The 913,926-nt window shown below is 55.7% G+C and carries 827 protein-coding genes, 13 tRNA genes, 13 rRNA genes, 1 other RNA gene, 22 pseudogenes, 2 riboswitches and 1 other annotated feature (2 of these 879 running past the window's edge); of the genes and pseudogenes, 455 read left to right on the forward strand and 421 right to left on the reverse strand.

Annotated elements, in window-relative coordinates:
• The 8 genes and pseudogenes from RHN82_RS09315 to RHN82_RS09350 all read right to left on the reverse strand — a co-directional run.
• A protein-coding gene (locus RHN82_RS09315) for an MFS transporter (protein WP_047050653.1) crosses the window boundary here: on the reverse strand, nucleotides 1-301 show its beginning. It extends 1,010 nt beyond the left edge of the window; only the first 301 of its 1,311 coding nucleotides appear in the window; its start codon is at nucleotides 299-301; its stop codon lies off the left edge, out of view.
• Nucleotides 294-1,799 (reverse strand): signal transduction histidine-protein kinase/phosphatase UhpB, encoded by a 1,506-nt coding sequence (gene uhpB, locus RHN82_RS09320; RefSeq protein WP_047050651.1) that lies wholly within the window; start codon nucleotides 1,797-1,799, stop codon nucleotides 294-296. The genes RHN82_RS09315 and uhpB overlap by 8 nt, the downstream gene beginning before the upstream one ends.
• Nucleotides 1,796-2,389, reverse strand: coding sequence for a transcriptional regulator UhpA (gene uhpA, locus RHN82_RS09325; protein WP_003861054.1), 594 nt, complete (start codon nucleotides 2,387-2,389; stop codon nucleotides 1,796-1,798). Before uhpA ends, uhpB begins: the two co-directional genes overlap by 4 nt.
• A gap of 125 nt (nucleotides 2,390-2,514) precedes the next feature.
• Nucleotides 2,515-2,802 carry an acetolactate synthase small subunit gene (gene ilvN / locus RHN82_RS09330; RefSeq protein ID WP_015570113.1) on the reverse strand — a complete coding sequence of 96 codons (288 nt, stop codon included), beginning with the start codon at nucleotides 2,800-2,802 and terminating at the stop codon, nucleotides 2,515-2,517.
• A gap of 3 nt (nucleotides 2,803-2,805) precedes the next feature.
• Nucleotides 2,806-4,494 (reverse strand): acetolactate synthase large subunit, encoded by a 1,689-nt coding sequence (gene ilvB / locus RHN82_RS09335; protein ID WP_047050649.1) that lies wholly within the window; start codon nucleotides 4,492-4,494, stop codon nucleotides 2,806-2,808.
• Nucleotides 4,495-4,600: 106 nt separating this feature from the next.
• Nucleotides 4,601-4,699: an ilvB operon leader peptide IvbL gene (gene ivbL, locus RHN82_RS09340; RefSeq protein ID WP_057979964.1), complete on the reverse strand. Its 99-nt coding sequence runs from the start codon at nucleotides 4,697-4,699 to the stop codon at nucleotides 4,601-4,603.
• Nucleotides 4,700-4,799: 100 nt separating this feature from the next.
• Complete coding sequence (locus RHN82_RS09345) at nucleotides 4,800-5,243, reverse strand: type II toxin-antitoxin system HigA family antitoxin (RefSeq protein WP_127353341.1); 444 nt, start codon at nucleotides 5,241-5,243, stop codon at nucleotides 4,800-4,802.
• Nucleotides 5,240-5,552 (reverse strand): annotated as a pseudogene (locus tag RHN82_RS09350) (type II toxin-antitoxin system HigB family toxin). The gene RHN82_RS09345 and the pseudogene RHN82_RS09350 overlap by 4 nt, the downstream one beginning before the upstream one ends.
• 486 nt (nucleotides 5,553-6,038) lie before the next feature.
• Here RHN82_RS09350 and tisB point away from each other — a divergent pair.
• The 4 genes from tisB to emrD all read left to right on the forward strand — a co-directional run bounded on the left by tisB (nucleotide 6,039) and on the right by emrD (nucleotide 8,895).
• Complete coding sequence (gene tisB, locus RHN82_RS09355) at nucleotides 6,039-6,128, forward strand: type I toxin-antitoxin system toxin TisB (protein ID WP_017383683.1); 90 nt, start codon at nucleotides 6,039-6,041, stop codon at nucleotides 6,126-6,128.
• A 64-nt stretch (nucleotides 6,129-6,192) separates the two neighbouring features.
• Nucleotides 6,193-6,639: a GNAT family N-acetyltransferase gene (locus RHN82_RS09360; RefSeq protein ID WP_003861064.1), complete on the forward strand. Its 447-nt coding sequence runs from the start codon at nucleotides 6,193-6,195 to the stop codon at nucleotides 6,637-6,639.
• Between the two features lie 62 nt (nucleotides 6,640-6,701).
• On the forward strand, nucleotides 6,702-7,535 hold the full coding sequence (locus RHN82_RS09365; protein ID WP_047050646.1) for a DMT family transporter: 834 nt from the start codon (nucleotides 6,702-6,704) through the stop codon (nucleotides 7,533-7,535).
• Nucleotides 7,536-7,710: 175 nt separating this feature from the next.
• A complete protein-coding gene (emrD, locus tag RHN82_RS09370; RefSeq protein ID WP_023298963.1) occupies nucleotides 7,711-8,895 on the forward strand; it encodes a multidrug efflux MFS transporter EmrD in 1,185 nt (394 codons plus the stop codon).
• Here the strand turns inward: emrD and RHN82_RS09375 are convergent.
• Nucleotides 8,801-9,886 (reverse strand): annotated as a pseudogene (locus tag RHN82_RS09375) (cellulase family glycosylhydrolase); the annotation flags it as partial. The gene emrD and the pseudogene RHN82_RS09375 sit on opposite strands and share 95 nt — an antisense overlap.
• A gap of 97 nt (nucleotides 9,887-9,983) precedes the next feature.
• On the opposite strand from RHN82_RS09375, the gene dsdA reads away from it, so the two are divergent.
• Complete coding sequence (dsdA, locus tag RHN82_RS09380) at nucleotides 9,984-11,270, forward strand: D-serine ammonia-lyase (protein ID WP_047050645.1); 1,287 nt, start codon at nucleotides 9,984-9,986, stop codon at nucleotides 11,268-11,270.
• Between the two features lie 32 nt (nucleotides 11,271-11,302).
• On the opposite strand, the gene RHN82_RS09385 is transcribed toward dsdA, so the two are convergent.
• The 4 genes from RHN82_RS09385 to RHN82_RS09400 form a co-directional block, all read right to left on the reverse strand.
• On the reverse strand, nucleotides 11,303-11,650 hold the full coding sequence (locus tag RHN82_RS09385; RefSeq protein WP_022650092.1) for a DUF202 domain-containing protein: 348 nt from the start codon (nucleotides 11,648-11,650) through the stop codon (nucleotides 11,303-11,305).
• Entirely contained in the window at nucleotides 11,640-11,987 is a 348-nt protein-coding gene (locus RHN82_RS09390) for a YidH family protein (RefSeq protein WP_003861080.1), read from the reverse strand. Before RHN82_RS09390 ends, RHN82_RS09385 begins: the two co-directional genes overlap by 11 nt.
• A 92-nt stretch (nucleotides 11,988-12,079) precedes the next feature.
• Entirely contained in the window at nucleotides 12,080-13,402 is a 1,323-nt protein-coding gene (locus tag RHN82_RS09395) for a 6-phospho-alpha-glucosidase (RefSeq protein WP_006808790.1), read from the reverse strand.
• On the reverse strand, nucleotides 13,399-15,021 hold the full coding sequence (locus RHN82_RS09400) for an alpha-glucoside-specific PTS transporter subunit IIBC (RefSeq protein WP_047050642.1): 1,623 nt from the start codon (nucleotides 15,019-15,021) through the stop codon (nucleotides 13,399-13,401). Before RHN82_RS09400 ends, RHN82_RS09395 begins: the two co-directional genes overlap by 4 nt.
• A gap of 222 nt (nucleotides 15,022-15,243) precedes the next feature.
• On the opposite strand from RHN82_RS09400, the gene RHN82_RS09405 reads away from it, so the two are divergent.
• A complete protein-coding gene (locus tag RHN82_RS09405; protein WP_047050641.1) occupies nucleotides 15,244-15,990 on the forward strand; it encodes a GntR family transcriptional regulator in 747 nt (248 codons plus the stop codon).
• Here RHN82_RS09405 and RHN82_RS09410 read toward each other — a convergent pair.
• The 3 genes from RHN82_RS09410 to ibpA form a co-directional block, all read right to left on the reverse strand.
• A complete protein-coding gene (locus tag RHN82_RS09410) occupies nucleotides 15,958-17,619 on the reverse strand; it encodes a putative transporter (protein ID WP_047050640.1) in 1,662 nt (553 codons plus the stop codon). The two genes, RHN82_RS09405 and RHN82_RS09410, sit on opposite strands and share 33 nt — an antisense overlap.
• Before the next feature lie 191 nt (nucleotides 17,620-17,810).
• Complete coding sequence (gene ibpB, locus RHN82_RS09415) at nucleotides 17,811-18,239, reverse strand: small heat shock chaperone IbpB (RefSeq protein ID WP_006808781.1); 429 nt, start codon at nucleotides 18,237-18,239, stop codon at nucleotides 17,811-17,813.
• Between the two features lie 136 nt (nucleotides 18,240-18,375).
• A complete protein-coding gene (gene ibpA / locus RHN82_RS09420) occupies nucleotides 18,376-18,786 on the reverse strand; it encodes a small heat shock chaperone IbpA (protein ID WP_047050639.1) in 411 nt (136 codons plus the stop codon).
• Nucleotides 18,780-18,854, reverse strand: a sequence feature (ROSE (Repression Of Heat Shock gene Expression) occurs in the 5'-region of heat shock genes and acts as an RNA thermometer to modulate expression.). Its footprint overlaps the gene before it by 7 nt.
• A 247-nt stretch (nucleotides 18,855-19,101) precedes the next feature.
• Between ibpA and RHN82_RS09425 the strand changes: the two genes are divergently transcribed.
• The gene (locus RHN82_RS09425; protein ID WP_047050637.1) at nucleotides 19,102-19,434 is read left to right on the forward strand and encodes a YceK/YidQ family lipoprotein; all 333 of its coding nucleotides are present in this window, start codon (nucleotides 19,102-19,104) and stop codon (nucleotides 19,432-19,434) included.
• Here RHN82_RS09425 and RHN82_RS09430 read toward each other — a convergent pair.
• From RHN82_RS09430 to RHN82_RS09465, 8 genes are all read right to left on the reverse strand, one after another.
• On the reverse strand, nucleotides 19,431-20,660 hold the full coding sequence (locus RHN82_RS09430; protein WP_072189909.1) for a DUF3748 domain-containing protein: 1,230 nt from the start codon (nucleotides 20,658-20,660) through the stop codon (nucleotides 19,431-19,433). The two genes, RHN82_RS09425 and RHN82_RS09430, sit on opposite strands and share 4 nt — an antisense overlap.
• Before the next feature lie 51 nt (nucleotides 20,661-20,711).
• Complete coding sequence (locus RHN82_RS09435) at nucleotides 20,712-22,049, reverse strand: MFS transporter (protein ID WP_161956913.1); 1,338 nt, start codon at nucleotides 22,047-22,049, stop codon at nucleotides 20,712-20,714.
• A gap of 117 nt (nucleotides 22,050-22,166) precedes the next feature.
• The gene (dgoD, locus tag RHN82_RS09440; RefSeq protein ID WP_047050632.1) at nucleotides 22,167-23,315 is read right to left on the reverse strand and encodes a galactonate dehydratase; all 1,149 of its coding nucleotides are present in this window, start codon (nucleotides 23,313-23,315) and stop codon (nucleotides 22,167-22,169) included.
• Nucleotides 23,312-23,929 carry a 2-dehydro-3-deoxy-6-phosphogalactonate aldolase gene (locus tag RHN82_RS09445; RefSeq protein ID WP_047050631.1) on the reverse strand — a complete coding sequence of 206 codons (618 nt, stop codon included), beginning with the start codon at nucleotides 23,927-23,929 and terminating at the stop codon, nucleotides 23,312-23,314. Before RHN82_RS09445 ends, dgoD begins: the two co-directional genes overlap by 4 nt.
• The gene (locus tag RHN82_RS09450) at nucleotides 23,913-24,791 is read right to left on the reverse strand and encodes a 2-dehydro-3-deoxygalactonokinase (RefSeq protein ID WP_047050629.1); all 879 of its coding nucleotides are present in this window, start codon (nucleotides 24,789-24,791) and stop codon (nucleotides 23,913-23,915) included. Before RHN82_RS09450 ends, RHN82_RS09445 begins: the two co-directional genes overlap by 17 nt.
• Nucleotides 24,788-25,477 (reverse strand): D-galactonate utilization transcriptional regulator DgoR, encoded by a 690-nt coding sequence (gene dgoR, locus RHN82_RS09455; protein WP_003861109.1) that lies wholly within the window; start codon nucleotides 25,475-25,477, stop codon nucleotides 24,788-24,790. Before dgoR ends, RHN82_RS09450 begins: the two co-directional genes overlap by 4 nt.
• 226 nt (nucleotides 25,478-25,703) lie before the next feature.
• Nucleotides 25,704-26,516 (reverse strand): sugar-phosphatase, encoded by an 813-nt coding sequence (gene yidA, locus RHN82_RS09460; RefSeq protein ID WP_017383697.1) that lies wholly within the window; start codon nucleotides 26,514-26,516, stop codon nucleotides 25,704-25,706.
• 113 nt (nucleotides 26,517-26,629) lie between these two features.
• On the reverse strand, nucleotides 26,630-27,655 hold the full coding sequence (locus RHN82_RS09465) for an NAD(P)-dependent alcohol dehydrogenase (RefSeq protein ID WP_047050628.1): 1,026 nt from the start codon (nucleotides 27,653-27,655) through the stop codon (nucleotides 26,630-26,632).
• Nucleotides 27,656-27,768: 113 nt separating this feature from the next.
• On the opposite strand from RHN82_RS09465, the gene RHN82_RS09470 reads away from it, so the two are divergent.
• Nucleotides 27,769-28,704: a LysR family transcriptional regulator gene (locus tag RHN82_RS09470; protein WP_047050627.1), complete on the forward strand. Its 936-nt coding sequence runs from the start codon at nucleotides 27,769-27,771 to the stop codon at nucleotides 28,702-28,704.
• 29 nt (nucleotides 28,705-28,733) lie between these two features.
• Here the strand turns inward: RHN82_RS09470 and gyrB are convergent, their stop codons facing one another.
• From gyrB to dnaA, 4 genes are read right to left on the reverse strand one after another with little or no spacing between them, the layout of a single operon-like run.
• Nucleotides 28,734-31,145: a DNA topoisomerase (ATP-hydrolyzing) subunit B gene (gene gyrB / locus RHN82_RS09475; protein WP_047050625.1), complete on the reverse strand. Its 2,412-nt coding sequence runs from the start codon at nucleotides 31,143-31,145 to the stop codon at nucleotides 28,734-28,736.
• A 28-nt stretch (nucleotides 31,146-31,173) separates the two neighbouring features.
• A complete protein-coding gene (gene recF, locus RHN82_RS09480; protein ID WP_045141783.1) occupies nucleotides 31,174-32,247 on the reverse strand; it encodes a DNA replication/repair protein RecF in 1,074 nt (357 codons plus the stop codon).
• Nucleotides 32,247-33,347, reverse strand: a complete 1,101-nt coding sequence (gene dnaN / locus RHN82_RS09485) for a DNA polymerase III subunit beta (RefSeq protein WP_003861122.1) — start codon at nucleotides 33,345-33,347, stop codon at nucleotides 32,247-32,249. Before dnaN ends, recF begins: the two co-directional genes overlap by 1 nt.
• A 4-nt stretch (nucleotides 33,348-33,351) precedes the next feature.
• Nucleotides 33,352-34,746 carry a chromosomal replication initiator protein DnaA gene (gene dnaA, locus RHN82_RS09490; protein ID WP_003861124.1) on the reverse strand — a complete coding sequence of 465 codons (1,395 nt, stop codon included), beginning with the start codon at nucleotides 34,744-34,746 and terminating at the stop codon, nucleotides 33,352-33,354.
• A gap of 600 nt (nucleotides 34,747-35,346) precedes the next feature.
• Here dnaA and rpmH point away from each other — a divergent pair.
• The 10 genes from rpmH to RHN82_RS09540 all read left to right on the forward strand — a co-directional run bounded on the left by rpmH (nucleotide 35,347) and on the right by RHN82_RS09540 (nucleotide 43,504).
• Nucleotides 35,347-35,487, forward strand: coding sequence for a 50S ribosomal protein L34 (gene rpmH, locus RHN82_RS09495; protein WP_000831330.1), 141 nt, complete (start codon nucleotides 35,347-35,349; stop codon nucleotides 35,485-35,487).
• 16 nt (nucleotides 35,488-35,503) lie between these two features.
• Entirely contained in the window at nucleotides 35,504-35,863 is a 360-nt protein-coding gene (gene rnpA / locus RHN82_RS09500; protein WP_003861126.1) for a ribonuclease P protein component, read from the forward strand.
• Nucleotides 35,827-36,084, forward strand: a complete 258-nt coding sequence (gene yidD / locus RHN82_RS09505; protein WP_001307474.1) for a membrane protein insertion efficiency factor YidD — start codon at nucleotides 35,827-35,829, stop codon at nucleotides 36,082-36,084. Before rnpA ends, yidD begins: the two co-directional genes overlap by 37 nt.
• Nucleotides 36,085-36,086: 2 nt before the next feature.
• A complete protein-coding gene (yidC, locus tag RHN82_RS09510; RefSeq protein WP_003861138.1) occupies nucleotides 36,087-37,730 on the forward strand; it encodes a membrane protein insertase YidC in 1,644 nt (547 codons plus the stop codon).
• 72 nt (nucleotides 37,731-37,802) lie between these two features.
• A complete protein-coding gene (mnmE, locus tag RHN82_RS09515; RefSeq protein ID WP_047050623.1) occupies nucleotides 37,803-39,167 on the forward strand; it encodes a tRNA uridine-5-carboxymethylaminomethyl(34) synthesis GTPase MnmE in 1,365 nt (454 codons plus the stop codon).
• A gap of 159 nt (nucleotides 39,168-39,326) precedes the next feature.
• Nucleotides 39,327-39,734, forward strand: coding sequence for a GNAT family N-acetyltransferase (locus RHN82_RS09520; RefSeq protein WP_045343935.1), 408 nt, complete (start codon nucleotides 39,327-39,329; stop codon nucleotides 39,732-39,734).
• A gap of 182 nt (nucleotides 39,735-39,916) precedes the next feature.
• Nucleotides 39,917-41,092 carry an MFS transporter gene (locus RHN82_RS09525; RefSeq protein ID WP_047050621.1) on the forward strand — a complete coding sequence of 392 codons (1,176 nt, stop codon included), beginning with the start codon at nucleotides 39,917-39,919 and terminating at the stop codon, nucleotides 41,090-41,092.
• Nucleotides 41,061-42,032 carry an HTH-type transcriptional regulator YidZ gene (gene yidZ / locus RHN82_RS09530; protein ID WP_047050619.1) on the forward strand — a complete coding sequence of 324 codons (972 nt, stop codon included), beginning with the start codon at nucleotides 41,061-41,063 and terminating at the stop codon, nucleotides 42,030-42,032. Before RHN82_RS09525 ends, yidZ begins: the two co-directional genes overlap by 32 nt.
• Before the next feature lie 122 nt (nucleotides 42,033-42,154).
• Nucleotides 42,155-42,901, forward strand: a complete 747-nt coding sequence (locus RHN82_RS09535; protein WP_047050618.1) for a 4'-phosphopantetheinyl transferase superfamily protein — start codon at nucleotides 42,155-42,157, stop codon at nucleotides 42,899-42,901.
• A 36-nt stretch (nucleotides 42,902-42,937) separates the two neighbouring features.
• On the forward strand, nucleotides 42,938-43,504 hold the full coding sequence (locus tag RHN82_RS09540; RefSeq protein ID WP_047050616.1) for an NADPH-dependent FMN reductase: 567 nt from the start codon (nucleotides 42,938-42,940) through the stop codon (nucleotides 43,502-43,504).
• Between the two features lie 88 nt (nucleotides 43,505-43,592).
• Here the strand turns inward: RHN82_RS09540 and adeP are convergent, their stop codons facing one another.
• Nucleotides 43,593-44,930 carry an adenine permease AdeP gene (gene adeP / locus RHN82_RS09545; protein WP_017383704.1) on the reverse strand — a complete coding sequence of 446 codons (1,338 nt, stop codon included), beginning with the start codon at nucleotides 44,928-44,930 and terminating at the stop codon, nucleotides 43,593-43,595.
• A 165-nt stretch (nucleotides 44,931-45,095) separates the two neighbouring features.
• On the opposite strand from adeP, the gene yieH reads away from it, so the two are divergent.
• Entirely contained in the window at nucleotides 45,096-45,761 is a 666-nt protein-coding gene (gene yieH / locus RHN82_RS09550) for a 6-phosphogluconate phosphatase (protein WP_047050613.1), read from the forward strand.
• Between the two features lie 44 nt (nucleotides 45,762-45,805).
• On the opposite strand, the gene phoU is transcribed toward yieH, so the two are convergent.
• The 24 genes from phoU to asnC all read right to left on the reverse strand — a co-directional run bounded on the left by phoU (nucleotide 45,806) and on the right by asnC (nucleotide 70,902).
• Nucleotides 45,806-46,531, reverse strand: a complete 726-nt coding sequence (gene phoU / locus RHN82_RS09555; RefSeq protein ID WP_003861153.1) for a phosphate signaling complex protein PhoU — start codon at nucleotides 46,529-46,531, stop codon at nucleotides 45,806-45,808.
• 26 nt (nucleotides 46,532-46,557) lie between these two features.
• Entirely contained in the window at nucleotides 46,558-47,331 is a 774-nt protein-coding gene (pstB, locus tag RHN82_RS09560; RefSeq protein ID WP_003861154.1) for a phosphate ABC transporter ATP-binding protein PstB, read from the reverse strand.
• A gap of 47 nt (nucleotides 47,332-47,378) precedes the next feature.
• Nucleotides 47,379-48,269, reverse strand: coding sequence for a phosphate ABC transporter permease PstA (pstA, locus tag RHN82_RS09565; RefSeq protein ID WP_003861156.1), 891 nt, complete (start codon nucleotides 48,267-48,269; stop codon nucleotides 47,379-47,381).
• Entirely contained in the window at nucleotides 48,269-49,228 is a 960-nt protein-coding gene (gene pstC, locus RHN82_RS09570; protein ID WP_015570141.1) for a phosphate ABC transporter permease PstC, read from the reverse strand. Before pstC ends, pstA begins: the two co-directional genes overlap by 1 nt.
• Before the next feature lie 128 nt (nucleotides 49,229-49,356).
• A complete protein-coding gene (pstS, locus tag RHN82_RS09575; RefSeq protein WP_017383706.1) occupies nucleotides 49,357-50,397 on the reverse strand; it encodes a phosphate ABC transporter substrate-binding protein PstS in 1,041 nt (346 codons plus the stop codon).
• 246 nt (nucleotides 50,398-50,643) lie between these two features.
• A complete protein-coding gene (locus RHN82_RS09580) occupies nucleotides 50,644-51,696 on the reverse strand; it encodes a fimbrial protein (RefSeq protein WP_047050610.1) in 1,053 nt (350 codons plus the stop codon).
• A gap of 9 nt (nucleotides 51,697-51,705) precedes the next feature.
• Entirely contained in the window at nucleotides 51,706-54,171 is a 2,466-nt protein-coding gene (locus tag RHN82_RS09585; RefSeq protein ID WP_047050608.1) for a fimbria/pilus outer membrane usher protein, read from the reverse strand.
• Nucleotides 54,172-54,209: 38 nt separating this feature from the next.
• Nucleotides 54,210-54,893, reverse strand: coding sequence for a fimbrial chaperone (locus RHN82_RS09590; protein ID WP_047050606.1), 684 nt, complete (start codon nucleotides 54,891-54,893; stop codon nucleotides 54,210-54,212).
• Nucleotides 54,894-54,988: 95 nt separating this feature from the next.
• Nucleotides 54,989-55,513, reverse strand: a complete 525-nt coding sequence (locus RHN82_RS09595; RefSeq protein WP_047050605.1) for a fimbrial protein — start codon at nucleotides 55,511-55,513, stop codon at nucleotides 54,989-54,991.
• A 331-nt stretch (nucleotides 55,514-55,844) separates the two neighbouring features.
• Nucleotides 55,845-57,674: a glutamine--fructose-6-phosphate transaminase (isomerizing) gene (gene glmS / locus RHN82_RS09600; RefSeq protein ID WP_047050604.1), complete on the reverse strand. Its 1,830-nt coding sequence runs from the start codon at nucleotides 57,672-57,674 to the stop codon at nucleotides 55,845-55,847.
• Between the two features lie 225 nt (nucleotides 57,675-57,899).
• On the reverse strand, nucleotides 57,900-59,270 hold the full coding sequence (glmU, locus tag RHN82_RS09605) for a bifunctional UDP-N-acetylglucosamine diphosphorylase/glucosamine-1-phosphate N-acetyltransferase GlmU (RefSeq protein ID WP_047050602.1): 1,371 nt from the start codon (nucleotides 59,268-59,270) through the stop codon (nucleotides 57,900-57,902).
• A gap of 138 nt (nucleotides 59,271-59,408) precedes the next feature.
• On the reverse strand, nucleotides 59,409-59,828 hold the full coding sequence (locus RHN82_RS09610; RefSeq protein ID WP_003862360.1) for a F0F1 ATP synthase subunit epsilon: 420 nt from the start codon (nucleotides 59,826-59,828) through the stop codon (nucleotides 59,409-59,411).
• A 20-nt stretch (nucleotides 59,829-59,848) separates the two neighbouring features.
• Entirely contained in the window at nucleotides 59,849-61,231 is a 1,383-nt protein-coding gene (gene atpD, locus RHN82_RS09615) for a F0F1 ATP synthase subunit beta (protein ID WP_003862362.1), read from the reverse strand.
• A 31-nt stretch (nucleotides 61,232-61,262) separates the two neighbouring features.
• Nucleotides 61,263-62,126: a F0F1 ATP synthase subunit gamma gene (gene atpG / locus RHN82_RS09620; protein WP_003862364.1), complete on the reverse strand. Its 864-nt coding sequence runs from the start codon at nucleotides 62,124-62,126 to the stop codon at nucleotides 61,263-61,265.
• Between the two features lie 51 nt (nucleotides 62,127-62,177).
• Nucleotides 62,178-63,719 (reverse strand): F0F1 ATP synthase subunit alpha, encoded by a 1,542-nt coding sequence (atpA, locus tag RHN82_RS09625; RefSeq protein ID WP_003862367.1) that lies wholly within the window; start codon nucleotides 63,717-63,719, stop codon nucleotides 62,178-62,180.
• 12 nt (nucleotides 63,720-63,731) lie between these two features.
• On the reverse strand, nucleotides 63,732-64,265 hold the full coding sequence (gene atpH, locus RHN82_RS09630) for a F0F1 ATP synthase subunit delta (RefSeq protein WP_003862369.1): 534 nt from the start codon (nucleotides 64,263-64,265) through the stop codon (nucleotides 63,732-63,734).
• Between the two features lie 14 nt (nucleotides 64,266-64,279).
• Nucleotides 64,280-64,750 (reverse strand): F0F1 ATP synthase subunit B, encoded by a 471-nt coding sequence (atpF, locus tag RHN82_RS09635; protein ID WP_003862370.1) that lies wholly within the window; start codon nucleotides 64,748-64,750, stop codon nucleotides 64,280-64,282.
• Between the two features lie 48 nt (nucleotides 64,751-64,798).
• Entirely contained in the window at nucleotides 64,799-65,038 is a 240-nt protein-coding gene (gene atpE / locus RHN82_RS09640; protein ID WP_000429386.1) for a F0F1 ATP synthase subunit C, read from the reverse strand.
• A gap of 49 nt (nucleotides 65,039-65,087) precedes the next feature.
• Entirely contained in the window at nucleotides 65,088-65,903 is an 816-nt protein-coding gene (gene atpB / locus RHN82_RS09645) for a F0F1 ATP synthase subunit A (RefSeq protein ID WP_003862373.1), read from the reverse strand.
• A gap of 8 nt (nucleotides 65,904-65,911) precedes the next feature.
• Nucleotides 65,912-66,292, reverse strand: coding sequence for a F0F1 ATP synthase subunit I (gene atpI, locus RHN82_RS09650; RefSeq protein WP_008500194.1), 381 nt, complete (start codon nucleotides 66,290-66,292; stop codon nucleotides 65,912-65,914).
• 616 nt (nucleotides 66,293-66,908) lie between these two features.
• Nucleotides 66,909-67,532: a 16S rRNA (guanine(527)-N(7))-methyltransferase RsmG gene (rsmG, locus tag RHN82_RS09655; RefSeq protein ID WP_047050599.1), complete on the reverse strand. Its 624-nt coding sequence runs from the start codon at nucleotides 67,530-67,532 to the stop codon at nucleotides 66,909-66,911.
• A 107-nt stretch (nucleotides 67,533-67,639) separates the two neighbouring features.
• Nucleotides 67,640-69,529 (reverse strand): tRNA uridine-5-carboxymethylaminomethyl(34) synthesis enzyme MnmG, encoded by a 1,890-nt coding sequence (mnmG, locus tag RHN82_RS09660; protein ID WP_047050598.1) that lies wholly within the window; start codon nucleotides 69,527-69,529, stop codon nucleotides 67,640-67,642.
• 374 nt (nucleotides 69,530-69,903) lie between these two features.
• Nucleotides 69,904-70,353 carry an FMN-binding protein MioC gene (mioC, locus tag RHN82_RS09665; RefSeq protein WP_003862381.1) on the reverse strand — a complete coding sequence of 150 codons (450 nt, stop codon included), beginning with the start codon at nucleotides 70,351-70,353 and terminating at the stop codon, nucleotides 69,904-69,906.
• 90 nt (nucleotides 70,354-70,443) lie between these two features.
• The gene (gene asnC, locus RHN82_RS09670) at nucleotides 70,444-70,902 is read right to left on the reverse strand and encodes a transcriptional regulator AsnC (RefSeq protein ID WP_003862383.1); all 459 of its coding nucleotides are present in this window, start codon (nucleotides 70,900-70,902) and stop codon (nucleotides 70,444-70,446) included.
• Between the two features lie 151 nt (nucleotides 70,903-71,053).
• On the opposite strand from asnC, the gene asnA reads away from it, so the two are divergent.
• Nucleotides 71,054-72,046: an aspartate--ammonia ligase gene (gene asnA, locus RHN82_RS09675; protein WP_003862385.1), complete on the forward strand. Its 993-nt coding sequence runs from the start codon at nucleotides 71,054-71,056 to the stop codon at nucleotides 72,044-72,046.
• Here the strand turns inward: asnA and viaA are convergent, their stop codons facing one another.
• A complete protein-coding gene (gene viaA, locus RHN82_RS09680; RefSeq protein ID WP_015570153.1) occupies nucleotides 72,047-73,498 on the reverse strand; it encodes an ATPase RavA stimulator ViaA in 1,452 nt (483 codons plus the stop codon).
• A complete protein-coding gene (ravA, locus tag RHN82_RS09685) occupies nucleotides 73,492-74,988 on the reverse strand; it encodes an ATPase RavA (protein WP_003862389.1) in 1,497 nt (498 codons plus the stop codon). Before ravA ends, viaA begins: the two co-directional genes overlap by 7 nt.
• Before the next feature lie 222 nt (nucleotides 74,989-75,210).
• On the opposite strand from ravA, the gene kup reads away from it, so the two are divergent.
• The 7 genes from kup to rbsR all read left to right on the forward strand — a co-directional run bounded on the left by kup (nucleotide 75,211) and on the right by rbsR (nucleotide 83,131).
• Nucleotides 75,211-77,079 carry a low affinity potassium transporter Kup gene (kup, locus tag RHN82_RS09690; RefSeq protein ID WP_006808744.1) on the forward strand — a complete coding sequence of 623 codons (1,869 nt, stop codon included), beginning with the start codon at nucleotides 75,211-75,213 and terminating at the stop codon, nucleotides 77,077-77,079.
• 197 nt (nucleotides 77,080-77,276) lie between these two features.
• On the forward strand, nucleotides 77,277-77,696 hold the full coding sequence (rbsD, locus tag RHN82_RS09695; protein WP_003862392.1) for a D-ribose pyranase: 420 nt from the start codon (nucleotides 77,277-77,279) through the stop codon (nucleotides 77,694-77,696).
• Nucleotides 77,697-77,703: 7 nt separating this feature from the next.
• Nucleotides 77,704-79,209 (forward strand): ribose ABC transporter ATP-binding protein RbsA, encoded by a 1,506-nt coding sequence (gene rbsA / locus RHN82_RS09700; protein ID WP_040118256.1) that lies wholly within the window; start codon nucleotides 77,704-77,706, stop codon nucleotides 79,207-79,209.
• A 4-nt stretch (nucleotides 79,210-79,213) separates the two neighbouring features.
• Nucleotides 79,214-80,179, forward strand: coding sequence for a ribose ABC transporter permease (rbsC, locus tag RHN82_RS09705; RefSeq protein ID WP_003862395.1), 966 nt, complete (start codon nucleotides 79,214-79,216; stop codon nucleotides 80,177-80,179).
• Nucleotides 80,180-80,206: 27 nt separating this feature from the next.
• Nucleotides 80,207-81,097, forward strand: coding sequence for a ribose ABC transporter substrate-binding protein RbsB (rbsB, locus tag RHN82_RS09710; RefSeq protein ID WP_003862397.1), 891 nt, complete (start codon nucleotides 80,207-80,209; stop codon nucleotides 81,095-81,097).
• A 108-nt stretch (nucleotides 81,098-81,205) separates the two neighbouring features.
• Nucleotides 81,206-82,135, forward strand: a complete 930-nt coding sequence (gene rbsK, locus RHN82_RS09715) for a ribokinase (protein WP_003862399.1) — start codon at nucleotides 81,206-81,208, stop codon at nucleotides 82,133-82,135.
• 3 nt (nucleotides 82,136-82,138) lie between these two features.
• Nucleotides 82,139-83,131: a ribose operon transcriptional repressor RbsR gene (rbsR, locus tag RHN82_RS09720; protein ID WP_072190029.1), complete on the forward strand. Its 993-nt coding sequence runs from the start codon at nucleotides 82,139-82,141 to the stop codon at nucleotides 83,129-83,131.
• Here the strand turns inward: rbsR and mdtD are convergent.
• Complete coding sequence (gene mdtD, locus RHN82_RS09725; protein ID WP_015570156.1) at nucleotides 83,097-84,530, reverse strand: multidrug transporter subunit MdtD; 1,434 nt, start codon at nucleotides 84,528-84,530, stop codon at nucleotides 83,097-83,099. The two genes, rbsR and mdtD, sit on opposite strands and share 35 nt — an antisense overlap.
• Complete coding sequence (locus tag RHN82_RS09730) at nucleotides 84,527-85,234, reverse strand: FadR/GntR family transcriptional regulator (protein ID WP_003862405.1); 708 nt, start codon at nucleotides 85,232-85,234, stop codon at nucleotides 84,527-84,529. The genes mdtD and RHN82_RS09730 overlap by 4 nt, the downstream gene beginning before the upstream one ends.
• 450 nt (nucleotides 85,235-85,684) lie before the next feature.
• Between RHN82_RS09730 and RHN82_RS09735 the strand changes: the two genes are divergently transcribed.
• The 4 genes from RHN82_RS09735 to rrf (RHN82_RS09750) all read left to right on the forward strand — a co-directional run bounded on the left by RHN82_RS09735 (nucleotide 85,685) and on the right by rrf (RHN82_RS09750) (nucleotide 90,658).
• Nucleotides 85,685-87,226 (forward strand): 16S ribosomal RNA (locus RHN82_RS09735).
• 84 nt (nucleotides 87,227-87,310) lie between these two features.
• A tRNA-Glu gene (locus tag RHN82_RS09740) sits at nucleotides 87,311-87,386 on the forward strand.
• Between the two features lie 183 nt (nucleotides 87,387-87,569).
• Nucleotides 87,570-90,474, forward strand: a 23S ribosomal RNA gene (locus RHN82_RS09745).
• 68 nt (nucleotides 90,475-90,542) lie between these two features.
• A 5S ribosomal RNA gene (gene rrf / locus RHN82_RS09750) occupies nucleotides 90,543-90,658 on the forward strand.
• The 16S, 23S and 5S rRNA genes sit together here with 1 tRNA gene alongside, the layout of an rRNA operon.
• Nucleotides 90,659-90,757: 99 nt before the next feature.
• On the opposite strand, the gene mobB is transcribed toward rrf (RHN82_RS09750), so the two are convergent.
• Both mobB and mobA read right to left on the reverse strand, forming a co-directional pair.
• Entirely contained in the window at nucleotides 90,758-91,261 is a 504-nt protein-coding gene (gene mobB / locus RHN82_RS09755; protein WP_047052496.1) for a molybdopterin-guanine dinucleotide biosynthesis protein MobB, read from the reverse strand.
• Nucleotides 91,258-91,842 (reverse strand): molybdenum cofactor guanylyltransferase MobA, encoded by a 585-nt coding sequence (gene mobA / locus RHN82_RS09760; protein WP_047052497.1) that lies wholly within the window; start codon nucleotides 91,840-91,842, stop codon nucleotides 91,258-91,260. Before mobA ends, mobB begins: the two co-directional genes overlap by 4 nt.
• A gap of 68 nt (nucleotides 91,843-91,910) precedes the next feature.
• Here mobA and RHN82_RS09765 point away from each other — a divergent pair, with 68 nt between their 5' ends.
• The 3 genes from RHN82_RS09765 to dsbA all read left to right on the forward strand — a co-directional run bounded on the left by RHN82_RS09765 (nucleotide 91,911) and on the right by dsbA (nucleotide 93,893).
• Nucleotides 91,911-92,180, forward strand: coding sequence for a YihD family protein (locus RHN82_RS09765; RefSeq protein WP_003861904.1), 270 nt, complete (start codon nucleotides 91,911-91,913; stop codon nucleotides 92,178-92,180).
• A 75-nt stretch (nucleotides 92,181-92,255) separates the two neighbouring features.
• A complete protein-coding gene (locus tag RHN82_RS09770; protein WP_047052498.1) occupies nucleotides 92,256-93,242 on the forward strand; it encodes a serine/threonine protein kinase in 987 nt (328 codons plus the stop codon).
• 27 nt (nucleotides 93,243-93,269) lie between these two features.
• On the forward strand, nucleotides 93,270-93,893 hold the full coding sequence (dsbA, locus tag RHN82_RS09775; RefSeq protein ID WP_047052499.1) for a thiol:disulfide interchange protein DsbA: 624 nt from the start codon (nucleotides 93,270-93,272) through the stop codon (nucleotides 93,891-93,893).
• Between the two features lie 22 nt (nucleotides 93,894-93,915).
• Here the strand turns inward: dsbA and RHN82_RS09780 are convergent, their stop codons facing one another.
• Nucleotides 93,916-94,824: an acyltransferase gene (locus tag RHN82_RS09780; protein ID WP_047052504.1), complete on the reverse strand. Its 909-nt coding sequence runs from the start codon at nucleotides 94,822-94,824 to the stop codon at nucleotides 93,916-93,918.
• 439 nt (nucleotides 94,825-95,263) lie between these two features.
• Here RHN82_RS09780 and polA point away from each other — a divergent pair, with 439 nt between their 5' ends.
• A complete protein-coding gene (gene polA / locus RHN82_RS09785) occupies nucleotides 95,264-98,056 on the forward strand; it encodes a DNA polymerase I (protein WP_047052500.1) in 2,793 nt (930 codons plus the stop codon).
• Nucleotides 98,057-98,367: 311 nt separating this feature from the next.
• On the opposite strand, the gene yihA is transcribed toward polA, so the two are convergent.
• Nucleotides 98,368-98,997, reverse strand: a complete 630-nt coding sequence (gene yihA, locus RHN82_RS09790; RefSeq protein WP_003861913.1) for a ribosome biogenesis GTP-binding protein YihA/YsxC — start codon at nucleotides 98,995-98,997, stop codon at nucleotides 98,368-98,370.
• Between the two features lie 579 nt (nucleotides 98,998-99,576).
• On the opposite strand from yihA, the gene yihI reads away from it, so the two are divergent.
• Nucleotides 99,577-100,092 carry a Der GTPase-activating protein YihI gene (gene yihI / locus RHN82_RS09795; protein ID WP_047052501.1) on the forward strand — a complete coding sequence of 172 codons (516 nt, stop codon included), beginning with the start codon at nucleotides 99,577-99,579 and terminating at the stop codon, nucleotides 100,090-100,092.
• A 188-nt stretch (nucleotides 100,093-100,280) separates the two neighbouring features.
• Complete coding sequence (hemN, locus tag RHN82_RS09800; RefSeq protein ID WP_047052502.1) at nucleotides 100,281-101,654, forward strand: oxygen-independent coproporphyrinogen III oxidase; 1,374 nt, start codon at nucleotides 100,281-100,283, stop codon at nucleotides 101,652-101,654.
• Between the two features lie 100 nt (nucleotides 101,655-101,754).
• On the opposite strand, the gene RHN82_RS09805 is transcribed toward hemN, so the two are convergent.
• The 4 genes from RHN82_RS09805 to glnA all read right to left on the reverse strand — a co-directional run bounded on the left by RHN82_RS09805 (nucleotide 101,755) and on the right by glnA (nucleotide 106,026).
• The gene (locus tag RHN82_RS09805; protein WP_017382667.1) at nucleotides 101,755-101,865 is read right to left on the reverse strand and encodes a YshB family small membrane protein; all 111 of its coding nucleotides are present in this window, start codon (nucleotides 101,863-101,865) and stop codon (nucleotides 101,755-101,757) included.
• A gap of 110 nt (nucleotides 101,866-101,975) precedes the next feature.
• On the reverse strand, nucleotides 101,976-103,388 hold the full coding sequence (gene glnG, locus RHN82_RS09810; RefSeq protein WP_047052503.1) for a nitrogen regulation protein NR(I): 1,413 nt from the start codon (nucleotides 103,386-103,388) through the stop codon (nucleotides 101,976-101,978).
• Nucleotides 103,389-103,399: 11 nt separating this feature from the next.
• Nucleotides 103,400-104,449, reverse strand: a complete 1,050-nt coding sequence (gene glnL, locus RHN82_RS09815; protein WP_003861923.1) for a nitrogen regulation protein NR(II) — start codon at nucleotides 104,447-104,449, stop codon at nucleotides 103,400-103,402.
• A 167-nt stretch (nucleotides 104,450-104,616) separates the two neighbouring features.
• Entirely contained in the window at nucleotides 104,617-106,026 is a 1,410-nt protein-coding gene (glnA, locus tag RHN82_RS09820; RefSeq protein WP_003861925.1) for a glutamate--ammonia ligase, read from the reverse strand.
• 377 nt (nucleotides 106,027-106,403) lie between these two features.
• Here glnA and typA point away from each other — a divergent pair, with 377 nt between their 5' ends.
• On the forward strand, nucleotides 106,404-108,227 hold the full coding sequence (typA, locus tag RHN82_RS09825; protein WP_003861927.1) for a ribosome-dependent GTPase TypA: 1,824 nt from the start codon (nucleotides 106,404-106,406) through the stop codon (nucleotides 108,225-108,227).
• 80 nt (nucleotides 108,228-108,307) lie between these two features.
• Here typA and ompL read toward each other — a convergent pair whose 3' ends face one another.
• On the reverse strand, nucleotides 108,308-108,994 hold the full coding sequence (gene ompL / locus RHN82_RS09830) for a porin OmpL (RefSeq protein ID WP_003861929.1): 687 nt from the start codon (nucleotides 108,992-108,994) through the stop codon (nucleotides 108,308-108,310).
• 205 nt (nucleotides 108,995-109,199) lie between these two features.
• On the opposite strand from ompL, the gene RHN82_RS09835 reads away from it, so the two are divergent.
• On the forward strand, nucleotides 109,200-110,204 hold the full coding sequence (locus RHN82_RS09835; RefSeq protein WP_000427623.1) for an IS110-like element IS4321 family transposase: 1,005 nt from the start codon (nucleotides 109,200-109,202) through the stop codon (nucleotides 110,202-110,204).
• A 218-nt stretch (nucleotides 110,205-110,422) separates the two neighbouring features.
• On the opposite strand, the gene RHN82_RS09840 is transcribed toward RHN82_RS09835, so the two are convergent.
• Genes RHN82_RS09840 through yihU form a run of 6 tightly spaced genes read right to left on the reverse strand, consistent with a single transcriptional unit; the run spans nucleotide 110,423 to nucleotide 118,372 of the window.
• Complete coding sequence (locus RHN82_RS09840; protein ID WP_045341574.1) at nucleotides 110,423-111,820, reverse strand: MFS transporter; 1,398 nt, start codon at nucleotides 111,818-111,820, stop codon at nucleotides 110,423-110,425.
• Between the two features lie 43 nt (nucleotides 111,821-111,863).
• A complete protein-coding gene (locus RHN82_RS09845; RefSeq protein WP_006808723.1) occupies nucleotides 111,864-113,246 on the reverse strand; it encodes an MFS transporter in 1,383 nt (460 codons plus the stop codon).
• Nucleotides 113,247-113,291: 45 nt separating this feature from the next.
• Nucleotides 113,292-115,316 carry an alpha-glucosidase gene (locus tag RHN82_RS09850; protein ID WP_047051642.1) on the reverse strand — a complete coding sequence of 675 codons (2,025 nt, stop codon included), beginning with the start codon at nucleotides 115,314-115,316 and terminating at the stop codon, nucleotides 113,292-113,294.
• 16 nt (nucleotides 115,317-115,332) lie between these two features.
• The gene (gene yihS / locus RHN82_RS09855; RefSeq protein ID WP_045615328.1) at nucleotides 115,333-116,574 is read right to left on the reverse strand and encodes a sulfoquinovose isomerase; all 1,242 of its coding nucleotides are present in this window, start codon (nucleotides 116,572-116,574) and stop codon (nucleotides 115,333-115,335) included.
• A 14-nt stretch (nucleotides 116,575-116,588) separates the two neighbouring features.
• On the reverse strand, nucleotides 116,589-117,464 hold the full coding sequence (gene yihT / locus RHN82_RS09860; RefSeq protein ID WP_015569905.1) for a sulfofructosephosphate aldolase: 876 nt from the start codon (nucleotides 117,462-117,464) through the stop codon (nucleotides 116,589-116,591).
• Nucleotides 117,465-117,481: 17 nt separating this feature from the next.
• The gene (yihU, locus tag RHN82_RS09865) at nucleotides 117,482-118,372 is read right to left on the reverse strand and encodes a sulfolactaldehyde 3-reductase (protein WP_023323900.1); all 891 of its coding nucleotides are present in this window, start codon (nucleotides 118,370-118,372) and stop codon (nucleotides 117,482-117,484) included.
• Nucleotides 118,373-118,527: 155 nt separating this feature from the next.
• Between yihU and RHN82_RS09870 the strand changes: the two genes are divergently transcribed.
• The 6 genes from RHN82_RS09870 to fabY all read left to right on the forward strand — a co-directional run bounded on the left by RHN82_RS09870 (nucleotide 118,528) and on the right by fabY (nucleotide 123,272).
• Nucleotides 118,528-119,424 carry a sugar kinase gene (locus RHN82_RS09870; protein WP_047051643.1) on the forward strand — a complete coding sequence of 299 codons (897 nt, stop codon included), beginning with the start codon at nucleotides 118,528-118,530 and terminating at the stop codon, nucleotides 119,422-119,424.
• Nucleotides 119,425-119,458: 34 nt separating this feature from the next.
• Complete coding sequence (locus RHN82_RS09875; RefSeq protein WP_003861944.1) at nucleotides 119,459-120,259, forward strand: DeoR/GlpR family DNA-binding transcription regulator; 801 nt, start codon at nucleotides 119,459-119,461, stop codon at nucleotides 120,257-120,259.
• 118 nt (nucleotides 120,260-120,377) lie between these two features.
• Nucleotides 120,378-120,977 carry a glucose-1-phosphatase gene (gene yihX, locus RHN82_RS09880; protein ID WP_032649898.1) on the forward strand — a complete coding sequence of 200 codons (600 nt, stop codon included), beginning with the start codon at nucleotides 120,378-120,380 and terminating at the stop codon, nucleotides 120,975-120,977.
• Nucleotides 120,971-121,852: a virulence factor BrkB family protein gene (locus tag RHN82_RS09885; RefSeq protein ID WP_003861949.1), complete on the forward strand. Its 882-nt coding sequence runs from the start codon at nucleotides 120,971-120,973 to the stop codon at nucleotides 121,850-121,852. The genes yihX and RHN82_RS09885 overlap by 7 nt, the downstream gene beginning before the upstream one ends.
• A complete protein-coding gene (gene dtd, locus RHN82_RS09890; protein WP_015569909.1) occupies nucleotides 121,849-122,286 on the forward strand; it encodes a D-aminoacyl-tRNA deacylase in 438 nt (145 codons plus the stop codon). The genes RHN82_RS09885 and dtd overlap by 4 nt, the downstream gene beginning before the upstream one ends.
• Before the next feature lie 44 nt (nucleotides 122,287-122,330).
• Nucleotides 122,331-123,272, forward strand: a complete 942-nt coding sequence (gene fabY, locus RHN82_RS09895) for a fatty acid biosynthesis protein FabY (protein WP_015569910.1) — start codon at nucleotides 122,331-122,333, stop codon at nucleotides 123,270-123,272.
• Between the two features lie 8 nt (nucleotides 123,273-123,280).
• On the opposite strand, the pseudogene RHN82_RS09900 reads toward fabY, so the two are convergent.
• Nucleotides 123,281-124,202: pseudogene (locus RHN82_RS09900) on the reverse strand (alpha/beta hydrolase).
• Nucleotides 124,203-124,400: 198 nt separating this feature from the next.
• Here RHN82_RS09900 and RHN82_RS09905 point away from each other — a divergent pair.
• Nucleotides 124,401-124,643, forward strand: a complete 243-nt coding sequence (locus RHN82_RS09905; RefSeq protein WP_015569912.1) for a ribbon-helix-helix domain-containing protein — start codon at nucleotides 124,401-124,403, stop codon at nucleotides 124,641-124,643.
• Nucleotides 124,644-124,645: 2 nt separating this feature from the next.
• The gene (locus RHN82_RS09910) at nucleotides 124,646-125,017 is read left to right on the forward strand and encodes a type II toxin-antitoxin system VapC family toxin (protein WP_077266491.1); all 372 of its coding nucleotides are present in this window, start codon (nucleotides 124,646-124,648) and stop codon (nucleotides 125,015-125,017) included.
• Between the two features lie 39 nt (nucleotides 125,018-125,056).
• On the opposite strand, the gene fdhE is transcribed toward RHN82_RS09910, so the two are convergent.
• From fdhE to fdnG, 4 genes are read right to left on the reverse strand one after another with little or no spacing between them, the layout of a single operon-like run.
• Entirely contained in the window at nucleotides 125,057-125,986 is a 930-nt protein-coding gene (fdhE, locus tag RHN82_RS09915) for a formate dehydrogenase accessory protein FdhE (protein ID WP_022652077.1), read from the reverse strand.
• The gene (gene fdoI, locus RHN82_RS09920) at nucleotides 125,983-126,618 is read right to left on the reverse strand and encodes a formate dehydrogenase cytochrome b556 subunit (protein WP_003861958.1); all 636 of its coding nucleotides are present in this window, start codon (nucleotides 126,616-126,618) and stop codon (nucleotides 125,983-125,985) included. The genes fdhE and fdoI overlap by 4 nt, the downstream gene beginning before the upstream one ends.
• Nucleotides 126,615-127,517 carry a formate dehydrogenase subunit beta gene (fdxH, locus tag RHN82_RS09925; RefSeq protein WP_014072386.1) on the reverse strand — a complete coding sequence of 301 codons (903 nt, stop codon included), beginning with the start codon at nucleotides 127,515-127,517 and terminating at the stop codon, nucleotides 126,615-126,617. The genes fdoI and fdxH overlap by 4 nt, the downstream gene beginning before the upstream one ends.
• A 12-nt stretch (nucleotides 127,518-127,529) precedes the next feature.
• The gene (fdnG, locus tag RHN82_RS09930) at nucleotides 127,530-130,580 is read right to left on the reverse strand and encodes a formate dehydrogenase-N subunit alpha (RefSeq protein ID WP_111976126.1); all 3,051 of its coding nucleotides are present in this window, start codon (nucleotides 130,578-130,580) and stop codon (nucleotides 127,530-127,532) included.
• Between the two features lie 371 nt (nucleotides 130,581-130,951).
• On the opposite strand from fdnG, the gene fdhD reads away from it, so the two are divergent.
• From fdhD to RHN82_RS09960, 6 genes are all read left to right on the forward strand, one after another.
• On the forward strand, nucleotides 130,952-131,788 hold the full coding sequence (gene fdhD / locus RHN82_RS09935) for a formate dehydrogenase accessory sulfurtransferase FdhD (protein WP_047051646.1): 837 nt from the start codon (nucleotides 130,952-130,954) through the stop codon (nucleotides 131,786-131,788).
• Nucleotides 131,789-131,902: 114 nt separating this feature from the next.
• Nucleotides 131,903-132,115: a DUF1471 domain-containing protein gene (locus RHN82_RS09940; RefSeq protein WP_003861966.1), complete on the forward strand. Its 213-nt coding sequence runs from the start codon at nucleotides 131,903-131,905 to the stop codon at nucleotides 132,113-132,115.
• Between the two features lie 449 nt (nucleotides 132,116-132,564).
• A complete protein-coding gene (locus RHN82_RS09945) occupies nucleotides 132,565-133,272 on the forward strand; it encodes a DUF1120 domain-containing protein (protein WP_047051647.1) in 708 nt (235 codons plus the stop codon).
• Between the two features lie 77 nt (nucleotides 133,273-133,349).
• Nucleotides 133,350-134,033, forward strand: a complete 684-nt coding sequence (locus RHN82_RS09950; RefSeq protein ID WP_047051648.1) for a fimbria/pilus chaperone family protein — start codon at nucleotides 133,350-133,352, stop codon at nucleotides 134,031-134,033.
• A gap of 30 nt (nucleotides 134,034-134,063) precedes the next feature.
• Nucleotides 134,064-136,487 carry a fimbrial biogenesis usher protein gene (locus tag RHN82_RS09955; protein ID WP_047051649.1) on the forward strand — a complete coding sequence of 808 codons (2,424 nt, stop codon included), beginning with the start codon at nucleotides 134,064-134,066 and terminating at the stop codon, nucleotides 136,485-136,487.
• A complete protein-coding gene (locus RHN82_RS09960; RefSeq protein WP_047051650.1) occupies nucleotides 136,478-137,077 on the forward strand; it encodes a hypothetical protein in 600 nt (199 codons plus the stop codon). Before RHN82_RS09955 ends, RHN82_RS09960 begins: the two co-directional genes overlap by 10 nt.
• A 42-nt stretch (nucleotides 137,078-137,119) precedes the next feature.
• On the opposite strand, the gene RHN82_RS09965 is transcribed toward RHN82_RS09960, so the two are convergent.
• The gene (locus RHN82_RS09965) at nucleotides 137,120-137,443 is read right to left on the reverse strand and encodes an AzlD domain-containing protein (RefSeq protein ID WP_047051651.1); all 324 of its coding nucleotides are present in this window, start codon (nucleotides 137,441-137,443) and stop codon (nucleotides 137,120-137,122) included.
• Nucleotides 137,443-138,102, reverse strand: a complete 660-nt coding sequence (locus RHN82_RS09970; RefSeq protein WP_003861971.1) for an AzlC family ABC transporter permease — start codon at nucleotides 138,100-138,102, stop codon at nucleotides 137,443-137,445. The genes RHN82_RS09965 and RHN82_RS09970 overlap by 1 nt, the downstream gene beginning before the upstream one ends.
• Nucleotides 138,103-138,205: 103 nt before the next feature.
• Here RHN82_RS09970 and RHN82_RS09975 point away from each other — a divergent pair, with 103 nt between their 5' ends.
• The 4 genes from RHN82_RS09975 to RHN82_RS09990 all read left to right on the forward strand — a co-directional run bounded on the left by RHN82_RS09975 (nucleotide 138,206) and on the right by RHN82_RS09990 (nucleotide 143,318).
• On the forward strand, nucleotides 138,206-138,754 hold the full coding sequence (locus tag RHN82_RS09975) for a helix-turn-helix domain-containing protein (RefSeq protein WP_047051652.1): 549 nt from the start codon (nucleotides 138,206-138,208) through the stop codon (nucleotides 138,752-138,754).
• Between the two features lie 17 nt (nucleotides 138,755-138,771).
• Nucleotides 138,772-139,767 (forward strand): substrate-binding domain-containing protein, encoded by a 996-nt coding sequence (locus tag RHN82_RS09980; RefSeq protein WP_047051653.1) that lies wholly within the window; start codon nucleotides 138,772-138,774, stop codon nucleotides 139,765-139,767.
• A gap of 105 nt (nucleotides 139,768-139,872) precedes the next feature.
• Nucleotides 139,873-141,996, forward strand: coding sequence for an alpha-galactosidase (locus tag RHN82_RS09985; protein ID WP_047051654.1), 2,124 nt, complete (start codon nucleotides 139,873-139,875; stop codon nucleotides 141,994-141,996).
• Nucleotides 141,997-142,040: 44 nt separating this feature from the next.
• On the forward strand, nucleotides 142,041-143,318 hold the full coding sequence (locus tag RHN82_RS09990) for an MFS transporter (protein ID WP_047051655.1): 1,278 nt from the start codon (nucleotides 142,041-142,043) through the stop codon (nucleotides 143,316-143,318).
• Here the strand turns inward: RHN82_RS09990 and rhaM are convergent.
• From rhaM to rhaB, 9 genes are all read right to left on the reverse strand, one after another.
• The gene (gene rhaM, locus RHN82_RS09995; protein ID WP_047051656.1) at nucleotides 143,306-143,620 is read right to left on the reverse strand and encodes an L-rhamnose mutarotase; all 315 of its coding nucleotides are present in this window, start codon (nucleotides 143,618-143,620) and stop codon (nucleotides 143,306-143,308) included. The two genes, RHN82_RS09990 and rhaM, sit on opposite strands and share 13 nt — an antisense overlap.
• Complete coding sequence (gene fucO, locus RHN82_RS10000) at nucleotides 143,617-144,765, reverse strand: lactaldehyde reductase (RefSeq protein ID WP_047051657.1); 1,149 nt, start codon at nucleotides 144,763-144,765, stop codon at nucleotides 143,617-143,619. The genes rhaM and fucO overlap by 4 nt, the downstream gene beginning before the upstream one ends.
• A 97-nt stretch (nucleotides 144,766-144,862) precedes the next feature.
• Nucleotides 144,863-145,867, reverse strand: a complete 1,005-nt coding sequence (locus RHN82_RS10005) for an ABC transporter permease (protein ID WP_047051658.1) — start codon at nucleotides 145,865-145,867, stop codon at nucleotides 144,863-144,865.
• A complete protein-coding gene (locus tag RHN82_RS10010; protein WP_047051659.1) occupies nucleotides 145,864-146,868 on the reverse strand; it encodes an ABC transporter permease in 1,005 nt (334 codons plus the stop codon). The genes RHN82_RS10005 and RHN82_RS10010 overlap by 4 nt, the downstream gene beginning before the upstream one ends.
• Entirely contained in the window at nucleotides 146,868-148,370 is a 1,503-nt protein-coding gene (locus RHN82_RS10015; RefSeq protein ID WP_048983081.1) for a sugar ABC transporter ATP-binding protein, read from the reverse strand. Before RHN82_RS10015 ends, RHN82_RS10010 begins: the two co-directional genes overlap by 1 nt.
• A 106-nt stretch (nucleotides 148,371-148,476) precedes the next feature.
• Nucleotides 148,477-149,463: a rhamnose ABC transporter substrate-binding protein gene (gene rhaS / locus RHN82_RS10020; RefSeq protein ID WP_047051661.1), complete on the reverse strand. Its 987-nt coding sequence runs from the start codon at nucleotides 149,461-149,463 to the stop codon at nucleotides 148,477-148,479.
• A gap of 82 nt (nucleotides 149,464-149,545) precedes the next feature.
• The gene (rhaD, locus tag RHN82_RS10025; RefSeq protein ID WP_015569930.1) at nucleotides 149,546-150,376 is read right to left on the reverse strand and encodes a rhamnulose-1-phosphate aldolase; all 831 of its coding nucleotides are present in this window, start codon (nucleotides 150,374-150,376) and stop codon (nucleotides 149,546-149,548) included.
• A 96-nt stretch (nucleotides 150,377-150,472) separates the two neighbouring features.
• Complete coding sequence (rhaA, locus tag RHN82_RS10030) at nucleotides 150,473-151,732, reverse strand: L-rhamnose isomerase (RefSeq protein ID WP_017382693.1); 1,260 nt, start codon at nucleotides 151,730-151,732, stop codon at nucleotides 150,473-150,475.
• On the reverse strand, nucleotides 151,729-153,198 hold the full coding sequence (rhaB, locus tag RHN82_RS10035) for a rhamnulokinase (protein ID WP_047051662.1): 1,470 nt from the start codon (nucleotides 153,196-153,198) through the stop codon (nucleotides 151,729-151,731). The genes rhaA and rhaB overlap by 4 nt, the downstream gene beginning before the upstream one ends.
• 301 nt (nucleotides 153,199-153,499) lie before the next feature.
• Here rhaB and rhaS (RHN82_RS10045) point away from each other — a divergent pair, with 301 nt between their 5' ends.
• Together rhaS (RHN82_RS10045) and rhaR are read left to right on the forward strand one after the other, a co-directional pair.
• On the forward strand, nucleotides 153,500-154,336 hold the full coding sequence (gene rhaS, locus RHN82_RS10045; RefSeq protein ID WP_015569934.1) for an HTH-type transcriptional activator RhaS: 837 nt from the start codon (nucleotides 153,500-153,502) through the stop codon (nucleotides 154,334-154,336).
• Between the two features lie 73 nt (nucleotides 154,337-154,409).
• Nucleotides 154,410-155,258: an HTH-type transcriptional activator RhaR gene (gene rhaR, locus RHN82_RS10050; protein WP_017382695.1), complete on the forward strand. Its 849-nt coding sequence runs from the start codon at nucleotides 154,410-154,412 to the stop codon at nucleotides 155,256-155,258.
• On the opposite strand, the gene rhaT is transcribed toward rhaR, so the two are convergent.
• A complete protein-coding gene (gene rhaT, locus RHN82_RS10055; RefSeq protein ID WP_047051663.1) occupies nucleotides 155,259-156,293 on the reverse strand; it encodes an L-rhamnose/proton symporter RhaT in 1,035 nt (344 codons plus the stop codon).
• A 288-nt stretch (nucleotides 156,294-156,581) separates the two neighbouring features.
• On the opposite strand from rhaT, the gene sodA reads away from it, so the two are divergent.
• Together sodA and yiiM are read left to right on the forward strand one after the other, a co-directional pair.
• On the forward strand, nucleotides 156,582-157,202 hold the full coding sequence (gene sodA / locus RHN82_RS10060; RefSeq protein ID WP_047051664.1) for a superoxide dismutase [Mn]: 621 nt from the start codon (nucleotides 156,582-156,584) through the stop codon (nucleotides 157,200-157,202).
• Nucleotides 157,203-157,268: 66 nt separating this feature from the next.
• A complete protein-coding gene (gene yiiM / locus RHN82_RS10065) occupies nucleotides 157,269-157,943 on the forward strand; it encodes a 6-hydroxyaminopurine reductase (protein WP_047051665.1) in 675 nt (224 codons plus the stop codon).
• 53 nt (nucleotides 157,944-157,996) lie between these two features.
• Here yiiM and cpxA read toward each other — a convergent pair whose 3' ends face one another.
• Both cpxA and cpxR read right to left on the reverse strand, forming a co-directional pair.
• Nucleotides 157,997-159,370 (reverse strand): envelope stress sensor histidine kinase CpxA, encoded by a 1,374-nt coding sequence (cpxA, locus tag RHN82_RS10070; RefSeq protein ID WP_015569937.1) that lies wholly within the window; start codon nucleotides 159,368-159,370, stop codon nucleotides 157,997-157,999.
• A complete protein-coding gene (cpxR, locus tag RHN82_RS10075; protein ID WP_003862004.1) occupies nucleotides 159,367-160,065 on the reverse strand; it encodes an envelope stress response regulator transcription factor CpxR in 699 nt (232 codons plus the stop codon). Before cpxR ends, cpxA begins: the two co-directional genes overlap by 4 nt.
• Before the next feature lie 150 nt (nucleotides 160,066-160,215).
• On the opposite strand from cpxR, the gene cpxP reads away from it, so the two are divergent.
• The 6 genes from cpxP to RHN82_RS10105 all read left to right on the forward strand — a co-directional run bounded on the left by cpxP (nucleotide 160,216) and on the right by RHN82_RS10105 (nucleotide 166,347).
• Nucleotides 160,216-160,722, forward strand: coding sequence for a cell-envelope stress modulator CpxP (gene cpxP / locus RHN82_RS10080; protein ID WP_003862006.1), 507 nt, complete (start codon nucleotides 160,216-160,218; stop codon nucleotides 160,720-160,722).
• Nucleotides 160,723-160,875: 153 nt separating this feature from the next.
• Nucleotides 160,876-161,760, forward strand: coding sequence for a CDF family cation-efflux transporter FieF (gene fieF, locus RHN82_RS10085; protein ID WP_047051666.1), 885 nt, complete (start codon nucleotides 160,876-160,878; stop codon nucleotides 161,758-161,760).
• Nucleotides 161,761-161,944: 184 nt separating this feature from the next.
• The gene (gene pfkA, locus RHN82_RS10090; RefSeq protein ID WP_003862009.1) at nucleotides 161,945-162,907 is read left to right on the forward strand and encodes a 6-phosphofructokinase; all 963 of its coding nucleotides are present in this window, start codon (nucleotides 161,945-161,947) and stop codon (nucleotides 162,905-162,907) included.
• A 217-nt stretch (nucleotides 162,908-163,124) separates the two neighbouring features.
• Nucleotides 163,125-164,114, forward strand: coding sequence for a sulfate ABC transporter substrate-binding protein (locus RHN82_RS10095; protein ID WP_003862012.1), 990 nt, complete (start codon nucleotides 163,125-163,127; stop codon nucleotides 164,112-164,114).
• A gap of 111 nt (nucleotides 164,115-164,225) precedes the next feature.
• Nucleotides 164,226-164,969, forward strand: coding sequence for a CDP-diacylglycerol diphosphatase (locus RHN82_RS10100; RefSeq protein ID WP_003862014.1), 744 nt, complete (start codon nucleotides 164,226-164,228; stop codon nucleotides 164,967-164,969).
• A 73-nt stretch (nucleotides 164,970-165,042) separates the two neighbouring features.
• Complete coding sequence (locus RHN82_RS10105; protein ID WP_047051667.1) at nucleotides 165,043-166,347, forward strand: SLC13 family permease; 1,305 nt, start codon at nucleotides 165,043-165,045, stop codon at nucleotides 166,345-166,347.
• An 81-nt stretch (nucleotides 166,348-166,428) separates the two neighbouring features.
• Here RHN82_RS10105 and tpiA read toward each other — a convergent pair whose 3' ends face one another.
• Together tpiA and RHN82_RS10115 are read right to left on the reverse strand one after the other, a co-directional pair.
• A complete protein-coding gene (tpiA, locus tag RHN82_RS10110; RefSeq protein ID WP_047051668.1) occupies nucleotides 166,429-167,196 on the reverse strand; it encodes a triose-phosphate isomerase in 768 nt (255 codons plus the stop codon).
• 111 nt (nucleotides 167,197-167,307) lie between these two features.
• Nucleotides 167,308-167,904 (reverse strand): DUF1454 family protein, encoded by a 597-nt coding sequence (locus tag RHN82_RS10115; RefSeq protein ID WP_017383094.1) that lies wholly within the window; start codon nucleotides 167,902-167,904, stop codon nucleotides 167,308-167,310.
• 112 nt (nucleotides 167,905-168,016) lie between these two features.
• Here RHN82_RS10115 and RHN82_RS10120 point away from each other — a divergent pair, with 112 nt between their 5' ends.
• Nucleotides 168,017-168,436: a DUF805 domain-containing protein gene (locus tag RHN82_RS10120; RefSeq protein WP_006808672.1), complete on the forward strand. Its 420-nt coding sequence runs from the start codon at nucleotides 168,017-168,019 to the stop codon at nucleotides 168,434-168,436.
• Here RHN82_RS10120 and fpr read toward each other — a convergent pair whose 3' ends face one another.
• The 4 genes from fpr to RHN82_RS10140 form a co-directional block, all read right to left on the reverse strand.
• Nucleotides 168,437-169,183 (reverse strand): ferredoxin--NADP(+) reductase, encoded by a 747-nt coding sequence (gene fpr / locus RHN82_RS10125; RefSeq protein WP_003862024.1) that lies wholly within the window; start codon nucleotides 169,181-169,183, stop codon nucleotides 168,437-168,439.
• A gap of 96 nt (nucleotides 169,184-169,279) precedes the next feature.
• A complete protein-coding gene (gene glpX, locus RHN82_RS10130; protein WP_047051669.1) occupies nucleotides 169,280-170,290 on the reverse strand; it encodes a class II fructose-bisphosphatase in 1,011 nt (336 codons plus the stop codon).
• 121 nt (nucleotides 170,291-170,411) lie between these two features.
• A complete protein-coding gene (gene glpK, locus RHN82_RS10135; RefSeq protein ID WP_047051670.1) occupies nucleotides 170,412-171,920 on the reverse strand; it encodes a glycerol kinase GlpK in 1,509 nt (502 codons plus the stop codon).
• 21 nt (nucleotides 171,921-171,941) lie between these two features.
• Complete coding sequence (locus RHN82_RS10140; protein ID WP_003862030.1) at nucleotides 171,942-172,787, reverse strand: MIP/aquaporin family protein; 846 nt, start codon at nucleotides 172,785-172,787, stop codon at nucleotides 171,942-171,944.
• A gap of 399 nt (nucleotides 172,788-173,186) precedes the next feature.
• On the opposite strand from RHN82_RS10140, the gene zapB reads away from it, so the two are divergent.
• Nucleotides 173,187-173,426 (forward strand): septal ring assembly protein ZapB, encoded by a 240-nt coding sequence (zapB, locus tag RHN82_RS10145; protein WP_003862031.1) that lies wholly within the window; start codon nucleotides 173,187-173,189, stop codon nucleotides 173,424-173,426.
• A gap of 586 nt (nucleotides 173,427-174,012) precedes the next feature.
• On the opposite strand, the gene rraA is transcribed toward zapB, so the two are convergent.
• From rraA to priA, 7 genes are all read right to left on the reverse strand, one after another.
• Nucleotides 174,013-174,498, reverse strand: a complete 486-nt coding sequence (gene rraA, locus RHN82_RS10150) for a ribonuclease E activity regulator RraA (RefSeq protein ID WP_003862032.1) — start codon at nucleotides 174,496-174,498, stop codon at nucleotides 174,013-174,015.
• 92 nt (nucleotides 174,499-174,590) lie between these two features.
• The gene (gene menA, locus RHN82_RS10155) at nucleotides 174,591-175,517 is read right to left on the reverse strand and encodes a 1,4-dihydroxy-2-naphthoate polyprenyltransferase (RefSeq protein WP_104999933.1); all 927 of its coding nucleotides are present in this window, start codon (nucleotides 175,515-175,517) and stop codon (nucleotides 174,591-174,593) included.
• Between the two features lie 62 nt (nucleotides 175,518-175,579).
• Nucleotides 175,580-176,911 (reverse strand): HslU--HslV peptidase ATPase subunit, encoded by a 1,332-nt coding sequence (gene hslU / locus RHN82_RS10160; RefSeq protein WP_003862035.1) that lies wholly within the window; start codon nucleotides 176,909-176,911, stop codon nucleotides 175,580-175,582.
• A gap of 9 nt (nucleotides 176,912-176,920) precedes the next feature.
• Nucleotides 176,921-177,451 carry an ATP-dependent protease subunit HslV gene (gene hslV, locus RHN82_RS10165; RefSeq protein WP_003862036.1) on the reverse strand — a complete coding sequence of 177 codons (531 nt, stop codon included), beginning with the start codon at nucleotides 177,449-177,451 and terminating at the stop codon, nucleotides 176,921-176,923.
• 94 nt (nucleotides 177,452-177,545) lie between these two features.
• Nucleotides 177,546-178,514 carry a cell division protein FtsN gene (ftsN, locus tag RHN82_RS10170; RefSeq protein ID WP_017383099.1) on the reverse strand — a complete coding sequence of 323 codons (969 nt, stop codon included), beginning with the start codon at nucleotides 178,512-178,514 and terminating at the stop codon, nucleotides 177,546-177,548.
• A gap of 92 nt (nucleotides 178,515-178,606) precedes the next feature.
• A complete protein-coding gene (cytR, locus tag RHN82_RS10175; protein WP_003862038.1) occupies nucleotides 178,607-179,632 on the reverse strand; it encodes a DNA-binding transcriptional regulator CytR in 1,026 nt (341 codons plus the stop codon).
• Between the two features lie 112 nt (nucleotides 179,633-179,744).
• Nucleotides 179,745-181,940 carry a primosomal protein N' gene (priA, locus tag RHN82_RS10180; RefSeq protein WP_047051673.1) on the reverse strand — a complete coding sequence of 732 codons (2,196 nt, stop codon included), beginning with the start codon at nucleotides 181,938-181,940 and terminating at the stop codon, nucleotides 179,745-179,747.
• A gap of 200 nt (nucleotides 181,941-182,140) precedes the next feature.
• Here priA and rpmE point away from each other — a divergent pair, with 200 nt between their 5' ends.
• Nucleotides 182,141-182,353, forward strand: a complete 213-nt coding sequence (rpmE, locus tag RHN82_RS10185) for a 50S ribosomal protein L31 (RefSeq protein ID WP_003862040.1) — start codon at nucleotides 182,141-182,143, stop codon at nucleotides 182,351-182,353.
• Nucleotides 182,354-182,674: 321 nt separating this feature from the next.
• Entirely contained in the window at nucleotides 182,675-183,355 is a 681-nt protein-coding gene (locus tag RHN82_RS10190) for an oligogalacturonate-specific porin KdgM family protein (protein WP_047051674.1), read from the forward strand.
• Nucleotides 183,356-183,397: 42 nt separating this feature from the next.
• Here RHN82_RS10190 and metJ read toward each other — a convergent pair whose 3' ends face one another.
• The gene (gene metJ / locus RHN82_RS10195; protein WP_003862042.1) at nucleotides 183,398-183,715 is read right to left on the reverse strand and encodes a met regulon transcriptional regulator MetJ; all 318 of its coding nucleotides are present in this window, start codon (nucleotides 183,713-183,715) and stop codon (nucleotides 183,398-183,400) included.
• A 275-nt stretch (nucleotides 183,716-183,990) separates the two neighbouring features.
• Between metJ and metB the strand changes: the two genes are divergently transcribed.
• The 4 genes from metB to katG all read left to right on the forward strand — a co-directional run bounded on the left by metB (nucleotide 183,991) and on the right by katG (nucleotide 191,028).
• On the forward strand, nucleotides 183,991-185,151 hold the full coding sequence (metB, locus tag RHN82_RS10200) for a cystathionine gamma-synthase (RefSeq protein WP_017383102.1): 1,161 nt from the start codon (nucleotides 183,991-183,993) through the stop codon (nucleotides 185,149-185,151).
• A 2-nt stretch (nucleotides 185,152-185,153) separates the two neighbouring features.
• Nucleotides 185,154-187,586, forward strand: coding sequence for a bifunctional aspartate kinase/homoserine dehydrogenase II (locus tag RHN82_RS10205; protein WP_047051675.1), 2,433 nt, complete (start codon nucleotides 185,154-185,156; stop codon nucleotides 187,584-187,586).
• Nucleotides 187,587-187,812: 226 nt separating this feature from the next.
• Nucleotides 187,813-188,703, forward strand: coding sequence for a methylenetetrahydrofolate reductase (gene metF / locus RHN82_RS10210; protein ID WP_032104303.1), 891 nt, complete (start codon nucleotides 187,813-187,815; stop codon nucleotides 188,701-188,703).
• Nucleotides 188,704-188,847: 144 nt separating this feature from the next.
• Nucleotides 188,848-191,028, forward strand: coding sequence for a catalase/peroxidase HPI (gene katG / locus RHN82_RS10215; protein WP_047051676.1), 2,181 nt, complete (start codon nucleotides 188,848-188,850; stop codon nucleotides 191,026-191,028).
• Between the two features lie 91 nt (nucleotides 191,029-191,119).
• On the opposite strand, the gene RHN82_RS10220 is transcribed toward katG, so the two are convergent.
• The 3 genes from RHN82_RS10220 to argE form a co-directional block, all read right to left on the reverse strand.
• Nucleotides 191,120-192,223, reverse strand: a complete 1,104-nt coding sequence (locus RHN82_RS10220; RefSeq protein WP_045347197.1) for a glycerol dehydrogenase — start codon at nucleotides 192,221-192,223, stop codon at nucleotides 191,120-191,122.
• 206 nt (nucleotides 192,224-192,429) lie between these two features.
• Nucleotides 192,430-195,081 (reverse strand): phosphoenolpyruvate carboxylase, encoded by a 2,652-nt coding sequence (ppc, locus tag RHN82_RS10225; RefSeq protein WP_017383108.1) that lies wholly within the window; start codon nucleotides 195,079-195,081, stop codon nucleotides 192,430-192,432.
• A gap of 271 nt (nucleotides 195,082-195,352) precedes the next feature.
• On the reverse strand, nucleotides 195,353-196,504 hold the full coding sequence (gene argE, locus RHN82_RS10230; protein ID WP_047051678.1) for an acetylornithine deacetylase: 1,152 nt from the start codon (nucleotides 196,502-196,504) through the stop codon (nucleotides 195,353-195,355).
• An 88-nt stretch (nucleotides 196,505-196,592) separates the two neighbouring features.
• Here argE and argC point away from each other — a divergent pair, with 88 nt between their 5' ends.
• The 4 genes from argC (at nucleotide 196,593) to oxyR (ending at nucleotide 201,092) form a co-directional block, all read left to right on the forward strand.
• The gene (gene argC, locus RHN82_RS10235) at nucleotides 196,593-197,597 is read left to right on the forward strand and encodes an N-acetyl-gamma-glutamyl-phosphate reductase (protein WP_047051679.1); all 1,005 of its coding nucleotides are present in this window, start codon (nucleotides 196,593-196,595) and stop codon (nucleotides 197,595-197,597) included.
• 6 nt (nucleotides 197,598-197,603) lie between these two features.
• Nucleotides 197,604-198,380, forward strand: a complete 777-nt coding sequence (gene argB / locus RHN82_RS10240) for an acetylglutamate kinase (RefSeq protein WP_006808651.1) — start codon at nucleotides 197,604-197,606, stop codon at nucleotides 198,378-198,380.
• Nucleotides 198,381-198,485: 105 nt separating this feature from the next.
• The gene (gene argH, locus RHN82_RS10245) at nucleotides 198,486-199,859 is read left to right on the forward strand and encodes an argininosuccinate lyase (protein WP_047051680.1); all 1,374 of its coding nucleotides are present in this window, start codon (nucleotides 198,486-198,488) and stop codon (nucleotides 199,857-199,859) included.
• 315 nt (nucleotides 199,860-200,174) lie between these two features.
• Complete coding sequence (gene oxyR / locus RHN82_RS10250; RefSeq protein ID WP_003862055.1) at nucleotides 200,175-201,092, forward strand: DNA-binding transcriptional regulator OxyR; 918 nt, start codon at nucleotides 200,175-200,177, stop codon at nucleotides 201,090-201,092.
• Here oxyR and sthA read toward each other — a convergent pair.
• Complete coding sequence (gene sthA, locus RHN82_RS10255) at nucleotides 201,075-202,475, reverse strand: Si-specific NAD(P)(+) transhydrogenase (RefSeq protein WP_003862057.1); 1,401 nt, start codon at nucleotides 202,473-202,475, stop codon at nucleotides 201,075-201,077. The genes oxyR and sthA overlap by 18 nt on opposite strands.
• A gap of 196 nt (nucleotides 202,476-202,671) precedes the next feature.
• Here sthA and fabR point away from each other — a divergent pair, with 196 nt between their 5' ends.
• Complete coding sequence (gene fabR, locus RHN82_RS10260) at nucleotides 202,672-203,310, forward strand: HTH-type transcriptional repressor FabR (RefSeq protein ID WP_047051681.1); 639 nt, start codon at nucleotides 202,672-202,674, stop codon at nucleotides 203,308-203,310.
• A 9-nt stretch (nucleotides 203,311-203,319) separates the two neighbouring features.
• Nucleotides 203,320-203,679, forward strand: a complete 360-nt coding sequence (locus tag RHN82_RS10265) for a YijD family membrane protein (RefSeq protein ID WP_015569961.1) — start codon at nucleotides 203,320-203,322, stop codon at nucleotides 203,677-203,679.
• Between the two features lie 80 nt (nucleotides 203,680-203,759).
• On the opposite strand, the gene trmA is transcribed toward RHN82_RS10265, so the two are convergent.
• A complete protein-coding gene (gene trmA / locus RHN82_RS10270; RefSeq protein ID WP_047051682.1) occupies nucleotides 203,760-204,860 on the reverse strand; it encodes a tRNA (uridine(54)-C5)-methyltransferase TrmA in 1,101 nt (366 codons plus the stop codon).
• A 104-nt stretch (nucleotides 204,861-204,964) separates the two neighbouring features.
• Nucleotides 204,965-205,141: riboswitch (cobalamin riboswitch) on the forward strand.
• A gap of 65 nt (nucleotides 205,142-205,206) precedes the next feature.
• Here trmA and btuB point away from each other — a divergent pair.
• The 9 genes from btuB (at nucleotide 205,207) to RHN82_RS10315 (ending at nucleotide 213,745) form a co-directional block, all read left to right on the forward strand.
• Complete coding sequence (gene btuB / locus RHN82_RS10275; RefSeq protein WP_047051683.1) at nucleotides 205,207-207,054, forward strand: TonB-dependent vitamin B12 receptor BtuB; 1,848 nt, start codon at nucleotides 205,207-205,209, stop codon at nucleotides 207,052-207,054.
• On the forward strand, nucleotides 206,999-207,850 hold the full coding sequence (murI, locus tag RHN82_RS10280) for a glutamate racemase (RefSeq protein ID WP_003862067.1): 852 nt from the start codon (nucleotides 206,999-207,001) through the stop codon (nucleotides 207,848-207,850). The genes btuB and murI overlap by 56 nt, the downstream gene beginning before the upstream one ends.
• A 385-nt stretch (nucleotides 207,851-208,235) precedes the next feature.
• A 16S ribosomal RNA gene (locus tag RHN82_RS10285) occupies nucleotides 208,236-209,777 on the forward strand.
• Between the two features lie 70 nt (nucleotides 209,778-209,847).
• A tRNA-Ile gene (locus RHN82_RS10290) sits at nucleotides 209,848-209,924 on the forward strand.
• A 105-nt stretch (nucleotides 209,925-210,029) separates the two neighbouring features.
• Nucleotides 210,030-210,105 (forward strand) — tRNA-Ala (locus RHN82_RS10295).
• A gap of 171 nt (nucleotides 210,106-210,276) precedes the next feature.
• Nucleotides 210,277-213,181, forward strand: a 23S ribosomal RNA gene (locus tag RHN82_RS10300).
• A gap of 188 nt (nucleotides 213,182-213,369) precedes the next feature.
• Nucleotides 213,370-213,485, forward strand: a 5S ribosomal RNA gene (rrf, locus tag RHN82_RS10305).
• A gap of 55 nt (nucleotides 213,486-213,540) precedes the next feature.
• A tRNA-Asp gene (locus RHN82_RS10310) sits at nucleotides 213,541-213,617 on the forward strand.
• Nucleotides 213,618-213,669: 52 nt separating this feature from the next.
• Nucleotides 213,670-213,745, forward strand: a tRNA-Trp gene (locus RHN82_RS10315).
• 99 nt (nucleotides 213,746-213,844) lie between these two features.
• On the opposite strand, the gene hdfR is transcribed toward RHN82_RS10315, so the two are convergent.
• Nucleotides 213,845-214,666: an HTH-type transcriptional regulator HdfR gene (gene hdfR, locus RHN82_RS10320; RefSeq protein WP_047052189.1), complete on the reverse strand. Its 822-nt coding sequence runs from the start codon at nucleotides 214,664-214,666 to the stop codon at nucleotides 213,845-213,847.
• A 118-nt stretch (nucleotides 214,667-214,784) separates the two neighbouring features.
• Here hdfR and RHN82_RS10325 point away from each other — a divergent pair, with 118 nt between their 5' ends.
• On the forward strand, nucleotides 214,785-215,123 hold the full coding sequence (locus tag RHN82_RS10325; protein ID WP_006808641.1) for a DUF413 domain-containing protein: 339 nt from the start codon (nucleotides 214,785-214,787) through the stop codon (nucleotides 215,121-215,123).
• A 27-nt stretch (nucleotides 215,124-215,150) separates the two neighbouring features.
• Here the strand turns inward: RHN82_RS10325 and RHN82_RS10330 are convergent, their stop codons facing one another.
• The gene (locus RHN82_RS10330) at nucleotides 215,151-216,671 is read right to left on the reverse strand and encodes a YifB family Mg chelatase-like AAA ATPase (RefSeq protein ID WP_047052187.1); all 1,521 of its coding nucleotides are present in this window, start codon (nucleotides 216,669-216,671) and stop codon (nucleotides 215,151-215,153) included.
• 340 nt (nucleotides 216,672-217,011) lie between these two features.
• On the opposite strand from RHN82_RS10330, the gene ilvL reads away from it, so the two are divergent.
• From ilvL to ilvA, 7 genes are all read left to right on the forward strand, one after another.
• Complete coding sequence (gene ilvL / locus RHN82_RS10335) at nucleotides 217,012-217,110, forward strand: ilv operon leader peptide (RefSeq protein WP_001311244.1); 99 nt, start codon at nucleotides 217,012-217,014, stop codon at nucleotides 217,108-217,110.
• Between the two features lie 86 nt (nucleotides 217,111-217,196).
• Entirely contained in the window at nucleotides 217,197-217,247 is a 51-nt protein-coding gene (gene ilvX, locus RHN82_RS10340; protein WP_166792073.1) for a peptide IlvX, read from the forward strand.
• Nucleotides 217,248-217,249: 2 nt separating this feature from the next.
• Nucleotides 217,250-218,896 (forward strand): acetolactate synthase 2 catalytic subunit, encoded by a 1,647-nt coding sequence (gene ilvG, locus RHN82_RS10345; protein ID WP_023304625.1) that lies wholly within the window; start codon nucleotides 217,250-217,252, stop codon nucleotides 218,894-218,896.
• The gene (ilvM, locus tag RHN82_RS10350; RefSeq protein ID WP_003860184.1) at nucleotides 218,893-219,156 is read left to right on the forward strand and encodes an acetolactate synthase 2 small subunit; all 264 of its coding nucleotides are present in this window, start codon (nucleotides 218,893-218,895) and stop codon (nucleotides 219,154-219,156) included. Before ilvG ends, ilvM begins: the two co-directional genes overlap by 4 nt.
• Nucleotides 219,157-219,174: 18 nt before the next feature.
• On the forward strand, nucleotides 219,175-220,104 hold the full coding sequence (gene ilvE, locus RHN82_RS10355) for a branched-chain-amino-acid transaminase (RefSeq protein ID WP_003860182.1): 930 nt from the start codon (nucleotides 219,175-219,177) through the stop codon (nucleotides 220,102-220,104).
• Between the two features lie 60 nt (nucleotides 220,105-220,164).
• Nucleotides 220,165-222,015, forward strand: a complete 1,851-nt coding sequence (gene ilvD / locus RHN82_RS10360) for a dihydroxy-acid dehydratase (RefSeq protein ID WP_008501574.1) — start codon at nucleotides 220,165-220,167, stop codon at nucleotides 222,013-222,015.
• Between the two features lie 2 nt (nucleotides 222,016-222,017).
• Entirely contained in the window at nucleotides 222,018-223,562 is a 1,545-nt protein-coding gene (gene ilvA / locus RHN82_RS10365) for a threonine ammonia-lyase, biosynthetic (protein ID WP_100245298.1), read from the forward strand.
• A gap of 45 nt (nucleotides 223,563-223,607) precedes the next feature.
• Here ilvA and ilvY read toward each other — a convergent pair whose 3' ends face one another.
• Nucleotides 223,608-224,498 carry an HTH-type transcriptional activator IlvY gene (ilvY, locus tag RHN82_RS10370; protein ID WP_017382574.1) on the reverse strand — a complete coding sequence of 297 codons (891 nt, stop codon included), beginning with the start codon at nucleotides 224,496-224,498 and terminating at the stop codon, nucleotides 223,608-223,610.
• 152 nt (nucleotides 224,499-224,650) lie between these two features.
• Here ilvY and ilvC point away from each other — a divergent pair, with 152 nt between their 5' ends.
• A complete protein-coding gene (ilvC, locus tag RHN82_RS10375; RefSeq protein WP_006808634.1) occupies nucleotides 224,651-226,126 on the forward strand; it encodes a ketol-acid reductoisomerase in 1,476 nt (491 codons plus the stop codon).
• Between the two features lie 38 nt (nucleotides 226,127-226,164).
• Here the strand turns inward: ilvC and trmL are convergent, their stop codons facing one another.
• The 5 genes from trmL to lldP form a co-directional block, all read right to left on the reverse strand.
• The gene (gene trmL / locus RHN82_RS10380) at nucleotides 226,165-226,638 is read right to left on the reverse strand and encodes a tRNA (uridine(34)/cytosine(34)/5-carboxymethylaminomethyluridine(34)-2'-O)-methyltransferase TrmL (protein WP_003860178.1); all 474 of its coding nucleotides are present in this window, start codon (nucleotides 226,636-226,638) and stop codon (nucleotides 226,165-226,167) included.
• 45 nt (nucleotides 226,639-226,683) lie between these two features.
• Nucleotides 226,684-228,024: an aromatic acid/H+ symport family MFS transporter gene (locus RHN82_RS10385; protein ID WP_047052181.1), complete on the reverse strand. Its 1,341-nt coding sequence runs from the start codon at nucleotides 228,022-228,024 to the stop codon at nucleotides 226,684-226,686.
• A gap of 180 nt (nucleotides 228,025-228,204) precedes the next feature.
• Nucleotides 228,205-229,392 (reverse strand): FMN-dependent L-lactate dehydrogenase LldD, encoded by a 1,188-nt coding sequence (gene lldD, locus RHN82_RS10390; protein WP_047052180.1) that lies wholly within the window; start codon nucleotides 229,390-229,392, stop codon nucleotides 228,205-228,207.
• Nucleotides 229,389-230,162 carry a transcriptional regulator LldR gene (lldR, locus tag RHN82_RS10395; RefSeq protein WP_047052178.1) on the reverse strand — a complete coding sequence of 258 codons (774 nt, stop codon included), beginning with the start codon at nucleotides 230,160-230,162 and terminating at the stop codon, nucleotides 229,389-229,391. Before lldR ends, lldD begins: the two co-directional genes overlap by 4 nt.
• Nucleotides 230,159-231,814 (reverse strand): L-lactate permease, encoded by a 1,656-nt coding sequence (gene lldP, locus RHN82_RS10400; RefSeq protein WP_003860175.1) that lies wholly within the window; start codon nucleotides 231,812-231,814, stop codon nucleotides 230,159-230,161. Before lldP ends, lldR begins: the two co-directional genes overlap by 4 nt.
• A gap of 1,099 nt (nucleotides 231,815-232,913) precedes the next feature.
• Here lldP and RHN82_RS10405 point away from each other — a divergent pair.
• From RHN82_RS10405 to RHN82_RS10420, 4 genes are read left to right on the forward strand one after another with little or no spacing between them, the layout of a single operon-like run.
• Nucleotides 232,914-233,495, forward strand: a complete 582-nt coding sequence (locus RHN82_RS10405; RefSeq protein WP_003860173.1) for a fimbrial protein — start codon at nucleotides 232,914-232,916, stop codon at nucleotides 233,493-233,495.
• 30 nt (nucleotides 233,496-233,525) lie between these two features.
• A complete protein-coding gene (locus tag RHN82_RS10410; RefSeq protein WP_045911847.1) occupies nucleotides 233,526-234,200 on the forward strand; it encodes a molecular chaperone in 675 nt (224 codons plus the stop codon).
• Between the two features lie 4 nt (nucleotides 234,201-234,204).
• A complete protein-coding gene (locus RHN82_RS10415; RefSeq protein ID WP_052768117.1) occupies nucleotides 234,205-236,685 on the forward strand; it encodes a fimbria/pilus outer membrane usher protein in 2,481 nt (826 codons plus the stop codon).
• A gap of 9 nt (nucleotides 236,686-236,694) precedes the next feature.
• Nucleotides 236,695-237,789 carry a fimbrial protein gene (locus RHN82_RS10420; protein WP_047052173.1) on the forward strand — a complete coding sequence of 365 codons (1,095 nt, stop codon included), beginning with the start codon at nucleotides 236,695-236,697 and terminating at the stop codon, nucleotides 237,787-237,789.
• A 32-nt stretch (nucleotides 237,790-237,821) separates the two neighbouring features.
• On the opposite strand, the gene RHN82_RS10425 is transcribed toward RHN82_RS10420, so the two are convergent.
• From RHN82_RS10425 to RHN82_RS10440, 4 genes are all read right to left on the reverse strand, one after another.
• Nucleotides 237,822-238,184, reverse strand: a complete 363-nt coding sequence (locus RHN82_RS10425) for a YibL family ribosome-associated protein (protein WP_015572767.1) — start codon at nucleotides 238,182-238,184, stop codon at nucleotides 237,822-237,824.
• A gap of 58 nt (nucleotides 238,185-238,242) precedes the next feature.
• Nucleotides 238,243-238,833, reverse strand: a complete 591-nt coding sequence (gene mtlR, locus RHN82_RS10430; protein ID WP_015572766.1) for a mannitol operon repressor MtlR — start codon at nucleotides 238,831-238,833, stop codon at nucleotides 238,243-238,245.
• Entirely contained in the window at nucleotides 238,830-239,978 is a 1,149-nt protein-coding gene (mtlD, locus tag RHN82_RS10435; RefSeq protein WP_047052171.1) for a mannitol-1-phosphate 5-dehydrogenase, read from the reverse strand. Before mtlD ends, mtlR begins: the two co-directional genes overlap by 4 nt.
• 101 nt (nucleotides 239,979-240,079) lie before the next feature.
• On the reverse strand, nucleotides 240,080-241,987 hold the full coding sequence (locus tag RHN82_RS10440; RefSeq protein ID WP_015572764.1) for a PTS mannitol transporter subunit IICBA: 1,908 nt from the start codon (nucleotides 241,985-241,987) through the stop codon (nucleotides 240,080-240,082).
• A 436-nt stretch (nucleotides 241,988-242,423) separates the two neighbouring features.
• Here RHN82_RS10440 and RHN82_RS10445 point away from each other — a divergent pair, with 436 nt between their 5' ends.
• The 3 genes from RHN82_RS10445 to selB all read left to right on the forward strand — a co-directional run bounded on the left by RHN82_RS10445 (nucleotide 242,424) and on the right by selB (nucleotide 246,356).
• Nucleotides 242,424-243,032, forward strand: coding sequence for a glutathione S-transferase (locus RHN82_RS10445; protein WP_015572763.1), 609 nt, complete (start codon nucleotides 242,424-242,426; stop codon nucleotides 243,030-243,032).
• Between the two features lie 103 nt (nucleotides 243,033-243,135).
• Nucleotides 243,136-244,521 (forward strand): L-seryl-tRNA(Sec) selenium transferase, encoded by a 1,386-nt coding sequence (gene selA / locus RHN82_RS10450; RefSeq protein ID WP_047052168.1) that lies wholly within the window; start codon nucleotides 243,136-243,138, stop codon nucleotides 244,519-244,521.
• The gene (selB, locus tag RHN82_RS10455) at nucleotides 244,518-246,356 is read left to right on the forward strand and encodes a selenocysteine-specific translation elongation factor (RefSeq protein WP_047052166.1); all 1,839 of its coding nucleotides are present in this window, start codon (nucleotides 244,518-244,520) and stop codon (nucleotides 246,354-246,356) included. The genes selA and selB overlap by 4 nt, the downstream gene beginning before the upstream one ends.
• 3 nt (nucleotides 246,357-246,359) lie before the next feature.
• Here selB and RHN82_RS10460 read toward each other — a convergent pair whose 3' ends face one another.
• Nucleotides 246,360-247,244: an ROK family protein gene (locus RHN82_RS10460; protein ID WP_045334684.1), complete on the reverse strand. Its 885-nt coding sequence runs from the start codon at nucleotides 247,242-247,244 to the stop codon at nucleotides 246,360-246,362.
• A 166-nt stretch (nucleotides 247,245-247,410) separates the two neighbouring features.
• On the opposite strand from RHN82_RS10460, the gene aldB reads away from it, so the two are divergent.
• Complete coding sequence (gene aldB / locus RHN82_RS10465) at nucleotides 247,411-248,949, forward strand: aldehyde dehydrogenase AldB (RefSeq protein WP_047052162.1); 1,539 nt, start codon at nucleotides 247,411-247,413, stop codon at nucleotides 248,947-248,949.
• 137 nt (nucleotides 248,950-249,086) lie between these two features.
• On the opposite strand, the gene RHN82_RS10470 is transcribed toward aldB, so the two are convergent.
• Nucleotides 249,087-251,036, reverse strand: a complete 1,950-nt coding sequence (locus tag RHN82_RS10470; protein WP_047052160.1) for a glycoside hydrolase family 127 protein — start codon at nucleotides 251,034-251,036, stop codon at nucleotides 249,087-249,089.
• Between the two features lie 10 nt (nucleotides 251,037-251,046).
• Nucleotides 251,047-252,447, reverse strand: coding sequence for an MFS transporter (locus RHN82_RS10475; RefSeq protein WP_047052158.1), 1,401 nt, complete (start codon nucleotides 252,445-252,447; stop codon nucleotides 251,047-251,049).
• A gap of 226 nt (nucleotides 252,448-252,673) precedes the next feature.
• Between RHN82_RS10475 and RHN82_RS10480 the strand changes: the two genes are divergently transcribed.
• The gene (locus RHN82_RS10480; protein WP_045616099.1) at nucleotides 252,674-253,492 is read left to right on the forward strand and encodes a helix-turn-helix domain-containing protein; all 819 of its coding nucleotides are present in this window, start codon (nucleotides 252,674-252,676) and stop codon (nucleotides 253,490-253,492) included.
• Here the strand turns inward: RHN82_RS10480 and araD are convergent, their stop codons facing one another.
• The 8 genes from araD to yiaK all read right to left on the reverse strand — a co-directional run bounded on the left by araD (nucleotide 253,493) and on the right by yiaK (nucleotide 261,071).
• On the reverse strand, nucleotides 253,493-254,188 hold the full coding sequence (gene araD / locus RHN82_RS10485) for an L-ribulose-5-phosphate 4-epimerase (protein WP_017382588.1): 696 nt from the start codon (nucleotides 254,186-254,188) through the stop codon (nucleotides 253,493-253,495).
• The gene (locus RHN82_RS10490; protein ID WP_047052154.1) at nucleotides 254,182-255,042 is read right to left on the reverse strand and encodes an L-ribulose-5-phosphate 3-epimerase; all 861 of its coding nucleotides are present in this window, start codon (nucleotides 255,040-255,042) and stop codon (nucleotides 254,182-254,184) included. Before RHN82_RS10490 ends, araD begins: the two co-directional genes overlap by 7 nt.
• Before the next feature lie 2 nt (nucleotides 255,043-255,044).
• The gene (gene ulaD, locus RHN82_RS10495; protein ID WP_047052152.1) at nucleotides 255,045-255,698 is read right to left on the reverse strand and encodes a 3-keto-L-gulonate-6-phosphate decarboxylase UlaD; all 654 of its coding nucleotides are present in this window, start codon (nucleotides 255,696-255,698) and stop codon (nucleotides 255,045-255,047) included.
• On the reverse strand, nucleotides 255,695-257,200 hold the full coding sequence (locus tag RHN82_RS10500) for an FGGY-family carbohydrate kinase (protein WP_047052150.1): 1,506 nt from the start codon (nucleotides 257,198-257,200) through the stop codon (nucleotides 255,695-255,697). Before RHN82_RS10500 ends, ulaD begins: the two co-directional genes overlap by 4 nt.
• Nucleotides 257,201-257,276: 76 nt before the next feature.
• Complete coding sequence (locus RHN82_RS10505) at nucleotides 257,277-258,596, reverse strand: MFS transporter (RefSeq protein ID WP_017382592.1); 1,320 nt, start codon at nucleotides 258,594-258,596, stop codon at nucleotides 257,277-257,279.
• A gap of 45 nt (nucleotides 258,597-258,641) precedes the next feature.
• Nucleotides 258,642-259,568 (reverse strand): DUF4862 family protein, encoded by a 927-nt coding sequence (locus RHN82_RS10510; protein WP_047052148.1) that lies wholly within the window; start codon nucleotides 259,566-259,568, stop codon nucleotides 258,642-258,644.
• 26 nt (nucleotides 259,569-259,594) lie between these two features.
• On the reverse strand, nucleotides 259,595-260,062 hold the full coding sequence (locus tag RHN82_RS10515) for a YhcH/YjgK/YiaL family protein (protein ID WP_015572753.1): 468 nt from the start codon (nucleotides 260,060-260,062) through the stop codon (nucleotides 259,595-259,597).
• 10 nt (nucleotides 260,063-260,072) lie between these two features.
• On the reverse strand, nucleotides 260,073-261,071 hold the full coding sequence (gene yiaK / locus RHN82_RS10520) for a 3-dehydro-L-gulonate 2-dehydrogenase (protein ID WP_047052146.1): 999 nt from the start codon (nucleotides 261,069-261,071) through the stop codon (nucleotides 260,073-260,075).
• Nucleotides 261,072-261,295: 224 nt separating this feature from the next.
• Between yiaK and yiaJ the strand changes: the two genes are divergently transcribed.
• A complete protein-coding gene (yiaJ, locus tag RHN82_RS10525; RefSeq protein ID WP_047052145.1) occupies nucleotides 261,296-262,114 on the forward strand; it encodes an IclR family transcriptional regulator YiaJ in 819 nt (272 codons plus the stop codon).
• A 3-nt stretch (nucleotides 262,115-262,117) separates the two neighbouring features.
• Entirely contained in the window at nucleotides 262,118-262,573 is a 456-nt protein-coding gene (locus RHN82_RS10530) for a 4Fe-4S dicluster domain-containing protein (protein ID WP_047052143.1), read from the forward strand.
• 7 nt (nucleotides 262,574-262,580) lie between these two features.
• Here the strand turns inward: RHN82_RS10530 and avtA are convergent, their stop codons facing one another.
• Nucleotides 262,581-263,834: a valine--pyruvate transaminase gene (avtA, locus tag RHN82_RS10535; protein ID WP_015572749.1), complete on the reverse strand. Its 1,254-nt coding sequence runs from the start codon at nucleotides 263,832-263,834 to the stop codon at nucleotides 262,581-262,583.
• 624 nt (nucleotides 263,835-264,458) lie between these two features.
• The gene (locus RHN82_RS10540) at nucleotides 264,459-266,489 is read right to left on the reverse strand and encodes an alpha-amylase (protein ID WP_047052467.1); all 2,031 of its coding nucleotides are present in this window, start codon (nucleotides 266,487-266,489) and stop codon (nucleotides 264,459-264,461) included.
• Nucleotides 266,490-266,803: 314 nt separating this feature from the next.
• Here RHN82_RS10540 and RHN82_RS10545 point away from each other — a divergent pair, with 314 nt between their 5' ends.
• Nucleotides 266,804-267,628, forward strand: a complete 825-nt coding sequence (locus RHN82_RS10545; protein ID WP_071886800.1) for a protein bax — start codon at nucleotides 266,804-266,806, stop codon at nucleotides 267,626-267,628.
• A 35-nt stretch (nucleotides 267,629-267,663) separates the two neighbouring features.
• Here the strand turns inward: RHN82_RS10545 and xylR are convergent, their stop codons facing one another.
• From xylR to xylF, 4 genes are all read right to left on the reverse strand, one after another.
• Nucleotides 267,664-268,842, reverse strand: coding sequence for a D-xylose utilization transcriptional activator XylR (gene xylR, locus RHN82_RS10550; protein ID WP_003860152.1), 1,179 nt, complete (start codon nucleotides 268,840-268,842; stop codon nucleotides 267,664-267,666).
• Between the two features lie 33 nt (nucleotides 268,843-268,875).
• A complete protein-coding gene (gene xylH / locus RHN82_RS10555) occupies nucleotides 268,876-270,057 on the reverse strand; it encodes a xylose ABC transporter permease XylH (RefSeq protein WP_003860151.1) in 1,182 nt (393 codons plus the stop codon).
• The gene (locus RHN82_RS10560) at nucleotides 270,035-271,576 is read right to left on the reverse strand and encodes a xylose ABC transporter ATP-binding protein (RefSeq protein WP_047052465.1); all 1,542 of its coding nucleotides are present in this window, start codon (nucleotides 271,574-271,576) and stop codon (nucleotides 270,035-270,037) included. The genes xylH and RHN82_RS10560 overlap by 23 nt, the downstream gene beginning before the upstream one ends.
• Nucleotides 271,577-271,648: 72 nt before the next feature.
• Entirely contained in the window at nucleotides 271,649-272,641 is a 993-nt protein-coding gene (gene xylF / locus RHN82_RS10565; RefSeq protein ID WP_006808602.1) for a D-xylose ABC transporter substrate-binding protein, read from the reverse strand.
• Nucleotides 272,642-273,012: 371 nt separating this feature from the next.
• Between xylF and xylA the strand changes: the two genes are divergently transcribed.
• Nucleotides 273,013-274,335: a xylose isomerase gene (xylA, locus tag RHN82_RS10570; protein ID WP_100245296.1), complete on the forward strand. Its 1,323-nt coding sequence runs from the start codon at nucleotides 273,013-273,015 to the stop codon at nucleotides 274,333-274,335.
• 59 nt (nucleotides 274,336-274,394) lie between these two features.
• A complete protein-coding gene (xylB, locus tag RHN82_RS10575; protein ID WP_047052463.1) occupies nucleotides 274,395-275,849 on the forward strand; it encodes a xylulokinase in 1,455 nt (484 codons plus the stop codon).
• A 52-nt stretch (nucleotides 275,850-275,901) separates the two neighbouring features.
• Here the strand turns inward: xylB and RHN82_RS10580 are convergent, their stop codons facing one another.
• Nucleotides 275,902-276,897, reverse strand: a complete 996-nt coding sequence (locus tag RHN82_RS10580) for an acyltransferase (protein WP_047052462.1) — start codon at nucleotides 276,895-276,897, stop codon at nucleotides 275,902-275,904.
• Between the two features lie 184 nt (nucleotides 276,898-277,081).
• Here RHN82_RS10580 and RHN82_RS10585 point away from each other — a divergent pair, with 184 nt between their 5' ends.
• The 3 genes from RHN82_RS10585 (at nucleotide 277,082) to glyS (ending at nucleotide 280,538) form a co-directional block, all read left to right on the forward strand.
• The gene (locus RHN82_RS10585) at nucleotides 277,082-277,387 is read left to right on the forward strand and encodes a YsaB family lipoprotein (RefSeq protein ID WP_017693801.1); all 306 of its coding nucleotides are present in this window, start codon (nucleotides 277,082-277,084) and stop codon (nucleotides 277,385-277,387) included.
• Between the two features lie 160 nt (nucleotides 277,388-277,547).
• On the forward strand, nucleotides 277,548-278,459 hold the full coding sequence (gene glyQ / locus RHN82_RS10590; protein WP_003860141.1) for a glycine--tRNA ligase subunit alpha: 912 nt from the start codon (nucleotides 277,548-277,550) through the stop codon (nucleotides 278,457-278,459).
• Nucleotides 278,460-278,468: 9 nt separating this feature from the next.
• Nucleotides 278,469-280,538, forward strand: a complete 2,070-nt coding sequence (glyS, locus tag RHN82_RS10595; RefSeq protein ID WP_015572740.1) for a glycine--tRNA ligase subunit beta — start codon at nucleotides 278,469-278,471, stop codon at nucleotides 280,536-280,538.
• Between the two features lie 145 nt (nucleotides 280,539-280,683).
• Here the strand turns inward: glyS and fadA are convergent, their stop codons facing one another.
• Together fadA and fadB are read right to left on the reverse strand one after the other, a co-directional pair.
• On the reverse strand, nucleotides 280,684-281,847 hold the full coding sequence (fadA, locus tag RHN82_RS10600; protein ID WP_000416981.1) for an acetyl-CoA C-acyltransferase FadA: 1,164 nt from the start codon (nucleotides 281,845-281,847) through the stop codon (nucleotides 280,684-280,686).
• 9 nt (nucleotides 281,848-281,856) lie between these two features.
• Nucleotides 281,857-284,046 carry a fatty acid oxidation complex subunit alpha FadB gene (gene fadB / locus RHN82_RS10605; RefSeq protein WP_047052461.1) on the reverse strand — a complete coding sequence of 730 codons (2,190 nt, stop codon included), beginning with the start codon at nucleotides 284,044-284,046 and terminating at the stop codon, nucleotides 281,857-281,859.
• Between the two features lie 190 nt (nucleotides 284,047-284,236).
• Here fadB and pepQ point away from each other — a divergent pair, with 190 nt between their 5' ends.
• From pepQ to birA, 11 genes are all read left to right on the forward strand, one after another.
• Nucleotides 284,237-285,568, forward strand: a complete 1,332-nt coding sequence (pepQ, locus tag RHN82_RS10610; protein ID WP_017382602.1) for a Xaa-Pro dipeptidase — start codon at nucleotides 284,237-284,239, stop codon at nucleotides 285,566-285,568.
• Nucleotides 285,568-286,182: an IMPACT family protein gene (locus RHN82_RS10615; RefSeq protein WP_047052460.1), complete on the forward strand. Its 615-nt coding sequence runs from the start codon at nucleotides 285,568-285,570 to the stop codon at nucleotides 286,180-286,182. The genes pepQ and RHN82_RS10615 overlap by 1 nt, the downstream gene beginning before the upstream one ends.
• Nucleotides 286,183-286,223: 41 nt before the next feature.
• Nucleotides 286,224-287,675 (forward strand): Trk system potassium transporter TrkH, encoded by a 1,452-nt coding sequence (gene trkH, locus RHN82_RS10620; RefSeq protein ID WP_006808591.1) that lies wholly within the window; start codon nucleotides 286,224-286,226, stop codon nucleotides 287,673-287,675.
• 10 nt (nucleotides 287,676-287,685) lie between these two features.
• Nucleotides 287,686-288,231, forward strand: coding sequence for a menaquinone-dependent protoporphyrinogen IX dehydrogenase (gene hemG, locus RHN82_RS10625; protein ID WP_047052459.1), 546 nt, complete (start codon nucleotides 287,686-287,688; stop codon nucleotides 288,229-288,231).
• A gap of 355 nt (nucleotides 288,232-288,586) precedes the next feature.
• Nucleotides 288,587-290,128: ribosomal RNA gene (locus tag RHN82_RS10630) — 16S ribosomal RNA — on the forward strand.
• Between the two features lie 70 nt (nucleotides 290,129-290,198).
• Nucleotides 290,199-290,275, forward strand: a tRNA-Ile gene (locus RHN82_RS10635).
• Nucleotides 290,276-290,380: 105 nt separating this feature from the next.
• Nucleotides 290,381-290,456 (forward strand) — tRNA-Ala (locus RHN82_RS10640).
• 171 nt (nucleotides 290,457-290,627) lie between these two features.
• Nucleotides 290,628-293,533, forward strand: a 23S ribosomal RNA gene (locus RHN82_RS10645).
• Between the two features lie 73 nt (nucleotides 293,534-293,606).
• Nucleotides 293,607-293,722 (forward strand): 5S ribosomal RNA (gene rrf, locus RHN82_RS10650).
• Between the two features lie 134 nt (nucleotides 293,723-293,856).
• Nucleotides 293,857-294,885, forward strand: coding sequence for a UDP-N-acetylmuramate dehydrogenase (gene murB, locus RHN82_RS10655; protein WP_047052458.1), 1,029 nt, complete (start codon nucleotides 293,857-293,859; stop codon nucleotides 294,883-294,885).
• The gene (gene birA, locus RHN82_RS10660) at nucleotides 294,882-295,844 is read left to right on the forward strand and encodes a bifunctional biotin--[acetyl-CoA-carboxylase] ligase/biotin operon repressor BirA (protein WP_003861169.1); all 963 of its coding nucleotides are present in this window, start codon (nucleotides 294,882-294,884) and stop codon (nucleotides 295,842-295,844) included. The genes murB and birA overlap by 4 nt, the downstream gene beginning before the upstream one ends.
• A 32-nt stretch (nucleotides 295,845-295,876) precedes the next feature.
• On the opposite strand, the gene bcsG is transcribed toward birA, so the two are convergent.
• From bcsG to bcsE, 3 genes are read right to left on the reverse strand one after another with little or no spacing between them, the layout of a single operon-like run.
• Nucleotides 295,877-297,556 carry a cellulose biosynthesis protein BcsG gene (gene bcsG, locus RHN82_RS10665; protein ID WP_017693804.1) on the reverse strand — a complete coding sequence of 560 codons (1,680 nt, stop codon included), beginning with the start codon at nucleotides 297,554-297,556 and terminating at the stop codon, nucleotides 295,877-295,879.
• Nucleotides 297,549-297,743, reverse strand: coding sequence for a cellulose biosynthesis protein BcsF (gene bcsF / locus RHN82_RS10670; protein WP_006808586.1), 195 nt, complete (start codon nucleotides 297,741-297,743; stop codon nucleotides 297,549-297,551). The genes bcsG and bcsF overlap by 8 nt, the downstream gene beginning before the upstream one ends.
• Nucleotides 297,740-299,302 carry a cellulose biosynthesis c-di-GMP-binding protein BcsE gene (gene bcsE / locus RHN82_RS10675; protein ID WP_047052457.1) on the reverse strand — a complete coding sequence of 521 codons (1,563 nt, stop codon included), beginning with the start codon at nucleotides 299,300-299,302 and terminating at the stop codon, nucleotides 297,740-297,742. Before bcsE ends, bcsF begins: the two co-directional genes overlap by 4 nt.
• A gap of 174 nt (nucleotides 299,303-299,476) precedes the next feature.
• Between bcsE and bcsR the strand changes: the two genes are divergently transcribed.
• The 9 genes from bcsR to RHN82_RS10720 all read left to right on the forward strand — a co-directional run bounded on the left by bcsR (nucleotide 299,477) and on the right by RHN82_RS10720 (nucleotide 315,338).
• The gene (bcsR, locus tag RHN82_RS10680; protein WP_003861175.1) at nucleotides 299,477-299,665 is read left to right on the forward strand and encodes a cellulose biosynthesis protein BcsR; all 189 of its coding nucleotides are present in this window, start codon (nucleotides 299,477-299,479) and stop codon (nucleotides 299,663-299,665) included.
• An 11-nt stretch (nucleotides 299,666-299,676) separates the two neighbouring features.
• The gene (gene bcsQ, locus RHN82_RS10685) at nucleotides 299,677-300,429 is read left to right on the forward strand and encodes a cellulose biosynthesis protein BcsQ (RefSeq protein ID WP_003861177.1); all 753 of its coding nucleotides are present in this window, start codon (nucleotides 299,677-299,679) and stop codon (nucleotides 300,427-300,429) included.
• Entirely contained in the window at nucleotides 300,426-303,041 is a 2,616-nt protein-coding gene (gene bcsA / locus RHN82_RS10690) for a UDP-forming cellulose synthase catalytic subunit (RefSeq protein WP_047052456.1), read from the forward strand. Before bcsQ ends, bcsA begins: the two co-directional genes overlap by 4 nt.
• Nucleotides 303,042-303,051: 10 nt before the next feature.
• The gene (bcsB, locus tag RHN82_RS10695) at nucleotides 303,052-305,475 is read left to right on the forward strand and encodes a cellulose biosynthesis cyclic di-GMP-binding regulatory protein BcsB (RefSeq protein ID WP_071886799.1); all 2,424 of its coding nucleotides are present in this window, start codon (nucleotides 303,052-303,054) and stop codon (nucleotides 305,473-305,475) included.
• A gap of 6 nt (nucleotides 305,476-305,481) precedes the next feature.
• Nucleotides 305,482-306,588, forward strand: coding sequence for a cellulose synthase complex periplasmic endoglucanase BcsZ (gene bcsZ / locus RHN82_RS10700; protein WP_032649803.1), 1,107 nt, complete (start codon nucleotides 305,482-305,484; stop codon nucleotides 306,586-306,588).
• On the forward strand, nucleotides 306,570-310,052 hold the full coding sequence (gene bcsC, locus RHN82_RS10705) for a cellulose synthase complex outer membrane protein BcsC (RefSeq protein ID WP_047052454.1): 3,483 nt from the start codon (nucleotides 306,570-306,572) through the stop codon (nucleotides 310,050-310,052). The genes bcsZ and bcsC overlap by 19 nt, the downstream gene beginning before the upstream one ends.
• 120 nt (nucleotides 310,053-310,172) lie before the next feature.
• Nucleotides 310,173-312,179 (forward strand): biofilm formation regulator HmsP, encoded by a 2,007-nt coding sequence (gene hmsP / locus RHN82_RS10710; protein ID WP_047052453.1) that lies wholly within the window; start codon nucleotides 310,173-310,175, stop codon nucleotides 312,177-312,179.
• Between the two features lie 159 nt (nucleotides 312,180-312,338).
• Nucleotides 312,339-313,625, forward strand: coding sequence for a C4-dicarboxylate transporter DctC (gene dctA / locus RHN82_RS10715; RefSeq protein WP_015571524.1), 1,287 nt, complete (start codon nucleotides 312,339-312,341; stop codon nucleotides 313,623-313,625).
• Nucleotides 313,626-313,847: 222 nt separating this feature from the next.
• A complete protein-coding gene (locus RHN82_RS10720) occupies nucleotides 313,848-315,338 on the forward strand; it encodes a pitrilysin family protein (protein ID WP_047052452.1) in 1,491 nt (496 codons plus the stop codon).
• Nucleotides 315,339-315,388: 50 nt separating this feature from the next.
• Here RHN82_RS10720 and RHN82_RS10725 read toward each other — a convergent pair whose 3' ends face one another.
• Entirely contained in the window at nucleotides 315,389-316,318 is a 930-nt protein-coding gene (locus RHN82_RS10725; protein WP_047052451.1) for a sugar kinase, read from the reverse strand.
• Nucleotides 316,319-316,548: 230 nt separating this feature from the next.
• Between RHN82_RS10725 and pdeH the strand changes: the two genes are divergently transcribed.
• Nucleotides 316,549-317,322, forward strand: a complete 774-nt coding sequence (pdeH, locus tag RHN82_RS10730; protein WP_003861193.1) for a cyclic-guanylate-specific phosphodiesterase — start codon at nucleotides 316,549-316,551, stop codon at nucleotides 317,320-317,322.
• A 65-nt stretch (nucleotides 317,323-317,387) separates the two neighbouring features.
• Nucleotides 317,388-319,430, forward strand: a complete 2,043-nt coding sequence (locus RHN82_RS10735; RefSeq protein WP_045357941.1) for an AsmA family protein — start codon at nucleotides 317,388-317,390, stop codon at nucleotides 319,428-319,430.
• A 510-nt stretch (nucleotides 319,431-319,940) separates the two neighbouring features.
• Here RHN82_RS10735 and RHN82_RS10740 read toward each other — a convergent pair.
• The 3 genes from RHN82_RS10740 to RHN82_RS10750 all read right to left on the reverse strand — a co-directional run bounded on the left by RHN82_RS10740 (nucleotide 319,941) and on the right by RHN82_RS10750 (nucleotide 323,499).
• Nucleotides 319,941-321,263 carry an MFS transporter gene (locus RHN82_RS10740; protein WP_015571519.1) on the reverse strand — a complete coding sequence of 441 codons (1,323 nt, stop codon included), beginning with the start codon at nucleotides 321,261-321,263 and terminating at the stop codon, nucleotides 319,941-319,943.
• A 260-nt stretch (nucleotides 321,264-321,523) separates the two neighbouring features.
• Complete coding sequence (yhjD, locus tag RHN82_RS10745) at nucleotides 321,524-322,549, reverse strand: inner membrane protein YhjD (RefSeq protein WP_047052711.1); 1,026 nt, start codon at nucleotides 322,547-322,549, stop codon at nucleotides 321,524-321,526.
• 50 nt (nucleotides 322,550-322,599) lie between these two features.
• Nucleotides 322,600-323,499: a LysR family transcriptional regulator gene (locus tag RHN82_RS10750; protein ID WP_017384184.1), complete on the reverse strand. Its 900-nt coding sequence runs from the start codon at nucleotides 323,497-323,499 to the stop codon at nucleotides 322,600-322,602.
• Nucleotides 323,500-323,618: 119 nt separating this feature from the next.
• On the opposite strand from RHN82_RS10750, the gene RHN82_RS10755 reads away from it, so the two are divergent.
• Both RHN82_RS10755 and RHN82_RS10760 read left to right on the forward strand, forming a co-directional pair.
• Nucleotides 323,619-324,377 (forward strand): SDR family NAD(P)-dependent oxidoreductase, encoded by a 759-nt coding sequence (locus RHN82_RS10755; RefSeq protein ID WP_047052705.1) that lies wholly within the window; start codon nucleotides 323,619-323,621, stop codon nucleotides 324,375-324,377.
• A gap of 174 nt (nucleotides 324,378-324,551) precedes the next feature.
• A complete protein-coding gene (locus RHN82_RS10760; protein WP_047052707.1) occupies nucleotides 324,552-325,154 on the forward strand; it encodes a response regulator transcription factor in 603 nt (200 codons plus the stop codon).
• On the opposite strand, the gene RHN82_RS10765 is transcribed toward RHN82_RS10760, so the two are convergent.
• Both RHN82_RS10765 and RHN82_RS10770 read right to left on the reverse strand, forming a co-directional pair.
• Nucleotides 325,133-325,471, reverse strand: a complete 339-nt coding sequence (locus RHN82_RS10765) for a lysozyme (protein ID WP_047052708.1) — start codon at nucleotides 325,469-325,471, stop codon at nucleotides 325,133-325,135. The genes RHN82_RS10760 and RHN82_RS10765 overlap by 22 nt on opposite strands.
• A gap of 77 nt (nucleotides 325,472-325,548) precedes the next feature.
• Nucleotides 325,549-326,082, reverse strand: coding sequence for a GNAT family N-acetyltransferase (locus RHN82_RS10770; RefSeq protein WP_047052710.1), 534 nt, complete (start codon nucleotides 326,080-326,082; stop codon nucleotides 325,549-325,551).
• 146 nt (nucleotides 326,083-326,228) lie between these two features.
• Here RHN82_RS10770 and RHN82_RS10775 point away from each other — a divergent pair, with 146 nt between their 5' ends.
• Nucleotides 326,229-327,815, forward strand: a complete 1,587-nt coding sequence (locus tag RHN82_RS10775; RefSeq protein WP_048982588.1) for an STY4199 family HEPN domain-containing protein — start codon at nucleotides 326,229-326,231, stop codon at nucleotides 327,813-327,815.
• Between the two features lie 99 nt (nucleotides 327,816-327,914).
• Here the strand turns inward: RHN82_RS10775 and RHN82_RS10780 are convergent, their stop codons facing one another.
• The 4 genes from RHN82_RS10780 to RHN82_RS10795 all read right to left on the reverse strand — a co-directional run bounded on the left by RHN82_RS10780 (nucleotide 327,915) and on the right by RHN82_RS10795 (nucleotide 332,530).
• A complete protein-coding gene (locus RHN82_RS10780) occupies nucleotides 327,915-329,564 on the reverse strand; it encodes an alpha,alpha-trehalase (protein ID WP_047052691.1) in 1,650 nt (549 codons plus the stop codon).
• A gap of 241 nt (nucleotides 329,565-329,805) precedes the next feature.
• On the reverse strand, nucleotides 329,806-330,093 hold the full coding sequence (locus tag RHN82_RS10785; RefSeq protein WP_015571509.1) for a hypothetical protein: 288 nt from the start codon (nucleotides 330,091-330,093) through the stop codon (nucleotides 329,806-329,808).
• Between the two features lie 171 nt (nucleotides 330,094-330,264).
• Nucleotides 330,265-331,617, reverse strand: a complete 1,353-nt coding sequence (gorA, locus tag RHN82_RS10790; protein ID WP_017384179.1) for a glutathione-disulfide reductase — start codon at nucleotides 331,615-331,617, stop codon at nucleotides 330,265-330,267.
• A gap of 70 nt (nucleotides 331,618-331,687) precedes the next feature.
• Nucleotides 331,688-332,530 (reverse strand): 23S rRNA (adenine(2030)-N(6))-methyltransferase RlmJ, encoded by an 843-nt coding sequence (locus tag RHN82_RS10795; RefSeq protein WP_006808562.1) that lies wholly within the window; start codon nucleotides 332,528-332,530, stop codon nucleotides 331,688-331,690.
• Nucleotides 332,531-332,707: 177 nt separating this feature from the next.
• Here RHN82_RS10795 and prlC point away from each other — a divergent pair, with 177 nt between their 5' ends.
• Together prlC and rsmJ are read left to right on the forward strand one after the other, a co-directional pair.
• Entirely contained in the window at nucleotides 332,708-334,750 is a 2,043-nt protein-coding gene (prlC, locus tag RHN82_RS10800) for an oligopeptidase A (protein ID WP_047052692.1), read from the forward strand.
• 7 nt (nucleotides 334,751-334,757) lie between these two features.
• Nucleotides 334,758-335,510 (forward strand): 16S rRNA (guanine(1516)-N(2))-methyltransferase RsmJ, encoded by a 753-nt coding sequence (gene rsmJ / locus RHN82_RS10805; protein WP_032644932.1) that lies wholly within the window; start codon nucleotides 334,758-334,760, stop codon nucleotides 335,508-335,510.
• A 92-nt stretch (nucleotides 335,511-335,602) separates the two neighbouring features.
• Here rsmJ and uspA read toward each other — a convergent pair whose 3' ends face one another.
• Nucleotides 335,603-336,040, reverse strand: coding sequence for a universal stress protein UspA (gene uspA / locus RHN82_RS10810; protein ID WP_003861223.1), 438 nt, complete (start codon nucleotides 336,038-336,040; stop codon nucleotides 335,603-335,605).
• Nucleotides 336,041-336,323: 283 nt separating this feature from the next.
• On the opposite strand from uspA, the gene uspB reads away from it, so the two are divergent.
• Nucleotides 336,324-336,659, forward strand: coding sequence for a universal stress protein UspB (gene uspB, locus RHN82_RS10815; protein WP_003861224.1), 336 nt, complete (start codon nucleotides 336,324-336,326; stop codon nucleotides 336,657-336,659).
• Nucleotides 336,660-336,713: 54 nt separating this feature from the next.
• Here the strand turns inward: uspB and pitA are convergent, their stop codons facing one another.
• A complete protein-coding gene (gene pitA / locus RHN82_RS10820) occupies nucleotides 336,714-338,213 on the reverse strand; it encodes an inorganic phosphate transporter PitA (protein WP_003861225.1) in 1,500 nt (499 codons plus the stop codon).
• Nucleotides 338,214-338,441: 228 nt separating this feature from the next.
• Here pitA and RHN82_RS10825 point away from each other — a divergent pair, with 228 nt between their 5' ends.
• The 5 genes and pseudogenes from RHN82_RS10825 to RHN82_RS10845 all read left to right on the forward strand — a co-directional run.
• On the forward strand, nucleotides 338,442-339,644 hold the full coding sequence (locus RHN82_RS10825; protein WP_047052693.1) for an NAD(P)/FAD-dependent oxidoreductase: 1,203 nt from the start codon (nucleotides 338,442-338,444) through the stop codon (nucleotides 339,642-339,644).
• Between the two features lie 142 nt (nucleotides 339,645-339,786).
• Nucleotides 339,787-340,629: a TnsA endonuclease N-terminal domain-containing protein gene (locus RHN82_RS10830; protein ID WP_000090708.1), complete on the forward strand. Its 843-nt coding sequence runs from the start codon at nucleotides 339,787-339,789 to the stop codon at nucleotides 340,627-340,629.
• Nucleotides 340,616-342,739: a transposase gene (locus tag RHN82_RS10835; RefSeq protein WP_000351437.1), complete on the forward strand. Its 2,124-nt coding sequence runs from the start codon at nucleotides 340,616-340,618 to the stop codon at nucleotides 342,737-342,739. The genes RHN82_RS10830 and RHN82_RS10835 overlap by 14 nt, the downstream gene beginning before the upstream one ends.
• Nucleotides 342,739-344,187 (forward strand): ATP-binding protein, encoded by a 1,449-nt coding sequence (locus RHN82_RS10840; RefSeq protein WP_001049180.1) that lies wholly within the window; start codon nucleotides 342,739-342,741, stop codon nucleotides 344,185-344,187. Before RHN82_RS10835 ends, RHN82_RS10840 begins: the two co-directional genes overlap by 1 nt.
• 40 nt (nucleotides 344,188-344,227) lie before the next feature.
• Nucleotides 344,228-344,524 (forward strand): annotated as a pseudogene (locus RHN82_RS10845) (TniQ family protein); the annotation flags it as partial.
• Between the two features lie 21 nt (nucleotides 344,525-344,545).
• Here the strand turns inward: RHN82_RS10845 and RHN82_RS10850 are convergent.
• A protein-coding gene (locus RHN82_RS10850; protein ID WP_085950818.1) for an IS3-like element ISSen4 family transposase occupies nucleotides 344,546-345,666 on the reverse strand; the annotation gives its coding sequence in 2 pieces (ribosomal slippage) (nucleotides 344,546-345,408 and nucleotides 345,408-345,666; 1,122 coding nt in all).
• A 71-nt stretch (nucleotides 345,667-345,737) separates the two neighbouring features.
• On the opposite strand from RHN82_RS10850, the pseudogene pcoD reads away from it, so the two are divergent.
• The 4 genes and pseudogenes from pcoD to pcoE all read left to right on the forward strand — a co-directional run.
• Nucleotides 345,738-346,457: pseudogene (gene pcoD, locus RHN82_RS10855) on the forward strand (copper resistance inner membrane protein PcoD); the annotation flags it as partial.
• 54 nt (nucleotides 346,458-346,511) lie between these two features.
• On the forward strand, nucleotides 346,512-347,192 hold the full coding sequence (pcoR, locus tag RHN82_RS10860; protein WP_001188930.1) for a copper response regulator transcription factor PcoR: 681 nt from the start codon (nucleotides 346,512-346,514) through the stop codon (nucleotides 347,190-347,192).
• A complete protein-coding gene (gene pcoS, locus RHN82_RS10865; protein ID WP_040119791.1) occupies nucleotides 347,189-348,589 on the forward strand; it encodes a copper resistance membrane spanning protein PcoS in 1,401 nt (466 codons plus the stop codon). Before pcoR ends, pcoS begins: the two co-directional genes overlap by 4 nt.
• Nucleotides 348,590-348,806: 217 nt before the next feature.
• A complete protein-coding gene (gene pcoE / locus RHN82_RS10870) occupies nucleotides 348,807-349,241 on the forward strand; it encodes a copper resistance system metallochaperone PcoE (protein ID WP_000723069.1) in 435 nt (144 codons plus the stop codon).
• Between the two features lie 369 nt (nucleotides 349,242-349,610).
• Here pcoE and RHN82_RS10875 read toward each other — a convergent pair whose 3' ends face one another.
• On the reverse strand, nucleotides 349,611-350,555 hold the full coding sequence (locus tag RHN82_RS10875; RefSeq protein WP_047050578.1) for a hydroxyacid dehydrogenase: 945 nt from the start codon (nucleotides 350,553-350,555) through the stop codon (nucleotides 349,611-349,613).
• Complete coding sequence (locus RHN82_RS10880; protein ID WP_047050576.1) at nucleotides 350,555-351,247, reverse strand: RraA family protein; 693 nt, start codon at nucleotides 351,245-351,247, stop codon at nucleotides 350,555-350,557. Before RHN82_RS10880 ends, RHN82_RS10875 begins: the two co-directional genes overlap by 1 nt.
• 169 nt (nucleotides 351,248-351,416) lie before the next feature.
• Here RHN82_RS10880 and RHN82_RS10885 point away from each other — a divergent pair, with 169 nt between their 5' ends.
• Nucleotides 351,417-352,154 (forward strand): IclR family transcriptional regulator, encoded by a 738-nt coding sequence (locus RHN82_RS10885; RefSeq protein WP_047050575.1) that lies wholly within the window; start codon nucleotides 351,417-351,419, stop codon nucleotides 352,152-352,154.
• Between the two features lie 36 nt (nucleotides 352,155-352,190).
• Here RHN82_RS10885 and RHN82_RS10890 read toward each other — a convergent pair whose 3' ends face one another.
• On the reverse strand, nucleotides 352,191-353,525 hold the full coding sequence (locus tag RHN82_RS10890) for an MFS transporter (RefSeq protein WP_047050573.1): 1,335 nt from the start codon (nucleotides 353,523-353,525) through the stop codon (nucleotides 352,191-352,193).
• A gap of 328 nt (nucleotides 353,526-353,853) precedes the next feature.
• On the opposite strand from RHN82_RS10890, the gene RHN82_RS10895 reads away from it, so the two are divergent.
• The gene (locus RHN82_RS10895; RefSeq protein WP_047050571.1) at nucleotides 353,854-354,879 is read left to right on the forward strand and encodes a TerC/Alx family metal homeostasis membrane protein; all 1,026 of its coding nucleotides are present in this window, start codon (nucleotides 353,854-353,856) and stop codon (nucleotides 354,877-354,879) included.
• Nucleotides 354,880-354,939: 60 nt separating this feature from the next.
• On the opposite strand, the gene RHN82_RS10900 is transcribed toward RHN82_RS10895, so the two are convergent.
• The 3 genes from RHN82_RS10900 to RHN82_RS10910 all read right to left on the reverse strand — a co-directional run bounded on the left by RHN82_RS10900 (nucleotide 354,940) and on the right by RHN82_RS10910 (nucleotide 357,417).
• Nucleotides 354,940-355,602, reverse strand: coding sequence for an HAD family hydrolase (locus tag RHN82_RS10900; RefSeq protein ID WP_003861228.1), 663 nt, complete (start codon nucleotides 355,600-355,602; stop codon nucleotides 354,940-354,942).
• 106 nt (nucleotides 355,603-355,708) lie between these two features.
• Nucleotides 355,709-356,503, reverse strand: coding sequence for an SDR family NAD(P)-dependent oxidoreductase (locus RHN82_RS10905; RefSeq protein ID WP_032649780.1), 795 nt, complete (start codon nucleotides 356,501-356,503; stop codon nucleotides 355,709-355,711).
• Between the two features lie 32 nt (nucleotides 356,504-356,535).
• Entirely contained in the window at nucleotides 356,536-357,417 is an 882-nt protein-coding gene (locus RHN82_RS10910; RefSeq protein ID WP_032649778.1) for a LysR family transcriptional regulator, read from the reverse strand.
• A 99-nt stretch (nucleotides 357,418-357,516) separates the two neighbouring features.
• Between RHN82_RS10910 and RHN82_RS10915 the strand changes: the two genes are divergently transcribed.
• Nucleotides 357,517-358,023 carry a phenolic acid decarboxylase gene (locus RHN82_RS10915; protein ID WP_032649776.1) on the forward strand — a complete coding sequence of 169 codons (507 nt, stop codon included), beginning with the start codon at nucleotides 357,517-357,519 and terminating at the stop codon, nucleotides 358,021-358,023.
• Between the two features lie 58 nt (nucleotides 358,024-358,081).
• Here the strand turns inward: RHN82_RS10915 and acpT are convergent, their stop codons facing one another.
• From acpT to RHN82_RS11015, 20 genes and pseudogenes are all read right to left on the reverse strand, one after another.
• Entirely contained in the window at nucleotides 358,082-358,675 is a 594-nt protein-coding gene (gene acpT, locus RHN82_RS10920; protein ID WP_032649774.1) for a 4'-phosphopantetheinyl transferase AcpT, read from the reverse strand.
• Nucleotides 358,676-358,677: 2 nt separating this feature from the next.
• Nucleotides 358,678-359,907: a beta-ketoacyl-ACP synthase gene (locus RHN82_RS10925; protein WP_047050568.1), complete on the reverse strand. Its 1,230-nt coding sequence runs from the start codon at nucleotides 359,905-359,907 to the stop codon at nucleotides 358,678-358,680.
• Entirely contained in the window at nucleotides 359,904-360,635 is a 732-nt protein-coding gene (locus RHN82_RS10930) for a 3-ketoacyl-ACP reductase FabG2 (protein ID WP_026094333.1), read from the reverse strand. Before RHN82_RS10930 ends, RHN82_RS10925 begins: the two co-directional genes overlap by 4 nt.
• Nucleotides 360,629-361,105, reverse strand: a complete 477-nt coding sequence (locus RHN82_RS10935) for a 3-hydroxy-fatty acyl-ACP dehydratase (RefSeq protein ID WP_100245290.1) — start codon at nucleotides 361,103-361,105, stop codon at nucleotides 360,629-360,631. The genes RHN82_RS10930 and RHN82_RS10935 overlap by 7 nt, the downstream gene beginning before the upstream one ends.
• Nucleotides 361,102-362,268 carry a beta-ketoacyl-[acyl-carrier-protein] synthase family protein gene (locus RHN82_RS10940; protein ID WP_047050566.1) on the reverse strand — a complete coding sequence of 389 codons (1,167 nt, stop codon included), beginning with the start codon at nucleotides 362,266-362,268 and terminating at the stop codon, nucleotides 361,102-361,104. The genes RHN82_RS10935 and RHN82_RS10940 overlap by 4 nt, the downstream gene beginning before the upstream one ends.
• Before the next feature lies 1 nt (nucleotide 362,269).
• Complete coding sequence (locus RHN82_RS10945) at nucleotides 362,270-362,848, reverse strand: DUF3261 domain-containing protein (RefSeq protein ID WP_045328555.1); 579 nt, start codon at nucleotides 362,846-362,848, stop codon at nucleotides 362,270-362,272.
• The gene (locus tag RHN82_RS10950; RefSeq protein ID WP_047050563.1) at nucleotides 362,845-365,166 is read right to left on the reverse strand and encodes an MMPL family transporter; all 2,322 of its coding nucleotides are present in this window, start codon (nucleotides 365,164-365,166) and stop codon (nucleotides 362,845-362,847) included. Before RHN82_RS10950 ends, RHN82_RS10945 begins: the two co-directional genes overlap by 4 nt.
• On the reverse strand, nucleotides 365,135-365,740 hold the full coding sequence (locus RHN82_RS10955; RefSeq protein WP_047050561.1) for an outer membrane lipoprotein carrier protein LolA: 606 nt from the start codon (nucleotides 365,738-365,740) through the stop codon (nucleotides 365,135-365,137). Before RHN82_RS10955 ends, RHN82_RS10950 begins: the two co-directional genes overlap by 32 nt.
• Nucleotides 365,737-366,159 (reverse strand): thioesterase family protein, encoded by a 423-nt coding sequence (locus RHN82_RS10960; RefSeq protein ID WP_003861252.1) that lies wholly within the window; start codon nucleotides 366,157-366,159, stop codon nucleotides 365,737-365,739. The genes RHN82_RS10955 and RHN82_RS10960 overlap by 4 nt, the downstream gene beginning before the upstream one ends.
• Before the next feature lie 3 nt (nucleotides 366,160-366,162).
• Nucleotides 366,163-367,854, reverse strand: coding sequence for a glycosyltransferase (locus tag RHN82_RS10965; protein ID WP_047050559.1), 1,692 nt, complete (start codon nucleotides 367,852-367,854; stop codon nucleotides 366,163-366,165).
• Nucleotides 367,845-368,195: a hydroxymyristoyl-ACP dehydratase gene (locus tag RHN82_RS10970; RefSeq protein ID WP_017693835.1), complete on the reverse strand. Its 351-nt coding sequence runs from the start codon at nucleotides 368,193-368,195 to the stop codon at nucleotides 367,845-367,847. The genes RHN82_RS10965 and RHN82_RS10970 overlap by 10 nt, the downstream gene beginning before the upstream one ends.
• Nucleotides 368,182-369,528, reverse strand: a complete 1,347-nt coding sequence (locus RHN82_RS10975; RefSeq protein WP_047050557.1) for an AMP-binding protein — start codon at nucleotides 369,526-369,528, stop codon at nucleotides 368,182-368,184. The genes RHN82_RS10970 and RHN82_RS10975 overlap by 14 nt, the downstream gene beginning before the upstream one ends.
• Nucleotides 369,521-370,120, reverse strand: a complete 600-nt coding sequence (locus tag RHN82_RS10980) for a hypothetical protein (RefSeq protein WP_047050555.1) — start codon at nucleotides 370,118-370,120, stop codon at nucleotides 369,521-369,523. The genes RHN82_RS10975 and RHN82_RS10980 overlap by 8 nt, the downstream gene beginning before the upstream one ends.
• Nucleotides 370,092-370,343, reverse strand: coding sequence for an acyl carrier protein (locus tag RHN82_RS10985; protein WP_003861262.1), 252 nt, complete (start codon nucleotides 370,341-370,343; stop codon nucleotides 370,092-370,094). The genes RHN82_RS10980 and RHN82_RS10985 overlap by 29 nt, the downstream gene beginning before the upstream one ends.
• Nucleotides 370,344-370,354: 11 nt before the next feature.
• Nucleotides 370,355-370,612 (reverse strand): phosphopantetheine-binding protein, encoded by a 258-nt coding sequence (locus RHN82_RS10990; protein WP_003861263.1) that lies wholly within the window; start codon nucleotides 370,610-370,612, stop codon nucleotides 370,355-370,357.
• Nucleotides 370,593-371,408 carry a 1-acyl-sn-glycerol-3-phosphate acyltransferase gene (locus tag RHN82_RS10995; RefSeq protein WP_047050554.1) on the reverse strand — a complete coding sequence of 272 codons (816 nt, stop codon included), beginning with the start codon at nucleotides 371,406-371,408 and terminating at the stop codon, nucleotides 370,593-370,595. The genes RHN82_RS10990 and RHN82_RS10995 overlap by 20 nt, the downstream gene beginning before the upstream one ends.
• A complete protein-coding gene (locus tag RHN82_RS11000; protein ID WP_015571484.1) occupies nucleotides 371,405-372,127 on the reverse strand; it encodes a beta-ketoacyl synthase chain length factor in 723 nt (240 codons plus the stop codon). Before RHN82_RS11000 ends, RHN82_RS10995 begins: the two co-directional genes overlap by 4 nt.
• A 125-nt stretch (nucleotides 372,128-372,252) precedes the next feature.
• A pseudogene (locus tag RHN82_RS11005) lies at nucleotides 372,253-373,303 on the reverse strand (AI-2E family transporter).
• A gap of 135 nt (nucleotides 373,304-373,438) precedes the next feature.
• Nucleotides 373,439-373,996, reverse strand: coding sequence for a DcrB family lipoprotein (locus tag RHN82_RS11010; protein ID WP_003861272.1), 558 nt, complete (start codon nucleotides 373,994-373,996; stop codon nucleotides 373,439-373,441).
• A 72-nt stretch (nucleotides 373,997-374,068) separates the two neighbouring features.
• Nucleotides 374,069-374,734: a 7-cyano-7-deazaguanine/7-aminomethyl-7-deazaguanine transporter gene (locus tag RHN82_RS11015; RefSeq protein WP_006812293.1), complete on the reverse strand. Its 666-nt coding sequence runs from the start codon at nucleotides 374,732-374,734 to the stop codon at nucleotides 374,069-374,071.
• A gap of 169 nt (nucleotides 374,735-374,903) precedes the next feature.
• Between RHN82_RS11015 and tusA the strand changes: the two genes are divergently transcribed.
• From tusA to RHN82_RS11035, 4 genes are all read left to right on the forward strand, one after another.
• Entirely contained in the window at nucleotides 374,904-375,146 is a 243-nt protein-coding gene (gene tusA, locus RHN82_RS11020) for a sulfurtransferase TusA (RefSeq protein ID WP_000130627.1), read from the forward strand.
• 234 nt (nucleotides 375,147-375,380) lie between these two features.
• A complete protein-coding gene (locus tag RHN82_RS11025; protein WP_047050550.1) occupies nucleotides 375,381-376,352 on the forward strand; it encodes a TRAP transporter substrate-binding protein in 972 nt (323 codons plus the stop codon).
• Between the two features lie 12 nt (nucleotides 376,353-376,364).
• Nucleotides 376,365-376,874, forward strand: coding sequence for a TRAP transporter small permease (locus RHN82_RS11030; RefSeq protein WP_003861278.1), 510 nt, complete (start codon nucleotides 376,365-376,367; stop codon nucleotides 376,872-376,874).
• Nucleotides 376,875-376,884: 10 nt separating this feature from the next.
• Nucleotides 376,885-378,171: a TRAP transporter large permease gene (locus tag RHN82_RS11035; protein WP_045328570.1), complete on the forward strand. Its 1,287-nt coding sequence runs from the start codon at nucleotides 376,885-376,887 to the stop codon at nucleotides 378,169-378,171.
• 93 nt (nucleotides 378,172-378,264) lie between these two features.
• Here RHN82_RS11035 and zntA read toward each other — a convergent pair whose 3' ends face one another.
• Together zntA and RHN82_RS11045 are read right to left on the reverse strand one after the other, a co-directional pair.
• Nucleotides 378,265-380,436, reverse strand: a complete 2,172-nt coding sequence (zntA, locus tag RHN82_RS11040) for a Zn(II)/Cd(II)/Pb(II) translocating P-type ATPase ZntA (RefSeq protein ID WP_059356052.1) — start codon at nucleotides 380,434-380,436, stop codon at nucleotides 378,265-378,267.
• A gap of 76 nt (nucleotides 380,437-380,512) precedes the next feature.
• Nucleotides 380,513-381,139, reverse strand: coding sequence for a lysoplasmalogenase (locus RHN82_RS11045; protein ID WP_047050545.1), 627 nt, complete (start codon nucleotides 381,137-381,139; stop codon nucleotides 380,513-380,515).
• Between the two features lie 129 nt (nucleotides 381,140-381,268).
• Here RHN82_RS11045 and RHN82_RS11050 point away from each other — a divergent pair, with 129 nt between their 5' ends.
• Nucleotides 381,269-381,628 (forward strand): DUF2500 domain-containing protein, encoded by a 360-nt coding sequence (locus RHN82_RS11050; protein ID WP_047050544.1) that lies wholly within the window; start codon nucleotides 381,269-381,271, stop codon nucleotides 381,626-381,628.
• An 83-nt stretch (nucleotides 381,629-381,711) separates the two neighbouring features.
• On the opposite strand, the gene RHN82_RS11055 is transcribed toward RHN82_RS11050, so the two are convergent.
• Both RHN82_RS11055 and rsmD read right to left on the reverse strand, forming a co-directional pair.
• Entirely contained in the window at nucleotides 381,712-381,993 is a 282-nt protein-coding gene (locus RHN82_RS11055) for a DUF1145 family protein (protein ID WP_015571478.1), read from the reverse strand.
• Nucleotides 381,977-382,579 (reverse strand): 16S rRNA (guanine(966)-N(2))-methyltransferase, encoded by a 603-nt coding sequence (gene rsmD / locus RHN82_RS11060; protein WP_015571477.1) that lies wholly within the window; start codon nucleotides 382,577-382,579, stop codon nucleotides 381,977-381,979. Before rsmD ends, RHN82_RS11055 begins: the two co-directional genes overlap by 17 nt.
• Nucleotides 382,580-382,705: 126 nt before the next feature.
• On the opposite strand from rsmD, the gene ftsY reads away from it, so the two are divergent.
• The 6 genes from ftsY (at nucleotide 382,706) to livJ (ending at nucleotide 389,690) form a co-directional block, all read left to right on the forward strand.
• Nucleotides 382,706-384,166, forward strand: a complete 1,461-nt coding sequence (gene ftsY / locus RHN82_RS11065; RefSeq protein ID WP_047050543.1) for a signal recognition particle-docking protein FtsY — start codon at nucleotides 382,706-382,708, stop codon at nucleotides 384,164-384,166.
• A gap of 2 nt (nucleotides 384,167-384,168) precedes the next feature.
• Nucleotides 384,169-384,834 (forward strand): cell division ATP-binding protein FtsE, encoded by a 666-nt coding sequence (gene ftsE / locus RHN82_RS11070; protein ID WP_006812284.1) that lies wholly within the window; start codon nucleotides 384,169-384,171, stop codon nucleotides 384,832-384,834.
• A complete protein-coding gene (gene ftsX, locus RHN82_RS11075) occupies nucleotides 384,827-385,882 on the forward strand; it encodes a permease-like cell division protein FtsX (RefSeq protein WP_045333887.1) in 1,056 nt (351 codons plus the stop codon). Before ftsE ends, ftsX begins: the two co-directional genes overlap by 8 nt.
• Nucleotides 385,883-386,132: 250 nt before the next feature.
• The gene (rpoH, locus tag RHN82_RS11080; RefSeq protein ID WP_000159624.1) at nucleotides 386,133-386,990 is read left to right on the forward strand and encodes an RNA polymerase sigma factor RpoH; all 858 of its coding nucleotides are present in this window, start codon (nucleotides 386,133-386,135) and stop codon (nucleotides 386,988-386,990) included.
• A gap of 136 nt (nucleotides 386,991-387,126) precedes the next feature.
• The gene (locus tag RHN82_RS11085) at nucleotides 387,127-388,392 is read left to right on the forward strand and encodes a 4-aminobutyrate--2-oxoglutarate transaminase (RefSeq protein ID WP_047050539.1); all 1,266 of its coding nucleotides are present in this window, start codon (nucleotides 387,127-387,129) and stop codon (nucleotides 388,390-388,392) included.
• A gap of 197 nt (nucleotides 388,393-388,589) precedes the next feature.
• Nucleotides 388,590-389,690 carry a branched chain amino acid ABC transporter substrate-binding protein LivJ gene (gene livJ, locus RHN82_RS11090; RefSeq protein WP_072252196.1) on the forward strand — a complete coding sequence of 367 codons (1,101 nt, stop codon included), beginning with the start codon at nucleotides 388,590-388,592 and terminating at the stop codon, nucleotides 389,688-389,690.
• Nucleotides 389,691-389,780: 90 nt separating this feature from the next.
• Here the strand turns inward: livJ and panM are convergent, their stop codons facing one another.
• Nucleotides 389,781-390,170 (reverse strand): aspartate 1-decarboxylase autocleavage activator PanM, encoded by a 390-nt coding sequence (gene panM, locus RHN82_RS11095; protein WP_047050535.1) that lies wholly within the window; start codon nucleotides 390,168-390,170, stop codon nucleotides 389,781-389,783.
• 424 nt (nucleotides 390,171-390,594) lie between these two features.
• Here panM and livK point away from each other — a divergent pair, with 424 nt between their 5' ends.
• The 10 genes from livK (at nucleotide 390,595) to ugpQ (ending at nucleotide 400,688) form a co-directional block, all read left to right on the forward strand.
• Nucleotides 390,595-391,704, forward strand: coding sequence for a high-affinity branched-chain amino acid ABC transporter substrate-binding protein LivK (gene livK / locus RHN82_RS11100; RefSeq protein ID WP_023295547.1), 1,110 nt, complete (start codon nucleotides 390,595-390,597; stop codon nucleotides 391,702-391,704).
• A gap of 46 nt (nucleotides 391,705-391,750) precedes the next feature.
• A complete protein-coding gene (gene livH, locus RHN82_RS11105) occupies nucleotides 391,751-392,677 on the forward strand; it encodes a high-affinity branched-chain amino acid ABC transporter permease LivH (RefSeq protein WP_003861540.1) in 927 nt (308 codons plus the stop codon).
• Complete coding sequence (locus tag RHN82_RS11110; RefSeq protein ID WP_003861542.1) at nucleotides 392,674-393,951, forward strand: high-affinity branched-chain amino acid ABC transporter permease LivM; 1,278 nt, start codon at nucleotides 392,674-392,676, stop codon at nucleotides 393,949-393,951. The genes livH and RHN82_RS11110 overlap by 4 nt, the downstream gene beginning before the upstream one ends.
• Nucleotides 393,948-394,712: a high-affinity branched-chain amino acid ABC transporter ATP-binding protein LivG gene (gene livG, locus RHN82_RS11115; protein WP_047050534.1), complete on the forward strand. Its 765-nt coding sequence runs from the start codon at nucleotides 393,948-393,950 to the stop codon at nucleotides 394,710-394,712. Before RHN82_RS11110 ends, livG begins: the two co-directional genes overlap by 4 nt.
• A gap of 1 nt (nucleotide 394,713) precedes the next feature.
• The gene (gene livF / locus RHN82_RS11120) at nucleotides 394,714-395,427 is read left to right on the forward strand and encodes a high-affinity branched-chain amino acid ABC transporter ATP-binding protein LivF (RefSeq protein ID WP_023298801.1); all 714 of its coding nucleotides are present in this window, start codon (nucleotides 394,714-394,716) and stop codon (nucleotides 395,425-395,427) included.
• 248 nt (nucleotides 395,428-395,675) lie between these two features.
• The gene (ugpB, locus tag RHN82_RS11125) at nucleotides 395,676-396,992 is read left to right on the forward strand and encodes a sn-glycerol-3-phosphate ABC transporter substrate-binding protein UgpB (protein ID WP_047050532.1); all 1,317 of its coding nucleotides are present in this window, start codon (nucleotides 395,676-395,678) and stop codon (nucleotides 396,990-396,992) included.
• 157 nt (nucleotides 396,993-397,149) lie between these two features.
• Nucleotides 397,150-398,037, forward strand: coding sequence for a sn-glycerol-3-phosphate ABC transporter permease UgpA (ugpA, locus tag RHN82_RS11130; RefSeq protein WP_047050530.1), 888 nt, complete (start codon nucleotides 397,150-397,152; stop codon nucleotides 398,035-398,037).
• Nucleotides 398,034-398,879, forward strand: coding sequence for a sn-glycerol-3-phosphate ABC transporter permease UgpE (gene ugpE / locus RHN82_RS11135; RefSeq protein WP_015571468.1), 846 nt, complete (start codon nucleotides 398,034-398,036; stop codon nucleotides 398,877-398,879). The genes ugpA and ugpE overlap by 4 nt, the downstream gene beginning before the upstream one ends.
• 1 nt (nucleotide 398,880) lies before the next feature.
• A complete protein-coding gene (locus RHN82_RS11140) occupies nucleotides 398,881-399,951 on the forward strand; it encodes a sn-glycerol-3-phosphate import ATP-binding protein UgpC (RefSeq protein ID WP_017384129.1) in 1,071 nt (356 codons plus the stop codon).
• The gene (ugpQ, locus tag RHN82_RS11145; RefSeq protein ID WP_047050529.1) at nucleotides 399,948-400,688 is read left to right on the forward strand and encodes a glycerophosphodiester phosphodiesterase; all 741 of its coding nucleotides are present in this window, start codon (nucleotides 399,948-399,950) and stop codon (nucleotides 400,686-400,688) included. Before RHN82_RS11140 ends, ugpQ begins: the two co-directional genes overlap by 4 nt.
• Here ugpQ and RHN82_RS11150 read toward each other — a convergent pair.
• Nucleotides 400,678-401,049 carry a DUF2756 family protein gene (locus RHN82_RS11150; RefSeq protein WP_015571465.1) on the reverse strand — a complete coding sequence of 124 codons (372 nt, stop codon included), beginning with the start codon at nucleotides 401,047-401,049 and terminating at the stop codon, nucleotides 400,678-400,680. The two genes, ugpQ and RHN82_RS11150, sit on opposite strands and share 11 nt — an antisense overlap.
• Nucleotides 401,050-401,171: 122 nt before the next feature.
• Here RHN82_RS11150 and ggt point away from each other — a divergent pair, with 122 nt between their 5' ends.
• Nucleotides 401,172-402,917, forward strand: coding sequence for a gamma-glutamyltransferase (ggt, locus tag RHN82_RS11155; RefSeq protein WP_072203500.1), 1,746 nt, complete (start codon nucleotides 401,172-401,174; stop codon nucleotides 402,915-402,917).
• Nucleotides 402,918-403,004: 87 nt separating this feature from the next.
• Here ggt and yhhY read toward each other — a convergent pair whose 3' ends face one another.
• On the reverse strand, nucleotides 403,005-403,493 hold the full coding sequence (yhhY, locus tag RHN82_RS11160; RefSeq protein ID WP_047050528.1) for an N-acetyltransferase: 489 nt from the start codon (nucleotides 403,491-403,493) through the stop codon (nucleotides 403,005-403,007).
• Between the two features lie 310 nt (nucleotides 403,494-403,803).
• Here yhhY and RHN82_RS11165 point away from each other — a divergent pair, with 310 nt between their 5' ends.
• The 5 genes from RHN82_RS11165 to gntU all read left to right on the forward strand — a co-directional run bounded on the left by RHN82_RS11165 (nucleotide 403,804) and on the right by gntU (nucleotide 408,745).
• Nucleotides 403,804-404,841: an oxidoreductase gene (locus tag RHN82_RS11165; RefSeq protein WP_047050526.1), complete on the forward strand. Its 1,038-nt coding sequence runs from the start codon at nucleotides 403,804-403,806 to the stop codon at nucleotides 404,839-404,841.
• Nucleotides 404,842-404,964: 123 nt separating this feature from the next.
• On the forward strand, nucleotides 404,965-405,660 hold the full coding sequence (locus RHN82_RS11170) for a pirin family protein (protein WP_000639796.1): 696 nt from the start codon (nucleotides 404,965-404,967) through the stop codon (nucleotides 405,658-405,660).
• Nucleotides 405,661-405,751: 91 nt separating this feature from the next.
• Nucleotides 405,752-406,747, forward strand: a complete 996-nt coding sequence (gntR, locus tag RHN82_RS11175; protein ID WP_003861567.1) for a gluconate operon transcriptional repressor GntR — start codon at nucleotides 405,752-405,754, stop codon at nucleotides 406,745-406,747.
• Nucleotides 406,748-406,873: 126 nt separating this feature from the next.
• The gene (gene gntK, locus RHN82_RS11180) at nucleotides 406,874-407,401 is read left to right on the forward strand and encodes a gluconokinase (protein ID WP_003861569.1); all 528 of its coding nucleotides are present in this window, start codon (nucleotides 406,874-406,876) and stop codon (nucleotides 407,399-407,401) included.
• 3 nt (nucleotides 407,402-407,404) lie between these two features.
• Complete coding sequence (gene gntU, locus RHN82_RS11185; RefSeq protein ID WP_014833577.1) at nucleotides 407,405-408,745, forward strand: gluconate transporter; 1,341 nt, start codon at nucleotides 407,405-407,407, stop codon at nucleotides 408,743-408,745.
• 153 nt (nucleotides 408,746-408,898) lie between these two features.
• On the opposite strand, the gene RHN82_RS11190 is transcribed toward gntU, so the two are convergent.
• Together RHN82_RS11190 and yhgN are read right to left on the reverse strand one after the other, a co-directional pair.
• A complete protein-coding gene (locus RHN82_RS11190) occupies nucleotides 408,899-409,345 on the reverse strand; it encodes a hypothetical protein (RefSeq protein ID WP_047050525.1) in 447 nt (148 codons plus the stop codon).
• A 394-nt stretch (nucleotides 409,346-409,739) separates the two neighbouring features.
• A complete protein-coding gene (yhgN, locus tag RHN82_RS11195; RefSeq protein WP_003861574.1) occupies nucleotides 409,740-410,333 on the reverse strand; it encodes an NAAT family transporter YhgN in 594 nt (197 codons plus the stop codon).
• A gap of 178 nt (nucleotides 410,334-410,511) precedes the next feature.
• Between yhgN and asd the strand changes: the two genes are divergently transcribed.
• From asd to glgP, 6 genes are all read left to right on the forward strand, one after another.
• Complete coding sequence (gene asd / locus RHN82_RS11200) at nucleotides 410,512-411,615, forward strand: aspartate-semialdehyde dehydrogenase (protein ID WP_047050522.1); 1,104 nt, start codon at nucleotides 410,512-410,514, stop codon at nucleotides 411,613-411,615.
• Nucleotides 411,616-411,854: 239 nt separating this feature from the next.
• A complete protein-coding gene (gene glgB / locus RHN82_RS11205) occupies nucleotides 411,855-414,041 on the forward strand; it encodes a 1,4-alpha-glucan branching enzyme (protein WP_047050520.1) in 2,187 nt (728 codons plus the stop codon).
• Nucleotides 414,038-416,011 carry a glycogen debranching protein GlgX gene (glgX, locus tag RHN82_RS11210; protein ID WP_047050518.1) on the forward strand — a complete coding sequence of 658 codons (1,974 nt, stop codon included), beginning with the start codon at nucleotides 414,038-414,040 and terminating at the stop codon, nucleotides 416,009-416,011. Before glgB ends, glgX begins: the two co-directional genes overlap by 4 nt.
• A 17-nt stretch (nucleotides 416,012-416,028) precedes the next feature.
• On the forward strand, nucleotides 416,029-417,324 hold the full coding sequence (gene glgC / locus RHN82_RS11215; protein ID WP_003861582.1) for a glucose-1-phosphate adenylyltransferase: 1,296 nt from the start codon (nucleotides 416,029-416,031) through the stop codon (nucleotides 417,322-417,324).
• Nucleotides 417,324-418,757 carry a glycogen synthase GlgA gene (gene glgA, locus RHN82_RS11220; protein WP_022649646.1) on the forward strand — a complete coding sequence of 478 codons (1,434 nt, stop codon included), beginning with the start codon at nucleotides 417,324-417,326 and terminating at the stop codon, nucleotides 418,755-418,757. Before glgC ends, glgA begins: the two co-directional genes overlap by 1 nt.
• 18 nt (nucleotides 418,758-418,775) lie before the next feature.
• Nucleotides 418,776-421,223, forward strand: a complete 2,448-nt coding sequence (gene glgP, locus RHN82_RS11225) for a glycogen phosphorylase (protein ID WP_047050514.1) — start codon at nucleotides 418,776-418,778, stop codon at nucleotides 421,221-421,223.
• A gap of 90 nt (nucleotides 421,224-421,313) precedes the next feature.
• On the opposite strand, the gene glpD is transcribed toward glgP, so the two are convergent.
• A complete protein-coding gene (glpD, locus tag RHN82_RS11230; RefSeq protein ID WP_047050513.1) occupies nucleotides 421,314-422,822 on the reverse strand; it encodes a glycerol-3-phosphate dehydrogenase in 1,509 nt (502 codons plus the stop codon).
• Nucleotides 422,823-423,107: 285 nt separating this feature from the next.
• Between glpD and glpE the strand changes: the two genes are divergently transcribed.
• From glpE to RHN82_RS11245, 3 genes are read left to right on the forward strand one after another with little or no spacing between them, the layout of a single operon-like run.
• The gene (gene glpE, locus RHN82_RS11235; RefSeq protein ID WP_008503062.1) at nucleotides 423,108-423,440 is read left to right on the forward strand and encodes a thiosulfate sulfurtransferase GlpE; all 333 of its coding nucleotides are present in this window, start codon (nucleotides 423,108-423,110) and stop codon (nucleotides 423,438-423,440) included.
• 47 nt (nucleotides 423,441-423,487) lie between these two features.
• Nucleotides 423,488-424,318: a rhomboid family intramembrane serine protease GlpG gene (gene glpG / locus RHN82_RS11240; RefSeq protein ID WP_047050509.1), complete on the forward strand. Its 831-nt coding sequence runs from the start codon at nucleotides 423,488-423,490 to the stop codon at nucleotides 424,316-424,318.
• Between the two features lie 16 nt (nucleotides 424,319-424,334).
• A complete protein-coding gene (locus RHN82_RS11245; RefSeq protein WP_032655365.1) occupies nucleotides 424,335-425,093 on the forward strand; it encodes a DeoR/GlpR family transcriptional regulator in 759 nt (252 codons plus the stop codon).
• A gap of 62 nt (nucleotides 425,094-425,155) precedes the next feature.
• Here RHN82_RS11245 and malT read toward each other — a convergent pair whose 3' ends face one another.
• Entirely contained in the window at nucleotides 425,156-427,861 is a 2,706-nt protein-coding gene (malT, locus tag RHN82_RS11250) for an HTH-type transcriptional regulator MalT (protein ID WP_003861595.1), read from the reverse strand.
• A gap of 571 nt (nucleotides 427,862-428,432) precedes the next feature.
• On the opposite strand from malT, the gene malP reads away from it, so the two are divergent.
• Both malP and malQ read left to right on the forward strand, forming a co-directional pair.
• A complete protein-coding gene (malP, locus tag RHN82_RS11255) occupies nucleotides 428,433-430,826 on the forward strand; it encodes a maltodextrin phosphorylase (protein WP_047050506.1) in 2,394 nt (797 codons plus the stop codon).
• A 9-nt stretch (nucleotides 430,827-430,835) separates the two neighbouring features.
• A complete protein-coding gene (malQ, locus tag RHN82_RS11260; RefSeq protein ID WP_047050504.1) occupies nucleotides 430,836-432,917 on the forward strand; it encodes a 4-alpha-glucanotransferase in 2,082 nt (693 codons plus the stop codon).
• An 86-nt stretch (nucleotides 432,918-433,003) separates the two neighbouring features.
• Here the strand turns inward: malQ and gntT are convergent, their stop codons facing one another.
• The 3 genes from gntT to gntX form a co-directional block, all read right to left on the reverse strand.
• Complete coding sequence (gntT, locus tag RHN82_RS11265) at nucleotides 433,004-434,320, reverse strand: gluconate transporter (RefSeq protein WP_047050503.1); 1,317 nt, start codon at nucleotides 434,318-434,320, stop codon at nucleotides 433,004-433,006.
• Nucleotides 434,321-434,625: 305 nt separating this feature from the next.
• The gene (gene nfuA / locus RHN82_RS11270; protein ID WP_003861601.1) at nucleotides 434,626-435,201 is read right to left on the reverse strand and encodes a Fe-S biogenesis protein NfuA; all 576 of its coding nucleotides are present in this window, start codon (nucleotides 435,199-435,201) and stop codon (nucleotides 434,626-434,628) included.
• A gap of 61 nt (nucleotides 435,202-435,262) precedes the next feature.
• Nucleotides 435,263-435,943 carry a DNA utilization protein GntX gene (gene gntX, locus RHN82_RS11275; RefSeq protein WP_047050500.1) on the reverse strand — a complete coding sequence of 227 codons (681 nt, stop codon included), beginning with the start codon at nucleotides 435,941-435,943 and terminating at the stop codon, nucleotides 435,263-435,265.
• Between the two features lie 36 nt (nucleotides 435,944-435,979).
• Between gntX and bioH the strand changes: the two genes are divergently transcribed.
• Nucleotides 435,980-436,762, forward strand: a complete 783-nt coding sequence (gene bioH / locus RHN82_RS11280) for a pimeloyl-ACP methyl ester esterase BioH (protein ID WP_047050498.1) — start codon at nucleotides 435,980-435,982, stop codon at nucleotides 436,760-436,762.
• Here the strand turns inward: bioH and feoC are convergent.
• The 5 genes from feoC to greB all read right to left on the reverse strand — a co-directional run bounded on the left by feoC (nucleotide 436,737) and on the right by greB (nucleotide 442,772).
• On the reverse strand, nucleotides 436,737-436,973 hold the full coding sequence (feoC, locus tag RHN82_RS11285) for a [Fe-S]-dependent transcriptional repressor FeoC (RefSeq protein ID WP_047050497.1): 237 nt from the start codon (nucleotides 436,971-436,973) through the stop codon (nucleotides 436,737-436,739). The genes bioH and feoC overlap by 26 nt on opposite strands.
• 11 nt (nucleotides 436,974-436,984) lie before the next feature.
• Nucleotides 436,985-439,303: a Fe(2+) transporter permease subunit FeoB gene (gene feoB, locus RHN82_RS11290; protein ID WP_047050495.1), complete on the reverse strand. Its 2,319-nt coding sequence runs from the start codon at nucleotides 439,301-439,303 to the stop codon at nucleotides 436,985-436,987.
• Nucleotides 439,304-439,333: 30 nt separating this feature from the next.
• Nucleotides 439,334-439,561: a ferrous iron transporter A gene (gene feoA, locus RHN82_RS11295; protein WP_003861611.1), complete on the reverse strand. Its 228-nt coding sequence runs from the start codon at nucleotides 439,559-439,561 to the stop codon at nucleotides 439,334-439,336.
• A 319-nt stretch (nucleotides 439,562-439,880) separates the two neighbouring features.
• Nucleotides 439,881-442,211, reverse strand: a complete 2,331-nt coding sequence (locus RHN82_RS11300) for a Tex family protein (protein ID WP_047050493.1) — start codon at nucleotides 442,209-442,211, stop codon at nucleotides 439,881-439,883.
• An 87-nt stretch (nucleotides 442,212-442,298) separates the two neighbouring features.
• Nucleotides 442,299-442,772: a transcription elongation factor GreB gene (gene greB, locus RHN82_RS11305; RefSeq protein WP_017384149.1), complete on the reverse strand. Its 474-nt coding sequence runs from the start codon at nucleotides 442,770-442,772 to the stop codon at nucleotides 442,299-442,301.
• A 228-nt stretch (nucleotides 442,773-443,000) separates the two neighbouring features.
• On the opposite strand from greB, the gene ompR reads away from it, so the two are divergent.
• A complete protein-coding gene (gene ompR / locus RHN82_RS11310) occupies nucleotides 443,001-443,720 on the forward strand; it encodes a two-component system response regulator OmpR (protein WP_001157751.1) in 720 nt (239 codons plus the stop codon).
• Entirely contained in the window at nucleotides 443,717-445,063 is a 1,347-nt protein-coding gene (envZ, locus tag RHN82_RS11315; protein WP_154060536.1) for a two-component system sensor histidine kinase EnvZ, read from the forward strand. The genes ompR and envZ overlap by 4 nt, the downstream gene beginning before the upstream one ends.
• Before the next feature lie 91 nt (nucleotides 445,064-445,154).
• On the opposite strand, the gene pckA is transcribed toward envZ, so the two are convergent.
• Nucleotides 445,155-446,771 (reverse strand): phosphoenolpyruvate carboxykinase (ATP), encoded by a 1,617-nt coding sequence (gene pckA, locus RHN82_RS11320; RefSeq protein ID WP_015571439.1) that lies wholly within the window; start codon nucleotides 446,769-446,771, stop codon nucleotides 445,155-445,157.
• 376 nt (nucleotides 446,772-447,147) lie between these two features.
• Here pckA and RHN82_RS11325 point away from each other — a divergent pair, with 376 nt between their 5' ends.
• The gene (locus RHN82_RS11325; RefSeq protein ID WP_047050491.1) at nucleotides 447,148-448,905 is read left to right on the forward strand and encodes a DUF4153 domain-containing protein; all 1,758 of its coding nucleotides are present in this window, start codon (nucleotides 447,148-447,150) and stop codon (nucleotides 448,903-448,905) included.
• A 122-nt stretch (nucleotides 448,906-449,027) separates the two neighbouring features.
• Here the strand turns inward: RHN82_RS11325 and hslO are convergent, their stop codons facing one another.
• From hslO to RHN82_RS11345, 4 genes are all read right to left on the reverse strand, one after another.
• Nucleotides 449,028-449,912 carry an Hsp33 family molecular chaperone HslO gene (hslO, locus tag RHN82_RS11330; protein WP_006812239.1) on the reverse strand — a complete coding sequence of 295 codons (885 nt, stop codon included), beginning with the start codon at nucleotides 449,910-449,912 and terminating at the stop codon, nucleotides 449,028-449,030.
• An 18-nt stretch (nucleotides 449,913-449,930) separates the two neighbouring features.
• On the reverse strand, nucleotides 449,931-450,332 hold the full coding sequence (gene hslR / locus RHN82_RS11335; RefSeq protein WP_003861618.1) for a ribosome-associated heat shock protein Hsp15: 402 nt from the start codon (nucleotides 450,330-450,332) through the stop codon (nucleotides 449,931-449,933).
• The gene (yrfG, locus tag RHN82_RS11340; protein ID WP_047050488.1) at nucleotides 450,329-451,012 is read right to left on the reverse strand and encodes a GMP/IMP nucleotidase; all 684 of its coding nucleotides are present in this window, start codon (nucleotides 451,010-451,012) and stop codon (nucleotides 450,329-450,331) included. Before yrfG ends, hslR begins: the two co-directional genes overlap by 4 nt.
• Before the next feature lie 64 nt (nucleotides 451,013-451,076).
• Nucleotides 451,077-453,215 (reverse strand): intracellular growth attenuator family protein, encoded by a 2,139-nt coding sequence (locus tag RHN82_RS11345; protein ID WP_047050486.1) that lies wholly within the window; start codon nucleotides 453,213-453,215, stop codon nucleotides 451,077-451,079.
• A gap of 327 nt (nucleotides 453,216-453,542) precedes the next feature.
• Between RHN82_RS11345 and nudE the strand changes: the two genes are divergently transcribed.
• Nucleotides 453,543-454,103, forward strand: coding sequence for an ADP compounds hydrolase NudE (gene nudE, locus RHN82_RS11350; protein WP_003861622.1), 561 nt, complete (start codon nucleotides 453,543-453,545; stop codon nucleotides 454,101-454,103).
• Between the two features lie 94 nt (nucleotides 454,104-454,197).
• On the opposite strand, the gene mrcA is transcribed toward nudE, so the two are convergent.
• Nucleotides 454,198-456,750: a peptidoglycan glycosyltransferase/peptidoglycan DD-transpeptidase MrcA gene (gene mrcA / locus RHN82_RS11355; RefSeq protein WP_017384152.1), complete on the reverse strand. Its 2,553-nt coding sequence runs from the start codon at nucleotides 456,748-456,750 to the stop codon at nucleotides 454,198-454,200.
• 120 nt (nucleotides 456,751-456,870) lie between these two features.
• On the opposite strand from mrcA, the gene RHN82_RS11360 reads away from it, so the two are divergent.
• From RHN82_RS11360 to trpS, 12 genes are all read left to right on the forward strand, one after another.
• Nucleotides 456,871-457,644: a pilus assembly protein PilM gene (locus RHN82_RS11360; RefSeq protein WP_047050483.1), complete on the forward strand. Its 774-nt coding sequence runs from the start codon at nucleotides 456,871-456,873 to the stop codon at nucleotides 457,642-457,644.
• Nucleotides 457,644-458,135 (forward strand): PilN domain-containing protein, encoded by a 492-nt coding sequence (locus tag RHN82_RS11365; protein ID WP_047050481.1) that lies wholly within the window; start codon nucleotides 457,644-457,646, stop codon nucleotides 458,133-458,135. The genes RHN82_RS11360 and RHN82_RS11365 overlap by 1 nt, the downstream gene beginning before the upstream one ends.
• 87 nt (nucleotides 458,136-458,222) lie before the next feature.
• Nucleotides 458,223-458,591, forward strand: coding sequence for a DNA utilization protein HofO (locus tag RHN82_RS11370; protein WP_224213918.1), 369 nt, complete (start codon nucleotides 458,223-458,225; stop codon nucleotides 458,589-458,591).
• Entirely contained in the window at nucleotides 458,581-458,985 is a 405-nt protein-coding gene (locus RHN82_RS11375; RefSeq protein ID WP_047050478.1) for a HofP DNA utilization family protein, read from the forward strand. Before RHN82_RS11370 ends, RHN82_RS11375 begins: the two co-directional genes overlap by 11 nt.
• Complete coding sequence (gene hofQ, locus RHN82_RS11380) at nucleotides 458,897-460,135, forward strand: DNA uptake porin HofQ (RefSeq protein WP_023295533.1); 1,239 nt, start codon at nucleotides 458,897-458,899, stop codon at nucleotides 460,133-460,135. Before RHN82_RS11375 ends, hofQ begins: the two co-directional genes overlap by 89 nt.
• 286 nt (nucleotides 460,136-460,421) lie before the next feature.
• Entirely contained in the window at nucleotides 460,422-460,943 is a 522-nt protein-coding gene (gene aroK, locus RHN82_RS11385; protein ID WP_003861630.1) for a shikimate kinase AroK, read from the forward strand.
• A gap of 57 nt (nucleotides 460,944-461,000) precedes the next feature.
• Nucleotides 461,001-462,089 carry a 3-dehydroquinate synthase gene (gene aroB, locus RHN82_RS11390; RefSeq protein WP_003861631.1) on the forward strand — a complete coding sequence of 363 codons (1,089 nt, stop codon included), beginning with the start codon at nucleotides 461,001-461,003 and terminating at the stop codon, nucleotides 462,087-462,089.
• Nucleotides 462,090-462,181: 92 nt separating this feature from the next.
• Nucleotides 462,182-463,486 carry a cell division protein DamX gene (gene damX, locus RHN82_RS11395; protein ID WP_047050474.1) on the forward strand — a complete coding sequence of 435 codons (1,305 nt, stop codon included), beginning with the start codon at nucleotides 462,182-462,184 and terminating at the stop codon, nucleotides 463,484-463,486.
• A gap of 67 nt (nucleotides 463,487-463,553) precedes the next feature.
• Nucleotides 463,554-464,366, forward strand: a complete 813-nt coding sequence (gene dam / locus RHN82_RS11400) for an adenine-specific DNA-methyltransferase (protein ID WP_003861633.1) — start codon at nucleotides 463,554-463,556, stop codon at nucleotides 464,364-464,366.
• A gap of 39 nt (nucleotides 464,367-464,405) precedes the next feature.
• Nucleotides 464,406-465,083 carry a ribulose-phosphate 3-epimerase gene (gene rpe, locus RHN82_RS11405; RefSeq protein ID WP_003861634.1) on the forward strand — a complete coding sequence of 226 codons (678 nt, stop codon included), beginning with the start codon at nucleotides 464,406-464,408 and terminating at the stop codon, nucleotides 465,081-465,083.
• A complete protein-coding gene (gph, locus tag RHN82_RS11410) occupies nucleotides 465,076-465,837 on the forward strand; it encodes a phosphoglycolate phosphatase (RefSeq protein WP_047050473.1) in 762 nt (253 codons plus the stop codon). The genes rpe and gph overlap by 8 nt, the downstream gene beginning before the upstream one ends.
• Nucleotides 465,830-466,834 carry a tryptophan--tRNA ligase gene (gene trpS / locus RHN82_RS11415; RefSeq protein WP_015571430.1) on the forward strand — a complete coding sequence of 335 codons (1,005 nt, stop codon included), beginning with the start codon at nucleotides 465,830-465,832 and terminating at the stop codon, nucleotides 466,832-466,834. Before gph ends, trpS begins: the two co-directional genes overlap by 8 nt.
• Before the next feature lie 131 nt (nucleotides 466,835-466,965).
• Here trpS and RHN82_RS11420 read toward each other — a convergent pair whose 3' ends face one another.
• The 5 genes from RHN82_RS11420 to tsgA form a co-directional block, all read right to left on the reverse strand.
• A complete protein-coding gene (locus RHN82_RS11420) occupies nucleotides 466,966-467,136 on the reverse strand; it encodes a YhfL family protein (protein ID WP_003861638.1) in 171 nt (56 codons plus the stop codon).
• Between the two features lie 142 nt (nucleotides 467,137-467,278).
• Nucleotides 467,279-468,652, reverse strand: a complete 1,374-nt coding sequence (gene cysG / locus RHN82_RS11425; protein ID WP_023298772.1) for a siroheme synthase CysG — start codon at nucleotides 468,650-468,652, stop codon at nucleotides 467,279-467,281.
• Between the two features lie 134 nt (nucleotides 468,653-468,786).
• Nucleotides 468,787-469,113, reverse strand: coding sequence for a nitrite reductase small subunit NirD (gene nirD / locus RHN82_RS11430; protein ID WP_015571429.1), 327 nt, complete (start codon nucleotides 469,111-469,113; stop codon nucleotides 468,787-468,789).
• Nucleotides 469,110-471,653, reverse strand: coding sequence for a nitrite reductase large subunit NirB (gene nirB, locus RHN82_RS11435; protein ID WP_047050469.1), 2,544 nt, complete (start codon nucleotides 471,651-471,653; stop codon nucleotides 469,110-469,112). The genes nirD and nirB overlap by 4 nt, the downstream gene beginning before the upstream one ends.
• Nucleotides 471,654-471,911: 258 nt before the next feature.
• Entirely contained in the window at nucleotides 471,912-473,096 is a 1,185-nt protein-coding gene (tsgA, locus tag RHN82_RS11440) for an MFS transporter TsgA (protein ID WP_003861648.1), read from the reverse strand.
• Between the two features lie 278 nt (nucleotides 473,097-473,374).
• Between tsgA and ppiA the strand changes: the two genes are divergently transcribed.
• The 4 genes from ppiA to RHN82_RS11460 all read left to right on the forward strand — a co-directional run bounded on the left by ppiA (nucleotide 473,375) and on the right by RHN82_RS11460 (nucleotide 476,539).
• Complete coding sequence (gene ppiA, locus RHN82_RS11445) at nucleotides 473,375-473,947, forward strand: peptidylprolyl isomerase A (protein ID WP_003861649.1); 573 nt, start codon at nucleotides 473,375-473,377, stop codon at nucleotides 473,945-473,947.
• Between the two features lie 105 nt (nucleotides 473,948-474,052).
• The gene (locus tag RHN82_RS11450; protein WP_047050467.1) at nucleotides 474,053-474,637 is read left to right on the forward strand and encodes a putative adenosine monophosphate-protein transferase Fic; all 585 of its coding nucleotides are present in this window, start codon (nucleotides 474,053-474,055) and stop codon (nucleotides 474,635-474,637) included.
• Nucleotides 474,638-474,667: 30 nt separating this feature from the next.
• Nucleotides 474,668-475,231, forward strand: a complete 564-nt coding sequence (gene pabA, locus RHN82_RS11455; protein ID WP_017693873.1) for an aminodeoxychorismate synthase component 2 — start codon at nucleotides 474,668-474,670, stop codon at nucleotides 475,229-475,231.
• Nucleotides 475,232-475,318: 87 nt separating this feature from the next.
• The gene (locus tag RHN82_RS11460; protein ID WP_162270690.1) at nucleotides 475,319-476,539 is read left to right on the forward strand and encodes an aspartate aminotransferase family protein; all 1,221 of its coding nucleotides are present in this window, start codon (nucleotides 475,319-475,321) and stop codon (nucleotides 476,537-476,539) included.
• Here the strand turns inward: RHN82_RS11460 and RHN82_RS11465 are convergent.
• A complete protein-coding gene (locus tag RHN82_RS11465; RefSeq protein WP_047050466.1) occupies nucleotides 476,536-478,623 on the reverse strand; it encodes a YccS/YhfK family putative transporter in 2,088 nt (695 codons plus the stop codon). The genes RHN82_RS11460 and RHN82_RS11465 overlap by 4 nt on opposite strands.
• A 57-nt stretch (nucleotides 478,624-478,680) precedes the next feature.
• On the reverse strand, nucleotides 478,681-479,313 hold the full coding sequence (crp, locus tag RHN82_RS11470) for a cAMP-activated global transcriptional regulator CRP (RefSeq protein WP_000242758.1): 633 nt from the start codon (nucleotides 479,311-479,313) through the stop codon (nucleotides 478,681-478,683).
• 310 nt (nucleotides 479,314-479,623) lie between these two features.
• Between crp and RHN82_RS11475 the strand changes: the two genes are divergently transcribed.
• Nucleotides 479,624-480,028: an OsmC family protein gene (locus tag RHN82_RS11475; RefSeq protein WP_015571423.1), complete on the forward strand. Its 405-nt coding sequence runs from the start codon at nucleotides 479,624-479,626 to the stop codon at nucleotides 480,026-480,028.
• 95 nt (nucleotides 480,029-480,123) lie between these two features.
• Here the strand turns inward: RHN82_RS11475 and RHN82_RS11480 are convergent, their stop codons facing one another.
• The 3 genes from RHN82_RS11480 to RHN82_RS11490 are packed head-to-tail and all read right to left on the reverse strand — an operon-like array spanning nucleotide 480,124 to nucleotide 482,261.
• Entirely contained in the window at nucleotides 480,124-480,993 is an 870-nt protein-coding gene (locus RHN82_RS11480; protein WP_003861663.1) for a phosphoribulokinase, read from the reverse strand.
• Nucleotides 480,994-481,023: 30 nt separating this feature from the next.
• On the reverse strand, nucleotides 481,024-481,242 hold the full coding sequence (locus RHN82_RS11485; protein WP_014171926.1) for a YheU family protein: 219 nt from the start codon (nucleotides 481,240-481,242) through the stop codon (nucleotides 481,024-481,026).
• Nucleotides 481,239-482,261 (reverse strand): hydrolase, encoded by a 1,023-nt coding sequence (locus tag RHN82_RS11490; RefSeq protein ID WP_047050464.1) that lies wholly within the window; start codon nucleotides 482,259-482,261, stop codon nucleotides 481,239-481,241. Before RHN82_RS11490 ends, RHN82_RS11485 begins: the two co-directional genes overlap by 4 nt.
• A gap of 228 nt (nucleotides 482,262-482,489) precedes the next feature.
• Here RHN82_RS11490 and mdcA point away from each other — a divergent pair, with 228 nt between their 5' ends.
• From mdcA to mdcH, 8 genes are all read left to right on the forward strand, one after another.
• The gene (gene mdcA / locus RHN82_RS11495; RefSeq protein WP_003861669.1) at nucleotides 482,490-484,145 is read left to right on the forward strand and encodes a malonate decarboxylase subunit alpha; all 1,656 of its coding nucleotides are present in this window, start codon (nucleotides 482,490-482,492) and stop codon (nucleotides 484,143-484,145) included.
• Nucleotides 484,145-485,002, forward strand: a complete 858-nt coding sequence (locus tag RHN82_RS11500) for a triphosphoribosyl-dephospho-CoA synthase (RefSeq protein ID WP_015571420.1) — start codon at nucleotides 484,145-484,147, stop codon at nucleotides 485,000-485,002. The genes mdcA and RHN82_RS11500 overlap by 1 nt, the downstream gene beginning before the upstream one ends.
• 9 nt (nucleotides 485,003-485,011) lie before the next feature.
• Nucleotides 485,012-485,311 (forward strand): malonate decarboxylase acyl carrier protein, encoded by a 300-nt coding sequence (gene mdcC, locus RHN82_RS11505; RefSeq protein ID WP_047050461.1) that lies wholly within the window; start codon nucleotides 485,012-485,014, stop codon nucleotides 485,309-485,311.
• On the forward strand, nucleotides 485,304-486,137 hold the full coding sequence (locus RHN82_RS11510) for a biotin-independent malonate decarboxylase subunit beta (RefSeq protein ID WP_003861672.1): 834 nt from the start codon (nucleotides 485,304-485,306) through the stop codon (nucleotides 486,135-486,137). Before mdcC ends, RHN82_RS11510 begins: the two co-directional genes overlap by 8 nt.
• Complete coding sequence (gene mdcE / locus RHN82_RS11515) at nucleotides 486,137-486,937, forward strand: biotin-independent malonate decarboxylase subunit gamma (RefSeq protein ID WP_003861675.1); 801 nt, start codon at nucleotides 486,137-486,139, stop codon at nucleotides 486,935-486,937. Before RHN82_RS11510 ends, mdcE begins: the two co-directional genes overlap by 1 nt.
• A gap of 123 nt (nucleotides 486,938-487,060) precedes the next feature.
• Nucleotides 487,061-488,020 (forward strand): AEC family transporter, encoded by a 960-nt coding sequence (locus RHN82_RS11520; RefSeq protein ID WP_000222846.1) that lies wholly within the window; start codon nucleotides 487,061-487,063, stop codon nucleotides 488,018-488,020.
• A 2-nt stretch (nucleotides 488,021-488,022) separates the two neighbouring features.
• The gene (locus RHN82_RS11525) at nucleotides 488,023-488,640 is read left to right on the forward strand and encodes a malonate decarboxylase holo-ACP synthase (protein WP_047050459.1); all 618 of its coding nucleotides are present in this window, start codon (nucleotides 488,023-488,025) and stop codon (nucleotides 488,638-488,640) included.
• Nucleotides 488,640-489,536, forward strand: a complete 897-nt coding sequence (mdcH, locus tag RHN82_RS11530; RefSeq protein ID WP_047050457.1) for a malonate decarboxylase subunit epsilon — start codon at nucleotides 488,640-488,642, stop codon at nucleotides 489,534-489,536. Before RHN82_RS11525 ends, mdcH begins: the two co-directional genes overlap by 1 nt.
• Nucleotides 489,537-489,631: 95 nt before the next feature.
• Here the strand turns inward: mdcH and RHN82_RS11535 are convergent, their stop codons facing one another.
• Both RHN82_RS11535 and RHN82_RS11540 read right to left on the reverse strand, forming a co-directional pair.
• Nucleotides 489,632-490,564 carry a LysR substrate-binding domain-containing protein gene (locus RHN82_RS11535; RefSeq protein ID WP_045328528.1) on the reverse strand — a complete coding sequence of 311 codons (933 nt, stop codon included), beginning with the start codon at nucleotides 490,562-490,564 and terminating at the stop codon, nucleotides 489,632-489,634.
• 15 nt (nucleotides 490,565-490,579) lie between these two features.
• On the reverse strand, nucleotides 490,580-492,484 hold the full coding sequence (locus RHN82_RS11540; protein ID WP_015571414.1) for an ABC transporter ATP-binding protein: 1,905 nt from the start codon (nucleotides 492,482-492,484) through the stop codon (nucleotides 490,580-490,582).
• A gap of 132 nt (nucleotides 492,485-492,616) precedes the next feature.
• Between RHN82_RS11540 and kefG the strand changes: the two genes are divergently transcribed.
• The 4 genes from kefG (at nucleotide 492,617) to slyD (ending at nucleotide 495,872) form a co-directional block, all read left to right on the forward strand.
• The gene (kefG, locus tag RHN82_RS11545; RefSeq protein WP_003861686.1) at nucleotides 492,617-493,168 is read left to right on the forward strand and encodes a glutathione-regulated potassium-efflux system ancillary protein KefG; all 552 of its coding nucleotides are present in this window, start codon (nucleotides 492,617-492,619) and stop codon (nucleotides 493,166-493,168) included.
• Nucleotides 493,168-494,973 (forward strand): glutathione-regulated potassium-efflux system protein KefB, encoded by a 1,806-nt coding sequence (gene kefB / locus RHN82_RS11550; RefSeq protein WP_003861688.1) that lies wholly within the window; start codon nucleotides 493,168-493,170, stop codon nucleotides 494,971-494,973. The genes kefG and kefB overlap by 1 nt, the downstream gene beginning before the upstream one ends.
• Nucleotides 494,974-494,986: 13 nt before the next feature.
• Entirely contained in the window at nucleotides 494,987-495,187 is a 201-nt protein-coding gene (locus RHN82_RS11555) for a YheV family putative zinc ribbon protein (protein WP_003861689.1), read from the forward strand.
• A gap of 94 nt (nucleotides 495,188-495,281) precedes the next feature.
• Nucleotides 495,282-495,872 (forward strand): peptidylprolyl isomerase, encoded by a 591-nt coding sequence (gene slyD, locus RHN82_RS11560; RefSeq protein WP_003861691.1) that lies wholly within the window; start codon nucleotides 495,282-495,284, stop codon nucleotides 495,870-495,872.
• Nucleotides 495,873-495,923: 51 nt separating this feature from the next.
• Here slyD and RHN82_RS11565 read toward each other — a convergent pair whose 3' ends face one another.
• Entirely contained in the window at nucleotides 495,924-496,142 is a 219-nt protein-coding gene (locus RHN82_RS11565) for a protein SlyX (protein WP_003861693.1), read from the reverse strand.
• A gap of 238 nt (nucleotides 496,143-496,380) precedes the next feature.
• Here RHN82_RS11565 and fkpA point away from each other — a divergent pair, with 238 nt between their 5' ends.
• The 11 genes from fkpA (at nucleotide 496,381) to bfr (ending at nucleotide 504,582) form a co-directional block, all read left to right on the forward strand.
• The gene (fkpA, locus tag RHN82_RS11570; protein ID WP_003861695.1) at nucleotides 496,381-497,199 is read left to right on the forward strand and encodes an FKBP-type peptidyl-prolyl cis-trans isomerase; all 819 of its coding nucleotides are present in this window, start codon (nucleotides 496,381-496,383) and stop codon (nucleotides 497,197-497,199) included.
• Nucleotides 497,200-497,366: 167 nt separating this feature from the next.
• Nucleotides 497,367-498,089 (forward strand): transcriptional regulator, encoded by a 723-nt coding sequence (locus RHN82_RS11575; protein WP_003861697.1) that lies wholly within the window; start codon nucleotides 497,367-497,369, stop codon nucleotides 498,087-498,089.
• Nucleotides 498,089-498,475 (forward strand): sulfurtransferase complex subunit TusD, encoded by a 387-nt coding sequence (gene tusD, locus RHN82_RS11580; protein WP_003861699.1) that lies wholly within the window; start codon nucleotides 498,089-498,091, stop codon nucleotides 498,473-498,475. Before RHN82_RS11575 ends, tusD begins: the two co-directional genes overlap by 1 nt.
• Complete coding sequence (tusC, locus tag RHN82_RS11585) at nucleotides 498,475-498,834, forward strand: sulfurtransferase complex subunit TusC (RefSeq protein WP_003861700.1); 360 nt, start codon at nucleotides 498,475-498,477, stop codon at nucleotides 498,832-498,834. The genes tusD and tusC overlap by 1 nt, the downstream gene beginning before the upstream one ends.
• A gap of 7 nt (nucleotides 498,835-498,841) precedes the next feature.
• The gene (gene tusB, locus RHN82_RS11590; RefSeq protein ID WP_015571409.1) at nucleotides 498,842-499,129 is read left to right on the forward strand and encodes a sulfurtransferase complex subunit TusB; all 288 of its coding nucleotides are present in this window, start codon (nucleotides 498,842-498,844) and stop codon (nucleotides 499,127-499,129) included.
• A gap of 124 nt (nucleotides 499,130-499,253) precedes the next feature.
• Entirely contained in the window at nucleotides 499,254-499,628 is a 375-nt protein-coding gene (gene rpsL / locus RHN82_RS11595; protein WP_000246815.1) for a 30S ribosomal protein S12, read from the forward strand.
• Nucleotides 499,629-499,724: 96 nt separating this feature from the next.
• Nucleotides 499,725-500,195, forward strand: coding sequence for a 30S ribosomal protein S7 (gene rpsG, locus RHN82_RS11600; protein WP_003861706.1), 471 nt, complete (start codon nucleotides 499,725-499,727; stop codon nucleotides 500,193-500,195).
• 96 nt (nucleotides 500,196-500,291) lie between these two features.
• Nucleotides 500,292-502,406: an elongation factor G gene (gene fusA, locus RHN82_RS11605; protein WP_022651946.1), complete on the forward strand. Its 2,115-nt coding sequence runs from the start codon at nucleotides 500,292-500,294 to the stop codon at nucleotides 502,404-502,406.
• 69 nt (nucleotides 502,407-502,475) lie between these two features.
• Nucleotides 502,476-503,660, forward strand: coding sequence for an elongation factor Tu (tuf, locus tag RHN82_RS11610; protein ID WP_014171903.1), 1,185 nt, complete (start codon nucleotides 502,476-502,478; stop codon nucleotides 503,658-503,660).
• 178 nt (nucleotides 503,661-503,838) lie between these two features.
• Nucleotides 503,839-504,033, forward strand: a complete 195-nt coding sequence (gene bfd / locus RHN82_RS11615) for a bacterioferritin-associated ferredoxin (RefSeq protein ID WP_003863268.1) — start codon at nucleotides 503,839-503,841, stop codon at nucleotides 504,031-504,033.
• Nucleotides 504,034-504,105: 72 nt separating this feature from the next.
• On the forward strand, nucleotides 504,106-504,582 hold the full coding sequence (bfr, locus tag RHN82_RS11620; protein ID WP_028014636.1) for a bacterioferritin: 477 nt from the start codon (nucleotides 504,106-504,108) through the stop codon (nucleotides 504,580-504,582).
• On the opposite strand, the gene RHN82_RS11625 is transcribed toward bfr, so the two are convergent.
• Nucleotides 504,566-505,039, reverse strand: a complete 474-nt coding sequence (locus tag RHN82_RS11625) for an A24 family peptidase (RefSeq protein ID WP_003863271.1) — start codon at nucleotides 505,037-505,039, stop codon at nucleotides 504,566-504,568. The two genes, bfr and RHN82_RS11625, sit on opposite strands and share 17 nt — an antisense overlap.
• A 380-nt stretch (nucleotides 505,040-505,419) precedes the next feature.
• On the opposite strand from RHN82_RS11625, the gene rpsJ reads away from it, so the two are divergent.
• The 31 genes from rpsJ to RHN82_RS11780 all read left to right on the forward strand — a co-directional run bounded on the left by rpsJ (nucleotide 505,420) and on the right by RHN82_RS11780 (nucleotide 520,249).
• Nucleotides 505,420-505,731, forward strand: a complete 312-nt coding sequence (rpsJ, locus tag RHN82_RS11630) for a 30S ribosomal protein S10 (protein ID WP_001181005.1) — start codon at nucleotides 505,420-505,422, stop codon at nucleotides 505,729-505,731.
• A 32-nt stretch (nucleotides 505,732-505,763) separates the two neighbouring features.
• Nucleotides 505,764-506,393 carry a 50S ribosomal protein L3 gene (gene rplC / locus RHN82_RS11635; protein ID WP_003863274.1) on the forward strand — a complete coding sequence of 210 codons (630 nt, stop codon included), beginning with the start codon at nucleotides 505,764-505,766 and terminating at the stop codon, nucleotides 506,391-506,393.
• Nucleotides 506,394-506,403: 10 nt separating this feature from the next.
• A complete protein-coding gene (gene rplD / locus RHN82_RS11640; protein ID WP_000424395.1) occupies nucleotides 506,404-507,009 on the forward strand; it encodes a 50S ribosomal protein L4 in 606 nt (201 codons plus the stop codon).
• A complete protein-coding gene (rplW, locus tag RHN82_RS11645; protein ID WP_000617546.1) occupies nucleotides 507,006-507,308 on the forward strand; it encodes a 50S ribosomal protein L23 in 303 nt (100 codons plus the stop codon). The genes rplD and rplW overlap by 4 nt, the downstream gene beginning before the upstream one ends.
• 17 nt (nucleotides 507,309-507,325) lie before the next feature.
• A complete protein-coding gene (gene rplB, locus RHN82_RS11650) occupies nucleotides 507,326-508,147 on the forward strand; it encodes a 50S ribosomal protein L2 (protein WP_000301859.1) in 822 nt (273 codons plus the stop codon).
• 16 nt (nucleotides 508,148-508,163) lie between these two features.
• Entirely contained in the window at nucleotides 508,164-508,442 is a 279-nt protein-coding gene (rpsS, locus tag RHN82_RS11655; protein ID WP_001138117.1) for a 30S ribosomal protein S19, read from the forward strand.
• Between the two features lie 14 nt (nucleotides 508,443-508,456).
• Nucleotides 508,457-508,789: a 50S ribosomal protein L22 gene (rplV, locus tag RHN82_RS11660; RefSeq protein ID WP_002919773.1), complete on the forward strand. Its 333-nt coding sequence runs from the start codon at nucleotides 508,457-508,459 to the stop codon at nucleotides 508,787-508,789.
• Nucleotides 508,790-508,806: 17 nt separating this feature from the next.
• Complete coding sequence (rpsC, locus tag RHN82_RS11665) at nucleotides 508,807-509,508, forward strand: 30S ribosomal protein S3 (protein ID WP_000529945.1); 702 nt, start codon at nucleotides 508,807-508,809, stop codon at nucleotides 509,506-509,508.
• 12 nt (nucleotides 509,509-509,520) lie between these two features.
• Nucleotides 509,521-509,931 (forward strand): 50S ribosomal protein L16, encoded by a 411-nt coding sequence (gene rplP / locus RHN82_RS11670; protein WP_002919759.1) that lies wholly within the window; start codon nucleotides 509,521-509,523, stop codon nucleotides 509,929-509,931.
• Entirely contained in the window at nucleotides 509,931-510,122 is a 192-nt protein-coding gene (gene rpmC, locus RHN82_RS11675) for a 50S ribosomal protein L29 (protein ID WP_003863282.1), read from the forward strand. Before rplP ends, rpmC begins: the two co-directional genes overlap by 1 nt.
• Nucleotides 510,122-510,376 (forward strand): 30S ribosomal protein S17, encoded by a 255-nt coding sequence (gene rpsQ, locus RHN82_RS11680; protein ID WP_002438707.1) that lies wholly within the window; start codon nucleotides 510,122-510,124, stop codon nucleotides 510,374-510,376. The genes rpmC and rpsQ overlap by 1 nt, the downstream gene beginning before the upstream one ends.
• Nucleotides 510,377-510,542: 166 nt before the next feature.
• Nucleotides 510,543-510,914 (forward strand): 50S ribosomal protein L14, encoded by a 372-nt coding sequence (rplN, locus tag RHN82_RS11685; RefSeq protein WP_002919748.1) that lies wholly within the window; start codon nucleotides 510,543-510,545, stop codon nucleotides 510,912-510,914.
• Nucleotides 510,915-510,924: 10 nt separating this feature from the next.
• Complete coding sequence (gene rplX, locus RHN82_RS11690; protein ID WP_003863287.1) at nucleotides 510,925-511,239, forward strand: 50S ribosomal protein L24; 315 nt, start codon at nucleotides 510,925-510,927, stop codon at nucleotides 511,237-511,239.
• 14 nt (nucleotides 511,240-511,253) lie between these two features.
• Nucleotides 511,254-511,793, forward strand: coding sequence for a 50S ribosomal protein L5 (gene rplE / locus RHN82_RS11695; RefSeq protein WP_003863290.1), 540 nt, complete (start codon nucleotides 511,254-511,256; stop codon nucleotides 511,791-511,793).
• Between the two features lie 14 nt (nucleotides 511,794-511,807).
• Nucleotides 511,808-512,113 carry a 30S ribosomal protein S14 gene (gene rpsN / locus RHN82_RS11700; protein ID WP_003863291.1) on the forward strand — a complete coding sequence of 102 codons (306 nt, stop codon included), beginning with the start codon at nucleotides 511,808-511,810 and terminating at the stop codon, nucleotides 512,111-512,113.
• 30 nt (nucleotides 512,114-512,143) lie between these two features.
• Nucleotides 512,144-512,536: a 30S ribosomal protein S8 gene (gene rpsH / locus RHN82_RS11705; protein WP_006178918.1), complete on the forward strand. Its 393-nt coding sequence runs from the start codon at nucleotides 512,144-512,146 to the stop codon at nucleotides 512,534-512,536.
• Nucleotides 512,537-512,548: 12 nt separating this feature from the next.
• Nucleotides 512,549-513,082 carry a 50S ribosomal protein L6 gene (gene rplF / locus RHN82_RS11710; protein ID WP_006178917.1) on the forward strand — a complete coding sequence of 178 codons (534 nt, stop codon included), beginning with the start codon at nucleotides 512,549-512,551 and terminating at the stop codon, nucleotides 513,080-513,082.
• A gap of 9 nt (nucleotides 513,083-513,091) precedes the next feature.
• The gene (gene rplR / locus RHN82_RS11715) at nucleotides 513,092-513,445 is read left to right on the forward strand and encodes a 50S ribosomal protein L18 (RefSeq protein ID WP_003863297.1); all 354 of its coding nucleotides are present in this window, start codon (nucleotides 513,092-513,094) and stop codon (nucleotides 513,443-513,445) included.
• Between the two features lie 14 nt (nucleotides 513,446-513,459).
• Complete coding sequence (gene rpsE, locus RHN82_RS11720) at nucleotides 513,460-513,960, forward strand: 30S ribosomal protein S5 (protein ID WP_003863299.1); 501 nt, start codon at nucleotides 513,460-513,462, stop codon at nucleotides 513,958-513,960.
• 6 nt (nucleotides 513,961-513,966) lie between these two features.
• Nucleotides 513,967-514,146 carry a 50S ribosomal protein L30 gene (gene rpmD, locus RHN82_RS11725; RefSeq protein WP_003863301.1) on the forward strand — a complete coding sequence of 60 codons (180 nt, stop codon included), beginning with the start codon at nucleotides 513,967-513,969 and terminating at the stop codon, nucleotides 514,144-514,146.
• Between the two features lie 3 nt (nucleotides 514,147-514,149).
• Nucleotides 514,150-514,584, forward strand: coding sequence for a 50S ribosomal protein L15 (gene rplO, locus RHN82_RS11730; protein ID WP_003863304.1), 435 nt, complete (start codon nucleotides 514,150-514,152; stop codon nucleotides 514,582-514,584).
• A gap of 7 nt (nucleotides 514,585-514,591) precedes the next feature.
• Nucleotides 514,592-515,923 carry a preprotein translocase subunit SecY gene (gene secY / locus RHN82_RS11735; RefSeq protein ID WP_003863305.1) on the forward strand — a complete coding sequence of 444 codons (1,332 nt, stop codon included), beginning with the start codon at nucleotides 514,592-514,594 and terminating at the stop codon, nucleotides 515,921-515,923.
• Nucleotides 515,924-515,954: 31 nt separating this feature from the next.
• On the forward strand, nucleotides 515,955-516,071 hold the full coding sequence (gene rpmJ / locus RHN82_RS11740; RefSeq protein ID WP_000868187.1) for a 50S ribosomal protein L36: 117 nt from the start codon (nucleotides 515,955-515,957) through the stop codon (nucleotides 516,069-516,071).
• Nucleotides 516,072-516,217: 146 nt separating this feature from the next.
• The gene (gene rpsM, locus RHN82_RS11745) at nucleotides 516,218-516,574 is read left to right on the forward strand and encodes a 30S ribosomal protein S13 (RefSeq protein WP_003863308.1); all 357 of its coding nucleotides are present in this window, start codon (nucleotides 516,218-516,220) and stop codon (nucleotides 516,572-516,574) included.
• Nucleotides 516,575-516,590: 16 nt separating this feature from the next.
• Nucleotides 516,591-516,980: a 30S ribosomal protein S11 gene (gene rpsK / locus RHN82_RS11750; protein WP_003863312.1), complete on the forward strand. Its 390-nt coding sequence runs from the start codon at nucleotides 516,591-516,593 to the stop codon at nucleotides 516,978-516,980.
• Nucleotides 516,981-517,012: 32 nt separating this feature from the next.
• Nucleotides 517,013-517,633 carry a 30S ribosomal protein S4 gene (gene rpsD, locus RHN82_RS11755; protein WP_003863314.1) on the forward strand — a complete coding sequence of 207 codons (621 nt, stop codon included), beginning with the start codon at nucleotides 517,013-517,015 and terminating at the stop codon, nucleotides 517,631-517,633.
• Between the two features lie 25 nt (nucleotides 517,634-517,658).
• Complete coding sequence (locus RHN82_RS11760; protein WP_002919219.1) at nucleotides 517,659-518,648, forward strand: DNA-directed RNA polymerase subunit alpha; 990 nt, start codon at nucleotides 517,659-517,661, stop codon at nucleotides 518,646-518,648.
• A 40-nt stretch (nucleotides 518,649-518,688) separates the two neighbouring features.
• A complete protein-coding gene (gene rplQ / locus RHN82_RS11765; protein ID WP_001216368.1) occupies nucleotides 518,689-519,072 on the forward strand; it encodes a 50S ribosomal protein L17 in 384 nt (127 codons plus the stop codon).
• A 107-nt stretch (nucleotides 519,073-519,179) separates the two neighbouring features.
• Nucleotides 519,180-519,548, forward strand: coding sequence for a DUF1992 domain-containing protein (locus RHN82_RS11770; RefSeq protein WP_047052304.1), 369 nt, complete (start codon nucleotides 519,180-519,182; stop codon nucleotides 519,546-519,548).
• Nucleotides 519,549-519,550: 2 nt separating this feature from the next.
• Nucleotides 519,551-519,976 carry a Zn(2+)-responsive transcriptional regulator gene (gene zntR / locus RHN82_RS11775; protein WP_003863328.1) on the forward strand — a complete coding sequence of 142 codons (426 nt, stop codon included), beginning with the start codon at nucleotides 519,551-519,553 and terminating at the stop codon, nucleotides 519,974-519,976.
• Nucleotides 519,977-520,033: 57 nt separating this feature from the next.
• The gene (locus tag RHN82_RS11780; protein ID WP_017383729.1) at nucleotides 520,034-520,249 is read left to right on the forward strand and encodes an alternative ribosome-rescue factor A; all 216 of its coding nucleotides are present in this window, start codon (nucleotides 520,034-520,036) and stop codon (nucleotides 520,247-520,249) included.
• Here RHN82_RS11780 and mscL read toward each other — a convergent pair whose 3' ends face one another.
• The 5 genes from mscL to def all read right to left on the reverse strand — a co-directional run bounded on the left by mscL (nucleotide 520,250) and on the right by def (nucleotide 525,029).
• Complete coding sequence (gene mscL / locus RHN82_RS11785) at nucleotides 520,250-520,663, reverse strand: large-conductance mechanosensitive channel protein MscL (protein ID WP_003863335.1); 414 nt, start codon at nucleotides 520,661-520,663, stop codon at nucleotides 520,250-520,252. It lies immediately after the preceding gene.
• 146 nt (nucleotides 520,664-520,809) lie between these two features.
• Nucleotides 520,810-522,186 carry a Trk system potassium transporter TrkA gene (trkA, locus tag RHN82_RS11790; RefSeq protein WP_003863337.1) on the reverse strand — a complete coding sequence of 459 codons (1,377 nt, stop codon included), beginning with the start codon at nucleotides 522,184-522,186 and terminating at the stop codon, nucleotides 520,810-520,812.
• Between the two features lie 22 nt (nucleotides 522,187-522,208).
• Entirely contained in the window at nucleotides 522,209-523,495 is a 1,287-nt protein-coding gene (gene rsmB / locus RHN82_RS11795) for a 16S rRNA (cytosine(967)-C(5))-methyltransferase RsmB (RefSeq protein ID WP_047052307.1), read from the reverse strand.
• A 52-nt stretch (nucleotides 523,496-523,547) separates the two neighbouring features.
• Nucleotides 523,548-524,495: a methionyl-tRNA formyltransferase gene (gene fmt / locus RHN82_RS11800; protein WP_047052308.1), complete on the reverse strand. Its 948-nt coding sequence runs from the start codon at nucleotides 524,493-524,495 to the stop codon at nucleotides 523,548-523,550.
• A gap of 24 nt (nucleotides 524,496-524,519) precedes the next feature.
• On the reverse strand, nucleotides 524,520-525,029 hold the full coding sequence (gene def / locus RHN82_RS11805) for a peptide deformylase (protein WP_006812188.1): 510 nt from the start codon (nucleotides 525,027-525,029) through the stop codon (nucleotides 524,520-524,522).
• Between the two features lie 127 nt (nucleotides 525,030-525,156).
• Here def and dprA point away from each other — a divergent pair, with 127 nt between their 5' ends.
• From dprA to RHN82_RS11835, 6 genes are read left to right on the forward strand one after another with little or no spacing between them, the layout of a single operon-like run.
• The gene (gene dprA, locus RHN82_RS11810; protein ID WP_047052310.1) at nucleotides 525,157-526,281 is read left to right on the forward strand and encodes a DNA-protecting protein DprA; all 1,125 of its coding nucleotides are present in this window, start codon (nucleotides 525,157-525,159) and stop codon (nucleotides 526,279-526,281) included.
• Nucleotides 526,253-526,726: a DUF494 family protein Smg gene (smg, locus tag RHN82_RS11815; protein ID WP_000460665.1), complete on the forward strand. Its 474-nt coding sequence runs from the start codon at nucleotides 526,253-526,255 to the stop codon at nucleotides 526,724-526,726. The genes dprA and smg overlap by 29 nt, the downstream gene beginning before the upstream one ends.
• A 26-nt stretch (nucleotides 526,727-526,752) precedes the next feature.
• Nucleotides 526,753-527,307, forward strand: coding sequence for a type I DNA topoisomerase (locus RHN82_RS11820; protein WP_047052313.1), 555 nt, complete (start codon nucleotides 526,753-526,755; stop codon nucleotides 527,305-527,307).
• Nucleotides 527,300-527,872 (forward strand): L-threonylcarbamoyladenylate synthase type 1 TsaC, encoded by a 573-nt coding sequence (gene tsaC / locus RHN82_RS11825; protein WP_047052314.1) that lies wholly within the window; start codon nucleotides 527,300-527,302, stop codon nucleotides 527,870-527,872. The genes RHN82_RS11820 and tsaC overlap by 8 nt, the downstream gene beginning before the upstream one ends.
• Before the next feature lie 4 nt (nucleotides 527,873-527,876).
• Nucleotides 527,877-528,695: a shikimate dehydrogenase gene (gene aroE, locus RHN82_RS11830; RefSeq protein ID WP_047052316.1), complete on the forward strand. Its 819-nt coding sequence runs from the start codon at nucleotides 527,877-527,879 to the stop codon at nucleotides 528,693-528,695.
• Nucleotides 528,692-528,940: a DUF1488 domain-containing protein gene (locus tag RHN82_RS11835; RefSeq protein ID WP_047052317.1), complete on the forward strand. Its 249-nt coding sequence runs from the start codon at nucleotides 528,692-528,694 to the stop codon at nucleotides 528,938-528,940. Before aroE ends, RHN82_RS11835 begins: the two co-directional genes overlap by 4 nt.
• Here the strand turns inward: RHN82_RS11835 and RHN82_RS11840 are convergent.
• A complete protein-coding gene (locus RHN82_RS11840) occupies nucleotides 528,916-529,470 on the reverse strand; it encodes a gamma carbonic anhydrase family protein (protein ID WP_003863357.1) in 555 nt (184 codons plus the stop codon). The two genes, RHN82_RS11835 and RHN82_RS11840, sit on opposite strands and share 25 nt — an antisense overlap.
• Before the next feature lie 477 nt (nucleotides 529,471-529,947).
• On the opposite strand from RHN82_RS11840, the gene RHN82_RS11845 reads away from it, so the two are divergent.
• The 6 genes from RHN82_RS11845 (at nucleotide 529,948) to rrf (RHN82_RS11870) (ending at nucleotide 535,169) form a co-directional block, all read left to right on the forward strand.
• A 16S ribosomal RNA gene (locus RHN82_RS11845) occupies nucleotides 529,948-531,489 on the forward strand.
• Nucleotides 531,490-531,573: 84 nt separating this feature from the next.
• Nucleotides 531,574-531,649 (forward strand) — tRNA-Glu (locus RHN82_RS11850).
• A gap of 182 nt (nucleotides 531,650-531,831) precedes the next feature.
• A 23S ribosomal RNA gene (locus RHN82_RS11855) occupies nucleotides 531,832-534,736 on the forward strand.
• A gap of 68 nt (nucleotides 534,737-534,804) precedes the next feature.
• Nucleotides 534,805-534,920 (forward strand): 5S ribosomal RNA (rrf, locus tag RHN82_RS11860).
• A gap of 14 nt (nucleotides 534,921-534,934) precedes the next feature.
• A tRNA-Thr gene (locus RHN82_RS11865) sits at nucleotides 534,935-535,010 on the forward strand.
• A 43-nt stretch (nucleotides 535,011-535,053) separates the two neighbouring features.
• Nucleotides 535,054-535,169 (forward strand): 5S ribosomal RNA (gene rrf, locus RHN82_RS11870).
• A 340-nt stretch (nucleotides 535,170-535,509) separates the two neighbouring features.
• Here the strand turns inward: rrf (RHN82_RS11870) and RHN82_RS11875 are convergent.
• From RHN82_RS11875 to RHN82_RS11885, 3 genes are all read right to left on the reverse strand, one after another.
• Nucleotides 535,510-535,731 carry a lipoprotein gene (locus RHN82_RS11875; RefSeq protein ID WP_003860364.1) on the reverse strand — a complete coding sequence of 74 codons (222 nt, stop codon included), beginning with the start codon at nucleotides 535,729-535,731 and terminating at the stop codon, nucleotides 535,510-535,512.
• A gap of 248 nt (nucleotides 535,732-535,979) precedes the next feature.
• Complete coding sequence (locus tag RHN82_RS11880; RefSeq protein WP_047051268.1) at nucleotides 535,980-539,093, reverse strand: efflux RND transporter permease subunit; 3,114 nt, start codon at nucleotides 539,091-539,093, stop codon at nucleotides 535,980-535,982.
• 11 nt (nucleotides 539,094-539,104) lie between these two features.
• The gene (locus RHN82_RS11885; RefSeq protein WP_047051267.1) at nucleotides 539,105-540,244 is read right to left on the reverse strand and encodes an efflux RND transporter periplasmic adaptor subunit; all 1,140 of its coding nucleotides are present in this window, start codon (nucleotides 540,242-540,244) and stop codon (nucleotides 539,105-539,107) included.
• Between the two features lie 399 nt (nucleotides 540,245-540,643).
• Here RHN82_RS11885 and envR point away from each other — a divergent pair, with 399 nt between their 5' ends.
• A complete protein-coding gene (envR, locus tag RHN82_RS11890; protein WP_047051266.1) occupies nucleotides 540,644-541,291 on the forward strand; it encodes an acrEF/envCD operon transcriptional regulator in 648 nt (215 codons plus the stop codon).
• Here the strand turns inward: envR and RHN82_RS11895 are convergent.
• From RHN82_RS11895 to RHN82_RS11960, 14 genes are all read right to left on the reverse strand, one after another.
• Nucleotides 541,286-543,370: a bifunctional diguanylate cyclase/phosphodiesterase gene (locus RHN82_RS11895; RefSeq protein WP_047051265.1), complete on the reverse strand. Its 2,085-nt coding sequence runs from the start codon at nucleotides 543,368-543,370 to the stop codon at nucleotides 541,286-541,288. The genes envR and RHN82_RS11895 overlap by 6 nt on opposite strands.
• Nucleotides 543,371-543,510: 140 nt before the next feature.
• Entirely contained in the window at nucleotides 543,511-543,675 is a 165-nt protein-coding gene (locus RHN82_RS11900) for a DUF2556 family protein (protein ID WP_003860373.1), read from the reverse strand.
• Between the two features lie 178 nt (nucleotides 543,676-543,853).
• Nucleotides 543,854-544,150 carry a DNA-binding transcriptional regulator Fis gene (gene fis / locus RHN82_RS11905; RefSeq protein ID WP_000462905.1) on the reverse strand — a complete coding sequence of 99 codons (297 nt, stop codon included), beginning with the start codon at nucleotides 544,148-544,150 and terminating at the stop codon, nucleotides 543,854-543,856.
• 23 nt (nucleotides 544,151-544,173) lie between these two features.
• Complete coding sequence (gene dusB / locus RHN82_RS11910) at nucleotides 544,174-545,139, reverse strand: tRNA dihydrouridine synthase DusB (protein WP_006812176.1); 966 nt, start codon at nucleotides 545,137-545,139, stop codon at nucleotides 544,174-544,176.
• A gap of 329 nt (nucleotides 545,140-545,468) precedes the next feature.
• Nucleotides 545,469-546,209, reverse strand: a complete 741-nt coding sequence (locus RHN82_RS11915) for a carbonic anhydrase (protein ID WP_047051264.1) — start codon at nucleotides 546,207-546,209, stop codon at nucleotides 545,469-545,471.
• Between the two features lie 137 nt (nucleotides 546,210-546,346).
• Nucleotides 546,347-547,228, reverse strand: coding sequence for a 50S ribosomal protein L11 methyltransferase (prmA, locus tag RHN82_RS11920; protein ID WP_017382703.1), 882 nt, complete (start codon nucleotides 547,226-547,228; stop codon nucleotides 546,347-546,349).
• 11 nt (nucleotides 547,229-547,239) lie between these two features.
• The gene (gene panF, locus RHN82_RS11925) at nucleotides 547,240-548,691 is read right to left on the reverse strand and encodes a sodium/pantothenate symporter (RefSeq protein WP_023323805.1); all 1,452 of its coding nucleotides are present in this window, start codon (nucleotides 548,689-548,691) and stop codon (nucleotides 547,240-547,242) included.
• The gene (locus RHN82_RS11930) at nucleotides 548,681-548,923 is read right to left on the reverse strand and encodes a YhdT family protein (protein WP_003860385.1); all 243 of its coding nucleotides are present in this window, start codon (nucleotides 548,921-548,923) and stop codon (nucleotides 548,681-548,683) included. The genes panF and RHN82_RS11930 overlap by 11 nt, the downstream gene beginning before the upstream one ends.
• 108 nt (nucleotides 548,924-549,031) lie before the next feature.
• Complete coding sequence (gene accC, locus RHN82_RS11935; RefSeq protein WP_003860388.1) at nucleotides 549,032-550,381, reverse strand: acetyl-CoA carboxylase biotin carboxylase subunit; 1,350 nt, start codon at nucleotides 550,379-550,381, stop codon at nucleotides 549,032-549,034.
• 10 nt (nucleotides 550,382-550,391) lie between these two features.
• Nucleotides 550,392-550,856 carry an acetyl-CoA carboxylase biotin carboxyl carrier protein gene (accB, locus tag RHN82_RS11940; RefSeq protein ID WP_003860389.1) on the reverse strand — a complete coding sequence of 155 codons (465 nt, stop codon included), beginning with the start codon at nucleotides 550,854-550,856 and terminating at the stop codon, nucleotides 550,392-550,394.
• 21 nt (nucleotides 550,857-550,877) lie between these two features.
• On the reverse strand, nucleotides 550,878-551,330 hold the full coding sequence (gene aroQ, locus RHN82_RS11945; protein ID WP_003860391.1) for a type II 3-dehydroquinate dehydratase: 453 nt from the start codon (nucleotides 551,328-551,330) through the stop codon (nucleotides 550,878-550,880).
• Nucleotides 551,331-551,564: 234 nt separating this feature from the next.
• Nucleotides 551,565-552,164, reverse strand: coding sequence for a protein-methionine-sulfoxide reductase heme-binding subunit MsrQ (gene msrQ, locus RHN82_RS11950; RefSeq protein ID WP_047051263.1), 600 nt, complete (start codon nucleotides 552,162-552,164; stop codon nucleotides 551,565-551,567).
• Nucleotides 552,165-553,166 (reverse strand): protein-methionine-sulfoxide reductase catalytic subunit MsrP, encoded by a 1,002-nt coding sequence (msrP, locus tag RHN82_RS11955; protein ID WP_032626457.1) that lies wholly within the window; start codon nucleotides 553,164-553,166, stop codon nucleotides 552,165-552,167.
• Nucleotides 553,167-553,243: 77 nt separating this feature from the next.
• A complete protein-coding gene (locus tag RHN82_RS11960; RefSeq protein ID WP_047051262.1) occupies nucleotides 553,244-554,218 on the reverse strand; it encodes an MDR family oxidoreductase in 975 nt (324 codons plus the stop codon).
• Nucleotides 554,219-554,402: 184 nt separating this feature from the next.
• Between RHN82_RS11960 and csrD the strand changes: the two genes are divergently transcribed.
• The 8 genes from csrD to tldD all read left to right on the forward strand — a co-directional run bounded on the left by csrD (nucleotide 554,403) and on the right by tldD (nucleotide 566,677).
• On the forward strand, nucleotides 554,403-556,343 hold the full coding sequence (gene csrD / locus RHN82_RS11965; protein WP_047051261.1) for an RNase E specificity factor CsrD: 1,941 nt from the start codon (nucleotides 554,403-554,405) through the stop codon (nucleotides 556,341-556,343).
• 282 nt (nucleotides 556,344-556,625) lie between these two features.
• Nucleotides 556,626-557,669, forward strand: a complete 1,044-nt coding sequence (gene mreB, locus RHN82_RS11970; RefSeq protein ID WP_000913396.1) for a rod shape-determining protein MreB — start codon at nucleotides 556,626-556,628, stop codon at nucleotides 557,667-557,669.
• Nucleotides 557,670-557,731: 62 nt separating this feature from the next.
• The gene (gene mreC / locus RHN82_RS11975; RefSeq protein ID WP_003860400.1) at nucleotides 557,732-558,748 is read left to right on the forward strand and encodes a rod shape-determining protein MreC; all 1,017 of its coding nucleotides are present in this window, start codon (nucleotides 557,732-557,734) and stop codon (nucleotides 558,746-558,748) included.
• Nucleotides 558,748-559,236, forward strand: a complete 489-nt coding sequence (gene mreD, locus RHN82_RS11980) for a rod shape-determining protein MreD (RefSeq protein WP_003860402.1) — start codon at nucleotides 558,748-558,750, stop codon at nucleotides 559,234-559,236. The genes mreC and mreD overlap by 1 nt, the downstream gene beginning before the upstream one ends.
• A 9-nt stretch (nucleotides 559,237-559,245) precedes the next feature.
• Nucleotides 559,246-559,839: a nucleoside triphosphate pyrophosphatase gene (locus RHN82_RS11985; RefSeq protein WP_040118162.1), complete on the forward strand. Its 594-nt coding sequence runs from the start codon at nucleotides 559,246-559,248 to the stop codon at nucleotides 559,837-559,839.
• On the forward strand, nucleotides 559,829-561,298 hold the full coding sequence (gene rng / locus RHN82_RS11990) for a ribonuclease G (protein WP_003860405.1): 1,470 nt from the start codon (nucleotides 559,829-559,831) through the stop codon (nucleotides 561,296-561,298). The genes RHN82_RS11985 and rng overlap by 11 nt, the downstream gene beginning before the upstream one ends.
• Before the next feature lie 42 nt (nucleotides 561,299-561,340).
• Complete coding sequence (yhdP, locus tag RHN82_RS11995; protein WP_047051260.1) at nucleotides 561,341-565,147, forward strand: AsmA2 domain-containing protein YhdP; 3,807 nt, start codon at nucleotides 561,341-561,343, stop codon at nucleotides 565,145-565,147.
• An 84-nt stretch (nucleotides 565,148-565,231) separates the two neighbouring features.
• Nucleotides 565,232-566,677: a metalloprotease TldD gene (gene tldD / locus RHN82_RS12000; RefSeq protein WP_045340029.1), complete on the forward strand. Its 1,446-nt coding sequence runs from the start codon at nucleotides 565,232-565,234 to the stop codon at nucleotides 566,675-566,677.
• 45 nt (nucleotides 566,678-566,722) lie between these two features.
• Here tldD and RHN82_RS12005 read toward each other — a convergent pair whose 3' ends face one another.
• Together RHN82_RS12005 and aaeR are read right to left on the reverse strand one after the other, a co-directional pair.
• Nucleotides 566,723-567,337, reverse strand: coding sequence for a YagU family protein (locus RHN82_RS12005; protein WP_047051259.1), 615 nt, complete (start codon nucleotides 567,335-567,337; stop codon nucleotides 566,723-566,725).
• A 219-nt stretch (nucleotides 567,338-567,556) separates the two neighbouring features.
• Complete coding sequence (gene aaeR / locus RHN82_RS12010) at nucleotides 567,557-568,483, reverse strand: HTH-type transcriptional activator AaeR (protein WP_003860415.1); 927 nt, start codon at nucleotides 568,481-568,483, stop codon at nucleotides 567,557-567,559.
• 179 nt (nucleotides 568,484-568,662) lie between these two features.
• Between aaeR and aaeX the strand changes: the two genes are divergently transcribed.
• The 5 genes from aaeX (at nucleotide 568,663) to RHN82_RS12035 (ending at nucleotide 573,638) form a co-directional block, all read left to right on the forward strand.
• Nucleotides 568,663-568,866: a p-hydroxybenzoic acid efflux pump operon protein AaeX gene (gene aaeX / locus RHN82_RS12015; protein WP_003860416.1), complete on the forward strand. Its 204-nt coding sequence runs from the start codon at nucleotides 568,663-568,665 to the stop codon at nucleotides 568,864-568,866.
• Between the two features lie 7 nt (nucleotides 568,867-568,873).
• Nucleotides 568,874-569,806, forward strand: coding sequence for a p-hydroxybenzoic acid efflux pump subunit AaeA (aaeA, locus tag RHN82_RS12020; RefSeq protein ID WP_003860417.1), 933 nt, complete (start codon nucleotides 568,874-568,876; stop codon nucleotides 569,804-569,806).
• A 5-nt stretch (nucleotides 569,807-569,811) separates the two neighbouring features.
• Complete coding sequence (gene aaeB / locus RHN82_RS12025; protein WP_047051258.1) at nucleotides 569,812-571,779, forward strand: p-hydroxybenzoic acid efflux pump subunit AaeB; 1,968 nt, start codon at nucleotides 569,812-569,814, stop codon at nucleotides 571,777-571,779.
• Between the two features lie 86 nt (nucleotides 571,780-571,865).
• Nucleotides 571,866-573,320 carry an NAD-dependent succinate-semialdehyde dehydrogenase gene (locus RHN82_RS12030; protein ID WP_047051257.1) on the forward strand — a complete coding sequence of 485 codons (1,455 nt, stop codon included), beginning with the start codon at nucleotides 571,866-571,868 and terminating at the stop codon, nucleotides 573,318-573,320.
• A gap of 45 nt (nucleotides 573,321-573,365) precedes the next feature.
• Nucleotides 573,366-573,638, forward strand: a complete 273-nt coding sequence (locus RHN82_RS12035; protein ID WP_047051256.1) for a barstar family protein — start codon at nucleotides 573,366-573,368, stop codon at nucleotides 573,636-573,638.
• A gap of 59 nt (nucleotides 573,639-573,697) precedes the next feature.
• Here the strand turns inward: RHN82_RS12035 and yhcN are convergent, their stop codons facing one another.
• Nucleotides 573,698-573,961, reverse strand: coding sequence for a peroxide/acid stress response protein YhcN (gene yhcN / locus RHN82_RS12040; protein ID WP_006812160.1), 264 nt, complete (start codon nucleotides 573,959-573,961; stop codon nucleotides 573,698-573,700).
• A 378-nt stretch (nucleotides 573,962-574,339) separates the two neighbouring features.
• Complete coding sequence (gene argR / locus RHN82_RS12045) at nucleotides 574,340-574,810, reverse strand: transcriptional regulator ArgR (RefSeq protein WP_003860428.1); 471 nt, start codon at nucleotides 574,808-574,810, stop codon at nucleotides 574,340-574,342.
• Between the two features lie 397 nt (nucleotides 574,811-575,207).
• Between argR and mdh the strand changes: the two genes are divergently transcribed.
• Nucleotides 575,208-576,146 (forward strand): malate dehydrogenase, encoded by a 939-nt coding sequence (gene mdh / locus RHN82_RS12050; protein WP_047051255.1) that lies wholly within the window; start codon nucleotides 575,208-575,210, stop codon nucleotides 576,144-576,146.
• A gap of 51 nt (nucleotides 576,147-576,197) precedes the next feature.
• On the opposite strand, the gene degS is transcribed toward mdh, so the two are convergent.
• The 3 genes from degS to zapG form a co-directional block, all read right to left on the reverse strand.
• Complete coding sequence (degS, locus tag RHN82_RS12055) at nucleotides 576,198-577,265, reverse strand: outer membrane-stress sensor serine endopeptidase DegS (protein WP_003860430.1); 1,068 nt, start codon at nucleotides 577,263-577,265, stop codon at nucleotides 576,198-576,200.
• Between the two features lie 92 nt (nucleotides 577,266-577,357).
• A complete protein-coding gene (gene degQ / locus RHN82_RS12060) occupies nucleotides 577,358-578,725 on the reverse strand; it encodes a serine endoprotease DegQ (RefSeq protein WP_047051254.1) in 1,368 nt (455 codons plus the stop codon).
• 170 nt (nucleotides 578,726-578,895) lie between these two features.
• Entirely contained in the window at nucleotides 578,896-579,294 is a 399-nt protein-coding gene (gene zapG, locus RHN82_RS12065) for a Z-ring associated protein ZapG (RefSeq protein WP_003860432.1), read from the reverse strand.
• 189 nt (nucleotides 579,295-579,483) lie between these two features.
• Between zapG and zapE the strand changes: the two genes are divergently transcribed.
• The 12 genes and pseudogenes from zapE to RHN82_RS12125 all read left to right on the forward strand — a co-directional run bounded on the left by zapE (nucleotide 579,484) and on the right by RHN82_RS12125 (nucleotide 589,004).
• Complete coding sequence (gene zapE / locus RHN82_RS12070) at nucleotides 579,484-580,608, forward strand: cell division protein ZapE (protein ID WP_047051253.1); 1,125 nt, start codon at nucleotides 579,484-579,486, stop codon at nucleotides 580,606-580,608.
• Nucleotides 580,609-580,957: 349 nt separating this feature from the next.
• Nucleotides 580,958-581,386: a 50S ribosomal protein L13 gene (rplM, locus tag RHN82_RS12075; RefSeq protein WP_003860434.1), complete on the forward strand. Its 429-nt coding sequence runs from the start codon at nucleotides 580,958-580,960 to the stop codon at nucleotides 581,384-581,386.
• Nucleotides 581,387-581,401: 15 nt separating this feature from the next.
• Nucleotides 581,402-581,794 (forward strand): 30S ribosomal protein S9, encoded by a 393-nt coding sequence (gene rpsI, locus RHN82_RS12080; RefSeq protein ID WP_003860436.1) that lies wholly within the window; start codon nucleotides 581,402-581,404, stop codon nucleotides 581,792-581,794.
• 307 nt (nucleotides 581,795-582,101) lie between these two features.
• Nucleotides 582,102-582,740, forward strand: coding sequence for a stringent starvation protein SspA (gene sspA, locus RHN82_RS12085; protein ID WP_003860438.1), 639 nt, complete (start codon nucleotides 582,102-582,104; stop codon nucleotides 582,738-582,740).
• A gap of 5 nt (nucleotides 582,741-582,745) precedes the next feature.
• Nucleotides 582,746-583,243: a ClpXP protease specificity-enhancing factor gene (gene sspB / locus RHN82_RS12090; RefSeq protein ID WP_047051271.1), complete on the forward strand. Its 498-nt coding sequence runs from the start codon at nucleotides 582,746-582,748 to the stop codon at nucleotides 583,241-583,243.
• A 371-nt stretch (nucleotides 583,244-583,614) separates the two neighbouring features.
• On the forward strand, nucleotides 583,615-584,295 hold the full coding sequence (locus RHN82_RS12095; protein ID WP_047051252.1) for a DUF1120 domain-containing protein: 681 nt from the start codon (nucleotides 583,615-583,617) through the stop codon (nucleotides 584,293-584,295).
• Nucleotides 584,296-584,406: 111 nt separating this feature from the next.
• Nucleotides 584,407-585,111 (forward strand): fimbria/pilus chaperone family protein, encoded by a 705-nt coding sequence (locus RHN82_RS12100; protein WP_047051251.1) that lies wholly within the window; start codon nucleotides 584,407-584,409, stop codon nucleotides 585,109-585,111.
• 14 nt (nucleotides 585,112-585,125) lie between these two features.
• Nucleotides 585,126-587,543: a fimbrial biogenesis outer membrane usher protein gene (locus RHN82_RS12105; protein ID WP_047051250.1), complete on the forward strand. Its 2,418-nt coding sequence runs from the start codon at nucleotides 585,126-585,128 to the stop codon at nucleotides 587,541-587,543.
• Nucleotides 587,540-588,106: a hypothetical protein gene (locus tag RHN82_RS12110; protein ID WP_047051249.1), complete on the forward strand. Its 567-nt coding sequence runs from the start codon at nucleotides 587,540-587,542 to the stop codon at nucleotides 588,104-588,106. Before RHN82_RS12105 ends, RHN82_RS12110 begins: the two co-directional genes overlap by 4 nt.
• Nucleotides 588,107-588,331: 225 nt before the next feature.
• On the forward strand, nucleotides 588,332-588,583 hold the full coding sequence (locus RHN82_RS12115; protein WP_310398321.1) for a DUF1120 domain-containing protein: 252 nt from the start codon (nucleotides 588,332-588,334) through the stop codon (nucleotides 588,581-588,583).
• Nucleotides 588,564-588,659: pseudogene (locus RHN82_RS12120) on the forward strand (hypothetical protein); the annotation flags it as partial. The gene RHN82_RS12115 and the pseudogene RHN82_RS12120, both read left to right, overlap by 20 nt.
• Nucleotides 588,660-588,671: 12 nt before the next feature.
• Nucleotides 588,672-589,004: a hypothetical protein gene (locus RHN82_RS12125; RefSeq protein WP_310398322.1), complete on the forward strand. Its 333-nt coding sequence runs from the start codon at nucleotides 588,672-588,674 to the stop codon at nucleotides 589,002-589,004.
• Between the two features lie 56 nt (nucleotides 589,005-589,060).
• On the opposite strand, the gene gltD is transcribed toward RHN82_RS12125, so the two are convergent.
• Together gltD and gltB are read right to left on the reverse strand one after the other, a co-directional pair.
• On the reverse strand, nucleotides 589,061-590,479 hold the full coding sequence (gltD, locus tag RHN82_RS12130) for a glutamate synthase subunit GltD (RefSeq protein WP_017382721.1): 1,419 nt from the start codon (nucleotides 590,477-590,479) through the stop codon (nucleotides 589,061-589,063).
• Between the two features lie 9 nt (nucleotides 590,480-590,488).
• Nucleotides 590,489-594,949, reverse strand: coding sequence for a glutamate synthase large subunit (gene gltB / locus RHN82_RS12135; RefSeq protein ID WP_047051247.1), 4,461 nt, complete (start codon nucleotides 594,947-594,949; stop codon nucleotides 590,489-590,491).
• Nucleotides 594,950-595,636: 687 nt separating this feature from the next.
• Between gltB and RHN82_RS12140 the strand changes: the two genes are divergently transcribed.
• On the forward strand, nucleotides 595,637-596,578 hold the full coding sequence (locus RHN82_RS12140) for a TIGR01212 family radical SAM protein (RefSeq protein WP_100245277.1): 942 nt from the start codon (nucleotides 595,637-595,639) through the stop codon (nucleotides 596,576-596,578).
• On the opposite strand, the gene RHN82_RS12145 is transcribed toward RHN82_RS12140, so the two are convergent.
• Entirely contained in the window at nucleotides 596,558-598,060 is a 1,503-nt protein-coding gene (locus RHN82_RS12145) for a helicase HerA-like C-terminal domain-containing protein (RefSeq protein ID WP_032618933.1), read from the reverse strand. The two genes, RHN82_RS12140 and RHN82_RS12145, sit on opposite strands and share 21 nt — an antisense overlap.
• A gap of 137 nt (nucleotides 598,061-598,197) precedes the next feature.
• Here RHN82_RS12145 and RHN82_RS12150 point away from each other — a divergent pair, with 137 nt between their 5' ends.
• Nucleotides 598,198-599,844 (forward strand): dihydroxyacetone kinase subunit DhaK, encoded by a 1,647-nt coding sequence (locus RHN82_RS12150; RefSeq protein ID WP_047051245.1) that lies wholly within the window; start codon nucleotides 598,198-598,200, stop codon nucleotides 599,842-599,844.
• Nucleotides 599,845-599,936: 92 nt separating this feature from the next.
• On the opposite strand, the gene RHN82_RS12155 is transcribed toward RHN82_RS12150, so the two are convergent.
• From RHN82_RS12155 to pepA, 5 genes are all read right to left on the reverse strand, one after another.
• Complete coding sequence (locus RHN82_RS12155; protein ID WP_047051244.1) at nucleotides 599,937-600,956, reverse strand: NAD(P)-dependent alcohol dehydrogenase; 1,020 nt, start codon at nucleotides 600,954-600,956, stop codon at nucleotides 599,937-599,939.
• Between the two features lie 83 nt (nucleotides 600,957-601,039).
• Entirely contained in the window at nucleotides 601,040-601,543 is a 504-nt protein-coding gene (locus tag RHN82_RS12160; RefSeq protein ID WP_047051243.1) for a GNAT family N-acetyltransferase, read from the reverse strand.
• A 123-nt stretch (nucleotides 601,544-601,666) separates the two neighbouring features.
• Nucleotides 601,667-604,522: a valine--tRNA ligase gene (locus tag RHN82_RS12165; protein WP_017382726.1), complete on the reverse strand. Its 2,856-nt coding sequence runs from the start codon at nucleotides 604,520-604,522 to the stop codon at nucleotides 601,667-601,669.
• The gene (gene holC, locus RHN82_RS12170) at nucleotides 604,522-604,965 is read right to left on the reverse strand and encodes a DNA polymerase III subunit chi (RefSeq protein ID WP_003861884.1); all 444 of its coding nucleotides are present in this window, start codon (nucleotides 604,963-604,965) and stop codon (nucleotides 604,522-604,524) included. Before holC ends, RHN82_RS12165 begins: the two co-directional genes overlap by 1 nt.
• Nucleotides 604,966-605,082: 117 nt before the next feature.
• Nucleotides 605,083-606,594, reverse strand: coding sequence for a leucyl aminopeptidase (gene pepA / locus RHN82_RS12175; RefSeq protein WP_003861882.1), 1,512 nt, complete (start codon nucleotides 606,592-606,594; stop codon nucleotides 605,083-605,085).
• 265 nt (nucleotides 606,595-606,859) lie between these two features.
• Here pepA and lptF point away from each other — a divergent pair, with 265 nt between their 5' ends.
• The 5 genes from lptF (at nucleotide 606,860) to mtgA (ending at nucleotide 613,121) form a co-directional block, all read left to right on the forward strand.
• Nucleotides 606,860-607,960 (forward strand): LPS export ABC transporter permease LptF, encoded by a 1,101-nt coding sequence (gene lptF, locus RHN82_RS12180; protein ID WP_000584142.1) that lies wholly within the window; start codon nucleotides 606,860-606,862, stop codon nucleotides 607,958-607,960.
• Complete coding sequence (lptG, locus tag RHN82_RS12185; protein ID WP_001147540.1) at nucleotides 607,960-609,042, forward strand: LPS export ABC transporter permease LptG; 1,083 nt, start codon at nucleotides 607,960-607,962, stop codon at nucleotides 609,040-609,042. The genes lptF and lptG overlap by 1 nt, the downstream gene beginning before the upstream one ends.
• A gap of 137 nt (nucleotides 609,043-609,179) precedes the next feature.
• Complete coding sequence (arcB, locus tag RHN82_RS12190; protein ID WP_047051242.1) at nucleotides 609,180-611,513, forward strand: aerobic respiration two-component sensor histidine kinase ArcB; 2,334 nt, start codon at nucleotides 609,180-609,182, stop codon at nucleotides 611,511-611,513.
• Nucleotides 611,514-611,745: 232 nt separating this feature from the next.
• Nucleotides 611,746-612,399 (forward strand): isoprenoid biosynthesis glyoxalase ElbB, encoded by a 654-nt coding sequence (elbB, locus tag RHN82_RS12195; RefSeq protein ID WP_047051241.1) that lies wholly within the window; start codon nucleotides 611,746-611,748, stop codon nucleotides 612,397-612,399.
• Nucleotides 612,396-613,121, forward strand: coding sequence for a monofunctional biosynthetic peptidoglycan transglycosylase (mtgA, locus tag RHN82_RS12200; protein ID WP_047051240.1), 726 nt, complete (start codon nucleotides 612,396-612,398; stop codon nucleotides 613,119-613,121). Before elbB ends, mtgA begins: the two co-directional genes overlap by 4 nt.
• Before the next feature lie 39 nt (nucleotides 613,122-613,160).
• Here mtgA and npr read toward each other — a convergent pair whose 3' ends face one another.
• The 11 genes from npr to RHN82_RS12255 form a co-directional block, all read right to left on the reverse strand.
• Nucleotides 613,161-613,433, reverse strand: coding sequence for a PTS phosphocarrier protein NPr (gene npr, locus RHN82_RS12205; protein WP_003861872.1), 273 nt, complete (start codon nucleotides 613,431-613,433; stop codon nucleotides 613,161-613,163).
• Nucleotides 613,430-614,284 (reverse strand): RNase adapter RapZ, encoded by an 855-nt coding sequence (rapZ, locus tag RHN82_RS12210; protein ID WP_003861870.1) that lies wholly within the window; start codon nucleotides 614,282-614,284, stop codon nucleotides 613,430-613,432. The genes npr and rapZ overlap by 4 nt, the downstream gene beginning before the upstream one ends.
• Before the next feature lie 45 nt (nucleotides 614,285-614,329).
• The gene (ptsN, locus tag RHN82_RS12215; protein ID WP_003861869.1) at nucleotides 614,330-614,821 is read right to left on the reverse strand and encodes a PTS IIA-like nitrogen regulatory protein PtsN; all 492 of its coding nucleotides are present in this window, start codon (nucleotides 614,819-614,821) and stop codon (nucleotides 614,330-614,332) included.
• 82 nt (nucleotides 614,822-614,903) lie between these two features.
• Nucleotides 614,904-615,191 (reverse strand): ribosome hibernation promoting factor, encoded by a 288-nt coding sequence (hpf, locus tag RHN82_RS12220; protein ID WP_003861866.1) that lies wholly within the window; start codon nucleotides 615,189-615,191, stop codon nucleotides 614,904-614,906.
• A 22-nt stretch (nucleotides 615,192-615,213) separates the two neighbouring features.
• Nucleotides 615,214-616,647, reverse strand: a complete 1,434-nt coding sequence (gene rpoN, locus RHN82_RS12225) for an RNA polymerase factor sigma-54 (protein WP_003861864.1) — start codon at nucleotides 616,645-616,647, stop codon at nucleotides 615,214-615,216.
• Between the two features lie 47 nt (nucleotides 616,648-616,694).
• Nucleotides 616,695-617,420, reverse strand: coding sequence for an LPS export ABC transporter ATP-binding protein (gene lptB / locus RHN82_RS12230; protein ID WP_003861862.1), 726 nt, complete (start codon nucleotides 617,418-617,420; stop codon nucleotides 616,695-616,697).
• A 6-nt stretch (nucleotides 617,421-617,426) separates the two neighbouring features.
• The gene (gene lptA, locus RHN82_RS12235) at nucleotides 617,427-617,981 is read right to left on the reverse strand and encodes a lipopolysaccharide ABC transporter substrate-binding protein LptA (RefSeq protein ID WP_015571984.1); all 555 of its coding nucleotides are present in this window, start codon (nucleotides 617,979-617,981) and stop codon (nucleotides 617,427-617,429) included.
• A complete protein-coding gene (gene lptC / locus RHN82_RS12240; RefSeq protein ID WP_047051239.1) occupies nucleotides 617,950-618,525 on the reverse strand; it encodes an LPS export ABC transporter periplasmic protein LptC in 576 nt (191 codons plus the stop codon). The genes lptA and lptC overlap by 32 nt, the downstream gene beginning before the upstream one ends.
• The gene (kdsC, locus tag RHN82_RS12245; protein WP_047051238.1) at nucleotides 618,522-619,088 is read right to left on the reverse strand and encodes a 3-deoxy-manno-octulosonate-8-phosphatase KdsC; all 567 of its coding nucleotides are present in this window, start codon (nucleotides 619,086-619,088) and stop codon (nucleotides 618,522-618,524) included. The genes lptC and kdsC overlap by 4 nt, the downstream gene beginning before the upstream one ends.
• 14 nt (nucleotides 619,089-619,102) lie before the next feature.
• Entirely contained in the window at nucleotides 619,103-620,089 is a 987-nt protein-coding gene (kdsD, locus tag RHN82_RS12250; protein WP_003861853.1) for an arabinose-5-phosphate isomerase KdsD, read from the reverse strand.
• Between the two features lie 13 nt (nucleotides 620,090-620,102).
• Nucleotides 620,103-621,080, reverse strand: coding sequence for a calcium/sodium antiporter (locus RHN82_RS12255; RefSeq protein WP_047051237.1), 978 nt, complete (start codon nucleotides 621,078-621,080; stop codon nucleotides 620,103-620,105).
• A gap of 227 nt (nucleotides 621,081-621,307) precedes the next feature.
• Between RHN82_RS12255 and mlaF the strand changes: the two genes are divergently transcribed.
• From mlaF to murA, 7 genes are all read left to right on the forward strand, one after another.
• Entirely contained in the window at nucleotides 621,308-622,120 is an 813-nt protein-coding gene (gene mlaF / locus RHN82_RS12260) for a phospholipid ABC transporter ATP-binding protein MlaF (RefSeq protein ID WP_006812132.1), read from the forward strand.
• 7 nt (nucleotides 622,121-622,127) lie between these two features.
• Nucleotides 622,128-622,910, forward strand: a complete 783-nt coding sequence (mlaE, locus tag RHN82_RS12265; protein WP_003861848.1) for a lipid asymmetry maintenance ABC transporter permease subunit MlaE — start codon at nucleotides 622,128-622,130, stop codon at nucleotides 622,908-622,910.
• A gap of 4 nt (nucleotides 622,911-622,914) precedes the next feature.
• The gene (gene mlaD, locus RHN82_RS12270) at nucleotides 622,915-623,463 is read left to right on the forward strand and encodes an outer membrane lipid asymmetry maintenance protein MlaD (protein WP_003861847.1); all 549 of its coding nucleotides are present in this window, start codon (nucleotides 622,915-622,917) and stop codon (nucleotides 623,461-623,463) included.
• A gap of 18 nt (nucleotides 623,464-623,481) precedes the next feature.
• The gene (gene mlaC / locus RHN82_RS12275) at nucleotides 623,482-624,117 is read left to right on the forward strand and encodes a phospholipid-binding protein MlaC (RefSeq protein ID WP_003861845.1); all 636 of its coding nucleotides are present in this window, start codon (nucleotides 623,482-623,484) and stop codon (nucleotides 624,115-624,117) included.
• On the forward strand, nucleotides 624,117-624,410 hold the full coding sequence (mlaB, locus tag RHN82_RS12280) for a lipid asymmetry maintenance protein MlaB (RefSeq protein WP_047051236.1): 294 nt from the start codon (nucleotides 624,117-624,119) through the stop codon (nucleotides 624,408-624,410). Before mlaC ends, mlaB begins: the two co-directional genes overlap by 1 nt.
• Nucleotides 624,411-624,536: 126 nt before the next feature.
• Entirely contained in the window at nucleotides 624,537-624,791 is a 255-nt protein-coding gene (gene ibaG, locus RHN82_RS12285) for a BolA family iron metabolism protein IbaG (RefSeq protein WP_003861840.1), read from the forward strand.
• Between the two features lie 50 nt (nucleotides 624,792-624,841).
• Nucleotides 624,842-626,101, forward strand: coding sequence for a UDP-N-acetylglucosamine 1-carboxyvinyltransferase (gene murA, locus RHN82_RS12290; protein WP_006812128.1), 1,260 nt, complete (start codon nucleotides 624,842-624,844; stop codon nucleotides 626,099-626,101).
• 63 nt (nucleotides 626,102-626,164) lie between these two features.
• Here murA and sfsB read toward each other — a convergent pair whose 3' ends face one another.
• The gene (gene sfsB, locus RHN82_RS12295) at nucleotides 626,165-626,452 is read right to left on the reverse strand and encodes a DNA-binding transcriptional regulator SfsB (protein WP_047051270.1); all 288 of its coding nucleotides are present in this window, start codon (nucleotides 626,450-626,452) and stop codon (nucleotides 626,165-626,167) included.
• A gap of 229 nt (nucleotides 626,453-626,681) precedes the next feature.
• Entirely contained in the window at nucleotides 626,682-627,653 is a 972-nt protein-coding gene (gene ispB / locus RHN82_RS12300; RefSeq protein WP_006812126.1) for an octaprenyl diphosphate synthase, read from the reverse strand.
• Nucleotides 627,654-627,910: 257 nt separating this feature from the next.
• Here ispB and rplU point away from each other — a divergent pair, with 257 nt between their 5' ends.
• The 4 genes from rplU (at nucleotide 627,911) to cgtA (ending at nucleotide 630,751) form a co-directional block, all read left to right on the forward strand.
• Nucleotides 627,911-628,222, forward strand: a complete 312-nt coding sequence (gene rplU, locus RHN82_RS12305; RefSeq protein ID WP_003025032.1) for a 50S ribosomal protein L21 — start codon at nucleotides 627,911-627,913, stop codon at nucleotides 628,220-628,222.
• Nucleotides 628,223-628,241: 19 nt separating this feature from the next.
• The gene (rpmA, locus tag RHN82_RS12310; RefSeq protein WP_003861831.1) at nucleotides 628,242-628,499 is read left to right on the forward strand and encodes a 50S ribosomal protein L27; all 258 of its coding nucleotides are present in this window, start codon (nucleotides 628,242-628,244) and stop codon (nucleotides 628,497-628,499) included.
• 95 nt (nucleotides 628,500-628,594) lie between these two features.
• The gene (locus RHN82_RS12315) at nucleotides 628,595-629,560 is read left to right on the forward strand and encodes a DMT family transporter (protein ID WP_048981770.1); all 966 of its coding nucleotides are present in this window, start codon (nucleotides 628,595-628,597) and stop codon (nucleotides 629,558-629,560) included.
• A gap of 15 nt (nucleotides 629,561-629,575) precedes the next feature.
• Entirely contained in the window at nucleotides 629,576-630,751 is a 1,176-nt protein-coding gene (gene cgtA, locus RHN82_RS12320; protein ID WP_006812124.1) for an Obg family GTPase CgtA, read from the forward strand.
• A gap of 33 nt (nucleotides 630,752-630,784) precedes the next feature.
• Here the strand turns inward: cgtA and pmrB are convergent, their stop codons facing one another.
• Genes pmrB through dacB form a run of 3 tightly spaced genes read right to left on the reverse strand, consistent with a single transcriptional unit; the run spans nucleotide 630,785 to nucleotide 633,923 of the window.
• Nucleotides 630,785-631,828 (reverse strand): two-component system sensor histidine kinase PmrB, encoded by a 1,044-nt coding sequence (pmrB, locus tag RHN82_RS12325; protein WP_045348884.1) that lies wholly within the window; start codon nucleotides 631,826-631,828, stop codon nucleotides 630,785-630,787.
• Nucleotides 631,825-632,487 (reverse strand): two-component system response regulator PmrA, encoded by a 663-nt coding sequence (gene pmrA / locus RHN82_RS12330; RefSeq protein WP_003861819.1) that lies wholly within the window; start codon nucleotides 632,485-632,487, stop codon nucleotides 631,825-631,827. The genes pmrB and pmrA overlap by 4 nt, the downstream gene beginning before the upstream one ends.
• Nucleotides 632,488-632,489: 2 nt before the next feature.
• Nucleotides 632,490-633,923 (reverse strand): serine-type D-Ala-D-Ala carboxypeptidase, encoded by a 1,434-nt coding sequence (gene dacB / locus RHN82_RS12335; RefSeq protein WP_003861817.1) that lies wholly within the window; start codon nucleotides 633,921-633,923, stop codon nucleotides 632,490-632,492.
• Nucleotides 633,924-634,151: 228 nt separating this feature from the next.
• Here dacB and greA point away from each other — a divergent pair, with 228 nt between their 5' ends.
• Nucleotides 634,152-634,628 carry a transcription elongation factor GreA gene (greA, locus tag RHN82_RS12340; RefSeq protein WP_006812122.1) on the forward strand — a complete coding sequence of 159 codons (477 nt, stop codon included), beginning with the start codon at nucleotides 634,152-634,154 and terminating at the stop codon, nucleotides 634,626-634,628.
• Nucleotides 634,629-634,779: 151 nt separating this feature from the next.
• Here greA and yhbY read toward each other — a convergent pair whose 3' ends face one another.
• Complete coding sequence (gene yhbY, locus RHN82_RS12345; protein ID WP_003861814.1) at nucleotides 634,780-635,073, reverse strand: ribosome assembly RNA-binding protein YhbY; 294 nt, start codon at nucleotides 635,071-635,073, stop codon at nucleotides 634,780-634,782.
• 127 nt (nucleotides 635,074-635,200) lie between these two features.
• On the opposite strand from yhbY, the gene rlmE reads away from it, so the two are divergent.
• From rlmE to RHN82_RS12375, 6 genes are all read left to right on the forward strand, one after another.
• Nucleotides 635,201-635,827: a 23S rRNA (uridine(2552)-2'-O)-methyltransferase RlmE gene (gene rlmE / locus RHN82_RS12350; protein WP_003861812.1), complete on the forward strand. Its 627-nt coding sequence runs from the start codon at nucleotides 635,201-635,203 to the stop codon at nucleotides 635,825-635,827.
• A gap of 102 nt (nucleotides 635,828-635,929) precedes the next feature.
• Nucleotides 635,930-637,864: an ATP-dependent zinc metalloprotease FtsH gene (gene ftsH / locus RHN82_RS12355; RefSeq protein WP_013098921.1), complete on the forward strand. Its 1,935-nt coding sequence runs from the start codon at nucleotides 635,930-635,932 to the stop codon at nucleotides 637,862-637,864.
• A gap of 98 nt (nucleotides 637,865-637,962) precedes the next feature.
• Complete coding sequence (folP, locus tag RHN82_RS12360; protein WP_048981769.1) at nucleotides 637,963-638,811, forward strand: dihydropteroate synthase; 849 nt, start codon at nucleotides 637,963-637,965, stop codon at nucleotides 638,809-638,811.
• Nucleotides 638,804-640,141, forward strand: coding sequence for a phosphoglucosamine mutase (gene glmM, locus RHN82_RS12365; RefSeq protein ID WP_003861804.1), 1,338 nt, complete (start codon nucleotides 638,804-638,806; stop codon nucleotides 640,139-640,141). Before folP ends, glmM begins: the two co-directional genes overlap by 8 nt.
• Nucleotides 640,142-640,363: 222 nt before the next feature.
• Entirely contained in the window at nucleotides 640,364-640,696 is a 333-nt protein-coding gene (gene secG, locus RHN82_RS12370; protein WP_003861803.1) for a preprotein translocase subunit SecG, read from the forward strand.
• 9 nt (nucleotides 640,697-640,705) lie between these two features.
• Nucleotides 640,706-640,792: transfer RNA gene (locus RHN82_RS12375), tRNA-Leu, on the forward strand.
• A 153-nt stretch (nucleotides 640,793-640,945) separates the two neighbouring features.
• On the opposite strand, the gene argG is transcribed toward RHN82_RS12375, so the two are convergent.
• A complete protein-coding gene (gene argG, locus RHN82_RS12380) occupies nucleotides 640,946-642,292 on the reverse strand; it encodes an argininosuccinate synthase (RefSeq protein ID WP_006812118.1) in 1,347 nt (448 codons plus the stop codon).
• A gap of 286 nt (nucleotides 642,293-642,578) precedes the next feature.
• Between argG and RHN82_RS12385 the strand changes: the two genes are divergently transcribed.
• The 12 genes from RHN82_RS12385 (at nucleotide 642,579) to mtr (ending at nucleotide 656,282) form a co-directional block, all read left to right on the forward strand.
• Nucleotides 642,579-642,655 (forward strand) — tRNA-Met (locus RHN82_RS12385).
• A gap of 207 nt (nucleotides 642,656-642,862) precedes the next feature.
• Complete coding sequence (rimP, locus tag RHN82_RS12390; protein WP_014833432.1) at nucleotides 642,863-643,315, forward strand: ribosome maturation factor RimP; 453 nt, start codon at nucleotides 642,863-642,865, stop codon at nucleotides 643,313-643,315.
• A gap of 28 nt (nucleotides 643,316-643,343) precedes the next feature.
• Nucleotides 643,344-644,846 carry a transcription termination factor NusA gene (gene nusA, locus RHN82_RS12395; protein ID WP_003861798.1) on the forward strand — a complete coding sequence of 501 codons (1,503 nt, stop codon included), beginning with the start codon at nucleotides 643,344-643,346 and terminating at the stop codon, nucleotides 644,844-644,846.
• Between the two features lie 24 nt (nucleotides 644,847-644,870).
• Nucleotides 644,871-647,558, forward strand: coding sequence for a translation initiation factor IF-2 (infB, locus tag RHN82_RS12400; protein ID WP_003861796.1), 2,688 nt, complete (start codon nucleotides 644,871-644,873; stop codon nucleotides 647,556-647,558).
• A gap of 106 nt (nucleotides 647,559-647,664) precedes the next feature.
• The gene (gene rbfA, locus RHN82_RS12405) at nucleotides 647,665-648,069 is read left to right on the forward strand and encodes a 30S ribosome-binding factor RbfA (RefSeq protein ID WP_003861793.1); all 405 of its coding nucleotides are present in this window, start codon (nucleotides 647,665-647,667) and stop codon (nucleotides 648,067-648,069) included.
• The gene (gene truB, locus RHN82_RS12410) at nucleotides 648,069-649,019 is read left to right on the forward strand and encodes a tRNA pseudouridine(55) synthase TruB (RefSeq protein ID WP_047051233.1); all 951 of its coding nucleotides are present in this window, start codon (nucleotides 648,069-648,071) and stop codon (nucleotides 649,017-649,019) included. Before rbfA ends, truB begins: the two co-directional genes overlap by 1 nt.
• A gap of 154 nt (nucleotides 649,020-649,173) precedes the next feature.
• On the forward strand, nucleotides 649,174-649,443 hold the full coding sequence (gene rpsO, locus RHN82_RS12415; protein ID WP_003861789.1) for a 30S ribosomal protein S15: 270 nt from the start codon (nucleotides 649,174-649,176) through the stop codon (nucleotides 649,441-649,443).
• Between the two features lie 242 nt (nucleotides 649,444-649,685).
• Entirely contained in the window at nucleotides 649,686-651,824 is a 2,139-nt protein-coding gene (pnp, locus tag RHN82_RS12420) for a polyribonucleotide nucleotidyltransferase (protein ID WP_003861786.1), read from the forward strand.
• Between the two features lie 110 nt (nucleotides 651,825-651,934).
• On the forward strand, nucleotides 651,935-652,819 hold the full coding sequence (gene nlpI / locus RHN82_RS12425; protein WP_047051232.1) for a lipoprotein NlpI: 885 nt from the start codon (nucleotides 651,935-651,937) through the stop codon (nucleotides 652,817-652,819).
• A 107-nt stretch (nucleotides 652,820-652,926) separates the two neighbouring features.
• Entirely contained in the window at nucleotides 652,927-653,007 is an 81-nt protein-coding gene (gene yrbN, locus RHN82_RS12430; protein WP_097397692.1) for a protein YrbN, read from the forward strand.
• Nucleotides 653,000-654,895 (forward strand): DEAD/DEAH family ATP-dependent RNA helicase, encoded by a 1,896-nt coding sequence (locus RHN82_RS12435; protein WP_003861780.1) that lies wholly within the window; start codon nucleotides 653,000-653,002, stop codon nucleotides 654,893-654,895. The genes yrbN and RHN82_RS12435 overlap by 8 nt, the downstream gene beginning before the upstream one ends.
• Nucleotides 654,896-655,037: 142 nt before the next feature.
• Nucleotides 655,038-656,282 (forward strand): tryptophan permease, encoded by a 1,245-nt coding sequence (gene mtr, locus RHN82_RS12440; protein ID WP_047051231.1) that lies wholly within the window; start codon nucleotides 655,038-655,040, stop codon nucleotides 656,280-656,282.
• Nucleotides 656,283-656,371: 89 nt separating this feature from the next.
• Here mtr and RHN82_RS12445 read toward each other — a convergent pair whose 3' ends face one another.
• The 3 genes from RHN82_RS12445 to RHN82_RS12455 all read right to left on the reverse strand — a co-directional run bounded on the left by RHN82_RS12445 (nucleotide 656,372) and on the right by RHN82_RS12455 (nucleotide 659,339).
• The gene (locus RHN82_RS12445) at nucleotides 656,372-657,379 is read right to left on the reverse strand and encodes an LLM class flavin-dependent oxidoreductase (RefSeq protein WP_006812112.1); all 1,008 of its coding nucleotides are present in this window, start codon (nucleotides 657,377-657,379) and stop codon (nucleotides 656,372-656,374) included.
• 78 nt (nucleotides 657,380-657,457) lie between these two features.
• The gene (locus RHN82_RS12450) at nucleotides 657,458-658,336 is read right to left on the reverse strand and encodes a U32 family peptidase (RefSeq protein ID WP_023323784.1); all 879 of its coding nucleotides are present in this window, start codon (nucleotides 658,334-658,336) and stop codon (nucleotides 657,458-657,460) included.
• 7 nt (nucleotides 658,337-658,343) lie between these two features.
• Nucleotides 658,344-659,339: a peptidase U32 family protein gene (locus RHN82_RS12455; RefSeq protein WP_045329228.1), complete on the reverse strand. Its 996-nt coding sequence runs from the start codon at nucleotides 659,337-659,339 to the stop codon at nucleotides 658,344-658,346.
• 221 nt (nucleotides 659,340-659,560) lie between these two features.
• On the opposite strand from RHN82_RS12455, the gene RHN82_RS12460 reads away from it, so the two are divergent.
• Complete coding sequence (locus tag RHN82_RS12460) at nucleotides 659,561-660,085, forward strand: SCP2 domain-containing protein (protein WP_047051230.1); 525 nt, start codon at nucleotides 659,561-659,563, stop codon at nucleotides 660,083-660,085.
• Nucleotides 660,079-660,582: a GNAT family N-acetyltransferase gene (locus RHN82_RS12465; protein ID WP_032649650.1), complete on the forward strand. Its 504-nt coding sequence runs from the start codon at nucleotides 660,079-660,081 to the stop codon at nucleotides 660,580-660,582. The genes RHN82_RS12460 and RHN82_RS12465 overlap by 7 nt, the downstream gene beginning before the upstream one ends.
• Here the strand turns inward: RHN82_RS12465 and RHN82_RS12470 are convergent.
• Nucleotides 660,569-660,898, reverse strand: a complete 330-nt coding sequence (locus RHN82_RS12470) for a GIY-YIG nuclease family protein (protein WP_003861768.1) — start codon at nucleotides 660,896-660,898, stop codon at nucleotides 660,569-660,571. The genes RHN82_RS12465 and RHN82_RS12470 overlap by 14 nt on opposite strands.
• A 14-nt stretch (nucleotides 660,899-660,912) precedes the next feature.
• On the opposite strand from RHN82_RS12470, the gene RHN82_RS12475 reads away from it, so the two are divergent.
• On the forward strand, nucleotides 660,913-661,347 hold the full coding sequence (locus RHN82_RS12475) for a YhbP family protein (RefSeq protein ID WP_003861766.1): 435 nt from the start codon (nucleotides 660,913-660,915) through the stop codon (nucleotides 661,345-661,347).
• On the opposite strand, the gene RHN82_RS12480 is transcribed toward RHN82_RS12475, so the two are convergent.
• Entirely contained in the window at nucleotides 661,327-661,845 is a 519-nt protein-coding gene (locus RHN82_RS12480; RefSeq protein WP_028014537.1) for a type 1 glutamine amidotransferase domain-containing protein, read from the reverse strand. The genes RHN82_RS12475 and RHN82_RS12480 overlap by 21 nt on opposite strands.
• A 128-nt stretch (nucleotides 661,846-661,973) precedes the next feature.
• Here RHN82_RS12480 and RHN82_RS12485 point away from each other — a divergent pair, with 128 nt between their 5' ends.
• Complete coding sequence (locus RHN82_RS12485) at nucleotides 661,974-662,618, forward strand: NAD(P)H-binding protein (RefSeq protein WP_023304489.1); 645 nt, start codon at nucleotides 661,974-661,976, stop codon at nucleotides 662,616-662,618.
• Nucleotides 662,619-662,658: 40 nt separating this feature from the next.
• Nucleotides 662,659-663,696, forward strand: a complete 1,038-nt coding sequence (locus RHN82_RS12490) for a permease (protein WP_047051229.1) — start codon at nucleotides 662,659-662,661, stop codon at nucleotides 663,694-663,696.
• 50 nt (nucleotides 663,697-663,746) lie between these two features.
• Here RHN82_RS12490 and dolP read toward each other — a convergent pair whose 3' ends face one another.
• The 4 genes from dolP to RHN82_RS12510 are packed head-to-tail and all read right to left on the reverse strand — an operon-like array spanning nucleotide 663,747 to nucleotide 667,435.
• Nucleotides 663,747-664,322 carry a division/outer membrane stress-associated lipid-binding lipoprotein gene (dolP, locus tag RHN82_RS12495; RefSeq protein WP_047051228.1) on the reverse strand — a complete coding sequence of 192 codons (576 nt, stop codon included), beginning with the start codon at nucleotides 664,320-664,322 and terminating at the stop codon, nucleotides 663,747-663,749.
• Between the two features lie 9 nt (nucleotides 664,323-664,331).
• The gene (gene diaA, locus RHN82_RS12500; RefSeq protein ID WP_003861754.1) at nucleotides 664,332-664,922 is read right to left on the reverse strand and encodes a DnaA initiator-associating protein DiaA; all 591 of its coding nucleotides are present in this window, start codon (nucleotides 664,920-664,922) and stop codon (nucleotides 664,332-664,334) included.
• Nucleotides 664,923-664,943: 21 nt separating this feature from the next.
• Nucleotides 664,944-665,339 (reverse strand): YraN family protein, encoded by a 396-nt coding sequence (locus RHN82_RS12505; protein ID WP_047051227.1) that lies wholly within the window; start codon nucleotides 665,337-665,339, stop codon nucleotides 664,944-664,946.
• Nucleotides 665,297-667,435: a penicillin-binding protein activator gene (locus RHN82_RS12510; protein WP_047051226.1), complete on the reverse strand. Its 2,139-nt coding sequence runs from the start codon at nucleotides 667,433-667,435 to the stop codon at nucleotides 665,297-665,299. Before RHN82_RS12510 ends, RHN82_RS12505 begins: the two co-directional genes overlap by 43 nt.
• A gap of 61 nt (nucleotides 667,436-667,496) precedes the next feature.
• Here RHN82_RS12510 and rsmI point away from each other — a divergent pair, with 61 nt between their 5' ends.
• Nucleotides 667,497-668,360 (forward strand): 16S rRNA (cytidine(1402)-2'-O)-methyltransferase, encoded by an 864-nt coding sequence (gene rsmI / locus RHN82_RS12515; RefSeq protein WP_047051225.1) that lies wholly within the window; start codon nucleotides 667,497-667,499, stop codon nucleotides 668,358-668,360.
• A 67-nt stretch (nucleotides 668,361-668,427) separates the two neighbouring features.
• On the opposite strand, the gene RHN82_RS12520 is transcribed toward rsmI, so the two are convergent.
• The 11 genes from RHN82_RS12520 to kbaZ all read right to left on the reverse strand — a co-directional run bounded on the left by RHN82_RS12520 (nucleotide 668,428) and on the right by kbaZ (nucleotide 680,525).
• Nucleotides 668,428-670,317, reverse strand: coding sequence for an enterotoxin (locus RHN82_RS12520; RefSeq protein WP_047051224.1), 1,890 nt, complete (start codon nucleotides 670,315-670,317; stop codon nucleotides 668,428-668,430).
• Between the two features lie 16 nt (nucleotides 670,318-670,333).
• Nucleotides 670,334-671,506, reverse strand: a complete 1,173-nt coding sequence (locus RHN82_RS12525) for a MalY/PatB family protein (RefSeq protein WP_047051223.1) — start codon at nucleotides 671,504-671,506, stop codon at nucleotides 670,334-670,336.
• 12 nt (nucleotides 671,507-671,518) lie between these two features.
• Nucleotides 671,519-673,090 (reverse strand): maltose/glucose-specific PTS transporter subunit IIBC, encoded by a 1,572-nt coding sequence (gene malX, locus RHN82_RS12530; protein WP_047051222.1) that lies wholly within the window; start codon nucleotides 673,088-673,090, stop codon nucleotides 671,519-671,521.
• A gap of 117 nt (nucleotides 673,091-673,207) precedes the next feature.
• Entirely contained in the window at nucleotides 673,208-674,080 is an 873-nt protein-coding gene (gene kbaY / locus RHN82_RS12535; RefSeq protein WP_032104419.1) for a tagatose-bisphosphate aldolase subunit KbaY, read from the reverse strand.
• Between the two features lie 12 nt (nucleotides 674,081-674,092).
• Nucleotides 674,093-675,238: an SIS domain-containing protein gene (locus tag RHN82_RS12540; RefSeq protein ID WP_045338542.1), complete on the reverse strand. Its 1,146-nt coding sequence runs from the start codon at nucleotides 675,236-675,238 to the stop codon at nucleotides 674,093-674,095.
• 246 nt (nucleotides 675,239-675,484) lie between these two features.
• Nucleotides 675,485-676,618, reverse strand: coding sequence for an N-acetylglucosamine-6-phosphate deacetylase (gene nagA, locus RHN82_RS12545; protein ID WP_047051221.1), 1,134 nt, complete (start codon nucleotides 676,616-676,618; stop codon nucleotides 675,485-675,487).
• The gene (agaF, locus tag RHN82_RS12550; RefSeq protein WP_017382441.1) at nucleotides 676,615-677,049 is read right to left on the reverse strand and encodes a PTS galactosamine/N-acetylgalactosamine transporter subunit IIA; all 435 of its coding nucleotides are present in this window, start codon (nucleotides 677,047-677,049) and stop codon (nucleotides 676,615-676,617) included. The genes nagA and agaF overlap by 4 nt, the downstream gene beginning before the upstream one ends.
• Nucleotides 677,050-677,066: 17 nt before the next feature.
• On the reverse strand, nucleotides 677,067-677,945 hold the full coding sequence (gene agaE, locus RHN82_RS12555; RefSeq protein WP_017382440.1) for a PTS N-acetylgalactosamine transporter subunit IID: 879 nt from the start codon (nucleotides 677,943-677,945) through the stop codon (nucleotides 677,067-677,069).
• Nucleotides 677,935-678,714: a PTS N-acetylgalactosamine transporter subunit IIC gene (agaW, locus tag RHN82_RS12560; protein WP_047051220.1), complete on the reverse strand. Its 780-nt coding sequence runs from the start codon at nucleotides 678,712-678,714 to the stop codon at nucleotides 677,935-677,937. Before agaW ends, agaE begins: the two co-directional genes overlap by 11 nt.
• 10 nt (nucleotides 678,715-678,724) lie before the next feature.
• The gene (agaV, locus tag RHN82_RS12565) at nucleotides 678,725-679,198 is read right to left on the reverse strand and encodes a PTS N-acetylgalactosamine transporter subunit IIB (protein WP_047051219.1); all 474 of its coding nucleotides are present in this window, start codon (nucleotides 679,196-679,198) and stop codon (nucleotides 678,725-678,727) included.
• Between the two features lie 19 nt (nucleotides 679,199-679,217).
• Nucleotides 679,218-680,525 (reverse strand): tagatose-bisphosphate aldolase subunit KbaZ, encoded by a 1,308-nt coding sequence (gene kbaZ, locus RHN82_RS12570; protein WP_047051218.1) that lies wholly within the window; start codon nucleotides 680,523-680,525, stop codon nucleotides 679,218-679,220.
• 239 nt (nucleotides 680,526-680,764) lie between these two features.
• Here kbaZ and RHN82_RS12575 point away from each other — a divergent pair, with 239 nt between their 5' ends.
• Nucleotides 680,765-681,568, forward strand: coding sequence for a DeoR family transcriptional regulator (locus RHN82_RS12575; RefSeq protein WP_039269681.1), 804 nt, complete (start codon nucleotides 680,765-680,767; stop codon nucleotides 681,566-681,568).
• 46 nt (nucleotides 681,569-681,614) lie between these two features.
• Here the strand turns inward: RHN82_RS12575 and garD are convergent, their stop codons facing one another.
• Complete coding sequence (gene garD / locus RHN82_RS12580; RefSeq protein WP_047051217.1) at nucleotides 681,615-683,186, reverse strand: galactarate dehydratase; 1,572 nt, start codon at nucleotides 683,184-683,186, stop codon at nucleotides 681,615-681,617.
• Between the two features lie 367 nt (nucleotides 683,187-683,553).
• On the opposite strand from garD, the gene garL reads away from it, so the two are divergent.
• The 11 genes from garL to RHN82_RS12635 all read left to right on the forward strand — a co-directional run bounded on the left by garL (nucleotide 683,554) and on the right by RHN82_RS12635 (nucleotide 697,348).
• Nucleotides 683,554-684,324 (forward strand): 2-dehydro-3-deoxyglucarate aldolase, encoded by a 771-nt coding sequence (gene garL / locus RHN82_RS12585; RefSeq protein WP_032669109.1) that lies wholly within the window; start codon nucleotides 683,554-683,556, stop codon nucleotides 684,322-684,324.
• 21 nt (nucleotides 684,325-684,345) lie between these two features.
• Nucleotides 684,346-685,236 carry a 2-hydroxy-3-oxopropionate reductase gene (gene garR / locus RHN82_RS12590; protein WP_017382435.1) on the forward strand — a complete coding sequence of 297 codons (891 nt, stop codon included), beginning with the start codon at nucleotides 684,346-684,348 and terminating at the stop codon, nucleotides 685,234-685,236.
• Between the two features lie 56 nt (nucleotides 685,237-685,292).
• On the forward strand, nucleotides 685,293-686,438 hold the full coding sequence (garK, locus tag RHN82_RS12595; RefSeq protein ID WP_047051216.1) for a glycerate 2-kinase: 1,146 nt from the start codon (nucleotides 685,293-685,295) through the stop codon (nucleotides 686,436-686,438).
• Between the two features lie 32 nt (nucleotides 686,439-686,470).
• Nucleotides 686,471-686,847, forward strand: an RNA gene (rnpB, locus tag RHN82_RS12600) — RNase P RNA component class A.
• Between the two features lie 672 nt (nucleotides 686,848-687,519).
• Nucleotides 687,520-688,440 (forward strand): transcriptional regulator TdcA, encoded by a 921-nt coding sequence (gene tdcA / locus RHN82_RS12605; protein ID WP_003862670.1) that lies wholly within the window; start codon nucleotides 687,520-687,522, stop codon nucleotides 688,438-688,440.
• Nucleotides 688,441-688,536: 96 nt separating this feature from the next.
• The gene (gene tdcB / locus RHN82_RS12610; protein WP_047051269.1) at nucleotides 688,537-689,526 is read left to right on the forward strand and encodes a bifunctional threonine ammonia-lyase/L-serine ammonia-lyase TdcB; all 990 of its coding nucleotides are present in this window, start codon (nucleotides 688,537-688,539) and stop codon (nucleotides 689,524-689,526) included.
• 10 nt (nucleotides 689,527-689,536) lie between these two features.
• Nucleotides 689,537-690,868, forward strand: a complete 1,332-nt coding sequence (gene tdcC / locus RHN82_RS12615; protein ID WP_047051215.1) for a threonine/serine transporter TdcC — start codon at nucleotides 689,537-689,539, stop codon at nucleotides 690,866-690,868.
• Between the two features lie 30 nt (nucleotides 690,869-690,898).
• Nucleotides 690,899-692,107, forward strand: a complete 1,209-nt coding sequence (tdcD, locus tag RHN82_RS12620; RefSeq protein ID WP_047051214.1) for a propionate kinase — start codon at nucleotides 690,899-690,901, stop codon at nucleotides 692,105-692,107.
• 15 nt (nucleotides 692,108-692,122) lie between these two features.
• On the forward strand, nucleotides 692,123-694,417 hold the full coding sequence (gene pflB / locus RHN82_RS12625; protein ID WP_017693941.1) for a formate C-acetyltransferase: 2,295 nt from the start codon (nucleotides 692,123-692,125) through the stop codon (nucleotides 694,415-694,417).
• Nucleotides 694,418-694,691: 274 nt separating this feature from the next.
• Nucleotides 694,692-696,023 carry an amino acid permease gene (locus RHN82_RS12630; protein ID WP_047051213.1) on the forward strand — a complete coding sequence of 444 codons (1,332 nt, stop codon included), beginning with the start codon at nucleotides 694,692-694,694 and terminating at the stop codon, nucleotides 696,021-696,023.
• 20 nt (nucleotides 696,024-696,043) lie between these two features.
• Nucleotides 696,044-697,348 carry a serine dehydratase subunit alpha family protein gene (locus tag RHN82_RS12635; protein WP_047051212.1) on the forward strand — a complete coding sequence of 435 codons (1,305 nt, stop codon included), beginning with the start codon at nucleotides 696,044-696,046 and terminating at the stop codon, nucleotides 697,346-697,348.
• A 92-nt stretch (nucleotides 697,349-697,440) separates the two neighbouring features.
• Here RHN82_RS12635 and RHN82_RS12640 read toward each other — a convergent pair whose 3' ends face one another.
• On the reverse strand, nucleotides 697,441-698,142 hold the full coding sequence (locus RHN82_RS12640) for a pirin family protein (RefSeq protein WP_003862658.1): 702 nt from the start codon (nucleotides 698,140-698,142) through the stop codon (nucleotides 697,441-697,443).
• 104 nt (nucleotides 698,143-698,246) lie between these two features.
• Between RHN82_RS12640 and yhaJ the strand changes: the two genes are divergently transcribed.
• Nucleotides 698,247-699,149 (forward strand): DNA-binding transcriptional regulator YhaJ, encoded by a 903-nt coding sequence (gene yhaJ, locus RHN82_RS12645; RefSeq protein ID WP_003862655.1) that lies wholly within the window; start codon nucleotides 698,247-698,249, stop codon nucleotides 699,147-699,149.
• A gap of 38 nt (nucleotides 699,150-699,187) precedes the next feature.
• Here yhaJ and RHN82_RS12650 read toward each other — a convergent pair whose 3' ends face one another.
• From RHN82_RS12650 to RHN82_RS12700, 11 genes and pseudogenes are all read right to left on the reverse strand, one after another.
• Nucleotides 699,188-699,553, reverse strand: coding sequence for a DUF805 domain-containing protein (locus RHN82_RS12650; protein WP_000384149.1), 366 nt, complete (start codon nucleotides 699,551-699,553; stop codon nucleotides 699,188-699,190).
• 106 nt (nucleotides 699,554-699,659) lie between these two features.
• Nucleotides 699,660-700,646, reverse strand: a complete 987-nt coding sequence (locus RHN82_RS12655; protein ID WP_047051211.1) for a glutathione S-transferase family protein — start codon at nucleotides 700,644-700,646, stop codon at nucleotides 699,660-699,662.
• A 72-nt stretch (nucleotides 700,647-700,718) separates the two neighbouring features.
• Nucleotides 700,719-701,110 (reverse strand): annotated as a pseudogene (locus RHN82_RS12660) (DoxX family protein).
• Nucleotides 701,111-701,357: 247 nt separating this feature from the next.
• On the reverse strand, nucleotides 701,358-701,654 hold the full coding sequence (locus tag RHN82_RS12665) for a YqjK-like family protein (RefSeq protein WP_003862649.1): 297 nt from the start codon (nucleotides 701,652-701,654) through the stop codon (nucleotides 701,358-701,360).
• Nucleotides 701,651-702,049 carry a phage holin family protein gene (locus tag RHN82_RS12670; RefSeq protein WP_003862647.1) on the reverse strand — a complete coding sequence of 133 codons (399 nt, stop codon included), beginning with the start codon at nucleotides 702,047-702,049 and terminating at the stop codon, nucleotides 701,651-701,653. The genes RHN82_RS12665 and RHN82_RS12670 overlap by 4 nt, the downstream gene beginning before the upstream one ends.
• 2 nt (nucleotides 702,050-702,051) lie before the next feature.
• On the reverse strand, nucleotides 702,052-702,357 hold the full coding sequence (locus RHN82_RS12675) for a YqjD family protein (RefSeq protein ID WP_003862645.1): 306 nt from the start codon (nucleotides 702,355-702,357) through the stop codon (nucleotides 702,052-702,054).
• 29 nt (nucleotides 702,358-702,386) lie between these two features.
• Entirely contained in the window at nucleotides 702,387-702,755 is a 369-nt protein-coding gene (locus RHN82_RS12680; protein ID WP_047051210.1) for a DUF1090 domain-containing protein, read from the reverse strand.
• Between the two features lie 143 nt (nucleotides 702,756-702,898).
• A complete protein-coding gene (gene mzrA / locus RHN82_RS12685) occupies nucleotides 702,899-703,282 on the reverse strand; it encodes an EnvZ/OmpR regulon moderator MzrA (RefSeq protein WP_047051209.1) in 384 nt (127 codons plus the stop codon).
• Nucleotides 703,283-703,284: 2 nt separating this feature from the next.
• Nucleotides 703,285-703,947: a DedA family general envelope maintenance protein YqjA gene (yqjA, locus tag RHN82_RS12690; RefSeq protein ID WP_003862638.1), complete on the reverse strand. Its 663-nt coding sequence runs from the start codon at nucleotides 703,945-703,947 to the stop codon at nucleotides 703,285-703,287.
• Nucleotides 703,948-704,289: 342 nt separating this feature from the next.
• Nucleotides 704,290-705,066, reverse strand: coding sequence for a transcriptional regulator ExuR (gene exuR / locus RHN82_RS12695; RefSeq protein WP_003862635.1), 777 nt, complete (start codon nucleotides 705,064-705,066; stop codon nucleotides 704,290-704,292).
• Nucleotides 705,067-705,263: 197 nt separating this feature from the next.
• Nucleotides 705,264-706,562: an MFS transporter gene (locus tag RHN82_RS12700; protein WP_003862634.1), complete on the reverse strand. Its 1,299-nt coding sequence runs from the start codon at nucleotides 706,560-706,562 to the stop codon at nucleotides 705,264-705,266.
• A gap of 475 nt (nucleotides 706,563-707,037) precedes the next feature.
• On the opposite strand from RHN82_RS12700, the gene uxaC reads away from it, so the two are divergent.
• Both uxaC and RHN82_RS12710 read left to right on the forward strand, forming a co-directional pair.
• The gene (uxaC, locus tag RHN82_RS12705) at nucleotides 707,038-708,450 is read left to right on the forward strand and encodes a glucuronate isomerase (RefSeq protein ID WP_047051208.1); all 1,413 of its coding nucleotides are present in this window, start codon (nucleotides 707,038-707,040) and stop codon (nucleotides 708,448-708,450) included.
• A gap of 17 nt (nucleotides 708,451-708,467) precedes the next feature.
• On the forward strand, nucleotides 708,468-709,955 hold the full coding sequence (locus RHN82_RS12710; protein ID WP_047051207.1) for a UxaA family hydrolase: 1,488 nt from the start codon (nucleotides 708,468-708,470) through the stop codon (nucleotides 709,953-709,955).
• Between the two features lie 94 nt (nucleotides 709,956-710,049).
• Here the strand turns inward: RHN82_RS12710 and sstT are convergent, their stop codons facing one another.
• From sstT to RHN82_RS12730, 4 genes are all read right to left on the reverse strand, one after another.
• Nucleotides 710,050-711,291: a serine/threonine transporter SstT gene (gene sstT, locus RHN82_RS12715; RefSeq protein WP_047051206.1), complete on the reverse strand. Its 1,242-nt coding sequence runs from the start codon at nucleotides 711,289-711,291 to the stop codon at nucleotides 710,050-710,052.
• Nucleotides 711,292-711,565: 274 nt separating this feature from the next.
• On the reverse strand, nucleotides 711,566-712,531 hold the full coding sequence (locus RHN82_RS12720) for a TerC family protein (RefSeq protein WP_017382424.1): 966 nt from the start codon (nucleotides 712,529-712,531) through the stop codon (nucleotides 711,566-711,568).
• A gap of 251 nt (nucleotides 712,532-712,782) precedes the next feature.
• Entirely contained in the window at nucleotides 712,783-713,781 is a 999-nt protein-coding gene (locus tag RHN82_RS12725; protein WP_003862623.1) for a Gfo/Idh/MocA family protein, read from the reverse strand.
• Nucleotides 713,782-713,851: 70 nt separating this feature from the next.
• Nucleotides 713,852-714,355 carry a YgjP-like metallopeptidase domain-containing protein gene (locus tag RHN82_RS12730; protein ID WP_032655191.1) on the reverse strand — a complete coding sequence of 168 codons (504 nt, stop codon included), beginning with the start codon at nucleotides 714,353-714,355 and terminating at the stop codon, nucleotides 713,852-713,854.
• An 83-nt stretch (nucleotides 714,356-714,438) separates the two neighbouring features.
• Here RHN82_RS12730 and rlmG point away from each other — a divergent pair, with 83 nt between their 5' ends.
• Nucleotides 714,439-715,575 carry a 23S rRNA (guanine(1835)-N(2))-methyltransferase RlmG gene (gene rlmG, locus RHN82_RS12735; protein WP_047051205.1) on the forward strand — a complete coding sequence of 379 codons (1,137 nt, stop codon included), beginning with the start codon at nucleotides 714,439-714,441 and terminating at the stop codon, nucleotides 715,573-715,575.
• A gap of 132 nt (nucleotides 715,576-715,707) precedes the next feature.
• Here the strand turns inward: rlmG and RHN82_RS12740 are convergent, their stop codons facing one another.
• From RHN82_RS12740 to lsrR, 3 genes are all read right to left on the reverse strand, one after another.
• A complete protein-coding gene (locus RHN82_RS12740) occupies nucleotides 715,708-717,729 on the reverse strand; it encodes an NADPH-dependent 2,4-dienoyl-CoA reductase (RefSeq protein ID WP_047051204.1) in 2,022 nt (673 codons plus the stop codon).
• Between the two features lie 184 nt (nucleotides 717,730-717,913).
• Nucleotides 717,914-719,494, reverse strand: coding sequence for an autoinducer-2 kinase (lsrK, locus tag RHN82_RS12745; RefSeq protein ID WP_047051203.1), 1,581 nt, complete (start codon nucleotides 719,492-719,494; stop codon nucleotides 717,914-717,916).
• Between the two features lie 32 nt (nucleotides 719,495-719,526).
• Entirely contained in the window at nucleotides 719,527-720,498 is a 972-nt protein-coding gene (lsrR, locus tag RHN82_RS12750; RefSeq protein WP_015571933.1) for a transcriptional regulator LsrR, read from the reverse strand.
• A gap of 215 nt (nucleotides 720,499-720,713) precedes the next feature.
• Between lsrR and lsrA the strand changes: the two genes are divergently transcribed.
• From lsrA to lsrG, 6 genes are read left to right on the forward strand one after another with little or no spacing between them, the layout of a single operon-like run.
• Nucleotides 720,714-722,201: an autoinducer 2 ABC transporter ATP-binding protein LsrA gene (gene lsrA, locus RHN82_RS12755; RefSeq protein ID WP_047051202.1), complete on the forward strand. Its 1,488-nt coding sequence runs from the start codon at nucleotides 720,714-720,716 to the stop codon at nucleotides 722,199-722,201.
• Entirely contained in the window at nucleotides 722,198-723,229 is a 1,032-nt protein-coding gene (gene lsrC / locus RHN82_RS12760) for an autoinducer 2 ABC transporter permease LsrC (protein WP_047051201.1), read from the forward strand. The genes lsrA and lsrC overlap by 4 nt, the downstream gene beginning before the upstream one ends.
• Nucleotides 723,230-724,207, forward strand: coding sequence for an autoinducer 2 ABC transporter permease LsrD (gene lsrD / locus RHN82_RS12765; RefSeq protein ID WP_047051200.1), 978 nt, complete (start codon nucleotides 723,230-723,232; stop codon nucleotides 724,205-724,207).
• Between the two features lies 1 nt (nucleotide 724,208).
• Nucleotides 724,209-725,210: an autoinducer 2 ABC transporter substrate-binding protein LsrB gene (gene lsrB, locus RHN82_RS12770; protein ID WP_047051199.1), complete on the forward strand. Its 1,002-nt coding sequence runs from the start codon at nucleotides 724,209-724,211 to the stop codon at nucleotides 725,208-725,210.
• Nucleotides 725,211-725,220: 10 nt separating this feature from the next.
• Nucleotides 725,221-726,108: a 3-hydroxy-5-phosphonooxypentane-2,4-dione thiolase gene (gene lsrF / locus RHN82_RS12775; RefSeq protein ID WP_047051198.1), complete on the forward strand. Its 888-nt coding sequence runs from the start codon at nucleotides 725,221-725,223 to the stop codon at nucleotides 726,106-726,108.
• Nucleotides 726,105-726,398, forward strand: coding sequence for a (4S)-4-hydroxy-5-phosphonooxypentane-2,3-dione isomerase (lsrG, locus tag RHN82_RS12780; protein ID WP_003862606.1), 294 nt, complete (start codon nucleotides 726,105-726,107; stop codon nucleotides 726,396-726,398). Before lsrF ends, lsrG begins: the two co-directional genes overlap by 4 nt.
• Before the next feature lie 197 nt (nucleotides 726,399-726,595).
• On the opposite strand, the gene RHN82_RS12785 is transcribed toward lsrG, so the two are convergent.
• On the reverse strand, nucleotides 726,596-727,285 hold the full coding sequence (locus RHN82_RS12785; protein ID WP_047051197.1) for a B3/4 domain-containing protein: 690 nt from the start codon (nucleotides 727,283-727,285) through the stop codon (nucleotides 726,596-726,598).
• 63 nt (nucleotides 727,286-727,348) lie between these two features.
• Between RHN82_RS12785 and RHN82_RS12790 the strand changes: the two genes are divergently transcribed.
• Entirely contained in the window at nucleotides 727,349-727,930 is a 582-nt protein-coding gene (locus RHN82_RS12790) for a helix-turn-helix transcriptional regulator (protein WP_047051196.1), read from the forward strand.
• An 85-nt stretch (nucleotides 727,931-728,015) separates the two neighbouring features.
• On the opposite strand, the gene ygjG is transcribed toward RHN82_RS12790, so the two are convergent.
• The gene (gene ygjG, locus RHN82_RS12795; protein WP_047051195.1) at nucleotides 728,016-729,395 is read right to left on the reverse strand and encodes a putrescine aminotransferase; all 1,380 of its coding nucleotides are present in this window, start codon (nucleotides 729,393-729,395) and stop codon (nucleotides 728,016-728,018) included.
• A gap of 422 nt (nucleotides 729,396-729,817) precedes the next feature.
• Here ygjG and RHN82_RS12800 point away from each other — a divergent pair, with 422 nt between their 5' ends.
• Together RHN82_RS12800 and RHN82_RS12805 are read left to right on the forward strand one after the other, a co-directional pair.
• A complete protein-coding gene (locus RHN82_RS12800; protein ID WP_047051194.1) occupies nucleotides 729,818-731,338 on the forward strand; it encodes a PAS domain-containing methyl-accepting chemotaxis protein in 1,521 nt (506 codons plus the stop codon).
• A 240-nt stretch (nucleotides 731,339-731,578) separates the two neighbouring features.
• Nucleotides 731,579-733,138, forward strand: coding sequence for a methyl-accepting chemotaxis protein (locus RHN82_RS12805; RefSeq protein ID WP_047051193.1), 1,560 nt, complete (start codon nucleotides 731,579-731,581; stop codon nucleotides 733,136-733,138).
• On the opposite strand, the gene RHN82_RS12810 is transcribed toward RHN82_RS12805, so the two are convergent.
• Nucleotides 733,135-733,629, reverse strand: coding sequence for a PadR family transcriptional regulator (locus RHN82_RS12810; RefSeq protein ID WP_047051192.1), 495 nt, complete (start codon nucleotides 733,627-733,629; stop codon nucleotides 733,135-733,137). The two genes, RHN82_RS12805 and RHN82_RS12810, sit on opposite strands and share 4 nt — an antisense overlap.
• A gap of 145 nt (nucleotides 733,630-733,774) precedes the next feature.
• Between RHN82_RS12810 and RHN82_RS12815 the strand changes: the two genes are divergently transcribed.
• Complete coding sequence (locus tag RHN82_RS12815) at nucleotides 733,775-734,539, forward strand: siderophore-interacting protein (RefSeq protein ID WP_047051191.1); 765 nt, start codon at nucleotides 733,775-733,777, stop codon at nucleotides 734,537-734,539.
• On the opposite strand, the gene RHN82_RS12820 is transcribed toward RHN82_RS12815, so the two are convergent.
• Together RHN82_RS12820 and RHN82_RS12825 are read right to left on the reverse strand one after the other, a co-directional pair.
• Nucleotides 734,540-735,709 (reverse strand): DNA repair protein, encoded by a 1,170-nt coding sequence (locus RHN82_RS12820; RefSeq protein WP_047051190.1) that lies wholly within the window; start codon nucleotides 735,707-735,709, stop codon nucleotides 734,540-734,542.
• Between the two features lie 456 nt (nucleotides 735,710-736,165).
• Nucleotides 736,166-736,657, reverse strand: coding sequence for an Hcp family type VI secretion system effector (locus tag RHN82_RS12825; RefSeq protein WP_047051956.1), 492 nt, complete (start codon nucleotides 736,655-736,657; stop codon nucleotides 736,166-736,168).
• Nucleotides 736,658-736,863: 206 nt separating this feature from the next.
• Here RHN82_RS12825 and RHN82_RS12830 point away from each other — a divergent pair, with 206 nt between their 5' ends.
• Nucleotides 736,864-737,256, forward strand: coding sequence for a polymorphic toxin type 44 domain-containing protein (locus tag RHN82_RS12830; RefSeq protein ID WP_047051958.1), 393 nt, complete (start codon nucleotides 736,864-736,866; stop codon nucleotides 737,254-737,256).
• 160 nt (nucleotides 737,257-737,416) lie between these two features.
• Nucleotides 737,417-737,701 carry a hypothetical protein gene (locus RHN82_RS12835; RefSeq protein ID WP_227788586.1) on the forward strand — a complete coding sequence of 95 codons (285 nt, stop codon included), beginning with the start codon at nucleotides 737,417-737,419 and terminating at the stop codon, nucleotides 737,699-737,701.
• A 450-nt stretch (nucleotides 737,702-738,151) separates the two neighbouring features.
• On the opposite strand, the gene RHN82_RS12840 is transcribed toward RHN82_RS12835, so the two are convergent.
• Nucleotides 738,152-738,227, reverse strand: a tRNA-Ile gene (locus RHN82_RS12840).
• Between the two features lie 124 nt (nucleotides 738,228-738,351).
• Between RHN82_RS12840 and mug the strand changes: the two genes are divergently transcribed.
• A complete protein-coding gene (mug, locus tag RHN82_RS12845; RefSeq protein ID WP_032649590.1) occupies nucleotides 738,352-738,858 on the forward strand; it encodes a G/U mismatch-specific DNA glycosylase in 507 nt (168 codons plus the stop codon).
• 89 nt (nucleotides 738,859-738,947) lie between these two features.
• Here the strand turns inward: mug and rpoD are convergent, their stop codons facing one another.
• From rpoD to rpsU, 3 genes are all read right to left on the reverse strand, one after another.
• Nucleotides 738,948-740,792: an RNA polymerase sigma factor RpoD gene (rpoD, locus tag RHN82_RS12850; protein WP_006812010.1), complete on the reverse strand. Its 1,845-nt coding sequence runs from the start codon at nucleotides 740,790-740,792 to the stop codon at nucleotides 738,948-738,950.
• Nucleotides 740,793-740,945: 153 nt separating this feature from the next.
• A complete protein-coding gene (dnaG, locus tag RHN82_RS12855) occupies nucleotides 740,946-742,691 on the reverse strand; it encodes a DNA primase (protein WP_003862574.1) in 1,746 nt (581 codons plus the stop codon).
• Between the two features lie 115 nt (nucleotides 742,692-742,806).
• Nucleotides 742,807-743,022, reverse strand: a complete 216-nt coding sequence (gene rpsU / locus RHN82_RS12860) for a 30S ribosomal protein S21 (RefSeq protein ID WP_001144069.1) — start codon at nucleotides 743,020-743,022, stop codon at nucleotides 742,807-742,809.
• 236 nt (nucleotides 743,023-743,258) lie between these two features.
• On the opposite strand from rpsU, the gene tsaD reads away from it, so the two are divergent.
• Nucleotides 743,259-744,272 carry a tRNA (adenosine(37)-N6)-threonylcarbamoyltransferase complex transferase subunit TsaD gene (tsaD, locus tag RHN82_RS12865; protein WP_047051961.1) on the forward strand — a complete coding sequence of 338 codons (1,014 nt, stop codon included), beginning with the start codon at nucleotides 743,259-743,261 and terminating at the stop codon, nucleotides 744,270-744,272.
• A gap of 31 nt (nucleotides 744,273-744,303) precedes the next feature.
• On the opposite strand, the gene RHN82_RS12870 is transcribed toward tsaD, so the two are convergent.
• Nucleotides 744,304-744,984: a response regulator transcription factor gene (locus tag RHN82_RS12870; protein WP_047051963.1), complete on the reverse strand. Its 681-nt coding sequence runs from the start codon at nucleotides 744,982-744,984 to the stop codon at nucleotides 744,304-744,306.
• A 558-nt stretch (nucleotides 744,985-745,542) separates the two neighbouring features.
• Between RHN82_RS12870 and RHN82_RS12875 the strand changes: the two genes are divergently transcribed.
• Nucleotides 745,543-747,318 carry a S8 family serine peptidase gene (locus RHN82_RS12875; protein ID WP_224213917.1) on the forward strand — a complete coding sequence of 592 codons (1,776 nt, stop codon included), beginning with the start codon at nucleotides 745,543-745,545 and terminating at the stop codon, nucleotides 747,316-747,318.
• A gap of 32 nt (nucleotides 747,319-747,350) precedes the next feature.
• On the opposite strand, the gene ureG is transcribed toward RHN82_RS12875, so the two are convergent.
• The 10 genes from ureG to plsY all read right to left on the reverse strand — a co-directional run bounded on the left by ureG (nucleotide 747,351) and on the right by plsY (nucleotide 755,160).
• Complete coding sequence (gene ureG, locus RHN82_RS12880; protein ID WP_003862566.1) at nucleotides 747,351-747,968, reverse strand: urease accessory protein UreG; 618 nt, start codon at nucleotides 747,966-747,968, stop codon at nucleotides 747,351-747,353.
• A 9-nt stretch (nucleotides 747,969-747,977) separates the two neighbouring features.
• Entirely contained in the window at nucleotides 747,978-748,652 is a 675-nt protein-coding gene (locus RHN82_RS12885; protein WP_047051965.1) for an urease accessory protein UreF, read from the reverse strand.
• Entirely contained in the window at nucleotides 748,652-749,191 is a 540-nt protein-coding gene (locus RHN82_RS12890) for a HupE/UreJ family protein (protein ID WP_047051967.1), read from the reverse strand. The genes RHN82_RS12885 and RHN82_RS12890 overlap by 1 nt, the downstream gene beginning before the upstream one ends.
• A 9-nt stretch (nucleotides 749,192-749,200) precedes the next feature.
• Complete coding sequence (ureE, locus tag RHN82_RS12895) at nucleotides 749,201-749,659, reverse strand: urease accessory protein UreE (protein WP_047051969.1); 459 nt, start codon at nucleotides 749,657-749,659, stop codon at nucleotides 749,201-749,203.
• Nucleotides 749,660-749,668: 9 nt separating this feature from the next.
• Nucleotides 749,669-751,372: an urease subunit alpha gene (gene ureC, locus RHN82_RS12900; RefSeq protein WP_047051970.1), complete on the reverse strand. Its 1,704-nt coding sequence runs from the start codon at nucleotides 751,370-751,372 to the stop codon at nucleotides 749,669-749,671.
• Entirely contained in the window at nucleotides 751,365-751,679 is a 315-nt protein-coding gene (locus RHN82_RS12905) for an urease subunit beta (RefSeq protein WP_047051972.1), read from the reverse strand. Before RHN82_RS12905 ends, ureC begins: the two co-directional genes overlap by 8 nt.
• A gap of 10 nt (nucleotides 751,680-751,689) precedes the next feature.
• Entirely contained in the window at nucleotides 751,690-751,992 is a 303-nt protein-coding gene (locus tag RHN82_RS12910; RefSeq protein WP_003862556.1) for an urease subunit gamma, read from the reverse strand.
• Nucleotides 751,993-752,002: 10 nt separating this feature from the next.
• Entirely contained in the window at nucleotides 752,003-752,830 is an 828-nt protein-coding gene (locus RHN82_RS12915; protein WP_047051973.1) for an urease accessory protein UreD, read from the reverse strand.
• Nucleotides 752,831-752,986: 156 nt separating this feature from the next.
• The gene (locus RHN82_RS12920; protein WP_047051976.1) at nucleotides 752,987-754,453 is read right to left on the reverse strand and encodes an MFS transporter; all 1,467 of its coding nucleotides are present in this window, start codon (nucleotides 754,451-754,453) and stop codon (nucleotides 752,987-752,989) included.
• 92 nt (nucleotides 754,454-754,545) lie between these two features.
• Complete coding sequence (plsY, locus tag RHN82_RS12925) at nucleotides 754,546-755,160, reverse strand: glycerol-3-phosphate 1-O-acyltransferase PlsY (protein WP_003862548.1); 615 nt, start codon at nucleotides 755,158-755,160, stop codon at nucleotides 754,546-754,548.
• Between the two features lie 107 nt (nucleotides 755,161-755,267).
• On the opposite strand from plsY, the gene folB reads away from it, so the two are divergent.
• The gene (gene folB / locus RHN82_RS12930; protein WP_003862547.1) at nucleotides 755,268-755,636 is read left to right on the forward strand and encodes a bifunctional dihydroneopterin aldolase/7,8-dihydroneopterin epimerase; all 369 of its coding nucleotides are present in this window, start codon (nucleotides 755,268-755,270) and stop codon (nucleotides 755,634-755,636) included.
• 106 nt (nucleotides 755,637-755,742) lie between these two features.
• Nucleotides 755,743-756,564 (forward strand): undecaprenyl-diphosphate phosphatase, encoded by an 822-nt coding sequence (gene bacA / locus RHN82_RS12935; protein ID WP_003862545.1) that lies wholly within the window; start codon nucleotides 755,743-755,745, stop codon nucleotides 756,562-756,564.
• A gap of 13 nt (nucleotides 756,565-756,577) precedes the next feature.
• On the opposite strand, the gene RHN82_RS12940 is transcribed toward bacA, so the two are convergent.
• Nucleotides 756,578-757,819 (reverse strand): multifunctional CCA addition/repair protein, encoded by a 1,242-nt coding sequence (locus tag RHN82_RS12940; protein ID WP_045141807.1) that lies wholly within the window; start codon nucleotides 757,817-757,819, stop codon nucleotides 756,578-756,580.
• A 60-nt stretch (nucleotides 757,820-757,879) separates the two neighbouring features.
• Nucleotides 757,880-758,500 (reverse strand): TIGR04211 family SH3 domain-containing protein, encoded by a 621-nt coding sequence (locus RHN82_RS12945; RefSeq protein WP_001303390.1) that lies wholly within the window; start codon nucleotides 758,498-758,500, stop codon nucleotides 757,880-757,882.
• Nucleotides 758,501-758,737: 237 nt separating this feature from the next.
• On the opposite strand from RHN82_RS12945, the gene RHN82_RS12950 reads away from it, so the two are divergent.
• Genes RHN82_RS12950 through hldE form a run of 3 tightly spaced genes read left to right on the forward strand, consistent with a single transcriptional unit; the run spans nucleotide 758,738 to nucleotide 764,387 of the window.
• Nucleotides 758,738-760,039 carry an inorganic triphosphatase gene (locus RHN82_RS12950; protein ID WP_047051980.1) on the forward strand — a complete coding sequence of 434 codons (1,302 nt, stop codon included), beginning with the start codon at nucleotides 758,738-758,740 and terminating at the stop codon, nucleotides 760,037-760,039.
• A 21-nt stretch (nucleotides 760,040-760,060) separates the two neighbouring features.
• Entirely contained in the window at nucleotides 760,061-762,916 is a 2,856-nt protein-coding gene (gene glnE, locus RHN82_RS12955) for a bifunctional [glutamate--ammonia ligase]-adenylyl-L-tyrosine phosphorylase/[glutamate--ammonia-ligase] adenylyltransferase (protein WP_047051983.1), read from the forward strand.
• Between the two features lie 40 nt (nucleotides 762,917-762,956).
• Nucleotides 762,957-764,387 carry a bifunctional D-glycero-beta-D-manno-heptose-7-phosphate kinase/D-glycero-beta-D-manno-heptose 1-phosphate adenylyltransferase HldE gene (gene hldE / locus RHN82_RS12960; protein ID WP_032672014.1) on the forward strand — a complete coding sequence of 477 codons (1,431 nt, stop codon included), beginning with the start codon at nucleotides 762,957-762,959 and terminating at the stop codon, nucleotides 764,385-764,387.
• Nucleotides 764,388-764,464: 77 nt separating this feature from the next.
• Here the strand turns inward: hldE and ubiK are convergent, their stop codons facing one another.
• A complete protein-coding gene (ubiK, locus tag RHN82_RS12965) occupies nucleotides 764,465-764,761 on the reverse strand; it encodes a ubiquinone biosynthesis accessory factor UbiK (protein ID WP_003862539.1) in 297 nt (98 codons plus the stop codon).
• A gap of 120 nt (nucleotides 764,762-764,881) precedes the next feature.
• Nucleotides 764,882-765,032, forward strand: a riboswitch (FMN riboswitch).
• A 105-nt stretch (nucleotides 765,033-765,137) separates the two neighbouring features.
• On the opposite strand from ubiK, the gene ribB reads away from it, so the two are divergent.
• A complete protein-coding gene (gene ribB, locus RHN82_RS12970; protein WP_015571897.1) occupies nucleotides 765,138-765,791 on the forward strand; it encodes a 3,4-dihydroxy-2-butanone-4-phosphate synthase in 654 nt (217 codons plus the stop codon).
• A gap of 44 nt (nucleotides 765,792-765,835) precedes the next feature.
• Here ribB and RHN82_RS12975 read toward each other — a convergent pair whose 3' ends face one another.
• From RHN82_RS12975 to zupT, 5 genes are all read right to left on the reverse strand, one after another.
• Entirely contained in the window at nucleotides 765,836-766,897 is a 1,062-nt protein-coding gene (locus tag RHN82_RS12975) for a fimbrial protein (RefSeq protein WP_047051986.1), read from the reverse strand.
• Entirely contained in the window at nucleotides 766,881-767,642 is a 762-nt protein-coding gene (locus RHN82_RS12980) for a molecular chaperone (RefSeq protein WP_047051988.1), read from the reverse strand. The genes RHN82_RS12975 and RHN82_RS12980 overlap by 17 nt, the downstream gene beginning before the upstream one ends.
• A 9-nt stretch (nucleotides 767,643-767,651) precedes the next feature.
• A complete protein-coding gene (locus RHN82_RS12985) occupies nucleotides 767,652-770,096 on the reverse strand; it encodes a fimbria/pilus outer membrane usher protein (RefSeq protein WP_047051989.1) in 2,445 nt (814 codons plus the stop codon).
• A gap of 76 nt (nucleotides 770,097-770,172) precedes the next feature.
• Nucleotides 770,173-770,733 carry a fimbrial protein gene (locus RHN82_RS12990; RefSeq protein WP_047051992.1) on the reverse strand — a complete coding sequence of 187 codons (561 nt, stop codon included), beginning with the start codon at nucleotides 770,731-770,733 and terminating at the stop codon, nucleotides 770,173-770,175.
• A 266-nt stretch (nucleotides 770,734-770,999) separates the two neighbouring features.
• Nucleotides 771,000-771,773: a zinc transporter ZupT gene (zupT, locus tag RHN82_RS12995; protein ID WP_015571892.1), complete on the reverse strand. Its 774-nt coding sequence runs from the start codon at nucleotides 771,771-771,773 to the stop codon at nucleotides 771,000-771,002.
• A gap of 130 nt (nucleotides 771,774-771,903) precedes the next feature.
• Between zupT and ygiD the strand changes: the two genes are divergently transcribed.
• Complete coding sequence (ygiD, locus tag RHN82_RS13000; RefSeq protein WP_047051994.1) at nucleotides 771,904-772,692, forward strand: 4,5-DOPA dioxygenase extradiol; 789 nt, start codon at nucleotides 771,904-771,906, stop codon at nucleotides 772,690-772,692.
• Between the two features lie 82 nt (nucleotides 772,693-772,774).
• On the opposite strand, the gene RHN82_RS13005 is transcribed toward ygiD, so the two are convergent.
• The 3 genes from RHN82_RS13005 to tolC all read right to left on the reverse strand — a co-directional run bounded on the left by RHN82_RS13005 (nucleotide 772,775) and on the right by tolC (nucleotide 776,276).
• Nucleotides 772,775-773,935: a glutathionylspermidine synthase family protein gene (locus RHN82_RS13005; RefSeq protein ID WP_045911492.1), complete on the reverse strand. Its 1,161-nt coding sequence runs from the start codon at nucleotides 773,933-773,935 to the stop codon at nucleotides 772,775-772,777.
• Between the two features lie 2 nt (nucleotides 773,936-773,937).
• Nucleotides 773,938-774,603, reverse strand: a complete 666-nt coding sequence (locus tag RHN82_RS13010; RefSeq protein ID WP_047051997.1) for a DUF1190 family protein — start codon at nucleotides 774,601-774,603, stop codon at nucleotides 773,938-773,940.
• Nucleotides 774,604-774,797: 194 nt separating this feature from the next.
• On the reverse strand, nucleotides 774,798-776,276 hold the full coding sequence (gene tolC / locus RHN82_RS13015) for an outer membrane channel protein TolC (protein WP_047051998.1): 1,479 nt from the start codon (nucleotides 776,274-776,276) through the stop codon (nucleotides 774,798-774,800).
• A 203-nt stretch (nucleotides 776,277-776,479) separates the two neighbouring features.
• Here tolC and nudF point away from each other — a divergent pair, with 203 nt between their 5' ends.
• Genes nudF through parE form a run of 5 tightly spaced genes read left to right on the forward strand, consistent with a single transcriptional unit; the run spans nucleotide 776,480 to nucleotide 780,888 of the window.
• On the forward strand, nucleotides 776,480-777,112 hold the full coding sequence (gene nudF / locus RHN82_RS13020) for an ADP-ribose diphosphatase (RefSeq protein WP_047052000.1): 633 nt from the start codon (nucleotides 776,480-776,482) through the stop codon (nucleotides 777,110-777,112).
• Nucleotides 777,109-777,531, forward strand: a complete 423-nt coding sequence (locus RHN82_RS13025; RefSeq protein ID WP_003862516.1) for a DUF1249 family protein — start codon at nucleotides 777,109-777,111, stop codon at nucleotides 777,529-777,531. Before nudF ends, RHN82_RS13025 begins: the two co-directional genes overlap by 4 nt.
• A 27-nt stretch (nucleotides 777,532-777,558) precedes the next feature.
• Entirely contained in the window at nucleotides 777,559-778,386 is an 828-nt protein-coding gene (cpdA, locus tag RHN82_RS13030) for a 3',5'-cyclic-AMP phosphodiesterase (RefSeq protein WP_047052002.1), read from the forward strand.
• On the forward strand, nucleotides 778,386-778,967 hold the full coding sequence (gene yqiA, locus RHN82_RS13035; protein WP_003862514.1) for an esterase YqiA: 582 nt from the start codon (nucleotides 778,386-778,388) through the stop codon (nucleotides 778,965-778,967). The genes cpdA and yqiA overlap by 1 nt, the downstream gene beginning before the upstream one ends.
• A gap of 28 nt (nucleotides 778,968-778,995) precedes the next feature.
• Complete coding sequence (gene parE / locus RHN82_RS13040) at nucleotides 778,996-780,888, forward strand: DNA topoisomerase IV subunit B (RefSeq protein ID WP_047052004.1); 1,893 nt, start codon at nucleotides 778,996-778,998, stop codon at nucleotides 780,886-780,888.
• A gap of 119 nt (nucleotides 780,889-781,007) precedes the next feature.
• On the opposite strand, the gene RHN82_RS13045 is transcribed toward parE, so the two are convergent.
• Entirely contained in the window at nucleotides 781,008-781,844 is an 837-nt protein-coding gene (locus tag RHN82_RS13045) for an AraC family transcriptional regulator (protein WP_048982795.1), read from the reverse strand.
• A gap of 166 nt (nucleotides 781,845-782,010) precedes the next feature.
• On the opposite strand from RHN82_RS13045, the gene RHN82_RS13050 reads away from it, so the two are divergent.
• The 3 genes from RHN82_RS13050 to RHN82_RS13060 are packed head-to-tail and all read left to right on the forward strand — an operon-like array spanning nucleotide 782,011 to nucleotide 786,338.
• Complete coding sequence (locus RHN82_RS13050) at nucleotides 782,011-783,825, forward strand: DUF2264 domain-containing protein (protein WP_047052009.1); 1,815 nt, start codon at nucleotides 782,011-782,013, stop codon at nucleotides 783,823-783,825.
• A 31-nt stretch (nucleotides 783,826-783,856) separates the two neighbouring features.
• Nucleotides 783,857-785,122 carry an oligosaccharide MFS transporter gene (locus RHN82_RS13055; protein WP_047052013.1) on the forward strand — a complete coding sequence of 422 codons (1,266 nt, stop codon included), beginning with the start codon at nucleotides 783,857-783,859 and terminating at the stop codon, nucleotides 785,120-785,122.
• 28 nt (nucleotides 785,123-785,150) lie between these two features.
• Nucleotides 785,151-786,338 carry a glycoside hydrolase family 88 protein gene (locus tag RHN82_RS13060; protein ID WP_047052014.1) on the forward strand — a complete coding sequence of 396 codons (1,188 nt, stop codon included), beginning with the start codon at nucleotides 785,151-785,153 and terminating at the stop codon, nucleotides 786,336-786,338.
• A gap of 32 nt (nucleotides 786,339-786,370) precedes the next feature.
• Here the strand turns inward: RHN82_RS13060 and lysM are convergent, their stop codons facing one another.
• The 5 genes from lysM to qseB all read right to left on the reverse strand — a co-directional run bounded on the left by lysM (nucleotide 786,371) and on the right by qseB (nucleotide 789,999).
• Entirely contained in the window at nucleotides 786,371-786,811 is a 441-nt protein-coding gene (lysM, locus tag RHN82_RS13065) for a peptidoglycan-binding protein LysM (protein WP_003862507.1), read from the reverse strand.
• Nucleotides 786,812-786,962: 151 nt separating this feature from the next.
• The gene (locus RHN82_RS13070; protein WP_003862506.1) at nucleotides 786,963-787,277 is read right to left on the reverse strand and encodes a putative quinol monooxygenase; all 315 of its coding nucleotides are present in this window, start codon (nucleotides 787,275-787,277) and stop codon (nucleotides 786,963-786,965) included.
• Nucleotides 787,278-787,307: 30 nt separating this feature from the next.
• On the reverse strand, nucleotides 787,308-787,889 hold the full coding sequence (locus RHN82_RS13075; protein WP_015571876.1) for an NAD(P)H-dependent oxidoreductase: 582 nt from the start codon (nucleotides 787,887-787,889) through the stop codon (nucleotides 787,308-787,310).
• A gap of 104 nt (nucleotides 787,890-787,993) precedes the next feature.
• On the reverse strand, nucleotides 787,994-789,343 hold the full coding sequence (gene qseC, locus RHN82_RS13080) for a quorum sensing histidine kinase QseC (RefSeq protein WP_047052017.1): 1,350 nt from the start codon (nucleotides 789,341-789,343) through the stop codon (nucleotides 787,994-787,996).
• The gene (gene qseB / locus RHN82_RS13085) at nucleotides 789,340-789,999 is read right to left on the reverse strand and encodes a quorum sensing response regulator transcription factor QseB (protein WP_047052020.1); all 660 of its coding nucleotides are present in this window, start codon (nucleotides 789,997-789,999) and stop codon (nucleotides 789,340-789,342) included. The genes qseC and qseB overlap by 4 nt, the downstream gene beginning before the upstream one ends.
• A gap of 139 nt (nucleotides 790,000-790,138) precedes the next feature.
• On the opposite strand from qseB, the gene RHN82_RS13090 reads away from it, so the two are divergent.
• The 5 genes and pseudogenes from RHN82_RS13090 to RHN82_RS13110 all read left to right on the forward strand — a co-directional run.
• Complete coding sequence (locus tag RHN82_RS13090; RefSeq protein ID WP_023295444.1) at nucleotides 790,139-790,540, forward strand: YgiW/YdeI family stress tolerance OB fold protein; 402 nt, start codon at nucleotides 790,139-790,141, stop codon at nucleotides 790,538-790,540.
• Between the two features lie 118 nt (nucleotides 790,541-790,658).
• A complete protein-coding gene (gene parC, locus RHN82_RS13095) occupies nucleotides 790,659-792,917 on the forward strand; it encodes a DNA topoisomerase IV subunit A (RefSeq protein WP_047052024.1) in 2,259 nt (752 codons plus the stop codon).
• A 163-nt stretch (nucleotides 792,918-793,080) separates the two neighbouring features.
• On the forward strand, nucleotides 793,081-793,818 hold the full coding sequence (gene plsC / locus RHN82_RS13100; RefSeq protein WP_003862497.1) for a 1-acylglycerol-3-phosphate O-acyltransferase: 738 nt from the start codon (nucleotides 793,081-793,083) through the stop codon (nucleotides 793,816-793,818).
• 61 nt (nucleotides 793,819-793,879) lie between these two features.
• Nucleotides 793,880-795,292 carry a cell division protein FtsP gene (ftsP, locus tag RHN82_RS13105; RefSeq protein ID WP_017384056.1) on the forward strand — a complete coding sequence of 471 codons (1,413 nt, stop codon included), beginning with the start codon at nucleotides 793,880-793,882 and terminating at the stop codon, nucleotides 795,290-795,292.
• 151 nt (nucleotides 795,293-795,443) lie between these two features.
• Nucleotides 795,444-796,619 (forward strand): annotated as a pseudogene (locus tag RHN82_RS13110) (YgiQ family radical SAM protein); the annotation flags it as partial.
• Between the two features lie 135 nt (nucleotides 796,620-796,754).
• Here RHN82_RS13110 and RHN82_RS13115 read toward each other — a convergent pair.
• Nucleotides 796,755-797,390, reverse strand: coding sequence for a hypothetical protein (locus RHN82_RS13115; RefSeq protein WP_012477419.1), 636 nt, complete (start codon nucleotides 797,388-797,390; stop codon nucleotides 796,755-796,757).
• A 613-nt stretch (nucleotides 797,391-798,003) separates the two neighbouring features.
• Here RHN82_RS13115 and RHN82_RS13120 point away from each other — a divergent pair.
• The 4 genes from RHN82_RS13120 to RHN82_RS13135 are packed head-to-tail and all read left to right on the forward strand — an operon-like array spanning nucleotide 798,004 to nucleotide 803,541.
• The gene (locus tag RHN82_RS13120; protein ID WP_007897923.1) at nucleotides 798,004-799,251 is read left to right on the forward strand and encodes a site-specific integrase; all 1,248 of its coding nucleotides are present in this window, start codon (nucleotides 798,004-798,006) and stop codon (nucleotides 799,249-799,251) included.
• Entirely contained in the window at nucleotides 799,238-801,004 is a 1,767-nt protein-coding gene (locus RHN82_RS13125; protein WP_007897920.1) for a hypothetical protein, read from the forward strand. Before RHN82_RS13120 ends, RHN82_RS13125 begins: the two co-directional genes overlap by 14 nt.
• Nucleotides 800,992-803,109, forward strand: a complete 2,118-nt coding sequence (locus RHN82_RS13130) for a hypothetical protein (protein ID WP_017384059.1) — start codon at nucleotides 800,992-800,994, stop codon at nucleotides 803,107-803,109. Before RHN82_RS13125 ends, RHN82_RS13130 begins: the two co-directional genes overlap by 13 nt.
• 3 nt (nucleotides 803,110-803,112) lie before the next feature.
• The gene (locus RHN82_RS13135) at nucleotides 803,113-803,541 is read left to right on the forward strand and encodes a hypothetical protein (RefSeq protein ID WP_017384060.1); all 429 of its coding nucleotides are present in this window, start codon (nucleotides 803,113-803,115) and stop codon (nucleotides 803,539-803,541) included.
• A 62-nt stretch (nucleotides 803,542-803,603) separates the two neighbouring features.
• On the opposite strand, the gene RHN82_RS13140 is transcribed toward RHN82_RS13135, so the two are convergent.
• Nucleotides 803,604-804,739 (reverse strand): IS3 family transposase gene (locus RHN82_RS13140; RefSeq protein ID WP_201405648.1). Its coding sequence is split into 2 segments (ribosomal slippage): nucleotides 803,604-804,493 and nucleotides 804,493-804,739, totalling 1,137 coding nucleotides; the frame shifts between segments, so codons are not numbered across the junction.
• A 415-nt stretch (nucleotides 804,740-805,154) separates the two neighbouring features.
• On the opposite strand from RHN82_RS13140, the gene RHN82_RS13145 reads away from it, so the two are divergent.
• The 3 genes and pseudogenes from RHN82_RS13145 to RHN82_RS13155 all read left to right on the forward strand — a co-directional run bounded on the left by RHN82_RS13145 (nucleotide 805,155) and on the right by RHN82_RS13155 (nucleotide 807,149).
• On the forward strand, nucleotides 805,155-806,288 hold the full coding sequence (locus RHN82_RS13145) for a glutathione-independent formaldehyde dehydrogenase (protein WP_017384068.1): 1,134 nt from the start codon (nucleotides 805,155-805,157) through the stop codon (nucleotides 806,286-806,288).
• Between the two features lie 165 nt (nucleotides 806,289-806,453).
• Nucleotides 806,454-806,729, forward strand: a complete 276-nt coding sequence (locus tag RHN82_RS13150; protein ID WP_000179213.1) for an IS1-like element transposase — start codon at nucleotides 806,454-806,456, stop codon at nucleotides 806,727-806,729.
• A gap of 44 nt (nucleotides 806,730-806,773) precedes the next feature.
• Nucleotides 806,774-807,149 (forward strand): annotated as a pseudogene (locus RHN82_RS13155) (IS1 family transposase).
• 14 nt (nucleotides 807,150-807,163) lie between these two features.
• Here the strand turns inward: RHN82_RS13155 and RHN82_RS13160 are convergent.
• The 4 genes and pseudogenes from RHN82_RS13160 to lacI all read right to left on the reverse strand — a co-directional run.
• Nucleotides 807,164-807,304 (reverse strand): annotated as a pseudogene (locus RHN82_RS13160) (maltose acetyltransferase domain-containing protein); the annotation flags it as partial.
• A 65-nt stretch (nucleotides 807,305-807,369) separates the two neighbouring features.
• Nucleotides 807,370-808,623: a lactose permease gene (gene lacY / locus RHN82_RS13165; RefSeq protein WP_003846917.1), complete on the reverse strand. Its 1,254-nt coding sequence runs from the start codon at nucleotides 808,621-808,623 to the stop codon at nucleotides 807,370-807,372.
• A gap of 51 nt (nucleotides 808,624-808,674) precedes the next feature.
• Nucleotides 808,675-811,749, reverse strand: coding sequence for a beta-galactosidase (gene lacZ, locus RHN82_RS13170; RefSeq protein WP_007894989.1), 3,075 nt, complete (start codon nucleotides 811,747-811,749; stop codon nucleotides 808,675-808,677).
• Between the two features lie 121 nt (nucleotides 811,750-811,870).
• Nucleotides 811,871-812,953, reverse strand: coding sequence for a DNA-binding transcriptional repressor LacI (gene lacI / locus RHN82_RS13175; protein ID WP_007851507.1), 1,083 nt, complete (start codon nucleotides 812,951-812,953; stop codon nucleotides 811,871-811,873).
• 352 nt (nucleotides 812,954-813,305) lie between these two features.
• Between lacI and RHN82_RS13180 the strand changes: the two are divergent.
• From RHN82_RS13180 to RHN82_RS13190, 3 genes and pseudogenes are all read left to right on the forward strand, one after another.
• A pseudogene (locus RHN82_RS13180) lies at nucleotides 813,306-814,315 on the forward strand (zinc-binding alcohol dehydrogenase family protein).
• A gap of 403 nt (nucleotides 814,316-814,718) precedes the next feature.
• Nucleotides 814,719-815,723 carry an IS110-like element IS4321 family transposase gene (locus RHN82_RS13185; protein WP_000427623.1) on the forward strand — a complete coding sequence of 335 codons (1,005 nt, stop codon included), beginning with the start codon at nucleotides 814,719-814,721 and terminating at the stop codon, nucleotides 815,721-815,723.
• A 261-nt stretch (nucleotides 815,724-815,984) separates the two neighbouring features.
• Complete coding sequence (locus RHN82_RS13190) at nucleotides 815,985-816,263, forward strand: EAL domain-containing protein (protein WP_007898884.1); 279 nt, start codon at nucleotides 815,985-815,987, stop codon at nucleotides 816,261-816,263.
• A 22-nt stretch (nucleotides 816,264-816,285) separates the two neighbouring features.
• Here the strand turns inward: RHN82_RS13190 and RHN82_RS13195 are convergent.
• The 12 genes and pseudogenes from RHN82_RS13195 to rclA form a co-directional block, all read right to left on the reverse strand.
• Nucleotides 816,286-816,544: pseudogene (locus RHN82_RS13195) on the reverse strand (IS66 family transposase); the annotation flags it as partial.
• 49 nt (nucleotides 816,545-816,593) lie between these two features.
• Nucleotides 816,594-816,932 carry an IS66 family insertion sequence element accessory protein TnpB gene (gene tnpB, locus RHN82_RS13200; protein ID WP_028018554.1) on the reverse strand — a complete coding sequence of 113 codons (339 nt, stop codon included), beginning with the start codon at nucleotides 816,930-816,932 and terminating at the stop codon, nucleotides 816,594-816,596.
• Between the two features lie 53 nt (nucleotides 816,933-816,985).
• Entirely contained in the window at nucleotides 816,986-817,753 is a 768-nt protein-coding gene (gene fecE, locus RHN82_RS13205; protein ID WP_004152282.1) for a Fe(3+) dicitrate ABC transporter ATP-binding protein FecE, read from the reverse strand.
• The gene (gene fecD / locus RHN82_RS13210) at nucleotides 817,754-818,710 is read right to left on the reverse strand and encodes a Fe(3+) dicitrate ABC transporter permease subunit FecD (protein WP_004118246.1); all 957 of its coding nucleotides are present in this window, start codon (nucleotides 818,708-818,710) and stop codon (nucleotides 817,754-817,756) included.
• A complete protein-coding gene (fecC, locus tag RHN82_RS13215; RefSeq protein ID WP_004118243.1) occupies nucleotides 818,707-819,705 on the reverse strand; it encodes an iron-dicitrate ABC transporter permease FecC in 999 nt (332 codons plus the stop codon). Before fecC ends, fecD begins: the two co-directional genes overlap by 4 nt.
• Complete coding sequence (gene fecB, locus RHN82_RS13220; protein WP_007898890.1) at nucleotides 819,702-820,604, reverse strand: Fe(3+) dicitrate ABC transporter substrate-binding protein FecB; 903 nt, start codon at nucleotides 820,602-820,604, stop codon at nucleotides 819,702-819,704. Before fecB ends, fecC begins: the two co-directional genes overlap by 4 nt.
• 44 nt (nucleotides 820,605-820,648) lie before the next feature.
• Nucleotides 820,649-822,973 carry a TonB-dependent Fe(3+) dicitrate receptor FecA gene (gene fecA, locus RHN82_RS13225; RefSeq protein WP_022652364.1) on the reverse strand — a complete coding sequence of 775 codons (2,325 nt, stop codon included), beginning with the start codon at nucleotides 822,971-822,973 and terminating at the stop codon, nucleotides 820,649-820,651.
• Between the two features lie 86 nt (nucleotides 822,974-823,059).
• Nucleotides 823,060-824,013, reverse strand: coding sequence for a ferric citrate uptake sigma factor regulator FecR (gene fecR / locus RHN82_RS13230; protein WP_023304425.1), 954 nt, complete (start codon nucleotides 824,011-824,013; stop codon nucleotides 823,060-823,062).
• The gene (gene fecI, locus RHN82_RS13235; RefSeq protein ID WP_016151347.1) at nucleotides 824,010-824,531 is read right to left on the reverse strand and encodes an RNA polymerase sigma factor FecI; all 522 of its coding nucleotides are present in this window, start codon (nucleotides 824,529-824,531) and stop codon (nucleotides 824,010-824,012) included. The genes fecR and fecI overlap by 4 nt, the downstream gene beginning before the upstream one ends.
• Nucleotides 824,532-824,901: 370 nt before the next feature.
• Nucleotides 824,902-825,403 (reverse strand): annotated as a pseudogene (locus RHN82_RS24560) (IS1 family transposase).
• On the reverse strand, nucleotides 825,322-825,597 hold the full coding sequence (locus RHN82_RS13250; RefSeq protein WP_000179213.1) for an IS1-like element transposase: 276 nt from the start codon (nucleotides 825,595-825,597) through the stop codon (nucleotides 825,322-825,324). The pseudogene RHN82_RS24560 and the gene RHN82_RS13250 overlap by 82 nt, the downstream one beginning before the upstream one ends.
• Nucleotides 825,598-825,774: 177 nt before the next feature.
• Complete coding sequence (gene rclA, locus RHN82_RS13255) at nucleotides 825,775-827,100, reverse strand: reactive chlorine resistance oxidoreductase RclA (protein WP_007896426.1); 1,326 nt, start codon at nucleotides 827,098-827,100, stop codon at nucleotides 825,775-825,777.
• 153 nt (nucleotides 827,101-827,253) lie between these two features.
• Here rclA and RHN82_RS13260 point away from each other — a divergent pair, with 153 nt between their 5' ends.
• Together RHN82_RS13260 and RHN82_RS13265 are read left to right on the forward strand one after the other, a co-directional pair.
• Nucleotides 827,254-828,222: an IS5-like element IS903B family transposase gene (locus RHN82_RS13260; RefSeq protein ID WP_022649395.1), complete on the forward strand. Its 969-nt coding sequence runs from the start codon at nucleotides 827,254-827,256 to the stop codon at nucleotides 828,220-828,222.
• A gap of 56 nt (nucleotides 828,223-828,278) precedes the next feature.
• A pseudogene (locus tag RHN82_RS13265) lies at nucleotides 828,279-828,563 on the forward strand (copper-binding protein); the annotation flags it as partial.
• Between the two features lie 199 nt (nucleotides 828,564-828,762).
• On the opposite strand, the pseudogene tnpC reads toward RHN82_RS13265, so the two are convergent.
• The 3 genes and pseudogenes from tnpC to RHN82_RS24565 all read right to left on the reverse strand — a co-directional run.
• Nucleotides 828,763-830,355: pseudogene (gene tnpC / locus RHN82_RS13270) on the reverse strand (IS66 family transposase).
• A gap of 30 nt (nucleotides 830,356-830,385) precedes the next feature.
• Nucleotides 830,386-830,736: an IS66 family insertion sequence element accessory protein TnpB gene (tnpB, locus tag RHN82_RS13275; RefSeq protein ID WP_016151369.1), complete on the reverse strand. Its 351-nt coding sequence runs from the start codon at nucleotides 830,734-830,736 to the stop codon at nucleotides 830,386-830,388.
• Nucleotides 830,733-831,053 (reverse strand): annotated as a pseudogene (locus RHN82_RS24565) (IS66 family insertion sequence element accessory protein TnpB); the annotation flags it as partial. The gene tnpB (RHN82_RS13275) and the pseudogene RHN82_RS24565, both read right to left, overlap by 4 nt.
• Before the next feature lie 81 nt (nucleotides 831,054-831,134).
• Between RHN82_RS24565 and RHN82_RS13280 the strand changes: the two are divergent.
• From RHN82_RS13280 to RHN82_RS13295, 4 pseudogenes are all read left to right on the forward strand, one after another.
• Nucleotides 831,135-832,003: pseudogene (locus tag RHN82_RS13280) on the forward strand (IS3 family transposase); the annotation flags it as partial.
• 272 nt (nucleotides 832,004-832,275) lie between these two features.
• Nucleotides 832,276-833,352 (forward strand): annotated as a pseudogene (locus RHN82_RS13285) (IS110 family transposase).
• 16 nt (nucleotides 833,353-833,368) lie between these two features.
• Nucleotides 833,369-833,645: pseudogene (locus tag RHN82_RS13290) on the forward strand (IS3 family transposase); the annotation flags it as partial.
• A 114-nt stretch (nucleotides 833,646-833,759) separates the two neighbouring features.
• Nucleotides 833,760-833,912, forward strand: a pseudogene (locus RHN82_RS13295) (resolvase); the annotation flags it as partial.
• Nucleotides 833,913-833,939: 27 nt separating this feature from the next.
• Here the strand turns inward: RHN82_RS13295 and fghA are convergent.
• The 6 genes from fghA to RHN82_RS13325 form a co-directional block, all read right to left on the reverse strand.
• Complete coding sequence (gene fghA / locus RHN82_RS13300) at nucleotides 833,940-834,776, reverse strand: S-formylglutathione hydrolase (RefSeq protein ID WP_012561110.1); 837 nt, start codon at nucleotides 834,774-834,776, stop codon at nucleotides 833,940-833,942.
• 64 nt (nucleotides 834,777-834,840) lie between these two features.
• Nucleotides 834,841-835,239 carry a VOC family protein gene (locus tag RHN82_RS13305; RefSeq protein WP_012561111.1) on the reverse strand — a complete coding sequence of 133 codons (399 nt, stop codon included), beginning with the start codon at nucleotides 835,237-835,239 and terminating at the stop codon, nucleotides 834,841-834,843.
• A 43-nt stretch (nucleotides 835,240-835,282) separates the two neighbouring features.
• A complete protein-coding gene (frmA, locus tag RHN82_RS13310) occupies nucleotides 835,283-836,392 on the reverse strand; it encodes an S-(hydroxymethyl)glutathione dehydrogenase (RefSeq protein WP_017384070.1) in 1,110 nt (369 codons plus the stop codon).
• A gap of 34 nt (nucleotides 836,393-836,426) precedes the next feature.
• Nucleotides 836,427-836,702 carry a formaldehyde-responsive transcriptional repressor FrmR gene (frmR, locus tag RHN82_RS13315; protein WP_017384071.1) on the reverse strand — a complete coding sequence of 92 codons (276 nt, stop codon included), beginning with the start codon at nucleotides 836,700-836,702 and terminating at the stop codon, nucleotides 836,427-836,429.
• A gap of 113 nt (nucleotides 836,703-836,815) precedes the next feature.
• Nucleotides 836,816-837,513, reverse strand: a protein-coding gene (locus tag RHN82_RS13320) for an IS1 family transposase (protein WP_223479951.1) whose coding sequence is annotated in 2 segments (ribosomal slippage) — nucleotides 836,816-837,264 and nucleotides 837,264-837,513 — 699 coding nt in all. Because the reading frame shifts where the segments join, the coding sequence is not laid out codon by codon here.
• 536 nt (nucleotides 837,514-838,049) lie between these two features.
• Nucleotides 838,050-838,346 (reverse strand): helix-turn-helix transcriptional regulator, encoded by a 297-nt coding sequence (locus RHN82_RS13325; protein ID WP_017384073.1) that lies wholly within the window; start codon nucleotides 838,344-838,346, stop codon nucleotides 838,050-838,052.
• Between the two features lie 858 nt (nucleotides 838,347-839,204).
• Between RHN82_RS13325 and RHN82_RS13330 the strand changes: the two genes are divergently transcribed.
• From RHN82_RS13330 to RHN82_RS13350, 5 genes and pseudogenes are all read left to right on the forward strand, one after another.
• The gene (locus RHN82_RS13330; RefSeq protein ID WP_047052744.1) at nucleotides 839,205-840,197 is read left to right on the forward strand and encodes a P-loop NTPase fold protein; all 993 of its coding nucleotides are present in this window, start codon (nucleotides 839,205-839,207) and stop codon (nucleotides 840,195-840,197) included.
• A gap of 68 nt (nucleotides 840,198-840,265) precedes the next feature.
• Nucleotides 840,266-841,386 (forward strand): IS3-like element ISSen4 family transposase gene (locus RHN82_RS13335; protein ID WP_085950818.1). Its coding sequence is split into 2 segments (ribosomal slippage): nucleotides 840,266-840,524 and nucleotides 840,524-841,386, totalling 1,122 coding nucleotides; the frame shifts between segments, so codons are not numbered across the junction.
• A gap of 81 nt (nucleotides 841,387-841,467) precedes the next feature.
• Nucleotides 841,468-843,705 (forward strand): hypothetical protein, encoded by a 2,238-nt coding sequence (locus RHN82_RS13340; RefSeq protein ID WP_128753953.1) that lies wholly within the window; start codon nucleotides 841,468-841,470, stop codon nucleotides 843,703-843,705.
• A gap of 204 nt (nucleotides 843,706-843,909) precedes the next feature.
• Nucleotides 843,910-844,239, forward strand: a complete 330-nt coding sequence (locus RHN82_RS13345) for a hypothetical protein (RefSeq protein ID WP_000140246.1) — start codon at nucleotides 843,910-843,912, stop codon at nucleotides 844,237-844,239.
• 114 nt (nucleotides 844,240-844,353) lie between these two features.
• Nucleotides 844,354-845,364 (forward strand): annotated as a pseudogene (locus tag RHN82_RS13350) (radical SAM protein); the annotation flags it as partial.
• Between the two features lie 86 nt (nucleotides 845,365-845,450).
• On the opposite strand, the gene dkgA reads toward RHN82_RS13350, so the two are convergent.
• Nucleotides 845,451-846,278 (reverse strand): 2,5-didehydrogluconate reductase DkgA, encoded by an 828-nt coding sequence (gene dkgA, locus RHN82_RS13355; protein WP_003862493.1) that lies wholly within the window; start codon nucleotides 846,276-846,278, stop codon nucleotides 845,451-845,453.
• Nucleotides 846,279-846,383: 105 nt separating this feature from the next.
• Complete coding sequence (gene yqhD, locus RHN82_RS13360; RefSeq protein ID WP_003862492.1) at nucleotides 846,384-847,547, reverse strand: alcohol dehydrogenase; 1,164 nt, start codon at nucleotides 847,545-847,547, stop codon at nucleotides 846,384-846,386.
• A 195-nt stretch (nucleotides 847,548-847,742) separates the two neighbouring features.
• On the opposite strand from yqhD, the gene RHN82_RS13365 reads away from it, so the two are divergent.
• Nucleotides 847,743-848,642 (forward strand): AraC family transcriptional regulator, encoded by a 900-nt coding sequence (locus RHN82_RS13365; RefSeq protein WP_017692668.1) that lies wholly within the window; start codon nucleotides 847,743-847,745, stop codon nucleotides 848,640-848,642.
• Nucleotides 848,643-848,687: 45 nt separating this feature from the next.
• Here the strand turns inward: RHN82_RS13365 and yghB are convergent, their stop codons facing one another.
• Both yghB and metC read right to left on the reverse strand, forming a co-directional pair.
• Nucleotides 848,688-849,347: a DedA family general envelope maintenance protein YghB gene (yghB, locus tag RHN82_RS13370; protein ID WP_006811961.1), complete on the reverse strand. Its 660-nt coding sequence runs from the start codon at nucleotides 849,345-849,347 to the stop codon at nucleotides 848,688-848,690.
• A gap of 142 nt (nucleotides 849,348-849,489) precedes the next feature.
• Complete coding sequence (metC, locus tag RHN82_RS13375; RefSeq protein ID WP_047050727.1) at nucleotides 849,490-850,677, reverse strand: cystathionine beta-lyase; 1,188 nt, start codon at nucleotides 850,675-850,677, stop codon at nucleotides 849,490-849,492.
• A 251-nt stretch (nucleotides 850,678-850,928) separates the two neighbouring features.
• Between metC and exbB the strand changes: the two genes are divergently transcribed.
• Nucleotides 850,929-851,660, forward strand: a complete 732-nt coding sequence (gene exbB / locus RHN82_RS13380) for a tol-pal system-associated acyl-CoA thioesterase (protein ID WP_003862482.1) — start codon at nucleotides 850,929-850,931, stop codon at nucleotides 851,658-851,660.
• Nucleotides 851,661-851,664: 4 nt separating this feature from the next.
• Nucleotides 851,665-852,090: a TonB system transport protein ExbD gene (gene exbD, locus RHN82_RS13385; RefSeq protein ID WP_001251472.1), complete on the forward strand. Its 426-nt coding sequence runs from the start codon at nucleotides 851,665-851,667 to the stop codon at nucleotides 852,088-852,090.
• 80 nt (nucleotides 852,091-852,170) lie between these two features.
• Here the strand turns inward: exbD and RHN82_RS13390 are convergent, their stop codons facing one another.
• Together RHN82_RS13390 and RHN82_RS13395 are read right to left on the reverse strand one after the other, a co-directional pair.
• Nucleotides 852,171-852,596, reverse strand: a complete 426-nt coding sequence (locus RHN82_RS13390; RefSeq protein ID WP_047050729.1) for a hypothetical protein — start codon at nucleotides 852,594-852,596, stop codon at nucleotides 852,171-852,173.
• A gap of 1 nt (nucleotide 852,597) precedes the next feature.
• Entirely contained in the window at nucleotides 852,598-853,002 is a 405-nt protein-coding gene (locus RHN82_RS13395; protein ID WP_047050730.1) for a hypothetical protein, read from the reverse strand.
• A gap of 102 nt (nucleotides 853,003-853,104) precedes the next feature.
• Here RHN82_RS13395 and RHN82_RS13400 point away from each other — a divergent pair, with 102 nt between their 5' ends.
• Together RHN82_RS13400 and RHN82_RS13405 are read left to right on the forward strand one after the other, a co-directional pair.
• Nucleotides 853,105-853,608 (forward strand): ESA_00282 family adhesion-associated protein, encoded by a 504-nt coding sequence (locus tag RHN82_RS13400; RefSeq protein ID WP_032673323.1) that lies wholly within the window; start codon nucleotides 853,105-853,107, stop codon nucleotides 853,606-853,608.
• 43 nt (nucleotides 853,609-853,651) lie between these two features.
• Nucleotides 853,652-854,140, forward strand: coding sequence for a TIGR00645 family protein (locus RHN82_RS13405; RefSeq protein WP_040118109.1), 489 nt, complete (start codon nucleotides 853,652-853,654; stop codon nucleotides 854,138-854,140).
• A 72-nt stretch (nucleotides 854,141-854,212) separates the two neighbouring features.
• Here the strand turns inward: RHN82_RS13405 and RHN82_RS13410 are convergent, their stop codons facing one another.
• On the reverse strand, nucleotides 854,213-855,253 hold the full coding sequence (locus RHN82_RS13410; RefSeq protein ID WP_017382745.1) for an aldo/keto reductase: 1,041 nt from the start codon (nucleotides 855,251-855,253) through the stop codon (nucleotides 854,213-854,215).
• A gap of 151 nt (nucleotides 855,254-855,404) precedes the next feature.
• Between RHN82_RS13410 and RHN82_RS13415 the strand changes: the two genes are divergently transcribed.
• Nucleotides 855,405-856,952 carry a methyl-accepting chemotaxis protein gene (locus tag RHN82_RS13415; protein WP_047050732.1) on the forward strand — a complete coding sequence of 516 codons (1,548 nt, stop codon included), beginning with the start codon at nucleotides 855,405-855,407 and terminating at the stop codon, nucleotides 856,950-856,952.
• Between the two features lie 2 nt (nucleotides 856,953-856,954).
• On the opposite strand, the gene fucR is transcribed toward RHN82_RS13415, so the two are convergent.
• Complete coding sequence (gene fucR, locus RHN82_RS13420) at nucleotides 856,955-857,704, reverse strand: L-fucose operon activator (protein WP_047050733.1); 750 nt, start codon at nucleotides 857,702-857,704, stop codon at nucleotides 856,955-856,957.
• A 76-nt stretch (nucleotides 857,705-857,780) separates the two neighbouring features.
• A complete protein-coding gene (gene yghU / locus RHN82_RS13425) occupies nucleotides 857,781-858,647 on the reverse strand; it encodes a glutathione-dependent disulfide-bond oxidoreductase (RefSeq protein ID WP_023314842.1) in 867 nt (288 codons plus the stop codon).
• Nucleotides 858,648-858,830: 183 nt separating this feature from the next.
• Between yghU and gss the strand changes: the two genes are divergently transcribed.
• Nucleotides 858,831-860,693 (forward strand): bifunctional glutathionylspermidine amidase/synthase, encoded by a 1,863-nt coding sequence (gene gss, locus RHN82_RS13430; RefSeq protein ID WP_023295427.1) that lies wholly within the window; start codon nucleotides 858,831-858,833, stop codon nucleotides 860,691-860,693.
• Nucleotides 860,694-860,745: 52 nt separating this feature from the next.
• On the opposite strand, the gene pgaD is transcribed toward gss, so the two are convergent.
• The 4 genes from pgaD to pgaA are packed head-to-tail and all read right to left on the reverse strand — an operon-like array spanning nucleotide 860,746 to nucleotide 866,885.
• Nucleotides 860,746-861,180 (reverse strand): poly-beta-1,6-N-acetyl-D-glucosamine biosynthesis protein PgaD, encoded by a 435-nt coding sequence (pgaD, locus tag RHN82_RS13435; protein ID WP_047050734.1) that lies wholly within the window; start codon nucleotides 861,178-861,180, stop codon nucleotides 860,746-860,748.
• On the reverse strand, nucleotides 861,177-862,508 hold the full coding sequence (pgaC, locus tag RHN82_RS13440) for a poly-beta-1,6-N-acetyl-D-glucosamine synthase (protein ID WP_023314840.1): 1,332 nt from the start codon (nucleotides 862,506-862,508) through the stop codon (nucleotides 861,177-861,179). Before pgaC ends, pgaD begins: the two co-directional genes overlap by 4 nt.
• The gene (pgaB, locus tag RHN82_RS13445) at nucleotides 862,501-864,438 is read right to left on the reverse strand and encodes a poly-beta-1,6-N-acetyl-D-glucosamine N-deacetylase PgaB (protein ID WP_047050735.1); all 1,938 of its coding nucleotides are present in this window, start codon (nucleotides 864,436-864,438) and stop codon (nucleotides 862,501-862,503) included. The genes pgaC and pgaB overlap by 8 nt, the downstream gene beginning before the upstream one ends.
• An 8-nt stretch (nucleotides 864,439-864,446) precedes the next feature.
• The gene (gene pgaA / locus RHN82_RS13450) at nucleotides 864,447-866,885 is read right to left on the reverse strand and encodes a poly-beta-1,6 N-acetyl-D-glucosamine export porin PgaA (protein ID WP_059347536.1); all 2,439 of its coding nucleotides are present in this window, start codon (nucleotides 866,883-866,885) and stop codon (nucleotides 864,447-864,449) included.
• Between the two features lie 668 nt (nucleotides 866,886-867,553).
• Here pgaA and RHN82_RS13455 point away from each other — a divergent pair.
• Nucleotides 867,554-868,081 carry a LuxR C-terminal-related transcriptional regulator gene (locus RHN82_RS13455; protein WP_003862459.1) on the forward strand — a complete coding sequence of 176 codons (528 nt, stop codon included), beginning with the start codon at nucleotides 867,554-867,556 and terminating at the stop codon, nucleotides 868,079-868,081.
• A gap of 61 nt (nucleotides 868,082-868,142) precedes the next feature.
• Here the strand turns inward: RHN82_RS13455 and RHN82_RS13460 are convergent, their stop codons facing one another.
• Both RHN82_RS13460 and RHN82_RS13465 read right to left on the reverse strand, forming a co-directional pair.
• Complete coding sequence (locus RHN82_RS13460; protein ID WP_047050738.1) at nucleotides 868,143-871,205, reverse strand: autotransporter outer membrane beta-barrel domain-containing protein; 3,063 nt, start codon at nucleotides 871,203-871,205, stop codon at nucleotides 868,143-868,145.
• A gap of 114 nt (nucleotides 871,206-871,319) precedes the next feature.
• Nucleotides 871,320-871,634, reverse strand: coding sequence for a lipoprotein (locus tag RHN82_RS13465; protein WP_017382737.1), 315 nt, complete (start codon nucleotides 871,632-871,634; stop codon nucleotides 871,320-871,322).
• Nucleotides 871,635-871,809: 175 nt separating this feature from the next.
• Here RHN82_RS13465 and RHN82_RS13470 point away from each other — a divergent pair, with 175 nt between their 5' ends.
• Together RHN82_RS13470 and RHN82_RS13475 are read left to right on the forward strand one after the other, a co-directional pair.
• Complete coding sequence (locus tag RHN82_RS13470) at nucleotides 871,810-872,442, forward strand: response regulator transcription factor (protein ID WP_017692678.1); 633 nt, start codon at nucleotides 871,810-871,812, stop codon at nucleotides 872,440-872,442.
• Nucleotides 872,439-874,223, forward strand: coding sequence for a hybrid sensor histidine kinase/response regulator (locus RHN82_RS13475; protein ID WP_047050740.1), 1,785 nt, complete (start codon nucleotides 872,439-872,441; stop codon nucleotides 874,221-874,223). Before RHN82_RS13470 ends, RHN82_RS13475 begins: the two co-directional genes overlap by 4 nt.
• Nucleotides 874,224-874,297: 74 nt before the next feature.
• Here the strand turns inward: RHN82_RS13475 and RHN82_RS13480 are convergent.
• Together RHN82_RS13480 and RHN82_RS13485 are read right to left on the reverse strand one after the other, a co-directional pair.
• Nucleotides 874,298-874,373 (reverse strand) — tRNA-Phe (locus RHN82_RS13480).
• Nucleotides 874,374-874,468: 95 nt separating this feature from the next.
• Nucleotides 874,469-875,182 carry a DUF554 domain-containing protein gene (locus RHN82_RS13485; RefSeq protein ID WP_003862452.1) on the reverse strand — a complete coding sequence of 238 codons (714 nt, stop codon included), beginning with the start codon at nucleotides 875,180-875,182 and terminating at the stop codon, nucleotides 874,469-874,471.
• A gap of 181 nt (nucleotides 875,183-875,363) precedes the next feature.
• Here RHN82_RS13485 and RHN82_RS13490 point away from each other — a divergent pair, with 181 nt between their 5' ends.
• Nucleotides 875,364-877,502: an ornithine decarboxylase gene (locus RHN82_RS13490; protein WP_047050812.1), complete on the forward strand. Its 2,139-nt coding sequence runs from the start codon at nucleotides 875,364-875,366 to the stop codon at nucleotides 877,500-877,502.
• A gap of 76 nt (nucleotides 877,503-877,578) precedes the next feature.
• Here RHN82_RS13490 and RHN82_RS13495 read toward each other — a convergent pair whose 3' ends face one another.
• Together RHN82_RS13495 and RHN82_RS13500 are read right to left on the reverse strand one after the other, a co-directional pair.
• Nucleotides 877,579-878,271, reverse strand: a complete 693-nt coding sequence (locus RHN82_RS13495) for a response regulator (protein WP_047050742.1) — start codon at nucleotides 878,269-878,271, stop codon at nucleotides 877,579-877,581.
• Complete coding sequence (locus RHN82_RS13500; RefSeq protein WP_048981717.1) at nucleotides 878,261-879,898, reverse strand: sensor histidine kinase; 1,638 nt, start codon at nucleotides 879,896-879,898, stop codon at nucleotides 878,261-878,263. The genes RHN82_RS13495 and RHN82_RS13500 overlap by 11 nt, the downstream gene beginning before the upstream one ends.
• A gap of 345 nt (nucleotides 879,899-880,243) precedes the next feature.
• Between RHN82_RS13500 and RHN82_RS13505 the strand changes: the two genes are divergently transcribed.
• Genes RHN82_RS13505 through citG form a run of 8 tightly spaced genes read left to right on the forward strand, consistent with a single transcriptional unit; the run spans nucleotide 880,244 to nucleotide 887,555 of the window.
• Nucleotides 880,244-881,605 (forward strand): 2-hydroxycarboxylate transporter family protein, encoded by a 1,362-nt coding sequence (locus RHN82_RS13505; RefSeq protein ID WP_015571852.1) that lies wholly within the window; start codon nucleotides 880,244-880,246, stop codon nucleotides 881,603-881,605.
• A 17-nt stretch (nucleotides 881,606-881,622) separates the two neighbouring features.
• Entirely contained in the window at nucleotides 881,623-882,486 is an 864-nt protein-coding gene (locus tag RHN82_RS13510) for a fumarylacetoacetate hydrolase family protein (RefSeq protein ID WP_015571851.1), read from the forward strand.
• A 13-nt stretch (nucleotides 882,487-882,499) separates the two neighbouring features.
• The gene (gene citC, locus RHN82_RS13515) at nucleotides 882,500-883,522 is read left to right on the forward strand and encodes a [citrate (pro-3S)-lyase] ligase (protein ID WP_047050744.1); all 1,023 of its coding nucleotides are present in this window, start codon (nucleotides 882,500-882,502) and stop codon (nucleotides 883,520-883,522) included.
• Nucleotides 883,523-883,538: 16 nt separating this feature from the next.
• Nucleotides 883,539-883,832 (forward strand): citrate lyase acyl carrier protein, encoded by a 294-nt coding sequence (gene citD / locus RHN82_RS13520; RefSeq protein ID WP_017382935.1) that lies wholly within the window; start codon nucleotides 883,539-883,541, stop codon nucleotides 883,830-883,832.
• Nucleotides 883,829-884,704 carry a citrate (pro-3S)-lyase subunit beta gene (citE, locus tag RHN82_RS13525; RefSeq protein WP_047050745.1) on the forward strand — a complete coding sequence of 292 codons (876 nt, stop codon included), beginning with the start codon at nucleotides 883,829-883,831 and terminating at the stop codon, nucleotides 884,702-884,704. The genes citD and citE overlap by 4 nt, the downstream gene beginning before the upstream one ends.
• Before the next feature lie 10 nt (nucleotides 884,705-884,714).
• Nucleotides 884,715-886,238 carry a citrate lyase subunit alpha gene (gene citF / locus RHN82_RS13530; protein WP_047050746.1) on the forward strand — a complete coding sequence of 508 codons (1,524 nt, stop codon included), beginning with the start codon at nucleotides 884,715-884,717 and terminating at the stop codon, nucleotides 886,236-886,238.
• Nucleotides 886,235-886,774: a citrate lyase holo-[acyl-carrier protein] synthase gene (citX, locus tag RHN82_RS13535; RefSeq protein ID WP_047050747.1), complete on the forward strand. Its 540-nt coding sequence runs from the start codon at nucleotides 886,235-886,237 to the stop codon at nucleotides 886,772-886,774. Before citF ends, citX begins: the two co-directional genes overlap by 4 nt.
• The gene (gene citG, locus RHN82_RS13540; protein WP_047050748.1) at nucleotides 886,752-887,555 is read left to right on the forward strand and encodes a triphosphoribosyl-dephospho-CoA synthase CitG; all 804 of its coding nucleotides are present in this window, start codon (nucleotides 886,752-886,754) and stop codon (nucleotides 887,553-887,555) included. Before citX ends, citG begins: the two co-directional genes overlap by 23 nt.
• A 79-nt stretch (nucleotides 887,556-887,634) precedes the next feature.
• Here citG and RHN82_RS13545 read toward each other — a convergent pair whose 3' ends face one another.
• The 4 genes from RHN82_RS13545 to mutY all read right to left on the reverse strand — a co-directional run bounded on the left by RHN82_RS13545 (nucleotide 887,635) and on the right by mutY (nucleotide 891,713).
• A complete protein-coding gene (locus tag RHN82_RS13545) occupies nucleotides 887,635-888,891 on the reverse strand; it encodes a nucleoside permease (protein ID WP_015571846.1) in 1,257 nt (418 codons plus the stop codon).
• A 269-nt stretch (nucleotides 888,892-889,160) separates the two neighbouring features.
• Entirely contained in the window at nucleotides 889,161-890,237 is a 1,077-nt protein-coding gene (gene mltC, locus RHN82_RS13550; RefSeq protein ID WP_003862427.1) for a membrane-bound lytic murein transglycosylase MltC, read from the reverse strand.
• Nucleotides 890,238-890,361: 124 nt separating this feature from the next.
• Nucleotides 890,362-890,634 (reverse strand): oxidative damage protection protein, encoded by a 273-nt coding sequence (locus RHN82_RS13555; protein ID WP_003862425.1) that lies wholly within the window; start codon nucleotides 890,632-890,634, stop codon nucleotides 890,362-890,364.
• Between the two features lie 26 nt (nucleotides 890,635-890,660).
• The gene (mutY, locus tag RHN82_RS13560; RefSeq protein ID WP_169803300.1) at nucleotides 890,661-891,713 is read right to left on the reverse strand and encodes an A/G-specific adenine glycosylase; all 1,053 of its coding nucleotides are present in this window, start codon (nucleotides 891,711-891,713) and stop codon (nucleotides 890,661-890,663) included.
• 144 nt (nucleotides 891,714-891,857) lie between these two features.
• Between mutY and trmB the strand changes: the two genes are divergently transcribed.
• Genes trmB through RHN82_RS13575 form a run of 3 tightly spaced genes read left to right on the forward strand, consistent with a single transcriptional unit; the run spans nucleotide 891,858 to nucleotide 893,677 of the window.
• Nucleotides 891,858-892,577: a tRNA (guanosine(46)-N7)-methyltransferase TrmB gene (trmB, locus tag RHN82_RS13565; protein ID WP_047050750.1), complete on the forward strand. Its 720-nt coding sequence runs from the start codon at nucleotides 891,858-891,860 to the stop codon at nucleotides 892,575-892,577.
• Nucleotides 892,577-892,903: a YggL family protein gene (locus tag RHN82_RS13570; protein ID WP_003862421.1), complete on the forward strand. Its 327-nt coding sequence runs from the start codon at nucleotides 892,577-892,579 to the stop codon at nucleotides 892,901-892,903. Before trmB ends, RHN82_RS13570 begins: the two co-directional genes overlap by 1 nt.
• 57 nt (nucleotides 892,904-892,960) lie before the next feature.
• Nucleotides 892,961-893,677 carry a DUF2884 domain-containing protein gene (locus RHN82_RS13575; protein ID WP_003862419.1) on the forward strand — a complete coding sequence of 239 codons (717 nt, stop codon included), beginning with the start codon at nucleotides 892,961-892,963 and terminating at the stop codon, nucleotides 893,675-893,677.
• Nucleotides 893,678-893,757: 80 nt separating this feature from the next.
• On the opposite strand, the gene RHN82_RS13580 is transcribed toward RHN82_RS13575, so the two are convergent.
• From RHN82_RS13580 to RHN82_RS13605, 6 genes are read right to left on the reverse strand one after another with little or no spacing between them, the layout of a single operon-like run.
• Complete coding sequence (locus tag RHN82_RS13580; RefSeq protein ID WP_047050751.1) at nucleotides 893,758-894,096, reverse strand: endonuclease domain-containing protein; 339 nt, start codon at nucleotides 894,094-894,096, stop codon at nucleotides 893,758-893,760.
• Nucleotides 894,097-894,152: 56 nt separating this feature from the next.
• The gene (hemW, locus tag RHN82_RS13585) at nucleotides 894,153-895,301 is read right to left on the reverse strand and encodes a radical SAM family heme chaperone HemW (RefSeq protein WP_047050752.1); all 1,149 of its coding nucleotides are present in this window, start codon (nucleotides 895,299-895,301) and stop codon (nucleotides 894,153-894,155) included.
• On the reverse strand, nucleotides 895,294-895,887 hold the full coding sequence (locus RHN82_RS13590; RefSeq protein ID WP_015571839.1) for an XTP/dITP diphosphatase: 594 nt from the start codon (nucleotides 895,885-895,887) through the stop codon (nucleotides 895,294-895,296). The genes hemW and RHN82_RS13590 overlap by 8 nt, the downstream gene beginning before the upstream one ends.
• A 3-nt stretch (nucleotides 895,888-895,890) precedes the next feature.
• Nucleotides 895,891-896,187, reverse strand: a complete 297-nt coding sequence (gene yggU, locus RHN82_RS13595) for a DUF167 family protein YggU (protein ID WP_023304404.1) — start codon at nucleotides 896,185-896,187, stop codon at nucleotides 895,891-895,893.
• Nucleotides 896,184-896,750 carry a YggT family protein gene (locus tag RHN82_RS13600; RefSeq protein ID WP_047050754.1) on the reverse strand — a complete coding sequence of 189 codons (567 nt, stop codon included), beginning with the start codon at nucleotides 896,748-896,750 and terminating at the stop codon, nucleotides 896,184-896,186. Before RHN82_RS13600 ends, yggU begins: the two co-directional genes overlap by 4 nt.
• A gap of 21 nt (nucleotides 896,751-896,771) precedes the next feature.
• Nucleotides 896,772-897,473, reverse strand: coding sequence for a YggS family pyridoxal phosphate-dependent enzyme (locus tag RHN82_RS13605; RefSeq protein WP_047050755.1), 702 nt, complete (start codon nucleotides 897,471-897,473; stop codon nucleotides 896,772-896,774).
• 17 nt (nucleotides 897,474-897,490) lie between these two features.
• Here RHN82_RS13605 and RHN82_RS13610 point away from each other — a divergent pair, with 17 nt between their 5' ends.
• Nucleotides 897,491-898,471 carry a type IV pilus twitching motility protein PilT gene (locus tag RHN82_RS13610; protein ID WP_032619064.1) on the forward strand — a complete coding sequence of 327 codons (981 nt, stop codon included), beginning with the start codon at nucleotides 897,491-897,493 and terminating at the stop codon, nucleotides 898,469-898,471.
• A gap of 10 nt (nucleotides 898,472-898,481) precedes the next feature.
• Here RHN82_RS13610 and ruvX read toward each other — a convergent pair whose 3' ends face one another.
• From ruvX to metK, 8 genes are all read right to left on the reverse strand, one after another.
• Nucleotides 898,482-898,898 carry a Holliday junction resolvase RuvX gene (gene ruvX, locus RHN82_RS13615; RefSeq protein WP_006811925.1) on the reverse strand — a complete coding sequence of 139 codons (417 nt, stop codon included), beginning with the start codon at nucleotides 898,896-898,898 and terminating at the stop codon, nucleotides 898,482-898,484.
• A complete protein-coding gene (locus RHN82_RS13620; RefSeq protein WP_006811924.1) occupies nucleotides 898,898-899,458 on the reverse strand; it encodes a YqgE/AlgH family protein in 561 nt (186 codons plus the stop codon). The genes ruvX and RHN82_RS13620 overlap by 1 nt, the downstream gene beginning before the upstream one ends.
• Before the next feature lie 74 nt (nucleotides 899,459-899,532).
• Nucleotides 899,533-900,480 (reverse strand): glutathione synthase, encoded by a 948-nt coding sequence (gshB, locus tag RHN82_RS13625; protein ID WP_047050758.1) that lies wholly within the window; start codon nucleotides 900,478-900,480, stop codon nucleotides 899,533-899,535.
• Nucleotides 900,481-900,511: 31 nt separating this feature from the next.
• Nucleotides 900,512-901,243 carry a 16S rRNA (uracil(1498)-N(3))-methyltransferase gene (gene rsmE, locus RHN82_RS13630; RefSeq protein WP_017382923.1) on the reverse strand — a complete coding sequence of 244 codons (732 nt, stop codon included), beginning with the start codon at nucleotides 901,241-901,243 and terminating at the stop codon, nucleotides 900,512-900,514.
• A 51-nt stretch (nucleotides 901,244-901,294) separates the two neighbouring features.
• Nucleotides 901,295-902,002, reverse strand: coding sequence for a deoxyribonuclease I (endA, locus tag RHN82_RS13635; protein ID WP_047050759.1), 708 nt, complete (start codon nucleotides 902,000-902,002; stop codon nucleotides 901,295-901,297).
• A gap of 94 nt (nucleotides 902,003-902,096) precedes the next feature.
• A complete protein-coding gene (locus RHN82_RS13640) occupies nucleotides 902,097-902,594 on the reverse strand; it encodes a SprT family zinc-dependent metalloprotease (protein ID WP_017692693.1) in 498 nt (165 codons plus the stop codon).
• A gap of 58 nt (nucleotides 902,595-902,652) precedes the next feature.
• Nucleotides 902,653-904,050: a galactose/proton symporter gene (gene galP, locus RHN82_RS13645; protein WP_015571832.1), complete on the reverse strand. Its 1,398-nt coding sequence runs from the start codon at nucleotides 904,048-904,050 to the stop codon at nucleotides 902,653-902,655.
• Between the two features lie 443 nt (nucleotides 904,051-904,493).
• Complete coding sequence (gene metK, locus RHN82_RS13650) at nucleotides 904,494-905,648, reverse strand: methionine adenosyltransferase (RefSeq protein WP_003860037.1); 1,155 nt, start codon at nucleotides 905,646-905,648, stop codon at nucleotides 904,494-904,496.
• 660 nt (nucleotides 905,649-906,308) lie between these two features.
• Here metK and yqgB point away from each other — a divergent pair.
• The 3 genes from yqgB (at nucleotide 906,309) to speB (ending at nucleotide 909,632) form a co-directional block, all read left to right on the forward strand.
• The gene (gene yqgB / locus RHN82_RS13655; protein WP_057979949.1) at nucleotides 906,309-906,440 is read left to right on the forward strand and encodes an acid stress response protein YqgB; all 132 of its coding nucleotides are present in this window, start codon (nucleotides 906,309-906,311) and stop codon (nucleotides 906,438-906,440) included.
• 8 nt (nucleotides 906,441-906,448) lie between these two features.
• Complete coding sequence (speA, locus tag RHN82_RS13660) at nucleotides 906,449-908,425, forward strand: biosynthetic arginine decarboxylase (RefSeq protein ID WP_017382922.1); 1,977 nt, start codon at nucleotides 906,449-906,451, stop codon at nucleotides 908,423-908,425.
• A 286-nt stretch (nucleotides 908,426-908,711) separates the two neighbouring features.
• Nucleotides 908,712-909,632 (forward strand): agmatinase, encoded by a 921-nt coding sequence (speB, locus tag RHN82_RS13665; RefSeq protein WP_047050762.1) that lies wholly within the window; start codon nucleotides 908,712-908,714, stop codon nucleotides 909,630-909,632.
• A gap of 3 nt (nucleotides 909,633-909,635) precedes the next feature.
• On the opposite strand, the gene RHN82_RS13670 is transcribed toward speB, so the two are convergent.
• Nucleotides 909,636-910,847: an MFS transporter gene (locus RHN82_RS13670; RefSeq protein WP_047050813.1), complete on the reverse strand. Its 1,212-nt coding sequence runs from the start codon at nucleotides 910,845-910,847 to the stop codon at nucleotides 909,636-909,638.
• Between the two features lie 415 nt (nucleotides 910,848-911,262).
• Between RHN82_RS13670 and RHN82_RS13675 the strand changes: the two genes are divergently transcribed.
• The 5 genes in view from RHN82_RS13675 to RHN82_RS13695 are tightly spaced (at most 12 nt apart) and all read left to right on the forward strand, a layout consistent with a single transcriptional unit that may run on beyond the window.
• Nucleotides 911,263-911,586 carry a non-heme iron oxygenase ferredoxin subunit gene (locus RHN82_RS13675; protein ID WP_003860044.1) on the forward strand — a complete coding sequence of 108 codons (324 nt, stop codon included), beginning with the start codon at nucleotides 911,263-911,265 and terminating at the stop codon, nucleotides 911,584-911,586.
• Complete coding sequence (locus RHN82_RS13680; protein ID WP_003860045.1) at nucleotides 911,583-911,891, forward strand: recombinase-like helix-turn-helix domain-containing protein; 309 nt, start codon at nucleotides 911,583-911,585, stop codon at nucleotides 911,889-911,891. The genes RHN82_RS13675 and RHN82_RS13680 overlap by 4 nt, the downstream gene beginning before the upstream one ends.
• Before the next feature lie 10 nt (nucleotides 911,892-911,901).
• Entirely contained in the window at nucleotides 911,902-912,924 is a 1,023-nt protein-coding gene (locus tag RHN82_RS13685; RefSeq protein ID WP_017692695.1) for an aromatic ring-hydroxylating dioxygenase subunit alpha, read from the forward strand.
• Entirely contained in the window at nucleotides 912,924-913,673 is a 750-nt protein-coding gene (locus tag RHN82_RS13690) for an SDR family oxidoreductase (RefSeq protein ID WP_017382918.1), read from the forward strand. Before RHN82_RS13685 ends, RHN82_RS13690 begins: the two co-directional genes overlap by 1 nt.
• A gap of 12 nt (nucleotides 913,674-913,685) precedes the next feature.
• Nucleotides 913,686-913,926, forward strand: partial view of an IclR family transcriptional regulator gene (locus RHN82_RS13695; protein WP_003860053.1) — the beginning only. It continues 548 nt past the right edge of the window; 241 of the gene's 789 nt are visible here — the first part of the coding sequence; its start codon is at nucleotides 913,686-913,688; its stop codon lies beyond the right edge, outside the window.

The following is a 913,926-nucleotide window of genomic DNA, read 5'->3' on the forward strand; positions in this document are numbered from 1 at the left end:
CGATCAGCCCAACGCCCATAAAATAACGCGCGTTCGAGCGGTCGCTGACGATGCCGGAGAAGAACTTCGACAGGCCATAGGTGATGTAAAACAGCGTCGCCAGCAGGCCGATATCGGTACGCGCCATCACGCCGCTGGCGAGGATCTCCGGCGCGGCGGCGTTGAAGCTTTTGCGGGTGAAGTAGAACAGGGCGTAGCCGAGCCAGATGGTGATCAGGATATGGCGACGCCAGTAGCGGTAGCGGGCGTCGATTTCCGCTTTGTTGCTTAGCGGGGCGGCGCTGGCGGGGGTTTTAAACATGGTGCGTCCTTAACGGCAAACTGACGCTGACGCGCGTCCCGTGGGTGCAGGAGATCGTCAGCGTGCCGCCCAGCGCCTTCACGCGCTCGCGCATGCCCGCCAGGCCAAACCCCTGCTGGCCGGAGCCCGGCGGCAGGCCGCAGCCGTCGTCTTCAATCACCAGCATCAGGCGCTCGTCCTGCTGCCAGCTCTGGATCGTTACCGCGCTGGCGCTGGCGTGCTTGACGATGTTGTTCAGTCCTTCCTGGCAGACGCGGAACAGCGTCACACGCTGGCCTTCGCTCAGCGCAGGTTCGTTAATGCGCCAGTCGAGATGGCTGACAATCCCGCGGCTCTCCAGCTCCATCTCGCGCATCAGAGAGCGTATTGCCTGCTCGAGCGAGAGATCGTCAAGCTGGCGCGGGCGCAGCCGTCCTAACAGGCGACGAACGGAGTCATAGACCCCCAGCGAAAGCTGTTCGATATGCGCCCCGCCCTGCTTCACGCCCGCATTTTCTGCCGCCAGGCGCTGAACAATGCCCGCCTGGGTGCGGATGGCGGTGATCGTCTGGCCGATATCATCGTGCAGCTCGCGGGCGACCTCCTGCCGCACGCTCTCTTCCGTCTCCAGCAGACGCTCCGCCAGACGGCGGTTGCGCGCCAGCTCGGCTTGCAGGGACTGGTTCAGCTCGCGCAGGCGCTGTATGCCCGCGCCGAGCAGCAGCCCGGTGAGGCTCTGAGCCAGCAGCGAGAGCAGCAGATCTACCGGGTGATCGTGCCAGGTCTGGCTGGCAATCAGCGCGATGGCGTTCATCAGCGTGGCGATCAATGCGCCCTGCCAGCCGTAGTGCCAGGCCAGGGCGATGATCGGCAGCGCCAGACAAAACGGCGTGAAGCGTGATAATTCAGCGGGCAGACCAAGCTGCAACCACAGGCTCACCACAAACAGCAGCAGATACCAGATCAGGTGCCGGGCGCGCCAGTTCACCGGCTGGGAGACCAGCGCCGGGCCGAGCGGCTGCCAGACGGTGCTGGTAAGGTAATGCCAGATCACAAGGCAGGTCGGGGCCAGCGTCAGGCCGCCGGTAAGGGTCAGCAGCAGAGCGTTAAGCACCTCCTTTTCACCCAGCCACGGCAGGGACTGCAACAGCGCGGCGGCAATCAGCGCCGCCCCCTGACGCAGCAGCGTGCGCCAGTCGCGCTGGTGACGGTAGCGGGAAATCAGGGCGACCGGGATAAGCGTGAGCAGGCTTCCGGTCATCAATAACGGCAGGTGCGCGAGCGCCACTTCCTGCGCCAGCCAGATCAGCATCAGCCACTCTGCGCCCAGCAGCACCGGCCAGTAGCCGCGCGGGCATTGCAGCATCAGCCCCAGACGCAGGCCAAAGGGGAACAGCAGCACCGCCAGCTCCGGGCGCTCGACAAGATGCAGGCTGATACTCCACAGGCAGAACCACGCGGCGGAGAAGATAAAAAAGCTGGCAACAACGGCGATCAGCCGCGAAAACAGGGAGTTCATTGCCAGCTGTCGAACATGCGGCGCGCCAGCTCGACATCGTTACTGACGTTGAGTTTTTCCATCAGGTTGGCGCGATGAACGTGAACGGTCTTTGGCGACAGCCCCAGCTCTACGGCAATCTCTTTCACCGACATGCCCTGGGCAAGTTTCTCTGCCACCTGGCGCTCGCGTCTGGTGAGCGGATCCTGCCGTCCCGCCGCCAGCTTGATGGCAATATCCGGCGTCAGGTAGCAGCCTCCGGTGGAGACGGTGCGCACGGCGGCGATCAGCTCGTCCGGACTACAACGTTTAGAGAGAAACCCTCGCGCCCCCGCGTTGAGCGCCTGCTCGACCAGCGCCGGGCTGTCGTGGACCGAGAGCATAATCGTCGCCATTCCTTTCGGCAGCTGGCTTAACAGCTCAAGCCCGGAGAGATCCGGCATGGAGATATCGCAGATACAGACCTGCACCCCGCGTCCCGGCAGGCCCGCCAGCGCCTCGCGCCCTGAGCCAAACTCGGCCACGACCTGAAAATCCGGTTCGAGGTTTAAAAGCTGGGCAAAGCCGGAGCGGACGATAAGGTGGTCGTCGATAAGGGCGATGGTGGTCATGGTTTGATCCTGATGCGTGAACGCGCCGGATGGCGGCGCAAACGCCTTATCCGGCCTACGTGTAACGTCCTTGCAGGCCGGATAAGCGCAGCGCCATCCGGCAAAAGCCTCTTACCTTAAGTGATTTACTCAAAAAACACCGCAATTTTGTTAAACATGGTGGGATCGGACTGGTTGCGTGCCACTTTGGTGACATCCTCCAGCTTGTCGATCTGCGCCATCATCTGCTCCAGACGCTGGTCGTCGTTCACCAGTAGCCAGATGCGGCTGTGCTCGCTGCCCTGAATCGGCAGACACAGAATACCTTCCACGTTAAACGCGCGGCGAGCAAACAGCCCGCAGACGTGGGTCATGACGCCTGGGTGGTTACGGACGGTGAGTTCCAGAATGACGTTATCACATTGTTTCTGCATGGCTTATTCCCCCACCATCTCAGTATTTGCCGCACCCGGCGGCACCATCGGATACACTTTTTGTTCAGGGTCGATACGCACGTGGATCAGCGCCGGACCAGGGCGAGAAATCGCATCCTGCAACGCCGCGTGGGCATCTTCTTCGGCGTTCAGATCGCAGGTGTGCAGGCCAAAACCAGCGGCAATCTGCATGAAGTTGATCATCCCCGGATAGGTCGCCGCAAACACGCCCTGCTTATAGAACAGGCTCTGCTGCTGGTGTACCAGACCCAGCGCCTCGTTGTTCATCAGAATGATTTTAACGTCTAACTGGTTTTCGGCCGCCGTCGCCATCTCCTGAATATTCATCATCAGGCTGCCATCACCGGAGAAGCAGATCACCTTGCGGTCCGGGTTGGCGAGCGCCGCGCCAACCGCTGCTGGCAGGCCGAAGCCCATGGTGCCAAGGCCACCGGAGGTCAGCCACTGGCGCGGGCGGTTCAGCGGATACGCCTGGGCGGTCCACATCTGATGCTGGCCGACGTCGGTGGTGATAATCGCGCTGTCATCCACGCAGGCGGCAACGGCATTGATAAGACCATAGTGGCTCAGCGGGTCGCCCTCGGTTGGGATAGCGCCCGGGAACTCACGTTGCAGATCGGCCACCAGCTGGCGCCAGTCGGCGCGGTCGGTTGCCTCCGTCTGCGGGATCAGCTGCGCCAGCACCTCGGCCACGTCGCCCTGGATCGCCACGTGCGGCTGCTTGATTTTACCCAGCTCGGCGCGGTCGATATCCACGTGAATGATTTTGGCGTTCGGGCAGAACTGCTCGGTTTTGCCGATCGCCCGGTCATCAAAACGCGCCCCCATAACGATCAGCAAATCCGCTTCTTGCAGGATGTAGTTGGTGCTGCGCGCACCGTGCATACCCAGCATGCCGAGAGAGAGCGGGTGCGCTTTTGGCAGCATACCCAGCGCCATCAGGGTCATGGTGGTGGGCAAATTAGCTTTTTCAGCGAACTGACGGATTTCATCCGCGGCGTTGATCGTCCCGCCGCCAAGATAGAGCACCGGGCGTTTGGCGGCGTTGATCATCGCCGCCGCATCGCGCACGCTCTCAGCGCTGAATTCCGGCGCGGGGGCACGCTCACCCGGCTCCGGCAGCACGTCGATCTCAATTTCTGCGGTCTGGACATCCTTAGGAATGTCTATCCACACCGGACCCGGGCGGCCAGACTGGGCAATGCGAAACGCATCGCTGATCACCTGAGGCAGCTCGCTGATATCGCGAACTAAATAGTTATGTTTGGTGATGGGGATAGAGATGCCGTAGGTGTCCACTTCCTGGAACGCATCGGTGCCGATCATCGAGGACGGCACCTGGCCGGTAATGCAGATCAGCGGAATGGAGTCGAGACGTGCGTCGGCGATGGCGGTCACCAGGTTGGTGGCGCCCGGCCCGCTACAGGCCATACAGACAGCCGGTTTACCCTGGGTACGCGCCATGCCCTGAGCGATAAAGCCTGCGCCCTGCTCGTGGCGCGCAAGCACGTGACGGATCTGTGTGCTTTGACTTAACGCATCATACAGCGGAAGCACGGTCCCACCCGGGATGCCCGCAACGGTGGTGATGCCCTGTCGTTCCAGTAAATGAACAATCAGCTGCGCGCCTGTAAAACGCGTCTTGGTGGATGTTGTGCCCGAACTTGCCATGCTCCAGTCCTTTTCTTCTGAGCCAGCCTTCCGGAGAGGGTCCTAAACGAAAAACCCCGCCCGGTTTGCGCCGGCGGGGTTTTGGATTCGTGTGTTGATCCAGTCCCTACGGCGCATTGCCGACGACCACCACCACACGCACGACGACCACTGCGGCAGGTTGCGCAGTTTTTAGTAGGGTCGAAGTGAAGATGGATGAAGTCATTGGGGACCTGTGTTTGGAATCATTGATTGAATTTATACAAACACAGGTTTTCGGATGTGACAATGGAAATATTTTCATCTGCGCAAAAATGCGTCAGGGATCACGTTTCGTTTGTTGGGTGATGACACTCAATAAATAGCGCAGGTGATACCCCAAATCTGGCCGCCAGCTTTTTAATATGGTTCAGAGTAAGCTGTCTCTGACCATTCAGAACCCGTGAAACCATCGATTTACTACCAATTTCATCCTGAAAATCCGATATCGTCAGATTGTATTGATCCATCAATGTTCTTAAAACTGCAATTCCGACAGGAACAGACTCCATCTCCTTGCGTAATGCGACTATCTCTGGCCGATTAGCTTCGTAACGGCTAATTCTGGCGCACACAATATCCAGCAAGGGGCTATTGGGCTCGTTCATAAGGAGATACTCAACCAGCTCAAGCGCATCCTTATAATCTTTCTCGCTCGGCTGTTCACCCAGTAAAGGAACGGCCGCAACAAGGGCGTGCGTAGCTTTCATTGCATCAGCGACGATCATCATTTCTTCCCCTTAGTGCGATGTTTCTCCGTAAAACGGTCATATTCCTTATGAGTAAAAACATGGCGCATAAAACTTTTGGCTTTCAAAGAATATGAGAGCCACTACTCTGTGATTGTTATTTGCAATATCAATAACATAATGCTTATCAAGATACTTGAAGTTATCCAGCGTTGGGAAAAGTTTTCTCAGTGCAGCGGGCGTCGGGCAGTGGCTCTTTTCAATAACTCGTCCTAAAAAGAGAAGCTCTTCTCTGTGTAGCGGGAACTGGCTTACCGCATCCAAAATTGCCTTCATTGAGATTAAATGCATCCTGCTTGCCTGCCACGTCCGTTGACTTATTGGCAACGATAACATCTATTGCCAATAAGTCAACGGAGGAGACTATTTTCACTTCGTCAGAAAACAAAAAACCCCGCCTAAGCGAGGTTTTTATCAGGGTTTTGCGGTTGGTTGCCGCAGAACACACTGTGTTACGTCAACGCGAAAAGTATACGCGATCGAAGACGAACGCGCAATTCCGGCACGGATTTTGACGTTTTTGAGTATGGATCGCCTTCCAAAATTTGTCCATAAAATACTGTTCATGCATACAGTATTTATCTATACTGAGGGTGTTCGCAGTGAGCGAGGGGGCCGCAGTTTACCGGCGCAACGAAGTCCTGGCTGAAACGGGTGGTGCCGTCAGTGCCTTAACCCCTGAAGTGAGCACACTGTGTTACGTCAATCCAGGTGCTGGCCACAGGCGGCGGAAAGGTACGCCAGCATCGTGCTCCTTTTAACCAAAAGGAGACGCGTATGAGCGTCGTGGATATGGTCATACTTGTCCTCAAACTCATTGTTGCTGTATTGCAACTGCTTGATGCTGTCCTGAAATACGTTCGGTGATTCAGGTTCAAGTCGCACCTGAGAGGGGCGGGCAACCGCCCCTCTTTAATAACGAGGGAATGCTATGTCGCGTCTGTTAATTGAGCCTGTCACGCCCGATGAACCCGGGTATATCGCCCTGAAGGCGGAGAGTATCGCGTTGAATTTCAATATGCTGCGCAGGCTGGAAGAGAACTGGCAGCGGGGTGAAAACCGCTTTAACGCGCCGGGTGAAAAGCTGCTGGGGGCGTTTCTTAACGGCAGGCTGGTGGGCGTGTGCGGCCTTAATCGCGATCCGTTCAGCCAGCAGCCGCGCGCCGGACGTATTCGTCATCTCTACGTCAGCGAAAAGTGCCGTGGGCAAGGCATAGGCAAACAGCTTTTGACCGTGGTGATGGCGGATGCCAGCATCTGGTTTGATTTTCTCAATACCCATGCGCCGGAAACCGCGTACGGATTTTACCATCGGGCGGGCTTCAGGCTCGTGTCAGACGAACCCCGGGTGACGCACCGCCTTTTTTGCGCAGTGTAAGCGGCTGGCAGCATCGACAGGTGAATGTTACAGTTGGATGACATTTCACCAACCGATACGCCATGACCATCACCGTTTTCTGCATTTTACTGTTCGCCGCACTGCTGCATGCCAGCTGGAACGCCATCGTTAAAGCCGGAACGGATAAGCTCTATTCGGCGATTGGGGTCAGCGGTTCAGCCGCGCTTATTGCCCTGATTTTAATGCCCTTCTCTCCTCAGCCAACTGCCGCAAGCTGGCCATATTTGTTCGTCTCCTGTGCGTTACAGGTGGTGTATACGGTACTGGTGGCAAAAACCTATCAGGTCTCCGACATGAGCCAGACCTACCCGCTGATGCGCGGGACGGCCCCTCTGCTGGTGGCGCTGATCAGCGTATTGGTGCTCGGGGATCATCTCTCCTGGCTTGCCTGGTCCGGCATTGGGGTCATTTGTCTTTCGATTCTGGCCATGGCGATGAATGGCCGCATGCAGTCACGCAAGGGGATCTGGCTGGCGCTGCTGAACGCCTGTTTTATCGCCGGGTACACCCTGGTGGACGGCACCGGTGTGCGACTCTCGGACACTGCGCTGGGCTATACGCTCTGGACCTTCTTCATGAACGGCTTCTGCCTGCTGAGCTGGGCAATGGTGGCGCGGCGTCGCGAAGCGTCCAGCTACCTGTGCCTGCACTGGAAAAAAGGGCTGCTCGGCGGCGTCGGGACGATGGGATCTTACGGTCTGGCACTCTGGGCGATGACCCAGGCGCCGCTGGCGGTGGTCGCAGCGCTGCGTGAAACCTCTATTCTCTTCGGCGCCTTAATCGCATTTGTGCTTTTAAAAGAGAAGGTTGCTGGCCTGCGCATCGCGGCGGCACTGGGCATTGCTGCCGGTGCGGTCCTGCTGCGCCTGGCGTAATTCGCTGGCAACATTAGTTGCCGATCTTGTTTACAAATCCTGCCTTCACGCCTTCTGTCATTCATCACAGTAATGCTTAAATTGTCATCTCTCTGTGGTAGATTCCTCGCGCATTTATGGGAATGCGTAGTCACTTATTCTTTATTTATCTCTTTTGGCAAAAGTATTCAGCGACATGAAAAAGCAACGGAACGTGAATTTATTGTTGATGCTGGTGTTACTGGTGGCCGTCGGGCAGATGGCGCAAACCATCTACATTCCGGCGATTGCCGATATGGCAAAAGATCTGAGCGTCCGCGAAGGTGCGGTACAGAGCGTGATGGCAGCCTATCTGCTGACCTATGGCGTTTCACAGCTGGTTTATGGTCCCCTGTCCGATCGCGTCGGGCGTCGTCCGGTCATTCTGGTGGGCATGAGCATTTTCATGGTGGCGACGGTGATTGCCATTACCACGCACAGCCTGACCATACTGATTGCCGCCAGCGCCCTCCAGGGCGTGGGCACCGGCGTTGGCGGGGTCATGGCGCGTACCCTGCCGCGTGATATGTACCAGGGCACACAGCTTCGTCACGCCAACAGTCTGTTAAATATGGGCATTCTGGTCAGCCCGCTGCTGGCCCCGCTGATTGGGGGGCTGCTGGACACCGTCTGGTCCTGGCGCGCCTGTTACGCCTTCCTGCTGGTGCTGTGCATTATTGTCACCTTCAGCATGGCGCGCTGGATGCCGGAAACCCGCCCACAGGACGCGCCGCGCACGAAGCTCATCGCCAGCTACAAAACGCTGTTCGGTAATGGGTCGTTTACCTGTTATCTGTTGATGCTGATCGGCGGCCTGGCGGGCATTGCGGTGTTTGAAGCCTGCTCCGGCGTGCTGCTGGGCGCAGGCCTTGGTCTGAGCAGTATGGTGGTGAGTATTCTGTTTATTCTGCCGATCCCAGCGGCGTTCTTCGGCGCATGGTTCGCCGGACGTCCGAACAAGCGTTTCTCCACCCTGATGTGGCAGTCGGTGATCAGCTGTCTGCTGGCCGGGCTGATGATGTGGATCCCGGGGCTGTTTGACGTGATGTCAGTCTGGACGTTGCTCATCCCGGCGGCGCTGTTTTTCTTCGGCGCGGGCATGCTGTTTCCCCTCGCCACCAGCGGCGCGATGGAGCCGTTCCCGTTCCTCGCAGGCACGGCAGGCGCGCTGGTGGGCGGTTTGCAGAACATCGGTTCCGGCGCGCTGGCCTGGCTTTCGGCTATGATGCCGCAGACCGGGCAGGCGAGTTTAGGCTTACTGATGACCCTGATGGGGCTGCTGATTTTGCTGTGCTGGCTGCCGCTGGCGTCGCGTGTCCCGCATCACGAACAGCCGGTTTAACCGCATGATGGCCCGGCTTCTCGCCGGGCTTTTCACACCCAGGCGCAATCATCGCCTGCAATAACGGCTCCGGTCCAGGCCGCCACGCCCCCTCTTCCCCATCATAAAACTGAACATCGGCGTTTATCGCATACGGGATGTTGGCCTGTTGCAGCTCGCACGCCATAAACGTGGCAAACGCCATCTGCGAGGCGGTTGGCGTCAGGCTTTTCGATTCGCCCACGCCCCAGCCGCCAACCCAGCTCACATGCCCGGTTTTTTGCTGCCAGTGCAGCGCGGCGTTGATTCGGTTACGAATAGCCGCTTTCTCAGCCGCGGTTCCGGACGTCCAAGGGTATTTACCGTTCGTTTTCAGCGGACCCCAGGGGAAAATATGCCACTCCGCCAGCAGGTAATTCTGGCTGTGCGCGGGCAGCTTCAGGCTGGATAAATCCTCCGGCGCGGCGCGCAGACGAGGGGCGATAAAAATCATGCGGCTGGCATCAATGGCGTGAATGTCTTTGATCGCTTTCTCATACAGCCGGTTGAGCGAAGCAAGGTTGTGGTTGAGCTTGTCCGCCGGTTCGTAGATCAGGTCGAAGCCCAGCAACGGCGAGCGCTGACCAAAATAGTGCGCCACGGCAATCCACCAGTTAATCACCTCTTTTTCGGTATCCGCTTTCGGGTCGTTTTTATATTCATCGGCCTGATAAGCGATGATGGGGATGACGCCGTATTGCTCGCAGGCCTCCACCAGCTTACGCAGGTGAATCAGCCGCGCTTCCGTCGGTTCGCCCGCCACCCGAATACGGACATGACGTATGCCTTTCGCCTGGAAATCACGGACCACCAGCGGGTCAAATTCGCGGATACCGCGCTCGGTGCGTGCCCAGTCGACATCCATCCCGACGCCCAGCATCTGCGCGTAACGGGCAGCCGTCAGCGGCGGCTCAGCGGCACAGGCCCAGCCGGAAGCGATCGCTAACACGGTGACAATCAACGGCTTTAACACGATGCCCCTTGCAAATTATCAAATGCTTTACTCTGTATTTAGCATGCTTTTTCACAATTGGTGTAGAGTCAGAACGAACTAAATTCTGAGACAGATTATGAAAACGACTGACCTGACCAGCCTCATTGACCGGTTTCCGCTGCTGGCGGATTTGATTGCCCTGAAAGAGATCACCTGGCTTAATCCGCGCACCACGACGCTGGCGGAAGGGTTGCCGTATGTCGGGCTGACCAAAGCCGACGTGGACGACGCGCATGCGCGCCTGAAACGCTTCGCGCCGTATCTGGCGAAAGCCTTCCCGGAAACGGCGGCGACGGGCGGGATTATCGAATCCGAACTGGTCGCGATCCCGACGATGCAAAAGCGGCTGGAGAAAGAGTCCGGCAAGGCCATTCCAGGCGCGCTGCTGCTAAAAAAAGACAGTCATCTGCCGATTTCCGGCTCCATTAAAGCGCGCGGCGGTATCTATGAGGTGCTGGCCCATGCGGAAAAACTGGCGCTGGAAGCCGGGTTGCTGCGCCTCGAAGACGACTACAGCATTCTGCTGGAGCCGCGCTTTAAGGACTTTTTCAGCCAGTACAGCATTGCCGTGGGTTCAACCGGCAACCTGGGGATGTCTATTGGCATTATGAGCGCGCGCATCGGCTTTAAGGTCACGGTGCATATGTCCGCCGACGCCCGCGAGTGGAAGAAAGCCAAACTGCGCAGCCACGGCGTGATCGTCGTGGAATATGAGCAGGATTATGGCGTGGCGGTGGAGCAAGGGCGCAAAGCGGCGGAAAGCGATCCGAACTGTTTCTTCATTGACGATGAGAACTCCCGCACACTGTTCCTGGGCTATGCGGTTGCAGGTGAACGCCTGAAAGCGCAGTTTGCCGCGCAGGGCCGCGTGGTGGATGCCGATCATCCCCTGTATGTCTACCTGCCGTGCGGCGTCGGCGGTGGCCCCGGCGGCGTGGCGTTTGGCCTGAAGCTGGCCTTTGGCGATAACGTCCACTGCTTCTTCGCGGAGCCCACGCACTCGCCGTGTATGCTGCTGGGTGTTTATACCGGGCTGCACGATGAAATCGCCGTGCAGGATCTGGGTATCGACAACGTGACGGCGGCAGACGGTCTGGCGGTAGGTCGCGCGTCCGGCTTCGTGGGCCGCGCGATGGAGCGTCTGCTTGACGGGTTCTATACGCTGTCCGACCAGAGCATGTACGACATGCTCGGCTGGCTGGCGCAGGAGGAAGGCATTCGCCTGGAGCCGTCGGCGCTGGCGGGGATGGCCGGGCCGCTGCGCGTTCATTCGGATACCAACGTTACCCACCTGGTGTGGGCGACCGGCGGCGGCATGGTGCCGGAAGACGAGATGGCGAAATATTTAGCGAAAGGGAAGTAATTATGCCGGGTGGCGGCTACGCCTTACCCGGCCTACAGGTGCAAAATTTGTTGAATGTGGGTTACCGCAAACAGCAGCGACAGCGACAGCACGGCCAGGGCGATGAGGAACTTATCCCGCACCGCTTTCGGCTGCGCAAAGTCGTTCTGCGACACGTCCATCAGGTTACGGCTGCGGGTGTAGCGCCATAAAATGATGGCTACCAGCGCCAGCACAACAATGGAGATCCAGAATGGCGCCCCCGTGCGGTGCCAGTTGTGCTTAATGGCAAGAGCGATCAGCGCGCCATACCCCAGCAGCGTGCGCAGCCAGGCCAGCGAGGTTCGCTCCGGCTGAAGGCCGGGGTCCGCTTCCCGCCGCGCTTTGCGGCTATCCGGCATACAGCACCAGTAGCATCACTACGCCCGCAACCATCAGCAAAATCGTACTGATAATGAGCAAGCCGCGCGTGTAGGGGAGATCCTGCTTCAGACGCATCGCCTTTTCATTTCTCAGCCAGCGCAGATAGCCATAAATCGCCAGCACGCCAGCAATCAGGCACAGCAGCAGGGCCAGCACTTCGCGAATCAACGGGGTGGCAAAATCGGGGGCGAGCTGATCAAGGCCGACGCCTGCGGCCAGAAAGCCCAGGGCGGTGCGGATCCACGCTAAGAACGTGCGTTCGTTAGCCAGTGAGAAGCGGTAGTCCGGCGCTTCACCGAGGCGGGAAATATTCATGAAGATTCCTTGTCGTGCAGCATGCAGGCTTCAGCATAGCGTAATTCAGCCAGGACAAGGAGACCGGCATCTGGCGATGCCGGTCAGAAAGATTAGTGCAACTCTGGCCAGTAATCCTTATTCGCTTCAATCAGATCGTCCAGAATCGCCTTCGCCACCGATGCGCTCGGTACGGTTTTCGACAGGGTAATCGCCTGCCACAGTTTCTGATACGAGCGCTGCTCCCAGGCGTCCACCACCAGTTTTTCCACCGCTACCTGCTGGCTCATGAGCCCTTTCTGGAAGTGCGGAATATCACCCACGGTCAGCGGCTCCGGTCCGTTGTGGCCGACCAGACAAGGGATTTCTACCATCGCGTCAGCGTCAAAGTTATGGATAGCCCCATTGTTAGGCACAATCAGCAGCATGCGTTCCTGGGTGTTAAAGGCAATCGCGGTCGCCAGATCGACGATGTACGACGCATGTTCGTCGATTTCCAGTTCACCGGCAGAAGAATGACCGGCTTCGATAATCGCCCGGCATGAACTGAATACATGCTTCTCACGGTGATCCATCACTTCATTGGCGCGGGTACGCTCCGGGTTGGAATGGGCGACCACATAGTCCGGGAACAGGTAATACTTCAGGTAGGTGTTCGGCATGGTGTCCGGATCCAGCGCCTGTACGTCTTTGGCCTTGGCGAAGGTATCGTTCCAGCTCGCTTCAGTATGCGCATCTTCCGAAGGCGGCACATAGCCGTTTTTCGCCACGTATTCGCGCAGTTTCGGCATCAGATCGTTGCCGTTCAGATCTTCAATCGACGTCCACCAGCCGAAGTGGTTCAGACCGTAGTAGCGCACGCGCATCTCTTTGCGGTCTTTCAGGCCGACGATTTGCGCCATACGCCCTTCAATGCCGATCGGCATATCGCAGATGTTGAGGATTTTCGCGTTCGGACGCAGGCGGCGCGTGGCTTCCGCGACAATCGCCGCCGGGTTGGAGTAGTTCAGCATCCACGCGTTCGGGGAGTACTGCTCCATGTAATCCACCAGCTCCAGCACGCCGCCGATGGAGCGCATGCCGTAGGAGATGCCGCCCGGCCCGCACGTTTCCTGGCCCAGCACGCCGTGACGCAGCGGGATTTTTTCATCTTTTTCACGCATCGGGTATTTGCCCACGCGAATATGCGCCATCACGAAATCCACATCGGTAAACGCCGCTTTCGGATCGGTGGTGTAACTAAATTCAATCTCCGGCGCCTGCTCCTTAAGGATGATTTTGCACGCCTCGGCGATGATCTCCTGACGTGCTCCGTCATTGTCATAGAACTTCAGCGCACGCAGCGGGAAACGGTCACGGTTGGCTAACAGCATCAGGACGATACCAGGCGTGAATGTACTGCCGCCGCCTGCAATAACAACTGAGAATTTTTTCATGATATAGCCTCTGTCAGAGTGGTTTGTTCGTTTGTTAAAGGGGTTTTCATCAGCGATTCCAGCTGGTCGCGCACCTGAGGAACGTGCAGACCGACAATCACCTGTATGCCGTTGCCGCGCCGCACCACACCGTGTGCGCCCAGGGCTTTGAAGACGTCGTCGCTTTGGGTTTTCGTCATATCCACCAGGGCGATACGCAAGCGGGTGGCGCAGTTATTGATACTTTCGATGTTTGCTGCGCCGCCGAGCGCCTGTAAGAACCCAGCGGCCTGCCCGACCTTCTGGCTGGCTGCCGCCGGAGCAGTAGTTTGCCCGCGCGCGGCCTTATAGTCGGCCTTGTTGTAGAGTTTGATTTCGCTCTCTTCCCGGCCCGGCGTTTTAAGATTCAGACGTTCGATGAGCGTCCTGAAGACTACGAAATAGAGAGCGGTGAAGCAGAGGCCGATGCCAATCTGGGTGAATACCGTCGAGGCGTGGTTATGGAACATCGGGATCCAGTTTTGCGGCAGGAACTGGTCCAGCAGACCGCCCCCCATGTTGCCCACCACCCCGAAGGTATACATCACCGTCGCCATCGTTGCGGCCAGCACGGCGTGGATGGCAAACAGCAACGGCGAGATAAACAGGAAGGTGAACTCCAGCGGTTCGGTAATGCCCACCAGCACGGCGGTAAGCGTGGCCGGGATCAGCAGACCTGCCACTTTGACGCGGTTCTCCGGCGACGCGGTATACCAGATAGCCAGCGCAATACCGACTGAGCCAAACACCTTAGAGTTGCCGTGCAGCGCGAATCCGCCCTCCGGGAACAGCGTTTTCAGCGGCACAGTGCTCTGGCTGAATTCCTGAAGGTGCTGTGCCCAGTAGACCTGAATGCCGCCTTCTACCGCAGCCGGGCCGAAGATAAACGGACCGTAGACAAAGTGGTGTAATCCGGTTGGGATCAGAATGCGTTCCAGGAAGGTATAAACCCATACGCCCAGCGCGCCAGCGGTACGGAGAAAGGCCTGCAACGACTCAATGCCCATCTGCACTTTCGGCCATCCCAGCAGCGTCAGCCAGGCGCAGGGGATCATGACGAAGAACGCAAGGATAACGACAAACGAGGTGCCCTGGAAAATCCCCAGAAAGACCGGCAACGGCTTGTCGAAGAATCGGTTGTGGATGGCGGTAACAATGCCTGAAATCACGATAGCGCCGATGATGCTGGTATCAAGCGTTTTGATCCCGGCAATCATCGCCAGCCCGCTGCCGGCAGTGGGTTCAGCAGAGAAGTCGACGCCAAAGAAGTGGCCCCAGGTCATCCCCATCGCGTTGATAAAGTAGTTCCAGGTCAGGAAGCTAATCAGCACCGCCAGACAGGCGCGGCCCTGCGCCTGCTTTGCCAGGCCAATCGGTAAGCCGACAGCAAAAATCAGCGGCATATTACGGAACACCGCCCAGCCGCCCTCTTCGATGATGTGAACAATTTGCGCGAACAGATTATCAGGCGCGGTTAAGGCCTCGCCGACAAACAGCGGGTTGCGAAGCATGATGGCGATCCCAACCACGATCCCGGCAAAGGGAAACAGCAAAACCGGGGTGAACATGGCGCCGCCAAAGCGTTGTATTTGACTGAGCATTTTTAAATCCTCATGAAACAACCTGTAGGGGATAGAGGCCTTTATGGTTTTTTACTGGCCTGAGGTGAGCATAAGAACTTACTGATGCGGCAACATGGTATGCCGCTGCGATTCGTGATCGCATTCATGGTTTTAATTTGACCAATCAGGTCTACTTTTTAAACTAAACATGGACAAGTTAAGACGTATTCCACGCCATGATGGGCGCAGAGAGGTCTACTGGTGATCTACAAATCAATTGCCGATCGGCTACGGCTGCGGCTGAATTCCTCGGACTTCAACATTGGCAGTCCGTTACCCGGAGAAAAAGCGCTGGCAAAAGAGTTTGGCGTAGCCCGGATGACCATCCGCAAGGCGCTGGATCTGCTGGTAAGCTGGGGGCTGGTTGAACGTCGACACGGCAGCGGGACGTTCGTGGCGCGCAAAGACGTTCATCATGAAACGACTAACCTGACCGGGCTGGTGGAGGTATTGCGCCAGCAGGGGAAAGAAGTGCAGAGCAAGGTGTTGCAGTTTGAAGTGATGCCCGCGCCGCCCGCCATCGCCAGCCAGCTGCGGATTCAGGTTGATGAGCGGATCTATTTTTCAAGGCGGGTGCGTTACGTTGACGGAAAACCGCTGATGCTGGAGGACAGCTTTATGCCGGTGAAGCTGTTCCGCAATCTTTCCCTGGCGCATCTCGAAGGGTCTAAGTTTGATTACATTGAGAAGGAATGCGGGATCACCATCAGCGGCAACTACGAGAGCCTGACGCCGGTGCTGGCAGATAAACAGCTGGCCGGTTATATGAATGTGCCGGAACAGACGCCGCTGCTGCGCATCACCTCCCTTTCCTACAGCGACAGCGGCGAATTCCTCAATTATTCCGTGATGTTCCGGAACACCAGCGATTACCAGGTGGACTACCATTTGCGGCGTATCCACCCGGAAGACTTATTAGCCCATCCCCCAGAACAGCACCGCCAGTAGCTGCGGGGTGATAATGCGAAGAAACATCACCAGCGGATAAACCGTGGCGTAGGACAACGCCGCCGCGCCGCTGGTGGCGTGCAGGTTATTGGCGAACGCCAGCGCGGGTGGATCGGTCATGGAACCGGCCAGCATGCCGCACAGCGTGAGATAGTTCATTTTAGCGAAGATACGCGCCAGTAATCCGACCGTTATCAGTGGGATAGCGGTAATAAATATGCCGTATCCTACCCAGCTCATCCCTTCGCCGTTCACCAGGGTATCGACAAAATCGCCGCCGGATTTCAGCCCCACCACCGCCAGAAACAGCACGATGCCCAACTCCCGCAGCGCCAGGTTAGCGCTCGGCGGCATAAACCAGTAGAGCTTACCGATGGAGCCGATACGCCCGAGGATCAGCGCCATAATGAGCGGCCCGCCTGCCAGACCCAGCTTCAGTGCCACCGGGAAGCCGGGCACGTACAGGGGGATGGAGCCAAGTATGACGCCAAGCCCGACGCCGATAAAGACCGGCAGCATCTGCACCTGCTGGAGTTTTTGCTGTGCGTTGCCCACCATGTCTGCTACGGCATCAATGGATGAGGGACGCCCGACGAGGTTGAGAATATCACCGAATTGCAGGCTGGCATCCTGGCTGGCCACCAGCTCGACACCGGCGCGGTTAAGCCGGGAGATCACCACGTCATAACGCTCTTTAACCTGCAAATCGCGTATTTTCTTGCCCAGAACTTTCTCATTGGTCACGACCACGCGCTCCACGCGCATGTCCGTTCCACGGGTTGAGAGTGAGGTATCCACCTCCTGACCAATTACCAGCCGGGCATTGTTTAAATCCGCCGGTTGCCCTACCAGATGCAGGAGATCGCCGTGCTGGATAAGGGTGTCCGGTGAAGGCACCTTCAGCGTGTCATCACGTTTCAGGCGGGAACAGATAATGGTCGCGCTGTTCAGAATGGGAACATCCTGAATCGCCATATTATTCAGGTTGGGGTTTTCGACGCGAATGTTGATGGTTTTAATGAGCGCATGGCCGTTGGTCAGCGTGCTTTCATGCTCTTTTGCCTCCTGCTCGACGTTAACGCGGAACAGCACGCGCACCAGCCACATCGAGAGCAAAATACCGCAAATGCCAAACGGATAGGCCATGGCGTAGCTCATTCCCATCTGATCGACGACATCAGCAGGGATACCGAGATCGCGCAGAATTTGCTGGCCCGCCCCGAGCGCAGGCGTATTCGTGACGGCGCCGGAGAAGATGCCCAGCACGACGGGCAGCGGAATCGCGAAGAGTTTATGCAGAATGGCGGTAACCAGCCCACCCATCACGACGATGCCGAAGGCAAAGAGATTAAGGCGTAAACCGGAGACGCGCAGGGAAGCGAAGAAGCCCGGCCCCACCTGAATACCGATGGTATACACAAAGAGGATCAGGCCGAACTCCTGGATGAAATGCAGCATATCGGCGCTGAGCACCCACCCAAGCTGGTCGGCAAAATGGCCGACAAAAATCCCGCCGAACAGCACCCCGCCAATCCCAAACCCGACGCCGCGGATTTTGATATTCCCCAGCCATAGCCCCACTACCGCGACAAGGGCCAACACGCTAACGGTTAACGCGATATCACTCATGATCCACATCCTGTGTATAACCATAGTTATGCTAAGGATTCTCTCAGAGCTGACGGCGGTTGTGTGGGCGCTGGCGCACAAAAAAGCCCTGCCGGGGCAGGGCTTCATGGCATCTGTGAGCGAGTCGGGTGGCGGCTGCGCCTTACCCGACCTACAGGATCGGCAGGTTTGCCTCGCGGCAAAAACGTGGATTAGCTGTTCAACGCCGGGCGTTCGCTAATGGCGATGCGCTGAGGCGCAATGGCTTCCGGCACGTTACGGGTGAGGTCAATATTCAGCAGCCCGTTAGTGAACGTCGCGCCAGAAACTTCCATATGATCTGCCAGGGTAAAGCTCAGGCTAAACGGCTGAGTGACAAGCCCCTGATGCAGCCATTTGGTCTCGGTGTCTGGTTTTTCCGGCGACCCTTTCACGGTCAGGCGCGTACCCTCAAGCTGGATGTCGAGATCTTCCTGGCGGAACCCGGCCAGCGCAAGCGTGATACGGTAGTGGTTATCATCGCTTTTTTCGATGTTGTACGGCGGAAACGTCTGCTGTTCGGTTGCGCTTTGCAGTGCGTTAGCCAGTTTGTCAAAACCGATCCACTGACGCAACAGGGGGGAAAAATCATAGTTACGCATACTAAATCTCCTTCTGAGAAGCGAGTTCGGCACAGTTTAATTTTGTGCACAGTTGTACCTGCAAACCCTTGCGGATTCGCATATGCTCCCGTTACGGCAAGCAATTTCAGATGGGCCGCAGCCGCGACCCGCGTAATTAGTTGATTTCGATACGACGCGGTTTTTTCTCTTCCGGAATCACACGTTCCAGTTCGATAAACAGCAGGCCGTTCACCAGGTTCGCGCCCTTGACGTGGATGTTCTCAGCCAGCTGGAACTTGCGCTCAAAGTTGCGCTCTGCGATGCCCTGGTAGAGGTAGGTTCGTTCTTTCTGCTCGCCCGCATGGGAGCCTTTCACCACCAGCAGATTGTCCTGCGCGGTGATCTCCAGTTCGCTCTCTGCGAAACCGGCAACAGCAATCGCAATGCGATAGCGGTTTTCGTCAACCAGTTCAACGTTGTAAGGAGGATAGCCGTTGCTCTGGCTCTGGTTGTTTTCTAAGTGGTTGAACAGACGATCGAAACCAATGGCAGAACGGTATAGCGGAGAGAGATCGAAATTACGCATAGATAAATGCTCCTGAAATCAGCGAGAAAATGTAGCCTTCCACCATGGACAGGCTTCTGCTTCCCCGAACACCCATCAGGCGTGTCCGTTATCGGGTTACATTCTTAAAATGGGTCTGGATACGGCCTTTTCAAGACTGTTGATGTGAGATTTTTTTGCACTTTGCTGGTTGTCGCATAGACTCAGGGGCACAGCACAAAGGGTTAAATTGCGATGACGACCACAGTGCGGGAGTTTTGAGCTATCCATTTTGGACGCGCCTCGCTATAACCCTGAGTTGCAGGTCAATGCCGTGCTACTAATGATGACTGAGTGATGATGAGAAATGTTCTGATTAAGCTGGCGACGTTCAGCGGGGTTGTTTTACTTTGCGGGTGTTCGAGCGTGATGTCGCACACCGGCGGTAAAGAAGGAACATATCCGGGGACGCGCGCCAGTGCCGCAATGATCTCTGATGATGAGACAAACTGGGGTACCAAATCTCTGGCGATTCTTGATATGCCGTTTACGGCGGTTGCCGATACGCTTCTGCTGCCGTGGGATATGTTCCGCACCGACAGTTCAGTGCGTTCGCGCGTTGAGAAAAGCGAGCAGGAAAAGCTGGCGACCAATTCCGTCATCCCGCCCGCAGCGATGCCTCCACGCTAATTCTGTGCGGTTTCCGTTAGCCACAGCTGGCGGAAACCGTCCTTCTCTTCCATCCATGCAATAAATCGTCCGTCCGGGGAAAACACCACAGCGTCAGCAGACGGCGGATTGCCGTGATCGGACGTCAAAAACGTCACCTCTCCGGTCTGCGCATCGCAGCAGGCAATGCGCCCTGCAAGCACAAATCCCAGCCCGTTGCCGGAAGGATGCCAGTTAAAGGCTGACTGAATATCACGCTCAGCGTGGGTCAGCTGGCGCGGCTCGCCGCCCTCAGGGGAGATAAGCCACAGCTGCACAACGCCGTTATCGTCCCGCATTAAAAACGCAATCTGCGTCCCCTGTGGATTGCTGCGCACCCAGTGGCGCGGCACGTTCACCAGCCCCGGATACGCCTTCTGGTGGGTGAAGGTAAGGCGGCGTTGCATGACGCCCGCAGGCGGCGCGGGCATTGTATCCGGCGTCCCCTGCAACGGCGCATCACCCTCCCGTTTCCAGCCCTGCTCGTCTTTGGGGAGATCGACAATAAACAGTTCGGGCACTTTCTCGCCTTTCGCAGACACCGTATCGCCGATAAACGCCAGCCTGTCGTTGCCCACCCAGCCCTCTTCGTAGGCGCGGTTGATCTCATCGCTGCACGGTTTCGGGTTCGGCGTTGTACGGCTTACCAGTACGCTCCAGAAGGTTCCGGCATATTCCCGCGGATGGTTCCCCTGTGGGTTTACCGGACCAAAAGGCGCCGCCACCCCGACGTTACGCAAATCCAGCTGCGGATCGCGCGCGTGCAGCACATGGTCGTTGTAGGTAAAGCTGACGAACTGCCCGTTCGGGCTAAAAACGTGGACGTGGCTGCCGCCACGCAGCGCGCCTGCGGTGTAAGGCGCGGTGATATCCATCGCATCAAGATTGCTCACCTGACCATTGTGCGCAATCACCCCCTGGCGATGATGAAAATCGTAGTGCCAGTCTGCATCCGGGTGTTTCGGGCCGTGGATAAAAACATATTTTTCCTGCACCGGATGAACGGTCACCACGCCGACATGCGCGCCGTCAGTCGCACGGTAGATCGCCTCAACCTCGCCCGTACTGACATTGACCCGCTCAATGGTTTCACCGGTAAACGACGCGCCGGACGGGCGGACATCATAGACAAGCCACTGGCTGTCAGGCGTCCAGGTGTTGATGTTAGTGAGCTGGTGGTTGCGGAAAGCGAAGGTGATTTGTTTCATGGAAATACCCTGATGCGCGGTTATCGCATCAGGGTAAAACATCCGAAGGGATTAGCCTACTCGTTTAACGTCGCCGACCAGCAGGATGTAGGAGAGCGCGCCGATCAGCGCCACGGCAGAGATATACACCAGCGCCGGACCAAAGCCGTAGTCCTGCGCCAGGTAACCGATGACCAGCGGTACGGTGATCCCGCCCAGGCCGCCAACAAAGTTAAACACGCCACCGGTCAGGCCGATCAGACGCATCGGCTCCAGCGACGACACCAGCGACCAGGTGATAGAGGCAAAACCGTTTCCGAAGAACGCTACCGCCATCAGGGTCATGATCCACACCGGATCGTTGGTGTAGTTCGCTCCCATGATGCAGGTAGAGATCAGCAGTCCGCAGATAATCGGCGTTTTACGCGCAACGCCCAGTGAGAAGCCTTTTTTCACCAGTTTGTCCGCCAGCCAGCCCGAAAGCAGGACGCCGAAAAACGCCGCAAGGAACGGTACGGTGGTCATAAAGCCCGCCTTCAGCGCGGTAATCCCCTTCTCCTGCGTCAGATAGTTCGGGAACCAGGTGAGGAAGAACCATAGCGTGGAGGTCACCGCGAACTGGCCCAGATATACGCCCACCAGCTTACGGTGGAAGACCAGCTTCCAGTCCGCTCTGGTCAGCGGCTGGCGCGCCTCTTTTTTCACTGGCGCATCGCCGTCCACCAGGCCACCGCCGTCGCGGATGTAGTCCAGTTCGGCTTTGGTGATGCTTTTGGTCAGGCGCGGCGGCTGATACACCTTAAACCAGATTAACGACCAGATAATGCCGATCCCGCCGGTGACGATGAACACCCAATGCCAGCTCAGCAACTCCTGGATCCAGATTAACAGCGGCGTCAGAAACGCCAGACCAACAAACTGCCCGGAGGTGTAAAAGCCGACGGCAGAGGCTCGCTCATGTTCCGGGAACCAGCTGGTCACCATGCGGTTGTTGGTCGGAAACGCGGGCGCTTCAAACACCCCGGTGATGGCGCGCAGGCCAATCAGCGACATCAGCCCGGTGGCGAAGCCCTGGAACAGAGTCGCCACGGACCAGCCAAAAATAGCGATAAAGTAGGTCAGACGTGAACCCACGCGGTCAAGGAACCAGCCGCCCGGGATCTGGCAGAGCGTATACAGCCAGGCAAACGCCGAGAAGACGTAGCCCATTTCCGCTTTGGTGATGCCAAACTCTTCCTGAATATGGGCCGATGCCACGGCAAGGTTGGCGCGGTCGACATAACAGATGACCACGGTAATAAAGATCATGATCAGCGTCAGGTAACGACGACGCCCGGTTTTTGCAGCAGTAACTGGAATATCCATCGCAATCTGTCTCCAGATTTTGGGCATAGCGAAGCCGCTCACCATGCCCTGTAATTTACAGAGGGTTATATTTTTTCTATGTACGTTTTTTTTGCCCGGTGGCGCTTCGCTTACCGGGCCTACGAGAGAGTAGGCCGGATAAGCGTAGCGCCATCCGGCGATTTACCACTCGGCTACGGAACCGTCTTCATGACGCCACAGTGGGTTACGCCAGTCCGGCGCACTTTTACTCAGCTCAATGACTTTGGCTTCATCGATCTCCACGCCAAGGCCCGGCTTCGTTAACGGTTTAAAGAAACCGCCTTCCATGCTGAAGTCTTCTTTGTTTTTCACAAAGTCGAGCAGCTCCGCGCCCTTGTTATAGTGAATGCCCATGCTTTGTTCCTGGAACACCGCATTGCGCGAGACGAAGTCGACGTGCAGGCAGGCCGCCAGCGCAATCGGTCCAAGCGGACAGTGCGGCGCCAGCGCCACATCCCAGGCTTCTGCCATTCCGGCAATTTTGTAGCATTCGGTGATGCCGCCCGCGTGGGAGAGGTCCGGTTGCAGGATCGCAATGCCGCCCGCCTCCAGCACGCGTTTAAACTCGAAGCGCGAGAACATGCGTTCCCCCGCCGCGATGGGAATGTGCGTCTGTTCAGCCAGTTTCGGATAGTATTCCGCCTGCTCGGCCAGCACCGGCTCTTCGATAAACAGCGGGCGATACGGCTCCAGCTCTTTAATCAGCACTCTGGCCATTGGCGCGCTGACGCGGCCGTGGAAATCCAGACCAAACTCAATCTCGTTGCCGAAAGCCTCGCGGATTTGCGCCACGGTGTTCACCGCCCGGTCTACCGCGCGCGAGTTGTCTATAACGCCCATCTCTTCGCAGCCGTTGAGTTTGAAGGTGTCAAAACCGATGTTGCGCAGTTGCCGGATACCGTCGATCACTTCCGCAGGGCGGTCACCGCCTACCCAGCTGTAGGCTTTGATTTTGTCGCGCACCAGGCCGCCCATTAATTGCCAGACCGGGGCATTCAGCACTTTGCCTTTGATATCCCACAGCGCCTGATCAATACCGGCGATGGCGCTCATCAGGATCGGACCGCCACGGTAAAATCCCGCCCGGTACATGACCTGCCACAGGTCGTTGATGCGCGCCGGATCCTGGCCAATCAGGTATTCGCCCAGCTCGTGCACCGCGGCTTCAACGGTGCGCGCACGGCCTTCAATCACCGGCTCGCCCCAGCCAACCACGCCTTCGTCGGTTTCGATTTTCAGGAACATCCAACGCGGGGGTAAACGGTACGTGGTGAGTTTGGTTATTTTCATTGCACTGCCTCTCGATACGCTTTCACAAATGCTGCCGCCTGCTGTGCGGTACGCTCAACGGGCTGACCGGCACGATAGAGATCGCTGCCCAGCCCCGCGCCCACACAGCCCGCGCTCATCCACTGGCCCAGGTTTTCCGGCGTGACGCCGCCCACGGCAAAGACCGGCACGCTGGCGGGTAAGACCGCTTTCAGCGCTTTGATGTAATCCGGACCAAAGGCCGACGACGGGAAAATTTTGAGAGACTGTGCGCCCGCATCGAGGGCGGCAAAGGCTTCTGTGGCCGTGGCACAACCCGGGCAAACGGTCATGCCGTACTCCACCGCCCGGCGGATCACCTCGGGGTTGATATTCGGTGTGACGATAAGCTTGCAGCCCATCTTCGCCAGTTCATCCACCTGCTCCGGCTGTAATACGGTGCCAGCGCCAATCAGCGCCTTATCACCAAACGCCTTCACAACTGCCGGAATGCTTTTTTCCCACTCCGGGGAGTTGAGCGGGATTTCCACCGCGTCGAACCCGGCGTCGATCACCGCGCCAACGTGCGCTAAGGCCTCACCGGGCGTGATACCGCGCAAAATCGCGATCAGGGGAAGTTCAGTTTGCCACTGCATGAGCGATGCTCCTTATGCCTGCCTGAAATGCCGTGTCGCCTTCCACCGCAGCAACATCCCGTCCGATAGCGTGGAACGCCTGGCGGTAACGAGACGTCAGCGATGAACCCGCGACGAGCGTGATGGCCTGCTGCCCGGCGAACGCGTCGCTCAGGGTGGCGACTTCTGCGCCAATCAGCAGGCCGGACAGAAATTCGCTGACCTGTTCGCGCGGAAGATTTCCCAGCACGTGCGAGGCGCGAACCTCAAAAAGTTGCGGCAAAACGACAGGGGAGGCGATCCCGCGCTCAAGCCCGGCGGCAAACGCTTCCGGCGAAGGGGTCTGCTCCGGCAAACCGGCCCCCACCAGCGAATGCTTAAGCAGCAAATGGTGCAGTTCGCCGGTCATCACGGTGCGGAAATCATGAATTTGCTCAGCATCCGCCAGGACCCATTTGCAGTGCGTCCCGGGCATGACGTAGACAGAAGAAGGAGAAAGGGTGCGCGCCCCGAGCAGCTGCGTCTCTTCGCCGCGCATCACGTTATGGTTATCGTCGCGAGAGACGCATAAACCGGGAATAATCCAGACATTGTCGTCAACGGACGTTAACTGCTCGCCAACGGCGGTGAAATGCACCGGAACCGACAGGTAAGGCGCGACCTTCCAGCCCACGTTACTGCCGACCATTCCGGCCATCACCACTGGCGTTGTACCGTCGCGCCAGTTTTGTGTCACCTCTGCTAACACCGCTGCGGGGGATTTACCGTTCAGGCGCGTCACACCTGCTTCTGATTGCCTGCTTTCCAGGCACTGCTCACCCTGGTAGAGCCAGGCGCGCAGATTGGTCGATCCCCAGTCAATTGCGATGTAGCGTGATGTCATGTGATTTCCTTCAACCTTCGTGTCGAGCTGGCGATCATGGTCAGCGCCGCCTGCTCTGCCGCATCGCCGTCCTGATGCCGTATCGCATCGAACAGCGCTTTATGTTCCTGAAGCGTTTTCGGCATGTTGGCCTCATCGCCCATCCAGGTACGTTCAAATACTGCTCGCTGTAGCGAGCTGATCGCCACGCTAAGCTGCTGTAAAACCGGGTTATGCACCGACTGCAATACCGCTTCGTGGTAACGAATGTCCGCTTCGTTGAACGCCTCCCGATTCTGGTTATTGGCGATCATGTCGTTTAAAGCCGACTCAATCTGTGCCAGGTCACCTGACGTTGCGCGCTCTGCCGCCCAGCGGGCGATGGCCGGTTCCACCAGATTTCGGACTTCGCTCATCGCGCCGATGAGCCGTGGGTCGTAGTCGTTTTCCAGTACCCATTGCAGAACGTCAGTATCGAGGTAGTTCCACTGGTTACGCGGCGCCACAAACGCGCCGCGATAGCGCTTCATTTCAATCAGCCGCTTCGCCATCAGCGAGCGGAACACTTCCCGGATGATGTTGCGCGAGGTTTCAAACTCCTCGCACAGTTCCGCCTCTGCTGGCAGCGGCGAACCGGGAACGTATTTGCCACCCACAATCTGGGTGCCCAGCGTGATGACAATGCGATCGGTTTTATTGAGTGTCATGGAGAGTCCTTGTGCTCTGTAAGTCCATCACTACTTTACCGCGACCGCTGAATTTCGCCTCACTTTTGCAGTACAAACGTGAGGCCTTTCGTCTTTGCCGTGGTGGCAATGTAGTACAATCAGTTAATGTTGTACTACAATCCAGATCACAAAAAGAACAATTCGATAAATTCAGGGCCAAAAAAAGCCCCGGTTAATAACCAGGGCTAATCTTTCAAAGCACTTGTTACGACAGAACGAATTTCTCGATCGCCCAGGCAACGCCGTCTTCCAGGTTAGATTTGGTCACGAAGTTCGCCACTTCTTTTACCGACGGGATGGCGTTATCCATCGCCACGCCCATGCCCGCATATTCGATCATCGCAATATCGTTTTCCTGGTCGCCCAGCGCCATGATCTCCTCAGGCTTGATGCCCAGCGCATCGGCAAGCGATTTGACGCCCGTGCCTTTATTGACGCGTTTATCGAGGATTTCGAGGAAGTACGGCGCACTTTTCAGCACGGTATATTTCTCTTTTACCTCAGCCGGAATGCGTGAAATGGCTTTGTCGAGGATCGCGGGTTCGTCGATCATCATTACTTTCAGGAACTGGGTTGCCGGGTCCATGTTTTCCGCTTCGCAGAACACCAGAGGAATGGTTGCAACGTAGGACTCGTGCACCGTGTAGTAGCTGATATCGCGGTTGGCGGTGTAAAGCGTATTGCGATCGAGCGCGTGGAAGTGAGAGCCCACGTCGCGGGAGAGTTTTTCCAGGAAACGGTAGTCATCATAGCTCAGTGCAGTTTGCGCCACCGTGCTGCCATCGGCTGCCTTTTGCACCAGCGCGCCGTTATAGGTGATGCAGTAATCGCCAGGCTGGTTCATGTGCAGCTCTTTCAGGTAGCTGTGCACCCCGGCATACGGGCGTCCGGTGGTGAGCACCACGTTCACGCCTTTTTCGCGTGCGGCGGCGATCGCATTTTTAACGGCAGGAGAGATAGTGTGGTCCGGCAGCAGCAGCGTGCCGTCCATATCGATTGCAATGAGTTTGATAGCCATGAGGTCCCCGGGATAAATGAGTGATACCTCATGCTAACGCGATTAAGCACACAAAAATAGAGCTACCTTGCGCAACAAAAAGCCCCTTTTACGTTTATCCCGGGAACGGGAACTCACTCGCGGGTGAGAACGATTTTGCCAAACGCACCGCGATCCAGATGTTCAAGCGCCTGTTCCAGCTCGTCAAAGCGGTAGCGATGCTCAATCACCGGTTTTAACTCCGTGATATCAACAGCACGGACAAAATCTTCCAGCGCCCGGCGGTGTCCAACCCCAATCCCCTGAATGACGGGAGATTTCAGCAACAGCTCGCTTGCAGGCAGAGAAATTTCTGTCCCGGCCAGCACGCCAATGACCGATATCCGCCCATGAACGGCAACGGCGCGCAGGGAATGTCTCAGGTTCTCCCCACCCACCGTTTCGATAATATGGTCGATGCCGCGATCCTGCGTCAGTGCCAGCGTATTTTCAGCCCAGTCGCCTTTCAGTCGGTTGATACCCTGGCTGGCCCCCAGCTTTTTGGCCCGCGCCAGTTTTTCATCACTCCCCGACGTAACAATAACTTCTGCGCCGTGCGCTTTTGCTATCTGCAAAGCGAATAGCGCCACACCGCCCGTCCCTTGTACCAGCACCGATTGCCCGGCGCGCAGCTGACCACGTTCCACCAGCGCAAACCAGGCGGTGAGCCCCGCGCAAGGAAGCGTGCTGGCCTCAGCGTCATCCAGGCTTTCCGGGGACGCCACCAGCGCGTTTTCACTCACAATCACATATTCGGCCAGCATGCCCTGGAAGTATCCACCGGACGTTTTATAGGGCAAATCGCGCGCGTCTGCCTGCGGCTTGCCGTCGATCCATTCCGGGAAGAAGGTTGAGATGACGCGTGCGCCGGGCTTGAAACGCGTAACGCCTTCGCCGATGCTGTCCACCACGCCTGCCATGTCAGATGCTGGGGTAAACGGGAAGGAAAGCGGAATCGGCATCGTGCCTTCAATCACCATTTTATCCCGGTAGTTGAGCGCAACGGCATTAACCCTTACGCGAACCTCACCCGGGCCTGGCTGTGGAACAGGCTCCTGAACGAGCCTGAGGCTTTCACGACCAAGGGCATCCATTGACCAGCGTTGCATTGTTTCAGTCATTTTTTTCTCCTGTCATCAGATGATTTTCAGTTCTGACAGTCTACCGTTGACTCAGCGTCGCCAGTGGCGATAAGTTTTCCCTTCATTGATGACCAAATTGACACAATCCGTCCATGACCGATACGCTGAAAGATATTCCCGTTTTCGTTGCCTCCGTTGAGGCAGGAAGTTTTGCCCAGGCCGCCGTCCGTCTGCATTTGTCGCGCTCGGCGGTAGGAAAAAGCATTGCTCGTCTTGAAGAGAGGCTGGGGGTTCGTCTGTTTCATCGGACCACCCGCAGTCAGAGGCTGACCGATAACGGCGCACTTTTTTATGAACGCTGCCTGCGCGCGCTGGAGGAGATCCGTGGCGCTGAATCGCAGCTTGAAACCGGAAAACATCAGGTCAGCGGTCGGCTGCGTGTTGCCGTGCCGGTGCTGTTTGGTCGCCAGTGTATCGCCCCGCTGCTAATAGAGCTGGCGCAGGAGCATCCCGGGCTTGAGCTTGAAATGTCCTTCAGCGACCGCGTCGTGGATCTCGTGGAAGAAGGGTTTGATATGGCGGTGCGCAATGGCGCTCTGGCTGACAGCAGCGTGCTGGTCGCCAGAAGGCTGGGGGAGCACCGGATGGTTCTGTGTGCCGCGCCGGATTATCTGTTTAAGAATGGCCAGCCGCAAAGCGTTGATGATTTACGCCAGCATACGGCCATTAACTACACGCGTGCGGGCAGAGTCCTACCCTGGCAGCTGATGGATTACGATGGCACGTCGCGCACGTTTATTCCCCGCTCATCGCTCAATATGGATGATTTGCAGGCAATCTGCGACGCGGCGCTGGCCGGCCACGGCCTTGCATGGTTACCCTGCTGGATGGTCATCAAAGAAATTCAGCAGGGGAACCTTGTCCCGCTCTTAGATCAGGCCCCGGATGTACGCTTCGACGTTCATGCCGTCTGGCAGCAGACGCCACACCTGCCGCTAAGGGTAAGAATTGCCATAGATATGCTGGTCAAACGTTTACCGGCAGTGATGTCGCTGGAGTTTCCTGCGTCCATAAAAAAGCCGCGCTAAAGCGCGGCTTTTATCGCTGTGTCACGATATTAGATATCGATGTTCGCCGCTTTCAGGGCGTTCTCTTCGATGAAGGCGCGACGTGGTTCAACCGCATCGCCCATCAGGGTCGTGAACAGCTGATCCGCTGCGATTGCGTCTTTAACGGTGACGCGCAACATGCGACGGCTTTCCGGATCCATGGTGGTTTCCCACAGCTGATCCGGGTTCATTTCGCCCAGGCCTTTATAACGCTGAATAGAGAGACCACGACGGGACTCTTTCACCAGCCACTCCAGCGCCTGTTCGAAGCTAGCTACCGGCTGACGACGTTCGCCACGTTCGATGAACGCGTCGTCTTCGATCAGACCGCGCAGCTTCTCGCCGAGCGCGCAGATACGGCGGTATTCCGGACCGGTAACAAACTCGTGCTCCAGCGGATAGTCGGTGTCGACGCCGTGGGTACGCACGCGGACGATCGGCTCGAACTGCTGCTCAGCGTTCTGCTGAACGTCGAACTTCCACTGGCTGCCATGCTGCTCTTTCTCGTTCAGCTCGCTCACTAGGGTGTTCACCCAGCGGGTGACGGTCTGCTCGTTGCTCAGATCGGCTTCGGTCAGGGTCGGCTGGTAAATCAGCTCTTTCAGCAGCGCTTTTGGATAGCGACGCTCCATACGGCCAATCATTTTCTGCGTGGCGTTGAACTCAGAGACCAGACGCTCCAGCGGCTCACCGGCCAGCGCTGGCGCACTGGAGTTTGCGTGCAGGGTCGCACCATCAAGGGCGATCGCGATTTGGTACTGATCCATCGCGTCGTCATCTTTAATGTACTGTTCCTGCTTGCCTTTCTTCACTTTGTACAGCGGCGGCTGGGCAATGTAGACGTGGCCGCGCTCAACGATTTCCGGCATCTGACGATAGAAGAAGGTCAACAGCAGCGTACGAATGTGCGAGCCGTCGACGTCCGCATCGGTCATGATGATGATGCTGTGATAGCGCAGTTTGTCCGGGTTGTACTCGTCGCGACCAATGCCGCAACCGAGCGCGGTGATGAGCGTCGCCACTTCCTGAGAAGAGAGCATCTTGTCGAAGCGCGCTTTCTCAACGTTAAGGATTTTACCCTTCAGCGGCAGAATCGCCTGGTTCTTGCGGTTACGGCCCTGCTTCGCAGAACCGCCCGCGGAGTCCCCTTCCACAAGGTACAGTTCAGACAGCGCCGGGTCGCGTTCCTGACAGTCAGCCAGTTTGCCCGGCAGGCCTGCCAGGTCCAGCGCGCCTTTACGACGGGTCATTTCACGCGCTTTACGCGCCGCTTCACGGGCACGCGCCGCATCGATAATTTTACCCACCACGATTTTCGCGTCGGACGGGTTTTCCAGCAGGTATTCGCTCAGCAGCTCGTTCATCTGCTGTTCAACCGCCGATTTCACCTCAGAAGAGACCAGCTTGTCTTTGGTCTGTGAGGAGAACTTCGGATCCGGCACCTTCACGGAGACCACGGCAATCAGGCCTTCACGGGCATCGTCGCCGGTGGCGCTGACTTTCGCTTTTTTGCTGTAGCCTTCTTTGTCCATGTAGGCGTTCAGGGTACGGGTCATCGCCGCGCGGAAGCCCGCAAGGTGCGTACCGCCGTCGCGCTGTGGAATGTTGTTGGTGAAGCAGTAGATGTTTTCCTGGAAACCGTCGTTCCACTGCAAGGCCACTTCCACGCCGATACCGTCTTTTTCAGTGGAGAAGTAGAAGATATTCGGGTGAATTGGCGTTTTATTCTTGTTCAGGTACTCAACGAACGCCTTGATACCGCCTTCGTAGTGGAAGTGGTCTTCTTTGTTGTCGCGTTTGTCGCGCAGACGAATCGACACGCCGGAGTTCAGGAACGACAGTTCACGCAGGCGTTTCGCCAGAATGTCGTACTCGAATTCGGTGACGTTGGTGAAGGTTTCAAGGCTCGGCCAGAAACGCACCATGGTACCGGTTTTCTCGGTATCGCCCGTGACGGCCAGCGGCGCTTCAGGCACGCCGTGCTGGTAGATCTGACGGTGAATTTTGCCTTCGCGCTGGATAACCAGCTCCAGCTTCTGCGACAGGGCGTTTACTACGGATACGCCTACGCCGTGCAGACCGCCGGAAACTTTATAGGAGTTATCATCGAACTTACCGCCTGCGTGCAGAACGGTCATGATCACTTCCGCAGCAGATACGCCCTCTTCCGGGTGAATACCGGTTGGGATGCCACGACCGTCATCGGTAACGGACACGGAGTTGTCCGCATGGATCGTGACCACGATGTCTTTACAGTGACCCGCGAGCGCTTCGTCGATAGCGTTATCTACCACCTCGAATACCATGTGGTGCAGACCGGTGCCGTCATCCGTGTCGCCGATATACATACCCGGGCGCTTACGCACCGCATCCAGCCCTTTCAGGACTTTGATACTGGAGGAGTCATAAGAATTCGACATCAACGTTTCTCGCTCATTTCAACTTGGGTTAATCCGTTATTTTACCCTTTTCCACGGTAAACATCTTCGAATTTTCGTCCGACATGTCCATAACGTGTTCAGCGCTAATGGCGCTGACGAAAACCTGCGACTGCGTGGCTTTTAAGCGGCTGGCAAGCAGCCCGCGCCGCGCGTCGTCAAGTTCCGAGGCAAAATCATCTATCAGGTACAGGCAGCGTCGCCCACTTTCGCGGGTGAGGAATTCCCCCTGCGCCAGGCGCAGCGCGCACATCAGGAGCTTCAGCTGCCCGCGCGACAGCGTGTCTTCCACCGGCGCACCGTCGGCACGAATGCGAAAATCCGCCTTGTGCGGGCCGTGCGCGGTGTAGGTCAACATGCGATCGCGCTCGAAGCTTCTCTCTAACACCTCGGCATATTCCGTCTCTTTTTCCCAGCCACGCTGGAAAGAGAAGGTGAGAGAGAACTCGGGTAAAAACTGTTTGCAGGTGTCGGCCATGTCTTCGGCGATACCTGCGCTGTATTCGGCACGCCAGCGGCTGATTTGTTCCGCAAGAGGAATGAGTTCCATGTCCCACGGACGCAACTGGGCGTAGCGCGTGACCTGGCGCAATGCGGCGTTACGCTGTTTAAGCAGACGCTTCAGGTTGCTCCAGGCGTTAAAGAAACCGGCTTCATTGTGAAAGCATCCCCAGTCCAGGAACGCTCTTCTGTATTTGGGGCCGCCGTTGAGTAAAGTAAACCCCTCGGGCGTAATCAGCTGCATCGGCATCAGCAGCGCCAGCTCCGCCACCTTGTGGCCATCGGTGCCGTCAATGCGCACCTTGCTGTCGCCCTGCTTGTCTTTGGTCAGGCCAATGGCGGTTTCCCGCTCTGCGCCCTGCAAACGCCCGTGCAGAACAAAAGAATCCTGCTCGTGGCGAATCACGCGACCAATCTGCAAACTGCGAAACGCCCGGCCGTGGCCGAGCGTATAGATGGCTTCCAGCACGCTGGTTTTGCCGCTGCCGTTCGCGCCAACCAGGAAGTTAAAGCCAGGGGATAAAGCGAGATCCGCGCTTTCGATATTGCGAAAGTCGCGGATCAACAGACGGGTGAGCGACATTACAGTCTCATTGGCATGACAACATAGGCAGCCGACTGTGATGCGGCATCTTCAATCTGTACGCTCGAAACGGAGTCAGTCAGCAGGATGCGAACGTTCTCGCATTTCAGTGCATTCAGCACATCCAGCACATAGCTGACGTTGAAGCCGATTTCCATCTCAGCCCCGGCGTAGGTGACGTCCAGAATCTCTTCTGCCTCTTCCTGCTCCGGGTTGTTGGCGGTGATTTTGATCTGGTTTTCACTCACGTACAGACGTACGCCGCGGAATTTCTCGTTGGAGAGAATAGCGGCACGCGCGAACGCCTGCTTGAGGATGTCGCAACCCGCCTCCAGCGTTTTATCCGGGTTCTTCGGCAATACGCGGCGATAATCCGGGAAACGACCGTCTACCAGCTTCGATGTGAAGACAAAATCGCCCACATGGGCACGAATATTGTTGCTGCCAATTTGCACGCGCAGCGGCGTGTCGCCGCCGTCGAGCATACGCATCAGTTCAATCACGCCTTTACGCGGCACGATCACCGAATGGTTCGGCAGTGAATCACCAATCGGCATAGAACAGACCGCCAGACGGTGACCGTCGGTCGCCACGGTACGCAGCTCTTCACCTTCGGTTTCGAACAGCATGCCGTTTAAGTAGTAACGAACGTCCTGATGCGCCATGGAGAACTGCGTGGCTTCGATCAGACGCTTCATCGTCGCCTGCGGCAGAGTAAATTCAACTTCGCTCTGCCAGTCATCCAGGTTCGGGAAGTCCGCAGCGGGCAACGTGGAGAGGGAGAAACGGCTGCGGCCAGAGCGCACCAGCATGCGGTCGCCCTCCAGCTGCACGGCGATTTCAGCGCCTTCCGGCAGCCCACGGCAAATATCAAAGAATTTACGTGCCGGAACCGTGGTCGCTCCCGCGTCGTGCGGCTGAGTCAGCGTAACGCGCGCGATCATTTCCATTTCCAGATCTGTGCCGGTCAGCGACAGCGTACCGTCCGCGACCTGAAGCAGCAGGTTTCCAAGAATAGGCAGCGTAGGGCGGCCGCCTAATGGGCCACTCACCTGTTGCAGCGGTTTTAATAAATGTTCACGTTCAACGGTAAATTTCATAGCGTCACGATGATAATGTTCTGATTAAATTGGAAAAATCTTCTTTTATGTCGTGGCTTTCTTCGCGTAACTGCTCGATCTTGCGACAAGCGTGCAGCACGGTCGTATGGTCACGGCCACCAAACGCATCGCCGATTTCCGGCAGGCTGTGGTTGGTTAGCTCTTTTGCCAGCGCCATCGCCATCTGACGCGGACGCGCCACCGAGCGGGAACGACGTTTAGACAGTAAATCTGCCACTTTGATCTTGTAGTACTCAGCCACTGTCTTCTGAATATTGTCGATAGTGACCAGTTTTTCCTGCAAAGCCAATAAATCGCGCAGCGCTTCACGCACAAAATCGATGGTGATCGCACGACCGGTGAAGTTGGCGTTGGCGATAACGCGGTTCAGCGCCCCTTCCAGTTCACGCACGTTGGAACGCAGGCGCTTGGCAATGAAGAACGCCACTTCACCCGGCAGGCGAATGTCGTTCTCGTCGGCTTTTTTCATCAGGATCGCGACGCGGGTTTCCAGCTCCGGCGGCTCAATCGCCACGGTCAGGCCCCAGCCGAAGCGGGATTTGAGACGATCTTCAACGCCGTTGATCTCTTTTGGATAACGATCCGAGGTCAGAATGATCTGCTGATTGCCTTCCAGCAGGGCGTTAAAGGTATGGAAAAACTCTTCCTGCGATCGTTCTTTATTGGCAAAGAACTGAATGTCATCGATCAGCAGCGCATCAACGGAACGGTAGTAGCGTTTAAACTCTTCGATCGCATTGTTTTGCAGGGCTTTTACCATGTCCTGAACGAAGCGTTCGGAGTGCATATACACCACTTTCGCATTCGGCTTACGCGCCATAATGCCGTTACCCACCGCATGCAGCAGGTGCGTTTTACCGAGACCCGTGCCGCCATACAGAAACAGCGGGTTGTAAGCGCCACCGGGGTTATCGGCTACCTGGCGAGCCGCCGCGCGCGCCAGCTGGTTCGACTTACCTTCAACGAAGTTATCGAACGTGTGTTTCACGTTAACGTTAGAGCGGTAGGTAGGCTCAGCGGGGGCCGGAACGTTATCCCAACCCTGACGAGCCGGTGCAACGCGAGGCGCTGGCGCGGGCGCCGCCTGTGCAGGGGCTGCCACATTGACAACTTCACGAACGGTTTGGGTGACCGGCTTTGTGCCCACTTCAAAACGCAGCTGTGGGGCATCTGACCCGCAGAAATCGTTCAGCAGTCCATTGATGTTATTAAGGTATTTATCCCTTACCCAATCGAGCACGAAACGGTTTGGCGCATACAAAGCCAGCGTGTTATCGCTCAGTTCCGCCTGCAACGGGCGGATCCACATACTGAATTCTGTGGCTGGTAACTCATCCTGCAATCGGGCAAGACACTGCTGCCAAAGCGAAAGTGACACGGCGGACTCCACTCGAACAATAAAAGAAAACTATTGAATATTCATGATTGTTGGCGCACATCGACATGACCCTGTGCAAAAGGGTGATGTGCGAACCGCTATCTGCGGTTATACCCGGCCTGGATCGCTGGATCCCGATCGGGACCGCGGATCATAGCCTAAACTGAGCCAGAGATCTTCTGTTTCTCACAGATTCTTCCCGATTTATCCACAGGAAGATCCGGAATCGGGTAAGTGTAAACGATCCTGACGCGAGTGCCTCGCGATTTAGGCCGCATATTGGAAAATTTAATGAGTACAGACAATTTTTGGCTTAAATGATCTAACGAAGATCCGGGACGATCCTTGCGCTTTGTTGGCGAGCCCGTATAATCCTCGACCCGGCGCGTGATGCTCATCTTCCTGCGTCGTCCGTTGCTCATTTTCCACGCGAAATCGTGCGGAAATACGCGGGAAATAAGGAAAGAGAATTGACTCCGGAGTGTACAATTATTACAATCCGGCCTCTTTAATCACCCACGGCTTCGGCGTCCGTCATTCGAAACTCGGTCGGGCATCCGCAAAAGTCATGAATTTTTTCAAGTTTAGGTAGAAATCGCCATGAAACGCACTTTTCAACCGTCTGTACTGAAGCGCAACCGTTCTCACGGCTTCCGTGCTCGTATGGCTACTAAAAATGGTCGTCAGGTTCTGGCACGTCGTCGTGCTAAAGGCCGCGCTCGTCTGACCGTTTCCAAGTAATAAAGCTAACCCCTGAGTGGTTAAGCTCGCATTTCCCAGGGAGTTACGTTTGTTAACTCCCACTCATTTCACTTTCGTCTTCCAGCAGCCACAACGGGCTGGCACGCCGCAAATCACCATCCTCGGCCGCCAAAATTCGCTGGGGCATCCCCGCATCGGTCTCACAGTCGCCAAGAAAAACGTTAAGCGTGCGCATGAACGCAACCGGATTAAACGTCTGACGCGTGAAAGCTTCCGTTTACGTCAGCACGAACTGCCTTCAATGGATTTCGTGGTGGTGGCTAAAAAAGGGGTTGCCGACCTCGATAACCGTGCTCTCTCGGAAGCGTTGGAAAAATTATGGCGCCGCCACTGTCGCCTGGCTCGCGGGTCCTGATAGCCCTCATTCGGGTCTATCAACGCCTGATTAGTCCGCTACTCGGGCCACACTGCCGTTTCACGCCAACATGCTCAAGCTACGGAATTGAGGCATTGCGCAGGTTTGGAGTGATAAAAGGCAGTTGGTTGACGGTGAAACGCGTATTAAAATGCCACCCTTTACACCCAGGTGGAGACGACCCCGTCCCTCCAGGACCTTTTGATACCAGAGAACACTAACGATGGATTCGCAACGCAATCTTCTTATCATCGCTTTGTTGTTCGTGTCTTTCATGATCTGGCAGGCATGGGAGCAGGATAAAAATCCTCAACCCCAGCAGCAGACCACGCAGACCACGACCACCGCAGCGGGTAGCGCCGCCGACCAGGGCGTACCGGCCAGTGGCCAGGGGAAACAGATTACGGTTAAGACCGATGTGCTTGAGCTGACTATCAACACCCGTGGTGGTGATGTTGAGCAGGCGCTGCTGTTGACCTACCCGAAAGAGCTGAAGTCTACCGAACCGTTCCAGTTACTGGAAACCACGCCTGAATTTATCTACCAGGCGCAGAGCGGCTTGACCGGTCGTGATGGCCCGGATAACCCGGCTAACGGTGCGCGTCCACTGTATAACGTCGAGAATGACACGTTTGTGCTGGCTGATGGTCAGAACGAACTGGTTATCCCGATGACCTACACCGACGCGGCAGGCAACACCTTCACCAAAACCTTCACCCTGAAACGCGGTGAATATGCGGTGAACGTGGGCTACAGCGTACAGAACGCCGGTGCGAAACCGCTGGAAATCTCTACCTTTGGTCAGCTGAAGCAGTCCATCAATCTGCCGTCTCACCGTGATACCGGAAGCAGCAACTTTGCGCTGCATACCTTCCGTGGCGCGGCTTACTCCACGCCAGATACCAAGTACGAGAAATACAAATTCGATACCATTGCCGATAACGAAAACCTGAACGTCAGCTCTAAAGGCGGTTGGGTCGCAATGCTGCAACAGTATTTCGCGACGGCGTGGGTACCGAATAACGACGGTACGAACAACTTCTACACCGCGAACCTTGGCAACGGTATTGCAGCCATCGGCTACAAATCTCAGCCAGTTCTGGTGCAGCCGGGTCAAACCGGTAAACTGGCAAGCACCCTGTGGGTCGGCCCGGAAATCCAGGACAAAATGGCTGCCGTTGCGCCGCACCTGGATCTGACCGTCGATTACGGTTGGTTGTGGTTCATCTCTCAGCCGCTGTTTAAGCTGCTGAAGTTCATCCACAGCTTCCTGGGTAACTGGGGCTTCTCCATCATCGTTATCACCTTTATCGTTCGTGGCATCATGTACCCGCTGACTAAAGCGCAGTACACCTCCATGGCGAAGATGCGTATGCTACAGCCGAAGATTCAGGCTATGCGTGAGCGTCTGGGCGATGACAAACAGCGTCAGAGCCAGGAGATGATGGCCCTGTATAAAGCAGAGAAAGTAAACCCACTGGGTGGTTGCTTCCCGCTGCTGATTCAGATGCCAATCTTCCTTGCGCTGTACTACATGCTGATGGGTTCCGTTGAGCTGCGCCACGCGCCGTTCGCCCTGTGGATCCATGACCTGTCCGCACAGGACCCGTACTACATCCTGCCGATCCTGATGGGCGTGACGATGTTCTTCATTCAGAAGATGTCGCCGACCACCGTGACCGACCCGATGCAGCAGAAGATCATGACCTTTATGCCGGTCATCTTCACCGTGTTCTTCCTGTGGTTCCCGTCAGGTCTGGTGCTGTACTATATCGTCAGCAACCTGGTGACCATCATCCAGCAGCAGCTGATTTACCGTGGTCTGGAAAAACGTGGCCTGCATAGCCGCGAAAAGAAAAAGTCCTGATTCGGTAAGTTAACGCTAAAATAAGGGCGGTCGATTGACCGCCTTTTTTATTTGTATTGAACGAGAGCAACCATGAGCCATAACGACACTATCGTCGCCCAGGCAACCCCACCGGGACGCGGTGGTGTAGGCATTCTGCGCATCTCCGGCCTGAAGGCGCGTGAGGTGGCCGAAGCGGTGCTGGGTAAACTGCCAAAGCCGCGCTACGCTGATTATCTGCCGTTTAAGGATGCCGACGGCACACCGCTGGACCAGGGCATCGCGCTGTGGTTCCCCGGCCCAAACTCCTTTACCGGCGAAGACGTGCTGGAGCTTCAGGGTCACGGCGGCCCGGTGATCCTCGACCTGCTGTTAAAACGTATTCTGACCCTGCCAGGCCTGCGCATTGCAAAGCCGGGTGAGTTCTCCGAGCGTGCCTTCCTGAACGATAAGCTCGACCTGGCGCAGGCCGAGGCGATTGCCGACCTAATCGACGCCAGTTCCGAACAGGCAGCCCGCTCCGCGCTGAACTCGTTGCAGGGGGCATTTTCCGCACGCGTGAATCACCTTGTGGAAGTACTTACTCACCTGCGAATCTATGTCGAAGCGGCTATCGACTTCCCGGACGAGGAGATCGACTTCCTCTCAGACGGTAAAATTGAAGCTCAGCTCAACCAGGTGATGAACGATCTCGATGCCGTCCGCACCGAAGCGCGCCAGGGCAGCCTGCTGCGTGAAGGGATGAAGGTGGTGATTGCTGGTCGCCCTAATGCCGGAAAATCGAGCCTGCTGAACGCCCTGGCGGGCCGTGAAGCGGCGATCGTGACCGACATAGCCGGTACCACCCGCGATGTCCTGCGCGAGCATATACACATCGACGGCATGCCGCTGCACATCATCGACACCGCTGGTCTTCGCGATGCGAGCGATGAAGTCGAGCGTATCGGTATCGAACGCGCCTGGCAGGAGATCGAGCAGGCCGACCGCGTGCTGTTTATGGTGGACGGCACCACAACCGACGCCGTTGATCCGGCTGAAATCTGGCCAGACTTTATCGCCCGTCTCCCGGCTAAACTGCCGATCACCGTGGTGCGCAATAAGGCAGACGTGACCGGCGAAACGCTGGGTATCAGCGATGTGAATGGTCACTCACTGATTCGCCTGTCGGCCCGTACCGGGGAAGGCGTGGAAGCCCTGCGTAGCCATCTCAAACAGAGCATGGGCTTCGACACCAGCATGGAGGGCGGCTTCCTGGCGCGTCGTCGTCACTTGCAGGCGCTGGAAGAGGCGGCTCGCCACCTTGAGCAGGGTAAAGCCCAGCTGATCGGCGCGTGGGCCGGTGAACTGCTGGCGGAAGAGCTGCGTCTGGCGCAGCAGAATTTGAGCGAGATCACCGGGGAGTTTACGTCGGACGATCTGCTGGGCCGGATATTCTCGAGCTTCTGTATTGGTAAATGACGCCAGGTTCATAAACGCCCACTTACCTGCATTAACTTCCTGTTAATGCAGGTTTTTATTATCCTCTTATCATTCTCTGGCCGACACCCGAGTCGTTTCAGGCATTGCCATTACCCCCCCAGACTGCTAAAAGTTAATTTTTTGTTAATGGTAATAATCATGACTGCCGAATACACCGTCGTTGAATCTGTTCCTTCAGTCGAAGATTTTTGTCGCTTACGTAGCATATCGGGCTTGTCAGCACGACCGCCAGAAGCAGCCAAAGTGGGTTTGCCACGAAGCTGTTATGGCGTACACATTCTCTGGCAGGGAGTGCCTGTCGGTATGGGACGTATTGTTGGCGACGGAGCATTAAACTTCGAGATAGTCGATATTGCCGTCGATCCCGCTCATCAGGGGCGTGGCCTTGGCCGGCTCATTATGGAAAGCATTATTCACTGGCTGGACCGTCATGCTTACAAAGGCGCTTATGTCTCTCTGGTGGCTGATGTACCGGCACTCTACGCAAAGTTCGGTTTTGAATTAGTCCGGCCGGAAAGTGAGGGAATGGCGAGAGTCTGGGGGTAGTTGCAAGCCTCCTTGTTTAGCAACCCATAGCCGTGTTCAGACGACAGATCATCGAATACAGTAGCTCACTTATTCAGCTCCGTTATAGTGATGTCCTGCCAGGAAATCACCATTATCCAAATGGCAACTCGCGTAATCGCCCCATGCCCCCTATCCTGCTTGCCTGCATCTATGGGGGATTTATGGCTCGTTTTCTGTTTTGTAGTTTTGCGCTGGTTCTGCTGTATCCGTCCGGCATTGATATGTATCTGGTGGGGCTACCGCATATTGCCCGCGATCTGGGTGCCAGCGAGGCGCAACTGCACATCGCGTTTTCGGCCTACCTCGCGGGATTGGCGTCGTCGATGGTATTTGCCGGGAAAATCGCGGATAAAGCAGGCCGCCAGCCCGTCGCGATTACGGGTGCAGTTATCTTTGCGCTGGCATCAGTACTCTGTTCAGTGGCGCAGGAAAGCACAATGTTCCTGTCAGGACGTTTTATCCAGGGCATTGGCGCAGGCGGCTGTTACGTGGTGGCCTTTGCCATTCTGCGCGATACCTTGAGCGCCCAGCGCCGCGCTAAAGTGCTGTCGATGCTGAACGGCATTACCTGCATCATCCCGGTGCTGGCACCGGTTGTTGGCTACCTGATTATGCTTAAATTTCCGTGGCAGAGTCTTTTCTGGACCATGGCCGCAATGGGCGCCATCGTCTTTATCCTGTCCGTGACGGTGCTGAAAGAGACCCATCCCGGTTCGCAACAGCCATATCACACCGCAACCCTCCATCCGGCTGAAAAGCTGATGAATCGCTTTTTCCTGAGTCGACTGGCAATCACCACGCTTAGCGTGGCGGTGATCCTTACCTATGTAAACGTTTCCCCGGTGTTGCTGATGGAGACGATGGGCTTCGATCGCGGTGAGTATTCGACGGTGATGGCGCTAACCGCGATGGTGAGCATGGCGGTCTCATTCTCCACGCCCTTTGCGCTCAACATCTTCCGCCAGCGCACGCTGATGCTCACCTCACAGACGCTATTCCTCGCCGCAGGCGTGATCCTGGCGACTGCCACCTCACACGCTGTGATGCTGGTGGGCATTACTCTGATCTGCGCCGGATTCTCCGTCGGCTTTGGTGTGGCGATGAGTCAGGCACTTGGCCCGTTTTCATTGCGGGCAGGCGTGGCAAGCTCGGTGCTGGGCATTGCGCAGGTCTGCGGTTCGTCACTATGGATTTGGCTGGCGGCGGTGATCGGCCTTAACGCGCTGAATATGCTGATCGGGGTTCTGATTGGCTGTAGCATACTCTGCATTACCTTACTTATGGTCATCCAGCCCGCGGCGCACTATGAAGAAGCCCATCAGCAGTCTCGATCTTAATCTTTTACTTTGCCTGCAACTTTTGTTGCAGGAGCGCAGCGTCACCAAAGCCGCGAAGCGGATGAACGTGACGCCGTCCGCGGTGAGTAAATCGCTGGCGAAGCTGCGCGACTGGTTCGACGATCCGCTGTTTGTGAAAACGCCTTTAGGGCTATTGCCCACACCGCTGACGGTGAGTCTGGAACAGGATTTGGCCGACTGGATGCAGATTGGCAACCAGATCCTCGATAAATTCCACCATAGCTCTCCAGGCGGGCTTAAGTTTGTGCTCGCCGCCGAAACACCGCTGATGCTGATCCGCTTTAATACCCTGCTGGAGCAGGTGAATCAGCGTTATCCACAGGCGACGGTGAAGCTGCGCCAATGGGATTACGATTCGCTGGACGCCATTACGCGCGGAGAAGTGGATCTGGGCTTCACCGGGCGTGAAACGCACCCTCGCTCGCGCGAACTGCTAAAGCTGATGCCGTGGTTTATCGACTACGAAATCCTGTTCAGTGACCGTCCGTGTGTGTATTTGCGCGAGGATCATCCCGCGCTCCAGGAAGCGTGGGATCTGGAGACGTTTCTGCGCTACCCGCATATCAGCATCTTCTGGGAACGCAGCGACACCTGGGCGCTCGACGAGGTGCTAAGGGAGATGGGGCGGGAGCGTAACATCGCCATGAGTTTGCCCGGTTTTGAGCAGTCGATGTTTATGGCGGCCCAGCCGGATCACAACTACATTGCCACTGCGCCGCACTACTGCCATCACTACAATCAACTCCACCAGCGTAATCTGGTCTGTCTGCCCATTCCCATCGATGAGGCGCAGGCAGAAAAGCTCACCGTCCCCTTCACGCTGATCTGGCATAAACGGAACAGCCATAATCCGAAAATCCTCTGGCTGCGTGAGACGATTAAAGCGCTGTATACCGCACCAGGTCAGGTTTTTGCCTAAGATAATGTAAAGTTCGGTGCTCAGGCTTCTCTTATTTCCATTTACTGATTAAAACAGAAGCTGAGTTAAGCGATAATCATGTAACCGTTTAACCGACTACGACCATTATCAAGGAGCGAAAAATGGCTACGCATTTTGCACGAGGAACATTAACGGAAGGGCATCTCGTATCGGCCAGAATATCTTCAGCCTGTCACAGTGAGGCGCTCAAACTACCTGAACACCGCAGGACGCGGTTTTTAGCTTCCAGAGCGCTCCTCGCAGAACTGCTTTTTATGCTGTACGGCACCAGCGAATTACCGGACATACTCACCCAGCCAGAAGGTCGCCCGGTTTTTGCTGACCCGGCACTCCCCCATTTTTCCATTGCGTACACCGGCAACATTGTTGGCGTCGCGCTGACGACTGAAGGTGATTGCGGCCTGGATATGGAGCTGCAACGCGTCACGCGCAGCTTCCATGGTGCGAACGCGCTCGATGAATACCCGCTCTCCAGCAATGAAAAGCTGTGGATACGTAACCAGAACGACCCCGTTGAAGCCAGAGCGCAGCTCATCACCCTTCGCCAGAGCATCCGCAAACTGAGCGGCGCGGCGTCAGACGACGCCAGCCTGTTGCAGCTGCTCCCCGGCTCCGGACGCCTGCGCGCAACAAAAGCCTCGCTGGTAGAGGCGCTCAGCGACGCTGAGGACGTACTGATCTGGTCCGTTGCGGTGACCCCCGCCATCGAACGGCTGAAAATCTGGGAGTTTGACAGCACTCGCGGTTGGCGTAGTCTTCCGGATGTACCTGAGCGCGCCAACGAGCCCGCCGCGCGCCTGATGCGATTAACCAGTTTACCGGCAGAAAAAGCATACACCCATAGCTGATCCGTCCAGGGTCATCATGATGAAACAGGAGTAATCATGTCTGATACGTTGAAAGTTGTTACGTTACTGGGAAGCCTGCGCAAAGGTTCTTTTAACGGGATGGTTGCCCGTACGCTGCCGCAGCTGGCGCCTGCGGGAATGGAGATCAGTGCCCTGCCATCCATTGGCGACATCCCGCTTTATGATGCTGACGTTCAGCAGGAAGAAGGGTTCCCGCAGAGCGTGGAAGCGATAGCCGAGCAGATCCGTCAGGCTGACGGCGTGGTGATTGTGACGCCTGAGTATAACTACTCGGTGCCGGGTGGTCTGAAGAACGCCATTGACTGGCTGTCCCGTTTACCGGAGCAGCCTCTGTCTGGTAAACCAGTGCTGATCCAGACCAGCTCAATGGGCGCCATTGGCGGCGCGCGCTGCCAGTATCATCTGCGTCAGATCCTGGTGTTCCTGGATGCAATGGTGATGAACAAGCCGGAATTTATGGGCGGCGTGATTCAGAACAAGGTCGACCCGCAGACGGGTGAAGTGGTGGATCAGAGTACGCGTGACCATCTCTCTGGCCAGCTGACCGCGTTTGGGGATTATATTAAGCGGGTTAAAACCTGATAAAAAAGCCCGGTGGCGCTAGCGCTTACCGGGCCTACACTCGTCAGTAGGTCAGGTAAGCGAAGCGCCACCTGACACCACCAGCATCTTAGTGTGCATCAATAAACACAATCTTCAGCACAAACAGCAGCGCCACAATAATCACGCACGGGCTGAGTTCGCGGAAGCGGCCAGTACCGATTTTCATCACGCAGTAAGAGATAAAGCCCAGCGCGATACCTTCGGTGATCGAGAAGCTGAACGGCATCATCACCGCGGTAATAAATGCCGGAACGGCTTCCGTCAGATCTTCCCACTTCACGCGCGCCAGGCTTGAGGTCATCAGCACGCCGACGTAGATCAGCGCGCCGGCTGCCGCGTATGGTGGCACCATCCCCGCCAGCGGAGAGAGGAAGATCACCAGCAGGAACAGCAGACCCACAACTACCGCCGTCAGGCCGGTACGACCGCCCACGGACACACCGGAAGAGGATTCAATGTAAGCGGTAACAGATGAGGTGCCAATGAAAGAGCCAGCGACGGACGAGATGCTATCCACATACAGCGCCTGCTTCATGCGCGGGAATTTGCCTTTTTCATCCGCCAGACCCGCTTTGTCGGTCACGCCAATCAGCGTACCGGAGGAGTCAAACAGGTTGACCAGCATGAAGGAGAAAATCACCCCGGCCAGTCCCAGGTTCAGCGAGCCCGCCAGATCAACGTGACCAATCACGGTAGAGACGCTCGGTGGCGCAGAGACGATACCGTTGTAATGTACGTCACCCAGCATCCAGCCCAGCAGCGTGGTCACAATGATAGAGACCAGCACCGCAGCATGGATGTTGCGCGATGCCAGGATCGCGATGATGAAGAAGCCCAGCACGCCCAGCAGCACGCTGTGAGAGGTCAGGTTACCAATGCTCACCAGCGTTTCCGGGTTCGCCACGATAACGCCAGCGTTTTTCAGCCCCATCATGCCGATAAACAGACCGATACCGCTGGTGATGCCCACGCGCAGGCTCACGGGAATGTTCGCAATCATCCAGTAGCGCACACGGAAGATGGTCAACAGCAGGAGGCCGACCGCGCCCCAGAAAATGGCGCCCATCCCAACCTGCCACGGCAGGCCCATCGCCTGAACCACCACGAACGCAAAGAACGCATTCAGACCCATTGCCGGGGCCAGCGCCACGGGCAGATTAGCGAAAACACCCATCAGGATGCTGCCTAGGGCTGCGATCAGACAGGTGGTTACAAAGACGGCGCTGGTGTCCATGCCAGCCACGCCCAGAATTTGCGGGTTAACGAAAACGATATAGACCATCGTCAGGAAGGTAGTAAAACCGGCGATCACTTCGGTGCGTGCCGTTGTGCCGTGCTCGCGCAGTTTGAACACGCGCTCAAGCAGCCCCTGACCAGACGTCTGGGTAGTGTGTTGTTGACTCATCATCAATTTCCGAACAAGGAGGGAAAATTCGTCGCTATCCTATACCAAAATGCGACAATAGTGGCGGTTACGGGATACTTTTTTCATTGATTTTGCTTATACGGCAACGATTGCGTCCCGGTGAACTGCCGTACGAAAACGTTAAACTTGTTAAAAGGGAAAGGCATGTCCGGAATTGAAGCGGTATTTTTCGACTGTGACGGTACGCTGGTCGACAGTGAGGTCATTTGTTCCCGCGCGTATGTCGCCATGTTCCAGGAATTTGGTATTACGCTCGATCTCGAAGAGGTGTTTAAACGCTTTAAGGGCGTGAAGCTGTACGAGATCATCGACATAATTAACGAAGAGCACGGGGTGGATCTGGCAAAAGCGGATCTGGAACCGGTGTACCGCGCCGAGGTCGCACGCCTCTTCGACGCCGAGCTGGAAGTTATCGCTGGCGCTAACACGCTGCTGGATGCGATGACAGTGCCGATCTGCGTGGTCTCAAACGGCCCGGTCAGCAAAATGCAGCACTCGCTCGGCAAGCTGGAGATGTTGCACCACATCCCGGAAAAACTGTTCAGCGGCTACGATATCCAGCGCTGGAAACCCGATCCGGCGCTGATGTTCCACGCGGCGAAGGCGATGAACGTCAACGTGGAGAACTGCATTCTGGTGGATGACTCGTCTGCGGGCGCGCAGTCGGGGATTGATGCGGGGATGGAGGTGTTTTACTTCTGCGCCGATCCGCACAACAAGCCGATCGATCATCCAAAAGTGACGACCTTTACCGATCTGGCGCAACTGCCAGCGCTGTGGAAGGCGCGCGGGTGGGATATTACACGTTAAATTAACGTAGGGCGGGTAAGCGTTAGCGCCACCCGCCACACACATCACTCTTTCGGATCTTTACCCGCCAGCAGCTTGTCCAGCTCGTCGCCGCCCACGTGTCGGAAATCCTGCCCCTTCACGAAGTAGAAGATGTATTCGCAAATGTTCTGGCAACGGTCACCGATACGCTCGATGGAGCGCGCACAGAACAGCGCGGTCAGTACGCTTGGAATGGTACGAGAATCTTCCATCATGTAGGTCATCAGCTGACGCACAATGCCTTCGTATTCCTGGTCAACTTTCTTGTCTTCACGGTAGATACGGACCGCTTCGTCCAGATCCATGCGCGCGAAAGCGTCCAGCACGTCGTGCAGCATCTGCACGGTGTGGCGACCGAGAGACTCCAGGCTCACCAGCAGCGGCTGGTGCTGCTGGGAGAATTTCTCCAGCGCGGTACGGCAGATTTTATCCGCCACGTCGCCGATACGCTCCAGCTCGGCGATGGTTTTGATGATCGCCATCACCAGACGCAGGTCGCTCGCCGTCGGCTGACGCTTCGCAATGATGCGCACGCAGGCTTCGTCGATGGCGACTTCCATCATATTGACGTTGTGGTCGCCTTCAATAACGCGCTTCGCCAGCTCGCTGTCCTGGTTGTGCATCGCCGTGATCGCATCAGAAAGCTGCTGCTCGACCATGCCGCCCATGGTCATCACCTGGGTGCGAATGCTTTCCAGCTCTGCGTTAAACTGGCCGGAAATATGTTTATTAAGATTGAGGTTGTCCATGGTTTCTCCACATGCACTAAGGCAAATCAACCGTAGCGGCCAGTAATATAATCTTCGGTTTGTTTCTTCGCCGGACGGGTGAACAGCGCGTCCGTATCGCTGAACTCAATCAACTCGCCCAGGTACATAAACGCCGTGTGGTCAGAACAACGTGCAGCCTGCTGCATGTTGTGGGTCACGATCACCACGGTGTAATCCTGCTTCAGCTCGGTGATCAGCTCTTCGATACGCCCGGTTGAGATCGGGTCCAGGGCTGAGCACGGCTCATCCAGCAGCAAGACTTCCGGGCGAATGGCGATACCGCGCGCAATGCACAGTCGCTGCTGCTGACCACCGGAGAGAGAGTACCCGCTCTGGTGAAGTTTATCTTTGGTTTCGTTCCATAATGCGGCCTTGGTCAATGCCCACTGCACGCGCTCGTCCATATCCGCACGGGAGAGCTTCTCAAACAGACGCACACCAAAGGCGATGTTGTCATAGATCGACATCGGGAACGGCGTGGGTTTCTGGAACACCATCCCCACTTTCGCACGCAGCAGGGCGATATCCTGGGTATTGGTCAGGATGTTGTCACCGTCCAGCAGAATTTCACCTTCTGCGCGCTGCTCCGGATAGAGCGAATACATTTTGTTAAAGGTGCGCAGCAGCGTGGATTTGCCACAGCCGGACGGACCGATAAATGCCGTTACCTGGTTCTTTGCGATATCCAGGTTGATATTCTTCAGGGCATGGAATTTGCCGTAGTAGAAGTTCAAATCACGAACCTGAATCTTACCCGGGGCAGTATCAACCATACTCATTGACTCATTTCCTCATTCGGCGCCGCGAGCTGCCGCGCCGTAAAAATTTAACCGTGTTTCTTCTTCGCGAAAATGACGCGCGCCAGAATGTTCAGCAACAGTACGCAAAGGGTGATGATCAGCACCCCGGCCCAGGCCAGCTGCTGCCATTCCGCGAATGGGCTCATCGCAAATTTAAAGATCGTCACCGGCAGGTTGGCGATCGGCTGCATCATGTCCGTGCTCCAGAACTGGTTGGAGAGGGCGGTAAACAGCAGCGGTGCGGTTTCACCGGCGATACGGGCGATAGCCAGCAGGATACCGGTCATGATCCCCGAGACGGACGCTTTCAGGGTGATCGCCGAAATCATCTTCCATTTTGGCGTGCCCAGCGCGTAAGCCGCTTCACGCAGGCTGTCCGGTACCAGTTTCAGCATGTTTTCAGTGGTACGAATAACGATAGGCACCTGCAACAGCGCCAGCGCAATCACACCCGCCCAGCCGGAGAAGTGTTCCATTTGCGCCACCACGATGGTGTAAACAAACAGACCTACCACAATCGACGGGGCAGAAAGCAGAATGTCGTTAATAAAGCGGATGACTTCAGCGATCCAGGACTTGCGGCCATACTCCGCCAGATAGATACCCGCCATGATGCCCAACGGCGTACCGAAAACGGTCGCCCACAGGATCAGCAGGCCGCTGCCCGCAAGGGCGTTTGCCAGACCACCACCCGCCGTGTTCGGCGGCGGCGTCATCTCGGTGAACAGCGCCAGTGACATTCCATCAATACCCCGGGTGATGGTGGACATCAGGATCCAGATCAGCCAGAACAGGCCGAACGCCATCGTCGCCATGGAAAGCGTCAGCGCAATGCGGTTTTTAATCCGGCGCTTTGACTGCATTTTGCGACGGGATTCCGCAAGCTGAGCGGTGTTTTGCATGTCGAGAGTCGCCATTAGCGTGCCCCCTCGTTTTTAGCCAGACGCATAATCATCAGCTTGGAGATAGCCAGCACAATAAAGGTGATAACAAACAGGATCAGGCCCAGTTCCATCAGCGCCGCGACGTGCAGCCCGGATTCCGCTTCGGCAAATTCGTTCGCCAGCGCGGAGGTAATACTGTTCCCCGGCATATAAAGCGAGGCGCTGTCGAGCTGGTAGGTGTTGCCGATGATAAAGGTGACCGCCATGGTTTCACCCAGCGCGCGGCCTAAGCCCAGCATAATGCCGCCAATCACCCCATTTTTGGTGAACGGAAGGACGATGCGCCAGATAACTTCCCAGGTGGTGCAGCCGATGCCGTAGGCCGACTCTTTCATCATCACCGGGGTTTGTTCGAAGACATCGCGCATGACCGCCGCAATGTACGGAATAATCATGATGGCGAGGATCACACCTGCCGCCAGAATGCCGATACCGAATGCCGGGCCGGAGAACAGCGCTCCCACAAACGGAATGGCAGAGAGAACGTTACCGACCGGCTCCTGGAAGTACGTCGCAAACAGCGGCGCGAAGATAAACAGGCCCCACATGCCGTAAACGATACTTGGGATGGCCGCCAGCAGTTCAATGGCGATACCCAGCGGACGTCGCAGCCAGCCTGGCGCCAGTTCCGTCAGGAACAGGGCAATACCAAAGCTCACCGGAACCGCAATCAGCAGGGCGATAAAAGAGGTCACCAGCGTGCCGTAAATCGGCACCAGCGCACCGTAAATATCGTTCGGCGCATCCCACTCTTTGGTCCACAGGAAGGCGAAACCAAATTTTTGAATGCTCGGCCAGGAGGAGAAAATCAGGGACACGATAATGCCGCCCAGCAGCAATAGCACAATCAGCGCAGCCAGTTTCACCAGCGCGCTGAAAATCATGTCACCTTTTTTACCCGGAGGGTTAAATGCAGGCTTGGTTGCAGCCATAAATTACTCTTCTGTTTGAGACGTTTTTACGAATATGCCCGGTGGCGCTGACGCTTACCGGGCCTACAGGATGAACCGTAGGGCGGGATCGCTGCGCGCCACCCGCCATCTTCGTTAAATATATCCTGTTAGTACAGTGCTTTACCGCTGCTGTCTTTCACGTTGGTTTTCCATGCAGCACGGATCTGCTCAACCACGCTGTCTGGCAGGCTGGCGTAATCCAGATCGTTAGCCTGTTTGCCGCCATTTTTGTATGCCCAGTCGAAGAACTTCAGCACTTCAGCACCCTGCTCAGGCTTCTTCTGCTCTTTGTGGACCAGAATGAAGGTGGTAGACGTGATAGGCCATGCATCGTCGCCTTTCTGGTTGGTCAGGTCCTGCGCGAAGGATTTGCTCCAGTCAGCGCCTTTCGCGGCGTTGGCGAAGTTCTCTTCGGTCGGGCTAACCGGTTTGCCGTCGGCAGAAACCAGTTTGGTGTAAGCCAGGTTGTTCTGCTTAGCGTAGGCATACTCTACGTAGCCGATAGAGCCAGGCAGACGCTGTACGAAGGCTGCGATACCGTCGTTGCCTTTACCGCCCAGACCGGTTGGCCAGTTAACGGTAGAGCCGGAACCGACTTTAGATTTCCACTCTTCGTTCACTTTCGCCAGGTAGCTGGTGAACACGAAAGAGGTACCAGAGCCGTCAGCACGACGAACCACCGCGATATTCTGCGAAGGCAGCTTAACGCCCGGGTTCAGCTTAGTGATGGCTTCGTCATCCCATTTTTTGATTTTGCCCAGGTAGATGTCACCCAGGGTTTTGCCGTCCAGCACCAGCTCGCCTGATTTCAGGCCAGGGATGTTAACAGCCAGCACAACGCCGCCGATCACGGTCGGGAACTGGAACAGGCCTTCCTGATTCAGTTTTTCATCAGACAGCGGAGCATCGGATGCGCCGAAATCAACGGTATTCGCAGTAATTTGTTTTACGCCACCGGAGGAGCCGATACCCTGATAGTTGACCTTGTTACCGGTCTCTTTCTGGTAGGTATCCGCCCATTTGGCATACACCGGCGCAGGGAAGGTTGCACCAGCGCCAGTCAGGCTTGCTGCTGCAAAGGCAGAGAAAGCGCTCATCGATAAGGTCGCGGCGACAACAGTTGCGACAGTGGTACGCATAACTTTCATAATGTCTCCTGCAAGGATTTCGTAAATCATTGTTTAAGTGGCTACGATGAGCAAAATAGGACAAACAGGTGACAGATAAATGTACGAAATATGACAGTTTTATGACAAAGCCAGCGACAGATGTAACCACTTGAAAAATATAGCCATTAATTCACGACATGGTCATATTTTTGTCATCTTTTTTGTAATGAAACAGTTTTAGCGTAGCTGATATGACAACGGCTGTCATAAACAGCCGTTGTCATTTTAATGTGCGATTTCAATCGTCAGAGTTGCCGTTGCATTGAACTGGCCTGGTTTGGGTCTCGCTCCCGTTGCGCTGGCAGGCGCGCTTGAAAACGTCAGCGATCCCAGCGTATCCCCCATGATGTCGGGAATTTTAGTCGTTTCCGCTTCAAGGGTGCCGCCATTCGTATTCACTTCCCGATTGTATTTGTCGTAGACCTTAATTCCTACGTCTTCGTTGTCCGTCGCAATCATCGAATTATCAGAAGCCACGGCTGAGGCATGCAGGGTTGCGCCGAGCTTGTCGTAGAACATCATATTGGTGCATTTGATGTTCACGGTACGCGTGATTTTGCGATCGGTCAGCGCTTTCCCTTTCGTCGACGAAAACTCTGACGCCAGGATTTTATTGAAATCAAAAACAATGGCCTGCCCCTCGTCAATCTCACAGGATTGAGGAACCGTCACTGTTCCCTGAACAATCACATCAGAAATAATCTCATTCGAGACGGTACGCGGATCGATCGTGGCATAGATATTCGCCACCACCGTCGCCGGGATCGTCATCACCCCGGTGAAGGCTTTTTTAACGTACAAATAGATCTGCCCCGAGCCGCCGCTATAAAACGTGGTGGCGGAACTTACGCCGTTGTGACATTGATAGGGAGTACCGGTTTTATTAGGCAGATGATCAAAGGGCACGGCCGTATAACCGACACCGAGTATGTAAACAAGCAGGCCGATATCAACGTTATCATTCAGGTTAAAATAGGCGACATTGTTCCTGCTTCCCGCAGGCACCAGCGCCGGATTAACGACGCTGGTGATATAGGTATGATCGTAACTCTGATTCGGCCCGGTCAGACAGTAGCAGGTACCTTTAAACGAGGTATTGTTGTTATTCACATTAATAAGCGTTGACGTTCCGGCTATATTGTCCGTAATGGAAAACTGCTCTGTAAAATTCAGGTAGTTATGATATTTGCCATTGTCTGGCGCGCAGTAGCCGGTTGGGGCCGCATGCGCATAAAAGACGCAGGTCAGTAAGGCTAAAAGACCGTATTGCAGTTTCATTTTAATCCTTTATCGACACGTGACGGGCATCTGCACCAGTCCAGCGTCAGGCTGTTGTTGAAGCGTGTATTCCGCCCGACAGGTTGCGCCGTCGTTGAGCGTCAACGTAAATTGTCCCTTTTCCGGCATGCCTGAGAGATAGAGTTCGCCCTCTTCTCCGACAATGCCCGTAACGCTTCCGGTATCCAGCGTTGCCGATCCCGTTGCCCCAAAAGGCGCAGGTTTGCCATTGCTGAGATGAACATTGAACAGAATGCGGTAGCCGATATGCGTAACGAATTCCGCTTTTACTACCGCGCCACGCGTAGGAACCAGATTCTGGACGCTTTTTTCCAGTTCAACATTGCCAGAGGCAAAGTCGCTGTCGCCAATTGCGATACGATTTTCATCATAGGGTGACAGCTGCGTTTTTACGGTGTAGCCGCGCCAGTCCGTTGCGATGCCGCTGCTGTTTTCCACCGCCAGGCCCACCGCCCCGGGAGCTTTCACCAGCGCGACGGTTTCACCCATTTCCTGTGAGAAGGTGACACCTTCTGAATGCAGTAAAATGCCGCCGCTGACGCCGTAATTGAGACTTCGGGCTTCGTTGCTCCAGGCATAGTTACCTTTCATGGAGCCATAAGTAGCGTCCCAGGCCAGTCCAGCATTCCCCCCCGTACTGCCGCCACTTTCATCAACGGATTGCTGTATGTTCCAGTTCAGGTTGTTGTTCTGAAGCAGTCTTCCGTTCAGGCCGACCTGATGGGAGACGCTGTTTTTATTGTTGCCAGTAACGTTATAGTTGGCATAGGTGTTCGGTAACCACTGGGAAAGCGGAAGCGAGAGTGTCAGCATGAAAACGTGTTCGTTTTCGCCACCCTCTTCCCAGTCACCATCGTGATGATTCGCAGTATCGGTATAGTTCCATGACGCATTCCACGTCATCTGTTTCCAGCTGTTGCTGTAACCAATCTGGATCAGCCGTTCAACGTTATCCGTTCGCCAGTACTGTTCCCGACTCAGCGTCAGATAAATATTTCCATACCCCTGCGCAAAAGGTTGTGTCCACGTTCCCTCCAGACGGCTTCTGCGGTTACCCGTTTGCCAGAACGTCTCGCTATCGCTCCTGCGGGAAGCCCACTCATCCAGGGTGTAGAATCCTTCCGTTGAATAGCGATAGCCTACTATTCGCAGGCTGGTATTACTTACATCGAACGTTTTGGAATAGAGAAAACGCCAGGATTGCCCCTGCTCCGTGTCATCGACAAAACGAGACGCCGCATGGGTGACATCCATTGATATTGCCCCGATCTCGCCGAGATCCTGACCAATACCAGCCGCTATGGCAGTGTAATTCTCAGCTAACTGTGTGCCGCCATAAAGCGTCATTCCCCCTTGCATGCCACGTAAAAGTTGAGCCTGCAATAAGTCAGGTGAATAGCGATCGCTGTTGTTCAGTTCGCCAATGCTGATATCAAAGTCCGTCTGGCCTTCACGCCGCAATATCGCCAGGGAAGCATAAGGCTGGGTAAAATGCTGCTCACTACCGTCTTCTTCTTTGATCGTGACGTCGAGATCGCCCCCACTGCTGGTAGTGTTGAGATCGGTCAGGGCGAACGGCCCCTGAGGAACAGCAGACTGATAGATAATGTAGCCATTCTGACGAATGGTGACGACGGCATTACTTTTAGCAATGCCCCGGACGACGGGTGCGAAGCCATTCAGACTATCCGGCAGCATGTCATTATCGGTATACAGGCGCACGCCGCGCACCTGGCTGCTATCGAACAGATCATTTGCCGTCCAGGTATCCCCTATCATTATCTGGCTACGCAGGCTGGCAATATCACGTTGTAAATAAGTACTCGCAGAATGATAACTGCCGTTGCTGTTGACTGCGTTGAAGGTGCTGTAGTTGCGAAGTCGCCAGCTGCCAAGGTTAATACCGCTACGCATGTTCAGATAATACAGATCGTCACTGTCATAGTCTGATTTCAACGTCTGGGTGGTCGAAAAATCATAGTTCACCATCAGGGCATTAATACCCTGATCCCAACGTGAAGGCGGAATGGCGTCACGCGCTGAAGAATCCATATAAATCTGCGGGATAGAGACTCGTAACGCGAGCTTTTCGTCATCCAGAACCCATGTAGCTCCCGTAAGCGGTGGAACGGGCTCGCAGCGGCTGGCGTTAACCGTAGCCAGCGCTTTTATGGCATCCACTTTTATGCCAAACGTAGCCAGCGTATTTTTTAAGTCGCGGAAACAGGGCTGGAGTGCGCTCTCGTTATTTGTTCTAAAAAAATGGATTTCACGGCGCTCAAAAAAGCGCTCGTTGATATAAATATCAACCTGATAATCCCCTTCAGGGAGATTATCGGGCCGGCTAAACTGACTGATATCAACGTCGACCGGATGTCCAATTTCTAACAACCGTGCGTTAAAGGTTTCACCAGCAGCGTGCCCGCTGACCCACAGCGATGCCAGGGATAACATAAAATAGATGCGCTTCAACGTTAACCATCTCGCCTGAGTCAAAGGGGTTGCTTGATGACGTCGCTTATCGAGCCATAATCGTTGATGCTATGCCAGGTGAGCGTCTTACTCGCGACACCAGCGGGTAAGGGAATGTTGAGCGTCTCAAAGGGCTTAATCATCGCCAAATCCAGCGGTTTGCCGTCTACAGCAACATCGATAACGTTGATATGAATAGTCGTAGGATTATTCACCATCAGGGTATTGCCTTGTTTGCGCCAGATAACTTTCAGGCTGGCGGTTTCAGGCTTTTCAGTAATGCTGGCAGGCCGCCAGAATAACTTCATGCGCGTTTTAATCGCGATTTCCAGCTTGCTGGACTGTTTATCCGGCGTGGGAGGAATATTCTTTACGTTCAGCCAAAAGACGGATTCCCGATCGGTGGGTAAATCGCCTTTTGTTTTAATAATGCGCAATACGCGCTCCTGTTTTGGCTCCAGCCTTGAAACAGGAGGAATAACGGTAAACGGTGATTTCGTTTTGTCTGTGGACAAAAAAGGATCAACCCATGCCTGAATCAGATAGGGTAAGGAAGCATCATTATTTATTACAGAAATAGTAGTGTCTGTTTTATTGCTGGGAAAAATAACCCGCGTGCCACCAATAATAATTCCACCCCAGGAGGGAGAGGCACACACGACTAAAAAAAGAATAATAAAAATGTCGATAAAACGCCTGCGCATATCATATCCTGTGACAGGCCTGTGAGGTTTCGCTGTCCATTAGACGTAAAGAAACCTGCCTTGCCAGGCCTGATTATATTTTGGAAATCTAGAAATTAATTACTGTAAGTGATAGTAAATTCAGAATCCGCATTTGCCACACCTGACGTTACGGTTGCAGAAGTAGCAATATAGCGAGCCATGAACGGCAGTGTCGCCTTGCCATCAGCGCCGATATCTACACTGGCTGACTGGTTGTAGAGTTTCAGCAAGCTGTTGTCAGCACGGTTGTAGATGGCTACGGCAACCCCTGTTGCTCCACCAGCGTTCAGTTTAAGGTAACCGTCTCCATCTTCTGTACCATCGAAGCGAGCGGTGGCTTTTTTATATGTATCAGGGCAATTTTCAAGATCGATCTGGAAAGCCTGTACGGAAGCCGTCGAGCCTACACCAGAAAAGGTGGATTTATTGACTTTACCAAGGTCAACGGTTTGATTTCGTGTTAGCGTAGAAACCTCACAGGCGCTGTCAATAATTTCGCCTGTGAAGTGCACAGTACCATTGCCGTTCCCCGCGTGCGCCTGCAAACCAAAAAGCAAAGATGAGCAAACTAATGCGCTTTTAAAAAGTTTTCCATTCATTATGACACTATCCTGAAGTTATAAATAATCATGTTTCATTATTAAAACTGATATTGCCGAACTATTCCGGCCAGGAAATAGTAAACTGATAAATAAAAATAACAAGGAGAAAAAATATTTTATTAATTATCATTAGTGGAATAAAAGAATAAATATAAGCGTAACTGTCACTTAATATAAATTTATATCACATGAAAAGACGGCACACTGTAATTAGTTTTTATTTAATAAGAAGAGGGAAAGGTTGTTTTTCAGAAAATATTTATGTTTTGAACTAAAAATAACCCCGCAATCATAAATTAACGGGGTTATTCCTAAGAGATATATAATATTATTCTACGGTAACGGACTTCGCCAGATTTCGCGGCTGGTCAACGTCGGTGCCTTTGATCAGCGCGACGTGATAAGCCAGCAGTTGCAGCGGTACGGTGTAGAAGATCGGCGCAATCACCTCTTCCACATGCGGCATCTCAATGATGTGCATGTTATCGCTGCTGGCGAAACCGGCATCTTTATCCGCAAAGACGTACAGAACACCACCACGGGCGCGCACTTCTTCGATGTTAGATTTCAGTTTTTCCAGCAGTTCGTTGTTCGGTGCCACCACGATAACCGGCATATCCGCGTCGATCAGCGCCAGCGGGCCATGTTTCAGTTCACCTGCCGCGTAAGCTTCAGCATGAATGTAAGAGATCTCTTTCAGTTTCAGCGCGCCTTCCAGCGCAATCGGATACTGATCGCCACGCCCCAGGAACAGGGAGTGATGTTTGTCAGAGAAGTCTTCAGCCAGCGCCTCAATGCGTTTGTCCTGAGACAGCATCTGCTCGATACGGCTCGGCAGCGCCTGAAGGCCATGCACGATGTCGTGTTCAACGGAGGCATCCAGACCTTTCAGACGCGCCAGTTTCGCCACCAGCATCAGCAGAACGGTCAACTGAGTGGTGAACGCCTTGGTGGAAGCCACGCCAATTTCAGTCCCGGCTTTGGTCATCAGCGCCAGATCGGATTCACGTACCAGCGAAGAGCCCGGCACGTTACAGATGGCCAGCGAGCCCAGGTAACCCAACTCTTTAGACAGACGCAGCGCCGCCAGGGTATCAGCCGTTTCGCCAGACTGAGAAAGGGTGATCATCAGGCTGTTACGACGCACCGCAGATTTGCGATAGCGGAACTCAGACGCGATTTCCACATCACACGGCACACCCGCCAGGGATTCAAACCAGTAGCGCGAGACCATACCGGAGTTATAAGAGGTACCGCAGGCCACGATCTGAATGTGCTCGACTTTGCTCAGCAGTTCGTTGGCATTGGCGCCCAGCTCGCTCAGATCCACTTCACCATGGCTGATGCGACCGGTCAGGGTGTTTTTAATGGCGTTTGGCTGTTCGTAGATCTCTTTCTGCATGTAGTGACGGTAAGCGCCTTTGTCGCCCGCGTCGTATTGCAGGTTTGATTCGATCTCCTGACGCTTAACCTGCTCGCCTTTGGTGTCGAATACGGTGACGCTGCGACGTGTCACCTCGGCAATGTCTCCCTCTTCCAGGAAGATAAAGCGACGGGTAACCGGCAGCAGCGCCAGCTGGTCGGAAGCGATAAAGTTTTCACCCATGCCCAGACCAATCACCATCGGGCTACCGGAACGCGCGGCCAGCAGCGTGGACGGGTCGCGGGAATCCATGATCACCGTACCGTAAGCACCACGCAGCTGAGGAATAGCGCGCAGCACCGCATCACGCAGTGTACCGCCCTGTGCCAGCTCCCAGTGCACCAGGTGAGCAATCACTTCGGTGTCGGTTTCAGAGACGAAGGTATAGCCGCGCGCTTTCAGTTCTTCACGCAGCGGTTCGTGGTTTTCGATAATGCCGTTATGCACCACCACGATGTGTTCAGACACATGCGGGTGTGCGTTGCCTTCAGATGGCTCACCGTGGGTCGCCCAGCGGGTATGCGCAATACCGGTGCCACCGTGCAGCGGATGTTCTTCCGCAGCCTGGGCCAGCATCTGCACTTTACCGAGACGGCGCAGACGGGTCATATGACCTTCTGCATCAACGACAGCCAGACCGGCAGAGTCGTAACCACGGTATTCCAGACGACGTAAACCTTCGAGAAGGATTTCAGCAATATCACGCTGCGCAACTGCGCCAACAATTCCACACATAGTTAGATTTCCTGATTATGGCGTTATGCCATGCGTTGTCGCTGACCTGTATTTGCCCTTTCCGGGCGCCCCGAGCCTTGTAGAGAGTGGGGTTATTTTTATGGGTACTGCTTGTGGGGGGAGATATATATTTATCTCCTCACCCGGGTTTGCCTGATGACGGCTACGCCTTATCAGGCCTACTCAATCGTAGGGCGGGTAAGCATAGCGCCACCCGCCTTGTTGTTACTTCTGCTTCACCGGGCGTTTCCAGCCCTGCTTGCTGACCTGCGGAACGCGGCTTAACACCAGCTCATTCTCGGCCACATCGCGCGTAACGGTTGTCCCGGCGGCAATGGTCACGCCTTTGCCCACGGTGACAGGCGCCACCAGCTGGGTATCGGAGCCTACAAACACGTCATCACCGATGATGGTTTTAAACTTATTGGCGCCGTCATAGTTACAGGTAATCGTCCCTGCACCAATGTTTACGTTGTCGCCAATTTCCGCATCGCCCAGATAGGTCAAATGACCGGCTTTAGAGCCCTTACCCAGACGCGCTTTTTTCATTTCCACGAAGTTACCTACATGAGCGCCTTCCAGCAGCTCAGCGCCCGGGCGCAGACGCGCAAACGGGCCAATGGTACATGCCGCCTCAAGATGGGCATCTTCCACCACGCTGTACGGGCTGATTTCGCAGTCGTCACCGATCACGCTGTTTTTAATCACACAGCCGGCGCCGATTTTGACGCGGTTGCCCAGCGTGACGTTACCTTCCAGGATAACGTTAGTATCTATTTCAACGTCACGTCCGTGGGTCAGCGTGCCACGCAGATCGAAACGCGCCGGATCGCGCAGCATAACGCCCGCGAGCAGCAGCTTTTCGGCCTGCTCGGACTGATAAATACGCTCAAGACGGGAAAGCTGGAGGCGATTGTTCACGCCGTCCGTTTCGCTGATGCGCGCCGGATGAACGGCGGCAATTTCACGCCCTTCGTGGTACGCCATCGCAATAATATCGGTGATGTAATACTCACCCTGCGCGTTGTTATTATTAAGCTTAGACAGCCAGCGCTTCATATCCGCACCGTTCGCAATCAGGATGCCGGTGTTGATCTCCTGAATCTGGCGCTGTTCGTCAGTGGCATCTTTATGCTCAACAATCCCCGTCACGTTGCCGTTTTCACGCGTGATGCGGCCATAGCCGGTTGGATCGTCCAGCACGACGGTCAACAAACCGATGCCGCCCTGCGGTTTGGCTTCACGCAGGCGAGTGAGGGTTTCAACGGAGATCAGCGGGACGTCGCCGTAGAGCATCAGGATATCTTCATCATTAGCGAAGAAGGGTGCAGCCTGCTGCATTGCATGACCTGTACCCAACTGTTCTGCCTGTAGCACCCAGTTGAGATTGTCGTCACGCAGCGTTTTTTTCAGCAGATCGCCGCCATGTCCATAAACCAGATGCACCTGGCTGGCGCCTAATTCATTAGCTGCATCAATAACATGCTGCACCATTGGCTTTCCTGCCAGCGTGTGGAGCACTTTAGGCAGATCGGAATACATGCGGGTACCTTTGCCTGCGGCAAGGATCACCACGCTCATCGCACTGTTTAACATACGCATCCTGACGGTAGTTTGTGTGAGAAGTAAAAACGTTTGATGCTTAAAATTCTACATCTTTTTCATCATGAATTAAGGCCGAAAAAAAAAGCCAGCCTGGGATCCAGACTGGCTTTTGTGCTTTTCAAGCCGGTGTTACATCGCTTTTTTGGTCAACTCGATAACGCGCAGTTTCGCGATCGCTTTGGCCAGCTCCGCAGACGCCTGAGCGTAATCCACGTCACCATGAGAGCTGTTAATGTGCTCTTCAGCCTTACGCTTCGATTCCAGGGCTCGCGCTTCGTCGAGATCCTGGCCACGAATAGCGGTATCGGCCAGAACGGTCACACTGCCTGGCTGCACTTCAAGAATGCCGCCGGACAGATAGATAAACTCTTCATGACCGAACTGTTTAACGATGCGGATCATACCAGGCTTAATGGCGGTGAGCAGCGGTGCGTGACCCGGGAAAATACCCAGTTCACCTTCACTACCCGTTACCTGGATTTTCTCGACCAGACCAGAGAACATTTGTTGCTCTGCGCTGACGACGTCCAGGTGGTAAGTCATTGCCATATCACCCTCCGATTAAGGCGTTAAAGTTTTTTGGCTTTTTCCACGGCTTCTTCGATGGAACCAACCATGTAGAACGCCTGCTCTGGCAGGTGATCGTATTCGCCTTCCATGATGCCTTTAAAGCCACGGATGGTGTCTTTCAGGGAAACGTATTTACCTGGAGAACCGGTGAATACTTCCGCAACGAAGAACGGCTGGGACAGGAAGCGCTGGATCTTACGCGCACGTGCTACCACCAGTTTGTCTTCTTCAGACAGCTCATCCATACCCAGGATGGCGATGATGTCTTTCAGTTCCTGATAACGTTGCAGCAGGGACTGTACGCCACGCGCGGTGTCGTAGTGCTCCTGGCCAACAACCAGTGGATCCAGCTGACGGCTGGTGGAGTCCAGCGGGTCAACGGCCGGGTAGATACCCAGAGACGCGATCTGACGGCTCAGTACCACGGTTGCATCTAAGTGAGCAAAGGTGGTGGCTGGGGATGGGTCAGTCAAGTCATCCGCAGGTACGTATACCGCCTGAACGGAGGTGATAGAACCGGTTTTGGTAGAGGTGATACGTTCCTGAAGAACACCCATCTCTTCCGCAAGCGTAGGCTGATAACCTACCGCTGAAGGCATACGACCCAGCAGTGCAGATACTTCAGTACCGGCCAGGGTGTAACGGTAGATGTTATCAACGAACAGCAGAACGTCACGGCCTTCGTCACGGAACTTCTCAGCCATCGTCAGGCCAGTCAGCGCAACGCGCAGACGGTTTCCTGGTGGCTCGTTCATCTGGCCGTAAACCAGGGATACTTTATCCAGAACGTTGGAGTCGGTCATTTCGTGGTAGAAGTCGTTACCCTCACGAGTACGTTCACCCACGCCCGCAAACACAGAGTAACCGGAGTGCTCGATCGCGATGTTACGGATCAGCTCCATCATGTTTACGGTTTTACCTACACCCGCACCACCGAACAGACCAACTTTACCGCCCTTCGCGAACGGACACATCAGGTCGATAACTTTGATGCCGGTTTCCAGCAGTTCCTGAGAGCTGGACAGCTCTTCGTAGGAAGGTGCCGCGCGGTGGATAGCCCAACGCTCTTCTTCACCGATGTCGCCTTTCATGTCGATTGGCTGACCCAATACGTTCATGATACGACCCAGTGTTGCTTTACCTACCGGGACTTCGATCGGGTGCTCAAGGTCTTTTACTTCCAGACCACGACGCAGACCGTCGGAAGAACCCATGGCGATGGTACGCACGATACCGCCGCCGAGCTGCTGCTGAACTTCCAGCACCAGGCTCTCGTTACCATTCTGTACCTCAAGCGCGTCGTACACGCGTGGTACGGCGTCCTGAGGGAACTCGACGTCCACCACGGCGCCGATTACCTGGACAATCTTTCCAGTAGCCATCTTGAATCCTCTACGTAATTCGTAAACCTGGTTAAACCGCGGCGGCCCCCGAGACGATCTCGGTGAGTTCCTGAGTAATGCTGGCCTGACGAGCTTTGTTGTAAACCAACTGCAGCTCTTTAATCAGGCTGCCGCCATTATCGGTCGCGGCTTTCATCGCCACCATTCGTGCGGCCTGCTCGCTGGCCAGGTTTTCTACAACGCCCTGATAAACCTGAGATTCAACGTAACGACGCAGCAGGGTATCCAGCAGCGGTTTCGGATCGGGTTCATACAGGTAATCCCAGGCTTTCTGTTTCAGCTCGTCATCTTCTGATGCCGGTAACGGCAGCATCTGAGTGAGCGTAGGCACCTGAGACATGGTGTTAATAAATTTGTTGCTGACAACGTACAGTCTGTCCAGACGGCCTTCATCGTAGGCCTGCAACATCACTTTAACCGGGCCGATCAGTTCGGACAGGGACGGGTTATCACCCATACCGGTCACCTGAGCGACAATGTTGCCGCCAACGGAGTTAAAGAAAGAGACGCCTTTAGAGCCAATCAGTGCCAGATCGCACTGAACGCCTTTATCGGACCAGCCTTTCATATCCGCCAGCAGTTTTTTGAACAGGTTAATGTTCAAGCCGCCACACAGACCACGGTCAGTCGACACCACCAGGTAGCCCACGCGCTTAACGTCGCGTTCTTCCAGGTAAGGGTGCTTATATTCCAGATTACCGTTTGCAAGGTGACCAATCACTTTGCGCATGGTCTCTGCATAAGGACGGCTGGCCGCCATGCGATCCTGCGATTTACGCATTTTGGAAGCGGCGACCATCTCCATCGCTTTAGTGATCTTTTGCGTGTTCTGGACGCTTGCGATCTTACTACGTATCTCTTTTGCGCCGGCCATGAGCTTCTCCTCAATGCCAGACGGCTTGTCCTGAGACAAGCCGCCGGACGATTACCAGGATTGGGTTGCTTTGAAGGAATCGAGGATAGCTTTCAGCTTGCCTTCGATTTCGTCGTTATAGCCACCGGTCTGGTTGATCTCTTGCATCAGCGGAGCGTGATCACGGTCGACGTAAGCCAGCAGAGCGGCTTCGAAGCTACCGATTTTCGCCAGTTCCACATCTTCGAGGTAACCGCGTTCAGCCGCGAACAGTACCAGGCCCTGCTGAGCAACAGACATTGGCGCGTACTGTTTCTGCTTCAGCAGCTCGGTCACTTTCTGACCGTGGCTCAGCTGTTTACGGGTTGCTTCGTCCAGATCGGATGCGAACTGAGAGAACGCAGCCAGTTCACGATACTGTGCCAGCGCGGTACGGATACCACCGGACAGTTTCTTGATGATCTTGGTCTGAGCAGCACCACCCACACGGGATACGGAGATACCCGGGTTAACCGCCGGACGAATACCGGAGTTAAACAGGTTGGTTTCCAGGAAGATCTGACCATCGGTAATGGAGATTACGTTGGTCGGAACGAACGCAGAAACGTCACCCGCCTGGGTTTCAATGATCGGCAGAGCGGTCAGAGAACCTGTTTTACCCTTCACTTCACCTTTAGTGAAGTTCTCGACGTATTCCGCGTTAACGCGGGAAGCACGCTCCAGCAGACGAGAGTGGAGGTAGAATACGTCGCCAGGGAATGCTTCACGTCCAGGTGGACGACGGAGCAGCAGGGAAACCTGACGATAAGCAACGGCCTGTTTAGACAGGTCATCGTATACGATCAGCGCATCTTCACCGCGGTCACGGAAGTATTCGCCCATTGCGCAACCGGCGTATGGCGCCAGGTATTGCAGTGCAGCAGATTCAGACGCGGTTGCTACCACAACGATAGTGTTAGACAGTGCGCCGTGCTCTTCCAGTTTACGAACCACGTTGGAAATGGTGGACGCTTTCTGGCCGATAGCCACGTACACACATTTGATGCCGGAATCACGCTGGTTGATGATGGCGTCGATAGCCATCGCGGTTTTACCGGTCTGACGGTCACCGATGATCAGTTCACGCTGACCACGACCGATTGGGATCATGGCGTCAACGGACTTATAACCCGTCTGCACTGGCTGATCAACGGACTGACGGTCGATAACGCCTGGTGCGATAACTTCGATTGGGGAGAAGCCATCGTGCTCAACCGGACCTTTACCGTCGATTGGCGCACCCAGGGTGTTAACAACGCGACCCAGCAGGCCACGGCCAACCGGTACTTCCAGAATACGGCCAGTACACTTAACCTTCATGCCTTCGGCAAGGTCAGCGTATGGACCCATCACAACGGCACCTACGGAGTCGCGCTCCAGGTTCAGTGCGATAGCGTAACGGTTACCCGGCAGGGAAATCATCTCACCCTGCATACAATCGGCCAGGCCGTGGATGCGGATAACACCGTCACTTACAGAAACAATAGTACCTTCGTTGTGAGCTTCACTCACAACATTGAACTGAGCAATGCGCTGCTTGATCAGTTCGCTGATTTCGGTGGAATTCAGTTGCATGCTCCAGTCCCCTTAAGACTGCAAGACGTCTGCAAGGCGCTCAAGACGGCCGCGTACGCTGCCATCAATGACCATATCACCCGAGCGGATGATTACGCCTGCCATTACAGACTTATCGATTTTGCAATTCAGCTTAACTTTGCGTGACAGACGTTTTTCCATCGCGGCGGTGATTTTCGCAAGCTGTTCGTCACTCAGTTCAGTCGCGGAAGTTACTTCAACTTCAGCGGTAGCTTCACTAAGGGCACGTAAGTGCTCAAACTGCTCGAGAACATCCGGGAGCACACGGAGACGACCATTTTCCGCCATCACCTTAATCAGGTTCTGGCCGTTGGCATCCAGTTGCTCTCCGCACACGGCGATAAACGACGCGGCGAGGGTTTCAGGCGCTAACGCACCAGAAAGCAACTCGGCCATTTGTTCGTTTTTCGTCACCTCAGCGGCAAACGCCAGCATATTCTGCCAGCGATCGACATTTTGGTGTTCGACAGCAAAGTCAAAAGCTGCTTTGGCGTAGGGGCGAGCTACCGTAACAAATTCAGACATCAGCCCCTCCCTCCTTACAGTTCAGCGACAAGTTTGTCCACGATGTCGCTGTTAGCAGCTTCATCCACGGAACGTTCGATGATCTTCTCGGCGCCAGCAACAGCCAGAATCGCAACCTGCTTACGCAGTTCTTCACGAGCACGTTTACGCTCAGCTTCAATTTCAGCCTGAGCCTGTGTCACGATCTTAGTACGTTCCTGTTCTGCTTCAGCTTTTGCTTCGTCCAGGATCTGAGAACGGCGTTTGTTAGCCTGTTCAATGATTACCTGAGCTTCAGCTTTCGCTTTTTTCAGCTGGTCTGTCGCGTTGGCCTGTGCAAGGTCCAAATCTTTCTTAGCGCGTTCTGCGGAAGCCAGACCGTCAGCAATTTCTTTCTGACGTTTTTCGATGGCAGCCATTAAAGGCGGCCATACATACTTCATGCAGAACCAGACAAAGAGAATAAACGCGATGGCCTGGCCGAGGATTGTTGCGTTCATGTTCACAGCACAATACCTCTTAAATTTCTGTGGCTTGGGGTTTTAAAACAACTACTACGCGACAGCAAACATCACGTACAGACCCAGACCTACAGCGATCATTGGGATTGCATCCACCAGACCCATAACGATAAAGAACTGAGTACGCAGCAGAGGAATCAGATCAGGTTGACGCGCTGCGCCTTCCAGGAATTTGCCCCCGAGGATGCCGATACCGATCGCAGCACCGATAGCCGCCAGACCCATCATCACAGCGGCAGCCATGTACAGCAGATCCATATTCAGGTTTTCCATGACAGTCTCCAGTTTGTTTCAATTAAAACGTAGTAGTGTTGGTAAAAAATCAGTGCTCTTCAGACGCCATCGACAGATAGACGATCGTCAGAACCATGAAGATAAAGGCTTGCAGCGTAATGATCAGGATGTGGAAAATGGCCCATGGCACATTCAGAATCCACTGTGACCACCACGGCAGAAGACCCGCGATCAGAATGAAAATCAGCTCACCCGCATACATGTTGCCGAACAGTCGCAGACCCAGTGAAACAGGTTTGGACAGCAGGCTAACGCCTTCCAGGATCAGGTTGACCGGAATAAACGCCCAGTGGTTGAACGGCTGCAAGGTAAGCTCTTTCACAAAGCCGCTTACGCCTTTCATTTTGATGCTGTAGAACAGAATGAGGATAAATACGCCCAGCGCCATCGACAGGGTGATGTTCACGTCGGCAGACGGAACCACGCGCAGTGCAGGCAGGCCGAGTACGTGCTCACCGATCCAAGGTAAGAAATCGATAGGCAGGAGGTCCATCAGGTTCATCAGGAAGACCCAAACGAACACGGTCAGGGCCAGCGGAGCAATCAGCTTGCTCTTACCATGGTACATGTCTTTTACGCTGCCATGGACGAAGCCGATGATCATCTCGATGAACGTCTGGAATTTCCCTGGAACACCGCTGGTCGCCTTTTTAGCAACGCTGCGGAACATGGCCAGGAACAGAAGACCCAAAACCACCGAGAAGAACATGGAGTCGATGTTGATCGTCCAGAAGGTGGCCGGGGGGTTATGTGGATCCACCAGCGAGAATGTACGCAGGTCCAGCTGAAGGTTATTCAGATGGTGACCTATGTAATCCTGCGGCGTCATATTTTCTGAAGCCATGATGCCTTTTACCCTTTGTTATTGATTACAGCTGGAGCCAGAACTTGTACCACCAGCACCAAAACCCACGTTGCTATCAGCGGCATGAATACCACTTTCAAAACCGCCAGCGCCATCACCAGTAGAGCAAAGGTCAGCAACACCTTACACACTTCGCCGAGAGCGAAGGACCAGGCCACGCGGCCTTTGGCGGGTGTATGCGCCTGATGACGCCAGGCAAAAATCATAAACAACACGTTTGGCAGAACCACCGCCAAACCCCCGCACACGGCGGAGATGCCCCAGAAGGGGTCTTTGAGGCTAAACAGCAGTCCACTTGCTATCACAGCCAGAAACTGAATGAACAGAAGCTTACGAGCAACGTTTCTACTCAAGAGCGACACAGACATCACGTTTTTACTCCTGCTCCCTTCGAGGTATGCCGCGTGTCGTATAAAACGTCCTTTAAGGCTCAGAGTCAAGCATCAAAAAGCGGTCAAATTATACGGTGCGTACCCGTGATTTCAAACATTAAGTAGCGAAAAGGTGAATAAATGTTTAAATATTTTTCCCCAGTCCTATTTTTCAACTTTTGACCTAAGTGTCGACCTTCAGGCAAAACTGCAAACAGCGCGGAAACGTTGGTGATAAAGCGTGCACGAGATCACAAAATACACATTTGCGATAAAGTGGTATTTATCAAAGACGTAAAACGATTAATTTCATCTGCATGAAATTAAAGCAAAAAAACCGCAACTATTTTTAAAACAGAGCCGTATACAACAAAAACCTTTTATTGACATTCTTAATAAATATTTAACATTCCATTCTTGTTGCTTTCACCCACTTTTAGCAGGCTGATAATTTCATGGTTGACTATCCTCTGGGTGAACGAATCACGTCAGGTTAACCATAAGAAAATCCACGGTAACAACAAGGTTAAATTAACCACGACCAAATCTGACTGGATGTGCTGCTTTTTAACACGATCAGAACAGCACAAATTCCACATTTTTTATTAATTTTTTAAAAAGTGTTTGGCTTAATTATCACCAGATGACGCTCACCTTCGAGCTGAGGGATCTGGAGTTTCTCAATAGATTCGACAGCAAAACCGTCCGGAAGCTGCTCGATTTCGTCCCCCGGAAGTTGCCCTTTCAGCGCATAAAAACGCCCTTTCTCCGCTGGCAGGTGTTTGCACCAGCTCACCATGTCATTGAGTGAGGCAAACGCGCGGCTGATAACACCGTCAAACGGTGGCTCTGCCGGGAACTCCTCTACCCTGCTCTGCACGGGCGTGATGTTTTCCAGCTTCAGCTCATGCTGAACCTGGCGTAAAAAGCGTACGCGCTTGCCCAGGCTGTCCAGCAGCGTGAAATGACTCTCCGGTCGAACAATAGACAACGGAACGCCCGGCAAGCCCGGACCGGTGCCCACGTCGATAAAACGTTCACCGTTCAGGTAAGGCGCCACGACGATGCTATCGAGAATATGGCGAATCAGCATCTCGTTGGGATCGCGTACGGAGGTGAGGTTGTACGCTTTATTCCATTTGTTCAGCATATCGACATAGGCCACCAGCTGATTTTTCTGGTGATCGGTGAGCGAAATACCTGCCTGTTCCAGCAGACGAGAGAGTTTATTGAGCACGGTGGATACCTGTTGAGAAACTTAAGTGGCGGGTGGCGCTTCGCTAACCCGCCCTACGGGTTCAGTAGGCCCGGTAAGCGCAGCGCCACCGGGCAATTTTCAGAGCATTACGCGCTGCGGCGCAGCATACCCTGCTTTTTCAGCCACACCAGCAGAATCGAAATCGCGGCAGGTGTGACGCCGGAGATACGTGAGGCCTGGCCAATCGACACAGGTTTGTGATCGTTCAGCTTAGCGATCACTTCGTTGGAAAGCCCCGTCACCTGACGATAGTCCAGCATTTCCGGCAGCAGCGTGTTTTCGTTGCGCTGCTGTTTTTCGATCTCATCCTGCTGACGCGCGATGTAACCTTCGTATTTCACCTGGATCTCGACCTGTTCAGCCGCTTCAGCGTCTTCAAGGCCCGGTGCGAACGCGGTCAGTTTGACCAGATTCTCGTAGGTGACTTCAGGACGGCGCAGCAGATCTTCCCCGCTGGCTTCGCGCGAAAGCGGTGCTGTTAAGTGAGCATTCACTTCAGCAGCAGTTTCCGCCTGCGGATTCACCCAGGTGGTTTTCAGGCGCTGACGTTCCTGTTCGATACGCTCGAGCTTATCGTTGAAGCGCGCCCAGCGTTCGTCATCCACCAGTCCCAATTCGCGGCCTACCTCGGTCAGACGCAGATCGGCATTGTCTTCGCGCAGCATCAGGCGATATTCCGCACGAGAAGTAAACATGCGGTACGGTTCTTTGGTCCCCAGCGTGCAGAGATCGTCGACCAGAACGCCCAGGTAAGCCTGAGAACGCGCCGGTGCCCAGCCCTCTTTCTCGGCAGAGAAGCGAGCAGCGTTCAGACCGGCCAGCAGCCCTTGCGCGGCAGCTTCTTCGTACCCGGTGGTGCCGTTAATCTGGCCTGCGAAGAACAGACCCTGGATGAATTTGCTTTCCAGCGTCGGCTTCAGGTCACGCGGATCGAAGAAATCGTACTCAATAGCGTAGCCAGGACGAACGATCTTCGCGTTTTCCATGCCCTGCATCGAACGCACAATCTGCATCTGCACGTCGAACGGCAGGCTGGTGGAGATGCCGTTCGGGTAAATTTCGTTAGAGGTCAGCCCTTCCGGCTCGAGGAAGATCTGGTGCTGATTACGATCGGCAAAGCGCATCACTTTGTCTTCGATCGACGGGCAATAACGTGGGCCGATCCCTTCGATCACACCGGCGTACATTGGGCTGCGATCGAGGTTATTGCGGATCACGTCATGGGTTTTTTCATTGGTGTGCGTGATGTAGCACGGCACCTGCTGCGGATGTTGCGCCGCATTGCCCATGAACGAGAACACCGGCATCGGGTTATCGCCGTGCTGCTGTGCCAGCACGCTGAAATCAATGGTGCGCGCATCAATACGCGGCGGCGTACCGGTTTTCAGGCGGCTTACGCGCAGCGGCAACTCACGCAGGCGACGAGATAACGGAATCGACGGCGGATCGCCAGCACGGCCACCGCTGTAGTTGTCCAGACCAATATGGATTTTACCGTCCAGGAATGTCCCGACCGTCAGCACCACCGCTTTTGCGCGGAACTTGAGACCCATCTGGGTCACGGCGCCAACAACACGATCGTTCTCCACGATAAGATCTTCTACCGCCTGCTGGAAGATCATCAGGTTCGGTTGGTTTTCCAGCGCGGTGCGCACAGCCTGACGGTAAAGCACGCGGTCTGCCTGTGCACGGGTGGCGCGAACAGCCGGACCTTTACTCGCGTTTAGTATCCTAAACTGGATGCCTGCATGATCGATCGCTTTCGCCATCAGGCCGCCAAGTGCATCCACTTCTTTTACCAGGTGTCCTTTCCCAATGCCGCCAATCGCCGGATTACAGGACATTTGTCCCAGCGTGTCGATATTGTGTGTCAAAAGCAGGGTCTGCTGACCCATTCGCGCTGCGGCCATTGCGGCCTCAGTGCCTGCGTGACCCCCGCCAATGATGATGACGTCAAAAGGATCCTGATAAAACATGGTGGTCTGCCTCGCGTAAAGCGGTATGAAAATGGATTGAAGCCCGGGCCGTGGATTCTACTCAACTTTAGTCTTTCGAGAAAGCATTGGGATCTTGGGCTATTAAAAAGAAGATCTTTTTATTTATAGATCTGTTCTATTGTGATCTCTTATTAGGATCGCAGACCTTTGTGGATAAGTCCGATCCCATAAATAAGATCATGCAGTTAGGAAGGATCGTTTGCTGTGAATGATCGGTGATCCTGGACCGTATAAGCTGGGATCAGATCGCTACTTTATACACAGGTCAAAAACTAAACCAACGTTGTTCTTTGGATAACTACGGCTTAATACGAGCTTTTAACCAGAGTTATCCACATCTGATCGCACGATCTTTAATCGTTTTTGAGTAAATTTTTCCATTCCGCGAGCCAGATCTCGGCTGGATCTTCGGGAATGTCATGATCGAGGATGTTGATCTTCAGCGTTTCACCCAGCTGTTTTGCTCCGCAGGCGGTCACCGCAGCTTCAACTTTCTCTATGGCGCCACAGAAAGTGTCATATTCACGGCTGCCGATCCCCACAGCGCCAAACCGGACGTTTGACAGATCGGGCTGTTGTTCCAGCAGTTCGTCATATAAAGGTTGCAGGTTATCCGGCAGATCGCCCGCGCCGTGCGTGGAGGTGATCAGCAGCCAGACCCCGTCAGTCGGGAGATCTTCCAGCAGCGGTCCGTGCAGCGTTTGTGTAGAAAAGCCCGCGTCTTCCAGCTTCTCAGCCAGATGTTCCGCTACATATTCCGCACCGCCCAGGGTGCTGCCGCTGATAAGAGTAATGTCCGCCATTGATCGCTCGCTCAGATAAAGAGGCGGCCATTGTACGCTGTGAACGAGCTGGGATCTACCTGTGGAAAATGTGGGAATGAATTTGCCCGATCACGGGCGGATAGTACGCATGATCGGGTTTTGCAGGGAGATCAGGGTTTCGGTGGACTGAATTTCATCGATTGTTTGGATCTTGTTGATAAGTACCTGCTGGAGGGCGTCGATGGATCGGCACATCACCTTTATAAAGATGCTGTAATGCCCGGTGGTGTAGTACGCCTCGGTGACTTCATCCAGCGCGTTCAGTTTCTCCAGCGCGGAAGGGTAATCTTTGGCGCTTTTCAGAATAATGCCAATAAAGCAGCAGACGTCGTAGCCGAGTTGCTTCGGGCTGACATCAATGCGTGCGCCGGTGATGATCCCGGCCTGCTTCATTTTCTCTACGCGAACGTGAATGGTCCCCGGGCTGACGCCAAATTGTTTCGCCAGTTCGGCATACGCAGTGCGTGCGTTGGCCATTAGCGCTTCCAGAATGCCGCGGTCCAGATTGTCGATCTGATAATTTTCCATAGGTTTTTCTTATGAAGATTAATGATTCCTTCTATTCTAGCGTCTTATTTTAACGAATCAAAAGTGAAGGCGACTTTTTGTTGATGGGTTATTGAATTAAGCGCCTGTTCTGTTGCTTAATCAGTATCAACAGGACGCAGGAGTATAAATAATGAAAACCGCTTACATCGCAAAACAACGCCAGATCAGTTTCGTTAAATCCCATTTTTCCCGCCAGCTGGAAGAGAAGCTTGGCCTTATTGAAGTTCAGGCGCCGATTCTGAGCCGCGTGGGTGACGGGACGCAGGATAACTTGTCTGGTTGCGAAAAAGCGGTACAGGTAAAAGTGAAAACACTGCCAGACGCCCAGTTCGAAGTGGTTCATTCCCTGGCGAAGTGGAAGCGTCAAACCCTGGGACAACACGACTTCAGCGCGGGCGAAGGGCTTTACACGCACATGAAAGCCCTTCGCCCCGATGAAGACCGCCTCTCCCCGATTCACTCTGTCTACGTTGACCAATGGGACTGGGAGCGCGTAATGGGAGATGGCGAGCGTCATGTCGGTACGCTGAAATCCACCGTTGAGGCGATCTACGCCGGGATCAAAGCAACCGAAGCGGCCGTGAGCAAAGAGTTTGGTCTGGCACCGTTCCTGCCGGAAACGATCCACTTTGTCCATAGTCAGGAATTGCTGAGCCGTTTCCCGGATCTGGATGCCAAAGGCCGTGAACGCGCGATCGCCAAAGAGCTGGGCGCGGTATTCCTGATCGGCATTGGCGGGAAATTGTCTGATGGTAAACGTCACGACGTCCGTGCGCCGGATTACGATGACTGGAGCACCGTGGGTGAAAGCGAATATGCCGGTCTGAACGGCGATATTCTGGTCTGGAACCCGGTTCTGGAAGATGCATTTGAACTCTCTTCGATGGGGATCCGCGTGGATGCTGAAGCACTGAAGCGTCAGCTGGCCGTGACCGGTGATGAAGATCGTCTGCAACTGGAGTGGCACCAGGCGCTGCTGCGCGGTGAAATGCCGCAGACCATCGGCGGTGGGATTGGCCAGTCTCGTCTGACCATGCTGCTGCTGCAACTCTCTCACATTGGTCAGGTACAGTGTGGGGTCTGGCCGCAGCAGGTACGTGAGAGCGTCGGTTCTCTTCTTTAATTAACGTCTCCAGCGTCTGAGCAGGCGGCTACGCAACCCGGTATCAAAGCGCCAGATGTGATCGAAGATGCGCATGATGCCGGGTTTTCCATGTGCAGACATCGCCACGGCATGAAAACGGTGCTGGTGCACGCGCTGCATCTCCTTCACTTTATTCACGACATCGTCCGGCAGCCGCTGGGCAATAAAATCGGAAATCACCACCGCATCCGCGTCGTACCAGTCTCCGCCCTGCATGCGCTCAATGATGCTGCGAAAACAGCTGGCCAGATCGGTGCCGCCGCGAAAGCGCTGGCTTAAAAAGCGGATCGCCTGCTCCAGCCCCTGTGGGCTGGTCAGTTCATACCCCACCACTTCGCTGGAAAAGAGCATGATGTAGCAGCGACGACGATCGGCGAGCGCCACGCGCATCAGGGCCAGGCAGAACGCTTTTGCGCACTGTTCATTAAAGCCCCCCATCGATCCGGACGTATCGACGCAAACAATGAATGGGCCGCGCGGTTGCTCATCAAAATCCTGGTGCACCACCGGACGCTGGCTGATCTTCTCGCGCCAGGCTTCGCCATGCAGTCGATAGGTAATGAGCTGTTTTTCCACCAGCCGACGATAAAACTCATACTCCAGTTCGGTCATTCCCAGCGTGCTGAGTTCCGTAGGCAGCAGGCGCAGGATGTCATCGCTTTGCTGTAACCCGTCCACCTGCTCCGGTACGGTGGAGGGTTCACGTACCAGCGTACGAAAGGTCTCCATCGGCGCATCTTTCTTTGGGACCGACCGGGCCTCCCGGGAACGGCCGAGCTGTTCTGCGAGCTTCATCAGCTCCGGCTGTTGCGCCAGAAAGTCGCCGTACTTCACGATCAGCTGATAATCACCCCGCTTTAGCTGGCCGGCACTCATATCCCAGAGTCGACCGGCGGCGTTTTCATTCTCCACCAGCACCTGTTCTAACTGGCCGCTCAGGGTCATTCGCTCCTGGACCTCACTGAGCAACTGTTCGCGCTCTTCGTCCAGCAACTGCTGATTAAGGGCCGTGGCCTGGACCACAAGGCTCAGTCGCCAGCGCTGTAAAAACAGCGTATGCAGGGCGGGAGTAAAGCTGGGGTTGTCCGTGACCAGCGCTCTGGCCTGGCTGGCAAACGGGGAGTGAACGTTATCAAGCAGCGTCAGGGTTTGCTGTAGCTGGGCAATAAACTGCGGCGTTGAAAGCCGCTGGCACTGCTGGTAACCAGCCACTTCCTCTGTCAGTTCCGGCGGGACTTCCGTCTCCTTAAACCGCTGGCGCAGGTTATCGCGCCAGCGGGGAAGATCGTCCGTCATTGCTTTTCGGAGCTTCGGGAATTTTTCAAAAAAGGCTGCCAGCTGCGGTGAAGCGAGCAGGGTAATAACGACCTCTTCGATCAACCCTTCCTCGCTAACCGCCAGCATGACGTTAAGCGTGTCCAGCGTTAGCATTGACGCGCCTGTTTGATCTGCGCGCTGACATCCTGCAAGCTGGCTTCAATGCGACCTAACCAGTCGCTATGGATAAAGAGGCATTTCTGCTGCTCGCTGAAGCGCGTGTGCTGCTGATGCCATTCGTTATCCAGCGCGTCGAGCTGCTGTTTGATCTCCTCCGGAACAGTATCGGAGGCCGTGCCCGGCAGCGCCAGGCGCGATCCCTGAAGGCTGACGTCGCGGATCACAAGGTGCTGGCTGCTGTCGACTTCCATCGACAGCGGCTGTGCAAAGCCGATACCGTTGAGTTTACCGCGGATCTCACCGCCTTTATCCAGCCACTGAACCAGCGCAACGCGTTCGATTGTCACGTGCACAACCTGCATATCATGCAGCTTCAGCGGCTGCTGAAGAAGAAGCGTGAGCGAGGCGTCAGTCAGCCCGGCGGGCAGTTCGTAGTGCGGTTTACGGGCAAACATCCCGCCAAGACGGTTCACCTTCAGCGCGGTTTTATCACTTTGCTGCTGCTGGAGCTGAAGGCGACGTTGGGCAATCGCGCCCAGTTGATTAAGCATGGACTGCTGACCCCACGCGTGTCCGGTCATCAAAACGTCCAGCTGCTGTTGCATCAGATTCATCCCTTCTGCGTCGTGCCACAGGCAGTCTTTCAGCAGGATCAGATCGATTGGGGCGACAGCATCGCGGCCGCTAAACAGCGCGCTTGCCTGGAGCAGGCGAATGGCTTTTTTCCAGCGACGATCGGAGACGTACGGTGCGGAGGGCAGTAAATCAAGCTGCTGGCGCAGCATGAAGATCAGCTCAAAAACGGGATCGGGCAGTTTTATCTTGCCGATCTCCTCCTGCCACTGGTGGTATTCCTCGTCCGTGACCTGCAATGACGCTGCCACCGGGTTTTCGTTTTCATCCTGCTGGCTCACCAGCATAGAACGGAAGTTTGATTTATCCTGGACTTTATCCAGCCACAGGCGGATCAACATACGGTCATACAGCGCTTCCAGGCTGCTGTCGGCTTCGGGCAGTTCGTTTGACGCGGCCACCAGCAGGCGCATGGGGATCTTCTCTTCGCTGGCGCCGTTACGGAAGCGGCGTTCGTTAATTGCCGTCAGCAGGGTATTCAGAATGGCCGGGCCGGCTTTCCAGATCTCATCAAGAAAGACGATTTCCGCTTCCGGGAGATAGCCCGCCGTCAGACGTTCATAGCGTCCCTCATCTTTTAGCGCCTGAATGGAGAGTGGGCCGAAAACTTCTTCCGGCGTGGAGAAGCGCGTCATCAAATACTCGAATGCGCGCGCGTTCTGGAAAGCGAATTTGAGGCGGCGTGCAATCAGACTTTTGGCAATGCCCGGCGGGCCCAGCAGAAACACGCTTTCCCCGCTCAGCGCCGCCAGTAAGCAGAGGCGAATGGCGTGGCTACGCTCGTAAAGGCCTTTCTCCAGCGCACTGCTGAGGCGGGAAATTCTTTCTGCTAATAAATGTGAGTGAGCCATAATAGTTTTGCATCCTTTCGCCGTCGTGGCGGCCAATTGAAGCGAGTATAGACGTTTCGGTCTGGCCTGGTAATAGGCTGAAGTGCGGCGCTATTTTCTTTGCGCTACATTAATGCGGCTGCATTTAGGGGTACGATTTTGCATTGAATCGTGCATACTGTGCGCTTTTTGTGGGCCAAGGGACTAAGCACACATTTGTTATTCAAACGAAAAGACTAGTCTATGAGCACTGATAATAAGCAATCATTACCCGCAGTAACGCTTGCGGCGATCGGGGTTGTCTACGGTGATATCGGCACCAGCCCGCTTTATACGCTTCGTGAATGTCTGTCCGGTCAGTTTGGTTTTGGTGTAGAGCGTGACGCCGTATTTGGTTTCCTCTCGCTCATCTTCTGGCTGCTGATCCTGGTGGTCTCCCTTAAGTATCTCTCTTTCGTTATGCGGGCTGATAACGCGGGCGAGGGCGGTATTCTGACCCTGATGTCCCTTGCCGGGCGCAATACGTCTGCAAGAATGACCTCCGTGCTGGTCATCATCGGCCTGATTGGCGGCAGCTTCTTCTATGGAGAAGTCGTGATTACGCCGGCGATTTCGGTAATGTCGGCCATAGAGGGGCTGGAGATTGTCGCGCCACAGCTTGATACGTGGGTGGTGCCACTCGCTATTATCGTGCTGACGTTGCTGTTTGCCATACAAAAACACGGTACCGGGCTGGTGGGTAAGCTGTTCGCGCCTATTATGCTGGCCTGGTTCCTGATCCTGGCGGCGCTGGGCTTACGCAGTATTATCGCCAACCCGGATGTCCTGCACGCGCTGAACCCAATGTGGGCGGTGCATTTCTTCCTGGAATATAAAGTGGTGTCGTTTGTGGCGCTGGGCGCGGTGGTGCTGTCCATTACCGGTGTTGAAGCGCTGTATGCGGATATGGGCCACTTCGGGAAACTCCCTATTCGCGTCGCCTGGTTTAGCGTGGTCTTGCCTTCACTGGTGCTGAATTACTTCGGTCAGGGCGCGCTGCTGCTTGCACACCCTGAAGCGATTAAAAACCCGTTCTTCCTGCTGGCGCCGGACTGGGCGCTGGTTCCGATGCTGATCCTGGCGACGCTGGCGACAGTCATTGCCTCTCAGGCTGTCATTTCCGGCGTATTCTCCCTGACGCGTCAGGCCGTGCGTCTGGGGTATCTCTCCCCAATGCGCATTATCCATACCTCAGAGATGGAGTCTGGCCAGATCTACATTCCGTTCGTCAACTGGCTGCTCTACTTCGCGGTGGTAATTGTTATCGTCAGCTTTGAGCACTCCAGTAATCTGGCGGCGGCGTACGGTATCGCGGTAACCGGAACGATGGTGTTGACCTCTATTCTCTCCACTACCGTGGCGTACCGTAACTGGCACTGGAATAAGTTCCTCGTGGGGCTGATCCTGGTTGGCTTCCTCTGCATCGACGTGCCGCTGTTCTCTGCGAACCTCGACAAGATTGTCTCCGGTGGCTGGCTGCCGCTGACGCTGGGTCTGGTGATGTTTATTGTGATGACGACGTGGAAGAGCGAACGTTTCCGCCTGCTGCGTCGTATGCACGAGCACGGTAACTCTCTGGAGGCGATGATCGCCTCGCTGGAGAAATCCCCACCGGTGCGCGTGCCGGGCACAGCGGTGTATATGTCTCGCGCGCTGAACGTGATCCCGTTTGCGCTGATGCATAACCTCAAGCACAACAAAGTGCTGCACGAGCGCGTGATCCTGCTGACGCTGCGTACCGAAGATGCGCCGTACGTTCACAACGTGCGTCGCGTACAGATTGAACAGCTGTCCCCAACCTTCTGGCGCGTGGTGGCAAGCTACGGCTGGCGCGAAACGCCGAACGTGGAAGAGGTGTTCCACCGCTGCGGTCTGGAAGGCCTGAGTTGCCGCATGATGGAGACGTCATTCTTTATGTCCCACGAGTCGCTAATCATCGGCAAGCGCCCATGGTATCTGCGCCTGCGCGGCAAGCTGTATCTCATTCTGCAACGTAACGCCCTGCGTGCGCCTGACCAGTTTGAGATCCCGCCTAATCGCGTGATTGAGCTGGGGACGCAGGTCGAGATTTAAGTCCTTCTGAATATGCCGGGTGGCGCTGCGCTTACCCGGCCTACCAGATCCTCAACATACCCGCCAAAATCACCTCAATATTTCACTTAGCGAAACGTTTCGACGTTGATCACAAATCCGTTACGTCATGATGGTTTTCTGAACACTTCTGCGGCTACACTGTTTTTAGCGAAACGTTTCGCTAGTGGAGCAAGAAAATGAAGAAAGGCACGGTTCTTAACTCAGAAATCTCATCGGTTATTTCCCGTCTTGGGCATACCGATACGCTGGTAGTTTGCGATGCAGGCTTACCGGTTCCGCGCAGCACAACCCGTATTGATATGGCGTTAACGCAGGGTGTTCCTTCGTTTATGCAGGTACTGGAAGTCGTGACGGCGGAGATGCAGGTTGAGGCGGCCATTCTCGCGGCGGAAATCAAACAACATAATCCGCAACTCCACGAAACGTTGCTCAGCCATATTGAGCAACTGCAACAACACCAGGGAAACACCATAGAAATTCGTTACACAACGCACGAGCAGTTCAAACAACAAACCGCAGACAGTCAGGCGGTGATTCGCAGCGGGGAGTGTTCCCCGTATGCGAATATCATTCTCTGTGCTGGCGTCACCTTCTGAGGCCATCATGGACGCATTACTGCAACTCAAAGGGATCGATAAGTCGTTCCCGGGCGTAAAAGCCCTCTCCGGCGCGGCGCTGAACGTCTATTCCGGGCGCGTCATGGCGCTGGTGGGCGAAAACGGCGCGGGCAAATCCACCATGATGAAAGTGCTGACCGGTATCTACCAACGCGATGCCGGTTCGCTGCTGTGGCTGGGTAAAGAGACCACCTTCAACGGCCCGAAATCCTCTCAGGAAGCGGGCATCGGCATCATCCACCAGGAGCTGAACCTGATCCCGCAGCTCACCATTGCGGAGAACATCTTCCTCGGCCGTGAGTTCGTGAACCGGTTTGGCAAAATCGACTGGAAAACCATGTATGCCGAAGCGGACAAACTGCTGGCGAAGCTGAATCTGCGCTTTAAGAGCGACCGACTGGTGGGCGACCTTTCCATCGGCGATCAGCAGATGGTGGAAATCGCGAAGGTGCTGAGCTTCGAGTCGAAGGTCATCATTATGGATGAACCGACCGACGCCCTGACCGATACCGAAACCGAATCCCTGTTCCGCGTGATCCGTGAGCTGAAATCGCAGGGCCGCGGCATTGTCTATATCTCTCACCGCATGAAAGAGATCTTCGAAATCTGCGACGACGTCACCGTGTTTCGCGACGGGCAGTTTATTGCCGAGCGCGAAGTAGCAACCCTGACCGAAGATTCGCTGATCGAAATGATGGTGGGACGTAAGCTCGAAGATCAGTATCCGCATCTGGATAAAGCGCCGGGAGAGATCCGCCTGAAGGTGGATAACCTCTGCGGGCCGGGCGTGAATGACGTCTCCTTTACCCTGCGCAAGGGCGAGATCCTTGGCGTCGCAGGCCTGATGGGAGCGGGACGTACCGAACTGATGAAAGTGCTCTATGGCGCACTGCCGCGCACCAGCGGCTACGTTACCCTCGACGGCCATGAGGTGGTCACCCGCTCGCCGCAGGATGGCCTGGCGAACGGCATTGTCTATATTTCCGAAGACCGTAAGCGCGACGGCTTAGTGCTGGGCATGTCGGTGAAAGAGAACATGTCCCTGACTGCGCTAGGCTATTTCAGCCGCAGCGGCGGCAGCCTGAAACACAAAGATGAGCAGCAGGCGGTCAGCGATTTTATCCGTCTCTTTAACGTTAAAACCCCATCGATGGAGCAGGCGATTGGCCTGTTGTCCGGCGGGAACCAGCAGAAAGTGGCGATTGCCCGCGGGCTGATGACGCGCCCGAAAGTGCTGATCCTGGATGAGCCTACCCGCGGGGTGGACGTGGGCGCGAAGAAAGAGATCTATCAGCTGATTAACCAGTTCAAGGCCGACGGTCTGAGCATCATTCTGGTCTCTTCCGAGATGCCAGAGGTATTAGGCATGAGCGATCGCATTATCGTCATGCATGAAGGGCATCTCGGCGGTGAATTCACTCGCGAGCAGGCCACCCAGGAAGTTCTGATGGCTGCCGCTGTGGGCAAGCTTAATCGCGTGAATCAGGAGTAAGAAGATGACTACCCAGGCTGTTTCTGGTCGCCGCTATTTCACAAAGGCATGGCTGATGGAACAAAAATCGCTGATTGCCCTGCTGGTGCTGATCGCGATTGTGTCGACCATGAGCCCGAACTTTTTTACCGTCAATAACCTGTTCAACATTCTTCAGCAGACCTCCGTCAACGCCATTATGGCGGTGGGGATGACGCTGGTGATTTTGACCTCGGGTATCGATCTGTCCGTCGGTTCCCTGCTGGCCCTCACCGGCGCGATCGCCGCGTCGATTGTCGGTATCGAGGTCAACGCGCTGGTGGCCGTTGCCGCTGCGCTGGCGGCAGGTGCGGCAATTGGCGCCGTAACCGGCGTGATTGTGGCGAAAGGTCGCGTTCAGGCGTTCATCGCCACGCTGGTGATGATGCTGCTGCTGCGCGGTGTGACCATGGTGTACACCAACGGCAGCCCGATTAATACCGGCTTTACCGATAACGCCGATCTGTTTGGCTGGTTTGGTATCGGTCGCCCGCTGGGTGTCCCGACCCCGGTCTGGATCATGGCTATCGTTTTCCTGGCGGCGTGGTACATGCTGCACCATACCCGTCTGGGTCGTTATATCTATGCGCTGGGCGGTAACGAAGCGGCAACGCGTCTGTCCGGTATCAGCGTTAATAAAGTCAAAATTATCGTTTACTCCCTGTGCGGCCTGCTGGCGTCTCTGGCGGGCATCATCGAAGTGGCGCGCCTCTCTTCCGCGCAGCCAACGGCGGGTACGGGCTATGAGCTGGATGCCATCGCGGCAGTGGTTCTGGGCGGTACGAGTCTTGCGGGCGGTAAAGGTCGCATTGTTGGGACATTGATCGGCGCACTGATTCTTGGTTTCCTGAATAATGGTTTGAATTTGTTAGGTGTTTCCTCCTATTACCAGATGATCGTTAAGGCAGTGGTGATTTTGCTGGCGGTCCTGGTAGACAACAAAAAACAGTAACTGACGACACTACAGGACATCTTAGATATGAACATGAAAAAACTGGCTACCCTGGTTTCTGCTGTCGCGCTGAGCGCAACCGTAAGTGCTAACGCCATGGCCAAAGATACCATCGCGCTGGTTGTCTCTACCCTGAACAACCCGTTCTTCGTCTCCCTGAAGGATGGCGCGCAGAAAGAAGCCGATAAACTGGGCTACAACCTGGTGGTGCTGGATTCTCAGAACAACCCGGCGAAAGAGCTGGCTAACGTTCAGGACTTAACCGTTCGTGGCACCAAAATTCTGCTGATCAACCCAACCGATTCCGACGCGGTCGGTAACGCCGTGAAGATGGCAAACCAGGCGAAGATCCCGGTCATCACCCTGGACCGTCAGGCAACGAAAGGGGATGTGGTCAGCCACATTGCGTCTGATAACGTCCTGGGCGGTAAAATCGCTGGCGACTACATCGCGAAGAAAGCAGGCGAAGGCGCGAAAGTGATCGAGTTGCAGGGTATCGCCGGGACTTCCGCGGCCCGTGAACGTGGTGAAGGCTTCCAGCAGGCTGTAGCGGCGCACAAATTCAACGTGCTGGCGAGCCAGCCGGCAGACTTCGACCGTACAAAGGGCCTGAACGTCATGCAGAACCTGCTGACCGCGCATCCTGATGTGCAGGCGGTATTCGCACAGAACGACGAAATGGCGCTGGGCGCGCTGCGTGCGCTCCAGACTGCGGGTAAATCAGATGTGATGGTTGTCGGATTTGACGGCACGCCGGATGGTGAAAAAGCAGTAAATGATGGCAAACTGGCTGCGACCATCGCTCAGCTGCCTGAGCAGATTGGCGCGACTGGCGTGCAAACTGCCGATAAAGTGCTGAAGGGTGAAAAAGTTCAGGCCAAATATCCTGTTGACCTGAAACTGGTCATTAAGCAGTAAAGGCGATTCAGGCAGTCGCTGGCTGCCTGAGGGACACCAAATAAAAGAAAAGTGTGGCATACGCCACCGGGTAAGACCGGTGGCGCTCTCAGATGGACACCTCAATACATGAAAACCGCAGGCAACCTCGTCGTCCTTGGCAGTATCAATGCCGATCACATTCTTAACCTTGAAACGTTCCCCACTCCGGGCGAAACCGTCACTGGCAATCAGTATCAGGTGGCGTTCGGCGGTAAGGGCGCAAACCAGGCAGTTGCAGCCGGACGCAGCGGGGCGAATATCGCGTTTATCGCCTGTACGGGTGATGACGATACCGGCGAGCGTGTACGCAAACAGCTGGCAAGCGACAACATCGACATTGCACCCGTCAGCGTGGTTGCAGGGGAATCTACCGGCGTGGCGCTGATTTTCGTCAATGCGGAAGGTGAGAATGTCATCGGTATTCATGCAGGGGCTAATGCCGCGTTAACGACTGAACGCGTCGAAGCGCAGCGTGGAATCATCGCCGGAGCGGAAGCCCTGCTGATGCAGCTGGAGTCACCGGTTGAAAGCGTGCTGGCCGCCGCGAAAATTGCGCATGAAAATCATACCTCTGTCGTACTTAACCCTGCGCCTGCCCGTGTATTATCAGACGAGCTGCTGGCGCTGGTGGATATCATCACCCCGAACGAAACCGAAGCGGAAAAGCTAACGGGTATCCGTGTCGAAAATGATGACGATGCAGCGCGTGCCGCGCTTGCGCTGCATGATAAAGGCATCGGCACCGTAATCATCACCCTCGGCAGCCGTGGGGTGTGGGCTAGCGTCAATGGCGAAGGCCGTCGCGTGCCGGGCTTTAAGGTCAAAGCCATTGATACCATCGCCGCAGGAGACACCTTCAACGGTGCGCTGGTAACGGCGCTGCTGGAAGGAAAAGCAATGGATGACGCGATCCGCTTCGCGCATGCCGCCGCTGCGATTGCGGTGACGCGTAAAGGCGCTCAGCCTTCTGTTCCATGGCGTAAAGAGATTGATGAATTCTTAAGTCAGCAGGGGTAACGCTTGGCCACAATGAAAGATGTCGCCCGTATGGCGGGCGTTTCTACCTCGACTGTTTCCCACGTTATCAATAACGATCGCTTCGTCAGCGAGGCGATTCGGGAGAAAGTTGACGCTGCAATTAAAGAACTCAACTATGCGCCGTCTGCGCTGGCCCGCAGCCTGAAGCTCAACCAGACGCGCACCATCGGCATGCTGATCACGGCCAGTACCAACCCTTTTTATTCTGAACTGGTGCGCGGCGTGGAGCGCAGTTGCTTCGAACGCGGCTATAGCCTGGTGCTATGTAATACCGAAGGCGATGAGCAGCGCATGAACCGAAACCTGGAGACGCTGATGCAAAAACGCGTCGACGGGCTGCTGCTGCTCTGTACCGAAACGCATCAACCTTCGAAAGAGATCATCCAGCGCTACCCTTCTATTCCCACGGTGATGATGGACTGGGCGCCGTTCGACGGCACCAGCGATCTGATCCAGGATAACTCGCTGCTGGGCGGCGATATGGCGACTCAGCATCTGATCGATAAAGGACATACCCGCATTGCCTGTATTACCGGCCCGCTGGATAAAACCCCGGCGCGCTTGCGTCTGGAAGGCTATCTTTCGGCCATGGCACGGGCGGGGCTTGCCATTCCTGATGGCTATCGCATCACCGGCGATTTCGAATTTAACGGTGGATTTGAAGCAATGCAGAAACTGCTGGCGCAAGAGCCGCGTCCGCAGGCGGTGTTTATCGGTAACGATGCGATGGCATTCGGAGCTTATCAGGCGCTGTATCAGGCGGGATTACGTGTTCCGGACGACATGGCGATCGTCGGTTACGATGATATCGAACTGGCGCGCTACATGACGCCGCCGCTGACCACCATCCATCAGCCGAAAGATGAACTGGGTGAGCTGGCCATTGATGTGTTGATCCACCGCATGGCCCAGCCCACGCTGCAACAGCAACGTTTGCAGCTTACTCCTGTTCTGATGGAACGCGGTTCGGTTTAGCCTTCTCTTTGTGACGCTCTTTAATCAGGTTCCGGCCGTCTTTTGGTTTTAACAACATAAAGACCACCGCCGATACCACGGTAAGCGCGCCCATGGTGATAAAGGTATAGTGGAACTGCTCAACGGTATTAGTTCCCTCGAACCCTTCATAAAACCGCAGTACCGCCGCGCTCACGGCAACCCCGAGGCTGATCGACAGCTGTTGAGTGACCGCCAGTACGCTGTTGCCGCTGCTGGCATTCTCGTCGGTGAGGTCCGCAAGGGTGATGGTGTTCATCGACGTAAACTGCGTCGACATGGCCATACCCAGCACAAACAGCGGCAGGATCAGCATCCAGATTGGTAACGCCGCAGATTGCAGGGAGAACTGCGCAATCATCAATCCGATAAAGATCGTCACGCCAACCAGCGTCTTACGATAGCCAAACCAGCGCAGCACCTGCGTGACCGTCGATTTTGCCAGAATTGAGCCCATCGCCGTGGGCGCCATCATGCAGCCAGCAATCAGGGCCGGATAGCCGAAACCGACCTGGAGCATCAGCGGCATCAGGAACGGTACGCAGCCCGTGCCCAGACGCGAAGCAATATTGCCCGCGATCCCGACGGAGAACGTTCGGGTGTTAAACAGAGATAAAGAGATAAGCGGTGTCGGATGGCGACGCGCATGACGTATATATAGAAGGAACAGCAGAATACCGCTGAGGATGACGGCCAGCGCCAGCCACGTCGCTACGATTTTCTCGCCAAACAGCTCCATCCCGCTGGAGAACAGGACCAGGCTCAGGCCAAACAGGAAGAAACCACCCATATCGAAGCTGCGTCTTGGCGTGGTGAAGTTCGGCATATATTTGCGGGCATAAATCAGCCCTGCCACACCAATCGGAATATTAATCAGGAAGATCCAGTGCCAGCTTGCCCAGGTCACCAGTACGCCGCCGAGAACCGGGCCAAGTATCGGACCGACCAGCCCCGGCATAGTCACAAAGTTGAGCACCGGGAGCAGTTCGCTGCGCGGATAGGCGCGCAATAACGCCAGACGCGCGACGGGCATCATCATCGCGCCGCCTATCCCCTGTAGAACGCGGAAGATAACCAGTTCCGTCAGAGAGGTGGAGAGAGCGCAAGCCAGAGAACCGAGCGTGAACAGCGTCACCGCCAGCATGAACACTTTGCGTGTGCCGAAACGATCGGCCAGCCAGCCGCTGACCGGAATAAGCATCGCCACCGTCAGGGTATAACTGATGATGGCGGATTGCATCGCCAGCGGGGAGCGGTTAAGGCTTTGGGCGATGGCGGGAAGGGCGGTATTGAGGATAGTGGCATCCAGTGCCTGCATAAAGAACGCCATGGCTGCAATCCACGGCAGTCCGGCCATACTGCGTGCTTTTTTCTCTGTCATTTATTTACCTGCTGGTGGGTTGGCGCGGCCAGCAACGCCTGGCACGCACTCAGGGCTCGCTGCCCGTCGCTCTCCTGAATGGCATCGACTATCGCCTGATGCAGATCCAGCTTCACCACCTCATCCTGTGTGATAGAGGTAAAGTAAGTGTGGTACACAGAATGGAATAAAGAAGCAAAGGAGGTCAGGAAAGGATTTCCGCTCATATTATAGATATGTTCATGCCAGGCCATATCGACCGCTATCCAGCGTTCGCGGTTAAAGTGCTTTTTCAGATCCACCATCTCTTCCATCAAAGTATTGAGCTGCGCTTTTTGCTCTGCTGTGCCGAGCGTGGCGGCAAGCAGACAGGCCTGAGGTTCAAGACTGCTGCGCATAACCAGAAAGTGATCGACGACCTGATTAAAGTTATCTTCGGTCATCCACCAGGTGAGCAACTCCTGATCGAGAAAGTTCCAGTTTCCCTGAGGCATAACGCGGGTGCCAATGCGCGGGCGTGGAAGCACCATCCCTTTCGCCGTTAATGTTTTTACCGCTTCGCGAACGGCGGTACGGCTAACGCCAAACTGATCTCCCAGCTCCATCTCGCTGGGCAGGATGCTACCTGGAGCATATTTACCCGCTAAGATCAGCTGCGCCAGTTTCTCTGCCAGCACATAGGACAGGTTTTTTTGAGCTGCCAGCTGTTGTGCGCTTAATGGCATCGCTTTTATTCCTTAAATATTGATGCGGCTAATTATGCCATCTCAGGTGTGATTGTGGTTGCAGATACATCAAATAGAACAATTTGTAGCTGGATCTCATCGCTTTTGGTGAAAAAAAACACGGTCAGAAACTTTTTTTAAATTTCCTCTTGTCACTTCAGAAGAACTCCCTATAATGCGCCTCCACTGACACGGAACAACGGCACGCAAGCCGCCGGGTCAGCAGAGAAAAGCAAAACAAACGCTTGACTCTGAAGCGGGAAAGCGTAATATGCACACCCCGCGCCGCAGCGAAAACGAAGCGGCACTGCTCTTTAACAATTTATCAGACAATCTGTGTGGGCACTCAAAGTGACATGGATTCTTAACGTCCTCGGACGAAAAATGAATACCAAGTCTCTGAGTGAACACGTAATTCATTACGAAGTTTAATTCACGAGCATCAAACTTAAATTGAAGAGTTTGATCATGGCTCAGATTGAACGCTGGCGGCAGGCCTAACACATGCAAGTCGAACGGTAACAGGAAGCAGCTTGCTGCTTCGCTGACGAGTGGCGGACGGGTGAGTAATGTCTGGGAAACTGCCTGATGGAGGGGGATAACTACTGGAAACGGTAGCTAATACCGCATAACGTCGCAAGACCAAAGAGGGGGACCTTCGGGCCTCTTGCCATCGGATGTGCCCAGATGGGATTAGCTAGTAGGTGGGGTAACGGCTCACCTAGGCGACGATCCCTAGCTGGTCTGAGAGGATGACCAGCCACACTGGAACTGAGACACGGTCCAGACTCCTACGGGAGGCAGCAGTGGGGAATATTGCACAATGGGCGCAAGCCTGATGCAGCCATGCCGCGTGTATGAAGAAGGCCTTCGGGTTGTAAAGTACTTTCAGCGGGGAGGAAGGCGGTGAGGTTAATAACCTCATCGATTGACGTTACCCGCAGAAGAAGCACCGGCTAACTCCGTGCCAGCAGCCGCGGTAATACGGAGGGTGCAAGCGTTAATCGGAATTACTGGGCGTAAAGCGCACGCAGGCGGTCTGTCAAGTCGGATGTGAAATCCCCGGGCTCAACCTGGGAACTGCATTCGAAACTGGCAGGCTAGAGTCTTGTAGAGGGGGGTAGAATTCCAGGTGTAGCGGTGAAATGCGTAGAGATCTGGAGGAATACCGGTGGCGAAGGCGGCCCCCTGGACAAAGACTGACGCTCAGGTGCGAAAGCGTGGGGAGCAAACAGGATTAGATACCCTGGTAGTCCACGCCGTAAACGATGTCGACTTGGAGGTTGTGCCCTTGAGGCGTGGCTTCCGGAGCTAACGCGTTAAGTCGACCGCCTGGGGAGTACGGCCGCAAGGTTAAAACTCAAATGAATTGACGGGGGCCCGCACAAGCGGTGGAGCATGTGGTTTAATTCGATGCAACGCGAAGAACCTTACCTACTCTTGACATCCAGAGAACTTTCCAGAGATGGATTGGTGCCTTCGGGAACTCTGAGACAGGTGCTGCATGGCTGTCGTCAGCTCGTGTTGTGAAATGTTGGGTTAAGTCCCGCAACGAGCGCAACCCTTATCCTTTGTTGCCAGCGGTCCGGCCGGGAACTCAAAGGAGACTGCCAGTGATAAACTGGAGGAAGGTGGGGATGACGTCAAGTCATCATGGCCCTTACGAGTAGGGCTACACACGTGCTACAATGGCGCATACAAAGAGAAGCGACCTCGCGAGAGCAAGCGGACCTCATAAAGTGCGTCGTAGTCCGGATTGGAGTCTGCAACTCGACTCCATGAAGTCGGAATCGCTAGTAATCGTGGATCAGAATGCCACGGTGAATACGTTCCCGGGCCTTGTACACACCGCCCGTCACACCATGGGAGTGGGTTGCAAAAGAAGTAGGTAGCTTAACCTTCGGGAGGGCGCTTACCACTTTGTGATTCATGACTGGGGTGAAGTCGTAACAAGGTAACCGTAGGGGAACCTGCGGTTGGATCACCTCCTTACCTTAAAGAACCTGCCTTTGCAGTGCTCACACAGATTGTCTGATGAAAAGTAAATAGCAAGGCGTCTTGCGATTGAGACTGTACGTCCCCTTCGTCTAGAGGCCCAGGACACCGCCCTTTCACGGCGGTAACAGGGGTTCGAATCCCCTAGGGGACGCCACTTGCTGGTTCGTGAGTGAAAGTCACCTGCCGTCATATCTCAAAACTGACTTACGAGTCACGTTTGAGATATTTGCTCTTTAAAAATCTGGATCAAGCTGAAAATTGAAACGACACACAGCTCATGTGTGTTCGAGTCTCTCAAATTTTCGCAACCATGAAGTGAAACATCTTCGGGTTGTGAGGTTAAGCGACTAAGCGTACACGGTGGATGCCCTGGCAGTCAGAGGCGATGAAGGACGTGCTAATCTGCGAAAAGCGCCGGCGAGGTGATATGAACCCTTGACCCGGCGATGTCCGAATGGGGAAACCCAGTGCAATCCGTTGCACTATCGTTAACTGAATACATAGGTTAACGAGGCGAACCGGGGGAACTGAAACATCTAAGTACCCCGAGGAAAAGAAATCAACCGAGATTCCCCCAGTAGCGGCGAGCGAACGGGGAGCAGCCCGGAGTCTGAATCAGTTTGTGTGTTAGTGGAACGGTCTGGAAAGTCCGACGGTACAGGGTGATAGTCCCGTACACGAAAGCACACTTGCTGTGAACTCGAAGAGTAGGGCGGGACACGTGGTATCCTGTCTGAATATGGGGGGACCATCCTCCAAGGCTAAATACTCCTGACTGACCGATAGTGAACCAGTACCGTGAGGGAAAGGCGAAAAGAACCCCGGCGAGGGGAGTGAAAAAGAACCTGAAACCGTGTACGTACAAGCAGTGGGAGCCTCTTTATGGGGTGACTGCGTACCTTTTGTATAATGGGTCAGCGACTTATATTCTGTAGCAAGGTTAACCGTATAGGGGAGCCGAAGGGAAACCGAGTCTTAACTGGGCGTTAAGTTGCAGGGTATAGACCCGAAACCCGGTGATCTAGCCATGGGCAGGTTGAAGGTTGGGTAACACTAACTGGAGGACCGAACCGACTAATGTTGAAAAATTAGCGGATGACCTGTGGCTGGGGGTGAAAGGCCAATCAAACCGGGAGATAGCTGGTTCTCCCCGAAAGCTATTTAGGTAGCGCCTCGTGAACTCATCTTCGGGGGTAGAGCACTGTTTCGGCTAGGGGGCCATCCCGGCTTACCAACCCGATGCAAACTACGAATACCGAAGAATGTTATCACGGGAGACACACGGCGGGTGCTAACGTCCGTCGTGAAGAGGGAAACAACCCAGACCGCCAGCTAAGGTCCCAAAGTCATGGTTAAGTGGGAAACGATGTGGGAAGGCACAGACAGCCAGGATGTTGGCTTAGAAGCAGCCATCATTTAAAGAAAGCGTAATAGCTCACTGGTCGAGTCGGCCTGCGCGGAAGATGTAACGGGGCTAAACCATGCACCGAAGCTGCGGCAGCGACACTATGTGTTGTTGGGTAGGGGAGCGTTCTGTAAGCCGTTGAAGGTGTGCTGTGAGGCATGCTGGAGGTATCAGAAGTGCGAATGCTGACATAAGTAACGATAAAGCGGGTGAAAAGCCCGCTCGCCGGAAGACCAAGGGTTCCTGTCCAACGTTAATCGGGGCAGGGTGAGTCGACCCCTAAGGCGAGGCCGAAAGGCGTAGTCGATGGGAAACAGGTTAATATTCCTGTACTTGGTGTTACTGCGAAGGGGGGACGGAGAAGGCTATGTCAGCCGGGCGACGGTTGTCCCGGTTTAAGCATGTAGGCGGAGGTTCCAGGTAAATCCGGTACCTTATTAACGCTGAGGTGTGATGACGAGGCACTACGGTGCTGAAGTGATAAATGCCCTGCTTCCAGGAAAAGCCTCTAAGCATCAGGTAACACGAAATCGTACCCCAAACCGACACAGGTGGTCAGGTAGAGAATACCAAGGCGCTTGAGAGAACTCGGGTGAAGGAACTAGGCAAAATGGTGCCGTAACTTCGGGAGAAGGCACGCTGATGTGTAGGTGAAGCCCCTGCGGGCGGAGCTGAAATCAGTCGAAGATACCAGCTGGCTGCAACTGTTTATTAAAAACACAGCACTGTGCAAACACGAAAGTGGACGTATACGGTGTGACGCCTGCCCGGTGCCGGAAGGTTAATTGATGGGGTTAGCTGTAAGGCGAAGCTCTTGATCGAAGCCCCGGTAAACGGCGGCCGTAACTATAACGGTCCTAAGGTAGCGAAATTCCTTGTCGGGTAAGTTCCGACCTGCACGAATGGCGTAATGATGGCCAGGCTGTCTCCACCCGAGACTCAGTGAAATTGAACTCGCTGTGAAGATGCAGTGTACCCGCGGCAAGACGGAAAGACCCCGTGAACCTTTACTATAGCTTGACACTGAACACTGGTCCTTGATGTGTAGGATAGGTGGGAGGCTTTGAAGCGTGGACGCCAGTCTGCGTGGAGCCGCCCTTGAAATACCACCCTTTAATGGCTGGTGTTCTAACGTAGACCCGTAATCCGGGTTGCGGACAGTGTCTGGTGGGTAGTTTGACTGGGGCGGTCTCCTCCCAAAGAGTAACGGAGGAGCACGAAGGTTGGCTAATCCTGGTCGGACATCAGGAGGTTAGTGCAATGGCATAAGCCAGCTTGACTGCGAGCGTGACGGCGCGAGCAGGTGCGAAAGCAGGTCATAGTGATCCGGTGGTTCTGAATGGAAGGGCCATCGCTCAACGGATAAAAGGTACTCCGGGGATAACAGGCTGATACCGCCCAAGAGTTCATATCGACGGCGGTGTTTGGCACCTCGATGTCGGCTCATCACATCCTGGGGCTGAAGTAGGTCCCAAGGGTATGGCTGTTCGCCATTTAAAGTGGTACGCGAGCTGGGTTTAGAACGTCGTGAGACAGTTCGGTCCCTATCTGCCGTGGGCGCTGGAGAATTGAGGGGGGCTGCTCCTAGTACGAGAGGACCGGAGTGGACGCATCACTGGTGTTCGGGTTGTCATGCCAATGGCACTGCCCGGTAGCTAAATGCGGAAGAGATAAGTGCTGAAAGCATCTAAGCACGAAACTTGCCCCGAGATGAGTTCTCCCTGAGACTTTAAGTCTCCTGAAGGAACGTTGAAGACGACGACGTTGATAGGTCGGGTGTGTAAGCGCAGCGATGCGTTGAGCTAACCGATACTAATGAACCGTGAGGCTTAACCTTACAACGCCGAAGGTGTTTTGGCGAAGAGACAGACGATATTTTCAGCCTGATACAGATAACAGAATTTGCCTGGCGGCTTTAGCGCGGTGGTCCCACCTGACCCCATGCCGAACTCAGAAGTGAAACGCCGTAGCGCCGATGGTAGTGTGGGGTCTCCCCATGTGAGAGTAGGGAACTGCCAGGCATCAATCAAGTGAAGAGGCCATCCGGAAGGATGGCCTTTTTGCGTTTGTTTACTGAAAAACGGCGGGCCGGGTAAGGCGAAGCCGTCACCCGGCAGATCTCAGACTGCATTCCACGCCAAAATAAACTCTGCAATCCCCTCCACATTATTCAAATCCAGAACCGGTACTTCCAGCGTCAACGCAACGTCACTGGCCACGGCAATCACATGTTCATCCAGCGTTAACTCACTTACGTCATGTCCGGCATCGCTTCTGAATAGCAGGATCTTCGCAACAGCCTCATGCTTAAACCCCTCAACCAGCACCAGATCCAGCGTGGAGTGATCCATCCGGCTGACAAGATAAGCGAGATCCAGCGGTGCTTCATCCGGTGTTTCTGTCATTAACGCCCAGCGCTGGTTACTCGCCACCATCGTTTGTGCAGCGCCAGCCTTACGCAGCTCATAGCTATCTTTCCCCGGCTTATCGACATCCATATTATGGTGCGTATGCTTAATCAATCCGGGCCGAATGCCTTTAGCGCAAAGTGCAGGTATCAGTTTTTTTAGCAGCGTAGTCTTCCCGGTGCCACTCCAGGCTGAGATCGCTAATACGGGTATCATTTCTTCTCCTGCATCATCTGCAAATCTTCCGTCGTGTTTACATTCACAAACGCCGATTTCATGTCGCTGAAATCAACGGAATGCCCTCCGGACTGACGCATAAATACCATGACGCGTCGCTCTCCTGTGGCCAGGTAATCTTCCAGCGCCGATATTAACGAGCGATTAATCAATGCGATCGTTGGATGGTCGCGTTCACCGTCGTGTACCCAGACGACGGGAGCATCACCGCGCCGCTGCACCAGACGTTCAACCAGACAGGACGGGATGAAGGGCGTATCACAGGAACAAAAGAGAAACCACTCTCCGTACGACTGCTGCATAACGGAAAGCATTCCCGCCAGCGGACCGGGGTAGTCCACCAGGTTGTCCTGATAAACCGGATACCCGCTGCGCTGATAAATAACCACATGTCGGTTAGCGCTGATCGCTATCGACGACACCTGATCTGCAAGCGTATCAGCAACATGCTGCCATAATGGTGTGTTGTTCAGGAGCTGAAGCCCCTTATCCTTTCCGCCCATTCGCGTTGCTCTGCCCCCGGCCAGAACAACTCCGATGATTTCCTGGCATTGATTCACGAATATCGCCTCTTTTATTGTGGGATTGACCCTGCTAACGTGTCTCTCTAAATGAAAGGAGCACTACCATGAAATGTAAACGTCTTAATGAAGTCATTGAGCTTCTCCAGCCGGCCTGGCAAAAAGAGCCAGAGCTGAATCTGATGCAATTTTTACAGAAACTGGCGAAAGAGTCAGGTTTTGATGGCGAACTGGCAGACCTTTCTGACGACATCCTGATCTACCACCTGAAAATGCGTGACTCGGCCAAAGATGCTGTTATTCCTGGCATTCAGAAAGATTATGAAGAGGATTTTAAAACCGCATTACTGCGCGCCCGAGGCGTAATTAAAGAGTAAAAGCTTGTAAGCGGAGCCACCGAAATCGCCACAAGATGATATCCTGAATCATTCGTATAATTTCCGGATGATCGGATGAACGACCAGGCTTTTACTTTCCAGACACTACACCCGGATACCATTATGGATGCGCTGTTCGAGCAGGGTATTCGGGTGGATTCCGGGTTAACCCCTTTAAACAGCTACGAAAACCGTGTCTACCAATTTCAGGACGAAGAGCGCCAGCGCTTTGTCGTTAAGTTTTACCGTCCACAACGCTGGTCCGCAGAACAAATTCAGGAAGAGCATCAGTTTGCCCACGATCTGCTGGATGACGATGTTCCCGTTGCGGCACCGATTAAATTCAATAACCAAACGCTGCTGACCCATCAGGGCTTTTACTACGCGGTATTTCCGAGCCTGGGCGGAAGACAGTTTGAGGCAGATAATATCGATCAGATGGAATGGGTTGCCCGCTATCTGGGGCGCATTCATCAGACGGGACGTAAAAAACCGTTTGTTGCCCGTCCGACGATTGGTGTTCAGGAATATCTTGTTGAGCCGCGACAGGTATTCGAAACATCGGCGCTGATCCCGAATGCGCTAAAGGATAATTTCCTCACGGCGACCGATAAGCTTATTGATGCTGTAAAAGCCTGCTGGCGGGATGATATTACTACTCTGCGCCTGCACGGTGACTGCCACGCCGGGAATATTCTCTGGCGTGATGGGCCGCTATTTGTCGATCTTGATGACGCACGTATGGGACCCGCTGTGCAGGATCTGTGGATGCTGCTCAACGGTGATAAAGCCGAGCAGCGCATGCAGCTTGAGACCATAATTGAAGCTTATGAAGAATTTAGCCCCTTTAATTCAGACGAAATTGCCTTGATAGAGCCTTTACGTGCGATGCGATTTGTTTATTATCTCGCGTGGTTAATCAGGCGTTGGGAAGACCCGGCTTTTCCCCGAAATTTCCCCTGGCTTACCGGGGAGGATTACTGGCGCAACCAGATATCCACATTTACCGAGCAGGTTAAGGTTCTACAGGAACCCCCTCTGCAATTAACGCCGATGTATTAATTGGACACACCCAGGAGAGAGTTGATCATGAAAAAAATTTGGCTGGCGCTGGCTGGTATGATTCTGGCATTTAGCGCAACTGCTGCGCAGTTTACCGACGGCAAGCAGTACATAACGCTGGACAAGCCTGTTGCTGGCGAGCCTCAGGTGCTGGAGTTCTTCTCCTTCTACTGCCCGCACTGCTACGAGTTTGAGCAGGTACTTCATGTTTCTGACAACGTGAAGAAAAAGCTGCCGGAAGGCACCAAAATGACGAAATACCACGTTGAGTTCCTTGGCCCACTGGGTAAAGACCTGACTCAGGCATGGGCGGTCGCGATTGCGCTGGGTGTGGAAGATAAGATCACCGCGCCTATGTTTGAAGCCGTACAGAAAACCCAGACCGTACAAACTACGGCAGATATCCGTAAAGTATTCGTGGATGCCGGTGTGAAAGGTGAAGACTACGACGCTGCCTGGAACAGTTTCGTGGTGAAATCTCTCGTGGCACAGCAGGAAAAAGCTGCCGCTGACCTCCAGTTGCAGGGCGTGCCGGCGATGTATGTTAACGGCAAATACCAGGTGAATATGCGTGGTATGGACACGACCAGCATGGATATCTTCGTACAACAGTACGCTGATACCGTGAAATACCTGGTTGAGAAAAAGTAACAACCACAAAGAAAAACGCCGGTCACTGACCGGCGTTTTTGTATGAAGATTTAATCTTCGCTATCTGCTCGTCTTTCTCTTTCCAGAGTGTATTAAGCCAAAGCTGGAAACGACGTTTGAAGTTTTTATCGTTGACGTAATCCCCGTGCAGTTCAGTATTGACGGGCACCAGATCAACGCGGACAACGATACGCGTCAGCCTGCCGCTGAGCATATCGTAGAACGGCGTCCTGTCGTTTTCCGGATAGCAGAGCGTTACGTTCAACAATTTATCGAACTGCTCACCCAGCACGTTGAGCGCCATTGCGATACCCGCAGCCTTTGGCGGCAACAGGTTCTGATAATGAGAGCGAGTTTGCTGGCGCTTCTCTTCGGTAAAGCGCGATCCTTCGACGAAGTTAACAATGGTGGTGGGATGCGCGCGAAACTTCTCGCAAGAACGGCGCGTGGTTTCCACGTCCTTACCGCGGCGTTCCGGATGACGAATCAAATAGCTGCGTGAATAGCGTTTCATAAACGGCATATCCAGCGCCCAGCAGGCCAGACCAATGAAAGGCACCCAGGCCAGCTGCTGTTTCAGAAAGTATTTGTTCATCGGAATGTGTTTGCGAAACAGTACGCACAATACAACGATGTCGGCCCAGCTGTGGTGATTACAGATCAGCAGATACCAGTTCTTTTTGTTCAGCTTCTCCAGACCCTGAACGTCCCACTTCAGCCAGGGGTTCAGATGCAACAGGATCGCCAGGCCTTCACACCAGCAGTACATCATAAAATTACAAAAAGCAGACACCGCGCGCCATACCGGAGGGACAGGCAGCAGGAGCTTAATTATTCCGGCAACGATGATTGGCACAGAACAGGCGATGGTAACCAGAATAGTTAAAATGACGCTTAACAATAATGTTATCGCAGCGAGTATTCTCGACATGATGAATTTTTTCAGATAGTTAGCTGTAATTGAGCAGCCGGCTATCCGGTGCTGGGCGCCGATCTTATCAGAAATTCGCTCAGACCAGGGCGCTTTCACACCAGGAGGCCGCGGCTTTTCCTGCCAGGCCGCGAATTTTTCCCTATAGACAGGGTGCTTAAGTCTTATATCCACATAGACTAAATAACCATCAGTGAGGCGCGATCTTAATTGATCTCGTGTTAATGCTTTGATTTAACTAGATAAATAAGTTTTTGGTGTCACTTTTATAAAGCTGTTATTCACCTGCATTAAAAATATGCACAAACTTATCCACAGTTTTGTTTTGCGAGCGATCTTCCCGATCGCAAAATCTTTTTCTGTATAAAGCGCTAAAACCTGATGTTTTCATCCTTCTGTGGCATCCTTTACCCATAAATTCATAAAAGGCACGGACATTATGGTTCAGATCCCAGAAAACCCACTTATACTCGTCGATGGCTCTTCTTACCTGTATCGGGCGTATCATGCGTTTCCTCCTCTGACCAACAGCGCAGGGGAACCTACCGGCGCAATGTACGGCGTGCTGAATATGCTGCGCAGCCTGATTCTGCAATACCATCCAACCCATGCGGCCGTGGTGTTTGATGCGAAGGGTAAAACCTTCCGCGATGAATTATTTGAGCATTACAAATCTCACCGTCCCCCTATGCCTGACGATCTGCGCGCGCAGATTGAACCGCTGCACGCTATGGTGAAAGCGATGGGGTTGCCACTGCTCGCGGTCTCAGGCGTTGAAGCTGACGACGTAATTGGTACCCTGGCGCGCGAAGCGGAAAAAGCAGGCCGCCCGGTTCTGATCAGTACCGGTGATAAAGATATGGCGCAGCTGGTAACGCCAGGGATCACGCTGATCAACACCATGACCAACACCATTCTTGGCCCGGAAGAAGTGGTCGCCAAATATGGCGTGCCGCCAGAGCTCATTATTGATTTCCTCGCCCTGATGGGCGATTCCTCGGATAACATTCCTGGCGTGCCGGGCGTGGGTGAAAAAACAGCTCAGGCGCTGCTGCAAGGGCTGGGCGGGCTGGATACGCTGTATGCAGAGTCCGACAAAATTGCCGGTCTTACCTTCCGTGGCGCAAAAACCATGGCCGGAAAGCTTGCCGATAACAAAGAGGTGGCTTATCTCTCCTATCAGTTAGCTACCATCAAAACTGACGTAGAGCTGGAGCTTACCTGCGAGCAGCTGGAAGTGCAGGAACCCGCCGCCGACGAACTGCTTGGCCTGTTCAGAAAATACGAATTTAAACGCTGGACCGCGGATGTTGAAGCCGGGAAATGGCTTCAGGCGAAAGGGGCTAAACCTGCGGCGAAGCCGAAAGAGACCATCGTTGTCGATGCCGAAGAGCAGGCAGAAGAAGAGGCAATAGCGCTCTCCTTCGACAACTATGAAACCATCCTTGAAGAGTCACGGCTCGTCGCCTGGATTGAAAAGCTAAAAAAAGCGCCAGTATTTGCTTTCGATACCGAAACGGACAGCCTCGATAACATTACGGCTAATATGGTGGGCCTGTCATTCGCGACGGAGCCGGGTATTGCCGCCTATGTTCCGGTGGCTCACGACTATCTGGATGCGCCGGAGCAAATCTCCCGCGAGCGCGCCTTAGAACTGCTAAAGCCGATTCTGGAAGACGAGAAAGCGCTGAAGGTCGGGCAAAACCTGAAGTATGACCGCGGTATTCTGCAAAACTACGGCATTGAGCTGCGTGGTATCGCTTTTGACACCATGCTGGAATCTTACATTCTGGACAGCGTGGCGGGCCGCCATGATATGGATTCCTTATCCGATCGTTGGCTGAAACACAAAACCATCACCTTTGAAGAAATTGCCGGTAAGGGCAAAAATCAGCTGACTTTTAACCAGATCGCGCTGGAAGAAGCAGGCCGCTACGCTGCGGAAGACGCTGACGTCACGCTACAGCTGCATCTCAAAATGTGGCCGAAATTGCAGAAGCACGAAGGGCCGCTGAATGTGTTCCAGAACATTGAGATGCCGCTGGTGCCTGTGCTGTCTCGTATTGAGCGTAACGGCGTTAAAATCGACCCAACGGTGCTGCATAACCACTCTGGTGAGCTGGCGCAGCGCCTGACCGAGCTTGAACAGAAAGCGCATGAGCTTGCTGGCGAGGCATTTAACCTGTCGTCACCGAAACAGCTGCAAACTATCCTGTTTGAAAAACAGGGTATCAAGCCGCTGAAGAAAACCCCAGGCGGCGCCCCTTCAACGTCTGAAGAGGTGCTGGAAGAGCTGGCGCTGGACTATCCCCTGCCAAAAGTTATTCTGCAATACCGCGGTCTGGCTAAGCTGAAATCGACCTATACCGATAAACTGCCGTTGATGATCAACCCGAAAACGGGCCGCGTGCACACCTCCTATCACCAGGCTGTGGCGGCGACCGGGCGACTTTCGTCAACCGATCCTAACCTTCAGAACATTCCGGTGCGTAATGAAGAGGGCCGCCGTATTCGCCAGGCTTTCATTGCGCCAGAGGATTATCTGATTGTCTCCGCGGACTACTCGCAAATCGAACTGCGTATTATGGCGCACCTGTCACGCGACAAAGGCCTGCTGACGGCCTTTGCCGAAGGCAAGGACATCCACCGGGCAACCGCTGCCGAAGTGTTTGGGCTGCCGCTGGAGAGCGTGACAAACGAGCAGCGTCGTAGCGCAAAAGCGATCAACTTCGGTCTGATTTACGGCATGAGTGCCTTTGGTCTTTCACGCCAGCTCAATATTCCGCGTAAAGAGTCGCAGAAGTATATGGATCTCTACTTCGAGCGGTATCCGGGCGTGCTGGAATATATGGAACGTACCCGCGCCCAGGCGAAAGAGAAAGGCTACGTTGAAACGCTGGATGGGCGTCGTCTCTACCTTCCGGATATCAAATCCAGCAACGCCGCGCGTCGCGCGGGTGCTGAACGTGCTGCGATCAACGCCCCCATGCAGGGCACTGCGGCGGACATCATTAAACGCGCAATGATCGCCGTCGATGCCTGGCTCGAAAAAGAGAAGCCGCGCGTGAAAATGATCATGCAGGTACACGATGAACTGGTCTTTGAAGTTCATAAAGACGATCTGGAAAAGGTCTCTCAGAAGATCCATGAACTGATGGAAAACAGCATGAAGCTGGACGTTCCGTTGCTGGTGGAAGTGGGTAGCGGCGAAAACTGGGATCAGGCTCACTAAGGGTTAACGGAATAACGCGCGTTTTATGTAAGTAAGCAACATAAGTACGCGCGTTTTGTGACGATCATTAGAATTCCCTATGTAAAGAATGAAAAAAAACTACAAAAAGTGCTTTGTCCAGCGATAAAAAAAGAGTAGAGTTAACGACGTAGGGTACAGAGGTAAGATGTTCTATCTTTCAGACCTTTTACTTCACGTAATCGGATTTGGCTGAATATTTTAGCCGCCCCAGTCAGTAATGACTGGGGCGTTTTTTATTGCGGCAAAGAAAGTTTCAGGCGAAAAAAGCGCGGTCATCGCCGCGCCTGTTGTTACTCTGCTTCCGCTTCTGTCGCCGGTTCCAGATCGTTAAACCAGCTGTCGAGCTTCTGTCGCAGTTTATCCACGCCCTGCTTTTTCAGCGAGGAGAACGGTTCAACCTGCACATCACCGTTGAATGCCAGCACCGCTTCACGAACCTTGTTCACCTGCGCCTTGCGCGCGCCGCTCGCCAGCTTATCCGCTTTTGTCAGCAGCACCAGCACCGCAATATCGCTTGCCACCGCCCAGTCAATCATCTGCTGGTCGAGATCTTTTAGCGGATGACGAATATCCATCAGCACCACCAGACCTTTCAGACACATGCGTTTTTCCAGGTATTCACCCAGCGCACGCTGCCATTTGATCTTCATCTCTTCCGGTACCTGCGCGTAACCGTAGCCCGGTAAATCGACCAGGCGTTTGCCTTCAGCCACTTCAAACAGGTTAATCAGCTGAGTACGGCCAGGTGTTTTTGAGGTACGCGCCAGGTTTTTCTGATTGGTGAGCGTATTCAGGGCACTGGATTTTCCCGCATTGGAGCGGCCAGCAAATGCCACTTCAATCCCTGTGTCTGAGGGCAGGTGGCGAATATCGGGCGCACTGGTGACAAAATGCGTCTGTTGGTAGTTCCAGGTAGTCACGTGGTCGTCTCCAAAAATCGTAATCTGCGGGGATTATACCTGAATGCGGGCAAAAGGCTTTTCCCTTCGTCATTGACATGTAAGTGAAAGCCCTACGGAATGTAAGAGATCTGCCCTTAAGCGTATGAGAAATTTAAGAGAAATCGCAGGCGCTAAAAAACTCAAAATATTAAAATTCAAAGAGTTATTAATGAGTAATTATCTGAAAATCCGGTTTTGTACCTTTTCGTTGCTTGTTAGTTTAAAGGAACAAGGTAAAGTGTGTGCCACGGCGAGGATGCCAACAGGATAACGACTTAAGGATAAGGGTCAGGAGCGCCAGGAGGCGAAGACTCAGGATTGTCAGGACGACCGGCGCCTGGAGGCGTTTTTAACAGGAAACGGAACCGTATCACGGACGGTAGTAGCCAAGGGATAAACAGGGTTTGTTGCAGGCAAACAGGGAATGTCTGACCCGTTAAGGGTTGTGAGTCAGGAAAAAAGGCGACAGATTGCTCTGTCGCCTTTTTTCTTTGCTTGCTTTCTGCTAGATTTCGCCGCAATTCTATACTGAAGAAAACGACTTAAAGATAAAACATCATGAAAAAACCGACCTCCGCTGCGGGCGCGAAACGCCCTGCAAAAGCACGCCGCAAAACGCGCGAAGAATTGAATCAGGAAGCGCGCGATCGCAAACGCGATAAAAAACATCGTGGTCATGCTGCGGGTAGCCGTGCTAACGGTGGCGGTGCCGCAGGCGCTTCTGCAAAAGGCAAACAGCAGAAAGATCCTCGTATCGGCAGTAAAACTCCCATTCCACTGGGCGTGACAGACACGCCGGTCACTAAGCAGCACAAACCAAAGAGCGAGAAACCTATGCTTTCACCGCAGGCTGAGCTGGATATGCTGGAGAACGATGAGCGCCTGGACGCGCTGCTGGAACGTCTTGAAGAGGGTGAAACCCTGACTGCTGAAGAGCAGTCCTGGGTGGATGCCAAACTGGACCGCATTGATGAACTGATGCAGAAGCTGGGTCTGTCCTACGATGATGAAGAAGACGAAGAGGAAGACGAAAAGCAGGAAGATATGATGCGTCTGCTGAAAGGTGGAAACTAACATTTGCACCCGGCAGGTACACTCGTCCTGCTTATAACCCTTCCGGTTATATGTTATCTGGTGTGGTTATTCGTTAAACTACGGCGGTTGTCGCGGCGACAGAAGTGGCTGCGCACCCGAATGATGGCCCGCAACGGGACCAGAACGGGCCGCCGTATACGAACGCGACACCAACGGAAGGAGTGAGCATGTCTGTACCATCTATCGACTGGGATTTGGCCCTGATCCAGAAATATAACTATTCCGGGCCGCGTTATACCTCATACCCCACCGCGCTGGAGTTTTCTGACGCTTTCGGCGAGGCGGATTTTCAGCAAGCTGTGGCGCGCTATCCCGAGCGCCCGCTGTCGCTCTACGTCCATATTCCGTTCTGCCATAAGCTCTGCTACTTCTGTGGCTGCAATAAAATCGTTACCCGCCAGCAGCACAAAGCCGATCAATACCTCGATGCGCTCGAACAGGAAATTCTGCACCGCGCACCGCTGTTTAAAGGCCGTCACGTCAGCCAGCTTCACTGGGGCGGTGGTACGCCAACCTATCTGAATAAAGCGCAGATCAGCCGCCTGATGGCGCTGCTGCGCGGCAATTTTAGTTTTAACGACGACGCTGAAATTTCGATCGAGGTCGATCCGCGAGAAATCGAGCTGGATGTGCTGGATCATTTACGCGCCGAAGGCTTCAATCGCCTGAGTATGGGCGTACAGGACTTCAACAAAGAAGTACAGCGCCTGGTTAACCGCGAGCAGGACGAAGCGTTTATCTTTGCCTTACTCAACCATGCGCGTGAAATCGGCTTTACCTCAACGAATATAGACCTGATTTACGGCCTGCCGAAGCAGACGCCGGAGAGCTTCGCCTACACGCTTAAACGCGTGGCTGAGCTTAACCCGGACCGTCTGAGCGTCTTTAATTACGCGCACCTGCCGACGCTGTTCGCCGCTCAGCGCAAAATCAAAGATGCGGATCTGCCTTCCGCCCAGCAGAAGCTGGACATTTTGCAGGAGACCATCGCCTCGCTGACCGAAACCGGCTATCAGTTTATCGGGATGGATCACTTTGCCCGCCCTGACGACGAACTGGCGATTGCCCAGCGCGAAGGTGTTCTCCACCGTAACTTCCAGGGCTACACCACCCAGGGCGATACCGATCTGGTCGGAATGGGCGTCTCCGCCATCAGCATGATTGGCGACTGCTATGCCCAGAACCAGAAAGAGCTGAAGCTGTACTACCAGCAGGTTGATGAAACGGGTAATGCATTGTGGCGCGGCATTGCGTTAACGCGCGACGACTGCATCCGTCGTGATGTGATTAAGGCGCTTATCTGCAACTTCCGTCTCGAATTCCGCGAGGTGGAGGCGCAATGGGATCTGCAATTCAGCGATTACTTTGCCGAAGACCTGAAGCTTCTGGCGCCGCTGGCGAAGGACGGGCTGGTGGATGTGTCGGAGAGCGAGGTGGTCGTCACGCCGAAAGGGCGTCTGTTGATTCGTAATATCTGCATGTGCTTTGACGCCTATCTGCGTCAGAAAGCGCGTTTACAGCAGTTCTCGCGGGTGATTTGAGCTGCAATGCCGGGTGGCGCTTCGCTTACCCGGCCTACATCTCGCACTTATGTAGGCCGGGTAAGGCGAAGCCGCCACCCGGCTTTTCATCAATAGCTCGTTAGCTAAACAGCCCAACCAGCGCCGCACACAGCACCGCCGCAACGGCAGTTTGTGGCGTGTGGCTTTCTGCTGCTCCGCTCGAAAGCAAAGTCACTAATGATTCCAGCATGATGCTCCCCCCTGTTTCCGGGCACGATCATACAAAACTCATCGGAACAGTAAAGCGCAAAATAACGGCACTTTGCGCTCAATTAGTAACCTTTACACAGCGGAGTAAGATCACTCCATTCCCAGCTCTTTCAGCTTGCGCGTCAGGGTGTTTCGACCCCATCCCAACAGGCGAGCCGCTTCCTGTTTGTGGCCCTGGGTATGACGAAGCGCGGTAGTTAACAGCGTGCGCTCCATCTCAGGCTGCGCTTCGGAGAGCAGATTTTGATGACCGGAACGCAGCGCGCGATCTGCCCACTGCGCCAGCAGCGTCGCCCAGCTGTCTGGCAGCGCATGTCCGGTGGTGCTTTCGGGCACGGTGGCTTCAAACAGCTCAGCAGGGAGATCCTGAATCAACACTTCTTGTCCGGCGGCCATCACGGTCAGCCAGCGACAGGTGTTTTCCAGCTGACGCACGTTGCCCGGCCACGCCAGACGGGTGAGGGCGGCATCCGTTTCCGGATGAAGCTGCTTGGCTTCCACGCCCAGCTCGCGGGCCGCCACTTGCAGGAAATGGCGCGCCAGACGCGGGATATCTTCCCGACGTTCGCGCAGCGGCGGGAGGTGGACGCGGATCACGTTCAGACGATGGAATAAATCCTCACGGAATTTCCCCTCCTGCACGCGCAGCTCCAGGTTCTGGTGCGTCGCGGCAATAATACGCACGTCCACCTTCACCGGCGCATACCCGCCCACGCGGTAAAACTGGCCATCTGCCAGCACGCGCAGCAGTCGGGTCTGAACATCCAGCGGCATATCGCCGATTTCATCCAGGAATAGCGTTCCGCCGTCAGCCTGTTCAAAGCGTCCCTGACGAATGGTATTTGCCCCGGTAAACGCCCCTTTTTCGTGGCCGAACAGCTCAGATTCAATCAAATCTTTGGGGATCGCCGCCATGTTCAGGGCGATAAAGGGGGCTTTCGCCCGCGGGCTGTGGCGATGCAGGGCGTGCGCAACCAGCTCTTTACCGGTCCCTGATTCACCGTTAATCAAGACGCTGATAGACGAGCGCGACAGACGCCCGATGATGCGAAACACGTCCTGCATGGCTGGCGCTTCACCGATGATGTCCGTCGTAGGCCCGAAATCCGGCGCGTGACGGGGCTGCTGTTGCTCCTGATAGTGGCTGATGGCGCGTTCGACCAGGGCAACGGCTTCGTCGATATCAAACGGTTTTGGCAGATAATCAAACGCCCCCTGCTGGTAGGCGCTAACGGCGGCATCCAGGTCGGAGTGGGCGGTCATTATGATGACCGGAAGCATGGGGTGGCGCTGTTTGATCTGCTTTAAGAGCGCCAGTCCGTCCATGCCCGGCATGCGAATATCCGAGAGCAGAACGTCCGGCGTTTTGGTGGTGAGTGCGTCGAGCACCTCGCTGCCGCTCTCAAACGTCGTGCAGCTTAATCCCGCTCCTGTGAGCGCGCGTTCAAGCACCCAACGGATGGAGCTATCGTCATCGACTACCCAGACTATCCCTCGTTGCATAAACGTCACCTTTATTTTTTAATCGGCAGGAAAACCGAAAACTCGGTATGTCCCGGCCAACTGGTAAATTCAATTTTGCCGGAGTGTTGGTCAATCAAATTACGGGCGATGGATAACCCCAGCCCGGTGCCGCCTTCGCGACCGCTGACCATCGGGTAGAACAGGGTATCCTGGAGATGCGGCGGGATCCCCGGCCCGTTATCTTCCACATCAATACGTGCCGCCAGACGATAACGCACGCCGTGCAGCGTCAGCTGGAACGCGGTGCGGGTACGCAGAATAATTTCGCCACCCTCCGGGCCCAGCGCCTGCAACGCGTTACGCACAATGTTCAGCAGCACCTGTTCAATCTGGTCCGGATCGTGCGCCAGCTCCGGCAGGCTTGGGTCGTAATCACGCACCAGCGTGACGTTATCTGGCAGCTCCATAGAGACGAGTTTCACCACCCGCTCCGCGACCTTATGAATGCTTTCTGAAACATGCATCCCCGGCTGCTGCGGCCCGAGCAGACGATCGACCAGATTACGCAGACGGTCCGCCTGCTCGATAATGACGTTGGTATACTCTGCCAGGGCAGGGTCAGGCAGCGCTTTGGTCAAAAGCTGTGCCGCACCGCGTAAGCCGCCCAGCGGGTTTTTAATTTCATGAGCCAGCCCGCGCACCAGGTCGCGCGCCGCAATCTGCTGCGCATGCTGAAGCTGCTCCTGGCTGAGACGACGCTGGTTATCCATCGGCGCCATTTCCAGCAGAATCATGCCATCCGGCAGGCGCTGTGCGGTGAGGGACAAAATATGCGAGCGTCCGTCAATCACCAGCGTCACTTCGTTATCGGTGAAGCCCTGACCCGCCTGCAAACTCTCCTGCATCAGGCCAATATTCAGTGAGAAATAGCTCAGCAGTTCAGGCAGCGGCGTGCCAAACAGTTTACGGGCGCTTTGGGCGAGCAGTTGCTGCGCCGCCGGGTTGGCGTAATGCACCGCCAGCTCGTCGTCGACCAGCAAGATACTGTTAATCAAAGAATTGAGGATCTGCCCAGCATCGGGCAGCGTGCCAGTTGCCATTCAGCAGTCTCCTGGAGTCGTTGCACTATTTTAGTGCAGTATAGCGTTTTAGAGGTAAAAAGCGCGTGAGATCAGGTTGTTGGTGGAGAAAAAAGCCCATCCGAAGATGGGCTAAAGTTTCCACGGCAACTACTCCCGACGCGTATGCGCCGGGTAAAACAAATCAATTAAACGCTGTAGTACAGTTCGAACTCAACCGGGTGCGGCGTCATGCGAACGCGGTCGTTTTCTTCGGTACGCAGCGCGATGTAAGCGTCGATTGCTTCATCGGTGAACACGCCGCCAGCGGTCAGGAACTCACGGTCTGCGTCCAGCGCTTGCAGGGCTTCTTCCAGAGAGCCGGCAACCTGTGGGATCTCTTTCGCTTCTTCTGGCGGCAGGTCGTACAGGTTTTTGTCCATGGCTTCGCCCGGGTGGATCTTGTTCTTGATACCGTCCAGACCGGCCATCAGCAGTGCTGCGAAGCACAGGTATGGGTTAGCCGCCGGGTCCGGGAAGCGCACTTCGATACGACGCGCTTTCGGAGACGCCACCACCGGGATACGGATAGAAGCAGAACGGTTACGGGCAGAGTACGCCAGCATCACCGGTGCTTCGTAGCCTGGGACCAGACGCTTGTAGGAGTTGGTGGTCGGGTTCGCCAGGGCGTTGATCGCTTTAGCGTGTTTGATAACACCGCCGATGTAGTGCAGCGCCTGCTCAGACAGACCCGCGTATTTGTCGCCAGAGAACAGGTTGGTGCCGTTCTTGGACAGGGACATGTGGCAGTGCATGCCGGAACCGTTGTCGCCGAACATGGGTTTTGGCATGAAGGTCGCGGTTTTACCGAAACGGTGCGCAACGTTGTGCACAACGTATTTGTAGATCTGAATCTCATCCGCTTTCTTAGTCATGGTGTTGAAGCGGGTTGCGATTTCGTTCTGGCCAGCCGTTGCCACTTCGTGGTGGTGCGCTTCAACAACCAGGCCCATCTCTTCCATAATCAGACACATGGTAGAACGGATGTCCTGTGAAGAATCGACCGGAGGAACCGGGAAGTAACCGCCTTTCACGCCCGGACGGTGACCTTTGTTACCACCTTCGTATTTGGTGGAAGAGTTCCATGCGCCTTCGATGTCATCGATAGCGACGTGGGAACCAGAAATGGAAGCGCCAAAACGGATGTCGTCGAACAGGAAGAACTCTGGCTCTGGCCCGAACAGAACGGTGTCTGCGATGCCGGTAGAACGCAGGTACTCTTCAGCGCGTTTTGCGATGGAGCGTGGGTCACGGTCATAGCCTTGCAGCGTGCCAGGTTCCAGGATATCGCAGCGGATGATCAGCGTAGGTTCTTCGTAGAACGGGTCAATGAGCGCAGTGGTTGCATCTGGCATCAGAACCATGTCGGATTCGTTAATGCCTTTCCAGCCGCCAATGGAGGAGCCGTCAAACATTTTGCCTTCTTCAAAGAATTCGGCGTTCACCTGATGAGCAGGGATCGTGACGTGCTGTTCTTTACCTTTGGTATCGGTGAAGCGCAGATCAACAAACTTCACTTCATGTTCGTTCAGCATCGTCAAAACGTGTTCAGCGGACATACTTAACTCTCCAGATTGGTCATTGTCGTCGTGGTAACGAGGTCTTCAAATCGGCTGGGCTGCCATATTTTTACTGTATTTCTGTAAAGCGAAATCTGTGCCAACTTTTAAAACACCCCAAAAAGGCGTTATCATGCGCACCATAGTGCAGAAGGGCTGCACCACATTGGATTTGTTGCACCATTATAGTGCTTCTGTGTGAACATAGAGCACCATATTGGTGCAATTTACGTTAAAGTGCCCTTTTACCGCTCCGTGAAAGCGATCACAAAGCATCTCTGCAATACTTGTTTGCGGGGGATGTTTGTGATCCTGTTTTGTAGTGCGATTAATCCGTGTACAATAACGCGCTATTTCTAAATGCCTGAGGCAAAGTTGTGATCGAAAAATTGCGTAATATCGCCATCATCGCGCACGTCGACCATGGTAAAACTACCCTGGTTGATAAGCTGCTACAGCAGTCCGGTACGTTTGATGCTCGTGCCGAAACTCAAGAGCGTGTGATGGACTCCAACGATTTGGAGAAAGAGCGTGGGATTACCATCCTCGCCAAAAACACCGCTATCAAATGGAATGACTACCGTATCAACATCGTTGATACCCCAGGGCACGCCGACTTCGGTGGTGAAGTTGAGCGCGTGATGTCCATGGTGGATTCCGTGCTGCTGGTGGTTGACGCATTTGATGGCCCTATGCCGCAAACGCGCTTCGTGACCAAAAAAGCATTTGCCCACGGCCTGAAACCTATCGTTGTGATCAACAAGGTTGACCGTCCTGGCGCGCGTCCTGACTGGGTTGTTGACCAGGTCTTCGACCTGTTCGTTAACCTCGACGCGACCGACGAACAGCTGGACTTCCCTATCGTTTATGCGTCTGCGCTGAACGGTATCGCCGGTCTGGATCACGAAGACATGGCGGAAGACATGACTCCGCTGTACCAGACGATTGTGGATCGCGTTCCTGCGCCAAACGTTGACCTGGAAGGCACCCTGCAAATGCAGATCTCCCAGCTCGACTACAACAACTATGTTGGCGTAATCGGCATTGGTCGTATCAAGCGCGGTAAAGTGAAGCCTAACCAGCAGGTCACTATCATCGATAGCGAAGGCAAAACCCGTAACGGTAAAGTCGGTAAAGTTCTGACTCACCTGGGTCTTGAGCGTATCGAGAGCGACATCGCTGAAGCGGGCGACATCATCGCCATCACCGGTCTGGGTGAACTGAACATCTCCGACACCATCTGCGATCCGCAGAACGTCGAAGCGCTGCCAGCCCTGTCCGTTGATGAACCAACCGTATCCATGTTCTTCAACGTCAACACCTCTCCGTTCTGTGGTAAAGAAGGTAAGTTTGTTACCTCTCGTCAGATCCTTGACCGCCTGAACAAAGAGCTGGTGCACAACGTTGCGCTGCGCGTTGAAGAAACCGAAGACGCTGATGCATTCCGCGTTTCGGGTCGTGGTGAGCTGCACCTGTCTGTTCTGATCGAAAACATGCGTCGTGAAGGTTTCGAGATGGCGGTTTCCCGTCCGAAAGTTATCTTCCGCGAAATCGACGGCCGTAAACAAGAGCCATTCGAAAACGTAACGCTGGACGTTGAAGAGCAGCACCAGGGTTCTGTGATGCAGGCACTGGGTGAGCGTAAAGGCGACCTGAAAAACATGAATCCAGATGGCAAAGGCCGCGTACGTCTCGACTACGTGATCCCAAGCCGTGGCCTGATCGGCTTCCGTTCTGAGTTCATGACCATGACTTCCGGTACTGGTCTGCTGTACTCCACCTTCAGCCACTACGACGACGTTCGTCCGGGCGAAGTGGGTCAGCGTAACAACGGCGTGCTGATCTCTAACGGTCAGGGTAAAGCGGTTGCGTTTGCGCTGTTCGGTTTGCAGGATCGCGGTAAGCTGTTCCTGGGTCACGGTGCTGAAGTTTACGAAGGCCAGATCATCGGTATTCACAGCCGTTCTAACGACCTGACGGTAAACTGCCTGACCGGTAAGAAACTGACCAACATGCGTGCGTCCGGTACTGACGAAGCAACGGTTCTGGTTCCACCGATCAAGATGACGCTGGAGCAGGCTCTGGAATTCATCGATGATGACGAACTGGTAGAAGTGACGCCTCAGTCAATTCGTATCCGTAAACGTCACCTGACCGAGAACGATCGTAAACGTGCAATGCGCGGTGCGAAAGAAGACTAATTCGGTTATGCCGTAGGCCGGGTAAGCGCAAGCGCCACCCGGCAACGAAAAAGCCGCTGAGCGATCAGCGGCTTTTTTTATTAGAACGAATACCGCAACCCTAACCGGATCCGGTACTGCTCGCGGTTGTAATCATTCCATCGGTCCAGCCACTGTAGCTCAAGATACGGCAGCCAGTTTCTGTCGATTTTATAGCTGAACTTGTTAGTAATTTCCCAGTGATGATCTTTGCCATTTTTGCTGTGGTAATCATTCACCCGCTGGAAAAAGTGCGGTTCAAAGGTGTAGAAAAACGCATCCGTCACTTTGAAATTCCAGTAGTTGGCGAATTCATGCGTGTCGTTCTTATCCATCTGCCCGTTATAGTCCGGCGTATCGTAATTGTTATGGTTATAGCGATAGCGGAACGTCAGATTAAACCAGTCCGTAAATTTGTAATTGGTATCTAAATAAACCGCGCCACCTGATCCTGCGCTGCTGTCATTAATTAAGCCGCCGGGCTGGAAGGTCAGTTTGTCGGTCGGTTTGAAGAGCGGATACCACCCCTCGATTTCGTTATAGCTGTGCTTCAGTTCGTCCCATTTCCCCACGTTATAAGCGTTGGTGAACATCAGTCCCGCGCCCATATCGAAGTTATAGCCCGCACGCAGGATCACTTCGTGCAGCTCAGAGGCGGTGTTGTAGGCTTCGCGCGTTTCGACATAGGCCCCGGCAAAAACCGGGCAGGACACAGACGACACGATCAGTACAGTAATGATTCTTTTCATAATTTGTCCATGTATCAGGTACAGAAAGGCCTCCCTCCTGATAAACAGGAAGGACATAGTGGCCGGATTTATTGTTATAAAGTGACTGCTGACGCTTTATTGTTGGTGGTTATCTCAGGGGTATTTGCTGTCTGTTTTTAATGAGATGGTCACTCCCTCCTTCCCGGTACTATGCTGAGGACAGGCTTTCATTCGGAGAACTATCATGGAAAACATTGCGCTCATTGGTATCGATCTGGGTAAAAACTCTTTCCATATTCATTGCCAGGATCGTCGCGGGAAGGCTGTTTACCGTAAAAAATTTACCCGGCCAAAGTTGATCGAATTTTTGGCGACATGCCCCGCTACAACCATCGCAATGGAAGCCTGTGGCGGTTCTCACTTTATGGCACGCAAGTTGGAAGAGTTGGGGCATTCCCCAAAGCTGATATCACCACAATTTGTCCGCCCGTTCGTTAAAAGCAATAAAAACGACTTTGTCGACGCCGAAGCTATTTGTGAAGCTGCATCGCGTCCGTCTATGCGTTTTGTGCAGCCCAGAACGGAATCTCAGCAGGCAATGCGGGCTCTGCATCGTGTCCGTGAATCCCTGGTTCAGGATAAGGTAAAAACAACCAATCAAATGCATGCTTTTCTGCTGGAATTTGGCATTAGCGTTCCCCGAGGAGCTGCCGTTATTAGCCGACTGAGTACCATTCTTGAGGATAATAGTTTGCCTCTTTACCTCAGCCAGTTATTGCTGAAATTACAACAGCATTATCACTATCTTGTTGAGCAGATTAAAGATTTGGAATCCCAGTTGAAACGAAAGTTGGACGAAGATGAGGTTGGACAGCGCTTGCTGAGCATTCCCTGCGTCGGAACACTGACAGCGAGTACTATTTCAACTGAGATTGGCGACGGGAAGCAGTACGCCAGCAGCCGTGACTTTGCGGCGGCAACAGGGCTTGTACCTCGGCAGTACAGCACGGGAGGTAGGACGACATTGCTGGGAATTAGTAAGCGAGGTAATAAAAAGATCCGAACTTTGTTGGTTCAATGTGCCAGGGTATTCATACAAAAACTGGAACACCAGTCTGGCAAATTGGCCGATTGGGTCAGGGATTTACTGTGCCGGAAAAGCAACTTTGTCGTCACTTGTGCTCTGGCAAACAAGCTGGCCAGAATAGCCTGGGCCCTAACGGCACGACAGCAAACTTATGTAGCATAACGGCAGAAATACACCGGTTTAAAGAATTACTGATCTGGTTTTGCGAATACTGATATTGATGATACTAACGGCCCACCGGCCTGTTGAGGAACCTGTAAAACGGAAAGGCTCATTGAAGCCGTATATTTTCTGGAGGTTCATCAGGCGCGGAACTCATCAAGGCGCGGGAATAAAATCCCATTCAGACGCCGGATAGATTCAAGCAAGCCAACTTGTCGTCAAAATCGGTGTTGCAAAAACGGGAGTGACCATAGATTCCGTTTTCCAATCTCCTCGATAATAAAGGCGAAGCGCGCTTCGTTGAGTTTATAAAACAGCCCCATGGTCACGGCGGCAACGATCGCCAGGCCGCACGGCCAGAGGAAAATAAGCTGACGCAACCCAAGCAGCGTGCCCGCGCTCTGCACGGCATGGGGAACGTAGCCAATCTGGGTCAGCATGATGCCGGGCAGAAAACCGGCCAGCGCCGCGGAGATTTTGCGCGAGAAGGTATAGCCGGTATACACCGACCCTTCGGCGCGGATCCCGGTTTTCCACTCGCCGTAATCAACCGTATCCGGCACCAGCGCCCAGTTCAGGCTGTTCACAAACGCGGTGCCGAAAAAGGCCATGCAGGAAAAGAGCACGAACAGCAGGGAACTGGTCCCCCAGACGAAGTTCAGCACGTCGCCCACCGCCCACAGCGTCAGCCCGCCCAGATAGACCGGTTTCTTGCCAAAGCGCTTCACCGCGCCAGGCACCAGAAACACGCCAATCAGAATGCAGCCCATGCTGAAAAAGCCCATCCACGACAGGAGATGCAGATCGTTCAGCACGTACTGGGTGTAATAGACCTGAATCGCCAGCTTGATGTTAAACGCGGCGAGGGTACACAGGTTGGCGATGCACAGCACCAGCAGCGGCGGGTTACGGAAAATCGCGCAGAACGATTTCAGAATGCCGGGCTTATGGTGATCGGGCGTAAGCTCGACGTAGCGCTCTTTCACCCCGCTGTAGCACCACCACATGCAGAACAGCCCCCCGGTGACAAACACCAGCGCGGCCACCAGATAGCCGAGTGAGGGCTGGCTGACGAACAGCGCCTGGATCGGCATAAAGCCGACGGTGCAGAGCAACAGCCCTACCGTTGCGCCGCCCTGACGCCACGCCGCAAGCTGCGCGCGCTCGTTCGGGTTTTTGGTGATGGCCGGAACCATTGCACCGTAGGCACAGTTCATCAGGCTGTAGCAGAGGCCAAACATCATGAAGAGCACGGTGGCGAGAGCCGTTTTCACCGTCAGGCTAAAGTCGTTGGCCATAAACTGCGCCGTGGCCACCAGCGCCACAGGAACGGAGGCGTAGAGAATGAATGGCCGGAATTTCCCCCGCGCGCCGATGTTACGCCGGGAGTCCAGCAGCACCCCGGTCAGCATGTCGGTAAAGGCGGTGAAAAACTTCGCGACGAGGAAAATAATGCCGCCATAGAACGCCGGCATGCCCAGTTCATCGGTGTAAAACTTCAGCAGGTACAGCGTGCCAATACACAGCATCAGATTCGAGCCAAAATCGCCCATCCCGTAGGCGCACTTCTCTCGCAGGCTCAATTTCAGGGTTAACGGATCAGTATTATGTGTCATGGTCGATCCTCAAAGCGCCCCGCAGGGCGCTCAATCACGTCATTTATGCCGTACGTTTGCGCAGTTCGATCTCTTCCACGATGCGCACATACATCTTCTCGTTAAGGTTGTAGAAGCAGCCCATCGCCACGATGGTGATGACCGCCAGCAGGCTCGGATAGATAAATATCAGCTGCCGCAGCCCTTCAACCGTGCCGGCGGATTGCACCACGTTGGGCACATAGCCGATCTGCGTGAGCATGATCCCCGGGAAGAAGCCCGCCAGCGCCTGCGATACCTTACGGAAGAAGGTAAAGCCGGTATAGACCGTCCCCTCTGAGCGCACGCCGGTGCGCCACTCGCCGTACTCCACGGTATCGGAGACCAGCGCCCAGTTCAGGCTGTTCACGAACGCGGAGCCGAAGAACGCCAGGCAGGAGAACGCCACGAAGCTCACCGAGCCGCCGCCGAAGAAGTAGTTAAGCAGATCGCCTGCCACCCAAATCGTCAGCCCGCTGATGTAGACCTTTTTCTTGCCGAAGCGCCGCACCGCGCCGGGCATCATAAAGACGCCGATAAAAATACAGCCCATGCTGAAGAAGCCCATATACGACAGCAGGATCGGGTCGTTCAGCACGTACTGCGTGTAGTAGACCTGAATGGCGAGTTTGACGTTAAAGGCGCCCAGCGTGCACAGGTTAGCGATGCACAGGATAAACAGCGGACGGTTCCCGGCGATGGCGCGAAACGACTGCAACAGCCCCGGTTTCTGCGCCGGGTTAGCAGGCTGCGTCTCGACGTAGCGCTCGGTTACGCCCTTATAGCACCACCACATAAAGAACAGCCCGAACAGCGAGAAGAGGGTGGCGGCAAAGATGTAGCCTAGTTGGTCATTGCCCTCAATGAGATTCATCACCGGGACAAAGCCGACGGTACAGAGCAGCAGGCCCAGCGTAGCACCGCCCTGGCGCCAGGCGGCCAGCGAAGCACGCTCGTCCGGGTTTTTGGTAATGGCGGGCACCATCGCGCCGTAGGAGCAGTTCATCATGCTGAAGAACAGGCCGTACAGCATAAACAGCACCGTCGCCATCACCGTTTTACCGGTGATTTCAAACGGTGTGCCGACGAAGTTGGCAATCGCCAGCAACGTTACCGGGAAGGCTGCATACAGCACGAACGGGCGGAATTTCCCTTTCGGGCCGATTTTGCGCCGGGAATCGAGCATGATCCCGGTGCCCATGTCGGTGAAGGCGGTAAAAAACTTCGCAATCAGGAAGATAATCCCGCCGTAGGTGCCCGGCAGCCCCAGCACGTCGGTGTAGAACTTCAGCAGATACAGCGTGCCAATATCAAGCAGGATGTTAGAGCCGAGATCGCCCATCCCGTAGGCGAGTTTTTCTTTAAACGGCAGGCGCAGGGTTGCCGGATCAGAAGTATGTTGACTCATTATTGTTCTCCGTCTGCCCGCAGGTTTCCCTGCGGGCGAGCCTTATCAGATATGACGTAAGGTGCTAAACAGATCTGCCCATTCGCTTTGCTGGCGATAGAAGACCGGCGGTTTGCCGAGCGGGGCATCAACGGTGATGTCACCGCCCTGGCAGGTTTCCCCGGTCCACGCATTGACCCAGATGTCCTGCGGCAGATAGAGCGACCAGTCGCGGCGTCCCTCTTCATGAACCGGCGCCACCAGCAGATCGCGGCCAAACAGGTACTGGTATTTCAGCGTGTAGGCTCGCGCGTCGTCCTCGTAGTGCAGGAACAGCGGACGCATCACCGGCAGGCCACTTTTCGCGTTCTGCGCAACCGCAGCTTTGATATACGGCTTCAGGGTGGTGAAGACGGTGGTCATGCGCGCGAAGTGGGCGATGGTTTCCGCGTCGCCGTCGAACTGCCAGTTATCGCCAGGGCGGTTGCCCTCGTGGGTACGCATCATCGGCGTAAAGGCGCTGAAGTCGCACCAGCGCAGCAGCAGCTCTTTGCTGCGCTTCATCTCGAAGAGGGTCGTATAGCCGCCAATGTCGCTGTGGTGCAGCCCGTGCCCGGTCATCGCCAGCGACAGCGCCGCCGGTACGACGGACGCCAGACCATCGTCCAGGCTCCAGTCGACGTTCTGATCCCCCGCCCACATCATCACCGAGTGCTTCTGGCTGCCGGTGTAGCCCGCGCGCATGAAGAACAGGATCTCCCCGAGCTTGCCGGCCTCCTCCAGCGCTTCGTAGTTACATTTCGCCCACAGGGCAGGCCAGGCGTTATGCATGATCTCCGCGCTCACGCCGTTGTGCAGGAAAGTATCGGTCGGCAGATATTCCCCGAAATCGGCCATCCAGCCGCCGCAGCCCAGTTCGATCAGGTTCTTTTTGATCACCTCTTTGTACCAGCGGTAGGCTTCCGGGTTGGTCAGGTCGATAACGCCTGCGTAGAACTCGCCGAATTCAACGTGGTAATCCTTGCCGTCGGCATCTTTGGTCAGATAGCCGCGCTTCGACGCCTCTTCGCAGAGATCTTTATCGCTGGCGACGTACGGGTTGATATAGGAGAGGAACTGCACGCCTTCCTCTTTCCACTGCGCAATCCGCTCATCAAGCTGCGGATAGAGCGTGCTGTTCCACTTCCAGTTCCACATTACGCGTTTGCCGAAGGAGGTCATGCGGATGCCGGACCAGTCCTGCGCCCAGATGCCGTTCACCTTCACGCCGCCCTTGCGCATGGCGTCGAGCTTCTGCTGACACACCTCGGTGCCGCCCTGAATACCCAGCGTCACGCCATCGTAAACCCAGTCCGGCAGCTCCGGTTGACGCCCCAGCAGGCCGGTCAGTTTTTCCAGCAGATCGACGTAGGTTTCTGCGCATTCGAAGCGCAGCGTGGCGTTATCTTCCCAGAACGCCAGCTCGTGGAAATCCGGCGCGCTGAAGTCGAAGTTCATGTAGCAGCTGTTATCCACGTGGCAGTAATACTTCTGGGTGCTCACGAAGGTAGGCTGCGGGAAGAAGGTCCAGTAGTAATCGCCGCCCGCGTTCTCTTTGCAGTCGGCCTGCCAGGTGACGTAGGTCTGCTTATTGCGGCCCACGCCCTGCTCGCTGGTCCACAGCGGGAAAGGCTTACCGCGCAAATCGAAATACGAGAACTGCTCGCCGCAGCCGTAGATATGATCGTCAGGCTGAGCTGCCAGCCGCAGCCAGATGCGGTTATGGCTGGCGGCGTCATTTTTCAGCTTCAGCTCCAGACGGCCCTCCGCATCCACGCCCACCAGCAGCGTCGCGCTCACCGCGTCGCCGCGGGTAAAGCGGATCGCCCAGCCCGCGCTTTGCTGCGTAACGGTCGCGTTCGTCAGGGCAATCTTTTCGTTGAGCTTGTCTTTGATGCTGAAATTGCCACGAAACATCTCGATATCCGCCTCACCTGCGCCGATCCACAGGCAAGGGGCATCCGCGGTGTGGGATAAAATCAGACGGTCCTGCCAGCGCAGGGTGAAACCACTTTCGTTATTTTTCAGGTCAATATTGTGTAGGGTACGCATAAAAACTCCGTCTTTATTATTTGGCCAGGCTATCCAGTAATCCGGCGGCGACGGCAGGGGCTAAGCCCGGCGCCAGCGGCAGGCGGGGGATCACCAGGCAGTGCAGCAGATGGTAAATATCCTGCTTGCCGTCCCAGACTTTGGTGGTCACTTCGTTATTGGTGTCCAGCTCCTGCCACCAGGAACCGTTTTCGTAATCCATCAGATACTTGATGCAGTAATCCCACCATTTCTGATACCAGGCTTCGTACTGCGCCTCACCAGTGACGGTGTAGAGCGCGTAAGCCGTGCCCATCGCCTCGACGATTGGCCAGCGCACGCGTTCGCGCACGATAGGCTTGCCGTCCCAGCCCACGGAGTAGACAAAGCCGTCCGCCCCGTCGGGTGCCCAGGCGTCGCGAATAGTGGCGTGAAACAGGCCTTTCGCATCTTCCAGCAACCATTCCGGCGGGGTTTCAAAGCGGGCTTCCAGCGCGGCACGCAGGTGCAGCATCAGGCGGCCCCACTCGATCCAGTGCCCCGGCGTGCCGCCGTAGGCGCGGAAGCGGTGGGCAGGGTTATCGATGTTGTAATCGCGGATCGGGTTCCAGTTGGTGTCGAAATGCTCGTTAACGCGGTACTCCCCTTTGCGCGCCACGTCGTGAATAATCACCGAGGCGATGCGCAGGGCGCGGTCGAGCCATTTACGGTCGTGGGTCACGTCATAGACGATGAGGAAGGCTTCCACGGCGTGCATGTTGGCGTTACCGCCGCGGTAATCTTCCGTTTTGCTGAAGGCCTCATCCCAGGACTCCAGGCACATCTGCTCCTGTTCGCTCCAGAAGTAACGCTCTATCACCTCGATGGCGTCGTCCAGCAGCTTGCGCGCCTCGGGGTGGCCGGTGGTGACGGCGCTCGCCGCGCCCAGCAGGACGAAGAAATGCTGATAGCCCTGTTTGGACGCATCAATCACGCCTTCATCGTTTACGCAGGCGTACCAGCCGCCGTGCTGTTTGTCGCGCAGCGGACCGTTCAGGGCATTAATGCCGTGCTCAACCAGGGCGTACGCGCCGGGACGCCCCATGTTCGCCGCCACCGCGTAAACGTGCAGCATGCGGGCGGTGATCCACAGATGGGTACCCATATCGCTGCGCACCTGCCCGTTATTGCCCAGCCAGCCAAAGCCGGTTGGTACGGCGGCGTTTTTACCGAAATCGAGAATGCGGTCGGTCTCTTGTTCGAGCCAGCGGTTATGGCTCAGGGTGTTAAACCATTTCATGTTCGGGTCCTTTCTTAACGGCGAGCCATCATTTCGTCGACGATCTCACCCAGACGCTGAAGTTTTGGTACGGAAATATCACGCAGCATCAGCTCGGTGTCCGGCAGGCCAATCACCGATGACCAGACGGCGCGACCGGCTAAAAAGCCCGATGCCCCCGCCTGCATCGCGACGCTTACGGCACGCGGGAATAACTTATCGTCCACGCCGGAGGAGAGGATCACCCACGGCATGGCGATGTTCTCGTTCAGCTTCTGCGAGGCCGTCAGTAGCTCGTGCTGCGTGCCCTTACCAAACAGCGGCATTTCCACTTTGTAGAGGTCGGCACCGCTGTCGCCCAGCTCTTTGGCCGCATCGATAATCGCCTGCTCGCGGTCAAATGCGGCGCCGCGGCGCGGTGGACGCACAACCGGCTCGATAATGCTCAGCAGACCGTTGTCGTGGCACAGCGTATTGAACGCCTTCACCATCTCCAGGCGCTGCTGTGGATCTTCATCGCTGCGCCACAGCACCAGCAGCTTCAGCGCCTTACCGCCATCGCGTTTGACCGCCTGCGCGTCGACGTTCTTGTCGATCACCACGCTGTCGACCGGAATGCCGTTCCCCGGAATAAACTCGTCGGCGGCGACAATCATTGCGCAGCTTTTGGCCACGGCCTGCTGCTCGACAATCTGGCGGTAGCAGAACTGCTGGTCGACGAGGATCGCAGAGGCGTACGGCGACAGAATTTTCGCCGCATTGACTTTAAAATCCGTCAGGTGCTGGTCGGTTACCGGCACCGGCGCGCCTGCGGCAGCAAACATCAGGCGCATCGCTTCGCGCTGATCCACGGCCAGCATCGCAAAACCGCCGGAAGGTCGGGTGATATCTTTCAGGGTGTACATCGTCATTCCTCAGTCCTTTCGTATCAGTGTGATTTTTTCAGCCCGGCAGAAGCGCGAACCTGTTCAAGAATGGCTGTCCAGTCTTCGCGCCCGCGCCCGGCGGCGCGTGCCTGGTTGTAAACTTCGCGGGACGCCGCGCCCAGCGGCATCGGAACGTGGAGCTGGTTGGCTACGTCCAGGGCGATCCCCAGATCCTTATGCGCAAGGTCGATCATGAAGGCGGGTGAAAGATCCCCTTTCAGCACCTTGTTCGGCCATGACGTGGTGAAGTGGCCTTTACCCGCCGGTGTGCCGCTCATCACCTTGAGCGCCACATCAAAGGAGAGGCCAAGCGCTTCGCACAGTACGGCGGCCTCGGCGGAAAGGGCGTTCAGGGCGATGCTCATGTAGTTATTGATGAGCTTCACGCGGATGCCCATGCCCGGCCCGCCAGCGTTAATCAGTTCATTGCCCATCGCCATTAAGACGGGGGTGGCGCGCTCAACCTGCTGCGCCGTACCGCCCGCCAGCAGGAGCAGCGTACCGGCGATGGCATGGTCAGAGGTGCGTCCGACGGGCACGTCCATCAGGCTGAAGCCTTGCTCAGCCATGTCACGGATCAGCGCGTCGGTTTGCAGCGGGTGAATGGTGGACATATCAATGACCAGTGCGTCGCGGGATAACCCTTCGCACACGCCGTGCTCGCCGAACAGCACGCTGCGCACCAGGTCGCCGTTTGGCAGCATAGTGATCACGAATTCGGCATCCGTTGCTGCCTGTGCGGGCGTAGCCGCCGCCCGGGCGCCGCTCTCTACCAGCGCCTGAACCGCCTGCGGGTTCACATCAAAAACGTTAAGCTGGTGGCCCTGTTTCAACAGATTCTTCGCCATGGGCGCGCCCATCTGTCCTAAGCCGATAAATGCGATTGCTGACATGCCTCTCTCCTGTCACATCGTGTCAATTTTTGCGCGTTTGTGGTGTCTGTTTTTGATCGTATTTGTAATTTATAGTCAAAAAATTGACACGGGTCACTTTTTAAACATTTGGTGAAATTAAAATGAAGGCATCAGAAATCGCAGAAGGAATCACCATGACTCGCATCGTTTGTGTCGGCATTACCGTGCTGGATCGCATCTGGTATCTCGATGATTTACCGAAAGAAGGTGGGAAATATGTCGCAAAAGATTATACGGAAGTGGGCGGCGGCCCGGCGGCAACGGCGGCGGTGGCAGCCGCGAAACTGGGTGCGGAAGTGGATTTTATTGGCCGGGTGGGGGACGACGATACCGGCAGACGGCTGCTCGCGGAGCTGGAATCCCTGGGGGTGAATACCCGCTTTACGCGCGTGTTTAAGGGGGCTCGTTCATCACAGTCGGCGGTGCTGGTGGACGGCAGCGGGGAGCGCGTTATAGCGAACTATCCCAGCCCCGATCTCCCTGCGTCGGCAGACTGGCTGCAAGAAATCGACTTCTCTCAGTGGGACATTGTCTTAGCCGACGTGCGCTGGCATGACGGGGCAAAACAGGCATTCACCCTGGCCCGTCAGCAGGGTGTTCCGACGTTGCTGGATGCGGATGTCACCCCGCAGGATATCGCGGAGCTGATCGCCTTAAGCGACCACGCGGCCTTCTCCGCGCCGGGACTGCGGCGGTTAACGCAGCGGGATGAAACCGAAGATGCGCTGAAGAAAGCACAAACGCTCACAAATGGACATGTGTATGTCACGCAGGGGCGAGACGGCTGCTTCTGGCTGGAAAATGAGACGCTATGTCATCAGCCTGGTTTTGAAGTGAACGTCATTGATACCACCGGGGCGGGCGACGTGTTCCACGGTGCGCTGGCGGTCAGCCTGGGGCAGAAATTGCCCGCCGCAGACGCCGTACGTTTTGCCAGCGCCGTCGCAGCACTGAAATGCACAAAGCCCGGCGGGCGCGCGGGTATACCCGACTGTGATCAAACCCGCTCTTTTTTGTCACTTTTTGTATAAAATGCGGGGCGTGATGGTTTTCAGAGGACAGCCCATGAGCCTTACCGAACTGACCGGCAACCCGCGTCACGATCAGCTGCTGACGCTGATTGCCGATCGCGGCTATATGAACATTGATGAACTGGCGCAGCTGCTGGATGTGTCGACACAAACCGTGCGCCGGGATATCCGTAAGCTCAGCGAGCAGGGGCTGATCACCCGTCATCACGGCGGTGCGGGCAGGGCATCCAGCGTGGTCAACACGGCGTTCGAACAGCGTGAAGTCTCGCTTACCGAAGAGAAACGGGCGATTGCCGAAGCCATTGCGGACTATATTCCCGACGGTTCGACCATCTTTATCACTATCGGGACGACCGTGGAGCACGTTGCCCGGGCACTGCTTAACCATAATCATCTGCGCATCATCACCAACAGCCTGCGGGTGGCGCACATTCTTTATAAGAACCCGCGCTTTGAGGTGATGGTGCCTGGCGGTACGCTGCGCCCGCACAACGGCGGCATTATCGGGCCTGCGGCAACGGCGTTTGTGTCGGGCTTCCGGGCGGACTACCTCGTGACCAGCGTGGGGGCGATTGAACACGACGGTGCGATGATGGAATTTGACGTTAACGAAGCCAGCGTGGTGAAAACCATGATTGCCCATTCCCGCCACATTTTACTGGCGGCCGATCATACGAAATACCATGCCTCTGCGGCGGTTGAAATCGGCAACGTGGCGCAGGCGACGGCGCTGTTCACCGATGAGCTGCCCGGCCCGGCGCTGCAAAACCACCTCAAATCCAGCAAGGTTGAGGTTGTCGAAGTCAATTCCGGAGAAGAGCAGCAGGCTGGCTGATCCTCTTATGGCCCGATATTGCGATTCGGGCCTTTCCTTTCTCTAAGCTGAATCTGGCGCATAGCTAAAGTTTCTCTTTCCCGCTACAGTTACTTTTCCACGGCGAAAGGAGATAAACATGCTTTATATCTTTGACTTAGGAAATGTAATCGTCGATATCGATTTTAACCGGGTGCTGGGTGCATGGAGCGATTTTAGCCGTGTTCCGCTGGCGACGTTAAAGCAGAATTTCGCGATGGGGGAGACTTTCCATCTGCACGAGCGCGGTGAGATCAGCGACGAAGCGTTCGCAGAGCGTTTCTGTCAGGAAATGGGTCTCTCGTTAAGCTACGAGCAGTTTTCCCACGGCTGGCAGGCGGTTTTTGTCGCGATCCGCCCGGAAGTGATCGACATCATGCACAAGCTGCGCGAGCAAGGGCATCGCGTCGTCGTCCTGTCGAATACCAACCGCCTGCATACCACCTTCTGGCCGGATGAATACCCGGAAATCCACGCAGCGGCAGATAAGGTGTATCTCTCCCAGGAGATGGGGATGCGTAAACCTGAGGCGCGCATCTATCAGGCAGTATTGCAGGAAGAAGGATTCACGGCGGCGGATGCGGTCTTTTTTGACGACAACGCCGATAATATAGAAGGGGCTAATCAGTTAGGTATCACCTCCATTCTGGTGACCGGAAAAGAGACGATACCGAACTACTTTGCGAAGCAGTTATGCTAAAAACCGTTCATCAAAAAGCCAATCACCACACGCGCCCGCTGAGGGCGTGGCTGAAACTCCTCTGGCATCGCATTGACGAGGACAACATGACCACGCTGGCGGGCAATCTCGCTTACGTGTCGTTGCTCTCGCTGGTGCCGCTGGTGGCGGTGATTTTTGCGCTTTTTTCGGCGTTTCCAATGTTTGCCGATGTGAGCATGCAGCTTCGCCATTTTGTTTTCGCGAACTTTATTCCGGCCACCGGCGATGTGATCCAGAACTACATTGAACAGTTTGTCGCAAACTCCAGCAAGATGACGGCGGTGGGAGCGTGTGGGCTTATTGTTACCGCGCTGCTGCTGATGTACTCCATCGACAGTGCGCTCAACACCATCTGGCGGAGCAAAAAAGTCCGCCCGAAGGTTTACTCCTTTGCCGTCTACTGGATGATTTTAACCCTTGGCCCATTGCTGGCGGGGGCAAGCCTGGCGATCAGTTCCTACCTTCTTTCGCTGCGCTGGGCGACAGACTTAAACAGCGTGATCGATAACGTGCTGCGTATATTCCCGCTGATTTTATCGTGGCTTTCGTTCTGGCTGCTCTACAGCGTGGTGCCAACTACGCGCGTACCCAACCGGGATGCCGTGGTGGGTGCGCTGGTCGCGGCGTTGCTCTTTGAGCTGGGTAAGAAAGGATTCGCGCTTTATATCACCATGTTCCCCTCTTATCAGCTGATTTACGGCGTGCTGGCGGTGATCCCCATTTTGTTTGTCTGGGTCTACTGGACGTGGTGTATCGTCTTGCTTGGCGCCGAAATAACTGTCACTCTCGGGGTCTACCGCGAACTCAAAAAAGCAGCAGAAGCTGAAAAACAACAAGAAGCAGACCAACCATGATTGCATTGATTCAGCGTGTAACCCGTGCCAGCGTCACCGTGGCGGATGAGGTGACGGGTGAGATTGGCCCAGGACTTTTGGTGCTCCTGGGTGTCGAAAAGGATGACGATGAACAAAAAGCCAACCGCTTATGTGAGCGCGTGCTGGGCTACCGCATTTTCAGCGATGCGGAAGGTAAGATGAACCTGAACGTTCAGCAGGCGGGCGGCAGCGTGCTGGTGGTTTCCCAGTTTACGCTGGCTGCGGATACCGAACGCGGCATGCGGCCGAGTTTTTCGAAGGGCGCGGCACCGGATCGCGCAGAAGCCCTATACGAGTACTTTGTTGAGCGCTGTCGCCAACAGGACATGAATACACAAACCGGACGATTCGCTGCGGATATGCAGGTTTCGCTGGTGAACGATGGCCCCGTCACATTCTGGCTCCAGGTATGAGCCAACTGGCGGCATGGCCGCGGGTAACAAGAGAGAGTACAGCTATGTATCACCTTCGAGTACCGCAAACGGAAGAAGAATTAGACGCTTACTACCATTTCCGCTGGGAAATGCTGCGCAAGCCACTGCATCAACCGAAAGGGTCTGAACGCGACGCCTGGGACGCGATGGCGCACCACCAGATGGTGGTTGATGAAGAGGGCAACCTCGTTGCCGTGGGACGTCTGTATATCAATGCCGACAACGAAGCTTCAATCCGCTTTATGGCCGTTCACCCCTCCGTGCAGGACAAAGGCCTCGGAACGCTGATGGCAATGACGCTGGAATCCGTCGCCCGTCAGGAAGGGGTCAAGCGCGTCACCTGTAGCGCCCGCGAAGATGCCGTTGAGTTCTTTGCCAAGCTTGGTTTCGTGAATCAGGGGGAAATCACCGCCCCGCAAACTACGCCGATTCGTCACTTTTTGATGATCAAACCCATCGCCACCCTGGACGATATTCTCCATCGCGCCGACTGGTGCGGTCAGCTCCAGCAGGCGTGGTATCAGCACATTCCGCTTAGTGAAAAAATGGGTGTGCGTATTCAGCAGTACACCGGGCAAAAATTTATTACCACCATGCCGGAAACCGGCAACCAGAACCCGCACCATACCCTGTTTGCCGGAAGCCTGTTTTCACTCGCCACGCTCACCGGCTGGGGGCTGATCTGGCTGATGCTGCGCGAACGTCATCTCGGCGGCACCATTATTCTGGCCGATGCCCATATCCGCTACAGCGCGCCGATCAGCGGCAAGCCGAGCGCGGTAGCTGACCTGGGCGCACTGGGCGGCGATCTCGACCGTCTGGCGCGTGGACGTAAAGCGCGCGTACAGATGCAGGTTGAGCTGTTCGGCGATGAAACGCCAGGCGCGGTGTTTGAAGGCACTTATATCGTTCTGCCTGCGAAGCCGTATGGCGCGTATGAAGAGGGCGGGAACGAGGAGGAGTAGTCTCCTTCTCACTCTCGCCCGGCATGGTTAATGCGCCAGGCAATATCTCGCATAACGTCTCGCGCTGACTGGCTAATTCCACCCAACTGGAAGAAGCCGTGAATTACACCCCGCCATCGTTGAGCGGTACACTTCACGCCTTGCTCCGTGAGGCGCTGATAAAGCGCCTCGCCTTCGTCGCGTAACGGGTCATACTCAGCGGTAACAATGTGGACCTTTGGCAGACCGCTAAAGTCGTTGCGCCACAGTGGGCTGACGTCAGGATGCTGACGGTCGGCTCCAGCCAGATACATTTCATAGCCGCTCAAAAGGGTATCGCGAGTAATCACGTAATCCATGCCATTGAGGGTATAGCTTTCAAAACTGGCCGTAGCGTCGAGCATGGGGTAGATAAGAATGAGCTGCGCGGGCTCCCAGAGACCTGTGGCCTTAAGCCGCAATGACGTTACCAGCGCAAGATGACCTCCCGCGCTGTCTCCACAAAGTGTAATCCGGTTTTTATCCACGCCTAATAGTTCTGCATTTTGCCAGACAAGATCTGCCGCTCTCTCTGCATCGTCATGCGCTGCGGGGAAAGTATGCTCGGGTGCGAGTCTGTACTGAACCGCAATGACCCGGCAGTTACCGTAAAACGCCAGTTGGCGAAGCTGATTATCATGGGTTTCAAACCCACCGCTGACAAAAACAGCCGCCATGATAGTAGAGGGCAGAAGGTAACATTTCAGGGGCATTGAAAGGCGAAAAGACCCGAAAGGTCATATTCTCAAGAACAAGCGTTTCAACCTGGATACGCTTTTCTGTTTCCCCGGCCAGCGCTGTGCTGGCGACATACCCGCTTCTCCGGTCATCAATACTCTGCTTTCGCGAGGAAGGTCGTCCTGCGGTAATAAACTCCTGTACCAGCTTATCAATACCCTTCTCCAGAGCCATGGTTACGTCCTTTTACTGTGTGTTTATACAGTTTATAGCCTGGTTTAGAGCGGATGAAAACAGTGAAATGTTAAGAGCCGAATATTGTGGAAAGCGGCTCGCAAAATCGATCATTCCCTAAAAAACGTCCTTTCACCCTAAATTGATAAAGAGTATTTTGCCTGAAAATTAACCAAGGATGATATACTAAGGTGATATATGAGCGTTTTGGCGGAACTTGATATGGGCAGAATACTTATCGATTTGTCTGATGACGTGATTCAACGTTTGGATAACCTCAAGCAATTGCGAAATCAACCACGTGCTGAACTGCTTCGGGAAGCGATAGAACTGTATCTCGACCAGCAGAGTTCTTCTGTTATCCGAAATGCGCTTGGTCTGTGGGGAGACAGAAAAGAGGACGGGCTTGAGTATGAACGCAAGCTGCGTGAGGAGTGGTAATCATGGAGCACATGGCAGTGTTTGATACCAATATTCTCATTGATCTCTTCAACAACCGTGTTGAAGCTGCGGATGCGATTGAGCATACCGCGTCGCATCGTGCCATCAGCTTAATTACCTGGATGGAAGTAATGGTGGGCGCTCGCAGGCATGGTCATGAAGCGAAAACGGCAGCCGTGATGGGCGCTTTTGAAATTATTGATGTGTCTCGGGATATTGCGGAAAGAAGCGTTTTACTACGTGAGAAGCATGGAATGAAACTGCCTGATGCTATCATTCTGGCCACAGCGCAGAGCAGAAAATGTCCGTTGATTTCTCGCAACACGAAAGATTTTGCGGGTATTGACGAGGTCCTTACGCCTTACCAGGTATAGGCCGGGCAAGCTCGCGCCGCCCGGCACTCTCACAGGAGATTACTCCCCTTCACCCGGGAACAGGAACGGGTTGATCGAGCTGCGGGCAAAGCCCTCCTGTTCCATCTTCGCGTCCAGAATCAGCGAGGCGAGATCGTCGGCCACGGCTTCGACTTTCGGGTCTTTTTCCTGATACAGAATCTTCAGGTAGGTCCCGCAGTCGCCGCAGCTTTCGGCCTTCACCGCCGCGTCTTCATTTTCCAGCGACCAGTAGTTGAGATCGCGCGTCTGCTCGCAGTTGCTGCACTTCACGCGCACCACGTGCCACTCGGTTTCACACAGGTTGCAGTGCAGATAGCGCAGCCCCTGCGTCGTACCAATCTGTACCATGCTGGAGACCGGCATTGAACCACACACCGGACAGAACTGGCGCGCTTCGCCGTATTCGGCGCGGGCTTTGCCTGGGATCAGGCTCGCCATTTGCGCCCAGTAGAGCGACAGCGCAGCCCAGATGAACGGGGCTTTATCGCTGCTCACCAGCGAGAAGTCGGAGGCAAACAGCGCGCTCGCCATCTCTTCCAGCTCCTGATCGGAGGCTTTTTCCAGGTTCTCAATGACCGCCAGCGCCGTGCCGCTCATCTCGGGCTTCAGCTCGGCGATCAGGGAATGCAGCAGCTTATGCCAGTGCTTGTCGCGCGGCAGGACGTGAATATCCAGCGGCGGCTTACCCTGCTCGTTGGCTTCTTTGATGCGTGCGGTCAGGTCCATTTGCAGCGGATGGTCGTACAGCACCACTTCCTGCGCATGGGCGACCAGCGCGGCAAAACGCAGAAAATCGCCCAGCGGGTTGTTCTCTGCCAGCTCGCGCAGACGCTCTGCGCGGCGGTTGTAGAGGTTCTTGAGTCTGGGGAATAACAACGGCGGAATATACTCCGCCGTACGTTTCTCGCTCGACCCCAGCTCATCTTGCGGGATTATGCGAATACTCATTCAGATGACTTTTCCTGTTTCTGGCGGACTTCTCGGTACCAGCGCGGGTGATGTTTCTTCGCCCACGTTTTGGTGACCCAGCCTTCCACCATCGCGGTAATGGTGCCTTTCACCCAGAGGGCGGCGTAAATATGCACCATGATAACCACAATTAACGCCACTGCGGCAAATGAATGCAGCATTAGCGCAAATCGGATCACCGGGATTGAGAAAGCAGGCGCAAAGTACGGACGCCAGATGATCACGCCGCTCACCAGCAACAGGACCAGGAAGATAATCGCCGCCCAGAATACGCATTTCTGGCCGAAGTTATAACGCCCGGTATCACCCACTTCCTCGTTGACGACGATCTTACGAATATTCTTCGCCCAAAAGATATCATCCCGATTGATTAGGTTATGGTGCCAGTAACGGAAAAACATGATGATGAACGACGCGAACATGATGACGCCCACAAACGGGTGCAGTATACGCGCCAGCTGTGGTGTCCCCATGATCTGCATCAGCCAGTTGAAGGACGGGAAGAAGAACCCCAGCCCGCTTATCGCCGCCAGCATGAAGCAGAAGGCGGTGACCCAGTGGTTGATGCGTTCCGGCGCGGTGTAGCGCACGATGGTGTCACGTTTTCTCATTTGCGCACCTCGTCTTTCTCTTCATGCAGGTTGTCGTCTTCCTCTTCCGCGCGGTTCGGACCAACGCCGACGTAGTGGAAGATGCTCGCTGCGAAGGTGGCCGCAAAACCGACCGCGGCCAGCGGTTTCCAGATGCCTTTCCAGAACTTCACGGTGGCGCTGATTTCCGGGTTCTCCGGCAGGCCGTGATACAGGTTCGGCTTGTCGGCGTGGTGCAGCACGTACATGACGTGCGTACCGCCAACCCCGGCCGGATCGTACAGGCCCGCGTTATCGTAACCACGGGTTTTCAGCTCGCCCACGCGCTCTGCCGCCAGCGTTTTCATATCCTCTTTAGAGCCAAAGTGGATAGCGCCGGTTGGGCAGGTCTTCACGCACGCTGGCTCCTGGCCCACGTTCACGCGGTCAACGCACAGCGTACATTTGTAGACGCGGTTGTCTTCCGGGTTCAGGCGCGGCACGTCAAACGGACAGCCCGCGATGCAGTAGCCGCAGCCGATGCACTGCTCGGACTGGAAGTCGACGATGCCGTTGGCATACTGAATGATAGCCCCTTCTGACGGACACGCCTTCAGGCAGCCCGGATCCGCACAGTGCATACAGCCGTCTTTGCGGATCAGCCATTCCAGTTTGTCGTTCTGCTCCACTTCCGAGAAACGCATTACCGTCCAGGACTTGGCGGTCAGGTCCGCCGGGTTGTCGTACACCCCGACGTTGTGACCCACTTCGTCACGGATGTCGTTCCACTCTGAACAGGCCACCTGACAGGCTTTACAGCCGATACAGGTGGTCACGTCGATAAGCTTGGCCACTTCCTGCTGGTGGTCCCGCGCCTGAGGCGCGGGCGTGAAACCGTTAGTCGCGGAACGACGGATAATATCCTGAGATTGATAAGCCATAAGTCGTCTCCGTTACACCTTTTCCACGTTCACGAGGAAGGCCTTAAACTCCGGCGTCTGCGTGTTCGCATCACCGACGAACGGCGTCAGGGTGTTCGCAATGAACCCTTTCTTCGCCACGCCCTCATAGCCCCAGTGAATCGGGATGCCGATGGTATCCACCTGCTGACCGTGAACGTTCAGCGTGCGAATACGCTTGGTCACCACCGCCTTGGCTTTGATGTAGCCGCGGTTAGAGGAGACCTTCACGGTATCGCCATGGGCAATGCCGAGTTTGTTCGCCAGCTTCTCACCGATCTCCACAAACTGTTCCGGCTGCGCGATGGCATTTAGCAGCGCGTGCTTGGTCCAGTAGTGGAAGTGCTCGGTCAGACGGTAAGTGGTGCCGACATACGGGAACTTGTCCTTTTTACCCAGCGCTTCAAAGTCGCCCTTGAAGATACGGGCTGCCGGGTTAGAGACCACGTTCGGGTGCAGCGGGTTAGTACCCAGCGGCGTCTCAAACGGCTCGTAGTGTTCCGGGAACGGCCCTTCCGCCATCTTATCGATAGCAAACAGACGGCCCATCCCTTCAGGCTGCATGATAAACGGCCCGACATCGCTGCCTGGTGCGGCAGTGCTGTAATCCGGAATATCCACGCCGCCCCATTTCGCGCCGTCCCACTTCAGCAGCTGACGCTTCGGATCCCACGGGTTGCCCTGCGGATCAGCAGAGGCACGGTTATAGAGGATGCGGCGGTTAAGCGGCCACGCCCATGCCCAGCCCAGCGTATTACCGAGGCCCGACGGGTCGGCGTTATCGCGGTTGGCCATCTGGTTGCCTTTCGGCGTCCAGCTACCGGCAAAGATCCAGCAGCCGCTGGAGGTCGTACCGTCATCGCGCAGGTGCGCAAAGGTGCTGAGTTGATCGCCTTTCTTCGCCAGCACCGCACCGGTCGCCGGGTCGATAACGTCCGCCAGCGCCTTACCGTTGCTCTCCATCGCCACTTCTTCCGGAGATGGATTCTCTGGCGTCGAGTAGTTCCAGGTCATGTTCAGCACCGGCTCAGGCGTTGCGCCGCCTTCAGACGCGTACATTTTACGCAGGCGTAAGAAGATACCGGCCAGGATCTCGCCGTCGTTCAAGGCGATGCCCGGGGCATCCGCGCCTTTCCAGTGCCACTGCAACCAGCGGCCGGAGTTGACGATAGACCCGTTCTCTTCCGCGAAGCAGGTTGACGGCAGACGGAACACTTCGGTCTGAATCTTCGACGGATCGACATCGTTCGACTCACCGTGGTTCTGCCAGAACGTCGACGTTTCGGTATTGAGCGGGTCAATCGTCACCAGGAACTTCAGCTTCGACAGAGACTCGACAACCTTGTTCTTGTTCGGGAACGACGCCACCGGGTTAAAGCCCTGGCAGATATAGCCGTTGACCTGGCCCTGGTGCATCATTTCGAAGTACTGAAGTACGTCGTAACCTTTGTCCCACTTCGGCAGCCAGTCAAAGCCCCAGCTGTTTTCCGCCGTCGCCTTGTCGCCGTAGAAGGCTTTCATCAGCGAGACGAAGAACTTCGGATAGTTGCCCCAGTAGTTCACCTGGCCTTCGAGCAGCGGTTTTGGCGTGCTGGCCGTCAGGTAAGTTTGCAGGTCAGTCTGTTTCTCGCTCGGCAGGTTCATGTAACCTGTCAGGCTCTGAGACAGCAGGCCGAGGTCGGTCAGACCCTGAATGTTGGAGTGACCGCGCAGGGCGTTCACGCCGCCGCCTGCCATCCCCATGTTGCCGAGGAGCAGCTGAACCATCGCCATGGTGCGGATGTTCTGCGCGCCGATGGAGTGCTGCGTCCAGCCGAGCGCATACAGGAACGACGCGGTTTTATCTTTCGCGCTGGTTTCCGCAATCAGCTCGCACACCTTCAGGAAGTCCGCCTTCGGCGTCCCACAGATGTTTTCGACAACCTCCGGCGTATAGCGGGACACGTGCTCTTTCAGCAGGTTCCACACACAGCGCGGGTGTTGCAGGGTGGTGTCGCGCTTCGCAAAGCCGTTTTCGTCCAGCTCGTAGTTCCAGCTGGTTTTGTCGTATTTGCGTTTTTCGGCGTCATAACCGCTGAACAGGCCATCTTCGAAGTGGTAATCCTCACGCACGATCAGGCTGGCGTTGGTATAGGCTTCGGTGTACTCGCGGTTATATTTTTCGTTGGTCATCAGGTACAGCAATACGCCTGACAGGAAAGTGATGTCAGTACCTGAACGAATAGGGGTGTAGAAATCCGCCACTGACGCTGTACGCGTAAAGCGGGGATCGATCACAATCAGCTTCGCGCCGTTGTGGATTTTGGCTTCCATCGCCCAGCGGAACCCGACAGGGTGCGCTTCAGCGGCGTTACCGCCCATCACCACAATGAGGTTGGCGTTTTTGATGTCGACCCAGTGGTTGGTCATCGCACCGCGACCAAATGTTGGAGCAAGACTTGCTACCGTTGGTCCGTGTCAGACACGCGCCTGGTTGTCGACCGCGAGCATACCGAGTGCGCGCGTAAATTTCTGGGTTAAATAGCCGGTTTCGTTACTGGACGCAGAAGCACACAGCATGCCGGTGGAGAGCCAACGGTTAACGGTGGTGCCTTCGGCATTCTTCGCGATAAAGTTGGCATCGCGGTCTTCTTTCATCAGCTTAGCGATGCGATCGAACGCTTCTTCCCAGCTGATTTGCTGCCATTTGTCAGAGCCGGGAGCGCGATACTCAGGAAACTTCAGGCGGCTTTCGGAGTGGATAAAATCTACCAGACCGGCCCCTTTCGGACACAGCGCACCACGGTTGACCGGGTGATCCGGATCGCCTTCGATGTGGAAAATGGATGCTTTGGCGTTTTTCGCACCGTCGCCGAGGCTATACATTAACAGCCCACAGCCGACGGAGCAGTACGTACAGGTGTTACGGGTTTCGCGGGTGCGCAGCAGTTTATACTGCCGTGTTTCCGCCAGCGCTACACCGGGCGCAAAGCCCAGTGCCGCCGCCGTGGTGCCTGCCATACCGCCAGCGCAGATCTTAAAGAACTGCCTTCTGCTGACCTGCATGGGTCACTCCTTGGTTCATTACGACATTGCTATGTAGTTTTACTCTGCGGTTGAGAATTAACCGCAAAGGAGAAAAATTTGCGTTAATCCCTCATTTCTCCGAGGGATAAGCCCAGAATACCACAATGTCGGTACGCCTGTTCCAACGGCGTTAAAACAAAGTGAACGTATTATCACGGCATTGATTATAAAATGTGATATCAATCACATTTTACCCCATGCATGTTAAAGAGGTGTAGCAGGTGATCGGTTGCACCTCTCCGGATTGAGTAGGAGAATGGTTGCTGAAAAGTTGATCCATACTATGCGTAAGGCCTGCCGTTTGTGTTGCAATAGCAGGCTCACTTCCGTGGTTGTTCAGGAATACCGTTGTGTCTAAACAAAACCGTGCTGCCCACGCGTCGCCACTGCCTGCGGGCAGTGTGGAACTGTCGGTGCACAGACCGCCTCACATTTCACATGCCACGCCGGATTTTCTGGCGGAAGAGGTCCCCGTTGCCCTGGTTTACAACGGTATTTCGCATGTGGTGATGATGGCCTCGCCGAAAGATCTGGAGCTGTTCGCCATAGGTTTTTCCCTCTCGGAAGGCATCATTGCGCATCCACAGGAGATCTACGGCATGGATGTGGTTCATGCCTGTAATGGTCTTGAAGTGCAAATCGAACTCTCCAGCCGTCGCTTTATGGGGCTGAAAGAGCGCCGCCGGGCGCTGGCCGGACGTACCGGCTGCGGCGTGTGCGGCGTTGAACAGCTTAATGATATCGGCAAACCCATTATCCCGCTGCCGTTCACCCAGACGTTTAACCTGGCGCATCTTGATCGGGCGCTTGAGCACCTGAACGATGTGCAACCCATCGGTCAGCTCAGCGGCTGTACCCACGCGGCGGCATGGGTATTGCCGTCAGGCAACATTGCCGGCGGTCATGAAGACGTGGGCCGCCACGTCGCGCTGGATAAGCTGTTAGGTCGCCGCGCTCGTGAAAGCAACGTCTGGCAGCAGGGCGCGGCGTTAGTCTCCAGCCGCGCCAGCTATGAGATGGTGCAAAAGTCCGCCATGTGCGGCGTGGAAATTCTGTTTGCGGTGTCAGCGGCAACCACGCTGGCGGTGGAGGTGGCGGAGCGCTGCAACCTGACGCTGGTGGGGTTCTGCAAGCCGGGAAGGGCGACAATTTACACCCATCCGCAGCGATTGATAATTGATCAGTAATTTTGAATGAGTATAGCAAATCCTTCCGCTTTTAGTTGTTCATGATGAGGTCTAATATTTATCTCATCAAGGCACGGCGCCTTATCTAAACAACTTAACGAAAGGGTTTATCTCATGAAAAGCATCAAAACTTTTGTCGCTGTAATTGCTCTGGCTACCTCTTTTGGTTCTTTCGCTGCGCAGACAGTGACCGCATCCGCCTCTACGCTGGATGGTGCAGAAGCTAAAATCGCTGCACAGGCTCAGGAAGCGGGCGCGTCATCCTACAAAATTACCCAGGCATTCACCGGTAACCGCGTACACATGACCGCTGAACTGAACAAATAAGTTGTGTTGCCGCTGTCCCTTGCCCTCCCGGGCAGGGACAGGTTATTTTCCGCTACCTCTCGCCAAAATTCCCCCTTCAACTCTCCTGAATAATCCTGCCTGCTGAAATAATCACTGGCAAATTTCCCTTTTTCTGGTTATTTCATTTGTGGTAGTGCAATTCTATACACAGCCTAAATGCAAGGTCAGACCAGTAAAAATCATACATTTTTAAAACTAATGTGTTGTGCTTTTTTTATTCTAAATTACCGGTTTCATATTTTTTGTGAATATAAATGATCTTGAGTTTTTGGGATTTCCTTAGGCGTTAATCCTAAAACATTTTTGAAGCATTGATCAGGTTTATCTGTGATGCTATTTTCCAGAAATAAGTTATTTTTAATAATAACCACCAGACCAGATATTTATTATCTGGTTATTTTTGTATTCCACTTATATAAGGAAATTAAATGAACGCGATGTTTAAAAAAGGAGTGCTGGCGTCCGTACTGGCAGTGGCGACGTCCTCTGCAATGGCAGCTTCCAGCGTTGATATTCAGGTTACCGGTAAAATTGTTCCGTCATCCTGTACACCGGCATTTATTAGCGGCGGCGGGATTGCCGATTTCGGCACGATAAAAGTCGCTTCCCTGAATTCTACCACGCCAACGCCGCTGGCCGATGTTAAAATTATCCCGATCTCAATTACCTGCGAAGAAGCAACCCGTATTGCCGTAACCTTCAACGATGCACACGCTGACTCTGCGCCAACGGAGACCTACTCTATCAATTATGTAGACCTGGATTTTATTACGTCCCCGGAATATACCGCCGGCCTGGGCATGTATAACGACAAGAAAATTGGCGCGTATTCATTAGGTATTCAGCAGACGAAGGGCGCAGTAACAAACGATGCCGGTGATGATCTATATCCGACCGTTTCGGCAGATAACGGTGGAAGCTGGGGTAGTAAAGCTGGGATTCGTTATTTACAGGTTAAAACCAACAAAAGCGAACTCTATTCTTTTAGTACAGAACTGGGCGGCACGCCTGTCGCACAAACCAAGGTCAACTTTAACGTGGGCGTCGCCGCGATTATTAACCCAACCAACGATTTGCACGTGACGGATGAAGCCACGCTGGACGGCTTAACCAACGTTGAGCTGGTTTATCTGTAATCGCCCTCACGCATCATGAAATACCCGGCACCCCACTTCGATGGGGTGTCATTTAACAATATTAATGGACTAATATTATGCTGCTTTTAAAGAGAACGCTGATCTGCGCCTGCCTGTTAGCCTCATGCAACAGTATGGCTGCCGGAATGGTGCCGGAAACCTCGCTGCTTATTGTCAATGAAGACCAGCAGGGAGCCAGCATGGATGTCAAAAACACCGATGCAGAAGCGCAGCTGCTCTACACCAAAATTGTTGATTTACCGGACGATCCAAAACCGGGACTGATTGCCACGCAGCCGGTTGTGCGCGTCGATGCGGGTAAAACCCAGCGCGTGCGTTTTGTACTGAAAAATAGCGCTGAGCCACTGAAAGTGGAACATTTCAAGCGCGTCATTTTTACCGCCATCCCACAGCGTGAAAAGAACAAAGTTAAAGTGGTGTTTAGCCAGAACCTTCCGGTTATTATTCATCCGACCGGTCTGGCAGTAAATATTGAGCCCTGGAAGGGACTCAGCTGGCAGATTAAAAATGGTAACGTGACGGTTGAGAATAATACGCCTTATGTGGTCCGACTGGAGCAAAAGGTGAAGTTAATGGCGTCAGGGACGGTCGCGAAATTAAATAAGACCTATATTCTTCCCGGCGAGAAAATGACGGCTAACGCGCCAGCTAAAATATCTGCCTCCGAAAAGAAAATCGAAATATACCCGGCAACGCGCTATGGCTATAAGGCTGGCAGTTATATTGCTGATCTGAAGTAATAACATCACTTAACAGCACATGGAGTAGTTATGTTAAACGATTCCTGTAAAAAGGGAATGCTCGTGTTTTGCCTTAGCGCGCTGGCATTTAATATTCGGGCTGAAATTTCCTCTCCTGCGAATGATTCTCTGGAACTGGCACGCGCCGTATTTGATACGGATGCGTTAAAAAACAATGGCCTTGATCCAGCGATTGCGGATTACTATTCGCTGGCTCCCCGTTTTACCCCTGGCTACCATAATGTGACTGTTAATATTAATGGTAAGCAGCGCAATATAATGCCTGTGAAATTTGATGAAGAGGGTACGCCCTGTATTGATAAAGCATTTCTGGAAAACGCGGGCCTGATTAAACAGACGAAAAGAGGCGCCTGTCCGAAGATTTATCAATACTGGTCCGGATCAACGATTCAGACTTCGCCGGATATTGATGAAATATCGGTTGTCGTTCCGCCTGAAGCGCTCGACCCGAATTATGGCCGTCAGTTCGCCGAGGTGCAGGGCGGACGTGCAGCCATGCTGAATTACTCCATGTTCGGCACGCATAACCAATATGATGATGAAAACGCTGACCGTTTCCAGTCGACCTTTGAAATGGGTTTTAACGCCGGAGACTGGATCGTGCGCAGCACGCAGTTGATTAGCGACGGCAGCGATCAGGATTTTGACGTCGAATCCCTTTACACCTATGCTCAGCGTACCTTTACCGATTATGGCGTGATGGTGCAGGGCGGCCAGATCAACGTCGCCAACAGCCGTTTTAGTATCCCGAGTATTTACGGGGTGCAGATGATGCCGGATACCGCGCTCTTGCCTCAGGCGGGGACAGGCGTCGAAGTCAGCGGTATTGCCCGCACTCCGCAGGCGCGCGTTGATATCCGCCAGGGCGGACAGCTCATTTACTCCACGCTGGTCCCCGCCGGGCCGTTCAGCCTGGATGATGTGCCGCTGGCCAACCTCAACACCGACCTGAACGTCACGGTGACCGAGACGGACGGCAGCGAAAACCGGTTTACCGTCTCCGCGAGCACCTTCCGCAGTAACCACGTAGGCCGTGCGCCGGGCTTTACGCTGGCGGTGGGGCGCGTTGAAAACATGGACTCACGCTTTGTAAACCCGTGGGTGGTGTCCGCCAACAACGGCTGGTCCATCAACAAGCGCGTGAATTTCCTGGCCGGTATGGTGATGGCGGATAACCACTATTACGGCTTCTCCGGCAACCTCGATACCGTACCGATGCAGAACCTGTATGCCTCGTTGGGTTTTCTGGCGTCAATAGACAACCAGACGCAAACCGACGGCAACAAAACGACGCTGGATCTGGGTTACGCCCTGCCGTGGGGCATTGGGCTTTCGCTGGGCGGCAGCTACGGCACGCCAGATTATCGTGAGATGCAGGAGCTCTATGGTGATGACGATGATATGTCGCAAACCAAATACGACACCAGCGTCGGTATCAACTGGTCGAGTACCACGCTGGGCCGCTTTTCCCTTAGCTATTATCGCAACGAGAGCTGGAATAGCGACTATGACAGCCGCCGGTTTATCTCGTCGTGGTCACAGTCGTTTAAATACTTCAACGTGAGCGTGAACTGGGAGTCGGATGTCAGCCGGCACGACAGCAGTGACAATGATCAGTTTTACGTGAACGTGTCGATCCCGCTGGGACGCTCAGGCGTGACAACCAGCTCCTGGTATCGCGAAAGCGAAGGTAAGCGCTCCTACGGCACGCGGGCGATGGGCTCGTTCAACGCCGAGAACCAGTACATGGTGGGGGTCGCTCAGGATCATGAAGAGAACACCACCAGCTGGGATAGCTCGCTGAACAGTAATCTGCATTACACCAACCTGGCGCTGGCCGCGGGAGGAGATAACGACAACAACACCAACTTCTCCGCAGCGTTAAGCGGCGGGATTGTCGCCCACAGCGACGGAGTGACCTTCTCGCCTTATCGCGTGACCGATACGTACGCCATTGCCAGACTGGATAAACCGGTGGCTGGCATCGAGATAGGCACCTCGCGCGGCGCGGTATGGACCGACAAATGGGGCCAGGCGATTATTCCTGCGCTGTCGCCGTTCCGTGAAAGCACGATTGAGGTCAACACGGAAAGCCTGCCAGGTAATCTGGACGTAAGAAATGGCAGAACGGCGATCAAAGCGTCTCACGGCGCTGTGGCGAAGTGGGAGTTTGCGACGTTAAGCCAGCGCCGCGTGCTGCTCAGTATCAGCCGTGCGGACGGTACGCCGCTGCCGGAAGGCGTCTCGATTGTGGACGCCTCAGGGGAGTATGTGACGAGCGCGCCTGAAGACGGCGTGATCTTCCTGAACGATATCTCCGCCAGCCAGCAGCTGTATGCGAAGCTGGATGAAGGGCGTTGCAGGCTGACGTACACCCTGCCGGAGGCAGAACCGAATAAATTCTATGAAGAGGTGACAGGGAAATGTCTCTGAATAACGTTCGTCAATACGCGCTGATGCTTATGTTGCTCTGCGGTGCAGCGGGACTTTCGGGTGTGGCGCAGGCCGATGACGGCGCCTGTGAAATAATGTCGGCGGTGAAGAAAGTCGACTACGGGCGCTACCGTAAAGAGGATATGCGGCAAACGTCCGCTGAGCATATTGGCAAAGTGTATAACGGTTATGCTTCTGTGACGCGTGAAGTTCAGGTTTCGGTGCTGTGTCCGGATGTGCGCAAAATGCGCATCTCCGTAGACGGGACTGCCCGACAGAACCTGGCGTATCGCTTTACGGATAACGGCGCGATGAAAATCGAATTTAAAGATGGGCGGGTAGACGGGAACCCTGTACAGCTGGCCGCGGTCGATACTGGCGCGGTAGCCGTTCAGGGAGGCGCTTCTCAGGTGACGCTGAAGCCGGAAAAAGCGCTGGCTGCGGTTAACGGTACGGAAGTGGCGGGCGAGCAGTTTGTCGCCACCATGATGATCACGACCTACCTTTCAGACAAGGCATTTAGCGTTACTAACACAACGGATTTTGAAGAAACGCTGACGCTCAATGTTGATACGCTTCCTGCGCGATAATCTCTGTTATGCCCGGCAGACCTGTTATGTCGGGCATATTTTCTAGTGGATCCCCGCCAGACGCAGCAGCGCCGTCACCACCGCCGCCGCGACGATCACCACAATTAACGGCATTTTGCGCCAGGCCAGAAACACCGCGAACCCCACCCCCAGCACGCGCGCCATCCCGGCAAAATGGTCCCCTTCATAAAACGTGGTCGCCAGCGCGACGGAGAACAGCAAAACGGTAGCCGCGTCTGAAAGCAGCGCCTGCGACCGTTCTGAAAGCGCCAGTCGGTTGCCAAGCTTCGCTCCGCCAAGACGCATCAGATAGGTTCCGGCAGAAAGAATGGCGATGCCGAGAATAAAGACCGTCATGTTTTCCATTATTTTTTCCTCGCGGCAAGGCCGAGCAAAGAGAGCAGCACCGGCAGACCCACCGGCGCAAACGGTACGGCGGCCAGCGACAACACTGCGCCGCTACAGGCGCGGATCAGCGTGGTACGGTTTTTAAATGCCGGCACCACTAACGCCAGCAGGATCGCCGGGAACACCGCGTCCAGCCCGATGGTTTCCGGGTCCGGCAGCAGCTTGCCGACCATCGCGCCCAGCACCGCCCCCAGCGGCCAGATGATTGCCACGCCCAGGCCGCACAGCCAGTAGGCCGCTTTACGCTGCTCGGCGGTTTTTTGCGACAGGCCGAACACCACGCTTTCATCGTTCATGATATGACAGCCCAGAAAGCTCAGGCCGCGCTTGCCCACCAGGTCACGCACCGTTACGCCGAACGGCACATGGCGCGCGTTAACCAGTAAACCGGCTGCGGCCGCTGCCAGCGGATTGCCGCCGCTCGCGACGATGCCGATAAACATAAACTCGGATGCGCCTGCCAGCACCGTGAGGGAGAGGACAAACGGCACCCACAGCGGGAAACCGTAGGCCATCGCCAGTGAGCCATAAGACATGCCGACCACGCCCACCGCGAGGCAGACCAGGACGATCGCTTTTATCGTGTCGCCTTTCAGGCAAGAGAGGTGATTCTTCATACCATTTTAGCCATATCGAACGTATTTCCATTATAATGAACGCATCAGAAACGTTTTACAAGACGAACGATTCGTTCGTTATAGAGAGACAGAGGCCGTTATTATGACGCAGCCAATCAGCGTGATCGCCAAAAGCCTGGTACGAGAACGCCTGCGAACCGGGCTCTCACTGGCGGAAATTGCCCGCCGTGCCGGGATCGCCAAATCCACGCTTTCACAACTGGAATCTGGCAACGGCAATCCTAGCCTGGAAACGCTGTGGTCGCTTTGCGTGGCACTGGATATTCCGTTTGCCCGGTTACTGGAGCCGCAACAACCCGTCACGCAGGTGATCCGCCGCGGCGAGGGCACAAAAGTGGTTGCCGGGCAGGCGAACTACGAGGCGATTTTGCTCGCGGCGTGTCCGCCGGGGGCGCGTCGGGATATCTATCTGCTGCTGACTCAGCCGGGGGCAGACCGTATTTCCCAGCCCCATCCGCCTGGGTCGGTTGAGCATATTATCGTGACCCAGGGGCGGGCGCTGGTCGGCCTGATCGACGCGGCGGAAGAGCTCGGCCCGGGAGATTACATTTGCTACCCCGCTGACCAGCCGCATATCTTTAAGGCGCTGGAGCCGGATACGCACGCGCTGCTGGTGGCGGAACAAAACTAACGAAGATACGGAAAATCATGTCGCTTAAAGCCATTGCCAAAGAACTGGGGCTGTCTGTTACCACCGTCAGCCGCGCCCTCAACGGGTATGACGACGTTTCTGCTGAGACGCGGGCCCGCGTGGAAGCGGAGGCCCAGCGCCGTGGCTACCGACCAAACACCTTTGCCCGCCGCCTGAAGATGGGAAAAATCGACGCCGTCGGGCTGGTGTTTCCGGTGCATCCTGTTCCGCTCAATAACAGCGTTTTTATGGACATGGTCGGCGAAATTAGCCACGAACTGGCGCGACATGAGATTGACCTGCTGCTCATCGCTGACGACGATCTGGCGGACAAACACAGCTATATGCGCATGGTGCAGAGCCGACGCGTGGATGCGCTGATTGTGGCGCATACGCTGGATCACGATCCGCGTCTTGAGCAGCTTCAGGCCGCCGGGTTCCCGTTCCTGGCGCTCGGACGCAGCCAGCTCCCGCAGCCGTACGCGTGGTTCGATTTCGACAACTATGCCGGTACGTATCAGGCCACCCGCTGGCTGATCGAGAAAGGCCATCAGCGCATTGCGCTGCTGGGCGAAAGCAACAACCAGGCATTCATCACCCAGCGCCGCCAGGGCTATCTGGACGCGCTGCGGGAAGCCGGACTTTCCAGCGAATGGCTGCGCGCCATGCCCCCTTCGCGCCGCGTGGGGTATGCCACCACACAAGAACTTCTCTCCCTGCCGCAGCCACCCACGGCCATCATTACCGACTGCAACACCCACGGCGACGGCGCAGCGATGGCCCTGGCGCAGATGGGGCGCTTAACCGGTGAAAATGCCGTCTCTCTAGTGGTCTATGACGGTTTACCGCAGGACAGCATTGTCGATATCGACGTCGCGGCGGTGATCCAGTCTACCCGTCAGGGCGTCGGGAAACAGATTGCCGATATGGTGCGCCAGCTGATTAACGGCGACGACATCGACAACCTTCAGGTGCTCTGGCAGCCGGAATTTTCCCCAGGCCAGACAGCCTGATTACACCAAAAATTCAAAACCCGATCACAGATCCGAAACGTTTTGGTTTGTATCCGAAACGTTTCGGATTAACACTCAGGACATCCCGATGACAGGAGATGTCCGATGCAAGATGCCATTTTTCGACTTGAAAGCAATACGGTTGACGTGGTGCTAAAAACCCACCCGTTCGCTGAAATTCTCTACTGGGGGCCGCACCTTCAGCACTTTTCGCCGCAGGATGCGCTGAGTATTGCCCGCCCGGTTGCTAACGGCAGGCTGGACGTGGACTCCCCCGTCACGCTGATGGCAGAGCTGGGGCACGGTCTGTTTGGTTCGCCCGGCATCGAGGGGCATCGCCAGGGGCTGGACGGATCGCCTGTCTTCACCACCACAGGCGTACAACAGCAGGGGCAAACCCTGACGGTAACGGCAGAAGATAAACAGGCGGGCCTGCGCCTGACCAGTGAATTAACGCTGGATGCCAGCGGCGTACTGGTGGTGCGCCATGGCTTAACCAACCTGAAAACGCAGGCGTGGCAGGTGGATCGCTTTGCCGTGACGCTGCCGGTGGCTGAGCGCGCGCAGGAGGTGATGGCCTTCCACGGACGCTGGATCAGGGAGTTTCAGCCGCACCGCGTGATGCTTGAACATGACAGCTTTGTGATTGAAAACCGCCGGGGTAAAACCTCCCATGAACATTTTCCGGCGCTGATTTCAGGTACGCCGTCATTCAGTGAAATGCACGGCCACGTCTGGGGCGTGCATCTGGGCTGGAGCGGCAACCACCGCCTGCGCGCGGAGGCGAAAACCGATGGCCGCCGCTATATGCAGGCCGAAGCGCTCTACCTGCCGGGTGAAAGGGCGATTGAAGAGGGTGAAACGCTCTGGACGCCGCGCCTGTATGCCAGCCACTCCCCGCACGGGCTGAATGGCATGAGTCAGCAGTTCCACCGCTACTTGCGCGATAATGTTATCCGCTTCCCGGAAGATAAACCGCGCCCGGTGCATCTCAACACCTGGGAGGGGATCTACTTCAACCACGATCCGGACTACATCATGCGCATGGCCGACGAGGCCGCCGCGCTGGGCGTTGAGCGCTTTATCATTGACGACGGCTGGTTCAAAGGCCGCAACGACGACCACGCCGCGCTGGGCGACTGGTATCTGGACGAGAAAAAATACCCGAACGGCCTAAAGCCGGTGATCGATCACGTTAAACAGCTCGGCATGGAGTTTGGTATCTGGGTTGAGCCGGAGATGATTAACCCGGATTCCGATCTGTATCGCGCGCACCCTGACTGGGTGCTGGCGCTGCCGGGCTACGCCCAGGCGACCGGGCGACACCAGCTGGTGCTCAATCTCAATATTCCGCAGGCCTTTGAATATCTGGTCGAACGCATGAGCTGGCTGCTGGGCGAACACGCGGTCGACTACGTGAAATGGGATATGAACCGCGAGCTGGTGCAGCCAGGGCACAAGGGCAAAGCCGCCGCCGACGCCCAGACGCGCCAGTTTTATCGCCTGCTGGACGTGCTGGGCGAGCGCTTCCCGCACATTGAATTTGAATCCTGCTCCTCCGGCGGCGGGCGAATCGATTATGAAGTGCTGACCCGCTGCCACCGCTTCTGGGCGTCCGACAACAACGACGCGCTGGAGCGCAACACTATCCAGCGCGGCATGAGCTACTTCTTCCCGCCGGAGGTGATGGGGGCGCATATCGGTCATCATAAATGTCATGCCACCTTCCGCCAGCACAGCATTCAGTTCCGCGGGCTGACGGCGCTGTTTGGTCACATGGGGCTGGAGCTGGATCCGCTCACCGTCGACGCGCAGGAGCGTGAAGGCTATCGCCATTACGCCGCGCTGTATAAGCGGTGGCGCGAGATCATTCATCGCGGCACCCAGTGGCGCGTGGATATGCCGGACGCCAGCACCCTGGCGCAGGGTATAGTGAGCGAAGACAAGACGCAGGGGCTGTTTTTGGTCAGCCAGCTCGCGATGCCGGATTACACCCTGATGATGCCGCTGCGCATGCCGGGGTTAGACGCCAGCGCGCAGTACCGCATCACGCTGCTCGATCACCCGAACATTCAGATTACGGGCGAGGGCGGGCACACCATGCGCAAGCTCCCGGCGTGGATGGACGCGCTGCAAACGGTAAGCGGTGAGTGGCTGATGCAGGCGGGTATTGCGCTGCCGATTCTGGATCCGGAAACCGCCATTCTGATTGGTGTGGAACGCGTGTAAGGGTGACGGGCCGGGCAACCGGCCCTCCGTTGAGGATAAAAATAATGAACACAACAACCTGTACCCACAAAGACAACCCTAACTTCTGGATCTTCGGGCTGTTCTTCTTTCTCTACTTCTTCATCATGGCCACCTGCTTTCCGTTCCTGCCGATCTGGCTGTCGGACATCATCGGCCTGAACAAAACCCATACCGGGATTGTTTTCTCCTGCATCTCGCTGTCGGCCATTGCCTTCCAGCCGGTGCTGGGGGTCATTTCCGACAAGCTGGGGCTGAAAAAACACCTGCTTTGGATCATCTCGGTGCTGCTGTTCCTGTTCGCGCCGTTCTTCCTGTACGTCTTCGCCCCGCTGCTGAAAACGAATATCTGGCTGGGCGCGCTGAGCGGTGGGATCTATATCGGCTTTGTCTTCTCAGCGGGTTCGGGGGCGATTGAGGCCTACATTGAACGCGTAAGCCGCAACAGCTTTTTTGAGTACGGCAAGGCGCGTATGTTCGGCTGTCTCGGCTGGGGGCTGTGCGCCTCAACGGGCGGCATCCTGTTCGGCATCGATCCGTCGTACGTCTTCTGGATGGGGTCGGGAGCGGCGCTGTTGCTGATGCTGCTGCTGGTGGTCGCGAAACCGAAGCCCAACCAGACGGCGCAGGTGATGAATGCCCTGGGTGCGAATCAGCCGCAGATCACCGCTAAAACCGTCTTTACCCTGTTCCGCCAGCGCAGAATGTGGATGTTCATCCTGTACGTGATTGGCGTGGCCTGCGTGTATGACGTCTTCGACCAGCAGTTTGCCACCTTCTTCAAAACCTTCTTCGCCACGCCGCAGGAGGGGACCCGCGCCTTTGGTTTCGCCACCACGGCGGGGGAAATCTGTAACGCGATCATCATGTTCTGCTCGCCGTGGATCATTAACCGTATCGGTGCGAAAAACACGCTGCTGATTGCCGGGGTGATCATGGCGACGCGCATTATCGGCTCGTCGTTTGCCACCACTGCCGTGGAGGTGATTGCCCTGAAGATGCTGCACGCGCTGGAAGTCCCGTTCCTGCTGGTGGGGGCATTCAAGTACATCACCGGGGTGTTTGATACGCGCCTGTCGGCCACCATCTACCTGATTGGCTTCCAGTTTGCCAAACAGTCGGCGGCGATCTTCCTCTCCGCCTTTGCCGGAAATATGTATGACCGGGTCGGCTTCCAGGAGACGTATCTGATTCTGGGCTGCTTCGTGCTGGCGATCACGGTGGTGTCGGCGTTTACGCTGAGTGGCAGGCGGGAGATTGCTGCTACCGCAAGGGCAGCAGCGTTAACACATCAGTCCAGGTAAAACACCTCTTTCAGCGCCGCACTCACCGGGCTGTGATCCGGGTTCGACGGCATAACGTCGCCCATATATTTCCACCAGCGCTGGCAGACATTGGTGTTTGCCACCGCGTTCCAGCGCTCTTCCGATTCAATCTCCACGGTCGCAAACAGCAGGTTGCGGGCTTTGTCGAGGTAAATGGCGTAGTGGTGCGCGCCATGGGCTTTCAGTACCGCCTCCAGTTCAGGCCAGATCGGGTTGTGGCGGCGCGCATACTCCTCGTGCGCGTCCGGGTTTACCTGCATCACAAACGCTTTGCGGATCATAATGCCTCCAGGTACAGCTCGCGGACCTCGTCACGGCTCGCGGTGCGTGGGTTGCATGGGGCGCACGGGTCGGCGAGCGCTTTATCCAGCCAGCCTTCAATATCCGCTTTGGTGACGCCAAGCTGGCTGAAGCCGGACGGAATGCCGACCCGGGCGCTCAGGTCACGAATCGCCTGAATGGCTGACATGCTGGCCGCTTCATCGCTCATGCCGCGCGTGTCAACGCCCATCGCCTGCGCCACGCGGGCAAATCGGGCGACCGCGTTCGGGCGGTTAAAGTTTTCGATGATCGGCAGCAGGATGGCGTTGCACACGCCGTGCGGCAGGTTGTGCGTCGCGCCCGGCTGGTGCGCCAGAGCGTGTACCAGACCCAGACCGGCGCTGTTAAACGCCATGCCCGCCAGATACTGACCAAAGGCCATCTGCTCGCGCGCTTCCAGGTTGTGACCGTCGTCGACCGCTTTCGGCAGCCAGAGGTTGATCAGGCGAATCGCCTCCAGCGCGTTGGCATCGGTCAGCGGGTGCGCACCGACGGACACGTAGGCTTCAATGGCGTGGGTCAAGGCATCCATGCCGGTTGCGGCGGTCACGGAGGCCGGAATATCAAGCATCACGCTGGCATCGTCCACGGCGATATCCGGGATGATGTTCGGGTCGATAATCACCTCTTTCACCTGTCGCGCGGCGTCAATGATCACCGCGTTGCTGGTCATCTCCGCCGCCGTGCCTGCGGTGGTGTTGATCGCCACCAGCGGCACGCCCGCGTTTTTCACCTTGCCGACGCCGGAGTAATCGGTTGACGGGCCCGGGTTGGCGGTGAGGATTTTTATCGCCTTGGCGGTATCAATCGGGCTGCCGCCGCCAAAGGCAATCAGGTAATCACACTCCGCATCCTGATATGCCGCATAGCCTTTTTGCACCAGCGCTTCCGTCGGATTCGGGAATACCTCATCGAACAGGTGATACGTCATCTGATGGGCGTCGAGCGCGGAAAACAGGCTGTCGAGCAGGCCCAGCTTCACCAGCTGGCCATCGGTGACAATCAGCGCTTTTCCCCACTGTTTGTTTGCCACCAGATTGACCATATCGCCGATCGCGCCCGCGCCGTGCAGGCTGATTTTTGGAAGCGCCAACATAAAGCTCATGATAATTCTCCTTAATTGCTGTGATTTTTATGCCCGGCGGCGCTGCGCTTGCGCGGGCCTACGGTTAAGCAGGCCGGGTAAACGCATTGCCACCCGGCTATGAGATCCGTCTTCGCTGCATAATCCGGCGGGTAATAATCGGCAGCGAAATCACCACGATCAGCATCGCGCCGATAATCACTGACATCACAATGCCGGGCACGTTGAGCAGGCTCAGGCCGAAGGTCACCAGCCCCATCAGGAAGGCGGCGATAATCACGCCCACCATGCTGCCGGACCCGCCGAGAATATTGACGCCGCCGAGCACCGCCATCGTCACCACCGCCAGTTCCCAGCCCATCGCGATGGTCGGGCGGGTGCTGCCCAGACGCGAGGTGAGCAGCACCGACGCCAGGCCGGACATCAGTCCTACCAGCGCAAACAGGATCAGGTTGTGGCGCTTCACGTTGATGCCGGAGTACCACGCGCCAGTCGGGTTGTTGCCGATGGCATACGTGCGGCGGCCAAAATTGGTACGGTGCAGCACAAAGGCAAACAGAGCGGCCAGCACGATAAACAGCGCGAACTCAAACGACAGCGCGCCCCAGACGTAGCCCTGGCCGAACCAGGCGAAGCTCTCCGGGTAGCTGTTCAGCGCCTGGTCCCCGAGCAGGATGTAGGTGATCCCGCGGTACAGGCTCATGGTGCCGATGGTGATGACGATGGACGACAGGTTAAAGCGCGTCACCAGAATGCCGTTGAACAGCCCGCACAGCAGCCCGACGCCTAATCCCACGCACACCAGCAGCGGCGTATCGACGCCCGCCGCCGCGCAAAAGCCCATCACCGTGGAGCTAAGTGCGATGGTGGAGGCCACCGACAGGTCAATTTCCCGGGCGATAATCAGCATCGCCATCGGCAACACGATGATCGCCTTTTCGGTGAAGTTGAACGTCGCGTCGGAGAGGTTCCAGATATTGAGGAAGTAGGGCGAGGCGAGCGCGTTCACCACAAACACCGCCAGCGTCACCGCCAGCAGGAAGCCCTCCCAGCACAGCAGGCGCTGGAAGATGCCCGTCGCAGAAGTGGGTTTAAACTCTTCAGATGTCATCATTTTGCTCATGGTTTCACCGCCAGTTTCTGACGTGCCAGCGCCGCGTCGCGCAGGATCAGCCTGCCTTTGCGCTTGTTGCCGCGCTCGTTCAGCAGCACAGCGATGACAATGACCGTGCCGGAAATCGCCATCTGCCAGAACGGGGAGACGCCGATCACCGGCAGGGCGTTGTTGATGACGCCAAGGAACAGCGCCCCGAACAGACATCCGAGCACGCGGCCGGTGCCGCCCATGGTGCTGATCCCGCCAATCACACAGGCTGCCACCACCTGCAATTCAAAACCGTTAGCGACGTCAACATACGCAACGGCAAAGCGCGAGATCCACAGGTAGCCGCAGAACCCGGCCAGCAGACCGGAAAGGCAGAAGCTGATGAACTGCATTTTCCCGGCGTTGATCCCGGTGTAGTACGCTGCCGTGGCGTTCCCGCCTGCGGTGTAGAGCGCCCGTCCGGTGCGGCTGTAGCGCAGGAAGTAGCCCACCAGCAGCAGTACGGCGATGGCGCACCAGCTCAGCACCGGCAAGCCCAGCACTGACGCACGCGGCAGGCCGAGGAAGTCTGCACCCATCTGGTTGGCGTTCACCCAGCCGCCGCCGGAGAGCAAAAAGATCATTCCGCGGTAGATGCTCATGGTGCCGAGCGTGACCACAATCGCCGGAATGCCCAGCTTCCACACCAGCAGGCCGTTAATCGCGCCCATCAGCAGCCCAAGCGCGCTGGCAAGGATCAGCAGCGCCCAGACGGGCACGTCCGGGTAATGGAAATTAATCAGGGCGACAATCATCCCGGTCAGGGCCAGATTAGCCGCCATCGACAGGTCGATGCCTTTAGTGAGCAGCACCATCATCTGCCCGAGCGCGAGGACGATCAGAATGGCGGTGTCGTTAAACATCTCCACCAGGTTGCCCGGTGCGATAAACGATGGCACGCGGCTGCCAATGGCGACGACCATCAGGACAATCACCGCGCCAAGCAGCGCCTCGCGGTGTTTTAAGAGTGAGCTAAGCATTATGCCGCCTCCTGTTTTGCACCGCTGGCGGCGCTGACGATGGTTTCCGCCGTCGCGTCTCCCGCCTGGTATTCGGCCACCATCAGCCCCTCGTGCATGACGATAATGCGATCCGCCATGCCCATCACTTCCGGCAGTTCGGACGAGACCATAATCACCGCCAGCCCCTGACTGACCAGCTCGGACATAAACTGATGCACGGCTGCCTTTGAGCCGATATCGATGCCTTTTGTTGGCTCATCGAGGATGATCACGTCAGGGTGCGTCGCCAGCCATTTGCCGATCACCACCTTTTGCTGGTTGCCGCCAGAAAGGGTCTCCACCGCCTGCTTCCAGCTGAAGGCTTTCACTTGCAGGCGTTTGGCGTACTCGTCTGCCAGCTTCCATTCGCGGTCGTCATGCAGCACGCCGTTCGGATTGAGCGTGCTGAGCTGAGGCAGGCTGATGTTCTGGGCAATCGGCAGGGCGATAATCGCCCCCTGTTTCTGCCTTTCTTCTGGCACACAGACGATACCGGCTTTGATCGCATCCGCAGGCTGGCGGAAGCGCCGGGGCTGTCCGTTGAGGATAATTTCCCCGGACGATGGCCGCGTGACGCCGGAAAGCGCCTGCATCAGCTCGGTACGCCCGGCACCCACCAGCCCGTAAAAGCCGAGGATCTCCCCTTTACGCAGGGAGAACGAGATATGCGCAAACTCGGTCGGATGGCAGAGGTTTTTCACTTCCAGCACCGTCTCGCCTTTTTCGCAGTCGATTTTCGGGAAGGTTTGGGTAATGGCGCGCCCGACCATCATCGACACCATCCGCTCCTCGGTGATCTCATTTATTGCCCCTGCACCGACGAACACGCCGTCGCGCAAAATGGTGTAGTGATCGGCCAGCTCAAAAATCTCGTCGAACTTGTGGGAGATAAACAGGATGGCTTTGCCCTCCTGCTTTAAGCGTTCCACAATCTGGTAAAACTCGAGGATTTCATGCTGTGACAGCGCCGCCGTCGGTTCATCGAGGATCACCACCTGCGCCTCAAACGACAGCGCGCGGGCAATCGCCACCATGTGACGCTGGGCGATGCTCAGGGTTTTCAGCGTTGCGCGCGGGTCGATTTGCACCTCAAGGCGGGCAAGAATAGCCTGCGCCCGGCGGTGCATTTCCGGCCAGTCGAGCTTTTTCAGGAAGCCTTTGTGAAGGTACTGACCAACAAAGATATTTTCGGTGACCGAGAGTTCATCAAACAGCACGGTTTCCTGGTGAATGGCGGTGATGCCCATTTTATGCGCCGACTCCGGCGTCGGAAGGTGAACGGGGATCGCCTTGTAAAGAATTTCGCCCTCGTCGGGCTGGTATATACCGGTCATCACTTTGACCAGCGTCGACTTGCCCGCGCCGTTTTCGCCGATAAGCGCCGTCACTTTGCCGGGCCACAGCGCAAGCTGCACGTTCTCAAGAGCACGCACGCCGGGGAACATCTTGGTGATGCCAGAAAGCTGTAGCAATGGGGTCATGATAGTTCTCCGTTTGGTTCACCCTCACCCCGACCCTCTCCCAAAGGGAGAGGGGGTTAACGTTCCCTCTCCCTGTGGGAGAGGGCTAGGGTGAGGGGGGAAAGGATCAGAAAATTTTCGAGAACTTATCAATATTGCTGGCATCGTAGACGAACGGCTCGGCCATCGCGCCGTTGCCGTCGGCATCCAGCTTCACTTTGCCCAGCTTGCCCATGCTGGCTTCGTTTTTGGTGGCTGTGCCTTTCACCAGATCGTCCGCTAAGTAAGTCGCGGCATAGCCGAGGTCAATCGGGTTCCAGATGGCAAAGCTCTTGCTTGCGCCGGACTTCACCGCGCCCGCCATCTCAGACGGCAGGCCTAAACCGGTGACGTACACTTTGCCAATCTTGCCCTGGTCCTTCACCGCCTGCGCGGCGGCCACAATGCCCACGGACGATGGCGAAACAATCACTTTCAGGTCCGGGTAGGTTTTCAGCAGGCCGACCGCTTCGCGGTAGCTCTTGTCAGAGAGATCGTCCCCGTAGGCCACGGTCACCAGATTGACGGACGGGTACTTCGGCAGCACCTTTTTCATCTCCGCAATCCAGGTATTCTGGTTGGTGGAGGTTGGCGTGGCGCTCAGCACCGCCACATCGCCCTTCTCCACGTTCAGCGCTTTCAGGGCATCGGCGGCGAGCTTGACGTTGGTTTCGCCAATCAGGGCGTTATTGGACGGGTTGAGGTGGATCTGACGCCCGGCTTTCGCCACCCCGGAATCCCACGACACTACCTTAATGCCGCGCTGCATCGCTTTTTTCAGCACCGGCACGACGGCGTCCGGATCGTTCGCGGAAATTGCGATCGCATCCACGCCCTGGGCGATCAACCCGTTCAGCACCTCGATCTGCGCTTCCGCCGTGGTGGTGGTCGGGCCGGTATAAATCACTTTTACATCGCCTAACTCTTTGGCCGCCTCCTGCGCGCCGACGTTCGCTGCCTCGAAGAATCCATTCCCTAAGGACTTCGCCACCAGGGCGATTTTCACTTCTGCTAAAGCGGAACCGGACAACGCCAGAGCGGCAACGGTGAGGATCAAGCTTGCTTTTATTTTCATTGCTTTTACTCCACTGACTTGAGTTAGTTGTAGGGATTGCAGGTGGTTTTCGCCCCGTCTCAATGAGCGGGGCGCGATGTTGTTATTGGTACAGATCTAACGCCGACTGCATCGGGGTAACGCCAAAGCGTTTGCCCAGGGCAATCAGCTCTTCCCGGGTGATGGTCTGCTTCATGCCGCCCATGGAATAGACCTTCACCAGCACTTCCGCGGATTTCTCGGCGGTGTCGATCAGGCCGAAGGTTTCATCCAGCGTCGGGCCGCTGCCGAAGACGCCGTGGAACGGCCACAGCACCAGTGAGTGCTTCTGCATGTCCGTCGCGGTCGCCTGGCCGATTTCGTCGGTGCCCGGCACCATCCAAGGCAGAATGCCGACGCCGTCCGGGAACACCACCAGACACTCGGTGCTGCCTTCCCACAATTTGCGGGTGAAGAAATCAGAATTGTTTTCCAGCACGTAGGTCAGGGCGATCAGGTTGGTGGCGTGGCAGTGCATGATCACGCGGTCCTTGCCATTGGTCGCTTTGATGCGCTCGCAGTGGGAGAGGAAGTGCGCCGGCAATTCTGAGGTGGGCACCGCCTCATCCGTCAGCCCCCACAGAATGTGGTAGCCCGCGCCGTCGCTGTCCACTTTTACCACGCCGAGGTTGGCCTGCGGGTCGAGCTGGACGTTGCGGAAAAACTTCCCGGAACCGGTGACGATAAACGGCGTGTTGGCGAGCAGCGGCATCGGCTGGCTCAGGGCGATATAGCGCGGCTTCTGGTGGAAATCGGCTGCGAACGGTTCGATATCCGCATCGTCCAGGCGTAGCGTCAGGTTGCCGCCGTTGCGCTCGTCCCAGCCCTTCAGCCAGGCATCGGAGGTGGCTTTGATCATGCCCTGGACGAACCAGGAGGTGGTGATGGTCTGCATACTGTGTTTCCTTTGAAAATGCCGGGTGGCGCTACGCTTACCCGGCCTACTTTTACCTGTAGGCCCGGCAAGCAACGCGCCGCCGGGCAATGTTTTTTACTGACGAGCGGCAAGAACGTCTTTCTCATATGCCCGCACGTTGTCCAGCCACTGGCTGCCCGCAGGCGCATCGTGACGCTGGCAGTACATCTCCCACACCGCCTGCCACGGCAGGGATTTCTGCTCTTCCAGCAGCGCCAGGCGCGCGGTGTAGTCGCCGTTTTCTTCCAGCTGTTTCAGCGCGGCGACAGGCTCCAGCAGCGCGCGCAGCAGGGCTTTCTTCATGTTGCGGGTGCCGATAACCCACGCCGCGATGCGGTTGATGGAGGCGTCGAAGAAGTCGAGGCCAATGTGTACGCGGTCGAACAGATCGTGGCGGATGATTTCGCTGGCAATCGCCTGGGTTTCGTCATCCAGCAGCACCACATGGTCGCTGTCCCAGCGCACCGGGCGGCTGACGTGCAGCAGCAGGCGCGGCACGAAGAGCATGGCGGCGGAGATCTTGTCGGAGATCACCTCGGTTGGGTGGAAGTGGCCTGCATCCAGGCACAGCGCGGTCTGGCGGCTGGTGGCGTAACCCATGTAGAACTCGTTTGAGCCCACGGTGTAGCTCTCTGCGCCAATGCCGAACAGCTTGCTCTCGACGGCGTCGATGTGGTGCGCCGGGTCCAGCTTTTCGCTGATGGCTTCATCCAGCGCGGCCAGCAGGCGCTGACGCGGGGCCAGTCGGTCGACGGTGATGTCCTTCATGCCGTCCGGGATCCAGATGTTCATCACCGACGGCGTGCCAAGCTGCTCGCCGAAATACGCAGAAACGCGGCGGCTGGCTTTGACATGGTCGATCCAGAACTGGCGGATTTCGTCGTTGGCGTGCGCAAGGGTAAAGCCGTCCGCGCTCAGCGGGTGCGAGAAGCAGGAGGGGTTAAAGTCCAGACCCAGCTTGTTGGCTTTCGCCCACGCCACCCAGTTCGTAAAGTGCTCCGGTTTGATTTCGTTACGCGCCACCGGCTCGTCGGATTCGAGATAAATGGCGTGCAGATTCAGGCGCTTTGGCCCGGGGATCAGGCTCAGCGCCAGCTCCAGATCCGCACGCAGTTCGGTGGCGTTGCGCGCTTTGCCCGGATAGTTACCCGTGGCCTGAATACCCCCCGTCAGGGAACCGCCCGGGTTCTCGAAGCCAGCGACGTCATCACCCTGCCAGCAGTGCATGGAGACGGGCAGACGGTCGAGCTGGCGCAGCGCCTCTTCGACATCCACGCCGACGGCGGCGAAACGCTGTTTAGCCAGGTCCCAGGCTTGTTCAAGTTGAGTGGTCATGCGCAAAGCTCCTTAGTCAGTCGTTTTTGCTGAAACTGCGCCCGGTAGCGGGCAATTTCATGGCAGGGATGGGGGGTGAAGGTGGTCAGGCTGTTATTCGCCGTCACCACCGAACGGAAATCGTCAACGTTGGACAGTTCGTCCAGGGTCATCAGCTGAATGCCGATATTGCCGAGCGTGGAGGCTTCAATCGGACCTGCCACCACGGTAATGCCGCAGGCATCCGCGCAGAGCTGGTTCAGCAGCTGGTTCTGGCAGCCGCCGCCCACGATATGCAGCTGCGTGAACGGTTTGCCGCGAAGGTCAGCCAGCTCGCTCAGGATGTCGGCATAGAGCAGGGCGAGACTGTCAAAAATGCAGCGCGCCAGCTCGGCGGGGCGGGAAGGTACCGGCTGCCCCGCTTCAAAACAGGCGGCCTGGATTTCGGCGCTCATGTGCACCGGATTGATAAAGCGGTCGTCGTTCGGATTAATCAGGAAGGTGCAGGCTTTCAGCGTTTCGGTTTCCGCGATAAGCGCGGGCAGGTCGGTGATGTTCTGCTCTTTCAGCACCCGCTGGAGCAGCCACAGGCCCATGATGTTCTTCAGCACCCGGTAGCGCCCTTCCGCGCCACCTTCGTTAGTGATGTTCGCCGCCAGCGCAGCATCGCTGATGTACGGGGTTTTGCTCTCAAAGCCCATCAGCGACCAGGTGCCCGAAGAGAGGTAGGCCGCGTCTTTGCTGGCGAGCGGCGAGGCAATGACCGCGCTTGCGGTGTCGTGACTGGCGACGGCGACAACAGGAATTTCATTCCCCTGCGGGCAAAGCCAGTGACCAATCACATTGCCCGGATGGGTTGGCGCGCCAAACCAGGACGGCGAGGCGCCCGTCCAGGCCAGCAGGTGTTCATCCCAGTTATCGGTGTTGATGTTGACCAGCTGCGTGGTGGTGGCGTTGGTATATTCCCAGTTCATGTTGCCGGTCAGACGGTAGCTTAAGTAGTCCGGGATCAGCAGCGCATGCGCCACCTTTTCGACCAGCTCTGGCTGTTGCTCCACCAGCGCGCGCAGCTGATACAGCGTGTTAAACGGCAGAAACTGAATGCCGCTGCGACCATAGATGTTCTCCTTGCCAAGCTGCGCGATGGCGTGCGCCATCAGCCCATCGGTGCGGCTGTCGCGATAGGAGACCGGCAGGCCGACGCGTTCGCCGTGACTGTCCAGCAGCACGTAATCCACACCCCAGGTATCAATGCCGATACTGTCGATGCGAATACCGTCTTTGCAGACGTTGTGAAGTCCGGTGCGGATCTCTGCTTCCAGGGCGTCGATATCCCAGGTAACAAAACCGTCCTGTTTTTGCAGACAATTGGCGAAACGGTGCATTTCGCGAAGCGTAAGGGTGTGCAGGTCGCAGTCCCAGGTGGCGAGCATTACACGGCCGCTGGATGCGCCTAAATCGACAGCCACACAATGGCGAAAAGTCATGGTCGGGTCCTTTCTTAAGTCATTAGCGAGGAGTGTAAGAAAGGGAAGAAATAGCCACCTTCTCGCCACTGACAGCCCAAATCTCGCGCTGGCAAGAAAGCAAAGGTGAACGTGAGGGAGTTCACAGTTTCCAGTAATGGCGGGGTTTGCAGGCAGTGTGACGCTGACCGCATTTCCTGATCTTTCCGTCTGTTTCTTGAAAAACCGACAGCTTTTGCGCGGTTTGCTGTCAAAAATTTAAGGTGAGCGTGGAAGGCCTTAATTACTATTTTGAGAACTTTTCTCATTGGTGGGGGCCGTTATGACCGTACTGCACAGCGTCGATTTTTTTCCTTCGGGGGCTTCGCCGGTCGCGATTGAGCCACGGCTGCCTCAGGCTGCGTTCCCGGAGCATCATCATGATTTTCATGAAATTGTGATTGTTGAGCACGGAACGGGCATTCACGTATTCAACGGTCAGCCGTATACCATCAGCGGCGGTACGGTGTGCTTCGTGCGCGATCACGACAGGCACCTGTATGAACATACCGACAACCTGTGCCTGACCAATGTGCTCTACCGTTCTCCGGATGCGTTCCAGTTTCTTTCCGGGCTGAATCAGCTGTTGCCGCAGGAGAAGGACGGCCACTACCCCTCGCACTGGCGGGTGAATCAGTCCACGTTGCAGCAGGTGCGTCAGCTGGTGAGCCAGATGGAGCAGAGCGAGGATGGACAGGAGACGCACGCCATTGCCACCCGCGAGCTGCTGTTTATGCAACTGCTGGTGCTGCTGCGGCGCAGCAGCCTGGTGGAAGGGCTGGAAAATAACGACGCGCGCCTGAATCAGCTGATGGCCTGGCTGGAAGATCATTTTGCCGAAGATGTCTGCTGGGAAACGCTGGCGGATGACTTTTCGCTCTCGCTGCGCACGCTGCATCGTCAGCTCAAGCAGCATACCGGGCTGACGCCGCAGCGCTACCTGAACCGTCTGCGCCTGATCAAAGCGCGTCACCTTTTACGTCATACCGACGAAAGCGTCACCGATATCGCCTATCGCTGCGGTTTCGGCGACAGTAACCACTTTTCGACGCTGTTTCGCCGGGAATTTAACTGGTCGCCGCGCGATATTCGTCAGGGGAAAGACGCGTTGCTTCAGTAACGCGAGGGCAGTCACCGTTTTTTTGCTGTAAAAAGGCTAATAATGTCCGGTTATTGGCCGTAGAGGTTGTGGTGTGGCTGCTCAGCTCATTCTTCGCAAAGATGATTTTTTTGCCTCCGCGAGTCAGGCCGTCGCGGTGGCCGACCGCTACCCGCAAAACGTCTTTGCCGAGCACACCCACGAGTTTTGCGAGCTGGTGCTGGTGTGGCGGGGCAACGGCCTGCACGTCCTCAACGACCGTCCCTACCGCATCACGCGCGGAGACCTGTTTTACATTCGCGCTGAAGATAAACACTCCTACGCCTCGGTTAACGATCTGGTGTTGCAGAACGTCATCTACTGCCCCGACAGGCTTAAACTGAATGTCGACTGGGCGGGCAATATCCCCGGTTTTCATGATGCCAGAGGCGAACCGCACTGGCGCTTAAGCAGCAACGGCATGGCTCAGGTGCGCCAGACGATTTCCCAGCTGGAGCAGGAGAGCCAGAAGAGCGATCCGGTGGCAAACCAGATGTCGGAGCTGCTTTTTGCCCAGCTGGTGATGACCCTGAAGCGGCATCGTTACGCTACGGATAATCCCTCTGCTACCACGCAGGAAGCGCTGCTGGATAAGCTCATCACCCGGCTTGCGGGCAGTCTGAACAAGAGTTTCGTGCTGGAAAAATTCTGCGAGCAGGAGCAGTGCAGCGAGCGCGCGCTGCGCCAGCAGTTCCGCACCCAGACGGGGATGACGGTCAACCACTATCTGCGCCAGCTGCGCATCTGCCACGCCCAGTACTTGTTACAGCATACGGAGCTGATGGTGAGTGAAGTGGCGATGCGCTGCGGCTTTGAGGACAGTAACTACTTTTCGGTGGTGTTTAACCGTGAGGTGGGGATGACGCCGGTACAGTGGCGTCATCGCAGTCGAAAGGCAGCGTAATCAGTTCGCCATGCCGAGGCCGACGATATTGGCCGCAATGATAATCACCACGCAGCCCAGGCTCAGCACGCCAACCGGACGACGCCCGGCGTTGTTCCACTCTTTCAGCACCAGCCCAACCAGCCCGCCGCACAGCACGTAGAAGCTCATGTGCAGCATCCAGCTCATGTAGTCATACTGCGCCGGAATACTGGCGTGACCCCAGGCGTAAAAGAAGAATTGCAGATACCACATCAGGCCGCCGAGGGCGGAGAGCAGGACGTTGGTGACGATCAACGGTTTTGCCAGCGAGAAGTCGGCTTTTACCGACAGATTGTTAACTTTTGCCAGACGAATGAAGCAGAAGCCGAGGTTTACCAGCGCGCCGCCGCCCATGATCACCACGTAGCTTGGCAGGGCAACGTACAGCGGATCGACGCCCAGCGCCGCAGCGGCGTCGTGCATTGGTTTGGCGGCGTTCATGGCGAACGACATGCCCGCCGAAAAGACGCCGCACATCACCGCCAGCAGCAGCCCTTTCTTCAGGTTGAACTCTTCGGCTTTGATGCCCATCTTCCGTTCTTTCAGCTGGCCTGCGCGGGTGACGATGCCCACGCCGATCACCGCCACCAGCACGCCCAGCAGCGTCATTCGCCCGCCCTGGGTGTTGATCAGCACGTCGAAGTGGCCGTTGAGGATTGGCGTCATCAGGGTGCCAACAATCAGCGTAATGCCAATCGCGATGCCAATCCCCATCGACATGCCGAGGTAGCGCATGGTGAGGCCGTAGTTGATATTACCGATGCCCCACATCGCGCCGAACAGGAATACCGGCAGCAGGGTGGAGGCGTTGAAGGAGGAGAAGTAGCCCCAGAAATCGGGCAGCAGCATGGCGCTGATTGTCCACGGCAAAATCAGCCAGGACACGGTACCGCCAACGGACCACATGGTTTCCCATGACCAGCCTTTCACCTTTTTAAACGGGGCATAGAAACAGGCTGCACTGGCCGCGCCTATCAAATGCCAGAAGATACCCATCGTAATCGCATGATTCATTTTTACATCCTCATCGTTTTTATAGCCGGAGGCTTCCCGCCGACTTGATGAGTGTAAAAATGAGGCGGTTTGGTAACCTTCAGAAGGTTGCCGCACTTTTGTTCAGGATGGCAATCAGCACGTTAAGCACGTGAGCAGACTCACAATTTTGCCATTTATCAAAAGTCGAATAACCTTATAAAAACTACGGCATTGATAATCATTTTCAATATCATTTAATTAACTATAATGAACCAACTGCTTACGCGGCATTAACAGCTGTGCCGCCCGACAATAATGGAGAGGATTATGAGTTATACACTGCCATCCCTGCCGTATGCCTACGACGCACTGGAACCGCATTTCGACAAGCAGACGATGGAAATCCATCACACTAAACACCACCAGACCTATGTGAACAACGCGAATGCTGCGCTGGAAAACCTGCCAGAGTTCGCTAATCTGCCTGTTGAAGAGCTGATCACCAAACTGGACCAGCTGCCAGCAGACAAGAAAACCGTGCTGCGCAACAACGCGGGCGGTCACGCTAACCACAGCCTGTTCTGGAAAGGCCTGAAAACCGGCACCACCCTTCAGGGCGACCTGAAAGCGGCTATCGAGCGTGACTTCGGTTCCGTTGACAACTTCAAAGCGGAATTCGAAAAAGCCGCTGCAACCCGTTTCGGCTCTGGCTGGGCGTGGCTGGTCCTGAAAGGTGACAAACTGGCGGTGGTTTCTACCGCTAACCAGGACTCCCCGCTGATGGGTGAAGCTATCTCTGGCGCATCCGGCTTTCCAATTCTGGGTCTGGACGTGTGGGAACACGCTTACTACCTGAAGTTCCAGAACCGTCGCCCTGACTACATCAAAGCCTTCTGGGATGTAGTGAACTGGGACGAAGCAGCAGCGCGTTTCGCCGCTAAAAAATAAGGTTGCATTGACGCCTGTGAGAAGCGAGTCTGATGACTCGCTTTTTTTGTATCTGAAGGAGTGGAGATGCATTACCCGGTGAATGTGTTTACAGGCAAGGTAAGGGAGTACGAAGGCAGCCGCCCGAGCGCCATCGCCAAAGTGCAGGTCGACGGTGAGCTGTCGCTGACCGAGCTCGGGCTTGCGGGTGACCAGCAGGCTGAAAAGAAAATCCACGGCGGGCCCGATCGCGCGCTGTGCCACTATCCGCGCGAGCACTATCAGCACTGGAAAGCCGAATTTCCTGAACAGGCGGACCTCTTCGTCGCCCCCGCGTTTGGCGAAAATCTCTCAACGGAGGGGCTGACGGAGAAGAACGTCTTTATCGGCGATATTTACCGCTGGGGCGATGCTTTGATTCAGGTCACCCAGCCGCGCTCGCCGTGCTTCAAGCTTAACTACCATTTCGGCATTCAGGATATGTCGGCCCAGCTGCAAAGCGCGGGTAAAACCGGCTGGCTGTATCGCGTTGTGCAGGCGGGACAGGTTTCGGCGGATGCGCCGCTTGAGCTGGCTTCGCGCCTGAGTGAGGTGTCGGTATACGAGGCCTGCGCAATTGCCTGGCATATGCCGTTTGATGACGAGCAATATCACCGCCTGCTGTCGGCGGCGGGATTGTCTACCAGCTGGACCAGAACGATGCAGAAGCGGCGGATAAGCGGCAAGATCGAGAGCAGTTCGCGGAGATTGTGGGGGAAATAGCGCTCTACAAATAGTAGGCCGGGTAAGGCGAAGCCGCCACCCGGCACATACGGTTACGAACGCTTATACAGCGGCAGCCACAGCGTTAACCGCAGCCCGCCCAGCGGGCTGTCATCGGCTTTCACCCAGCCACGGTGCTGTTGCATGGCGGTTTCAACAATCGCCAGACCCAGCCCCGTACCGCCGGACTCGCGGTCGCGCGCCTCGTCGGTGCGGTAGAACGGACGGAAAATCTGCTCGCGATCTTCCGGGCTGACGCCGGGACCATCGTCATCGACAATGACCGTAATCCCGTCTTTATCCACCGAAAACGCCACTTCAATCTTCGTGTGCGAATAGCGCAGGGCGTTACGCACGATATTCTCCAGCGCGCTTTCCAGCGTGTTGGGGTTACCGTAGAGCGGCCACGGGCCCGGCGGGAAGTTGACGGTGAACGATTTGCCCATCTGCTCCGCTTCGAACGCCGCGTTGTCCAGCACCTCATGCCAGAGGTGATTGGCTTTCACCGTTTCGCTCACCAGCGCGTTTTTCTGCTGATTGCGCGACATCACCAGCAGATCGTTGATCATGCTGTCCAGGCGATGCGCTTCCGTCTCAATACGCTCCAGCTCTTTGCTCTCACCGCTGCGGCGGCGCAGCAGGGCGGTACCCAGCTGTAAGCGCGTGAGCGGCGTCCGCAGTTCGTGGGAGATATCCGACAGCAGACGTTGCTGGGCCGTCATCATCCGATCAAGCGCGCTGACCATCTGGTTAAAGCTAGTTCCGGCGGCCAGGAACTCCTGCGGCCCGGATTCCAGCTCCGGATGCTGCCTCAGGTTGCCCTGCGCCACTTCGTCCGCCGCGTTTTTCAGCTTACGCGCCGGTTTCGCCAGGCTCCACGCCAGCCATAACAGCAGCGGGGAACTGACCAGCATCGTGACAATCAACAGCAAAAGCGGACGGTCAAACAGCAGGTTGATGAAGTCGGACTGGGAACTGCTCGCAGGGCGAATCAGATAGAGCTGGTAATTGTCTTCCCCATCCCGCACCGAGAAAGGACCGACCATCTCTACCCGACCATATTTCTTTTTCTGTGGGTGATCGGCGTTATCCGCCTGGCCAATAAAGTTGCGGATAATCTGCATTTCATTGCGATCGGCCCCAATCACGCGGCCTTCGCTGGTGACCAGTAAAAGACGTTGTCCGGGGGGCGCCCACTTGTCGATAGCGCGAAACAGCCTGCGCCACCACATTAAATCGTTTGGCGGATCGTTTGCCAGCTCCGCTTCCACGTGCTGCTCGATCATCACGCCCTGACGTTGCTCGCTGTCGAGCAGCTCCGTCATCTGGCGTGAGTCGAGTTTTGGCAACATCAAAACGAGCATTAAAACCAGTGCCAGCGTCAGCCAGAAGATGGCGAAGATGCGGGCGGTTAAGCTGCCTATCATGAAGCGGAAACCATCAGATAACCGCGACCACGCAGGGTTTTAAACCAGGGGTGACCGTCTTTACGCTCCGGCAGCTTACGGCGCAGGTTCGAGATATGCATGTCGATGGCGCGGTCAAACGGGGTGAGGCGTTTGCCGAGCACTTCCTGGCTTAAGTGTTCACGCGACACTACCTGGCCAAGATGCTGCGCCAGCAGATACAGCAGGGTGAACTCGGTGCCGGTTAGCTCCAGCGTTTCACCGTCGAAGCTCGCTTCCTGGCGGCCCGGGTTCAGGCTCAGGGAGTCCACTTCCAGCGTAGGCGAGCTGTTGTCGGTATTCTGCTGCTGCTCGCTCCAGTGAGAGCGGCGCAGGATCGCGCGAATACGGGCCACCAGTTCACGGTCGTTGAACGGCTTAGGTAAATAGTCATCCGCACCCAGCTCAAGGCCGAGTACGCGGTCAAGCTCGCTGCCGCGTGCGGTCAGCATAATGACGGGGGTCTGGTGTGTCTGGCGAAGCTCTTTCAACGTATCAATACCGTTTTTCTTCGGCATCATGACGTCGAGCAAAAGTAAATCGATGCTGTCGTCAAGGAGACTCAGCGCCTGTTCCCCATCATGGGCAACCAGGACGTTGAAACCTTCCATGTCGAGCAACTCCTTTAAAAGAGATGTGAGCTCTCGGTCATCATCAACTAACAGGATTTTATTCATTGTTTAAATACCTCCGAGGCAGAAATTACGACATCAAGGCTATCTAATCCATGACTTTACGTTGTTTTACACCCCCTGACGCATGTTTGCAGCCTGAATCGTAGACTGTCTCTCGTTGAATCGCGACACGAAAGATTTTGGGAGCAAGTGATGCGCAAAGTTACCGCTGCCGTCATGGCCTCAACGCTGGCCTTCAGTGCGTTTAGCCAGGCTGCTGTAGCTATCATCAGCGATAACGGTTCCTCAGCAGAGGGCGCAACGCAGCACAGCAGCCAAAGCCATATGTTTGACGGCATAAGTTTAACCGAACATCAGCGTCAACAGATGCGAGATCTGATGCAGAGGGCAAGACACGACCAGCCCCCTGTTAATGTTAGCGAAATGGAGACAATGCATCGCCTTGTCACCGCAGAAAATTTTGACGAAAGCGCTGTACGCGCTCAGGCCGAAAAAATGGCGCAGGAACAGGTTGCCCGCCAGGTAGAGATGGCGAAGGTTCGCAACCAGATGTTCCACCTGCTAACGCCCGAGCAGCAAGCGGTTTTGAATACCAAACATCAGCAACGGATGAACCAGTTGCGTGAGGTTGCACGGATGCAGCGAAGCTCAGATATGACGCTTTTCAGTAGCAATAGCAGTACCCGTAGTAACCAGTAAACCCTGTTTTCCTTGCCATAGACACCATCCCTGTCTTCCCCCACATGATGTGGGGGTTTTTTTTGCCCATCGTTCAGGTTTGTTAACGCTTTATTCATCCTTTCACTCCACCACCATCCGTTATACTAGCGCCATGGCATGACAGGAGTGTTTATGAATCAATCCTATGGACGGCTGGTAAGCCGGGCCGCAATAGCCGCGACGGTGATGGCGTCGTGTTTGCTGATCATTAAAATTTTCGCGTGGTGGTACACCGGGTCGGTCAGTATTCTGGCGGCACTGGTGGATTCACTGGTGGATATTGCCGCCTCGCTGACCAACCTGCTGGTGGTGCGCTACTCGCTGCAACCGGCGGATGAAGAGCATACGTTTGGCCACGGCAAAGCGGAATCACTGGCTGCGCTGGCACAAAGCATGTTTATTTCGGGCTCCGCCCTTTTCCTGTTTTTGACCGGCATTCAGCACCTTATTTCGCCTTCTCCGATGAACGATCCGGGCGTTGGCGTGGTCGTAACGGTAGTTGCACTTATAAGCACACTTGTTCTTGTAACGTTCCAGCGCTGGGTTGTACGCAAAACACAAAGCCAGTCTGTACGGGCCGATATGCTTCATTATCAGTCTGATGTTATGATGAATGGGGCTATTCTTATTGCGCTCGGTCTGGCCTGGTATGGCTGGCATCGGGCCGATGCGTTGTTTGCGTTAGGGATAGGGATCTATATTTTATACAGCGCGTTGCGGATGGGGTATGACGCGGTGCAGTCGCTTCTTGACCGTGCGCTTCCGGACGCAGAACGTGATGAAATTTATGCCATCGTGACCAACTGGCCCGGCGTCAGTGGCGCTCACGATCTTCGTACGCGGCAGTCAGGGCCGACCCGCTTTATTCAGATTCATTTGGAAATGGAAGACAACCTGCCACTGGTTCAGGCGCATATGGTCGCTGAACAGGTGGAGCAGGCGATTTTGCAGCGTTTCCCTGGGTCAGACGTCATTATTCATCAGGATCCGTGCTCTGTCGTACCCAGGGCGTTTTGAGCTTTCGTAATTCGTTGTAAAAAAGTGAGCCAGAGCAGCATTTTGTGGATAAATTACCACCATATGGCCTGACCTGAATCAATTCAGCTGGAAGGGATTGATATACTATTTGCAGTATTCGACGGTTGAACAGTTTCTTCCGGCAGCAGATTTCAATTTTGCATTCCTAAGTTCAGAGGTAGTCATGATTAAGAAAATCGGTGTGTTGACAAGCGGCGGTGATGCGCCGGGCATGAACGCGGCAATCCGTGGGGTTGTCCGTGCAGCGCTGACGGAAGGTCTGGAAGTTTTTGGTATCTATGACGGTTACCTGGGTCTGTATGAAGACCGCATGGTTCAGCTCGACCGCTACAGCGTGTCTGACATGATCAACCGTGGCGGTACTTTCCTCGGTTCTGCACGCTTCCCGGAATTCCGTGACGAACACATCCGTGAAGTGGCTATCGAAAATATGAAAAAACGGGGTCTGGATGCGCTGGTGGTTATCGGCGGCGACGGCTCCTACATGGGTGCAAAACGTCTGACTGAAATGGGCTTCCCGTGCATCGGCCTGCCTGGCACCATCGACAATGACATCAAAGGCACCGACTACACCATCGGTTACTTCACCGCGCTGGGTACCGTTGTGGAAGCGATTGACCGCCTGCGTGACACCTCTTCCTCTCACCAGCGTATTTCTATTGTTGAAGTGATGGGCCGTTACTGCGGTGACCTGACTCTGGCGGCGGCAATTGCCGGTGGCTGTGAGTTCGTGGTGGTGCCGGAAGTGGAATTCAGCCGTGAAGATCTGGTCGCTGAAATCAAAGCCGGTATCGCGAAAGGTAAGAAACACGCCATCGTTGCTATCACCGAGCACATCTGTGACGTTGACGAGCTGGCGAAGTACATCGAAACCGAAACTAAACGCGAAACCCGCGCGACCGTTCTGGGTCACATTCAGCGTGGCGGTTCCCCAGGCCCGTACGACCGTATCCTGGCGTCCCGCATGGGCGCGTACGCGATCGAGCTACTGCTTCAGGGCCACGGCGGCCGCTGCGTTGGTATTCAGAACGAAAAACTGGTTCACCATGACATCATCGACGCCATTGAAAACATGAAGCGTCCGTTCAAGGGTGACTGGCTGGACTGCGCGAAAAAACTGTACTGATTGGCGTCTGTATTGCGCCGGGTGGCGGCTTCGCCTTACCCGGCCTACAAAAGCACGGTTCGTAGGCCCGGTAAGCGAAGCGCCACCGGGCTTTTTTTATGCGCCCACCCTTTCTTTTATTCCTCCACGTTATAGCCAATCTTTTTTTATTCTTTAATCATCGGTTAGCTTTCTGGCACGCTGCATTCATCAAAACACTACACAAGAGAACTGGGCGATGAATAAATGGGGCGTGGGGTTAACATTATTGCTGGCATCGACCAGCGTTCTGGCAAAGGACATTCAGTTACTGAACGTGTCGTACGATCCGACGCGTGAACTGTACGACCAGTACAACAAAGCTTTCGCGGCGCACTGGAAACAGGAAACCGGCGATAACGTGGTGGTTCGCCAGTCTCACGGCGGTTCCGGTAAGCAGGCGACATCGGTGATCAACGGTATTGAAGCCGATGTGGTTACCCTGGCGCTGGCTTATGACGTGGACGCGATCGCGGAGCGTGGCCGTATCGACAAAAACTGGATCAAGCGCCTGCCGGACAACTCTGCGCCATACACCTCGACCATCGTCTTCCTGGTGCGTAAAGGCAACCCGAAACAGATTAAGGACTGGAACGACCTGATTAAGCCGGGCGTGTCTGTCATCACCCCGAACCCAAAAAGCTCCGGCGGCGCACGCTGGAACTATCTGGCAGCCTGGGGCTACGCGCTGCACCACAACAACGGCGATCAGGCCAAAGCACAGGACTTCGTCAAAGCACTGTTTAAAAACGTCGAAGTGCTGGACTCCGGCGCGCGCGGCGCAACCAACACCTTCGTCGAACGCGGCATTGGCGACGTGCTGATCGCCTGGGAAAACGAAGCCCTGCTGGCGACCAACGAGCTGGGTAAAGACAAGTTCGAGATCGTCACCCCGAGCGAATCCATCCTCGCTGAGCCGACCGTCTCCGTCGTCGATAAGGTTGTTGATAAGAAGGGCACCAAAGCGGTGGCGGAAGCCTATCTGAAGTACCTCTACTCACCGGAAGGGCAGGAAATTGCGGCGAAAAACTTCTACCGCCCGCGCGATGAGGCCGTCGCGAAGAAATACGAAAACGCCTTCCCGAAACTGAAGCTGTTTACTATTGATGATGTGTTTGGCGGCTGGACCAAAGCGCAGAAAGAGCACTTCTCTAACGGCGGCACCTTCGACCAGATCAGCAAGCGCTAAGCGTTTTACAAAGAACGACACGGTAACCCGGTGTGAGAAATCCGCCGGGTTTTTTATTTGGTCATCATTTTGCGTTACTCTTTTGCCTCTATTGAAAACAGGGAACGCGTTGTGAAAAAAATTATCTTACTGATTCTGATCGTTATCGCCCTTGCCGCAGGCGGCGTGTACTGGATGAAAGCGGGTAATCCAAATGCGTTGCGTCATATCGTTCTCGACCAGTGTGTGCCCAACCAGCTGCATAACCGTAACCCGGCACCGTGTGCGCAGGTGAAGCCAGATGCGGGCTACGTGGTGTTCAAGGACCGCAACGGGCCGCTGCAATACCTGCTGATGCCCACGTACCGTATCAACGGCACCGAAAGCCCGCTGCTGACAGAGCCGCAGACACCGAATTTCTTCTGGCTGGCATGGCAGTCTCGTCATTTTATGAGCATGAAACGGGGGGCCGACGTGCCTGACAGCGCCGTTTCGCTGACCATCAACTCCCCGACCGGGCGCACGCAAAACCATTTTCATATCCACATCTCCTGTCTGCGCCCAGACGTGCGCGAGAAGCTGAACGCGTCGCAGGGGCAAATCAGCACCCAGTGGTTACCGCTTCCGGGCGGGCTGGAAGGGCATGAATACCTTGCCCGTCGGGTGACGGAGAACGAACTGGTGCAGCGCAGCCCGTTTATGATGCTGGCGGAAGAGCTGCCGGAAGCCCGCGATCATATGGGACGCTTCGCGCTGGCGATGGCGCAGCAGTCGGACGGCTCGTTTGTCTTGCTGGCGACAGAGCGTAACCTGCTTACCTTTAACCGCGCGTCGGCTGAGGAATTGCAGGATCATCAATGCGATATCCTGAAGTGACCCCACCATAAATAGCGTTTACTCGCCCTGCCTGTCGCCGTAGACTTGCTGAAAAATTCTACAGGAGACAGGTATGTCGCTCTGGTTATCGCATCCTCTGCTGCTTCCCTCGCTGATCGTCGGCGTCACCATCGTGCTGTGGGCGACGTCGCTGTTGCCGGAATTTATCACCGCGCTGCTGTTCTTTACGGCGGCGATGACCGCCAGAATCGCCCCGCCGGAAGTGATCTTCGGCGGCTTCGCCTCGTCTGCCTTCTGGCTGGTGTTCAGCGGCTTTGTGCTGGGCGTGGCGATTCGGAAAACCGGCCTGGCGGACAGGGCCGCCCGGGCGCTGTCGGCAAAGCTTACCGACTCCTGGGTGCTGATGGTGGCGAGCGTTGTGCTGCTGAGCTATGCCCTGGCATTCGTGATGCCGTCGAACATGGGACGTATTGCGCTGCTGATGCCGATTGTCGCCGCGATGGCGAAGCGGGCCGGCATTCCTGATGGCTCGCGGGCCTGGTTTGGCCTGGCGCTGGCGGTCGGGTTTGGCACCTTCCAGCTATCCGCCACCATCCTGCCCGCCAACGTGCCCAACCTGGTGATGAGCGGCGCGGCGGAAGGCTCATACGGTATCCACCTCAACTATGTCCCGTATCTGCTGCTGCACACCCCGGTGCTGGGTATTCTCAAGGGCCTGATTCTGATTGGCCTGATCTGCTGGCTGTTCCCCGGCAACCCAAAACCGGCGAAGGATCTCGCGCCATCGGAACCGATGGGGCGTGACGAAAAACGACTCGCCTGGCTGCTGGCGGTGGTGTTGACGATGTGGGTGACGGAGAGCTGGCACGGCGTGGGGCCAGCGTGGACGGGGCTGGCGGCCTCGGTCATCGTTATGCTGCCGCGCATCGGTTTTATCACCGGGGAGGAGTTCTCGGCGGGGGTGAATATGCGCACCTGTATTTACGTCGCGGGTATACTCGGGCTGGCCATTACGGTGACGCAGACCGGTATCGGTGCGGCCGTAGGCGAGGCGTTGCTCCATATCATGCCGCTGGATGCAGACCGCCCGTTTACCAGCTTCCTGGCGCTGACGGGGATCACCACGGCGCTCAACTTCATTATGACCGCCAACGGCGTTCCTGCGCTGTACACCACGCTGGCGCAGAGCTTCTCGGACGCGACCGGCTTCCCGCTGCTGTCGGTGATCATGATTCAGGTGCTGGGATATTCCACGCCGCTGCTGCCGTATCAGGCGTCGCCGATTGTGGTGGCGATGGGCTTAGGTAAAGTGCCTGCGAAGGCGGGGATGCTGCTCTGTCTGGCGCTGGCGATTGCGACGTATCTGGTGCTGCTGCCGCTGGATTATTTGTGGTTTAGCCTACTGGGACGGCTGTAAAAAAGCCCGGTGGCGCTGACGCTTACCGGGCCTACAGAACCGTAGGGCGGGTTAGCGAAGCGCCACCCGCCACAAAGGCAATTACGCCTGCTTAGCCGCTTCTGCCGCTTTAACGATCACCGCGAAAGCGTCTGCTTTCAGGGATGCGCCGCCAACCAGTGCGCCATCGATGTCTGGCTGGGTGAACAGCTCAGCTGCGTTTGATGCGTTAACGGAACCGCCATACTGGATGATGACCTGCTCAGCCACTTTCGCGTCTGCTTTTGCAATGTGGTCACGGATGAACTTGTGCACCGCCTGTGCCTGCGCTGGAGTTGCAGATTTGCCGGTACCGATCGCCCAGACTGGCTCGTAAGCGATAACCGCGCCTTCGAACGCTGCCGCGCCCTGGGTTTTCAGTACAGCGTCGATCTGACGTGCGCACACTTCTTCGGTGTTGCCTGCTTCGTTTTCTGCTTCGGTTTCACCGATGCACAGAACCGGGATCAGACCCTGCTCTTTCAGCACAGCGAATTTCTTCGCGATGAACTCGTCAGATTCTTTGTGGTAGGTGCGACGCTCAGAGTGGCCGATGATGATGTATTTCGCGCCGATGTCTTTCAGCATTTCAGCAGAGGTTTCACCGGTGAATGCGCCAGACAGGTTAACGTCAACGTTCTGCGCGCCCAGAATGATGTGGCTGCCGTCAGCGGCACGTTTAGCCAGATCCAGGTACATATCCGGCGGAGCGATAGCAACCGCGCAGCCGGTCACGCCAGCCAGCTCTTTACGCAGGTTAGCAACCAGTTCGTTTACCATGTGGCGGCTGCCGTTCAGTTTCCAGTTACCCATCACTAAAGGATGTCGCATTTCAATTCTCCACGCTCAATAAGCGAATTAAGGAATATGGCCACCCTTAAGGGCAGCATGGTCTGTGAATCAGTATAGAGATTTTCCCTCGAAAGGCTTTGCTTTTTGTCATTAATTCGCCCCCTCGAGTGCGTCTGATAGGGCCAGCTTAATCGGTTCAACCGCGAAGGTCAGCCCCTTTTCGCCGTTATCTGCGACGACATAGCGAACGGCACCTTCCGTATCGGCGTAATAGCGTTTGTTTTTCCCGGCGGTAAGCAGTTTTTGCAGCTTTTGCTGGCTTTGCGCTTTCGTGAAGGTGGGGGTAAAGGCGCGCAGAATAGCGCTCATGTACTCCAGCGCTTTCGCTTTCGCCGCTTTTTGCTCTGGCCCCTGAATCGGCAGCCAGGTGATCTGCATACTTTTGATTTTTAACGTTCCGCGCTCAAGGGCGGTAGAGGCATACAGATTCTCGTTAATTTTGCTGGCCGCGCGGGTCAGGGTCGGCGTATCGCGGGCGCTGTCAATCGCACGGAACTCTCCCAGCGGAAGTGAGGGGTTTTCTTTGTTGAAGGCTTCGCGGAACTGGCTGATAGATTGATCGAAAGAGGGTGCGCCCGCCAGAAGATAAGGGGCGGTGACCGGGGAAGCCGTTTCCGCGGCGTACAGGGAAAAACTGGCGCTCAGCATCGCTAAACACAAATAAAGAGAGTGTGCCGAACTTTTCATCAACATTGCCCCTGGCCGTCATTGCCCATGATTAAAACGATATCTGGTCGGCTTGTCAAAAGGTCACAACTCCAGGGTAAAATGCGGGCTAAACAATAATAAGGAACCTTACATGACCATACAGCAGTGGCTGTTTTCATTCAAAGGGCGTATTGGACGCCGTGACTTCTGGATCTGGATTGCAACGTGGGTTGTCGCCATGCTGCTTCTGTTTTTTGTTGCCTACAACGCATGGCTGAGCACGCAAACCGCGGCATTTGCGCTGGTCTGTTTACTGTGGCCAACCGCCGCCGTGGTGGTGAAACGTCTGCACGATCGTGGCCGCTCCGGCGCATGGGCTTTTCTGATTATTCTGGCGTGGATGCTGGTGGCGGGGAACTGGTCAATGCTGCCCTCAATCCTCCCGTGGGTGGTGGGCAGACTGCTGCCGACGGTTATCTTTGTGATGATGGTTGTCGAACTGGGCGCGTTTATCGGCACCCAGAGCGAGAACAAATACGGAAAAGATACTCTTGAGGTGAAGTACCGCTGATCACCAGTAGTGTTCGGCGGTCATGTGGCCCGGTCGGCGGCGAAGGTGCTTCGTCATCTGCCGGGTATCCTTCAGCAACTGCTGCGTATCGCGTACCATCTGCGGATTACCGCACAGCATCACATGGCTGGTTTCGGTATTCATCGGTAAACCCACCGCCTCTTCCAGCGCGCCGCTTTCAATCAACGCCGGAACGCGACCGGTTAACGAGCCGGCTGCGGTTTCGCGGCTGACCACCGTCTGAATTTTTAACTTCCCGCCATATCGCTGTTCCAGCGCCTGCATCTGCGGCAAATAGCTCAGGTCTGCGGCGTAGCGCGCGGCGTGAACCAGCACGATATTTTTAAAGCGCTCCAGATCTTTGCCGTATTGCAGAATGGAGAGATACGGGCCAATGGCCGTGCCGGTCGCCAGCATCCAGAGCGTGTCACAGTCGGGGATTTCATCCAGCACGAAGAACCCCGCCGCGTCGGAAACAATCTGCACTTCATCGCCCGGCTTCAGCGCGGCGAGGCGCGGGCTGAGCTTACCGTCCGGGACGGTGACCAGATAGAACTCAAGGTCCGGGTTATCAGGCGCATTAACGTAAGAGTAGGCGCGCTGTACGCGTTCACCGTCGATATCCAGCCCGAGTTTGGCAAACTGCCCGGCAGTAAACGGATGAACGGGAGCGTGCAGCGTGAGGCTAAATAGCGCATCGGTCCAGAACTGTACCTTTGTGACTTTACCTGTTACCCAGTCCGCCATGATCTTCTCCTGTGCTGTTTCTCTCTTCTATCTTCCGTACTTGTGGGAAACATTTCCAGCCCATTCGGGCCGGAAAGCTCTATCGATCAAATGGTTTTACAGAATGTGCGTCTGTACGTCCGGATCTTTACGATCGAGATAATGAATGGACTTAATGCGGCGAATGGTGCGGGATTTACCGCGGATCAGCAGGGTTTCAGTGGTGGCCATGTTGCCCTTGCGGGTGATGCCGTCCAGCAGATCGCCTTTGGTGATGCCGGTTGCGGAGAAGACCACGTTATCGCTGCGGGCCATCTCGTTCAGCGCGAGCACTTTATTGGCCTCGATGCCCATCGCCGCGCAGCGCGCCAGTTCGTCTGCACCAATGCGAAGGTTCTCGTCGCTGTCGCCTTTGACCTCATGGCGTGGCAGCAGACGCGCCTGCATATCGCCGTCCAGCGCGCGGATCACTGCCGCAGAGACCACACCCTCCGGCGCACCACCGATGCCGTAAAGCACGTCGACTTCGCTGTCTGGCATGCAGGTCAGAATAGAGGCGGCAACGTCGCCATCCGGAATAGCAAATACGCGCACGCCGAGCGCTTGCAGGTACGCGATGGTGGCGTCGTGGCGCGGTTTCGCCAGAATGGTTACGGTGAGTTCGTTGAGCGGTTTACCCAGCGCCGCGGCGATATTGCGCAGGTTGGCGTCCAGCGGCAGGCTAAGGTCGATAGCGCCTTTAGCGCCAGGACCGACGATCAGCTTTTCCATGTACATATCGGGCGCGTTGAGGAAGCAGCCCTTATCGCCCACCGCCAGTACCGCCAGCGCGTTGGCCTGGCCCATCGCCGTCATACGGGTGCCTTCAATCGGGTCGACCGCGATATCCACGGCATCGCCTTTGCCCGTCCCGACTTTTTCACCGATGTAGAGCATCGGCGCTTCGTCGATTTCGCCTTCGCCAATGACGATAGTGCCATCGATATTGACCTGATTAAGCACAATGCGCATGGCGTGGACGGCTGCACCGTCTGCGGTATTTTTGTCGCCACGGCCCAGCCACTTGTAGCCTGCGAGGGCGGCAGCTTCGGTGACGCGGGAAAACTCGATAGCAAGTTCACGTTTCATGAGGTACTCGTACAATCAAAAGGAATTGCACGAAGTTTATCACAGAGTGGGGAGGGGCGAGGGGACCGGTGCGGTCGGAGCCCCTCACCCTAACCCTCTCCCAGGGAGAGGGAATATAGGTTTACTCGTCGTGCTCTTCCCACGCCAGGGCACGTTTCACCGCTTTCTTCCAGCCGCTGTAGCGGTAGTTGCGCTCGGTGGTTTCGATGCCAGGACGGAATTCGCGTTCGATAACCGCTTTTTCCTGAAGCTCGTCGAGGTTTTGCCAGAAGCCAACCGCCAGACCTGCCAGATACGCTGCGCCCAGCGCCGTCACTTCTCGTACCTCAGGACGTTCAACGCGGGTGCCCAGAATGTCGGACTGGAACTGCATCAGGAAGTTGTTGGCTACCGCACCGCCGTCCACGCGCAGGGCGTGCAGACGGATGCCGGAGTCCGCCTGCATCGCTTCTAGCACGTCGCGCGTCTGGTAGGCGATGGATTCCAGCGTCGCGCGAATGATGTGGTTTGAGTTCACGCCGCGCGTCAGGCCGAAAATCGCGCCGCGGGCATACGGATCCCAGTACGGTGCGCCCAGACCGGTAAACGCTGGCACCACGTACACGCCGTTGGTGTCTTTCACTTTGGTCGCGAAGTATTCGGAGTCAAACGCGTCGCTGATCAGCTTCATCTCGTCGCGCAGCCACTGAATGGAGGCACCCGCCATGAATACCGCGCCTTCCAGGGCATAGTTCACTTCACCGCGTGGGCCGCAGGCGATGGTGGTCAGCAGACCGTTTTCTGATTTCACCGCTTTCTCGCCGGTGTTCATCAGCATAAAGCAGCCGGTACCGTAGGTGTTCTTCGCCATCCCTTCTTTGACGCACAGCTGGCCGAATAGCGCCGCCTGCTGGTCACCGGCGATACCGGCGATAGGAATACGCGTGCCGCCTTTACCGCCAATGTTGGTCTGGCCATACACTTCTGAAGATTTACGCACGTCTGGCAGCATCGCACGCGGAATGTCCAGCGCGTCCAGCATCTTGTCATCCCACTCCAGGGTGTTGATGTTGAACAGCATGGTGCGCGAGGCGTTGGTGTAGTCAGTAACGTGAACGCGTCCCTGAGTCATCTTCCAGATAAGCCAGGTATCGACGGTACCGAACAGCAGCTCGCCACGTCGTGCACGCTCGCGTGAACCTTCCACGTGGTCGAGGATCCACTTCACTTTGGTGCCCGAAAAATACGGGTCAACCACCAGGCCGGTGGCGTTGCGCACGTACTCTTCCATCCCGTCGCGCTTCAGCTGTTCGCAGATCTCTGACGTACGGCGGCACTGCCAGACAATGGCGTTGTAGATGGGCTTACCGGTTTCGCGCTCCCAGACCACAGTCGTTTCACGCTGGTTGGTGATACCGATAGCGGCAATCTGGTCAGAACTGATGTCGGCTTTCGCCAGCACTTCCACCAGCGTGGAGCTTTGTGACGCCCAGATCTCCATCGGGTCGTGTTCAACCCAGCCTGGACGCGGATAAATTTGCTCAAATTCGCGTTGAGACACGCTGACAATGTTCGCGTCATGATCCATTACGACAGCGCGGGAGCTGGTAGTGCCCTGGTCGAGCGCAACGATATATTTTTTTTCGGTCATGGTATGTGTCCCGTAGTCAGATTACAGCGAAGCTTTTTGTTGTGTGGTGGACGTTGTCTCTTTTTCCTCTTCCACACAGGTGTCGCACGGTAAGTGGCGACCAATTAATTTGCGATAGCCGAATGCGCCCAGCGCCGCCCCTACAATTGGCCCGAACAGCGGAACCAGGAAGTAAGGAATGTCTTTGCCGCCCGTGAAGGCGACATCGCCCCATCCCGCAAAGAAGGCGAAGGTTTTTGGACCCAGGTCACGCGCCGGATTCATCGCAAAGCCGGTCAGCGGACCCATGGATGCGCCGATCACCGCAATCAGAAGGCCAATCAAAAGTGGTGCCAGCGGGCCGCGCGGAATGCCGTTTCCGTCGTCGCCCAGCGCCATAATGACGCCCATCAGAATAGCGGTAATCACCATTTCAACTGCGAACGCCTGCACAAAATTGATATGCGGATTCGGATACGTTGAGAAAATGCCTGCCAGATCCAGACTTTCGACACTGCCACGCACCATATGATGCGTCTGTTCGAAGTCGATGAAAAGATTGTAATAAAGCCCGTAAACTAACGCCGCTGCGCAAAAGGCGCCGGCAAATTGCGAAATGATGAAAGGAACAACTTTGCGTCCGTCAAAGCACGCGAATAGCCACAACGCGATGGTCACCGCCGGGTTAAGATGTGCGCCGGAAACCCCTGCGGTCAGGTAGATGGCCATCGCCACGCCCAGACCCCAGATAATACTGATTTCCCACTGACCAAAACTGGCACCCGCCACTTTCAGTGCAGCGACACAGCCTACTCCGAAGAATATCAACAACCCGGTACCCAGGAACTCGGCAATGCACTGGCCTTTTAAGGTTGATGTCTGACTCATAATCGGAATCCTGCAAAAGAGTAATGTTTATTGTTTGCGTGACCGCCCGTGACAGTCACGATGCCCTGTAGACATAGTGTTAATTTATCGTTAACGAGCACAAACGAGAAATATCGAAATCGAAATGTGTGGTCTGCGTCAATAAAATGAGCGTTTTCGCGCCATAAAGCGCGTTTTTGCATCAGATAATGATTATGGGCTGAATCATTTCTTTAACTTATGGGTTAACAACTTAGGGGTATATGCGGCGAACGCACCAGGACGAGGCCGAAAAGTGTTGCAAACCGCGATCTGCGTGGCATGCCGCTGGACAGGGGCGACGGCGCTCCATACAATCGGAACATATGTTGTGCGCGTTTACGTTAAAGCGTCGCCTTGCAATTCAGGAGAGGTAGGATCATGTCTTTAGAAGTGTTTGAGAAACTGGAATCGAAAGTACAGCAGGCGATTGACACCATCACGCTGCTGCAAATGGAAATTGAAGAGCTGAAAGAGAAGAACAACTCCCTGTCACAGGAAGTTCAGAATGCTCAGCACAGCCGTGAAGAACTGGAGCGCGAAAACAACCAGCTGCGCGAACAGCAGAACGGCTGGCAGGAACGCTTGCAGGCGCTGCTGGGACGTATGGAAGAAGTTTGATTTCCTTAGGGAATGAATTGAACAGGCCGGGTAAGGCGAAGCCGCCACCCGGCTTTTTTATGGTTTTCGCTAACCGACCTCAAACCATAAAAAAGGCCGCCCAAGGCGGCCTTAACGCTACTTGTCCTGCGCTGTCGTAACTAAAGCAACTAACTCAACAGGTTCATCGCTCTTTACAACGAGTACGCTGGCGACAATGAACGCGATACATAAATAGCGTTTCATTATGCGGTCCTTGCTGCTAACCGCTCCACCGTTCACCACCGGTGATAAGTCGGTGGACACAAGCCCTGGTGTTAGCCTGCTTTACGGTAGTGAATACACCTTTCCCTGGACCGATGCCCATTTGCGAGATGGCGGAAAGGGACGCGGTATCATAAAGAGCATCAACCGTGGCGTTAAGGTTTTCATAGATAATTAGGATTTTATAAAGGTTCTGAGAGGTTGCCCAAGGTTTAGACGAGAGTATGATGAAGTTCCTTGGTGTTAGTCTGTAAGACGTCCCAACGGACCGCGAATCCCGAGGGACAAAAAAACCGCCACATTGCTGTTGGCGGTTTTTTTATGAATTTTACTCATCGATTAACTACTCGATGTCCAGCGCATCCTCGGAAAGGATAATCCCGGTATTGTCAGCATAAAGGTGGTCACCCGAGAAGAAGGTCACGCCGCCGAAGTTAACGCGCACGTCACTTTCGCCGATGCCTTCACCCGCTGCGCCAACCGGAATGGCGGCAATGGCCTGAATACCGATATCCAGGTCTTCCAGATCGTCCACCTGGCGCACGGAACCGTAGACCACAATCCCTTCCCACTCGTTTTGCACCGCAAGGCGGGCGAGGTCCGCATCGATCAGTGCACGGCGCACTGAACCGCCGCCGTCCACCAGCAGGACGCGGCCACGGCCGTTCTCTTCGAGCAGATCGTACAGCAACCCGTTGTCCTCGAAACATTTCACCGTGATGATTTGTCCGCCAAACGACGACCGTCCACCAAAGTTGGAGAACAGGGGTTCAACGACGTTGACATCTTCCTGGTAGATGTCACAAAGCTCGGAGGTATCGTATTTCATAGGTTTAACGCTCTGTTGCTGCGAATGTGTTCAGTATATCGTGCGAAATGCGTTGTTGGCAAAATCATCAATTGTTAATTGATATTTGTCAGCTAACGCAGCGTCTGGCTTAAGACAATCCCGATGACGAACAGCAGGTTAGTCAGCAACGCGCCTTTTACCGTACGTTCCAGCATCGGTGGCATGGCGGCCGGGCTGAGTTCACGCATGACGTAGCGGGCCTGCTTAATCAGCAGCGGTGCGGCGAGCACAAACAGCCAGCCCCACAGGCTGTGCAGAGAGATCAGATTGAACAGCGCCAGGCAGACCAGCGCGCCGATGAGCAGGCAGGCATGATAGCGGCGTGCATTCACCGGACCCAGACGCACGGCCAGCGTGTTTTTACCGTTTTCGCGGTCGCTGTCGATGTCGCGCAGGTTGTTGATATTCAGCACCGCCGTCGCCAGCAGACCGCAGGCGGTCGCCGGCAGGAACAGGGCAGGGATCACCGTATGCGCCTGCAAGTACCAGCTTCCCATCACGCTCAGCCAGCCGAAGAACACCAGCACGGAGATGTCGCCCAGGCCAATATACCCATAAGGACGCGTCCCGACGGTATAGGTAATGGCTGCAATAATGGCGAGCAAGCCCAGCACCAGGAAGCCAATGAAATCACTGGTGGTTTTCGAGGCGACCGTCACCAGCGCCAGCCCGGACAGGCAAATCAACACCACGGTGATAATCAGCGCCCGTTTCATCTGTGCCTGGGTAATCACTCCTTTTTGCATCCCGCGCAGCGGCCCGATACGGTCAGGCTTGTCGCTGCCTTTAACCGCATCGCCGTAATCATTGGCGAGATTAGAGAGGATTTGCAGCAGCCCGGCGGTGACAAGCGCCAGACCTGCTACCAGCGGATCGAAATGACCCTGCCACCAGGCAAGCGTGGTACCGACGATAATGGCGGCAAAAGCCAGAGGAAGCGTTTTAGGGCGCAGACTTACGAGCCACGCCTGTGTACGGCTGATATCAGTCATAGTTATTTAGCCAATAAAAATGGGGGCCATAGCCCCCATCAACAGTGATGAAAATGCATTGAACGCGATTATAGAATAAAACGGCTCAGATCTTCATCTGCCACTAACGCATCCAGGTGTTTGCCCACATAGTCTGCGTCAATGGTAATGCTTTGACCGTTAAGGTCGCTCGCATCATAAGAGATGTCTTCCATCAGGCGTTCCAGCACGGTGTGCAGACGACGCGCACCGATGTTCTCGGTGGTTTCGTTGACCTGCCACGCGGCCTGGGCGATGCGCTTGATACCGTCATCGGTAAATTCAATGTTCACGCCTTCAGTCGCCATCAGCGCTTTGTACTGTACGGTCACAGACGCGTTTGGCTCAGTCAGGATACGTTCGAAATCTTCGGTGGTCAGCGCCTGCAACTCAACGCGGATTGGCAGACGACCCTGGAGTTCCGGGATCAGGTCAGACGGGCTGGCAATCTGGAACGCACCGGAGGCGATAAACAGAATGTGGTCAGTTTTAACCATGCCGTGCTTGGTGGAGACGGTGCACCCTTCTACCAGCGGCAGCAGGTCGCGCTGAACGCCTTCGCGGGAGACATCCGGGCCGGACGCGTTGCCGCGCTTACAGATTTTGTCGATTTCGTCGATAAACACGATACCGTGCTGCTCAACCGCGTCGATAGCGTCCTGTTTCAGCTCTTCCGGGTTAACCAGCTTCGCGGCTTCTTCTTCAATCAGCAGCTTCATCGCGTCTTTGATTTTCAGCTTACGCGCTTTCTGCTTCTGCCCGCCCAGGTTCTGGAACATGGACTGCAACTGGCTGGTCATTTCTTCCATTCCCGGAGGCGCCATAATTTCCACGCCCATTGGCGCGGCAGCGAGATCGATCTCAATCTCTTTGTCGTCCAGCTCGCCTTCGCGCAGCTTTTTGCGGAATGCCTGACGCGCAGCAGATGGTTCAGACTGCTGTTCAGCCTGTCCCCAGTTGTTTTTTGCCGGTGGGATCAGCACGTCGAGAATACGCTCTTCGGCCATCTCTTCGGCGCGATAGCGGTTTTTCTCAATCGCCTGGACACGCACCATCTTAATCGCCGAGTCGGTCAGATCGCGGATGATGGAGTCCACTTCTTTACCCACATAGCCCACTTCGGTGAACTTAGTGGCTTCAACTTTGATGAACGGCGCGTTAGCCAGTTTGGCCAGACGACGGGCGATTTCGGTTTTACCCACACCGGTCGGGCCGATCATCAGAATATTTTTTGGCGTCACTTCGTGGCGAAGCTCTTCGTCGAGCTGCATGCGGCGCCAGCGGTTACGCAGTGCGATAGCCACGGAGCGCTTGGCGTTGTCCTGGCCGATAATGTGTTTGTTCAGTTCGCTGACAATTTCGCGTGGGGTCATTTCAGACATGGGCGATCCTTACGCTTTAGACGGTAATTCTTCGATGGTGTGATTGTGGTTGGTATAGATGCAGATATCACCTGCAATATCCAACGCTTTCACCGCGATATCGCGCGCGTTCATGTCGGTATTTTCCAACAGCGCACGGGCTGCGGCCTGGGCGTACGGGCCGCCAGAGCCGATGGCAATCAGGTCGTTTTCAGGCTGAACCACGTCGCCGTTACCGGTGATGATCAGCGAGGCGTTTTCGTCAGCCACGGCCAGCAGCGCTTCGAGCTTGCGTAGCATGCGGTCGGTACGCCAGTCTTTTGCCAGCTCAACGGCGGCTTTCACCAGATGACCCTGATGCATTTCCAGTTTGCGTTCAAACAGTTCAAACAGCGTGAAGGCATCAGCCGTGCCGCCTGCGAAACCGGCGATCACTTTGTCGTTATAAAGACGACGTACTTTCTTCACGTTGCCTTTCATGACGGTATTACCCAGCGTGGCCTGGCCATCACCGGCAATTACCACCTGGCCGTTACGGCGTACACTTACTATTGTTGTCACGAGCAGACCCCCTGGTTACAGATTCGGGAAACAGAAGCCCTGAGCCTGTGCTCAGGGCTGAATTAAATGATAGATGGGGGGGAATTTGGGGGTTTCAACCCCCGGAGGCGAGTCGAATGCAGTTTGTGTGGCCAGCCACTTTCAAACGGGAAATGGTGCCGTCTGCGTTTTCTTTGCCTTTGACCGGTCCAATCACTACGCGATTCCAGCCGTTATTGGTGGTAATGCGTGAGTCAAATCCTTCAAATGCCAGCTGAGCACGCACCGTTTCTGCCTGTTCGGCGCCTTTAAACGAACCGCACTGAACCATCCAGCGGCGTTCATCTTTTTTCTCAGCCGTCTGCTTCGGCGCCTCGGTCTCTTTGGTGACCGGCGCAGCCTGCTGCGTTTTTGGCTGTTGCGCAGTGGTATGAGCAGGCGTCTGCAACAGATCCTGATACGGCTGTGCCGTTTGCTTCTGCGGCTGCGCCTTCGGTTGCTGCTGGACAGGCTGAGTTTGTACGGTACGCGTCTGCTGCTGCGGTTGTGTACGCGGCTGCTGTACCGGCTGCGTCTGCGTCCACTGCTGCTGTTGCGTTTGCTGCTGAGCCTGACGCTGGCGCTGCAACGTTTGCTGACGCTGCGCCGGAGTTTGTTCGTTCCACGGCACTTCGTTCAGCTGCGTAGGCTGCTGGCGCATGTCCGCCTGCATCTGAGCGAGCAGTTGACGCTGTTCGTCCGTCAGCTGATCGGCATTCTTCACTTCACCCCCGGCAGAAGGCTCGGTAGGCGCACGTACGCCAGGCTGGCGGCTTTCCAGCTCTTTAATGTAGCGCCAGCGCTCTTCAGGCTTCGGCGGCAGGCCGTTGCCGACGACCTTGTTACCCTGAAGGGCTTCAGACTCTTCTTTTTTATGATGCGTAATGAAGTAGAGGCCGCCAATAAAGGCCACCAGCACGGCCGCAGCAATGGCGACCATGGCTGGGGAGACAGCAGACAGGCTACGTTGCTTGCTTTTTGAACTACTCTTTTTGCGTCGCGAAGGTGCCGGCTGGCCGCGACGTACATAATCTCGTTGTGCCACTATCGTTTCGCTGTATTTATTCGTTCGTCAGCCCGCCATGTTACTTAAGCGACGGGGCTTTGACCAGATAAGGGTGTCGAAAGGTATTTACTTTAAGTTAATGCCTGGGTAGAGCCGCGCACAATCAGCTCACAATCCAGTAGCCGTGACCCACTGCTAACTGTTTGACCGTGCAGCTGATCCAGCAAAAGCAGCATCGCTTCCCGGCCAATGTCATACCGCGGCTGGGCAACGGTCGAAAGCGGCGGATCGCAAAACTCCGAAAGCGAAATATTATCAAAACCGATAATCGACAGGTCCTGCGGCACGCGCAGGCCGTGACGTTTGGCGTAGGATAACGCCCCCAGCGCCATCACGTCGCTGTGGCAGAAGACCGCGGTAGGCGGTTCTGGCAAGGCCAGCAATTTTTCCAGCGCCTGCCCGCCCGCTTCAAAGGTGAAATCACCGCGCGCAATGTAGTGCGGATCGACGATAGCCCCGGTACGGCGCAGCGCCTGAACGTAGCCCTGCAAGCGGTAATGACACAGCGGCATCTCTTCTGGTCCGGCGATACAGCCGATACGCTTATGCCCCAGTTCCTGAAGATAGTTCACGGCGTTGAACGCGGCGGTGAGGTTATCGATATGAACGGTTGGCAGCTCCAGCTCCGGCGCGAATTCGTTCGCCATGACCATCGGCGGTAAATTGCGCTGTTCTTCAATGCTGGCATCAAACGGCAGGCGTGAGCCAAGCAGCAGCATGCCATCAATCTGCTTGGTGATGATCAGGTCGATGAACGTTTTTTCCTGCTGGTTCTGATGAGCACAATCGCCAATCAGCACCAGATAGCCCTGGGCGGCGGCAGTGACTTCAATGCCGCGGATGATTTCGCTGAAGAAGGGATCGCAGATGTCCGGCACGATCACCAGGATGGTGCGGGATTCGTTGCGTTTTACGTTACGCCCCATGGCTTGCGGGAAATAACCGACCTCAAGCGCTGCCTTTTCAACCCGGTTTCGGGTCGCCTGGGAGACTTTGTCAGGGTTCATCAATGCGCGGGACACGGTTGCTGTTGAGACTTGTGCTTTCTCGGCAACGTCTTTCATGGTCGCCGAGGCAACCTCTTTCCTGGACTTCAACGTCTTCTCCTCGCCTGAACACCGAACAGCACCATTTTTACAGATAGTTAATGGAATCGGTTACAGAATTTTCATAAAAAGTGTGAGGCGCATTAAATTTTTCGATCCGTCTTCAGCCTTCAATCGGATCGACGTCAAGAACCCACTTCACTTTTCGCGCTTCCGGTAGGGTATTGATCAGCGCCAGCGTGCCGCTGACGATCTGCTGTAAACGGATACGCGAGGGGTGCTGAAGTAACAGTTGCCAGCGGAAACGGCCGCCGCGTTTCGGGGCGAGCGCGGGTACCGGGCCTAAAATCCACAGCTGATTATCCACCAGCGGGCTGGCTTGCAGGAGGTTTCTCAGCTGTTGCAGGAACAGCGGGGCCTGTTGGTTGTTATGATCTTCCGCACGGATGATAACGTGGCTGGTCCACGGGGGAAGCTGCATCGTCTGGCGTTCGGCCAGCGCCTGGTCCGCGAAGGCGTCATAGCCTTTGTGCAGCAGAGTTTGCAGCAGCGGATGTTCAGGGTGGTGCGTTTGCAGCACCACCTCGCCCTGCTTACCCGCCCGACCAGCGCGACCGGCAACCTGGGTATAAAGCTGGGCGAAACGCTCGGCGGAGCGAAAATCCGCGGAGAACAGCGCGCCGTCGACGTCCAGCAGGGCGACCAGCGTCACGTCCGGGAAGTGGTGCCCTTTCGCCAGCATCTGAGTACCAATCAGGATGCGCGCGCCGCCGCGATGCACTTCCGCCAGTTGCTGCTCCAGCGCCCCTTTACGGCTGGTGGTATCCCTGTCGATACGGGAGATGGGTACGTCCGGGAAGAAGGGCGCGAGCGCCTGTTCAAGCTGTTCCGTTCCCAGACCGACCGGCACGATGTGCGTTGAGCCGCAGGACGGGCATTGACGGGGGACCGGACGCTGGCTGTCGCAGTGGTGGCAGCGTAAATGGCGCTGAGCCTGGTGGAAGGTGTAGTAGTGATCGCAGCGCGGGCACTCCGCGATCCAGCCGCAGTCGTGGCACAGCAACGCAGGCGCGAAGCCGCGGCGGTTCAGGAACAGGATCACCTGGTTGCCCGCCTGCAAATGCTGGCGCATGCGGCTAATCAGCGCAGGCGCTAACCCGGCCTGCACCTGCTGGCCTTTCAAATCCAGCACATGCTGAATGGCCGGGCGGGCATTTCCCGCACGGCGCGTCAGGCGCAGCATGTGGTATTTACGCTGGCGAACGTTGTGCAGCGTTTCAAGCGCGGGGGTGGCGGACCCGAGAATAATGGGGATTTGCTCGCTGTGGGCGCGGTACACGGCTAAGTCGCGGGCGTGATAGCGCCAGCCTTCCTGCTGTTTATAGGAGCTGTCATGCTCTTCATCGATTACGATAACGCCGAGATTTTTAAAGGGCGTAAACAGCGATGAACGGGTGCCGATCACAATTGCTGCTTCGCCGTTTTTCGCTTTCAGCCAGGCGCTGAGGCGCTCGCTGTCGTTCAGGCCGGAGTGCAGGACCTCAACGGGCGCATTAAAGCGTTCACGAAAACGCGCGATGGTTTGCGGCGTCAGGCCGATTTCCGGCACCATCACCAGCGCCTGTTTGCCCTGCGCGAGCACGTTTTCCAGCACGCTCAGATACACTTCGGTTTTACCGGATCCGGTGACGCCCGCCAGCAGCCAGGCGGAAAAATGGTCGGCGGCGCTGTGAATCGCGCCTACGGCGGTGGCCTGCTCGGTATTCAGACGCAGGCGATCGCCCGAGACGGAAAAGCCGTCGCGCCAGTCGTGAAGGGCAGGGGCTTCACTGGCCAGCTCGCTCAACCCTTTCTTCCTTAATGCCTGCAACGCGGTTTCGCTTACCTCAAGCTCGTCGACCTGATGGCGCCAGATTTTTCCCTGGCGCAGCGCGGCCAGCGCCTGCTGCTGTTTCTGCGAGCGCTTCAGGCTGTTAATGTCCACAGCCTGGCCCTGCTCGGTGGCAAACCAGTACCACATTGGCGCGTGGCTGGCGCTCTTGCCCTGGCGCAGCATAATGGGCAGGGCATGGAACAGCACGTCGCCAATCGGATGATGATAATAATCTGCCGCCCACAGCAGCAGTCTCCAGGTGCTGGTGGAGTAAACCGGCTCGCTGTCCAGCACCTCAACAACCGATTTCAGCTCGTTAAGCGGCAGTTCGCTTTTGTCGCTGACGGACACCACGATCCCCACGCGCTGCTGTTTGCCAAACGGCACGGTCACGCGACAGCCCGCTTTGGCGCTCATGCTGTCGGGCAGCAGGTAGTCAAAGGTGCGGGGAAGCGGAACGGGCAGGGCAACGTGAGCGACGGGCATCGAATCTTCCTGACTTGAAAAGTGGCGCGTTAGTATACACATTAGTGAAAGCGGCGTGCGGATCAGTTTGCATACGTTGGTCAAATTCTGTATGATTCGCCGCCTTTGGTGTATTTTACGCCAAAGAACTTACATTCAACATCGCGTGGTGTCTGGCGTTAGGGCTGGAAGAGCGACGCGGCCTTAACTGAGGTTCTCCCATGAAAAAAGATATTCACCCGAAATACGAAATGATTACTGCAAACTGCTCTTGCGGTAACTCTATCCAGATCCGCTCTACCGTGGGTCACGATCTGAACCTGGACGTGTGCGGCAAATGCCACCCGTTCTACACTGGTAAGCAGCGTGATGTTGCAACCGGTGGCCGTGTTGACCGCTTCAACAAGCGTTTCAGCATCCCGGGCGCTAAATAAGCATCCAGAAGAAACCGCCTCCGGGCGGTTTTTTTGTGCCTGTAATATCTCTCCTGAATTAATTCTGTATTTATATTTCCTCTTCAAATATATATTTTAATTTTTCCGAAAAATAATCACCGTGTCTTAATATATTCCTATTTATACGGATAGTGAGCTTTATCTCTGTATTCTTGGCCTGTTTGCCATTTTATTGTCGGATATGGCAATAAATAAAAGGTTTCCCTCCGGGTGTAAAATTACACTGCGCTCGACATAAATTCTTATTTGCCATTTCAACAGCGATGGCTTTCAGGGTGTATTTACGTTGAGGGAAAAAAGATGAAACTGAAGCAACTTTTATTCGTGCTTCCATTACTATCGTGCGCAGCGCAGGCGGGATATGTTGATTACCGACACGAGTATTACGACGATGGACGTAACTATGACCGTGTGTACATGTCACACCGTTTCGGGACGGGCTTTGGTGTGGCTGTAGAGGCCGTCTCACGCTCAGACGAAAAGCAATCTAATGATGCGCTCAATAATATGGAGAGTAACAGCAACGAATATACTGCCAGCTACCAGTTTACCTGGCAGGGATTTATCTGGCAGCCGGGTGTCGCGGTTGAAATAGGTGACGACATGGCTATTTATAAACCCTATTTACGCGTACAGTATAATATTAATGACAACTGGTGGACGGCGTTCCGTTATCGTACCGAATATACCCGCCGTAATGCAGACGGTAAAGATGACAGAATGGTATATCGCCCGGAAATGTGGCTGGGATATAATATTGATAACTGGATGTTTGAACTGAACGGAATTTATAAATTCGCCGACAACGAAGATCTGTATAACAACAAAAAAGAGGATTACGAATATAACTTCCGCGTGGCGTATAACATCGATTCGTGGGTGCCATTCGTGGAGGTGGGTAATGTCTCTTCCGGCTATAACACCGCTACCACTGACGACCGACAAACGCGTCTGCGCGTCGGCTTAGGCTACAACTTCTGAGAAACCATCCCGCTGAGCACCCTCAGCGGGACCGCATCGCTGTTAGTATTCCCAGGTCTCCGGGTCGATACCCAGTTCACGCATGATCACCTTCGCCTCTTCCGGGATTTCGTCACTGCGCTCTTTGCGCAGATCGTCATCGTTCGGCAACGGTTGGCCGGTAAACGCATGCAGGAACGCTTCGCACAGCAGTTCGCTGTTGGTGGCGTGACGCAGGTTGTTCACCTGACGACGCGTACGTTCATCGGTGAGGATCTTCAACACCTTCAGAGGAATGGACACCGTGATTTTCTTGACTTGCTCACTCTTCTTACCGTGCTCAGCGTATGGGCTGATATATTCGCCGCTCCATTCAGCCATGAGATACCTTTAATCCTCTCAGTCATTAATCTAAAGGTGCAAAACCCGTAACCATCAGTTTTGAACCGTAATCTTGCGTAGTTTACCGTAGAGACGATACCGAGGCACGGATATTGCCGCTGTAGCGTGTCCTAAAGCATATAATTTTAACGGCTATTTGCGCATTGCTCAATCTATACGCAAAGAAGTTTAGATGTCCAGATGTATTGACGTCCATACTTTCAATGTTTACTCTGGTGCCTGACTTTTCACCTCATTCGCCAGGAAGCCTCACCATGACGCGTAAACAGGCCACCATCGCAGTGCGTAGCGGATTGAATGATGACGAGCAGTACGGCTGCGTTGTCCCGCCAATTCATCTCTCCAGTACCTATAATTTCACCGGATTTAATGAACCTCGCGCGCATGACTACTCGCGTCGCGGCAATCCTACACGCGACGTCACCCAGCGCGCGCTGGCGGAACTGGAAGGCGGCGCAGGGGCGGTATTAACCAATACCGGCATGTCTGCCATTCACCTTGTGACCACAGTGTTCCTGAAACCTGGCGATCTGCTGGTGGCGCCGCACGACTGTTATGGCGGCAGCTATCGTCTGTTTGATAGCCTGGCGAAACGTGGCTGCTACCGCGTGCTGTTTGTCGATCAAAACGACGAACAGGCGCTGAAACAGGCGCTTGCCGAGCAGCCGAAGCTGGTTCTGGTGGAAAGTCCAAGCAACCCATTGTTGCGCGTTGTCGACATTGCGAAAATTTGTCAGCTCGCAAGGGATGCGGGAGCGATAAGTGTAGTGGATAATACGTTCCTCAGTCCGGCCCTTCAGAACCCACTGGCACTGGGTGCCGATCTGGTGTTGCATTCATGCACGAAATATCTGAACGGCCATTCTGACGTGGTGGCGGGCGTGGTGATTGCCAAAGATCCTGATGTTGTCACCGAACTGGCATGGTGGGCCAATAACATTGGCGTCACCGCGGGCGCGTTCGACAGCTATTTGCTGCTGCGCGGTATCCGCACGCTGTCTCCGCGTATGGACGTGGCGCAGCGTAATGCCCAGGCGATCGTGGATTTCCTGAAAACCCAGCCGCTGGTGAAGAAGCTTTATCACCCGTCGCTGCCGGAAAACCAGGGGCACGAGATTGCCGCGCGCCAACAGAAAGGATTTGGCGCGATGTTAAGTTTTGAACTGGACGGTGACGAGCAAACGCTGCGTCGCTTCCTGAGCGGGTTGTCATTGTTTACGCTGGCGGAATCCTTAGGGGGAGTAGAAAGCTTGATCTCCCACGCCGCAACCATGACGCACGCAGGTATGGCACCCGAAGCACGTGCCGCCGCCGGGATTTCCGAGACGCTGCTGCGTATCTCGACCGGTATTGAAGATTCTGAAGATTTAATTGCCGATCTGGAAAATGGCTTCCGGGTCGCAGCCAAGGGGTAATCATGAGTGTGATAGCGCAGGCAGGGGCGAAGGGTCGTCAGCTGCACAAGTTTGGTGGTAGTAGTCTTGCTGATGTGAAATGTTACCTGCGTGTCGCAGGGATCATGACCGAGTATTCACAGCCGGGGGACATGATGGTTGTCTCTGCGGCGGGCAGCACCACCAACCAGTTGATTAGCTGGCTGAAACTGAGCCAGACCGATCGCCTCTCTGCGCATCAGGTGCAACAGTCCTTACGTCGTTACCAGAGTGAACTGATTGCCGGTTTGCTGCCTGCGGACGTGGCGGACGGGCTGATTAGCGCTTTTACGCACGACCTTGAGCGTCTGGCCGCTCTGCTGGACAGCGGCATTACCGATGCGGTGTATGCGGAAGTGGTTGGCCACGGTGAAGTGTGGTCTGCGCGCCTGATGGCCGCTGTGCTGCAACATCTTGGTGTGGATGCCGCCTGGCTCGACGCGCGTGATTTCCTGCGTGCCGAACGCGCCGCACAGCCGCAGGTGGACGAAGGGCTGTCTTACCCGCTGCTGCAACAGCTGCTGGTGCAGCATCCGGGCAAACGCATTGTCGTCACCGGCTTTATCAGCCGCAGCAATGCTGGCGAAACCGTTCTGCTCGGCCGTAACGGCTCTGACTACTCGGCAACACAGATTGGCGCCCTGGCGGGCGTGTCCCGCGTCACTATCTGGAGCGACGTGGCCGGTGTGTACAGCGCGGACCCGCGCAAAGTAAAAGATGCCTGTCTGCTGCCGCTGCTGCGTCTCGACGAAGCGAGCGAACTGGCGCGTCTGGCGGCCCCGGTGCTGCACGCGCGCACGCTACAGCCGGTTTCAGGCAGCGACATCGACCTGCAACTACGCTGTAGCTACACGCCGGATCAGGGTTCCACCCGCATTGAACGCGTGCTGGCATCCGGTACGGGCGCGCGCATTGTCACCAGCCATGATGACATCTGCCTGATTGAGTTCCAGGTGCCTGCGGGCCAGGATTTCAAACTGGCGCACAAAGATATCGACACCATCCTGAAACGTGCCCAGGTGCGTCCGCTGGCCGTTGGCGTACATAACGATCGTCAGCTGTTGCAGTTCTGCTATACCGCTGAAGTGGTGGACAGCGCCCTGAAAATTCTGGATGAAGCGGGCCTGCCGGGCGAGCTTCGCCTGCGTCAGGGGCTGGCGCTGGTGGCGATGGTGGGCGCGGGCGTCACCCGTAACCCGCTGCACTGCCACCGCTTCTGGCAGCAGCTGAAAGGTCAGCCGGTGGAGTTCACCTGGCAGTCGGAAGAGGGCATCAGCCTGGTTGCTGTGCTGCGTAAAGGGCCAACCGAAAGCCTGATTCAGGGTCTGCACACCTCCCTGTTCCGCGCGGAAAAACGCATCGGGCTGGTGCTGTTCGGGAAAGGGAACATCGGTTCCCGCTGGCTGGAGCTGTTCGCCCGCGAGCAGGTAACGCTTTCGGCGCGTACCGGGTTTGAATTCATTCTCGCAGGCGTGGTGGACAGCCGCCGCAGCCTGCTGAACTACGAAGGGCTGGACGCCAGCCGGGCGCTGGCCTTCTTTAATGATGAAGCGGTTGAGCAGGACGAAGAGTCGCTGTTCCTGTGGATGCGCGCGCACCCGTACGACGATCTGGTGGTGCTGGACGTGACCGCCAGCGAGCAGCTGGCCGATCAGTATCTGGATTTCGCCAGCCACGGGTTCCACGTCATCAGCGCCAACAAGCTGGCGGGCGCGAGCAGCACTGACAAATATCGCCAGATCCACGACGCGTTTGAAAAAACGGGTCGTCACTGGCTGTATAACGCCACCGTTGGCGCGGGCCTGCCGGTTAACCATACCGTGCGCGATCTGATTGAAAGCGGCGACAGCATTCTGGCGCTGAGCGGGATCTTCTCCGGCACGCTCTCCTGGCTGTTCCTGCAATTTGACGGCACCGTACCGTTTACCGACCTGGTGGATCAGGCGTGGCAGCAGGGCTTAACTGAACCGGATCCGCGCGTTGACCTTGCCGGTAAAGACGTGATGCGCAAGCTGGTGATCCTGGCGCGTGAAGCGGGCTACGACATTGAGCCGGGTCAGGTACGCGTTGAGTCGCTGGTGCCTGCGGGCTGCGAGGAAGGGTCCGTCGATCACTTCTTCGAGAACGGCGACGAGCTGAATGAGCAGATGGTGCAACGTCTGGAAGCGGCTAACGAGATGGGCCTGGTGCTGCGTTACGTGGCGCGTTTCGAGGCGAACGGTAAAGCGCGCGTGGGCGTGGAGGCGGTGCGTCCTGAACATCCGCTGGCGGCGCTCCTGCCGTGCGACAACGTCTTCGCCATCGAAAGCCGCTGGTATCGCGATAACCCGCTGGTGATCCGTGGCCCGGGCGCGGGACGCGATGTCACCGCCGGGGCGATCCAGTCTGACATTAATCGTCTGGCTAAGCTGCTGTAATTTCGCTTGTTCCCTCTCCCCGTGGGAGAGGGTTAGGGTGAGGGCGGCAGACCGCACTCACCCCCATCATGAACGCCCTTCATCTTGCCTGAACAAACCTCACCGTTATTGTTGATTATTTCTGTTGACGTCATCCCGCTTTTCCGTCATTTTTACATCTGGACGTCTAAACGTATAGAAGTTCACAACACAACAAACATCGACACGCGAAAGATAGAGGTAAGGTATGAGCTTTTTTCACGCCAACCAGCGGGAAGCCCTGAATCAGAGCCTGGCCGAAGTAAACGGCCAGATTAACGTCTCTTTTGAATTTTTCCCGCCGCGCACCAGTGAAATGGAGCAAACCCTGTGGAGCTCTATCGATCGCCTGAGCAGCCTGAAGCCGAAGTTCGTCTCCGTAACCTACGGCGCCAACTCCGGTGAGCGTGACCGCACGCACAGCATCATTAAGGGCATTAAAGATCGAACCGGTCTGGAAGCGGCACCGCACCTGACCTGTATCGACGCCACCCGCGATGAACTGCGCGCCATTGCCCAGGACTACTGGAATAACGGCATTCGCCACATTGTGGCCCTGCGCGGCGACCTCCCGCCAGGCAGCGGCAAGCCGGAGATGTATGCCACCGATCTGGTCGGGCTGCTGAAAGACGTTGCCGACTTTGATATCTCCGTGGCCGCCTACCCTGAAGTTCACCCGGAAGCCAAAAGCGCCCAGGCGGATCTGCTCAACCTCAAGCGTAAAGTGGAGGCCGGTGCTAACCGCGCGATTACGCAGTTCTTCTTTGACGTGGAAAGCTATCTGCGCTTTCGCGACCGCTGCGTCTCGGCGGGTATTGATGTCGAAATCATCCCTGGCATTCTGCCGGTCTCGAACTTCAAACAGGCGAAGAAATTCGCGGATATGACCAACGTGCGCATTCCGCTGTGGATGTCCAAAATGTACGAAGGGCTGGACGACGACCCGGAAACCCGCAAGCTGGTGGGGGCCAATATCGCGATGGACATGGTGAAGATTTTAAGTCGCGAAGGGGTGAAAGATTTCCATTTCTATACCCTGAACCGCGCGGAAATGAGCTATGCCATTTGCCATACGCTCGGCGTTCGCCCGGCGCTGTAAAGTAAAAAGCCCTCATAAAACGAGGGCTTTTTAATCGAACAGAGAGTTAAAAGGTATTAGCTATCGAATCTGTGGATTAATTCAACTATCTCTTATCGCTAGTGGTGTATATCGTAACGGTAACACTGTAAAGGGAGCATAGCGATGAGCACGTCAGACGAGACCAATAACGCGGCATCCGCCGGCAAATGTCCGTTCCACCAGGGCGGCGTCGATCACAGCGCGGGTGCAGGTACCGGCAGCAAAGAGTGGTGGCCTAAACAACTCCGCATCGATCTTCTAAACCAACATTCCAACCGTTCGAACCCGCTGGGTGAAGACTTCGACTACCGCAAAGAATTCAGCAAGCTCGACTACTCCGCCCTTAAGGGCGATCTCAAAGCCCTGTTAACCGACTCACAACCGTGGTGGCCTGCCGACTGGGGCAGCTATGCGGGCCTGTTTATCCGTATGGCCTGGCACGGTGCGGGTACCTATCGCTCCGTTGACGGTCGCGGCGGCGCCGGACGCGGTCAGCAACGCTTTGCACCGCTGAACTCCTGGCCGGATAACGTCAGCCTGGATAAAGCTCGCCGTCTGCTGTGGCCAATTAAGCAAAAATACGGACAAAAAATCTCCTGGGCCGACCTGTTTATCCTCGCGGGTAACGTGGCGCTGGAGAACTCCGGCTTCCGCACCTTTGGTTTTGGTGCCGGGCGTGAAGACGTATGGGAACCGGATCTGGACGTGAACTGGGGCGATGAAAAAGCCTGGCTGACCCACCGTGACCCGGAAGCGCTGGCGAAGCGCCCGCTTGCGGCCACCGAAATGGGCCTGATTTACGTTAACCCGGAAGGGCCAAACGCCAGCGGTGAACCGCTGTCTGCGGCGGCGGCGATCCGCGCTACCTTTGGCAACATGGGCATGAACGACGAAGAGACCGTCGCGCTGATTGCGGGCGGCCATACGCTCGGTAAAACGCACGGCGCAGGTGAAGCCACGCACGTGGGCACTGACCCGGAAGCGTCGCCGATTGAAGCGCAGGGCCTGGGCTGGGCCAGCACGCACGGCACCGGTATTGGCGCTGACGCCATCACCTCCGGGCTGGAAGTTATCTGGTCTCAAACCCCGACCCAGTGGAGCAACTACTTCTTCGAGAACCTGTTCAAATACGAATGGGTGCAGACGCGTAGCCCGGCAGGCGCGATTCAGTTTGAAGCCGTGGATGCGCTGGAAATCATGCCTGACCCGTTCGACCCGTCGAAAAAACGCAAGCCAACCATGCTGGTCACCGACCTGACGCTGCGTTTTGATCCGGAATTCGAGAAAATTTCCCGTCGCTTCCTGAACGATCCGCAGGCCTTCAACGAAGCCTTTGCGCGCGCGTGGTTCAAGCTGACCCACCGCGATATGGGGCCGAAATCCCGTTACATCGGCCCGGAAGTACCGAAAGAAGATCTGATTTGGCAGGATCCGCTGCCTCAGCCGGTGTTCCATCCGACGCAGGAAGATATTGAAAGCCTGAAAGCGGAAATCGCGGCCTCTGGTCTCTCCGTGAGCGAACTGGTTTCCGTGGCCTGGGCGTCGGCATCGACCTTCCGCGGCGGCGACAAGCGTGGCGGCGCTAACGGCGCGCGTCTGGCGCTGGCGCCTCAGCGCGACTGGGATGTGAACGCCGCGGCGGTGCGGGCGTTACCGGCTCTGGAAGCAATCCAGCGCACCACGAATAAAGCCTCTCTGGCCGATATCATCGTGCTGGCAGGTGTTGTGGGCGTTGAGCAGGCGGCGAAAGCGGCAGGCGTTTACGTTAACGTACCGTTCACCCCGGGCCGCGTGGATGCGCGTCAGGACCAGACGGATATCGAGATGTTTAACCTGCTCGAACCGGTTGCCGACGGTTTTCGCAACTACCGTGCGCAGGTGGATGTGTCCACCACGGAGTCGCTGCTGATCGACAAAGCCCAGCAGCTGACCCTGACCGCGCCGGAACTGACGGTGCTGATCGGCGGTCTGCGCGTACTGGGTGCAAACTTCGATGGCAGCAAGAATGGCGTGTTTACCAACCGCGAGGGCGTGCTGAGCAACGACTTCTTCGTTAATCTGCTGGATATGAACACCCAGTGGAAAGCGACCGACGACTCAAACGAGCTGTTTGCCGGTAGCGATCGCGCCAGCGGTGAAGTGAAATACACCGCCACCCGCGCCGATCTGGTCTTCGGTTCAAACGCCGTCCTGCGTGCGCTGGCCGAAGTTTACGCCAGCAGTGATGCACATGAGAAGTTCGTTCGTGATTTCGTTGCCGCGTGGGCGCGAGTGATGGATTTGGATCGGTTTGACGTGAAGTAGCCCTTGTGCCGGGTGGCGCTGCGCTTACCCGGCCTACGAATGACACGCTTTTGTAGGCCGGGTAAGGCGTAGCCGCCACCCGGCTTTTTTATTACTCCCACTCCTGAAGGAAACGCTGTCCATACTGGTCCGCCACCAGCAGCGCCGCATAGACCTGATCCGGCGTGACGCCGCCAGGCATGTTGTGGATGGTTTCCCCTTCGGCACAGGACGCCTCCGCGATCAGCCGCATTTTGGCCGGAATATCCTCTTTGATATTCAGCTGCGCCAGCGTGATCGGCAGCCCAACGCTGTGGCAAAGCGCGGCGACGGTCTCAATTTCTTCAACCGGCGCGTTCTCCAGTACCAGTTGCGTCAGCGTGCCGAACGCGACCTTTTCACCATGGTAGAAATGATGCGCATCCGGCACCGCCGTCATGCCGTTGTGAATGGCATGCGCCGCCGCCAGCCCGCCGCTTTCAAAGCCCACGCCGCTCAGATAGGTGTTGGCTTCAATAATGCGTTCCAGCGCGGGGGTGACGACATGCTGCTCTGCCGCCAGCATCGCTTTCTCGCCCTCTTCAACCAGCGTGTTGTAGCACAACTCTGCCAGCGCTAGCGCTGCCTGCGTGCACTTGCCGCCCGCCATGGTCGTGGCGCCGCTACGCGAACAGGCACGCGCTTCAAACCAGGTTGCCAGGGCATCGCCAATCCCGGCGGCCAGCAGGCGCGCAGGTGCGCCCGCCACCACTTTGGTATCGACAATCACCATGTTCGGGTTGTGGGGCAGCATCAGGTAGCGATCGAACTCGCCGCTGTCGGTATAAATCACGGAGAGGGCGCTGCACGGCGCATCGGTGGAGGCAATGGTCGGGGCAATGGCCACCGGCACGTCCATAAAGTGGGCCAGCGCTTTGGCAGTATCCAGCGTTTTTCCGCCGCCGATACCCAGCACCGCCAGACAGTCAGTGCTGTCGGCCAGCTTTTTCAGGCGATCGATTTCATTTTGCGAACATTCGCCACCAAATGGTGCAATTTCGGCATGGAGTCCGGCTTTTTTAAAACTCTGGCGCAGGGTTTCTTCAGCAAAACCCAGCACAAATTTATCGCCCACTACCAGCCAGCGGTTCGCCAGCGGCTTCAGGTAGTCGCCGAGGCGAGAAAGAACATCCGCGCCCTGGATGTATTTCCCCGGGGATTGAATAACACGGTCCATAACATTACTCCCTTAGTGTTTGAGGTAAATCCTGCCCTGTTCGTACTGCACTAAGAGTGACTCTACTCCCGGCGTGCCGGTCATTTGTTGCGCTACGTCTAAGGGAAACGTGATTGCCTTACCGGAGGTAAAGATTGAGAGGGAAATCACGGAAGGGGGAAGATCAAGAAGTGCCCGGCAAGCGTAGCGCTGCCGGGCACTGAGCATTAACCGGTGTTGCGCATACCTGCCGCAACGCCTGCTATCGTTACCATCAGCGCCTGTTCAACGCGCGGATCCGGCTCTTTACCTTCCTCCTCCGCCAGACGCGAACGGTGTAGCAGTTCAGCCTGTAAAACGTTCAGCGGGTCGGTGTAGATGTTACGCAGCTGGATAGACTCGGCGATCCACGGCAGGTCTTCCATCAGGTGGGAGTCATTAGCGATATCCAGCACCACTTTAATATCGCCTTCCAGCAGCTCGCGCAGCTCTTTACCCAGCGCCCACAGCTCTGGTTTCACCAGACGCTGATCGTAGTATTCCGCCAGCCACAGGTCGGCTTTCGAGAAGACCATCTCCAGCATGCCCAGACGGGTAGAGAAGAATGGCCAGTCGCGGCACATGGTTTCCAGTTCGCTCTGCTTACCGTCTTCCACCACTTTTTGCAGCGCCGCACCGGCACCCAGCCAGGCGGGCAGCATCAGACGGTTTTGCGTCCAGGCGAAGATCCACGGAATGGCGCGCAGGGATTCAACGCCGCCGGTCGGACGACGCTTGGCAGGACGTGAGCCCAGCGGCAGTTTACCCAGCTCCTGCTCAGGCGTGGCTGAACGGAAGTAAGGCACGAAATCTTTGTTTTCACGCACATAGCCGCGGTACAGATCGCAGGAGATGTCTGACAGCTCATCCATGATGCGGCACCAGGACTCTTTTGGCTCCGGCGGTGGCAGCAGGTTGGCTTCCAGGATCGCGCTGGTATAGAGCGACAGGCTGCTGATGGTCACTTCCGGCAGGCCGTACTTGAAGCGGATCATCTCGCCCTGCTCGGTCACGCGCAGGCCGCCTTTCAGGCTTCCTGGTGGTTGAGAGAGCAGCGCTGCGTGTGCAGGTGCACCGCCACGACCAATGGAGCCGCCGCGTCCGTGGAACAGGGTCAGTTCAATACCGGCTTTTTCGCAGGTTTTGATTAGCGCATCCTGCGCCTGATACTGCGCCCAGGAGGCTGCCATCACGCCCGCATCTTTCGCGGAGTCGGAATAGCCAATCATCACCATCTGTTTGCCCTGAATAAAGCCGCGATACCAGTCGATGTTCAGCAGCTGGGTCATCACGTCATTGGCGTTGTTCAGGTCGTCGAGGGTCTCAAACAGCGGGGCCACTGGCAGGGCATAGTCGATGCCCGCTTCTTTCAGCAGAAGATGAACGCCCAGCACGTCGGACGGGGTCTTCGCCATGGAGATCACATAGGCGGCCACCGATCCTTTCGGCGCATCCACGATCGCTTTACAGGTGTTGAGTACTTCGCGGGTGTCGTTGCTTGGCTCCCAGTTGCGCGGCAGCAGCGGGCGCTTGGAGTTCAGTTCGCGGATCAGGAACGCCTGTTTGTCGGCTTCTGACCAGCTTTCATAGTCGCCGATGCCGAGGTAGCGGGTCAGCTCGCCCAGCGCTTCGGTATGACGGGTACTTTCCTGACGAACGTCGATACGCACCAGCGGCACGCCGAAACACTTCACGCGGCGCAGGGTGTCGAGCAGTTCGCCGTTGGCAATGATGCCCATCCCACAGGCCTGGAGCGATTTATAGCAGGCGTACAGCGGCTCCCAGAGCTGTTCGTTCTGGCTCAGCAGACCTTCCGGCTTCGGCAGGCGCTGGCCTTTCAGGCGCGCTTCCAGCCAGGCCTGAGTGGCCATCAGCTGACCGCGCAGTTTTTTCATCAGGAAACGGTACGGCTCGCTGGCGCCTTCTTCACCGGCCAGCGCGCGCAGTTCCGGCGTGGCTTCCACCATCGACAGCTCGGAGATCAGCACCTGAATATCTTTCAGGAACAGGTCGGTCGCTTTCCAGCGGCTCAGCAGCAGGACGTGGCGGGTGATTTCCGCCGTCACGTTCGGGTTGCCGTCGCGGTCGCCGCCCATCCAGGAGGTGAAGCGCACCGGAACAAAATCAACCGGCAGGCGATAGCCCAGATTTTCTTCCAGCTGTTCGTTCAGCTCGCGCAGGTAGTTGGGTACCCCTTCCCACAGGCTGTTTTCCACCACCGCAAAGCCCCATTTGGCTTCGTCGACCGGGCTTGGGCGATGTTTACGAATTTCATCCGTGTGCCAGGACTGGGCAATCAGCTGGCGCAGACGGCGCATAAGCTGGTTACGCTCGTAGTCGGCAATGTCTTTGTTATCCAGCTGCTTCAGACAGTTGTTCACTTCCACCATTTTGTGGATCAGCGTACGACGGGTGATTTCGGTTGGGTGTGCGGTCAGCACCAGCTCCAGCGAAAGGGATTCCACCGCTTTTTTGATGGTCGCTTCGTTGAGGTCGGGCTGGTCTTTGAGTTTACGAAGGGTGCGGGCAATGACTTCCGGGTTGCTGGCCGCTTCGCCTTTTGGCGAAATGCTGTGGTATTGCTCAGCGGTGTTTGCCAGGTTCAGGAACTGGCTGAAGGCGCGGGCAACGGGCAGCAGCTCATCGTTGGAGAGGTTCTGCAAGGTGGTGAGCAGCTCCTGACGATTGGCCTCGTTACCGGCGCGGGAAGATTTGGACAGCTTGCGGATGGTTTCAACGCGGTCGAGGATGTTCTCCCCCAGTGCGTCTTTGATGGTATCTCCAAGCACTTTGCCGAGCATACTGACATTACTACGCAACGCGGAATATTGTTCGTTCATAAAAACCCAGTCACCCCATCATTTTTGTTTATGCCCATGCGAAAATCTTCTGGACATTATTTTGTCATCTCCCTTTATAAAGCCACGTAAAACCCCCGTCGTCAATTGCTGCGAAAACGGTTCAGCAAACGAATAAATGTGGGCAATTTACGAAATTTAATTCGTATTGCGTCAGATAAGAGATGCTTATGGGAATGTGACGAAGATCATGCGATTTGTTGCCCTAACCCTAACCCTCTCCCACAGGGAGAGGGGACTGTTCGGTGCGTTTTTAATGCCAGCAGAAGTGATGCACAACCTGGGTAATGAGTTCGCGAGTGGGCTTGATGAAGCGGGTTTCGAGATATTCGTCCGGCTGGTGGGCCTGGTTGATGGAGCCAGGGCCCAGAACCAGCGTCGGGCACAGCGTCTGAATAAACGGCGCTTCGGTGCAGTAGTTCACCACGTCGGTTTTCTCGCCGAGCAGTTTTTCCACTACCTGAACCAGCTGGTGGTCAGGCGGACATTCGTAGCCTGGAATCGGCGGATGCAGTTCGGAGACCGTCAGACGGCCCGGCCAGCGCTCGCTGACCGGCGCCAGCGCTTCGTTCAGTAAGCCATCCAGATCGCTCAGCGTCATACCCGGCAGCGGACGGATATCCATATGCAGTTCGCAGCAGGCGCAGATACGGTTGGACGCATCACCGCCGTGCAGGCTGCCGAGGTTAAGCGTTGGGTAAGGCACGGTGAACGCCTCGTAGTGATAGCGCTCTTTCAGATCGTCGCGCAGGGTCATGATGCGGCCAATCGCGTCATGCATCAGCTCAATGGCGTTCACGCCGCGCGCCGGATCGCTGGAGTGGCCGGACTGTCCGAGCACGCGCACCGCGGTAGAAATATGGCCTTTATGCGCCCGAATCGGTTGCAGAGAGGTCGGTTCGCCGATGATCGCGCAGTCAGGACGAATCGATGTATCTTCAGAGAAATAACGTGCGCCCGCCATGCTGGTCTCTTCATCGGCGGTCGCCAGAATGTAGAGCGGCTTTTTCAGGGTTGTCACGTCCACGTCACGCAGCGCGTCGAGGATAAAGGCGAAAAAGCCTTTCATGTCGGCGGTGCCCAGACCATAAAGCTTGTTGTCATGCTCGGTCAGCGTGAACGGATCGCGCGTCCAGCGGCCATCATCAAACGGCACGGTGTCAGTGTGGCCAGCCAGCAGCAGGCCGCCCGCGCCATGTCCGGTACTGGCGAGCAGGTTAAATTTATGGCGTGTTCCGGGGACGGGCTGAACCTCAACGTTAAACCCAAGATCGCTAAACCAACCCGCCAGCAGATTGATTAAAGACTCATTGCTCTGATCCAGGGCTTCTTCCGTCGCACTGATGGACGGTGTGGCAATCAGGGCGCGGTAGATCTCGATAAATGGCGGTAAGTTCATTTTCATTGTTGACACACCTTAGGTCGTGATAGTATCAATATTCATGCAATAAATGTGAATAAAAATACATTAACGTTGAGCATAAAGGAACCCGATGTTGAATACGCTGATTGTAGGCGCTAGCGGTTATGCGGGCGCAGAGCTTGTAAGCTACGTAAATCGCCACCCTCATATGACCATAACCGCTTTGACCGTGTCAGCGCAAAGCAATGATGCCGGAAAGTTAATTTCCGATTTGCATCCGCAGCTTAAAGGCATTGTCGATCTGTCTTTGCAGCCGATGTCCGACATCAGCGAGTTCACCGACGGCGTTGACGTGGTGTTTTTAGCCACGGCGCATGAAGTCAGCCACGACCTGGCACCGCAATTTTTAGCGGCCGGCTGCGTGGTCTTTGATCTCTCCGGCGCGTTTCGCGTTAACGACAGCGCGTTCTACGAAAAATATTACGGTTTTACCCATCAGCACCCGGATCTGCTCGAAAAAGCGGTGTACGGCCTGGCGGAGTGGAGCGCTGAGAAACTGAAAGAAGCGGATCTAATTGCCGTGCCGGGCTGCTACCCGACGGCGGCGCAGCTTTCCCTGAAGCCGCTGATCGACGCCGGTCTGCTGGATCTGAACCAGTGGCCGGTGATCAACGCCACCAGTGGCGTGAGCGGAGCCGGGCGCAAGGCGGCGATCTCCAACAGCTTCTGCGAAGTGAGCCTTCAGCCGTATGGCGTGTTTAATCACCGCCATCACCCTGAAATCACGACGCATCTGGGCGCGGACGTGATTTTCACCCCGCATCTGGGCAGCTTCCCGCGTGGGATCCTCGAAACCATTACCTGCCGCCTGAAGCCGGGTGTGACCAAAGAACAGGTGAGCGAGGTCTTCACGCAGGCGTATGCGGATAAACCGCTGGTGCGCCTGTATGACAAAGGCGTGCCGGCGTTGAAAAACGTGGTTGGCCTGCCGTTCTGCGACATCGGCTTTGCCGTGCAGGGCGAGCATCTGATTGTGGTCGCCGCAGAAGATAACTTACTCAAAGGCGCTGCCGCACAGGCAATGCAGTGTGCAAATATTCGTTTCGGCTTCCCTGAAACGCAGGCTCTTATTTAAGGTGTGATGATGAATCCATTAATTATCAAACTCGGTGGTGTACTGCTGGACAGCGAAGAAGCGCTGGAGCGCCTGTTTACCGCACTGGTGAACTATCGTGAATCACACCAACGTCCGCTGGTGATTGTGCACGGCGGCGGCTGCGTGGTGGATGAGCTGATGAAAGGGCTCAACCTGCCGGTGAAAAAGAAAAATGGCCTGCGCGTGACGCCTGCGGACCAGATTGACATCATTACCGGCGCGCTGGCGGGCACGGCGAACAAAACGCTGCTGGCGTGGGCGAAGAAACACCATATTGCGTCCGTTGGCCTCTACCTGGGCGATGGCGATAGCGTAAAAGTGACCCAGCTCGACGAAGAGCTTGGCCATGTTGGACTGGCGCAGCCTGGTTCGCCTAAGCTGATTAACACCCTGCTGGAAGGCGGTTTCCTGCCGGTGGTGAGCTCAATCGGCGTGACCGAAGAGGGCGAGCTGATGAACGTCAATGCGGACCAGGCGGCAACCGCGCTGGCGGCCACGCTGGGCGCAGATCTGATCCTGCTCTCCGACGTGAGCGGCATACTGGACGGCAAAGGCCAGCGTATTGCGGAAATGACCGCCGCAAAAGCCGAGCAGCTGATCGATCAGGGCATTATCACCGACGGCATGATCGTTAAAGTGAACGCCGCGCTGGATGCGGCACGCACGCTGGGTCGCCCGGTGGATATCGCCTCCTGGCGTCACGCGGAGCAACTCCCGGCGCTGTTTAACGGTACGCCGATTGGTACGCGTATTCTGGCTTAAGTTTCTGTGCCGGATGGCGCTTCGCTTATCCGGCCTACGTGAATTTTGTAGGCCCGGTAAGCGCAGCGCCACCGGGCAAAAATATCATCATTAAGGAAATTCGTTATGGCACTTTGGGGTGGGCGTTTTACACAGGCAGCGGATCAGCGGTTCAAACAGTTCAACGACTCTTTGCGCTTCGACTACCGCCTGGCCGAACAGGATATTGTCGGCTCTGTGGCCTGGTCCAAAGCGCTGGTGACCGTTGGCGTGCTGACCGCAGACGAACAGCAGCAGCTGGAAGAGGCGCTGAACAACCTGCTGGAAGAGGTGCGTCTGGATCCGGAGCAAATCCTCCAGAGCGATGCCGAAGATATTCACAGCTGGGTGGAAGGCAAACTGATCGACAAAGTCGGCCAGTTGGGTAAAAAGCTCCATACCGGGCGTAGCCGTAATGACCAGGTGGCGACCGACCTGAAGCTGTGGTGTAAAGAGACCGTCGGCGAACTGCTGGCGGCGAATCGTCAGTTGCAGAGCGCGCTGGTGGACACCGCGCAGAACAATCAGGACGCCGTGATGCCGGGTTATACCCACCTGCAACGCGCGCAGCCGGTGACCTTTGCGCACTGGTGTCTGGCCTACGTTGAGATGCTGGCGCGTGATGAGAGCCGTTTACAGGATACCTTAAAGCGTCTGGACGTCAGCCCGCTGGGCAGCGGCGCGCTGGCCGGTACGGCGTATGAAATCGACCGTGAGCAGCTGGCAGGCTGGCTGGGCTTTGCCTCCGCCACCCGCAACAGCCTGGACAGCGTCTCTGACCGTGACCACGTGCTGGAGCTGCTTTCAAATGCCTCTATCGGGATGGTGCACCTGTCGCGCTTTGCCGAAGACCTGATCTTCTTTAACTCTGGCGAAGCCGGGTTTGTGGAACTGTCCGACCGTGTGACGTCCGGCTCCTCCCTGATGCCGCAGAAGAAAAACCCGGATGCGCTGGAGCTGATCCGCGGTAAGTGTGGCCGTGTGCAGGGCGCGCTGACCGGTATGATGATGACCCTGAAAGGGCTGCCGCTGGCATACAACAAAGACATGCAGGAAGACAAAGAGGGGCTGTTCGACGCGCTCGACACCTGGCTGGACTGTCTGCATATGGGCGCGCTGGTGCTGGACGGCATTCAGGTGAAACGTCCGCGCTGCCAGGAAGCGGCGCAGCAGGGGTATGCTAACTCTACCGAGCTGGCGGACTACCTGGTGGCGAAAGGCGTACCGTTCCGCGAGGCGCACCATATTGTGGGTGAAGCGGTGGTGGAAGCGATTCGTCAGGGTAAAGCCCTTGAAGAGCTTGCGCTTGCCGACCTGCAAAAATTCAGCGCGGTTATCGGGGAGGATGTCTACCCGATTCTGGCCCTGCAATCCTGCCTGGATAAGCGTGCAGCGAAAGGCGGCGTGTCGCCGAAGCAGGTAGCGCAGGCGATTGCGGATGCGAAAAACCGGTTGGTTTGAATTGGTTTGAATAGTGCGGGCTGGTGCCCTCACCCCGGCCCTCTCCCACAGGGAGAGGGAGAAAAACGGAGCCTGGCTTAGCGCTGGGCTTTTTTTTACGCAAAAAAAAGCGGACCACGGGGTCCGCAAAAGTTCACGTTGGCTTTAGTTTTTCGAGTTTTGAGAGAAACTCGCTGACGGTGCGGGGACGTCAAGGGTCAAACACGTGCCGCCTCGTCTATGTGATGTATTATTCAACAGAATGCTTGATAGGGATAATCGTTCGTTGCTATGCTATCTATCGCCATGAACTATCGTGGCGACGGAGGATGAATAATGAATATTCGTGATCTTGAATACCTGGTAGCGTTAGCTGAGCATCGCCATTTTCGCCGCGCGGCAGACTCCTGCCACGTCAGCCAGCCAACGTTGAGCGGTCAGATCCGCAAGCTGGAAGATGAGCTGGGCGTGATGCTGCTGGAGCGCACCAGTCGTAAGGTACTGTTCACGCAGGCAGGTCTGCTGCTGGTGGATCAGGCGCGCACCGTACTGCGCGAGGTCAAAGTGCTCAAGGAAATGGCAAGCCAGCAGGGGGAAGCGATGTCCGGCCCGCTGCATATTGGCCTGATCCCAACCGTTGGCCCGTACCTGTTGCCGCAAATCATTCCGATGCTGCACCAGACGTTCCCGAAACTCGAAATGTACCTGCATGAAGCGCAAACCCATCAGCTGCTGGCGCAGCTGGACAGCGGCAAGCTCGACTGCGCGATCCTGGCGCTGGTCAAAGAGAGTGAAGCGTTTATTGAAGTACCGCTGTTCGATGAGCCGATGATGCTGGCGATCTATGAAGATCACCCGTGGGCGAACCGCGATCGCGTGCCGATGGCCGATCTGGCCGGTGAAAAACTGCTGATGCTGGAAGACGGCCACTGTCTGCGCGATCAGGCGATGGGCTTCTGCTTCGAAGCGGGTGCCGATGAAGATACCCATTTCCGCGCAACCAGCCTGGAAACGCTGCGTAATATGGTGGCGGCGGGAAGCGGTATTACGCTGCTGCCTGCGCTGGCGGTGCCGCACGAGCGTAAACGTGATGGCGTGGTCTATCTGCCGTGTATTAAGCCGGAGCCGCGTCGCACCATTGGTCTGGTTTATCGTCCGGGGTCACCGCTGCGCAGCCGCTATGAGCAGCTGGCAGAGGCCATCCGGGGTGCGATGGATGGCCATTTCGACAGCGCGTTAAAACAGGCGGTTTAAGCCGTTCAGCGCAGCTACCCGATAGGCTTCCGCCATGGTCGGGTAGTTAAAGGTGGTGTTAACGAAGTACTCAATGGTGTTGCCACCACCTTTTTGCTCCATGATCGCCTGGCCGATATGAATGATTTCCGCCGCGCGTTCACCGAAGCAGTGAATACCGAGGATCTCTTTCGTCTCGCGATGGAACAGGATCTTCAGCGTACCCACGCTCATCCCCACGATTTGCGCCCGCGCCAGATGTTTAAACTGGGCACGACCCACCTCGTAAGGCACCTTCATGGCCGTCAGCTGCTGCTCGGTTTTGCCGACAGAGCTGATTTCCGGAATGGTGTAGATGCCCGTCGGGATATCTTCAATCAGATGCGCCGTCGCTTCACCTTTCACCAGCGCCTGTGCTGCGATGCGGCCCTGATCGTACGCGGCGGAGGCCAGGCTTGGGTAACCAATCACGTCACCGACCGCGTAAACGTGCGGCAGCGCAGTCTGGTACATGCTGTTGACCTTGAGCTGACCGCGGCTGTCGGTTTCAAGCCCGATATTCTCCAGCTGCAATGAATCCGTGTTGCCGGTACGGCCGTTGGCGTACAGCAGGCAGTCTGCCTTCAGCTTCTTACCGGATTTCAGGTGCATGATCACACCGTCGTCGCAGCCTTCGATTTTCTCGTACTCTTCGTTGTGGCGAATCACCACGCCGCTGTTCCAGAAGTGGTAGGAGAGGGAATCTGACATCTCCTGATCGAGGAACGCCAGCAGCCGGTCGCGGGTGTTGATCAGATCAACTTTGACCTCCATTCCCCGGAAGATCGACGCATATTCACAGCCAATCACCCCCGCACCGTAGATGATCACATGGCGTGGCTCGTGGTGCAGGCTGAGGATGGAGTCGCTGTCGTAAATGCGCGGGTGCGAGAAATCCACGTCTGCCGGATGGTAAGGACGGGAACCGCAGGCGATCACAAATTTTTCAGCGGTGAGCGTCTCAACCGAACCGTCGTGGCACTCCAGCGCCAGGGTGTGTTCATCCACAAAATGCGCGTTCCCTTGCAGAATTTCACAGTGGTTGCGCTCATAGAAACCCTGACGCATGCGCGTCTGCTGGTTAATGACCGTGTCTGCGTGATTCAGGATATCGGCAAAGGAGGAGCGAAGAAGTCGGGAGTGGTCGCTGTAAAGAGGGTTCTGGTTAAATTCGATAATGCGGCTAACGGCGTGGCGGAGGGCTTTCGAAGGGATGGTGCCCCAGTGGGTGCAACCGCCGCCGACATTATGGTAGCGCTCAATAACCGCTACTCTGGCTCCCTGTTTTACCAGACCCATAGCAGCACCTTCGCCGCCGGGGCCGGAACCAATAACTATTGCGTCGTAATCGTAGGAATGTGGCATGGCAAGGCTTACCTGTTCTTATACATAAAAGCAACAGAATCATAACATCATTGCCTGGGTAACCCAATTATCGTTGTGCTTTTTTCGGGCAGTGGAGCACAAACCGCCCGTAAACAATCATTCACAAAGCCAGGTAAACAGATTAATTTTATTCTCTGGTATAGTGCCAACGGGCCTTTGGAAGGATTCAACTATCGTGATGGGCGTAAGAGCACAACAAAAAGAGAAAACCCGGCGTTCGCTGGTGGAAGCCGCATTCAGTCAACTGAGTGCTGAGCGGAGTTTTGCCAGTTTGAGCCTGCGTGAAGTGGCGCGCGAGGCCGGGATTGCGCCAACGTCCTTCTATCGTCATTTCCGTGATGTGGATGAACTGGGCCTGACCATGGTCGACGAGAGCGGTTTAATGCTGCGCCAGCTTATGCGTCAGGCGCGTCAGCGTATCGCCAAGGGCGGCAGCGTGATCCGCACCTCTGTGTCGACATTTATGGAATTTATCGGCAATAACCCTAACGCGTTTCGCCTGCTGTTGCGTGAACGTTCCGGGACGTCAGCCGCGTTTCGTGCCGCCGTCGCGCGTGAAATTCAGCATTTCATCGCGGAACTTGCCGACTATCTTGAACTCGAAAACCATATGCCGCGTGCGTTTACTGAAGCACAGGCCGAGGCGATGGTGACGATTGTTTTCAGCGCGGGTGCCGAAGCGCTGGATGTCGGCATTGAACAACGTAAGCAACTCGAAGAGCGACTGGTATTGCAGCTGCGGATGATTTCTAAAGGTGCGTACTACTGGTATCGCCGTGAACAAGAGAAGTTGGCACATCAAAACGATGAGTGAAGGTGAGTAATGAAACAGTCAGGTCAGGATAAAGGAACGCTGTTGCTGGCATTGATCGCTGGCTTATCCATTAATGGTACGTTTGCGGCGATTTTCAGCTCAATTGTACCGTTCTCGATTTTCCCGATTATCGCGCTGGTGCTGACGGTGTACTGCCTGCATCAACGTTATCTGAACCGCACCATGCCTGTCGGATTACCGGGGCTGGCCGCAGCCTGCTTTATTCTGGGTGTACTGTTGTACAGCACTGTGGTGCGCGCGGAGTATCCGGATATTGGCTCTAACTTCCTGCCTGCGGTGCTGTCTGTGGCGCTGGTGTTCTGGATTGGCTCGCGTATGCGTAGCCGCAAGAGCCAGTTGCCGGAGTAATGAATTATTTGTAGGGCAGGTAAGCGAAGCGCCACCTGCCAAAAAATGCCGGATGGCGCTACGCTTATCCGGCCTACAGATCACCGTGCGGTAAGTAAAACGCCGCACTCCATATGGTGTGTATACGGGAACTGATCGAACAGCGCCAGACGTTCAACCTTGTGCGTCTGGCTTAATGTTTCCAGATTCTTGCACAGCGTCTCCGGGTTACAGGAGATGTACAAAATACGCGGGTACGCCTGCACCATCTTCTCGGTTTCGCTGTCCAGGCCACTGCGCGGCGGATCGACAAAAATTGTCTCACACTGGTAGCTCTTCAAATCAATCCCTTGCAGGCGGTTAAACTCGCGTACGCCGTTCATCGCCTGGGTAAACTCTTCTGCCGCCATACGAATAATTTGTACGTTATCAATATGGTTAGCGGCGATGTTGTACTGCGCGGCGGCCACCGACGGTTTGGCGATTTCCGTCGCCAGCACGCGTTCGAAGTTACGCGCCAGCGCCAGCGAGAAGTTGCCGTTACCGCAGTAGAGTTCCAGCAGATCGCCCGTCGACCCTTCCGTCGCGTTCAGCGCCCACTCCAGCATCTGCACGTTCATGGCGGCATTCGGCTGGGTGAAGCTGTTCTCCACCTGACGGTAAACCATCTCTTTTCCTGCTACCGGCAGACGCTCGTCGATGTAATCCTGGTCCAGCATGATTTTGGTTTTGGTCGCGCGGCCAATCAGGTGCACGTTGATGTTCTGCGCGCGCAGCGCATCGCGCAGGGCTTCTGCCTGCTCGCGCCACTCGTCGGTCAGCGCTTTGTGATAGAGCAGAGAAACAATGGCCTGATTGCTTTGGGTGGTCAGGTAGTCAATCTGGAACAGCTTGTTGCGCAGTACCGGATTGTTGCGCACGCCTTCAATCATTAGCGTCATCAACTGGTTGATGAGCTCACTCGCCGCCGGGAAACTGTCTACGCGAATGCGGGATTTCGTCTGCTGATCGAAAATGATGTGGTACAGGTCATCGCCATCGTGCCAGATGCGGAACTCAGCGCGCATACGGTAGTGGCTGACCGGAGAACGAAACACCTCGGGAACGGGCGCGTTGAAAGGCGTCATCATACTTTGCAGGCGGACAACTTTTTCTGCCAGCTGTGCGTCGTACTGTTCTGTCGGGAGGTGTTCGGGGGTCATGATGCGTCCTGAGTGATAAAGAATTACGCGGGGATTGTAGGGATTGTGCAGTGGATGTCCAGATTTAATGGCTAATAGCTATCTGGACATCTATACGTGTCTAATTGTAGCATTCTGTTTCCGGTCTCCTGAGAGTGAAAAGGGAATCCAGTGCAAATCTGGAGCTGACGCGCAGCGGTAAAGACTGGCGGGATGAGAGTTGTAGACACTGTGAAAATGGGAAGTCTTCATCCGTATAACGCCACCCAGCCCGAAGACCTGCCGGGATCACGTCGCATTTGGTTTCATCATCGCGTGCTATCGATGAGGCCTGCGGCATCCTTCTTATATTGTGGATGCTTTAACAATGATTAAAAAAGTATCGCTGTTGACGGCGTTTTCCGTCACGGCATTTTCGGGCTGGGCGCAGGAAAGCGCCGACTCGTTGGTGGTGACAGCAAACCGTTTCGAACAACCTGAAAAATCTGTTCTGGCTGCGACTTCTGTCGTGACGCGGGCCGATATCGACCGCTGGCAATCCACCACGGTTCTGGATGTCATGCGTCGCCTGCCCGGCGTAGATACCGCGCAAAATGGCGGGATGGGGCAGCTCTCTTCTCTCTTTATACGCGGTACGAACTCCAGCCATGTCCTGATTCTCGTCGATGGGATCCGCCTTAACCAGGCGGGCGTCACGGGGTCGTCCGATCTCAGCCAGTTTCCGATCTCCCTGGTGCAGCGCATCGAATACATTCGTGGACCGCGTTCGGCGGTGTACGGCTCGGATGCGATTGGTGGCGTAGTCAACATTATCACTACGCGTGCGAAGGATGGCACAACGCTGAATGCTGGCGTTGGGACACACGGCTTCCAGAATTATGGTGGCAGCACCCAGCAAACGTTGGGTGACAGTACGCGCGTTACGCTGGCAGGGGATTACACCTACACAAAAGGTTTTGACGTCGTTGCTGACGGTAATAACGGCGGCCTTGCCCAGACCGATCGCGACGGCTTTATGAATAAAACGCTCTATGGCGCACTGGAGCATGCTTTCTCCGAGCAGTGGAGTGGTTTCGTTCGCGGCTATGGTTACAGCAACCGTACTGCCTATGACGGCTATTACAGTTCATTTACCCCTGATGTACTTGTCGATACCCGCCAGCTCTATAGCCAGACCTGGGATGCCGGATTGCGGTTTAACCGGGATATTTTCCATTCACAGTTGCTCTCCAGCTACAGTCACAGCAAAGACTACAATTACGATCCGCACCTTGGACGCTATGACTCCACGGCTACCCTGGATGAAATCAAACAGTACAATGTTCAGTGGACCAACTCTGTTGACGTGGGGCATGGCAATATCGGCGCGGGCGTTGACTGGCAGAAACAGAGCACCGAGCCGGGTACCAACTACGTCACCAACGCCTATGACCTGCGTAACACCGGCGTCTACCTGACCGGGTTGCAGCAGTTTGGCGATTTCACTCTGGAGGCGGCGGCCCGCAGCGATGACAACTCTCAGTTTGGTCGCCATGGTACCTGGCAAAGTAGCGCAGCCTGGGAGTTCGTTGACGGTTACCGCTTCATAGCCTCTTATGGCACGGCCTATAAAGCGCCGAATCTGGGTCAGCTCTATGGTTTCTACGGCAATACCCATCTTGATCCTGAAGAGAGCAAGCAGTGGGAAGGGGCGTTTGAAGGCCTGACGGCAGGCGTGAGCTGGCGCGTATCCGGCTATCGTAATGACGTTGATAATCTCATCGACTTCAACAATAACCTCCAGCAATATTACAACGTCGGCAAAGCACGCATTAAAGGTGTAGAAGCGACAGCGTCGTTTGATACGGGTCCGTTGACGCATACTGTGGGCTACGACTATGTGGATGCCCGCAATGCGGCAACCAACCAACTTCTGGACCGTCGTGCTAAACAGCAGGTGAAGTATCAGCTCGATACGCAGATCGATGATTTCGACTGGAGCCTGACGTATCACTATCTCGGCACGCGCTACGACACCGATTTTGGAACCTATCCGTCAGAGAAAGTCAAAATGGGCGGCGTGAGCCTGTGGGACGTCGCGGTTTCATATCCTGTCACCTCTCATCTCACAGTTCGTGGTAAAATAGCCAACCTGTTCGATAAAGATTACGAGACAGTTTATGGCTACCAAACTGCAGGACGGGAATACACCTTGTCTGGCAGCTACACCTTCTGATCCGCGTCCCACCGTGCTGGTGTTTGATTCCGGCGTCGGTGGGCTTTCGGTCTATGATGAGATTCGGCAGCTCCTGCCGGATCTCCATTACATCTACGCCTTCGATAACGTCGCGTTCCCGTATGGGGAAAAGAGTGAAGACTTTATTGTTGAGCGTGTGGTTGAAATCGTCACCGCGGTACAAAAGCGTTATCCCCTGGCGCTGGCGGTCATTGCCTGTAATACGGCAAGCACGGTCTCTCTTCCTGCCCTGCGCGAAAAATTCCCGTTCCCGGTTGTGGGCGTTGTTCCGGCAATCAAACCTGCGGCGCGTCTGACGGCGAACGGCATTGTGGGGTTGCTGGCTACGCGCGGTACGGTAAAACGTCCTTATACGCGTGAGCTTATTGAACGCTTTGCCAATGAATGCCAGATCGCTATGCTCGGCTCCGCGGAGCTGGTGGAAATGGCGGAAGCGAAACTGCACGGCGAGACGGTATCGCTTGAAGAGCTGCGTCGTATTTTGCGTCCATGGCTGCGGATGCAGGAACCGCCGGATACGGTTGTTCTTGGCTGCACCCATTTCCCGCTATTACAGGAAGAGCTGTTAAAGGTTCTGCCTGAAGGGACCCGGCTGGTGGATTCCGGTGCTGCGATTGCGCGTCGGACGGCCTGGTTGCTGGAACACGAGGCGCCGGATGCGAAATCCGCGGATGCGAACATCGCTTTTTGTATGGCGATAACAAAAGAAACCGAACAACTTTTGCCCGTTTTACGTCGTTATGGCTTCGAAACGCTCGAAAAACTGGCGCTGTAGCACGGTTTTGAGCAAAAAAGAGACGGTTGAACGTTTTTTTTCAAAGAGGGGTTGTCAACGTCTGAGAACTCCCTATAATGCGCCTCCACTGACACGGAACAACGGCTTACAAGCCGCCGGGGCAGCGGGGTTCAGAGATGAACGCCAACAGAGAAAAGTGAAAATAATTGCTTGACTCTGAATGAGGAAAACGTAATATACGGGACCTCGCAACGGTGAGCGAAAGCCGCGTTGCAACTGCTCTTTAACAATTTATCAGACAATCTGTGTGGGCACTCAAAGTGACATGGATTCTTAACGTCGCAAGACGAAAAATGAATACCAAGTCTCAACGAGTGAACACGTAATTCATTACGAAGTTTAATTCATTGAGCATCAAACTTTTAAATTGAAGAGTTTGATCATGGCTCAGATTGAACGCTGGCGGCAGGCCTAACACATGCAAGTCGAACGGTAACAGGAAGCAGCTTGCTGCTTCGCTGACGAGTGGCGGACGGGTGAGTAATGTCTGGGAAACTGCCTGATGGAGGGGGATAACTACTGGAAACGGTAGCTAATACCGCATAACGTCGCAAGACCAAAGAGGGGGACCTTCGGGCCTCTTACCATCGGATGTGCCCAGATGGGATTAGCTAGTAGGTGGGGTAACGGCTCACCTAGGCGACGATCCCTAGCTGGTCTGAGAGGATGACCAGCCACACTGGAACTGAGACACGGTCCAGACTCCTACGGGAGGCAGCAGTGGGGAATATTGCACAATGGGCGCAAGCCTGATGCAGCCATGCCGCGTGTATGAAGAAGGCCTTCGGGTTGTAAAGTACTTTCAGCGGGGAGGAAGGCGATAAGGTTAATAACCTTGTCGATTGACGTTACCCGCAGAAGAAGCACCGGCTAACTCCGTGCCAGCAGCCGCGGTAATACGGAGGGTGCAAGCGTTAATCGGAATTACTGGGCGTAAAGCGCACGCAGGCGGTCTGTCAAGTCGGATGTGAAATCCCCGGGCTCAACCTGGGAACTGCATTCGAAACTGGCAGGCTAGAGTCTTGTAGAGGGGGGTAGAATTCCAGGTGTAGCGGTGAAATGCGTAGAGATCTGGAGGAATACCGGTGGCGAAGGCGGCCCCCTGGACAAAGACTGACGCTCAGGTGCGAAAGCGTGGGGAGCAAACAGGATTAGATACCCTGGTAGTCCACGCCGTAAACGATGTCGACTTGGAGGTTGTGCCCTTGAGGCGTGGCTTCCGGAGCTAACGCGTTAAGTCGACCGCCTGGGGAGTACGGCCGCAAGGTTAAAACTCAAATGAATTGACGGGGGCCCGCACAAGCGGTGGAGCATGTGGTTTAATTCGATGCAACGCGAAGAACCTTACCTACTCTTGACATCCAGAGAACTTTCCAGAGATGGATTGGTGCCTTCGGGAACTCTGAGACAGGTGCTGCATGGCTGTCGTCAGCTCGTGTTGTGAAATGTTGGGTTAAGTCCCGCAACGAGCGCAACCCTTATCCTTTGTTGCCAGCGGTCCGGCCGGGAACTCAAAGGAGACTGCCAGTGATAAACTGGAGGAAGGTGGGGATGACGTCAAGTCATCATGGCCCTTACGAGTAGGGCTACACACGTGCTACAATGGCGCATACAAAGAGAAGCGACCTCGCGAGAGCAAGCGGACCTCATAAAGTGCGTCGTAGTCCGGATTGGAGTCTGCAACTCGACTCCATGAAGTCGGAATCGCTAGTAATCGTGGATCAGAATGCCACGGTGAATACGTTCCCGGGCCTTGTACACACCGCCCGTCACACCATGGGAGTGGGTTGCAAAAGAAGTAGGTAGCTTAACCTTCGGGAGGGCGCTTACCACTTTGTGATTCATGACTGGGGTGAAGTCGTAACAAGGTAACCGTAGGGGAACCTGCGGTTGGATCACCTCCTTACCTTAAAGAACCTGCCTTTGTAGTGTCCACACAGATTGTCTGATGAAAAACAGCAGTAAAAAACCTCTACAGGCTTGTAGCTCAGGTGGTTAGAGCGCACCCCTGATAAGGGTGAGGTCGGTGGTTCAAGTCCACTCAGGCCTACCAAATTTTTGCTGATGCTGCGTTGCGGCGACACTCACATACATAAGTATGCTTCGTGTCACCACGCCTTGCCTCAACAAAAATTACCGGTACAGAGGTGACTACGATGGGGCTATAGCTCAGCTGGGAGAGCGCCTGCCTTGCACGCAGGAGGTCTGCGGTTCGATCCCGCATAGCTCCACCATCTTTTACTGCGAACACAAGAAAACTTCAGAGTGAACCTGAAAAGGTGCACTGCGAAGTTTTGCTCTTTAAAAATCTGGATCAAGCTGAAAATTGAAACGACACACAGCTCATGTGTGTTCGAGTCTCTCAAATTTTCGCGACCATGAAGTGAAACATCTTCGGGTTGTGAGGTTAAGCGACTAAGCGTACACGGTGGATGCCCTGGCAGTCAGAGGCGATGAAGGACGTGCTAATCTGCGAAAAGCGCCGGCGAGGTGATATGAACCTTTGACCCGGCGATGTCCGAATGGGGAAACCCAGTGTGTTCCGACACACTATCGTTAACTGAATACATAGGTTAACGAGGCGAACCGGGGGAACTGAAACATCTAAGTACCCCGAGGAAAAGAAATCAACCGAGATTCCCCCAGTAGCGGCGAGCGAACGGGGAGCAGCCCGGAGTCTGAATCAGCTTGTGTGTTAGTGGAACGGTCTGGAAAGTCCGACGGTACAGGGTGATAGTCCCGTACACGAAAGCACACTTGCTGTGAACTCGAAGAGTAGGGCGGGACACGTGGTATCCTGTCTGAATATGGGGGGACCATCCTCCAAGGCTAAATACTCCTGACTGACCGATAGTGAACCAGTACCGTGAGGGAAAGGCGAAAAGAACCCCGGCGAGGGGAGTGAAAAAGAACCTGAAACCGTGTACGTACAAGCAGTGGGAGCACCTTCGTGGTGTGACTGCGTACCTTTTGTATAATGGGTCAGCGACTTATATTCTGTAGCAAGGTTAACCGTATAGGGGAGCCGAAGGGAAACCGAGTCTTAACTGGGCGTTAAGTTGCAGGGTATAGACCCGAAACCCGGTGATCTAGCCATGGGCAGGTTGAAGGTTGGGTAACACTAACTGGAGGACCGAACCGACTAATGTTGAAAAATTAGCGGATGACCTGTGGCTGGGGGTGAAAGGCCAATCAAACCGGGAGATAGCTGGTTCTCCCCGAAAGCTATTTAGGTAGCGCCTCGTGAACTCATCTTCGGGGGTAGAGCACTGTTTCGGCTAGGGGGCCATCCCGGCTTACCAACCCGATGCAAACTACGAATACCGAAGAATGTTATCACGGGAGACACACGGCGGGTGCTAACGTCCGTCGTGAAGAGGGAAACAACCCAGACCGCCAGCTAAGGTCCCAAAGTCATGGTTAAGTGGGAAACGATGTGGGAAGGCACAGACAGCCAGGATGTTGGCTTAGAAGCAGCCATCATTTAAAGAAAGCGTAATAGCTCACTGGTCGAGTCGGCCTGCGCGGAAGATGTAACGGGGCTAAACCATGCACCGAAGCTGCGGCAGCGACACTATGTGTTGTTGGGTAGGGGAGCGTTCTGTAAGCCGTTGAAGGTGTGCTGTGAGGCATGCTGGAGGTATCAGAAGTGCGAATGCTGACATAAGTAACGATAAAGCGGGTGAAAAGCCCGCTCGCCGGAAGACCAAGGGTTCCTGTCCAACGTTAATCGGGGCAGGGTGAGTCGACCCCTAAGGCGAGGCCGAAAGGCGTAGTCGATGGGAAACAGGTTAATATTCCTGTACTTGGTGTTACTGCGAAGGGGGGACGGAGAAGGCTATGTCAGCCGGGCGACGGTTGTCCCGGTTTAAGCATGTAGGCGGAGGTTCCAGGTAAATCCGGTACCTTGTTAACGCTGAGGTGTGATGACGAGGCACTACGGTGCTGAAGTGATAAATGCCCTGCTTCCAGGAAAAGCCTCTAAGCATCAGGTAACACGAAATCGTACCCCAAACCGACACAGGTGGTCAGGTAGAGAATACCAAGGCGCTTGAGAGAACTCGGGTGAAGGAACTAGGCAAAATGGTGCCGTAACTTCGGGAGAAGGCACGCTGATGTGTAGGTGAAGCCCCTGCGGGCGGAGCTGAAATCAGTCGAAGATACCAGCTGGCTGCAACTGTTTATTAAAAACACAGCACTGTGCAAACACGAAAGTGGACGTATACGGTGTGACGCCTGCCCGGTGCCGGAAGGTTAATTGATGGGGTTAGTGGTAACACGAAGCTCTTGATCGAAGCCCCGGTAAACGGCGGCCGTAACTATAACGGTCCTAAGGTAGCGAAATTCCTTGTCGGGTAAGTTCCGACCTGCACGAATGGCGTAATGATGGCCAGGCTGTCTCCACCCGAGACTCAGTGAAATTGAACTCGCTGTGAAGATGCAGTGTACCCGCGGCAAGACGGAAAGACCCCGTGAACCTTTACTATAGCTTGACACTGAACACTGGTCCTTGATGTGTAGGATAGGTGGGAGGCTTTGAAGCGTGGACGCCAGTCTGCGTGGAGCCGTCCTTGAAATACCACCCTTTAATGGCTGGTGTTCTAACGTAGACCCGTAATCCGGGTTGCGGACAGTGTCTGGTGGGTAGTTTGACTGGGGCGGTCTCCTCCCAAAGAGTAACGGAGGAGCACGAAGGTTGGCTAATCCTGGTCGGACATCAGGAGGTTAGTGCAATGGCATAAGCCAGCTTGACTGCGAGCGTGACGGCGCGAGCAGGTGCGAAAGCAGGTCATAGTGATCCGGTGGTTCTGAATGGAAGGGCCATCGCTCAACGGATAAAAGGTACTCCGGGGATAACAGGCTGATACCGCCCAAGAGTTCATATCGACGGCGGTGTTTGGCACCTCGATGTCGGCTCATCACATCCTGGGGCTGAAGTAGGTCCCAAGGGTATGGCTGTTCGCCATTTAAAGTGGTACGCGAGCTGGGTTTAGAACGTCGTGAGACAGTTCGGTCCCTATCTGCCGTGGGCGCTGGAGAATTGAGGGGGGCTGCTCCTAGTACGAGAGGACCGGAGTGGACGCATCACTGGTGTTCGGGTTGTCATGCCAATGGCACTGCCCGGTAGCTAAATGCGGAAGAGATAAGTGCTGAAAGCATCTAAGCACGAAACTTGCCCCGAGATGAGTTCTCCCTGAGACTTTAAGTCTCCTGAAGGAACGTTAAAGACGATGACGTTGATAGGTCGGGTGTGTAAGCGCAGCGATGCGTTGAGCTAACCGATACTAATGAACCGTGAGGCTTAACCTTACAACGCCGAAGATGTTTTGGCGAAGAGACGAAATTTTCAGCTTAGATTCAGAGTCCGAAGGATTTTGCGCTGAGACAAGGCGGCAAACGAAGGAAAGGAAGGAGCATACTGAGGTATGTGACTGACTTTACGAGAGCAGCCAACGCAGTATCAGTGCGAAAGACACAGGACAGAGCACAAGAATTTGCCTGGCGGCTGTAGCGCGGTGGTCCCACCTGACCCCATGCCGAACTCAGAAGTGAAACGCCGTAGCGCCGATGGTAGTGTGGGGTCTCCCCATGTGAGAGTAGGGAACTGCCAGGCATCAAATTAAGTAGTAAGCCGGTGCATTAATCCGGTGGTTACAGAAGTATTCGGTGGAGCGGTAGTTCAGTCGGTTAGAATACCTGCCTGTCACGCAGGGGGTCGCGGGTTCGAGTCCCGTCCGTTCCGCCACTTATTAAGACATTAAGCCTGCCCTTTCGGCAGGCTTAATGGCAAAAACTTTAGGGGCGTAGCTCAGTTGGTAGAGCACCGGTCTCCAAAACCGGGTGTCGCGAGTTCGAGTCTCTCCGCCCCTGCCATATAGAATCCTTTGCTTCGGCAAAGGATTTTTTTTGCCTGTAAAAAAGCTCAACACCTTCCTGAAGAATAAGCAGCCTGCGTTTCCGCAGGCTTTTGCGTTAATCCAGTACGCTGGTTTTTAACAGATCTTTTATCTGCGACTGCTTATCGCTGTTTTGCAGCCAAATGGCATAAAGCGGCCTGGAGAGCGTTGTCGAATCGGTGACAACATGGAGTGCAGGTTTATTATCCGCCCAGCGAACAGGTAACCATGTACAGCCTTTCAATGCGGGAAGATGCTGGCATGCGATCTCCGCAGAGCTTGTCGTGAGCTGCGGGATATCATCGCTGGCAATTAACCCCGTCTCGTGTTGCTGAAAATCAGGCCCCCATTCCAGGCGTAAATAATTGAGGTCGGCCTTCATCATTGCAGGCTCCGATGCATAGAGCGCCAGGCTAAACTGTCCAACAATCTGGCTGCTAAATTCGTCCATCTTGGGGGCTTCTGTGGTGATCAGCAGATCAAGCTGTCGCTCGTGGAGTTGCTTAACCAGCGACTGACGTTGCGCAATCCTCGCCTCAAATTGCAGATGGTTGTGTGTACGATATAGCCGCATAAGCCACTGGCTGAGCATGCATTCCCATAGTGAGGCGCTGGCACCGATCGAGAATTCATTATGCCGGGAGGTGTGCGCAACCTCCTTTCGCGCTGCCTGCCAGGTATTCATCAGGGTTTCTGCATAAGGCAACAGCTTTTCACCGGCCGGGGTTAAACGAATATTGTTACGATGGCGGGTAAAAAGGTTCACACCCAGTTGATTTTCCAGCTGTCGAATACGAAAACTGACTGCTGACTGCGTCAGGTAGAGGGCTTCAGCTGCTCGCCCAAAGTGTCGCGTTCTGCTCACTTCGAGGAAAGTTTTTAGCAATTCCGTATCCACATCTTTCTCCACAAAATTATTTGTCGTTATGATTTAAATGTTTTGTTTTACACTCTGTCAAGCGTAACTAATACTCCGCGCCATAAATAGCTCGGCCAAAGAATTAGGAGCGTGTAGGATGGCGGAAAGCTTTACGACGACTAATCGTTTTTTCGACAATAAACATTATCCGCGCGGGTTCTCTCGTCACGGCGATTTCACTATCAAAGAAGCTCAACTTCTTGAGCGCCATGGTTATGCCTTTAACGAGCTGGATCTGGGTAAACGTGAACCGGCAACCGAAGATGAAAAACAGTTTGTCTCTGTTTGCCGTGGTGAGCGTGAGCCGCAGTCTGATGCAGAACGTGTATGGATCAAGTATATGGCTCGCATTAAGCGTCCTAAGCGTTTCCATACGCTGTCTGGCGGCAAGCCGCAGATGGAAGGTGCAGAAGACTACACCGAGTCTGACGATTAAGAAGAGAAGGGGCTACGGCCCCTTTTTTTACGCCAGCATTTTTTGCAGATGCAACAGCAGCCGATCGATCGCACGGTAACTTAATGCCTCCTGCAAATGCCGCCTCTCTATTCCGGGGCAGCCCTCCACGTCGGCGACCGTGCGCGCAACTTTCAACAAACGCTGCCACGCGCGAATGGATAGCCCAAACCGCGTCAGTGTCTCTTCCAGCCAGCCTGCATCTTCAGCGTTGAGAGAACAAAACTGTCGGATCCCACTGTTATCCAGCCGGGCATTCAGCCTGTTTTGACGAGCATACTGCCGCGCCTGCGCCGCAATAACCCGTTCACGCACAGCTGCTGAGCTTTCGCCTTTGATACCGGTTTGCCTCAGCAGACCGGGTGGGGGCAGGGGGATCTCGAGAGATAAATCAAAACGGTCGAGGAAGGGGCCGGACAGCTTACTCAGATAGCGCAGCGTCTGCTCTGGCGTACAGCGGTTATGGTTGCCCTGATAATGACCCGTAGGGCTAGGGTTCATCGCGGCGACCAGCTGAAACTGCGCAGGGTAGCTTATTTTGGCCCGTGTACGAGACAGATGGATTTCGCCGGATTCAATCGGCTCCCGCAATGCATCCAGCACGCGGCGTTCAAACTCTGGCAATTCATCCAGGAAGAGAATGCCGTTGTGCGCCAGTGAGATTTCACCCGGACCGGGGATCGAACCCCCGCCCACCATCGCGGTAAGAGACGCACTGTGGTGTGGAGAGCGGAAAGGACGGCGGCGCCACTGTTTATGCAGCGACGTAGAACTGACCAGGCTAAATATCGCGGCGCTTTCCAGCGCTTCGTGATTATTGAGGGGTGGCAACAGGCCGCTCAATCTGCTCGCCAGCATCGTTTTCCCCGTGCCTGGCGGACCTATCAGTAACAGGTTATGCCCACCCGCGGCCGTTATCTCTAACGCCCGTTTACCCTGTTCCTGACCCATAATATCGCTGAGATCCTCGGGCGAATCTGGCGCCACCTCGTCATTCTCCTGCGGCTCGGCAAGCTCGTGTCGGCCTTCCAGCCAGGCGCAAACCTCCTGCAAATGTCCCGCGACAAGACACCCCTTTTCGGCAATAAGGCTAACTTCAGAGGCATTTTCATTGGCCACAATGATTTGTCTTCCCGCGCGTATGGCTTCAAGCGCACCCGAGATTGCTCCGGGAACGCCTCTTAACGCGCCTGTAAGCGCTAATTCACCCACGAACTCGCACGAGCCTAGCCCTGGCGTATTGAGCTGTTCAGAAGCCGCGAGAAGCGCTATAGCAATAGGTAAATCATATCGCCCTCCCTCCTTTGGCAAATCGGCGGGCGCAAGGTTGATGGTGATCTTCTTCGCCGGAAAAGCATAACCGCTATTAATAATTGCGCTGCGCACGCGATCCCTCGCCTCTTTGACGGTCGTTTCTGGTAAGCCGACCAGCGTCAGTCCGGGCAGTCCATTACTTAAATGAACCTCTACAGAAATAAGCGGTGCCTTCACGCCGATGGCCGCGCGTGTATAAACAACTGACAGTGACATAAGCCCTCCTTGGTGGTGACTATGCCAGTATCATTTTTTCCTGTTTAGCGCTAATGCACTGATTTACGGCGCTCGTTCCAGCCTTTTAGCGGCAAAATGCAATCATTACATGTGGGTGGAATTGGCCTCGCAGAAAAGAAATCATGCGCCCCTTGCCTGATGAAACAGGACAAAAAAATGAAAAATCTTCATTTCTATTTTTTCCCTATATAAAACAACGATTTTGAAAGAAATAGTTCGCCTGCTACAGAAATAGGTCATAAAAAAATCTTGTGTCAGATGAAATATCTGTGGTAACTCTTTAGGTATTCCTTCGAACAAGATGCAAAAAGAACTGAAAATGACAGCCCTTCTACGAGTGATTAGCCTGGTCGTGATTAGCGTGGTGGTGATTATTATCCCACCGTGCGGGGCTGCACTTGGACGAGGAAAGGCTTAGAAATCAAGCCTTAACGAACTAAGACCCCCGCACCGAAAGGTCCGGGGGTTTTTTTATGACTAAAAAACTTAAATGAGGAGCAGAGAATGACGACTAGCACAAAATTCTGTTTCTCCAGATTTATGACGGGGAACTAACTATGAATGGGGCACAATGGGTAGTACATGCGTTGCGCGCGCAGGGAGTCGAAACCGTATTCGGTTATCCGGGTGGCGCAATTATGCCGATTTACGATGCACTGTATGACGGCGGCGTGGAACACCTCTTGTGCCGACACGAGCAGGGCGCAGCGATGGCCGCCATCGGTTATGCCCGTGCAACCGGTAAAACCGGCGTCTGTATGGCCACCTCCGGTCCGGGCGCAACGAACCTGATCACCGGCCTGGCTGACGCGCTGCTCGACTCCGTACCCGTGGTGGCGATCACCGGCCAGGTGGCCTCTCCGTTCATCGGCACCGACGCTTTCCAGGAAGTGGATGTGCTCGGTTTATCGCTGGCCTGCACCAAACACAGCTTCCTCGTTCAGTCTCTCGAAGAGCTGCCGCGGGTGATGGCCGAAGCGTTCGAGGTTGCCAGCTCTGGCCGTCCTGGCCCGGTTCTGGTTGATATCCCGAAAGATATCCAGGTTGCACTCGGCGATCTGGAGCCACATTTCTCTACCGTGGAAAGTGATAATGCGTTCCCGCATGCAGAGGTGGAAGAGGCGCGTCAGATGATGGCGCAGGCCAAACAACCGATGCTGTACGTAGGCGGCGGCGTGGGTATGGCGCAGGCTGTTCCGGCGCTTCGCGCGTTCATTGCGACCACGCAAATGCCCGCCACCTGCACGCTGAAAGGTCTCGGTGCGGTAGAGGCGGATTACCCGTACTACCTCGGCATGCTGGGGATGCATGGTACCAAAGCGGCAAATCTGGCGGTGCAGGAATGCGACTTGCTTATCGCCGTCGGCGCCCGTTTTGACGACCGCGTTACCGGCAAGCTGAATACCTTCGCGCCGAACGCCAAAGTGATCCATATGGACATCGACCCGGCGGAGATGAACAAACTGCGTCAGGCGCATGTCGCGTTGCAGGGCGATCTTAACGCGCTGTTACCGGCGCTGGAGCAGCCGCTGGATATCAACCCATGGCGTCAGCACACTGCTGATATGCGTACTGAACACGCGTGGCGTTACGATCACCCAGGCGACGCCATCTATGCGCCGCTGCTGTTGAAACAGTTGTCCGACCGTAAACCGGCAGACAGCGTGGTGACGACGGATGTCGGCCAGCATCAGATGTGGTCAGCCCAGCACATGACCTACACTCGCCCGGAGAACTTCATCACCTCGAGCGGCTTAGGCACCATGGGCTTCGGCCTGCCTGCCGCTGTGGGTGCTCAGGTTGCCCGCCCGAACGATACCGTGATCTGTATCTCCGGTGACGGCTCCTTCATGATGAACGTCCAGGAGCTCGGCACCGTGAAGCGTAAGCAGTTACCGCTGAAGATCGTCTTGCTCGATAACCAGCGTTTAGGCATGGTTCGCCAGTGGCAGCAGCTGTTCTTCCAGGAACGTTACAGTGAAACCACCCTGACCGATAATCCCGATTTCCTCACTCTGGCCAGCGCCTTCGGCATTCCTGGCCAGCACATCACCCGTAAAGACCAGGTTGAAGCAGCACTCGACACCATGCTGTCAAGCGAAGGGCCATACCTGCTTCATGTCTCAATCGACGAGCTTGAGAACGTCTGGCCGTTGGTACCGCCCGGTGCCAGTAACTCACAAATGCTGGAGAAATTATCATGATGCAACATCAGGTCGCCGTGCAGGCTCGCTTCAACCCGGAAACGTTAGAACGCGTATTGCGCGTGGTTCGCCACCGTGGCTTTCAGATTTGCTCTATGAATATGGAAACGGCCACCGACGCGCAGAACATCAGTATCGAATTAACCGTTGCCAGCCCGCGGCCGGTCGACTTACTGTTTAGTCAGTTATCAAAACTGGTAGACGTTGCCCATGTTGCCATCTGCCAGAGCACAACCACATCACAACAAATCCGCGCTTAAGCGTGACAGGACGAAAAAATGACGACAAAAAAAGCTGATTACATTTGGTTCAATGGTGAGATGGTTCGCTGGGAAGACGCGAAAGTTCACGTGATGTCCCACGCGCTGCACTACGGCACCTCCGTGTTTGAAGGGATCCGTTGCTACGACTCTCACAAAGGGCCAGTGGTGTTCCGCCATCGCGAACACATGCAGCGTCTGCATGACTCAGCCAAAATTTATCGTTTCCCGGTCTCTCAAAGCGTTGATGAGCTGATGGAAGCCTGCCGCGAGGTGATTCGCCAGAACAAACTGACCAGCGCCTATATTCGTCCGCTGGTCTTCGTGGGGGATGTCGGCATGGGCGTCAACCCGCCCGCTGGCTATAACACCGATGTGATCATTGCTGCGTTCCCGTGGGGCGCCTACCTGGGCGCGGAAGCGCTGGATCAGGGGATCGACGCAATGGTTTCTTCCTGGAACCGCGTGGCGCCAAACACTATCCCGACTGCGGCTAAAGCGGGCGGTAACTACCTTTCCTCACTGCTGGTCGGCAGCGAAGCGCGCCGTCACGGCTATCAGGAAGGTATCGCGCTGGATGTGAATGGCTACATCTCCGAAGGCGCAGGTGAAAACCTGTTTGAAGTGAAAGACGGCATTCTGTTCACCCCGCCGTTCACCTCGTCCGCGCTGCCGGGCATCACCCGCGACGCCATCATCAAGCTGGCGAAAGATCTGGGTATCGAAGTGCGCGAGCAGGTGCTGTCCCGCGAATCCCTGTATCTGGCTGACGAAGTGTTCATGTCCGGTACCGCGGCTGAAATTACGCCGGTGCGTAGCGTTGACGGCATTCAGGTGGGCGAAGGCCGCTGTGGCCCGGTGACCAAACGCATTCAGCAAGCCTTCTTCGGCCTCTTCACCGGCGAAACAGAAGACAAATACGGCTGGTTGGATCAGGTTAATCACTAAGTATAAATGTGGGACGGCACGCACCGTCCCATTAAATAGTCAGACGGGAGTAAATAAAGCATGCCTAAGTATCGTTCAGCCACCACCACCCACGGCCGTAATATGGCGGGTGCCCGCGCACTGTGGCGCGCCACCGGAATGACCGACGCCGATTTCGGCAAGCCAATTATCGCCGTGGTGAACTCCTTCACCCAGTTTGTGCCGGGCCACGTGCACCTGCGCGATCTCGGTAAGCTGGTTGCCGAGCAAATCGAAGCCTCCGGCGGCGTGGCGAAAGAGTTCAACACCATTGCGGTGGATGACGGTATCGCAATGGGCCACGGGGGGATGCTCTATTCACTGCCGTCGCGCGAGCTGATCGCCGACTCGGTGGAGTACATGGTTAACGCCCACTGCGCCGATGCGATGGTCTGTATCTCCAACTGCGACAAAATCACCCCGGGGATGCTGATGGCTTCCCTGCGCCTGAACATTCCGGTGATCTTCGTCTCCGGCGGCCCGATGGAAGCGGGTAAAACCAAGCTTTCCGACAAAATCATCAAGCTCGACCTGGTCGATGCGATGATTCAGGGCGCGGACCCGAAAGTCTCTGACGAGCAGAGCGACCAGGTGGAACGTTCCGCGTGCCCGACCTGCGGCTCCTGTTCCGGGATGTTCACCGCCAACTCCATGAACTGCCTGACCGAAGCGCTGGGCCTTTCTCAGCCGGGCAACGGCTCGCTGCTGGCAACCCACGCCGATCGTAAACAGCTGTTCCTTAACGCCGGTAAGCGCATCGTTGAGCTGACCAAACGCTACTACGAGCAGGACGACGCCAGCGCGCTGCCGCGTAACATCGCCAGCAAAGCGGCGTTCGAAAACGCCATGACGCTGGATATCGCCATGGGCGGTTCCACCAACACCGTTCTGCACCTGCTGGCCGCCGCGCAGGAAGCTGAAATCGACTTCACCATGAGCGACATCGACAAGCTCTCCCGCAAAGTGCCGCAGCTGTGTAAAGTCGCGCCGAGTACCCAGAAGTACCACATGGAAGATGTCCACCGTGCGGGTGGCGTGATTGGTATTCTCGGCGAGCTGGATCGTGCCGGGCTGCTGAACCGCGACGTGAAAAACGTGCTCGGCCTGACGCTGCCGGAGTCGCTGGAGCAATACGACGTGATGCTGACCAAAGACGACGCGGTGAAAAACATGTATCGCGCCGGTCCGGCGGGCATCCGTACCACCCAGGCGTTCTCGCAGGATTGCCGCTGGGACACGCTGGATGACGATCGCGCCGAGGGCTGCATTCGCTCGCTGGAACATGCCTACAGTAAAGACGGCGGTCTGGCCGTGCTGTACGGTAACTTCGCGGAAAACGGCTGCATCGTGAAAACCGCAGGCGTGGACGACAGCATCCTCAAATTCACCGGTCCGGCAAAAGTGTATGAAAGCCAGGACGAAGCGGTAGACGCCATCCTCGGCGGCAAAGTGGTGGAAGGCGATGTGGTGGTCATTCGCTACGAAGGGCCGAAAGGCGGTCCGGGCATGCAGGAGATGCTCTACCCGACCACCTTCCTGAAATCGATGGGCCTCGGCAAAGCCTGCGCGCTGATCACCGATGGTCGTTTCTCTGGCGGCACGTCAGGCCTCTCCATTGGCCACGTCTCGCCAGAAGCGGCAAGCGGCGGCAATATCGCGATCATTGAAGATGGCGACCTGATCGAAATCGACATTCCGAACCGCGGCATTCAGCTGAAGCTGAGTGACCAGGAGATTGCGGCCCGTCGTGAGGCGCAGGAAGCCCGCGGCGACAAAGCCTGGACGCCGAAAGATCGTCAGCGTGAAGTCTCCTTCGCCCTGCGCGCTTACGCGAGCCTTGCCACCAGTGCAGATAAAGGCGCGGTGCGCGATAAATCTAAACTTGGGGGCTAATGATGGCCGAGTCACAACCCTTATCCGCCGCCCCGGAGGGGGCGGAATACCTGAGAGCGGTGCTACGCGCGCCGGTCTATGAAGCGGTGCAGGTCACGCCCCTGCAAAAAATGGACAAACTCTCTTCGCGTCTCGACAACGTCATTCTGGTGAAGCGTGAAGACAGGCAGCCGGTGCACAGCTTTAAGCTGCGCGGCGCCTACGCGATGATGGCCGGGCTGACGGACGAGCAGAAAGCCCGCGGGGTGATTACCGCCTCGGCGGGCAACCACGCGCAGGGCGTGGCGTTCTCCTCGGCGCGTCTGGGGCTGAAGGCGCTGATCGTGATGCCGGTTGCCACCGCAGATATCAAGGTTGACGCGGTGCGCGGGTTCGGCGGCGAAGTGCTGCTCCACGGGGCCAATTTTGACGAAGCGAAAGCCAAAGCGATTGAGCTGGCGCAGCAGCAGGGCTTCACCTGGGTGCCGCCGTTCGACCACCCGATGGTGATTGCCGGGCAGGGTACGCTGGCGCTGGAACTGTTGCAGCAGGACGCCCATCTCGACCGCGTTTTCGTCCCGGTGGGCGGCGGTGGCTTAGCCGCAGGTGTGGCGGTGCTGATCAAACAGCTGATGCCGCAGATCAAAGTGATTGCGGTTGAAGCGGAAGACTCTGCCTGCCTGAAGGAGGCGCTGGACGCTGGCCATCCGGTGGATCTGCCGCGCGTCGGGCTGTTCGCCGAGGGCGTGGCGGTGAAGCGCATTGGCGATGAAACGTTCCGTCTGTGCCAGGAGTATCTCGACGATATCGTCACCGTCGACAGCGACGCTATCTGCGCGGCGATGAAAGATCTCTTCGAGGATGTGCGTGCGGTGGCGGAACCGTCCGGCGCGCTGGCGCTGGCGGGAATGAAAAAATACATCGCCCAGCACAATATTCGTGGCGAGCGTCTGGCGCACGTGCTTTCCGGCGCCAACGTGAACTTCCACGGTCTGCGCTACGTTTCCGAGCGCTGCGAACTGGGCGAACAGCGTGAAGCGCTGCTGGCGGTGACCATTCCGGAAGAGAAGGGCAGCTTCCTGAAGTTCTGTCAGCTGCTGGGCGGCCGTTCGGTAACGGAGTTCAACTACCGCTTTGCCGACGCCAAAGATGCGTGCATTTTTGTCGGCGTGCGTCTGAGCCGGGGCGTGGAGGAGCGTAAAGAGATCCTCAGCCTGCTGCATGAAGGCGGCTACAGTGTGGTCGATCTCTCCGACGACGAGATGGCGAAGCTGCACGTGCGTTACATGGTCGGCGGCCGTCCATCCAAGCCGCTCAAGGAACGCCTGTTCAGCTTCGAGTTCCCGGAATCGCCGGGCGCGCTGCTCAAGTTTTTGCACACGTTGGGCACGCACTGGAACATCTCTCTGTTCCACTACCGCAGCCACGGCACCGACTATGGCCGCGTGCTGGCGGCGTTCGAACTGGGCGAGCACGAGCCGGATTTCGAAACGCGCCTGAACGAGCTGGGCTATGAGTGCCATGACGAAACCCACAACCCGGCGTTCCGTTTCTTCCTGGCGGGCTAAGGGTTGAACTGCGTGTAGGCCGGGTAAGCGCAGCGCCACCCGGCTTTAGTGGTTCGGCAATATCTTCCAGAACGCATCAATAAGCGGCTCATGCAGCCGCTTTTTTTGTGCGCACACGCCTAGCTCGAACGGCGTTTTCTCGTCGCTGCGTTCTAAAATCATCACGCGATTGCGCACTGGCTCCGGGCTGTTTTCCAGCACCACTTCCGGCAGCAGCGCCACGCCGCAGCCGAGCGCCACCATCGATACCATCGCCTCATGGCCGCCGACCGTGGCGTAAATCGACGGGTTGCTGATCTTCTGGCGGCGGAACCACAGCTCGATGCGGCGACGCACCGGCCCCTGATCGGCCATGATAAACGGCACCGTCGACCAGTCCGGTTTCTCCACCGAGACCTGGTTGCGCACCGGGCAGGGCAGCGCCGGGGCAATCAACACTACCGCCAGATTCTCAAGCATCGAGAACGCCACCGCCCCCGGCAGCGTTTCCGGTTTTCCGGCAATCGCCAGATCCGCTTCGCCCGTTACCACTTTTTCCATCGCGTCGGCGGCATCGCCGGTGGTGAGCTTAATTTCAACCGACGGATGTTCCGCACGGAAGCGGTCGAGAATGGGGGGAAGATGGCTGTAGGCAGCGGTCACGGAACAGAAAATATGCAGCTCGCCGGAAAGCGACGGCCCCTGCTGGTCGATGGTGTGCCGCAGCTGCTGATACTGTAATAACGTCTGCTGAGCAAAGATGCGCAGCTCTTCACCGGCTTCCGTGAGAGTGACGGTGCGGTTATCGCGCACGAACAGCGGCTGGCCGAGGTCTTCCTCAAGGCGCTGGATCTGGCGCGACAGCGTGGAGGGGCTGACGTGCATCGCCCGGGCGCTGCGGCCAAAGTGACGGCTTTCCGCCAGGTGCAGGAACATTTTCAGATCGCGTAAATCCACCGATTCCACTCCCTCTTTTTACATTGCAAAAATTGCAATGTGACGTTGTGAATATATCAATTTCCGCAATAAATTTCCTGTTGTAATGTGGGTACATTCTCGCTGAAACGCGAACCGAACAATAAGACACACAACATCACGAGGTATCACCCATGGCTAACTACTTTAATACACTGAACTTGCGCCAGCAGCTGGCGCAGCTGGGCAAATGCCGCTTCATGGCGCGCGATGAATTTGCCGATGGCGCGAGCTACCTTCAGGGTAAAAAAGTGGTCATTGTCGGCTGTGGCGCACAGGGTCTGAACCAGGGCCTGAACATGCGTGACTCCGGGCTGGATATCTCCTACGCCCTGCGCAAAGAAGCGATTGCTGAAAAGCGCGCTTCCTGGCGTAAAGCGACCGAAAACGGCTTCAAAGTGGGCACCTACGAAGAGCTGATCCCGCAGGCGGATCTGGTGGTTAACCTGACGCCAGACAAGCAGCACTCTGACGTTGTGCGTTCCGTACAGCCGCTGATGAAAGACGGCGCCGCGCTGGGTTACTCCCACGGCTTCAACATCGTTGAAGTGGGCGAGCAGATCCGTAAAGACATCACCGTAGTGATGGTGGCACCGAAGTGCCCGGGCACCGAAGTGCGCGAAGAGTACAAACGTGGCTTCGGCGTACCGACGCTGATCGCCGTTCACCCGGAAAACGATCCGAAAGGCGAAGGCATGGCGATTGCCAAAGCCTGGGCAGCGGCCACCGGCGGTCATCGTGCGGGCGTGCTGGAATCTTCCTTCGTTGCGGAAGTGAAATCTGACCTGATGGGCGAGCAGACCATCCTGTGCGGCATGCTCCAGGCCGGCTCTCTGCTGTGCTTCGACAAGCTGGTGGAAGAAGGCACCGACCCGGCATACGCGGAAAAACTGATTCAGTTCGGCTGGGAAACCATCACCGAAGCGCTGAAGCAGGGCGGCATTACGCTGATGATGGACCGTCTGTCCAACCCGGCAAAACTGCGCGCGTTCGCACTCTCTGAACAGCTGAAAACCATCATGGCGCCGCTGTTCCAGAAACATATGGACGACATCATTTCCGGCGAGTTCTCTTCCGGCATGATGGCGGACTGGGCGAATGACGATAAGAAACTGCTGACCTGGCGCGAAGAGACCGGTAAAACCGCGTTCGAAACCGCACCACAGTATGACGGCAAGATCACCGAGCAGGAGTACTTCGATAAAGGCGTCCTGATGATCGCGATGGTGAAAGCGGGCGTTGAGCTGGCATTCGAAACCATGGTGGATTCGGGCATCATTGAAGAATCTGCGTACTATGAATCGCTGCACGAGCTGCCGCTGATCGCGAACACCATCGCCCGTAAGCGTCTGTATGAGATGAACGTGGTGATCTCCGATACCGCCGAGTACGGTAACTACCTGTTCTCTTACGCCTGCGTACCGCTGCTGAAAGAGTTCATGACCACCCTGCAAGCGGGCGATCTGGGCCAGGCGATTGCGGAAGGTGCGGTTGATAACGCGCAGCTGCGTGACGTCAACGAAGCGATTCGCAGCCACGAAATCGAGAAAGTGGGCCAGAAACTGCGCGGCTACATGACCGATATGAAACGTATCGCGGTAGCAGGCTAAACATGACGAATCGGGTGGCGTAAGCCACCCGAACTGTTTTAGCTACGCAGTATCGCGCCGGGATAACCCAGCTGGCGCCACGCCTCATACACCACCACCGACACCGCATTCGACAGGTTCATGCTGCGGCTGTCCGGCATCATCGGAATACGAATTTTCTGCTCAGCGGGCAGGGCATCCAGAATGGTGGCCGGCAGGCCGCGGGTTTCCGGACCAAACATCAGATAATCCCCGTCCTGATAGCTTACGGCGCTGTGCGCTGGCGTACCTTTGGTGGTCAGGGCGAACATGCGCTGTGGTTTTTCGGATCCCAGAAACGCGGCGTAATCGTGATGACGAACGACGGCGGTAAACTCATGGTAGTCCAGCCCCGCGCGGCGCAGACGTTTGTCGTCCCACGTAAAGCCCATCGGCTCAATGATGTGCAGACGAAAACCGGTGTTGGCGCACAGGCGGATAATATTGCCGGTATTCGGCGGAATTTCTGGTTCGAATAAGACGATGTTAAGCATGCTGCCCCCTTAATTGCGGGGGCAGAATAGCAGAAAAGAGAGGGACTAGGCGACGCCCGGCTCCTGCGCGCGGCTATACAGCATTTTGTAGACGGTTGCCGCCGCGGCCACGAGAGCAGGCACACTGAGGATCATTAAAATACTGTCCGCCTGCCACTGCATGGAAAGAAGCTGGGCGCTGGTCATGGTGCCCGCCACGCCGCCGAAGCGGCCGATCCCCTGCATCCAGGCGATACCCGTCGCTCGGCACTCGGTAGGGTAAAAGGTGGCGGCCAGGGTCTGCATGCCCGACTGCGCGCCGTTCATCGCGATCCCCATCAGGAAAATTAACCCGCCAAACAGGGCGATATGGTTATGCTCAATGCCGAGTAAAAGAATCAGGCCCATCGTCAGCACGAAACCACACGCGACCACCTTGTGCGCTTCCCAGCGGTCCATCATCCAGCCCGCGAGCAAAATGCCAGCGGTGCCGCCGAAGGTGAACAGCGAGGTGAGCCAGGCGGACTCCGCCAGCGCATACCCCATCCCCTGCATCAGCGTTGGCATCCAGCTCAGCAGGACGTAATAAATTACCAGTCCCATAAAGTAGGTAACCCACAGCATCAGGGTACCGGGCAGCCAGGGCATGGAAAACAGCTGCGACACACTCCCTTTTTTAGACGCGACTTTCTCCTCAGCCAAGAAAAAGCCCGTGACGCTCTCCAGCGTGCTGCGGGCGAACCGGCTGGCAATACGGCGAACCTGCATGACGTCCTTCCCGCGCTGCACCAGAAACTTCACCGATTCCGGCAACAGCAGCGCCAGCAGCACGGTTAAAATCAGCGGCGCAATTGCGCCGGTCAGCAGCACGCTTCGCCAGCCATGATGGGGGATAAGCCAGGACGAGATCGCCCCGCCGCCCGCTGCACCCAGCGGAAAGCCGCAGTACATGGTATTAATCGCCATGGCGCGACAGCGCTGAGGGGCAAACTCGGAGATAAGCGTAATGGCGTTAGGCATGGCGGCGCCGAGGCCGAGTCCTGTCAGAAAGCGCCACAGCGTCAGGGTATTCAGGCTTTGCGCCCAGGCCGTGCCCAGACTCGCCAGGCCGAAGAACAGGCATGAAAAGACCAGCACGCGCTTGCGTCCCATCCGGTCCGATACCGGGCCTGCAATCAGTGCTCCCAGCGACAGCCCCAGCAGCGCCGCGCTCAGCACCGGCCCCAGATCCTGTTTGTGTATTCCCCATTCTGCCGACAGCGTAGGCGCAATGTAGCCCATCGCTGCGGTATCGAAACCATCGATCGCCAGAACCAGAAAGCCCAGCACGATAAGAAGCCAGTGAAACCGTGAAAAAGGACTCTCGTCGATCACCTGCTGAATATCCACTTTACCTGAATACGCCATATGCTCCACTCCGATCTGATGTTGTTTTTGTGTTCTTGTATTTGCTTGTCTATACAATTGCGAACGGGCGGGGTGTGTCAAATTTTCTTATCAAGAATGTTACGCAGGTGTTATTTTCAACAAAAAAAGCGCCCGAGAGAGAAGTCGGGCGCCTGCGAAAGGGATTTTAACCGGAGGAGATCAGGCCGCGTTTCCCTGAGAAAGGGGCGCCAGCGCCGCAGGCAGCTTACTCAGTTCCTGCACAAGCGAGTCCTTGCTGATTTCGCTGATCGACTTCGCACCGGTCAGCGTCATCGCCACCTTCATCTCTTTCTCGATCAGATCCAGCAGGTTCGCCACACCCGCCTGGCCGCTGGTGGCCAGCGCGTACAGATACGCACGCCCCAGCAGCACGCTGTCGGCGCCCAGCGCAATCATGCGCACCACGTCCAGCCCGTTGCGGATGCCGCTGTCGGCAAGGATGGCGATATCGCCTTTCACCGCATCGGCAATGGCGGGCAGCGCGCGGGCAGAAGAAAGTACGCCGTCGAGCTGGCGTCCACCGTGGTTAGAGACCACGATCCCGTCCGCGCCAAAACGCACCGCGTCGCGGGCATCTTCCGGATCGAGGATCCCTTTGATCACCATCGGGCCGTCCCAGAATTCGCGGATCCACTCCAGGTCTTTCCACGAGATGGATGGATCGAAGTTGTTCGCCAGCCAGCCGATGTAATCCTCCAGCCCGGTCGGTTTACCGAGGTAGGCCGAAATGTTCCCCAGATCGTGCGGACGACCGTTCAGCCCGACATCCCACGCCCACTGCGGGTGGGTCACGGCCTGCCAGTAACGACGGAGCGCAGCGTTCGGGCCGCTCATGCCGGAGTGCGCATCGCGGTAGCGCGCGCCGGGGGTCGGCATATCGACGGTAAAGACCAGCGTGGAGCAGCCCGCCGCTTTCGCGCGCTCGAGCGCGTTACGCATAAAGCCGCGATCCCGCAGGACGTACAGCTGGAACCACATCGGGCGCTTGATGGTTGGAGCGACCTCTTCAATCGGGCAGACGGACACGGTGGAAAGGGTAAACGGAATGCCTTTGGCATCTGCGGCGGCGGCGGCCTGCACTTCACCCCGGCGGGCATACATGCCGCATAAGCCGACGGGCGCGAGCGCCACCGGCATGGACAGCGTTTCGTTAAACAGCTTTGTCTCAAGGCTCAGGTCGGACATATTCTTCAGCACGCGCTGGCGCAGGGCCACCTCCGACAGGTCTTCCACGTTGCGGCGCAGGGTGTATTCGGCATAGGCCCCGCCGTCGATATAGTGGAACAGGAACGGGGGCAAAATGCGCTGCGCTGCGGCGCGATAGTCACTGGCTGCTGAAATAATCATGCTTTGTTCTCCCTGGAAATATCACTGTCGCCAGGCAGACGGGTAATACGCGCCTGTCGGGCCTGGTCTTCATCGAATCGTTTAATGGTGGTGTGCACGAAGCCGAGATGCGCCATCATCGCCTTGCGCGCGGCCTCGGCATCACCGGCCAGAATGGCGTTGAGCACCGCCTCGTGCTGTTCGGTCAGCTGGGCAAAGACCGGCGGAACCAGATACATGCGCTGGCGGCTCTGCTTCACGGAGGATTGCAGCAGGTCGAAGAACCCGCGCATGGTTTGCAGCAGCACCACGTTGTGCGAGGCCTCGGCAATCGCCAGATGGAACCGCACGTCCGCCTGGGAGGCGATGTCCGGGTCGCTGCTTTGCGTGGCTTCAAAACAGGCTTTGAGCTTCTCTTTGTCGGCGTCGGTTGCCCGCATCGCCGCGTGCCACGCGGTGCTGGTTTCGATGGCGTGACGCGCTTCGAGGATGTCGAAGCTGTAGTCCGGGTCGTTTTCCATCAGCGTCTTCAGTGGCTGCACGATGTTTTGTTCAGACCAGTCGTCATGCTGCCAGCGCACGAAGGTGCCGCCGCCGCGACGGCTCAGCAGCACCCCTTCGCTGACCAGCGTCGCCAGCGCTTCGCGCAGTGAATTGCGCGACACGCCAAGCTGAGCGGCAAGCTGACGCTCGGCGGGCAATCTCATGCCCGCTTCCAGCTGTTGTTCTTCTATCAGCGCTCGTACGCGAGTGGCAATCTCGTCGGACAGGCGTCTGGGCATCACTATCATGGAATCATCCAGGTTAAGACATAGGCCTGCAATGTGGTGATCACGCCCACCATGCAGGTAAATATCAGGCTGTGTTTCACGGTAAAGCGGAACAGATCCGACTCTTTGCCTACCAGCCCCACCGCGGCACAGGCAATGGCGATGGACTGCGGCGAGATCATCTTCCCGGTCACGCCGCCGGTGGTGTTCGCGGCGACCAGCAGCACGTCCGAGACGCCAATCTGCTGCGCGGCCGTGGCCTGTAGGGCGGCAAACAGGGCATTAGATGACGTATCTGAACCGGTCAGGAACACCCCCAGCCAGCCGAGGAACGGCGAGAAGAAGGTAAACGCGTGGCCGGTATGCGCCAGCGCTAACGCCAGCGTCGACGACAGGCCGGAGTAGTTCGAAATAAACGCGAACGCCAGCACCATGCCGATGGAGTAAATCGGCAGCATCAGCTCTTTAATCGTTGCCGCAAAGGTCTGCACCGCGGCGGCTGGCTTCATGCGCAGCCACACTACGGAAAGGATAGCGGCAAACAGGATGGCCGTGCCGGTGGCTGAGAACCAGTCGAACTTAAACACTGCCGCATACGGCGTGGCGTCGTGCACCACCGGCGGCATACGGGCGACCATTTTGTCGAGGAACGGCACGGAGATATTAATCACCATGTCGTACAGCGCGCCGCCCGGGGCGAACAGGGCTTTAAACGGCGGAATGCTCCACAGCGTCACGGTGGCGGTCAGGAACAGGAACGGTGACCATGCGCGCACAATCTGTCCGGCGGTATAGCCGGTGCGCGCCAGCGTCTGATCCACATGCGATGCGCCCATGTCAGCAAAGCGGAAGATACGTACCGGCTGCCAGCGTTTCAGGAACAGCGTCAGACAGACCAGAGACACCAGGGAAGAGATGATGTCCGGCAGTTCCGGGCCGAGGAAGTTGGAGCTGAGATACTGGGCAATGGCGAACGAACCGCCCGCCACCATCACCGCAGGCCAGGTCTCCTTCACGCCGCGCCAGCCGTCCATAATCGCCATGATCCAGAACAGCACGATAATGGTCAGGAACGGCAGCTGGCGGCCCACCATCTGGCCGATCTCGAAGCTGTCCAGCCCGGTCACCTGGCCCGCCACCAGAATCGGAATGCCCATCGCGCCAAACGCCACCGGGGCGGTGTTCACAATCAGGCACAGGCCAGCGGCATACAGCGGGTTAAAGCCCAGCCCGACCAGCAGAGCGGCGGTGATCGCCACCGGCGCGCCGAATCCTGCCGCCCCTTCAAGGAATGCCCCGAAGGAGAAGCCGACAATCAGCATCTGTAAACGCTGGTCTGGCGTAATAGAGAGAATCGACGAGCGAATAATGTCGAACTGCCCGGTTTTCACCGAGATTTTGTAGACAAAGACGGCGGCGATGATGATCCACGCAATCGGCCACAGGCCGTAGAAGAAACCATACACCACGGAGGCCAGCGCGCGATCGACCGGCATTTTATAGAAGAACAGCGCCACCAGCAGGGCGATGGCAACGGTGTACGTTGCGGCAAGGTAGCCCTTCAGCTTGAGCTTTATCAGCGCAAAGAAGAAGAACAGGATCGGTAGCGATGCGATCAGGCTCGACAGCCAGATATTCCCGGCCGGATCGTAGTTTTGTTGCCAGAGGCTCATGCAGGTCTCCTGAGGACCACACAGGTGTTCGTCGGGTGAGTCTCTGCTCATCTCAGCGTCACACTTCGTGTAAAAGTGGTCCTTCCAATATTGTGATGTAGGGTTAATGGCAATAAATGGTTAACCAAGTGTTGCTATTCAGCAATGGTTTTGTGAAGTGGCGCATCGAAACTGTGAACGATGGATAGCTTTACGCATGATTGGTAGGACCAAACCCGCAAAATCAACTCACCGTATGCGTTGGCAGCGTTAGTCAGGTGGAGAACATTACACTCGCCTTCTGAGCAGATACGGCGCGTAAAAGTGGTTATATAAAAAGGGGAGTTGATAACGTTGCGTGAATCGAATGAGGTTTGTTTGTTTTATTTGTGTTTTTGAAAAGCTATATATGTGTGAGCAGAGTGATATATTTCCTATAAATAAAAATTTTTTTTGGTTAAAAATGCGAAATCGAAGCTGTAGCAAAAAATTTTAATTAAGGTATATTTCACATATAGATTTTAACAGTGTATTACAAACGATCAATTGCTGATCGATAAAGAAATATCCTGTTCAATTGCGGTTTTCCAGGATAAAGGATAAGAATTTTGCGCTGAACAGACATTTTTTGGCTAATAATATTCTGAAATAAATTGATCAAACAATGATCAGTTAACTCTCTTGTAATTTAGTTACGGTATTAAAAGCAGATTAATAATTATTAGCGCAATGGAAAGGGGTTAAATTTGTTAGCTGAGTGTTAATTCCAGAGTGTTTACAGACGCGGCATATTGCTTTTCAATACGTAGACGTTAAAAGGCATTTGATTTACTATTTATTCAGAAGCAACGTAACAGAAGATTTTAAATTTATTACTAACCACAACGTATTCAGTGTTATTTTCGGCCAGAAGTCATTCCTCAGTTGAAGGATATCTGTGTATGGCCTTCTGAAAATATACGGATTATCACCATGGGATGGACCCTGCTTTATTCTATAAGGTCGCGTCACCCATTCTGCTAAAACCCTTTCGGTGGCGTTTTTAAATCCTTATAGCGGTTATTGTACCTGGTACAACAAGTCTATATCTGTTTAATTTACAGAGGGGAAAGTGTTCCAAATGAAAATCAAAAATGTGGCGCTGGCGATTGCCGCGGCGGGGCTGCTGTTATCTTCTCAATCGGTACTGGCAAGCAGTGATTCTGGCGTTAATGCTTCTCTGGATACCGGTGCGGGTTCGCAAAGCACGGGCGGGGTGATCAATTTTACAGGGAAGATTACCCTTATTTCCTGTGATATTACTCCGGCCTCTAAAAACAAAACGGTAGACCTTGGGGCGTGGGCAAAAAGCTACTTTGACGATCACAACGAAACGACGCCGCGCGAGTTCAAAATCAACGTGGAAAACTGCCCGGAGACGGTTGAATCGGTTGCGGTACTGTTTGACGGAACCAAAGATACGGTGAATGACACACTGCTTCAGGTTACGCCAGGTGAAGGTATGGCGACGGGTGTCGGCGTGAAGCTTTATAACAGCGATCGCAGCACCGCGATTAAACCGGGTACGGTATCTGAAACAACCGCACCGGATGATGAAGGCAATGCTGAATTAACTTTCTATGCCGCACTTGACAAAGATGGCACGGAAATCAACGCCGGCGATGTTAACGCCGTATCCAACTTCCTGATGGTTTATAACTGATTTCACTGTCAGCCACCTCCAGAGATAATAATGATGAAACGTTTATCGTATATTATGCTCACTGCATTAATGGTTAGTTCTGCGTCAGTTTCCGCTGGCGTTGTAATGGGGGGAACACGGATCGTATACCCACAACACAGCAAGGAGGTGGCATTTTCTGTTTCTAATATGGAAAGTGCGGTTCCCTATCTTATTCAGTCGTGGGTTGAAGGCGATGGGCAGGGTAAAAATAACGCTGCGCCATTTATTGTCACGCCACCTCTGTTCAGACTTGATCCGGAGCAGACCAACACGCTGCGTATTCAATATACCGGCGCTCCGCTGCCCACAGATCGTGAATCTGTATTCTGGCTCGATATTAAAGCGATTGCGCCAAAGCCAAAAGAGAGCAGCAACGAATTACAAGTTAACGTTAAATCGAAATTTAAAATTTTCTATCGCCCGGACAATCTGAAAGGGGACGCTGCCACTGCCTGGCAGAAAATAACGTTTTCGCGGACGGGAAAAGGGCTTAAGGCCGCCAACCCGACGCCATACTACGTCTCTTTTTATCGGCTGTCCGTTGGCGGGCATAAAATTGAGCAGCCGGGCATGATCGGTCCAGGGGAAACCCGTGAATGGCCTGTGTCCGCCTCCGGGGGCGTAAGCTGGTCGGCTATTAATGATTTTGGTGCCATCACCGCCACCCACACCCAGCCTCTTTAAGACCATGCCTTTTCGCCTGTTTCGTTACGCGCCGCTTTCGGTGTTGCTGCTTAGCTTCAGCCGCGCGGGGATGGCCGAGGATTACTTTGATCCCGCCGCGCTGGAGCTTTCCTCTACCGAACAGAAAACGGCGGATCTGCACTATTTCTCTGAAAAGGGCGGGCAAATGCCAGGCACCTGGCTCGTGACGCTGGAGATTAACGGACGCGAGGAGCGACATCAGGAGATCACCTTCGTCAATGAGAAAGGCAACCTGCAACCCGTTTTTAGCGTATCGCTGCTGGAAGCGCTTGGCGTAAATGTAGGGGCCATTCCTGCATTCTCCCGGTTGCAGGAGGGAGAAACGTTCACGCACCTCGAGGATTTTATTCCGGCAGCGCGAACCTCTTATGATTTCAATCAACAGCGTCTTTTTCTCAGCCTGCCGCAGGCGGCGATGAAACACCGCAGCCGTGGCTACGTGCCGCAGTCGCAGTGGGACGATGGTATCCCGGCGGCATTTACTGATTACAGTCTGTCGGGCGGTCAGGCCCGTCATCAGAGCGGGGTCACGACATCCAGCTATCTGAGCCTGCGTAACGGCATCAATCTGGGGGCGTGGCGGTTGCGCAATACTTCGGCCTGGAGTCACAGCGACGCGGGCGGCGACCATTTTCAGTCGCAAAGTAGCTGGCTGAGCCGGGATATTCGCCGTCTTAACAGCCAGCTACGGATCGGCGATGCCTGGACCGCAGGCGACGTCTTCGATAGCGTGGCGTTTCGCGGGGTACAGCTCTCATCAAGCGAAAGCATGTTGCCCGACAGCCAGCGCGGCTTCGCACCAACCATCCGCGGCGTCGCACACAGCTTCGCTAAAGTCTCCGTTTCGCAAAATGGCTATGTGATCTATGAAACCTGGGTGGCCGCCGGGCCATTTATCATTAACGATCTGTTCCCGGGTGCACAAAGTGGCGATCTACAGGTTACGATCACGGAAAGTGACGGCTCAACGCGCGTCTTTACCCAACCCTATTCTGCGGTGCCGTTTATGCGACGCCAGGGCAGCCTGAAATACAGCCTCAACGCCGGACGATTTCACTCCGGCTCCGGCGATGCGCGTTCGCCTGAGTTTGTTGAAGGCGCTTTCTTCTACGGTCTGCTCTCCAGGATGACGGTGTATGGCGGCTTTCGTACGGCGAGCAACTATCAGGCCGGTGCAATTGGCGTAGGCAGAGGGTTTGGTGCATTTGGCTCGCTGGGCATTGACGATACGCTGGCAAAAAGCCGTTTACCCGACGGCAAAAGCGCGATGGGGCAGGCGTGGCGCATTCAGTACCAGAAAGATTTCAGCGCTACCGGCACCGCCTTCAACCTGGCGAGTTATCGCTATGCCTCGCGCAATTACTATGAATTTAGTGAACTGAATCAGTCTGACAGCCAACAACTGCAACTCAATAATCGCCGTAGCCGCTCACAGGTCACCTTTTCACAGACGCTGGGTCAGTTCGGCAGCCTCAGCGTCTCGGCATGGATGCAGGATTACTGGCATACGTCCGGGCAGGATAAAACCATCCACATTGGCTGGTACACCAGCTGGCGGGGCATTACCTGGGGCGCGGGGTATGACTACACCGACTCAGCGCTTGAGCAGCATCCCGATCGTACCGTGTCGTTTAACGTCAATGTTCCGCTTGGTCACTGGTTACCGGACAGCTCGGTCAGTTACTTCATCAACCACAACAATCGTGGGATGACCACGCAGCAGGTGTCACTCAACGGCAGTGCGCTGGCGAACCGCAACCTGAATTACAGCGTTCAGCAGAGTAAGGCCAGCGAGGGACAAGCCGACAGTACCAGCCTGGCGCTGCAATACAACGGTGGCTACGGCAACGTCAGCCTCGGTTATGACCACAGCCGAAGCGGTAGCAACGCGAGCCTCGGACTCGCCGGAGGCGTTATCGCCACGCAGTATGGCGTCACGCTTAGCCAGCCGCTGGGCGATACCGTCGCCCTGCTGCGCGTGCCCGGTGCGGCGAACGTTGAGCCGGAGGGCTACAACGGGATCCATACCGACAGCCGCGGCTGTGCGGTCATGCCAACGCTCTCGGCGTATCGCAAAAATACCGTCAGTCTTGATACGGCGACGCTGGGTGAGAACGTCGACGTTGAGCAGAGCGGTCTGACGCTCATTCCCACCAGCGGCGCGGTGGTACTGGCCAATTACAAAACCCACATTGGTTATCGCGTTCTGTTTTCCCTGCGCTACCACGGCGAACCGTTGCCGTTTGGCGCGCAGGCTGAAGTGGTGGAGCAGAACCGCCATTCTGCAAACCGAAGCATGGTCGCTGACGGCGGTCAGGCCTACCTGAGCGGCGTACCAGAGCGCGGCACCCTGCGCGTCACCTGGTATCAGGACGGGGAGCAGCAGCAATGCCAGACACCTTTCAGACTGGGGAAAACTCATATGGCCCCCGGTATCGCCACGCTGTCCGTTGAGTGCCATTAGAGGAATATCATGCGTCGTTTAATTCACTGGTTTTTCTATCTGAGCCTTCTTTCGCTTTTTGGCATGCTGAGTTTTCATGCCCATGCCCAGACTTCAACCTGCCGCACCACGCGCGATCAGTGGGTCGTTCAGGTGCCTTATGCCATTGGGTATGCGCCCGGCACGGCGGACTGGACGCCGATATCTGCGCCGATACAGTCTACCGGGGCGGATTTCTACAGCTGTGATGGCGGGAATGATGCCTGGCGTAGTATCGGCTTTGTCGACGTGGATAACCCCGTCGGCACCGTGGTGGGTGAAGACGGCGCGTCACGTCACGTCTATAAAACTCAGATCGACGGCATCGGCTACGCGCTGGGATTCCGGGAACAGCAGTACTGCGGCGCCGATGCGATACGCTATATTGACGGCACAAGTCTGGTGAATGGCAATGAGTCCCGGCGCATTTGCGACGCATCGCAAAACCCCGCTTTTGCCAGCGCCTCAATGTACAAAATGCAGTTCTGGGTGGTGTTTTACAAAATTCCGACGACCAGCGCCATGCCTGATGATAACGCCAATTCCCAGGAGCAAAATGTCGGATCGCTGATATTGCAGGCGGGAGAAAATCAAGCCAGCGCCACCAACGTGGCGACACCGGTACAGATCCATCTCGCCAGCTTCACCGTCAGGCGTACCAGCTGTTCAGTGGGCTCTCGCAGCATTCTTGTTCCCATGGGGAGCGTGAGCCAGCGTGAATTTCACGGCATCGGCTCCCGCGCCGGAGGCGGACGCTTCAGCATTCCGGTGACCTGCGAAAATAACACGGCGGTGAAGATGGGTTTCTTTGGCGATACCACGCCGGGCAACGATCGGGCGCTGGCGTTGACGAAGCAGGAGGATAGCGCCAGCGGTGTCGGGATCGAACTGCTTTACGGTGACAATACCGGTTCGGTTCAGGGGCAGGTGGTGTCGTGGAACACCCCGCAGGTGTCGGCGCTTGGGCAAGTGGGGGATAACCAGACGCAAACCTTCTGGTTTGATGCGCATTACCTTCAGACGGAAGAGAACGTGACGGCGGGAAAAGCGGATGCGATGGCGACGTTTAACCTGATTTACAACTGAGTTTCCCCTGCCGCAGCGGCAGGGGAGGACGATCAGAACGCGGTCTTACAAAAACCCGTCATCTCTTTCAGGCCCATTTCGCGGCCAAGCTCAGTCATCGGGTGCACCACCACCAGGCCACGGACGCTTTTCTTCAGCTTACCCATATCGGCCTGCTCTTTTTTGGTGATCGCGCGGCGATGCGGCATGTTCATCAGCTTCTGCGCTTCTTTACTCAGCTTCTGGCCTTTCACTTCGCGCAGGCGCTCAATTTCCGCCTCCAGCTTCACGGACTCTTTTTCCAGCTCGGCATATTTCTCGGCGGAATCGACCAGGGAGAGGCCAGCCATCTGATGGCGGATCAGATCCAGACGGTCGCTCAGGCGTTTAATTTCGTTCTTTTCGACTTCTTTCATGACAAATAACTCTGAAAACGGGGAATTTACAGGGAAGGATACACCAATGTGTGCGGGCTTACTTCTGAAACGCTTTTTTTAAGCTGATTTTAGAAATCAGCTCAGTCAGGGAAAGCACCATGGTGGAGCGCACAACCTGTTGATAACGCAGCTTTTGCATCGCGTACAGCTCAGGGTCGCTGTTATCAAACTGAGGTGCGGGAGGGAGCGCGGATACGCAGTGCAGTTCGCCGAAGGGCCCCAGTATCTCATCATCGGTAAAGGTGTACTCATTACCGTCATGATTGAGCTCTTCGCGCAGCGCCATTAACAGCTCGGCGTCTTCATACTCCTGGCGGTTCAGCACGCCAAGACCGTAAATCAGCTTCAGCCGTACCGATAAATCGCCCAGCGGTCCGTCTCCGTCCAGTAACGGTTCTACAGCATACTTTACCGCGTAGTCGTCTTTGCGAAACACCTGAAGCACCAGAATGTTCACCGCCTCGGTTAACAGCTCGACGGCGGCAATCAGGAAACTTCGTACGGTTTTGCCAGCATTCAGACGCTCAAGCACACGATTTTCAAAGGCCTGGGTTTGTTCCATTATTGCCTGCATATCTGACAATCTGTTATTCGGGCGCAGGCTAACCTGCGCCGGACTCTGCATCATTTGGTTGCGTTGTATGCGCTGACCGCCTCCGCAATTACGTCACTGTTGGCATCCAGACCGGAGATCTGCGCCAGCGCAGCCTGCGCGCCTTTGTCATCAATCAGCTGAGCCAGCTCAATCGCCTGCGGGTCCTGCTCGCTGCGGTAGTGCATGGCGGCGGCAATCCCTTTCACCAGGTTAGCGTGCGGCAGGCCGTATTCCAGCGTGCCCAGCAGCGGCTTAATCAGGCGATCGCCCGCGCTCAGTTTGCGTAGCGGCTGACGACCCACGCGCTCAACGTCATCTTTCAGATACGGGTTTTCAAAACGACCGAGGATTTTCTGGATGTATGCTGCGTGTTTATCAGCATCAAAACCGTAGCGTTTGATCAGCACCGCGCCGCTCTCTTCCATTGCCCCTTTGACCACCGCACGGATGTTCTCATCGAGGATCGCGTCACGAATCGTCTGATGACCGGCCAATTTTCCGAGGTACGCGGTTATAGCATGCCCGGTGTTCAGCGTGAAGAGTTTACGTTCGACAAATGCCATCAGATTATCGGTTAATTCCATTCCCGGAATGGTCGGCAGCGCCCCCTTAAACTGGGTTTTATCGACGATCCACTCGCTGAAGGTTTCCACGGTCACTTCCAGTGGGTCGTTGGTGGCGGATTCTGACGGCGGAACGATGCGATCCACGGCGGAGTCCACAAAACCGACGTGCGCTTCAACCCAGGCTTTATCTTCGTCGGCAACGGCTGCCATAACGTGGCCTTTCAGCTGCGTGGTGCCGCGCACCATGTTTTCACAGGCGATGATGTTCAGCGGCGTTTCAACGCCCTGTGCTTTACGTTTCGCCAGGCCTTTCGCAACCGCCGGGGCGATGCGCTCAAGCACCACCGGACCCACGGCGGTGGTGACCAGATCAACGCTCGCGATGAGGTCAATCACGTCGTCGCCAATGCTGCTTACCGCGTTGACGCCAGAGACCGTTTCAACCTGTTCGTTTTCACCCACCACGTGAACCTGATAGCTATGACGGGCATTCAGGGCATCCAGAACCACCTGATTCACATCGGCGAATGTCAGGGTAATGCCTGCGTCTGCCAGCAGTTTACCGATAAAGCCACGACCGATATTACCTGCGCCAAAATGTAATGCTTTCATAGTGTTAACCTTCATCAATGTTTTTACCCGAGAGGGCTGGGGTGAGGAACGTTTTCCCCTCACCCTAGCCCTCTCCCCGGGGGGAGAGGGAAGAGGCGCTGTTACTTGTTCAGCAATGCCAGAACTTCTTCAACGCTGGTGGTGTTGGCCAGACGCTCAATAACCGTTTCGTCATCCAGCGCGTTGGTCAGGCTGGTAATCACCTGGATATGCTCGTTGTTGCGAGCGGCGATACCAATCACCAGACGGGCGATGTCGTCCTCTTCTTCACCGAAGCGTACGCCATCAGGATACTGACAGAACACCACGCCGGTTTTCAGCACGCGGTCTTTGGCTTCCACCGTACCGTGTGGCACCGCGATGGATTCACCCAGGTAGGTTGGGGTCAGCTTTTCGCGCTCCAGCATCGCTTCAACGTACTCAGGCTGAACGTAGCCGCCTTTCACCAGCTGCTCACCGGCGAAGCGAATGGCCTCTTCTTTATTGGTCGCCGTGCGGCCAAGGAAGATGTTTTCAGCGCCCAGTTTGAACAGATGCGCGTTGCTCTCGTCGAAGCTGTCTTGCAGGCTGGTGCGCACTTTCACTTCGTTATCTTCATGGCGCTGCGCCGCCACCAGGCGTTCGGTCAGGCTGGCGTACAGGCCGCTGTCGAGGAAGTTGGTCAGGGAAATGTGCTGCGCCTGCGGTACCTGACGCATAGCGCGTTCGGTCAGATCGCGGTGCGTGATCACCAGGTCAACGTCCGGCGGCAGGCTGTTAATCGCGCTGTTGGTGACGGAGATGTTGGTCAGACCCGCATCCTGCACTTTCTTACGCAGTACGCCCGCACCCATTGCGCTGGAGCCCATACCGGCATCACAGGCCACGATGATTTTACGCACGTGGCTCAGGTCGTTAGAGACATCGCCCGCCGCCAGCGGCGTTGCGCCTTTGGATTCGGCTTTCATGTCATGCATACGACGGGTTGCCGCTTCGATATCGTCGTCTTCTTTCACCTTGCTGGTTTTCAGCAGGATAGCGGAGGCCACGAAGGAGACCGCCATGGCCGCACAGATAGCCGCGATGTTCGCGAAGTAGGCGCCTTTCGGGGTCATCGCCAGCACCGCCAGGATAGAGCCCGGAGAAGCAGGAGACACCAGACCACCGCCCAGCACGCTCAGGGTGAACACGCCGGTCATACCGCCAAGGATAACGGCCAGGATCAGACGTGGGTTCATCAGCACATACGGGAAGTAAATTTCGTGAATACCGCCCAGGAAGTGAATGATCGCCGCGCCGCCAGCAGACTGTTTCGCGCTGCCGCGACCAAAGAACATGTATGCCAGCAGAACGCCCATACCCGGACCCGGGTTCGCTTCAATCAGGAAGAAGATGGACTTGCCGAGATCGTGTGACTGCTGAATACCCAGCGGTGAGAAGATACCGTGGTTGATGGCGTTGTTCAGGAACAGGATTTTCGCCGGTTCAACGAAGATAGACGCCAGCGGCAGCATGTCGTGCGCCACCATGAAGTTAACGCCCGCCGCCAGCAGCTTGGAGAGCACTTCAACCGCCGGACCAATGCCGAGGAACGCCAGAATCGCGAGGATCATGCCGATGATGCCCGCAGAGAAGTTGTTCACCAGCATTTCGAAGCCGGATTTGATCTTGCCATCAACCCAGACGTCGAATTTCTTGATCGCCCAGCCGCCGAGAGGACCGGCAATCATCGCACCGAGGAACATCGGCATATCCGCACCGACGATAACACCCATGGTTGTGATGGCACCCACGACGCCACCACGATCACCGCCCACCAGACGACCACCGGTATAACCGATGAGCAGCGGCAGCAGGTACGTAATCATTGGGCCAACAAGTTTCGCCAGCGTTTCGTTAGGCAACCACCCTGTCGGAATAAATAATGCGGTGATAATACCCCACGCGATAAACGCGCCGATATTTGGCATCACCATGTTGCTGAGGAAACGACCAAAGCTTTGCACTTTGATCTTGAAATCGGATGACATAAAACACCCCTTCTTATGTTTACGCTTAGGCTTGTGGCCCGAGGTTTATCGTTAATGTGCGGCGGCAGAGGTAGCCGGGCCCTGTTCTGATGCTGTGAAATCTGGCACTGAATTGTTCAACTGTCCAGACAGTGAAATTTTGTGTGATCTGAATCACATGAATGTAGGGGGTGAGGACATTAATGAAGTGATCGCGATCACATAACGAGTGTGTAAAAAAAATACATCGCTCAGAATTACGCCAAAATGGGCGGTGTTTTGTGATTTGCATCACAATGTTACGTTGGCTGTTTGTTTCCAGATTGTGATTTGATTCACAAAATATTTTTATGCAGATTTCTCCCGTATCCCCTCACGGCAGGAATGCGATACGCACACCTGCCTTTTTCCACGGCTTGATCCATACTGACCTCTTTGTGGGCATTAAGGATAAGCAATGAAACTCATCGGCAGTTATACCAGTCCTTTCGTGCGTAAGATTTCGATTCTCCTGCTGGAGAAAGGGATTGAATTTGAATTCGTGAATGAACAACCCTACAACGCAGAGAACGGCGTTGCGCAGTACAACCCGCTGGGGAAAGTCCCGGCGCTGGTAACGGACGAGGGCGACTACTGGTTTGATTCCCCGATCATTGCGGAGTACATCGAGCTACTTGGCGTTGCGCCAGCCATGCTGCCGGCGGACCCAAAAGCAGCGCTGGCGATGAAGCAAATTGAAGCCCTGGCGGATGGCATTATGGATGCGGCATTAACGTCCGTACGCGAGCAGGCAAGGCCCGCCGCCCAGCAGTCAGAAAATGAGCTGCTGCGCCAGCGCGAAAAAATCAGCCGCAGCCTGGATATGTGCGAACAGCTGATCCGCGACGGGAAAATTCAGAGCGATAGCCTGAATCTGGCGACGATCGCCATCGCCTGCGCCATTGGCTACCTCAATTTCCGCCGCGTCTCGCCGGGCTGGTGCGTGGATCGTCCGCTGCTGGTCAAACTGGCGGAAACGCTCTTCCAGCGCGAAAGTTTTGCCCGGACTGAACCGCCAAAGGCTTGATGCGGGTTATAACACTTCCTGGCGGGAGGCGGTACAATCCCCCCACATGTTAACTCCCTCTCCCGTCGGGAGGGGGGAAGATATTTACTCGCCAGGCGCATTCATGACTACTCATCATTCCCTCTACAGCCAGATCCCCGCTACCGATCGTCTGCTTCGTGACCCGCGCATCACTGCGGTGCTGGAGCAGTTTGGCCATACTGCAACGGTCGACATGCTACGCCAGCTTCAGGACGATGCGCGTCGCCATATTCAGGCTGAGAACGCGCTACCCGGCTGGTGCGAGGCGTGGGAGCAGGAAGTTGAACGCAGGCTGAGCAAGCACGGGCAAAGCGCGTTGCGCCCGGTTATTAACCTGACAGGCACGGTTCTGCACACCAATCTGGGCCGGGCACAGCAGGCCGAAGAGGCAACAGAGGCCGTCACCCGGGCCATGCGCTCGCCGGTGACGCTGGAGTACGATCTGGACGGCGCCGGGCGTGGGCATCGCGATCGCGCACTGGCGGATCTTCTCTGCCAGATCACCGGCGCGGAAGATGCCTGCATTGTGAATAACAACGCGGCGGCGGTGCTGTTAATGCTGGCGGCCACCGCGAGCGGAAAAGAGGTTGTCGTCTCTCGCGGCGAACTGGTGGAGATCGGCGGGGCGTTTCGTATTCCGGACGTCATGCGCCAGGCGGGCTGCACGCTGCATGAAGTGGGCACAACCAACCGTACCCATGCAAAAGATTATCGCGCGGCAGTGAATGAAAACACCGCCCTGCTGATGAAAGTGCATACCAGCAATTACCATATTGAGGGGTTCACCAAAACGGTGGAAGAGGCTGAACTGGCCGCCATCGGGCGCGAGCTAAACGTGCCGGTGATTGCCGATCTCGGCAGCGGGTCGCTGGTGGATATGCGCCAGTACGGTCTGCCGAAAGAGCCCATGGTGCAGGAGATGATCGCCGCGGGCGTCAGCCTGGTCAGTTTCTCTGGCGATAAACTGCTGGGCGGGCCGCAGGCGGGGATTATCGTCGGCAGGCGCGAGCTGATTGCGCAGCTACAGCAGCACCCGCTGAAGCGCGCCCTGCGTGCCGATAAAATGACGCTGGCCGCGCTGGAAGCCACGCTGCGGCTCTATCTCCACCCGGAGAAACTGGCTGACCGCCTGCCCACGTTGCGTTTGCTGAGCCGTGATGCGGCCTCCATTCGCGCGCAGGCGGAAGCGCTACTGCCGCAGGTTGCTCCTCATTACCCTGAGTTTGACGTTCGTATCGAGCCTTGCCTGTCGCAAATTGGCAGCGGCTCGCTGCCGGTGGACAGGTTACCGAGCGAAGCGCTGACGTTCACCCCGCGCGACGGACGCGGAAGCCAGCTTGAGGCGCTGTCGGCGCGCTGGCGCGCATTACCGACGCCGGTGATAGGCCGGATCGGTGACGGGCGCATGTGGCTGGATTTACGCTGTCTGGAAGATGAAGTGCGGTTTCTGGAGATGATGTTGAAATGATTATTGCCACCGCCGGTCACGTTGACCACGGCAAAACCACGTTATTGCAGGCCATTACGGGCGTGAATGCCGATCGCCTGCCGGAAGAGAAAAAGCGCGGCATGACCATTGACCTGGGTTACGCCTACTGGCCGCAGCCCGACGGTCGCGTGCTGGGCTTTATCGACGTGCCCGGCCACGAGAAGTTTCTTTCCAATATGCTCGCGGGCGTGGGCGGGATCGATCACGCCCTGCTGGTGGTCGCGTGCGATGACGGGGTGATGGCGCAAACGCGCGAGCATCTGGCGATCCTCCAGCTGACGGGAAACCCGCAGTTGACCGTCGCCCTCACCAAAGCGGACCGTGTGGATGAGGCGCGAATCGACGAGGTGCGTGAAGAGGTGCTGGCGGCGCTGAGTGAATACGGTTTTAAGGATGCGTCACTGTTTGTCACTGTGGCGACAGAAGGCCGCGGTATCGACGCTCTTCGCGACCATTTGCAGCAGATCCCGTCTCGTGAACAGGCCAGCCATCACCGCTTCCGTCTGGCGATCGACAGGGCGTTTACTGTGAAAGGGGCTGGGCTGGTGGTGACCGGTACCGCGCTGAGCGGCGAAGTGAACGTGGGCGATACCCTGTGGCTGACGGGCGTGAACAAACCGATGCGCGTGCGCGGGCTGCACGCGCAAAACCAGCCGGTGGAACGGGCCCACGCCGGGCAGCGTATCGCGCTGAATATTGCCGGTGATGCCGAAAAAGACCAGCTTAACCGCGGCGACTGGCTGCTGGCCGACGCGCCGCCGGAGCCTTCTGAACGGATCATCGTTTCACTCCAGACCCACACGCCGCTGACCCAGTGGCAGCCGCTGCATATCCACCACGCGGCCAGCCACATCACCGGACGCGTGTCGCTGCTGGAAAACGATCTCGCCGAACTGGTGTTCGACTCCCCGCTCTGGCTGGCGGATAACGACCGCCTGGTTCTGCGCGATATTTCGGCGCGGGAAACGCTGGCGGGCGCGCGCGTGGTCATGCTGGATCCGCCCCGTCGCGGCAAGCGTAAGCCCGAGTATTTACAGTGGCTGGCCGCGCTGGCCCAGGCCCGCGATGATAAGTCTGCGTTAGATATCCACCTTGAGCGTGGTGCGGTGGATCTGGCGGCGTTCGCCTGGGCGCGCCAGCTCAGCGGCGAAGGATTGCGTCTTCTGACGCAGGAGCCGGGTTTTATTCAGGCCGGGAACAGCCTGCTGAACGCACCGGTGGCGGCGCGCTGGCAGCGCAAAGTGCTGAGCACGCTGGCGACCTACCATGAACAGCATCAGGATGAGCCCGGCCCGGGCCGTGAACGTCTGCGGCGCATGGCGTTGCCCATGGAAGACGACGCGCTGGTGCTGTTGCTGATTGAAAACATGCGTGAAAGCGGCGTGATTGCAAGTCATCACGGTTGGCTACACCTGCCGGAACACAAGGCTGGTTTTACCGCTGAGCAGGACGCGGTCTGGCAAAAAGTGGCAGCGCTTTTTGGCGATGAACCGTGGTGGGTGCGCGATCTGGCGCGTGAAACCCATACCGATGAGCAGCTGATGCGTCAGGTACTGCGCCATGCGGCGCAGCAGGGGATGATTGTGGCGATCGTGAAAGATCGTTATTACCGCAACGATCGGATCGTGGCGTTTGCGAACCTGATCCGGGAGCTGGATCAGGCGCGCGGATCAACCTGCGCCGCAGACTTCCGCGATCGGCTGAACGTGGGACGCAAACTGGCGATTCAGATCCTGGAGTATTTCAACCGCATCGGGTTTACGCGTCGTCGTGGCAATGACCATGTGCTACGCGACGCGCAGTTATTTCCGTAAACGTTAAGCGCTGCGCGCCTGTTTCTGCTTAGCCAGCCAGACCGCGCCCAGCCTTCCCGCCTGGTTACCCAGCTCGCAGGGAAGGATGGGCACCCGGAGCGCCTCCCACTCCTCGAATCGCTGTAGGTATTTATCCAGCAGGAGATAGATTTTCTCCTGCTCGCTAATGCCGCCGCCAATCAGCACCGCCTGCGGATCAAACATGGAGATCACGCTGTAGATGCCGCGCGAGAGGAAATGCGCCCACTCTTCTATGGCCTCACGCAGATGCACGTCGCTGTCCATGCGTTTAAACAGCTCCTCACCGTCAGGCATCTCATCTTCCGACACGGCCAGCGCGCGGCGGCAGGCTTTCATCAGGCCGCTGGCGGACGCCACTTCGTGCATCGGCTCGCCGTTGTTGCCAACGGGCAGCACGCCAAACTCACCCGCCCGGTAGTGCGACCCACGGTAGAGATCGCCCTCCATGACGATACCGCCGCCGATGCCGGTGCCGATGGTGATGCAGACAAAATGCTCATAGTCCTTGCCGGCGCCCTGCCAGCGTTCGCCCAGCGCCGCGCAGTTGGCGTCATTTTCGGTTGTTACGGGGAGATCGGTCAGTTGTGCGAAAAGCTCGCACAGGTTTTCACCGTCAAGGTAATCCAGCGCCCCGGCCTTGGCCGCTTCGCCGGTATGGTGATTGATGTGGCCCGGAAAGCTCACGCCGATGCCGACGATCTCGTGGTCCTGGCGGTACTTATCCACCACCGCTTTCCACTTCTGTTTGAAGGTGCTTTCATCGTCAGGCGTATCATATTCATCGGATGTCAGTTCTTCGCCGTTTTCGTTGATCACGCCGTGTTTGATGTGGGTTCCGCCCACGTCAAAGCCGATAAATAGCTGCATTGCATCGTTCCTCATGAGCCCCTGAGCTATTAAGTATGGCTCCGGCGGCAGAAACGAAACGTAAAGTACGGTAATCCGTGATACGGCTCGTAAACCCGTTACCGGCTGGCGAGAAAATCACCAGCCGGAACTACCCTTGTTGTACACCTACTGCAAGGAGACGGTCATGACAAACAATCCTCCCTCAGCGCGTATCCAGCCAGGCGAGTATGGTTTTCCCCTTAAGCTGAAGCCCCGCTATGACAACTTTATCGGCGGCGGCTGGGTGGCGCCCGTCGACGGCGAATACTATTCCAACCTGACGCCCGTCACCGGCCAGCCGCTGTGTGAAATTGCCAGTTCGGGCAAACGGGATATTGATTTAGCGCTGGATGCGGCGCATAAGGCGAAAGATAAGTGGGGGCAAACGTCCGTTCAGGACAGAGCGGCCATTTTGTTCAAAATTGCCGATCGGATGGAGCAGAATCTGGAGCTGCTGGCGACCGCAGAAACGTGGGACAACGGCAAGCCGATCCGGGAAACCATGGCGGCGGACGTGCCGCTGGCGATTGACCATTTCCGCTATTTTGCGTCCTGCATTCGTGCCCAGGAGGGGGGAATAAGTGAAGTTGACAAAGATACCGTGGCGTATCACTTCCACGAGCCGCTCGGCGTGGTGGGGCAAATTATTCCGTGGAACTTCCCGCTGCTGATGGCGAGCTGGAAAATGGCGCCCGCGCTGGCGGCGGGTAACTGCGTGGTGCTGAAACCTGCACGCTTAACGCCGCTTTCGGTACTGCTGCTGATGGAGGTGATTGGCGACCTGTTGCCGCCGGGGGTCATTAACGTGGTCAACGGGGCCGGGGGAGAGATCGGCGAATATCTGGCTACCTCAAAGCGTATTGCCAAAGTGGCGTTTACCGGCTCAACGGAAGTGGGTCAGCAGATCATGCAGTACGCGACCCAGAACATCATTCCGGTGACCCTGGAGCTGGGCGGGAAATCGCCGAACATCTTCTTTGCCGACGTGATGGATGAAGAGGACGCCTTCTTCGACAAAGCGCTGGAAGGGTTTGCGCTGTTCGCGTTCAACCAGGGTGAAGTTTGCACCTGTCCGAGCCGCGCGCTGGTGCAGGAATCCATTTATGAGCGCTTTATGGAGCGAGCGATCCGGCGCGTGGAGTCGATTCGCAGCGGTAACCCGCTGGATAACGTCACCCAGATGGGGGCGCAGGTATCGCATGGCCAGCTGGAAACCATCCTCAACTATATTGATATCGGTAAAAAAGAGGGGGCCGATGTGTTGACCGGCGGCCGCCGTAAGGTGCTGGGCGGCGATTTGCAGGAGGGTTACTACCTTGAGCCGACCATCCTGTTCGGTAAGAACAACATGCGCGTTTTCCAGGAGGAAATTTTTGGACCGGTGCTGGCCGTCACCACGTTTAAAACCATGGACGAGGCGCTGGAGCTCGCCAACGACACGCAGTATGGCCTGGGGGCGGGCGTCTGGAGCCGTAACGGTAATCTGGCCTATAAAATGGGCCGCGGCATTCAGGCCGGACGCGTATGGACAAACTGCTATCACGCCTATCCGGCTCATGCGGCATTTGGCGGCTACAAACAGTCGGGCATCGGGCGTGAAACCCATAAGATGATGCTGGAGCACTACCAGCAAACGAAATGTCTGTTGGTTAGCTACTCCGATAAACCGCTGGGGCTGTTTTAATCTCCGGGCTCAGGCCGTCCCGGGTAGGGTGACCTGAGCCGGGTTAAAGCCGGGTGGCGGCTTCGCCTTACCCGGCCTACTTTTTACTCCCTCTCCCGTGGGAGAGGGCTGGGGTTAGGGCAACAGGCCGCAGTTATTCAGCCCTCATCCACCCATATCCGCATTTCCCCTTCTCCCCGGTTTGCCCAGCTAAACCACGGAATAAAGGTCAGCGTCCGGGGCTGACGTTCTACCGGCGAGTGGTCGTACTGCCACAGGGCATCAGTGTCCTTCGCCTGACACCCGATCCCTTCCGCCTGTATCAGCATCTTGTGCGCGAAAATGCCTTTGCCTTCAAATACCCGAAACGGGCTGTCATGAGGCAAAGAAAGGTTATGCAGATTTGCGCCGTTATCGGCTTCTTCCAGGCAGTAAATCAGCGGTCCACGCTGCAATGCGACTTTCCCCGCCTGCTGGCGCACCTGCGGGTTGCCGTACACGCGGCGGACCGGCATCGGTAACGTCAGCGTCAGCGTGTCGCCTTCCTGCCAGCTGCGGTTGAGGTATAAGTATCCACGGGAGACCTCGCCTGTAATGGCCTGACCATTGAGCGAAACAGCCGGTTCCGCGCACCAGTCCGGCAGCCTCAGGGCCAGCGTGTGAGTCACCGGAACTGGTGAGGTAATCTCGATTTTCACCTGCTCATGCCACGGATAGTTCCCGCTAATCCGCAGCTGGAGGATGTTATCCCCAACCGGAATGGCGACGTCGTTCCCCACGTACAGGTTGATCAACAGCGCGTCCGGGCGAACAGTATAAATGTAGTGCCCCAGCGAGGTCAGCACGCGCGCAATATTTGGCGGGCAACAGGCACAGCCGAACCAGCGCTGGCGCACCGGTTTAACGTGGTCATAGATATGGTTAAAGGCCAGGGTTTTCGGGTGCACTTCCAGCGGATTCACATAAAAGAAATGCTTACCGTCCAGCGCCATGCCGCCCAGCACCGTGTTGTACAGCGCGCGCTCCATCACGTCGGCGTAGTGGCCGTCCGCCTCCATCTCCAGCATCCGGCGGGCAAACATCATCAGGCCGATGGAGGCGCAGCTTTCGGCGTAGACCGTATCGTTGGGCAGATCGTAATCGCTGCTGAACGCCTCGCCGCTGCTTTGCGAGCCAATCCCGCCGGTGATGTACAGCTGGCGTTGTGCCATGTTGTTCCACAGCCGCAGGCAATCCTGACGTTTCCCCTCGTCGTTGCTCAGGCGCGCCAGATGCGCCATGCCTGCCATCAGATAGACAAAACGCACGGCGTGGCCGATGGCCGTTTGTTGTTCGGCAAGCGGCTGATGCGCCTGACTGTAGGCTTTGTCCTTGACCATCCACGCCGGGCCATAGGTGTTCCAGTATGACGTTCTGCCGCGCTTCTCGTATTCGATATCGTAGAAGTGAGGCTGCGCGCCGCGTTCCTCAATAAAGTATTTCACCAGATTGAGATAGCGTGGCTCCTGCGTGACGTCGTACAGCCGCATCAGCGCCAGCTCGATTTCCGGGTGGCCCGGATAGCCGTGCAGCTGGTTTTCGCCCGGGCCAAACACGCTGTCGATATGATCCGCCAGCCTGCACACCACGTCCAGCAGGCGGCGCTTTCCGGTTCCCTGGAAATACGCCACACCCGCTTCAATCATATGTCCGGCGCAGTACAGCTCGTGGCATTCGGCCAGATTGGTCCAGCGCTCGGCCGGGGCTTTCACCGTGAAATAGGTATTGAGATAGCCATCTTCGCACTGCGCCGCTGCGACCAGCTCGATCACCTCGTCGGCGGTTTTTTCCAGTTCAGCATCCGGCTTCTGGCACAGCGACCACGCCACGGCTTCGAGCCATTTCGCCACGTCGCTGTCCTGAAAGACCATCCCGTAGAACTCCCCCTGTTCCAGACCGGCCGCAATGCGGAAGTTGGCGATGGCGTGGCTGGGTTCGGCCTCCGCCACGCGATCGTTAAGCGCCTCCCACTGGTAGGGGATCACCACATCGCGGACCAGCCGTTGGTACTGACCAAGAAACGGGTCGTTGATTTTCAGCTGATGCAGGTCGGCTTCCATTATGGTCATATCGTTCTCCTCAGGACTGTACATGACGCTGGCGCAAATCGGTGGCAATGCGCGACATCACGGAATTGTTAAGCCTGCACCAGCGGATAGCGACCGCCAGCAGCAGGTGGAAAAGGGCAGGGAGCAGCGTCTCCATGGCGGTGATGCCCTGCAATGAGGCGGGCGTCTGGTTACCCGCGCCTGGCTGATAGGCCACGGCAATAAACACCAGGCTGATGATCCCGGCGCTGGATGCCCACGCGAGCTTGATGAAAAACAGATTGAAGGCGAAGTTCATCCCCGATGAGCGCACGCCGGTTTTCCATTCGCCGTAGTCATCGGCAAAGGCCATCAGCGAGAAGTGCAGCGGCAGGGTGAAGCCCAGGATCACGCCGTTACTTAAAATCACGATCAGCCAGAGCGTCTGGTGCGCCGGGCCACCCGGCAGGAACCACATTCCCACCGCAAGCGCAGCGAGTATCAGGTTGGTGTAGTAGTAGAGTTTGACGGTATCAATCCGCCGCGACAGCGGGCTGACGATCACCGCGCCCAGAATGGCGGCAAAGGTCACCATGGTGAAAAACAGCGAGGTGTACGCCGTGCTGCCCTGAAGCACGTAGGTGATGAAGTACATGTATCCGCCGCCGCGAATGTTGAAGACGTTGATCAGCAGAAACGACATCACCAGCATCAGCAGCAGCTGATCGTTTTTCCGCAGGCCCGCCAGGTGCTCGCGCAGGGTGAATTTACCCATCAGCGCAAGCGGGACGCGCTCGCGCACCCAGAAGAAGCAGCACAAAAACATCACCACGGCGATGGCGCACAGCACGCCGACGCCCAGCTGATAACCCCGGGCGGCATTGCCCTGTCCCAGCTCTGACACCAGCCACGGCAGGCCAACGGAGACCAGAAAACCCGCCACGCCGCACAGTACGAAGCGCCAGGACTGGCAGGATATAACCTCGTTGTGACGGGTGGTCATGGTGTTGATCAGCGCGCAATATGGCACGTTGATGGCGGTATAGCCCACTGAAAGCAACAGATAGGTGCCGAACGCCCAGGCGATTTTCACGCCCATGCTGGCGTCCGGGACGGTGAAGGTCAGTACGCCGACGATCCCGATGGGAAGTGCGACCCACAGCTGCCAGGGACGAAAACGCCCCCAGCGGCTCTGCGTGCGGTCGGCAATCACGCCCATCACCGGATCGGAAATCGCGTCAAATACCCGAAGGGCAATAAACAGCGTGCCCACCAGCGCGGGCGTCAGGCCAAATACATCGGTATAGAAAAAGGTCAGAAAGTTCATGATCAGGCAGGTAATTACCGTGCCGCCCGCGTCGCCCAGGCCGTAGCCAATTTTCTCGCGGACTGACAGCTGGTCATCGGCTGCCTGTTTTGCAACTTCTGCGTCTGTAATCGGTGTGGAAGTCATGGGGTAACTCCTCGATAAACGATTTTTTTATCGTATTTGTGCAAGGTACCCCATTTATTCTGCATTCAACGGGCAGACCAACAAGGGAAGGGAAAAGTATAAAAAGGTGACGATTCCGACTTGATGGTAAAACTGTGAGTTTGATCGAGCCGTTCTGCTGATATTTATTAATAATCAAGGGATAAAGACAATATCAGCCACCATAAAAGCGGAAAAATGAATATCCATGCTTGAATTATCCATAGCACTTCCGATCAGGGTTCAAAATGGCGGGTTATTTATCTCCCGGGGCGTGGGCCGTCATCCCGCACGAAAATTATCTTCGTGGGAGATAATTTTTGTCGAAAAAGGGACATTAACGATCCAGGAGGAAAATACGCTGTTTGAGGTAAACGCTGGCGAGAGTTTATTACTTTGGCCGAAGCGACGGCATGTCGGCGTGGAAGATTTTCCGGGCGATCTCAAATTTTACTGGCTGCATTTTGAGGTGGATGAACGCTTGCCTGCGTTGCCAGGCGCGACGCCGCTGTCGATTGAGCAACACTGTAGCGTGCGGGATCCGCAATATGTTATTGCATTATTCCGTCAGTTTTTAAGCGAGCAGGAAAAATTACAGCGTAGCCAGGCGCTGGAGATAATTTTGCTGTTAATTTTGCAGCAGATATCGCTCTCGCCGGGATATGAAGATAAAGCGGATGATGCGGGCGCGGCAATGGCGTGGAAGGCCAAGCAGCTTATCCGCACGCACTTTCATTTGCCCCTGTCCACTTCACAGCTGGCGAAAGAGCTGCACTGCAACGCCGATTATCTGGGGCGAGTATTTCGCCGGACGTTTCACTTAACCCTGACGGAGGCAATTCACCGCCAGCGCGTCAGGGCCGCTGAAAAACTGCTGCTGAACGATGCGGCCTCATTAACTGAAGTGGCCGCCCGGTGCGGTTTTAATGACGTGGGTTATTTCCGGCAAATATTCTCCAAACATACCGGGTTAACGCCCGCCGTCTGGAAACGGCGGTACTGTAAAGAGCATATTAATTCCGGATGATCACTGGCCGTAATAGGCATTTGCGCCATGCTTGCGCAGGTAATGCTTATCCAGCAATTCCTGCTGCATAACCGGAAGCTGAGGTGCAAGCTGGCGCGAGAAAAGCCCCATATAGGCGCACTCTTCCAGCACCACGGCATTGTGTACCGCATCGGCAGCGTCTTTGCCCCAGGCAAACGGGCCGTGAGAATGAACCAGCACCGCCGGGACCTGCATCGGGCTTATGTCGCGCTCCTCGAAGGTTTTGATAATGACTTCCCCCGTCTGGTATTCATATTCACCCGCGATTTCAGCCGGGGTCATCAGCCGCGTGCAGGGGATCGCACCGTAGAAATAGTCCGCGTGCGTCGTGCCCCACGCGGGTAAATCCTGCCCCGCCTGCGACCAGATGGTGGCGTGGCGGGAATGGGTATGCACAATGCCGCCAATTTCCGGGTAACGACGATACAGCGCGAGATGGGTCGGGGTGTCGGAGGAGGGCTTTTTACTCCCCTCGACCACTTTACCCGTGGCGATATTTACCACCACCATATCTTCTGCGGTCATCACGTCGTACTCCACGCCGGATGGTTTGATCACCATCATGCCGCTGTCACGGTCAACCGCGCTGACGTTGCCCCAGGTGAACGTCACCAGCTGGTGGGCGGGCAGAGCGAGATTTGCCGCCAGCACCTCGGCTTTGAGTTGTTCTAACATGTCATGCCTCCTTCCTGCATTCGGGCTTCAATCCAGCGGCGCGCCTGGATGATCTCCAGCACCGGCTCTTTGGCTTTCTCGGTCCACATTTCAATCAGAAATGCGCCGCGATAGTTAAGTTGATTCAGTGTGTTAAACACGCCAACGAAATCGACGCAGCCCTCGCCAAACGGCACATCGCGGAACTGTCCGGGGCTTTGCTCGGTCACGGGCCGGGTGTCTTTCAGGTGGATAGCGGCGATGCGGTCAATGCCCAGCGTCAGCTCGGCGGTGACGTCGTTGCCCCACGCGCTCAGGTTGCCGACGTCCGGGTAAACGCTGAACCACGGCGAGGCGAGCATGTCGTCCCACTTTTTCCATTTGCTGATGGAGTTCATAAACGCGGTGTCCATGATCTCTACCGCCAGCATTACCTGCGCGGCAGCGGCCTGCTCTACGGCCCACGCCAGCCCTTCGGCAAAGCGCTGTTGCGTGCCCTCGTCGTGCTCCTCGTAGTACACGTCATAGCCCGCAAGCTGGATGGTGCGAATACCCAAATCACGGGCCAGCCGGATGGCTTTGGTCATGATCTCGCGGGCGCGTTCGCGCACGAGCTCATCACGGCTGCCAAACGGGAAGCGACGATGGGCAGACAAGCACATCGACGGGATGGCCACGCCGGTCTCCAGCATCGCTTCCACCAGAGAGGCGCGCTGCGTGGTACTCCATTCAAGGCGCGATAAACGCTCGTCGGTCTCATCCACCGACATTTCCACAAAATCGAAGCCGCAGCTTTTTGCCAGAACCAGGCGCTCCGGCCAGGAGAGATCTTTCGGCAGCGCTTTTTCGTAAATGCCTAACGGATGCTGACGCATGGTTACTCTCCCCAGATGTCGCGGATTTGCGAATGGAATGCCTGTGCCACCTGCGGCGGATTATCGGCGCCTGCCAGCGCGCGACCGGCAATGAAGGCTTTGACGTTGATCTGCTTAAACAGCGGCAGGTCAGCGGGGGTGATGCCGCCAGTGATGGAAAGCTGCAAACCGATATCGGACAGCGCCTTCATTTTGCTGAGATCCGCCTCGCCCCACTGCTGGCCGCTGGCCTGTGCGTCGCGCCCGCGGTGGTAAATCGCCTGCTTCACCCCGATGCGGTGCCACGCGCGGGCGTCGTCCAGCGTCCAGTTGCCAAACAGCTCCATCTGGATCTCGCCGCCGCCGCGCAGTGCGACCTCGTGGCCACGTTCAACGGTGGCCAGCGGGGCGGCACAGATGATGGTCATCCAGTTTGCGCCTGCGCCAAACGCCTGCTCAGCCAGCGTTTCTCCGGCATCGGCGACTTTCCAGTCCGCCACGATAATTTTATCCGGACACTGCGCACGCAGGGCGCGAACGGCGTTTAGCCCTTCGGTCAGGCACAGGATGGTGCCGGCTTCGACGATGTCGACGTGATCGGAAAGCGTCGCGACATCGCGCTGCGCGGCCTGAAGCGAGGTGTGGTCGAGCGCCAGCTGCAATAATGGTCGGCTCATAGGTCGTACTCCTTAACACGGGCGTGATAGCCCTGTAATGCTGAAATCAGTAGCTGGTAACGGTGATATTTGCGCTGGTACGCGGCATGGGCACGCATGTCAGGTTCAATCATCCGGATGTCATGCCTGAGAGCGCGCTGAGCGGCGTAAAAATCGGGATAGAGGCCTGTACCGACGAGCGCGGCCAGCGCCGCACCGGAACAGCCGGTCTCTTCCACCTGCGGGAGTTCAATCGCCAGGCCGCTGACGTCCGCGAGCATCTGCATCCACACGTCCGAATGGGTGGGGCCGCCCGTCACGCGCAGGGTCTGCACGTGGGGAAAGCGTTCGAGCATACGGTTGAGGTGGGTCATGTGGCTGAATACCACCCCTTCATAAACCGCCTGGAGGAGGTGCGCGCGGGTATGCAGCGCCTGCAAACCATAGAAACCGCTGGTCATCTCCAGCCCGGCGTTGCTGCCGTAGAGGAAAGGCAGGAAGAACACATCGCTTTCAGCTTTTGGCAGGCTGGCCACGGCGTGGTTAATCTCATCGAATGACATATCGCCCCATTGGGCCGTCAGCCATTCCAGGTTGCCGGACGAGGTGGGGCTGGCTTCATGAACGATGAACTGCTGCGGATGGACGTAGCGGCCATAGACGTAGGGAAACGGCTCGTTGTCGCGGATGCCGTGGGCAATCCCACTGGTTACGGCCCAGGTCCCCATTACGGCATTCAGCGTATGTTCGTCATGCAGCCCGGCGCAGATCGCGGTGGAAACCACATCAAACAGTCCACCAACGACGGGAGTACCCGCCGTGAGACCGGTCAGTGCGGCTGCCTGAGCGGTGATTTCCCCGCAAATTTCTGCTGAACCGATAATGGACGGCAGGGCTCCGTCAATGTCGCTGATGCCGAGCCAGCGCGTGAGCTGCGGATCGTACTGCCCGGTATTCATGTTGTAGAGATTGGATTCCGAGATGTTGCTCTCTTCGCAGCCTTTGACCCCGGTCAGACACCAGCGCAGGTAATCGTGCGCCATCATCACGCTGCCAATTTGCTGATACCGCTGCGGCTCGTTCTCTTTAACCCAGCGCAGGAGTGAGGCCGGATGCCCCGTCCACAGCGTCTGGCGAGTATGCGGATAGAGCTTTTCGGGTATACCGTCCTGCTGCCAGCGTTGCACGATCTCCAGCGCACGGCGATCGGAGGAGAGTATGGCGTTACCCAGGGGGCGATCCTGTTTATCGAGCAGAAACAGCCCCTTGCCCTGGGCTGAAATGCCAACGCCTTTGATCTGACCGCCGTCAGCGCCTGAATTTTTAAGCAGCAGGGCGACGGTTTTGTGGCAGTGCTGCCAGAGCTGGTGCATATCCCGCTCGGCGTACCCGGCGCGTGGGCTGAGCGTGGCCACTGAGCGGCGTTCAATACAGACTTCTTTGCCCTGGCTGTTGTATAAACCGGCTTTCAGATAAGTACCGCCACAATCGATACCCAGCCAGAAGGGCTCTTTTTCACTCATCTTCTTCTCGCTTAATTGCCGGGTGGCGCTTCGCTTACCCGGCCTACGGTTTGGTTTAGTGGGTCAGGTGAGGGCCTCAGGCCGCACGCTTATGCGAGTTCACCGTGGGGTTGGGCTCTGCTCCGGCATCGCATTTCGCCGGTAACAGCAGGGCCAGCAGCGATGCCAGCGCCAGCGAAACTGCCAGGCAGTAAACGCCTGCGTCTTTGCTGTACAGGGTGATCAGTACGCCTACCGCATAAGGACCGCAGAACCCGCCGAGGTTGCCCAGGGCATTGATCACGCCGCGAGCGCCACCCGCCATCTCAGCGCTGAACAGACGCGCCGGGATGGTCCAGAACACGCCCGCTGCGGATTGCAGGAAGAAGCCACAGCCCACCAGTGCGGCATAGGCCAGCCAGGTGTGCTCTTTCAGCGCCACGGAGAGGAACATGCAGAGCGCAAAGCCAATCAATGGCAGGGAGACAAACAGCTTGCGCTTGCCGGTGCGGTCAGAGAGCGAAGAGAACAGGAACATACCGGCAATGGCGCCGATGTAAGGCAGAATGGCGAGCATTCCCACCTGGCCGATGCTGGTGTGCGTCAGTTCTTTCAGAATGGTGGGCAGCCAGAGGGTGTAGCCGTAAATGCCGGTCTGATAGAAGAAGTTGAGGGCGATCAGCTGCCACATGGTTTTGTCAGACAGCACCGCGCTGAGCGAGGCGTTTTTCACCTCTTTACCCGCAATGGCTTGCTGCTCTGCCGCCAGGGTTTGTACCAGATAGTTTTTCTCGGCCTCTGAGATCCAGCGTGCTTCCTGCGGGCGGTCGTAGACGGTGAATGCCCACAGCACCAGCACAACAACGGACATCAGACCTTCAATAATGAACAGCCAGCGCCAGTCGAGGGCGGTGATAATCCATCCCGACAGCGGGGCGGTGATGATCCCGGCGATGGGCACGAACATGATCACAATCGCGTTGGCGCGCCCGCGCTCGGCATCCGGGAACCAGTTACTGATCATCGTGAGCACAACGGGCAGCATCCCGCCTTCCGCCACGCCGAGTAAGAAGCGCAGCACCAGCAGCTGATACTGGTTGGTCACAAGCCCGGTCAGAACCGAGATCACCGCCCAGGCAACCAGCGACCAGCCGATAAACTTCTTACCGCTGCCGTGCACGGCAATTTTGCCGCCGGGAACTTGCAGGAATAAATAGCCAATAAAAAAGATCCCCCCCGCCAGGCCCGCCATCGTAGCGGAAATGCCCAGCTCTTCATCCATACCGCCGGGCATCGCAAAGGCAATATTTACGCGGTCCATATAGGAAATAATGCAGGCGATAAGAATAGGGGGAATGATCCTTAGCCAGCGCTGGCGCGGAATGTCCGCGTGTAGAGCATTAGAAGAAATATTCATAGTTAATATCTCAGTGAAGGTAACCGGAAAATGTATTCTTTATTTTTATTGTGACGCTTTATTCATAGCGCTAATGCCGTCGCGCAAAATAGCGATGCGATGGCTGACGTCAGCATTAGCATTTATTTCCAGTAATTTAATACCGGAGAATTTCAATGTTGCGGCGCTCGCCGCAGTAAATAGCGTTTTTACATGTTCAGTGGACATGAGACTGTCGGCGCAGAACGAAGAAAACGGCGCGTGCAGATCCTGCCATTCTCCATACTCACCGTGAGGGGTCGTGCCCGAAAACATCAGCGCCCCCAGTTTCCCGGCAGCGAGTGCCGCCTGAACATGTTCCAGTGGAAGGGTGGTATTGCGACCTTCGATAGCCGAACGTGCCCAGTTGATACAGACGCTGATATCGGTCTCTTTCACAACCTCCAGCACCTGCTCTAAGGGCAAGAACCCTTTACGCGGCGCCGGACCGGTCATCGCATCACAGTGTTCCAGCACCAGATCGCAGCCCCAGTCCCAGCTCGCGATTTCCCGTACCGAGCGGGAGAATGCTTCTGTCGCTTGCTCGACAGAATCATTACCCGCCTGCGGTGCGGCCTGCATTTCCAGAGCGATCACTTTCCCGGGAAAGCGGGTATTAACGGCATCAATCTTTTGATGCAGATGGCGGTAATATTCAATGCACGCTTTACGCTGTTCTTTGTCCGCGGACGCCAGGCCAAACGCGCCGTTGCTGCCGCGGCGGCGCATGGTTTCCATAACGGCTGTGACAACGATCTGCCAGTCGCCCGGCGTATGACGAAACAGCCATTCATCACCAAACGGATGGAGGTTTTCAAGGCAAGGTTGTTCCAGCCCGCGAATATTTGGCGTGTCGGAAAGTTCCCGCCAGAAGGCGTGTTCTTCCTGCTCCCCTTTCTGGTGAAACGAAGGTGCGCAGGGGTACGCACCAATAATAAAACCGGTGTTGGTCATTTCGCATTCCTGTATTTATCAGAAAATTAATCTAATTCGCTGATGGCCACTTTCACCACAATTTTACGAATTGCGGATCCCTTGTTTTTAATACAGGCAGGACGATGCACATCCTGCGGGAAAAATATGGCGTAACTGCCAGGTATCATTTCGATAAATGACTCATGTTCACTGTCGTGATAAAAAATAATATCCCGCTGCTCCAGCAATGATTCGCTGATTTTGTTATTCCCGGTATCAATAGCAATACCGATTTTTTCTTCGCCCCAGGCCAGAAACTGGATATCCAGATAGCGGCGATGGACTTCAGGGCGGTTCTCGTGCTGTTCCTTTGTGGTGAGGTCGAGAACCTGGGCAAAAATGTTGCGGCCTTCAATTTCGATCACGCCCGGCGCCAGGGTGGTGAAATCCGTGGTACGCAGAAAATTAAGCGCCTTTTCTATCGCCAGCGGCAGGCGACATGGATTTGGCTGTGCAATATGTCCGAATATCATGACCCACTCCTTACAGAGACTGGATTTTCGCCCACACGCTGTCGTCAATGGTGATGCCGTTGCGGCGGTTCTCCTCCAGCAGGCGTGTGAACTCATGGCCTGGCAGACGGACGGCGACGTTTTCATCAGCGCGTTCTGCGGTGGTGATGAAGTCCATGGTGCGCTGTAGTTTGGCATCGCGGGTTGGACCGTCGATCAGGCGATCCACTTCGATGGCGATAAAGATCTGCGATACGCCGTATTCGTCGCTGTTGTCCTGGGTCACTTCCGCAACGGACGCGCCGTCAGAGAGCAGGGTGGCGATCATGTCGAGCACAATCGACAAGCCGGAACCTTTCCAGTAGCCCATGGGCAGAATGCGACGGTTTTTCTCAATCACGCCCGGCTCTCTGGTCAGATTGCCTTCATCGTCAAAGCCGCCGTCGACCGGTAATTCGCGTCCGGCCAGGCGATTCACCTCCAGCATGCCGTAGGAGAACATCGACATCGACATATCGACCATGGTGATTGGATTCGACGGAATAGCGACGATCAGCGGGTTTGTGCCGATGCAGCATTCTTTTGATCCCCACGCGGGCATCACGGCAATAGAGTTGGTCCAGCAGATGCCGATATAGCCTTTCTCCGCCGCCTGCCAGCCGTAGCTGCCGCCGCGCATCCAGTGGTTAGCGTTACGCAGCGCCACCAGGCCGATACCGTGATCGGACGCCAGCTCGGTAGCACGGTCCATCATCTTCTTTGCCGTCAGGTTGCCGATGGAACGCTGGGCATCCCACTGTTCGATGGCGCCTAATGTCGTTACGCGTTTCGGCTGGGCGTCAGGGAGGATGTCGCCTGCGTCAAGCTGCTGAATAAATCGCGGGAAGCGGTTGACGCCGTGCGAATAAACGCCGGACTCCGTGGTGCGGGCGAACATCTCGGCGCAGGCGTCTGCGGTATCCGCTTTTACACCGCGATCGAGCAGAACCCGATTGAACGCCGCTTTCAACTCTTCGAAGGTCACTTTCATCCCTGTTCTCCTGTTTTTCTAGGGGCAAGTGCGAGTGCTTTTTTATCGCTAAATTTCACTATACGAAATCTGATTTCAAATATAACGATCAAATTTTGTCAGATCAACGACATTCACGTTTTTCAAAATCGATTAAAATCAAATGGTTGTGTTTTTTCTGTTGAGATCGTGAACTAAACCACACTTTGCGCTACCATCAGGGCGCGATAAACAGGAGCCATTTGATGAGCATAAAAGAGAGCGAAATGACGCAAGAAAAAGAGAGGCCAGCAGGTAGCCAGAGCTTGTTTCGCGGCCTGATGCTGATTGAAATCCTCAGTAACTATCCGAACGGGTGTCCGCTTGCGCATCTATCAGAACTGGCGGGGCTGAATAAAAGCACCGTGCACCGGTTATTGCAGGGGTTGCAGTCGTGCGGGTACGTGACGCCGGCGCCGGCGGCAGGGAGCTATCGTCTGACCACCAAATTTATCGCCGTCGGGCAAAAGGCGCTTTCATCGCTCAATATTATTCACGTGGCGGCGCCGCACCTCGAGGCGCTGAACATTGCCACCGGCGAAACGGTCAACTTCTCCAGCCGTGAAGATGACCACGCGATCCTGATTTATAAGCTTGAGCCGACAACCGGTATGCTGCGCACGCGCGCATATATCGGCCAGCATATGCCGCTCTATTGTTCTGCGATGGGCAAAATCTATATGGCGTTTGGTCATCAGGATTACGTGGCGAGCTACTGGGAAAGCCACCAGGAACAGATCCAACCTTTGACCCGCAACACCATCACCGAACTGAGCGCGATGTATGATGAGCTGGCGGAAATTCGCGATCACAGCATGGCGATGGACAAAGAAGAGAACGAGCTGGGTGTGTCATGTATCGCCGTGCCGGTCTTTGATATTCACGGGCGCGTGCCCTATGCCATCTCCATTTCACTGTCGACGTCGCGCATGAAGCTGGTGGGCGAGAAAAACTTGCTAAAACCGCTGCGTGACACGGCGGAAGCTATCTCGAAAGAACTGGGGTTTAACGTGCGCGAGGCGTAACTGATGAACCAATTTATCCTGGCGGATCCTGAAAAATGTATCGGGTGCCGCACCTGTGAGGTGGCGTGCATGATGTCGCATCAAAGCAGCGCCACGCCAGCAGCGTTTACGTCACGGATCCGCGTGGTTAAGGGGGCAACCTTCACCACGGCCGTGGGCTGCCACCAGTGTGAAGATGCGCCCTGCGCGAATGTCTGCCCGACGGGGGCCATTCACCGCGCTGCGGGAGCCTGGCTCGTTGAGCAGGCCCGCTGTATCGGCTGCAAAAGCTGTATGGTGGCGTGCCCGTTCGGGGCAATGCAGGTTCGGGTTGTGGAAGATCGCGTTCAGGCGCTGAAATGTGATTTGTGCGCGCATCGCGAGAGTGGTCCCGCCTGCGTCGAAGCCTGTCCCACCCACGCGCTGCGCTGCATAGACCCCGCCAGATTACGCGCGGAACGGCTGCGTAATCTGGCCTGAGGTTTTATTAACCGGCCTCGCGCCAGGCGTTCTCAATCTCCTCGGCGAGAATTTTCACACCCGCTTCGATTTTTTCCGGGTCCGGGACGTAGTTCATGCGCATGCACTGGTGCGTGTGCGGCCACGGCTTATCCAGCCCCGGGAAGAAGTAATCCCCTGGCACCATTAGCACGCCACGCTTTTTCAGACGCTGATAAAGCAGCTCTGTCGTAATGGGCAGATCCTTAAACCACAGCCACAGGAAAATTGCCCCTTCCGGTTTATGGATCAGGCAGCGTTCTTCCGGTAAGTAGCGGCGAAGGATGGCGATGGTTTCCTGAACGCGCTGAGAGTAAAACGGCTTGATCACCTCATTCGACAGGCGCAGCAGGTCGTTACGCCTGATCATCTCGCACATCATCGCCGGGCCGATGCCGCCAGGGGAAAGGCTGATAATGCCGTTCATGTTGGTAATGGCGGTGATGATTTTCTCGTTAGCAATGATAATGCCGCAGCGGCTGCCCGGCAGGCCCAGCTTGGAGAGGCTCATGCAGAGGATGATGTTCGGGTTCCACAGCGGACGCGCTTCGCTGAAGATGATACCCGGGAACGGTACGCCATAGGCGTTATCGATCACCAGCGGGATGCCGTGCTGATTCGCCAGCGCATCCAGCTTCATCAGCTCGTCGTCGGTGATCACGTTGCCCGTCGGGTTGGTGGGACGCGATACGCAGATCATGCCCGTCTCTTCACCGATATGCAGATGTTCAAAATCGACGTGGTATTTGAACTGGCCCTCTGGCAGCAACTCGATATTCGGACGTGCGGAAACAAACAGGTCTTCTTCGAGGCCGGCATCGGCATAGCCGATATACTCCGGTGCCAGCGGGAACAGCACTTTTTTCGTGGTGCCGTCGGCGCGGCGTCCGGCGAACAGATTGAATAAGTAGAAAAACGCGCTCTGACTGCCGTTTGTCAGTGCAATATTCTGTGGTTCGATATCCCAACCCAGCGCTTCCCGCAGCATTGCCGCCAGAAGCGTCAGTAGTTCTGTTTTACCCTGAGGGCCGTCGTAATTACATAGCGCATCGGTTGCTTTACCGTTTTCCAGCATCTCTGCCAGCAGCGTCTGGAAGTAGGTGTTCATCTCCGGAATTTGAGCCGGGTTTCCGCCGCCAAGCATGATAGCGCCTGGGGTGCGCAGCCCGTCGTTGAGGTCCTCCATCAGGCGGGTAATGCCTGAATGGCGGGTAAATTTGTCGCCGAATAGTGAAAACGTCATAGCAGGTGATCTGTCGGGCTTAATATGAAAGGCAGTAACCATAACGCCAGCACCGTGTTGGTGCAAATCGGCGGATGTGGTCGGATTTGTTGTTTTATGTGGCGGGTTTGTATTTGTGTGGTGAATTGTTCTGGTGAATGCCCCTCACCCCGGCCCTCTCCCCCTGGGGCTGAGAGTTCCCCACAAAATAATGCCTGCACAGACGGCCCCCTCTCCCTTGAGGGAGAGGGCTGGGGTGAGGGGGAACATACGGCTCTGGTGGTCATTCCGTTCACGTTATGTTCCTTGCTACTCTGTCACGACATAACCGGTGAACGTGCCAGGGTGGCTCAGTCGCCACCACCCTGGCGACCCGGGCTTCCGGCGGTAAATCGCCGCTTCGCGGTGCCTTCGGCTTATTCCTTCCGGCTTATCGGGGACGGGCGGAGGTAACATCCCTGTAAAGCCCGCCCTCTCGGCGCATCCCTGCGCCTCGCCCCGGCCTACAGGAAACGCCTCAGCGATTTACAGCCGGACCGAGGCATCGCTGAAAGCCCTCAGTTATTCTGAGGCAACGTTATAGCTTTTGCTTTCAAATTACTGGGGATCCCTCAGCCCCTGGGGAGAGGGTTAGGGTGAGGGGGTCTATTGATTGCCCGCCCACACCACCATCACCTTATCGCCCTTGTGCTCGCGCACAAAGCCGTAGCCCTCTTTCATTGACAGCGTTGTTTGCTTGCCTTCACCCACCGCCGGATGACGGGCGCGGAACTGCCCCAGAAGCTGCCAGTGGGCGACAGTTAACGCCTGTTTACCCGTGACGTCCTGCCAGTTCATATCCGAACGGGTTCCCTGTAGCGGATCGGAGCCCGTCGGGCCGAATGGACGCTCTGATTCATCGCCGTAATAGATCTGCACGCTTCCCGGCGCCAGCAGCAGTAACTCAGCGGCGCGCTGGCCCCCTTCCCGGAACAGACGCGTATCGTGGGAGGAGAGATAGCTCAGCACATTAAAACTTTGCAGCTTTTCTGCCATTTGCTGCCAGGTTAAATCCATATCGGCCAGACAGTCCACCGCTTTCGCCGCCTGCTCCTGATAGTCAAAGTTGATCATCGCATCGAAGCCGTGGCGGTAATAATCGCTCTGCATCACGCCGTGGCCCCAGGATTCACCGGTCATCCAGAAGGGCGCATTGTCGAGTTTTTTGTCCGGGTTGGCGGCTTTCCACGCGGCCAGCGCCTGGCTTGCCTGGTTTTTCAGTTGCTGCCAGGCTTCAGGCTCAACGTGCTTAGCGGTATCGACCCGGAAGCCGTCGATGCCGTAGTCACGTACCCACTGACTGAGCCAGTGAGTCAGGTAATCTCGCGGCGTGAAATTCGTCATCACTTTCGCGTTGGTGTCGGGCTTGTGTTGATAAAAGTTCGGCAAACCTGACGGGATCGTAGATTCCGTTTTCAGATCAGGCAGGAAGGCCAGCGACATGGTCAGATCGTCAAAGCCCGGGTTGTCGTAATCACCGATATCGGTACGGATCCATTTTTTACCCCACCATTTTTCCCATGCGGCTTTGTCACTGAAGTTGATGTAATCGTTGAAGCTGTGCCAGCTTTGCCCCGCGCCTGGCTTCCAGTCAGACCAGCGCTCGCCGAGGTTTTTTTTCAGCTCATCGCCCTGCAAATAGAGCGCGCCAAACTGATACTCTTGCATATCTGCAAGCGTCGCATAACCCGCGTGGTTCATGACAATGTCAAACAGGACGCGGATACCACGCCTGTGCGCGTCGTCGACAAGCTGGCGTAAATCATCTTCGTTGCCCATGTTGGCGTCGAGTTTCGTCCAGTCCTGGGTGTAATAGCCGTGATAGGCGTAGTGGGGGAAATCCCCTTTGGTGCCGCCGCCAACCCAGCCGTGGATCTGCTCCAGCGGCGAGCTTATCCAGAGCGCATTCACGCCCAGATGCTGAAGGTAATCCAGTTTGCTGGTAAGCCCTTTCAGATCGCCGCCGTGGAAAGTACCAATCTCCTGCATACCGTCTTTATGACGGCCATAGCTGTTGTCGTTGGTGGGGTCGCCATTCACGAAGCGATCGGTCAGCACGAAATAGACGGTGGCGTTTTGCCAGCTGAACGGCGCGGGTTTGTCCGTCTCGGCGCGCTCAAGCAGCAGCAGGCCATTGCTGTTGGCGGCTGGCTGAAGAGTCACTTTGCCATTTTGAACGGTCGCGGTCTGTTTGCTGTAAAAATCACGCACCACCGTGCCTTCCGGGAAGGTGTTAACGACGTCGATTGTCAGCGGTTTGCCGTCCCACTTCGGGCACTGGCGGGTGACGTTTGCGACAGGCTGTGGCGCCGCACTTTGCACCGTCAACATCAGCGTCGGCGTTCCCGAGCGCGTATCAATACGCATCTGGTAAACACCGTCACGGAATAACCGCCACTGCGGTGGGGCGCCTTCGCACGGTTTGAGCGACAGCATCTCGTTGAGCTTAATGGCACCTGTCGGCTGCCAGCACGCGTTGTCAAGACTCAACGTCAGCGGGCGGGTACCCTTCGCAAGCGTTGCCTGGCTGGTAAAGACGCCGGTACCTTCAGCGCTAAACGCGCTAAATCCCGGTGATGACCAGTCGGCATGCGCGAATGCGGGTAACATCAGAACAGCTAATGCAGTGCGTTTCATTCCATTTTCCTGTCGCGGCATTTTTGACCAGTGTGCCACTCGGCTCAGGGGAAAAACTCCTCCTCTGAGGCTTTCTGCCAGGAGGACGCGAAGGGATGAGTGATCCCGCGCAAAATTAGGCAGTTATCTGCGATATCGCGCACATTTTTCCAGCGTTGATGCTTTAATGAGCATGTTCCGGATGACATAGTTTCGGAATTGGACTATTTGTATACGTGCTCTTGAGGACTATTTTTGGTATGATTTGAGATTCCGCTCTCAAATTTTTGAAGAAAATAAGGTGTTGGAATGTTTATATCCGACCAGGAGACCTAATGATATCGACTCCCATTCGACGATATGGGGCCGCGATACTCATGTTACTCACCATGGCATTTTCAGGTGAGGTGCTTGCAAAGACGCACACGGATACAACGAGTAAGAAAGCCCACGTAATAAAGACGACAAGCAGTAAGGTTAGCAGTAAACAAGAGTATTCTCGCAATAGTGCAAAGAGTAGTTCACTTCCTGATTTGCGAAAATACCCTTCCGGAACACCAAGGAAAAAAGCGTTTCTCCGGACGGTAATGCCTTACATTAAAAGTCAAAATGCCGCGATTACTGCGGATCGTAACTGGCTGATCTCCAAACAGTACGATAGCCGCTGGTCGCCGTCTGAGCGCACTCGCCTGAAAGACATCGCCAAACGCTATAAAGTTAAGTGGAGCGGGAACACGCGTCGCGTGCCGTGGAACTCACTGTTAGAGCGTGTGGACATCATCCCAGGCAGTATGGTCGCGACAATGGCCGCCGCCGAAAGCGGTTGGGGCACCTCGAAGCTGGCGCGCAACAACAACAATCTGTTTGGCATGAAATGCACAAAAGGTCGTTGTACTAATGCACCCGGCAAGGTGAAGGGCTATTCACAGTTTGAATCGGTGAAAGATTCCGTGAATGCCTATGTGGTGAACCTGAACACCCACCCGGCCTACTCCTCGTTCCGTAAGTCACGCGCTCAGCTGCGTAAGGCGGATCAGGAAGTAACGGCTACGGCGATGATCCACAAGCTGAAAGGTTATTCCACTCAGGGACAGCGTTATAACAATTACCTGTTCTCCATGTACCAGGATAACCAGCGCCTGATTGCCGCACATATGTAATGAAAAACGCCTTCCACTGGAAGGCGTTCTTTTTTCTAGAGCAGGACTTCACTGTACCGTTCCCGGTACTCCTTCGGCGTGGTGTCATACTCTTTTCTGAACACCGAATAGAAATACTGAAGCGACGGATAGCCGCACATCTGTGAAATCTCGTTGATCGACAGCGAGGTGGAGATCAGCAGACTGCGCGCTTTCTCCAGCTTTTCCGCATGGATCACGGCGTGTATCGTCTCACCGACTTCCTCTTTGAACCGCTTCTCCAGATTCGAACGTGAAATCCCGACCGAATCCAGCACCTGATCGACCTTAATCCCTTTGCAGGCATGATTGCGAATGTAGTGCATCGCCTGAATCACGGCCGGATCGTTTAAGGAGCGGTAGTCAGTTGAGCGACGCTCGACCACGCGAACGGGCGGAACCAGCAGACGCTGGAGCGGCAGGGATTCGTTGTCTAACAGTCTGTGCAGCAGCTTTGCGGCCTGATAGCCCATCTGACGGGTACCCTGAGCCACGGATGAGAGCGCCACGCGCGACAGATAGCGCGTAAGCTCTTCGTTATCAATACCAATCACGCACAGCTTTTCAGGCACCGGAATATGCAAATGTTCGCACACCTGTAATACGTGGCGGGCGCGGGCGTCCGTCACGGCGATAATCCCTGTCTGGGGCGGCAGCGTTTGCAGCCAGTCAGCCAGGCGATTTTGTGCGTGCTGCCAGTTTTCTGGCGCGGTTTCCAGCCCCTGATAAACGACGCCGCGATACTTCTCCTGGGCAACCAGCTGGCAGAAGGCATATTCACGCTCCATTGCCCAGCGCTTTCCGCTGGTGGCGGGCAATCCGTAAAACGCAAAACGATGTACGCCTTTCTCCTTTAAATGGAGGAAGGCGGTCTCGACCAGAGCATGGTTATCCGTGGCGATGTAGTGTACGGGGGGGTAATGTTCCGGTGTATGGTAAGAGCCGCCAACGCCCACGATAGGCACGTCGACGCCACTCAGCAACTGTTCAATCACGGGGTCGTCAAAGTCAGCGATGACCCCGTCTCCCAGCCAGTCTTTGATGTTCTCCAGACGGGTACGGAAATCTTCTTCGATGAAAATATCCCATTCGGATTGCGACGCCTGCAAATATTCGCCAACCCCTTCAACCACCTGCCGGTCATAGGCTTTGTTGGCATTGAATAACAACGTAATGCGGTGACGCTTTTCAAACATGGCTCATATCCCAAATTAGTCACGATACTGTTATCAGGCGCGCCGCTTGGTGGCAGAGTCCATCCAGACTGCCAGCAAAAGAATGGCACCCTTGACGATATACTGCCAAAACGTCGGCACGTCCATCATACTCATCCCGTTATCCAGCGAAGCCATAATAAATGCGCCCATCACCGCACCCGCCACGCTGCCAATGCCCCCGGCGAGGCTGGTCCCGCCAATCACGCAGGCGGCGATGGCGTCCAGCTCGGCAATATTACCCGCAGAGGGGGAGCCCGCACCCAGACGTGAGCTGAGGATCAGCCCCGCGATGGCCACCATCAGGCCGTTAATGGCAAAGACGGCGAGTTTGGTGCGTTCTACGTTAATGCCAGATAAACGCGCGGCTTCCAGATTGCCGCCGATGGCATAAATACGGCGACCGAATGCGGTACGTGTGGCCATAAACATCCCACCTAACAGCAATAGCGCCAGCAGCAGAACGGGCGTTGGGACGCCGCGATAATCGTTTAACAGCCAGATGGCGCCCAGCACAATCACCGCAGTAAGCGCCTGACGGCCGACAACCGAGGTTGAAGCAGGCGAGGCCAGCCCCAGCGCCTGGCGACGCATGCGTCCTCGCCATTGCCACGCGACAAACGCCATCAGCCCAACCACGCCGATCGTAAAACCGACGCCATCAGAGAGGTAGCTTTGGCCAATCTGGGACATCGAGGCGCTGGTCGGGGAGACGGTAGTGCCGTTGGTGATCCCAATCAGAATGCCGCGGAAGGCCAGCATCCCCGCTAAGGTGACGATAAACGACGGGACCTTACGGTAGGCCACCCACCAGCCATTCCACGCCCCCAGCAGCAGACCCAGTACCAGCGTAACCGCAATCGTCAGCGGCAGCGGCCAGCCGAGCCAGACGTCAAAAATTGCCGCCACGCCGCCGAGCAGACCCATCATCGACCCTACCGACAGGTCAATTTCCGCTGAGATAATCACAAAGACCATCCCCACCGCCAGGATCCCGGTGATGGCGGTCTGACGCAGCAGGTTAGAGACGTTACGTGCGCTCAAATAGGATCCATCGGTCATCCAGGTAAAGAACAACATGATCACGATAATGGCGGCAATCATTACAAAAACTTGCAGATTCAGCGATTTAAGTCCTGCGAACGCACCGGGCGTCGGAACAGCGACTTTGATATCAGACGGGTTGCTTTTCGACATGGCGTTCGCTCCTTAAGGCAGCTTCCATCACCTGCTCTTGCGTCAGGTTCTGGTTGTTCAGGTTGGCTTTGAGTTTCCCTTCATGCATGACCAGCACGCGGTCGCTCAGCCCCAGCACTTCAGGCAATTCGGACGAGATAACAATGACGGCTATCCCTTGCTGCACAAGCTGGTTGATCAGCTTGTAGATTTCATACTTCGCGCCGATATCGATCCCGCGGGTGGGTTCGTCCAGAATTAAAATGCGCGGATTAAGCAGCAGGCAGCGCGCCAGAATCGCTTTCTGCTGGTTGCCGCCGCTCAGGCGTCCTATCGCCAGCTCCGGCGAGGAGGTTTTCACCTTAAGCCGGGCAAGCGACTGGAGAATACACTGCTGTTCTGCGGCATCATCCAGGCTGCTCAGCGCACCGGAAAACTGGCTGAGCGCCGCCAGCGTGATATTTTTTCCCACCGCCATTACCGGCACGATGCCGTCTTTTTTGCGGTCTTCTGGCACCATGGCAATGCCCTTAGCAATAGCCTGCTGGCAGTTGTCGATTTTTACCGGCTGACCGTCGATATAAATTTTGCCTTCCCAGCGCCCCGGCCAGACGCCAAAGAGACACTGCACGGCCTCGGTTCTTCCCGCACCCACTAAACCCGCAATGCCGAGAATTTCGCCGCGGTGCAGCGAGAAGGAGAGGTTATCCACGCGCTTGATATGGCGGTTAACGGGATGCCACGCTGTCAGGTTTTCCACGCGCAGGAGCTCTTCGCCGATGGTGTGCGGTTCGTTGGGATACAGCGCGGTGAGTTCGCGACCCACCATCATGGTGATGATGTCATCTTCGCTCATGCCTTCTGCTTCACGCGTGCCGATGTGCTGCCCGTCGCGGATGACGCAGATGGTGTCGGAAATGGCTTTCACCTCATTGAGCTTGTGCGAAATATAGATGCAGGCGATGCCGTGGTTTTGCAGGTCGCGGATGATATTGAGCAGTACGGCCGTTTCCTGTTCGGTGAGTGAAGCGGTTGGCTCGTCGAGGATCAGCAGGCGCACTTGTTTGTTCAGCGCCTTGGCGATCTCCACCAGCTGCTGCTGGCCTAAACCTAAGTCGCCCACGCGCGTATCCGGTGAGATAGCCAGGTTCACCTGAGCCAGCAGTTTTTCGCAGCGCAGCGTCATGGTGTCGTAATCCAGTACGCCGTGGCGTGAGAGTTCGGCGCCGAGAAAGATATTTTCCAGCACGGTAAGGTGCTTCACCAGCGCCAGCTCCTGGTGAATGATAGCGATGCCTTTACGTTCGGTATCTCGAATGTGCGTGGCCTGGAGCACCTCGCCGGCAAAGACGATTTCGCCCTCGTAGCTGCCGTGCGGATAGATCCCGCACAACACTTTCATCAGCGTGGATTTTCCCGAGCCATTTTCGCCGCACAGCGACATCACTTCGCCGGGATTCAGCCGCAGGCTTACGTTGTCGACTGCTTTCACCGCCCCGAAGGCTTTGGTGATGCTTTTCATTTCAAGTAAATAAGACATAACTGCTCCGCATAGCCCGACAGATGAACAGGGCAGGTCAATGCGCCCCTGCCGGGCAGGGGCTGCGCTGGATTACAGTTCACTCTTCTTATGGAAACCGTCTTTCACCACGGTGGCGTCAATATTCTCTTTGTTGACTTCGATAGGGGTAAGCAGGCGAGCAGGTACGTCTTTCAGGCCGTTATTTAACGTCGCGTCTGCTTTAGGTTGCTGACCATTGCCCAGCTCAACGGCAATTTCGGCGGCCGTATTGGCAAGCTCGGTAATGGGCTTATACACCGTCATGGTCTGGGTACCCGCGATGATGCGTTTTACACCCGCAAGGTCGGCGTCCTGTCCGGAAATAGCGACTTTCCCGGCCAGACCCTGCGCGCTCAGCGCCTGAATGGCGCCACCCGCAGTGGCATCGTTAGAGGCCACCACCGCATCGATTTTGTTGTTATTTGCGGTCAACGCGTTTTCCATAATTTTCAGCGCGTTTTCCGGTAACCAGCCGTCAGCCCACTGGTCGCCAACGACTTTAATTTTACCCTCGTCGATATATGGCTTCAGCACTTTCATTTGTCCCTGGCGGAACAGTTTGGCGTTGTTATCCACGGGCGAGCCGCCCATCAGGAAATAATTCCCTTGTGGCACTTTTGCGACCAGGCTTTTAGCCTGTAATTCACCCACCTTTTCGTTGTCGAACGAAATATAATAATCAATGTCGGCATTATTAATCATGCGGTCATAAGCCAGGACTTTTATCCCTTCCTGTTTCGCTTCTTTCACCACGTTGCTTAATACCTGGCCGTTATACGGGATAATGACCAGCACATCGACGCCACGGTTGATCATATTCTCGATTTGCGACATTTGTGTCTCTTCGTTGCCGTTAGCGGACTGAACGAACACCTCCGCGCCGAGAGATTCCGCTTTTTTAACAAAGATATCGCGATCTTTTTGCCAGCGCTCCAGGCGTAAGTCATCAATCGCCATGCCGATTTTGACCTCTTTGGCGTGGCCGGCAAAGCTTGCAAGCAGGAGAGTAGTGCAGAGCGTTAGGGTCAGGTTCTTTATCTTCATAATTATTAGGCCTTTTTGTAGGGGTATGTGTAGCTGAGATAAAAGAAACGTTCACTGCTGAGACGCAGCAAATTTTTAACGTGGAAAGGCCTGCTGGCAATTACAGATTTTTATCTTCTCATTACGATATTTGGTTTATTTCTGAATTTATGACCGCGATCGGATTTTAAAAAGCGTAACCTATTAATTACATTTGATTCTGGAATGCGCGCCGAAAAATAGTTTGTCTGCGCATTATTTTGCGAGCCAGCGCACAGTTGTGCATTCTCTCAATAGCAGTGTGAAATAACGTAATTGAGCAACCCAAAATGTCTATTCACTATTACTCCTGAATCAACGACTCGCCGCATACCCTGATTATGGAGCTCAATATGCAAGCTTATTTCGACCAACTCGATCGCGTTCGTTACGAAGGCCCAAAAACGACCAATCCTTTAGCATTTCGTCACTACAATCCGGATGAGCTGGTGCTGGGTAAGCGCATGGAAGATCATCTGCGCTTTGCCGCCTGCTACTGGCACACCTTCTGCTGGAACGGTGCTGATATGTTCGGCGTGGGCTCTTTTGACCGACCATGGCAACAGCCGGGCGAGGCCATTGAGCTGGCGAAGCGTAAAGCCGACGTCGCGTTCGAGTTCTTCCATAAGCTGAACGTGCCGTACTACTGTTTCCACGATGTGGACGTGTCGCCGGAAGGGGCATCGCTGAAAGAGTATCTGAACAATTTCGCGCAGATGGTCGACGCACTGGCTGAAAAACAGCAGCAAAGCGGCGTGAAGCTGCTCTGGGGTACGGCTAACTGCTTTACCAATCCTCGCTATGGCGCGGGCGCGGCAACCAACCCGGACCCGGAAGTCTTCAGCTGGGCGGCAACCCAGGTTGTGACTGCGATGAACGCCACGCATCAGCTGGGCGGTGAGAACTATGTACTCTGGGGCGGTCGTGAAGGTTATGAAACGCTGCTGAATACCGACCTGCGCCAGGAGCGTGAGCAGATTGGTCGCTTTATGCAGATGGTGGTGGACCACAAACACAAAATCGGTTTCCGCGGCACGCTGCTGATTGAGCCGAAACCACAGGAGCCAACCAAACACCAGTACGACTACGATGTCGCCACCGTGTATGGCTTCCTGAAGCAGTTTGGTCTGGAAAAAGAGATCAAAGTAAATATTGAGGCTAACCACGCTACCCTGGCGGGCCACTCGTTCCATCACGAAATTGCCTCTGCGATTGCGCTGGGCATCTTCGGCTCTGTCGATGCTAACCGTGGTGATCCACAGCTGGGCTGGGATACCGACCAGTTCCCGAACAGCGTGGAAGAGAACGCGCTGGTGATGTACGAAATTATCAAAGCGGGCGGTTTCACCACCGGCGGCCTGAACTTTGACGCCAAAGTGCGTCGCCAGAGCACTGACAAATACGATCTGTTCTACGGGCATATTGGCGCGATGGACACCATGGCGCTGGCGCTGAAGGTGGCGGCCCGTATGATTGAAGACGGTGAGCTGGATAAGCGCGTCGCGAAGCGCTACAGCGGCTGGAACAGTGAGCTGGGCCAGCAAATTTTGAAAGGTCAGTTATCGCTTGCGGAGATCGCGAAGTACGCTGAACAGCATCAGCTTGCGCCGCAGCATCAGAGCGGCCATCAGGAGCTGCTGGAAAACCTGGTTAATCACTACCTGTTCGATAAATAACAGCATCCATGCCCGGTAAGCACAGCGCCACCGGGCATTTCTGTCAAAGGAGTCACCACATGTATATCGGGATCGATCTTGGCACGTCGGGGGTGAAAGCCATCCTGTTAAGCGAGCAGGGCGATGTGTTAGCCACGCGGACTGAAAAGTTGCAGGTTTCACGCCCGCATCCGCTTTGGTCGGAACAAGATCCGGAGCAGTGGTGGCAGGCGACGGACCGTGCGATGAAAGCCTTAGGCGAGCAGCACAGCCTGCGCGACGTGAAGGCGCTGGGCATTGCCGGGCAAATGCATGGCGCAACGTTGCTGGATAGTCAGCATCGCGTTCTGCGCCCGGCTATTCTCTGGAACGATGGCCGCTGTGCGGAAGAGTGCGCGATCCTTGAGGAGCGTGTGCCTGCGTCCCGCGAAATTACGGGCAACCTGATGATGCCCGGTTTTACCGCGCCAAAACTCCTGTGGGTGCAGCGCCATGAGCCTGAGATTTTTCGTCAGGTGGCGAAGGTTCTGTTGCCGAAAGACTACCTGCGTTTTCGCATGACGGGGGATTTTGCCAGCGACATGTCTGACGCCGCGGGCACGATGTGGCTCGACGTGGCGAAACGGGACTGGAGCGAGGCGATGCTGGATGCCTGCCAGCTGACGCGCGACCATATGCCTGCGCTGTTTGAAGGCAGTGAAATCACGGGGGCTTTGCAGCCTTCTGTTGCTGAACGCTGGAATATGCCAGCCGTACCTGTCGTCGCCGGTGGCGGCGATAATGCGGCGGGGGCGGTCGGCGTGGGGATGGTCGAGGCAGGACAGGCTATGCTCTCGCTCGGCACCTCCGGCGTCTATTTTGCCGTCAGTGACGGGTATCGTAGTAACCTTGAAAGCGCCGTACACAGCTTCTGCCACGCGTTGCCGGGTAAATGGCATTTGATGTCGGTGATGCTGAGCGCGGCTTCCTGCCTCGACTGGGCGGCAAAGCTAACCGGAATGGCGGACGTCCCGGCGCTTATCGCAGCGGCACAGCAGGCGGATGATAATGCCGGTGCGGTCTGGTTTTTACCGTACCTTTCCGGCGAGCGGACGCCGCATAACAACCCGGAAGCGAAAGGGGTGTTCTTCGGCCTTACCCATCAGCACGGCCCGGCAGAGCTGGCGCGCGCGGTGCTTGAAGGCGTTGGCTATGCTCTGGCGGACGGAATGGATGTCGTGCATGACTGTGGACTGACGCCATCCAGCATTACGTTAATTGGCGGCGGTGCGCGAAGCAGCTACTGGCGGCAAATGCTTTCCGATATCAGCGGGTTGCAGCTGGACTATCGTACGGGAGGCGATGTCGGCCCGGCGCTCGGTGCGGCACGGCTGGCGCAAATGGCGCTGAACCCGGATAAACCACTGCACCAGCTTTTGCCCCAGCTGTCGCTTGAACAGCAGCATCGTCCTGATGCGAAAAATCATGCTCGCTATGCTGAAAGACGAGACGTGTTCCGTAAAATCTATCAGCAGCTTTTGCCGCTAATGTCATAAACAGGAGCCGGGTGGCGCTAACGCTTACCCGGCCTACCAGCCTTCAACCGGGCTAGCTCACAAACCGGCGCGTATCGATTCTTTGCAGCAACATTGACAGCAGCAGGCTGACAACCAGCGTAACGGTAAATATCCAGACAATATCCAGCACCGGCCAGCTTTTAAGCTCAACGCCGCGGGTGCGCAGGGCGTGGATCACCAGCGCGTGAAAACCGTAAATGCCCAGCGAGTGGCGAGAGATAAACCCCAGCACCGGAAGCGGGCGGGCATTCAGGGTGTTTTTAACCAGCGTCAGCAGAGAGATCGCGCAGATAAAGACCATCGGCCCGCAGTAGAGATACCAGGTATCGGCAAAGTTGCCTCGCCATTGCAGCTCATGCAGCGTCCCGCGAGAGATAATAAACACACCGACGAGAAACGCGGCCGCGCATAGCCAGTTTATTCCTCGCTTTTGTGTCTCCATCATGCCAATGGCGCGCCCCAGCATGCCGTACAGCACGTAATAAAACGTATCCCCGGTGATATAAAGGTTAACGGGCAGCCATTCAAAGCCATCAATTTTCTGTGAAACGGTATTCGGGTTGGCCACGATCCCGATTATTACCATCAAGGCCAGCAGCATTTTACCGCTGACGTTTTTTACCTGAATTAACGGCGAAACCAGATAGATAACCATTATCGCGAAGAAAAACCACAGATGATAGAACACCGGTTTTTGCAACAAGTTGAGCAGGGAACGTTCAGCGTTAATTGAAGTGAACAGGACGATATAGAGCAGCGAAATGGCGCTGTAAAACAGCAGACAGGAGACAATACGGATGAAATGTCTCGGCTGTGCGCTACGCTCGCCAAAAAAGAGAAAACCGGAAATCATAAAGAACAGCGGGACACTCACGCGGGAGGCCGAGTTCAGAACATTGGCGACATCCCAGTTAACGGGGCTGATACTGTGCGCGTTCGTGACATACCAGGTCGTTGTGTGGATCATCACCACCATCAGACAGGCTATTCCCCGCAGGTTATCAATCCAGTTAATTTTTGACTGCATCAGTTCCTCTGTATTCCTGATAAAGAAAGTGTGACTGCGATTGTGAAAAACTTTTCCCTTGGAAAATTCTGAGATTAGCCAGGCTAACTTGTAGGGAGCTGGCGAGATTCGCAGAATGACGGACATTAATCTATAAACGTGTTGCTACTAAAAATAACAGCCACTGACCAGGGCGGTAATAAAAATGATGATGAAGCGTGGGGTGTCACTCTTTCTGCTGCTCTTATTAACAGGATGCAGTGCTTCTGAGGAGATACCTGTCCAAAAAGCGCAGCAGGGGAAAATGAGCCCGGAGCGTTCCCTGAATATGGAACAGTTGTGCAGGGATCAGGCGGCTCACCGCTACAATTCCGAAGCACAAAAAATTCATATAAACGGTTTCGAACGCTTTCAGGGCAGCTATGAGCTAAAAGGCTATACGGCGCGTAAAGAGGGCTTTGTCTGCTCTTTTGATGCAGACGGCCAGTTTTTACATCTCTCAATGCGCTAAATTGCTCGTATAAGCAGCAACCAGAGCCTTCGCAGGTTCTGGCTGTAGGGCTTATTCCCCAATTTTCCCTAAACAACCCCGTTTCGTACTGTATATCTTGCAGCCAGCGGGTATACTGATCCCTTCCATTTAAAACCACACGTATCCAGCACGAAATACTATGCAAAAGTTTGATACCAAGACCTTCCAGGGCCTGATCCTGACCTTACAGGATTACTGGGCTCGTCAGGGCTGCACCATTGTTCAACCTTTGGACATGGAAGTTGGCGCAGGCACCTCGCACCCGATGACCAGCCTGCGCGCGTTAGGGCCAGAGCCAATGGCGACCGCCTATGTGCAGCCATCCCGTCGTCCGACCGATGGCCGTTACGGCGAAAACCCGAACCGTTTGCAGCACTACTATCAGTTCCAGGTGGTGATTAAGCCATCACCCGACAACATTCAGGAACTGTACCTCGGGTCACTGAAAGAGCTGGGTATGGATCCGACCATTCACGACATTCGTTTCGTGGAAGATAACTGGGAAAACCCAACGCTGGGTGCCTGGGGTCTGGGTTGGGAAGTGTGGCTGAACGGCATGGAAGTGACCCAGTTCACCTACTTCCAGCAGGTTGGCGGTCTGGAATGTAAACCGATTACCGGCGAAATCACCTATGGTCTGGAACGTCTGGCCATGTACATTCAGGGCGTAGACAGCGTTTACGACCTGGTCTGGAGCGACGGCCCGCTGGGTAAAACCACCTACGGCGACGTGTTCCATCAGAACGAAGTGGAGCAATCCACCTATAACTTCGAATACGCGGACGTGGACTTCCTGTTCACCTGCTTCGAGCAGTACGAGAAAGAAGCCCAGCAGCTGCTGGCGCTGGAGACTCCGCTGCCGCTGCCTGCCTACGAGCGTATTCTGAAGGCTGCCCACAGCTTCAACCTGCTGGATGCCCGCAAAGCGATCTCCGTGACTGAACGTCAGCGCTACATTCTGCGTATTCGTACCCTGACCAAAGCCGTTGCAGAAGCTTACTACGCGTCCCGTGAAGCCCTTGGCTTCCCGATGTGCAACCGAAACAAATAAGAGGCGGCCATGTCTGAGAAAACTTTCCTGGTGGAAATCGGCACTGAAGAGCTGCCACCAAAAGCCCTGCGCAGCCTGGCTGAATCTTTCGCTGCGAACGTCACTGCTGAGCTGGATAACGCTGGCCTGGCGCACGGTAAAATTGAGTGGTTTGCTGCGCCGCGTCGTCTGGCGCTGAAAGTGGCAAATCTGGCGGCGTCCCAGCCGGATCGCGAAGTTGAAAAACGTGGCCCGGCCATTGCTCAGGCGTTCGACGCGGAAGGCAAGCCGAGCAAAGCGGCAGAAGGCTGGGCGCGCGGCTGCGGCATCACCGTTGATCAGGCCGAGCGTCTGACCACCGACAAAGGTGAATGGTTGCTGTATCGTGCCCATGTGAAAGGCGAAAGCGCCGAAGCGCTGCTGCCTGACATGATCGCGACCTCGCTGGCAAAATTGCCGATTCCTAAGCTGATGCGCTGGGGCGCGTCCGACGTACACTTTGTGCGTCCGGTTCACACCGTGACCCTGCTGCTGGGCGATACCGTTATCCCGGCGACCATTCTGGGCGTGGCGTCCGATCGCGTGATCCGCGGCCATCGCTTTATGGGCGAGTCGGAGTTCACTATCGACAATGCTGACCAGTACCCGCAGATCCTGCTGGAGCGCGGCAAGGTCATTGCTGACTACGAACAGCGTAAAGCCAAAATCAAAGCGGACGCAGAAGACGCGGCGCGCAAAATTGGCGGTAATGCCGATCTGAGCGACAGCCTGCTGGAAGAGGTGACTTCGCTGGTCGAATGGCCGGTTGTACTGACCGCGAAATTCGAAGAGAAATTCCTGGCCGTTCCGGCAGAAGCGCTGGTTTACACCATGAAGGGTGACCAGAAGTACTTCCCGGTTTACGCCAACGACGGCAAGCTGCTGCCAAACTTCATCTTCGTGGCGAACATCGAATCGAAAGATCCGAGCCAGATTATCTCCGGTAACGAGAAAGTGGTGCGTCCGCGTCTGGCGGATGCCGAGTTCTTCTTCAATACCGACCGTAAAAAACGTCTGGAAGACAACCTGCCGCGTCTGCAAACCGTGCTGTTCCAGCAGCAGCTGGGTACGCTGCGCGACAAGACCGACCGTATCGCGGAGCTGTCCGGCTGGATTGCCCGTGAAATTGGCGCCGACGTTAACCACGCTACCCGCGCGGGCCTGCTCTCCAAGTGCGACCTGATGACCAACATGGTGTTCGAATTTACCGACACCCAGGGCGTGATGGGCATGCACTACGCGCGTCACGATGGCGAAGCGGAAGACGTGGCGGTAGCGCTGAACGAGCAGTATCAGCCGCGCTTTGCCGGTGACGATCTGCCGTCTAACCCGGTTGCTTGCGCCGTGGCGATTGCCGATAAGATGGACACCCTGGCGGGTATCTTTGGTATCGGTCAGCATCCGAAAGGCGATAAAGACCCGTTTGCGCTGCGTCGTGCTGCGCTGGGCGTGCTGCGAATCATCGTAGAGAAGAACCTCAACCTCGATCTGCAAACGCTGACCGAAGAAGCGGTACGTCTGTACGGCGATAAGCTGACCAACGCGAAGGTTGTGGATGATGTTATCGACTTTATGCTCGGTCGTTTCCGCGCGTGGTATCAGGACGAAGGTTACTCCGTTGATACCATTCAGGCGGTGCTGGCGCGTCGTCCGACCCGTCCGGCAGATTTCGATGCGCGTATGAAAGCGGTATCCCACTTCCGTACGCTGGAAGCGGCGTCTGCGCTGGCCGCGGCCAACAAGCGCGTATCCAACATCCTCGCGAAATCCGACGAGACGCTGAACGAGCGCGTCAACGCTGCAACCCTGAAAGAGCCGGAAGAGATTTCTCTGGCGATGCAGGTTGTGGTGCTGCGCGACAAGCTGGAGCCGTACTTCGCGGAAGGTCGCTACCAGGAAGCGCTGGTGGAGCTGGCGGAGCTGCGTGACGTCATCGACGCCTTCTTCGAGAAGGTGATGGTGAACGTGGAAGATAAAGAGCTGCGGATCAACCGTCTCTCGATGCTTGAGAAACTGCGTGAGCTGTTCCTGCGCGTGGCGGATATTTCGCTGCTGCAATAACGTAAAAAACCCGCCCCTGACAGGCGGGAAGAACGGCAACTAAACTTTTTCTCTTCGTAGGCCGGGAAAGCGTAGCGCCTCCCGGCAAAAGCCCGATGGCGCGATGCTTATCGGGCCTACGTTACTTTGAGATACTTTTCCTTATTTACACCCTCTCAAACACCGTCGCGATACCCTGACCCAACCCAATACACATCGTTGCCAGTCCGAACTGGGCATCTTTGCGTTCCATCAGGTTAATCAGCGTGGTACTGATACGCGCCCCGGAGCAGCCCAGCGGGTGACCAAGGGCGATCGCGCCGCCATTGAGGTTAATCTTCTCGTCGATCTGATCCATCAGCCCCAGATCTTTAATGCACGGCAGGATCTGCGCGGCGAACGCTTCGTTCATCTCAAAGAGGTCGATATCACTTGCGCTCAGCCCCGCTTTTTTCAGCGCCAGTTTTGACGCCGGAACCGGGCCGTAGCCCATGATGGAAGGATCGCAGCCCACGACCGCCATCGAACGCACGCGGGCGCGTGGCGTCAGGCCTAATTCGCGGGCGCGGCTTTCGCTCATCACCAGCATCGCGGCGGCACCGTCGGACAGGGCAGACGAGGTACCCGCCGTTACCGTGCCGGTGACCGGATCAAACGCCGGACGCAGGGTAGAAAGCGCTTCAACGGTGGTTTCCGGGCGGATAACTTCGTCGTAGCTGAACTGCTTCAGTACGCCGTCTGCGTCGTGACCGCCGGTTGGGATGATCTCATTCTTAAAGGCACCAGACTGCGTGGCGGCCCAGGCGCGGGCATGCGAGCGCGCGGCAAACGCATCCTGCATCTCACGGCTGATGCCATGCAGACGGGAGAGCATCTCGGCGGTCAGGCCCATCATACCGGCGGCTTTCGCCACGTTGCGGCTCATGCCTGGATGGAAATCGACCCCGTGGCTCATTGGCACGTGGCCCATGTGCTCCACGCCGCCCACCAGACAGGCCTGCGCATCGCCGGTCATGATCATCCGCGCCGCGTCGTGCAGCGCCTGCATCGACGAACCGCAAAGACGGTTGACGGTGACGGCCGGAACCGAATGCGGGATCTCCGCCAGCAGCGACGCGTTACGGGCGATGTTGAAGCCCTGCTCCAGCGTCTGCTGGACGCAGCCCCAGTAAATATCGTCCAGCGCTGCCGGGTCCAGCGCCGGGTTACGCGCCAGCAGGCTACGCATCAGGTGCGCGGAGAGGTCTTCCGCGCGCACGTTACGGAACGCGCCGCCTTTTGAACGGCCCATCGGGGTGCGAATCGCATCAACAATGACAACCTTTTCCATTGTGACTCCTTAAGCCGTTTTCAGTGCGCCAACCGGACGGGCTGGCTCAACTGCTGGATAGTAGGGTTCGTTATGGCGCGCTTTGTTACGCAGCCCTTCCGGCACCTCATAAAGCGGGCCGAGGTGCTGATACTGCTGAGCCATATCGAGATAGCGGGCGCTGCCGAGCGTATCCAGCCAGCGGAACGCGCCGCCGTGGAACGGAGGGAAGCCGAGGCCGTACACCAGCGCCATATCCGCTTCTGCCGGGCTGGCGATAATGCCTTCTTCGAGGCAGCGCACCACTTCGTTGACCATCGGGATCATCATCCGGGCGATGATCTCATCGTCGGTGAAGTCGCGTTTTGGCTGACTGACGTCGGCCAGCAGGCCATCCACCGCCGGATCTTCTTCTTTTTTCGGTTTGCCTTTGCTGTCTTCTTTATAGCGCCAGAAGCCCAGACCGTTTTTCTGACCAAAGCGGTTGGCGTCGAACAGGGCGTCAATCGCGTCGCGATAATCTTTCTGCATGCGCTGCGGGAAGCCCGCCGCCATCACCGCCTGCGCGTGATGGGCAGTATCGATGCCGACAACGTCCAGCAGATACGCCGGGCCCATCGGCCAGCCGAACTGTTTTTCCATCACCTTGTCGATTTTGCGGAAGTCTGCGCCGTCGCGCAGCAGCTGGCTGAAACCGGCGAAGTAGGGGAACAGCACGCGGTTAACGAAGAAGCCCGGGCAGTCGTTAACGACGATCGGCGTTTTGCCCATCTTGCTCGCCCACGCCACCACTTTGGCGATGGTTTCGTCGGAGGTTTTTTCCCCACGGATCACTTCAACCAGCGGCATGCGATGCACCGGGTTAAAGAAGTGCATCCCGCAGAAGTTTTCCGGACGCTTCAGCACACTCGCCAGTTCGCTGATAGGAATAGTGGAGGTGTTAGAGGCCAGCACGGTTTCCGGACGCACCTTGTCTTCGGTTTCGGCCAGTACCGCTTTTTTCACTTTCGGGTTTTCAACGACCGCTTCAACCACCACGTCCACACGGTCGAAACCGCTGTATTCCAGCACTGGCTGGATGGTGGAGATCACGCCTGCCAGCTTCAGACCGTCAATTTTGCCGCGCTCAAGCTGTTTATTCAGCAGCTTGGCCGCTTCGGTCATGCCCAGCGTCAGGGATTTCTCGTTGATGTCCTTCATCACCACCGGCACGCCTTTCCAGGCAGACTGGTAGGCGATGCCGCCCCCCATAATGCCCGCGCCGAGTACCGCCGCGTGTTTTGGCGTTTCAACGTTTTTGGTGAGTTGTTTAGCTTTGCCCTTCACAAACTGATCGTTAAGGAAGATACCAACCAGCGCGCGGGCTTCGTTGGTGTGCGCCAGCGGGACAAAGCTCTGGTTTTCCAGCTTCAGGGCGTCATCACGGCCCAGACGGGCTGCCGCTTCAATGGTTTTCACCGCCGTGATCGGTGCCGGGTAGTGTTTACCCGCCGTCTGCATAACCATGCCTTTGGCGATGGTGAAGCTCATGGTGGCTTCAATTTTGCTGAGCTTCAACGGCTCCAGTTTCGGCTGACGTTTGGCTTTCCAGTCGAGATCGCCGTTAATCGCCTGACGCAGAATGGCGACAGCGCCTTCAATCAGTTTTTCAGGCTTAACCACGCCGTCCACCAGGCCGATTTTCTGCGCCTGTTCTGCGCCGACATCTTTACCCGCGGCAATGATCTCCAGCGCGCTGTCGGCACCCAACATGCGCGGCATACGCACCGAGCCGCCAAAGCCCGGCATGATGCCCAGCTTGGTTTCCGGCAGGCCGATGCGCAGGTCCGGGGTCGCCAGACGGTAATCAGTGGCTAACACGCATTCGCAACCGCCGCCCAGCGCGTAACCGTTAACGGCAGAAAGGGTCGGGACAGGCAGATCTTCCAGACGATTAAAGACGCTGTTGGCGAAGTGCAGCCACTGGCTCAGCTGTTCTTCGGGCACCAGGAACAGCGACAGAAATTCGGTGATATCCGCGCCAACGATAAAGGCCGCTTTGTTGGAGCGCAGCAGCAGCCCTTTTAAATCTGATTGCTTTTCAAGTACATCCAGCGCCTGGCCAAGACTGGCCACCGTCGCGGTATCAAGCTTGTTCACTGAGCCGGGGGCATCGAACACCAGTTCGGCAATGCCATCTTCCAGCCAGTCTACGTACAGGGTGTCGCCTTTGTAGAGCATGTCGGTCTCCTGAATCCAGCAATTGGATCTGGTCATACCAGATGAGACGGAGTGTGGAATTTATGTTAATAAAATGCAAATTAGTCATTAAGAAATTGCTGCGCTGATCACGGTCGGTGGAAATCACGCAGCCGCAGTGAGGTGTGCTAAGATGCGATGACTTGAGGTCAAAAAAACGAAAGGAAGAATGATGGACTCACTGGCTTCGCTTTATAAAAATCATATCGTTACCCTACAGGAACGTACCCGCGATGTACTGGCCCGCTTCAAGCTGGATGCCCTGCTGATCCACTCCGGCGAGCTGATGAATACTTTTCTTGATGACCATGCTTATCCCTTCAAGGTTAACCCGCAGTTTAAAGCCTGGGTGCCTGTCACGCAGGTTCCAAATTGCTGGCTGCTGGTGGATGGCGTGAACAAGCCGAAACTGTGGTTCTACCTGCCGGTCGATTACTGGCACAACGTGGAGCCGCTGCCGACCTCATTCTGGACCGAAGAAATTGACGTGATTGCGCTGCCAAAAGCAGACGGCATTGGCAGCCAGCTGCCAGCGGCGCGCGGCAACATCGGCTACATTGGTCCGGTTCCTGAGCGTGCGCTGGGTCTGGATATTCCGGCAGATAAACTCAACCCGAAAGGCGTGCTGGATTATCTGCACTACTATCGCGCCTACAAGACCGACTACGAACTTTACTGCATGCGTGAAGCGCAAAAAACGGCGGTGAATGGCCACCGTGCGGCGCATGAAGCGTTCCAGTCCGGTATGAGCGAGTTCGATATTAATCAGGCCTACCTGACGGCGACCGGCCACCGCGATACCGACGTGCCGTACAGCAACATCGTGGCGCTGAATGAACATGCCTCGGTTCTGCACTACACCAAACTGGATCATCAGGTTCCGGCTGAGATGCGCAGCTTCCTGCTGGACGCGGGGGCTGAGTACAATGGTTATGCGGCAGACCTGACCCGTACCTGGGCGGCGAATGCGGACACTGATTTTGCGCAATTGATCAAAGACGTGAACGACGAACAGCTGGCGCTAATTGGCACCATGAAGGCCGGAACCAGCTACGTGGATTATCACATCCAGTTCCATCAGCGCATCGCTAAACTGCTGCGTAAGCATCAGATTGTCAAAGACATGAGCGAAGAGGCGATGGTTGAGAACGATCTGACCGGGCCATTTATGCCGCATGGTATCGGCCACCCGCTGGGGTTGCAGGTTCATGACGTCGCGGGCTTTATGCAGGATGATACCGGTACGCACCTGGCGGCACCGTCTAAATATCCTTATCTGCGCTGCACCCGCGTTCTGGCGCCGCGTATGGTATTGACCATCGAGCCGGGCATCTACTTTATTGAATCCCTGCTGGCGCCGTGGCGCGAAGGGCAATTCAGCAAGCACTTCAACTGGGAGAAAATTGAAGCGCTGAAGCCGTATGGCGGCATTCGTATCGAGGATAACGTGGTTATTCACGAGAACAGCATTGAGAACATGACGCGAGATCTTAAGCTGGCCTGATGGAAAGCTGGCTGATACCGGCCGAGCCGGTCACCTTTGTTGAGGAGATCAAGAAAAGCCGCTTTATCACGCTGCTGGCGCATACCGTCGGCGTGGAGGCGGCGAAGGCGTTCGTCGAGTCCGTCCGCGCGCAGCACCCCGATGCCCGCCATCACTGCGTGGCGTGGGTCGCCGGGCCGCCAGACGACTCACAGCAGCTCGGATTTTCTGACGACGGTGAACCGGCGGGTACGGCCGGAAAACCGATGCTCTCCCAGTTGATGGGCAGCGGCGTGGGTGAAATCACCGCCGTCGTGGTCCGCTACTACGGGGGCATTTTGTTAGGCACCGGAGGGCTGGTTAAAGCCTACGGAGGTGGTGTCCAGCAGGCGCTTAATCTGCTGATAACAACCCGCAAAACGCCACTTACGGAATATACTTTGTTATGCGATTACGCCCAGCTATCGGGTATCGAAGCACTGCTTAAACAGTTTAACGGTGTCATCGCACACAGTGATTATCAGGCAATGGTGCAATTACGCGTGGCGCTTCCTCAGGCGGAACTGGCTGCTTTTTCAGCAAAACTCGCTGATTTTAGTCGCGGTTCATTGCAATTACTGCCGATTGAAGAATAATCCCCACCTCACAATTTTGAATACCTAAGGAAGCGGCAGAGATGCATTTTCGTGCCATTACCCGAATCGTTGGATTGCTGGTCATACTTTTCTCCGGGACAATGATCATTCCCGGACTGGTGGCGCTCATCTACCGGGACGGTGCGGGGCGTGCATTTACGCAAACCTTTTTTGTCGCGCTGACGATTGGCTCCCTGCTGTGGTGGCCAAACCGCCGTGAGAAAGGTGAACTGAAATCCCGGGAGGGGTTTCTGATTGTGGTCCTGTTCTGGACGGTACTGGGAAGCGTGGGTGCGCTGCCGTTTATCTTCTCCGAACAACCGAATCTCACCGTCACGGATGCGTTTTTTGAATCGTTCTCCGGATTAACGACCACCGGGGCCACCACGCTGGTGGGGCTGGATTCGCTCCCGCATGCGATTCTCTTTTACCGGCAGATGCTCCAGTGGTTCGGCGGTATGGGGATCATCGTCCTGGCGGTGGCTATCCTGCCCATTCTGGGCGTCGGGGGGATGCAGCTCTACCGGGCGGAGATGCCCGGCCCGCTGAAAGATAACAAGATGCGCCCGCGTATTGCGGAGACGGCGAAGACCCTGTGGCTTATCTATGTCCTGCTGACGGTGGCCTGCGCGCTGGCGCTGTGGTTTGCCGGGATGCCTGCGTTTGATGCCATCGGGCACAGCTTTGCGACTATTGCTATCGGCGGGTTCTCCACTCACGATGCCAGCGTCGGCTACTTCGACAGCCCGACAATCAATACCATCATTGCCATCTTTCTGCTGATTTCAGGCTGTAACTACGGTCTACACTTCTCGTTGCTTAGCGGACGGAGCCTGAAGGTGTACTGGCGCGACCCGGAATTCCGGATGTTTATTGGCGTCCAGCTGACCCTGGTGGTTATCTGTACCCTGGTACTGTGGTTCCACGATGTTTATAACTCGGCGGTCACGACCCTGAACCAGGCCTTCTTCCAGGTGGTATCGATGGCAACAACCGCCGGTTTCACCACGGACAGTATTGCGCGTTGGCCGCTGTTCCTGCCGGTGCTGCTGTTGTGCTCTGCGTTTATCGGCGGTTGCGCCGGGTCAACGGGCGGCGGTCTGAAGGTGATCCGCATCCTGCTGCTGTTCAAGCAGGGGAATCGTGAGCTGAAACGTCTGGTCCACCCGAATGCGGTTTACAGTATTAAGCTGGGGAACCGCGCGCTGCCGGAGCGCATCCTCGAAGCAGTGTGGGGATTCTTCTCCGCTTATGCACTGGTCTTTATTGTCAGTATGCTGGCGATTATCGCCACGGGCGTGGATGATTTCTCTGCCTTCGCCTCTGTGGTGGCAACGTTAAACAACCTGGGGCCGGGGCTGGGCGTCGTGGCGGATAACTTCGCCAGTATGAACCCGGTGGCGAAGTGGATCTTAATCGCCAATATGCTGTTTGGGCGTCTTGAGGTCTTTACGCTGCTGGTGCTGTTTACCCCAACATTCTGGCGTGAGTAAGGAGACATTGGTGAAAACGTTAATTCTTTTCTCAACGCGTGACGGGCAAACGCGTGAGATTGCTTCATATCTGGCTTCCGAACTCAAAGAGCTGGGCATTTATTCTGATGTGGTGAACCTGAATCGCACAGAGCAGATTGCCTGGCAGGATTACGACCGCGTGGTCATTGGCGCTTCAATTCGCTACGGCCATTTCCATCCGGCGCTGGATCGCTTTGTGAAAAAGCATACGGCGGAACTCGCTCAGCTGCCTGGCGCGTTTTACTCGGTCAACCTGGTTGCCCGTAAAGCGGAGAAGCGTACGCCGCAGACCAACAGCTATACGCGCAAGTTTTTGCTGAGTTCGCCATGGCAGCCCGATATCTGTTCTGTCTTTGCTGGCGCGCTGCGTTACCCGCGTTACCGCTGGTATGACCGCTTTATGATCCGCCTGATCATGAAAATGACGGGCGGGGAAACAGATACGCGTAAAGAAGTGGTGTATACCGACTGGGCTCAGGTCGCCAGTTTTGCCCGTGAAATTGCGCGTTTAACGGACGATGCGCGGGTTAAATAAGCGTTGAGTTTGAAAAGTGAGCGAACGAAAAGTTTTTTGTATTTAGTGCTTGTCACTTCAGAAGAACTCCCTATAATGCGCCTCCACTGACACGGAACAACGGCACGCAAGCCGCCGGGTCAGCAGAGAAAAGCAAAATAAACGCTTGACTCTGAAGCGGGAAAGCGTAATATGCACACCCCGCGCCGCAGCGAAAACGAAGCGGCACTGCTCTTTAACAATTTATCAGACAATCTGTGTGGGCACTCAAAGTGACATGGATTCTTAACGTCGCAAGACGAAAAATGAATACCAAGTCTCAACGAGTGAACACGTAATTCATTACGAAGTTTAATTCATTGAGCATCAAACTTTTAAATTGAAGAGTTTGATCATGGCTCAGATTGAACGCTGGCGGCAGGCCTAACACATGCAAGTCGAACGGTAACAGGAAGCAGCTTGCTGCTTCGCTGACGAGTGGCGGACGGGTGAGTAATGTCTGGGAAACTGCCTGATGGAGGGGGATAACTACTGGAAACGGTAGCTAATACCGCATAACGTCGCAAGACCAAAGAGGGGGACCTTCGGGCCTCTTGCCATCGGATGTGCCCAGATGGGATTAGCTAGTAGGTGGGGTAACGGCTCACCTAGGCGACGATCCCTAGCTGGTCTGAGAGGATGACCAGCCACACTGGAACTGAGACACGGTCCAGACTCCTACGGGAGGCAGCAGTGGGGAATATTGCACAATGGGCGCAAGCCTGATGCAGCCATGCCGCGTGTATGAAGAAGGCCTTCGGGTTGTAAAGTACTTTCAGCGGGGAGGAAGGTGCTGAGGTTAATAACCTCAGCAATTGACGTTACCCGCAGAAGAAGCACCGGCTAACTCCGTGCCAGCAGCCGCGGTAATACGGAGGGTGCAAGCGTTAATCGGAATTACTGGGCGTAAAGCGCACGCAGGCGGTCTGTCAAGTCGGATGTGAAATCCCCGGGCTCAACCTGGGAACTGCATTCGAAACTGGCAGGCTAGAGTCTTGTAGAGGGGGGTAGAATTCCAGGTGTAGCGGTGAAATGCGTAGAGATCTGGAGGAATACCGGTGGCGAAGGCGGCCCCCTGGACAAAGACTGACGCTCAGGTGCGAAAGCGTGGGGAGCAAACAGGATTAGATACCCTGGTAGTCCACGCCGTAAACGATGTCGACTTGGAGGTTGTGCCCTTGAGGCGTGGCTTCCGGAGCTAACGCGTTAAGTCGACCGCCTGGGGAGTACGGCCGCAAGGTTAAAACTCAAATGAATTGACGGGGGCCCGCACAAGCGGTGGAGCATGTGGTTTAATTCGATGCAACGCGAAGAACCTTACCTACTCTTGACATCCAGAGAACTTTCCAGAGATGGATTGGTGCCTTCGGGAACTCTGAGACAGGTGCTGCATGGCTGTCGTCAGCTCGTGTTGTGAAATGTTGGGTTAAGTCCCGCAACGAGCGCAACCCTTATCCTTTGTTGCCAGCGGTTAGGCCGGGAACTCAAAGGAGACTGCCAGTGATAAACTGGAGGAAGGTGGGGATGACGTCAAGTCATCATGGCCCTTACGAGTAGGGCTACACACGTGCTACAATGGCGCATACAAAGAGAAGCGACCTCGCGAGAGAAAGCGGACCTCATAAAGTGCGTCGTAGTCCGGATTGGAGTCTGCAACTCGACTCCATGAAGTCGGAATCGCTAGTAATCGTGGATCAGAATGCCACGGTGAATACGTTCCCGGGCCTTGTACACACCGCCCGTCACACCATGGGAGTGGGTTGCAAAAGAAGTAGGTAGCTTAACCTTCGGGAGGGCGCTTACCACTTTGTGATTCATGACTGGGGTGAAGTCGTAACAAGGTAACCGTAGGGGAACCTGCGGTTGGATCACCTCCTTACCTTAAAGAACCTGCCTTTGTAGTGTCCACACAGATTGTCTGATGAAAAACAGCAGTAAAAAACCTCTACAGGCTTGTAGCTCAGGTGGTTAGAGCGCACCCCTGATAAGGGTGAGGTCGGTGGTTCAAGTCCACTCAGGCCTACCAAATTTTTGCTGATGCTGCGTTGCGGCGACACTCACATACATAAGTATGCTTCGTGTCACCACGCCTTGCCTCAACAAAAATTACCGGTACAGAGGTGACTACGATGGGGCTATAGCTCAGCTGGGAGAGCGCCTGCCTTGCACGCAGGAGGTCTGCGGTTCGATCCCGCATAGCTCCACCATCTTTTACTGCGAACACAAGAAAACTTCAGAGTGAACCTGAAAAGGTGCACTGCGAAGTTTTGCTCTTTAAAAATCTGGATCAAGCTGAAAATTGAAACGACACACAGCTCATGTGTGTTCGAGTCTCTCAAATTTTCGCGACCATGAAGTGAAACATCTTCGGGTTGTGAGGTTAAGCGACTAAGCGTACACGGTGGATGCCCTGGCAGTCAGAGGCGATGAAGGACGTGCTAATCTGCGAAAAGCGCCGGCGAGGTGATATGAACCTTTGACCCGGCGATGTCCGAATGGGGAAACCCAGTGTGTTCCGACACACTATCGTTAACTGAATACATAGGTTAACGAGGCGAACCGGGGGAACTGAAACATCTAAGTACCCCGAGGAAAAGAAATCAACCGAGATTCCCCCAGTAGCGGCGAGCGAACGGGGAGCAGCCCGGAGTCTGAATCAGCTTGTGTGTTAGTGGAACGGTCTGGAAAGTCCGACGGTACAGGGTGATAGTCCCGTACACGAAAGCACACTTGCTGTGAACTCGAAGAGTAGGGCGGGACACGTGGTATCCTGTCTGAATATGGGGGGACCATCCTCCAAGGCTAAATACTCCTGACTGACCGATAGTGAACCAGTACCGTGAGGGAAAGGCGAAAAGAACCCCGGCGAGGGGAGTGAAAAAGAACCTGAAACCGTGTACGTACAAGCAGTGGGAGCACCTTCGTGGTGTGACTGCGTACCTTTTGTATAATGGGTCAGCGACTTATATTCTGTAGCAAGGTTAACCGTATAGGGGAGCCGAAGGGAAACCGAGTCTTAACTGGGCGTTAAGTTGCAGGGTATAGACCCGAAACCCGGTGATCTAGCCATGGGCAGGTTGAAGGTTGGGTAACACTAACTGGAGGACCGAACCGACTAATGTTGAAAAATTAGCGGATGACCTGTGGCTGGGGGTGAAAGGCCAATCAAACCGGGAGATAGCTGGTTCTCCCCGAAAGCTATTTAGGTAGCGCCTCGTGAACTCATCTTCGGGGGTAGAGCACTGTTTCGGCTAGGGGGCCATCCCGGCTTACCAACCCGATGCAAACTACGAATACCGAAGAATGTTATCACGGGAGACACACGGCGGGTGCTAACGTCCGTCGTGAAGAGGGAAACAACCCAGACCGCCAGCTAAGGTCCCAAAGTCATGGTTAAGTGGGAAACGATGTGGGAAGGCACAGACAGCCAGGATGTTGGCTTAGAAGCAGCCATCATTTAAAGAAAGCGTAATAGCTCACTGGTCGAGTCGGCCTGCGCGGAAGATGTAACGGGGCTAAACCATGCACCGAAGCTGCGGCAGCGACACTTATGTGTTGTTGGGTAGGGGAGCGTTCTGTAAGCCGTTGAAGGTGTGCTGTGAGGCATGCTGGAGGTATCAGAAGTGCGAATGCTGACATAAGTAACGATAAAGCGGGTGAAAAGCCCGCTCGCCGGAAGACCAAGGGTTCCTGTCCAACGTTAATCGGGGCAGGGTGAGTCGACCCCTAAGGCGAGGCCGAAAGGCGTAGTCGATGGGAAACAGGTTAATATTCCTGTACTTGGTGTTACTGCGAAGGGGGGACGGAGAAGGCTATGTCAGCCGGGCGACGGTTGTCCCGGTTTAAGCATGTAGGCGGAGGTTCCAGGTAAATCCGGTACCTTATTAACGCTGAGGTGTGATGACGAGGCACTACGGTGCTGAAGTGATAAATGCCCTGCTTCCAGGAAAAGCCTCTAAGCATCAGGTAACACGAAATCGTACCCCAAACCGACACAGGTGGTCAGGTAGAGAATACCAAGGCGCTTGAGAGAACTCGGGTGAAGGAACTAGGCAAAATGGTGCCGTAACTTCGGGAGAAGGCACGCTGATGTGTAGGTGAAGCCCCTGCGGGCGGAGCTGAAATCAGTCGAAGATACCAGCTGGCTGCAACTGTTTATTAAAAACACAGCACTGTGCAAACACGAAAGTGGACGTATACGGTGTGACGCCTGCCCGGTGCCGGAAGGTTAATTGATGGGGTTAGTGGTAACACGAAGCTCTTGATCGAAGCCCCGGTAAACGGCGGCCGTAACTATAACGGTCCTAAGGTAGCGAAATTCCTTGTCGGGTAAGTTCCGACCTGCACGAATGGCGTAATGATGGCCAGGCTGTCTCCACCCGAGACTCAGTGAAATTGAACTCGCTGTGAAGATGCAGTGTACCCGCGGCAAGACGGAAAGACCCCGTGAACCTTTACTATAGCTTGACACTGAACACTGGTCCTTGATGTGTAGGATAGGTGGGAGGCTTTGAAGCGTGGACGCCAGTCTGCGTGGAGCCGTCCTTGAAATACCACCCTTTAATGGCTGGTGTTCTAACGTAGACCCGTAATCCGGGTTGCGGACAGTGTCTGGTGGGTAGTTTGACTGGGGCGGTCTCCTCCCAAAGAGTAACGGAGGAGCACGAAGGTTGGCTAATCCTGGTCGGACATCAGGAGGTTAGTGCAATGGCATAAGCCAGCTTGACTGCGAGCGTGACGGCGCGAGCAGGTGCGAAAGCAGGTCATAGTGATCCGGTGGTTCTGAATGGAAGGGCCATCGCTCAACGGATAAAAGGTACTCCGGGGATAACAGGCTGATACCGCCCAAGAGTTCATATCGACGGCGGTGTTTGGCACCTCGATGTCGGCTCATCACATCCTGGGGCTGAAGTAGGTCCCAAGGGTATGGCTGTTCGCCATTTAAAGTGGTACGCGAGCTGGGTTTAGAACGTCGTGAGACAGTTCGGTCCCTATCTGCCGTGGGCGCTGGAGAATTGAGGGGGGCTGCTCCTAGTACGAGAGGACCGGAGTGGACGCATCACTGGTGTTCGGGTTGTCATGCCAATGGCACTGCCCGGTAGCTAAATGCGGAAGAGATAAGTGCTGAAAGCATCTAAGCACGAAACTTGCCCCGAGATGAGTTCTCCCTGAGACTTTAAGTCTCCTGAAGGAACGTTAAAGACGATGACGTTGATAGGTCGGGTGTGTAAGCGCAGCGATGCGTTGAGCTAACCGATACTAATGAACCGTGAGGCTTAACCTTACAACGCCGAAGATGTTTTGGCGAACGAGAGACAGACACGATTTTCAGCCTGATACAGATTAAACAGAATTTGCCTGGCGGCTTTAGCGCGGTGGTCCCACCTGACCCCATGCCGAACTCAGAAGTGAAACGCCGTAGCGCCGATGGTAGTGTGGGGTCTCCCCATGTGAGAGTAGGGAACTGCCAGGCATCAAACAAGTGAAGAGGCCATCCGCAAGGATGGCCTTTTTGCGTTTCTGCACCTGCTTCCTTTCCATAAACAAATCACCTATCCCCCCATATATACGGTAAACTATCCCGGTTTTTGCATCAGGATAGCGTCTATGAATCACTCCCTTAAGCCCTGGAATACCTTTGGTATTCAACGGAATGCTAATCAAATTGTACGTGCCGACAGTGCTCAGCAGTTGCTGAATGCATGGCAAAACGCAACAGAAAACGGTGAACCCGTACTTATTCTGGGCGAAGGAAGTAATGTCCTGTTTCTCGATGATTTTGCGGGGACGGTAATCGTCAATCGCATCATGGGGATTGGGTGTAAAGAGAGCGCTGACAGCTGGCATTTACACGTGGGTGCTGGCGAGAACTGGCATCATCTGGTGCAATATACCCTTGAAAAAGGGATGCCCGGACTGGAAAACCTGGCCCTGATCCCGGGCTGTGCAGGATCATCTCCTATTCAAAACATCGGTGCCTACGGCATCGAACTGAAACACGTCTGCGAATATGTCGACTGCATCGAACTCGCGACCGGAACGGCGAAGCGCCTGACCGCAGAGCAGTGCCGCTTTGGCTATCGCGACAGCATTTTCAAGCACGACTATCAGAATCGTTTCGTCATTGTGGCCGTTGGTCTGCGCCTGGCGAAAACCTGGAAACCCATTCTGACATACGGCGATCTGACCCGTCTTGACCCGGCTACCGTCACACCGCGTGAGGTATTTGATGCCGTTTGCCATATGCGAATGACCAAGCTCCCGGACCCGAAAGTTAACGGAAATGCGGGTAGTTTCTTTAAAAACCCGGTGATCAGCAGCGAAAATGCAAAAGCGTTTCTCGCTGGCTGGCCAACGGCCCCGCATTATCCTCAGGCGGACGGCAGCGTGAAGCTGGCCGCAGGCTGGCTTATCGATCAGTGTGAATTAAAAGGTACTACTCTTGGTGGCGCTGCTGTTCATCGTCAGCAGGCGCTGGTACTGATCAACCAGTCCAACGCGACGAGTGAAGATGTCGTCAACCTGGCGCATCATGTTCGCCAGCGCGTGGGCGAAAAATTCAATGTCTGGCTGGAGCCTGAAGTTCGCTTTATTGGCCGAACGGGCGAAGTGAATGCCGTGGAGACCATTGCGTGAAGGACAATACTATTCCGTTAACTCTCATCGGTATCCTTGCTGATGGCGAGTTTCATTCTGGCGAGCAGCTGGGCGAACAGCTGGGCATGAGCCGTGCTGCGATCAATAAGCATATTCAAACGCTCCGCGACTGGGGCGTGGATGTGTTTACGGTGCCGGGAAAAGGCTACAGCCTGCCGGAACCGATCCAGTTACTGAATGAAGAGATCATCCGCAGCCAGATTGGGCACGGTAACGTCGCGGTATTGCCGGTCATTGATTCGACGAACCAGTATCTGCTGGATCGCCTGAGCGAGCTGAAATCCGGTGATGCCTGCGTTGCCGAGTACCAACAGGCAGGACGTGGCCGCCGGGGGCGTAAGTGGTTCTCACCATTTGGCGCCAACCTCTACCTGTCCATGTACTGGCGGCTTGAACAGGGGCCAGCTGCGGCCATCGGACTGAGCCTGGTCATCGGCATTGTTATGGCAGAGGTGTTGCACGATCTGGGTGCCGACCAGGTGCGGGTAAAATGGCCCAACGATCTGTATCTCAACGATCGAAAGCTGGCGGGCATCCTCGTCGAACTGACGGGAAAAACAGGCGATGCCGCACAGATCGTCATTGGCGCGGGGCTGAACATGGTGATGCGAAACGTGCAGAACGATGTCGTGAACCAGGCCTGGACCAACCTACAGGAAGCGGGGATCACCATCGATCGCAATACGCTTGCCGTCCGCATGATCAATGAGTTGCGTAGTTCGCTGACGCTCTTTGAACAAGAGGGGTTAGCGCCATTCCTGTCTCGCTGGGAAAAGCTGGATAACTTTATTAACCGACCGGTGAAGCTGCTGATTGGGGATAAAGAGATTTACGGCACGTCACGCGGCATTGACGCGCAGGGCGCGTTGCTTCTTGAACAGGATGGCGTGATTAAGCCCTGGGTGGGCGGTGAAATTTCGTTACGAAGTGCGGAGTAACCCTCTCCCCACAGGGGAGAGGGTGTAGCAGGTCACTGCGGATACGGCACCCAATCCCCGGCATTCAGTCGGACATAAGGCTTATTCTGATACTGGATCACCACCGCATTGGCGTTTTCCGATACCTCCGCCGTCTGCGGCAGTCCGCTGGTGAGCTGATCCCAGTTCACGCTATCTTCCACAAACAGCTTACCGTCTACAGCGCGAGCAACCAGTTCCGAGATAGCCAGATAGCTGCTTGGCTGGGTGATTTCAATGGGCGCTCCCTGATGCGGCGCCTTCATACCAAAGAACTTAATCCCGGCCGGAACGTTAGTGATGGACGGGCTTGGGATATCGCGCAGACCAGACACCTGCATCCTGTCGCCTTTCAGCGCTCCCCCATGTTCCGGTACGACCACCACCATCACTTTACGGCCTGATTTTTCCAGCTCGTTGAAGAACGCGTTCAGCTCGTCAAAGAACTTCTGCGCACGGGCCTTATAATCGGCCGTTTTACTTACGCCGGGATAATGGTTTCCGTCGTGCAGCGGCAGCGTGTTATAGAACGTCGCACTACGTGTCCCTTCCTCTTTGCCGACGGTATCTAACCAGCGCTGAAGCACGGCGGTATCGTCATACACCGGCGAGCCATCAAAGCCCAGCAGCGTTACCGGCAGCCCTTTCTGGTCCATCAGCGGGGCCTGCATGCCTCCCTGTTCACGCACTTCTTTCAGGAAGTTACCGAACTGACCGTTATGGCCCATCATCAGATGCTGGGTAAAGCCCAGTTTTGCCAGGTTATCAAACAGGTAACACTGGTTAGCTGCCGGCTGGTAGAGGTTCTTATGCGAAGGCTGTCCGCAGCTGGCGCGTAGCAGGCGGATAGCCGCCGGGCCGCTGTACGACGTGGCCGAGTTGAAGTCCTTGAATTGAATATCGAAATGCGACCACAGCGGGTGCGACATCAAACCAGCCGCGTCAACGTCAGCCCAGGACAAAGAACAGATGTTAATGACCAGCAGCTCAAACGGCTGAGCATCGGCAGGCAGCGCGTCCGGGAATTTCGTCTGACGCTTATCTTCCGCAGCGTAAAAACTGGAGAGCCACGCGTTCAGGTTAGTGGATGTCGGCGGTGCAGTCTGCGCTGGAATATCCCCAACCACAGGCGTATCCCCTGCTGTCGCAACGGTCGCGGCGGCGGAACCGCCCGTGGTGGTCACGGTTGTCGTCGGCTGACCGGCTGGCCACAGCGAGAAGCTCGGACCCGTCAGCGTCAGAACGTTAAGCCAGATCATAATCGCGACGACAAACACCGTCACCCGGATCCACTGAGACAGGAACAACCAGGCGACCAGCAGGACAAATACCGCGCCAATCATCTGCCAGTTAATAAAGCGCTCAACCAGATCGAGCATATAGTCCGCACTGAAACCTGCGACCTGGGAGCCCTGGCTCATGATGCTTTCAGGGCCGGGCAGCCAGGTATCATGCCAGAACAGGGCGAAACCGATGGGAATAGCGACCCAGTGACGTATACGGTGCAGCCTGAAGTTCGGGATTGGCATCAGCAGGAATGCCATAAACACCAGGTTAAGCAGAGGGTGGAAATTAAGATAGCCTGCCCACAGCAGACCAAACTTCACCAGAAAGTAGAAATTCCAGCCGGACAGGCCGCGCCAGTATTGCCAGAGTGGCGATGGCGCCGAAGAGGTATAGGTAGAATTAGTCATGTTTTCGGTTTGCCTTGACGTTCGGAGCGCGAGTCAGTGTTCCGGCGGGTTTAATATAGCGAGGTTTGACGAACAGTAATCTGACCGTATCGCGAATACGGCGCAGGGAATGGCGTGCATAGTAGCCAAGCGGCAAAAAAATCAGCGCGCACAGAACAACCAGTTGGATGATATCGCTGATATTCATAATGGCGCGCTCTCCTTGTTCTCATCCAGTAAGCGTAGCGGCTCAGGTACCCGACGCCAGACATGCCCGTCATGTTTCGCATTGAGTACCGGTTTGGCACCGCTGGTGACAGGCAACGGTTTGGCCCACTTTTCAGGAGCCAGGGCACGCATCTGGACAAGCTCAGCGCTGATCAAATTATCTTCAAACCAGACCATGCGGTTCGAGAAGATATCCCCGGTAGGAAGCGGGAAGATATGGTTAAGCGCCGTATCCAGATCGTTCACCCGGCAGAAGGAGAGGAACAGCACCAGGCGGTTATCGCCAATGGTCATGATGTCCCCGATACGGTTAGGGCGGCACAGAGTAAGTGCCTGCTCAACGCGAATGCCCGGCACGGGGCGCAGGGCAACCATCACCCCTTTTCCGTCTGCCGGTAACAGCGTATTGCTCATCATGTTGCCCACTGCATCGCAGAAGGTGTCCCATTTCTGGTAGCCGCGCAGTTTCATCGGCTGCGTCATTGAAAGCAGGGTGCTGATATCTTCCGGAACATGTCGATTAAACTGCTGACCCTGGATGCTTTCGATCAGCGTCAGACAGCGCGACAGGGGAGCATTCCACGGGATGACCATATTCGCGCCGCAGCCCAGTAATAAGCGCTCATCGGTGGCGCGCAGGCTGGTATTATTTTCACGCACCACAATTTTTAACGCGCTCCCGCGCTGGCGACGTAATGTGTGAATGTGTCTTGCCAGCGTTTCGATTTGGTTATTTTGGATCAACGAGAAGATAATGGTCGCCGCCTGCGTGGTGCGCGCCTCATCAAATAAGGCTTCATTGGTATCGAACAGTGACCAATGCTCAGACAGTGCAGGCGCACCTTCCAGTACCGCAATATGGCTCAGAACGCGTTTTTCATCACTGCGTGGCTGAACTACCGTCTCTTCCTGTTGAGCAAGATGCCACTCATCCCCGACATGTTTAAGGGTAAGTTGTTGTCGGGAGCTCACCCCTTTTTCATTGCACCAGAAAGCCACGTCGTAAAGATGGCTGTCGGTCTGGACACGAATACTGGCCAGGCCATAGAGGGAACGGTATTCACTCATTAAAAGTGAAAAAAGCTTGTCATTATTACTGCCTGGGTTAACAACCAATAAGGTGCAATTTTGATTTTTTGCCCATCTGTTGATTCTTTCCAGCCATTTCAGCAGTTTTTCAGACGGGATATTTTGCAGGCCGTTATTAGAGCATTTTAGAATCAGTAAATAGTGTTCGGGAACAATAGAACACTGAATATCGCGGGGTAAAAAGGATAGACTGTCAGCCTCCGCAGGCATGGAAAATAATTGTACTGTCTGGGGTCCACGGTCACTGTCGAGCCTGATGATTGACTTCGGCTCTTCGCCCATCGTAATGACGGCCACGCGGGAATCCTTCCCCTGCGCCGCTATCGTCTGGTTTACCAGACTGATGGCATCTTCATTACGATCCGTATTAACCCACCAGACTCCTCCGACTGGCATGTGGCGCAATTCGTCCCATAATGACTGGATGCCAATAGAAAATATGGAGTCCACGGTGTCCCTCTTTTCGTCGAATTTCTATGTCTCTCAGTTTACTAGCGAAAGCGTAGAAATAAACCTAACATTGAAATTAAAGAACATCAGATTTAGCATGTAAATGAAATTTAGTGGGCAGGACGCCTCGCTGCATCTGAATCTTATGATTTTACTCAAAGGGATGAAAAAAGAATGCAAAATAACGAACCCGCAACCCCAGTCGACTCAAGTCTGGGTTACACATTCCAGAACGATTTTTTGGCACTCACGCAGGCTTTTTCTTTGCCTGAAATAGATTACACCGATATTTCCCAGCGGGAACAGTTGGCGGCGGCTATTAAACGTTGGCCGTTATTAGCTGAGTTTGCCCAACAACAATAAGGAAGCCATTGATGGCTGTACTAGGATTACAGGGCGTCCGTGGTGGGGTAGGTACAACTTCCGTTACCGCGGCGCTGGCGTGGTCATTGCAGGTATTAGGTGAATCGGTACTGGTCATTGATGCCTGTTCCGATAATTTGCTGCGCATGTCATTCAATGTCGACTTTACGCATGCAAACGGCTGGGGACGTGCGCTTCTGGACGATAAAGACTGGCGGGATGCGGGTTTGCGTTATACCTCCCAGCTCGATTTGCTTCCCTTTGGTCAATTGACCGAAACCGAGCGCGGGAATGAAGCCGCGTACCAGCGCCTGTTCTCTCGCTTCATCACCGCATTGCAGAGCCTGAAAGAGAGCGGGCACTATCAGTGGATCCTGCTGGACCTGCCGCACGGTGCCGCGTCGCTGACCCGCCAGCTGCTGGCGCAGTGCGACCATGTGCTCTCCATCGCGAACGTAGATGCGAATTGTCATATCCGTCTGCACCAGCAGCCGATGCCTGCCAATGCCCATATACTGATCAACGATCTGCGCATTGGCAGCCAGATCCAGGACGATCTCTACCAGGTCTGGCTCCAGAGTCAGCGCCGCCTGTTGCCGATGGTGATCCATCGTGACGAAGCGATGGCGGAGTGTCTCGCGTCGAAACAACCCCTCGGGGAGTACCGTAGCGATTCACTGGCGGCGGAAGAGATCCTGACGCTGGCCAACTGGTGTCTGCTGCACTTTGCTAAAAGGCCGGAGCCTGCCGGGAGTTCAGTATGAGCCGCCTGACTAACTGGCTGCTCATCCCGCCGGTCAGTTCGCGCTTAAGTGAACGCTACCGCCATTACCGTCATCACGGCGCCTCGTCGCTGAGCGCAGCGCTGGGCTGTTTGTGGATGATTCTGGCGTGGATGTTCATCCCACTTGAGCATCCCCGCTGGCAACGCATTCGCGCGCGCCACGGTGAACTCTATCCGCATATCAACCCTGACAAGCCGCGTCCGCTGGATCCCGCGCGCTACGCTATTCAGTCCATCTGGCTACTGACGACCTCAACGGGCGCGGAGAAAAAAACGTCCCGCTGGCGCAGCTTCGATCGCGTGCAGAACCTGCGTGAACACTACCACCAGTGGCTTGACCGGCTACCCGACCGGGTGGGCCACAGAACGGGTCATTTAGATAACCACAAAGAGCTCGGGCACCTACACCCGGGCTTGCGGCGTTTTATTCTCGGCGTGGTTGTGGTGTTCTCGCTGATTCTGGCGCTGGTCTGTATTACCCAGCCCTTCAACCCGCTGGCGCAGTTCACCTTCCTGATCCTGCTGTGGGGCGTGGCGCTGCTGGTGCGGCGCATACCAGGGCGTTTTTCTGCCCTGATGCTGATTGTGCTGTCGCTGACCGTCTCCTGCCGCTACATCTGGTGGCGATATACCTCAACGCTGAACTGGGACGACCCGGTCAGCCTGGTGTGCGGCTTAGTGCTGCTGTTTGCTGAGACTTACGCCTGGATCGTGCTGGTGCTGGGTTACTTCCAGGTTATCTGGCCGCTGAATCGACAGCCGGTGCCGCTGCCAAAAGACACGACCCAGTGGCCTACGGTGGACCTCTTCGTGCCGACCTACAACGAAGACCTGTCGGTGGTAAAAAACACCATTTACGCCGCGCTGGGTATCGACTGGCCGAAGGATAAAATCAAAATCTGGATCCTCGATGACGGTGGCCGCGCCGAGTTCCGCCAGTTCGCGGACGAAGTGGGGGTAGAGTACATCGCCCGTACCACGCATGAACACGCGAAAGCCGGTAACATCAACAATGCGCTGAAATATGCCAAAGGGGAGTTCGTCTCTATTTTCGACTGCGACCACGTGCCAACGCGCTCGTTCCTGCAAATGACCATGGGCTGGTTCCTGAAGGAGAAAGAGCTGGCGATGATGCAGACGCCGCACCACTTCTTCTCGCCGGACCCGTTTGAACGTAACCTCGGCCGTTTCCGTAAAACCCCGAACGAGGGCACGCTGTTCTATGGACTCGTGCAGGACGGCAACGACATGTGGGACGCCACGTTCTTCTGCGGCTCCTGTGCGGTGATCCGCCGCAAGCCGCTGGATGAAATTGGCGGGATCGCCGTCGAGACGGTCACGGAAGATGCGCACACCTCGCTGCGTCTGCACCGTCTTGGCTATACCTCCGCCTACATGCGCATTCCTCAGGCGGCGGGGCTGGCCACGGAATCCCTGTCGGCGCACATCGGCCAGCGTATTCGCTGGGCCCGCGGCATGGTGCAAATTTTCAGGCTCGATAACCCGCTGATGGGTAAAGGGCTGAAGCTGGCGCAACGGCTGTGCTACGTCAACGCCATGTTCCACTTCCTGTCGGGTATTCCACGGCTTATCTTCCTCACTGCGCCGCTGGCGTTCCTGCTCCTTCACGCTTACATCATCTATGCGCCTGCGCTGATGATTGCCCTGTTCGTTCTGCCGCACATGATCCACGCCAGCCTGACGAACTCGAAGATTCAGGGGAAATATCGCCACTCCTTCTGGAGTGAAATTTACGAAACGGTGCTGGCCTGGTACATCGCGCCGCCAACCATGGTGGCGCTGATTAACCCGCATAAAGGGAAATTCAACGTCACCGCGAAGGGCGGGCTGGTGGAAGAGGAGTATGTCGACTGGGTGATCTCCCGGCCCTATATCTTCCTGGTGCTGCTGAATATTGTGGGGGTGATTGTTGGGATCTGGCGTTACTTCTACGGCCCGGAAAACGAAATTCTGACGGTCTTCGTGAGTATGGCGTGGGTGTTTTATAACCTGATTATCCTCGGTGGCGCGGTGGCGGTATCGGTGGAGAGCAAACAGGTTCGCCGCGCGCATCGCGTCGAAATCAGCATGCCAGCGGCCATTGCTCGCGACGATGGACATCTCTTCTCCTGTACCGTACATGACTTTTCGGATGGCGGTCTGGGTATCAAGATCAACGGTCAGGCGAAGGTGCTGGAGGGGCAGAAGGTCAACCTACTGCTTAAGCGCGGCCAGCAGGAGTATGTCTTCCCGACGCAGGTGGTGCGTGTGAGAGGAAATGAAGTGGGTCTGCAACTGATGCCGCTGACTAAAAAGCAACACATTGATTTTGTGCAGTGTACGTTTGCCCGCGCGGATACGTGGGCTCTCTGGCAGGACAGCTTCCCTGAGGATAAGCCTCTGGAAAGCCTGCTGGATATTCTTAAGCTGGGGTTCCGTGGCTATCGTCACCTTGCAGAATTTGCCCCGTCGTCGGTGAAATTAATTTTCCGGTCACTTACTTCACTGGTTTCCTGGGTCGTGTCGTTCATTCCGCGTCGACCTGAGCGAGATGAAGCGAAGCAGGCGGACCCGGTTATGGCTCAACAATGATGATAACGCGATGAAAACAAAACTTTCCTGGTTATGTGCAGTGGCAATGGGGATGAGTGCGCTCCCTGCAACAGTGGCTAACGCAGCGCCTGATAACGCAGCGACCACGCCCGCGCCAACGGTGCCTGTCGTCGCGCAAGCGACCGATCCGGTTGTGACGGCCGCGCCGGGGCAGACGGAGAACGTCGTCCCGAATCAGCCGACGACGGGGAATACGCTGCCCGCCGACAACCCGGTGGTTGGGCAGGTCATGCCTGGCGTGCCGGGAGCCAGTGCGCCGGTGGTTGCCGAAAATACGCCGTCGCGTGACGTTAAGCTGACGTTTGCCCAGATCGCGCCTCCTCCGGGCAGCATGGTTCTGCGCGGCATCAACCCAAATGGCGGCATCGAATTCGGTATGCGCAGCGATGAAGTTGTGTCGAAAGCGATGCTCAACCTGGAATACACCCCATCGCCGTCGCTGCTGCCGGTGCAGTCCCAGCTTAAGGTCTATCTGAATGACGAGCTGATGGACGTCCTGCCCGTCACTAAAGAGCAACTGGGTAAGAAAACCCTGGCTCAGGTGCCGATTAATCCGCTGTTTATCACCGACTTTAACCGCGTGCGTCTGGAGTTTGTCGGCCACTACCGCGATGTCTGTGAAAACCCGGCCAGCAGCACCCTGTGGCTGGATGTCGGTCGTAACTCTTCGCTTCAGATGACCTATCAGCCGCTGGCGTTGAAAAACGATCTCTCCGCCTTCCCGGTGCCGTTCTTCGACCCGCGTGATAACCGTCCGCTGAATCTGCCGATGGTCTTTGCCGGCTCTCCTGATGTGACCGAACAGCTGGCGGCCTCTATCGTGGCATCCTGGTTTGGTTCCCGCTCCGGCTGGCGTGGTCAAAGTTTCCCGGTCATGTACGACAAAATGCCGGACAAAAACGCGATCGTGTTTGCCACCAACGCCAAACGCCCGGCATTTCTGCGTGACCATCCGGAGGTGAAAGCGCCCACCATCGAGATGATCAGCCATCCGGACAATCCGTACGTGAAGCTGCTGGTGATCTTCGGCCGTGATGACAAAGATCTGGTGCAGGCGGCGAAAGGCATTGCGCAGGGGAATATCCTGTTCCGCGGCAACAGCGTTGTGGTGGATGAGGTGAAACCGCTGCTGGCACGTAAGCCTTATGATGCGCCGAACTGGGTACGTACCGACCGGGCCATCACCTTTGGCGAACTGAAAACCTATGAAGAGCAATTGCAGTCAACCGGGCTTGAACCGTCTCCTGTCAGCCTGTCGCTGAACCTGCCGCCGGATCTCTATCTGCTGCGCACTAACGGCATTGATATCAACCTGAACTACCGTTATACCGCGCCGGCAACCAAAGACAGCTCGCGCATGGATATCAGCCTCAACAACCAGTTCCTGCAATCATTCAGCCTGGCCAGCAGCCAGGAGACAAACCGGTTGATGCTTCGTCTGCCTGTATTGCAGGGGCTGCTGGACGGCAAAACCGATGTGTCGATCCCGGCGCTTAAGCTCGGTGCGGTGAACCAGCTGCGGTTTAACTTCCAGTATATGAACCCCATGCCGGGTGGATCGGTGGAAAACTGTATTACCTTCCAGCCGGTGCAAAACCACGTGGTGATTGGTGATGATTCCACGATCGACTTCTCGAAGTATTACCACTTTATCGCGATGCCGGATCTGCGTGCCTTTGCTAACGCCAGCTTCCCGTTCAGCCGCATGGCAGACCTCTCTGAATCGATTGTCGTGATGCCAAAAGCGGCCAACGAAGGCCAGGTTACCACGCTGCTGGACACCATGGGCACCGTCGGGGCGCAAACCGGCTTGCCGGCTATCAACGTGACGGTGACGGATGACGGGAGCCAGATCCAGAACAAAGATGCCGATATCATGGTCATCGGCAACATTCCGGACAAGCTGAAAGACGAGAAGCGCGTCGATCTGCTGGTGCAGGCGGCTCAGTCGTGGGTCAACACGCCGCTGCGTCAGACCGAGTTCCCAAGCATCATGCCGGACAGCGGCGATCGTCAGGCCAATATCAGGACGACCGTAAGCTCAACGGGTCCGATGGCCGCGATTGTCGGCTTCCAGTCGCCGTACAACGACCAGCGTAGCGTTATCGCCCTGCTGGCGGACAGCCCGCGCGGCTATGAGCTACTCAACACGGCCATGAACGACAGCGGTAAACGGGCGGCAATGTTCGGTTCCGTCTCGGTGATCCGTGAGTCGGGCGTAAACAGCCTGCGCGTGGGGGATGTCTACTACGTCGGTCATCTGCCATGGTTCGAACGGCTGTGGTACGCCCTGTCTAACCACCCGGTGCTGCTGGCCGTGCTGGCTGCGCTCAGCGTCGTACTGCTGGCGTGGGTACTGTGGCGTCTGCTGCGAATCATCAGCCGTCGTCGTCTAAACCCGGACCATGAGTAAGCGGTGATGAAAATCTTTCGCGGGTGTGTAGTCGCAGCGTTGATGCTGGCGGCGGCGAATCTTCACGCCGCCTGCCGCTGGCCTGCCTGGGAGACGTTCAAGCAGGATTATATGAGCGAAAGTGGACGCGTCATTGATCCCAGTGACGCGCGCAAAATCACCACCTCCGAAGGGCAAAGCTACGGACTGTTCTTTGCCCTCGCGGCAAACGATCGCAAGGCGTTCGATCTGCTGCTGGCATGGACGCGCGATAACCTTGCCGAGGGAGATTTAACCCAACATCTCCCGGCCTGGCTGTGGGGGAAAAAGGACGACGAAACCTGGGCGGTTATCGACCCTAACTCCGCGTCTGATGCCGATATCTGGATTGCCTGGTCGCTGCTGGAAGCCGGGCGGCTGTGGAAAAATCCCGATTACACGCGCACGGGTAAGGCGCTGTTGACGCGCATTGCCAGTGAGGAAGTGGTGAAGGTGCCGGGGCTGGGTTCTATGCTGCTGCCGGGTAAAGTCGGTTTTGCCGAAGAGAGTGTCTGGCGCTTCAACCCCAGCTACCTGCCGCCGCAGCTTGCGAGCTATTTCACCCGTTTTGGCGCGCCGTGGACGACGCTCCGTGAAACTAACCTGCGTCTGCTGCTGGAGACCGCGCCTAAAGGATTTTCCCCGAACTGGGTGAAATACCAGAAGAAGGGTGGCTGGCAGCTGTCGCAGGATGCGTCCCTGATCGGCAGCTACGATGCAATTCGCGTCTATCTGTGGGTAGGGATGATGAACGATAACGATCCGCAGAAAGCCCGGCTACTGGCGCGTTTCAAGCCCATGGCGACCACCACAATCAAACAAGGCTTGCCGCCGGAGAAAGTGGACGTCGCGACCGGGAAACGCACCGGAAATGGGCCGGTAGGGTTTTCTGCCTCCCTCCTTCCGTTTTTACAAAACCGGGACGCGCAGGCGGTGCAACGCCAGCACGTCGCCGATCGTTTTCCCGATAACAATGCTTATTACAGCTACGTTCTGACCCTCTTTGGACAAGGGTGGGATCAGCATCGTTTTCGTTTCACCGTGCAAGGTGAATTACTACCGGATTGGGGCCAGGAATGCGCACGTTCACACTGAATCTACTCACCTTATCGCTTGGTCTGGCGCTAATGCCCCTGGCCCAGGCCGCCAACTCCCCGCAGCAGAGACAGCTGCTGGAACAGGTCCGTCTGGGGGAATCCACCCAGCGTGAGGATTTAGTGCGCCAGTCGCTCTATCGCCTTGAGCTGATCGACCCCAACAACCCGGACGTGATTGCCGCGCGCTTCCGCTACCTGTTACGACAGGGCGATACGGCGGGCGCGCAAAAAGAGCTGGATCGCCTGAAAGGAATGGCACCCGATTCCAGTGCCTACCAGTCATCCCGTACTACTATGCTGCTCTCCACGCCGGATGGTCGCCAGGCCCTCCAGCAGGCTCGCCTGCTTGCCACCACCGGGCACACCCAGGAAGCCATTGCCGCGTATGACAAACTGTTTGACGGTAAGCCGCCCAGCGGCGACATCGCGACGGAGTACTGGAACGTGGTGGCGAAAGAGCCAGCCCGCCGCAACCTGGCCATTAATCAGCTTAAGAAAATAAACGCCAGCAGTCCGGGCAACGTCCCGCTACAGTCCTCGCTGGCACAGCTTTTGTTCCAGAGCGGACGGCGTGATGAAGGGTTTGCGGTGTTGCAGGAGATGGCCAAATCGAACAATGGCCGCAGTCAGGCGTCGGACATGTGGTACCAGCAGATCAAAGATCAGCCGGCCAGCAGCGCCAGCGTTACCGCGCTGCAACAATACCTGAGCGTGTTCAGCGATGGCGATAACGTGACGGCGGCGCGCGCCCAGTTTGAAGCGCAGCAAAAACAGCTCGCCGATCCGGCGTTCCGCGCCAAAGCCGAAGGGTTAGCCGCAGTGGATGCCGGGCAGGGCAGTAAAGCGGTAACGGAGTTGCAGAAAGCAGTCAGCGCCAACCACGCCGACAGTGAAGCCGTAGGCGCGCTGGGGCAGGCTTATTCTCAGAAAGGCGATCGCGCGCGTGCGGTTGCGCAGTTTGAAAAGGCGATCGCCATCGATCCGCAGAGCGATAACCGGGGTAAATGGGACAGCCTGCTGAAGGTCAACCGATACTGGCTGCTGATCCAGCAGGGGGATAACGCCCTGAAAGCCAACAATACGGCCCAGGCCGAACGCTATTACCAGCAGGCGCGCAATATCGACAATACCGACAGCTACGCGGTTCTGGGGTTAGGTGATGCGGCGGCGGCGCGCAAAGATAACGACGCGGCCGAACGCTATTACCGCCAGGCGTTGCGGATGGACAGCAGCAACAGTAACGCGGTGCGCGGTCTCGCCAATATTTATCGCGCGCAGTCTCCGGAGAAGGCGACGCAGTTTATTCAGTCGCTCTCTGCCAGCCAGCGCCGCAGCATTGATGATATTGAACGTAGCCTGACGAACGAGCAGCTTTCAGCCCAGGCCGAACAGCTGGAAAGCGAAGGGAAATATGCGCAGGCCGCAGAAATTCAGCGCCGACGCCTTGCGCTTTCCCCGGGCGACGTGTGGATCACCTACCGACTGTCACGCGATCTGTATAGCGCGGGTCAGCGCAGCCAGGCGGATAACCTGATGCGTCAGCTGGCAAGCCAGAAACCGGGCGATCCGGATCAGGTTTACGCCAGCGGGCTGTACCTGTCCGGTAACGATCAGGACCGGGCGGCGCTGGCGCATCTGAACACGCTGCCGCGCGACAAGTGGAACGGCAACATCCAGGCGCTGGCAGACCGCCTGCAAAGTAACCAGGTGCTGGAAACCGCCAACCGCCTGCGCGACAGTGGAAAAGAGCAGGAAGCGGAAACGTTGCTTCGCCAGCAGCCTCCGTCCACCCGTATCGACCTGACGCTGGCGGACTGGGCTGAACAGCGAGGCGATCATGAGGCCGCGAAAACCGCCTACAACACCGTCCTGCAACGCGAACCGCAGAACGAAGACGCGATCCTCGGCCTGACCGAGGTTTACCTTGCCCAGGGCAACAAGGACGCGGCGCGCGCGGCGCTGGCGAAGCTGCCCGCGGCACAGAACGGCGAACCGCTCTCCATCAATATGCAGCGACGGCTTGCCATGGCGCAGGCCGGCCTGGGCGATCGTGCCGCGGCAGAAAAGACCTTCAACGCCATTCTTCCGCAGGCCAAATCGCAGCCGCCTTCGATGGAAAGTGCGCTGGTGATGCGCGATGCCGCCCGTTTCCAGGCACAAAATGGTCAGCCTCAGCAGGCGCTGGACACCTGGAAAGATGCGATGGTCTCATCGGGCATCACAACGACCCGTCCGACCGATAACGACAGCTTTACGCGGCTCACGCGTAACGATGAGAAAGATGACTGGCTGAAGCGCGGCGTGCGCAGCGATGCAGGCGATCTTTATCGTCAGCAGGATCTGAACGTCACGCTGCAACACGACTACTGGGGTTCCAGCGGCACGGGAGGGTATTCCGACCTGAAAGCGCATACCACCATGCTCCAGGTTGATGCGCCGCTGTCGGACGGACGTATGTTCTTCCGTAGCGATCTGGTCAATATGAACGCCGGTTCCTTTGACACCGATAACGGAACCTACGATCCGACATGGGGTACCTGCGCCGAAACGCCATGTCACGGCAGCACGAACCAGTCGGCCAACGGCGCCAGCGTGGCCGTCGGCTGGCAGAACAAAACCTGGGCGTGGGATATCGGTACAACGCCGATGGGCTTCGACGTGGTCGATGTGGTGGGCAGCCTGAGCTACAGCAACGATTTAGGGCCGATTGGCTACACCCTGAACGCCCATCGCCGTCCGATTTCCAGCTCGGTGCTGGCCTTCGCCGGGCAAAAAGATCCCAATACCGACACCACCTGGGGCGGCGTGCGTGCCACCGGTGGTGGCGTGAGCATGAGCTACGACAAAGGCGAAGCTAACGGGATCTGGTCAAGCCTGAGTGCCGACAGCCTCACCGGGAAGAATGTCGAAGATAACTGGCGCGTCCGCTGGATGACCGGCTATTACTACAAGCTCATCAATCAGAACAACGAACGCCTGACGGTGGGCGTGTCCAACATGCTCTGGCATTACGATAAGGATTTAAGTGGTTATTCGCTGGGCCAGGGCGGTTACTACAGTCCCCAGGAGTATGTGTCGTTCGCCTTACCGGTGAACTGGCGTAAACGCACAGAGAACTGGTCATGGGAGCTGGGCGGCTCCGTCTCCTGGTCCCATTCAAAAACAAAAGATGTGATGCGTTATCCGTTACAGGGGCTGATCCCGGACAATGAGCCAGGCCGTTATACCGATAAAGGTGTAATGGAAACCGGAAGTAGCTCGTCAGGAACGGGTTATACCGCAAGGGCGATTGTTGAACGCCGCGTGACGTCCAACTGGTTTGTCGGTCTGGGCGTCGATATTCAGGAAGCAAAAGACTATACCCCGAGCCATGCGCTGCTCTACGTTCGGTATTCTGCCGCGGGCTGGCAGGGTGATATGGACTTACCACCGGAACCGCTGGTGCCTTATGCAGACTGGTGATCGGATTTTTACTTAATCTAATTGTAAGTCTCTCTTAAAAGTGCAGCTATCGGGTATACTCGGACGCACCAGGTTTACACCCTGGTGCGCCCTGCGCTTCGAGTTTTGTGGAGAGTCATTTTGCGTGTCAGCCGTTCCTTAACGATCAAACAGATGGCGATGGTGTCTGCCGTCACAATGCTGTTTGTCTTCATCTTCTGCGTCATTTTGCTGTTTCACTCCGTACAGCAGAACCGCTATAACACGGCTTCGCAACTGGAAAGTATTGCCCGCTCGGTGCGGGAACCCCTGTCGGCCTCGATCCTGAAAGGGGATATCCCCGAGGCGGAATCCATCCTGAAGCGCATTCAGCCCGCCGGTATCGTGAGCCGCGCGGATGTCGTGCTGCCGAACCAGTTCCAGGCGCTGCGGATGAGCTTTATCCCGGAGCGTCCCGTCCCGATGATGGTGATGCGCCTGTTTGAACTGCCGGTGCAAATTTCCCTGCCTCTCTATTCCCTGGAAAGACCGGCTAACCCGCAGCCGCTGGCCTACCTGGTGCTACAGGCTGACTCGTACCGCAGGTATAAATTCGTCATGAGTTGGGTTGCTACGTTAGTGACTACTTACTTACTTTTGACATTAATGCTGAGCGTGGCGCTGACGTGGTGCATCAACCGCTTAATTGTGCATCCGTTGCGCCGCATAGCCCGGGAGCTGAACGACCTCTCTCCTCAGGAGCACATGGGGCATCAGCTTCCGTTGCCGCGCCTGCATCACGACGATGAAATTGGCATGCTGGTCCGGAGTTACAATATCAACCAGCAGCGTGTCCTGCGTCAGCAGGAAGAGCTCAGTAGCAATGCCACCCGTTTTCCGGTATCCGATCTGCCAAACAAAGCGTTTTTAATGGCCTTGCTGGAGCAGACCGTCGCCCGCCAGCAGACCACCGCGCTGATGGTGATTGCCTGCGAAACCTTGCAGGACACGGCGGGCGTGCTGAAAGAGAGCCAGCGCGAGATGCTGTTGCTGACGCTGGTGGAAAAGGTGAAATCCGTTCTGGCGCCGCGCATGGTGCTCACCCAGGTCAGCGGTTATGACCTGGTGGTGATCGCGCACGGTGTTAAAGAGCCGTGGCACGCCATTACGCTAGGTCAGCAAGTACTCACTGTCATTAATGAGCGGCTGCCCATTCAGGGTATCCAGCTTCGCCCGAGCGCCAGCATCGGTATTGCGATGTACTACGGGGGGCTGACCGCCGAGCAGCTTTATCGTCGGGCCTTCTCGGCCGCGTTCACCGCGCGCCGAAAAGGCAAAAACCAGATCCAGTTCTTTGATCCGGAGCAGATGGAAAAAGCCCAGCAGCGCCTGACGGAAGAGAGCGACATTCTGACGGCGATGGATAATCGCCGGTTTGCGCTCTGGCTACAGCCGCAGGTCAATTTGCGTACGGGTGAAGTGACCAGCGCCGAAGCGTTGCTGCGTATGCAACAGCCGGACGGCACGTGGGAGCTGCCTGAGGGGATGATCGAACGTATCGAGTCCTGTGGCCTGATGGTCACCGTCGGCTACTGGGTGCTGGAAGAGTCGTGCCGCCAGCTTGCGGCCTGGCAACAACGGGGCATCACGCTGCCGCTGTCGGTGAATCTCTCTGCGCTACAGCTGATGCACCCGACCATGGTGCCGGAGATGCTCGAGTTGATCCACCGCTACCGCATCCAGCCCCACACGTTGATCCTGGAAGTCACCGAGAGCCGTTGTATCGATAATCCTGACGACGCTGTCGCCATTCTGAAACCGCTGCGTAATGCCGGGATCCGCATTGCGCTGGACGATTTCGGTATGGGGTATTCCGGCCTGCGTCAGCTCCAGCACATGAAAACCCTGCCGGTGGACGTCCTGAAAATCGACAAAACCTTTGTGGAAGGGCTGCCGGAGGATTGCAGCCTGGTACAGGCCATTATTCAGATGGCGCACAGCCTGAATCTGCACGTCATTGCCGAGGGTATTGAAACCGACGCCCAGCGTGATTGGCTGGCTGCGGCGGGCGTGGAGAGCGGACAGGGCTTCCTGTTTGACCGCGCCGTACCGACGGATATCTTTGAGCAACGCTATCTCTCCGACGCTGGCAATAACGCAAAAGTGTAATTTTGTTGCTGGCTTGTGCGAGCCAGCTCAAAGTTCTTAACATTTGTGTTTCAAATTTGAACCCCGTTTATTTCTGTCCTGTTATGTGGGTGTTATTTTAAAGCCGCAGGTTAACCATAACCTTACAAAGCCTGTAGTTTTTCTTTCCAGGGACACCCTATGAAAACCTCACTCTTCAAAAGTCTTTACTTCCAGGTCCTGACAGCCATCGCCATCGGTATTCTGCTCGGTCACTACTACCCGGAGCTGGGCGCGCAGATGAAACCGCTTGGCGACGCGTTCGTTAAGCTCATCAAAATGATCATCGCGCCGGTCATTTTCTGTACCGTGGTGACCGGTATCGCTGGCATGGAAAGCATGAAGGCGGTCGGGCGTACGGGGGCGGTTGCCCTGCTGTACTTCGAGATTGTCAGTACCATCGCGCTGATTATCGGCCTGATAATTGTCAACGTAGTACAGCCTGGCGCGGGCATGAACGTCGACCCGGCCACGCTGGATGCGAAAGCGGTGGCGGTTTACGCTGAACAGGCGAAAGATCAGGGGATTGTTGCCTTCCTGCTGGACGTGATCCCGAGCAGCGTGATTGGCGCGTTCGCCAGCGGAAACATCCTCCAGGTGCTGCTGTTTGCCGTGCTGTTTGGCTTTGCCCTGCACCGTCTTGGCAGCAAAGGTCAGCTGATTTTTAACGTCATTGAAAGCTTCTCGCAGGTGATCTTCGGCATCATCAACATGATTATGCGTCTGGCCCCGATTGGCGCCTTTGGCGCGATGGCCTTCACCATCGGGAAATACGGCGTCGGCACGCTGGTACAGCTGGGCCAGCTGATCGTCTGCTTCTACATCACCTGTATTCTGTTTGTGGTGGTGGTGCTCGGCTCCATCGCCCGTGCGACCGGCTTCAGCATCTTCAAATTTATCCGTTACATTCGTGAAGAGCTGCTGATTGTCCTCGGCACATCCTCTTCGGAGTCCGCGCTGCCGCGTATGCTCGATAAAATGGAAAAGCTGGGCTGCCGTAAGTCAGTGGTGGGGCTGGTTATTCCTACGGGCTATTCCTTTAACCTGGACGGCACCTCGATATACCTGACGATGGCGGCGGTCTTTATTGCCCAGGCCACTAACAGCCACATGGATATCTTCCATCAGATTACGCTGCTGGTGGTGCTTCTGCTCTCTTCAAAAGGGGCGGCGGGCGTAACGGGCAGCGGATTTATCGTGCTGGCGGCCACCATTTCGGCGGTGGGCCATCTGCCGGTGGCGGGCCTGGCCCTGATCCTCGGTATTGACCGCTTTATGTCTGAAGCCCGTGCGTTAACCAACCTGGTCGGCAATGGCGTGGCGACGATTGTGGTGGCGAAGTGGGTGAAAGAGCTGGATCACAAGAAGCTTAACGATACGCTGAATAACCGCACATCTGAGGACAAAACCCCCGGTTTATCCTCTTAATCCCTCATAAATGCCCGTATTCCCTTGTGGGGATGCGGGCACCTGCGCATAATAACCGTTCATACCTGTCATAATTCGACAAGATTTTTTTTGGGTATATTTCACTTCCGCCCGTGACGTTTAGCCGAACACGCTGTCTAATCGGAAGGTTTTCATCGTCATCTTTGAGTGCTCACGTCGCGAGACACTCTCTTTAACCAGGAATGTTGATCAGGGGTTCACATGCAGGGCACAAAAATTCGACTCTTAACCGGCGGTTTGCTGATGATGGCAGCAGCCAGTTATGTGCAGGCAGATGCGCTCCAGCCAGACCCGGCCTGGCAACAGGGAACACTGGCGAACGGTTTCCAGTGGCAGGTATTATCCACTCCGCAACGTCCGAGCGATCGCATTGAAATCCGTCTTTCTGTGAATACCGGCTCCCTCACTGAAAGCACCCAGCAGACCGGCTTAAGCCACTTTATTCCTCGACTGGCGCTCACCCAGAGCGGCAGTTTGCAGGCGGTTCAGGTGCGTTCTTTATGGCAACAGGCCATCGATCCGAAACGCCCGCTGCCTCCGGCTGTGGTCTCCTATGACTACACCATGTTTAACCTGAGCCTGCCCAACAACCGTAACGATCTGCTTAAAGAAGCCCTTACCTATCTTTCCGATGCCACCGGCAAACTGGCGATTACGCCTGAGACCGTTAACTATGCGTTGAGCAACAGCGACATGGTGGCGACCTGGCCGACGGATACCAAAGAAGGCTGGTGGCGCTACCGCCTGAAAGGGTCAACGCTGCTTGGCCACGACCCGGCAGAGCCGCTAAAACAGCCGGTTGATGCCGCGCAGGTGAAATCTTTCTACCAGCAGTGGTACACCCCGGATGCCATGACCCTGATTGTGGTGGGCAACGTGGACAGCCGTACGGTGATAGAACAGATCAACAAAGCATTTGGCGATCTGAAAGGGAAGCGTGAAACGCCCGCCCCTGTTCCTACCTTGTCCCCGCTGCGTCCTGAGACGGTCAGCATCATGACGGATACCGTGCGTCAGGATCGTCTTTCAATGATGTGGGATACGGCCTGGCAGCCGATCCGCGAGTCTTCTGCGCTGTTGCGTTACTGGCGTGCGGATCTCGCGCGTGAAGCGCTGTTCTGGCACGTTCAGCAGACGCTCAGCAAGAACAACGTGAAAGATATTGGCCTGGGCTTTGACTGCCGTGTGCTGTTCCAGCGCGCCCAGTGCGCCATTAACGTGGAATCGCCGGGCGATAAGCTGAATGCCAATCTCGGCGTGGTGGCGAAAGAGCTGGCTAAAGTGCGTAAAGAGGGCCTGTCTGAAGAGGAGTTTAACGCGCTGGTGGCGCAGAAATCCCTTGAATTGCAGAAACTGTTCGCCACCTATGCCCGCGCCGATACCGATATCTTAATCAGCCAGCGCATTCGCTCCTTGCAGAATCAGGTGGTGGATATCGCGCCGGAGCAGTATCAGAAACTGCGTCAGGACTTCCTGAACGGTCTGACCGTGGAGATGCTGAATCAGGATCTGCGTCAGCAGCTGTCGCAGGATATGGCGCTGATTCTGTTGCAGCCGAAAGGTGAGCCGGAATATGACATGAAAGAGTTGAAGGCCACCTGGAACGCCATCATGGCGACGCCGCCGCAGCCAGCGCAAACGGCAGCCGATGATTTACATCAGGATGCGAGTGATATTCCGCAGGGCCAGTAAGCCCTGCGTTCCCAGAGGGTTAGGGTGCGGGCAAGCAGCCCGCACAGTCCTTAGGCAGGCATCGCCTCGCGCGGAATAATCGCTCCGCGATACTGAATCACCGTGCTGGCCGTTAAATGACCGCGCTGCGCCGCCGTTTCCGACGTACCCCCTGTCAGACGTACCGCCAGATACCCCGCGCTGAAAGAATCTCCCGCCGCCGTGGTATCGATCACTTTCTCTTTCGCCAGCTTCACCGCCGGGACCTCTTTTACGGCTTCACCTGCAACCGCCACCAGGCAAGACTCCGCCCCGCGCTTGATCACCACTTCGCTGACCCCGGCAGCCTGCGTCCGGGCAATGACCTCATCAACCGGTTTTTCGCCCCACAGGGCGTCTTCATCATCCAGCGTCAGGAAGGCGATATCGGTGCATTCGAGCATCTGCTGGTAGACCTGCTGCGTCTCTTCGCGGCTGGCCCACAAACGCGGACGGTAGTTGTTATCGAAAATCACCTTACCGCCATTGGCACGGCATTCGCGCAGCAGTGACAGCAGCTTTTCACGGCTCTCCTGGCTCAGGATCGCCAGACTGATCCCGCTCAGGTAGAGATAATCGAAGGTGGCCAGTTCTTCGCAAATGGCAGCGGCGGCCTCGCTTTCCAGCCAGAATTTGGCGGCCGCTTCATTACGCCAGTAATAGAAGGTGCGCTCGCCGGTGCTGTCGGTTTCGATGTAGTACAAACCCGGCAGGCGGTTTTCCATTCGCTGGATCAGCGAGGTCCCAACGTGTTCACCCTGCCAGGCTTCCAGCATCTGCTGGCTGAAGCTGTCCGTTCCCAGCGCGGTAACGTAGCTCACGCTCAGCGCGTCGGGGGAGACCTGACGGGCAATGTAAACGGAGGTGTTCAATGTATCGCCACCAAAACCGCGGCTGACTTCCGCGCCTTTCTGGGACAGCTCAATCATGCATTCGCCAATCACGGCAATTTTTTTAGACATAGTCGTGAACCTGAACAAAGTAATTAAGGGTAGTGTGCGCTGTGTGTTTTTTATGGTCAACTATATTAAAACGACGTTCCATTATTTTTTTTGAGCCAGCGCGTATTCCGGCATATTTCTGTCATCTTAATTTCATTTTCCCGGTGAATTGAACATAAAGTTCTCACCTGGCGGGCCGATAACTCAGTGACGAGTCCAGAAAGGCTATCCCATACAACAGGACATCCGAAATGAAGTCAGAGCAGGTTATCCAGCGGCTGAGCACTACGCCTGAGGCAAGTATTGAGAACTTGCAGGAGCATCGCTACTGGCTGCAATGTGAGCGAGCATACACCTATCAGCCCATCTACCGTACCGACGGTCGGTTAATGGCGATTGAGGTGTTAACGGTCGTCACTCATCCATCGAATCCTTCCCAGCGTATTGCGCCGGACCGCTATTTTGCGGAGGTTGCCGTGCGTCAGCGTATCGACGTGCTGGAAGAGCAGCTGAGAATGCTGGCGACGAAGCAGGCGTTCTTCGAGCAGCACGGTATTCTGGCGTCGGTGAACGTGGATGGCCCAACCCTGATGGCGTTACGTCAGAACGCGACATTGCAGGCGCTGATTGCCACCTTGCCGTGGATGCGCTTCGAGCTGGTGGAACATGTTCAGCTGCCGCAAGACTCCTCGTTTGCCTCGATGTGTGAGTTTGGCCCGCTGTGGCTGGATGATTTCGGTACCGGTATGGCCAACTTCTCCGCCCTGAGCGAAGTGCGTTATGACTACATCAAAGTGGCCCGCGATCTGTTTATCATGCTGCGCCAGACGCCGGAGGGACGGAACCTGTTTACGATGCTCCTGCAACTGATGAACCGCTATTGCCAGGGCGTCATTGTGGAAGGCGTAGAGACGCTGGAGGAGTGGCGCGACGTGCAAAATTCTCCGGCAGCGGCGGCACAGGGTTATTTCCTCTCTCGTCCTGTCCCCATGGATACCCTGGAAAAGGTGATAACCAGCCTCTGATCTGCCCGCTTCCCTTTGTCTGAACTATAGTTTTAGAGGCAAGTTCATCAGGAAAGGGGACAACAATGACAAAAACAACCAGGGTGATTTCCTGGACAGCAGGGATTTTCTTGTTGCTGATCGTGGTCTTAATCATCATTATCGCCACGTTTGACTGGAACCGCCTCAAACCGACCATCAACCAGAAAGTCTCAACCGAGCTGAACCGCCCCTTCGCAATACGTGGCGATTTGGGCGTCGTGTGGGAGCGCCAGAAAGAGGAAACCGGCTGGCGGAGCTGGGTGCCCTGGCCGCACGTTCACGCCGACGATATTATTCTCGGCAACCCGCCCGACATCCCCGAAGTAACCATGATCCACCTGCCGCGCGTGGAAGCCACGCTGGCGCCGTTAGCCCTGTTAACCAAAACGGTGTATCTGCCGTGGATCAAACTCCAGCAGCCCGACGCGCGGCTGATTCGCCTGTCAGAGAAAAACAACAACTGGACGTTCGATCTCGCCAGCAGCGGCGATAAAGATCAGAATGCGCAGCCCTCTTCGTGGTCTTTCCGCCTCGACAATATTCTGTTCGATCGGGGGCGGATCGCCATTGACGATAAGGTGAGTAAGGCTGACGTGGAGATCCTCGTCGATCCGCTGGGCAAGCCGCTGCCGTTTAGCGAAGTGACGGGCAGCAAAGCCAAAGGCGATGACAGCAAAGCGGGCGATTACGTCTTCGGCCTGACGGCGAAAGGGCGCTACAACGGCCAGCCGCTGACGGGGAAAGGCAAAATCGGCGGCATGCTGGCGCTCAGGAGCGAGGGCACGCCGTTCCCGGTGCAGGCGGATTTCCGCTCGGGCAATACCCGCGTGGCGTTCGTGGGCACGGTTAACGACCCGATGAACATGGGCGGCGTCGACCTCCAGCTTAAGTTTGCCGGTGATTCGCTGGGTGAACTGTACGATCTCACCGGCGTGCTGCTGCCGGATACCCCGCCGTTTGAAACGGACGGGCACCTGGTTGCCAAAATCAACACCGAAAAATCGTCCGTCTTTGACTACCGGAATTTTAACGGCCGCATCGGCGACAGCGATATCCACGGCACGCTGACTTACACCACCGGTAAACCGCGCCCGAAACTGGAGGGGGACGTTGAATCCCGCCAGCTGCGTCTGGCCGATCTTGGTCCGCTGATTGGCGTAGATTCGGGCAAAGGCACGAAGTCAAAAGAGGTTAAAAAGGACGTTCAGCCTGCGGGTAAAGTGCTGCCCTATGACCGCTTCGAAACCGACAAGTGGGACGTGATGGACGCGGATGTGCGCTTCAAAGGACGTAAAATTGAGCATGGCAGCACGCTGCCGCTGAGCAACCTCTCGACCCATATCATCCTGAAAAACGCCGACCTGCGCCTGCAACCGCTGAAGTTTGGCATGGCCGGGGGAACCATTTCATCGAATATCCACCTGGAGGGGGATAAAAAGCCAATGCAGGGAAGGGCGGAGATCCAGGCGCGTCGGCTGAAGCTGAAAGAGCTGATGCCGGACGTGGAGTTGATGCAGAAGACCCTCGGTGAGATGAACGGCGACGCGGACATTCGCGGCACGGGTAACTCGGTAGCGGCGCTGCTGGGCAGCGGAAACGGCAACCTGAAGCTGCTGATGAACGACGGGCTGGTGAGCCGTAACCTGATGGAGATCCTGGGGCTGAACGTCGGGAACTTTATCATCGGGCAAATCTTCGGTGATGACGAAGTACGCGTTAACTGCGCGGCGGCAAATCTGGATCTGGTCAACGGCGTGGCGCGTCCGCAGATTTTCGCCTTCGACACGGAAAACGCGGTTATCAACGTCACCGGTACCGCCAGCATGGCGTCCGAGCAGCTGGATTTAACCATCGATCCGGAAAGTAAAGGCATTCGTATCATTACCCTGCGCTCGCCGCTGTACGTTCGCGGGACCTTCAAAGATCCGCAGGCGGGCGTGAAGGCCGGGCCATTGATTGCGCGTGGTGCGGTCGCCGCCGCGCTCGCTACGCTGGTCACCCCTGCGGCGGCGCTGCTGGCGTTGATTTCGCCGTCAGAAGGCGAAGCGAATCAGTGTCGGACGATTTTATCGCAGATGAAGAAGTAGTCCCGTTTCTCCCTCTCCCTGTGGGGAGAGGGGGCTCCAGTAATTTGAAAGCAAAAGCTATAACGTTGCCTCAGAATAACTGAGGGCTTTCAGCGATGCCTCGGTCCGGCTGTAAATCGCTGAGGCGTTTCCTGTAGGCCGGGGCGAGGCGCAGGGATGCGCCGAGAGGGCGGGCTTTACAGGGATGTTACCTCCGCCCGTCCCCGATAAGCCGGAAGGAATAAGCCGAAGGCACCGCGAAGCGGCGATTTTCCGCCGGAAGCCCGGGTCGCCAGGGTGGTGGCGACTGAGCCACCCTGGCACGTTCACCGCTCATGTCGTGACAGAGTAGCAAGGAACATAAAGTGAACGGAATGACCACCTGAGCCGTATGTTCCCCCTCACCCCAGCCCTCTCCCTCAAGGGAGAGGGGGCCGTCTGTGCAGGCATTATTTTGTGGGGAGCCCTCAGCCCTGTGGGTGAGGGCTGAATCGTAGGCCGGGTAAGGCGTAGCCGCCACCCGGCATTCACTTACAGCGCCTGATGCTTCGTCTCATGCGTCAGCAGCAGCGCAATCAGCGTCAGCGCTGCCATTGCCGCCAGATAGACACCCACATAGAACAGGCCATAGTTCGCCTGAAGCCATGTGGCGATATACGGGGCCACCGAGGCGCCCAGAATCGACGAAACGTTATAGGAGAACGACGCGCCGGTGTAACGCACTTCAGTCGGGAACAGCTCCGGCAGCAGCGCGCCCATTGGGCCAAAAGTCAGCCCCATCAGGCTCAGGCCAATCAGCAGATACGCCATCACCAGCGCAGGGCTACCTGAACCCAGCAGCGGCGGGAAGACAAACAGCGCGAACAGAATAATCAGCGAGGTGATGACGATCATGCTTGAACGACGGCCAAATTTATCCGCCAGCAGGCCCGCGATGGGCACCATCACACCAAATCCGATGACCGCCATCATCAGCATCCACAGCACTTCGTTACGCGGCAGGCCCAGGCCGACCGGCGCGGCGGCGGTACTGAAGGTCATGGAGTAAACGGTCATGATGTAGAACAGCGTGTAGGTCGCCAGCATGATGAACGTGCCCAGCACGGTCACGCGGAGGTGTTTGGTCAGCAGCGTCCCCAGCGGAACTTTAACCTGCTTTTTCGCCGCGGCGACTTTAGCAAAGACCGGCGTCTCGTGCAGCGACACGCGCACGTACAGGCCAATCAGCACCAGCACGGCAGAGAAGACGAACGGAATACGCCAGCCCCAGTTCATGAACTGTTCATCGGTCAGCAGCCAGGAGAGGAGCAGGAAGGTGCCGTTAGCAAAGAAGAACCCAATCGGTGCGCCCAGCTGCGGGAAAGAGCCATACAGGGCACGCTTGCGCGCCGGGGCGTTTTCGGTCGCCAGCAGTGCCGCGCCGCCCCATTCCCCGCCCAGCCCCAGACCCTGCCCAAAGCGCGCTAGCGCCAGCAGCACAGGCGCCAGAATGCCAATAGTTTCATAGGTCGGCAGCAGGCCGATGGCGACGGTGGAGATCCCCATCGTCAGCAGCGAGGCAACCAGCGTCACTTTACGGCCGACGCGATCGCCAAAATGCCCAAAGACCGCTGAACCAATCGGACGCGCAACGAAGGCAATAGCAAAGGTGGCTAAAGACTGTAGCGTGGCTGCCGTCGGGTCGCCCTGAGGGAAGAAAATATGCGGAAAGACAATGACCGCAGCGGTGGCGTAAATATAAAAGTCGAAGAACTCAATGGCGGTGCCAATCAGCGATGCGACGACGACTTTATTGCGCGAGTTGACCGGAACGTGTTCCGCCCCTTCGTTAAGTGTGGTGGCTGTTGCTTGCATACTATTTTCTTATTTTTGGACGAACGAAGGGCCATATTAGGCATAGCAAAAGCGACATTTCAATCTGTAACAAAGGCGTGGCGTGGTCATAAAAGCAACAAAAAGCGGATAATTTTCAGACCAGCGAAAACACTTCTATGAAATGCTTCACACTTTTTAGATATCAGTCATTAAAACTGGTTTTGCGTTAAATAAAAGTTACGGCCTGGATTTATATGCTGAAATGGCGGATCGGGCTGAAATATCAGCCCGACAGGACATTAGCGGTGGGTTTTACCCGGCATGCGCGGGTCATCTTTATACTCTGCCGTGGCGATCCACGCGGCGCAGAACAGCGTCAGGCGAGCGAAGAAATAGAAGAACGCCATCAGCCCCAGCACCGAACCAAAGGCCGCGCCGGAGGGCGACTTCACCAGCGACGGCAGCGTATAGGTCATCACAATCTTGATCACTTCAAAACCAATGGCGGCAATCAACGTCCCGCGCATCAGCGCCTTCTTGCGCGGACGATGGCGGGGCAAACGCCAGAAGATCCAGAAGAACAGCAGGTAGTTAGCAAAGATGGAGATGGCCAGCCCAATGCCGCGCCAGGCCGGTTTCAGCCATTCAATGTAATCCAGGTACAGCGCGGAGATAATCATCTGCTGCGCGGAACCGGCGACCGAGGTGATGGAGAGCGTAATGACCAGCGCCACCAGCAGCCCAATCAGCGAAATAAAGTCGCGCAGATACTTCACCCATATCTTCTCCTGATCCTGCGGCCTACGCTCCCAGACGTCACGCGACTGGGCGCGAATAGCCTCACGCAGGTTGCCCATCCAGTTCACCCCGGAATAGAGCGCAATCAGCAACCCGACGATACCCACGGTGGTACGCTGCTGCACGGCGGTGTTGATGGTGCTTTTGAGCGTCGTGGCGAGCGTCTGGTCGCTGACGTTGGTCAGGATCTTATTGAAGATGTCCTGCAACAGCGTCGGGTGAGACGCCAGCACAAAACCGGCGGCGGCAAACGACACCATCAGGATGGGGATCATCGACAGGAAAGAGAAGTACGTGATCGCCGCGCCAAACTGATTTCCCATGCGGTCGTTAAAGCGCTCAGCGGCGCGTATCAGGTGAGCAATCGCGGGTATCTGCTGAATTTTTTCGGCTATGCCGGTCACGGTGCCCAGCGCTTTGCTGGCCGTTCCAGGCTCTTTCGGCGCTTCAGGCTCGTTATCCATCTTTTTGATGGGTTCATAATCTAAATGTTGAGTCGGTCGTTGCGGGTTATTTTCCGGCGTCACGCGCATTTTCCTTTTCGTTGAGCTGGATGTTACTGAATTATAGCTTGCGACTAGTCCACGTAACCTTTTGTGAGTTCGGTAAGCCACTCCATAAACACATGCACCCGGCGGGAGAGGTTACGGCGGTGGGGATAAATGAGGGAGACGGGCATCGGTTCAGCCCGGTATTGCGGCAGGATCTCAACGAGTTTTTTCGTGCGCAGGGCATCACGCACCCCGACGCGCGGGACCTGAATAATGCCAAGCCCGGCGATACAGGCGGCCTGGTAGGTTTCCGTGCTGTTAACCGTCAATACGCCTCCCGTTTTCACCCACTGGGTCGCGCTGCCGTTGTAATACTCAAAACCCTGCGGACGGGTGCCCAGCGTGGCGGAGTAGTGAATGAGGGCATGCGAAGCCAAATCGTCCAGCGTCTCAGGGTAGCCGAATCGCGTCAGATAATCCGGGCTGGCGCAGTTAATCACGGAGAGTTTCCCAAGGGGGCGGGCGATAAGCCCGGAGTCCTTTAAGTTTCCCACGCGAACCACGCAGTCAAATCCTTCGCGGATGACATCGACCAGACGATCGCTGCTACTCAGCTCCAGCTCAATACCGGGAAACTGTTGCAAAAATGCAGGCAGTTTCGGAATGACTACATTTCGCGCAATGGCAACGGGCATATCCACACGTAGCCGACCGCTGATGGTTGAAGGGTCGTGCAGGAACATGCCGTCCAGTTCGTCCAGATTCATCAGCAGATCTTTAGCGCGCTCGTAGTAAACCATGCCGTCCTGCGTCAGGCTGACGCGGCGGGTAGTGCGGTGCAGCAGCTGCGTACCCAGCGCGTTTTCCAGCGCCTGGATCTGTCGCGATACGCTCCCCTTCGGCAGGCTCAACGTCTCCGCCGCGCGGGAAAAACTCTCCAGTTCCGCGACCCGAAGGAAAAGCTGCATTGCGTGTATTTTATCCATAGATGTGGGTCATTGTTGTTATGAATGAAACAGTGAAGCGCTGACGGCACTATTTATTGATTTTCTACCATCTAATAAGCTCTTTCTCAATCTTCATCACAGCCGAAACGAGGTGAATTATGAGTGAACGTATTGCTTTAGTGACGGGCGGTAGCCGCGGCCTGGGTAAAAATGCCGTTTTGAAGTTGGCCGCGGAAGGGACAGGCATCATTCTGACCTGGAATAACAGCCAGCAGGAGGCGCAGGACGTTGTACGCGAAATCGAGGGAAAAGGCGGAAAAGCGGCAGCATTGCAGCTTAACGTCGGCGATACGGCAAGCTTTTCGCGCTTTGCTCAGCAGGTGAAGGATACCCTCAAACACGTCTGGCAACGTGACACCTTTGACTATTTAGTGAACAACGCAGGTACGGGGTTATACGCACCCTATACCGAGACGACGGAGGCGCAGTTTGATGATGCGCTGAACATTCACTTCAAAGGGCCGTTTTTCCTCACGCAACAGCTGCTGCCGCTCATAAAAGACGGAGGGCGGATCCTGAACGTCTCCAGCGGACTGGCCCGTTTTACTCAGCCCGGTTCAGGCACCTACGCGGCAATGAAAGGTGCGATGGAGGTGCTGACCCGCTATCAGGCAAAAGAGCTTGGCGCGCGCGGGATTTCCGTCAATATCATCGCGCCTGGCGCGATTGAAACCGACTTTGGGGGCGGACGCGTGCGGGATAATGCGGAGCTTAACCAGCTGCTGGCCTCGCAGACGGCGCTGGGACGCGTGGGCCTGCCCGATGATATTGGTGATGCCATTGCGGCGTTGCTCAGTGACAAACTGGGCTGGATGAATGCGCAACGTATTGAAGTTTCAGGCGGTATGTTCCTGTAATGTTCAGTCTTAAGGGGGAGGGAACCCTTTTAAGGAAATCCTTAAAACAGGTATGTCTAAATGCTGGAAGATATAAAGAGAGCTGGGTGATTTGTAACCTCTCCATTCATTGAGTTTTTTCTTAAAAAATGCCTCTGTAGAATCCCCCTTCGCTATTCTCAGAGGAGTAAAACGATGCGAGTAATCATGTTTGACAGGCAGTCATTATTTATTCATGGAGCGATGTACAGTTTGCAGAAGTTAATTCCGAAAATAGATATGACAGGGGCTCGTCAGACTGATGAATTATGGGCGCAATTATCCGCGTCACCCTCCGCTATCGTCATGATAGATGGGTATTTAATTCGTGATAATGGTGTGGCTTTACTGGAAGAGATTATGGATCGTTTTCCAGCGTCGCGCGTGGTGTTGGTGTTAACGAAAAAAGAGCGACGTTGGGTTGAGCAAATGTTTCAGCGCAACGTGGTAGCGATAATTCCCCGCAATGCGAATCCCGAACGCTTTTCCGCAGTGCTGGATTCCGTATCGCGTGGAATGGTCTGTTTTCCCGGCGAGTGGCTGAAGCAGCACTCCTCTCAGGATGAACTGGCAGTGTTAAGCGAGCGCCAGCGTGAGGTATTGAAGTTACTGGCGGCCGGAGAGTCCAATAAAGAGATTGGTCGTAATCTCAATATCAGTGCGGCAACGGTAAAAGCCCATCTGGAGACGCTTTTCCGGCGTCTTGATGTCAAAAACCGGACGCAGGCCGCGATGTACTACACCCGGGCGACGGCCTGAAGGATCTTCTCTGGCAGAGGGGACTCTTCCCCAAAACTGAAGAGGGTTAATATCAGTGCGTCATGCTGCTGTTGGGTTAATGGGCGTTTGTTCATTTCCCGCAGCAGCGCCTCACATAACTGAATATCATTAAAAAGCAAATTCTCCGCCTCAGTCGGCGTGATGAGACCGTTAAATTTTTCCCACTGGCGAATCACGTGACCATAACCAATAACCCATATTCCCTTTTCGTCACGGTATTTCTCCAGGGAAAGACCCTGTTGTTTTTTAATTAATGCGATTGCAGCAGAAGATATCTGCATTGCATAACCCGTCATAAGCGTTTCCTCTTAATGGCGCGACTATAGAGGAAACGCCGCCGGGGAAATATCCGCCAAATGGCTGTTGATCAGGTTTAACTGAACGGGAATTCCTTTTTCAGTAAACCGAATAGCCAGTCGTTATGCCATTGCCCTGAAAGGAAATAACTCTCGCGCAACTCACCTTCCAGCTGAAAACCTGTTTTTTCCAGCAGTCGCCTTGAGGCGATATTTCCCGCCGTCACGGTGGCGGTGAGCCGACGGATATTGCCCTGAGTCAGCGCGAAATCACACACAACCCGCAGAGATTCAAAACCGTAACCTTTACCCTGCGCAGAGGGCGCAAAGAGAAAACCGACTTCAGCACAATCTGCTTCCCGGTGCACATAGCCGGTTACGCCCAGCGGCGTCTGGCTGGCCGTCTCACGCACCACAAGGCAGAGCCAGTGCGAGCTGCCCGGCGTCCACGGCAACAGACGAGACTCAAAGGCTTCCCGAATGTCCGCCTCGCTACGCGCAGGGGCGACAAAACGCATCACCTCAGGATTTTGCTGTAGCGACAGAAAAAAGGGCCAGTCTTGCTCTTGCAGCGGCGAGCAGATGAGACGCGCGGTGGTTAAGGCGGGCATGACGATCCTCCGGAGACATTGCAAATGATTATAAGGTTGTCACTTTATTTCAACAGAAAGTCAGGTATGTTTAACCTCATATAAATAAAAAGAAAAACGACTTTTAATGCCGCTTTAGCGGTACTCATTGTCTCTCAAGGAAAACAATGATGATTAGCTCATCGCATCATACCCGCGAACAGTTTGAACACTGTCTGGCGGCGATCCGTCAGGCGTCTGTTGAAATTTTACTTCTGTTGAATGTACATGTTTCTGAAGGAAAAGATCCACGCTGGTTTCTGGAGCAACTGGATAGCGCCCGCCTGGGGCTGGGCGGGTGGGGCGCCGTAGCCAGGAAGCTGAACCTGAATGATGCGGAAATGACGGTCTTTACGCTGCAATTACGCTTGCTTCAGCAGCGCGTTCCCCAGTATGAAAGCGGGCAGGATGTCAGCGAAAACCAGCTGATTGCGGCGATGCGCTTCGTCACCTCCCTTGAGTATCTGCGTCTGCAACAGCCTCTGCTGACCTACGAAACCGGGAGAGTGCCAGAGAAGGAGAGCCAGCTTCAGGCGCAGAAACAGGTGCGTGCCATTGAGCTGATGATTAAAGGGCTGATACAGCAGGCGTGGCCCGATCCGGTGCGGCTGAATAATCATCTTAAGACCTTGTTTAACGCTGAGCGCGTGCGTCGCTGGCTAAAAAACGGTGAGATTAATGATGTTCTGAGCGGCATGTTGTTCAGCGAGCTGGCCCAGCTGCTGGTGGATAAAAAAGAATTTAGCCGCTACTACGCGCCGCTGTTTAATGCCCCAGACATGCTGACGCTGCTGGTAGAGCCCCGCAAAACCCTGCAAACCTTCCTCGAAGATATTCGGCAAATCCGCAACAGCATCACCGTGCAGCAGCCGTTAAGCGGGGCGCAAATCCAGCTGCTCGACTGTTATTACATGCAGATCACCCGCTCCGTTCAGCGCGCGTTTGAGGAAGGGCGGACACGCGTTAACCCGGCGGCGCTGATGGCGGTGGACGAAAGCGCGCTGCACGCGTTCTGGGAAAAGGCGCAAAAAATAGACCGCACCACAGGCGGCGATCTTTTTGAAGTGCGCGACAGTATAGAAAAACCGACTCAGCGCGCCGCGCGTACGCCAGAGCAGCGCGAACAGCTGATTTCCGGCGTGCTGTGGGGAGCGGTTGGCGTGATGGTTATCGCGATTGTCGCGGGGGGATTCTGGCTGGTGACCAGCAGTAAACCGCAGCCAGCTGTTGCCAGTACGGCATCTCCCGCGCCGGTGCAGGAGATGCGCGAAACGCCTTCCTCGCGAGAAACGCTGACGCGCATGGGTGTCACCTGGGATGAGAATAATTTCCGCTCGGCCATCAATCGCAATGACACCCGCGTGGCGCTCCTGTTTTTGCAGGGCGGGATGGACTGGAAAATGTCATGGACGGAGGAGGCGTTGTCGGCAGGCTACGACGACGTGCTGGAAGTGATGTTGCGCTACCGCCTGCAAATGACAGAGCAAAAGCCCTGCCGACGCTTTATTAATACGCTTAGCCATGCGATGGCGAACGGCGAATCGCTGACGTCGATGCGTAAGCAGTACCTGCAAGCATTCTGTACCGTCCCGGCGGTAGTGAAACGTCAGCAGCACGACGCCGATATGGCAACGCGCCGCGCGAAGACGCAGCCCGATGCCAGCACAAAAAAATGGCAGTCCATCCAGACTGCCATTTATGAGGTGATCCGCTGATTATTTTTCCCCCTCACCCCAAAGGGGCGAGGGAGAAAAGGCCGCACCGTTACGTCCCCCTCTCCCCTTTGGGGAGAGGGTCAGGGTGAGGGGCAAGGCTCAGGGCTCCCCATACAGCCCAATCAACCGCCGCACCACGCCATTCGTCCAGCCGAAGCCATCCTGCAACGGATACTCCCCCCCGCCACCTTCGCGTGGCGTGCTGCTGGCGATGTGGTACTTCTCAATCAGCTTATGATGGGTTTTGTAGTAATGGTTCACCGTGTGCAGCCAGCTCCAGGCGATCTCATCTCCCAGCGAGTCGTTACCGTACTGCTTGAACCCTTGGATCGCCATCCACTGGAGCGGCGCCCAGCCGTTCGGCTTATCCCACTGCTCACCTGTTTCATATTCGGTGGCGAGAATACCGCCCGGCGTGAGGAGACGGGCTTTAACGGCATCGGACAGCCGTTCAGCCTGCTCATGCGTCGCCATGCCCACATACAGCGGCACAATGCTGGCCGCAGAGAACAGCGCCAGGGCTTCACGCCGCCAGTCGTAATCACGATAACAGCCGTTCTCTTCGTCCCACAGATAGCGGTTTACCGCTGCGCGCCGATCGCTGGCTTTCTGGCGGAACAGCTCAGCCGTCTCTTTATCCCCTTTCGATGCTGAGATATTGGCGATAGCGCTCTCCAGTTTGAACAGGAATGCGTTCAAATCGATGGGGATAAATTGTGTCGTGCGGATGCTGGCCAGCCGCGCAGGATCGCGCAGCCAGCGGGATGAGTAATCCCATCCTGAGGCTGCCCCGGCGCGCAGGTCGCGATACACTTCGTTCGGCGGACGACCAGAATGACGGGCGGTTTCCACGTCCTCAATCCACGATTCATCTCGGGGCGTGTCGCGATCGTCCCAGTAGCGGTTGAGCAATGAGCCATCCGGCATGCGAACCGCACTGCGATAGGCCTGATTGAGTAGCAGCGATTCCGCCCCGTCCATCCAGAAGGCATACTCCATCTTGAGGTGCTCAAGATAGCGCTTCGCCCCGCGCACGCCGTCCTCTTCAAACAGCTCCACCATCAGGGCAAAAACGGGCGGCTGGGAGCGGCTGAGGTAGTAGGTGCGGTTGCCGTTCGGGATATGGCCGTAGCGCTCAATCAGCCAGGCGAAGTTATCGGCCATACATTTCAGCAGATCGTCACGACCGCTTTCTGCCAGCCCCAGCATGGAGAAGTAAGAGTCCCAGTAGTAGGTCTCGCTGAATCGCCCGCCGGGCACAATATAGGCCTGTGGCAGCGCCAGCAGCGACGACCACGGGATGTGATCCTGCGGCTCGCGCGTCAGCACCGGCCACAGATTATCAATATGTTCTTTCAGGGACAGGCCGGGGTCAGAAACGTACTCTTTGCTGTAGTCCTCCGGCAGCCAGAAGTGATTCTCCACAAAGCGCGCCAGGTCAAAATCACGGTGGCGGCGCACCTTGCGATAGCGGATCAAAATATCCAGCGGATCCATCTTCGGCGCACAGTCGGGAAAGGTTTTGCTGTCCGCAAACAGCCGCGACGACTGGACGTGTTCAAACAGTTCAAGGTAGCGGTCTGCGGGCGTAAGGGCATCGGACGCCGGCAGCCCTTCAATCATTTCCGGTTCCGGCTCTGCCTCGATCATCTCATCCAGTTTTAACTCACAGGGATCGGTTTCGTAGCGCAGCTCTTCTGCAATCTCGAACTCGATATCCTCGGCAGTCTGTAGTTTCTGGTTGAACATGGTGTTCAGGACCTCCGGTTTTTGTCGTAACAAATACGGGTTTTTCCCGGCTATCTTTTAAGCGTAGACATTCGCTTCGGTTAATGCGGTGCGAAGTGTGCGGTAGATCACGCTTTCAAATTGGATTTAAACACGCTGAAAATCAGATATCCCTTTGATTATGAAATTATTAAATCAGAATCTTTGAAAACAGAGCAGGAATAAAATTCAGAGCATTCGGTATTCTGCATATAAGCACGGATTAGTGTGCCTGACGCGCATCGCCCTGAAGGCTGTTGGCGGTTTGATTGGCTTTCTGGCTGGCGCCTTCGCTTTTATCCATCGCCTTGCTGGCCGCTTTTTCCGCATGGGCGGCACTGTACGCAGCCAGATGGGAAATCACGATGGCGTAAATGCTCATTAACGACACCCACAGAATGCTGTTTTTCCACCACAGCAGGGTAGGAATCGTCAGTATCGCCCATACCAGCGCGAGAACAAGGTGCATTTTGGCCATCAGTTTTGCGGTGATCTTTACGTGCATTTTCATATCTCTAATCTTTTTCCGTAGTAACAGGCGAACGCGTAGCGCTTTCTAAGATTAGTTAATTCCACCGCGGGTAGCGGGTTATTTTGTTACCGTTTGTACAGCCGTTGGGTTTACCTGCCCAGGGCATAAAAAAACCGGCCAGCTGGCCGGTTTTGTTGCGGATCAGACCGATCAGCGCATGGTCACAAACTCTTCCGCCGCCGTCGGGTGGATCGCCACGGTGTTATCGAAGTCTTTCTTCGTTGCGCCCATCTTCAGCGCCACCGCGAAGCCTTGCAGGATCTCGTCCATGCCGAAGCCAATGCCGTGGATGCCGACGATCTTCTCTTCCGGGCCCACGCAGACCAGCTTCATGCGGCATGGCTGACGGTGCGAGGTGACCGCGGTATACATCGCGGTAAACGCCGATTTATACACTTTCACCTGGTCATCGCCGTACTGCTCACGCGCCTGCGGCTCGGTTAAGCCGACGGTACCAATTGGCGGGTGGCTGAAGACCACGGTCGGGATGTTGCTGTAGTCCAGATGTTCGTCCGGCTTGTTGTTAAACAGACGCTCGGAAAGACGACGCCCCGCCGCCACGGCAACCGGCGTCAGCTCTACGGCGCCGGTGTTATCACCGACGGCATAAATGCCCGGTACGCTGGTGTTCTGGAACTTATCAACGACGATGTAGCCTTTTTCATTGGTTTTCACCCCGGTTGCGGCCAGGTTGAAGTTGTCGGTGGCCGGTTCACGACCAATCGCCCAGATCAGGCAGTCAACGGTCTGGCTGCGGCCATCTTCCAGCTCCAGGGTCAGGCTACCGTCCGCATTTTTCACCACCGCTTTTGGCACGGCGTTGGTGTGCAGGGTTGGGCCTTCGGCGTTCATCACCTCGACCAGCGTGTCGACGATCAGCGGGTCAAAGCTGCGCAGCGGCGCGTGTTTACGCACGAACAGGTGCGCTTCCGCTCCCAGGCCGTTAATCACGCCGGCCAGCTCAACCGCGATGTAACCTGCGCCCACAATGGCAACGCGTTCTGGCAGAGCAGGCAGCTCGAAGAACCCGTCGGAGTCGATACCGTATTCCGCACCCGGAATGTTCGGGTGGCTCGGACGGCCGCCGGTGGCGATCAGGATGTGATCGGCGGTGATCGTCTCGCCGTTCACTTCGATCGTCTTCGCATCCACGAAACGGGCGAAGCCGCGGATCACGTCGACGTTATTCTTGCCCAGCACGTTATCGTACGAGGTGTGAATACGGTCGATGTAGGCGGTACGGCTGGCGATCAGTTTATCCCAGTCGAAGTGGTTGATGGTGGTGTCAAAGCCGTAGTCCGGGCCATACATATGGATAGCTTCACGGATTTGCGCGGCATGCCACATCACTTTCTTCGGTACACAACCCACGTTCACGCAGGTGCCGCCGAGTTCTTTGGCTTCAATCAGCGCACACTTCTGGCCGTACATGGCCGCACGGTTGATGGAGGCGATGCCGCCGCTGCCGCCGCCGATTGCGATGTAGTCATAATGCTTAGTCATAGCGTTGTCCTTAATCGTGAATTGCCGCGATTGTATACCTGAAATCAATAGTTTCCACCGATGGCTGCGATTACTCCGGCACGATCCAGCTCACGGTGGCGTGACCCGTACCGGCTGGCACCAGCGTTTTGTGCAGCCACGGCAGCACGTTGTTCATCTGCGCTTCGAGCTTCCACGGCGGGTTAATGACGATCATGCCGGACGCGGTCATGCCGCGCTGGTCGCTGTCAGGGCGCACCGCCAGCTCAATTTGCAGGATTTTACGAATGCCGGTCGCTTCGAGGTCTTTGATCATGCGTTTAATTTGCGCGCGCAGCACTACCGGATACCACAGGGCATAGGTGCCGGTCGCAAAGCGTTTGTAACCTTCGTTAATGCCGGTTACCACCGCCTGATAGTCGGTTTTGATTTCGTACGGCGGGTCGATCAGTACCAGGCCGCGACGGGAAACCGGCGGCAGTTTGGCTTTCAGCTGCTGGTAGCCATCGGCTTTGTCGACGCGGGCGCGGTTATCTTTCTGAAACTCAGAACGCAGCAGCGGGAAGTCGCTCGGGTGCAGCTCTGTCAGCTGGAGGCTGTCCTGCTCGCGCAGCAGCTGGCGGGCAATCAGCGGTGAACCCGGGTAGTAACGCAGTTGGCCGTTGCGGTTGAAGTGATTCACCACGCCAATGTACGGCTCCAGCTCGGCAGGCAGATCGTCCTGCTGCCAGATACGCGCAATCCCTTCCAGATATTCACCGGTACGCTCGGCATGCTCGCCGCTCAGCTGATAACGGCCCGCGCCCGCGTGGGTGTCCAGATAAAGGAACGGTTTATCCTTTTCTTTAAGCGATTCGATGATCAGGCTCTGAACGGTGTGTTTGAGGACGTCGGCGTGGTTGCCTGCGTGGAAGCTGTGGCGATAACTGAGCATGGGTAATGATATTCCGCTGAATTGACGATTTGCCACAGTTTACAGCAGAACGGCACAGATTACCCGCAGGCCCGGTAAGCGCGGCTATTGAAATCCTCTACACTTAACCCCATTACTGAACAATATGCACAGCGCCGGATGCGCGCTTCATTCATCTCTTTCAACAGGACAGCGTTTATGACCAATCCATTACTGACGCCTTTTTCGTTGCCACCGTTTTCTAAAATCCTCCCTGAGCATGTGGTTCCAGCCGTTACCCAGTCGCTGGAAAACTGCCGTGCGGCGGTAGAAAGCGTGGTCGCGCAGGGCGCGCCGTACACCTGGGAGAATCTGTGTCAGCCGCTGGCCGAAGTGGACGACGTGCTGGGGCGTATCTTCTCCCCGGTAAGCCACCTGAACTCGGTGAAAAACAGCCCGGAGCTGCGCGAAGCCTACGAACAAACCCTGCCGCTGCTCTCTGAGTACAGCACCTGGGTGGGTCAGCACGAAGGGCTTTACAAAGCTTACCGCGACCTGCGCGACGGCGACCACTATGCCGAACTGAACACGGCGCAGAAAAAATCGGTCGATAACGCCCTGCGTGATTTCGAACTGTCCGGGATTGGCCTGCCAAAAGAAAAACAGGTGCGCTACGGCGAAATCGCCGCGCGCCTGTCCGAGCTGGGCAACCAGTACAGCAACAACGTCCTCGACGCCACCATGGGCTGGACGAAGCTGATTACCGATGAATCTGAACTGGCGGGTATGCCGGAAAGCGCGCTGGCGGCGGCAAAAGCCCAGGCCGAAGCGAAAGAGCAGGAAGGCTTCCTGTTAACGCTGGATATCCCAAGCTATCTGCCGGTGATGACCTACTGCGACAACCAGGCCCTGCGCGAAGAGATGTACCGCGCCTACAGCACCCGCGCCTCCGATCAGGGGCCGAATGCGGGCAAATGGGACAACAGCCCGGTGATGGCGGAGATCCTCGCCCTGCGCCACGAACTGGCACAGCTGCTGGGCTTCGACAGCTACGCGGATAAATCCCTCGCCACCAAAATGGCTGAGAACCCACAGCAGGTGCTCGACTTCCTGACCGATCTGGCGAAACGCGCCCGTCCTCAGGGTGAAAAAGAACTGGCTCAGCTGCGCGCCTTTGCGAAAGCGGAGTTCGGCGTGGACGAGCTTCAGCCGTGGGATATCGCGTACTACAGCGAAAAACAGAAACAGCATCTCTACAGCATCAGCGACGAACAGCTGCGTCCGTACTTCCCGGAAAACAAAGCCGTTAACGGCCTGTTCGAGGTGGTGAAACGCATCTACGGCATTACCGCGAAAGAGCGTACCGACATCGACGTCTGGCATCCGGACGTGCGCTTCTTTGAGCTGTATGACGAGAAAAACGAGCTGCGCGGCAGCTTCTATCTGGATCTTTACGCGCGTGAAAACAAACGTGGCGGGGCGTGGATGGACGACTGCGTGGGCCAGATGCGTAAAGCGGATGGTTCCCTGCAAAAACCGGTCGCTTACCTGACCTGTAACTTCAACCGTCCGGTGAGCGGCAAACCTGCGCTGTTTACCCACGATGAAGTGATCACCCTGTTCCACGAGTTCGGTCACGGCCTGCACCACATGCTGACCCGCATCGAAACCGCTGGCGTCGCCGGTATCAGCGGTGTGCCATGGGATGCGGTCGAGCTGCCAAGCCAGTTTATGGAAAACTGGTGCTGGGAGCCGGACGCGCTGGCGTTTATCTCCGGCCATTACGAAACGGGCGAACCGCTGCCGAAGGAACTGCTGGATAAAATGCTGGCGGCGAAAAACTACCAGGCGGCGATGTTTATCCTGCGTCAGCTGGAGTTCGGCCTGTTCGATTTCCGCCTGCACGCCGAGTTCAGCCCGGAGCAGGGGGCGAAAATCCTCGAAACCCTGGCTGAGATCAAAAAGCAGGTCGCGGTTATTCCAGGCCCGACCTGGGGACGTTTCCCGCACGCGTTCAGCCATATCTTCGCAGGCGGGTACGCCGCAGGCTACTACAGCTACCTGTGGGCCGACGTGCTGGCGGCGGATGCCTTCTCGCGCTTCGAAGAAGAGGGGATTTTCAACCGCGAAACCGGTCAGTCGTTCCTTGATAACATCCTGACGCGCGGCGGTTCAGAAGAGCCTAGGGAGCTGTTCAAACGCTTCCGTGGCCGCGAGCCGCAGCTGGATGCGATGCTGGAGCATTACGGAATCAAAGGCTGATTGCTACGTGAAGATCTGCTTAGTAGATGAAACAGGCGCCGGGGACGGCGCCTTATCTGTTCTGGCGGCCCGCTGGGGGCTGGAGCACGATGAAGAAAACCTGATGGCGCTGGTGATGACGCCGGAACATCTGGAGCTGCGCAAGCGCGACGAACCGAAGCTCGGCGGAATTTTTGTCGATTTTGTTGGCGGCGCGATGGCGCACCGGCGCAAGTTCGGCGGCGGTCGCGGGGAAGCGGTGGCCAAAGCGGTCGGCATTAAAGGCAGCTATCTGCCGGACGTGGTGGACGCCACGGCGGGGCTGGGGCGCGATGCCTTTGTGCTGGCGTCTGTCGGCTGTCGGGTGCGGATGCTGGAGCGTAATCCGGTTGTCGCCGCGCTGCTCGACGACGGGCTGACGCGGGGCTACGCGGACCCGGAAATCGGCCCGTGGTTACAGGAACGTTTGCAACTTATTCATGCCTCCAGCCTGACGGCGCTGACCGATATCACCCCGCGCCCGCAGGTGGTCTATCTCGACCCCATGTTCCCGCATAAGCAGAAAAGCGCTCTGGTGAAAAAAGAGATGCGTGTGTTTCAGTCGTTGGTGGGGCCAGATTTAGATGCCGATGGCCTGCTGGAACCGGCTCGTCAGCTGGCGACGAAGCGGGTGGTGGTGAAGCGGCCGGACTATGCGCCGCCGCTGGCGGACGTTGCGACCACTAACGCGGTGACCACGAAAGGGCATCGGTTTGATATTTATTCGGGTACGCCAGAATAGAAAAAGCCGGGTGGCGGCTTCGCCTTACCCGGCCTACATTCAGTGCCGCTTGTAGGCCCGGTAAGCGTTAGCGCCACCGGGCTTTTTTGCACTTACTCGTCTTCTTCGTCACGCAGTGGAACAATCAGCATATCCACGTGAACGGTGTTAATCAGCTGGCGCGCGGAAGACATCAGCTTGCTCCAGAAGTCCTGATGGTGACCGCATACCACCAGGTCCATATCGTATTTCTTAATCGCATCAACCAGCACCTGGCCCAGATCGCCGCTACCGCTTAAGGTTTCAGTGATTGGATAGCCCGCGTTGGTAGAAAGCTCGCTCAGCGCGTGGTGAGTCTCTTCGGAGATGCGTTTCTGCATATCGCCGAGATTCACGTCGATCAGACCGGTGTAGAGGTCGGAGTAATTCACGTCAACGTGAATCAGCGAAACTTTCGCGTTGTAGGGACGTGCCATGGATACTGCTTTATCAACCAGCACTTTACTCTCCGGGGAGAGGTCTACCGCGATAAGAATGTGTTTGTAAGCCATAGTGTTACTCCTTCCTTAAGTTATCGATGACTAAATGGGAAAGCCGTCGTCTGATGCTTTCATTACGGCCCAGTTAAACATATTTTTCAAGCTTTGGTGTTGATAACGATTAACCTTGTGGCAAAAAAATTAACGGATCTCCTACACTATTTAATGAGCCGTTCGGATATTAAAACGCGAACCGGATCGACTTTTGGTCATTCTTTCACTGAACTGTCTGTCAGGGCATTGGGGTGCGGTAGCTCAGGAGCCTTGCTTCGTGGGCGGACGCCGGGGAGGATGTATGATTAGCACCGTCGCATTGTTTTGGGCGTTATGCGTGGTTTGCATAGTGAATATGGCGCGCTACTTCTCATCGTTACGTGCGCTGTTAGTGGTACTTCGTGGTTGCGATCCGTTGCTTTATCAGTATGTGGACGGTGGAGGATTCTTCACCTCGCATGGACAGCCCAGCAAGCAGATGCGTCTGGTGGGGTATATCTACTACCAACGCTACCGCGATCACCACGATGAAGAGTTTATCCGTCGCTGCGAGCGCCTGCGTCGTCAGTTCATTTTGACCAGCGCCCTGTGTGGCCTGGTTGTGGTGAGTATGATTGCGCTGATGATTTGGCACTGAGCATAAAAAAAGCGGGCCAGTTTCCTGACCCGCTTTTTTGTCGCCTTCAGCCGATTAAATCAGCTTCAGCGAAATCCAGTACAGACCGCCAGACAACAGGATGGACGCCGGGAGGGTGAACACCCAGGCCATCAGGATGTTGGTCACGGTTTTACGCTGCAAACCGCCGCCGTCAACAATCATGGTACCTGCCACGGACGAAGAGAGTACGTGGGTGGTGGAGACTGGCATACCGGTGTAGCTCGCCAGACCGATAGATACCGCCGCCGTCATCTGCGCGGACATACCCTGCGCATAGGTCATGCCTTTCTTACCGATCTTCTCGCCGATGGTGGTCGCCACACGACGCCAGCCAATCATCGTACCGATACCCAGCGCCAGCGCGACCGCCATGATGATCCAGATTGGCGCGTACTCAATGGTGTTGAGCATATCGCCTTTCAGTTTCTTCAGCAGACGCTGGTCGTCAGCATTAACCTCTGGCAGCTTCGCGACTTTATCGGTCACGTCGGAGATACAGAGCATGATGCGACGCAACTGACCACGCTGTTCAACAGCCAGTTTGTCGTAGCTTTCGATATCGGCCAGCATGCCTTTCGCACGTTCCAGCGCGTTAATCGCGTTTGCCGGATGGCAGTGGAACTCGCCCGGTGCCGTCGTTGCGCCTGACTCCGGCGACGGAATCAGCTGGTCCACGCCGGTCGCTTTCTTCAGCAAATCAGGATGCTGCTGGAAGTAAGTCTCAACGTTGTTTACCGCATCACGGGTACGGGTGATTTCGTAGCCGGAGGCGTTCATGTTAACCACGAAGCCCGCCGGTGCGACGCCAATCAGAACCAGCATCACCAGGCCGATACCTTTCTGACCATCGTTCGCGCCATGAGAGAAGGCGACGCCGATAGCGGAAATGATCAGCGCGATACGCGTCCAGAACGGCGGCTTTTTCTTGCCGTCTTTCTTCTCACGCTCTGCTGGCGTCAGGTGGATACGCGCACGTTTTTTCGTGTTGCTCCAGTAGCGACGCAGGATGAAAATCAAGCCACCCGCCACCACCAGACCGACGATAGGGGAGATGATCAGAGAGCCGAAAATACCGAGAACTTTCGGGATATTCAGCGCATCAACGACGGAGGTCCCGGTCATCAGGGCATTGGTTAACCCGATACCGATAATCGCGCCGATGAGGGTGTGAGAGCTGGATGCCGGCAGGCCGAAATACCAGGTACCGAGGTTCCAGATAATCGCAGCAAGCAGCATAGAGAACACCATGGCCAGGCCATGACCGGAACTCACGTTAAGCAGCAGATCCGTTGGCAGCATATGCACAATGGCATACGCAACGCTCAGTCCGCCCAGGAGGACACCAAAAAAGTTAAATACCGCCGCCATAACGACCGCAAGCTGCGATCGCATTGCGCGAGTGTAGATAACCGTTGCTACTGCGTTTGCAGTGTCGTGGAAGCCGTTGATCGCTTCGTAAAACAGCACAAAAACCAGAGCAAGCAATAATAAAAGCCCGGTATGTAAATCCAGGCCGGCAAACAAATGTAGCATAGGACGTTACGCCATTTTGAGGACATGAACGCGGCGCATTATCCAGGACAAATGCGCAACGGGCAAAGTGAAATATAGACTTTTTTTGACATACCACCTTATTTGAGAAATGTGCCTGAAAGGATAATCTTTAAATATCAATGAAATGGCTTTGTAATATCTTTTTACGCTGGTGCGACCACTGAGGAAACTTTACAATCCGCGGCAGTTAACGAAGAGGGTTTTGACGTGGAAAGGTTTGATGCCGTAGTAATTGGCGCCGGTGCGGCGGGTATGTTTTGTGCGGCGATGGCCGGACAAGCGGGTCGTCGCGTGCTGCTGCTGGATAACGGAAAAAAGCCTGGCCGCAAGATCCTGATGTCTGGCGGCGGGCGCTGCAACTTTACTAATCTTTATGTCGAGCCTGCGGCCTATTTGAGCCAGAACCGTCATTTTTGCAAATCTGCGCTGGCGCGCTACACCCAGTGGGATTTTATTGAGCTGGTGGGTAAACACGGTATCGCATGGCATGAGAAGACGCTGGGGCAGCTGTTCTGCGACGACTCCGCGCAGCAAATCGTCGATATGCTGGTGGCCGAGTGCGAGAAAGGCGGCGTTGTAATGCGCCTGCGCACCGAAGTGCTGGACGTCGCCCGTGACGAGCAGGGCTACACGCTGCAACTCAACGGTGAAACCGTCAGCGCCGATAACCTGGTGATCGCCAGCGGCGGCCTCTCGATGCCGGGGCTGGGCGCCTCACCGTTCGGCTATAAAATCGCCGAGCAGTTTGGCCTGAAGGTACTGCCCACCCGCGCCGGGCTGGTACCGTTCACGCTGCATAAGCCGCTGCTGGAACAGCTTCAGACGCTCTCCGGCGTGTCTGTGCCGTCGGTCATTACGGCCGAAGACGGCACGGTGTTCCGCGAAAATCTGCTCTTTACCCATCGCGGACTCTCGGGCCCGGCGGTATTGCAGATCTCCAGCTACTGGCAGCCGGGGGAGTTTGTCTCCGTAAACCTGGTGCCGGACTGCGATCTGGACGCCTTCCTCAACGAGCAACGCGCCGCGCACCCGAATCAAAGCCTGAAAAATACCCTGGCGATGCAGCTGCCGAAGCGTCTCGTGGAGTGCTTGCAGGCGTTAGGGCAAATTCCGGATGTTGCGCTCAAGCAGCTCAACAGCCGCGAGCAGGAAACGCTGGTGGAGACGCTGACGAACTGGCGCGTACAGCCAAACGGCACCGAAGGCTACCGCACGGCGGAAGTGACGCTCGGCGGCGTGGATACAAACGAACTCTCATCCCGCACGATGGAAGCCCGCAACGTGCCTGGTCTTTATTTCATTGGTGAAGTGATGGACGTGACCGGCTGGCTCGGCGGGTATAACTTCCAGTGGGCGTGGGCCAGTGCCTGGGCATGCGCGCAGGCACTCGCTGATGTCCGAGGACAATAAAGTTGTACACAAAGCACTAAAGTTGTAACCATTCTCAAAAAACGACGCTAATGTTGTATACTTACTGAATGTGTGGTTATAGGGTTGGAGACTATAAAATGCACATATAGGTACGTATCAATGTCGTTTTTAGGGTACGATCATGGCTAGGGGTAGGCGTCTCAAATCCTATTTGGATTATGAAAATGCGCTAGGTGACGGCATAGGAGTGGGCTATGGCCAAAGTTATCAGCCCTGGCTTAGAGCTCAGGACGTTAAATCCCGTGGAAACCGTTCGATAGTCTTTGGCCTTAAGACGTTTCGAAACCATCATCTCCTTTCTTCTGTCGAAAGTAACTTTTTCTATCTGGCTGAGTTTAATGACTCGGTGATTGATATCCGGGAACAATTCCCACTCTTTCCTCTCCGGCTTACCCAACAAATAGCAAATCATCTACATTTTCAACATCCTATGGTGAGGGGAGTAAGAGGAGTACCTGTCGAAGTTCTGAATGTTATGACAACCGATTTTTTACTGACCTTGAGAACTCCTGAAGGCGGACTTCGATACAAAGCTATAGCAGTAAAACATAACGAGAGCATACCTGAACGCGAAGCCCAAAAACTTGAAATAGAGAGGATGTTTTGGCAGTTGATTGATGTTGAGTTTCAAATTTATGTTGGCTCGGAACTCAATAACGTCGTCGGTAAAAACATTTGCTGGGCTACTTCTGTATTAAGAGATGGTTCTGAATTTTATGATAAATATCCTCTTGATAAAATCCTATGGAAGCTTAAACCAGATGTTTATCCCATAGTAGGACTACGTGCAATGATTTCATCAATCTTTGGGGTAGATGCACAAGAAGCGATGATGTTATTGCAGGCAATGATTGGATTAAAAATGATAAATGTTGATTTATCATATCCAATACTCGAAACCGGTCTGATAAAGATAATTTCCAATGACCACTATATAGGACTGAACTCAAATGGATATTATTAGGAATTCAGTCTGGCTCTCTCAAGGCACTGATTTGCTTGCAGAGGGACTTTACCGTGTTTTGGATTTTGACAGAAAGGTCGATTTGTTAATTTTGTTTAAAATAAAATCAGAAAGAACGGGTAAGCCAATCCCTTTCTCATTTTCAATGTTTAAATATTATATTGAATCAAATAGCATAACTTGTAAAGATTATATATATCCTTCATATATGTTAGTAGATGAGAAAGAATTAACAGATAAAGACAGAGGAAGGCGAGATGAAAATTACAATATCATTAAAGATCTTGTAGATGACAGAATGTTTCTGTTCGACTATGCATTACATAAAAAGTCGCACCTTTTAATGGATTACTCAAGAAATAAAAAAATATCACAATATACTATCAGAACGCTTCTGGCGTTGTATTGGCGACATGGGCAGGATATTTATGCATTGCTACCCGCATTCTCGAACTGTGGCGCCGCTGGGAAAAGTAGAATCAAACATGAAATTAAACTTGGGAATTCCAAAAAAAACAGAGCATTACCTAATGAACGATCACGTGTTTTCATTCTTAATGAAAGAGATATAAATAATATTAGAAAATCTCTCATTACGTATCATTATAAAGTTAACGGAGATACGATAAAGAAAACATTAGAGAGACATATTGATTTGTATTTTAGGGATGAAATTAAAACAGCAAACCTAGAAAATAGAGCTCCATATGTTCCTTCTTTAAAACAATTTTCATACTGGAATAAAAAACTCTTCACTAAAGATTTCTCGATAAATAAGAAGAACACGAAAAAAGAAATAGACCTCAAAATGCGGGCGCTTTTAGGTAGTGTGGCTAATACAACTGTTTTGCCGGGTGATGTTTTCGAAATAGACTCAACTGTCGCTGATGTACATCTTATTTCGAGTTTAAACAGACGAAAAGTCATTGGGCGTCCTACTATTTATACAGTGGTGGATCGTGCAACAAGAATGATTGTTGGCCTTCATGTTTCTTTATACCATGCTTCATGGCGAGCCGCCCGACAAGCGTTAGCAAATTGCTTTATGCCAAAAAAAGAATATTGTAGATTATTTGGAATCTCTATTACTGATGATGATTGGCCTTGTTCTCACATTCCATTAACATTGATGTGTGACAACGGGGAGATGATTGGTCTTAAACCTCAGGAAGAGATGACCCCCCTGACAAAACTTGAGTTTGCGCCAGTCGGTAGAGGCGACAGAAAAAGCATTGTTGAACGCTGTTTCGGCATTCTGAATGATGAGGTTATTCATAGGCTTATTGGAACAACACGAAGGGGAAAGATTGTTAAAGGAGAGCCAACACCGCAATCCAGGGCTTGTTTAACGATTCAGGAGGTCACGTCTTTACTGATTCGGGAGATACTTGCACATAATCAGAGAACGTATGAGGAACTGGCTTATATCAATCCCTTACTGATTGAAAATGATCTCGTAATATCACCAAAAAATAGTTGGATGATAAGCTTAAAGCACGGGAGATTCAGCGCAAGAGCCGTTGGGGCCGACGAAGTGATCGCACGATTGTTAATCCCTGTGAACGCTAACATTACCGCCGGTGGGATTCAGTACAATAATCTTTTTTATGAATGTGATCCTGAAATTGCATCAGGTGTCAGAGTATTTGGAAGAACCACTTGTGAAGCAAGAATAGATGACAATTGCGTAGATTATATATATGTAAGATTTGACAAAAATAGCATTTTCAAAAAACATTACCTACTTAAGAAAAGAGATGTATTTAAAGGGAAAGCTCATCTTGATACAGATGTAATGGCTGATTGGGTAGATACTCAAAAAGAAATTAATTTATTTACTCTGGATTCGCTCAGCAATATCAATAATAAAGATGAATTTAACAGGAAAGGTAACGAAAGATTAAATGAAATATACGAATCTCGCCGGGTACATGGTAAAGATATTAAAAAGAACAGGAAAAATGAACTTGATTCATTAGGGCGAACTCATGTTGCTAATGGAAGATCTGAACCCCTACTTCCTTCATCCAGTAATGTTCTGCTTTTGCCTGGCCGGGAGGAGAAACAAAGATGGTTAAAAGGTAAGAAGAAGACTGAGGACGCAGAATAATGAACCTTATACGGCGCGTTTCAGCGATATATAAAGAACAGGAGTTACCTGAGTATCGTGGCAATCCCTTAATTGAAGCACTTCCTGAAGCGCTTACGGAAGATGAAGTACTTCTGGAAATGAGTTATTTCCCCGAAATTGACGAAAAAATCCGCTGGACTGCCCCGGCGAATGTTAGAGAGCAGTATGTCGAACGTATAAAGAAATTCCGTTGCCCTCAAACCAATCTTATCCAGGCTTATAAGATGATCTTACGGGCACTTAGGGAAAGCTATGCAGCTCGTAATCCTTTAAAAAGCGGAACAATTCAATATCTTCATTACTATGGAAATGAGCGTCCTGATATTGAGCCAGAAAGTGGATATTTTAAATCCCAGGCTGAAACTATTACGATAGTTGGAATGAGTGGTTCTGGAAAAACTACCATGATTGAGCAAGTCATGGATCATTTCCCTCAGATTATAGAACACAGCAGCTATAAAGGAGTTTTTCCCGGCTTCAGTAAGCAAATTGTATGGGTAAAGATTAATTGTCCATACAATTCAAGTGTGAGAGACCTTTGTGAAGAGATTTTACAAAAATTAGATGATGCAATTGGTATTGAACGAACTACACCTGAGATTAGAAATGGTGCTCTGGCTCGCCAGATTGCACAAAGAATTAAATCATCATTTTTGGGTATCCTTGTTATTGATGAAATGCAGAGGCTTAAATTTTCAAGAACCGGGGGTGAGAGTAAGTTGATTGATTTTTTACATGAAATTGTAGATTCCATGGGGGTATCTATGGTTTTTTGTGGAAATCATCCTTTTGACGAGACGCTGACAAAGAAAATGAGAATTGCCAGGCGGGCAGAGTCTGGTGGTTACATGAAAATTAAGAATGTTAGATACGATTCACAAGACTGGCAATCGTTTATTCATTATTTATGGCCATTACAATGGACAAATGTTGAAACTCCATTAAATGATGAGTTAAACGAAAAATTATTCATTTTATCTAAAGGCAATATTGGATTGGCTCAGATGATTTATCGGGGGGCACAATTAAAGGTTATCGGTAGCGGCAATGAAATCATCACTGGCGCAGTCTTGTCGGCCTCTGTACCGGTACTCGTGAGTCATACGGAGGAATATAAGGATACTCCACTCCCGGGGGCCGCGACTGAAGATGAGGAAGCTAAATGGCTCTCTGCATCTAATGAGGGTGATGCTTCGGCTAAAATCATGGCAGAGAAGTCCCTAAAGTCTTTGATCCCTGGGGATATAGACAGGCCACAGCACAAGGAATTCGTAGGAAAAATAGACGAGGTTTTGCGCAATTTCGACGAGAAAATACTGTCTCTTGACCACGATCTTGTTATCAACAGGACAGCTGAAAAGAAAAATACCTACGATGCTCTTCAGCGTTGCGGGCTTATAAATATAGATCCACTTAATAAATTGTAATGAGGTAACAGTTCGTAACGGTCAAAGAGAGGTGTGGGAAATGAGAATGTTGCCTGTTTTGCCTGATGAATCCTTGTTCAGCCGGTTTTGTCGGACAACTACCGTGTACGGTATGTCCCCATCTTCTCTGTTAACGATCATTTTCAACAAACCTGATATGAACGTCCATCCAATTCTCAATTCAGGATTAAAGGCTATTTCTCTTCATACATCCGAAAGTGCAGATCAGCTCTGGCATGAACAGACTTTACTCCCTCTTTTTGCCTGGGCACTACCAATCAGTCGTAATGAAATTATGGATTTCAACACGACCCCTGCCAGGCTTAATCTGACCTGCCCCCACGATTAGATACAACACTCAGTTAGTAACGTCGGAATCTTCATTCTCAGAATGACCCTTTCTCCAGCCCGCTGCAAATTCAGACGGTGTCTGATAATTCAGCGTGGAGTGCGGGCGGCATTCGTTATAATCCTGCCGCCAGTCATTAATAATTTTCCTGGCATGAACGATATCGCTGAACCAGTGCTCATTCAAACATTCATCGCGAAATCGTCCGTTAAAGCTCTCAATAAATCCGTTCTGCGTTGGCTTGCCCGGCTGGATTAAGCGCAACTCAACACCATGCTCAAAGGCCCATTGATCCAGTGCACGGCAAGTGAACTCCGGCCCCTGGTCAGTTCTTATCGTCGCCGGATAGCCTCGAAACAGTGCAATGCTGTCCAGAATACGCGTGACCTGAACGCCTGAAATCCCAAAGGCAACAGTGACCGTCAGGCATTCCTTTGTGAAATCATCGACGCAGGTAAGACACTTGATCCTGCGACCGGTGGAAAGTGCGTCCATGACGAAATCCATCGACCAGGTCAGATTGGGCGCCGCCGGACGGAGCAGCGGCAGACGTTCTGTTGCCAGCCCTTTACGACGTCTTCTGCGTTTTACGCCCAGGCCACTGAGGTGATAAAGCCGGTACACGCGCTTATGATTAACATGAAGCCCTTCACGGCGCAGCAACTGCCAAATACGACGGTAGCCAAAACGCCTGCGCTCCAGTGCCAGCTCAGTGATGCGCCCTGATAAATGCGCATCAGCAGCCGGACGGTGAGCCTCATAGCGGCAGGTCGACAGGGATAAACCTGTAAGCCTGCAGGCACGACGTTGCGACAGACCGGTCGCATCACACATCAACATCACGGCTTCCCGCTTCTGGTCTGTCGTCAGTACTTTCGCCCAAGAGCCACCTGAAGCGCCTCTTTATCCAGCATGGCTTCGGCAAGCAGCTTCTTGAGTCTGGTGTTCTCTTCCTCAAGCGACTTCAGGCGCTTAACTTCAGGCACCTCCATACCGCCATACTTCTTACGCCAGGTGTAAAACGTGGCATCGGAAATGGCATGCTTGCGGCAGAGTTCACGGGCGGGTACCCCAGCTTCGGCTTCGCGGAGAATACTGATGATCTGTTCGTCGGAAAAACGCTTCTTCATGGGGATGTCCTCATGTGGCTTATGAAGACATTACTAACATCGGGGTGTACTAATCAACGGGGAGCAGGTCAAGTGGAGTAACTGACCTCAGAGAATTATCCATCCATGTTATCGAGATGGTGATAGAAGAAACTGATGTGGGTATTAGCTGGATTGTCAGGCTCTGTGCCCTGTTTACCACACTCGGTGCTTTGTTCCTTTACACTAATAAGAGAGTATTGTCCTGCCTGCTGATGACGATGAGTGGGGGCGTGGCGCTGGCTACACTTGCCTGGGGAGGACACGCCGTTATGCATGACGGTCTGCATTACTATCTCCATTTACTGAGCGATCTGACCCATCTCGGCGCTGCAGGTGCCTGGACAGGTGCTCTGGTTGCATTTGCTATCCTGCTGATGCGCAGAAACGAGCATAATGCACAGAGCGTCATTGTGATATCTGACTCCCTGGCAAAATTTGCCACGGCAGGAACGGTGATTGTTGTAGCCCTGATCCTGAGTGCGCTGGTCAACTATCTGTATATTGCTGAGGGTAACTTAACTCCCTTATTCAACAGTTCCTGGGGGAGGATATTGCTTGCCAAGACGGCTCTGTTTGTTCTGATGCTTCTTCTGGCTGCAGCAAACCGGTTTCACCTGGGTCCCCGGCTTGAAGTTATGGTCAGGGAAGGGAATTATGATCGCAGCGTTGCCCTGATGCGAAACAGCATCCTGACAGAATTCGTTGTTGCGATTATCATTCTGGGCGCCGTAGCGTGGCTCGGAATGCTTGCTCCGTCTCAGGTCAGCTAGGGGACAGCCAAAGCTCATGCGTGAGATTTTTACTTTCATATCAGCGAGTTGACCATGCAGCGTATTTTAATCGTTGAAGACGAACAAAAAACAGGTCGTTACCTGCAGCAGGGACTGGTTGAGGAAGGCTATCAGGCCGATCTCTTTAATAATGGCCGCGATGGTCTCGGGGCCGCGTCGAAGGGACAGTATGATTTGATAATACTGGACGTGATGCTGCCTTTCCTCGACGGGTGGCAAATCATCAGCGCACTGAGGGAGTCCGGGCACGAAGAACCGGTCCTGTTTTTAACCGCAAAGGACAACGTGCGGGACAAAGTGAAAGGACTGGAGCTTGGCGCAGATGACTACCTGATTAAGCCCTTTGATTTTACGGAGCTGGTTGCACGTGTAAGAACCCTACTGCGCCGGGCACGCTCGCAGGCCGCAACAGTCTGCACCATCGCCGATATGACCGTTGATATGGTGCGCCGGACCGTGATCCGTTCGGGGAAGAAGATCCATCTCACCGGTAAAGAATACGTTCTGCTTGAGTTGCTGCTGCAACGCACCGGAGAAGTGTTACCCAGGAGTCTTATCTCGTCCCTGGTCTGGAACATGAATTTTGACAGTGATACGAATGTGATTGATGTCGCCGTGAGACGTCTGAGAAGTAAAATTGATGATGACTTTGAGCCAAAACTGATCCATACCGTTCGCGGTGCCGGATATGTCCTGGAGATCAGAGAAGAGTGAGGTTCAAAATTTCCCTGACCACACGCCTGAGCCTGATTTTTTCTGCGGTGATGCTTACGGTATGGTGGTTATCAAGTTTTATCCTGATTAGCACCCTTAATGGCTATTTCGATAATCAGGACCGCGATTTTCTGACAGGTAAACTTCAGCTCACCGAAGAGTTTCTTAAAACAGAGACGTTCCGGAACAAAACGGATATTAAGTCATTATCAGAAAAAATAAACGATGCGATGGTAGGGCACAATGGTTTATTCATTTCTATAAAAAACATGGAAAATGAAAAAATTGTTGAACTCTATGCCAAAAATTCTGTTGTTCCAGCGGTCCTGCTTAATAAGTCGGGTGATATTCTCGACTATATGATCCAGACGGAAGAAAATAACACCGTGTACCGCAGTATCTCGCGGCGGGTTGCCATGACGCCGGAACAGGGTAAAAGCAAACATGTCATCATTACGGTTGCCACGGATACTGGGTATCACACCCTGTTTATGGACAAACTCAGTACCTGGCTGTTCTGGTTCAATATCGGTCTGGTCTTTATTTCTGTTTTTCTGGGCTGGCTGACCACACGTATTGGTCTGAAACCGTTACGGGAAATGACCAGTCTGGCTTCCTCCATGACTGTACACAGCCTGGATCAGCGTCTAAATCCCGATCTGGCTCCGCCGGAAATCTCTGAGACCATGCAGGAGTTCAATAATATGTTTGATCGCCTGGAGGGGGCATTCCGGAAACTGTCAGATTTCTCGTCTGACATCGCGCATGAGCTGCGCACACCAGTCAGTAATCTGATGATGCAGACGCAGTTTGCACTGGCTAAGGAAAGGGATGTTTCGCATTACCGCGAAATTTTATTCGCTAACCTGGAAGAACTGAAAAGGTTGTCACGAATGACCAGTGACATGCTTTTTCTGGCACGTTCAGAGCATGGTCTGCTGCGGCTGGATAAACATGATGTGGATCTGGCAGCCGAACTGAATGAATTACGTGAGTTGTTCGAGCCCCTGGCAGACGAAACAGGAAAGACAATCACGGTTGAAGGAGAGGGCGTTGTTGCCGGAGACAGCGATATGCTCCGACGTGCTTTCAGTAACCTGCTTTCCAATGCAATCAAGTATTCTCCCGATAACACCTGTACAGCGATACACCTTGAGCGTGACAGTGACTGTGTGAACGTGATGATTACGAATACGATGTCCGGCCAGGTTCCCGCTAATCTGGAACGTTTGTTTGACCGGTTCTATCGCGCAGACTCATCAAGGTTCTACAATACGGAAGGCGCGGGGCTGGGATTATCAATTACAAGGTCGATCATTCATGCTCACGGCGGCGAGCTGTCAGCAGAACAGCAGGGGCGTGAAATTGTGTTCAAAGTGCGCCTGTTAATGGATTAATCCCGTTGTTCAGGAGAAACCTGGAAGGTGACAAAATTGTCATCATTCAGTCACGCGATAAACAGAGGCGGTTTTTTATAATTATTCATAAATCAGGAGCAGCGTGATAACACAATCACCTGGTTCCTGGAGTGATGATTAACCCGCCCTGAGATCAACTGCTTTCTCTGTTATAAGCCATTGATTGTTTGGGTATGTAAACACCGGAGACCCAACCATGAAAAAGATTCTCGTATCATTTGTTGCCATTATGGCTGCCGCTTCATCTGCCATGGCTGCAGAGACAATGAACATGCATGACCAGGTAAATAATGCACAGGCACCTGCCCACCAGATGCAGTCATCTGCTGAAAAAAGTGCAATTCAGGGAGACAGCATGACAATGATGGATATGAGCAGTCACGATCAGGCCGCAATGTCCCATGACATGATGCAAAACAGCAATTCTGCTGCCCACCAGGACATGGCTGAAATGCATAAAAAAATGATGAAAGCTAAACCCGGAGCTACCAACGAAACAGCAAAGTCATTTTCTGAAATGAGCGAGCATGAGAAGGCCGCAGCTGTACATGAGAAGGCGAATAATGGTCAGTCTTCCGTTGTTCACCAGCAGCAGGCTGATAAGCATCGCAGTCAGATCACCCAGAATTAACCCGCAGCTCCACTTGTTAGACCCTCATTTGACGCCGAAGTCACTGGCTTACGCTCCCGTCCGGGAGCGTTTTTTTTCCCATATATCAAACTTTAACTCTGAAGAGGTGGAAGTATCTGACCAACACTGTCACGTAACGCCAGATAACTACAAAAACACCTTTTTCCTCCTGTAAATTGCAGTTCCTGCAAGAACATCAAGGCATAATGTTGGAACAGCGTGTGATACACACTTAGCATCATGTTTTGTATGTGTTTTTTTTAAAACTTTACAACTTTAAAGTCTTTTTCAGGTTAAAGGATACAACTTTAATGTCTCTACACAGCTGAGGGTAAATGACAAGCGGGCGCGGTCATTCATCATTGCATTTTAGGGGCTGACGGCGTCGTCAGTCAGGCGTACAACCTCCAGAATATTGCTGGCGGCCACGGTTCCCATCTTGATGTATGACGCTGCGCTGACGCCGCCAATATGCGGCGAAATGATGACGTTATCGACGGTCTGCCACAGGTTCGGGGCGGTCAGCGGCTCGCAGGTAAAGCTGTCGAGTGCCGCGCTGTGCAAGGTGCCATCCTTCAGCGCGTGTAACAGGGCTTCATCGTTAATTAACCCGCCGCGCGCCGTGTTCACCAGGATCGCGTTACGTTTACAGTACGCGAGCGTGTCTGCGTTGATCATTCCTCTGTTGTCGTCTGTGAGCGGACAATGCAGGGAGATAACATCGGCACGGGATAAAAGGCCGGGTAAGGTGTTTGCCCGTTCACAACCAGAAGGCATCGTTTTAGCGTAAGGATCATACGCCACAACCTGCATGCCGAATGCCTGCCCCACCAGCGCAACCCGCGAGCCAATCGCCCCCAGACCGATAAGCCCCAGCGTCATGCCTTCCAGCTCGATCGATTTGTGCGTGGCTTTATCCCAGTGCCCGTCACGCAGGCGTTTATCAAGGGTGACCACGGATTTGGCACAGGCAAGAATCAATGCCCAGGTATGTTCTGCAACCGCTGCCGCATTGGCGCCGGGGGCGGAACGAACGGCGATATTACGCGCCGCTGCCGCTGGCTGGTCTATCACGTCAATGCCGCTTCCGTGTTTCGATATAACCTGTAATGCAGGGGCTGCATCCATGATCCTTGCGGTTATTTTGCCGTAACGCACCAGGATGGCCACAGGATTGTGCCGTTCGCACAGCGTAACCAGCTGATCTTCAGTGGGCTGATGACCGGCATACACCACGTCAAAGTCTCGCAGCATGTTGACAGCCTGGTCCGCCAGGTCGCATCCCGTGACCAGTACAACGCGTTTGCCTTCCATTACAGCGTCTCCCCGTCAGATAACATGCCCGCCTTACGCAGCGCGTCGTTAAGCCAGTGTGGACGTAAATCGCCCTCACGAATAGCAGCAAGACGACGGGTCTCTGTTTCGAGTTTCCCTTTGGCCATGGCGATAACGGCCTGCACTTCATCACGCGGGATCACCACCACGCCGTCGATATCCGCCACAACCAGATCCCCGGCTCGTACCGTTGCGCCAGCGACAGAGATGGGGTGATTAACCCGGCCAGGAATTGATTTTGTCGGGCCACACGGGTTAAGACCGGCGGCGAAGACGGGGTAGTGACCTTTACTCAGGGTATCGGCATCACGTACCGCCCCGTCAATGATGATGCCCGCAATACCGCTTGCCTGGGCCTGCGTCGCCATAATCTCACCGAGCAGCGCACAGGTCAGGTCGCCTTTCCCGTCAACAACCAACACATCGCCAGGCTGTGCTACGGCCATTGCGGCATGGATGGCCAGATTATCGCCCGGGCGCACCTCCACGGTGACTGCCGGGCCCGCAACGGCCATGTGAGGCGCGAGCGGTTTGATACGACCATGCAGTGTACCGCGGCGACCGGCAACATCCGCCAGAATGGCGGCCTGATATTCGGCAGCCTGGTGAACCTGTTCAGCCGATACGCGTTCGACCTGACGATTAATCAATGATTTTTCAGAAATAGGCATATATGCCTCCATATTGTTTTACTGTGTACAATGCAGGTGTACAATACAAAACAACTATAGCGGTGTTGCTTTCCCTTTAGCCAGATCTGCGATGGCGTTTGTGATGTAAACACGAAGTGACTCACAAAAATTGAGGTACACTCACTGCCGAGCAGAAAAGGAGATGATGATGGGTAACGAAGGCGTTGTAGCGGTCGAAAAGGCGCTGGCTTTACTGGATTGCTTCCGTCCCGGCGAGGAGAGCCTGACGCTGACCGCGCTGGCGCAGCTATCGGGTTATCACAAAACCACGGTTTACCGGTTAATGAATTCGCTTGAGCGAATGAACTATGTCGTCAGGCATGATGACGGCAATTATGCGCTTGGCCCACGTCTGCTTTACCTTGGCAAACTTTATGAACAATCTTTCCATCTTTCCCGGGTGGTGCAGCCTGAGCTTCAGGCGTTATCACAGGCCTCTCAGGAGAGCGCCAGCTGGTATGTGTTAGAAGGCGGGCAACGTCTGTGCCTGTTCCGGGCAGAAGCATCGCACGGGTTGCGTCACAGCAATCTGCCGGGTACTCAGTTTCCGCTGGACGATTCTGCCATCAGTAAAGTGCTTCGCCACTGGGGTCTTAATGACGCGCTGCCAGAGGGGGAGCCCGCTGTTCCACTTTATACCGCAGGCGCTCGTGACCCGCATACCGCGGCGTTCGCGATGCCCGTCTTCGGCGTCAATGACAAGCTGATTGCGGCGCTGGCGTTGACCGGGCCCATCTCCAGACTGACTGAAGATCGCCGTGAACAGGGGATCAGCCAGCTAATGCATGCCACCGCCAGCCGCCTGTCGCAGAAAATGGGGGCCAGTAAGCCTTTCTGCCAGCAGTTTTATGGGGAAACGCAGGATACTGCGGAAGAGAGTCTCTAAGCATAAAGCGGGACGTGCGTCCCGCTTTAGTTGTGTCTAATGGGTGACCTGCTTTTCATGCAACTGAGCATTGCGGGCCTGGCGTCCCATCACCAGCACCGCGATCCCCCCCGCGACGCACAACGCCGCCAGAGGAAGCATGGCCAGCGTGTGGCTTCCCGTCCGTTCGTTGATAACACCGTAAGCGTTGACCATCACCGCGCCGCCGATAAGGTTAGCGATGGCGCCAATTGCGGCCAGCCCCGCAGCCGCCGACGTGCTGCTCATCCAGCCTGAGGCCAGCGCCCAGAAAGGCCCCTTCATTGAATACGCCCCTATCAGCATGATGCTCAGGATAACAATGGTGGCGGAAAGAGAGACGCTGACAAAGGCGGCAAATACGCCTGCGGCAATCATGAAAAGGGTCAGAGCGGTATGCCAGCGGCGTTCGTTGGTTCGGTCAGAACTGCGTCCCCACACAATCATCAGTACGGATGCCAGACCGTAAGGAATGGCGTTGAACAGACCCGTCTCCAGATTATCAAGGTGGAACGATTTCAGCAGCTGCGGTGACCAGACGCTGATGGTGGTGCCCGCTGATGACGCGCCTGCGTAAATCAGCGCCAGCAGCCAGATTTGACGATGCCTGAGCAGCTGCCATGTCGTCTGGTGTCCGATATTTTTTTGCTGTTGACGCTCGGTTTCAAGCGTCGTTTCCAGCCACTTTTTCTGTTCCGCATTAAGCCAGTTAGCCTGGTGCGGACGATCGCGAAGAACAAACCAGGCGGCAATACCCAGCAGGACGGCGGGTAAACCTTCAATGATAAACAGCAGATGCCAGCCGCGCAGACCCAGCCAGCCATCCAGCGACAGAATCAACCCGGACAGCGGCGAGCCGATAAAATTGGCCAGCGGGATCGCGACCATAAAGGACGCGATAATTCGCGCACGGTAGCGGGAAGGGATCCACCAGGTCAGAAAGAGTACGACGCCGGGGAAGAAGCCCGCCTCCGCAGCACCCAGCAGAAAACGCACGATATAAAGCGACGTCGTGTTTTGTACCAGTGCCATACACATGGACACCACCCCCCAGCTGATCATAATGCGGGGGATCCACAGACGTGCGCCAACTTTCTGCATCGCCAGATTGCTTGGAACTTCAAACAGAAAATACGCCACGAAATAGAGGCTACTGGCGAAGCCAAACGCCGCTTTGCTGAGACCGAGATCCTCATTCATCTGTAGCGAAGCCATGCCGATATTGCCGCGATCGATAATAGAGACCAGATAACTGACTATCAGAAACGGGAGGATACGCCAGATCACCTTGCGCATAGTCTCTCTTTCTATGTCCTCAGTGGCGGCAACGCCATTACGAATATGTTCTGTCATGTGTTCCTCGCAGGGTCTGTTCTTGGTTTTATCAGGTACAACTCAGTTTTATTAAACAAAACCACTATAGCGTCGGCGCCTTCTTTTTATCCAGTTAATGGAAGGTATAAATGATGTAAATAAGACGTGACTCACAGTTAACGGGCTTTACGTCATGAGCCGAAACGACAGATGCGCCACCCCCCGTTGTGAGGTAAAGTACACACCTTGCGCAGCCACAGAGCTGCGGTTTTGTGGGGTACAGGCGAATAACACGTTCCCCCATTCTCACTTCTGGTTTACGCCAGCCTGCATGGTGTTGTGGTTTGTTTTCTTAAAAGGGTTGTCTATGTCTGCTGCTCATCTCGGTTTCCCGACGGAAACCGTTGTTGTCTTCGTGGTGATGGCCGTTGGGGCGATGTTTATCGACCTCTTCATGCACCGTCACGATAAACCGATCTCGCTGAAAAGCGCGGTCATGTGGTCCATCTTCTGGGTCATGATGGCGATGGCCTTCGCCGGATTCTTATACGTGCACCACGGCGCGGAGATGGCCAGTCTGTTCCTCACCGGCTATGCGCTGGAAGAGGTGCTCTCCGTCGACAACCTGTTTGTGATGATGGCGATCTTCGCCTGGTTTGGCGTGCCGGATAGATATCGTCACCGCGTGCTCTACTGGGGCGTGCTCGGGGCGATTGTGTTCCGCGGTATTTTTGTCGCCATCGGCACCAGCCTGCTGAGCCTGGGGCCGTATGTTGAGGTCATTTTTGCGCTGGTCGTCGGCTGGACGGCGGTGATGATGCTGAGACGCAATGAAGAGAGCGATGAAGTCGAAGATTACTCCAACCATCTGGCGTACCGCCTGGTGAAACGCTTCTATCCGGTGTGGCCAAAAATCAGCAGCCATGCGTTTATCCTGACCCAGAAAGAGGTGGATGCCGAACTGGAGAAGCCTGAAAACAAGGATGTGATGGTAGGCCGCGTGAAGAAGGCGAAGCGCTACGCGACGCCGCTACTGCTCTGCGTCGCGGTGGTGGAGTTGTCCGACGTGATGTTCGCCTTCGACTCCGTACCCGCAATCATTGCCGTCAGCCGTGAGCCGCTGATTATCTACAGCGCCATGATGTTCGCGATCCTCGGCCTGCGTACCCTCTACTTCGTGCTGGAAGCGCTGAAGCAGTATCTGGTGCATCTGGAGAAAGCGGTGGTGTTACTGCTGTTCTTCGTGGCGTTCAAGCTGGGGCTGAATGCGACCGACCATTTCTGGCATCACGGTTATAACATCGGCGCCACGGCAAGCCTGTTTGTGGTGCTGGGGGTACTGGCGCTGGGGATTATTGCGAGCGTGATGTTCCCGGGAAAACGTGAAGCCTGATGTACCGCTTTTCTCCCTCTCCCTGTGGGAGAGGGCCGGGGTGAGGGCATCGGGCCGCACCTAACCCTTAATTGGTGAATTTCGGCGCTTGCTCGGATGATGAAAATGCCGCCAGTGCGGATCCTGCGCCGCCGCCAGCAACTCGTGGTCGCCACGCGTGTCGCCCCAGGCGCGCAGATGATACGCATTCAAATCCCCATACACCTTCTCCAGCCTCGCCACCTTCTGGGCACAACGGCAGTTGTGGCCGGTGATCCGCCCGGTCAGCTTGCCGTCTTTCACTTCCAGCTGCGTGCCAATCAGCTTAATGCCGAGCTTATCGGCCCACGGCTGCAATACCAGCGCCGGGGAAGCAGAGCAAATCGTCACTTCCGCACCGGAATTGACCTCGTTGGCGACGGCCAGCACACCTTCCGGGCGCATCAGCTTGTTCCAGTATTTTTCACAGAAGGCTTCCGCCTGCTGACGTAACCAGTGCTCATCCACCCCCGTCAGGAAGGTTTTGATCAACACCTCTTTCAGCTCATCTCGCGTCAGCTTGCGGCGCACACAGTGCAGCGTAGGCAGGGCCATGCGCACCAGTCGGCCAGCAAAGTAGCGCTTGCCAAAGGCAAAGCGCAGGAACGGGATAAAACTGTCGTGGTGCGTCAACGTACCATCAAAGTCAAAGACAGAGAGCACGCTGGACTTCGCCACGGCTTCGTCGGCAATCATATTGGTCATAAATACGTCTTAGCTGAAATACACATTCTGTTCACTAGTTTACCTGCTTTACCTTCATAGTCCTTATATCAGGTCGCATTTTTTCCTGAACCTGTGGCCTGACGGGTCAAACAATGTCATCCACCACGCCGCCGTCAACGCGCAGCGCCGCGCCGGAAGTCGCGGAGGCCTGCATGGAACAGACATACACCACCATATTCGCCACTTCTTCCACCGTGGCGGCGCGCTGGATCACCGAGCTGGGGCGATTCGCCATCACGAACTCTTTCGCCAGCTGCTCCAGCGATTTACCGGTTCTTTCGATCTCGTCTTTCATCATCGCGGCAAAACCGTCCGACATTGTCGGGCCCGGCAGCACGCTGTTCACCGTCACGCCGCTGCCTGCCACGAACTTCGCCAGACCGCGCGCCAGCGAGAGCTGGGCGGTTTTTGTCACGCCATAGTGGATCATATCCGCAGGAATATTGCAGGCCGATTCTGATGAGATAAACACCACGCGACCCCAGCCCTTTTGTACCATGCCGGGCAGCAGGGCACGAGAGAGGCGCACGCCGGACATCACGTTGGTTTGCCAGTAGCGTTCCCAGGTCTCGTCGTCGGTGGAATAAAAATCCTGCTGGCCATAGATCCCGGCGTTATTCACCAGAATATCGACGTGCGTGGCGACCCTGAGCAGTTCGTCAACGCCCTCCTGCGAGCTCAGATCGGCGATGGCGGCACGGACCTGTACGCCAGGCACCACCTGCTGTAGCGCCTGAATGCCTTTGTTCACCGAGTCGACGCTGCGCCCGTTCACGATCACTTCCGCACCGCTCTCCGCCAGCCCGCGGGCGATGGCAAACCCAATACCGCCGGTGGACGCGGTCACCAGCGCCACTTTCCCCGTTAAATCAATTTTCATCATTCGCTCCTTGTCATCTTTTGGTTCAAAACTTAAAGCGTAGCAGTTGACGATGACGGCTCCTGTTTAAAAAGGCGCAACAGCGTCTCAACCTGCTCGTCCAGCGGGCTGAGGGAGCGTTTGACGATGAGGTGCAGCGGCGTGGCGCGACGTACGCCGTGGCTGAGCGGCAGCGTTTTAAGGATGCCCTGCTGGAGCGGGGTCTGAATGCGTTCTTCCGGTAACCAGCCGTATCCAACCTGATACATCACCGCTTCGATCGCGGCATCGATGGTGGAGAAGGTCCACGACTCCCCGGTGGGGTGAGCGGTGGGCTGGCTGTCTGCGATCTGAATGCGCGGCCACGGTCGTAGCATCTCGTCGTTAAGCGGTGTATCCAGCGCAAACAGCGGGTGCGCGTGATGCGCGACGGCAACAAAATCGATATTCATCAGCCATTCGCCCAGGCCGGTAATGTCCTGGCGGCGGGTTAAGACCATCACGTCGGCTTCATCATTGAGCGCATCCGCGCGGCTGTTTTCCAGCACCTCGGTAAGCCGCACCTGCGTTTGCGGGTACAGCTGCTGAAACTGGCGCAAAATCGCGAACAGCCGGCTGCGCGGAAAAATACTGTCTACCATCAGGTCGATACGGGTTCGCATCCCGCTGCGCAGGGTCGCAGCGCGCGTTTCCACATAGGCGAAGGCTTTCAGCAGCGGTTTAACCTGATTCAGCAACAGCTCACCCGCCGGGGTCAGCACGGCACGCCGTCCCTCTGTCATCAGAAGCGCCACGCCCAGCCGCTCCTGCAAAAGCGACAGGTTATAGCTGACCGAGGACTGGCTGCGGTGGGTCTCTTCCGCCGCCTTAGCGAAGCTGCCCGCCTCGATGACTCTCTCAAGTAAGGCCCACTGTTCGAGCGTCGTCTTGTGCATAATTAATCTAAATTTTGGATGAATTTGATTCAAACATAGCGTTATTCATTCATTTTTTGAAGGGGTACGATCGTCTCATCAAAACAAAGGAGACATCTTATGAGCACCTTCGACAAACATGATTTAAGCGGCTTCGTCGGTAAACATCTGGTATATACCTACGATAATGGCTGGAACTATGAAATTTACGTTAAAAACGAAAACACCCTGGACTACCGTATTCACAGCGGTCTGGTGGGCAACCGTTGGGTGAAAGATCAGCAGGCCTACATTGTCCGTGTTGGGGAGAGCATCTATAAAATTTCCTGGACGGAGCCAACCGGTACCGACGTGAGCCTGATCGTGAACCTGGGCGACCGCCTGTTCCACGGCACCATCTTCTTCCCGCGCTGGGTCATGAATAATCCGGAAAAAACCGTCTGCTTCCAGAACGATCACATTCCGCTGATGAATAGCTACCGTGATGCCGGGCCAGCGTATCCAACCGAAGTGATTGATGAATTTGCCACCATCACCTTCGTGCGCGACTGCGGTGCGAATGACGATAGCGTTATTGCGTGCGCGGCCAGCGAGTTGCCAAAAAACTTTCCGGAAAATTTAAAATAAGATCGGGAACACGTGAACGAGACATCGGCCATGTTGGTTTAACCGGCATGGCCGTTTTTTATGCCGCAGAAATACCGGAGTAAGTAACCGCTTCCGCCGTTAAGGTGAAAGGCGTAGGGGTACAGACCGCCAGGCTCAGCGAGCCGAAGCGTAGCTGGCTGACCGGGAGCGACTGGGCGGTGCTGTCAATACTGACAATCTGCCACGCGCTGCCGCCACGCTGTTTGACGATCGCCTCTTTGCGTGTCCAGATGCGCCAGAATGCGGAAAGCTGCTCTTCCGGCGCTTCACGTTCCAGCTCGTCATGTTCGGTGAGGCTGAAAACGGCATTCGCCAGCGCCTGCCAGTTCTCCCGCGGGCGGATCACTTCGATATCGCAGCCCACTTCACCTTCATCGCTCATCAGCAGGGCAATATCGTCCCCGCTGTGGCTCAGGTTAAACCACAGCGGATGGCCGTTAGCGAAGGCCGGTTTTCCCTGCTCGCCGTAAATTATCTCGGGAAGCGGTGAGGGGGATAACGTTCTGGCGAGCAGCGTCCGGCCTGCAAGCCAGGAAGCGTGTCGTGCACCCTGAGGTGCCATGTCTGCGAGCGTTGACGCCAGCGGGTCCGCGCTAAGGGTGGAGATCTTTCCCAGTACAAACTGGTACATAGTTACGCCCAGCGTTTAATGATTATCGAGGTATTGATGCCGCCAAAGGCAAAGTTATTGCTCTGAATAAATTCGCAATCAATCGGGCGGGTTTCCCCCATAATATAATCTAAAGCGCCGCATTGCTCATCCGGTTGTCTTAAATTGAGCGTCGGCGTGAACCAGCCCTCCCGCATCATGTGCAGACTCAGCAAGGCTTCCAGCGCGCCGCAGGCGCCCAGGGTATGGCCGAAATAACTCTTTAAGGATGAGATGGGCACGCTGTCGCCGAAAATGGCGGCGGTCGCCTGACTCTCGGCGATATCCCCGCGATCGGTTGCCGTGCCGTGGGCAGAAATATAACCAATCTCCTGAGGGCCAAGGCCCGCCATCACCAGCGACTGCGCCATACACACCTGCATGGTTTCACGCTGGGGCTGGGTGATGTGCGCCGCATCGCAGTTGGTGGCAAAGCCCACGATCTCGCCATAGATTGTCGCCCCGCGCGCTCTGGCGTGATCCAGCGCTTCCAGCACCAGCGTGCCCGCCCCTTCGCCAATCACCAGGCCATCGCGCTGAACGTCAAACGGCGACGGCGTGGTTTTTGGCGCGTCGTTACGCTGGCTGGTGGCAAACAGGGTATCGAAAACCGCCGCTTCCGACGGGCACAGCTCTTCCGCGCCGCCTGCCACCATCACCGTCTGGTAGCCGTGACGAATCGCTTCCCAGGCGTAGCCAATCGCCTGGCTGCCAGAGGTACAGGCGCTCGAGGTGGGGATCACCCGTCCGCGCAGGCCAAAGAACAGCCCGGTATTCACCGCCGTGGTGTGCGGCATCATCTGCACGTAGGTGGTGCCGGTGATGTTGTGGGTGTGCTTTTCGGTGAGCATGGAGGCAAACTCGCTGACCGGCCCGGTGCTGCCGGTCGACGAGCCGTAGGCGATGCCGGTCTGACCGTTGGTCAGCACCGCGTCGTCGATCAGCCCCGCCTGCTCCAGCGCCAGCTCGGTGGCGCGGGTAGAGAGCAGCGACACGCGGCCCATGGCGCGAATGCGCTTACGGGTATAGTGAGCGGGGAGAGTGAAGTCTTCAATCGGCGCGGCGAGCAGGGTTTGCAGGCCGTCATACGCCTGCCACTCCGTCATGGTACGCACCGCATTTTCATATTCGCGCAGACGGCGCGAGATGGTCGGCCAGTCCTCGCCGAACGCGGTGACGCCGCCCATGCCCGTAATCACTACCCGGCGGGTCATAGCATGCCTCCGTTAATCGAAATCACCTGACGCGTCACATAGCCTGCTTTATCCGACATCAGGTAACTCGCCAGTCCGGCGACCTCCTCGGCCTGGCCCATGCGCTGCATCGGGATCATCGACATCGCCGCGTGCAGCGCGGCTTCGTCCATCTCGATCATGCCGGTATCGATCAGCCCCGGCGCGATGCAGTTGACGGTGATTTTGCGTTTTGCCAGTTCGGTGGCGAGCGCTTTGGTGGCGCCGATGATCCCGGCTTTCGCCGCGCTGTAGTTCACCTGCCCACGGTTGCCCATAATGCCTGACACCGACGACAGGGTGATGATCCGCCCGCCCTTGCGGGTGCCGATCATCGGCATAATGCAGGGATGAATGACGTTATAAAAACTGTCGAGATTGGTGTGGATCACGCTGTCCCAGTCATCGTCGCTGAGCGCCGGAAAAGCACCGTCGCGGGTAATACCGGCGTTACTGACCACGCCATACCACGCGCCGTGGTCAGCGATCTCCTGTTCCAGCACCGTGCGGCACTGCTCGCGGTTGCCCACGTCGAAGGTGAGTAAACGGCCCGCGCCGCCTGCCTGGACAATCGCTTCCAGCGTCTCCTGCGCGCCCGCTTCATCACGATGGTAATGCACGCCGACGGTGAAACCGTCCGCCGCAAGCTGAAGGGCGATAGCGCGGCCAATGCCTTTGCTGGCGCCGGTGACCAGTACGGATCTCATGATGGTGTTCCCTGGTTAAAAAGTGTGGTTAATTCGTCCTCGCTCGGCTGGAAGGTGTTCACGCGGCCCGTGGCGAGGGAGACATTATCCGCATGAATGGCGCACTCGAAGCTGCCAAAGCGTTCATCCTGCATCAGACGTTCGATGGTGATGGTCAGCGTGCAGCCTGCGGCAAAATGCCCTGCGTCGCACACCAGCTCGCGCGCGCCCAGCACCATACCCAGCGCACAGTGCGGCAGCCCTTTTTGCATCCGGTGCCATTCAGACCAGACGCCCACGGTCTGGGCCATCAGCTCCAGCGCAAACCAGCCAGGCAGGTTGCCGTCCGCGTCCAGAAACGGAGCCAGAACGCCCCGATCGTTCACCGTCACGCTGCAAACGGCGCGGTCATCGGTAACGCTTTCCACGCTCTCAAGCAGCAGCATCGGCGTGTCGTGAGGAAGATAATCCCCGGGAGGTAAGTAGCGCATCATACCCTCCCCAGCAGAAGGCTGGCGTTGTTGCCGCCAAACGCGAAGGAGTTTGACAGGATCGCCGGTTTATTCAGCGGTGCGCTCTGGTGCAGCAGGCCGAAGGCGGGCAGGGTGTCGTCCGGCGCGTAGCGGGAAAAATCCTGCGGCGGCAGCGGCAGGTCTCGGGTCAGGATCAGCCAGCTCAGGGCGGCCTCGGTGATCCCCGCAGCGCCCAGCGTGTGGCCGGTAAGATGTTTCGTGGAGCTGCACGGCACGCGGTCGCCAAAGAGATCGTGGATCACCTGCGCCTCAATGCGATCGTTCAGCGGCGTGGCGGTGCCGTGCAGGTTGATATAACCGACGTCCGCCGCCGTCATGCCCGCCTCGTTCAGCGCCTGGTTAATGGCGCGGATCGCCCCTTCACCCTGCGGATGCGGGGCGGAAATATGGTACGCATCGCTGGATTCCCCCGCGCCCAGGAGCGCAACCTCGCCCGGCTCGCGGGTCAGCACCATCAGTGCCGCCGCTTCGCCAATGGTGATCCCCCGACGGTGGCGGCCAAACGGTTCGCACAGGGTTGGGGAGAAGGACTCCAGGCTGTTGAAGCCGTTGACCGGCATACGGCTCAGGCTGTCGGCCCCGCCGACGATGGCGACGTCCACCAGCCCGGCGTCAATCAGGCGCCGACCGCTGATGATCGCCCGCGCGCTGGAGGAGCAGGCGGTTGAGATGGTATACGCCGGGCCGTCCAGCGCAAGCCAGCGGGCGAGAAAGCGCGACGGATCGCCCAGCTCCTGCTGCGGATATTGCCACTGCGGGCTACTCTCGCCGTTCTGCGCGCGGCGCACGTACTCATCACCCTCGTCCAGCCCGGAGGTGCTGGTGCCCAGCACAACCGCCACGCGGTCGCGTCCCACGCGCGCAATGGCCGCATCGACGGCGGGCCGGATTTGCGCCAGCGCCGCCAGCAGCAGCTGGTTGTTGCGGCTGCGATGCGCAGAAAAAGACCCGGGGACAGGGGGAAGTTCACCCTCCACGCCTCCCAGCACGGCCTCGGGTAAGCCCTGTAGCCAGCCCGCACGCTGACGCATCCCGGGGGCCACACCAGCGATCAGGTTCGCCGCTATTTCATCAGCCGAGTTGCCGAGCGCGTTGACCATGCCAACGGCAGAAAGGTAAATCATCTCAGTCACCCAGATATTGAATGGTGATGTGGTAGTGAAAAGCGTGCTGCACAATGCTAATCGGTTCGCGCCTGCCGTTACGGTTCAGGTAGACAATTTCCGTGACCAGTTTGCCCTCGGGGTTGCGCAGTTCGCGTCTGGTGTCAGTATCGTTCAGCGTCCAGCCTTTCGGCAACTGCGGCTGCCAGGCGCTGAGCGGCCAGTGGCTCAGCATCACGTCGGCCAGCACCTGGCTGGCGGGCGGCAGCTGCGGCATCACAACCGACTGCTCGGTGTGGATCCCGGTGTTGTCGTAGGTGGCGAGGAACAGGCGGATCCCGACGGAGGAGAGGCCGGCAAGCGCCACTTTATTTCCATCGGCGTTCAGCATCACCAGCAGCGACTGGGTCTGGCCTTTAAAACTGCCGGTAAGCAACTGCTGCACGCGGATGGCAGGCGTGATGCCCGGCGGGGGCAGCGTGACGCGGGTGCCGGGCTGGAGCCAGGCCTGAGGGCGCGCGTCATCGCGGTTCGTCGTATGGCTACACCCCGCCAGCAACAGGGCCATCATCACTGCCGCCAGGCGAATGAAACGGGTCATGGTAAGTTCTCTTTGTTAGACGGCATCGCCAGCGGGGCGAGCAGGAACGCGGTGAAGATACCGCTCACCAGCACAATGCCAAAGCTGCTGATGGCCTGAGTGGTGCTGAACACCAGCATCCCCAGCGTCAGCAGGGTAGTCATCATGGCGAGGGTAATCGCCAGCATGGAGGTCAGCGGCGTGCCGCGCGGGTTGCTGAAAAACAGCGTGTAGTTAATGCCAATGCCGAGGACCAGCACCAGCGCCAGCAGGGAAAACAGGTTCACCGGATGGCCCGTCATGGCCAGCGCCGCCAGCCCGCCGCCCAGCGACAGCACGGACGGCACCAGCGCCACCAGCCCTTTTCGCCAGCCGAGGCGTAGCATCGCGCCGCAGGCAATCACTGCCAGCGCCACGCCCAGCAGCCCCGTCAGCAGCGAGCGGTAGAGCGCAAACAGGCTGTCGAAGCTGGCCTTACGGTCAACCCAGACGACCCCGGGATGGCGGGCGGCCAGCTCACCGAGCGCGGCGCTGTTTCTGACGCCATCGACCGGAACCAGAACACCGCTTTTGCCGTCCGGCAGCGTCAGCCACAGCAAACGCCAGCCCTCGCTGGCCGGGCTGGCGAGCCACGCTTCCACGCTGACAGGCATGGCGTTCAGGTTCGGTTCACTGGTCTTCAGCCCCGTGCTTTGCAGCATTTTCATCACCGTCGGCGCGGCGTTACGCAGCAGATGCAGATCGCTGTTCTGCCGCGCCAGCGAGTTCAGCGGCAGGGTGCGCCAGCGGGTTAATTCGCCAGCTTTTTGCGCCTGCGCCAGCGCCGGGGTAAACGCCTCCAGCCGCTCCAGCGTTTCCTGAGCCGACGCGCCGTACACCACGAACCACTTCTGATCGACATTTTGCCCGGTCAGGGCGGTGATGGTTTTTTCCTGCGCCAGAATGTCCTGCGGCAGCGCCTGAAGCCGGGCGATATCGTCATCCACCCGCAGGCTGGCGATCCCGATGGCGGAGAGCAGCGCCAGCGCTACCGGCAGCCCGACAGAGAGGGCTTTACCGTCGCGCCAGGCGTTCAGCCAGCGCTGCATCATCCCGCTCAGGGGGACCGGGCGGACCGGCATGCCCCGGCACAGCCACGGATGCCAGAACATTACCGTCAGGCACGAGGCGCTCAGCCCTGCGGCGGCGAACACCGCCATCTGACGAATGCCGGGGAAGGGGGCCAGCATCATGAAGAGATACGCCACGACGGTGGTCAGCAGCGCCAGCAGCAGCGCGTTACGTACCTTCGCCAGGCTTTGCCAGGGCGAGTGCTCCGCGCCGTGCACCATCCGCTCCGTGAGGTAGTAAATCGTATAGTCCGCCGAGATGCCGATAATGCTCATGCTCATCACCAGCGTCATCAGGTGCAGTTCACCGAACAGCAGCAGCGTCACGACCGTCCCCGCCAGCGCGCCGATGGCAATGGAGAGCAGGCTCAGCAGCAGCGGACGCACGGAGCGAAACACCGACACAATCAGCAGGATCACCCCGAGCACCGTGGCGACGCCAAGCGTGGAAATATCTTTTTTAGCCTGCTGGCTGGCGTAATCGCTGTAGAACACCGTCCCGCGCGAGAGCAGCTGCGCCTGTGGATACTGGCTTTTCAGCGTCTGCTGCAACGCGTTAAGGGTGGTCACCAGCTGGTGGGTTTGCTGCATATCAAACGACGAGCCCGCCAGCTCGCCGTGCAGCAGATACCAGTAGTTCCCGGCCGTATCTTTTGTCACCAGCCAGCCGTCCATCAGCTGCATCTTCTGGCTGTTCTTCGCCAGTGCGAGCTGCGCGCCGCGCATCAGCATCAGCGGATCGTTTTGCAGCTCCTTGCCGCTCACGCCGGAAAAGGCGGAGTAGAGCTGGGACAGGACCCACTGTGCCTGCGCTTCACCGCCGTTTTGCAGGCGGGCGCGGGTGGCCGGATCGACCAGGCCATTGCGGTGTTGCCAGAAGAATTCACCCCAGGCCTGTTGCCCGGCGGCATCCAGCGGACCTTTTACGACACTTAACGCCTGGCTGCGTTGCAGCAGGGTTAACCACTGCTTCGCCACGCGCGGGTCCGGCTGTTTACCGGGGCTGACCAGCCAGATGAGCTGGCGGTCGAGGCGCTGCATAAATCCGTCGTTGAGAGCGGGAGGGATCGCGCCGAGCGTCTGTTTCGGCAGCATGGCGAGCACGCTGCTGTTCAGCCGCGCGCCGGGCAGCAGCGACAGCAGCACGCCCAGCAGGATCAGGCATACCGCGGCCCACAGCAGCGCCGGGCGCAGGGCGTTACGGTGCGGCAAAGCGCTGGCGTTCTGCATCGGTCAGGCGGGCGGGCGTCAGTTGGTGGCGGGAGAGGGCGATATCCGTCGTGTCGCCCTGCTTATCGTTCAGGCGAATGTATTCCAGATAGATCGCGCCCTTCAAATCAAGGGTGGAGAAAATCTTGTCCAGCGGCGTGGTGACGGGCGTCAGCACCAGTGACCAGCGGCCTTCGCCCAGGTCTTTGAAATCGACGCGGAAGTTCTCTTCCAGCACCTTGCGGTCGGCCTGGAACAGCGCCCGCAGCAGATGGTTGAACTGGAACATCTGCGGGTTAGTGTCGGCGGTAATGGTCTGCGGCGACTGACCGTTGACGATCTGCACCATCCGTTTGTCATCCAGCAGCAGCGTCATCGGGAACGGCGCTTTTTGATCCCACAGCAGGCCATTGTCACGGGCGATCAGCATCTCCCCCTGCGAGCGCAGGGGCTGAGGCATGTCCTTGATCGTGCGGGTCTGTTCGAAGTGTGCGCGCACCACCGGTTGCTCCGCAAACCGCTGTTGCAGTTCATCCAGCGTGACCGCGTTCACCAGCGGGCTTACCAGCACCGCGAGTAGCGTTATCCATTTCATGGCGCGATCCCCATGCGTTCGAACAGAATGGCCGGGCTGACAAAGCACATCTCCCGGCTTGCTTCTTCCACCGCCACCTGAATGGTGTAGCCGGTGGTGGTGCGTTTCCCGGTTTGCGCGTCGAAGATTTGATAGGCGATGCGCAGACGGTTTTCAACCTCTTCAATGTGGGCGCGGATGCGAATGCGCTGCTCGAAGGTCACCGCGTCGCGGTATTTCACCCGGGTATCCACCACCGGCCAGACGTAGCCGGACGCTTTCATCTGGCGATAGCCGTAATCAAACTGGTTGAGCAGCGCTTCGCGGGCAATCTCAAAGTAGCGGAAGTAGTTGCCGTGCCACACCACGCCCATCATATCGACGTCGTGGAACGGAACGGTGATTTCAACTTCAGCCGTAAAGCGGGGATCGGTCAGCACCCTTTACTCCTTCTCGTTGACCTCTGGCAGCTGCCAGAAATCGAAAAAATTAAACCAGTCGAGCGGCGACAAGAGCGCATAATGCTCCAGCCGCTGCGCATAGCGGTCGACGGTCTGCTGTAGCGCCTGCTGGCGCTCGCCGCGCGGCAGCAGCAGCGGGTCGGCAAACGGCTCGCAGTGCAGGGTCAGCTTTCCCTGCTGGCTGAGGGCAAAAATCAGCACCACCGGGCAGCGCAAAATGGACGCCAGGATAAACGGCCCCTGCGGGAACGGCGCGGGCTGGCCCATAAATTCGCTCCATATCACCCGCCAGCTGCCGCCGCGCTGCGGGGTGACGGCGATGCGATCGCCCACGATCGCCACCCATTCGCCGCGATCCAGCTTCTCTTTAATGAGGATCGCAGTCTCCGGGCCAATGTCGGTGACCGGCATCAGGTGAATGCCCGCCTGCGGCGCCATCTCCTCCATCACCTGCTTAAAGCGTCTGGCGTTGTCGCTAAAGACCAGCGCGTTGATGGTTTTCGCCCCTTCGCGCTGGGCCAGCGCACGGCAGGCTTCCACATCGCCAAGATGGGACGCGAGCAGCAGTTTGCCCTGAGGATCGTCGAGCCCCAGCGCCTCCTGCGCGCCTGGCGCAAAGACCAGATCGCGATGGAGTTTCATTTCGCCGCGCCAGCTGGCCACTTTGTTCAGCATGGCATGACCGAAGCGCAGGAAGTGGGAAAAACTGTTAAGCCGCGCGGGTTGCGGCATTTGCCGCTGTGCCATCACCGTTTTAACCCGCGTCAGCCACTGCTGCGACGCCTGACGCGCAGCGCGGGCGGTCAGCCAGTAGACGGCGGTAACCGGCCACAGCAGGGCGGTAAACGCCTTTCGCCCCAGCAGCTGCCAGACGCGCAGCATCAGACGCATGCCCCATAATCCTTTCACCTCCTGCTGCTGCGCCCAGTGCTGCGAGCGGCGACGCATCAGCAGGGAAGGAATGCGCGGCAGCATGCCGAGAAACAGACGGGTATGCATCAACGAGATGCGCACGTTGTCTTTCAGGGCATCGAAATGGGATACCCCGTCCGGCGGATAGGTCACGCGGGTGGGCAGAAAATAGCTGGTGTTGCCCTGCCAGTAGAGGCGCACCATCACTTCGGTATCAAAATCCATCCGCCTGCCGAGCGGCGTGGTTGCTGCAAGGCGCAGAACCGGGGCTATCGGGTAAACGCGAAACCCGCACATGCTGTCTTTCAGTTGCAGGGAGAGGGTTTCAATCCAGACCCAGACGTGCGTTATCCAGCGCCCGTACAGGCGCGAACGGGGGATCGAGTCATCGTAAACGGGCTGCCCGGAAATGAGCGCATCGGGATGACGCCCGGCCAGCGCCAGCAGTTTGGGAATGTCCTCGATAGCGTGCTGGCCGTCAGCGTCCACCTGAACGGCGTGGGTGAAGCCGCGATCGGCGCAGGCTTTCAGCCCCTGCATCACCGCCGCGCCTTTGCCGCTGTTTTCGGCCAGCCGCAGCAGCGTGACCTGCGGACGATCCGCCGCCAGCGCTTCAAGCGTGCGGCGCGTGGTTTCATCGCTGCCGTCGTCCACCACCAGACAGGGCAGATCGAAAGGCGCCAGGCGCGCCAGCACCGAAGCCATCATCGCCCCGTGGTTGTAGCAGGGGATCAGCACGCAGGGACGGAAGGTTACTGACATAAGCGAATCTTCCCGCTGCTGGCGGTGTGGCGCTCGTTACCCGCATGGCGCTGGTAGCTAAAGGTCAGCAACTGGCGTTCAGGCTGCCAGGCAAGGAGCAGCGTGACCGTGTTCTCCGGTAACAGCGGGGCGGCGAACTTCACGTTCTGAATACTGTGAAAACGGTAGCCCGACGCCAGCGCGGCGGCGTAATGCATTACCCAGTCGAGCTGGGCCACGCCTGGCAGCAGCGGCTGTACGGCGAAATGTCCCTTAAACCAGAGCAGGTCAGGATCAAGATAAAAGGTTATCTCCAGATGCTGTGGATCGGGCTGGAGGCGCCCGATTTCAGGGATCTTCATGAAACAACTCCTGTAGCTGCGCAGTCACGCGCTTGTTCATGCTGTTGACCGGGATTTCATCAACGATCCGCCAGTAACGCGGCACAGCAACCGGTTCAAGCCAGGGGCGAAGGGCGCGTCGCCAGGCGAGCTCCTGCGCTGTTTTGCTCTGTTCGTGTTGCTGACGCACCGCTTCATTCAGCACCAGCAATACGCCAATGCCCTGACGCCCGCCGCGCGTCACCGTCAGCGCGGCGGCCTCGCGGATGCCGTCCAGCGCCAGCAGGCGGTGCTCAATGTCATCGAGTGAAATGCGCTTATCTTCAATTTTGACCACCCGACCACGACGCCCGACGAGGCTGAACTGCCCGTCAGCCGTGAAGTGCAGAATATCATCCAGCACGACCCCCTCCGCCTCGGGGATCAGCGGCGATATCACGCGATCGCCGTGAAACGTCACGCCGCGAAAAGGCTGCCAGCGCGTGCTTTCCTCCTGACGGTAGCGCCAGGCCATTACGCCTGTTTCCGTGCTGCCGTATATTTCATCCGGCCAGACGTTGAGCCAGGCCTGAACCGCGGCGACCTCCTGCCAGGGCAGCGCGCCGCCGGCGGAGACGAGCAGGTTAACGGGGGGCGGCGTCAGCGACGCGTCCAGCCGCTTGAGAAACGCCGGACTGCTGATGAAAAGATAGCGTTTATCGTCGGGAAGGGCAGAGAGCTGCTCGGCATAGTTGAGCAGGCTGGCATGCAGCGGCAGGCCGAGCGCCATGGGTAAGACAACACGAAACGTCAGGCCATACAGGTGGTGCAGCACCACGGAAGCCACGACGTGACGGCCCGCCAGACGCTCGCCAAAATGCGCCGCCAGTAGACGAGCCTCACGATCGAGGCTGACCACCGGCTTACTTACCCGCTGCGGCGTGCCGGTCGAGCCGGAGGTGTAAAGCTCGATCGTGCGCATCTCACCGATGGCAGGCAGCGGTGAAAAGGGATGGCCTGCCCGCTGCGCGGAAGCCACCCGCAGCTGTCGCCCCTGAAAATCGAGCGTGGTGTCGCTCAGGACGCCGCTGAACAGCGCCCGCTGTTCGTTAAGCTGCGCCGCCCGGCTGTGCCCGGGGAGGACCGGCGTTTTACCCGCATGCAGCGTCGCCAGCAGCGCGACAATAAACAGATAGCCATTTTCGATGCACAGCGCCCAGCGCTCGCCATCTTCACGACGCAGGGTGTCGACCAGCTGGGTCACGTCGTGGCGCAGATCGCCAAGCGTCCAGAGGCGGTCGTCCTGCCAGGCGACAGGGGTGTTGTCAGGGCGGGGCGCACTGAGCCACTGGCTAAGCGGAAGAGGGTTAAGCATCGTTTTTCATCACCCGTTGTCGCACCAGCCACTCGCCAGCCATCAGCGTGCCCATCAGGAGATAGGCAATCATCCCATTCCACAGCGTCCACAGACGGATATCGGCGTGTAATACGGTAAACAGCGCGATCGCCCCGTTAATAATAAAAAAGCCGCACCAGACCTGGGTAACCCGGCGCGTGTAACGTACCCCGACGGGGGAGAGATCCGGTTCACGCAGGCGCGCCAGCCGTTCAACGACAGGCATTGACGTCCACAGCGAACCGCCAAACACCACCAGCATCACCAGATTCACCACCACCGGATATAACAGCACCCACTGGTGCGCGTGCAGGACGTAGCTCGCCGCGCAAAGCGCTATGCCAGCCAGCGCCACGCTCACGAACAGATAACGCAGGGGGCCGCCCTGCCGACGGGCCTGGCAGACGCGCAACAGCAGCACCAGCGCCATCACGGGCAGTATCACGTGCAGGCTATTATTCGCCAGCCCGAAGCCGATCAAAAACGGCCATGCCAGCAGCGTCAGCCCCGTCAGGGCGGGAAGAACTGGAATCGAACGCACGTTACGCGTCGCGCTGAAGCTGTTCCACAACGTCCACGACGTCCTGCACCGTGCGCACCGCTTTGAAGGTTTCGGGCTTGATTTTATGGCCCGTTTTCTTTTGCAGGTGCACCACCATATCGACGGCATCAATGCTGTCGAGATCCAGATCCTCGTAAAGACGTGCCTCAGGGGTAATATCCTCCGGGGCGATTTCAAACAGCGTAATAAGAAGCGCAGAGACTTCCTGATAAATCGTTTGTTGTTCTGTCATAGCGGTCATTCTCAGGCGCGTTGTTGATGGATAAAAGCCGCGAGCGTGGCAACGGAATAGAAGTGCTGACGCATCTCGTCACTTTCGGCAGAAAGCACTACGCCGTACTGATTTTTTACCGCCAGCCCCAGCTCAAGGGCGTCGATTGAGTCCAGACCGAGGCCGTCGCCAAAGAGCGCGGCGTCTGTATCAATATCCTCTGGGGTAAGTTCTTCCAGATTCAGCGTAGAGATAATGAGATTCTTAATTTCAAGATAGAGCGCTTGCATCTTTCGTTCCTGACAAAGATTGAAGACCGGTTGTTAACTGATGCTGCATATGCCGGTTTAACTGCCTTGCTGCCAGCGCGGGTTCGTGCTGACTCGCATCATAAAAATCATGAATGTTGATGCGTTCGCGAACATCCACGGTGAAAACAGGTTTGTTGGTGGGCACGTTATACCAGCTGCTCTGTTTATCCAGCATCCGTTCGCTACAGTGGATCACCACCACGCGCACGGCGCTGTTGCAGCGAACGGCGATATTCGCCGCCCCACGTTGCAGGGTCATGGCTTCCCCCACCCGGGTGCGGGTGCCTTCGGGGAAGATAAGCAGGGTGTCGCCCTGGGACAGACGCTGCTGGCTTGCGGCAAGCAGCGTGTCGGCTTCGCTGTTAATCAGATAGTCAGCCGCGCGGATCACGCCGCTGACGAACGGGTTACGCAGCAACGCGCTTTTCACCAGACAGTCGGTTTCGTTCATCACCGACGCCAGCAGAACGTAGTCCAGCAGCGAGGGATGATTCGCAATCACCAGACAGCCCCGCTCGGCGCGCAGAACGTCCAGGTTGTTGAAACGGTAATCCAGTACCCCTGCACCGCGTACCACCGCGAGGAACAGGCGAAAACTGGCAGAAATAGTGCGGCGTGCCAGGCGGCGACGTTGAGTGCGGTCGCGCTGGAAAATCAGCAGCAGGTTAAACCACACCAGCGACAGCGTCAGCCCGCCGAGGCCGAACAGGGCGAAGCACAATCCGGTCATTAGCATGCGCCATACCCGATCGAGGCGGGAACGAAACCCTCTCATTGGCGCGTCCATTGCCACAGCAGGCGCTCGCCCGGCAGGGTAAATTGGCGCTCGTCCCGCAGGTAATGGCGCAGGAACTGGAGGCTTTGCGGCAGCGCGGGCTCTTCAGGCGCGCGGTTGACGTGCGTTTCACAGCTGAGCGTATTTCCGGCCTCAATCACCAGCGCCAGCGCGTAGGGCCAGACGGGCATCTGCGGCGGCAACCCGGCGTGATAAAAATCAGGCAGCAGACCGTCGAAATCCACCAGCAACACGCGGGAGTAGCCTGCATGCAGCAGGCTCAGCACGTCGCACAAGCTCTGCTGGAAGGTATCCATACCGGCGGAGACCGACGAAGAGACAACAGGCTGACGCGCGGCGATAGTGAGATTGCCGACCGCCGAGTTGTGTACCGACATGGCAAAATCGGTGGGGGAAACGGGCTGTTCTGCCGCCAGGGCCTGGAGAATACGGAAATTGCGCTCCAGCTCCCCATGACGGCTGCTGTAGACGACGGCGTCGATGCGGTGTTTGCGCAGCATCATCAGGCCAAGATCGACGGCCAGCCTGCTGCCTGAATTCAGGCGGCGGGCGGTCATCATCGGCAGATCGGTCAGTTTCGCCAGCGGTGCAGCGGGATCGATGGCGTCAGACCGGCGTGACCATGCCTGCCATTCGTCGGCATCGCTGAGTCCTGGCGCTCTTGCCTGCCAGTCGATAAGGGTAAGTGTAAATTTCATCTACGCGCGTCCGCGATAAACCTGTTTCTGTGACTTTTTCTTCGCCAGCGCGATTTGCTGCGCACATCGTACAATGTTGTCGTCGCGCTGGCGAATAAACGTCACTTTTGACCCTTTCCACCCGGTTATCCCGGCAAACGGCTTTTTGGCCGACCCGGACCCAGAAGAATGGCGAGTTTACTGCCTCCTTTCGTGGTTTCCATCCAGATTTTACAGACGCTGGTGAGCGGCACGGAGAGCAGCATGCCCACAGGTCCCAACAGCCATCCCCAGATCAGTAACGATAAAAAACACCACCATCGTCGACATGCCCAGACGGTGGCCCATCATGCGCGGCTCGAGAATGTTACCCAGCACCATATGCACGACGAGGAACAGCGCCCCTACCAGCATGCACTCATAAAAACCGTTAAACAGGAACGCCTGGATCATCGGTGGAACGGCGGAAAGCACCGCGCCGATATTGGGTACGTAGTTCAGTAAAAACGCCAGCACGCCCCACATCAGCGCGAACTGCACGTCCAGCAGTACCAGCCCCAGCCAGACGATCACGCCGGTCCACAGGCTTAACAGCGTTTTCAGCGCCAGATATTTGGATACGCCCTTCAGCGCGCGGTGCAAGCCGGCAATGTGGATCTGCGGATTGTTCAGGGCAAAACGCAGTTTATACGGCACGTGGCGCACTTCGAACAGCATAAACACCACCGTCATCACCAGCAGCAGAATGCTGGCCATTGCCCCGGAAAGCCCGGTCATCAACGTGGTGGCGTAGGTCATCACCTTCTCGGAATCCATCCGGCGCAGCATCCGTTCCGGTGAGATATGCAGATTCACGAACGGCAACATGCGCTGAAGATCGACCAGCTTGCGCGTCAGCTCTTTATTGTACTGCGGCAGCATGGTGGAAAATTCGCTCAGCGAGGCGGCGAGTACGCCAAACAGCGCCGTCAGGACAACCAGCATCACCATCACCACAATGGTAATCGCGACCGGGCGGCTGATGCCGCGGCGTAAAAACCATGTCACCAGCGGGTTGAGCACAATGGCGAAAAACAGCGCCAGCAGAAGCTGAACAATGATATCCGCCGCCGCGTGGATACCCGCAAGGATAACCACCAGGCAGGCAAGTTTTAATAAAATATGAAGTCCGGCTTTGTCGGGCGGGCTGGCAGTCATAAGAATTCCTTTTTCCGGGGGGCGTGTTAATTGTAGTGCGCCGGATGGGCTTCGTCTGGAGCGTTAGTCTGAAAGTCGTGGCAAAAAAATGGCCCCCGGCGCAAGCGACGGAGGCCACGGCATCCTGGTGAACGATTACTGGATCACGAGGGTGTTAATGATGTTTTCAGCGGCGGTCTGCGCTTTCTGCTGATTGTCTGCCGGCAGGGTGATCTGCATGGTCAGCAGTTTATTGTCCACCTTGCCGAGCACCACGGAGGAGTAGGCGGTCTGGCCTTTGGCAGAGATGATGCTGTCCAGCTGTTGCAGCGTGTGGCCTTTCAGTTCAACAGACTTGTTGGTGACCACCTGAAGCTGCGGGTCGCGGCTGCGCTGCTGATCTTCCAGGCGTTTGGCCAGCACGCCCAGATCTTCGCTGGTATCGTCACCGACGATCACAATCACCGCTTTTTGGCCGGTGGCATCGGAATAGACGTGCATGTTGTTCGCCTGGGTGCCCAGCTTACCGCTCTGGTCGGTCATGTCCGCGGGCAGAGAGAAACTGAGTTTGCCATCCATCAGGCTCACCGGCTGACCGGTGGCGTTGCTTTCTGCTGACGCGCCCTGAGCAGGCGTTTTGGTGTCGCTGTTATCACAGGCTGCAAGGCCAACAACCAGCAGGCCAATCCCGACATATTTAACCAGATTGCGCATTGACTTCTTCCTTTCGATAAACGGCCATAACGGCTCATTCGTTCATCTTATCACAACTGATAAAGCGAACCCTTAACCTGCCTGCAATGCGGAGATTTCAGATTTATCTGCCAGCCTTTTCAGCAGCATATTCAACAGTACGCCGTACATCGGCAGGAAGAAGACCAGGCTGATAAGCACCTTAAAGGCGTAGTCCACCAGAGCGATTTCCATCCAGTGTTCTGCCATGAAGGCGTCCGGGCTGCGCCAGAAGGCGATGAAGAAGAAGGCCAGCGTATCGCTCACGTTACCGAACAGCGTGGAAGCCGTTGGCGCCATCCACCAGCGATGGTTCTGACGCAGGCGGTTAAACACGTGGACATCGAGGATCTGCCCCAGGGCATAGGCCATAAAGCTGGCGGCGGCAATACGCGCGACAAACAGGTTGAAGTGCATTAGCGCGTCGAAGCCCTGCCAGCTGCCCATGTAAAATAGCGAGGAGATGGCGTAGGAGACAAACAGTGCCGGGATCATCACAGCAAAAATAATCCGCCGCGCCAGCGGTGCGCCAAAAATACGCACGGTTAAATCCGTCGCGAGGAAAATAAACGGGAAACTGAACGCGCCCCAGGTGGTATGAAAACCAAAAATAGAGATGGGGAGCTGTACCAGATAGTTACTGGAGATGATCACCAGCAGATGAAATAGCGAAAGCCAGAACAACGCCTTGACGCGCTGCGATTGTGTAAAGGAGTTCATATTGTACCTTTTTGATTAATATTTGGGGTGAGGGAACCCAATAAAGCCGCCGCATGATACTGCTTTGACGACACTTTGCAATGGCTAATTTTCACGCAATCGTTAACCTGGTTTGCATTGGCGATAGCGGGGCGTAAACTACAGCCGTTTTTACCTGAACGAGAAGAAAATGACCGACCTGTTTTCCAGCCCAGACCACACGCTTGATGCTCAGGGCCTCCGTTGCCCGGAGCCGGTAATGATGGTGCGTAAAACCGTCCGTAACATGCAGAGCGGCGAAACGCTGCTGATCGTCGCCGATGACCCGGCTACCACCCGCGATATCCCCGGTTTTTGTACCTTTATGGAACATGAACTGGTGGCGCAGCAAACCGAGACCTTGCCGTACCGGTATTTGATTCGTAAGGGGTAAGTGCGGCCTGATGCCCGGCGGCGCTTCGCTTGCACGGGCCTACGGGTGTAGTAGGTCGGGTAAGGCGCAGCCGCCACCCGACAAGTACCCATCACAATTTCGAACCATCGTTTCAAAATTTCGCGCTTTTTGTGAGGCGCTTCACCCTCCCTTTTCCAGCCGTAGTCTAATTTTTAAGCGTCAAAAACTAAAACATCGTTTTAACGCTTATCTCACTACCCTGGAGTTGACTCAATGAAAACGACCCTCAAGCCGTTACTGGCCGCGCTGTGTCTGTCTGCTTTCGCCTGCACCGTTTCTGCCCAGACCATTAAAGCCGCCGATGTGCATCCCGAAGGCTACCCGAACGTGGTGGCGGTTCAGCACATGGGTGAAAAACTCAAACAACAAACCGATGGCAAGCTGGAGATTAAGGTCTTTCCCGGCGGCGTACTGGGGGATGAAAAGCAGATGATTGAGCAGGCGCAGATGGGGGCGATCGACATGATCCGCGTCTCTATGGCGCCGGTGGCTGCCATCCTGCCGGATATCGAAGTGTTTACGCTGCCCTACGTATTCCGCGATGAAGACCACATGCACAAGGTGATCGACGGGGATGTCGGCAAGCAGATTGGCGACAAACTCACCGCCAACCCGAAATCGCGTCTGGTCTTCCTTGGCTGGATGGATTCCGGCACCCGCAACCTGATCACCAAAGAGCCGATCGTCAAACCGGACGATCTGAAAGGGAAGAAAATTCGCGTGCAGGGCAGCCCGGTGGCGCTGGCCACGCTGAAAGCGATGGGGGCGAACTCGGTGGCGATGGGCGTCAGTGAGGTTTACAGCGGCATGCAGACCGGGGTGATCGACGGCGCGGAGAACAACCCGCCAACCTTTATCGCCCACAACTACATGCCTGTCGCCAAAAACTACACGCTGAGCGGCCACTTCATCACCCCGGAAATGCTGCTCTACTCCAAAGTGAAATGGGACAAACTGAGCGCTGACGAACAGCAAAAGATCCTGACGCTGGCTCGCGAAGCGCAGTTCGAGCAGCGCAAGCTGTGGAATGCGTATAACGACCAGGCGCTGGCGAAAATGAAGGCCGGCGGCGTGCAGTTCCACGACATCGATAAAACGGTGTTTATCAAGGCGACAGAGCCGGTGCGCGCGCAGTATGGCGACAAGCATCAGGATCTGATGAAAGCCATCGCTGACGTTCAGTAAGCCGGAGTACGTATGTCCGAACTCTATCTGAAGTGGATGGACCGTCTGTACCTGCTCGCCATGGTGGTGGCGGGTCTCTCGCTACTGGTGATGACGATTGTCATCCCCATTGGCATCTTCTCTCGCTATGTGCTCAATCGCGGCGAATCCTGGCCGGAGCCGATCGCCATTATCTGCATGGTGACGTTTACCTTTATCGGCGCGGCGGTGAGCTACCGCGCCGGGTCGCATATTGCGGTCAACATGCTCACCGACCGCCTGCCCGCGTCGCTGCAAAGAGTGTGCGCGCGGGTGGTGGATCTGCTGATGCTGCTCATCTCCGGCCTGATGTGCTGGTACAGCTACTGGCTGTGCGTCGAGCTGTGGGAGCAGCCGGTGGCGGAGTTTCCGCTCCTGACCTCCGGCGAAAGCTATCTGCCGCTGCCTGTCGGGTCGGCCATTTTGATCCTGTTTGTGCTTGAACGCCTGCTGTTTGGCTCGCAGGAAAACCGTCCGGTCGTGCTGATCGGCAATCACAGTTAAGGGGTGAACAATGGATGCGTTTGTTTTGTTATTCACCCTCGCCATTTTGCTGGCGCTGGGGATGCCGGTGGCCTTCGCCGTCGGCTTAAGCGCCGTGGCGGGCGCGCTGTGGATTGACCTGCCGCTGGAGGCGCTGATGATCCAGATCACCAGCGGGGTGAATAAATTTACCCTGCTGGCGATCCCGTTCTTCATTCTTGCCGGGGCGATCATGGCGGAAGGGGGCATTGCCCGACGGCTGGTTAACTTCGCGTACGTTTTTGTCGGCTTTATACGCGGCGGGCTGTCGCTGGTGAACATCGTGGCATCAACGTTCTTCGGCGCGATTTCCGGCTCGTCGGTGGCGGATACGGCGTCTATCGGCAGCGTGATGATCCCGGAGATGGAGAAGAAGGGCTATCCGCGCGAATACGCGGCGGCGGTGACGGCCAGCGGGTCGGTGCAGGCGATCCTGATCCCGCCCAGCCACAACTCGGTGATTTACTCCCTGGCGGCGGGGGGAACGGTCTCCATCGCCACGCTGTTTATCGCGGGCGTGCTGCCGGGCCTGCTGCTGGGCGTGAGCCTGATGGTGCTCTGCCTGTGCTTCGCCCGCAAGCGCGGCTATCCGAAGGGGGACAAAATCCCGTTCAGGCAGGCGCTGAAAATCATGCTCGATGCCCTGTGGGGGCTGATGACGGTGGTGATTATCCTCGGCGGGATCTTGTCCGGGATATTCACGGCGACCGAATCTGCCGCCGTGGCCTGCCTGTGGGCGTTCTTCGTCACCATGTTCATCTACCGCGACTACAAGTGGAATGAACTGCCGAAGCTGATGTGCCGCACGGTGAAAACTGTCACTATCGTGATGATTTTGATTGGCTTTGCCGCGGCGTTTGGCGCGGTAATGACCTACATGCAGCTGCCGATGCGCATCACCGAATTCTTCACGTCGCTCTCCGATAACAAATACGTGATCCTGATGTACCTCAATATCATGCTGCTGCTGATTGGCACGCTGATGGACATGGCGCCGATCATCCTGATCCTGACCCCGGTGCTGCTACCGGTGACCAACTCGCTGGGGATCGACCCGGTGCATTTCGGGATGATCATGATGGTGAACCTGGGGATTGGGCTGATCACGCCGCCGGTCGGGTCGGTGCTGTTCGTGGCGAGCGCGGTGAGTAAGCAGAAGATCGAGCACGTGGTGCGGGCGATGCTGCCGTTTTACGGTATGTTGCTGGTGGTGCTGGGGATGGTGACGTACATCCCGGCGATTTCATTATGGTTGCCGGGGTTGCTAGGGATGCAGTGACGCCGTTTTTTGCCGGGTGGCGGCTGCGCCTTACCCGGCCTACGGTTCAGAGCCGTTGTAGGCCCGGTAAGGCGCAGCCGCCACCGGGCGTTTTTACCGACGGCGCAACAGCCGCAACGCGTTCGCCGTGACCAGCACCGTCGCCCCCGTATCCGCCAGTACCGCCAGCCACAGTCCGGTCATGCCGAGCAGCGTGGTGACCAGGAAAATCCCCTTCAGACCCAGCGCAATGCCGATGTTCTGCCGAATATTGGCGCGCGTCGCCCGCGCAAGATCTATCATCTGCGCCAACCCGGTCAGGCGGTTGTGCGTCAGCGCCGCGTCGGCGGTCTCCAGCGCCACGTCGGTGCCGCTACCCATCGCAATGCCGATGGTGGAAGCCTTCATTGCCGGGGCATCGTTTATCCCGTCCCCGACCATCGCCAGCGGGGCATGACCGTTCAGCTCGGTTACCGCGCTGACTTTATCCGCAGGCAACAATCCGGCCTTACACTCCAGCCCCAGCTCACCGGCAATCGCCGCCGCCGCGCGCGGGTTATCACCGGTCAGGATCACGCCCTGTACCCCCAGCCTGTGCAGCGCGTCGACGGCGGCTTTCGCATCGTCACGCAGGGTGTCGCGCAGCGCCAGCATGCCCATCGGCACACCGTCCTGCATCACGGCAACAACCGTCTGCCCGGCCTGCTCTAATGCCTCAACCTGTGGATTCGCGAACGCGCCTGCTGCGGCGATCAGCACTTTTTTGCCTTCGACCACAGCCTCAATCCCCGACCCGACCAGCGCTCTCTGGGCGGTTGCCGGAGGGATGTTCAGCCCGCGCCCCTTCGCTTCACGCACAATCGCCTGCGCCAGAGGGTGAGTGGAGCCCTGCTCCACGGCAGCGGCCAGCGTCAGCAGGGCGTTTTCACTGATGTCCTGCAGATACACGCCGGTTACCTGCGGCTTGCCGACGGTCAGCGTGCCGGTTTTATCGAAGGCGATGTGCTGAACCTGGCTCAGCTGTTCCAGCGCCGCGCCGCCCTTAATCAGCGCCCCGCGCCGTGCCGCCGCCGCCAGCCCTGAGGTAATCGCCGCCGGGGTGGAGATCACCAGCGCACACGGACAGCCGATCAGCAGCAGCGTCAGCCCTTTGTAAATCCAGCCCTCCCACGGCGCGCCGAAGAACAGCGGCGGGACGACGGTGACCAGCAGCGCCACCAGCATGATGGCGGGGGTGTAAATCCGGCTGAAGCGATCGATAAAGCGTTCGACCGGCGCGCGGCGCTCCTCGGCCTCTTCAATCAGCCTGAGGATGCGGTCGATGGCGCTGTCGCCCGGTTCAGAAAGCACGGTGAGCTGCACCAGCCGGTCGACGCTGGTGGCGCCCGCAGGCACTTTTTCACCCGCCGCACGCGCTACCGGGATGGATTCCCCGGTCAGGGCGCTTTCGTCAAAGCTCGCGGTGGCGGTAATGAGGGCCCCATCGGCTGGCAGACGTCCGCCTGCGGGCACTTCAATCACGTCGCCCGGGCGCAGGGTATTGATGGCGACCGTTTCACGCTGACCATGAATAACCCGCGTGGCGGTTTCCGGCTTCAGCGCCATCAGCGCGCTCACCCCTTTACGCGCCCGACTCGCCGCCCAGCCCTCAAGGCGTTCGCCAATTAAGAACAGCAGCAGCACCATCGCCGCTTCCGCCGTCGCGCCAATAAACAGCGCCCCGATAGCCGCCACGCTCATCAGCGTTTCGATGGCAAACCAGCTGCCGCTTCTCATCAGACGCAGCGCCTGACGCGCAATCGGGAACAGGCCAACCAGCGTGGTGGCGATAAACGCCAGGTTGCCGAACGGGTGGTTGATTTGCTCCAGCCCCCAGCTCAGGGCCATCATGATGATGAGGGTAATGAGCGGCAGATTTTCTTTTAGCGGGGACGTTTTTTCTGCGGGCGCCGTTTCGCTGCGCAGGGTATAACCCGCTTTGCTGACGGCGGCTTCAACCTGTCTGCTGACGTCGTTTTCGGCGCTGACCAGCAGCTTTTCGGTAGCGAACAGCACCTGAACGTGGTTCACACCCGGCACCTGCTTCACTGCATTTTCCACTTTGCGGGCGCAGGCCGCGCAGTCCATGCCGTTGACCACCCAGCTGTAGTGATTGCCGTTTTCAGGCAGCGCTTCGGTCCGGGTTTCGCACGCGCCCTCGCAGCAGCAGTCCTCTTTTGGCGGAACCGGGCTGAGCTTAAGTGCCGAGAATTGGGGAACTTTTTTAGGTGTTTCTGGAGTCGACATGGCAGTCTCCGGTAATGATAATTTTCTCATTAACCGCAGCATACACTCTGGAGTCGACTCCAGAGTCAAGCGTTATTTAGATATACAGCGAACGCACAATCAGGAAGTGTCCGGCAAAGTAACAGGCGGCGGAAATCGCATTATCCGCACGGAAGCGGCGGCGATAGTGGCTGCCCAGCCAGACGATATTACCCAACAGCAACAGTGCGGCACCGAAGAACGCAGACATCGCAGGCGCCGTCGGACGGAAGAACCACAGCTCGCCCGCCAGCCACACCATCACCAGCGTCATGGCGATAAACGTACAGACCGGCAGACGCATCTCTTCCAGACGCGACCAGATCACCACGATCAGCAGGGCGCCAATCACCAGCAGCACCAGCGGCAGCGGCCAGAAGAAGGAGAGCGTCATCTGGCTGGCAAAGTAGATGGTATAGAGCAGATGCGACAGGAAGAATGCCCCCACGGCGTACAATAGGCGCTGGCGCGGCAGCAGGGTTAAGGCATCGCCAATCAGGGAAGCACACAGCCCCGCGAGGACAAGATAGCTAACGGCGTTAAACATCGGGGCCTGCCAGGCAAGCAACAGCAGGAGTAATAGCGTGACGGGTTTAAACAACCAGCGCTGCCAGGCTGGGCCACGGTAGGACGCATCGACGTAAAGCCATGCGGAAAAACAGACAGCGATAAATGACCAAAGCATATTAACTCCCTGTAACTGTTGAGGCTGAATGATCAGTTCCTGATCCAGTGTAGTGACGCGAGCGGGCGTTTGGCAATGCCGGGGCTGGCGAGGTATCCTGAATTCCGCATAATCTGATGGGATTTTTCAATGAGCAAGATGCCGCTGTTTTTCATTATCGTGGTGGCGATTATCGTCATTGCCGCCTCGTTTCGCTTCGTGCAGCAGCGCCGTGAGAAGGCCGACAACGACGCCGCGCCGCTGATGCAAAAGCGCGTGGTGGTGACGAACAAGCGTGAGAAGCCGCTTAACGACCGCCGCTCCCGCCAGCAGCAGGTGACGCCAGCGGGCACAACGATGCGCTATGAAGCGAGCTTTAAGCCGGAAACCGGCGGGCTGGAGATGACTTTCCGCCTGGAGACGCAGCAGTACCACCAGCTGACGGTGGGGGAGAAAGGCACGCTGAGCTACAAAGGGTCGCGGTTTGAAGGATTTGAACCGGAGCTGTAGTTTTCCCCTCACCCTAACCCTCTCCCAAGGGGAGAGGGTGTAATCGTCCCCTCTCCCCTTGGGAGAGGGTTAGGGTGAGGGGCCTACTTCTTCACCTGCGCCTTAAACTTCTTCATCCACACCAGCAGCTCAAACACGCCGAAAATAAACACCCGCAGCTGCTGCCAGCCGGTCATCGGTGGGCCATCTTTCGGCAGACCGTTTTTCAGCATCACCATCTGCAAGGCATGCATGAACGCGGTAAAAATCAGCGCCACGTTAATAAAGATATTCAGCGGACGCGGGAACGGGTGCACCAGATTCAAAATCAAAAATGCCCAGACGCCCAGCATCAGCACGCGCCCTACGTTAATCAGTACTGGCATCGGATCCTCCTTGTGCCTGACGGTGATACAGACGATAAGCCACCTGGCCGGCGACCTTCTCGCGGTGCAGATCCCAGTGAACGGGAACGGGCGGCAGGCCATTTTCCACTTCGCTTTCAACGTAAATCAGCGCGTCGTCTGCCAGCCAGCCATTTTTTTCCAGCAACGATAATGTCTCTTCCAGCAGCCCTTTACGGAACGGCGGGTCAACAAACACCACGTTGAACGGCGTCCCCTGTTGGGCGAGGAAGCTCAGCGTGTTGGTATTCACCACTTTCGCGTTGGTGGCCTTCAGCGTAGCCAGATTTTGCTGCAACGTCTGCGCGACGCCGCGCTCCATCTCCAGCAGCGTGGCGCTGGCGGCATAACGCGACAGCGCTTCCAGCCCCAATGCACCGCTTCCGGCGAAGCAGTCCAGGCAGTTGGCGTCTACCATAGACGGGGCGAGCCAGTTAAACAGCGTCTCGCGAACGCGGTCCGTGGTGGGGCGTAAACCGGGGCTGTCCGGCACCGGTAATTTCCGGCCTCGCCACTGGCCGCCGATAATGCGAATTTGACCGGCCGGGGCGCGGGTGGGTTTCTTCATCTCAGGAAAGCTCTGTTAACAATGCCCTGCGATTGCGGGCGGTGATGTCAATTAAGTAAAGTGTTAGACTATTTCATCATTTTTTTAGCTTCCCTGTATATAGCGCCGCGAGGAGTGTAGTCGCAGATGGCAAAACAAAAAAAACGTGGCTTCTTTTCCTGGTTGGGTTTCGGTGAAAAAGAGCAAGAAACAGAACAGAAAACCGAAGAACAGCAGGTTGTAGAAGAGTCGTCACAGCCTGAAACGCCTGTCGAAACCGCTGCGGTTGTCGAAGCGGAAGAGCCAGCCCACAGCAAAGAAGAGATTGAATCCTTTGCTGAAGAGGTGGTTGAGGTTACTGAACAGGTTCAGGAGAGCGAAAAACCAGAGCCGGTTATCGTTGAAACCCTTAACGAAGCGCCGCAGGCCACTATCGAACACGAAGAACTGCCGCTGCCGGAAGAGGTGAAAGCCGAAGAGGTTTCTGCCGAAGAGTGGCAGGCCGAAGCGGAAACCGTTGAAATTGTTGAGGCGGTGGAAGAAGAAGCGGCCCTTGAGCCAGAGCTGACCGACGAAGAGCTGGAAGCCCAGGCGCTGGCGGCGGAAGCGGCTGAAGAAGCGGTCATCGTCGTGCCGGTGGAAGAGCAGGCCGAAGAAGAGATCGTTCAGGAGCAGGAAAAACCGACCAAAGAAGGTTTCTTCGCGCGCCTGAAGCGCAGCCTGCTCAAAACCAAAGAAAACTTAGGTTCCGGATTTATCAGTCTGTTCCGCGGCAAAAAGATCGACGACGATCTGTTTGAGGAGCTGGAAGAGCAGCTGCTGATTGCGGACGTGGGCGTGGAAACCACCCGGAAGATCATCGCCAACCTGACCGAAGGGGCGAGCCGCAAACAGCTGCGTGACGCCGAGGCGCTGTACGGCCTGCTGAAAGACGAGATGGGTGAAATTCTCGCAAAAGTTGACGAACCGCTTAATATTGAAGGCAAAATGCCGTTTGTGATCCTGATGGTGGGCGTCAACGGCGTGGGTAAAACCACCACCATCGGCAAGCTGGCGCGCCAGTTTGAGCAGCAGGGCAAATCGGTGATGCTGGCGGCGGGCGATACCTTCCGTGCGGCAGCGGTGGAACAGCTCCAGGTGTGGGGCCAGCGCAACAATATTCCGGTCATTGCTCAGCACACCGGCGCGGATTCCGCGTCCGTGATTTTCGATGCCATCCAGGCGGCGAAGTCGCGTAACGTGGACGTGCTGATTGCGGATACCGCGGGGCGTTTGCAGAACAAATCGCACCTGATGGAAGAGCTGAAGAAAATCGTTCGCGTCATGAAGAAGCTGGACGAAGATGCACCGCATGAAATTATGCTGACTATCGACGCCAGCACCGGACAGAACGCCATCAGCCAGGCGAAGCTGTTCCATGAAGCGGTAGGCCTGACCGGGATCACGCTGACCAAGCTGGACGGCACCGCGAAAGGCGGGGTGATCTTCTCCGTGGCCGACCAGTTTGGCATTCCTATCCGTTACATCGGTGTGGGCGAGCGTATTGAGGATTTACGTCCGTTTAAAGCGGACGACTTTATTGAGGCACTTTTTGCCCGAGAGGACTAACAATGATTCGCTTTGAACACGTCAGCAAGGCCTATCTCGGCGGGAGACAAGCGCTACAGGGGGTTACATTCCACCTCCAGCCAGGCGAGATGGCATTCCTGACCGGCCATTCCGGCGCGGGGAAAAGTACCCTGCTCAAGCTGATCTGTGGGATCGAGCGGCCAAGCGCCGGGAAAATCTGGTTCAGCGGCCATGAAATTAGCCGTCTTAAGAACCGTGAAGTGCCGTTCCTGCGTCGTCAGATTGGCATGATTTTCCAGGATCACCACCTGCTGATGGATCGCACGGTTTTCGATAACGTCGCGATCCCGCTGATTATTGCCGGCGCCAGTTACGATGATATCCGCCGTCGCGTCTCTGCGGCGCTGGATAAGGTCGGGCTGCTGGACAAAGCGAAGAACTTCCCGATCCAGCTCTCCGGCGGTGAGCAGCAGCGCGTGGGCATCGCCCGTGCGGTGGTGAACAAGCCAGCCGTTTTGCTGGCGGATGAACCGACCGGTAACCTGGACGATGCCCTCTCTGAAGGGATCCTGCGTCTGTTTGAGGAATTTAACCGCGTGGGGGTCACGGTACTGATGGCGACGCACGACATGGGGCTGATCTCCCGCCGTTCGTACCGCATGCTGACCCTGAGCGACGGGCATTTGCACGGAGGCCACGGTGAATAAGCGTGATGCAATGAACCAGATTCGGCAGTTCAGCAACCGGTTTGACCGTTTCCGCAAGCCTCAGGGCGGCGGGGACGGCAATCGCAATGCGCCTAAGCGTGCCAAAGCGGCACCGAAACCGAACTCCCGCAAAACCAACGTCTTTAACGAGCAGGTGCGGTACGCCTTCCAGGGCGCGTTGCAGGATCTGAAAAGCAAACCGCTGGCGACGTTCCTGACGGTGATGGTGATTGCCATCTCCCTGACGCTGCCCAGCGTCTGCTACATGGTTTACAAAAACGTAAACCAGGCGGCGTCCCAGTACTATCCGTCGCCGCAGATCACCGTTTATCTGGATAAAGCCCTCGACGATAACGCGGCGGCGCAGGTGGTGGGGCAGATTCAGGCCGAGCAGGGTGTGGAGAAGGTGAACTACCTTTCCCGCGATGAAGCGCTGGGTGAGTTCCGCAACTGGTCCGGGTTCGGCGGCGCGCTGGATATGCTTGAAGAGAACCCGCTGCCCGCCGTGGCGGTGGTGATCCCGAAACTCGATTTCCAGGGCACGGATTCGCTCAACACCCTGCGCGACCGCATTACCCGCATCAACGGGATTGATGAAGTGCGCATGGACGACAGCTGGTTTGCCCGTCTTGCCGCCCTGACCGGGCTGGTAGGACGCGTGTCGGCGATGATCGGCGTGCTGATGGTGGCGGCGGTGTTCCTCGTCATTGGTAACAGCGTGCGCCTGAGCATCTTCGCCCGTCGCGATACCATCAACGTGCAGAAACTGATTGGCGCAACGGATGGTTTCATCCTCCGCCCGTTCCTTTACGGCGGCGCGTTATTAGGTTTTTCTGGTGCATTTCTTTCATTGATTTTGTCAGAAATTTTGGTGATGCGGTTGTCGTCAGCCGTCACCGAGGTGGCGCAGGTTTTCGGAACTAAGTTTGATATCAGTGGTTTAGGTTTCGATGAGTGCCTGCTGTTGCTGCTGGTGTGCTCCATGATCGGCTGGATTGCCGCATGGCTGGCAACGGTTCAACATTTACGCCACTTTACTCCCGACTAATAAAAGCGTGATATAATCTTTCCCTGCACCGAGATGTTCGCTTGCAGGGAAAGCGTCCCTGTTGTCTCTTCCCCTGCAATCATCTTCATGTCACATTTTGTGCGTAATTTATTCACTGTTGCACCTGGAACTTGTGGATAAAATCACTGTCTGATAAAAGAGTGAATGCTAATCTCGTTGCTCAAACGCTTTGGCATGGTTGTTGCCTGACGGGGACAACCTGGACCAGAAGAAACATTGAGAGGAATGAATGACCAAAGAAATGCAAACTTTAGCTTTAGCCCCTGTTGGTAACCTGGAATCTTACATCCGGGCTGCGAACACCTGGCCGATGTTAACGGCTGAGGAAGAAAAGGAGCTTGCTGAAAAGCTGCATTACCAGGGCGATCTGGAAGCAGCTAAAACGCTGATCCTGTCTCACCTGCGCTTTGTTGTTCACGTTGCTCGTAATTATGCGGGCTACGGCCTGCCGCAGGCGGACCTGATTCAGGAAGGTAACATTGGCCTGATGAAGGCGGTACGTCGCTTCAACCCGGAAGTGGGTGTGCGACTGGTCTCCTTCGCCGTACACTGGATCAAAGCGGAAATTCACGAATACGTCCTGCGTAACTGGCGTATTGTGAAAGTCGCCACGACGAAAGCGCAGCGCAAACTGTTCTTTAACCTGCGTAAAACCAAGCAGCGTCTGGGCTGGTTCAATCAGGATGAAGTGGAAATGGTGGCGCGCGAGCTGGGCGTTTCCAGCAAAGACGTCCGCGAGATGGAATCCCGTATGGCCGCTCAGGACATGACGTTTGATATGTCTGCCGACGATGACGCGTCCGACAGCCAGCCGATGGCCCCGGTTCTGTATCTTCAGGATAAAACCTCTAACTTTGCTGACGGCATTGAAGAGGATAACTGGGAAGACCAGGCGGCGAACAAGCTGACCTTCGCGATGGAAGGCCTCGACGAGCGTAGCCAGGATATCATCCGTGCCCGCTGGCTGGACGAAGATAACAAGTCCACGTTGCAGGAGCTGGCCGACCGCTACGGCGTCTCCGCTGAACGTGTGCGTCAGCTTGAGAAAAACGCCATGAAAAAACTTCGCGCCGCTATCGAAGCGTAATTTCCGCGAAGTACACCGAGAACCCTCGAATGCAAATTCGGGGGTTTTGTTTTTTTAGCGCCCGCTCTGGCGAATTCCCTGCCCCTGGCAAACACTTACTGATGCGCTAAGCAGGCGACTTTCAGAGGGTGACAGGGTGAAAAATAACGAACTGAACGACCGGCGTTTACAGGCGACGCCGCGCGGTATCGGCGTCATGTGTAACTTCTATGCCGATAAAGCCGAAAACGCCACGGTGTGGGACGTGGAAGGTAATGAGTATATTGATTTTGCCGCCGGGATCGCCGTGCTGAATACCGGGCATCGCCATCCTAAAGTTATCGCCGCCATCGAAAAACAGCTTCACGCCTTTACCCATACCGCTTATCAAATCGTCCCCTATGAAGGCTATGTGGCGCTTGCCGAGCGCATCAACCAGCGCGTACCCATAGAGGGGCCAGCCAAAACCGCCTTCTTCTCAACGGGGGCGGAAGCGGTCGAAAACGCGGTGAAAATCGCCCGCGCGTACACCAGACGTCCCGGCCTTATCACCTTCGGCGGCGCGTTCCACGGCCGTACCTTTATGACCATGGCGCTGACCGGCAAAGTGGCGCCCTATAAGCTCGGCTTCGGCCCGTTCCCCGGTTCGGTTTACCACGCGCAATTCCCCAACAGCCTGCACGGCATCAGTACCGCCGAAGCGCTAAAAAGCCTGGAACGCATCTTCAAAGCCGATATCGCGCCCGATCAGGTGGCGGCAATCATTATTGAACCGGTTCAGGGCGAGGGCGGGTTCAACGTCGCGCCCGCTGATTTTATGCAGGCGCTGCGTGCCCTGTGCGATACCCACGGGATTTTACTCATTGCCGACGAAGTACAAACCGGCTTCGCGCGTACCGGCAAGCTGTTCTCCATGGAAAATCACTGCGTGAAGCCCGATCTGATCACCATGGCGAAAAGCCTGGCGGGCGGGATGCCGCTCTCTGCCGTCTCTGGCCGGGCGGAGGTGATGGATGCGCCCGCCCCGGGCGGGCTTGGCGGAACTTACGCGGGTAACCCGCTGGCGATTGCGGCGGCCCATGCGGTGCTGGATGTGATTGACGAGGACGATCTCTGCACCCGCGCGTCTCATCTCGGGCATCATCTGGTCGAGGTGTTGAATAAAGCGAAGGATGGTTGTCCGTATATCGCCGATATCCGTGGGCAGGGCTCGATGGTGGCGGTGGAATTTAGCGATCCGCAAACCGGACAGCCGTCGCCGGAATTTACCCGTCAGGTTCAGGAGCGCGCGTTGAACGAAGGGCTGCTGCTCCTGAGCTGCGGCGTTTACGGCAACGTTATTCGCTTCCTCTACCCGCTCACCATCCCCGAAGCGCAGTTCCGTAAAGCGCTGGATATTATTTCCGCCTCGCTGACACGATAAAGCCAAAAGCCCGGCTGAAATGACAGTTGGGCTTATCATATTTTCATTTCAAATTAGCTATTCCAAAATCATAAAAATGGGGTATGTTTTAGCAGAGTATGCTGAAAAAGCGCGAACAGCACGCCTATAACTGAAATAAAGCGCTACACAACAACATCACAACAATCGTTATAACCATAATAATGGGGAATCTCAGGATGAACATGAAGGGTAAAGCGTTACTGGCAGGATGTATCGCGTTGGCATTCAGCACTATGGCCCAGGCCGATATTAAAGTGGCCGTGGTGGGCGCGATGTCCGGTCCGGTAGCACAGTACGGCGACCAGGAATTTACCGGCGCGGAACAGGCGGTTGCAGACATTAATGCTAAGGGCGGCATCAAGGGCGAAAAGCTGCAAATCGTAAAATATGACGATGCCTGTGACCCGAAACAGGCGGTCGCGGTGGCGAACAAAGTGGTAAACGACGGGATCAAATACGTTATCGGTCACCTGTGCTCCTCTTCCACCCAGCCCGCGTCTGACATCTACGAAGACGAAGGCATTCTGATGATCACCCCGGCCGCGACGGCGCCAGAGCTGACCGCGCGCGGCTATAAGCTGATCCTGCGTACCACCGGTCTGGACTCCGATCAGGGGCCAACCGCCGCGAAATACATCGTGGAAAAAGTGAAGCCGCAGCGCATCGCGATTGTTCATGACAAACAGCAGTACGGCGAAGGCCTGGCCCGTGCGGTGCAGGATAACCTGAAAAAAGCGAACGCCAACGTGGTGTTCTTTGACGGTATCACCGCCGGTGAGAAAGACTTCTCGACCCTGGTCGCGCGTCTGAAGAAAGAAAATATCGATTTCGTTTACTACGGCGGCTACCACCCGGAAATGGGGCAGATCCTGCGCCAGGCGCGTGCGGCGGGTCTGAAGACGCAGTTCATGGGGCCAGAAGGTGTCGCGAACGTTTCCCTGTCTAATATCGCGGGTGAATCCGCTGAAGGGCTGCTGGTGACCAAACCGAAGAACTACGACCAGGTGCCTGCGAACAAACCTGTTGTCGATGCCATCAAGGCGAAGAAACAGGATCCAAGTGGTGCGTTCGTCTGGACCACCTACGCAGCGTTGCAGTCTCTGCAAGCGGGCCTGAACCAGTCAGCCGATCCGGCGGGGATTGCCACCTGGCTGAAAGCGAACTCGGTAGAAACCGTGATGGGGCCGCTGTCCTGGGATGAGAAGGGCGACCTGAAGGGCTTTGAGTTCGGCGTGTTTGACTGGCATGCCAATGGCACGGCGACAGACGCCAAATAAAAGCAAAAAGGCAACGCAAGTTGCCTTTTTTAATGTTTTCTCCCTCTCCCCGTGGGAGAGGGCCGGGGTGAGGGCATCAGGCCGCACACATCAACTCTGGCGCTTCTCCCACCCGTTCGCCTGCGCCGTAAACCCTAACGCCTGCATAAACGCCGCCATCACGCCGCGATCCTCTACGCCCACGTCGGCCATCCACCAGGAGGTTATGCTCGGGTTTTCACGGATCACCTCTTCAATCAAATACTGCCCGACCCCGCGACGACGGGTCACGTCGCGCACGCGCAGGGAATCCAGCGCCCCTTCCGTGCCGCTCAGCGTTACGCGGACGGCGGCCAGCAGACGTTCATTAAAACGCGCGGCATAGATGCGGTGGTTTTCATCGACGGCCAGCGATGAAGGGGAATATTCCGGCCAGATCTTGCCCAGGTCGATATGATCCTGGTCGCTAAAGGTCACCAGACGCACGATAGTCAGTTTCATTAGCTGCTTGTCCAAATCAAAAAGAGTAGGGCCAGTGTACTCAATTTATTTGCTCAGGCGCTTTCTCTTTTTCTTCCCATTTACCAGGTGATTAGTTTTTTGGCAGCGCGATGGGCAGTTTGAAAACACATGGATCGAAAAATAAGCAGAATTTTAACCTGAAGGGCAGTGATTTATTCGGCGCTTTGTACCGTTATTTTATGCTGCAAACTGCGCTTTTATTTGTTTATCTCCGCCTGATTTCAGAATATTATCTTTGCTTAATCGCCTGAAAAATAGAGATTTTAGTCTGGTTTTTGACAAAAAACTGCGCTAAACCATTAAAGGCACTGGTAAAAATAGCGTTGTTCATTAAAAGTACAGAATGCTTTTTAACCATAATAAAACAAAATATAAACACGACATCACGAATGGGGATTCAGAGATGAAAAGGAACGCGAAGACGTTAATCGCGGGGATGGTCGCACTGTCGATCTCGCATGCCGCTATGGCAGACGACATTAAAGTTGCGGTAGTGGGGGCGATGTCCGGCCCTGTTGCCCAGTGGGGTGACATGGAGTTCAACGGCGCGCGTCAGGCCATCAAAGATATCAACGCCAAAGGCGGCATCAAAGGCGACAAGCTGGTAGGCGTGGAGTATGACGACGCCTGCGATCCTAAACAGGCCGTCGCGGTCGCCAACAAAATCGTTAACGACGGTATCCAGTACGTCATCGGGCACCTGTGTTCCTCCTCCACGCAGCCCGCATCTGATATCTACGAAGACGAAGGCATTCTGATGATCACCCCGGGTGCCACCAACCCGGAACTGACCCAGCGCGGCTACCAGCACATCATGCGTACCGCCGGTCTGGACTCCTCTCAGGGGCCAACCGCCGCCAAATACATCCTCGAAACCGTTAAGCCGCAGCGTATCGCCATCATCCATGATAAGCAGCAGTACGGCGAAGGCCTGGCGCGTTCCGTGCAGGACGGCCTGAAAAAAGGCGGCGCAAACATCGTCTTCTTCGACGGCATTACCGCTGGTGAGAAAGACTTCTCCGCGCTGATCGCCCGCCTGCAAAAAGAGAATATCGACTTCGTTTACTACGGCGGCTACTACCCGGAAATGGGGCAGATGCTGCGCCAGGCGCGCGCCACCGGCCTGAAAACCCAGTTTATGGGGCCAGAGGGCGTCGGTAATGCCTCCCTGTCCAACATCGCGGGCGATTCTGCCGAAGGCATGCTGGTGACGATGCCAAAACGCTATGACCAGGATCCGGCGAATAAGGCTATCGTGGATGCGCTCAAGGCGCAGAAGAAAGATCCGAGCGGTCCGTACGTCTGGATCACCTACGCGGCCGTGCAGTCTCTTGCCACCGCGCTGGACCGTACCGGCAGTAAAGAGCCGCTGGATCTGGTGAAAGATTTAAAAGCACACGGGGCGAACACCGTGATTGGGCCGCTGAACTGGGATGAGAAAGGCGATCTGAAGGGATTTGAATTTGGTGTCTTCAAGTGGCACGCCGACGGGTCTTCCTCGGTCGCCAAATAATCATCCCACCGCCCGGCTCACCGGGCGGGTATAAAAAGGTTTTCTTATGTCCGAGCAGTTTCTCTACTTCTTGCAGCAGATGTTTAACGGCGTCACGCTGGGAAGCACCTACGCGCTGATCGCCATCGGCTACACGATGGTTTACGGCATTATCGGCATGATCAACTTCGCCCACGGCGAGGTGTACATGATCGGTAGCTACGTCTCCTTTATGATCATCGCCGCGCTGATGATGATGGGCATCGACAGCAGCTGGCTGCTGGTGGCCGCCGGGTTTGTCGGCGCAATTGTGATCGCCAGCGCCTACGGCTGGAGTATCGAACGGGTGGCCTACCGGCCGGTGCGCAGCTCCAAACGCCTGATCGCGCTGATCTCCGCCATCGGTATGTCCATTTTTCTGCAAAACTACGTCAGCCTGACCGAAGGCTCGCGCGACGTGGCGCTGCCTAGCCTGTTTAACGGCCAGTGGATTGTGGGGGCCAGCGAAAACTTCTCCGCCTCTGTCACTACCATGCAGCTGGTTATCTGGGTGGTGACCTTTATTGCCATGCTGGCCCTGACCCTGTTCATCCGCTACTCCCGCATGGGACGCGCCTGCCGCGCCTGCGCGGAAGATCTGAAGATGGCGAGCCTGCTCGGGATTAACACCGACCGCGTGATTGCCCTGACCTTCGTGATCGGCGCGGCGATGGCAGCGGTGGCTGGCGTGTTGCTCGGCCAGTTCTACGGCGTAATCAACCCGTACATCGGCTTTATGGCCGGGATGAAAGCCTTCACCGCGGCGGTACTGGGCGGCATCGGCAGCATTCCCGGCGCGATGATCGGCGGCCTGATCCTGGGCGTGGCCGAAGCGCTCTCCTCGGCGTACCTGAGCACCGAATATAAAGATGTGGTGTCGTTTGCCCTGCTGATTCTGGTGCTGCTGGTCATGCCTACCGGTATTCTGGGCCGTCCGGAGGTAGAGAAAGTATGAAACCGATGCATTTTGCGATGGCGCTGCTCTCTGCCGCCATGTTCTTCGTCCTGGCGGGCGTCTTTATGGGCGTCCAGTTAGGACTGGACGGCACAAAGCTGGTGGTGGATACCGCTCCCGACATCCGCTGGCAGTGGGTGTTTATCGGCACCGCGGTGGTGTTCCTGTTCCAGCTGCTGCGTCCGCTGTTCCAGAAGACGTTGAAAAACGTCTCCGGGCCGAAATTCGTCCTGCCGGCGATCGACGGTACAACGGTGAAACAGAAGCTGTTCCTTGTGGCGCTGCTGGTGGCTGCCGTGGCGTGGCCGTTTATGGTATCGCGCGGGACGGTGGATATTGCCACCCTGACCATGATCTACGTGATTCTGGGGCTGGGTCTGAACGTGGTGGTGGGGCTGTCTGGCCTGCTGGTGCTGGGCTACGGCGGGTTCTACGCCATCGGCGCGTACACCTTCGCGCTGCTGAACCACTATTACGGCCTCGGCTTCTGGACCTGTCTGCCGCTGGCGGGGCTGGTCTCTGCCGCGGCGGGCTTCCTGCTCGGCTTCCCGGTGCTGCGCCTGCGCGGTGACTACCTGGCGATTGTGACCTTAGGCTTCGGCGAAATCGTCCGTATTCTGCTGCTCAACAATACCGAAGTGACCGGCGGTCCGAACGGCATCAGCCAGATCCCGAAACCGACCTTCTTCGGCCTTGAGTTCAGCCGTACCGCCCGTGAAGGCGGCTGGGATACCTTCAGCAACTTCTTTGGCATCAAGTACGATCCGTCCGACCGCGTGATCTGGCTCTACCTGGTGGCGCTGCTGCTGGTGGTGATTACCCTGTTCGTGATTAACCGTCTGCTGCGCATGCCGCTGGGCCGCGCGTGGGAAGCGCTGCGCGAAGATGAGATCGCCTGCCGCTCCCTGGGGCTGAACCCGACCCGCATCAAGCTGACCGCATTTACCATCAGCGCCGCGTTTGCCGGTTTCGCCGGGACGCTGTTTGCCGCGCGTCAGGGCTTCGTCAGCCCGGAATCGTTCACCTTTGCCGAATCCGCCTTTGTGCTGGCGATTGTGGTGCTCGGTGGAATGGGCTCGCAGTTCGCCGTGATCCTCGCGGCTATCCTGCTGGTGGTCTCCCGCGAGCTGATGCGCGACTTTAACGAATACAGCATGTTAATGCTGGGTGGTTTGATGGTGCTGATGATGATCTGGCGTCCGCAGGGTCTGCTGCCGATGACCCGTCCACAGCTGAAGCTGAAACGCACACAGGCGAAAGGAGAGCAGGCATGAAGCCTTTATTATCCGTTAACGGCCTGATGATGCGTTTTGGCGGCCTGCTGGCGGTCAACAATGTGAATCTGAATCTGCACAAGAAAGAGATTGTCTCCCTGATTGGTCCGAACGGCGCGGGAAAAACCACGGTCTTTAACTGTTTGACCGGCTTCTACAAGCCGACGGGCGGCACCATCATGCTGCGCGACCAGCATCTTGAAGGGCTGCCGGGCCAGCAGATTGCCCGCATGGGCGTGGTGCGTACCTTCCAGCACGTACGTCTGTTCCGCGAGATGACGGTGATTGAGAACCTGCTGGTGGCGCAACATCAGCAGCTGAAAACCGGCCTCTTCTCCGGCCTGCTGAAAACCCCGGCCTTCCGCCGCACGCAGGAGGAGGCGCTCGACCGCGCCGCGACCTGGCTCGACCGTATCGGCCTGCTCCAGCACGCCAACCGTCAGGCGAGCAACCTCGCTTACGGGGATCAGCGTCGCCTTGAGATCGTGCGCTGCATGGTGACCCAGCCGGAAATTCTGATGCTCGACGAACCGGCGGCGGGCCTTAACCCGAAAGAGACCAAAGAGCTGGACGAGCTGATTGCCGAGCTGCGCGATCATCATGACACCACCATCCTGCTGATTGAGCATGACATGAAGCTGGTGATGGGCATTTCGGATCGTATCTACGTGGTAAACCAGGGCACGCCGCTGGCAAACGGCACGCCGGAAGAGATCCGCAACAACCCGGACGTGATCCGCGCATACCTTGGTGAGGCATAAGATGGAAAAAGCGATGTTAACGTTCGACAAGGTCAACGCGCACTATGGCAAGATCCAGGCGCTGCACGACGTCAGCCTGCATATCAATCAGGGCGAAATCGTCACCCTGATTGGCGCCAACGGCGCGGGGAAAACCACGCTGCTCGGCACCCTGTGCGGCGACCCGCGCGCCACCAGCGGGCGGATTGTGTTTGACGGCAAAGACATTACCGACTGGCAGACGGCTAAAATCATGCGTGAAGCGGTGGCGATTGTCCCGGAAGGGCGCCGCGTATTCTCCCGCATGACGGTGGAAGAGAACCTGGCGATGGGCGGTTTCTTCGCCCACCGGGATGAATACCAGACCCGCATCAAGTGGGTGTACGAGCTCTTCCCGCGCCTGTGGGAGCGTCGTATTCAGCGTGCGGGCACCATGTCCGGCGGCGAGCAGCAGATGCTGGCGATTGGCCGCGCGCTGATGAGCCAGCCGCGCCTGCTGCTACTGGATGAACCGTCGCTTGGTCTTGCGCCGATTATTATCCAGCAGATTTTCGACACTATCGAGCAGCTGCGCAAAGAGGGGATGACCATCTTCCTCGTCGAGCAGAACGCTAACCAGGCGCTGAAGCTCGCTGACCGTGGCTATGTGCTGGAGAACGGGCGCGTGGTGCTCTCCGATACCGGCGACGCGCTGCTGGCGAACGAAGCGGTGCGGAGCGCGTACCTGGGCGGCTGAGCCGTCTGTATTGCCCGGTGGCGCTTACGCTTACCGGGCCTACGGATACCATGTAGGCCGGGTAAGGCGCAGCCGCCACCCGGCTTTTTTCATATTAACCCCCCTTCACACAACCATCATCCCCCTGACGCCTGGCTGTCACTTATCTGTAAACAAACAGTTATTTTTCTGTCATTCGAGCATGTCATGTTACCTCGCGAGCATAAAACGCGTGATATCGCGCATCCGGCACAATAAGAGAGATGACAATGACATCGTTACGACACACAGCTTTGGGTCTGGCACTGGGTCTGGCTTTTGCGACGAACGCAATGGCTGTGACCACCATTCCGTTCTGGCATTCCATGGAAGGGGAGTTGGGTAAAGAGGTTGACTCCCTGGCGCAGCGTTTCAACGACACCCACCCGGATTACAAAATTGTGCCGGTGTACAAAGGCAACTACGAGCAGAGCCTGAGCGCGGGCATCGCCGCCTTCCGTACCGGTAACGCGCCTGCGCTGTTACAGGTTTATGAAGTGGGCACCGCCACCATGATGGCCTCCAAAGCCATCAAACCGGTCTATGAAGTGTTCAAAGAAGCGGGTATTAACTTCGATGAATCCCAGTTTGTACCGACCGTAGCGGGTTACTACACCGATTCCAGAACCGGACATCTGCTGTCTCAGCCGTTTAACAGCTCCACGCCGGTGCTGTACTACAACAAAGACGCCTTCAAAAAAGCCGGTTTAGATCCGGAGCAGCCGCCAAAAACATGGCAGGACCTGGCCGAGTACACCGCGAAGCTGAAAGCGGCGGGGATGAAGTGCGGCTACGCCAGCGGCTGGCAGGGCTGGATCCAGATTGAAAACTTCAGCGCCTGGCACGGCCTGCCGGTTGCGACCAAAAACAACGGTTTCGACGGCACCGACGCGGTGCTGGAGTTCAACAAGCCGGAGCAGGTGAAGCACATCGCGCTGCTTGCCGATCTGAACAAGAAGGGCGACTTCAGCTACTTCGGGCGTAAAGACGAATCCACCGAGAAGTTCTACAACGGCGACTGCGCCATTACCACCGCCTCGTCCGGCTCGCTGGCGGATATACGTCACTACGCCAAATTCAACTACGGCGTGGGCATGATGCCGTACGACGCTGACGTTAAAGGCGCGCCGCAAAACGCCATCATCGGCGGGGCGAGCCTGTGGGTGATGCAGGGTAAAGACAGCGGCACCTACAAAGGCGTGGCTGAGTTCCTCGACTTCCTGGCGAAGCCGGAAAACGCCGCCGAATGGCACCAGAAGACCGGCTACCTGCCGATCACCAAAGCCGCGTACGACCTGACCCGCGAGCAGGGCTTCTACAGCAAGAACCCGGGCGCAGACATCGCGACGCGCCAGATGCTGAACAAGCCGCCGTTGCCGTTCACCAAAGGCCTGCGTCTGGGCAACATGCCGCAGATCCGCACCATCGTCGATGAAGAGCTGGAAAGCGTCTGGACCGGGAAGAAAACCCCACAGCAGGCGCTGGACGCTGCGGTAGAACGCGGGAATCAGCTGCTGCGCCGCTTTGAGCAGTCGACCAAATCGTAATCCGTGATTCGCCCGGTGACGCGTAGCGATCCGGGCCTACGGGGATCGTGCGGGCTGATGCCCTCACCCCAACCCTCTCCCACGGGGAGAGGGAGAAATATTTGTAGGCCGGGTAAGGCGTAGCCGCCACCCGGCACTGTTCAGGAACCTAATCTCAATGTCATCATCCCGTCCGGTGTTCCGTTCCCGCTGGCTGCCGTACCTGTTGGTCGCGCCGCAGCTGGTCATCACCGTTATCTTTTTTATCTGGCCTGCGGGCGAAGCGCTGTGGTACTCGGTACAAAGCGTCGATCCGTTCGGGCTTTCCAGCCAGTTTGTCGGGCTGGACAACTTTACTGCGCTGTTCCACGACAGCTACTACCTGGACTCCTTCTGGACGACGATCAAATTCAGTACCCTGGTGACCGTCAGCGGCCTTTTAGCCTCGCTGTTTTTCGCCGCGCTGGTGGATTACGTGGTGCGCGGCAGCCGTATTTATCAAACGCTGATGCTGCTGCCCTACGCCGTGGCTCCCGCCGTGGCCGCCGTGCTGTGGATCTTCCTGTTTAACCCGGGGCGCGGGCTGATTACCCACTTCCTGGGCGAGTTTGGCTACGACTGGAACCACGCCCAGAACAGCGGTCAGGCGATGTTCCTGGTGGTGTTCGCCTCTGTGTGGAAGCAGATCAGCTATAACTTCCTGTTTTTCTTTGCCGCGCTACAGTCTATCCCGCGTTCGCTGGTGGAGGCCGCCGCGATTGACGGCGCAGGGCCGGTGCGCCGCTTCTTCCGGCTGTCGCTGCCGCTGATCGCCCCGGTGAGTTTTTTCCTGCTGGTGGTGAACCTCGTGTACGCCTTCTTCGACACCTTCCCGGTGATCGACGCCGCCACCGCGGGCGGCCCGGTACAGGCAACCACCACGCTGATTTACAAGATCTACCGCGAAGGCTTTGCCGGGCTTGATCTCTCAGCGTCTGCCGCGCAGTCCGTGGTGCTGATGTTCCTCGTCATCATCCTCACGGTGGTGCAGTTCCGCTATGTCGAAAGTAAGGTGCGCTACCAATGATTGAGAACCGTCGCGGGCTGACGATTTTCAGCCATACCATGCTGATTTTAGGGATTATCGTCATCCTGTTCCCACTGTACGTGGCCTTCGTCGCCGCCACGCTGGACACCAAAGCGGTGTTCGACACGCCGATGACGCTGATCCCAGGCGGGCATCTGTTCGAGAACATGAAAACTATCTGGACCCAGGGCGTGGGCGCTAACAGCGCGCCGTTCTGGCTGATGATGCTCAACAGCTTCATCATGGCGTTTGGCATTACGGTCGGTAAAATTACGGTGTCGATGCTCTCAGCGTTTGCCATCGTCTGGTTCCGCTTTCCGCTGCGTAACCTGTTTTTCTGGATGATTTTCATCACCCTGATGCTGCCGGTAGAGGTGCGTATCTTCCCGACGGTGGAAGTGATCGCCAACCTGAAGATGCTCGACAGCTACGCGGGCTTAACCCTGCCGCTGATGGCCTCGGCGACCGCCACCTTCCTGTTCCGCCAGTTCTTTATGACCCTGCCGGACGAGCTGATTGAAGCCGCGCGCATCGATGGGGCCTCGCCGATGCGCTTCTTCCGCGACATCGTGCTGCCGCTGTCGAAAACCAACCTCGCGGCACTGTTTGTGATCACCTTTATCTACGGCTGGAACCAGTATCTGTGGCCGCTGCTGATCGTTCAGGACGTCAACCTCGGCACCGCCGTGGCAGGCATCAAAGGCATGATCGCCACCGGCGAAGGCACCACCCTCTGGAACCAGGTGATGGCGGCGATGCTGCTCACCCTTATCCCACCCGTAGTCATTGTTTTAGCCATGCAGCGCGCGTTTGTCCGCGGCCTGGTCGATAGCGAGAAATAAGATGGCAGGTTTAAAATTACAGGCAGTTACCAAAAGCTGGGACGGTAAAACCCAGGTCATTCAGCCGCTGACGCTCGACGTGGCGGACGGGGAATTTATCGTGATGGTCGGCCCGTCCGGCTGCGGCAAATCCACGCTGCTGCGTATGGTGGCCGGGCTGGAGCGCGTAACGTCCGGGGATATCTGGATTGACCGCCAGCGCGTCACCGAGATGGAACCCAAAGATCGCGGCATCGCGATGGTGTTCCAGAACTATGCCCTCTATCCACACATGAGCGTGGAAGAGAACATGGCCTGGGGGCTGAAAATTCGCGGTATGGGCAAAGGTCATATCGACGAGCGCGTAAAAGAGGCCGCGCGCATTCTGGAACTTGACGGCCTGCTTAAGCGCCGCCCGCGAGAGCTTTCCGGCGGCCAGCGTCAGCGCGTGGCGATGGGGCGCGCCATCGTGCGCGACCCGGCGGTATTCCTGTTCGACGAACCGCTGTCAAACCTCGACGCCAAACTGCGCGTGCAGATGCGCCTTGAGCTACAGCAGCTGCATCGCCGCCTGAAAACCACGTCCCTCTATGTGACCCACGATCAGGTTGAAGCCATGACCCTCGCCCAGCGCGTAATGGTGATGAACAAAGGCATCGCCGAGCAGATTGGCACCCCGGTGGAAGTCTACGAAAAACCGGCCAGCCGTTTTGTGGCGAGCTTTATCGGCAGCCCGGCGATGAACCTGCTGGACGGGCGGATCAATGCGGCGGGAACCCATTTTGAGCTGGAAAGCGGGATGGCGTTGCCGATCAACTGGTACTATCGTGGCTACGCCGGGCGTAAGATGACGCTTGGTATCCGCCCGGAGCATATTGGTTTGACGTCTCAGGCGGACGGCGGCGTGCCGCTGGTGATGGACACGCTGGAGATGCTGGGCGCAGACAACCTGGCGCACGGGCGCTGGGGCGAGCAAAAGCTGGTGGTGCGCCTGCCGCATCAGGAGCGCCCGAAGGCAGGCAGCACGCTGTGGCTGCATATGCCGGAAAATCACCTGCACTTATTTGACGGTGAAACAGGACAACGAGTATGAGCAACTGGCCTTACCCCCACATCGTCGCCCACCGTGGCGGCGGTAAACTGGCGCCGGAAAACACCCTGGCGGCAATTGACGTTGGCGCGCGCTACGGCCACACGATGATCGAGTTCGACGCGAAGCTGTCCAAGGACGGCGAAATTTTCCTGCTGCACGACGACAATCTCGAACGCACCAGCAACGGCTGGGGCGTGGCGGGCGAACTGCCGTGGCGTGACCTGCTGAAGGTGGACGCCGGAAGCTGGTACAGCGGCGAATTTAAAGGCGAGCCGCTGCCGCTGCTTGCGGAAGTGGCGGACCGCTGTCGTCAACACGGCATGATGGCCAATATCGAAATCAAACCGACCACCGGCACCGGGCCGCTGACGGGTAAAGTGATTGCCCTTGCCGCGCGCGAGCTGTGGGAAGGGATGACCGCACCGCTGTTATCGTCGTTTGACATCGACGCGCTGGAAGCTGCACAGGCCGCCGTTCCGGAGTTGCCGCGCGGGCTGCTGCTGGATGCGTGGCGAGAAGACTGGCGCGCGCTGACGACCCGCTTACGCTGCGTGTCGATCCACCTCAACCATAAGCTGCTGGATGAAGCGCGCGTGACGCTGTTGAAGGAGGCCGGTCTGCATATCCTGGTGTATACCGTCAACAAACCCCAGCGTGCAGCCGAGCTGCTGCGCTGGGGCGTGGACAGCATCTGTACCGATGCGATTGACCAGATCGGGCCGAACTTTATTTATTAAGCATACTGCCGTTCTGCTGGGTCGGCAGCATGTGCTGCTGACCGCTGCTTTGCGATACCCCGCCTCCTAACATCCCACCGTTTGAGTTTGGCAGCGGCTGTTCAAGCATCTGGCCCTGCTGCACGCGCTGGGTGTTGGTATTCATCTGGTTTTGCAGGTGCTGCTGCTGCACCTGGGTCTGCGTCTTTAACTGCTGATTGAGCATCCCTTTCTGCTGCTGTTGCTGGCTCATCATCTCCGTCTGCATACGCTGCTGGCTCGGTATGACGTAGCCCGGCTGGTTCGGGTTGTTCAGGGTGTTGATTGGCTGTGCGAGCGCGGCGAACGGAAGCAGCGCGGTCAGGATCAGTAATCGTTTCATGGTTATCTCCTCCTTTGAGGCTTCTCTTAAGTTTACCCTGATTCCGGCATAACGATGATTTTTTAAGAGTTGTGAACCAGGCTTAAGCGGGGAATATGGACCCCTTCACCTGGAGAACAATAATGATGAAACCAACCTTTTTGCGCTGGGTCGCCATCGCTGCGCTGATGGCAGGCGGCACATTTACCGTGGCGGCCAACCCGCCCGCCGCTCCACCGGTCTCTTACGGCGTGGAGGAGGATGTTTTTCACCCCGTGCGGGCGGCGCACGGCATGGTGGCCTCGGTGGACGCGCTGGCAACGCAGGTGGGCGTCGATATTCTTAAGCAGGGCGGTAACGCGGTGGATGCGGCGGTCGCGGTGGGATATGCGCTGGCGGTGACGCATCCACAGGCGGGGAACCTGGGCGGCGGCGGGTTTATGATGCTGCGCACCAAAGACGGTAAAACCACGGCCATCGACTTCCGTGAGATGGCGCCGAATCAGGCCTCCCGCGATATGTTCCTCGACGATCAGGGCAATCCGGACAGTAAAAAATCCCTGACCTCGCACCTTGCCTCCGGCACGCCGGGCACCGTTGCGGGCTTCTCGCTGGCGCTGGAAAAATACGGCTCGCTGCCGCTGAATAAAGTGGTGCAGCCTGCCATCAAGCTGGCGCGCGACGGCTTCGTCGTCAACGACGCGCTGGCGGACGACCTCAAAACCTACGGCAGCGAAGTCATTCCCAATCATGAAAACAGCAAGGCTATCTTCTGGAAAGACGGCGAGCCGCTGAAGAAGGGCGATAAGCTGGTGCAGAAGAACCTCGCAAAAAGTCTCGAACTGATTGCCGAAAACGGTCCGGACGCCTTTTATAAGGGGCCGATTGCCGATCAGATTGCCGATGAGATGCAGAAGAACGGCGGGCTGATCACCAAAGCGGATCTGGCGGAATATAAGGCGGTGGAGCGCGAGCCGATCAGCGGCACCTATCGCGGCTACGAGGTCTTCTCCATGCCGCCGCCGTCCTCCGGGGGGATTCACATCGTGCAGATCCTCAATATTCTGGAAAACTTCGATATGCACAAGTTCGGCTTCGGTAGCGCCGATGCCATGCAGGTGATGGCGGAGGCGGAGAAGCGCGCCTACGCTGACCGCTCGGAATACCTTGGCGATCCGGACTTCGTTAAGGTGCCGTGGCAGGCGCTGACCAACAAAGCCTATGCCAAATCGATTGCCGACGAGATCGACATCAACAAGGCTAAGCCGTCGAGCGAGATCCGCCCGGGCAAGCTGGCGCCGTATGAAAGTAACCAGACCACCCACTTCTCGGTCGTGGACAAAGATGGTAACGCGGTGGCGGTAACTTACACGCTTAACACCACCTTCGGCACCGGGATTGTGGCGGGCAACAGCGGCATTTTGCTGAACAACGAGATGGATGACTTCTCCGCCAAACCGGGCGTGCCGAACGTCTACGGGCTGGTCGGCGGCGATGCGAATGCGGTCGGGCCGAAGAAGCGCCCGCTGTCGTCCATGTCGCCCACCATCGTGGTGAAAGACGGCAAAACCTGGCTGGTGACCGGCAGCCCTGGCGGGAGCCGGATTATCACAACCGTGCTGCAAATGGTGGTGAACAGCATCGACTTTGGGATGAACGTCGCCGAAGCGACCAATGCGCCGCGTTTCCACCACCAGTGGCTGCCGGATGAGCTGCGCGTGGAGAAGGGCTTTAGCCCGGACACCCTCAAGCTGCTTGAGCAGCGCGGGCAGAAGGTGGCGGTGAAGGAGGCGATGGGCAGCACCCAGAGCATTATGGTCGGGCCGGACGGGGCGCTGTTTGGTGCGTCGGACCCGCGTTCGGTGGATGATTTAACGGCGGGGTATTGATTTTGTTGCCCGGTGGCGCTGCGCTTACCGGGCCTGCAACGGCACGAACGTAGGCCGGGTAAGGCGAAGCCGCCACCCGGCAACAAACTACTTCACTCTCGCCATATAATACGCGTCCACATACTCGCCGTTGCGCAGGGCGTAGCGCCTGCCGGTGCCTTCAATCTCAAACCCGTGCTTTTTGTACACCGCGATTGCCGGTTCGTTATCCACAAACACCGTTAACTCGATGCGGTCGACGCGCAGCCAGTTGTCGCACATATCGATCATGGTGCGAATCAGCGCGCTGGCCACGCCGCGGTTATGCCACTGCGCGCCAACGCAGATACCGAAATCGGCAACGTGGCTGCGGCGTGGTCGCTGGGCGACATCAATGGTGAGGTGGCCGACCACGATATCATCAATGCAGGCAACCAGCTGTTTAACGCCCGGCTGCTCGCCTAGCCGCATTTGCCACATTTCCATTGAAGGATGAGGAACCTGTAGCGTGTTGTGGTACACCTCCGGCTGGGCGTGGATCTGACGAATGGCGTCGTAATCTTTCGGTTCAGCGTGGCGTATCACTATCTCACTCATTCCTTGTTCCTCAGTCAGTTAAAAGTCCCCTCCAACATCAGTGACTTTAAAAGTTGAGTCAATCGCTATTTTTTGCAAAAAGTGTTGGACAAGTGCGAATGAGAATGATTATTATTGCTTTGCATTCAGGAAGACCTCCTACGGGAACCTGAAAGCACGACATTGCTCACATTGCTTCCAGTATTACTTTAGCCAGCATCTCGCTGGCTTTTTTTTGCCCTTTTACGCCCTTTCCCCGTGGGAGAGGGCTGGGGTGAGGGCAAAACATGCGCTATGGTAAAACCCAGTAACCTTCCAAAAGGACTGAGCCATGACACTACATTGTGCATTTATTGGATTTGGCAAAAGCACCACGCGTTACCACCTTCCGTATGTTCTTAACCGAAAAGAGACCTGGCACGTGGCCCATATCTATCGCCGCCGCGCGAAGCCAGAAGAGCAGTCTCCGCAGTATTCCCATATTCATTTCACCAGCGATCTTGATGAGGTGCTTAACGACCCGCAGGTGAAGCTGGTGGTGGTCTGTACCCACGCCGACAGCCACTTTGACTACGCGAAACGCGCGCTGGAAGCGGGTAAAAACGTGCTGGTGGAAAAACCGTTCACCCCGACCCTCGCCGAAGCGAAGGAGCTGTTCGCGCTGGCGAAAAGCAAAGGCCTGACCGTCACGCCGTACCAGAACCGTCGCTTTGACAGCTGCTTCCTGACGGCAAAAAAGGCAATTGAAAGCGGCAAACTCGGCGAGATCGTGGAAATCGAAAGCCACTTCGATTACTACCGCCCGGTGGCGGAAACCCAACCCGGACTGCCGCAGGATGGCTCCTTCTACGGTCTCGGCGTGCACACCATGGACCAGATCATCTCCCTGTTTGGCCGCCCGGACCACGTGGCGTATGACATCCGCAGCCTGCGCAATAAGGCCAACCCGGACGATACCTTTGAAGCGCAGCTGTTCTACGGCGACCTGAAAGCCATCGTAAAAACCAGCCATCTGGTGAAAATCGACTACCCGAAATTTATCGTTCACGGCAAGAAAGGCTCCTTTATCAAGTACGGTATTGACCAGCAGGAGACCAGCCTGAAGGCCAATATCATGCCGGGTGAACCGGGCTTTGCGGCAGATGATTCCGTGGGCGTGCTGGAGTACGTGAACGACGAGGGCGTGACGGTCAGGGAAGCGCTGAAGCCGGAAACGGGCGACTATGGACGCGTCTACGATGCGCTGTATGAAACCCTCACCAACGGTGCGCCGAATTACGTCAAGGAATCTGACGTTCTGACCAACCTGGAAATCCTCGAACGGGCCTTCGAACAGGCTTCTCCTGCCACGGTAACCCTCGCCAGATAAGCAAAAATGGCTCCTCTGAGCTTGTTCTAAATTTTTGAACAGAGGAGTCAATTTTCACCCTCTATGATCCCAGGGCGTTTGCGTCCACACTTACTCCATCGAAACGAACTGAGGGTGAAAACAATGATCTACTTACGCAAAGCAAACGAACGTGGTCACGCGAATCATGGCTGGCTGGACTCATGGCATTCATTCTCGTTTGCCGACTACTACGACCCGAACTTTATGGGCTTCTCCGCACTGCGTGTCATTAACGACGACGTGATTGATGCAGGCCAGGGCTTCGGTACCCACCCGCACAAAGACATGGAAATCCTGACCTATGTGCTGGAAGGGGCGGTTGAGCACCAGGACAGCATGGGCAACAAAGAGCAGGTTCCGGCGGGCGAGTTCCAGATTATGAGCGCGGGTACCGGGGTGCGTCACTCGGAGTACAACCCGAGCAAAACGGAAAAACTGCACCTGTATCAAATCTGGATCATTCCAGAAGAGACCGGCATCACGCCACGCTACGAACAGCGCCGCTTCGACGCGAAACAGGGCAAACAGCTGGTGCTGTCCCCGGATGCGCGTGAAGGTTCCCTGAAAGTGCATCAGGATATGGAGCTGTACCGCTGGGCGCTGGCGAAAGATGAACAGTCTGTACACCAGATTGCCGCTAACCGCCGCGTGTGGATCCAGGTTGTGAAAGGTGAAGTGTCCATCAACGGCACCAAAGCGACAACCGCCGATGGCCTGGCAATCTGGGATGAGCAGGCGCTCTCCGTGCATGCCGACAGCGAAAGTGAAATTCTGCTGTTTGACCTGCCGCCGGTCTAAATAATTTCTCAACCTTCCCTTTAAACGGGGAAGGTTGAGCTTTGTCCGTGATAAACTGAGCAAATCTCTCACTTCAAGATTTCTCAGGACGATGAAAAAGAAACGCCCCGTACTTCAGGATGTCGCCGATCGCGTCGGTGTGACCAAAATGACGGTCAGCCGTTTTTTACGTAACCCGGAACAGGTTTCCGTGGCGTTGCGTGGCAAGATTGCCGCCGCCCTTGATGAACTGGGTTATATCCCCAACCGCGCGCCCGATATTCTCTCCAATGCGACCAGCCGTGCGGTGGGCGTCCTGCTTCCTTCCTTAACCAACCAGGTATTCGCCGAAGTGCTGCGTGGCATTGAAAGCGTCACCGATGCGTTTGGCTATCAGACCATGCTCGCCCACTACGGGTACAAGCCGGAACTGGAAGAGGAACGTCTTGAATCGATGCTTTCCTGGAACATCGACGGCCTGATTTTAACGGAACGTACTCACACCCCGCGCACGCTGAAAATGATTGAAGTGGCAGGCATTCCGGTGGTGGAACTGATGGACAGCCAGTCGCCGTGCCTCGACATCGCCGTGGGGTTCGATAACTTTGAAGCGGCGCGTCAGATGACGGCGGCGATCATCGCCCGTGGTCATCGCCATGTGGCCTATCTGGGTGCGCGTCTGGATGAACGTACTATCATCAAACAGAAGGGATACGAGCAGGCGATGCTCGACGCCGGTTTAACCCCGTACAGCGTGATGGTGGAGCAATCTTCTTCTTACACGTCGGGTATTGAGCTGATGCGTCAGGCGCGACGCGAGTATCCGCAACTGGACGGTATTTTCTGTACCAACGATGACCTGGCGGTCGGCGCCGCGTTTGAGTGCCAGCGTCTGGGTTTAAAAATCCCGGATGATATGGCGATTGCCGGCTTCCACGGCCACGACATTGGCCAGGTGATGGAGCCGCGTCTGGCGAGCGTCCTGACCCCGCGTGAACGCATGGGCCGCATAGGTGCAGAACGCCTGCTGGCGCGCATTCGTGGTGAGGCAGTTACTCCTAAAATGTTAGATTTAGGTTTCACCTTGTCACCAGGTGGATCTATTTAATCCGACAAATTTGAAGTAGCTCACACTTATTCACTTCGCGCACGTTTGGATATTGCTTCTCATATGCCCCGGCAGGACAATGTTACCGATAACTGTTACCCGTAACAATTGACTGAGGGACACCCTTTGAGCACGACTAATCACGATCACCACGTTTACGTCCTGATGGGCGTGTCCGGTAGCGGTAAATCTGCCGTGGCGAGCGAAGTGGCGCATCAACTCCAGGCTGCGTTTCTTGATGGTGACTTCCTCCATCCGCGCAGCAACATCATGAAAATGGCTTCCGGCGAGCCGCTGAACGACGACGACCGCAAACCGTGGTTGCAGGCGCTGAATGACGCCGCGTTCGCGATGCAGCGCACCAATAAAGTCTCCCTGATCGTCTGTTCCGCGCTGAAAAAAACCTATCGCGACCTGCTGCGCGACGGCAACCCGAACCTCTCTTTCATCTACCTGAAAGGTGATTTCGGGGTGATTGAAAGCCGCCTGAAGGCGCGTAAAGGCCACTTCTTCAAAACCCAGATGCTGGTAACGCAGTTCGAGGCATTGCAGGAGCCGGGTGCTGACGAACAGGATGTCTTAGTGGTTGATATCGATCAGCCGCTGGAAGGTGTTGTAGCCAGCACCATCGAGGTTATTAATAAAAGGCAGTAAGTTTTGAGTACATTAACGCTAGTTTTGACAGCAGTGGGTTCCGTATTGCTGCTGCTGTTTTTAGTGATGAAGGCACGTATGCACGCCTTCGTGGCTTTGATGGTGGTTTCTATTGGTGCCGGTCTCTTTTCCGGCATGCCGCTCGACAAAATCGCGGCGACGATGGAAAAAGGGATGGGCGGCACGCTCGGCTTCCTGGCCATTGTGGTGGCGCTGGGCGCAATGTTTGGCAAGATTTTGCACGAGACGGGCGCGGTCGATCAGATTGCGGTCAAGATGCTGAAATCCTTCGGGCACAGCCGTGCGCACTACGCGATTGGCCTGGCCGGTCTGATTTGCGCGCTGCCGCTGTTCTTTGAAGTGGCCGTTGTGCTGCTGATTAGCGTGGCGTTCTCCATGGCGCGGCATACTGGTACCAACCTCGTGAAGCTGGTCATTCCGCTGTTTGCGGGCGTGGCGGCGGCGGCGGCGTTTCTGCTGCCGGGGCCTGCGCCGATGCTGCTGGCCTCCCAGATGCATGCTGACTTTGGCTGGATGATCCTGATTGGCCTGTGTGCGGCAATTCCGGGGATGATTATCGCCGGTCCGCTGTGGGGCAACTTCATCAGCCGCTACGTTGAGCTGCACATTCCGGATGACATCACCGAGCCGCACCTGGGCGAGGGCAAAATGCCATCCTTCGGCTTCAGTCTGTCGCTGATCCTGCTGCCGCTGGTGCTGGTGGGCCTGAAAACCATCGCTGCACGCTTTGTGCCGGTGGGGTCAACCGCTTACGAATGGTTCGAGTTTATTGGTCATCCGTTCACCGCGATCCTGGTGGCGTGTCTGGTCGCGATTTACGGCCTGGCGATGCGTCAGGGTATGCCGAAAGACCGCGTGATGGAGATCTGTGGTGCCGCGCTGCAACCGGCGGGGATTATCCTGCTGGTGATCGGGGCGGGCGGCGTGTTCAAGCAGGTGCTGGTCGATTCCGGCGTTGGCCCGGCGCTGGGTGAAGCGCTGACCGGGATGGGGCTGCCGATTGCGGTCACCTGTTTCGTGCTGGCCGCAGCGGTACGTATCATTCAGGGCTCCGCGACCGTAGCGTGCTTAACCGCCGTGGGTCTGGTGATGCCGGTGATTGAACAGCTGAACTACTCCGGCGCGCAGATGGCAGCGCTCTCTATCTGTATCGCGGGTGGCTCAATTGTTGTTTCTCACGTGAACGATGCAGGCTTCTGGCTGTTCGGTAAATTTACCGGCGCGACCGAAGCGCAAACCCTGAAAACCTGGACGCTGATGGAAACCATCCTCGGCACGACCGGTGCGATTGTCGGGATGATTGCGTTTACGTTGCTGAGCTAATCCCGGTTTTCTCCCTCTCCCGGTGGGAGAGGGCTGGGGTGAGGGCATCAGGCCACAGAGGTCTTAATTTGTCGGGTGGCGGCTTCGCCTTACCCGACCTACAAAAACCTCAGGTCCCGTAGGCCGGGTAAGCGTAAGCGCCACCCGGCTTTTTTACAGCGGCACGATGCCTTCCTTTGTGCGCAACCAGCGCGGCGCTTTCAGCGTATCACTGTAAAACCCCACTAAATCCTGCAACAAATCTCCTGCGACTCTTTCATCGCTCGCCGAGAGCGTTCGAGCCAACAGCATTTGCGTTAGCAGCTGGCAATACCGTCCTAACTGATCCACTTCCGGCTCGAAGACCGGCACGTCCAGCGGCAGGTCATCCACCGTCAGGTTGGCTTTTAGATATTCCGGAACAGGTTCAAGCAGCGTGGGCTGGAGCAGGGCGAGGCAGGCGGAAAGCCGTCCGCATATCGCCATCTTTTGTGCTGGATCGTCACATTCAACCAGCACGTCTACGAATCGCTCGCAGTTGTCTGCCAGTTCGGTGAAATCGGTAGTGTGATCGAACGGTGTGGTGAATAAAGCGTGAGAAAAGTTAGGGGGAGTAGTCATAAGACAGCCTCTGATGAGTTGAGTTGACCATCTTTGGAGGGACCAACCTCACTGGTGATGGACTGAACGGAGTTGGTCCTACCGGCCTCATCAGCTACCGGCGCGCCTTGCGGCGCCACCGTCCAGCCCACCATTGAAGTGTAACTGACTGCGCGATAAAAAGAGATTCATCGCGGATGAGGATAACAGGGGACCAACCCTGACGCCTGATTTTGCAGGCGCGGCAAGAAGATACTGCGTTGGGGGCGGAGTGGCAAGAGAGGCTCTGGAAGGCGGCTCGCAAAACAAAATATTATTTTAGGGTGCGGGCTGATGCCCTCACCCCGGCCCTCTCCCACGGGGAGAGGGGGCAAACACTAAAAACGGCAATCGAAGATTGCCGTTTTGCTTTTACCTACCCTTTCATCCACGCCCGGATCCCGTCCAGGAACATCTGCGTTGCCATCATCACCAGAATCAGCCCCATCAGGCGCTCCAGCGCGTTCACCCCTTTCTCACCCAGCAGGCGCAGGAACAGCGACGACTGCAACAGGATAATAAATGTCCCGCCCCAGGCGATCAGCAGGGCAATCACCAGATGGCTCATCTGATTTGGATACTGATGCGACAGCAGCATCAGCGTCGCCAGAATCGTTGGCCCGGCGACCAGCGGGATCGCCAGCGGCACGATAAACGGCTCTTCACCCGCAGGCAGGCCGCTGCTGCTGCCCTCCGCGCTCGGGAAAATCATCTTAATGGCAATCAGGAACAAAATTATCCCGCCGGAAATGGAGACCGTTTCGGCGCGTAAGTTCAGGAAAGCGAGGATTTTTTCCCCGGCGAACAGGAAGATAAACATCACCAGCAGGGCGATGAGCAACTCGCGGATCATGATCGCCCGACGGCGCTTCGGCTCGGTATGCTTCAGCACCGACATGAAGATCGGCAGATTACCGAGCGGATCCATAATCAGGATCAATAAAACCGCTGCGGAAATGATTTCACTCATCTTAAATTATCCCTGATACTTATTGTGGTCATTGCGATGATTAGCACTTTTTCTGATTGCCGGGCAATCATCGATTAATTTCGCTTGCGACTTTGGCAGCATTTTGTAATGTGAAGCATATCCCAGTTCAATACTGGCTTGCACAATCAGCACACACCCCTTGCAGGAAAAAAATGCTATGAAAAACGTTGGTTTTATCGGCTGGCGCGGTATGGTCGGCTCTGTACTCATGCAACGCATGGTTGAAGAGCGCGATTTCGACGCCATCCGCCCGGTCTTCTTCTCCACTTCCCAGCTCGGCCAGGCTGCACCGTCCTTTGGGGGTACCACAGGCACGTTGCAGGATGCTTACGATCTGGAAGCGCTGAAGGCACTCGACATTATTGTGACCTGCCAGGGCGGCGATTATACCAACGAAATCTATCCGAAGCTGCGTGAAAGCGGCTGGCAGGGCTACTGGATTGACGCGGCGTCTTCACTGCGCATGAAAGACGATGCGATCATTATTCTCGACCCGGTTAACCAGGGCGTCATCACCGACGGCCTGAACAACGGCGTGAAAACCTTTGTTGGCGGTAACTGCACCGTCAGCCTGATGCTGATGTCCCTCGGCGGCCTATTCGCGCAGGATCTGGTGGAGTGGGTCTCCGTGGCGACCTACCAGGCGGCCTCCGGCGGCGGCGCGCGTCATATGCGCGAGCTGCTGACCCAGATGGGCCAGCTGCACCAGAGCGTCGCTGCCGAGCTGGCAGACCCGGCGTCCGCCATCCTCGACATCGAGCGTAAAGTCACTCAGCTCACCCGCAGCGGCGAGCTGCCGGTGGATAACTTTGGCGTACCGCTGGCCGGTGGCCTGATCCCGTGGATCGACAAACAGCTGGATAACGGCCAGACCCGCGAAGAGTGGAAGGGCCAGGCTGAGACCAACAAAATCCTCGGCACCGCGAACACCATTCTGGTTGACGGTCTGTGCGTGCGTATCGGCGCGCTGCGCTGCCACAGCCAGGCCTTCACCATTAAACTGAAAAAAGATGTGTCTATTCCGACCGTGGAAGAGCTGCTGGCCGCGCACAACCCGTGGGCGAAAGTGGTGCCAAACGATCGCGATATCACCATGCGTGAACTGACCCCGGCAGCCGTGACCGGCACGCTGACCACCCCGGTTGGTCGTCTGCGCAAGCTGAACATGGGGCCGGAGTACCTCTCCGCGTTCACCGTTGGCGACCAGCTGCTGTGGGGTGCAGCCGAGCCGCTGCGCCGCATGCTGCGCCAGCTGGCGTAATAATTTGTTAAACACGGGGGGTGATTGTCACCCCCTTTTTTTGCGTACTACATGGAGTAAAACGCAGATGTCTTATTTTTTATCAGGAGGACCCACGACGTTGGCTATGCTTTAAGGAAGATTTATTTCTCACCTGAGGGTAGGGCGGAGCAGAGAGGATTAACTGCACCGTTTAGGTCACATTAAAAGTCGTCCCGGAGCGCGTAAAAAGGGCGACATAAAAAAACAGGATGAATACCATGTCCGATCGTATTTCGAGAGACGTGATTAATGCGCTTATTGCGGGTCACTTTGCCGACCCCTTTTCTGTGCTAGGGATGCACCGTACTGACGCCGGGCTTGAAGTCCGGGCGCTGTTACCGGATGCAACAGAAGTGTGGGTTATCGAACCCAAAACCGGCCGCAAGGTGGGTAATCTGGAATGCCTCGACTCGCGTGGCTTCTTCTCGGGTGTCATGCCCCGCCGTAAAAATCCTTTTCGTTATCAGCTTGCCGTTATCTGGCACGGTCAGCAAAACCTGATTGACGATCCCTATAGCTTCGGCCCGCTCTTAAAAGAGATGGACGCCTGGCTGCTGTCCGAAGGGACCCATTTACGCCCCTACGAAACGCTGGGTGCCCATGCGGATACCATGGACGGTATCACCGGCACGCGTTTTGCCGTATGGGCGCCAAACGCCCAGCGCGTCTCCGTCGTCGGGCAGTTCAACTACTGGGACGGTCGTCGTCACCCCATGCGCCTGCGCCGGGAAACCGGCATCTGGGAGCTGTTTATCCCCGGCGCGCACAACGGTCAGCTCTACAAATTCGAGATGATCGATGCCAACGGCAAGCTGCGCATTAAATCCGACCCGTACGCCTTTGAGGCCGAACTGCGCCCGAATACCGCCTCGCTGATTTGCGGCCTGCCGGAGAAGGTTGTCCAGACGGAAGAGCGCAAGCAGGCTAACCGCTTCGATGCGCCGATCTCCGTTTATGAGGTGCATCTCGGCTCGTGGCGTCGCCACACCGATAACAACTTCTGGCTGAGCTATCGCGAGCTGGCGGACCAGCTGGTGCCGTACGCGAAATGGATGGGCTTTACCCATCTGGAGCTGCTGCCGATCAACGAACACCCGTTCGACGGCAGCTGGGGCTATCAGCCAACCGGGCTGTATGCGCCCACGCGCCGCTTCGGCACGCGCGATGACTTCCGCTATTTCATCGATGCCGCGCACGCCGCCGGGCTGAACGTGATCCTCGACTGGGTGCCGGGCCACTTCCCGTCGGACGATTTTGCGCTGGCAGAGTTCGACGGCACAAAGCTGTACGAGCACAGCGACCCGCGCGAAGGCTATCACCAGGACTGGAACACGCTGATCTACAACTACGGTCGCCGTGAAGTATCGAACTACCTGGTCGGGAACGCGCTGTACTGGATCGAGCGCTTCGGCATTGATGCCCTGCGCGTGGATGCGGTGGCGTCGATGATCTACCGCGACTACAGTCGCAAAGAGGGGGAGTGGATCCCGAACGAGTATGGTGGCCGTGAAAACCTCGAAGCGATTGAGTTTCTGCGCAACACCAACCGCATTATCGGCGAGCAGGTGGAAGGCGCCGTGACCATGGCGGAAGAGTCCACCGACTTCCCGGGCGTTTCCCGTCCACCGTCAATGGGCGGACTGGGCTTCTGGTACAAGTGGAACCTCGGCTGGATGCACGACACGCTCGACTACATGAAGCTCGACCCGGTTTATCGTCAGTATCACCACGATAAGCTCACCTTCGGGCTGCTCTACAACTACACCGAAAACTTCATGCTGCCGCTGTCGCACGATGAAGTGGTGCACGGCAAAAAATCCATTCTCGACCGCATGCCGGGGGACGCGTGGCAGAAGTTTGCCAACCTGCGCGCCTACTACGGCTGGATGTTCGCCTTCCCGGGCAAAAAGCTGCTGTTTATGGGCAACGAATTTGCCCAGGGGCGCGAATGGAACCACGATACCAGCCTTGACTGGCATCTGCTGGAAGGCGCGGACAACTGGCACCATGGCGTACAGCGTCTGGTCCGCGACCTGAACCTGACCTATCGCCACCATAAAGCGCTGCACGAGCTGGACTTCGATCCGTACGGCTTTGAGTGGCTGGTGGTGGACGACCACGAGCGCTCGGTGTTTGTCTTTGTGCGCCGCGACAAGGCGGGTAACGAGATCATCGTCGCCAGCAACTTCACGCCGGTGCCGCGCGAACACTACCGCTTCGGCATTAACCAGCCGGGCAAATGGCGCGAAATTCTCAATACCGACTCCATGCACTACCACGGCAGCAACGCCGGTAACGGCGGCCTGGTGCAGAGCGATGCCATTGAAAGCCACGGCCGTCCGAACTCCCTGAGCCTGACGCTGCCGCCGCTTGGCACAATCTGGCTGGTGCGGGAGGGAGAATGACGCAGCTCACGGCAGGTAAACCCGAACCGCTCGGGGCGCGCTTTGACGGAAAGGGGGTGAACTTTACGCTCTTTTCCGCTCACGCGGAGCGGGTGGAACTCTGTGTGTTTGACGGGGAAGGTAACGAGCACCGTTACGATTTACCGGCGCGCACGGGGGATACCTGGCATGGCTACCTGGCCGGAGGACGGCCAGGGATGCACTACGGTTTTCGCGTACACGGCCCCTGGGAGCCCTCTCAGGGGCACTGGTTTAACCCGGCGAAGCTGCTGATTGACCCGTGCGCGCACCGCGTGGACGGTGAGTTTAAAGATGACCCGCTGTTCCACGTTGGCTACGGCGAACCTGACCACCGCGACAGCGCGCCCGTCGCGCCCAAAAGCGTGGTGGTGCACGATCTCTACGACTGGGAAGACGATGCCCCGCCGCGCACGCCGTGGGGTAACACCGTTATTTATGAAGCCCACGTCAAAGGGCTGACGTATCTGCACCCGTCAATTCCCAAAGAGATGCGTGGCACCTACAAAGCGCTTGGGCATCCGACGATGGTCGCGTACCTGAAGCACTTAGGGATCACCGCGCTGGAGCTGTTGCCCGTGGCGCATTTCGCCAGCGAGCCGCGGCTACAGCGTCTTGGGTTAAGCAACTACTGGGGCTACAACCCGCTGGCGATGTTCGCCCTCGACCCGCGCTACGCAGTGCAGCCGGAGAAGGCACGGGATGAGTTTCGCGATGCGGTGAAGGCGCTTCACGCGGCGGGTATCGAGGTCATTCTGGACGTGGTGCTGAACCACAGTGCGGAAAGCGATCTTGACGGCCCGACGCTCTCACAGCGCGGAATCGATAACCGTAGCTATTATTGGATCAGGGACGACGGCGATTACGAGAACTGGACCGGGTGCGGTAACACCCTCAACCTCAGTCATCCGGCCGTTACGCATTACGCGTACGAGTGCCTGAAATACTGGGTTGAGACGTTCCACGTGGACGGTTTTCGCTTCGACCTGGCGCCGGTGATGGGGCGCACCCCGGCGTTCAGCCAGCAGGCGCCGCTGTTTGAGGCCATCAAAAACTGCCCTGTGCTCTCAAAGGTGAAGCTGATTGCGGAACCCTGGGACATCGGCGAGGGCGGTTATCAGGTGGGGAACTTCCCGCCGCTGTTTGCCGAGTGGAACGACCACTACCGCGACGCTATCCGCCGCTTCTGGCTGACGCGCGATCTGTCGCTGGGGGAGTTTGCCGGACGCTTTGCCGGCTCCAGCGATCTCTTTAAGCGCGACGGCAAACGCCCGTCGGCCACCGTTAACCTGGTGACGGCGCACGACGGTTTTACGCTGCGCGACTGTGTTTGTTTCAATCAGAAACACAATGAGGCAAACGGCGAAGAGAATCGCGATGGGACTAACAATAACCATAGCTTTAACCATGGTATAGAAGGGTTAGGCGGAAGTCTGGATGTGATCGAGCGGCGACGCGCCAGCGTTCATGCGCTGCTGACGACGCTTTTGTTGTCGCAGGGCACGCCGATGCTGCTGGCGGGCGATGAGCACGGCCACAGCCAGCACGGCAACAACAACGCCTATTGCCAGGACAACACCCTGACCTGGCTCGACTGGGGAGAAGCGAACAGCGGGCTGACCCATTTCACCGCGGCGCTGATCCATCTTCGCCAGCGCATCCCCGCGCTCACCGCCGACCGCTGGTGGGAAGAGGGCGACGGCAACGTTCGCTGGCTGAATAAAGACGCGCAACCGTTAAGCGCGCAAGAGTGGCAACACGGCATACCCTGTCTGCAAATCCTGCTTTCGGATGCGTGGCTGGTGACGCTGAACGCGACGGATGACGTCGCAGAGATTGTTTTACCTGACGGGGAGTGGCGAGCCATTCCTCCCTTTGCCGGAGCGGATAATCCGGTTGTTATGGCTGTCTGGCACGGGCCTGCGCACGGAGTGTGCGTATTCCAAAGATGATAAAAAAGGAGTTAGTCATGGTTAGATTAGAGAAGAACGATCCGTTAATGTTGGCGCGCCAGCTACCATTAAAAACAGTTGCCCTGATACTCGCGGGCGGGCGTGGTACCCGTCTGAAAGATTTGACCATCAAGCGCGCCAAACCGGCCGTTCACTTTGGTGGTAAGTTCCGTATTATCGATTTTGCACTGTCCAACTGCCTGAACTCAGGCATTCGCCGTATTGGCGTCATTACCCAGTATCAGTCGCACACGCTGGTGCAGCACATTCAGCGCGGCTGGTCATTCTTCAGCGAAGAGATGAACGAATTTGTCGATCTGCTCCCGGCGCAGCAGCGCGTTCACGGGGAGAACTGGTACCGCGGCACGGCGGATGCCGTGACCCAGAACCTCGACATCATTCGCCGCTATAACGCGGAATACATCGTTATCCTCGCCGGGGACCACATCTACAAGCAAGATTACTCCCACATGCTGATCGACCACGTCGAAAAAGGGGCGCGCTGCACCGTGGCGTGTCTGCCGGTGCCTGTTGCGGAAGCAACCGCGTTTGGCGTGATGCATGTAGATGGCGACGACAAGATTATCGACTTTGTCGAAAAACCGGCGAACCCGCCAACCATGCCGGGCGACGACACCAAATCGCTCGCCAGCATGGGGATCTATGTCTTTGATGCCGATTACCTTTATGAACTGCTGGAAGAGGACGACAAAGACGAGAACTCCAGTCACGACTTCGGCAAAGACATTATCCCGAAAATCACCAAAGCTGGCATGGCGTATGCACATCCCTTCCCGCTGTCCTGCGTGCAGTCCGATCCGAATGCGGAACCTTACTGGCGCGATGTGGGAACGCTGGAAGCGTACTGGAAAGCCAACCTCGATCTGGCGTCCGTCACGCCTGAGCTGGATATGTACGACCAGAACTGGCCGATTCGCACCCATATGGAATCGCTGCCGCCAGCGAAGTTCGTCCAGGACCGCTCCGGCAGTCACGGCATGACGCTCAACTCGCTGGTCTCTGGCGGGTGCATTATCTCCGGTTCGGTGGTGGTGCAGTCCGTGCTGTTCCCGCGCGTGCGTATAAACTCATTCTGTAATATCGATTCGGCAGTCCTGCTGCCGGATGTCTGGGTAGGGCGCTCATGTCGTCTGCGTCGCTGCGTTATCGACCGTGCCTGCGTCATTCCCGAAGGGATGGTGATTGGGGAAAACGCGGAAGAAGATGCGCGTCGTTTCTACCGTTCGGAAGAGGGGATCGTGTTAGTAACACGGGAAATGTTGCGGAAGCTGCAAATCAAACAGGAGCGATGATGCAGGTTTTACACGTATGTTCTGAGATGTTCCCGTTGTTAAAAACGGGCGGACTGGCGGATGTTCTTGGTGCACTACCGGCGGCGCAAATTGCCGGAGGGGTGGATACCCGTGTGTTGTTGCCCGCTTTTCCGGATATCCGGCGTGGTATTCCCGATGCAAAGGTTGTTACCCGTCGCGAGACCTTCGCGGGACGTATCACCCTGCTGTTTGGACATTACAATGGCGTAGGGATTTACCTGATTGATGCCCCGCATTTATACGATCGACCCGGCAGCCCGTATCACGATACCAACCTGTACGCCTATACCGATAACGTGCTGCGCTTTGCCCTGCTCGGCTGGGTGGGGGCGGAGATGGCCGTCGGGCTGGATCCGTTCTGGCGTCCGAACGTGGTGCACGCGCACGACTGGCATGCGGGGCTGGCTCCTGCGTATCTGGCGGCGAAGGGGCACCCGGCCAAATCGGTGTTTACAGTGCACAACCTGGCGTATCAGGGCATGTATTACGCGCATCATATGAATGACATCGATCTGCCATGGTCGTTCTTTAACATGCACGGGCTGGAGTTTAACGGACAGATTTCGTTCCTGAAGGCGGGTCTGTACTACGCCGACCACATCACGGCGGTCAGCCCAACCTACGCGCGGGAAATTACCCAGCCGGAGTTCGGTTACGGTATGGAAGGGCTGCTGCAACAGCGCCACCGTGAAGGTCGTCTGTCGGGCATTCTGAACGGCGTGGATGAACAGATCTGGAATCCGGAAACGGACCTCCTGCTGGCGGCGCGCTATGGGCGCGACTCCGTGGAGGACAAAGCGGAGAACAAGCGCCAGCTGCAAATTGCGATGGGGCTGAAGGTCAACGACAAGGTACCGCTGTTTGCGGTGGTCAGCCGCCTGACCAGCCAGAAAGGGCTGGATCTGGTGCTGGAAGCGCTGCCGGGATTATTGGAGCAGGGCGGCCAGCTGGCGCTGCTCGGCGCGGGCGACCCGGTATTGCAGGAAGGTTTCCTCGCGGCCGCGGCGGAACATCCGGGGCAGGTGGGCGTGCAGATTGGCTATCACGAAGCGTTCTCGCACCGCATCATGGGCGGCGCGGACGTGATTCTGGTGCCGAGCCGCTTCGAACCCTGTGGCCTGACGCAGCTCTATGGTCTGAAATACGGCACGTTGCCGCTGGTGCGCCGCACGGGCGGGCTGGCGGATACGGTGTCTGACAGCTCCCTGGAAAACCTGGCGGACGGTATCGCCAGCGGGTTTGTTTTCGAGGACAGTAATGCCTGGTCGCTGCTTCGGGCGATCCGGCGTGCTTTCGTCTTGTGGTCCCGTCCATCCCTGTGGCGTTACGTACAACGTCAGGCGATGTCCATGGACTTTGGCTGGCACGTTGCGGCGCAGTCCTACCGCGACCTTTATCAACGCTTGATGTAACGAGGCGAAGTTACTGATATGAATGCTCCATTTAGCTACTCTTCCCCCACGCTCAGCGTTGAGGCGTTGAAACACTCCATCGCCTATAAGCTGATGTTTACCATTGGGAAAGATCCCGTTATTGCCAACAAACATGAGTGGCTGAACGCCACGCTGTTTGCGGTGCGCGACCGTATGGTCGAACGCTGGCTGCGCTCTAACCGCGCCCAGCTTTCGCAGGAGACGCGACAGGTGTATTACCTGTCGATGGAGTTTCTGATTGGTCGCACCCTCTCCAATGCGCTGTTATCGCTCGGGATTTATGACGACGTCAAAAACGCACTGGAAGAGATGGGGCTGGATTTAGAAGAGCTGATTGACGAAGAGAACGACCCGGGGCTGGGTAACGGTGGTCTCGGGCGTCTTGCCGCCTGTTTCCTCGATTCACTGGCGACGCTGGCGCTGCCCGGGCGCGGCTACGGTATTCGCTACGACTACGGTATGTTCAAGCAGAACATCGTGGATGGTCGTCAGAAAGAGTCTCCAGACTACTGGCTGGAGTACGGTAACCCGTGGGAGTTCAAGCGCCACAACACGCGCTACAAGGTGCGTTTTGGCGGGCGTATTCAGCAGGAAGGGAAAAAATCCCGCTGGGTGGAAACCGAGGAGATCCTCGCCGTGGCCTATGACCAGATCATCCCCGGCTACGACACCGATGCGACCAATACCCTGCGCCTGTGGAACGCGCAGGCCAGTAGCGAGATCAACCTGGGTAAATTCAACCAGGGTGACTACTTCGCGGCGGTGGAAGATAAAAACCACTCCGAGAATGTGTCACGCGTCCTGTATCCGGATGACTCGACCTACTCAGGCCGCGAGCTGCGCCTGCGTCAGGAGTATTTCCTCGTCTCGGCAACGATTCAGGATATCCTCAGCCGTCATTATCAGCTGCACAAGACCTATGCGAATCTGGCGGAAAAAACCGCCATTCACCTCAACGATACCCATCCGGTGCTGTCGATCCCTGAGCTGATGCGCCTGCTGATTGACGAGCATAAGTTCAGCTGGGATGACGCGTTTGAAGTAACCTGCCAAGTGTTCTCGTACACTAACCATACGCTAATGAGTGAAGCGCTGGAGACGTGGCCGGTGGATATGCTCGGCAAAATTCTGCCGCGTCATCTGCAAATCATCTTCGAGATCAACGACTACTTCCTCAAGACCTTGCAGGAGCAGTACCCGAACGATACCGGTCTGCTGAGCCGCGCCTCGATCATTGATGAATCCAATGGTCGCCGCGTACGCATGGCCTGGCTGGCGGTGGTGATCAGCCACAAGGTGAACGGCGTGTCAGAGCTGCACTCGAACCTGATGGTGCAGTCGCTGTTTGCGGACTTCGCGAAGATCTTCCCGACGCGTTTCTGCAACGTGACCAACGGCGTCACCCCGCGCCGCTGGCTGGCGCTGGCGAACCAGCCGCTCTCCGACGTTCTGGATGAGAACATCGGCCGCACCTGGCGCACCGATTTGAGCCAGCTGAGCGAGCTTGAGCAGCACATTGATTTCCCGACGGTGAACAAAGCCGTGCGCGAAGCCAAGCTGCTGAACAAGAAACGTCTGTCGGTCTGGCTGGCGCTGCATCTGAACGTGGTGGCGAACCCGAAAGCGCTGTTCGACGTGCAGATCAAACGTATCCACGAGTACAAGCGTCAGCTGATGAACGTCCTGCACGTCATTACCCACTACAACCGCATTAAGGCTGACCCGACGGCGGAGTGGGTGCCGCGCGTGAAAATCTTTGCCGGTAAGGCGGCGTCCGCGTACTACATGGCGAAGCACATCATCCATCTCATCAACGATGTGGCGAAGGTGGTGAATCACGATCCGGACATTGGCGATAAGCTGAAGGTCGTGTTTATCCCGAACTACAGCGTAAGCCTGGCGCAGCTGATTATTCCGGCGGCGGATCTCTCTGAGCAGATTTCCACGGCGGGGACGGAAGCATCCGGCACCAGCAACATGAAGTTTGCCCTGAACGGCGCGCTGACTATCGGCACGCTGGACGGCGCAAATGTCGAGATGCTGGAGCATGTGGGCGCGGAGAATATCTTTATCTTCGGGAATACGGCGGAAGAGGTGGAGGCGCTGCGCAAGCAGGGCTACTCGCCGCGTGAGTATTATGAAGAGGATGACGAGTTACGCCAGGTGCTGACGCAAATCGCCACCGGCGTGTTTAACCCTGAGGAGCCCGGACGCTATCGCGATCTGGTGGACTCGCTGATTAACTTTGGCGATCACTATCAGGTGCTGGCGGATTACCGCAGCTACGTGGATTGTCAGGATAAGGTGGACGAACTGTACCGTCAGCCGGAGAAGTGGACCAGCGCCGCGATGCATAACATCGCCAACATGGGATACTTCTCGTCAGACAGAACCATCAAAGAGTATGCCGAGAACATCTGGCATATTGATCCGGTGCGGTTGTAAAACAAAGCCGGGTGGCGGCTCCGCCTTACCCGGCCTACTCGATCCTGTAGGCCCGGTAAGCGCAGCGCCACCGGGCATTTTTTGTCACCCTCAGGACGCCAGTGACAATTCACGCTTTCCCGCATGCTGCTGCAACCACTGCGCCACGCGAGACTGCTGCTCGGCATTCAGCCACATCCCTTCTTTAGTACGACGCCAGATGGCATCGTCCAGACGGCGCACCCATTCGTGTTCCACCAGGTAGCGCAGTTCCGCTTCGTACAGCTCATGGCCAAAATGCTCGCCCAGATCGGCAATCTCTTTCGCGTCGCCGAGGAACAGTTCGGTGTTGCTGCCGTAGGTACGGGCGTAATGGCGCGCCATTCCTTCGGTAATGAACGGGAAGCGACGGCGCAGCTTCGCGGCGTAATCGTCGCGGTTTCCGCCAATATCGCCGCCAGGCAACACGGCGCCTTTCGTCCACGCCGGGCCGATGCCTTTGTAATACGGTGCCAGTTTCTCCAGCGCGTGCTCTGCCAGTTTACGGTAGGTGGTGAGCTTACCGCCAAACACCGACAGCAGGGGCGCCTGACCGTCCACGTCATGAATATCAAGCGTATAGTCACGGGTGATGGCCTGCGGTGAGTCAGACTCGTCATCACACAGCGGACGCACGCCGGAGTAGGTCCAGACCACGTCATCGCGCGCCAGCTGTTTCTTAAAGTGCGCGTTGTACACTTTCAGCAGGTAGCTGACTTCACTCTCGTCGATCTCTACGTTTTTCGGATCGCCTTTGTACTCTACGTCGGTGGTGCCGATGATGGAGAACTCGTCCATCCACGGGATCACAAACACGATGCGCTTGTCTTCGTTTTGCAGGATATAAGCCTGTTTCTGGGTATGCACACGCGGCACCACAATGTGGCTGCCCTTGATCAGGCGGATGCCGTACGGAGAAGGCAGGTGCATACCGTCATCGAAGAATTGTTTTACCCACGGGCCGGTGGCGTTCACCAGGCCGCGCGCTTTCCAGCTGAACTTCTCGCCGGTATCCACGTCTTCCGCTTCCACAATCCACAGGCCGTTTTCGCGGCGTGCGGCGGTCGCGCGGGTACGGGTTTTCACCTCGCCGCCTTTCTTCTCGACCATCTGCGCGTTAGCCAGCACCAGACGCGCATCGTCCACCCAGCAGTCGGAATATTCGAAACCGCGCACGATTTCAGGCTTAAGGACCGACTCTGAGCCAAAACGCAAACCAGTCGAACCCGGCAGGCTGGTGCGTTTACCCAGATGATCGTACATAAACAGACCAATGCGGATCATCCACGCCGGACGCAGATGCGGGCGATGTGGCAGGCGGAAGCGCATCGGGATCGCCAGATGCGGAGCCATTTTCAGCAGTACTTCGCGTTCGGCCAGCGCTTCGCTGACCAGGCGGAATTCGTAGTGTTCCAGGTAGCGCAGGCCACCGTGGATCAGCTTGGAGCTGGCGGACGACGTCGCGCAGGCGAGATCGTTAGCTTCCAGCATCAGCACGGATAAACCGCGTCCTGCGGCATCAACCGCAATACCGGCACCGTTGATGCCACCGCCTATCACAATCAGATCTTTGGTTTCCATAACACCCTCATGCACTTTCGTTAAAGCTCAAAAATGTTCGATATCGCTCATAATAGCAAAGGAACGCGCTTTTGGTAACATCAAAAAAACAATTTAGAGTGATATGGATAACATAATGGCGTTTACCCGCCGCCAGGACGTACACTACGGGGTAAAATAGTGCGGTCTGATGCCCTCACCCCAGCCCTCTCCCACGGGGAGAGGGTGATCCGTTTCCCTCTCCCTCCGGGAGAGGGTAGGGTGAGGGGAAAACCGCACCACACCTGAATATAAGATGAGAACACCATGGATCAGTTTGAATGTATTAACGTAGAAGAAGCCCACCAGAAGATGCACCAGGGAAAAGCGGTGCTGGTGGATATCCGCGATCCGCAGAGCTTTGCGATGGGCCACACGCCGGGCGCGTTCCATCTCACCAACGACACGCTGGGCGCGTTTATGCGCGATAACGACTTCGATACCCCGGTGATGGTGATGTGCTATCACGGCAACAGCAGTAAAGGCGCGGCGCAGTATCTGCTCCAGCAGGGTTACGACGCGGTGTACAGCGTCGATGGCGGCTTCGATGCCTGGCATCGTCATTTCCCGGCAGAAGTTGAATACGCGTTTGAGCGCTGATCCCGCTATACTGTCCCCTTTTGTGTGGAAATAAGCGACCGCTGCCCATGTTGATGATCACCTCTTTTAGCAACCCGCGCGTCGCCCAGGCGTTTGTCGACTATATGGCGACGCAGGGCATTATCCTGACTATTCAGCAGCATACACAGACGGATGTCTGGCTGGCAGACGAAAGCCAGGCCAGCCGCGTGAACGACGAGCTGGCGCGTTTTCTGGAAAACCCGGGCGACCCGCGTTATCTGGCGGCAAGCTGGCAATCCGGCCAGACCGGCAGTGGCCTGCACTATCAACGTTTTCCGTTTCTCGCCACCCTCCGCGAGCGCGCAGGACCGTTTACGCTGCTTTTGATGGCTGCCTGCATCATCGTCTTCATTATTATGAGCGTGGTGGGCGACCAGAGCGTGATGATTGCCCTCGCATGGCCCTACGATCCCTCCCTGCAATTTGACGTCTGGCGCTACTTCACGCATGCGCTGATGCACTTCTCGGTGATGCATATCCTCTTTAACCTGCTGTGGTGGTGGTATCTCGGCGGGGCGGTGGAGAAGCGGCTCGGCAGCGGCAAGCTGATTGTGATCACCCTTATCAGCGCCCTGTTAAGCGGCTACGTTCAGCATAAATTCAGCGGTCCGTGGTTTGGCGGGTTATCCGGCGTGGTGTACGCCCTGATGGGTTACGCCTGGCTCAGAGGCGAGCGCGACCCGGATAGCGGCATCTATTTACAACGTGGATTAATAACCTTTGCGTTAATATGGCTTATTGCCGGATGGTTTGATCTGTTTGGTATGTCTATCGCCAATGGTGCGCACGTTACCGGCCTGGCGGTCGGGCTGGCGATGGCGCTGGCCGATACGCTCCATGCGCGAAAACGAACATAATTCCCAGGGACATTTGATGAAACAAACACAACGTCATGACGCCATTATCGAACTGGTAAAAAAACAGGGATACGTCAGTACTGAAGAGCTGGTGGAGCAGTTTGCCGTCAGCCCGCAAACCATCCGTCGTGACCTCAACGACCTGGCCGATCAGAACCGTATTTTGCGTCACCACGGCGGCGCCGCGCTGCCGTCCAGCTCGGTGAACACCTCGTGGCATGACCGTAAGGCGACGCAAACGGCAGAGAAAGAGCGTATCGCCCGTAAAGTGGCGAGCCAGATCCCGAACGGCGCGACGCTGTTTATTGATATCGGCACCACCCCGGAAGCGGTCGCCCATGCGCTGCTGAACCATGAGAACTTGCGCGTGGTGACCAACAACCTGAACGTGGCCAACACGTTGATGCAGAAAGACGATTTCCGCATCATCCTCGCGGGCGGCGAACTGCGCAGCCGCGACGGGGGCATTATCGGCGAAGCGACGCTCGATTTTATCTCTCAGTTCCGCCTCGACTTCGGCATTCTGGGGATCAGCGGCATCGACACCGACGGCTCGCTGCTGGAGTTTGATTACCACGAAGTGCGCACCAAGCGCGCGATCATTGAGAACTCACGTCACGTAATGCTGGTGGTGGATCACTCCAAGTTTGGTCGTAATGCGATGGTGAACATGGGCAGCATCAGCATGGTGAATGCGGTCTACACCGACGTGATGCCGCCGGCGGGCGTCATGCAGGTGATTAAAGATAATAATGTGCAGTTAGAGTTGTGTTGAAAAGCTGTTCTCCCTCTCCCTGTGGGAGAGGGCCGGGGTGAGGGCATCAGACCGCAGAGGATCTACACTCCATATCCCATCATCTTCAACAGCTGCTGCGCATGCTGCACCGCGTCCTGACGGTGCGCCACGCCCAGCTTCTGATACAGATTGCGAATGTGCGTTTTAATGGTGGTCGCCGCCACCGCCAGCTCACCGGCAATCTGCTCGTTGCTGTAGCCTGAGTAGATCAGCCCCAGCACCTGCCATTCACGCTGGGTGAGCGGGCTGGTGCGGATAAGCTCCGGCACTTCCGGATGGTTCAGCAGACGTTCAACAAAGTTTTCATCGAAGTGCGCAAACTTGTGGCGATGATGCTGGTTGATCTCGCGCAGAATGCGCTGGGCGCGATGCTGATCGAGTTCCGGCAGCGTGTTGAGCTGAATCAGCTGGCGCAGCTGCTGGGCCATCACTTCACCCTCAATCACAAAGTGGCTGATAAACCCGGTGCGGTTCGCCAGCTGTAACGCCTCCAGCAGTACGCGCTGGGCATCGTTTTTACGTCCCGCCTGCCAGTAAAGCTGGTTTAACAGCAGCAGGTTGCGGTTTAAATCGCTCATCAGGCGCAGGCTGCGGGCGTTTTCGTTTAACTCTTCCAGCACGATCTCGGCAGGCTCAAAGTCACCCAGCAGGATCTGCACGCGGGCGATGTTGCGCCACTGGCTTTGCAGGAAGTGGTTATTGGCAAATTCCGGTTTAGGCGTATGACGCAGCCAGTTGGCGGCGGACTTTTTATCGCCGGTCATCTGCCAGTAAATCACCCGGACCTTATCGGCGTTGGATACCCAGTCGCTATGGTACTGCCCGTTGCCGAGCAGATTTTCCAGGCGGTTAAGGTGATTGCGGGCATTATCCAGGTCGCCGCGCGCCAGCGAGCACTGCACCAGCAGAGCCAGACACTGGAGCTGCTGCTGCGGCTGGAAGCTCGAAAGGACATTCAGACCCTGGCGGGCGCAGCTTTCCGCTTCATCCAGACGCGACCATGCCCACAGCAGCTGAGCGCGAATACGCAACAGGAACTCGTGCATCGGCAGCTGTTCCAGATGCTGTTCACGGATCAGCTGGAACGCTTTCTCCTGGTTTTCCCAGGCGGCTTGCAGGAATCCCTGAGCAAATAAAATCTCGCTTTGCTGGATCAGGCTCCACAGGGCGTAATGCCAGACATCGTGTCGGCGCGCCATCTGTTCGGTTTGCTGCATGAGTGAAAGCGAACGCGTGAGATCGCCCTTACAGTGCAGCACTTCGCCGTGTACCGAGGTGGCGACAATACGGCTGTAAAAATTCGCCAGCGGCAGCTCATCCAGCGCGACCATCGCCAGCCGTTCGGCTTCATCCGGATCGCCGTCGTTAATCGCCACCTGCGCACGCAGGGCGTTAAATTCGCCGTGCAGGGTGGTATCCATCTCACTTTCCATCTCCTGCTCGGCGCGCGCCAGCAGGGTGTTCACTTCGCTGTAGCGATGCTGGCTCTGCATCAGCCAGGCCTGGAGCAGCACCAGACGCGGGTTCTCCAGCAGGCTTTCCCACGGCAGCGCTTTTAACGACTCTTCCAGCAGCGTCAGTTCGCTGTGGTTGAACAGTCCCCACGCGTGGTTGAGCAGAATATCGCGCAGCATACCGGCATCCCCGGCGGCCAGCGCATGGTGGATAGCCTCGCTCGGGAAACCTTGCGCCATCCAGCTTTCGGCGGCGGCGCGGTGAATGTCAGGCAGCTCTGCGGCCAGTTCCCACTGGCAACGCTGGCGCAGGAAGCTGCCAAACAGCGGATGGTAGCTAAACCATTCGCCGTGATCGTCCATGCGCGTCAGGAACAGACCCTGACGTTCAATCTCTTCGAGCTGAAGCTGCCCGTTTTCAATGCCGGTGACACGCACGATCAGCGCATCGTTCATGGAACGCAGCAGGGAGCTTTTCAGCAGGAAATGGCGGGTGGAGAGGTCAACGCTGTCGAGTACTTCATCCACCAGATAATCCGACAGGTGGCTGGCGTTGATGCCCGCCAGGCGGCGTGCGGACTGATGCGTCGGGCTGTTGTTTTGCCGCGCGGAGAGGGCAATCAGCTGAAGCGCCGTGGCCCAGCCGGCAACGTCATCGCACAGGCGGCTGCTTTCCGACGCCTCAATCGGAGACGTCAGGCGGCAGTCAAAGAACTGCTTCGCTTCCTGATGGGTAAAGGCCAGCTGCTGACTGCCGATTTCCAGCAACTGATCGCGCACGCGCAGGTTGGCAATGCCCAACTGCGGAAGGTTACGCGACAGGACAACCAGCGTCAGGTTTTCCGGCTGATGGCGCAGGAAGAAACGCATGGATTCGTGAATAACCGGGTTGGTGATCAGATGATAATCATCAATCACCACATACAGCGGGCGATGCCATTCGGCCAGCTCAATAAATAGCTGGGAGAAAAGAGAGGACAGGCTGGCGTACTGGCGCTTTTGCACCATCACCTCGCTGGTGACGCAGTGTCCGTTGGTTGCCTGCTGAATCGCGGCAATTAAATAGCTGGCAAAGCGCTCCTGCTGGTTATCACCTTCATCCAGGGAGTACCAGCCAAGATCGCTTTTACCTGCCGCCCATTGCGAAATGAGCGTTGTTTTTCCATAACCCGCAGGACTCGTAACCAGCGCCAGTCGGAAATTATGCGCACCGGAAAGTTTAGCCAGCAGGCGCTCGCGGACCACAGTATGGTCAAGACGAACCGGGCGACTTAATTTGGACGGAATCAACATAGTTTTCACTTCACTGTGGGGAACGAGAGAATTTATTTTTTTGCGCTTCGTAATTAATATCTATAAGTTCGGCCAATAGAGGAACTATTGCAAGTTATGTCTGGGTTTGGAGGCTCTGAATTTGCACTCTGTCACAAAACATTCTCATCACTGATGGAACTTTCCGTAATTGGCTGGATGCCGCGCTGCTTCTGGCTTGTCTGCATAAGTCGCAGTTGCGCTGAAACTGGTTTCAGAAAGAGATAATGACGCTGAAGTTAATTAACTTCAGGGAAAGTTGCATGGGCTTAATAGTGGTGCTGAATAATCCCGACACGTGGAAATATTATTCTACGTAAGTAATCATTTCAGCGATGATAACTTTCCTCCGAAACTGCATTTCATTTCTTTGACGCTCTTCCGGGATCGCTTTTTCCGCGAAGCGCACACTTACACAGTGGCCTCGATCACACTTTTATGCTCATCCCCGCTACTCCTCCCTGCCTAATCCCCGACAGGAGGAGGAAGAGGCGCAATGAGCCAGGCACACTAGCGCCAAATGTGTTTTCTCTCTACAGGATGCCGATTCCCTATGTCACAGCCTACTTTCAACAAAGCTCAATTTCAGGCTGCCCTGACGCGTCAGTGGCAGCGTTTTGGCCTTCATGCTGCAAACGAGATGACGCCTCACCAGTGGTGGCAGGCGGTGAGCGGGGCGCTCGCAGAGCAGCTGGACGCTCAGCCTGTGGCGAAGCCTGTGAAAGGCCAGCGTCACGTCAACTACATTTCGATGGAGTTCCTGATTGGTCGTCTGACGGGCAACAATCTGCTGAACCTTGGCTGGTATCAGGAGGTCGGTGACGTGCTGAAAGAACACGACATCAACCTGACCGATCTGCTGGAAGAAGAGATTGACCCGGCGCTGGGCAACGGCGGCTTGGGACGTCTGGCAGCCTGCTTCCTGGATTCCATGGCAACCGTGGGTCAGTCGGCGATTGGCTATGGCCTGAACTATCAGTACGGCCTGTTCCGTCAGTCATTTGCCGACGGCCATCAGATGGAAGCGCCGGACGACTGGCACCGCAATACCTATCCGTGGTTCCGCCACAACGCACAGTTGGATGTGCATGTGGGCATTGGCGGGAAAGTGACAAAGCAGGGGCTCTGGGAACCGGCGTTCACCATCACTGGCGAAGCCTGGGATCTGCCGGTACTCGGCTACCGTAACGGCGTGGCGCAGCCGCTGCGTCTGTGGCAGGCGAAGCACGCGCATCCGTTTAACCTGACCAAATTCAACGACGGTGATTTCCTGCGCGCCGAGCAGCAGGGGATCGACGCCGAGAAGCTGACCAAAGTCCTCTACCCGAACGACAACCATCTGGCGGGTAAAAAACTGCGTCTGATGCAGCAGTACTTCCAGTGCGCCTGCTCCGTGGCGGACATTCTGCGTCGCCACCACCTGGCGGGCCGCAAGCTGGCACAGCTGCCGGACTTCGAAGTGATTCAGCTTAACGACACGCACCCGACCATTGCCATCCCGGAACTGCTGCGCGTGCTGATCGACGAGCATCAGCTGAGCTGGGACGACGCCTGGGCCATCACCAGCCGCACCTTCGCCTACACCAACCACACCCTGATGCCGGAAGCGCTGGAGTGCTGGGATGAGAAGCTGGTGAAAACGCTGCTGCCGCGCCATATGCAGATCATCAATAAGATTAACGACCAGTTCAAAACGCTGGTGGAGAAAACCTGGCCGGGCGACAAAGCCGTCTGGGCGAAGCTGGCCGTGGTACACGACAAACAGGTGCGCATGGCGAACATGTGCGTGGTCAGCGGCTTTGCGGTGAACGGCGTTGCCGCGCTGCACTCGGATCTGGTGGTGAAAGATCTCTTCCCGGAATACCACCAGCTGTGGCCGACCAAATTCCATAACGTGACCAACGGCATCACGCCGCGTCGCTGGATCAAGCAGTGCAACCCGCTGCTGGCCGGCCTGCTGGACAAGACCCTGAAGAAAGAGTGGGCCAACGACCTGGACCAGCTGATCAACCTGGAAAAACAGGCTGACGACGCGAAGTTCCGCGAGCAGTACCGCGCCATTAAGCTGGAGAACAAGGTTCGTCTGGCCGAGTTCGTGAAAATGCGCACCGGAATTGAGATCAACCCGAATGCGATTTTCGATATCCAGATCAAACGTCTGCACGAGTACAAACGTCAGCACCTGAACCTGCTGCACATTCTGGCGCTGTACAAAGAGATCCGCGAGAACCCGCAGGCCGACCGCGTCCCGCGCGTGTTCCTGTTCGGTGCGAAAGCGGCGCCGGGCTACTACCTGGCGAAAAACATTATCCTCGCCATTAATAAAGTGGCGGCGGCGATCAACAACGATCCGAAAGTGGGCGACAAGCTGAAGGTGGTGTTCCTGCCGGACTACTGCGTCTCTGCGGCTGAAATGCTGATCCCGGCGGCGGATATTTCCGAGCAGATCTCTACCGCCGGTAAAGAAGCGTCCGGTACCGGCAACATGAAGCTGGCCCTGAACGGCGCGCTGACCGTCGGCACGCTGGACGGTGCGAACGTCGAAATCGCCGAGAAGGTCGGCGAAGAGAACATCTTTATCTTCGGCCATACTGTTGAAGAAGTGAAAGCCATCAAAGCCAAAGGGTATGACCCGGTGAAATGGCGTAAAAAAGATAAAGTGCTGGATGCGGTGCTCAAAGAGCTGGAAAGCGGGAAGTACAGCGACGGCGACAAGCACGCCTTTGACCAGATGCTGCACAGCATGGACAAACACGGCGGCGACCCGTACCTGGTGATGGCTGACTTCTCGGCTTACGTTGAAGCGCAGAAGCAGGTCGACGTGCTGTATCGCGACCAGGATGCGTGGACCCGCGCGTGTATCCTGAACACCGCGCGCTGCGGTATGTTCAGCTCTGACCGCTCAATCCGTGATTATCAGGCTCGTATCTGGCAGGCAAAACGCTAAGGAAGCGCGATGGAGAGTAAACGTCTGGACAGTGCCGCGCAGGCGGCGGGAATTAGCCTCAGTTACATCAATGCGCACGGCAAACCGCAGTCTATTGGTGCGGACACCAAAAGACGTTTGCTGGATGCCATGCACAAAACCGACGCGAAAGCGTCGGGTGCGCCGGTGCCGAACGTGAAGGTCTTTACCGCGGGCAAAAAGATGCCGCTGGCGGTGGAAGGGCGCGGCGAGTTCAGCTGGCTGCTCACCACCGAAGAGGGGCATCAGCACAAAGGCCATGCCACCGGCGGCAAAACCCTCAACCTTCCGGCGAAACTGCCGGAGGGCTACCACACGCTTACGCTCACCCAGGACGACCAGCGTTTTCACTGCCGGGTGATCGTGGCGCCAAAGCGCTGCTATGAGCCGCAGGCGCTGCTGGAAGGCAAAAAGCTGTGGGGCGCCTGCGTGCAGCTCTACACCCTGCGCTCGGACAGCAACTGGGGAATCGGCGATTTCGGCGATCTGAAAAAGATGCTGGCATCTGTTGGTGAGCGCGGCGGGGCATTTATCGGCCTTAACCCGATCCACGCGCTCTATCCGGCGAATCCGGAAAGCGCCAGCCCGTACAGCCCGTCGTCCCGCCGCTGGCTGAACGTGATTTACATCGACGTTAACGCGTTAGACGATTTCAAAAACAGCAAAGAGGCCCAGGCGTGGTGGAAACTTGAGACCACGCAGCAGTTGCTGAAACAGGCCCGCGATGCGGACTGGGTGGATTATGCCTCCGTGACCGCGCTGAAAATGGCGGCTCTGCGTCTGGCGTGGAAAGGCTTTGCGAAGCGTGACGACGAGCAGATGGCAGCCTTCCGCCAGTTTGTGATGCAGGAAGGTGAGAGCCTTTACTGGCAGGCGGCGTTTGATGCGCTGCATGCGTATCAGGTGCAGGAGGACGAGATGCGCTGGGGCTGGCCGGTGTGGCCGGAAGCCTATCAGTCCGTGGATACCCCGGAAGTGAAGGCGTTCTGTGAGACGCATGCCGACGAGGTGGATTTCTATCTCTGGTTGCAGTGGCTGGCGTACAGCCAGTTTGCCGCCTGCTGGCAGGTGAGCCAGGGCTATAACATGCCGATCGGGTTGTATCGCGATCTGGCTGTCGGCGTGGCGGAAGGCGGGGCGGAAACCTGGTGTGACCGTGAACTTTACTGCCTGAAAGCTTCTGTGGGTGCGCCGCCGGATATTCTTGGCCCGCTTGGTCAGAACTGGGGCTTACCGCCGATGGATCCGCACGTGATGGTGGCGCGTGCCTACGAGCCGTTTATCGACCTGCTGCGCGCTAACATGCAGAACTGCGGCGCGTTGCGTATCGACCACGTGATGTCCGTGCTGCGCCTGTGGTGGATCCCGTACGGTGAAACGGCTGACCACGGGGCGTACGTGCAGTATCCGGTGGACGACCTGCTTTCAATCCTCGCGCTGGAGAGTAAACGTCATCAGTGCATGGTGATTGGCGAAGATCTCGGTACCGTGCCGGTGGAAATTGTCAGTAAGCTCCGCGACAGCGGGGTTTACTCCTACAAAGTGCTCTATTTTGAAAACGACCATGAGAAAACCTTCCGCGCGCCGAAAGCGTACCCTGAACAGTCAATGGCAGTCGCGACGACGCATGATCTTCCTACGCTCAGAGGCTACTGGGAAAGCGGCGACCTGACGCTCGGCAAAACGCTGGGTCTCTACCCGGATGAAGAGGTTCTGCGTGGGCTGTATCAGGATCGCGAGCTGGCGAAGCAGGGGCTGCTGGATGCGCTGCATAAGCATGGCTGTCTGCCGAAGCGCGCCGGGCATAAGGCGTCGCTGATGTCGATGACGCCAACGCTTAACCGTGGCTTACAGCGCTATATTGCCGACAGCAACAGCGCGTTGCTCGGTCTGCAACCGGAAGACTGGATTGATATGGCGGAGCCGGTAAACATCCCCGGCACCAGCTATCAGTACAAAAACTGGCGTCGCAAGCTGTCCACAACGCTTGAAGCGATGTTCGCCGATGACGGGGTGAACAGGTTGATTAAGGATTTGGACAAGCGGCGAAAAGCGGTGGGTAAGAAGCGGTAGTTTCACCCTCACCCTAACCCTCTCCCAGAGGGAGAGGGAATAGAATGTAGGCCGGGTAAGCGTCAGCGCCACCCGGCTTTTTTACATCAAACCACCATATTCAACAGCAGCACCCCGACCAGACCGCACACCGAAATAATGGTTTCCAGCGCGGACCAGGACTTGATGGTTTCACCGATGGTCAGGTTGAAGTACTCCTTGAACAGCCAGAAGCCCGGATCGTTCACGTGGGAGAAAATCACGCTACCGGAACCGACCGCGATAACCATAAGCTCAGGGCTTACGCCCGTGGTCGCAATCAGCGGCGCAACGATACCGCCTGCGGTAATCGCCGCAACGGTCGCAGAGCCCAGCGCAATACGCAGAACGGCGGCGATAGACCACGCCATCAGCAGCGGGGAGACGTTGGTTTCATGCATCATGGCCGCGATGTATTTGTCCACGCCGCTGTCGACCAGCACCTGCTTGAACGCGCCGCCACCGCCGATGATCAGCAGCATCATGGCAATGATTTTGATGGAAGAGGTCAGCGTGTCGTTGATCTGATCCATGGAACGACCACGGTTAAGACCGAAGGTGAACATGGCGATCAGGACCGCAATCAGCGTTGCCATCACCGGGTCGCCCAGGAACTCCGCAACGGACAGGAACGCGTGACCTTTCGGCAGAATCATCTCTGCTATGGCACGCATCGCCATCAGGATCACCGGTACCAGTGAGGTCCAGACGCTGACGCCAAAGCCTGGCATCTCTTCTTCAGTAAAGGTTTTGGCGCTGTACAGCCCTTCCGGGATAGGCTTATCAATGCCTTTCAGGAAGCGGGCGTACACCGGGCCTGCCAGAATCACCGTCGGGATCGCCAGAATCGTACCGAACAGCAGGGTTTTACCCATATCGGCGTGGAAGATGGTGGCGATAGCGGTTGGACCCGGGTGCGGCGGCAGGAAACCGTGGGTGACGGACAGCGCCGCAGCCATTGGCACACCGACAAACAGCAGCGGGATGTTGGCGGCAGCGGCGATGGTGAACACCAGCGGCAGCATCAGCACGAAGCCCACTTCATAGAACAGCGCGAAACCGACGGTAAAACCGGTTAACACCACCGCCCATTGAATGTTCTTCTTACCAAATTTGTCGATCAGCGTGGTGGCAATACGCTGTGCGCCACCGCAGTCCGCGAGCATTTTACCGAGCATGGCGCCGAAGCCCATGATCAGCGCCAGGCTGCCGAGCGTACCGCCGACACCGGCTTTAATGGAGCTGATAACTTTAACCAGCGGCATTCCCTGCATCAGACCGACTGCAAGTGCCACCAGAACCAGAGCGATAAATCCGTTCATTTTGAAACGGATCATCAAGAGCAGTAATAACACAACACCGATAGCGACGATGACTAATGGCATGATTGACCTGGCCTTTGAATTGTTATGGGTAACGTCATTGTTTCAACGACAAATTCCGGTTGTCCCAACTGGGAACAGAGTGTTAACGGCACTCATACTGATGCCTGCGAAAACGTTAAGTTTAGTCGGCTGTTATAAGGGTGTTGAGTGCACATGGGAATGATACGGGTAACATGACGTGATTGAGAATCACCCAGAGAGGCAAAATTTGAATTATGAGACGCAGGTCAACATATAGAGGGAGAGGCAAGAAAAAGTAGGCCCGGTAAGCGCAGCGCCACCGGGCAATACAGACGGGTACTGAATCAGTAGTAGGAGTGCTCGCCGCGCTGGTGCTCGGTCAGATCGCGTACGCCTTTCAGTTCCGGGAATTCGTTCAGCAGCTGCTTCTCGATCCCTTCTTTCAGGGTTACATCAACCATGGAGCAGCCGTTACAGCCGCCGCCGAATTGCAGGATAGCCAGACCATCTTCGGTGATTTCCATCAGGGAAACACGTCCCCCGTGGCCGGCCAGCTGCGGGTTGATCTGCGATTGCAGCAGATATTCCACACGCTCCATCAGCGGGGCATCGTCGGAGACTTTACGCATCTTGGCGTTTGGTGCCTTCAGCGTCAGCTGAGAACCCAGCTGGTCAGTGACGAAATCAATCTCCGCATCTTCAAGATACGGCGCGCTCAGCTCATCAACGTACGCGGTGAGCTGTTCAAATTTAAGGGCAGTGTCAGTTGCTTCCACAGCATCCGGAGGACAATAAGAGACACCACATTCTGCATTCGGAGTGCCTGGATTGATCACAAACACGCGGATCTGCGTCCCTTCTTCCTGATTTGCCAGCAGTTTGGCAAAGTGCGCTTGTGCAGAATCGGAAATACGGATCATAGCTTTGGCCTAATAGTTGACTAAATTACCTGGGTATAATCATACGCCCATTGAAGAAGGGCTACAAGGTACGGCACAGACACCATACCTGAACTGACGCGGCGCCGCTTTGCAAAAGCAGTCGGGAAAGTTCAGCCACGGTACTGCCCGTGGTGACGACATCATCCACAATCGCGATATGGAGGCCGTTGACCGGCAATTCAAGGCGAAAGGCGTTTTTCAGGTTCCTTTTGCGCGACCGGGCGTTGAGCCGGTGCTGAACGGCAGTGGCATGAGTACGTTTCAGCGCAGAGGCGGGGTACCGGCAACCCAGCCAGCGGGCAAGCGGACGACACAGCAGGTCGCTCTGATTGTATCCCCGCCGCCAGTGCCGACGCTGAAACAGTGGCACGTTCACAAGCGTGTCGACCGGCGGCAGCCCGCGCGTTCTTCGCGCCTGTAATACCGCCAGTAACAACAGACGTGCCAGGGGCTGCGCCAGTGCAGTCTGGCTGGAAAACTTGAACTGATGAACCAGACGACTCAGCGGCAAAACGTAATCATCCACCGCCACCAGCGCGCTCCACGGCGGCGCTTTTTTCAGGCATCGGCCGCAGGGGAGCGTCTGGCTTACGGCAGGCAAGCCGCATTGCGGACAGCCCTTCAGGAAACCCAGCGCTCGCGTGCAAACGGAACAGACGCCCCACGCGCTCAACGCAAGTGGCATTCGGCATAGCCAGCACAAGCCGGGCACTGTTAGCATACGCAACCTCCATGTGAAAAAAGAGAACGTTAACTGATGAAGACGCTGTGGTGGCAGACCGTTGGGACGGGAAATTGTCATCTTGTGCTGCTGCACGGATGGGGACTGAACGCCGAAGTGTGGCGTTGCATAAGTGAGGAATTGGCCTCGCAATTCACGGTACACCTGGTGGATCTACCGGGCTATGGCCGCAGCCGCGGCTACGGCGCGATGACGCTTGACGACATGGCGGAGCAGGTTCTGGATGCCGCGCCGCAAAAAGCCGTCTGGCTCGGCTGGAGCCTGGGCGGGCTGGTGGCAAGCCAGATTGCGCTGCGCCATCCTGAGCGGGTCCAGGCGCTGATCACCGTTGCCTCATCACCCTGTTTCAGCGCCCGCGAGGCGTGGCCGGGCATCAAACCTGAGGTGCTGGCCGGGTTCCAGCACCAGCTGAGTGAAGACTTCCAGCGGACGGTGGAGCGTTTTCTGGCGCTACAAACCATGGGAACAGAAACCGCCCGTCAGGATGCGCGGACGCTGAAGCAGACGGTGCTTTCTCTGCCGATGCCGGAGGTTGAGGTGTTGAACGGTGGACTGGAGATCCTGAAAATGGTCGATCTGCGCGAGCCGCTGGCGTCGTTAACGGTGCCGCATCTGCGTATTTATGGCTATCTGGATGGACTGGTTCCGCGCAAGGTGGTTCCGCTGCTGGATGCGCTGTGGCCGGAGAGTAAATCAATGGTGGTTGCCAAAGCGGCACATGCGCCGTTCATCTCTCATCCTGCTGAGTTTTGTTCGGCGCTGTCCGGTTTTATCAGCGAAGCGTCCACCACTCCCTGAGACAGGCTTTACCTTCAGGACAACTCTTACAACTGCCGGACAGACAACCGTCCGGCTCTTCCTGAATGCGCACGGCTTTCCCCATCGCCTCCAGCCTTTCCAGCATGGCATCGATCATCGGCTGCGGCGTATGCAGGCTGAGGCTAACCTGCTTCGCCTCCATTCGTCCCTGTAACGCCAGTAAGTCACGAATCTGAATCAACGATGCCATCTTTCTTCCCCTCAGTGACAGTCGCCCGCAGGGCTGCTACAGCAGGTCGTCGGGGTTTTGCGCGTTGCCAGCAGGTTTACGTCAACGCGGCTACGCGCCCGGCGCAGCAGGCCAATCACCATTACGTTAAACAGGATCACTGCGAGGATACAGACCAGGCTGTAGCGCGGATGTTGGCTGTAATTGACGGCCTGATAAAACACGGTCGCCAGCGAGTAGGCAATGTTCAGCCCCCACAGAATGGAGAAGCCCATCCAGCCGCGGCTGGACTCACGGGCAATGGCGCCCATGACCGAGATGCACGGAATATAGAGCAGGACGAAGATCAGGTAGCTGTAGGCCGCCGACGCGCTGCCAAATTTTTGGCCCATCACGCCCATTGCTCCGGTCGCCATTTCGCCGTCACCTTTGCTGGCTTCAATCGGGTTCGCCAGTACGCTCAGGCTGAAGGTGTCTTTCAGGCTCTGCCAGGTCTCTTCCACCGCGCCAAGCAGTTCATCGCCGAGGTGGAACGCTGCCGGGTTAAACTCCTCTTCCTGAATATTCTCAGCGGTGTAGAGCGTGTTCAGGGTGCCGACCACCACCTCTTTCGCCATCGCGCCGGTGAACAGGCCCACGGTTGCCTGCCAGTTGTCTTCCTGAACGCCAATCGGTTTGAAGACCGGCGTAATGATCCGGCTGACGGAGGCCAGGGCAGAGTCATTAATGTTGTCCGCGGCCTGGCCGCTCAGAGTGAAGCTGTTCAGGGCGCTCAGGAAAATGCTGACCACCACAATCACCTTACCAGCGCGCAGAACGAAACCCTTCAGGCGCTGCCATGTCTGAATAATCAGGCTTTTCAGATGCGGAACGTGATAAACCGGCAGTTCCATCACGAACGGCGACGCTTCGCCACGCATGATGGTGTGCTTCAGCATCAGGCCGGTGAGAATAGCCATCACGATACCCAGCACATACAGGGAGAAGACGGCCAGCGCCCCTTCCTGACCAAAGAACGCCGCGGCAAAGACCGCGAAGATCGCGAGCCGCGCGCCGCAGGACATGAACGGCGCCATCATGATGGTCATCAGGCGTTCGCGCGGGGCATCCAGCGTACGCGCGCCCATGACTGACGGCACGTTACAGCCAAAACCGACAATCAGCGGCACGAAGGATTTGCCCGGCAGCCCCAGCGCCTGCATCAGGCGGTCCATCACGAAGGCGGCGCGCGCCATGTAACCGGAATCCTCAAGGAAGGAGAGGAACAGGTACATCATGCCGATCTGCGGCACCAGCGGCAGGACGGTGTTGATCCCGCCGCCGATCCCCTGCGCAAGGAAGATGGTCAACCATTCCGGGAAGTGGAGGGTGTAGCCCAGCCACTGAATACCGTGCACGAAGATTGCGACAGAGCCGCCATCAAAGATAGGTTGTAATGCACCGCCGATGTTAATGGCGAGCAGGAACATCACGTACATCACCAGTAAAAAGATCGGCAAACCGAGGAAGCGGTTGAGCACAATCTTATCCACAGCGGCGGTGAAGCGGCTGGGTTCAGCGGTTAATGCATTGCTGACCACGTCACAGATAGCGGCGATGGCCTGATAGCGCGCATCCGCAATGTGCAGGGCTGGGTCATCCAGCTCGTCGCTCAGGCGAGCCTGTGCGACGCCCAGCTTATCCGCCGCATTGCCTGCGTAGGCGCGGCTGTAGATATCGCCTTCCAGCATTTGCAGGCCAAGCCACAGACGTTGTCTGGCGGGCATGCTGTTGTCCATCTCCTGCGCCAGCTGCCCGGCTTCGCGCAGCAGCGGCTGGGCATAGTGCACCAGTTCGACGTCGGCATTGCCCGTGTGGCGGTCAATCGCCAGCTTCAGGGCGTCAATGCCGCGCGCGCGGGTAGAAACCAGCGGAACCACCGGGCAGCCCAGACGGGCGGAGAGGGCATCGACATCGATGCGCAGCTTTTGCTTCTCCGCGATGTCGAGCATGTTAAGCGCCACGATGCAGGGAATACCCAACTCCAGCAGCTGTAACGTGAGATACAGATTTCGTTCGAGGTTGGAGGCATCCACCACGTTGATAAGCAGATCCGCGTCGCCGCTCAGAATATAGTGGCAGGCAATTTGCTCATCGAGAGAGGTCTGGGATGAAATCGTGGTGAGGGAATAGGTCCCCGGTAAATCAACCAGCGTGACCTGATTATCTGTCGTGGTGAACTGGCCTTCTTTGCGTTCCACCGTCACGCCTGCCCAATTTCCCACACGCTGGCGTGCGCCGGTTAACTGATTAAATAAGGTTGTCTTGCCGGAATTAGGATTGCCAATTAAGCCAATAGTTAATTTTTTCATTGTAATAGACTCACTGAAACCGCTGGCTTGTTAACGGGATAAAGATTCAACTTCAATTAATGCGAGGTCTTTTTTACGCAGAACCAGATTAACGCGTCGGGTTTCGATATGAACAGGATCGCCCAACGGCGCAACGCGCACCACCTGGAACGATGAGCCGGGTAGCATGCCCAGGGACAGCAGCTTCTGCCGATAGGCCGGGCTTATCTCACGGGTAAAACCGATAATTTTCCACGCACTGTCTGGAGTGAATTGCATAGCGCCTGATTCCACGAGAGGTTAAATAATCTACACTGCGATGATAATGAGAATAGTTTTTATCAGCAATAATAAAAATGTGACGGGATGTTGTTAATCGTATTAATTTGCGGTCTGCTTGACCTTGCTCAATATTTTCGAAATTGAGGTGAAAATAAAAAGAGGGCTATTTGTTAATGAGGTGATAATTCGTGGTTTAAATATGGATACAACATATTTATTTTAATTCCCTGCGGCCTGCTTGCCGGGCGGCACTGCGTTTGCCCGGCCTACAAAACCGTAGGCCCGGTAAGCGTCGCGCCACCGGGCATTTACAGCATTAGCGTTTCTTACCCATCGCCGCTGCCAGCGCATCCATCATCGCGCTGTTGCCTGCTGGCTGAGCGTCACGTCCGCGTGGCTTCGCGGCTTTCGCTGCCGGACGCTGCTGTTCACGGCCTCCGCCATTACCGCCACGGCGCGCGTTAGTGTCGCCCGGCTGCTCGTCCAGACGCATGGTCAGGGCGATACGCTTGCGCTGGAGATCCACTTCCAGCACTTTCACCTTCACGATGTCGCCCGCTTTGACCACGGTGTGCGGATCTTCAACGAACTTGTCGGCGAGGGAAGAGATATGCACCAGACCGTCCTGATGCACGCCGATATCCACAAACGCGCCAAAGTTGGTGACGTTGGTTACCGCCCCTTCCAGCACCATGCCCGGCAGCAGGTCGTTCATGGTTTCCACGCCGTCAGCAAAGGTCGCGGTTTTAAACTCAGGACGCGGATCGCGGCCCGGTTTTTCCAGCTCTTTGATGATGTCAGTGACCGTCGGCACGCCGAACTGTTCGTCGGTGAAATCCACCGCTTTCAGGTTACGCAGCGCGCTGCTGTCGCCCATCAGGTCTTTCAGCGCCTGCCGGGTGGCGGCCAGAATACGCTCAACAACCGGATAGGCTTCCGGGTGAACGGTAGAGGCATCCAGCGGGTTATCGCCGTGGTTGATGCGCAGGAAGCCCGCGCACTGCTCAAATGCTTTCGGCCCCAGACGGCTCACCTTCAGCAACTGCTGGCGGTTCTGGAACTGACCGCTCTCATCACGCCAGGCGACGATATTCTGCGCCATCATACGGGTCAGGCCCGCCACGCGGGTCAGCAGGGGAACGGAAGCGGTGTTCAGGTCCACGCCGACGGCGTTAACACAGTCTTCCACTACCGCATCCAGCTTGCGCGCCAGCTGCGTCTGGCTGACGTCGTGCTGATACTGGCCCACGCCGATGGATTTCGGGTCAATCTTCACCAGCTCCGCCAGCGGATCCTGCAAACGACGGGCGATAGAGACCGCGCCGCGCAGGGAAACGTCCAGATCCGGGAACTCCTGCGCTGCCAGTTCTGAGGCGGAGTAGACCGATGCCCCCGCTTCGCTGACGATCACTTTCTGCGCCGTCACTTTCGGGAACTGCTTCTGCACGTCGAGATAGAAACGTTCGGTTTCGCGGGACGCCGTACCGTTACCGATGGCAACCAGCTCCACGTTGTACTTCTCGCACAGCGCGGCGACGACGACAGCCGCTTTCGCTGCCTGACCGGTGTGCGGGTAAATGGTGTCGGTGGCAACCAGCTTACCGGTGCCGTCAACCACGGCCACCTTCACGCCGGTACGCAGACCCGGATCGAGACCCATGGTGGCGCGCAGGCCAGCTGGCGCAGCCATCAGCAGGTCGTGCAGGTTACGGGCGAAGACGTTGATCGCTTCGTCTTCGGCGCGCTCGCGCACGGTGCCCATCAGCTCGGTTTCGAGGTGCATCAGCACCTTAATGCGCCAGGTCCAGCTCACCACGCCTTTGCGCCAGCTATCCGCCGGGGCGTTGTTCAGGCGCAGACCGAGGTGATCGATAATGATCTGCTCGCAGTGACTCTCTTTTGGCGGCTCGTCAAACTGCGGGTCGGCATTCAGGGAGAGTTGCAGCACGCCTTCGTTACGGCCGCGGAACATCGCCAGCGCGCGGTGAGACGGCGCGGTAGAAATGGGTTCATGGTGATCGAAGTAGTCGCGGAATTTCGCGCCTTCTTCCTCTTTGCCGGACACCACGGTGGAGACGATATGCGCGTTCTTCCACAGGTAATCACGCACTTTGGCCAGCAGCGCCGCGTCTTCGGCGAAGCGCTCCATCAGAATATAGCGCGCGCCGTCCAGCGCGGCTTTGGTGTCCGCTACGCCTTTATCGGCGTCGATAAATTTGGCGGCTTCGGTTTCCGGATCGTGGGACGGCTCGTTCCACAGCAGATCGGCCAGCGGCTCAAGGCCGGCTTCGATCGCAATCTGCCCGCGCGTGCGGCGCTTCGGTTTGTACGGCAGATAGAGGTCTTCGAGCTCGGTTTTACTCAGGGTACCGTTAATGGCTTTTTCCAGGTCACTGGTCAGCTTGCCCTGCTCGCCGATAGATTTGAGGATCGCCTGACGTCGGTCTTCCAGCTCGCGCAGATAGCCCAGACGGGACTCCAGGTTTCGCAGCTGCGTGTCATCCAGACCGCCGGTGACTTCCTTACGATAACGTGCAATAAACGGCACGGTGTTCCCTTCATCAAGCAGGCGAACGGCAGCTTCTACCTGTTCGGCTCTGGCCTGAAGTTCACCCGCAATAATGCGGCAGAGCGACTCTTTCATCATGGTCAGTTCATCTTGTGGATCGAAAATCAGGGGGATAGTTATACGGGCTGACACCAAAAAATGCCAGCCGGGGAGGGCGCTCTCGGACTATTTAACATACTCGATTTCGTTGACGTACCAGCTTGCTTCACCCGCAGGCGTCTGGACAACGGCTAAATCGCCCACCTCTTTTTTCAGCAGGGCGCGGGCCATGGGTGAGTCGATAGAAATGTAATCCTTACGCCCGAAAATTTCATCGTAGCCGACGATACGAAAACGCAGGGTGTCGCCGCTGTCGTTTTCAATTTCGACCCACGCGCCGAAGAAGACTTTACCTTCCTGCTGCGGGGAGTAATCGACAATTTTGAGATTCTCGAGGCACTTCGTCAGGTAGCGTACCCGGCGATCGATTTCGCGCAGCCGCTTTTTATTGTACTGGTAGTCCGCATTCTCGCTGCGGTCGCCCAGGCTTGCTGCCCAGGTGACTTTTTTGGTCACTTCCGGACGCTCTTCGCGCCACAGGTAATCCATCTCTTTTTTGAGTTTCTCGTACCCTTCACGGGTGATCAGAGGCGTTTTCATGGTGCAGCCTTTAATGCCGGTTAACTGTCTTTGCGCACAATACGTAGCGCACAGTGTAACAGACAAGATTAATAATGATTTATGTGATGAAATGAACAGATAAGCTGCTGTTAAATATGCTTTGTAACAATTTCGTCTAGAATTTATACCAGAATTTGCTGGTCGAACCCGTGCACTTTTTTAGAATACGCTGTTCCAGGCTTATCCGAACCTTTGGGAGTACACACAATGCAAGAGAACTACAAAATTCTGGTCGTAGATGACGACATGCGCCTGCGTGCGCTGCTGGAACGTTATCTGACCGAGCAGGGCTTCCAGGTTCGTAGCGTCGCGAACGCGGAACAGATGGATCGTCTGCTGACGCGTGAATCTTTCCACCTGATGGTGTTGGACCTGATGCTGCCTGGCGAAGACGGGCTCTCTATTTGCCGCCGTCTGCGCAGCCAGAGCAACCCGATGCCGATCATCATGGTGACGGCGAAGGGTGAAGAAGTCGACCGTATTGTCGGCCTTGAGATTGGCGCTGATGACTACATTCCAAAGCCGTTTAACCCGCGTGAACTGCTGGCGCGTATTCGCGCCGTGCTGCGTCGTCAGGCGAACGAACTGCCGGGCGCGCCGTCTCAGGAAGAGGCCGTCATTGCATTCGGTAAGTTCAAGCTGAACCTCGGCACCCGTGAGATGTTCCGTGAAGATGAGCCAATGCCGCTCACCAGCGGCGAGTTCGCGGTGCTGAAAGCGCTGGTCAGCCACCCGCGTGAGCCGCTCTCCCGTGACAAGCTGATGAACCTGGCGCGTGGTCGTGAATACTCCGCGATGGAGCGTTCTATCGACGTGCAGATCTCTCGACTGCGCCGTATGGTGGAAGAAGATCCGGCGCATCCTCGTTATATTCAGACCGTGTGGGGTCTGGGCTACGTGTTTGTCCCGGACGGCTCTAAAGCATGAGGCGAATGCGCTTCTCGCCGCGAAGTTCGTTTGCCCGCACGCTGTTATTGATCGTCACCCTGCTGTTTGTCAGCCTGGTGACGACCTACCTGGTGGTGCTGAACTTTGCAATCCTGCCGAGCCTTCAGCAGTTTAATAAGGTGCTGGCATACGAAGTGCGTATGCTGATGACCGACAAACTGCAACTGGAGGACGGCACGCAGTTGGTTGTTCCCCCGGCGTTCCGTCGGGAAATCTACCGTGAGCTGGGCATTTCTCTCTACTCGAACGAAGCGGCGGAAGATGCCGGCCTGCGCTGGGCGCAGCACTATGAATTCCTCAGTCAGCAGATGGCGCAGCAGCTTGGCGGCCCGACGGAAGTGCGCGTTGAGGTCAATAAAAGCTCGCCGGTTGTCTGGCTGAAAACCTGGCTGTCACCCAACATTTGGGTGCGTGTTCCGCTCACCGAGATTCATCAGGGCGACTTCTCGCCGCTGTTCCGATACACCCTGGCGATCATGCTGCTGGCCATCGGCGGCGCATGGCTGTTTATTCGTATCCAGAACCGACCGCTGGTCGACCTGGAGCATGCGGCATTGCAGGTCGGTAAAGGTATTATCCCGCCGCCGCTGCGCGAGTATGGCGCATCGGAAGTGCGCTCGGTAACGCGTGCGTTTAACCACATGGCGGCAGGCGTTAAACAGCTGGCGGACGACCGTACGCTGCTGATGGCCGGGGTCAGCCATGACCTTCGCACCCCGTTGACGCGTATCCGGCTGGTAACAGAGATGATGGGCGAGCAGGATGGTTATCTTGCAGAGTCCATCAACAAGGATATCGAAGAGTGTAACGCCATCATCGAGCAGTTTATCGACTACCTGCGCACCGGGCAGGAGATGCCGATGGAGATGGCGGATCTGAATGCGGTTCTGGGCGAAGTGGTTGCTGCCGAAAGCGGCTACGAACGTGAAATTGCGACCGACCTTCAGGCAGGTGAGATTCAGGTACGTATGCACCCGCTCTCCATTAAACGCGCGGTGGCGAATATGGTGGTCAACGCGGCGCGCTACGGCAACGGCTGGATCAAAGTCAGCAGCGGTACGGAACTCAACCGCGCCTGGTTCCAGGTGGAAGACGATGGTCCGGGCATCAAGCCTGAGCAGCGTAAGCACCTGTTCCAGCCATTTGTGCGCGGCGACAGCGCGCGCAGCACCAGCGGAACCGGCTTAGGCCTGGCGATTGTGCAGCGTATTGTTGATAACCATAACGGACTGCTGGAAATTGGCACCAGCGAGCGGGGTGGTTTGAGCATTCGTGCGTGGTTACCGGTGCCGGTTTTACGGGGGCAGGTGAAAGAGAGTTAAAAAAGGGTGGCCTGATGCCCTCACCCCGGCCCTCTCCCACGGGGAGAGGGAGAAAACATTAAAAAAGGCAACTTTCGTTGCCTTTTTGCTTTTACCTTGGTCCCGCACTCACCAGCGCAGCACCGGCCGGGGTGTCGGTATACTTCTCGAAGTTCTCGATAAACAGCTTCGCCAGCGATTCAGCCTTCTCACGCCACTGTTCCGGTGAACCGTAGGTGTTACGCGGATCCAGGATACGCGTATCCACGCCCGGCAGCGCTGTTGGGATCGCCAGATCGAACATCGGCAGCGTAAAGGTCTCGGCGTTATCCAGCGAACCATCCAGAATCGCGTCGATGATGGCGCGTGTATCTTTGATGGAGATACGTTTGCCCGTACCGTTCCAGCCGGTGTTCACCAGGTACGCCTGGGCGCCGGATGCCTGCATGCGTTTCACCAGCACTTCCGCATACTGCGTTGGGTGCAGCGACAGGAACGCCGCGCCGAAGCAGGCGGAGAAGGTTGGGGTGGGCTCGGTCACACCGCGCTCGGTACCCGCCAGTTTAGCGGTAAAGCCGGAGAGGAAATGGTACTGCGTCTGGCTGGCGGTCAGGCGGGAAACCGGTGGCAGCACGCCGAACGCATCCGCGGTCAGGAAAATCACCTTCGTGGCATGACCCGCCTTCGACACCGGCTTGACGATGTTCTCGATGTGGTAGATCGGGTAAGAGACGCGGGTGTTTTCCGTTTTCGAGGCATCGTCGAAGTCGATAGAGCCATCGGCACGCACGGTGACGTTTTCCAGCAGCGCATCGCGGCGAATCGCGTGGTAGATATCCGGCTCTGCCTCTTCCGACAGGCGAATGGTCTTCGCGTAGCAGCCGCCTTCAAAGTTAAACACGCCGTCATCATCCCAGCCGTGTTCATCGTCGCCAATCAGACGACGTTTTGGATCGGTGGACAGCGTTGTTTTACCGGTGCCGGAAAGGCCGAAGAACACTGCTACATCGCCTTTCTCGCCGACGTTCGCCGAGCAGTGCATGGAGGCGATACCGCGCAGCGGCAGCAGGTAGTTCATGACCGAGAACATCCCTTTCTTCATTTCGCCGCCGTACCAGGTACCGCCGATCAGCTGGATACGCTCGGTCAGGTTGAAGGCGATGAAGTTTTCGGAGTTCAGACCCTGCTCTTTCCACTGCGGGTTGGTGCATTTCGCGCCGTTCATCACGATAAAGTCAGGGGTGAAGTCTTGCAGTTCTTCATCGGTCGGACGAATGAACATGTTCTTCACGAAATGCGCCTGCCAGGCCACTTCGGTGATAAACCGTACGGAGAGACGGGTGTCGGCGTTAGCGCCGCAGAACGCATCAATAATAAACAGACGCTTGCCGGAAAGCTGATGGGTGACAAGTCCTTTCAGATGCTGCCAGGTTTCCGGGGAGAGCGGTTTGTTATCGTTCTTCCCTTTGCCCTTATCAGCCCACCACAGCGTATCGCGGGTGGTGTCATCTCGGACGATATACTTATCTTTCGGCGAACGACCGGTAAAAATACCCGTATCGACGGCGATAGCACCCAGGTTCGTCAACACACCGCGCTCGTATCCTTCCAGTGCCGGATTGAGCTCTTCCTGATACAGCGTATCGTAATCGGGGTTGTAGACCACTTCCTGGACGTCGTGAATACCATAAGCCTTGAGATCTTGCGGGGTTAAACCATTAACACGCATATCACTGCTCCTTAGCCAATATGTACTGCCTGAAATTGTAGGGTTTTTCTGGGGATGTTAACCGCGACGGGGCTCATAGATTTACGTATCTGGTCAAAACCCTTACTAACGGAAAACGCTGCGACTCCAGTCACAGGGCGGGCAGATTATCGCAGGAATCGCTTTTTGGATGGGGAAAATGTTCTTAAAAGGTTAATCTCTGGTGAATTTATCCAGAAGAATGTGAATGTAATCGCATACATGTAAGAAAATTACGTAAGGGTTACACTGGCAAAACGATTCAGGTCTCTTGGGTCAGCTATTTTCAGAGTTTGAGGTGGGGGCCAGAGTTTTGCTTTGATGAGACAATAGATTTTTCATGAACAAGGGATGAGAAATGGAAAACCGTGAGACGTTATCCCCTTCAACGCGCGTAGCCGTCGTGCTGGCGGGGGCCCTACAGGGCGTAATTTGCTATGTAATCACGTGGTATATCGAGTACGCAAAATTGCCATCGGATACGCTGTGGCTGATGTGTGTAGTACCTGCCACCGTGGTAATGACAACCACATTGTCGCTTGCCATGACGTCATTCAGAAAGCCATTTTTGTGGCTGTCACTCGGGATGATTGGCGCGGCAGTCGCGGGGATGGGCGGCTGGCTTAAGTGGAGCGTTGCGGGGCTGGACAACTGGGATACCAGAAATGCGGTGCTCCTTTTCGGTTTTCATCTGCTCCTGATGACGCTTCTCCTGTTGCCATGGCTTCAGCGACGCCTTGAGACCGCACCGACGGACGCTTTCTACCGCGATTTCAACGATAAAAACTGGCATAACGCGCTGACATTTCTTCTTGTTTTTGTCTCGAATGGGCTGTTCTGGCTGGTGCTTTTCCTCTGGGCTGAGCTTTTTAAACTCATTGGCATCTCTTTTTTTGATCGGCTTTTCTTTAATTCTGACTGGTTTATTTCAGTGGCGATTGGCGTGGTTTCAGCCAGCGCGGCAGTACTTGCGCGTATGCAGGTTCGGCTGATTCTTGCATTGCAAAATCTCCTTACGCTTATCGCGACAGGTTTGCTTCCACTGATGGCTGCGCTGGCGCTGCTCTTTATAGGCATATTGCCCTTCGTTGGCTTAGAGGCTGTTTCAGCACGGATCTCGGCTGCGGGCTTACTGACGACGCTGGCGTTGTTGCTGTTATTGCTGGTGACTGTCGTATGGCACCCACAACGTCAAAAGCTGCCTTACTTCTCTCCCCTGCGAGGAATGATTCATCTTGCCGTGATTATCGCTCCTGCGTATCCCGTCCTGGCGGGCTGGGCGCTCTGGCTGCGCATCGCACAGTATGGCTGGTCACCGGAGCGTCTGTACGGTGTGCTGATTACGATAGTGGCGCTGGTCTGGACGGTAGGATTCTGTCTTAGCGTACTTTTTTACCGTCGGGATCCGCAAAGGCTCCAGGCTCATATCACTCCGGCTACCGGATTACTGGCGCTGATTTTCCTGGTGTTGATCCATACACCGGTGCTTGATCCCTGGCGTATCAGCGTTGAAAGCCATATGGCGCGTTATCAGGATGGCAGAATAAACGCAGACCAGGTAAGCCTGTATATGCTCAGCAATACCGGACGAAAGGGGCGAGAGGCGATGCAAATGCTGCAAAACGATCCACAGTTTATCTCAAACCCAAAACGCCAGCGTGAAATAAATGGTCTTCTCTCCGGGAACGCTGGTGAAGCAGGTAAGATGACCGCCGCGATGCTGGAAAAACAGATCCAGCTCGCACCGGGAATGGCTCGTCCTGATAAGGCATTGTGGCAAGCCATGCTCAGCAATCAGTATCGCTTTGAGAGCTGCGATAGCGCCCAGAGTAACTGTTTACTCATGCCGCTGGATCTTAACAGTGACGGCAAGCCGGAAGCCGTGCTATTTCAATTTACCGATCGCACGATCGTGGCTTACACACAAACCAACACGGGCTGGAGGATAGCCGGGGACGCGTGGAAAATGCCGGAGGCGTTGACCAGAGAAGAACTTGACCGCGCATTAAGGCAGAGGAAAGTGAAATCTGTCGTGAAGCCCTGGGCGGATATTGAGATTTTTGGGGAGCGTGTCGATATGAGCTACGACAGTTACAATAATGCGCAGTGGCGTTAGTGCTTTTTCTTGCCGGGTGGCGCTACGCTTACCCGGCCTACAATTAGCAATCATATCAAAAAATTGCACAATTCATTGTAGGCCCGTGCAAGCATAGCGCCGCCGGGCAACAGGCTCAGAGCTTAGTGAACCTGCGGGTCCGCCGGAGAGGCGTTATTGCGGATCTCCGCGATATCCATGGAATTGAAAACGTAGTGCGTACCGCAGTAATCACAGTGCATATCGATCTCACCGTCTTCCGCCATGATGCTGTCGATCTCTTCATCCGGCAGCGTTTTCAGGGCGCCAGCACAACGCTCGCGAGAGCAGGTGCACTTAAATTCCACCGCCTGCGGATCGTAAACCGTCACTTCCTCTTCGTGGTACAGACGCCACAGCACGTCGGTCGCCGACAGGGTGAACAGCTCTTCCGCTTTGATGGTTTCCGTCAGCGTTGCCAGATGCTCGAAATCATTGGTCTGCGCATCCTGCGCAGGCAGAACCTGAAGCAGCATACCACCGGCAGCTGGCTGACCATCCACTTCACCGGTGCGGATGAACAGACGGGTTGGCAGCTGTTCGGAACGCATGAAGTAATCTTCCAGGCAGGCGGCAAGCGTATCGCCTTCCAGACCGACAACGCCCTGATAGCGCTCACCCTCTTCAGGCGAGATCGTGATAACAAGGTAGCCATTTCCGACCAGCGTTTTCAGATCCGCATTTTCAGGGATATCGCCCTGAACGCGCGCCACGCCGCGCATCTGCTGCTGGTTATTGCCGTTGATCACCGCCAGTGACATCGGGCCATCACCCTGCAACTGAACGGTAATATCGCCAGCGAACTTCAGCGTGGCGGTCAGCAGGCTGGTGGCAACCAGCAGTTCGCCCAACAGGGTTTTCACCGGCAGCGGGTAGTTGTGGTTTTCCAGAATCTGTTTCCAGGTTTCGGATACGGTGACCAGCTCGCCGCGCACGGCGAATTGTTCAAACAGATAGCGGTGTAATTGGTCGTGTTGGGCCATTTTCATCTCTCGTGCAGGTGAGGGTTACTCGCTCTCACCGTGTTTAAATTTCATCAGATCGCGGCGCTCTTTTTTATCCGGTCGCCGGTCCGGGTGAGGCATGGTCAGCGCATTCATTTTGCGCGCCAGCGCGGTTTTCTCGCGCTTCTCTATGCTTTCGGCCGTCTCTTCATACAGCAAAACGGCTTCGGTTGCGGGCCGCCGCTGCTCGGTAATGGCTTTCACCACCACCGTTTTCTCATCGTTGCCCTGGCGAAGCGTTAACGTGGCATTCAGTTCAACCAGCTTGCTCGGTTTGCTGCGCTGGCCGTTGTAATGCACCTTTCCGCCATCAACCATTTCACGGGCAAGGGCGCGCGTTTTGTAAAAACGGGCGGCCCACAGCCATTTATCCAGTCTTACCCCATCAGAGGGTTTTTCTTTCATGGCGTCTCCTTCACGGTGAGTGAGGGGATCATCCGGCGATAGTCGTTCAGCCCCGGATGTCGCAGATAGCTTTTTTCAGCCAGGCCGGAATCCGGATTGGTCACGCCAAGACAATAGCGAATGCCAAAAGCGGCCGCAGAATCCAGAATCGGCTCGCTGTCGTCAATAAACAGCGTGCGTTCCGGCTGTAAACCGGTCTCTTCCACCACGGCATGCCACAACCGCTGATCCTCTTTCGGATAACCAAATGTGTGGGTGGAAAGCAATAAATCAAGGTGTGAAGCAAGCCCGGTATGTTCCAGCTTCACGGCCAAGTTATGGGGATGCGCATTCGTCAGCAAAATGCGGCGCTTACCGCAGGCTTTCAGCGCGTCCAGGAACGGGACCGTATCGTCGCGCAGTACGGCGCGTGCGCCCTGGGCGGTGGTCATGGCACAAATATCCAAACCAAGTCGCTCGCTCCAGTAGTCAAGACAGTACCAGTTTAGCGTATGCTGCACCGCGCTATATTGCGAACGAATGAATTCCTGCGCTTTCGCCGGGGAGATCCCCTGCTGTTCACCGTATGTTTCCGGGACCAGCTTTTGCCAGAAATAATTATCAAAGGCGAGATCAAGCAGCGTGCCGTCCATATCAAGCAGGACGGTATCGACCGCCTGCCAGTCGATATTAAGATGCATAAGGGGGAACTCCAGCCAGAAGAAACGTGCGCGACAGGGTAGCACAACTTGTCGCGCAGGGACGTTATCCGATCAGGCTCTCGGAAGAGGAGATCAGTTTCGGGTTAAGGCAATTTTCGTAGTAGGCCTGGATTTCTGCCAGCCGTGTGCGGGAACGCTGATAGCGGCGTACGGCCTGATAACCGTTCCAGACAATGCACGCCAGCATTGCAATCAGCAGCAGGGATGTCCCTATATAGCGCCACAGGCCAGCGCTATCCGGCATACGGTGCAGGCCAATATGACGCGTGCCGTTGGCGTCGGTAAAGAGGGTGGTGACGATCCCTTCCGCGCTGAATGGCGTCTGCATCAGCATCTGCGCCAGACGCTGGAATTCGCTCCACTGCTCCTGGGCAGGATAGTCATACAGCGAAACCTGCGGATAAGGTTGATCCACCAGGTCACTGCCTTCATCGCTGGCAATCACAAAACCGCCAGGCGCCGGGCTGTTAAGCGCCTGGGCGGCACGGGTGGTTTCACGCATCACGAAGGGAGCGGTAGAGGTCGCCACCAGGTTATCCAGCGACTCGGCGCTGACCGGACGCAGAAGCACGTTCACACCGTCCAGGCGTCCCGCTTCGGCGCGTTTCACCAGCGCGTCCCAGTCTTTGCTGTTGCCGAGGTTGACCAGCGCGTTCTTCAGCCGGATACAGTCATCCTGGGCGGAACAGAGATCCTCTGTTTTCAGGACGATTTCGCCAAAGTCATCCAGCAGTACCATGCCCGACTTCTGAATAGCCGAACGCAGGGCAGGGCTGACGCGAGAATCATCATCCGGTTTCGGATGGAGCTGGCGATTAATCGTCTGGGTGAGCGCGGTGGCCTTATTGACCACATCCGATTCCGGCAGCGGCAGCGGAGAGGCGTCATTCCAGATGATCTGAGAGCAGTCGAACGGCGCGAACGGCGAGTTCTGGCGCGTGTTCCAGGCGCCCGGCGTGTGGATATTACACATCCCGGTGCCTTTGAGGCGCAACGTATCCCCCACGCGTACCCCCGCTTCTTCGAGCTGCTGTACGCTGGTGGCTTCCACAGTTTGCGCCCCTTTGATCCACGACAGGGTAAATTTAATCGGCATATCCAGCGGCACGAAGAGCAGCAGCATGATGAAGATTAACGCGGCGCCACCGGCAATCACCGCGCTGCGGAGCCAGTGCTGAAGCGGGAAGTTTTTCACTTCGTCGTGCAGGGATAAGTAGCGCCCCTGGCGGACAACGTGGCGGTCGAGATAGATATCAATATCCGTTTTATGGCCCAGGTCCTGCGCAATCCACGGCTGCCAGTGGCGCGGATAGATAAGATCGATGATCCCGAGCGAGATATTGTTGATATGTTCCTGATCGTTCTCACCGAACAGTCCCCAGCGTTTTGGGGTTCCGCGCAGGCAGTGAATTTCGCGTAATGACGTTTTTGCCGGCGGAGCAAATATGCCCCACAGCCCGGCGGCCAGAAGCAGTACTGCGCCACCCGCGAGCCACGGAACAAACACGTCCGGCGTCAGCAGGCAGATGAAAAAGAGCAGGAACGAGGCGACAATCAGCACCGCTTCGCGAATGCCATCCGGGCGGCTCAGGACGTACTCTTCATGCGTCTCCTGGCGGATGTTCAGCAGTTCAATCTGCTCTGTCTCTTCACCGCGAATAGAGGCCTGCGTTCCGCTTGCGCGTTCCAGCGCAAAGCGTGGCGCTTCCTGAACATATTCGCTCAGCGTATGACCATTGAGGGAGATAACCAGCGGCAGCGTATCGGTATGGATGAGCTCGACGCTGTTTTCGTCGTTGATATATTGCTCCCAGAAGGGAGGCAGGTGCACTTCAACAGAGTCGAGATAGTAACGCCACTTGTTGGGATCGTCGGTTGTAATGCCGTAGCGGGTAATGGAGCGCGTCACGCACAGAACGGTGTCGCTTTGGGCGTTAAGGTTGAGCGATACGGGGGCGGCGCTGGCGCCGGTAGGGCCAGGCGAAAGCCGGGATCGGTTCAGCGTGTCGAGATACTGCTCAACGGTGCTGCGTTCCTCTGGCGAAAGCTTGCGCGTGTTTGCCCCAGCGAACGCGTTCAAAAAGGGCAGCCGATAACGGCGATGTACGCGGCGCCTGAATACCCACACCGCAATCGACGCGCAGGCCAGCACAGCAGCGAGAAAAATCAAAATGGTGCTCATGCTTTCCCCATCTTACTTATCTTCTTACAGGTGTTGTCAGTCGCACCTTTTGTACAATGAATGAGATTCTGTGGTCGGCTATCGGCAAGTATGGAGTCTAACTTGAGCATGTTGACGCGCATCCCAGTGACCGGTAATGATAACAAAGCCTGTTCCGGCGCGATATCAGCAAATTCCTGGAAACATTTCAACCTCTTGACATTTGTTTTGAAATGAGAATCGCATTCAATTACGTTGCATAAATGTAAATAAAGAGCAATTGACATTGCCGAAACCGTGCGGCGTATCGCACAATAAAGCCAGTTCACCCAGCAAAGACCCGTCAAGATGACCAAACCCTTACAAAAGCCCACCATTCTGAATGTTGAAACCGTCGCGAAATCGCGTCTGTTTAATGTCGAAAGCGTGGATCTGGAGTTCAGCAACGGTGTGCGTCGTGTTTATGAGCGTATGCGCCCCTCCTCGCGTGAAGCGGTGATGATTGTGCCCATCGTCGACGAGCACCTGATCCTCATTCGTGAATACGCCGTGGGCACAGAATCGTACGAGCTGGGCTTCTCCAAAGGACTGATCGATCCGGGCGAAACGGTGTTTGAAGCGGCAAACCGGGAGCTGAAAGAAGAGGTCGGTTTTGGCGCGAAAGAGCTGACGTTCCTGAAAAAGCTGAGCATGGCGCCGTCCTATTTCTCCAGTAAAATGAACATTGTTGTCGCAGAAGATCTCTATCCTGAATCGCTGGAAGGAGACGAGCCGGAACCGCTGCCGCAGGTTCGCTGGCCGCTGGCTCATCTGATGGATTTGCTGGAAGATCCTGACTTTAACGAGGCGCGCAACGTAAGCGCACTGTTCCTGGTGCGGGAGTGGCTGAAGGGGCAGGGGCGTTTGTAGCGCCACCATTAAAAACGGCAACCGAAGGTTGCCGTTTTGCATTGACGTTGTAGGCCGGGTCAGGCGTAGTCGCCACCCGGCTTTTTTGTTGGCGTCAGAACAGTTCGTGCGTCTCGCCGTTATCAATGATCTCTGTACCCACCTCATGCACTGCCTGCGTGGTTGGCTGCGTGCCCTCGATGAAATACTCGGCACGGCTGTTACCGCCATTCGCGAGCTGTCCGGTGCTGCGGTCGATATTCACCGTCACCACACCCGGCGGAGGCGTTAGCGGCTGCTCTGGTACGCCCTCGAGAACGGCCTTCATGTAAGCATCCCAGGCAGGTTGCGCACTCTTCGCGCCGCCTTCATATCCGGAAATCTGATCTTTAATCGCGCCAGAGGCGGTGGTGCGCCCCAGATCGCGGCGGTGATCGTCAAAACCAATCCAGACGGAGGTGACAACCCCCGGGCCATAACCTGAGAACCAGGCATCTTTTGAACTGTTGGTTGTCCCGGTTTTGCCGCCGATGTCGTGGCGCTGCAAATCGCGGCCCGCTCGCCAGCCGGTGCCTTGCCAGCCCGGTTCACCAAAGATGTTGGTGTTCAGTGCGCTCTTAATCAGGAACGACAGCGGCGTGCTGATCACGTGCGGAGCATACTCCTGCGCGCCACTCTGGGCGACCAGCGCCTGATTGGCCTGTTCCAGCTGAGGCTGCGGCACCGCCAGATTCTGACGTTCCTGAGAGATCGCCACATCTTCCATATCCTTGTTTTCCAGGACATTGGATTTTGGCGTGTCGCCGTAAATCACCGGAATATCGCATTCAGGGCAGGCAATTTTCGGTTTCGCTTCAAACAGTACGCCGCCCTGATCGTTCTCGATTTTGCTGATGAAATACGGATCGACCAGGAAGCCGCCGTTCGCCATCACCGAGTAGCCACGCGCAACCTGGAGCGGCGTAAAGGACGCGGAGCCGAGCGCCAGAGATTCAGTATGAACGATGTTTTGCGCCGGGAAGCCGAAGCGTTGCAGATACTCTGCCGCATAATCCACGCCCATCGCACGCATCGCGCGAACCATGACCACGTTCTTCGACTGGCCAAGGCCCTGACGCAGACGGATAGGGCCAGCGTATTGCGCCGGAGAGTTCTTCGGCTGCCAGTCAGAGCCCGCACCGGCATCCCAGCGGGAAATTGGCACGTCGTTGAGAATGCTGGCGAGAGTCAGCCCCTTATCCATCGCCGCGGTATACAGGAAGGGTTTGATGTTAGAACCAACCTGACGCAGCGCCTGGGTCGCGCGGTTAAATTTGCTCTGGTTGAAATCGAACCCGCCAACCAGCGCCATCACGGCGCCGTTCTGCGGATTGATGGAGACCAGCGCAGAGTTTACGTCCGGCACCTGCGCCAGCCACCAGGCATCACCGACCTGACGCACCCAGATTTGTTGTCCGGTTTGTACGACATCGGTCACTTTACGTGGCGTAGGCCCCTGAAGGGTGTCAGAACGGTATGGACGCGCCCAGCGGACACCCTCCATGCGCAGCGAAACGGATGTGCCATCGGCCATCATCGCCACTGCTTCCTGTGGATCGGCCTGGGTGACGACCGCCGGACGCAGCGGGCCATAGGTCGGCAGCGCTTTCAGGGAATCCGTGATTTTTTTACTGTCCCATGCGCCTTCACCCACTTTCCACAGCACGTTGGACGGGCCGCGATAGCCGTGACGCATATCGTAATCCATCACGTTATTACGCACCGCCTGCTGGGCAGCCTGCTGCACCTTGCGGGTCACGGTGGTATAGACGCGATAGCCATCTTCATACGCTTTATCACCGTAGCGACTCACCATCTCCTGGCGAACCATTTCAGTGAGATACGGTGCAGAGAAGGCGATTTCCGGCGCATGGTAATTGGCGTCAATAACGTCGCTGCGCGCCTTATCGTACTCAGACTGGCTGATATAGCCTTCGCTCAACATACGCGACAGCACCACGTTACGGCGTGCGGTGGCGCGGTCCAGCGAGTAGAGCGGGTTAAACGTGGATGGCGCTTTCGGCAGACCGGCAATGGTCGCCATTTCACTCAGCGTGAGCTGATCGATCGGCTTACCAAAATAGACCTGAGCCGCAGCCCCTACACCATAGGCGCGGTAGCCCAGATAGATCTTGTTGAGGTAAAGCTCAAGGATCTCGTCTTTGCTCAGCAGTTGCTCAATGCGGATCGCGAGGAATACCTCTTTGATCTTACGCATCAGCGTCTTTTCCGGGCTGAGGAAGAAGTTACGCGCCAGCTGCTGGGTAATGGTACTTGCCCCCTGAGAGGCATGACCGGAGAACAGCGCCACGCTTGCCGCACGGAAAATACCGACCGGATCGACACCGTGGTGCTCGTAAAAACGGCTGTCCTCGGTGGCGATAAAGGCCTTCACCATCACGGGTGGAATTTGATTTAAGGTCAGAGGGATACGACGTTTCTCGCCGTATTGCGCCATCAGTTCACCATCGGCGCTATAGACCTGCATAGGGATCTGAAGCCGCACATCACGAAGCGTGGCGACATCAGGGAGTTGCGGCTCGACATATTTGTACAAACCAATAATCGAGCCTGCTCCCAGCAGAATGCAACAGACTGCAAGGATCAATAAATACTTTACGAACTTCACCGGAGATTTCCCATTTGGTTTAGCCTGGGCAGTTTCTAAACAATCGCGCGGTAGTATAAAGGCAAGCCTGATTCATTGATATAGCCGTCACTCCGACGGGCGATAAGGAGATCGTGAAGCATGGCTTTTAAAACGTGGCAGACAGGCGTTCATATTCAACAGGATAAGGTGGTTGCGGTAGCGCTGACCAGAGAGCGGGCCGGCTGGCGTTTACGGCGCTGGTGGGCGGTGCCGCTGTCGGACGGCGTTATCGGGGAAGGCAAAATACTTAAGCCAGAACAGCTGGTTAACGCATTACGTGGCTGGCGGAAAACATTGCCGCACTCGCATCGGGTATTTCTCTCATTTCCGGCGACGCGCGTTCTGCAACGCGCGTTGCCCCGTCCATCCGTTATCTTGCGTGACAGCGAACAGCTCACCTGGGTAGGCGCCGCATTAGCGCGTGAGCTGGAGATGCCTGCCGATACGCTCTGCTTTGACTACGCGCAGGATACGTTCAGCAACACTTTTCAGGTTACCGCAGCGCAAAACAGAGAGGTCGATACCCTGTTGACGCTGGCGAACGCGCTGCGTTTGCGTCTGGCAGCAATCGCCCCGGATGCCGGCGCACTGGCTAATCTTCTCTCTGCTGTTGCCCCTGCCCGGTGCGTCGCCTGGAAAGATCAACACCAGTGGCTATGGGCGATGCGTCACCAGTGGGGGCGGCGCTACACCACAGAAGCGGCGACGGTGAATGAACTGGCGGCGCTGCTTGCGCTTTCTCCTTCTGATATCGCCGTGTTTGATACTGCCCGCGATCCCTGGGAAGCGGTGACGCTGTGTCAGCCGCCGCTGCCGGAATGCGGTGCTGATTACACCGTCGCCCTGGCGCTGGCCATGAGCGAGGCGCCGTAATGAGCATACCCAATCTTTTACCCTGGCGTCGGCAGCAACGTAATCAGCGCCTGCGTTTCTGGGGGCTGCTGTTTGCCGCCTCATTGCTGGTGATGCTGGCGGGAGGCGTAAGCCTGCGGGCGACGCAGAGTCTCGCGTTACAGGCGTTGCAGAGCGAACTGGCGGGGACGCGTGCGGTGCAGAAGGTATTGAGAGCCCGTCAGCCGCAGTCAGCGGAGCTGAAAACCCCTTCGCCGCCGTCCGATCCGGCCTGGCAACCCGCGCTGGAGTCCCTTGCCAGCGCAATGCCCCGGCAGGCGTGGCTGACGGCGCTACGTTATCAGCCACCCTCGCTGACCCTGACCGGCTATACCACCTCACTGCCAGCGCTCTCCGCCATGACCGATGCCCTGAAAAGGGTGACGGGATTTAACCCCGGACCGGCAGGCGAACTGCAACAGGATAGCCAGGGGCGATGGATGTTCTCTTTTCAACTGCATAGCCGGAGGTAGCAGGTGGGTATCTGGTATCAACGCTGGACTGATGCACGTCCCTCCCGGCGCGTCCTTTGCTGGTTGATTGCGTCGGGGCTTGTTGCGTTGGCAATTTGGGGACTGCTGCTCAGGCCCGCTGCTCTGCGTTACGCCGATATTCAGGCGCAGGCCATCAGTGCGAAGCGAATCAACGCCTCGCTGTGGCCAGAGGCCGGACGGCGAGCAGTGGTTACGCAAGTGACGCCCTCGCGGCCCTTTTCTCCCCTGGCATTTCAGCGTGAGGACGCAAGGCTGGTGTACTGGAAGCCGCAGCAGAGTGGGGGAGAGCTGGCGCTGGATGCCTCCTGGGGCGCGGTTCCGGCGCTCTTTTCCCGGCTGGCGCTTGAGAACGTGCGGGTGAGTGCGTTTTCCATCATCCCACAGGGCAAACAGTTACGCCTCAGCCTGCAACTGGAGATCGGTCATGCGCAGTAAAGCCCGTTTGCTGATCCTGCTTTCTCCGCTTTTCCTGACCGGGATGCGGGATCCCTTCTCTGTACCGGAAGAGCGTTGCGCAGCCGGGCAGCTCAGCCAGTGGCGGTATCAGGGGGTAGTCAGCGGCAGCAGGGATATCGGCCTTATGCAGGACGGGCAGAAGCGTTGGTACCGGGTAAAAACGCAGATGCTGTTACCGACAGGCTGGCGGGTGAGTGTGATAGATAAACAACAACTGACCGTTGATGTCGGCGACATGTGCGAGCCGAAGCGATGGACATGGCAACGAGAAGGAACGAAAAAAAGTGAAGATAAGGATAGGGCTGTTACTGGCGGCACTCAGCCAGCCCCTGTGGGCCGCGACGCCAAAACCGGTCACCCTGCTGGTGGATGATGTCCCGGTGGTGCAGATATTACAGGCGCTGGTAGCGCAGGAGGATCGCAATCTGGTGGTGTCGCCGGATGTCAGCGGTTCGCTTTCGCTGAATTTAACGCGGGTGCCCTGGAGGCAGGCGCTTCAGACGGTAGTGAACAGCGCCGGGCTGGTATTACGGGAAGAGGGCGGCATTTTTTATGTGCATACGGCGGCCTGGCAACGGGAGCAACAGACGCGTAAAGAGCAGGAGCGGGCCCAGCGTCTGCTCGACGCCCCGCTGCACTCTCACAGCATTCCGTTTGCTTATGCGGATGCGGCCGAATTGCAAAAAGCGGCGGAAAAGCTCTTAAGCCCGAAAGGCAGTCTCTCCGTCGACAAGCGCACCAACCGTTTTCTGGTCAGGGATAACCAGACGGTGGTGGATATGCTCCAGCGCTGGGCTGTGCAGATGGATCTGCCCGTCGAGCAGGTGGAACTGGCAGCGCAGATTGTGACCATCAGTGAAAAAAGCCTGCGTGAACTGGGGGTGAAATGGAACCTCGCTGACGCAACGGAGGCCGGTAAGGTGGGTCAGGTCACGACGCTGGGGGCGGACCTGTCGGTGGCCAGTGCAACCACCCACGCAGGGTTTAACATCGGGCGCATCAACGGCAGGATGCTGGATCTTGAGTTGTCGGCGCTTGAGCAAAAGCAGCAGGTGGATATCATCGCCAGCCCGCGGCTGCTGGCGTCGCACATGCAGCCGGCCAGCATCAAGCAGGGCAGCGAAATTCCGTATCAGGTTTCCAGCGGCGAGAGCGGGGCGACATCCGTTGAATTTAAAGAGGCGGTATTAGGCATGGAGGTCACGCCGGTGGTCCTGCCGGGCGGTCGCGTGCGCCTGAAACTGCATATCAGTGAAAATATGCCCGGCCAGGTGCTGCAACAGGCAGACGGCGAAACGCTGGCGATCGATAAGCAGGAGATCGAAACGCAGGTTGAGGTAAAAAGTGGGGAAACGCTCGCGCTGGGCGGGATCTTTTCGCAAAAGAATAAAACCGGACGCGACAGCGTGCCCGTGCTGGGCAACATTCCGTGGCTGGGGCAGCTGTTCCGCCATGACGGAAAAGATAACGAACGGCGCGAGTTAGTGGTGTTTATCACGCCACGTCTGGTCAGTATTCAGTAATGGGTAACGATCCCCGCAATGATTTTGCATTCAGTTTGTTGCAGATGTTTGACGTGGGGCATGAATTAGCATACAAGGAGTACCGATTTGAGTTGGACTTACGTCTTATTTCCTTATGCGCCGGGAACGGTGATTTAATCAGTTGCCAAACAAGCCGGAGTATTGAGATAATTTTTCGTCTGACTCTCGCTCTATTGCAAATGAGGTTTCAGTTCATGTCCTGCTACGCCGGGTGTCTGCGCAGCGGGGATTACCATTAACGAATAGTCTTAGTAGTACCGAAAAAATGGCAGAGAAACGCAATATCTTTCTGGTTGGGCCTATGGGTGCCGGCAAAAGCACTATTGGGCGTCAGTTAGCTCAACAACTCAATATGGAATTTTACGATTCTGATCAAGAGATTGAGAAACGAACCGGAGCGGATGTGGGCTGGGTCTTCGACGTAGAAGGCGAAGAAGGTTTCCGTGACCGAGAAGAAAAAGTGATCAACGAACTCACGGAAAAACAGGGCATTGTGCTGGCAACTGGCGGCGGCTCTGTAAAATCTCGCGAAACCCGCAACCGTCTCTCCGCCCGTGGCGTAGTGGTCTATCTTGAGACGACCATCGAAAAACAGCTGGCACGCACGCAGCGTGATAAAAAGCGCCCGTTGTTGCAGGTTGAAACACCGCCACGTGAAGTTCTGGAAGCTTTGGCCGATGAACGCAATCCTCTGTACGAAGAGATTGCTGATGTGACCATTCGTACTGACGATCAAAGCGCTAAAGTGGTTGCAAACCAGATTATTCATATGCTGGAAAGCAACTGATTCTGGCTTTATATACACTCGCCTGCGGGTAAAAGCATTTAAGGTGGATGTCGCGTCATGGAGAGGATTACAGTTACTCTCGGGGAACGTAGTTACCCTATCACCATCGCGGCTGGTTTGTTTAACGACCCAGCTTCCTTCTTACCACTGAAAGCGGGTGATCAGGCGATGCTGGTCACCAACGAGACGCTGGCTCCGCTTTATCTCGACCGTGTACGTCACCTGCTTGAGCAGGCGGGCGTGAAGGTCGACAGTGTGATTCTGCCCGATGGCGAGCAGTACAAAAGCCTGACGGTACTGGATACCGTCTTTACCGCACTTCTGCAAAAACCGCACGGTCGTGATACAACACTGCTTGCCCTGGGCGGCGGCGTTGTGGGCGATCTGACCGGTTTTGCAGCCGCCAGCTACCAGCGTGGCGTGCGCTTTATTCAAATTCCAACCACGTTGCTCTCACAGGTCGATTCTTCTGTGGGCGGTAAAACGGCGGTTAACCATCCGCTCGGCAAAAACATGATTGGTGCGTTCTACCAGCCTGCCTCGGTGGTGGTGGATCTCGACTGTCTGAAAACCTTGCCAGCGCGCGAACTGGCGTCCGGCCTTGCAGAAGTGATCAAATACGGCATTATTCTTGACGGGGAGTTCTTCACCTGGCTGGAAGAGAATATGGATGCGCTGCTGCGCCTCGACGGGCAGGCAATGGCCTACTGTATTCGCCGTTGTTGTGAGCTGAAAGCAGAAGTCGTTGCCGCAGATGAGCGTGAAACCGGCTTACGTGCTTTACTGAATCTGGGGCATACGTTTGGTCATGCGATCGAAGCCGAAATGGGTTACGGTAACTGGCTTCACGGTGAAGCTGTCGCAGCCGGAATGGTTATGGCGGCGCGGGCCTCTGAACGTCTGGGGCAGTTCAGGCCGGAAGAGACAGCACGTATCATCGCGTTGCTTAAACGTGCTGGCTTGCCGGTAAGTGGTCCGCAGGAAATGTCTGCGCAGGCGTACCTTCCCCACATGATGCGCGATAAAAAAGTATTGGCAGGTGAGATGCGTCTGGTACTCCCGCTTGCAATAGGGAAAAGTGAAGTGCGCGGCGGAGTGCCGCACGAAGTCGTACTTGGCGCTATTGCTGATTGTCAGCAGGCGTAACAACTAGAAAGGTCAGACCGCTGTAACAGGTGGTCGTTTTAGCTTCAGGTAAATGCAGAGTCGTTGGCAGAAGCCTTTGAGTGGGGTGTTAAATGGATGAATTCAAACCAGAAGACGAGCTGAAACCCGATCCCAGCGATCGTCGTACTGGTCGTTCTCGTCAATCTTCAGAACGTGATAACGAGCCGCAGATCAACTTTGACGATGTCGATCTGGATGCAGACGAACGTCGCCCTTCGCGTAGCCGTAACGCGCGAAATGAGCGTGAAGACGAGGAGTATGAATCCGAAGAAGAGTTAATGGATGAACAGCCTGTTGAACGTCGTCCACGCAAACGTAAAAAAGCGGCAGCGGCAAAACCGGCCTCCCGTCAGTACATCATGATGGGCCTTGGCGTTCTGGTGCTGGTCTTGCTGATTGTCGGCATTGGTTCCGCGCTAAAAGCACCTTCTACCAATTCTACCGAGCAGACAGCGTCTGCCGAGAAGAGCATCGACCTGTCTGGTAACGATGCGAGCAACCAGGCGAATGGCGCTCAGCCTGCGCCGGGCACCACTTCCGCAGAGCAGACCGCAGGTAACACCAGCGCGGGTCAGGATATCTCTCTGCCGCCTGTCTCAGCCACCCCGACTCAGGGCCAGGCGCCTGCGACGCCTGAAGGCCAGCAGCGTGTTGAAGTTCAGGGCGATCTGAATAACGCGCTGATGCAGCCGCAGAATCAGGAGCAGGTTAACGCTGCCGTGGTGAACTCCACGCTGCCAACTGAACCAGCCACCGTTGCGCCAGTTCATGGCAGCAATGCCCAGCAGCAAACGGCGACAACGGAAACCAAACCGCGCCAGACGCAGACTGCGCCACGCCAGGAGCGTAAGCAGGCTGTGATTGAGCCGAAGCGTGAGACGAAACCGCAAACCGTGGCAAAAGCGCCAGAAACGAAAGCGCCAGCGCAGACAAAACCTGCGGTGAGCCAGCCGGTTAAAGCGCCAACGCCTGCGGCAACCACTGCACCGAAAGCAACGGCGACCACAACCGCGCCTGCTGCAACAACGCCTGCTGCAACAACCCCTGCGACTCCCGCAGCCAAAACGGGCGCTGCATCAGGTAAAACGACGGGTAACGTGGGTTCTTTGCAGTCGGCCTCTTCCAGCAACTACACCCTTCAGCTGAGCAGTTCGTCTAACTATGACAACCTCAACGCCTGGGCGAAGAAATCGAATCTGAAAAACTACGTGGTTTATCAGACGACCCGTAACGGTCAACCGTGGTATGTGCTGGTGAGTGGTATTTATGCTTCCAAAGATGAAGCAAAACGTGCCGTTTCCACGCTGCCAGCCGACGTGCAGGCGAAAAACCCGTGGGCGAAGCCGATTCATCAGGTGCAGGCCGATCTGAAGTAATGTTTAAAGCGCAGGATGCTGTCGGAGCTTTCTCCACAGCCGGAGAAGGTGTAATCAGTTAGTCAGCATGAAAAAAAATCGCGCTTTTCTGAAATGGGCAGGGGGGAAATACCCCCTGCTCGACGATATTAAAAAGCACCTGCCGAAAGGCGAGTGTCTTATCGAGCCCTTTGTGGGTGCTGGATCGGTGTTCCTGAATACCGATTTTTCTCGTTATATCCTGGCGGATATCAACAGCGACCTTATCAGCCTCTATAACATCGTCAAACTGCGTACCGATGAGTATGTGGAAGAGGCGCGGAAGCTGTTTACGCCAGAGAACAACAACCCGGACGTCTACTATCAGTTCCGCGCTGAGTTTAATCAAAGCCAGGATCCGTTCCGTCGCGCGCTGTTGTTTCTTTATCTCAACCGCCATGGCTACAACGGTCTGTGCCGGTATAATCTGCGTGGCGAGTTTAACGTGCCGTTTGGCCGCTATAAGCGCCCCTATTTCCCGCAGGACGAGCTGTATCACTTTGCTGAAAAAGCGCAGAATGCCGAGTTCTACTGTCTCTCCTATGAAGAGTGCATGGAGCTGGCGGGCGTAAACTCGGTGGTCTACTGCGACCCGCCTTACGCGCCGCTATCTGCCACGGCAAATTTCACCGCCTACCACACCAACAGCTTCAGCCCGGCCGAGCAGGCTCGTCTGGCTGAGATGGCGGAAAAGCTGGTCAGCAAAAGAATTCCGGTGTTAATTTCGAATCACGACACGCCTGATACACGCGAATGGTACAAAGCCGCGAAGCATTTTCAGGTAAAAGTGCGGCGTAGCATTAGCAGCAACGGCGGCACACGTAAAAAGGTGGACGAACTTCTGGCGCTTTATCGACCCTGAGCCTTTGCCCGCCGGTAAACACATTTCAAGGAGATGCGGATGAAACAGTTTTTGATTGCCCCCTCAATTCTGTCGGCCGATTTTGCCCGCCTGGGTGAAGACACTGCCAAAGCTCTCGCGGCTGGCGCGGATGTCGTCCATTTCGACGTTATGGATAACCACTACGTTCCCAACCTGACCATCGGTCCGATGGTGCTTAAAGCGCTGCGTAACTACGGGATCACCGCGCCCATTGACGTGCATCTGATGGTGAAACCGGTTGACCGCATCGTGCCTGATTTCGCCGCGGCGGGTGCCAGCATCATCACTTTCCACCCGGAAGCCTCCGAACATGTTGACCGCACGCTTCAGCTGATCAAAGAGAACGGCTGTAAGGCGGGACTGGTCTTTAACCCGGCGACCCCGCTGAGCTATCTCGACTACGTGATGGACAAGCTGGACGTGATCCTGCTGATGTCCGTCAACCCAGGCTTTGGTGGTCAGTCATTTATCCCTCAGACCCTCGACAAACTGCGTGAAGTGCGCCGCCGTATCGATGAGTCTGGCTATGATATTCGTCTGGAAGTGGACGGCGGCGTGAAGGTCAATAACATCGGTGAGATTGCGGCGGCAGGGGCGGATATGTTCGTCGCAGGCTCCGCCATCTTCGATCAACCGGATTACAAAAAAGTCATTGATGAAATGCGCCGTGAACTGGCGAAGGTAAGTCATGGATAAATTGCAGGCTATTCGGGGTGTAGCATTTGACCTCGACGGCACGCTGGTCGACAGCGCGCCAGGATTAACCAGCGCCGTCGATCAGGCGCTGTATGCCCTTGAACTGCCCGTTGCGGGCGAAGAGCGCGTGGTGACGTGGATTGGTAACGGTGCAGACGTGCTGATGGAGCGCGCGCTGACCTGGGCTCGTCAGGAGCGTGCCTCTCAGCGTTCCGCGCAAGGGAAACCGAGTGTCGACCACGCGGATATTCCCCAGGATGAGCAGCAGCGTATTCTGCGCAAACTGTTCGACCGTTTCTACGAAGAGACCGTCGAAGAGGGCAGCTTCCTGTTCCCGGATGTCGCTGAAACGCTGAGCGCGCTACATGCCAAAGGCATCCCGCTGGGGCTGGTGACTAACAAGCCGACACCGTTCGTTGCGTCTCTGCTGGAAGCGCTGGATATCGCGAAATACTTCTCCGTAATTGTGGGCGGCGATGACGTGCAGAATAAAAAGCCGCATCCGGAACCGCTATTGCTGGTGGCAGGAAAATTATCCTTAGCGCCTGCGGAGCTGCTCTTTGTCGGGGATTCCCGCAATGATATTCTGGCTGCCAGAGCGGCAGGTTGCCCGTCGGTTGGGTTGACCTACGGCTACAACTACGGTGAAGCCATTACGCTGAGTGAGCCGGACGTTGTGTTCGACCACTTCAAAGATTTGTTGCCCGCACTCGGGCTCTCGCACAGTGAACATCAGGAATTGAATAATGACTAAGCCCATCGTTTTTAGTGGCGCACAGCCTTCAGGTGAACTGACCATTGGTAACTACATGGGTGCGTTACGTCAGTGGGTGAGCATGCAGGATGACTACCACTGCATTTACTGCATCGTGGATTTGCATGCTATCACCGCGCGTCAGGATCCCGAGAAGCTGCGCAAAGCAACGCTCGATACGCTGGCGCTGTACCTGGCGTGCGGTATCGATCCAGAGAAGAGCACCATTTTCGTTCAGTCTCACGTGCCAGAGCACGCGCAGCTGGGCTGGGCGCTGAACTGCTACACCTATTTCGGCGAGCTGAGCCGCATGACCCAGTTCAAGGATAAGTCTGCGCGCTACTCTGAGAATATCAACGCCGGTCTGTTTGATTATCCGGTGCTGATGGCGGCCGACATTCTGCTGTACCAGACCAACCAGGTGCCGGTGGGTGAAGACCAGAAGCAGCACCTGGAGCTGAGCCGCGATATTGCCCAGCGCTTCAATGCGCTTTACGGTGACGTGTTCAAAGTGCCTGAGCCGTTTATTCCGAAATCCGGCGCGCGCGTGATGTCCCTGCTGGAGCCGACCAAAAAGATGTCCAAGTCTGACGATAACCGCAACAACGTTATCGGCCTGCTGGAAGATCCGAAATCGGTGGTGAAAAAGCTCAAGCGTGCGGTGACCGACTCCGACGAGCCGCCAGTGGTGCGCTACGACGTGCAGAACAAAGCGGGCGTGTCCAACCTGCTGGACATTCTCTCCGGTGTGACCGGACAGAGCATCCCTGAGCTGGAAAAACACTTTGAAGGCAAGATGTACGGCCACCTGAAAGGCGAAGTGGCAGACGCGGTTTCCGGCATGCTGACCGAGTTGCAGGAGCGCTATCACCGTTACCGTAACGACGAAGCTTTCCTGCAAAAAGTGATGAAAGAGGGCGCGGAAAAAGCCAGCGCGCGCGCCTCCGAAACCCTGAAAGCGGTGTATGACGCGATTGGGTTTGTGGCGAAACCTTAAGCCGCTTTGCCGGGTGGCGCTAACGCTTACCCGGCCTACGGGACTGTGCAGGTCGGGTAAGCGTTAGCGCCACCCGACAAAACTGACAAAAAAACCGGGACATCCCCGGTTTTTTTACGCCTGAAAAACGCTTACTGCTGTGCCGCCGGGCCGCAACCGCCGATGATCTTCGAAATGGAGATCGCCGGGTGTAGCAGGTAATCGTAGCTGCAATTATTTTTAGTATTTTGAACGTGACCGGTGCAGGCCGTCAGAGTTGTTAACAGGCCGACCAGTACGGCAGCTTTTGCCAGTTTGAACATACGCATTCCTTGTCAAAAAATCGAAAATTGGATGTAACACGAGGGAATAAATGGAAAAGTTCCATTATGCGGGCGGTATGTTATCGACTGAGGTAAGAAGGGAGTAGTCCGCTTAAAGACTACTCCCGGGAGAGATTATGCGTTAGTGGCTGGAGAACCAGTTCAGTTTTTCGCGCAGGGCTACCACGCGACCCACCACGATCAGCGCCGGGCTTTCAACCTGCTGCGCCAGCTCACCCAACTGCGTCAGCACGCCATCGACCACGCGCTGGGTAATGGCGGTGCCGTTTTCCACCAGCGCGACCGGCATATCTGCTTCCATGCCGTGCTCCAGCAGTTTCGCCTGAATCGTGGCTGCCTGATTTAGCCCCATATAGAACACCAGCGTCTGCTTTTCAGCGGCCAGATTATGCCAGTCCAGTTCGCTGCCGGTTTTCAGGTGGCCCGTCACCAGGCGCACGCTCTGGGCATAGTCGCGATGGGTTAACGGAATGCCGGAATAGGCAGAACAGCCGGACGCCGCCGTAATGCCCGGCACCACGGAGAACGGAATACCCGCGTTGCACAGGGTTTCCAGCTCTTCGCCGCCGCGACCAAAGATAAACGGATCGCCACCCTTCAGGCGCACCACGCGCTTACCTTTTTGCGCTTCCCGTAGCAGGATCTGGTTGATCTCCTCCTGCGGTACGCAGTGATAACCTGCCCGTTTGCCGACGAACACGCGGTCAGCATCCCGGCGCACCAGATTCATGATGTCATCAGAGACCAGACGGTCATACACCACGATGTCCGCCTGCTGGATCTGCTGGAGACCCTTCAGCGTCAGCAGGCCCGCATCGCCGGGACCAGCGCCCACCAGTACCACTTCACCGCGATGGTCCAGCGGCTCGCTCAGGAGCTGTTCGGTCGTCTCTTCAACGGCTTTGGTGTCCTGATTGGCAAGGGACTGCGCCAGCCTGTCGTTGACAAAGAACTTCTCCCAGAAGCGACGGCGTTCGCCCACGGTTGCGAAGGTTTGCTTCACGCGGGAACGCAGCTGCCCGGCGTAGTGGGCAATCTGACCAAGATGCTGCGGCAGCACGGCTTCCAGTTTTTCCCGCAGCAGACGGGCAAGAACGGGTGAGCGGCCACCGGACGACACCGCAATCATCAGCGGTGAACGGTCGATAATCGACGGCATGATAAAGCTCGCCTCTTTCGGCGCATCCACCACGTTACAGAAGATGCGGCGCGCTTCGCAGGCGTCGCTGACGCGCTGGTTAACGTCATCGTTATCCGTTGCGGCGATGGTCAGCCAGCAGGTATCCAGCAGGGATTCATCAAATTCGCCCTGCACCTGGGTGAGCATCCCTTCCTGCGCCCAGACGTCAAACTGTGGGGCGAAGGTGAGGGCATTAACGGTCAGTCGGGCGCCCGCCTCTAACAGCAGGCGCGCCTTGCGTTCAGCCACATCGCCGCCGCCCACGAGCAGGCAGTCGCGGTTGCGTAATTGACAAAAAATCGGCAGGTGATCCACGACGTTACCTCACAGCATTCATGGCGGGGGAAGAATTGACGTCAGGATAACAGCAGGGATCGTACAGAACATACGGTTTTTCCTGCTGCTACCCACAAGAGGTCATAAGCCTTTCCTATTGGAAAGGCGAGGGGTTACGCTTTCAGCTGCACCTCGCCATCCTTCACGCGGACGTCGTAGTGTTTGACCGAGAAGCTTTCATCTTCCATGCAGAGTCCGTCGGTTAAGCGGAAGCGCTGCTTTTTCAGCGGGCTGGCAACCCACAGCTCGCCCTGGTGCTCCGCAATCAGACCGCGGGAGAGCACGCTGGCCTCGAAGAACGGGTCGATATTGCTGATGGCATAAACCTGTTCATCGTGGCGAGGGCGGAAAATCGCCACCTGCTCGTTACCCAGCAGGGCACAGACGCCGGTTGCTGGCAGAATGTCGTTAATGTTGCAGATGTTTACCCACTGGCTCATGCGTTTTCCTCCACCAGCATCACCGGAATACGTTCATACGGGGTCGCTGGACGATGCTGTTCGCGCTCCGGCACCACCTGCACGTTCGGGTCGCGCTGGGTGCTGTTGATAAAGTGTCTGAAGCGCGTCTGCGCCGCTGGGGTGTTCACGGTTTCGGTCCACTCGCAGATCACCGCCTCGCGCAGGCGAGTCATCTCGGATTCCAGCTGTTCATTCAGGCCCAGCTTGTCGTCGATAATGACCGACTTCAGGTAGTCGATGCCGCCTTCGAGATTATCCAGCCAGGACGCGGTACGGGTCAGCTTATCGGCGGTACGAATGTAGAACATCATGAAGCGGTCGAGGTATTTGATCAGCGTATCGCGATCGAGATCGGCGGCCAGCAGATCCGCATGGCGAGGTTTCATCCCGCCGTTACCGCACACGTACAGGTTCCAGCCTTTCTCCGTGGCAATGATACCCACGTCTTTCCCCTGTGCTTCCGCACATTCACGGGTACACCCTGAGACGCCGAACTTCATTTTGTGCGGCGTACGGATGCCTTTGTAGCGGTTTTCCAGCTCTACGCCGAAGCCCACGCTGTCGCCCACGCCGTAGCGGCACCAGGTGCTGCCCACGCAGGTTTTCGCCATGCGCAGCGCCTTGGCGTACGCGTGACCGGTTTCAAAGCCCGCTTCAATCAGCTGACGCCAGATTTCCGGCAGGTCATCTTTCTGCGCACCGAACAGGCCGATACGCTGGGAACCGGTGATTTTGGTGTACAGATTAAACTCACGGGCGATACGACCCACGGCGACCAGCCCTTCCGGGGTGATTTCCCCTCCGGCAGAACGCGGGATCACCGAGTAAGTCCCGTCTTTCTGAATATTGGCCAGGAAGTTATCGTTGGTGTCCTGAAGCGGAGTGTGTTCTGGTTTGAGCACATATTCGTTCCAGCAGGATGCCAGCAGGGAACCGACGGTAGGCTTACATACTTCACAGCCATAGCCCTGGCCGTGTTTCTCCAGCAGTTCGTCGAAGGACTTAATGCCTTCCACGCGGATCAGGTGATACAGCTCCTGGCGAGAGTAAGCGAAGTGCTCGCACAGGTTGTTGTTCACTTCAATGCCCTGTTTTGCCAGCTCGGCGTTCAGCACCTGGGTGACCAGAGGAATACAGCCGCCGCAGCCGGTCCCGGCTTTGGTTTCCGCCTTCAGCGCCGCAACGGTGTGGCAGCCTTTGTTAATGGCGGAGATCAGCATGCCTTTGGTGACGTCGAAGCAGGAACAGATTTGCGCGCTGTCCGGCAGTTTATCCACGCCGATGGACGGCTTACCGCTGGAGGCGTGTGCCGGGAGGATCAGCGCATCTGGGTTTTCCGGCAGCTCAATGGCGTTCAGCACCAGCTGGAGCAGGTTACCGAAGTCGCTGGTATCGCCCACCAGCACCGCCCCGAGCAGGGTTTTGTTGTCCTGGCTGACGATGAGGCGTTTGTAGACCTCTTTGCTTTCGTCCAGATAAACATAGCTGCGGGAGTTCGGGGTGCGGCCATGCGCATCGCCAATACCGCCCACGTCTACGCCCAGCAGCTTCAGCTTGGCGCTCATGTCTGCGCCGATGAAGGCGTTTTCGTTGCCGAGGATATGGTCAACGGCGACCTGCGCCATTTTGTACCCTGGTGCAACCAGGCCGTATACGCGGTTATTCCAGCTGGCGCATTCGCCGATAGCGTAGATATCCGGATCGGAGGTCTGGCAGGTGTCGTTGATCATGATCCCGCCGCGCTGCGCCACGGCCAGACCGCACTGGGTGGCCAGCTTGTCGCGCGGGCGAATACCGGTGGAGAAGACGATGAAATCCACTTCCAGCTCGCTGCCGTCTGCAAAGCGCATGGTTTTACGCGCTTCGGTGCCTTCCTGCACGATCTCTTTGGTGTTCTTGCTGGTGTGAACCTTCACGCCCATGCTTTCGATTTTACGGCGTAGCTGGTCGCCACCCATATGGTCCAGCTGTTCTGCCATCAGCATCGGGGCAAATTCGATGACGTGGGTTTCAACGCCGAGGTTTTTCAGTGCGCCTGCCGCTTCCAGACCCAGCAGACCACCGCCGACAACCGCGCCGCGTTTGCTTCGACGTGCGCAGGATTCAATGGCGTTGAGGTCTTCAATGGTACGGTAAACGAAGCAATCCTGGGTTTCCGACCCTTTGATAGGCGGGATCCACGGATACGAGCCCGTCGCCATGATCAGCTTATCGTAAAAAACCGTACGTCCGGCGCTGGAGTGGATCACTTTCTCCTGACGGTTGATGGTGATAGCACGTTCGCCCACCAGCACTTTTACGCCATGCTTCTCGTAGAACCCTTCACGCACCAGAGAGAGCTCTTCGGCGGTATGGTGAGAGAAGTAGGAAGACAAGTGCACACGGTCGTACGCCTTGCGGGGTTCTTCACAGAACACGGTAATATCGAACTGCTCAGCATCGGCTTTATCGAGAAGATCCTCAATAAAGCGGTGGCCGACCATGCCGTTACCGATGATAGCGAGTCTGACTTTGCTCATTTTTGCCTCGATTTCTTTTCTATTACTGCCTACCTTAACGATTCAGCAGGGGCACTTATTGATGCAAATCAAATACGCCTTCACCTACCCCTTAGTGGGTATATCTATGATTTGTCAGGATTTTTATAAGTGACGGATATTGTTTGATTTTTATGCTTGCTCGTTTTTTGCACAAAATTAGTGGGGTTTTTACCCATCGGCGGGCAGGCGGGTGAGCAGGGAGAAACCCCTTTGCAGCACGCAAAGGGGTTATGGCGATTAGTGGGTAGCTGTTGCCGGGTTGTGTTGACGGTGACGGGTAACAAAGCCCAGCACGAAGCACATGATGAACACCACGGCATACAGACCGTTAGCGGTATGCAGCGCCGCCAGCGGACCGCTGTGCGCAACAATCGGGCCCGTGACCACGAAGGTCAGCATGGTGCCGATGGTGCCGCAGGTCAGCACGAAGTTCACCAGCTTTGGCGAGGCCACTTTGGTCTGAAGAGAGCCAAGGGTGATAATCGAGGTGTAAATCGCGCTGGAGAAGAAGCCCAGGGTCAGGATGAACCACGGCATATGCTCCGGGGAACCGTTGATGAACAGATACATCAGCACGGTCGCCAGACCCGCCAGAACGGTCAGGATCCGTTGCAGGTCGAAGAAGCGCAGGATAAAGCTAAACGCCCACATGCCGAACATGTAAGACATCCAGAAATCGCTCACCAGTTTACCCGCGTCGTTCAGGCTCATGCCCAGTCCTTTCGCGTATTCAGGAACCCAGGAGATAAAGCCCAGCTGGCCGAGGATGTAACACAGCGCGGCGATGGAGAGGAACAGTACGCCGATACCCCATTTTTCTTTCGCAACCGGCTCGGACGTGGTCTGCGCTTTTTTGCCCAGCACCGGGAACTCGCAGCCGAAGGTGAGAATAAAGATCGCGACATAAACCAGACCAATGCAGGCGTACACCCAGTACCACTCAATGCTGCGCGCCAGAAGATACGCGGCGACCATCGGGAAAATCATCCCGGCCATGCTGAAGAAGGAGTCGGTGAACAGTAGACGCGCGCCGCGCTGGCGGCCTTCATACATATGCGTAATCAGGAATGTACCGATCGACATGGTGATCCCGCTCACCAGGCCCAGCACGAACATGGCGGCAGAGAAGAGGGCGATGCTGTGGCTCAGCATCAGGCCCGCCACGGCGGCAACCATCAGCACGAAGCCGAAACGCAGCTGCGTTTTCAGCGGCACGATTTCCATCAGCCAGGCATTCAGGAAAATAGAGATCAGGATCCCCGCGTTCAGGAAGGTGAAGGTGTTACTCATGCTGGAAACGGGCAGCTGGAAGTAGTCTGCGATATTTCCCATCACCATCCCGGTGACGATCACCAACGCGCCGGTCAGGGCGTAAGAGAAGAAGCTGATCCATGTGAGCTTGATGCGATTGCTGTTAGTCATGTCTGGCCTGTTAAAAGTAAAGAAAAACGCAATGACTGCGTTTGAGCGGGCAGATTTTAGTCGCGAAAGTGATCTAATTAAATCTTTTCAGAAAATTTTGAGCACAATTGCAGGCTTTAACGTGATGCAGATCACATTGCGTTGCGGGCTGAACAATCGTTTGCGCGGTAATAATTGTTTCAATTTGGTAAAATTAGGTAAAAGACTGGTCTGGGTTCATACTGCTCTTTAGAATCAAGCCATTCGCTTTTTATACTGCGCTTTGTTAAGGAATTCTCATGCTCAAATCAACACTGGCGGCTGTCGCAGCTGTGTTTGCTCTTTCTGCCGTTTCCCCTGCTGCGCTGGCAGCCAAAGGAGACCCTCACGTCCTGCTGACTACCTCTGCGGGGAATATTGAGCTGGAGCTGGATAGCCAGAAAGCCCCTGTTTCGGTGAAAAACTTCCTCGACTACGTGAACAGTGGTTTTTATAACAACACCACGTTCCACCGCGTGATCCCGGGCTTTATGATTCAGGGTGGCGGTTTTAACGAGCAGATGCAGCAGAAACAGCCTAACCCGCCCATCAAAAATGAAGCAGACAACGGCCTGCTGAACAAGCGCGGCACCATCTCCATGGCGCGTACGGCGGACAAAGACAGCGCCACCAGCCAGTTCTTCCTCAACGTGGCTGATAACGCCTTCCTGGACCACGGTCAGCGCGACTTTGGCTACGCGGTGTTCGGCAAAGTGGTGAAAGGCATGGACGTGGCGGATAAGATCTCTCAGGTTCAGACTCACGATGTCGGTCCATACCAGAATGTGCCGACTAAGCCTGTCGTCATTCTCTCCGCGAAAGTGCTGCCGTAATCGTTCTTCCACACGGGCATATCCTGCCCGTGTCTTTCCGCCCTCCCTGCGAAAGCGCGTTTTGCTGCTTATACTTGTGGCAAACGGACTATTCAGGGAGGCGTAGTGAAAAAACTCACCGACAAGCAAAAATCCCGTCTCTGGGAGCAACAACGTAAGGTCAATTTTCAGGCCAGCTGCCTCCTTGAAAAAGGCAAGGGTCCCGCTAAACCTGATATCGAGACGCTGGAACTGGGGCCTTCCGCTCCGGGTTTACCCCATCTGTGTCTTATTCACCGCCATTTATTCCGCAACGAAATGAAAGGCGCGGGCGAGCTGCGCACCGCCGATATTTCCAAGGGCGACATTCCTTTTTGCCATTTCGAGTACATCGAGAAAGTGGGTAATGAGCTGATGGCTTCGCTGGAAAGTGATAAATATCTGGTGGGCCTTCAGAAAGAAGAGTTTACAGACAGAATCAGTCATTACTACTGTGAAATCAATATGCTACATCCGTTTATGAGCGGTAATGGCGTGGCCCAGCGGATCTTCTTTGAACAACTGGCTATTCATGCGGGCTATGTGCTGAACTGGCAGGGGATCGACCCGGACGACTGGGCCGCCGCCAACCAGAGCGGGGCAATGGGGGATTTGACCGCCCTGAACGCCATCTTTGCCAAAGTTGTGAGCGAAGCGCGGGAATCTGCGTAAAATAGGGCGGCCATTTTTTCAGGAGCCGCCATGATTCTGCTGATTGATAACTACGATTCCTTTACCTGGAACCTTTACCAGTACTTTTGTGAGCTGGGGGCAGAGGTGGTTGTCCGCCGTAACGATGAGATCGCGCTGGCTGACATTGACGCGCTGGCGCCCCAGAAAATCGTGATTTCGCCCGGGCCGTGTACGCCGTCGGAATCCGGCATCTCGCTGGAGGTCATCCGCCACTATGCGGGCAAACTGCCGATTCTGGGCGTCTGCCTGGGCCATCAGGCCATTGCGCAGGTCTTTGGCGCCACCATTGTCCGTGCCGCGAAAGTCATGCACGGCAAAACCTCACCGATCACGCACACCGGTACCGGCGTATTCCTGGGGCTAAACAATCCGTTAACCGTGACGCGCTACCATTCTCTGATCATTGATCCGCCGACCCTGCCGGCCTGCTTTGAGGTCACCGCCTGGAGCGAGACGCAGGAGATCATGGGCATTCGCCACCGCGAGTACGATCTGGAAGGGGTGCAGTTCCACCCGGAAAGCATTCTCAGCGAACAGGGTCACGCGCTGCTGGCCAATTTCCTTAATCGCTGAATATCTGTTGCCTTGTTGTGATTTTTTATGCATATTTTGTGATTATATTTTCACAATCAATGTGACATAAAAATGGATGGTCATGACATGGCAACTGAACAACCAGCAATTACCCGCGCGACATTCGATGAAGTGATCCTACCGATTTATGCACCGGCTGAGTTTATCCCGGTAAAAGGGAGAGGCAGCCGCGTCTGGGATCAGCAGGGCAACGAGTATGTTGATTTCGCAGGCGGTATTGCGGTGACGGCGCTGGGCCATTGCCATCCTGCGCTGGTGGACGCGCTGAAAACGCAGGGCGAAACGCTGTGGCACACCAGCAACGTATTCACCAACGAACCGGCGCTGCGTCTGGGGCGTAAGATCATCGATGCCACCTTCGCCGAACGCGTGCTGTTTATGAACTCCGGCACCGAAGCCAACGAAACCGCCTTTAAGCTGGCGCGCTACTACGCAACCACGCGTCATAGCCCGTACAAAACCAAAATCATCGCCTTCCATAACGCCTTCCACGGTCGCTCCTTCTTTACCGTTTCCGTTGGCGGCCAGCCGAAGTATTCCGACGGCTTTGGTCCGAAACCTGCGGATATCATCCACGTGCCGTTTAACGATCTGCACGCCGTTAAAGCGGTGATGGACGATCACACCTGTGCCGTGGTGGTCGAGCCCATTCAGGGGGAAGGCGGCGTCACGGCGGCCACCCCGGAATTTCTGCAAGGGCTGCGCGAGCTGTGCGACGAGCACCAGGCGCTGCTGGTGTTTGATGAAGTGCAGTGTGGGATGGGGCGTACCGGAGACCTGTTTGCTTATATGCACTACGGCGTAACGCCGGATATTCTGACCAGCGCGAAAGCGCTCGGCGGCGGTTTCCCGGTCAGTGCGGTGCTCACCACCCAGGATATCGCTTCCGCATTTCATGTGGGCTCACACGGCTCCACCTACGGCGGTAATCCGCTGGCGTGCGCCGTGGCGGGTGCGGCGTTCGACATCATTAATACGCCGGACGTCCTGAAGGGCGTGAATGCGAAACGCGACCTGTTTGTGAAACATCTTCAGCAGATTGACGAACAGTTTGATGTCTTCAGCGAAATCCGCGGGATGGGGCTGCTGATCGGCGCCGAACTGAAGCCGCAGTACAAAGGCCGCGCGCGCGATTTCCTGCACGCCGCCGCGCACGAAGGCGTCATGGTGCTCAACGCCGGGCCGGACGTGATGCGCTTTGCGCCATCGCTGGTGGTGGAGGACAAAGACATCGAAGACGGATTAACCCGTTTTGCCGCGGCGGTCGCGAAGATCGTCAGCGGCTAATACGCGGTTCGTTTTAACCGGCGCGTTAACCAAATCCCGTGATGCGGGCGCTGACGCCATGCCACCGACGAAATGGTGTGCATGGTGTTCAGGTGCCCGAGAACACGCTGCAAATGCTGCTCAAGGGTGCTCATCGGCCCGTGGGTCAGCGTCTCCGGCGCTTCCAGAATGTTCGAATCCCCTGACTCGCCCGGCGCGTCATACTCCAGACGCTGCTGACAGCGCTGCAACGCAATTTCACACGACTGCAAATAGCGCTGCGCCAGATCCGGCGTCAGCATCGTGTGCTCCCGCGCCAGCGTGGTCATGGCATTGATGTGCTCGACGATAAACTGGCTGTGCGTGACCCACAGCTTCATATCCGCCAGGTAGTGCGCGTTAAAGCCCGGCTCCTGCATGGCCTGGTTAAGGGAGTTGAACAGGGCGTTATGCGCCTGGTTGACCTTCATGCGCTCGTAGGCCAGCGGAGAGGGCTGCGGGTCATCGCTCAGAATAAGACGAATGGCCTGCTGGTCAGCTTCCAGCGCGTCGTGGGCGTTCTGCCTGAGCAGCCCGCTCTGCCACTGCGGCCACAGCCAGACCATGCCGCCAAAGGCGATCAGGCAGCCAATCAGCGTATCGACCAGCCGGGCAATAATAAACTGTTCCCCGTTAAGCGTGAGCAGTTGCAGGGTATACACCGCCGTTACCGTAAAGCCCACCATCGCCCAGCCGTAGTTTTTGCGGATGATCAGGTAGCTCACCAGCGTGATCGCCAGCATACCGGCCAGGGTATAGCCTTCCGGCACATGGAAGTGCAGCGTCACGCCCGCGATAATCAGCCCCGCCATCGTACCGCCCGCCCGATGCAGAATGCGCACCCGCGTTGCGCCATAGCCGTTCTGGGTGACAAACAGCACGGTCATTAAGATCCAGTAGGGTTTTGGCAGGTGCAGGGCCATTCCCATCAGGCTGGCGATGCTCAGCATCACACTGATCCGCGCGGCATTGCGCAGGGCGGAAGATTTCAGTGAAAGATAGCTTTTGAGCGCGGGCAGCAGCGGCAGCCGTTTTTGCTTATCGGCCATCAGGTCCCGGGCATAAAGCGGGCGCTGGGTGCGTAACACCCGGGCGATGCGGCTGAAATGCCAGGCAGCAAATTGCCCGACCGGGTTATCCGCGTGCTGACGCGCAATCTTTTCCAGCGCGCCGAGCTGTTTGTCCATGTTAAAGCGCGTCGGGTAGCGGTGATAGAGGATATCGTCAGCCAGCACCCGCAGGCGGGCCGCGACGGTCTGCGCGTTCCAGCGGATCACCGCTTCCGCATGGCTGCGCTCCACCAGCTTTTGCACCTCTTCCGGATTATGAAGGCTGACGGAGATATGCTCCTGCAAATCCAGCCCGACCTGGAAGGTACGCAGCAGCCGCTTGTATTCATGATTTTTGTTGGCGGCAAGCATGTGCAACTGCTGATAGCACTGGCTGATCAGATCCACCACTTTTTGCTGGCGCGCCAGCAGCGGCGGCAGGGATTTTTCCGGGTCGGTATGTTGAGTGAGCAGGGTGTATTTTGCTTCGCAGTATTCAGCAAGCTGCACGTAGAGCAGGCTCAGGGATTCGCGCAGCGGCTGTTCCCGCCACAGCCAGAACCAGAACCAGTTAAACAGCCCGTACCACAGCGTGCCGAGGGCGTAGATCAGCAATGGCTCCCACACCGGCATATTGCCCGCAAGGCTTAAGGTGAAGATGGCGGCAATCAGCGACGCGGGAAGCAGGCGGGCGTGCAGCGAGCTGATTTCGGCGGTGACGCCGAGCGTCATCGCCAGCACGGTCAGGATCAGCGGCAGAGGAATGTCGCGGGCCAGTAAGAGTTGTACGGCAAGGCTACAGCCGGCAAACAGGCAGCCGCCAATAATCAGACGTTTGAAAAAGCGTTTATGCGGCGTATCCAGACCGGCAATGTTGCAGCAGGCGGGCACGAGGGAAAACAGCAGGCCTTGCTGAAGATGTCCGAAGATCAGGCCCACGGCCACGGGAAGACACAACACCAGCGTTTGTCGCAGTGCGTAGTTAACTTCCGGGTGATAGATCAGCCTGCGCCACATGAGGAGTAGAGACAAAAACGGCGTGCCACCCTGCGGCGGCACGCCGTTTGACCGAAATTAACGGGTTCCGTAGACCACGATAGTTTTACCGTGGGCAGAGATCAGGTTCTGGTCTTCCAGCATCTTCAGGATACGGCCCACTGTTTCACGGGAGCAGCCGACGATCTGACCGATTTCCTGGCGGGTAATTTTAATTTGCATACCGTCAGGGTGGGTCATGGCGTCTGGCTGTTTCGCCAGGTTCAACAGCGTCTGCGCGATACGACCGGTCACGTCCAGGAAGGCGAGGTTACCCACCTTCTCAGAGGTCACTTGCAGACGGCGTGCCATCTGGGAAGAAAGACGCATCAGGATGTCAGGGTTGACCTGAATGAGCTGACGGAATTTCTTGTAAGAAATTTCAGCCACTTCACATGCTGTTTTTGCACGAACCCAGGCGCTACGTTCCTGGCCTTCTTCAAACAGGCCCAGTTCACCGATAAAATCGCCCTGGTTCAGATAAGAAAGGATCATCTCTTTCCCTTCTTCATCTTTGATCAGCACGGCCACCGAGCCTTTAACGATGTAATACAACGTTTCCGCTTTTTCACCCTGGTGAATCAGCGTGCTCTTTGATGGGTACTTATGAATGTGGCAATGAGACAAGAACCATTCGAGAGTCGGGTCTGTTTGCGGTTTGCCAAGCACCATGCGCTGTTATCCTCTGTTATAAGCTGTCACCAGAGTCATAAGATGCATCCGGACTCTGGGGTTGCAATCGAATTCTTACCCATACCTGGGAAGTCGGCTGTCGTAACGTTTCGCAGCCAGTAAAGTTTGATGTCCTCTGCATACATGTGTAACGTCAATGTATTACTGTAGCATCCAGAGTGTTTTAGCATAGCTTTCGCCGCGTGTCTCCTGGTGTCTCGCTTCAGCATGACGCAGGTCGCCTTCCGTTGCGAGAAATTGAACGTACACGTAATCTGTCATAAAAAATGCAACGTTGGAGTGAGTGAATATGCAAGCGCGTGTGAAATGGGTTGAAGGGTTAACGTTCCTGGGCGAGTCTGCTTCCGGGCACCAGGTTTTGATGGATGGCAACTCCGGCGATAAAGCGCCAAGCCCAATGGAAATGGTGCTGATGGCGGCTGGCGGATGCAGCGCGATCGACGTGGTGTCGATCCTGCAAAAAGGCCGTCATGACGTGACCGATTGTGAAGTGAAGCTGACGTCAGAACGTCGCGAAGAGGCGCCACGCCTGTTTACGCATATTAATCTGCACTTTATCGTCACCGGCAAAGAACTGAAGGATGCGGCGGTCTCGCGTGCGGTTGACCTGTCTGCGGAAAAATACTGCTCTGTGGCGTTAATGCTGGAGAAAGCGGTAAAAATCACCCATTCGTACGAAGTGATCGCGGCTTAATTTTTTGGCGGGTGGCGCTTCGCTGACCCGCCCTACAAAAGCTACAACTGCACGAACATAGGCCGGATAAGCGAAGCGCCATCCGGCAACAGGCGTCACGCGATCTGCTTTCCTTCCATCAGTCGCTGCACCAGCGGTGTCATGATCAGCTCCATTGCCAGCCCCATTTTTCCGCCCGGTACCACTAACGTATTCATGTGCGAAATAAACGAACCCTGTAGCATCGCCAGCAGCCAGGGATAATCAATGCCTTCCAGGTTGCGGAAGTGGATCACCACAAAGCTCTCGTCCAGCGACGGGATGCTTTTTGCAGCGAACGGGTTAGAGGTGTCCACGGTGGGGACGCGCTGGAAGTTAATGTGGGTTCGGGAGAACTGCGGCGTCAGGAAGTTGATGTAATCTTCCATGGAGCGCACCACCGAGTCCATGACCGCTTCTCGCGAATGGCCGCGCTCGCTCATGTCACGCGTCAGCTTCTGGATCCACTCAAGGTTAACAATCGGCACCACCCCCACCAGCAAATCCACGTGGCGCGCCACGTCGTGCTGAGGCGTTACCACGCCGCCGTGCAATCCTTCGTAAAACAGCACGTCAGTCGGTTCCGGCAGCGGCTGCCAGGGCGTGAACGTGCCGGGGACCTGGTTCCAGGGCACGGCTTCATCGTAGGTGTGGAGATACTTGCGGGACTGCCCGGTACCGCTTTGCCCGTATTCACGGAAGGTTTGCTCCAGCAGGCCGAAGTCATTGGCCTCCGGGCCGAAGTAGCTGATGTGTTTACCCAGATCGCGCGCCTTGCGGATGGCCATATCCATCTCCGGGCGCGTGTAGCGGTGAAAGCTGTCGCCTTCTACCTCTGCCGCCCGTAAGTTAAGCTGGGCGAAGATCTTGCGGAAGGCGAGGCTGGTGGTAGTGGTTCCCGCCCCACTCGAACCCGTAACGGCAATAACCGGATGTCTGGCAGACATAGCAACTCCCTGACTGGAAAAGTGTAAAGATCAGCCGTGAAACGCGTTGCGGGGCATGATATTGACCGTCTCATGCAGTTCGGACCATACCAGCACCACGTCGCCGCTTTTAAGCTGGCGCTTAACATCGTTGACCTTTTGTTCAAGCGAACGTTCATGTTCACCATAATCGGTGCCTTCGCGCAAGACAAAGCTTTCAATCAGATTATCGAGCGTGTCGGGAGAGAGATCCTGCCAGGGAATAATCATTTTTTACCGTCCAGATAAGCCGTTAACCAGTCGGGAATACGCGTCTCAAGCCACATTTTGGGCCGACGCAGCGTGCCGCCGACAAAGCCGACGTGTCCGCCGAATTGGGTGAGCTGATACTCCACGTTGGCCGGCAGATGATCGGGCGCCGGAATCGAGTGATGATCCATAAACGGATCATCTTTGGCGTGGATAATCAGCGTAGGTTTCGTGATTTGGTTCAGTAAAGGCATGGCGCTGCACTGACGGTAATAGTCAATCGCATCGGCAAAGCCGTGAATTTTCGAGGTGATCAAATCATCAAACTCGCGCAGGCGCTTCACGCGTTTGAGCTGTTGCAGCGTTACAGGCAGCGTATCCGGATAAGCCTTCAGCTTGCGCGCGGCGTTGGCTTTCAGCAGGTTGAGCAGGTAGCGCTGGTAGACCCGCGAAAACCCCTTTTCCATATGATAGCTGCACTGCTCCAGCATAAAGGGCGCAGAGACAATCACCGCCGCATCCAGCGGTACGGCGTCGCTCTCCTTCGCCAGCAGGCAGGCCAGCATATTGCCGCCCAGCGAATACCCCACCGCTGCCGTTGGCGCCTCGCCGAAATGGTCTCTTAGCCAGCGCAGGAACCAGGTGCCGTCCTCGGTTTCACCCGAGTGATAAATGCGTTTCTGACGGTTAGGCTCGCCGCTGCATCCGCGAAAATGCATCACCACCCCAAGCCAGCCGCGGGCTTTCGCCGCCTCAATGAGACCGTGTGCGTAAGGGCTGTGCAGGCTGCCTTCCAGACCGTGAAACACCACCAGACGGGGTTTATGTCTGGCCCGATCCGGATCTTCGCTCCAGGCGAGATCCAAAAAGTCGCCATCCGGCAAATCCAGGCGTTGCCAGTGCGGGGTGAACTGTACCTTGCGGCGGATCAGGCGCGGCAGCATGGTTTGCAGGTGAGGGTTAGCCACACCGCGCATGGGCACGAACTCTGCGCTCTCTTCGGCTGCAATGTCGAAGTCTGAGGGAATGATTTGGGTCATAAGGGCGATGCTGATTCTTGTCAGAAATTAACTATACCTTCCGAATTGTACCCCGTTTAGCCCGTTTTTCCGAAACATGAACTGATCCCGATCACATTTCTTTACCTTGATTATTACTCTCAGGCTAATGATTACGTCCTACGCTTAATTGATGCCTTTCTCACCAGAGCGCACACTTTACTCAACGTTAAGCAAATCAGAATGATGTGCTGAATCAGGAGGTTAATAATGTTATCTGGGCAAACACCCACCCGGCAATGGAACACCCGACGCAGTGAGAAAGCGCGTCGTCTGGCGTCCGTACCGGTGCAGGGCAAGGTACTGCCAACCGGCGATCTTGTCGCCATGCTGGAAAAACTGATCGCACCAGGCGACAAAGTCGTTCTGGAAGGCAACAACCAGAAGCAGGCGGATTTCCTTTCCCGTTCACTGGCGGAAGTGAACCCGCAAATCGTACACGATCTGCATATGATCATGCCGAGCGTGGGCCGCAGCGAGCATCTGGACATCTTTGAGAAAGGCATCGCCCGCAAGCTGGACTTCTCCTTCTCCGGTACGCAAAGCCTGCGAATCTCCCAACTGCTGGAGGATGGTCAGCTCGAAATCGGGGCGATTCACACCTACATCGAACTCTACTCACGTTTATACGTCGACCTTTCGCCAAACGTGGCGCTGATTGCCGGTTTTAAAGCGGACCGCAAAGGCAACCTCTATACCGGGGCGAGTACCGAAGATACTCCGGCGCTGGTGGAAGCCGCCGCGTTCCATGACGGCATCGTCATCGCGCAGGTGAACGAGCTGGTGGACGACGAGTGCGACCTGCCGCGTGTGGATATTCCGGGCTCGTGGATTGATTTTGTGGTGGTTGCCGACAAGCCGTTCTTTATCGAACCGCTCTTCACCCGCGACCCGCGCCTGATCAAACAGGAACACATCCTGATGGCGATGATGGCGATTAAAGGCATCTACGCTGAACACCAGGTGCAGTCCCTGAACCACGGGATTGGCTTTAACACCGCAGCGATCGAGCTGCTGCTGCCAACCTACGGCGAACAGCTCGGACTCAAAGGCAAAATCTGTAAACACTGGACCCTGAACCCGCATCCAACGCTGATCCCGGCCATCGAAAGCGGCTGGGTGGAGAGCGTCCACTGCTTCGGCGGTGAGCTGGGAATGGAAGAGTACATCCGCGCCCGTCCGGACGTGTTCTTTACTGGTGCCGACGGCTCCATGCGCTCTAACCGCGCCTTCTGTCAGCTGGCTGGGCAGTACGCGGTCGATATGTTTATCGGCTCCACGCTACAGGTCGACGGTTACGCTAACTCCTCAACCGTGACCCGCGGTCGTCTTTCCGGCTTCGGCGGCGCGCCAAACATGGGCCACGATCCGCACGGTCGTCGCCACGCCACACCGGCCTGGCTGAACATGATCACCGAGCCTGACCCGATGCAGCGCGGTAAAAAGCTGGTCGTGCAGATGGTGGAAACCTTCCAGGCGGGCGTGAAGCCAACCTTCGTGGAAAAACTCGACGCCGTTGACGTCGCGAAAGCCTCCGGTATGCCGCTGGCGCCGGTCATGATTTACGGCGATGACGTCACCCACGTGCTGACTGAAGAGGGGATTGCTTACCTCTACCGGGCGAAAGATCTGGAAGAGCGTCGCGCCATGGTCGCCGCCGTGGCGGGGATCACCGATATCGGTCTGGGCGTTGACGCCAAACGTGTGGCGGAACTGCGCCAGAGCGGCAAGGTTGTGTATCCGGAAGATATGGGCATTCGTCGTACCGACGCCACCCGTTCGCTGCTGGCGGCCGGTAGCGTCGCGGACCTGGTGGAATGGTCCGGCGGTCTTTACAACCCACCTGCGAAATTCCGGAGCTGGTAATGAAACTTCTGCCCCAGATCCAGGTTGAAGGCGGTGCCGAATGGCTGGCGCGAACCGCCACGCAGTGTCTGATTGACGAAGCACGTTTAAGCCCGAAACCCGGTCTGGTGGACAGCCGGGGGAACGGCGCGCACCACGATTTATCGCTTGCGCTGATGGAGCGCTCCGCTCACAGCCTGACCCCCACGTTTCAGGCGCTGGCGCAGCAGAGCTGGCAGCGTCCGGCGGATATTGCCCTCCGGCAAACCGTTGGCCGCCTGGGTCGCGAAGGCGAACGGCAGATGATGGCCGCTACCGACGGCGTGAACACGCACCGTGGCGCGATCTGGGCGCTGGGATTGCTGGTGAGCGCGGTGGCGATGCTGGGCGGCGATGCCCGGGCGCAAACCGTCGCGAACACCGCCGCTCAGCTGGCGAAGCTGCCGGATGACGCGGCGCCGAAAGTGTTTAGCAAGGGGTTACGCGTCACGCACCGCTACCGCGTGCCGGGCGCGCGTGAAGAGGCTCAGCAGGCGTTTCCGCACATCATGCAGCGCGCGCTGCCTCAGCTTCGCCTCAGCCGTCTCAACGGCAGCAGCGAAACGCAGGCCAGACTCGACGCGCTGATGGCGATCATGACCTCGCTCACCGACACCTGCGTGCTGTCGCGCGCCGGCATGGAGGGGCTGGACGCCATGCAGAACGGCGCCCGTGCGGTGCTGAACGCCGGAGGATGCGCAACCCTCGCCGGGCAGCAGGCGCTGGCGCGGTTAGACCGTCAGATGCTGGCGCTTAACGCCTCGCCGGGCGGAGCCGCAGACCTGCTTGCCGCCACGCTGTTTCTTGACCGCGTCGAAACGCCCTATTCAAAGCATTAAGAGGATGTTATGGAAAAAATCACATTGACCGTGCCCGCCAGCCGCGAAGTAAGCGGCAGGGCGCTGGCAGGGGTAGTCGGTTCCGGGGATATGGAGGTGCTTTTCACCGCCGAACCGGGCCAGACCTTAACCATTGATATCACCACCTCCGTCGACAACAGCCGCGGGCGCTGGGAGGCATTGTTCATCCGCCTGCAAACCGTCAGCAGCCTGCCCGCAGGTAAGCTGACCATCCACGACTTCGGCGCGACGCCGGGCGTGGCACGCATTCGTATCGAACAGGTTTTTGAAGGGGTGAACCATGCGTGATGACAGCAGCTTTATCGAATTAAAAGCGCGCCAGCGTGCGCAGGCGCTGCTCGACGACGGCAGCTACCGCGAACTGCTGGATCCGTTTGAAGGCATTATCTCTCCGTGGCTTGGGCCACAGGGGATTGTTCCTCAGGCCGATGACGGCATGGTGGTCGCGAAAGGGACCATCAACGGCCAGCCTGCGGTGGTGGTGGCGATTGAAGGCACCTTCCAGGGCGGCAGCATGGGCGAAGTGTCCGGCGCCAAAATGGCGGCGGCGCTGGAGCTGGCGGCGGAAGATAACCGCAACGGCATTCCGACTCAGGCGGTGCTGTGCCTCGAAACCGGCGGCGTACGATTGCAGGAAGCCAACCTCGGCCTGGCGGCGATTGCCGATATCCACGCCGCGATCGTTGACCTGCGTCGCTATACCCCGGTCGTCGGGATTGTCGCCGGGACCGTGGGCTGCTTCGGTGGGATGTCTATCGCCGCGGCGCTGTGCAGCTACCTGATTGTGACCCGCGAAGCGCGGCTCGGCCTCAACGGTCCGCAGGTTATCGAGCAGGAAGCGGGCATTGAAGAGTATGACTCCCGCGATCGTCCGTTTATCTGGAGCATGACCGGCGGCGAAGTGCGCTATGAAAGCGGGCTGGTGGACGCGCTGGTGGGCGACGGCGTGAACGCGGTGAAAGCCGCGATGAACGAAGCCATCGCCAAAGGCGTACCGGCGAAACATCGCACCGATAACTACGACGATTACCTTAACCGTCTGACGAATTTCGACACCCGCAAACAGGCCGATGCCGAACAGATTAAAGCGCTTTTTGCCCGGGAGGTGAAATGATGACTAACTCAATTAGCCGTGGCGAACTCTGGCTGGAAACTCTGGCCCCGAACGCGAAACGTCTGGAGGGGTTATGCCCGTCCGTGCAGGCCGCAGACGGCGAGCTAAACGGTGAAACGGTGCGTTTTGTCGCCGTGGTGCCGGACGCCAACAACCACTTCCCGCGCGCGGCGCAGGGTGAAGTCGGCCTGCTGGAAGGATGGACGCTGGCAAAAGTGGTCAGCGAAACCGTCGCCGCCGACGCAGACAAAGCCGTGAAGCGCCCGATCGTGGCGGTAATCGACGTCCCCAGCCAGGCCTATGGGCGTCGCGAAGAGGCGTTTGGCATCCACCAGGCGCTGGCCGGCGCCGCTGCCGCCTACGCTAACGCGCGGCTGGCGGGTCATCCGGTGATTGGTCTTATCGTCGGTAAGGCCATGTCCGGCGCGTTTCTGGCGCATGGCTACCAGGCTAATCGCCTGATTGCCTTCAACGATAAAGGCGTACTGATCCACGCCATGGGCAAAGAGTCTGCGGCGCGCATTACGCTGCGTACCGTTGAGGCGCTGGAAAAACTGGCAGCAACCATTCCGCCAATGGCGTATGACATCAGCAACTACGCCACGCTGGGGCTGCTTTCCGACCTGCTGGATATCAGTAATCCGGATGCCCCTTCCGAAAGCGATCTGACGCGGGTGAAAACCACCCTGCAACAGGCCATCAGCGACGCTCGTCAGGACACCACGTTGAAAAACCGTCTGGGTGCTGACAACCGCCGCAGCTCGGCGCTCGTACGTGAACGTATGCGAGCCAGCTGGTAAGTAAAAAGAGACCTGCCAGATGCATCACCCCGTGGGCGCGCCCGTTGCGTCCACGCGGGAACCTGCATCCTGAAAATAATAAACATCGCGCCAGTGCTTAAACTTTTTTACTACAGGTGATTTATGACTTACGTAATTGTTCATGCTCTTGCACCGATTTTCGTCATCATGCTGCTGGGATTCTGGGCCGGTAAGGCAAAGATGGTCGATAACAAAAATGTTTCCCTGCTGAATATCTTCGTGATGGATTTTGCACTCCCGGCCGCGCTGTTCAGCGCCACCGTGCAAACCCCGTGGACCGGCATCGTGGCGCAGTCGCCGCTGATCCTGGTGCTCACCCTGGCGATGTGGATCACCTATGCGGTCATCTACTTCCTCGCGACAAAAGTGTTTAAAAAATCCCCGCAGGATGCGGCCGTGCTGACGCTTACCGTCGCCCTGCCAAACTACGCGGCGCTTGGCCTGCCGATTCTGGGCAGCGTGCTGGGCGAAGGCCCTTCAACCTCACTGTCCGTGGCAGTCTCCATCGCCTGTGGTTCAGTGCTGATGACCCCGTTCTGCCTGCTGATTCTGGAGCGTGAGAAAGCGCGCGCCGAAGGCAATAACTCGGGTTCAACGCTTTCCATGCTGCCGGTGCTGATGTGGCGCTCCATTAAAAAACCGATCGTGATGGGCCCGCTGCTGGGTGTGATCCTGTCCGCTATCGGCATCAAAATGCCGGAGCTGGTGCTGGCGGCGATTAAACCGCTGGGACTGTCTGCGACCGCTGCGGCGCTGTTCCTGACCGGGGTGATCCTCTCCGCGCGTAAACTTCAAATTAATACCATGGTGATCACTTCCACTATCGCCAAGCTGCTGATCCAGCCAGCGATCGCCTGGGGTATCGTTTTAATCTTCGGTCTGCACGGCTCCGTGGCGATCACCGCCATCCTGATGATTGCGCTGTCCGCGGGCTTCTTTGGCGTGGTGTTCGGTAACCGCTTTGGCGTGCAGTCGCCGGATGCTGAAGCCGTGCTGCTGTTAAGCTCCGTACTGTGTATCCTGTCGCTGCCGCTGTTTATCTCGCTGACTTCAGGAATGTAATCATGACCACAACATTACGCCCACACGACCTCATCTGGCTTAGCGCGCGCGACGCCCTGGAAGGGATTACCGAATCCTGGGTGGACGCGGCCTGGCATACCGGACTACCGGTAGTGGTGCGGCGTGATGTTGATAATGAAGGCCGTATTCCCGTTGGCGTGCGCGGATTGCGCCGCGACCAGCGGGCGGCCGGATGGGTGAAGCCTGAGAACGTGTTGCGCGTGGTGTCGCCCGAAGATTTGAGCGTTGCCGCCGACCTGCTGCGTTCGCCGTTTATCACTCAGCCGCCGGTTCAGGTGGCGCTTCAGCTTGCGCAGCAGTCGTGGCCGTGGACGTGGGGGATAACCGGCAGTACGGGTTACGCGCTGGCGACCGGCATTCCGGTGATCCACGCCGACAGCGATCTCGATCTGCTGATCCGCGCCCCGCGTGCCGTTTCCCCTGAGGCGTTTACTGGCTGGCAGGCTCAGCTCAGCCGTGCGTTGTGTCGGGCGGATACGCAGGTGGACACGCCCGAGGGCGGATTCGCGCTGGCGGAATGGTTGCGCGACGGCAAAACGCTGCTAAAAACGCAACGTGGACCACGCCTGGTGGCGGATCCATGGCGCAGGGAGGAGTAATGAAAATACTGTTTACCTTTCCAGGGCAGGGCACGCAGCATGAAGGTATGCTGCAAAACCTGCCGGGAACGGAGCTGGAGCAGGCCCGTGCTGCGCTGGGGGCGGAAGTTGATACCCTGGACAGCGCATCCTCGTTAACCCACACCCGTGCGGTTCAGCTTTCGCTGTTGATTGCAGGCGTGGCGTGGGCGCGCGAGCTGGAACGTCGCGGCGTGTCGCCGGATATCGTCAGCGGGCTGTCCATTGGCGCTTATCCTGCGGCGGTTATCGCCGGTGCGCTGGACTTTACGGACGCGCTGAAGCTGGTGGCGCTGCGTGGCGATCTGATGGAGCAGGCGTATCCCCACGGCTACGGCCTGACGGCGATTATGGGATTGACCCTGCCGCAGGTGGAAAACCTGACTCAGGGGACTGGAACCTATATCGCTAACCTGAACGCCGAAACGCAGATTGTGATTGCGGGAACCGATGACGGCATGGCGCAGGTGGCGGAGCGCGCGCTGGCGAAGGGCGCAAGCAAGGCTAAGCGGCTGGCGGTGAGCGTGCCGTCGCACTGCGCGCTGCTGGCGGAACCAGCGAAGAAGCTGGCAGCAGCGTTTGAATCGGTCACGCTTTCACGTCCGCGCTGTGCGTACCTGAGCGGCAGTACCGGGCGCGTGCTCTGGCAGCCGGAAAAAATTGCCGACGATCTGGCGATGAATATGGCGCGAACCGTGCGCTGGCAGGAGGCGGTGATTTCCGCTAACGAGCGCGAAGCGCGTCTGGCGATTGAGATGCCGCCAGGGGGGATTCTGACCTGTCTGACGCGGCAGGCGGCGTGGGAAGGGGAATCCATTTCGCTGGAGCGCAGCGGGGTGGACGTGGCGGTGCATCTGGCGGGTCGGCTTCGTGCGTAATTTTTTGCCCGGTGGCGGCTGCGCCTTACCGGGCCTACGGGTTCGATTGCTTTGTAGGCCGGGTAAGACGCAACGCGTCGCCACCCGGCAAGACCTCAGGCTCCGTCCTGCAAACTTCTGGCATACATCCGCCCTTCCGCGGCCAATGCCCGCAGGCTCGGATCCTGCTCGCGGTTGCGGGCAAAGACGATTGCAATCAGCTGCTGCATCTGGTACGGCTGCGCCAGCTTCAGTAGCTGCACCGAATTTTCATACACTTTCTTCATCCTGCCCGGCATCAGCGTAAACCCGACCCCTGCCTGAACCAGGCTCAGCATCGAGAAAATATCGTTCACACGCGTCACAATCTCCGGCTCGAAACCGGCGATATGAAACGCTTCCTGAAACCCCGCATAAGTGGCGAACCCTTCCGCGAGGGCGACAAACTTCTGATCTTTGTAGTCACGCAGATCGGCGGGGCCGCTGGTATTCAGCGTGGCAGAGGCCGGTGCGGCAAGGAAAATATCGTCATGGAACAGGGGCAGCACTTCGAGGCTGTTACGGTCGATATCGCTTTCGGAGATAGAGATTAAAATCGCATCCAGCGACCCCTCATCCAGCATATGGAGCAGGGTTTCGTTCGAGCCCATCGTCAGATCCATCTCCAGATCCGGACGGCGCAGCTTCATGCCCATTATCAGGCGCGGCACGGTTTCCAGCGTCAGCGAGTAGAGCGTGCCGACGCGCAACCGTCCCTGGCCGATACCGGCGATCTTGCGCGACTCTTCCAGCCCGCGCTCCATCACCTGCATCACCTCCTGGCAATACTCCAGCAGCGTCCACGCGGAGGGGAGGGCAATCAGATTACGCCCTTTGTGAGCAAAGAGCGGGCAGCGGACGTTCTCTTCGAGGGTATGCAGCGCACGGTGCACGCTGACACCGCTCAGGCCGAGCGTTTCGGCGGTACGTGCGATATTGCCCTTCTCCATGAACGTCATGAAGATGCTGAGCTTACGGAATGTAATCTCGCTCGTGGTATCGAAGCCCATAACCCTCCCGGCGTGTTAGTCGGCTTGCAGCATCGCTTCCAGCTGTTCCTGCGCGTCCAGCCACGCCATTTCGCACTCTTCGAGGCTGGATTTGGTTTTCGCCTGAGTTTGCAGACAGTCCGTCAGCTCCGCTTTGCGGCTCTGATCGTACAGTTCGCTGTCGCCCAGCTTCTCTTCGACGGCAGCAAGCGTGGCGTTGAGCTTTTCCATCTCTTTTTCGAGACGGGCAATCTCTTTACGCAGCGGCTGCGTCTGGGTGCGCAGTTCCGCTTCACGGCGCTTCTGGTCTTTACGCGCCTGGGCGCTGTTGACGTTGTCTTTCGCTGACTCTTCCGGCTGGTTTTCCTGCTTCTGCACGTCCGTCAGCCACTGTTGGTAATCTTCCAGATCGCCGTCGAACGGCTCCACTTTGCCGCCGTGCACCAGGTAGAGATCGTCGGTGGTGGAGCGAATCAGGTGGCGGTCGTGCGATACGACAACCAGCGCCCCTTCGAACTCAATCAGCGCTTCGGTCAGCGCCTGACGCATGTCGAGATCGAGGTGGTTGGTTGGTTCATCAAGCAGCAGCAGGTTTGGACGCTGCCAGACGATCAGCGCCAGCACCAGACGGGCTTTTTCACCGCCCGAGAAACGCTCGGTGTTTTCAGTCACCTTATCGCCCTGGAAGCCAAAGCCGCCGAGGTAGTCGCGCAACTTCTGCTCCATCTCCTGCGGCGCCAGGCGCGCCAGGTGCTGGATCGGCGATTCATCCGCGCGTAAAAATTCCAGCTGATGCTGGGCGAAGTAGCCAAGCTTAATGCCTTTCGCCAGGCCAATTTCGCCGCTGACCGGGTTAAGCTCGCCCGCCAGCAGCTTGATCAGCGTCGATTTACCGGCGCCGTTACGTCCCAGCAGACCAATGCGTGAACCTGGCACCAGGTTGAGCTTGATAGAGTCGAGAATAATGCGATCGCCATAGCCCGCGCTCACTTTTTCCATTTTCAGCAGCGGGTTCGGCAGGCTCTCCGGCTCGCGGAAGCTGAAGTGGAACGGGTTATCCACGTGCGCGGGGGCAATCATCTCCATGCGTTCCAGCATCTTGATGCGGCTCTGCGCCTGCTTGGCTTTTGACGCCTTCGCCTTGAAGCGATCCACAAAGCTTTGCAGGTGCGCCACGCGCTGCTGCTGGCTTTCATACATCGCCTGTTGCTGGGCAAGGCGCGTCGCGCGCTGGCGCTCAAAAGAGCTGTAGTTGCCGGTGTACTCGAACATGCTTTGCTGTTCGATATGAATGATTTTATCCACTACAGGATCGAGGAAGTCGCGGTCGTGGGAGATCAGAATCAGAGTGCCCTGATAGCTCTTGAGCCACTTCTCCAGCCAAATAACCGCATCAAGATCGAGGTGGTTGGTGGGTTCATCGAGCAGCAAAAGGTCGGAGCGGCAGATCAGCGCCTGCGCCAGGTTAAGGCGCATACGCCAGCCGCCGGAGAAATCGCTCACCGGGCGTTCAAGCTGTTCGTTGCTGAAACCCAGGCCGTGCAGCAGGCTGGAGGCGCGGGAGCGAATGGTCCAGGCATCGATGGCGTCCAGCTTGCCGTGGACGGTGGCGATGGCGTGGCCGTCGTTACGTTCGTTGGCGGCGTTGAGCTCCGCTTCGAGCTTGCGGTATTCACGGTCGCCGTCGATAACATAGTCGAGCGCGGGTTCGCTCAGCGCGGGCGTCTCCTGGTTCACCCAGGCGAGCTGCCAGTTGCCCGGGAAGGTAAAGTTACCGCCATCCGCGCTTATCTCGTTTTTCAGCAGCGCCAGCAGGGTGGATTTACCGCAGCCGTTTTTGCCGACCAGCCCCACTTTCTGGCCCGGGTTGATGGTAGCAGTCGCGTTATCCAGCAGGACGCGCACGCCGCGACGAATTTGTAACGAGGAGAAAACAATCATAGAAGCGCCGTATGTTCCGACTATGTTAATTTGTCATTATGATAATGTAAGGTGTGGGCCATTTTCCCCACCGGGCCGCCATGGTAGCCCAAAACGACAACAATACACAAAAACAGAACCGGGAGGGGAGTGATGTCTCAGACAGCGAAAGTGCTGCTGCTGTATGCCCATCCGGAATCACAGGACTCGGTGGCGAACCGGGTGCTGCTTAAGCCGGCCACACAGCTCAGTAACGTAACGGTGCACGATCTCTACGCGCATTATCCCGATTTTTTTATCGATATTCCTTACGAGCAGGAACTGCTGCGTCAGCACGACGTGATTGTGTTCCAGCATCCGCTTTATACCTACAGCTGTCCGGCGCTGCTGAAAGAGTGGCTGGACCGCGTGCTGAGCCGGGGTTTCTCCAGCGGGGTGGGGGGCAACCAGCTGGCGGGAAAGTACTGGCGGAGTGTCATTACCACCGGTGAGCCGGAAAGCGCTTACCGTCACGACGGGCTGAACCGTTACCCCATGAGCGACATTCTGCGGCCGTTTGAGCTGACGGCGGCGATGTGCCGTATGCACTGGATGAGCCCGATTATTATCTACTGGGCACGGCGGCAGGATCCGAAAGCGCTGGCGAGCCATGCCAGGGCCTATGGCGAATGGCTGGCGTCACCGATTCCGGCGGGAGGACGCTAATGGACGGTTCGAATTTACTCCTTGCCGGGGTGCTGTTTTTGTTTGCCGCCGTCGTCGCGGTCCCGCTTGCCGCGCGTCTCGGCATTGGCGCGGTGCTGGGCTATTTGCTGGCGGGGATCGCCATTGGCCCCTGGGGGCTTGGGTTTATCAGCGATGTGGATGAAATTCTCCACTTCTCCGAGCTGGGCGTGGTCTTCCTGATGTTCATCATCGGCCTGGAGCTGAACCCCTCCAAGCTGTGGCAGCTGCGGCAATCTATTTTTGGCGTCGGGGCGGCGCAGGTGTTGCTCAGCGCGGCCATTCTCGCGGGACTGCTGATGTTGACGCAGTTTTCCTGGCAGGCCGCGGTGATTGGCGGGATCGGTCTTGCGATGTCGTCGACGGCGATGGCGCTTCAGCTGATGCGCGACAAAGGGATGAACCGCAACGAGGCGGGGCAACTGGGTTTTTCGGTGCTGCTGTTCCAGGATTTAGCGGTGATCCCGGCGCTGGCGCTGGTGCCACTGCTGGCAGGATCCGGAGACGATCATTTCGACTGGATGAAGATCTCCATGAAGGTGTTGGCCTTCGCGGGGATGCTGATCGGCGGACGGTTTTTACTTCGGCCGGTGTTCCGCTTTATTGCCGCATCCGGCGTGCGCGAGGTATTCACCGCCGCAACGCTGCTTCTGGTGCTTGGCTCAGCGCTGTTTATGGATGCGCTGGGGCTGTCGATGGCGCTCGGGACGTTTATCGCCGGGGTGCTGCTTGCGGAAAGTGAGTACCGCCACGAGCTGGAGACCGCCATCGATCCGTTTAAGGGGCTGCTGTTAGGGCTGTTCTTTATCTCGGTGGGTATGGCGCTTAATCTTGGCGTGCTCTATACCCATCTGCTGTGGGTTATTGCGAGTGTCGCCGTGCTGGTGGCGGTCAAAACGCTGGTGCTGTATCTCCTCGCGAGGATTTACGGGCTGCGCAGCTCGGAAAGAATGCAGTTTTCCAGCGTGTTAAGCCAGGGCGGAGAGTTTGCGTTCGTGCTGTTTTCCACGGCGTCGTCTCAGAAGCTGTTCAAAGATGACCAGATGGCGCTGCTGCTGGTGACGGTCACGCTGTCGATGATGACCACCCCGCTGCTGATGAAGCTGGTGGACAAACTGCTGTCGCGCCGCCTGAATCCTGCGGACGATGAAGACGAAGCGCCGTGGGTGGAAGATGATAAACCGCAGGTGATCGTCGTGGGCTTTGGCCGCTTCGGACAGGTGATTGGTCGCCTGTTGATGGCGAATAAAATGCGCATTACGGTGCTGGAGCGCGATATCAGCGCCGTCAACCTGATGCGTAAATATGGTTATAAGGTGTACTACGGCGATGCGACGCAGCTTGAGCTGTTGCGCTCGGCGGGGGCAGAGGCTGCGGAGTCCATCGTCATCACCTGCAACGATCCGGAAGACACGATGAAGCTGGTGGAGCTGTGCCAGCAGCATTTCCCGCATCTGCATATTCTGGCGCGTGCGCGTGGACGTGTGGAGGCTCACGAACTTTTGCAGGCGGGTGTGAAACACTTCTCCCGCGAAACCTTCTCCAGCGCGCTGGAGCTGGGACGCAAGGCGCTGGTTTCGCTGGGTATGCATCCTCACCAGGCGCAACGCGCCCAGATGCATTTCCGCCGGCTGGATATGCGAATGCTGCGTGAACTGATGCCCGTGCACAGCGACACGGCGCAGATCTCCCGCGTGCGGGAAGCGCGTCGCGAACTGGAGGAGATCTTCCAGCGTGAGATGCAACAGGAACGACGCCAGCTCGACGGCTGGGATGAATTTGAATAAAGGGTAACGAAAGATGGCTGTACGTAAACGCTTTATCGCGGGCGCAAAATGCCCATCCTGCCAGGCGCAAGATACGCTGGCCATGTGGCGTGAAAATAATATCGATATCGTTGAATGTGTTAAGTGCGGTCACCAGATGCGTGAGGCCGATAAAGAAGCCCGCGATCACGTTCGCAAAGAAGAGCAAGTGATCGGCATTTTTCATCCAGACTAGCGATATGCTCTGAGTTTTTTTAAGCTTAAGGGTACACGGGGGCAGATTTCCGCTACAATCTGCGCCAGCAATTTTCCCACGCTCAGGAGATATCATGAAAGTAGCAAAAGACCTGGTGGTCAGCCTGGCCTATCAGGTACGTACAGAAGACGGTGTGTTGGTTGATGAGTCTCCGGTGAGTGCGCCGCTGGACTACCTGCATGGTCACGGTTCCCTGATTTCCGGCCTGGAAACGGCGCTGGAAGGCCATGAAGTTGGCGACAAATTCGACGTTGCTGTAGGCGCGAACGACGCTTACGGTCAGTATGACGACAACCTGGTTCAGCGCGTTCCTAAAGACGTATTCATGGGCGTTGACGAGTTGCAGGTTGGCATGCGCTTCCTGGCGGAAACTGACCAGGGTCCGGTTCCGGTTGAAATCACTGAAGTTGAAGACGACCACGTTGTGGTTGACGGCAACCACATGCTGGCGGGTCAGAACCTGAAGTTCAACGTAGAAGTTGTTGCGATCCGTGAAGCGACCGAAGAAGAGCTGGCTCATGGCCACGTTCACGGTGCGCACGGTCACGACCATGACCACGATCACGGCCACGACGGCTGCTGCGGTGGTCACGGCCACGACCATGGTCATGACCACGGCCACGGTAAAGGTGGTTGCGGTAACGGCGGCTGCGGTTGCCACTGATTCCGTACTCCGGAAAATAAAAAAGCGGGATAATCCCGCTTTTTTTACGCCTCAATAATGAGGTGGTGGCGTCTCTTCTGACTGAGAGGCAATGTTTGACGGCTGCGTGGCCTTTAGCTTTTCCGTCAGCAGGCGCATGTGATCGCGCAGTTTTGCCATTTCAAGCTCATGGGCCGTCACGGTCTGGTTCAGTTCTTCGATGGTGATGTCCTGAAAAGCCAGGCGGCTTTCCAGCTCAGCCAGTCTCGCTTCGATCGTTGTATCCTTCATCATTCACCTCGTTTATCTCTCATTCGCCATAATGGACCAGCGGCGGCGAAGTTTAGCTGACTTTTTCCTTAAGTACAGTATCCATCTCCCTGACAAGAAACTTATTTAAACAAAAATAGTCTGAAAAGAAGCGACATTCGGGGGAGTCTGTCTGTAGATTTCTTCCACAACGTTTTATAGTACGTCACTCATTTACGTTTAACACTGGGGTGAGAGACCTCAGGTCCTGGAGATATGGATGAAATCACTGTTTAAAGTTACGCTGCTGGCGACCACTATGGCTGTAGCGCTCAATGCGCCGCTGTCTTTCGCTGCTGATACTGCTGCGAAGCCTGCTGCGACTACAGACAGCAAAGCGGCATTCAAAAATGACGACCAGAAATCCGCCTACGCACTTGGCGCGTCTCTGGGTCGTTACATGGAAAACTCTCTGAAAGAACAAGAGAAACTGGGCATCAAACTGGACAAAAACCAGCTGATCGCAGGGGTTCAGGATGCGTTCGCAGACAAGAGCAAACTGTCTGACCAGGAAATCGAGCAGACTCTGCAAGCGTTTGAAGCGCGCGTGAAAGGTGCCGCTCAGACCAAGATGGAAGCAGACGCTAAAGATAACGAAGCGAAAGGCAAAGCCTACCGCGACAAGTTCGCTAAAGAGAAAGGCGTTAAAACGTCTTCTACTGGCCTGATCTATAAAGTTGAGAAAGAAGGTACCGGCGACGCGCCTAAAGACAGCGACACCGTTGTGGTGAACTACAAAGGTACGCTGATCGACGGTAAAGAGTTCGATAACTCTTATACCCGTGGTGAGCCTCTCTCCTTCCGTCTGGACGGTGTGATCCCGGGCTGGACCGAAGGCCTGAAGAACATCAAGAAAGGCGGTAAAATCAAGCTGGTCATCCCACCGGATCTGGCTTACGGCAAAACCGGCGTTCCGGGTATCCCGGCTAACTCCACGCTGGTATTTGATGTAGAACTGCTGGACATCAAACCGGCGCCGAAAGCGGATGCGAAAACAGACGCACCGGCTGACGACAAAGCCGCAGCAGCTAAGAAGTAATGCTGAAAAAAACCGCCGCCTTTACAGGCGGCGGTTTTTTTATTGTGAGGCAGATATAATTAACACTGGAAAGCGTTATACACGCTGTATTAATTTAGTTGTCCGTGTAGATAATGAGCCTGCCCTGAAAACCTAACGACAGGCTCCTGAAAAGGAGTGTTTTTTTCATGTCCAGGTCGCTTTTAACCAACGAAACCAGTGAACTAGATTTGCTGGATCAACGTCCATTTGACCAGACCGACTTCGATATTCTGAAATCCTACGAAGCGGTAGTGGACGGGTTAGCGATGCTCATTGGTTCCCACTGCGAAATCGTATTGCATTCCCTGCAAGATCTTAAGTGTTCCGCTATCCGCATTGCGAATGGTGAGCACACTGGCCGTAAAATTGGCTCGCCAATCACCGACCTTGCATTGCGTATGTTGCATGACATGACCGGCGCGGACAGCAGCGTCTCAAAATGCTATTTCACCCGCGCCAAAAGTGGCGTGCTGATGAAATCAGAAACGATCGCGATTCGAAATCGCGAACACCGGGTGATCGGTTTGCTGTGCATCAACATGAACCTTGATGTGCCATTCTCGCAAATCATGAGCACCTTCATCCCGCCAGAAACGCCGGACGTGGGCTCATCGGTGAACTTTGCTTCTTCGGTTGAGGATCTCGTGACCCAGACGCTGGAATTCACCATTGAAGAGGTGAATGCCGATCGCAACGTATCCAATAACGCCAAGAATCGTCAGATCGTCCTGAACCTCTATGAGAAAGGGATTTTTGATATCAAAGATGCCATCAACCAGGTGGCCGATCGCCTGAATATCTCCAAACACACGGTTTACCTCTATATTCGCCAGTTCAAAAGCGGCGACTTCCTGGGACAAGACAAGTAATGCGTTTTGCGTTAATGGTGACGGGCCCGGCGTACGGTACCCAGCAGGCCAGCAGCGCGCTACAGTTTGCCCATGCGCTGCTTGATGCCGGTCATGAACTGGCAAGCGTCTTCTTTTATCGCGAAGGCGTCTATAACGCGAACCAGTTTACGTCTCCGGCGAGCGATGAGTTTGACCTCGTGCGCGCCTGGCAAAAATTAAACGAAACGCAGGGCGTCGACCTGCATATCTGCGTCGCGGCGGCACTGCGTCGCGGCGTGACGGATGCGACCGAAGCCGAACGCCTTGGTCTGGCGGGGGCTAACCTGCAACCGGGCTTTTCGCTCAGCGGACTAGGTGCCCTGGCACAGGCGGCATTGACCTGCGACAGAGTGGTGCAATTTTGATGAAGCGCGTAGCGTTTGTTTTTACTTCTGCGCCGCATGGCAGCGCTTCAGGCCGGGAAGGGCTGGATGCATTGCTCGCGACATCGGCTTTAACCGAAGATATTGGCGTCTTCTTTTTAGGCGATGGCGTATTCCAGCTTCTGGCAGGCCAACAACCGCAGGCCATTCTTGCGCGCGACTATATTGCGACCTTTAAAGTTCTGCCGCTCTATGACATTGAAACCTTCTATGTGTGCGCCGACTCGCTGGCCGCGCGTGGGTTAAACGAGAAAACACCGTTCGTGCTGGACGTGACGATCCTGACCTCTGCTGCGCTGCGCGAACAACTCTCTCACTACGATACCGTTCTGACTTTCTGAGGCTGTCATGCTCCATACCCTGAGCCGTTCACCGTGGCAATGCGATATCGACACGTTACTGAGCATGCTGCGCGAAGGTGATGATCTGCTGCTGATTCAGGATGGCGTGCTCGCGGCGCTTGAAGGCAGCCGTTTTGTTGAAATCCTCGCGAATGCCCCCATAACAGTCTCTGCGCTGAAAGAGGATCTGGATGCGCGGGGTCTTTCTGGTCAAATTTCAGCCAAAATTGACGTGGTTGGCTATACTGATTTCGTCAATCTTACTGTGACGCACGCCAGTCAAATGAACTGGTGATTTGAGATCGCTGTATATTTCTTGACACCTTTTCGACGTAGCCCTAAAATTTCGCGTCCTCATATTGTATGAGGTCGTTTTATTACGTGTTTACGAAGCAAAAGCTAAAACCAGGAGCTATTTAATGGCAACAGTTAACCAGCTGGTACGCAAACCACGTGCACGCAAAGTTGCAAAAAGCAACGTGCCTGCGCTGGAAGCCTGCCCGCAGAAACGTGGCGTATGTACTCGTGTATATACCACCACTCCTAAAAAACCAAACTCCGCACTGCGTAAAGTATGCCGTGTGCGTTTGACTAACGGTTTCGAAGTGACTTCCTACATCGGTGGTGAAGGTCACAACCTTCAGGAGCACTCCGTGATCCTGATCCGTGGCGGTCGTGTTAAAGACCTTCCGGGTGTTCGTTACCACACCGTTCGTGGTGCGCTGGACTGCTCAGGTGTTAAAGACCGTAAGCAGGCTCGCTCCAAGTACGGCGTGAAGCGTCCTAAGGCTTAATGGTTCTCCGTTAAGTAAGGCCAAACTGATTTATCTTAATGTCAAACTAAACTCGTAGAGTTTTGGACAATCCTGAATTAACAACGGAGTAATCCCATGCCACGTCGTCGCGTCATTGGTCAGCGTAAAATTCTTCCAGATCCGAAATTCGGATCAGAACTGCTGGCAAAATTTGTAAATATCCTGATGGTAGATGGTAAAAAATCTACCGCAGAAGCAATCGTATACAGCGCGCTGGAGACCCTGGCTCAGCGTTCTGGTAAAAATGAACTGGAAGCCTTCGAAGTCGCTCTCGACAACGTGCGCCCGACTGTAGAAGTTAAGTCTCGCCGCGTTGGTGGTTCTACTTATCAGGTTCCAGTTGAAGTTCGTCCGGTTCGTCGCAATGCTCTGGCAATGCGTTGGATCGTTGAAGCTGCTCGTAAACGCGGTGATAAATCCATGGCTCTGCGTCTGGCGAACGAACTTTCTGATGCTGCGGAAAACAAAGGTACCGCAGTTAAGAAACGTGAAGACGTTCACCGTATGGCAGAAGCCAACAAGGCGTTCGCACACTACCGTTGGTAATCCCTTCGGAGTCGTAGTCACCAGGCGGGCGCTTCAGAGAAGCCGCCCGCTCTGGGTAACTTAACTGAACGCCTAAAGATATAAACGAGGAATCAAATGGCTCGTACAACACCCATCGCACGCTACCGTAACATCGGTATCAGTGCGCACATCGACGCCGGTAAAACCACTACTACCGAACGTATTCTGTTCTACACCGGTGTAAACCATAAAATCGGTGAAGTTCATGACGGCGCAGCCACCATGGACTGGATGGAACAGGAGCAGGAGCGTGGTATTACTATCACCTCCGCAGCGACTACTGCATTCTGGTCAGGTATGGCTAAGCAGTACGAACCGCATCGCGTAAACATCATCGACACCCCAGGGCACGTTGACTTCACCATCGAAGTAGAACGTTCCATGCGTGTTCTTGACGGCGCGGTAATGGTTTATTGCGCAGTTGGTGGTGTTCAGCCACAGTCTGAAACCGTATGGCGTCAGGCAAACAAATATAAAGTTCCACGCATCGCGTTCGTTAACAAAATGGACCGTATGGGTGCTAACTTCCTGAAAGTTGTTGGCCAGATCAAAACCCGTCTGGGCGCGAACCCTGTTCCGCTTCAGCTGGCAATTGGTGCTGAAGAAGGTTTCACCGGCGTTATCGACCTGGTGAAAATGAAAGCCATCAACTGGAACGAAGCAGATGCGGGCGTTACCTTCGAATACGAAGATATCCCGGCAGAGATGCAGGACCTGGCTGACGAATGGCACCAGAACCTGATCGAATCCGCAGCAGAAGCTTCTGAAGAGCTGATGGAAAAATACCTGGGTGGTGAAGAACTGTCTGAGCAAGAGATCAAATCTGCTCTGCGTCAGCGCGTTCTGAACAACGAAATCATCCTGGTAACCTGTGGTTCTGCGTTCAAGAACAAAGGTGTTCAGGCGATGCTGGATGCGGTAGTTGACTACCTGCCATCCCCGATTGACGTTCCTGCGATCAACGGCATCCTGGACGACGGTAAAGACACTCCGGCTGAGCGTCACGCAAGTGATGAAGAGCCGTTCTCTGCACTGGCGTTCAAAATTGCTACCGACCCATTCGTGGGTAACCTGACCTTCTTCCGCGTTTACTCTGGTGTGGTTAACTCCGGTGACACCATCCTGAACTCCGTGAAAGCGGCGCGTGAACGTTTTGGCCGTATCGTACAGATGCACGCTAACAAACGTGAAGAGATCAAAGAAGTTCGTGCGGGCGACATCGCTGCTGCTATCGGTCTGAAAGACGTGACCACTGGTGACACCCTGTGTGACCCGGATCACCCGATCATTCTGGAGCGTATGGAATTCCCTGAGCCGGTAATCTCCATCGCAGTTGAACCAAAAACCAAAGCTGACCAGGAAAAAATGGGTCTGGCTCTGGGCCGTCTGGCGAAAGAAGACCCATCATTCCGCGTATGGACTGATGAAGAATCTAACCAGACCATCATCGCTGGTATGGGTGAACTGCACCTGGACATCATCGTTGACCGTATGAAGCGTGAATTCAACGTTGAAGCGAACGTGGGTAAACCTCAGGTTGCTTACCGCGAAGCGATTCGCGCGAAAGTTACCGACGTTGAAGGTAAACACGCTAAGCAGTCTGGTGGTCGCGGTCAGTACGGTCACGTTGTGATCGACATGTACCCACTGGAGCCGGGCTCTAACCCGAAAGGTTACGAGTTCATCAACGACATCAAAGGTGGTGTAATTCCTGGCGAATACATCCCTGCCGTTGATAAAGGCATCCAGGAGCAGCTGAAAGCTGGTCCTCTGGCTGGTTACCCGGTTGTAGACATGGGTGTTCGTCTGCACTTCGGTTCTTACCACGACGTTGACTCCTCTGAACTGGCGTTTAAACTGGCTGCGTCTATTGCCTTTAAAGAAGGCTTTAAGAAAGCAAAACCAGTTCTGCTTGAGCCGATCATGAAGGTTGAAGTAGAAACTCCTGAAGAGAACACCGGTGACGTTATCGGTGACTTGAGCCGTCGTCGCGGTATGCTGCGTGGTCAGGAATCCGAAGTAACTGGCGTTAAGATCCATGCTGAAGTTCCGCTGTCTGAAATGTTCGGATATGCAACTCAGCTGCGTTCTCTGACCAAAGGTCGTGCATCATACACTATGGAATTCCTGAAGTATGATGATGCGCCGAACAACGTTGCTCAGGCCGTTATCGAAGCCCGTGGTAAGTAATCCACAGGATTAAAACCTAAGTCCCGTGCTCTCTCCGAAGGGGAGAGCACTATAGTAAGGAATATAGCCGTGTCTAAAGAAAAATTTGAACGTACAAAACCGCACGTCAACGTTGGTACTATCGGCCACGTTGACCATGGTAAAACTACCCTGACTGCTGCAATCACTACCGTACTGGCTAAAACCTACGGCGGTGCTGCTCGTGCTTTCGACCAGATCGATAACGCACCAGAAGAAAAAGCTCGTGGTATCACCATCAACACCTCTCACGTTGAGTATGACACCCCGACTCGCCACTACGCACACGTAGACTGCCCAGGCCACGCCGACTATGTTAAAAACATGATCACCGGTGCTGCGCAGATGGACGGCGCGATCCTGGTTGTTGCTGCGACTGACGGCCCTATGCCTCAGACTCGTGAGCACATCCTGCTGGGTCGTCAGGTAGGCGTTCCTTACATCATCGTGTTCCTGAACAAATGCGACATGGTTGATGACGAAGAGCTGCTGGAACTGGTAGAGATGGAAGTTCGTGAACTGCTGTCTCAGTACGATTTCCCAGGCGACGACACCCCAATCGTTCGTGGTTCCGCGCTGAAAGCGCTGGAAGGCGAAGCAGAGTGGGAAGAGAAAATCATCGAACTGGCTGGCTTCCTGGATTCTTACATCCCAGAACCAGAGCGTGCGATTGACAAGCCATTCCTGCTGCCAATCGAAGACGTATTCTCCATCTCCGGTCGTGGTACCGTTGTTACCGGTCGTGTAGAGCGCGGTATCATCAAAGTTGGCGAAGAAGTTGAAATCGTTGGTATCAAAGAGACTGCGAAGTCTACCTGTACTGGCGTTGAAATGTTCCGCAAACTGCTGGACGAAGGCCGTGCTGGTGAGAACGTTGGTGTTCTGCTGCGTGGTATCAAACGTGAAGAAATCGAACGTGGTCAGGTTCTGGCGAAGCCAGGCTCAATCAAGCCACACACCAAGTTCGAATCTGAAGTGTATATTCTGTCCAAAGACGAAGGCGGCCGTCATACTCCGTTCTTCAAAGGCTACCGTCCACAGTTCTACTTCCGTACAACTGACGTGACCGGTACCATCGAACTGCCAGAAGGCGTAGAGATGGTAATGCCAGGCGACAACATCAAGATGGTTGTGACTCTGATCCACCCAATCGCGATGGACGACGGTCTGCGTTTCGCAATCCGTGAAGGCGGCCGTACTGTTGGCGCGGGCGTTGTTGCTAAAGTTCTGGGCTAATTAATTATCCCTGAAATAAAAAGGACGCTTCGGCGTCCTTTTTTGTTTTCTGCCGTAAAGTCGCTGTCATAAAAATTCGCATTTTTTGTCTTCTCCCGCCCCGTATTCCGGCGCCTGTGCTATTGTAATCATAACCATTCTCACTTACACTTTGCGCATATTTTGAACGGGAGTCTTTATGTACGTTTGTTTATGTAATGGTGTAAGCGACAAAAAAATTCGTCAGGCCGTTCGCCAGTTTCAGCCACAATCTTTCCAGCAGCTTCGCAAGTTTGTTCCGGTGGGAAATCAATGCGGTAAATGCGTTCGCGCAGCGCGTGAGATCATGCAGGACGAACTGATGCAGATCCCGGAATTCAAAGAGATCGCGTAAGCCCCTATCTTTTTTTTGACATCCCCGTAGCCCGATCTACGCTTCAATGAGTGGAAGCGGAGGGACTATATAATGAAAGGTGATGTTAAAATCATAAGTTATCTCAATAAATTATTGGGAAATGAGCTTGTCGCAATCAATCAGTATTTTCTCCATGCAAGAATGTTCAAAAACTGGGGACTGACTCGCCTCAACGATGTTGAATACCATGAGTCGATTGATGAAATGAAACACGCCGATAAATACATTGAGCGTATTTTATTCCTCGAAGGCATTCCTAACCTACAGGATCTCGGAAAACTGGGCATCGGAGAAGATGTCGAAGAGATGCTGCGTTCTGATCTCCGGCTGGAGCTGGAGGGTGCAAAAGACCTGCGTGAAGCCATTGCCTATGCGGACAGCGTACATGACTACGTCAGCCGCGATATGATGATCCAGATCCTGGCCGATGAAGAAGGGCACATCGACTGGCTTGAGACCGAACTGGATCTCATTAGCAAAATTGGCCTACAGAACTACCTTCAGTCTCAGATCAAAGTGGAAAATTAATCAGGCTTTCCCAGCCAACGCATAAACCCGCTGCCGCCAGAAATGGCCCAAAAGGCAGTGGGTTTTTTAATGCCTGCTTATCAGGAGTAAACAACGAGAAAGCAACCAGATAGAGCAGAGCCATTAACGCGGCTACGAGTGCCAGTACTGGCAGTACACACCAGCCATGCCATGCCCCCAGCGCCGCCAGATATTTTATGTCCCCATATCCCATCCCTTCACGTCGGCAGATGAGCCGATATCCCCAATAGATAACAGCGAATCCGGCGTATCCTGCCATCGCACCCACTACCGCGCTCGGCAAAAAATCAGGATGGAGGCAAAGCTGGTAAAGCAGGCCCGTCCATAGCAGCGGGCAAAGAAATTTATCGGGAAGAAGCCCCGTACGAATATCGGTGCGAACAAGCAAGGCCGATAACGCAAAATAGATCAGCAGAAAGGGGAGGGACAGTAGCATAGCGAGAGCCTCAAAACGGTTTGAGCGCATACTCGTAATAATCTGCATGTCCGGCAATGTGCAAAAACAGCAATTGCGTAGCGGCTTCAGACAAAGAGTTGAGAAGGGATACTTTGCATAAAAAAATGCGAGGCCTTACGCAGAGTACGTCTTTAGCGCTTAATTTCTAAACGGCACTTGCGTCTTCCCCAGATTTACGTATAATGCGCGGGCTTGTCGTAATTGACGGCGGGTTCAATCTGAACCAGAGTAGCTCACTTTGTTACTCAACAATGCTCCCAATTGGGGAGCTACGTAAGAACGGTTACACTCTCCCATCAATCGTAATGGGTTTGAGGAGTAATCATTTTCGTTTATAAAATAATTGGAGCTCTGGTCTCATGCAGAACCAAAGAATCCGTATCCGCCTTAAAGCGTTTGATCATCGTCTGATCGATCAATCAACCGCGGAAATCGTCGAGACTGCTAAGCGCACTGGTGCGCAAGTCCGTGGTCCGATCCCGCTGCCGACCCGCAAAGAGCGCTTTACCGTTCTGATCTCTCCGCACGTTAACAAAGATGCGCGTGATCAGTACGAAATCCGCACTCACAAGCGTCTGGTTGACATCGTTGAGCCAACTGAGAAAACCGTTGATGCTCTGATGCGTCTGGATCTGGCTGCCGGTGTAGACGTGCAGATCAGCCTGGGTTAATCAGGTCATCGAGCGATTGAGAGGTTGAAACAATGATTGGTTTAGTCGGTAAAAAAGTGGGTATGACCCGCATCTTCACTGAAGATGGCGTTTCTATCCCAGTAACCGTAATCGAAGTTGAAGCAAACCGCGTTACTCAGGTTAAAGATCTGGCTAACGATGGCTACCGCGCTATTCAGGTTACCACTGGTGCTAAAAAAGCTAACCGTGTAACCAAACCAGAAGCGGGTCACTTCGCTAAAGCTGGCGTTGAAGCTGGCCGTGGTCTGTGGGAATTCCGTCTTGCTGAAGGCGAAGAGTTCACCGTAGGTCAGGACATTAGCGTTGAGCTGTTTGCTGACGTTAAAAAAGTTGACGTAACCGGTACCTCTAAAGGTAAAGGTTTTGCTGGTACCGTTAAGCGCTGGAACTTCCGTACCCAGGACGCTACTCACGGTAACTCCTTGTCTCACCGCGTTCCGGGTTCTATCGGTCAGAACCAGACTCCGGGCAAAGTGTTCAAAGGCAAGAAAATGGCAGGTCAGCTGGGCAACGAACGTGTAACCGTTCAGAGCCTGGACGTAGTACGTGTTGACGCTGAGCGCAACCTGCTGCTGGTTAAAGGTGCGGTCCCGGGTGCAACCGGTAGCGACCTGATCGTTAAACCAGCTGTGAAGGCGTAAGGGGATAGCAATGGAATTAGTATTGAAAGACGCGCAGAGCGCGCTGACTGTTTCCGAAACTACCTTCGGTCGTGATTTCAACGAAGCGCTGGTTCACCAGGTTGTTGTTGCTTATGCAGCTGGTGCTCGTCAGGGTACTCGTGCTCAGAAGACTCGTGCTGAAGTAACTGGTTCAGGCAAAAAGCCATGGCGCCAGAAAGGTACCGGCCGTGCGCGTTCAGGTTCTATCAAGAGCCCGATCTGGCGTTCAGGTGGCGTGACCTTCGCTGCGCGTCCACAGGACCACAGTCAAAAAGTTAACAAAAAGATGTACCGCGGCGCGCTGAAAAGCATTCTGTCCGAACTGGTACGTCAGGATCGTCTGATCGTTGTCGAGAAGTTCTCTGTTGAAGCGCCTAAAACTAAGCTGCTGGCACAGAAACTGAAAGACATGGCTCTGGAAGATGTGCTGATCATCACCGGTGAGCTGGACGAGAACCTGTTCCTGGCCGCGCGTAACCTGCACAAGGTTGACGTACGCGACGCGACTGGTATCGACCCGGTTAGCCTGATCGCCTTCGACAAAGTCGTAATGACTGCTGATGCTGTTAAGCAAGTTGAGGAGATGCTGGCATGATTCGTGAAGAACGTCTGCTGAAGGTGCTGCGCGCACCGCACGTTTCTGAAAAAGCGTCTACTGCGATGGAAAAAACAAACACCATCGTTCTCAAAGTTGCTAAAGACGCGACCAAAGCAGAGATCAAAGCTGCTGTGCAGAAACTGTTTGAAGTCGAAGTCGAAGTCGTTAACACCCTGGTAGTTAAAGGGAAAGTTAAACGTCACGGACAGCGTATCGGTCGTCGTAGCGACTGGAAAAAAGCTTACGTCACCCTGAAAGAAGGCCAGAACCTGGACTTCGTTGGCGGCGCTGAGTAAGTCGGAGGAGTAATACAATGGCAGTTGTTAAATGTAAACCGACATCTCCGGGTCGTCGCCACGTAGTTAAAGTGGTTAACCCTGAGCTGCACAAGGGCAAACCTTTTGCTCCGTTGCTGGAAAAAAACAGCAAATCCGGTGGTCGTAACAACAATGGCCGTATCACCACTCGTCACATCGGTGGTGGCCACAAGCAGGCTTATCGTATTGTTGACTTCAAACGCAACAAAGACGGTATCCCAGCAGTTGTTGAGCGTCTTGAGTACGATCCGAACCGTTCCGCGAACATCGCGCTGGTTCTGTACAAAGATGGCGAACGCCGTTACATCCTGGCCCCTAAAGGCCTGAAAGCTGGCGACCAGATTCAGTCTGGCGTTGATGCTGCAATCAAAGCAGGCAACACCCTGCCGATGCGCAATATCCCGGTTGGTTCTACCGTTCATAACGTAGAAATGAAACCAGGTAAAGGCGGTCAGCTGGCGCGTTCCGCAGGTACTTACGTTCAGATCGTTGCGCGTGACGGTGCTTATGTCACCCTGCGTCTGCGTTCTGGTGAAATGCGTAAAGTCGAAGCAGACTGCCGCGCTACTCTGGGCGAAGTTGGCAATGCTGAGCATATGCTGCGCGTTCTGGGTAAAGCTGGTGCTGCACGCTGGCGTGGTGTTCGTCCTACCGTTCGCGGTACTGCGATGAACCCAGTCGATCACCCACATGGTGGTGGTGAAGGTCGTAACTTTGGTAAGCACCCGGTAACTCCGTGGGGCGTTCAGACCAAAGGTAAGAAGACCCGCAGCAACAAGCGTACTGATAAATTTATCGTACGTCGCCGTAGCAAATAATTTTAGAGGATAAGCCATGCCACGTTCTCTCAAGAAAGGTCCTTTTATTGACCTGCACTTGCTGAAGAAGGTAGAGAAAGCGGTGGAAAGCGGAGACAAGAAGCCCCTGCGCACTTGGTCCCGTCGTTCAACGATCTTTCCTAACATGATCGGTTTGACCATCGCTGTCCATAATGGTCGTCAGCACGTTCCAGTCTTTGTTACCGACGAAATGGTTGGTCACAAACTGGGTGAATTCGCACCGACTCGTACTTATCGCGGCCACGCTGCTGATAAAAAAGCGAAGAAGAAATAAGGTAGGAGGAAGAGATGGAAACTTTAGCTCAACATCGCCATGCTCGTTCTTCTGCACAGAAGGTTCGCCTTGTTGCTGACCTGATTCGCGGTAAGAAAGTGTCGCAGGCCCTGGACATCCTGACCTATACCAACAAGAAAGCTGCGGTATTGGTCAAGAAAGTACTGGAATCTGCCATTGCTAACGCTGAACACAACGATGGCGCTGACATCGACGATCTGAAAGTCGCGAAAATTTTCGTAGATGAAGGCCCAAGCATGAAGCGCATTATGCCGCGTGCGAAAGGTCGTGCAGATCGCATCCTGAAGCGCACCAGCCACATTACTGTGGTTGTGTCCGATCGCTGAGACTCTGGAGACTAGCAATGGGTCAGAAAGTACATCCTAATGGTATTCGCCTGGGTATTGTAAAACCATGGAACTCTACCTGGTTTGCGAACACCAAAGAATTCGCTGACAACCTGGACAGCGATTTTAAAGTACGTCAGTACCTGACTAAGGAACTGGCTAAAGCGTCTGTATCTCGTATCGTTATCGAGCGTCCAGCTAAGAGCATCCGTGTGACTATTCACACTGCTCGTCCTGGCATCGTTATCGGTAAGAAAGGCGAAGACGTAGAAAAACTGCGCAAGGTCGTAGCGGATATCGCTGGCGTTCCTGCACAGATCAATATCGCTGAAGTTCGTAAGCCTGAACTGGACGCTAAATTGGTTGCTGACAGCATCACTTCACAGCTGGAACGTCGTGTTATGTTCCGTCGTGCTATGAAGCGTGCTGTACAGAACGCAATGCGTCTGGGCGCTAAAGGTATCAAAGTTGAAGTTAGCGGCCGTCTGGGCGGCGCGGAAATCGCACGTACCGAATGGTACCGCGAAGGTCGCGTACCGCTGCACACTCTGCGTGCTGACATCGACTACAACACCTCTGAAGCGCACACCACTTACGGTGTAATCGGCGTTAAGGTATGGATCTTCAAAGGTGAGATCCTGGGTGGTATGGCTGCTGTTGAACAACCGGAAAAACCGGCTGCTCAACCTAAAAAGCAGCAGCGTAAAGGCCGTAAATAAGGAGCGTCGCTGATGTTACAACCAAAGCGTACAAAATTCCGTAAAGTGCACAAAGGCCGCAACCGTGGTCTGGCGCAGGGTACGGATGTTAGCTTCGGCACTTTCGGTCTGAAAGCTGTTGGCCGTGGTCGTCTGACTGCACGTCAGATCGAAGCAGCACGTCGTGCAATGACCCGTGCAGTTAAGCGTCAAGGTAAGATCTGGATCCGTGTATTCCCGGACAAACCGATCACCGAGAAGCCACTGGAAGTTCGTATGGGTAAAGGTAAAGGTAACGTGGAGTACTGGGTTGCCTTGATCCAACCGGGCAAAGTCCTTTATGAAATGGACGGTGTTCCGGAAGAGCTGGCCCGTGAAGCCTTCGGCCTGGCAGCAGCGAAACTGCCTATCAAAACCACCTTTGTAACTAAGACGGTGATGTAATGAAAGCAAAAGAGCTGCGTGAAAAAAGCGTTGAAGAGCTGAACGCTGAGCTGCTGAACCTGCTGCGTGAGCAGTTCAACCTGCGTATGCAGGCTGCAAGTGGCCAGCTGCAACAGACTCACCTGCTGAAGCAAGTGCGTCGCAATGTTGCGCGCGTTAAGACTTTACTGACTCAGAAGGCGGGTGCGTAATGACCGATAAAATCCGTACTCTGCAAGGTCGTGTTGTTAGCGATAAAATGGAGAAATCCATTGTTGTAGCTATCGAACGTTTTGTGAAACACCCGATCTACGGTAAATTCATCAAGCGTACGACCAAACTGCACGTACATGACGAGAACAACGAATGTGGTATCGGCGACAAGGTTGAAATCCGTGAATGCCGTCCACTGTCCAAGACTAAGTCCTGGACGCTGGTTCGCGTTGTAGAGAAAGCGGTTCTGTAATAGAGTACGCATTCTCAATACGAATAAACGGCTCAGCGATGAGCCGTTTATTTTTTCTACCCATATTGCAGAAGCGGTGTTATAATGCCGCGCCCTCGATATGGGGCTTTTTAACGGCTCTGATTTTAGAGTCTCAGGTAGTAGTTGACATTAGCGGAGCACTAAAATGATCCAAGAACAGACTATGCTGAACGTCGCCGACAACTCCGGTGCACGTCGCGTAATGTGTATCAAGGTTCTGGGTGGCTCGCACCGTCGCTACGCAGGCGTAGGCGACATCATCAAGATCACCATCAAGGAAGCAATTCCACGTGGTAAGGTCAAAAAAGGTGATGTGCTGAAGGCGGTAGTGGTGCGCACCAAGAAGGGTGTTCGTCGCCCTGACGGTTCTGTCATTCGCTTCGATGGTAATGCATGCGTTATTTTAAACAATAACAGCGAGCAGCCTATCGGCACGCGTATCTTTGGGCCGGTAACTCGTGAACTTCGTACTGAGAAGTTCATGAAAATTATCTCTCTGGCACCAGAAGTACTCTAAGGAGCGAATCATGGCAGCGAAAATCCGTCGTGATGACGAAGTTATCGTGTTAACCGGTAAAGATAAAGGTAAACGCGGTAAAGTAAAAAATGTTCTGTCTTCCGGCAAACTCGTCGTTGAAGGTATCAACCTGGTTAAGAAACATCAGAAGCCGGTTCCGGCCCTGAACCAACCAGGCGGCATCGTTGAAAAAGAAGCTGCTATTCAGGTTTCTAACGTTGCAATCTTCAATGCGGCTACCGGTAAGGCTGACCGTGTAGGCTTTAGATTCGAAGACGGTAAAAAAGTCCGTTTCTTCAAGTCTAACAGCGAAACTATCAAGTAATTTGGAGTAGTACGATGGCGAAACTGCATGATTACTACAAAGACGAAGTAGTTAACAAACTCATGACTGAGTTTAACTACAATTCTGTCATGCAAGTCCCTCGGGTCGAGAAGATCACCCTGAACATGGGTGTTGGTGAAGCGATCGCTGACAAGAAACTGCTGGATAACGCAGCAGCTGACCTGACAGCAATCTCCGGTCAAAAACCGCTGATCACCAAAGCACGCAAATCTGTTGCAGGCTTCAAAATCCGTCAGGGCTATCCGATCGGCTGTAAAGTAACTCTGCGTGGCGAACGCATGTGGGAGTTCCTTGAGCGCCTGATCACTATTGCTGTTCCACGTATCCGTGACTTCCGTGGCTTGTCCGCTAAGTCTTTCGACGGTCGTGGTAACTACAGCATGGGTGTCCGTGAGCAGATCATCTTCCCAGAAATCGACTACGATAAAGTCGACCGCGTGCGTGGTTTGGATATTACCATTACCACTACTGCGAAATCTGATGAAGAAGGCCGTGCTCTGCTGGCTGCCTTTGACTTCCCGTTCCGCAAGTAAGGTAGGGTTACTGAATGGCTAAGCAATCAATGAAAGCACGCGAAGTAAAGCGCGTAGCTTTAGCTGATAAATTCTTCGCTAAACGCGCTGAACTGAAAGCGATCATTTCTGATGTGAACGCTTCCGACGAAGATCGTTGGAATGCGGTTCTCAAGCTGCAGTCTCTGCCGCGTGATTCCAGCCCGTCTCGTCAGCGTAACCGCTGTCGTCAAACAGGTCGTCCACATGGTTATGTGGGCAAGTTTGGGTTGAGCCGTATCAAACTGCGTGAAGCCGCCATGCGCGGTGAAGTACCAGGCTTGAAAAAGGCTAGCTGGTAATTACCAATTGAATCACGGGAGTAAAGACAGATGAGCATGCAAGATCCGATCGCGGATATGCTGACCCGTATCCGTAACGGTCAGGCCGCGAACAAAGTTGCGGTCACCATGCCTTCCGCCAAGCTGAAAGTGGCAATTGCCAACGTGCTGAAGGAAGAAGGTTTTATCGAAGATTTTAAAGTTGAAGGCGACACCAAGCCGGAACTGGAACTTACTCTCAAGTATTTCCAGGGTAAAGCTGTTGTAGAAAGCATTCAGCGTGTCAGCCGCCCAGGCCTGCGCATCTATAAGAAAAAAGATGAGCTGCCAAAAGTAATGGCTGGTCTTGGTATCGCAGTTGTTTCTACCTCTAAAGGTGTTATGACTGATCGTGCAGCGCGCCAGGCTGGTCTTGGTGGCGAAATTATCTGCTACGTAGCCTAATCGGAGGAAAGAATGTCTCGTGTTGCTAAAGCACCGGTCGTTATTCCTGCCGGCGTTGATGTAAAAATCGACGGTCAGGTTATTACGATCAAAGGTAAAAACGGCGAGCTGACTCGTACCCTCAACAATGCTGTTGAAGTTAAACATGCAGATAACGCTCTGACCTTCGGTCCACGTGATGGTTTCGTGGATGGATGGGCTCAGGCTGGTACCGCGCGTGCCCTGCTGAACTCAATGGTTGTTGGTGTTACCGAAGGCTTCACTAAAAAGCTTCAGCTGGTTGGTGTAGGTTATCGTGCAGCTATCAAAGGGAATGCAGTAGGCCTGTCTCTGGGCTTCTCACACCCTGTTGAGCATCCGCTGCCGGCCGGTATCACTGCAGAATGTCCGACTCAGACTGAAATCGTGCTGAAAGGCGCTGATAAACAGCTGATCGGTCAGGTTGCAGCAGATCTGCGCGCCTACCGTCGTCCTGAGCCTTATAAAGGCAAGGGTGTTCGTTACGCCGACGAAGTCGTGCGTACCAAAGAGGCTAAGAAGAAGTAAGGTAACACTATGGATAAGAAATCTGCTCGTATCCGTCGTGCGACCCGCGCACGCCGCAAGCTCAAAGAGCTGGGTGCAACTCGCCTGGTGGTACATCGTACCCCGCGTCATATTTACGCACAGGTAATTGCACCGAACGGTTCTGAAGTTCTGGTAGCTGCTTCTACTGTAGAAAAAGCTATCTCAGAACAATTGAAGTATACCGGTAACAAAGACGCCGCAGCAGCTGTAGGTAAAGCTGTCGCTGAACGCGCTCTGGAAAAAGGCATCAGCAATGTTTCCTTTGACCGTTCCGGGTTCCAATATCATGGTCGTGTCCAGGCACTGGCAGATGCTGCCCGTGAAGCTGGCCTTCAGTTCTAAGGTAGAGGTGTAAGATGGCTCACATCGAAAAACAGGCTGGCGAACTGCAGGAAAAGCTGATCGCGGTAAACCGCGTATCTAAAACCGTTAAAGGTGGTCGTATTTTCTCCTTCACAGCTCTGACTGTAGTGGGTGATGGTAACGGTCGCGTTGGTTTTGGTTACGGTAAAGCGCGTGAAGTTCCAGCAGCGATCCAGAAAGCGATGGAAAAAGCCCGTCGCAATATGATTAACGTCGCGCTGAACAACGGTACCCTGCAACACCCAGTTAAAGGTGTTCACACGGGTTCTCGTGTATTCATGCAGCCAGCTTCCGAAGGTACCGGTATCATCGCCGGTGGTGCAATGCGCGCCGTTCTGGAAGTTGCTGGAGTTCATAACGTTCTGGCTAAAGCATATGGTTCCACCAACCCGATCAACGTGGTTCGTGCAACTATTGATGGCCTGGAAAATATGAATTCTCCAGAAATGGTCGCTGCCAAGCGTGGTAAATCCGTTGAAGAAATTCTGGGGTAATTGACCATGGCAAAGACTATTAAAATCACTCAAACCCGCAGTGCAATCGGTCGTCTGCCGAAACACAAGGCAACGCTGCTTGGCCTGGGTCTGCGTCGTATTGGTCATACCGTTGAGCGCGAGGATACTCCTGCTGTTCGTGGTATGGTCAACGCGGTTTACTTCATGGTTAAAGTTGAGGAGTAAGAGATGCGTTTAAATACTCTGTCTCCGGCCGAAGGCTCTAAAAAGGCGGGTAAACGCCTGGGTCGTGGTATCGGTTCTGGCCTCGGCAAAACCGGTGGTCGTGGTCACAAAGGTCAGAACTCTCGTTCTGGCGGTGGCGTACGTCGCGGTTTCGAGGGTGGCCAGATGCCACTGTACCGTCGTCTGCCGAAGTTCGGCTTCACCTCTCGCAAAGCAGCGATCACAGCGGAAATCCGTCTGTCTGACCTGGCGAAAGTTGAAGGCGGCGTTGTAGACCTGAACACGCTGAAAGCGGCTAACATTATCGGTATCCAGATCGAGTTCGCGAAAGTGATCCTGGCTGGTGAAGTTTCTACTCCGGTAACTGTTCGTGGCCTGCGTGTTACTAAAGGTGCTCGTGCTGCTATCGAAGCTGCTGGCGGTAAAATTGAGGAATAAGTAGCAGATGGCTAAGCAACCGGGATTAGATTTTCAAAGTGCCAAAGGTGGATTTGGCGAGCTGAAACGCAGACTGCTGTTTGTAATCGGCGCGCTGATTGTGTTCCGTATTGGCTCTTTTATTCCGATCCCTGGTATTGATGCCGCTGTACTTGCCAAACTGCTTGAGCAACAGCGAGGCACCATCATTGAAATGTTCAACATGTTCTCTGGTGGTGCTCTCAGCCGTGCTTCTATTTTCGCGCTGGGTATTATGCCGTATATTTCGGCATCGATTATTATCCAGCTGCTGACGGTCGTTCATCCGGCCCTGGCAGAGTTGAAGAAAGAAGGGGAGTCTGGACGTCGTAAGATTAGCCAGTACACCCGTTACGGCACTCTGGTGCTGGCAATATTCCAGTCGATCGGTATAGCTACCGGTCTTCCGAATATGCCTGGTATGCAGGGCTTGGTATTAAACCCAGGCTTTGCATTCTATTTCACCGCTGTTGTAAGTCTGGTCACAGGGACCATGTTCCTGATGTGGCTCGGCGAACAGATTACTGAACGAGGTATCGGTAACGGTATCTCAATCATTATCTTCGCCGGTATCGTTGCGGGTCTCCCGCCGGCCATCGCCCATACTATCGAGCAAGCGCGTCAAGGCGACCTGCACTTCCTCCTGTTGCTGTTGGTTGCAGTATTAGTATTTGCAGTGACGTTCTTTGTTGTCTTCGTTGAACGTGGTCAACGCCGCATTGTGGTGAACTACGCTAAACGTCAGCAGGGTCGTCGTGTCTATGCTGCACAGAGCACACATTTACCGCTGAAAGTGAATATGGCGGGGGTTATCCCGGCTATCTTCGCTTCCAGTATTATTCTGTTCCCGGCAACCATCGCGTCATGGTTCGGGGGCGGTACTGGTTGGAACTGGCTGACAACAATTTCGCTGTATTTGCAGCCTGGGCAACCACTTTATGTGTTACTCTATGCGTCTGCGATCATCTTCTTCTGTTTCTTCTACACGGCGTTGGTCTTCAACCCGCGTGAAACAGCAGATAACCTGAAGAAGTCCGGTGCATTTGTACCAGGAATTCGTCCGGGAGAGCAAACGGCGAAGTATATCGATAAAGTAATGACTCGCCTGACTTTGGTTGGTGCGCTTTATATTACTTTTATCTGCCTGATCCCGGAGTTCATGCGTGATGCAATGAAAGTACCGTTCTACTTCGGTGGGACCTCACTGCTTATCGTTGTGGTCGTGATTATGGACTTTATGGCTCAAGTGCAAACTCTGATGATGTCCAGTCAGTATGAGTCTGCATTGAAGAAGGCGAACCTGAAAGGCTACGGCCGCTAACTGGTCGCCTGAGAAGTTACGGAGAGTAAAAATGAAAGTTCGTGCTTCCGTCAAGAAATTATGCCGTAACTGCAAAATCGTTAAGCGTGATGGTGTCATCCGTGTGATTTGCAGTGCCGAGCCGAAGCATAAACAGCGCCAAGGCTGATTAATTCGCATATTTTTCTTGCAAAGTTGGGTTGAGCTGGCTAGATTAGCCAGCCAATCTTTTGTATGTCTGTACGTTTCCATTTGAGTATCCTGAAAACGGGCTTTTCAGCATGGTGCGTACATATTAAATAGTAGGAGTGCATAGTGGCCCGTATAGCAGGCATTAACATTCCTGATCAGAAACATGCTGTGATCGCATTAACTTCGATCTATGGCGTCGGCAAGACCCGTTCTAAAGCCATTCTGGCTGCAGCGGGTATCGCTGAAGATGTTAAGATCAGTGAGCTGTCTGAAGAACAAATCGACACGCTGCGTGACGAAGTTGCCAAATTTGTCGTTGAAGGTGATCTGCGCCGTGAAATCAGCATGAGCATCAAGCGCCTGATGGATCTTGGTTGCTATCGCGGTTTGCGTCATCGTCGTGGTCTGCCAGTGCGCGGTCAGCGTACTAAGACCAACGCACGTACCCGTAAGGGTCCGCGCAAACCGATCAAGAAATAATCGGGGTGATTGAATAATGGCAAAGGCACCAGTTCGTGCACGTAAACGTGTAAGAAAACAAGTCTCTGACGGCGTGGCTCATATCCATGCTTCTTTCAACAACACCATCGTTACTATTACTGATCGTCAGGGTAACGCATTGGGTTGGGCAACAGCCGGTGGTTCCGGTTTCCGTGGTTCTCGCAAATCCACTCCGTTCGCAGCTCAGGTTGCAGCAGAGCGTTGCGCTGAAGCCGTAAAAGAATACGGCATCAAGAATCTGGAAGTTATGGTTAAAGGTCCGGGTCCGGGTCGTGAATCTACTGTTCGCGCTCTGAACGCCGCTGGTTTCCGCATCACGAATATTACTGATGTGACTCCGATCCCTCATAACGGTTGTCGTCCGCCGAAAAAACGTCGCGTATAACGCTCGTTTTTTAGGTTAGTTGGAGATAGAAAATGGCAAGATATTTGGGTCCTAAGCTCAAGCTGAGCCGTCGTGAGGGCACCGACTTATTCCTTAAGTCTGGCGTTCGCGCGATCGATACCAAGTGTAAAATTGAACAAGCTCCTGGCCAGCACGGTGCGCGTAAACCGCGTCTGTCTGACTATGGTGTGCAGTTGCGTGAAAAGCAAAAAGTTCGCCGTATCTACGGTGTGCTGGAGCGTCAGTTCCGTAACTACTATAAAGAAGCAGCACGTCTGAAAGGCAACACAGGTGAAAACCTGCTGGCTCTGCTGGAAGGTCGTCTGGACAACGTTGTATACCGTATGGGCTTCGGCGCGACTCGTGCTGAATCACGCCAGCTGGTTAGCCATAAAGCAATCATGGTAAACGGTCGTGTTGTTAACATCGCTTCTTATCAGGTTAAAGCGAATGACGTTGTTAGCATTCGTGAGAAAGCGAAAAAGCAATCTCGCGTGAAAGCCGCTCTGGAGCTGGCTGAGCAGCGTGAAAAGCCAACCTGGCTGGAAGTTGATGCTGGCAAGATGGAAGGTACGTTCAAGCGTCAGCCAGAACGTTCTGATCTGTCTGCGGACATTAACGAACACCTGATCGTCGAGCTTTACTCCAAGTAAAGCTTAGTACCAAAGAGAGGACACAATGCAGGGTTCTGTGACAGAGTTTCTAAAACCGCGCCTGGTAGATATCGAGCAAGTGAGTTCGACGCACGCCAAGGTGACCCTTGAGCCTTTAGAGCGTGGCTTTGGCCATACTCTGGGTAACGCACTGCGCCGTATTCTGCTCTCATCGATGCCGGGTTGCGCGGTGACCGAGGTTGAGATTGATGGTGTACTTCATGAGTACAGCACCAAAGAAGGCGTTCAGGAAGATATCCTTGAAATCCTGCTCAACCTGAAAGGGCTGGCGGTGAGAGTTCAGGGTAAAGATGAAGTTATTCTTACTCTGAATAAATCTGGCATTGGCCCTGTGACTGCAGCCGACATCACCCACGACGGTGATGTTGAAATCGTCAAGCCGCAGCACGTGATCTGCCACCTGACCGATGAGAACGCAGCTATTAGCATGCGTATCAAAGTTCAGCGCGGTCGTGGTTATGTGCCGGCTTCTGCCCGAATTCATTCGGAAGAAGATGAGCGCCCAATCGGCCGTCTGCTGGTCGACGCATGTTACAGCCCTGTAGAGCGTATTGCCTACAATGTTGAAGCAGCGCGTGTAGAACAGCGTACCGACCTGGACAAGCTGGTCATCGAAATGGAAACCAATGGCACAATCGACCCTGAAGAGGCGATTCGTCGTGCGGCAACCATCCTGGCAGAACAACTGGAAGCTTTCGTTGACTTACGTGATGTACGTCAGCCGGAAGTGAAAGAAGAGAAACCAGAATTCGATCCGATCCTGCTGCGCCCTGTTGACGATCTGGAATTGACTGTCCGCTCTGCTAACTGCCTCAAGGCAGAAGCTATCCACTATATCGGTGATCTGGTACAGCGTACCGAGGTTGAGTTGCTGAAAACGCCGAACCTGGGTAAAAAATCTCTTACCGAGATTAAAGACGTGCTGGCTTCACGTGGTCTGTCTCTGGGCATGCGCCTGGAAAACTGGCCACCGGCAAGCATTGCTGACGAGTAACCGGATCACAGGTTAAGGTTTTACTGAGAAGGATAAGGTCATGCGCCATCGTAAGAGTGGTCGTCAACTGAACCGCAACAGCAGCCATCGCCAGGCTATGTTCCGCAACATGGCAGGTTCACTGGTTCGTCATGAAATCATCAAGACGACCCTGCCTAAAGCGAAAGAGCTGCGTCGCGTAGTTGAGCCGCTGATTACTCTTGCCAAGACTGACAGCGTTGCTAATCGTCGTCTGGCATTCGCCCGTACTCGTGATAACGAGATCGTGGCAAAACTGTTTAACGAACTGGGCCCGCGTTTCGCGAGCCGTGCCGGTGGTTACACTCGCATTCTGAAGTGTGGCTTCCGTGCAGGCGACAACGCGCCGATGGCTTACATCGAGCTGGTTGATCGTTCAGAGAAAGCAGAAGCTGCTGCAGAGTAATCTGTAGTAACGTAAAAAAACCCGCCTCGGCGGGTTTTTTTATATCCGCAGAATCTCCACTTATCTACAATGTCTGTATCTTTTCTGCTCATCCCCTGGAGTTCATTATGTGGTTGCTCGATCAGTGGGCTGAACGCCATATTTGCGATGCCCAAAACAAAGGCGAGTTTGAAAATCTTCCCGGTAGCGGTGAGCCGCTGATTCTGGACGATGATTCACATATTCCCCCTGAATTACGGGCCGGTTATCGCTTACTGAAAAACGCAGGTTGTTTACCGCCTGAACTTCAGCAACGCAATGAAGCCGTCGAGCTTGCCGATCTGCTTAAAGGTATTCATAAGAATGACCCACGGTACTCCGAAATCAGTCGTCGGTTGGCGCTCATCGAGCTAAAACTGCGCCAGACGGGAATGAATACTGACTTTTTACATGGTGAGTACAGTGAAAGGTTAATGAAAAAAATAAACGAGGAGTAGCCATGTACCGCATAGGTGAACTTGCGAAGCTTGCTAACGTAACGCCGGATACTATCCGCTACTACGAAAAACAGCAGATGATCGATCATGAGGTCAGAACGGAAGGTGGATTTCGCCTTTATACGGATAACGACCTGCAACGCCTTCGTTTTATCCGCTATGCACGGCAACTCGGCTTCACGCTGGAGTCGATCCGTGAACTGCTGTCGATCCGTATCGATCCTGAACATCACACGTGTCAGGAATCTAAAAGCATCGTTCAGGCTCGGCTGGATGAAGTTGAAGGACGCATTCAGGAGCTGCAAGCCATGCAGCGATCTCTGCAAAGGTTAAATGACGCGTGCTGTGGTACTGCTCACAGCAGTGTTTATTGCTCAATACTGGAAGCACTTGAACAGGGTGCCAGTAGTGAAACTCAGGGTTGTTGATTTTTTATCAGCCAGGGACTAGACTCCCGCCGACATTAACTATGCTCAGGAGAAATGATGAGCCGCTATCAGCATACTAAGGGACAAATTAAGGATAACGCCATTGAGGCATTGCTTCACGACCCGCTTTTCAGACAGCGTGTTGAGAAGAACAAGAAAGGAAAAGGGAGTTATTTACGTAAAGGTAAACATGCACAACGGGGTAACTGGGAGGCCAGTGGCAAGCAAGCTAATCGCTTTTTTACCACTGGCCTTTCTGTTTCTGTCGCCTGATTAAACGCGGTTATTCTGCTCTTTTAACAGATCGCGAATTTCAGTCAGTAAGACTTCTTCTTTAGTGGGTGCTGGCGGGGCAGCAGCCGGTTCTTCTTTTTTACGGTTAAGTCTGTTGATAAGTTTGATCGCCATGAAAATGGCAAATGCCACGATCACGAAATCAAATACGTTCTGAATGAATACGCCATAGTGCATTACAACCGCAGGGATATCGCCCTGAGCTTCCCGTAGGGTGAAGGCGAATTGTTTGAAATCAATGCCTCCAATCAACAGTCCTAACGGCGGCATAATAATGTCGGCGACTAATGATGAAACGATCTTACCGAACGCCGCACCAATAATGACACCCACAGCCAAATCCACCACATTCCCGCGCATCGCAAATTCGCGAAACTCTTTAATAAAACTCATTATGTTCTCCTTGTGCCAGCTGACGCCTATAAGTTTAACAAATGATTAGCTAATTGCCATTGGGGATAAATAATCGTTATGAAAAATAAAAGGCATGAAAATTAGAAGGTTAATATTTGGGTGCTCTTGTCTGAGCACCCAAATCATTACAGGAAGAACGGGCTTGGCTGGAATAAACGCTCGACGTCGGTAATAAATTTTTTATCGGTCAGGAACATAATAACGTGGTCACCCTGCTCGATACGTAAATTATCATTGGCGATCATCACATCGTTACCTCGCACTACGGCGCCGATAATGGTGCCTGGTGGAAGTTTAATTTCATCTATCGCACGACCAACAACGCGCGACGTCGTTTCATCCCCGTGAGCGACGGCTTCAATGGCTTCAGCAACACCACGACGAAGAGACGACACGCCGACAATATCCGCTTTACGCACATGGCTTAGCAGGGCAGAGATGGTGGCTTGCTGGGGTGAAATAGCAATATCAATTACGCTACCCTGCACCAGGTCGACATAAGCCTTACGCTGGATAAGCACCATTACTTTTTTCGCCCCCATACGTTTAGCGAGCATGGCGGACATAATATTCGCTTCGTCGTCGTTGGTGACGGCAATAAAAAGATCAACCTGATCGATATGCTCTTCGGCCAGCAATTCCTGATCCGAAGCATCGCCATAAAACACGATAGTATTCTGAAGCTTTTCAGCCAGCTCCGACGCGCGCTGTTGATCTCGTTCGATCAGCTTCACGCTGTAGTCTTTTTCCAGCCGTCTCGCCAGACCTGCGCCAATATTACCGCCGCCAACCAGCATAATACGTTTATACGGTTTTTCGAGACGCTGAAGTTCACTCATCACCGCACGGATATGCTGAGAAGCCGCAATAAAGAAGACTTCATCCCCGGCTTCGACAATAGTGGAACCTTGCGGACGAATAGGTCTGTCGTGACGGAAAATCGCCGCAACACGCGTATCGATATGTGGCATATGCTCGCGCATTGTCGACAGGGCATTACCAATCAGCGGGCCGCCGTAATAAGCCTTCACAACCGCCAGGCTTACTTTTCCTTCAGCAAAGTTCACAACCTGCAACGCACCCGGGTACTCAATCAGACGATAAATACTGTCGATAACCAGCTGTTCAGGCGCAATAAGATGGTCGATAGGTACTGCTTCGGAATTAAACAGCTTTTCCGCATCCCGGACATAGTCCGGGGAGCGAATACGGGCGATGCGGTTCGGTGTGTTGAAAAGCGAGTAGGCCACCTGACATGCAACCATGTTGGTTTCATCAGAACTGGTTACTGCAACCAGCATGTCGGCATCGTCCGCGCCCGCCTCCCGAAGCACGCGTGGATGCGAGCCGTGCCCCTGTACAACACGAAGATCAAACTTGTCCTGCAAAACGCGCAGGCGATCGCCATTGGTATCCACAATGGTGATATCGTTGTTTTCGCCCACGAGATTTTCCGCCAGCGTTCCGCCAACTTGCCCTGCGCCCAGAATGATAATTTTCATCTTTCGTGACCTGTTCTCAACATCACTCTTTGATTAGCTTAGCGTAAAAGAAGCCATCACCCTCTTCTGCGCCCGGCAGGTTTTGCAGACCTGGGTGCTCAGGCGTCCCCGTATCATGCAGCGTCGCGTCCGGGGTGCGTTTCAGGAAAGCCGCAATTTGCTGACTGTTCTCTTCCGGAAGAACAGAGCAGGTTGCATATACCAGGGTTCCGCCGGGTTTGAGATGCGGCCAGATGGCATCCAGAATTTCGGATTGCAACTGGGCAAGCTCCTTGATATCACGATCGCGACGCAGCCATTTGATATCGGGATGACGACGAATCACGCCGGTTGCAGAGCAGGGGGCGTCCAGCAAAATACGATCGAACCGGGTATCACCACACCAGTCTGCGGGTTGACGTCCATCGCCTTGCTTAACCTGTGCTTTCATACCCAGACGCTTGAGGTTGTCATAGACGCGTGAAAGACGCTGCTCATCAACATCCACGGCCATCACGCTGGCCTGCGGCGCCACTTCCAGAATGTGCGTTGTTTTCCCCCCTGGCGCTGCACAGAGATCAAGGATCTGCTCTCCGTCTTTCGGTTCAAGCCAGGTCATGCAGCCCTGAGCGGATGCGTCCTGTACCGTTACCCAGCCCTCTTCAAAACCGGGTAATGCATGTACCGGTGCAGGGGAGGCTAAACGAACCGCATCAGGATAAGCAGCGTGTGTGAAGCCGCTCATTCCGGCCTCTTCCAGCAGGGCCAGCCATGCGTCGCGGGTATGATGGTTACGATTGACGCGTAACCACATCGGCGGACGTTGGTTATTGGCATCAGCAATGTCTTGCCATTGCTGTGGGTAGGCTTTTTTAAGGCGATTCAGCAGCCATTCAGGATGCAGGAAGCGCGCTTCGCTTTGCGCAAATTCTGCCAGCAGTTCGTCCTGCTGACGCTGGAACTGACGCAGCACGCCGTTAATCAATCCTTTCAGCTGGGGACGTTTAATCGCAACGGCACCCTCCACTGTCTCAGCCAGCGCAGCATGAGGTGGAATGCGGGTATGAAGAAGCTGGTAGAAACCGACCATGATCAAATAATGCACGGTACGCTGCTTGCCGCTCATCGGGCGTGACACCAGCTTATTAATTAACCACTCAAGCTGAGAGAGGGTGCGCAGCACGCCAAAGCACAGCTCCTGAAGCAGGGCTTTGTCTTTATCGGAAACCTTTTGTTGCAGTGCAGGCAGGACATTACTCAGTGACTGGCCCTGCTCAATAACCTGCTCAACGGCCTGAGCCGCCATAGTGCGTAGATTTTGTCTTTTCATAACCGTAAAAATAAAAATGCCCGGAAACTCCGGGCCTTAAGAGTAAATTTGTTCAGGCAAGGCGATTGCCAGGGATGAACCATTCACGACGGGAATTTAATAGATCCTGCGCGCTCATTGCCTTTTTACCAGCCGGTTGCAGCGATTCAAGATTCAGGATCCCTTCTCCGGTCGCAACCTGGATACCGTTTTTGCTGGCGTCGATAATCGTACCGGGCTCTGCCGATGTATTGCCGTTAATAACTGAAGCTTTCCAGACTTTCACTGGCTGCTCATCAATCATCAACCAGCTCATCGGCCACGGATTAAAGGCGCGGATGCAGCGTTCGAGTTGAGCTGCTGACAGGGACCAGTCGATCCGGGCTTCTTCTTTACTCAGTTTTTCAGCATAGGTCACCTGCGCCTCATCCTGCTCTTCAGGTGTCGCTGTATTGTCAGCAAGCTGTTGCAACGTCTCAATCAGCCCCTGCGGACCGAGATCCGCCAGCTTGTCATACAGCGTGGCGCTGGTATCTTCTGCGGTAATGGGACACGCCAGTTTATACAGCATGTCGCCCGTGTCTAAACCTACGTCCATCTTCATGATTGTCACGCCAGTTTCAGCATCGCCTGCCCACAGAGCGCGCTGAATAGGGGCTGCACCGCGCCAGCGTGGGAGCAAAGAACCATGAACGTTAACACAGCCCAGGCGGGGCATATCGAGTACCGCTTTTGGCAGAATGAGGCCGTAAGCCACAACTACCATCACGTCAGCGTTCAGATCTGCCACTAACTGCTGGTTTTCCTCGGGTCGTAATGACGCTGGCTGGAATACCGGTAAACCATGCGTTTCTGCCAGCACTTTAACCGGGCCTGGCATCAGTTTTTTACCGCGGCCAGCCGGACGGTCCGGCTGAGTAAATACGCCAACAATCTGATGACCAGACGATAGCAGCGCGTCGAGATGACGCGCTGCAAAATCAGGAGTACCCGCGAAGATTATACGTAGTGATGTAGACACGTTATTCCTTGTATCCGGGGGGCGTTATGCGCGAGAACGCAAACGATCCAGTTTCTCTACTTTCTGACGAATACGCTGTTGCTTCAGTGGTGAGAGGTAATCGATAAACAGTTTACCGACCAGGTGATCCATCTCATGCTGAATGCAAATCGCCAGCAGATCGTCGGCTTCCAGTTCAAACGGATTGCCGTCACGATCCAGTGCGCGGATTTTAACTTTTTCGGCACGTGGCACCAAAGCGCGCTGTTCAGGGATAGACAGACAGCCTTCCTCAATACCTGTTTCGCCGCTTTTTTCAAGCAGTTCTGGGTTGATCAGCACCAGGCGCTCATCGCGATTTTCAGAAACGTCGATCACGATAATACGCTTGTGAATGTCTACCTGGGTCGCGGCAAGGCCAATGCCTTCTTCAGCGTACATGGTATCGAACATATCATCGACGATACGCTGAATTTCTGCATTCACTTCTTTAACCGGTTCCGCGACGATGCGAAGGCGCTCGTCAGGAATATGTAACACTTGCAAAACTGCCATAAATTTCCAGAGTCGTGTTCAGGAGTTGATAAGAATATTACTTCTATTCTAGACAAATCCCCGGTCGATTGACAGCATCAGTGACCAATCGCAAAGATTGCTGAGGCTGCTTATGGCAGGGAAAAGGATGACGTCCACAGAGATATGGTTACGGCTTATAAACATCGGGTCCTTATACGGTGACGCGATGCTGGAGATTGCGCAGAGGCTGCTTCGCCAGGCAACCGTCGATGCTGAAGCTGTCAACGCGTCAGGGCTTTCGCCCAAACATGCCGTAAAGTTTTTTTCGTTCAGCGAGAGTGAGCTTGAACGTAGTCTGGAATGGCTGGAACACGCCGACAACCACCTTCTCACGGCGGATGATCCTCGCTTCCCGCCATTGTTGCGTTCTATATCTGATTTTCCCGGGGCGCTCTTTGTGCGAGGCCGCGTCGACGTGCTTAACAGCATGCAGCTTGCGGTTGTGGGCAGCCGTGCGCCCTCGTGGTATGGCGAGCGTTGGGGGAAAATGCTCAGTGAACAGCTGTCCCAATGTGGCTTTACGATCACCAGTGGCCTGGCTTGCGGCATCGACGGTGTGGCACATCATGCGGCGTTGTCAGCAAAAGGGCGAAGTGTCGCCGTGCTTGGCAATGGTCTTTTTAGTCTCTACCCGCGTCGTCATCACATTCTGGCTGAGCAACTTATCGCTTCAGAGGGGGCGATAGTGTCTGAGTTTTCACTTTCGACATCGCCCAGACCGGGTAACTTTCCCCGGCGTAACCGGATCATCAGCGGGTTGAGCCAGGGCGTGCTGGTGGTCGAAGCTGCGATTCGGAGTGGATCGCTGGTTACCGCACGATGCGCACTGGAGCAGGGGCGTGAAGTTTTTGCACTACCTGGCCCGTTGGGGAACCCTGGCTGCGAAGGCCCTCACTGGCTGATAAAACAGGGAGCGACGCTGGTGACCTGTAAAGAGGATATCCTGGAAAATTTGCAGTATGGATTGCATTGGTTGCAGGATGATCTCCAAAAGCGACATATTTCATCGGATCAGGAGGCAGTAGCATTGCCATTTCCCAAGCTCCTGGCTAACGTAGGAGATGAGGTAACACCTGTTGACGTTGTCGCTGAACGTGCCGGCCAACCTGTGCCAGTAACGGTAGCACAGCTACTCGAACTGGAGTTAGCAGGGTGGATCGCAGCTGTACCCGGCGGCTATGTCCGATTAAGGAGGGCATGCCATGTTCGACGTACTGATGTATTTGTTTGAGACTTACATCCACAACGAAGCAGAAATGCAGGTGGATCAGGACAAATTAACACGGGATCTGACCGACGCAGGTTTTGAGCGGGAAGATATTTATAATGCGTTGATGTGGCTGGATAAGTTAGCTGATTATCAGGACGGCCTCGCCGAACCGATGCAGCTTGCTTCTGACCCATTGTCTGTGCGCATCTATACAGCTGAAGAGTGTGAAAGGCTGGATGCCAGCTGCCGGGGATTCATTTTATTCCTCGAGCAGATTCAGGTGCTAAACCTCGAAACGAGAGAGATGGTGATAGAGCGCGTCATGGCGCTGGATACTGCTGAGTTTGAACTGGAAGATCTGAAATGGGTGATCCTGATGGTTCTGTTCAACATTCCAGGCTGTGAAAATGCCTATCAGCAAATGGAAGAATTACTCTTTGAAGTGAATGAAGGTATGCTGCATTAATTCTATGTGCAGCAAAAAGAGTTGTTATGGCCAAATCAGCACTCTTCACGGTGCATAAAAACGAGCCCTGCCCACAGTGTGGGGCTGAACTTGTTATTCGGTCCGGGAAACACGGTCCGTTTCTCGGCTGTTCACACTATCCGGAATGTGATTATGTCCGTCCCCTGAAAAGCCAGGCGGATGGACATATCGTCAAAATTCTGGAGGGCCAGCTTTGTCCGCTCTGCGGTGGTGAACTGGCGCTGCGGCAGGGGCGGTTCGGGATGTTTATCGGATGCAGCCGCTACCCGGAATGTGAACATACGGAACAAATTGATAAACCAGATGAAACGGCAATTGCCTGTCCTCAGTGCCAGCGTGGTCAATTGGTGCAGCGCCGCTCTCGTTATGGCAAGACCTTCCATTCGTGCGATCGCTATCCTGAATGCCAGTTCGTTATCAATTTCAAACCAGTAGCGGGCGTCTGCCCTTATTGCGATTATCCGTTACTTATAGAAAAGAAAACCGCGCAAGGCCTGAAACGCTTTTGCGCCAGTAAACAATGTGGAAAGCCGGTTTCGGCGGATCAAATCAGTGAATAATAACCTGCCATCAGGCTCCATCGCGCAGGCGGTGGACATCCTGAAAAAAGAAGAAGTCATCGCCTATCCAACAGAAGCCGTTTTCGGGGTCGGGTGCGATCCTGACAGCGAAGTCGCCGTTAATCGTCTGCTGGCGCTAAAACAGCGGCCTGTCGAAAAAGGATTGATTTTAATCGCTGCGAACTACGAGCAGCTTAAGCCTTATATTGATGATTCCATGCTGACGCCTGCACAGCGGGAAACCATTTTCTCTGCGTGGCCTGGTCCCGTGACGTTTGTTTTCCCTGCACAACCGACAACGCCGCGTTGGTTAACCGGGCGTTTCGATTCACTCGCGGTACGCGTTACCGACCATCCGCTGGTGGTGGAGTTATGCCAGGCATTTGGTAAACCTCTGGTTTCAACCAGCGCCAACCTGACCGGGCTTCCCCCTTGTCGGACAACTGAAGAAGTTCTGGCGCAGTTCGGGAGTGATTTCCCGGTAGCCGTCGGTGAAACCGGTGGCCGTCTTAACCCGTCAGAAATTCGCGATGCCTTGACCGGCGAACGTTTTCGCCAGGGATAATGTGATGGAAACCTATGCTGTTTTTGGTAACCCGATCGCGCACAGCAAGTCGCCTCTGATCCATCAGCTGTTTGCAGAGCAATTGCATATAGATCACCCGTATGGTCGGGTTCTTGCGCCTGTTGATGCATTTATACCGACGCTGAATAGCTTTTTTGATGCGGGTGGTAAAGGTGCGAACGTCACGGTGCCTTTTAAAGAAGAGGCTTTCGGGCGCGCGGATGAACTGACCGAGCGTGCCTCGCTCGCTGGTGCCGTCAATACCCTTAAGCGGCTTGAAGATGGTCGCCTTCTTGGCGATAACACCGATGGCATAGGTTTACTCAGCGATCTGGAGCGACTGTCGTTTATTAAACCAGGATTTCGGATCCTGCTGATCGGCGCGGGTGGCGCGTCGCGCGGCGTATTGCTTCCTCTTCTTTCGCTGGATTGTGCGGTGACAATCACCAACCGTACTTTCTCCAGAGCAGAAGAGCTGGCGGCGTTGTTCGCACACACAGGCAGCGTAACTGCGGTAGCACTTGACGATCTCGCGGGTCACGAATTTGATCTTGTGATTAATGCCACCTCAAGCGGTATTAATGGAGAGATCCCGGCGATTCCTGCATCCCTGGTTCACTCCCACATCTACGCCTATGACATGTTTTATCAAAAAGGGAAAACGCCATTTCTTACCTGGTGCGAACAACAGGGGGCAAAACATATGGCTGATGGTCTGGGCATGCTGGTGGGGCAGGCGGCTCATGCGGTGCTACTCTGGCATGGCGTGTTACCTGCTGTAGAACCGGTGATCGAAAAGCTGAAACAGGAACTGATGGCGTGAATCAGGCGATTCATTTTCCCGACAGAGAAATCTGGGATGAAAATAAGCAAGCGGTTTGTTTCCCGGTGCTGGTGCAGGGAATGCAGCTCACCTGTGCGATTAAAGGGGAGACGTTGCATCAGCGCTTTGGTGGTTCAGATCCGTTAGCGGTCTTTTGCGAAAATCGCTGGGATCTGGAAGAGGAAGCCAGCGATTTGATCCGCGATCAGCAGGAAGACGATCAGGGCTGGGTCTGGTTATCCTGATCCAGATAGTCATTCTTCCATTTAACGTAATTGTTCGCTGAGTATTTCAATCCTTCGATCTCCGCTTCTTTTAGGGGGCGGATCTGTTTAACCGGACTGCCTAAATAGAGATAGCCACTTTCCAGGCGTTTGTTTTGCGGAACTAGGCTTCCTGCGCCAATCATTACGTCATCTTCTACTATGACGCCATCCAGTAAAATCGATCCCATCCCAACGAGAACCCTGTTACCGATTGTGCAGCCGTGGAGCATCACTTTATGACCGACCGTAACATCTTCTCCAATGATGAGCGGATTGCCCTCAGGGTTATAAGATGACTTATGAGTTACATGCAGCACGCTGCCGTCCTGAATATTGGTGCGTGCACCGATTGCAACGTAGTTAACATCGCCCCGGATCGCGACGAGTGGCCAGATGCTGACATCATCGGCCATGCGAACATCACCAATGACCACGCTGCTGGCATCGATCATCACGCGATCGCCTTTTTGGGGGAACAGATCTTTATAAGGACGTAATACTGCAAACATATCTACCTCGATACAGATGAGCGCTATTAAAGAAGACTTTGATCGTATTCCTGGATCGAGGCAAGGCAAAATGCGTCAATTTTTAAGCGGATCGGGTGGGTTTTCAGCGAAAAGCACGGAAAATCATCAGTTGGAAAAAAAGATCTAAAAAATACTTGTGCTAAAAACTGGGATCCCTATAATGCGCCTCCATCGACACGGCGGATGTGAATCACTTCACAGACAACCCGGTCGGTTGAAGAGAAAAAATCCTGAAATAACGGGTTGACTCTGAAAGAGGAAAGCGTAATATACGCCACCTCGCGACAGAGCGCTGAAGCGCGTCGCAACTGCTCTTTAACAATTTATCAGACAATCTGTGTGGGCACTCAAAGTGACATGGATTCTTAATGTCCTCGGACAAAAAATGAATACCAAGTCTCAACGAGTGAACACGTAATTCATTACGAAGTTTAATTCATTGAGCATCAAACTTTTAAATTGAAGAGTTTGATCATGGCTCAGATTGAACGCTGGCGGCAGGCCTAACACATGCAAGTCGAACGGTAACAGGAAGCAGCTTGCTGCTTTGCTGACGAGTGGCGGACGGGTGAGTAATGTCTGGGAAACTGCCTGATGGAGGGGGATAACTACTGGAAACGGTAGCTAATACCGCATAACGTCGCAAGACCAAAGAGGGGGACCTTCGGGCCTCTTGCCATCGGATGTGCCCAGATGGGATTAGCTAGTAGGTGGGGTAACGGCTCACCTAGGCGACGATCCCTAGCTGGTCTGAGAGGATGACCAGCCACACTGGAACTGAGACACGGTCCAGACTCCTACGGGAGGCAGCAGTGGGGAATATTGCACAATGGGCGCAAGCCTGATGCAGCCATGCCGCGTGTATGAAGAAGGCCTTCGGGTTGTAAAGTACTTTCAGCGGGGAGGAAGGTGTTGAGGTTAATAACCTCAGCAATTGACGTTACCCGCAGAAGAAGCACCGGCTAACTCCGTGCCAGCAGCCGCGGTAATACGGAGGGTGCAAGCGTTAATCGGAATTACTGGGCGTAAAGCGCACGCAGGCGGTCTGTCAAGTCGGATGTGAAATCCCCGGGCTCAACCTGGGAACTGCATTCGAAACTGGCAGGCTAGAGTCTTGTAGAGGGGGGTAGAATTCCAGGTGTAGCGGTGAAATGCGTAGAGATCTGGAGGAATACCGGTGGCGAAGGCGGCCCCCTGGACAAAGACTGACGCTCAGGTGCGAAAGCGTGGGGAGCAAACAGGATTAGATACCCTGGTAGTCCACGCCGTAAACGATGTCGACTTGGAGGTTGTGCCCTTGAGGCGTGGCTTCCGGAGCTAACGCGTTAAGTCGACCGCCTGGGGAGTACGGCCGCAAGGTTAAAACTCAAATGAATTGACGGGGGCCCGCACAAGCGGTGGAGCATGTGGTTTAATTCGATGCAACGCGAAGAACCTTACCTACTCTTGACATCCAGAGAACTTAGCAGAGATGCTTTGGTGCCTTCGGGAACTCTGAGACAGGTGCTGCATGGCTGTCGTCAGCTCGTGTTGTGAAATGTTGGGTTAAGTCCCGCAACGAGCGCAACCCTTATCCTTTGTTGCCAGCGGTTAGGCCGGGAACTCAAAGGAGACTGCCAGTGATAAACTGGAGGAAGGTGGGGATGACGTCAAGTCATCATGGCCCTTACGAGTAGGGCTACACACGTGCTACAATGGCGCATACAAAGAGAAGCGACCTCGCGAGAGCAAGCGGACCTCATAAAGTGCGTCGTAGTCCGGATTGGAGTCTGCAACTCGACTCCATGAAGTCGGAATCGCTAGTAATCGTGGATCAGAATGCCACGGTGAATACGTTCCCGGGCCTTGTACACACCGCCCGTCACACCATGGGAGTGGGTTGCAAAAGAAGTAGGTAGCTTAACCTTCGGGAGGGCGCTTACCACTTTGTGATTCATGACTGGGGTGAAGTCGTAACAAGGTAACCGTAGGGGAACCTGCGGTTGGATCACCTCCTTACCTTAAAGAACCTGCCTTTGTAGTGCTCACACAGATTGTCTGATGAAAAGTAAATAGCAAGGCGTCTTGCGATTGAGACTGTACGTCCCCTTCGTCTAGAGGCCCAGGACACCGCCCTTTCACGGCGGTAACAGGGGTTCGAATCCCCTAGGGGACGCCACTTGCTGGTTCGTGAGTGAAAGTCACCTGCCGTCATATCTCAAAACTGACTTACGAGTCATGTTTGAGATATTTGCTCTTTAAAAATCTGGATCAAGCTGAAAATTGAAACGACACACAGCTCATGTGTGTTCGAGTCTCTCAAATTTTCGCAACCAGAAGTGAAACATCTTCGGGTTGTGAGGTTAAGCGACTAAGCGTACACGGTGGATGCCCTGGCAGTCAGAGGCGATGAAGGACGTGCTAATCTGCGAAAAGCGCCGGCGAGGTGATATGAACCCTTGACCCGGCGATGTCCGAATGGGGAAACCCAGTGTGATTCGTCACACTATCGTTAACTGAATACATAGGTTAACGAGGCGAACCGGGGGAACTGAAACATCTAAGTACCCCGAGGAAAAGAAATCAACCGAGATTCCCCCAGTAGCGGCGAGCGAACGGGGAGCAGCCCGGAGTCTGAATCAGCTTGTGTGTTAGTGGAACGGTCTGGAAAGTCCGACGGTACAGGGTGATAGTCCCGTACACGAAAGCACACTTGCTGTGAACTCGAAGAGTAGGGCGGGACACGTGGTATCCTGTCTGAATATGGGGGGACCATCCTCCAAGGCTAAATACTCCTGACTGACCGATAGTGAACCAGTACCGTGAGGGAAAGGCGAAAAGAACCCCGGCGAGGGGAGTGAAAAAGAACCTGAAACCGTGTACGTACAAGCAGTGGGAGCACCTTCGTGGTGTGACTGCGTACCTTTTGTATAATGGGTCAGCGACTTATATTCTGTAGCAAGGTTAACCGTATAGGGGAGCCGAAGGGAAACCGAGTCTTAACTGGGCGTTAAGTTGCAGGGTATAGACCCGAAACCCGGTGATCTAGCCATGGGCAGGTTGAAGGTTGGGTAACACTAACTGGAGGACCGAACCGACTAATGTTGAAAAATTAGCGGATGACCTGTGGCTGGGGGTGAAAGGCCAATCAAACCGGGAGATAGCTGGTTCTCCCCGAAAGCTATTTAGGTAGCGCCTCGTGAACTCATCTTCGGGGGTAGAGCACTGTTTCGGCTAGGGGGCCATCCCGGCTTACCAACCCGATGCAAACTACGAATACCGAAGAATGTTATCACGGGAGACACACGGCGGGTGCTAACGTCCGTCGTGAAGAGGGAAACAACCCAGACCGCCAGCTAAGGTCCCAAAGTCATGGTTAAGTGGGAAACGATGTGGGAAGGCACAGACAGCCAGGATGTTGGCTTAGAAGCAGCCATCATTTAAAGAAAGCGTAATAGCTCACTGGTCGAGTCGGCCTGCGCGGAAGATGTAACGGGGCTAAACCATGCACCGAAGCTGCGGCAGCGACACTATGTGTTGTTGGGTAGGGGAGCGTTCTGTAAGCCGTTGAAGGTGTGCTGTGAGGCATGCTGGAGGTATCAGAAGTGCGAATGCTGACATAAGTAACGATAAAGCGGGTGAAAAGCCCGCTCGCCGGAAGACCAAGGGTTCCTGTCCAACGTTAATCGGGGCAGGGTGAGTCGACCCCTAAGGCGAGGCCGAAAGGCGTAGTCGATGGGAAACAGGTTAATATTCCTGTACTTGGTGTTACTGCGAAGGGGGGACGGAGAAGGCTATGTCAGCCGGGCGACGGTTGTCCCGGTTTAAGCATGTAGGCGGAGGTTCCAGGTAAATCCGGTACCTTATTAACGCTGAGGTGTGATGACGAGGCACTACGGTGCTGAAGTGATAAATGCCCTGCTTCCAGGAAAAGCCTCTAAGCATCAGGTAACACGAAATCGTACCCCAAACCGACACAGGTGGTCAGGTAGAGAATACCAAGGCGCTTGAGAGAACTCGGGTGAAGGAACTAGGCAAAATGGTGCCGTAACTTCGGGAGAAGGCACGCTGATGTGTAGGTGAAGTCCCTGCGGACGGAGCTGAAATCAGTCGAAGATACCAGCTGGCTGCAACTGTTTATTAAAAACACAGCACTGTGCAAACACGAAAGTGGACGTATACGGTGTGACGCCTGCCCGGTGCCGGAAGGTTAATTGATGGGGTTAGCTGTAAGGCGAAGCTCTTGATCGAAGCCCCGGTAAACGGCGGCCGTAACTATAACGGTCCTAAGGTAGCGAAATTCCTTGTCGGGTAAGTTCCGACCTGCACGAATGGCGTAATGATGGCCAGGCTGTCTCCACCCGAGACTCAGTGAAATTGAACTCGCTGTGAAGATGCAGTGTACCCGCGGCAAGACGGAAAGACCCCGTGAACCTTTACTATAGCTTGACACTGAACACTGGTCCTTGATGTGTAGGATAGGTGGGAGGCTTTGAAGCGTGGACGCCAGTCTGCGTGGAGCCGCCCTTGAAATACCACCCTTTAATGGCTGGTGTTCTAACGTAGACCCGTAATCCGGGTTGCGGACAGTGTCTGGTGGGTAGTTTGACTGGGGCGGTCTCCTCCCAAAGAGTAACGGAGGAGCACGAAGGTTGGCTAATCCTGGTCGGACATCAGGAGGTTAGTGCAATGGCATAAGCCAGCTTGACTGCGAGCGTGACGGCGCGAGCAGGTGCGAAAGCAGGTCATAGTGATCCGGTGGTTCTGAATGGAAGGGCCATCGCTCAACGGATAAAAGGTACTCCGGGGATAACAGGCTGATACCGCCCAAGAGTTCATATCGACGGCGGTGTTTGGCACCTCGATGTCGGCTCATCACATCCTGGGGCTGAAGTAGGTCCCAAGGGTATGGCTGTTCGCCATTTAAAGTGGTACGCGAGCTGGGTTTAGAACGTCGTGAGACAGTTCGGTCCCTATCTGCCGTGGGCGCTGGAGAATTGAGGGGGGCTGCTCCTAGTACGAGAGGACCGGAGTGGACGCATCACTGGTGTTCGGGTTGTCATGCCAATGGCACTGCCCGGTAGCTAAATGCGGAAGAGATAAGTGCTGAAAGCATCTAAGCACGAAACTTGCCCCGAGATGAGTTCTCCCTGAGACTTTAAGTCTCCTGAAGGAACGTTGAAGACGACGACGTTGATAGGTCGGGTGTGTAAGCGCAGCGATGCGTTGAGCTAACCGATACTAATGAACCGTGAGGCTTAACCTTACAACGCCGAAGGTGTTTTGGCGAAGAGACAGACGATATTTTCAGCCTGATACAGATAACAGAATTTGCCTGGCGGCTTTAGCGCGGTGGTCCCACCTGACCCCATGCCGAACTCAGAAGTGAAACGCCGTAGCGCCGATGGTAGTGTGGGGTCTCCCCATGTGAGAGTAGGGAACTGCCAGGCATCAAATTTAGCGTGCTGATATGGCTCAGTTGGTAGAGCGCACCCTTGGTAAGGGTGAGGTCCCCAGTTCGACTCTGGGTATCAGCACCACTTTATACTTAGGTTAAAGTTCGGCAAGAAGTAAAAGAATTTGTCTGGCGGCTTTAGCGCGGTGGTCCCACCTGACCCCATGCCGAACTCAGAAGTGAAACGCCGTAGCGCCGATGGTAGTGTGGGGTCTCCCCATGTGAGAGTAGGGAACTGCCAGACATCAAACAAGTAGAAAGGCCATCCGAAAGGATGGCCTTTTTGCGTTATCTATCCAGCTAAACCAATTCTCTCATTCGATGTTTTCACTGGTGCCGTTAATACTTTACGGACGTAGCGCTTTACCCTACTGAAACTAAAGTGGTGAAATGCATCCTGCTGGCTCGCAGTAGCGTTAAATGAATTAAATGTTATGCCAAATACTGTACAGGTAAGGGATATAGCGAGGAGTAAGGTAGCGTATTGAATTTAATTAATATCTGATGCTATTCGTGATGGGGAATATACGTTTCTTATATCAGGTAAAAATAAAAGCGCGGCCATCACCGCGCTTTTAGAAGCCTTATTTAGTCAGGGCGACAATACCGAGTGTCAGGCCAGCGATTGCCGCGGCGCCACCAGCAATCGCACCTGCTGTTTCCCAGTTATCCTGGGTAGTGCCCTTCATACAGGTATTGGTGTGAACCAGTCGCCCCTGATCGTCGTATACCGGTACACATGGAGAGTCGTGCGCGCAACCAGCCAGCAGCGCAGCGAGAAGTGCAACGGAAAGGAATCTTTTCATGATGTTACCTCAATATGATCACCTATTCGCTAAAGAGCCGATGCGGCAATTAACGAATCGATGATTATTTTACCACCGCACTAATACCATGCAGCACGGGGAATAATCTCAATTTGTGTGGATTGTAAAAATTATGAAGAAAAAAGCGCGGGCACTGATTATTAATGGAGGAAATGTGAAGAGGCGGCGTTTTATTACATTGTTTTCAGGAAATAAAAAAGGCACCAGAGGTGCCTTTATGATTTTCATTAATCCTTGTGCTTTGTAAATCGTCTCCGGACAACCACAAAGAAAACAGGAACAAAGAATATGGCCAACAGGGTGGCTGACAGCATCCCGCCCATCACGCCCGTCCCGACCGCATTTTGTGCCCCACTACCTGCACCGCTGCTGATGACCAGAGGCATAACACCAAGGATGAATGCCAGGGAAGTCATCAGGATAGGACGCAGACGCATACGCGAGGCTTCAAGCGTAGCTTCGATAATCCCTTTACCTTCTTTATCCATGAGATCTTTGGCGAACTCAACGATCAGTATGGCGTTCTTGGCTGATAAACCAATTGTCGTAAGCAGACCAACCTGGAAGTAAACGTCATTGTTCAGCCCTCGCATTGATGCAGCCAGAAGCGCGCCGATCACCCCCAGAGGCACAACCAGCATGACCGAGAAGGGAATAGACCAGCTTTCATAGAGAGCCGCCAGACACAGGAACACCACAATCAGTGAAATGGCGTACAGCGCCGGAGCCTGATTCCCGGAAAGTCGTTCCTGGTAAGACATCCCCGTCCAGTCGTAGCCGATGCCGGAAGGCAGTTTTGACGCAAGGCTTTCCATCAGCGCCATTGCCTCACCGGTACTTTTGCCTGGTGCAGACTCACCGAGGATCTCCATTGATGGCATCCCATTGTAACGTTCCAGACGCGGTGAACCGTACACCCAGTGAGAGCTGCTAAAGGCAGAGAAAGGTACCATTTCGCCGTTAGCGCTACGCACATACAGGCCGTTAATGTCTCCGGGTAGCATACGGAAGCGAGCATCAGCCTGGACATAAACTTTTTTCACCCGTCCGTGATCGATAAAGTCGTTCACATAGGTGCCACCCAGCGCTGTTGAAATCGTCTGATTGACGTCAGACACGCTCACACCCAGCGCCTGTGCCTTCTCCTGATCGACGTCCAGCTTGAACTGTGGCGTATCTTCCAGTCCGTTAGGACGCACGCGGACCAGTAAGTCAGGATGTTCTCTCACCATGCCCAGCAGCTGGTTACGCGCCTGCGTTAACTGCGTATGTCCCAGGTTTGCCTGGTCAATCAGTTCAAAGTCAAAGCCTGTTGCGGTACCCAGTTCAATAATGGCAGGCAGGTTAAACGGAAATACAAGACCGTCTTTGATCTGGCTGAACGCTTTCGTCGCGCGGCTGACAATCGCCTCAACGCCGTTTTCCTTGCCCGGACGCTCTTCCCATGGCTTCAGGCTGACGAAAGCGATACCGGAGTTCTGACCCTGTCCGCTAAAGCTAAACCCGTTTACGGTAAAGACCGATTCAACGTTCGCTTTCTCTTTCGTCAGGTAATAATCCTGAACCTGATCGAGTACCTGCTGGGTACGCATCTGCGTCGCCCCTGCCGGCAACTGAACCATCGTCATAAACACCCCCTGATCCTCTTCCGGCAGGAAGGAGGAAGGCAGGCGCAGGAACAGAACTGCCATGCCGCCGACGATGATGACGTAAACCAGCAGATAGCGGCCGGTCTTACGTAAAATGCCGCTTACGCTGTTGCTGTAGTGCTCCACACTCTTATCAAAGAGCGCGTTAAACCAGCCGAAGAAACCACCTTTCTTTTCATGATGTTCGCTGGAAACCGGTTTGAGCAGCGTGGCACAAAGAGCAGGTGTTAATATCAACGCCACCAGTACCGACAAGGCCATCGCAGAGACAATGGTCAGCGAGAACTGACGATAGATAGCCCCGGTTGAACCGCCAAAGAATGCCATCGGAATAAATACCGCCGAAAGCACCATGGCAATGCCCACCAGAGCGCCCTGGATTTGCTCCATCGACTTCTGCGTCGCCTCTTTTGGCGGCAGCTTGTCCTCAACCATGACGCGTTCTACGTTCTCGACCACCACGATGGCGTCATCGACGAGAAGACCTATCGCCAATACCATCCCGAACATCGTCAGGGTGTTAATGGAGAACCCGAACGCAGCCAGTACCGCAAAGGTGCCCAGTAACACTACGGGCACGGCGATAGTGGGAATAAGCGTTGCCCGCAGGTTTTGCAGGAACAGGTACATCACCAGGAACACGAGAACAATCGCTTCAAAAAGCGTCTTCACCACTTCATGGATGGAGATCTTCACGAAAGGTGTGGTGTCGTACGGATACACGACTTTCAGACCCTGAGGGAAGAAGGGCTGCAACTGCGCCAGTTTACTCTTGATGGCGGCAGCGGTATCCAGCGCGTTTGCGCCAGTCGCCAGCTTGATCCCCAGCCCCGTTGCTGTCTGGCCATTGATTTTGGTGACCATGTTGTAGTTTTCGCCACCCAGCTCAATGCGGGCTACATCTTTCAGGTGGACCATTGAGCCGTCCTGGTTCACCTTCAGCGTCACACGACCAAACTCCTCCGGCGATTTCAGGCGCGTTTGAGCAATAATTGAGGCGTTCAGTTGCTGCCCAGGTACGGACGGCGTTCCTCCTAACTGGCCCGCAGCAATCTGGTCGTTTTGCGTTTTCAGCTGGTTAATAACATCCAGCGGCGTGAGCTGATATTTGTTCATCGCGTTGCTGTCCAGCCAGATGCGCATTGCATACTGGGCACCGAACAGCTGCACGTCACCGACGCCGGAAGTACGGCTGATCGCATCTTTTACGTTAGAAGCAACATAGTCGGAGATATCATCCTGCGTGAGGTTTTTATTGTCCGACACAAAGCCAGCAACCAGCAGGAAGCTGCTGCTGGATTTCTCCACGCCGATACCTTGCTGCTGCACTTCTTGCGGTAGCAGCGGCATGGCGAGCTGGAGTTTGTTCTGAACCTGCACCTGCGCGATATCAGGATCCGTGCCAGACTGGAACGTCAGCGTAATGGTGACATTACCGGCGGAATCACTGGTGGACGACATGTACATCAGATTATCGATACCGTTCATGTTCTGTTCGATAACCTGAGTTACGGTGTCCTGTACCGTCTGGGCATCAGCGCCAGGGTAGGTTGCTGTCACTGCCACCGCCGGCGGCGCAATGGTCGGATATTGTGCGACCGGCAGTTTTAAAATGGCCAGCCCGCCCGCAATCATCAGAATGATGGCGAGTACCCAGGCGAAAACAGGCCGTTGAATAAAGAAATTAGCCATGTCGTTATTCCTTAACTGGCTGGAGTCGCGGCGGTATCAGGAATAGCCACGACGGTAACGCCAGGGCGAACTTTTTGCAGGCCGCTGATAATGACGCGGTCGCCGTTTTTCAGGCCTTCCGTGATCAGCCAGCGATCGCCAATCGCCTGCGGTGCAACGACAGTGCGTGATTCCACCTGGTTTTTATCGTTTACCACAAGCACGGTGGCATCCCCGCGTGGTGTACGGGTTACTCCCTGCTGGGGAACAAGAATGGCATCAGGCTGTGTACCCTCGTCAATGCGCGCACGGACAAACATACCCGGTAACAGCATATGCTGTGGGTTAGGGAAGAGGGCGCGAAGGGTGATTGAGCCGGTACTTTCATCTACCGTGACATCAGAGAACTGAAGCGTTCCTTTCAGCGGATAAGGCTGACCATTTTCCATCAGTAACTCGACGCTGCTGGTGTCTCCTTTTTGCAGGCTCGTCTGCTGCTTCAGGCGCATAAAATCGCTGCTGGATTGCGTCACATCGACATAAATGGGATCGAGTTGCTGAACCGTCGCCAGTGCAGTTGCCTGACCATTAGTGACTAACGCCCCTTCGGTGACGCTGGATTTACCAATACGCCCGTTGATTGGGGAGGTGACTTTCGTATAAGCCAGGTTGATCCGCGCGCTTTCAACGCCAGCCTTCGCGGCAACGACGCTCGCATCCGCCTGCTGGGCGGTTGCCACCGCCTGATCGTACTCCTGCTTGCTCACGTATTGCGTACCGACCAGCGGAACGTAACGTTTCACCGTCAGATGAGCGATATTGGCCGCCGCCTGTGCTTTTACCAGTTCACCTTTCGCATTGTCGTAGGCTGCCTGATAGGTGGCCGGATCGATCTGATAAAGGGAGTCACCCGCTTTGACGTCGCTGCCTTCGGTAAAATTACGGTGCAGAATGATACCACTTACCTGGGGACGAACCTCCGCAACACGATACGCGTCAGTTCTGCCAGGCAATTCTGTCGTTACGGCCAGTGGCGCGCTTTTAACAATATGAACACTGACCTGAGGAGCTTGCGCATGCTGCTGTGGGTTTTCTTGCCCATCGCACCCGGTGAGCAGAGCGGCACAGACAATGAAACCGTATAAGGGTAAGCATCTGAAGTGATTCGTCATTACTGTTCCTTAAACTACCCCTGAACCGATATTTGTCATGAATCGGTGAAAGGGTGTGAGGCAAAAAAAAGAAATGTAGCTGCGTATAATAATGAGGGTATTTAATGTTTTTTAATTTATACGTGCTGATGGAGCTTTTAAAAAGTAAAAATCGGAATCTGGCCCAGTGCATTCGACACGCTATTTCTGTCAGGATAATCAACGAAATGCTTTTTGGTGAATGCCATTCATACCTTTTATGTATTTAATGTATTCAATGTATTCACGAGATTTATAAATTAAATGAATTGACTTTTTTTGTGCAAAACTAATACGGATTTTGGTTAATACTTTGTCGGGCACGACCACGGCAATATCCTTTGATAACGTATCAATCTTGTAAGTGACGAGTAGCAGGTTATGGCGCGCAAAAAGAAAGAAGAGGCACAAAAGACCCGCCAGCAGCTGATTGAAGCCGCTATCAGGGTATTCGCGACGCGTGGCGTGGCCAGCACCACGCTTACCGACATTGCCGATGCTGCTCAACTCACTCGCGGGGCGGTTTACTGGCATTTCTCGAGTAAAGCGGAAATATTTAACGCAATATGGGAACAGCAATTGCCGCTGCGTGAAATCATTCGTGACAGGCTAATGCTTTCCGAAAATGACGACCCTTTGTTAATGCTTCGTGAACAATTTATTGTCGCGTTGCAATATATTGCGAGTGAACCCCGACAGTATGCGCTTTTACAAATTCTGTATCATAAGTGTGAATTTCATGACGATGTGATTTCAGAATGTGAAATACGCAAACGGATCGGTTTAAACGATGATTATCTTCGCAAGACGCTAAAGCGATGCATTGCTCATAACATTATCTCTTCACAAACTAATATTGAACTGGCGCTGATTGTTTTCCATGCCTTTTTTAGCGGAGTCATTAAAAACTGGTTAATGGATAACACCCGTTTTAATCTGTACAAACAAGCACCGGCGCTGGTGGATAATATTCTGGCGACACTAAATATCACCCGAGTGGCGCCAGTGGTTTACGATACAGCCTTATGACTGCGCCCGGGGTGGCGACATCTCCCCGTGCTGGCACTGTTCCATAATAGCTTGCGCGGTAATTGGTTTGCCCAGCAGATAACCCTGTAGCGTATTGCATCCCAGTTCTGTCAGAAAGGTCTGCTGCGCTGCGGTTTCTACCCCTTCCGCCACGACCTTCAGATTCAGCGTTTTTGCCAGGGCGACAATCGCCGAGACAATTGTCGCATCTTCGCTCTCTCCGCTTAACTCTTTCACAAAAGCGCGATCGATTTTCAACTCGCAGGCGGGGAGCCGCTTAAGATAGAGAAGACTTGAGTAACCTGTACCAAAATCGTCTATTGAGGCTTTTACTCCCGCATCCGTCAGCGCGGTCAGGACGCGTACGCTTTCGTCCGGATTGTTCATTGCCGTGGTTTCAGTCACCTCAAGAATCAACATGCCGGGTGGCACGCTATGGCGCGTCAGACAATCGAGAACCGTTTTAACCAGCGACGGCTGTTCGAACTGCAACGTAGAAAGATTCACCGCCATTGACCAGTCCGTGTGGCCCTGAAGATGCCATTCACGCAGCTGGCGGCAGGCCTCGTCGATTACCCAGTTTCCAATGGGAATAATCAGCCCCGTTTTCTCTGCCAGCGGTAGAAACAGGTCGGGGGGGAGTAACCCCTGTTTGGGATGCTGCCAGCGTAACAGCGCTTCGAACCCGAGGACAGGTCCGGCAGGGGCGTGGAATTTAGGTTGATAAAGCAGGCGTAACTCATTACGGTCGATGGCCTGCCACAGATCATTCATCAGCTGTAGATGCGTCTGCGCCAGCGTATTCATTGACGGCTGGAAGAAGTGATAGCCGTTACGACCCATATGTTTTGTGTGGTACATCGCAGCATCGGCGTTAAACATCAGTTCACGATCGGTTTTGCCATCGTGTGGATAGAGCGCAATGCCAATGCTCAGGGTGACCATCAGTTCGTAAGGATCGAGATGGAACGGGCTATCAATGACGCGCACCAGTGAATTTGCCAGTGAGGCAGCATCATCCGGAGTGGCGGTTTCGGCCAGCAGGACGAATTCATCCCCACCGATACGCGCCAGCGTGTACTGGCCTTTCAACTGCAACAGCAAACGCTGAGTCACCGCTACCAGAAGCTTGTCACCGACATCATGACCATAGGCATCGTTGACGGTTTTAAAGCCGTCGAGATCCATAAACATCAGCGCGAAAGGGCTTCCTTCGCGATCGGCCTTGCTGATGGCCTGATCGAGGCGATCCTCAAGCAGAATACGATTGGGTAATCGCGTCAGCGTATCATGTAACGCCAGCTGTGCGAGTTCACGGTTAGCTTCTGCCAGTGATGAGGCCAGCAGCGAGGTACGAGCCTGAAGGCGGGCATCGAACATCGACACCAGCAGCGTAATCCCCAGAATAGCGAGCGCGACCACGCTAACCAGTATCGCCAGCCAGCTCCCGTTAATGCCATGATGGTGGACCATCGTCGACATCGGAAATTGTGCTGCTTCCATGCCAGCGTAATGCATGCCAGCGATAGCGATGCCCATGGTGATCGCCGCCCCCAGCCGCATCAACGCCATTCGTGCAGCTTCCTGACGTAAACGGAACGTCAGCCAAAGAGCGGCCAGTGAAGCGGCAAGGGCAATGACCACAGAGATAGCCACCCACGTTTTATCCCAGACAATACCCGGTGTGACCTCCAGGGCAGCCATACCGGTGTAGTGCATGGCAACAATGCCCGTTCCCATCACGACGGCGCCAGGCAGTAACCGACGCAAACGTAGCTGCTCGCCGCTAACAAGCCACAGGGCGAACATTGACGAGCTGATGGCGATAACCATCGAAAGCACGGTCAGGGCCGCGTTGTAACTCATGCTCATGGAAAGATCCATCGCCAGCATACCGATGAAATGCATCGCCCACACGCCAATCCCCATCGAAACACCGCCACCTGCCAGCCAGACGCGTGCAGCGACGCCCTGGCTTCCGGCAACGCGCGCAGCCATATTCAGCGCGGTGTAGGCGGCAAGAATGGCAACGATAAAGGAGATGACTACGAGGATTTGGTTGTATTGGCTAACCAGCATGGTCTGTTCACTCGTTGTGAGACGTTAAGCAAGAGCGGTTGGAAAGGGCACAGACATTATCATCGTCAGGAAATGACGAAAAGTGATTTAAATCCCTGTTTTTATTAGGTGTTAACAGGGGTTTTACAGGATGGAAGCGGTTAGTCCAGCTCTGAGCAGTTGACCAGTTTAAGCGGGTTCACGGAATTCATATTGCGACATTTATCGGTTTCAGTGCTCATCAGTTCAATCCACTGCATCAGCAGCGCATCGAAAATGAAAACAGAGACAGCAAAAACGACCAGCCACCAGTATTTACGAATCATGTGTCATTCCGCGAAAAGAGAGCCTGTAAGTTGGTGGAAATATACACGAAAAGCGGGCGTTGAAAAGTGGGGAAAGGGAAGGTTTACAAAGCGTTGACGGTTGCCCGTCCGGGCGATAAAAAAGGCGCTTCCCCATGCCGAAGAGCGCCTTTTTAAACAAGCAGTTAGCTAATCGAAATTAGTTCATGCCGTATTTTTTCAGTTTCTTACGCAGGGTACCACGGTTGATGCCCATCATCAGGGCAGCGCGGGTTTGATTACCACGGGTGTATTGCATCACCATGTCCAACAGTGGCTGTTCAACTTCAGCCAGTACCAGCTCATACAGGTCATTAACATCCTGACCGTTCAGTTGAGCAAAATAGTTCTTCAGTGCCTGTTTAACCGAGTCACGCAGGGGCTTTTGAGTCACCTGATCCTGAGAGTTAACGGTAGAAACGGTCAGTACGTCAGAATTTACGCGTTGTTCGAACATAGTTCTGTCAGCTCTTTATTTCATTACGCAAGATTTTCGAAGTATGCCTCCAACGCCTCCAGCTGTTCGCTGGCATCCTCAATGGCGTTGAATGTGCGCCGAAACTGGTCATTTGGAGCGTGCTCCTGGAGATACCAGGAGACGTGTTTACGCGCAATTCGGTACCCTTTTGCCTGGCCGTAGTGGTCATGCAATTCCCGAACATGCGAACAAAGCAAGCGCTTGACCTCTGCCAGAGGCAGCGGGGCAAGCAGCTCCCCAGTGTCCAGATAATGCTGGATTTCCCGAAAGATCCAGGGTCTTCCCTGAGCGGCACGTCCTATCATCAGAGCATCAGCTCCCGTATAGTCGAGCACAGCTCTGGCTTTAAGCGGGTCAGTAATGTCGCCATTCGCGATAATCGGAATGGAAACTTTCTGCTTAACTGCCCGAATGCTGTCGTATTCAGCTTCACCGTTGAACAAACAGGCGCGAGTGCGTCCATGAATGGTCAGGGCCTGAATGCCACAGTCTTCGGCCAGTTGGGCAATCTCTACGCAGTTACGGTGTTCCGGCGACCAACCCGTGCGAATCTTCAACGTAACAGGAACGTCCACTGCGCTGACAACCGCCGTCAGGATTGACTTCACCTGGTCGGGGTATTGCAGAAGGGCTGAACCTGCAAGCTTGCGATTCACCTTTTTGGCCGGGCAACCCATATTGATATCAATAATCTGGGCGCCACTTTCCACGTTAATACGCGCGGCATCTGCCATCTCTTCAGGCACGCTTCCGGCAATTTGCACGGTGCGGATACCTGGTTCATCCACGTGCACCATCCGAAGGCGGGACTTATCGCTTTCCCAAACCTGCGGGTTAGACGACATCATCTCGGAAACGGTTAATCCTGCTCCCATCTCGTAGCACAGCGTCCTGAACGGCCGGTCGGTAATACCTGCCATTGGGGCTGCGATCAGGCGATTTCTGAGCTGGTGGTGTCCGATGCGCATGAGTTAAGAAATGACCATACTGTGACTGCAAGGCGGCGTATATTACGCATTTTTTGCACGAGATGAAAGGCCAAACTTTGAACAATCCTCTGTTGTAGATCAAGGAATCGCCAGTCATTCTTTTCGGATAAGATTATTCGCTATTTAAATCATTGTGTTATGAATAAATGAACATTTTGTGGGCGCTTACAATTTCCCGTAACTTCTCATCATTTCTGAATAAATGGATCAATTGTCCGGGATAATCTGCTGCTATAAGCAGCAGATTATGGCGCTTCTTTGCGATCTGCGTCGCATTTCAGCACAGGATATCAACGTACAAAATCGACTTATTCAACAACCAGACGGCCATGAAGCGGCTGAACCGGTCGGCTGTTTTCGTGATGCATGGTGTGAGTGAATTTTTGCAGCTGTTCAGCAGAGACGGTCAGCGGATGCTTGAGCACCAGCCACGTTACCCCTTCTGAACACGGTGGCGTGGTCAGAGAGCCGCTAAAACGCCAGTAGGTTTTATCCGCGGGCAGTAATTTATTCACATCGAGGGTTGGCTTAATCGTGACGTTCTGGTCAACCTGTCCTGGCATCACGCCCCAGAGTTTATCCAGTTCAGTGTTTGCCGCGCCCTGATCGAACATAACGGCAACGACCGTCAGTTCGCCGTCAGCGTTTTTATGGACCAGATGCATTTCCATTGCGTATTTTTTACCGTGCACCGTGTTTTCGGATGGTGCATGGAAATGGAACTGCTGTAACGTCCAGCGCTGTTTATCAAGCGTGATGCTGTCGCGTGTATCGGCATTTTCACTCGCCTGGATAGTATGGCCGTTGTTTGTCAGAATGACCGGGCCGTCGATATAGTGCGTTTCCAGCGGAGAGATGTGGGCTTTGACCGTGTTGTCTATGTTGACCGGCGACTGATACATCCCGCTTTTACACGTCTTGTACGCCTCGTCCAGTTCGCCCCAGTGTTCCGGTGCGTCTTTACCCTGATAGCTCCAGTGTGATGCGTAAGCCGTAGCCGAAATCATGCTCAGCGCCAGCAGCGCTGCCTTGCCTGAAATGTGTTTCATCATATTCTTCCTGTGAATTTTATTATCCAAATCAATAATTAACATTATGATTTGTGCGGTTATTTTATCGAAGAAAGGAAGAAGGCGGGAGAAAAAACCGAAGGGAAAAGGCGTGGTCAGACGACCACGCCAAACGCTTATTTTTTACGGCCGGTGATGCGACACCACTCTTCTTTCTCGACCACCGGGTCGAGCGCAAAGAGATCGGCGTAGGCTTCACAGACGCTGTCTGCCTGGCTGGCAAGGATACCGGACAGGCCCAGCAGACCGCCTTCAACCGGCAGGACGCTGATTAACGGCGCCAGCTCGCGTAACGGGCCAGCCAGGATATTCGCGACCACCACATCGGCTTTCATCGCCTCTGGCTGGGCGTCCGGCAGATACAGTTCAAGGCGATCGGAAACGCCATTACGCTCGGCATTATCACGGCTGGCCTGAATCGCCTGCGGATCGATGTCGATCCCGATGGCTTTTGCCGCGCCCAGTTTCAGTGCCGCGATAGCAAGGATTCCGGAACCGCAACCGAAGTCGATCACGGTTTTGCCTTCCAGATCCAGGCCATCCAGCCATTGCAGGCACAGGGAGGTTGTCGGGTGAGTACCGGTGCCGAACGCCAGGCCCGGATCCAGCATCACGTTGACGGCGTTTTCATCAGGCACTTCACGCCAGCTTGGGCAGATCCACAGACGCTGACCAAACTGCATCGGATGGAAGTTGTCCATCCACTCGCGTTCCCAGTCTTTGTCTTCCAGTTGTTCAATTTTATGCGCGAAACCCGCGCCCAGCAGCGGATGGTTTTCCAGAATCGCCACGACCTCTTTCATGTCGGTTTCTGCATCGAACAGGCCGATAACGTCCGTATCACCCCACAGGCGCGTTTCGCCTGGCAGCGGCTCAAAGACAGGCGTGTCATGCGTGTCCTGGAAGGTGATAGAGACCGAACCGGCCTCCATCAGCGCATCACTCAGTTCTTCGGCGTTCGCGCCGGTTGTGTTCAGTTTTAATTGGATCCACGGCATGGCAAAACTCTTTATTTGTCAGTAGAAATCAGGGCAGTTTGTGGCACCGGTCGACCAAAACGGTTTCCCACCACAAACGCCAGTAAACTTAACAGTAACGAAGGCACGATCGGATGGAAGCCCAGATACTGAATTTTAAACGTGGCGAGAACGGCATACAGGACGCCCCCGACAATCATACCGCTTAATGCACCCGCGGCATTCGCGCGTTCCCAGTACAGCCCCAGCACCAGCGGCCACAGGAAAACGGCCTCCAGCCCGCCAAAGGCGAGCAGGTTCAGCCAGATGATCATCTCCGGTGGACGCCATGCGGCCAGCAGCAGCAACGCCCCCAGCACCAGGGTAATCACCGCCGACATACGCTTGAGGCGTCGCTCATTTTCGACCTGTTCAGGGCGCAAATTCAGATAGAGATCTTTAATGATCGTAGCGGAACTTTGCAGCAACTGAGCGTTGATGGTCGACATAATGGCCGCCATGGGTGCGGCGAGGAAAATCCCGGCGGCAAACGGCGGAAGCACTTTCACCATCAGGGTCGGAATGACCAGATCCGGTACGGTAAGGTCAGGGATCACCGCGCGTCCCAGCGCGCCCGCCAGGTGCATACCGAACATCAGGATCGCCACCACAATTGTCCCGATAATGATCCCGCGGTGCACCGCTTTGCTGTCTTTATATGAGATGCAGCGCACGGCGGTATGCGGCAGGCCAATCACGCCAAAGCACACCAGCACCCAGAACGAGGTCATAAAGGTTGGCGAGAGGATGTCATCCGCCCCCTGCGGCGAGACCAGTTTCGGATCGATCGCTTCCAGGGTTTCAACCGCATGGCTCAGGCCTCCTGCGGCATGCACGATACCTACCAGCAGAACGAGGGTGCCAATGAGCATCACCATCCCCTGCATCGTGTCGTTGAGTACGCTGGCGCGGAACCCGCCAAACGCGGTATACAGCGCGATACTCACACCGAAAATGACCAGACCTGTCTCATAGGGGATACCGGCTGCCGTCTCCAGCAGACGTGCGCCGCCGATAAACTGCACCGTCATTGCGCCAATAAACGCCACCAGCAGACTCAGGCTTGCCAGCCATACCAGCAAGCGACTCTGATAGCGGGCAAACAGCATATCGTTCAGCGTTACGGCATTGTAGCGACGGGCCAGAATGGCAAACTTTTTACCCAGTATGCCCAGAGAGAGCCAGATGGCAGGCAGCTGGATCATGGCCAGCAGTACCCAACCCAGCCCGTACTTATAAGCGGCGCCGGGGCCACCAATAAACGAGCTGGCGCTGATGTACGTAGCGGTCAGCGTCATGGCCAGCACGACGCCACCCATTGAGCGGCTCCCGAGGAAATACTCGTTCAGAAAGGTGCCGGTCGAACGTTTACGCATCGCATAAACCGACAGGCCAAACACCAGGAACAGGTAAGCGATAAGGGGCAGAATGACTTCAAGCTGCATCATCGTCCTCCAGTGAAATATCGCGATAGATGAATTTCACCATCGCCCAGCACAGCAGGATAAACACCAGCGGCAGCAGCAGGCAGGCCATTTCAAACCAGTGCGGGAGGCCGGTAATGCCAATCGCCGAATCAGGTAAGTAAGCAGTTACTAACCATGCAGCGAGATAGAGAAGGGTCAGCCACAGCGCCCAGCGCGCTTCTTTATGGGCCTGAACAAAACGTTTGTCCATTTTTTGTCCCTTGTGGATGAAGAAAGCGGGGATTGTACATGATGGGGCTTAGCGATCCCCAGAAATAAAAAAGGCCGGATAATCCGGCCTTTTAGCAACACTGGTCTCTTACTTCTCGTTCAGACCGAGTTTTTTCTCCAGGTAGTGGATGTTAGTGCCACCATTCTGGAAGTGCTCGTCGCTCATAATGCGCATCTGGAGATCAACGTTGGTTTTGATCCCGTCAATGATCAGCTCCTGAAGGGCGTTCTTCATGCGGGCAATGGCCACGTCACGGTTTTCGCCGTAGCAGATCAGCTTACCGATCATTGAGTCATAGTACGGCGGTACGGTGTAACCGGCGTAGATATGGGACTCCCAGCGCACACCAAAGCCACCCGGCGCGTGGAAACGCGTGATTTTACCCGGGCTTGGCAGGAAGGTGTTCGGGTCTTCGGCGTTGATACGGCACTCTACCGCATGGCCTTTCACCACAACTTCTTCCTGTTTGATGGACAGCGGCTGACCGGCTGCGATACGCAGCTGTTCTTTGATCAGGTCAACGCCGGTGATCATTTCGGTAACCGGGTGTTCAACCTGAATACGGGTGTTCATCTCAATGAAGTAGAACTCGCCGTTTTCGAACAGGAACTCAAAGGTACCCGCCCCGCGATAGCCGATATCGACACACGCTTTGGCGCAACGCTCACCGATGTAGCGACGCAGTTCCGGCGTAATGCCCGGCGCTGGCGCTTCTTCGACGACTTTCTGGTGACGACGCTGCATGGAGCAGTCACGTTCTGCCAGATAGATTGCGTTACCCTGACCGTCAGCCAGCACCTGAATTTCGATGTGGCGTGGGTTTTCCAGGTATTTTTCCATGTACACCATGTCATTGCTGAAAGCCGCTTTCGCTTCCGCTTTGGTCATGGAGATGGACTGCGCCAGTTCAGCATCGCTGCGTACAACGCGCATACCGCGACCGCCGCCGCCGCCGGACGCTTTGATGATCACCGGGTAGCCAATGCGTTTAGCATGGGCGCGGTTAGCATCCATATCGTCGGTCAGCGGGCCGTCAGAGCCCGGTACGGTAGGCACGCCAGCTTTTTTCATCGCGGTGATGGCAGACACTTTGTCACCCATCAGGCGAATGGTGTCGGCTTTCGGGCCAATGAAGATAAAGCCAGAGCGTTCAACCTGCTCAGCAAAGTTGGCGTTCTCGGAGAGGAAACCATAACCCGGGTGAATCGCGACCGCGCCAGTGATTTCGGCGGCGCTAATGATAGCCGGGATGTTCAGATAGCTTTTTACGGACGGAGCCGGACCGATACAGACCGTCTCATCCGCCAGCAATACGTGTTTTAAATCGCGATCCGCGCTTGAGTGCACGGCCACGGTCTTGATGCCCAGTTCTTTACAGGCACGAAGAATACGCAGTGCAATCTCGCCACGGTTGGCGATAACAATTTTATCCAGCATGTTCGCCTCGTTACTCGATGACGACCAGCGGCTCGTCAAATTCTACCGGCTGACCACTTTCGACCAGGATCGCTTTCACAGTACCTGATTTGTCTGCTTCGATCTGGTTCATCATTTTCATGGCTTCAACGATGCACAGGGTATCGCCTACGTTGACTTTCTGACCCACTTCGATGAACGCCTTCGCGTCCGGGCTCGGGGTGCGGTAGAAAGTACCAACCATTGGGGAACGTACGATGTGACCACTGATTTCTGTTGCAGCCGCAGGTGCCGCTTCTGCTGCCGCTGGCGCAACGGCTGCGGAGAGCGCAGGCTGCTGCACTGGCGCAGCGTAAGCTTGCTGCATTACCGGGAAGCTAGCGGCTGGGGCTGCACGGCTGATGCGTACAGACTCTTCGCCTTCAGAAATTTCCAGTTCGGAGATGCCTGATTCTTCAACCAGCTCGATCAGTTTTTTAATCTTACGAATATCCATGAGTGGGTTCCGTACTCTTGTTTAGTGTGATTGTGACAAGCGTTTTACCGCTGTCTGTAAAGCGTATGAATAGCCGTCTGCACCCAGCCCACAAATCACGCCAGCGGCGATATCTGACAGGTAGGAATGGTGGCGGAACGGCTCGCGGGCGTGCACGTTACTCAGGTGGATCTCGATAAACGGGATACTCACCGCGAGCAGTGCGTCGCGTATAGCAACACTGGTGTGCGTAAACGCGGCCGGATTGATCAGGATATAGTCCACAGTGTCTTTAGCCTGATGAATACGGTCGATGATTGCGTACTCCGCGTTTGACTGAAAATGGTCCAAATCCACATTCAGCGACGCTGCTTCCGTACTCAGACGGTTAACAATTTCGCTCAATGTCAGCGTGCCGTACTTCTCTGGCTCACGGGTGCCGAGCATGTTCAGGTTCGGTCCGTTTAAAACTAAAATTTGGAATTTATCAGCCATTGTGCCGCTATCTCCTGCGATTTTCGGGTAAAAAACAACATATACCCTCAAAGCGCAATTGTCACCCTTTCAGAGGCCTAAAACCCCTGTCGGGAAAACCGAAGTCGCACATTATAACGATTTCGTAGCATTTGGCAGCTAAATACTGGTCTTATCAGGGAAGATTATCAACCGCTATCCGAAAAAGATTCGCGGTTGATAAATAATCTGCGGGAAAACGCACAGTTTCGTGAACTATCGCAACCACTGGCGGAACTTCTTGTAACGCCACGCTAAAAGGGCCAGGGCCAGCAGAGCATAGATGACCGGCTGAGGGGATAAAATCTTCACCGACCACAGGTAATGAATGGGGGCGAGGATCGCGACAAGATAGACGAAGTTGTGCAGCAGTTGCCAGCGTCGACCCAGTTTTCGCTGCACATACTGCGTGGAGGTCAGCGTCAGCGCCAGTAAAACCAGCCAGCTTACGATACCCAGCGTCAGATAGGGACGCGTCACCAGTTCGCTGCCAAGGAGTGCCAGGTTGTTAATGCCCAGTTCCAGCAGGGCGTAGCTGGTGAGATGCAGCGTCGCCCAGGCAAAACACCATAGCCCTAAAAGCCGACGGGTACGTATCAATAATGGCTGTTTAGCGTAGCGCGCCAGCGGTGAGACGAGCAAGGTCGCCAGCAAAAATTTCAGAGCCATCCGACCCGTAAAATGCTGAATATCTTTCGCCGGATCGGCACTGAACTGTCCCTGGCTGGCTGCCCAGAAGAGCCAGATAAAAGGGAGCAATCCGGCTAAATGCAGGAGTACCTTCAGCCAGGTTATCTGCTTTGCCGTTAAACGCACTTAGAAGTTCTCCCGTAAGTTCAGCCCACGGTAGAGGGATGCCACCTCATCCGCATAGCCGTTAAACAGCAGCGTTGGCTGGCGTTTAACATCCAGCGCGCCGCCGGAACCGATAAAACGTTCCGTTGCCTGCGACCAGCGCGGATGGTCAACGTGCGGGTTAACGTTGGCAAAAAAACCATACTCGTCAGGCGCTGCCAGGTTCCAGGTGGTGGGGGGGCGTTCACGGGTGAGCTTAATGCTGACGATCGATTTGATGCCCTTGAAACCGTATTTCCACGGTACGGTCAGGCGAATGGGCGCCCCGTTTTGCGGCGGCAGCGCTTTGCCATAAACCCCGACGGTGAGCAGCGTAAGCGGATGCATGGCTTCGTCGAGACGTAAACCTTCAACGTAGGGATACTCCAGCCCGCCGCCGATAAACCGATCCTTCTGGCCTGGCATCTCGTCCGGGGCATAGCGCGTCTGGAAGGAAACATACTTCGCGTTGCTGGTGGGCTCAACCAGCGCCAGCAGTTTGTGCAAAGGGAAACCTACCCACGGCACCACCATCGACCAGGCTTCCACACAGCGCATACGGTAAATGCGTTCTTCAAGGGGGAAGCGGGTGGTGAGGTCATGATGATCCAGCGTCAGCGGTTTTGCCACCTCGCCATCTATCTTCAGCGTCCAGGGATCGGTTTTCATGCTCCCGGCGTTGGCGGCAGGATCGGCCTTATCAAGACCAAACTCATAGAAGTTGTTATAGCCGGTGACTTTGTCTTCCGGCGTTAGCGTCAGTTTATTCTGCCACTGCGCTGGTTTCGTGAAGTTAAGCGGTGCGCCGGAGGGGGCTTTCGGGCGATCGTTGCCCTTAAACCAGTCGAGCAGATCGGCATGGGCCGCAGGGGTGAGCGTCAGGGCGGTGGCGCTGATGCCAAGCATTTTCAGGATCTGGCGGCGCTGTAGCATAAAGACAGATTCAGACGTTACGTCGGCTTCCGTCAGTTTTCGGGTTTTCATGGCATCCTCCGTCAGGCGTTTTTCTAAGCATGACGGAGGAGGAGGGTTAGCGCGAATATGTCACGAAAATTTGAAGATTAGGCGATTTTAACCAGCGCACGACCGTGGAACTGGTTGTCCATGATTTTACTGGCGAACTCTGGCGCCTGGCTCAGGGTAATCTCCGTGGCGCTCTGCTCATAGAATGAGGCTGGCAGATCCTGCACCAGACGTTCCCAGGCCTCAGCCCGCCGCTCGGCTGGGGCCATGACCGAATCGACACCCTGAAGACGCACGTTACGCAGAATAAATGGCATCACCGTTGTCGGCAGGGCAAAACCACCCGCCAGTCCACAGGCCGCCACGCAGCCGCCGTAATTCATTTGCGCCAGCACCTTCGCCAGCACTTTGTCGCCGACGGTATCTACTGCGCCAGCCCAGACCTGTTTTTCCAGCGGGCGGGTCTCGGTAAATTCGTCGCGGCTCAGAATGCGGCTTGCGCCCAGCTGACGTAGATAATCATGCGTACTTTCGCGGCCAGAGACGGCGGCGACCTGATACCCCAGCTTGTGCAGCAGCGTGACGGCCGTGCTGCCCACGCCGCCGCTGGCGCCGGTGACGACAATTTCGCCCGACTCAGGACGGATCCCGGCCTCTTCCAGCGCCATCACGCACAGCATGGCCGTGAAACCTGCCGTGCCGATGATCATCGCCTTACGACCGTCCAGACCTTTGGGCATCGGGACCAGCCAGTCACCTTTTACGCGCGCCTGCGCTGCCAGTCCGCCCCAGTGGTTTTCACCTACTCCCCAGCCGGTGAGCAGCACCTGCTGTCCGGCGTGAAAACGCGGATCTTCACTGGTATGCACGCGGCCTGCAAAGTCGATTCCTGGCACCATCGGGAAATTTCGGATGATTTTACCTTTTCCCGTAATCGCCAGTGCATCCTTATAGTTCAGGCTGGACCAGTCGATATCTACGGTCACGTCGCCCTCCGGCAGGCGGCTCTCCTCAATGGTTTGCACCGAGGCAACGGTTTTGCCGTCCTGCTGTTCTAAGATCAAAGCCTGCATACAGGGTCCTCACTAGGTTTGATGATGGGAAAATATGTTCTGATGACTATACTCGCTCAATGAAACGCAGTGCCGATTTAACGCAATAAATTGCCAGATACACCAGGTTTGGTAGTATGTCGCATTTGAAATGCAAGTTAGTGCTCACTTGCACCCCCCTTCAACCCACGGAGTAATCTCAAGGATGCGATTAACGACGAAGTTCTCAGCTTTTATTACCTTGCTGACGGGGCTGACCATATTTGTCACGCTAATTGGCTGCTCGCTGAGCTTTTACAATGCCATCCAGGATAAGCTGATTAACCGGGTTGAATCGGTTGCATCGGTTATCGACACTCGCCTGATTACAACCTCCTTCCCGGCGCTTTCGCGTGAGCTGGATGAGTTAATGGTGCCTGTGGATATAGTGCAGATCGACATTAAACAGGGGAAGCAGACCGTTTTCAGCCATACCCGCCAGGGCAGCTATCGTCCTGCCGGCACGGTAGATCAGTATCGGGACGTTACGGTTCATTCGCTTAAACATCCGGGTATGACAATTCATCTGATGTACCAGGATCCGATGAGCAACTATTTACGCTCGCTCATGACCACCGCGCCCTTAACCATCGCCGTTGCCTTTATCGTACTGCTGATTTTCCTCGCGGTTCGCTGGCAGCGTCGTCAACTTTCCGGCCAGGAACTGCTGGAAACACGCTCCGTGCGGATACTGAATGGCGAGCGGGGTCCGCAGGTGCGGGGATCGGTTTATGAATGGCCATCACGCACCAGTAGCGCCCTGGACGTGCTGCTCTCCGAAATCCAGTTTGCCAGCGATCAGCGTAGCCGTATGGACACGTTGATTCGCTCTTACGCCGCGCAGGATAACAAAACGGGCCTGAACAACCGTCTCTTCTTTGATAATCAGCTGGCTACGCTTCTTGATGACCCCGAAAAGGTGGGTACGCATGGCGTGGTAATGATGATTCGCCTGCCCGACTTCGATCTGCTCCGTGATACCTGGGGCCAGCGCGTGGCGGAAGAGAACCTCTTTACGCTGATTAACCTGCTGTCCACCTTTATTATGCGCTACCCCGGCGCGTTACTGGCACGCTACCACCGCAGCGACTTTGCCGTCTTGCTGCCGCATCGCACCTTAAAGGAGTCCGAGAGTATCGCCAGCCAGCTGCTGAAAGCCGTCGATGCGCTGCCCCAGAGCAAAATGCTCGACAGAGACGACATGGTGCATATGGGCATCTGTGCCTGGCGCGGCGGTCAGTCGACGGAGCAGGTGATGGAACATGCGGAAGCGGCCACGCGTAACGCCGTATTGCAGGGGGCGAACGGCTGGGCGGTCTATGATGATACGCTGCCGGAGAAAGGGCGTGGCAACGTGCGCTGGCGAACCCTGATTGAACAGATGCTGAGCCGGGGCGGACCGCGCATCTATCAAAAACCGGCGGTCATGAAGAGTGGTCATGTCCATCATCGTGAGTTGATGTGCCGTATTTTTGATGGCACCGAAGAGGTTATCTCCGCGGAATATCTGCCCATGGTGTTGCAATTCGGATTGTCCGAAGAGTATGACCGTCAGCAAATCACCCGCCTCATTCCGTTTTTATCGTACTGGCCTGAAGAAAATCTGGCTTTGCAGGTGACCGTCGAATCGCTGATCCGTCCGCGCTTCCAGCGCTGGTTACGTGACACGTTAATGCAATGCGAAAAATCGCAACGCAAACGCATTATTTTTGAACTTGCAGAGGCAGATGTAGGTCAACACATCAGCCGGTTGCGCCCGGTGGTGCGTTTAATCAATGCGCTTGGGGCTCGCGTGGCGGTAACCCAGGCGGGTCTGACGCTGGTGAGTACCAGCTGGATCAAAGAGCTGGATGTTGAATTATTGAAGCTGCATCCGGGTCTGGTAAGGAATATTGAAAAACGCACCGAAAACCAGCTGCTGGTACAAAGCCTGGTGGAAGCGTGCAAAGGAACGCAAACGCAAGTATTTGCCGCAGGCGTACGTTCACGAAGTGAATGGCAGATGTTGACAGAGCGCGGCGTGACGGGCGGTCAGGGGGATTTTTTTGCCGCCTCTCAGCCGCTTGACACCAATGTGAAAAAATATTTGCAAAGATACTCTGTTTGACCTGCCGTTTACTTTGTTTTCACGTAGAATATCGCGCCTGTAGCTTTGAGCAAGACGAGCATAAAAGCCAGTGAACGACCTTTAATGGGTTACAAGTGAAAGTGAGGGACGCTGCTGTTTACTCAGCCCTGAGGGATTCAGGGGATGAATTTGTAACAAAGGAAACGTGCTGCACTAATTTTCACCGTAGCAGACGATTTTTGCGCCTTGTCGCTGCTGCGTGTGGTTGGTAAAGTAAGCGGATTTTGTTTTCCGCCCCAGCTTTCAGGATTATCCCTTAGTATGTTGAAAAAATTTCGTGGCATGTTTTCCAATGACCTGTCCATTGACCTGGGTACCGCGAATACCCTTATTTATGTAAAAGGACAAGGCATCGTATTGAATGAGCCTTCCGTTGTGGCCATTCGTCAGGATCGTGCCGGCTCGCCAAAAAGCGTGGCCGCAGTAGGTCATGATGCGAAGCAGATGCTGGGCCGTACGCCGGGCAACATCGCCGCGATCCGCCCAATGAAAGACGGCGTTATTGCTGACTTCTTCGTGACCGAAAAAATGCTTCAGCACTTCATCAAGCAGGTTCACAGCAACAGCTTCATGCGCCCAAGCCCGCGCGTGCTGGTGTGTGTGCCGGTTGGCGCAACCCAGGTTGAACGCCGTGCGATCCGTGAATCCGCTCAGGGTGCCGGTGCGCGTGAAGTGTTCCTGATTGAAGAACCGATGGCTGCGGCAATTGGTGCGGGTCTGCCGGTTTCTGAAGCTACCGGTTCTATGGTGGTGGATATCGGTGGCGGTACCACTGAAGTGGCCGTTATCTCCCTGAACGGCGTAGTGTACTCCTCCTCCGTACGTATCGGCGGTGACCGTTTCGACGAAGCCATCATCAACTACGTTCGCCGTAACTACGGCTCTCTGATCGGTGAAGCGACCGCAGAGCGCATCAAGCACGAAATCGGTTCTGCCTATCCGGGTGATGAAGTTCGCGAGATCGAAGTTCGCGGTCGTAACCTGGCGGAAGGCGTGCCACGCGGATTCACCCTGAACTCCAACGAAATCCTGGAAGCGTTGCAGGAGCCGCTGACCGGCATCGTGAGCGCAGTGATGGTTGCGCTGGAACAGTGCCCGCCAGAGCTGGCCTCCGATATCTCCGAGCGCGGTATGGTTCTGACCGGTGGTGGTGCACTGCTGCGTAACCTCGACCGCCTGTTAATGGAAGAGACAGGTATTCCTGTCGTAGTTGCAGAAGATCCACTGACTTGCGTCGCCCGTGGTGGTGGCAAGGCGCTGGAAATGATCGACATGCACGGCGGCGACTTGTTTAGCGAAGAGTAGTCGGGTGTGAGAGGGTAGCAATTTGCTACCCTTTCTCTCTGACGCGAGAATACGCATAGCCTATGAAGCCAATTTTTAGCCGTGGCCCGTCGCTACAGTTTCGCCTGATCCTGGCGGTTCTGGTTGCGCTCGGGGTCATTATTGCCGATAGCCGCCTCGGTACGTTCAGCCAGATCCGAACGTACATGGATACCGCCGTCAGTCCTTTCTACTTTATTTCAAATGGTCCCCGTGAACTGCTCGACTCCGTGTCGCAAACGCTCTCATCGCGTGACCAGCTCGAACTTGAAAACCGTGCGTTACGCCAGGAGCTGCTGCTGAAAAACAGCGAGCTGCTGATGCTGGGGCAATATAAGCAGGAAAACGCACGCCTGCGTGAACTGCTTGGCTCGCCGCTGCGCCAGGATGAACAGAAAATGGTCACCCAGGTGATCTCCACCGTAAACGATCCGTACAGCGATCAGGTGGTGATTGATAAAGGCAGCGTGAACGGCGTATACGAAGGTCAGCCTGTCATCAGCGATAAAGGCGTCGTGGGCCAGGTTGTGGCGGTTGCCAAACTGACCAGCCGCGTGCTGCTGATTTGCGATGCCACCCATGCACTGCCGATTCAGGTGCTGCGTAACGATATTCGCGTGATTGCCGCCGGTAATGGCTGCACGGACGATCTGCAACTGGAACATCTGCCCGCCAACACGGATATCCGCGTGGGCGACGTGCTGGTGACGTCCGGTCTGGGCGGTCGTTTCCCTGAGGGCTACCCGGTTGCGGTTGTCTCTTCCGTGAAGCTCGATACTCAGCGTGCCTATACCGTGATTCAGGCGCGTCCAACGGCTGGCTTGCAGCGTTTGCGCTACCTGCTGCTGCTGTGGGGCGCCGATCGTAACGGCGCTAACCCGATGACCCCGGAAGATGTGCATCGCGTGGCCAATGAACGCCTGATGCAGATGATGCCGCAGGTGCTGCCTGCGCCGGATGCGATGGGACCACCTGCACCCGTACCGGCTCCGGCGACGGGGTTAACGCAGCCGCTGCCGGACGCGCCGCCACCGCCGCAAGTCTCGGGTGGAGGGCAGTAGTGGCCAGTTATCGTAGCCAGGGGCGCTGGGTAATCTGGCTCTCATTCCTCGTTGCACTGTTGCTGCAAATTATGCCCTGGCCGGACGACATTCTTGTTTTCCGGCCAAACTGGGTATTGCTCATTTTGCTCTACTGGATCCTCGCCCTGCCGCACCGCGTAAATGTCGGCACAGGTTTTGTGATGGGTGCCATACTGGATCTTATCAGTGGCTCTACGCTTGGCGTCCGCGCCTTATCCATGAGCATTATTGCGTATCTCGTCGCACTCAAATTCCAGCTCTTTCGTAACCTTGCGCTCTGGCAACAGGCGCTGGTGGTGATGTTGTTGTCGCTCGCTGCGGATATCGTTGTTTTCTGGGCAGAGTTTTTAGTGATCAACGTCTCTTTCCGACCGGAAGTGTTCTGGAGTAGTGTAGTAAACGGTGTGCTCTGGCCGTGGCTGTTCCTGCTGATGCGTAAAATTCGCCAGCAGTTTGCCGTGCAATAAAAGGTTTCTATGACGTCTTTGTATCTTGCCTCCGGTTCTCCGCGTCGCCAGGAACTGCTCGCGCAGTTGGGTGTCTCCTTCGAACGCATCGTTACCGGTATTGAAGAAAAACGTGCTGAGGGTGAAAGCGCTCAGCAGTATGTCTCTCGTCTGGCACGTGAAAAAGCGCAGGCGGGCGTGGCATGCGTGCCGCGTGACTTACCGGTACTGGGTGCGGATACCATCGTCATTCTCAATGGTGAGGTGCTTGAGAAACCCCGCGACGCAGACCATGCGGCGCGGATGCTGCGTAGCATGTCCGGACAAACCCATCAGGTGATGACGGCGGTAGCGCTGGCAGACAGCCAGTACGTTCTGGATTGCCTTGTGGTAACGGAAGTGACGTTCAGAGTCCTCACCGACGAGGAGATCGCCGGCTATATCGCCAGCGGTGAACCTATGGATAAAGCAGGTGCATACGGTATTCAAGGGTTGGGTGGCTGTTTTGTCAGGAAGATAAATGGCAGCTATCACGCCGTAGTCGGCTTACCGCTGGTGGAAACGTATGAGTTGCTGAGCAATTTTAACTCACTGCGTGAGGGAAGGGATAATTATGACGGCTGAATTGTTGGTAAACGTAACGCCATCGGAAACCCGTGTGGCCTACATTGATGGTGGCATTCTCCAGGAAATTCATATTGAGCGTGAAGCGCGACGCGGAATCGTAGGCAATATCTACAAAGGTCGTGTCAGTCGTGTCCTGCCGGGTATGCAGGCGGCTTTTGTAGATATTGGGCTCGATAAGGCAGCGTTTTTACATGCCTCCGATATCATGCCGCACACCGAATGCGTGGCAGGCGAAGAGCAAAAGCAGTTTGCCGTGCGCGACATCTCTGAGCTGGTGCGTCAGGGCCAGGATCTGATGGTGCAGGTGGTAAAAGATCCGCTGGGCACCAAAGGCGCGCGTCTGACCACCGACATCACCCTGCCTTCACGCTATCTGGTCTTTATGCCGGGGGCGTCGCACGTCGGCGTGTCACAGCGTATTGAGAGCGAAAGCGAGCGTGAGCGCCTGAAAAAGGTGGTCAGCGCCTACTGCGACGAGCAGGGCGGGTTTATTATCCGTACCGCGGCGGAAGGGATCAGCGAAGAAGATCTGGCCTCGGATGCGGCCTACCTGAAGCGCGTCTGGACCAAAGTGATGGAGCGTAAAAAACGCAACCAGACCCGCTACCGGCTGTACGGTGAGCTGGCGCTCGCTCAGCGCGTATTACGCGATTTCGCCGACGCCCAGCTTGACCGCATCCGCGTGGATTCCCGTCTGACGTACGAAGCCTTACTGGAGTTCACCGCCGAGTACATCCCGGAAATGCCGGGTCTGCTGGAGCATTACACCGGACGCCAGCCGATATTTGACCTCTATGACGTTGAAAACGAAATCCAGCGTGCGCTGGAGCGTAAGGTTGAGCTGAAATCGGGTGGCTATCTGATCATCGATCAAACCGAAGCGATGACCACCGTCGATATCAACACCGGCGCGTTTGTCGGCCATCGCAACCTCGATGACACCATCTTCAACACCAACATCGAAGCGACGCAGGCCATCGCGCGCCAGCTGCGCCTGCGTAATCTGGGCGGCATTATCATCATCGACTTTATCGATATGAACAATGAAGATCACCGCCGTCGCGTGCTGCACTCCCTGGAGCAGGCGCTGAGTAAAGATCGCGTGAAAACCAGCATCAATGGCTTCTCGCAGCTCGGTCTGGTGGAAATGACCCGGAAACGGACCCGCGAAAGCGTGGAACATGTCCTGTGTAATGAGTGTCCAACCTGCCATGGACGCGGAACGGTAAAGACGGTGGAGACGGTCTGCTACGAGATCATGCGTGAGATTGTCCGTGTCCATCATGCCTACGACTCAGACCGTTTTCTGGTCTATGCTTCCCCTGCGGTGGCGGAGGCCCTGAAAGGGGAAGAGTCGCACGCGCTGGCGGAAGTGGAAATCTTTGTCGGCAAACAGGTAAAAGTGCAAATTGAGCCGCTCTATAACCAGGAGCAGTTTGACGTCGTCATGATGTAAACGCAGTTCGCTGCGAGATTTAAGGCTGACAAGGAGAGACGCGTGAGGCGATTGCCGGGGATTTTACTGCTTACAGGGGCAACGCTGGTCGTGATTGTCGCGTTGCTCGTGAGCGGGCTGCGTCTCGCCTTGCCGCATCTGGACAGCTGGCGTCCGCAGATCCTGGCAAAAATCGAATCCGCCACCGGCCTGCCAGTGGACGTGAGCCATATCGAGGCAAGCTGGCAGAACTTTGGCCCGACGCTTGATGCGCGCGATATCCGCGCCAGCCTGAAAGATGGCGGCAACCTCAAAATCAAACGCGTCACCCTGGCGCTGGATGTCTGGCAAAGCCTGCTGCATCTGCGCTGGCAGTTTCGCGATCTCACCTTTTATCAACTTCAGTTTCTGACCAATACTCCGCTGACGGGCGGTGATAATAATCAGGGTCTGGAAGCCAACCGCTTCAGCGATCTCTTCCTCCGCCAGTTCGATCATTTCGATCTGCGCGACAGCGAAGTGAGCTTTATTACCCTTTCCGGGCAGCGCGCTGAGCTGGCGATCCCACAGCTGACCTGGTTAAACGGGAAAGATCGCCACCGCGCCGAGGGGCAGGTGAATCTCTCCAGCCTGAACGGGCAGCACGGCGTTATGCAGGTGCGGATGGATCTGCGCGACGACAATGGCCTGCTGAACAACGGCAGGGTGTGGCTACAGGCGGACGACGTGGACGTGAAGCCGTGGCTCGGTGAGTGGCTACAGCAGAACATGCAGCTGGAAACCGCGCGCTTCAGCCTGGAAGGCTGGATGACCCTGACGAACGGGGCGTTCGCCAGCGGCGATATCTGGCTTAAGCAGGGGGGCGCGAGCTGGAAGGGGGAAAACCATCAGCATCAACTTTCCGTCGATAACCTCACCGCACACGTGACGCAGGATAAAGGCGGCTGGCAGTTCGCTATCCCGGATACGCGCATCTCCATGGATAACAAACCCTGGCCGCGCGGCGCGCTGACGCTGGCGTGGATGCCGGAGCAGGACGTCGGCGGGATAAACGGTAAACGCAGCGACGAGTTGCGTATCCGCGCCAGTAACCTGGATCTGACGGCGATCGAAGGGCTGCGTTCAATGGCCGCAAAACTCTCCCCGGAGCTGGGCGAAATCTGGCTGGCGACGCAGCCGAGCGGGCAGATAAACCGGCTGGCGCTGGATATTCCGCTCCAGGCCACGGAAAAGACGCGTTTTCAGGCGGCATGGAAAAATCTCGCATGGAAACAGTGGAAACTGCTGCCGGGTGCCGAGCACTTCAGCGGTAAACTGGAAGGAAGCGTGGAAAACGGCAGGCTGACGGCAGAAATGCAGGACGCGAAAATGCCGTACGAAACGGTCTTCCGTGCGCCACTGGAGATCGAAAAGGGAAATGCCACCCTCAACTGGCTGAAGAATGACAAAGGTTTTCAGCTCGATGGCCGCGATATTGATGTAAAAGCCAAAGCGGTCCACGCGCGCGGTAATTTCCGTTATCTACAGCCTGAAGGCGATGAGCCGTGGCTGGGTATTCTGGCGGGCATCAGCACGGATGACGGTTCACAGGCGTGGCGCTATTTCCCGGAAAACCTGATGGGGAAAGCGCTGGTGGACTATCTCAGCGGCGCCATTCAGGGCGGCCAGGCGGATAACGCCACGCTGGTCTACGGCGGCAACCCGCACCTGTTCCCGTATAAGCACAACGAAGGCCAGTTCCAGGTTCTGGTGCCGCTACGCAACGCCACCTATGCCTTCCAGCCGGACTGGCCGGCGCTGAAGAATCTGGATATTGAACTCAACTTCCTGAATGACGGCCTGTGGATGAAGACGGACAGCGTTGCGCTGGGCGGCGTAACGGCAAGCAACCTGACGGCAAACATCCCGGATTACTCCAAAGAGAAACTGCTGATTGATGCGGATATTAAGGGGCCGGGTAAAGCGGTTGGCCCGTACTTTGAAGATACGCCGCTGAATGACTCCCTGGCAGCCACCCTTCAGCAGTTGCAATTAGATGGCGATGTGAATGCTCGCTTACATCTGGATATCCCGCTGGACGGTGAAATGACCACCGCCAAAGGTGACGTTCGCCTTAATAACAACAGCCTCTATATCAAGCCGCTGGACAGCACGCTGAACAACCTCAGCGGTCAGTTCAGCTTTGTTAACGGCACGCTGAAAAGTGAGCCGCTGAAAGCGACCTGGTTCAATCAACCCGTCAATATCGATTTCTCCACCATTGAGGGCGATAAAGCCTACCAGGTGGCGGTCAATATGGACGCGAACTGGCAGCCGTCACGCATGGATGTTCTGCCGAAGCCGATTGAGAATGCGGTGGACGGCGCGGTGTCATGGAATGGCAAGGTCGCCATCGACCTGCCTTATCATGCCGGTGCGCGCTATAACGTCGACATTACGGGCGATCTGAAAAACCTCAGCAGCCAGATTCCCGCGCCGCTGAATAAGAAAAGCGGTGAAGCATTGCCCGTCAACGTTAAGGTTGTGGGCAACCTCAACAGCTTCGATTTAACCGGAAACGCTGGCGGAACAAACCACTTCAACAGCCGCTGGCTGCTTAACCGCAAGCTGACGCTGGACAGGGCGATCTGGACGACGGACAGCCGTACCACGCCGCCGCTGCCGGAGCAGGCGGGCGTTGAACTGAATCTCCCGCCGATGGATGGCGCAGAGTGGCTGGCACTGTTCCAGAAAGGTGTCGGGCAAAACGTCGACCAAACGGCGCAGTTCCCGCAGTCCATTACCTTGCGCACGCCTGCGCTGAGGCTGGGCGGGCAGCAGTGGAACAACCTGAGTATTGTCTCCCGGCCGACGGTAAACGGCTCAAAGGTCGAGGCGCAGGGGCGTGAGATCAACGGTTCGTTGACCATGCGCGATCACGCGCCATGGCAGGCGGCTATCCGTTATCTCTATTACAATCCGACCTTTACGGCGTCTAAAGCACAGTCGACAAGCGCTTCTCCTGTCAGTGGCAGTGGAACGTCGCGCGTGGATTTCAGCGGCTGGCCCGATCTCCAGCTGCGCTGTGCGGAGTGCTGGCTGTGGGGGCAAAAATATGGCCGTATCGACGGTGATTTTGCTATTCAGGGCAATACGCTGAGCCTCACTGGCGGGTTGGTGGATACCGGCTTTGGCCGCATGACTGCCGCTGGCGAATGGGTGAACAAACCGGGTGAACAGCGCACCTCGCTGAAGGGCGATATTAAAGGCAACAAGCTGGACGCCGCGGCTAACTTCTTCGGCATCAGCACGCCGCTGCGCGGATCGTCCTTCGATGTGAATTACGATCTGCACTGGCGCGCTGCGCCATGGACACCCGATGAAGCTTCGCTTAACGGCATCCTGAAAACCAACTTCGGTAAGGGTGAGATTGCCGATGTGAGCACGGGGCGCGCCGGGCAGATCCTGCGTCTGCTGAGTTTTGACGCGCTGCTGCGCAAGCTGCGCTTCGACTTTAGCGACACCTTCAGCGAAGGTTTCTATTACGATTCCATTCGCAGCACGGCGTGGATCAAAGACGGCGTTCTGCACACCGACGACACGCTGGTGGACGGCCTGGAAGCGGATATCGCGATGAAAGGGTCAGTGGATCTCGTGCGCCGCGAGCTGGATATGGAGGCCGTGGTGGCGCCGGAAATTTCCGCAAGCGTGGGCGTGGCGGCGGCCTTTGTGGTTAACCCGATTGTCGGTGCGGCGGTGTTTGCGGCCAGTAAAGTGCTGGGGCCGCTCTGGAGCAAAGTCTCGATTCTGCGCTATCGCATTACCGGGCCGGTTGATAAACCACAGATTAATGAGGTGCTGCGCCAGCCGCGCAAAGAAGCACAGCAATGATTTGACGTGGGCATGTAATTGCCTCACTCTCAATAAATACGATCTTTATACCGCCACGGGCGGCAACGAACGAGTAGCAATACGATGAGTCTGAACCTGGTAAGTGAACATTTGCTCGCAGCGAACGGCCTGAGCCATCAGGACCTGTTCTCAATTCTTGGTCAACTGACCGAACGCCGCCTCGACTACGGCGATCTCTATTTCCAGTCGAGCTATCACGAATCCTGGGTTTTAGAAGACAGCATCATTAAAGATGGCTCTTATAACATTGACCAGGGCGTCGGCGTGCGCGCCGTCAGCGGCGAAAAAACCGGTTTTGCCTATGCAGACCAGATAAGCCTGGCCGCGCTGGAGCAGAGCGCGCAGGCGGCGCGAACCATTGTGCGCGATACGGGCGACGGACGGGTGAAAACGCTGGGTGAAGTGCAGCACGCTGCGCTCTATACCAGCATCGACCCGCTGCAAAGCATGAGCCGCGAGGAGAAGCTGGACATCCTGCGTCGCGTGGACAAAGTGGCTCGCGCGGCGGACAAGCGTGTGCAGGAAGTCTCTGCCAGCCTGACCGGGGTTTATGAACTGATCCTGGTGGCGGCGACGGACGGTACCCTGGCGGCGGATGTTCGCCCGCTGGTGCGTCTCTCTATCAGCGTGCAGGTTGAAGACGACGGCAAGCGCGAGCGCGGCTCAAGCGGTGGCGGCGGTCGTTTTGGCTATGACTGGTTCCTGGGCGATGTTGACGGCGAAGCCCGCGCGGATGCATGGGCAAAAGAAGCCGTGCGCATGGCGCTGGTCAACCTGTCTGCCGTGGCTGCACCCGCCGGTACGTTGCCGGTGGTACTGGGCGCAGGCTGGCCGGGCGTGCTGCTGCACGAAGCGGTCGGTCACGGCCTGGAAGGTGATTTCAACCGTCGCGGGACGTCCGTATTCAGCGGTCAGATGGGGCAGCTTGTCTCCTCCGAACTGTGTACCGTGGTGGATGATGGCACCATGCTCGACCGTCGCGGCTCAATTTCTGTCGACGATGAAGGTACGCCGGGTCAGTACAACGTGCTGATCGAAAATGGCGTACTGAAAGGCTACATGCAGGACAAGCTTAACGCACGGCTGATGGGCGTAGCGCCAACGGGTAACGGCCGTCGCGAATCCTACGCGCACCTGCCGATGCCGCGCATGACCAACACTTACATGCTGCCGGGCAAATCCACGCCGCAGGAGATTATCGAATCCGTTGATTACGGTATCTTCGCGCCAAACTTTGGTGGCGGTCAGGTGGATATCACCTCCGGCAAATTTGTCTTCTCTACCTCAGAGGCGTATCTGATTGAGAAGGGCAAAGTGACCAAAGCGGTGAAGGGCGCAACCCTGATTGGCTCCGGTATTGAGGCCATGCAGCAGATCTCCATGGTTGGTAACGACCTGAAGCTGGATAACGGCGTGGGCGTTTGCGGCAAAGAGGGCCAGAGCCTGCCTGTGGGCGTCGGTCAGCCGACGCTGAAAGTGGATAATCTGACGGTGGGCGGCACGGCCTGATCTTAGGATGCATAAAAAAGGCGCTACATCGGTAGCGCCTTTTTTTTAACGTAAGTTACCCAGCGGGATCTCGGGATCAGGCTCGTGAGTAATGCGGTTACGCAAGTCACGACGAATAATTTCGATCGACCAGAACCAGACCAGATGTCCCACGATCTCTGACACGTGTTCATACCACGGCAATTCAAACAGCGGTGGCGTCAGACCCATCAGCGGGAAGGAGATCATATGCACAAAAAGCTGGGCTAACGCACCCGCCAGCAAACCTTGCCAGAGTTTAATTTTCGGGAAGACTTCCGCAACGACGCAATACCCCACAGCGAAGACGATTGAGAAAATAATATGGGTTACGCCGACCCAGTTAAATATATGTCCGGCAAATGTATAAACTGCTGCGTTAGGATCAACAACGCCCAGCCAGTCACGTAAAAATACATAGGGAGGGTTTAAAAAATTGCGGGAACAGTCAATCTGACTTGCGGCTCTTATTAATTGCTCAGGTCCGCATGCGGCGGTGAATAAATCGGTGGGACTGCGTGGCGGAAGTGGCACTTCGGCTCCCCATTTGACAAAAGCGGAGACGATCCCTGCTATTAAACCGATGAACGCGGCGAGTCCATAGCGCCTGCGTGAAGGCGGTGTTTGTTCAAACAGATTCATTTTTTTTCCTTGTTTAACGTCATCCTGCGGAATGCATTTTATTATTCATATCAGCAACAAATTAATAACAGTCTGACGAGCAGACTGCATATAAAGTAATGGGGTGACGGCGGGAGTGTCAATTATCGATTCCTGATAGTGGCGAAAGAATATTCCTGAATGAACAAGGGATTCATCCTGTTTATATTCATCTGTCATTTACGTTCAGGAATAAAGTGATTATTCCTTCCTTCTGCCCCGCATGCCCTGAAACAGCTCCGCCACTTCCACAAAATAGTCCGTCAGATAGTTAATACAGACCTGCACCTTCAGCGGCAGCTTGTCCTTTTCGGTATAGAGCGCGTACACCGGACGCGGATCGGACTGGTAGCGCGGGAAGAGGATCTCCAGCACGCCGCTGTTGATCTCGTTGATCACCCACATCAGCGGTACGTAGGCGATCCCGGCCCCGGCCACCAGCCAGCGTGAGATGGTCATCGGATCGTTGGTCACGAAGCGGCCTTCAGGCAGCAGTTTAGTGGAAAGCCCTTCCGGGGCGATCAGTTCAAATTCGTTATCTGGCCGAACGCTGTATTCCAGCCACGAGTGGTTGCTCAGGTCGGCAGGTTTTTCCGGCACGCCATACTGTGCCAGATAGCTTTTCGACGCGCAGACCACCATCGGCATGCTGCCCAGTCGACGCGAGAACAGGCTTGAGTCCTGCAACGCGCCAACGCGGATCACCACGTCTAACCCATCGGCAATCAGATCCGGTGCCGGAATGCCCGTAACCAGATTAACGGTTAAACCGGGGTACTCTTTCAGCATTTCCGCCGTCATGGCAGCGAGAACATTTTGTGCCATAGTTGAAGAACACCCGATACGCAGCGTGCCGATAGGGGTGTTGTTAAAGGCATAGAGCTGCTCGTGAACGTCCTGCACCTCATGCAGCATTCGACGGCAGCCCTGATAGTAAATTTTACCCGCTTCCGTCAGCCCAATGCTACGGGTGCTGCGGTTGAGCAGCTTCACCTGAAGCTCATCTTCCAGTTTTGACACTGTCTGGCTAATGGATGAGACGCTCATTTGTAGCTGACGTGCTGCGGCGGTAAAAGAGCCTTGCTCAACCACTTTCGCAAAGACGGACATGCGTTTTAGACGTTCCATTATTCACTCTGGCTTAAAAGTGATTTAGATCACATATGATAGATAACAGCATAACAGTTACGTTAATATATTATTAATTACATAACGGCTGCGCCACTCTCGCCCGGCAATTCTTGCTCTCCTGCGGCGGCGCGAGCTTAAAAATCCAGTAACCTGCACTCTCTTTAATCAAGGTCAACATGAGTCTGTTTCCCGTTATCGTGGTGTTCGGTTTGTCGTTCCCACCGATATTTTTCGAGCTTCTTTTATCACTGGCGATCTTCTGGCTGGTGCGCAAGGTGCTGGTCCCTACCGGGATTTATGATTTCGTCTGGCATCCTGCATTGTTCAATACCGCGCTGTATTGCTGTCTGTTCTATTTAATATCGCGCATGTTTGTCTGAGGTTGATGTGAAAACGCTAACAAGAAAAATCTCCCGCACTGCCATCACTATGGCGCTGGTCATCCTGGCGTTCATCGCTATTTTTCGCGCCTGGGTTTATTACACCGAATCCCCGTGGACGCGCGATGCGCGTTTCAGCGCGGAGGTGGTCGCGATAGCGCCCGATGTCGCCGGTCTCATTACGGCGGTCAACGTCCACGATAACCAACTGGTGAAAAAAGATCAGGTACTGTTCACCATCGACCAGCCGCGCTATCAAAAAGCGCTGGAAGAAGCGGAAGCCGACGTGGCGTATTACAACGCGCTGGCCTCTGAAAAACGCCGTGAAGCAGGTCGCCGTAACAAGCTGGGCATCCAGGCCATGTCCCGGGAAGAGATTGACCAGTCCAATAACGTGCTGCAAACCGTGCTGCATCAGCTGGCAAAAGCGCAGGCGACGCGCGATCTGGCGAAGCTCGATCTGGAACGTACCGTTATCCGCGCCCCGTCCGATGGCTGGGTGACCAACCTCAACGTCTATGCGGGTGAGTTTATCACGCGCGGTTCTACGGCCGTGGCGCTGGTGAAACAGAACTCTTTCTACGTCCTCGCCTATATGGAAGAGACCAAGCTGGAAGGCGTGCGTCCGGGCTATCGCGCCGAAATCACGCCGCTCGGCAGCAACCGGGTCCTGAAAGGAACCGTGGACAGCGTGGCCGCGGGGGTGACCAACTCCAGCAGTACCAATGATTCAAAAGGGATGGCGACCGTCGATTCTAATCTCGAGTGGGTACGCCTGGCGCAGCGCGTACCGGTACGCATTCGTCTGGATGAGCAGCAGAGCAACCTCTGGCCCGCAGGCACCACGGCGACGGTGGTGATCACGGGAGAAAAAGACCGTGATGCCAGCCAGGATTCGATCTTCCGTCAAATCGCCCATCGCCTGCGCGAGTTTGGTTGATCGCTATGGGCATTTTTTCCATCGCCAGCCAGCACATCCGCTTCGCCGTGAAGCTGGCATGCGCCATTGTGCTGGCGCTGTTTGTTGGCTTCCATTTCCAGCTTGAAACGCCGCGCTGGGCCGTTCTGACCGCCGCGATCGTCGCCGCCGGTCCAGCCTTCGCGGCGGGTGGCGAACCTTACTCCGGGGCAATTCGCTATCGCGGGATGCTGCGTATTATCGGCACCTTTATCGGCTGTATCGCCGCCCTGACCATTATCATCCTGATGATCCGCACGCCGCTGCTGATGCTGATTGTGTGCTGTATCTGGGCGGGTTTTTGCACCTGGGTCTCTTCGCTGGTGAAGGTGGAGAACTCGTACGCCTGGGGTCTGGCGGGATATACCGCGCTGATTATTATCATCACTATTCAGAGTGAACCGCTGCTTGCTCCGCAGTTCGCCGTGGAACGTTGCAGTGAGATTGTCATTGGTATCGTCTGCGCGATTGTCGCAGATCTGCTTTTCTCTCCGCGATCCATCAAGCAGGAAGTCGATCGTGAGCTGGACGCGCTGATTGTTGCCCAGTACCAGCTTATGCAGCTGTGCATTAAGCACGGCGACAGCGAAGAGGTCGACAAGGCCTGGAGCGCGCTGGTGCGCCGCACGCAGGCGCTGGAAGGGATGCGCAGTAATCTCAACATGGAGTCTTCCCGCTGGGAGCGGGCCAATCGTCGTCTGAAAGCGATCAATACCGTCTCGTTAACGCTGATCACCCAGGCGTGTGAAACCTACCTGATTCAGAACACCCGCCCCGAAGTGGTAACGGATACCTTCCGCGAACTGTTTGATGAGCCCGTGGAGACGGTGCAGGACGTGCATCGACAGCTCAAACGCATGCGTCGTGTGATTGCCTGGACGGGAGAACGGGATACGCCAGTCACCATTTATACCTGGGTAGGCGCCGCAACGCGCTACCTGCTCCTGAAACGCGGCGTGATTAGCAACACCAAAATCAGTGCGGCGGAAGAAGAGGTGTTACAGGGCGAAGTGGTGATCAAACCGGAATCCGCCGAGCGCCACCATGCGATGGTTAACTTCTGGCGTACCACCCTGGCCTGTATACTCGGCACGCTGTTCTGGCTGTGGACCGGCTGGACGTCCGGCAGCGGCGCGATGGTGATGATTGCCGTCGTCACCGCGCTGGCGATGCGTCTGCCCAACCCACGCATGGTCGCGATCGATTTTCTGTACGGCACCATTGCAGCGTTACCCATTGGCGCGCTCTACTTCCTGGTGATTATTCCCTCGACGCAGCAAAGCATGCTTTTGCTCTGCATCAGCCTGGCGGTGATGGCGTTCTTTATCGGGATCGAGGTACAAAAACGCCGTCTGGGATCGTTAGGCGCGCTGGCGAGCACGATTAACATCATCGTGCTGGATAACCCGATGACCTTCCATTTCAGCCAGTTCCTGGATAGCGCATTAGGTCAGCTGGTGGGCTGTTTCCTGGCGATGATGGTGATCCTGCTGGTGCGGGATAACTCTCAGGCGCGGACAGGGCGCGTACTTCTGAATCAGTTTGTGTCGGCCGCCGTATCGTCCTTGACCACCAACACCGCGCGGCGCAAGGAGAACCACCTGCCGGCGCTCTATCAGCAGTTGTTCCTGTTGCTGAATAAATTCCCGGGCGATGTCGCCCGCTTCCGCCTGGCGTTAATCATGATTATCGCGCACCAGCGTCTGCGGAACGCGCCAGTGCCGATCAACGATGATTTGTCCGCCTTCCACCGCCAGCTACGGCGAACGGCGGACCATGTGATATCGGCATCGAGTGATGACAAACGTCGCCGCTACTTTAAGCAACTGCTGGAGGAGCTGGATATCTACCAGGAGAAACTGCGGATCTGGGAAGCGCCGCCGCAGGTTACCGAGCCGGTAGAGCGGCTGGTGTTTATGCTGCGCCGCTACCAGAATGCGCTGACAGACAGCTAACGAAGAGAAAACCGACGCCAAAAGCGTCGGTTTTTTTGTGGCTATACTTATTCTTGCAGGTTCAAACATTCAGGAAGGGAGGACACATGACAACCCAGGCTCTTCAGGACAGTATTCTTTTTCAGACCGGGTATCTGGTTAACGGTATCTGGAAAACACTCGACACCACGTTTGATGTGCTAAACCCGGCCACGGGTGAGGTGGTTGCGAAAGTGGCGAAAGCAGGGAAAGCCGAAACCGAAGAGGCCATTGCGGCCGCGACGAAGGCCTTTCCCGCATGGCGCGCAAAAACGGCAAAAGAGCGTTCCGCGATCCTCTATCGCTGGTATGAACTGATTATCGAGAACAAAAGCTGGCTCGGGCGGCTGATGACCACCGAGCAGGGCAAGCCGCTGAAAGAGGCTGAAGGTGAGGTGGACTACGCTGCCAGCTTCATTCAGTGGTTTGCCGAGCAGGCCAAGCGCGCCAATGGTGAAATCATTCCTCCGGTTAAACCCGGCTCCCGTATTCTGGCCACTCGTGAACCTGTCGGGGTGGTTGCTGCTATTACGCCATGGAACTTCCCGATGGCTATGCTCACCCGTAAGCTTGGCCCGGCGCTGGCAGCAGGATGTACCGGCGTCATCAAGCCTGCAAACAACACGCCGCTGAGCGCCTTTGCGCTGCTGACGCTGGCGAAGCAGGCCGGTGTGCCGGACGGTGTGCTGAATGCGGTCGCGGGGAGCACCTCAGAAATTAGCGACGCCATTATGGCCAGCCATGACGTGCGCAAAATCTCATTTACGGGGTCAACCGCCGTCGGGAAAACGCTGGTTCGCAATTCCGCAGAGACCATGAAAAAAGTATCGATGGAGCTGGGTGGTAATGCGCCGTATATCGTTTTCGAGGACGCGGATATTGAAGCCGCCGTCAAAGGGGCGATCGCCAATAAGTTCCGTAACGCCGGGCAGGTCTGCGTCAGCGTAAACCGTTTCTATATTCAGGAGACGGTCTATGACAAGTTCGTCAATCAACTTGCCGATGCGGTGAAGGCGCTGAAGGTGGGTAACGGTCTGGACGAGGGCGTCGTTGTCGGCCCGCTGATTGAGCCTTCGGCTATCGAGAAAGTGCGTGAGCACGTCGAAGATGCGGTAGCGAAGGGCGCCACGGTGCTGGCTGGGGGTAAACCGCACGAACTTGGCGGCAACTTCTGGATGCCAACCGTACTCGGTGACTGCCATGAAGGCATGAAGCTGGCAGAAGAGGAGACCTTTGGTCCCGTTGCCGCCTGCTTCCGCTTCACGTCGGAAGACGAAGTGGTTATGCGCGCTAACAATACGCCTTACGGGCTGGCAGCCTACTTTTATACCCAGAATCTTTCGCGCGTGTTCCGCGTCTCACAGGCCATTGAGAGCGGCATGATCGGAATTAACGAATGTGCTGTGTCGACCGAGCTGGGTCCGTTTGGGGGCGTAAAAGAGTCCGGGCTGGGCCGTGAGGGGTCCGTGCTGGGGCTGGAGGAGTTTCTGGAAGTCAAAACCCTGCATATTGGGGGATTATAATAGACAGGGCGGCATTTGCCGCCCGCCTGTACCGGGTGGCTGGCAATGAAAATTTATACCTTTGATTTTGACGAAATTGAGAGTCAGGAAGACTTCTATCGCGAGTTTATTCGGGCGTTCGACCTGGAGCGGGGCAGCGTAAGCAATCTTGATATGCTGTGGGATGTGGTTACCGGCGATCATCTGCCGTTACCGCTGGAAATCGAATTTACCCATCTGCCTGAAAAACTGCGCAGACGCTTTGGCGCATTGATTTTACTGTTTGATGAAGCGGAGGAGGAGCTGGAAGGGCAACTGCGTTTCAACGTGCGCCAGTGATAAAAAAGCCCCTGACCGGGAGGTCAGGGGCAAGTCGTATGATGAGATACGACGAGGGTTTATTTGTACAGTTCTGCGGTAGCGTGCCAGTGGTCGCCACTGCGCGCTTCGATGATGCGATAGGATGACGCACCCTGTTCTTCCGCTTTTTTGTTCAGCATTTCGTGCATGTCCATCGGAGACGTACCGATGGCGCCAACAGAAACAGTCCCGATAGCCTGACGGGATTGTGCCTGTTCAGCATTAATAGTGTCGGCTGCAAACGCACCGAATGACAGGACTGACAGTACGCTCAGGGCAGCTACAGTGGTTTTAATTTTCATGATTATTTACCTCGTCAATTATTTTACTGGGGTCTTTGTTCTGTGACCCTCATCACAAAATCAAGTATACACTAATCACGCAAAAAATTAATACCAGACTAATGGTTTCGTCTGTTATTACGTGTTAAAAAAATTAATTTTTATAACGAGAATGCATAAAAAAGGGCGCTAAAGTGCGAGGTTTGTGGTTTTTTAATCTGTAAATCAAATGGATAGGCGAATTTGATTTTTTGTGCGATCTTGCGGCAGATCATTCACTGAATGAATGTTAACAGGCGGTAAAAAGCACTATTTGCAAAAGCAGCAGGCAGAGAAAAGCAGGGTAAAACGCGGAAACAGCAGAATGATCCCCGTAGCCAGGCGCTACGGGGCAGACAATTACAGCTCCTGTTCGAACAGAACCAGAATCGCTTCGTAGAGGTCTTTCACCGAGAAACCATTTGCCGGAGTGGTAAAAATGGTGTCATCACCCGCGATGGTCCCGAGGATCCCCTCTGCTTTACCCAGCGAATCCAGCAGGCGGGCAATCAACTGGGCTGCGCCCGGGCTGGTGTGGATCACGACCACGGCATCGTTATAGTCGATGTCCAGAACCAGGTTTTTCAGCGGGCTGGAGGTCGTTGGCACGCCAAGCTCAGCAGGCAGGCAATAAACCATTTCCATTTTGGCGTTGCGCGTACGCACCGCTCCAAACTTGGTTAACATGCGAGAGACCTTCGACTGGTTGATGTTGTCGAAGCCTTGTTCCTGCAACGCCTGAACAATTTCTCCCTGAGAACTGAATTTCTCTTCTTTGAGTAGCGCTTTAAACGCTTTCACTAATTCTTCTTGCTTAGACGAGCTTCGCATAAGTCACCCGGAATATGACGATAGAAACAACATTATTATGCATGTGGATGAATTTTTATGCAAATTATCTGCCTGGCGGCAGGCTGAAATAATGTTATGAAAGGGAGAGATTTTATCAGATTTCGTTATCGGAAAACATGCCTGGGTCACGCCGCGCAAATAACCTTAAAAGTAAATTAAATGTTATCAAAATGATGTTGTTTTGGTGGCGTGGCAGGGTGTATTGTAACCCCCTCTTAATTCGTTGTTGCCTACAGCCCGATAGCATTCAGGTGAAGGCGAAAGACGTGCGACCTCAAATTCTTTAGCGATGAAAATTGTAATTAATGACGTGCTGAATTATGGTCGCCGCAACGGAGTTACAGATACTTAAGTTAACCATAATAAGGAGTTTAGGATGAAAGTCGCAGTCCTCGGCGCTGCTGGTGGTATCGGCCAGGCGCTTGCCCTACTACTGAAAACCCAACTGCCTTCAGGCTCAGAACTCTCCCTGTACGATATTGCTCCGGTAACCCCAGGTGTGGCGGTTGACCTGAGCCACATCCCGACAGCTGTGAAAATCAAAGGCTTCTCCGGTGAAGATGCGCGTCCTGCGTTGCAGGGTGCCGACGTGGTGCTGATCTCCGCGGGTGTTGCACGTAAACCGGGTATGGATCGTTCAGACCTGTTCAACGTCAACGCGGGCATCGTGAAAAACCTGGTTCAGCAGATCGCTGAAACCTGCCCGAAAGCGTGCATCGGGATCATCACCAACCCGGTGAACACCACCGTTGCCATCGCAGCAGAAGTGCTGAAGAAAGCAGGCGTTTACGACAAGAACAAACTGTTCGGCGTAACTACGCTGGATATCATCCGCTCCAATACCTTCGTGGCTGAGCTGAAAGGCAAGCAGCCAACGGAAGTGGAAGTGCTGGTTATCGGCGGTCACTCTGGCGTGACCATCCTGCCTCTGCTGTCGCAGATCCCGGGCGTGAGCTTTACCGAGCAGGAAGTGGCTGACCTGACCAAACGTATTCAGAACGCAGGCACCGAAGTGGTGGAAGCGAAGGCGGGTGGCGGTTCTGCAACCCTGTCTATGGGCCAGGCGGCGGCACGTTTCGGCCTGTCTCTGGTTCGCGCGTTGCAGGGCGAAAAAGGCGTTGTTGAATGCGCCTATGTTGAAGGCGACGGTGAACACGCGCGCTTCTTCTCTCAGCCGCTGCTACTGGGTAAAAACGGTGTTGAAGAGCGTAAGTCTATCGGTACGCTGAGCGCGTTTGAGCAAAACGCGATGGAAGGCATGCTGGATACGCTGAAGAAAGACATCACGCTGGGCGAAGAATTCGTTAACAAGTGATCTTGTCCCGGTAAAAAAAACGGAGCACTAAGCTCCGTTTTTTTATGCCCGTCAGTTAGTGGCCGGGTATTCCTGAATGGTGACCTGAATCGTCAGCTTCTTGTCATTACGCATGACTTCAACAGGGATGATGGAGCCCGGGCGAATCTCAGCCACCTGGTCCATGGTTTCCAGCGCAGAGACCGCTGGCGTACCGTTGACGGAAAGGATAACGTCGTTCACCTGGATACCTGCATTGGCCGCCGGGCCGCCGGGCGCCACTTCGTTGACCACAATCCCCTGGATCTGATCGATACCACCGCCCTGCGTATGCATCGGCGCGATTTCACGCCCGCCAATACCGATGTAGCCACGGATCACGCGGCCATCGCGGATCAGCTTGTCCATGATCTTGGTCGCCAGCTGGAACGGAATGGCAAAGCCAATCCCTTCCGGCGTTTCGCCGTCGTTGCTCTTGTCGAAGGAGAGGGTGTTAATGCCCATCAGTTCGCCCAGAGAGTTCACCAGCGCACCGCCGGAGTTACCGTGGTTGATCGAGGCGTCGGTTTGCAGGAAGTTCTGCCGCCCTGACGGGTTCAGGCCGATTCGACCGGTCGCGCTGATGATCCCCTGAGTGATGGTCTGGCCCAGGTTGTACGGGTTACCGATCGCCAGCACCACATCGCCGATGTGCGGCGTTCGTTTGCGATTAATCGGGATAGTCGGCAGACCGCCCGTGGCGTTGATCTTCAGCACCGCCAGGTCGGTCAGACTGTCCGACCCCACCAGCAGGGCTTCAAACACGCGGCCATCCTGCAAGGCGACGATAATCTGGTCGGCATCGTTAATGACGTGTTTATTGGTGATGATGTAGCCCCGGTCATCCATGATCACACCGGAACCGAGCGTGCGGATCTCCAGCTGGTTATGAGCGGAACTGTTAAGCCCGCGGTTATAGACGTTAACCACGGCGGGGGCGGCACGGCGTACCGCCTGATTGTACGTCGCAGGCGTTTCATCCGTGCTGTCGAACTGAGGAGCCGACAGTTTGTTGAACTGGCGTAAAGATGGCATAGCCACCAGCAGCAGACCGGCAACGATCAAACCAATGACAATTGAACGAAAGAGCTTTAAAAGCATGATGCGTGTGTCGTTAAAAAAGGAACGGTTTGCAGCATAACATGAGTTATCCGGACATCACACGCAGCGGCGATGCCCGGAGTCGCAAATGGTTAACGCAGTAAAATGTAGAGGGTATCGTTGCCACGGATAATTTGCAGGGCAATGACCGCCGGTTTACTCTCCAGCACCTTACGCATTTCGGCAATAGACTGCACGCGAGTGCGGTTCACGCCCACGATCACGTCGTCCTGATGCAAACCTGCCTGCGCGGCCGGGCTGCTCTTTTCAACGGTAGTGACAGAAATGCCTTTCGTGCCGTTTTTAAGCTGACCGTCGCTCAGCGTAGCGCCCTGTAGAGCCGGGGAGATCTGTTCTGCGCTGGCGGAAGAGGAGGTGCTCTTATCCAGCGTCACTTCCACGGTCAGCGGTTTGCCCTCGCGGATCAGGCCCAGCTTCACTTTAGCGCCCGGCTCCGTGGTGGCAATGCGTGACCGTAATTCAGCGAAGCTGCTCAGTGGTTTATCGTTCAGGCTGACAATAACATCGCCGGATTTCACGCCCGCTTTTGCAGAGCCTGAGTTGGGCAGCACTTCGCTGACAAACGCCCCGCGCTGGACGTTGAGCTTAAAGGCTTTGGCGATATCGGCGCTCATCTCCATGCCTTTGATGCCCAGCAGACCGCGCTTAACCTCGCCAAACTGAATCAGCTGTTGAGACAGGGTTTTCGCCATGTTACTCGGAATGGCAAAACCAATCCCGATGCTGCCGCCGCCTGGCGCGAGGATAGCGGTGTTGATGCCGATCAGCTCGCCGTTCAGATTAAGCAGCGCACCGCCGGAGTTGCCCCGGTTGATGGAGGCATCGGTCTGGATGAAGTTTTCCAGCCCTTCGAGATTCAGGCCGCTGCGCCCCAGGGCGGAGACAATCCCGGAGGTGGCGGTTTGGCCTAAGCCGAACGGGTTACCGACCGCGACGGCAAAATCACCGACGCGTAGCTTATCGGAATCTGCAATGGCGATCTGGGTCAGATTGCTGGGGTTTTGCACCTGTAGCAGGGCGATATCACTCTGATCGTCACCGCCGATCAGTTTGGCGTCAAACTCCCGGCCATCGTTCAGCTGAACGCTGATTTTATCGGCCTGGCTGATCACGTGGTTATTGGTCAGGATATAGCCCTTGGCCGCGTCGATAATCACCCCTGAGCCCAGACCTTCAAACGGCTGAGCCTGCTGATCCGGCGCGTCTTCGCCAAAATATTTCTTCAGCTCTTCGGGAATACGCTGGCTTTGGCGTGCCGTCCCTTCCACCTGAACGCTGACTACCGCAGGCAGGACTTTTTCAAGCATCGGCGCAAGGCTGGGAATGGCTTCTTGTCCAGGCACCTGCGAAGGCAGTGCCGCACTGGAGGGGAAGGACGCCGAGAGAGATAACCCGACACTTAACGCTAAGGCGCTCAACAGCTGGTTTTTTTTCTTCATCGATGCTGACTCTCGTATCCTGGAATGAAAAAGAACGGCCCCAAAAACATCTTGATGTTATTGAATTTTCAACCGCTGAACAATGAGGTGTTTGACTAAATAATAGCTGGGGACGGGAAGAAAGGACGGGCGCATAAGGTGCGCCCGTAAAATTTATTCAGGTTGTGCGATTAATCGCGTTTTACGCCACCGCGCAGCAGGCCGGACGCGCCGTCTGAATAGTCGCGTGGCATCTGAACCGGTGCCTGATCGTTTCCGGCTTCAGAATCCGCCAGACGATTGCGGAAGGGGTTGGTCTCCGCGGTCATTTCCGGCAGCAGGCTGCTGGAGCTTTTCGCCATGTGCTGGTAGAGCTGGCGATAATCTGTCGCCATGTTGTCCAGCAGCTCAGCGCTACGGGCAAAGTGGCTGACCAGCTCTTCGCGATACTCTTCCAGTTCGGCTTTGTTCTTTTCCAGTTCGTATTGCAGTGACTGCTGCTGACGCAATTTGCGGTTACCGAAACGCATGGCCACAGCACCAATGATGATGCCGACGACTAAACCGATTAGCGCATATTCCCAGGTCATGAACTTCTCCCGTTGTCTTGTTGTTCCGTAGGGTGTTGGCTCGGCTCCTGCCTGTGCCTGATTATGCCACTATAACCGCTATTTCCGCAGAAGTGGAATCCTGACGTATCATCGCGTAGTGTAGAACGGCCTTTTTTTCATCAGCCACGCGCGCTGGTGAGGTTTAACTAAAGGAATAACAACAACATCATGCAAAACCTGTCCCCTTCATCGCGTTATCAACTGGCCCTGAGCGAGGGCACACACCAGCCGGATGATGTCCAGCGTGAAGCGGTTAACCGCCTGAACACGATTTATCAGGAACTTCTGGCGAAACCCGCCGATGCGGTGCAGAGCAGTGGGCTGAAGGCGGCATTCGGCCGTTTGCTGGGCAAAAAAGAGCCCACGGTAAACGCACCGGTTCGTGGCTTATATATGTGGGGCGGCGTTGGGCGGGGTAAGACCTGGCTGATGGACATGTTCTACCAGAGCCTGCCCGGCACGCGTAAGCAGCGTCTGCACTTTCACCGTTTTATGCTGCGGGTCCATGAAGAGCTGACGGCGCTCCAGGGCGAAACCGACCCGCTGGACATCGTGGCCGATCGCTTTAAGGCGGAAACGGACGTGCTCTGTTTCGACGAGTTCTTTGTTTCTGATATTACGGACGCCATGCTGCTGGGGGGACTCATGAAAGCGCTGTTTGCGCGTGGGATCACCCTAGTGGCGACCTCCAATATCCCGCCGGATGAGCTTTATCGCAATGGTCTCCAGCGGGCGCGTTTCCTGCCAGCCATTGATGCTATCAAACAGCACTGCGACATCATGAACGTCGATGCTGGCGTCGATTATCGTCTGCGCACATTAACGCAGGCACACCTGTGGCTTTCGCCGTTGAACGCCGACACAGCCCGCGAGATGGATAAACTGTGGCTGGCGCTGGCGGGGGCGCCGCGGGGTAACGCGCCAGCGCTGGAGATTAATCATCGTCCTTTGCCGACGCTTGGCGTAGAGAATCAGACGCTGGCCGTCTCGTTCTCTACGCTCTGCGTGGACGCCCGCAGCCAGCATGACTACATTGCGCTTTCGCGTCTGTTCCATACCGTTATGTTGTGGGATGTGCCCGTCATGACCCCACTCATGGAGAGCGAAGCGCGCCGCTTCATCGCGCTGGTAGATGAGTTTTACGAGCGCCACGTTAAGCTGGTGGTCAGCGCCGAGGTGCCTTTATATGAGGTTTATCAGGGCGAGCGCCTGAAGTTTGAGTTCCAGCGCTGCCTGTCGCGCCTGCAAGAGATGCAGAGCGAAGAGTACCTCAAGCGTGAGCATATGCCATAATAAATGCTCCCCTCTCCCCGTGGGAGAGGGGCCGGGGGTGAGGGCATCAGGCCTTAACAAACGCTACCCTCTCCCTGTGGGAGAGGGGCTGGGGGTGAGGGCACCAGACCGCACAATACCTGACCCCGAAAAACCCATTCCAAATCACATTTAAGGGTCGATCTTTGACCTCAACTTCTCTATAATCTTGCGACCCCACGTTACGAGAAGGTTTTTTTCCCGAAACTTTCTATGTGTCGGCATGTGCTATTCGAAGGGGTAGGTTTGCCGGACTTTGTCGTGTGAACCTCAACTGACTAAACGTTTGGGTGTTCACCAACGTGTAACTTATTATTTGGGTAAGCTTTTAATGAAAACTTTTACAGCTAAACCAGAAACCGTACAGCGCGACTGGTATGTTGTTGACGCGACCGGTAAAACTCTGGGCCGTCTGGCTACTGAACTGGCTCGTCGCCTGCGCGGTAAGCATAAAGCGGAATACACTCCGCACGTTGATACCGGTGATTACATCATCGTTCTGAACGCTGACAAAGTTGCTGTTACCGGCAACAAGCGTACTGACAAAATGTACTACCACCACACCGGCCACATCGGTGGTATCAAAGAAGCGACCTTTGAAGAGATGATTGCCCGCCGTCCTGAGCGTGTGATTGAAATCGCGGTTAAAGGCATGCTGCCAAAAGGCCCGCTGGGTCGTGCTATGTTCCGTAAACTGAAAGTTTACGCAGGCAACGAGCACAACCACGCGGCACAGCAACCGCAAGTTCTTGACATCTAATCGGGATTATAGGCAATGGCTGAAAATCAATACTACGGCACTGGTCGCCGCAAAAGTTCCGCAGCTCGCGTTTTCATCAAACCGGGCAGTGGTAAAATCGTAATCAACCAGCGTTCTCTGGAACAATACTTCGGTCGCGAAACTGCCCGCATGGTAGTTCGCCAGCCGCTGGAACTGGTTGATATGGTAGAAAAACTGGATCTGTACATCACCGTTAAAGGTGGTGGTATCTCCGGTCAGGCAGGTGCGATCCGTCACGGTATCACCCGCGCGCTGATGGAGTACGACGAATCCCTGCGTTCTGAACTGCGTAAAGCTGGCTTCGTTACTCGTGACGCTCGTCAGGTTGAACGTAAGAAAGTGGGTCTGCGTAAAGCACGTCGTCGTCCACAGTTCTCCAAACGTTAATCCATTCTGCTTACGCAGAACGATTGGCGAAAAACCCGCTTCGGCGGGTTTTTTTATGGATAATGCGCAGGTTATCCACAGTAACATTTCATATATCTTCTCTTTTTCCACATTTCCGGAATCCCCTCACCACAAAGCCATCAAAATCTGGTAAACTATCATCCAATTTTCTGCCCAAATATCGGTGAATACTCGATTTTTGTTCGATTCTTGAACAATGTGTCTTCTCTGGGATGGGCGATACATCATCTGGCTGGCCCCGTTGGGCTGGTAGCAGTAAAAATTCTGAATATACCTGGAGGTTTTCATGGCTGTCGCTGCCAACAAACGTTCGGTAATGACGCTGTTTTCTGGTCCTACTGACATTTATAGCCATCAGGTTCGTATCGTGCTGGCCGAGAAGGGTGTCAGTTTTGAGATCGAGCATGTGGAAAAGGATAACCCGCCTCAGGATCTGATCGATCTCAACCCGAGCCAAAGCGTACCGACGCTGGTGGATCGCGAGCTGACCCTGTGGGAATCCCGTATCATTATGGAATACCTGGATGAGCGTTTCCCGCATCCGCCGCTGATGCCTGTTTATCCTGTTGCGCGTGGTGAAAGCCGCCTGTACATGCAGCGTATCGAGAAAGACTGGTACTCGCTGATGAACGTTATCGTCAACGGTTCCTCTTCTGAAGCGGATGCTGCACGTAAACAGCTGCGTGAAGAGCTGCTGGCGATTGCGCCGGTATTTGGTCAAAAGCCTTTCTTCCTGAGCGACGAGTTCAGCCTGGTGGATTGCTACCTGGCTCCGCTGCTGTGGCGTCTGCCAACCCTGGGCGTAGAGTTCAGCGGCCCTGGCGCAAAAGAGCTGAAAGGCTACATGACTCGCGTCTTTGAGCGCGACTCTTTCCTGGCATCCTTAACTGAACCGGAACGTGAAATGCGTCTCGGCCGAGGCTAATGACTGTGGAAATGTCACAACTTTCACCACGCCGTCCGTATCTGCTGCGCGCCTTCTATGAATGGCTGCTGGATAACCAGCTCACGCCGCACCTGGTTGTGGATGTGACGTTGCCGGGCGTGCAGGTTCCAATGGAATACGCGCGCGACGGACAGATCGTACTGAATATTGCGCCACGCGCAGTGGGTAACCTGGAGCTGGCGAATGACGAAGTGCGCTTTAATGCGCGCTTCGGCGGTGTGCCGCGTCAGGTTTCCGTTCCGCTGGCAGCGGTGCTGGCCATCTATGCCCGTGAAAACGGCGCCGGGACAATGTTTGAGCCGGAATCGGCTTACGACGAAGACGCTATCAGCCTGAACGATGAAGAGGGTGGCGTTGGGAGCGAAAGCGAAACGGTGATGTCTGTAATTGATGGCGATAAGTCCGATCGCGAAGATGATAACGATCCTGATGACGATCCGCCGCCGCGCGGGGGACGTCCGGCATTGCGCGTTGTAAAATAACGCAACTCAGTTTGACTCTCTACGGCCAGGCATACGCCTGGCCGTTTTTTTTGGAGAAAATTATATATTTTTTAGATTGATTGAAATGTCAGACTGTAGGAATACTTTTTTTGTTATCTTTAACAGATAAAAATAGGGTTACAATAATAAATTCAATGAATAAATTGTAGGGGTAAACTTGCGTAACCCGCCATTTAATAATTCATGATTATTATATCAGGCAAACTAAAAGTAAAAATTAAATTTGCTAAATTGCATATATTTATAAAAATAATATTATAAGATCCGCCAGTAACGACTAATATTATAAATATAGTTTTGTTGCTGAAGGAAAAAATATTTTTTAATAATCATATGTTAAGGATTAACAAATGAAAAAAGTTATTCTTGCGACTGCGCTGTCTCTTTGTGTTGCGTCAGCGTTTGCTGCTGATACCGCAGTGTTGAAGGTAACCGGTAAGCTGACAAATGCTGCATGTACGCCAGTATTAAGTAAAGGTGGCATTGTAGATTATGGCTCTATCCATTTAGGCGATCTTTCCCCAACCGCAGTAAACCAGCTGGGTCAGAAAAATATCGACCTGACTATCAACTGCACCGCTGCAACGAAAGTAGCGTGGAATATGGTTGACGATCGTGCTGATTCCAACGCAGGTGTCACTATTGAAAAGGGTCAGTATAATGGTGGCGACATTATCAGCTACTCTGATACCGATCAGACCTACGGCGTAGGTAAAACAGCGGGCGGCGTGAAAATTGGTGACTACTCCATGTTTGTCAATATTGCTAGCGTTGTTGCTGATGGCAAAAATGTTGATACCATTTTAATGGACAAGGGCGCGACTGCCTGGGCAAAGAGCTCGGGCCAAACCCGTGCTGCTGGCATTCGTGACATGAGCGTTGCGACAACTGGCACCCTGGAGCCGCTGGCATTCATCACTGCAACCTTCCCACTGGTTACTGCGTTGGCTATTCAGGATACCACCAAACTGGCTATTACTGACGATACCAAACTTGATGGTCAGCTGACTATCAGCCTGAAATATTTATAATATTTTAACGTCGATTTTTTAATTAATAAAGGAATAGATACCTCGTATTTATTCCTTACTAACTACACGCGAACATGGAATGTTGTGTTGTGAATTTAAGGAGTGATAATTATGTCTTATTTAAAAAAAGCCTTAGTTAAATCGTTTATTGCTGCGGCTCTGTTTTCAGCACAATTTTCGACATATGCCGCAGGAATGGTTCCTGAAACCAGTTTGCTGGTGATTGATGAGGCGACGCACAGCGGTACAATCAACGTCAAAAATACGGACAGTTTTCCGGCGCTGTTATATACCAATGTTCTCGATTTACCTGACGATCAGGGTTTAAAACTGATTGCCACCCAGCCAGTGGTGCGACTGGAGCCTGGCCAGACCCAGCAGCTTCGTTTTATTTTACAAAATAAAGAGCCGCTGGACGTTGAACACTATAAACGTGTGACGTTCGAGGGTATTCCGCCGAAAAGCGATAACAAGAACATTAAGATCGGATTTAATCTTCGTCAGGATTTGCCAGTGCTTATCCGTCCGGCGAAACTGGCGGTTGTTACCGATGCATGGAAGTACCTGGAATGGAACGCAACGGGTACAACGCTTACGGTGAAAAACCCAAGCAAATATGTTGTGCGTCTGGCGCAAAACGTCGTGACACAGCCATCGGGCACTGCGGGCAATCTGCCTAAAACCTATATTTTACCTGGCCAAAGTATGACCGCAACGCTGAAGAAAGCGGTAAGCGGCGATAATAAAGTTAAATTTTTCCCGGCCAGCCGCTACGGTGTGGAAGTACCGAGCTTTGTTTCAGAATTAAATAAATAACACTCAGTAGGGATATGACGGTGTGTAAAAAAAGCCGCCTTGCACTTTGTGTCCGCGCTATTCTTTGCGGCACGTTACCTCTGGTATTACTCGCGTCACCCTCTTTGTATGCAAGGGAAGTGACGTTTGATACGGGCATTATCCAGTCACGCGGATTAAGCCCCGATTTAAACCGTTACTTTGCACAAGCGCCACGATTCCTACCCGGTACACACTCTGTACAGGTTAAAGTGAACGGGAAAGATCGCGGTACGGCCGCTGTACGTTTTAATGAAGACGGCGTGCTCTGTATTGATAAAGATTTTCTGGATTTTGCCGGTATTATGCCTGTCCCGCTCAAGGCTGACGAGACGTGTCATGATATCCGCAGCGATTATGCGCAGGCGGTCGTCAACGCCTTACCAAACCAGGACGCGGTAGAGCTTTATTTACCCCAGGAAGCCATTAACAGCTTAACCTCCAATATTACGCACTTTCAGCAAGGTGGCACGGCGGCGTTACTCAATTACTCATTATTCAGTACGCGTAACGAGTATGACGACAGCGATAACAGCCGCTATTCGCAGGCGAGCCTGGAGGCCGGTTTTAATGCGATGGACTGGTCTGTACGCAGCCGCTATATCCTGACGGATGATGATGGCGATAAAAATGCAGAAAGCATTTATACCTACGCCGAGCATGTTTTTGTTCCCCAGCGTCTGACCATGCAGGTGGGTGAAATCAACGCCATGTCCGGCGTATTAAGCGGTGTACCGATTACCGGTGTGCAGCTTATGCCTACCAATGGTCTGGAAAGGGACGGGACCGGCGTAAGCGTATCGGGTATCGCCCGTTCCTCGCAGGCACGCGTTGAGGTGCGCCAGAGCGGACGTCTCGTCTTCAGTACGTTAGTACCAGCGGGGCCTTTCACCCTGGACGATGTGCCTGTTGTCAGAAATAACGTCGATCTCGACGTAACCGTCGTGGAATCGGATGGCTCTTCCAGCCACTTTATTGTGCCTGCTTCCGCCGTCAGAGCCCGCAAGCTGGGGCGCCCGCAGGGGTTGACCATGTCTATGGGACAGGTACGGAGTATTGACAGCGATTATAGCGATCCGCTGGTAGCGAACGTCTCTGACGGCTGGCGTATTACGCCATGGATGAACGTGCTGGCATCTGGCGCGGTGGCAGAAAAGTACCAGGCTGCGGGCGGCAGCGCGGAGTTTATGCTCTCCGACATTTGGGGCATCACCACTACCGCTGCGGCAAGTAAAGAGCAGTTTGGCGACAGTAATACCGGGCTTAAAACCGAGCTGCAAAGCGATTTAACGCTGAGCGAGCACGTGAGCCTTTCCGCCAGCGCAACGCATTTTAGCAACGGTTACCGCGAGCTTGCCGATGCGCTGGATGACGAATTTCAGCCTAATGATAATACTTACAGCGGCAACGTAAGTTTTGCTTCCGGGATTGCGGGCACGTTTAGCGCAGGGTTTAACTACAACCAGAGCGCAAACTATGAGGACAGCCGCTACCTGCTGCTCTCGTGGGGGAAAAGCTTTAAATATGCCAGCATCACCGTGAACTGGCAGAGCGCCGTCGGAAACACTGATGACGAGCAGGATGACGATATGCTCTACGTCAACCTGAGCATTCCACTCGGCGGCTCGCAAAGCCTGAGCAGTTATATGCGCAAGCAGGGTGACAGCACCAGCTACGGCGTTGCGAACAGTGGGGCTATTGGCGATAACACCAATTATTATATCTCAGCGGATCGTGATAACGATGACAATGAGAATAGCTTTAACGGCAACATCAACACTAACTTGCACTATACACAACTGAGCATCGGTGGGGGCAGCAGCGGTAATAACCAGCGCAACTATAGCGCAACCCTGGCGGGTGGTATTGCGATGCATAAGGATGGCGTGACCTTCTCGCCGTACTCTATTAAAGATACTTTCGCCATCGCTAAGCTGAATGAGCCGAAGAGCGGCGTAGAGATTTCAACCCCGCAGGGCACCATCTGGACCGATCACTGGGGACAGGCTGTCGTGCCGGGCTTGAATGAGTGGCGCAACTCCCGCATTGAAATTGATGCCAATAAACTTCCGCCAAGCATGACGCTGGCAAACGGCATTAAATACGTTGCGGCAGGGCATGCTTCCGTGAGTGAAGTCAGCTTTAAAATCCTTAATAGCCGTCGCGTGATGCTGCGGGTGAAGAGAGCGGATGGCACACCGCTGGCGAAGGGGATATCTATTGTTGATGAGAAGGGCAACTATATTGTCACCAGCGTGGATGATGGCCATGTGTTTATCAACGATGCCGAGCAGTTAAAAGGCCTGTATGCCATGGATGACAATAACAACCGACTTTGTCAGATTCACTACGCCTTAAGTGATAAAAAAGATGACGAGGCATTCTATGAAGAAGTAAACGGAGTATGCCGATGAAGATTCAGCGCGTAATAAAAATAGCGGCGCTTCTGGCGCTTTGTTTACCCGGCCTGACGTTTGCCGAGGATTGTCAGATCACGCTTTCTCAGCCCGTTGTAGATTATAAACAGTTAAAGCGTGACGATATTGTCACGTCGCAGCAAAGCTGGCACAAATTGCCGGAGCGGGAAGTTACCGTGAATGTGTTTTGCCCGGACAAACAAAAGCTGGCAGTGCTTTTACAGGGTAATGCAGGAGAGAAGGGTCGCTTCCGTTTTGGTCAGAATGGCGGTGTCGCGGTAAAAATTGATGATATGAATGTAGATGGCAAAAGCTATACCGTGGGTAAGACGGTTGATCAGCTTAACTTTACGCCGGAAAGCGGGTCGCCTTCACCATTCTATTTACGGAATAACGAAGCCGTCGTCGCGGTTGAAAATAACCAGGCCGTAGCGGGCCAGCAGATGACATTTACAGCCACGATATTCCCAGTGCTTAATGAAAGTGCGTTCAGTAATAATGCCGATCAAACTACGCTGGAAAGCGATTTGAGCTGGAAAATACTGGGCGCTAATCCATAAGCTACATGATACGTAGTTAATATTTTAAGGATATTAATATCCCGTCAGATTGTTGTGTGAAAACAATGACAGCGATTACGCTTAAGACGGTTATCTGAGGTTTTAAAAAGGACAGCATGCTCGCATTCCTTTTTGAAAAAAAAGATTCTTTATAATAGTGGGAATTATCTTTGCTATTAAAAGAAGTAAATAAATTTTATTTAAACTAATGTTAAGGATTAACAAATGAAAAAAGTTGTATTGGCTTCTATGCTTGCTATGTGTGTATCATCTGCTTTTGCCGCAGACACCGCCGTACTGAAAGTTACGGGCGTTCTGACAAATGGCGGTTGCACCCCTGAAATCAGCGGCGGCGGCGTGGTGGATTACGGCACAATCCACCTGTCAAGCCTGAACGCCGCTACGATTAACCAGTTGGGCCAGAAAGATTTCTCTCTTTTCTATTACCTGCCCTGCGCTGACCAAAGCGGGCTTTAGCGTTTCTGACGATCGCAGTGGCACTGCGCCAAATATTGCGGTTCAAAATGGCGCGGGTAACGGGAATGATATTGTTCAGCCGGGCAATATGTTTGGTCTGAACCAGACCGCAGGGAAAGTTAACATTGGTAACTACACTATTTACGTGAAAAACAGTACGATTACTGCGGATAGCACCACCGTATCGGCGATCTTTAGTTCTGACAATGGCACCTCCTGGTCCAACACTGGTGCACTGATGGATAATAATGGTACTCAGGTTGTCTCCGTTGCTACCACGGGTACTACTACTCCAGTTGCGTTTAAAAATGTGGTAATCCCGATGACCGTTGCCGCTGCGATTCAGGATACCAATACGCTGGCTATTACTGATGATACCAACATGGATGGTCAGGCAACGTTTACCATCAAGTATCTGTAATATTCAGAAACTGGCAGAGTATAAAAATAACGCCCGGCATTGCCGGGCGTTCTTATTTACACTTCGAGGAAGTTCATGATCCCGTCGGCCGCTTTACGGCCTTCGGCAATCGCCGTGACCACCAGGTCAGAGCCGCGAACGATGTCGCCACCGGCGAAGATTTTCGGGTTGCTGGTCTGGAACGCGTTATCGCTGCCTTCTGGCGCAATGATGCGGCCCTGAGAGTCCAGCTCTACGCTGTGCTTCGCCAGCCACTCCATGCTGTGAGGACGGAAACCAAACGCCATCACCACGGCATCAGCCGGGATCACGTGTTCAGACCCGGCCACGATCTCCGCACGACGACGGCCTTTCGCATCCGGCGCACCCATCTCCGTGCGCGCCATCTTCACGCCGCTCACTTTACCGTTGGCATTCACTTCAATACCCAGAGGCTGGATGTTGAACTGGAACTCGACGCCCTCTTCACGCGCGTTTTTCACTTCGCGCTTAGAGCCCGGCATGTTCTCCTCGTCACGACGGTAGGCACAGATGACATGCGCCGCATTCTGACGAATGGAGGTACGCACGCAGTCCATCGCGGTATCACCGCCGCCCAGCACCACCACGCGTTTGCCTTCCATGCTGACGAACGGCTCATCGGCGGTCTCGCCGTAGCCCATTAGCTGTTTGGTATTTGCAATCAGGAACGGCAGCGCGTCGTACACGCCTGGCGCATCTTCATTCTCCAGACCACCGCGCATGGACTGATAAGTGCCCACGCCCAGGAACACGGCGTCGTAATCCTTCAGCAGGTCGTCGAGCTGCACGTCGCGGCCCACTTCGGTGTTGAGTTTGAACTCAATGCCCATGCCGGTGAAGATTTCGCGGCGGCGGGTCATCACCTCTTTCTCCAGCTTGAAGGCCGGGATACCGAAGGTCAGCAGGCCGCCAATCTCAGGGTGGCGATCAAAGACCACCGCCTTCACGCCGTTACGGGTCAGCACGTCCGCACAGGCCAGGCCTGCCGGGCCCGCGCCAATAATCGCCACGCGCTTGTCGGTTTGACGCACACCGGTCATATCCGGACGCCAGCCCATCTCGAACGCTTTATCGTTGATATAGCGTTCGATGTTGCCGATGGTCACCGCGCCAAACTCGTCGTTCAGCGTACAGGAGCCTTCACACAGACGATCCTGAGGACACACGCGACCGCACACTTCCGGCAGGGTATTGGTCTGGTGAGACAGCTCGGCGGCCTCAAAAATACGCCCTTCGTTGGCCAGCTTCAGCCAGTTCGGAATGTAGTTATGGACCGGACACTTCCATTCGCAGTAAGGGTTACCGCAGGACAGGCAGCGGTCTGCCTGTGCTTTGGCCTGGCCTTCTGAAAACGGCTCATAAATTTCAACAAATTCAATTTTACGGATCTTCAGCGGTTTCTTTGGCGGATCAACACGCTGAAGGTCGATAAACTGGTAAACGTTCTGGCTCATCTGAATTCCTTACTGCGCCTGCACGCGCAGCTCTGCTGCGCTACGACTACGGTGACCCAACAGGGCTTTAACATCGCTGGACTTCGGCTTCACCAGCGCGAATTTCGCAGAGAACGCCGGCCAGTTCGCCAGGATCTCTTCGCCGCGCGAAGAACCGGTATGCTGCACGTGTTCGGTAATTAAGCCGCGCAGGTGTTCTTCATGGATGGCCAGCGTATCAACGTCCAGCACTTCCACCAGTTCCGGGTTCACGCGTTTGCGGAACTCACCGTCTTCATCCAGGACGTAGGCAAAACCGCCCGTCATGCCCGCGCCAAAGTTCACGCCGGTTTTACCCAGGACGCACACAATTCCGCCCGTCATGTATTCACAGCCATTATCGCCGATGCCTTCCACCACGGTGATGGCGCCGGAGTTACGCACCGCAAAACGTTCTCCCGCACGGCCCGCGGCAAACAGACGGCCGCCGGTTGCGCCGTACAGACAGGTATTGCCGATGATGCTCGCTTCATGGCTGCGGAAGGCTGAACCAACCGGAGGACGCACCGCCAGCAGACCGCCCGCCATGCCTTTTCCAACGTAGTCGTTGGCATCGCCGGTCAGGTATAACTCAACCCCGCCTGCGTTCCACACGCCGAAGCTCTGACCCGCGGTACCGCTGAAGTGGGCGGTAATCGGATCCGACGCCAGGCCCTGATCGCCGTGCGTTTGCGCGATGTAACCGGAGAGAGACGCACCCACGGAACGGTCGGTGTTGCGGATATCAAACCAGAACGTTTTACTCTGCTTCTCATCCACATACGGCTTCGCCTGTTGCAGCAGCTGTGCGTTCAGCACGCCGTTGTCGAACGGCGGGTTGTTCTCGGTACAGTAAACCGCTTTGCCAGGATGCGGCTGAGCGGTTTCCAGCAGCTTAGACAGCTCCAGCTTCTGCTGCTTGGCCGTGAAGCCCTCAAGCTCTTTCAGCAGGTCGGTACGGCCAATCAGGTCTACCAGACGCTTCACGCCCAGCTGCGCCATCAGCTCGCGGGTTTCACGGGCGATGAAGTCAAAGTAGTTAGTCACTTTGAACGGCAGACCGTGGTAGTGATTCTTACGCAGCTTTTCGTCCTGGGTAGCAACGCCCGTTGCACAGTTGTTCAGGTGGCAAATACGCAGGTATTTACAGCCGAGCGCAACCATCGGGCCGGTACCAAAGCCGAAGCTTTCCGCTCCCAGAATCGCCGCTTTGATGATGTCGAGGCCGGTTTTCAGTCCGCCGTCCACCTGCAAACGGATCTTGTGACGCAGGCCGTTAGCGACCAGCGCCTGCTGGGTTTCCACCAGGCCAAGCTCCCACGGACAACCTGCGTATTTCACGGAGGAGAGCGGGCTTGCGCCGGTGCCGCCGTCGTAACCGGCGATAGTGATCAGATCCGCATAGGCTTTCGCCACGCCGGTGGCAATGGTGCCAACGCCCGGTTCGGAAACCAGCTTCACGGAGATCATCGCTTTCGGGTTGACCTGTTTCAGGTCGAAAATCAGCTGCGCCAGATCCTCGATAGAGTAGATATCGTGGTGCGGCGGCGGGGAGATCAGCGTCACGCCCGGCACTGAATAACGAAGCTTAGCGATGTATGGGGTGACTTTATCACCCGGCAGCTGACCGCCTTCACCCGGTTTCGCCCCCTGCGCGACTTTAATCTGAATCACATCGGCGTTGACCAGGTACGCTGGCGTTACGCCAAAGCGACCGGACGCCACCTGCTTGATACGGGACACTTTGTTGGTGCCGTAGCGGGCCGGATCTTCACCGCCTTCGCCGGAGTTGGAGTTGCCGCCGATGCTGTTCATGGCTTCCGCCAGCGCTTCGTGGGCTTCCGGGCTCAGCGCGCCGATGGACATCGCCGCGGTGTCGAAACGTTTGAACAGCTCAGACGCGGGCTCAACCTCGTCAATGCTGACCGCTTCATCACCCGGATTGAGGGCAATGAGATCGCGCAGCGTCGCTGCCGGACGGTTGTTCACCAGCTCTGCATACTGCTGATAATCGCTGTACTCGCCGCTCTGCACCGCCTGTTGCAGCGTGCGCACCACGTCCGGGTTATAAGCGTGATACTCGCCCCCGTGGACATATTTCAGCAGGCCGCCCTGTTCCAGCGGCTTACGTGCCAGCCAGGCGCGCTTCGAGAGGTTCACCAGATCCTGCTGGAAGTCAGCAAAACCGGCGCCGCCGATACGGCTGACCACGCCCTGGAAGCAGAGATTAGCGACCTCGTCATGCAGGCCGACCGCTTCAAACAGCTTCGAGCAACGGTAAGAGGCGATGGTCGAGATGCCCATTTTGGACATGATCTTGTACAGACCTTTGTTGATGCCGTTACGGTAGTTCAGCATCACAGCACGGTAGTCTTTGTCGATTGCGCGGGTATCCACCAGGCGGGCCAGCGTTTCGTAGGCCAGGTACGGGTAGATCGCCGTCGCGCCAAAGCCTAACAGCACCGCAAAGTGGTGCGGGTCGCGCGCGCTCGCGGTTTCAACAATGATGTTGGCGTCGCAGCGCAGGCTCTTGTCCACCAGACGCGTCTGGATAGCCCCCACCGCCATGGGGGCAGGCACCGGCAGACGGTTTTTGGCGATGTTGCGGTCAGACAGCACCAGCAGAACGGTGCCGTTACGCACCATCTGCTCGGCTTTGTCGCACAGCGCGTTCACCGTCTCTTCGAGGCTCGTTTCAGTCACGTCGAAGGTGATATCGAGCGTGTCGGCGCGATAGTGCTCCTCAGTCATGGTGGTGAGCTGTTTGAAATCGGAGTACAGCAGGATCGGTGATTTAAAGGTCAGACGATGCGCCTGGCCTTCGGCTTCACAGAAGACGTTCATCTCACGGCCGATGCTGGTGGCCAGCGACATAACGTGGGCTTCACGCAGCGGATCGATTGGCGGGTTGGTGACCTGCGCAAACTGCTGACGGAAATAGTCGTAAATAATGCGTGGCTGGCTGGAGAGCACGGCGAACGGGGTATCGTCACCCATTGAGCCGACCGCTTCCTGGCCGTTTTCGCCGAGCACGCGAATAACCGAGTCCAGCTCTTCCGCGCTGTAGTTAAACTGCTTCTGGAAGCTCGCGAGAGTGTCATCGTCCAGCTCGCGGCTGCCCACGTCTTCGTCCGACAGATCTTCAAACGGCACCAGACGACGCACGTTTTTCTCCATCCACTCTTTGTACGGATGGCGGCTCTTCAGATCGTTGTCGGTTTCGGCGGAATGCAGAATGCGTCCACCGCGGGTGTCGATCACCATCAGCTCGCCCGGACCGACGCGGCCTTTCTCGACCACTTCGTCAGGCTGGTAATCCCAGATCCCGACTTCAGAGGCGCAGGTGATGAGCTTGTCTTTGGTGATGACGTAGCGTGCCGGACGCAGACCGTTACGGTCCAGGTTACAGGCGGCAAAACGACCGTCGGACATCACGATGCCTGCCGGGCCGTCCCACGGCTCCATGTGCATGGAGTTAAAGTCGAAGAACGCGCGCAGCTCAGGGTCCATATCCGGGTTGTTCTGCCAGGCCGGTGGCACGAGCAGACGCATGGCGCGCACGATATCCATCCCGCCTGCCAGCAGCAGTTCCAGCATGTTATCCATGGAGCTGGAGTCTGAGCCGGTTTCGTTCACGAACGGCGCGGCATCGTGCAGATCCGGGATCAGCGGCGTCTGGAATTTATAGGTACGGGCGCGGGCCCACTGGCGGTTACCGGTAATGGTGTTGATCTCGCCGTTATGCGCCAGGTAGCGGAACGGCTGCGCCAGCGGCCAGCGTGGAACGGTGTTGGTGGAGAAGCGCTGGTGGAACAGGCAAATGGCCGATTCCAGACGCAGGTCCGCCAGGTCCAGGTAGAAGCGCGGCAGGTCAGCCGGCATACACAGGCCTTTATAGATGTTCACCAGGTTAGAGAGGCTACAGACGTAGAACTCTTTATCGTCCTGAAGACGTTTTTCAATGCGGCGGCGGGCGATAAACAGACGGCGTTCCATATCACGCGGACGCCAGCCCGCAGGCGCGTTGACGAAAATCTGTTCAATACGAGGCAGCGAGGAGAGGGCGATTTCACCGAGCACCCCTTCGTTGGTTGGCACATCGCGCCAGCCGACAATCGACAGGGTTTCACGCTGAAGTTCTTCTTCAACGATGCGGCGTGACGCGGCAGCTTTTTCAGGATCCTGATTCAGGAACAGCATACCGACAGCGTAGTTTTTGGCTAAACGCCAGCCGCGCTCTTCCGCCACGATGCGGAAGAAACGATCCGGTTTTTGCAGCAGCAGGCCGCAACCGTCCCCGGTTTTACCATCGGCAAGGATGGCGCCACGGTGCTGCATACGGGCCAGTGCGTGAATAGCAGTACGCACTACCTTGTGGCTAGGTTCGCCTTCTATGTGGGCGATCAGGCCGAAACCACAGTTATCCTTCTCAAGGGATTTATCGTACAACATATCAGTGAACCTCCCCAGGCTCGTCGGGCTTCCCACTGAACTTTACCGTGGCGCACAGGCGCAGAAAGAGCATGGCGACGGGGTTAGCGTTTCATACGCGGACCTCGCATTCGCCCTCTTTTTCATCCTTTCGCGCAGGTAAACAAGTTTGAGGACTTGCTTCAGAGGGAATCTCAATTACTGCATAAATATGATGAGCAGGCCGCTCATCCAGAAAGCTTCCAGCGGATTTCCAACTTATCGGGAATTGGTACACAGGTCAAATGGCAATCTTATTTATACAAAAATGTGCTAAAGCGTGGTTATCTTTTTGTTTTTATTGTCTATTTAACTATTTTTACAACCACTTAAAGCGTCGGGAAGGTGTATGGGAGTGTGATCTGACTCACTATATGAAAGCGGTATTATCGATGCAGCGTGCTGAAATGCGGATTTATAGCAGAATAATAATCTGGCGTGGCATTCAAACCCGCATAAAATCACTGTTTTTCAGTCCTGGCGCTATAAATGAAAAAAACCATCAGAACATAAGGAAAAGTAATTACGTGCAAGATGAATGAAATCTCGGTAATCGTGATTATTTATTCAAATAGATAAAGGCCGTCCAGGGCGATTGATCCAGGTCATCGCCGACAGAGGCTAAAAATGGCAGGCTTGTCCCCTTTCTTCGGGACGGTCTATCAGATTATGCAGTTACAGAAATTAGTCAATATGTTTGGTGGGGATCTTTTGCAGCGCTACGGACAAAAGGTTCACAAACTGACGCTGCACGGCGGCTTTAGCTGCCCGAATCGCGATGGCACCATCGGGCGTGGTGGCTGCACCTTCTGTAACGTGGCCTCGTTTGCTGACGAAGCCCAGCAGCATAAATCTATCGCTGAACAGCTCGCCCATCAGGCGAGTCTGGTGAACCGCGCGAAGCAATATCTGGCCTATTTCCAGGCCTACACCAGCACGTGGGCTGAGGTGCAGGTGCTGCGCTCGATGTATCAGCAGGCGGTTGCTCAAGCGAACATTGTCGGGCTGTGCGTGGGGACGCGTCCGGACTGCGTGCCGGACGCCGTGCTGGATTTACTTAGCGAGTACAAAGAGAAGGGCTACGAGATCTGGCTGGAGCTGGGCTTGCAGACCGCGCACGACAAAACCCTGCACCGTATCAATCGCGGGCATGATTTCGCCTGCTACCAGCGCACCACGCGTCTCGCCCGCGAGCGTGGATTAAAAGTCTGCTCGCATCTGATTGTCGGCTTGCCAGGAGAAGGGCAGCAGCACGGGCTGGAAACGCTCGAAAAAGTCGTCGAGACCGGCGTGGACGGCATTAAGCTGCACCCGCTGCATATTGTGAAGGGCAGCATAATGGCGAAAGCCTGGGAAGCGGGGCGGTTAAGTGGTATTGAACTCGACGACTATACGGTGACGGCGGGGGAGATGATTCGCCACACGCCGCCGGAGATTGTTTACCACCGCATCTCGGCCAGCGCCCGCCGTCCAACGCTTCTGGCACCGCTCTGGTGTGAGAACCGCTGGACGGGAATGGTGGAAATTGACCGTTATCTACAGGAGCACGGCGTACAGGGGTCGGCGCTGGGCCGCCCGTGGGTTCCCCCGCTACCGACGACGGCCGCCTAGCAGACTTCCCAGCATGCCGCGCACTATCTGGTTGGTAATCTGACGCGTCGCGCTTTTTGCCATGGTCTGAACCACACCATCGCGTTTGCCGCCGCGTGGCCCGGTGCTGCCGAACAGAATATCTTTCAGCCCGCCGAGAATGCCGTCGTCCACGGCAACAGATTGCCCTTTGGCGGCAGGCGCATCCTGCGATTCAGCAGTCGCCTGCACCCCTTTTTGCAGCATCTCGAACGCGGATTCGCGATCCACCTCGTCTTCATACTTCCCGTACACCGGGGAGTGGTTGATCAGGCCGTTGCGTTCATCGTCCGTTACCGGCCCCATGCGCGAGCAGGGCGCAATCACCATCGCACGCTCGACAACTGTCGGGCTGCCTTTTGCATCGAGGAACGAAATCAGCGCTTCACCGGTGCCCAGCGCCTGAATGGCGGTTTCGGTATCAAAGGCCGGATTGGCGCGCATGGTTTGCGCCGCGGCTTTCACCGCTTTCTGATCTTTCGGCGTAAAGGCGCGCAGGGCGTGCTGCACGCGGTTACCCAGTTGCCCCAGTACGTTGTCCGGAATATCCGAAGGGTTTTGCGACACAAACCAGACCCCGACGCCTTTGGAGCGGATCAGGCGGATAACCTGTTCAATTTTATCCAGCAACACCTGCGGCGCGTCGTTAAACAACAGGTGCGCTTCGTCAAAGAAGAACACCAGTTTGGGTTTTTCCAGATCGCCTGCTTCCGGCAGTTGTTCGTACAGTTCAGAGAGCATCCACAGCAGGCTGGCGGCGTAAAGCTTCGGCATCTGGTAGAGCTTCTCTGCGCTCAGAATGTTGATAATGCCTTTGCCGTTGCTGTCGGTACGCATCCAGTCTTTGATATCCAGCATTGGCTCGCCGAAGAAGTGTTCGGCCCCCTGTTGCTCCAGCGTCAGGAGCCCGCGCTGAATGGCGCCCACCGAGGCGCTGCTGATATTGCCGTACTGGTTCTGGAAGGATTTGGCGTTATCGCCAATGTACTGGGTGATGGCGCGCAGATCTTTGAAGTCGAGCAGCAGTAGCCCCTGATCGTCGGCGATACGGAAGATAATGTTCAGCACCCCGGACTGCACGTCGTTGAGGTTAAGCAGACGAGCCAGCAGCAGCGGGCCGAGGTCGGAGACGGTGGCACGCACCGGATGCCCTTTTTCGCCGAAGATATCCCAGGCCACCACCGGATTGCCGTGCGGCGTCCAGTCCGTGATGCCGATATTTTTCAGGCGCTCGAGGAGTTTTTCTGACGCTGCGCCTTCCTGAGCCACCCCGGTTAAATCGCCCTTCACGTCAGCCATAAAAACCGGCACGCCAGTCTCTGACAGCGACTCAGCCAGCTTTTGCAGGGTGACGGTTTTTCCCGTCCCGGTCGCGCCGGTGATCAGGCCATGACGGTTCGCCATCGCGGGCAGTAAAAACAGCTCTTTTTCCAGCGTCCTGGCGATTAACAATGGTGTACTCATGATGCACGTCCTCTCGTAGTCCTGGGTGGAGTATAGGCAACCTGACGGTAAAATGTCTGCGTAAATTCCTCACTTTGCGGCGCATTATCCAGTGCGGACTATGCTTTTGCATACGGTAAACAAAATTTTGGGAAACTATGTCCAGATTCTTTTTTAACGACCGCAAACAGCTTGTCAACGATGCCATAGAAGGCATACTTCTCTCCGCGCCGCACGGTAATCTCGTCAAACTGGATATCGATCCGGCCATCCGCGTGGTGGCACGCGGCGACTGGGACAAAAGCCGCGTGGCGGTGATCTCCGGTGGCGGCTCCGGCCATGAACCGGCACATGCCGGGTTCGTCGGTAAAGGCATGCTTACCGCAGCGGTGTGTGGCGATCTGTTCGCTTCCCCAAGCGTGGATGCGGTCCTCAATGCCATTGTGGCGGTGACGGGCGACCGTGGCTGCCTGCTGATTGTGAAAAACTACACCGGCGACCGGCTTAACTTTGGCCTGGCGGCGGAAAAAGCCAAACGCTACGGCCTGAAGGTCGAGATGGTTATCGTGGCGGATGATATCGCCCTGCCAGATAACAAGCAGCCGCGAGGTATCGCGGGAACGGCGCTGGTGCATAAGATTGCGGGATATGCGGCAGAGCAGGGGAAATCGCTAAACGACGTGCGGGATATTGCGCAACAGGCCTGCGATAACCTCTGGAGCCTGGGGGTTGCGATGCAAACCTGTAACCTGCCGGGTAGCGACGATGAAGAGGGGCGCATTAAACAAGGCCATGTCGAGCTGGGGCTGGGTATTCACGGCGAGCCGGGAGCATCCGTCGTGGATACGCAAAACAGCAAAGCCATTATCGACACGCTGGTGACGCCGCTAAAAGCCCAGGCGGGTGACGGGCGCTTTGCGGTGCTGATCAACAACCTCGGCGGCGTATCAGCGCTGGAGATGGCTCTGCTCACCAAAGAGCTGGCGCATTCGGCGTTGAAAGAGAACATTGCGTATCTGATTGGCCCGGCGCCGCTGGTGAGTGCGCTGGATATGAAAGGCTTTTCGCTAACGCTGTTAAAGCTCAACGATTTCTTCGAGAAGGCGATTCACGCCGGGGTCGAGACGCTGGGCTGGCAGAAGCCAGTCGCGTTCGCACCCCTGCGTACCGTCCCCCATAGCGCCCTTCATGATCGCGTGGAATATACCCCGTCGGACAATCCGCAGGTGAGCGAGGCCGTCGCCTCGGTAACGAAAACATTGATCCAGCTGGAAAATCGCCTTAACGCGCTGGATGCCAAAGTAGGCGATGGCGATACGGGCTCCACCTTTGCGCAAGGGGCGCGGGATATTGCGCAGCGACTTGAGGAGAACAACCTGCCCCTTAACGACGTGCCGACATTACTCCTGCTGGTAGGCGAGCGGCTGGCAACGGTGATGGGCGGATCGAGTGGGGTGTTGATGTCGATCTTCTTCACGGCGGCAGGACAAAAGCTTCACGATGGACAGCCGCTACCTGAAGCATTGCTGAGCGGACTGGCGCAGATGAAGCAGTATGGCGGCGCAGATCTCGGCGATCGTACGCTGATCGATGCCCTGCAACCGGCGCTGGAGGCGTTACAGAAAGGCAATATTCAGGCAGCAGCGCAGGCTGCGCAGCAGGGCGCCGAAGCAACGGCGAAAATGGCGAAAGCGGGAGCGGGGCGCTCGTCGTACGTGAATAAAGAGAATCTGGACGGGGTGATGGATCCGGGAGCGGTCGCGGTGGCGGAAGTGTTTAAGACCATGATAGATGCAAAACGGTAACAACCGTTACCGTTTTTAGTGTTTGCGCCCTCTCCCTGTGGGAGAGGGTTGGGGTGAGGGCATCAGGCCGCACATTCCCCGGCAAACTTACATCAGAAATCCGCTTTCAACACCACGCGGTAGCGGGCTTTGCCGTCGCGCACGTGCTGGATCGCTTCGTTGATTTTTGACATCGGATACAGCTCGGTGGTTGGCGTCACTTTTGTGCGTCCGGCAAACTTCATCAGCTTGCGCAGCTCGTACGGTGTCCCGGTCGCGGAACCTGACACGCTGCGATCCCCGCCGATCAGGGTAAACGCCGGAACCGGCAGCGGCTTCATCACCGCACCCACGGTGTGGAAGTTACCGCCGTAGGCCAGGGCTTCAAAGTACGGCTGCCAGTCGAGATCGACGTTCACGGTATTGATGATCAGATCAAACTGACCCGCCAGTGCGGTAAGCGCCTGCGGATCGCGGCTGTTCACCACTTTATCCGCACCCATCGCCAGCACTTCCTGTTCTTTCGCCGGGTTAGAGCTGAACGCCGTCACTTCACAGCCCATCGCGTGCAGCAGCTTGATGGCAATATGCCCCAGCCCGCCAATCCCGATCACGCCCACGCGGCTGGTGGCGGTAATGTGATGCATCAGCAGCGGTTTAAAGACGGTGATACCGCCACACAGCAGCGGACCGGCGGATTCGATATCAATGCTGTCCGGCAGCGGGATAACCCATTGCCAGTCGGCGCGCAGCTTATCGGCGAAACCGCCCTTGTTCAGGATGGTCGGCGTTGCGCCCTCAAGGCAGTTGATCTGGTTGCCGCTGATGCAGGCGTCGCAGTGGCCGCAGCTGCGTGCCGTCCAGCCGATACCCACGCGCTGGCCCACTTTCAGCCCTTTGTCCTGCGCGGCGCTGCCGAGCGCCACGACGCGACCAATGACTTCGTGCCCGGCCACCAGCGGATAGCTGGAGAAGCCCCATTCGTTATCGATCATCGAGAGATCTGAGTGGCAGATCCCGCAGTAATCAACCTGTACTTCGACGTCTTCCGCTTTTAGTTCGCCCGCATCGTACTCGTACAGCTCAAGTTCTGCACCCGCCTGCGGTGCGGCGTAGCTTTTTATCTTCGACATCGCATTTCCCCTGTTTTGGTGTGAACTGTGAGTGTAGAGCATTCAGTTTACAGACGCTTAACAGAAGACGGCAGGAACGAAACTTACAGACTTTTCAGCATCCTGACTTCGCAGTCCACGTGGCCCGTGCAGCCCAGTGGCGCATCGATATGCTCAAAGCCGAGATGTTCATACAGGCCAATGGCCTCTTTAAGGAAAGCGGTGGTTTCAAGGTAGCAACGTTTAAAGCCCTGTGAGCGTGCATGTTCCAGGGCGACCAGCGCCAGCTTTTTCGCCAGGCCTTGTCCGCGTATCGTTGGCAGGAAATACATTTTCTGGAGTTCACAGATATCCGGCTCGCTGCAAAGCAGTGGGGCAATGCCGCCGCCGCCCACGACCTGGCCGTCCTGCTCGATGACCCAGTAGGCATGGCCCGGCTGGCTGTACAGCTGAAAAAGTTCGTCCAGATTGGGGTCGGCCACGGTGTAGCCTTTGTCGGCGGTCAGGCCATATTCGGCAGAAACCGTTCGGATAACGGCGGCGATAGCCGGGTTGTCTTGCTCAGTGATCCGACGCAGTGTCGTCGCGACGGGGGTAATCACGCTCATAGCATTACTCATAACAAAAATTGACACGCAACTGCTGTTAATAGCACCGCAGAAAGGGGAGTGCAAGCGAGGAGTTTTCAGGAAGGATACCCCTTACGCCCTGAAGCGTAAGGGGTAAAAGCATTACAGGGCTGCGATAACCGCCTGCTGCTCGATCAGTTTGGTCTTCGCATCGGCGAAGGCAACCAGACGCTCACGCTCTTTGGCGATGACCGCTTCCGGCGCGCGGGCCACAAAGCCCTCGTTCGCCAGTTTGCTTTCGATTTTGCCAATTTCCACGTCGACTTTCGCCACTTCTTTCGCTAGGCGCGCCAGCTCCGCGTCTTTGTCGATCAGACCCGCCATCGGGATCAGCAGCTCCGCGCCGTCGATGATTTTGGTCACGGAAACCGGACCTTTGTCATCGGCAGGCAGCACGGTGATGCTTTCCAGACGCGCCATGGTTTTCAGGAAGGTGTTGTTCTCGGTGACGCGACGAACGGCAGCTTCGCTGCAACCGCGCAGCAGCAGCTCCAGTGGTTTACCCGGCGCGATGTTCATTTCCGCGCGGATGTTACGTACCGCAACAATCGCCTGTTTCAGCCACTCGGTATCCGCAGACGCGGCTTCATCCACTTTCGCGGCGTCGAATGCCGGGAATGGCTGGAGCATGATGGTATCGGCGTTAATACCGGCAATCACCTTCACGCGCTGCCAGATGGTTTCGGTGATGAATGGAATGATCGGGTGCGCAAGGCGCAGCAGACCTTCCAGAACGGTAATCAGCGTATTACGCGTGCCGCGCAGTTCCGCTTCAGAACCGCCGTTCATGACCGGCTTCGCCAGCTCCAGGTACCAGTCACAGAACTGGTTCCAGGTGAATTCGTACAGGATGCCTGCCGCGATGTCGAAGCGGTAGCTGTCCAGCGCGTCGCGGAATGCTTTCACCGTCTGGTTAAATTCCGCCAGGATCCAGCGGTCTGCCAGAGACAGGGTCATTTCGCCGCCGTTAAAGCCGCAATCCTGATCTTCGGTGTTCATCAGCACGAAGCGGCTGGCGTTCCACAGCTTGTTACAGAAGTTACGGTAACCTTCCAGACGCTTCATATCCCAGTTGATGTCACGACCGGTGGAGGCCAGCGCCGCCAGGGTGAAGCGCAGGGCGTCGGTACCGTGAGATTCGATCCCGTTCGGGAACTGCTTCTCGGTACGCTTGCGGATTTTCTCCGCCAGCTGCGGCTGCATCATGTTGCCGGTACGTTTTTCCAGCAGCTCTTCCAGAGAGATACCGTCCACCATATCCAGCGGGTCGATAACGTTACCCTTGGATTTGGACATCTTCTGGCCTTCGTCGTCGCGGATCAGGCCGGTCATGTAGACGGTATGGAACGGAACCTGCGGCTTGCCGTCTTCGTCTTTGATGAAGTGCATGGTCATCATGATCATGCGGGCAATCCAGAAGAAGATAATGTCGAAGCCGGAGACCATCACGCTGGTTGGGTGGAACTGACGCAGCGCGTCGGTGTTTTCCGGCCAGCCGAGGGTGGAGAAGGTCCACAGCGCGGAGGAGAACCAGGTGTCCAGCACGTCTTCGTCCTGGCGCAGGGCAACGTCAGCGCCCAGGTTGTTTTCCTGACGCACTTCCTCTTCGGTGCGGCCAACGTAGACATTGCCTTCGTTGTCGTACCACGCCGGGATACGGTGACCCCACCACAGCTGACGGGAAATACACCAGTCCTGAATATCGCGCATCCAGGAGAAGTACATGTTTTCGTACTGCTTCGGCACGAACTGAATGCTGCCGTTTTCAACCGCTTCCACAGCCGGTTTCGCCAGCACGTCGGCACGCACGTACCACTGGTCGGTCAGCATTGGCTCGATAACCACGCCGCCACGGTCGCCGTACGGCACGGTCAGATCGTGAGGTTTAATCTCTTCCAGCAGGCCGAGCGCGTCAACGGCGGCTACGATGGCTTTACGCGCGGCAAAGCGCTCCAGCTTCTGGAACTCAGCCGGGATGTCGCTGGAATAAACGTCGGATTCGTTGCCTTTGGTGTCATACACTTCTGCGCTTTCGCGGATATCGCCGTCGAAGGTCAGAATGTTGATCATCGGAAGTTGATGGCGACGACCGACTTCATAGTCGTTGAAGTCATGCGCCGGGGTGATTTTCACGCAGCCGGTGCCTTTTTCCATGTCGGCGTGTTCGTCGCCCACAATCGGGATACGGCGGTTCACCAGCGGCAGCACCACGAATTTGCCGATCAAATCTTTATAACGCGGATCTTCCGGGTTAACGGCCACGCCGGTATCGCCCAGCAGGGTTTCCGGACGGGTGGTCGCCACCACTAGGTAATCTTTACCGTCGGCGGTTTTTGCACCGTCGGCCAGCGGATAGCGGATGTGCCACATGGAGCCTTTAGACTCGCGGTTTTCCACTTCCAGGTCAGAGATGGCGGTACGCAGTTTCGGGTCCCAGTTGACCAGGCGTTTGCCACGGTAAATCAGGTCTTCTTTGTACAGGCGCACAAAGACTTCTTTCACGGCGTTGGACAGGCCTTCATCCATGGTGAAGCGCTCGCGCTCCCAGTCTACGGAGTTGCCGAGACGGCGCATCTGACGGGTAATGGTGCCGCCGGATTCTGCCTTCCACTGCCAGATTTTGTCGATGAACGCGTCGCGACCGTAGTCGTGGCGGGTTTTACCCTCTTCAGCGGCAATTTTACGCTCAACCACCATCTGGGTCGCGATACCCGCGTGGTCAGTCCCCGCCTGCCACAGGGTGTTTTTGCCCTGCATGCGCTGGTAGCGGATCATGGTATCCATGATGGTCTGCTGGAAAGCATGCCCCATATGCAAACTGCCGGTGACGTTCGGCGGCGGGATCATGATGCAGAAGGACTCTTTGCTTTCGTCGCCGTTAGGCTTGAAATAGCCCTGCTGTTCCCAGTGCTCGTAAAGCGGCTGTTCGATATCGCGTGGGTTATATGTCTTTTCCATTATTTCCAGGTTGCCGTATTCAGGTTAAAACCGGCCAGGCGGTACGCTTTGTAGCGTTCGCGCGCCAGTTGTTTCAAAGATTCTTCGTAAGGGACAAAGTCTACCACTTCTGTGAAAGCGGTGGCAAAATCTGCAAAATCTGTCCGCAGGCTAATGAGAATGTCGCGCGCGCTGCTGTTGCGTTTTTGCGGCCAGGCAATCTCCACCGGTGCCCCGCCGCGTGGACCTTCGCCCGACAGGTTATGCGGAACAAAACTCTCCGGCGGGCGCGCCCATAGCGCTTCATCCAGGCGAATCGCCTGCTGCTCATCTTCACAGGCAATCAGGACGCGTTTACCTGCGCGCCAACGTTCTGCGGCAATTTCACACACCAGCTGTTCAACGGCGCTGAGGCCATCCTGATGGGTGTCGTTGTCCAGAAGGTAGAACGTTGCATTCTTCATATATGGGGCTTCTTGTCGTGGATTTAAATGCAAAGCCGGGTGGCGCTACGCTTACCCGGCCTACGGTTGAGTGACGCTGTAGGCCGGGTAAGGCGTAGCCGCCACCCGGCGTTTTCATCACTCGTCGCCGTTAAAACCCGCACGATTGAGCAGGAACTGCGACAGCAGCGCCACCGGACGTCCGGTCGCGCCTTTGGCTTTGCCGGAGCGCCATGCGGTCCCCGCGATGTCCAGGTGCGCCCAGTTGTACTTGCGGGTGAAGCGCGCCAGGAAGCAGCCCGCGGTAATCGCCCCGCCAGGACGACCGCCGATGTTCGCCATGTCTGCGAAGTTAGACTCCAGCTGTTCCTGGAACTCGTCCCCCAGCGGCAGGCGCCACGCGCGGTCGCCGGCCTGTTCGGACGCGCCGATCAGCTCATGCGCCAGCGGGTTGTGGTTCGACATCAGGCCGGTGATGTGATGCCCCAGCGCAATCACGCAGGCGCCGGTCAGCGTTGCTACGTCTATCACCGCTTCAGGTTCGAAACGCTCAACGTAGGTCAGCACGTCGCACAGCACCAGACGGCCTTCGGCGTCGGTGTTCAGCACCTCAACGGTCTGGCCGGACATGGTGGTCAGCACATCACCCGGACGATAAGCGCGGCCGCCAGGCATGTTTTCGCAGCCCGCCAGCACGCCGATCACGTTGATGGGCAACTGAAGTTCCGCGACCATGCGCATAACGCCGTAAACCGCCGCCGCGCCGCACATGTCGTACTTCATCTCATCCATGCCTTCTGAAGGCTTGATGGAGATACCGCCGGAGTCGAAGGTCAGCCCTTTACCGACGAGCACGATGGGACGCGCATCTTCAGACGGATTGCCCTTGTACTCAATGACCGACATCAGGGATTCGTTCTGGGAGCCGTTACCGACCGCCAGATAAGAGTGCATCCCCAGCTCTTTCATCTGCTGTTCGCCGATAACGCGGGTGATGACGTTCTTGCTGTAGGCGTCAGCCAGCTGGCGCGCCTGAGACGCCAGGTACGCGGCGTTACAGATGTTTGGCGGCATATTGCCAAGATCTTTTGCCGCTTTAATACCGGCGGCAATGGCCAGACCGTGCTGAATGGCGCGCTCGCCGCTGGTCAGCTCGCGACGGGTCGGCACGTTAAAGACCATTTTACGCAGCGGGCGACGCGGCTCGCTTTTGGTGGTCTTCAGCTGATCAAAGCTGTAGAGGCTCTCTTTTGCGGTTTCGACGGCCTGGCGCACTTTCCAGTACGTGTTGCGGCCCTTAACGTGCAGCTCCGTCAGGAAGCAGACGGCTTCCATCGAACCAGTATCATTCAGTGTATTAATGGTTTTCTGAATAACCTGCTTGTACTGGCGCTCATCAAGCTCACGTTCTTTACCACAGCCAATCAGCAGAATACGCTCGGACAGGACGTTCGGAACATGGTGCAGCAACAAGGTCTGCCCTGGTTTGCCTTCCAGTTCGCCACGGCGCAGCAGGGCGCTGATATAGCCGTCGCTGATTTTATCGAGTTGCTCGGCGATCGGGGAGAGTCGGCGTGGTTCAAAGACGCCCACAACGATGCAGGCACTCCGCTGTTTCTCCGGGCTACCGCTTTTTACACTGAACTCCATGCACTACGCTCCTGAATCTTAAAGACAACGGCGGCGGCTACGGATAGAATTGAAACCTTTCGTAACTCATGTCCGCCGTTGTGGTGACTTCGTGTTAATCTTACGTTACTACGGTTTCGACACGTCAATAAATGTCATGAAGCGCGAATCCGCCGGCTTTTTTAATCTTAGCGATGATTTCGACGACTCAAGAGAATAAATGACGTTTAAGCCATGAAACAAGCTAAATTCCTGCATAAGACGAGTTTTAACGGGCGTATTTAAAGTGATAATCATAAGATATCTGGTTCGGGAGACGCTGAAGAGCCAACTGGCGATCCTCTTTATCCTCCTTCTGATCTTTTTCTGTCAGAAGCTGGTCAGGATCCTCGGCGCGGCGGTTGATGGCGAAATCCCAACGAATCTGGTGCTTTCCCTGCTCGGGCTTGGCGTGCCGGAAATGGCGCAGCTTATCCTGCCGTTAAGCCTGTTCCTTGGTCTGCTGATGACCTTGGGTAAGCTCTATACCGAAAGCGAAATCACCGTGATGCATGCCTGCGGCCTCAGTAAAGCCGTACTGGTAAAAGCAGCCATGGTGCTGGCGCTGTTCACGGGCATAGTTGCTGCGGTTAACGTCATGTGGGCGGGGCCGACCTCGTCCCGTCATCAGGATGAGGTGCTGGCGGAAGCAAAAGCTAACCCGGGGCTGGCGGCGCTGGCGCAGGGGCAGTTCCAGCAGGCGACCGACGGTAACTCCGTGCTGTTTATCGAAAGCGTCGATGGCAACCGCTTTAATGACGTGTTTCTTGCTCAACTGCGCCCGAAAGGTAACGCTCGCCCTTCTGTGGTGGTAGCGGACTCCGGTCAGCTGGCGCAGCGTAAAGACGGCTCTCAGGTTGTCACGCTGAACAAAGGAACGCGTTTCGAAGGCACGGCTATGCTGCGCGACTTCCGTATTACTGATTTCCAGAACTACCAGGCCATCATTGGTCATCAGGCCGTCGCGCTCGATCCCACGGATACTGAGCAGATGGATATGCGCACCTTAATGAATACCGATACCGATCGTGCGCGTGCTGAACTGCACTGGCGTATCACGCTGGTATTCACCGTATTTATGATGGCGCTGATGGTGGTTCCGCTGAGCGTGGTGAACCCGCGTCAGGGCCGCGTGCTGTCGATGCTGCCTGCGATGCTGCTGTATCTGGTGTTCTTCCTGCTGCAAACCTCAATCAAGTCTAACGGCGGGAAAGGAAAAATTGACCCGATGATCTGGACCTGGGTCGTGAATGGTTTGTATCTGCTGCTGGCAGTCGGACTCAACTTGTGGGACACGGTGCCTGTGCGTCGTCTTCGTGCCCGGTTTACGCGTAAAGGAGCCATCTAATGCAGGCGTTTGGCGTACTTGACCGCTATATCGGTAAAACGATTTTCACCACCATCATGATGACCCTGTTCATGCTGGTGTCGCTCTCGGGCATTATCAAATTTGTCGACCAGCTGAAAAAAGCCGGGCAGGGGAGTTACGACGCGTTGGGCGCCGGGATGTATACCCTGCTCAGCGTACCAAAAGATGTGCAGATCTTCTTCCCGATGGCGGCCCTGCTGGGTGCGCTGCTGGGCCTGGGGATGCTGGCTCAGCGTAGCGAGCTGGTGGTGATGCAGGCATCGGGCTTTACCCGTATGCAGGTTGCGCTGTCGGTGATGAAAACCGCGATCCCGCTGGTGCTGTTGACCATGGCGATTGGCGAATGGGTCGCACCGCAGGGCGAACAGATGGCGCGTAACTACCGTGCTCAGGCTATGTACGGCGGTTCACTGCTCTCCACGCAGCAGGGGTTATGGGCGAAAGATGGTCAGAACTTCGTCTATATCGAACGCGTGAAAGGGGACGATGAACTGGGCGGCGTGAGCATCTATGCCTTCAATAACGATCGTCGTTTGCAGTCGGTGCGTTATGCCGCCTCCGCTAAATTTGATGCGAACAACAAGCTGTGGCGGTTATCCCAGGTTGATGAATCTGACCTGACGAACCCGAAACAGATCACCGGTTCGCAGACCGTGAGCGGTACCTGGAAAACCAACCTGACGCCGGACAAGCTTGGCGTGGTAGCGCTCGATCCCGATGCGCTCTCCATCAGCGGTCTGCATAACTACGTGAAGTATCTGAAATCGAGCGGACAGGATGCGGGGCGTTACCAGCTCAACATGTGGAGCAAAATCTTCCAGCCGCTGTCCGTGGCCGTGATGATGCTGATGGCGCTATCGTTCATCTTTGGACCGCTGCGTAGCGTGCCGATGGGGGTTCGCGTAGTAACCGGTATCAGCTTTGGTTTCGTGTTCTACGTCCTCGATCAGATTTTCGGTCCGCTGACGCTGGTGTATGGCATTCCGCCAATTATCGGCGCGCTGTTGCCGAGCGCCAGTTTCTTCCTGATCAGCCTCTGGATGCTGCTAAAACGCTCCTGATAAACCTTCTTCCTCGCTCCCGGTTGCCCGGGGGCGAGGCTAATCTCCTGTTTCACCCCGCACTTTTTCTCACAACCTTCAACGCCTCGCCGTGAATTTGAGTATTATTGAGCGATAAAGTCGTGAAGGGATCCTCTATGAAGCAAATTCGAATGCTGGCCCAGTACTACGTCGACCTGATGATGAAGCTCGGGCTGGTGCGTTTTTCCATGCTGCTGGCGCTGGCGCTGGTCGTTCTGGCCATCGTCGTGCAAATGGCCGTAACCATGGTTCTGCATGGTCAGGTCGAGAGCATCGACGTGATCCGCTCTATTTTCTTTGGCCTGCTGATTACCCCATGGGCGGTCTATTTCCTCTCCGTGGTGGTTGAGCAGCTGGAAGAGTCCCGACAGCGTTTATCGAAACTGGTGGATAAGCTGGAAGAGATGCGCGAGCGCGATCTCAAACTCAACGTTCAGCTTAAGGACAACATTGCCCAGCTGAATCAGGAAATTTCAGACCGTGAGAAGGCGGAAGCCGAGCGTCAGACCACGCTTGAGCAGCTGAAAGTTGAGATGAAAGAGCGTGAAGTGACGCAGATCCAGCTTGAACAGCAATCCTCTTTCCTGCGCTCGTTTCTCGATGCGTCGCCGGATCTGGTGTTCTACCGTAATGAAGATAAAGAGTTCTCCGGCTGTAACCGGGCCATGGAACTGTTGACCGGAAAAAGCGAAAAGCAACTGATCCACCTGAAACCTCAGGATGTCTATTCCGAAGAGGCGGCAGCAAAAGTGATGGAGACGGATGAAAAGGTCTTCCGTCATAACGTTTCGCTGACCTATGAGCAGTGGCTGGACTACCCCGACGGGCGCAAAGCCTGCTTTGAGATCCGCAAAGTGCCTTATTACGACCGGGTGGGTAAACGTCATGGGCTGATGGGCTTTGGCCGTGATATCACCGAGCGTAAGCGCTATCAGGATGCGCTGGAGCGCGCCAGCCGGGATAAAACCACCTTCATCTCCACCATCAGCCATGAACTGCGCACTCCGCTGAATGGCATTGTGGGGCTGAGCCGCATTCTGCTGGATACCGAGCTGACCAGCGAGCAGGAAAAATACCTCAAAACGATCCACGTCTCGGCGGTCACGCTGGGTAATATCTTCAATGATATTATCGACATGGATAAGATGGAGCGCCGTAAAGTTCAGCTCGACAACCAGCCGGTTGATTTTACCGGTTTCCTCGCGGACCTGGAAAACCTGTCAGGTTTACAGGCTCAGCAAAAAGGGTTGAGCTTTGTGATGGAGCCAACGCTGCCGTTGCCGCATAAAGTGGTGACGGACGGCACGCGTCTGCGGCAGATCCTGTGGAACCTCATCAGCAACGCCGTGAAGTTTACCCAGAAGGGGCAGGTTGCGGTGCGCATTCGCTATGACGAAGGGGACATGCTGCACTTTGAAGTTGAGGACTCGGGTATCGGCATTCCTCAGGAGGAGCAGGATAAGATCTTCGCCATGTATTATCAGGTTAAAGACAGCCACGGCGGTAAACCGGCGACCGGTACGGGCATTGGCCTGGCGGTGTCGAAACGTCTGGCGAAAAGTATGGGCGGGGATATCACCGTTGCCAGCCAGCCGGGTAAAGGCTCCACCTTTACGCTTACCGTCCACGCGCCTGCCGTGGCGGAAGAGGTAGAAGATACGTTTGAGAACGACGATATGCCGCTGCCAGCCCTGCACGTCCTGCTGGTGGAAGATATTGAGCTGAACGTCATTGTCGCCCGGTCGGTACTGGAAAAACTCGGTAACAGCGTGGATGTGGCGATGACCGGCAAAGCCGCGCTGGAGATGTTCACGCCGGGCGAGTACGACCTGGTGCTGCTGGATATTCAGCTACCGGACATGACCGGGCTGGATATCTCCCGCGAGCTGACGCGCAAATATGCTCCTGACGAGCTGCCGCCGCTGGTGGCGTTGACCGCAAACGTGCTGAAAGATAAAAAAGAGTACCTCGAGGCCGGTATGGACGATGTGCTCAGCAAGCCGCTGGCGGTACCTGCCCTGACGGCGATGATCAAGAAGTTCTGGGATACCTGTGATGAAGAGGAGAGCACCATGACGTCTGTTGATAGCGCCAAAGCCCAAACGATACTGGATACCGCCATGCTGGAGCAGTATATCGATCTGGTGGGACCAAAACTGATCACCGATGGCCTGGCCGTGTTCGAAAAAATGATGCCGGGCTATCTGAACGTGCTCGAATCCAACCTGACGGCGCGTGACAAGAAGGGCATCGTCGAAGAGGGACATAAAATCAAAGGCGCGGCAGGATCGGTCGGGTTACGCCATCTCCAGCAACTGGGCCAACAGATTCAGTCGCCTGATTTACCTGCCTGGGAAGATAATGTAGGTGATTGGGTCGAAGAGATGAAACAAGAGTGGCAAAACGATGTGGCAGTGCTGAAAGCCTGGGTGGATGCCAGAAAAAAATGACCCCGGCTATACCGGGGTGCGCGAATACTGCGCCAACACCAGGGAAATCGTGGCTGCGCCTGATTTTTATGGGTTGTTTTCGCATGGACGCCGCCTGAAAATTGAGGCCGCACGCAGATAAGATAGCAAATCTTAAACAGTTTGTTACATGAATCAGTGAAATGTGTGAAGCATAGCGTTTTAATCAGAATTTTTAATGTGCTTCAGCGAGTTGCATAGAAGGATCGTCAGAATGAAAAAGATTGGTGTCGTGCTGAGCGGATGTGGTGTTTACGATGGTTCAGAGATACATGAAACCGTATTAACGCTGCTGGCATTATCGCGCCAGGGGGCAGACGTTATCTGCTTCGCCCCGGATAAAACTCAGGCAGACGTGATTAATCATCTCACCGGCGAGTCAATGGCGGAAAGCCGTAACGTGCTGATTGAAGCGGCGCGTATTGTGCGCGGCGATATTCACCCGCTGGCACAGGCCGATGCCGCTGAGCTTGATGCGCTCATCGTGCCGGGCGGTTTTGGCGCGGCGAAAAACCTGAGCACGTTTGCAACGGAAGGCGCGGCGTGTCATGTCGATCCCGATTTGAAAGCGCTATCGCTGGCGATGCATGCGGCAGGTAAGCCGCAGGGCTTTATCTGCATTGCGCCGGCCATGCTGCCGAAAATTTTTGATTTCCCGCTGCGGCTCACGATCGGAACCGACATTGATACCGCTGAGATTGTCGAGGATATGGGCGGCGAACACGTGCCATGTCCGGTAGACGACATTGTGGTGGACGAGGATAACAAGATCATCACCACGCCAGCGTATATGCTGGCGCAGAACATCGCCGAGGCTGCCGCAGGCATTGAAAAGCTGGTGGACAGAGTGCTGGTCCTGACCGAATGAGTCGTAAATTCTCCCCCGGCGGGTGGTTAAAACGGATCCTGCTGCGTATTGTGCTGGTCCTGGCCGTGTTCTGGGGCGGCGGTATTGCGCTGTTCAGCATCCTGCCCGTCCCGTTCTCGGCCGTGATGGCAGAGCGGCAGATTAGCGCCTGGCTCTCAGGGGATTTTGGCTATGTTGCCCATTCTGACTGGGTCAGCATGGATGCCATCTCGCCGTGGATGGGGCTGGCGGTCATTGCCGCAGAAGATCAGAAGTTCCCGGAGCACTGGGGTTTTGACGTGGCGGCTATCGAGAAGGCGCTGGATCATAATGAGCGTCATGAAAACCGCGTCCGCGGTGCGTCAACGCTTTCTCAGCAGACGGTAAAAAACCTGTTCTTATGGGACGGTCGCAGCTGGGTAAGAAAAGGACTGGAGGCCGGGCTGACGCTGGGGGTCGAGACGGTGTGGAGCAAAAAACGCATTTTAACCGTCTACCTGAATATCGCGGAATTTGGTGACGGCGTATTTGGTGTCGAAGCGGCATCGCAGCGCTATTTTGGCAAGCCCGCCAGCAGGCTGACTATGTCCGAAGCGGCACTGCTTGCCGCCGTGCTGCCGAACCCGCTGCGTTTTAAGGCCAGCGCCCCGTCAGGCTATGTGCGAAGCCGCCAGGCGTGGATTATGCGCCAGATGCGCCAGCTGGGTGGGGAAGGGTTTATGGAGCGAAATAATCTTATGTAGGGCGGGTTAGCGCAGCGCTACCCGCCGACATGGCGAACGTTAGTCTTCGTCAAACCCGGCGTTGAACAGGGCAATCACTGCCGCCAGCGCTTCTTCTTCCTGCGGGCCGGTGGCTTCAACTTCAATCTGACGGCCTTTGGCAGAATCCAGCATCAGTAGCGCAATCACGCTGTTGGCTTCTGCCTCGGTTCCCTCGTCGTTGCGCAGCAGCACCTCAGCATCAAAACCCTGCATCAGTTCAAACAGCTTCATCGCCGGGCGCGCATGCATGCCCAGCTTGTTGGTGATTTCGACGGTCTGTTTTACGGTCATGTTTTACGTTTTTCCAGCGTGCGATGACGGGACTGAACGTTCTTCCCGCGTGAGCGGAAGTAATCGGCCAGCTGTTCGGCAATGTAGACCGAACGATGTTTACCGCCGGTACAGCCAATCGCCACCGTCAGGTAGCTGCGATTGTTTGTTTCCAGCATAGGTAACCATAGCTCAAGGTAGCTTCGCGTCTGGTAGATAAAATTGTGTACTTCTGTGTGTCTGTCGAGGAACGCCGCCACCGGCTTATCCAGACCGGTCATCGGACGCAGTTTCGGATCCCAGTGTGGGTTCGGCAGGAAACGCACATCAAAAACGTAATCCGCATCGATAGGTATGCCGTGCTTAAAGCCGAAGGATTCAAACACCATCGTCAGTTCGCGCTCGCGCTTGCCGAGTAAGCGCGTACGCAGCATTTCCGCCAGCTCGTGGACGGACATTTCAGAGGTGTCGACAATCAGATCGGCCCGGGAACGCAGCGGCTCAAGCAGATCGCTCTCTTTATCGATGGCGCTTTCCAGCGAAAGATTTTTACTGGAGAGCGGATGCAAACGACGTGTATCGCTGTAACGGCGGATCAGCGTGTTGCGGTCAGCGTCGAGGAACAAGAGCTGAGGCGAGAAGCATTCCGGCAGGCTGTTCATTGCCTGCTCGAAGATTTCCGGCGATTCCGGCATGTTACGCACGTCAATACTGACGGCGGCAGAGATTTGCCTGTCCGCCAGCGTCCGCGCCAGATCGGGTAACAACACTACCGGCAGGTTATCTACACAGTAAAATCCCATGTCTTCCAGCGCGCGCAGGGCCACGGACTTCCCGGACCCCGAACGACCGCTGACGATCATCAGCACCATGTTCCGTTTCTCCTCAGGGCAGCCGTTCTGAAGGCCCTTTCCCGATTATGCCTCATCCTGATTGCCTTCTGCTTCAGTGATAATTTGATAAAGCTCTTCATCACTTTGGGCTGAGCGCAGTCGACGACAAATGGTTTTATCCGCCAGACGTTTGGCAACCAGCGACAGAGTGTGCAGGTGGGTCTTGGTCTGATCGGCAGGCACCAGCAGCGCGAAGAGCAGATCCACAGGCTGGTTATCGATGGCGTCAAAAGCGATAGGCGTTTCCAGTTGCACAAACACCCCCACGGCACGCAGCGTATCTTCTTCCAGCTTGCCATGCGGGATCGCAATGCCATTGCCGATGCCAGTACTGCCCATTTTTTCACGGGTCAGAATGGCTTCAAACACGATCTGCGGCGGCAGACCCAGCTGTTTTGCGGCCAGCTCACTGATGATTTCCAGCGCACGTTTTTTGCTCTGGCAGTGAACGCCACTGCGGGTACAATCCTGGTTAAGGACATTGCTCAGTTGAAGAGCGGAATCGTTGTTTATCATAATTTCACCTAAGCGCTAACTGTACAAATGGCCTGTTGTGTTTCACAACAGGCCGTCCTGCACCCGTTAACTGCCCGGACAATTAGTGTTGTTTCAGTTTATCTTTATGTTTATTGAGCTGTCTCGCAAGCTTATCAATCAAGCCGTCGATAGCCGCGTACATGTCTTGCCCTTCCGCACTGGCATGGAGTTCCCCTCCGTTGACGTGCAGGGTCGCATCCGAGATATGCGTCACTTTCTCCACTTTCAACACAACATAGACCTGGTTGATCCTCTCGAAATACTGTTCGAGTTTCGCAAACTTAGTGTTTACAAAATCGCGTAAAGCCTCAGTAATCTCGACGTTATGTCCGGTGATATTGAGCTGCATAGTGTCTTCCTTATCGGTTGTGTCAAACCAGTTGTTTACGCTGGTTAGACGGCGGAATGGATAAAGACTCTCGATACTTCGCGACAGTACGACGTGCCACCATAATACCCTGATCGGACAGCATGGTGGTTAACTTACTGTCACTGAGTGGCTTCGCGGGGTTCTCCGCGGCGATCAACTTCTTCACCAGTGCGCGAATGGCCGTTGACGAGGCTTCGCCGCCGCCTTCGGTGTTCACGTGGCTGGAGAAGAAATACTTAAGCTCAAAAATACCGCGTGGGCTGTGCAGATACTTCTGCGTGGTCACGCGGGAAATGGTTGATTCATGCATCTCGACGGCCTGGGCGATGTCCGCCAGCACCATCGGTTTCATAAACTCTTCGCCCTGCTCAAAGAACGCCTGCTGCTGTTCGACAATACAGCGGCTGACGCGCAGCAGCGTGTCATTACGGCTCTCCAGACTCTTGATCAACCAGCGTGCTTCCTGAAGGTTGCTGCGAATATATTGATTATCAGCGTCATTACGTGCGCTGGTGCACATGGAGGCGTATTGCTGGTTGATTTGCAGGCGAGGAATGCTGTCGGCGTTCAGTTCAACGACCCACCGGCCATTGTGTTTTCTCACCAGCACATCAGGAATGACATATTCCGGTTCGCTGGTCTGGATCGACTGCCCCGGACGCGGATCGAGGGACTGGATCAGATTCACCGCTTCCTTCAGCACCTCTTCTTTCAGGCGCGTGACGCGCATCAGGGTGCGGAAGTCGTGATTCGCCAGCAGATCCAGATGATCGCTGATGATGAGCCGGGCTTCGTCAATCCACGGTGTCTCTTTGGCAAACTGCGAAAGCTGGATCAGAAGGCAGTCGCGCAGATCTTTCGCGGCGACGCCAATTGGGTCGAAACGCTGAACGCGTTTCAGAACGGCTTCGATCTCTTCCAGTTCAATCTCGTCATCGCCGATGCTTTCCAGAATCTCGTCCAGCGTCACGGTCAAATAGCCCGTGTCGTCAACGGCATCGACAATCGAGGTGGCAATGGCGCGATCGGTATCGGAGAAAGGGGTCAGCTCTACCTGCCACATCAGGTAGTCCTGAAGCGACTGGGTGGTTTCGCCCTGGTAGACCGGGAGTTCATCGTCCTGGTAGTCTGCACGCGTCCCGGAAGGGGTACCCGCGGTGTAGATTTCGTCCCAGCTGGCATCCAGCGGCAGTTCGTCCGGCATCTCTTTCTGTTCGAGCGCATCTACGGAGTCTAGCGTTTCTGTGTCCTGCGTCTGCTGGGCGTCTACCTCGTCATGAAGATCGGTTTGCTCCAGCAGCGGATTACTGTCCAGCGCCTGCTGGAGCTCCTGCTGGAGTTCTAACGTGGACAGCTGCAACAGACGGATTGCCTGCTGTAGCTGCGGCGTCATGGCCAGTTGCTGGCTGAGCCGTAATTGCAAACCTTGCTTCATGTTCAGAGCGTTTTTCTCCGGTTCGGCGTGACTTAACCTCTACCCTATCAGAGTCTGAAGTCTTCCCCAAGGTACACGCGCTTAACATGCTCATCTTCGAGGATTTGCTGCGGCGTACCGTGGGCAATCAGATGGCCCTGGCTCACTATGTAGGCGCGCTCACACACGGCCAGCGTTTCACGAACGTTGTGGTCCGTGATCAGTACGCCAAGCCCGCTATCGCGCAGGTGCTCAATAATACGTTTGATATCGATAACGGAGATGGGGTCAACGCCCGCAAACGGTTCATCCAGCAGGATGAATTTCGGGTTTGCTGCCAGCGCGCGCGCAATCTCAACGCGGCGGCGTTCACCACCGGACAGCGCCTGGCCGAGGCTGTCACGCAGATGTTCGATATGAAACTCTTCCATCAGCTCGTTCGCACGGTCAGTGCGCTGCTCGCTGGTCAGATCGTCACGGATCTGGAGCACGGCCATCAGGTTGTCGAACACGCTTAGGCGGCGGAAGATAGACGCTTCCTGCGGCAGATAGCCGATACCACGACGCGCGCGGGCATGCAGCGGCAGCAGGCTGATATCTTCATCATCGATGATAATGTTGCCGGCGTCACGCGGGACAATGCCCACCACCATGTAGAAGGTCGTGGTTTTACCCGCCCCGTTAGGGCCAAGCAAACCCACGATTTCGCCGGAGTTGACGGTCAGACTGACATCTTCGACGACGCGGCGGCCCTTATACGCCTTCGCGAGGTTTTTTGCAGTTAAAGTTGCCATAACGAATTAGTTACTCTTTTTCTTTGCCGGAGCCTGACCGTTGTTCTTGTCCTGCAACTGCGAAGGCACAAGCACGGTCGTGACGCGTTTGCCTTTTTCGCTGGAGGCCTGCATTTTCTGCTCTTTCACCAGATAGGTGATCTTGTCGCCTTTGATATTGCTGTCCAGCTGTTCCAGGTAAGCATTACCGGTCAGGATGACCAGATCCTTCGCCAGTTCATAGTGCATATGCGAGGCATGGCCTTTCACCGGCTTGCCGTTGTCCTGCATCTGGTAGAAGGTGGCCGGGTTGCCATAACCATCGATAATCTCTTTGCCCTGCTCGCCGCCCGGACGGGTAACGACCACTTTGTCGGCGTTGATTTTGATGGTGCCCTGGGTCATGACGACGTTGCCGGTGAAGGTGACGACGTTACCCTGCATATCCAGAGACTGGGTATCGGATTCAATATGAATCGGCTGTTCGGTGTCGCCAGTCACAGCAAGCGCGGGAAGACTGGCCGCCAGCAGCGCGCTGGCGATAACAACTTTAAGGCTGAGTTTGTTTGTTTTGAATTTCATAGGAGGTTCTAACCTTTTCAATCAGCTCGGCGTTTTTGCTGCGTAAGTTCCCGCGCATTCTTAAACCGCTGGAATTAAATGTTGTGCCATACAGGGTGACGAGATCCTGCGACGTGACATCCTGGGTGACCAGGTTGATCTGGGCGTTATCCGTCGTAATTTTTCGCAGTTGCGCGTCAGCGGTCAGGGCGTTGACTTCAACGTGACCATACAGGTAAAGCATACGGTCATTTGTCAGTTTTGCCCGGTCAGACTTGATAGACCACGTCGGCACTTTGTCCGTATCAAAGGTGGTCATGACCGGTTGGGTAAACCACGAGGTACCGTCATCTGAAAAATATTCTACATGCTGAGCAACGAGGCGATAGTTCAGCGCGCCTTCCGGGCTATAGACCACGGTGTCGCTGTGATCGCTTTTATAGGTCGGGTCGCTCGTGTTAACCACTTCCGCTTGCGTATCATCGCGGTCAGCGAGGTTGACGCCAATCAGTACCAGGGTGACAAGCGCAAGCAGAATGATAACCCAACGTCTGGTTTTACTCATATCGATTGCCCTTTCGCCTCATCAAGCTTGCCCTGCGCCAGCAGAAGCAGATCGCAAACTTCACGGACGGCGCCGCGGCCACCGTGAATATGGGTAACGTAATCAGCACGCGGGATCAGCAGCGGGTGCGCGTCAGCCACCGCGATGCTCAGACCCACCTCCGCCATCACTGGCCAGTCGATCAAATCATCCCCGACGTATGCCACATTCTCTGGTGCAATGGCCAGTTTTCCCAGCAGATCCCGGAAGGCTACCATCTTATCAGACTGCCCCTGATAGAGATGGGTAATTCCCAGCGTTTCACACCGATCTTCTACCAGTTTAGCTTTCCGCCCGGTGATGATAGCAACTTCAATACCGGACGTGAGCGCACAGCGGATACCGTAACCGTCGCGAACGTTAAAGGCTTTCAGCTCTTCGCCGTTATTGCCCATATAAATCAGACCGTCGGAGAGCACACCATCCACATCGAGGATCAGCAGGCGGATATTTTCCGCCTTTGCCATCATCTGGGCGCTCACCGGGCCATAACAGGTTGCAAGGGATGCACCCGCATTACTCATTGTCTTATCCTTCATTACACTACGCCAGCGCGCAGCAGATCATGCATATGTACCACACCCAGCAGTTGGTCGCCATCGGCAACCATCACTGAGGTAATATGACGGGACTGCATCAGGTTCAGTACATCGACCGCCAGCGTGCCCGGACGGACGCGGATCCCGCCTGGCGTCATCACATCAGCGATGCCCAGCGTTCGGACATCCACACCCATATCGAATACCCGGCGCAGGTCGCCGTCGGTGAAAATGCCCTGAATCTTCATCAGATCGTCGCAGATAACCGTCATGCCCAGGTTTTTACGGGTGATCTCCAGTAACGCGTCGCGCAAAGAGGCCTCTTTGCTGACGTGCGGGATCTCATCCCCGGTGTGCATAATATCGTTAACCCGCAGCAGCAGTTTGCGCCCGAGCGCGCCGCCGGGGTGAGACAGGGCGAAATCTTCAGGCGTAAAACCGCGCGCTTCCAGCAGCGCAACGGCAAGGGCATCGCCCATCACCAGCGCGGCGGTTGTGCTGGAGGTCGGCGCCAGCCCCAGCGGACAGGCTTCTTTAGGCACCTTCACGCACAGGTGAATATCCGCTGCACGCGCCATACTGCTTTCCGGGCGGCTGGTCATGCAAATCAGCGGTACGTGCAGACGCTTGAGCACCGGGATCAACGCCAGGATTTCATTCGATTCCCCGGAGTTGGACAGCGCAATAACCACGTCCTGCGGCGTAACCATGCCGAGGTCACCGTGCGCGGCTTCACCGGGATGGACGAAGAATGACGACGTGCCGGTACTGGCAAAGGTCGCCGCCATTTTACGTCCGATATGGCCGGATTTGCCCATCCCCATCACCACGACTTTGCCGGCACAGTAGAACATCTTCTCACAGGCCAGACTAAAATCCTGATTAATGTACTGATCTAACTGCGCCAGACCTTCACGTTCAATCTCCAGAACGTCTTTGCCTGCTTTCTGAAAGTCAAAACCCGGCTGCAATTCTATTTGCGACATAATGCGTTTCCGTTTACCCAGAGAGAAGCGGCGAAAGCCAGTACAGCATCGCCAGCCATACGATAAATCCACCCGTCAGCAGCGCGCCTGCGCCTTTGCCGATCTGCTCTTTTCGCCGCCAGCAGAGCAGGGCGAAAATCACGCTGACCAGCAGCATTACACCGTAATCGCGCGTGAAAACCATAGGGTTAAACGGCCCCGGCGAGATTAACGCCGGCAGCCCCGTCACGATTGCGATATTGAAAATATTCGAGCCAATGATATTGCCGATGGCGATATCATCCTCCCCTTTACGCGCCCCGGCGATGGCGGTAGCCAGCTCTGGCAGGCTGGTGCCGATGGCGATTACCGTCAGACCGATTGTCAGTTCGCTCATCGCAAACGCGTTCGCCAGCACCGTCGCGTTATCGACCACCATCCGCGTGGCCATTGGCATGATGATCAGCGCGACGCCCAGCCACAGCAGGGCGACGGGTAAGGTCCCTTCCCGGGGCAGCTCGGCGAGATGCTCACGCGTGAGGCTATCGTTGCCCTGTTTTTCCGCCAGACGTGCGATCTTCACGCTGTAAAGCAACCAGATCACGGCCAGGGCGAGCAGGAATATACCGTCATCGACGCTCAGCACCCCGTCATAAAGTACGTAGCCTGCCAGCAGACTGACGACTAACATTAACGGCAATTCCCGGCGCAAAACATCAGAATGCACGCGAAATGGATGCAATAATGCGGCTAAGCCTAAAATCAGTAAGATATTGACGATGTTAGAGCCAATCGCGGTGCCGATAGCGAGGTCGACCTGCCCATGCAGCGAGGCTGAAACAGAAACGATGATTTCAGGAAGCGATGTGCCTACACTGACCACCGTCATGCCGATAATGATGGGCGGCATGCCAATGAGTCGACAGAGAATGGATGCGGCAAAGACCAAACGGTCAGCACTGTAGACCACCAACAGTAAACCAATTATTAACAGTGCTGTTGCTAAAAGCATCAAAAGTCCTTTCTTCAGGTATACTCGCTGGTCCACTGCGCACGAATGTTGGCGCCAGATGAAGTCTGAGACGTAACGAATTCCTAATTTTGACTTTATGCGCCGGAAAAGTAAAACAAATGCCAGCTTTCGCTAACCCCAATAGTGAATATTCTGTAAAAATGCGGGGTTTAGGGCTGATTTACGCTTCATGCCAGCCGTGAAGCAAGGTAAGTAAGGAACCATAAATGAGCCAAACGATGGCGAATATAGTCGATGTCCGGGGCGTCAGTTTTTCTCGCGGCAACCGGTTAATATTTGATGATATTTCGCTGACCGTGCCGCGCGGTAAAATCACCGCCATCATGGGGCCGTCAGGGATCGGTAAAACCACGTTGCTGCGCCTTATCGGCGGGCAAATCCCCCCTGACAGCGGCGAAATTCTCTTCGACGGCGAAAATGTCCCGGAGATGTCTCGCTCGCGCCTCTACACGGTTCGCAAACGGATGAGCATGCTCTTTCAGTCGGGCGCGCTGTTCACGGATATGAACGTTTTTGACAACGTGGCCTATCCGTTGCGTGAGCACACCCATCTTCCTCCTGAGCTGTTGCACAGCACGGTGATGATGAAGCTTGAAGCCGTGGGGCTGCGGGGGGCTGCGAAACTCATGCCGTCCGAACTCTCGGGTGGGATGGCGCGCCGCGCCGCGCTGGCGCGTGCTATTGCCCTGGAACCCGATTTAATCATGTTCGATGAACCGTTCGTCGGGCAGGACCCCATCACCATGGGCGTGCTGGTGAAGTTAATTTCGGAGCTGAACAGCGCCCTTGGCGTCACCTGCGTGGTGGTTTCCCACGACGTGCCGGAAGTGCTGAGTATCGCTGATTACGCCTATATTGTGGCTGACAAAAAAATCGTCGCCCACGGCAGCGCCCAGGCGTTGCAGGAGAATGGCGATCCGCGCGTGCGGCAGTTCCTGGACGGTATCGCAGATGGGCCGGTGCCTTTCCGCTATCCGGCGGGCGACTATCATGACGATTTACTCGGAATAGGGAGTTAAGCCACTCATGCTGTTAAATGCGTTGGCGGGTCTTGGACACCGTGGCCTAAAAACCATCAGTACGTTCGGGCGTGCCGGATTAATGTTGTTCAACGCGCTGGTCGGCAAACCGGAGTTCCGTAAGCATGCGCCGTTACTGGTGCGGCAGCTTTATAACGTCGGCGTGCTGTCGATGCTTATTATCATCGTGTCGGGTCTGTTTATTGGCATGGTGCTGGGGTTGCAGGGGTATCTGGTGCTGACAACCTACAGCGCGGAAACCAGCCTTGGCATGCTGGTGGCGCTCTCGCTGCTGCGTGAACTCGGGCCGGTGGTTGCCGCGCTGCTGTTCGCCGGGCGTGCCGGGTCAGCGTTGACGGCGGAAATTGGCCTGATGCGCGCCACCGAGCAGCTCTCCAGTATGGAGATGATGGCAGTCGATCCGCTGCGCCGGGTGATCTCGCCGCGCTTCTGGGCCGGGGTTATCTCCTTGCCGTTACTGACTATCCTCTTTGTGGCGGTAGGTATCTGGGGAGGCGCGCTGGTTGGCGTTAACTGGAAAGGCATTGATGCCGGGTTCTTCTGGTCTGCCATGCAGGACGCCATCGATCTGCGGATGGATCTGGTGAACTGTCTGATCAAGAGCGTGGTTTTCGCTGTGACGGTTACCTGGATTGCGTTGTTTAATGGTTACGATGCCATTCCGACGTCGGCGGGCATTAGCCGTGCAACGACGCGTACTGTCGTACATTCGTCGCTGGCCGTTTTAGGTCTGGATTTTGTGCTCACCGCACTGATGTTTGGGAATTGAGTTCATGCAAACGAGAAAAAATGAAATTTGGGTTGGCGTGTTTCTGCTTCTGGCGCTGCTGGCCGCGCTGTTCATCTGCCTGCGAGCGGCGGACATCACCTCTGTTCGCGCCGAGCCGACGTACCGTATCTACGCGACTTTCGATAACATCGGCGGCCTGAAAGCGCGCTCACCGGTGCGTATTGGTGGCGTCGTTATCGGACGTGTCGCTGACATTACGCTTGATGAGAAAACCTATCTGCCGCGCGTCGCGATGGATATCGAAGAGCGCTATAACCACATTCCGGACACCAGCTCGCTTTCTATCCGCACCTCTGGCCTGCTGGGGGAGCAATATCTGGCCCTTAACGTTGGTTTTGAAGATCCTGAGCTGGGAACGACTATCCTTAAAGACGGTAGCGTAATCCAGGATACCAAGTCAGCGATGGTGCTGGAGGATATGATTGGTCAGTTCCTTTACAACAGTAAAGGGGATGATAAAAAGTCTGACGATGCCCCTGCGCAGAGTGAAGACCACACCAACGTCGAACCGACGCCAGGCGCGACGAATTAATTTCAGGAGAAGTTATTCATGTTTAAACGACTGTTAATGGTTGCCATGCTGGTCATTGCCCCTCTTACCGCGGCGCACGCTGCGGATCAGAGTAACCCGTACAAACTGATGAATGAGGCCGCGAAGAAAACCTTCGACCGTCTTAAAAACGAACAGCCAAAAATCCGTTCTAACCCTGATTATCTGCGTGATGTGGTGGATCAGGAACTGCTGCCGTATGTGCAGATCAAGTATGCGGGTGCACTGGTGCTGGGCCGTTACTACAAAGACGCGACCCCGGCACAGCGCGAGGCTTACTTTGCGGCGTTCCGTGAATACCTGAAACAGGCTTACGGCCAGGCGCTGGCGATGTACCATGGGCAGACCTATCAGATTGCCCCTGAACAGCCGCTGGGCGATGCCACTATCATTCCTATTCGCGTGACGATTATCGATCCAAACGGTCGTCCACCGGTTCGTCTGGACTTCCAGTGGCGTAAAAACAGCCAGACCGGAAACTGGCAGGCGTACGATATGATCGCTGAAGGCGTCAGCATGATCACCACTAAACAGAACGAGTGGAGCGATCTGCTGCGCACTAAAGGCATCGATGGCCTGACGGCTCAGCTTCAGTCCATCTCTCGTCAGAAAATTACCCTGGACGAGAAGAAGTAATGTCACAGCAGCTTAGCTGGGCGCGTGACGGCGAGACGTTGACGCTGACGGGAGAGCTGGATCAGGATCTGCTTAACCCGCTGTGGGACGCTCGCCATGACGCGATGCAGGGCGTGACGCTGATTGATCTTCATGGTGTTACGCGGGTAGATACCGCCGGTATCGCCCTGCTGGCGCACCTGGTGGCCACGGGCAAAAAGCAGGGCAGCAGCGTCACCCTGACGGGGGTAAGCGATAACGTGATTACCCTTGCACAGCTTTACAATTTGCCCGAAGACGTATTACCTCGTTAATTTTTTCAGTACGTTACTTCTGAAAGCCCCGACAGTTTACGCGTCGGGGCTTTTTGCTTGTTTAAGACCGCGCCACTTTGCTCTAAGATGTTGAGCTTGTTTTCACTATCAGATGATGTAGACCCCATGGAAAATAATGAAATCCAGACTGTGCTGATGAATGCACTCTCCCTTCAGGAAGCCCACGTCTCTGGCGATGGCAGTCACTTCCAGGTTATTGCTGTGGGTGAGATGTTCGACGGAATGAGTCGCGTGAAGAAACAGCAGGCTGTGTACGCGCCGCTGATGGAATACATTGCGGATAACCGCATCCACGCCCTGTCGATTAAAGCGTTCACCCCACAGGAGTGGGCACGCGATCGCAAACTAAACGGTTTTTGAGCTGAGGGCGAAACGCCCGCAGCACGGTTGAATTTATAAGAGAGCAAACGATGGATAAATTTCGTGTACAGGGACCCACGCGTCTCCAGGGCGAAGTCACAATTTCTGGCGCTAAAAACGCCGCGCTGCCCATTCTTTTCGCTGCGTTGCTCGCAGAAGAGCCGGTAGAGATCCAGAACGTACCGAAGCTGAAAGATATCGACACGACCATGAAGTTGCTCGGCCAGTTGGGCACCAAAGTGGAGCGTAACGGTTCCGTCTGGATCGATGCCAGCAACGTGAACAACTTCTCAGCGCCGTATGAGCTGGTGAAAACCATGCGTGCGTCCATCTGGGCGCTTGGCCCGCTGGTGGCGCGTTTCGGTCAGGGACAGGTTTCACTGCCGGGCGGATGCGCTATCGGCGCGCGTCCAGTCGACCTGCATATCTTCGGCCTGGAAAAACTCGGCGCGGAGATCAAGCTGGAAGAGGGTTACGTTAAAGCATCCGTCAATGGTCGTCTGAAAGGCGCGCACATTGTCATGGACAAAGTGAGCGTGGGCGCAACAGTCACCATCATGTCGGCTGCTACGCTGGCAGAAGGCACTACCATCATCGAAAACGCCGCCCGTGAGCCGGAGATCGTGGATACCGCGAACTTCCTGGTCGCGCTGGGGGCGAAGATCAGCGGGCAGGGCACAGACCGTATCACCATCGAAGGCGTTGAACGTCTGGGTGGCGGTGTGTACCGCGTTCTGCCGGACCGTATCGAAACCGGTACTTTCCTGGTGGCCGCAGCCATTTCTGGCGGTAAGATTGTCTGCCGTAACGCCCAGCCGGATACCCTGGATGCGGTGCTGGCGAAGCTGCGCGATGCGGGTGCGGACATTGAAATTGGTGAAGACTGGATCAGCTTGGATATGCACGGGCAGCGTCCTAAAGCCGTTAACGTGCGTACTGCGCCACACCCGGCATTCCCGACGGATATGCAGGCACAGTTCACGCTGTTGAACCTGGTGGCCGAAGGCACAGGCTTCATCACGGAAACCATCTTCGAAAACCGTTTCATGCACGTACCGGAACTGATCCGTATGGGTGCGCATGCTGAGATTGAGAGCAACACGGTAATTTGCCACGGCGTTGAAAAACTGTCCGGTGCGCAGGTGATGGCGACCGATCTGCGCGCGTCTGCGAGCCTCGTGCTGGCAGGTTGTATTGCGGAAGGGACTACCGTTGTCGATCGTATCTACCACATCGATCGTGGTTACGAGCGTATTGAGGACAAACTGCGCGCGCTGGGTGCAAATATCGAGCGTGTGAAGGGCGAGTAATCGTTCCGGCACCCCCCTGCCAGAACAGGCCGGGGGATTGCTGTTCCTGTCAATCCTGGTGCATCAGTCCTGATGCGCTTTCTTCGTTTTACTCTGGCGCATCATGCGCGTTCTGTCGATAAATTCATGAGTAACAGGATCATGATAACGTGACGGCCATATCACCCACGGATGCGTATCCAGCGCCGTCGCGATAATCAGTTCCCCCTTTGGCCATGGGCGGGTCAGGGCGTTTGCCAGCGTCGACGAGCTTAGCCCATGACGACGTGATTCGGCAGCCAGCGATGTTCCTTTTTTACGCAGTGCCGCAATAATGTCAGCAGAATGCCAGTCGATGAATTTTGTATCCATAATGCTGTCCTTGTGTTCGTTATCGTCCACGTCGTTTCGTGTGAAAAGACAGCATTACTATACTCACTTCGAACATGTGTTCTAAAAAGTTCATGTTACGAGAAGCAATATTCAGAATAAGGCACGGCTTTATACATGCGGCCTGTAACCCGATGGGCTTACGCGGGAATGTAATTTATTGGTGCGTACTGGAATCTCCCTGCGTGGGCGCAGGGAGATGAGGAGGGGATTAACGGTCGCGCTGGACGGCGATGTGCGCGAGGCCGATTAGCGCATCACGCCATGGGCTGTCGGGAATGACCTGAATGGCGGCAATGGCTTTGTCCGCTTCTTCTTCAGCGCGCTGACGCGTCCATTCCAGGGAGCCGCAGATTGCCATTGTTTCCAGTACCGGTTCCAGAAGATGGCGTCCATTTCCCTGCTCGATAGCCTCCCGGATCATTTTCGCCTGCTCTGGTGTACCATTGCGCATCGCGTGGAGCAGCGGCAGCGTTGGCTTGCCTTCGTTCAGGTCATCGCCGACGTTTTTACCGAGCGTTTCGCCATCCGCGCTGTAGTCCAGCAAATCATCAATCAGCTGGAACGCGGTGCCGAGGTAACGGCCATAGTCCTGAAGCCCCTTTTCCTGAGCTTCGCTACAGCCAGCCAGAATGCCGGAGCATTGTGCGGCGGCTTCGAACAGACGTGCGGTCTTGCTGTAAATCACCCGCATATAGTTTTCTTCGGTGATGTCCGGGTCGTTGACGTTCATCAGCTGTAGGACTTCACCTTCAGCGATAACGTTCACGGCTTCTGACATCACTTCCAGCACCTTCAGCGAGCCAAGGCTGGTCATCATCTGGAAGGCTCGGGTATAGATAAAATCGCCTACCAGAACGCTTGCCGCATTACCAAACGCGGCGTTGGCGGTGGCTTTACCACGACGCATGTCTGATTCATCCACAACATCGTCGTGAAGCAGGGTGGCGGTGTGGATAAATTCGATCAGCGCCGCGATCGTGACGTGGGCATTTCCCTGATAGCCAACCGCGCGCGCAGCCAGAATGGCAATCATCGGACGAATACGTTTACCGCCGCCGCTGACGATATAATAGCCCAACTGATTGATCAGCTGAACGTCAGAGTTGAGTTGCTCCAGGATTGCTGCATTCACACCCGCCATATCTTGCGCGGTTAACTCATTGATTTTTTCTAAATTCATCGCAAAAGCCGGGCTTTTTATCCTGTTTATCCCACACGAGATGGGTACACAAAGGGTTTCGGTTTATAAATAGTATTGCTGATTGTACTGAAAAAACGGCTCAGATAAACGTTACCGTACGTGTTGTGTTTTTTTTCTTCATGTATTGATGGTAGCACTTGTCAAAGGCTCGCGTTTTGCGTAATATTCGCGCCCTATTGTGAATATTTATAGCGCACTCTGAATCATACGAGGATGTGCGCGGAAGCGGAGTTTATATGTACGCGGTTTTCCAAAGTGGTGGTAAACAACACCGAGTAAGCGAAGGTCAGACCGTTCGCCTGGAAAAGCTGGACATCGCAACTGGCGAATCTGTTGAGTTCGCTGAAGTTCTGATGATCGCAAACGGTGAAGAAGTCAAAATCGGCGTTCCTTTCGTTGATGGTGGCGTTATCAAAGCTGAAGTTGTTGCTCACGGTCGTGGCGAGAAAGTTAAAATCGTTAAGTTTCGTCGTCGTAAACACTATCGTAAGCAGCAGGGCCACCGTCAGTGGTTCACTGATGTGAAAATTACTGGCATCAGCGCCTAAGACCTGAGGAGAGATTTAAATGGCACATAAAAAGGCTGGCGGCTCCACACGTAACGGTCGCGATTCAGAAGCTAAACGCCTGGGCGTTAAGCGTTTCGGTGGCGAATCCGTTCTGGCGGGTAGCATCATCGTTCGTCAGCGTGGCACCAAGTTCCACGCGGGTACCAACGTAGGTTGCGGTCGTGACCACACTCTGTTTGCTAAAGCAGACGGTAAAGTGAAATTTGAAGTTAAAGGCCCGAACAACCGTAAATACATCAGCATCGTTGCTGAGTAAGGTTTTCTCGGTCCGGTAACGGATTAAAGCCCCGCAACGTGTTGCGGGGCTTTTTACATTGGAAACCCGGAAAATTTTCTGTAGGGAAAACGGGCATGAAGCAGCAGGCCGGCATTGGTATTCTTTTGGCGCTCACTACCGCAATGTGCTGGGGTGCGCTGCCAATTGCAATGAAGCAGGTACTGGAAGTTATGGAGCCACCGACGGTGGTGTTTTATCGCTTCCTGATGGCAAGCATAGGCCTGGGCGCCATTCTGGCCGTTAAAGGTAAACTGCCACCGCTGCGCATCTTCCGAAAACCGCGTTGGCTGGTGTTACTGGCTATCGCGACGGGCGGTCTGTTCGGTAACTTCATTCTGTTCAGCTCTTCCCTGCAATATCTTAGCCCTACAGCGTCGCAGGTGATTGGTCAGCTTTCACCGGTCGGCATGATGGTCGCCAGCGTATTCATCCTCAAGGAGAAGATGCGCGGCACGCAGATCATCGGGGCATGCATGCTGCTTTGCGGGCTGGTGATGTTCTTTAACACCAGCCTGATTGAGATTTTTACCCGCCTGACGGATTACACCTGGGGTGTCATTTTTGGGGTGGGCGCAGCAACGGTCTGGGTGAGTTATGGCGTCGCGCAAAAGGTGTTATTGCGCCGTCTTGCCTCACAGCAGATCCTCTTTTTGCTGTACACTTTGTGTACACTGGCATTATTGCCGTTAGCGAAGCCGGGTGTAATTACCCAGCTCAGCGACTGGCAACTGGCGTGCCTCATTTTTTGTGGGCTGAATACGCTGGTCGGTTATGGCGCGCTGGCTGAAGCCATGGCGCGCTGGCAGGCAGCACAGGTGAGCGCCTTAATCACGCTAACCCCGCTGTTTACGCTGTTATTTTCAGATTTGTTATCAATGGCCTGGCCCGATGTCTTCGTCAAGCCGATGCTCAACCTGTTGGGCTATCTCGGTGCGTTTGTCGTGGTTGCGGGCGCGATGTATTCCGCCATTGGTCATCGTCTCTGGGGGCGTTGGCGCAAAAATGAAGCGGTTGTAATAGTCCCCCGCTCAGGCGAATGAGTTACGGAGAGTAAAATGAAGTTTGTTGATGAAGCGACGATTCTGGTCGTGGCAGGTGATGGCGGTAACGGTTGTGTAAGCTTCCGCCGTGAAAAATATATTCCTCGTGGCGGTCCTGACGGCGGTGACGGTGGGGACGGTGGCGACGTGTGGCTGGAGGCGGATGAAAACCTCAACACGCTGATCGACTACCGTTTCGAAAAATCTTTCCGCGCAGAGCGTGGCCAGAACGGCCAGAGCCGCGACTGTACCGGTAAACGCGGTAAAGACGTGACGATCAAAGTGCCGGTAGGTACGCGTGTCATCGATCAGGGCACGGGCGAAACCATGGGCGATATGACCAAACACGGTCAGCGCCTGATGGTGGCGAAAGGCGGCTGGCACGGTCTGGGTAACAGCCGTTTCAAATCTTCCGTTAACCGTACCCCGCGTCAGAAAACCATGGGTACTCCGGGTGATAAGCGCGACCTGCAACTGGAACTGATGCTGCTGGCGGATGTGGGGATGCTGGGTATGCCAAACGCCGGTAAATCGACGTTTATCCGTGCGGTCTCTGCGGCGAAACCAAAAGTGGCGGATTATCCGTTTACGACGCTGGTGCCGAGCCTGGGCGTTGTCCGTATGGATAACGAGAAGAGCTTCGTGGTCGCTGACATCCCGGGTCTGATTGAAGGAGCAGCAGAAGGCGCCGGTCTGGGTATTCGCTTCCTGAAGCACCTTGAGCGTTGCCGCGTACTGTTACACCTCATCGACATCGATCCAATCGACGGTTCCGATCCGGTTGAAAACGCCCGTATCATTATCGGCGAACTGGAGAAATACAGTGAAAAACTGGCGCAAAAACCGCGCTGGCTGGTATTTAACAAGATCGACCTGATGGACAAAGCGGAAGCTGAAGCGAAAGCTAAAGCGATTGCCGACGCGATGGGTTGGGAAGATAAGTACTATCTGATCTCTGCCGCCAGCCAGGTTGGCGTGAAAGATCTCTGCTGGGATGTGATGACCTTTATCATTGAGAATCCGGTTGTTCAGGCAGAAGAGGCGAAACAGCCTGAAAAAGTCGAATTCATGTGGGATGACTACCACCGCCAGCAGCTCGAAGAGCTGGAAGCGGAAGAAGATGATGAAGACTGGGACGATGACTGGGATGAAGACGACGAAGAAGGCGTCGAGTTCATCTACAAGCACTAACCCCTGTATAAAGCCCCTTAACGGGGCTTTTTTTTATCCTATTTTCGTCGGTAACCAACAGCTGGCGATGAGGCCGCCCTCAGCGCCGTTCTCCAGCGTTAAATGGCCATGATGGAGCTGTACGATACGCTGTACGATGCTCAGCCCAAGGCCGCTGCCGCCGTAGCGCTGGTCGAGACGTCGGAAAGGTTCGGTGATCGACTGGCGGTGCGCCTCATCAATACCCGGCCCCTGATCGGTAACGCTCACCCGGGTACCGCCCTCCGTCGCTGTTAATGCCACTTCAATGGTTGTGCCTGCCGGGCTGTAGCGGGCGGCATTCTCCAGAAGGTTCCTTAGCATCAGACGTAACAGGACGGCGTCCCCCTGTACCGTCAGCGCGCTGTGGGCCGGCCAAATTACCGTATGCTCTTTGGCTTCATGCTCCAGGCTGAGCGGAGCAATGATCGTCTCTGTCCAGTTCACGGTATCGTAATGGCCGCTGGCCATCGCCTGTCCGGCACGCGCCAGCATCAGCAGCTGTTCCACCGTGTGCATCAGCTGATCGATACGGCTTATCAGTGGCGTGGCCTGCGGGGAACCGGACTGAGCCATCAGTTCCAGATGGAGCCTGATCCCCGCAAGCGGCGTACGTAACTCGTGTGCCGCATCGGCGGTAAACAGACGTTCCTGTTGAATAGTGTGGTCCAGCCGGGCGAGGAGTTGGTTGAGCGACGCGGTCACAGCGCCGATCTCTTCCATATCAGAATACATAGGCAGGGGAGTCAGATTATCCGCCGAACGGTTCGCAAGGCTGGCGCGAAGTTTGTTGAGTGGTCGGGTGATCCAGGTGACTGCCCAGAATGAGAAGAGCAAGGTAAAACCGACCATTACCAGAGAAGGGACCAGCAGGGAGGCAATGGCTTCGCGGATCTCTTTTTCGACATGGTTGTTGCGCGCTTTGGCGGACAACGTTTCGTTCACCAGAAAACCGATCTGCTCGCGGCTCTCATGCCACAGCCAGACTACGCTAATGAGTTGAAAAAATAGCAGAATAACCGCCAGCAACACCATTAATCGCCGGCGCATACTGTTCATTTCTGGCTCTCCAGACGGTAACCCACGCCGCGTACGGTTTTGATGCGATCTTTACCAAGCTTGCGCCGCAGATTATGAATGTGAACTTCAAGCGTGTTTGATCCTGGATCGTCCTGCCAGGAGTAGATGTCCTGTTGCAGCGTTTCGCGGTGCACGGTCTGCCCGCTGCGCATGATCAGGCGCGTCAGCAGAGCGAACTCTTTTGGCGTCACTTCCACAGGCTGAGACTGGCGCAGCACCTGCTGAGTTTGCAGATTGAGGGTGATATCTCCGTCCGTCAGCAGGTTGTCGCTGTGGCCCTGATAGCGGCGGATCAACGCCCGCACGCGAGCCTGTAGCTCGGCAAGGGCGAAGGGTTTTACCAGATAATCGTCAGCGCCAGAATCCAGCCCGTTAATTCTGTCTTCAATGGCATCGCGAGCAGTGAGAATCAATACGGGATTCTCCACCCCACGACGACGCCACTGGCAGAGCAGCGTCGCGCCGTCTTTATCCGGCAGCCCCAAATCCAGGATCACCAGGCTGTATTCACCGCTCTGGATCAGGGCATCTGCTTCAGCGGCCGTGGCGGCACAATCCAGGGCGTAGCCTTCATTCCCCAGCGCCAGCGCTAACCCTTCCTGCAATAACAGATCGTCTTCAACTATCAGTAGTTTCATCGCTAGTTATTCTGGTAGATGTCCTTATAGAGCCTGCTTTCGAAACGCACCAGTGGAATACGGCGATTGCGCTGGTCAGCCGGTTCGACGGCATAGCCGGAAAGATACTGCACAAATGCCATGCGTTGTCCGCTGGCGGTGGTGATAAAACCGGCAAGGTTGTAAACGCCTTGCAGGGAACCCGTTTTGGCTGACACTTTGCCATCCACGCCCGCAGCGTGAAGGCCCGCGCGGTACTGAAGAGAGCCGTCGTGTCCGGCAAGCGGCAGCATCGTAATAAAGTTTAGCTCAGCGTCATGCTGAGCAATGTACTGCAACACCTGCATCATGGTGGCCGGCGAGATCAGGTTATGACGCGATAAACCGGAACCATCAACGGCGATCGTATTGCCCAGATCGATACCCGCCTGCTGGCGCAGGATCTGTCGTACGGCATCAGAACCGGCCCGCCAGGTGCCCGGCACACCAAAGCGCGCGTGCCCAATCATGCGGAACACCGTGTCGGCAATCATGTTATCCGACTTTTTCAGCATAATCTTAAGCAAATCATGCAGTGGCGCGGACTGTTTGCTGGCAATCACCGTGCCTGGCTCATTTACCTGCGTCTGGCGCAGCAGCGTTCCGGTGTAGGTTATGCCCGCCTGCTTCAGTTCATCTTTAAAAATGGCACCGGCATAGCCAGCGCCATCCTGAATGGCGAAGGCCAGCGGGAGGGGATCGGCCCGCTGGGTCAGGCAGCCGGTGAGCGTATAGCGGTTGAGATCGCCCGGTACCACGTCCAGCTCGCAATACTGCGCCTCCGGGGAACCTTTCGCCAGCGTCCGCACCTGGCTGAACATCGTGACCGGGTAGTATGAGGCCACGCGGATAAAAGCTAAGTCATTTGGTTTTGGCGCGCTGTAAAGCGATACGGAGAAGCAGTTACGGTCAACGATGGCGGCGGCTGGCGGGGCGCTAAAGCACTGCGTCATGTCGTTCCACGGCCAGCCAGGCGCTTTATCGTGGCTGGCGAAAATGGAGGTGTCGATCAGCACGTTGCCATCAATTTTTGTTACGCCGGATTTTTTCAGGACCGCCACCATGTTGCGGACATCCTGGCGCTTAAAGGTGGGATCGCCACCAAAACGGGCGATAAGATCGCCTTTCAGTTCGCCACCCTCAACGTTACCTCTGGTTTCAAGGGTGGTAGTAAAACGGAAGTCAGGCCCGAGCTGGAGCAGGGCGGCGAGGGCAGTGATCACCTTCTGGGTACTGGCAGGCAGCGCCATCTGTTGACTGTGATAGTCAATCTCGGGAGCCTGCGCGCCAACCTTCTGCACCATCAGGGCAAGGTTCGCGCCGGCGGGCAGTTGATTAATGTACTCATCAACATTCGCGGCCTGAACGGTGAACGTTATACTGGTAGTCAATCCGATGATAAAACTGGAAAATCGCATAATCTCGCGCTAACAACCCGAAAACAAACCGTCATACTACGGTGCATGGCACTGTAAAGTAAACGATGACCCATAGTGAACTTCGCGGTAAAATGCGTATCAAATTGAAAAATTGCTGCTGACCTGGGGCGTTGCTCCCGGGTCGGTTTTCTTTTTGCTTCTGGCCTGTTCAGGTGGGCTGGAGCAGGGAACACTGCTCCCAACAGGAATGTTTAAGAGGTATAACAAATGCAAGCTATTCCGATGACCTTACGTGGTGCCGAAAAACTGCGCGAAGAGCTGGATTTTCTCAAATCCGTGCGTCGCCCTGAAATCATCGCCGCTATCGCGGAAGCGCGTGAGCATGGCGACCTGAAAGAGAATGCTGAATACCACGCGGCGCGTGAGCAGCAGGGGTTCTGTGAGGGGCGCATTAAAGATATCGAGGCAAAACTGTCTAACGCGCAGGTTATCGATATCACCAAAATGCCAAATAATGGCCGTGTGATCTTCGGCTCTACCGTCAGCGTCCTGAATCTGGACAACGACGAAGAGCAGACCTATCGCATCGTGGGTGATGATGAAGCGGACTTCAAACAGAACCTGATTTCGGTGAACTCGCCGATTGCTCGCGGCCTGATTGGCAAAGAGCAGGACGATGTAGTTACCATCCGCACCCCTGGTGGTGAAGTGGAATACGAAATTATTAAGGTTGAATACCTGTAATTCGCTTCTCTACTAAGATGTTGATACATTGTAAAGAAAAGAAAAAGGCCGCATAGCGGCCTTTTATCAACTCAAGGAGCATGGCATTTTGCTCGCCTGCTGAAAGAAATCCCTCGTTTCACACAGAAAATGTGTTCGATTCAGGATATCCTTAACGTGGCAGCGAGATTTTGCGCTCTTTAGATGGGCGATAGAGCACCAGCGTTTTACCGATGACCTGTACATTACAGGCGCCGGTTTCGCGCACGATGGCTTCCACGATCAGGTTTTTAGTGTCTCTGTCTTCAGAGGCGATTTTCACCTTGATCAGCTCGTGGTGTTCCAGCGCTTGTTCAATCTCGGCAAGCACCCCTTCGGTCAAACCATTGTTGCCAAGCATCACTACAGGCTTGAGCGGATGTGCCAGACCTTTAAGGTGCTGTTTTTGTTTAGTACTCAGATTCATCGTATATTTTTGCTTACGTTGGGATTGAAAACGGTTCATTCTACCGCCATCTCCCTAATATCGCCAAATAGCTGCGTAGAAATTTACGTCACAGGCAAGCAACGATGAACCAGGACGGAAATGTTAAATGACAGGTAAAAAGCGTTCTGCCAGCTCCAGCCGCTGGCTTCAGGAACACTTTAGCGATAAATATGTTCAACAGGCGCAGAAAAAGGGGTTGCGTTCCCGCGCCTGGTTTAAACTTGATGAAATACAGCAAAGTGACAAACTTTTTAAACCGGGAATGACGGTGGTCGACCTCGGTGCGGCACCTGGCGGATGGTCCCAGTATGCGGTTACGCAGATCGGCGGAACGGGCCGAATCATTGCATGCGATCTTTTACCAATGGATCCCATCGTCGGTGTCGACTTCCTTCAGGGCGACTTTCGTGATGAATTAGTGCTTAAAGCATTACTTGATCGTGTAGGTGACAGTAAGGTCCAGGTTGTCATGTCGGATATGGCGCCAAATATGTGTGGAACACCGGCGGTGGATATCCCCCGCGCCATGTATCTGGTGGAACTAGCGTTAGAAATGTGTCGTGATGTACTAGCGCCTGGTGGTAGTTTTGTTGTGAAGGTGTTTCAGGGCGAAGGTTTCGAGGAGTATCTTAAGGAAATTCGCTCCCTGTTTGCGAAGGTCAAAGTTCGTAAGCCGGACTCTTCCCGGGCCCGTTCCCGTGAAGTGTATATTGTAGCGACCGGGCGAAAATGATAACCGGTAGATTTCAGGCGAAAGTTTGAATGAAACTGGATATAGAGTATCCTGACGCTGTTTTTAACACAGTTGTAATATGAGGTTAATCCCTTGAGTGACATGGCGAAAAACCTAATACTCTGGCTGGTCATTGCCGTTGTGCTGATGTCAGTATTCCAGAGCTTTGGGCCCAGCGAGTCGAATGGCCGCAAGGTGGATTATTCTACCTTCCTGCAAGAGGTCAATCAGGACCAGGTTCGCGAAGCGCGTATCAACGGACGTGAGATCAACGTTACCAAGAAAGATAGTAACCGTTACACGACTTACATCCCGGTGAACGATCCTAAGCTGCTTGATAACCTTCTGACCAAAAACGTCAAAGTGGTAGGCGAGCCGCCGGAAGAACCAAGCCTGCTGGCTTCTATCTTCATTTCCTGGTTCCCGATGCTGCTTCTTATCGGCGTCTGGATCTTCTTTATGCGCCAGATGCAGGGCGGTGGTGGCAAAGGTGCCATGTCGTTCGGTAAGAGCAAGGCGCGTATGCTGACGGAAGACCAGATCAAGACCACGTTTGCTGACGTAGCAGGTTGTGACGAAGCAAAAGAAGAGGTGGGTGAACTGGTTGAATACCTGCGCGAGCCGAGCCGTTTCCAGAAACTGGGCGGTAAGATCCCGAAAGGCGTCCTGATGGTCGGCCCTCCGGGTACCGGTAAAACCCTGCTGGCAAAAGCCATCGCGGGTGAAGCGAAGGTGCCGTTCTTTACTATTTCAGGTTCTGACTTCGTTGAAATGTTCGTGGGTGTCGGCGCATCTCGTGTGCGTGACATGTTCGAGCAGGCTAAGAAGGCAGCACCGTGCATCATCTTTATCGATGAAATCGACGCCGTAGGCCGCCAGCGTGGCGCAGGCCTGGGTGGTGGTCACGATGAACGTGAGCAGACCCTGAACCAGATGCTGGTTGAGATGGACGGCTTCGAAGGTAACGAAGGTATCATTGTTATCGCGGCAACTAACCGTCCGGACGTACTTGACCCTGCGCTGCTGCGTCCAGGCCGTTTCGACCGTCAGGTTGTGGTCGGTCTGCCGGATGTTCGCGGTCGTGAACAGATTCTGAAAGTGCATATGCGTCGCGTACCGCTGGCGCCAGATATCGACGCGGCAATCATCGCGCGTGGTACTCCAGGCTTCTCCGGTGCGGATCTGGCTAACCTGGTCAACGAAGCAGCACTGTTTGCCGCTCGCGGTAACAAGCGCGTCGTGTCCATGGTGGAATTCGAGAAAGCGAAAGACAAAATCATGATGGGTGCGGAACGTCGCTCCATGGTGATGACGGAAGCGCAGAAAGAGTCCACGGCATATCACGAAGCGGGCCACGCGATTATCGGTCGTCTGGTGCCGGAACACGATCCCGTACACAAGGTGACGATTATTCCACGCGGTCGTGCGCTGGGTGTGACCTTCTTCCTGCCTGAAGGCGACGCGATCAGCGCCAGCCGTCAGAAGCTGGAAAGCCAGATTTCAACCCTGTACGGCGGTCGTCTGGCCGAAGAGATTATCTACGGTCCGGAACATGTTTCGACCGGTGCGTCCAACGACATTAAAGTGGCGACAAACCTGGCGCGTAACATGGTGACTCAGTGGGGCTTCTCCGACAAACTCGGTCCGCTGCTGTATGCAGAGGAAGAGGGCGAAGTATTCCTGGGCCGCTCCGTGGCAAAAGCGAAACATATGTCCGATGAAACGGCTCGTATCATCGACCAGGAAGTGAAAGCGCTGATCGAACGTAACTACGGTCGCGCCCGTCAGATCCTGAACGACAATATGGACATCCTGCATTCGATGAAAGATGCGCTCATGAAATATGAGACCATCGATGCACCGCAGATTGACGACCTGATGGCGCGCCGCGAAGTGCGTCCGCCGGCAGGCTGGGAAGACCCAGGCGCGTCTAACAATTCTGACAACAATGGCACCCCGCGAGCGCCGCGTCCGGTCGATGAACCGCGTACGCCAAACCCGGGCAACACCATGTCAGAGCAGTTGGGCGACAAGTAAGTCACTGCTGTTGAAGCGTTTGTCTGTATCTCAAACCCTGGAGCTTGCTCCGGGGTTTTTCTTATCTGTTTAACCACATTAATTCCAGGGATTTCACCATGAAACTATTCGCCCAGGACTCGCATCTCGACCTCTCACATCCTCATGTGATGGGGATCCTGAATGTTACGCCTGATTCCTTCTCTGACGGCGGCACGCATAATTCGCTTATCGACGCGGTTAAACACGCGAATTTAATGATCAACGCGGGTGCCACCATCATTGACGTTGGAGGGGAGTCAACACGGCCTGGTGCGGCGGAGGTTTCGGTGGAGGAAGAGCTGGCGCGCGTGGTGCCGGTGGTGGAGGCTATCGCCCGGCGCTTTGAAGTGTGGATCTCCGTTGATACCTCCAAACCCGAAGTGATCCGTGAAGTGGCGAGAGTGGGCGCTCACATTATCAATGATATCCGCTCGCTGACCGAGCCGGGCGCGATTGAAGCCGCCGCAGAAACCGGGCTACCGGTGTGTCTGATGCATATGCAGGGCCAGCCTAAGACAATGCAGGAGGCGCCAAAATATGACGATGTGTTTGCCGACGTCACCCGCTTCTTTACTGAGCATATCGAACGCTGTGAACGTGCGGGTATCGCAAAAGAGAAATTGCTGCTCGACCCGGGCTTCGGTTTCGGTAAAAATCTCTCACACAATTACGCGTTGCTTGCGCGCTTATCAGAGTTTCATCAGTTCGGCCTGCCACTGCTGGTGGGAATGTCGAGAAAATCGATGATTGGTCAGTTGTTGAATGTCGGGCCGAGCGAACGTCTGAGCGGCAGTCTGGCCTGCGCGGTGATTGCCTCGATGCAAGGTGCACACATCATTCGCGTCCATGACGTAAAAGAAACAGTAGAAGCCATGCGTGTGGTGGAAGCCACACTGGCAGCGAAGGAAAACAAACGCTATGAGTAATCGTAAATATTTTGGTACCGATGGCATCCGTGGGCGCGTAGGCGATGCGCCAATTACCCCTGACTTTGTCCTGAAGCTGGGCTGGGCAGCGGGTAAGGTGCTGGCGCGTCATGGCTCCCGTAAGATCATTATTGGTAAAGATACCCGTATTTCGGGTTATATGCTGGAATCCGCGCTGGAAGCCGGGCTGGCGGCGGCGGGGCTTTCAGCTTCCTTTACGGGGCCAATGCCGACCCCTGCCGTTGCCTATCTGACCCGCACCTTCCGTGCGGAAGCGGGCATCGTTATTTCCGCTTCCCATAACCCGTTCTATGACAACGGTATCAAATTCTTCTCCATCGACGGCACTAAACTGCCGGATGACGTGGAAGAGGCGATTGAAGCGGAAATGGAAAAAGAGATCACCTGTGTTGACTCCGCTGAGCTGGGTAAAGCAAACCGTATTGTCGATGCCGCAGGCCGCTACATTGAATTCTGCAAAGGCACTTTCCCGAATGAACTGAGCCTGGCACACCTCAAAATTGTGGTGGACTGTGCCAACGGTGCGACTTACCACATTGCGCCGAATGTGTTCCGCGAGCTGGGTGCGAAAGTGATCACTATCGGCTGCGAGCCGGACGGCCTGAACATCAACGAAGAAGTTGGCGCGACAGACGTGCGTGCCTTGCAGGCGCGTGTCCTGGCTGAAAAGGCCGATCTGGGTATTGCCCTGGATGGCGATGGCGACCGTGTGATCATGGTAGACCACGAAGGTAACAAGGTCGATGGCGATCAGATCCTCTACATTATTGCGCGTGAAGGCCTGCGTCAGGGGCAGCTGCGCGGTGGCGCGGTCGGTACGCTGATGAGCAATATGGGCCTGGAGCTGGCGCTGAAACAGCTGGGCATCCCGTTTGTTCGTGCGAAAGTAGGTGACCGCTACGTGCTGGAAAAACTCCAGGAGAAAGGCTGGCGTATCGGCGCGGAAAACTCCGGCCATGTGATCCTGCTCGATAAAACCACTACCGGTGACGGCATTGTGGCGGCGCTTCAGGTTGTTGCCGCGATGGCGCGTAACCATATGAGTCTGCACGATCTGTGCAGCGGCATGAAAATGTTCCCGCAGATTCTGGTCAACGTACGTTTCACGGCGGGTAAAGGCGACCCACTGGAAAATGATAACGTGAAAGCGGTGATGGCAGAGGTGGAAGCGACTCTTGGCAGCCGTGGGCGCGTCCTGCTGCGTAAGTCGGGTACCGAGCCGCTGATCCGCGTGATGGTGGAAGGCGAAGACGAAGCGCAGGTGACTGAATTTGCGCACCGCATTGCGGATGCAGTCAAAGCTGCATAATCTTTCAGAATAAGTGTTTAAAAAGGCGGCGTTTGCCGCCTTTGTTTTAAGCAATTAATGGCTTTTTGCTGTTTTTTTCCGCAGTTGATACAATGCCTCGAAAATGCCCTTGCGAAGGTGATTCGCTTTGGTTAGTATTCACACCCGCTTCAGTGGGAAACAAAATCCTGCTAATTGGTCGAAGCATTGGTATGCGGCAAATCCGCAAGGAACAGGTTGATTATGTACGAAGCTCTTTTAGTTATTTTCCTTATTGTAGCCATCGCTCTCGTAGCGCTGATTATGCTACAGCAAGGTAAAGGCGCTGATATGGGAGCCTCCTTCGGAGCAGGCGCTTCCGGTACGCTGTTCGGTTCAAGTGGTTCTGCGAACTTCATGACCCGCACCACGGCGATTCTGGCTACGCTGTTCTTCATCATCAGTCTGGTGCTGGGTAATATCAACAGCAACAAGACCAGTAAAGGAAGCGAGTGGGAAAATCTGAGCGCGCCAGCGAAAACTGAGCAAACTCAGCCAGCTGCACCGGCTAAGCCAACCAGCGATATCCCGCAGTAAGTATTCCGTACCGAGGTGGTGGAATTGGTAGACACGCTACCTTGAGGTGGTAGTGCCCTAACGGGCTTGTGGGTTCGAGTCCCATCCTCGGTACCAATATTCCAGAAGAAAGACGTCGCAAGACGTCTTTTTTTTCGTCTGTATATTGTGGTGTCGGGCTAAATGGCGGGTGGCGCTGCGCTTACCCGCCCTACAAATACCAAATAAAAAAGGCGCCCAATGGGCGCCTTTTGCATGTCTCATTGTCGATTATTTCTTATCGCTGTGTTCCAGGTTCTCAACCTGCGGCAGACCGTTACCGGAGTTTGCGGAGAGCAGGCCATTCTCAACATAGTTGAACAGCTTCTCACGGGTATCGGTGATGTCCAGGTTACGCATGGTCAGCTGGCCAATACGATCGTCCGGAGAGAACACTGACTCACCTTTCTCCATGGTCAGACGCTCTGCTTTATAGGTCAGGTTGTCAGACACGGTGTTCAGGATGGAGTAGTCGTTACCGCGACGCAGTTCCAGCGTCACTTCACCGGTGATTGCGCTTGCCACCCAACGTTGCAGGGCGTCACGCAGCATCAGCGCCTGTGGATCAAACCAGCGACCCTGATACAGCAGTTTGCCCAGCTGACGGCCATGAGAGTGATACTGCTCAATGGTGTCTTCGTTGTGAATACCGGTCAGCAGACGCTCGTAAGCGATGTGCAGCAGCGCCATCCCCGGAGCTTCGTAAATGCCGCGGCTTTTCGCTTCGATGATACGGTTTTCGATCTGATCGCTCATACCCAGCCCGTGACGACCGCCGATGCGGTTTGCTTCCAGCATCAGTTCAACATCGTCGGAGAAGGTTTTACCGTTCAGGGCAACCGGATGACCACGTTCGAAACGCACGGTCACTTCTTCCGCCGGGATCTTCACGTTCTCATCCCAGAATTTCACGCCCATGATCGGGTTAACAATTTTTACGCTGGAGTTCAGGAATTCCAGGTCTTTCGCTTCATGCGTCGCACCCAGCATGTTGGAGTCGGTGGAGTAGGCTTTCTCAACCGACATCTTGTAGTCAAAGCCGCAGGCAATCATAAACTCAGACATCTCATGACGGCCACCCAGCTCGTCGATGAAGTCGGTATCCAGCCACGGCTTGTAGATCTGCAACTCGGCGTTGGTCAGCAGGCCATAACGATAGAAACGTTCGATATCGTTGCCTTTATAGGTGCTACCGTCCCCCCAGATGTTCACGCCATCTTCTTTCATGGCGGCGACCAGCATAGTGCCGGTGACGGCACGACCCAGCGGGGTGGTATTGAAATAGGTCAGGCCGCCGGTCGTATTATGGAAAGCACCGCACTGGATCGCGGCAATCCCTTCGGCAACCAGCTGCTTACGGCAGTCGATCAGACGTGCGTTCTCTGCGCCATATTCCATGGCACGACGAGGGATCGCGTCATAATCTTCCTCGTCCGGCTGACCCAGGTTCGCAGTATATGCATAAGGAACCGCTCCCTTCTGGCGCATCCACAGCAGTGCAGCGCTGGTATCCAGGCCGCCAGAAAAAGCGATGCCAATACGTTGTCCTACCGGGAGATGCTTGAGAATCGTCGTCATATAATAAAACCCTGCTTGATTGACTGATTAGAGACCGCTTTCGCTCTCGATGCATGTTTATGCAAAATAAGTGAGTATTCATTTAATCATCTTTTATCGACGACCGAAAGAGACGTGTGCGTTTTTTGTAAAAATTTCCCTTTTATTGCCCTGGCTGAAGTTGGGTTGACAGGTGGGGTCAACTATCAATATACTGAACGCCGATTTTACGTCCCGTCTTCGGTACCAAATCCCAGCATTATTTGCAAATTCTGTCCAAAACGCGTAGAATTTGCCACGTTTCAGGCGCGGGGTGGAGCAGCCTGGTAGCTCGTCGGGCTCATAACCCGAAGGTCGTCGGTTCAAATCCGGCCCCCGCAACCACTTTCCCATAAAGTTCTTTTTCAAATATACTGTGAAGACTTAGAGCCTTCGTAGCTGGATTTGAAAAAATGCTTTCGGAGAGTGCTCCAGGCCACAGTTGTGGCTATAGGGTTCAGTTATCTAAAGCCCCGATTTATCGGGGTTTTTTGTTATCTGACTACAGAATAACTGGGCTTTACGCCCTTTTTTTATGTCTTGGGGGTGGGCTTGTCCACATTAGAGCAAAAATTAACAGAGATGATTACTGCGCCGGTCGAAGCACTGGGCTACGAACTGGTCGGCATCGAATTCGTTCGCGGCCGTACATCCACACTGCGCATCTATATTGATAGTGAAGATGGCATCAATGTTGATGATTGTGCTGATGTCAGCCACCAGGTGAGTGCGGTTCTTGATGTTGAAGATCCGATTACCGTTGCGTACAACCTGGAAGTTTCCTCACCTGGCCTCGATCGTCCGATGTTCACGGCCGAGCACTACGTGCGCTTTACCGGTGAAGAAGTGGCTCTCGTTCTGCGTATGGCCGTACAGAACCGCCGTAAATGGCAGGGAATTATCAAAGCCGTTGATGGTGAAATGATCACGGTGACAGTCGAAGGCAAAGATGAAGTGTTCGCGCTGAGTAATATCCAGAAGGCGAACCTGGTTCCCCACTTTTAACAGTCTGGATTGAGGTGAAAAGCCCGCGATGAACAAAGAAATTTTGGCTGTTGTTGAAGCCGTCTCCAACGAGAAATCACTGCCGCGTGAGAAGATTTTCGAAGCGCTGGAAAGTGCACTGGCTACAGCAACCAAGAAAAAATACGAACAAGAGATCGATGTTCGCGTAGAAATCGATCGTAAAAGCGGTGACTTCGATACATTCCGTCGTTGGGTAATCGTTGAAGAAGTGACCCAACCGACCAAAGAGATCACCCTGGAAGCGGCACGTTTTGAAGACGAAAGTCTGAACGTGGGTGACTACGTTGAAGATCAGATTGAATCTGTTACCTTCGACCGTATCACCACCCAGACCGCGAAGCAGGTTATCGTGCAGAAAGTTCGCGAAGCCGAGCGCGCGCTGGTTGTCGATCAGTTCCGCGATCAGGAAGGCGAAATCATCACTGGCGTGGTGAAGAAAGTGAACCGCGACAACATCTCTCTGGAGATCAAATCCGAAGGGCTGCCGGGTAACGCTGAAGCCGTGATCCTGCGTGAAGACATGCTGCCGCGTGAAAACTTCCGCCCAGGCGACCGTATTCGTGGTGTGCTGTATGCCGTACGTCCTGAAGCGCGTGGTGCACAGCTGTTCGTGACGCGTTCTAAACCAGAAATGCTGGTTGAACTGTTCCGTATCGAAGTGCCGGAAATCGGCGAAGAAGTTATCGAAATCAAAGCGGCGGCCCGCGATCCGGGTTCCCGTGCGAAAATTGCGGTGAAAACCAACGACAAGCGTATCGACCCGGTCGGTGCTTGCGTCGGTATGCGTGGCGCACGTGTTCAGGCGGTTTCTACCGAACTGGGCGGCGAGCGCATTGATATCGTTCTGTGGGACGACAACCCGGCGCAGTTCGTGATCAACGCAATGGCACCGGCTGATGTGGCGTCTATCGTTGTTGACGAAGACAAACACACCATGGATATCGCTGTAGAAGCGGGCAACCTGGCGCAGGCGATTGGCCGTAACGGTCAGAACGTACGTCTGGCGTCACAGCTGAGCGGCTGGGAACTCAACGTGATGACCGTTGATGACCTTCAGGCCAAGCATCAGGCTGAAGCCCACGCGGCGATCGATACCTTCACCAAATACCTGGACATTGACGAAGACTTCGCCACTGTGCTGGTTGAAGAAGGTTTCTCTACGCTGGAAGAACTGGCCTACGTGCCAATGAAAGAGCTGCTGGAAATTGACGGTCTGGATGAACCAACCGTTGAAGCCCTGCGTGAACGCGCTAAAAACGCACTGACCACCCTGGCACTGGCTCAGGAAGAAAGCCTTGGCGATAAGAAGCCGGCTGATGACCTGCTGAATCTGGAAGGTCTTGATCGTGCGATTGCGTTCAAGCTGGCTGCCCGTGGTGTTTGTACGCTGGAAGATCTCGCTGAGCAAGGCGTTGATGACCTGGCCGATATCGAAGGTTTAACCGACGAGAAAGCCGGCGAACTCATCATGGCCGCACGTAATATTTGCTGGTTCGGCGACGAAGCGTAATAAACTGTAGCAGGAAGGAACAGCATGACTGATGTAACTGTAAAATCGCTGGCTGCTGAGATTCAGACCTCCGTGGACCGCCTGGTACAGCAATTTGCTGATGCAGGGATCCCGAAGTCCGCTGATGACTCGGTGACCGCGCAAGAAAAACAAACCTTGTTAGCGCACCTGAACCGTGAACACGGCTCTACGCCTGACAAGTTAACGCTACAGCGTAAAACGCGTAGCACGTTGAACATCCCTGGTACCGGTGGCAAAAGCAAGTCGGTACAAATTGAAGTCCGCAAGACGCGCACCTTTGTAAAACGTGATCCGCAAGAGGCAGAACGCCTTGCCGCGGAAGAGCAGGCACAGCGTGAAGCGGAAGAACAAGCTCAGCGTGAGGCAGAAGCCACTGCCAAACGTGAAGCAGAATTAAAAGCTGAACGTGAGGCCGCAGAAAAAGCGAAACGCGACGCCGGTGAAAAAGCGAAGCGTGACGCTGCGGAAAAAGACAAAGTGAGCAATCAACAGACCGACGAAATGACCAAAACTGCCCAGGCTGAAAAAGCCCGCCGTGAAAATGAAGCTGCCGAGCTGAAGCGTAAAGCGGAAGAAGAAGCCCGCCGCAAGCTTGAAGAAGAAGCTCGCCGCGTCGCCGAAGAAGCGCGTCGCATGGCAGAAGAAAACGAGAAGAACGGTGTGAATACCGCTGAACCAACTGAAGATACCAGCGATTATCACGTCACCACGTCTCAGCATGCGCGTCAGGCAGAAGACGACAACGACCGCGAAGTTGAAGGTGGTCGTGGCCGTACTCGCAGTGCAAAAGCTGCGCGTCCTGCGAAAAAAGGTAACAAACACGCTGAATCAAAAGCTGACCGTGAAGAAGCGCGTGCAGCGGTTCGCGGCGGTAAAGGCGGCAAGCGTAAAGGTTCCGCTCTCCAGCAGGGCTTCCAGAAGCCTGCTCAGGCCGTTAACCGTGACGTTGTGATTGGCGAAACCATCACCGTTGGCGAACTGGCTAACAAGATGGCGGTGAAAGGCTCTCAGGTCATCAAAGCGATGATGAAACTGGGCGCAATGGCCACCATCAACCAGGTCATCGACCAGGAAACCGCACAGCTGGTTGCTGAAGAGATGGGCCACAAAGTTATCCTGCGTCGTGAAAACGAGCTGGAAGAAGCAGTAATGAGCGACCGTGATACGGGCGCAGCGGCTGAACCGCGCGCACCGGTCGTGACCATCATGGGTCACGTTGACCACGGTAAAACCTCTCTGCTTGACTACATTCGTTCTACTAAGGTTGCGTCCGGCGAAGCGGGTGGTATTACCCAGCACATCGGTGCTTACCACGTAGAAACCGAAAACGGCATGATCACCTTCCTGGATACCCCAGGCCACGCAGCGTTTACCTCAATGCGTGCTCGTGGTGCTCAGGCAACGGATATCGTTGTTCTGGTTGTTGCTGCCGACGATGGCGTGATGCCACAGACCATTGAAGCTATCCAGCACGCGAAAGCGGCGCAGGTGCCTCTGGTTGTTGCAGTCAACAAAATCGATAAGCCAGAAGCCGATATGGATCGCGTGAAGAACGAACTGTCCCAGTACGGCGTTATGCCGGAAGAGTGGGGCGGTGAAGCGCAGTTCATCCCTGTATCTGCAAAAGCAGGTACCGGTATCGACGACCTGCTGAACGCCATCCTGCTTCAGGCTGAAGTTCTGGAGCTGAAAGCGGTTCGTAAAGGTATGGCGAGCGGCGCGGTAATCGAATCTTTCCTGGATAAAGGTCGTGGTCCGGTTGCTACCGTTCTGGTTCGCGAAGGTACTCTGCACAAGGGCGACATCGTTCTGTGTGGTTTCGAATACGGTCGCGTTCGTGCGATGCGTAACGAACTGGGTCAGGAAGTGCTGGAAGCGGGTCCGTCCATTCCAGTGGAAATTCTCGGCCTGTCCGGTGTTCCGGCTGCCGGTGACGAAGTCACCGTGGTACGTGACGAGAAGAAAGCGCGTGAAGTCGCTCTGTATCGTCAGGGTAAATTCCGTGAAGTGAAACTGGCTCGTCAGCAGAAATCTAAACTTGAGAACATGTTCGCCAACATGACCGAAGGCGAAGTTCACGAAGTGAACGTCGTTCTGAAAGCGGACGTTCAGGGTTCTGTGGAAGCGATCTCCGACTCCTTGCTGAAACTGTCTACCGACGAAGTGAAAGTGAAGATCATCGGTTCCGGCGTAGGTGGTATCACCGAAACCGACGCAACCCTGGCAGCAGCGTCCAACGCGATCCTGGTTGGCTTCAACGTTCGTGCTGACGCATCTGCGCGTAAAGTGATTGATGCTGAAAGCCTGGATCTGCGTTACTACTCCGTCATCTATAACCTGATTGACGAAGTGAAAGCAGCGATGAGCGGCATGCTGTCTCCTGAGCTGAAACAGCAGATCATCGGTCTGGCTGAAGTACGTGACGTGTTCAAATCACCGAAATTCGGTGCGATCGCGGGCTGTATGGTTACCGAAGGGACCATCAAGCGTCACAACCCAATCCGCGTACTGCGTGACAACGTGGTTATCTACGAAGGTGAGCTGGAATCCCTGCGCCGCTTCAAAGATGACGTTAACGAAGTCCGTAACGGCATGGAATGTGGTATCGGCGTGAAGAACTACAACGATGTTCGCGTTGGCGATATGATCGAAGTGTTCGAGATCATCGAAATTCAGCGTACCATCGCGTAATCTTCGTCAACTGAAGAGTAATTAGCGTAGGCCGGGTAAGCGAAGCGCCACCCGGCAGTAATTTTAAAAAGGGGCTTAAGCCCCTTTTTTGTCTGGAGAATTTATTATGGCGAAAGAATTTGGTCGCCCACAGCGCGTCGCGCAGGAGATGCAGAAAGAGATCGCTCTCATTCTGCAACGTGAAATCAAAGATCCACGCGTGGGTATGATGACCACCGTGTCTGGCGTGGAAATGTCCCGCGACCTGGCGTACGCCAAAGTGTTTGTAACTTTCCTGAATGACCAGGATGAAGACGCCGTGAAGAACGGCATTAAAGCGTTGCAGGAAGCCTCTGGTTTCATCCGCTCTCTGCTCGGCAAAGCGATGCGCCTGCGTATCGTGCCAGAGCTGACCTTCTTCTACGACAACTCGCTGGTTGAAGGTATGCGTATGTCCAACCTGGTGACCAGCGTGGTGAAACATGACGATGAGCGTCGTGTTAACCCGGCGGACGACAGCAAGGAGGACTGATGAGTCGTCCTCGTCGTCGCGGTCGTGACGTGCATGGCGTGCTGTTGCTGGATAAACCACAGGGCGCATCCAGCAACGACGTGCTGCAAAAAGTGAAGCGTATTTATAACGCCAACCGTGCAGGGCACACTGGCGCGCTGGATCCGCTGGCAACCGGCATGCTGCCGATCTGCCTGGGGGAAGCGACAAAGTTTTCCCAGTACCTGCTGGATTCGGATAAGCGCTACCGCGTGATTGCCAAACTGGGCCAGCGCACGGATACCTCCGATGCAGATGGCCTGGTGGTGGAAGAGCGCCCGGTGACCTTCAGCGCAGAGCAACTTGATGCGGCGCTGGACAGCTTCCGTGGTGATACGCTACAGGTGCCGTCGATGTATTCGGCGCTGAAATATCAGGGCAAAAAGCTCTACGAATATGCGCGTCAGGGCATTGAGGTACCGCGCGAAGCTCGTCCGATTACCGTGTATGAGCTGCTGTTCATTCGCCACGAAGGTGATGAACTCGAGCTGGAAGTGCACTGTTCGAAAGGGACCTACATCCGCACCATCATTGATGACCTCGGTGAAAAGCTGGGCTGCGGCGCGCATGTGATTTATCTGCGTCGTCTGGCGGTCAGCAAATATCCGGTCGAACGCATGGTGACGCTTGAGCATCTGCACGCCCTGGTTGAGCAGGCGCAAGCGCAGGACGTTGCGCCGGCCGATCTGCTGGACCCGCTGCTGATGCCAATGGACAGTCCGGCAGTGGACTTCCCGGTTGTTAATCTTCCTTTAACATCGTCCGTTTACTTTAAGAACGGAAACCCGGTTCGCACAACGGGGGCGCCGCTTGAGGGCCTGGTACGCGTGACGGAAGGTGACGAAGGGAAATTCATCGGTATGGGCGAAATGGACGGCGAAGGGCGTGTTGCGCCGCGTCGTCTGGTCGTCGACTATCCGGTCGAAGCGTGACGGTGATAACGCCTCACCTTGCGATAAGCAGGGGAGACGAGTAGAATATCGCCGCTTAACGCCTGGTAAATTGTTTAACAATCTGCGGGGCGTACATGGGATAGCTGAATTAGAGATCGGCATCCTTACATTCTTTATACTTTGGAGTTTGAAAATGTCTCTAAGCGTTGAAGCTAAAGCTAAAATCGTTTCTGAGTTTGGTCGTGGTACTAACGACAGCGGTTCTACCGAAGTTCAGGTTGCACTGCTGACTGCACAGATTAACCACCTGCAAGGTCACTTTGCAGAGCACAAAAAAGATCACCACAGCCGTCGTGGTCTGCTGCGTATGGTTTCTCAGCGTCGTAAACTGCTCGACTACCTGAAGCGTAAAGATGTTGCACGCTACACCGCGCTGATCGAGCGTCTGGGTCTGCGTCGCTAATTCTTGCGAGTTTCAGAAAAGGGGGCCTGATGGCCCCTTTTTTCAACCAGACGGCAGCAATTCAATGGAAACTATTGTATTGTTGCTATAAATGATCTTCATTGCAGAGGTTCGCGCGGCTAATGAGAGGCTTCACCCATGGGGGTGTCGGTTGTCATTAGTCGCGAGGATGCGAAGAAGGTCGGGTTAAATCGTCAGCACACCGGTGGTGTGCTTTCAAACATTTAAGAAAGGACAGAATTTTGCTGAATCCGATCGTTCGTAAATTCCAGTATGGTCAGCATACCGTCACGCTGGAAACCGGCATGATGGCGCGTCAGGCTACTGCTGCCGTTATGGTAAGCATGGATGACACTGCTGTATTCGTTACCGTAGTTGGCCAGAAAAAAGCTAAACCAGGTCAGGACTTCTTCCCGCTGACCGTTAACTACCAGGAGCGTACCTACGCTGCCGGTAAAATCCCGGGTGGCTTCTTCCGTCGTGAAGGCCGTCCAAGCGAAGGCGAAACCCTGATCGCGCGTCTGATTGACCGCCCGGTTCGTCCGCTGTTCCCGGAAGGCTTCGTGAACGAAGTGCAGGTTATCGCAACCGTTGTTTCCGTTAACCCGCAGGTTAACCCGGACATCGTCGCGATGATCGGTGCGTCTGCTGCCCTGTCACTGTCTGGTATTCCATTCAATGGCCCAATCGGTGCTGCGCGCGTCGGTTATATCAACGATCAGTACGTGCTGAACCCAACTCAGGAAGAGCTGAAAGAAAGTAAGCTGGACCTGGTTGTCGCTGGTACTGAAGCCGCGGTGCTGATGGTTGAATCCGAAGCTGAACTGCTGAGCGAAGACCAGATGCTGGGCGCTGTGGTATTTGGCCACGACCAGCAGCAGGTTGTTATCCAGAACATCAACGATCTGGTGAAAGAAGCCGGTAAACCACGTTGGGACTGGCAGCCAGAAGCGGCCAACGACGCGCTGAACGCACGCGTTGCTGCACTGGCAGAATCTCGTCTGAGCGACGCATACCGCATCACCGACAAACAGGAGCGCTATGCTCAGGTTGATGTGATCAAATCTGAAGTGACCGCGACCCTGGTTGCCGAAGACGAAACGCTGGACGCTAACGAAATTGGCGAAATCCTGCACGCCATCGAGAAAAACGTTGTTCGTAGCCGCGTACTGGCAGGCGAGCCGCGTATCGATGGCCGTGAAAAAGACATGATCCGTGGCCTGGACGTGCGTACTGGCGTACTGCCACGTACTCACGGTTCTGCGCTGTTCACCCGTGGTGAAACGCAGGCGCTGGTAACCGCGACCCTGGGTACTGCACGTGACGCACAGATCATCGACGAACTGATGGGCGAGCGCACTGACAGCTTCCTGTTCCACTACAACTTCCCTCCGTACTCTGTGGGCGAAACCGGTATGGTTGGCTCACCGAAGCGTCGTGAAATTGGTCACGGTCGTCTGGCGAAGCGCGGCGTGCTGGCAGTGATGCCAGAAGCAGACAAATTCCCGTACACCGTACGTGTGGTGTCTGAAATCACCGAATCCAACGGTTCTTCTTCCATGGCTTCCGTGTGTGGTGCTTCTCTGGCGCTGATGGATGCAGGCGTGCCAATTAAAGCCGCCGTTGCGGGTATCGCAATGGGTCTGGTGAAAGAAGGCGACAACTACGTTGTTCTGTCTGACATTCTGGGTGACGAAGACCACCTGGGCGATATGGACTTCAAAGTAGCGGGTTCCCGCGACGGTATCTCTGCCTTGCAGATGGATATCAAAATTGAAGGCATCACCAAAGAGATCATGCAGGTTGCTCTGAACCAGGCTAAAGGTGCGCGTCTGCACATCCTGGGTGTGATGGAACAGGCTATCAACGCGCCACGCGGTGATATCTCTGAATTCGCTCCGCGTATTCACACCATCAAGATCAATCCAGACAAGATCAAAGATGTTATCGGTAAGGGCGGTTCTGTTATCCGTGCACTGACCGAAGAAACGGGCACCACCATCGAAATCGAAGATGACGGTACTGTGAAAATCGCAGCGACCGACGGCGAGAAAGCGAAATACGCTATCCGTCGTATCGAAGAGATCACGGCAGAAATCGAAGTGGGCCGTATCTACAATGGTAAAGTGACCCGTATCGTTGACTTTGGCGCATTCGTTGCCATCGGTGGCGGTAAAGAAGGTCTGGTACACATCTCTCAGATCGCTGACAAGCGCGTTGAGAAAGTGACCGATTACCTGCAAATGGGTCAGGAAGTACCGGTGAAAGTTCTGGAAGTTGACCGCCAGGGCCGTATCCGTCTGAGCATTAAAGAAGCAACCGAGCAGTCTCAGCCTGCTGCGGCGCCGGAAGCTCCGGCTGCTGAACAGCAAGGCGAGTAAGGTTGCCATTTGCCCTCCGCGCAGGCGGAGGGCTTATTATCAGGCAGGACGCCTTGTTAAGCCGCCGGGGGACAGGACGTTCATCCAATAGTTGTCTTCGGGAGTGGGAAATGAAGCCTTTTTTGCGCTGGTGTTTCGTTGCGACAGCTTTAACGCTGGCAGGATGCAGCAACTCTGCCTGGCGTAAGAGCGAAGTCCTCGCAGTGCCATTGCAACCGACTTTGCAGCAGGAAGTCATTCTGGCACGCATGGAACAAATACTTGCCAGTCGGGCTTTAACCGATGACGAACGCGCACAGCTTTTATATGAGCGCGGAGTGTTGTATGATAGTCTCGGTCTGAGGGCACTGGCGCGAAATGATTTTTCACAAGCGCTGGCGATTCGACCTGATATGCCTGAAGTATTCAATTACTTAGGCATTTATTTAACGCAGGCAGGCAATTTTGATGCTGCCTATGAAGCGTTTGATTCTGTACTTGAGCTTGATCCAACTTACAACTACGCGCACTTGAATCGCGGTATCGCATTGTATTACGGCGGTCGTGATAAGTTAGCGCAAGATGATCTGCTGGCGTTTTATCAAGACGATCCTAATGATCCTTTCCGCAGCCTGTGGCTTTACATCGTTGAGCAGAAGCTCGATGAGAAGCAGGCCAAAGAAGCACTGAAACAGCGCTTCGAGAAATCGGACAAGGAACAGTGGGGATGGAACATTGTCGAGTTCTACCTGGGCAACATTAGCGAAGCAACGCTGATGGAACGCCTCAAGGCGGACGCAACGGATAACACCTCGCTCGCTGAGCATCTCAGTGAAACCAACTTCTATTTAGGTAAGTACTACCTAAGTCTGGGGGATATGGACAGCGCTACGGCACTGTTCAAATTAGCGGTTGCTAACAACGTACATAACTTCGTTGAGCACCGTTATGCATTGTTGGAATTATCGCCCTTGGGCCAGGAGCAAGACGACCTGGCAGAATCGGACCAGCAATAGCTGACGACATAAACATCAGCCCGTAATCTTTTGATTGCCATCACCTTCACTGGTGAGGGCGTTGTTGTTCGTCAATACACCTAATTTGAGCCGGTTCACACTTTTCAATGAAAATTGCTAATCATTTTCACGATGAGCTAAGTAGACTGGCCGCCATTAATATCGAGGCACTTGTACTACATGGCTGAATTCGAAACCACTTTTGCAGATCTGGGCCTGAAGGCTCCTATCCTTGAAGCCCTTAACGATCTGGGTTACGAAAAACCATCTCCGATCCAGGCTGAGTGTATCCCACACCTGCTTTCTGGTCGTGACGTGCTGGGCATGGCCCAGACTGGTAGCGGTAAAACCGCAGCATTCTCGCTGCCGCTGCTGAACAACATTGATCCGGACCTGCGCGCGCCGCAGATCCTCGTCCTGGCTCCAACCCGTGAACTGGCTGTTCAGGTTGCTGAAGCTATGACGGAATTCTCTAAACATATGCGCGGCGTAAACGTGGTAGCCCTGTACGGCGGCCAGCGTTATGACGTGCAGTTACGCGCCCTGCGCCAGGGCCCACAGATTGTTGTCGGTACGCCGGGCCGTCTGCTGGATCACCTGAAGCGCGGTACCCTGGACCTCTCTAAACTGAGCGGTTTGGTACTGGACGAAGCTGATGAAATGCTGCGTATGGGCTTCATCGAAGACGTAGAAACCATCATGGCGCAGATCCCGGAAGGTCATCAGACCGCTCTGTTCTCTGCAACCATGCCAGAAGCGATCCGTCGCATTACCCGCCGCTTCATGAAAGAGCCGCAGGAAGTGCGCATTCAGTCCAGCGTGACCACTCGCCCGGACATCAGCCAGAGCTACTGGTCTGTATACGGCATGCGCAAAAACGAAGCGCTGGTGCGTTTCCTGGAAGCGGAAGATTTTGATGCGGCGATTATCTTCGTTCGTACCAAAAACGCGACCCTGGAAGTGGCTGAAGCCCTGGAGCGTAGCGGCTACAACAGCGCAGCGCTGAACGGCGACATGAACCAGGCCCTGCGTGAGCAGACTCTGGAGCGTCTGAAAGACGGTCGTCTGGATATCCTGATTGCAACCGACGTGGCAGCACGTGGCCTGGACGTTGAGCGTATCAGCCTGGTTGTTAACTACGACATCCCGATGGACTCCGAGTCTTACGTTCACCGTATCGGCCGTACCGGTCGTGCGGGTCGCGCGGGTCGTGCGCTGCTGTTCGTTGAGAACCGCGAGCGTCGTCTGCTGCGTAACATTGAACGCACCATGAAGCTGACCATTCCAGAAGCCGAGCTGCCAAACGCAGAACTGCTGGGCAAACGCCGTCTGGAAAAATTCGCCGCGAAAGTACAGCAGCAGCTGGAAAGCAGCGATCTGGATCAGTACCGTGCGCTGCTGTCCCAGATCCAGCCTGTCGCTGAAGGCGAAGAGCTGGACATGGAAACCCTGGCCGCAGCACTGCTGAAAATGGCGCAGGGCGAACGTAGCCTGATCGTGCCGCCAGATGCGCCGATGCGTCCTAAGCGTGAGTTCCGTGACCGTGACGATCGTTTCGAACGTCGTGGCGACCGTAACGACCGTGGTCCACGTGGTGACCGTCCAGAGCGTGGTGGTGAAGACCGTCCACGTCGCGAGCGTCGTGACGCTGGCGAAATGGAACTGTATCGCATTGAAGTGGGCCGTGATGATGGTGTTGAAGTTCGTCACATCGTTGGCGCGATCGCTAACGAAGGCGACATCAGCAGCCGTTACATCGGTAACATTAAGCTGTTCGGTTCCCACTCCACCATCGAGCTGCCAAAAGGCATGCCGGGCGAAGTACTGCAACACTTTACTCGCACTCGCATCCTGAATAAGCCGATGAACATGCAGCTGCTGGGCGATGCACAGCCACGTCCTGACCGTGGCGGCGAACGTCGTGGCGGTGGTCGCGGTTTCGGTGGCGAGCGTCGTGAAGGCGGTCGCAGCGAAGGTCGCGGTGGTGAAGGCCGTCGTTTCTCCGGTGAGCGCCGCGAAAACCGTGGTCCACGCCGTGAAGAAGGCGCCAGCCGTCGTCGTTTCGGTGACGCGTAAGCCTTTCGCTTCTGACGTAAAGTAAAATATACAGCCCCGATAGTTGCTATCGGGGCTTTTTTTATTCCTTTTGTACTCTTGTACTGGTACAGTGCAACACACTAAAATGCAGAACCACATTTTTCACTGGAGATAAGGCCGCATGGCAACACTAACCACCACCCAAACGTCACCTTCGCTGCTTGGCGGCGTGGTGATCATCGGCGGAACCATCATTGGTGCCGGGATGTTTTCCCTGCCTGTGGTCATGTCCGGTGCGTGGTTCTTCTGGTCGCTGGCGGCGCTGGTTTTCACCTGGTTCTGCATGCTCCATTCCGGGCTGATGATCCTTGAAGCAAACCTGAACTACCGCATTGGCTCCAGCTTCGACACCATCACCCGGGATCTGTTGGGCAAGGGCTGGAACCTGGTGAACGGGCTGTCCATCGCGTTTGTACTCTATATCCTGACCTACGCGTACATTTCAGCGAGCGGCTCGATTCTGCATCACACCTTCTCAGAGATGTCGCTGAACGTTCCGGCTCGTCTGGCGGGTCTCTGCTTCGCGCTGGGCGTGGCGTTTATCGTCTGGATGAGCACCAAAGCGGTCAGCCGCATGACGGCGATCGTGCTGGGCGCAAAGGTCATCACCTTCTTTCTGACCTTCGGCAGCCTGCTGGGGCACGTGACGCCTGCCACACTGTTTAACGCTGCGGAAGTGAACACCTCCTACACGCCGTACCTGCTGATGACGCTGCCATTCTGTCTGGCGTCGTTCGGCTACCACGGCAACGTACCGAGCCTGATGAAGTACTACGGCAAGGATCCGCGCACCATCGTGAAATGCCTGGTTTACGGCACGCTGCTGGCGCTGGGGCTGTATGTTATCTGGCTGCTGGGGACGATGGGTAACATCCCGCGTCCGGAATTTATCGGCATTGCGCAGAAGGGCGGTAACATTGATGTGCTGGTACAGGCGCTGAGCGGCGTGCTGAACAGCCGCAGCCTGGATCTGCTTCTGGTGGTCTTCTCTAACTTTGCGGTGGCGAGCTCATTCCTCGGCGTGACGCTGGGCCTGTTTGACTACCTGGCGGATCTGTTTGGTTTTGATGACTCTGCGATGGGGCGCTTCAAAACGGCGCTGTTGACCTTCCTGCCGCCGATTGTGGGCGGCCTGCTGTGGCCAAACGGTTTCCTGTACGCCATCGGCTATGCGGGACTGGCGGCCACCATCTGGGCGGCGATTGTACCGGCGCTGCTGGCGCGCAAATCACGTAAGCGCTTCGGCAGCCCGAAATTCCGCGTCTGGGGCGGAAAACCGATGATTGCGCTGATCCTGGTATTTGGTATCGGCAACGCGGTGGTGCACGTGCTGTCGAGTTTTAATCTGTTGCCTGTGTATCAGTAAGTTTTTGTGCCGGATGGCGGCTACGCCTTATCCGGCCTACGCGATCCCGTAGGCCCGGTAAGCGAAGCGCCACCGGGCAAAGCAAAAAACTACCCCACCAACTCCTCTTTCACCTGCATTGCCAAATCAAACGAATGCAGACGCGCCTGGTGATCGAAAATCTGGCCGTTAACCATAATCTCATCCGCCTGCGTTTCACGCAGCACCGCCTCCAGCCCGTGACGCACTTTCGCCTTATCACCCACCAGCGACATACTCAGAGCCTGCTGCACGCCATACTGCTCGGAGGCCGACCACAGCTGATGCATATTCTCTACCGGCGGTGGAAGCTGGCCCGTCTCACCGCGACGCAGCTTCACAAACGCCTGCTGCATAGAGGTAAACAGGAATTCCGCGTCGCGGTTGCTGTCGGCGGCAATAATATTGATACACACCATCGCATACGGCTTCTCCAGACGTTCAGACGGTTTGAAGTGCGTACGATAAAGATGCAGCGCCTGATGCAGCATATCCGGCGCGAAGTGGGAGGCGAACGCGAACGGCAGCCCCAGCTGAGCGGCGAGCTGCGCGCTGTACAGGCTTGAGCCTAACAGCCATACCGGGATCTTTTCCCCGTACCCCGGCACAGGACGCACGTGCGGGTTCGGATCCCGCGCGTCAAACCAGTCCACCAGCTCCGCCACATCGCGCGGGAAGTTATCGATATCGCCGCTCATATGGCGACGCAGGGCGCGCATGGTCGGCTGGTCGCTGCCCGGCGCGCGGCCAAGCCCTAGATCAATACGGCCCGGATAGAGGGTATTCAGCGTCCCGAACTGCTCGGCAATCACCAGTGGAGCGTGGTTCGGCAGCATCACACCGCCGGAGCCCAGGTGCAGAGTGGTGGTATTCGCCGCCAGATAGCCAATCAGCACCGAGGTGGCGGCGCTGGCGATGCCCACCATATTGTGGTGCTCCGCCAGCCAGTAGCGATGATAGCCGCGCTTTTCGGCAAGCTGAGCAAGATCGAGAGAGTGCGTGAAGGCTTCTCTGGCCGAGGAGCCTTGTGGGATCGGCGCCAGATCCAGCACCGAAAACGGAATGGTTTTGTCAGTCATAACAGCTCACTTTGTCGACGGTCAATCTTTAATACTGCATTAAAAAATGATAACCGTTGTTAACAAAGTGAGCTTTTTTTACGCCTGCAATTCCAGCCCGGCGAGACGTCGCCAGTAACCGTTGCAGTCGCTGTTTGCGGTCAACGGCAGCGGCGAGGCGCCGTTTTCGTTGGCGCGGAAGGCGTCCAGCATCGCGAAAACGCCGGTATCAAGCGGCGAAAGCCGCACCATATCCACCAGCCCGTGCATTGACGCCAGTTCGTTGCCGAGGTTATAGACGTAACCGCTCATGGTCTGAATGCCGTTGAGAACAAACACCTGCTGATTCTCCTGCGACAGCATGCTGCGGCCGTTCGGGTACTTAATGCAGCAGGTTTCGCACTCGTCTTTCGGACGGTCTTCCGAGCGTGCGGTAAAGCAGCGGGCAGAGTAGGCCAGCGGCAGATGCCCATAGCTCAGCACTTCCACTTCAAACTTGTTGCGAATGCCCAGCTCTTCGCACTGTGTGAGCAGGTTGGCCAGCCAGTCGCGGGAGAGCTCAACTGGCATGCACCAGCGGGTCATCCCCTGTTTGAGCAGCAGGCGCAGGGTCACCGCGTTATAGCAGTTCAGCGCATGTCCGGCGACAAACGGCAGCTTACGCTCGGCACACATGTTCACCACGCCCAGGTCGCTCGCCTCCAGCAGGAACTCACCGTTTTCGACGTAGCGCTTCAGCTCGCCCAGTTCAGAGGACGCCTGCACCAGCGCCAGCGTCGAGAGCACCACCTGCTTGCCGCTGCCGGCCAGGCTTTTCGCCATATCCAGCCAGTCGCCCACTTTGGTGGCGCGGCGCTTGCTGCACACCGCTTCGCCGAGGTAAATCACATCGGCGCTGCTGTTAGCCGCCTGCTGGTAAAAATCTTCCAGCGTCTCTTTTGGCCAGTAGTAAAGCACCGGCCCTAATGAATATTTCATGATTATCTCACTGCCATTTACGGTGATACGCGCCGAGCGTGGTTTGGGTGCCTTCGGACATCGCGCCGAGCGTCTCCATCCATGCTGGCTGCGGGGCGTAGTTTTGCGGATCCGCCATGCAGCGGTCGATGGCCTGACGCCACACCTTCGCCACCTGGCTCACGTAGGCCGGGCTGCGCTGGCGGCCTTCGATTTTCACCGAGGCAATGTTGGCGGCCAGCAGCTCTGGCAGCAACTCCAGCGTGTTGAGGCTGGTAGGCTCCTCCAGTGCGTGGTAACGCTCGCCGTCCACCAGATAGCGGCCTTTGCATAGTGTCGGGTAGCCCGCGTTTTCACCGTCCTGATAGCGGTCAATTAACACGTCATTCAGGCGCGACTCCAGTCCCTGCGGCGTTTGCTGCCAGCGAACGAAGCGGGCAGGCGAGCAGGCGCCGACGGTATTTGGCGATTCACCGGTGAGATAGGAAGAAAGATAGCAGCGGCCTTCGGCCATGATGCACAGGCTGCCGAAGGCAAAAACCTCCAGCGGCACTGGCGTGACGCGCGCCAGTTGCTTAACCTGATGAATAGAGAGCACGCGCGGCAGCACCACGCGAGCTACGTCAAAGTGTCGATGATAAAAACGCACGGCCTCTTCATTGGTGGCCGATGCCTGAACAGAGACGTGGCGCTCAATATGCGGATAACGTTCTGCCGCATACTCCAGCATGGCGAGGTCGGCCAGGATCAGCGCATCGGCGCCCAGCTGGGCCGCCATATCCACGGCGCGCTGCCAGCGGGCGTAGCCATCAGGATGGGCAAAGGTATTGATGGCGATGTGCAGTTTGCGCCGGTGCTGGTGAACGAAGTTAACGGCTTCCTGAAGCTTTTTCTCCGTAAAGTTAAGACCCGCAAAATGGCGGGCGTTGGTATCATCTTTCAGCCCGATATAGACCGCATCGGCCCCATTTTCGATGGCCGCCTTAAGCGCCGGAAGGTTTCCGGCAGGGCAGAGCAGCTCCATAATTTATCCCGATGTTGTCGATCGCAGGGATCGTAAAAAATGTTAACGAGCTGGGATTTTAATTAACCCATACGCGACAATTTTTGATTTAAGGCAGCTAATGGCGTATTGATGGCACCAATAATGAGGTATACCGGACAACGGTTTGTTGATTTACGCCGCTATCTTCTTGTCGGGATATGGCAAAATAGCAGGACTATAGCTATCAGGGAGTAAAGCTCGTGCTGGATAAACTGCGTTCACGTCTCGTACAATTTGGTCCATCAATGCTGAGCGTGCCGGTAAAACTGGCGCCGTTCGCGCTTAAACGCCAGGCGCTGGAACAGGTACTGAGCTGGCAGTTCCGCCAGGCGCTACAGGACGGTGAGCTGGAGTTTCTGGAAGGCCGCTGGTTAAAGATTGAAGTGCGCGATATCGGGTTGCGCTGGTTTACTTCCGTTGAGAACGATCGGCTGATCGTCCGTGAAACCGCCGAGGCGGATGTCAGCTTTAGCGCGGACGCCAGCGATCTGCTGATGATCGCCGCGCGCAAACAGGATCCGGACACCCTCTTCTTCCAGCGCCGTCTGGTGATCGAAGGCGACACGGAGCTCGGTCTGTACGTCAAAAATTTAATGGATGCCATTGAGCTGGAGCAGATGCCGAAAGCGCTGCGTATGATGTTGATGCAAATGGCAGATTTCGTTGAGGCCGGGCTAAAAACCCCGCCGGACAGTAAACACACTTCAGTAGGTGAGCCATGCTGATTCGAGTCGAAATTGGGATTGATGCGCCGGGTATCGATGCGTTGTTACGCCGCTCTTTTGCAGGCGACGCCGAAGCCCAACTGGTTCACGATCTTCGCGAAGATGGCCTGATTACGCTGGGCCTGGTTGCCACTGACGATGAAGGGCAGGTGGTCGGCTACGTGGCCTTCAGCCCGGTGATTGTGCAGGGCGAAGAGTTGCAGTGGGTCGGCATGGCGCCGCTGGCGGTGGATGAAAACTACCGTGGCCAGGGCCTGGCGCGCCAGCTGGTCTATGAAGGGCTGGATTCCCTGAATGAATTTGGCTATGCCGCTGTCGTCGTTCTGGGCGATCCGGCGTTCTACGAACGTTTAGGTTTTGAGCCAGCGTCCAGATACGATCTGCGCTGCCACTGGCCGGGCACGGAAACATCTTTCCTGGTGCATCCTCTGGCGGATGATGCGCTAGACGGCGTTACCGGTCTGGTGGAGTACCACGATCATTTCAATCGTTTTTAAGCAGGCTTTCGCGTAGCGCCTCGAAAGAGCCGTCCCCGTTGACGAGACGCTCTTTCTGGCGCTTCGTCAGCTGCTTGATGCGGTATTCCAGCCTGAGCGCCAGGGATCGGTCGCCCACGGCGGCTGAAAACGCTAACTGAAGTTCACCTTTCCCCCGCAGTGCTTTCGCCCCTTTCCCCGTTTGATGTTGTAAAAAACGCCGTGCCACATCGGTCGTGATCCCGGTGTAGAGTGCGTTATCAGCGGTTCGGACAAGATAGAGAAACCAGCACACGGTAAACAGATTCAGTATGTTAAGGTGAACGCACCATAGCATGAGAGAGAGCGAAAATGGAAACACTGGCCGCCATTAACCGCTGGCTGGCAAAGCAGCATGTCGTGACCTGGTGCGTCTGTAAAGACGAGGAGATGTGGTGCGCAAATGCCTTTTATTACTACGATCCCGAGCGCGTGGCCTTTTACGTGATGAGCGAAGATAAAACGCGGCATGCGCAGATGACGGGCCAGCAGGCAAAAGTGGCGGGCACGGTAAACGGTCAGCCTAAAACCGTTGCGCTGATCCGCGGGGTCCAGTTCAAAGGCGAAATTCGTCGCCTGGAAGGTGAGGAGAGCGACGCGCAACGTAAACGCTATACGCGCCGCTTCCCGGTGGCTGCGGCGCTAAAAGCCCCGGTGTGGGAAATCCGCCTTGATGAGCTGAAATTTACCGACAACACCCTGGGCTTTGGCAAGAAGCTGCACTGGTTACGCGCCGAGCAGGCGTAGCGCTTCACGGTTAAACGCCGGCAGATCGTCCGGTGTACGGCTGGTGATCAGCTGATCGTTATCGTTCACCACTTCCTGATCGTAAAACTCGGCTCCCGCGTTTTTCAGATCGATAACGATCGGCTTCACCGCGGTGAGCTTACGTCCGCGTACCACCTCGGCGCTGATCAGCAGCTGCGGACCGTGGCAAATGGCAAATACCGGTTTACCGGTGCCGACGAAGTCACGGGTAAAGGTGACGAAACGCTCGTCTCCGCGCAGGGAATCCGGTGAATGGCCGCCCGGTAACAGCAGGGCGTCGAAATCCGACGGGCTGACGTTATCAATGGATTCGTCAATGGTCACGCTGGCTTCGCCCTTATGGCCCTTCACGGTTTTACCCGCTTCTTTCTCGATGGTAATCACCTCGTGGCCCGCCTTGCGGAATGCCTCTGCTGGCGACGTAAATTCTGAATCTTCAAACTCGTCGGTAATCAAGACTGCGATTTTTTTACCCATGCTTCCTCCGTTGTTTTCGCTTCAGACTGTTTTTTTCCCGTTTGTGGTAAATACTTACCGGTAACAGACTTTTAAGTGTGGTAGAGCAGGCCCAGAACGCAAACGGACAATTCTGTAAAGGGGATAAGATGAGTCAGGTACTGATTACCGGCGCAACCGGGCTGGTGGGTGGACATCTGCTGCGGCTGCTGATCCAGGATCGGCATATCAATTATATCGCCGCCCCGACGCGTCGCCCGCTGTTGGATATCACCGGCGTCTATAACCCGCACGATCCACAGCTCACCGACGCGCTGGCGCAGGTGCAGGATCCCATTGATATCGCCTTTTGCTGCCTTGGCACCACCCGACGGGAAGCGGGCAGTAAAGAAGCCTTTGTCCATGCGGATTACACGCTGGTGGTGGATACCGCCCTGACGGCGAAAAAGCTGGGCGCAAAACATTTCCTGGTGGTCAGCGCGCACGGCGCGAACGCAGGCTCGCCGTTTTTTTACAACCAGGTGAAGGGCAAAATGGAAGAGGCGTTAATCGCGCAGAAATGGGAGCGCCTGACCATCGCGCGACCTTCCATGCTGATGGGGCACCGTGACGAACGTCGTTTTAACGAGTCTTTTTTCGCTCCGCTGTTTCGCATTCTGCCGGGTAACTGGAAGTCCATCGAGGCACGGGATGTCGCGCTGGCGATGCTAAAAGAGGCGCTGGCTCCGTCGCAGGAGGGGGTTAATATTATCCCTTCGGCAAAACTGCGTGAAATCGCGCAGGGCGAGGCGTAAACTTCCCCGGCTTATTAAATAACACCTTCCGGGGAATGGTATGACTGGTCAGTCTTCATCTCAGGCGGCAACACCTGTTCAGTGGTGGAAGCCCGCACTCTTCTTTCTCGTGGTCATCATTGGCCTCTGGTATGTGAAATGGCAGCCGTACTACGGTAAAGCCTTCACCGCCGCCGACACCCACAGCATCGGTAAATCGATTCTCGCGCAGGCCGATTCCAGCCCGCTACGCGCGGCGTGGGATTACGCCATGGTCTATTTTCTTGCCGTCTGGAAAGCGGCGGTATTGGGCGTATTGCTGGGCTCGCTGATTCAGGTACTTATCCCGCGTAATTGGCTGGTGAAAACCCTGGGACAGCCGCGCTTGCAGGGCACGCTGCTGGGGACGATTTTCTCCCTGCCGGGCATGATGTGCTCCTGCTGCGCCGCACCGGTGACGGCGGGTATGCGCCGACAGCGCGTGTCGATGGGCGGCGCGCTTGCCTTCTGGATGGGTAACCCCCTGCTGAACCCGGCAACGCTGGTGTTTATGGGCTTCGTTCTCGGCTGGCATTTCGCGTTTATCCGTCTGGCGGCTGGCCTGCTGACGGTGGTGCTTGTCGCTACGCTGGTGCAGCACCTGGTGAAAGACAACGAGGCCGGGCCTGCCTCCGTTGAGCTGGACGTCAGCGAGCCGCAGGGCAGTTTCTTTGCTCGCTGGGGCAAAGCGCTGTGGCAGCTTTTCTGGAGCACCATTCCGGTCTATATCCTGGCCGTACTGGTGCTGGGGGCGGCGCGCGTCTGGCTGTTCCCGCATGCTGATGGCGCTATCGACAACACGCTGATGTGGGTGATTGCGATGGCGGTGGCCGGGTGCCTGTTTGTGATCCCAACCGCGGCGGAGATCCCGATTATTCAGACCATGATGATGGCCGGTATGGGGACCGCACCGGCGCTGGCGCTGCTCATCACGCTGCCGGCGGTGAGCCTGCCGTCGCTTATCATGCTGCGTAAGTCATTCCCGGCGAAAGCGCTGTGGCTGACTGCGGGGCTGGTGGCGTTGAGTGGAGTGATTGTGGGGAGTATGGCGCTTGTGTGAAAAAAAGCCCGGTGGCGCTAGCGCTTACCGGGCCTGTAGCCAGGTGGGAATTACTTAATGTAAGTAAAGGCGGTGGTGACGTGCTTCACGCCGCTCACCCGGCTGGCGATATCCGCAGCCGCTTTCCCTTCACGTTCCGTCACCAGACCCAGCAGGAACACTTCGCCGTTCTCCGTGGTCACTTTCACGTTTGAGGATTTCACCTGGTCGGTACCCAGCAGCTGGGAACGCACTTTGGTGGTGATCCAGGTATCAGATGACGCGGTGCCGAGACCAATTGGCTGGCCCTGGCGGATCTCGTTAAACACTTCCGCCGTGCCTTCCACACCCATCGCGATCTGTTTGGCGCGCGAGGCGAGTTCAAGATTTGGCGCCTGGCCTGCCAGCAGCACTTTGCCCTGATAAGCCGTCACGTTGATGCGTGCTTCCTTCTTGATCTGTTCGTCTTTCGACAGCGCACTGTTTACGCGCAGCTCAAGCGTACCGTCATCCACCTGCGTCCCAACGGTACGCGGATCGGTCGCTGCTTTGGTGCCGACCGCTGCGGTGCCGACGACAGCGGCAGCGATGCATCCCTGAAGCAGTAATGCAGACATCACGACTGCAAGGGCCGATAAAACCTTCATGAGAACTCCTTAATCATCCTGGTGAGGGAAAAGCGTGTTATCGATCAGATCGCATAAGCAGTTCACCGTGAGCATATGCATCTCCTGGATGCGGGCGCTACGGTGCGAAGGAATGCGGATCTCCACATCCTGCGGCCCCAGCAGGCCAGCCAGCTCACCGCCGTCGTAACCGGTCAGGGCGACAATCGTCATATCCCGGGTCACTGCCGCTTCAACCGCTTTAACGATATCCCGGCTGTTACCGCGCGTGGAGATCGCCAGCAGCACGTCTCCGGCATGTCCTAAGGCGCGCACCTGCTTGGCGTAGATTTCGTCATGCAGACGATCGTTGGCAATCGCAGTTAAGACCACGTTATCGGTGTTTAGTGCAATGGCAGGTAAACTCGGGCGCTCGGTTTCGAAGCGATTGATCATGCTGGCAGCAAAATGCTGTGCGTTAGCAGCGGACGTGCCATTGCCACAACAGAGGATTTTGTTGCCGTTGAGCAGCGACTGAACCAGCGTCATCGCTGCACGCGAGATCGCGTCCGGAAGGGCTTCCGCCGCGGCAATCTGCGTTTGAATGCTTTCTGTGAAGCACACTTTAATTCGTTCGAGCACGGTATCCCTTTAAAATCTTATTTATGCGTCTTCGCCAAACGCGTTTTTAAGCCAGTCGATCGCATTTCCGGTGAAGGCTACCACATCGAAACGGCAATCCACAGTATCAAAACTCCCATTATGGCGGGCAAGCCACAAGTGGGCAGTCTGTAATAATTTTTGTTGTTTGGCGAGCGTCACGCTGGCGGCAGCACCGCCAAAACGGGACGACTGTCGGAAGCGAACTTCAACAAACACGATGGTCTGACCGTCTTTCATGATCAGGTCAATCTCGCCGCCGCGCCCGCGAACGTTGGCGGCGACAAAGCGCAGTCCTTTGCCTTCAAGCCAGCGACGCGCCTTTAACTCCCACGCGTCGCCGGTCTGTTTACGGCTTAACTGGCCGGGACAATTTGCCCCTGCTGGTATTTGAGCCATGATAACTTCCTGTTAATCACACAATCCTGATCGGCGGTCAGATCGCCGGTATTCCCGTTAAGCTCGAAGCCCGGTACCTGACGCATCTGGGTGAAGTGGTTTGCCAGCGCCCAGGCATCGACGCCCATCGCGTACAGACGCGCCAGGGAATAGTCATTGCGCACCGCGCCCAGCGCCTGCTGCATCAACTGCGGGTTGCTGCCTGCCAGCATGGGGATCTCGCTGTATTGCAGTCCTTCCATTTCCAGACGGAAATCCGGGCCTGCGGTACCCTGTGCGCTGCGTGAGCTGGCGTAGAGCGTTGCGCCGCTCTGGCTGCCGTTACGCATGGCGATCATCGGTTTGATAAAGGCGATCTCTTCCGGGGTAGCGACGATGTATGCCGAATCCACTTTACCGCCGCCGCTGATTTGCGCGTCGGTAGGTGGCGCCGGGATCGTCAGACCGCCGATGGTGACGCTCTGCTGCTGCGGCAGGCTGGCGGATACCGGGCTACCGTTGAGGGCAATACCTGCTCCGCCGTTCACGCCCGCTCTCAGTTCGGCAGCTGAGCCAAATTTCTGCTGCAACACCACGCCACCGCCAAGGGTCTGCCACTCCTGCGCAAACGCGTTGGCAACGCGATCGCCCAGCGTGCTGCGTGGGATCAGCAGCAGCGGCGCCTGCTTGCCCTGCTCGTGAATATGACGGGCCGCATCGCGGGCTTCATCCTCCGGAGAGAGGGCGAAGTAACAGATATTGGCGCGGTTCTGAACCTGCTCAGGCTGGTTAAGCGCCAGCACGTTCAGGGTGGTGTTGCTCTTCATCAGCGCTTCCACGTTGTTTTTCAACAGCGGGCCGACAACGATGCTGGCGCCGTCCTGCTGAACCTGCGCCAGCACCTGGTCAAGCGGCTGGGCGCTGGTGTCGTAGATTTTCAACTCTGCACCCGAATTAGCGCTGGTGGTGGCCACAGCCTGCGGCTGGGCTGCTGGCTGCTGTTCCGGCTGCGCGGTTTGCGGCTGAGGTTGTTCTGCCGTCGCGGGCGCCGGTGTTTCAGCCGGGGCCTGTGTTGCCGCAGGCGCTGGGGTAGCGGGCTGCGTCGTTGGGGCAGTAACCGGATTCTGCATGGTGCCCTGCGCAGGGGTTTGCGCGGTGGTCAGGTCGCTGGTTTCGGCGGCGGACGGGCTGACAACGTCATTCACATTCGCCGCCTGTGCAGCCTGCGCCGGAACCGCGCTGCCGGTGACGGCGGTGGTGCCGTTTTTCGCGGCTTCAAAACCTTGCTGAATGGCGCGACCAAACACCGCTGCCTGACCGTTTAACGGCAGCAACAGGGCGATTTTGCTGGTGGAGGCGGGCTTAAAGTTTTGCACGTTCACCAGCTGCGTTGGCAGCATTTTCGCTCCCGGGTTTTGCGGGTAACGCTTTTGCCAGTCGGTAATGCCAGCTTTCAGCATGTTCGGATCGCTGCGGTTGTTGAACCACATCTGTTGCAGATCCAGCCAGCCTTGCAGGACATTTTCATCGGCGTTGATTACCAGCGCTTTGGCCTGATCCTGGGTCATGGAGGCGAGCGCCTGCCAGGTTGCGTCAATATTTTTTTGCTTGTCCGCACCCGCGAGCAGAGGCTCCTGAGCAATCAGCGCGCGGAGTAGCGTCAGGGAAGGGCGACCCTGCTCAGCGGTGATACCGGCCTGCCAGAAACGGGCCTGCTGGTTTTTATCCAGCGTGCTGAGATCGATGGTGCCGAGGATCTTCTTCGCGCCGTCGTAATCTTTTTGCGCGACCTTCAGTTCTGCTGACAGCAGCGTCTGCTCATGGCGCTGAGTGTCGTGAAGATCCTGCGGCAGCTGGCTGAACAGTTCGGCGGCCTGCTGGGTTTTCCCTTCTTTCAGCAGTGCACGAATGGCGAGTAATTGCCAGTTGATCCTGGTATCATTTGTACTCTGCGACATTTGTTGCAGATAAAAGCCAGAATCAGCCTGAGCGGATCCCTGCATATGAGCAGTGCTCTGGTCAGGTGCCTGGGTGCCGCAGCCGGTAAAGATCAGGGCTGCGAGCAGGAGGGGCACGCTGTGCGCGGCTTTTTTTCGAAGAAACGTTAACGGTACCATACTGTATCCAGTGATTTTTTTACGCAATGCTCAATATTAAATCGGCAATACGGACGAAACAATGAAACAACACGAAACGGCAGATAATTCTCAAGGCCAGCTTTATATTGTACCTACTCCTATCGGGAATTTGTCTGATATTACCCAACGTGCGCTCACCGTATTGCAAGCTGTTGATTTAATTGCTGCTGAAGACACCCGTCATACCGGTTTACTGCTACAACACTTTGCCATTAACGCCCGTTTGTTTGCCCTGCACGATCACAATGAGCAACAAAAAGCCGAAACGCTGGTGGCGAAGCTTAAAGAAGGGCAGAACATCGCGCTGGTCTCCGATGCGGGAACGCCGCTGATCAACGATCCGGGCTACCATCTGGTTCGCACCTGCCGTGAAGCAGGCATCCGCGTTGTGCCGCTGCCGGGGCCGTGCGCGGCGATTGCGGCGTTAAGCGCTGCGGGTCTGCCGTCCGATCGTTTCTGCTACGAAGGTTTCCTGCCTGCTAAATCCAAAGGCCGTCGCGATGTGTTAAAGGATCTGGAAGCTGAACCGCGTACGTTGATCTTCTACGAATCAACCCACCGTCTGCTGGAAAGCCTGGAAGATATGGTGACCGTCTGGGGCGAAGGGCGCTACGTGGTGCTGGCGCGCGAGCTGACCAAAACGTGGGAAACCATTCACGGTGCACCGGTTGGCGAACTGCTGGCGTGGGTGAAAGAGGATGAGAACCGCCGCAAGGGCGAAATGGTGCTGGTTGTTGAAGGGCACAAAGCGCAGGAAGACGCCCTGCCTGCCGATGCGCTGCGTACGCTGGCTCTGCTACAGGCTGAACTTCCTCTGAAAAAAGCGGCGGCGCTGGCGGCGGAGATCCACGGCGTGAAGAAAAATGCGCTGTATAAATATGCGCTGGAGCAGCAGGGGGAGTAAGTCCCTGCCGCCTGTTTTGCCGGGTGGCGGCTTCGCCTAACCCGGCCTACACCATGTCTGAACCTCACTATTTCCCCGGCATCGCCTCAAACACCAGCGTTTCCAGCGGTTGCAGCGTAATCACCACAGCGTTTTTATACTCCTCTGGTACGGTCGAATTACTGCCGTACACGGCTTTCAGGGTAAACTGCGAACGCTCTCCTGCCGGGATTTCAAAATCTTTGGTTAAATCCAGGTAGTAACGTTGCGGCTTATCCGACGGGTTGCGTAAGCCAAAAATCGCTTTGTCTTTACTCCATGAGGCCCAGCCGTAAACCTCAAGCGAAGTTGGGTCCCCGCCAATCCAGTGAGTATCCACCAGCACGCTGGCATTCTCACGCGACCATTTTGCCGCCTGCGCCAGGGTATCCCACTTCGCCTTATTCAGCATGGACGGCGTGATGTACAGCTCCTGAAGCTGAGTACCGGTTGCGAAGTAGCTCCAGACCTGATCGGCAAAATCGCTGTCTGTTTGCACTTTCTCGAGTCCATAGTAAGCGTTCTCTGCGCTGACGATCCCGTGGTACATCAGTGAGTTCAGCGGGAACAGCGGACCTTTACGCACGATGGATCGCCAGGTTTCGGCATCGCGGTAGGTCATCCACTGCTGCACTGGTGTGCCGGGGCCGTACAGGTTGATATCATCGCCCTGACGCCAGATTGAATCAGCATAGAACAGCCAGGACGGGCTGGCGTCGGTGCCTGTGGTCAGGTTGATAAACAGGTTCGGATTTGCGCTACGCATGTTGTGCAGCAGGGCAATGGACGCGTCAAAATCCGATGCAAATGGGCTGCCCTTGATATGCGAATTGGCGTTACCCATTCCGTCGAGCTTGAACGAGGTAATGTGCTCGTTTTTGATCAGCTTGATGATCTGATCGTTGAAGTTTTTAAAGTAGTTCGGCCCCGACAGCGCCAGCTTGCCGTCTACGGTTTCGAAACCATACTCTTTTGCATGCGAGACGCGAATATCGCGCGGCTTGTTATATCCGCCCCACGGAGAAAGCCACAGCCCAACCGAGCTATGCAGGCTGTCGGCTTTTTCCCTGACTTTGCCAAAACCGTTGCTGAATGCCGGGCCAAACAGCCAGCGTCCGGTGCGATCGTCCCAGCCATCGTCCAGCAGGAACGCGTCCAGCGCCACCCCGCGTCCGGCAATAAATTCTTTATTCCATTCGTCCATCCGCCCAATGACATCCTGCTCGGAGTAAGGGGTAAAGAAGCCGATGTCCATCCAGCTGTTGTAGTGCAGATAAGGCTTATAAGGCCGCGGACGCACGGCATCGATAAACTGGTTTACGCTGCGGCGCAGCTGATTAGTTTCCGGGAAAGTGCCGAACCAGGTGGTAAAACTGACCGGTGTCTCAGGCAGAATTGGCGTTTTCAGCTCCACGTTGAGGTTGGTGGTGGCTTCATAAGCGTAAGTATTCACAATCGGTTTGTCTGGCAGGATGAAGAACGAGTCGGCCACGATTGGCGAGCTATTAATCGCCCCGTCAACGTAAGGTGCCTGAGACTGCTTCTTCGTCGGGAAGAAGGTAATTTTCGCTACGTCCCGCGGCTGCCCGACGGCGGCGATGGTGTAGCCGATGCTGGCGTATTTTCCCTTCACCAGATTCAGTTTCACCGTTACGTTAAAATCCGGATGCGTAAAGTCGATGACTATCGCATTGTCCTGCTTTTCGACGCGCTTGATTTTGAAATCAGCGGTGTGGATTTTTGTTTCATCCGGTAGCGTCAAAAAGAACAGCTCCTGGGGCGTGAGCGGATGGTTAGCTTTGCTGTCCGTTACCACTACCGTTGCGTTTGCATCATCAAACGAAAGGGCAATATTGTCGTTACTGAGCGCGTAGTTTGCTGCCGCCGCGCCATGAGAAACACAGAGAGCCAGCAGCGAGAGAGTAAGCATTTTTTTCATCGGGGTAAGATCCTTATCAGTAATGCTTCAGCATTCGGTTGATGGACTGTTCCAGCCAGTAGCGCTGGGTGCCGAAGTTAATACGCAGGTAGTTTTCGCCGTTTTGTACGTAGTGGCTACCATCTTCGATGACCACGCCAGCCTGTTTTGCGAAATGTTGGGTTAGCGCCGTCGCACTGCGATCGTCCGCACTGACGTCTATCCAGGCGAGATACGACGACTCCGGGTTCATCATCTTCCATGCAGGGAAATGGGTCTGGATGGCATCCGCAAGGTAGCGGGCATTGCCGCGCAGATAACCATTCAGCGCGTCGAGCCATGGCAGACCTTGCTGATAAGCCAGAATAATTCCCCACACGCCGAAGATATTGGGCGAGGTAATGGAGTTCTTCTCCAGCTGCTGGCGGAAACGCTGGCGCAGCGAATCGTCTGGAATCATTGAGTAGGATGTCTTTAGCCCGCCAAGGTTGAAGGCTTTATTGGGGGAGGTCAGCACAATCAGATTGTCCTGGGCGGCACAGCCCGAAGTCAGACAGCTGACGAATGTACCGTCCAGAATGTGCTCGGCGTGAACCTCATCAACCACCAGAATCGTGCCGTAGCGCTTACAGAAATCGGACACCTGGCGTATCTCATCCGCGTGCCAGATTCGGCCCGAAGGGTTATGCGGCGAGCAGAAGAACCACAGTTTTGGACGGTGAGTTTTGAGCTGAACTTCAATCAAATTAAAATCCAGCTGATAGCGGTTTTCCTTCACGCTCAGCGGATTTGCAAGCACCCGTACGCCCTGTCGCTGTGTCGCCATCGCAAACGGGTCATACACCGGGGTGTTCATCATCACGCAGTCGCCGGGTTTGCAGAACGCCTGAACCGTATAGTGCAGCGTGGAAACGGTGCCGTAGGTCAGGGTGATCCATGACTTATGCACCTCAACCTGATGACGGGTGCGCTGGAAGGCGATGACCGCATCGTAGAATTCGTCGAAGCACCAGGTGTAACCGAAGGTGCCATGCTCCACGATGCGCTGGAAGCCTTCAATCACGGCGGGTGGCGAGGTGAAATCCATGTCTGCTATCCACAGCGGGATAAATCCTTCCGGGACATCACCGAAACGCGAGCACACAAACGCATGATCCCATTTACGGCATTTATCGCTTTTACGCTCAATGATTCTGTCGAAATCAAACACAACGACCCCCTGTTAAATTAAGGCTTCAATGCCGGATTTGACGCTCTGCACCTGCGGGCCGATGATCACCTGAACGCTGTGGGCATCAAGCACCACTACTGACAAGGCGCCCGCGGCCTTCAGCGCCTGCTGGTCGATAAGCCCCATATCTTTCACCACCAGACGTAAGCGGGTAATGCAGTTGTCGAGCGACTCAATATTCTCTTTACCGCCAAGCGCGCTAAGAATAAGCCCATGATCGTATTTTGATTTTCCACGTGCCCGGGTATTGGCTTCCACCGCCTGGAGCGCACCCTGCGCGTCAACCTCACGGCCCGGCGTTTTTATATCGTGCCTGAGGATGTACCAGCGGAAGACGAAGAAGTAGATAGCAAACCAGGCAATACCCACCGGGAACAGCAGATACCATTTGGTCGACATCCCCTGCATGACGCCGAAGATCAGCAGATCCAGAATGCCGCCGTCGGTGTTGCCGATGGTGACGCCGAGCAGCGCCATCACCATCAGCGCCAGGCCAGACATAACGATATGAAACGCGTAAAGCACAGGGGCAATAAACAGGAACAGGAACTCAATCGGCTCTGAAATACCCGTGACCACTGAAACCAGCACGCCTGAAAGCAGCAGCCCTTTAATCACCGGACGGTTTTCCGGGCGCGCGGTGCGGTAGATAGCGTAAGCCACGGCAGGCAGGCCGAAGATAAAGGTCGGCATAAACCCTTGCGATAAAAATGCCGTAACGTGCGGGCTAAACGGCAGGCCAGCTTTCAGCTCGGCGTAGAAAATGTTCAGCGCACCGGCCACTTCCTGGCCGTTAACCATCTCAATGCCGCCCGCCGGGGTGAAGCGCACCATCGCCAGCAGGATGTGGTGCAGGCCAAAAGGTTTGAGCAGCAGTACGCCCACGCCATACAGGAACGGCCCAAAGACGCTGGTGCTCTGGATGATATGACCAATCCCGGCAATGCCCATTGCCACATATTCCCACAGCAGGGGGATGAACAAGCCGACCAGCGACAGGGTGAGGGCGGTAATAATCGGTACAAAACGAATGCCGCTAAAGAAGGCAAACGCGTCGTGCAGCACCGTGTCCTGAAAACGTTCGTGCAGGAAGTAGGTGATCACCCCTACCACAATGCCGCCGAGCACGCCCATCTCCAGCGTTTGAATGCCAAGCACGATGGATTGTCCCACCTGTCTCATGGTGGCGGCATCCGCAAGCTGGTGGGTGGCGGTCAGGTAGTAGTTGATGCTCATGTTCATCAGCATGTAGCCAACGAATCCGGCAAAAGCGCCCACCGCTTTATTACGTCTGGCAAGGCCCATCGGGATTGCCATGGCAAACATCAGCGGCAGATAGGTAAAAGCAAAGCCGCCGACCATGGCGATAAAACCAAAGGTGAGCTGCGTTAACTCGCCGCCCAGAAAGGGAAAACTTTTGATGGTGGAAGGGCTGGTGACAGAACTACCGATACCTAACAACAACCCCATAAAGGCCAACAGTGAGACCGGGAACATAAACGTCTTTCCCAGGCTCTGGAAAAACTCCCACGCTTTCGATTTAAACGACTTTTCCTGTGTCATGTAGGGACTCCTCGGTTTTTTAGGATAATGGAAGGCGCTGTCCGGCTTAAGGACGCGCCTTCATATTTGCGAGGCTTATAGTTATTTTTTTTGGTACTAACGTTATGCGCGATGGGTTCAGGCTTCAGCCGCAAGCAGCAGCCGGTTCGCCGAGCCGCAAACGGTGATTTTGCTTCTGACCACCTCTTTCATGGCATCCATGCCGACGCGCATGTAGAAGCGCGGATCGTTGCCCTGTGGGTTCTCGGCAAACCAGGCTTTGACTGCGTCAGAGAAGGCGATTTTCAGCTCTGTTGCGACGTTAACTTTGCAGACGCCCAGCTCAATGGTGCGGCGCACATCCTCATCCGGCACATCACTCGCACCGTGCAGCACCAGCGGCACTGTCACTACCTCGCGGATCTCGGCCAGCCGCTGGAAGTCGATTTTTGGGCGTTTGGTATAAAGACCGTGCGCGGTACCGATGGCAACGGCGAGGCTGTCCACGCCTGTCATTTCGACAAAGCGTTTTGCTTCCTGCGGGTCGGTCAGGAACGCGCTTTCGGCGTCGACGCTCATGTCATCTTCCACTCCGCCCAGTCGGCCCAGTTCGGCCTCGACGCTACAGTCGTTGAGGTGGCAGAAATCGACGACCGATTTCACAAGCTTGACGTTTTGTTCGAAGGGGTAATGGCTACCGTCGATCATTGCGCTACGTACGCCGGCATGGACTTTGCGGCGAATGTCGTCCAGCGATTCGTGGTGATCGAGGTGTAGCGCCAGCGGCATGTCATAAGTAAGGGAATATGCGCTGCACAAGGCGTAGATCTCTTCCAGCGCAATATGTTTAAACGTCCCCGGCGTACCCGCGAGGATCACCGGCGATCGCATTTCGCTACAGACTTCGAGGATCGCCTGGATCGTCTCGGCGTTATGGATGTTAAAGGCCGGAACGGCATAGCCCTTCGCCTGTGCGTCCTGCAAAAGATATTTAGTAGAAATAATACTCATGAGCCTGTCCTCTTAAGCCTGCCACGGATGAATAACGACGCCCTGGACCACACGGTTAACCGTACCGCTGGCGGATGGCGTATCCGGCGTATTGCCAACGTGCAGAGACTGGGTCAGTGCGAAGACCTGGGCGTACATCAGGAAGCAGAACGCCTGCTCCATATCGTTAAATGAACGGGAAGGCGGCAGCAGAATATGCGGGCCAGCTTCAATGACCGGATCAGTTTCGGCTGCAATGGCTACCACGCGCATGGCCTGACGATCGCGTCGCAGCTCGGCGAGCAGATCCAGATCGTACTGACGCGTATACGGATGGCTGGAGACAAACACGACGACCAGCGTTTCGTTGTCCACCAGCGACTTAGGGCCGTGACGGAAACCCGTTGGCGAATCGTAGAATGCTGCCAGCTTGCCGGCGGTCAGCTCCAGCACCTTCAGCGCAGACTCCCGTGCGGCGCCCTGTAATCCACCGCTGCCCAGATAAACAATGCGTTTCCACGGTTCGTTACCAAAGACGCCGGGACTGAAATCGCCGAGCGACGTGAGGATCGCCTGACAGCGATCGGACACATCGCGGAACGTTTTGCTGTTGATCGTTTCCGGTGCGAATACCGCCAGGCAGCTCGCCATCATGGTGGTGATGCTGCTTGTCATCGCGAACCCGCGATCGTGCGTTTCGGCTGGCATGAGCAGAGCGCAGGCGTTATCACTGTCGACGGCATTCTGGTACAGGCTGCCCGCTTCATTACAGGTGATCGACAGGTGGTAGCACTCCGGTACAAACTGATTCGCCAGCTCAACGGCAGCGACGCTCTCCGGGCTATTGCCAGAACGGGCGAAAGAGACCAGCAGCAGCGGATGCGCGGGGGTGAAGTAATCCATCGGGTTGGTGACCAGATCGGTCGTAGGTATCGCGGTGATGTTTTTTCCTGTGTGGCTGGCAAGCCATGGCGCAATGATGTCGCCGATAAAAGCGGACGTGCCCGCACCGGTCAGAACGATCCGCAGATCGGGCTTGCGCAACAGTGGCGTCAGAAAACTGTCGATCGACGCGCGCAGATTATCAATATTGTTGAGCGAGCGAAGCCAGCTGGCTGGCTGCTGGCGGATCTCTTTTTCGGTCCAGGTGCCGGTGGTGGCGATAGTGGTTTGTGGCATAACTCAGTCCTTAGTCGTGTGAATTCCACATCAGACGCTGGCAAATGTGTCGCTATCTTTCGTTTCGTTTCACTTGTTCACTTTAGCAGTTAAAGAAAATCTATAGAAAAGAAATCGAAAGTTCAATGGCGAAAAAGAAATAAAACGAAAAGTGTGATCGCGAAAGGAAAGGCGAAAATCAAGGAAAGGAAAAGAAAGGCCTTACGATCGTCTTCCGTAAGGCCAACAGGGCACACTGTGAAAGGGCTACAGGGAACGAGCCTGACCCTGGATCCAGATCTGCCGGAGGTGTAAACCCGCATCCAGCGCAATAATATTGGCGCGTTTGCCTGGCGCTAACGTTCCCAGCAGGTGATCCATACCGAGCAGACGGGCAGGATGCAGCGAGGCCATATGGATTGCGTTTTCTGGGGCGATCCCCGTATGCTCCACCATATTTCGCACGGCGGCATCCAGCGCGAGCGTGCTGCCCGCCAGCCCGCCTGAGGCCGTGCGGACAACGCCGCCCTGCATCCCGACATTTTCACCACACAACGTATAGCGCCCATCAGGCATACCCGCCGCCTGCATGGCATCGGTAATCAGCACCGTACGATCCTTCGCGCAGCAACAACACAGCCGCATGGCTCCAGGATGAACGTGATGCCCGTCGGCAATAAGCTCCAGCCACGCGCGTGGGTCCGTAAGCCCGGCGCCAACCATGCCCGGCTCCCGGTGGTGTAACCCCGTCATGCCGTTGTAGCAGTGCACCAGCCCGGCTGCGCCTGCATCAAATGCGGCGAGGGTTTGCGCGTATGTAGCGGCGCTGTGGCCCAGCATGACGCGTATCCCTTTTTGCTTGAGGTGATGGATCGCCTTCAGGGCATCCATTTTTTCCGGAGCAAGCGCCACCACCCGCAGCGTGTTCTGCGAAACCGCAATCAGCTCATCAAGTTCCGCGAGATCCAGTTCGCGAAACAGTTCTGGCGGGTGCGCCCCTTTGTTCTGCGGCGTAAAGTACGGGCCTTCCAGATAGCTGCCCAGGATCTGCGCGCCGGGGCCACCGGCATGACAGCGACGGGCAATGCGCCGTAACGCGCCATGGATCGCCTCCAGCGGAGCGGTGACGGTGGTAGGCAGAAACGCCCCCACGCCTTCACGCGCTTTGTGCATGGCTAACCGGTCCAGCGCGTCGGGCGCATCATCCATCACATCCACACCCGCGCCGCCGTGGACGTGGATATCAATGTATGCCGGGCAAAGCAGGTCTGCCTCGCGGGTATTAACCCCTGCCGGAATCGGCTCGATGGCGGTGATGACGCCTTTATCCATACGCAGCTGATGGTCATCCAGCCAGCCCTGCCCGGTAAGCAGACGACGCGCGCGCAGCAGCTGGCTCATATCCCTTCCTCGGCGGGCGCTTCCTCGCGACAGCGTGCAAGTTCATCCACAAGGCTGGTCAGGCCGCGATGGCCGCACTCCAGCGCCTGCAAACGAAAGGCTTCACTGCTTAACCCGTCGCGCTCCAGAACCATCTCCAGCAAAAGCTGGAGATTGGTGCCGGTGATCACTTCGCTGCCGGGGCGCTGCATCGCGAGGGTAGAGGCCACACGAAACGGCGTACCGCCGAGAAGATCGGTGAGAAACACGATATCGTGCTCTGCATCCAGTTCATTCACTGCCTGCTCAAGCTGCGCGGTCAGCCGCGCAGTGGTGGAGCTTTCCGGAAAATCGATGGCGATAAACTGCGGCTGTTCGCCGAGGATTTGCTTCATCGCCTGTTCCAGCCCGCTGGCAAAACCGCCGTGACCCGTCAAAATAATGCCTAACATCGCAACCTCTTTGCTTTTTAAAGGAAGTGACAGAATTTACCGACAACGCCCAGCACCACGGTGATACCAATCAGGCGCAGTGGGCTCCAGCCACGGCGTACCAGCCAGAACATGGTCAGGGTGTAGACCAGCGGCAGAAAGGCGGGCATCAGTTTGTCGATCACATCGGTTTGCAGTTTGACGACCGCATCCCCGGCTTTAATCTCGAGTGTGGTATTCAGGCGCACATAGGTTGCCACCAGCGCACCAATCACTGTCATCCCGACAATGGACGCAGCATGACCAACCTTTTTGGTGTTGGCCTTGATCAGCGGGATCGCGGCGACACCCATTCGGTAGGCATAGTGCGCCAGACCAAAACGCAGGCCGAGATGCACCACGTTAAACAGCACGATAAAGACCACGGCGCCAAGAATGGAGCCCTGTAGCGCCAGGCTGGCGCCAATCCCCCCGCAGATGGGCAGCAGGGTCAGCCAGAACATGGCGTCACCAATGCCACCGAGCGGTGCGCCAACGGCAATTTTAGTACTCTGGATGCTGTTCACATCCTGCTTGGAACGCTCCATTGCCAGAATAATGCCGATGACGAAGGTCACCAGGAACGGGTGGGTGTTAAAGAAGCCCATATGGCCTTTCATGGCGCGCGCCAGGTCCCGCTTATTGGTGTGGATCTTTTTCAGCGCGGGCAGTAGCCCATACAGCCAGCCGGAGGCCTGCATACGCTCGTAGTTAAACGAGGCCTGTAGCAGCATGGAACGCCAGGCGACACGGTTAATATCCTTTTTCGTTAGCTCAGCGCCAATACGCTGGTCTTCATAGACGTTTTCATTCACGCCGGTCAGCAGTGTCTCTTCACTTTCAGACACGCCCGGCAGGGTGGTGTGATTAGATGCCATCTTCAAATTCCTCTTTCTGGGCCGCAGGCGTCGTGGGTTCAGGCGATTTGCGCAGCAGGTCGATCAGCGCCATCGCCAGCGCAGCCGCGGCAATCGCCAGCACCGGGAGTTTCAGCCAGGCCGCGGCGACAAAGCCGATAATGAAGTAAGGGATGTAAACGTTTTTCATCATGATCTTCAGCAGCACGGCGAAGCCGATCGCTGGCATGATGCCGCCCGCGACGCCGAGACCGTCGATCAGACGTTCCGGCAGCACGTCAATGGCGGTTTTCGCATGTTCAGCCCCGAAGTAGATGGGCAGAAATGCGCACAGGAAGTAGAAGATGCCGAGCGCCAGCAGTGCCAGATAGTTGACCCGTTCAATACCACGGGTGTCTGCGTTAGCCGCCATGCGATCGCAGCGGGACATCACGCCGGACATCACAGAGAAGAGGAATGTGATCCCCATCTGAACCGCCACGGCAAACGGCACGGCGACCCCAACGGCGACATCCGGCTTCACGCCTGTGGTAATGGCAAATGTGGTGCCAACGATGGTGCCGATAATCACGTTTGGCGGCTGCGCGCCCGCCAGCGGCGCGAGTCCCATCCAGACCAGTTCTAACGTACCGCCGGTCAGAATTCCGGTGTGCAGATCGCCCAGAATCAGGCCAACCAGTGGCCCGAGTACAACCGGGCGGTGCATGTGTGTTAAGCCGTTAAACATATCCAGGCCCGCTATAAAGGCGAGAAGCCCCAGCGCGAAAGCCTGCAACAGACTGATTTCCATTGTGAATCCCTCAGAGCAGTTTGAAGAGATCCAAAGCAGTCTCTGTTGGAACGCCCTGAACGAAGCATTCCACTCCGGCCGCCTTCAGGCCGTTAAACGCGGCGATATCGTTCGCGTCTACAGATACCGTTTTGGCAATTTGCTGTTTGCCACTGGCGTAATGCATATTTCCGACGTTTATACGGGTGATGGGCACGCCGCCCTCGACCAGCGTTAAAAAATCAGCCGGTGTTTTACAGACCAGCAGGATTTTCTGCCGGTCGGCGGCGCGATGAATGTTGTCGATCACTTTTTGCAGGGACCAGAAACGCACGGCGATGCCTTCCGCCAGCACCATCTCCATCAGATTTTGCTGAACCGGATCGTCTGCAACCTCGTCATTTGCCACCAGCACCAGGTTCGCCCCCGCAAACCCTACCCACTGTACGCCCACCTGACCGTGGACCAGGCGTTCATCAATGCGGCATAAGACAATGTTTGGCATAGCGTTTTCCTCTTTTTAATTATGCGTGTTGAGTCGTTACGCCTTCGCAGGCGGCATGGTACTGCTGGAGTATGTCCTGAATGTGGTCGAGGATGAGTTCCCGTGGTGTGGACCTGAGAGCGCCATCGCGAACTTTGCTGTACTGCAACGGCAGATACTGGCTGATCAGCGGCAGCGGGATCGGTTCATCCGCCAGGTTGCGTACCAGCCGCTCAAAGGCGTCGTCAATCTGGCTGTCTGGCCAGTAATAGCGCACGCGGTCGGAATAGCTGTAACCGCGCGCCAGGCGACGGGCATTGCCGTCGCCGTGATAGTGGCTTTGCCAGTATTCCGGGCGATCGAGCATCACGTTTTCCAGGACGTGACGCAGCCCTGAGCAGACTTTTGCCGGCAGCAGCTCTTCTTCAATTGCTGCCAGTGAGAACAGCGCTTCGCGCAGCGCGAAGGTTAGCGCAGGGCCGACTTTCAGAATGGCGAAGTGATCTTTCACCAACTGGCGCAGCGCCTGCGGCGTCTGGTAATCGGTAGAGTGTGCTTCAAATACAAGCGTGTCGTAGGCTTCAACCATCTCGCTCAGCGCGACGGCTTTATGCGGTTGATAGTCACAAACCTGCGCATGGTCGAACTCAACGCCAGGCTGAACCACCAGGCCAATAATGCGCGGCCAGATGTCGCTTAACCCTTCCTTCTCGAATGCGTGGCGGTGTGCCTCAAGCGTGGCGCGTGCCGCCTCTGGCGTGGTGACCTCAAGCTCGGTCAGCGTCTCGTGTGCCCCACCGGGAACCGGAACTTCCGTGCCGATAACGTAGACCAGATCGGCTACGCCAAATTGCTCGAGACAGGTGGTTTCGGCAATTTTAGCCAGCCGAGCGGCACGCCCGGCAACGATTGCATCGGTTAACGGAACCGGGTCGTCTTCGCAGGACATGCTGCAATCGAGGTGAATTTTTTTAAATCCGGCCGCCACGTAGCTTCTGATCAGATCGTCGGCGTTCGCCATCGCCTGCGAAGCCGGCAGGTTTTGCCAGCGGTTTGGACCTAAATGATCGCCGCCAAGGATCAGCTGCGAGGTGGGGAAACCAAGAGATCCCGCCAGCTTGCAGACAAACCCATAAAAATCGGCGGGCGTCATACCGGTATAACCGCCAAACTGATCCACCTGGTTTGAGGTCGCTTCAATCAGCAGGGGCGTCTGTTGTGAATGGGCGTAACGTAGTGCAGCTTCAAGTACCAGTGGATGTGCGGAACAGACGGCATAAATCCCGTTTGTATTCCCCCGTTTATGTTGTTCCACCATTTCTGTCAGATGTTTCACTTTCCTCTCCATTTCGGATGGTGTTGGTATTAATCTTTCGTTTTGTTTCATTTGATACTGCATTATGGTGGGGTAAAAATAAAACGAAAGATAATAGTTTTCCGATCTGTTTCACAAAAGAAACATAATGAAAGGTTTCAGCGGCGGTTAAGCTTGCGTCTGTCCACCATACAGGGCTTGCATTCCCTCAAAAGAAAGGCGTTAATAAGCAAAACGAAATGAAACGAAAGTGTATTTACTAAGGAGCTCGTATGAGCAGCACCGATTCATCCGCAGAGAAGCGCATCACCGGCACCAGTGAAAGGCGAGAGCAGATCATTCAGCGGTTGCGGGCGCAGGGAAGCGTGCAGGTTAACGATCTTTCTCTTTTATACGGCGTGTCGACGGTGACGATCCGTAACGATCTGGCCTTTCTGGAAAAGCAGGGGATTGCCGTTCGCGCTTACGGCGGCGCGCTGATTTGCGAAGGCAATGCCCCCGGCGTGGAGCCGTCCGTTGAGGACAAAAGTTCCCTTAATACGGCAGTAAAGCGCAGCATCGCGCAGGCGGCGGCTGAACTGGTGAAGCCGGGTCATCGCATTATTCTGGACTCCGGCACCACGACCTTTGAAATTGCCCGCATGCTGCGCCAGCACACCGATGTCATTGCCATGACCAACGGGATGAACGTGGCAAACGCGCTGCTGGAAGCGGAGGGCGTAGAGCTGCTGATGACCGGCGGGCATTTGCGCCGTCAGTCGCAGTCCTTCTACGGCGACCAGGCGGAGCAGTCCTTACAGAATTACCATTTTGACCTGCTGTTCCTGGGCGTCGATGCCATCGATCTCGAGCGGGGGGTGAGTACGCATAACGAGGATGAAGCCCGTCTGAACCGCAAAATGTGCGAGGTGGCGGAGCGTATTATCGTGGTCACGGACTCCAGCAAGTTTAACCGTTCAAGCCTGCATAAAATTATTGATACCCAGCGGATCGACATGATTATCGTTGATGAAGGCATTCCGGCGGAAAGCCTGGAAGGGTTACGGAAAAGCGGGATAGATGTGGTATTGGTTTAAGTTTTTTACCCTCTCCCCTATGGGGAGAGGGCAGGGTGAGGGGCCATCACGTCACCGGCGCCGGGTTAAACACCGCCAGCGAGTTATGCAATCCCCATTGATCGGAGAAGGTTTTCTTCCGCCCGCTTGCCACATCCAGAATGAAGTGGAACAGCTTCCAGCCCACCTCTTCAATACTCTCTTCCCCGGTGGCGATGGTGCCCGCGTTGATATCCATTAAGTCATACCAGCGGTTTGCCAGCTCGGTGCGGGTCGCCATTTTGATCACCGGTACCGCCATCAGGCCGTACGGCGTGCCGCGCCCGGTGGTAAAGACCTGTACCGTAATGCCGGATGCCACCTGCTGGGTGCCGCACACGAAATCACTGGCAGGCGTTGCCGCGTAGATCAGGCCGCGTTTGGTTGGTCGCTGGCCAGGGGAGAGCACTTCCACAATCGCGCTCTGGCCGGATTTGGCAATCGACCCGAGGGCCTTTTCCACCACGTTGGCCAGGCCGCCTTTCTTGTTACCCGGAGACGGGTTGGCGCTGCGGTCGGTTTTGCCCATGTCGAGATAGTTATCGTACCAGGCCATCTCCTCCAGCAGGCGTTTGCCCACCTCTTCGTTGACGGCGCGCGGCGTGAGCAGGTGGATAGCATCACGCACTTCGGTCACTTCGGAGAACATCACCGTGGCGCCGCAGCGCACGAACAGATCGGAGGCATAACCGACCGCCGGGTTAGCGGTGACGCCGGAAAACGCATCGCTGCCGCCACACTGTGTCCCAACGACCAGTTCAGAGGCCGGGCAGGTTTCACGCTGGCGTTTGTTCAGCTTCTCCAGATGGCGCTCTGCCACCTGTAAAATGTCGTCGACCATCGATCTGAAGCCGACATGGTGTTCATCCTGAAGACGCACAATACTGGCATCGTCAACCGGAATGGCTTTCACATCCTCCGTACCCTGCAACAGGCGTTCTGGCTGCAATTTTTCACAGCCGAGGCCAATCACCATGACCTCACCGCCAAAGTTTGGGTTAAGGGCGATATTGTGAATCGTGCGGATCGGCACGACCGCTGCGGGTGCGTTGATCGCCACGCCGCAGCCGTACAGATGGTTAAGACCCACCACGCCGTCAACGTTGGGGTATTTCGGCAGCAGATCGCGCTCAATAATTTTCACCACGTAATCCACTACGCCCGCCACGCAATGCACGCTGGTGGTGATGCCTAGCAGGTTTTTGGTGCCCACGCTGCCATCCGCGTTGCGGTAACCCTCGAAGGTATAACCCTCCAGCGGAGGCATCGGCTCAGGGACGCGGGTAGCCAGCGGCAACGACTCCAGCGGAGGGGCGGTGGGCAGCTCAACCAGCGACTCCTCAATCCAGCTACCCTGCGGGATAGCGCGCACCGCATAGCCGATGACTTCGCCGTAGCGCACGATTTCGCCCTGCGCCGGAATATCGACCAGTGCGACTTTATGCCCCTGCGGAATGTGCTCAATCAGCTCCAGGCCATCCGGAAAGCGGGTGCCAGCTTTTAAGCCATTGTCGTTGACAATAATCGCCACGTTATCGGTATCGTGCACTTTTATATAGAACGCCGTCGGCGACGCCTGTCGAATTTCAATATCGGCCATTGTTCACTCTTCTCCAGCAAAATATCTGATACTAAATATAGCCAGATGGTTAATTGTTTCTTATTGAGGAAATAAAGAATGTCAGGAGAGGAAAGGTGAGAATGTGATCGCGATCGCTCCCGAACCACTAATCGTTGATTCTGTGCATCAGCGCCCACTGCATTGGGCATATGCTCAAAATAGCGTGCTGCTCCCGTTGGATAATTGAGCATTGAAACAATGTACTGCCGGGTGGTGGCGATTATACTGAATGACGATTTTATAACGCCAAAATTCAGTCAGGAAAATAAATATAACGCTGACGCTGAGTCGGAATAAATAAGAAAAGCTACTGGCTAAAACTGCGGAATTAAAAAAGGTATAAGTAATGAGTAACGATATCTTCCCGAATAAATTTAAAGCGGCCCTTGCGGCGCACCAGATTCAGATTGGCTGCTGGTCTGCGCTGGCCAACCCCATCAGCACCGAAGTGCTGGGCCTGGCCGGGTTCGACTGGCTGGTGCTGGACGGCGAACATGCGCCAAACGATATCAGCACGTTTATTCCGCAGCTGATGGCGCTGAAAGGCAGCCACAGCGCGCCGGTGGTGCGTGTGCCCACCAACGAGCCGGTGATCATCAAGCGACTGCTGGATATCGGCTTCTACAACTTCCTGATCCCGTTTGTTGAAACGGAAGAAGAAGCGGTGCTGGCCGTGGCGGCGACCCGCTATCCACCGGAAGGGATCCGCGGCGTCTCCGTCTCGCACCGCGCCAACATGTTTGGCACCGTGCCGGACTATTTCGCCCAGTCCAACAAGAACATCACCATTCTGGTTCAGATCGAGAGCCAGCAGGGGGTCGATAACGTCGACGCCATTGCCGCGACGGAGGGAGTAGACGGCATTTTCGTCGGCCCGAGCGATCTGGCGGCCGCCTTTGGTCATCTGGGTAACGCCAGCCATCCGGACGTGCAGCGCGCAATTCAGCACATTTTTGCCCGTGCCAAAGCGCACGGTAAACCGTGCGGCATTCTGGCGCCAGTGGAAGCCGATGCCCGCCGCTACCTGGAGTGGGGCGCAACGTTTGTTGCCGTGGGCAGCGATCTCGGCGTATTCCGCGCCGCCACGCAGAAATTAGCGGACGCTTTTAAAAAATAACCATCATTGAGGAAACAGATTATGACGCTGAAAGTGGGTTTTATTGGCCTGGGTATCATGGGCAAACCAATGAGCAAAAACCTCATCAAAGCAGGTTACTCACTGGTGGTTTTAGATCGTAATTCAGACGCGGTGGCAGAGGTGATTGCGGCTGGCGCAGAAACGGCGACAACCGCAAAAGCAATTGCTGAGCAGTGCGACGTGATTATCACCATGCTGCCAAACTCCCCGCACGTGAAAGAGGTGGCGCTGGGTGAGAATGGCATTATCGACGGCGCGAAGCCGGGCCTGGTGGTGATCGACATGAGTTCTATCGCACCGCTGGCAAGCCGCGAAATCAGCGAGGCGCTGAAAGCGAAGGGCGTGGAGATGCTGGATGCGCCGGTCAGCGGCGGCGAACCGAAAGCCATCGACGGCACCCTGTCGGTGATGGTCGGGGGCGATAAAGCCGTGTTCGACAAATACTACGACCTGATGAAAGCCATGGCTGGCTCCGTGGTGCACACCGGTGAAATTGGCGCAGGCAACGTCACCAAGCTGGCAAACCAGGTGATTGTGGCGTTGAACATCGCGGCCATGTCCGAAGCGCTGACGCTGGCCACCAAAGCGGGCGTCAATCCGGATCTGGTCTATCAGGCCATTCGCGGTGGTCTGGCGGGCAGCACCGTGCTGGATGCCAAGGCGCCGATGGTGATGGATCGTAACTTCAGGCCGGGCTTCCGCATCGATCTGCACATTAAGGATCTGGCGAATGCGCTGGATACCTCCCACGGCGTGGGCGCGCAGTTGCCGCTGACTGCCGCCGTCATGGAGATGATGCAGGCGCTGCGTGCGGACGGTCTGGGCACCGCCGATCACAGCGCGTTAGCGTGCTATTACGAAAAACTGGCGAAGGTTGAAATTGCTCGCTAATGACGTCCCGCCCGGTGGCGTGACGCTTACCGGGCCTACGGCTCAGGCATACAACTATGAAAATCGTAATCGCGCCAGACTCTTATAAAGAAAGCCTGTCTGCCACTGAGGTGGCGCAGGCGATAGAAAAAGGATTTCGGGAAATTTTCCCCGACGCTCATTACGTGTCTGTTCCCGTTGCTGACGGCGGAGAAGGTACGGTTGAAGCGATGATCGCCGCGACGCAGGGCGCCTGGCAGCAGGCTGTCGTCACCGGCCCGTTAGGGGAAAAGGTGAAGGCCAGTTGGGGGATGTCGGGCGACGGTACCACCGCGTTTATCGAGATGGCCGCCGCCAGCGGCCTGGTGCTTGTTCCTCCCGCGCAGCGTAACCCGCTGGTCACGACGTCGCGCGGGACGGGGGAGCTGATCCTCAGCGCGCTGGGTAAAGGCGCGCGCAACATCATTATCGGTATCGGCGGGAGCGCAACCAACGATGGGGGCGCAGGCATGATGCAGGCGCTGGGCGCGAGGTTTACGGATGCGAACGGGACGGAGATCGGCTACGGCGGCGGCAGCCTGATGGCGCTTAACCGGATTGATATTTCCGATCTCGATCCGCGTCTTCAGGGGTGCGCAATCCGCGTCGCCTGTGACGTGACGAATCCGCTGGTCGGTGAAAGCGGCGCGTCGCGTATCTTTGGCCCGCAAAAAGGCGCCACGGAGGAGATGATCCTCGAACTCGACGCCAATCTTAGCCACTACGCCGGGGTGATCAAAAAATCGCTGCGCATTGACGTCAACCGGGTTCCGGGGGCTGGCGCCGCGGGCGGCATGGGCGCGGCGCTGATGGCCTTCCTGGGCGCTGAGCTGAAAAGCGGCATCGAGATTGTCACTCAGGCGCTCAATCTTGAAGAACATATTCACGACTGCACGTGGGTGCTGACGGGGGAAGGGCGCATCGACAGCCAGAGCATTAATGGCAAAGTGCCCGTCGGTGTGGCGAGCGTCGCCAAAAAATACCATAAGCCGGTGATCGGGATTGCCGGAAGTCTGACGCAGGATGTGGGTGTGGTGCATCAGTACGGCATCGACGCGGTGTTCAGCGTACTGACCCGCATCGGCTCACTGGAAGAGGCGTTCCAGGGAGCGTATGACAACATTTACCGCGCCTCGCGGAATATCGCGGCCACATTGCAGGTAGGCATGCGTAGCCAGGGGTGACAGCGGCGCGCAAACCCTCTATACTGCGCGCCGAAGCTGACCAGACAGTCGCCGCTTCGTCGTCGTCCCTTTCGGGGGAGACGGGCGGAGGGGAGGAAAGTCCGGGCTCCACAGGGCAGGGTGCCAGGTAACGCCTGGGGGGGAAACCCACGACCAGTGCAACAGAGAGCAAACCGCCGATGGCCCGCGCAAGCGGGATCAGGTAAGGGTGAAAGGGTGCGGTAAGAGCGCACCGCGCGGCTGGTAACAGTCCGTGGCACGGTAAACTCCACCCGGAGCAAGGCCAAATAGGGGTTCACATGGTACGGCCCGTACTGAACCCGGGTAGGCTGCTTGAGCCAGTGAGCGATTGCTGGCCTAGATGAATGACTGTCCACGACAGAACCCGGCTTATCGGTCAGCTTCAACTTCTTACCAAACCCCGCTTCGGCGGGGTTTTTGCTTTCAGAAGGTTGCAGGCCGGGTAAGCGAAGCGCCAAACGACATCAATTCTCAATTTTGCGACGCTAAGCACATTTCACTGTCTGTCCGGATATCCGTTCCTTTCATCTGCTGCGCATGATCGTAATCACAAAATTTAACGCTATAAAATTAGAAAATTTTAGTGTTGAGCAGATGTTGTAAATGTTTAGTCAGTGATGCCGAATGTTATTCATTTGATAATTTAATATTGAATCTAAAAACATTCTTCTGGTGAATGTGTGATATATCCCACTCTTTAACCGGGAACTGAATAAATATTCCTGGTAAAGTTGATAAACCACAAAAATGTTTTAAAAGAATAATGGTGGTTTATTAACCTTTAATTGCCTGAAAGATAGTCTTTATTAATATTTTTAAGGCAAAAAAATTCACGCAGGTTATTGCCATAAAATAAATTTATTACTGCGGATTTTGTTGATCAATATCAGCGTAATTGCGTATTTTAAGTTGCTTAACTCTTTGATTAATAAGGTGATAAATCGGTTTTGAATGCAGTGGTAAAAAGGGCGTCATGGCAAATTGTGAGTAACAGCACATACCCCCTGAAACAATATTGGGTAGAATCCGCTGCGTCATAGGGAAATAAGCGCAGAATATTATGAATACTATTATTCTACCGAAAACACAGCACCTCGTGGTATTTCAGGAAGTCATCAAAAGTGGCTCCATAGGTTCTGCTGCAAGACAACTGGGGCTGACGCAACCTGCCGTCAGCAAAATCATCAGCGACATCGAATCTTACTTTGGGGTGGAAGTGATGGTGCGTAAAAACACCGGCGTAAAACTCACTGCCGCCGGTCAGGTGCTGCTGTCCTACGCTGAGTCGATCACCCGCGAAATGAAAAACATGGTGAGCGAGATCAACAGCCTCAGCTTCAGTACCGTCATGGACGTCTCCTTCGGCTATCCGTCGCTGATTGGCTTCACCTTCCTGTCCGGGATGATCAAAAAATTCAAGGAAGTGTTCCCGAAAGCGCGCGTCTCAATGTATGAAGCGCAGCTCTCTTCATTCCTGCCCGCCATTCGCGATGGCCGGCTGGATTTCGCCATCGGCACGCTGAGCGACGGGATGCAGCTTCAGGATCTTCACGTTGAGCCACTGTTTGAATCCGAGTTTGTGCTGGTGGCGAGTAAATCACGAACGTGCACCGGCCCGACCAGACTGGCATCGCTCACGCATGAGCAGTGGGTGATGCCGCAAACCGATATGGGCTACTACAACGAACTCCTGACCACCCTGCAAGACAACCACATCAGCATTGAAAATATCGTCCAGACCGATTCTGTCGTCACCATCTATAACCTTGTCCTCAATGCCGATTACCTGACGGTGATCCCCCGTGACATGATTGCGCCATTCGGCTCGGACCAGTTTATTGTCCTGCCGGTGGAAGATGAATTACCCGTGGCGCGTTATGCCGCCGTGTGGTCAAAAAATTACAGTATTAAAAAATCGGCGTCAGTATTAGTTGAACTGGCAAAACAATATTCGTCGATGAATACCGAAAAACGACGATAAAAATAATGATGATTTAAAACACCCGGAGCGACGCTTTTTAACGCTCTGATACCCTGACTTTGCCTGAAAACAATGAATTATTATAACGAGGATATTATGCACATTACTTACGAACTCCCGGTGACTATTGAAGATATTCAGGACGCCAGAAAAAGACTGGCGGGAAAGATCTATAAAACCGGTATGCCGCGCTCGAATTATCTGAGCGAACGGTGTAAGGGTGAGATATTCCTGAAATTTGAAAATATGCAGCGTACCGGTTCGTTTAAAATACGTGGTGCGTTCAATAAATTAAGCTCGCTGACCGATGCGGAAAAACGCAAGGGCGTGGTGGCCTGTTCCGCAGGGAACCACGCGCAGGGGGTGTCTCTCTCCTGCGCCATGCTCGGCATCGACGGCAAAGTGGTGATGCCGATGGGCGCGCCGAAATCCAAGGTTGCCGCCACGCGCGACTACTCTGCCGAAGTGGTGCTGCACGGCGAGAACTTTAACGACACCATCGCCAAAGTGAGTGAAATCGTCGAGATGGAAGGGCGCATATTTATCCCGCCTTACGACGATCCGAAAGTCATTGCCGGCCAGGGCACCATCGGCCTGGAAATCCTCGAAGATTTATATGACGTGGATAACGTGATTGTCCCCATCGGCGGCGGCGGTTTAATTGCCGGTATTGCGACAGCAATTAAATCCATCAACCCGACCATTAATATTATCGGCGTGCAGTCTGAAAACGTGCACGGAATGGCGGCATCGTATCAGGCGGGAGAAATAACCAACCATCGCGTCACCGGCACATTAGCCGACGGCTGCGACGTGTCTCGCCCGGGTAAATTAACCTTCGAAATTGTTCGTGAATTAGTCGATGACATTGTGCTGGTCAGCGAAGACGAGATTCGCAACAGCATGATCGCGCTTATTCAGCGAAATAAAGTGGTCACTGAAGGTGCCGGTGCGCTGGCGTGCGCGGCGTTATTAAGCGGCAAACTGGACCACTATATCCAGGGCCGTAAAACCGTCTGCATTATTTCCGGCGGCAATATTGATCTCTCCCGTGTTTCCCAAATTACCGGCTTCGTTGACGCATAAAGGATGACTTATGAGCAACACAGAAAGCATTATCGTTGGCCAGACAAAAACGTCCACCTGGCGTAAATCGGATACCACCTGGACGCTCGGCCTGTTTGGTACCGCCATTGGCGCAGGCGTGCTGTTCTTCCCTATCCGTGCAGGCTTTGGCGGCTTGATCCCCATCCTGCTGATGCTGGTACTCGCGTTCCCGATTGCCTTTTACTGCCACCGCGCGCTGGCGCGTCTGTGTTTGTCCGGCAGTAACGTCTCCGGCAACATCACCGAAACGGTGGAGGAGCATTTTGGTAAGACCGGCGGGGTGGTGATCACCTTCCTCTACTTCTTTGCCATTTGCCCGCTGCTGTGGATTTACGGCGTCACCATTACCAACACCTTTATGACCTTCTGGGAAAACCAGCTCCAGATGCCCGCCCTGAACCGCGGCGTGGTGGCGCTGTTCCTGCTGCTGCTGATGGCTTTTGTTATCTGGTTCGGTAAAGACCTGATGGTGAAGGTGATGAGCTACCTGGTGTTCCCGTTCATCGCCAGCCTGGTGTTGATTTCTCTCTCGCTGATCCCGTACTGGAACTCGGCGGTGATCGACCAGGTTAACCTGAGCGATATCGCCTTCACCGGTCATGACGGCATTCTGGTCACGGTGTGGCTGGGCATCTCCATCATGGTCTTCTCCTTCAACTTCTCGCCTATCGTTTCCTCGTTTGTGGTCTCCAAGCGCGAAGAGTACGAGCCAGAGTTCGGGAAAGAGTTTACCGAGCAGAAATGTTCCAAAATCATCGGTCGCGCCAGCCTGCTGATGGTGGCGGTGGTGATGTTCTTCGCCTTTAGCTGCCTGTTTACGCTCTCTCCGCAGAATATGGCGGACGCCAAAGCGCAGAACATTCCGGTGCTCTCTTACCTGGCGAACCACTTTGCGTCGATGTCAGGCAGTAAATCCACGTTCGCCACGGTGCTGGAATACGGCGCCTCCATCATCGCGCTGGTCGCTATCTTTAAATCCTTCTTCGGCCACTATCTGGGCACGCTGGAGGGGCTGAACGGTCTGATCATCAAGTTCGGTTACAAGGGCGACAAGAAGAAAGTCTCCGTGGGCAAGCTGAACACCATCAGCATGGTCTTCATCATGGGCTCCACCTGGATTGTGGCCTACGCCAACCCGAACATCCTGGACCTTATTGAAGCCATGGGCGCGCCAATTATCGCCTCTCTGCTGTGCCTGCTGCCGATGTACGCCATCCGCAAGGCGCCTGCGCTGGCGAAATATAAAGGCCGGACCGAGAACATCTTCGTAACCGTGGTCGGCCTGCTGACCATTCTGAACATCGTGTACAAACTGTTTTAAACCAAAGCTCAGGAAGAGCGGAGCCATACCATGATTGAGTTTCCGGTAGTACTGGTCATTAACTGCGGATCGTCCTCTGTTAAGTTCTCGGTGCTGGACGCCGCAAGCTGCGATGCTCTGATGACGGGCATTGCGGACGGCATCAACACTGAAAAAGCCTTTATTTCCGTCAATGGGGGTGAGCCAGTCAGACTGGCTCACCAGGACTACGAAGGGGCGCTGGCCGCCATCGCGCTGGAGCTGGAGAAACGCAACCTGATGGGCAGCGTGGCCTTGATTGGCCATCGCATTGCCCACGGCGGCGATCTCTTCAGCGAGTCAACCCTGATCACGGAAGAGGTGATGGCGCAGATCCGCCAGGTCTCCCCGCTGGCGCCGCTGCATAACTACGCCAACCTGAGCGGCGTGGAAGCCGCCGGGCGCCTGTTCCCCGGCGTGCAGCAGGTGGCGGTATTTGATACCAGCTTCCACCAGACCATGCCGCCGCAGGCGTATCTGTACGGCTTGCCGTACCGCTATTTTGAAGAGCTGGGCGTGCGCCGCTACGGTTTCCACGGCACCTCTCATCGCTACGTGTCGGCGCAGGCGCACGCGCTTCTCGGGCTCTCTCCCGATGACAGCGGCCTGGTGATTGCCCATCTCGGCAACGGGGCGTCCATCTGCGCGGTGCGTAACGGCGAAAGCGTGGATACGTCCATGGGGATGACGCCGCTTGAAGGACTGGTGATGGGCACGCGCTGCGGCGACGTGGATTTTGGCGCGATGGCGTGGGTTGCCAGGCAGACCGGCCAGTCGTTCGATGATCTGGAGCGCGTGGTCAACAAAGAGTCCGGGCTGCTGGGGATCTCCGGTATCTCCTCCGATTTGCGCGCGCTGGAGAAAGCCTGGCATGACGGCAACGAGCGGGCGCGGCTGGCAATAATGACCTTTGTCCACCGGATTGCACGACATATCGCCGGTCATGCCGCGTCCCTGCACTGTCTGGATGGCGTGGTGTTTACCGGGGGGATCGGTGAGAACTCCGTGCTTATCCGCGCGCTGGTGGTGGAGCATCTTAAGGTGTTTGGCATCATCCTCGACGAGTCCAAAAATGCCCTGCCGGGCAGCGCGGGCGAGCGCGTGATCTCCACCGAGTCGTCCCGCGCGGCCTGCGCGGTGATCCCTACCAATGAAGAAAAAATGATCGCGCTGGATGCCCTCCGTCTTGGGAAGGTTACTCCGGCTGCGGCTTACGCCTGATAAAGCGAGAATCTGATGAAAGTTACAATCGATACGGGCGTCGCGCCTTACAGCGACGCATGGGCCGGGTTTCGCGGTGAAGAATGGAAAAACGCCATTAACGTGCGCGATTTTATTCAGCATAACTACACCCCTTATGAAGGCGATGAAGCTTTCCTCGCGCAGGCGACGCCAGCAACGACGGCGCTGTGGCAGAAGGTGATGGTCGGCATTCGCCAGGAGAATGCCACCCACGCTCCGGTGGATTTTGACACCAACATCGCCACCACCATTACCGCGCACGGGCCGGGCTATATTGATCAGGAGCTGGAGACGATCGTCGGCCTGCAAACCGACAAGCCACTCAAGCGCGCCCTGCATCCGTACGGCGGGATCAACATGATCCGCAGCTCGTTCGAAGCCTACGGTCGCGAGATGGATCCGCAGTTTGAATATCTCTTCACCGACCTGCGCAAAACCCACAACCAGGGCGTGTTTGACGTTTACTCCCCGGAGATGATGCGCTGCCGCAAATCGGGCGTGCTGACCGGTCTGCCGGACGGCTACGGGCGTGGACGCATCATCGGCGACTACCGCCGCGTGGCGCTGTACGGCATCAGCTATCTGGTGCGCGAGCGCGAACTTCAGTTCGCCGATCTCCAGGGGAAACTGGAGCGCGGAGAAGATCTGGAGGCCACGATCCGCCTGCGCGAGGAGCTGGCGGAGCATAAACGTGCGTTGCTCCAAATCCAGCAGATGGCGGCGAACTATGGCTTTGATATTTCACGTCCGGCGATGAATGCGCAGGAAGCGGTGCAGTGGGTCTACTTTGCCTACCTTGCCGCAGTGAAGTCCCAGAACGGCGGGGCGATGTCACTGGGGCGCACGGCCTCGTTCCTCGATATCTACATTGAACGCGACATGCAGGCAGGAAGGCTGAATGAGGTTCAGGCCCAGGAGCTGATCGACCACTTCATCATGAAGATCCGCATGGTGCGCTTCCTGCGCACGCCGGAGTTCGACACGCTCTTCTCCGGCGATCCGATCTGGGCCACGGAAGTGATTGGCGGCATGGGGCTGGATGGCCGCACGCTGGTGACCAAAAACAGCTTCCGCTACCTGCATACCCTGCACACCATGGGGCCTGCGCCGGAGCCAAACCTGACGATCCTCTGGTCCGAACAACTGCCGATCGCGTTCAAGAAATACGCCGCGCAGGTGTCGATCGTCACCTCCTCGCTGCAATACGAGAACGACGATCTGATGCGCGCCGACTTCAACAGCGACGACTACGCCATTGCCTGCTGCGTCAGCCCGATGGTGATCGGCAAGCAGATGCAGTTCTTCGGCGCACGCGCCAACCTCGCCAAAACGCTGCTGTACGCAATCAACGGCGGGGTGGATGAGAAGCTGAAGATCCAGGTGGGGCCTAAAACCGAGCCGCTGCTGGATGAGGTACTGGATTACGACACCGTAATGGCGAGCCTCGATCACTTCATGGACTGGCTGGCGGTGCAGTACATCAGCGCGCTGAATCTCATTCACTACATGCATGATAAATACAGCTACGAAGCCTCGCTGATGGCGCTGCACGACCGGGACGTCTACCGCACCATGGCCTGCGGCATTGCCGGGCTGTCGGTGGCGGCGGATTCCCTGTCGGCCATCAAGTACGCCACGGTAAAACCGGTGCGCGACCACACTGGTCTGGCGGTCGATTTCGTCATCGAAGGCGACTATCCGCAGTACGGCAACAACGACGATCGCGTGGACAGTATCGCCTGCGATCTGGTTGAGCGCTTTATGAAGAAAATCCAGGCGCTGCCGACGTACCGCAACGCGGTACCGACCCAGTCGATCCTGACCATCACCTCCAACGTGGTTTACGGCCAGAAGACCGGCAACACGCCGGACGGACGTCGCGGCGGCACGCCGTTTGCGCCTGGCGCCAACCCGATGCACGGGCGCGACAGAAAAGGGGCAGTGGCGTCGTTAACCTCGGTCGCCAAGCTGCCGTTCACCTATGCCAAAGACGGGATCTCCTACACCTTCTCCATCGTGCCGCAGGCACTGGGCAAGGACGAGCCGGTGCGCAAAACCAACCTTGTCGGGCTGCTGGATGGGTACTTCCACCACGAAGCGACCATTGAGGGCGGTCAGCATCTGAACGTCAACGTGATGAACCGGGAGATGCTGCTGGATGCCGTCGCCCACCCGGAGAACTATCCGAACCTGACGATCCGCGTTTCAGGCTATGCGGTACGGTTTAATGCTCTGACGCGCGAGCAGCAGCAGGACGTAATTTCGAGGACGTTTACGCAGGCGATGTAATGCAGGCTCCATCTTCAGCCTCCTCAAATGAGGAGGCTTTTAATTTTGTGAACTCGGTCGATTTTAGAAAACTCACTCTTTTTTCTGCTGTTCAGAAGTAATATTTTCCTCACGCCTTATAAAATCCCTATAAAACTTGTGACTTTTTTCTCCCGCTCTCCGGATATGATCTCCCCATACCAATAACTCACACCTGCACCTTCTGACTCGCAATCGCTGGCGATCGGAACCTTATAAAAACAACTAGTTACCCTACAAAATAAGCGAGTGCCCCATGAATATGGCAACAAACAGCAGTGTGATTGTGAGTGATTCCCCTGCGGCAAGGCGGGCGGGAATGAGCGAAAGCGAATGGCGAGAGGCGATTAAATTCGACAGCACCGATACGGGCTGGGTCATCATGAGTATCGGGATGGCTATCGGCGCGGGTATTGTTTTTCTTCCGGTGCAGGTTGGGTTAATGGGGCTGTGGGTATTTTTACTCTCGTCGATAATTGGTTATCCGGCTATGTACCTGTTCCAGCGCCTGTTTATTAATACGCTGGCGGAATCACCGGAATGTAAAGATTACCCGAGCGTCATTAGCGGTTATTTAGGTAAAAACTGGGGCATCTTATTGGGTGCGCTTTATTTCGTGATGCTGGTGATCTGGATGTTTGTCTATTCCACGGCTATCACCAACGACAGCGCCTCCTATTTGCACACCTTCGGCGTAACCCACGGTTTGCTGTCGGAAAATCCGTTCTACGGCTTATTCCTGATCTGCATTCTGGTCGCCATTTCGTCGCGCGGTGAAAAACTGCTGTTTAAAGTCTCCAGCCTGATGGTGCTGACCAAATTATTTGTGGTGGCGGCGCTGGGGCTTTCGATGATTGGCCTCTGGCATTTAGCCAACGTCGGTATGCTGCCGCCGATGGGCCTGCTGATTAAAAACGCCATTATTACGCTGCCTTTCACCTTAACCTCCATTCTGTTTATTCAGACATTAAGCCCGATGGTGATTTCCTATCGTTCCCGGGAAAAATCCGTAGAGGTGGCGCGTCATAAGGCGCTGCGGGCAATGAATATCGCCTTTGGCGTGCTGTTTGTGACGGTCTTTTTCTACGCGGTCTCCTTTACGCTGGCGATGGGGCACGACGAGGCGGTAAAAGCCTACGAGCAGAATATTTCCGCCCTGGCTATCGCAGCACAGTTCATCAGCGGTGACGGTGCGGGCTGGGTCAAAATCGTCAGCGTGATCCTCAATATTTTTGCCGTGATGACCGCGTTCTTCGGCGTCTATCTCGGCTTTCGTGAGGCCACGCAGGGCATCGTGATGAACATCCTGCGCCGCAAAATGCCGGCGGAGAAAATCAATGAAAATGCCGTCCAGCGCGGGATTATGCTGTTCGCCATCCTGCTGGCCTGGAGCGCGATTGTGTTAAACGCGCCGGTGCTGAGTTTTACCTCCATCTGTAGCCCTATTTTCGGGATGGTGGGTTGCTTAATTCCGGCGTGGCTGGTCTACAAAGTGCCCGCACTTCATAAATATAAAGGCGTATCGCTGGTGATTATTGTGATTACCGGGCTGCTGCTTTGTGTTTCTCCTTTCCTCGCCTTCTCATGAGGTTAAATAAGGTCGTAACGATGTCTGAGCAAATTAATCCTTTATGGAACCATTTTATTCGCGCCGTGCAGGAAGAGGTAAAGCCTGCGCTGGGCTGTACCGAACCCGTCTCGCTGGCGCTGGCGTGCGCGATGGCTGCCGGACAGCTTTCCGGTGAGGTAACGCGTATCGAGGCGTGGGTATCGCCGAACCTGATGAAAAATGGGCTTGGCGTAACGGTGCCCGGCACCGGTATGGTCGGTTTACCCATCGCAGCCGCGCTGGGGGCGACAGGCGGTAATGCACACGCCGGGCTGGAGGTGTTGAAAGACGTATCGGACGAGGCGCTAACGCGCGCCAAAGCACTGCTGAACGCGGGTCTGGTGCAGGTAAAATTGCAGGAGCCGTGCGAGGAGATCCTCTATTCACGCGCCTGCGTTTACGTCGGTGAATCCTCGGCGATGGTGACCATCGCTGGCGGGCACACTCGCGTGGTGGAGGTAGTTTTTCAGGGCGAAACGCGCTTCAGGCTTGACGATCGTCAGAGCCAGAACAACGACGATCCGCTGGCGGTGCTCTCGACCACCACGCTGTCGCAGATCCTTGAGTTTGTGGAGCAGGTGCCGTTCGACGCGATCCGCTTTATTCTTGATGCGGGGCGGCTGAACGATGCGCTTTCCCGCGAAGGTTTGCGTGGCAACTGGGGGCTGCATATTGGCGCGACGCTCAATAAACAGCGCGCACGCGGCTGGATGGCGCAGGATCTGGGATCAGACATTATTATCCGCACCAGCGCAGCCTCGGATGCCCGCATGGGAGGCGCGACGCTGCCGGCGATGAGCAACTCGGGTTCCGGGAATCAGGGCATCACCGCCACCATGCCGGTAGTGGTGGTGGCTGAGCACGTTCAGGCCGATGACGAACGGCTGGCGCGGGCGCTGATGCTCTCGCATCTGTCGGCGATCTATATCCATTATCAACTTCCGCGGTTGTCCGCGTTGTGCGCGGCGACAACGGCCGGAATGGGGGCAGCGGCGGGGATGGCGTGGCTGATGGGCGGTTCTTACCAGACCATTGCCATGGCGATCGGCAGTATGATCGGCGACGTGAGCGGGATGATCTGCGATGGGGCTTCTAACAGCTGCGCAATGAAGGTCTCGACCAGCGTCACCAGCGCCTGGAAAGCCGTGATGATGGCGCTGGATGATACTGCCGTGACGGGTAACGAGGGGATTGTGGCGCACGACGTGGAACAGTCTATCTCTAACCTGTGCGCCCTGGCGTGCCGCTCAATGCAGGCGACGGACCGGCAGATCATTGAGATTATGGCGAGTAAGGTGTTGTGATTTAATCCAACCCGTTACCCCTCACCCTAACCCTAACCCTAACCCTCTCCCACAGGGAGAGGGAACCGATCGAGCGAGGGGGCGTGTTAATCTTAAACTGGCAAATCAATCAGCAGCGCGCGCAGCGGCGTATCGGCCACCAGGGTGATATTCGCTTCATCACGAATAAACGCCCCGTCACCGCAGGTGAGCGCTTCTTTCTCTTCCGTATGCGTGACCGCATGCACCGTTCCGTGAATGGACTGCAAATAGGCACGCGGGCCATGAAGCTGGAAGCTCGCCTGTTCACCTTTTTTCAGTTCGATATGGTGCAGCCATACCTGCTGGCGTAACTGCAAGCTGCCTTTGCTGCCGTCTGGCGAGGCAATCAGCTGCTGTTGATCGCCCTTCAGATCGATCTTTTGCACCAGCGGATTTTCCCGCTCCGGACAGGCATCCAGCCACAGCTGCATGCGGGTCAGCGTTTTATCTTTGCTGAGGTTATGCTCGCTGTAGCTAATACCTGGCTGCGTGGAAATTAACAGCGCCTCGCCAGCCTTCGCCTGGACATGATTGCCCTCGCTATCGCGGTATTCTGCCTCGCCTTCCAGGATCAGGTTCAGGATATCGACTTTAGGGTACGTGCGCGGCTGGAAGGACGCGCCCGGGGCGAGCACTTCCTGATTCAATACGCGCAGTGAAGCGTAACCGAGGAGTTTAGGGTCAAAGTAGTGTCCAAAGGAAAAGGTGTAGCGGGCCTGCAACCAACCGAAATCGGCTTGTCCGCACTGTTTCGCTGTTCTTGTCGTAATCATAAACTTGACCTCTCTTTACACTAAATCAATGGTAAAGGTATGGACGCTGCATTGTTAGCCAGATATTCTGCCTGGTATGTTCAAATTTCCTGAATGAGAACGAGATGGCTAAAGAGAGAGCATTGACGCTTGAGGCGCTTCGCGTTATGGACGCGATTGACAGGCGCGGCAGTTTTGCCGCGGCGGCAGATGAACTGGGGCGCGTTCCGTCTGCCCTGAGCTATACCATGCAAAAACTGGAAGAGGAGCTGGATGTTGTGCTCTTCGATCGTTCCGGTCATCGAACAAAATTCACTAACGTTGGGCGGATGCTGCTGGAGCGCGGTCGTGTGCTGCTGGAAGCGGCGGATAAGCTGACGACCGATGCCGAAGCGCTGGCCCGCGGCTGGGAAACCCATCTGACGTTAGTGACCGAAGCGCTGGTGCCCACCGAGGCGCTGTTCCCGCTGGTGGACAGACTGGCCGCGAAAGCCAATACCCAGCTGTCGATCATCACCGAGGTGCTGGCCGGGGCGTGGGAGCGTCTTGAGACGGGCAGGGCGGATATCGTCATTGCGCCGGACATGCATTTCCGCTCATCGTCAGAAATCAATTCGCGCAAACTGTACAGCGTGATGAACGTCTACGTCGCCGCCCCGGATCACCCGATCCATCAGGAGCCGGAGCCGCTCTCTGAGGTCACGCGCGTGAAATACCGCGGCGTGGCGGTCGCGGATACCGCCCGAGAGCGCCCGGTGTTAACGGTACAGTTGCTGGATAAACAGCCGCGACTGACGGTAACGTCACTGGAAGATAAGCGTCAGGCGCTCCTGGCGGGGCTGGGCGTGGCGACGATGCCGTACCCGTTTGTCGAAAAGGACATTGCAGAAGGGCGGCTGCGCGTCGTCAGCCCGGAATACACCAGCGAAGTGGATATCATTATGGCGTGGCGTCGTGACAGCATGGGCGAAGCCAAATCGTGGTGTTTGCGTGAAATTCCCAAGCTCTTTGCCCACCACAACAAATAAGCGTAGGCCCGGTAAGCGTAAGCGCCACCGGGCAGAATTTACGCGCTTGCTTTAGGATCCGGACCAAAGCGGTTTTCGCCCGGCGTTCCGCTCTGACAGTTGAAAATCAAAATCACGATCCAGCCGATAAGCGGGATCAACAGCAACAGCAGCCACCACGCCGAACGATCGGTGTCGTGGAGACGACGAAACAGTACGGCCCATGAAGGCAGCAGAACTAACACACCATAAATAGTGGTGAGAATGCCTTCACCCCCCTCGCGTTCCCAGCCGAGGATCTTGTCCACAATGCCCAGCACCATAATCAGGACGAAGTTCACCAGAACGAACATCCAGTACTCTTTGCGGCGGGCGCGGCCACCAAAACCAAAATAGTTGCGCAGTACCTTTAAATACCAGTCCATTTTTCCTTGCCTCTTAATCAGTCAATCACTTGTTTTCTAAGCGATCGAGGTAAGGATAGATGTATGCTGTGAATTAAAAAAGGGAATCAATTGATTCCCTAAATAATTATCCGAAACGCACGTCGCGCCCGTGCGGTTCATCCAGGTCCTGCCACGGGCCAATGGAGATAATGCCCGTTGGGTTGATGGTCTTATGACTGCGGAAATAATGGGTGCGAATATGGTCAAAGTTGACCGTCTCCGCAATCCCTGGCATCTGATAGATGTCGCGCAGGAAACCGTGCAGGTTCAGGTAATCACTGATGCGATGCTTGTCGCACTTGAAGTGGGTGACATACACCGGATCAAAGCGGATCAGCGTCGTCCACAGGCGGATGTCTGCTTCGGTGAGGCGATCGCCCGTTAAATAACGATGCTGGCCGAGGATCTGCTCCAGGCGCCCCAGGGATCCAAACACGTTGCCGACCGCTTCGTCGTACGCTTCCTGACTGGTGGCAAAGCCCGCTTTGTAGACGCCGTTGTTGACGTTGTCGTAGATCCAGCCGTTCAGCTCGTCAATTTTCTCGCGCAGCTCAACCGGGTAGTAATCCCCGGCGCGGGCACCGTGCGCGTCAAACGCGGTATTGAACATGCGAATGATTTCAGCGGATTCATTGCTGACGATCGTCTGGTTTTTCTTGTCCCACAGCACAGGCACCGTTACGCGCCCGGTGTAGTGCGGATCGGCGCGCAAATAGAGCTGATACAGGAAATCGTGATGATAAAGCTCATCCCCCGTCGCGGCCGGGAAGTCACTGTCGAACGTCCAGCCGTTTTCCAGCATCAGCGGGTTAACCACCGAAACCGGAATTAACGATTCGAGACCTTTAAGTTTGCGCACAATCAGCGTGCGGTGCGCCCACGGACAGGCGAGAGAAACATACAGATGATAACGATCTTTTTCCGCCGCAAAGCCCCCTTCGCCACTCGGGCCGGGTGCGCCGTCGGCAGTCAGCCAGTTACGGAAGGCCGAAACAGAGCGCTTAAAGCGTCCACCGGTGGATTTGGTGTCATACCAGACATCCTGCCAGACGCCGTCTACGAGTTGTCCCATTTTTTACTCCTCCGTCAGATAGCAAAAGCGAGGAGATGTCTCCTCGCTTTGAATGTAATCAGTATAGCCTGCTTACCACTTCTTATTCAGAAGACGGTCGATGCTGTAGGCGCCCGGGCCCATGATAGCCAGCAGCAGGAAGCCACCCGCGATGGTCAGGTTTTTCATGAACATCAGGGAGTTCACGCCTTCCGCAAAGTTGCTGTGGAAGATGAACGCGGTCAGCAGGGTAAAGCCTGCGGTGAACAGCGCCGTGGTGCGGGTCAGGAAACCGAACAGCACTGCCAGGCCGCCGCCGAACTCAAGCAGAATGGTCAGTGGCAGCAGGAACCCCGGCACGCCCATCGCTTCCATATACTGCTGAGTGCCCGCATAGCCGGTAATTTTGCCCCAGCCTGCGGTGATGAACAGAAAAGCATCAGAATACGCGCTACCAGTACACCAACATCTTCTAATTTTTTCATTTTACTCTCCAGGAAACCACATCAGCGGCTAAACGTTATTTGTGTGCAAATTCGGGTAGATACCGCGTCTTTGCTGTCGATGGAGAGGAGTGTAAACGGGGCGGATGGCAAATGTTAGCAAGGAAAACTGTTAATCTTCTTCAAAGATATTGAGTAAGGGAGGGGGTTTTGCCGGGTGGCGGCTACGCCTTACCCGGCCTACATGCAATCGTAGGCCGGGTAAGCGCAGCGTCACCCGGCAAGAAGGCTAGCGCAACTGCTGCTGTCGCAGCGTGGTTTTCACCAGACGCCATGCGCTCCAGGCGCCAAAGCCGCGGCGTGCCCAGCGGATCAGCATGTTAGGATGCCGAACCGACCAGATTGCCATCACGCTGCTGCCGACCAGCGCCCATGAGCGCAGGCTCAGGACCGTGTTCCAGCCGCGGTCAAACCGATGCGTGGCTTCAACCCAGTCGCGACGGCTGGCAGAGAGATCCAGCCGCTGCTGCTGGATTTGGCTCAACAGATACGCTTTCCGCTTTTGACGTTCGGCTTTGTCGCTCACGACTTATCATCCTCCAGCAGGGCGCGGTCGTTGGCCAGCTCCTGGCGCGTATGGCGCAGGAAGGTCGACGTGCGCGCTTTATGCAGGGTCCAGATACCGCCTATCAGCGCCGCCACCAGCAGAACCACGGTAGTCGCAATCATCGCGTTCAGACGATATTGGGGATCGATAGCCCAGATGATTAACACCATCAGGCTCATCAGACCAAACGCGGCAAAGAGCATCGTAAGTCCAAGCATGAGCAGCATCTGGAAGAGGTTGGCTTTCTCCTCTTCCAGTTCCACTACCGCAAGCCGGACGCGCGTTTCGGCAATCCCGACCAGCGTCGTCAGAATACGCTGGCCGATGCCGAGGACGTTTTTAGCAGGCCCTTGTGCGTGACGTGGATCTTCCATAATCAACGACGCGTCAGCAGGACACCCAGCACCACACCCACTGCGGCGCCAATACCCACACCCGTCCATGGATTATCACGTACATATTCGTCTGCGCGCGCTGCCGCTTCGCGGGTCTGTTTCGCCAGCGCATCACCGGTTTCACCCAGACGGTAACGGCTCTCTTTCAGTGCCTGCTCCGCTTTGCTGCGCAGTTTGCTTACTTCTTCTTTCGATTTATCGGCAGAAGAGTTCAGCACCTCTTCCAGGGTGTCCGCCAGGGATTTCAGTTCAGCGCGCAGATTTTCTGAAGTTGTATCTTTTGACATGATTCTCTCCTGTTGAGATTTCCGTTAACTCAATAATCGCGAGCTTCCAGCGCTTTCAGTTCGTCCTGCGCCTCTTGCAACTTCCTCTCGCGCTTGGCAATTTTTTCCGCATCACCTTTAGCTTTCGCTTCCTGAAGGTCTTGACGGCGCTCGGCTATCTCGTCCTTCTGTTCAGCGATTTTTTTCTGATGATCGGCACGCAGCTTGCTGTCCGTACAGTTGTCTTTCACTTCGCTCAACGCTTTTTTTAGCCCGTCGATCCGGTGCTGATTGTTATGCTTTTCGGCATAACTGATTTCGCGTTGGATATCCTGTTCTTTCTCCTGACAAAGAGACATCGCGAAAGAAGCTGTGCTTAAAGAAAAAAGGGCCAGAGCCAGAGTGATGCGGTATTTCATTATAGAAACCTTCCATTGTGTTACGGCGTAAGCCGTGTTCCAGAACTAAGCGGAGAACATCTGAGGGGTGCTCCGCGTACTTAAGCATAGTAAGTAAACGGGAGTTTCACCAAAGTAGGTGAAAATATTCGGAATATTAGTCGTTAACCAAATCGATGCGACGTGTCGCGTAACCGTGACATCCAGGAGGCGACGTGGCTGTCCTCATCCTGTTGCGCGATGATGTAACCCTGCGGCAGCGTGCGGTCCAGCACGGCTTTCGCCGCGGCGCTTTGCGCACTGGAGTCAAATTTTATCAGCAGCACATCGTCTTGCGGCGTGATGCTCTTAAAGCGGATCCCGTTCGCGTCCAGATGATGCCAGATGGAAAAACCATCCGGCACGCTGGTTCCCTGGCTCACAGGACGGATAGCCAGCGTCGACTCCTGATGCTGAAGCGCAGACCACAGCAGGATAAGAGCGCTGAACATCATCAGCGCGACGATGGCGTAAGAGAAGCGGCGCAGCGCGAGCGGGGAGATAACCATCGTTAACCCCTGGCTCCGTATTTCTTCTTCCACAGTACGACCAGGGACCCGACCAGGCCAAACACCAGCAGAACGACAGGCAGCAGCATCAGGCAAGACATCAGCTGGTCTTCGTATTTCATAAAGACCGGCGTTTTACCCAGCGCGTAGCCGAGCGTGGTCAGGATCAGTACCCACAGCAAGCCGCTCATCCAGTTAAAGAACTGGAAGCGCGTGCTGCTCAGGCCGGACAAGCCCGCAATGGTGGGCAGCAGGGTGCGTACGAATGCGATAAAGCGGCCGATCAGCAAGGCGGAAAGCCCATGCTTATGGAAAAGGTGGTGCGCCCGCTGGTGGTAATGTGCCGGAAGGTGCGAAAGCCAGTTCTGAACGATTCGCGTATTGCCCAGCCATCGTCCCTGAATGTAACTCACCCAGCAGCCCAGGCTGGCGGCAATGGTCAAAAGCAGGACCGTTTGCGGGAAAGCCATCGCCCCTTTTGCACAGAGCACTCCGACCAGCACCAGCAGGCTGTCTCCGGGTAAAAAGGCAGCAGGCAGCAGACCGTTCTCAAGGAACAGGATCATAAATAATACAAAGTAGAGCATGCCAATCATGGACGGGTTGGCCAGCGTTTCGAAATCCTGAGCCCAGAGGGCGTTCAGTAGTTGGGTCAAAAGTTCCATTCAGTGTTCCTGGAAATCGGTTAACGTCACGCCTGTAATTCGGGAAATACAGCACGGCGACATTGTTATGATTTCATTATGGTCGCTCGCGGACACATTGATGTGTGGCCAACACTGTTCCCTGTTAATTGGCTGGTTAGCAAGCACTAACTTACAAAATAACGAAGTGAATCCAATTGTAACAAAGCCCGACGTTCTGCGTCACAGAATTTGAGGGGAAACACGATTTTGGCGTAAGCCACGGAGGGGAGCGAGAAATTTTACAAAGGCTGACACTATAGAGGTTTTCTTACCCTGTCTGGCCGGAAGGCGCGGCGGTGCGCCTGCCAGCCGTTCGGGGGATTATTTTGCGAGATTGGTCGCGGTATCGAGGTGAACGACCGGATTATCGGCAAAAAGATAGCGGTCAGCGTTAAATTCAAAGTCATCACTTGTTTCATTAAACAGCATCTGTTTGGTGTTCTCCAGGTGCTGCCACATTGCCAGTTTCGCCGCATGCGGATCTTTACGAATCAGGGCTTTAAGAATCTGGTCGTGATCGTCACACCAGTTATCCACCGTGCGGGAATCAATGTGATCGTGCAATTTCTTCCAGTACGGGTTGTGAACGCGCTGAGTCCACATTTTTTCAACGATTGCCGCCAGCGCCGTGTTCTGAGTCGCAAGGGCGACCTGGACGTGGAATTGCAGGTCCCATTCGGAATCGCGGAAACATTTTTCTTTACGCGCGTGATCCTGGATTTCCATCAGCTTCATGATGTCCTGCTTGGTCACCTGCGTTGCAGCAAATTCCGCAATGTTGCTTTCAATCAGCTGGCGTGCCTGGAGAAGCTCAAACGGACCGTAGCTGGCAAACTCCAGACTTTCGTCCGGGGTGGGGGAGTGTTTCGCCTGGCTGGAAATCACATGAATGCCGGATCCTTTGCGTACCTCAACATACCCTTCCACTTCCAGCATGATGATAGCTTCGCGGACCACCGTGCGGCTGACGCTTTTTTCATCCGCAATGAAACGCTCAGCGGGAAGTTTATCACCGACAAGATAGACCCCTTGCTCGATGCGATCTTTCAGCTCGGCGGCAAGTTGTTGATATAAACGACGTGATTCGGTGATTTCCATATGCGCTCCAGACAGGGTACGGCGAATGATTTGTTATACCACTTTTGCGTGCCACTCTCCAGATTTCGCCATGAAAAAAGCCGCCCGGAGGCGGCTTTTGAGAAGATTTTGCCGGGTGGCGCTGCGCTTACCCGGCCTACGATTTTATTGGGTTTTGTAGGCCGGGTAAGGCGGAGCCGCCACCCGGCACAACAACGCTAACTCTGCGTCGCCGGTCCCCCAAGGGACTCTTTCGCCAGTTCATCGGCGGATTTACTTTTCAGCACCGTCCAGATAACCACCGCACCCAACAGGTCGAAGACAGCCAGTACCGCGAACAGCGGGCTGAAACCAATCGTATCCGCCAGCGCGCCGACCACCAGCGCAAACAGGGTACTTGCGGTCCAGGCGGCCATCCCGGTCAGGCCGTTGGCGGTAGCGACTTCGTTACGACCAAATACGTCGGAAGAGAGCGTAATCAGCGCACCGGACAGAGACTGGTGAGCAAAGCCCCCGATACACAGCAGGGCGATAGCCACGTAAGGGCTGGTGAACAGGCCGATCATACCCGGGCCGATCATCAGCAGGGCGCCCATGGTGACCACCATCTTACGGGACACAATCAGGTTCACGCCAAACCAGCGCTGGAACAGCGGTGGCAGGTAGCCGCCGACGATACAGCCGAGGTCTGCAAACAGCATTGGCATCCAGGCGAACATTGCGATCTCTTTCAGGTTAAAGCCGTAAACTTTAAACATGAACAGCGGGATCCAGGCGTTAAACGTACCCCAGGCCGGTTCTGCCAGGAAGCGTGGCAGGGCGATACCCCAGAACTGACGGGTGCCCAGGATCTGCCAGACGGACATCTTTTTGCCGTTGTCGGTCTGATGCTGGGATTCCTGGCCATTAATAATGTAGTCACGTTCTTCGTCAGACAGCTTTTTCTGGTCGCGCGGGTGTTTATAGAAGATCAGCCACGCCATGGCCCAGGCAAAGCTCAGCACACCGGAGATGATGAACGCCATCTGCCAGCTGTGCATCACAATCGCCCACACCACCAGTGGCGGAGCAATCATCGCCCCGATGGAGGAGCCCACGTTGAAGTAACCGACAGCGATTGAACGCTCTTTTGCCGGGAACCATTCAGAGCTGGCTTTCAGACCCGCGGGGATCATCGCCGCTTCGGCAGCACCTACCGCACCACGCGCCAGCGCCAGTCCGCCCCAGCTGCCGGCCAGCGCGGTCGCCCCGCAGAAGACGGCCCAGGCTACAGCGAAGAAGGCATAACCAATTTTTGTACCCAGAATATCAAGAACATAACCTGCAACAGGCTGCATTACGGTGTAAGCGGCAGAGTAAGCCGCAATGATGTAAGAGTATTGCTGTGTGGAGATATGTAACTCTTCCATCAACGTTGGCGCCGCTGCTGCCACGGTGTTACGTGTCAGGTAGCCCAGCACGGTGCCGAGCGTCACCAGTGCGATCATGTACCAACGTAACCCTTTAATTTTACGCATGTAAAACCTCATCGTTATGTTATTTCCGTGTCGGGACACGGCAACAACTCAACCGTTGCCGGGAGCTGTTCTGTAACGGGAGGGGCGTAACCGGGAACCTGTCCCGGAACGGCCCGAACCTTGCCATAAGTAATCGTGCTAAGTCGGCTTCCGTACCGTTAAATCCGATGTATCAAACACCGGTAATGCATTCCGTCGGCTTATAGTTTGCGACGGCGAAAAGATAACTTGTCATACAACTTTAAAAGGTGAGTGACATCACAAAAGTGTGAATCTTTGTAGGGACATTATGCGGCGCGCGCAAAGCCAGAGCTGGCGCGGCTTGCGCTAGGGTTTACCCCTTTGAGGGTAATTTATTTGTCGACGTTTATTGATCTAACTCACGAAAAAAACGTCGGACTCTGGAAATTGGTGTGATAACTTTGCAGCATCTGAACATAAGCTTTCTGACGCTCCCGTAATGAGGAAGACGATAATGACACCGTTTATGACCGACGATTTTCTGTTAGATACCGAATTTGCTCGCCGCCTGTACCACGACTACGCAAAAGACCAGCCGATTTTCGACTACCACTGCCATTTACCGCCGCAGCAGGTTGCCGAAAATTACCGTTTCAAAAACCTGTATGATATCTGGCTGAAGGGTGACCACTATAAGTGGCGCGCAATGCGCACCAACGGCGTGGCCGAGCGCCTGTGTACCGGCGACGCGACCGATCGCGAGAAGTTTGACGCCTGGGCGGCTACCGTTCCCCACACCATTGGTAACCCGTTATACCACTGGACGCACCTCGAACTGCGTCGTCCGTTTGGTATCACCGGCAAGCTGCTCTCTCCCGCCACGGCGGATGAAATCTGGGATCAGTGCAACGAACTGCTGGCGCAGGATAGCTTCTCGGCGCGCGGCATCATGAAGCAGATGAACGTGAAGATGGTGGGCACCACCGACGATCCTGTCGACTCTCTGGAGCACCACGCGGTTGTCGCGAAGGACAGCACGTTTGACATCAAAGTGCTGCCAAGCTGGCGGCCGGATAAAGCCTTCAACATCGAACTGCCGACCTTTAACGACTATATGGCGAAGCTGGCGGAAGTGTCTGACACCGATATCCGTCGCTTTGGCGATCTGCAAACCGCGCTGACCAAACGTCTGGATCACTTTGCCGCACACGGCTGTAAAGTGTCTGACCACGCGCTGGACGTAGTGCTGTTCGCGGAATCCAGCGAAGCTGAGCTGGACAGCATTCTGGCGCGTCGTCTCTCCGGCGAAGCCCTGAGCGAGCACGAAGTGGCGCAGTTTAAAACCGCGGTGCTGGTGTTCCTCGGTGCGGAATATGCCCGTCGCGGCTGGGTTCAGCAGTATCACATCGGCGCGCTGCGTAATAACAACCAGCGTCAGTTCAAACTGCTGGGCGCGGACGTGGGCTTTGACTCCATCAACGACCGTCCGATGGCGGAAGAGCTGTCAAAACTGCTGAGCAAACAGAACGAGCAAAATCTGCTGCCAAAAACCATTCTGTACTGCCTGAACCCGCGCGATAACGAAGTGCTGGGCACCATGATCGGCAACTTCCAGGGTGAAGGGATGCCGGGCAAGATGCAGTTCGGTTCCGGCTGGTGGTTTAACGATCAGAAAGACGGCATGGAGCGTCAGATGACGCAGCTGGCGCAGCTCGGCCTGCTGAGCCGCTTCGTTGGCATGCTGACCGACAGCCGCAGTTTCCTCTCCTATACCCGCCATGAATATTTCCGCCGCATTCTGTGCCAGATGATTGGCCGCTGGGTGCACGCGGGCGAAGCGCCAGCGGATATCCAGCTGCTGGGCGAAATGGTGAGAAACATCTGCTTTAACAATGCGCGTGACTACTTCGCCATTGAACTGAACTAAGGCCGTTTGAGGTTGATATGCAATACATCAAAATCCATTCGCTGGATAACGTTGCCGTCGCGCTGGCCGATTTAGCCGAAGGGACGGAAGTGACCTTCGACAACCAGTCGGTGACGTTACGCCAGGCCATTGGACGTGGACATAAGTTTGCCCTGATCCCCATCGCGAAAGGGGAGAACGTGGTGAAGTACGGTTTGCCCATCGGTCATGCGCTGGCGGATATTGCGCCGGGTGAATACATTCATTCCCACAATACCCGCACCAATCTCAGCGATCTGGACGAGTACAGCTATCAACCTGACTTCCAGCCGGAAGAAGGACAGGCGGCCGATCGTGAGGTGCAGATCTACCGCCGCGCCAGCGGGGAGGTGGGGATCCGCAATGAACTGTGGATACTCCCGACCGTCGGCTGCGTGAACGGGATCGCGCGTCAAATTCAGACGCGTTTCCTGAAAGAGACTAACAATGCTGAAGGCACCGACGGCGTGCATCTGTTCAGCCACACCTACGGTTGTTCCCAGCTGGGCGACGACCACATCAATACCCGCACCATGCTGCAAAATATGGTGCGTCACCCGAACGCGGGGGCGGTGCTGGTGATTGGCCTCGGCTGTGAAAACAATCAGGTCGACGCCTTCCGCGACACGCTGGGCGAGTTCGACCCTGAGCGCGTGCACTTTATGGTGTGTCAGCACCAGGACGACGAAGTGGAAGCAGGCGTTGAACAGCTGCACCAGCTGTATGAGGTGATGCGTCACGACAAGCGCGAGCCGGGCAAGCTGAGCGAACTGAAGTTTGGCCTGGAGTGTGGCGGATCTGACGGGCTTTCCGGCATCACCGCTAACCCGATGCTGGGCCGCTTCTCAGATTACGTCATCGCCAACGGCGGCACCACGGTGCTGACCGAAGTGCCGGAGATGTTCGGCGCAGAGCGCATTCTGATGAGCCACTGCCGCGATGAAGAGACGTTTGAGAAGACCGTCACCATGGTCAACGACTTCAAACAGTACTTTATCGCCCATAACCAGCCGATTTACGAGAACCCGTCGCCGGGCAACAAGGCGGGCGGGATCACCACGCTGGAAGAGAAATCCCTGGGCTGCACCCAGAAAGCGGGCGCCAGCCAGGTGGTGGACGTGCTGCGCTACGGTGAACGGCTGAAAACGCACGGTCTGAACCTGCTGAGCGCACCGGGCAACGATGCGGTCGCCACCAGTGCGCTGGCGGGGGCGGGCTGTCACATGGTGCTGTTCAGTACCGGGCGCGGCACGCCGTACGGCGGATTTGTGCCAACGGTGAAAATCGCCACTAACAGCGAGCTGGCGGCGAAGAAAAAACACTGGATCGACTTTGATGCCGGCCAGCTGATCCACGGCAAAGCGATGCCGCAGCTGCTGAGCGAATTCGTGGACACGATTGTGGAATTTGCCAGCGGCAGGCAGACCTGCAACGAGAAGAACGACTTCCGCGAGCTGGCGATCTTTAAGAGTGGTGTGACGCTGTAAGTCGGGTGCGGGCTGGTGCCCTCACCCCGGCCCTCTCCCACAGGGAGAGGGTGCAAACACTAAAAACGGCAACCTCAGGGTTGCCGTTTTGCTGTTAACCTCGCAGAGCGTTCTTCGCTAAACGCGCGTCTTCCGCCTGACAGGCCGCTGCGGTAAACAGCACGTCGGTAGAGGAGTTCAGCGCGGTTTCGCAGGAATCCTGCAATACGCCGATAATGAAGCCGACCGCGACAACCTGCATGGCAATCTCGTTCGGGATACCGAACATGTTACAGGCCAGCGGGATCAGCAGCAGCGAGCCGCCCGCCACGCCGGATGCGCCACAGGCACACAGTGATGCAACGACGCTCAGCAGCAGCGCGGTTGGCAGATCCACCGGAATACCCAGCGTATGCACCGCCGCCAGCGTCAGCACGGTGATGGTGATCGCCGCACCTGCCATGTTCACGGTTGCACCCAGAGGAATCGACACCGAATAGGTATCGCGATCCAGATTCAGCTTCTCCGCCAGCGCCATGTTGACCGGAATGTTTGCCGCCGAGCTGCGGGTGAAGAAGGCATACACGCCGCTTTCACGCAGGCAGGTCAGCACCAGCGGATACGGGTTGCGGCGGATCTGCCAGAACACCAGCAGCGGGTTGATCACCAGCGCCACCAGCAGCATACAGCCGACCAGGACGACCAGCAGCTGCGCGTAGCCCCACAGTGCGTCGAAACCGGTGGTGGCCAGCGTCGAAGAAACCAGACCAAAGATCCCGACTGGCGCAAAGCGAATCACCAGCTTCACCATGAAGGTCACGGCGTTGGACAAATCGTTGACCAGGTTTTTCGTGGTCTCGTTGCCGTGACGCAGCGCGAAGCCCAGACCAATCGCCCAGACCAGGATGCCAATGTAGTTTCCGCTCATCAGTGCGGTGATGGGGTTAGAGACCATGCTCATCAGCAGGCCGCGAAGCACTTCCACAATCCCGGACGGCGGGGTGATATCACCGGCCGCGCTGGTCAGGTGCAGCGTGGACGGGAACAGGAAGCTAAACACCACGGCCGTTAAGGCAGCAGAGAAGGTTCCCAGCAGATACAGGAACAGAATAGGGCGAATGTTGGTTTTTTGTCCGTGCTGGTGGTTGGCAATCGACGCCATCACCAGCATCAGCACCAGTATCGGGGCGACGGCCTTCAGTGCGCCAACGAAAAGGGTGCCGAGCAGCCCCGTCGCTTCCGCGGCAGGTTTTGACACCATCGCCAGCAGAATACCCAGTACCAACCCGACCAGAATTTGTTTTACAAGACTGCCCTGCGCCAGGCGCGCGAACAGACCGCGTGATTGTGTGCTCATACGTTATTCCTGAGTGAAATTGCGTTCCATCCTGGATGTGCTCTAAGTCACATTTATTTCCGGATGTAAGTAAATGTTTGCCTGGTCGAGTATAGGGAATGCGTGAAAGGAGGGAAGCGTAAAATGCTGGATTTTACGTGTTGCGTCATGTTTTTTAACTATTGGTTAACGAAAGTGCCGGGTGGCGCTGCGCTTACCCGGCCTGCATTGCATTTCCCCCTCTCCCTGTGGGAGAGGGTTGGGGTGAGGGCATCAGCCCGCACCGAACGTTGCACTAAGCCTGCTGCTTCTTATCGTGCTGGCGGTTAACCCAGGTATTGATAATCAGCGTCACCAGCAGAATGCCAAACACCACGCCGAGCGAAATGGCGATCGGGATGTGGTAGAAATCAACGATCAGCATCTTAATACCGATAAACACCAGGATCACCGACAGGCCGTACTTCAGCATTGAGAAGCGCTCTGCCGCGCCCGCCAGCAGGAAGTACATCGCACGCAGGCCGAGGATGGCGAACAGGTTCGAAGTCAGAACGATGAACGGGTCGGTAGTGACCGCAAAGATAGCCGGGATACTGTCCACCGCGAAAATCACGTCGCTCAGTTCGACCAGAATCAGCACCAGCAGCAGCGGGGTGGCGAACAGCAGGCCGTTCTTACGCACGAAGAAATGCTCGCTCTCGATCTTGTCCGTCATGCGCAGATGACCCCGGATCCACTTCACCAGCGGCTTATCACCGATACCGGTGTCGTCTTCTTTCGCCAGCGCCATTTTAACCCCGGTGAACAGCAGGAACGCGCCAAACACATACAGCAGCCATTCGAACTGGGTAATCAGCCAGCTACCGGCGAAGATCATGATGGTACGCAGGACAATAGCGCCCAGCACGCCGTACACCAGCACGCGGCGTTGCAGAGCCGCAGGCACGGCGAAGTAGCTGAACAGCATCAGCCAGACGAAGACGTTATCAACCGCCAGCGCTTTTTCAATCAGATAGCCGGTGAGGAAGGCGAGTGCCTGAGGATCGGCCACCGCGCGGCCTTCGGTTGAGGCCAGATACCACCAGAAGGCGGCGCAGAAGAGGAGTGAGAGGGTAACCCATACCAGCGACCAGACGGCGGCTTGCTTGACGCTCATGCCGTGCTCGCCGCGACGGCCCTGCAAAAAGAGGTCGATTGCCAGCATGATGAGCACGACAACCGCGAATCCGCCCCACAGCATTGGAGTGCCGACAGAATGCATACTATTTTCCTTACACATAAAAAACAAAAACGGCTATGGTCAGAAGACGATAGCCGTTAGCTTTTTATGCATAGACCTCGCCTTCCGGCAAGGTCTCACTTACAACCACGAAGGTTGCCCGGCGACCGGATGCGGTTTTGCACGCATCGTAATGACGATCCACCGACGAAGAAGTTACTCCCCTTTGCAGGTAACAAATTATGTCAGACCATCGGTTTCGTCAATGGTCTGCACGATTTCATTACACAGCTTTACGCGACGGCTTCCACATTCACGCCGTCTGCGGGGAAAATCACGCCAGTCTGTCGGCGGATCTCCGTTTGCAGCTTCGCCGTGGTGCGGCTGATTGCCAGCCCCGGGTGGTTCACTTCGTTGTCTTCTACCAGACGGGCGAAGACCTCAGCCTCATAGAGCATAGTGTTAATATGCTGAGGCTGCGTCAGCTCCTGCGCTTTGCCGCCGCGGGGAACGATGCTCAACTTCTGGCATTCGGAGATTTTTTCGATCACCAGCGAGCCGTCTTCGCCCTGAATTTCGCTTGGCAGTACGGAGTCACTGACCTTCGAGTGCTGCAACGTCACGCTGAAATCACCGTAGTCCAGCACCACAACGCCGTGTGCATCCACGCCGCTCTCCAGCAGGCTGGCGGTGGCCGTTACGCCGTGCGGTTCACCCCACAGGGCGACCGCAGAGGCCAGGCAGTAAAAACCGATATCCATAATCGAGCCATTCGAGAAGGCCGGGTTAAAGGTGTTCGGGTTTTCGCCGTCCAGGTAGCGCTGGTAGCGCGAGGAATACTGGCAGTAGTTGATAAAGGCTTTACGCACTTTGCCAATTTTCGGCAGGGACTGCTGCAACAGCAGGAAGTTCGGCAGGCTGGCGGTTTTGAATGCTTCAAACAGCACCACCTGGTTTTCGCGGGCAAGCGCAATGGCGGCTTCCACTTCCTCAATATTCGAGGCCAGCGGCTTCTCGCAGATCACATGCTTTTTGTGGCTGAGGAACAGCTTCGTTTGCGGGAAGTGCAGAGAATTCGGGCTAGCGATATAGACCGCGTCAATGGCGTCGCTTTGCGCCATCTCATCGAGCGAGGTGAACAGATGTTCAACCAGGTAGTCATTCGCAAAACTCTGCGCCTGCTCAAGGCTGCGGGAATAGACTGCGGTGAGCTTATATTTGCCGGTTTCGTGGGCGGCGTCGACGAACTGGCGCGTGATCCAGTTCGTACCGATGACTGCGAAACGTATCATAAACGTTTACGTACTCCGTAACAGGGAACCTAAAGCCACTGTAGCACGTCATCATGACATTTCGCGTGCGCTACTGCGCATTACTCTTTAACGATAAATGCGTCAGCCACAAACGGGTATCAAACTCCAGCTGGTGGTACTGCGGCTCCATATGGCAGCACAGGGAGTAGAACGCTTTGTCGTGCTCTTTCTCTTTCAGGTGCGCCAGCTCGTGCACCACGATCATCCGCAGAAAGGCTTCCGGCGCATTGCGAAAGACGGTCGCGACGCGGATCTCCGCTTTGGCCTTCAGTTTGCCGCCCTGTACGCGGGAGATGGCGGTATGCAGGCCGAGCGCGTTTTTCAGCACGTGGATCTTGTTGTCGTACATCACCTTGTTGATCGGCGGGGCGCTCTTCAGATACTGGTTTTTCAGATCCTGCGTATACTGCCAGAGGGCTTTGTCAGTCGCGAAATCATGCGTACCCGGGTAGCGTTTTTCCAGCACCGCGCCGAGCTTTCCCCCGGCAATCAGGTCACGAACCTGGGAAAGTAAATGTTCCGGGTAGCCCTGGAGATAAGTAAGTTGGTTCATCAACGCCCCAAATCGACAATAAAACGGGTATACTCACGCACCCTTTTCAGGGATACGCCAAATTTTACCATTCAGGAGGGCCGATGAGCCACTTAGACAACGGTTTCCGTTCACTCAACCTTAAACGTTTCCCGGAAACGGACGACGTTAACCCGCTTCAGGCGTGGGAAGCGGCGGATGAATATCTGCTGCAACAGTTGGATGGGACTGAAATCCGCGGCCCGGTTCTGATCCTGAATGACGCGTTTGGCGCGCTGGCCTGCGCGCTGGCGGAACATGCGCCTTACAGTATCGGTGATTCTTACTTAAGCGAGCTGGCGACGCGTGAAAACCTGCGTCACAACGATATCGACGAATCCAGCGTGAAGTTCCTCGACAGCATCGCGGACTACCCGCAGGCGCCGGGCGTGGTGCTGATTAAAGTGCCCAAAACCATGGCGCTGCTGGAGCAGCAGCTGCGCGCGCTGCGTAAGGTCGTGACGCCGGATACGCGTATTATCGCGGGTGCCAAAGCGCGCGATATTCACACCTCGACGCTGGAATTGTTCGAGAAAGTGCTCGGCCCGACCACCACGACGCTTGCCTGGAAGAAAGCGCGCCTGATCAACTGTACCTTCAGCGCACCGGCGCTGGCCGAAGCGCCAGAAACGCTGAGCTGGAAACTGGAAGGCACCGACTGGACTATCCACAACCACGCGAACGTCTTCTCCCGCACCGGCCTGGATATCGGGGCGCGTTTCTTTATGGAACATCTGCCGGAAAATCTTGAAGGTGAGATTGTCGATCTCGGCTGCGGTAACGGCGTGATTGGCCTGACGCTGCTGGCGAAGAACCCGGAGGCCAGCGTGGTGTTCAGCGACGAGTCGCCAATGGCGGTGGCCTCCAGCCGTCTGAACGTGGAAACCAACCTGCCTGAAGCGCTGGATCGCTGCGAATTTATGATCAATAACGCGCTGTCGGGCGTGGAGCCTTTCCGCTTCAACGCAGTATTCTGTAACCCGCCGTTCCACCAGAAGCACGCCCTGACGGATAACGTCGCGTGGGAGATGTTCCACCACGCGCGCCGCTGCCTGAAAATCAACGGCGAGCTGTATATCGTGGCCAACCGCCACCTGGACTACTTCCACAAGCTGAAGAAGATTTTCGGCAACTGCGTCACCATTGCCACCAATAACAAATTCGTGGTGCTGAAATCGGTGAAGCTGGGGCGTCGTCGGTAAGATCGCTTTGCCTGGCGGCGCGGCGCTTGCACAGGCCTACGGTTTCAAATGCCCGGTGGCGCTTCGCTTACCGGGCCTACAATGGCCTCGGATCCGTAGGCCCGGTAAGCGAAGCGCCACCGGGCGATGCCGTTAAATACTCAGCGCCAGTTTTGTCCCCTGCGCAATCGCGCGCCGCGCATCCAGCTCCATCGCCACATCGCACCCGCCAATCAAATGCACCGTTTTCCCCGCCTCACGCAGCGGATCCGCCAGATCCCGCTTCGGCTCCTGTCCGGCGCACAAAATCACATGATCCACGCGCAGCAGCTGCGGTTCGCCGCCGATCAGCACGTGCAGCCCGTCGTCGTCGATCTTCTGGTAGCTCACCGCCGGGATCATCTTCACCCCGCGCGAGAGCAGGGTGGCGCGGTGGATCCAGCCTGTGGTTTTCCCCAGCCCTTCACCCGGCTTGCTGGCTTTACGCTGGAGCATCACGATCTGACGCGGGCTTTTCGGCAGCTGCGGACCTTCCGGGCGTAAGCCGCCGGACTGACTGAGGCTGGTATCAATGCCCCATTCCACGCAGAACTCAGCGATGTTCTGGCTGGTGGCTTCGCCCGGCTGGCTTAAATACATCGCGGTATCAAAACCGATCCCGCCGCAGCCGATGATCGCCACCTTCTCGCCAACCGGCGCTTTGTCCCTTAATACATCCAGATAGCTCAATACCTTCGGATGATCGATGCCTTCGATCGCAGGCGTGCGCGGGGCGATCCCACTCGCGAGGATCACCTCATCGAAACCGATCAGATCCGCCGCGCTGACAAAATGGTTGAGCCGTAGCTCGACGCCCGTCACCTCGATCATCCGGCGGTAATAGCGCAGCGTTTCATAGAACTCCTCTTTGCCGGGGATCTGTCTGGCGATAGTAAACTGCCCGCCGATCTCTGCCAGCGCATCAAACAGCGTCACGCTGTGCCCGCGGGAAGCGGCATTGACCGCGAATGCCAGCCCCGCCGGACCAGCCCCCACTACGGCCAGACGTTTCTTGTTGGTCGCAGGAACGATCGGCATTTTGGTTTCATGGCAGGCGCGGGGGTTCACCAGGCAGGAGGTGACCTTGCCGACGAAGATCTGATCCAGACACGCCTGGTTACAGCCGATGCAGGTGTTGATCTCATCCGCACGGCCACTTTGCGCTTTGGAGAGCAGTTCGGCATCTGCGAGGAATGGACGCGCCATCGATACCATATCGGCATCGCCGCGGGAGATCACATCCTCTGCCACCTGCGGATCGTTAATGCGGTTGGTAGTCACCAGCGGAACGGAGACTTTCCCTTTCAGCTTGCGCGTTACCCAGCTGAACGCCGCGCGCGGCACCGGCGTGGCGATGGTCGGGATGCGCGCTTCGTGCCAGCCAATCCCGGTGTTGATGATGGTGGCGCCAGCGGCTTCAATTGCCTGCGCCAGCTGTACGGTTTCGTCGAAGGTGCCGCCGCCTTCCACCAGGTCGAGCATCGACAGGCGGAAGATGATAATAAAATCCGTACCCGCACGTTCACGCACCGCGCGCACCACCTCCACGGCAAAACGCATCCGGCGGGCATAGTCGCCACCCCATTCGTCGTCGCGCTGGTTGGTGCGTGCGGCGAGGAATTCGTTGATCAGGTAGCCTTCCGAGCCCATCACCTCCACCCCGTCGTAGCCCGCCTCACGTGCCAGCGCAGCGCAACGGGCGAAGTCGTCAATCAACGCCAGGATCTCATCGTGGCTGAGGGCATGGGGAGCAAAGCGGTTAATCGGCGCCTGAATAGCCGAGGGGGCAACCAGGTTCGGCTGATAGCTGTAGCGCCCGGTATGCAGAATTTGCAGGGCGATTTTGCTGCCCTCGCGGTGGACCGCGTCGGTCACAATGCGGTGGTGCGGCAGCTGTGACGCATCGTTCAACACCGCGCCGCCCTCCATCGTCACCCCGGAAGGTGCAGGGGCTACGCCGCCGGTGACAATCAGCGCCACCCCGTGGCGCGCGCGCTCGGCATAGAAGGCTGCCAGACGTTCAGCCCCGTCCGGACGCTCCTCCAGCCCGGTGTGCATTGAGCCCATTAACACGCGGTTTTTAAGGGTGGTAAACCCCAGATCGAGGGGGGCGAATAGCGACGGGTAGCGGCTCATAGTCTCTTCCAGTGTAAAATTATTGTTATGTGGTCGGATGAGTTACTAATTTAGCCAGCGGCAGCGGAAAGGTAAAAGCGGGATCGAATGATTGTGATAGATCTCAAAGAACTTCCCCGGTGGCGCTGCGCTTACCGGGGCTACAAACCGTAGGCCGGATAAGCGCAGCGCCATCCGGCGTATTTTACGGCGCCGCTGCGCGCACCAGCCCCGGCGCCTGCCACATCGACGTGGTCAGCCCGCTGTCCACCAGCCCGAGCTGGTCGGCGTACACCGCCTGCCATTTTTGCATCATGCCGTCGTACAGTTCCCGGTGCTGAGGGTCTGGCGTGAACTCGCGGCTCCACTTCACCAGCCGCTCGCCCGTCGAGGCCATATCCGCAAACAACCCCGCGCCAGCACCTGCCGCAATCGCGCAACCCAGCGCCGTTGCCTCTTTGACTTCCGGCACGCGCACCGGCAGCCCGGTAACGTCGCTTAAAATCTGGCTCCACAGGGCACCTTTGGCCCCGCCGCCCGCAAACACCAGGCTCTCAAACGTCACGCCGGAGAAGTGGGAAATCTGCGCCAGGTTGCAGGCCGAGACGATGGCCGCGTTCTCTTCCAGCGCGCGGAACAGCGTCGCTTTGTTGCACTTTTCCGGGTCGATGGAGAGGTTAATAAACGACGGCGCGGCGTGATACCACTGCTTAAAATGCATCGCGTCGGAGAAGATCGGCATCACGCCGTGGGAGCCAGCGGGCACGCGGCTCGCCATCTCTTCGAGCAGGGAGTAGGTGTCCATTCCCATTCGTTCAGCAATCAGCTTCTCTTCGGCGCAGAAGGCGTCGCGGAACCAGCGCATGGTTAGCCCGGTAAAGAAGCTGATCGACTCCGCCTGCGCCATGCCGGGGATGACGTGCGGGTTTACGCGGATGTTCATCTCAGGGTCGGTGCGCACCTGCGGCAGATTCACCACCTGCTGCCAGAAGGTGCCGCCGAGAACCGCCGTTTGTCCGGCGCGCACCACGCCCAGCCCCAGACAGCCCAGTTGCACGTCGCCGCCGCCCATCACCACCGGCGTGCCTTCACGCAGGCCGCTCTGCTGCGCAGCCTGTCTGGTAATCGCCCCCAGCACGGTGCCGGTCTCTTTCACCGGGGAGAGGATATCGGCGCGCAGCCCGGCCATGTCGAGCAGCGCCGGACGCCAGTCGCGGGAGAAGAGATCCAGCATGCCGGTGGTGCCCGCATTGGACGGATCGACCGCCAGCTCGCCGGAGAGCTTCGCCGCCAGCCAGTCGCTGATCATGGTGATGGTGGCGGCTTTACGATAAATATCCGGACGATGGTGCGCCAGCCACAGCAGGCGCGGCATGGCGCTGAGGGCCAGCGTCTGGCCGGAAACGTCATACACTTCGGATTCAAACCGGTAGTCGTGGATCTCTTTGAGTTCGGCCACCTCGCGGCTGGCGCGGGCGTCGACGTTGGCGCAGGCCCAGATAGCCTCGCCGTTGCGGTCGTACAGCACAATCCCTTCGCGCATCGAACAGCAGGCGACGGACTGAATATCCGCCGCGCTGAGCCGCGCGCGCTCCAGCGCCTGCTGAATACACTGGCAGGCCAGCCGCCAGTTGGTGTCGAGGTCGAACTCCATCGATCCTGGCACGTTCTCCACGCTCAGGTGCTTCCACTCGGCCTGGCCAACGGCAATCTGGTTGCCCTGTAAATCGAAAATCACGGCGCGAACGCTGCCTGTCCCTGCATCTAACGCTAAAAGGTAACTCATGAGCTTGCCTCGTGTCAGGCGCAGGGCTGCTCTTATCCGGCCAGAGCCAGCACCGCGCGGGCTGTCGTCTCTTCCGTCACCAGGCCATTAATACGGCGACCCTTCAGTGCGGCATAAATCGCATCGGCTTTCTCTTCCCCTCCGGCCACGCCGACGATGGTGGGCAGTTGCGCCAGTTCATCGAGCGTGACGCCCAGTAATTCTTTGTGGATCTCCAGCTCCTCAACGCATTCCCCTTCGGCATTGAGGAAATAGCCAAGGATATCGCCCACCGCGCCTTTACGGGCGTACATCAGCTGTTCACCTTCGCTGATATAGCCGGAGCGCAGTATCGTTGCATCGCGGCGCTGGTTTACCGAGCCAATCCCGACCACCGCCACGTCAGCCGCGGTGGCGGCGAGGATCACGTCGCGCACGCTGGTTTCGCGCTTTAAGATCCCGGCGACTTCAGCGGATGACACGCGAAGCGGGGCGGGGATCATGCTGACGCTACAGGCTGCATCCAGCTGGCCGATACCGGTCATATACGGCCCGACGCCGCCGGAGAGCGTCACCAGGCGGATCTGCTGCGAGCTGATAAAGCCGCTTAAGTGTTGCAGACTGCTCATGGTGGTTTCACCGAAGCCCACCGCTAACAGCTGGCCGGGTTGCAGTACGCCCATCAGCGACTGTGCCGCGCCAATGCCCAGCCGCACGTTCATCGGCGGCGTATTCAACGCGGGCATCACGCGCACCAGCTTCAGGCCAAATCGTTGTTGCAACTCCGTTTCCAGCGCCAGACAGCCCTCGTAGCGGGAGTTGATCTGCACGCGGATCACCCCGGACTGACGGCCTTTCTCCAGCAGGCGGGAGATCTTCAGGCGCGGCAGTCCGAGCCGTTCGCCGATGTCGTTCTGGGTCAGCCCGTCGTGGTAGTAGCACCAGGCCACGCGCGCCACCAGCTCCTCTTCCGCCAGTGCCAGCCCGGCAAACCGTCCTTCTTCCGCAGTGCGTTTATCGCTCATAATTGAACTCTTATAAAAATTTAGATCATATGTTCGTGATGGTGCGACGTGAAAATGTGAGCCACGCGACAAAACGGATCTTTTCGATCGTTTCCGCTTTATCTGAATCTCAATCGATAAAACTGTGATCCCTGCACGGTTGTAAATATAGTTCACCGTCTACGCTTTTGAACATTATTAAATCTAAAAATCATTTGTTCAATAGCGGAGCGATGATGACACCACTTCTCGACGCGCGTGATATCAGCAAGCAGTTTTCAGGCGTACCGGTCTTAAAAGGCATTGATTTCACGCTGCTTGCGGGGCAGGTGCATGCGCTGATGGGCGGTAACGGCGCGGGAAAATCGACGCTGATGAAGATCATCGCCGGGGTAGAAACACCGGATAGTGGTGAACTTTCGGTGGCGGGTGAGTCTTTTGCACGGCTTACCCCGGCGCAGGCGCACAGGTTAGGCATTTATCTGGTGCCGCAGGAGCCGCTGCTGTTTCCCAACCTGACGGTGCGGGAAAACATCCTGTTTCGTCTGCCGCGAGAGCGCGATCGGGAAAAACGTCTGGCGGAAAAACTCCGGCAGCTGCAATGCCAGCTTAATCTCGACGCCACCGCCAGCACCCTGGAGGTGGCGGACCAGCAGATGGTGGAGATCCTGCGCGGGCTGATGCGCAACGCCAAAATTCTGATCCTCGACGAGCCCACGGCCTCGCTGACGCCCGGTGAAACCGAACGGCTGTTTCGCCAGATCCGCGCCTTGCAGGATCTTGGCGTCGGGATTGTTTTTATCTCGCACAAGCTGCCGGAGATTCGACAGCTGGCGAGTCACGTCTCAGTGATGCGCGACGGCGCGGTGGTGCTCAGCGGCGAAACCGCGCAATTTGACGATAACGCCCTGATCGCCGCCATGACGCCGGTAAGCCGGGAGACATCCCTGAGCGATACGCAAAAGCTGTGGCTGGCGCTGCCGGGCAACCGCCGCACCCAGGCGCAGGATTTTCCCGTGCTGCGCGTGGAAGCGCTCACCGGGGAGGGCTTTATCGATCTCAGCCTTGAGATTTACGCCGGGGAGATCGTCGGTCTGGCCGGGCTGGTGGGGTCCGGGCGCACCGAGTTTGCCGAAACGCTCTACGGTCTGCGTCCGGTACGCGGCGGGCGGGTGTGGCTGGAGAGCCAGGAGATCACCGCCGATCCTGTCAGTTCACGCCTGCAAAAAGGGCTGGTCTATCTGCCGGAAGACAGGCAGGTGTCCGGCCTGTTTCTCGACGCGCCGATCCGCTGGAACACCGTGGCGCTGAACGAGCCGTCGCTCTGGCAGCAGCGCAAGCGGGAGTCAGCGGTAGTGGAACGCTATCACCGGGCGCTGGGGATCAAGCTCAACCATGCGGATCAAACCGTGCGCACGCTCTCCGGTGGTAATCAGCAGAAGGTGCTGCTGGCGCGCTGTCTGGAGGCCAATCCGCTGCTGCTGATCGTCGATGAACCGACGCGCGGCGTGGACGTCTCGGCGCGCGCCGATATTTATCAGCTGCTGAAAAGCGTGGCGGCGCAGAACGTGGCGGTGCTGATGATCTCAAGCGATCTCGATGAGTTTCCCGGCCTCGCGGATCGGGTGCTGGTGATGCACCAGGGCGTACTCAGCGGCGAACTGCCGCGCCAGGCCGTCAGCCTCGACCGGATGATGGCGCTGGCGTTTGGAGGGCAATCATGAAGATCTTACTGAAAAACCGCGAGCTGAGCGCGTTTCTCGCCATTCTGGCGCTGTTCGCCGTGCTGGTGGCGCTCAATCCGTCGTACCTGAGTTTGCAGACGCTGGGGATGATCTTCGCCAGCTCGCAGATCCTGATTTTGCTGGCTATCGGCGCGGCGCTGGTGATGCTGACCCGCAATATCGACGTCTCAGTTGGCTCCACCGTCGGGCTGTCCGCCATTGCCGTCGGCGTGGCGCTCAATAGTGGCTACGGCCTGCCCGTTTCTATTCTCTTCGCGCTGTCGATCGGCGCGCTGGCGGGGGCGTTCAACGGTTTTCTGGTGGTGGGCCTGCGCATTCCGGCGATTGTCGCCACCCTCGGCACGCTGGGGCTGTATCGCGGGGCGATGCTGCTGTGGACCGGCGGGAAGTGGATTGAAGGGCTGCCGCCGGGGCTGAAATCCCTCTCTGAGCCTGCCGCCGTCGGCATTTCGCCGCTCGGCATGCTGGTGTTGATTATTGCGGCCACAGGCGCGTGGATGCTGTCGCGCACCGCGTTCGGGCGGGATTTTTACGCCGTGGGGGATAACCTCGCCGCCGCGCGCCAGCTGGGCGTGGCGGTGAACCGCACCCGCATGATCGCTTTTACCCTCAACGGTATGCTGGCGGCCTGCGCCGGGATCGTCTTTGCCGCGCAGATAGGCTTTGTGCCCAACCAGACCGGCAGCGGGCTGGAGATGAAAGCCATCGCCGCCTGCGTGCTGGGGGGCATCTCGCTGTTGGGCGGCACCGGCACGCTGGTCGGCGCCTTCCTCGGCGCGTTCTTCCTCACCCAAATCGATACCGTGCTGGTGCTGTTCAGGCTCCCGGCGTGGTGGAACGACTTTATCGCCGGGCTGGTGCTGCTGGGCGTGCTGGTACTCGACGGGCGGCTGCGTCAGGCGCTCTCACGGCATCAGCGGGCGCTGAAATACAGCCGTTTCCAGCCGGGTAACAAAGGGGGAAAGCACGTTACCCCGTTTCCCAAACGCAAAAAAGAGGTGGCGTAAATGAGGCTTAACTGGGAAAGCGCGCTGCTGATTTTACTGGTGCTGGAGAACCTGCTCTTTGGCGCCATCAACCCGCGCATGCTCGACATCAACATGCTGCTGTTCAGCACCAGCGACTTTATCTGCATTGGCATCGTGGCGCTGCCGCTTACGCTGGTGATCATCAGCGGCGGGATCGATATTTCCCTCGGATCGACCATCGGCCTGTGCGCCATCGCGCTGGGTGTCATGATGCAGGCAGGGTGGCCGATGGCGGTTGCCATCCCTCTGACGCTGGTGCTCGGCCTGCTGTGCGGGCTGGTGAATGCGGCGCTGATCCACTACACCGGCATCAGCCCACTGGTCATTACCCTCGGCACGCTCTACCTCTACGGCGGCGGGGCGCTGCTGCTCTCCGGTATGGCGGGCGCGACGGGCTATGAGGGGATCGGCGGTTTCCCGGACAGCTTTACCGCCTTCGCTAACCTCACGGTGGTGGGCCTGCCGATCCCGCTGGTGCTGTTCGCGGTGATCACCGTCTTCTTCTGGCTGATTACCCACCGCGGGCGCTTTGGTCGGCATCTGTTTTTAATCGGCCAGAATCCGCGTGCGGCGCGCTATGCGGCACTGTCGGTGAACGGCATGCCGTATGCGCTGTATGGCCTGGTGGGAGTGGCCTCGGCGGTTGCCGCGCTGGTGATGGTCTCCTATTTCGGTTCCGCGCGCTCGGATCTGGGGCGCGCTTTACTGATGCCCGCGCTCACCGCCGCCGTGCTCGGCGGGGCGAATATCTACGGCGGGTCAGGTTCGGTTGTCGGTACGGCGCTGGCGGCGCTGCTGGTGGGGTACCTGCAACAGGGTTTACAGATGGTCGGCATCCCCAACCAGGTGTCGAGCGCGCTGTCAGGGGCGCTGCTGGTTGTGGTGGTGATGGGGCGTTCGCTGAGTCTGCACCGCGAATGGGTGCGATCTCTCTTCAGAAAACTATCCGGAGCGTAAGATGAAAACAAAACTGCTCGTCCTGGCAATGGCCCTCAGCTTCGCTTCGGCGCAGGCGGCGGACCGCATTGCCTTTATCCCGAAGCTGGTGGGTGTCGGCTTCTTCACCAGCGGCGGCAACGGCGCGAAAGAGGCGGGGAAAGATCTCGGCGTGGACGTGACCTACGACGGCCCGACCGAGCCGAGCGTCTCCGGCCAGGTGCAGTTGATCAATAACTTCGTCAACCAGGGCTATAACGCCATCATCGTCTCTGCCGTGTCGCCAGACGGTCTCTGCCCGGCGCTGAAGCGCGCGATGCAGCGCGGCGTGAAGGTCCTGACCTGGGACTCCGACACCAAACCGGAGTGCCGCAGCATCTATATCAACCAGGGCACGCCGGAACAGCTCGGCGGCCTGCTGGTGGAGATGGCAGGCAAGCAGGTCACCAAACCGAACGCGAAAGTGGCGTTCTTCTACTCCAGCCCGACCGTTACCGACCAGAACCAGTGGGTGAAAGAGGCGAAGGCCAAAATCGAGAAAGATCATCCTCAGTGGCAGGTCGTCACCACCCAGTTTGGCTATAACGACGCCACCAAATCTCTGCAAACCGCCGAAGGGATCTTAAAAGCCTATCCGGATCTGGATGCGATTATCGCCCCGGATGCCAATGCGCTGCCTGCTGCCGCGCAGGCGGCAGAAAACCTGAAGCGGGAAGGGGTGGCGATTGTCGGCTTCAGCACGCCGAACGTGATGCGTCCATATGTTGAGCGCGGCACGGTGAAAGCCTTCGGCCTGTGGGACGTGGTGCAACAGGGCAAAATCGCGGTCAATGTCGCCGATCGTTTACTGAAAAAAGGCGATCTTAACCCTGGCGACAGCGTCGACGTGAAAGATATCGGAACGCTGAAGGTCGAGCCGAACAGCGTGCAGGGCTACCAGTATGAGGCGAAGGGCAACGGCATTGTGCTGCTGCCGGAGCGGGTGGTGTTCACCAAAGAGAACATCAACAAATACGATTTCTGAGGGGGAGCGAATGGCTGATTTAGACGACATCAAAGACGGCAAGGATTTTGGCATCGGTACGCCGCAGCAGAATGTGCCGTACACCCTGAAGGGCTGCGGCTCGCTGGACTGGGGCATGCAGTCCCGGCTTTCGCGCATCTTCAATCCGCAGAGCAACCGCACGGTGATGCTGGCCTTTGACCACGGCTACTTTCAGGGGCCGACCACCGGTCTTGAGCGTATCGACCTCTCCATCGCGCCGCTGTTTGGTGAAACCGACGTGCTGATGTGTACCCGCGGCATCCTCAGGAGCCAGGTACCTGCCGCGACCAACAAACCGGTGGTGCTGCGCGCCTCCGGCGGTAACTCGATTCTGGGCGAGCTTTCCAACGAGTGCGTGGCGGTGGCGATGGAGGACGCCCTGCGCCTCAACGTCTGCGCGGTGGCGGCGCAGGTGTACATCGGCAGCGAATTTGAACATCAGTCGATCAACAACATCATCAAGCTGGTCGATGCGGGCGCGCGCTACGGCATGCCGACGCTGGCGGTGACGGGCGTGGGGAAAGAGATGGCGCGTGACGCGCGTTATTTCTCGCTTGCCAGCCGCATCGCCGCCGAAATGGGGGCGCAGTTCGTCAAAACCTATTACGTGGACGAGGGCTTTGAAAAAGTGACCGCCAGCTGCCCGGTGCCGATTGTGATCGCCGGGGGCAAAAAGCTGCCGGAGCACGAGGCGCTGGAGATGTGCTGGCGCGCGATCGATCAGGGTGCGTCCGGCGTGGACATGGGGCGCAATATCTTCCAGTCCAGCGCGCCGCTCGCGATGCTGAAGGCAGTGAAAAAAGTGGTACACGAGGACATGAGCGCGCGGGACGCGTTCCAGTTCTGGCAGGAAGAGAAACAGGGAGAAGCAAAATGAACGTGACGTTAGTGGAGATCAACATCAAGCCCGAGCGGGTGGACGAGTTTCTGGAGGTATTTCGCGCCAACCACGAGGGGGCGATCAAGGAGCCGGGCAACCTGCGCTTTGACGTATTGCAGGATCCAAGGGTGAAAACCCGGTTTTTTATCTATGAAGCCTATAAGGACGAAGAGGCGGTGCTGGCGCATAAGCAAACCCCGCACTATCTGGCGTGCGTGGATAAGCTTGAGGAATTGATGTCGGAGCCGCGCAAAAAACGCAGTTTTGTCGGGTTGTTGCCGGAGTAGCGGCTTTGCCCGGTGGCGCTGCGCTTACCGGGCCTACGGGGGATGGTGCGATGTTTGCCCGGTGGCGCTGCGCTTACCGGGCCTACGGGGGCGAGATGGTGCGATGTTTGCCCGGTGGCGCTAACGCTTACCGGGCCTACGGGTACGGTGGGTGTTGATTTTGTAGGCCGGGTAAGCGAAGCGCCACCCGGCGTTGTTCACGCCAGCTCCAGCAACTGAACACGCGCCGTCGCGCCCGGCATCAGCTTTTGCAGATTGCTCACCAGCTCATCGCCAGCTTCCTGTAATGCTGCCAGCGGCATTGACGGCAGGCTTTCGAGAATAAACCACATGGACTGCGCCTGGCTGTCCAGACGCGTGCGTATCCCCTGTCGCCAGTTCCAGCGGCGGCAGGTGACGCCGAGATCGTCACGCCAGATAACTTCGCCTGGCTCCGGATTTTCGACGACCGGCTCACCCTCCTTGAAGGTATCAAACGGCTCGCTGCCGTCGGCCAGCGTCAGGCGCGGCGCACCCGAGTAAGCCGCCAGATTTTCTCCCCCCACCGGAATAGCGTAGCGGATGCTGATGGCATTATAGATATCCACCACCGGGTCGAGCGGCGGCAGCGAACCGTCTCTCATCACGCGCTTGCGCAGGGCCGAGGCCGAGCAGGGCGTGCGTTTGGGTTTTGCACCAAAGGCTTTAAACACCTCATCCCAGGCGGCGAGGTGATTTTCTGCCCAGGGCACATCATCATTGAGCATCTGCTGGCAGGCCTGCGCCAGCGCGGCGGGCGCAACCTCCGGTTGGGTAATCGGGGCGGCTTCAACCTGAATGCTCAACGCCCGAAAGCCGGGCGCGATCCCGACAAGTCGCGAATCTATTGACGGTGTTACAAGAGACATAAATAATCCTGTATTGACTGTTTTATACCATGGTAGTGACCAGTGACTGATAAAGTCAATATAATGACCGAGGCGGGCGCCGATGTTGCCCAGGTAAGCCTGGCCGTGGCGAACCGTATCCGCAGCTGGCGGAAAGAGAAAAAGCTGTCGCTGGACGAGCTTTCCCGCCGCGCCAGCGTCAGCAAAGGCATGCTGGTGGAGATCGAAAAAGGGGCTGCCAACCCCAGCATTGCCATTTTGTGCAAACTGGCCGCCGCGCTTGGCGTCTCGGTGGCAGATATCGTTAACGTCTCCAGCGAGCCGCAGGTACACATTATTCAGGAAGAGGCGATCCCGGTTCTGTGGCAGGGCGCACAGGGCGGTTACGCCAGACTGCTGGCAGGCACCGCAGGCCCGGACATGATTGAGCTGTGGCAGTGGGAGATGTATCCGGGAGAGACGTTCACCTCTCCGGGGCATCCGGCGGGAACGTTTGAGCTGCTGCACGTGAACGAAGGCGTATTAACCCTGACGGTGGACGAGACGGTGGCACAGGTTAATGCTGGCGCGTCGGCGGTAGCGAAAACGGAAGCGGCGCACGGCTATGCCAATGAAGGCGATACCGTGCTTCGCTTCACCATGACGGTGGCGGAGTTTCACCGATAAAAAGCAGCCCGGCGGCGCTACGCTTACCGGGCTTGCATATGCAGTATGTTGTAGGCCGGGTAAGCGTAGCGCCACCCGGCGTTTTTTACGCCTCTTCCACACTCACCCGCAGCGCCGCCAGCGCCTTACGCGCCGCCTTCAGCACCTGCTCACACTGCTCAATGGTAAGCGTCAACGGTGGCTCAATGCGGATGGTTTTCGAGTTGTTAAGCGTTCCCGCCACCAGCACCCGCTGGCGGAACATCTCGCTTGCGAAGCTATAACCGGTTTCGTTATCAACGAACTCAATCGCCATCAGCATCCCTTTACCGCGCGCATCCTGTACCAGGTCCGGGTATTCCCGGCCCAGCTGACGGAAACCGTCCAGCAGCATGTCGCCTTTCTGCTCCGCCTGCGCAGGCAGGTTTTGCTCCAGCAGCACGTTGATGGTCGCCAGCGCCGCCGCACAGGCCAGCGGGTTACCGCCGAAGGTGGTGGTGTGCAGGAACGGGTTGTCGAACAGCACCGAGAACACCTCCTCAGTGGCGACCGTTGCGCCAATCGGCATCACGCCGCCGCCGAGCGCTTTCGCCAGGCACAGGATGTCAGGCTGAACGTTCTCGTGCTCGCAGGCGAACATCTTGCCGGTGCGCCCCATCCCGGTCTGCACTTCGTCGAAGATCAGCAGCGCGCCAAACTCATCGCACAGCTGACGCACGGCGGGCAGATAGCCCTGCGGCGGGAGGATCACGCCGCCTTCACCCTGAATCGGCTCCAGGATCACCGCCGCCACGTCGTCGCCGGTTTTACGGCATTCACTTAGCATGGTGCGCATGGCGTTGATGTCGCCAAACGGCACGTGGCGGAAGCCCGGCAGCAGCGGCATAAACGGTTTGCGGAAGGTAGATTTAGCGGTCGCCGACAGTGCGCCCAGGGATTTCCCGTGGAACGCGCCGCTGGTGGCGATAAAGGTGAATTTCCCGCGCGGCGACTGGTACGCTTTGGCGAGTTTAATTGCTGCTTCGACCGATTCCGTGCCGCTGTTGCTGAAGAAGCTGTATTTCAGCTTGCCAGGCGTTAAGGCTGCCAGCGTCTTCGCGAGCATGGCGCGAAGCGGGTCGAGCAGTTCCTGGCTATGGAGAGGTTGTTTCGCAAGTTGATTCTGTACGGCGGAAACCACAACTGGATTACGGTGCCCCACGTTGAAAATACCAAAACCACCCAGGCAATCAATAAACTCCTGTCCCTGGGTGTCGACAAGCGTATTCAGACTGCCCGCTTGCCACTCTACGGCTCCGTAATCCCCGCCGGCGGTAACAGATTTGCGATACTCCAGAAAACCAGGATTCACATGCTCTTTAAAGTAATCAATGACCTCACGGTTAAGTTGTTTCATCTCCTCATGATCAAGCGTTCGCTTCTCAATGAGATTCAGTGCGTGCGCGGTACAGGCAAGAGCCGAGGCGCTGGAAGGTAACCTGTTCAAAATATGCTCCCGGGGATCGCGTATCACATGATACTGAGTTAATTATTGCAGGGATTACGCCACCTCAGATGCCTTAACAAAAATCGGGATAAACGCCAGGTGAAATCAAATTTGCACAATATTTAATCATGCCATTGCGCGCCGCACGGGATAAGGGATAACGAGCCGGGGAGGGGGTGTCGTCATTTGCACTACGCCAGGGCAGGGAATGCGCCTTAAGTGTGCGCCGGGGGATCATGCTTTGTAGGTAGTTTCGTCTCGAAAGTATTTTAAATCAATTAATTAGAAAATCGTACGAAAAGTGCGGTTTAACCGAGATTTGCGATCTTAATCATATTTAACAACTAAAGATAAATTTTTTATCGCCGAAAAAACATAAGCCACAAAATTAACATTCAAATAACCTGCAAGGGATGCTCACTATGTCCTCTCCTGACTATGTCACCCAGTATGAATATCCGCTGGACGATGACACCACGCTTATGTCGACCACCGACCTCCACAGCTACATGACCCACACTAACGACACCTTTGTGCAAGTGAGCGGCTTTACGCTCCAGGAGCTGCTCGGGCAGCCGCACAACATTGTGCGCCATCCGGATATGCCGAAAGCGGCTTTTGCCGACATGTGGTACACGCTGCAAAAGGGCGAGCCATGGAGCGGGATTGTCAAAAACCGACGTAAAAATGGCGATCACTATTGGGTACGCGCCAATGCGGTACCGATGGTGCGTAACGGCCAGATGACGGGCTATATGTCCATTCGTACCCGCGCCACCGAGGACGAGGTCGCCGCGGTGGAGCCGCTTTATAAGGCGCTCAACGAAGGACGCTGCAAAAAACGCATTCATAAAGGGCTGGTGGTGCGCAAAGGCTGGCTCGGTAAATTACCGGCGATGCCGCTGCGCTGGCGCGTGCGCAGCGTGATGGCGATACTTTTCGCGGTGATGGCCGCAACGCTGGTTGCCAGTGCCGCGGGCTGGGCTTCGCTGGTGGCGGCAGCCGTGGTGATGCTGCTTGGCACCCTGGTGTTTGAACAACAGATTGTCCGCCCGGTGGAAAACGTCGCACGGCAGGCGCTCAGGGTCGCTACCGGAGAGCGTAACAGCGTGCAGCATCTTAACCGCAGCGATGAACTGGGGCTGACGCTGCGGGCCGTCGGACAGCTGGGGCTGATGTGCCGCTGGCTGATCAACGACGTCTCCAGCCAGGTGGTGAGCGTGCGCGACGGCAGCGACAGGCTGGCGCAGGGCAATGAAGATCTCAACGACCGCACGCGCCAGACCGTGGCTAACGTGCAGCAGACCGTGGCAACAATGAACCAGATGGCGGCGTCGGTGCAGAGTAACTCTGAGACCGCAGCCGAAGTCGACAAGCTGTCGATGGCGGCCAGCAGCGCGGCCACGCAGGGGAGCACCGTGATGCAGACCGTGGTGAAAACCATGGATGACATTGCCGACAGTACCCAGCGCATTGGCTCTATTACCTCGCTTATCAATGACATTGCCTTCCAGACCAATATTCTGGCGCTGAACGCCGCGGTTGAGGCGGCACGCGCAGGCGAGCAGGGGAAAGGCTTTGCGGTGGTGGCGGGCGAAGTGCGTCATCTTGCCAGCCGCAGCGCGAATGCGGCTAACGATATTCGTAAGCTGATCGACGCCAGCGCCAGCAAAGTGCAGTCGGGCGCCGATCAGGTCCACGCCGCGGGACGTACCATGGATGATATTGTCGAGCAGGTGAAAAACGTCACGCAGCTTATCGCGCAGATCAGCCACGCCACCTCCGAGCAGGCGACAGGCCTGACAGAGCTGACCCGTGCCGTGGCAGAGCTGGACAGCATTACGCAAAAAAATGCTGACATGGTCGAAGAGAGCGCGCAGATTTCCGCGATGGTTAAGCACCGGGCCGGACGTCTTGAAGATGCGGTTACCGTGCTGCATTAAGAAATGCATGCTTCGATAAAGCCGTTTATTCCTCCGGGGTAAACGGCTTTTTTGTTTTTCAGAATAAGTCATGTTGTTAATGAAATATTAATTAACTAAAAAAAGCGCCCGGTTTTTTAATTGTTACGCCCCGAATTCATTGAGAGTGAAAAATAAAAAAACGATCAAAGTCATAAAGTTAGCGCTTTTCCTGTCGATAACAGCGATCGTCTGAGAAATAATCACATCGATGGGGTAAATATGTTCATACATGACGTAAAGATCGGCACGAAATTATTTCTGGCGTTTGGATTATTTATTGTCTTGATGGTCGTCAGCGCAAGCTTGTCTCTGATGAGCCTGAATCGGGCAAACAATGGAATGCAAACCATCCTTACCAGCGACTATCCAACGACGGTAAAAGCGAACCAGTTAATCGACAACTTCCAGGAATTTATCAGCACGCAGCAGCTCATGCTGCTGGACGAGCAGGGGACGTACACGGCGCAATCAGAGCAGCGTCTGAAGGCGATCAGCGAGCGCATCACCGCAATCCTGAGCGAGCTGGACAACGCTCTCAAGGATAAAAAATCCCAACAGGTGCTGGCCGATATCCACGGCGTACGCCAGCAATATCTTGACTCGCGCTACCGCATTTTGCAGGCCGTGCAGAATAACGACCGTGCGGGCGCGATAAACGAGATGATGACCAACACCCTGAACCTGCAACAGTCCTATAAAGCGAAAGTGCAGGCGCTGATTGCGATCCAGGACCATGAAATGCAGAGTGCGGGCGAACAGGTGGAAGGCGATTTCCACACCAATCGTCTGCTGCTGATCCTGATTACGCTTTTCAGCGTCGCGGCAGCCAGCCTGGCTGGCTGGTTCATTGTGCGATCCATTACCCGCCCGCTGAACGATGCGGTGAATTTTGCGGAGGCCATTGCCGATGGCGATCTCACCGGCAGCATTACCTCGCACGGTAAAGATGAAACCGGACTGCTACTCACCGCATTGATGGAGATGAAAACGCGCCTGCTGGAGATTGTGCAGCAGGTGCAAACCGGATCGGAAAACATCTCCAGCGCCGCCGCGCAGATTGTCGCGGGCAACCAGGATCTGGCTGCCCGCACGGAGGAGCAGGCCAGTTCCGTTGAACAGACGGCCGCGTCGATGGAGCAGATCACCGCCACGGTGAAGAACACCGCGTCCCACACCGGAGAAGCGACGAACCTGTCTGCCGATGCGGCTGCCGTGGTCAAAAACAACGGCGAGATGATGAAGCAGGTCACCAGTAAAATGCGCCTGATTAACGAAACATCGAACAGGATGTCCGACATCATCGACCTGATCGACGCCATTGCCTTCCAGACCAACATTCTGGCGCTGAACGCGGCGGTCGAAGCAGCGCGCGCGGGTGAGCATGGTCGCGGCTTTGCGGTGGTGGCGGGCGAGGTACGTCAGCTCGCGCAGAAAAGTGCAACATCCGCGAGTGAGATCCGCCAGCTGATTGAAAGCTCCACAAGCCAGACGCAGGACGGCATGAACCTTGTGGAGAAAGCCAGCGGGCTTATCAACGGCATGGTCGGCAACGTGGAGGAGATGGACGTCATCCTGCGTGAGATTCGCCAGGCCAGCCACGAACAGACGGAAGGCATCTCGCAGATCAACAGCGCGATTGGCCTGATAGACGCCACCACCCAGCAGAACTCCGCGCTGGTGGAGGAGTCCGTTGCGGCGGCCGCATCCCTTAACGAACAGGCCATGCACCTGAAAGAGCTGGTCCGCGTGTTCCGCGTGAACGACGGCGTGCTGGCTTAATCCAGCTGGGAGATCTCCAGCGCCGCGCGGTCAATCACGCCGATAATCTGTTTCAACTGCGCGTCGCTGAGCTCTCCCTGATTAACCTTCAGATCCAGAACCGCTTTGAAGTTATCCAGCGCCCGCTTCATCTGCGGGTTTTTGCGCAGCTGGAACCCGACGGAGCGCGCCTTGATACGCGTCTGGATCTGCTCCAGCTGTTCCCGGTTGTCATCCAGCCATTGCTGTCCGGCGGCGTTAATCGCAATCCGCTTACGGCCGTTCTCTTCTTCGGTAATGGCGATAAGCGCCTGATCCTGCAAGTAATCCAGCGTCGGATAGATTACGCCAGGGCTAGGCGTGTAATGTCCCTGCGTCAGGTTCTCGATCTCTTTGATCAGCTCGTAACCATGGCTCGCGTTGCGGGTCAGGATATCCAGGATCACCAGCCGCAGATCGCCATGGCCAAAAAATCGTGGCCGGCGTCCGCCGCCGTCGTGTTCGTGTCGCATGTTTCTTCCTCAATTTGATATATCTAAACTATATCTAAGATATATTCAGATGCAATCTAAAAAATCTTGATTTCTGAGTTAATAGCAATCATTATCATTAAAAATTCATTCCGATATATCGTATTCACCTGAGAAGGGCATCATTATGACATCTACCCGTTACCCTCAACGTGTCCGCAATGACCTGCGTTTTCGTGAGCTGAACGTGCTGCGCACTGAGCGAGTCAGCGCAGGATTTCAGCGCATTGTGCTAGGCGGCGAGGCGCTGGAGGGCTTTCGCTCTCGCGGCTTTGACGACCATACCAAAGTCTTTTTCCCGGCACCGGGCACCACTTTCGTGCCGCCTGTGGTGACCGATGAAGGCATCGACTGGGGCGACGGCGTGCGTCCGCAGGCGCGTGACTATACCCCGCTGTACGATGACGAAAAACATGAGCTGGCGCTCGATTTCTTCGTTCATGATGGCGGCATTGCCAGCAACTGGGCAGTAGAGGCGAAGGTGGGCGACAAGCTGACCATCGGCGGTCCGCGCGGTTCGCTGGTGGTGCCGGAAGATTACGCCTGGCAGCTGTACGTGTGCGACGAGTCGGGCATGCCCGCGCTGCGCCGCCGTTTAGAAGGCATCGCAAAACTGCCTGTTCGCCCGGCGATCCACGCCATCGTCACCGTGGGCGATGCGGCGTACCAGGACTATCTGGCGCACCTGAGCGGGTTCAACATCACCTGGGTTATCGGCCACAACGAGCAGGCGGTGGCCGACCATCTTGCCGCGCTGGACGTGCCGGAAGAGGATTACTTTATCTGGCTGACCGGAGAGGGGAAGGTGGTGAAACGCCTGAGCCGTCAGTTTGAAACCGACGCAATTGACCCGCAGCTGGTGCGTGCCAGCGCGTACTGGCACGCCAAATAATCAGGCAGCGGGATCCAGCTGCGCTTCGCTCACCTGATGTTCGAGCGAGGCGCATACCTCTTTCAACGCTTTCTCCTGCTGGGCAAAGTAGGCTTCCATATTGCTGAGCGACGAGACGAGCAGCCAGGATTCTTCCTTCTCCAGCTCTGCCAGCTCGTTCACCAGGGTGTCGATTTGCTCACGCACCTGCGCCATCTTTTTGCGAATACGTTCCAGGTCGTTCAGCCTGTCGCTCGCCATCATCGGTTCGAATCCTTGTTGCAGACGCGCGACCAGCGAGCGAATGGCCTTCACGTCGCCGCGCTGTTTGGCCTGGTTGAGTTGTACCATCATCCTGTTGGCTTCTTCTTTTAAATCATCGGCAACCAGATCCGGGTGGCATAGCTTGCTCGCCTGACGCCAGAGCCGCTTCAGCTCGTTCCGATCCTCTTCAGAGAGATCCTTGCCTTTACGCAGGCGAACTTCGGCATCATGATGCTGTTCGCGATACTTCTTGTACTCTTCGTTGGCCTCATCGCGCGCCTGACGTGCCGGCTCTTCTTCACGCGTTAAACCGGTCTCCAGCTCCATAGCTTCGGCCAGCAGGTTGGCAATCAGATTGCTTTGCTGCTGAAGATGCTTGCGCGCCTCTGCCGCCTGAACGGAATCCGCAGGCAGATCTCGCCAGCGCCCGGTGAGCGTTGACAGAACCTCTACGGCCTGCGCCATATAGCCCTGGCAGCGGCGGTAATCCTCTTCCCGACGACGCGTCTCCGCCTGCTGACGACGCAGGTTAAGCTCCGCCAGCGTTTTACGCAGGGCGAGGATCTGCTGCATCAACGGCCCGAGGCGGGAGAAATAGAGATCGTTGAACTCATCAAGCTGCTGTATCCGGGCGTTACGGCGATCAATCAGATCGCGCAGACGCTCTTCCAGGGCTTTCAGCTCCAGCTTGCTGGCCGCCAGCTGCGGGTCACGCCACGGGGTAACGGCGCGCTGGCTTTGCAGCCAGGCGGTAATAGCGCGAAGGGCTGCGGTGTAGTTTTTCTGCTCAAGCGCCGCGACGATGGACAGGAGATCATCGTCAAAGGCTTCCTCTTTGAGACGTTTCAGCTGGCTCCGGATGATGTCGTCATCTTCCAGCTCAATGGCATTTTTAATGATTTCTAGCCGTTTGATCGGTGTGCTCATGATGCCTTTCGCTCTGGCGCTTAAGTATTTGAGTTAAGGTTAGTTGTTGTAAAAGCTACAGGAAATAATACACACGGATGATGATCGGCGCGATGGGGGATTTCTTTAGTTTTTAGGGTTTGTGAAAGAGTGAGAGTTATTGAATCTTCCTTCTGGAACGGGGAGCACGGGGTTAAATGTGACCTTAGAGTTCACTTTTGAATGCGTGAGCCGAGAAACTCGAAAATTTGGGGGGCTGGAGGCGTGCAGCGGCAGCGGTACGCCGCAATAACTGCCAGAGAATGCTTAACAGCATTAAGCATGATTAAAATACCCCAAATGTTTAAGAAGTGCGGAGAGCTGGCACCAGGTGATCGCGCGGGGTGTTGCCATCGAGGGGAGGCTATGTGCTGGCAGACCGAGGGGGCGAAAGAATTGGCACTAAAAACAATACAGGGCGGATTAACCGCCCTTTTTTTACGCTGTAACCCGCTCGTTCCACGCGTCCGAGTATTGGACGTTCCCATCGCAATATTTCCAGGTGATCCGCTCATAGCGGAGCTGTATTCCCTCATTATGATTGTGTATCTGTAACGCTGGCTCTTTACAGTTATGCATGACGGGGTTAATGCTGACTACCCGGACGTTTTCAAGCAGCATATTGAAATATTCAACCTCCTGGCCCGCATCGTTGATTTTATACCACTTGATCTCTGCGCTTTTCAGCGTTTGGCCGGTGGCTACCGCTTTGTAGAGATACGGGCTGGAGCTATCAAACTCTTTTTCAATTACGAGCGGCGCATGTAAGCGCGTGCCAGTGATCTTGCCGGTGTTGTTATCGGTCGGAACTAATAAGCCGTGACTAAAAGAGAGGATCTCTATACTACCTTCTCTATTTTGAACATCCACAGATCCCTTTATCAGGTGGCCGCCATCATCCATAAGCCATAAATAAGCAGGAATAGCCATTTTTAAAACTCCATTTCCATTGAGGGTAAACCCTCATTAATGGCTAAAAACGGATCGCAGGTGATACAAATTGTGTTATAGGTTCGTGTTATTTAATTTCGTTACTTATTGATGTTGCAAATAAAATTAATAAATTGATCTTCAGCAGTACGCGTTACCGTTATTGCTCTTATGTTGCCCTTTTTGCCTGGCAGAAAGGAAGAACGATGGCATGTATACCGATTTATCCACCCCGTGGGCTGGAGATATTGCGCGAACACATAAGGCTCGCGCGGGCGCGTCACGAAGTCCAGGATATGGCCGCCCCGCTTACGTATACGTGGTTTTATGAGCGAGTAAGAAACGGCGGGCCGTGGGATTACAAACAACAAAAACGGGCTTATGCTGACTTCGGGAATTTCCATTACGGCGCTGTGGGTTATGCAGCGTGCATCCCTGCAAAGATTTTGCTTATTGCTGCCGGCGCGGCGCAGTGGAAAGCCGGCACATCTAGACCCGAGTGGGGTAATTTCACGGGGACCCCTCCGTTTGGTGATGATCCGATTGACCAATTTTGGATAAAGCAAGGCATCGACTATGTTAAACAGCATCACTTTTAGGACGCTGCACTGGATCGCCACTATTCTTATGGCCCTGGCGGTCGCGGGGTACTGTTATTTCCAACATATACAGCGTTTAACTGTTAGTGATCGGCTATATGAAGTTCGCCAGCTCACGCCCCGGACCTAGTTATACATTACTGAGTATGACGGCTCGAACATGACCACCGGGGAAGTGTATCGTTATTTTTTAGCGAGTAAGATTGACGGTGATCCGCTGGTGGCTCTCGAAAAACAACATATCGCGCCCACGCTTACAGCGAATACCGCCCGCGCAAAAGTTGAAGGCATAGGCAACAATATCTCATTTACTGTTCACGGCACCGTGTACAGCTTTACAACGTCCGCATTTTTTTATGATGCTGAGGGAATAGCGGCCGCGCCGTCAATTGACTTAACGGCCCGCGGCGAGAGCTGGGACAAGGGGAAATTTGTCGATAGATAAATATTTATTTAAAAATCCCTTGCGGTCGGGTTAATGACCCGATGAGCCGCGTGTAAGTTTTCACGGCGTATCCGTAGCCGTTCATGGGTCAGAAGTACATTGTGGTTGTCCACCGGGTTCGAACAGGGTGATTGCCCCGCCCGGCCAGTGGCTGGGACGTGGACGTGACCCGGTTGATGTTGCCAGGGAAGAACACGCCGCAAAGCTGGCAGCAGAACAGCCAGCATAAGCATTATTGAGGGGGGCAAGCAGAACCGAAGCAGTGATGAAGATCCGTTTCATTCATATCCCTTGCAATAGTGGTTACTGCATGAAGCTGATTAGATCCAGGAGTGTATGAACGGTAATAAATTAACTATAAAACACTATGGTTAATTTTTTGGAATATCCCCGGCATATCCCTGGAAAAAAGAGGCTGGTGGGTAACTCCCCGCCAGCCCTTGCTGTATTTGGTGGCCCCTGCTGGACTTGAACCAGCGACCAAGCGATTATGAGTCGCCTGCTCTAACCACTGAGCTAAGGGGCCGTGGCGGTGAATTATAAAGTAACTCCCCTCAGCAATCCAGCCATTCACACCTGCCTGCTGTTTTTATAAACAACGCATAATCAATCCTTTATACTTACCTTAAGATGCATAGACAGGAGTAGAGATGATCAACGATATTCTGGCCCCTGGCCTGCGGGTGGTGTTCTGCGGTATCAATCCGGGCAAGTCATCGGCGCACACCGGTTTTCACTTTGCTCATCCGGGAAATCGCTTCTGGAAGGTGATCCACCAGGCCGGTTTTACCGACAAACAGCTTAAGCCGGAAGAAGAGCAGCAGCTGCTGGATACGCGCTGTGGCATCACCATGCTGGTCGAGCGACCCACGGTGCAGGCGAGCGAAGTGAATCTGCATGAGCTGCGCGCTGGCGGGCGTGAGCTGATCGCGAAAATTGAAGACTATCAGCCCGCTGCGCTGGCGATCCTCGGCAAGCAGGCCTACGAGCAGGCGTTCAGCCAGCGCGGCGCCAGGTGGGGTAAGCAGAACATTACCATTGGTGTAACGCAGGTGTGGGTGCTGCCGAACCCGAGCGGGCTGAACAGGGCGACGCTGGACAAGCTGGTGGAGGCGTATCGGGAACTTGATGAGGCACTGGTGGTGAGGGGGCTTTAGCTCCTCTGCGGCCTGATGCCCTCACCTACAGAGAGAGGGCATAAACAAAAAAAAGCTCCCGATTGGGAGCTTTTTCATTTCAGGACCGATTAATCGTCCAGGAAGCTACGCAGTACTTCAGAGCGGCTCGGATGGCGCAGCTTACGCAGCGCCTTCGCTTCGATCTGACGGATACGTTCGCGGGTAACGTCAAACTGTTTACCCACTTCTTCCAGCGTGTGGTCGGTGTTCATGTCGATACCGAAACGCATACGCAGCACTTTGGCTTCACGGGCGGTCAGGCCAGCCAGCACGTCGTGCGTAGCGGCACGCAGGCTCTCGGTGGTGGCAGAGTCCAGCGGCAGCTCGAGGGTGGTATCCTCGATGAAATCACCCAGATGCGAATCTTCATCATCACCGATTGGCGTTTCCATGGAGATAGGCTCTTTAGCGATTTTCAGCACTTTACGGATCTTGTCTTCCGGCATCAGCATGCGTTCAGCCAGCTCTTCCGGCGTCGGCTCGCGACCCATCTCCTGCAACATCTGGCGAGAGATACGGTTGAGTTTGTTGATGGTCTCAATCATATGCACCGGAATACGGATGGTGCGCGCCTGGTCTGCGATAGAGCGGGTGATCGCCTGACGGATCCACCAGGTAGCATAGGTGGAGAACTTGTAACCACGACGGTATTCAAACTTATCTACCGCTTTCATCAGACCGATGTTGCCTTCCTGAATCAGATCCAGGAATTGCAGGCCACGGTTGGTGTATTTCTTGGCGATAGAGATAACCAGACGTAAGTTCGCTTCAACCATCTCTTTCTTCGCACGGCGGGCTTTCGCTTCACCGATGGACATACGACGGTTGATGTCTTTCACCTGCTCGATGGTCAGGCCGGTCTCTTCTTCAATCTGATGCAGTTTTTGCAGGCCGCGCTGTACGTCTTCTTTCACGTCGTGCAGCTTTTCAGACCACGGCTTGTTCATCGCGATAGCGGCGTTGAACCAAGTTTCGCTGGTTTCGTTGCCGGTGAAGAGGGTGATGAAGTTCTTCTTCGGCATTTTGCACTGTTCAACGCACAGCTTCATGATGATACGTTCCTGGGTACGTACGCGATCCATCATCACGCGCATGCTGTTCACCAGGTAGTCGAACTGTTTTGGCACCAGGCGGAACTGTTTGAACACTTCAGACAGCTTCAGGATCTCTTCCTGAGCGGCGGCATGGCTGCGGCCTTTCGCTTTGATGGTGTCACGCGTCACTTCGTACTGGGTACGCAGCTCGGCAAACTTCTCACGCGCCAGTTCAGGGTCGATGCTGTTGTCGTCATCGCTGCTGTCGTCGTCTTCTTCTTCATCTTCGTCTTCGTCGTCATCCATCTCTTCCTGAGACAACTCAGAACCGACGTGAGTGGCGGTTGGCGCCATATCTTCTTCAGCGTTCGGGTCGACAAAGCCAGTGATCAGATCGGACAGACGCGCTTCTTCCGCTTCAACGCGATCGTACTGCTCCAGCAGATAGGTAATCGCTTCCGGATATTCGGCAACAGAGCACTGAACCTGGTTGATCCCGTCTTCGATGCGTTTTGCGATGTCAATTTCGCCTTCGCGGGTCAACAGTTCAACGGTACCCATTTCGCGCATGTACATGCGGACCGGGTCAGTGGTACGCCCGATTTCAGATTCCACGCTGGACAGGACCTGTGCAGCAGCTTCTTCCGCATCTTCGTCAGTGTTGTTGGAGGTTTCAGCCAGCAACAGATCATCGGCATCCGGTGCTTCTTCCATCACCTGAATGCCCATGTCATTGATCATTTGGATGATATCTTCGATCTGATCTGAATCGACGATATCTTCCGGCAGATGGTCATTGACCTCGGCATAGGTCAGATAGCCTTGCTCCTTACCGCGTTGGACAAGAAGTTTCAGCTGTGACTGCGGGTTTTGCTCCATAAGACGGTATCCACACTTAATTCGTTTGATTGGTGTCGGCGATAGGGCTGCCAACCTTTAAAGCGAGGGCGTACTTATATTTTTGCCGCTGCCTCTCAGTGCGGCTGCCGGGGGCTTCCCGATCGATATTCGGCACTTAAGCCGTTAAATTTTTTATTTCTTCGCCAGTTCCTGGTTAATCATCCAGAGCTCCCGGCGTTCTTCGCTGCTCAGTCCATGGGTGCGCTCGCGAGCTATCAACTCTTCCTGGCGCAACTCAAGCATCGAATCAAACATATGGTTGAGTGAGTCGGTGAACGTTTTTTCTGCGATATCCTTATCTGCTATATCGTCCCACATCGACAGTTTTTCAAGGGTTGCGGCCTCTTTTGTGCCGCGATAATGCTCTAAAAGTTGTCCGGTGGTCAGGCCTGGCTGAGACAAACAAGTGTTGACCAATTCTGAAAATAAGCCAAGCCCGGGCAATTTTTCGTGGTTCAAACCCGCCAGCGACGGCACTTGCGGAGCAAGTTCGGGGTTTTGCACCAGCAACCCTATCAGTATACGCATGGTTGTGCGTTTTAGCTGAGGCGCGGGGCGTACCGTGCCGTTTTCAGCCTGTTTCGGCATTAAACGTTCAAGCTGACTGTCATCCAGAATGCCGAGCTTGTTGCCTAACTCCTGACGCAGATAGATGCGCAGCGTTTCGCCGGGCACCTGGCTGATTAACGGCAGCGCCAGCGTGCTGAGTTGCGCGCGCCCGTCAGGGGTACTCAAATCAACCTGCGGCATCAGGCTGTTAAACAGAAACGTGGAGAGCGGCTGTGCCTGCTCCATCCGCGCTTCAAACGCCGCTTTACCCTCTTTACGCACCAGCGTATCCGGGTCTTCACCGTCGGGCAGGAACATAAAGCGTAGCTGACGCCCGTCGGTCATATACGGCAACGCGGTTTCCAGCGCTCGCCAGGCGGCGTCGCGTCCTGCGCGGTCACCGTCGTAACAGCAAATCACGTTGTTGGTGACGCGGAACAGCAGCTGGATATGGTCCGCCGTGGTGGACGTTCCCAGCGACGCAACGGCATAGTTAATGTCGTACTGCGCCAGCGCAACAACATCCATATAGCCTTCGACGACCAGAAGACGCGGAGGTTCCGCATTATCCTGCTGTGCCTCATAAAGGCCGTAAAGCTGGCGGCCCTTATGGAAAATATCGGTTTCCGGGGAGTTAAGGTATTTCGGCAGGGCATCACCCAGCACGCGACCACCAAAACCTATCACCCGGCCACGCTTGTCGCGGATCGGGAACATCACCCGTTCACGGAAGCGGTCGTAGCTTCGTCCCTGGTCGTTAGTGACCAGCATGCCTGCGTCGATGAGGGATTTACGATCTTCGCTATTGCCGCCAAAACGCTTTAACACGTTGTCCCAGCCGGGTGGGGCGTAACCAATAGCGAAACGCGCAATCACATCGTCGCTCAGTCCGCGCTTGTTCAGATACTGACGCGCAGGCTCAGCCGCAGAGTGCTTAAGAGACTGTTGGTAAAACGAATTCAGGCCATCCATCAGTTGGTACAGCGTTTGCCGCTGATGGCGCTCGATCTGACTTGGCCCACTGCCTGCTTCATACGGCACTTCAAGGTTATGCATCGCCGCCAGCTCTTCGACGGTTTCAACGAACTCGAGCTTGTCGTAGTTCATCAAAAAATCGACGGCATTACCGTGTGCGCCACAGCCGAAGCAATGGTAGAACTGCTTTTCACCGTTTACGGTGAAAGAGGGGGTTTTTTCGTTATGGAACGGACAGCACGCATGGTAGTTCTTGCCCTGCTTTTTTAGCTTCACCCGCGCGTCGATAAGATCGACGATGTCGGTTCTGGCAAGCAGGTCATTGATGAAAACGCGTGGGATTCTTCCGGCCATATGCCCCAAAAATTTAAGCGACTTATAAACGAAAACAAGCCGCGCATTCCTTCCGGAAGCACGGCCTTACGACTACAACTCTGTCTGTCAATTGAGGGCTGCGGCCCTCAACAGATTAGTACAGACGAGTACGGCGTGCGTTTTCGCGAGCCAGTTTCTTCGCGTGACGTTTCACAGCGGAAGCTTTAGCGCGCTTACGTTCGGTCGTTGGTTTTTCATAAAACTCACGACGACGAACTTCAGCCAGAACACCTGCTTTCTCGCATGAACGTTTGAAGCGACGCAGTGCTACGTCGAACGGCTCGTTTTCACGTACTTTAATTACCGGCATGTAACTCTCACCTTTAATAAATTCGGTTTGCCGCTGGCATCAACGCCAGCTTATTTCAAAATGGTGCGGAATTTTACTGCAAATGCTGCTGCTTTGTAAAGCACCGATGCGATTTTGAAAGGGACTTTTATAAGGGGGAAGAGTATACACGAGGCTTCTTCCTGGGGCGAACAAAGTTTTACAACAATCCGCTCAGGCTCTACACTGCGCGGTATTGAAACGAGGTAAAACAAGTCATGCGTGTACTGGGTATTGAAACATCCTGCGATGAAACCGGCATCGCGATTTACGACGACGAAAAAGGGCTTCTGGCCAACCAACTGTATAGTCAGGTGAAATTGCATGCTGACTACGGCGGCGTCGTGCCTGAACTGGCCTCTCGTGACCACGTGCGTAAAACGGTTCCCCTGATTCAGGCGGCGCTGAAAGAGGCCGGGTTGAGTGCAAAAGATATTGATGCCGTGGCCTATACCGCAGGACCCGGCCTGGTCGGCGCGCTGCTGGTCGGCGCAACGGTAGGGCGTTCGCTGGCCTTCGCGTGGGATGTTCCGGCCATTCCGGTTCACCATATGGAAGGGCACCTTCTGGCGCCGATGCTGGAAGACAATCCGCCAGCGTTCCCGTTTGTGGCGCTGCTGGTTTCCGGCGGGCATACCCAGCTGATTAGCGTGACGGGTATTGGCAAGTACGAGCTGCTGGGTGAGTCGATCGACGACGCCGCAGGTGAAGCCTTCGACAAAACCGCCAAGCTGCTGGGGCTGGATTATCCGGGCGGCCCGATGCTCTCCAAAATGGCGTCGCAGGGAACGGAAGGGCGCTTTGTCTTCCCGCGGCCGATGACTGACCGTCCGGGGCTGGATTTCAGTTTCTCCGGTCTGAAAACCTTCGCGGCGAACACCATCCGCAATAACGACGACAGCGAGCAGACGCGTGCCGACATCGCCCGTGCGTTTGAAGATGCGGTGGTGGATACGCTGATGATCAAGTGCAAACGCGCGCTGGATCAGACCGGCTTTAAGCGCCTGGTGATGGCCGGTGGCGTAAGCGCCAACCGTACGCTGCGCGCGAAGCTTGCAGAGATGATGCAAAAGCGTCGTGGGGAAGTGTTCTACGCGCGTCCTGAATTTTGTACCGATAACGGGGCGATGATCGCCTACGCCGGAATGGTGCGCCTGAACGCGGGCGCAACGGCTGACCTGAGCGTGTCCGTGCGTCCGCGCTGGCCGCTGGCGGAGCTGCCTGAGGCGTGAACGGCTCTCCCGTCGTCGCGGCGGGGGAGTTTTATATCCTGATGTCGAACATCTGGTTCTTGATGATTAGCGAGTAAAGCTGGCAGTCGTTTTGCACATCCAGCTTTTCCATCGCCCGGATCTTGTGCGCACTGACTGTTTTGATGCTCAGGTGCATATGTTGAGCTATCTCCTTCAAATTTAATCCGTCACATATCAGACGCAGCACATCGATTTCCCGCGGCGAGAGTTTCTCAATATCTGTCATCTCATGACGAAAAAGCATATTTACCAGCTGGCTTTCGATATAGATCTCACCTTTAAGAACTGTTGCAATCGCCTGGCTCAAGGTTTTCTCGTTGATATCCCGCGACAAATACGATCTGACACCTTCCTTTAGCGCCTGACGAATAAACAAGGCGTTTGCATAGGGCGAGATCAGGATAATGCTGAGCGCAGGATAAGTCTGATGGAGCCATCTCAACAGCTTCAGACCGTCCATACCTGCGAGAGGAGGGCGATTAAAGCGGGTTGTCAGTGTATAGCTGAGGATAACGATATCGGGGTTATGCTGACCCAGAAGCGACAGAAGTTCTGCGGAAGAGGCGACTTCACCGGTCAGAACGCATCTCTGATTCATGCCTGAGGTGGGTAACGAGAGCGCTTGCATCATTGAGGATAAGCCGCGGCGAATCAACGAGGATTCTTCAGCAATAACGATTTTAATGTCCATAATGATGCGTCGTATTAACCCTTACATGATAATGGCGGGGTTGGAATCCCTCGCAAGATATATCGTTATTAAAATCCAGACTGTGAGAAAATAGCAGTAGCAACGAGAGTATTTTTAGCGGCGGCGGATATTGATTATTTCATTATGCTTAATCTTTACGGTTTTTGTATCCAGGTGTATCCTCGCGTTGCGAAATATAAAGGAATTGGATGTGGATTTTTCTTATTTAATTATAGAAAGGTCTTTCCCTCAGATTAGGCTGCTCTTATTCTTCCCGTTGCATGAGTCACAGATACTGAAAAAGGAGAAATGTCGATTCACAAAGGAACCGTGATTATCATGAAAAAAAGTGCCCTATCCCTTTTGATTTGTGCAGCAATATCATTTTCTGCTGCGGCAGAAAATCTGGTGCAAAATGAGCTTGCATATGACAATGCGACCTACACGGCAATTGTACTCAAGCTAAAACCCACTACCGGTTTGTTAAAAGCGACAAACAATAAAATTACCCTGAATGATCCTTCCCTTATCACCACAAATATGTTTCGGCCGACGAATTTGCGGAGTTCAAATCAGTCATCCGAGCTGACGGAACTCAATAAGCGTTATGGCTTTGACCGTTATCTGCGTATCGCGTTGCCGCAAGATAAACGTCAGGATAAAACCTACATTAACCATATTATTACTGAGCTGGAGCAGAATCAGAACGTAGAGTTTGTTTACCCGGAGGCCGAACCGGTGTCGCTGGATGAAAACGCCCTTACGCCGCAGGTTAAGTCTTCGGTAAATAATAATTTAACGTCTGCCGCCGTACCGGATTTTCGCAATAAGCAGGATTATCTCAAAGCACCTGATGTTAAGCGCGCCGGTTATTATATGGGGGGCGTAAACCGCGAAAGCGTAGATCACTATGCAGGCAGTGCGGGTGAAGGGGTGACGATTATTTCAACGGAGATTTATCCCTGGAATACCCACCACCTCAACTTACCGCCGATAAGCCTCAGCTCTGGAAAAACAACGTATGTTGAAAAGCAAGATCATGACACCGCTTCCGTCGGGATTATGGCAGCGAAAGATATTGGCACCGGTATTCGAGGGATAAGCTGGAAAAGCCGACTGGGGTACGCGGGCTCAGCGCATAATAACCTCTATAATTTAATTCCGCTGCTCAAAGCAGGCGATGTGGTGCAGATCGGGGTACACGTAGCGGGCGGTTATCCAGCGGGTTGTCAGAAGGATTGCTGGGTGGCAATGGAGTCCGAGCCCGCCTATTACGATGTGATTAAAGCGCTGACGGATAAAGGCGTTTACGTTATTGAGGCGGCAGGTAACGGGAACGTCAACCTCGATAGCCCAGGCTTCAAGGGAGAGTTTGACGTGAACGTGCGGGACTCCGGGGCTATCCTGGCGGGGGCGTTTTGTGCAAAAGACGGTAAAAAAGCGTCGTTCAGCACCTATGGTTCGCGCGTCACCAGCTCTGCATGGGGCTGCTGGGACGTAGTGAGCACAGGTTATGGCGATCTCTATAAAAATGGCGGTGTTAACGATTCTTATACCGCGACGTTTGCCGGAACCTCTTCCTCGAACCCGATTATTGCGGGTGTGGTAGCCAGCCTGTCAGGCATCGCCAAAGCCAACGGTATTACCGTGACACCGCGTCAGATGCGTCAGATCCTGGAGGAGACCGGTACGCCACTGGCCAACGGAGATTCGGCAAAAGTGGGTACTCAACCTGACATGGAGCGTGCGGTGGCCCGTATTATGGCGCTCAAAGACGGTAGCACGCCTGTCGCGCCGGCTCCAACGGCGGTGGCAGGCGCAGATTACGTCCTGGTTTCTCCGACCACGGGGGTGATCACCTACGCGCTGGACGGCAGTAAGAGCCTGAATGCCAGATCGTATAACTGGCGTGTGACGAAAGGGGCAGAAACCTTCTCGCTGGAGGCGACACTGAACGGCACGCTGGTGAAGAGCGTGGACAGCGCGCATGCCTATGCCGTCATTCCTGCTAACAGCGAGGGTGAAGCGACCTTTACGCTGACGACGACCGGCGCGGATGGGCGAACCGCGACGGACAGCATGACCATCACCGTCAGCAAACCGGCGGTACCGGCTAAGGATGACACCCCGGCAAAAGATGACACACCGGTAAATCCTGCGGCACCGGCCTATAACGCCAAAATCGCCTATCCAACCCGATGCACCAAAGTGTCTTACAACGGTAAAGTTTGGCTCAACCAGTGGTATGTCAACCCGGGACAAGAAACGCCGGGAAGCGGCGGCCAGTGGGGCGCATGGCGCGAACAGGGGACTCCCGATAACAGCTGTAAATAACCGTCACGGCCTGGCGTTATGCCAGGCCTTTTTTAGATCCGCAGCATCCCTTTTTCTTCCAGAAACGCAATTATTGTCGCCAGACCGTCACCCGCTTTCAGGTTGGTAAAGGTCCACGGACGCTCGCCGCGCATGCGGTTAGTGTCGCGTTCCATGACCTCCAGCGACGCTCCCACGTACGGCGCGAGGTCGGTTTTGTTGATCACCAGAAAATCGGATTTAGTGATCCCCGGCCCGCCCTTACGTGGGATTTTTTCCCCTTCGGCCACGTCGATGACGTAGATGGTGAGGTCCGCCAGCTCCGGGCTGAAGGTCGCGCTCAGGTTATCCCCGCCGCTTTCCACGAAGATCAGATCCAGATTGCCGAACTTCTCGCTCAACGCTTCCACCGCCGCCAGGTTCATTGAAGCATCTTCGCGGATGGCGGTGTGCGGACAGCCGCCCGTTTCCACCCCCACGATGCGCTCTGGCTCAAGCGCACCCGCCTCGGTCAGGATGCGCTGATCTTCTTTGGTGTAGATATCGTTAGTCACCACCGCAAGATGATAGGTGTCGCGCATCGCCTTGCAGAGCGCTTCCAGCAGGGCGGTTTTGCCCGACCCTACCGGGCCGCCTACGCCCACGCGCAGGGGATGTTTGTAATCAGCCATGTTGACTCCTCAGGAACGGAATAGTCGTGAATATTGGGTTTCGTGGCGCGCCGAGGCGATGGCGGACAGCGGCGTAGCGGCCCCCAGCACGTCGTCGCCACGTAAAAATGCCTGCTCAAACCCGGCAGCAAAATGGTCGCTCAGGTCGATAATCAGCTGTTGTGCGGCCTGCTGCCCAAACGGCACCAGCTTGACGCCCGCCATCACCGCGCTCTCAATCCAGCTGTAGCCGAGGCTCAGCGCCAGCTCGCGCGCGCTAATGCCCCAGCGCACGCCGAGCCACGCCATGCCGCCGAGCTGGCTTCGCATCAACAGCGGCAACCATTCTGGCGGGCAGGCGGGTTCCCAGCTTTTAATCAGGCGCGTAAAGGCCGCGCCACGGTTGCGTTCTTCATCGCGCAGCTCGCGCGTTTCCCGGCAGGCGAGCAGGTATGCCGTCCAGCGTTTTGCTGTCGCGACGTCCTGCTTCTCGCAGGCACGATACAGGCGGATAAACAGCGGCAGATCCACGCAGAAAAAGCTATGCTCCATCTGCTGGATCTGCCAGCGCCTGAAGGCCTCAGCGTCCGTGACCCACCCGGCCTCGACAGCCCACTCCAGCCCCTGCGACCAGGTAAACGATCCAACCGGCAGGCTACTGCTGGAGAGCTGCATCAGGCGCAGCCGCTGGCGGGCGTGCTCCATCAGCTCATCAGCGCCAGCAGGGCGGAGACGATCAGCCCGCCGCCGAAGGTTTTACGCAGGCCGTCGTGACGGCGCAGCAGCAGCCCTGCCGCGAAGCTGGCGCACAGCACCGTGGCGCTGGCTAACATAAACCCGCTGGTGAAGAGCCAGAAGCTGTGGCCGGACATCTCCACGCCGTGCGCCCAGCCGTGGAACATCGCCAGGGCTGGCACCGCCAGCAGCAGGCGATTTTCAGTCTTAAACATCATCACGCCGCAGACCGCCAGCGAGGCGATAATCAGCATTTCCATGCCGCTAAAGCCGCCGAGCAGGCTGCCCGCAACGGCGCCAGCAAGCATCATGCCGAGCGTCGCTAACGGCAGCAGCAGCTTGCGGCCGCTCAGGGCGGAGAGCACGCCAGCCCCCGTCAGCATCAGCAGGTGATCCAGCCCGGTCAGCGGATGGAGAAATCCGGCCTGGAAGCTGTCGGCCCCGTGGCCGGGATGGGCAAGCGCCGGAACGGAAAAGACCAGCAGAAACAGCGGTAAATACTTGCGCATGATGAGTCCTTAATGTGAATGAGCGTGGGAGTGGCTGTGGGCATCGCTGGTGTAAGCGCCCGCTTCCGGTTCAAACGGCAGGCTGGCGAAGGCCACCTCCAGACCGAACTGACGCAGCATGTCGTCGAGGACGTGGTCGTGGTGATAGCGCAGTTCGCCGGGCATGATTTGCAGCGGTACGTGACGATTGCCCAGGTGATAACAGGCGCGTGCGAGCAGGAATGGGTCGGCGCAGCGCACCACGGAAACCGACTCCGGGGCGGCGATCACTTCGATCACTTCGCTGCCATCGTCGGTAGTCAGCAGGTCGCCCCCGCGCAGCAGCAGGCCGCGCGGCAGCATTAGCCCGGCTTCACGGCCGTCGTTCAGCGCCACGCGGGCGCGGCTTTTTACCCGCACGTCAATCGGCAGCGTCACGCTGGCGGTGACGGGGTGCGCGTGGTCCAGGCGTTGGGTTAAATAGATCATCATCACTCCTCAAAACAGAAAATAGCGTTGCGCCATCGGCAAAACCTCTGCCGGTTCGCTGGTGATCAATTCGCCGTCGACGCGTACCTCATAGGTTTGCGCGTCAACGGTGATATTCGGCTGTAAATCGTTGTGGATCATGTCGGCCTTTTTCACCGACCGGCAGCCTCTCACCACCGCGGTGGCGCTTTGCAGTCCGAGCCGCTGCGGAATGCCGCTGGCATCAGCAGCCTGGGAGACAAACGTCAGCCGCGTGGCGTGGCGTGCGGCACCAAGGGCACCAAACATCGGGCGGTAATGCACCGGCTGCGGCGTGGGGATCGAGGCGTTGATGTCGCCCATCGGCGCGCAGGCGATCATCCCGCCTTTGACGATGGTGGCGGGTTTGACGCCAAAGAAGGCGGGGGACCAGACCACCAGATCCGCCAGCTTGCCCGCCTCAATAGAACCGACCTCATGGGCGATGCCGTGGGTCAGTGCCGGGTTGATGGTGTATTTGGCGACATAGCGCTTCACGCGGAAGTTGTCGTTATCGCCGGTCTCTTCCGGCAGTGCGCCGCGCTGCACCTTCATGCGGTGCGCCACCTGCCAGGTGCGGATAATCACTTCCCCCACGCGGCCCATGGCCTGTGAATCTGACGAGGTGAGCGAGAACGCGCCGATATCGTGCAGCACGTCTTCGGCGGCGATGGTCTCCCGGCGAATGCGGGATTCGGCAAACGCCACGTCCTCGGCGATATCCGGGTCGAGGTGATGGCAAACCATCAGCATGTCCAGGTGCTCGTCGATGGTGTTGACCGTGTAGGGCAGCGTCGGGTTGGTGGAGGAGGGAAGAATATTCGGGTGCGCGCAGGCGGTGATGATATCCGGCGCATGGCCGCCGCCCGCCCCTTCGGTGTGGAAGGTGTGGATGGTGCGCCCGGCGATGGCGGCCAGCGTGTCTTCGACAAAACCGGACTCGTTCAGCGTGTCGCTGTGCAGCGCCACCTGAATATCCATCTCTTCAGCGACCTCCAGCGAGCAGTTGATGGCCGCAGGCGTCGCGCCCCAGTCTTCGTGGATCTTAAGCCCGATGGCACCTGCCGCGATCTGCTCGCGCAGCGCGTCCGGGTTGGAGCCGTTCCCTTTACCGAGCAGGCCAATATTCACCGGCAGCGTATCGGCGGCCTGCAACATGCGGGCGATATACCACGGCCCCGGCGTGCAGGTGGTGGCGTTCGTACCTGCCGCGGGCCCGGTACCGCCGCCGATCATGGTGGTGACGCCAGACACCAGCGCCTCTTCCGCCTGTTGCGGACAGATCCAGTGGATGTGCGTGTCGATCCCGCCTGCGGTGACGATCTTCCCTTCGGCGGCGATCACCTCCGTTGCCGCGCCAATCGGGATCGTCACGCCGGGCTGAATGTCCGGGTTTCCGGCTTTGCCAACGGCGAAAATCCGCCCATTTTTTACGCCGATATCGGCCTTCACGATCCCCCAGTGATCGACGATCAGCGCGTTGGTGAGCACCAGATCCACACAGTCGTCGGCGGTCATCTGCCCCTGCCCCATGCCGTCGCGGATCACTTTTCCGCCGCCGAATTTAACCTCTTCGCCGTAGACCGTGAGATCGTCTTCTACTTCGATCCACAGCTCGCTGTCGGCCAGCCGTACTTTATCCCCGGTCGTGGGGCCGAACATATCGGCATACGCCTGGCGTGAAATCTCAGACATGTTTCACCTCACCCATGATCTCGCCGCGAAAACCGAAAATGCGCTGCGCGCCCGTCACCTGCACCAGCGTCACTTCCCGCTTCTGGCCGGGCTCGAAGCGCACAGCAGTGCCGGCAGGGATGTTCAGCCGGTAACCCCGGGTGGCCTCGCGATCGAACTTCAGCGCCGGGTTGACCTCGTAAAAGTGGTAGTGCGATCCCACCTGGATCGGCCTGTCGCCGTGGTTTTCCACGATCACACTTCGGGTTTCGCGCCCGACGTTGAGAGCAATGTTGCCGGACTGGATCCGGTATTCGCCTGGGATCATCACGCGCTCCTTACACGATCGGGTTGTGGACGGTGACAAGCTTGGATCCGTCCGGGAAGGTGGCTTCCACCTGAATATCCGGGATCATCTCCGGCACGCCCTCCATCACCTGATCGCGCGTCAGGACGTGACGGCCGGCTTCCATCAGCGAGGCGACGGTTTCGCCATCGCGCGCGCCTTCCATAATAAAGGCGCTGATCAGCGCGACCGATTCCGGGTAGTTGAGCTTTACCCCGCGCGCGAGGCGGCGTTCAGCAACCAGCGCGGCGGTGAACAGCAACAGCTTGTCTTTTTCTCTGGGAGTCAGTTCCATAGCGTTTCTCTTATGTCTGCCAGATGCGCGGCGAACAGGCGGTTTTGGAGGTTAGAAGCGGGCGAAGCGACTGCCAGATATCGCGCATCACCCGCTGACAAATCAGGTTGTCGTGGGAGAGAAAACGCACCGACAGCATATCGTCGGTGAGCGTGGCGCCCGCAAAAGTATCCAGCGGGGCGAGAAGCGCACGCACCGCGTCGAGATGTACTTCCCGGGCCGGATAGAACAGCAGCGTGCCGACCCACGGATGGTCCGCGACGGGCGTCAGATCGCCACCGCTGAGATGTAGTCGCTCAATCAGACGCGGCTCGCCATCCACCCACACCTCAAGGCGGTTCTCCAGCGTGCCGTGGCTGAAGGTTTCGTTTATCACCGGACGGCCCAGACAGTACAGCTCCCACGCCAGCAGCGTGCTGGTGGCGTGCAGGTGAAAGACGGAACGCAGCGCGGCGTTAGCGCCGGGGAAAATAATGGTGTCCTGCGGTAGCCACTCCAGCGTGGCCTCTTCGTCGAGGTAAAAATGCTGACTGAGGCAGGCCAGCGGGCCGCTGCTGCGATAGAACTTACTGGCGCCGGGCATGGTGATGAGGGCATGGCTTTTGGCGTCGAGCCGCACGGAAATATCCAGCGTATCCCCGCCCACAATTCCGCCTGGCGGGTGCAGCAGGTAAAGGTGGCAGGTTTCCCCTTCGGGATAAAACGGACGCTGAACGGTAAGCGGCCCGCTGTGACGCGCGGAATGGAGGAGGGTTTTCTCAGGGGCATGACAAAACTGGAGGGCAAGCGAGGCCTGCCAGCCTTTGTATGAATTATCAGTGACCTGAGTTGCTAACATGGTGCTTCCATTTCCACACTATCGGGATACGTTTCAGTATGCCCTGGCGGAAATGAAGGCTGTCATATGAGTCGCTTATGGATAAAAAAACCGGCTCATGTGAGCCGGTTTCAGTAATGCAGGCCGGGTAAGCGCAGCGCCACCCGGCAAGAAAGGCTAGCGATAATCCTCTGCATCCACATCATACCCCGACGGCTCCCAGCGGATCGCCAGCAGCGACGCCAGACCGATAAACGGCGCCAGCGCAATCACCCAGAACACGGCGGTATCCAGCGAGGCGACCAGCAGCGGGAACAGAAACAGTGACAGCGTTGAACTGCTGCGCATCAGCGTCTGGTTAAGCCCCACACCCACGCCGCGCAGTGAGGTCGGGTAGCTCAGGGAGGCAAACGTCATGGTGTGCGCACCGGGTCCAAACCCCTGACCAAACAGAAACAGCGCCAGCATCGCGACGGCGACCATGCCTTCCGTGGCCCCGTCAGGGCGGCCAATCAGCGCCAGGCCGAGCAGCGCCGCCAGCTGGCACGCGTAACCCGCCAGTGACATCCGCCACGCGCCGAAGCGCGGAACATAGCGCACCGCCAGCAGCCCGCCGACAAACGCGAACAGCAGATTAAGCGCCAGCGAGATCAGAATGGTAGTCAGCATCGACTGCACAAAGAAGCTGGAGATGATCACCGGCAGGCCAAAGGCTACGGCGTTATAGGCGAACGAGGAGACGACCGACAGCAGCGTGGCGAGCGTGGTACGCCGCAGATAGATACCGCGGAACAGGTTCAGGTAGTTCGACCATTTTGCCTTGTTCACGACAGGCGCGGGCTGGTCGAGCACATCCTGCGGTACGTGGGCATTAATGTTGTAAGACTGCCGCAGGATGGACGCCGCCTCCTTCAGATTGCCCTGATTCGCCGCCCAGACCGGGGATTCGCTCATATAGCGGCTGCGGATGGCGATAATCACCAGCGCGGGCACCGCGCCAAAGCCAAGGATCAGGCGCCAGAGCCAGTCGCTGTGGCTTTCCGGCAGCACGGCGTAAAAGAAGAGCACCAGAAGATAAGAGATGCTGATGGCCGCATACCAGGTGGGGCACCACATTGCGACGCTGGAGGCTTTATTTCCCGGGCCTTTCAGCCTGGCGAACTCGCTGAGAAACGCCATCGCGACGGGAAGGTCGATCCCCACGCCAAGACCCATCACAAAGCGCGCGCCCGCCAGCACATATTCGTTCGAGGCCAGCGCACAGGCGATGGCGGCGATGACAAAGAATACCATGTCGGCCATAAAGACGCGGTAACGCCCGATTTTATCCGTGAGATAGCCGCCGAGCAGCGCCCCGATAATCGCGCCAAACGTAATGGCTGAAGCCACCATGCCGGTACCGGCGGGGGTCAGATTAAATTCGCGGGTAATGTCTTTGATGCCGAACGCCAGCGCGCCGAGATCGTAGGCATCGAGGAAAATTCCCCCGAGCGCGATACCGACCACGATGCGGGCATTGGCCCGGCCCTGAGAGCCGTCATTAACGAGACGTGAAACGTCCGATGCGCTGCGTACCCACCTGATGTCGCCATCCGGGGTATTTCCTGCCGCTGGAAGGGGAGTTGAATCTGTGATTTCTGCCATTTTCTTTTTGTGTGGTTGTGTTGTGTCTCTAACAGTTACCACAGGCAGAAGGTGACAAAAATCACATTTGGTTATAAGGCATAACGAACGGTTTACTGAGCGTCTTTCTTTTTACGCCTGAGCTTCGTCCAGATCTTCGTTTCCTGACGACGCCACAGGCGCTGAATGTTGTCGTGATGGCGCAACAGGATCAGACACGAGAGCATCGACACCGGGAAGGTAAACTGCGGTTTAAACCACCAGACATAGAACGGGGCGATCAGTGCGCTGACGATGGCGCCCAGCGACGAATAACCGCTCAGCAGGATGGTCAGCAGCCAGGTGCCCGCCATCACGCCGGTGAGATCCCAGCCGATCGGCGCAATCGCGCCAAACGCGGTGGCCACGCCTTTACCGCCTTTAAAACCAAAGAAAACAGGCCAGATGTGGCCGACGCAGGCGGCGATGGCAATCAGCCCCAGCCAGAAGGGGGTGACGCCGAGCGCATACGCGCCCCAGACGGGAAGCATTCCTTTCAGAACATCAAAAATCAAAACCGCTACGGCTGCTCCCTTGCCGCCAATTCGTAGTACATTGGTCGCCCCCGGATTCCCGGAACCACTTTCACGCGGGTCAGGCAACCCGGCGATGCGGCAGACCAGAATGGCGCTGGAGATTGAGCCGCAAAGGTAGGCGAGGATAATCATTCCAGGCGCGATTGCACTCATAACGCTGTTCCGTTTTGAAAATGTATCTGTATTCTCAGCATCTGTGGATAATACGCATAATTCGCCGGAAGTGGTATCCGGTTTAGCCAAAAAGCAGGCAGGTCGTGATGGATATTGTATTTATAGAGCAACTTTCGGTAATCACCACAATTGGTGTTTACGACTGGGAACAGACCATCGAGCAGAAACTGGTGTTCGATATCGAAATGGGCTGGGACAACCGCAAGTCAGCGAAAAGCGATGATGTGAATGACTGTCTGAGCTACGCCGACATCAGTGAAACGGTCATCGGCCATGTGGAAGGGCAACGATTTGCGCTGGTAGAACGCGTGGCGGAAGAGGTGGCAGACCTGCTGCTGAGCAAATTTAACTCCCCGTGGGTGCGCATTAAGCTAAGCAAGCCGGGAGCGGTGGCGCGCGCCGCCAATGTGGGCGTGATTATCGAGCGTGGCACAAATCTGAAAGGAAAGATTTAACGTCATAATAGCTAAACCATTTTAGGTTATATCGGTCTTAAAGCTGTATCTTTCACGGTTGTCCGCGTGGGACACCGTTTTTTTATATCTTTTTAGGGGTTTATAGATGAGCGATATGCACTCGCTGCTGGTGGCGGCAATACTGGGTGTGGTCGAAGGATTGACGGAGTTTTTGCCGGTGTCCAGTACGGGCCATATGATTATCGTTGGCCATCTCCTGGGCTTTGAAGGCGATACCGCAAAGACGTTTGAGGTGGTGATCCAGCTGGGCTCTATCCTGGCGGTAGTCGTGATGTTCTGGCGTCGTCTGTTCGGACTGATCGGCATCCACTTCGGGCGTTTGCCGCAGCGTGAAGGAGAGGGCAAAGGGCGCCTGACGCTGATTCATATTCTGCTCGGGATGATCCCGGCGGTGGTGCTGGGGCTGGTGTTCCACGACACCATTAAATCGCTCTTCAACCCGATTAACGTGATGTACGCGCTGGTGGTCGGCGGCTTCCTGCTGATTGCCGCCGAAGTGCTGAAGCCAAAAACCCCGCGTGCGGAAGGTCTGGACGATATGACGTATCGTCAGGCGTTTATGATTGGCTGCTTCCAGTGTCTGGCGCTGTGGCCGGGCTTCTCCCGTTCAGGGGCAACCATTTCCGGCGGGATGCTGATGGGCGTGAGCCGTTACGCGGCGTCTGAGTTCTCGTTCCTGCTGGCGGTGCCGATGATGATGGGCGCCACCGCGCTGGATCTCTACAAAAGCATCGGCTTCCTGACCGTCGGCGACATTCCGATGTTCGCCGTGGGCTTTATCACCGCCTTTATTGTGGCGCTGATCGCCATCAAAACCTTCCTGCAACTGATTAAGCGTATCTCGTTTATTCCGTTCGCGATTTACCGCTTTATCGTCGCGGCTGCCGTGTACGTGGTCTTCTTCTGATGACCGACCGCCCTCAGTCTTTCGGCTGAGGGCAACGTTTTTCCTTCCACGCTGCAACTGCATCAATCCGCCGCTTCGTCAGCTCTTCGCGGATCGCCGGGCCTTTAAACCCTGCCTCCACCACCTCTTTTGTTGGCACCGCTTTCGCTACGTCCCACGCCTCACGCAGCAAACGACCCTGCGGATAATCGGACGCTTCAAACCCGGTGCGGCCGCGCACGTCGGCTTCGCTGGTCAGCGCAATTTGCTCCACGCGCTGCGGCTTGCGCCAGGCGTCGATGTTATCGAACAGCCTGACGATGGTGGCGGGTTTCAGGATCGGGAAGGTGTGGATCAGGTCGTGGAACTCGGCCACCAGTTTTGCCAGATCGCGAATGTCATTCGGCACGCGCAGGCGCTGGCAAAGCCCTTCAACCAGCTTCACGCCAGCCGGACCGTGCCCGTGATGGCGTGGCCACAACGCCTTTGGCGTTAACCCTTTGCCGAGGTCATGGCAGAGGGTGGAAAAGCGCACGTCCACTTCAGGACTGAGCATAGCGGCCATGCTCAGCGTCATCAGGGTGTGAATGCCGGTATCAATTTCCGGGTGCCATTTCGCCGGGGCGGGCACGCCAAACAGCGCGTCTATTTCCGGGAACAGCACTTTCAGCGCCCCGCAGTCGCGCAGTACCTGGAAAAAGACCTGCGGATTACGGGTAGTCAGGGCGTTTTCGGTCTCTTTCCAGACGCGTTCTGGCGTCAGGTGTTCCAGCTCGCCCGCGTCGGTCATGGCGGTCATCAGCGCCATCGTCTCGTCGGCGATACGGAAGCTGAGATGGGCATAACGGGCGGCAAAACGCGCCACGCGCAGTACGCGTAACGGATCTTCAGAAAAGGCGGGGGAAATATGGCGTAAAAGACGGTCGCGCAGATCGTTCTGGCCGCCGTAGACGTCGATAATATGGCCGTTTTCATCCTGCGCCAGGGCGTTAATGGTGAGATCGCGGCGCAGTAAGTCCTGCTCCAGCGTCACATCCGGCGCGGCATAGCAGGTGAAGCCGGTATAACCGGAACCGGATTTCCGTTCGGTACGCGCCAGGGCGTACTCTTCCCGGCTTTTCGGATGGAGGAACACAGGAAAATCGCGGCCTACCTGCTGGTAGCCCGCGTCAATCATCGCTTCGGGCGTGGCACCGACCACGACCCAGTCTTTATCTTTGACCGGCAGACCTAATAACGCATCACGTACCGCACCACCGACCAGATAACTCTTCACGCCAACACTCCCGTTTTCTCTTTTCGCAAGATGATACGTAAGTGTGGCAGAGAAGACGAGTTAGTTCATCCAGCGGTCTTTACGTTTACGGCTCGGGATAAGGTGAGGAAGCACCAGACCCAGCACCAGACCGACGCCCAGCACCCCGCCGCCATACATAAACCACTGCATGATGATGGTGCGTTGTTTGTCATCCAGCTGGAGATTCGCGGCGTTCACTTTCTTCTGCGCGACGATGAGCTCATTTTTCAGCTTCTGATTTTCGTCTTTCAGACCGGCGATCACGCTGTCGCTTTGCGCCACTTTCTGCTGCATCTCTGCGGTGCGCTGATTCCAGGTGCCGTCAATGTTGTTCAGCTTGTCGGTCAGGGTTTTCACCTGATTTTCCAGATCCGGCACGCGGGTGCGCAGGCTTGGCACCGTGCTCAGCTCTTTCAGCGGGATCCATGAGGTGCGGCCAGAGCTGTCACGAACCTGACCGTAATTGGTGTCTGCATTGGTTTGCAGCAGAGTCACTTCCTCGCCGGCATTTACCGTACCCACGAGGCGATAATTGTCTCCAGGGCCGCTGCGTACCCAGGTATTCAGTTCATCAGAAACGTAACGTTTCTCTTCAGCGTGGACCGCGGTTGCGGCGCTAAAAGCGAGTAAAGTAAGTCCAATCAGGCGTAATTTAAGCATATCAGTCGTTATTTTCATAAAAAGTGGAACGATAGTAGTGGGATCAGTGTCGCTACGCAAAGGATTCATCATCAATCGGAATCATCTGTGTCATGATTTCCACCGCTTTAAACTTTTACGCCCGTCAAATTGCTCATTGCGTGGCAATTTGGCGCAAAATACTATGTACTGACAAACAAATGGCGAGGAAGTTCGCCTTCATCGACGCGTCTGTGACGCACGCAAAAGTACAAGGCTATGGCACAAGAGATCGAATTAAAGTTTATCGTCGAAAAAGACAGCGCTGACGCGCTCCGCCAGCATCTGAATACGCTGTCCGGCGAGCACCATGAACCCGTACAGCTGCTCAACATCTATTACGAAACGCCGGACAACTGGCTGCGCAACCACGATATGGGCCTGCGCATCCGGGGTGCGAACGGGCGCTACGAGATGACGATGAAAATCGCCGGTCGCGTGGTGGGCGGTTTGCACCAGCGTCCGGAATACAATATCGACATCAGTAAGCCAGAACTTGAGCTGGATCGTTTTCCGGCGGAAGTGTGGCCGGAAGGGACGCTGCCCGCAATGCTGTCGGCAGAGGCGCAACCGCTGTTCAGCACCGATTTCTGGCGCGAAAAATGGCTGGTGACGGAAGGCAAGAGCCGCATTGAGATCGCGTTTGATCGGGGTGAAATTAAGGCGGGTGAAGAGCAGGAGCCGATCTGCGAACTGGAACTCGAACTGCTGGAAGGCGAGGCGAGCGACGTGCTGAAGCTGGCGCGCAAGCTGGTGAACCAGCCTGGCCTGCGTCAGGGCAGCCTGAGTAAAGCGGCGCGCGGCTATCACCTGGCCGCCGGGAATGCGCCGCGCGTGCTGCGAGAAACCCCGATTCTGCGCGTTGTGCCGAAAGCCTCCGTTGAGCAGGGCATGGAAGCGGCGCTGGAGCTGGCGCTCTCTCAGTGGCAGTACCACGAGGAGCTGTGGGCGCGTAACGTGAAAAATGCCAAAAAACAGGTGCTGGCCGCTATGGGGCTGGTGCGTCATACCCTGACGCTCTTTGGCGGCATCGTACCGCGTAAAGCCAGCACTCACTTACGTGATTTGCTCACTCAAACCGAAACGCTGATGCTTTCCGACGTGTCGGCACAAACGGCGATCTACAGCCCGCAAAACGCCAGCGCGAAACTGGCGCTGACCGAGTTTCTGGTGACGCGCGGCTGGCGCACGTTCCTCGATGCGAAAGGGCAGACCAAAATCGCGGAAAACTTCAAACGTTTTGCGGATATCCACCTCTCCCGTCATGCGGCCGAGCTGAGAACCACCTTTGCGCATCCGCTGGGTGACCAGTATGGCGATCAGCTTCCCCGCCTGGCGCGTAACATCGACAGCATGTTGCTGCTGTCGGGTGCGTATGAGGGCGTGAAGGCGCAGGCCTGGCTGGAGAACTGGCAGGGGCTGAAGCATGCCATCGAGACCCGTCAGCAGATCGAGATCGAGCATTTCCGCAACGAGGCCATTTCGCAGGATCCGTACTGGCTGCACAGCGGAAAACGTTAATTCTGGCAAGGAACCCCTGATATGCCGCTTTCTTCGCAGTTACAGCAGCACTGGCAGACCGTTTGCGAACGCCTGCCTGAGTCGTTACCCGCGTCATCGTTAAGCGAGCAGGCGAAAAGCGTGCTCACGTTCAGTGATTTTGTGCAGGAGAGCGTCAGCGCCAACCCGGACTGGCTGGCAGAGCTGGAAAGCGCGCCGCCGCAGGCTGACGAGTGGCGGCATTATGCTGGCTGGCTGCAAACCGCGCTGGCAGAGGTGGCAGATGAAGCCACGCTGATGCGCGTTCTGCGTCAGTTCCGCCGCCGGGTGATGGTACGCATTGCCTGGGCGCAGGCGCTGGAGCTGGTGAGCGAAGAGAGCACCTTGCAGCAGTTGAGCGAGCTGGCGCAGACGCTGATTGTCGCCGCGCGGGACTGGCTCTACGCCGCCTGCTGTAAAGAGTGGGGCACGCCGTGCAGCGAAGACGGGGTTCCGCAACCGCTGTTGATTCTGGGGATGGGCAAGCTGGGCGGCTGCGAGCTGAACTTCTCCTCAGACATCGACCTGATTTTTGCCTGGCCGGAGAACGGCTCCACGCGCGGCGGTCGTCGCGAGCTGGACAACGCCCAGTTCTTTACTCGCCTGGGGCAGCGGCTGATTAAGACGCTGGATCAGCCCACCCAGGATGGTTTTGTCTACCGCGTGGATATGCGTTTGCGTCCGTTTGGCGACAGCGGTCCGCTGGTGCTGAGCTTTGCCGCGCTGGAAGATTATTACCAGGAGCAGGGTCGCGACTGGGAGCGTTACGCGATGGTCAAAGCGCGGATCATGGGCGACAGCGACGATGCCTGGGCCAACGAGCTGCGCGCCATGCTGCGCCCGTTTGTGTTCCGCCGCTACATCGACTTCAGCGTGATCCAGTCCCTGCGAAATATGAAAGGGATGATTGCCCGCGAGGTGCGTCGCCGTGGCCTGAAGGACAACATCAAGCTCGGCGCGGGCGGTATTCGTGAGATCGAATTTATCGTCCAGGTCTTCCAGCTGATACGCGGTGGGCGTGAACCTTCTCTGCAATCCCGCTCGCTGCTGCCGACCCTGAGCGCTATCGAGCAGCTGCATCTGCTGCCGGAAGGCGATGCGCAAACGCTGCGTGACTCTTATCTCTTCCTGCGTCGTCTGGAAAATTTGCTGCAAAGTATCAACGACGAACAGACCCAGACGTTACCGGGCGACGAGCTGAACCGGGCGCGTCTGGCCTGGGGGATGCGGGTGGATGACTGGGCGGCGCTGACGGAACGGCTGGAAGCGCATATGGCGGGCGTGCGCCGCATCTTTAACGATCTGATCGGCGACGATGAAAGCGAATCGCAGGACGATGCGCTCTCCGAGCACTGGCGCGAGCTGTGGCAGGACGCACTCCAGGAAGATGACACCACGCCGGTGCTGGCGCACTTAAGCGACGATGCCCGCCATCGCGTGGTGGCGCTGATTGCCGATTTCCGCTTCGAACTGAACAAACGCGCCATTGGCCCGCGCGGTCGTCAGGTGCTGGATCATCTTATGCCTCATCTGCTGAGCGATGTCTGCTCCCGCGAGGATGCGCCGGTGCCGCTGTCGCGCATGATGCCGCTGCTGAGCGGGATCGTCACGCGTACCACTTACCTTGAACTGTTAAGCGAGTTTCCCGGCGCGCTGAAGCACCTGATTTCTCTCTGCGCCGCCTCGCCGATGGTGGCGAACAAGCTGGCGCGTTATCCGCTGCTGCTGGACGAACTGCTCGACCCGAATACGCTCTATCAGCCGACGGCGACGGATGCCTACCGCGACGAGCTGCGTCAGTATCTGCTGCGCGTACCGGAAGAGGACGAAGAGCAACAGCTTGAGGCGCTGCGTCAGTTTAAGCAGGCGCAGATGCTGCGCGTGGCGGCGGCAGATATCGCCGGTACCCTGCCGGTAATGAAAGTGAGCGATCACTTAACCTGGCTGGCGGAAGCGATCATCGACGCGGTTGTCCATCAGGCGTGGGTGCAGATGGTAGCCCGCTACGGGCAGCCGAAGCACCTTGCAGAGCGTGAAGGCCGCGGTTTTGCGGTGGTGGGTTACGGCAAGCTGGGCGGCTGGGAGCTGGGCTACAGCTCCGATCTGGATCTGATTTTCCTCCACGACTGCCCGGCAGACGTCATGACCGACGGCGAGCGTGAAATTGACGGGCGGCAGTTCTACCTGCGCCTGGCCCAGCGCATCATGCACCTGTTCAGCACCCGCACCTCATCCGGCATTCTGTATGAAGTGGATGCGCGTCTGCGCCCGTCCGGTGCGGCAGGCATGCTGGTCACCTCCACGGAGGCTTTCGCCGACTATCAGAAGAACGAAGCCTGGACGTGGGAGCATCAGGCGCTGGTGCGCGCCCGCGTGGTGTATGGCGATCCGCAGCTCAAAACGCAGTTCGATGCGATCCGCAAGGCGGTCATGACGACCCCGCGCGAAGGCAGTACGCTGCAAACCGAAGTGCGGGAAATGCGGGAAAAAATGCGCGCGCACCTTGGCAACAAACATCGCGATCGCTTTGATATCAAAGCCGATGAAGGCGGCATTACCGATATTGAGTTTATCACTCAGTACCTGGTGCTGCTGCACGCACACGATAAGCCGAAGCTGACCCGCTGGTCGGATAACGTGCGCATACTGGAACTGCTGGCGCAGAACGACATTATGGACGAGCAGGAGGCGCAGGCATTAACTCGCGCCTACACCACGCTGCGTGATGAGTTGCACCATCTGGCCTTACAGGAACAGCCGGGCCATGTGGCGCTGGACTGTTTCACCGATGAACGCGCGCAGGTGACCACAAGCTGGCAGAAGTGGCTGGTGGAACCGTGCGTAACAAAACAAGTGTGATATTATCGCGCGCAAATTGTGAATCTTTCTGGAGTCAGGAATGAAAGTAACACTGCCAGAGTTTGAACGTGCTGGAGTTATGGTTGTCGGTGATGTGATGCTGGATCGCTACTGGTATGGGCCGACCAGCCGTATCTCTCCGGAAGCGCCGGTGCCGGTAGTTAAGGTCGACACCATTGAAGAGCGTCCAGGCGGCGCGGCAAACGTGGCGATGAACATAGCTTCGCTGGGCGCGCATTCGCGTCTGGTGGGCCTGACCGGCATTGACGATGCGGCGCGTGCCCTGAGTCAGTCGCTGGCGGACGTGAACGTGAAGTGCGACTTCGTTTCTGTTCCGACACACCCAACCATCACCAAGCTGCGCGTGCTGTCGCGTAACCAGCAGCTGATCCGCCTTGATTTCGAAGAAGGATTCGAAGGCGTTGATCCTGAGCCGCTGCACGAGCGTATTAGCCAGGCGCTGGGCAATATCGGCGCGCTGGTGCTGTCTGATTATGCCAAAGGCGCGCTGGCGAGCGTGCAGACCATGATCCAGCTGGCGCGTAAAGCCAGCGTACCGGTACTGATCGACCCGAAAGGCACCGATTTTGAGCGCTATCGCGGCGCAACCCTGCTGACGCCAAACCTCTCTGAATTCGAAGCGGTGGCGGGCAAGTGCAAAACTGAAGAAGAGCTGGTTGAGCGCGGCATGAAAATCATCGCTGATTTCGAGCTGTCTGCGCTGCTGGTGACCCGTTCCGAGCAGGGCATGACGCTGCTGCAACCGGGCAAGGCGCCGCTGCATATGCCAACTCAGGCGCAGGAAGTGTACGACGTGACCGGTGCCGGTGATACGGTGATTGGCGTGCTGGCGGCGACGCTGGCGGCGGGGAACTCCCTGGAAGAAGCGTGCTACTTCGCAAACGCCGCGGCGGGCGTGGTCGTTGGTAAACTCGGGACCTCCACCGTTTCGCCAATCGAGCTGGAAAACGCGGTGCGCGGGCGTGCGGATACCGGCTTTGGCGTCATGACCGAAGAGGAGCTGAAAGTGGCCGTCGCCGCCGCGCGCAAACGCGGTGAAAAAGTGGTGATGACCAACGGCGTGTTCGACATCCTGCATGCGGGTCATGTGTCGTATCTGGCGAATGCGCGCAAGCTGGGCGATCGCCTGATTGTGGCGGTCAACAGCGATGCCTCAACCAAACGTCTGAAGGGTGAAACGCGTCCGGTGAACCCGCTGGAGCAGCGCATGATCGTGCTCGGCGCGCTGGAAGCGGTGGACTGGGTGGTCTCATTTGAAGAAGATACCCCGCAGCGCCTGATTGCCGGGATCCTGCCTGACCTGCTGGTGAAGGGCGGCGATTACAAACCAGAGCAAATCGCAGGTAGCGAAGAGGTCTGGGCGAATGGCGGTGAAGTGATGGTGCTCAACTTTGAGGACGGGTGTTCAACCACCAACATCATTAAGAAGATCCAGAAAGACAGTCAGTAAAAAACGGGCCAACAGGCCCGTTCGTTTTTCACCCTCTCCCTGTGGGAGAGGGCTGGGGTGAGGGCATCAGACCGCACTTATGCCTGGTCATCCACCGGTGGAATAGCTGGCGCTGGCTTCACTTCTTCCGGCGCATTGCGGTTTTCCAGCTCGGTCAAACGTTGCTCCAGCAGCGCCAGCTTCTCGCGGGTGCGCAGCAGCACCTGCGTCTGCACGTCAAACTCTTCGCGGCTGACTAAATCAAGGCGAACCAACTGTGCCTGCAACGTCTGGCGGATTTTCTTCTCAACGTCATCACCAAACTCACGAATACCTTTCGGCATGGACTCATGAACCTGACGCGCGATCTGCTCAATTTTCTTTGGGTCAATCATTGTCGTTTCCCTTGATGAAAAGGTGTTAGTGCCTATTGTAGCGTGTCATGCCGCGGGTTAAACAAAATTGTTTGAAGCTTATGCATTGCCCAGGGTAATCAATAGCGTTATAGTTATCTCGCTTATTCTCAGGGCGGGGCGAAATTCCCCACCGGCGGTAAATCAGCTTAACGCTGAAAGCCCGCGAGCGCTTTGGGTGAATTCTCAAAGGTCAGCAGATCCGGTGTAATTCCGGGGCCGACGGTTAGAGTCCGGATGGGAGAGAGTAACGATCCAGTCGGGCAAGGCCCGCTCACGTTATTTTTTTGCCGCTAGTACGGCGCTCCTAAGACTGCCCTGATTCTGGTAACCATAAAGTTAATGAGGTTTTTTTACCATGAATCAGACGCTACTTTCCTCTTTTGGCACTTCAACTCAACGTGTTGAACATGCACTGGATGCACTGCGCGAAGGCCGCGGTGTGATGGTGCTTGACGATGAAAACCGTGAAAACGAAGGCGACATGATTTTTGCCGCCGAGAACATGACCGTTGAGCAGATGGCGCTGACCATCCGTCACGGTAGCGGCATCGTATGCCTGTGCATCACCGAAGACCGTCGCAAGCAGCTTGATCTGCCGATGATGGTTGAAAACAACACCAGCGCCTTTGGTACCGGCTTCACCGTGACCATTGAAGCGGCGCATGGCGTAACCACCGGTGTGTCGGCGGCTGACCGCCTGACTACCGTGCGTGCAGCGATTGCTGATGGTGCGAAACCATCCGATCTGCACCGCCCTGGTCACGTCTTCCCGCTGCGCGCGCAGCCGGGCGGCGTGCTGACCCGTGGTGGTCATACCGAAGCGACCATCGATCTGGTGACGCTGGCTGGCTTCAAACCCGCAGGCGTGCTGTGCGAACTGACCAACGATGATGGCACCATGGCGCGCGCGCCGGAGTGCATCACCTTTGCGCGTCTGCACAATATGCCAGTGGTGACGATTGAAGATCTGGTTGAGTACCGCCGCGCGCACGAGCGCAAAGCCAGCTGAACATGCTGATGTGAAAAAGCCGGGGAAACCCGGCTTTGTTGTTTCTAGTGGTAGTTAATTTTGAACAGTACCACGGTTTCAAACGGCCCGGACTGAATCGCTTTCCCTTCCTCCCGTGAAAGTTCAGCCGTGTAGTTTTGCTCAACATTCATCTTATCGCCCGTAAAATCGGCGTACTCCTTGTACTGGTTGAAGGTGTAAGGCTCCGTTCCGTTAAGAATACGCAGCTTTAACCCATTCCCTATCAGTACTGCGGTGTCGTCTGCACTGAGCGTTTCGGTTGTGTAAAACGACGAGTCCATCTTAAATCCGTCCGAGCACTGGGCATCCTGCACTTTGGTGGTTCGTATTGAAAATGTGCGCATACGCGTCTGCTGATTCACAATGTCACGCGCGCTGAAGGTGCCGAAGTCGATCTCCTGATTTTCAGGGAAAATGCTAAACGTCGCCCCGCAATCAAGCACCGTAATGTTTTGCAGCCCGTTGATGTGATACTTGAGGTTCTTCGCGTCGGCCATCTGATTAACGCCGCCCTTGCCGTCAAACTGTACAACGATGTAATCGCTGAGCGAACTGACATAGCCATGCGGCGGCATAGCCTTAATTCTCACGAAAAGTCGTAATCGGGCGACGAACGTGCGTGAAATATGGATATCATCCGGATTGCCGGAGCAGATGCGATTCTCCCAACCCATCTGGCGGATTTGATCCGGGGTGTAAATGTTGATGTTATCGTTGTCCAGGCACTGGCGGGTATCCACGCCGTTGGGCTGGCCTGTGGCATCGTAATCTATGCCTTCATAGGTGACGCCCAGTTCATAATAGGGATCGGTTGCGGCAGGATAAGGGTTTACCCACGCAAAGACATCTTCCGGCTGAAAATTGCTCGTGACGTTGTTGTCGCAGGTCACCGGAATTTTAATGTCATCAGACTCCCATATTTTTTGGCCAACCTGAGCGTTGCTGGGTATGGCAAAAGGGGAGATCGTTTTTGTCTCCTCGACGGGGCCGCCCGATCCACCCAGATAGCAGTTGAGCGCCAGCGCGTCTTTCAAAGGTAGCGCTGAAAGCAGCAGGGTAACCAGCAAACTAGCGAGCTTTCGCATCTTTATCGATTTTCCGTTCGGTAAGTTTACATAGCGCCGTTCCGGTGCACTGCACGTCGACTTTTTTTAGGGCGCCGTAATCGTCGATATAGCCGATGCTGTAATAACTACCGTGGTAATCGCCGGTAGCGGCGGTTGCCGTGGCGAAAGGCGCAATCATCAGACTGTCGAAACCCGGCAGCATGGTTTTGGCATTTTTGCTCAGCCACGCCAGCGTGATGTAGTACGGCGTAGGGTTGTGGACCGTGAGCCCTTTCGCGCTGGCGGTAATTTCCATTCGCATTTCAGTCAGTTCGCCAGATTTTTTGCGAATCGCTTCCGGACGCCAGAACAGCTTAATTCGGCTCTGCATGGCAACCTGCATCACGCTGCGCTCCTCGCTGGCGCTGGTGCTTTTTGGCGGTACTTCACGCAGGTTGAAATAAAACAGCGATTCCCTGTCTTTTGGCAGCTGGCGGGTAGCGGCTTGTTTAACAATTCTTACCTGCGACGAGGCGCCCGCTTCGATACGTTGAATGGGGGGAAGCGCCATAAAGTGCGCATCTTCTTTTTGCCCCTTTTCATTTTCAATCCAGGAGAGCGCCAGATAAGGCAGCGCCTTGCTCTGATTGTCCACTTTCAGGCTGCTGGCCTTGTCGCTTTCAGGAAAAACAATGCGCGTGCGGTCCAGGTTAATGGCCGCGTGGGCGGTAAATGCTGTGCTGATTAGCATCAGGCACAGGCTTTTAATCGGCGTTAATTTCATGATGATTTCTTACTGACACGGCAGTATCAACTGCATGCTGTTTTCTAAGTGAGAAGGTAACGAGAAGCGACACTGTTGGTTGTCGCCCCATGTCACGCGAAACTGCTGTTCTGGCTCAACGGCGCCTAGCCAGACGTGGCCTTCATCGGCCACCATCCCAACCTGCAAATCGCTTTCTTCCAGGCGAACAATCGCCCCGAGCGGTGGCGTTCCTGATGGCATCCGCAGAACGCCTGCCACGTCCTTACCTGCGCGCGTGGCAATCTGACGATAACCAATGGCCCCTTCAGTCCAGGTTGAGGTCACGACGCGGCTGTCCACGTCCACGCCATCCGGAAGGTTGTTCATATTGACCTGCACGCTGGAGGGGGAATAGCTGGAGAATGACGGTAAAACGCCGATGCCAAAACGGTTGGTTTCATCGCGTGACATGTTCAGCGGGATATTGCCTACCCCGTCGGTGCTGACCATTACGCGGGGTTCATTACCGTAGCTGCGCCGGTGTAGCGCGGCGCCTTTCGCCGTTGAGGTGAAGGAACCGCTCCAGCTCGCGCTGAGGGAGTTATATTCGTCAGCTTTATAGCTGCCGGAGAGATTGAGATCGCCGTACGCAGAATAATGCTGATAACTCCCGCTGACCTGCGCGCCGGAGTCTGGCTTCCCGCTTTCCGCGCCTGCGGAAACGCCCCAGGTGTTATTGCGATCCGACGTGTCATACCACGACACGTTATGGCTCAGCGTGTCGCTGTTACGCAGGTCATAGTTAAGTCGATGATCGGGATCGAGCGGTACGCTGAGCGAGAGATAAAACTGAGTATCGTCACTTTCGTCATCCTCGTCGTAATGCGTTTTACTCCAGGACAGGGTTACGCCAAGGTTCTTCCAGCGGCCCATATCAAAGTTGTAGCCCGCCGTGATGCTGCCGGTCGTGGAGGGTGAATCATTCCACCATGTCTGGCGCAGCATATTGACGTACAGGTTCAGGGATAACGCCGAAATGTACTGGCTTGCCGTCACGCTCAGGGTTTGTTTTTCCGACTGGCGTTCACCGTCGTCATAATCAAGGTAGCAGGCGTAGCTCAAAAACTGTGGGTCTGAGTAGCGGTAGCTGGCGAGCGTAAGCTGACTGCCGGTGGTATCGAAACGCTTGCTGTAGTTAATGCGATAGCTGTAACCCGTCTGGCTGCGCTGGTGTGGCAGCTGGCTGGTGGCCTGCGTGACGTCAAAAGAGAGTGCCCCCAGCCAGGCCATATTCTGGCCGATCCCGGCAGCGACGGAACGATAACGGTCGCCATCGGCCAGCGTGCCGCCATACAGAGAGGTGTGCGACAGCATGCCCCAGGAAAATTCGCCGCTCATGAAGGCGTTATCTTCAACATCATGGGAGGCGCCCTGGCGCGCTTTACCCGCCGCGAGCTTATAGCGCACCTGGCCCTTGCGCGTTAAAAACGGCACGGATTCAGCCGAGACCTGGAAGGTGCTGACGCGTCCGTCCTCTTCCGTGACTTTAACGTCCAGCGTGCCCTGAACCGACTGGTTAAGATCCTGAATAACAAAAGGACCTGGCGGCACTTTACTCTGGTAAATCACGCGGTCGGCAAGGCTTACGGTCACCGTGGCGTTGGTTTGCGCTATCCCGGTAATCTGCGGGGCATAGCCGCGCAGCGACCATGGCAGCATACGTTCATCGCTGATTAGCGATGCGCCGGTGTAGGTGAAGGCGTCAAAAATGGCGGACTGGAAATCCGTTTCACCCAGCGTCAGTTTCGCACCGATCGAGGGCAGAGGGCGGAACATATATACGCGTGAAAAACGTCCATCATGCTCCGAGCCTGCGTCCGTATGGCTTTGCGTGTACTGGTAATCGCTGCGTAGCCGCCACGCGCCCATGTTCGCACCGGCGGTGCCATAGGTATTGGCGTTGTCATTGCTGCCGCCGCTATTGGGCTGATAATGGCTGGCAAAAAGATTGTAATCCAGCAGTACGCCCGGCACGCCGTTGTCCCAGGTGGATGGCGGCATCCAGTCAACCGCACGGTATTGCAGCCACGCCTGGGGGATCGTTACTTTCAGGGTCTGGCTGCCTTGCTCAAAAGTAAATTTGATGTCGGGTCTGGCGGCGAAATCAACGCATCCCTCTTTTTCCGGCAAGGCGTGACGAACGTCATCCTGCAATGCGAATGTGTCGGCCAGCTCGGGGGGAATACAGACCTGAACGGCGTTATTTATTTCTCGCCAGCGAAGCTGCCAGCCATTTGCCAGCGGAATATCATTGACGGCAACCGTAACGAAATAGCTCCCCGGCGTAACCGATATTTGATCTTTAAAAAGTGATAAATCGACGCTGCCGCGCTGATCTTTATCGATGGCGTTTATATTAAATTCAGTGGCAGAGGCAACTTTCGTCATTAACAGGGACGCAATGATGATTATCCATTGTAATTTGTATGTCATCATCCTGTTACTCGAATAAATAAAGAGTGCCGACCGGCTTGGATTGCCAGTCGGCTGATACCGTGACGTAACGGAATTATTTGTACATCAGGACGTAGTTAGCCGTGGCTTCAACCTGGCCTGCCGTCGCAGTTTTACCTGTAGGGACTTCCATAACCGCTTTGAAATGCAGCGTCTGGGTGGTTGAACCCGCCAGCAGATCAAGCTCTTGTTGCTGCCCAAGCGTGATGTTACCTTCCGCGTTATCCAGCAGACGGACGCCCACGTTCTGCGCACCGCTTGCAAAGGTGTTGCTCATCAGGCTGGTATCGGTCGCATCTGTCGCTGCGCTGGTGAAGGTCACATCCACTTTAGTAATTGGCGTGTCGGTTTCGTCTGCCGGATCGTCAAGCTGGCAGTTTTCCAGATTGATATCGACCGGAACCGGCGTGGATTTTTTGTTGGCGTTGATAACGGCCGTAGTCACTTCACCCAGGTCGACTTCTTTATCAACGCTGTCTGGAGCGATGCTGCACGGTGCGTCAATAACCACGCCTTTGAATTTGATTTTGCCTGAGCCTTGATCATCAGCAAAAGCAGAACCCGATACAATGGCAGCCATAGCTGCCGCTAACAATAATTTCTTACCCATATACATGAAAATATCCTTTTTCAGAGTGATTCGTAATGTGAATATTAATTTCAGAATACTCGAAAAGTATACGGATTGGGGAAGGGTGACGCGATTAACGTGACTTAAATATATTTTTAGATGGGTTTAATTAATATTTTCAGGCTATCTTAAGAGGTGTTGTTTTTCGAAATTTTAATAGGTTTAAGTTTTGAGGGTTATTATAGGTGAAATATATAGGATTGTTTTTTTGAATAATATAAAGCCTCCGTATAAAACGGAGGCATAAATTGTTAGCCAATACCTGCCGTTTGCAGCAGTACCAGGCTCATCCCCATCACTGACATTCCACACAGTACGCCGTAGCTGGGGTTATTGTTGGGATCGATCTCTTTCGCCAGCGGCATCAGTTCATCGACAGAGAGCGCGACCATAATCCCGGCTACGGCAGCCATAATCGCAGCCATCACGATCGGGGAGACGAGGCTACCGAGGATCAGCCACGCCAGCACGCCGCCGAGAATTTCAGCCATCCCGGATATACCCGCCCAAAAGACAGCCGTACGTTTTGAACCCGTTGCGGCATAAACGGGTCCGGCAACGGCAAGTCCTTCAGGAATATTGTGCAATGCCACGGCCAGCGCTACACCAAAACCCATTTCCAGGTTGCTGCTGGCCGTGACATAGGTGGCGATACCTTCCGGAAAGTTATGCAGGCTGATACCCAGCGTCAGCAGAATGGCCGTGCGTTTGATATTGCCCGGAATGGGGGTAACGCTTTTTTGCATTAAATCCTGCGGGTGCGCGTGAGGAAGAATACGGTCGAGCGCAAAATAACCCAGCAGGCCAATGATAAACATGCCATAGCCCAGAACAGGCGACATACCTTCGGTGTGAAGCGCGGCGGGCAGCATCTCCATCAGCGAGATAAGCAGCATGATCCCGGCGGCGAAACCCAGCGAGAAGGCCAGAAGGCGATTAGAGGGTTTTTGCCCGAGTACCCCGAGGAACGCACCGATAAAGGTCGCGGCACCCGCAAGTAAGGTCAAAATCAACGGTACTGACATGCATTCTCCTTAAGCGATATCTGACATTCAAATTTCCTGATGATGATCTTCACGGTTATCTGCGTTCATCTTCACCTGAATGCGCGTAATGTAGGCCCATCACATTGACACCTCCTCTAAGGATATCACCATGTCTTCTTCTCGTATGCCAGCACTGTTTTTAGGCCATGGCAGCCCAATGAACGTCCTGGAAGATAACGTCTATACCCGCGCCTGGCGTCAACTGGGTGAGACGTTACCGCGTCCGAAGGCAATTGTGGTGGTCTCTGCGCACTGGTTTACCCGGGGTACCGGCGTGACGGCCATGGAAGCGCCAAAAACGATTCATGATTTTGGCGGCTTTCCGCAGGCGCTGTATGACACGCATTATCCTGCGCCGGGCTCCCCTGAGCTGGCGCAGCGGCTGGTTGATCTGCTCGCCCCTGTTCCGGTTGCGCTGGACAAAGAAGCCTGGGGCTTTGACCACGGCTCATGGGGGGTGTTGATCAAAATGTATCCGGATGCCGATATTCCGATGGTGCAACTGAGTATCGACAGCACCAAACCGGCTACCTGGCACATGGAGATGGGGCGTAAGCTGGCTTCGCTTCGTGATGAGGGCATCATGCTGATTGCCAGTGGCAACGTGGTACACAATCTGCGTACGGTACGCTGGCACGGTGAAAATACGCCGTACCCCTGGGCAACAGCCTTTAATGACTATGTAAAAGACAACCTGACCTGGCAAGGGCCGGTCGAACGGCACCCTTTGGTGAACTATCTGGATCACGATGGCGGTTCGCTCTCTAACCCGACGCCGGAACACTTCTTGCCATTGCTGTATGTATTAGGCGCATGGGATGGTCAGGAGGTTATTACAATCCCGGTCGACGGCATTGAGATGGGGAGTTTGAGTATGCTGTCGGTGCAGGTGGGGTAAAAACATGTCGGGTGGCGGCTTCGCCTTACCCGACCTACATATTGAGCGTAGGCCCGGTAAGCGTAGCGCCACCGGGCAAGTCTTACTCGACGAAAATATGCGGGTAGAAACGCGACAGATCCTGCGTAATCAGCGCGCGATCTTCGCGAATGCCAATCCCGGCAGGCTGATCGTTAATAAGCCAGCTGCCGATCAGCGTATAGCTGTCGCCAAACTTCGGCAGTTGACAGAACGCCTGGACGATCATCCCTTCTTCACCGTACGGCCCTTCAACCGCTTCCAGCGTTTTACCGTTTTCGATAATCGAGACGTTTGCCCCTTCACGGGAGAAGATTGGCTTAACGACGTATTTCTCCATCGGTGGGAAATCATCTTCGGCAAAATAAGCAGGCAGCAGGTTCGGGTGATTCGGGAACATCTCCCACAGCATCGGCAGCAGGGCTTTATTGGAGATAATGCTCTTCCAGGCCGGTTCCAGCCAGCGCACGCCAGCGTCTTCCAGTTTGGTAGAGAACATTTCCCGCAGCATGTATTCCCACGGATAGAGCTTGAACAGGTTGCTGATCACCTGATCCTGCATGTCCGTAAACTGACCTTTTTCGCCTAAACCGATATCTTCGATATAGAGAAATTCCGTCGCCACTTCCGCTTCGGCTGCGCAGTCCTGCAAATACTGAACCGTACCGCGGTCTTCTTCAGTATCGCGGCAGCAGGCGAGATGCAGCAGGTTGAAACCGTGCTGTTCACGCAGTTCGACGAAACGCTCAATCAGCTTTTCCTGAAGGCTGTTGAACTGATCGCTGCCTTCCGGCAAGTTGCCGGCATTCGCCTGATCTTCCAGCCAGATCCACTGGAAGAACGCGGCTTCGTACAGGGAGGTTGGCGTATCTGCGTTGTTTTCTAAAAGCTTCGGTTCACCCACGCCATCCCATGCCAGATCGAGGCGAGAGTAGAGCGAAGGCTGGTTCGTTTTCCAGGACTGACGAACAAAGCTCCAGGTGTGCTTCGGAATGCGGAATTTGGTCATCAGCTCATCGCTGTCGATGACTTTCTCGACCACCTTCAGGCACATCTGGTGCAGCTCTGCGGTCACCTCTTCAAGCTTTTCGACCTGAGCGAGCGTGAGCTTATAGTAAGCATCTTCACACCAGTACGGCTCGCCGTACATGGTGTGAAAGTTGAAACCGTATTCGGTGGCTTTTTCGCGCCAGTCCGGGCGCTCGACAATACTGACTCGTTCCATGATCAGCCGCCCATTGAGCGAGTTGAGGAGCCGGTCGCACTACGCTGCATGGTGGTTTGTTTGGCAACAGACTCACCGAAGCCGCCACGGGTAATGGTGCTGGTGGTGGCTGGTTTCGGCGCCATCGCGGTTTTCGGTACGGTCATCGTACGGCCAGGCGTTGCAGCACCGTAACCCTTGCCGGTGGCATCGGTGTATTTACCGTAGGCCGGGCTGTTCGGGTTTTTGGAGCTAAACAGCGGCTGCTGCTGGTAGCCCGCACCGCCGCTCATCAAACGGCCCATCATATAACCCGCCATCAGCGGCATCCAGAAGCTGCCGCTGGACTGTGCCTGCGCCTGGTTTTCCGGTGCCATACCCGCCTGAGCAGGTGCCTGCTGGCACTGGCCTTCACCGAATTCGGCTACACAGTCTTCGCGTGAGGCATATTTCGGCGCGGTGCGTTCCGCTTCTTTCAGGGCGTTGTTATAGGCCGTCTTACACTCAGCGGCTTTACCGGTTGCGCTCGCGCAGTCGTCGGCGTTTTGATACAGCGAAACCGTTTCGTCGTTTTGCTCACAGCCTGCCAGCATAAAGACGGCGGTGACCGCCAGCGCGACAGGTGTCAGGTGGCGTGCGTTCCAGCTTTTGCGGAACGACGCGTGATTCATCGTTTTTGTCCGTTTCATATTTGTCTTCCAGGACCCAGTGGTAATAACGCTCAGGATAGAGGATGAGTGGTTGAAAATGAAGCGAAGAGGGGCGAAATCCGGGGGATCTTTACGTTGGCTTACGTTCAGGTGTGATTTTGCGCCGGGTGGCGCTGCGCTTACCCGGCCTACGATTCAGTAGGCCCGATAAGCGCAGCGCCATCGGGCAAGGCTTAATGACGGAACGGATTGGTGCCGCTGCTGGCCGGTGCGGTGCTACGCGCTGCCGCTGGCTGCGCAACCGGGGCGCTGCTGTTAGCGGTGAAATTATCCACGGCGGCATCCTGCTGTGGATTTTCCGGCGCGACGCTGTCAGGCGACGTGGAAACCGGTTTGCCCAGCGTGCTGTTCAGCATTTGCAGATCCTGCTCGTTCAGCGTACCCAGCGCCTGCTTGATGTTCAGTTGGTTGATCAGGTACTGGTAACGCGCACTGGAGAGCTGCTGTTTCGCGTTATACAGCGTGGTCGTTGCGTCTAACACGTCAACGATGGTACGCGTACCCACGGAGTAACCCGCTTCCATCGCGTCCAGAGAGCTTTGCGCAGAGACAACGGCCTGTTTGTAAGCGTTGATGCTGCTGATAGAAGCATTGACGTTATTAAAGGAAGAACGCACGGTCTGCACCACGTTGCGGTGCGCACTTTCCAGCTGCTCGCTGGCGCCCACAAAGTTGTACTGCGCCTGTTTCACCTGAGAGTTAACCATCCCGCCCTGGTACAGCGGCAGAGAGAAGCTGAGGCCCACTTTGTTCTGACCAACGTTGCTGTCGTCATAGGCCTGAGACGTTGTTTTAGACCCGCTGTAGCTGGTATCCGATACGCCGGTCGAGGCGCTCAGGCTCAGGGTTGGCAGGTGACCATCCTGTGCAAGGCGGATCTGCTCGCGTGCCAGGTCCTGGCTCAGGCGCGCCTGCAATAAGGTCAGGTTGCGGTTTTCCGCTTCTTTCAGCAGAGCATTAACCGCCTGCGGTTTGTCCGTCTTGAAGCTGTCCACGTTCAGAGAGGCCAGCTCAGGATAGTAGTTACCTGTGACCTGACGCAGTGCTTCCAGCGCGTTATCGAGGTTGTTACGTGCGGTCACTTCGTTAGCCAGTACGGTATCGTACTGTGAACGGGCGTTCTGCACGTCAGTGATCGCAACCAGACCCACATTAAAACGCTGGGTGGTTTGATCTAACTGACGGTAAATCGCCTGTTTCTGCGCTTCGGTATAGGAGAGCGCGTCAATCGCGCTCAGTACCTGGAAATAGGCGGTCGCGGTATTCAGGATCAGCGTCTGCTGATCGGTCTGATAGGTGACATCCTGAATGCCTGCACTCTTTTCCTGCAAACTCAGTTCACGCCATTTGGACATGTCGAACAGGGTTTGTGTAAGCTGTAAAGAGGCGCTGGTGGCATTCGAATCGATGCCATTGTTATCGCGAAAACCGTTAGTGTAGGTATAATCTGCACCTAAGCCTAACTGCGGCAGCAGTGGACTACGTGCTTCGTTAATCTTTTCAAACGCAGCATCACGATCGGCCGCTGATTTACGTAAATCAGGGTTGCCCAGACGTGCCTGCTGGTAGACCTGTAACAGGTTCTCTGCCTGGCTCATTGCACTGAAGCCCGTCAGGCTCAGGCCGATAAGGATGGGGAGCAATTTCTTCATTTGCATTCCTTGTTGTGAAGCAGTATTAGCGCTGATCTAATTAAAAATAATTGCCGATTCTAACAGAATCATCCACACCAAAAGGTTGGCGTAACGTGCCATCTGGCGGTAATTTGCTCCAATCTACCATATAGCCATACAAACGGCAGCCAAACAGCCTTGAAATTCACAATTTCATCACCATTGCTACCAGGACTCGACCGATGCAAAAACCAGAAAACGTGCCTGTCACCTTCGCCAAAAACGATGTAGAAATTATTGCACGAGAAACGCTTTATAGCGGTTTTTTTTCAATGGAACTTTACCGTTTCAGGCATCGTCTGTTTAACGGTGAGATGAGCGGTGAAATCAAACGCGAAATTTTTGAGCGCGGGCATGCGGCTGTGTTGCTACCCTATGACCCAGTGCGTGATGAAGTTGTGCTGGTCGAGCAGGTGCGTATTGCGGCTTATGATACCAGCGAAACGCCGTGGTTGCTGGAGATGGTGGCCGGGATGATCGAGGAGGGTGAGTCGGTCGAAGACGTCGCGCGTCGCGAGGCGCTGGAAGAGGCGGGCCTGGTGGTTGGCCGGACGAAGCCGGTGTTGAGCTACCTGGCAAGCCCGGGTGGGACAACGGAACGTTCATCTATTATGGTGGGCGAAGTGGACGCCAGGACAGCGGAAGGGATCCACGGTCTGGCAGATGAAAACGAAGATATTCGGGTTCATGTGGTGAGTCGGGAGCAGGCTTACCAGTGGGTAGAAGAGGGGAAAATCGACAACGCAGCGTCTGTCATCGCTCTGCAATGGCTACAGCTGCATTATCAGAAATTACGACACGAGTGGAAAAAATGAAGCGTTATACACCTGACTTCCCAGAAATGATGCGCCTGTGCGAAACCAATTTCGCCCAGCTGCGCCGCCTGCTGCCGCGAAACGACGCGCCCGGCGAAACGGTGAGCTATCAGGTGAGCAACGCGCAGTATCGGTTAACGATAACAGAATCAACGCGCTACACTACGCTGGTGGAGATTGAGCAAACGGCGCCGAGCATCAGCTACTGGAGCCTGCCGTCGATGACGGTACGTCTTTATCATGACGCGATGGTCGCTGAAGTGTGTTCAAGCCAGCAGATCTTTCGCTTTAAAGCGCGGTATGATTATCCGAATAAAAAGTTGCATCAACGCGACGAAAAGCATCAAATTAACCAGTTTTTAGCCGACTGGCTAAGATATTGTTTAGCACATGGAGCAATGGCGATTCCGGTTTGTTAGCGTCATAAACCTACCTAAGGACACCATTTGGAAAGCCTGTTGAACCTGACTGTTGCTGGTGGGGCGCCAGTCAGGATATTACAAATCACCGACACCCACCTTTTTGCCGAAAAGCATGAGACGCTTCTGGGCGTGAACACCTGGGAGAGTTATCAGGCGGTTCTTGACGCGATCCATGCTGAAAAGCGGCCATGCGATCTGATCGTCGCGACGGGCGATCTGGCGCAGGATCAATCCTCCGCAGCCTATCAGCACTTTGCTGAAGGGATTGCGAGCTTTAGCGTGCCTTGCGTCTGGCTGCCGGGCAATCACGATTTTCAGCCCGCGATGTACAGTTCGCTTCAGGATGCGGGGATTTCACCGGCAAAATGTGTCTTTGCGGGGGACCAGTGGCAAATTCTGCTCCTCGACAGTCAGGTGTTTGGCGTTCCGCACGGTGAGTTGAGCGACTATCAGCTTGACTGGCTGGAGACAAAACTGGCCGCCGAACCGAATCGCAATACGCTGCTGTTACTGCATCATCACCCGCTGCCGGCGGGCTGTAGCTGGCTCGATCAGCACAGCTTACGCAACTCTGCGGCGCTGGACGGCGTGCTGGCGAAATTCCCGCGCGTGAAAAATTTGCTGTGCGGGCACATTCACCAGGAACAGGATCTCGACTGGAATGGTCGCCGCCTGCTCGCGACGCCCTCTACCTGCGTGCAATTTAAGCCACACTGCGCCAACTTTACGCTGGATACCATCGCACCGGGCTGGCGCTGGCTGGAGCTGCATGCCGATGGCACGCTGACCACTGAAGTTTGCCGTCTGGCCGGGGCCGAATTCCGCCCGGATACCGCTTCGGAAGGCTATTGATGTCGACGCTTCTCTATCTGCATGGGTTTAACAGCTCACCGCGTTCGGCGAAAGCGACGCAGCTCCGCCAGTGGCTGAGCGCGCATCATCCCCACGTGGAGATGATTATTCCACAGCTGCCCCCTTATCCGGCGGATGCGGCAGAGATGCTGGAATCGATCGTGCTGGAACACGGCGGCGAATCGTTTGGCGTTGTCGGGTCGTCGCTCGGGGGCTACTACGCCACCTGGCTGTCGCAGTGCTTTATGTTGCCCGCTGTCGTCGTCAACCCGGCGGTCCGGCCATTTGAGCTGCTGAGGGACTTTCTTGGCGAAAACGAGAACCCCTACACCGGCCAACAATATGTGCTAGAGTCACGCCATATTTACGATCTCAAAGTTATGCAGGTCGACCCGCTTGAAGCGCCCGATCTTATCTGGCTGCTGCAACAGACGGGAGATGAAGTGCTGGATTACCGCCAGGCAGTGGCGTATTACGCATCCTGCCGCCAGACTGTAGAAGAGGGCGGTAACCATGCTTTCACGGGCTTTGAAGATCATTTCACCCAGATTGTCGATTTTCTTGGACTGCACAGCCACTGACAATCAATGCGAATTGCTAGCTTAAATCATGACGCAAACCTATAACGCTGATGCCATTGAGGTACTCACCGGGCTTGAGCCGGTTCGCCGCCGCCCGGGGATGTACACCGATACGACGCGCCCAAACCACCTGGGCCAGGAAGTAATTGATAACAGTGTGGACGAAGCGCTGGCAGGCCATGCCAAACGCGTGGACGTTATCCTGCACGCCGATCAGTCGCTGGAAGTCATCGACGACGGTCGCGGCATGCCGGTAGATATCCACCCGGAAGAGGGCGTTCCCGCCGTTGAGCTGATCCTCTGTCGTCTGCACGCGGGCGGTAAGTTCTCCAACAAAAACTACCAGTTCTCCGGCGGCTTGCACGGCGTGGGGATCTCCGTGGTTAACGCCCTGTCAAAGCGCGTGGAAGTGAACGTCCGTCGCGACGGCCAGGTGTATAACATCGCGTTTGAAAACGGCGAAAAAGTGCAGGATTTGCAGGTCGTCGGGACGTGCGGTAAACGCAACACCGGCACCAGCGTCCACTTCTGGCCTGACGAGAGCTTCTTCGACAGCCCACGCTTTTCTGTTTCCCGCCTGACGCACCTGCTGAAAGCCAAAGCGGTGCTGTGCCCGGGCGTGGAAATCACCTTTAAAGACCACGTTAATAATACCGAACAAACCTGGTGCTACGCCGATGGTCTGAACGACTACCTGTGCGAAGCGGTTAACGGCCTGCCAACCCTGCCGGAAAAACCGTTCGTCGGGAATTTCGAAGGCGATACTGAAGCGGTGGACTGGGCGCTGCTGTGGCTGCCGGAAGGCGGCGAGCTGCTGACGGAAAGCTATGTCAACCTGATCCCAACGCTGCTCGGCGGGACGCACGTCAACGGCCTGCGTCAGGGGCTGCTGGATGCGATGCGCGAGTTCTGTGAATACCGCAACATTCTGCCGCGCGGCGTGAAGCTTTCCGCAGAAGATATCTGGGACCGCTGCGCCTACGTGCTTTCCGTGAAGATGCAGGATCCGCAGTTTGCCGGTCAGACTAAAGAGCGCCTGTCGTCACGCCAGTGTGCGGCGTTCGTCTCCGGCGTGGTGAAAGATGCGTTTACCCTGTGGCTGAACCAGAACGTTCAGGCCGCAGAAATGCTGGCTGAAATGGCGATCTCCAGCGCCCAGCGTCGTCTGCGCGCGGCGAAGAAAGTGGTGCGTAAAAAGCTGACCAGCGGCCCTGCGCTGCCGGGCAAGCTGGCGGACTGTACCGCGCAGGATCTCAACCGCACCGAGCTGTTCCTGGTGGAAGGGGACTCGGCAGGCGGATCGGCCAAGCAGGCGCGCGATCGTGAATACCAGGCGATCATGCCCCTCAAGGGTAAGATCCTCAACACCTGGGAGGTCTCGTCTGATGAAGTGCTGGCCTCGCAGGAAGTCCACGATATCTCGGTCGCGATCGGCATCGATCCGGACAGCGACGATCTGAGCCAGCTGCGCTACGGCAAGATCTGTATCCTGGCGGATGCGGACTCCGATGGCCTGCACATCGCCACGCTGCTCTGTGCGCTGTTTGTGAAGCACTTCCGCGCGCTGGTGAAAAACGGTCATGTCCACGTGGCGCTGCCGCCGCTGTACCGTATCGACCTTGGCAAAGAAGTCTACTATGCGCTAACGGAAGAAGAGAAAGCGGGCGTGCTGGAACAGCTTAAGCGCAAGAAGGGCAAACCGAACGTTCAGCGCTTTAAAGGGTTGGGTGAGATGAACCCGATGCAGCTGCGTGAAACCACGCTGGATCCGAATACCCGCCGTCTGGTGCAGCTGACCATCAGCGATGAAGATGAACAGCAAACTAACGCCGTGATGGATATGCTGCTGGCCAAGAAACGTTCTGAAGACCGACGTAACTGGCTACAGGAGAAAGGCGACATGGCGGATATAGAGGCCTGATACCGAAAAAGCCCTGCGACGCAGGGCTTTTTTTTGCCCGGCGGCGCTACGCTTGCACGGGCCTACGGGATGAGTAGGCCGGGTAAGGCGCAGCCGCCACCCGGCAAAAAAGCCGCTCATCACGATGAATGGTTTTTCCGGTACTGCAACGGCGTCTCGCCAATCCCCTTTTTAAATGCACTGATAAACCACGTCACGTCGGAAAATCCCGCCTGTGCGGCAATGTCTCGCACGCTCGAATCCGTGTGGAGTAAACACTCGCACGCCTTACGCAACCTTAGCGTGTTCAGGTAGTCGTGAATTTTTTCGCCCGTTTCCGCATGGAATTTTCGCGATACGTAACTGCGCGATTTACCCAGCTCTGCGGCCAGCGCATCCAGACGAAATTTCTCCTGATAATGCTCGTCGAGCCAGAACATGACCTGGCTGGCGATCCCCTGGCTGTTGCCCGGCTCGCCGTCGCGATCGTCGGGCAGCATCGCGAACAGGCCGATCAGCAGGCTGGCGATGCTCTCGCCGTTCATCGGCGGTTTATAGCAGCTAAAGAGATGGTCGATATGGTGGTGACAGTGGGCTAAATCGGCAACCCACGCTTCGCCGCCACGGCGTGACAGCCGCTCCAGGCGCTGCCGGGTCTGGGGAAAATCCCGCAGGATCTTCAGCACCGCGTGCTGGTCGAGATGAATAATGGTGCGGCGGTAAATTGCCTCCGCCTGTTCGTCCACCATGACCTTATGCAGCGTAAAAGGCGGGAAGAAAAACAGTCGTCCGGGGCGCATGGTGTAGTGACGATTATCAACAATCGCCACGCCAAAGCCCTCTTCCACATAGAGGATCTCCAGACACTGATGCCAGTGATGGTAGCGCACCGTATTGGCAAACAGGCGGCTGAACGAGGCTACGGTATCGTTCAGGGTGATCAGTTCAAGAAGATCGGATGTCGGCGTGTCGCGCATAGTGCAATAAAACTCAACTTTTTCCCGTCTGACTGTCTTTATAAACCACCTTTTTAAATTTTCTCAACTGGAGGTTTATTCATCGTTCATGCCTGTGACATGGCTAACATTTCTGCACCTTGCGGATTCACTATGCTTTGCCGCAGTTGATTACGAGGGTGAACCGATGTGGGCGGCAAACATAGAAAAATCAAATCCGTTGTCTTCACGCCAGGAGGTAGTGGCGTCGTTGAATGCACTTTTACAGGCGCTGGACAGGCAATTTCCGGCGAACCGTTCACGATTCCCGCTGGGCGACACCTGCGCCCATTACACCGCGGATATTGCGCAGATGGAGGGACTTTCCCGCGCGCTGTGGGGACTGTTTCCGCTGATGGCGTCCGGCGAAAGCACGCCGTTCAGCGAGAAGTACCTTACTGCCATTAAGCTGGGTACCGACCCGCAAAGCAGCGGCTACTGGGGTGAAACCGGCCCGTACGATCAGCGTCTGGTGGAGATGGCGGCCTACGGTCTGGGGCTCGCTCTGCTGGGGGATAAACTCACCGCGCACTTTACCGGGCGCGAGGTGATGAACCTGCACGCGTGGCTCAACCAAATCACCGATGCGCAGATGCCGGACAGCAACTGGAACTATTTTGCCATTATGGTTCAGCTCGGCTTTAAGCGCGCCGGCCTGCCGTACGATCGGGCCGCCATTGACCACCGCTTTGCGCTGATGGACGCCTACTACCTCGGCGACGGCTGGTATTCCGACGGTCCCGGCCGCCCGAAAGATTACTACATCTCCATGGCTTTCCATTTCTACGGCCTGATTTATGCCACCCTGAGTGACGACGAGGCGAGGGCGAAGGTGCTGCGCGAGCGCTCGCGTCTGTTCGCGGAAGACTTTATCTACTGGTCCGCCGCCGATGGCGCCTCGGTGCCGTTTGGCCGCAGCCTGACCTACCGTTTTGCTATGGTCGCCTTCTGGAGCGCGGTGGCCTTTTCTCAACTGGACGTCTTCACCCCGGGCATCGTGAAGGGCATTGTGCTGCGGCATCTGCGCTGGTGGCAGCAGCAGTCGATTGTCGATCGCGATGGTATTCTTACCCTGGGGTATGCGTATCCGAACCTGGCGATGTGCGAGGATTACAACTCCCCCGGTTCACCGTACTGGGCGCTGAAAACCTATCTGATCCTGGCGCTGCCGGAAGCACACCCGTTCTGGCAGGCGGAAGAACAACCGCTGCCCGCACTTGCTGAAAAACATGTGATTCCGCATGCGCAGCAGATCCTGATGCATTCGAAAGATTCGCAGCACGTCGTCATGCTCACCGCCGGTCAGCTGGAGCTGAACAACTACGTCAACACCGAAGCGAAATACACCAAGTTTGCCTACTCCAGCCGCTTCGGATTCACCCTTGAGCGCGGGCGTTTTGGCCTGAAGCATGCCGCCTGCGATTCCATGCTGCTGCTGGCGGACGGAGATGACTATTTCCGCGGTCGTCGCGAGTGCGAAGAGGTTCGGGTGGATGAAAATTACCTTTTCTCGCGCTGGTCGCCGTGGCGCGACGTGCAGATTGCGACCTGGCAGATCCCGTTCGGGGAGTGGCACCTGCGCCTGCACCGTATCAACAGCGCGCGCGCTCTGCAAACCGTCGAGGGCGGCTTTGCGGTGATGAAAACCGCCCACCAGGTGCGCGATCGCGGCTGTTATCTGATGGCTGAAAACGGCAGCAGCGTCATTGTCGATCTTTCGCCGACCATTCAGCGCCAGCCAGACAGCATCGTCACGCCGCCGAACAGCAGCATTATGTTTGCGGAGTGCGCCTCCATTCCGCTGTTAAAAGCCGACCTCCCGCAAGGGGAAAGCTGGCTCTGTTGCGCCGTTCTGGCTGGCGGAAAACAGCCTGCTGCTGCGACGCCGCAGCTGAATATAACCCATAACCAGGTCGTGATTAGCGAACCCGGAAGCGAACGTAAGCTGTCGTTCACATTATAAAAATCTGGCCCTACACCCCGGCGAGGATGATATGAAAAGCACTTCGACAACCAACAGAACTGAATATTACAAAATCAGCAGCTTTATCTTTCTCTATTTCTTTACCTGGTCTGCCAGTATTGGTCTGCTGGCGATCTGGCTCGGTCAGAAAGCCAACCTGAGCGGATCGGTGATTGGAACCGTGTTTGCGGTGAACGGGATATTCTCCGTTATTCTCAAGCCGATCTACGGCTATATTCTCGATAAGATCGGCATGAGCAAATATCTGCTCTATTTTGTGGTGATCATGTCGGCCCTGATGGCGCCATTCTTTATTTACGTTTACCAGCCGCTGTTAATGTCTAATACCCTGCTGGGGATTATTATCGGCGCGCTCTATTTAAGCTTTGCCTGGTACGCGGGCGTGGCGGCGTGTGAATCCTATTCCGACCGCTTTAGCCGTTTGAATGGCATGGAGTTCGGGCAGATCCGTATGTGGGGTTCGCTCGGCTGGGCGGTGGCGTCATCTTTCTCCGGCCTGCTGTTCAACCTCTCACCGGCGTATAACTTTATTCTCGGCAGCGTGGCGTCGGTGGTGATGCTGATTGTCCTGCTGAGCCTGAAAGTGAACACTAACTCCGCTCACGCAGCCGAGGTGCTGACGAAAGAGAAAATCGCCCCGTCCGACGTTTACGCCCTGCTGCGTAACCGTAAATTCTGGGCCTTCTGCCTGTACGTGGCGGGCGTGGCGTGGATGATGTTTATCGCCGAGCAGCAATTCTCGCGCTATTTCGTCACCTTCTTCGATGATATTCATGAGGGCAACGCCGTATTCGGTTATCTCGGGACCGTACAGTCGGGCATGGAATTTGTCATGTATATGGTGGTCCCGCTGTTGGTGAATTTTATTGGCGCCAAACGCGGGTTGTTAATTGTCGGGCTGGTGGTTGGGGCGCGTCTGATTATTTCCGGCATGTGTGATTCACACCTGTTAATTTCAGTGCTTAAGCCGCTGTACGGTCTGGAAATTTGTCTCCTGCTGGTGTCGGTATTTAAATATATCGCCGAGCATTTCGACAAGCGCGTCAATGCCACCATGTATTTACTCGGCTATCAGGCGATGCTCTACGTTGGCAACGTGGTGGTCTCTTCCCCTGCCGGCTATATGTATGACCGTATTGGCTTTGAGCACACCTATATCATCATGGGCGCAACGGCGCTGACCTTTACCCTTATTTCTGCTTTTACGTTATCCGCCTGTCAGAGCAAATGGCGCGGGGCTCGTGCGCTGAACGTAGCAGAAACGTCAACACGATAAATTACGCCGTCAAAGAAGGAACCGAAATATGTTAAGTCGTATCAAAGAAGAACGTCTGCCTGTTATCGCTGCGCCCATTGACTCCCGCGCATTCAGCGATGAACTGAATTCGGCGCGCAGCCACGTTCTCGACCTGATTAGCCGTCATTTAACGGAGTTCGGCGACAAATTCCCGGCGGAAACCTGCCAGAACGGTTTTTACCCGCTGACTGACAACGTGGAGTGGACCACCAGCTTCTGGACCGGACAGCTGTGGCTGGCGTGGGAGATGAGCGGCGAGGAAAAATTCCGCGCGATGGCGGAAAAACACGTGCGCTCGTTTGGCCTGCGCATCGCCGGGCGCAACGACACCAACACCCACGATTTAGGCTTCCTCTACACGCTTTCCTGCGTAGCCGCGTGGCGGCTGACCGGAAATCGTGAGGCGCGCGGCTTCTCGCTGCTGGCGGCGGAAGCCCTGCTGGAACGCTTCCACGAGAAGGCGAAAATCATCCAGGCGTGGGGCGATCTCTCCGATCCGGAGCAGGCCGGGCGGATGATCATCGACTGCAACATGAACCTGCCGCTGCTCTACTGGGCAACGGAGCAGACGGGCGATCCGCGCTTTGCCGACGCTGCAAAAGCGCACGTCATGCAGGCCGCGACGTACCTCATTCGTGACGATGCCTCCACCTTCCACACCTACTATATGGATGTGGCAACCGGCGCACCGCGCTACGGCAACACCCAGCAGGGCTACGCCGACGACTCCTGTTGGTCGCGCGGGCAGGCGTGGGGCATTTACGGTTTCCTGCTGAGCTATATCTATACCGGCGACGAAACGATGATCGCTCTGTCAAAACGGCTGGCGAACTACTTCCTCAATCGCCTGCCGGAAGACTACGTCTGCCACTGGGATCTGGCGCTGGTGGGCACCGACGCACTGCGTGATTCTTCCTCGGCGGCGATTGCGGTGTGTGGGCTGCTGGAGCTGGTGAAACATCTGCCGGTCACAGATCCGGATCGCGAACGTTACCTCGAATGGGCGAAAGGGATTATGTCCTCGCTGACAAAGCACTATCTGATGGGCAAAGAAGAGAAGGGCAACGGGCTGCTTAAGCACTCGGTGTATCACCTGGCGAGCAATAAAGGCGTGGATGAGTGCGCGAGCTGGGGCGATTACTTCTACGTCGAGGCACTGGTGCGTTTTACGCAGAGCTGGAAACTGTACTGGTAAAAACAGTCGGGGGGTAACCCCCGACTTATCGATCACGCTTTTGGAATACGCAGCGTCTGGCCGGGATAGATTTTATCCGGGCTGGAGAGCATTGGGCGGTTAGCCTCAAAAATCTTGTTGTACTGGTTGGCATCGCCGTACACGGTTTTAGAGATTGCGCTCAGGGTATCGCCGGATTTCACCGTATAGTAGGTGGCTTCATCTTTGGCATCTGTCGCGGTGATATTGTTTTCCACTTCGCTGACGCCCGCGATGTTGCCGACGGCGACCTGGATTTTTTCTTTCTGCTCCTGCGTCAGCCCGTCGCCCGTCACGCTGGCCTTGCCGTCAGTGACGTTAACCTGAACCTTATCGGAACCGGGAATGTTCAGTTTCTTGAGGTGCTCGGTGATTTTGTCGCTCTGACCTTTATGATCGGTCAGGTTATCCCACAGCTTTTCGCCTGCTTCTTTTACGAAGTTAAAAAGTCCCATTCCATCCTCCTGTTAAACATGAAGTCAGAATAAGCATAGCAGTTGAGTGTTAAGGTGATAAAAAAAGCCCGGTGGCGTTAACGCTTACCGGGCCTGGGAGGGAAGTTGTAGGCCGGGTAAACGCAGTGCCACCCGGCAAATTTCACAGAACTTAAACCCCTTGCTCCAGAATACGGATGTGGGTTTCCAGAACGTCCCCTTTCACCGCGTCGCTCCACGCTTTCATATGCGCGGTCTGCAAATGGGCTTCAAGGTGCGCGACGGTTTCCCACTGCTCAACCATGATGATTGAGTCTGGCGCAGTCGCCTGGAAGCTTGCGCTGGTGGCGGCGTCCACCATCGGCGCGTAGCCGTGGCAGCCTTCTTCTTTCAGTACGGTCGGGATGATCTTCGCGAACTCATCCAGTACCGCCTGGCGGTGATGTTGGCCAGGACGCGTACGGATTTCAGCAATAACGGTAAGCATAATTAACTCCTTCTAATTCCAGGCTAACAGTTAAGCAAAAATTTCCGCGAGATGCTTGCGATATTCTGCGATATAGCGCGGGACGTCCGGCATTTTAATCACGTCGTTGACGATAAAGGTCGGCAGCGGCTCCATCCCCAGGAACTGATTCGCCTTGTGGAACGGCAGATACGCGCCGTCTACGCCCACGCCTTCGAAGAACTGATCTTGCTCAGTGAAGGCTTCAAGCGGGGCATTCCAGGTCAGGGAGAGCATGTATTTCTTGCCCTGAATCAGGCCGCCGGAACCGTATTTTTTAGACGCGTCTGAGCGGGTGCGACCGTCGCTGGCATACAGCGAACCGTGACCTTCGGTAAACACATCGTCCATGTATTTTTTCACGGTCCACGGTGCGCCCATCCACCAGCCCGGCATCTGCCAGATAACCACGTCGGCCCACAGGAAGTTCTGCACTTCGGCCTTCACGTCGTAATCGCTGTCCGCGCGCACGACCTTAACATCATGTCCGGCGTCGCGCAGGAAACCATCCGCGACCTCGGTCAGGGTGTCATTCAGCTGGCCTTTAGAGTGCGCAAATTCTTTCGCGCCGTTGATAATCAGAATGTTGCTCATTATTTGTCCTCGATGCTGAGAGTATGCCGGGTATTCTACGCGCGAGGACGGAGCGGAAAAATAAGCAAAATGTGCAAAGTCTTTTGCGCAGAGCGCAATAATGGCTACCAGCTGACGGTCACCTCAAAGCCCCCTTCCGGCGCATTGCCCAGCGAGACGCGCATTCCATGTAACGCCGCGATACGCTTGACGATAGACAACCCCAGACCGCTGCCGGTGGCGTCCTGGCCCGGTGGACGATAAAAGCGCTCGCCGAGACGCGCCAGCGCATCGGTTGAAATGCCCGGGCCGTTGTCGCGCACGGTAAAGCTTTGGGTGTTCAGCGTCACGTCCACCACGCTGCCGCGCGGGCTGTAACGAACGGCGTTGTCCAGCAGGTTACGCGCCAGCAGGCTCAGCAGCAGCGGCTGTCCGGGACGCATCACCTCGGGCGCGTTGACGTTGAGCCGAATATCAATGCCCGCCTGCTGCGCCGGATGCCAGATATCCAGCACCGCGGATTGCAGCAAATCGGCCATCATCACAGGTTCGACGTCATCAAGATTATCCAGTGAGTCCAGGCGCGACAGGGTGAGAAGCTGGTCCACCAGCCGGGAGGCGCGGTCGATGCCCGCATGCAGCTGCCCCAGCGCTTTAGACTGCGCCCCGGGATCGTCAAAGGAAAGCTGCGCCACGTCGGTTTGCACCTTCAGCGCGGCCAGCGGACTACGCAACTCATGGGCGGCATCCGAGGTGAAGCGGCGCTCGCGGGCCATCATCTCCTGCGTACGGGCGAAAAGATGGTTAAGCGCATCAAGCAGCGGGCGAACCTCCGTCGGCACGCCGTGGGTGGGCAGCGTATCGGTCGCATCCGGCGAGCGCGAACGCAGGGTCTGCGCCAGGTTTTTCAGCGGTTTCAGTTCCCGGCTCAGCAGAACAATCAGCAACAAAAGCATGACGGGCAGCGCCACCAGCCACGGCGTCAGCTGCGAGCTGACCACGTCCAGCGCCATATCCTGTCGGTACTCCCACTCCTGACCAACCACCACGCGGTATTTCCCGTCCGGAGAAGTCAGCCACAGGAAACGCCATTCGTCGTTGTCATCCTGCAAGCGACCGTCATCAAACCCGTCCCGGCGGTAGAGGTAAGGTATGTCGCGCCCGTTTTCGCCGTCGTTAAGCACCATGCTGCCGTCGGCGGTGAAGATTGCGAAGGCCAGCGCATCGTCGTCCAGATGGCCATGTTTGGCTTTTTTCGGTACCTCGCGCATGCGTTCCGGGGCGCGGAGTTCGTCCACGTCCATCGTCAGCAGCCGTTTGGCAAACAGCATCTGCTGGGTATCGAACAGCTTATCGAGCTTGTCGGTCGTCTGGTGCCAGGCCACCACGCTTGCGGCAAACCAGGCCGCCAGGGACAGCAGCAAAAAGAGGAGCGTCAGGCGCAGCTTCAGGCTCAGGCGTTGGGTCAGTTTCATGCGTCACCCAGGGTATAACCGATGCCGTGCACGGTGCGGATAAAGTCGCTGCCGAGCTTGCGGCGTAAATGATGAACGTGGACTTCGACGGCGTTGCTGGAGACGTCATCATCCCAGTTGTAGAGTTTCTCCTCGATGGTCTTGCGCGGCAGCACGCGGCCCGCGTTGCGCATCAGCAGTTCCAGCAGGGCGAACTCTTTGGGTTTGAGCACCAGCGTTTCGCCCTCCAGCGTGGCGACAAGGCTTGCCGGATCGAGCGTGACCTTGCCGTGACGCAGCTCGCTGCGCGCCTGCCCGTGGCTGCGGCGTACCAGCGCTTCCAGGCGGGCCGCCACTTCAATCAGCGCGAACGGCTTACACAGGTAATCATCCGCCCCCAGGCGTAACCCTTCGACGCGCTGATTCAGCGCATCCCGCGCGGTCAGGATCAGCACCGGTTCGCTCTTACCGCTTTCGCGCCAGGCGCGCAGGATCTCAAGCCCGTCGATTTCCGGCAGCGTCAGGTCCAGCACCACGGCATCATACGGCGCGGTGTACAGGGCCGCCTGCCCGGTTTTCCCGTCGGTAAACCAGTCCACGTTAAAGCCCATTTTGCTTAAGCCTGCTTTGATGCCGTCGCCGATGAGCTTGTCGTCTTCTACCAGTAAAATGCGCATATTTCCTCCTTGATGCCGTCAGTAAACCTTCTGCAAGCGCCTGCTGTACAGTAAAAATAAATAAATTTTCCCCTTAAGAAGTTGTTAAGGTTTACCCTGTTTAATGGATTGTGAAACGACATTAAAGGGAGAGATAAAGATGAAAAAATTCGCTGCAATTGCTGCCATCATGATGATGACCACGGCCCCTGTCTTTGCTGCACAGGGTGGCTTCTCTGGCCCATCTGCGACACAGAACCAGACGCATACCCAGCAGGGTGGCTTTGTCGATAACAACGCCAACCTCACCACCGCGGCAAAAGTGAAAGACCTGAAGGACGATGCCTGGGTGAAGCTGCGCGGGAACATTACCGAGCGCCTGTCCGATGACCGTTACACCTTCCGCGATGAAAGCGGCACGGTAGTGGTGGAGATCGACCACAAGCGCTGGAACGGCGTGACGGTGACGCCCCAGGATAAAGTCGAACTCCAGGGTAAAATCGATAAAGACTGGAACGAGTTTGAAATCGACGTGAAGCAGGTTATCAAGCTGAACAAATAACCCGGAAAGGGCCGCTTATGCGGCCCTTTTTCTTTGTGACTCAACTCGCCAGATGAGGTAGTATCTGCGGCAATATTGCCTGAAACCCATCGGTTTCTGAGTTGAGGAATCACACGTAATGAGCGATATGGCAGAGCGCCTCGCGCTACATGAATTCACGGAAAACGCCTACCTGAACTACTCCATGTACGTCATCATGGACAGGGCGTTGCCGTTTATCGGGGATGGCCTGAAGCCCGTTCAGCGCCGCATCGTCTATGCGATGTCCGAACTGGGGCTGAATGCTACCGCCAAGTTTAAGAAATCCGCCCGTACCGTCGGCGACGTGCTGGGTAAATACCATCCGCACGGCGACAGCGCCTGCTATGAAGCGATGGTGCTGATGGCCCAGCCGTTCTCTTATCGCTATCCGCTGGTGGATGGCCAGGGGAACTGGGGGGCGCCGGACGATCCGAAATCCTTTGCGGCAATGCGTTATACCGAATCCCGCCTGTCTAAATATGCCGAAGTGCTGTTGGGCGAACTGGGGCAGGGGACAGTCGACTGGGTGCCAAACTTCGACGGTACGATGCAGGAGCCGAAAATGCTGCCTGCGCGTCTGCCGAACATCCTGCTGAACGGCACGACCGGTATCGCCGTCGGCATGGCGACGGACATTCCGCCGCACAACCTGCGTGAAGTGGCAAAAGCCGCCATCACCCTGATTGAGCAGCCGAAAACCTCGCTGGACGATCTGCTGGATATCGTGCAGGGGCCGGACTATCCGACCGAAGCCGAGATCATCACCTCGCGTGCGGAAATCCGCAAAATCTACCAGAACGGCCGTGGCTCCGTGCGCATGCGCGCGGTGTGGAATAAAGAGGATGGCGCCGTGGTGATCACCGCGCTGCCGCACCAGGTGTCCGGTGCGAAGGTGCTGGAGCAGATTGCCTCCCAGATGCGCAATAAAAAGCTGCCGATGGTGGACGACCTGCGCGACGAATCGGACCACGAAAACCCGACCCGTCTGGTGATCGTGCCGCGCTCTAACCGCGTGGACATGGAGCAGGTGATGAACCACCTGTTCGCCACTACCGATCTGGAAAAAAGCTACCGCATCAACCTGAACATGATTGGTCTGGACGGTCGTCCGGCGGTGAAAAACCTGCTGGAGATCCTCACCGAATGGCTGGCCTTCCGCCGCGATACGGTGCGCCGTCGTCTGAACCATCGTCTGGAGAAAGTGCTTAAGCGCCTGCATATCCTCGAAGGTTTGCTGGTGGCGTTCCTCAACATTGACGAAGTGATCGAGATCATTCGTACCGAGGACGAACCTAAGCCTGCCCTGATGTCGCGCTTTGGCATCAGCGAAACCCAGGCCGAAGCGATCCTCGAACTGAAATTGCGCCATCTCGCCAGACTGGAAGAGATGAAGATCCGCGGCGAGCAGAACGAGCTGGAAAAAGAGCGCGATCAGCTTCAGGCGATTCTGGCGTCCGAGCGCAAGATGAATACCCTGCTGAAGAAAGAGTTGCAGGCCGATGCCGACGCCTTTGGCGACGACCGTCGTTCTCCGCTGCACGAGCGCGAAGAGGCGAAGGCGATGAACGAGCACGACATGCTGCCGTCCGAGCCGGTGACCATCGTGCTTTCCCAGAGCGGCTGGGTGCGTAGCGCCAAAGGCCACGATATCGACGCGCCGGGTCTGAGCTACAAATCCGGTGACAGCTTCAAGGCGGCGGTGAAGGGCAAGAGTAACCAGCCGGTGGCGTTCATCGACTCCACGGGCCGCAGCTACGCCATCGACCCGATCACGCTGCCGTCTGCGCGCGGCCAGGGCGAACCGCTTACCGGCAAGCTGACGCTGCCGCCGGGCGCCACGGTGGACCATATGCTGATGGAGGCCGACGATCAAAAACTGCTGATGGCGTCTGATGCGGGCTACGGCTTTATCTGTACCTTCAACGATCTGGTGTCGCGTAACCGTGCCGGTAAAGCGCTGATTAGCCTGCCGGATAACGCACACGTCATGCCGCCGCTGATCATCGAGAACGAAAGCGACATGCTGCTGGCGATCACCGCTGCCGGACGTATGCTGATGTTCCCGGTCAGCGATTTGCCGGAGCTGTCGAAAGGCAAGGGCAACAAGATCATCAGCATCCCGTCAGCGGAAGCGGCAAAAGGCGAAGATAGCCTCGCGCATCTCTTCCTGCTGCCGCCGCAGAGCACGCTGACCATTCATGTCGGCAAGCGTAAAATCAAACTGCGTCCGGAAGAGTTGCAGAAGGTGGTGGGTGAGCGTGGACGTCGCGGCTCACTGATGCGCGGCCTCCAGCGAATCGACCGCGTGGAGATCGACTCGCCGGCGCGCAGCAAAGCGGACGACAGCGAAGAGTAACCTGTTTCATCCCCCCTCTTTCCGGAGGGGGAATTACCATAAAATTTCCCGTAAAAACGTTGTTAATTCGTGCGTTGCGATTAACAATACGCGCTCGTAATAAAGTCCTTACCTGGCCACAGGTGAAGTATAATTGTCAGCTGTCAGGGCTTCAGAGGTCGCTATGCTATACATTGTTCGTCTCATTCTTACCGTTATTTATTGCATTCTGGTCTGTATTTTCGGATCGATTTATTGCCTGTTCAGCCCGCGTAACCCAAAGCATGTCGCGACGTTTGGCCACATGTTTGGTCGTCTTGCGCCGCTGTTTGGCCTGAAGGTTGAAAAGCGTCTGCCTGAAGGGGCGGAGAATTTCGGTAACGCCATCTATATCGCTAACCATCAGAACAACTACGATATGGTGACGGCCTCAAATATTGTTCTTCCGCCGACCGTAACCGTGGGTAAAAAAAGCCTGCTGTGGATCCCGTTTTTCGGCCAGCTGTACTGGCTCACCGGTAACTTGCTGATTGACCGCAACAACCGCGCCAAAGCGCATGGCACCATTGCGGAAGTGGTGGATCAGTTTAAAAAGCGCCGGATTTCCATCTGGATGTTCCCGGAAGGGACGCGCAGCCGTGGTCGCGGCCTGCTGCCGTTCAAGACCGGCGCGTTTCATGCTGCAATTGCGGCTGGCGTTCCAATTATTCCCGTGTGTGTTTCCAACACATCGAATAAGATTAATCTTAACCGTCTGAATAACGGACTGGTCATTGTCGAAATGCTGCCGCCGGTAGATACCTCAAAATACGGTAAAGACCAGGTGCGCGAGCTGGCCACGCACTGCCGCGAGCTGATGGCTCAGCATATTGCGCAGCTCGATAAAGAAGTTGCAGAGCGAGAAGCCGCCGGTAAGATTTAACCCGGTGTCGTGTAAGGGAAAACGAATTCCCGCGTTGTTAGTCGTTTCAGATGGAGCTTATATGTCACTCAGTCGGCGTCAGTTTATTCAGGCTTCGGGTATCGCCCTTTGTGCGGGTGCGATGCCGCGGACAGCCAGCGCCGCCGGGCAGCAACAGCCGCTGCCTATTCCGCCGTTGATTGAATCCCGTCGCGGGCAGCCGCTATTCCTCACGCTTCAGCGTAGCCACTGGTCCTTTACCCAGGGAACGCGCGCGCAGGTATGGGGCATTAACGGACGCTATCTCGGGCCGACCATTCGCGTGTGGAATGGCGATGACGTTAAGCTCATCTACAGTAACCGTACGACGGAAAATGTCGCGATGACCGTCAGTGGTTTGCAGGTGCCAGGGCCGCTGATTGGCGGCGCGGCACGCATGATGTCGCCGAATGCCGACTGGGCGCCCGTCCTCCCGATTCGTCAGAGCGCGGCGACATTGTGGTATCACGCCAACACCCCGAACCGCACCGCCCAGCAGGTCTACAACGGCCTGGCCGGAATGTGGCTGATTGAAGATGAGGTCAGTAAAACGCTGCCGATCCCGAATCACTACGGCGTCGATGATTTCCCGATCATTATTCAGGACAAGCGGCTGGATAACTTCGGCACGCCGGAGTACAGCGAGCCGGGCAGCGGTGGTTTTGTTGGCGATACGCTGTTGGTTAACGGCGCGCAAAGCCCGTATGTCGAAGTGTCTCGCGGCTGGGTGCGCCTGCGTCTGCTGAATGCCTCTAACTCGCGTCGCTATCAGTTGCAGATGAGCGACGGCCGCGCGCTGCACGTGATTTCAGGCGATCAGGGGTTATTACCTGCGCCGGTGTCGGTAAAACAGCTGGCGCTGGCCCCGGGCGAACGTCGTGAGATCCTCGTGGATATGACCAACGGGGATGAAGTGTCCGTGACCTGCGGCGAAGCGGCAAGCATTGTTGACCGTATTCGCGGCTTCTTTGAACCGTCGAGCGTTCTGGTCTCCACGCTGGTGCTGACGCTGCGCCCGACCGGCCTGTTGCCGCTGGTGACCGACAGCCTGCCGATGCGCCTGCTGCCGCAGGAGATTGTGACCGGCCCGGCAGTACGCAGTCGCGATATCAGCCTTGGCGACGATCCGGGCATCAACGGCGCGCTGTGGGACGTAAACCGCATTGATATCACCGCCCAGCAGGGAACCTGGGAGCGCTGGACCGTCCGCTCGGAGATGCCGCAGTCGTTCCATATTGAAGGGGTGTCATTCCTGATCCGCAACGTCAACGGGGCGATGCCGTTCCCGGAAGACAGGGGCTGGAAAGATACCGTCTGGGTGGATGGCCAGGTCGAACTGCTCGTCTACTACGGCCAGCCTTCCTGGCCGCACTTCCCGTTCCTGTTTCACAGCCAGACGCTGGAGATGATGGACAGGGGATCGGTAGGGCAGATGCTGGTGAATCCGGCACCGTAAAACGAGTCGGGTGGCGGCTTCGCCTTACCCGACCTACAGGCCCGTAGGCCCGGTAAGCGTAGCGTCACCGGGCAATAAATACCCCTTCATTTCCCCCGGTAAACCAGCGTATAATCCCGCTCCTTTTGTCTATTTTTTCTTCGGAAGCATTATGAGCGCTATTTCCCTGATCCAGCCGGATCGCGACCTCTTCTCCTGGCCCCAGTACTGGGCAGCCTGCTTTGGACCGGCGCCGTTCCTGCCGATGTCCCGGGAAGAGATGGATCAACTGGGCTGGGACAGCTGCGATATCATTCTGGTGACGGGCGATGCGTATGTCGATCACCCGAGCTTTGGCATGGCGATCTGTGGCCGTATGCTTGAAGCCCAGGGCTTCCGCGTGGGGATCATCTCCCAGCCTGACTGGAACAGCAAAGACGACTTTATGCGTCTGGGCAAGCCTAACCTGTTCTTCGGCGTGACCGCGGGCAACATGGACTCGATGATCAACCGCTATACCGCCGACCGTAAGCTGCGCCATGACGACGCTTATACGGCTGACAACGTGGCGGGTAAACGTCCCGATCGCGCGACCCTCGTCTACACCCAGCGATGCAAAGAAGCATGGAAAGATGTGCCGGTGATCCTGGGCGGCATCGAGGCGAGTCTGCGCCGCACCGCACACTACGACTACTGGTCTGACACCGTGCGCCGTTCGGTGCTGGTGGATTCGAAAGCCGACATGCTGATTTTCGGCAACGGCGAGCGTCCGCTGGTGGAAGTGGCGCATCGCCTGGCACAGGGTGAACCGGTCAGCGAGATCCGCGACGTGCGCAACACCGCGATCATGGTGAAAGAGGCGCTGCCGGGCTGGAGCGGGGTGGATTCCCGCATTATCGATATGCCGGGCAAAATCGACCCTATCCCGCATCCGTACGGTGACGATCTGCCGTGCGCGGATAACAAACCGGTTGAGCCGAAGAAAGCGGAAGCAAAGGCCGTGGTGGTGCAGCCGCCGCGTCCGAAGCCGTGGGAAAAAACCTATGTGCTGCTGCCGTCCTACGAAAAAGTAAAAAGCGATAAAGTACTCTACGCCCACGCGTCGCGCATCTTACACCATGAAACCAACCCCGGCTGCGCGCGAGCGCTGATGCAAAAGCACGGTGAGCGCTATATCTGGGTTAACCCGCCGGCGATCCCGCTCTCTACCGAAGAGATGGACAGCGTCTTTGCCCTGCCGTACAAGCGTGTACCGCACCCGTCATATGGCAACAGCCGCATTCCGGCGTACGAGATGATCCGTTTCTCAATCAACATCATGCGCGGCTGCTTCGGCGGGTGCTCCTTTACTCTTGTTTTTATGTATTTAGAGTTAAACTCTACTTTTCTATTTTTAGAATTCAAGCTATTCATCGTAATTGAGAGATATCCTTTTAATGTTCAGCAAGCCTGTTAAAAGCACTTTATCTGAACCGCGTTTTGCCTAAATCCTGCTCAATATATACTCTCCCTGAGTTCTGAAATCCTCAAATTCCCCAATCTTAAAGCATTGATACATAGATGATGTCAGATAATGCGCAATCATCTCACCGCCAATATGGATCCGTTCCGGGTGTGGGTATGTCGCCTGTATAGCCCTTTGTTCATTCATCATTACAGGAATTGTCTGCAACAAATCCCCATCCAAGATTTGGCACTCAGGTTTTACTCCTGTTCCGTATTGTAATTGCTCTGATTCGAAATCATGGACTGAGCGATAGGCGAACGAAACGATATTTCCTGTTTCCTCGCAAATTGCGAACTGATAAACACTGGTTGTCACCGTTGAAGAAGAGGGAATTGCATGGTCATGCTTGTATTGTTTCCACAGCCTCCTTAGACAGGCCGATGTATGATAATTGAGATTTTGTATACCTGATACGACCATTCTGGTTGATGCTTCAAGCAACCAGGTGTTAGAAAATCCACCTGCCCCCGTTCCTGCTATGATGGTTCTTAGCTGGGGGATGTAACCTGCTTTGGAAACAAAAGATAACGGCTCCCCATTATCGGTGACGGCAAGGGTATCTGTTACAATCAGTGCTTGTGCTTCGTCTGTATAAAATATCAGTGATGACATATTTTCCTCATCCAGAAAAGACATTACATGAATCACAGAACAGGTCACTACAACCACGTGAAAGGGAGTCAGACCATTTTCCAGAGGTAAATATATTCTTGTGTTTGGACGCGTTGCGGTTCTCTGTAAAAAATATATAGCACAAACAAAAGTCCCCGCAGGGATAAATATAGTTATATGCGCTTTTTCTGCTGGCTTTTACAATTGAAAGTGACAGGTAAACGAAATGTGTTACAGGTTTCTTTTGCTTTTCGTTGGGTTCTGTATATGCGAATTTACCCTGTGTGTTATTTTTGCAATGGACTCAGGCTGTATTCAATCAATTAAGGTTTACTTCTGGCATTAAGATGTATCCGTTGCCTGTTTTTTAAGGGCACGGTTTGTGCCGGGAAATGAAAATCACATCTTAAGTTCTTCACTCAAAGGATTTGTGATGTTTATCACGTATGGTCCGGGTAACGTGTTGAGGTCAATGTATTGCATCGTGATGGTGTCGTTACATCTTTTACTTTCCTCCTGATTTGCATATTCACTCCCGGCAACCTGGTTGTTTGTTTTTTCTTCTTCCGGATTTATAGTGTAGGCATGAGGTGGCGTTTCAGGGCGACAGACTGTGAGGATAATCACTAACATTCATGCGCGTTATGGGCGTGTCAGCAAACTGGATGCAACAGAGCCGAAACTGAAATTTGAACCCGGATTTCTGTATGCTGAAATACCTTATATTAGCGGCATCCAGAATCGAAAACTGAGCCGATATGTACACTTTTATCTTATGGATAAAGCTATCCTGCAGGCCAGGGATTTAAAGCCTTTAGCCCGGGCATTTTTACGCTGGATAAGGTGGCTGGAGGATAACGGACTTGACCCTTTCACCCCGGGAACGTTGAAATACCAAAGCCCTACATATGGCTTCAGGGAGTATCTTCTGGGGGCCGTAAGGCAGGGGCGCATCGCCTCATCCACCGCGGCGGTGTACATCAGCGTTATCCGACGGTTTTACGTATTTCTGGGCAAGTGTGGTGAGCTGGCTGCCAGCTCATTTTTTACGTTGGTCGAAAAAGTCGTTGACGGGCGACGCAAGGTGATAAGTTCGGATCTTGCCATCAGGATAACCAGCACAACAAAAAGGACAATCAACCCACTGAATGATGCAGAGGTTCATATCCTGGATGAGGCACTGAAATCTGAGTCCGGGTTGTTCAGTTTAATGATTGTGCTGATGAAAAATTGTGGGCTACGGCTGGATGAAATGCTGACCCTGCCGTCGTCACTCTTTACTGAAGAGTACCTTGCCAGTGTCCCTGTATCTGAGTTGACCATCAGGGGGCTTCATATTGGTCCGAGATGCGGAGTTCATACGAAGTTTGGGATGACGCGAGAACTCTTCATCACCAGACGATTGTACGAGCAGGTTCTGGATTATCTGGCGGATGAGGAGTATGAAAAGAAGATCCAAAAATGGCGTGCACGACAGGGTGGGGAAGGGCGGCACGAGCCTTTATTTTTAATGGCAAACGGGAAACGGATGTCTGAAAAAGCCTTTTACTCCCGCTGGTACAGTTTTCGCCATCGCCTGGCCCGGTCTGCTCCGGGAAATGTGTTCAGACATAAACCCCATGATTTGCGGGCAACGTTTGCGACCCATTTTTTACGCTCGGCACTGAGTTGCTATCCCGATCAGGCCGCAAATGCGCTGGGTACAGTAAAATACTGGATGGGCCATAAAAGCGAAAATACGACGATGAAATACATCGTCTTTCTTCAGCAAAACCAGATTTCTGATGCAGTCGCCGGGGTCATGGACGCATTGATTGACGGTGCTGCAGGTCGCGATGGAGCCATATATGAGCCGGAGTGAAACGCAGATAACGTGGATGGCCGAAAATGTGCTGTCATGGGAGACGGTCAGCGGACACATCACTCAGCGGGATCTGAACCGATATTATTTACTTGACGTTTATCTTCAGGCTCATTTTTCAGATTATGTGTTGCTCCCCGGATGGTTTAGTGAACATTCGCATCTTGCCCGCCCTGAAAAACGCGATTTTATTGCCTCTCTGAAACGATTTCTTCTGTCTTACCGTCCCGCCGGAAGGTTAACCATTTTCCGTTATCTCAATATGTTTTTTATATGGCAGTCAGTCAATCAGTATGACTATGGCACGGCTGAAGGCGTTGAAATGTATATTAAACATCTCATGAACGATATTCGTCGGCGAAAAATTTCAGTCAGGATGGCAAGACACTACTTGTCCGTGGTCAACCGGTTTTTGCTTACGGGCGGGCAGATTCAGAGGCGGTATGAATATGAATTCTTACCGAAAGGAACGTATCAGCAGCAGGGAAGGGATAGCTATACCAGGAATGAACTTTCCGAGATCCTGAGGCAGTTGTCATCCATGAATGAGTTCCTTGCGGGATGTATCCGGGAGCATATCGCTAAATCGGAAAAAGGGGTGCGGCATTTCTCACCGTCTTTGCTGGCACCTGTTTATGAAGCGTATTTCCGGTATCCGGGAGAGAACGGGGTCAGCAGGGCAGAGATCATCATCAGGGACGTTCTGGAAAATTACTTTCTTACTTCTTTTTTTCTGTTCTGTTACCACACATGGGGAAACACCTCTCAGGTTCTGGGTCTGACGCGGGATGATATACATCTGGATGAAAAGGGTATCAGCACTGATTATGTTTATAAGGGGAGAGCGAATAAGTATATACGTCTGACGATAGGTAAATCGGAGTATGTGACCAAACGTGCGGGCTATTACTGGTTTCTGTCTTTTATCAGGCTCAGGGACGACATCGTTAACTATCTGGTTTCCGCAGATAACTTCCCTCCGGTACAGGCGCTGTTTCTGAGTGAGCCGCAGGTGAAATTCCGTAAGCTTTATTCTCTTAATCCCAGTCATCTGACTAAATTTTCTAACTCTGAGGGGGCGTGGGCCACGATGCGGCAGCTTAATCCCTCGCTTCCATCAATTACCGTTTCTGGCTTGCGCAAAACGTCTGAGCAGTATACGGACAGAACATTAAAGAATGGTCTGATTACGGCGGAAAAAGCACAGCATAACTGGGGCACTTACAGGCGGAATTATGCTGCAGGTAACCCACAGGGGGCGAAGGAAAACTTCAGTGCTGCACTTGATACGCTTATGAATCAGGGGATTGCGACACGTGCGTTATCCGAGCGGGTAAAAGTTGCTGATGAGCTGGGGATCGATCTGCGTGGAAGCGATGAGGGTGTGGATCTTTTATTGAATGGCCTGGGATGTCGATCGCAGGAGCCGCCTACAGATATTGAATTGCGCTTTATAAAAAAGCAAAAACGATTTGGCCGGACACCAAAGGCTTGTGCGGATTTTTCTCATTGTGTCGAATGTTCAAAAAGTTGCGTTGTGGAAACGCTGGAGTCTGTATGGCTCCTGCTGTCATTCAGGCATGCTATCGAGTATGGAAAACCGTTGTACATCGGTTCGGTCAATGCTGTGGAGCGTTATGAAACGTTACTCCTGAAGATTGATTTACGGCTTGGGCTGGTAGATGAGGCGACCCTGAAAAAAGCGCGCGTTAAACTTCAGCGAGAAGGTGTGGCTCCGGTATGGCAGATTTGAAGAAAAAAGAGGTAAGCCGTAGTCGAATGGCGGAGTTTCCTGCCGGAACGCCGCTTCGTTCAGGGGATGAGTTTCCGACTGAGGATATCATCTGTGAGGCACTAGAAAACAAAAGCTTTGAACGTCTGAATAACTGCCTGGTTATCGCCAGCTCAGATGAACATGATATGCGTTTTATCAATGAGGAGACGCTGAATATTTATTTCAGGGATGATGTCTGGACCAATCGCTATGTCAGAACCCATATTGGTGAAACGTTAAGAACCGTTAATTTTTCAGGCATACGGGATCCTGAACTGCGTCTTGAAGCCAAAATCATCTCAGCCAGCCTGCTCTGGATTGTCGGCAGGACCGCGAAGACGCAGTCACTGATCCGGAAATGTGCAAACATTGTGGCGGGAGCCCGTATTATTGAGTCTATGGGGTATCGCAGTCTGTTTCAGCTTCGTTTTCCGCTTGTCCGGAATGCTTTCATTGTAAAGATGAAGGAGGAGGATGAGCACGGCAGGAAGCGTTCTGAAAGAACATTACGTAATTACTTTATGGACCTGGCGGATATCTCGCTGACAGGTCATACCCGTCTTCGAAAATACGGTTACTTTCCTGATATTAGCTTCGACAGTTACAACAGTGTGGATGATTCAAACCAGACATATTGTATGCCTTTCAGTCTTATGATGTCTGTCTGGGAAGGGCTGATTACTGAACTGGATGCTGAAATCAGTGATTTCGATTTTGACGGGTTTTCCCGGCTGTGCGCTATCATAAACGGTTTTTATGATTCGCCTTACTATACGTCGATGCTGGAAGCCCGTAAAAGAGGGACAGCAAAAAGCATACCGGATTACCGGGCCGCGTATTACTACAATATTGTTGCCGGGGAAATTCGGGCGCTTTTCGCGACACTTGGCCCCGGGATGCAGGGCTGGTTCTCGGTACATAAAAATAAGCGCTGGAGATCTGATTTTATTGGCGTTGATCACATAAAGCTGAACACCTGGCATTTTGAGCTGACGTTAAAAGTCATGAATGTGATACAGGCCATGTCGGGGATGAGACACAGCGAAGTGCTTGGCGTGATGCACGGTTCACTGATTTATGATGGTGATATCCTGGGACTTCGTTCGGTGTTGCATAAGTTCGCCCCGGAAGGTGGAAGTCACGAAGACTGGGTTGTTTGTCGCTATGTGGAAAAGCCTTTTCAGCATTTACGCAGAATTAATCAAATCATGACAGGCCTGGACGGGAAGACGCTGGACAATGTTCCATTGTCTTTAAATATCAGGTCGTGGTTCTCGGAGCAAAAACTCTCTTTTATGGGGACGCAGCGCCAGACTGAGTGGGCAAAGAAATTTGTGAAAAGACACCATCTGTTCATCCGACGTGACCATATTGATGAGTTCAGGCTTTTAAATCCAAACATACGTGATGATGAACGCGTTGCGATGGAGATTCGGGAGGGGGCTTTCTGGCCATTGCGAACCCATCAGTTTCGCCGTTCACTTGCTGTACACCTCAGGCGTCTTGATCTGATTTCTACTAATGATCTTATCCGGCAGTTTAAGCACTTAATCAGAGGCATGACGGAGTGGTATATGTCCGGTGCACTCAACGCTTCGCATTTTAGCCGGGCGATCCCTCAGGCATTCGCTGCCGAGATTGAAAGGGTTGATACCGAACTCTCAGCTTCCAGGGCTGTTTCTTATCAGCATGAAGGCCTGCTTTATGGCGAAGGCGGGAAGTTACTGATGTCCCAGAGAGGTGGGCACTTACATCAGATGACGTTTCCTACACTGAAAAAAGCGATGAGCATGGCTAAACGAGGCGGGCAAAAACTGGTATCTCTTGGAAACGGTTTTTATTGCATGAATGGCCATGACTGCGAGTTTAAGGCGGTTGTTCAGTCAGCGTCCTGCAATCCGGGATGTGAGAACATGCTGGCCGGAGCTGATTCTGTTCCCGTGTGGAAACGCAGGATGGCTCATTATGACAACCTTCTGGAGATTGCCGTGCGAAATAATGCTCCTCAGGCTGACAGGGATTTTCTGATGCTTGAGAGAGATTTTTATGCAGATGCTGTCCGCTTTTTTGAAAAGGATGAATAGAGCATGACGAACGAACAGTCGGGGGTTAAAAAAACACAGGCAAGAGCAGAGCAGGCCCTGAGGGAACTGATGTTATCAGGGGAGCGTATCAGCCAGTATGCTGTGGAAAAACGAGCGGGGCTGGCAAACGGCACCCTGAATTATAACTGTCCTGAGTACAGGCAGGTCAGGGAGGCTATCCGCAGTCTGAAAAAAACGTGCCAGGGCACCGCGCCGGTTGATGAGCAGGGCATTGAGCAGCAGATCAAGCTGAAAGAAAAGTATCGCCGTCAGAGAAATGAGCTGAGGGAAGAAATCAAAAAGATGATGGCTGAAAATGTAGAGCTGTTACATAACCTTATACTTTTACAGCAGTATGTCAGGGAGCTTGAACGCAACACCGGGAGGGAGAAAGGGGACGTCATTCCGTTCTCGGGTGGTGTCAGGGACTGAGGCTATACTGAACGGAAGGACGCGAGGTGGACTGACCCCACGCCCGTAGACAAATTCTGTCCTCACGATGAGGCCTGTTCGAAGGCCTCCGGACTGAGGCCGCCGAGGTGACTGTGGCGCCGGGCCCGGTTGTAGAACACTTCAATGTAATCGAAGATATCGGCCCGGGCCAGATCCCGGGTTTTATAGATGCGTTTTCTGATCCGCTCTTTTTTCAGCGAACTGAAGAACGATTCGGCCACCGCATTATCCCAGCAGTTGCCACGCCTGCTCATGCTCGGGGCCAGGTTATTAGCCCGGCAGAAGCGCTGCCAGTCGTCACTGCCGTACTGGCTGCCCTGGTCTGAGTGCACGATGACCTCGCCGTCCGGTTTTCGCCGCCAGACGGCCATCATCAGCGCGTCGAGTGCCAGTTCGCGTGAGAGAGTGGGCTTCATCGACCAGCCGACCACATTACGGGCGAAGAGATCGATAACCACCGCCAGATACAGCCAGCCCTGCCAGGTGCGGATATAAGTAATATCTGTGACCCAGACCTGATTGGCCCGGACAACAGTAAACTGCCGTTGCACGCGATTAGGGGCAACCACTGAAGGCCGGCCGGCGATACGACGCGGCGCTTTATAGCCGCGTACGGCTTTGATCCGGTTTTGTTGCATAATACGACCCACCCGGTTTTTGCCGCAGGTTTCCCCGATTTCGTTCAGGTCGCCATGAACCCGCCGGTAACCGTATACGCCTCCGCTCAGTGAATATGAGTCGCGGATAAGCATCAGCAGACGCTGGTTATCTTTATCACGCGCCGAGACCGGGTTGTGCAGCCACGCATAGAACCCGGCCCGGGCGACATTCAGTACCCGACACATCGTCATCACACCCCATACAGTGCGGTGTTCATTGATAAAGCGGTACTTCAGTCGGGCTCCCTTGCAAAGTACCGCGCGGCCTTTTTCAGGATATCCCGTTCTTCTTCGGTGCGTTTTAGCTGCGCCCGGAGTTTCAGGATCTCGCTTTTGGCTTCCAGTAAATCCCGGGCATGCTGTTCGCTGTTATCAGGTTTGATAGCCCGTAGCCACTTGTAGAGGCTGTGTGCAGAAACGCCCAGACGGTCGGATACTTCGGCAACGGAATAACCGCGTTCTGTTATCTGACGGACGGCTTCTTCCTTAAATTCAGGTGTAAATCGTGGTGTGCCCATACGCTCCTCCTATGCTCAAACTATAGGGCAGGATCGTCTACCGGGGCGGGGTCAGTCCATCAACGGCTCGGAAGTGTCTAGATTATCCGTGGCGATTCACTAGGGTTACCTAATTCACCTATGTCTACTTCTGGCACAATGCAGAAATGAGATAGATTTACTTTATCCGCTTCTCGCTCAAAGCTGTCCGTAATCCCCTGCCTGCTTAAAAAAACCGGATTAACGTGTGATGTTTTTACGTTTTCCAGGCAGCCTTCATCGGTAAGTACCTGTCTTACAGACTTCAATGCACTTAGTTAAGAAACATCCTAATCGTCCTTTCGCCGATCGCGAGATCTGTTATGGCAGCTAAACTCGATTGATACCCCAATCCGCCGGGCAGCATTTCCTTTCCGCACGCAAGAAGGAGAAGATCATGAAAGCAGTAATTTACAACGGTCCTTATGATGTAAAAGTAAAAGACGTACCGGATGCGAAAATTGTCCGCCCCACGGATGTACTCGTCCGCATCACCACCACCAACATTTGTGGGTCGGACTTGCACATGTATGAGGGCCGGACCAGCTTTGAACAGGGACGGATTCTGGGTCACGAAAACCTGGGTGAAGTGGTCGAAATTGGCTCAGGCGTTGAACGTATTAAGGTGGGCGACTATGTTTGTCTGCCGTTTAACGTGGGATGTGGTTTTTGCGAAAACTGTGAAAAAGGTCTGACCGGCTTTTGTCTCACTACCAATCCGGGTTCGGCAGGCGCAGCTTATGGTTTTGCTGAAATGGGTCCCTGGGAGGGGGGGCAGGCGGAACTGCTTCGGGTGCCATTTGCCGACTTTAACTGCCTTGTTCTTCCCCCTGATGCGGCAGAAAAAGAAGATGATTATGTGATGCTCTCTGACATTTTTCCTACCGGCTGGCATGCAACAGAACTTGCCGGATTGAAGCCTGGTGAAAGCGTGGCCATTTATGGCGCGGGGCCGGTCGGTTTGATGGCAGCTCATTCGGCGATCATTAAAGGTGCTTCACAGGTGTTTGTGGTTGATACGCACACAGACCGGTTGGCTCTGGCTGAAAAAATGGGGGCGACGGGCATCAATGCTACTGGCGATGAAGCTGTACAAAAAATTCTCGACCTGACGGATGGACGCGGTACGGATTGTGGCTGCGAATGTGTTGGCTATCAGTGCTGTAACAAACATGGCCATGAAGATAACTCTGTCACCATGAACAGTCTTGTTGCGTCGACGAAAGCAACCGGGGGAATTGGTGTGGTTGGCGTCTTTATTCCTCAGGATCCGGGGGCTGAATCGGAGCTTGCCAGAGAGGGTAAGATGCCATTTGATTTTGGGAGTTTCTGGTTTAAAGGACAGGCAATCCGTACCGGCCAGGCGAACGTTAAGGCCTATAACCGTCAGCTGTCTCGCCTCATCCATCACGATAAAGCCAGTCCGGGCAAAATAATTTCTCATCGTCTTTCGCTTGAAGAGGCTCCTGCCGGATATAAGCACTTCGATGAGCGGGATGAAGGATGGACGAAGGTTATCCTTAAGCCTTAAATAGAGTTATCCGGTATGAGAAAGCAAAAACCGGGAAAGAATGTATGACTTTTGACAGGGTGCAATAAAATATCCTGTCAGGGCGTTATTATTCATACTTTCAGCTGCCAGGTGATGCTGCCAACTTACTGATTTAGTGTATGATGGTGTTTTTGAGGTGCTCCAGTGGCTTCTGTTTCTATCAGCTGTCCCTCCTGTTCAGCTACTGACGGGGTGGTGCGTAACGGCAAAAGCACCGCCGGACATCAGCGCTATCTCTGCTCTCACTGCCGTAAAACATGGCAACTGCAGTTCACTTACACCGCTTCTCAACCCGGTACGCACCAGAAAATCATTGATATGGCCATGAATGGCGTTGGATGCCGGGCAACCGCCCGCATTATGGGCGTTGGCCTCAACACGATTTTACGTCACTTAAAAAACTCAGGCCGCAGTCGGTAACCTCGCGCATACAGCCGGGCAGTGACGTCATCGTCTGCGCGGAAATGGACGAACAGTGGGGATACGTCGGGGCTAAATCGCGCCAGCGCTGGCTGTTTTACGCGTATGACAGGCTCCGGAAGACGGTTTGCGCACGTATTCGGTGAACGCACTATGGCGACGCTGGGGCGTCTTATGAGCCTGCTGTCACCCTTTGACGTGGTGATATGGATGACGGATGGCTGGCCGCTGTATGAATCCCGCCTGAAGGGAAAGCTGCACGTAATCAGCAAGCGATATACGCAGCGAATTGAGCGGCATAACCTGAATCTGAGGCAGCACCTGGCACGGCTGGGACGGAAGTCGCTGTCGCTCACAAAATCGGTGGAGCTGCATGACAAAGTCATCGGGCATTATCTGAACATAAAACACTATCAATAAGTTGGAGTCATTACCCTTTTTTCAACTTCTGATGGATGCGAGTGATTGAACTCATACATTAATGTTTTCCCACGAAGTCTTTTTTCAGGTAAGCCTTCGCACATATCGGTAAATAGCTTGCCTGCTTTTATTTTTTCTGTCATCGACATGTTCATTTTTAACATTCCGTCCTGATAAGTTGGTCGGATAAGGCGCTCGCGCCGTATCCGACATTAATTTCTTAAGCGACTTCATTCACCTGGCGACGCAGCAGAGAAAGTGGGCCGGGGCCGCTAAGCGTGAACACGGAAATTAAGGTGAAGCCCAGCGCCACCAGACCCAGCACCAGGTAAGCGCCCTGGAAACCGATGCTTTCATACATATTGCCCGCCAGAATAGACATAAAAATCATCGCCAGTTGCTTAAAGAAGCAGAAACAGACCAGATAAATCGTCGCTGAAAAACGCACTTCAAACTGGCTGGTAATATATTTAAAGCAGCCCACCAGCAGGAACGGTACTTCAAACATATGCAGCGTTTTCAGAATAACCACTTCCAGTGCTGAGGTAGCGAACGATGAGCCAATAATACGTACTGACATAATAGTGCCAGCCAGCAGCAGGGCGTTTTTCCCACCGATGCGATTAATGATCAGTGGCGCAAAAAACATAATCGAGGCGTTAAGTAATTCGCCCATTGTCGTTACGTAGCCAAATACCCGCGTACCCTGTTCACCGGTAGCAAAGAACGAAGTAAAGAAATTAGCAAACTGTTGGTCAAAAACATCGTAGGTGCAGGAAACGCCAATAACATACAGTGACAAAAACCACAGTTTTGGCTGTCTGAACAGTTCCAGCGCCAGCTTAAGGCTAAATGCCGAATGGTTGGCACCTACCGCATTGGCAACCGTGGCAGAAGAGGGCGCATCCGTTTTGGCGAAAAAGAGTAAAACGGCGAGGATGAATGCACAGCCAGAACCCAGCCAGAAAACAAACTGATTATTGATGGTGAACATGATGCCGACAATCGAGGCACACAGCGCCCAGCCAACACAGCCAAACATCCGCGCGCGACCATATTCGAAATTACTGCGACGGCTGACTTTCTCGATAAATGCCTCTACTGCTGGCGCACCGGCGTTAAAACAAAAGCCTAGATAAATACCACCAACAATCGATCCTACTAAAATGTTGTATTGTAACAGTGGCCCGAAGATAAAAATAAAGAACGGCGCAAACATCACTAACATGCCGGTAATAATCCACAGCAGGTATTTGCGCAGCCCGAGTTTGTCAGAAAGCAGACCAAACAGCGGTTGGAATAATAGCGAGAACAGAGAAATAGCGGCAAAAATAATACCCGTATCACTTTTGCTGATATGGTTGATGTCATGTAGCCAAATCGGGAAAAACGGGAAGTAGGCTCCCATGATAAAAAAGTAAAAGAAAAAGAATAAACCGAACATCCAAAAGTTTGTGTTTTTTAAATAGTACATAATGGATTTCCTTACGCGAAATACGGGCAGACATGGCCTGCCCGGTTATTATTATTTTTGACACCAGAGCAACTGGTAATGGTAGCTACCGGCGCTAAGGTGGAATTCCGCCGACACTGACGGGCTCCAGGAGTCGTCGCCACCAATCCCCATATGGAAACCGTCGATATTCAGCCATGTGCCTTCTTCCGCGTGCAGCAGATGGCGATGGCTGGTTTCCATCAGTTGCTGTTGACTGTAGCGGCTGATGTTGAACTGGAAGTCGCCGCGCCACTGGTGTGGGCCATAATTCAATTCGCGCGTCCCGCAGCGCAGACCGTTTTCGCTCGGGAAGACGTACGGGGTATACATGTCTGACAATGGCAGATCCCAGCGGTCAAAACAGGCCGCAGTAAGGCGGTCGGGATAGTTTTCTTGCGGCCCTAATCCGAGCCAGTTTACCCGCTCTGCTACCTGCGCCAGCTGGCAGGTCAGGCCAATCCGCGCCGGATGTGGCGTATTGCTCGCCACTTCAACATCAACGGTAATCGCCATTTGACCACTTCCATCAATCCGGTAGGTTTTCCGGCTGATAAATAAGGTTTTCCCCTGATGCTGCCACGCGTGGACCGTGGTAATCAGCACCGCGTCGGCAAGCGTATCTGCCGTGCACTGCAACAACGCTGCTTCGGCCTGGTAATGGCCCGCCGCCTTCCAGCGTTCGACCCAGGCGTTAGGGTCAATGCGGGTCGCTTCACTTACGCCAATGTCGTTATCCAGCGGTGCGCGGGTGAACTGATCGCGCAGCGGCGTCAGCAGTTGTTTTTTATCGCCAATCCACATCTGTGAAAGAAAGCCTGACTGGCGGTTAAATTGCCAACGCTTATTATCCAGCTCGATGCAAAAATCCGTTTCGCTGGTGGTCAGTTGCGGGATGGCGTGGGGCGCGGAGGGGAGTGTCACGCTGAGGTTTTCCGCCAGACGCCACTGCTGCCAGGCGCTGATGTGTCCGGCTGCTGACCATGTGGTCGCGTTCGGTTGCACTACGTGAACCGTTAGCCAGAGTTGTCCGGCGCTCTCCGGCTGCGGTAGTTCAGGCAGTTCAATCAACTGTTTACCTTGTGGAGCGACATCCAGAGGCACTTCACCGCTTGCCAGCGGCTTGCCATCCAGCGCCACCATCCAGTGCAGGAGCTCGTTATCGCTATGACGGAACAGGTATTCGCTGGTCACTTCGATGGTTCGCCCGGATAAACTGAACTGGAAAAACTGCTGCTGGTGTTTTGCTTCCGTCAGCGCCGGATGCGGCGTGCGGTCTGCAAAGACCAGACCGTTCATGCAGAACTGGCGATCATTCGGCGTATCGCCAAAATCACCGCCGTAAGCCGACCACGGATTGCCATTTTCATCATATTTAATCAGCGACTGATCCACCCAGTCCCAGACGAAGCCGCCCTGTAAACGGGGGTACTGACGAAACGCCTGCCAGTATTTAGCGAAGCCGCCAAGACTGTTACCCATCGCGTGGGCGTATTCGCAAAGGATCAGCGGGCGCGTCTCTCCAGGCAACGAAAGCCATTTTTTGATGGACCATTTCGGCACAGCCGGGAAGGGCTGGTCTTCATCCACGCGCGCGTACATCGGGCAAATAATATCGGTTGCGAAGGTGTCGGCTCCGCCGCCTTCATACTGTACCGGGCGGGAAGGATCGACAGATTTGATCCAGCGATAGAGTGCGTCGTGATTAGCGCCGTGGCCTGATTCATTCCCCAGCGACCAGATGATCACACTCGGGTGATTACGATCGCGCTGCACCATTCGCGTTACGCGTTCGCTCATCGCGGGTAGCCAGCGCGGATCATCGGTCAGACGATTCATTGGCACCATGCCGTGGGTTTCAATGTTGGCTTCATCCACCACATACAGGCCGTAGTGGTCGCACAGCGTGTACCACAGCGGATGGTTCGGATAATGCGAACAGCGCACGGCGTTAAAGTTGTTCTGCTTCATCAGCAGGATATCCTGCACCATCGTCTGCTCATCCATGACCTGACCATGCAGAGGATGATGCTCGTGACGGTTAACGCCGCGAATCAGCAACGGCTTGCCGTTCAGCAGCAGCAGACCATTTTCAATCCGCACCTCGCGGAAACCGACATCGCAGGCTTCTGCTTCAATCAGCGTGCCGTCGGCGGTGTGCAGTTCAACCACCGCACGATAGAGATTCGGGATTTCGGCGCTCCACAGTTTCGGGTTTTCGACGTTCAGACGTAGGGTGACGTGATCGGCATAACCACCACGCTCATCGATAATTTCACCGCCGAAAGGCGCGGTGCCGCTGGCGACCTGCGTTTCACCCTGCCACAAAGAAACCGTCACCCGCAGCTCATCGCGCAGCTCGCCGTACATCTGAACGTCTGCCTCCAGTACAGCGCGGCTGAAATCATCATTAAAGTGAGTGGCTACATGGAAATCGCTGATTTGCGTGCTCGGTTTATGCAGCAACGAGACGTCACGGAAAATGCCGCTCATCCGCCACATATCCTGATCTTCCAGATAACTGCCGTCACTCCAGCGCAGCACCATCACCGCGAGGCGGTTTTCTCCGGCGTGTAAAAATGCGCTCAGGTCAAATTCAGACGGCAAACGACTGTCCTGTCCGTAACCGACCCAGCGCCCGTTGCACCACAAATGAAACGCCGAGTTAACACCATCAAAAATAATTCGCGTCTGGCCTTCCTGTAGCCAGCTTTCATCAACATTAAATGTGAGCGAGTAACAACCCGTCGGATTCTCCGTGGGAACATACGGCGGATTGACCGCAATGGGATAGGTCACGTTGGTGTAGATAGGCGCATCGTAACCGTGCATCTGCCAGTTTGAGGGGACGATGACAGTATCGGCGTCAGGAAGATCGCGCTCCAGCCAGCTTTCTGGTACCGCTTCTGGTGCCGGAAACCAGGCAAAGCGCCATTCACCATTCAGGCTGCGCGACTCTTGGGAAGGGCGATCGGTGCGAGCCTCTTCGCTATTACGCCAGCTGGCGAAAGGGGGATGTGCCGCAAGGCGATTAAGTTGGGTAACGCCAGGGTTTTCCCAGTCACGACGTTGTAATACGACGGCCAGTGAATCCGTAATCATTGTCATAGTTGTATCCTGCGTGAATTGTTATCCGCTCACATTTTCGCATAACATACGAGCCGGACACATAGAGTGTAAAGCCTGGGGTGCCTAATGAGTGAGCTGACTCACATTAATTGCGTTGCGCTCACTGCCCGCTTTCAAGTCGGGAAACTTGTCGTGCCAGCTGCATTAAGGAATCTGCCAACGTGCGGGGAGAGGTGGTTTGCGTATTGGGCGCCAGGGTGGTTTTTCTTTTCACCAGTGAGACGGGCAACAGCTGATTGCTCTTCACCGCCTGGCCCTGAGAGAGTTTCAGCAAGCGGTCCACGCTGGTTTGCCCCAGCAGGCGAAAATCCTGTTTGATGGTGGTTAACGGCGGGATATAACACGAGCTGTCTTCGGTATCGTCGTATCCCACTACCGAGATATCCGCACCAACGCGCAACCCGGACTCGGTAATGGCGCGCATTGCGCCCAGCGCCATCTGATCGTTGGCAACCAGCATCGCAGTGGGAACGATGCCCTCATTTAGCATTTGCATGGTTTGTTGAAAACCGGACATGGCACTCCAGTCGCCTTCCCGTTCCGCTATCGGATGAATTTGATTGCGAGTGAGATATTTATGCCAGCCCGCCAGACGCAGACGCGCCGAGACAGAACTTAATGGGCCCGCTAACAGCGCGATTTGCTGGTGACCCAATGCGACCAGATGCTCCACGCCCAGTCGCGTACCGTCTTCATGGGAGAAAATAATACTGTTGATGGGAGTCTGGTCAGAGACATCAAGAAATAACGCCGGAACATTAGCGCAGGCAGCTTCCACAGCAATGGCATCCTGGTCATCCAGCGGATAGTTAATGATCAGCCCACTGACGCGTTGCGCGAGAAGATTGTGCACCGCCGCTTTACAGGCTTCGACGCCGCTTCGTTCTACCATCGACACCACCACGCTGGCACCCAGTTGATCGGCGCGAGATTTAATCGCCGCGACAATTTGCGACGGCGCGTGCAGGGCCAGACTGGAGGTAGCAACGCCAATCAGCAACGACTGTTTCCCCGCCAGTTGTTGTGCCACGCGGTTGGGAATGTAGTTCAGCTGCGCCATCGCCGCTTCCACCTTTTCCCGCGTTTTCGCAGAGACGTGGCTGGCCTGGTTCACCACGCGGGAAACGGTCTGATAAGAGACACCGGCATACTCTGCGACATCGTATAGCGTTACTGGTTTCACATTTACCACCCTGAATTGACTCTCTTCGGGTGCTATCATGCCATACCACGAAATGTTTTGCGCCATTCGGAGGGGGCACGCCGAAGTGAGATTCAAAATGCCGACGTCAGTTCACAGGTGGGTAATGATACCAACGTGTTGATTTCGTATTTTCACTGACACCAGGATCATCCTGATGTTACAAGGATTGAATGACTACAGATTAAAATAGTCATCAACAGGTTGACAGCATTACCCAGCGCCCGCTTTCCGCGTATTTTTCGATTTGCACTGCCGGGGGCACTGGCGGGTATCGCGTTCCGCACACTTTTACATTTATTTATCTGGTGACTGACCTTTTTAAGGAGACAGAATGAAAGCCGTTGGTTTCTGGCAACCCGGGAAAGTACATCCGTTATTGAAGATTTGTCGCTTCCCCACCCATCCATGCCCAAGGGGCGTGATCTTTTGATCAGAGTCAGGGCGGTCGCGGTTAACCCACGGGACCTGAAAAGCCGGCGAAACATCAGTCCCTCTGCAGGCAATCCGGTAGTTATGGGATACGACGCTTCCGGTGTTGTTGAAGCAACCGGACCAGAGGTGACGCTGTTCAGGCCAGGTGACCACGTTTTCTATGCCGGTGTGCTCGATCGCCAGGGAGCCAACGCAGAGTTTCAGCTGGTTGACGAACGCATTACGGGGATAAAGCCGGCAGCACTAAGTTTTGAAGCTGCAGCGTCGGTTCCTCTGACCGGTCTGACAGCCTGGGAAATGTTATTTGATCGTCTGCAGTTGTCAGTGAACGGAGATGCTGATCAGACCCTGTTGATGCTTGGCGGTGCGGGCGGAGTCCCTTGTATGGCTATACAGCTTGCCCGCACTCTGAGTCGGGTGAACATCATCGGGACTGCCTCCCGGCAGGAGAGTGTCAGAGCGGTTCGCGGGTTTGGTGCGCATTATGTCCTGGATCATTCATGTGCGCTTGCGCCACAGGTTGCCAGCCTTGCTGGACTCCCTCCCATTACCCGGATTTTCTCAACGTACACCACGCCATCTGCCTGGGAAAATATGGCCGAAATTATTGCCCCACAAGGCCGTATCGGACTCATCGACGACCCTGAACCACTGGATCTGCGTTTGATCAAATTTAAGAGCGTTTCTGTTCACTGGGAGGCAATGTTTACCCGCCCCATGCATGCTACTGCGGACATGTCTAAACAGCATGATATTCTTAACAAACTCTCATGCATGCTGGATTCCGGTAAGCTCAAACCTCCGTTGCTGGCAGAGTATGGCAGGCTGAATGCTAAAGCACTTCGCCGGGCTCATGAGGACATGGAAAATAAAAATGTGAACGGGAAAATTGTTTTTTCAGGGTTCTGATGAACAGGCCTGTCAGAGTAAAAAAAGATTCGGGTTCAGCACAATGCTGAATTCTGTCTGGCTATAGAGTAAGAATCGTACCGGAATTGAGCATTTACCCTCAGTACCTGCGGATGAAAAAGCAGTCTGCCCTGACATACTGAACAATCCCTTCTCATAAGATGCCTCTCTTTTGCTGTTTAAAGAGCTGAGCAGTCCGGGCGGAGACTGACCTCGTTCCGCTTTCCAAGCGACCCCCTTGTTGAAAGTGCGACAAAAGAGATAGGGCGAATGACTATACTTCGCTCATAGCTGCCCGCCATGCCAGCTCAAAAAACAGGCTTAACGTAGGATATTTAATGAGATGGTCACTCCCTCCTTCCCGGTATTATGCTGAGGACAGGCTTTCATTCGGAGAACTATCATGGAAAACATTGCGCTCATTGGTATCGATCTGGGTAAAAACTCTTTCCATATTCATTGCCAGGATCGTCGCGGGAAGGCTGTTTACCGTAAAAAATTTACCCGGCCAAAGTTGATCGAATTTTTGGCGACATGCCCCGCTACAACCATCGCAATGGAAGCCTGTGGCGGTTCTCACTTTATGGCACGCAAGTTGGAAGAGTTGGGGCATTCCCCAAAGCTGATATCACCACAATTTGTCCGCCCGTTCGTTAAAAGCAATAAAAACGACTTTGTCGACGCCGAAGCTATTTGTGAAGCTGCATCGCGTCCGTCTATGCGTTTTGTGCAGCCCAGAACGGAATCTCAGCAGGCAATGCGGGCTCTGCATCGTGTCCGTGAATCCCTGGTTCAGGATAAGGTAAAAACAACCAATCAAATGCATGCTTTTCTGCTGGAATTTGGCATTAGCGTTCCCCGAGGAGCTGCCGTTATTAGCCGACTGAGTACCATTCTTGAGGATAATAGTTTGCCTCTTTACCTCAGCCAGTTATTGCTGAAATTACAACAGCATTATCACTATCTTGTTGAGCAGATTAAAGATTTGGAATCCCAGTTGAAACGAAAGTTGGACGAAGATGAGGTTGGACAGCGCTTGCTGAGCATTCCCTGCGTCGGAACACTGACAGCGAGTACTATTTCAACTGAGATTGGCGACGGGAAGCAGTACGCCAGCAGCCGTGACTTTGCGGCGGCAACAGGGCTTGTACCTCGGCAGTACAGCACGGGAGGTAGGACGACATTGCTGGGAATTAGTAAGCGAGGTAATAAAAAGATCCGAACTTTGTTGGTTCAATGTGCCAGGGTATTCATACAAAAACTGGAACACCAGTCTGGCAAATTGGCCGATTGGGTCAGGGATTTACTGTGCCGGAAAAGCAACTTTGTCGTCACTTGTGCTCTGGCAAACAAGCTGGCCAGAATAGCCTGGGCCCTAACGGCACGACAGCAAACTTATGTAGCATAACGGCAGAAATACACCGGTTTAAAGAATTACTGATCTGGTTTTGCGAATACTGATATTGATGATACTAACGGCCCACCGGCCTGTTGAGGAACCTGTAAAACGGAAAGGCTCATTGAAGCCGTATATTTTCTGGAGGTTCATCAGGCGCGGAACTCATCAAGGCGCGGGAATAAAATCCCATTCAGACGCCGGATAGATTCAAGCAAGCCAACTTGTCGTCAAAATCGGTGTTGCAAAAACGGGAGTGACCATAGATTCCGTTTGCCAAGCGGCCCCCATATTGAATGGCTGACGGTACTGGATTTCGATGAGATAAAAATAGACCGTATTTTTATTGCCAATATTGATGACCCGGTGAAGCGAGCGCTACTTGTTTCTGTGGTGAAAGGGTTACGTGGTACTGGCAAACCACTGGTGTTTGAAGGGGTGGAAACGCCAGGACAGTTTGAATTCGTCCGTTCTCTTGGCCCCGGTTACCTAGTTCAGGGCTGGTATACCGGAAAACCCGAAACAATATCTGCGATGAATATTCAGGGTTAAAACGATACGGGGCCCGGCCCGTATCGGCAACCCGACCCGTCAGCGTATCGCTTTCTGTCTGAAGCCGGTTCAGGTCGGCTTCTATCTGCGCGATGCGGCGGGAGATTTATTCAGAACGACTGCCGAAGTTCATCCGGCGAATCTTATCCAGCTGCGCCTGCAGATGGTCTATTTCGCGCTCCCGGTCGGCCTGCTTTTCCAGCAGGGCGCGGTTCAGCGCTTCCTGTTCGGACAGGCGCTGTTTCAGCAGAAGGATGTCGTCAGGGGGAGGTGTTGTTCATAAGCCCGCATTTTACCAGGCTTATTCAACGACAACCAGGATAAAGAGGCCTACAACATGGTCAGGGACGTAAGCAGTCTTTTAGGCTGCCGCCAGTCGATGCCTTCCAGAAGCATTGCCAGCTGCGCCGGGGTCAGGAACACTTTGCCATCGCGGGCAGAGGGCCAGGCGAAGCGGCCGCGTTCCAGCCGTTTGGTCAGCAGGCACAGCCCGTCGCCGGTGGACCACAGCAGTTTGACCTTACTGCCGCTGCGGCCCCGGAAGATGAAGACATGGCCGGATATCGGGTCATCTTTCAGCATCGTCTGCACCTTTGCGGCGAGACCATTGAAGCCGTTGCGCATGTCGGTGATACCGGCAACCAGCCAGATTTTGGTGCCTGTTGGCAGGTGGTTATCACTTCCTTTATCTGTCCTGTGATGATCCTTATGACTTCGCCAGACTACTTCACCACACACATGGGTCTGCCAGATACCGGTTCGGGATGGATTTCCGCTTCTACGCTGAACACCGTCTTTAGAAGCTCTGGTTTCATCACTGCTTCCGGAGCACCTTGCGCCATCACGCGACCGCTTGCCAGTACCACCAGATGATCGCAATAGCGGCTGGCCTGATTCAGATCGTGGAGTACCGTCACTACGGTTTTCCCCTGCCTTTTGAGTTCAACCATCAGGCGCATCAGTTCAACCTGATGATTGATATCGAGGTAGGTCGTAGGCTCATCAAGAAGAATGAGTGGGGTATCCTGTGCCAGCACCATCGCCAGAAACGCACGCTGGCGCTGGCCGCCGGAAAGCTGGGTTAACCTGCGGTCAGCCAGATTGCGCGTCCGGGTCTGACTCATTGCCACGTTGACCCGCTCGTTGTCTTCCGCGGAGAGTCGCCCCCACAACGACAGCCACGGGCTGCGGCCGTAGGAAACCAGTTCCCGTACAGTGATCCCCTCGGGGGATAAATGGTGTTGCGGCAGTAAAGCCAGGCGGCGAGCCAGCTGGCGGGCGGAAAAACCGGCTATGGGTTTTTCATCAAGCAATATCTCGCCAGAGTCTGGTGTTAACAGGCGAGAAAAACAGTTCAACAGCGTCGATTTCCCGCAACCGTTAGGGCCGAGCAGGGCCGTGATTTTTCCGGCAGGCAGGGCGAGAGAAAGTCCATCCAGCACGGTTTGTGCGCCATAGCTGACGGTCAGATTTTCAGTACGTAATCTCATTTATCGCATTCTCACAAGCAGCCAGACAAACCACGGTGCGCCGATAATGGCGGTCAGCACGCCTGCCGGAAGCTCCAGCGGCGGATGAATGATTCGTGCCAGCAGATCGGCAATGACCAGCAACAACGCGCCCGTCAGGGCCGAAACGGGCATCAGCCAGCGGTGACGCCCGCCGGCGATCCTGCGCACCATGTGCGGCACGACGAGACCAATAAAACTTATCGGGCCACAGACGGCCACGCCGGTTGCTGTCATCGCGACAGCCAGCATCAGCCCCTGGAACCGGGTGCGCTGAACCGACACGCCGAGCGTGGCTGCTCGTGCATCGCCCAGCGCCAGCAGGTCGAGATCGCGACAAAAGCGCAGGCTCAGCGGCAAAAACAGAATGAGCAACGGCACGGCAATCTTCACAAAGTGCCAGTCGCGCCCCCATAAGCTACCCGTCAGCCACAGCAGGGCACTGTTTACATCCTGCGGGTGCAGGAGCATCAGGTAATCCGTCAGGCTCGCCCAGCAGGCGGAAAGCGCCACGCCGGTGAGCGCCAGCTTCATCGGCTGGTGGGTCTTTGCCAGCATCTTCAGCAAGATCAACCCCGCCATACCGCCCGCAAAGGCCAGCAGCGGCAGCACCATCACGGATAGTGATGGCATAAGAAGCAGTGCTCCCACAGAGGCAAGGCTGGCGGCATGGTTAATGCCGAGAATATCCGGTGATGCTAGCGGGTTACGCACAATCCCCTGTACCAGCACGCCCGCCACGGCGAGGGCTGCACCGACAAACAGTGCCAGCAGCAAGCGCGGCAGTCGGTACTCCATCAATACATAATAATGCTCGCGTCCGTCCTGCCAGTCGGTCAGCAGCGCGCGCCACGGCACGGGGATCACCCCCATATGGAGTGATAACAGCGCACAACCTGCCAGGGCAAGGGTGATGAAAATGACCAGCGCAATTTTCATCCTCGCCTCCTCACCAGCCAGACAAAGCAAGGACTGCCAATCAGCGCCAGCACTGCGCCTGCGGGCAGATCGCCGGGGAAGGCCAGCGCGCGTGCGAGTACATCTGCCATCAGCATCAGCGTGGCCCCCAGCAGCATGCTCACCGGCAGTACGTTGCGCTGATCGAAGCCTGCCCAGAAGCGCGCCAGATGTGGCACCAGCAGGCCGATAAACGCCACCGGACCTGCCACACTGACGCACGCGCCAACCAGAAGCAGCACTAACATATTGATGATCAAACGTAGTCTCGGCAGGTTCACTCCCAGCGTATGGGCGGTACTGTCGCTGACGTTGAGCAGGTTCAGTTGATTCGCCAGCAGCAACACGACAGGGACTGCAGTGACCACCACCGGCAAGAGCTGCCAGACATCCTGCCAGTGGGCGTGGGACACTCCGCCTGCCAGCCAGTAAAAGATGCCGTAAGCATGATCTTCGGCCAGCAGCAGGGTGATGCGGGTCAGGGCCATACAAAAGGCCGACAGCGCGATACCCGCGAGGATCAGTTTGTTTCTGTCCTGGGTATGACGAAACCCGCCTCCTGCGGTCATGACCAGCAGCCAGCTCACGCCGCCCCCGCATGCCGCGATGAACGACAGGGAATAGCCTGCAACCGGCGTCGGACTCAGCGCGCTGGTAAGCGCCATAGCCAGCGCCGCGCCGCTGTTAATGCCGAGCAGTGAAGGAGAGGCCATTGGGTTGTGGGTCAGGGTTTGCAGCAGCGTGCCCGCGAGCGCCAGGCTTGCGCCGATCAGAACGGCGACCAGGCTTCGCGGCAAACGAAGGTTTTGCACCAGCGCTTCTGGTAGCGTTGGCGTGTGTCCAGGCAGCAGGGCGCGGATTGCGTCTGCTCCGGAAACAGGAATGGCCGAGTAGCAAAACAGACTCAGCCAGAAAATAATAATAAGTACTGCAACGGGAAGCCCCCACAGCAGCACCGGGTGTTTTAGCGCGGTCATTTCACATCGGTAAGCGGCTGATGGTGGAAGATTTTTACCGTGTCAGCGGCAATACGCTCTGCGGCAAAAATACCGCGCATCCGCGCCCAGGCGTTACTGTCGACTGAAGCAACCTGCTGCTTCTGCGCGGCGGTTAATATCTGCCAGAGCGGATCTTGTTGCCAGCGTTTAACAATGCTCTCTTCGCGATAGTGGGCAACCAGCAGCCAGGCAGGATTGACCGCCAGCAGTTGCTCCAGGCCGATGGACGGCATGGACGCGCCCGCCATCGCAGCGGGAACGTTCAGCCCCAGAGAAGCCAGCACGCTGCCGGTCCAGGTCTCCTGGGTATGCAGGTTGAATAGCTGTTCGCGTGATGTGCCAAAGGCCACGCGTGTCCCTGTGGGAAGCTGGCTGGACCACTGCGCCATCTTCTCTTTATGTTGTTCCAGACGCGCCTGCATCTCTCGTTTTTTACCTACCACTTCGCCGATGATAGCCGCTGAGTGCAAATTTTCAGCGTAGGTTTCGTTGCGGGACTTAAGCAGCAGTACCGGCGCGATTTGCTGCAAGGCAGTGTAAATCCCCGCATGGCGACTGCTGTCGGCAATGATCAGGTCTGGTTTCAGGGCAGCAATGGCTTCCAGGCTCGGCTGCGCGCGCGTTCCGACGGACTGCCACGGTTTCAGGTGCGCACGCACTTCGGGCAGGATGCGTTTTGCATCGTTATCGTCGGCAATACCGATCGGGCTGACGTCCACGGCGGCCAGCGCATCGGCGAACGAGAGTTCCAGCACCACAATCCGTTGTGGCGTTTTATCGAGTGTAAACGTGCCGTGTTCGTCCTGAACCGTGGCGGCAAAGGCGTGGCCGATCACCAGCAGCAGGCCTGCAAAAAGAAAACGGATAAATGCCAACATAGTCACATTCCAGCTAAAAGCCCGGCAAGCCGGGCGTTAACACATCAGAACTTCAACGACCCCTGCATATACAGCGTGCGCGGCTGGCCTGCGTAGATGCCTTTGTTGTTGTCGTCATAAGAGCGGATGAAGTAGTCCTGGTCGAAGATGTTTTTCACACCGAACGCCAGGTTCAGATCTGCCATCTGCGGGCCAAAGTCATACGCCACGCGTGCGCCCCAGAGCATGAAGCCGGGAATGCGGCCGGTACTGCCGTCGGCGCTCTCTTTCACCGTATTGGCGTTATCCGCAAACTGGCTGGACTGGAAATCGCTGTTCAGATTGAACGTCCAGTTGCCCGGCTTGTAGTCCACGCCCAGCGTGCCTTTATGTTTCGGGGAGAATGGCACCTGATTGCCATAGGTGTCGCCTTTCTCGCGGATTTCCGCGTTCACATACGCATAGCTGGCGTAGACGGAAACGTTATCAAGCGTTGGCGTTAGCGTACCCAGGTCGTAACGTGCCTGCGTTTCCAGCCCGGTATGGCGCGTTTTGCCACGTGCAGTGACGGTGTCGTTGGTCTGGTTGGAGTCGTACTGATTGTTAAAGTTAATCAGGAACAGCCCCATTTCCGCCGTCAGCGCGCCGTCATCGTAGCGGGTACCGAGTTCCCAGGTTCGCGCTTTTTCCGGTTCCACATTGCCGCTTTGCACAGCCTTGCCAATCTGGCTGTACTGTACGGTGCCGAACGAGCCTTCAGTGTTTGCATAAAGATTCCAGCTATCAGTCAGGTGATAGAGCACGTTCAACGCCGGAAGCGGTGCGTTATAGCTCACCTCTTCGTGCGTGCCTTTGATGGCGTTGTTCTGGTATGACTCGATATGTTCGAAACGCATACCCGGCGTGATGGTCCAGTTGCCGATGTCGATTTTGTCATCCAGATACCAGGCGTGCGCCTCGGTGCCGGAACGCGTGTCGCGGTCGTAAGGGCTTGAGCCGGACGGCAACTGCCCGCTGCTGGTGGCGGTGTAGTAACGCATTTCATGCGTTGATTCATTCACATAGCGATAGCCCACGCCCACTTCGTGCGCGGAAGGGCCGATCATAAAGCTCTGGCTGTAGCGTGGCTCAATACCGCGCACCCAGTAGATACGCGGCGAGAGGGTGATGCGTTTGCCTTGCTCCAGGTAGCCGCTGCGCAGGGTTTGGGTGTAGAACCCCTGAATGTTGAATTTATGCTGGCTGTCCGGCTGGAACTGGTAGCCCAGGCTCGCCAGCTTGCGACGGCCCCAGAAGCGGTCATACGGGCGGGTGGATTGCCAGCGATCGGCGTCGTAATCCGCGCGGGACAGGCCGCCGGGCATGTCGGCTTCACCATCGTAATATTGCAGCAGGCTGTTGAAGGTGTGCACCTCATTCGGCGCATATTTGCTTTTCAGCATCAGGTCGTCGATGCGGGTGGCGCTGTGCTCGCGCCAGTCACTGCCGCGCGTGCCGGAGTAGAGCAGCGCGGTGCCAAAACCGTTGTCCGCTGTGCCGCCCACCATCAGGTTGTGCGTCTCTTTCGGGTTGTTTTGTGAAGAGGTTGGGCTGAGCTGACCTTCCACCCCCGCCTCGATACCAAAGTCCTGCGGAATGGCGCGGGTAACAAAGTTCACCACGCCGCCCACGCTCTGCGGTCCGTAACGCACCGCACCACCACCGCGCACCACGTCAATGGCATCCATGTTGCCGAGCGAAACGGGAGCCAGTGAAAGCTGCGGCTGACCGTAAGGGGCAAAGGGGACGGGGATGCCGTCCATCAGGACGGTCGAGCGGCTGGCGAGGCGTGGGTTCAGGCCCCGGATGCCAAAGTTCATCGCCAGGTCGTGGCTGCCGGTGCCGTTGTTTTCCGGCGCGCTGACGCCAGGGATGCGGTTAAGCACCTCACGCATGGTGGTTGCGCCGGTTTTGGCGAAATCCTCACGGCGGATCACGTCACGCGCGCCAGCATGTTCAAATACGTCGTTTTCACGCGCATCGCCCAGCCAGTCGCCGACCACGGTCAGGGCATCTTCTTTTGGCGCGGGCGCGGTCTCCAGCGTCCAGCTGTTATTTCTCAGCGGTTTTACCTGCAGTCCGCTGCCGTCCAGCAGTTGTTGCAGGCCGCTCTCGACGTCGTAATCTCCGTGCAGGCCGTTGCTCTGCTTGCCGCGCGTCAGGCTGGCGTCAACCGAGAGGGTAATTCCGCTGTGTGCGGCATACTGATTGAGCGCTTTGTCGAGCGATCCCGGTGCGATATCAACCTGTGCAGCAAAAGCGGAAAACGAGAGACCGGCCAGCGGCAGCAGGCTCAGGCGAATGGCGTTAACCAAAGGTGTTGTTTTACGAAAAACGCGTAACGGCGTCATACCTTCTCCATCATCATTTTTGTTGTGTTCAGCTATGAGTCGAACGAGAAGGGTAAAAAGGACAATCGAAATGAGAATTATTTTTCTTACAGCGGTGAAATGTTTATCCAGTACCGCGTAATAGACTGAATTTTAACGGGAAGCGTTTGAGCGATAACGTTCAGGATCGCATCGGTATTTTTCAGCGGGAACGTCCCGCTCAGGCGCAGCCCGGCAACGGCGGGATCGCAGCGCAGCACGCCGTTGCGGTAACGGCTTAGCGTGGCTATCACCTCACCCAGCGGTTTATCGCTGAAGCTCAGGATGCCCTTCGTCCAGCTTGTACTCTCGTCATCCAGCGGTTTCACTGCGCCAAACTCAGAGGCGCTGAACTGCAGGCTTTCACCAGCGTTCACGATGCGTTTTTGCGCGGGGGCACTGGCGAGAAGCACTTCCACGGCGTGCTGCTGCACGTCAAGCTGCGTGAAATTATCCTGCTGGCGGACGGTAAATTCTGTCCCTAAAGCGGTGAGTTGGCCCTGACGGGTCAGGACGCGGAAGGGGCGTTGCTGCGCATCTTTCGCGGTAGTAATGGCGATTTCACCGTACCAGAGCCGGACGGTGCGCTGATGCGCATCAAAACGCACATCCGCCGCGCTTTGGGTATTCAGCGTGAGCAGGGAGTCATCTTCCAGTTGCTGACGGCTGACTGCGCCTTTGGCGGTGCGGTAATCTGCCCGCAGACCTTCGCCGGTTTCCGACTGCCAGAGTTGCCAGCCTCCGCCAGCGCCGAGCAACAGCAGTAATCCTTTCATCACGTGACGGCGGGTGAGGCGGGTATCGTGCAGCGCCCGGCTGGCAACGTCGCCAGGCACACCGCCAAGCTGGTTGCGCAGGTTTTCAACCTGCTGCCAGGCCCACTGGTTATCCTGATCCTGTTCATACCACTGTTGCCAGCGCGCTTCCTGTTGTGGGCTGACGCGCTCGCCGCTTAGCACGGCATACCAGTGGGAAGCTGAACGCAGCGCCTGACGGCGGGAATCGGTTAACGAAGGATTCATAACCCATGCTCCAGACGAAACAGCAGGCAGTGCTCGACGGCTTTCGCCACGTATTTTTTCACGGAGCTGACGGAAACACCGAGTTTGTGCGCAATCTCGCTGTATGTCAGGCCATCCAGTTGCGAAAGCAGAAACGCTTCACGTGTTTTTCCGTTTAGCCCGTCCAGCATGCTGTCGACGAGTTGTAGGGTCTCGAGCTGGCTTTCGCGTTCCTCAGGTGAAGGCGCTACCCCCTCCGGCATAAGCGCCAGCATCTCCAGATACGCTTTTTCCAGCGCGTTTCGGCGAAACAGGTCCACCATCACGCGTTTGGCGATAGTGCACAGGAAAGAGCGAGGATCGCGGATCGTCGAGAGCGTTTCGCTGCTCATTACCCGCAAAAAAGTGTCCTGGGCAATGTCATCTGCATCAAAGGCAGACTGGAGTTTGCGCGTCAGCCAACTTTTCAACCAGCCGTGATGGGTGCCATAAAGCGACTCGAACGTTAAGGAAGCTGTGGAAGTGGCACGGTCAGACATGCGGAGTGCATCAAAAGTTAATTATCACGTAGCCATATTAATATGAGAATGGTTATCATTACAATTGGAAATAAAATTGTTTCCAATAAACATTTTTAACATGTTGTTTTTCTAAGTGTTATAAGGTAGGTATAAAATGGGATGGATCCTCTGCTTCTGGCATCTGTCGGTCAGAATGACATCATGATGTGGTCTGCTATTATTGACATCCTCCCCGCCCTTTAGGGCGGGGAGGATGTCAACTATGAGTGTTGCCTGAAATGTCGCCAGCCCCCGGTACAGCAGAAGTATCTCGGGCTTTCTGCGTTTGCTCCTGGTGGGTATGGCCCCCGCAAGCGGGGGTTATTGCTAACTGGGTAATGACTCAAAATTATTGATAGTGTTTTATGTTCAGATAATGCCCGATGACTTTGTCATGCAGCTCCACCGATTTTGTGAGCGACAGCGACTTCCGTCCCAGCCGTGCCAGGTGCTGCCTCAGATTCAGGTTATGCCGCTCAATTCGCTGCGTATATCGCTTGCTGATTACGTGCAGCTTTCCCTTCAGGCGGGATTCATACAGCGGCCAGCCATCCGTCATCCATATCACCACGTCAAAGGGTGACAGCAGGCTCATAAGACGCCCCAGCGTCGCCATAGTGCGTTCACCGAATACGTGCGCAAACCGTCTTCCGGAGCCTGTCATACGCGTAAAACAGCCAGCGCTGGCGCGATTTAGCCCCGACGTATCCCCACTGTTCGTCCATTTCCGCGCAGACGATGACGTCACTGCCCGGCTGTATGCGCGAGGTTACCGACTGCGGCCTGAGTTTTTTAAGTGACGTAAAATCGTGTTGAGGCCAACGCCCATAATGCGGGCGGTTGCCCGGCATCCAACGCCATTCATGGCCATATCAATGATTTTCTGGTGCGTACCGGGTTGAGAAGCGGTGTAAGTGAACTGCAGTTGCCATGTTTTACGGCAGTGAGAGCAGAGATAGCGCTGATGTCCGGCGGTGCTTTTGCCGTTACGCACCACCCCGTCAGTAGCTGAACAGGAGGGACAGCTGATAGAAACAGAAGCCACTGGAGCACCTCAAAAACACCATCATACACTAAATCATTAAGTTGGCAGCATCACCGATTTTTTAAACATATAAAATACCATCAATGAAGTGATTAAGAAGTTATAGAGTAACAGAGAATTAATAAGATTCTTTTCTCTGAGACGCCAGAATATTTGTTCTGGCGTCTGATTTTGAGTTTATTTGACTAATGAAAATAGATCATTGAGTGATTCGCTCATCGACGGATGAGTAAATATCTGATCGCGTAATATGCTATAAGGCAGCCCGGCATCCATCACCATTTTCACTATATTGATCATCTCGTGGGAGTCAATACACAGCAGTGATGCTCCTAATATACGTTGGGTTTTATTATCAACAATCGCTTTTAATACCCCACGGGTATCGTTCATCACTCTGGCGCGCGGAATTGCAGCTACAGGCAATGTCACCACCTGAATATCAGCACCACTCTCTCTGGCTTGTTCTTCTGTCATACCAACCCTGGACAGGGGCGGTGTCATAAATACGGAATAAGGCACATTTTTCCGATCATCAGTACTACGTTTGCCTTCACCCAGTAACTCATCACGTACAATGCGGTAATCATCCAGTGATATGTAAGTAAATTGCAGCCCGCCGGTAACATCTCCCATCGCCCAAATATTGTCTGCGGTGGTATGTAATCGCTTGTCAACGACAATTGCCCCGCGCTCGTTTACTGCGATACCGGCATTTTCTGGATGTAACGAAGCGGTAGCCGGTTGACGACCGGAAGCTATTAACAGTGCATCCACCGCCAGTTGGGCGTGCTCGCTATGCACTTGCACTTGATTTTCATGGTGACTGATTCGCTCCACATGGGCATTGAGGATAATATCGACGCCCTGATCGCGTAAAATCGTCGCGATATTATCAGCAATATCCCGATCTTCCCGAGGCAAAAACAGCGAAGCTGCCTCTAAAATGGTTACTTTGCTGCCAAAATTAGCGAACATAGAGGCGAACTCAACGCCAATATATCCGCCGCCCAAAATACCTAAATGCCCAGGCAATTCTTTTAGATTAAGTAATCCGGTGCTGTCATATACACCAGGCGTGGTGGTAATTCCAGGAATTGGCGGAACCACGGCTTGTGCACCGGTATTAATAAAAATTTTCTCGCCATGAATCTCCAAATTTCCCTCAGGCCGATGAACACGCAGGCTATGATTATTGATAAACTCCGCCTGGCCGTCGATCACGTCGATATTGGGCATATCCGCAAGATTATGAAAATTCTTATTACGTAAAAAATTAACCACTTCATTTTTACGCTGTATGGCACGGACAAAATCTGTGTGCTGCTGTGCGTCATGAACCAATGTTTTGGTTGGGATACAGCCGATATTAATACAGGTCCCGCCATACATTGCATTTGATTGTTCGATGAGAGCCACACGCCAACCTGCTTTTGCCAGCGTGACGGCTAATGTTTTTCCAGCCTTGCCAAAACCAATAATAACTGCCTGATATTTATTCATGATGATTTCCTGTCGAAACGCGTTCATTTGACATCATGACTATAGACGCAAAAGGTGATGCTGCCAACTTACTGATTTAGTGTATGATGGTGTTTTTGAGGTGCTCCAGTGGCTTCTGTTTGGCTTTGTTGAATAAATCGAACTTTTGCTGAGTTGAAGGATCAGATCACGCATCTTCCCGACAACGCAGACCGTTCCGTGGCAAAGCAAAAGTTCAAAATCACCAACTGGCCCACCTACAATAAAGCCCTCATCAACCGTGGCTCCATAACTTTCTGGCTGGATGATGAAGCTATTCAGGCCTGGTATGAGTCGGCAACGCCTTCATCACGGGGAAGACCTCAGCGCTATTCTGATCTCGCCATCACCACCGTTCTGGTCATTAAACGCGTGTTCAGGTTGACCCTGCGGGCTGCACAGGGTTTTATTGATTCCATTTTTACACTGATGAATGTTCCGTTGCGCTGCCCGGATTACACCAGTGTCAGCAAGCGCGCAAAGTCGGTTAATGTCAGTTTCAAAACGCCCACCCGGGGTGAAATCGCGCATCTGGTGATTGATTCCACCGGGCTGAAGGTCTTTGGTGAAGGCGAATGGAAAGTCAAAAAACATGGCCAGGAACGCCGCCGTATCTGGCGAAAGTTGCATCTGGCAGTTGACAGCAACACACATGAAATCATCTGTGCAGACCTGTCGCTGAACAATGTGACGGACTCAGAAGCCTTCCCGGGTCTTATCCGGCAGACTCACAGAAAAATCAGGGCAGCATCGGCAGACGGCGCTTACGACACCCGGCTCTGTCACGATGAACTGCGGCGTAAGAAAATCAGCGCGCTTATCCCGCCCCGAAAAGGCGCGGGTTACTGGCCCGGTGAATATGCAGACCGTAACCGTGCTGTTGCGAATCAGCGGCTGACCGGGAGTAATGCGCGGTGGAAATGGACAACAGATTATAACCGTCGCTCGATAGCGGAAACGGCGATGTACCGGGTAAAACAGCTGTTCGGAGGTTCACTGACACTGCGTGACTACGATGGTCAGGTTGCAGAGGCTATGGCCCTGGTACGAGCGCTGAACAAAATGACGAAAGCAGGTATGCCTGAAAGCGTGCGTATTGCCTGAAAACACAACCCGCTACGGGGGAGACTTACCCGAAATCTGATTTATTCAACAAAGCCGGGGAGAGCATGAAAATGATGGATATGAGCGGTCACGATCAGGCCGCAATGTCCCATGAAATGATGCAAAACGGCAATTCTGCTGCCCATCAGGACATGGCTGAAATGCATAAAAAAATGATGAAATCCAAACCTGAGAACACCCAAGAAACTGCTAAGCCATTTTCCGAAATGAACGAGCATGAGAAAGCCGCTGTTGTGCATGAGAAGGCGAATAATGGTCTATCTTCCGTTATTCATCAGCAGCAGGCTGAAAAGCATCGCAGCCAGATCACCCAGAATTAACCCGCAGCTCCACTTGTCAGACCCTCATTTGACGCCGAAGTCACTGGCTTACGCTCCCGTCCGGGAGCGTTTTTTTCCCATATATCAAACTTTAACTCTGAAGAGGTGGAAGTATCTGACCAACACTGTCACGTAACGCCAGATAACTACAAAAACACCTCAGGTGAACGTAAGCGTTAAGTGAGCGCCGTATTGACGGCTATTTATTGGTGAGATCTACGTTCCATGGCAGCAGTTCGGCCACTTTGTTGATGGGCCACTCCGGCAATACGCTCAGGATATGGCGAAGGTAACCCTCTGGATCGATACCGTTCAGCCTGCACGTTCCGATCAGACCATACAGCAGGGCACCACGTTCACCACCATGATCACTGCCGAAGAAGATGTAGTTTTTCTTGCCCAGACAGACCGCTCGTAGCGCGCGCTCAGCAGCGTTATTATCCGGCTCTGCCAGACCATCATCGCAGTAGTAACACAGGGCATCCCACTGGTTCAGTGCATAAGCGAACGCCTCGCCTAACCGGGATTTTTTCGACAGAGTGGCACTTTTCTCCACCAACCAGTCATGCAGGGATATCAGCAACGGTTAACTTCGGGACCGTCTGGCGGCCAGCCGCTGAGATGCCGGAAGGCCGCGTATTTCCTCTTCTATCGCGTATAACTCACTGATGCGCTTCAGAGCCTCCTCTGCTGTGGCCGTCCGGGTGCTGATATAGACGTCATGGATTTTGCGCCGCGCATGAGCCCAGCATGCCGCTTCTGTCAACGGGCCACCTTCACGCTCTGCGCTGAACAACCTGTCGTACCCTGCGAAGGCATCTGCCTGCAGCACGCCATGATAGTGCCGAAGATGTTGCTGAGGGTGTTTCCCCTGTCGGTCCGGTGAGAAGGCGAACCATGCCGCTGGCGGATCTGATGAACCCGCGCTTCTGTTATCACGGACATATGTCCAGATACGCCCGGTTTTCGTCTTCTTTCTGCCCGGCGCCAGCACGGGCACCGGAGTGTCATCCGTATGCAGTTTGCGGCAGTCCATCACGTAGTGGTAGAGGGCTTCATCCAGCGGGGCCATTAACCGGCAGCACGCATCCACCCAGTTGGAGAGCAGCGCACGACTCAGATCCACACCCTGACGGGCAAAGATTTCGCACTGGCGATACAGCGGCAGGTGTTCACAGTATTTGGCCGTTAACACGCGGGCCAGCAGACCCGGCCCGGCGATGCCCCGGTCGATAGGACGTGAGGGCGCTGGCGCTTCAACGACGCAGTCGCATCGGGTACAGGCCTTTTTCACCCTGACCGTGCGGATCACTTTCAGGGCGCTGGAGACCAGCTCCAGTTGCTCCGCGCTGACTTCGCTGAGATAGGCCATATCACTACCGCAACCAGGACAGCTGGTTTCAGCTGGCTCCAGTCTGTTTATTTCGCGGGGAAGATGTTCCGGTAACGGGCGACGATGACGGGACTGGCGCAACTGACGCGGAACCTGCTGATCATTGTCCCGGCCGTTGTAACGATCGCTTTGCTGCTCCTGCTGTTTCAGCAGGGCTTCGGCTTCTTCGACCTGCCGGCGTAGCTTTTCTGAACGGGTACCGAACAGCATTCGGCGCAGTTTTTCTATCTGAGCCCGCAGATGTTCTATTTCACGCTCTTCGTTCTCTATTTTCTCTTCTGCGCGGGCCAGCGCTGAACGCAGGAACGACTCAGTCTCAGCAACGAGACTGAGCTGGCTGTCTTTCTGGCGAAGCGCGTCTTCCAGCGCAGCGATACGGGCGAGATAGTCCTGACTCATGACCCCATTTATAATGCGGTCATGCGCTTTTTACAACATCGTCAGTGAGTTAAGGCGTGCAGTTTTAGGTTTCCGCCAGTCCAGCTTATCGAGGAGCATGGCGAGTTGTGAGCGGGTGATGGCGATTTTGCCGTCGCGTACAGCAGGCCAGACGAACTGTCCCTCTTCCAGACGTTTGGTAAACAGACACAGACCGTCAGCATCAGCCCAGAGGATCCTCACGGTGTCACCTTTACGACCACGGAAGATAAACAGGTGGCCGGAGAACGGATTGTCATCAAGAACATGCTGGACCAGTTCGCCCAGACCATTGAAGGACTTACGCATATCGGTGACCCCGGCAACCAGCCAGATACGAGTGCCTGACGGTAAGGGTATCATCGGCTCCTCCCGCTCAGCTCGCGGATCAGCGTTTTCAGAAGTGCAGGTGATAAATCCCCGGACAGACGCAGGCTGGCACCGCCGACAGTCACCTCGCATGTCATGGCCTCGCGGCAGGCTGGAGCGGCGGGTTCATAGTGCGGCTCAGCATGGTGTGACAGGACCATATCAGGCAGGACAACGGGGATAACAGAGTCTTGCTCTCTGATTGACCGTTGTATTTCATCGGGCAGAAGATGTCTGTAACGCTGGCGCCAGGTAAACAGCAGATTGTCATTAATTCCATTATCCCGCGCCAACCGGGCAACACAGGCTCCAGGCTGATATGAAGTGGTTTACTGAATTTGGCCACCTGAACAGAGGTGATATGCTCACCTCAGAACAACACAGGTGTCATAATGAAAAAAAGAAATTTCAGCGCAGAGTTTAAACGCGAATCCGCTCAACTGGTCGTTGACCAGAACTACACCGTGGCAGATGCAGCCAGCGCTATGGATGTCGGCCTTTCCACAATGACGCGATGGGTGAAACAATTACGTGATGAACGGCAGGGCAAAACACCAAAAGCCTCCCCCATTACCCCGGAACAAATTGAAATCCGTGAGCTCAGGAAAAAGCTACAACGTATTGAAATGGAAAATGAAATATTAAAAAAGGCTACCGCGCTCTTGATGTCAGACTCCCTGAACAGTTCTCGATAATCGGGAAACTCAGGGCGCGTTATCCTGTGGCCACTCTCTGCCATGTGTTCGGGGTTCATCGCAGCAGCTACAAATACTGGAAAAACCGTCCTGAAAAGCCAGACGGCAGACGGGCTGTATTACGCAGTCAGGTACTTGAACTGCATGGCATCAGCCACGGCTCTGCCGGAGCAAGAAGCATCGCCACAATGGCAACCCAGAGAGGTTACCAGATGGGGCGCTGGCTTGCTGGCAGACTCATGAAAGAGCTGGGGCTGGTCAGTTGCCAGCAGCCGACTCACCGGTATAAGCGTGGCGGTCATGAGCACGTTGCTATCCCGAATCATCTTGAGCGACAGTTCGCCGTAACGGAACCAAATCAGGTGTGGTGCGGTGATGTGACCTATATCTGGACGGGTAAGCGCTGGGCGTACCTCGCCGTTGTTCTCGACCTGTTCGCAAGAAAACCAGTGGGCTGGGCCATGTCGTTCTCGCCGGACAGCAGGCTCACCATGAAAGCACTGGAAATGGCATGGGAAACCCGTGGTAAGCCCGTCGGGGTGATGTTCCACAGCGATAGTAATAATGCCGATGTCAGTCTTTACCACCACTTAGTTTGCCGTTTAACCAGATTGGTGTGATTACTGATGCAGTGAAGACCTTCCCGCATCCTGACTCACACAGCGATCGACCTTTTGTGTCCTGCCCTGGACCCGTCGGTTGCCGGAAGCGCCTTCATGCGAGGCATCTCCTCACCGATGCGCGTGACTCAAGAAGGGCCTGACGGCTTGTCTCGTTACTGTCCTGTCCAGGTTATCTGTCTGGAGATTCAACTCTGTTTCCTCACAGGAGCTCTGTCATGGTTGATAAAGTTACCGAAGCTGCCGTTGTGGGTGGCGTGGATACACATAAAGATTTGCACGTTGCCGCTGTCGTAGATCAGAACAATAAAGTCCTTGGGACTCAGTATTTCTCCACAACACGACAAGGTTACCGGCAGATGCTGGCATGGATGACCTCGTTTGGGACATTAAAGTGAATTGGTGTTGAGTGCACAGGTACCTATGGTTCCGGTTTGCTTCGTTATTTTCAGAACGCCGGGTTAGAAGTTCTTGAGGTGACTGCTCCAGACCGGATGGAGCGACGCAAACGGGGTAAAAGTGACACAATTGATGCTGAATGTGCCGCTCATGCAGCATTCTCAGGCATCAGGACAGTTACTCCCAAAACGCGTGATGGCATGATTGAGTCCCTGCGGGTATTAAAAACTTGCCGAAAAACAGCAATATCAGCCCGCAGAGTCGCTCTCCAGATTATCCATTCAAATATTATCTCTGCCCCGGATGAATTACGTGAACAGCTCAGAAATATGACGCGCATGCAGCTCATCAGGACCCTGGGTTCCTGGAGACCTGATGCCAGTGAATACCGCAATGTAACCAACGTTTATCGCATTTCATTAAAGTCCCTTGCCCGACGCTATCTCGAGTTACATGACGAAATCGCTGATCTGGATGTCATGATTGCGGCAATTGTCGACGAGTTGGCACCTGAGCTGATTAAACGTAATGCTATCGGATACGAAAGCGCTTCACAGTTGCTGATCACTGCCGGAGACAATCCTCAACGGTTAAGATCAGAATCAGGATTTGCGGCACTGTGTGGTGTCAGCCCGGTCCCCGTTTCTTCTGGAAAAACGAACCGTTACCGACTTAATCGTGGTGGAGATCGTGCTGCAAATAGTGCACTTCACATCATCGCCATCGGACGCTTACGAACTGACGCAAAAACAAAGGAATATGTCGCCAGGCGTGTAGCCGAAGGACATACAAAAATGGAAGCGATACGCTGTCTAAAGCGATATATCTCCCGCGAAGTTTACACGTTACTGCGCAATCAAAACAGGCGGATCAACAGTATCCCGATAACAGCTTGACTCTTAGAAGGGCGTCCAGGGCAGCCAGTACGGCAGTGACGACTGGCAGCGCTTCTACCGGGCCAATAACCTGGCGCCGAGCATGAGCCGGCGTGGCAACTGCTGGGATAATGCGGTGGCCGAATCGTTCTTCAGTTCGCTGAAAAAAGAACGGATCAGAAAACGCATATATAAAACCAGGGATCTGGCCCGGGCGGATCTTCGATTACATTGAAGTCTTCTATAACCGGTCCCGGCGCCACAGCCACCTCGGCGGCGTCAGTCCGGAGGCCTTCGAACAGGCCTCGTCGTGAGGACAGGATTTGTCTACAGGCGTGGGGTCAGTCCAAACTATAGGGCAGGATCGTCTACCGGGGCGGGGTCAGTCCATCAACGGCTCGGAAGTGTCTAGATTATCCGTGGCTATTCACCGGGGCAAACAGGCCGATCAGGAACGACATAAGAAAGTTCTGTATTACCGACAGGTCAAGAAACTGAGCATAAGAGAAACTGCTGAAGCCACCAGTTACAGTACATCTCAGGTCTGCAGGGTTCAGGCCCTGTTCAGGCCTGAAAATTAAGCACATTTTCTGAGGCTGGAAATCAACTCATGCTGACAGCCTGAGCCTGTTGGCATGGTAAGCAATGTGCTCACCAATAAAGCTGGAAATGAAATAATAGCTGTGGTCGTATCCAGTATGATATCGGAACGACGCATTGAGGTTCATCTCATTGCATACTCTCTCAAGGATTTTGGTGCGCAGTTGCTCTTCATAAAAGGCGTCACTCAGCCCCTGATCAATGAAGATTTCTGGTAATTTTTCACCCTGTAAAATGAGGCTGACTGGATCGTAGGCTTCCCACGTTTTTCTGTTTTCACCCAGGTAAGCGCTAAATGCCTGTTGCCCCCATGGCACCTGAGAAGGCGATACTATCGGGGAAAATGCTGATACGCTCACATATTCACCAGGATTTCGCAGAGCCAGCACCAGAGCACCCAGCCCTCCCATAGAATGACCGGATATAGATTTTCTTGCCGTTGCAGGAAAATGATTCATGACGACATCCGGAAGCTCTCTGAGAATATAGTCATACATCCTGTAATGAACATTCCACGGCTGTTCCGTCGCGTTCAGATAAAAACCGGCCCCCTGGCCAAGATCGTAACTGTCGGCATCCGGGACATTATTACCCCGGGGACTGGTATCCGGGACAACAACGATGACGTTATGCCGGGCTGCATAATGCTGCATACCTGATTTGGTGATGAAATTCTGCTCAGTACAGGTCAGGCCCGACAACCAGTATAGTACCGGCAGTTTTTCTGTTACTGCTTTGGGAGGAAGATACACACCGAAATTCATTTCACAATTAAGGGATTGTGAATAATGCCGGTACACGTTTTGCCAGCCGCCAGAGCTGGCATGCTGCTCAATGAGTTCCATCAGCCGTTATCTCATGGTTATTTCCCCTGACCGAAGCCAGGGGAAGTATCTTTAAATCCGGACGTCAGATAAACGTATACGCCGTGATTTTGTTACCCGCCGGATCCCGCAGGTAGGCAGCATAGGCCCCGGGAAGGTGACCACGCGGGCCAGGTTGACCTTCATCAGCTCCACCGGCGGCAAGGCCGGCAGCATGGAAAGCATCAACCTCTTCCGGGGTGGCAGCAGCGAAGCCGACAGTCACCCCGTTAGCGGAAGGTGCTTCACCGTTGCCCGGACGGGCAATGATAAATGCCGGCTTTTCGCGGCCATAGAGTACCCAGCCGTTGCCAAACGGGCCGAGGTTATTGATACCAAGCGTGCCCAGGACGACATCGTAAAATGCGGAGGATTTCTCGACATCGGCTGCGCCAATGAACACATGAGAAAAGATGCCGTCACCAGAAATTACCGGAGTTGTCATTTTCCACTTCCTTCAGTTTGAGTTGATTAAAATTCTGATGGGATCAGTAATGAATCACTGTCCGGATAGATTTGCCTTCATGCATAAGCTCGAAGGCGTCATTGATTTCATCCAGTGTCATCGTATGGGTTACAAATGGCTCAAGGTCAATATCCCCCTTCATGGCATCCTCGACCATACCGGGGAGCTGAGTGCGGCCTTTTACTCCGCCAAACGCGGAACCTTTCCATACGCGCCCGGTGACCAGCTGGAAAGGACGGGTGGAAATCTCCTGTCCGGCCCCTGCGACACCAATGACAACGGACTGCCCCCACCCACGGTGAGCACTTTCCAGCGCTGCACGCATGACGTTAACGTTACCGATACATTCAAAGGTATGGTCAATACCCCACTTGTTGATATCCAGCAGAACATCTTTAATCGGTTTGTCATAATCATTCGGGTTAATGCAGTCAGTGGCCCCGAACTGACGGGCCAGGTCAAATTTTGTCGGATTAGTATCGATAGCGATAATACGTCCCGCTTTTGCCTGACGGGCCCCCTGTACCGCAGCCAGACCAATTGCCCCCAGACCAAAAATGGCAACTGAATCGCCCGGCTGCACTTTAGCCGTGTTATGGACGGCGCCAATACCGGTAGTCACGCCACAACCCAACAGGCAGACGTGTTCATGGTTCGCCTCCGGGTTAATTTTTGCCAGAGAAACCTCGGCCACAACGGTGTATTCACTGAATGTGGAACATCCCATGTAGTGGTAAAGAGGCTGACCGTTGTATGAAAAGCGAGTGGTCCCGTCAGGCATCAGTCCTTTGCCCTGAGTCTCGCGAACCGATACACAGAGGTTCGTTTTACCGGACTGGCAGAATTCACACTCCCCGCATTCAGCGGTGTAGAGCGGAATAACATGGTCACCCGGCTTCACACTGGTGACGCCTTCACCAACTTCAACGACGATACCGGCTCCCTCGTGGCCGAGAACCACCGGGAAAACGCCCTCAGGGTCATTCCCTGAGAGGGTAAAGGCATCGGTATGGCAGACACCTGTGTGGGTGTTTTTAATCAGCACCTCGCCTTTTTTAGGCGGAGCAACATCAATTTCAACAATCTCCAGGGGCTTCCCTGGTGCAAATGCAACAGCGGCACGTGATTTCATACGTAATATATCCTCAATGTAATAATGGCCTCACCTATTTAAGATAGGCACGAACCAGCTCAATCGTATCGTCAACTGATTTACTGACTTCATGACTGTAGCTGTCATTCTGGTCAAAGGTTTCCCGTATGTGGCTCTCCAGCACCTCTGCCATCAGTCCGTTAGCGGCGCCCCGGACGGCGGCGATTTGCTGGAGAACGGAACGGCATTCAGCGCCACTTTCAAGTGCTCTTTCCAGAGCATCAATCTGACCCCGGATACGGCGAACCCGGGTTAGGACCTTTTTTTTCTCTTCAGGAGTACTGGGCATTGCTTACCTCACTGCTCTGTATTTCTTATACTATAGGGGAGTATTACATTAAGATCAACACATACCCCACTATAGTATAATAAATATATCAGAGCACCGGTAATGACTCCAACTTACTGATAGTGTTTTATGTTCAGATAATGCCCGATGACTTTGTCATGCAGCTCCACCGATTTTGAGAAAGACAGTGACTTCCTGCCCAGCCTTGCCAGATGCTGCCTCAGATTCAGGTTATGCCGCTCAATGCGCTGCGTATATCGCTTGCTGATAACGTGCAGTTCTCCCTTCAGGCGTGATTCATAAAGCGGCCAGCCATCCGTCATCCATACCACGACCTCAAAGGCCGACAGCAGGCCCAGAAGACGCTCCAGCGTGACCAACGTGCGTTCACCGAATACGTGCGCCACAACCGTCCTCCGTATCCTGTCATACGCGTAAAACAACCAGCGCTGGCGTGATTTAGCGCCGACGTAACCCCACTGTTCGTCCATTTCCGCGCAAACAATAACGTCACTGCCCGGTTGTATGCGTGAGTTTACCGACTGCGGCCTGAGTTTTTTAAGTGTCGTAAAATCGTGTTGAGGCCAACGCCCATAATGCGTGCACTGGCGCGACATCCGACGCCATTCATGGCCATATCAATAATTTTCTGGTGTGTACCGGGCTGAGAGGCGATGTAAGTGAACTGTAGCTGCCATGTTTTACGGCAGTGAGAGCAGAGATAGCGCTGATGTCCGGCAGTACTTTTACCGTTACGCACCACGCCTTCAGTAGCTGAACAGGAGGGACAGCTGATAGAAACAGAAGCCACTGGAGCACCTCAAAAACACCATCATACACTAAATCAGTAAGTTGGCACCCTTACCCTGTATAGGTACTCTCTGTTTTTCGTGGCCTGCCTCGCCCACGAATTTCGCCAGTCATGACTTTGCTCCTGCATTTTATTAACGGAAAAGAATAAGTGATTTTGCGCGGAGGCTTCAATCAGTTTATCCCCGGCGGTGACGAGGTGGCCACCTATGCCGACTGGACAGGGGACTGACTATTGCCATAACGCCATCGCAGGTTGCTTCAGTAAACCTGCTAATCCCGTACAATGGCGAATTCGCTATATCCGCTTCTCGCACTTAGCTGCCATAAATCGGCCAGGCAATCACAGGTCATTTCTGTCTCGCAAAGAAGGTGCCGTTTCTGCTTTGCGTTGACACCCCTAAATATTAGAATTAAAAGGAGAGAGTTACTGGAAAAAGGCAGCGGAGGCAGTGACAATCGTGGCTTGAAGCCACTACTCGATGGATGCGGACATGTAGTTGGCGTCATTCGACAAAACTAGCAAACTTCTAATAGTCACCATTTCTCCCGTCTGGCGGGAGTGCTGTCAAATGCCCCCCTCATCTCTGTGTGGGAAATGAAGGGTGAAGGGGAAATAGATGACAGCGTTATTTCTACGCCCAGAATACTGAATACCTTGTACAGACGATCAATACTGGCGCTAGCAGGGTTTGCTTCCAGGCGGGCATAGGTTTGCTGCGTTACGCCAAGCCTCTCAGACACATCTTTTTGCGTGAAGCCCTTGATTTTGCGAAACCCGATTAGCACAGGTCTGAGCTGGTTCAGCGTTTTTATCGGGAACTGATTATTCATAAGTGACCTGCCTCGCAGACTGAGTAGGGAGTACCGCCCTGTAATACAGCAGGTAAGGTGTATTTTGTGTTATACAGACTATAGGCTGTAAAACCTTTATTGAAAAGATGCTGATGTTCCAGGGGCATGCCGAGCATGGACGATTTTCTGCGGGGCGGTATTTCGCTACGGGGGAGATTGCGTTCGGGCAATGTACCGGTGTAAAAAACGTCAATTTTTCAAAACCGCTGTTATCGGGATAAGCTGAAAACTCCGAAGGCAGACACAGCCACGAATAATGTCAGACTTAAGCTCTGTAGCTGTCTTCTTTTGCCTGTAAATAACGTCTAGTTTGACTCTGATGAAGGCTGTACCAGGCAGAGAACATGTCACTCTCGGGGCCGGATGATAAAATGTGTTCAACTGGCTGGGCAGGGTAATAGCGAAGAACGTTCTCTGAAATTCGATTCAGCTCAGCGTAACGTGCGCTGTAGGTATGTATAATCCATTGCATCAATTTTGCATCCGTATTATTCGCAGATTACACACAAGAAGCTTAACAATGGCTGAAAGAGTGAGCAGGGATATGTAACAAAAACAAGGGCTTCAAGATGAACTGGATAAAACCGGAGCAGAGCAAGCCCTGTTCCGGTTTGTCAGGCTTTGGAATTTCTTCCAGGCCCCTGCAGCTAGTCACAACAAACACATTAATGTTTTCATTGCTTCAATTCAATATTATTGTGTGAAAGGGATTCCATCGAAATCGGCTTATGCATGCTTAAAACTAAACTGCCCCGGCTGCAGTCATTTGGTTGCTGTGGGCTCTGTACTGTGTCTAATAGTGAAAGAATCTTACGTTATAACGAAGGAAATTGCTGAATGACTCTACGATTGCAGACGGAATCACCCGCTGACCAGGATATGTTTAGAGGCAGCAGTCATGAAAAAGTTGCAGAGAATGTGGCTCAGATCATCAGGACACCTGATGTCAATATTATTGGTCTGGAAGGTGAGCTGGGTTCAGGTAAGTCAACAATATTGAAGTTCCTGCAGAAAAAGCTTAAAGATGATTTTACGTTCATTAACTTTGATGCAGAACGTTACCATCATGGCTCAACTAAAAAAGCGCTTATCGATGTCATCCACCACGGGGTCAGCCTACAATGTCCGGGCTCCCGGGATGTGTTGGATAAGTATAAAAATCTGGCTCTGGGTAACATCGTTGAATACGACAAGAGGGTCAGCAGCAGGCTAAGCTGGTTGACCGTCGTTTTTATTTTACTGTCATTGCTTTCCGTGCAGATGCTTCGTTATGTGCTAACAGACCTTAATCAATATTTTACTAACAAGGAGTCATTATTAGGGTGGCTTTTTTATGTTGAGGTGGCCGCGTTTCTTTCTCCTGCCATTATGGTCGCAGGACTGGCATGCCTGCAGAACATGGAATGGTACAGAAAGAAAGGGTATTCGAGTATTGGTGATTTGTTCAAACGCAACAGTACTGACAGGATTGAAGAGACTTGGCTAGTTAATAAGGAGGTCGGAGCTATTGAGCTGGCTGAAGCTCTGCAGGGATTTACCTCCAAAGAGGTCATTTCCCATGGAGATCGCTTCATCCTTATCATTGATAATCTGGACCGAATCAGTGCAGACAAAGTGAAAGAGCTCTGGAGTGATATGGAGCTTATTGCCGGAGCCACTCATGAACACTTCAGGATAGTGGTGCCCTATTCGGCAAGACAGGTTTCAGCCTCACTTTCTGTGGCGGGTTTCAGCGGGCGTGAGTTTATTGCAAAGCGGATTCCTGTAAGTTTTCAGGTTCCTCCTCTTATTTCGGCAGGATGGCAGGAAGCGTTAAGGCAGTACTGGTGACCTGCTCCCCGTTGATTAGTACACCCCGATGTTAGTAATGTCTTCATAAGCCACATGAGGACATCCCCATGAAGAAGCGTTTTTCCGACGAACAGATCATCAGTATTCTCCGCGAAGCCGAAGCTGGGGTACCCGCCCGTGAACTCTGCCGCAAGCATGCCATTTCCGATGCCACGTTTTACACCTGGCGTAAGAAGTATGGCGGTATGGAGGTGCCTGAAGTTAAGCGCCTGAAGTCGCTTGAGGAAGAGAACACCAGACTCAAGAAGCTGCTTGCCGAAGCCATGCTGGATAAAGAGGCGCTTCAGGTGGCTCTTGGGCGAAAGTACTGACGACAGACCAGAAGCGGGAAGCCGTGATGTTGATGTGTGATGCGACCGGTCTGTCGCAACGTCGTGCCTGCAGGCTTACAGGTTTATCCCTGTCGACCTGCCGCTATGAGGCTCACCGTCCGGCTGCTGATGCGCATTTATCAGGGCGCATCACTGAGCTGGCACTGGAGCGCAGGCGTTTTGGCTACCGTCGTATTTGGCAGTTGCTGCGCCGTGAAGGGCTTCATGTTAATCATAAGCGCGTGTACCGGCTTTATCACCTCAGTGGCCTGGGCGTAAAACGCAGAAGACGTCGTAAAGGGCTGGCAACAGAACGTCTGCCGCTGCTCCGTCCGGCGGCGCCCAATCTGACCTGGTCGATGGATTTCGTCATGGACGCACTTTCCACCGGTCGCAGGATCAAGTGTCTTACCTGCGTCGATGATTTCACAAAGGAATGCCTGACGGTCACTGTTGCCTTTGGGATTTCAGGCGTTCAGGTCACGCGTATTCTGGACAGCATTGCACTGTTTCGAGGCTATCCGGCGACGATAAGAACTGACCAGGGGCCGGAGTTCACTTGCCGTGCACTGGATCAATGGGCCTTTGAGCATGGTGTTGAGTTGCGCTTAATCCAGCCGGGCAAGCCAACGCAGAACGGATTTATTGAGAGCTTTAACGGACGATTTCGCGATGAATGTTTGAATGAGCACTGGTTCAGCGATATCGTTCATGCCAGGAAAATTATTAATGACTGGCGGCAGGATTATAACGAATGCCGCCCGCACTCCACGCTGAATTATCAGACACCGTCTGAATTTGCAGCGGGCTGGAGAAAGGGTCATTCTGAGAATGAAGATTCCGACGTTACTAACTGAGTGTTGTATCTAATCGTGGGGGCAGGTCACTGGAAAGAAACAGTAAATGAGGATGCAGGGATAGCGTGCCGGGAAGCAACGGTGTTGCTTGAGCGCTGGAAACCCTCTGAGTATCCTCGTATCACACCGCGATTAATGAAGAAGTTTGTTAATGATATTCATATTCTGAACCTTACCGTTCCTGCAACAGAAGATCATCGCCATATTCTTATTGCTCTCTACTTACTGGTGGTCAGATACGGGGAGCGAGATATTAAAGTATTACTTCGCGATCCCAAAGCTAGTCAGACCGAACCCGGTATTGCTCCGGATGATTTTGACGAGATGCTCTCGCTAACTTATCAACAAATATCCCGAATTTTTAATAACGATACAGAAAGATGGAGCGAATTTCTGATGAGCATCCACTATCAGTCCACGGTGGAGCTTGCCAGGAGCGAGTTGCTTGATACGCCTCTTAAAGACGCGATTGGTGCTATAAATATCCCACGGCTTGAAGAACTGACGGCCTTGTGGGGTTTCGCTGAAGCATGGCAGCGAGTGGCACCACATATTCAGATGCGAGACTGGCTGGTTTCTTATAGCCGGATGGATGAGAAGTGTCAGGCTCTCGCCGAACCGCAACTCAAAGTCGCAGTGCAAATGCTGAATCAGAGTTATGCTGTTTCACTCAGAGAAAAGAATGATGAAGGTTTCGTATTGAGTCTGCAGAAACTGATGGCTGACGGGCGGATAAGCCTAGAGCCTTTCGTCGAAAGGCAAATATCGTTTATTGTGAGTAAACTTGATGAAATTCAGGATTCAGAAAAATTGGAGGCTGAATCCACGAAGACGTTGCTGCAGGAAGCTGATTCATACTCTGTTCTGGCCGGTGAATCACTACTGAATAAAATGGAGAATTTTGTAGATGGCGTATTTTATGTGGAATACCTTGTCAATAATGAAGAGACCTTGTCAAACCTGAAAATTGGCACACTAGATATCGGAAATCACGGTCGGGAGGAGATGTTACGCTATGGAGCTGAGCAACCTCAGATAGACCTTTTTAATCCGGGAATTATCCGGCATATCAATATTGCATCGAAGGCGGTACAGAACGTAATTGGAAAGAATGATGGTACAGGTGGGGCTCAGGTTAGCTCTGCAATAATGACGCTTAAAAATCGTCAGGTTGTTGAGGACGTTATCCATTTCAGAAAAATTGTTCTGAGCCCGGACTGGAATAATAATGTTTTAAATCAATATTATCTTAATAATACGGCGACGAGGAATCTCTTCCCTGCGGAATTTGCTGCACAGGCTGTTGCTCACATGGTGCTCCATGGTAACTATGCCGGTATCGAGTCGTACAGTGAACATATTGGTGAGGAACGGTTTGACCTGGCTTTGGCTGCATATCTTCGTTATCTACGTACTGCCGAGAGTATCTTTATAGCACTTAAGGATAAAAATGTTCTGCCGTACATCAAAAATGCTGTTGGCAGGATTGTTGATTTAGGTCTTCTGGTGAATATACCTGTCCTGAGCTTTGTTAAAGGTCAGTATGACGTCATCAAAGAAGCTACAAATGCAACCTCTCTTTTAATATTTGTGCGAGAGCGTCAAAAAGCACTGTCAGAGAAAATAATTGAGTCTGATGTGAATGCTATGGGTCCAGTATTTCTCCATGACGTATATCAGTCAGGTGAGCAGTTTGATATTTTGAAGAAAAAGCTGAACGCCCTGGCATGTGGAGTATTTAGTTCTTCTGAAAGGCTTATTGAGTGTTTTACGGTTCTTCCTGTGAACATGCGCTTTATCCTTGAACAAATGCAACTTCAGGGGCAGCATATCCGGATGGAAGGTAGTGTGGGTATCTTTGCATCATGGTTCCGTGATGCAGAGCCAGACGTTGTCACAAATGCCGAGAACATTCATTTTCTGTGGTCTTGCCTCGACGATACCCAGAGAGAGACTGTACTTGATGAGTTGCACGATGTCTTACTTGAAAGACATATTCGTATTGACAGCCGTATTGCGATTATTACCCGTTTTCATAATGAGTTGTCGTTTATTGAACCTGAGAAGGCCGTTGAACGCAGGGCTATTGCGGCGCTGTTTAGCGCTTCTGTTGATAATGTATTATTGTCTCAATGGCTTGACCGTCAGACGTTTTCATTTTCATCATGGTCTCCGGAGGACGCCCGTACGGCAACGAGTTGTATAATGAATAACTCGGAGATTTTTCCTCTCATCTGCAGGAATTCACAGTATATTAAAAACAGAATGTTACCAGAGAAAGCGGACGTTACAGAAGATAGTGATACGTTTCCGGACTGAGTTCGTTCTTTAAATCCTATACCTGAAGACCACAGCGGTGGTCTTTGGGAGTTTTTTTATTGCCTGATATACATTAAGCATGTTATATCTTGCTAAGAAATAATCATTCAGGGATTAATCATAACTACTGAAGTTATGTTGTGTTCTTTTCTTTTAAAAATAAATTATTCAGATTTATTTTCTATTGATTTAATGAGGTAGGGAATGACAGAAAGTGCTTTGCTTTTGCGAGAGGCATTTAATGAATCGGTTAACTATATGACATGGTCTTTTTATTCACTGATAACTGCTTACGTTTCGATGGCTTTTTATGATAGAGTTGAGGTTAAGACCCGAATAAATAATTATCTGAATAAGTTACTTTTCGTGATTGCTATGTCCGTTTTTATCCCAAATATGTACTTTGTTTCAATGGTGTTCAGTCAGAAGTTAGGCACCGCAGCTGGCGTTGCGTCATTCATTATTGGGCTACTTTTCATGATGTTAAACTCGGCACCTGTAATTACTGGTATCGTACAGCAGCGCAAAGATTGAGTTTTATGAGTATAGTCAGTTGGGTTTTCATCTGTTTTATCAGACTTAGAAAAATGAAATCTTTCAATTCATTGATTTTAAACGCAAAAAAATTTCTAAATGATCAGAATTATAGGGTGCTCATTCTGTTCGATCACCGAACACGAAGGCCGTATTATTCAGAGCCGTTCCGAAGAGTCGATTGTTAACGAGATCGAAGCGATTCGCGACACGGTGCCGGGCTTTACCGGCGTGATCTCCGATCTGGGTGGCCCAACGGCCAACATGTACATGCTGCGCTGTAAATCGCCGCGCGCCGAGCAGACCTGCCGTCGTCTCTCCTGCGTCTATCCGAGCATTTGCGAGCATATGGACACCAACCACGAGCCGACTATCAATCTTTACCGTCGCGCCCGTGACCTGAAAGGCATCAAGAAGATCCTGATCGCCTCCGGCGTGCGTTACGACATTGCGGTGGAAGATCCGCGCTACATCAAAGAGCTGGCGACGCACCACGTTGGCGGTTATCTGAAGATCGCCCCGGAGCACACCGAAGAGGGCCCGCTGTCCAAAATGATGAAGCCGGGCATGGGCAGCTATGACCGCTTTAAACAGCTGTTTGATACCTATTCAAAACAGGCGGGGAAAGAGCAGTATCTGATCCCATACTTCATCTCCGCACACCCCGGCACCCGTGATGAAGACATGGTGAATCTGGCGCTGTGGCTGAAGCAGCGTCGATTCCGTCTGGATCAGGTGCAGAACTTCTACCCGTCGCCGCTCGCCAACTCGACGACCATGTATTACACCGGCAAAAACCCGCTGAGTAAGATTGGTTATAAGAGCGAAGACGTGGTGGTGCCGAAAGGGGATAAACAGCGCCGTCTGCATAAAGCGCTGCTGCGCTATCACGATCCGAAAAACTGGCCGCTGATCCGTCAGGCGCTGGAAGAGATGGGGAAAAAGCACCTGATCGGCTCGCGTCGTGATTGCCTGGTGCCTGCGCCAACGCTGGAAGAGATGCGCGAAGCGCGCCGCCAGAACCGCAACACGCGCCCGGCACTGACCAAGCACACGCCGATTGCGCATCAGCGTTCGAACGGTGGTACGGGAACGAAGAAGAACGTAAAACGTAAGACCGGTTAAACCTGTAACAATGCCCGGTGGCGCTGCGCTTACCGGGCCTACAGGTCTAACCCTCTCCCCTCCGGGGAGAGGGCAGGGTGAGGGGATCACCCGCCAAACTGATCCGGGTCCGGCCCAAGCCGTTTGCCCTGATCCAGCTTCGCAATTTCACCCAGCTCGTCTTTATCCAGGCGGAAATCCCAGACGTCGAAGTTCTCGGCGATACGCGATGGCGTGACCGATTTCGGGATCACCACCAGACCGCTATCCAGATGCCAGCGAATGACGATCTGCGCCGGGGTTTTACCGTACTTATCCGCCAGTTCACGGATGATTTTCTGGTCAAACACCCCTTCACCGCCCTGGGCCAGCGGGCTCCAGGATTCGGTCTGGATCTTGTGCGTGGCGTTCCATGAATGAAGCTGGCGCTGCTGCATCAGCGGATGCAGCTCAATCTGGTTAATCACCGGCGCGACGCCCGTTTCATCAATCAGGCGTTGCAGATGATGAACCTGGAAATTACAGACGCCGATGCTTTTTATCAGCCCCTCTTTTTGCAGTTCAATCATCCCCTTCCAGGCATCAACGTAATGGTCGATAGCCGGTACCGGCCAGTGCATGAGATAAAGATCGACGAAATCGAGCTGGAGTTTCTCCAGACTCTCCTGCAACGCTTCGCGGGGACGCTTTTGATCGTCGTTCCACAGCTTGGTGGTGATGAACAGCTCATCCCGGGGAACGCCAGCGCTGGCAAGCGCTTTTCCCACGCCGTCCTCGTTTTTATAGGCGGCGGCGGTATCGATAGACCGATAACCGACTTCCAGAGCTTTATGAATGGCGGAGACGACCTCGTCGTTACCGGCTTTCCATACACCTAGCCCCAGCTGGGGCATCACGTTGCCGTCCTGTAGCTTGATTACGGTTTGGTTTGCCATTTTTCCTCCTTAAGGTGCTCATCGCCGGAGGGAACCTCCGACGATGTGATGTGCATTAAGTCTGGACGAAATGTCAAAAAACGAAAGTCAGGAACCTAAAAACGCTTAGCGTGCCGCTTCGTAAATGCGACGGCTGACGTCCAGGGTGATGTCGCCATGCTCGCCGATCTGCGTCATGCCGTGTGCTTCCAGTTTCGCCAGCAGGGCAGGGATAGAGCTGCCGTCCAGGCCGTAGCCAGAGAGACGCGTTGGCACGCCCAGGCTTTCAAAGAAGTGACGGGTGGCTTCAATCGCGGCATCGATACGCGCATCGTCGGAACCGTCGGTGATGTTCCACACGCGTTCGGCGTACTGGAGCAGTTTGGCGCGTTTAGCGTCACGTTTTTCGTTCCACAGCGCAGGCAGAACCACCGCCAGCGTCTGGGCGTGATCCAGGCCGTGCATCGCCGTCAGCTCGTGGCCGAGCATGTGGGTAGCCCAGTCCTGCGGCACGCCTGCGCCGATCAGGCCGTTCAGCGCCTGGGTGGCAGCCCACATCACGTTGGCACGCACGTCGTAGTTTTCAGGCTCTTTCAGCGCTTTCGGACCTTCTTCAATCAGCGTCAGCAGAATGCCTTCCGCGAACCGATCCTGAATTTTGGCGTTCACCGGGTAAGTGACGTACTGCTCAACGGTGTGAACAAAGGCGTCGACCACGCCGTTCGCCACCTGACGCGCAGGCAGGGTATAGGTGTAAACCGGATCGAGGATCGCGAACACGGGCTGAACGTGTTCGTTCATAAAGGCCTGCTTGTCACCGGTGGTTTTACGGGAGATGACCGCGCCTTTGTTGGACTCAGAACCGGTGGCCGGCAGCGTCAGCACGGAGCCCATCGGGATCGCACTGCTGATGTCGCTGCCGCCCGTTTCCAGAATATGCCACGGGTCGATGCCGTCAGCGTAATGCGCCGCCGCCGCGATGAATTTGGTGCCGTCCAGCACGGAACCGCCGCCCACCGCCAGCAGGAAGGTGATCTGCTCCTCACGGGCGATTTTTACCGCATTCATCAGCGTTTCATAAGACGGGTTAGGCTCGATACCGCCGAACTCGCGCACGTCCAGGCCTTCCAGAGCGCTGTACACCTGATCCAGTACGCCGGTTTTTTTCACGCTGCCGCCGCCGTAGGTAATCAGGACGCGGGCGTCCGTCGGGATTTGCGCGCGCAGGTCAGCGATAGCGTTTTTACCAAAAAGAATGCGGGTTGGGGTGTGAAGATTAAAGTTGTTCATGGCTTGTTCCCTGTAGTGGGTAAAAAATCGTGGTGGCGCAGAAGGCAACCTGATGCTGCTCATTGTGGCGGGCAGGCGCTATCCTCTCAATGCACATTCCTGCCGATGTCTTGCCCATTTCTACAGCGCGCTGGAGAAACGGTAAGAAAATGCGCACACTGTCAGCGTCGGAAACCGTACCCGGAGTAACTGAAAATGAACCGTGATGCCATCTGCCGCCAGCTAACGTCGCAGATTAAAAGACTGATAGATAACGGAAATGATTCGGCTGAGCTGCTGCCGGATATCCGATTGCTGTACGGTACCCAGCCCGGGACGCGCACCCCGGTGATGTATCAGCCCGGCATCGTGTTTCTCTTTTCTGGCCATAAGATTGGCTATATCAATGAGCGCGTGTTCCGTTACGACACCAATGAATATCTGCTTCTGACAGTACCTTTACCCTTCGAATGTGAAACTTTCGCGACAGAGGAGGTACCGCTGGCCGGGATCCGCGTCAACGTCGACATCCTCCAGTTGCAGGAGCTGCTGATGGAGATTGGGGAGGACGAACTTTTCCGGCCATCGATGGCGGCAAGCGGTATCAACTCCGCGACCCTGTCGGAGGAAATTCTCTGCGCGATTGAACGCCTGTTAGACGTGATGGAAAGGCCGCTGGATGCACGTATTCTCGGAAAACAGATTATCCGCGAAATTCTTTACCATGTGCTGCTGGGACCGGGCGGCGGGGCGCTGCTGGCGCTGGTAAGCCGGCAAACGCACTTCAGCCTGATTAGCCGCGTGCTGAAGCGCATCGAGAGCCAGTACACGGAAAACCTCAGCGTTGACCAGCTGGCGGCGGAAGCCAATATGAGCGTCTCGGCGTTTCACCATAACTTTAAATCCGTCACCAGCACGTCGCCGTTGCAGTACCTCAAAACCTACCGTCTGCATAAGGCGCGGATGCTGATGATCCACGATGGCATGAAGGCCAGCGCCGCGGCGATGCGGGTCGGGTATGAAAGCGCGTCGCAGTTTAGTCGGGAGTTTAAGCGTTACTTCGGCGTCACGCCGGGGGAAGATGCGTCACGTATAAGAACCATACAGGGAGCGTGAGGGGAAACGGAGGCCGGGTAAGCGGTAGCGTCACCCGGCTTATGTTTATGCGCTGCAATACTTTTTCTTAATCACCACCGCAATGGTACCCACCAGCCCTGCAACCAGCAGGAAAATCGGCAGGATCATCAGGAAAGTCATCACCTGGTCTTCATGGTGCTTAACAAAGGGGATCATATTCAGCGCGTAGCCGAGCGTGGTGACCACGCCCACCCAGAGCAGGGCGCTCAGCCAGTTGAAGAACTGGAAGCGGCGGTTAGAGAGGCCTGAAATACCCGCCATGGTAGGCAACAGGGTGCGAACAAACGCCAGAAAACGCCCGGCAAGTAACGCCAGCAGGCCGTGGCGGTCAAACATGCAGGTCGCGCGCTGGTGATATTTATGCGGCAGCTGCGCCAGCCAGCCTTTCACCACGCGGGTGTTTCCAAGCCAGCGCCCTTGCAGGTAACTCAGCCAACAGCCGAGACTGGCCGCAGAGGTGAGGATCACCATTGTCGGTGCGAAGTCCATCACGCCCTTGCCGATTAACGCCCCCGCGAGCAGGAGCAGGCTGTCACCGGGTAAAAATGAGGCTGGCAGTAATCCATTTTCCAGAAACAGCGTCGCGAACATCACGAAATAGACAATCCCGACGACATGCGGGTCCGCCAGCGCGGCAAAATCGTGTTGCCAGAGCGCCGTGATGATATTTTGAATAACAGCCATGGACTTTCCTGTGGAACAGCAGATATAACGCTATTGTACTCCCAATTTTGCCTGTCGGGGTTGATCGCAGGCGCATCTCATACAGACTTTTCTGCTTGCGGTGTTCAGAATTGCGTCCGGGGAGTACATTTCAGCCAGCACTTTACACGATGCGCTCAAATCCTGCCGATAAATCCGCAATTAAATCGTCCACATTTTCCAGCCCGATATGCAGGCGGATTAAGGTCCCCTCGAAGTCCACCTCGCCGCCCGGGCGCAGGGCCGCAATCTGCTCCGGCTGATTGGGCAGGATCAGCGATTCAAACCCACCCCATGAATAGGCCATGCTGAAGAGGGTAAAGTTATCCAGATAGCTTGCCAGTTCGGCGTCATTCAGGCGCTTTTTAAGAACAAATGAGAACAGCCCGCTGCTGCCCGTAAAGTCACGTTGCCAGTATTCGTGGCCCTTGCTGCCCGGCAGCGCCGGATGGTTAACGCGCTCCACCTGCGGATGCAGCGCCAGCCACTGTGCAATTTGCAGGCTGCTTTCGTGATGCTGGCGCAGACGCACGCCGAGCGTACGGATGCCCCGGCTGGTCATGTAGGCGGTATCGGCATCCACCATCTGGCCCATCAGGTAGGCGTTTTCACGCAATTGATCCCAGCAGCGGGCGTTAGATACCGCCGTACCGATCATGCCGTCGGAATGGCCAATCAGGTATTTGGTCGCCGCCTGAATGGAGATATCGATGTCAAATTCCAGGGCTTTAAACAGCACACCTGCCGCCCAGGTGTTGTCGATCATGATGATCGCTTCCGGCGCTATGCTGCGCACCGCCTTCACGATGGCCGGGACGTCATGCACTTCCATGGTGATGGAGCCGGGAGATTCCAGGAACACAACGCGCGTGTTGGGCTGAATAAGCCCGGCAATACTGGACCCAATCAGCGGATCGAACCAGCTGGTGGTGACGCCGAGCTTGCTGAGTATTTTGGTGCAGAAGTCCTGGCTTGGCTCGTAGGCGGTATTGGTCATCAGGACGTGGTCACCCTGTTCCACAAACGCCAGAATGGTATTGGCGACCGCCGCCGCGCCGCACGGGAACAGCGCGCAGCCCGCGCCGCCCTCCAGTTCGCACATGGCTTCCTGCAACGAGAAATGGGTTAACGTGCCACGACGACCGTAAAACAGCCCGCCCTTCGCGCGATTACGCGTGGCGATTTTTTTATCTTCAACGGTATCAAACACCAGCGAGGAGGCGCGTTGGATGACGCTGTTGACCGAGCCCTGTGTGTATTTCTTACTGCGTCCTGCCTGCACCAGCGTGGTCTCAAGCTGCTTTTTAGTCATGTTCGCTAACCCTATTTTTATACGTCTGGACGTCCAGACTACCACGATTGTCAGAATGTGCATCCGGATGCTTATCGAATAAGCAGAAAATATTATCAAAAATTCGCATAAGAAATTTTTACTGCGTAAGCGCAAGGAAAGTGAGCGAAAATTACGGCACTATGTAAATACTAATGAGAACTACTATCAATTCGACGACGTTTTGATATTATTACGTTCAGATTTTGTGATTTGCGTCCTGGAGATACAGAGTGGGTAATAATTTGATGCAGACGGATCTCTCCGTTTGGGGCATGTATCAACATGCTGACATCGTAGTTAAGATTGTGATGATCGGCCTGATTCTGGCGTCCGTGATCACCTGGGCTATCTTCTTCAGCAAGAGCGCCGAACTTCTTTCACAAAAACGCCGCCTCAAGCGTGAGCAGAAGCAGCTGGCGGAAGCCCGCTCTCTGGATCAGGCTTCTGATATCACTTCATCCTTCCATGCGAAAAGCCTGACTACCCTGTTAGTGAACGAAGCGCAGAACGAGCTGGAACTCTCCGCAGGCAGTGAAGATAACGAAGGCATTAAAGAGCGTACCGGCTTCCGTCTGGAGCGTCGCGTTGCGGCCGTGGGTCGTCATATGGGCCGCGGTAACGGCTATCTGGCGACTATCGGCGCTATCTCCCCGTTCGTCGGCCTGTTCGGTACCGTCTGGGGCATCATGAACAGCTTTATCGGTATCGCCCAGACGCAGACCACTAACCTTGCGGTCGTCGCGCCAGGTATCGCAGAAGCGCTGCTGGCCACGGCTATCGGTCTGGTTGCCGCTATCCCGGCGGTTGTTATCTATAACATCTTCGCGCGCATGATTGGCAGTTACAAAGCCACACTGGGTGACGTTGCCGCGCAGGTTCTGCTGCTGCAAAGCCGCGATCTGGACCTGAACGCCAGCGCCGTTAAACCGGTTCATGCGGCGTCCAAACTGCGCGTAGGTTGATTGTATGGCAATGCGTCTTAATGAAAATCTGGACGATAACGGTGAAATGCATGAGATCAACGTGACGCCGTTTATCGACGTCATGCTGGTTCTGCTGATTATCTTTATGGTTGCCGCGCCGCTGGCGACGGTGGACGTGAAGGTGAATCTGCCTGCGTCCTCCAGCCAGCCGCAGCCGCGTCCGGAAAAACCTATCTACCTGTCCGTGAAGGCCGATAAGTCCATGTTCCTGGGCAACGATCCGGTAACGGATGCCTCGGTTATTCCGGCGCTGGACCAGCTCACCGGCGGCAAGAAAGACACCACCGTCTTCTTCCGCGCGGATAAAACCGTCGATTATGAAACCATGATGAAGGTAATGGACACGCTGCATCAGGCGGGATACCTGAAGATTGGTCTGGTCGGCGAAGAGAAAGCGGCCGCGAAGTAAAACGAAGGCTTTTGCCGCCTTCCCTGCCGGGTGGCGGCGTCGCCTTACCCGGCCTGCATTCCGCAACAATCATTGTTGGCTCACACTGAAGGCGCCGTCGGCACCTCTTCATCAAGCGCTACACAGGTCACGTTTGAAGTACGGTAATGACCTTCCGAGAGTTTCCGGGTCAGGCGCAGGGTGGCTGTCTCGCGTGCCAGCAGGTACTGATAGTTCGCCTCCAGTCGCCCGAGGATCTTCTCCTTAAGCTCAGGGCGCTGCTCAATAATGGCGTTCATCACCGCGCCGTAAATCTCCTCCTTGGCCTGCAAGGCGTAAATCTCCCGACGGTTCTGCCATTTCAGGCGCACCAGCGTGGCCGGAATCGAAACCAAATCCTGCGTAATTCGCGTCATCTCGTCATTTTTTATCTTTTTCAGGGCGTCGAGATTCTGCTTTAAGATAAATTCATCGCTTTTCTTATCATCCAAAGTCAAATAAACGTTATTACCGCTATCATCATTCACGTTAATCTTCCCCCAGGTTATAAAAAATGGGATTGTTTTTTTCACGCGTAATTAAATTAAGCCAAATTTCATTGCCAGCTTCATTTATTTGCTGCGTTTTCGCGGCCATTATTTGACTTAGCGTCTGGGCGTCTATTTCCCCTTCGGCCTGTAAATCATTCAGCAGATGAACTAAGGCTTCAATCTTGATGGCGCGAAATAAACGCTCTTTTAAATGGCGATCGTGCTCTTCCAGCACCATATTACGGGATTTGCCGGTGCGCGATACACCAATTAATATATCGGCTTCATAGTCGGAGAGTTTTCTTTTTCCTTGAGTGAAATTCGCCTCTTTATCTGCTTCCGTCGAAGGCTGTTCCACAGGCGTAATGTGGTACTTTGCCGGGACAATATTGTCGGGCAGCATTTTAATTTCCTTTAATTTCAAAAGGGTGGGGTTGGAAAAAGGGTGAGATTCGTTGACAATATCATGAGGCAATTTTAAAATCAAAAAAAATGGAGCCTACCCATGAACAGCATTTTCTTCACGGTCATAACGTTACTATTACTGACCGCTGGCGTGCTTTTATTGATGCAAGAGTTCAATAAAACGAAAGCGTCAAAAGACGCCAGTGAACCGCCGCAGCCTGAATTGATGTCGAAAGAGGAGGGGGAAGATCATTTCTCCGTATTGATGAACGCCGTGACGCCGGTCTGGTACTGGCGAGTGAATCACGAATATATCGATTTTCTCCATGCGACAATTAAGCGAATGAAAATGGCCGAAATTAATGATACGCCCGGCCTGTTCGACGCGCAGCGCCGTTGTAGCGACCTTAATTCGGCGGTCTATAAATATTACGACAATATCAAAAAGCGCTGTCTGAATGGCGAGAAGGTGTCGTACTCCGATTTAGACGTATTAAATCTGCGCCAGTGTTTTCGCGAGTTTAGCCTGGAAGCCTACCCGGAACTGGTCGCGCTGGTCTGGCCGGAGTATGCGCGTCCGGATGTGGATCCCAACGAGGTATAGTTGAGATATACTCAGCGCTGGTTTCGTTTGCAGACAGGATTTTATGGAACGCTTCTTTGAAAACGCAATGTATGCCTCTCGCTGGCTGCTCGCACCCGTCTATTTTGGTCTCTCCCTGGCGCTGATCGCCCTGACGATCAAGTTCTTCCAGGAGATATTCCACGTCCTGCCAAACATTTTCTCCGTGGCAGAAGCCGATTTGATTCTGGTCCTGCTGTCGCTGGTGGATATGACGCTGGTGGGGGGATTACTGGTGATGGTGATGTTCTCCGGTTATGAGAATTTCGTCTCTCAGCTTGATATCGCCGAGCACAAAGAAAAGCTCAACTGGCTGGGGAAAATGGATGCCTCATCGCTGAAGAATAAAGTCGCGGCGTCGATTGTGGCGATTTCGTCTATACACCTGTTACGCGTCTTTATGGACGCGAAAAACGTCCCGGATAATAAGCTGATGTGGTATGTGATTATCCACCTGACGTTTGTGCTGTCGGCGTTTGTGATGGGGTATCTGGATAAGATCAGTAAGAAATAAATTCACCATGCCCCTCACCCTAACCCTCTCCCTGTGGGAGAGGGCCGGGGTGAGGGCAGCAGGCCGCACTATTTATTTATCCGACGACGCCTGCCACAAATTCAGCTCACCATCCGCAACGTGCTGGTCAATCCGCGTCAGTTCATCTTCGCTAAAGCGCAGGTTATTCAGCGCCTGAACGTTCTCTTCCAGCTGCTCCGGACGGCTCGCGCCAATCAGCACCGACGTTACACGCTCATCTTTCAACAGCCAGCTTAGCGCCATCTGCGCCATCGTCTGCCCGCGCGCGTGCGCCATCTCGTTCAGCAGACGAAGGCTGCTCAGGTTGGCTTCCGTTAGCATTTTCTCCGTCAGGCCGCGCACTTTTTTCCCTTCGCGCTGCATACGTGAACCGTCCGGAATACCGTTCAGGTATTTTCCGGTGAGCAGGCCCTGTGCCAGCGGGGTAAAGGCGATACAACCCGTTCCGTTTTTCTCCAGCGCGTCCAGAAGGCCGGTCTTGTCGACCCAGCGGTTAAGCAGGTTGTAAGACGGCTGGTGAATCAAAAGCGGGATCTTCCACTCGCGCAGCAATTCGGCCATTACCGCCGTGCGTTCCGTGGAGTAGGACGAAATGCCGACGTACAGCGCTTTTCCGCTCTGCACCGCGTGCGCCAGCGCGGCGGCGGTCTCTTCCATCGGCGTGTTTTCGTCTACGCGGTGAGAATAGAAAATATCCACATACTCCACACCCATGCGTTTCAGGCTCTGGTCGAGGCTGGCGAGCAGGTATTTACGTGAACCGCCCGAACCATACGGTCCTGGCCACATGTCGTAGCCCGCTTTGGTGGAGATGATCAGCTCGTCACGATACCCGGCAAAATCCTCCCGCAGCAGACGGCCAAAATTCTCTTCAGCGCTGCCCGGAGGGGGGCCGTAGTTGTTGGCAAGGTCAAAGTGGGTAATGCCGAGATCGAAGGCCTTACGCAATAGCGCGCGCTGGGAATCGAGCGGCTGAACGTGACCGAAGCTGTGCCACAGGCCCAGCGACAGTGCCGGTAAGCGCAGGCCGCTTTTGCCGCAGTATCGGTACTGCATGTTTTCGTATCGGCCGGTGTAAGGGTGCCAGGACATGATGTCTCCTTTCTTGTCGGTGAATTTTCGAAACAACGTTTTCATTCTATGCTGACTCGATAACAAAAAAGTATATTTTCTGCGGTATCTGCCGATAACGAGGGAAGTACTCGCCTCTGGGCGAATTCACCCTCACGGCAAGGAATAATCAATGAAGATGCTTCGTAATTTCACCATCCGTTTCGTCATGCTGACGATACTGGGGATCTTTTGTGTCATGTGGGCAGGCGTGGGGCTTTACAGCACCTGGTCTCTGTCTCGTGTTTCTGATGGTAATGACGTTGACCGCCAGCTGGTCCGGCAAATGACGGTGCTGAGCCAGGGCAACGATCAGTATTTCCGTTTCGTCACCCGCCTGAGCCGGGCAATGGAAGTTAAAGCGGCGGGCGGCACGCCGGACCTGGCTCCTGCTCAGCAGGCGCTGGATAACATGAGTAAAAAGCTGGCAGAGATGAAAGCTATCTCCCCGGGCCCGATGGATGAAAAGGTGTCTGCGCAGGTGATTTCCACCTGGCAGGCGCTGCTCGATCGGGGCGTGACGCCGCAGATGGCGCAGGCGAAGCAGGCGACGCTCGAAGGCTATCGTCAGCATGCTAACAACGTCACGCCGCCGCTAAGCCGTGCATTCGGGTCAGCGGCTGAGAACTTTAACAACACCGCGGCGAAGGCGCTCGACAGCACGCGCGTGGTGGTCGACGGCCTCACCAGCATGACCCGGACGGTGATTATCACCGCCACGATCGTGGGTCTGCTGATCCTGCTGTTCACCGACCGCTACCTGGTGGCGATACTGGTAAAACCGCTGGATCGTATCCGTCAGCAGTTCCGCCAGATTGCGCAGGGCGATCTCAGCCAGCCGATTGAATCTTTGGGCCGCAACTGCGTGGGGCAACTGGTGCCGCTGCTGAGCGCCATGCAGGACAGCCTGCGGGAAGCGGTCAGCACGATTCGTTCCGGCAGCGAGAATATCTGGCGCGGGGCAACGGAGATCTCCAGCGGGAATAACGATCTCTCTTCGCGTACCGAAGAGCAGGCCGCCGCGCTGGAAGAGACCGCGGCCAGCATGGAGCAGCTAACCGCAACGGTGAAGCTGAACGCCGAAAGCGCGCGTCAGGCCAGCCAGCTTGCGGATGTCGCCTCCAGCACGGCCAGCCGCGGCGGGTCGCTGGTGGAAGATGTGGTTACGACCATGAGCGGCATTTCGGACAGCTCGAAAAAAATCGCTGAAATCACTACTGTCATCAACAGCATCGCCTTCCAGACCAATATTCTGGCGCTGAACGCCGCGGTGGAAGCGGCCCGGGCCGGGGAGCAGGGGCGTGGCTTTGCGGTCGTGGCGGGTGAGGTGCGTAATCTGGCCAGCCGCAGCGCGAATGCGGCAAAAGAGATCGAAGGGCTGATTGCAGATTCCGTTGCCCGCGTGGAGCAGGGGGCGCAGCTGGTGAACGATACCGGCACCACGATGGAAGCGATCCTGCGCGACGTGACGGAAGTGACCGTCATTATGAAGCAGATCGCCACCGCGTCAGAGGAGCAGAGCAAAGGAATTTCTCAGGTTGGCGTTGCCATCACGCAGATGGACGGCGTGACCCAGCAGAACGCCTCGCTGGTGGAGCAGGTTTCCGCCGCCGCCGCCGCACTGGAACGGCAGACCGAAGAACTCCAGCGCTCAGTGCAGAAATTCCGTCTCACCGCGTAACCTCATCGTGTCAGGCCGTCTCTGGCGGCCTGACGTTTATCGCTCTGAATAATCTGTGTCACCTGCGACAGCTGACCAATTTTCACTTCGCTTGCCCGCATAAATTTACTTTTGTCGATCAGCAGCAGCGACTGGCTGGCGCGGTTTAACAGCAGCGCCTTAAAGCCCGCGTTGTGCTCGGACGGATCCCAGAGGACGCCATGCTCATCGACCCCTTCACACGAGAAGATAAACAGATCGATCTCCAGCCCTTTTAGCTGCGTCACCAGCGCCGGATTAACATAGCAGCGATACTTACGCTCAAGCGTTCCGCCGGAGCAGATAAGCGTGATCCGCTCGCGCTTTGCCATCTCGTGGCAGATAGGCAGGCTGTTGGTAAATACGGTGAGGTCGATGTCCGGCAACTGGCGCGCCAGATGAAAGCAGGTTGAGCTGGCGTCGAGGGCGATGGTCATCCCTTCGCTGATCCAGCCCAGCGCGTGGCGGGCAATATCGGCTTTGTCGGCATAATGGCTTTTCAGGCGTGCGCCAAAGGGTTCACCGCTGTCGCGGCTGTCCGGGTGAATCAGACGCGCGCGCCCGTGCTGGCGCAGAAGCTTCCCCTGCTGCTGCAACGACTTCAGATCCCGGCGGATGGTCTCTTTGCTGACGGAGAGCTTTTCAGCCAGCACATCGGTAGTCAGCCAGTCGCTTTGACTCAGCAGGGTGATAAGGCTCTGCTGTCGGGTCGCTTTTAGCGTCTGGTCTGACATACGAGGCTCCTTGCGCACGCGTGCTGACGCATTTTTCTCATCGCGGAAGAAGGGCGGCGAACCGCCCGGTCATTGATCAGGCCTGACGTTTATCTTCCGTCTGGGTATCGAAGTCGCTTGCTGAATGACGCTCATGTAACTGCTCGTTCAGCTCGCCGTTGGTACGGTTAACAATGCGCCCGCGTTTAACGGCCGGACGATTCGCCACATCTTTTGCCCAGCGCTGCACGTTGGTGTACTTCCCGGCATCCAGGAACTCGGCGGCGTTATACACGCTGCCCAGCGCCACGCAGCCAAACCATGGCCAGACTGCCATATCCGCAATGGTATATTCCTCACCCGCTACGTAACGACCGCGCGCCAGCTGTTTGTCCAGCACGTCGAACAGGCGTTTAGCTTCCATGGTGAAGCGATCGATAGCGTACTCAATCTTCACTGGTGCGTAGTTATAGAAGTGGCCAAAACCGCCGCCGAGGAACGGGGCCGCGCCCTGTAACCAGAACAGCCAGTTCAGGGTTTCCGTTCGTCCTGCCGGATCTTTTGGCAGGAAGTGACCAAATTTCTCGGCCAGGTAGAGCAGGATATTGCCGGATTCAAAGACGCGCGTCGGCGGGGTGGTGGAGTGGTCACGCAGGGCCGGGATCTTCGAGTTCGGGTTCACGTCGACAAAACCGCTGGAGAACTGATCGCCCTCACCAATGCGGATCAACCATGCGTCGTATTCCGCGCCCGTCACGCCCAGCGCCAGCAGCTCTTCCAGCATGATGGTAACTTTCTGTCCATTCGGCGTACCGAGAGAGTACAGCTGGAGCGGGTGCGCGCCCACAGGTAGCTCTTTCTCGTGCGTCGCGCCCGAGACGGGACGGTTGATATTGGCGAACGCGCCGCCGTTATTCTGTTTCCATTCCCACACTTTCGGTGGCTGATAGGTGTTATCTGACATGTTGGCCTGCCTTTTTGGTGTTGTGTTGAGGCAGTGTAGCAGGAGATGCAGGAACCGTTTAACGATGCGAGCGTAATGGGCAGGGCGGGTGTATGATAACGCCACCTCTGTCAGTTAATTACAACGTGCAGACGACGACAACCCCACAAAAAAATTGCCGCCTGCCTGTTTTAGGTTGGACACATGCGTAAAGGAACGTTAAGCAGTGACGCACCCTTCGGGACGTTATTAGGTTATGCGCCGGGTGGCGTGGCGATTTACTCTTCAAATTACGGCAGTCTCGATCCGCGTCGCTACCCGGAAGACGCGGAATTTCGCAGCTATATCGGCAACGAATACATGGGCCATAAATGGCAGTGCGTTGAGTTTGCGCGCCGTTTCCTGTTTCTCAATCACGGGTTTGTCTTTACCGACGTCGGGATGGCGTGGGAGATCTTCTCCCTGCGTTTTTTGCGCCAGGTGGTAAACGACAATATTTTGCCGCTACAGGCCTTTGCCAATGGCTCAAAACGCGCGCCTCAGGCCGGTGCGCTGCTCATCTGGCAAAAGGGCGGTGAGTTTCATGAAACCGGCCACGTCGCCGTCATTACCCAGCTGCTGGATGACAGAGTGCGCATTGCCGAGCAGAACGTTATTCACTCCCCGCTGCCGATGGGGCAGCAGTGGACGCGCGAGCTGCGTCTGAGCGTGGAGGACGGTTGCTATACGCTTCATGACACGTTCAACGATACCGAGATCCTCGGCTGGATGATCCAGACGGAGGAGACGGAACACAGTATTCCTCAGCCGGAGATCGACGGTGAACTGCTGAAAATCAGCGGCGCGCGATTGAAGAACAACCGTCAGTTCGACGGTAAATGGCTCAATGAAAACGACGCCCTGCAACAGGCGTACGTTCGCGCCAATGGCCACGTTATCAACAACGATCCCTGCCAGTACTTCACCATTACCGAAAGCGCCGAGCAGGAGCTGATCAAAGCCACCAACGAACTGCACCTGATGTACCTTCATGCCACCGACAAGGTGCTGAAAGACGACAGCTTACTCGCGCTTTTCGACATCCCGAAAATTCTCTGGCCGCGTCTGCGCCTCTCCTGGCAGTGGCGTCGTCACCATATGATCACCGGTCGTATGGATTTCTGCATGGATGAACGCGGCATCAAGGTTTACGAGTACAACGCGGATTCCGCCTCCTGCCATACCGAGGGCGGGCTCATTCTTGAAGAGTGGGTGAAAAACGGCTATCGCGGCACCGGCCACAATCCGGCGGAAGGCTTGCTGGAGGAGCTGACCGGCGCATGGAAGCACAGCCACGCGCGGCCGTTCGTCCATATCATGCAGGACAACGATATCGAAGAGGATTACCACGCGCTCTTTATTCAGCGCTCGCTGATCCAGGCCGGGTTTGAAACCAAAATCCTGCACGGACTGGGGGCGCTGAGCTGGGATGCCGCCGGGCAACTGATTGATGATGAAGGCCGTCACGTCAACTGCGTATGGAAAACCTGGGCGTGGGAAACGGCGATTGAGCAGATCCGCGAGGTGAGCGAAACCGAGTACGCCGCCGTGCCTATCCGCACCGGTCACCCGCAAGGTGAAGTGCGCCTGATTGATGTCCTGCTGCGCCCGGAAGTGCTGGTCTTTGAACCGCTGTGGACGGTGATCCCAGGTAATAAGGCGATTCTGCCGGTGCTGTGGCAGCTGTTCCCGAATCACCGTTACCTGCTGGATACCGATTTTGAGGTCAACGATCTGCTCAAACGGACCGGTTATGCCGTTAAACCGATCGCCGGACGCTGCGGGAGCAATATCGATCTGATCGGCGCCCAGGACGAACTGCTGGACCAGTCCAGCGGCAAGTTTGTTGACCGCAAAAATATCTACCAGCAGCTATGGTGCCTGCCGAAGGTTGACGGCAGATACATTCAGGTCTGCACCTTTACCGTGGGCGGGAACTATGGCGGAACCTGTCTGCGCGGGGATGACTCGCTGGTGGTGAAGAAAGAGAGCGATATTGAACCGCTGATTGTGGTGAAAGATAAATAACGTCCCCCTGTTATAAAAACGCCCCCGCAGGGCATGTTGCGGGGGCTTTTCACTACTGCTCTTCCTCTTCCTGCTGCTCGCTGATCTTCAAATCAATGATCCGGCCAATCTGGTCATGGTAAACCGTCAGCAGGTTGTACTGGCTCATCTCGGACATAATTTGCGGCGTGACGTTAAAACTTTGGGCAAGCTCATCATGGCGCAACATTTCCGGATGACGCCGCCTCACATGCGCGCGGCGGCGATTGTACTGATACCACAGGATCAGCAGCCAGCCGTTGAACGCCGCAATCAGCAGATAGACCAGCACCGTATTAAAGGAGGCGATAATCACGTTCCAGCGGTGATCGCCCTCCTCGGTTAACTGCATCCACAGCCTGGCGTACAGGAAAAACAGGAATCCACCCCAGGCTATCAGCGTTAATGCAGCATCGAAAAGACGCGGCGCCAGCCGATGTTCAGTCAAAATTAACGTACTCTCGTTCATTGAATGCTCCCTTTACCCCGGTCCGGACTGATCCAGCGCGCGCGGGCGCGTTTACGTTTAAGCATGACTTTCGGAAATGCCACGAGGGTGGTAAACAGGCCAATCATCCAGTACACCATCGGGAACCAGATTACCCAGAACAGCGAGCCTGCCACTTTCCGCTCGTAGCGCCGCTCGATATACAAACTGACGAGGAATTGCAGCAGGCACATCACGCCCAGCAGCAGCCCGGTAAACGCCGGTGGAAACAGGCTCGCAACGGCCAGGTTTGCGGGAAGAGGGATAATATGGCTGAGAATGAACAACACCACGGTCGCCCCATAGGCAAACGCCCACAGCGTTGATAGCGCGTACTCAAGAAACAGGGGCCACATGCGATGATGCTCCCAGCGGGCCATCTTGCGCAGGTTAACCAGAAACACCTCTGCACCCCCCTGCGCCCAGCGCAGACGCTGTTTCCACAGCCCCTTTAGCGTCTCCGGCATCAGGATCCAGCACAGTGCCCGCGGCTCGAAAAAGATATCCCAGTGGCGAAGCTGAAGCTTCCAGCTTATGTCGATATCCTCTGTGATCATGTCCGGGCTCCAGTACCCGACATCCGCCAGCGCCTGTCGGCGAAAGGCGGCGATGACGCCGGAGACGGTAAAGACCCGGCCATAGATCCGCTGCGTTCGCTTGATGAGGCCAATAATGGAAGAAAACTCGCCCACCTGAATGCGGCCAATCAGCGTTGAGCGCGTGCGAATACGCGGATTCCCGGTGACGGCCCCAACGTGGGGATACTGAATTAGCGGTGCCACCAGATACGCCGCGGTGTCGCGGTCGAGCAGGGCGTCGCCGTCAATGCAGACCAGCAGATCGCCCCGGGCCGCCGCAGCGCCGGCCTTGAGCGCCACGGCTTTCCCCTGGTTCTCCGCGAGATTAATTACCCGCAGGCGCGGCTGCTCCCGCGCCAGCTGTTGCAGTACCTCCGCCGTGTTATCAGAAGAACCGTCGTTGATGGCGATAACTTCTACATTCCAGTACCGCTGATCCAGCGCGGCGCTAATGGTCTCCCGTGCGTTGCGTTCCTCATTGAAGCAGGGAATAAGAATCGAGATTAACGGCTCACCGGCTAAGGCGGGGGCGGGTGTTGCGTTATCCCACGACCAGTGCCGTTCAAGCTGAAACCAGAAATAGAGGCCGCCGGTTACCCAGAGCACGGACATAAACAGCGGCCAGAAAAAGACAAAGTCCAGAATCAGTTCGCCGGTAAACAGCGCGGCTACGCCTAACGGCAACCCGAATACCAGACACAAAATAGAGAAGGCGATAATGCGATCAGTCATTGTCAGGATACCAGTACGAAGAAAATTCAGGCCTGATATGCGAAATATCAGGTTGGTTGTTGAGGAAGTCGTCGGGGTAATAACCGTAATTTTTGATGCCGTTCAGCTGGAGCACCCGCATCCACTCCACCAGACGTTCATCGGCTACGGCACGCTGCGGTTTCTGCGCCCAGTCCCTGGCCTGTAGCTCAAAAATCGTTTTATTCAGCGCGCCGGGGCGTGCGGCGACGGCTTTGACTAAACGCGTCAGCCAGGCATTGCTCTCTTCTGCCGGGACGGACTCCATCAGCGGCATTGCCATCGGCACCGTCCAGTCGTAAGCCGCCAGAAAATCATCGAGATTTTGCGCAAACCATGCCTCGCTTTCCGGCTCGAGAATGGGTAACGCGAACATGTTCCGCGCGGTTTTGATCTGCGGGCCACGGATGTTTTTCACCGCCTGGCTCAGGGTGCGGGTAAAGCCGATAAGTCGCTGACTCTTCTGCCGGGTCGTGTCCTGTCCTGCATCGTCAACGTCCGTCAGCACCGCGTCGTCATGAAATAAGATCCCATTGAAGCTGGCATAGCGGGCCAGATCTTCATAGATCTCCGTCACCTGCTGGCGAACCTGCGGACTCCAGGGGGAGAGCCTGATATAGGGCTCGGCGGCCACGGTCAACGCTCCCGTTTGACGATCCCGGCGCTGCACGCGCGGCAAGGCTGGACTGAGATCGAAAGAGAGAACCGGCATCCACGCGAAGACTTTCACTCCCGCGCGGGTTTGTAGCTGCCAGGCGACAAAATTAAAGAGATCGGCCCGGACCGGAAGCCGACGGTTGGGGAAATAGAGTGCATCGATCCTGCCGTCGCCCCGCGGATCCGAAAACGCCTGGAGAAACACATGGCTGATTTTCATGTCGTAGACCCGCTGGACGAGTTTGTTGATGTTTTTCGTCTGCTGGGCCGGATCGGGATCGTAGACGTAATCGAGATCAACATGCATGACGCGCACCGGGTCAAACTCCTGAACGCGGCTAACCGTGTTGGCAAAAGTTTTTATCGACGGATTTCCGGCGATCAGCAGGCGCGGGATGTTGCCGAGGTCGCCCACGTTTCCCAGACCGTCCTCTAGGGTAAAGGCCAGCTGATAGCCCTGTTTCTGGGCGATAGCGAGCGACGTACCGTTGGCAGCCCCATAGGGCCACACCCAGGCACGCGGCGCTTTTCCCGTCACCTGGGTGATTTTATCGGTGACTTTGCGTACGTCTGCGGCGATCCGCTGGTTGAAGTGTTCATCGGTTTCGTAATGCCCCGTCGCGTTATCATAAAAACGGCTGGCGATGGCGGGTTCACGGCTTCCCTGCGGGTTGGCCGGAATGCCGTAATGCGAGTCCCAGGTATGCGAGCCAATCTCAATCAGCGGGGACTCGCTGAGCTCTCGTACCATATCCCAGGTGGCAAAGCGATCGCGGGGCGTCATCAGACCGCCGAAGTTAACTTTTTGATTTGCCGGCGTATCCACCCAACTGCCCACCGGCGCCCACAGCGCAGGAACGTTCCAGGCCTGAAGCAGGGGCCAGACCCGGGTGTAAAAGCTGCTGTAGCCGTCATCAAAGCTGAGCAAAACGGCTTTCGGCGGCAGCGCTTTTTTCCCTTCATGCGCATCCAGAATGTCCTGCACGCTGATGGCGTGATAGCCGTTGTGCAAAAGCCAGCTTATCTGCTCGTTTAAGGCGCTGGTGCGAACGGAGAGGTAGCGCTGATCGGCGGCATCATCTTCGACGTCGTGGTAGGCCAGAACCAGAAACTGATTCTCCGGCCAGGGTTTGCTGGCCTCCAGCTGCGGCCTCTCTTCAGGGGCCATAAAGGAGAGCGGCTGCGCGCAGAGGCTCGCGCTGAGGCAGAGCCAGCCGATGACGATCAGGCTTACAGAAAAACGTGTGTTCAGCATATTCATCCTTAAAAGCGTAAAGTCGCATCTAACGTGACGGAGAGATTGCTCTCGCGTTTGCCATCGTAAGGGCGCTTATCCCAGTTCAGCATCACGCCAGTATCGACAACGTTGTTCCACTGGATGCGTTGCCCGTAACCCATCAGGGTAATGGCGCCAGGTGACTGATTTTTCTGCCAGTAGCTGCCGCCGCCTGCCACGAACTGCTGGCTCCAGAGGGTGTCGTAGTGGCGGTACATCTCATGGTCAACGGACAGGGCAGCCGTCACGGACAGATCCCGTGCCGGGTTGTAATAGAGCGTATTCCGCAGGCTGTTTTTACTGGCGGCGATCCCCGGTTCGAGATCCAGCGTCAGGGTCGGGGTCTGCCAGAGACGCTCTTTCCCAGAGAGGGTGTATTCCTGACGGCGGTTGTGGTCTGAGAAGCGGCTGACGGCGGCGTTGAACTGGTATTCACGTCGCTCGTTTTGATACCAGCGCACCCCACCTTCACCCCGGTTGGCGCCGATCCCATTGCGTAATGCCCGTAAGGGTGTCGCGCGTGACAAGCGTTCGAGGTTACCGCTGACCTGCCAGTTATCACTCAGGCTGTAGGTTGTTGAGAGCCGTGCGCCCGGCCTGTTTGTGCCGTGATAGCGGTTGCTGGAGAGTTCGGCTTCGAGCGTGAGGTCACGGGGGCGCCACTCAACGCCGCCCAACAGGTGGCGGCTGATGCCTTGACCTTCGTCGAAATTCCCCTGGGCATAGCGGGTGCCAGCAAACAGCCGCCAGTTATCCGCCACGGGCGGGCCATAGAGCGTGGCGTCCCAGCTCATGTCGTGGCTACCGCTGACGGGGTTATCTGAGTGCAATCCTTTACCCGCGTTCAGACGCAGCTCAGACATGTGGTGGACCGCTCTGAGCCTGTCCAGGCGACGGGCGCTGCGATCGGCGGGGGCGCGAGCAATTACGTCATCAGCCAGTAAATCCATCTGGCGCCACTCCTGAAGGTCCATTGCGACGTAAGCCTGCTGTTTTTCAAGCTCCAGATTCGCGGGTTCAAGCGCCTCTGCTTGTTTAAGCTTTTGCTCGGCCGCGCGCGGCAGGCCTCTGGCCTGAAGCAGGGCGGCATAATCAATCTGTAAACCCTGATTTCCCGGCGCCGTTGACGCCAGACGATACGACAGCTTTTCGGCCTCCGGCTGGGCGTTGGTCGCCAGCAAATAGTTAAGTTTGAGTGACTGTCCGGTGAGCCACCGATCGTTCGGCTGAGCGGTCGGGGACCCGAAATCGTAGCGGGTCCAGGGAACGCTGCGGGTCTCGCGCTCAACGTAGCGGCGGGCGGTCTGATACTGCCCCGTATCCAGCCAGGCGTAGAAAAGCGCATGCTCCTCATCCTGCGGATCGGAGGCGTAGTGTGGATAGCGTTGCACAAGCGAGAAGGCGGCGACGGCATTTTTCTCCTGCAAATATGCAGAGATCACCCAGCCGATGGCCCAGTCCGGCACCGGATGCTGTGCGGCCGTCAGCGACTCATATTCGCTAATGACCTGCCGGTAATCACCCTTCGCATACAGCGCGCCAAGCCGATCGATACGGGCAAGGATGACGTCTTCAGCCGCCTGCGGTTCGTTTTGCCAGCGGGAAAGCAGGGCGTGATAGCGATCTAATGCGTTTTGTGCCAGCCGCAGGCGCTCTTTCTCCGTTCTGCCAGGCACATCCGCCAGGCGTACCCTTTCAGCCGCGGCGTTACGCTCAAGGCGGCGGCGCTCCGCGGGAGACATCGCCGCGCTTTGCGACAGCCAGAGTGCGGGCGTGCTTACCCGGTTTTCCGTTAACGCCTCGATCGTCTCGCGAAGAAGGGCATTATTCCCGGGTGCGGCGTTCAGCGCGCGCATGTCCGCCAGCAGCCGGTCCCCGTTTTTTCCCTGGCGCATCCAGACATAGGAGAGCGTCTCAAGGTGCGCGGGAGAAGGATCGTCCTTAACCAGCTGCCGGGCTTCCGAAAGCGCGAGGCGATCTCTGCGGGCATCGGCCAGAGTCTTAACATAGCCGATGCGGTAATCGTCGTTATCCGGCGCAAGGCTGAGCGCCTCTTCCCACAGCGATAAGGCGGATGGCCAGGCTTTTTGGTTTCTTCTGGACTGGGCGACAGCAGCGATGGCGCGAGCGGGCAGCGGCATATAAATACCATAACGCTGCCAGACCCGAATAACCTCGTCATCGCGTCCTGCCCAGGAGGCTACCTGTAACCAGTCCGCAACCTGTCCGGGTGTTAAAGCATGTTGTTGCTCATAGCGCTGTAGGTAATCAAGAAACAGCGCGTAATTACCGTTACGTGCCTGTTGTATCTGATGCTCATAAACGGATTCATCAGCCTGAACCAGAACAGGAAAGAGTAAAAGCAGGAACAATAATATTGTGGTGCGATAAAAGAATAACGTAGTGAAGCTAAGCGATCTTTCCATATCTATTTGCCATTTGTTTATCGTGAATCCATTGCATAACACGGCCGCCTTTTAACTCTGCGTTAAAGGGCATAAAGAAGAACATTAAATCTGAATGATGCTACGTTATGGGGTACTTACTTAAAGGTAATTATGAGCCCTCATCTCAGTGGTCTGATTGGGCTTAATGTACACCCGATGTGTTGGGGGATAAATAAGTTGAAAAGCGGCTGGGAGGTTTTGAGATAATTCTGGAAGAAGTAAGTTTTTTAGATAATTCAGTGCAGGATTGTTGTTTTTAATTAATTGATATTAAATGATTTTTCTTTCTCTGTTTCCTGTTTTGTTATATTCGAAATGAAGTTCTGCTGAGTTAATTAAAGTACTTTCTGGTGCATGTTTGGGAAGTTTCATGACAAAAATTCTTAATGTTAAGAGAAGTGACTTTTCTGAAATTCTTTTTTATTTATAATTAACGGCAGACATTGAGTGATAGTCTGCAAAAAGTCTAGCTCACCAATGTCATATTGAGGGATGATCAAAGCCAGAAAACATTTGCCGTAAATGTAAAGCGCTATAAACGAAAGCGTTCTTGTTTCTTAAGAGGCGGGCTTGCTTTAATCTAAAAGGGATGGTTAGTGGCGACTTCAATAGTGTTAGTGACTCAGGATTGTTTCCTTGTCAGGGGGATGCGGCTATTTTTCCCGGATATAATTTGCCTCAGTTCGATAGACAGAAACATATTTGATACCGACGCAAATGAATATACTGTACTGATTGATAGCCGTACGCCGCTCCGTTTATATGATTACCTGATACGCCATCCGGCCAGAACGAGAAAAACGATCTGCTGCGTTATGCTGGATATGCGTCCTCGAGAGGAGGATCTTCTCAGTATGAAGCTGTTTATGAACACGTCGCTTACGGCTCCGGATATGGCGTCGTTATTCAATCTGGTGCTCGATATGAAAGGCAGGCGTCTGACCACCAAATGGCTGCTTAACTTACGGCTGAGTCGACACGAAGCGATAATGATCCGGTTGCTGAAGGCAGGGAGGTCAATGGAAGAGATTGCAGATAAGCTGAATATGTCGGTTAAAAGCCTCTATCGCAAGCGAACGGTGCTGTCGGAGCGGTTAGGGGCAGGGAACTTCAACGAGGCGTGTTTGTTTATCTTTAAAAACAAACTGCTGGACGCGGTTGGGAACGATCCCTAGCTTCGTCAGAAGCCAAAAGCAGAAACCCGCCACGAGGGCGGGTTCTTTTAATGGAGATAATTCAGAACGACCAGCGCAGATTGGCGTTAACCGAGTTGACGCGGGTATCCGCACCATATTGTCCCTGGTAACCCACATCCAGCGTCGCAGCACGCGACAGCTGTACGCTCACGCCGATATCACCGACCATCACATCCTCATCCACGGCCTGTCCCTGAGTAATGAACGCGTCGCTGCCCGCAAACGCCATGCGCGAAGAGGTATTCTTATCGCCATAGGCGTGCTGCCAGCCCAATGAACCGTAGAGGTTAACGTGCTTCGGCAGCTCGGTCACACCGCGCAACCCGAGTGTCGTGTAGAAGGTGTTCATCGTTTCGTTACCGACGCTCAGCGCAGCGGCACCGCCGTCTTCCCTGAAGCTGTCGGTATGAAGCCGGATGTACGATAAATTGACGAACGGCTCAATATTCCTGTCTGGCTGGCCGAAACGGTAGCCCGCTTCGGTGAACGCCAGCAGGGAGTTCGCATCGTAATCTGACTTCAGCCGATCCGAGAAACCGCTGAAATCAACATTGCGCTCGCCTTCGATCTTGTGCCAGGTGTATCCCAGCGCGCCGCGAAGGGAGAACGCATCCTGTTGACCCGCCGCATACAGGCCAAGGTGATAGTTGTCGGTATCCGTTGAGGAGCGACGGCTGTCGACGTCGTAATCACCCCGGCTGTAGCCGAAGTAGCCGCCGACACGCACGTTATGGTCCGCCAGCTTGCGATCTGCCCCCAGCAGGAAGCCGGTGGTGTTGCCGTCCAGCTTGCCCACGTTACCGTCGCCGCTGTTTCGGCTCCATGAACTGAAGGTCTGGCCCCAGACGCCATTGTTTTGCGGCTCCGGCTGCTGCACCAGCGACATGGCTAACGGTGGTATCGGCAGGCTGTCGTTATCAAACGCGCGCTGCATCCGCTGGTTTAACACGTTAAACACCTGCGTGCTGCCAGCGATCAGGTTGGACTGCATTGACGGATAAACTTCCCCAGAAAGCTGGTTGAACGCCTCGCGCGCTTGCGGTGCGCTCAGCAGAAGCAGCGAGTTATACAGCGCCAGCGACGGGCCGCTTTGCGTCAGCGTGGAGAGCGCGCCCGCGGTATTCCACTGGTTGCTGCTTTGGGCCACGGTCTGGAAAATGCCCGGCTTGCCGCTGCCCGGGTTTTCACCGCCAGGATTCTCACCGCCCGGATTTTCACCTCCGGGGTTTTCACCACCAGGATTCTCACCGCCCGGGTTTTCACCTCCGGGATTTTCACCACCAGGATTCTCACCGCCAGGGTTTTCGCCTCCGGGGTTTTCTCCTCCAGGATTCTCGCCACCGGTCTCTTTCTGCGCGATGGTCAGATCGACGGCGTTGGTGCTTTGCTTAAGCGCCACGTCGAGGAAGGCGGATTTGGAGATCGCTCCGGCGAACTCACCGTCGATTCCCCCGTCGGAGGTCAAAATGCGGTAGCTTTGGCCCGTTTTATAGCTGGTTTGCGGATCCAGCGCGGTGACCTGTACCTTAGCCTGATTGCTGATGGTGGTTTTGCCCGATACCAGTAGCTGGTCGCTGCGGCCATCTCCTGCGATATCGACGTCATAGAAGGATTCGCCGATAAAGTTCAGATAACGTTTCAGCGTCAACGTACCGATATTGCCGTCGCCGGGCGAGATGTGTCCGCCGGACAGGATCTCGGTCTGGCCCAGCGTCCCGTTGCCGCCCAGCGTGCCGCCGGACTTGATTGACGCGGCGCTGCTGTAACCCACCCCGTTGCTGACGTCTGAACCCGCCGTCGCGTTGAGGATCAGCGTACCGCCGTTCTCCGCGCTAAGCGTCTGGACGTCAAAGATATCGTCTTCTGGCTGGGTATTAATATTGCTGGCAATAATGACTTTACCGCCCCGCGCGGTTACGTTTGCCTTGAGTGCGGAAAGATCGCCGTTCAGCGTCGTCTGCCCGGAGGTGTTGATCACATCACCTTCACCGCTCATCGTGTTGCTGAAGAGGTAATTTCCGTCGGTATGGTTGAAGTAGACATAGCTGCCGAACAGTCCGCCACGCAGGCTGATTGCCGTCTTCGCATCGAGGGTACCTGCGCCGCCTGCCTTGCCAAGCGTTGGCTCAGTTAAACCCGTGCCGGTGTCCATATTGCCGCGGCTGCCGATGATGAGCGCACCCCGGTTCGAGCCGGAACCCGATGTCCCCACGATCAGCGCATTGCTGCCCGCGGAAAATGAACCGCCGTCAATCACAGACAGCACGCCATTGCCGTAATCGCCCACGCTCACGCTGCTGCCGCTGGTAAAGCGCGAGTCCTTGCCCGCAATAACCAGTTCGGCGGTTTTCCCTGCCCCGGAGACGCCCGCCACCTGCACGCCGCCAACGTTAACCGTTCCGCCGTTCAGCACGTCCAGGTCGCCATAAAGCGTCAACGTACGGCCAACGTTCCACTGTGAGCCGCTCCCCGTGACGGTGGCTTTCGGGCTCAGCGTGTCGGTTTCACCCGGTCCGGTACCGTTGCCGATGCGTGCATCGTAAGCGGTGCTGAGCGCCGCGCCGTCTTCAATCGCAAGCGTAGAGCGTGCGCCCAGATCGGTGCCTACGCTGAGAAAATTACTGGTCACACGAGAGCCGGCACCCGTGGCGATAAGGTGGCTGTCGTAGCCGCGGGTGGTGCCGACAACGATCTCCTTCGCGCTCGCCAGCGCGCCCTCTTCGACTCGCAGGGTGCCGAGGCCAAGATTCAGGTCGCCGCGCAGGACGTACCGATCGTTCACCGCGTTAAGCTCAGCGTCTGGCCCACGGACCGTGACCACGCTTTCATAAATTTTGCCGTCGAACAGCCGACCGATATTGATGTTATAGGCGGTGATTTTGCCATTATCGATCAGCAGGTTTCCGCGTTGGTTACGTCCAACGTAAACATCTCCGGTGTAACCCAGCGTTTCGGTAATACGCGCGTCGCCATCAAAAAATGCATCGGCTGCACGTGCGAAATCGGCAGGTGAAAGCAGTAACAGCGGCGCGGAAAATAGAGCGAGGTAAAGTCTGGAAAGCGGCGTCTTAACCGCTAAAGCATGCGATGTAGAGTTATTCACGGGCTATCTCCGTACTCATTAGCGTGATGTCTGGAAAATCGTTTTTATGAAAACTCAGATACGTCAGAAAATATAAAAGGCGTTATTTATGTACGCCTTTTGATTTGAAGTTAATTATTTATGCGTGACAACAGGGGTACAGGTTGGCGCGCTGAGCGTCGGTGCGGATCCTAAAATTCCCGGCATCATCATCGATGAACAATCGAAAATACGCCCTTTTTCTGTCGTGGCGCGATAAGAGAGTTTTTGTCCTCCCAGTGCGTCCGGCTGGGCGCCATTAACGTTGGATACGGTTATTTCATCCGATGAGCCCAGTCCCAGCATTTTAGCGGTCTCCGCCTGTAGGAGTGGAATAGCCTGATCGGTTTTCAACGTGGAACAACCGGCTAGCATCAACGTAACGGTTAAAACGATGAGTGGTTTTTTCATAAATTATCCTTGATATCCAACCAGTTAATTTCACTGATTGTATTTATGTTTTCTTTTACCCAAATCAGCGAATAATATATTTCTCTTTCCTAATCGAAAAAACCCTCCTAAAGTAGGGTGGGTAGATAATAATTCATCTGTACTCTAAGATATGCGAAGGTAAAAGGAGGCTCCTTTGGGACAGAATTATGCGTTAGTCGTTGATGACCATCCATTGGTAGCAAGCGGCATCGCCAATTTTCTGATTACACATTGTCAGTTTAAACAGGCGTGTGTGGTGACGAATGAGGATGATTGCTACCGCCAAATTAGGGATCATGGCCCGCCACGTTTGCTGGTAATCGATTTTTGGCTCTCTTCCGGAACGGCCCTGAAATTACTCAAAGAAGTAAAGCAACTTTACCCACAGGTACGACTCCTGGTGGTCAGCGGGGATGACAATAATGATATCTGGCGCAAAGTTAATGCCGCCGGGGGGCACGGTTTTGTATTGAAAAGCGAGCCACCTGAGATGTTCTCGCGGGCCGTTTTTGCACTCACTGATAATCAGACCTGGTTTCCTGAGGGAAACGAAATTTCCGTTAAGACGAATAATGAGAAGTTAAGTAAATTTAACTTAACGCCGCGACAAATAGACGTGTTAAATATGATTATGCGTGGCCTGCCAAATAAACGCATCGCCGCACAGCTTTCAATTTCTGAGCCCACGGTCAAAGAACACATCAGCAATATATTGAAAAAGATAGGCGTTAACAGCCGGGTAGAGGCCATCACGCTTCTGCATGGCAAGCAGGAACCGTCGGAATGAGGTTTTTTCAGAGCTTACAAAATGATGGTATCTCTGCTCCCGCGCAGATCCGTTTGCTAAACAACACCTTTCTGCGGCTGGTATTTAGCTTTAGTGCGGTGCCCTTTGTTGGTATTCCTTTCGCCATCTGGATTTATATGCTTGGGGACGAACTCGGCCCAACGATTATCTGGATAATTATTTATCTGCTATGTGCCGTGGCGATACGACTATTGCACCGACGCTATCAGCGTGAAGCGAAAGAAAACGGTGAAAGGGACGTTCTGCAACGCTGGCTTCCGCGTATTAATAATATCGCCTTTATTCACGGGCTGGGAATTTCATCACTCTATTTAATTACGCCACAGACGCAGAATTTTGACTTTTTCCTGTTACTTAATATCAGCATCGCCGCCATCGTCGCCGCCAATGCGACGCATCTGACGCCTGTCATCAGTACCTTTACGCGTTTTTTCTTCGCCTCCTGGGGGGTGCTGAACCTCGGTATTATCTGGCGGCTGGATGAGTTGATGTTCATCGTGCTCATGCTGAATCTGCTTTACGGCTTCGCGATTTACCGCCATGCGTTAACTTCCCATGCGTTCTTTATTCAGCAAGCGCTGCTTGAGGAAAAAAGCTCACGCCTGGCGGAACAGTTTCGTCAGGCCAAAGAGGACGCGGAGCAGGCACTGCTGGATAAAAATCAGTTTCTGACAACCGCCAGCCACGATCTGCGCCAGCCCGTACACGCAATGGGCTTTCTGATCGAAGCCATCCTCCACCGAAACCGGGACGACAGCCTGACGCCGCAGCTTCTTGACCTTCAGCAGAGCGTTCGCTCGGTACATTTAATGCTCAACTCTCTGCTCGATCTCAGCAAAATAGAATCCGGGAATGTCCTCTCTGCCCCGACCAAAGTGGATATCGGTGCTCTGCTCGACTCGGTCATCACGCTGTTTCGCGAAGAGGCCAACAGCCGCGCGCTTAGGCTGTGCATCCGGCGGCCTAAACGCCATATCTACGTGATGGGCGATCCGCTGCTGGTGCGACAGTCCCTGATTAACCTGATTCAAAACGCCCTTCGCTACACGCTCCAGGGCGGGGTGCTGGTCGCCATCCGACCGCGCGGTGATGAGTGTATGGTGGAGGTGTGGGACACGGGAGTCGGTATCGCCGATGAAGAGAAGGGCAAAATCTTCTCACCTTACTACCGCCCCGAGCTGGCATGGAAGATCGACAGCGCCGGACACGGGCTGGGACTGGCCGTCGTTGCCCGTTGTGCCAAGCTGATGAAGGTGAAATACGGGATGCAATCCATTGAAGGTAAAGGCTCACGCTTCTGGATGCGCTTTACCCAATATGCTGGCGAAGACATCGTGCTGGACACCCCGCCCGCCGCTGATAACACCGCCACGCCGGTACGCTATGCGCCGCTGCACGGTTCCTGCCTGGTCGTCGATGACGACCCGCTGGTGACTTCTGCCTGGGAGAGCCTGATGAGCGTCTGGGGAATCGACGTACGCTGTGCGGCCTCCGCTGAAGAAGCGTTTGCCATCATCGACGACGGCTTTACGCCGTTCGCCGTGCTGTGCGACCAGCGCCTGCGATCCGGCGAAAGCGGCTTCGATATCCTGAAAGCGCTTTTTGAACGTCTGCCGGATATGAGCGGCGCGATAGTCAGCGGCGAATTTAATTCACCGGTTCTGCTGGAGGCGGAGCAGGAGGGGTACCTGGTGCTCCGCAAGCCTCTGGAGCCGGCTAAACTGCATGCGCTGCTGACGCAGTGGTCGGGGTGTCGTTAAGGGAATGCAGAAGTAGTGGTTCTGGCGGGCTTAGAAAGCAAAAACCCCCGCCAAAGGCGAGGGTTCGAAATAAGTGGTGCCCGGACTCGGAATCGAACCAAGGACACGGGGATTTTCAATCCCCTGCTCTACCGACTGAGCTATCCGGGCAACGGGGCGCATTAAACCCGATCCTCCTTCCGGCGTCAACGAAATTTGTTGCTTTCGGTGCAGACTGCACACTCTCTCACCATTTCGTCGCAAACTTAAGCGAAAAAGTGCGTCCAGAGCGCGGAAAGCGGCATCGCGAGCAGCAGGGCAGGGAGCATGTTCACCACTGCAAACATCTTAATGCCACAGATGCGCAGCCCTGTCGCCAGCAGCAACAGGCCGCCGACGGCGGTAAAGTCAGCCATCATCGCTGGCGTTGTCAGCGGCAGGATCAGCGTGGCGCAGGTGGCCAGCGCCAGCTGAATAAGCAACATCGGCACACAAATCGCGGCGACGGCGATGCCGAGGGTGGTGGCAAAAATGGTGGCAGTAAAGAAATCCAGAAACGCTTTCGCAATCAATATGCTGGGATCGCCGGTCATCCCTTCCTGCATCGAACCGAATATCCCTGTGCCGCTGGCGCAGAACAGAATAATGATCGCAACGTAGTTCTGAATAAACGACTCGTGCGTGCCGTGCTTCGCCTTGCCCGGTCGGGCAATCAGATTTTTGGCTTTGCCTACCGCGTGATTTATGCCTTTTTCCAGATAGCAAAACTCGCCGATCAGCGCGCCGAGCAGCGTCGCCAGTACCATCACCGGCAGGTTGGCGCATTTCACCACTAAAAGGATACCAATCCCTAACGACGCCAGGCCAAAAATAGAAGGCATGGAGACGCGAATACGCTCCGGCAGGCGCTGACTTAATACTGCCCCAAGTACGCCGCCCAGCAATACGGCTCCCGCATTGATAAAGGGTCCAATTACCACGTTTAACTCCTGTTATTTAAGCACTGGCATTGCATGATTATGGCACGTTCGTCCCTGATTATGCTTAGCTTTGGGAGGCGTAACGCATACTGATTCCTTCTTGCACCTGAAAATAAAAGGTGACATGATTGCGCGAATTTTCTCCTTCCTGTCTCACCGTTCGGTGAGGGTATTTGCGCCTATGAAAACCATGAAAATTGCCGTCAGCCGTGAGCTGGTATCCAAAGTTTCTACGCATCGCGAAAAAGTTATGCTGGATAACACCGATTTCACCGATGTGGCGGCAGTCGTCATTACGGTTGTTGAAAGCTACAGCGGCATTCTCGCGTTGCTGAAGCGTACGGGCTTTCAGCTACCGGTATTTATGTTCTCAACAGAGCCAGGAGAGGTGCCAGAGGGTGTCACGGCGATCATCTCCGGTAAAGCACAGGAATTGCTGGAACTGGAATCTGCCGCCTGCCGGTATGAAGAGAACCTGCTGCCACCCTTTTTTGACACCCTGAGCCAGTATGTGGCGATGGGAAACAGCACCTTTGCCTGTCCGGGTCACCAGCACGGTGCCTTTTTCAAAAAACACCCGGCGGGGCGGCAGTTTTACGAATTCTTCGGTGAAAACGTGTTTCGTGCCGATATGTGCAATGCCGACGTGAAGCTCGGTGATTTGCTGATCCACGAAGGTTCTGCCAAGCACGCGCAAAAGTTCGCGGCGAAAGTGTTCAACGCGGATAAAACCTACTTCGTGTTGAACGGCACGTCGGCGGCCAATAAAGTGGTAACCAATGCGCTGCTGACCCGTGGCGATCTGGTGCTGTTCGATCGTAACAACCATAAGTCCAACCATCATGGGGCGCTGATCCAGGCCGGGGCAACGCCTGTCTATCTTGAGGCAGCCCGTAATCCGTTTGGTTTTATCGGCGGGATTGATGAACACTGCTTTGATGAGGCCTGGCTGCGGGAACTGATCCGTGACGTCGCGCCGCAGAAAGCCGCCGAGGCGCGCCCGTTCCGTCTGGCGATCATTCAGCTCGGCACCTACGATGGCACGATCTACAACGCCCGTCAGGTGATCGACAAGATCGGTCACCTTTGCGACTACATCCTCTTTGATTCCGCCTGGGTCGGCTACGAGCAATTTATCCCGATGATGGCGGAAACGTCTCCGCTTCTGCTGGAACTGAACGAGAACGATCCGGGAATTTTCGTGACCCAGTCGGTCCACAAGCAGCAGGCCGGGTTCTCGCAAACCTCGCAGATCCATAAAAAGGATAACCATATTCGCGGTCAGTCGCGCTTCTGCCCGCACAAGCGGCTGAACAACGCGTTTATGCTGCATGCTTCCACCAGCCCGTTTTACCCGCTGTTTGCGGCGCTGGACGTGAACGCCAAGATCCACGAGGGCGAGAGCGGACGCAGGCTGTGGGCGGAGTGTGTCGAGCTGGGCATTGAAGCGCGCAAGGCCATCATCGCTAACTGCCATATGATCAAACCGTTTATCCCGCCGGTGGTGGCGGGGCGGCCATGGCAGGATCACCCCACGCAGGCCATCGCCAGCGAGCGTCGCTTCTTTAGTTTTGAACCGGGTGCAAAATGGCACGGTTTTGAAGGCTATGCCCGCGAGCAGTATTTCGTCGATCCGTGCAAGCTGCTGCTGACCACGCCGGGCATTGATGCTGAAACAGGGCACTATACCGATTTCGGCATTCCGGCGACCATTCTCGCCCACTACCTGCGCGAAAACGGCATTGTGCCGGAGAAGTGCGATCTCAACTCCATCCTGTTCCTGCTGACGCCAGCCGAGAGCGCGGAGAAGCTGATGCAGCTGGTGGCGATGCTGGGGCAGTTTGAGCAGCATATTGAAGACGATACGCCGCTCGCGGATGTGCTTCCGACCATCTGTCAGAAATACCCGGTGCGTTACCGCGACTATACGATCCGTCAGCTGTGCCAGGAGATGCACGATCTCTACGTCAGCTTTAACGTGAAGGATTTACAGAAGGCGATGTTCCGTCAGGAGAGCCTGCCTGCCGTGGTGATGAACCCGCAGGATGCCAACCAGGAGTACATTCGCGGGAACGTCGAACTGGTGCGTATTCGTGACGCCGAAGGACGCATTGCCGCCGAAGGTGCGCTGCCATACCCGCCGGGCGTGCTGTGTGTGGTGCCGGGGGAAGTCTGGGGTGGAGCAGTACAGCGCTACTTCCTGGCGCTGGAAGAGGGCATTAATATGCTGCCGGGTTTCTCGCCAGAGTTGCAGGGCGTTTACAGCGAGAAAGATGCGGACGGGATTAAGCGGCTGTATGGATACGTATTGAATGTCTGAACGTAGGCCGGGTAAGCGTTAGCGCCACCCGGCGAGTTGCCCGGTGGCGCAAGCTTACCGGGCCTACAATACTGCGTCAGGCTTCTGCGCGGCGGTACATCCTTCTCGGATGCCCAATCTTTCCGTACAGCATCTCCACTGTCAGAAAACCCACCTCCACGCAGTGTTCCAGATAGCGCCGGGTGGTGGTTTTACTCAGGCCCGTCTCGCTCACCACCTCATCCACCGTAAAACAGTGCGCCGCCTTGTTGTTAAACAGCGTTTGCACCCGCGCCAGCGTATTCTCCTCTATCCCTTTGCTGCCGTTGTCCAGGCGGTAGTTTTTCGCCTGTAGCTGATAGAGCGAATCGACGTTTTGCTGGTCGACAATCTTCCAGACGCGCTGCTGTTCGGCAAACTGCACAAAACGTTCCAGCGACTGGCTCAGGCGCTTCCAGGAAACCGGCTTGAGGATGTAGTCGAACGCGCCGTTACGAATGGCCTGGCTACAGGTGTCCATATCGCTGGCGGCGGTGATGAAAATCACCGAGCAGTTGGCGCGGGTGAGCATCGGGTTGCTGATAAGGGTAATGCCTTTGCCGTCCGGCAGGTAGTTATCCAGCAGCATCAGCTTCGGCTGTTTGCTCTCCAGTTGTACCTGCGCGTCGGCCAGCGACGCGGCAATCCCCACCAGCCTCAGGCGCGGATGTTTACCGATAAGCTCCGCGTGCAGTTGCGCCAGGTCGTTCTCGTCTTCAACAATCAGTACGTCGATAAGTTCATGTTGCATAGTCGGTATCTTCCAGTTCCTGTACGGGGTGCCGGGCCGTTCCCGTGGCGGGAATAAACAGTGAGAAAATGGCACCGCGTGGGGTGTTATCGGCAACTTCAATTGCGCCGCCAGCCTGTGTGACATAGCTTTCAATCAGATACAGGCCAATACCATGATCGCCGCGCGTTTTGGTGGTGATGCCGCGCTCAAAGATCCGGTCGCGGATCTCCGGTGTGATGCCGACGCCCTGGTCGGCGACTTCAATAATCAGTTCCTGCTCGTTCAGCTTTATCAGCACGTCCACCGGGGCATGCGGGAGCGGTGCACGCTGGGTCGCTTCAATGGCGTTATCCAGCAAGTTCCCGATGATCGAGATAAGTTCCGATTCGAGCAGCGGCAGGAACGGTTTATCCACCCGGCAGGCCGGGTCAAAACTCAGCTCAACGCCTTTTTCACGCGCGCGGGCGGCCTTTCCAAGCAGCAAACCACACAGCGTCGGGGAGCTAAAGCGGGACGAGATAAAGTCCAGCAGCTCCTGAGCGTGTTCCGACTGCGCCTGTATGTAGCGAATTGCCTCGTCATAACGGCCCATATGCAGCAGGCCGGACAGCGTAGTCATGCGGTTCAGTTGTTCATGGCGCATGATGCGCAGGTTATCAACATAGCGCTTCACCTGGCTGAGCTGGGCGCTGAGCGAGTCGATCTCGTTGCGATCGCGAAAGGTGATCACCCAGCCCTGCAACGCATCTTCCAGCATGATCCGCACCCGGCTGGCAATGACCGTGAGATCGTTAAAGCGACAGATCTCATCGTGGGTGTCTTTCGCAAGCATGGTTTGCGCATTGAAGAACGGGACGGGCGCGATCACCTGGCTGATGAGTTGACCCCGCAGTTCGCGGGCGGGCTGGCGTAAGCCTAATAATTTACGCGCCGCCTGGTTGATCACCTCAATGCGAAGATCGTCGTCGATGGCAATCACCCCTTCATAAATGGATTCCATCATCGCCTTTTGCTGGCGCACCAGCAGGCCGATTTCGCGCGGCTCCAGAGAGAATATCTGCTTCTTGATGCTGCGGGTGAAGAACCAGGAGAAAATAAACAGGGCGATAAGCAGCAGCACGGCGGCAATCAGGATATTAACCACCTTGCTGACGGTGATGGTGTCCAGATAGCTCGTGAGATAGCCTACCGAAACAATCCCCACCACCTGCCCGGCATCATTAAAAATGGGCGCTTTGCTGCGTAGCGAAATGCCTAACCCGCCCTTGCGGATGGTGATGGTGCTTTTGCCGTGTAATACCTCGTCGTTATCTCCGCCAACCAGCGTTTTGCCTACCCGGTCGGCAAACACGGAATGGAAAAGATGCAGCCCTTTATTGTCACCAATCACAATAAAACTGGCGTCGCTGTGGGCGGCTATTTTCTGCATGAAATCATGGATGCCCTGGATATCCTTTTGTTCGACTTCTTTTCGCAGGGTAGGAATAAGCGCAATTTCTTCGGCCTGTATTTTTGCGCGCGCGCTCATTTCCTGATAAAGCTGCCTGCCGACATCGACATAATAATATCCCCCCAGTAATGCGAACAGCACTGAGAAAAAGGCGACCAGCGAAATAAACAGCTTGATCTGAAACGATACTTTCATAACTATCACGCGCGATATCAACAGGTCGGCTGAATATATCATCTTTTAAGGCCAGGATGCCCGCTTTGCCGAAAACTTGTGATCCCTTGCACAGCGCAGCCTGTAAAAGATTTTTCCGAAAGTCTCATCCTCTTAAGGTTAAATGAATAAATGTTATTTCTTTGTTCAGTTAAGAAAAGAAACCATAAAAACCATGGCTATAAATAAGGCGTAAATCACATTAAATAAAAGAAACCATTAAAACCATAGCGGCCATTAAAACTTCGCTTTTAATATGCCTTCCCTCACATAAAGTAAGCCTTTGTGACTCTAAGCTGAACGCACAAAATAACTAAGGGGCTTATTATGAGCACAACTGACGATTCATTCTCTGTTACCCACGACCCGATTGATATTCAGCGGCCATCGCTCAAAGAGCGCTGGTGGCATATTATGGATACCTGGAAAATCGGCATTATTCCTCTGCCGCTGTTCGTTCTGGCGGGCGCGCTGATTGCTATTGATTGCCTGGGCGGAAAACTGCCGAGCGACATTGTGGTCATGGTAGCCACGCTGGCCTTCTTCGGCTTTGCCTGCGGTGAATTCGGCAAACGCCTGCCGATTGTCGGCAAGCTCGGTGCGGCGGCAATTTGCGCCACCTTTATCCCTTCCGCGCTGGTCTATTACGGCCTGCTGCCGGACGTGGTGGTTGAGTCCACGACCAAATTCTATAAATCCACCAATATTCTCTACCTCTATATCTGCTGCATTATCGTCGGCAGCATCATGAGTATGAACCGCACCGTGCTGATCCAGGGCTTCCTGCGCATCTTCTTCCCGATGCTGTGCGGTGAAATCGTCGGCATGATTGTCGGCATGGGTGTTGGGCTGGCGCTGGGCCTCGAGCCGTTCCAGATCTTCTTCTTTATCATTCTGCCGATCATGGCGGGCGGCGTCGGGGAAGGGGCGATCCCGCTCTCTATCGGCTATGCCACCCTACTGCATATGGATCAGGGCGTGGCGCTCGGCCGCGTGCTGCCGATGGTGATGCTCGGCGGCCTGACGGCGATCATTATCTCCGGCTGCCTCAACCAGCTCGGTAAACGCTACCCGCACCTGACCGGTGAAGGCCAGCTGATGCCGAATCGCGCCAACGCTGATGCCACTGTTTCCCAACCTGCGTTCTCCGGCAAAGCGGACGTGACGACAATCGCCTCGGGCGCGCTGCTGGCGGTGCTGCTGTACATGCTGGGCATGCTCGGTCACAAGCTGATTGGTCTGCCAGCACCGGTGGGCATGTTGTTTATGGCGGTGCTGGTGAAGCTCTGCAACGGCGCCTCTCCGCGTCTGCTGGAGGGTTCCCAGGTGGTGTACAAATTCTTCCAGACCTCCGTGACCTACCCAATCCTCTTCGCTGTCGGCGTGGCGATTACCCCATGGCATGAGCTGGTGGCGGCGTTCACCGTCAGCAACCTGCTGGTGATTGTCAGCACCGTTTCCGCGCTGGTGGCGACCGGATTCTTCGTTGGCAAAAAGATTGGTATGCACCCGATTGATGTCGCCATCGTCTCCTGCTGTCAGAGCGGGCAGGGCGGCACCGGTGACGTGGCGATCCTGACCGCAGGCAACCGCATGAGCCTGATGCCATTCGCCCAGATTGCTACCCGTATCGGCGGCGCGATTAACGTCTCTGTCTCACTGCTGATTCTGGGCAACTTCCTCGTTTAAGTTTTCAGGAAAGAACAATGAAACTCGCAAGCTTTTTATACCAGGGAAAACGCAGCTACGGCATCGTACAGGCCGAAGGCGTGATTGATTTGGGCCGCCGCCTGGGCGACCGCTATGGCGACCTTAAAGCGCTGTTGCAGGGGAACGGGCTGGCGCAGGCCACCCGTTTTCTGAACGACGCGGTGGATGTACCGCTGAACGCCATCACCTTCTTACCGGTGATTGTCCAGCCGGAAAAAATCCTCTGCGTGGGTATGAACTATGCCGACAAGCGCAAGGAGTTTGACCAGCACAACCCGGCCCCGACTCTGTTTGTCCGCTTCCCGGATTCACAGACCGGCCACAACGAGCCGGTGCTGAAGCCGCGCCACTCCAGTGAGTTCGACTACGAAGGCGAGCTGGCGGTGATCATCGGCAAAGGCGGGGAGAACATCAGCCGCGACGACGCCCTGCGCCACGTGGCGGGCTACAGCTGTTACATGGACGGCTCCGCCCGCGACTGGCAGCACACCTGGTTCACCGCCGGGAAAAACTGGCGGCAGACCGGGGCGTTCGGCCCGTGGATGGCGACGGCGGATGAGATCCCGGACCCGCACAGCCTGGCGATCCGCACCTGGCTGAACGGCCGCATGGTGCAGGAGGACAACACCAGCAGCATGATCCACAAGGTGGCGGAGCTGATCGAGTACATCAGCACCTTCACCCGTCTCAGCCCGGGCGACGTGATCATCACCGGCTCGCCTGGCGGCGTGGGTAAAAAGCGCAACCCGCCGCTGTTTATGAAGGAGGGGGATCGCATTGAGGTGGAGATCGAGCATATCGGTCATCTGAGCAACGTGATCGTGGAAGCGCCAGCCGTCGGGCTCGCGGCAGCGCACTGAGTAAGGCGGCAGCATGCAATCGCAACCCATTGATTTTCGGCACACCGTTGTGGCGAAACACCCGGAACGCTTAAGCCAGATCCGCTACCTGCTGGCAGACAGCGGCCTTGGCCTGGACAACGACATCACGCTGTTTGTCGAAGCCTGGTCCGGCGCGCAGCTGGTGGGTTGCGCCGGGCTGGCTGCCAACGTCATCAAATGCGTGGCGGTCAACGAGCAGCTTCGCGGCGAGAACCTCAGCGCGCGTCTGCTGGCAGAGGTGGAAAATGCGGCGCTGGAGCGCGGCCATTTTCACCTCTTCCTCTGCACGCGACCGTGTAATAAGGAGCGCTTTGGCCGCAGCGGTTTCTGGCCGATTGCCCAGAGCGGGAACAACGCGGTGCTGATGGAGAACACCCCGCAGGGGATCGCACGCTACTGCCGTACCTTAAGCCGGATGCGAAAGGACGGGGAGAAAACTGGCGCGATAGTGATGAACGCCAATCCCTTCACCCTCGGCCACCGTCATCTGGTGGAGCAGGCAGCGGCGCAGTGCGATGCCCTGCATCTGTTTGTGGTGCGTGAAGACGCCTCGTTCTTCCCGTTCAGCGCGCGCCTTGAGATGGTGCGTGTGGGCGTGGCGCATCTGCCGAACGTGGTGGTGCATGAAGGCTCGCAGTACATCATCTCCCGCGCCACCTTCCCGGCCTACTTCCTGAAGGAGACCGGCAAAGTGCAGCAGGCGTGGAGCGAGATCGACGTGCTGATCTTTCGGGACTATATCGCCCCGGCGCTGGGCATCACGCACCGCTTCATCGGCTCGGAGCCGTTCTGCGACATCACCCGCCAGTACAACCAGACGCTGCACGACCTGCTGGCCTCGCACATCGACGTGGTAGAGATGCCGCGCATCAAAGCCACCGGCAACGCCATTTCGGCCTCGGAAGTGCGCCGTTTACTCAAGACACAGCAGTTTTCCCGGATCCGGGAGATTGTTCCGGACTCCACCTTCGCGCACCTCGAAGCACATTATCGAGCGAGTGCGGAAGTCGCATAACTATCAGGAATTTATCATGAATATTGTAAGGGAGGCGCTGGCCGGAACGCAGGAGTCCAGCGACCTGATGGTGAAAATCGCCCCCGCTCACGGTGAGCTGGAGATTGTCATCCACAGTGAAGTGATTAAGCAGTTTGGCGAGCAGATACGCCAGGTGGTCAACGACACATTGCGCGCCATGAACGTGCACCAGGGATTAATCATTATTGAAGACAAAGGGGCGCTGGACTGTGTGATCCGCGCCCGCCTGCAAAGCGCGCTTCTGCGTGCTGCCGATGAACAGGCCATCAACTGGGGGGCGCTGAAATGAGCAAACTCCGCCGCAGTATGCTGTTCCTGCCAGGCGCCAATGCCGCCATGCTCTCTACCGCCTTTATCTACCGCCCCGACTCCATCATGTTTGACCTTGAGGACGCCGTGGCCCTGCGCGAGAAAGACACCGCACGCATGCTGGTGTTCCACGCGTTGCAGCACCCAATGTATCAGGATATCGAAACCGTGGTGCGCATTAACCCGCTGAGCACGCCGTTTGGCCTGCTGGATCTGGAAGCCGCCGTGCGGGCGGGCGTGGACGTGATTCGTCTGCCGAAAACCGACACGCCGGACGATATCTACGAGCTGGAAGGCCACCTTGAGCGCATTGAGCAGGAGTGCGGGCGCGAAGTGGGTTCCACCCGAGTGATGGCGGCGATTGAATCGGCCATTGGCGTTATCAACGCCGTGGCGATTGCTCGCAGCTCCCCGCGCCTGAGCGGCATCGCGCTGGCCGCCTTTGACTACGTAATGGACATGCAGACCGAGCGCGGCGACGGCACCGAGCTGTTCTACGCCCGCTGCGCCGTGCTGCACGCCGCCCGCGCCGCCGGTATCGACGCCTTCGACGTGGTGTGGTCAGACGTTAACGACGAAGCCGGGTTCCTGCGCGAGGTCGACCTGATCCGCAAGATGGGCTTTAACGGCAAATCGCTGATTAACCCGCGCCAGATAGACCTGCTGCACAACGCCTACGCCCCGACTCAGGAAGAGGTGGATCACGCCAGAAGGGTGATTGAAGCGGCAGAAGAGGGCGAGCGTAACGGCCTGGGCGTGGTGTCGCTCAACGGCAAAATGGTGGATGCACCGATTATTAACCACGCGCAGGTGGTGCTGGAGCGCGCGGCGGCCTCTGGCGTGCGTCGGTAAGGATGACATAATGAATCAGACAGAACTTCTGCATGTAAATTTCCCCCATCTGCGGGATCTGAAACCCTTTGATACCGCCCACAGCGCGACGCCGTGGCTGGCGGACAGCGAGGCGAAGCACAGCCGCAAGCTCTGCGCCTCTATTGAAGAGGCGGTTAAGCGTAGCGGCTTGCAGGACGGGATGACCATCTCCTTCCACCATGCCTTTCGCGAAGGCGACCGGGTGATCAACACCGTCGTGGCGCTACTGGCGCGGATGGGCTTCAAAAATCTGACCCTGGCATCCAGCTCGCTGATGACCTGCAATGACGCGCTGATCGAACATATCGAGAGTGGCGTCATCACCCGGATTTACACCTCCGGCATGCGCGGCAGGCTGGCGGATGCCATCTCCCACGGGCTGATGGACGAGCCGGTACAAATTCACTCCCACGGCGGGCGCGTGAAGCTGCTCCAGGACGGCGAACTGAACATCGACGTGGCGTTTCTTGGCGTACCGTGCAGCGATGAGTTTGGCAACGCCAACGGCACGCATGGTAAATCGTGCTGCGGTTCGCTGGGCTACGCCATGGTGGACGCGCACTTTGCCCGCAAGGTAGTGCTGCTTACGGAAGAACTGGTGCCGTTTCCGAATATGCCCGCCAGCCTGGTGCAGGATCAGGTGGACTACATCGTGCAGGTGGAGAGCGTGGGCGACCCGGCGAAAATCAGCGTCGGCGCGGCGCGTGTTACCAGCAACCCGCGCGAGCTGATGATCGCCCGCTATGCGGCGGACGTGATTGAATACTCAGGCTATTTCAAACCAGGCTTCTCGATGCAGACCGGCTCCGGCGCGGCGGCCACCGCCTGCACCCGTTTTATGGAAGAGAAGATGGAGCGCAGCGGCGTGAAGGCGCGCTTCGCCCTTGGCGGCATTACCGGCAGCCTGGTGGATCTGCACGAGAAGGGGCTCATCGAAAAGCTGCTCGACACCCAGTGCTTTGACGGCCAGGCAGCGGCCTCGCTGGCGCGCAACCCGAACCACGTGGAGATCTCCACCAACGTCTACGCCAACCCCGGCAGCAAGGCGGCAAGCTGCGACCAGCTCGACGTGGTGATCCTCAGCGCCCTGGAAATCGACGTCGACTTTAACGTCAATGTCATCACCGGCTCCGATGGGGTGATGCGCGGCGCATCCGGCGGACACTGCGACGTGGCGGCGGCAGCCAACCTGACCATTGTGGTCGCGCCGCTGCTGCGAAGCCGCATCCCGACGGTGGTGAAGCGCGTTACCACCCGCCTCACGCCGGGGGAGAGCATTGACGTGCTGGTCACCGACCACGGTATTGCGGTCAACCCGGCGCGCCCGGAGATCCGCGAGCGACTCATGGAAGCAGGGCTGAAGGTTGTAGATATCAACGCGCTCTATGAGCGAGCGATTTCGTTGACAGGCGTACCGAAACCGATTGAGTTCACCGACAAAATCGTCGGGGTGATCCGCTACCGCGACGGCAGCGTGATCGACACCGTACGACAGGTAAAGGAGGAAGTGTGACGATTGCGACACCCGTGCGGACGGGTGTCAGCCTGGAGGAACTGCTGGCGGCGAAAGATCGCCGCGCAGCGCGCCAGGCTGACATGCTTGCGCACTATCAACAACCGGTGATCTCCCTCACGCTGGTTACGCCCGGGGAGATCAAAGACAGCTTGCGCTATCGCAACACCATGGGCGTGGCGCTGCAAATGTGCGACCAGCTGCTGTGGGAAAACCGCTGGCAGGTGCTGGACCGCCAGGTGCTGTGGCTACCCACCGGACCTGAAGCCTTGTGGTGCGTCGCGCATCCGGCGGCGGAAATCAAAGCGCACTGTGCGGATCTGGAGCAGACGCACCCGCTCGGCAGGCTGTGGGATCTGGATGTGATCTGCCCTCAGCACGGCCACGTCGGGCGTCAGTCGCTGGGGGCGAATCTCAGACGCTGTCTGATCTGCGACGAACCCGCCCACGCCTGTTCCCGTTCGCGGCACCATCTCGTTGAGCAGGTGGTTTCCCGCGTGGAGAAGATGATCGATGACTGGTTTGCTCGCGACTGAACCGCGCCCGGTTGACGTGCCTGCGCTTGCCGCAGAGGCGCTGTGGCAGGAGCTGGAGCTGACGCCAAAACCGGGGCTGGTGGACAGGCTCAATAACGGCTCCCATCGCGATATGGACCATGCCTTGTTTGTCCGCAGCATTATGGCGATTACGCCGTGGTTTGCCCGGTTTGCGGAACTGGGTGAAGCACATGCGGCCAAACCTGCCGATCGGCAGTTGCGGATTCTCCGCCCAATGGGAATGGCCTGCGAGCAGGCAATGTACGCCGCCACGGGTGGGGTAAATACCCACAAGGGCGGGGTTTTTGCCCTCGGTTTGCTCTGCTTCGCCGCCGGGCGTGTGAAAAATATCTCTGCGGATAGCCTCTGTTGTGAGGTAAGTAACATCTGTCGTGGGGTGGTGGCGCGGGAGCTGGCCAGGCGCAGCGGGCAGGCAACGGCGGGGGAGCGGCAGTTTCAGCTGTACGGTTTAACCGGCGCGCGTGGCGAGGCAGAAAGCGGCTTTGCCACGGTGCGTAAGGCTTTGGATGCGTGGAACGGTCAGTCGCTTCACGGCCTGCTGTTGCGCCTGATGGCGGTAAATCAGGACAGCAATCTCGTCTCGCGCGGCGGCATTGAGGGGCTGCGCTACGTTCAGGGCTACGCGCGGGAACTGCTGGCTAACGGCTGGGACTGCGAGGCGTTGCTGAAGATGGATAAGGCATTGATTGAACGCAACCTGAGCCCGGGCGGCAGCGCGGATTTGCTGTCGGTGGGGTGGGTGCTGTCTGCTATAAAATAGCCGGGTGGCGGCTACGCCTTACCCGGCCTACGATCTGGTTTTCCAGGCCCGGTAAGCGCAGCGCCACCGGGCACAACAATCAATGCGCAATCGGCTGCGCACCGTGCGGTTCGCGCACGTGCTTGTACTTGAACAGCGCGATGAACGCGAAGAACAGCACCAGCGAGTACCCGGCGAAGATCAGCCATACTGGCTGCCAGTTGGTGATGCCGTTGGTGGTATACATCTCAACCACTTTACCGCTCACCACGCCGCCCAGAATACAGCCGAAGCCGTTGGTCATCATCAGGAACATGCCCTGCGCACTGGCGCGGATTTCAGGCTTCACCTCTTTTTCCACAAACACCGAGCCGGAGATGTTGAAGAAGTCGAATGCACAGCCGTAAACAATCATCGACAGAACCAGCAGCACGGTGCCGAACGCGCTCGGGTCGCCGTAGGCGAACAGACCGAAGCGCAACATCCAGGCGGCGATACTGATCAGCATGACGTTCTTGATACCGTAGCGGCTCAGGAAGAACGGGATGGTCAGGATGAACAGCGTCTCGGAGATCTGCGAGATGGACATCATCACCGACGCGTGTTCGACGATAAAGCTCCCGGCAAACAGCGGATCGTTATCGAAGCTGTGCAGGAAAGTATTACCGAACATGTTGGTGATTTGCAGTTCCGCGCCCAGCAGCATGGAGAAGATAAAGAAGATCGCCATGCGCTTGTTTTTGAACAGCGCGAAGGCGTCCAGGCCAAGCATGGTGCTCCAGCTCTGGTTTTTCTGCTGGTTAGAAACCGGAATGGTGGGCAGCGTCAGGGTGAACAGCGCCAGCAGCACGGAGAGCGCGGCACCAATATACAGCTGCATGTGGCTCAGCTCGAAGCCCGCGAAGCTCACACCCCACATCGCCATGATAAAGCCGATGGTGCCCCAGATACGGATAGGCGGGAAGTCGGTGACGATATCCAGACCGGCAGATTTCAGGCGGTAGTAGGAGATGGTGTTGATCAGGCCAAGCGTTGGCATGTACGCCAGCGAGTTAAGCAGGATCACCATGAACATCGCCCCCGGCGTGGTCACTTCGGCCGCCATAAACAGCGTCCCCGCACCCACCAGATGGCAAAGCATGTACAGCCATTTCGCGCTTAACCATTTATCCGCCACGATACCGAGCAGCGTTGGCATGAAAACAGCCGCAATACCCAGCGAGCTGTAGACGGCACCGATCGACGCACCATCGAACTTGAGCGTCACAAACATATAGGAGCCGAGTGTAGTCAGCCAGCTACCCCACAGGCAGAACTGCAGAAACGACAAGATTTTAAGCTGCAGCTTAAGGTTCATGTTACTTTCCTCACAAGTGAGCGGGAGATATGTTGTTATAGGAACATTCAGGGTTGTTATTTGATGCAATTCTATCAGTTGGCAACGTTATGTTTTGTTACCTCCCGCAAAAAAATGCAATCCACATTAATTTGCAGTCTGGATTGTGATGCAAATAGCATTTTCGTATGGGTGGGGAGATGGGTGCGGTCTGATGCCCTCACCCTAACCCTCTCCCACGGGGAGAGGGGAAGCAGAACACCTTCTCCTTGCAGGAGAAGGTGTGCCGATCACCGGCGACGGTAGTTCTTCTGCGCCGTATTCACCTTATACAGATAGCGGCGGGATTCCGCAGACGGGTGGCGGGTGGTGAGGGTAGCGTACACATCCCCCGGCGCCATGCTGTTGATGATGTTCGCGGCCTGCACCTTGTCATTTGAGAAGACGCGCAGCACGCTGCCCGCCCCGCCGTTGTAGGCGGTAATGACTGCATAGCGACGTGAGGTTGGGTTATCGATCCCGCCGAGATAGACATTGTTCAGCATCGCCAGATAGGCCGTACCGGTATCAATGTTGCTTTGCGGATCGAAGAGGTAGCTGCGGCTCGGCGTGCCGGATTTCCCCTGCGCGCGGAACACGTCTTTACCGGCGCTGTGCTGTACAACCTGCATCAGCCCCAGCGCGTCGGAACGGCTTACCGCGTAGGGGTTGAACGAGGACTCGGTCTGCATAATCGCCAGAATCAGCGACTCATCCACGCCATACTTACGCGACGCCTGACGCACCATGCCCAGATACTTATGCGCACGCTTGTCGAGGTGGTTCGGCACCAGGTTGATCGTGACGCTGTAGATCACTTTCAGGCCGTTGGTGCGGCTTTTCAGGCGCGTTTGCAGCAGGTAGTCGGCAAATTTCGTGGCGCGGCCTTCCCAGCGGATCGGCTGACCGGTCTGGTCAACGACCTGGCCATACAGGAATGGCTCTTTGGAGATGGTGATGTCATCGGCATCAGAGTAGAGGTCGATAGACCCCGGATCGTCACCCATCAGCAGGGTTTTGATGATGGCCTGACGTAAATGCGCCGCAGGTTCAGTCCCCGCGATGGTTTCAACCGTAATCGTACCGTCATCGAAGTTGATGTGGCTACGGGTCTGATAGGCGTCGGTGTACTTAACGTAGTCCTTCGGTCCGGCAATAAGAACTTCGTTAAATCCCCATATGTTCTCGATGTTGTGGGCAAACTGCCCCATCAAAATGTCAAAACCGTTGGTGTCCTTGACCCAGGCTTCGTTGTATTCATCGCCTTTTTTGGAAGAACAAGACACAAGCAACGGCGCAACAAGGGCTAGCGCTAAAAGTTTTTTCATCATTCCGGGAGTGCGTGTTGTGTTTGCTTTGGGGTTGCTGTTGCCGGGTGGCGCTGCGCTTACCCGGCCTACAAAACCGTAGGCCCGTGCAAGCGCAGCGCCGCCAGGCAGCAGCTGCGCGTTATTATTTTTCCGGTGGCGTATAGCCTTCGATGTGGACGTCTTTACCTTCGAACAGGAAGTTCACCATCTCCTGCTCCAGCAGTTTGCGGTGTTCCGGGTTCATCATGCTGAGCTTTTTCTCGTTGATCAGCATGGTCTGCTTCTTCTGCCACTGTCCCCAGGCTTCTTTGGAGATCTCGTTATAGATGCGCTTACCCAGATCGCCCGGGTAGAGCTGGAAATCCTGGCCTTCAGCGTCGCGCTGTAGGAAAGTACAAAAAATGGTTCTGGCCATACTCATTCCTCTTTGTCTTGCCGATGCTAAACCATTGCACCGACACGTAATTGCTGTAACAGGCGCTCCACGGGAGCCGCCAGCCCGACTGATGGCGGTTGCGCTAAGTTATACCAGAGAGCGGTGCCTTCATCCATGCACGACGTGAATGAGGACACGGGAAGCCACATCGGCACAATATCCAGATGGAAATGGCTGAAGGTATGACGGAACGCGTTGAGTTGCGTCAGGGTATCGGCCGCAATGCCGCGCTGTTCAAGCCATGCCCGAAGCGAGGCTTCATCCTCAAACTGTGGGAAGCAGTATAGACCACCCCAGAGGCCACTCGGCGGGCGCTGAGCGAGAAACACCTCGTCGCCATGCTGCATCAGCAGCATGTACCCGGTGCGTTCAGGCAGCGTCTGCTTCGGTTTTTTCCCCGGATACTGCGCCCAGGTGTGGTTCGCATAGGCCACGCAGAGGTTGTTTACCGGGCAGAGTTCGCACTTCGGTTTTGAACGGGTGCAGACCATCGCGCCCAGATCCATCATCGCCTGGTTAAAACGCTCCACCCCTTTCGCCGGAGTGACCGCTTCACTGATCTCCCACAGGCGTTTCTCAACCTCTTTCTTGCCCGGCCAGCCATCTACGGCGTAGCAGCGTGCGAGCACGCGCTTGACGTTGCCGTCGAGAATAGGGAAATGTTTGCCTAAAGAGAGGGAGAGGATTGCGCCTGCGGTTGAACGCCCGACGCCGGGCAAATCCGCCACCTCGTCAAAGGTCTCCGGGAATTTACCGTTGTGGCGGGTGGCGACCTGCTGTGCGGCTTTGTGCAGGTTGCGCGCGCGGGCGTAATAGCCGAGGCCTGTCCACAGGTGCAGTACCTCGTCCAGCGGCGCGTTGGCCAGATCGGTGATTGTCGGGAAGCGCGCCATAAAACGCTCGAAGTAAGGAATGACCGTCGCGACCTGCGTTTGTTGCAACATCACCTCGGAGAGCCATACTTTGTAAGGCGTTTTTTCAATTTGCCAGGGCAGGGTTTTACGCCCGTATTTGTCGTACCAGTCCAGCACCTGGGCTGAAAATTGAGAGGCTTGCATGGTCATCGATTCGCTTAATCAGGGACGCAGATTGCAGCACAGCGTCAATCTGCTGTAAACCGGATCTTTCCCATGCTTGCATAGAAGCCTTAACTTTGGATAATGCCCGTTTCCCGAACATTCTCACAAGCAGACAACTCTTTTATGAAAAACGACGTCATTTCACCGGAATTTGATGAAAACGGTCGCCCGCTGCGCCGTATTCGCAGCTTTGTCCGCCGTCAGGGGCGCCTGACAAAAGGGCAGCAACACGCGCTGGACAACTACTGGCCGGTGATGGGCGTTGAGTTCAGCGAGCAGCCGCTCGACTTCACCGACCTGTTTGGCCGAGACACGCCAGTGACGCTGGAGATTGGTTTTGGCATGGGCACCTCGCTGGTGACCATGGCGAAAGCGCGCCCGGAGCAGAACTTCCTCGGTATCGAAGTACACTCGCCGGGCGTCGGCGCGTGTCTGGCAACGGCCCACGAAGAGGGCGTTGAGAACCTGCGCGTCATGTGTCACGACGCGGTGGAAGTGCTGCACAAAATGATTCCTGACAATTCTTTGAACATGGTTCAGCTCTTTTTCCCTGACCCATGGCACAAAGCGCGTCATAATAAACGCCGTATCGTTCAGGCACCGTTTGCCGAGCTGGTGAAAAGCAAGCTTAAGCTGGGCGGCGTCTTCCACATGGCGACCGACTGGGAACCTTATGCGGAACATATGCTGGAAGTGATGTCGTCCCTGGACGGGTATAAAAATCAGTCTGAAAGCAACGACTACGTACCGCGTCCGGATTCACGTCCGGTGACAAAATTTGAACAGCGTGGCCATCGTCTTGGTCACGGCGTATGGGACTTAATGTTCGAGAGGGTGAAATAATGGCAAAGAATCGTAGCCGTCGTCTGCGTAAAAAGATGCACATCGAAGAATTCCAGGAAGTGGGGTTCTCCGTTGCCTGGCGTTTCCCGGAAGGCACCAGCGTTGAGCAGATCGATCAGGACGTTGATGCGTTCATCAACGAGGTGATCGAGCCAAACAAGCTGGCCTTCGACGGTAGCGGCTATCTGGCGTGGGAAGGTCTGATTTGCACCCAGGAAGTGGGGAAATGCACCGAAGAGCATCAGGCGCTGGTACGCAAATGGCTTGAAGACCACAAACTGGAAGATGTCCGCGTTAGCGAACTTTTCGACGTTTGGTGGGACTAATAAAGCAAGAACGGGGCCAGCATTAGCTGGCCCATTTTGTCTGAGGGAGTGTTTAAGATGCGCAAAACGTTGCTGGCTGTTGCTTTACTGGCAATCGGATCCACCGCCCATGCGGAGTATAAATGTAGCGTCACCCCGCGTGATGACGTGGTGCTGAGTCCGCAAACCGTGCAGGTTAAGGGCGAGAATGGCAATCTGGTGATTACGCCGGATGGCAACGTGACCTTTAACGGCAAACCGCAAAACCTGACGGCCGCCCAGCGCGAGCAGGCGATGGACTACCAGGCCGAGTTGCGTACCGCGCTGCCCTGGATCAACGATGGCGCGCTGACCCGCGTTGAAAAGAGCCGCGTGGCGCTGGATAAAATCATCACCAAAGAGGTGGGGGAGAGCAGCAATATGCGCACCCGCCTGACGAAGCTGGATAAACAGCTGAAAGAGCAGATGAACCGTATTATCGAGACGCGCTCTGATGGCCTGACGTTCCACTATAAGGCGATCGATCAGGTGCGTGCCGACGGCCAGCAGCTGGTGAACCAGGCGATGGGCGGCATTCTCCAGGACAGCATCAACGAGATGGGCGCCAAAGCGGTGCTGAAGGGTGGCGGTAATCCGTTGCAGGGTGTACTGGGTAGCCTGGGCGGACTGCAAACCTCGATTCAGAACGAGTGGAAGAATCAGGAAGCCGATTTCCAGCAGTTCGGCAAAGACGTGTGTAAACGCGTGGTGTCTCTGGAAGACAGCCGGAAGGCGCTGGTGGGGACGTTGAAGTAACGCCTCTGCGCGCACCCCTCACCCCGGCCCTCTCCCACAGGGAGAGGGAGTAACCAGTTCCCTCTCCCTGTGGGAGAGGGTTAGGGTGAGGGCATCAGGCATTGCAATCGTTGCAAAATAGCCATCAGCACCTGCTCCTCATTAGTCCTGAATTCATTATTCCAGAACCGTACGACTTCCCAGCCGTTGGCATTCAAAAACTCGGTACGGTGAGAATCATACTTCTCTTTGTTCTGATGCTGCCCACCGTCCAGCTCAATAATCAGCTTCGCCTTAAAGCAGGCAAAATCCACGATATACGGCCCAACCGGCATCTGACGGCGAAACTTATACCCGAAGAAACGACGACCTCTGAGCAAATACCAGAGGCGTAATTCTTCGGGCGTCATTTGTTTGCGGAGTTGTTTTGATTTTTCCATCCCCACACTCTGCCAGCCTTTCCCTCAGCCAGCAGAACGGGATGCAAAATCCTGAATCAGCCTTCAGGATTTTCAGCGAGGAACAGCTCAAGAAGGGAGTTTAAGAACAGCTTGCCGTGCTCGGTGATCTGCCAGGACTCATCACACTCGGTCAGATACCCCTGCGCCAGCGCCTCGTCAATCTGCGGACGAATCACCGACTCTGACAACCCGGTGTAGAGTGCAAACTCCGCGCGTGGGGCGGCTTCCAGCAGACGGAAGCGGTTCATAAAGAACTCAAACGGCTTATCCGCCGCCTCGACGTCGTGCTGACGCTCCAGATAGCGGCCTTCCATATACCCGCGCGGATGGCGGGTTTTAGCGGTACGCAGAATGCGTCCGTCCGGGAAGGTCACTTTGCCATGTGCGCCGCAGCCAATTCCCAGATAATCACCAAAACGCCAGTAGTTCAGATTGTGCTGACACTGATAGCCCGGCTTCGCATACGCCGACGTTTCATATTGCTGATACCCCGCTGCGGTCAAAAGCTGGTGGCCCTGCTCGAAGATATCCCACAGCGCGTCGTCGTCCGGCAGCACCGGCGGGCGCGAGCCAAACAGGGTGTTCGGCTCAATGGTCAGCTGATACCACGACAGATGCGGCGGGTTCAGTTCAATCGCCTGACGCAAATCGTCAAGCGCTTCTTCGAGCGACTGATCCGGCAGGCCGTGCATCAGGTCGAGGTTAAAACTGCGCAGCCCAAGCCCCGTTGCCAGGTTTGCCGCGCGCTTTGCCTCTTCCGGACCGTGAATGCGCCCCAGACGCTTCAGCTTTGGCTCGCTAAAGCTCTGCACGCCGATAGAGATACGGTTCACGCCCGCACGCTGATACTCGACGAAACGATCGGCCTCAACGGTGCCGGGGTTGGCTTCCATCGTAATTTCAGCGTCCGCTGCCAGGTTCAGGCGCGCACGCACGCCGTCCAGCAGCGTCTGCATCGCCGGGCCTGACAGCAGGCTCGGTGTACCGCCACCAATAAAAATGGTCTTCACTTCACGTCCCTGTGCGTACGGTACATCAGCATCCAGATCGGCCAGCAGATGCGCGACGTAATCATCGTGCGGCACTTCGCCCTTCAGCGCGTGCGAGTTGAAATCGCAGTACGGACATTTCTGCACGCACCATGGGATGTGAATATAAAGACTCAGAGGCGGCAAATCAGCCATTACGCAGTGCTTCCAGTAACAGTTTCAGGGCGCGTCCACGATGGGAGATCGCGCTTTTCTCTTCGCGGGTGAGTTCCGCAGCGGTTTTGCCCTCGGTCGGGACAAAGAAAATCGGGTCGTAACCAAAGCCGCCGTTACCCGCCGCTTCACGGGTGATCACGCCCGGCCAGCTGCCGTGACAGACAATCGGCGTGGGATCTTCCGCGTGACGCATGTAGACCAGCACGCAGTGGAACTGCGCGGTACGCTGTTCGTCAGGGACGTCTTTCAGGGCCACAAGCAGCTTTTCCAGATTCTGCTGGTCGGTGGCGTCCACCCCGGAATAGCGGGCGGAGTAAATCCCCGGCGCACCGCCCAGAAAATCCACGGCCAGACCGGAGTCATCGGCTATCGCGGGCAGTCCGGTGATCTGCGCCGCATGGCGCGCTTTCAGAATGGCGTTTTCGATAAACGTCAGGCCGGTCTCTTCGGCGGAGTCCACGCCCAGCTCGGTCTGAGCCACCACGTCCAGCCCAAAATCATTTAATAGCGAGGCCAGCTCGCGCACTTTACCGGCGTTACCGGTGGCGAGAACAACTTTCTGCATGGTTTAGTCCTGTTCTTTCAGAGCCGCGACTTCCGTCGGGATAGATTGCGGGTTAAGGATTTTTACCTGTTTATGCCGGCCAAGTTCACCTTTCTCAATGATGACCTGGCTTTTAGCGACGCGAAACTGTTTAGCCAGATATTTGGTCAGATGCGCATTCGCCTGGCCGTCAACCGGCGGGGCAGTGATGGCGACTTTTAGCTCGTCGCCATGCAGCCCAACAATACTGTCGCGGCTGGCTTTCGGCTGAATGTACAGCCGTAAAACCAGCCCGTCGGCGCAGGGGCTAACTGCACTCATAACGCCATCCACAGCCCCGGCAGCAGCATATTACCCGTCGCCTGTAACAATTCCGCGATACCCATATTCAGCACGTACAGCAGCAGAACGAGAAGCATCGGGGAGAAGTCGATTCCGCCCATTGCAGGCAGCAGGCTGCGAATCGGACGCAGCAACGGTTCGGTCAGCTGAATCAACGCGTACTCCACCGGGCTACGGCCCCGGCTTACCCAGCTCATAATCGCCATCACCAGCAGGACCCAGAAGATCAGCGAACCGACGGTTTTAACCAGGATCAGAACGGCTGAAATCCAGATAATCGGCTGGAAAGTGATGACCATAAACAGCACGATCGCTTTGATAACGCTCAGAATAAACGCCATCAGCATAGATGAACTGTCAATTGGCCCCATTGCCGGAATGACGCGGCGAAGCGGCCCCACAACGGGCTGCGTGATTTTCACGATAAATTGTGAGAATGGATTGTAAAAATCACAACGGGCCCACTGCATCCAGACGCGCAACAGCAGCGCCATCGTATACAGTTCAATGACCGTTGAAAGCAGGAAAGTCAACGTCTTCATGGCGTTCCTCAGGTTTCCTTATTATTGGGGGTAATCGCGCGCACCGAAAATTGCCGTACCGATGCGCACCATGGTGCTGCCTGCCGCGATGGCGGCTTCCATATCATCCGACATGCCCAGAGAAAGCGTGTCTACCGTGTCATAGCGCGCTTTAAGCGCCTCAAATGCTACAGCCATTTGCTGTGCCACGGCAAACTGCCTTTCATAACTTGACTCTGGCGCCGGGATAGCCATCAGCCCGCGCAGGGTTAAACGCGGCAGCGCCGCCACGTCCGCCGCCAGCGCATCCAGTTCGCCCAGCGTAATGCCGGACTTGCTGTTTTCATCACTGATGTTGATTTGAATCAGCACGTTAAGCGCTGGCATCTCCATAGGACGCTGGTCGCTCAGACGGGTAGCGATGCGCAGACGATCGATGGTGTGGCACCAGTCAAAGTGCTCTGCTACCAGACGGCTTTTGTTCGACTGTAGCGGACCGATAAAGTGCCATTGCAGGTCTGTATTTCCCCGTTCACGGAAAGCGCGAATTTTATCCACGCCTTCCTGCACATAGTTTTCGCCAAAGGCACGATGACCGGCGGCTATCGCTTCTGCGATGGCGCTCGCAGGCTTAGTTTTGCTGACTGCAAGCAACGTAATTTCTTCTGGAGCACGGCCGCAACGCGTTGCCGCGGCTGAGATTTTGTCCCGGACCTGTGCCAGGTTATGCGCAATGTCGTTCATTTTCCGAGGAGTAGTCTATGGATGTGGAAGAAATTGTGGCCCTTAGTGTAAAGCATAACGTCTCCGATCTACACCTGTGCAGTGATTCGCCACCGCGCTGGCGCAGGTCAGGCCGTCTTGAACCTGCGCCGTTTCCGCCCCCGGATGTGGAGGCATTATTAAAAGCGTGGCTCAACGATGAACAGCAGGGCGCATGGTGGGCAAACGGGCAGGTGGATTTTGCCGTTACCCTCGCAGGCCGTCAGCGGCTGCGCGGCAGTGCGTTTAAGCATATGCACGGCGTTTCGATTGCGCTGCGGCTGTTGCCGCTGACGTGCCCGCAGCTCTCTGCGTTAGGTGTGCCGCGAGCGATCCCGGAACTGCTGTCTAATGACAATGGCCTGATTCTGGTCACCGGCGCCACCGGCAGCGGAAAATCGACCACCCTGGCCGCGATGGTCGATTTCCTCAATCATCAGACAGACGGGCATATTCTGACCCTGGAAGATCCGGTGGAGTTTATGTACCAGAGCGAACGTTGCCTGATCCAGCAGCGGGAGATAGGCCAGCACAGCCCGTCCTTTGCCGAGGCGCTACGCAGCGCGCTGCGTGAAGATCCGGATGTGATTCTGCTTGGTGAGCTGCGCGACAGCGAGACGATACGCCTGGCGCTGACGGCGGCGGAAACCGGCCATCTGGTGTTAGCCACGCTGCATACGCGCGGCGCGGCGCAGGCGATTGAGCGCCTGGTCGATACCTTTCCGGCGCAGGAGAAAGATCCGGTGCGTAATCAGCTGGCGGGAAGCCTGCGTGCGGTCCTGGCGCAGAAGCTGCGTCAGGATGTCCAGGGCGGGCGCGTGGCGCTGTATGAGCTGCTGGTGAATACGTCGGCGGCGGCCAACCTGATCCGCGAAGGCAAAACCTGGCAACTGCCGGGCATTATTCAAACGGGGCAGCAGGCGGGAATGCAGAACTTTGAGCAGAGTCTGGCGGAGCGACGGGCGCAGGGGCGGCTGTAGGCCCCGGCGCTCAGTAACCCTGTTCGAAATAGCTTTCGAGGATAATGACGGCTGAAGCGGAATCCACGCTGCCTTTGTTCAGCGCCCGGAAGCCACCGTGCTCGAACAGGCCAGCGCGTGCCTCGACGGTGCTTAAACGTTCATCGTGCAGCTTAACGGAGACGCCAAAGCGGCCATGGATTTTGTTCGCGAACTTGCGCGCGCGGGCGGTAAGCGGTTGCTCGGTGCCGTCCATGTTTAGCGGCAGGCCGACAATCACGTCGTCCGGCTGCCACTCTTTGAGCAAGCGCTCAATAAGGTTCCAGTCCGGCGTGCCGTCGTTAGCTTTCAGCGCCGTGAGCGGGCGGGCGGTGCCGGTGATCCGTTGACCCACAGCGACGCCGATGCTTTTGGTGCCGAAGTCGAAGGCGAGAAGGGTGCCGCTCATTACGCGTGCCCCGCAACGCCAGGCATGGTCAGAATATCAATGCCAATCAGTTTTGCCGCGTCACGCCAGCGATCGGCGATAGGGGTTTTAAACAGGATATTCATATCCGCAGGGGCTGTCAGCCAGGCGTTGTCCAGAATTTCTTGTTCCAGCTGCCCTTTTTCCCAGGAGGCGTAGCCGAGCGCAACCAGCACCTCAGAAGGCTGACTGGCAGTGCCCAACGTTTCAAGCACGTCGCGAGAGGTGGTGACGACGGTGTTATCGGAGATACGAATGCTGGACGAGAAAACCGGCGGGGTATGCAGGATAAAGCCACGATCTTCTGCAAGCGGGCCGCCGAGCATCACCGGTTTATCGAGACGGATTTCCGGCAGCCGCGCTTCAGCAGGGATTTTCAGCTTGTCCAGAATGCCTTCCACCTGGAGGTTTTCCAGCGGCTTATTGATGATAATCCCCATCGCGCCGTCTTCGTTGTATTCGCAGATATAGACCACGGAGCGGCGGAAAATCGGATCCTGGAGAGCAGGCATGGCAATAAGAAAGTGATGCTGTAAATTCATTGTCAGAGGTACTGTTTCCTGGTTTAAAAAGCGACAGCGCCCAGTATGGGGATAAACACAGGCGCTGTCACAGGTTATTTCTGTAAACGTTTTTCGATAGCGTCCATCAGCATTCCGGTGATCGAGATCGGGAATTCCGCTTCGATTTCACGAATGCAGGTCGGGCTGGTGACGTTCACTTCGGTCAGACGATCGCCGATGATATCGAGGCCGACGAAGATCAGGCCTTTGGCTTTCAGCGTAGGGCCGACGCGGCGGGCAATTTCCCAGTCGCTTTCGCTTAACGGACGCGGTTCGCCACGGCCGCCAGCCGCCAGGTTGCCACGGGTTTCCCCTCCCTGCGGGATACGCGCCAGGCAGTAAGGCACCGGCTCGCCGTCCACGACCAGCACACGCTTGTCGCCGTCTTTAATGGCCGGCAGATAGTTCTGCGCCATGCAGTAGCGGGTTCCCAGCTCGGTCAGCGTTTCGGCAATCACGCCAATGTTCGGATCGCCCTCTTTCACGCGGAAGATCGACGCGCCGCCCATGCCGTCCAGCGGCTTCATGATGATGTCGCCGTGCTTCTGCCAGAATTCTTTCAGCTGCGTTTTGCTGCGGGTGACGAGCGTATCCGGCGTCAGGTCAGAGAACCATGCGGTATAGAGCTTCTCGTTGCAGTCGCGCAGGCTCTGCGGCTTGTTGACGATCAGCGTTCCTTTCTCTTCGGCACGCTCAAGGATATAGGTGGCGTAAATGTATTCGGTGTCGAACGGCGGATCTTTACGCATCAGGATCACGTTAAGGTCGGCCAGGGCAATATCCTGTTCTGTGCCGAATTCGTACCATTTTTCGTAGTTCTGCTCGACGTTAACGATGCGGGTGCGTGCGCGGGCTTCACCGTTGATCAGGTAAAGATCGTTCATCTCCATATAGTGGAGTTCATAGCCGCGACGCTGCGCTTCCAGCAGCATAGCGAAGCTGGAGTCTTTCTTGATGTTAATGTTTGCGATGGGGTCCATTACGATGCCGAGCTTAATCATCTTCTTCTCCGGTTATGGGTCAGGCTTTGCTTCAACCCAGATCGCCAAATCGCACCTGTAGCGCGGTAATGGCGGTGAGTGCCGTTGTCTCAGTGCGCAGAACGCGAGGTCCCAACAGAATATCAGTAAACTGGTAACGCGCCGTCATGGCAATTTCGTCAGCCGACAGGCCGCCTTCCGGGCCAATCAGCAGGCGTACACGCTCAACGGGCAGCGGCAGCGTATTGATGCTGGCGCTGGCGCGCGGATGAAGATTGAGCTTAAGCCCGCTCTCCTCTTCTGCACACCAGTCCTCCAGATCCATCGCCGGGCGGATCTCCGGGATACGGTTGCGGCCGCTCTGTTCGCAGGCCGCAATGGCAATTTTTTGCCACTGCTGGATCTTTTTGTTCAGACGTTCCGCATCCAGTTTAACGCCGCAGCGCTCAGAAAAAAGTGGCGTAATGAGGCTTACACCCAGTTCAATGGATTTCTGAATGGTGAACTCCATCTTTTCCCCTCGCGACATCACCTGGCCCAGGTGAATGTGCAGCGGGGATTCCCGGTCGTCCACGTCGCCACGCAGCACCTTCACGTGCACGCTTTTTTTATCGGCGCGCGTAATTTCAGCGTCGAAAACCTGATTAGAGCCGTCAAAGAGCTGAATCGCCTGGCCTGCCCCCATGCGCAGCACGCGGCCTACATGGTTTGCGGCATCATCAGACAGGGCGATTTCGCCGCCTGGGGTAATCAGTTCAGGGTGATAGATGCGAGGGATGCGCATAGTCAGAAATTCCATGTGTCATGCGATATAAGCGAATTGCCGTAGTGTAGGTTAGCTCTTTTGCGCCTGGCAAGCCCGCTGGACGTAAGGGTTGTGATTCCCCTGGACTTTGGCGATACGTTCGTCGCGCTGGCATTCCCAGTCCGTCACCGGGTAGAGCTTGTCCCAGGCATTGAAGAGCTGCGTCTGCTGGCGGGAAAGGTTGAGATCGTAGCGGTCGCGCATATAGAAGTAAGTGCGGGCGATGCTGCCGCGTGCGCGTGCAGGCGGTTCGGCGACTTTCTCTTTGAAATCGACCTTCATGGCGCACTGACCGTACTGGCCTTCGCCACCGTTCCACTGGCTGTACATGAAGTTTCCGCGATCGCCATTGACCTCACCCACGGCGGGTTGCAGGTTGTGCATATCGCTTTCCATCTGGCGGTAGACCAGATCTTTTGCGCAATTTTTACGTCCACCGTCCTGCCAGCACTGGCGCTGGTGGCCAAACTGCCAGGCCGGAACAACGTGTTCCCATTCGATTCGGCTGGCGCGGTTCTCGTTCTTGCGCACCTTATAGCCGCAGGATCCCAGATCCACGACCCCTTTTTTACCCTGCCAGTTAATTTTACAGCCGCAGTAGAAATCACCCGGTACGTCGGCGTTAATCTTTACGCCTGCGGTTTTTGCCTGAGAGAAACTGTGAATACCGTCGGCCAGAGCATGGCCGGAGAGCGCTGACGCCAGAAAAGCGACCGCGAGAGAAACATTACGGGACATCTTACACTCCGTGTCAAAACGAGCCCGCAACGTAACGAATGTTGTTCCCGTATGCAATCAGTCAGATCAGGAAAGTTCCTGAAAGTTCAGTTGATTATTCCGCAACCAGCGGTTCGCCGCACTTTACGCAGCGGTAGGTGGCCTCGCCGCGCACCACGCGGTTATGGCGGCGGACGGTAAGCTGGTGCTGCTGACACTGGCAGCGGTAGGGGAAAGTATTGCGGCGTACCGATTCCAGCTCGAACTGATGGGTGCGGCGAGCCGGAACGCCGAGCACCGCCTCCATCATCCACTTCCACTCTTTGCCGTGCGGTGCGACGCGGCCAAAGTGCTTCCACACCAGCAGGTGCGCCAGTTCGTGCGGGACGACTTCGTCGATAAACGCCTGCTGGTTTTCCATCATCAGTACCGGATTCAGGCGGATCTCGTAGGCTTCCAGCCAGGCGGTGCCTGCCGCGGTGCCACGCTGCTGATAGACCAGCTTCGGTTCAGGATAATTGCGGCCGAGCTTCAGGTTGGCCTGGGCGAGTTTTTCCCGCAGGCTGCGCATAACGGCTTGCTGAATGGCGATGGGGAGACGGGGAGCTTTCATAGGGGCAGAGCATAAAGCGGGAAGCAGGGAGGCGCAAGAGGCGCCTCCCGCAGGAGGATCAGTCGTGTGCGCCGATTTCGCGCAGAGGACGACCTTTCATCAGGTTACGTTCAATGTGTTCCAGTGAAACATGTTTGGTTTCAGGAACCAGCCAGATAGTGAGAACAATAAAGAACAGGTTCAGACCGGCGTAGACCCAGAAGGTATTGGCGTTACCCAGGGTATTGAGCATGGTCAGGAACGTTGCGCCGACGATCATGTTGGCAATCCAGTTGGTTGCGGTAGAGCAGGTGATACCAAAATCACGCCCTTTCAGCGGCTGGATCTCAGAGCACAGCACCCAAATCAGCGGACCGGCGCTCATCGCAAACCCAATGATAAACATCAGCAGCATCGCCACGGCGAAGTACTGTGCCGTTGGAGAGTGAATGCCCATGTGCATCATGGTACCCAGCACGCCCATCCCGACGGCCATCACCAGGAAGCCCAGCGTCAGGGTTGGCTTACGTCCCCAGCGGTCCACCAGACCGATAGCGATAAAGGTCGCCAGCACGTTGGTCAGGCCGACGATCACGGTGCCCCACATCTGCTCGGTGGTGTTGGTGTAGCCCGCCAGTTCGAAGATTTTCGGCGCGTAATACATGATGACGTTCATCCCGGTGAACTGTTGCATGATCTGTAACAGCACACCGAGGAACACCGCGCGGCGGAAGTTGCTGTTCTCTTTGAACAGCGCCCAGCCGGACTGTTTGACCTTCAGGCTTTCGCGGATCTCTTCCAGCTCGTTTTTGGCTTCGGCGCTGGTATCACGCAGGCGTAAGAGCACGCGTTCGGCATCATGGAAGCGGCGTTTGGCGGCGAACCAGCGCGGACTGTCCGGCAGGAAGAAGACGCCAATCAGCAGCAGGATGGCAGGAATGATGATGACGCCCAGCATCCAGCGCCATGCGCCGCTGTAGCTGAATGCGGTATCCGAGAGATAAGCCCCCAGAATCCCGATGGTGATCATCAGCTGATACATGGAAATCATGCTGCCGCGGATTTTTTCCGGAGCGATTTCAGACAGGTACAGCGGGGCAGTATAAGACGCCACGCCCACTGCCAGACCGAGCAGCACGCGGGAGATGATCAGCACTTCAACGTTAGGCGCAGCGGCAGAGAACAGTGAGCCGGCAACGAACAGGATCGCGCCGATCATCAGGCTCTTTTTACGCCCGAGCTTAAAGGAGAGCCAGCCGCTGCCGACCGCGCCGACGGCGGCACCGAACATCATGGAGCTAACCACCCATTCCTGAGTGTGTGCGCTAATCTGGAACTCATCGGTGATGAAAGGTAATGCACCGGCAATTACGCCAATATCCAGGCCAAAGAGTAATCCTGCCAGAGCGGCGAGGAAGCAGACGAAGAACGTCATTGCCTTATTGGACGTACGCCCCTGTTTATTATTGTCAGGCATTATGCCCTCCAGTTGGGTTATCAGTTTTTACGATATTAAGAGTAGGTGAGCGGCTCATAAAAATATGTGAGTCAAATCACAACGGTGTAATCGGTTACACTGGCTTGTAACCGTAAAAATAATTAAAGCTTTGAAAATATAGAGGTAAATTAATTGATGTGCATCGCGTTTGCACAAATTTCAGACTTAACTGAAAGGGAATGTAACAGCAGAAGAAATGCGATCATGCAAAGAGAATATTCTGAAAGCGGGGTAAAGAGAGTGGGGTGTAAACGGTTCCAAATATTGCCGGGTGGCGGCTGCGCCTTACCCGGCCTACAAAAACTACAAACACCTCAAAAACCCGTAGGCCCGTGCAAGCGAAGCGCCGCCGGGCAAAAATGACCGCACAAATGCAAAAGGCCAACCCGAAGGCTGGCCTTTAAAACAACGCTGTTAGTCGATTATTTCAGACCGGCAGCATCACGCAGCAGGGCGGCTTTGTCGGTTTTTTCCCATGGGAAATGTTCGCGACCAAAGTGACCGTACGCTGCGGTTTCCTGGTAGATTGGGTGCAGCAGATCCAGCATCTGAATCAGACCGTATGGACGCAGGTCGAAGAACTCACGCACCAGCAGGGTCAGCTGTTCAGAAGGCACTTTTTCTGTCCCGAAGGTTTCCACCATGATGGAGGTTGGCTCAGCCACGCCGATAGCGTAGGAAACCTGGATCTCACAGCGGTCAGCCAGACCGGCAGCAACGATGTTTTTCGCTACATAACGTGCAGCGTACGCCGCAGAACGGTCAACTTTAGATGGATCTTTACCGGAGAATGCGCCGCCGCCGTGACGTGCCATGCCGCCGTAAGTATCTACGATGATTTTACGACCGGTCAGACCGCAGTCACCCATTGGGCCGCCGATAACAAAGCGTCCGGTTGGGTTGATGAAGAATTTGGTCGCAGAGCTCAGCCATTCAGTTGGCAGAACCGGCTTGATGATCTCTTCCATCACCGCTTCTTGCAGGGATTTCTGGTCAATCTCTTCAGCATGCTGCGTGGAAAGAACCACGGCATCGATACCGACGATTTTCCCGTCGTCATACTGGAAGGTCACCTGGCTTTTCGCATCCGGACGCAGCCACGGCAGGGTGCCGTTTTTACGTACTTCAGCCTGACGCTGCACCAGACGGTGGGCGTAGGTTACCGGCGCTGGCATCAGCACGTCGGTTTCGTTGGTTGCGTAGCCGAACATCAGGCCCTGGTCGCCCGCGCCCTGTTCCAGCGGATCGGCACGGTCAACGCCCTGGTTGATGTCCGGAGACTGTTTGCCAATCGCGCTCAGTACGGCGCAGGAGTTGGCATCAAAGCCCATATCAGAATGTACATAGCCGATCTCACGCACCGTGTTACGGGTGATCTCTTCGATATCAACCCATGCGCTGGTGGTGATCTCACCGCCAACCAGAACCATGCCGGTTTTGACATAGGTTTCACACGCTACGCGCGCCTTTGGATCCTGCGCGAGGATCGCATCCAGCACCGCATCGGAGATTTGGTCAGCAATTTTATCAGGATGTCCTTCTGATACGGACTCGGACGTAAACAGGTGTTTTGCCATGTTTTATTTCACCTAAGAGGAATTTGGTTAGCTCAAGCTGCTGTGTGGAATAGCCATAGGAGATAATTCTACCAAGGCCTACAGGATTTTGACACTGGCAGTCTGAGTGTTAATCGGTATGGATGGATTAACATCTGGACGTCTATTTTAGGTCACTTCTTCACCCGATTTCCAGTTTTTTTTGACTCACCTCTCACTGCGTTGAAAACACGGCTGGAAATTTTTCCTGACGACGCTGGCAACCTGCGCATTTTTGTTTTGCTTTTTAGCGACCTTCTCGGTATAAAACGCGGCGCGCGGCTCATATAAAATAAGCGCTCGATGAACACATCGTGTCGCCACTTCCAGCCGGGTTAAGCAGTGAACTTTTAGCTTTGGCTTGTGGTCCGTTTCAGCAGAGGCGGCCGTGGAGGTGATACCAGATAATGAACCATCGTTTTCCGCTCATTCAGCGCAGCCGTTCTGGCGCGCATTTGATTCCCACCCGCACTTCTGGTCTAAACACCTGCCGATGTTATACCCATCTCGGTGCTTCTCAGGATTCCAGAGCCGGTCACGCTTTGTGAAAACTGAACAAGGGCGCTCTTGTTAATACAGGAGTTTTCTCGTGGTTTCGCCGAACCTTGTCATACAGAGTTCGGATACGTGTTTTACAATGATATGAATAAGAAACCGGTCGCACGGTCTGGATTTCAGCATACTCTGCTGGGAAATGGAGCCGTTAATGGGTTGTTATCGCCGTATAACGCTGCGATAGTAGTCAACTGTTTTACACTTAATACAAAGAGTTGAGGTTCGCTATGTCTGACGACATGTCTTCGCTTTCGCCTTCGTCAGCAGGCGAACAGGGTGTACTACGTTCTATGCAGGAGGTTGCGATGAGCTCCCAGGAAGCCAGCAAGATGCTGCGCACTTACAATATTGCCTGGTGGGGCAATAACTACTACGACGTTAACGAGCTGGGCCACATCAGTGTCTGCCCGGATCCGGACGTCCCGGAAGCGCGCGTGGATCTCGCTAAACTGGTGAAAACCCGTGAAGCGCAGGGTCAGCGCTTGCCTGCACTGTTCTGCTTCCCGCAGATCCTGCAACATCGCCTGCGTTCTATTAACGCCGCGTTCAAACGCGCGCGGGAATCGTATGGTTATAACGGCGACTATTTCCTCGTTTACCCGATCAAGGTCAACCAGCACCGTCGCGTGATTGAGTCCCTGATCCACTCCGGCGAGCCGCTGGGCCTGGAAGCCGGCTCTAAAGCGGAGCTGATGGCGGTTCTGGCGCACGCGGGCATGACCCGGTCGGTGATCGTCTGTAACGGCTATAAAGACCGCGAATACATTCGTCTGGCGCTGATTGGCGAGAAGATGGGCCACAAGGTCTATCTGGTGATCGAGAAGATGACCGAAATCGCGATCGTGCTGGAAGAGGCCGAGCGTCTGAACGTGATCCCACGCCTTGGCGTGCGTGCGCGACTGGCGTCGCAGGGTTCCGGTAAATGGCAGTCTTCCGGCGGTGAAAAATCCAAGTTCGGCCTCGCGGCGAACCAGGTGCTTCAGCTGGTGGAAATTCTGCGCGAGCGCGGTCGTCTGGACAGCATTCAGCTGCTGCACTTCCACCTCGGCTCGCAGATGGCCAACATTCGCGACATCGCCACCGGCGTGCGTGAATCTGCGCGTTTCTACGTTGAGCTGCATAAGCTCGGCGTGAATATTCAGTGCTTTGACGTGGGCGGCGGCCTGGGCGTGGACTACGAAGGGACCCGCTCGCAGTCTGACTGCTCGGTAAACTATGGCCTGAACGAATATGCCAACAACATCATCTGGGCGATTGGCGATGCCTGCGAAGAGCACGGCCTGCCGCACCCGACGGTGATCACCGAATCCGGCCGCGCGGTCACCGCGCACCATACGGTATTGGTCTCTAACATCATTGGCGTTGAGCGTAGCGAAATCACCGAAGCCACGCCTCCGGCAGACGATGCCCCACGTTCCCTGCAAAGCATGTGGGAAACCTGGCAGGAGATGCACGAGCCGGGCACGCGTCGTTCCCTGCGCGAATGGCTGCATGACAGCCAGATGGATCTGCACGATATTCACGTCGGCTACTCGTCAGGCACCTTCAGTCTGCAAGAGCGCGCGTGGGCCGAGCAGCTCTATCTGAATATGTGCCACGAAGTGCAGAAACAGCTCGACCCGAGCAACCGCGCGCACCGTCCAATTATCGACGAGTTGCAGGAGCGTATGGCGGACAAAATGTACGTCAACTTCTCCCTGTTCCAGTCGATGCCGGATGCCTGGGGTATCGACCAGCTGTTCCCGGTTCTGCCGCTGGAAGGGCTGAACCACGCCCCGGAACGCCGCGCCGTGCTGCTGGACATTACCTGTGACTCCGATGGCGCGATTGACCACTACGTCGACGGCGACGGTATCGCAACGACGATGCCAATGCCGGAGTACGATCCGGAGAACCCGCCAATGCTGGGCTTCTTTATGGTGGGTGCGTATCAGGAGATCCTCGGCAACATGCACAACCTGTTCGGCGATACCGAAGCGGTTGACGTGTTTGTCTTCCCTGACGGCAGCGTGGAGGTTGAGCTGTCCGACGAAGGGGACACCGTGGCGGACATGCTCGAATACGTTCAGCTCGATCCGAAAAAACTGCTCACCCAGTTCCGCGATCAGGTCAAAAACACCGGTCTGGACGATGCCTTGCAGCAGCAGTTCCTGGAAGAGTTTGAAGCGGGTCTGTACGGGTATACGTATCTGGAGGACGAGTAAGAAAACCTCCCTCTCCCTGTGGGAGAGGGGCGGGGTGAGGGCATCAGGCCGCTGTGCCGCCGATGCCCGGTGGCGCTGCGCTTACCGGGCCTACGAATGTAGGCCGGAGAAGGCGAAGCCGCCATCCGGCAGAATGCTATACTCACTTGAACCCGTATGAATTAATGGCGATAATTCGCCCCAATATGCGATTTACGAATCAATCCCTTCCTCGTCGGGTTTAACGACGCGGAGGGGATTTTTTTTCATCTGTTTTTAATGTATCGACTTTATAAGAGGTCAGGACATGAGCACTTTAGGTCATCAGTACGATAACTCTCTGGTATCTAACGCGTTTGGTTTTTTACGCCTTCCGATGAACTTCCAGCCGTACGACAGCGATGCGGACTGGGTGATCACCGGCGTACCGTTCGACATGGCAACGTCCGGTCGTGCGGGTGGACGTCATGGCCCGGCGGCGATCCGTCAGGTTTCCACTAACCTGGCCTGGGAGCACAACCGCTTCCCGTGGAACTTCGACATGCGCGAGCGCCTGAACGTGGTGGACTGCGGCGATCTGGTGTACGCCTTCGGTGACGCGCGTGAAATGAGCGAAAAATTGCAGGCGCACGCCGAGAAGCTGCTGGCGGCCGGTAAACGCATGCTCTCCTTCGGCGGTGACCACTTCGTGACCCTGCCGCTGCTGCGCGCCCACGCGAAGCACTTCGGTAAAATGGCGCTGGTGCACTTCGATGCGCACACCGACACCTACGCGAACGGCTGCGAGTTCGACCACGGCACCATGTTCTATACCGCGCCGAAAGAAGGCCTGATCGATCCGAACCACTCCGTGCAGATCGGCATCCGCACCGAGTTCGACAAAGACAACGGCTTCACCGTACTCGACGCGGGCCAGGTGAGCGATCGCGGCGTGGACGATATTCTGGCTCAGGTTAAGCAGATCGTCGGCGACATGCCTGTCTACCTGACCTTCGACATCGACTGCCTGGATCCGGCATTCGCTCCGGGTACCGGTACGCCGGTGATCGGCGGCCTGACGTCAGACCGCGCCATCAAGCTGGTGCGCGGCCTGAAGGATCTGAACATCGTCGGGATGGACGTGGTGGAAGTGGCTCCAGCCTATGACCAGTCCGAGATCACCGCGCTGGCCGCGGCGACCCTGGCGCTGGAAATGCTCTACATCCAGGCGGCGAAAAAAGGCGAATAAGCCTTACGTGCTGATTGCTGCTGCGCGCCGCATGCGCAGCAGCAACATTCCCCCGGCAAGCAGGGTGACAACCTGCGAGACGACCAGCACCGAAAAGCCTGAACTGACCGACCCCACCGATCTCATCACCATCCCCATCAGCAGCGGAATAAACGCCGCGCAGATATTGCCGATCCCATTGATTATGCCGTAAGCGCTACCCACCGCTTCACGCGCGGCGTGATGCTGGATCACCGCCGGAATAGCCGCTCCCTGTAGCCCCCAGAAGACGTTAGCCGAAAGCATAAACAGCGCCAGCCAGGCAGGCTGATGGCTGAGCATCAGCGCGACCACGGACAGCGCCGTCATCGCCCCGCCCACCACAAACAGCACCGGTGCCTGTTCCGGACGCATTTTGTCGAGCAGCACGCCACCCAGAAACTTTGACCCCAGGCTGAGCAGGAAGGGGATCGCCGCAAGCCAGCCCGTGGCATGCAGCGAGAAGTGGTGCTCGTCACGCAGCCACGCGGGTAGCCAGGCGCTGCTCCCCCAGAGATAGCTCAGGGTGGCGATTTCAACCACCATGATCCAGCCCAGCAGCGGCGTCTGCCAGGCCAGCGTGAAGGTGTGGACAAACCCCGGCTTTTTCGCGGTCGGGAGCTTGCGCGGCGCGGGCAGAAAACGCCAGATGAGCCCGCCGCCCAACACCAGATTCATCACCGCCAGCGCGTAAAACGATCCGGCCCAGCCCAGATGCGACATCAGCCAGGTCACCAGTGGAAAGCCCACGGCCAGCCCGAGCGAGACGCCCAGTGCGGTCACGGCGTTGGGTTTGCCGATCTCTTGCGCGCTAAAGTTATCGTTGATAAAGCGCGTTTTCAGTGAAAAAAGCGGTCCCTCCGCGATCCCCAGAATCACGCGAGCGATGAGCATTCCCGTCAGCGAGCCAAGCAAAGGCGAAACCGCGCAAACCGCGGCCCAAATCGCAATGCTGCTTAATAATCCCTGCCGATAATGAAGTTTGCTTTCAATAACCGGTGTTAATAATAAAGCGGAAAAACCATAACCCAGCAGAAAGCAGGTCATGAGCAGACCTTGTAACATTCTGTTTTCATTTAACTGAAAATGTTCGGCAAATTCCGGGTTTAAAATCATTACCGAGATATTTACCCGATCGACGTAGGAAATAATAATGAGTAATAAAAGCGCAATCGTGCCTTGCCATCTTGCCGTCATCATGTCCGCCTTACGTTTTTTGTAACTTATATTTTTCATCAATGTGATTGTCACGGAGGTAAAATGGTTCACCTGTGAAACTCTTTGTTTAATAAAGATAAATAAAAAATAAGTTTCACAGGTGAAACATGAAAGAGGTGACGTTCATTTATTTTTAGAGAGTAAAAAGAAAAGAAGTCAATCTGTTTTATTCAAAATAAGAGACCATCAAAAAAACGTATTTCTCACGCTGCAATAATGAAAATTTCATATCGCTGCATTTTTTCGTGATCTCTTGCACACTTAGTTAATTAATTGCCGATCGATTAACAAATTCGTCACATTGTCGCTTGACGAAACATTCATCGCTTTTATATTGACCGTATTAAATAAGAAACAGAGTTTCATATATGAAACAAAAGCCTGGAGGATCGTGATGAGCTGGATAGGCGTATGTGACGCAGAGCAAGTACAGGAAGATTTCCCTTTTAGCGGCAACGTCGACGGTAAAGAGATCGGCGTTTACCTGATCGACGGTGAATATTACGCGCTGGAGGACGTATGCCCGCACGCCTATGCCCTGCTGAGTCAGGGGTTCGTGGAAGACGGCAAGGTGGAATGCCCGCTGCACGAGGCGGTGTTCGACGTCAAAACCGGCCAGTGTCTGCACGGCCCCGGAGGACGCAACCTCAACCGATACCCGGTTCGGGTCTTTGAAAACCAGATTCAGATTACCTTCGTTGAGGAGACCGTGGCATGAGCGACACGCTGAACTACAACCCGGCGTTGCCGGAAAGCCGCCAGTTTACCCCGCCGGCAGAGGGCGGTAATGGCGCCATTCACAAGCCGGGCGAGTACCAGAACCTGATCTGGCAGACCCGCAGCCGCGAGCCGGAAAGCTGGGAAGTGAAGCTGATTGCGACGCTGGAAGATCTCTTCGAGCAGGGCGTTGAAACTCTGCCGGAGCTGGTAAGCGGGCTGAACGCGGTGCGTATGCACGACCAGCAGGGCGAGCCGTGGAGCGACGCCAGTTTCCAGGCATTCTTACAGGTTAACGGCTACTGAGGGCAACGTGATGACGACGACCGTACAACATTATCTGGATAAAGGTCTGCGCGGCCTCTGGTATCCGGTGCTGGCGAGCTGGGAAGTGCAGTCTGCGCCGGTGGGCATCACCCGCCTGGGCGAGCAGATTGTGGTCTGGCGCAATAAAGATGGCCAGGTGCAGGCGCTGGAGGACCGCTGCCCGCACCGCGGCGCGCGCCTGTCGATGGGCTGGAACCTCGGGGACCGCATTGCCTGCTGGTATCACGGCGTAGAGGTGGCGGGCAACGGCGAGGTGAAAGACGTGCCCGCCGTGGATAAATGTCCGCTGGTCGGCCAGCAGTGCGTGCGCAGCTATAACGTACAGGAGGCGCACGGCGCCATATTCCTCTGGTTTGGCGTCACCGCGGACCAGCAGCCGGACGAACTGACCTTCCCGGATGAACTCGCCGACACGGAAAACTTCAGCAACTTCCTCTGCACCGCCGCGTGGAAATGCAATTACCAGTACGCGCTGGAAAACGTGATGGACCCGATGCACGGCACCTATCTGCACTCCTCGTCGCACTCGATGGCGGAAGGGGATCGCAAGGCCGACATGGTGCTCCAGCCGACCAAAACCGGTTTTATTTTCGAGAAGAAAGGGCAGAGCGGCGTCAATTTTGACTGGGTGGAGCTGGGCAACAGCGGCACCTGCTGGATGCGCCTCTCCATTCCGTACAAGAAGCGCTTCGGACCGGGCGGTCACTTCTTTATCGTCGGCATGGTGGTGCCGGAAGATAACGACAACTGCCGCGTCTTCTTCTGGCGCATCCGCCGCGTACAGGGCTGGCAGCGCGATATGTGGCGCTTCATGTACCGCAACCGGCTGGAAAAACTGCACTGGGAAGTGCTGGAGCAGGACCGCGTGGTGCTGGAGAGCCTGGCGCCAAACGCGCGCGATCATGAATACCTGTATCAGCACGACGTTGGCCTCTCGCGCCTGCGCCGCATGATGCAAAAGGCCGCCAAAGAGCAGCTGGCGATGCGTGAAGCACAGCAGGGAGCCGCCTGATGAACGGGCTGCTGAGCGGAAAGCGCATCGTGGTGACCGGCGCCGCGCGCGGGCTGGGCTACCACTTTGCCCAGGCCTGCGCGGAGCAGGGCGCGGCGGTGGTGATGTGCGACATCCTCAAAGGCGAGCTGGCCGAGAGTGCCCACCGGCTGCGCGAGCAGGGCTATGCGATCGAATCGCACGTTATCGATCTGGCCGATCAGCACTCCATCGACCAGGTGTTCAGCGCCATTGGCGAGCAGGGGCAGATTGACGGCCTGGTGAACAACGCGGCGATGGCGACGGGCGTGGGCGGCAAAAATATGCTCGATTACGATCCGGATCTCTGGGATCGGGTGATGAGCGTCAACGTCAAAGGCACCTGGCTGGTGACGCGCGCCGCCGTGCCGCTGTTGCGCGAAGGGGCAGGCATTGTGAACGTAGCGTCCGACACCGCGCTGTGGGGTGCGCCGCGCCTGATGGCCTACGTCGCCAGCAAGGGGGCCGTCATTGCCATGACCCGCTCAATGGCGCGCGAGCTGGGGGAAAAACGTATCCGTATCAACGCCATCGCACCGGGGCTAACCCGCGTCGAGGCGACGGAATATGTCCCCGCCGAACGGCATCAGCTCTACGAAAACGGACGCGCGTTAACCGGCGCGCAGCAGCCGGAAGACGTCACCGGCAGCGTGGTCTGGCTGTTAAGCGATCTGTCGCGGTTTATCACCGGACAGCTGATCCCGGTCAACGGCGGTTTTGTCTTTAACTAAGGTAGGGCGATGATGGCAAACGATCAGGAAGTGAAGTATCTGGTGCCGGGGCTGGAGCGCGGTTTACAGCTGCTGTTGGCCTTTGGCGAGCAGCATCGCGATCTGACCTTTGCCGAACTGCACCGGCTGGTGGATATGCCGAAGGCCACCGCCTATCGCGTGGTACAGACGCTGGAGTACATGGGATTTCTGGAGCGCAACACGCGCACCAATACCTTTTCGCTGGGCATGAACGTGCTGCGTCTTGGCTTTG

Origin of the sequence: Enterobacter cloacae complex sp. EB5, assembly GCF_031432835.1 — a bacterium.
Classification (GTDB): Bacteria; Pseudomonadota; Gammaproteobacteria; order Enterobacterales; family Enterobacteriaceae; genus Enterobacter; species Enterobacter hormaechei_C.

What these genes read in the sequence shown, in the direction of transcription:
- prlC (WP_047052692.1), top strand. Translation starts at nt 332,708, where the DNA reads ATGACCAATCCATTACTGACGCCTTTTTCGTTGCCACCGTTTTCTAAA.
- fecE (WP_004152282.1), bottom strand. Translation starts at nt 817,753, where the DNA reads ATGAGATTACGTACTGAAAATCTGACCGTCAGCTATGGCGCACAAACC.
- RHN82_RS11110 (WP_003861542.1), top strand. Translation starts at nt 392,674, where the DNA reads ATGAAACCGATGCATTTTGCGATGGCGCTGCTCTCTGCCGCCATGTTC.
- RHN82_RS09940 (WP_003861966.1), top strand. Translation starts at nt 131,903, where the DNA reads ATGAAAAGCATCAAAACTTTTGTCGCTGTAATTGCTCTGGCTACCTCT.
- RHN82_RS13610 (WP_032619064.1), top strand. Translation starts at nt 897,491, where the DNA reads ATGGATGTGGAAGAAATTGTGGCCCTTAGTGTAAAGCATAACGTCTCC.
- lacY (WP_003846917.1), bottom strand. Translation starts at nt 808,623, where the DNA reads ATGTACTATTTAAAAAACACAAACTTTTGGATGTTCGGTTTATTCTTT.
- ompL (WP_003861929.1), bottom strand. Translation starts at nt 108,994, where the DNA reads ATGAAAAGAATCATTACTGTACTGATCGTGTCGTCTGTGTCCTGCCCG.
- sthA (WP_003862057.1), bottom strand. Translation starts at nt 202,475, where the DNA reads ATGCCACATTCCTACGATTACGACGCAATAGTTATTGGTTCCGGCCCC.
- RHN82_RS10890 (WP_047050573.1), bottom strand. Translation starts at nt 353,525, where the DNA reads ATGACAGAACATATTCGTAATGGCGTTGCCGCCACTGAGGACATAGAA.
- ureE (WP_047051969.1), bottom strand. Translation starts at nt 749,659, where the DNA reads ATGATCTATTTAACCCAACGCCTGGACCACGCGCACCCCGTCACCGCC.
- mlaE (WP_003861848.1), top strand. Translation starts at nt 622,128, where the DNA reads ATGCTGTTAAATGCGTTGGCGGGTCTTGGACACCGTGGCCTAAAAACC.
- dolP (WP_047051228.1), bottom strand. Translation starts at nt 664,322, where the DNA reads ATGAAGGTTTTATCGGCCCTTGCAGTCGTGATGTCTGCATTACTGCTT.
- rpsO (WP_003861789.1), top strand. Translation starts at nt 649,174, where the DNA reads ATGTCTCTAAGCGTTGAAGCTAAAGCTAAAATCGTTTCTGAGTTTGGT.
- RHN82_RS11915 (WP_047051264.1), bottom strand. Translation starts at nt 546,209, where the DNA reads ATGAAACACATTTCAGGCAAGGCAGCGCTGCTGGCGCTGAGCATGATT.
- tpiA (WP_047051668.1), bottom strand. Translation starts at nt 167,196, where the DNA reads ATGCGACATCCTTTAGTGATGGGTAACTGGAAACTGAACGGCAGCCGC.
- recF (WP_045141783.1), bottom strand. Translation starts at nt 32,247, where the DNA reads ATGTCGCTCACCCGTCTGTTGATCCGCGACTTTCGCAATATCGAAAGC.
- RHN82_RS11485 (WP_014171926.1), bottom strand. Translation starts at nt 481,242, where the DNA reads ATGATTATTCCCTGGCAGGATCTCTCTCCCGACACGCTCGATAATCTG.
- aaeX (WP_003860416.1), top strand. Translation starts at nt 568,663, where the DNA reads ATGAGTCTGTTTCCCGTTATCGTGGTGTTCGGTTTGTCGTTCCCACCG.
- xylR (WP_003860152.1), bottom strand. Translation starts at nt 268,842, where the DNA reads ATGTTTGAAAAGCGTCACCGCATTACGTTGTTATTCAATGCCAACAAA.
- RHN82_RS11360 (WP_047050483.1), top strand. Translation starts at nt 456,871, where the DNA reads ATGGCTTTTAAAACGTGGCAGACAGGCGTTCATATTCAACAGGATAAG.
- katG (WP_047051676.1), top strand. Translation starts at nt 188,848, where the DNA reads ATGAGCACGTCAGACGAGACCAATAACGCGGCATCCGCCGGCAAATGT.
- kefG (WP_003861686.1), top strand. Translation starts at nt 492,617, where the DNA reads ATGTCTCAGACAGCGAAAGTGCTGCTGCTGTATGCCCATCCGGAATCA.
- RHN82_RS12810 (WP_047051192.1), bottom strand. Translation starts at nt 733,629, where the DNA reads ATGCGACACGAACACGACGGCGGCGGACGCCGGCCACGATTTTTTGGC.
- ilvB (WP_047050649.1), bottom strand. Translation starts at nt 4,494, where the DNA reads ATGGCAAGTTCGGGCACAACATCCACCAAGACGCGTTTTACAGGCGCG.
- RHN82_RS13005 (WP_045911492.1), bottom strand. Translation starts at nt 773,935, where the DNA reads ATGGAACGAGTCAGTATTGTCGAGCGCCCGGACTGGCGCGAAAAAGCC.
- pgaC (WP_023314840.1), bottom strand. Translation starts at nt 862,508, where the DNA reads ATGACTGATCGCATTATCGCCTTCTCTATTTTGTGTCTGGTATTCGGG.
- RHN82_RS12915 (WP_047051973.1), bottom strand. Translation starts at nt 752,830, where the DNA reads ATGTTAGCAACTCAGGTCACTGATAATTCATACAAAGGCTGGCAGGCC.
- smg (WP_000460665.1), top strand. Translation starts at nt 526,253, where the DNA reads ATGTTCGACGTACTGATGTATTTGTTTGAGACTTACATCCACAACGAA.
- gntX (WP_047050500.1), bottom strand. Translation starts at nt 435,943, where the DNA reads ATGCTAACAGTGCCCGGCTTGTGCTGGCTATGCCGAATGCCACTTGCG.
- pstB (WP_003861154.1), bottom strand. Translation starts at nt 47,331, where the DNA reads ATGAGTATGGTTGATACTGCCCCGGGTAAGATTCAGGTTCGTGATTTG.
- mzrA (WP_047051209.1), bottom strand. Translation starts at nt 703,282, where the DNA reads ATGGTTATCTCCCCGCTCGCGCTGCGCCGCTTCTCTTACGCCATCGTC.
- RHN82_RS10580 (WP_047052462.1), bottom strand. Translation starts at nt 276,897, where the DNA reads ATGCAGTCAAAAATTAACTGGATTGATAACCTGCGGGGAATAGCCTGT.
- fecR (WP_023304425.1), bottom strand. Translation starts at nt 824,013, where the DNA reads ATGAATCCTTCGTTAACCGATTCCCGCCGTCAGGCGCTGCGTTCAGCT.
- RHN82_RS10220 (WP_045347197.1), bottom strand. Translation starts at nt 192,223, where the DNA reads ATGGACCGTGTTATTCAATCCCCGGGGAAATACATCCAGGGCGCGGAT.
- livG (WP_047050534.1), top strand. Translation starts at nt 393,948, where the DNA reads ATGAAGCCTTTATTATCCGTTAACGGCCTGATGATGCGTTTTGGCGGC.
- dctA (WP_015571524.1), top strand. Translation starts at nt 312,339, where the DNA reads ATGAAAACCTCACTCTTCAAAAGTCTTTACTTCCAGGTCCTGACAGCC.
- rbfA (WP_003861793.1), top strand. Translation starts at nt 647,665, where the DNA reads ATGGCGAAAGAATTTGGTCGCCCACAGCGCGTCGCGCAGGAGATGCAG.
- RHN82_RS09360 (WP_003861064.1), top strand. Translation starts at nt 6,193, where the DNA reads ATGTCGCGTCTGTTAATTGAGCCTGTCACGCCCGATGAACCCGGGTAT.
- RHN82_RS09520 (WP_045343935.1), top strand. Translation starts at nt 39,327, where the DNA reads ATGACTGCCGAATACACCGTCGTTGAATCTGTTCCTTCAGTCGAAGAT.
- aroB (WP_003861631.1), top strand. Translation starts at nt 461,001, where the DNA reads ATGGAGAGGATTACAGTTACTCTCGGGGAACGTAGTTACCCTATCACC.
- arcB (WP_047051242.1), top strand. Translation starts at nt 609,180, where the DNA reads ATGAAGCAAATTCGAATGCTGGCCCAGTACTACGTCGACCTGATGATG.
- uhpB (WP_047050651.1), bottom strand. Translation starts at nt 1,799, where the DNA reads ATGAACTCCCTGTTTTCGCGGCTGATCGCCGTTGTTGCCAGCTTTTTT.
- RHN82_RS12125 (WP_310398322.1), top strand. Translation starts at nt 588,672, where the DNA reads ATGTTTGGTCTGAACCAGACCGCAGGGAAAGTTAACATTGGTAACTAC.
- fucR (WP_047050733.1), bottom strand. Translation starts at nt 857,704, where the DNA reads ATGTCAGACCAGACGCTAAAAGCGACCCGACAGCAGAGCCTTATCACC.
- tolC (WP_047051998.1), bottom strand. Translation starts at nt 776,276, where the DNA reads ATGAAGAAATTGCTCCCCATCCTTATCGGCCTGAGCCTGACGGGCTTC.
- cpxA (WP_015569937.1), bottom strand. Translation starts at nt 159,370, where the DNA reads ATGATAGGCAGCTTAACCGCCCGCATCTTCGCCATCTTCTGGCTGACG.
- agaE (WP_017382440.1), bottom strand. Translation starts at nt 677,945, where the DNA reads ATGGCATCTAATCACACCACCCTGCCGGGCGTGTCTGAAAGTGAAGAG.
- rhaD (WP_015569930.1), bottom strand. Translation starts at nt 150,376, where the DNA reads ATGCAGACCATCACCACCTCCTGGTTCGTCCAGGGCATGATCAAAGCC.
- dkgA (WP_003862493.1), bottom strand. Translation starts at nt 846,278, where the DNA reads ATGGCAAACCAAACCGTAATCAAGCTACAGGACGGCAACGTGATGCCC.
- lldP (WP_003860175.1), bottom strand. Translation starts at nt 231,814, where the DNA reads ATGAGCCTCTGGCAACAAAACTACGATCCGGCCGGGAATATCTGGCTG.
- RHN82_RS12450 (WP_023323784.1), bottom strand. Translation starts at nt 658,336, where the DNA reads ATGAAATATTCATTAGGGCCGGTGCTTTACTACTGGCCAAAAGAGACG.
- trkH (WP_006808591.1), top strand. Translation starts at nt 286,224, where the DNA reads ATGCATTTTCGTGCCATTACCCGAATCGTTGGATTGCTGGTCATACTT.
- RHN82_RS12505 (WP_047051227.1), bottom strand. Translation starts at nt 665,339, where the DNA reads ATGGCTCAAATACCAGCAGGGGCAAATTGTCCCGGCCAGTTAAGCCGT.
- yhaJ (WP_003862655.1), top strand. Translation starts at nt 698,247, where the DNA reads ATGGCTAAAGAGAGAGCATTGACGCTTGAGGCGCTTCGCGTTATGGAC.
- RHN82_RS11150 (WP_015571465.1), bottom strand. Translation starts at nt 401,049, where the DNA reads ATGAAACGATTACTGATCCTGACCGCGCTGCTTCCGTTCGCCGCGCTC.
- rpmJ (WP_000868187.1), top strand. Translation starts at nt 515,955, where the DNA reads ATGAAAGTTCGTGCTTCCGTCAAGAAATTATGCCGTAACTGCAAAATC.
- glmM (WP_003861804.1), top strand. Translation starts at nt 638,804, where the DNA reads ATGAGTAATCGTAAATATTTTGGTACCGATGGCATCCGTGGGCGCGTA.
- uxaC (WP_047051208.1), top strand. Translation starts at nt 707,038, where the DNA reads ATGACACCGTTTATGACCGACGATTTTCTGTTAGATACCGAATTTGCT.
- rsmE (WP_017382923.1), bottom strand. Translation starts at nt 901,243, where the DNA reads ATGCGCATCCCTCGCATCTATCACCCTGAACTGATTACCCCAGGCGGC.
- fusA (WP_022651946.1), top strand. Translation starts at nt 500,292, where the DNA reads ATGGCTCGTACAACACCCATCGCACGCTACCGTAACATCGGTATCAGT.
- RHN82_RS09390 (WP_003861080.1), bottom strand. Translation starts at nt 11,987, where the DNA reads ATGAATATTTCCCGCCTCGGTGAAGCGCCGGACTACCGCTTCTCACTG.
- ilvL (WP_001311244.1), top strand. Translation starts at nt 217,012, where the DNA reads ATGACAGCCCTTCTACGAGTGATTAGCCTGGTCGTGATTAGCGTGGTG.
- RHN82_RS12445 (WP_006812112.1), bottom strand. Translation starts at nt 657,379, where the DNA reads ATGACTGACAAAACCATTCCGTTTTCGGTGCTGGATCTGGCGCCGATC.
- rplQ (WP_001216368.1), top strand. Translation starts at nt 518,689, where the DNA reads ATGCGCCATCGTAAGAGTGGTCGTCAACTGAACCGCAACAGCAGCCAT.
- RHN82_RS09985 (WP_047051654.1), top strand. Translation starts at nt 139,873, where the DNA reads ATGCAAGATGCCATTTTTCGACTTGAAAGCAATACGGTTGACGTGGTG.
- pfkA (WP_003862009.1), top strand. Translation starts at nt 161,945, where the DNA reads ATGATTAAGAAAATCGGTGTGTTGACAAGCGGCGGTGATGCGCCGGGC.
- rplE (WP_003863290.1), top strand. Translation starts at nt 511,254, where the DNA reads ATGGCGAAACTGCATGATTACTACAAAGACGAAGTAGTTAACAAACTC.
- RHN82_RS10995 (WP_047050554.1), bottom strand. Translation starts at nt 371,408, where the DNA reads ATGAGAGGGTTTCGTTCCCGCCTCGATCGGGTATGGCGCATGCTAATG.
- yggU (WP_023304404.1), bottom strand. Translation starts at nt 896,187, where the DNA reads ATGAGTGCAGTTAGCCCCTGCGCCGACGGGCTGGTTTTACGGCTGTAC.
- pcoE (WP_000723069.1), top strand. Translation starts at nt 348,807, where the DNA reads ATGAAAAAGATTCTCGTATCATTTGTTGCCATTATGGCTGCCGCTTCA.
- rraA (WP_003862032.1), bottom strand. Translation starts at nt 174,498, where the DNA reads ATGAAATACGATACCTCCGAGCTTTGTGACATCTACCAGGAAGATGTC.
- RHN82_RS10425 (WP_015572767.1), bottom strand. Translation starts at nt 238,184, where the DNA reads ATGAAAGAAGTCGAAAAGAACGAAATTAAACGCCTGAGCGACCGTCTG.
- degS (WP_003860430.1), bottom strand. Translation starts at nt 577,265, where the DNA reads ATGCTTTTAAAGCTCTTTCGTTCAATTGTCATTGGTTTGATCGTTGCC.
- yieH (WP_047050613.1), top strand. Translation starts at nt 45,096, where the DNA reads ATGTCCGGAATTGAAGCGGTATTTTTCGACTGTGACGGTACGCTGGTC.
- ibpA (WP_047050639.1), bottom strand. Translation starts at nt 18,786, where the DNA reads ATGCGTAATTTCGATCTCTCTCCGCTATACCGTTCTGCCATTGGTTTC.
- agaF (WP_017382441.1), bottom strand. Translation starts at nt 677,049, where the DNA reads ATGTTAGGCATTATTTTGACGGGTCACGGCGGTTTTGCCAGCGGGCTG.
- RHN82_RS09950 (WP_047051648.1), top strand. Translation starts at nt 133,350, where the DNA reads ATGCTGCTTTTAAAGAGAACGCTGATCTGCGCCTGCCTGTTAGCCTCA.
- lldR (WP_047052178.1), bottom strand. Translation starts at nt 230,162, where the DNA reads ATGATAGTGATGCCCAGACGCCTGTCCGACGAGATTGCCACTCGCGTA.
- rpoH (WP_000159624.1), top strand. Translation starts at nt 386,133, where the DNA reads ATGACCAAAGAAATGCAAACTTTAGCTTTAGCCCCTGTTGGTAACCTG.
- mdh (WP_047051255.1), top strand. Translation starts at nt 575,208, where the DNA reads ATGAAAGTCGCAGTCCTCGGCGCTGCTGGTGGTATCGGCCAGGCGCTT.
- garL (WP_032669109.1), top strand. Translation starts at nt 683,554, where the DNA reads ATGAGTAACGATATCTTCCCGAATAAATTTAAAGCGGCCCTTGCGGCG.
- RHN82_RS11875 (WP_003860364.1), bottom strand. Translation starts at nt 535,731, where the DNA reads ATGAAAAGATTCCTTTCCGTTGCACTTCTCGCTGCGCTGCTGGCTGGT.
- gntT (WP_047050503.1), bottom strand. Translation starts at nt 434,320, where the DNA reads ATGCCATTAGTCATCGTCGCTATCGGTGTTGTGTTATTACTGCTCTTG.
- rplB (WP_000301859.1), top strand. Translation starts at nt 507,326, where the DNA reads ATGGCAGTTGTTAAATGTAAACCGACATCTCCGGGTCGTCGCCACGTA.
- bioH (WP_047050498.1), top strand. Translation starts at nt 435,980, where the DNA reads ATGAAGACGCTGTGGTGGCAGACCGTTGGGACGGGAAATTGTCATCTT.
- RHN82_RS09910 (WP_077266491.1), top strand. Translation starts at nt 124,646, where the DNA reads ATGGAGCACATGGCAGTGTTTGATACCAATATTCTCATTGATCTCTTC.
- RHN82_RS12100 (WP_047051251.1), top strand. Translation starts at nt 584,407, where the DNA reads ATGTCTTATTTAAAAAAAGCCTTAGTTAAATCGTTTATTGCTGCGGCT.
- rpsS (WP_001138117.1), top strand. Translation starts at nt 508,164, where the DNA reads ATGCCACGTTCTCTCAAGAAAGGTCCTTTTATTGACCTGCACTTGCTG.
- glmU (WP_047050602.1), bottom strand. Translation starts at nt 59,270, where the DNA reads ATGTTAAACAGTGCGATGAGCGTGGTGATCCTTGCCGCAGGCAAAGGT.
- rpmC (WP_003863282.1), top strand. Translation starts at nt 509,931, where the DNA reads ATGAAAGCAAAAGAGCTGCGTGAAAAAAGCGTTGAAGAGCTGAACGCT.
- RHN82_RS09805 (WP_017382667.1), bottom strand. Translation starts at nt 101,865, where the DNA reads ATGCTGGAATCATTAGTGACTTTGCTTTCGAGCGGAGCAGCAGAAAGC.
- rplN (WP_002919748.1), top strand. Translation starts at nt 510,543, where the DNA reads ATGATCCAAGAACAGACTATGCTGAACGTCGCCGACAACTCCGGTGCA.
- yghU (WP_023314842.1), bottom strand. Translation starts at nt 858,647, where the DNA reads ATGTCAGATAACACCTATCAGCCACCGAAAGTGTGGGAATGGAAACAG.
- gph (WP_047050473.1), top strand. Translation starts at nt 465,076, where the DNA reads ATGGATAAATTGCAGGCTATTCGGGGTGTAGCATTTGACCTCGACGGC.
- feoA (WP_003861611.1), bottom strand. Translation starts at nt 439,561, where the DNA reads ATGCAATTCACTCCAGACAGTGCGTGGAAAATTATCGGTTTTACCCGT.
- pmrA (WP_003861819.1), bottom strand. Translation starts at nt 632,487, where the DNA reads ATGAAACTACTGATAGTTGAAGACGATCTGTTATTGCAGGAAGGGTTA.
- RHN82_RS09905 (WP_015569912.1), top strand. Translation starts at nt 124,401, where the DNA reads ATGAGCGTTTTGGCGGAACTTGATATGGGCAGAATACTTATCGATTTG.
- phoU (WP_003861153.1), bottom strand. Translation starts at nt 46,531, where the DNA reads ATGGACAACCTCAATCTTAATAAACATATTTCCGGCCAGTTTAACGCA.
- livK (WP_023295547.1), top strand. Translation starts at nt 390,595, where the DNA reads ATGAAAAGGAACGCGAAGACGTTAATCGCGGGGATGGTCGCACTGTCG.
- RHN82_RS10765 (WP_047052708.1), bottom strand. Translation starts at nt 325,471, where the DNA reads ATGACGGGTTATGCAATGCAGATATCTTCTGCTGCAATCGCATTAATT.
- RHN82_RS10780 (WP_047052691.1), bottom strand. Translation starts at nt 329,564, where the DNA reads ATGTTCAACCAGAAACTACAGACTGCCGAGGATATCGAGTTCGAGATT.
- aroQ (WP_003860391.1), bottom strand. Translation starts at nt 551,330, where the DNA reads ATGGCTGATAAATTCCAAATTTTAGTTTTAAACGGACCGAACCTGAAC.
- greA (WP_006812122.1), top strand. Translation starts at nt 634,152, where the DNA reads ATGCAAGCTATTCCGATGACCTTACGTGGTGCCGAAAAACTGCGCGAA.
- mlaF (WP_006812132.1), top strand. Translation starts at nt 621,308, where the DNA reads ATGAGCCAAACGATGGCGAATATAGTCGATGTCCGGGGCGTCAGTTTT.
- rpmH (WP_000831330.1), top strand. Translation starts at nt 35,347, where the DNA reads ATGAAACGCACTTTTCAACCGTCTGTACTGAAGCGCAACCGTTCTCAC.
- RHN82_RS09430 (WP_072189909.1), bottom strand. Translation starts at nt 20,660, where the DNA reads ATGAAACAAATCACCTTCGCTTTCCGCAACCACCAGCTCACTAACATC.
- priA (WP_047051673.1), bottom strand. Translation starts at nt 181,940, where the DNA reads ATGCCCGTCGCTCACGTTGCCCTGCCCGTTCCGCTTCCCCGCACCTTT.
- RHN82_RS12805 (WP_047051193.1), top strand. Translation starts at nt 731,579, where the DNA reads ATGTTCATACATGACGTAAAGATCGGCACGAAATTATTTCTGGCGTTT.
- RHN82_RS12475 (WP_003861766.1), top strand. Translation starts at nt 660,913, where the DNA reads ATGGAAACACTGGCCGCCATTAACCGCTGGCTGGCAAAGCAGCATGTC.
- RHN82_RS13605 (WP_047050755.1), bottom strand. Translation starts at nt 897,473, where the DNA reads ATGAACGACATTGCGCATAACCTGGCACAGGTCCGGGACAAAATCTCA.
- RHN82_RS10965 (WP_047050559.1), bottom strand. Translation starts at nt 367,854, where the DNA reads ATGTCAGTAACCTTCCGTCCCTGCGTGCTGATCCCCTGCTACAACCAC.
- RHN82_RS11490 (WP_047050464.1), bottom strand. Translation starts at nt 482,261, where the DNA reads ATGACCCAAATCATTCCCTCAGACTTCGACATTGCAGCCGAAGAGAGC.
- folP (WP_048981769.1), top strand. Translation starts at nt 637,963, where the DNA reads ATGAAACTATTCGCCCAGGACTCGCATCTCGACCTCTCACATCCTCAT.
- kbaZ (WP_047051218.1), bottom strand. Translation starts at nt 680,525, where the DNA reads ATGGAGAGGAAAGTGAAACATCTGACAGAAATGGTGGAACAACATAAA.
- yqgB (WP_057979949.1), top strand. Translation starts at nt 906,309, where the DNA reads ATGAATAAGAAACCGGTCGCACGGTCTGGATTTCAGCATACTCTGCTG.
- glnL (WP_003861923.1), bottom strand. Translation starts at nt 104,449, where the DNA reads ATGGCAACTGGCACGCTGCCCGATGCTGGGCAGATCCTCAATTCTTTG.
- rsmD (WP_015571477.1), bottom strand. Translation starts at nt 382,579, where the DNA reads ATGAAGAAACCCACCCGCGCCCCGGCCGGTCAAATTCGCATTATCGGC.
- dacB (WP_003861817.1), bottom strand. Translation starts at nt 633,923, where the DNA reads ATGCGATTTTCCAGTTTTATCATCGGATTGACTACCAGTATAACGTTC.
- RHN82_RS11300 (WP_047050493.1), bottom strand. Translation starts at nt 442,211, where the DNA reads ATGATGAAAGAGTCGCTCTGCCGCATTATTGCGGGTGAACTTCAGGCC.
- rpmE (WP_003862040.1), top strand. Translation starts at nt 182,141, where the DNA reads ATGAAAAAAGATATTCACCCGAAATACGAAATGATTACTGCAAACTGC.
- rng (WP_003860405.1), top strand. Translation starts at nt 559,829, where the DNA reads ATGACGGCTGAATTGTTGGTAAACGTAACGCCATCGGAAACCCGTGTG.
- gyrB (WP_047050625.1), bottom strand. Translation starts at nt 31,145, where the DNA reads ATGTCGAATTCTTATGACTCCTCCAGTATCAAAGTCCTGAAAGGGCTG.
- RHN82_RS10325 (WP_006808641.1), top strand. Translation starts at nt 214,785, where the DNA reads ATGGCGGAAAGCTTTACGACGACTAATCGTTTTTTCGACAATAAACAT.
- RHN82_RS13600 (WP_047050754.1), bottom strand. Translation starts at nt 896,750, where the DNA reads ATGAAGACGTTGACTTTCCTGCTTTCAACGGTCATTGAACTGTATACG.
- metC (WP_047050727.1), bottom strand. Translation starts at nt 850,677, where the DNA reads ATGACTAAAAAGCAGCTTGAGACCACGCTGGTGCAGGCAGGACGCAGT.
- frmR (WP_017384071.1), bottom strand. Translation starts at nt 836,702, where the DNA reads ATGCCCAGTACTCCTGAAGAGAAAAAAAAGGTCCTAACCCGGGTTCGC.
- argE (WP_047051678.1), bottom strand. Translation starts at nt 196,504, where the DNA reads ATGAAAATGAACTTACCGCCATTTATCGAGATCTACCGCGCCCTGATT.
- RHN82_RS12520 (WP_047051224.1), bottom strand. Translation starts at nt 670,317, where the DNA reads ATGAAAAAAATGCTTACTCTCTCGCTGCTGGCTCTCTGTGTTTCTCAT.
- RHN82_RS12155 (WP_047051244.1), bottom strand. Translation starts at nt 600,956, where the DNA reads ATGTCGAAGATAAAAAGCTACGCCGCACCGCAGGCGGGTGCAGAACTT.
- mobB (WP_047052496.1), bottom strand. Translation starts at nt 91,261, where the DNA reads ATGATACCCGTATTAGCGATCTCAGCCTGGAGTGGCACCGGGAAGACT.
- RHN82_RS10445 (WP_015572763.1), top strand. Translation starts at nt 242,424, where the DNA reads ATGAAACTCATCGGCAGTTATACCAGTCCTTTCGTGCGTAAGATTTCG.
- RHN82_RS10720 (WP_047052452.1), top strand. Translation starts at nt 313,848, where the DNA reads ATGCAGGGCACAAAAATTCGACTCTTAACCGGCGGTTTGCTGATGATG.
- RHN82_RS09960 (WP_047051650.1), top strand. Translation starts at nt 136,478, where the DNA reads ATGTCTCTGAATAACGTTCGTCAATACGCGCTGATGCTTATGTTGCTC.
- rplX (WP_003863287.1), top strand. Translation starts at nt 510,925, where the DNA reads ATGGCAGCGAAAATCCGTCGTGATGACGAAGTTATCGTGTTAACCGGT.
- tdcB (WP_047051269.1), top strand. Translation starts at nt 688,537, where the DNA reads ATGCACATTACTTACGAACTCCCGGTGACTATTGAAGATATTCAGGAC.
- RHN82_RS11375 (WP_047050478.1), top strand. Translation starts at nt 458,581, where the DNA reads ATGCGCAGTAAAGCCCGTTTGCTGATCCTGCTTTCTCCGCTTTTCCTG.
- RHN82_RS11480 (WP_003861663.1), bottom strand. Translation starts at nt 480,993, where the DNA reads ATGTCTGCCAGACATCCGGTTATTGCCGTTACGGGTTCGAGTGGGGCG.
- secY (WP_003863305.1), top strand. Translation starts at nt 514,592, where the DNA reads ATGGCTAAGCAACCGGGATTAGATTTTCAAAGTGCCAAAGGTGGATTT.
- RHN82_RS12030 (WP_047051257.1), top strand. Translation starts at nt 571,866, where the DNA reads ATGACAACCCAGGCTCTTCAGGACAGTATTCTTTTTCAGACCGGGTAT.
- pflB (WP_017693941.1), top strand. Translation starts at nt 692,123, where the DNA reads ATGAAAGTTACAATCGATACGGGCGTCGCGCCTTACAGCGACGCATGG.
- RHN82_RS10735 (WP_045357941.1), top strand. Translation starts at nt 317,388, where the DNA reads ATGACAAAAACAACCAGGGTGATTTCCTGGACAGCAGGGATTTTCTTG.
- qseB (WP_047052020.1), bottom strand. Translation starts at nt 789,999, where the DNA reads ATGCGCATTTTACTGGTAGAAGACGACAAGCTCATCGGCGACGGCATC.
- pdeH (WP_003861193.1), top strand. Translation starts at nt 316,549, where the DNA reads ATGAAGTCAGAGCAGGTTATCCAGCGGCTGAGCACTACGCCTGAGGCA.
- rlmE (WP_003861812.1), top strand. Translation starts at nt 635,201, where the DNA reads ATGACAGGTAAAAAGCGTTCTGCCAGCTCCAGCCGCTGGCTTCAGGAA.
- RHN82_RS11190 (WP_047050525.1), bottom strand. Translation starts at nt 409,345, where the DNA reads ATGACTACTCCCCCTAACTTTTCTCACGCTTTATTCACCACACCGTTC.
- RHN82_RS12510 (WP_047051226.1), bottom strand. Translation starts at nt 667,435, where the DNA reads ATGGTACCGTTAACGTTTCTTCGAAAAAAAGCCGCGCACAGCGTGCCC.
- RHN82_RS12150 (WP_047051245.1), top strand. Translation starts at nt 598,198, where the DNA reads ATGTCCAGATTCTTTTTTAACGACCGCAAACAGCTTGTCAACGATGCC.
- RHN82_RS10840 (WP_001049180.1), top strand. Translation starts at nt 342,739, where the DNA reads ATGAACCTTATACGGCGCGTTTCAGCGATATATAAAGAACAGGAGTTA.
- malP (WP_047050506.1), top strand. Translation starts at nt 428,433, where the DNA reads ATGTCACAGCCTACTTTCAACAAAGCTCAATTTCAGGCTGCCCTGACG.
- rpsD (WP_003863314.1), top strand. Translation starts at nt 517,013, where the DNA reads ATGGCAAGATATTTGGGTCCTAAGCTCAAGCTGAGCCGTCGTGAGGGC.
- garD (WP_047051217.1), bottom strand. Translation starts at nt 683,186, where the DNA reads ATGGCCGATATTGAAATTCGACAGGCGTCGCCGACGGCGTTCTATATA.
- RHN82_RS12470 (WP_003861768.1), bottom strand. Translation starts at nt 660,898, where the DNA reads ATGCTATGGTGCGTTCACCTTAACATACTGAATCTGTTTACCGTGTGC.
- RHN82_RS10410 (WP_045911847.1), top strand. Translation starts at nt 233,526, where the DNA reads ATGATGAAACGTTTATCGTATATTATGCTCACTGCATTAATGGTTAGT.
- trmL (WP_003860178.1), bottom strand. Translation starts at nt 226,638, where the DNA reads ATGCTTAACATCGTCTTATTCGAACCAGAAATTCCGCCGAATACCGGC.
- RHN82_RS13405 (WP_040118109.1), top strand. Translation starts at nt 853,652, where the DNA reads ATGGAACGCTTCTTTGAAAACGCAATGTATGCCTCTCGCTGGCTGCTC.
- RHN82_RS11960 (WP_047051262.1), bottom strand. Translation starts at nt 554,218, where the DNA reads ATGCAGGCTTTGATCTTAGAACAGCAGGACGGCAAAACCGTTGCCTCG.
- dnaG (WP_003862574.1), bottom strand. Translation starts at nt 742,691, where the DNA reads ATGGCCGGAAGAATCCCACGCGTTTTCATCAATGACCTGCTTGCCAGA.
- secG (WP_003861803.1), top strand. Translation starts at nt 640,364, where the DNA reads ATGTACGAAGCTCTTTTAGTTATTTTCCTTATTGTAGCCATCGCTCTC.
- RHN82_RS11015 (WP_006812293.1), bottom strand. Translation starts at nt 374,734, where the DNA reads ATGAACTCCTTTACACAATCGCAGCGCGTCAAGGCGTTGTTCTGGCTT.
- glgC (WP_003861582.1), top strand. Translation starts at nt 416,029, where the DNA reads ATGGTTAGATTAGAGAAGAACGATCCGTTAATGTTGGCGCGCCAGCTA.
- RHN82_RS10915 (WP_032649776.1), top strand. Translation starts at nt 357,517, where the DNA reads ATGAGCACCTTCGACAAACATGATTTAAGCGGCTTCGTCGGTAAACAT.
- fadB (WP_047052461.1), bottom strand. Translation starts at nt 284,046, where the DNA reads ATGCTCTACAAAGGCGACACCCTGTACGTAGACTGGCTGGAAGATGGC.
- zapG (WP_003860432.1), bottom strand. Translation starts at nt 579,294, where the DNA reads ATGACCTGGGAATATGCGCTAATCGGTTTAGTCGTCGGCATCATCATT.
- RHN82_RS10475 (WP_047052158.1), bottom strand. Translation starts at nt 252,447, where the DNA reads ATGACTTCCACACCGATTACAGACGCAGAAGTTGCAAAACAGGCAGCC.
- RHN82_RS12710 (WP_047051207.1), top strand. Translation starts at nt 708,468, where the DNA reads ATGCAATACATCAAAATCCATTCGCTGGATAACGTTGCCGTCGCGCTG.
- dgoR (WP_003861109.1), bottom strand. Translation starts at nt 25,477, where the DNA reads ATGACACTCAATAAAACCGATCGCATTGTCATCACGCTGGGCACCCAG.
- RHN82_RS10560 (WP_047052465.1), bottom strand. Translation starts at nt 271,576, where the DNA reads ATGTCTTATTTACTTGAAATGAAAAGCATCACCAAAGCCTTCGGGGCG.
- RHN82_RS10095 (WP_003862012.1), top strand. Translation starts at nt 163,125, where the DNA reads ATGAATAAATGGGGCGTGGGGTTAACATTATTGCTGGCATCGACCAGC.
- RHN82_RS12990 (WP_047051992.1), bottom strand. Translation starts at nt 770,733, where the DNA reads ATGTATATGGGTAAGAAATTATTGTTAGCGGCAGCTATGGCTGCCATT.
- murB (WP_047052458.1), top strand. Translation starts at nt 293,857, where the DNA reads ATGAATCACTCCCTTAAGCCCTGGAATACCTTTGGTATTCAACGGAAT.
- yhhY (WP_047050528.1), bottom strand. Translation starts at nt 403,493, where the DNA reads ATGAGTGAGATAGTGATACGCCACGCTGAACCGAAAGATTACGACGCC.
- yihU (WP_023323900.1), bottom strand. Translation starts at nt 118,372, where the DNA reads ATGTCAGCAATCGCATTTATCGGCTTAGGACAGATGGGCGCGCCCATG.
- RHN82_RS13570 (WP_003862421.1), top strand. Translation starts at nt 892,577, where the DNA reads ATGGCAAAGAATCGTAGCCGTCGTCTGCGTAAAAAGATGCACATCGAA.
- RHN82_RS13680 (WP_003860045.1), top strand. Translation starts at nt 911,583, where the DNA reads ATGAGCGACACGCTGAACTACAACCCGGCGTTGCCGGAAAGCCGCCAG.
- RHN82_RS10105 (WP_047051667.1), top strand. Translation starts at nt 165,043, where the DNA reads ATGTCGCTCTGGTTATCGCATCCTCTGCTGCTTCCCTCGCTGATCGTC.
- RHN82_RS10925 (WP_047050568.1), bottom strand. Translation starts at nt 359,907, where the DNA reads ATGACCCGCCGGGTAGTGATTACGGGCATGGGCGGCGTCACCGCGTTC.
- fis (WP_000462905.1), bottom strand. Translation starts at nt 544,150, where the DNA reads ATGTTCGAACAACGCGTAAATTCTGACGTACTGACCGTTTCTACCGTT.
- RHN82_RS09835 (WP_000427623.1), top strand. Translation starts at nt 109,200, where the DNA reads ATGGAAAACATTGCGCTCATTGGTATCGATCTGGGTAAAAACTCTTTC.
- kbaY (WP_032104419.1), bottom strand. Translation starts at nt 674,080, where the DNA reads ATGAGTATTATTTCTACTAAATATCTTTTGCAGGACGCACAGGCGAAG.
- mreB (WP_000913396.1), top strand. Translation starts at nt 556,626, where the DNA reads ATGTTGAAAAAATTTCGTGGCATGTTTTCCAATGACCTGTCCATTGAC.
- RHN82_RS12835 (WP_227788586.1), top strand. Translation starts at nt 737,417, where the DNA reads ATGACCACCGGGGAAGTGTATCGTTATTTTTTAGCGAGTAAGATTGAC.
- RHN82_RS11770 (WP_047052304.1), top strand. Translation starts at nt 519,180, where the DNA reads ATGTGGTTGCTCGATCAGTGGGCTGAACGCCATATTTGCGATGCCCAA.
- RHN82_RS13495 (WP_047050742.1), bottom strand. Translation starts at nt 878,271, where the DNA reads ATGCAACATGAACTTATCGACGTACTGATTGTTGAAGACGAGAACGAC.
- accB (WP_003860389.1), bottom strand. Translation starts at nt 550,856, where the DNA reads ATGGATATTCGTAAGATTAAAAAACTGATCGAGCTGGTTGAAGAATCA.
- yhcN (WP_006812160.1), bottom strand. Translation starts at nt 573,961, where the DNA reads ATGAAAATTAAAACCACTGTAGCTGCCCTGAGCGTACTGTCAGTCCTG.
- gltB (WP_047051247.1), bottom strand. Translation starts at nt 594,949, where the DNA reads ATGTTGTACGATAAATCCCTTGAGAAGGATAACTGTGGTTTCGGCCTG.
- RHN82_RS13400 (WP_032673323.1), top strand. Translation starts at nt 853,105, where the DNA reads ATGAACAGCATTTTCTTCACGGTCATAACGTTACTATTACTGACCGCT.
- RHN82_RS12165 (WP_017382726.1), bottom strand. Translation starts at nt 604,522, where the DNA reads ATGGAAAAGACATATAACCCACGCGATATCGAACAGCCGCTTTACGAG.
- RHN82_RS10775 (WP_048982588.1), top strand. Translation starts at nt 326,229, where the DNA reads ATGATGATTAGCTCATCGCATCATACCCGCGAACAGTTTGAACACTGT.
- metK (WP_003860037.1), bottom strand. Translation starts at nt 905,648, where the DNA reads ATGGCAAAACACCTGTTTACGTCCGAGTCCGTATCAGAAGGACATCCT.
- RHN82_RS11575 (WP_003861697.1), top strand. Translation starts at nt 497,367, where the DNA reads ATGTCCAGGTCGCTTTTAACCAACGAAACCAGTGAACTAGATTTGCTG.
- fabY (WP_015569910.1), top strand. Translation starts at nt 122,331, where the DNA reads ATGTATCACCTTCGAGTACCGCAAACGGAAGAAGAATTAGACGCTTAC.
- RHN82_RS12095 (WP_047051252.1), top strand. Translation starts at nt 583,615, where the DNA reads ATGAAAAAAGTTATTCTTGCGACTGCGCTGTCTCTTTGTGTTGCGTCA.
- gorA (WP_017384179.1), bottom strand. Translation starts at nt 331,617, where the DNA reads ATGACTAAGCATTATGACTACATCGCAATCGGCGGCGGCAGCGGCGGC.
- rsmI (WP_047051225.1), top strand. Translation starts at nt 667,497, where the DNA reads ATGAAACAACACGAAACGGCAGATAATTCTCAAGGCCAGCTTTATATT.
- metB (WP_017383102.1), top strand. Translation starts at nt 183,991, where the DNA reads ATGACGCGTAAACAGGCCACCATCGCAGTGCGTAGCGGATTGAATGAT.
- lptB (WP_003861862.1), bottom strand. Translation starts at nt 617,420, where the DNA reads ATGGCAACTTTAACTGCAAAAAACCTCGCGAAGGCGTATAAGGGCCGC.
- accC (WP_003860388.1), bottom strand. Translation starts at nt 550,381, where the DNA reads ATGCTGGATAAAATTGTTATCGCCAACCGTGGCGAGATTGCACTGCGT.
- rpmD (WP_003863301.1), top strand. Translation starts at nt 513,967, where the DNA reads ATGGCAAAGACTATTAAAATCACTCAAACCCGCAGTGCAATCGGTCGT.
- atpD (WP_003862362.1), bottom strand. Translation starts at nt 61,231, where the DNA reads ATGGCTACTGGAAAGATTGTCCAGGTAATCGGCGCCGTGGTGGACGTC.
- RHN82_RS10440 (WP_015572764.1), bottom strand. Translation starts at nt 241,987, where the DNA reads ATGTCATCCGATTTCAAGATCAAAGTGCAAAGCTTTGGTCGTTTCCTC.
- pgaD (WP_047050734.1), bottom strand. Translation starts at nt 861,180, where the DNA reads ATGAACGAGAGTACGTTAATTTTGACTGAACATCGGCTGGCGCCGCGT.
- citF (WP_047050746.1), top strand. Translation starts at nt 884,715, where the DNA reads ATGAATCAGACAGAACTTCTGCATGTAAATTTCCCCCATCTGCGGGAT.
- RHN82_RS10990 (WP_003861263.1), bottom strand. Translation starts at nt 370,612, where the DNA reads ATGCAAGCGCTCTATCTTGAAATTAAGAATCTCATTATCTCTACGCTG.
- RHN82_RS09980 (WP_047051653.1), top strand. Translation starts at nt 138,772, where the DNA reads ATGTCGCTTAAAGCCATTGCCAAAGAACTGGGGCTGTCTGTTACCACC.
- mtlD (WP_047052171.1), bottom strand. Translation starts at nt 239,978, where the DNA reads ATGAAAGCATTACATTTTGGCGCAGGTAATATCGGTCGTGGCTTTATC.
- pstA (WP_003861156.1), bottom strand. Translation starts at nt 48,269, where the DNA reads ATGGCGACTCTCGACATGCAAAACACCGCTCAGCTTGCGGAATCCCGT.
- hemN (WP_047052502.1), top strand. Translation starts at nt 100,281, where the DNA reads ATGTCTGTACCATCTATCGACTGGGATTTGGCCCTGATCCAGAAATAT.
- RHN82_RS10740 (WP_015571519.1), bottom strand. Translation starts at nt 321,263, where the DNA reads ATGCAAGCAACAGCCACCACACTTAACGAAGGGGCGGAACACGTTCCG.
- RHN82_RS10755 (WP_047052705.1), top strand. Translation starts at nt 323,619, where the DNA reads ATGAGTGAACGTATTGCTTTAGTGACGGGCGGTAGCCGCGGCCTGGGT.
- RHN82_RS12140 (WP_100245277.1), top strand. Translation starts at nt 595,637, where the DNA reads ATGCAGTTACAGAAATTAGTCAATATGTTTGGTGGGGATCTTTTGCAG.
- yihI (WP_047052501.1), top strand. Translation starts at nt 99,577, where the DNA reads ATGAAAAAACCGACCTCCGCTGCGGGCGCGAAACGCCCTGCAAAAGCA.
- pepQ (WP_017382602.1), top strand. Translation starts at nt 284,237, where the DNA reads ATGGACTCACTGGCTTCGCTTTATAAAAATCATATCGTTACCCTACAG.
- tnpB (WP_016151369.1), bottom strand. Translation starts at nt 830,736, where the DNA reads ATGATACCCTTACCGTCAGGCACTCGTATCTGGCTGGTTGCCGGGGTC.
- lldD (WP_047052180.1), bottom strand. Translation starts at nt 229,392, where the DNA reads ATGATTATTTCAGCAGCCAGTGACTATCGCGCCGCAGCGCAGCGCATT.
- RHN82_RS11050 (WP_047050544.1), top strand. Translation starts at nt 381,269, where the DNA reads ATGAGCAAGATGCCGCTGTTTTTCATTATCGTGGTGGCGATTATCGTC.
- RHN82_RS10975 (WP_047050557.1), bottom strand. Translation starts at nt 369,528, where the DNA reads ATGCTTAACCCTCTTCCGCTTAGCCAGTGGCTCAGTGCGCCCCGCCCT.
- RHN82_RS09965 (WP_047051651.1), bottom strand. Translation starts at nt 137,443, where the DNA reads ATGGAAAACATGACGGTCTTTATTCTCGGCATCGCCATTCTTTCTGCC.
- ravA (WP_003862389.1), bottom strand. Translation starts at nt 74,988, where the DNA reads ATGGCTCACTCACATTTATTAGCAGAAAGAATTTCCCGCCTCAGCAGT.
- fecB (WP_007898890.1), bottom strand. Translation starts at nt 820,604, where the DNA reads ATGTTGGCATTTATCCGTTTTCTTTTTGCAGGCCTGCTGCTGGTGATC.
- tusB (WP_015571409.1), top strand. Translation starts at nt 498,842, where the DNA reads ATGCTCCATACCCTGAGCCGTTCACCGTGGCAATGCGATATCGACACG.
- RHN82_RS12820 (WP_047051190.1), bottom strand. Translation starts at nt 735,709, where the DNA reads ATGAGCACACCGATCAAACGGCTAGAAATCATTAAAAATGCCATTGAG.
- zupT (WP_015571892.1), bottom strand. Translation starts at nt 771,773, where the DNA reads ATGTCAGTACCGTTGATTTTGACCTTACTTGCGGGTGCCGCGACCTTT.
- RHN82_RS12115 (WP_310398321.1), top strand. Translation starts at nt 588,332, where the DNA reads ATGAAAAAAGTTGTATTGGCTTCTATGCTTGCTATGTGTGTATCATCT.
- fecC (WP_004118243.1), bottom strand. Translation starts at nt 819,705, where the DNA reads ATGACCGCGCTAAAACACCCGGTGCTGCTGTGGGGGCTTCCCGTTGCA.
- RHN82_RS12950 (WP_047051980.1), top strand. Translation starts at nt 758,738, where the DNA reads ATGGCACAAGAGATCGAATTAAAGTTTATCGTCGAAAAAGACAGCGCT.
- citD (WP_017382935.1), top strand. Translation starts at nt 883,539, where the DNA reads ATGAATATTGTAAGGGAGGCGCTGGCCGGAACGCAGGAGTCCAGCGAC.
- RHN82_RS13510 (WP_015571851.1), top strand. Translation starts at nt 881,623, where the DNA reads ATGAAACTCGCAAGCTTTTTATACCAGGGAAAACGCAGCTACGGCATC.
- RHN82_RS10950 (WP_047050563.1), bottom strand. Translation starts at nt 365,166, where the DNA reads ATGCAGAACGCCAGCGCTTTGCCGCACCGTAACGCCCTGCGCCCGGCG.
- yidA (WP_017383697.1), bottom strand. Translation starts at nt 26,516, where the DNA reads ATGGCTATCAAACTCATTGCAATCGATATGGACGGCACGCTGCTGCTG.
- RHN82_RS10140 (WP_003862030.1), bottom strand. Translation starts at nt 172,787, where the DNA reads ATGAGTCAGACATCAACCTTAAAAGGCCAGTGCATTGCCGAGTTCCTG.
- frmA (WP_017384070.1), bottom strand. Translation starts at nt 836,392, where the DNA reads ATGAAATCACGTGCCGCTGTTGCATTTGCACCAGGGAAGCCCCTGGAG.
- nagA (WP_047051221.1), bottom strand. Translation starts at nt 676,618, where the DNA reads ATGAGCCAGCTGCTGCGCGCGCGTCGTCTGCTTACCGGGCAGGGCTGG.
- RHN82_RS10120 (WP_006808672.1), top strand. Translation starts at nt 168,017, where the DNA reads ATGACCATACAGCAGTGGCTGTTTTCATTCAAAGGGCGTATTGGACGC.
- livH (WP_003861540.1), top strand. Translation starts at nt 391,751, where the DNA reads ATGTCCGAGCAGTTTCTCTACTTCTTGCAGCAGATGTTTAACGGCGTC.
- argH (WP_047051680.1), top strand. Translation starts at nt 198,486, where the DNA reads ATGGCACTTTGGGGTGGGCGTTTTACACAGGCAGCGGATCAGCGGTTC.
- mlaC (WP_003861845.1), top strand. Translation starts at nt 623,482, where the DNA reads ATGTTTAAACGACTGTTAATGGTTGCCATGCTGGTCATTGCCCCTCTT.
- ribB (WP_015571897.1), top strand. Translation starts at nt 765,138, where the DNA reads ATGAATCAGACGCTACTTTCCTCTTTTGGCACTTCAACTCAACGTGTT.
- RHN82_RS10510 (WP_047052148.1), bottom strand. Translation starts at nt 259,568, where the DNA reads ATGACCAACACCGGTTTTATTATTGGTGCGTACCCCTGCGCACCTTCG.
- ureG (WP_003862566.1), bottom strand. Translation starts at nt 747,968, where the DNA reads ATGGCTGATTACAAACATCCCCTGCGCGTGGGCGTAGGCGGCCCGGTA.
- lptC (WP_047051239.1), bottom strand. Translation starts at nt 618,525, where the DNA reads ATGAGTAAAACCAGACGTTGGGTTATCATTCTGCTTGCGCTTGTCACC.
- rplC (WP_003863274.1), top strand. Translation starts at nt 505,764, where the DNA reads ATGATTGGTTTAGTCGGTAAAAAAGTGGGTATGACCCGCATCTTCACT.
- ilvC (WP_006808634.1), top strand. Translation starts at nt 224,651, where the DNA reads ATGGCTAACTACTTTAATACACTGAACTTGCGCCAGCAGCTGGCGCAG.
- nfuA (WP_003861601.1), bottom strand. Translation starts at nt 435,201, where the DNA reads ATGATCCGTATTTCCGATTCTGCACAAGCGCACTTTGCCAAACTGCTG.
- mlaB (WP_047051236.1), top strand. Translation starts at nt 624,117, where the DNA reads ATGTCACAGCAGCTTAGCTGGGCGCGTGACGGCGAGACGTTGACGCTG.
- rplU (WP_003025032.1), top strand. Translation starts at nt 627,911, where the DNA reads ATGTACGCGGTTTTCCAAAGTGGTGGTAAACAACACCGAGTAAGCGAA.
- pstC (WP_015570141.1), bottom strand. Translation starts at nt 49,228, where the DNA reads ATGGCTGCAACCAAGCCTGCATTTAACCCTCCGGGTAAAAAAGGTGAC.
- rhaB (WP_047051662.1), bottom strand. Translation starts at nt 153,198, where the DNA reads ATGACTTTTCGCCATTGTGTGGCTGTCGATTTAGGCGCATCCAGCGGC.
- RHN82_RS09465 (WP_047050628.1), bottom strand. Translation starts at nt 27,655, where the DNA reads ATGACTGAAACAATGCAACGCTGGTCAATGGATGCCCTTGGTCGTGAA.
- csrD (WP_047051261.1), top strand. Translation starts at nt 554,403, where the DNA reads ATGCGATTAACGACGAAGTTCTCAGCTTTTATTACCTTGCTGACGGGG.
- RHN82_RS12630 (WP_047051213.1), top strand. Translation starts at nt 694,692, where the DNA reads ATGAATATGGCAACAAACAGCAGTGTGATTGTGAGTGATTCCCCTGCG.
- envR (WP_047051266.1), top strand. Translation starts at nt 540,644, where the DNA reads ATGGCGCGCAAAAAGAAAGAAGAGGCACAAAAGACCCGCCAGCAGCTG.
- RHN82_RS11895 (WP_047051265.1), bottom strand. Translation starts at nt 543,370, where the DNA reads ATGCTGGTTAGCCAATACAACCAAATCCTCGTAGTCATCTCCTTTATC.
- rplR (WP_003863297.1), top strand. Translation starts at nt 513,092, where the DNA reads ATGGATAAGAAATCTGCTCGTATCCGTCGTGCGACCCGCGCACGCCGC.
- rplW (WP_000617546.1), top strand. Translation starts at nt 507,006, where the DNA reads ATGATTCGTGAAGAACGTCTGCTGAAGGTGCTGCGCGCACCGCACGTT.
- lptG (WP_001147540.1), top strand. Translation starts at nt 607,960, where the DNA reads ATGCAGGCGTTTGGCGTACTTGACCGCTATATCGGTAAAACGATTTTC.
- ggt (WP_072203500.1), top strand. Translation starts at nt 401,172, where the DNA reads ATGATGAAACCAACCTTTTTGCGCTGGGTCGCCATCGCTGCGCTGATG.
- RHN82_RS12870 (WP_047051963.1), bottom strand. Translation starts at nt 744,984, where the DNA reads ATGGACATTAAAATCGTTATTGCTGAAGAATCCTCGTTGATTCGCCGC.
- RHN82_RS10760 (WP_047052707.1), top strand. Translation starts at nt 324,552, where the DNA reads ATGCGAGTAATCATGTTTGACAGGCAGTCATTATTTATTCATGGAGCG.
- argC (WP_047051679.1), top strand. Translation starts at nt 196,593, where the DNA reads ATGTTGAATACGCTGATTGTAGGCGCTAGCGGTTATGCGGGCGCAGAG.
- RHN82_RS12945 (WP_001303390.1), bottom strand. Translation starts at nt 758,500, where the DNA reads ATGCTTAAATTACGCCTGATTGGACTTACTTTACTCGCTTTTAGCGCC.
- tsgA (WP_003861648.1), bottom strand. Translation starts at nt 473,096, where the DNA reads ATGACTAACAGCAATCGCATCAAGCTCACATGGATCAGCTTCTTCTCT.
- holC (WP_003861884.1), bottom strand. Translation starts at nt 604,965, where the DNA reads ATGAAGAATGCAACGTTCTACCTTCTGGACAACGACACCCATCAGGAT.
- truB (WP_047051233.1), top strand. Translation starts at nt 648,069, where the DNA reads ATGAGTCGTCCTCGTCGTCGCGGTCGTGACGTGCATGGCGTGCTGTTG.
- dnaN (WP_003861122.1), bottom strand. Translation starts at nt 33,347, where the DNA reads ATGAAATTTACCGTTGAACGTGAACATTTATTAAAACCGCTGCAACAG.
- RHN82_RS09770 (WP_047052498.1), top strand. Translation starts at nt 92,256, where the DNA reads ATGAACGACCAGGCTTTTACTTTCCAGACACTACACCCGGATACCATT.
- mnmE (WP_047050623.1), top strand. Translation starts at nt 37,803, where the DNA reads ATGAGCCATAACGACACTATCGTCGCCCAGGCAACCCCACCGGGACGC.
- rpsG (WP_003861706.1), top strand. Translation starts at nt 499,725, where the DNA reads ATGCCACGTCGTCGCGTCATTGGTCAGCGTAAAATTCTTCCAGATCCG.
- RHN82_RS10885 (WP_047050575.1), top strand. Translation starts at nt 351,417, where the DNA reads ATGGGTAACGAAGGCGTTGTAGCGGTCGAAAAGGCGCTGGCTTTACTG.
- RHN82_RS10515 (WP_015572753.1), bottom strand. Translation starts at nt 260,062, where the DNA reads ATGATATTCGGACATATTGCACAGCCAAATCCATGTCGCCTGCCGCTG.
- trkA (WP_003863337.1), bottom strand. Translation starts at nt 522,186, where the DNA reads ATGAAAATTATCATTCTGGGCGCAGGGCAAGTTGGCGGAACGCTGGCG.
- lsrA (WP_047051202.1), top strand. Translation starts at nt 720,714, where the DNA reads ATGACACCACTTCTCGACGCGCGTGATATCAGCAAGCAGTTTTCAGGC.
- RHN82_RS11900 (WP_003860373.1), bottom strand. Translation starts at nt 543,675, where the DNA reads ATGATTCGTAAATACTGGTGGCTGGTCGTTTTTGCTGTCTCTGTTTTC.
- malT (WP_003861595.1), bottom strand. Translation starts at nt 427,861, where the DNA reads ATGTTGATTCCGTCCAAATTAAGTCGCCCGGTTCGTCTTGACCATACT.
- RHN82_RS10205 (WP_047051675.1), top strand. Translation starts at nt 185,154, where the DNA reads ATGAGTGTGATAGCGCAGGCAGGGGCGAAGGGTCGTCAGCTGCACAAG.
- yrbN (WP_097397692.1), top strand. Translation starts at nt 652,927, where the DNA reads ATGAAAATTGCTAATCATTTTCACGATGAGCTAAGTAGACTGGCCGCC.
- rplP (WP_002919759.1), top strand. Translation starts at nt 509,521, where the DNA reads ATGTTACAACCAAAGCGTACAAAATTCCGTAAAGTGCACAAAGGCCGC.
- pmrB (WP_045348884.1), bottom strand. Translation starts at nt 631,828, where the DNA reads ATGAACAGTATGCGCCGGCGATTAATGGTGTTGCTGGCGGTTATTCTG.
- RHN82_RS11540 (WP_015571414.1), bottom strand. Translation starts at nt 492,484, where the DNA reads ATGATTGTTTTCTCCTCGTTACAAATTCGTCGCGGCGTGCGCGTCCTG.
- RHN82_RS10405 (WP_003860173.1), top strand. Translation starts at nt 232,914, where the DNA reads ATGAAAATCAAAAATGTGGCGCTGGCGATTGCCGCGGCGGGGCTGCTG.
- RHN82_RS11820 (WP_047052313.1), top strand. Translation starts at nt 526,753, where the DNA reads ATGGCCAAATCAGCACTCTTCACGGTGCATAAAAACGAGCCCTGCCCA.
- RHN82_RS12650 (WP_000384149.1), bottom strand. Translation starts at nt 699,553, where the DNA reads ATGGACTGGTATTTAAAGGTACTGCGCAACTATTTTGGTTTTGGTGGC.
- RHN82_RS11420 (WP_003861638.1), bottom strand. Translation starts at nt 467,136, where the DNA reads ATGTTCAAACTGGCAAAAGCTGCCGTACTGGTCGGCCTGTTAACAACT.
- metF (WP_032104303.1), top strand. Translation starts at nt 187,813, where the DNA reads ATGAGCTTTTTTCACGCCAACCAGCGGGAAGCCCTGAATCAGAGCCTG.
- RHN82_RS13070 (WP_003862506.1), bottom strand. Translation starts at nt 787,277, where the DNA reads ATGCTTACCGTTATTGCTGAAATCCGTACGCGTCCTGGCCAACATCAC.
- yihS (WP_045615328.1), bottom strand. Translation starts at nt 116,574, where the DNA reads ATGAAATGGTTTAACACCCTGAGCCATAACCGCTGGCTCGAACAAGAG.
- malQ (WP_047050504.1), top strand. Translation starts at nt 430,836, where the DNA reads ATGGAGAGTAAACGTCTGGACAGTGCCGCGCAGGCGGCGGGAATTAGC.
- ilvN (WP_015570113.1), bottom strand. Translation starts at nt 2,802, where the DNA reads ATGCAGAAACAATGTGATAACGTCATTCTGGAACTCACCGTCCGTAAC.
- uhpA (WP_003861054.1), bottom strand. Translation starts at nt 2,389, where the DNA reads ATGACCACCATCGCCCTTATCGACGACCACCTTATCGTCCGCTCCGGC.
- RHN82_RS12980 (WP_047051988.1), bottom strand. Translation starts at nt 767,642, where the DNA reads ATGAAATTAACGCCGATTAAAAGCCTGTGCCTGATGCTAATCAGCACA.
- lsrF (WP_047051198.1), top strand. Translation starts at nt 725,221, where the DNA reads ATGGCTGATTTAGACGACATCAAAGACGGCAAGGATTTTGGCATCGGT.
- rhaS (WP_047051661.1), bottom strand. Translation starts at nt 149,463, where the DNA reads ATGAAAATAAAAGCAAGCTTGATCCTCACCGTTGCCGCTCTGGCGTTG.
- fadA (WP_000416981.1), bottom strand. Translation starts at nt 281,847, where the DNA reads ATGGAAAAGGTTGTCATTGTTGATGCGATTCGCACCCCGATGGGCCGT.
- tusA (WP_000130627.1), top strand. Translation starts at nt 374,904, where the DNA reads ATGACCGACCTGTTTTCCAGCCCAGACCACACGCTTGATGCTCAGGGC.
- lacZ (WP_007894989.1), bottom strand. Translation starts at nt 811,749, where the DNA reads ATGACAATGATTACGGATTCACTGGCCGTCGTATTACAACGTCGTGAC.
- RHN82_RS11510 (WP_003861672.1), top strand. Translation starts at nt 485,304, where the DNA reads ATGCGTGATGACAGCAGCTTTATCGAATTAAAAGCGCGCCAGCGTGCG.
- ureC (WP_047051970.1), bottom strand. Translation starts at nt 751,372, where the DNA reads ATGTCTGAGATTTCACGCCAGGCGTATGCCGATATGTTCGGCCCCACG.
- kefB (WP_003861688.1), top strand. Translation starts at nt 493,168, where the DNA reads ATGGACGGTTCGAATTTACTCCTTGCCGGGGTGCTGTTTTTGTTTGCC.
- RHN82_RS12815 (WP_047051191.1), top strand. Translation starts at nt 733,775, where the DNA reads ATGACATCTACCCGTTACCCTCAACGTGTCCGCAATGACCTGCGTTTT.
- ftsH (WP_013098921.1), top strand. Translation starts at nt 635,930, where the DNA reads ATGGCGAAAAACCTAATACTCTGGCTGGTCATTGCCGTTGTGCTGATG.
- ugpA (WP_047050530.1), top strand. Translation starts at nt 397,150, where the DNA reads ATGTCATCATCCCGTCCGGTGTTCCGTTCCCGCTGGCTGCCGTACCTG.
- damX (WP_047050474.1), top strand. Translation starts at nt 462,182, where the DNA reads ATGGATGAATTCAAACCAGAAGACGAGCTGAAACCCGATCCCAGCGAT.
- aaeB (WP_047051258.1), top strand. Translation starts at nt 569,812, where the DNA reads ATGGGCATTTTTTCCATCGCCAGCCAGCACATCCGCTTCGCCGTGAAG.
- rpsK (WP_003863312.1), top strand. Translation starts at nt 516,591, where the DNA reads ATGGCAAAGGCACCAGTTCGTGCACGTAAACGTGTAAGAAAACAAGTC.
- atpH (WP_003862369.1), bottom strand. Translation starts at nt 64,265, where the DNA reads ATGTCTGAATTTGTTACGGTAGCTCGCCCCTACGCCAAAGCAGCTTTT.
- nlpI (WP_047051232.1), top strand. Translation starts at nt 651,935, where the DNA reads ATGAAGCCTTTTTTGCGCTGGTGTTTCGTTGCGACAGCTTTAACGCTG.
- RHN82_RS13455 (WP_003862459.1), top strand. Translation starts at nt 867,554, where the DNA reads ATGCGGCTATTTTTCCCGGATATAATTTGCCTCAGTTCGATAGACAGA.
- RHN82_RS13305 (WP_012561111.1), bottom strand. Translation starts at nt 835,239, where the DNA reads ATGACAACTCCGGTAATTTCTGGTGACGGCATCTTTTCTCATGTGTTC.
- garR (WP_017382435.1), top strand. Translation starts at nt 684,346, where the DNA reads ATGACGCTGAAAGTGGGTTTTATTGGCCTGGGTATCATGGGCAAACCA.
- hslR (WP_003861618.1), bottom strand. Translation starts at nt 450,332, where the DNA reads ATGAAAGAAAAACCCTCTGATGGGGTAAGACTGGATAAATGGCTGTGG.
- RHN82_RS09765 (WP_003861904.1), top strand. Translation starts at nt 91,911, where the DNA reads ATGAAATGTAAACGTCTTAATGAAGTCATTGAGCTTCTCCAGCCGGCC.
- RHN82_RS09870 (WP_047051643.1), top strand. Translation starts at nt 118,528, where the DNA reads ATGACTCGCATCGTTTGTGTCGGCATTACCGTGCTGGATCGCATCTGG.
- ygiD (WP_047051994.1), top strand. Translation starts at nt 771,904, where the DNA reads ATGTCTTCTTCTCGTATGCCAGCACTGTTTTTAGGCCATGGCAGCCCA.
- RHN82_RS10545 (WP_071886800.1), top strand. Translation starts at nt 266,804, where the DNA reads ATGATATCGACTCCCATTCGACGATATGGGGCCGCGATACTCATGTTA.
- rpe (WP_003861634.1), top strand. Translation starts at nt 464,406, where the DNA reads ATGAAACAGTTTTTGATTGCCCCCTCAATTCTGTCGGCCGATTTTGCC.
- emrD (WP_023298963.1), top strand. Translation starts at nt 7,711, where the DNA reads ATGAAAAAGCAACGGAACGTGAATTTATTGTTGATGCTGGTGTTACTG.
- fecD (WP_004118246.1), bottom strand. Translation starts at nt 818,710, where the DNA reads ATGAAAATTGCGCTGGTCATTTTCATCACCCTTGCCCTGGCAGGTTGT.
- RHN82_RS11475 (WP_015571423.1), top strand. Translation starts at nt 479,624, where the DNA reads ATGCAAGCGCGTGTGAAATGGGTTGAAGGGTTAACGTTCCTGGGCGAG.
- garK (WP_047051216.1), top strand. Translation starts at nt 685,293, where the DNA reads ATGAAAATCGTAATCGCGCCAGACTCTTATAAAGAAAGCCTGTCTGCC.
- rbsC (WP_003862395.1), top strand. Translation starts at nt 79,214, where the DNA reads ATGACTACCCAGGCTGTTTCTGGTCGCCGCTATTTCACAAAGGCATGG.
- mreC (WP_003860400.1), top strand. Translation starts at nt 557,732, where the DNA reads ATGAAGCCAATTTTTAGCCGTGGCCCGTCGCTACAGTTTCGCCTGATC.
- RHN82_RS11565 (WP_003861693.1), bottom strand. Translation starts at nt 496,142, where the DNA reads ATGAAGGATACAACGATCGAAGCGAGACTGGCTGAGCTGGAAAGCCGC.
- RHN82_RS13125 (WP_007897920.1), top strand. Translation starts at nt 799,238, where the DNA reads ATGAGCCGGAGTGAAACGCAGATAACGTGGATGGCCGAAAATGTGCTG.
- RHN82_RS13675 (WP_003860044.1), top strand. Translation starts at nt 911,263, where the DNA reads ATGAGCTGGATAGGCGTATGTGACGCAGAGCAAGTACAGGAAGATTTC.
- asnA (WP_003862385.1), top strand. Translation starts at nt 71,054, where the DNA reads ATGAAAACCGCTTACATCGCAAAACAACGCCAGATCAGTTTCGTTAAA.
- bcsZ (WP_032649803.1), top strand. Translation starts at nt 305,482, where the DNA reads ATGAAAATCTTTCGCGGGTGTGTAGTCGCAGCGTTGATGCTGGCGGCG.
- glgB (WP_047050520.1), top strand. Translation starts at nt 411,855, where the DNA reads ATGTCCGATCGTATTTCGAGAGACGTGATTAATGCGCTTATTGCGGGT.
- ilvD (WP_008501574.1), top strand. Translation starts at nt 220,165, where the DNA reads ATGCCTAAGTATCGTTCAGCCACCACCACCCACGGCCGTAATATGGCG.
- sfsB (WP_047051270.1), bottom strand. Translation starts at nt 626,452, where the DNA reads ATGGATACAAAATTCATCGACTGGCATTCTGCTGACATTATTGCGGCA.
- RHN82_RS09580 (WP_047050610.1), bottom strand. Translation starts at nt 51,696, where the DNA reads ATGAAACTGCAATACGGTCTTTTAGCCTTACTGACCTGCGTCTTTTAT.
- RHN82_RS10770 (WP_047052710.1), bottom strand. Translation starts at nt 326,082, where the DNA reads ATGCCCGCCTTAACCACCGCGCGTCTCATCTGCTCGCCGCTGCAAGAG.
- zapE (WP_047051253.1), top strand. Translation starts at nt 579,484, where the DNA reads ATGCAAAACCTGTCCCCTTCATCGCGTTATCAACTGGCCCTGAGCGAG.
- folB (WP_003862547.1), top strand. Translation starts at nt 755,268, where the DNA reads ATGGATATTGTATTTATAGAGCAACTTTCGGTAATCACCACAATTGGT.
- RHN82_RS12830 (WP_047051958.1), top strand. Translation starts at nt 736,864, where the DNA reads ATGGCATGTATACCGATTTATCCACCCCGTGGGCTGGAGATATTGCGC.
- mscL (WP_003863335.1), bottom strand. Translation starts at nt 520,663, where the DNA reads ATGAGTTTTATTAAAGAGTTTCGCGAATTTGCGATGCGCGGGAATGTG.
- RHN82_RS09780 (WP_047052504.1), bottom strand. Translation starts at nt 94,824, where the DNA reads ATGTCGAGAATACTCGCTGCGATAACATTATTGTTAAGCGTCATTTTA.
- RHN82_RS10900 (WP_003861228.1), bottom strand. Translation starts at nt 355,602, where the DNA reads ATGACCAATATGATTGCCGACGAAGCCGTGGCGAAGTCCAGCGTGCTC.
- RHN82_RS10005 (WP_047051658.1), bottom strand. Translation starts at nt 145,867, where the DNA reads ATGAGCAAAATGATGACATCTGAAGAGTTTAAACCCACTTCTGCGACG.
- pabA (WP_017693873.1), top strand. Translation starts at nt 474,668, where the DNA reads ATGATTCTGCTGATTGATAACTACGATTCCTTTACCTGGAACCTTTAC.
- rpsH (WP_006178918.1), top strand. Translation starts at nt 512,144, where the DNA reads ATGAGCATGCAAGATCCGATCGCGGATATGCTGACCCGTATCCGTAAC.
- RHN82_RS12725 (WP_003862623.1), bottom strand. Translation starts at nt 713,781, where the DNA reads ATGATACGTTTCGCAGTCATCGGTACGAACTGGATCACGCGCCAGTTC.
- RHN82_RS10750 (WP_017384184.1), bottom strand. Translation starts at nt 323,499, where the DNA reads ATGGATAAAATACACGCAATGCAGCTTTTCCTTCGGGTCGCGGAACTG.
- rbsK (WP_003862399.1), top strand. Translation starts at nt 81,206, where the DNA reads ATGAAAACCGCAGGCAACCTCGTCGTCCTTGGCAGTATCAATGCCGAT.
- RHN82_RS09540 (WP_047050616.1), top strand. Translation starts at nt 42,938, where the DNA reads ATGTCTGATACGTTGAAAGTTGTTACGTTACTGGGAAGCCTGCGCAAA.
- lsrG (WP_003862606.1), top strand. Translation starts at nt 726,105, where the DNA reads ATGAACGTGACGTTAGTGGAGATCAACATCAAGCCCGAGCGGGTGGAC.
- lsrR (WP_015571933.1), bottom strand. Translation starts at nt 720,498, where the DNA reads ATGAGCGATAAACGCACTGCGGAAGAAGGACGGTTTGCCGGGCTGGCA.
- fghA (WP_012561110.1), bottom strand. Translation starts at nt 834,776, where the DNA reads ATGGAACTCATTGAGCAGCATGCCAGCTCTGGCGGCTGGCAAAACGTG.
- RHN82_RS13475 (WP_047050740.1), top strand. Translation starts at nt 872,439, where the DNA reads ATGAGGTTTTTTCAGAGCTTACAAAATGATGGTATCTCTGCTCCCGCG.
- ftsY (WP_047050543.1), top strand. Translation starts at nt 382,706, where the DNA reads ATGGCAAAACAAAAAAAACGTGGCTTCTTTTCCTGGTTGGGTTTCGGT.
- gltD (WP_017382721.1), bottom strand. Translation starts at nt 590,479, where the DNA reads ATGAGCCAGAACGTTTACCAGTTTATCGACCTTCAGCGTGTTGATCCG.
- RHN82_RS13490 (WP_047050812.1), top strand. Translation starts at nt 875,364, where the DNA reads ATGAAAACCATGAAAATTGCCGTCAGCCGTGAGCTGGTATCCAAAGTT.
- RHN82_RS09425 (WP_047050637.1), top strand. Translation starts at nt 19,102, where the DNA reads ATGATGAGAAATGTTCTGATTAAGCTGGCGACGTTCAGCGGGGTTGTT.
- RHN82_RS13055 (WP_047052013.1), top strand. Translation starts at nt 783,857, where the DNA reads ATGAAAAGCACTTCGACAACCAACAGAACTGAATATTACAAAATCAGC.
- glyQ (WP_003860141.1), top strand. Translation starts at nt 277,548, where the DNA reads ATGCAAAAGTTTGATACCAAGACCTTCCAGGGCCTGATCCTGACCTTA.
- rplF (WP_006178917.1), top strand. Translation starts at nt 512,549, where the DNA reads ATGTCTCGTGTTGCTAAAGCACCGGTCGTTATTCCTGCCGGCGTTGAT.
- parE (WP_047052004.1), top strand. Translation starts at nt 778,996, where the DNA reads ATGACGCAAACCTATAACGCTGATGCCATTGAGGTACTCACCGGGCTT.
- yghB (WP_006811961.1), bottom strand. Translation starts at nt 849,347, where the DNA reads ATGGCTGTTATTCAAAATATCATCACGGCGCTCTGGCAACACGATTTT.
- rhaA (WP_017382693.1), bottom strand. Translation starts at nt 151,732, where the DNA reads ATGACCACTCAACTTGAACAAGCCTGGGACCTGGCTAAACAGCGTTTC.
- RHN82_RS09885 (WP_003861949.1), top strand. Translation starts at nt 120,971, where the DNA reads ATGCTAAAAACCGTTCATCAAAAAGCCAATCACCACACGCGCCCGCTG.
- RHN82_RS13345 (WP_000140246.1), top strand. Translation starts at nt 843,910, where the DNA reads ATGACAGAAAGTGCTTTGCTTTTGCGAGAGGCATTTAATGAATCGGTT.
- yidC (WP_003861138.1), top strand. Translation starts at nt 36,087, where the DNA reads ATGGATTCGCAACGCAATCTTCTTATCATCGCTTTGTTGTTCGTGTCT.
- RHN82_RS12790 (WP_047051196.1), top strand. Translation starts at nt 727,349, where the DNA reads ATGACCGAGGCGGGCGCCGATGTTGCCCAGGTAAGCCTGGCCGTGGCG.
- yqhD (WP_003862492.1), bottom strand. Translation starts at nt 847,547, where the DNA reads ATGAACAACTTTAATCTTCACACCCCAACCCGCATTCTTTTTGGTAAA.
- RHN82_RS10015 (WP_048983081.1), bottom strand. Translation starts at nt 148,370, where the DNA reads ATGACCCCATTGCTACAGCTTTCTGGCATCACCAAGATGTTCCCCGGC.
- RHN82_RS10585 (WP_017693801.1), top strand. Translation starts at nt 277,082, where the DNA reads ATGATGATGAAGCGTGGGGTGTCACTCTTTCTGCTGCTCTTATTAACA.
- RHN82_RS11465 (WP_047050466.1), bottom strand. Translation starts at nt 478,623, where the DNA reads ATGTGGCGCAGGCTGATCTATCACCCGGAAGTTAACTACGCACTGCGA.
- RHN82_RS11030 (WP_003861278.1), top strand. Translation starts at nt 376,365, where the DNA reads ATGTCCGAACTCTATCTGAAGTGGATGGACCGTCTGTACCTGCTCGCC.
- speB (WP_047050762.1), top strand. Translation starts at nt 908,712, where the DNA reads ATGAGCACTTTAGGTCATCAGTACGATAACTCTCTGGTATCTAACGCG.
- fieF (WP_047051666.1), top strand. Translation starts at nt 160,876, where the DNA reads ATGAATCAATCCTATGGACGGCTGGTAAGCCGGGCCGCAATAGCCGCG.
- xylB (WP_047052463.1), top strand. Translation starts at nt 274,395, where the DNA reads ATGTATATCGGGATCGATCTTGGCACGTCGGGGGTGAAAGCCATCCTG.
- RHN82_RS09590 (WP_047050606.1), bottom strand. Translation starts at nt 54,893, where the DNA reads ATGCGCAGGCGTTTTATCGACATTTTTATTATTCTTTTTTTAGTCGTG.
- rapZ (WP_003861870.1), bottom strand. Translation starts at nt 614,284, where the DNA reads ATGGTGCTGATGATCGTCAGCGGTCGTTCGGGGTCCGGGAAGTCCGTG.
- RHN82_RS10985 (WP_003861262.1), bottom strand. Translation starts at nt 370,343, where the DNA reads ATGACAGAACAACAAACGATTTATCAGGAAGTCTCTGCGCTTCTTATT.
- agaW (WP_047051220.1), bottom strand. Translation starts at nt 678,714, where the DNA reads ATGGAAATCAGTCTGTTGCAGGCTTTCGCGCTGGGGCTTCTCGCCTTT.
- RHN82_RS13690 (WP_017382918.1), top strand. Translation starts at nt 912,924, where the DNA reads ATGAACGGGCTGCTGAGCGGAAAGCGCATCGTGGTGACCGGCGCCGCG.
- xylF (WP_006808602.1), bottom strand. Translation starts at nt 272,641, where the DNA reads ATGAAGATAAAGAACCTGACCCTAACGCTCTGCACTACTCTCCTGCTT.
- kdsC (WP_047051238.1), bottom strand. Translation starts at nt 619,088, where the DNA reads ATGAGTAATGCGGGTGCATCCCTTGCAACCTGTTATGGCCCGGTGAGC.
- RHN82_RS09450 (WP_047050629.1), bottom strand. Translation starts at nt 24,791, where the DNA reads ATGACATCACGCTACATCGCAATTGACTGGGGATCGACCAATCTGCGC.
- RHN82_RS09850 (WP_047051642.1), bottom strand. Translation starts at nt 115,316, where the DNA reads ATGCGTACCCTACACAATATTGACCTGAAAAATAACGAAAGTGGTTTC.
- pgaB (WP_047050735.1), bottom strand. Translation starts at nt 864,438, where the DNA reads ATGCTGAACACACGTTTTTCTGTAAGCCTGATCGTCATCGGCTGGCTC.
- def (WP_006812188.1), bottom strand. Translation starts at nt 525,029, where the DNA reads ATGGCAGTTTTGCAAGTGTTACATATTCCTGACGAGCGCCTTCGCATC.
- RHN82_RS09345 (WP_127353341.1), bottom strand. Translation starts at nt 5,243, where the DNA reads ATGATGATCGTCGCTGATGCAATGAAAGCTACGCACGCCCTTGTTGCG.
- RHN82_RS13395 (WP_047050730.1), bottom strand. Translation starts at nt 853,002, where the DNA reads ATGCTGCCCGACAATATTGTCCCGGCAAAGTACCACATTACGCCTGTG.
- RHN82_RS10615 (WP_047052460.1), top strand. Translation starts at nt 285,568, where the DNA reads ATGGAAAGCTGGCTGATACCGGCCGAGCCGGTCACCTTTGTTGAGGAG.
- mdcC (WP_047050461.1), top strand. Translation starts at nt 485,012, where the DNA reads ATGGAAAAAATCACATTGACCGTGCCCGCCAGCCGCGAAGTAAGCGGC.
- msrP (WP_032626457.1), bottom strand. Translation starts at nt 553,166, where the DNA reads ATGAAAACCCGAAAACTGACGGAAGCCGACGTAACGTCTGAATCTGTC.
- RHN82_RS10385 (WP_047052181.1), bottom strand. Translation starts at nt 228,024, where the DNA reads ATGGCGTATTCAGGTAAAGTGGATATTCAGCAGGTGATCGACGAGAGT.
- exuR (WP_003862635.1), bottom strand. Translation starts at nt 705,066, where the DNA reads ATGGAAATCACCGAATCACGTCGTTTATATCAACAACTTGCCGCCGAG.
- mug (WP_032649590.1), top strand. Translation starts at nt 738,352, where the DNA reads ATGATCAACGATATTCTGGCCCCTGGCCTGCGGGTGGTGTTCTGCGGT.
- rplD (WP_000424395.1), top strand. Translation starts at nt 506,404, where the DNA reads ATGGAATTAGTATTGAAAGACGCGCAGAGCGCGCTGACTGTTTCCGAA.
- zapB (WP_003862031.1), top strand. Translation starts at nt 173,187, where the DNA reads ATGTCTTTAGAAGTGTTTGAGAAACTGGAATCGAAAGTACAGCAGGCG.
- RHN82_RS13500 (WP_048981717.1), bottom strand. Translation starts at nt 879,898, where the DNA reads ATGAAAGTATCGTTTCAGATCAAGCTGTTTATTTCGCTGGTCGCCTTT.
- mutY (WP_169803300.1), bottom strand. Translation starts at nt 891,713, where the DNA reads ATGCAAGCCTCTCAATTTTCAGCCCAGGTGCTGGACTGGTACGACAAA.
- RHN82_RS10010 (WP_047051659.1), bottom strand. Translation starts at nt 146,868, where the DNA reads ATGCTTAGCTCACTCTTAAAACACCGCGAGGCGCTGCTTGGCGCGGTG.
- RHN82_RS10795 (WP_006808562.1), bottom strand. Translation starts at nt 332,530, where the DNA reads ATGCTCAGTTATCGCCACAGCTTCCACGCAGGCAACCACGCCGACGTC.
- tusD (WP_003861699.1), top strand. Translation starts at nt 498,089, where the DNA reads ATGCGTTTTGCGTTAATGGTGACGGGCCCGGCGTACGGTACCCAGCAG.
- dgoD (WP_047050632.1), bottom strand. Translation starts at nt 23,315, where the DNA reads ATGAAAATAACCAAACTCACCACGTACCGTTTACCCCCGCGTTGGATG.
- RHN82_RS12640 (WP_003862658.1), bottom strand. Translation starts at nt 698,142, where the DNA reads ATGATTACGACAAGAACAGCGAAACAGTGCGGACAAGCCGATTTCGGT.
- lsrC (WP_047051201.1), top strand. Translation starts at nt 722,198, where the DNA reads ATGAAGATCTTACTGAAAAACCGCGAGCTGAGCGCGTTTCTCGCCATT.
- ugpQ (WP_047050529.1), top strand. Translation starts at nt 399,948, where the DNA reads ATGAGCAACTGGCCTTACCCCCACATCGTCGCCCACCGTGGCGGCGGT.
- RHN82_RS11520 (WP_000222846.1), top strand. Translation starts at nt 487,061, where the DNA reads ATGACTTACGTAATTGTTCATGCTCTTGCACCGATTTTCGTCATCATG.
- murI (WP_003862067.1), top strand. Translation starts at nt 206,999, where the DNA reads ATGGCTACCAAACTGCAGGACGGGAATACACCTTGTCTGGCAGCTACA.
- RHN82_RS12540 (WP_045338542.1), bottom strand. Translation starts at nt 675,238, where the DNA reads ATGCCACAAACCACTATCGCCACCACCGGCACCTGGACCGAAAAAGAG.
- pepA (WP_003861882.1), bottom strand. Translation starts at nt 606,594, where the DNA reads ATGGAGTTCAGTGTAAAAAGCGGTAGCCCGGAGAAACAGCGGAGTGCC.
- speA (WP_017382922.1), top strand. Translation starts at nt 906,449, where the DNA reads ATGTCTGACGACATGTCTTCGCTTTCGCCTTCGTCAGCAGGCGAACAG.
- RHN82_RS13545 (WP_015571846.1), bottom strand. Translation starts at nt 888,891, where the DNA reads ATGAACCTTAAGCTGCAGCTTAAAATCTTGTCGTTTCTGCAGTTCTGC.
- RHN82_RS12315 (WP_048981770.1), top strand. Translation starts at nt 628,595, where the DNA reads ATGAAGCAGCAGGCCGGCATTGGTATTCTTTTGGCGCTCACTACCGCA.
- RHN82_RS09585 (WP_047050608.1), bottom strand. Translation starts at nt 54,171, where the DNA reads ATGTTATCCCTGGCATCGCTGTGGGTCAGCGGGCACGCTGCTGGTGAA.
- RHN82_RS11140 (WP_017384129.1), top strand. Translation starts at nt 398,881, where the DNA reads ATGGCAGGTTTAAAATTACAGGCAGTTACCAAAAGCTGGGACGGTAAA.
- ftsE (WP_006812284.1), top strand. Translation starts at nt 384,169, where the DNA reads ATGATTCGCTTTGAACACGTCAGCAAGGCCTATCTCGGCGGGAGACAA.
- fecA (WP_022652364.1), bottom strand. Translation starts at nt 822,973, where the DNA reads ATGACGCCGTTACGCGTTTTTCGTAAAACAACACCTTTGGTTAACGCC.
- infB (WP_003861796.1), top strand. Translation starts at nt 644,871, where the DNA reads ATGACTGATGTAACTGTAAAATCGCTGGCTGCTGAGATTCAGACCTCC.
- RHN82_RS09435 (WP_161956913.1), bottom strand. Translation starts at nt 22,049, where the DNA reads ATGGTGAGCGGCTTCGCTATGCCCAAAATCTGGAGACAGATTGCGATG.
- rpsI (WP_003860436.1), top strand. Translation starts at nt 581,402, where the DNA reads ATGGCTGAAAATCAATACTACGGCACTGGTCGCCGCAAAAGTTCCGCA.
- RHN82_RS12700 (WP_003862634.1), bottom strand. Translation starts at nt 706,562, where the DNA reads ATGCGTAAAATTAAAGGGTTACGTTGGTACATGATCGCACTGGTGACG.
- RHN82_RS13365 (WP_017692668.1), top strand. Translation starts at nt 847,743, where the DNA reads ATGAACCGTGATGCCATCTGCCGCCAGCTAACGTCGCAGATTAAAAGA.
- RHN82_RS11625 (WP_003863271.1), bottom strand. Translation starts at nt 505,039, where the DNA reads ATGCTACTGTCCCTCCCCTTTCTGCTGATCTATTTTGCGTTATCGGCC.
- RHN82_RS11165 (WP_047050526.1), top strand. Translation starts at nt 403,804, where the DNA reads ATGACACTACATTGTGCATTTATTGGATTTGGCAAAAGCACCACGCGT.
- RHN82_RS11930 (WP_003860385.1), bottom strand. Translation starts at nt 548,923, where the DNA reads ATGGACAAACGTTTTGTTCAGGCCCATAAAGAAGCGCGCTGGGCGCTG.
- trmB (WP_047050750.1), top strand. Translation starts at nt 891,858, where the DNA reads ATGAAAAACGACGTCATTTCACCGGAATTTGATGAAAACGGTCGCCCG.
- RHN82_RS12575 (WP_039269681.1), top strand. Translation starts at nt 680,765, where the DNA reads ATGAGCAGCACCGATTCATCCGCAGAGAAGCGCATCACCGGCACCAGT.
- ibaG (WP_003861840.1), top strand. Translation starts at nt 624,537, where the DNA reads ATGGAAAATAATGAAATCCAGACTGTGCTGATGAATGCACTCTCCCTT.
- btuB (WP_047051683.1), top strand. Translation starts at nt 205,207, where the DNA reads ATGATTAAAAAAGTATCGCTGTTGACGGCGTTTTCCGTCACGGCATTT.
- ispB (WP_006812126.1), bottom strand. Translation starts at nt 627,653, where the DNA reads ATGAATTTAGAAAAAATCAATGAGTTAACCGCGCAAGATATGGCGGGT.
- mdcH (WP_047050457.1), top strand. Translation starts at nt 488,640, where the DNA reads ATGAAAATACTGTTTACCTTTCCAGGGCAGGGCACGCAGCATGAAGGT.
- argB (WP_006808651.1), top strand. Translation starts at nt 197,604, where the DNA reads ATGATGAATCCATTAATTATCAAACTCGGTGGTGTACTGCTGGACAGC.
- yqjA (WP_003862638.1), bottom strand. Translation starts at nt 703,947, where the DNA reads ATGGAACTTTTGACCCAACTACTGAACGCCCTCTGGGCTCAGGATTTC.
- RHN82_RS11365 (WP_047050481.1), top strand. Translation starts at nt 457,644, where the DNA reads ATGAGCATACCCAATCTTTTACCCTGGCGTCGGCAGCAACGTAATCAG.
- RHN82_RS11525 (WP_047050459.1), top strand. Translation starts at nt 488,023, where the DNA reads ATGACCACAACATTACGCCCACACGACCTCATCTGGCTTAGCGCGCGC.
- glpG (WP_047050509.1), top strand. Translation starts at nt 423,488, where the DNA reads ATGTTGATGATCACCTCTTTTAGCAACCCGCGCGTCGCCCAGGCGTTT.
- RHN82_RS10875 (WP_047050578.1), bottom strand. Translation starts at nt 350,555, where the DNA reads ATGGAAGGCAAACGCGTTGTACTGGTCACGGGATGCGACCTGGCGGAC.
- rsmB (WP_047052307.1), bottom strand. Translation starts at nt 523,495, where the DNA reads ATGAAAAGACAAAATCTACGCACTATGGCGGCTCAGGCCGTTGAGCAG.
- RHN82_RS10540 (WP_047052467.1), bottom strand. Translation starts at nt 266,489, where the DNA reads ATGAAACGCACTGCATTAGCTGTTCTGATGTTACCCGCATTCGCGCAT.
- RHN82_RS13330 (WP_047052744.1), top strand. Translation starts at nt 839,205, where the DNA reads ATGACTCTACGATTGCAGACGGAATCACCCGCTGACCAGGATATGTTT.
- RHN82_RS12985 (WP_047051989.1), bottom strand. Translation starts at nt 770,096, where the DNA reads ATGACATACAAATTACAATGGATAATCATCATTGCGTCCCTGTTAATG.
- RHN82_RS10420 (WP_047052173.1), top strand. Translation starts at nt 236,695, where the DNA reads ATGCGTCGTTTAATTCACTGGTTTTTCTATCTGAGCCTTCTTTCGCTT.
- RHN82_RS12680 (WP_047051210.1), bottom strand. Translation starts at nt 702,755, where the DNA reads ATGAAATACCGCATCACTCTGGCTCTGGCCCTTTTTTCTTTAAGCACA.
- RHN82_RS10880 (WP_047050576.1), bottom strand. Translation starts at nt 351,247, where the DNA reads ATGCCTATTTCTGAAAAATCATTGATTAATCGTCAGGTCGAACGCGTA.
- agaV (WP_047051219.1), bottom strand. Translation starts at nt 679,198, where the DNA reads ATGCCAAACATTGTCTTATGCCGCATTGATGAACGCCTGGTCCACGGT.
- panF (WP_023323805.1), bottom strand. Translation starts at nt 548,691, where the DNA reads ATGCAGCTTGAAGTCATTCTGCCCCTTATCGCTTACCTGTTCCTGGTG.
- trpS (WP_015571430.1), top strand. Translation starts at nt 465,830, where the DNA reads ATGACTAAGCCCATCGTTTTTAGTGGCGCACAGCCTTCAGGTGAACTG.
- xylH (WP_003860151.1), bottom strand. Translation starts at nt 270,057, where the DNA reads ATGTCGAAAAGCAACCCGTCTGATATCAAAGTCGCTGTTCCGACGCCC.
- RHN82_RS10905 (WP_032649780.1), bottom strand. Translation starts at nt 356,503, where the DNA reads ATGAAAATTGATTTAACGGGGAAAGTGGCGCTGGTGACCGCGTCCACC.
- RHN82_RS12675 (WP_003862645.1), bottom strand. Translation starts at nt 702,357, where the DNA reads ATGTCAAAAGATACAACTTCAGAAAATCTGCGCGCTGAACTGAAATCC.
- RHN82_RS12145 (WP_032618933.1), bottom strand. Translation starts at nt 598,060, where the DNA reads ATGAGTACACCATTGTTAATCGCCAGGACGCTGGAAAAAGAGCTGTTT.
- tdcC (WP_047051215.1), top strand. Translation starts at nt 689,537, where the DNA reads ATGAGCAACACAGAAAGCATTATCGTTGGCCAGACAAAAACGTCCACC.
- fdhE (WP_022652077.1), bottom strand. Translation starts at nt 125,986, where the DNA reads ATGAGTATTCGCATAATCCCGCAAGATGAGCTGGGGTCGAGCGAGAAA.
- feoB (WP_047050495.1), bottom strand. Translation starts at nt 439,303, where the DNA reads ATGAAAAAATTAACTATTGGCTTAATTGGCAATCCTAATTCCGGCAAG.
- galP (WP_015571832.1), bottom strand. Translation starts at nt 904,050, where the DNA reads ATGCCTGACAATAATAAACAGGGGCGTACGTCCAATAAGGCAATGACG.
- RHN82_RS09400 (WP_047050642.1), bottom strand. Translation starts at nt 15,021, where the DNA reads ATGCTCAGTCAAATACAACGCTTTGGCGGCGCCATGTTCACCCCGGTT.
- plsC (WP_003862497.1), top strand. Translation starts at nt 793,081, where the DNA reads ATGCTATACATTGTTCGTCTCATTCTTACCGTTATTTATTGCATTCTG.
- pckA (WP_015571439.1), bottom strand. Translation starts at nt 446,771, where the DNA reads ATGCGTGTTAATGGTTTAACCCCGCAAGATCTCAAGGCTTATGGTATT.
- dam (WP_003861633.1), top strand. Translation starts at nt 463,554, where the DNA reads ATGAAAAAAAATCGCGCTTTTCTGAAATGGGCAGGGGGGAAATACCCC.
- RHN82_RS10835 (WP_000351437.1), top strand. Translation starts at nt 340,616, where the DNA reads ATGGATATTATTAGGAATTCAGTCTGGCTCTCTCAAGGCACTGATTTG.
- rbsD (WP_003862392.1), top strand. Translation starts at nt 77,277, where the DNA reads ATGAAGAAAGGCACGGTTCTTAACTCAGAAATCTCATCGGTTATTTCC.
- yihX (WP_032649898.1), top strand. Translation starts at nt 120,378, where the DNA reads ATGCTTTATATCTTTGACTTAGGAAATGTAATCGTCGATATCGATTTT.
- mtr (WP_047051231.1), top strand. Translation starts at nt 655,038, where the DNA reads ATGGCAACACTAACCACCACCCAAACGTCACCTTCGCTGCTTGGCGGC.
- RHN82_RS12785 (WP_047051197.1), bottom strand. Translation starts at nt 727,285, where the DNA reads ATGTCTCTTGTAACACCGTCAATAGATTCGCGACTTGTCGGGATCGCG.
- RHN82_RS10460 (WP_045334684.1), bottom strand. Translation starts at nt 247,244, where the DNA reads ATGCAGCTATTTATCGGCTTTGACGTGGGCGGAACCCACATCAAACAC.
- ppiA (WP_003861649.1), top strand. Translation starts at nt 473,375, where the DNA reads ATGCTCAAATCAACACTGGCGGCTGTCGCAGCTGTGTTTGCTCTTTCT.
- rhaS (WP_015569934.1), top strand. Translation starts at nt 153,500, where the DNA reads ATGACCGTACTGCACAGCGTCGATTTTTTTCCTTCGGGGGCTTCGCCG.
- hpf (WP_003861866.1), bottom strand. Translation starts at nt 615,191, where the DNA reads ATGCAGCTCAATATCACCGGACATAACGTCGAGATTACTGAGGCTTTA.
- RHN82_RS09385 (WP_022650092.1), bottom strand. Translation starts at nt 11,650, where the DNA reads ATGCCGGATAGCCGCAAAGCGCGGCGGGAAGCGGACCCCGGCCTTCAG.
- citC (WP_047050744.1), top strand. Translation starts at nt 882,500, where the DNA reads ATGCAATCGCAACCCATTGATTTTCGGCACACCGTTGTGGCGAAACAC.
- rclA (WP_007896426.1), bottom strand. Translation starts at nt 827,100, where the DNA reads ATGAATAAATATCAGGCAGTTATTATTGGTTTTGGCAAGGCTGGAAAA.
- ppc (WP_017383108.1), bottom strand. Translation starts at nt 195,081, where the DNA reads ATGAACGAACAATATTCCGCGTTGCGTAGTAATGTCAGTATGCTCGGC.
- RHN82_RS12890 (WP_047051967.1), bottom strand. Translation starts at nt 749,191, where the DNA reads ATGCGCAAGTATTTACCGCTGTTTCTGCTGGTCTTTTCCGTTCCGGCG.
- bcsG (WP_017693804.1), bottom strand. Translation starts at nt 297,556, where the DNA reads ATGACTAATTCTACCTATACCTCTTCGGCGCCATCGCCACTCTGGCAA.
- lptA (WP_015571984.1), bottom strand. Translation starts at nt 617,981, where the DNA reads ATGAAATTCAAAACAAACAAACTCAGCCTTAAAGTTGTTATCGCCAGC.
- RHN82_RS10265 (WP_015569961.1), top strand. Translation starts at nt 203,320, where the DNA reads ATGAAACAGTCAGGTCAGGATAAAGGAACGCTGTTGCTGGCATTGATC.
- RHN82_RS09470 (WP_047050627.1), top strand. Translation starts at nt 27,769, where the DNA reads ATGACCGATACGCTGAAAGATATTCCCGTTTTCGTTGCCTCCGTTGAG.
- trmA (WP_047051682.1), bottom strand. Translation starts at nt 204,860, where the DNA reads ATGACCCCCGAACACCTCCCGACAGAACAGTACGACGCACAGCTGGCA.
- ruvX (WP_006811925.1), bottom strand. Translation starts at nt 898,898, where the DNA reads ATGAGCGGCACCCTTCTCGCCTTCGACTTCGGCACCAAAAGCATCGGC.
- ulaD (WP_047052152.1), bottom strand. Translation starts at nt 255,698, where the DNA reads ATGAGCCGACCATTATTGCAGCTGGCGCTCGACCACACCTCGCTTCAG.
- glpE (WP_008503062.1), top strand. Translation starts at nt 423,108, where the DNA reads ATGGATCAGTTTGAATGTATTAACGTAGAAGAAGCCCACCAGAAGATG.
- RHN82_RS09845 (WP_006808723.1), bottom strand. Translation starts at nt 113,246, where the DNA reads ATGAGTCAACATACTTCTGATCCGGCAACCCTGCGCCTGCCGTTTAAA.
- aroK (WP_003861630.1), top strand. Translation starts at nt 460,422, where the DNA reads ATGGCAGAGAAACGCAATATCTTTCTGGTTGGGCCTATGGGTGCCGGC.
- fkpA (WP_003861695.1), top strand. Translation starts at nt 496,381, where the DNA reads ATGAAATCACTGTTTAAAGTTACGCTGCTGGCGACCACTATGGCTGTA.
- adeP (WP_017383704.1), bottom strand. Translation starts at nt 44,930, where the DNA reads ATGAGTCAACAACACACTACCCAGACGTCTGGTCAGGGGCTGCTTGAG.
- dsbA (WP_047052499.1), top strand. Translation starts at nt 93,270, where the DNA reads ATGAAAAAAATTTGGCTGGCGCTGGCTGGTATGATTCTGGCATTTAGC.
- yiaK (WP_047052146.1), bottom strand. Translation starts at nt 261,071, where the DNA reads ATGAAAGTGACCTTCGAAGAGTTGAAAGCGGCGTTCAATCGGGTTCTG.
- RHN82_RS12740 (WP_047051204.1), bottom strand. Translation starts at nt 717,729, where the DNA reads ATGAGCCGCTACCCGTCGCTATTCGCCCCCCTCGATCTGGGGTTTACC.
- fecI (WP_016151347.1), bottom strand. Translation starts at nt 824,531, where the DNA reads ATGTCTGACCGTGCCACTTCCACAGCTTCCTTAACGTTCGAGTCGCTT.
- RHN82_RS13505 (WP_015571852.1), top strand. Translation starts at nt 880,244, where the DNA reads ATGAGCACAACTGACGATTCATTCTCTGTTACCCACGACCCGATTGAT.
- aldB (WP_047052162.1), top strand. Translation starts at nt 247,411, where the DNA reads ATGACAAACAATCCTCCCTCAGCGCGTATCCAGCCAGGCGAGTATGGT.
- ftsP (WP_017384056.1), top strand. Translation starts at nt 793,880, where the DNA reads ATGTCACTCAGTCGGCGTCAGTTTATTCAGGCTTCGGGTATCGCCCTT.
- RHN82_RS13580 (WP_047050751.1), bottom strand. Translation starts at nt 894,096, where the DNA reads ATGGAAAAATCAAAACAACTCCGCAAACAAATGACGCCCGAAGAATTA.
- RHN82_RS09395 (WP_006808790.1), bottom strand. Translation starts at nt 13,402, where the DNA reads ATGAAAAAATTCTCAGTTGTTATTGCAGGCGGCGGCAGTACATTCACG.
- rpsL (WP_000246815.1), top strand. Translation starts at nt 499,254, where the DNA reads ATGGCAACAGTTAACCAGCTGGTACGCAAACCACGTGCACGCAAAGTT.
- gshB (WP_047050758.1), bottom strand. Translation starts at nt 900,480, where the DNA reads ATGATTAAGCTCGGCATCGTAATGGACCCCATCGCAAACATTAACATC.
- polA (WP_047052500.1), top strand. Translation starts at nt 95,264, where the DNA reads ATGGTTCAGATCCCAGAAAACCCACTTATACTCGTCGATGGCTCTTCT.
- RHN82_RS13640 (WP_017692693.1), bottom strand. Translation starts at nt 902,594, where the DNA reads ATGAAAGCTCCCCGTCTCCCCATCGCCATTCAGCAAGCCGTTATGCGC.
- zntA (WP_059356052.1), bottom strand. Translation starts at nt 380,436, where the DNA reads ATGTCGACTCCAGAAACACCTAAAAAAGTTCCCCAATTCTCGGCACTT.
- rpoN (WP_003861864.1), bottom strand. Translation starts at nt 616,647, where the DNA reads ATGAAGCAAGGTTTGCAATTACGGCTCAGCCAGCAACTGGCCATGACG.
- sspA (WP_003860438.1), top strand. Translation starts at nt 582,102, where the DNA reads ATGGCTGTCGCTGCCAACAAACGTTCGGTAATGACGCTGTTTTCTGGT.
- yidZ (WP_047050619.1), top strand. Translation starts at nt 41,061, where the DNA reads ATGAAGAAGCCCATCAGCAGTCTCGATCTTAATCTTTTACTTTGCCTG.
- RHN82_RS11880 (WP_047051268.1), bottom strand. Translation starts at nt 539,093, where the DNA reads ATGGCTAATTTCTTTATTCAACGGCCTGTTTTCGCCTGGGTACTCGCC.
- RHN82_RS11345 (WP_047050486.1), bottom strand. Translation starts at nt 453,215, where the DNA reads ATGAGCACCATTTTGATTTTTCTCGCTGCTGTGCTGGCCTGCGCGTCG.
- glnE (WP_047051983.1), top strand. Translation starts at nt 760,061, where the DNA reads ATGCCGCTTTCTTCGCAGTTACAGCAGCACTGGCAGACCGTTTGCGAA.
- yiiM (WP_047051665.1), top strand. Translation starts at nt 157,269, where the DNA reads ATGCATTACCCGGTGAATGTGTTTACAGGCAAGGTAAGGGAGTACGAA.
- rpsC (WP_000529945.1), top strand. Translation starts at nt 508,807, where the DNA reads ATGGGTCAGAAAGTACATCCTAATGGTATTCGCCTGGGTATTGTAAAA.
- RHN82_RS12035 (WP_047051256.1), top strand. Translation starts at nt 573,366, where the DNA reads ATGAAAATTTATACCTTTGATTTTGACGAAATTGAGAGTCAGGAAGAC.
- glyS (WP_015572740.1), top strand. Translation starts at nt 278,469, where the DNA reads ATGTCTGAGAAAACTTTCCTGGTGGAAATCGGCACTGAAGAGCTGCCA.
- gntR (WP_003861567.1), top strand. Translation starts at nt 405,752, where the DNA reads ATGAAAAAGAAACGCCCCGTACTTCAGGATGTCGCCGATCGCGTCGGT.
- RHN82_RS11500 (WP_015571420.1), top strand. Translation starts at nt 484,145, where the DNA reads ATGAAACTTCTGCCCCAGATCCAGGTTGAAGGCGGTGCCGAATGGCTG.
- RHN82_RS13010 (WP_047051997.1), bottom strand. Translation starts at nt 774,603, where the DNA reads ATGAAACGGACAAAAACGATGAATCACGCGTCGTTCCGCAAAAGCTGG.
- RHN82_RS11780 (WP_017383729.1), top strand. Translation starts at nt 520,034, where the DNA reads ATGAGCCGCTATCAGCATACTAAGGGACAAATTAAGGATAACGCCATT.
- RHN82_RS12655 (WP_047051211.1), bottom strand. Translation starts at nt 700,646, where the DNA reads ATGGGACAACTCGTAGACGGCGTCTGGCAGGATGTCTGGTATGACACC.
- fucO (WP_047051657.1), bottom strand. Translation starts at nt 144,765, where the DNA reads ATGAGCTTTATGTTGGCGCTTCCAAAAATCAGCCTGCACGGCGCGGGC.
- kup (WP_006808744.1), top strand. Translation starts at nt 75,211, where the DNA reads ATGAGCACTGATAATAAGCAATCATTACCCGCAGTAACGCTTGCGGCG.
- yiaJ (WP_047052145.1), top strand. Translation starts at nt 261,296, where the DNA reads ATGAGCATAAAAGAGAGCGAAATGACGCAAGAAAAAGAGAGGCCAGCA.
- RHN82_RS10415 (WP_052768117.1), top strand. Translation starts at nt 234,205, where the DNA reads ATGCCTTTTCGCCTGTTTCGTTACGCGCCGCTTTCGGTGTTGCTGCTT.
- RHN82_RS10955 (WP_047050561.1), bottom strand. Translation starts at nt 365,740, where the DNA reads ATGAAATGGATAACGCTACTCGCGGTGCTGGTAAGCCCGCTGGTGAAC.
- dtd (WP_015569909.1), top strand. Translation starts at nt 121,849, where the DNA reads ATGATTGCATTGATTCAGCGTGTAACCCGTGCCAGCGTCACCGTGGCG.
- cpxP (WP_003862006.1), top strand. Translation starts at nt 160,216, where the DNA reads ATGCGCAAAGTTACCGCTGCCGTCATGGCCTCAACGCTGGCCTTCAGT.
- RHN82_RS11245 (WP_032655365.1), top strand. Translation starts at nt 424,335, where the DNA reads ATGAAACAAACACAACGTCATGACGCCATTATCGAACTGGTAAAAAAA.
- RHN82_RS09990 (WP_047051655.1), top strand. Translation starts at nt 142,041, where the DNA reads ATGAACACAACAACCTGTACCCACAAAGACAACCCTAACTTCTGGATC.
- mdtD (WP_015570156.1), bottom strand. Translation starts at nt 84,530, where the DNA reads ATGACAGAGAAAAAAGCACGCAGTATGGCCGGACTGCCGTGGATTGCA.
- pgaA (WP_059347536.1), bottom strand. Translation starts at nt 866,885, where the DNA reads ATGGAAAGATCGCTTAGCTTCACTACGTTATTCTTTTATCGCACCACA.
- rplO (WP_003863304.1), top strand. Translation starts at nt 514,150, where the DNA reads ATGCGTTTAAATACTCTGTCTCCGGCCGAAGGCTCTAAAAAGGCGGGT.
- RHN82_RS10115 (WP_017383094.1), bottom strand. Translation starts at nt 167,904, where the DNA reads ATGAAAAGTTCGGCACACTCTCTTTATTTGTGTTTAGCGATGCTGAGC.
- dsdA (WP_047050645.1), top strand. Translation starts at nt 9,984, where the DNA reads ATGAAAACGACTGACCTGACCAGCCTCATTGACCGGTTTCCGCTGCTG.
- lysM (WP_003862507.1), bottom strand. Translation starts at nt 786,811, where the DNA reads ATGGGACTTTTTAACTTCGTAAAAGAAGCAGGCGAAAAGCTGTGGGAT.
- RHN82_RS13670 (WP_047050813.1), bottom strand. Translation starts at nt 910,847, where the DNA reads ATGACGGCAAGATGGCAAGGCACGATTGCGCTTTTATTACTCATTATT.
- bfd (WP_003863268.1), top strand. Translation starts at nt 503,839, where the DNA reads ATGTACGTTTGTTTATGTAATGGTGTAAGCGACAAAAAAATTCGTCAG.
- RHN82_RS12160 (WP_047051243.1), bottom strand. Translation starts at nt 601,543, where the DNA reads ATGAGCGTGATTACCCCCGTCGCGACGACACTGCGTCGGATCACTGAG.
- rpmA (WP_003861831.1), top strand. Translation starts at nt 628,242, where the DNA reads ATGGCACATAAAAAGGCTGGCGGCTCCACACGTAACGGTCGCGATTCA.
- RHN82_RS13685 (WP_017692695.1), top strand. Translation starts at nt 911,902, where the DNA reads ATGACGACGACCGTACAACATTATCTGGATAAAGGTCTGCGCGGCCTC.
- RHN82_RS09410 (WP_047050640.1), bottom strand. Translation starts at nt 17,619, where the DNA reads ATGAGTGATATCGCGTTAACCGTTAGCGTGTTGGCCCTTGTCGCGGTA.
- npr (WP_003861872.1), bottom strand. Translation starts at nt 613,433, where the DNA reads ATGACCGTAAAACAGACCGTCGAAATCACCAACAAGCTGGGCATGCAT.
- ugpE (WP_015571468.1), top strand. Translation starts at nt 398,034, where the DNA reads ATGATTGAGAACCGTCGCGGGCTGACGATTTTCAGCCATACCATGCTG.
- RHN82_RS10470 (WP_047052160.1), bottom strand. Translation starts at nt 251,036, where the DNA reads ATGACCATAATGGAAGCCGACCTGCATCAGCTGAAAATCAACGACCCG.
- rbsA (WP_040118256.1), top strand. Translation starts at nt 77,704, where the DNA reads ATGGACGCATTACTGCAACTCAAAGGGATCGATAAGTCGTTCCCGGGC.
- asnC (WP_003862383.1), bottom strand. Translation starts at nt 70,902, where the DNA reads ATGGAAAATTATCAGATCGACAATCTGGACCGCGGCATTCTGGAAGCG.
- rpsE (WP_003863299.1), top strand. Translation starts at nt 513,460, where the DNA reads ATGGCTCACATCGAAAAACAGGCTGGCGAACTGCAGGAAAAGCTGATC.
- uspB (WP_003861224.1), top strand. Translation starts at nt 336,324, where the DNA reads ATGATTAGCACCGTCGCATTGTTTTGGGCGTTATGCGTGGTTTGCATA.
- tsaD (WP_047051961.1), top strand. Translation starts at nt 743,259, where the DNA reads ATGCGTGTACTGGGTATTGAAACATCCTGCGATGAAACCGGCATCGCG.
- RHN82_RS13415 (WP_047050732.1), top strand. Translation starts at nt 855,405, where the DNA reads ATGAAGATGCTTCGTAATTTCACCATCCGTTTCGTCATGCTGACGATA.
- glmS (WP_047050604.1), bottom strand. Translation starts at nt 57,674, where the DNA reads ATGTGTGGAATTGTTGGCGCAGTTGCGCAGCGTGATATTGCTGAAATC.
- RHN82_RS11985 (WP_040118162.1), top strand. Translation starts at nt 559,246, where the DNA reads ATGACGTCTTTGTATCTTGCCTCCGGTTCTCCGCGTCGCCAGGAACTG.
- rhaM (WP_047051656.1), bottom strand. Translation starts at nt 143,620, where the DNA reads ATGATCCGCAAAGCGTTTGTGATGCAGGTAAACCCGGACGCGCACGAG.
- RHN82_RS09955 (WP_047051649.1), top strand. Translation starts at nt 134,064, where the DNA reads ATGTTAAACGATTCCTGTAAAAAGGGAATGCTCGTGTTTTGCCTTAGC.
- viaA (WP_015570153.1), bottom strand. Translation starts at nt 73,498, where the DNA reads ATGCTAACGCTGGACACGCTTAACGTCATGCTGGCGGTTAGCGAGGAA.
- bcsA (WP_047052456.1), top strand. Translation starts at nt 300,426, where the DNA reads ATGAGCCGCCTGACTAACTGGCTGCTCATCCCGCCGGTCAGTTCGCGC.
- ivbL (WP_057979964.1), bottom strand. Translation starts at nt 4,699, where the DNA reads ATGACTTCATCCATCTTCACTTCGACCCTACTAAAAACTGCGCAACCT.
- RHN82_RS12635 (WP_047051212.1), top strand. Translation starts at nt 696,044, where the DNA reads ATGTCTGAGCAAATTAATCCTTTATGGAACCATTTTATTCGCGCCGTG.
- mioC (WP_003862381.1), bottom strand. Translation starts at nt 70,353, where the DNA reads ATGGCGGACATTACTCTTATCAGCGGCAGCACCCTGGGCGGTGCGGAA.
- RHN82_RS13115 (WP_012477419.1), bottom strand. Translation starts at nt 797,390, where the DNA reads ATGTCATCACTGATATTTTATACAGACGAAGCACAAGCACTGATTGTA.
- RHN82_RS10910 (WP_032649778.1), bottom strand. Translation starts at nt 357,417, where the DNA reads ATGCACAAGACGACGCTCGAACAGTGGGCCTTACTTGAGAGAGTCATC.
- ilvG (WP_023304625.1), top strand. Translation starts at nt 217,250, where the DNA reads ATGAATGGGGCACAATGGGTAGTACATGCGTTGCGCGCGCAGGGAGTC.
- slyD (WP_003861691.1), top strand. Translation starts at nt 495,282, where the DNA reads ATGAAAGTAGCAAAAGACCTGGTGGTCAGCCTGGCCTATCAGGTACGT.
- RHN82_RS12825 (WP_047051956.1), bottom strand. Translation starts at nt 736,657, where the DNA reads ATGGCTATTCCTGCTTATTTATGGCTTATGGATGATGGCGGCCACCTG.
- RHN82_RS11010 (WP_003861272.1), bottom strand. Translation starts at nt 373,996, where the DNA reads ATGCGCAATCTGGTTAAATATGTCGGGATTGGCCTGCTGGTTGTTGGC.
- RHN82_RS12005 (WP_047051259.1), bottom strand. Translation starts at nt 567,337, where the DNA reads ATGAATCTGTTTGAACAAACACCGCCTTCACGCAGGCGCTATGGACTC.
- RHN82_RS09970 (WP_003861971.1), bottom strand. Translation starts at nt 138,102, where the DNA reads ATGAAGAATCACCTCTCTTGCCTGAAAGGCGACACGATAAAAGCGATC.
- mtlR (WP_015572766.1), bottom strand. Translation starts at nt 238,833, where the DNA reads ATGATGCAGAGTCCGGCGCAGGTTAGCCTGCGCCCGAATAACAGATTG.
- araD (WP_017382588.1), bottom strand. Translation starts at nt 254,188, where the DNA reads ATGTTAGAACAACTCAAAGCCGAGGTGCTGGCGGCAAATCTCGCTCTG.
- RHN82_RS13590 (WP_015571839.1), bottom strand. Translation starts at nt 895,887, where the DNA reads ATGCAGAAAGTTGTTCTCGCCACCGGTAACGCCGGTAAAGTGCGCGAG.
- rlmG (WP_047051205.1), top strand. Translation starts at nt 714,439, where the DNA reads ATGAGCCACTTAGACAACGGTTTCCGTTCACTCAACCTTAAACGTTTC.
- RHN82_RS10500 (WP_047052150.1), bottom strand. Translation starts at nt 257,200, where the DNA reads ATGAGTGAAAAAGAGCCCTTCTGGCTGGGTATCGATTGTGGCGGTACT.
- RHN82_RS09525 (WP_047050621.1), top strand. Translation starts at nt 39,917, where the DNA reads ATGGCTCGTTTTCTGTTTTGTAGTTTTGCGCTGGTTCTGCTGTATCCG.
- lsrB (WP_047051199.1), top strand. Translation starts at nt 724,209, where the DNA reads ATGAAAACAAAACTGCTCGTCCTGGCAATGGCCCTCAGCTTCGCTTCG.
- RHN82_RS11325 (WP_047050491.1), top strand. Translation starts at nt 447,148, where the DNA reads ATGGAAAACCGTGAGACGTTATCCCCTTCAACGCGCGTAGCCGTCGTG.
- glpX (WP_047051669.1), bottom strand. Translation starts at nt 170,290, where the DNA reads ATGAAACGTGAACTTGCTATCGAGTTTTCCCGCGTCACCGAAGCTGCC.
- atpA (WP_003862367.1), bottom strand. Translation starts at nt 63,719, where the DNA reads ATGCAACTGAATTCCACCGAAATCAGCGAACTGATCAAGCAGCGCATT.
- bfr (WP_028014636.1), top strand. Translation starts at nt 504,106, where the DNA reads ATGAAAGGTGATGTTAAAATCATAAGTTATCTCAATAAATTATTGGGA.
- RHN82_RS09445 (WP_047050631.1), bottom strand. Translation starts at nt 23,929, where the DNA reads ATGCAGTGGCAAACTGAACTTCCCCTGATCGCGATTTTGCGCGGTATC.
- rpoD (WP_006812010.1), bottom strand. Translation starts at nt 740,792, where the DNA reads ATGGAGCAAAACCCGCAGTCACAGCTGAAACTTCTTGTCCAACGCGGT.
- bcsC (WP_047052454.1), top strand. Translation starts at nt 306,570, where the DNA reads ATGCGCACGTTCACACTGAATCTACTCACCTTATCGCTTGGTCTGGCG.
- dprA (WP_047052310.1), top strand. Translation starts at nt 525,157, where the DNA reads ATGACGTCCACAGAGATATGGTTACGGCTTATAAACATCGGGTCCTTA.
- RHN82_RS13575 (WP_003862419.1), top strand. Translation starts at nt 892,961, where the DNA reads ATGCGCAAAACGTTGCTGGCTGTTGCTTTACTGGCAATCGGATCCACC.
- rpsQ (WP_002438707.1), top strand. Translation starts at nt 510,122, where the DNA reads ATGACCGATAAAATCCGTACTCTGCAAGGTCGTGTTGTTAGCGATAAA.
- RHN82_RS11535 (WP_045328528.1), bottom strand. Translation starts at nt 490,564, where the DNA reads ATGGGCTTCGATACCACGAGCGAGATTACATTCCGTAAGCTCAGCATC.
- kdsD (WP_003861853.1), bottom strand. Translation starts at nt 620,089, where the DNA reads ATGTCGCAAATAGAATTGCAGCCGGGTTTTGACTTTCAGAAAGCAGGC.
- RHN82_RS09945 (WP_047051647.1), top strand. Translation starts at nt 132,565, where the DNA reads ATGAACGCGATGTTTAAAAAAGGAGTGCTGGCGTCCGTACTGGCAGTG.
- tldD (WP_045340029.1), top strand. Translation starts at nt 565,232, where the DNA reads ATGAGTCTGAACCTGGTAAGTGAACATTTGCTCGCAGCGAACGGCCTG.
- asd (WP_047050522.1), top strand. Translation starts at nt 410,512, where the DNA reads ATGAAAAACGTTGGTTTTATCGGCTGGCGCGGTATGGTCGGCTCTGTA.
- RHN82_RS11025 (WP_047050550.1), top strand. Translation starts at nt 375,381, where the DNA reads ATGAAAACGACCCTCAAGCCGTTACTGGCCGCGCTGTGTCTGTCTGCT.
- degQ (WP_047051254.1), bottom strand. Translation starts at nt 578,725, where the DNA reads ATGAAGAAAAAAAACCAGCTGTTGAGCGCCTTAGCGTTAAGTGTCGGG.
- metJ (WP_003862042.1), bottom strand. Translation starts at nt 183,715, where the DNA reads ATGGCTGAATGGAGCGGCGAATATATCAGCCCATACGCTGAGCACGGT.
- RHN82_RS11885 (WP_047051267.1), bottom strand. Translation starts at nt 540,244, where the DNA reads ATGACGAATCACTTCAGATGCTTACCCTTATACGGTTTCATTGTCTGT.
- RHN82_RS12920 (WP_047051976.1), bottom strand. Translation starts at nt 754,453, where the DNA reads ATGGCAGAAATCACAGATTCAACTCCCCTTCCAGCGGCAGGAAATACC.
- RHN82_RS12800 (WP_047051194.1), top strand. Translation starts at nt 729,818, where the DNA reads ATGTCCTCTCCTGACTATGTCACCCAGTATGAATATCCGCTGGACGAT.
- RHN82_RS13025 (WP_003862516.1), top strand. Translation starts at nt 777,109, where the DNA reads ATGAAGCGTTATACACCTGACTTCCCAGAAATGATGCGCCTGTGCGAA.
- mnmG (WP_047050598.1), bottom strand. Translation starts at nt 69,529, where the DNA reads ATGTTTTATCAGGATCCTTTTGACGTCATCATCATTGGCGGGGGTCAC.
- RHN82_RS10945 (WP_045328555.1), bottom strand. Translation starts at nt 362,848, where the DNA reads ATGACCCGTTTCATTCGCCTGGCGGCAGTGATGATGGCCCTGTTGCTG.
- malX (WP_047051222.1), bottom strand. Translation starts at nt 673,090, where the DNA reads ATGACACAGGAAAAGTCGTTTAAATCGAAAGCGTGGGAGTTTTTCCAG.
- RHN82_RS12910 (WP_003862556.1), bottom strand. Translation starts at nt 751,992, where the DNA reads ATGGAACTGACTCCCAGAGAAAAAGACAAGCTGTTGCTGTTCACCGCC.
- bcsR (WP_003861175.1), top strand. Translation starts at nt 299,477, where the DNA reads ATGCAAAATAACGAACCCGCAACCCCAGTCGACTCAAGTCTGGGTTAC.
- RHN82_RS12670 (WP_003862647.1), bottom strand. Translation starts at nt 702,049, where the DNA reads ATGGAAGATCCACGTCACGCACAAGGGCCTGCTAAAAACGTCCTCGGC.
- RHN82_RS10490 (WP_047052154.1), bottom strand. Translation starts at nt 255,042, where the DNA reads ATGCGTCAGCATCCGTTAGGCATTTACGAAAAAGCGCTGCCGAAAGAT.
- glgA (WP_022649646.1), top strand. Translation starts at nt 417,324, where the DNA reads ATGCAGGTTTTACACGTATGTTCTGAGATGTTCCCGTTGTTAAAAACG.
- pstS (WP_017383706.1), bottom strand. Translation starts at nt 50,397, where the DNA reads ATGAAAGTTATGCGTACCACTGTCGCAACTGTTGTCGCCGCGACCTTA.
- aaeR (WP_003860415.1), bottom strand. Translation starts at nt 568,483, where the DNA reads ATGGAACGTCTAAAACGCATGTCCGTCTTTGCGAAAGTGGTTGAGCAA.
- atpE (WP_000429386.1), bottom strand. Translation starts at nt 65,038, where the DNA reads ATGGAAAACCTGAATATGGATCTGCTGTACATGGCTGCCGCTGTGATG.
- yqiA (WP_003862514.1), top strand. Translation starts at nt 778,386, where the DNA reads ATGTCGACGCTTCTCTATCTGCATGGGTTTAACAGCTCACCGCGTTCG.
- livJ (WP_072252196.1), top strand. Translation starts at nt 388,590, where the DNA reads ATGAACATGAAGGGTAAAGCGTTACTGGCAGGATGTATCGCGTTGGCA.
- RHN82_RS12465 (WP_032649650.1), top strand. Translation starts at nt 660,079, where the DNA reads ATGCTGATTCGAGTCGAAATTGGGATTGATGCGCCGGGTATCGATGCG.
- RHN82_RS10505 (WP_017382592.1), bottom strand. Translation starts at nt 258,596, where the DNA reads ATGAATATTTCTTCTAATGCTCTACACGCGGACATTCCGCGCCAGCGC.
- fdxH (WP_014072386.1), bottom strand. Translation starts at nt 127,517, where the DNA reads ATGGCTTATCAATCTCAGGATATTATCCGTCGTTCCGCGACTAACGGT.
- tdcD (WP_047051214.1), top strand. Translation starts at nt 690,899, where the DNA reads ATGATTGAGTTTCCGGTAGTACTGGTCATTAACTGCGGATCGTCCTCT.
- RHN82_RS12255 (WP_047051237.1), bottom strand. Translation starts at nt 621,080, where the DNA reads ATGCTTTTAGCAACAGCACTGTTAATAATTGGTTTACTGTTGGTGGTC.
- mlaD (WP_003861847.1), top strand. Translation starts at nt 622,915, where the DNA reads ATGCAAACGAGAAAAAATGAAATTTGGGTTGGCGTGTTTCTGCTTCTG.
- RHN82_RS13045 (WP_048982795.1), bottom strand. Translation starts at nt 781,844, where the DNA reads ATGCGCGACACGCCGACATCCGATCTTCTTGAACTGATCACCCTGAAC.
- RHN82_RS13090 (WP_023295444.1), top strand. Translation starts at nt 790,139, where the DNA reads ATGAAAAAATTCGCTGCAATTGCTGCCATCATGATGATGACCACGGCC.
- argR (WP_003860428.1), bottom strand. Translation starts at nt 574,810, where the DNA reads ATGCGAAGCTCGTCTAAGCAAGAAGAATTAGTGAAAGCGTTTAAAGCG.
- bcsQ (WP_003861177.1), top strand. Translation starts at nt 299,677, where the DNA reads ATGGCTGTACTAGGATTACAGGGCGTCCGTGGTGGGGTAGGTACAACT.
- RHN82_RS12480 (WP_028014537.1), bottom strand. Translation starts at nt 661,845, where the DNA reads ATGGGTAAAAAAATCGCAGTCTTGATTACCGACGAGTTTGAAGATTCA.
- ilvA (WP_100245298.1), top strand. Translation starts at nt 222,018, where the DNA reads ATGGCCGAGTCACAACCCTTATCCGCCGCCCCGGAGGGGGCGGAATAC.
- RHN82_RS11170 (WP_000639796.1), top strand. Translation starts at nt 404,965, where the DNA reads ATGATCTACTTACGCAAAGCAAACGAACGTGGTCACGCGAATCATGGC.
- RHN82_RS12455 (WP_045329228.1), bottom strand. Translation starts at nt 659,339, where the DNA reads ATGGAGCTGCTCTGCCCTGCCGGAAACCTTCCGGCGCTTAAGGCGGCC.
- RHN82_RS11460 (WP_162270690.1), top strand. Translation starts at nt 475,319, where the DNA reads ATGGCAACTGAACAACCAGCAATTACCCGCGCGACATTCGATGAAGTG.
- atpG (WP_003862364.1), bottom strand. Translation starts at nt 62,126, where the DNA reads ATGGCCGGCGCAAAAGAGATACGTAGTAAGATCGCAAGCGTCCAGAAC.
- RHN82_RS09975 (WP_047051652.1), top strand. Translation starts at nt 138,206, where the DNA reads ATGACGCAGCCAATCAGCGTGATCGCCAAAAGCCTGGTACGAGAACGC.
- yhgN (WP_003861574.1), bottom strand. Translation starts at nt 410,333, where the DNA reads ATGAGTGAAATCATTTCCGCAGCGGTTTTATTGATCCTGATTATGGAT.
- greB (WP_017384149.1), bottom strand. Translation starts at nt 442,772, where the DNA reads ATGAAAACGCCTCTGATCACCCGTGAAGGGTACGAGAAACTCAAAAAA.
- dusB (WP_006812176.1), bottom strand. Translation starts at nt 545,139, where the DNA reads ATGCGCATCGGACACCACCAGCTCAGAAATCGCCTGATCGCAGCCCCA.
- RHN82_RS13075 (WP_015571876.1), bottom strand. Translation starts at nt 787,889, where the DNA reads ATGAGCAACATTCTGATTATCAACGGCGCGAAAGAATTTGCGCACTCT.
- selB (WP_047052166.1), top strand. Translation starts at nt 244,518, where the DNA reads ATGATTATTGCCACCGCCGGTCACGTTGACCACGGCAAAACCACGTTA.
- argG (WP_006812118.1), bottom strand. Translation starts at nt 642,292, where the DNA reads ATGACGACGATTCTCAAGCATCTCCCGGTAGGACAACGTATTGGCATC.
- RHN82_RS12885 (WP_047051965.1), bottom strand. Translation starts at nt 748,652, where the DNA reads ATGGAGCACGCCCGCCAGCGGCTGCGCCTGATGCAGCTCTCCAGCAGT.
- RHN82_RS13185 (WP_000427623.1), top strand. Translation starts at nt 814,719, where the DNA reads ATGGAAAACATTGCGCTCATTGGTATCGATCTGGGTAAAAACTCTTTC.
- RHN82_RS13130 (WP_017384059.1), top strand. Translation starts at nt 800,992, where the DNA reads ATGGCAGATTTGAAGAAAAAAGAGGTAAGCCGTAGTCGAATGGCGGAG.
- RHN82_RS09595 (WP_047050605.1), bottom strand. Translation starts at nt 55,513, where the DNA reads ATGAATGGAAAACTTTTTAAAAGCGCATTAGTTTGCTCATCTTTGCTT.
- rplM (WP_003860434.1), top strand. Translation starts at nt 580,958, where the DNA reads ATGAAAACTTTTACAGCTAAACCAGAAACCGTACAGCGCGACTGGTAT.
- RHN82_RS09875 (WP_003861944.1), top strand. Translation starts at nt 119,459, where the DNA reads ATGAGCCTTACCGAACTGACCGGCAACCCGCGTCACGATCAGCTGCTG.
- yidD (WP_001307474.1), top strand. Translation starts at nt 35,827, where the DNA reads ATGGCGCCGCCACTGTCGCCTGGCTCGCGGGTCCTGATAGCCCTCATT.
- cgtA (WP_006812124.1), top strand. Translation starts at nt 629,576, where the DNA reads ATGAAGTTTGTTGATGAAGCGACGATTCTGGTCGTGGCAGGTGATGGC.
- bacA (WP_003862545.1), top strand. Translation starts at nt 755,743, where the DNA reads ATGAGCGATATGCACTCGCTGCTGGTGGCGGCAATACTGGGTGTGGTC.
- tusC (WP_003861700.1), top strand. Translation starts at nt 498,475, where the DNA reads ATGAAGCGCGTAGCGTTTGTTTTTACTTCTGCGCCGCATGGCAGCGCT.
- tdcA (WP_003862670.1), top strand. Translation starts at nt 687,520, where the DNA reads ATGAATACTATTATTCTACCGAAAACACAGCACCTCGTGGTATTTCAG.
- RHN82_RS12730 (WP_032655191.1), bottom strand. Translation starts at nt 714,355, where the DNA reads ATGAACCAACTTACTTATCTCCAGGGCTACCCGGAACATTTACTTTCC.
- sstT (WP_047051206.1), bottom strand. Translation starts at nt 711,291, where the DNA reads ATGAGCACACAATCACGCGGTCTGTTCGCGCGCCTGGCGCAGGGCAGT.
- RHN82_RS11055 (WP_015571478.1), bottom strand. Translation starts at nt 381,993, where the DNA reads ATGCCAGTACTGATTAACGTAGGGCGCGTGCTGATGCTGGGCGTCTGG.
- RHN82_RS10940 (WP_047050566.1), bottom strand. Translation starts at nt 362,268, where the DNA reads ATGATTTACCTTTCTGCCGTTGGCATGGTCAACGCGCTCGGCAACTCG.
- glnA (WP_003861925.1), bottom strand. Translation starts at nt 106,026, where the DNA reads ATGTCCGCTGAACACGTTTTGACGATGCTGAACGAACATGAAGTGAAG.
- bcsF (WP_006808586.1), bottom strand. Translation starts at nt 297,743, where the DNA reads ATGAATATCAGCGATATCATCCAACTGGTTGTTCTGTGCGCGCTGATT.
- RHN82_RS11035 (WP_045328570.1), top strand. Translation starts at nt 376,885, where the DNA reads ATGGATGCGTTTGTTTTGTTATTCACCCTCGCCATTTTGCTGGCGCTG.
- glpK (WP_047051670.1), bottom strand. Translation starts at nt 171,920, where the DNA reads ATGACCGAAAAAAAATATATCGTTGCGCTCGACCAGGGCACTACCAGC.
- pitA (WP_003861225.1), bottom strand. Translation starts at nt 338,213, where the DNA reads ATGCTACATTTGTTTGCCGGCCTGGATTTACATACCGGGCTTTTATTA.
- RHN82_RS13145 (WP_017384068.1), top strand. Translation starts at nt 805,155, where the DNA reads ATGAAAGCAGTAATTTACAACGGTCCTTATGATGTAAAAGTAAAAGAC.
- ilvE (WP_003860182.1), top strand. Translation starts at nt 219,175, where the DNA reads ATGACGACAAAAAAAGCTGATTACATTTGGTTCAATGGTGAGATGGTT.
- RHN82_RS13325 (WP_017384073.1), bottom strand. Translation starts at nt 838,346, where the DNA reads ATGAATAATCAGTTCCCGATAAAAACGCTGAACCAGCTCAGACCTGTG.
- mdcE (WP_003861675.1), top strand. Translation starts at nt 486,137, where the DNA reads ATGACTAACTCAATTAGCCGTGGCGAACTCTGGCTGGAAACTCTGGCC.
- lsrK (WP_047051203.1), bottom strand. Translation starts at nt 719,494, where the DNA reads ATGAGTTACCTTTTAGCGTTAGATGCAGGGACAGGCAGCGTTCGCGCC.
- elbB (WP_047051241.1), top strand. Translation starts at nt 611,746, where the DNA reads ATGAAAAAGATTGGTGTCGTGCTGAGCGGATGTGGTGTTTACGATGGT.
- RHN82_RS10785 (WP_015571509.1), bottom strand. Translation starts at nt 330,093, where the DNA reads ATGAAAATGCACGTAAAGATCACCGCAAAACTGATGGCCAAAATGCAC.
- rplV (WP_002919773.1), top strand. Translation starts at nt 508,457, where the DNA reads ATGGAAACTTTAGCTCAACATCGCCATGCTCGTTCTTCTGCACAGAAG.
- feoC (WP_047050497.1), bottom strand. Translation starts at nt 436,973, where the DNA reads ATGGCATCGTTGATTCAGATTCGTGACTTACTGGCGTTACAGGGACGA.
- nudF (WP_047052000.1), top strand. Translation starts at nt 776,480, where the DNA reads ATGCAAAAACCAGAAAACGTGCCTGTCACCTTCGCCAAAAACGATGTA.
- gss (WP_023295427.1), top strand. Translation starts at nt 858,831, where the DNA reads ATGCGTAAAGGAACGTTAAGCAGTGACGCACCCTTCGGGACGTTATTA.
- RHN82_RS09535 (WP_047050618.1), top strand. Translation starts at nt 42,155, where the DNA reads ATGGCTACGCATTTTGCACGAGGAACATTAACGGAAGGGCATCTCGTA.
- glgP (WP_047050514.1), top strand. Translation starts at nt 418,776, where the DNA reads ATGAATGCTCCATTTAGCTACTCTTCCCCCACGCTCAGCGTTGAGGCG.
- hldE (WP_032672014.1), top strand. Translation starts at nt 762,957, where the DNA reads ATGAAAGTAACACTGCCAGAGTTTGAACGTGCTGGAGTTATGGTTGTC.
- RHN82_RS10935 (WP_100245290.1), bottom strand. Translation starts at nt 361,105, where the DNA reads ATGATGCGCTACTTACCTCCCGGGGATTATCTTCCTCACGACACGCCG.
- pcoR (WP_001188930.1), top strand. Translation starts at nt 346,512, where the DNA reads ATGCAGCGTATTTTAATCGTTGAAGACGAACAAAAAACAGGTCGTTAC.
- aroE (WP_047052316.1), top strand. Translation starts at nt 527,877, where the DNA reads ATGGAAACCTATGCTGTTTTTGGTAACCCGATCGCGCACAGCAAGTCG.
- ugpB (WP_047050532.1), top strand. Translation starts at nt 395,676, where the DNA reads ATGACATCGTTACGACACACAGCTTTGGGTCTGGCACTGGGTCTGGCT.
- RHN82_RS11555 (WP_003861689.1), top strand. Translation starts at nt 494,987, where the DNA reads ATGGCTGTACGTAAACGCTTTATCGCGGGCGCAAAATGCCCATCCTGC.
- RHN82_RS10830 (WP_000090708.1), top strand. Translation starts at nt 339,787, where the DNA reads ATGGCTAGGGGTAGGCGTCTCAAATCCTATTTGGATTATGAAAATGCG.
- hslO (WP_006812239.1), bottom strand. Translation starts at nt 449,912, where the DNA reads ATGAAAATGGCCCAACACGACCAATTACACCGCTATCTGTTTGAACAA.
- RHN82_RS13410 (WP_017382745.1), bottom strand. Translation starts at nt 855,253, where the DNA reads ATGTCCTGGCACCCTTACACCGGCCGATACGAAAACATGCAGTACCGA.
- RHN82_RS10330 (WP_047052187.1), bottom strand. Translation starts at nt 216,671, where the DNA reads ATGTCACTGTCAGTTGTTTATACACGCGCGGCCATCGGCGTGAAGGCA.
- RHN82_RS11760 (WP_002919219.1), top strand. Translation starts at nt 517,659, where the DNA reads ATGCAGGGTTCTGTGACAGAGTTTCTAAAACCGCGCCTGGTAGATATC.
- hemW (WP_047050752.1), bottom strand. Translation starts at nt 895,301, where the DNA reads ATGGCTGATTTGCCGCCTCTGAGTCTTTATATTCACATCCCATGGTGC.
- lsrD (WP_047051200.1), top strand. Translation starts at nt 723,230, where the DNA reads ATGAGGCTTAACTGGGAAAGCGCGCTGCTGATTTTACTGGTGCTGGAG.
- parC (WP_047052024.1), top strand. Translation starts at nt 790,659, where the DNA reads ATGAGCGATATGGCAGAGCGCCTCGCGCTACATGAATTCACGGAAAAC.
- RHN82_RS13135 (WP_017384060.1), top strand. Translation starts at nt 803,113, where the DNA reads ATGACGAACGAACAGTCGGGGGTTAAAAAAACACAGGCAAGAGCAGAG.
- hslU (WP_003862035.1), bottom strand. Translation starts at nt 176,911, where the DNA reads ATGTCTGAAATGACCCCACGCGAAATTGTCAGCGAACTGAACAAACAC.
- RHN82_RS10480 (WP_045616099.1), top strand. Translation starts at nt 252,674, where the DNA reads ATGCTTGAATTATCCATAGCACTTCCGATCAGGGTTCAAAATGGCGGG.
- RHN82_RS09365 (WP_047050646.1), top strand. Translation starts at nt 6,702, where the DNA reads ATGACCATCACCGTTTTCTGCATTTTACTGTTCGCCGCACTGCTGCAT.
- RHN82_RS12975 (WP_047051986.1), bottom strand. Translation starts at nt 766,897, where the DNA reads ATGCGAAAGCTCGCTAGTTTGCTGGTTACCCTGCTGCTTTCAGCGCTA.
- mltC (WP_003862427.1), bottom strand. Translation starts at nt 890,237, where the DNA reads ATGAAAAAACTTTTAGCGCTAGCCCTTGTTGCGCCGTTGCTTGTGTCT.
- crp (WP_000242758.1), bottom strand. Translation starts at nt 479,313, where the DNA reads ATGGTGCTTGGCAAACCGCAAACAGACCCGACTCTCGAATGGTTCTTG.
- avtA (WP_015572749.1), bottom strand. Translation starts at nt 263,834, where the DNA reads ATGACGTTTTCACTATTCGGCGACAAATTTACCCGCCATTCAGGCATT.
- RHN82_RS11000 (WP_015571484.1), bottom strand. Translation starts at nt 372,127, where the DNA reads ATGAAATTTACACTTACCCTTATCGACTGGCAGGCAAGAGCGCCAGGA.
- uspA (WP_003861223.1), bottom strand. Translation starts at nt 336,040, where the DNA reads ATGGCTTACAAACACATTCTTATCGCGGTAGACCTCTCCCCGGAGAGT.
- RHN82_RS13060 (WP_047052014.1), top strand. Translation starts at nt 785,151, where the DNA reads ATGTTAAGTCGTATCAAAGAAGAACGTCTGCCTGTTATCGCTGCGCCC.
- murA (WP_006812128.1), top strand. Translation starts at nt 624,842, where the DNA reads ATGGATAAATTTCGTGTACAGGGACCCACGCGTCTCCAGGGCGAAGTC.
- RHN82_RS12110 (WP_047051249.1), top strand. Translation starts at nt 587,540, where the DNA reads ATGAAGATTCAGCGCGTAATAAAAATAGCGGCGCTTCTGGCGCTTTGT.
- rpsN (WP_003863291.1), top strand. Translation starts at nt 511,808, where the DNA reads ATGGCTAAGCAATCAATGAAAGCACGCGAAGTAAAGCGCGTAGCTTTA.
- nudE (WP_003861622.1), top strand. Translation starts at nt 453,543, where the DNA reads ATGACCAAACCCTTACAAAAGCCCACCATTCTGAATGTTGAAACCGTC.
- rpsU (WP_001144069.1), bottom strand. Translation starts at nt 743,022, where the DNA reads ATGCCGGTAATTAAAGTACGTGAAAACGAGCCGTTCGACGTAGCACTG.
- RHN82_RS11045 (WP_047050545.1), bottom strand. Translation starts at nt 381,139, where the DNA reads ATGCTTTGGTCATTTATCGCTGTCTGTTTTTCCGCATGGCTTTACGTC.
- ubiK (WP_003862539.1), bottom strand. Translation starts at nt 764,761, where the DNA reads ATGATTGACCCAAAGAAAATTGAGCAGATCGCGCGTCAGGTTCATGAG.
- RHN82_RS13465 (WP_017382737.1), bottom strand. Translation starts at nt 871,634, where the DNA reads ATGAAAAAACCACTCATCGTTTTAACCGTTACGTTGATGCTAGCCGGT.
- glnG (WP_047052503.1), bottom strand. Translation starts at nt 103,388, where the DNA reads ATGCAACGAGGGATAGTCTGGGTAGTCGATGACGATAGCTCCATCCGT.
- cpxR (WP_003862004.1), bottom strand. Translation starts at nt 160,065, where the DNA reads ATGAATAAAATCCTGTTAGTTGATGATGACCGAGAGCTCACATCTCTT.
- ilvM (WP_003860184.1), top strand. Translation starts at nt 218,893, where the DNA reads ATGATGCAACATCAGGTCGCCGTGCAGGCTCGCTTCAACCCGGAAACG.
- xylA (WP_100245296.1), top strand. Translation starts at nt 273,013, where the DNA reads ATGCAAGCTTATTTCGACCAACTCGATCGCGTTCGTTACGAAGGCCCA.
- RHN82_RS10190 (WP_047051674.1), top strand. Translation starts at nt 182,675, where the DNA reads ATGAAACTGAAGCAACTTTTATTCGTGCTTCCATTACTATCGTGCGCA.
- exbD (WP_001251472.1), top strand. Translation starts at nt 851,665, where the DNA reads ATGGCAATGCGTCTTAATGAAAATCTGGACGATAACGGTGAAATGCAT.
- citG (WP_047050748.1), top strand. Translation starts at nt 886,752, where the DNA reads ATGACTGGTTTGCTCGCGACTGAACCGCGCCCGGTTGACGTGCCTGCG.
- RHN82_RS12905 (WP_047051972.1), bottom strand. Translation starts at nt 751,679, where the DNA reads ATGATCCCAGGCGAATACCGGATCCAGTCCGGCAACATTGCTCTCAAC.
- RHN82_RS12105 (WP_047051250.1), top strand. Translation starts at nt 585,126, where the DNA reads ATGACGGTGTGTAAAAAAAGCCGCCTTGCACTTTGTGTCCGCGCTATT.
- RHN82_RS10895 (WP_047050571.1), top strand. Translation starts at nt 353,854, where the DNA reads ATGTCTGCTGCTCATCTCGGTTTCCCGACGGAAACCGTTGTTGTCTTC.
- glgX (WP_047050518.1), top strand. Translation starts at nt 414,038, where the DNA reads ATGACGCAGCTCACGGCAGGTAAACCCGAACCGCTCGGGGCGCGCTTT.
- RHN82_RS12720 (WP_017382424.1), bottom strand. Translation starts at nt 712,531, where the DNA reads ATGCATTCTGTCGGCACTCCAATGCTGTGGGGCGGATTCGCGGTTGTC.
- RHN82_RS12490 (WP_047051229.1), top strand. Translation starts at nt 662,659, where the DNA reads ATGACTGGTCAGTCTTCATCTCAGGCGGCAACACCTGTTCAGTGGTGG.
- mdcA (WP_003861669.1), top strand. Translation starts at nt 482,490, where the DNA reads ATGTTATCTGGGCAAACACCCACCCGGCAATGGAACACCCGACGCAGT.
- zntR (WP_003863328.1), top strand. Translation starts at nt 519,551, where the DNA reads ATGTACCGCATAGGTGAACTTGCGAAGCTTGCTAACGTAACGCCGGAT.
- RHN82_RS13620 (WP_006811924.1), bottom strand. Translation starts at nt 899,458, where the DNA reads ATGAATTTACAGCATCACTTTCTTATTGCCATGCCTGCTCTCCAGGAT.
- nusA (WP_003861798.1), top strand. Translation starts at nt 643,344, where the DNA reads ATGAACAAAGAAATTTTGGCTGTTGTTGAAGCCGTCTCCAACGAGAAA.
- RHN82_RS09840 (WP_045341574.1), bottom strand. Translation starts at nt 111,820, where the DNA reads ATGACACATAATACTGATCCGTTAACCCTGAAATTGAGCCTGCGAGAG.
- nirB (WP_047050469.1), bottom strand. Translation starts at nt 471,653, where the DNA reads ATGAGCAAAGTCAGACTCGCTATCATCGGTAACGGCATGGTCGGCCAC.
- fdoI (WP_003861958.1), bottom strand. Translation starts at nt 126,618, where the DNA reads ATGAGAAAACGTGACACCATCGTGCGCTACACCGCGCCGGAACGCATC.
- endA (WP_047050759.1), bottom strand. Translation starts at nt 902,002, where the DNA reads ATGTCCCGTAATGTTTCTCTCGCGGTCGCTTTTCTGGCGTCAGCGCTC.
- livF (WP_023298801.1), top strand. Translation starts at nt 394,714, where the DNA reads ATGGAAAAAGCGATGTTAACGTTCGACAAGGTCAACGCGCACTATGGC.
- selA (WP_047052168.1), top strand. Translation starts at nt 243,136, where the DNA reads ATGACTACTCATCATTCCCTCTACAGCCAGATCCCCGCTACCGATCGT.
- fpr (WP_003862024.1), bottom strand. Translation starts at nt 169,183, where the DNA reads ATGGCGGACTGGGTAACAGGTAAAGTCACAAAGGTACAGTTCTGGACC.
- RHN82_RS12485 (WP_023304489.1), top strand. Translation starts at nt 661,974, where the DNA reads ATGAGTCAGGTACTGATTACCGGCGCAACCGGGCTGGTGGGTGGACAT.
- RHN82_RS10970 (WP_017693835.1), bottom strand. Translation starts at nt 368,195, where the DNA reads ATGAAGATCCCTGAAATCGGGCGCCTCCAGCCCGATCCACAGCATCTG.
- ptsN (WP_003861869.1), bottom strand. Translation starts at nt 614,821, where the DNA reads ATGATAAACAACGATTCCGCTCTTCAACTGAGCAATGTCCTTAACCAG.
- rpsJ (WP_001181005.1), top strand. Translation starts at nt 505,420, where the DNA reads ATGCAGAACCAAAGAATCCGTATCCGCCTTAAAGCGTTTGATCATCGT.
- atpB (WP_003862373.1), bottom strand. Translation starts at nt 65,903, where the DNA reads ATGGCTTCAGAAAATATGACGCCGCAGGATTACATAGGTCACCATCTG.
- ibpB (WP_006808781.1), bottom strand. Translation starts at nt 18,239, where the DNA reads ATGCGTAACTATGATTTTTCCCCCCTGTTGCGTCAGTGGATCGGTTTT.
- RHN82_RS11840 (WP_003863357.1), bottom strand. Translation starts at nt 529,470, where the DNA reads ATGTTTGCAGTATTACGTCCTTATAAAGATCTGTTCCCCCAAAAAGGC.
- citE (WP_047050745.1), top strand. Translation starts at nt 883,829, where the DNA reads ATGAGCAAACTCCGCCGCAGTATGCTGTTCCTGCCAGGCGCCAATGCC.
- tisB (WP_017383683.1), top strand. Translation starts at nt 6,039, where the DNA reads ATGAGCGTCGTGGATATGGTCATACTTGTCCTCAAACTCATTGTTGCT.
- RHN82_RS10530 (WP_047052143.1), top strand. Translation starts at nt 262,118, where the DNA reads ATGAACCAATTTATCCTGGCGGATCCTGAAAAATGTATCGGGTGCCGC.
- envZ (WP_154060536.1), top strand. Translation starts at nt 443,717, where the DNA reads ATGAGGCGAATGCGCTTCTCGCCGCGAAGTTCGTTTGCCCGCACGCTG.
- acpT (WP_032649774.1), bottom strand. Translation starts at nt 358,675, where the DNA reads ATGTACCAGTTTGTACTGGGAAAGATCTCCACCCTTAGCGCGGACCCG.
- glpD (WP_047050513.1), bottom strand. Translation starts at nt 422,822, where the DNA reads ATGGAAACCAAAGATCTGATTGTGATAGGCGGTGGCATCAACGGTGCC.
- bcsB (WP_071886799.1), top strand. Translation starts at nt 303,052, where the DNA reads ATGAAAACAAAACTTTCCTGGTTATGTGCAGTGGCAATGGGGATGAGT.
- qseC (WP_047052017.1), bottom strand. Translation starts at nt 789,343, where the DNA reads ATGAAACTGACCCAACGCCTGAGCCTGAAGCTGCGCCTGACGCTCCTC.
- rbsB (WP_003862397.1), top strand. Translation starts at nt 80,207, where the DNA reads ATGAACATGAAAAAACTGGCTACCCTGGTTTCTGCTGTCGCGCTGAGC.
- RHN82_RS09610 (WP_003862360.1), bottom strand. Translation starts at nt 59,828, where the DNA reads ATGGCAATGACTTACCACCTGGACGTCGTCAGCGCAGAGCAACAAATG.
- ompR (WP_001157751.1), top strand. Translation starts at nt 443,001, where the DNA reads ATGCAAGAGAACTACAAAATTCTGGTCGTAGATGACGACATGCGCCTG.
- oxyR (WP_003862055.1), top strand. Translation starts at nt 200,175, where the DNA reads ATGAATATTCGTGATCTTGAATACCTGGTAGCGTTAGCTGAGCATCGC.
- rhaT (WP_047051663.1), bottom strand. Translation starts at nt 156,293, where the DNA reads ATGAATCATGCGATTACGATGGGTATCTTCTGGCATTTGATAGGCGCG.
- RHN82_RS13050 (WP_047052009.1), top strand. Translation starts at nt 782,011, where the DNA reads ATGTGGGCGGCAAACATAGAAAAATCAAATCCGTTGTCTTCACGCCAG.
- RHN82_RS09730 (WP_003862405.1), bottom strand. Translation starts at nt 85,234, where the DNA reads ATGCCATTAAGCGCACAACAGCTGGCAGCTCAAAAAAACCTGTCCTAT.
- prmA (WP_017382703.1), bottom strand. Translation starts at nt 547,228, where the DNA reads ATGCCGTGGATCCAATTAAAACTGAACACAACCGGCGCGAACGCCGAA.
- RHN82_RS12435 (WP_003861780.1), top strand. Translation starts at nt 653,000, where the DNA reads ATGGCTGAATTCGAAACCACTTTTGCAGATCTGGGCCTGAAGGCTCCT.
- nirD (WP_015571429.1), bottom strand. Translation starts at nt 469,113, where the DNA reads ATGAGCCAGTGGGTAAACATCTGCAACATTAACGACATTCTGCCAGCA.
- panM (WP_047050535.1), bottom strand. Translation starts at nt 390,170, where the DNA reads ATGAAACTGACTATCGTGCGTCTGGTGACCTTTAGCGACCAGGATCAT.
- mtgA (WP_047051240.1), top strand. Translation starts at nt 612,396, where the DNA reads ATGAGTCGTAAATTCTCCCCCGGCGGGTGGTTAAAACGGATCCTGCTG.
- RHN82_RS13555 (WP_003862425.1), bottom strand. Translation starts at nt 890,634, where the DNA reads ATGGCCAGAACCATTTTTTGTACTTTCCTACAGCGCGACGCTGAAGGC.
- yihT (WP_015569905.1), bottom strand. Translation starts at nt 117,464, where the DNA reads ATGACGATGTACACCCTGAAAGATATCACCCGACCTTCCGGCGGTTTT.
- sodA (WP_047051664.1), top strand. Translation starts at nt 156,582, where the DNA reads ATGAGTTATACACTGCCATCCCTGCCGTATGCCTACGACGCACTGGAA.
- yrfG (WP_047050488.1), bottom strand. Translation starts at nt 451,012, where the DNA reads ATGCATCTTAATATCGACTGGCAGGCGGTCGATACCGTCCTGCTTGAT.
- plsY (WP_003862548.1), bottom strand. Translation starts at nt 755,160, where the DNA reads ATGAGTGCAATCGCGCCTGGAATGATTATCCTCGCCTACCTTTGCGGC.
- yhbY (WP_003861814.1), bottom strand. Translation starts at nt 635,073, where the DNA reads ATGAATCTGAGTACTAAACAAAAACAGCACCTTAAAGGTCTGGCACAT.
- atpI (WP_008500194.1), bottom strand. Translation starts at nt 66,292, where the DNA reads ATGTCTGTGTCGCTCTTGAGTAGAAACGTTGCTCGTAAGCTTCTGTTC.
- RHN82_RS10725 (WP_047052451.1), bottom strand. Translation starts at nt 316,318, where the DNA reads ATGTCTAAAAAAATTGCCGTGATTGGCGAATGCATGATTGAGCTGTCC.